813 protein-coding genes, 12 tRNA genes, 5 pseudogenes, 1 CRISPR repeat array and 2 riboswitches (2 of these 833 only partly in view) are annotated in these 922,746 nt (G+C 63.0%); of the genes and pseudogenes, 420 read left to right on the forward strand and 410 right to left on the reverse strand.

Annotated elements, in window-relative coordinates:
* The 9 genes from CEW83_RS03190 to xsc (CEW83_RS03230) form a co-directional block, all read right to left on the reverse strand.
* Positions 1-460, reverse strand: partial view of a TRAP transporter substrate-binding protein gene (locus tag CEW83_RS03190; RefSeq protein WP_108948056.1) — the 5' portion only. The gene continues 536 nt to the left of window position 1, outside the view; the window shows 460 of its 996 coding nt (coding positions 1-460); the start codon lies at positions 458-460; its stop codon lies off the left edge, out of view.
* Positions 461-640: 180 nt separating this feature from the next.
* Complete coding sequence (locus tag CEW83_RS03195) at positions 641-2,083, reverse strand: NAD(P)/FAD-dependent oxidoreductase (RefSeq protein WP_108948057.1); 1,443 nt, start codon at positions 2,081-2,083, stop codon at positions 641-643.
* Positions 2,084-2,121: 38 nt separating this feature from the next.
* Positions 2,122-2,508 (reverse strand): nuclear transport factor 2 family protein, encoded by a 387-nt coding sequence (locus tag CEW83_RS03200; protein WP_108948058.1) that lies wholly within the window; start codon positions 2,506-2,508, stop codon positions 2,122-2,124.
* Between the two features lie 166 nt (positions 2,509-2,674).
* Positions 2,675-4,177, reverse strand: a complete 1,503-nt coding sequence (locus tag CEW83_RS03205) for a PLP-dependent aminotransferase family protein (protein ID WP_108948059.1) — start codon at positions 4,175-4,177, stop codon at positions 2,675-2,677.
* 108 nt (positions 4,178-4,285) lie between these two features.
* Positions 4,286-5,119, reverse strand: a complete 834-nt coding sequence (locus CEW83_RS03210; protein WP_108951163.1) for a thiazole synthase — start codon at positions 5,117-5,119, stop codon at positions 4,286-4,288.
* A gap of 16 nt (positions 5,120-5,135) precedes the next feature.
* Positions 5,136-5,345, reverse strand: a complete 210-nt coding sequence (gene thiS / locus CEW83_RS03215; RefSeq protein WP_108948060.1) for a sulfur carrier protein ThiS — start codon at positions 5,343-5,345, stop codon at positions 5,136-5,138.
* Position 5,346: 1 nt separating this feature from the next.
* Entirely contained in the window at positions 5,347-7,263 is a 1,917-nt protein-coding gene (gene thiC / locus CEW83_RS03220; protein WP_108948061.1) for a phosphomethylpyrimidine synthase ThiC, read from the reverse strand.
* Positions 7,264-7,328: 65 nt separating this feature from the next.
* Complete coding sequence (locus CEW83_RS03225) at positions 7,329-8,366, reverse strand: YeiH family protein (protein WP_108948062.1); 1,038 nt, start codon at positions 8,364-8,366, stop codon at positions 7,329-7,331.
* Positions 8,367-8,512: 146 nt separating this feature from the next.
* On the reverse strand, positions 8,513-10,333 hold the full coding sequence (gene xsc, locus CEW83_RS03230; RefSeq protein WP_108948063.1) for a sulfoacetaldehyde acetyltransferase: 1,821 nt from the start codon (positions 10,331-10,333) through the stop codon (positions 8,513-8,515).
* Positions 10,334-10,503: 170 nt separating this feature from the next.
* Between xsc (CEW83_RS03230) and CEW83_RS03235 the strand changes: the two genes are divergently transcribed.
* The 8 genes from CEW83_RS03235 (at position 10,504) to CEW83_RS03270 (ending at position 19,385) form a co-directional block, all read left to right on the forward strand.
* Complete coding sequence (locus CEW83_RS03235) at positions 10,504-11,352, forward strand: IclR family transcriptional regulator (protein WP_108948064.1); 849 nt, start codon at positions 10,504-10,506, stop codon at positions 11,350-11,352.
* A gap of 206 nt (positions 11,353-11,558) precedes the next feature.
* Positions 11,559-12,536 (forward strand): AAA family ATPase, encoded by a 978-nt coding sequence (locus CEW83_RS03240; RefSeq protein ID WP_108948065.1) that lies wholly within the window; start codon positions 11,559-11,561, stop codon positions 12,534-12,536.
* Positions 12,536-14,275 (forward strand): cobaltochelatase CobT-related protein, encoded by a 1,740-nt coding sequence (locus CEW83_RS03245; RefSeq protein WP_108948066.1) that lies wholly within the window; start codon positions 12,536-12,538, stop codon positions 14,273-14,275. Before CEW83_RS03240 ends, CEW83_RS03245 begins: the two co-directional genes overlap by 1 nt.
* A 184-nt stretch (positions 14,276-14,459) precedes the next feature.
* On the forward strand, positions 14,460-15,305 hold the full coding sequence (locus CEW83_RS03250) for a hypothetical protein (protein WP_159099374.1): 846 nt from the start codon (positions 14,460-14,462) through the stop codon (positions 15,303-15,305).
* Positions 15,302-18,244 carry a molybdopterin-dependent oxidoreductase gene (locus tag CEW83_RS03255; protein ID WP_199915193.1) on the forward strand — a complete coding sequence of 981 codons (2,943 nt, stop codon included), beginning with the start codon at positions 15,302-15,304 and terminating at the stop codon, positions 18,242-18,244. The genes CEW83_RS03250 and CEW83_RS03255 overlap by 4 nt, the downstream gene beginning before the upstream one ends.
* A gap of 22 nt (positions 18,245-18,266) precedes the next feature.
* Positions 18,267-18,635: a cupin domain-containing protein gene (locus tag CEW83_RS03260; RefSeq protein WP_199915194.1), complete on the forward strand. Its 369-nt coding sequence runs from the start codon at positions 18,267-18,269 to the stop codon at positions 18,633-18,635.
* A gap of 26 nt (positions 18,636-18,661) precedes the next feature.
* Entirely contained in the window at positions 18,662-19,015 is a 354-nt protein-coding gene (locus CEW83_RS03265; protein WP_108948069.1) for a Lin0512 family protein, read from the forward strand.
* Positions 19,008-19,385, forward strand: coding sequence for a Lin0512 family protein (locus tag CEW83_RS03270; RefSeq protein WP_234418971.1), 378 nt, complete (start codon positions 19,008-19,010; stop codon positions 19,383-19,385). The genes CEW83_RS03265 and CEW83_RS03270 overlap by 8 nt, the downstream gene beginning before the upstream one ends.
* A gap of 1 nt (position 19,386) precedes the next feature.
* Here the strand turns inward: CEW83_RS03270 and CEW83_RS03275 are convergent, their stop codons facing one another.
* The gene (locus CEW83_RS03275) at positions 19,387-22,011 is read right to left on the reverse strand and encodes an EAL domain-containing protein (protein ID WP_108948070.1); all 2,625 of its coding nucleotides are present in this window, start codon (positions 22,009-22,011) and stop codon (positions 19,387-19,389) included.
* Positions 22,012-22,195: 184 nt separating this feature from the next.
* Positions 22,196-23,512 (reverse strand): MFS transporter, encoded by a 1,317-nt coding sequence (locus CEW83_RS03280; RefSeq protein ID WP_108948071.1) that lies wholly within the window; start codon positions 23,510-23,512, stop codon positions 22,196-22,198.
* Positions 23,513-23,891: 379 nt separating this feature from the next.
* Between CEW83_RS03280 and CEW83_RS03285 the strand changes: the two genes are divergently transcribed.
* The gene (locus CEW83_RS03285; protein ID WP_108948072.1) at positions 23,892-24,656 is read left to right on the forward strand and encodes an N-formylglutamate amidohydrolase; all 765 of its coding nucleotides are present in this window, start codon (positions 23,892-23,894) and stop codon (positions 24,654-24,656) included.
* Positions 24,657-24,740: 84 nt separating this feature from the next.
* Positions 24,741-25,553 (forward strand): transglutaminase-like domain-containing protein, encoded by an 813-nt coding sequence (locus CEW83_RS03290; RefSeq protein WP_108948073.1) that lies wholly within the window; start codon positions 24,741-24,743, stop codon positions 25,551-25,553.
* A gap of 42 nt (positions 25,554-25,595) precedes the next feature.
* Here CEW83_RS03290 and CEW83_RS03295 read toward each other — a convergent pair whose 3' ends face one another.
* Positions 25,596-27,920 (reverse strand): acetate/propionate family kinase, encoded by a 2,325-nt coding sequence (locus CEW83_RS03295; protein ID WP_108948074.1) that lies wholly within the window; start codon positions 27,918-27,920, stop codon positions 25,596-25,598.
* A gap of 280 nt (positions 27,921-28,200) precedes the next feature.
* Between CEW83_RS03295 and CEW83_RS03300 the strand changes: the two genes are divergently transcribed.
* Positions 28,201-28,515 (forward strand): BON domain-containing protein, encoded by a 315-nt coding sequence (locus tag CEW83_RS03300; RefSeq protein WP_108951166.1) that lies wholly within the window; start codon positions 28,201-28,203, stop codon positions 28,513-28,515.
* A gap of 45 nt (positions 28,516-28,560) precedes the next feature.
* Here the strand turns inward: CEW83_RS03300 and CEW83_RS03305 are convergent, their stop codons facing one another.
* The 5 genes from CEW83_RS03305 to CEW83_RS21175 all read right to left on the reverse strand — a co-directional run bounded on the left by CEW83_RS03305 (position 28,561) and on the right by CEW83_RS21175 (position 31,837).
* Entirely contained in the window at positions 28,561-29,277 is a 717-nt protein-coding gene (locus tag CEW83_RS03305; protein ID WP_108951167.1) for a hypothetical protein, read from the reverse strand.
* Between the two features lie 2 nt (positions 29,278-29,279).
* Positions 29,280-29,612 carry a thioredoxin family protein gene (locus tag CEW83_RS03310; protein ID WP_108948075.1) on the reverse strand — a complete coding sequence of 111 codons (333 nt, stop codon included), beginning with the start codon at positions 29,610-29,612 and terminating at the stop codon, positions 29,280-29,282.
* A 111-nt stretch (positions 29,613-29,723) separates the two neighbouring features.
* Complete coding sequence (locus tag CEW83_RS03315) at positions 29,724-31,049, reverse strand: MFS transporter (RefSeq protein ID WP_108948076.1); 1,326 nt, start codon at positions 31,047-31,049, stop codon at positions 29,724-29,726.
* Between the two features lie 31 nt (positions 31,050-31,080).
* On the reverse strand, positions 31,081-31,299 hold the full coding sequence (locus tag CEW83_RS20970; protein ID WP_159099375.1) for a hypothetical protein: 219 nt from the start codon (positions 31,297-31,299) through the stop codon (positions 31,081-31,083).
* A gap of 151 nt (positions 31,300-31,450) precedes the next feature.
* Positions 31,451-31,837: a hypothetical protein gene (locus CEW83_RS21175; RefSeq protein ID WP_199915195.1), complete on the reverse strand. Its 387-nt coding sequence runs from the start codon at positions 31,835-31,837 to the stop codon at positions 31,451-31,453.
* A 67-nt stretch (positions 31,838-31,904) separates the two neighbouring features.
* Here CEW83_RS21175 and CEW83_RS21180 point away from each other — a divergent pair, with 67 nt between their 5' ends.
* Positions 31,905-32,153: a zinc-binding dehydrogenase gene (locus CEW83_RS21180; RefSeq protein WP_199915196.1), complete on the forward strand. Its 249-nt coding sequence runs from the start codon at positions 31,905-31,907 to the stop codon at positions 32,151-32,153.
* Positions 32,154-32,224: 71 nt separating this feature from the next.
* On the opposite strand, the gene CEW83_RS03325 is transcribed toward CEW83_RS21180, so the two are convergent.
* The 4 genes from CEW83_RS03325 to CEW83_RS03340 all read right to left on the reverse strand — a co-directional run bounded on the left by CEW83_RS03325 (position 32,225) and on the right by CEW83_RS03340 (position 37,035).
* Positions 32,225-33,511 carry a TRAP transporter large permease gene (locus CEW83_RS03325; protein WP_108948077.1) on the reverse strand — a complete coding sequence of 429 codons (1,287 nt, stop codon included), beginning with the start codon at positions 33,509-33,511 and terminating at the stop codon, positions 32,225-32,227.
* A 9-nt stretch (positions 33,512-33,520) separates the two neighbouring features.
* Positions 33,521-34,054: a TRAP transporter small permease gene (locus tag CEW83_RS03330; protein WP_108948078.1), complete on the reverse strand. Its 534-nt coding sequence runs from the start codon at positions 34,052-34,054 to the stop codon at positions 33,521-33,523.
* Between the two features lie 84 nt (positions 34,055-34,138).
* A complete protein-coding gene (locus CEW83_RS03335; RefSeq protein WP_108948079.1) occupies positions 34,139-35,365 on the reverse strand; it encodes a TRAP transporter substrate-binding protein in 1,227 nt (408 codons plus the stop codon).
* 74 nt (positions 35,366-35,439) lie between these two features.
* Positions 35,440-37,035, reverse strand: a complete 1,596-nt coding sequence (locus CEW83_RS03340) for a GMC family oxidoreductase (protein WP_108948080.1) — start codon at positions 37,033-37,035, stop codon at positions 35,440-35,442.
* A gap of 160 nt (positions 37,036-37,195) precedes the next feature.
* Here CEW83_RS03340 and CEW83_RS03345 point away from each other — a divergent pair, with 160 nt between their 5' ends.
* On the forward strand, positions 37,196-38,047 hold the full coding sequence (locus CEW83_RS03345; RefSeq protein WP_108948081.1) for an IclR family transcriptional regulator: 852 nt from the start codon (positions 37,196-37,198) through the stop codon (positions 38,045-38,047).
* Between the two features lie 26 nt (positions 38,048-38,073).
* Here the strand turns inward: CEW83_RS03345 and CEW83_RS03350 are convergent, their stop codons facing one another.
* From CEW83_RS03350 to xsc (CEW83_RS03360), 3 genes are all read right to left on the reverse strand, one after another.
* Positions 38,074-38,835: a sulfite exporter TauE/SafE family protein gene (locus tag CEW83_RS03350; RefSeq protein ID WP_108948082.1), complete on the reverse strand. Its 762-nt coding sequence runs from the start codon at positions 38,833-38,835 to the stop codon at positions 38,074-38,076.
* Positions 38,836-38,910: 75 nt separating this feature from the next.
* Positions 38,911-39,927 (reverse strand): phosphate acetyltransferase, encoded by a 1,017-nt coding sequence (gene pta / locus CEW83_RS03355; RefSeq protein WP_108948083.1) that lies wholly within the window; start codon positions 39,925-39,927, stop codon positions 38,911-38,913.
* 200 nt (positions 39,928-40,127) lie between these two features.
* Positions 40,128-41,948 (reverse strand): sulfoacetaldehyde acetyltransferase, encoded by a 1,821-nt coding sequence (gene xsc / locus CEW83_RS03360; RefSeq protein ID WP_108948063.1) that lies wholly within the window; start codon positions 41,946-41,948, stop codon positions 40,128-40,130.
* 170 nt (positions 41,949-42,118) lie between these two features.
* Here xsc (CEW83_RS03360) and CEW83_RS03365 point away from each other — a divergent pair, with 170 nt between their 5' ends.
* Both CEW83_RS03365 and CEW83_RS03370 read left to right on the forward strand, forming a co-directional pair.
* Positions 42,119-42,958, forward strand: coding sequence for an IclR family transcriptional regulator (locus CEW83_RS03365; protein WP_108948084.1), 840 nt, complete (start codon positions 42,119-42,121; stop codon positions 42,956-42,958).
* 56 nt (positions 42,959-43,014) lie between these two features.
* Positions 43,015-44,316 carry a D-amino acid dehydrogenase gene (locus CEW83_RS03370; RefSeq protein ID WP_108951168.1) on the forward strand — a complete coding sequence of 434 codons (1,302 nt, stop codon included), beginning with the start codon at positions 43,015-43,017 and terminating at the stop codon, positions 44,314-44,316.
* A 31-nt stretch (positions 44,317-44,347) separates the two neighbouring features.
* On the opposite strand, the gene def is transcribed toward CEW83_RS03370, so the two are convergent.
* Genes def through CEW83_RS03385 form a run of 3 tightly spaced genes read right to left on the reverse strand, consistent with a single transcriptional unit; the run spans position 44,348 to position 46,558 of the window.
* Entirely contained in the window at positions 44,348-44,887 is a 540-nt protein-coding gene (gene def / locus CEW83_RS03375) for a peptide deformylase (RefSeq protein ID WP_108948085.1), read from the reverse strand.
* A gap of 29 nt (positions 44,888-44,916) precedes the next feature.
* Entirely contained in the window at positions 44,917-45,585 is a 669-nt protein-coding gene (locus CEW83_RS03380; RefSeq protein ID WP_108948086.1) for a methyltransferase family protein, read from the reverse strand.
* 58 nt (positions 45,586-45,643) lie between these two features.
* On the reverse strand, positions 45,644-46,558 hold the full coding sequence (locus CEW83_RS03385; RefSeq protein WP_108948087.1) for a LysR substrate-binding domain-containing protein: 915 nt from the start codon (positions 46,556-46,558) through the stop codon (positions 45,644-45,646).
* Between the two features lie 183 nt (positions 46,559-46,741).
* On the opposite strand from CEW83_RS03385, the gene CEW83_RS03390 reads away from it, so the two are divergent.
* The 5 genes from CEW83_RS03390 (at position 46,742) to CEW83_RS03410 (ending at position 53,404) form a co-directional block, all read left to right on the forward strand.
* Complete coding sequence (locus CEW83_RS03390) at positions 46,742-47,929, forward strand: acyl-CoA dehydrogenase (RefSeq protein ID WP_108951169.1); 1,188 nt, start codon at positions 46,742-46,744, stop codon at positions 47,927-47,929.
* A gap of 1 nt (position 47,930) precedes the next feature.
* Positions 47,931-49,151 (forward strand): CaiB/BaiF CoA transferase family protein, encoded by a 1,221-nt coding sequence (locus CEW83_RS03395; protein WP_108948088.1) that lies wholly within the window; start codon positions 47,931-47,933, stop codon positions 49,149-49,151.
* Positions 49,152-49,274: 123 nt separating this feature from the next.
* The gene (locus CEW83_RS03400; RefSeq protein ID WP_108948089.1) at positions 49,275-50,024 is read left to right on the forward strand and encodes an electron transfer flavoprotein subunit beta/FixA family protein; all 750 of its coding nucleotides are present in this window, start codon (positions 49,275-49,277) and stop codon (positions 50,022-50,024) included.
* A gap of 1 nt (position 50,025) precedes the next feature.
* On the forward strand, positions 50,026-50,955 hold the full coding sequence (locus tag CEW83_RS03405; RefSeq protein WP_108948090.1) for an electron transfer flavoprotein subunit alpha/FixB family protein: 930 nt from the start codon (positions 50,026-50,028) through the stop codon (positions 50,953-50,955).
* A 427-nt stretch (positions 50,956-51,382) separates the two neighbouring features.
* A complete protein-coding gene (locus tag CEW83_RS03410) occupies positions 51,383-53,404 on the forward strand; it encodes a methyl-accepting chemotaxis protein (RefSeq protein ID WP_108948091.1) in 2,022 nt (673 codons plus the stop codon).
* A 21-nt stretch (positions 53,405-53,425) separates the two neighbouring features.
* Here the strand turns inward: CEW83_RS03410 and CEW83_RS03415 are convergent, their stop codons facing one another.
* The 6 genes from CEW83_RS03415 to CEW83_RS03440 form a co-directional block, all read right to left on the reverse strand.
* A complete protein-coding gene (locus CEW83_RS03415) occupies positions 53,426-54,061 on the reverse strand; it encodes a VTT domain-containing protein (protein WP_234418972.1) in 636 nt (211 codons plus the stop codon).
* A gap of 4 nt (positions 54,062-54,065) precedes the next feature.
* Positions 54,066-54,896 (reverse strand): DNA-binding domain-containing protein, encoded by an 831-nt coding sequence (locus tag CEW83_RS03420; RefSeq protein WP_159099376.1) that lies wholly within the window; start codon positions 54,894-54,896, stop codon positions 54,066-54,068.
* Positions 54,884-55,783 carry a DUF692 domain-containing protein gene (locus CEW83_RS03425; protein ID WP_108951171.1) on the reverse strand — a complete coding sequence of 300 codons (900 nt, stop codon included), beginning with the start codon at positions 55,781-55,783 and terminating at the stop codon, positions 54,884-54,886. Before CEW83_RS03425 ends, CEW83_RS03420 begins: the two co-directional genes overlap by 13 nt.
* Before the next feature lie 76 nt (positions 55,784-55,859).
* Complete coding sequence (locus CEW83_RS03430) at positions 55,860-56,144, reverse strand: hypothetical protein (RefSeq protein WP_108948093.1); 285 nt, start codon at positions 56,142-56,144, stop codon at positions 55,860-55,862.
* A 282-nt stretch (positions 56,145-56,426) separates the two neighbouring features.
* Positions 56,427-57,146, reverse strand: a complete 720-nt coding sequence (locus CEW83_RS03435) for an alpha/beta hydrolase (RefSeq protein ID WP_108948094.1) — start codon at positions 57,144-57,146, stop codon at positions 56,427-56,429.
* A gap of 49 nt (positions 57,147-57,195) precedes the next feature.
* Positions 57,196-57,843 carry a hypothetical protein gene (locus tag CEW83_RS03440; protein ID WP_159099377.1) on the reverse strand — a complete coding sequence of 216 codons (648 nt, stop codon included), beginning with the start codon at positions 57,841-57,843 and terminating at the stop codon, positions 57,196-57,198.
* Between the two features lie 207 nt (positions 57,844-58,050).
* Between CEW83_RS03440 and CEW83_RS03445 the strand changes: the two genes are divergently transcribed.
* The 3 genes from CEW83_RS03445 (at position 58,051) to CEW83_RS03455 (ending at position 60,421) form a co-directional block, all read left to right on the forward strand.
* Positions 58,051-58,557, forward strand: a complete 507-nt coding sequence (locus tag CEW83_RS03445; protein ID WP_199915197.1) for a GNAT family N-acetyltransferase — start codon at positions 58,051-58,053, stop codon at positions 58,555-58,557.
* Positions 58,558-58,669: 112 nt separating this feature from the next.
* On the forward strand, positions 58,670-59,125 hold the full coding sequence (locus CEW83_RS03450; protein ID WP_108948096.1) for a MaoC family dehydratase: 456 nt from the start codon (positions 58,670-58,672) through the stop codon (positions 59,123-59,125).
* Positions 59,126-59,233: 108 nt separating this feature from the next.
* Positions 59,234-60,421, forward strand: coding sequence for an NnrS family protein (locus CEW83_RS03455; protein ID WP_108948097.1), 1,188 nt, complete (start codon positions 59,234-59,236; stop codon positions 60,419-60,421).
* A 47-nt stretch (positions 60,422-60,468) separates the two neighbouring features.
* Here the strand turns inward: CEW83_RS03455 and CEW83_RS03460 are convergent, their stop codons facing one another.
* From CEW83_RS03460 to CEW83_RS03585, 26 genes are all read right to left on the reverse strand, one after another.
* A complete protein-coding gene (locus tag CEW83_RS03460; protein ID WP_108948098.1) occupies positions 60,469-60,993 on the reverse strand; it encodes a MarR family winged helix-turn-helix transcriptional regulator in 525 nt (174 codons plus the stop codon).
* Between the two features lie 139 nt (positions 60,994-61,132).
* Positions 61,133-62,029 (reverse strand): alpha/beta hydrolase, encoded by an 897-nt coding sequence (locus tag CEW83_RS03465; RefSeq protein WP_159099378.1) that lies wholly within the window; start codon positions 62,027-62,029, stop codon positions 61,133-61,135.
* A complete protein-coding gene (locus CEW83_RS03470; protein WP_108948100.1) occupies positions 62,019-62,729 on the reverse strand; it encodes an ABC transporter ATP-binding protein in 711 nt (236 codons plus the stop codon). The genes CEW83_RS03465 and CEW83_RS03470 overlap by 11 nt, the downstream gene beginning before the upstream one ends.
* Positions 62,726-63,499, reverse strand: a complete 774-nt coding sequence (locus tag CEW83_RS03475; protein WP_108948101.1) for an ABC transporter ATP-binding protein — start codon at positions 63,497-63,499, stop codon at positions 62,726-62,728. Before CEW83_RS03475 ends, CEW83_RS03470 begins: the two co-directional genes overlap by 4 nt.
* Entirely contained in the window at positions 63,496-64,533 is a 1,038-nt protein-coding gene (locus CEW83_RS03480) for a branched-chain amino acid ABC transporter permease (RefSeq protein ID WP_108948102.1), read from the reverse strand. Before CEW83_RS03480 ends, CEW83_RS03475 begins: the two co-directional genes overlap by 4 nt.
* Before the next feature lie 5 nt (positions 64,534-64,538).
* Positions 64,539-65,459 carry a branched-chain amino acid ABC transporter permease gene (locus tag CEW83_RS03485; protein WP_108948103.1) on the reverse strand — a complete coding sequence of 307 codons (921 nt, stop codon included), beginning with the start codon at positions 65,457-65,459 and terminating at the stop codon, positions 64,539-64,541.
* Between the two features lie 234 nt (positions 65,460-65,693).
* Positions 65,694-66,863 carry an ABC transporter substrate-binding protein gene (locus CEW83_RS03490; protein WP_234418973.1) on the reverse strand — a complete coding sequence of 390 codons (1,170 nt, stop codon included), beginning with the start codon at positions 66,861-66,863 and terminating at the stop codon, positions 65,694-65,696.
* A gap of 108 nt (positions 66,864-66,971) precedes the next feature.
* Positions 66,972-68,579, reverse strand: coding sequence for an AMP-binding protein (locus CEW83_RS03495; protein WP_108948104.1), 1,608 nt, complete (start codon positions 68,577-68,579; stop codon positions 66,972-66,974).
* A 269-nt stretch (positions 68,580-68,848) separates the two neighbouring features.
* Positions 68,849-69,616 carry a class II aldolase/adducin family protein gene (locus CEW83_RS03500; RefSeq protein ID WP_108948105.1) on the reverse strand — a complete coding sequence of 256 codons (768 nt, stop codon included), beginning with the start codon at positions 69,614-69,616 and terminating at the stop codon, positions 68,849-68,851.
* Positions 69,617-69,646: 30 nt separating this feature from the next.
* A complete protein-coding gene (locus CEW83_RS03505) occupies positions 69,647-70,642 on the reverse strand; it encodes a ketopantoate reductase family protein (protein WP_108948106.1) in 996 nt (331 codons plus the stop codon).
* 19 nt (positions 70,643-70,661) lie between these two features.
* Positions 70,662-71,453, reverse strand: a complete 792-nt coding sequence (locus CEW83_RS03510) for an ABC transporter ATP-binding protein (protein ID WP_108951174.1) — start codon at positions 71,451-71,453, stop codon at positions 70,662-70,664.
* An 11-nt stretch (positions 71,454-71,464) separates the two neighbouring features.
* Positions 71,465-73,240 (reverse strand): ABC transporter permease subunit, encoded by a 1,776-nt coding sequence (locus tag CEW83_RS03515; protein WP_420094097.1) that lies wholly within the window; start codon positions 73,238-73,240, stop codon positions 71,465-71,467.
* A 71-nt stretch (positions 73,241-73,311) separates the two neighbouring features.
* Positions 73,312-74,349 carry a branched-chain amino acid ABC transporter permease gene (locus CEW83_RS03520; protein ID WP_108948108.1) on the reverse strand — a complete coding sequence of 346 codons (1,038 nt, stop codon included), beginning with the start codon at positions 74,347-74,349 and terminating at the stop codon, positions 73,312-73,314.
* A gap of 268 nt (positions 74,350-74,617) precedes the next feature.
* Entirely contained in the window at positions 74,618-75,769 is a 1,152-nt protein-coding gene (locus tag CEW83_RS03525; RefSeq protein WP_108948109.1) for an ABC transporter substrate-binding protein, read from the reverse strand.
* 61 nt (positions 75,770-75,830) lie between these two features.
* Positions 75,831-76,559, reverse strand: a complete 729-nt coding sequence (locus CEW83_RS03530) for an SDR family NAD(P)-dependent oxidoreductase (RefSeq protein ID WP_108948110.1) — start codon at positions 76,557-76,559, stop codon at positions 75,831-75,833.
* A 10-nt stretch (positions 76,560-76,569) separates the two neighbouring features.
* A complete protein-coding gene (locus tag CEW83_RS03535) occupies positions 76,570-77,355 on the reverse strand; it encodes a cyclase family protein (RefSeq protein ID WP_108948111.1) in 786 nt (261 codons plus the stop codon).
* A 28-nt stretch (positions 77,356-77,383) separates the two neighbouring features.
* Entirely contained in the window at positions 77,384-78,625 is a 1,242-nt protein-coding gene (locus tag CEW83_RS03540) for an SDR family NAD(P)-dependent oxidoreductase (protein WP_108948112.1), read from the reverse strand.
* The gene (locus tag CEW83_RS03545) at positions 78,622-79,809 is read right to left on the reverse strand and encodes a thiolase family protein (RefSeq protein WP_234418974.1); all 1,188 of its coding nucleotides are present in this window, start codon (positions 79,807-79,809) and stop codon (positions 78,622-78,624) included. Before CEW83_RS03545 ends, CEW83_RS03540 begins: the two co-directional genes overlap by 4 nt.
* Positions 79,806-81,440, reverse strand: coding sequence for an AMP-binding protein (locus CEW83_RS03550; RefSeq protein ID WP_108948113.1), 1,635 nt, complete (start codon positions 81,438-81,440; stop codon positions 79,806-79,808). The genes CEW83_RS03545 and CEW83_RS03550 overlap by 4 nt, the downstream gene beginning before the upstream one ends.
* Before the next feature lie 13 nt (positions 81,441-81,453).
* Positions 81,454-81,936 (reverse strand): aromatic-ring-hydroxylating dioxygenase subunit beta, encoded by a 483-nt coding sequence (locus tag CEW83_RS03555; RefSeq protein ID WP_108948114.1) that lies wholly within the window; start codon positions 81,934-81,936, stop codon positions 81,454-81,456.
* Positions 81,937-82,129: 193 nt separating this feature from the next.
* Complete coding sequence (locus CEW83_RS03560; RefSeq protein ID WP_108948115.1) at positions 82,130-83,455, reverse strand: aromatic ring-hydroxylating dioxygenase subunit alpha; 1,326 nt, start codon at positions 83,453-83,455, stop codon at positions 82,130-82,132.
* 15 nt (positions 83,456-83,470) lie between these two features.
* Positions 83,471-84,439 (reverse strand): PDR/VanB family oxidoreductase, encoded by a 969-nt coding sequence (locus tag CEW83_RS03565; RefSeq protein ID WP_234418975.1) that lies wholly within the window; start codon positions 84,437-84,439, stop codon positions 83,471-83,473.
* A gap of 50 nt (positions 84,440-84,489) precedes the next feature.
* A complete protein-coding gene (locus CEW83_RS03570; protein ID WP_108948117.1) occupies positions 84,490-86,103 on the reverse strand; it encodes an indolepyruvate oxidoreductase subunit beta family protein in 1,614 nt (537 codons plus the stop codon).
* 14 nt (positions 86,104-86,117) lie between these two features.
* Positions 86,118-88,352 (reverse strand): indolepyruvate ferredoxin oxidoreductase subunit alpha, encoded by a 2,235-nt coding sequence (locus CEW83_RS03575; RefSeq protein ID WP_108948118.1) that lies wholly within the window; start codon positions 88,350-88,352, stop codon positions 86,118-86,120.
* On the reverse strand, positions 88,345-88,695 hold the full coding sequence (locus CEW83_RS20975) for a hypothetical protein (RefSeq protein ID WP_159099379.1): 351 nt from the start codon (positions 88,693-88,695) through the stop codon (positions 88,345-88,347). The genes CEW83_RS03575 and CEW83_RS20975 overlap by 8 nt, the downstream gene beginning before the upstream one ends.
* Positions 88,696-88,837: 142 nt before the next feature.
* Positions 88,838-89,626: a cyclase family protein gene (locus tag CEW83_RS03585; protein WP_108948120.1), complete on the reverse strand. Its 789-nt coding sequence runs from the start codon at positions 89,624-89,626 to the stop codon at positions 88,838-88,840.
* A 478-nt stretch (positions 89,627-90,104) separates the two neighbouring features.
* On the opposite strand from CEW83_RS03585, the gene CEW83_RS03590 reads away from it, so the two are divergent.
* From CEW83_RS03590 to CEW83_RS03625, 8 genes are all read left to right on the forward strand, one after another.
* The gene (locus tag CEW83_RS03590; protein ID WP_108948121.1) at positions 90,105-91,445 is read left to right on the forward strand and encodes a Rieske 2Fe-2S domain-containing protein; all 1,341 of its coding nucleotides are present in this window, start codon (positions 90,105-90,107) and stop codon (positions 91,443-91,445) included.
* 127 nt (positions 91,446-91,572) lie between these two features.
* Positions 91,573-92,469, forward strand: a complete 897-nt coding sequence (locus CEW83_RS03595; protein WP_108948122.1) for an alpha/beta fold hydrolase — start codon at positions 91,573-91,575, stop codon at positions 92,467-92,469.
* A gap of 13 nt (positions 92,470-92,482) precedes the next feature.
* Entirely contained in the window at positions 92,483-93,526 is a 1,044-nt protein-coding gene (locus CEW83_RS03600) for a 3-carboxyethylcatechol 2,3-dioxygenase (RefSeq protein ID WP_108948123.1), read from the forward strand.
* The gene (locus CEW83_RS03605) at positions 93,513-94,301 is read left to right on the forward strand and encodes a 2-keto-4-pentenoate hydratase (RefSeq protein ID WP_108948124.1); all 789 of its coding nucleotides are present in this window, start codon (positions 93,513-93,515) and stop codon (positions 94,299-94,301) included. Before CEW83_RS03600 ends, CEW83_RS03605 begins: the two co-directional genes overlap by 14 nt.
* A gap of 96 nt (positions 94,302-94,397) precedes the next feature.
* A complete protein-coding gene (locus tag CEW83_RS03610) occupies positions 94,398-95,321 on the forward strand; it encodes an acetaldehyde dehydrogenase (acetylating) (RefSeq protein ID WP_108948125.1) in 924 nt (307 codons plus the stop codon).
* A 23-nt stretch (positions 95,322-95,344) separates the two neighbouring features.
* On the forward strand, positions 95,345-96,373 hold the full coding sequence (gene dmpG / locus CEW83_RS03615; RefSeq protein WP_108951176.1) for a 4-hydroxy-2-oxovalerate aldolase: 1,029 nt from the start codon (positions 95,345-95,347) through the stop codon (positions 96,371-96,373).
* A gap of 159 nt (positions 96,374-96,532) precedes the next feature.
* Entirely contained in the window at positions 96,533-97,639 is a 1,107-nt protein-coding gene (locus CEW83_RS03620) for an alcohol dehydrogenase catalytic domain-containing protein (RefSeq protein WP_108948126.1), read from the forward strand.
* A 94-nt stretch (positions 97,640-97,733) separates the two neighbouring features.
* On the forward strand, positions 97,734-98,270 hold the full coding sequence (locus CEW83_RS03625) for a cupin domain-containing protein (RefSeq protein ID WP_108948127.1): 537 nt from the start codon (positions 97,734-97,736) through the stop codon (positions 98,268-98,270).
* A gap of 31 nt (positions 98,271-98,301) precedes the next feature.
* On the opposite strand, the gene CEW83_RS03630 is transcribed toward CEW83_RS03625, so the two are convergent.
* A complete protein-coding gene (locus CEW83_RS03630) occupies positions 98,302-99,003 on the reverse strand; it encodes a GntR family transcriptional regulator (protein ID WP_234418976.1) in 702 nt (233 codons plus the stop codon).
* Positions 99,004-99,207: 204 nt separating this feature from the next.
* On the opposite strand from CEW83_RS03630, the gene CEW83_RS03635 reads away from it, so the two are divergent.
* From CEW83_RS03635 to CEW83_RS03705, 16 genes are all read left to right on the forward strand, one after another.
* On the forward strand, positions 99,208-100,086 hold the full coding sequence (locus CEW83_RS03635) for an alpha/beta fold hydrolase (protein WP_108948129.1): 879 nt from the start codon (positions 99,208-99,210) through the stop codon (positions 100,084-100,086).
* Between the two features lie 73 nt (positions 100,087-100,159).
* Positions 100,160-100,591 carry a lipocalin-like domain-containing protein gene (locus CEW83_RS03640; protein WP_108948130.1) on the forward strand — a complete coding sequence of 144 codons (432 nt, stop codon included), beginning with the start codon at positions 100,160-100,162 and terminating at the stop codon, positions 100,589-100,591.
* 33 nt (positions 100,592-100,624) lie between these two features.
* A complete protein-coding gene (locus CEW83_RS03645; RefSeq protein WP_108951177.1) occupies positions 100,625-101,512 on the forward strand; it encodes a VOC family protein in 888 nt (295 codons plus the stop codon).
* A gap of 129 nt (positions 101,513-101,641) precedes the next feature.
* On the forward strand, positions 101,642-102,643 hold the full coding sequence (locus tag CEW83_RS03650) for an AraC family transcriptional regulator (protein WP_108948131.1): 1,002 nt from the start codon (positions 101,642-101,644) through the stop codon (positions 102,641-102,643).
* 5 nt (positions 102,644-102,648) lie between these two features.
* Positions 102,649-103,617, forward strand: coding sequence for an AraC family transcriptional regulator (locus tag CEW83_RS03655; protein ID WP_108948132.1), 969 nt, complete (start codon positions 102,649-102,651; stop codon positions 103,615-103,617).
* A 179-nt stretch (positions 103,618-103,796) separates the two neighbouring features.
* Positions 103,797-105,026 carry a styrene monooxygenase/indole monooxygenase family protein gene (locus CEW83_RS03660; protein WP_108951178.1) on the forward strand — a complete coding sequence of 410 codons (1,230 nt, stop codon included), beginning with the start codon at positions 103,797-103,799 and terminating at the stop codon, positions 105,024-105,026.
* A 10-nt stretch (positions 105,027-105,036) separates the two neighbouring features.
* Positions 105,037-106,248, forward strand: a complete 1,212-nt coding sequence (locus CEW83_RS03665; protein WP_234418977.1) for an OmpP1/FadL family transporter — start codon at positions 105,037-105,039, stop codon at positions 106,246-106,248.
* A 6-nt stretch (positions 106,249-106,254) separates the two neighbouring features.
* Positions 106,255-106,755: a flavin reductase family protein gene (locus CEW83_RS03670; protein ID WP_234418978.1), complete on the forward strand. Its 501-nt coding sequence runs from the start codon at positions 106,255-106,257 to the stop codon at positions 106,753-106,755.
* Positions 106,756-107,061: 306 nt separating this feature from the next.
* Entirely contained in the window at positions 107,062-108,402 is a 1,341-nt protein-coding gene (locus tag CEW83_RS03675) for a Rieske 2Fe-2S domain-containing protein (RefSeq protein ID WP_108948133.1), read from the forward strand.
* Between the two features lie 95 nt (positions 108,403-108,497).
* Entirely contained in the window at positions 108,498-109,520 is a 1,023-nt protein-coding gene (locus tag CEW83_RS03680) for an FAD-binding oxidoreductase (protein WP_108948134.1), read from the forward strand.
* 24 nt (positions 109,521-109,544) lie between these two features.
* A complete protein-coding gene (locus tag CEW83_RS03685; protein WP_108948135.1) occupies positions 109,545-110,870 on the forward strand; it encodes a M20 family metallopeptidase in 1,326 nt (441 codons plus the stop codon).
* A gap of 34 nt (positions 110,871-110,904) precedes the next feature.
* Complete coding sequence (locus CEW83_RS03690; protein WP_108948136.1) at positions 110,905-111,663, forward strand: aspartate/glutamate racemase family protein; 759 nt, start codon at positions 110,905-110,907, stop codon at positions 111,661-111,663.
* A complete protein-coding gene (locus CEW83_RS03695; RefSeq protein ID WP_199915198.1) occupies positions 111,660-113,066 on the forward strand; it encodes an amidase in 1,407 nt (468 codons plus the stop codon). Before CEW83_RS03690 ends, CEW83_RS03695 begins: the two co-directional genes overlap by 4 nt.
* Before the next feature lie 58 nt (positions 113,067-113,124).
* Positions 113,125-114,393 (forward strand): amidase family protein, encoded by a 1,269-nt coding sequence (locus CEW83_RS03700; protein WP_234418979.1) that lies wholly within the window; start codon positions 113,125-113,127, stop codon positions 114,391-114,393.
* Positions 114,339-114,578, forward strand: coding sequence for an amidase family protein (locus CEW83_RS21295; protein WP_234418980.1), 240 nt, complete (start codon positions 114,339-114,341; stop codon positions 114,576-114,578). Before CEW83_RS03700 ends, CEW83_RS21295 begins: the two co-directional genes overlap by 55 nt.
* 106 nt (positions 114,579-114,684) lie before the next feature.
* Positions 114,685-115,443: an SDR family NAD(P)-dependent oxidoreductase gene (locus tag CEW83_RS03705; RefSeq protein ID WP_108948137.1), complete on the forward strand. Its 759-nt coding sequence runs from the start codon at positions 114,685-114,687 to the stop codon at positions 115,441-115,443.
* Positions 115,444-115,453: 10 nt separating this feature from the next.
* On the opposite strand, the gene CEW83_RS03710 is transcribed toward CEW83_RS03705, so the two are convergent.
* Both CEW83_RS03710 and CEW83_RS03715 read right to left on the reverse strand, forming a co-directional pair.
* Positions 115,454-115,879, reverse strand: a complete 426-nt coding sequence (locus CEW83_RS03710; protein ID WP_108948138.1) for a VOC family protein — start codon at positions 115,877-115,879, stop codon at positions 115,454-115,456.
* 74 nt (positions 115,880-115,953) lie between these two features.
* Positions 115,954-116,739 (reverse strand): SDR family oxidoreductase, encoded by a 786-nt coding sequence (locus CEW83_RS03715; protein ID WP_108948139.1) that lies wholly within the window; start codon positions 116,737-116,739, stop codon positions 115,954-115,956.
* A gap of 117 nt (positions 116,740-116,856) precedes the next feature.
* On the opposite strand from CEW83_RS03715, the gene CEW83_RS03720 reads away from it, so the two are divergent.
* On the forward strand, positions 116,857-117,753 hold the full coding sequence (locus CEW83_RS03720; protein WP_108948140.1) for a LysR family transcriptional regulator: 897 nt from the start codon (positions 116,857-116,859) through the stop codon (positions 117,751-117,753).
* Between the two features lie 107 nt (positions 117,754-117,860).
* On the opposite strand, the gene CEW83_RS03725 is transcribed toward CEW83_RS03720, so the two are convergent.
* Genes CEW83_RS03725 through CEW83_RS03740 form a run of 4 tightly spaced genes read right to left on the reverse strand, consistent with a single transcriptional unit; the run spans position 117,861 to position 124,306 of the window.
* Positions 117,861-119,126 carry a DUF1329 domain-containing protein gene (locus tag CEW83_RS03725; RefSeq protein WP_108948141.1) on the reverse strand — a complete coding sequence of 422 codons (1,266 nt, stop codon included), beginning with the start codon at positions 119,124-119,126 and terminating at the stop codon, positions 117,861-117,863.
* Positions 119,127-119,146: 20 nt separating this feature from the next.
* A complete protein-coding gene (locus tag CEW83_RS03730) occupies positions 119,147-120,745 on the reverse strand; it encodes a DUF1302 family protein (RefSeq protein WP_108948142.1) in 1,599 nt (532 codons plus the stop codon).
* A gap of 49 nt (positions 120,746-120,794) precedes the next feature.
* Positions 120,795-123,161, reverse strand: coding sequence for an efflux RND transporter permease subunit (locus tag CEW83_RS03735; RefSeq protein ID WP_108948143.1), 2,367 nt, complete (start codon positions 123,159-123,161; stop codon positions 120,795-120,797).
* Between the two features lie 56 nt (positions 123,162-123,217).
* On the reverse strand, positions 123,218-124,306 hold the full coding sequence (locus CEW83_RS03740; RefSeq protein ID WP_234418981.1) for a YCF48-related protein: 1,089 nt from the start codon (positions 124,304-124,306) through the stop codon (positions 123,218-123,220).
* Positions 124,307-124,677: 371 nt separating this feature from the next.
* Between CEW83_RS03740 and CEW83_RS03745 the strand changes: the two genes are divergently transcribed.
* The gene (locus CEW83_RS03745) at positions 124,678-125,700 is read left to right on the forward strand and encodes an AraC family transcriptional regulator (protein WP_108948144.1); all 1,023 of its coding nucleotides are present in this window, start codon (positions 124,678-124,680) and stop codon (positions 125,698-125,700) included.
* A 102-nt stretch (positions 125,701-125,802) separates the two neighbouring features.
* Here the strand turns inward: CEW83_RS03745 and CEW83_RS03750 are convergent, their stop codons facing one another.
* Positions 125,803-126,591, reverse strand: coding sequence for a cyclase family protein (locus tag CEW83_RS03750; protein ID WP_108951183.1), 789 nt, complete (start codon positions 126,589-126,591; stop codon positions 125,803-125,805).
* A gap of 448 nt (positions 126,592-127,039) precedes the next feature.
* On the opposite strand from CEW83_RS03750, the gene CEW83_RS03755 reads away from it, so the two are divergent.
* Positions 127,040-130,375: an EAL domain-containing protein gene (locus tag CEW83_RS03755; protein WP_108951184.1), complete on the forward strand. Its 3,336-nt coding sequence runs from the start codon at positions 127,040-127,042 to the stop codon at positions 130,373-130,375.
* A gap of 205 nt (positions 130,376-130,580) precedes the next feature.
* Here CEW83_RS03755 and CEW83_RS03760 read toward each other — a convergent pair whose 3' ends face one another.
* Genes CEW83_RS03760 through CEW83_RS03770 form a run of 3 tightly spaced genes read right to left on the reverse strand, consistent with a single transcriptional unit; the run spans position 130,581 to position 134,812 of the window.
* Positions 130,581-131,444, reverse strand: coding sequence for a DmsC/YnfH family molybdoenzyme membrane anchor subunit (locus CEW83_RS03760; RefSeq protein ID WP_108948145.1), 864 nt, complete (start codon positions 131,442-131,444; stop codon positions 130,581-130,583).
* Complete coding sequence (locus CEW83_RS03765) at positions 131,441-132,088, reverse strand: 4Fe-4S dicluster domain-containing protein (RefSeq protein WP_108948146.1); 648 nt, start codon at positions 132,086-132,088, stop codon at positions 131,441-131,443. The genes CEW83_RS03760 and CEW83_RS03765 overlap by 4 nt, the downstream gene beginning before the upstream one ends.
* 3 nt (positions 132,089-132,091) lie before the next feature.
* The gene (locus CEW83_RS03770) at positions 132,092-134,812 is read right to left on the reverse strand and encodes a molybdopterin-dependent oxidoreductase (protein ID WP_108948147.1); all 2,721 of its coding nucleotides are present in this window, start codon (positions 134,810-134,812) and stop codon (positions 132,092-132,094) included.
* A 388-nt stretch (positions 134,813-135,200) separates the two neighbouring features.
* Here CEW83_RS03770 and CEW83_RS03775 point away from each other — a divergent pair, with 388 nt between their 5' ends.
* The 8 genes from CEW83_RS03775 to CEW83_RS03810 all read left to right on the forward strand — a co-directional run bounded on the left by CEW83_RS03775 (position 135,201) and on the right by CEW83_RS03810 (position 145,607).
* Complete coding sequence (locus CEW83_RS03775; RefSeq protein WP_108948148.1) at positions 135,201-136,217, forward strand: AraC family transcriptional regulator; 1,017 nt, start codon at positions 135,201-135,203, stop codon at positions 136,215-136,217.
* Positions 136,218-136,348: 131 nt separating this feature from the next.
* Complete coding sequence (locus tag CEW83_RS03780; RefSeq protein WP_108948149.1) at positions 136,349-137,479, forward strand: LLM class flavin-dependent oxidoreductase; 1,131 nt, start codon at positions 136,349-136,351, stop codon at positions 137,477-137,479.
* Positions 137,476-138,033 carry a flavin reductase family protein gene (locus CEW83_RS03785; RefSeq protein WP_108948150.1) on the forward strand — a complete coding sequence of 186 codons (558 nt, stop codon included), beginning with the start codon at positions 137,476-137,478 and terminating at the stop codon, positions 138,031-138,033. The genes CEW83_RS03780 and CEW83_RS03785 overlap by 4 nt, the downstream gene beginning before the upstream one ends.
* On the forward strand, positions 138,030-138,623 hold the full coding sequence (locus tag CEW83_RS03790) for a malonic semialdehyde reductase (protein ID WP_108948151.1): 594 nt from the start codon (positions 138,030-138,032) through the stop codon (positions 138,621-138,623). Before CEW83_RS03785 ends, CEW83_RS03790 begins: the two co-directional genes overlap by 4 nt.
* Before the next feature lie 114 nt (positions 138,624-138,737).
* Complete coding sequence (locus CEW83_RS03795; RefSeq protein ID WP_159099380.1) at positions 138,738-139,304, forward strand: gluconate 2-dehydrogenase subunit 3 family protein; 567 nt, start codon at positions 138,738-138,740, stop codon at positions 139,302-139,304.
* Positions 139,301-140,878, forward strand: a complete 1,578-nt coding sequence (locus tag CEW83_RS03800; RefSeq protein WP_108951185.1) for a GMC family oxidoreductase — start codon at positions 139,301-139,303, stop codon at positions 140,876-140,878. The genes CEW83_RS03795 and CEW83_RS03800 overlap by 4 nt, the downstream gene beginning before the upstream one ends.
* A gap of 393 nt (positions 140,879-141,271) precedes the next feature.
* Positions 141,272-143,875 (forward strand): EAL domain-containing protein, encoded by a 2,604-nt coding sequence (locus tag CEW83_RS03805; protein WP_108948153.1) that lies wholly within the window; start codon positions 141,272-141,274, stop codon positions 143,873-143,875.
* Between the two features lie 97 nt (positions 143,876-143,972).
* Entirely contained in the window at positions 143,973-145,607 is a 1,635-nt protein-coding gene (locus tag CEW83_RS03810) for a methyl-accepting chemotaxis protein (RefSeq protein WP_108948154.1), read from the forward strand.
* 224 nt (positions 145,608-145,831) lie between these two features.
* Here the strand turns inward: CEW83_RS03810 and CEW83_RS03815 are convergent, their stop codons facing one another.
* The 6 genes from CEW83_RS03815 to CEW83_RS03840 form a co-directional block, all read right to left on the reverse strand.
* Entirely contained in the window at positions 145,832-147,412 is a 1,581-nt protein-coding gene (locus CEW83_RS03815) for a phytoene desaturase family protein (protein WP_108948155.1), read from the reverse strand.
* 10 nt (positions 147,413-147,422) lie between these two features.
* The gene (locus tag CEW83_RS03820) at positions 147,423-147,947 is read right to left on the reverse strand and encodes a flavin reductase family protein (RefSeq protein WP_108951186.1); all 525 of its coding nucleotides are present in this window, start codon (positions 147,945-147,947) and stop codon (positions 147,423-147,425) included.
* Between the two features lie 11 nt (positions 147,948-147,958).
* A complete protein-coding gene (locus tag CEW83_RS03825) occupies positions 147,959-149,140 on the reverse strand; it encodes an OmpP1/FadL family transporter (protein WP_108951187.1) in 1,182 nt (393 codons plus the stop codon).
* Positions 149,141-149,153: 13 nt separating this feature from the next.
* Positions 149,154-150,434 (reverse strand): styrene monooxygenase/indole monooxygenase family protein, encoded by a 1,281-nt coding sequence (locus tag CEW83_RS03830; protein WP_108948156.1) that lies wholly within the window; start codon positions 150,432-150,434, stop codon positions 149,154-149,156.
* An 86-nt stretch (positions 150,435-150,520) separates the two neighbouring features.
* The gene (locus tag CEW83_RS03835; protein ID WP_108948157.1) at positions 150,521-151,309 is read right to left on the reverse strand and encodes an SDR family oxidoreductase; all 789 of its coding nucleotides are present in this window, start codon (positions 151,307-151,309) and stop codon (positions 150,521-150,523) included.
* Between the two features lie 151 nt (positions 151,310-151,460).
* A complete protein-coding gene (locus CEW83_RS03840; RefSeq protein WP_108948158.1) occupies positions 151,461-152,471 on the reverse strand; it encodes an AraC family transcriptional regulator in 1,011 nt (336 codons plus the stop codon).
* A gap of 188 nt (positions 152,472-152,659) precedes the next feature.
* On the opposite strand from CEW83_RS03840, the gene CEW83_RS03845 reads away from it, so the two are divergent.
* The 11 genes from CEW83_RS03845 (at position 152,660) to pcaF (ending at position 164,624) form a co-directional block, all read left to right on the forward strand.
* The gene (locus tag CEW83_RS03845) at positions 152,660-153,169 is read left to right on the forward strand and encodes a MarR family winged helix-turn-helix transcriptional regulator (RefSeq protein WP_234418982.1); all 510 of its coding nucleotides are present in this window, start codon (positions 152,660-152,662) and stop codon (positions 153,167-153,169) included.
* Positions 153,170-153,324: 155 nt separating this feature from the next.
* Entirely contained in the window at positions 153,325-155,640 is a 2,316-nt protein-coding gene (locus tag CEW83_RS03850) for a bifunctional salicylyl-CoA 5-hydroxylase/oxidoreductase (RefSeq protein WP_108948159.1), read from the forward strand.
* Between the two features lie 201 nt (positions 155,641-155,841).
* Positions 155,842-156,651, forward strand: a complete 810-nt coding sequence (locus tag CEW83_RS03855) for an SDR family NAD(P)-dependent oxidoreductase (protein WP_108948160.1) — start codon at positions 155,842-155,844, stop codon at positions 156,649-156,651.
* Positions 156,652-156,893: 242 nt separating this feature from the next.
* Positions 156,894-157,739: an enoyl-CoA hydratase family protein gene (locus tag CEW83_RS03860; RefSeq protein ID WP_108948161.1), complete on the forward strand. Its 846-nt coding sequence runs from the start codon at positions 156,894-156,896 to the stop codon at positions 157,737-157,739.
* An 11-nt stretch (positions 157,740-157,750) separates the two neighbouring features.
* The gene (locus CEW83_RS03865) at positions 157,751-158,902 is read left to right on the forward strand and encodes an acyl-CoA dehydrogenase family protein (RefSeq protein ID WP_108948162.1); all 1,152 of its coding nucleotides are present in this window, start codon (positions 157,751-157,753) and stop codon (positions 158,900-158,902) included.
* A gap of 46 nt (positions 158,903-158,948) precedes the next feature.
* Entirely contained in the window at positions 158,949-160,130 is a 1,182-nt protein-coding gene (locus tag CEW83_RS03870) for an acyl-CoA dehydrogenase (protein WP_108948163.1), read from the forward strand.
* 40 nt (positions 160,131-160,170) lie between these two features.
* Positions 160,171-160,626, forward strand: coding sequence for an acyl-CoA thioesterase (locus tag CEW83_RS03875; RefSeq protein ID WP_108948164.1), 456 nt, complete (start codon positions 160,171-160,173; stop codon positions 160,624-160,626).
* Positions 160,623-161,018 carry a RidA family protein gene (locus CEW83_RS03880; protein ID WP_108948165.1) on the forward strand — a complete coding sequence of 132 codons (396 nt, stop codon included), beginning with the start codon at positions 160,623-160,625 and terminating at the stop codon, positions 161,016-161,018. The genes CEW83_RS03875 and CEW83_RS03880 overlap by 4 nt, the downstream gene beginning before the upstream one ends.
* Positions 161,019-161,025: 7 nt before the next feature.
* Positions 161,026-161,820 carry an enoyl-CoA hydratase-related protein gene (locus CEW83_RS03885; protein ID WP_108948166.1) on the forward strand — a complete coding sequence of 265 codons (795 nt, stop codon included), beginning with the start codon at positions 161,026-161,028 and terminating at the stop codon, positions 161,818-161,820.
* A gap of 36 nt (positions 161,821-161,856) precedes the next feature.
* Positions 161,857-163,377: a 3-hydroxyacyl-CoA dehydrogenase gene (locus CEW83_RS03890; protein WP_234418983.1), complete on the forward strand. Its 1,521-nt coding sequence runs from the start codon at positions 161,857-161,859 to the stop codon at positions 163,375-163,377.
* 41 nt (positions 163,378-163,418) lie between these two features.
* Positions 163,419-164,624 (forward strand): 3-oxoadipyl-CoA thiolase, encoded by a 1,206-nt coding sequence (gene pcaF / locus CEW83_RS03895; RefSeq protein ID WP_108948167.1) that lies wholly within the window; start codon positions 163,419-163,421, stop codon positions 164,622-164,624.
* 45 nt (positions 164,625-164,669) lie between these two features.
* Here the strand turns inward: pcaF and CEW83_RS03900 are convergent, their stop codons facing one another.
* A complete protein-coding gene (locus CEW83_RS03900) occupies positions 164,670-166,112 on the reverse strand; it encodes a putative nucleotidyltransferase substrate binding domain-containing protein (protein ID WP_108948168.1) in 1,443 nt (480 codons plus the stop codon).
* A gap of 194 nt (positions 166,113-166,306) precedes the next feature.
* Between CEW83_RS03900 and CEW83_RS03905 the strand changes: the two genes are divergently transcribed.
* Entirely contained in the window at positions 166,307-167,263 is a 957-nt protein-coding gene (locus CEW83_RS03905; protein ID WP_159099381.1) for a toll/interleukin-1 receptor domain-containing protein, read from the forward strand.
* 93 nt (positions 167,264-167,356) lie between these two features.
* On the opposite strand, the gene CEW83_RS03910 is transcribed toward CEW83_RS03905, so the two are convergent.
* A complete protein-coding gene (locus CEW83_RS03910) occupies positions 167,357-169,318 on the reverse strand; it encodes a tetratricopeptide repeat-containing protein (protein WP_234418984.1) in 1,962 nt (653 codons plus the stop codon).
* A complete protein-coding gene (locus CEW83_RS03915) occupies positions 169,318-171,384 on the reverse strand; it encodes a GGDEF domain-containing protein (protein ID WP_108948171.1) in 2,067 nt (688 codons plus the stop codon). The genes CEW83_RS03910 and CEW83_RS03915 overlap by 1 nt, the downstream gene beginning before the upstream one ends.
* Positions 171,385-171,490: 106 nt before the next feature.
* Between CEW83_RS03915 and tadA the strand changes: the two genes are divergently transcribed.
* From tadA to CEW83_RS03930, 3 genes are read left to right on the forward strand one after another with little or no spacing between them, the layout of a single operon-like run.
* Positions 171,491-171,955: a tRNA adenosine(34) deaminase TadA gene (gene tadA, locus CEW83_RS03920; RefSeq protein WP_199915201.1), complete on the forward strand. Its 465-nt coding sequence runs from the start codon at positions 171,491-171,493 to the stop codon at positions 171,953-171,955.
* Positions 171,956-171,963: 8 nt separating this feature from the next.
* Positions 171,964-172,443, forward strand: a complete 480-nt coding sequence (locus CEW83_RS03925) for a L,D-transpeptidase (RefSeq protein ID WP_108948173.1) — start codon at positions 171,964-171,966, stop codon at positions 172,441-172,443.
* Entirely contained in the window at positions 172,440-172,874 is a 435-nt protein-coding gene (locus tag CEW83_RS03930; protein ID WP_108948174.1) for a GNAT family N-acetyltransferase, read from the forward strand. The genes CEW83_RS03925 and CEW83_RS03930 overlap by 4 nt, the downstream gene beginning before the upstream one ends.
* Here CEW83_RS03930 and CEW83_RS03935 read toward each other — a convergent pair.
* From CEW83_RS03935 to CEW83_RS03945, 3 genes are read right to left on the reverse strand one after another with little or no spacing between them, the layout of a single operon-like run.
* Positions 172,819-173,610 (reverse strand): NRDE family protein, encoded by a 792-nt coding sequence (locus CEW83_RS03935; RefSeq protein WP_108948175.1) that lies wholly within the window; start codon positions 173,608-173,610, stop codon positions 172,819-172,821. The genes CEW83_RS03930 and CEW83_RS03935 overlap by 56 nt on opposite strands.
* Positions 173,601-173,909: a DUF4936 family protein gene (locus tag CEW83_RS03940; RefSeq protein WP_108948176.1), complete on the reverse strand. Its 309-nt coding sequence runs from the start codon at positions 173,907-173,909 to the stop codon at positions 173,601-173,603. The genes CEW83_RS03935 and CEW83_RS03940 overlap by 10 nt, the downstream gene beginning before the upstream one ends.
* A 21-nt stretch (positions 173,910-173,930) precedes the next feature.
* The gene (locus CEW83_RS03945; protein ID WP_108948177.1) at positions 173,931-174,959 is read right to left on the reverse strand and encodes a YgfZ/GcvT domain-containing protein; all 1,029 of its coding nucleotides are present in this window, start codon (positions 174,957-174,959) and stop codon (positions 173,931-173,933) included.
* Between the two features lie 153 nt (positions 174,960-175,112).
* Here CEW83_RS03945 and mltG point away from each other — a divergent pair, with 153 nt between their 5' ends.
* The 7 genes from mltG (at position 175,113) to gdhA (ending at position 181,000) form a co-directional block, all read left to right on the forward strand.
* Positions 175,113-176,102: an endolytic transglycosylase MltG gene (mltG, locus tag CEW83_RS03950; RefSeq protein WP_108948178.1), complete on the forward strand. Its 990-nt coding sequence runs from the start codon at positions 175,113-175,115 to the stop codon at positions 176,100-176,102.
* An 11-nt stretch (positions 176,103-176,113) separates the two neighbouring features.
* Entirely contained in the window at positions 176,114-176,746 is a 633-nt protein-coding gene (tmk, locus tag CEW83_RS03955) for a dTMP kinase (protein ID WP_234418985.1), read from the forward strand.
* On the forward strand, positions 176,743-177,792 hold the full coding sequence (gene holB / locus CEW83_RS03960; protein ID WP_108948180.1) for a DNA polymerase III subunit delta': 1,050 nt from the start codon (positions 176,743-176,745) through the stop codon (positions 177,790-177,792). Before tmk ends, holB begins: the two co-directional genes overlap by 4 nt.
* Positions 177,789-178,154 (forward strand): PilZ domain-containing protein, encoded by a 366-nt coding sequence (locus CEW83_RS03965; RefSeq protein WP_108948181.1) that lies wholly within the window; start codon positions 177,789-177,791, stop codon positions 178,152-178,154. Before holB ends, CEW83_RS03965 begins: the two co-directional genes overlap by 4 nt.
* A gap of 7 nt (positions 178,155-178,161) precedes the next feature.
* The gene (locus CEW83_RS03970; RefSeq protein ID WP_108948182.1) at positions 178,162-178,932 is read left to right on the forward strand and encodes a TatD family hydrolase; all 771 of its coding nucleotides are present in this window, start codon (positions 178,162-178,164) and stop codon (positions 178,930-178,932) included.
* The gene (locus CEW83_RS03975; RefSeq protein WP_108948183.1) at positions 178,919-179,572 is read left to right on the forward strand and encodes an ankyrin repeat domain-containing protein; all 654 of its coding nucleotides are present in this window, start codon (positions 178,919-178,921) and stop codon (positions 179,570-179,572) included. Before CEW83_RS03970 ends, CEW83_RS03975 begins: the two co-directional genes overlap by 14 nt.
* Before the next feature lie 84 nt (positions 179,573-179,656).
* Positions 179,657-181,000: an NADP-specific glutamate dehydrogenase gene (gdhA, locus tag CEW83_RS03980; RefSeq protein ID WP_108948184.1), complete on the forward strand. Its 1,344-nt coding sequence runs from the start codon at positions 179,657-179,659 to the stop codon at positions 180,998-181,000.
* 33 nt (positions 181,001-181,033) lie between these two features.
* Here gdhA and CEW83_RS03985 read toward each other — a convergent pair whose 3' ends face one another.
* From CEW83_RS03985 to CEW83_RS04005, 5 genes are all read right to left on the reverse strand, one after another.
* Complete coding sequence (locus tag CEW83_RS03985) at positions 181,034-181,879, reverse strand: DUF429 domain-containing protein (RefSeq protein ID WP_108948185.1); 846 nt, start codon at positions 181,877-181,879, stop codon at positions 181,034-181,036.
* A gap of 79 nt (positions 181,880-181,958) precedes the next feature.
* A complete protein-coding gene (locus tag CEW83_RS03990) occupies positions 181,959-182,858 on the reverse strand; it encodes a histone deacetylase (protein WP_108948186.1) in 900 nt (299 codons plus the stop codon).
* A 37-nt stretch (positions 182,859-182,895) separates the two neighbouring features.
* A complete protein-coding gene (locus CEW83_RS03995; RefSeq protein ID WP_108948187.1) occupies positions 182,896-183,876 on the reverse strand; it encodes a transglutaminase family protein in 981 nt (326 codons plus the stop codon).
* Complete coding sequence (locus CEW83_RS04000) at positions 183,873-186,353, reverse strand: circularly permuted type 2 ATP-grasp protein (RefSeq protein ID WP_108948188.1); 2,481 nt, start codon at positions 186,351-186,353, stop codon at positions 183,873-183,875. Before CEW83_RS04000 ends, CEW83_RS03995 begins: the two co-directional genes overlap by 4 nt.
* 52 nt (positions 186,354-186,405) lie before the next feature.
* Positions 186,406-189,822: a DUF2126 domain-containing protein gene (locus tag CEW83_RS04005; RefSeq protein ID WP_108948189.1), complete on the reverse strand. Its 3,417-nt coding sequence runs from the start codon at positions 189,820-189,822 to the stop codon at positions 186,406-186,408.
* A gap of 247 nt (positions 189,823-190,069) precedes the next feature.
* On the opposite strand from CEW83_RS04005, the gene CEW83_RS04010 reads away from it, so the two are divergent.
* From CEW83_RS04010 to CEW83_RS04020, 3 genes are all read left to right on the forward strand, one after another.
* Positions 190,070-191,242, forward strand: coding sequence for a M20 aminoacylase family protein (locus CEW83_RS04010; RefSeq protein WP_108948190.1), 1,173 nt, complete (start codon positions 190,070-190,072; stop codon positions 191,240-191,242).
* A 64-nt stretch (positions 191,243-191,306) separates the two neighbouring features.
* Positions 191,307-193,802 carry an ABC transporter permease gene (locus tag CEW83_RS04015; RefSeq protein WP_108948191.1) on the forward strand — a complete coding sequence of 832 codons (2,496 nt, stop codon included), beginning with the start codon at positions 191,307-191,309 and terminating at the stop codon, positions 193,800-193,802.
* 1 nt (position 193,803) lies between these two features.
* Entirely contained in the window at positions 193,804-195,009 is a 1,206-nt protein-coding gene (locus CEW83_RS04020) for a DNA recombination protein RmuC (RefSeq protein ID WP_420094090.1), read from the forward strand.
* Here CEW83_RS04020 and moaA read toward each other — a convergent pair.
* Positions 194,994-196,064, reverse strand: a complete 1,071-nt coding sequence (moaA, locus tag CEW83_RS04025; protein WP_108948192.1) for a GTP 3',8-cyclase MoaA — start codon at positions 196,062-196,064, stop codon at positions 194,994-194,996. The genes CEW83_RS04020 and moaA overlap by 16 nt on opposite strands.
* Before the next feature lie 309 nt (positions 196,065-196,373).
* Between moaA and CEW83_RS04030 the strand changes: the two genes are divergently transcribed.
* The 3 genes from CEW83_RS04030 to CEW83_RS04040 all read left to right on the forward strand — a co-directional run bounded on the left by CEW83_RS04030 (position 196,374) and on the right by CEW83_RS04040 (position 199,894).
* A complete protein-coding gene (locus tag CEW83_RS04030) occupies positions 196,374-196,667 on the forward strand; it encodes a hypothetical protein (RefSeq protein ID WP_234418986.1) in 294 nt (97 codons plus the stop codon).
* Positions 196,668-196,774: 107 nt separating this feature from the next.
* Positions 196,775-199,192 (forward strand): Lon protease family protein, encoded by a 2,418-nt coding sequence (locus tag CEW83_RS04035; protein WP_108948193.1) that lies wholly within the window; start codon positions 196,775-196,777, stop codon positions 199,190-199,192.
* Between the two features lie 180 nt (positions 199,193-199,372).
* Positions 199,373-199,894 (forward strand): hypothetical protein, encoded by a 522-nt coding sequence (locus CEW83_RS04040; protein WP_234418987.1) that lies wholly within the window; start codon positions 199,373-199,375, stop codon positions 199,892-199,894.
* Positions 199,895-199,957: 63 nt separating this feature from the next.
* Here CEW83_RS04040 and CEW83_RS04045 read toward each other — a convergent pair whose 3' ends face one another.
* The 4 genes from CEW83_RS04045 to CEW83_RS04060 form a co-directional block, all read right to left on the reverse strand.
* A complete protein-coding gene (locus tag CEW83_RS04045; protein ID WP_108948195.1) occupies positions 199,958-200,656 on the reverse strand; it encodes a haloacid dehalogenase type II in 699 nt (232 codons plus the stop codon).
* 677 nt (positions 200,657-201,333) lie between these two features.
* Positions 201,334-201,409, reverse strand: a tRNA-Asn gene (locus CEW83_RS04050).
* Between the two features lie 78 nt (positions 201,410-201,487).
* Positions 201,488-201,563: transfer RNA gene (locus CEW83_RS04055), tRNA-Asn, on the reverse strand.
* A gap of 81 nt (positions 201,564-201,644) precedes the next feature.
* Complete coding sequence (locus CEW83_RS04060) at positions 201,645-202,850, reverse strand: amino acid aminotransferase (RefSeq protein WP_108948196.1); 1,206 nt, start codon at positions 202,848-202,850, stop codon at positions 201,645-201,647.
* A gap of 144 nt (positions 202,851-202,994) precedes the next feature.
* Between CEW83_RS04060 and uvrB the strand changes: the two genes are divergently transcribed.
* Both uvrB and CEW83_RS04070 read left to right on the forward strand, forming a co-directional pair.
* On the forward strand, positions 202,995-205,067 hold the full coding sequence (gene uvrB / locus CEW83_RS04065) for an excinuclease ABC subunit UvrB (RefSeq protein WP_108948197.1): 2,073 nt from the start codon (positions 202,995-202,997) through the stop codon (positions 205,065-205,067).
* Positions 205,068-205,076: 9 nt separating this feature from the next.
* Positions 205,077-205,544: a low molecular weight protein-tyrosine-phosphatase gene (locus tag CEW83_RS04070; protein WP_108948198.1), complete on the forward strand. Its 468-nt coding sequence runs from the start codon at positions 205,077-205,079 to the stop codon at positions 205,542-205,544.
* 102 nt (positions 205,545-205,646) lie between these two features.
* Here CEW83_RS04070 and CEW83_RS04075 read toward each other — a convergent pair whose 3' ends face one another.
* Positions 205,647-208,652, reverse strand: coding sequence for a ribonuclease E/G (locus CEW83_RS04075; protein WP_108948199.1), 3,006 nt, complete (start codon positions 208,650-208,652; stop codon positions 205,647-205,649).
* Between the two features lie 414 nt (positions 208,653-209,066).
* On the opposite strand from CEW83_RS04075, the gene CEW83_RS04085 reads away from it, so the two are divergent.
* Genes CEW83_RS04085 through CEW83_RS04095 form a run of 3 tightly spaced genes read left to right on the forward strand, consistent with a single transcriptional unit; the run spans position 209,067 to position 211,022 of the window.
* On the forward strand, positions 209,067-210,026 hold the full coding sequence (locus CEW83_RS04085) for an RluA family pseudouridine synthase (RefSeq protein ID WP_108951192.1): 960 nt from the start codon (positions 209,067-209,069) through the stop codon (positions 210,024-210,026).
* Positions 210,019-210,675: an HAD-IA family hydrolase gene (locus tag CEW83_RS04090; protein WP_108948200.1), complete on the forward strand. Its 657-nt coding sequence runs from the start codon at positions 210,019-210,021 to the stop codon at positions 210,673-210,675. Before CEW83_RS04085 ends, CEW83_RS04090 begins: the two co-directional genes overlap by 8 nt.
* A complete protein-coding gene (locus CEW83_RS04095) occupies positions 210,654-211,022 on the forward strand; it encodes a Rieske (2Fe-2S) protein (RefSeq protein ID WP_108948201.1) in 369 nt (122 codons plus the stop codon). Before CEW83_RS04090 ends, CEW83_RS04095 begins: the two co-directional genes overlap by 22 nt.
* 21 nt (positions 211,023-211,043) lie before the next feature.
* On the opposite strand, the gene CEW83_RS04100 is transcribed toward CEW83_RS04095, so the two are convergent.
* Positions 211,044-211,772 carry an SAM-dependent methyltransferase gene (locus CEW83_RS04100; RefSeq protein WP_108948202.1) on the reverse strand — a complete coding sequence of 243 codons (729 nt, stop codon included), beginning with the start codon at positions 211,770-211,772 and terminating at the stop codon, positions 211,044-211,046.
* The gene (locus CEW83_RS04105) at positions 211,769-212,344 is read right to left on the reverse strand and encodes a Maf family protein (protein WP_108948203.1); all 576 of its coding nucleotides are present in this window, start codon (positions 212,342-212,344) and stop codon (positions 211,769-211,771) included. Before CEW83_RS04105 ends, CEW83_RS04100 begins: the two co-directional genes overlap by 4 nt.
* 85 nt (positions 212,345-212,429) lie before the next feature.
* Between CEW83_RS04105 and CEW83_RS04110 the strand changes: the two genes are divergently transcribed.
* From CEW83_RS04110 to CEW83_RS04150, 9 genes are all read left to right on the forward strand, one after another.
* Positions 212,430-212,936, forward strand: coding sequence for a YceD family protein (locus CEW83_RS04110; RefSeq protein ID WP_108948204.1), 507 nt, complete (start codon positions 212,430-212,432; stop codon positions 212,934-212,936).
* A gap of 37 nt (positions 212,937-212,973) precedes the next feature.
* The gene (gene rpmF / locus CEW83_RS04115) at positions 212,974-213,153 is read left to right on the forward strand and encodes a 50S ribosomal protein L32 (RefSeq protein WP_108948205.1); all 180 of its coding nucleotides are present in this window, start codon (positions 212,974-212,976) and stop codon (positions 213,151-213,153) included.
* Positions 213,154-213,244: 91 nt separating this feature from the next.
* Positions 213,245-214,261, forward strand: a complete 1,017-nt coding sequence (gene plsX, locus CEW83_RS04120) for a phosphate acyltransferase PlsX (RefSeq protein WP_108948206.1) — start codon at positions 213,245-213,247, stop codon at positions 214,259-214,261.
* Positions 214,258-215,223: a beta-ketoacyl-ACP synthase III gene (locus tag CEW83_RS04125; protein ID WP_108948207.1), complete on the forward strand. Its 966-nt coding sequence runs from the start codon at positions 214,258-214,260 to the stop codon at positions 215,221-215,223. The genes plsX and CEW83_RS04125 overlap by 4 nt, the downstream gene beginning before the upstream one ends.
* A gap of 28 nt (positions 215,224-215,251) precedes the next feature.
* On the forward strand, positions 215,252-216,187 hold the full coding sequence (gene fabD / locus CEW83_RS04130; protein ID WP_108951193.1) for an ACP S-malonyltransferase: 936 nt from the start codon (positions 215,252-215,254) through the stop codon (positions 216,185-216,187).
* Complete coding sequence (gene fabG, locus CEW83_RS04135; RefSeq protein ID WP_108948208.1) at positions 216,184-216,933, forward strand: 3-oxoacyl-ACP reductase FabG; 750 nt, start codon at positions 216,184-216,186, stop codon at positions 216,931-216,933. The genes fabD and fabG overlap by 4 nt, the downstream gene beginning before the upstream one ends.
* A 91-nt stretch (positions 216,934-217,024) precedes the next feature.
* Positions 217,025-217,264, forward strand: a complete 240-nt coding sequence (gene acpP, locus CEW83_RS04140) for an acyl carrier protein (protein ID WP_108951194.1) — start codon at positions 217,025-217,027, stop codon at positions 217,262-217,264.
* A gap of 80 nt (positions 217,265-217,344) precedes the next feature.
* Positions 217,345-218,580, forward strand: a complete 1,236-nt coding sequence (gene fabF / locus CEW83_RS04145) for a beta-ketoacyl-ACP synthase II (RefSeq protein WP_108951195.1) — start codon at positions 217,345-217,347, stop codon at positions 218,578-218,580.
* Positions 218,581-218,602: 22 nt separating this feature from the next.
* On the forward strand, positions 218,603-219,052 hold the full coding sequence (locus tag CEW83_RS04150; protein ID WP_108948209.1) for a protein YgfX: 450 nt from the start codon (positions 218,603-218,605) through the stop codon (positions 219,050-219,052).
* On the opposite strand, the gene nadB is transcribed toward CEW83_RS04150, so the two are convergent.
* On the reverse strand, positions 219,042-220,631 hold the full coding sequence (gene nadB / locus CEW83_RS04155; RefSeq protein ID WP_108951196.1) for an L-aspartate oxidase: 1,590 nt from the start codon (positions 220,629-220,631) through the stop codon (positions 219,042-219,044). The genes CEW83_RS04150 and nadB overlap by 11 nt on opposite strands.
* A 257-nt stretch (positions 220,632-220,888) precedes the next feature.
* Between nadB and rpoE the strand changes: the two genes are divergently transcribed.
* The 21 genes from rpoE (at position 220,889) to CEW83_RS04260 (ending at position 236,961) form a co-directional block, all read left to right on the forward strand.
* Complete coding sequence (rpoE, locus tag CEW83_RS04160) at positions 220,889-221,488, forward strand: RNA polymerase sigma factor RpoE (protein WP_108948210.1); 600 nt, start codon at positions 220,889-220,891, stop codon at positions 221,486-221,488.
* A gap of 9 nt (positions 221,489-221,497) precedes the next feature.
* Positions 221,498-222,040 carry a sigma-E factor negative regulatory protein gene (locus CEW83_RS04165; protein ID WP_108951197.1) on the forward strand — a complete coding sequence of 181 codons (543 nt, stop codon included), beginning with the start codon at positions 221,498-221,500 and terminating at the stop codon, positions 222,038-222,040.
* Complete coding sequence (locus CEW83_RS04170) at positions 222,037-223,005, forward strand: MucB/RseB C-terminal domain-containing protein (RefSeq protein WP_108948211.1); 969 nt, start codon at positions 222,037-222,039, stop codon at positions 223,003-223,005. The genes CEW83_RS04165 and CEW83_RS04170 overlap by 4 nt, the downstream gene beginning before the upstream one ends.
* On the forward strand, positions 223,002-223,469 hold the full coding sequence (locus tag CEW83_RS04175; RefSeq protein ID WP_108948212.1) for a SoxR reducing system RseC family protein: 468 nt from the start codon (positions 223,002-223,004) through the stop codon (positions 223,467-223,469). The genes CEW83_RS04170 and CEW83_RS04175 overlap by 4 nt, the downstream gene beginning before the upstream one ends.
* Positions 223,470-223,474: 5 nt before the next feature.
* The gene (locus tag CEW83_RS04180) at positions 223,475-224,875 is read left to right on the forward strand and encodes a Do family serine endopeptidase (RefSeq protein WP_234418988.1); all 1,401 of its coding nucleotides are present in this window, start codon (positions 223,475-223,477) and stop codon (positions 224,873-224,875) included.
* On the forward strand, positions 224,872-225,132 hold the full coding sequence (locus tag CEW83_RS04185) for a glutaredoxin family protein (protein ID WP_108948214.1): 261 nt from the start codon (positions 224,872-224,874) through the stop codon (positions 225,130-225,132). The genes CEW83_RS04180 and CEW83_RS04185 overlap by 4 nt, the downstream gene beginning before the upstream one ends.
* A gap of 53 nt (positions 225,133-225,185) precedes the next feature.
* Positions 225,186-226,982 carry a translation elongation factor 4 gene (gene lepA / locus CEW83_RS04190; RefSeq protein WP_108951198.1) on the forward strand — a complete coding sequence of 599 codons (1,797 nt, stop codon included), beginning with the start codon at positions 225,186-225,188 and terminating at the stop codon, positions 226,980-226,982.
* A 47-nt stretch (positions 226,983-227,029) separates the two neighbouring features.
* The gene (gene lepB / locus CEW83_RS04195) at positions 227,030-227,818 is read left to right on the forward strand and encodes a signal peptidase I (RefSeq protein WP_108948215.1); all 789 of its coding nucleotides are present in this window, start codon (positions 227,030-227,032) and stop codon (positions 227,816-227,818) included.
* Positions 227,819-227,835: 17 nt separating this feature from the next.
* On the forward strand, positions 227,836-228,198 hold the full coding sequence (locus tag CEW83_RS04200) for a DUF4845 domain-containing protein (protein ID WP_108948216.1): 363 nt from the start codon (positions 227,836-227,838) through the stop codon (positions 228,196-228,198).
* On the forward strand, positions 228,198-228,875 hold the full coding sequence (gene rnc / locus CEW83_RS04205) for a ribonuclease III (protein WP_108948217.1): 678 nt from the start codon (positions 228,198-228,200) through the stop codon (positions 228,873-228,875). Before CEW83_RS04200 ends, rnc begins: the two co-directional genes overlap by 1 nt.
* Positions 228,872-229,792, forward strand: coding sequence for a GTPase Era (gene era, locus CEW83_RS04210; protein ID WP_108948218.1), 921 nt, complete (start codon positions 228,872-228,874; stop codon positions 229,790-229,792). Before rnc ends, era begins: the two co-directional genes overlap by 4 nt.
* 12 nt (positions 229,793-229,804) lie before the next feature.
* Positions 229,805-230,548 carry a DNA repair protein RecO gene (gene recO / locus CEW83_RS04215; RefSeq protein WP_108948219.1) on the forward strand — a complete coding sequence of 248 codons (744 nt, stop codon included), beginning with the start codon at positions 229,805-229,807 and terminating at the stop codon, positions 230,546-230,548.
* Positions 230,545-231,309, forward strand: coding sequence for a pyridoxine 5'-phosphate synthase (locus CEW83_RS04220; protein WP_108948220.1), 765 nt, complete (start codon positions 230,545-230,547; stop codon positions 231,307-231,309). Before recO ends, CEW83_RS04220 begins: the two co-directional genes overlap by 4 nt.
* 10 nt (positions 231,310-231,319) lie before the next feature.
* Positions 231,320-231,697: a holo-ACP synthase gene (gene acpS, locus CEW83_RS04225; RefSeq protein ID WP_108948221.1), complete on the forward strand. Its 378-nt coding sequence runs from the start codon at positions 231,320-231,322 to the stop codon at positions 231,695-231,697.
* Positions 231,694-232,812: a beta-N-acetylhexosaminidase gene (gene nagZ, locus CEW83_RS04230; protein ID WP_108948222.1), complete on the forward strand. Its 1,119-nt coding sequence runs from the start codon at positions 231,694-231,696 to the stop codon at positions 232,810-232,812. Before acpS ends, nagZ begins: the two co-directional genes overlap by 4 nt.
* A 118-nt stretch (positions 232,813-232,930) precedes the next feature.
* Positions 232,931-234,748, forward strand: a complete 1,818-nt coding sequence (uvrC, locus tag CEW83_RS04235; protein WP_108948223.1) for an excinuclease ABC subunit UvrC — start codon at positions 232,931-232,933, stop codon at positions 234,746-234,748.
* Positions 234,749-234,774: 26 nt separating this feature from the next.
* Positions 234,775-235,350 carry a CDP-diacylglycerol--glycerol-3-phosphate 3-phosphatidyltransferase gene (gene pgsA, locus CEW83_RS04240; RefSeq protein ID WP_108948224.1) on the forward strand — a complete coding sequence of 192 codons (576 nt, stop codon included), beginning with the start codon at positions 234,775-234,777 and terminating at the stop codon, positions 235,348-235,350.
* Positions 235,351-235,412: 62 nt separating this feature from the next.
* Positions 235,413-235,488: transfer RNA gene (locus tag CEW83_RS04245), tRNA-Gly, on the forward strand.
* 64 nt (positions 235,489-235,552) lie between these two features.
* Positions 235,553-235,626, forward strand: a tRNA-Cys gene (locus CEW83_RS04250).
* Positions 235,627-235,644: 18 nt separating this feature from the next.
* Positions 235,645-235,720: transfer RNA gene (locus tag CEW83_RS04255), tRNA-Gly, on the forward strand.
* 62 nt (positions 235,721-235,782) lie between these two features.
* Complete coding sequence (locus tag CEW83_RS04260; protein WP_108951199.1) at positions 235,783-236,961, forward strand: alkaline phosphatase family protein; 1,179 nt, start codon at positions 235,783-235,785, stop codon at positions 236,959-236,961.
* A gap of 255 nt (positions 236,962-237,216) precedes the next feature.
* On the opposite strand, the gene CEW83_RS04265 is transcribed toward CEW83_RS04260, so the two are convergent.
* Complete coding sequence (locus CEW83_RS04265; RefSeq protein WP_108951200.1) at positions 237,217-237,657, reverse strand: DUF1178 family protein; 441 nt, start codon at positions 237,655-237,657, stop codon at positions 237,217-237,219.
* A 110-nt stretch (positions 237,658-237,767) separates the two neighbouring features.
* Positions 237,768-238,778 carry a DnaJ C-terminal domain-containing protein gene (locus CEW83_RS04270; protein ID WP_108948225.1) on the reverse strand — a complete coding sequence of 337 codons (1,011 nt, stop codon included), beginning with the start codon at positions 238,776-238,778 and terminating at the stop codon, positions 237,768-237,770.
* Between the two features lie 105 nt (positions 238,779-238,883).
* Here CEW83_RS04270 and CEW83_RS04275 point away from each other — a divergent pair.
* A tRNA-Leu gene (locus CEW83_RS04275) sits at positions 238,884-238,968 on the forward strand.
* Positions 238,969-239,027: 59 nt separating this feature from the next.
* Here the strand turns inward: CEW83_RS04275 and minE are convergent.
* From minE to CEW83_RS04320, 9 genes are all read right to left on the reverse strand, one after another.
* The gene (gene minE / locus CEW83_RS04280; protein WP_108948226.1) at positions 239,028-239,288 is read right to left on the reverse strand and encodes a cell division topological specificity factor MinE; all 261 of its coding nucleotides are present in this window, start codon (positions 239,286-239,288) and stop codon (positions 239,028-239,030) included.
* Position 239,289: 1 nt separating this feature from the next.
* A complete protein-coding gene (minD, locus tag CEW83_RS04285; RefSeq protein ID WP_108948227.1) occupies positions 239,290-240,102 on the reverse strand; it encodes a septum site-determining protein MinD in 813 nt (270 codons plus the stop codon).
* Positions 240,103-240,131: 29 nt separating this feature from the next.
* Entirely contained in the window at positions 240,132-240,914 is a 783-nt protein-coding gene (gene minC, locus CEW83_RS04290) for a septum site-determining protein MinC (protein WP_108948228.1), read from the reverse strand.
* A 92-nt stretch (positions 240,915-241,006) separates the two neighbouring features.
* A complete protein-coding gene (locus tag CEW83_RS04295) occupies positions 241,007-241,867 on the reverse strand; it encodes an Hsp33 family molecular chaperone HslO (RefSeq protein ID WP_108948229.1) in 861 nt (286 codons plus the stop codon).
* Positions 241,864-242,241 (reverse strand): ArsC family reductase, encoded by a 378-nt coding sequence (locus CEW83_RS04300; protein ID WP_108948230.1) that lies wholly within the window; start codon positions 242,239-242,241, stop codon positions 241,864-241,866. Before CEW83_RS04300 ends, CEW83_RS04295 begins: the two co-directional genes overlap by 4 nt.
* 30 nt (positions 242,242-242,271) lie before the next feature.
* On the reverse strand, positions 242,272-244,611 hold the full coding sequence (locus CEW83_RS04305; RefSeq protein WP_108948231.1) for a Tex family protein: 2,340 nt from the start codon (positions 244,609-244,611) through the stop codon (positions 242,272-242,274).
* Between the two features lie 106 nt (positions 244,612-244,717).
* Entirely contained in the window at positions 244,718-245,563 is an 846-nt protein-coding gene (locus CEW83_RS04310) for a D-hexose-6-phosphate mutarotase (RefSeq protein ID WP_108948232.1), read from the reverse strand.
* Positions 245,564-245,568: 5 nt separating this feature from the next.
* On the reverse strand, positions 245,569-248,256 hold the full coding sequence (locus CEW83_RS04315; RefSeq protein ID WP_108948233.1) for a GNAT family N-acetyltransferase: 2,688 nt from the start codon (positions 248,254-248,256) through the stop codon (positions 245,569-245,571).
* Between the two features lie 201 nt (positions 248,257-248,457).
* Positions 248,458-250,059, reverse strand: coding sequence for a sensor histidine kinase (locus tag CEW83_RS04320; RefSeq protein WP_234418989.1), 1,602 nt, complete (start codon positions 250,057-250,059; stop codon positions 248,458-248,460).
* 171 nt (positions 250,060-250,230) lie between these two features.
* On the opposite strand from CEW83_RS04320, the gene CEW83_RS04325 reads away from it, so the two are divergent.
* The gene (locus CEW83_RS04325) at positions 250,231-250,812 is read left to right on the forward strand and encodes a class I SAM-dependent methyltransferase (protein ID WP_108948235.1); all 582 of its coding nucleotides are present in this window, start codon (positions 250,231-250,233) and stop codon (positions 250,810-250,812) included.
* Here CEW83_RS04325 and mnmH read toward each other — a convergent pair whose 3' ends face one another.
* Positions 250,813-251,865 (reverse strand): tRNA 2-selenouridine(34) synthase MnmH, encoded by a 1,053-nt coding sequence (gene mnmH / locus CEW83_RS04330; RefSeq protein ID WP_108948236.1) that lies wholly within the window; start codon positions 251,863-251,865, stop codon positions 250,813-250,815.
* 56 nt (positions 251,866-251,921) lie between these two features.
* Here mnmH and selD point away from each other — a divergent pair, with 56 nt between their 5' ends.
* The gene (gene selD / locus CEW83_RS04335; RefSeq protein ID WP_108948237.1) at positions 251,922-252,962 is read left to right on the forward strand and encodes a selenide, water dikinase SelD; all 1,041 of its coding nucleotides are present in this window, start codon (positions 251,922-251,924) and stop codon (positions 252,960-252,962) included.
* 5 nt (positions 252,963-252,967) lie between these two features.
* On the opposite strand, the gene CEW83_RS04340 is transcribed toward selD, so the two are convergent.
* The gene (locus CEW83_RS04340; protein ID WP_108951201.1) at positions 252,968-253,591 is read right to left on the reverse strand and encodes an arylesterase; all 624 of its coding nucleotides are present in this window, start codon (positions 253,589-253,591) and stop codon (positions 252,968-252,970) included.
* On the opposite strand from CEW83_RS04340, the gene CEW83_RS04345 reads away from it, so the two are divergent.
* Positions 253,575-254,300 (forward strand): ABC transporter ATP-binding protein, encoded by a 726-nt coding sequence (locus CEW83_RS04345; protein ID WP_108948238.1) that lies wholly within the window; start codon positions 253,575-253,577, stop codon positions 254,298-254,300. The two genes, CEW83_RS04340 and CEW83_RS04345, sit on opposite strands and share 17 nt — an antisense overlap.
* Positions 254,301-254,363: 63 nt before the next feature.
* On the opposite strand, the gene hpnE is transcribed toward CEW83_RS04345, so the two are convergent.
* From hpnE to hpnC, 3 genes are read right to left on the reverse strand one after another with little or no spacing between them, the layout of a single operon-like run.
* Positions 254,364-255,692, reverse strand: coding sequence for a hydroxysqualene dehydroxylase HpnE (gene hpnE / locus CEW83_RS04350; RefSeq protein WP_108948239.1), 1,329 nt, complete (start codon positions 255,690-255,692; stop codon positions 254,364-254,366).
* Position 255,693: 1 nt separating this feature from the next.
* Positions 255,694-256,527, reverse strand: a complete 834-nt coding sequence (gene hpnD, locus CEW83_RS04355; protein ID WP_108948240.1) for a presqualene diphosphate synthase HpnD — start codon at positions 256,525-256,527, stop codon at positions 255,694-255,696.
* Positions 256,524-257,357 (reverse strand): squalene synthase HpnC, encoded by an 834-nt coding sequence (gene hpnC, locus CEW83_RS04360; protein WP_108948241.1) that lies wholly within the window; start codon positions 257,355-257,357, stop codon positions 256,524-256,526. Before hpnC ends, hpnD begins: the two co-directional genes overlap by 4 nt.
* A gap of 102 nt (positions 257,358-257,459) precedes the next feature.
* On the opposite strand from hpnC, the gene CEW83_RS04365 reads away from it, so the two are divergent.
* The 3 genes from CEW83_RS04365 to CEW83_RS04375 are packed head-to-tail and all read left to right on the forward strand — an operon-like array spanning position 257,460 to position 261,801.
* Positions 257,460-258,140, forward strand: coding sequence for an ABC transporter ATP-binding protein (locus CEW83_RS04365; RefSeq protein WP_108948242.1), 681 nt, complete (start codon positions 257,460-257,462; stop codon positions 258,138-258,140).
* Positions 258,137-260,644, forward strand: a complete 2,508-nt coding sequence (locus tag CEW83_RS04370) for an FtsX-like permease family protein (protein WP_108948243.1) — start codon at positions 258,137-258,139, stop codon at positions 260,642-260,644. The genes CEW83_RS04365 and CEW83_RS04370 overlap by 4 nt, the downstream gene beginning before the upstream one ends.
* Before the next feature lie 2 nt (positions 260,645-260,646).
* Positions 260,647-261,801, forward strand: a complete 1,155-nt coding sequence (locus CEW83_RS04375; RefSeq protein WP_108951202.1) for a lipocalin-like domain-containing protein — start codon at positions 260,647-260,649, stop codon at positions 261,799-261,801.
* A gap of 18 nt (positions 261,802-261,819) precedes the next feature.
* On the opposite strand, the gene CEW83_RS04380 is transcribed toward CEW83_RS04375, so the two are convergent.
* Positions 261,820-263,883 (reverse strand): diguanylate cyclase, encoded by a 2,064-nt coding sequence (locus CEW83_RS04380; RefSeq protein ID WP_108948244.1) that lies wholly within the window; start codon positions 263,881-263,883, stop codon positions 261,820-261,822.
* Positions 263,880-264,833 (reverse strand): ABC transporter substrate-binding protein, encoded by a 954-nt coding sequence (locus CEW83_RS04385; RefSeq protein WP_159099383.1) that lies wholly within the window; start codon positions 264,831-264,833, stop codon positions 263,880-263,882. Before CEW83_RS04385 ends, CEW83_RS04380 begins: the two co-directional genes overlap by 4 nt.
* Before the next feature lie 282 nt (positions 264,834-265,115).
* On the opposite strand from CEW83_RS04385, the gene CEW83_RS04390 reads away from it, so the two are divergent.
* A tRNA-Leu gene (locus CEW83_RS04390) sits at positions 265,116-265,200 on the forward strand.
* 115 nt (positions 265,201-265,315) lie between these two features.
* Here the strand turns inward: CEW83_RS04390 and CEW83_RS04395 are convergent.
* Entirely contained in the window at positions 265,316-265,783 is a 468-nt protein-coding gene (locus CEW83_RS04395; protein WP_108948246.1) for a winged helix-turn-helix transcriptional regulator, read from the reverse strand.
* 133 nt (positions 265,784-265,916) lie between these two features.
* Between CEW83_RS04395 and CEW83_RS04400 the strand changes: the two genes are divergently transcribed.
* Positions 265,917-267,218, forward strand: coding sequence for a D-amino acid dehydrogenase (locus CEW83_RS04400; protein WP_108948247.1), 1,302 nt, complete (start codon positions 265,917-265,919; stop codon positions 267,216-267,218).
* Positions 267,219-267,242: 24 nt separating this feature from the next.
* Here the strand turns inward: CEW83_RS04400 and CEW83_RS04405 are convergent, their stop codons facing one another.
* From CEW83_RS04405 to CEW83_RS04415, 3 genes are all read right to left on the reverse strand, one after another.
* Entirely contained in the window at positions 267,243-267,836 is a 594-nt protein-coding gene (locus CEW83_RS04405) for an RluA family pseudouridine synthase (RefSeq protein WP_234418991.1), read from the reverse strand.
* A 623-nt stretch (positions 267,837-268,459) separates the two neighbouring features.
* Positions 268,460-269,836: a DNA repair protein RadA gene (gene radA, locus CEW83_RS04410; RefSeq protein WP_108948249.1), complete on the reverse strand. Its 1,377-nt coding sequence runs from the start codon at positions 269,834-269,836 to the stop codon at positions 268,460-268,462.
* Positions 269,836-270,774, reverse strand: coding sequence for a LysR family transcriptional regulator (locus tag CEW83_RS04415; RefSeq protein ID WP_108948250.1), 939 nt, complete (start codon positions 270,772-270,774; stop codon positions 269,836-269,838). The genes radA and CEW83_RS04415 overlap by 1 nt, the downstream gene beginning before the upstream one ends.
* A 144-nt stretch (positions 270,775-270,918) precedes the next feature.
* On the opposite strand from CEW83_RS04415, the gene lplT reads away from it, so the two are divergent.
* Complete coding sequence (gene lplT, locus CEW83_RS04420; protein WP_108948251.1) at positions 270,919-272,169, forward strand: lysophospholipid transporter LplT; 1,251 nt, start codon at positions 270,919-270,921, stop codon at positions 272,167-272,169.
* A 20-nt stretch (positions 272,170-272,189) separates the two neighbouring features.
* Here the strand turns inward: lplT and CEW83_RS21730 are convergent, their stop codons facing one another.
* From CEW83_RS21730 to CEW83_RS21300, 4 genes are all read right to left on the reverse strand, one after another.
* Complete coding sequence (locus CEW83_RS21730) at positions 272,190-273,026, reverse strand: uracil-DNA glycosylase (protein WP_108948252.1); 837 nt, start codon at positions 273,024-273,026, stop codon at positions 272,190-272,192.
* Between the two features lie 29 nt (positions 273,027-273,055).
* Positions 273,056-273,511: a ribosomal protein S18-alanine N-acetyltransferase gene (rimI, locus tag CEW83_RS04430; protein WP_234418992.1), complete on the reverse strand. Its 456-nt coding sequence runs from the start codon at positions 273,509-273,511 to the stop codon at positions 273,056-273,058.
* A complete protein-coding gene (gene tsaB, locus CEW83_RS04435) occupies positions 273,508-274,197 on the reverse strand; it encodes a tRNA (adenosine(37)-N6)-threonylcarbamoyltransferase complex dimerization subunit type 1 TsaB (RefSeq protein WP_108948253.1) in 690 nt (229 codons plus the stop codon). Before tsaB ends, rimI begins: the two co-directional genes overlap by 4 nt.
* A 68-nt stretch (positions 274,198-274,265) precedes the next feature.
* Complete coding sequence (locus CEW83_RS21300) at positions 274,266-274,472, reverse strand: hypothetical protein (protein ID WP_234418993.1); 207 nt, start codon at positions 274,470-274,472, stop codon at positions 274,266-274,268.
* 341 nt (positions 274,473-274,813) lie between these two features.
* On the opposite strand from CEW83_RS21300, the gene ompR reads away from it, so the two are divergent.
* The 8 genes from ompR to CEW83_RS04480 are packed head-to-tail and all read left to right on the forward strand — an operon-like array spanning position 274,814 to position 280,089.
* Positions 274,814-275,551, forward strand: coding sequence for a two-component system response regulator OmpR (gene ompR / locus CEW83_RS04445; protein ID WP_108948255.1), 738 nt, complete (start codon positions 274,814-274,816; stop codon positions 275,549-275,551).
* A 43-nt stretch (positions 275,552-275,594) separates the two neighbouring features.
* A complete protein-coding gene (locus CEW83_RS04450; protein ID WP_108951204.1) occupies positions 275,595-276,968 on the forward strand; it encodes a sensor histidine kinase in 1,374 nt (457 codons plus the stop codon).
* The gene (locus CEW83_RS04455; protein ID WP_108948256.1) at positions 276,965-277,678 is read left to right on the forward strand and encodes an MBL fold metallo-hydrolase; all 714 of its coding nucleotides are present in this window, start codon (positions 276,965-276,967) and stop codon (positions 277,676-277,678) included. Before CEW83_RS04450 ends, CEW83_RS04455 begins: the two co-directional genes overlap by 4 nt.
* On the forward strand, positions 277,668-278,081 hold the full coding sequence (locus CEW83_RS04460; RefSeq protein WP_108948257.1) for a group II truncated hemoglobin: 414 nt from the start codon (positions 277,668-277,670) through the stop codon (positions 278,079-278,081). Before CEW83_RS04455 ends, CEW83_RS04460 begins: the two co-directional genes overlap by 11 nt.
* A gap of 36 nt (positions 278,082-278,117) precedes the next feature.
* Positions 278,118-278,726, forward strand: coding sequence for a septation protein A (locus CEW83_RS04465; protein ID WP_108948258.1), 609 nt, complete (start codon positions 278,118-278,120; stop codon positions 278,724-278,726).
* Complete coding sequence (locus CEW83_RS04470) at positions 278,726-279,025, forward strand: YciI family protein (protein ID WP_108948259.1); 300 nt, start codon at positions 278,726-278,728, stop codon at positions 279,023-279,025. The genes CEW83_RS04465 and CEW83_RS04470 overlap by 1 nt, the downstream gene beginning before the upstream one ends.
* A complete protein-coding gene (locus CEW83_RS04475) occupies positions 279,022-279,297 on the forward strand; it encodes a BolA family protein (protein ID WP_108948260.1) in 276 nt (91 codons plus the stop codon). The genes CEW83_RS04470 and CEW83_RS04475 overlap by 4 nt, the downstream gene beginning before the upstream one ends.
* A 9-nt stretch (positions 279,298-279,306) precedes the next feature.
* Positions 279,307-280,089 carry a peptidylprolyl isomerase gene (locus tag CEW83_RS04480; protein WP_108948261.1) on the forward strand — a complete coding sequence of 261 codons (783 nt, stop codon included), beginning with the start codon at positions 279,307-279,309 and terminating at the stop codon, positions 280,087-280,089.
* 95 nt (positions 280,090-280,184) lie between these two features.
* Here the strand turns inward: CEW83_RS04480 and CEW83_RS04485 are convergent, their stop codons facing one another.
* The 4 genes from CEW83_RS04485 to CEW83_RS04500 are packed head-to-tail and all read right to left on the reverse strand — an operon-like array spanning position 280,185 to position 284,391.
* Positions 280,185-281,978 (reverse strand): acyl-CoA dehydrogenase, encoded by a 1,794-nt coding sequence (locus tag CEW83_RS04485; RefSeq protein WP_108948262.1) that lies wholly within the window; start codon positions 281,976-281,978, stop codon positions 280,185-280,187.
* Between the two features lie 42 nt (positions 281,979-282,020).
* Positions 282,021-282,686: an energy-coupling factor ABC transporter permease gene (locus tag CEW83_RS04490; RefSeq protein WP_108948263.1), complete on the reverse strand. Its 666-nt coding sequence runs from the start codon at positions 282,684-282,686 to the stop codon at positions 282,021-282,023.
* Positions 282,687-282,707: 21 nt separating this feature from the next.
* Entirely contained in the window at positions 282,708-283,640 is a 933-nt protein-coding gene (locus tag CEW83_RS04495) for an electron transfer flavoprotein subunit alpha/FixB family protein (protein WP_108948264.1), read from the reverse strand.
* Position 283,641: 1 nt separating this feature from the next.
* Complete coding sequence (locus CEW83_RS04500; protein ID WP_108948089.1) at positions 283,642-284,391, reverse strand: electron transfer flavoprotein subunit beta/FixA family protein; 750 nt, start codon at positions 284,389-284,391, stop codon at positions 283,642-283,644.
* A 184-nt stretch (positions 284,392-284,575) separates the two neighbouring features.
* On the opposite strand from CEW83_RS04500, the gene CEW83_RS04505 reads away from it, so the two are divergent.
* Entirely contained in the window at positions 284,576-285,175 is a 600-nt protein-coding gene (locus CEW83_RS04505; RefSeq protein ID WP_108948265.1) for a TetR/AcrR family transcriptional regulator, read from the forward strand.
* Here the strand turns inward: CEW83_RS04505 and CEW83_RS04510 are convergent.
* The 8 genes from CEW83_RS04510 to ppx form a co-directional block, all read right to left on the reverse strand.
* Positions 285,172-285,954, reverse strand: a complete 783-nt coding sequence (locus tag CEW83_RS04510; protein WP_108948266.1) for a TatD family hydrolase — start codon at positions 285,952-285,954, stop codon at positions 285,172-285,174. The genes CEW83_RS04505 and CEW83_RS04510 overlap by 4 nt on opposite strands.
* A 22-nt stretch (positions 285,955-285,976) precedes the next feature.
* Entirely contained in the window at positions 285,977-286,777 is an 801-nt protein-coding gene (locus CEW83_RS04515; protein WP_108948267.1) for an enoyl-CoA hydratase, read from the reverse strand.
* A 97-nt stretch (positions 286,778-286,874) separates the two neighbouring features.
* Positions 286,875-288,527 carry an acyl-CoA synthetase gene (locus CEW83_RS04520; RefSeq protein ID WP_108951205.1) on the reverse strand — a complete coding sequence of 551 codons (1,653 nt, stop codon included), beginning with the start codon at positions 288,525-288,527 and terminating at the stop codon, positions 286,875-286,877.
* Positions 288,528-288,588: 61 nt separating this feature from the next.
* Complete coding sequence (locus CEW83_RS04525) at positions 288,589-289,209, reverse strand: ABC-type transport auxiliary lipoprotein family protein (RefSeq protein WP_159099385.1); 621 nt, start codon at positions 289,207-289,209, stop codon at positions 288,589-288,591.
* A 47-nt stretch (positions 289,210-289,256) separates the two neighbouring features.
* Complete coding sequence (locus CEW83_RS04530) at positions 289,257-290,195, reverse strand: MlaD family protein (protein ID WP_108948269.1); 939 nt, start codon at positions 290,193-290,195, stop codon at positions 289,257-289,259.
* A 3-nt stretch (positions 290,196-290,198) separates the two neighbouring features.
* Positions 290,199-290,990 carry an ABC transporter ATP-binding protein gene (locus CEW83_RS04535; protein ID WP_108951206.1) on the reverse strand — a complete coding sequence of 264 codons (792 nt, stop codon included), beginning with the start codon at positions 290,988-290,990 and terminating at the stop codon, positions 290,199-290,201.
* An 11-nt stretch (positions 290,991-291,001) separates the two neighbouring features.
* On the reverse strand, positions 291,002-292,120 hold the full coding sequence (locus CEW83_RS04540) for an ABC transporter permease (protein ID WP_108948270.1): 1,119 nt from the start codon (positions 292,118-292,120) through the stop codon (positions 291,002-291,004).
* Between the two features lie 6 nt (positions 292,121-292,126).
* Complete coding sequence (gene ppx, locus CEW83_RS04545; RefSeq protein ID WP_108948271.1) at positions 292,127-293,629, reverse strand: exopolyphosphatase; 1,503 nt, start codon at positions 293,627-293,629, stop codon at positions 292,127-292,129.
* Between the two features lie 162 nt (positions 293,630-293,791).
* On the opposite strand from ppx, the gene ppk1 reads away from it, so the two are divergent.
* Positions 293,792-295,870: a polyphosphate kinase 1 gene (gene ppk1, locus CEW83_RS04550; RefSeq protein WP_108948272.1), complete on the forward strand. Its 2,079-nt coding sequence runs from the start codon at positions 293,792-293,794 to the stop codon at positions 295,868-295,870.
* 75 nt (positions 295,871-295,945) lie between these two features.
* Here the strand turns inward: ppk1 and CEW83_RS04555 are convergent, their stop codons facing one another.
* A complete protein-coding gene (locus tag CEW83_RS04555) occupies positions 295,946-298,147 on the reverse strand; it encodes a RelA/SpoT family protein (protein ID WP_108948273.1) in 2,202 nt (733 codons plus the stop codon).
* 104 nt (positions 298,148-298,251) lie between these two features.
* On the opposite strand from CEW83_RS04555, the gene CEW83_RS04560 reads away from it, so the two are divergent.
* The 6 genes from CEW83_RS04560 (at position 298,252) to CEW83_RS04585 (ending at position 305,034) form a co-directional block, all read left to right on the forward strand.
* Positions 298,252-301,359: a transglycosylase domain-containing protein gene (locus CEW83_RS04560; protein WP_108948274.1), complete on the forward strand. Its 3,108-nt coding sequence runs from the start codon at positions 298,252-298,254 to the stop codon at positions 301,357-301,359.
* Between the two features lie 78 nt (positions 301,360-301,437).
* On the forward strand, positions 301,438-302,331 hold the full coding sequence (locus CEW83_RS04565; RefSeq protein WP_108948275.1) for a DMT family transporter: 894 nt from the start codon (positions 301,438-301,440) through the stop codon (positions 302,329-302,331).
* A gap of 4 nt (positions 302,332-302,335) precedes the next feature.
* On the forward strand, positions 302,336-303,130 hold the full coding sequence (locus CEW83_RS04570) for a zinc-dependent peptidase (RefSeq protein ID WP_108948276.1): 795 nt from the start codon (positions 302,336-302,338) through the stop codon (positions 303,128-303,130).
* Entirely contained in the window at positions 303,127-303,591 is a 465-nt protein-coding gene (locus CEW83_RS04575; RefSeq protein ID WP_108948277.1) for a flavodoxin family protein, read from the forward strand. Before CEW83_RS04570 ends, CEW83_RS04575 begins: the two co-directional genes overlap by 4 nt.
* A 182-nt stretch (positions 303,592-303,773) precedes the next feature.
* Entirely contained in the window at positions 303,774-304,205 is a 432-nt protein-coding gene (locus tag CEW83_RS04580) for a host attachment protein (protein ID WP_108948278.1), read from the forward strand.
* Between the two features lie 175 nt (positions 304,206-304,380).
* Positions 304,381-305,034: an HAD family hydrolase gene (locus CEW83_RS04585; RefSeq protein WP_108948279.1), complete on the forward strand. Its 654-nt coding sequence runs from the start codon at positions 304,381-304,383 to the stop codon at positions 305,032-305,034.
* Between the two features lie 100 nt (positions 305,035-305,134).
* On the opposite strand, the gene ispF is transcribed toward CEW83_RS04585, so the two are convergent.
* Positions 305,135-305,626 carry a 2-C-methyl-D-erythritol 2,4-cyclodiphosphate synthase gene (ispF, locus tag CEW83_RS04590; protein WP_108948280.1) on the reverse strand — a complete coding sequence of 164 codons (492 nt, stop codon included), beginning with the start codon at positions 305,624-305,626 and terminating at the stop codon, positions 305,135-305,137.
* Entirely contained in the window at positions 305,626-306,333 is a 708-nt protein-coding gene (gene ispD, locus CEW83_RS04595; RefSeq protein ID WP_199915204.1) for a 2-C-methyl-D-erythritol 4-phosphate cytidylyltransferase, read from the reverse strand. Before ispD ends, ispF begins: the two co-directional genes overlap by 1 nt.
* Before the next feature lie 132 nt (positions 306,334-306,465).
* Between ispD and CEW83_RS04600 the strand changes: the two genes are divergently transcribed.
* The 15 genes from CEW83_RS04600 to serB all read left to right on the forward strand — a co-directional run bounded on the left by CEW83_RS04600 (position 306,466) and on the right by serB (position 331,822).
* A complete protein-coding gene (locus CEW83_RS04600; RefSeq protein ID WP_108948282.1) occupies positions 306,466-307,737 on the forward strand; it encodes an MgtC/SapB family protein in 1,272 nt (423 codons plus the stop codon).
* Between the two features lie 35 nt (positions 307,738-307,772).
* On the forward strand, positions 307,773-308,597 hold the full coding sequence (gene amrB, locus CEW83_RS04605; protein ID WP_108948283.1) for an AmmeMemoRadiSam system protein B: 825 nt from the start codon (positions 307,773-307,775) through the stop codon (positions 308,595-308,597).
* On the forward strand, positions 308,578-309,150 hold the full coding sequence (gene amrA / locus CEW83_RS04610) for an AmmeMemoRadiSam system protein A (RefSeq protein ID WP_108948284.1): 573 nt from the start codon (positions 308,578-308,580) through the stop codon (positions 309,148-309,150). Before amrB ends, amrA begins: the two co-directional genes overlap by 20 nt.
* Positions 309,150-310,226, forward strand: coding sequence for an AmmeMemoRadiSam system radical SAM enzyme (amrS, locus tag CEW83_RS04615; protein WP_108948285.1), 1,077 nt, complete (start codon positions 309,150-309,152; stop codon positions 310,224-310,226). The genes amrA and amrS overlap by 1 nt, the downstream gene beginning before the upstream one ends.
* An 89-nt stretch (positions 310,227-310,315) precedes the next feature.
* Positions 310,316-311,032, forward strand: a complete 717-nt coding sequence (locus CEW83_RS04620) for an alpha/beta hydrolase (RefSeq protein ID WP_108948286.1) — start codon at positions 310,316-310,318, stop codon at positions 311,030-311,032.
* A gap of 142 nt (positions 311,033-311,174) precedes the next feature.
* Positions 311,175-311,714 carry a putative metalloprotease CJM1_0395 family protein gene (locus CEW83_RS04625; RefSeq protein WP_108948287.1) on the forward strand — a complete coding sequence of 180 codons (540 nt, stop codon included), beginning with the start codon at positions 311,175-311,177 and terminating at the stop codon, positions 311,712-311,714.
* Positions 311,715-311,808: 94 nt separating this feature from the next.
* Positions 311,809-315,255 (forward strand): transcription-repair coupling factor, encoded by a 3,447-nt coding sequence (gene mfd / locus CEW83_RS04630; RefSeq protein WP_108948288.1) that lies wholly within the window; start codon positions 311,809-311,811, stop codon positions 315,253-315,255.
* Complete coding sequence (locus CEW83_RS04635) at positions 315,252-317,186, forward strand: sensor histidine kinase (RefSeq protein WP_108948289.1); 1,935 nt, start codon at positions 315,252-315,254, stop codon at positions 317,184-317,186. Before mfd ends, CEW83_RS04635 begins: the two co-directional genes overlap by 4 nt.
* Positions 317,183-317,872, forward strand: a complete 690-nt coding sequence (locus tag CEW83_RS04640; protein ID WP_108948290.1) for a response regulator transcription factor — start codon at positions 317,183-317,185, stop codon at positions 317,870-317,872. The genes CEW83_RS04635 and CEW83_RS04640 overlap by 4 nt, the downstream gene beginning before the upstream one ends.
* A 211-nt stretch (positions 317,873-318,083) precedes the next feature.
* Positions 318,084-319,877 (forward strand): ShlB/FhaC/HecB family hemolysin secretion/activation protein, encoded by a 1,794-nt coding sequence (locus CEW83_RS04645; RefSeq protein ID WP_108948291.1) that lies wholly within the window; start codon positions 318,084-318,086, stop codon positions 319,875-319,877.
* 13 nt (positions 319,878-319,890) lie between these two features.
* Complete coding sequence (locus CEW83_RS04650) at positions 319,891-327,753, forward strand: hemagglutinin repeat-containing protein (protein ID WP_108948292.1); 7,863 nt, start codon at positions 319,891-319,893, stop codon at positions 327,751-327,753.
* 111 nt (positions 327,754-327,864) lie between these two features.
* Positions 327,865-328,830: a magnesium/cobalt transporter CorA gene (gene corA, locus CEW83_RS04655; RefSeq protein ID WP_108948293.1), complete on the forward strand. Its 966-nt coding sequence runs from the start codon at positions 327,865-327,867 to the stop codon at positions 328,828-328,830.
* Positions 328,831-328,920: 90 nt separating this feature from the next.
* On the forward strand, positions 328,921-329,742 hold the full coding sequence (locus CEW83_RS04660) for a class I SAM-dependent methyltransferase (protein WP_108948294.1): 822 nt from the start codon (positions 328,921-328,923) through the stop codon (positions 329,740-329,742).
* 170 nt (positions 329,743-329,912) lie between these two features.
* Positions 329,913-330,992, forward strand: coding sequence for a 3-deoxy-7-phosphoheptulonate synthase (locus CEW83_RS04665; RefSeq protein WP_108948295.1), 1,080 nt, complete (start codon positions 329,913-329,915; stop codon positions 330,990-330,992).
* Positions 330,989-331,822 (forward strand): phosphoserine phosphatase SerB, encoded by an 834-nt coding sequence (gene serB / locus CEW83_RS04670; protein ID WP_108948296.1) that lies wholly within the window; start codon positions 330,989-330,991, stop codon positions 331,820-331,822. The genes CEW83_RS04665 and serB overlap by 4 nt, the downstream gene beginning before the upstream one ends.
* Before the next feature lie 73 nt (positions 331,823-331,895).
* Here the strand turns inward: serB and CEW83_RS04675 are convergent, their stop codons facing one another.
* Both CEW83_RS04675 and yaaA read right to left on the reverse strand, forming a co-directional pair.
* Complete coding sequence (locus CEW83_RS04675) at positions 331,896-333,026, reverse strand: M14 family metallopeptidase (protein ID WP_108948297.1); 1,131 nt, start codon at positions 333,024-333,026, stop codon at positions 331,896-331,898.
* A 70-nt stretch (positions 333,027-333,096) separates the two neighbouring features.
* Positions 333,097-333,882, reverse strand: coding sequence for a peroxide stress protein YaaA (gene yaaA / locus CEW83_RS04680; protein ID WP_108948298.1), 786 nt, complete (start codon positions 333,880-333,882; stop codon positions 333,097-333,099).
* A gap of 107 nt (positions 333,883-333,989) precedes the next feature.
* On the opposite strand from yaaA, the gene bioA reads away from it, so the two are divergent.
* The 5 genes from bioA to bioD are packed head-to-tail and all read left to right on the forward strand — an operon-like array spanning position 333,990 to position 338,705.
* Positions 333,990-335,336 (forward strand): adenosylmethionine--8-amino-7-oxononanoate transaminase, encoded by a 1,347-nt coding sequence (bioA, locus tag CEW83_RS04685; RefSeq protein WP_108948299.1) that lies wholly within the window; start codon positions 333,990-333,992, stop codon positions 335,334-335,336.
* Between the two features lie 4 nt (positions 335,337-335,340).
* Complete coding sequence (gene bioF / locus CEW83_RS04690; protein WP_108951207.1) at positions 335,341-336,504, forward strand: 8-amino-7-oxononanoate synthase; 1,164 nt, start codon at positions 335,341-335,343, stop codon at positions 336,502-336,504.
* Positions 336,501-337,244, forward strand: coding sequence for an alpha/beta fold hydrolase (locus CEW83_RS04695; RefSeq protein ID WP_108948300.1), 744 nt, complete (start codon positions 336,501-336,503; stop codon positions 337,242-337,244). The genes bioF and CEW83_RS04695 overlap by 4 nt, the downstream gene beginning before the upstream one ends.
* Positions 337,237-338,031 carry a malonyl-ACP O-methyltransferase BioC gene (gene bioC, locus CEW83_RS04700; protein ID WP_108948301.1) on the forward strand — a complete coding sequence of 265 codons (795 nt, stop codon included), beginning with the start codon at positions 337,237-337,239 and terminating at the stop codon, positions 338,029-338,031. Before CEW83_RS04695 ends, bioC begins: the two co-directional genes overlap by 8 nt.
* A complete protein-coding gene (gene bioD, locus CEW83_RS04705; protein WP_108948302.1) occupies positions 338,028-338,705 on the forward strand; it encodes a dethiobiotin synthase in 678 nt (225 codons plus the stop codon). Before bioC ends, bioD begins: the two co-directional genes overlap by 4 nt.
* Positions 338,706-338,716: 11 nt before the next feature.
* Here bioD and CEW83_RS04710 read toward each other — a convergent pair whose 3' ends face one another.
* From CEW83_RS04710 to rpsB, 17 genes are all read right to left on the reverse strand, one after another.
* Entirely contained in the window at positions 338,717-339,520 is an 804-nt protein-coding gene (locus tag CEW83_RS04710) for a TrmH family RNA methyltransferase (protein WP_108948303.1), read from the reverse strand.
* A 13-nt stretch (positions 339,521-339,533) separates the two neighbouring features.
* The gene (locus CEW83_RS04715) at positions 339,534-339,989 is read right to left on the reverse strand and encodes a CopD family protein (RefSeq protein WP_108948304.1); all 456 of its coding nucleotides are present in this window, start codon (positions 339,987-339,989) and stop codon (positions 339,534-339,536) included.
* A complete protein-coding gene (gene rnhB / locus CEW83_RS04720) occupies positions 339,986-340,600 on the reverse strand; it encodes a ribonuclease HII (RefSeq protein WP_108948305.1) in 615 nt (204 codons plus the stop codon). The genes CEW83_RS04715 and rnhB overlap by 4 nt, the downstream gene beginning before the upstream one ends.
* Positions 340,593-341,756, reverse strand: a complete 1,164-nt coding sequence (lpxB, locus tag CEW83_RS04725; protein ID WP_108948306.1) for a lipid-A-disaccharide synthase — start codon at positions 341,754-341,756, stop codon at positions 340,593-340,595. Before lpxB ends, rnhB begins: the two co-directional genes overlap by 8 nt.
* A 4-nt stretch (positions 341,757-341,760) precedes the next feature.
* A complete protein-coding gene (gene lpxA, locus CEW83_RS04730) occupies positions 341,761-342,531 on the reverse strand; it encodes an acyl-ACP--UDP-N-acetylglucosamine O-acyltransferase (RefSeq protein WP_108948307.1) in 771 nt (256 codons plus the stop codon).
* A complete protein-coding gene (gene fabZ / locus CEW83_RS04735; RefSeq protein ID WP_108948308.1) occupies positions 342,528-342,965 on the reverse strand; it encodes a 3-hydroxyacyl-ACP dehydratase FabZ in 438 nt (145 codons plus the stop codon). The genes lpxA and fabZ overlap by 4 nt, the downstream gene beginning before the upstream one ends.
* A gap of 5 nt (positions 342,966-342,970) precedes the next feature.
* Positions 342,971-343,996 (reverse strand): UDP-3-O-(3-hydroxymyristoyl)glucosamine N-acyltransferase, encoded by a 1,026-nt coding sequence (lpxD, locus tag CEW83_RS04740; RefSeq protein ID WP_108948309.1) that lies wholly within the window; start codon positions 343,994-343,996, stop codon positions 342,971-342,973.
* Positions 343,997-344,011: 15 nt separating this feature from the next.
* Positions 344,012-344,512, reverse strand: a complete 501-nt coding sequence (locus CEW83_RS04745; protein ID WP_108951208.1) for an OmpH family outer membrane protein — start codon at positions 344,510-344,512, stop codon at positions 344,012-344,014.
* A 34-nt stretch (positions 344,513-344,546) separates the two neighbouring features.
* Positions 344,547-346,874 (reverse strand): outer membrane protein assembly factor BamA, encoded by a 2,328-nt coding sequence (gene bamA, locus CEW83_RS04750; protein WP_108948310.1) that lies wholly within the window; start codon positions 346,872-346,874, stop codon positions 344,547-344,549.
* An 8-nt stretch (positions 346,875-346,882) separates the two neighbouring features.
* Positions 346,883-348,262, reverse strand: a complete 1,380-nt coding sequence (rseP, locus tag CEW83_RS04755) for an RIP metalloprotease RseP (protein WP_108948311.1) — start codon at positions 348,260-348,262, stop codon at positions 346,883-346,885.
* The gene (ispC, locus tag CEW83_RS04760; protein ID WP_108948312.1) at positions 348,259-349,461 is read right to left on the reverse strand and encodes a 1-deoxy-D-xylulose-5-phosphate reductoisomerase; all 1,203 of its coding nucleotides are present in this window, start codon (positions 349,459-349,461) and stop codon (positions 348,259-348,261) included. Before ispC ends, rseP begins: the two co-directional genes overlap by 4 nt.
* Before the next feature lie 14 nt (positions 349,462-349,475).
* Positions 349,476-350,303, reverse strand: coding sequence for a phosphatidate cytidylyltransferase (locus CEW83_RS04765; RefSeq protein ID WP_108948313.1), 828 nt, complete (start codon positions 350,301-350,303; stop codon positions 349,476-349,478).
* Positions 350,296-351,075 (reverse strand): polyprenyl diphosphate synthase, encoded by a 780-nt coding sequence (gene uppS, locus CEW83_RS04770; protein ID WP_108948314.1) that lies wholly within the window; start codon positions 351,073-351,075, stop codon positions 350,296-350,298. Before uppS ends, CEW83_RS04765 begins: the two co-directional genes overlap by 8 nt.
* Positions 351,076-351,123: 48 nt before the next feature.
* The gene (gene frr, locus CEW83_RS04775) at positions 351,124-351,681 is read right to left on the reverse strand and encodes a ribosome recycling factor (protein WP_108948315.1); all 558 of its coding nucleotides are present in this window, start codon (positions 351,679-351,681) and stop codon (positions 351,124-351,126) included.
* A gap of 17 nt (positions 351,682-351,698) precedes the next feature.
* Positions 351,699-352,415: a UMP kinase gene (gene pyrH, locus CEW83_RS04780; protein WP_108948316.1), complete on the reverse strand. Its 717-nt coding sequence runs from the start codon at positions 352,413-352,415 to the stop codon at positions 351,699-351,701.
* Between the two features lie 12 nt (positions 352,416-352,427).
* Entirely contained in the window at positions 352,428-353,318 is an 891-nt protein-coding gene (tsf, locus tag CEW83_RS04785; RefSeq protein ID WP_108948317.1) for a translation elongation factor Ts, read from the reverse strand.
* 82 nt (positions 353,319-353,400) lie between these two features.
* Positions 353,401-354,156 carry a 30S ribosomal protein S2 gene (gene rpsB, locus CEW83_RS04790; RefSeq protein WP_108948318.1) on the reverse strand — a complete coding sequence of 252 codons (756 nt, stop codon included), beginning with the start codon at positions 354,154-354,156 and terminating at the stop codon, positions 353,401-353,403.
* Positions 354,157-354,434: 278 nt separating this feature from the next.
* Here rpsB and map point away from each other — a divergent pair, with 278 nt between their 5' ends.
* Together map and CEW83_RS04800 are read left to right on the forward strand one after the other, a co-directional pair.
* Complete coding sequence (gene map, locus CEW83_RS04795) at positions 354,435-355,253, forward strand: type I methionyl aminopeptidase (protein ID WP_108948319.1); 819 nt, start codon at positions 354,435-354,437, stop codon at positions 355,251-355,253.
* 24 nt (positions 355,254-355,277) lie between these two features.
* Positions 355,278-357,851 (forward strand): [protein-PII] uridylyltransferase, encoded by a 2,574-nt coding sequence (locus CEW83_RS04800; protein ID WP_108948320.1) that lies wholly within the window; start codon positions 355,278-355,280, stop codon positions 357,849-357,851.
* Positions 357,852-357,918: 67 nt separating this feature from the next.
* Here the strand turns inward: CEW83_RS04800 and CEW83_RS04805 are convergent, their stop codons facing one another.
* Positions 357,919-358,428, reverse strand: coding sequence for a TIGR00645 family protein (locus CEW83_RS04805; RefSeq protein ID WP_108948321.1), 510 nt, complete (start codon positions 358,426-358,428; stop codon positions 357,919-357,921).
* Positions 358,429-358,488: 60 nt separating this feature from the next.
* Positions 358,489-359,226: an S-methyl-5'-thioinosine phosphorylase gene (locus CEW83_RS04810; protein ID WP_108948322.1), complete on the reverse strand. Its 738-nt coding sequence runs from the start codon at positions 359,224-359,226 to the stop codon at positions 358,489-358,491.
* 151 nt (positions 359,227-359,377) lie between these two features.
* Here CEW83_RS04810 and typA point away from each other — a divergent pair, with 151 nt between their 5' ends.
* Entirely contained in the window at positions 359,378-361,195 is a 1,818-nt protein-coding gene (gene typA / locus CEW83_RS04815; RefSeq protein WP_108948323.1) for a translational GTPase TypA, read from the forward strand.
* A gap of 192 nt (positions 361,196-361,387) precedes the next feature.
* Here the strand turns inward: typA and galU are convergent, their stop codons facing one another.
* From galU to smc, 4 genes are all read right to left on the reverse strand, one after another.
* Positions 361,388-362,290: a UTP--glucose-1-phosphate uridylyltransferase GalU gene (gene galU / locus CEW83_RS04820; protein ID WP_108948324.1), complete on the reverse strand. Its 903-nt coding sequence runs from the start codon at positions 362,288-362,290 to the stop codon at positions 361,388-361,390.
* A 66-nt stretch (positions 362,291-362,356) separates the two neighbouring features.
* Positions 362,357-364,420 carry an NAD-dependent DNA ligase LigA gene (gene ligA / locus CEW83_RS04825; protein WP_108951209.1) on the reverse strand — a complete coding sequence of 688 codons (2,064 nt, stop codon included), beginning with the start codon at positions 364,418-364,420 and terminating at the stop codon, positions 362,357-362,359.
* On the reverse strand, positions 364,420-365,529 hold the full coding sequence (locus tag CEW83_RS04830) for a cell division protein ZipA C-terminal FtsZ-binding domain-containing protein (protein ID WP_108948325.1): 1,110 nt from the start codon (positions 365,527-365,529) through the stop codon (positions 364,420-364,422). Before CEW83_RS04830 ends, ligA begins: the two co-directional genes overlap by 1 nt.
* A gap of 14 nt (positions 365,530-365,543) precedes the next feature.
* Complete coding sequence (gene smc / locus CEW83_RS04835; RefSeq protein ID WP_108948326.1) at positions 365,544-369,080, reverse strand: chromosome segregation protein SMC; 3,537 nt, start codon at positions 369,078-369,080, stop codon at positions 365,544-365,546.
* A gap of 137 nt (positions 369,081-369,217) precedes the next feature.
* Between smc and dapC the strand changes: the two genes are divergently transcribed.
* The 6 genes from dapC to CEW83_RS04865 all read left to right on the forward strand — a co-directional run bounded on the left by dapC (position 369,218) and on the right by CEW83_RS04865 (position 375,144).
* On the forward strand, positions 369,218-370,411 hold the full coding sequence (dapC, locus tag CEW83_RS04840) for a succinyldiaminopimelate transaminase (protein WP_108948327.1): 1,194 nt from the start codon (positions 369,218-369,220) through the stop codon (positions 370,409-370,411).
* 14 nt (positions 370,412-370,425) lie between these two features.
* Complete coding sequence (gene dapD / locus CEW83_RS04845; protein WP_108948328.1) at positions 370,426-371,244, forward strand: 2,3,4,5-tetrahydropyridine-2,6-dicarboxylate N-succinyltransferase; 819 nt, start codon at positions 370,426-370,428, stop codon at positions 371,242-371,244.
* Between the two features lie 68 nt (positions 371,245-371,312).
* On the forward strand, positions 371,313-372,491 hold the full coding sequence (locus tag CEW83_RS04850) for a PilT/PilU family type 4a pilus ATPase (protein ID WP_108948329.1): 1,179 nt from the start codon (positions 371,313-371,315) through the stop codon (positions 372,489-372,491).
* Positions 372,492-372,515: 24 nt separating this feature from the next.
* On the forward strand, positions 372,516-373,658 hold the full coding sequence (dapE, locus tag CEW83_RS04855) for a succinyl-diaminopimelate desuccinylase (protein ID WP_108951210.1): 1,143 nt from the start codon (positions 372,516-372,518) through the stop codon (positions 373,656-373,658).
* Between the two features lie 7 nt (positions 373,659-373,665).
* Positions 373,666-374,625 (forward strand): 50S ribosomal protein L3 N(5)-glutamine methyltransferase, encoded by a 960-nt coding sequence (gene prmB / locus CEW83_RS04860; protein WP_108948330.1) that lies wholly within the window; start codon positions 373,666-373,668, stop codon positions 374,623-374,625.
* Positions 374,626-374,685: 60 nt separating this feature from the next.
* Positions 374,686-375,144 carry a response regulator gene (locus CEW83_RS04865; protein WP_108951211.1) on the forward strand — a complete coding sequence of 153 codons (459 nt, stop codon included), beginning with the start codon at positions 374,686-374,688 and terminating at the stop codon, positions 375,142-375,144.
* A gap of 144 nt (positions 375,145-375,288) precedes the next feature.
* On the opposite strand, the gene iscX is transcribed toward CEW83_RS04865, so the two are convergent.
* From iscX to CEW83_RS04920, 11 genes are all read right to left on the reverse strand, one after another.
* Positions 375,289-375,483 carry a Fe-S cluster assembly protein IscX gene (iscX, locus tag CEW83_RS04870; protein WP_108948331.1) on the reverse strand — a complete coding sequence of 65 codons (195 nt, stop codon included), beginning with the start codon at positions 375,481-375,483 and terminating at the stop codon, positions 375,289-375,291.
* The gene (fdx, locus tag CEW83_RS04875) at positions 375,483-375,824 is read right to left on the reverse strand and encodes an ISC system 2Fe-2S type ferredoxin (RefSeq protein WP_108948332.1); all 342 of its coding nucleotides are present in this window, start codon (positions 375,822-375,824) and stop codon (positions 375,483-375,485) included. The genes iscX and fdx overlap by 1 nt, the downstream gene beginning before the upstream one ends.
* Positions 375,821-377,692, reverse strand: a complete 1,872-nt coding sequence (gene hscA, locus CEW83_RS04880; protein ID WP_108948333.1) for a Fe-S protein assembly chaperone HscA — start codon at positions 377,690-377,692, stop codon at positions 375,821-375,823. Before hscA ends, fdx begins: the two co-directional genes overlap by 4 nt.
* A gap of 15 nt (positions 377,693-377,707) precedes the next feature.
* The gene (hscB, locus tag CEW83_RS04885; RefSeq protein ID WP_108948334.1) at positions 377,708-378,241 is read right to left on the reverse strand and encodes a Fe-S protein assembly co-chaperone HscB; all 534 of its coding nucleotides are present in this window, start codon (positions 378,239-378,241) and stop codon (positions 377,708-377,710) included.
* 26 nt (positions 378,242-378,267) lie between these two features.
* Positions 378,268-378,591, reverse strand: a complete 324-nt coding sequence (gene iscA / locus CEW83_RS04890) for an iron-sulfur cluster assembly protein IscA (protein WP_108951212.1) — start codon at positions 378,589-378,591, stop codon at positions 378,268-378,270.
* A 14-nt stretch (positions 378,592-378,605) separates the two neighbouring features.
* The gene (iscU, locus tag CEW83_RS04895; RefSeq protein WP_108948335.1) at positions 378,606-378,989 is read right to left on the reverse strand and encodes a Fe-S cluster assembly scaffold IscU; all 384 of its coding nucleotides are present in this window, start codon (positions 378,987-378,989) and stop codon (positions 378,606-378,608) included.
* Between the two features lie 23 nt (positions 378,990-379,012).
* Positions 379,013-380,221 (reverse strand): IscS subfamily cysteine desulfurase, encoded by a 1,209-nt coding sequence (locus CEW83_RS04900; RefSeq protein ID WP_199915282.1) that lies wholly within the window; start codon positions 380,219-380,221, stop codon positions 379,013-379,015.
* 33 nt (positions 380,222-380,254) lie between these two features.
* Entirely contained in the window at positions 380,255-381,403 is a 1,149-nt protein-coding gene (locus tag CEW83_RS04905; RefSeq protein ID WP_108948337.1) for a cysteine desulfurase family protein, read from the reverse strand.
* Positions 381,404-381,416: 13 nt separating this feature from the next.
* Entirely contained in the window at positions 381,417-381,899 is a 483-nt protein-coding gene (gene iscR / locus CEW83_RS04910) for a Fe-S cluster assembly transcriptional regulator IscR (protein WP_108948338.1), read from the reverse strand.
* A 107-nt stretch (positions 381,900-382,006) separates the two neighbouring features.
* Positions 382,007-382,762: a serine O-acetyltransferase gene (gene cysE, locus CEW83_RS04915; RefSeq protein ID WP_108948339.1), complete on the reverse strand. Its 756-nt coding sequence runs from the start codon at positions 382,760-382,762 to the stop codon at positions 382,007-382,009.
* Positions 382,763-382,838: 76 nt separating this feature from the next.
* The gene (locus CEW83_RS04920) at positions 382,839-383,570 is read right to left on the reverse strand and encodes an RNA methyltransferase (protein WP_108948340.1); all 732 of its coding nucleotides are present in this window, start codon (positions 383,568-383,570) and stop codon (positions 382,839-382,841) included.
* Between the two features lie 80 nt (positions 383,571-383,650).
* Here CEW83_RS04920 and CEW83_RS04925 point away from each other — a divergent pair, with 80 nt between their 5' ends.
* A complete protein-coding gene (locus CEW83_RS04925; protein ID WP_108948341.1) occupies positions 383,651-384,451 on the forward strand; it encodes an inositol monophosphatase family protein in 801 nt (266 codons plus the stop codon).
* Positions 384,452-384,522: 71 nt separating this feature from the next.
* On the opposite strand, the gene tssH is transcribed toward CEW83_RS04925, so the two are convergent.
* The 8 genes from tssH to CEW83_RS04965 all read right to left on the reverse strand — a co-directional run bounded on the left by tssH (position 384,523) and on the right by CEW83_RS04965 (position 394,240).
* Positions 384,523-387,189 carry a type VI secretion system ATPase TssH gene (gene tssH / locus CEW83_RS04930; protein WP_108948342.1) on the reverse strand — a complete coding sequence of 889 codons (2,667 nt, stop codon included), beginning with the start codon at positions 387,187-387,189 and terminating at the stop codon, positions 384,523-384,525.
* 14 nt (positions 387,190-387,203) lie between these two features.
* A complete protein-coding gene (gene tssG / locus CEW83_RS04935) occupies positions 387,204-388,259 on the reverse strand; it encodes a type VI secretion system baseplate subunit TssG (RefSeq protein WP_108948343.1) in 1,056 nt (351 codons plus the stop codon).
* Positions 388,223-390,058, reverse strand: a complete 1,836-nt coding sequence (tssF, locus tag CEW83_RS04940) for a type VI secretion system baseplate subunit TssF (RefSeq protein WP_108948344.1) — start codon at positions 390,056-390,058, stop codon at positions 388,223-388,225. Before tssF ends, tssG begins: the two co-directional genes overlap by 37 nt.
* A gap of 1 nt (position 390,059) precedes the next feature.
* On the reverse strand, positions 390,060-390,539 hold the full coding sequence (tssE, locus tag CEW83_RS04945; protein ID WP_108948345.1) for a type VI secretion system baseplate subunit TssE: 480 nt from the start codon (positions 390,537-390,539) through the stop codon (positions 390,060-390,062).
* Positions 390,540-390,599: 60 nt separating this feature from the next.
* A complete protein-coding gene (locus tag CEW83_RS04950; RefSeq protein WP_108948346.1) occupies positions 390,600-391,136 on the reverse strand; it encodes an Hcp family type VI secretion system effector in 537 nt (178 codons plus the stop codon).
* Between the two features lie 34 nt (positions 391,137-391,170).
* Positions 391,171-392,652, reverse strand: coding sequence for a type VI secretion system contractile sheath large subunit (gene tssC, locus CEW83_RS04955; RefSeq protein ID WP_108948347.1), 1,482 nt, complete (start codon positions 392,650-392,652; stop codon positions 391,171-391,173).
* Complete coding sequence (gene tssB / locus CEW83_RS04960) at positions 392,649-393,152, reverse strand: type VI secretion system contractile sheath small subunit (protein ID WP_234418995.1); 504 nt, start codon at positions 393,150-393,152, stop codon at positions 392,649-392,651. Before tssB ends, tssC begins: the two co-directional genes overlap by 4 nt.
* Positions 393,153-393,277: 125 nt before the next feature.
* A complete protein-coding gene (locus CEW83_RS04965) occupies positions 393,278-394,240 on the reverse strand; it encodes a tetratricopeptide repeat protein (protein WP_234419111.1) in 963 nt (320 codons plus the stop codon).
* Between CEW83_RS04965 and tssJ the strand changes: the two genes are divergently transcribed.
* From tssJ to icmH, 3 genes are read left to right on the forward strand one after another with little or no spacing between them, the layout of a single operon-like run.
* A complete protein-coding gene (gene tssJ / locus CEW83_RS04970; RefSeq protein WP_234419057.1) occupies positions 394,137-394,670 on the forward strand; it encodes a type VI secretion system lipoprotein TssJ in 534 nt (177 codons plus the stop codon). The two genes, CEW83_RS04965 and tssJ, sit on opposite strands and share 104 nt — an antisense overlap.
* Before the next feature lie 13 nt (positions 394,671-394,683).
* Positions 394,684-396,027, forward strand: coding sequence for a type VI secretion system baseplate subunit TssK (gene tssK, locus CEW83_RS04975; protein ID WP_108948351.1), 1,344 nt, complete (start codon positions 394,684-394,686; stop codon positions 396,025-396,027).
* Positions 396,024-396,812 carry a type IVB secretion system protein IcmH/DotU gene (icmH, locus tag CEW83_RS04980; protein ID WP_199915205.1) on the forward strand — a complete coding sequence of 263 codons (789 nt, stop codon included), beginning with the start codon at positions 396,024-396,026 and terminating at the stop codon, positions 396,810-396,812. Before tssK ends, icmH begins: the two co-directional genes overlap by 4 nt.
* Before the next feature lie 349 nt (positions 396,813-397,161).
* Here the strand turns inward: icmH and CEW83_RS04985 are convergent, their stop codons facing one another.
* The 7 genes from CEW83_RS04985 to CEW83_RS05015 all read right to left on the reverse strand — a co-directional run bounded on the left by CEW83_RS04985 (position 397,162) and on the right by CEW83_RS05015 (position 402,654).
* Positions 397,162-397,452, reverse strand: a complete 291-nt coding sequence (locus CEW83_RS04985) for a hypothetical protein (RefSeq protein ID WP_108948352.1) — start codon at positions 397,450-397,452, stop codon at positions 397,162-397,164.
* 326 nt (positions 397,453-397,778) lie between these two features.
* Positions 397,779-397,958 (reverse strand): DUF3096 domain-containing protein, encoded by a 180-nt coding sequence (locus CEW83_RS04990; protein ID WP_108951214.1) that lies wholly within the window; start codon positions 397,956-397,958, stop codon positions 397,779-397,781.
* Between the two features lie 47 nt (positions 397,959-398,005).
* The gene (locus CEW83_RS04995) at positions 398,006-398,161 is read right to left on the reverse strand and encodes a hypothetical protein (RefSeq protein WP_234418996.1); all 156 of its coding nucleotides are present in this window, start codon (positions 398,159-398,161) and stop codon (positions 398,006-398,008) included.
* Between the two features lie 422 nt (positions 398,162-398,583).
* Positions 398,584-399,453: an ADP-polyphosphate phosphotransferase gene (locus tag CEW83_RS05000; protein WP_108948354.1), complete on the reverse strand. Its 870-nt coding sequence runs from the start codon at positions 399,451-399,453 to the stop codon at positions 398,584-398,586.
* Positions 399,454-399,504: 51 nt separating this feature from the next.
* Complete coding sequence (locus tag CEW83_RS05005; RefSeq protein WP_199915206.1) at positions 399,505-401,925, reverse strand: heavy metal translocating P-type ATPase; 2,421 nt, start codon at positions 401,923-401,925, stop codon at positions 399,505-399,507.
* Between the two features lie 72 nt (positions 401,926-401,997).
* On the reverse strand, positions 401,998-402,219 hold the full coding sequence (locus tag CEW83_RS05010; protein ID WP_108948355.1) for an SHOCT domain-containing protein: 222 nt from the start codon (positions 402,217-402,219) through the stop codon (positions 401,998-402,000).
* Positions 402,220-402,264: 45 nt separating this feature from the next.
* Complete coding sequence (locus tag CEW83_RS05015) at positions 402,265-402,654, reverse strand: DUF302 domain-containing protein (RefSeq protein WP_108948356.1); 390 nt, start codon at positions 402,652-402,654, stop codon at positions 402,265-402,267.
* Positions 402,655-403,223: 569 nt separating this feature from the next.
* Here CEW83_RS05015 and CEW83_RS05020 point away from each other — a divergent pair.
* A complete protein-coding gene (locus tag CEW83_RS05020; protein ID WP_108948357.1) occupies positions 403,224-403,577 on the forward strand; it encodes an HPF/RaiA family ribosome-associated protein in 354 nt (117 codons plus the stop codon).
* 468 nt (positions 403,578-404,045) lie between these two features.
* On the opposite strand, the gene CEW83_RS05025 is transcribed toward CEW83_RS05020, so the two are convergent.
* The 13 genes from CEW83_RS05025 to tal form a co-directional block, all read right to left on the reverse strand.
* Complete coding sequence (locus tag CEW83_RS05025) at positions 404,046-404,255, reverse strand: hypothetical protein (protein WP_108948358.1); 210 nt, start codon at positions 404,253-404,255, stop codon at positions 404,046-404,048.
* 343 nt (positions 404,256-404,598) lie between these two features.
* Positions 404,599-405,501, reverse strand: coding sequence for a F0F1 ATP synthase subunit gamma (locus tag CEW83_RS05030; RefSeq protein ID WP_108948359.1), 903 nt, complete (start codon positions 405,499-405,501; stop codon positions 404,599-404,601).
* Complete coding sequence (locus tag CEW83_RS05035; protein WP_108948360.1) at positions 405,498-407,045, reverse strand: alternate F1F0 ATPase, F1 subunit alpha; 1,548 nt, start codon at positions 407,043-407,045, stop codon at positions 405,498-405,500. The genes CEW83_RS05030 and CEW83_RS05035 overlap by 4 nt, the downstream gene beginning before the upstream one ends.
* The gene (locus CEW83_RS05040; protein WP_108948361.1) at positions 407,035-407,898 is read right to left on the reverse strand and encodes a F0F1 ATP synthase subunit delta; all 864 of its coding nucleotides are present in this window, start codon (positions 407,896-407,898) and stop codon (positions 407,035-407,037) included. Before CEW83_RS05040 ends, CEW83_RS05035 begins: the two co-directional genes overlap by 11 nt.
* Before the next feature lie 3 nt (positions 407,899-407,901).
* The gene (locus CEW83_RS05045; RefSeq protein ID WP_108948362.1) at positions 407,902-408,183 is read right to left on the reverse strand and encodes a F0F1 ATP synthase subunit C; all 282 of its coding nucleotides are present in this window, start codon (positions 408,181-408,183) and stop codon (positions 407,902-407,904) included.
* 9 nt (positions 408,184-408,192) lie between these two features.
* The gene (locus CEW83_RS05050; RefSeq protein WP_108948363.1) at positions 408,193-408,906 is read right to left on the reverse strand and encodes a F0F1 ATP synthase subunit A; all 714 of its coding nucleotides are present in this window, start codon (positions 408,904-408,906) and stop codon (positions 408,193-408,195) included.
* A complete protein-coding gene (locus tag CEW83_RS05055) occupies positions 408,896-409,207 on the reverse strand; it encodes an ATP synthase subunit I (protein ID WP_108948364.1) in 312 nt (103 codons plus the stop codon). The genes CEW83_RS05050 and CEW83_RS05055 overlap by 11 nt, the downstream gene beginning before the upstream one ends.
* Positions 409,200-409,544, reverse strand: a complete 345-nt coding sequence (locus CEW83_RS05060; protein ID WP_108948365.1) for an AtpZ/AtpI family protein — start codon at positions 409,542-409,544, stop codon at positions 409,200-409,202. The genes CEW83_RS05055 and CEW83_RS05060 overlap by 8 nt, the downstream gene beginning before the upstream one ends.
* Entirely contained in the window at positions 409,537-409,926 is a 390-nt protein-coding gene (locus CEW83_RS05065; RefSeq protein ID WP_108948366.1) for a F0F1 ATP synthase subunit epsilon, read from the reverse strand. Before CEW83_RS05065 ends, CEW83_RS05060 begins: the two co-directional genes overlap by 8 nt.
* Positions 409,923-411,332 carry a F0F1 ATP synthase subunit beta gene (gene atpD, locus CEW83_RS05070; protein ID WP_108948367.1) on the reverse strand — a complete coding sequence of 470 codons (1,410 nt, stop codon included), beginning with the start codon at positions 411,330-411,332 and terminating at the stop codon, positions 409,923-409,925. The genes CEW83_RS05065 and atpD (CEW83_RS05070) overlap by 4 nt, the downstream gene beginning before the upstream one ends.
* A 176-nt stretch (positions 411,333-411,508) precedes the next feature.
* Positions 411,509-411,799, reverse strand: coding sequence for a hypothetical protein (locus tag CEW83_RS05075; protein ID WP_108948368.1), 291 nt, complete (start codon positions 411,797-411,799; stop codon positions 411,509-411,511).
* A gap of 293 nt (positions 411,800-412,092) precedes the next feature.
* Entirely contained in the window at positions 412,093-412,320 is a 228-nt protein-coding gene (locus CEW83_RS05080) for a hypothetical protein (protein ID WP_199915207.1), read from the reverse strand.
* Positions 412,317-413,390, reverse strand: a complete 1,074-nt coding sequence (gene tal, locus CEW83_RS05085) for a transaldolase (RefSeq protein ID WP_108948369.1) — start codon at positions 413,388-413,390, stop codon at positions 412,317-412,319. The genes CEW83_RS05080 and tal overlap by 4 nt, the downstream gene beginning before the upstream one ends.
* A 301-nt stretch (positions 413,391-413,691) precedes the next feature.
* On the opposite strand from tal, the gene CEW83_RS05090 reads away from it, so the two are divergent.
* Together CEW83_RS05090 and CEW83_RS05095 are read left to right on the forward strand one after the other, a co-directional pair.
* Positions 413,692-416,073 (forward strand): phosphoketolase, encoded by a 2,382-nt coding sequence (locus CEW83_RS05090; protein WP_108951216.1) that lies wholly within the window; start codon positions 413,692-413,694, stop codon positions 416,071-416,073.
* Between the two features lie 21 nt (positions 416,074-416,094).
* Positions 416,095-416,304, forward strand: coding sequence for a hypothetical protein (locus CEW83_RS05095; protein ID WP_199915208.1), 210 nt, complete (start codon positions 416,095-416,097; stop codon positions 416,302-416,304).
* Here the strand turns inward: CEW83_RS05095 and CEW83_RS05100 are convergent, their stop codons facing one another.
* From CEW83_RS05100 to CEW83_RS05115, 4 genes and pseudogenes are all read right to left on the reverse strand, one after another.
* Positions 416,305-417,657 (reverse strand): DUF2254 domain-containing protein, encoded by a 1,353-nt coding sequence (locus tag CEW83_RS05100; RefSeq protein WP_108948370.1) that lies wholly within the window; start codon positions 417,655-417,657, stop codon positions 416,305-416,307.
* A 127-nt stretch (positions 417,658-417,784) separates the two neighbouring features.
* Positions 417,785-418,463: pseudogene (locus CEW83_RS05105) on the reverse strand (integrase core domain-containing protein).
* A gap of 71 nt (positions 418,464-418,534) precedes the next feature.
* Entirely contained in the window at positions 418,535-418,684 is a 150-nt protein-coding gene (locus tag CEW83_RS05110; protein WP_108948371.1) for a lmo0937 family membrane protein, read from the reverse strand.
* 172 nt (positions 418,685-418,856) lie between these two features.
* Positions 418,857-419,180 carry a BON domain-containing protein gene (locus CEW83_RS05115; protein WP_108948372.1) on the reverse strand — a complete coding sequence of 108 codons (324 nt, stop codon included), beginning with the start codon at positions 419,178-419,180 and terminating at the stop codon, positions 418,857-418,859.
* A 387-nt stretch (positions 419,181-419,567) separates the two neighbouring features.
* Between CEW83_RS05115 and CEW83_RS05120 the strand changes: the two genes are divergently transcribed.
* Complete coding sequence (locus CEW83_RS05120; RefSeq protein WP_108948373.1) at positions 419,568-419,885, forward strand: J domain-containing protein; 318 nt, start codon at positions 419,568-419,570, stop codon at positions 419,883-419,885.
* 7 nt (positions 419,886-419,892) lie between these two features.
* Positions 419,893-420,501: a chemotaxis protein CheB gene (locus CEW83_RS05125; protein ID WP_234418997.1), complete on the forward strand. Its 609-nt coding sequence runs from the start codon at positions 419,893-419,895 to the stop codon at positions 420,499-420,501.
* A gap of 178 nt (positions 420,502-420,679) precedes the next feature.
* On the opposite strand, the gene CEW83_RS05130 is transcribed toward CEW83_RS05125, so the two are convergent.
* From CEW83_RS05130 to guaB, 4 genes and pseudogenes are all read right to left on the reverse strand, one after another.
* Positions 420,680-421,327: an IS30 family transposase gene (locus CEW83_RS05130; protein ID WP_234418998.1), complete on the reverse strand. Its 648-nt coding sequence runs from the start codon at positions 421,325-421,327 to the stop codon at positions 420,680-420,682.
* A gap of 188 nt (positions 421,328-421,515) precedes the next feature.
* Positions 421,516-421,596: pseudogene (locus tag CEW83_RS21305) on the reverse strand (hypothetical protein); the annotation flags it as partial.
* Between the two features lie 244 nt (positions 421,597-421,840).
* A complete protein-coding gene (gene guaA / locus CEW83_RS05135) occupies positions 421,841-423,406 on the reverse strand; it encodes a glutamine-hydrolyzing GMP synthase (protein WP_108948374.1) in 1,566 nt (521 codons plus the stop codon).
* A 59-nt stretch (positions 423,407-423,465) separates the two neighbouring features.
* Positions 423,466-424,926: an IMP dehydrogenase gene (guaB, locus tag CEW83_RS05140; RefSeq protein WP_108948375.1), complete on the reverse strand. Its 1,461-nt coding sequence runs from the start codon at positions 424,924-424,926 to the stop codon at positions 423,466-423,468.
* A gap of 84 nt (positions 424,927-425,010) precedes the next feature.
* Between guaB and CEW83_RS05145 the strand changes: the two genes are divergently transcribed.
* On the forward strand, positions 425,011-425,472 hold the full coding sequence (locus tag CEW83_RS05145; protein ID WP_108948376.1) for a DUF4124 domain-containing protein: 462 nt from the start codon (positions 425,011-425,013) through the stop codon (positions 425,470-425,472).
* 27 nt (positions 425,473-425,499) lie between these two features.
* Here the strand turns inward: CEW83_RS05145 and CEW83_RS05150 are convergent, their stop codons facing one another.
* Together CEW83_RS05150 and CEW83_RS05155 are read right to left on the reverse strand one after the other, a co-directional pair.
* A complete protein-coding gene (locus tag CEW83_RS05150) occupies positions 425,500-425,823 on the reverse strand; it encodes an RnfH family protein (protein ID WP_108948377.1) in 324 nt (107 codons plus the stop codon).
* Positions 425,824-425,825: 2 nt separating this feature from the next.
* Complete coding sequence (locus CEW83_RS05155) at positions 425,826-426,263, reverse strand: type II toxin-antitoxin system RatA family toxin (protein WP_108948378.1); 438 nt, start codon at positions 426,261-426,263, stop codon at positions 425,826-425,828.
* Positions 426,264-426,354: 91 nt separating this feature from the next.
* Here CEW83_RS05155 and smpB point away from each other — a divergent pair, with 91 nt between their 5' ends.
* Entirely contained in the window at positions 426,355-426,801 is a 447-nt protein-coding gene (smpB, locus tag CEW83_RS05160) for an SsrA-binding protein SmpB (RefSeq protein WP_108948379.1), read from the forward strand.
* A gap of 48 nt (positions 426,802-426,849) precedes the next feature.
* On the opposite strand, the gene CEW83_RS05165 is transcribed toward smpB, so the two are convergent.
* From CEW83_RS05165 to CEW83_RS05185, 5 genes are all read right to left on the reverse strand, one after another.
* The gene (locus tag CEW83_RS05165) at positions 426,850-428,409 is read right to left on the reverse strand and encodes a protein adenylyltransferase SelO (RefSeq protein ID WP_108948380.1); all 1,560 of its coding nucleotides are present in this window, start codon (positions 428,407-428,409) and stop codon (positions 426,850-426,852) included.
* A 259-nt stretch (positions 428,410-428,668) separates the two neighbouring features.
* Complete coding sequence (locus CEW83_RS05170) at positions 428,669-430,075, reverse strand: ABC transporter permease (protein ID WP_108948381.1); 1,407 nt, start codon at positions 430,073-430,075, stop codon at positions 428,669-428,671.
* Positions 430,076-430,077: 2 nt separating this feature from the next.
* Positions 430,078-431,055, reverse strand: coding sequence for an ABC transporter permease (locus CEW83_RS05175; protein ID WP_108948382.1), 978 nt, complete (start codon positions 431,053-431,055; stop codon positions 430,078-430,080).
* Positions 431,055-433,187 carry an ABC transporter substrate-binding protein gene (locus tag CEW83_RS05180; protein WP_332871101.1) on the reverse strand — a complete coding sequence of 711 codons (2,133 nt, stop codon included), beginning with the start codon at positions 433,185-433,187 and terminating at the stop codon, positions 431,055-431,057. Before CEW83_RS05180 ends, CEW83_RS05175 begins: the two co-directional genes overlap by 1 nt.
* A gap of 121 nt (positions 433,188-433,308) precedes the next feature.
* Positions 433,309-434,220 carry a bestrophin family protein gene (locus tag CEW83_RS05185; protein ID WP_108948383.1) on the reverse strand — a complete coding sequence of 304 codons (912 nt, stop codon included), beginning with the start codon at positions 434,218-434,220 and terminating at the stop codon, positions 433,309-433,311.
* A 176-nt stretch (positions 434,221-434,396) separates the two neighbouring features.
* On the opposite strand from CEW83_RS05185, the gene fabI (CEW83_RS05190) reads away from it, so the two are divergent.
* Positions 434,397-435,188 (forward strand): enoyl-ACP reductase FabI, encoded by a 792-nt coding sequence (fabI, locus tag CEW83_RS05190; RefSeq protein ID WP_108948384.1) that lies wholly within the window; start codon positions 434,397-434,399, stop codon positions 435,186-435,188.
* 346 nt (positions 435,189-435,534) lie between these two features.
* Here fabI (CEW83_RS05190) and CEW83_RS05195 read toward each other — a convergent pair whose 3' ends face one another.
* Positions 435,535-437,427, reverse strand: a complete 1,893-nt coding sequence (locus CEW83_RS05195) for a SurA N-terminal domain-containing protein (RefSeq protein ID WP_108948385.1) — start codon at positions 437,425-437,427, stop codon at positions 435,535-435,537.
* A 181-nt stretch (positions 437,428-437,608) separates the two neighbouring features.
* A riboswitch (glycine riboswitch) is annotated at positions 437,609-437,698 on the forward strand.
* Between the two features lie 165 nt (positions 437,699-437,863).
* Between CEW83_RS05195 and gcvT the strand changes: the two genes are divergently transcribed.
* From gcvT to CEW83_RS05215, 4 genes are all read left to right on the forward strand, one after another.
* Entirely contained in the window at positions 437,864-438,955 is a 1,092-nt protein-coding gene (gene gcvT, locus CEW83_RS05200) for a glycine cleavage system aminomethyltransferase GcvT (protein ID WP_108948386.1), read from the forward strand.
* A 109-nt stretch (positions 438,956-439,064) separates the two neighbouring features.
* Positions 439,065-439,448: a glycine cleavage system protein GcvH gene (gene gcvH / locus CEW83_RS05205; protein ID WP_108948387.1), complete on the forward strand. Its 384-nt coding sequence runs from the start codon at positions 439,065-439,067 to the stop codon at positions 439,446-439,448.
* Between the two features lie 67 nt (positions 439,449-439,515).
* The gene (gene gcvP, locus CEW83_RS05210; RefSeq protein WP_108948388.1) at positions 439,516-442,410 is read left to right on the forward strand and encodes an aminomethyl-transferring glycine dehydrogenase; all 2,895 of its coding nucleotides are present in this window, start codon (positions 439,516-439,518) and stop codon (positions 442,408-442,410) included.
* A 130-nt stretch (positions 442,411-442,540) separates the two neighbouring features.
* Positions 442,541-444,151: a beta-1,6-glucan synthase gene (locus CEW83_RS05215; protein WP_108948389.1), complete on the forward strand. Its 1,611-nt coding sequence runs from the start codon at positions 442,541-442,543 to the stop codon at positions 444,149-444,151.
* On the opposite strand, the gene CEW83_RS05220 is transcribed toward CEW83_RS05215, so the two are convergent.
* Complete coding sequence (locus CEW83_RS05220) at positions 444,053-444,490, reverse strand: hypothetical protein (protein ID WP_234418999.1); 438 nt, start codon at positions 444,488-444,490, stop codon at positions 444,053-444,055. The two genes, CEW83_RS05215 and CEW83_RS05220, sit on opposite strands and share 99 nt — an antisense overlap.
* Positions 444,491-444,756: 266 nt before the next feature.
* Between CEW83_RS05220 and CEW83_RS05225 the strand changes: the two genes are divergently transcribed.
* Positions 444,757-447,369, forward strand: a complete 2,613-nt coding sequence (locus CEW83_RS05225; protein WP_108948390.1) for a glycosyltransferase — start codon at positions 444,757-444,759, stop codon at positions 447,367-447,369.
* A gap of 97 nt (positions 447,370-447,466) precedes the next feature.
* Here the strand turns inward: CEW83_RS05225 and CEW83_RS05230 are convergent, their stop codons facing one another.
* Both CEW83_RS05230 and CEW83_RS05235 read right to left on the reverse strand, forming a co-directional pair.
* Positions 447,467-448,609 carry a methyltransferase gene (locus CEW83_RS05230; protein ID WP_108948391.1) on the reverse strand — a complete coding sequence of 381 codons (1,143 nt, stop codon included), beginning with the start codon at positions 448,607-448,609 and terminating at the stop codon, positions 447,467-447,469.
* A gap of 67 nt (positions 448,610-448,676) precedes the next feature.
* The gene (locus tag CEW83_RS05235; protein ID WP_108948392.1) at positions 448,677-449,603 is read right to left on the reverse strand and encodes a LysR family transcriptional regulator; all 927 of its coding nucleotides are present in this window, start codon (positions 449,601-449,603) and stop codon (positions 448,677-448,679) included.
* Between the two features lie 97 nt (positions 449,604-449,700).
* On the opposite strand from CEW83_RS05235, the gene CEW83_RS05240 reads away from it, so the two are divergent.
* The 9 genes from CEW83_RS05240 to CEW83_RS05280 all read left to right on the forward strand — a co-directional run bounded on the left by CEW83_RS05240 (position 449,701) and on the right by CEW83_RS05280 (position 460,387).
* Entirely contained in the window at positions 449,701-450,477 is a 777-nt protein-coding gene (locus CEW83_RS05240; protein WP_108948393.1) for a ferredoxin--NADP reductase, read from the forward strand.
* A 156-nt stretch (positions 450,478-450,633) separates the two neighbouring features.
* Complete coding sequence (locus tag CEW83_RS05245) at positions 450,634-451,668, forward strand: cytochrome-c peroxidase (RefSeq protein ID WP_234419000.1); 1,035 nt, start codon at positions 450,634-450,636, stop codon at positions 451,666-451,668.
* A complete protein-coding gene (locus tag CEW83_RS05250) occupies positions 451,665-454,325 on the forward strand; it encodes an EAL domain-containing protein (RefSeq protein ID WP_234419001.1) in 2,661 nt (886 codons plus the stop codon). The genes CEW83_RS05245 and CEW83_RS05250 overlap by 4 nt, the downstream gene beginning before the upstream one ends.
* A gap of 55 nt (positions 454,326-454,380) precedes the next feature.
* Entirely contained in the window at positions 454,381-454,893 is a 513-nt protein-coding gene (locus CEW83_RS05255) for a glutathione peroxidase (RefSeq protein WP_108948395.1), read from the forward strand.
* 115 nt (positions 454,894-455,008) lie between these two features.
* Positions 455,009-456,250, forward strand: coding sequence for a hypothetical protein (locus tag CEW83_RS05260; RefSeq protein WP_108948396.1), 1,242 nt, complete (start codon positions 455,009-455,011; stop codon positions 456,248-456,250).
* Positions 456,251-456,351: 101 nt separating this feature from the next.
* A complete protein-coding gene (gene ettA, locus CEW83_RS05265; RefSeq protein ID WP_108948397.1) occupies positions 456,352-458,016 on the forward strand; it encodes an energy-dependent translational throttle protein EttA in 1,665 nt (554 codons plus the stop codon).
* Positions 458,017-458,097: 81 nt separating this feature from the next.
* Positions 458,098-459,279 carry a formate-dependent phosphoribosylglycinamide formyltransferase gene (gene purT / locus CEW83_RS05270; protein ID WP_108951222.1) on the forward strand — a complete coding sequence of 394 codons (1,182 nt, stop codon included), beginning with the start codon at positions 458,098-458,100 and terminating at the stop codon, positions 459,277-459,279.
* Between the two features lie 157 nt (positions 459,280-459,436).
* On the forward strand, positions 459,437-460,138 hold the full coding sequence (gene rquA, locus CEW83_RS05275; protein ID WP_108948398.1) for a rhodoquinone biosynthesis methyltransferase RquA: 702 nt from the start codon (positions 459,437-459,439) through the stop codon (positions 460,136-460,138).
* 30 nt (positions 460,139-460,168) lie between these two features.
* A complete protein-coding gene (locus CEW83_RS05280) occupies positions 460,169-460,387 on the forward strand; it encodes a hypothetical protein (RefSeq protein ID WP_108948399.1) in 219 nt (72 codons plus the stop codon).
* Between the two features lie 27 nt (positions 460,388-460,414).
* Here CEW83_RS05280 and CEW83_RS05285 read toward each other — a convergent pair whose 3' ends face one another.
* Positions 460,415-463,150 carry a nitrate reductase gene (locus CEW83_RS05285; RefSeq protein WP_108948400.1) on the reverse strand — a complete coding sequence of 912 codons (2,736 nt, stop codon included), beginning with the start codon at positions 463,148-463,150 and terminating at the stop codon, positions 460,415-460,417.
* Positions 463,151-463,426: 276 nt separating this feature from the next.
* On the opposite strand from CEW83_RS05285, the gene CEW83_RS05290 reads away from it, so the two are divergent.
* The 6 genes from CEW83_RS05290 (at position 463,427) to CEW83_RS05315 (ending at position 467,525) form a co-directional block, all read left to right on the forward strand.
* On the forward strand, positions 463,427-464,032 hold the full coding sequence (locus CEW83_RS05290; protein WP_108948401.1) for a class I SAM-dependent methyltransferase: 606 nt from the start codon (positions 463,427-463,429) through the stop codon (positions 464,030-464,032).
* A 123-nt stretch (positions 464,033-464,155) separates the two neighbouring features.
* On the forward strand, positions 464,156-465,037 hold the full coding sequence (locus CEW83_RS05295; protein ID WP_108948402.1) for a tellurite resistance TerB family protein: 882 nt from the start codon (positions 464,156-464,158) through the stop codon (positions 465,035-465,037).
* Positions 465,038-465,062: 25 nt separating this feature from the next.
* Entirely contained in the window at positions 465,063-465,680 is a 618-nt protein-coding gene (locus CEW83_RS05300) for a LemA family protein (RefSeq protein WP_108948403.1), read from the forward strand.
* Between the two features lie 114 nt (positions 465,681-465,794).
* Positions 465,795-466,643: a TPM domain-containing protein gene (locus CEW83_RS05305; protein ID WP_159099520.1), complete on the forward strand. Its 849-nt coding sequence runs from the start codon at positions 465,795-465,797 to the stop codon at positions 466,641-466,643.
* Positions 466,644-466,645: 2 nt separating this feature from the next.
* Entirely contained in the window at positions 466,646-467,185 is a 540-nt protein-coding gene (locus CEW83_RS05310) for a TPM domain-containing protein (protein WP_108948405.1), read from the forward strand.
* Between the two features lie 49 nt (positions 467,186-467,234).
* Entirely contained in the window at positions 467,235-467,525 is a 291-nt protein-coding gene (locus tag CEW83_RS05315) for a hypothetical protein (protein WP_159099388.1), read from the forward strand.
* Between the two features lie 98 nt (positions 467,526-467,623).
* On the opposite strand, the gene CEW83_RS05320 is transcribed toward CEW83_RS05315, so the two are convergent.
* Both CEW83_RS05320 and CEW83_RS05325 read right to left on the reverse strand, forming a co-directional pair.
* Positions 467,624-470,005 (reverse strand): protein kinase domain-containing protein, encoded by a 2,382-nt coding sequence (locus CEW83_RS05320; protein ID WP_108948407.1) that lies wholly within the window; start codon positions 470,003-470,005, stop codon positions 467,624-467,626.
* Between the two features lie 131 nt (positions 470,006-470,136).
* Positions 470,137-472,488: a DNA internalization-related competence protein ComEC/Rec2 gene (locus tag CEW83_RS05325; protein WP_108948408.1), complete on the reverse strand. Its 2,352-nt coding sequence runs from the start codon at positions 472,486-472,488 to the stop codon at positions 470,137-470,139.
* Positions 472,489-472,567: 79 nt separating this feature from the next.
* On the opposite strand from CEW83_RS05325, the gene CEW83_RS05330 reads away from it, so the two are divergent.
* A complete protein-coding gene (locus CEW83_RS05330; protein WP_108948409.1) occupies positions 472,568-473,131 on the forward strand; it encodes a DUF2062 domain-containing protein in 564 nt (187 codons plus the stop codon).
* A 19-nt stretch (positions 473,132-473,150) separates the two neighbouring features.
* On the opposite strand, the gene lolD is transcribed toward CEW83_RS05330, so the two are convergent.
* From lolD to CEW83_RS05345, 3 genes are read right to left on the reverse strand one after another with little or no spacing between them, the layout of a single operon-like run.
* A complete protein-coding gene (gene lolD / locus CEW83_RS05335) occupies positions 473,151-473,873 on the reverse strand; it encodes a lipoprotein-releasing ABC transporter ATP-binding protein LolD (protein ID WP_108948410.1) in 723 nt (240 codons plus the stop codon).
* Positions 473,866-475,122 carry a lipoprotein-releasing ABC transporter permease subunit gene (locus tag CEW83_RS05340; RefSeq protein ID WP_108948411.1) on the reverse strand — a complete coding sequence of 419 codons (1,257 nt, stop codon included), beginning with the start codon at positions 475,120-475,122 and terminating at the stop codon, positions 473,866-473,868. Before CEW83_RS05340 ends, lolD begins: the two co-directional genes overlap by 8 nt.
* A gap of 53 nt (positions 475,123-475,175) precedes the next feature.
* Positions 475,176-477,314, reverse strand: a complete 2,139-nt coding sequence (locus CEW83_RS05345) for a YgiQ family radical SAM protein (RefSeq protein ID WP_234419059.1) — start codon at positions 477,312-477,314, stop codon at positions 475,176-475,178.
* 235 nt (positions 477,315-477,549) lie between these two features.
* On the opposite strand from CEW83_RS05345, the gene CEW83_RS05350 reads away from it, so the two are divergent.
* From CEW83_RS05350 to CEW83_RS05360, 3 genes are read left to right on the forward strand one after another with little or no spacing between them, the layout of a single operon-like run.
* Positions 477,550-478,620 (forward strand): hypothetical protein, encoded by a 1,071-nt coding sequence (locus tag CEW83_RS05350; protein WP_108948412.1) that lies wholly within the window; start codon positions 477,550-477,552, stop codon positions 478,618-478,620.
* A complete protein-coding gene (gene recJ / locus CEW83_RS05355; RefSeq protein WP_108948413.1) occupies positions 478,617-480,308 on the forward strand; it encodes a single-stranded-DNA-specific exonuclease RecJ in 1,692 nt (563 codons plus the stop codon). The genes CEW83_RS05350 and recJ overlap by 4 nt, the downstream gene beginning before the upstream one ends.
* 54 nt (positions 480,309-480,362) lie before the next feature.
* Complete coding sequence (locus tag CEW83_RS05360) at positions 480,363-480,791, forward strand: HIT family protein (protein WP_108948414.1); 429 nt, start codon at positions 480,363-480,365, stop codon at positions 480,789-480,791.
* A gap of 27 nt (positions 480,792-480,818) precedes the next feature.
* Here the strand turns inward: CEW83_RS05360 and CEW83_RS05365 are convergent, their stop codons facing one another.
* The gene (locus CEW83_RS05365; RefSeq protein WP_108948415.1) at positions 480,819-481,223 is read right to left on the reverse strand and encodes a DUF2721 domain-containing protein; all 405 of its coding nucleotides are present in this window, start codon (positions 481,221-481,223) and stop codon (positions 480,819-480,821) included.
* A 402-nt stretch (positions 481,224-481,625) separates the two neighbouring features.
* Here CEW83_RS05365 and prfB point away from each other — a divergent pair.
* From prfB to CEW83_RS05395, 5 genes are all read left to right on the forward strand, one after another.
* Positions 481,626-482,730, forward strand: a protein-coding gene (prfB, locus tag CEW83_RS05375; protein ID WP_108948417.1) for a peptide chain release factor 2 whose coding sequence is annotated in 2 segments (ribosomal slippage) — positions 481,626-481,706 and positions 481,708-482,730 — 1,104 coding nt in all. Because the reading frame shifts where the segments join, the coding sequence is not laid out codon by codon here.
* Between the two features lie 51 nt (positions 482,731-482,781).
* Positions 482,782-484,083 carry a hypothetical protein gene (locus CEW83_RS05380; RefSeq protein WP_108948418.1) on the forward strand — a complete coding sequence of 434 codons (1,302 nt, stop codon included), beginning with the start codon at positions 482,782-482,784 and terminating at the stop codon, positions 484,081-484,083.
* Positions 484,083-484,796 (forward strand): hypothetical protein, encoded by a 714-nt coding sequence (locus CEW83_RS05385; RefSeq protein ID WP_108948419.1) that lies wholly within the window; start codon positions 484,083-484,085, stop codon positions 484,794-484,796. The genes CEW83_RS05380 and CEW83_RS05385 overlap by 1 nt, the downstream gene beginning before the upstream one ends.
* Before the next feature lie 5 nt (positions 484,797-484,801).
* Positions 484,802-487,591 carry an ATP-binding protein gene (locus CEW83_RS05390; RefSeq protein ID WP_108948420.1) on the forward strand — a complete coding sequence of 930 codons (2,790 nt, stop codon included), beginning with the start codon at positions 484,802-484,804 and terminating at the stop codon, positions 487,589-487,591.
* Positions 487,592-487,792: 201 nt separating this feature from the next.
* The gene (locus CEW83_RS05395) at positions 487,793-489,382 is read left to right on the forward strand and encodes an HD domain-containing phosphohydrolase (RefSeq protein WP_108951224.1); all 1,590 of its coding nucleotides are present in this window, start codon (positions 487,793-487,795) and stop codon (positions 489,380-489,382) included.
* Between the two features lie 68 nt (positions 489,383-489,450).
* Here the strand turns inward: CEW83_RS05395 and CEW83_RS05400 are convergent, their stop codons facing one another.
* Positions 489,451-490,311 carry an MBL fold metallo-hydrolase gene (locus tag CEW83_RS05400; protein ID WP_108948421.1) on the reverse strand — a complete coding sequence of 287 codons (861 nt, stop codon included), beginning with the start codon at positions 490,309-490,311 and terminating at the stop codon, positions 489,451-489,453.
* Between the two features lie 162 nt (positions 490,312-490,473).
* On the reverse strand, positions 490,474-490,839 hold the full coding sequence (locus tag CEW83_RS05405; RefSeq protein WP_108948422.1) for a hypothetical protein: 366 nt from the start codon (positions 490,837-490,839) through the stop codon (positions 490,474-490,476).
* A 487-nt stretch (positions 490,840-491,326) separates the two neighbouring features.
* On the opposite strand from CEW83_RS05405, the gene CEW83_RS05410 reads away from it, so the two are divergent.
* Entirely contained in the window at positions 491,327-492,517 is a 1,191-nt protein-coding gene (locus CEW83_RS05410) for a diaminopropionate ammonia-lyase (protein WP_108948423.1), read from the forward strand.
* Between the two features lie 44 nt (positions 492,518-492,561).
* On the opposite strand, the gene CEW83_RS05415 is transcribed toward CEW83_RS05410, so the two are convergent.
* Positions 492,562-493,068 carry an Lrp/AsnC family transcriptional regulator gene (locus tag CEW83_RS05415; protein ID WP_108948424.1) on the reverse strand — a complete coding sequence of 169 codons (507 nt, stop codon included), beginning with the start codon at positions 493,066-493,068 and terminating at the stop codon, positions 492,562-492,564.
* 247 nt (positions 493,069-493,315) lie between these two features.
* On the opposite strand from CEW83_RS05415, the gene CEW83_RS05420 reads away from it, so the two are divergent.
* The 7 genes from CEW83_RS05420 to CEW83_RS05450 all read left to right on the forward strand — a co-directional run bounded on the left by CEW83_RS05420 (position 493,316) and on the right by CEW83_RS05450 (position 500,501).
* A complete protein-coding gene (locus CEW83_RS05420; RefSeq protein ID WP_108948425.1) occupies positions 493,316-494,092 on the forward strand; it encodes an Asp/Glu racemase in 777 nt (258 codons plus the stop codon).
* A 22-nt stretch (positions 494,093-494,114) separates the two neighbouring features.
* Positions 494,115-495,278: a M20 aminoacylase family protein gene (locus tag CEW83_RS05425; RefSeq protein WP_108948426.1), complete on the forward strand. Its 1,164-nt coding sequence runs from the start codon at positions 494,115-494,117 to the stop codon at positions 495,276-495,278.
* 48 nt (positions 495,279-495,326) lie between these two features.
* Positions 495,327-496,376 (forward strand): TRAP transporter substrate-binding protein DctP, encoded by a 1,050-nt coding sequence (gene dctP, locus CEW83_RS05430; protein ID WP_108948427.1) that lies wholly within the window; start codon positions 495,327-495,329, stop codon positions 496,374-496,376.
* Positions 496,377-496,454: 78 nt separating this feature from the next.
* Positions 496,455-496,997, forward strand: a complete 543-nt coding sequence (locus tag CEW83_RS05435) for a TRAP transporter small permease (protein WP_108948428.1) — start codon at positions 496,455-496,457, stop codon at positions 496,995-496,997.
* Positions 496,994-498,337: a TRAP transporter large permease gene (locus CEW83_RS05440; protein ID WP_108948429.1), complete on the forward strand. Its 1,344-nt coding sequence runs from the start codon at positions 496,994-496,996 to the stop codon at positions 498,335-498,337. Before CEW83_RS05435 ends, CEW83_RS05440 begins: the two co-directional genes overlap by 4 nt.
* A 27-nt stretch (positions 498,338-498,364) precedes the next feature.
* Complete coding sequence (locus CEW83_RS05445; protein WP_108948430.1) at positions 498,365-499,543, forward strand: M24 family metallopeptidase; 1,179 nt, start codon at positions 498,365-498,367, stop codon at positions 499,541-499,543.
* A 67-nt stretch (positions 499,544-499,610) separates the two neighbouring features.
* Positions 499,611-500,501 (forward strand): DMT family transporter, encoded by an 891-nt coding sequence (locus CEW83_RS05450; protein WP_108948431.1) that lies wholly within the window; start codon positions 499,611-499,613, stop codon positions 500,499-500,501.
* A gap of 123 nt (positions 500,502-500,624) precedes the next feature.
* Here CEW83_RS05450 and CEW83_RS05455 read toward each other — a convergent pair whose 3' ends face one another.
* Complete coding sequence (locus CEW83_RS05455) at positions 500,625-501,488, reverse strand: SHOCT domain-containing protein (protein ID WP_108948432.1); 864 nt, start codon at positions 501,486-501,488, stop codon at positions 500,625-500,627.
* 312 nt (positions 501,489-501,800) lie between these two features.
* A complete protein-coding gene (locus CEW83_RS05460) occupies positions 501,801-502,703 on the reverse strand; it encodes a LysR family transcriptional regulator (protein WP_108948433.1) in 903 nt (300 codons plus the stop codon).
* Between the two features lie 195 nt (positions 502,704-502,898).
* Between CEW83_RS05460 and speB the strand changes: the two genes are divergently transcribed.
* From speB to CEW83_RS05475, 3 genes are all read left to right on the forward strand, one after another.
* Positions 502,899-503,873, forward strand: coding sequence for an agmatinase (gene speB / locus CEW83_RS05465; RefSeq protein WP_108948434.1), 975 nt, complete (start codon positions 502,899-502,901; stop codon positions 503,871-503,873).
* 410 nt (positions 503,874-504,283) lie between these two features.
* A complete protein-coding gene (locus CEW83_RS05470; protein WP_108948435.1) occupies positions 504,284-504,664 on the forward strand; it encodes a VOC family protein in 381 nt (126 codons plus the stop codon).
* Between the two features lie 128 nt (positions 504,665-504,792).
* Positions 504,793-505,107: a YdhR family protein gene (locus tag CEW83_RS05475; protein ID WP_108948436.1), complete on the forward strand. Its 315-nt coding sequence runs from the start codon at positions 504,793-504,795 to the stop codon at positions 505,105-505,107.
* A gap of 49 nt (positions 505,108-505,156) precedes the next feature.
* On the opposite strand, the gene CEW83_RS05480 is transcribed toward CEW83_RS05475, so the two are convergent.
* From CEW83_RS05480 to CEW83_RS05490, 3 genes are all read right to left on the reverse strand, one after another.
* Positions 505,157-505,474, reverse strand: coding sequence for a chaperone modulator CbpM (locus CEW83_RS05480; protein ID WP_108948437.1), 318 nt, complete (start codon positions 505,472-505,474; stop codon positions 505,157-505,159).
* Between the two features lie 6 nt (positions 505,475-505,480).
* Entirely contained in the window at positions 505,481-506,413 is a 933-nt protein-coding gene (locus CEW83_RS05485) for a DnaJ C-terminal domain-containing protein (protein WP_108948438.1), read from the reverse strand.
* A 264-nt stretch (positions 506,414-506,677) separates the two neighbouring features.
* The gene (locus tag CEW83_RS05490; protein ID WP_108948439.1) at positions 506,678-507,289 is read right to left on the reverse strand and encodes a LysE family translocator; all 612 of its coding nucleotides are present in this window, start codon (positions 507,287-507,289) and stop codon (positions 506,678-506,680) included.
* A gap of 241 nt (positions 507,290-507,530) precedes the next feature.
* Between CEW83_RS05490 and CEW83_RS05495 the strand changes: the two genes are divergently transcribed.
* From CEW83_RS05495 to CEW83_RS05505, 3 genes are all read left to right on the forward strand, one after another.
* On the forward strand, positions 507,531-507,818 hold the full coding sequence (locus tag CEW83_RS05495; protein WP_108948440.1) for a hypothetical protein: 288 nt from the start codon (positions 507,531-507,533) through the stop codon (positions 507,816-507,818).
* A gap of 280 nt (positions 507,819-508,098) precedes the next feature.
* Entirely contained in the window at positions 508,099-508,821 is a 723-nt protein-coding gene (locus tag CEW83_RS05500; RefSeq protein ID WP_108948441.1) for a ZIP family metal transporter, read from the forward strand.
* Between the two features lie 74 nt (positions 508,822-508,895).
* Complete coding sequence (locus CEW83_RS05505; RefSeq protein ID WP_108951225.1) at positions 508,896-509,498, forward strand: class I SAM-dependent methyltransferase; 603 nt, start codon at positions 508,896-508,898, stop codon at positions 509,496-509,498.
* Positions 509,499-509,523: 25 nt separating this feature from the next.
* On the opposite strand, the gene CEW83_RS05510 is transcribed toward CEW83_RS05505, so the two are convergent.
* On the reverse strand, positions 509,524-512,340 hold the full coding sequence (locus CEW83_RS05510; RefSeq protein ID WP_234419002.1) for an AMP-binding protein: 2,817 nt from the start codon (positions 512,338-512,340) through the stop codon (positions 509,524-509,526).
* 235 nt (positions 512,341-512,575) lie between these two features.
* Positions 512,576-512,833: riboswitch (cobalamin riboswitch) on the forward strand.
* A 114-nt stretch (positions 512,834-512,947) separates the two neighbouring features.
* On the opposite strand from CEW83_RS05510, the gene CEW83_RS05515 reads away from it, so the two are divergent.
* From CEW83_RS05515 to CEW83_RS05570, 12 genes are all read left to right on the forward strand, one after another.
* Entirely contained in the window at positions 512,948-517,378 is a 4,431-nt protein-coding gene (locus CEW83_RS05515) for a cobaltochelatase subunit CobN (RefSeq protein ID WP_108948443.1), read from the forward strand.
* A gap of 17 nt (positions 517,379-517,395) precedes the next feature.
* Complete coding sequence (locus CEW83_RS05520) at positions 517,396-517,842, forward strand: MotA/TolQ/ExbB proton channel family protein (RefSeq protein WP_108948444.1); 447 nt, start codon at positions 517,396-517,398, stop codon at positions 517,840-517,842.
* Positions 517,835-518,173 (forward strand): DUF2149 domain-containing protein, encoded by a 339-nt coding sequence (locus tag CEW83_RS05525; protein WP_108948445.1) that lies wholly within the window; start codon positions 517,835-517,837, stop codon positions 518,171-518,173. The genes CEW83_RS05520 and CEW83_RS05525 overlap by 8 nt, the downstream gene beginning before the upstream one ends.
* Before the next feature lie 172 nt (positions 518,174-518,345).
* Positions 518,346-520,871 carry a chemotaxis protein CheB gene (locus tag CEW83_RS05530; protein ID WP_108948446.1) on the forward strand — a complete coding sequence of 842 codons (2,526 nt, stop codon included), beginning with the start codon at positions 518,346-518,348 and terminating at the stop codon, positions 520,869-520,871.
* Positions 520,868-523,492: a putative bifunctional diguanylate cyclase/phosphodiesterase gene (locus CEW83_RS05535; RefSeq protein WP_108948447.1), complete on the forward strand. Its 2,625-nt coding sequence runs from the start codon at positions 520,868-520,870 to the stop codon at positions 523,490-523,492. The genes CEW83_RS05530 and CEW83_RS05535 overlap by 4 nt, the downstream gene beginning before the upstream one ends.
* A 63-nt stretch (positions 523,493-523,555) precedes the next feature.
* Positions 523,556-523,972: a VOC family protein gene (locus CEW83_RS05540; protein ID WP_108948448.1), complete on the forward strand. Its 417-nt coding sequence runs from the start codon at positions 523,556-523,558 to the stop codon at positions 523,970-523,972.
* A complete protein-coding gene (locus CEW83_RS05545; RefSeq protein WP_108948449.1) occupies positions 523,969-524,397 on the forward strand; it encodes a hypothetical protein in 429 nt (142 codons plus the stop codon). The genes CEW83_RS05540 and CEW83_RS05545 overlap by 4 nt, the downstream gene beginning before the upstream one ends.
* A gap of 41 nt (positions 524,398-524,438) precedes the next feature.
* Positions 524,439-524,942, forward strand: coding sequence for a GNAT family N-acetyltransferase (locus CEW83_RS05550; RefSeq protein WP_108948450.1), 504 nt, complete (start codon positions 524,439-524,441; stop codon positions 524,940-524,942).
* Between the two features lie 269 nt (positions 524,943-525,211).
* On the forward strand, positions 525,212-525,544 hold the full coding sequence (locus tag CEW83_RS05555; protein WP_108948451.1) for an SMR family transporter: 333 nt from the start codon (positions 525,212-525,214) through the stop codon (positions 525,542-525,544).
* Positions 525,545-525,645: 101 nt separating this feature from the next.
* Complete coding sequence (locus CEW83_RS05560; RefSeq protein WP_108948452.1) at positions 525,646-526,098, forward strand: DUF302 domain-containing protein; 453 nt, start codon at positions 525,646-525,648, stop codon at positions 526,096-526,098.
* Positions 526,099-526,143: 45 nt separating this feature from the next.
* Positions 526,144-526,395, forward strand: coding sequence for a DUF2007 domain-containing protein (locus CEW83_RS05565; protein ID WP_234419003.1), 252 nt, complete (start codon positions 526,144-526,146; stop codon positions 526,393-526,395).
* A 98-nt stretch (positions 526,396-526,493) separates the two neighbouring features.
* Entirely contained in the window at positions 526,494-527,285 is a 792-nt protein-coding gene (locus tag CEW83_RS05570) for a DUF1223 domain-containing protein (RefSeq protein WP_159099389.1), read from the forward strand.
* Positions 527,286-527,429: 144 nt separating this feature from the next.
* Here the strand turns inward: CEW83_RS05570 and CEW83_RS05575 are convergent, their stop codons facing one another.
* The gene (locus tag CEW83_RS05575) at positions 527,430-527,693 is read right to left on the reverse strand and encodes a hypothetical protein (RefSeq protein WP_108948455.1); all 264 of its coding nucleotides are present in this window, start codon (positions 527,691-527,693) and stop codon (positions 527,430-527,432) included.
* Between the two features lie 176 nt (positions 527,694-527,869).
* Between CEW83_RS05575 and CEW83_RS05580 the strand changes: the two genes are divergently transcribed.
* Positions 527,870-528,568, forward strand: coding sequence for an aspartate/glutamate racemase family protein (locus CEW83_RS05580; protein ID WP_108948456.1), 699 nt, complete (start codon positions 527,870-527,872; stop codon positions 528,566-528,568).
* Between the two features lie 24 nt (positions 528,569-528,592).
* On the opposite strand, the gene CEW83_RS05585 is transcribed toward CEW83_RS05580, so the two are convergent.
* On the reverse strand, positions 528,593-529,201 hold the full coding sequence (locus CEW83_RS05585; protein ID WP_108948457.1) for a LysE/ArgO family amino acid transporter: 609 nt from the start codon (positions 529,199-529,201) through the stop codon (positions 528,593-528,595).
* Between the two features lie 127 nt (positions 529,202-529,328).
* Here CEW83_RS05585 and CEW83_RS05590 point away from each other — a divergent pair, with 127 nt between their 5' ends.
* From CEW83_RS05590 to CEW83_RS05635, 10 genes are all read left to right on the forward strand, one after another.
* On the forward strand, positions 529,329-529,790 hold the full coding sequence (locus CEW83_RS05590; protein WP_108948458.1) for an Lrp/AsnC family transcriptional regulator: 462 nt from the start codon (positions 529,329-529,331) through the stop codon (positions 529,788-529,790).
* Between the two features lie 214 nt (positions 529,791-530,004).
* A complete protein-coding gene (locus tag CEW83_RS05595; RefSeq protein WP_108948459.1) occupies positions 530,005-531,246 on the forward strand; it encodes a GTP cyclohydrolase II in 1,242 nt (413 codons plus the stop codon).
* Positions 531,243-532,496, forward strand: a complete 1,254-nt coding sequence (locus CEW83_RS05600; RefSeq protein ID WP_108948460.1) for a URC4/urg3 family protein — start codon at positions 531,243-531,245, stop codon at positions 532,494-532,496. The genes CEW83_RS05595 and CEW83_RS05600 overlap by 4 nt, the downstream gene beginning before the upstream one ends.
* A 28-nt stretch (positions 532,497-532,524) precedes the next feature.
* On the forward strand, positions 532,525-533,157 hold the full coding sequence (gene upp, locus CEW83_RS05605) for a uracil phosphoribosyltransferase (protein WP_108948461.1): 633 nt from the start codon (positions 532,525-532,527) through the stop codon (positions 533,155-533,157).
* On the forward strand, positions 533,154-533,858 hold the full coding sequence (locus CEW83_RS05610) for a TetR/AcrR family transcriptional regulator (protein ID WP_108948462.1): 705 nt from the start codon (positions 533,154-533,156) through the stop codon (positions 533,856-533,858). The genes upp and CEW83_RS05610 overlap by 4 nt, the downstream gene beginning before the upstream one ends.
* A gap of 12 nt (positions 533,859-533,870) precedes the next feature.
* The gene (locus CEW83_RS05615; protein ID WP_108948463.1) at positions 533,871-534,866 is read left to right on the forward strand and encodes a BMP family protein; all 996 of its coding nucleotides are present in this window, start codon (positions 533,871-533,873) and stop codon (positions 534,864-534,866) included.
* A gap of 21 nt (positions 534,867-534,887) precedes the next feature.
* Positions 534,888-536,444 (forward strand): ABC transporter ATP-binding protein, encoded by a 1,557-nt coding sequence (locus CEW83_RS05620; protein WP_108948464.1) that lies wholly within the window; start codon positions 534,888-534,890, stop codon positions 536,442-536,444.
* Positions 536,434-537,501 carry an ABC transporter permease gene (locus CEW83_RS05625; RefSeq protein ID WP_108948465.1) on the forward strand — a complete coding sequence of 356 codons (1,068 nt, stop codon included), beginning with the start codon at positions 536,434-536,436 and terminating at the stop codon, positions 537,499-537,501. Before CEW83_RS05620 ends, CEW83_RS05625 begins: the two co-directional genes overlap by 11 nt.
* Entirely contained in the window at positions 537,498-538,445 is a 948-nt protein-coding gene (locus tag CEW83_RS05630; RefSeq protein ID WP_199915209.1) for an ABC transporter permease, read from the forward strand. Before CEW83_RS05625 ends, CEW83_RS05630 begins: the two co-directional genes overlap by 4 nt.
* A gap of 45 nt (positions 538,446-538,490) precedes the next feature.
* A complete protein-coding gene (locus CEW83_RS05635) occupies positions 538,491-539,780 on the forward strand; it encodes an amidohydrolase family protein (protein ID WP_108948466.1) in 1,290 nt (429 codons plus the stop codon).
* Here CEW83_RS05635 and CEW83_RS05640 read toward each other — a convergent pair.
* Positions 539,768-540,967 carry an aromatic amino acid transaminase gene (locus CEW83_RS05640; protein WP_108948467.1) on the reverse strand — a complete coding sequence of 400 codons (1,200 nt, stop codon included), beginning with the start codon at positions 540,965-540,967 and terminating at the stop codon, positions 539,768-539,770. The genes CEW83_RS05635 and CEW83_RS05640 overlap by 13 nt on opposite strands.
* Positions 540,968-541,162: 195 nt before the next feature.
* Here CEW83_RS05640 and CEW83_RS05645 point away from each other — a divergent pair, with 195 nt between their 5' ends.
* The 8 genes from CEW83_RS05645 to CEW83_RS05680 all read left to right on the forward strand — a co-directional run bounded on the left by CEW83_RS05645 (position 541,163) and on the right by CEW83_RS05680 (position 556,578).
* The gene (locus tag CEW83_RS05645; RefSeq protein ID WP_108948468.1) at positions 541,163-541,420 is read left to right on the forward strand and encodes a KTSC domain-containing protein; all 258 of its coding nucleotides are present in this window, start codon (positions 541,163-541,165) and stop codon (positions 541,418-541,420) included.
* A 139-nt stretch (positions 541,421-541,559) separates the two neighbouring features.
* On the forward strand, positions 541,560-542,912 hold the full coding sequence (locus CEW83_RS05650) for a DUF4062 domain-containing protein (RefSeq protein WP_108948469.1): 1,353 nt from the start codon (positions 541,560-541,562) through the stop codon (positions 542,910-542,912).
* A 10-nt stretch (positions 542,913-542,922) separates the two neighbouring features.
* Positions 542,923-543,864 (forward strand): AAA family ATPase, encoded by a 942-nt coding sequence (locus CEW83_RS05655; protein ID WP_108948470.1) that lies wholly within the window; start codon positions 542,923-542,925, stop codon positions 543,862-543,864.
* A gap of 8 nt (positions 543,865-543,872) precedes the next feature.
* Positions 543,873-545,009, forward strand: coding sequence for a VWA domain-containing protein (locus tag CEW83_RS05660; RefSeq protein WP_108948471.1), 1,137 nt, complete (start codon positions 543,873-543,875; stop codon positions 545,007-545,009).
* A gap of 2 nt (positions 545,010-545,011) precedes the next feature.
* Positions 545,012-548,449, forward strand: a complete 3,438-nt coding sequence (locus CEW83_RS05665) for a CHAT domain-containing protein (RefSeq protein WP_108948472.1) — start codon at positions 545,012-545,014, stop codon at positions 548,447-548,449.
* 126 nt (positions 548,450-548,575) lie between these two features.
* Complete coding sequence (locus tag CEW83_RS05670; RefSeq protein WP_108948473.1) at positions 548,576-549,367, forward strand: caspase family protein; 792 nt, start codon at positions 548,576-548,578, stop codon at positions 549,365-549,367.
* 77 nt (positions 549,368-549,444) lie between these two features.
* The gene (locus CEW83_RS05675) at positions 549,445-555,486 is read left to right on the forward strand and encodes a DUF7379 domain-containing protein (protein ID WP_108948474.1); all 6,042 of its coding nucleotides are present in this window, start codon (positions 549,445-549,447) and stop codon (positions 555,484-555,486) included.
* 108 nt (positions 555,487-555,594) lie between these two features.
* The gene (locus CEW83_RS05680; protein ID WP_159099390.1) at positions 555,595-556,578 is read left to right on the forward strand and encodes a toll/interleukin-1 receptor domain-containing protein; all 984 of its coding nucleotides are present in this window, start codon (positions 555,595-555,597) and stop codon (positions 556,576-556,578) included.
* 37 nt (positions 556,579-556,615) lie between these two features.
* Here the strand turns inward: CEW83_RS05680 and CEW83_RS05685 are convergent, their stop codons facing one another.
* On the reverse strand, positions 556,616-557,236 hold the full coding sequence (locus CEW83_RS05685; RefSeq protein ID WP_108948476.1) for a glutathione S-transferase family protein: 621 nt from the start codon (positions 557,234-557,236) through the stop codon (positions 556,616-556,618).
* 234 nt (positions 557,237-557,470) lie between these two features.
* The gene (locus CEW83_RS05690; RefSeq protein WP_108948477.1) at positions 557,471-557,821 is read right to left on the reverse strand and encodes a hypothetical protein; all 351 of its coding nucleotides are present in this window, start codon (positions 557,819-557,821) and stop codon (positions 557,471-557,473) included.
* Positions 557,822-557,980: 159 nt separating this feature from the next.
* On the opposite strand from CEW83_RS05690, the gene lysS reads away from it, so the two are divergent.
* Both lysS and CEW83_RS05700 read left to right on the forward strand, forming a co-directional pair.
* Entirely contained in the window at positions 557,981-559,483 is a 1,503-nt protein-coding gene (lysS, locus tag CEW83_RS05695; RefSeq protein ID WP_108948478.1) for a lysine--tRNA ligase, read from the forward strand.
* 194 nt (positions 559,484-559,677) lie between these two features.
* The gene (locus CEW83_RS05700; RefSeq protein WP_108948479.1) at positions 559,678-560,547 is read left to right on the forward strand and encodes a DMT family transporter; all 870 of its coding nucleotides are present in this window, start codon (positions 559,678-559,680) and stop codon (positions 560,545-560,547) included.
* A 51-nt stretch (positions 560,548-560,598) separates the two neighbouring features.
* Here the strand turns inward: CEW83_RS05700 and CEW83_RS05705 are convergent, their stop codons facing one another.
* Positions 560,599-561,249, reverse strand: a complete 651-nt coding sequence (locus CEW83_RS05705) for an alpha/beta fold hydrolase (protein WP_159099391.1) — start codon at positions 561,247-561,249, stop codon at positions 560,599-560,601.
* A 218-nt stretch (positions 561,250-561,467) separates the two neighbouring features.
* Here CEW83_RS05705 and CEW83_RS05710 point away from each other — a divergent pair, with 218 nt between their 5' ends.
* On the forward strand, positions 561,468-561,857 hold the full coding sequence (locus CEW83_RS05710; protein ID WP_108948481.1) for a DUF488 domain-containing protein: 390 nt from the start codon (positions 561,468-561,470) through the stop codon (positions 561,855-561,857).
* 110 nt (positions 561,858-561,967) lie between these two features.
* Positions 561,968-562,699 (forward strand): hypothetical protein, encoded by a 732-nt coding sequence (locus CEW83_RS05715; protein WP_108948482.1) that lies wholly within the window; start codon positions 561,968-561,970, stop codon positions 562,697-562,699.
* Between the two features lie 76 nt (positions 562,700-562,775).
* On the opposite strand, the gene CEW83_RS05720 is transcribed toward CEW83_RS05715, so the two are convergent.
* A complete protein-coding gene (locus CEW83_RS05720; protein WP_159099392.1) occupies positions 562,776-563,912 on the reverse strand; it encodes an ABC transporter substrate-binding protein in 1,137 nt (378 codons plus the stop codon).
* A 380-nt stretch (positions 563,913-564,292) separates the two neighbouring features.
* Between CEW83_RS05720 and CEW83_RS05725 the strand changes: the two genes are divergently transcribed.
* From CEW83_RS05725 to CEW83_RS05755, 7 genes are all read left to right on the forward strand, one after another.
* Entirely contained in the window at positions 564,293-565,372 is a 1,080-nt protein-coding gene (locus CEW83_RS05725) for a C45 family autoproteolytic acyltransferase/hydolase (RefSeq protein WP_108948484.1), read from the forward strand.
* Between the two features lie 139 nt (positions 565,373-565,511).
* Entirely contained in the window at positions 565,512-566,645 is a 1,134-nt protein-coding gene (locus CEW83_RS05730; RefSeq protein ID WP_108948485.1) for a hypothetical protein, read from the forward strand.
* Positions 566,646-566,754: 109 nt separating this feature from the next.
* Positions 566,755-567,222 carry a D-aminoacyl-tRNA deacylase gene (dtd, locus tag CEW83_RS05735; protein ID WP_108948486.1) on the forward strand — a complete coding sequence of 156 codons (468 nt, stop codon included), beginning with the start codon at positions 566,755-566,757 and terminating at the stop codon, positions 567,220-567,222.
* Between the two features lie 154 nt (positions 567,223-567,376).
* A complete protein-coding gene (locus CEW83_RS05740) occupies positions 567,377-568,465 on the forward strand; it encodes a polyamine ABC transporter substrate-binding protein (protein WP_108948487.1) in 1,089 nt (362 codons plus the stop codon).
* A 17-nt stretch (positions 568,466-568,482) separates the two neighbouring features.
* Positions 568,483-569,595 carry an ABC transporter ATP-binding protein gene (locus CEW83_RS05745; RefSeq protein ID WP_108948488.1) on the forward strand — a complete coding sequence of 371 codons (1,113 nt, stop codon included), beginning with the start codon at positions 568,483-568,485 and terminating at the stop codon, positions 569,593-569,595.
* Complete coding sequence (locus CEW83_RS05750; protein ID WP_108948489.1) at positions 569,592-570,536, forward strand: ABC transporter permease subunit; 945 nt, start codon at positions 569,592-569,594, stop codon at positions 570,534-570,536. Before CEW83_RS05745 ends, CEW83_RS05750 begins: the two co-directional genes overlap by 4 nt.
* On the forward strand, positions 570,533-571,363 hold the full coding sequence (locus CEW83_RS05755) for an ABC transporter permease subunit (protein WP_108948490.1): 831 nt from the start codon (positions 570,533-570,535) through the stop codon (positions 571,361-571,363). Before CEW83_RS05750 ends, CEW83_RS05755 begins: the two co-directional genes overlap by 4 nt.
* Before the next feature lie 245 nt (positions 571,364-571,608).
* On the opposite strand, the gene CEW83_RS05760 is transcribed toward CEW83_RS05755, so the two are convergent.
* Positions 571,609-573,024 (reverse strand): alanine/glycine:cation symporter family protein, encoded by a 1,416-nt coding sequence (locus CEW83_RS05760; RefSeq protein ID WP_234419060.1) that lies wholly within the window; start codon positions 573,022-573,024, stop codon positions 571,609-571,611.
* A 298-nt stretch (positions 573,025-573,322) separates the two neighbouring features.
* Complete coding sequence (locus CEW83_RS05765; RefSeq protein WP_199915211.1) at positions 573,323-574,630, reverse strand: hypothetical protein; 1,308 nt, start codon at positions 574,628-574,630, stop codon at positions 573,323-573,325.
* A gap of 238 nt (positions 574,631-574,868) precedes the next feature.
* On the opposite strand from CEW83_RS05765, the pseudogene CEW83_RS21310 reads away from it, so the two are divergent.
* A pseudogene (locus CEW83_RS21310) lies at positions 574,869-576,416 on the forward strand (sodium:solute symporter family transporter).
* A gap of 50 nt (positions 576,417-576,466) precedes the next feature.
* Here CEW83_RS21310 and CEW83_RS05785 read toward each other — a convergent pair.
* Positions 576,467-577,858, reverse strand: a complete 1,392-nt coding sequence (locus CEW83_RS05785; RefSeq protein ID WP_108948493.1) for a (Fe-S)-binding protein — start codon at positions 577,856-577,858, stop codon at positions 576,467-576,469.
* Positions 577,859-578,157: 299 nt separating this feature from the next.
* Positions 578,158-580,107: a putative bifunctional diguanylate cyclase/phosphodiesterase gene (locus CEW83_RS05790; RefSeq protein ID WP_234419004.1), complete on the reverse strand. Its 1,950-nt coding sequence runs from the start codon at positions 580,105-580,107 to the stop codon at positions 578,158-578,160.
* A 237-nt stretch (positions 580,108-580,344) separates the two neighbouring features.
* Here CEW83_RS05790 and mnmC point away from each other — a divergent pair, with 237 nt between their 5' ends.
* From mnmC to CEW83_RS05810, 4 genes are all read left to right on the forward strand, one after another.
* A complete protein-coding gene (gene mnmC, locus CEW83_RS05795; RefSeq protein WP_108948494.1) occupies positions 580,345-582,285 on the forward strand; it encodes a bifunctional tRNA (5-methylaminomethyl-2-thiouridine)(34)-methyltransferase MnmD/FAD-dependent 5-carboxymethylaminomethyl-2-thiouridine(34) oxidoreductase MnmC in 1,941 nt (646 codons plus the stop codon).
* 27 nt (positions 582,286-582,312) lie between these two features.
* On the forward strand, positions 582,313-583,251 hold the full coding sequence (locus CEW83_RS05800; RefSeq protein WP_108948495.1) for a sodium-dependent bicarbonate transport family permease: 939 nt from the start codon (positions 582,313-582,315) through the stop codon (positions 583,249-583,251).
* A 4-nt stretch (positions 583,252-583,255) separates the two neighbouring features.
* Positions 583,256-583,567, forward strand: coding sequence for a P-II family nitrogen regulator (locus tag CEW83_RS05805; protein WP_108948496.1), 312 nt, complete (start codon positions 583,256-583,258; stop codon positions 583,565-583,567).
* Positions 583,568-583,673: 106 nt separating this feature from the next.
* Positions 583,674-585,740: a diguanylate cyclase gene (locus CEW83_RS05810; protein WP_108948497.1), complete on the forward strand. Its 2,067-nt coding sequence runs from the start codon at positions 583,674-583,676 to the stop codon at positions 585,738-585,740.
* Between the two features lie 9 nt (positions 585,741-585,749).
* Here CEW83_RS05810 and gltX read toward each other — a convergent pair whose 3' ends face one another.
* The 5 genes from gltX to thrC form a co-directional block, all read right to left on the reverse strand.
* On the reverse strand, positions 585,750-587,147 hold the full coding sequence (gene gltX, locus CEW83_RS05815) for a glutamate--tRNA ligase (RefSeq protein WP_108948498.1): 1,398 nt from the start codon (positions 587,145-587,147) through the stop codon (positions 585,750-585,752).
* A gap of 103 nt (positions 587,148-587,250) precedes the next feature.
* Positions 587,251-587,325: transfer RNA gene (locus tag CEW83_RS05820), tRNA-Val, on the reverse strand.
* Positions 587,326-587,376: 51 nt separating this feature from the next.
* Positions 587,377-587,451: transfer RNA gene (locus tag CEW83_RS05825), tRNA-Val, on the reverse strand.
* An 80-nt stretch (positions 587,452-587,531) separates the two neighbouring features.
* A complete protein-coding gene (locus CEW83_RS05830) occupies positions 587,532-588,587 on the reverse strand; it encodes a sensor domain-containing diguanylate cyclase (RefSeq protein WP_108948499.1) in 1,056 nt (351 codons plus the stop codon).
* 197 nt (positions 588,588-588,784) lie between these two features.
* Positions 588,785-590,233, reverse strand: a complete 1,449-nt coding sequence (gene thrC / locus CEW83_RS05835) for a threonine synthase (protein WP_108948500.1) — start codon at positions 590,231-590,233, stop codon at positions 588,785-588,787.
* A 454-nt stretch (positions 590,234-590,687) separates the two neighbouring features.
* Between thrC and pabB the strand changes: the two genes are divergently transcribed.
* Entirely contained in the window at positions 590,688-592,496 is a 1,809-nt protein-coding gene (pabB, locus tag CEW83_RS05840; protein WP_234419005.1) for an aminodeoxychorismate synthase component I, read from the forward strand.
* 45 nt (positions 592,497-592,541) lie between these two features.
* Here the strand turns inward: pabB and CEW83_RS21610 are convergent, their stop codons facing one another.
* Together CEW83_RS21610 and parA are read right to left on the reverse strand one after the other, a co-directional pair.
* Positions 592,542-593,516 (reverse strand): hypothetical protein, encoded by a 975-nt coding sequence (locus tag CEW83_RS21610; RefSeq protein WP_199915212.1) that lies wholly within the window; start codon positions 593,514-593,516, stop codon positions 592,542-592,544.
* A complete protein-coding gene (gene parA / locus CEW83_RS05850) occupies positions 593,513-594,178 on the reverse strand; it encodes a ParA family partition ATPase (RefSeq protein ID WP_108948501.1) in 666 nt (221 codons plus the stop codon). Before parA ends, CEW83_RS21610 begins: the two co-directional genes overlap by 4 nt.
* 200 nt (positions 594,179-594,378) lie before the next feature.
* Between parA and CEW83_RS05855 the strand changes: the two genes are divergently transcribed.
* Both CEW83_RS05855 and CEW83_RS05860 read left to right on the forward strand, forming a co-directional pair.
* The gene (locus tag CEW83_RS05855; protein ID WP_108948502.1) at positions 594,379-595,650 is read left to right on the forward strand and encodes an O-acetylhomoserine aminocarboxypropyltransferase/cysteine synthase family protein; all 1,272 of its coding nucleotides are present in this window, start codon (positions 594,379-594,381) and stop codon (positions 595,648-595,650) included.
* A gap of 112 nt (positions 595,651-595,762) precedes the next feature.
* Positions 595,763-596,314, forward strand: coding sequence for a hypothetical protein (locus CEW83_RS05860; RefSeq protein WP_108948503.1), 552 nt, complete (start codon positions 595,763-595,765; stop codon positions 596,312-596,314).
* 96 nt (positions 596,315-596,410) lie between these two features.
* Here CEW83_RS05860 and CEW83_RS05865 read toward each other — a convergent pair whose 3' ends face one another.
* The gene (locus CEW83_RS05865) at positions 596,411-598,213 is read right to left on the reverse strand and encodes a M61 family metallopeptidase (protein WP_108948504.1); all 1,803 of its coding nucleotides are present in this window, start codon (positions 598,211-598,213) and stop codon (positions 596,411-596,413) included.
* A gap of 785 nt (positions 598,214-598,998) precedes the next feature.
* Here CEW83_RS05865 and CEW83_RS05870 point away from each other — a divergent pair.
* The 3 genes from CEW83_RS05870 to CEW83_RS05880 all read left to right on the forward strand — a co-directional run bounded on the left by CEW83_RS05870 (position 598,999) and on the right by CEW83_RS05880 (position 604,496).
* Positions 598,999-599,961, forward strand: a complete 963-nt coding sequence (locus CEW83_RS05870) for a 2-hydroxyacid dehydrogenase (RefSeq protein WP_108948505.1) — start codon at positions 598,999-599,001, stop codon at positions 599,959-599,961.
* Positions 599,962-600,068: 107 nt separating this feature from the next.
* Complete coding sequence (locus CEW83_RS05875; protein WP_108948506.1) at positions 600,069-603,248, forward strand: error-prone DNA polymerase; 3,180 nt, start codon at positions 600,069-600,071, stop codon at positions 603,246-603,248.
* A gap of 93 nt (positions 603,249-603,341) precedes the next feature.
* Positions 603,342-604,496, forward strand: coding sequence for an NAD(P)/FAD-dependent oxidoreductase (locus CEW83_RS05880; RefSeq protein WP_108948507.1), 1,155 nt, complete (start codon positions 603,342-603,344; stop codon positions 604,494-604,496).
* 63 nt (positions 604,497-604,559) lie between these two features.
* On the opposite strand, the gene CEW83_RS05885 is transcribed toward CEW83_RS05880, so the two are convergent.
* Entirely contained in the window at positions 604,560-605,465 is a 906-nt protein-coding gene (locus tag CEW83_RS05885) for a LysR family transcriptional regulator (protein ID WP_108948508.1), read from the reverse strand.
* A gap of 109 nt (positions 605,466-605,574) precedes the next feature.
* On the opposite strand from CEW83_RS05885, the gene CEW83_RS05890 reads away from it, so the two are divergent.
* Together CEW83_RS05890 and CEW83_RS05895 are read left to right on the forward strand one after the other, a co-directional pair.
* On the forward strand, positions 605,575-606,594 hold the full coding sequence (locus CEW83_RS05890; RefSeq protein WP_108948509.1) for a zinc-binding alcohol dehydrogenase family protein: 1,020 nt from the start codon (positions 605,575-605,577) through the stop codon (positions 606,592-606,594).
* Between the two features lie 134 nt (positions 606,595-606,728).
* A complete protein-coding gene (locus tag CEW83_RS05895; RefSeq protein WP_159098210.1) occupies positions 606,729-607,016 on the forward strand; it encodes a hypothetical protein in 288 nt (95 codons plus the stop codon).
* 40 nt (positions 607,017-607,056) lie between these two features.
* On the opposite strand, the gene CEW83_RS05900 is transcribed toward CEW83_RS05895, so the two are convergent.
* The 3 genes from CEW83_RS05900 to CEW83_RS05910 all read right to left on the reverse strand — a co-directional run bounded on the left by CEW83_RS05900 (position 607,057) and on the right by CEW83_RS05910 (position 610,493).
* Positions 607,057-607,746, reverse strand: a complete 690-nt coding sequence (locus CEW83_RS05900) for a VIT1/CCC1 transporter family protein (RefSeq protein WP_108948511.1) — start codon at positions 607,744-607,746, stop codon at positions 607,057-607,059.
* 96 nt (positions 607,747-607,842) lie between these two features.
* Positions 607,843-609,150, reverse strand: coding sequence for a homoserine dehydrogenase (locus tag CEW83_RS05905; protein WP_108948512.1), 1,308 nt, complete (start codon positions 609,148-609,150; stop codon positions 607,843-607,845).
* Between the two features lie 44 nt (positions 609,151-609,194).
* Positions 609,195-610,493 (reverse strand): pyridoxal phosphate-dependent aminotransferase, encoded by a 1,299-nt coding sequence (locus tag CEW83_RS05910; protein ID WP_108948513.1) that lies wholly within the window; start codon positions 610,491-610,493, stop codon positions 609,195-609,197.
* 160 nt (positions 610,494-610,653) lie between these two features.
* Here CEW83_RS05910 and CEW83_RS05915 point away from each other — a divergent pair, with 160 nt between their 5' ends.
* The 7 genes from CEW83_RS05915 (at position 610,654) to CEW83_RS05945 (ending at position 618,168) form a co-directional block, all read left to right on the forward strand.
* On the forward strand, positions 610,654-611,034 hold the full coding sequence (locus tag CEW83_RS05915; RefSeq protein WP_108948514.1) for an Mth938-like domain-containing protein: 381 nt from the start codon (positions 610,654-610,656) through the stop codon (positions 611,032-611,034).
* Between the two features lie 89 nt (positions 611,035-611,123).
* On the forward strand, positions 611,124-611,579 hold the full coding sequence (locus tag CEW83_RS05920) for a peroxiredoxin (RefSeq protein WP_108948515.1): 456 nt from the start codon (positions 611,124-611,126) through the stop codon (positions 611,577-611,579).
* A gap of 22 nt (positions 611,580-611,601) precedes the next feature.
* Positions 611,602-613,029 (forward strand): PhoH family protein, encoded by a 1,428-nt coding sequence (locus tag CEW83_RS05925; protein WP_108948516.1) that lies wholly within the window; start codon positions 611,602-611,604, stop codon positions 613,027-613,029.
* A gap of 258 nt (positions 613,030-613,287) precedes the next feature.
* Positions 613,288-614,877 carry a methyl-accepting chemotaxis protein gene (locus CEW83_RS05930; protein WP_108948517.1) on the forward strand — a complete coding sequence of 530 codons (1,590 nt, stop codon included), beginning with the start codon at positions 613,288-613,290 and terminating at the stop codon, positions 614,875-614,877.
* A gap of 101 nt (positions 614,878-614,978) precedes the next feature.
* Positions 614,979-616,877: a DUF294 nucleotidyltransferase-like domain-containing protein gene (locus CEW83_RS05935; RefSeq protein WP_108948518.1), complete on the forward strand. Its 1,899-nt coding sequence runs from the start codon at positions 614,979-614,981 to the stop codon at positions 616,875-616,877.
* A complete protein-coding gene (locus CEW83_RS05940; RefSeq protein WP_108948519.1) occupies positions 616,874-617,518 on the forward strand; it encodes a 3'-5' exonuclease in 645 nt (214 codons plus the stop codon). The genes CEW83_RS05935 and CEW83_RS05940 overlap by 4 nt, the downstream gene beginning before the upstream one ends.
* 101 nt (positions 617,519-617,619) lie before the next feature.
* Positions 617,620-618,168 (forward strand): C40 family peptidase, encoded by a 549-nt coding sequence (locus tag CEW83_RS05945; RefSeq protein WP_199915214.1) that lies wholly within the window; start codon positions 617,620-617,622, stop codon positions 618,166-618,168.
* Positions 618,169-618,253: 85 nt separating this feature from the next.
* Here CEW83_RS05945 and CEW83_RS05950 read toward each other — a convergent pair whose 3' ends face one another.
* Positions 618,254-618,604 (reverse strand): DUF2325 domain-containing protein, encoded by a 351-nt coding sequence (locus CEW83_RS05950; protein WP_108948520.1) that lies wholly within the window; start codon positions 618,602-618,604, stop codon positions 618,254-618,256.
* A 121-nt stretch (positions 618,605-618,725) separates the two neighbouring features.
* Between CEW83_RS05950 and CEW83_RS05955 the strand changes: the two genes are divergently transcribed.
* Entirely contained in the window at positions 618,726-619,748 is a 1,023-nt protein-coding gene (locus tag CEW83_RS05955; RefSeq protein WP_108948521.1) for a Fe(3+) ABC transporter substrate-binding protein, read from the forward strand.
* Between the two features lie 318 nt (positions 619,749-620,066).
* Here CEW83_RS05955 and CEW83_RS05960 read toward each other — a convergent pair whose 3' ends face one another.
* Positions 620,067-621,731 (reverse strand): ABC transporter permease, encoded by a 1,665-nt coding sequence (locus tag CEW83_RS05960; RefSeq protein WP_108948522.1) that lies wholly within the window; start codon positions 621,729-621,731, stop codon positions 620,067-620,069.
* Positions 621,732-621,850: 119 nt separating this feature from the next.
* On the opposite strand from CEW83_RS05960, the gene CEW83_RS05965 reads away from it, so the two are divergent.
* The 12 genes from CEW83_RS05965 (at position 621,851) to CEW83_RS06020 (ending at position 632,034) form a co-directional block, all read left to right on the forward strand.
* The gene (locus tag CEW83_RS05965; RefSeq protein WP_108948523.1) at positions 621,851-622,957 is read left to right on the forward strand and encodes an ABC transporter ATP-binding protein; all 1,107 of its coding nucleotides are present in this window, start codon (positions 621,851-621,853) and stop codon (positions 622,955-622,957) included.
* Complete coding sequence (gene aat, locus CEW83_RS05970) at positions 622,954-623,721, forward strand: leucyl/phenylalanyl-tRNA--protein transferase (RefSeq protein ID WP_108948524.1); 768 nt, start codon at positions 622,954-622,956, stop codon at positions 623,719-623,721. Before CEW83_RS05965 ends, aat begins: the two co-directional genes overlap by 4 nt.
* Complete coding sequence (locus tag CEW83_RS05975; protein WP_108948525.1) at positions 623,694-624,419, forward strand: arginyltransferase; 726 nt, start codon at positions 623,694-623,696, stop codon at positions 624,417-624,419. Before aat ends, CEW83_RS05975 begins: the two co-directional genes overlap by 28 nt.
* Positions 624,420-624,487: 68 nt before the next feature.
* Positions 624,488-625,492, forward strand: coding sequence for a quinone-dependent dihydroorotate dehydrogenase (locus tag CEW83_RS05980; protein ID WP_108948526.1), 1,005 nt, complete (start codon positions 624,488-624,490; stop codon positions 625,490-625,492).
* Between the two features lie 100 nt (positions 625,493-625,592).
* Positions 625,593-626,177, forward strand: coding sequence for an electron transport complex subunit RsxA (gene rsxA, locus CEW83_RS05985; protein ID WP_108948527.1), 585 nt, complete (start codon positions 625,593-625,595; stop codon positions 626,175-626,177).
* Positions 626,178-626,281: 104 nt separating this feature from the next.
* Positions 626,282-626,833: an electron transport complex subunit RsxB gene (gene rsxB / locus CEW83_RS05990; protein WP_108948528.1), complete on the forward strand. Its 552-nt coding sequence runs from the start codon at positions 626,282-626,284 to the stop codon at positions 626,831-626,833.
* Positions 626,830-628,536, forward strand: coding sequence for an electron transport complex subunit RsxC (gene rsxC / locus CEW83_RS05995; RefSeq protein WP_108948529.1), 1,707 nt, complete (start codon positions 626,830-626,832; stop codon positions 628,534-628,536). The genes rsxB and rsxC overlap by 4 nt, the downstream gene beginning before the upstream one ends.
* Before the next feature lie 4 nt (positions 628,537-628,540).
* Positions 628,541-629,545, forward strand: coding sequence for an RnfABCDGE type electron transport complex subunit D (locus CEW83_RS06000; RefSeq protein WP_108948530.1), 1,005 nt, complete (start codon positions 628,541-628,543; stop codon positions 629,543-629,545).
* On the forward strand, positions 629,542-630,204 hold the full coding sequence (rsxG, locus tag CEW83_RS06005; RefSeq protein WP_108948531.1) for an electron transport complex subunit RsxG: 663 nt from the start codon (positions 629,542-629,544) through the stop codon (positions 630,202-630,204). The genes CEW83_RS06000 and rsxG overlap by 4 nt, the downstream gene beginning before the upstream one ends.
* Before the next feature lie 13 nt (positions 630,205-630,217).
* On the forward strand, positions 630,218-630,928 hold the full coding sequence (locus CEW83_RS06010) for an electron transport complex subunit E (RefSeq protein WP_108948532.1): 711 nt from the start codon (positions 630,218-630,220) through the stop codon (positions 630,926-630,928).
* Between the two features lie 11 nt (positions 630,929-630,939).
* Positions 630,940-631,572 carry an endonuclease III gene (nth, locus tag CEW83_RS06015; RefSeq protein WP_108951233.1) on the forward strand — a complete coding sequence of 211 codons (633 nt, stop codon included), beginning with the start codon at positions 630,940-630,942 and terminating at the stop codon, positions 631,570-631,572.
* Between the two features lie 30 nt (positions 631,573-631,602).
* On the forward strand, positions 631,603-632,034 hold the full coding sequence (locus CEW83_RS06020) for a DUF1841 family protein (RefSeq protein WP_108948533.1): 432 nt from the start codon (positions 631,603-631,605) through the stop codon (positions 632,032-632,034).
* Positions 632,035-632,064: 30 nt separating this feature from the next.
* Here CEW83_RS06020 and CEW83_RS06025 read toward each other — a convergent pair whose 3' ends face one another.
* Together CEW83_RS06025 and CEW83_RS06030 are read right to left on the reverse strand one after the other, a co-directional pair.
* Positions 632,065-632,397 (reverse strand): c-type cytochrome, encoded by a 333-nt coding sequence (locus CEW83_RS06025; protein WP_108948534.1) that lies wholly within the window; start codon positions 632,395-632,397, stop codon positions 632,065-632,067.
* On the reverse strand, positions 632,394-632,714 hold the full coding sequence (locus CEW83_RS06030) for a c-type cytochrome (RefSeq protein ID WP_108948535.1): 321 nt from the start codon (positions 632,712-632,714) through the stop codon (positions 632,394-632,396). Before CEW83_RS06030 ends, CEW83_RS06025 begins: the two co-directional genes overlap by 4 nt.
* Positions 632,715-632,869: 155 nt before the next feature.
* Here CEW83_RS06030 and CEW83_RS06035 point away from each other — a divergent pair, with 155 nt between their 5' ends.
* From CEW83_RS06035 to CEW83_RS06045, 3 genes are read left to right on the forward strand one after another with little or no spacing between them, the layout of a single operon-like run.
* Positions 632,870-633,721 carry an AAA family ATPase gene (locus tag CEW83_RS06035; RefSeq protein ID WP_108948536.1) on the forward strand — a complete coding sequence of 284 codons (852 nt, stop codon included), beginning with the start codon at positions 632,870-632,872 and terminating at the stop codon, positions 633,719-633,721.
* Between the two features lie 10 nt (positions 633,722-633,731).
* Positions 633,732-635,138, forward strand: a complete 1,407-nt coding sequence (locus CEW83_RS06040; RefSeq protein ID WP_108948537.1) for an EAL and HDOD domain-containing protein — start codon at positions 633,732-633,734, stop codon at positions 635,136-635,138.
* Positions 635,138-636,316, forward strand: coding sequence for a vWA domain-containing protein (locus CEW83_RS06045; protein ID WP_108948538.1), 1,179 nt, complete (start codon positions 635,138-635,140; stop codon positions 636,314-636,316). The genes CEW83_RS06040 and CEW83_RS06045 overlap by 1 nt, the downstream gene beginning before the upstream one ends.
* 22 nt (positions 636,317-636,338) lie before the next feature.
* On the opposite strand, the gene CEW83_RS06050 is transcribed toward CEW83_RS06045, so the two are convergent.
* Together CEW83_RS06050 and CEW83_RS06055 are read right to left on the reverse strand one after the other, a co-directional pair.
* Positions 636,339-637,109 carry an MBL fold metallo-hydrolase gene (locus CEW83_RS06050; RefSeq protein WP_108948539.1) on the reverse strand — a complete coding sequence of 257 codons (771 nt, stop codon included), beginning with the start codon at positions 637,107-637,109 and terminating at the stop codon, positions 636,339-636,341.
* A gap of 251 nt (positions 637,110-637,360) precedes the next feature.
* Positions 637,361-637,885 (reverse strand): MarR family winged helix-turn-helix transcriptional regulator, encoded by a 525-nt coding sequence (locus CEW83_RS06055; RefSeq protein WP_108948540.1) that lies wholly within the window; start codon positions 637,883-637,885, stop codon positions 637,361-637,363.
* Between the two features lie 210 nt (positions 637,886-638,095).
* On the opposite strand from CEW83_RS06055, the gene CEW83_RS06060 reads away from it, so the two are divergent.
* Positions 638,096-639,541 (forward strand): chloride channel protein, encoded by a 1,446-nt coding sequence (locus CEW83_RS06060; protein ID WP_108948541.1) that lies wholly within the window; start codon positions 638,096-638,098, stop codon positions 639,539-639,541.
* A gap of 28 nt (positions 639,542-639,569) precedes the next feature.
* On the opposite strand, the gene CEW83_RS06065 is transcribed toward CEW83_RS06060, so the two are convergent.
* The 10 genes from CEW83_RS06065 to greB form a co-directional block, all read right to left on the reverse strand.
* Positions 639,570-640,451, reverse strand: a complete 882-nt coding sequence (locus CEW83_RS06065; protein ID WP_108948542.1) for a spermidine synthase-like protein — start codon at positions 640,449-640,451, stop codon at positions 639,570-639,572.
* Between the two features lie 77 nt (positions 640,452-640,528).
* The gene (locus tag CEW83_RS06070) at positions 640,529-642,823 is read right to left on the reverse strand and encodes a putative bifunctional diguanylate cyclase/phosphodiesterase (protein WP_108948543.1); all 2,295 of its coding nucleotides are present in this window, start codon (positions 642,821-642,823) and stop codon (positions 640,529-640,531) included.
* Between the two features lie 184 nt (positions 642,824-643,007).
* Positions 643,008-643,718 carry an SDR family NAD(P)-dependent oxidoreductase gene (locus CEW83_RS06075; RefSeq protein WP_234419006.1) on the reverse strand — a complete coding sequence of 237 codons (711 nt, stop codon included), beginning with the start codon at positions 643,716-643,718 and terminating at the stop codon, positions 643,008-643,010.
* 64 nt (positions 643,719-643,782) lie between these two features.
* The gene (locus tag CEW83_RS06080) at positions 643,783-644,736 is read right to left on the reverse strand and encodes a branched-chain amino acid ABC transporter permease (RefSeq protein WP_108948544.1); all 954 of its coding nucleotides are present in this window, start codon (positions 644,734-644,736) and stop codon (positions 643,783-643,785) included.
* 22 nt (positions 644,737-644,758) lie between these two features.
* Positions 644,759-645,640 (reverse strand): branched-chain amino acid ABC transporter permease, encoded by an 882-nt coding sequence (locus CEW83_RS06085; protein WP_108948545.1) that lies wholly within the window; start codon positions 645,638-645,640, stop codon positions 644,759-644,761.
* Positions 645,641-645,710: 70 nt separating this feature from the next.
* Positions 645,711-646,925, reverse strand: coding sequence for an ABC transporter substrate-binding protein (locus tag CEW83_RS06090; protein ID WP_108948546.1), 1,215 nt, complete (start codon positions 646,923-646,925; stop codon positions 645,711-645,713).
* A 35-nt stretch (positions 646,926-646,960) separates the two neighbouring features.
* On the reverse strand, positions 646,961-647,683 hold the full coding sequence (locus CEW83_RS06095; protein ID WP_108948547.1) for an ABC transporter ATP-binding protein: 723 nt from the start codon (positions 647,681-647,683) through the stop codon (positions 646,961-646,963).
* A gap of 17 nt (positions 647,684-647,700) precedes the next feature.
* On the reverse strand, positions 647,701-648,468 hold the full coding sequence (locus CEW83_RS06100; protein WP_108948548.1) for an ABC transporter ATP-binding protein: 768 nt from the start codon (positions 648,466-648,468) through the stop codon (positions 647,701-647,703).
* A 254-nt stretch (positions 648,469-648,722) separates the two neighbouring features.
* Positions 648,723-650,654 (reverse strand): molecular chaperone HtpG, encoded by a 1,932-nt coding sequence (gene htpG, locus CEW83_RS06105; protein ID WP_108948549.1) that lies wholly within the window; start codon positions 650,652-650,654, stop codon positions 648,723-648,725.
* A gap of 271 nt (positions 650,655-650,925) precedes the next feature.
* Complete coding sequence (gene greB / locus CEW83_RS06110) at positions 650,926-651,486, reverse strand: transcription elongation factor GreB (protein WP_108948550.1); 561 nt, start codon at positions 651,484-651,486, stop codon at positions 650,926-650,928.
* A 312-nt stretch (positions 651,487-651,798) separates the two neighbouring features.
* Between greB and CEW83_RS06115 the strand changes: the two genes are divergently transcribed.
* The 5 genes from CEW83_RS06115 (at position 651,799) to CEW83_RS06135 (ending at position 655,821) form a co-directional block, all read left to right on the forward strand.
* Positions 651,799-652,395, forward strand: coding sequence for a mechanosensitive ion channel family protein (locus tag CEW83_RS06115; RefSeq protein WP_332871103.1), 597 nt, complete (start codon positions 651,799-651,801; stop codon positions 652,393-652,395).
* A gap of 127 nt (positions 652,396-652,522) precedes the next feature.
* Positions 652,523-652,738, forward strand: a complete 216-nt coding sequence (locus tag CEW83_RS06120) for a YdcH family protein (protein ID WP_108948552.1) — start codon at positions 652,523-652,525, stop codon at positions 652,736-652,738.
* A 33-nt stretch (positions 652,739-652,771) separates the two neighbouring features.
* Entirely contained in the window at positions 652,772-654,076 is a 1,305-nt protein-coding gene (locus CEW83_RS06125; protein WP_108948553.1) for an O-acetylhomoserine aminocarboxypropyltransferase, read from the forward strand.
* Between the two features lie 5 nt (positions 654,077-654,081).
* Positions 654,082-654,888 (forward strand): alpha/beta fold hydrolase, encoded by an 807-nt coding sequence (locus CEW83_RS06130; protein ID WP_108948554.1) that lies wholly within the window; start codon positions 654,082-654,084, stop codon positions 654,886-654,888.
* A 120-nt stretch (positions 654,889-655,008) separates the two neighbouring features.
* Positions 655,009-655,821, forward strand: coding sequence for a DUF2189 domain-containing protein (locus tag CEW83_RS06135; RefSeq protein WP_108948555.1), 813 nt, complete (start codon positions 655,009-655,011; stop codon positions 655,819-655,821).
* A gap of 2 nt (positions 655,822-655,823) precedes the next feature.
* On the opposite strand, the gene CEW83_RS06140 is transcribed toward CEW83_RS06135, so the two are convergent.
* Complete coding sequence (locus tag CEW83_RS06140; protein ID WP_108948556.1) at positions 655,824-656,675, reverse strand: endonuclease/exonuclease/phosphatase family protein; 852 nt, start codon at positions 656,673-656,675, stop codon at positions 655,824-655,826.
* Between the two features lie 73 nt (positions 656,676-656,748).
* Here CEW83_RS06140 and CEW83_RS06145 point away from each other — a divergent pair, with 73 nt between their 5' ends.
* From CEW83_RS06145 to CEW83_RS06155, 3 genes are read left to right on the forward strand one after another with little or no spacing between them, the layout of a single operon-like run.
* The gene (locus tag CEW83_RS06145; protein WP_108948557.1) at positions 656,749-657,732 is read left to right on the forward strand and encodes a cation diffusion facilitator family transporter; all 984 of its coding nucleotides are present in this window, start codon (positions 656,749-656,751) and stop codon (positions 657,730-657,732) included.
* 27 nt (positions 657,733-657,759) lie between these two features.
* Positions 657,760-658,617, forward strand: coding sequence for an HDOD domain-containing protein (locus CEW83_RS06150; protein WP_108948558.1), 858 nt, complete (start codon positions 657,760-657,762; stop codon positions 658,615-658,617).
* Between the two features lie 29 nt (positions 658,618-658,646).
* A complete protein-coding gene (locus tag CEW83_RS06155) occupies positions 658,647-659,825 on the forward strand; it encodes a benzoate/H(+) symporter BenE family transporter (protein ID WP_108948559.1) in 1,179 nt (392 codons plus the stop codon).
* Here the strand turns inward: CEW83_RS06155 and CEW83_RS06160 are convergent.
* From CEW83_RS06160 to CEW83_RS06180, 5 genes are read right to left on the reverse strand one after another with little or no spacing between them, the layout of a single operon-like run.
* Positions 659,724-660,269 (reverse strand): hydrogenase maturation protease, encoded by a 546-nt coding sequence (locus CEW83_RS06160; RefSeq protein ID WP_108948560.1) that lies wholly within the window; start codon positions 660,267-660,269, stop codon positions 659,724-659,726. The two genes, CEW83_RS06155 and CEW83_RS06160, sit on opposite strands and share 102 nt — an antisense overlap.
* The gene (locus CEW83_RS06165; protein WP_108948561.1) at positions 660,266-661,729 is read right to left on the reverse strand and encodes a Ni/Fe hydrogenase subunit alpha; all 1,464 of its coding nucleotides are present in this window, start codon (positions 661,727-661,729) and stop codon (positions 660,266-660,268) included. Before CEW83_RS06165 ends, CEW83_RS06160 begins: the two co-directional genes overlap by 4 nt.
* Positions 661,730-661,736: 7 nt before the next feature.
* Positions 661,737-662,285 (reverse strand): NADP oxidoreductase, encoded by a 549-nt coding sequence (locus tag CEW83_RS06170; protein ID WP_108948562.1) that lies wholly within the window; start codon positions 662,283-662,285, stop codon positions 661,737-661,739.
* Complete coding sequence (locus CEW83_RS06175) at positions 662,282-662,986, reverse strand: 2Fe-2S iron-sulfur cluster-binding protein (protein ID WP_108948563.1); 705 nt, start codon at positions 662,984-662,986, stop codon at positions 662,282-662,284. Before CEW83_RS06175 ends, CEW83_RS06170 begins: the two co-directional genes overlap by 4 nt.
* A gap of 16 nt (positions 662,987-663,002) precedes the next feature.
* On the reverse strand, positions 663,003-664,814 hold the full coding sequence (locus CEW83_RS06180; RefSeq protein WP_108951235.1) for an NAD(P)H-dependent oxidoreductase subunit E: 1,812 nt from the start codon (positions 664,812-664,814) through the stop codon (positions 663,003-663,005).
* A gap of 592 nt (positions 664,815-665,406) precedes the next feature.
* Between CEW83_RS06180 and CEW83_RS06185 the strand changes: the two genes are divergently transcribed.
* Positions 665,407-668,265 carry an adenosylcobalamin-dependent ribonucleoside-diphosphate reductase gene (locus tag CEW83_RS06185; RefSeq protein WP_108951236.1) on the forward strand — a complete coding sequence of 953 codons (2,859 nt, stop codon included), beginning with the start codon at positions 665,407-665,409 and terminating at the stop codon, positions 668,263-668,265.
* Positions 668,266-668,521: 256 nt separating this feature from the next.
* On the opposite strand, the gene CEW83_RS06190 is transcribed toward CEW83_RS06185, so the two are convergent.
* Positions 668,522-669,469, reverse strand: coding sequence for a diguanylate cyclase (locus tag CEW83_RS06190; RefSeq protein WP_199915215.1), 948 nt, complete (start codon positions 669,467-669,469; stop codon positions 668,522-668,524).
* Positions 669,466-674,379 carry a PAS domain S-box protein gene (locus tag CEW83_RS06195; RefSeq protein ID WP_108948564.1) on the reverse strand — a complete coding sequence of 1,638 codons (4,914 nt, stop codon included), beginning with the start codon at positions 674,377-674,379 and terminating at the stop codon, positions 669,466-669,468. Before CEW83_RS06195 ends, CEW83_RS06190 begins: the two co-directional genes overlap by 4 nt.
* A 380-nt stretch (positions 674,380-674,759) precedes the next feature.
* Between CEW83_RS06195 and CEW83_RS06200 the strand changes: the two genes are divergently transcribed.
* Complete coding sequence (locus tag CEW83_RS06200) at positions 674,760-676,460, forward strand: NYN domain-containing protein (protein ID WP_108948565.1); 1,701 nt, start codon at positions 674,760-674,762, stop codon at positions 676,458-676,460.
* A 77-nt stretch (positions 676,461-676,537) separates the two neighbouring features.
* Here the strand turns inward: CEW83_RS06200 and CEW83_RS06205 are convergent, their stop codons facing one another.
* Genes CEW83_RS06205 through CEW83_RS06215 form a run of 3 tightly spaced genes read right to left on the reverse strand, consistent with a single transcriptional unit; the run spans position 676,538 to position 680,250 of the window.
* Complete coding sequence (locus CEW83_RS06205; protein WP_108948566.1) at positions 676,538-677,263, reverse strand: TIGR04283 family arsenosugar biosynthesis glycosyltransferase; 726 nt, start codon at positions 677,261-677,263, stop codon at positions 676,538-676,540.
* Positions 677,264-677,276: 13 nt separating this feature from the next.
* Positions 677,277-679,667 carry a putative bifunctional diguanylate cyclase/phosphodiesterase gene (locus tag CEW83_RS06210; protein WP_108948567.1) on the reverse strand — a complete coding sequence of 797 codons (2,391 nt, stop codon included), beginning with the start codon at positions 679,665-679,667 and terminating at the stop codon, positions 677,277-677,279.
* A gap of 4 nt (positions 679,668-679,671) precedes the next feature.
* A complete protein-coding gene (locus CEW83_RS06215) occupies positions 679,672-680,250 on the reverse strand; it encodes a methylamine utilization protein (RefSeq protein ID WP_159099395.1) in 579 nt (192 codons plus the stop codon).
* A 172-nt stretch (positions 680,251-680,422) separates the two neighbouring features.
* Here CEW83_RS06215 and CEW83_RS06220 point away from each other — a divergent pair, with 172 nt between their 5' ends.
* The gene (locus tag CEW83_RS06220) at positions 680,423-681,310 is read left to right on the forward strand and encodes a DUF4394 domain-containing protein (protein ID WP_108948569.1); all 888 of its coding nucleotides are present in this window, start codon (positions 680,423-680,425) and stop codon (positions 681,308-681,310) included.
* Positions 681,311-681,324: 14 nt separating this feature from the next.
* On the opposite strand, the gene CEW83_RS06225 is transcribed toward CEW83_RS06220, so the two are convergent.
* From CEW83_RS06225 to CEW83_RS06235, 3 genes are read right to left on the reverse strand one after another with little or no spacing between them, the layout of a single operon-like run.
* On the reverse strand, positions 681,325-681,867 hold the full coding sequence (locus CEW83_RS06225) for a hydrolase (protein ID WP_108948570.1): 543 nt from the start codon (positions 681,865-681,867) through the stop codon (positions 681,325-681,327).
* Between the two features lie 11 nt (positions 681,868-681,878).
* Positions 681,879-683,855 (reverse strand): acetoacetate--CoA ligase, encoded by a 1,977-nt coding sequence (locus CEW83_RS06230; protein ID WP_108948571.1) that lies wholly within the window; start codon positions 683,853-683,855, stop codon positions 681,879-681,881.
* A gap of 40 nt (positions 683,856-683,895) precedes the next feature.
* Positions 683,896-684,303, reverse strand: a complete 408-nt coding sequence (locus CEW83_RS06235; protein ID WP_108948572.1) for an acyl-CoA thioesterase — start codon at positions 684,301-684,303, stop codon at positions 683,896-683,898.
* A gap of 176 nt (positions 684,304-684,479) precedes the next feature.
* On the opposite strand from CEW83_RS06235, the gene CEW83_RS06240 reads away from it, so the two are divergent.
* Entirely contained in the window at positions 684,480-686,123 is a 1,644-nt protein-coding gene (locus CEW83_RS06240; protein WP_108948573.1) for an electron transfer flavoprotein-ubiquinone oxidoreductase, read from the forward strand.
* 79 nt (positions 686,124-686,202) lie between these two features.
* Here CEW83_RS06240 and CEW83_RS06245 read toward each other — a convergent pair whose 3' ends face one another.
* From CEW83_RS06245 to purL, 12 genes are all read right to left on the reverse strand, one after another.
* Positions 686,203-687,234, reverse strand: coding sequence for a DUF481 domain-containing protein (locus tag CEW83_RS06245; RefSeq protein WP_234419007.1), 1,032 nt, complete (start codon positions 687,232-687,234; stop codon positions 686,203-686,205).
* Positions 687,235-687,363: 129 nt separating this feature from the next.
* Positions 687,364-687,972 carry a Crp/Fnr family transcriptional regulator gene (locus tag CEW83_RS06250; RefSeq protein ID WP_108948575.1) on the reverse strand — a complete coding sequence of 203 codons (609 nt, stop codon included), beginning with the start codon at positions 687,970-687,972 and terminating at the stop codon, positions 687,364-687,366.
* Positions 687,973-688,123: 151 nt separating this feature from the next.
* Positions 688,124-690,418, reverse strand: a complete 2,295-nt coding sequence (locus tag CEW83_RS06255) for a TonB-dependent receptor plug domain-containing protein (RefSeq protein WP_108948576.1) — start codon at positions 690,416-690,418, stop codon at positions 688,124-688,126.
* Between the two features lie 22 nt (positions 690,419-690,440).
* The gene (locus CEW83_RS06260) at positions 690,441-691,235 is read right to left on the reverse strand and encodes a sulfite exporter TauE/SafE family protein (protein ID WP_108948577.1); all 795 of its coding nucleotides are present in this window, start codon (positions 691,233-691,235) and stop codon (positions 690,441-690,443) included.
* Complete coding sequence (locus tag CEW83_RS06265) at positions 691,232-692,290, reverse strand: 4Fe-4S binding protein (protein ID WP_108948578.1); 1,059 nt, start codon at positions 692,288-692,290, stop codon at positions 691,232-691,234. The genes CEW83_RS06260 and CEW83_RS06265 overlap by 4 nt, the downstream gene beginning before the upstream one ends.
* Positions 692,283-693,164 (reverse strand): hypothetical protein, encoded by an 882-nt coding sequence (locus CEW83_RS06270; protein ID WP_108948579.1) that lies wholly within the window; start codon positions 693,162-693,164, stop codon positions 692,283-692,285. The genes CEW83_RS06265 and CEW83_RS06270 overlap by 8 nt, the downstream gene beginning before the upstream one ends.
* A 10-nt stretch (positions 693,165-693,174) precedes the next feature.
* On the reverse strand, positions 693,175-695,280 hold the full coding sequence (locus CEW83_RS06275; RefSeq protein WP_108948580.1) for a TonB-dependent receptor: 2,106 nt from the start codon (positions 695,278-695,280) through the stop codon (positions 693,175-693,177).
* Between the two features lie 187 nt (positions 695,281-695,467).
* On the reverse strand, positions 695,468-695,869 hold the full coding sequence (locus CEW83_RS06280; protein ID WP_108948581.1) for a DUF2946 domain-containing protein: 402 nt from the start codon (positions 695,867-695,869) through the stop codon (positions 695,468-695,470).
* A 92-nt stretch (positions 695,870-695,961) separates the two neighbouring features.
* Entirely contained in the window at positions 695,962-696,426 is a 465-nt protein-coding gene (locus tag CEW83_RS06285) for a copper chaperone PCu(A)C (protein WP_108948582.1), read from the reverse strand.
* 10 nt (positions 696,427-696,436) lie between these two features.
* Positions 696,437-697,081, reverse strand: a complete 645-nt coding sequence (locus CEW83_RS06290; protein ID WP_234419008.1) for an SCO family protein — start codon at positions 697,079-697,081, stop codon at positions 696,437-696,439.
* A 73-nt stretch (positions 697,082-697,154) separates the two neighbouring features.
* A complete protein-coding gene (locus CEW83_RS06295; RefSeq protein ID WP_108948583.1) occupies positions 697,155-697,547 on the reverse strand; it encodes a DUF2946 domain-containing protein in 393 nt (130 codons plus the stop codon).
* A 243-nt stretch (positions 697,548-697,790) separates the two neighbouring features.
* Positions 697,791-701,726, reverse strand: a complete 3,936-nt coding sequence (gene purL, locus CEW83_RS06300) for a phosphoribosylformylglycinamidine synthase (RefSeq protein ID WP_108948584.1) — start codon at positions 701,724-701,726, stop codon at positions 697,791-697,793.
* A gap of 170 nt (positions 701,727-701,896) precedes the next feature.
* On the opposite strand from purL, the gene CEW83_RS06305 reads away from it, so the two are divergent.
* The 5 genes from CEW83_RS06305 to CEW83_RS06325 are packed head-to-tail and all read left to right on the forward strand — an operon-like array spanning position 701,897 to position 706,977.
* The gene (locus tag CEW83_RS06305) at positions 701,897-702,706 is read left to right on the forward strand and encodes a phosphatase PAP2 family protein (protein WP_108948585.1); all 810 of its coding nucleotides are present in this window, start codon (positions 701,897-701,899) and stop codon (positions 702,704-702,706) included.
* Positions 702,703-703,641 (forward strand): lysylphosphatidylglycerol synthase domain-containing protein, encoded by a 939-nt coding sequence (locus CEW83_RS06310; RefSeq protein WP_108948586.1) that lies wholly within the window; start codon positions 702,703-702,705, stop codon positions 703,639-703,641. The genes CEW83_RS06305 and CEW83_RS06310 overlap by 4 nt, the downstream gene beginning before the upstream one ends.
* The gene (locus tag CEW83_RS06315; protein ID WP_108948587.1) at positions 703,638-704,684 is read left to right on the forward strand and encodes a glycosyltransferase family 2 protein; all 1,047 of its coding nucleotides are present in this window, start codon (positions 703,638-703,640) and stop codon (positions 704,682-704,684) included. Before CEW83_RS06310 ends, CEW83_RS06315 begins: the two co-directional genes overlap by 4 nt.
* 2 nt (positions 704,685-704,686) lie before the next feature.
* Positions 704,687-706,228 (forward strand): ArnT family glycosyltransferase, encoded by a 1,542-nt coding sequence (locus CEW83_RS06320; RefSeq protein ID WP_108948588.1) that lies wholly within the window; start codon positions 704,687-704,689, stop codon positions 706,226-706,228.
* A gap of 2 nt (positions 706,229-706,230) precedes the next feature.
* Positions 706,231-706,977, forward strand: coding sequence for a phosphatase PAP2 family protein (locus tag CEW83_RS06325; RefSeq protein ID WP_108948589.1), 747 nt, complete (start codon positions 706,231-706,233; stop codon positions 706,975-706,977).
* Positions 706,978-707,068: 91 nt separating this feature from the next.
* Here CEW83_RS06325 and CEW83_RS06330 read toward each other — a convergent pair whose 3' ends face one another.
* The 3 genes from CEW83_RS06330 to ppsA form a co-directional block, all read right to left on the reverse strand.
* Positions 707,069-707,434: a hypothetical protein gene (locus tag CEW83_RS06330; RefSeq protein WP_108948590.1), complete on the reverse strand. Its 366-nt coding sequence runs from the start codon at positions 707,432-707,434 to the stop codon at positions 707,069-707,071.
* A 12-nt stretch (positions 707,435-707,446) separates the two neighbouring features.
* Positions 707,447-708,421 (reverse strand): M23 family metallopeptidase, encoded by a 975-nt coding sequence (locus CEW83_RS06335; RefSeq protein ID WP_108948591.1) that lies wholly within the window; start codon positions 708,419-708,421, stop codon positions 707,447-707,449.
* Positions 708,422-708,652: 231 nt separating this feature from the next.
* Complete coding sequence (gene ppsA / locus CEW83_RS06340) at positions 708,653-711,019, reverse strand: phosphoenolpyruvate synthase (protein WP_108948592.1); 2,367 nt, start codon at positions 711,017-711,019, stop codon at positions 708,653-708,655.
* Between the two features lie 120 nt (positions 711,020-711,139).
* Between ppsA and ppsR the strand changes: the two genes are divergently transcribed.
* The 3 genes from ppsR (at position 711,140) to msrB (ending at position 713,650) form a co-directional block, all read left to right on the forward strand.
* Positions 711,140-711,973, forward strand: a complete 834-nt coding sequence (gene ppsR / locus CEW83_RS06345) for a pyruvate, water dikinase regulatory protein (protein ID WP_108948593.1) — start codon at positions 711,140-711,142, stop codon at positions 711,971-711,973.
* Between the two features lie 72 nt (positions 711,974-712,045).
* Entirely contained in the window at positions 712,046-713,215 is a 1,170-nt protein-coding gene (locus tag CEW83_RS06350) for a DUF2863 family protein (RefSeq protein ID WP_108948594.1), read from the forward strand.
* A 24-nt stretch (positions 713,216-713,239) separates the two neighbouring features.
* A complete protein-coding gene (msrB, locus tag CEW83_RS06355; RefSeq protein ID WP_108948595.1) occupies positions 713,240-713,650 on the forward strand; it encodes a peptide-methionine (R)-S-oxide reductase MsrB in 411 nt (136 codons plus the stop codon).
* A 24-nt stretch (positions 713,651-713,674) separates the two neighbouring features.
* Here the strand turns inward: msrB and CEW83_RS06360 are convergent, their stop codons facing one another.
* Both CEW83_RS06360 and CEW83_RS06365 read right to left on the reverse strand, forming a co-directional pair.
* A complete protein-coding gene (locus CEW83_RS06360; RefSeq protein ID WP_108948596.1) occupies positions 713,675-714,589 on the reverse strand; it encodes an alpha/beta fold hydrolase in 915 nt (304 codons plus the stop codon).
* Between the two features lie 125 nt (positions 714,590-714,714).
* Positions 714,715-715,791 (reverse strand): PQQ-dependent sugar dehydrogenase, encoded by a 1,077-nt coding sequence (locus CEW83_RS06365; RefSeq protein WP_234419062.1) that lies wholly within the window; start codon positions 715,789-715,791, stop codon positions 714,715-714,717.
* 230 nt (positions 715,792-716,021) lie between these two features.
* On the opposite strand from CEW83_RS06365, the gene CEW83_RS06370 reads away from it, so the two are divergent.
* A complete protein-coding gene (locus tag CEW83_RS06370; RefSeq protein WP_108948598.1) occupies positions 716,022-716,885 on the forward strand; it encodes an IclR family transcriptional regulator in 864 nt (287 codons plus the stop codon).
* 33 nt (positions 716,886-716,918) lie between these two features.
* Here CEW83_RS06370 and maiA read toward each other — a convergent pair whose 3' ends face one another.
* The 7 genes from maiA to CEW83_RS06405 all read right to left on the reverse strand — a co-directional run bounded on the left by maiA (position 716,919) and on the right by CEW83_RS06405 (position 723,374).
* Positions 716,919-717,563: a maleylacetoacetate isomerase gene (gene maiA / locus CEW83_RS06375; RefSeq protein WP_108951238.1), complete on the reverse strand. Its 645-nt coding sequence runs from the start codon at positions 717,561-717,563 to the stop codon at positions 716,919-716,921.
* A 132-nt stretch (positions 717,564-717,695) separates the two neighbouring features.
* Positions 717,696-718,727 carry a TRAP transporter substrate-binding protein gene (locus CEW83_RS06380; RefSeq protein ID WP_108951239.1) on the reverse strand — a complete coding sequence of 344 codons (1,032 nt, stop codon included), beginning with the start codon at positions 718,725-718,727 and terminating at the stop codon, positions 717,696-717,698.
* 76 nt (positions 718,728-718,803) lie between these two features.
* On the reverse strand, positions 718,804-719,817 hold the full coding sequence (locus CEW83_RS06385) for a fumarylacetoacetate hydrolase family protein (protein WP_108948599.1): 1,014 nt from the start codon (positions 719,815-719,817) through the stop codon (positions 718,804-718,806).
* Entirely contained in the window at positions 719,814-720,356 is a 543-nt protein-coding gene (locus CEW83_RS06390; RefSeq protein WP_108948600.1) for a VOC family protein, read from the reverse strand. Before CEW83_RS06390 ends, CEW83_RS06385 begins: the two co-directional genes overlap by 4 nt.
* 27 nt (positions 720,357-720,383) lie before the next feature.
* Positions 720,384-720,608, reverse strand: a complete 225-nt coding sequence (locus CEW83_RS06395) for a DUF2783 domain-containing protein (protein WP_108948601.1) — start codon at positions 720,606-720,608, stop codon at positions 720,384-720,386.
* An 11-nt stretch (positions 720,609-720,619) separates the two neighbouring features.
* Complete coding sequence (locus tag CEW83_RS06400; protein ID WP_108948602.1) at positions 720,620-722,287, reverse strand: FAD-dependent oxidoreductase; 1,668 nt, start codon at positions 722,285-722,287, stop codon at positions 720,620-720,622.
* A 124-nt stretch (positions 722,288-722,411) separates the two neighbouring features.
* Entirely contained in the window at positions 722,412-723,374 is a 963-nt protein-coding gene (locus CEW83_RS06405; protein WP_108948603.1) for an MBL fold metallo-hydrolase, read from the reverse strand.
* A 198-nt stretch (positions 723,375-723,572) separates the two neighbouring features.
* On the opposite strand from CEW83_RS06405, the gene CEW83_RS06410 reads away from it, so the two are divergent.
* From CEW83_RS06410 to CEW83_RS21325, 13 genes are all read left to right on the forward strand, one after another.
* Positions 723,573-724,574 (forward strand): helix-turn-helix transcriptional regulator, encoded by a 1,002-nt coding sequence (locus CEW83_RS06410; RefSeq protein ID WP_108948604.1) that lies wholly within the window; start codon positions 723,573-723,575, stop codon positions 724,572-724,574.
* A gap of 104 nt (positions 724,575-724,678) precedes the next feature.
* The gene (locus CEW83_RS06415; RefSeq protein ID WP_108948605.1) at positions 724,679-727,288 is read left to right on the forward strand and encodes a CRISPR-associated helicase/endonuclease Cas3; all 2,610 of its coding nucleotides are present in this window, start codon (positions 724,679-724,681) and stop codon (positions 727,286-727,288) included.
* Positions 727,289-727,311: 23 nt separating this feature from the next.
* Positions 727,312-728,922, forward strand: a complete 1,611-nt coding sequence (gene casA, locus CEW83_RS06420) for a type I-E CRISPR-associated protein Cse1/CasA (protein ID WP_108948606.1) — start codon at positions 727,312-727,314, stop codon at positions 728,920-728,922.
* Positions 728,909-729,487, forward strand: coding sequence for a type I-E CRISPR-associated protein Cse2/CasB (gene casB / locus CEW83_RS06425; RefSeq protein ID WP_108948607.1), 579 nt, complete (start codon positions 728,909-728,911; stop codon positions 729,485-729,487). The genes casA and casB overlap by 14 nt, the downstream gene beginning before the upstream one ends.
* Positions 729,488-729,507: 20 nt before the next feature.
* On the forward strand, positions 729,508-730,707 hold the full coding sequence (gene cas7e, locus CEW83_RS06430) for a type I-E CRISPR-associated protein Cas7/Cse4/CasC (RefSeq protein ID WP_108948608.1): 1,200 nt from the start codon (positions 729,508-729,510) through the stop codon (positions 730,705-730,707).
* Position 730,708: 1 nt separating this feature from the next.
* Positions 730,709-731,422: a type I-E CRISPR-associated protein Cas5/CasD gene (gene cas5e, locus CEW83_RS06435; protein ID WP_108948609.1), complete on the forward strand. Its 714-nt coding sequence runs from the start codon at positions 730,709-730,711 to the stop codon at positions 731,420-731,422.
* Positions 731,419-732,156: a type I-E CRISPR-associated protein Cas6/Cse3/CasE gene (cas6e, locus tag CEW83_RS06440; RefSeq protein WP_108948610.1), complete on the forward strand. Its 738-nt coding sequence runs from the start codon at positions 731,419-731,421 to the stop codon at positions 732,154-732,156. Before cas5e ends, cas6e begins: the two co-directional genes overlap by 4 nt.
* The gene (gene cas1e, locus CEW83_RS06445) at positions 732,150-733,043 is read left to right on the forward strand and encodes a type I-E CRISPR-associated endonuclease Cas1e (protein ID WP_108948611.1); all 894 of its coding nucleotides are present in this window, start codon (positions 732,150-732,152) and stop codon (positions 733,041-733,043) included. Before cas6e ends, cas1e begins: the two co-directional genes overlap by 7 nt.
* A 37-nt stretch (positions 733,044-733,080) precedes the next feature.
* The gene (cas2e, locus tag CEW83_RS06450; RefSeq protein WP_234419063.1) at positions 733,081-733,311 is read left to right on the forward strand and encodes a type I-E CRISPR-associated endoribonuclease Cas2e; all 231 of its coding nucleotides are present in this window, start codon (positions 733,081-733,083) and stop codon (positions 733,309-733,311) included.
* A 75-nt stretch (positions 733,312-733,386) separates the two neighbouring features.
* Positions 733,387-735,001: a CRISPR direct-repeat array (repeat unit 29 nt; unit sequence GTTTCCCCCGCGACCGCGGGGATAGGCCC).
* 135 nt (positions 735,002-735,136) lie between these two features.
* Positions 735,137-736,333 (forward strand): IS256 family transposase, encoded by a 1,197-nt coding sequence (locus CEW83_RS06455; protein WP_108948613.1) that lies wholly within the window; start codon positions 735,137-735,139, stop codon positions 736,331-736,333.
* A 12-nt stretch (positions 736,334-736,345) separates the two neighbouring features.
* Entirely contained in the window at positions 736,346-736,573 is a 228-nt protein-coding gene (locus CEW83_RS20985) for a hypothetical protein (RefSeq protein WP_159099397.1), read from the forward strand.
* Between the two features lie 151 nt (positions 736,574-736,724).
* On the forward strand, positions 736,725-736,955 hold the full coding sequence (locus CEW83_RS21320; protein WP_234419010.1) for a hypothetical protein: 231 nt from the start codon (positions 736,725-736,727) through the stop codon (positions 736,953-736,955).
* Between the two features lie 26 nt (positions 736,956-736,981).
* A complete protein-coding gene (locus tag CEW83_RS21325; protein ID WP_234419011.1) occupies positions 736,982-737,254 on the forward strand; it encodes a hypothetical protein in 273 nt (90 codons plus the stop codon).
* A gap of 303 nt (positions 737,255-737,557) precedes the next feature.
* On the opposite strand, the gene CEW83_RS06465 is transcribed toward CEW83_RS21325, so the two are convergent.
* The 3 genes from CEW83_RS06465 to CEW83_RS20990 all read right to left on the reverse strand — a co-directional run bounded on the left by CEW83_RS06465 (position 737,558) and on the right by CEW83_RS20990 (position 740,612).
* Positions 737,558-738,289, reverse strand: coding sequence for an alpha/beta fold hydrolase (locus CEW83_RS06465; protein ID WP_108951240.1), 732 nt, complete (start codon positions 738,287-738,289; stop codon positions 737,558-737,560).
* 627 nt (positions 738,290-738,916) lie between these two features.
* Positions 738,917-740,233, reverse strand: coding sequence for a cation:proton antiporter (locus tag CEW83_RS06470; protein WP_108948614.1), 1,317 nt, complete (start codon positions 740,231-740,233; stop codon positions 738,917-738,919).
* A 178-nt stretch (positions 740,234-740,411) separates the two neighbouring features.
* Positions 740,412-740,612, reverse strand: coding sequence for a hypothetical protein (locus CEW83_RS20990; RefSeq protein ID WP_159099398.1), 201 nt, complete (start codon positions 740,610-740,612; stop codon positions 740,412-740,414).
* Between the two features lie 514 nt (positions 740,613-741,126).
* Between CEW83_RS20990 and CEW83_RS20995 the strand changes: the two genes are divergently transcribed.
* On the forward strand, positions 741,127-741,267 hold the full coding sequence (locus CEW83_RS20995; RefSeq protein ID WP_159099399.1) for a hypothetical protein: 141 nt from the start codon (positions 741,127-741,129) through the stop codon (positions 741,265-741,267).
* 320 nt (positions 741,268-741,587) lie between these two features.
* Here CEW83_RS20995 and CEW83_RS06475 read toward each other — a convergent pair whose 3' ends face one another.
* Together CEW83_RS06475 and CEW83_RS06480 are read right to left on the reverse strand one after the other, a co-directional pair.
* Positions 741,588-742,388: a PRC-barrel domain-containing protein gene (locus CEW83_RS06475; RefSeq protein ID WP_108948615.1), complete on the reverse strand. Its 801-nt coding sequence runs from the start codon at positions 742,386-742,388 to the stop codon at positions 741,588-741,590.
* Positions 742,389-742,483: 95 nt separating this feature from the next.
* Entirely contained in the window at positions 742,484-742,909 is a 426-nt protein-coding gene (locus CEW83_RS06480) for an OsmC family protein (protein WP_108948616.1), read from the reverse strand.
* Between the two features lie 144 nt (positions 742,910-743,053).
* On the opposite strand from CEW83_RS06480, the pseudogene CEW83_RS21735 reads away from it, so the two are divergent.
* Positions 743,054-743,146: pseudogene (locus CEW83_RS21735) on the forward strand (hypothetical protein); the annotation flags it as partial.
* A gap of 18 nt (positions 743,147-743,164) precedes the next feature.
* Entirely contained in the window at positions 743,165-743,425 is a 261-nt protein-coding gene (locus CEW83_RS21740) for a hypothetical protein (protein ID WP_420094091.1), read from the forward strand.
* Between the two features lie 379 nt (positions 743,426-743,804).
* Here CEW83_RS21740 and nhaA read toward each other — a convergent pair whose 3' ends face one another.
* On the reverse strand, positions 743,805-745,145 hold the full coding sequence (nhaA, locus tag CEW83_RS06490) for a Na+/H+ antiporter NhaA (RefSeq protein WP_234419012.1): 1,341 nt from the start codon (positions 745,143-745,145) through the stop codon (positions 743,805-743,807).
* Between the two features lie 561 nt (positions 745,146-745,706).
* Here nhaA and CEW83_RS06495 point away from each other — a divergent pair.
* The 11 genes and pseudogenes from CEW83_RS06495 (at position 745,707) to CEW83_RS21190 (ending at position 757,035) form a co-directional block, all read left to right on the forward strand.
* Positions 745,707-746,030 (forward strand): hypothetical protein, encoded by a 324-nt coding sequence (locus CEW83_RS06495; protein ID WP_159099400.1) that lies wholly within the window; start codon positions 745,707-745,709, stop codon positions 746,028-746,030.
* Between the two features lie 506 nt (positions 746,031-746,536).
* A complete protein-coding gene (locus tag CEW83_RS06500; RefSeq protein ID WP_108948620.1) occupies positions 746,537-747,745 on the forward strand; it encodes an aromatic ring-hydroxylating oxygenase subunit alpha in 1,209 nt (402 codons plus the stop codon).
* Positions 747,745-749,193: an aldehyde dehydrogenase family protein gene (locus tag CEW83_RS06505; RefSeq protein WP_108948621.1), complete on the forward strand. Its 1,449-nt coding sequence runs from the start codon at positions 747,745-747,747 to the stop codon at positions 749,191-749,193. Before CEW83_RS06500 ends, CEW83_RS06505 begins: the two co-directional genes overlap by 1 nt.
* A 10-nt stretch (positions 749,194-749,203) precedes the next feature.
* Positions 749,204-749,365: pseudogene (locus CEW83_RS21335) on the forward strand (rubredoxin); the annotation flags it as partial.
* The gene (locus CEW83_RS06510; RefSeq protein ID WP_234419064.1) at positions 749,354-750,592 is read left to right on the forward strand and encodes an FAD-dependent oxidoreductase; all 1,239 of its coding nucleotides are present in this window, start codon (positions 749,354-749,356) and stop codon (positions 750,590-750,592) included. The pseudogene CEW83_RS21335 and the gene CEW83_RS06510, both read left to right, overlap by 12 nt.
* 11 nt (positions 750,593-750,603) lie before the next feature.
* Positions 750,604-751,920: an NAD(P)/FAD-dependent oxidoreductase gene (locus tag CEW83_RS06515; protein WP_199915216.1), complete on the forward strand. Its 1,317-nt coding sequence runs from the start codon at positions 750,604-750,606 to the stop codon at positions 751,918-751,920.
* On the forward strand, positions 751,917-752,324 hold the full coding sequence (locus tag CEW83_RS06520; protein WP_108948624.1) for an ethanolamine utilization protein EutQ: 408 nt from the start codon (positions 751,917-751,919) through the stop codon (positions 752,322-752,324). The genes CEW83_RS06515 and CEW83_RS06520 overlap by 4 nt, the downstream gene beginning before the upstream one ends.
* A gap of 105 nt (positions 752,325-752,429) precedes the next feature.
* Positions 752,430-753,326, forward strand: coding sequence for a LysR substrate-binding domain-containing protein (locus tag CEW83_RS06525; RefSeq protein WP_108948625.1), 897 nt, complete (start codon positions 752,430-752,432; stop codon positions 753,324-753,326).
* 276 nt (positions 753,327-753,602) lie between these two features.
* Positions 753,603-755,156, forward strand: coding sequence for a BCCT family transporter (locus CEW83_RS06530; protein ID WP_108948626.1), 1,554 nt, complete (start codon positions 753,603-753,605; stop codon positions 755,154-755,156).
* A gap of 113 nt (positions 755,157-755,269) precedes the next feature.
* Entirely contained in the window at positions 755,270-756,505 is a 1,236-nt protein-coding gene (locus tag CEW83_RS06535; protein WP_199915217.1) for a M24 family metallopeptidase, read from the forward strand.
* 116 nt (positions 756,506-756,621) lie between these two features.
* The gene (locus CEW83_RS21190; protein ID WP_199915218.1) at positions 756,622-757,035 is read left to right on the forward strand and encodes a CBU_0592 family membrane protein; all 414 of its coding nucleotides are present in this window, start codon (positions 756,622-756,624) and stop codon (positions 757,033-757,035) included.
* A 48-nt stretch (positions 757,036-757,083) separates the two neighbouring features.
* On the opposite strand, the gene CEW83_RS06545 is transcribed toward CEW83_RS21190, so the two are convergent.
* The 6 genes from CEW83_RS06545 to acs form a co-directional block, all read right to left on the reverse strand.
* Complete coding sequence (locus tag CEW83_RS06545) at positions 757,084-759,126, reverse strand: sodium:solute symporter family protein (protein WP_108948628.1); 2,043 nt, start codon at positions 759,124-759,126, stop codon at positions 757,084-757,086.
* Between the two features lie 43 nt (positions 759,127-759,169).
* Complete coding sequence (locus CEW83_RS06550; RefSeq protein WP_108948629.1) at positions 759,170-761,395, reverse strand: 3'-5' exonuclease; 2,226 nt, start codon at positions 761,393-761,395, stop codon at positions 759,170-759,172.
* Between the two features lie 3 nt (positions 761,396-761,398).
* Positions 761,399-761,767: a response regulator transcription factor gene (locus CEW83_RS06555; protein ID WP_108948630.1), complete on the reverse strand. Its 369-nt coding sequence runs from the start codon at positions 761,765-761,767 to the stop codon at positions 761,399-761,401.
* A 40-nt stretch (positions 761,768-761,807) separates the two neighbouring features.
* Positions 761,808-764,537, reverse strand: coding sequence for a sensor histidine kinase (locus CEW83_RS06560; protein ID WP_108948631.1), 2,730 nt, complete (start codon positions 764,535-764,537; stop codon positions 761,808-761,810).
* Positions 764,538-764,550: 13 nt separating this feature from the next.
* A complete protein-coding gene (locus tag CEW83_RS06565) occupies positions 764,551-764,748 on the reverse strand; it encodes a hypothetical protein (RefSeq protein ID WP_199915219.1) in 198 nt (65 codons plus the stop codon).
* Between the two features lie 207 nt (positions 764,749-764,955).
* Complete coding sequence (gene acs / locus CEW83_RS06570) at positions 764,956-766,920, reverse strand: acetate--CoA ligase (protein ID WP_108948633.1); 1,965 nt, start codon at positions 766,918-766,920, stop codon at positions 764,956-764,958.
* Between the two features lie 226 nt (positions 766,921-767,146).
* Here acs and CEW83_RS06575 point away from each other — a divergent pair, with 226 nt between their 5' ends.
* A complete protein-coding gene (locus CEW83_RS06575; RefSeq protein WP_108948634.1) occupies positions 767,147-768,679 on the forward strand; it encodes a fumarate hydratase in 1,533 nt (510 codons plus the stop codon).
* 101 nt (positions 768,680-768,780) lie between these two features.
* Here the strand turns inward: CEW83_RS06575 and CEW83_RS06580 are convergent, their stop codons facing one another.
* On the reverse strand, positions 768,781-769,056 hold the full coding sequence (locus CEW83_RS06580; protein ID WP_159099401.1) for a hypothetical protein: 276 nt from the start codon (positions 769,054-769,056) through the stop codon (positions 768,781-768,783).
* 238 nt (positions 769,057-769,294) lie between these two features.
* Here CEW83_RS06580 and CEW83_RS06585 point away from each other — a divergent pair, with 238 nt between their 5' ends.
* The 11 genes from CEW83_RS06585 to CEW83_RS06635 all read left to right on the forward strand — a co-directional run bounded on the left by CEW83_RS06585 (position 769,295) and on the right by CEW83_RS06635 (position 779,132).
* Positions 769,295-769,720 carry a c-type cytochrome gene (locus CEW83_RS06585; protein WP_108948636.1) on the forward strand — a complete coding sequence of 142 codons (426 nt, stop codon included), beginning with the start codon at positions 769,295-769,297 and terminating at the stop codon, positions 769,718-769,720.
* A gap of 46 nt (positions 769,721-769,766) precedes the next feature.
* A complete protein-coding gene (locus tag CEW83_RS06590) occupies positions 769,767-771,146 on the forward strand; it encodes a cbb3-type cytochrome c oxidase subunit I (protein ID WP_108948637.1) in 1,380 nt (459 codons plus the stop codon).
* A gap of 243 nt (positions 771,147-771,389) precedes the next feature.
* On the forward strand, positions 771,390-771,851 hold the full coding sequence (locus CEW83_RS06595) for a MarR family winged helix-turn-helix transcriptional regulator (RefSeq protein ID WP_234419013.1): 462 nt from the start codon (positions 771,390-771,392) through the stop codon (positions 771,849-771,851).
* Between the two features lie 46 nt (positions 771,852-771,897).
* A complete protein-coding gene (locus CEW83_RS06600; protein ID WP_199915220.1) occupies positions 771,898-773,109 on the forward strand; it encodes a multidrug effflux MFS transporter in 1,212 nt (403 codons plus the stop codon).
* 176 nt (positions 773,110-773,285) lie between these two features.
* Positions 773,286-773,891 (forward strand): cytochrome c oxidase subunit 3 family protein, encoded by a 606-nt coding sequence (locus tag CEW83_RS06605; RefSeq protein ID WP_108948640.1) that lies wholly within the window; start codon positions 773,286-773,288, stop codon positions 773,889-773,891.
* Positions 773,878-774,177 (forward strand): cytochrome C oxidase subunit IV family protein, encoded by a 300-nt coding sequence (locus CEW83_RS06610; RefSeq protein WP_108948641.1) that lies wholly within the window; start codon positions 773,878-773,880, stop codon positions 774,175-774,177. The genes CEW83_RS06605 and CEW83_RS06610 overlap by 14 nt, the downstream gene beginning before the upstream one ends.
* Positions 774,174-774,974: a CbbQ/NirQ/NorQ/GpvN family protein gene (locus CEW83_RS06615; RefSeq protein ID WP_108948642.1), complete on the forward strand. Its 801-nt coding sequence runs from the start codon at positions 774,174-774,176 to the stop codon at positions 774,972-774,974. Before CEW83_RS06610 ends, CEW83_RS06615 begins: the two co-directional genes overlap by 4 nt.
* 24 nt (positions 774,975-774,998) lie before the next feature.
* Entirely contained in the window at positions 774,999-775,406 is a 408-nt protein-coding gene (locus CEW83_RS06620) for a hypothetical protein (RefSeq protein WP_108948643.1), read from the forward strand.
* Positions 775,399-776,433: a 4Fe-4S binding protein gene (locus tag CEW83_RS06625; protein WP_108948644.1), complete on the forward strand. Its 1,035-nt coding sequence runs from the start codon at positions 775,399-775,401 to the stop codon at positions 776,431-776,433. Before CEW83_RS06620 ends, CEW83_RS06625 begins: the two co-directional genes overlap by 8 nt.
* A gap of 3 nt (positions 776,434-776,436) precedes the next feature.
* The gene (locus CEW83_RS06630) at positions 776,437-778,359 is read left to right on the forward strand and encodes a nitric oxide reductase activation protein NorD (RefSeq protein WP_108948645.1); all 1,923 of its coding nucleotides are present in this window, start codon (positions 776,437-776,439) and stop codon (positions 778,357-778,359) included.
* Between the two features lie 5 nt (positions 778,360-778,364).
* Entirely contained in the window at positions 778,365-779,132 is a 768-nt protein-coding gene (locus tag CEW83_RS06635) for a Crp/Fnr family transcriptional regulator (RefSeq protein WP_108948646.1), read from the forward strand.
* Here the strand turns inward: CEW83_RS06635 and CEW83_RS06640 are convergent.
* From CEW83_RS06640 to nirJ, 3 genes are all read right to left on the reverse strand, one after another.
* Positions 779,129-780,358, reverse strand: coding sequence for an MFS transporter (locus CEW83_RS06640; protein WP_108948647.1), 1,230 nt, complete (start codon positions 780,356-780,358; stop codon positions 779,129-779,131). The two genes, CEW83_RS06635 and CEW83_RS06640, sit on opposite strands and share 4 nt — an antisense overlap.
* 142 nt (positions 780,359-780,500) lie before the next feature.
* Positions 780,501-782,075, reverse strand: a complete 1,575-nt coding sequence (locus CEW83_RS06645; protein ID WP_420094092.1) for a cytochrome D1 domain-containing protein — start codon at positions 782,073-782,075, stop codon at positions 780,501-780,503.
* The gene (nirJ, locus tag CEW83_RS06650) at positions 782,072-783,280 is read right to left on the reverse strand and encodes a heme d1 biosynthesis radical SAM protein NirJ (protein ID WP_108948648.1); all 1,209 of its coding nucleotides are present in this window, start codon (positions 783,278-783,280) and stop codon (positions 782,072-782,074) included. Before nirJ ends, CEW83_RS06645 begins: the two co-directional genes overlap by 4 nt.
* A gap of 410 nt (positions 783,281-783,690) precedes the next feature.
* Here nirJ and CEW83_RS06655 point away from each other — a divergent pair, with 410 nt between their 5' ends.
* Positions 783,691-784,503, forward strand: coding sequence for a formate/nitrite transporter family protein (locus CEW83_RS06655; protein WP_108948649.1), 813 nt, complete (start codon positions 783,691-783,693; stop codon positions 784,501-784,503).
* Between the two features lie 53 nt (positions 784,504-784,556).
* The gene (locus tag CEW83_RS06660; RefSeq protein ID WP_108948650.1) at positions 784,557-786,293 is read left to right on the forward strand and encodes a bifunctional protein-serine/threonine kinase/phosphatase; all 1,737 of its coding nucleotides are present in this window, start codon (positions 784,557-784,559) and stop codon (positions 786,291-786,293) included.
* Between the two features lie 6 nt (positions 786,294-786,299).
* Here CEW83_RS06660 and CEW83_RS06665 read toward each other — a convergent pair whose 3' ends face one another.
* Complete coding sequence (locus CEW83_RS06665; protein WP_108948651.1) at positions 786,300-786,911, reverse strand: LysE/ArgO family amino acid transporter; 612 nt, start codon at positions 786,909-786,911, stop codon at positions 786,300-786,302.
* A gap of 130 nt (positions 786,912-787,041) precedes the next feature.
* Between CEW83_RS06665 and CEW83_RS06670 the strand changes: the two genes are divergently transcribed.
* Positions 787,042-787,956 (forward strand): LysR family transcriptional regulator ArgP, encoded by a 915-nt coding sequence (locus CEW83_RS06670; protein WP_108948652.1) that lies wholly within the window; start codon positions 787,042-787,044, stop codon positions 787,954-787,956.
* A 34-nt stretch (positions 787,957-787,990) separates the two neighbouring features.
* Here the strand turns inward: CEW83_RS06670 and CEW83_RS06675 are convergent, their stop codons facing one another.
* The 3 genes from CEW83_RS06675 to CEW83_RS06685 form a co-directional block, all read right to left on the reverse strand.
* Positions 787,991-788,971, reverse strand: a complete 981-nt coding sequence (locus CEW83_RS06675) for a DMT family transporter (RefSeq protein ID WP_108948653.1) — start codon at positions 788,969-788,971, stop codon at positions 787,991-787,993.
* 390 nt (positions 788,972-789,361) lie between these two features.
* Entirely contained in the window at positions 789,362-790,288 is a 927-nt protein-coding gene (locus tag CEW83_RS06680; RefSeq protein ID WP_108948654.1) for an EamA family transporter, read from the reverse strand.
* Positions 790,289-790,794: 506 nt separating this feature from the next.
* The gene (locus tag CEW83_RS06685) at positions 790,795-792,426 is read right to left on the reverse strand and encodes a methyl-accepting chemotaxis protein (RefSeq protein ID WP_108948655.1); all 1,632 of its coding nucleotides are present in this window, start codon (positions 792,424-792,426) and stop codon (positions 790,795-790,797) included.
* Positions 792,427-793,181: 755 nt separating this feature from the next.
* On the opposite strand from CEW83_RS06685, the gene CEW83_RS06690 reads away from it, so the two are divergent.
* The 4 genes from CEW83_RS06690 to CEW83_RS06705 are packed head-to-tail and all read left to right on the forward strand — an operon-like array spanning position 793,182 to position 795,625.
* Positions 793,182-794,075, forward strand: coding sequence for a hypothetical protein (locus CEW83_RS06690; RefSeq protein WP_159099403.1), 894 nt, complete (start codon positions 793,182-793,184; stop codon positions 794,073-794,075).
* 50 nt (positions 794,076-794,125) lie between these two features.
* Positions 794,126-794,518, forward strand: coding sequence for a hypothetical protein (locus CEW83_RS06695; protein ID WP_159099404.1), 393 nt, complete (start codon positions 794,126-794,128; stop codon positions 794,516-794,518).
* A complete protein-coding gene (locus tag CEW83_RS06700) occupies positions 794,518-794,745 on the forward strand; it encodes a hypothetical protein (RefSeq protein WP_108948658.1) in 228 nt (75 codons plus the stop codon). Before CEW83_RS06695 ends, CEW83_RS06700 begins: the two co-directional genes overlap by 1 nt.
* On the forward strand, positions 794,720-795,625 hold the full coding sequence (locus CEW83_RS06705) for a GGDEF domain-containing protein (protein WP_108948659.1): 906 nt from the start codon (positions 794,720-794,722) through the stop codon (positions 795,623-795,625). The genes CEW83_RS06700 and CEW83_RS06705 overlap by 26 nt, the downstream gene beginning before the upstream one ends.
* Positions 795,626-795,785: 160 nt before the next feature.
* Here the strand turns inward: CEW83_RS06705 and CEW83_RS06710 are convergent, their stop codons facing one another.
* The 10 genes from CEW83_RS06710 to CEW83_RS06755 all read right to left on the reverse strand — a co-directional run bounded on the left by CEW83_RS06710 (position 795,786) and on the right by CEW83_RS06755 (position 805,803).
* On the reverse strand, positions 795,786-797,801 hold the full coding sequence (locus tag CEW83_RS06710; RefSeq protein ID WP_108948660.1) for a hypothetical protein: 2,016 nt from the start codon (positions 797,799-797,801) through the stop codon (positions 795,786-795,788).
* Positions 797,785-798,549, reverse strand: coding sequence for a hypothetical protein (locus tag CEW83_RS06715; protein ID WP_108948661.1), 765 nt, complete (start codon positions 798,547-798,549; stop codon positions 797,785-797,787). Before CEW83_RS06715 ends, CEW83_RS06710 begins: the two co-directional genes overlap by 17 nt.
* A gap of 52 nt (positions 798,550-798,601) precedes the next feature.
* The gene (locus CEW83_RS06720) at positions 798,602-799,225 is read right to left on the reverse strand and encodes a hypothetical protein (protein ID WP_108948662.1); all 624 of its coding nucleotides are present in this window, start codon (positions 799,223-799,225) and stop codon (positions 798,602-798,604) included.
* An 18-nt stretch (positions 799,226-799,243) separates the two neighbouring features.
* The gene (locus CEW83_RS06725) at positions 799,244-800,032 is read right to left on the reverse strand and encodes a hypothetical protein (RefSeq protein ID WP_108948663.1); all 789 of its coding nucleotides are present in this window, start codon (positions 800,030-800,032) and stop codon (positions 799,244-799,246) included.
* A 202-nt stretch (positions 800,033-800,234) separates the two neighbouring features.
* Complete coding sequence (locus CEW83_RS06730; protein WP_108948664.1) at positions 800,235-800,753, reverse strand: AsnC family transcriptional regulator; 519 nt, start codon at positions 800,751-800,753, stop codon at positions 800,235-800,237.
* Positions 800,753-801,247 carry an Lrp/AsnC family transcriptional regulator gene (locus CEW83_RS06735; RefSeq protein ID WP_108948665.1) on the reverse strand — a complete coding sequence of 165 codons (495 nt, stop codon included), beginning with the start codon at positions 801,245-801,247 and terminating at the stop codon, positions 800,753-800,755. The genes CEW83_RS06730 and CEW83_RS06735 overlap by 1 nt, the downstream gene beginning before the upstream one ends.
* The gene (locus CEW83_RS06740; protein ID WP_108948666.1) at positions 801,240-802,277 is read right to left on the reverse strand and encodes an Lrp/AsnC family transcriptional regulator; all 1,038 of its coding nucleotides are present in this window, start codon (positions 802,275-802,277) and stop codon (positions 801,240-801,242) included. Before CEW83_RS06740 ends, CEW83_RS06735 begins: the two co-directional genes overlap by 8 nt.
* A 3-nt stretch (positions 802,278-802,280) precedes the next feature.
* The gene (locus tag CEW83_RS06745) at positions 802,281-803,489 is read right to left on the reverse strand and encodes a cytochrome D1 domain-containing protein (protein WP_108948667.1); all 1,209 of its coding nucleotides are present in this window, start codon (positions 803,487-803,489) and stop codon (positions 802,281-802,283) included.
* A 20-nt stretch (positions 803,490-803,509) separates the two neighbouring features.
* Positions 803,510-803,881, reverse strand: coding sequence for a c-type cytochrome (locus tag CEW83_RS06750; protein WP_108951242.1), 372 nt, complete (start codon positions 803,879-803,881; stop codon positions 803,510-803,512).
* Between the two features lie 197 nt (positions 803,882-804,078).
* Complete coding sequence (locus CEW83_RS06755; RefSeq protein WP_269807850.1) at positions 804,079-805,803, reverse strand: nitrite reductase; 1,725 nt, start codon at positions 805,801-805,803, stop codon at positions 804,079-804,081.
* Between the two features lie 163 nt (positions 805,804-805,966).
* Between CEW83_RS06755 and cobA the strand changes: the two genes are divergently transcribed.
* From cobA to CEW83_RS06770, 3 genes are all read left to right on the forward strand, one after another.
* Positions 805,967-806,845, forward strand: a complete 879-nt coding sequence (gene cobA, locus CEW83_RS06760; RefSeq protein ID WP_108948668.1) for a uroporphyrinogen-III C-methyltransferase — start codon at positions 805,967-805,969, stop codon at positions 806,843-806,845.
* 111 nt (positions 806,846-806,956) lie between these two features.
* Positions 806,957-808,036 (forward strand): type I glyceraldehyde-3-phosphate dehydrogenase, encoded by a 1,080-nt coding sequence (locus tag CEW83_RS06765; protein WP_108948669.1) that lies wholly within the window; start codon positions 806,957-806,959, stop codon positions 808,034-808,036.
* Positions 808,029-808,907 carry a class I SAM-dependent methyltransferase gene (locus CEW83_RS06770; RefSeq protein WP_108948670.1) on the forward strand — a complete coding sequence of 293 codons (879 nt, stop codon included), beginning with the start codon at positions 808,029-808,031 and terminating at the stop codon, positions 808,905-808,907. Before CEW83_RS06765 ends, CEW83_RS06770 begins: the two co-directional genes overlap by 8 nt.
* Positions 808,908-808,991: 84 nt before the next feature.
* Here CEW83_RS06770 and CEW83_RS06775 read toward each other — a convergent pair whose 3' ends face one another.
* From CEW83_RS06775 to CEW83_RS06790, 4 genes are all read right to left on the reverse strand, one after another.
* Positions 808,992-810,632 carry a methyl-accepting chemotaxis protein gene (locus tag CEW83_RS06775; RefSeq protein WP_108948671.1) on the reverse strand — a complete coding sequence of 547 codons (1,641 nt, stop codon included), beginning with the start codon at positions 810,630-810,632 and terminating at the stop codon, positions 808,992-808,994.
* A 245-nt stretch (positions 810,633-810,877) separates the two neighbouring features.
* Positions 810,878-810,953, reverse strand: a tRNA-His gene (locus tag CEW83_RS06780).
* Positions 810,954-811,017: 64 nt separating this feature from the next.
* Positions 811,018-811,094 (reverse strand) — tRNA-Arg (locus CEW83_RS06785).
* 24 nt (positions 811,095-811,118) lie between these two features.
* A tRNA-Pro gene (locus CEW83_RS06790) sits at positions 811,119-811,195 on the reverse strand.
* A gap of 197 nt (positions 811,196-811,392) precedes the next feature.
* Here CEW83_RS06790 and dksA point away from each other — a divergent pair.
* Positions 811,393-811,818 carry an RNA polymerase-binding protein DksA gene (dksA, locus tag CEW83_RS06795; protein ID WP_108948672.1) on the forward strand — a complete coding sequence of 142 codons (426 nt, stop codon included), beginning with the start codon at positions 811,393-811,395 and terminating at the stop codon, positions 811,816-811,818.
* Between the two features lie 97 nt (positions 811,819-811,915).
* On the opposite strand, the gene pnp is transcribed toward dksA, so the two are convergent.
* The 15 genes from pnp to CEW83_RS06870 form a co-directional block, all read right to left on the reverse strand.
* The gene (gene pnp, locus CEW83_RS06800) at positions 811,916-814,018 is read right to left on the reverse strand and encodes a polyribonucleotide nucleotidyltransferase (RefSeq protein ID WP_108948673.1); all 2,103 of its coding nucleotides are present in this window, start codon (positions 814,016-814,018) and stop codon (positions 811,916-811,918) included.
* 164 nt (positions 814,019-814,182) lie between these two features.
* Positions 814,183-814,452, reverse strand: coding sequence for a 30S ribosomal protein S15 (rpsO, locus tag CEW83_RS06805; protein WP_108948674.1), 270 nt, complete (start codon positions 814,450-814,452; stop codon positions 814,183-814,185).
* Between the two features lie 78 nt (positions 814,453-814,530).
* On the reverse strand, positions 814,531-815,454 hold the full coding sequence (gene truB / locus CEW83_RS06810; RefSeq protein ID WP_108948675.1) for a tRNA pseudouridine(55) synthase TruB: 924 nt from the start codon (positions 815,452-815,454) through the stop codon (positions 814,531-814,533).
* A 12-nt stretch (positions 815,455-815,466) separates the two neighbouring features.
* Positions 815,467-815,850 carry a 30S ribosome-binding factor RbfA gene (rbfA, locus tag CEW83_RS06815; RefSeq protein ID WP_108948676.1) on the reverse strand — a complete coding sequence of 128 codons (384 nt, stop codon included), beginning with the start codon at positions 815,848-815,850 and terminating at the stop codon, positions 815,467-815,469.
* Positions 815,851-815,853: 3 nt separating this feature from the next.
* The gene (gene infB, locus CEW83_RS06820; RefSeq protein WP_108948677.1) at positions 815,854-818,847 is read right to left on the reverse strand and encodes a translation initiation factor IF-2; all 2,994 of its coding nucleotides are present in this window, start codon (positions 818,845-818,847) and stop codon (positions 815,854-815,856) included.
* 13 nt (positions 818,848-818,860) lie between these two features.
* The gene (gene nusA / locus CEW83_RS06825) at positions 818,861-820,336 is read right to left on the reverse strand and encodes a transcription termination factor NusA (protein WP_108948678.1); all 1,476 of its coding nucleotides are present in this window, start codon (positions 820,334-820,336) and stop codon (positions 818,861-818,863) included.
* A 27-nt stretch (positions 820,337-820,363) separates the two neighbouring features.
* Positions 820,364-820,798 (reverse strand): ribosome maturation factor RimP, encoded by a 435-nt coding sequence (gene rimP, locus CEW83_RS06830; protein ID WP_108948679.1) that lies wholly within the window; start codon positions 820,796-820,798, stop codon positions 820,364-820,366.
* A 255-nt stretch (positions 820,799-821,053) separates the two neighbouring features.
* Positions 821,054-822,103 carry a 23S rRNA pseudouridine(2605) synthase RluB gene (rluB, locus tag CEW83_RS06835; protein ID WP_108948680.1) on the reverse strand — a complete coding sequence of 350 codons (1,050 nt, stop codon included), beginning with the start codon at positions 822,101-822,103 and terminating at the stop codon, positions 821,054-821,056.
* Positions 822,045-822,647: an SMC-Scp complex subunit ScpB gene (scpB, locus tag CEW83_RS06840; RefSeq protein WP_108948681.1), complete on the reverse strand. Its 603-nt coding sequence runs from the start codon at positions 822,645-822,647 to the stop codon at positions 822,045-822,047. The genes rluB and scpB overlap by 59 nt, the downstream gene beginning before the upstream one ends.
* Positions 822,625-823,464, reverse strand: a complete 840-nt coding sequence (locus CEW83_RS06845; protein ID WP_108948682.1) for a segregation and condensation protein A — start codon at positions 823,462-823,464, stop codon at positions 822,625-822,627. The genes scpB and CEW83_RS06845 overlap by 23 nt, the downstream gene beginning before the upstream one ends.
* Positions 823,465-823,508: 44 nt before the next feature.
* Positions 823,509-824,711: a tryptophan--tRNA ligase gene (locus CEW83_RS06850; protein WP_108948683.1), complete on the reverse strand. Its 1,203-nt coding sequence runs from the start codon at positions 824,709-824,711 to the stop codon at positions 823,509-823,511.
* Positions 824,712-824,719: 8 nt separating this feature from the next.
* Positions 824,720-825,379, reverse strand: coding sequence for a site-2 protease family protein (locus CEW83_RS06855; RefSeq protein WP_108948684.1), 660 nt, complete (start codon positions 825,377-825,379; stop codon positions 824,720-824,722).
* 42 nt (positions 825,380-825,421) lie between these two features.
* Complete coding sequence (locus tag CEW83_RS06860) at positions 825,422-826,054, reverse strand: L-threonylcarbamoyladenylate synthase (RefSeq protein ID WP_108948685.1); 633 nt, start codon at positions 826,052-826,054, stop codon at positions 825,422-825,424.
* A 23-nt stretch (positions 826,055-826,077) separates the two neighbouring features.
* A complete protein-coding gene (locus tag CEW83_RS06865) occupies positions 826,078-826,908 on the reverse strand; it encodes a 3',5'-nucleoside bisphosphate phosphatase (protein ID WP_199915221.1) in 831 nt (276 codons plus the stop codon).
* Positions 826,909-826,922: 14 nt separating this feature from the next.
* Positions 826,923-827,798 (reverse strand): alpha/beta fold hydrolase, encoded by an 876-nt coding sequence (locus CEW83_RS06870; protein WP_108951244.1) that lies wholly within the window; start codon positions 827,796-827,798, stop codon positions 826,923-826,925.
* A gap of 69 nt (positions 827,799-827,867) precedes the next feature.
* Between CEW83_RS06870 and CEW83_RS06875 the strand changes: the two genes are divergently transcribed.
* Positions 827,868-831,146 (forward strand): EAL domain-containing protein, encoded by a 3,279-nt coding sequence (locus tag CEW83_RS06875; protein ID WP_108948687.1) that lies wholly within the window; start codon positions 827,868-827,870, stop codon positions 831,144-831,146.
* An 87-nt stretch (positions 831,147-831,233) separates the two neighbouring features.
* Here CEW83_RS06875 and clpB read toward each other — a convergent pair whose 3' ends face one another.
* The 4 genes from clpB to CEW83_RS06895 form a co-directional block, all read right to left on the reverse strand.
* Positions 831,234-833,816, reverse strand: a complete 2,583-nt coding sequence (gene clpB / locus CEW83_RS06880; RefSeq protein WP_108948688.1) for an ATP-dependent chaperone ClpB — start codon at positions 833,814-833,816, stop codon at positions 831,234-831,236.
* 170 nt (positions 833,817-833,986) lie between these two features.
* Positions 833,987-836,053 carry a dipeptide ABC transporter ATP-binding protein gene (locus CEW83_RS06885; RefSeq protein ID WP_108948689.1) on the reverse strand — a complete coding sequence of 689 codons (2,067 nt, stop codon included), beginning with the start codon at positions 836,051-836,053 and terminating at the stop codon, positions 833,987-833,989.
* 60 nt (positions 836,054-836,113) lie between these two features.
* Positions 836,114-836,599 (reverse strand): FKBP-type peptidyl-prolyl cis-trans isomerase, encoded by a 486-nt coding sequence (locus tag CEW83_RS06890; protein ID WP_108948690.1) that lies wholly within the window; start codon positions 836,597-836,599, stop codon positions 836,114-836,116.
* Position 836,600: 1 nt separating this feature from the next.
* Positions 836,601-837,071: a peroxiredoxin gene (locus CEW83_RS06895; protein ID WP_108951245.1), complete on the reverse strand. Its 471-nt coding sequence runs from the start codon at positions 837,069-837,071 to the stop codon at positions 836,601-836,603.
* 256 nt (positions 837,072-837,327) lie between these two features.
* On the opposite strand from CEW83_RS06895, the gene lexA reads away from it, so the two are divergent.
* From lexA to CEW83_RS06910, 3 genes are all read left to right on the forward strand, one after another.
* A complete protein-coding gene (gene lexA / locus CEW83_RS06900) occupies positions 837,328-837,936 on the forward strand; it encodes a transcriptional repressor LexA (RefSeq protein WP_108951246.1) in 609 nt (202 codons plus the stop codon).
* Between the two features lie 211 nt (positions 837,937-838,147).
* The gene (imuA, locus tag CEW83_RS06905) at positions 838,148-838,777 is read left to right on the forward strand and encodes a translesion DNA synthesis-associated protein ImuA (protein WP_108948691.1); all 630 of its coding nucleotides are present in this window, start codon (positions 838,148-838,150) and stop codon (positions 838,775-838,777) included.
* A gap of 18 nt (positions 838,778-838,795) precedes the next feature.
* Positions 838,796-840,250, forward strand: coding sequence for a Y-family DNA polymerase (locus tag CEW83_RS06910; RefSeq protein WP_108948692.1), 1,455 nt, complete (start codon positions 838,796-838,798; stop codon positions 840,248-840,250).
* Between the two features lie 29 nt (positions 840,251-840,279).
* Here CEW83_RS06910 and CEW83_RS06915 read toward each other — a convergent pair whose 3' ends face one another.
* Both CEW83_RS06915 and CEW83_RS06920 read right to left on the reverse strand, forming a co-directional pair.
* Entirely contained in the window at positions 840,280-840,573 is a 294-nt protein-coding gene (locus CEW83_RS06915) for a 4a-hydroxytetrahydrobiopterin dehydratase (RefSeq protein ID WP_108948693.1), read from the reverse strand.
* 14 nt (positions 840,574-840,587) lie between these two features.
* A complete protein-coding gene (locus tag CEW83_RS06920) occupies positions 840,588-844,235 on the reverse strand; it encodes a DUF748 domain-containing protein (protein ID WP_108948694.1) in 3,648 nt (1,215 codons plus the stop codon).
* A gap of 192 nt (positions 844,236-844,427) precedes the next feature.
* On the opposite strand from CEW83_RS06920, the gene CEW83_RS06925 reads away from it, so the two are divergent.
* Both CEW83_RS06925 and CEW83_RS06930 read left to right on the forward strand, forming a co-directional pair.
* The gene (locus tag CEW83_RS06925; protein ID WP_234419069.1) at positions 844,428-845,582 is read left to right on the forward strand and encodes an NAD(P)/FAD-dependent oxidoreductase; all 1,155 of its coding nucleotides are present in this window, start codon (positions 844,428-844,430) and stop codon (positions 845,580-845,582) included.
* Positions 845,583-845,672: 90 nt separating this feature from the next.
* A complete protein-coding gene (locus CEW83_RS06930) occupies positions 845,673-846,491 on the forward strand; it encodes a UDP-2,3-diacylglucosamine diphosphatase (RefSeq protein WP_108948696.1) in 819 nt (272 codons plus the stop codon).
* A gap of 21 nt (positions 846,492-846,512) precedes the next feature.
* On the opposite strand, the gene CEW83_RS06935 is transcribed toward CEW83_RS06930, so the two are convergent.
* Positions 846,513-847,733 (reverse strand): MFS transporter, encoded by a 1,221-nt coding sequence (locus CEW83_RS06935; protein WP_199915222.1) that lies wholly within the window; start codon positions 847,731-847,733, stop codon positions 846,513-846,515.
* A 155-nt stretch (positions 847,734-847,888) separates the two neighbouring features.
* On the opposite strand from CEW83_RS06935, the gene CEW83_RS06940 reads away from it, so the two are divergent.
* Genes CEW83_RS06940 through CEW83_RS06960 form a run of 5 tightly spaced genes read left to right on the forward strand, consistent with a single transcriptional unit; the run spans position 847,889 to position 852,329 of the window.
* Complete coding sequence (locus CEW83_RS06940) at positions 847,889-848,353, forward strand: hemerythrin domain-containing protein (RefSeq protein WP_108948698.1); 465 nt, start codon at positions 847,889-847,891, stop codon at positions 848,351-848,353.
* The gene (locus tag CEW83_RS06945; protein ID WP_108948699.1) at positions 848,350-848,571 is read left to right on the forward strand and encodes a DUF2249 domain-containing protein; all 222 of its coding nucleotides are present in this window, start codon (positions 848,350-848,352) and stop codon (positions 848,569-848,571) included. Before CEW83_RS06940 ends, CEW83_RS06945 begins: the two co-directional genes overlap by 4 nt.
* Complete coding sequence (locus CEW83_RS06950) at positions 848,568-849,863, forward strand: hypothetical protein (protein ID WP_108948700.1); 1,296 nt, start codon at positions 848,568-848,570, stop codon at positions 849,861-849,863. Before CEW83_RS06945 ends, CEW83_RS06950 begins: the two co-directional genes overlap by 4 nt.
* A gap of 42 nt (positions 849,864-849,905) precedes the next feature.
* The gene (locus tag CEW83_RS06955) at positions 849,906-850,301 is read left to right on the forward strand and encodes a VanZ family protein (protein WP_108948701.1); all 396 of its coding nucleotides are present in this window, start codon (positions 849,906-849,908) and stop codon (positions 850,299-850,301) included.
* A 60-nt stretch (positions 850,302-850,361) separates the two neighbouring features.
* A complete protein-coding gene (locus CEW83_RS06960; RefSeq protein ID WP_420094093.1) occupies positions 850,362-852,329 on the forward strand; it encodes a peptidase U32 family protein in 1,968 nt (655 codons plus the stop codon).
* Here CEW83_RS06960 and CEW83_RS06965 read toward each other — a convergent pair.
* The 3 genes from CEW83_RS06965 to CEW83_RS06975 all read right to left on the reverse strand — a co-directional run bounded on the left by CEW83_RS06965 (position 852,323) and on the right by CEW83_RS06975 (position 853,617).
* Complete coding sequence (locus CEW83_RS06965) at positions 852,323-852,523, reverse strand: SlyX family protein (protein ID WP_108948703.1); 201 nt, start codon at positions 852,521-852,523, stop codon at positions 852,323-852,325. The genes CEW83_RS06960 and CEW83_RS06965 overlap by 7 nt on opposite strands.
* 88 nt (positions 852,524-852,611) lie before the next feature.
* Positions 852,612-852,878 (reverse strand): hypothetical protein, encoded by a 267-nt coding sequence (locus tag CEW83_RS06970; RefSeq protein ID WP_108948704.1) that lies wholly within the window; start codon positions 852,876-852,878, stop codon positions 852,612-852,614.
* A gap of 4 nt (positions 852,879-852,882) precedes the next feature.
* Positions 852,883-853,617, reverse strand: coding sequence for a dinitrogenase iron-molybdenum cofactor biosynthesis protein (locus tag CEW83_RS06975; RefSeq protein WP_108948705.1), 735 nt, complete (start codon positions 853,615-853,617; stop codon positions 852,883-852,885).
* Positions 853,618-853,886: 269 nt separating this feature from the next.
* Here CEW83_RS06975 and CEW83_RS06980 point away from each other — a divergent pair, with 269 nt between their 5' ends.
* The gene (locus CEW83_RS06980; protein WP_108948706.1) at positions 853,887-854,528 is read left to right on the forward strand and encodes a YitT family protein; all 642 of its coding nucleotides are present in this window, start codon (positions 853,887-853,889) and stop codon (positions 854,526-854,528) included.
* A gap of 2 nt (positions 854,529-854,530) precedes the next feature.
* Complete coding sequence (locus CEW83_RS06985) at positions 854,531-854,770, forward strand: hypothetical protein (RefSeq protein ID WP_108948707.1); 240 nt, start codon at positions 854,531-854,533, stop codon at positions 854,768-854,770.
* A gap of 29 nt (positions 854,771-854,799) precedes the next feature.
* Here CEW83_RS06985 and ylqF read toward each other — a convergent pair whose 3' ends face one another.
* Positions 854,800-855,720, reverse strand: a complete 921-nt coding sequence (ylqF, locus tag CEW83_RS06990; RefSeq protein WP_108948708.1) for a ribosome biogenesis GTPase YlqF — start codon at positions 855,718-855,720, stop codon at positions 854,800-854,802.
* 316 nt (positions 855,721-856,036) lie between these two features.
* On the opposite strand from ylqF, the gene cspE reads away from it, so the two are divergent.
* The 4 genes from cspE (at position 856,037) to CEW83_RS07010 (ending at position 860,459) form a co-directional block, all read left to right on the forward strand.
* On the forward strand, positions 856,037-856,246 hold the full coding sequence (gene cspE / locus CEW83_RS06995) for a cold-shock protein (protein ID WP_108948709.1): 210 nt from the start codon (positions 856,037-856,039) through the stop codon (positions 856,244-856,246).
* Between the two features lie 142 nt (positions 856,247-856,388).
* Positions 856,389-858,455, forward strand: coding sequence for a DEAD/DEAH box helicase (locus tag CEW83_RS07000; protein ID WP_108948710.1), 2,067 nt, complete (start codon positions 856,389-856,391; stop codon positions 858,453-858,455).
* A complete protein-coding gene (locus CEW83_RS07005; RefSeq protein ID WP_108948711.1) occupies positions 858,456-859,460 on the forward strand; it encodes a serine/threonine protein kinase in 1,005 nt (334 codons plus the stop codon).
* A gap of 99 nt (positions 859,461-859,559) precedes the next feature.
* The gene (locus tag CEW83_RS07010; RefSeq protein ID WP_108948712.1) at positions 859,560-860,459 is read left to right on the forward strand and encodes an alpha/beta fold hydrolase; all 900 of its coding nucleotides are present in this window, start codon (positions 859,560-859,562) and stop codon (positions 860,457-860,459) included.
* A 6-nt stretch (positions 860,460-860,465) separates the two neighbouring features.
* Here CEW83_RS07010 and CEW83_RS07015 read toward each other — a convergent pair whose 3' ends face one another.
* From CEW83_RS07015 to CEW83_RS07025, 3 genes are all read right to left on the reverse strand, one after another.
* Positions 860,466-861,014, reverse strand: coding sequence for a YaeQ family protein (locus CEW83_RS07015; RefSeq protein WP_108948713.1), 549 nt, complete (start codon positions 861,012-861,014; stop codon positions 860,466-860,468).
* 21 nt (positions 861,015-861,035) lie between these two features.
* A complete protein-coding gene (locus CEW83_RS07020; protein ID WP_108948714.1) occupies positions 861,036-861,815 on the reverse strand; it encodes a hypothetical protein in 780 nt (259 codons plus the stop codon).
* A gap of 177 nt (positions 861,816-861,992) precedes the next feature.
* Entirely contained in the window at positions 861,993-862,493 is a 501-nt protein-coding gene (locus tag CEW83_RS07025) for an HAD domain-containing protein (RefSeq protein ID WP_108948715.1), read from the reverse strand.
* Positions 862,494-862,698: 205 nt separating this feature from the next.
* Between CEW83_RS07025 and fabI (CEW83_RS07030) the strand changes: the two genes are divergently transcribed.
* From fabI (CEW83_RS07030) to folE, 3 genes are read left to right on the forward strand one after another with little or no spacing between them, the layout of a single operon-like run.
* A complete protein-coding gene (gene fabI, locus CEW83_RS07030; RefSeq protein WP_108951247.1) occupies positions 862,699-863,478 on the forward strand; it encodes an enoyl-ACP reductase FabI in 780 nt (259 codons plus the stop codon).
* Positions 863,479-863,493: 15 nt separating this feature from the next.
* Positions 863,494-864,090: a hypothetical protein gene (locus tag CEW83_RS07035; RefSeq protein ID WP_108948716.1), complete on the forward strand. Its 597-nt coding sequence runs from the start codon at positions 863,494-863,496 to the stop codon at positions 864,088-864,090.
* Positions 864,091-864,149: 59 nt separating this feature from the next.
* Complete coding sequence (gene folE, locus CEW83_RS07040; protein WP_108948717.1) at positions 864,150-864,803, forward strand: GTP cyclohydrolase I FolE; 654 nt, start codon at positions 864,150-864,152, stop codon at positions 864,801-864,803.
* Positions 864,804-864,857: 54 nt separating this feature from the next.
* Here the strand turns inward: folE and CEW83_RS07045 are convergent, their stop codons facing one another.
* From CEW83_RS07045 to CEW83_RS07060, 4 genes are all read right to left on the reverse strand, one after another.
* Positions 864,858-865,190, reverse strand: a complete 333-nt coding sequence (locus CEW83_RS07045; protein WP_108948718.1) for a DUF3301 domain-containing protein — start codon at positions 865,188-865,190, stop codon at positions 864,858-864,860.
* A gap of 20 nt (positions 865,191-865,210) precedes the next feature.
* Positions 865,211-866,794, reverse strand: coding sequence for an inorganic phosphate transporter (locus CEW83_RS07050; protein WP_108948719.1), 1,584 nt, complete (start codon positions 866,792-866,794; stop codon positions 865,211-865,213).
* A 141-nt stretch (positions 866,795-866,935) separates the two neighbouring features.
* Positions 866,936-867,289, reverse strand: a complete 354-nt coding sequence (locus CEW83_RS07055) for a nucleotide pyrophosphohydrolase (RefSeq protein WP_108948720.1) — start codon at positions 867,287-867,289, stop codon at positions 866,936-866,938.
* Entirely contained in the window at positions 867,286-868,131 is an 846-nt protein-coding gene (locus CEW83_RS07060; protein ID WP_108948721.1) for a 23S rRNA (adenine(2030)-N(6))-methyltransferase RlmJ, read from the reverse strand. The genes CEW83_RS07055 and CEW83_RS07060 overlap by 4 nt, the downstream gene beginning before the upstream one ends.
* 145 nt (positions 868,132-868,276) lie before the next feature.
* On the opposite strand from CEW83_RS07060, the gene CEW83_RS07065 reads away from it, so the two are divergent.
* A complete protein-coding gene (locus CEW83_RS07065) occupies positions 868,277-869,890 on the forward strand; it encodes an NAD(P)/FAD-dependent oxidoreductase (RefSeq protein WP_108948722.1) in 1,614 nt (537 codons plus the stop codon).
* A gap of 66 nt (positions 869,891-869,956) precedes the next feature.
* Here CEW83_RS07065 and CEW83_RS07070 read toward each other — a convergent pair whose 3' ends face one another.
* Entirely contained in the window at positions 869,957-871,357 is a 1,401-nt protein-coding gene (locus tag CEW83_RS07070; protein WP_108948723.1) for a nucleobase:cation symporter-2 family protein, read from the reverse strand.
* A 400-nt stretch (positions 871,358-871,757) separates the two neighbouring features.
* On the reverse strand, positions 871,758-872,639 hold the full coding sequence (locus CEW83_RS07075; protein WP_234419014.1) for a peptidoglycan-binding protein: 882 nt from the start codon (positions 872,637-872,639) through the stop codon (positions 871,758-871,760).
* A gap of 103 nt (positions 872,640-872,742) precedes the next feature.
* Here CEW83_RS07075 and CEW83_RS07080 point away from each other — a divergent pair, with 103 nt between their 5' ends.
* Complete coding sequence (locus CEW83_RS07080; protein WP_108948724.1) at positions 872,743-874,422, forward strand: hypothetical protein; 1,680 nt, start codon at positions 872,743-872,745, stop codon at positions 874,420-874,422.
* Positions 874,423-874,432: 10 nt separating this feature from the next.
* Here the strand turns inward: CEW83_RS07080 and CEW83_RS07085 are convergent, their stop codons facing one another.
* From CEW83_RS07085 to CEW83_RS07110, 6 genes are all read right to left on the reverse strand, one after another.
* Positions 874,433-876,574 carry a TonB-dependent receptor plug domain-containing protein gene (locus CEW83_RS07085; protein WP_234419015.1) on the reverse strand — a complete coding sequence of 714 codons (2,142 nt, stop codon included), beginning with the start codon at positions 876,572-876,574 and terminating at the stop codon, positions 874,433-874,435.
* Positions 876,575-877,009: 435 nt separating this feature from the next.
* Complete coding sequence (locus CEW83_RS07090) at positions 877,010-878,377, reverse strand: sigma-54-dependent transcriptional regulator (protein WP_108948726.1); 1,368 nt, start codon at positions 878,375-878,377, stop codon at positions 877,010-877,012.
* Complete coding sequence (locus tag CEW83_RS07095) at positions 878,374-880,197, reverse strand: sensor histidine kinase (RefSeq protein WP_108948727.1); 1,824 nt, start codon at positions 880,195-880,197, stop codon at positions 878,374-878,376. The genes CEW83_RS07090 and CEW83_RS07095 overlap by 4 nt, the downstream gene beginning before the upstream one ends.
* Before the next feature lie 3 nt (positions 880,198-880,200).
* Positions 880,201-880,587, reverse strand: a complete 387-nt coding sequence (locus CEW83_RS07100) for a DUF1850 domain-containing protein (protein WP_108951249.1) — start codon at positions 880,585-880,587, stop codon at positions 880,201-880,203.
* Complete coding sequence (locus CEW83_RS07105) at positions 880,587-882,623, reverse strand: TRAP transporter permease (protein WP_108948728.1); 2,037 nt, start codon at positions 882,621-882,623, stop codon at positions 880,587-880,589. Before CEW83_RS07105 ends, CEW83_RS07100 begins: the two co-directional genes overlap by 1 nt.
* A gap of 111 nt (positions 882,624-882,734) precedes the next feature.
* On the reverse strand, positions 882,735-883,685 hold the full coding sequence (locus CEW83_RS07110) for a TAXI family TRAP transporter solute-binding subunit (RefSeq protein WP_108948729.1): 951 nt from the start codon (positions 883,683-883,685) through the stop codon (positions 882,735-882,737).
* A gap of 339 nt (positions 883,686-884,024) precedes the next feature.
* On the opposite strand from CEW83_RS07110, the gene CEW83_RS07115 reads away from it, so the two are divergent.
* On the forward strand, positions 884,025-885,137 hold the full coding sequence (locus CEW83_RS07115; RefSeq protein WP_108948730.1) for an NAD(P)/FAD-dependent oxidoreductase: 1,113 nt from the start codon (positions 884,025-884,027) through the stop codon (positions 885,135-885,137).
* Between the two features lie 16 nt (positions 885,138-885,153).
* Here the strand turns inward: CEW83_RS07115 and speE are convergent, their stop codons facing one another.
* From speE to ccoG, 7 genes are all read right to left on the reverse strand, one after another.
* Positions 885,154-886,041 carry a polyamine aminopropyltransferase gene (speE, locus tag CEW83_RS07120; RefSeq protein ID WP_199915223.1) on the reverse strand — a complete coding sequence of 296 codons (888 nt, stop codon included), beginning with the start codon at positions 886,039-886,041 and terminating at the stop codon, positions 885,154-885,156.
* Between the two features lie 3 nt (positions 886,042-886,044).
* Entirely contained in the window at positions 886,045-886,434 is a 390-nt protein-coding gene (locus tag CEW83_RS21195; protein WP_199915224.1) for an S-adenosylmethionine decarboxylase family protein, read from the reverse strand.
* A gap of 95 nt (positions 886,435-886,529) precedes the next feature.
* Positions 886,530-887,267 carry an RES family NAD+ phosphorylase gene (locus tag CEW83_RS07125; protein WP_199915225.1) on the reverse strand — a complete coding sequence of 246 codons (738 nt, stop codon included), beginning with the start codon at positions 887,265-887,267 and terminating at the stop codon, positions 886,530-886,532.
* Entirely contained in the window at positions 887,227-887,607 is a 381-nt protein-coding gene (locus tag CEW83_RS07130; protein ID WP_108948731.1) for an antitoxin Xre/MbcA/ParS toxin-binding domain-containing protein, read from the reverse strand. The genes CEW83_RS07125 and CEW83_RS07130 overlap by 41 nt, the downstream gene beginning before the upstream one ends.
* Before the next feature lie 63 nt (positions 887,608-887,670).
* Positions 887,671-888,300 carry an ACP phosphodiesterase gene (locus CEW83_RS07135; RefSeq protein ID WP_108948732.1) on the reverse strand — a complete coding sequence of 210 codons (630 nt, stop codon included), beginning with the start codon at positions 888,298-888,300 and terminating at the stop codon, positions 887,671-887,673.
* Complete coding sequence (locus CEW83_RS07140) at positions 888,297-888,974, reverse strand: DUF2238 domain-containing protein (RefSeq protein WP_108951251.1); 678 nt, start codon at positions 888,972-888,974, stop codon at positions 888,297-888,299. Before CEW83_RS07140 ends, CEW83_RS07135 begins: the two co-directional genes overlap by 4 nt.
* 76 nt (positions 888,975-889,050) lie before the next feature.
* Positions 889,051-890,457 carry a cytochrome c oxidase accessory protein CcoG gene (ccoG, locus tag CEW83_RS07145; protein ID WP_108948733.1) on the reverse strand — a complete coding sequence of 469 codons (1,407 nt, stop codon included), beginning with the start codon at positions 890,455-890,457 and terminating at the stop codon, positions 889,051-889,053.
* Positions 890,458-890,581: 124 nt separating this feature from the next.
* On the opposite strand from ccoG, the gene CEW83_RS07150 reads away from it, so the two are divergent.
* Positions 890,582-891,040, forward strand: a complete 459-nt coding sequence (locus CEW83_RS07150) for an RrF2 family transcriptional regulator (protein ID WP_108948734.1) — start codon at positions 890,582-890,584, stop codon at positions 891,038-891,040.
* Between the two features lie 18 nt (positions 891,041-891,058).
* On the opposite strand, the gene CEW83_RS07155 is transcribed toward CEW83_RS07150, so the two are convergent.
* Positions 891,059-892,252: an HPP family protein gene (locus CEW83_RS07155; protein ID WP_199915226.1), complete on the reverse strand. Its 1,194-nt coding sequence runs from the start codon at positions 892,250-892,252 to the stop codon at positions 891,059-891,061.
* A gap of 251 nt (positions 892,253-892,503) precedes the next feature.
* Positions 892,504-893,466, reverse strand: a complete 963-nt coding sequence (locus CEW83_RS07160) for a DUF808 domain-containing protein (RefSeq protein ID WP_108948735.1) — start codon at positions 893,464-893,466, stop codon at positions 892,504-892,506.
* 309 nt (positions 893,467-893,775) lie between these two features.
* Between CEW83_RS07160 and CEW83_RS07165 the strand changes: the two genes are divergently transcribed.
* Complete coding sequence (locus CEW83_RS07165; RefSeq protein ID WP_199915227.1) at positions 893,776-894,216, forward strand: hypothetical protein; 441 nt, start codon at positions 893,776-893,778, stop codon at positions 894,214-894,216.
* 40 nt (positions 894,217-894,256) lie between these two features.
* Here CEW83_RS07165 and CEW83_RS07170 read toward each other — a convergent pair whose 3' ends face one another.
* The 3 genes from CEW83_RS07170 to CEW83_RS07180 are packed head-to-tail and all read right to left on the reverse strand — an operon-like array spanning position 894,257 to position 898,990.
* Positions 894,257-895,462, reverse strand: a complete 1,206-nt coding sequence (locus CEW83_RS07170) for an osmoprotectant NAGGN system M42 family peptidase (RefSeq protein WP_108948736.1) — start codon at positions 895,460-895,462, stop codon at positions 894,257-894,259.
* Positions 895,459-897,207 carry an N-acetylglutaminylglutamine synthetase gene (ngg, locus tag CEW83_RS07175; protein WP_108951253.1) on the reverse strand — a complete coding sequence of 583 codons (1,749 nt, stop codon included), beginning with the start codon at positions 897,205-897,207 and terminating at the stop codon, positions 895,459-895,461. Before ngg ends, CEW83_RS07170 begins: the two co-directional genes overlap by 4 nt.
* Positions 897,208-897,217: 10 nt before the next feature.
* Positions 897,218-898,990: an N-acetylglutaminylglutamine amidotransferase gene (locus CEW83_RS07180; RefSeq protein WP_108948737.1), complete on the reverse strand. Its 1,773-nt coding sequence runs from the start codon at positions 898,988-898,990 to the stop codon at positions 897,218-897,220.
* A 255-nt stretch (positions 898,991-899,245) separates the two neighbouring features.
* On the opposite strand from CEW83_RS07180, the gene CEW83_RS07185 reads away from it, so the two are divergent.
* Positions 899,246-899,686: a GatB/YqeY domain-containing protein gene (locus CEW83_RS07185; RefSeq protein ID WP_108948738.1), complete on the forward strand. Its 441-nt coding sequence runs from the start codon at positions 899,246-899,248 to the stop codon at positions 899,684-899,686.
* A 229-nt stretch (positions 899,687-899,915) separates the two neighbouring features.
* Complete coding sequence (locus CEW83_RS21000; RefSeq protein ID WP_159099405.1) at positions 899,916-900,374, forward strand: methyltransferase family protein; 459 nt, start codon at positions 899,916-899,918, stop codon at positions 900,372-900,374.
* A gap of 36 nt (positions 900,375-900,410) precedes the next feature.
* Here the strand turns inward: CEW83_RS21000 and CEW83_RS07195 are convergent, their stop codons facing one another.
* Positions 900,411-901,295, reverse strand: coding sequence for a DMT family transporter (locus tag CEW83_RS07195; RefSeq protein WP_108951254.1), 885 nt, complete (start codon positions 901,293-901,295; stop codon positions 900,411-900,413).
* Positions 901,296-901,423: 128 nt separating this feature from the next.
* On the opposite strand from CEW83_RS07195, the gene CEW83_RS07200 reads away from it, so the two are divergent.
* Both CEW83_RS07200 and CEW83_RS07205 read left to right on the forward strand, forming a co-directional pair.
* On the forward strand, positions 901,424-902,326 hold the full coding sequence (locus CEW83_RS07200) for a LysR family transcriptional regulator (RefSeq protein WP_199915228.1): 903 nt from the start codon (positions 901,424-901,426) through the stop codon (positions 902,324-902,326).
* A gap of 137 nt (positions 902,327-902,463) precedes the next feature.
* A complete protein-coding gene (locus tag CEW83_RS07205) occupies positions 902,464-903,378 on the forward strand; it encodes a pirin family protein (RefSeq protein WP_108948741.1) in 915 nt (304 codons plus the stop codon).
* 50 nt (positions 903,379-903,428) lie between these two features.
* On the opposite strand, the gene CEW83_RS07210 is transcribed toward CEW83_RS07205, so the two are convergent.
* Positions 903,429-904,007 carry a hypothetical protein gene (locus CEW83_RS07210; RefSeq protein WP_159099406.1) on the reverse strand — a complete coding sequence of 193 codons (579 nt, stop codon included), beginning with the start codon at positions 904,005-904,007 and terminating at the stop codon, positions 903,429-903,431.
* Positions 904,008-904,301: 294 nt separating this feature from the next.
* Between CEW83_RS07210 and CEW83_RS07215 the strand changes: the two genes are divergently transcribed.
* Together CEW83_RS07215 and CEW83_RS07220 are read left to right on the forward strand one after the other, a co-directional pair.
* Complete coding sequence (locus CEW83_RS07215; RefSeq protein ID WP_108948743.1) at positions 904,302-905,117, forward strand: tetratricopeptide repeat protein; 816 nt, start codon at positions 904,302-904,304, stop codon at positions 905,115-905,117.
* Between the two features lie 108 nt (positions 905,118-905,225).
* Complete coding sequence (locus tag CEW83_RS07220) at positions 905,226-905,735, forward strand: YbaK/EbsC family protein (RefSeq protein ID WP_108951255.1); 510 nt, start codon at positions 905,226-905,228, stop codon at positions 905,733-905,735.
* 27 nt (positions 905,736-905,762) lie between these two features.
* On the opposite strand, the gene CEW83_RS07225 is transcribed toward CEW83_RS07220, so the two are convergent.
* Positions 905,763-906,794, reverse strand: coding sequence for a threonine aldolase family protein (locus tag CEW83_RS07225; protein ID WP_108948744.1), 1,032 nt, complete (start codon positions 906,792-906,794; stop codon positions 905,763-905,765).
* A gap of 119 nt (positions 906,795-906,913) precedes the next feature.
* On the opposite strand from CEW83_RS07225, the gene CEW83_RS07230 reads away from it, so the two are divergent.
* On the forward strand, positions 906,914-907,192 hold the full coding sequence (locus CEW83_RS07230; protein WP_108948745.1) for a peptidylprolyl isomerase: 279 nt from the start codon (positions 906,914-906,916) through the stop codon (positions 907,190-907,192).
* Between the two features lie 84 nt (positions 907,193-907,276).
* Here the strand turns inward: CEW83_RS07230 and CEW83_RS07235 are convergent, their stop codons facing one another.
* From CEW83_RS07235 to CEW83_RS07255, 5 genes are all read right to left on the reverse strand, one after another.
* Positions 907,277-907,555, reverse strand: a complete 279-nt coding sequence (locus CEW83_RS07235; protein ID WP_108948746.1) for an acylphosphatase — start codon at positions 907,553-907,555, stop codon at positions 907,277-907,279.
* A gap of 102 nt (positions 907,556-907,657) precedes the next feature.
* The gene (locus CEW83_RS07240; protein ID WP_234419016.1) at positions 907,658-910,516 is read right to left on the reverse strand and encodes an Hsp70 family protein; all 2,859 of its coding nucleotides are present in this window, start codon (positions 910,514-910,516) and stop codon (positions 907,658-907,660) included.
* A 1-nt stretch (position 910,517) separates the two neighbouring features.
* On the reverse strand, positions 910,518-912,401 hold the full coding sequence (locus CEW83_RS07245) for an Hsp70 family protein (protein WP_108948748.1): 1,884 nt from the start codon (positions 912,399-912,401) through the stop codon (positions 910,518-910,520).
* Positions 912,398-912,976, reverse strand: coding sequence for a DUF2760 domain-containing protein (locus tag CEW83_RS07250; protein WP_108948749.1), 579 nt, complete (start codon positions 912,974-912,976; stop codon positions 912,398-912,400). The genes CEW83_RS07245 and CEW83_RS07250 overlap by 4 nt, the downstream gene beginning before the upstream one ends.
* A 338-nt stretch (positions 912,977-913,314) precedes the next feature.
* Positions 913,315-914,790: an aminoacyl-histidine dipeptidase gene (locus CEW83_RS07255; protein ID WP_108948750.1), complete on the reverse strand. Its 1,476-nt coding sequence runs from the start codon at positions 914,788-914,790 to the stop codon at positions 913,315-913,317.
* 278 nt (positions 914,791-915,068) lie between these two features.
* Here CEW83_RS07255 and CEW83_RS07260 point away from each other — a divergent pair, with 278 nt between their 5' ends.
* The 3 genes from CEW83_RS07260 to CEW83_RS21575 all read left to right on the forward strand — a co-directional run bounded on the left by CEW83_RS07260 (position 915,069) and on the right by CEW83_RS21575 (position 916,952).
* Positions 915,069-915,797: a YXWGXW repeat-containing protein gene (locus CEW83_RS07260; protein WP_108948751.1), complete on the forward strand. Its 729-nt coding sequence runs from the start codon at positions 915,069-915,071 to the stop codon at positions 915,795-915,797.
* 181 nt (positions 915,798-915,978) lie between these two features.
* Positions 915,979-916,710 carry a S1 family peptidase gene (locus CEW83_RS07265; RefSeq protein WP_108948752.1) on the forward strand — a complete coding sequence of 244 codons (732 nt, stop codon included), beginning with the start codon at positions 915,979-915,981 and terminating at the stop codon, positions 916,708-916,710.
* 113 nt (positions 916,711-916,823) lie between these two features.
* Positions 916,824-916,952, forward strand: a complete 129-nt coding sequence (locus tag CEW83_RS21575) for a hypothetical protein (protein WP_267896505.1) — start codon at positions 916,824-916,826, stop codon at positions 916,950-916,952.
* A gap of 120 nt (positions 916,953-917,072) precedes the next feature.
* Here the strand turns inward: CEW83_RS21575 and CEW83_RS07270 are convergent, their stop codons facing one another.
* Positions 917,073-918,095, reverse strand: coding sequence for a nucleoid-associated protein (locus tag CEW83_RS07270; RefSeq protein WP_108948753.1), 1,023 nt, complete (start codon positions 918,093-918,095; stop codon positions 917,073-917,075).
* A gap of 199 nt (positions 918,096-918,294) precedes the next feature.
* On the opposite strand from CEW83_RS07270, the gene CEW83_RS07275 reads away from it, so the two are divergent.
* Positions 918,295-919,623: a ferric reductase-like transmembrane domain-containing protein gene (locus CEW83_RS07275; RefSeq protein ID WP_108948754.1), complete on the forward strand. Its 1,329-nt coding sequence runs from the start codon at positions 918,295-918,297 to the stop codon at positions 919,621-919,623.
* Positions 919,624-919,716: 93 nt separating this feature from the next.
* On the opposite strand, the gene CEW83_RS07280 is transcribed toward CEW83_RS07275, so the two are convergent.
* A complete protein-coding gene (locus CEW83_RS07280; RefSeq protein ID WP_108948755.1) occupies positions 919,717-920,265 on the reverse strand; it encodes a peroxiredoxin-like family protein in 549 nt (182 codons plus the stop codon).
* Between the two features lie 188 nt (positions 920,266-920,453).
* On the opposite strand from CEW83_RS07280, the gene CEW83_RS07285 reads away from it, so the two are divergent.
* From CEW83_RS07285 to atpD (CEW83_RS07295), 3 genes are all read left to right on the forward strand, one after another.
* On the forward strand, positions 920,454-921,284 hold the full coding sequence (locus CEW83_RS07285) for an AraC family transcriptional regulator (RefSeq protein ID WP_234419017.1): 831 nt from the start codon (positions 920,454-920,456) through the stop codon (positions 921,282-921,284).
* Positions 921,285-921,383: 99 nt separating this feature from the next.
* Positions 921,384-922,172 (forward strand): NAD(+) diphosphatase, encoded by a 789-nt coding sequence (gene nudC / locus CEW83_RS07290; RefSeq protein ID WP_108948757.1) that lies wholly within the window; start codon positions 921,384-921,386, stop codon positions 922,170-922,172.
* Between the two features lie 195 nt (positions 922,173-922,367).
* On the forward strand, positions 922,368-922,746 hold the start of the coding sequence (gene atpD / locus CEW83_RS07295; RefSeq protein ID WP_199915230.1) for a F0F1 ATP synthase subunit beta. The gene runs 1,007 nt beyond the window's last position; only the first 379 of its 1,386 coding nucleotides appear in the window; it begins with the start codon at positions 922,368-922,370; its stop codon lies beyond the right edge, outside the window.

Below are 922,746 nucleotides of genomic sequence, written 5' to 3' on the forward strand. Positions count from 1 at the left end.
AGTTGGTCAGTACGCGGAAGCCTGAATAAGCCCAGCCGACGATGCGGACGCCTGCGTCGCGGATGGTGTTTTCAGTAAGCTCCTTGCCCACATCGCCCTGAGTGAGCTTCTTGGCTTCTTCTGCGCTCTGGATGACGTAGGGAAGGGTCAGCACGCCCACCGAGGGCGAGAACGGGGTGACGTTGTTGACGGCCAGTACCGAGAAGTCCAGCGTGCCGAGCGCGGCGTTGTTGACCGTGTTCTGTTCGTCACCCAGCTGGCCGTTGGGGAAGAGGTCGACCTTGTGCTTTCCGCCGGTCTTCTGTTCGAAGAGGGTCTTGAAGGTCTGGCCCAGTTCCCACTGCGTACCACCAGCAGCATCACCCAGCGCCATCTTGAAATTGGCTGCGAAGGCACCTTGCGATCCGGCGATCAGGCCGGCGGTAAGGAACGAGATCAGTACGGTTTTCTTGATGTTCATGGTTGGCTCCAACTTTGTCTGACTGGTCCGATGTTTCGGACAGGGCTGTGTTGCTGCTCGGGATGGAAACCCCTGGTCGCTTTTCGCGTACCTGCTGCGGATTCCCTTGTTATGAGGTCCTGCGCTCCATGAGTGGGGTGGGCGGGGGCCTTCCGGCTCGCCGGAAGGCCAGCGGATGAATCAGGGGCGTTCGTCGTTGTAGGCGTACCAGCGGTAGAGGAAGCGCTGGCCGAAGCGGCGGAACGGGGCAAAGGCCTCCGAAACCACCATCTCGCGGATGTTCGGGAACGGCAGCCTCGAGGTGAAGATCGGCAATGTCAGTTCGTTCCCCTTGCCGGCGATCCACTGTGCCAGGCGACGCCCTGCCTGGGCCGAATACATCACGCCGTTGCCGCCGTAGCCGAGGGAGTAATAGATCGTTTCCTTCGGATCGGGTTGGTGGATGCGCGGCATCATGTCGTGACTCACATCCACCCAGCCCCACCACGAGTAGTCGATCTGAACACCCTTGAGCGCCGGAAACTTGCGCCACATGTCTTCGATCAGGCGTTGCTCATACTGCTTCTGCGGTGCGTCGTTGCCGGTAATCGCGCTGCGGCTGCCGATCTGCAGCCGGTTGTCCGGCATCAGGCGGTAGTAGTGACGCAGTACGCGCGTATCGGTAATGACCTGGTGCGTGCGCAGGCCACACGCTTCGATTTCCTGTGCGGTCAGCGGCCGGGTGACGATGGAGTTCGACAGAATCGGCAGCAGACGGTTTTTCAGCTCGGGGTGCAGGCTGTTCGAAGTATAGCCACCGGTGCACACGCCTACAGCGCGGGCACGCACAATGCCGCCGGGGGTCTTCAGGTAATGCACGCCGTTGCGTGTTTCCCAGCCCTGTACGGGGCTCGCGGGATGAATGGTTGCGCCCAGTGCACGTGCCTTTTTCACGTAACCGAAGGCAAGCTTGCCGGCGTGAATGCCGATGCCTTCGGGTTCGTGCATCGCACCGCAGGCTTCCTCGTCGCCAACCCACTCGCGCTTGACGGTGTCGGCATCCAGGATGCGCGCGTCGTACTTGAACACGTCGCGCAGCAGCTTTGCTTCCTTCTCCAGCGTCGGCATGATGCGTTCGCGGTGCGCAACATACAGGTGACCGCCGGGTTGAGGATCGCAGTCGATGTCCTTGATCAGCTCCTTGAAGTTCTCCATGCCGTCCACACATTCGCGGTGCAGGCCGAGGGCCGCTTCAAGACCGTAGCGGGTGATCCACTGCGAGCGCTTCAGCCGGCCGGAGGCGCACTGCGCCTGTCCGCCGTTGCGTACGCTGCAGCCCCATGCCGTGCGGTTGGCTTCCAGCACGGTCGCCTTGATGCCGTATTCCTGCGCCAGGAAGATGGCGGTCGTCAGGCCCGTGAAGCCGGAGCCGATGATGGCGACGTCTACATCGATGTCATGGGTGATCGGACCATCGTCCGCGGGCGGCTCGCCGGCGGTGCCGATCCAGTAGGTCGGTGCGTACTCGCGGCCCTGGCCGGGCGTTGCGGAGACCAGGGGGTCGTAGGCGGGATCGTAAGGTTTGGAGGGGGGAGTGGCGCGGCCTTCGGCGGCGGCGCTCACGTTGGCGGTAGCAGCGTCCATGCTCGGATTCCTTGATTCAGTGTGACGTGAATCCGCGCTCAGGCTACGGATACTGGCGGACGATCCTTGCGGAATGCATTCTTGACCGCGATCTTGCCGTCACGGAACGTGAAGATATCGACCATGCGTGCTTCGATGCGGGTGCCGTCGGCCTTGGTGCCGACGAAGGTGGTTTCGCTCACACCGCGATTGCCATCGACGAAGTGGTCGCCGTCGAGCCACGCCGCGTCGGGGAAGGTCTGCCAGGCCAGCATGAAGCCTTCGCGCACTGCCTCGCGGCCAACGAAACTGCGGCCGAGCAGGTCGGGGCCGCCGACCGCGTGGAAGGAGCAGTCATCGGCCATGAAGCTCATCAGGGCGTCGATGTCGTGACGGTTCCAGGCGTCGCCGAAGGCTTCCAGAAGGGCAGTGGTGGGTTGGGTCATGTTCTCTCTCCGTGATGGTGCTGGGCTTGTCTGTTGCGCCGGTGGCCGAGAACGGTGTCTCTGGCCATCGACAACGTGGGTACAGGTTAAGGCCCTTGCGGAGGACGACGTAGGACCAGTTGGGGTGAATCGTTTGGTCCAGATAAGGCTTTGAAGAATATGGAAATTATTCTGAAGTTTGCAGATTTGCGACAACGCCGGCCAGGCATTTGATGCCAGCGTCGATGTGCTCGACCGGAATCGAGGAGAAGCCGAGGCGGAAGTAGTTTCTCGGGGGCGGTTCGGACATGAAGAATACGCTGCCGGTCTCGATCAGGATGCCGTGTTCGAGGGCCTGCTCTGCGAGTACATTGGCATCGAGCCAGGGAGGGCCTTCCACCCAGCACGACGAACCACCCGAGATCGGCACATGGCGAAAAGCCGGAAGATGGCTCGCCAGTGCCGCCGTCAGTGCGCATGCCCGTTCGTTGTGCGCCGTCGAGAGCCTGCGCAGCAGCGAGTCGTGGTGACCGAGCGAGAGAAAGATCGCGAACGCGCGCTGCATGTAAGCCGCAGGGTGACGAAGGTTCAGCCGCCGCACACCGCGCAGTTCGCGGATGAGCTCGGCCGGGCCGACCACGTATCCCAGGCGCATGCCCGGCGCGAGGCTCTTGGACAGACTGCCGATGTAGATCACGCGGTTGTTGCGGTCCAGGCTCTTGAGCGCGGGCAGGGGTTCGCCTTCAAACGGGTTCTCGCTGTCGTAGTCGTCTTCGATGACGATGAAGTCTGCTTCCTCGGCCATCTTCAGCAAGGCCTCGCGACGTTCGAGCGGCATGGTGACCGTGGTCGGACACTGGTGGCTGGGCGTGACATAGACGTAATCGCAGCGCTTGAGCCGGTCGTCAATAATCAGGCCCTGCTCATCTATTGCAAGGCTTTCCATGCGCTTTGTGCGGCTGCTGAAAATGTTGCGCGCGTCGGGGTAGCCGGGGTCTTCCATGCCGACCGGCGTGTCACTGCTGGTCAGCAGATCGGCCAGCAGATACAGCGCCTGCTGGGTGCCGACGGTGATCACGATCTCGTCGTCCGACGCCCGTACCCCGCGTCGCGGCAACACCCTGGTACGGATCTGGCGCACGAGGGATTCGTCGTCGCGCAGTATCATGTCCTGCGCCCATTCGCTGATCTCGAGCACGCTGAGCGTTTTCATGCAGCACTCGCGCCAGTCGGCGGTGGGGAACAGGGTGGGGTCGAACTGACCGTAGACAAAGGGGTAGGGGTAGGTCTGCCAGTCCGCCCGCTTGCAGATGTTGCGCTGGGTGGAGGGCTGGAAGCGGAAGCGACGGCTCCAGTCGGGCGCACCGGCAGGGCTTGCGATCGGCGTGAGGTCGGTCTTCCCCGCACGCCCTTCGAGGATGGCGGGGTTGACGAAATGGCCCTTGCGCTCCAGCGACAGCAGGTAGCCCTCGTCGACCAGTTGCTGATAGGCGATGACCACGGTGTTGCGCGCAACGCCGATGTGCGAAGACAGTTCGCGGCTGGAGGGAATCGGCTCGTCGAGTGGAATCTGGCCGTCGAGAATGGTCGCGACCAGCATCTGACGAATCTGGCCCTGCAGGCTCATCGCGCTGTTGGCTTCGCGCTGCATGAACTGCTTCCACATCGCGGAGGTGGGGCGAATGCTCATGGGTTCTTGGTCGGGGTCATGACTGGGATGAGGATTATCCCGTCCCAGGCGCCGGCAGGATATTGCCGAAAACGTTGATGGCGGGGGACTTGCGCCCCCGCCATGCAATCAGGCCATCAGACCGGCCATCGGGGAGGACGGAGAGGCGGAGAAGCGTTTCGGCATGCGCCCGGCGAGATAGGCGTTGCGCCCGGCACGCACGGCGTCGCGCATGGCCAGCGCCATCCGGATCGGGTCCTGCGCCTTGGCGATCGCGGTGTTCATCAGCACGCCGTCGCAGCCGAGTTCGAGCGCGATGGCCGCATCCGACGCGGTGCCGACACCCGCATCGACGATCACCGGCACCTTGGTCTGCTCGATGATCAGCGACAGGTTCCACGGATTCAGGATGCCCATGCCCGAGCCGATCAGCGAGGCCAGCGGCATGATCGCCACGCAGCCCATGTCTTCGAGCATCTTTGCCTGGATCGGGTCGTCGCTGCAGTAGACCATCACGTCGAAGCCGTCCTTGATCAGCGTTTCGGCTGCCTTCAGGGTTTCGGGCATGTTGGGGAACAGGGTCTTCTCGTCGCCGAGCACCTCCAGTTTCACCAGCGAGTGCCCACCCAACAGTTCGCGCGCCATCTGCAGCGTATAGACCGCGTCCTTGGCGTTGAAGCAGCCCCCGGTGTTGGGCAGGATGGTGAATTGCGAGGGCGGCACCGCGTCCAGCAGATTGGGTTCGTGCTGGTGCTGGCCGATGTTCACCCGGCGGATGGTCACGGTGACGATGGACGTGCCGCTGGCATCCACTGCGGCGCGGGTTTCGTCAAAGTCCCTGTACTTGCCGGTGCCCACCAGCAGGCGCGACCCATAGGTCTTGCCGGCGATGGTGAGCTGGTGGTCGGTGTTGCTTTCGGTGTTGCCGGCTTCGTTGGCCGTGGGCAGGTCATTGAGCTGCATGTTTGTCTCCTCGTGTTCAGCCACCGCCGATGGCGTGAACGATTTCGATTCTGTCGTCGGCCTGCAGGTGACGATTGGGCCACTCGGCACGCTTGACCACCTCGCGGTTGATCGACACCGCCAGGCTCTTCCCTGCGAGGTCGAGCGAGGCGATCAGGTCTTCCAGGCTCTGCGTGGTGGCAGCGGGGCGCGACTTGCCATTGAGTTCGATCTGGATCAGGGGCATGTCACACCTTGCGATAGATCTCGGCGCCGCTCTTCACGAACTCGACGGCTTTCACTTCCATGCCCTTCTGCACCGCTTCGCTTTCGGCCACGCCCAGTTGGGCTGCGTAATCACGCACGTCCTGAGTGATCTTCATCGAGCAGAAGTGGGGGCCACACATCGAGCAGAAGTGCGCGACCTTGGCCGATTCCTTGGGCAGGGTCTCATCGTGGAATTCGCGCGCCTTGTCGGGGTCGAGGCCGATGTTGAACTGGTCGTCCCAGCGGAACTCGTAACGCGCCTTGCTCAATGCGTTGTCACGGATCTGCGAACCCGGATGACCCTTGGCGAGGTCGGCGGCGTGGGCGGCGAGCTTGTAGGTGATGATGCCTTCCTTCACGTCCTGCTTGTTGGGCAGGCCGAGGTGCTCCTTGGGCGTCACGTAGCACAGCATCGCGGTGCCGTACCAGCCGATGGTGGCCGCACCGATGCCGCTGGTGATGTGGTCGTAGCCGGGGGCGATGTCGGTGGTGAGCGGTCCGAGGGTGTAGAAGGGGGCTTCATGGCACTGCTCGAGCTGCAGGTCCATGTTTTCCTTGATCATGTGCATTGGCACATGGCCGGGGCCTTCGATCATCACCTGCACGTCGTGCTTCCACGCGATCTGGGTCAGCTCGCCCAGGGTCTTGAGCTCGCCGAGCTGGGCTTCGTCGTTGGCGTCGTAGATCGAGCCCGGACGCAGGCCGTCGCCGAGGCTGAAGGCCACGTCGTAGGCCTTCATGATTTCGCAGATTTCCTCGAAGTGGGTGTAGAGGAAGCTCTCCTGGTGATGCGCCAGGCACCACTTGGCCATGATCGAACCGCCACGGGACACGATGCCGGTCATGCGGTTGGCGGTGAGCGGGATGTAGCGCAGCAGCACGCCGGCGTGGATGGTGAAGTAGTCCACGCCCTGTTCGGCCTGCTCGATGAGGGTGTCGCGGAAGATCTCCCAGGTCAGGTCCTCGGCCTTGCCGTCGACCTTTTCCAGCGCCTGGTAGATGGGCACGGTGCCGATTGGCACCGGCGAGTTGCGAATGATCCACTCGCGGGTCTCGTGGATGTTCTTGCCCGTGGACAGGTCCATCACCGTGTCGCCGCCCCAGCGGATGGCCCAGGTCATCTTGTCGACTTCTTCCGAGATGGACGAGCCGAGCGCCGAGTTGCCGATGTTGGCGTTGATCTTCACCAGGAAGTTGCGGCCGATGATCATCGGCTCGGACTCGGGGTGGTTGATGTTGTTGGGGATGATGGCGCGGCCGCGGGCGACCTCGTCACGCACGAATTCGGGGGTGATCTCTTCCGGGATCGAAGCGCCGAAGTGCTGGCCCGGATGCTGACGGCCGAGCAGCGCAGCCATCTTGTTGCCGGTGGGGCCCGCGGCCTTGAGCGATTCGATGTAGGCCTTGCGGTTGAGGTTCTCGCGGATGGCAATGTATTCCATCTCGGGCGTGATGATGCCGCGGCGGGCGTAGTGCATCTGCGACACGTTTGCACCCGGCTTGGCGCGACGCGGCTTGCGGTGCAGGCCGGGGAAGCGCAACTCGTCGAGCTTGGTGTCGGCGGCGCGGACGCGGCCGAACTCGGACGACAGGTCGGACAGCACCTCGGTGTCGTCGCGCTCTTCGATCCAGCCGGCGCGCAGGGCGGGCAGCCCGGAGCGGATGTCGATCTTGGCGGCAGGGTCGGAGTAGGGGCCGGAGCAGTCGTAGACGTAGATGTCCGGGTTGGGCTCGCCGCCAAAACCGGTCGGGGTGTCGGCCTGCGAGATGGCGCGCATGGGCACCTGGATGTCGGGGCGCGAACCCTGAACATAGACCTTGCGCGAGTTCGGCAGCGGCGCGATGGCGGCTGCGTCGACGTGGGCGCTCGAGGCGATGAATTTTTCGTTGGCGTTCATGCGGTTCTCCGTTGCGGTCGGGCCGGGGTTGGGGCAGTCGCGGATGGGGCGGTTTCGATGCAGTGTCAGGCGCCGAAGGCGCGTGAGACATACACCACGCTGAGCATGTAGGTGGCCACGAAGATGGCCTCGCTGGACATCAGCACGATCGGCTTCCAGCCCAGGGCGGCAAGCTTTTCGAGCGAGGTCTTTACACCGAGTGCGGCAATCGAGATCACCAGGCACCAGCGCGAGATGTCGGAGCTGACCTCGACCACTTCGTGCGGCAGCCAGCCCATGCTGTTGGCGGCAGCCAGTGCGGCGAACACGACCAGGAACAGCGGCAGGATCGGGGTCTTTGCGCCCGGGGTTTCGCTCTTCTTGCGCTCGGCATGGAAGGTGAGGGCGAGGATCACGACCACCGGCATCAGCATGGCGACGCGGAACATCTTGGCCAGCGTTGCCGCATCACCGACTTCCGGGGAAATGATCAGGCCGGCACCCACCACCTGGGCGACGTCGTGGATCGAGCCGCCGAGGAAGAGACCGGCTTCGGCCGTACTGAGGCCGGCGCTCTTGACGATCAGCGGGTAGAGCACCATCGCCACGGTGGAGAAAATCGCGATACCGATGGCGGTGAGCAGAGTGTAGCGCTCGTTCTCACGGGTATTGGGCAGCGTGGACGAGATGGCCATCGTCGCCGAGATGCCGCAGATGCCGGTGCCGCCGCCCGAGAGCAGGCCGAGCATGCTCGGCAGCCCCAGCAGGCGGGCCATCAGCAGACCGAAACCGATGGTCAGCGCGACGGCGCCGATGAGGGCACCGACACCGGCAAGACCGAGGTCGCTGACGTCACTGGCAACGATGCGTGCGCCCAGCAGTGCGACGCCGATGCGCACCAGTTTCTTGGCGGAGAACTCGATGCCCGGGATGCACTTGTCGTTGTCCGACAGAAAGTGGAAGGCAATGCCGATCAGCAATGCGTAGAGGAACTGCGGCCCGCCGTAGTGCTCGGAGACGAAGGTGGCGGCGACCGCGATGACGGCGCAGAGCATCACGCCGGGGACCATTTTCTTCGTGCCGGCGAAGATGCCTGGCTGCGCAGCAGTTGTGGATGTGCTCATGGTGTCCTTGTCCGGGTCTCTGTCGGGGCCGGAGGTGTGTCTGGCGGGTGAAGGTCATGGCCTTCCCCGTCCGCGTGTCTGGGTGCCCCGGCGTGGCCGGGGGCTTGCAGGCACATCCCCGAGTGGGGACGTGCCTTGGTTCAGTCTCAGACGTAGTCCTTGTACTTGTCGAGGTGACGCACGGGCTTGGACAGTGCATCGCGGCGGAAGGGGTCGCCGAGCTCACGGGTACACATGATCTCGATGATGGTGGTCTTGCCTTCGTTCATCTGCATGTCGATGGCCTTCTTCAGCGCGGGGCCGACATCCTCGATCTTGTCGACGGTGATGCCCTCGGCGCCCATGGCGCGGGCGATCTCGGCGAAGGACTGGTTGTCGAGCTCACCGGCGACGAAGCGGCGGTTGTAGAAATCGACCTGGTTCTTCTTCTCCGCACCCCACTGACGGTTGTGGAACACCACCGCGGTGACCGGAATGTTGTGACGCACGCAGGTCATGGTCTCCATCAGGCTCATGCCCCAGGCACCGTCGCCGGCGTAGGACACGGCCGGACGATGGGGCGCGGCGACCTTGGCACCGATGATGGTGGGGAAGGCGTAACCGCAGTTGCCGAAGCTCATCGCCGCGAAGAAGGAGCGCGGCTTCTCGAAGCGCAGGTAGCTGTTGGCCACCGAGTTGATGTTGCCGATGTCGGTCGACACCATCACGTCCTCGGGCATCGCCTTCTCGAGCTCACGCAGCACCTGACGCGGATGCAGATAGTCGCCACCCTGGAAGGTCTTCTCCTTCGCGTTCTCCTCGATCATGTCGAGGCTGAAGGCATCCTTCTCGTGCGTCCACTCGTCGAGCTCCTTCTCCCACGCCGCCTTCTCGTCGGCGATCTTCTGCGCACGGGCAGCCTTGTCGGCATCGCACGCCAGGGTCTTGCCTTCCAGACGACGGGTCAGCGCCACGGCGGCCGCCTTCGCATCGCCGCAGATCCCGACCGAGATCTTCTTCACCAGGCCCAGCATCTTGTTGTCGGCGTCGATCTGGATGATCTTCGCGTTCTTGGGCCAGTAGTCCATGCCGTGCTGGGGCAGGGTACCGAAGGGGCCCAGACGCGAACCCAGCGCCACCACCACGTCGGCCTGCGCCATCAGCTTCATCGCCGCCTTCGAACCCTGGTAGCCCAGCGGGCCGCACCACAGCGGATGGCTCGCGGGGAAGGAATCGTTGTGCAGGTAGCTATTGACCACCGGTGCGCCCAGGCGCTCGGCCAGGGCCTTGCACTCCTCGACCGCATCGGCCATCACCACGCCACCGCCGGAGATGATCACCGGGAACTTGGCCGTGGCCAGCAGCGCTGCGGCCTCGTCGAGCGACTGCTCGCCACCGGCGCCCCGGTCCAGACGGGCGGGCTTGGGAATCTCGCAGGTAATGTCACCGTAGAAATAGTCACGCGGAATGTTCAGCTGGGTCGGGCCCATCTCGCTCATGGCGCGATCGAAACAGCGGCCGGTGTACTCGGCCATGCGGGCCGGGTGGGTCACGTGGCCCTGGTACTTGGTGAACTCCTGGAACATCGGCAGCTGGTTGCACTCCTGGAAACCACCCAGCCCCATGCCCATGGTGCCCGTCTCCGGGGTCACGATCACCACCGGGCTGTGGGCCCAGAAGGCGGCGCCGATCGCGGTCACGCAGTTGGAGATGCCGGGGCCGTTCTGGCCGATCACCACGCCGTGGCGACCCGAGACGCGGGAGAAGCCATCGGCCATGTGGCCGGCGCCCTGCTCATGCACCACCGGGATCAGGCGGATGCCGGCCGGCGCGAAGATATCCATCGCATCCATGAAGGCCGAGCCCATGATGCCGAACATGTCGGTCACGCCGTTCGAGACCAGGGTCTCGACGAAGGCCTCGGAAGGGGTCATGCGGGTGGGGCCGACGGGCACGGACCGGTTGGCTTGGCTGTTCTGATCGCTCATGATGCGCTGTCTCCTGTTAGGGAAGGTTTTATATCGAAACCGGTACGAATAGTTCCGATAAGTGAGATTGAGACGAACTTTAGGCTGGTGAGAGATGGGAGTCAACGACAAATTTCAAAAAACGATACGACTTGTATCGGAAAAAGAAACTGAACTATGATGGAACGGCCATGAACGACACCACACACACCTCGCATCAGAGCGCCACGCAGCCGGAGATCGCCCGCATCGACGGGGATACGCCGACGCTGCGCCTGTTTGCGCTGCTCGAAGTGATCGCGCAGAAGAACCAGTTCTTCTCGCTGCAATCGCTGGTGGAAGAGACGGGGCTCCCGAAGCCGACGCTGCACCGGATGCTGCAGCAGCTCGAGAGTGCGGGGATGCTGCAACGGGACGGCGACGGGCGTCACTACAGTACGGGGATGCGGCTGCGGCGCATGGCCGAGCAGCTGCTGCTGAACAACACGGTGCATGGTGCGCGGCGCGCGGTGCTGCGCCAGCTGGTCGATGAAGTGGGCGAGAGCTGCAACCTCACCGCGCTGTCGGGCAGCGAGGTGCTGTACCTGGACCGGGTGGAGACGCCGGCGCCGCTGCGCTTTTACCTGCACCCGGGCTCGAGGGTGCCGGCGCACTGTTCGGCCAGCGGGAAGCTGTTTCTGGGGCAGATGAGCCCGAGCCAGCGCAAACGCCTGCTCGAACACACGCCGCTGGAGAAATACACCGCACGCACGCTGACCACGTTCGAGGCGCTCGACGCGGAGGTGGAGCGGGTGAGCCGGGACGGGTACGCGTTTGACGACGAAGAGTTCCTGCCGGGGCTGTTCTGTCTGGCGGTGCTGGTGCCGAACCCGAACGGGCGCTCGAACACGGGGATCGCGATCCAGGCGCCGGTGATGCGGCTGAGCCACGACAAGGTGCTCAAGCTGCTGCCGGCCTTGCAGCGGGCGGCACAGGCCATGGCAAAGATCGAGGCCGATGCCATGCCGGAGGCACGAAACGAAGCCGGGGCGGAAGGCTGAGCGGCGCATCCGCGCCCTCACGACCCGTCCTTGAGTAAAGACGCACGTTCGCGGCAGCGAGCGTGCAGCAGACCCAGCGAAGGGTCGGACCAGGCGCCGCGGCGCTGGCGCCAGACAACATGGCGCCGGCGACATCGATCCGGGGTTCGACAGCAGATGAACAGCGCCGCGCACAGCTTGCGGCGACGATAACCGGAGAGACAGCAGTGACAGACATCACCCAGATTCGCCCCGCCCGCATGGTGTCGGTGCGTGAAGTGTTCGGCATCGATTCGGACCTTGAAGTCCCGGCCTTCGACGAGCGCGACGACCATGTACCCGAGATTGACGGCGCCTACCGCTTCAATCCCGACGTAACCCTGGCCATTCTGGCCGGCTTCAATCGCGACCGGAGGGTGATGGTGCAGGGGCTGCACGGCACCGGCAAATCCACCCACATCGAACAGGTGGCGGCACGCCTGAACTGGCCCTGCGTGCGGGTGAACCTGGATGGCCACATCAGCCGTCTGGACCTGGTGGGCAAGGACACCATTGTCGTGCGCGACGGACTGCAGGTCACCGAGTTTCAGGAAGGCATCGTGCCGTGGGCCTTGCAGCGTCCGGTGGCGATGATCTTCGATGAATACGACGCCGGCCGGCCGGACGTGATGTTCGTGATCCAGCGCATTCTCGAGCGCGACGGCAAGTTCACCCTGCTCGATCAGAACCGGGTGATCCGCCCGCATCCCTATTTCCGCCTGTTCGCCACCTCGAACACCGTCGGCCTGGGCAACCTGTCGGGCATGTATCACGGCACCCAGGTGCTCAACCATGCGCAGATCGACCGCTGGAACATCGTGGCCACGCTCAACTACCTGCCGCATGAGGAGGAGGTGGCGATCGTGCTCGCCCGCGTGCCGTCGAAGAACTACGACAAGGGGCGCAAGCTGATCGCGCAGATGGTTCAGGTGGCGGATCTCACGCGCAAGGGTTTTGCTGCGGGCGATCTGTCGACGCTGATGTCGCCGCGCACCGTGATCACCTGGGCGGAGAACTGCGAGATTTTCCGCAACCCTGCGCTGGCTTTTCGCCTGTCCTTCCTCAACAAGTGCGACGAGGCCGAGCGCCCGATCGTGGCCGAGTACTACCAGCGCTGCTTCGGCGAGGAGCTGGATGAGTCCTGGATGCGCGAGGCGCAGTCGTAATGAACGCGACTGCCCAGCAACGGGCCAGGCGGCAGCAGAAGGTCGAGGAGTTGTGCGCAGCCACGCTGCGTGCAATGACCGGCGATCCGGCGCTGCATTACCGCGGCCGGCGATTGCACCAAGGCACGCGGCCGTTGCCGATGCATGCGCCGCATCTGCGCGTCGATCCCGATCTGGATGACTTCGCCGACTGCCGTGCGGCCGCCGATGGCATGGCGCTGCGCCTGCTGCATTCCGACCCCGCGCTGCATCGCAGCCTGTGTCCGACGGGCGGAATCGAGCGCCTGGTCTTTGAATGGCTTGAGCAGCTGCGGGTGGAAACCCATGTGCCGGCGGATATGCCGGGCATGGCGGCCAACCTGCATCGGCGCTTCGAAGACTGGTCGCGCACCTTTTACCGCGAAGGGCTCACCGAAGGCCGCCTCGGCATCCTGCTGTACACCGTGGTGCAGATGGTGTGGTCGCGCCTCAACGCCAGACCGGTGCTGGAGGAAACCGAGGACTACATCGAAGGCACGCGCGCCTCGCTGGTGAGCACGCTTGGCACGCCGCTGGCGGGCATGCGCCGCAACCGCGGCGACCAGCGCGCCTTTGCCGCGCACGCGCTGGAAGCCGCGCGAGTGGTGGGTGAAACCATGCGCGCCGACATGGCCGAGGCTGGCGCCGAAGCCGACGAGGCCGACCCGGATGACGAGGAGGAAGCCAAGAGCCGCTTCGCCCTTCTGCTCGATTTCGACCAGGACGAGGGCGACGGCGACAACATCGCCTCAGCGACTACGGGCGAGTCGAAGGTGTTCGGTGACGCGGAGCAGGCCTATCGCGTCTACACAACGCGCTTCGATACCGAGGTTGCCGCCGGCACGCTGGTACGCAAGGCGCTGCTGCGCGAGTACCGCGAACGGGTGGACAAGCGCATCGCCGAACAGGGCGTGAATCTGCCGCGCCTGGCGCGCATGCTCGGTGCGATCCTTGCACAGCCCCAGCGCGACGGCTGGCTGTTCGGTCAGGAAGAGGGCACGATCGACGGCGCGCGTCTGTCGCAGTTGATCAGTTCGCCGGCTGAACGGCGGCTGTTCCGGCAGGATCAGTACAAGCCCGCGGCGGACTGCATCGTTAGCTTCCTCGTGGATTGCTCCGGGTCGATGAAGACGCACGCCGAGCCGGTGGCGGCAATGATCGACCTGCTGATCCGTGCGCTTGAAATGGTCGGCGTGACGACCGAATTGCTGGGTTTCACCACCGGTGCGTGGAACGGCGGGCGTGCGGTCAAGGAGTGGATGAGCCATGGGCGGCCGGCCAACCCCGGGCGCCTCAACGAAGTCACTCACATGGTGTTCAAGGAGGCGGAACGCAACTGGCGGCGTTCGCGGGTGGACATGATGGCGCTGCTCAAGCCCGATCTCTTTCGTGAGGGCATCGATGGCGAGGCGGTGGACTGGGCCTGCAACCGCATGCTCGCGCGCGACGAGGCACGGCGCATCCTGATCGTGATCTCCGACGGTTGTCCGGCCGACAGCGCGACCGGGCGTGCCAATGATGATTTCTATCTCGACAACCATCTGAAGGATGTCGTCGCACGCCGCGAACAGCAGGGTGCGGTGGAGATTCTGGGGCTCGGTGTAGGGCTTGATCTGAGCCCGTTCTACCGACGCTGCCTGGCAACCGACATGAGCCAGGCGCTGGACAACAATCTGTTCTACGAAATCGTTCAGCTCATCGGCGGGCGTCATCGGCGCTGATCGCATGCCGCATTTGAGTGTCAGGTGCTGGTCCAAGTGAATTCCCGGAACTGGCTCTACTGCGGGCTTGCGGCGTCCAGCTAAGCTCGGCACACAGCCAAAGGTGCCAGGACGTCCGCCCTGCATCGTAGTCGGCGGCATTCTGGCGTAACACTCCTCCACCCTTTCGCAACTCCGGACAAGCATGCAACTCAAGACAGCCGGGACCGATCCCGGGCGATCGCCGCCTTCGATGGCGCATCAGAGTCAGTCAGCGGATGTGCCTCGCCTCGGCAGGCCATTCTTGCTGGGCCTGCTGGTGGCGGTGCTGACGTTGCTGGCCATCATGCTCGGTTCGATGCCGTTCGGGAGCGGACGGCTTGCCGGCAGCCCGCCGCGCCAGACTGCGGCGATCCTCGGCGCTGTGCTCCTGTTCGTGCCGGTTCTGTTCTCGGTCACCAAGCGCGGGGGGCTGAGCGCTTGTCCGCCGGCGTGGTTTGTCGCCCACGTGCTTGCGAGTTCGGCGGGACTGGCTCTGATCTGTTTCCATGGGCTGGGTGGCAGCCTGCTGTCGCCGCCGGGTGCAGTGCTCGGACTGCTGTTCTTCCTCGTGCTTCAGGGGACGCTGGCGCGCATCTTTCTGTCTGCCCGTTTCTCGCAGCAGTTCGGCTCGCGTGCGTCGAGCTTCCTGCGCGTCGATGGCGTCGACAGAGCGGCGCTTGCCGCCGTGATCGAGCGTAAGCGCGCACTTCTCGCGACCCTTGATCCGGCTGCCAGCGAGAGCGTGTTCTCGCCCAATCTGCGTCATGCGCTGCGGCATCCGCGGCTGACCCTGAAATATGCAAGGCTGGTCGCAGCAGAGTCGCGTCTCGTCGGGGCGCGCCGGCGGGCAGGCACGGTGCTGTCCTTGTGGCGTCGTGTTCACATTGCTGCCGCCATTGCCTTTGTTTCCGGCCTGATTCTGCATGTGGTGGTTGTCACGTTCTTCGCCGCTTATGCGGCCGGTGGCAGGGCGATCTACTGGTGGCATCTCGCCGCGTGGGGGGCATGAGCATGGCCCGTCTTGCCTTGAGCATCGATCTGGAGCGCTGTACCGGTTGCAGGAGCTGCGAGGCCGCCTGCAAGCAGGTCAACGGCCTGGGGCCGCACGAATACCGCAACAAGGTGATGTGGCTGGGCGCCCCCGAGGTGCCTGCGCTCGATTTTCTCACCGTCACGTGTCAGCAGTGCGAGCGTCCTGCCTGCGTGCGTGCCTGCCCGGTGTCGCCCAAAGCGCTCTCGCGCGATCCGGTAACCGGGGTGGTCAGCGTCGATACCTCTCGCTGCACCGGGTGTGGCGAATGCGTACTGGCCTGTCCCTATGGTGCGATGGGCTACGACCCGGTCGATCACCACGCGGTGAAGTGCGATCTGTGTGCGCCGCGGCGCGCGCGCGGAGAGGGGCCGGCGTGTGCCAGCGTGTGCCCGACGCGTGCGATTACGTTTGGCGAGCGCGATTCGCTGGTCGCACGGGCGGAGCTTGCCGGAAAGCCGGTGCGCGACCATGACCATTTTCTGCAGGGGCCTGCAACCCTGTATCTCGACCGCAAGCAGGTTGCCGGCACAGCGTCGCCCGACCGCCTTGCACATGCGCGTGCGCCTGCATTGCTCACGGATCAATCGACCCGGCAGCGCTTGACTGCGGCGCACACGCAAGCGCCATATCGGCTGGACAAGTCGGCGCCAGCCGATGAGGTCAAGCCGGGCGGCTGCCACATTTGCTTTAACGGCTGCACCCTGAAGTTCCATCTGCGCGATGGCGAGGTGGTGAATATTCTCGGCAACGATGAAGATCCGGTGTTTCAGGGCCGGATCTGTCCCAAGTCGCAGATGACCCTGCAGCTCTACAAACATCCAGCCCGCCTGACGCGACCCTTGAAGCGGGTTGGCGAGCGGGGCAGCGGACGCTTCGAGGAGATCAGCTGGGAGCAAGCCCTCGACGAAATCGCGCAGCGCCTGATGGCGGTGCGGACCGAGCACGGCGGCGAGGCCTTGGCAATCCACATGGGTACCCGCACCGGCGTGCTCAACATCATGGGTTACACACGGCTCTTTTCCCAGCTCTGGGGCACGCCAAACGTGCTGACCACCGAGCCCTTCTGCGATGCGGGCAAAGTCGTCGCGCTGGAACTCACGCTGGGTTCGACCAGTGTCGGCAACATCTACACCGAGGATGACATCGGCAGCGCGCGTCTCTTCGTCTACTTTGGCGACAATCAGGCAGAGACCCGGCCGGTCAACTTCGGCATGGTGAATGACTGGCGCCTCACCAGTGGTGCCCGCATGGTTGTCATCGACCCTCGCCTTACTGCCACAGCGAGCAAGGCTGATGAGTGGCTGGCGATCCGTCCGGGTACCGACATGGCGCTGGCGCTGGGTCTGATCCACGAGATCTTTGCCACCGGGCAGCACGACCAGGCGTTCTGCGAGGATTGGGTGCAGGGGTGGAGGATCTGGCGCGATTTCGTCAATGCGCAGGGCTACTCCGCAGAGTGGGCCGCAAGCATCACCGATCTCGATGTCACGACCATCCGCACACTGGCGACCGCCATTGCGAGCGCCGACGGTTGCATGATCTTTGCCAGTCGCGGTGTCAACCAGCACAGCAACTCGGTGCAGACCAACCGGGTGCTCATGTTCCTTGCCGCGATGACCGGCAACTGGGGGCGTCGCGGCGGGGGCTACTTCAACGTGGCTTCCGAGCCTGACTGGGTGATGGTGCCCGTGCCCGAGGCACGGCGCGCGCCGATCACGAGGTCGGCAGTGGGCCGCAGTCCGGTGGCGTGGCTCGATGGCATGCGCAAGGGCAGTCCTTACCCCATCAGGGCGCTGATCACCGGCAATAATCCGGCAGCACAGTGGCCGGGCGGATCTGCAGTGGAAGACGCCTTGAAGAGCCTCGACCTCCTGGTACATGTCGAATTGTTCAGGAACGAGACGTCTGCACTGGCCGACTATGTGCTGCCAGCGGCGAGCGGTATCGAGAAGGGTGGCATCAGTCGCCTTGCCGAGGATCGCCGCATTGTCTGGAACGACAGGATCATCGACCCGCCGGGGGAGGCGCGCTCGGATCACTGGATCTGGATCGAGCTCGGGAAGCGCTTCGGTTTCGAGGACGTGCTCAAGGACGAGTACAAGAATCCGAGCGTGTTCTGGGACGAGGTTTTCTGCCGCGCGACGCCCGATCTCAATGGCGTCACCATGGCACGCCTGAAGTCGACCCCATACCGCTGGGTACGCACACCGGTGGCGCATGAGGATGACCCTGAGCAAGGTACCTTGTATCTCGAAGGCACGACAGCGTTCGGCTGCACTGACGGACGACGGTTTCCCACCGCAAGCGGGAAGCTGGAATTCTGGAACGAGGCGCTTGAGGAGAGGTTTCTTGCGATCGGCTTGTCGGCATTGCCGGTTTTCTATACGGAGGCGGAGCAACTCATCGACTTGCCCCATCTCGCGCCGCACGGCGAGAAGGCGGAGATGCAGGTTTCACCGTTCTTCCATAGTCGCGCAGTGGTTGAAGGCGCGGTCTGGACCGCGGCGACTTCAGACTCGCCCGGCGCGAAGCTGCGTGCACAGGGGTTCGATACCGAACTGGTGACCGGACGACCCACCGCACCCCATTTTCATTCGTGGACGCATTACTTCTGGCAAGCCCAGGAGATGTGGCCGGACCTGTACTGCCAGTTGCACCCCGACAAAGCCAGCCGGATCGGCGTCAGGGATGGGGGGCGGGTCTGTGTCGAAACCCCGCGCGGGACGATCGAGGCGCGGGCCTGGATCACGCCGGGCATCCGTCCCGACGCAGTGTTTGTGCCAATCGGCTGGGACAGAACGCAGCCCTTCCATCCCGCGGACTCGGTGAATGCGCTCACCGAGGGGGCGCTCGATCCGGTGTCGCATCAGAGTAATCTGAAGCTGCACCTCTGCCGCGTGCGTGCGGCAACCTGATACAACATGAAGGATAAGAGAATTGGCGATCCAGGTCATCGACTTCAACAACCCGGATACCATCGCGACCACGAGCCGGCTTGCCGACAGGCCCGACCGGGTCGTGGGGGGTGATCCGATTCACACCAACAGGGCGATGTTCGACAGCGCGGACGGCGAACTCATTGCGGGCACCTGGACCAGCACGCCGGGGAAATGGCATGCATTCACCGACCGTGACGAGTTCTGCTACATCATCAGCGGACATGTTCGGCTGATTGCAGAAGATGGCAGCGCGCAGACGTTCAGGACCGGCGATGCGTTCCTGATACCGAACGGTTTTCGCGGTTTCTGGGATGTGGTTGAAACGACGACCAAGCACTACGTGATCCGCAGCTATAAAGCCGATTGAGGGCTGGCACACAGGAGAGACAGGCGATGGCAAAGAAGAGAGTGGTGACCCAGTTCGGGATGGGGAGCTCGATCCGCAGCAAGAACTACACCGAGGCCGCTGCGCGCGCGATTCGCGACGCGCTGTGGCACAACTCGCTGAACGTGGCAGAAGCCTTCGGCTTTCCGAAAACCGCGATGATCATCGACGTGGAGATCGGGGTGCAGAAACCGGAAGAGGTCGATACCTCGGCGCTGCACGGAATCTTTCCCTACGGTCAGCCCTCGATCACCGTGGTCAAGGGCGGGCTGGACATTCCGAAACCGCACACCGACGGCCTGACCGTGATTGCAAATGCCGCAATCATCGTATCGTTCGACATGGAGCCCGCAAATGACTGAGGCGATCACGGAGAAACGCATCATTCTCGAGATGGGTACCGGCAATGATCTCTACGGTGCCGACTACACCAAGGCTGCCATCCGCGCGGTACACGACGCGCTGCATCACTCGTCGATCGTGCTGTTCAAGTCGCTGGGCTACGATCACTTGAGCATGCGGGTGCAGGTCACGATCGGTGTGCAGGAGCCGGACAAGGTCGACACCGATCGCGTGGCTGCGGAGTTGCCGCGTGGCCGGGCAGAGGTGACGGCGGTGTTTGGCGGGCTGAACGTGCGGGATGACGAACAGGATACGACGCATGTGATCGCCACTGCGGCCGTCGAAGCCTATCTGCCGGTGGATGCGGCGGAGTGGAAGCTTTGCAGCTGAGCTACCAGTCCTCGATCGGGATCGGTTTGCTGAAGAGGTAACCCTGGAACTGAGGGCAGCCGTATTCGACCAGCAGGGCATGCTGCGCCTCGGTTTCCACGCCTTCGGCAATGACGTTCAGGCCGAGCGACTGGCCCATGGCGAGCGTGGCGCGAACGATGGCGGCGTCGTTCTGGTCGGTGGTGATGTCACGAACGAAGGCCCGGTCGATCTTGACCTGGTCGAGGGGAAGGCGCTTCAGATACGACAGCGAGGAGTAGCCGGTGCCGAAGTCGTCGAGCGAAAAGGTGATGCCGATTTCTTTCAACCGGCGCATGCGGTCGATGACGGTCTCGATCGATTCGAGCACGACGCTTTCGGTCAGTTCGAGCTTGAGGCGCTCCGGCCTCGCTCCCGTGGCGTCAAGCATGGCGATGACCTGATCGACGAAGTCCGCTTGCAAGAATTGCCGGGCGCTGACGTTCACCGCAATGCTCAGTTCCCTGGTGTCCGCATCGGCTTCCCACTGCTTGAGCTGGGCGCAGGCCGTCTTCAGCACCCAGTCGCCGATCGGAAGAATGAGGCCGCTTTCCTCGGCAACCGGAATGAAACTCGCAGGTGGCACCGGAGCGGCATTGCTCGGGTACCACCGGAGCAGGGCCTCGGCGCCGATCCGGGTTCCGCTGGAGTCGACCTGCGGTTGGTAGTGGAGCTGGAGTTCGCCTGCCTTCAGCCCCTGGCGTAGCGCGGTCTCCATCTGCATTCTTGCGTCGATGGCGGCCTGCATGTCGGCACTAAAAAAGCGGACGGCGTTCTTGCCGGCGCGCTTGGCTTGATACAAGGCGACTTCGGCCTGCTTGAGCAGACCGTCCACGCCGGTGTCTGCGCCTTGAAAGAGGGTGACCCCGATACTCGTGGTGCAGTCATACTGCTGCGCGCCCCTGCCGATGAAAAAAGGCTTCGACAGCGCAGTACGGCACTGCTCGGCGATGGCTCCGGCCTGCAGCGCGGCGGTGGAGAGTTCGGCGCCGAGGTTTTCAGCGATGATGACGTATTCGTCACCCCCGGGGCGGGCGACGATGTCTTCACGGCGAACATGGGTGCAAATCTGGTTGGCGACTTCGATCAGCAACTCGTCGCCGGCGTCGTGCCCCTGGGTATCGTTGAGATCCTTGAAGCGATCAAGGTCAAGCACCAGCAGGGCGCCAATTTCGCCGCTGCGGCCGCTGACGCTCAACGCCTGCTGCAGGCGGTCCAGGAGCTGCCGCCGGTTGGGCAAACCGGTCAGACTGTCAAAGTAGGCAAGGTTGCGGATCTCCTCTTCGGCATGCTTGCGTTCAGAAACGTCCCGCGCGGTGCCGTAATACCTGAAGGGCTTGCCGTCCGCGTTGAAGTCTGTAGCGACGGTGATCTCCAGCCAGCTCGTGCTGCCGTCCGGGCGGAGCAGCTGGATGAAGGTGTCCGGAATGGTCTCGCCCGGAGAAACCGTCTCCATCTGTGAGCAAAGTGCGTCACCGGTTGCCTGGCTGTCGGGATGGATCCAGCTGCGCAGCGTGGCCCAGTCGCACCCTGTTGGCGCTTGGCCTGCGATGCGGAAGATCACGTCCGCCAAGTGAATGCGCCCGCTCTTGACGTCGACGGACCAGTCGCCTATCCCGGCGATACTGAGCGCACGCTCCAGTTCCGATTTTCGCCGAGCCAGTTCGCGCCTCAACTGACGGTTCCAGATCACCGCGCTCAGGTAGGCCAGGCTGACCACCGAAGTCAGGAACAGCAGCCACGGCAGCACGCGACTGGCGAGGCTGTGAGATTCCAGGCGGAACACCTGTTCGGAGCGCAGCGGCAACCAGCGTACGAAGATCGCCGCCCTCTCGTCCTCGGGAATCGCGAGCAGGGCATGGTCAATGAGTCTGGCCAGTTCGGGCCAGTCCTTTCGGACGGCAAAGCGCTGGCCGTTCCCGCTCATCTCAAACCCGGCATTGACTTTCAGGTTGGTGATGCCGCGTCGAATCGCCAGAAAACTGTTGACCCCCAGTGCGCCGACATAGGCATCTGCCGAACCGGTGGCGACGGCATCCAGACCTTCCTCGGGGTTGCCAACGAAGTGAGGATCGAGCCCGGGAGCGAGCTTGAGCGTCTGCCTGGCTGACGAATAATCACGTACTAGGGCGACGCGCAGATTCTCGAGTGCCTCGACCGACTTCAGCCTGGGCTCGTCGTTGCGGGTCATGATGACCAACGGCGTTGGCAGATAGATGCGGCTGAAGACGAAGTCGGCCTCGCGCTCGGGCAGCTTCACCATGGTGGCGATGGCGTCGATTTGCCCCTGCTTCAAGGCTGCCATCAATCCCGGCCAGTCGAGATGGGTCTTCAGCGAGAAGCGGACGCCCAGCTTCTTTTCGATGTGTCCGAGAAAGTCGGGCACGACGCCCTGTGCGCGGCCTTGCTCATCCAGGAAGGAGTAGGGGCCGTAATTGGGGTCGATGCCCAGGCGGATGACGGGGTGCGCCGCCAGCCAAGCCGCGTCGGCGGACGACAGCGCGCGCGCCGGATCCGCGGTTGAGTCATCTGCAACTGCGAAGCCACTGAGAGCAAGGAAGAGCAGATACAGCAGCGACGGTGTAATGGGAGGTAACGTCAATCTCATCGATAGGAATGTCCGGCGATTACTCGCACCAATCTGGGCTCTCGGTGATTCTACGTGGCTCGCACGTCATTGTCGGCCTTTATGGATTCGGGTTTGCCCTCGGCAGATGCCGAGTGTCTTCGCGCTCGCACCGCGCGGGCAGCCGGCACGAGCAAAGACTGCGCGTGGCCCAGGCGATGCCCGTCTACAAGTGCTTGCGCAGGACCGCGAGGTGGTGCCGGAATGCCCACGTCAGCGCTGCAGCGGTGAAGGCCAGCCACACGGGCAGCAGACCGAGGGCGCCGGCCAGGCCTTCATGCGCGGAGCCGGTATCGCGATATGCGCGCAGGGCCATGGCGAAGAGCAGGCTCACGAAACCGTAGCCGAGGTTGAATGCCAGGCCCTTGAACGACAGCACGGTGGCACGATGGCGGGAATCCACCGCAGCATTCAGGTAGTGGGACACGGCGAATCCCACCGCAGCCATGGCTGCAGACAGGGGCAGGGCGAACAGCACGCCCCAGTGCGGGATGCCCAGCGCCACGCCCACCAGCCCCAGGAGTGCGAGCGCTGCGAGCGCGCCGTAAGTGCGCAGCATGTAGCCTGCGGTCACGAGTCTGCGTGCCATCGGCGCCACCACGATACCGATGCCTGCCATCGTGGCGCCGATGATGCCAAAGCTGGCTTCGGGCAGGTCGATCATGCGGTAGTAGGCACTGCCGAAGGTCATGAAGACACGGAGCACGCTGTCGATCAGCAAGCCGCCGATGATGACGAACAGCGCGAGCGGGTTGCGCGCAATCCAGCGTCCGGCGTCGAGCATCGATTCGACCGCCTGTCTGGTCGTCGGGATGGCGCCCCCTGACCTGCGGGCAGGCTCCTGCATGCGCAGGCAGACGATCAGGACGCCCAGCGCAGTGAGCAGATTGAGGTAGATCGGAAAGCGCAGCGTGGTGGCCTGATCCAGCGTAAACGCGAGGCCGGCGCTGGCCGCAAGGCCGTTGAGCAGGCTTGGGTCGTACACCGCGCTGCCGACCAGCATCGCGACCACCATACCGACAGCCCTCCACTGCATCAGCTGCGCAAGGACCTGCGGCCATTCCCGTTCCCGCCCTTCGTCCGCGAGGGCGTCAAACGCAAGTGACTCGTCGGCACCGCTGGCCATCGCTTCGGCCAGTCCGCTCAGGACACGGTTGAGCAGGCAGAACAGGAAAAGCAGAAGCCCGCCATTTTGCGGTGCAGCAGCGAGCACCAGCATTTCAGCTACCATGCAAAGGGCAGCTGCGAGGACGAGCGGCCGGCGGCCGATGCGGTCGGCGAGCACGCCGGATGGCACCTCTGCCAGCACGATGACCAGGGCCCAGACGAAATTGAGCAGGGTGTACTGGGTGGCCGTGAGGCCGAGGTCAAGAAACAGGACGGCCAGTACCGGATAGTAGAAGCGCGAATTGAACAGTACCCGGAACAGGACGAACAGGCGGCAATTCTGGTCGGCGATATGCTGTCCGGGGGGCGCACTCATCGCGTCGTCCCTGCGGTTGGCATGCGGTACGGAATATTGCGCATTCTCCGGGTAACGCGATCAGGCATGTCCGAGCGTGCTGGATGTCGCATATGGATGGCTCGCTGGCGATGTCTGCCGTGGCGTGAAATCCCTGAAGGCAGGTACATGCCGGATGCGCCTTTCCGCGGGAATGTTCTGGGATCGAGTCAGCTTACCGGAAGCGTCGGGCAAGCGGGAGTGAGCGGATGCTGAACGTGCTTCGGGACACTATGTGCGAGAGCATACATACCGATGCCGACTGGGTCCGTAGAATCAGAAGATGTGCGCAAGCAGCGGGGGCAGGCAAGGCGAACGGCTTCTTGGCCCCTCTCGATCCAGACTGTCAAGGACAAGAAGCATGCTGGCAAGCACTCATGCCCGGGCACCGGGTGCATCAAGCGAAGGGGAGGAGATCCGGGACGCGTTGGTGATTACCTGCGAGCACGGGGGAAACCGGATTCCACCGGCCTACCGCGTGCTGTTCCGTTCGGAACAAGACCTGGTGGCCTCGCATCGCGGATTCGACGCAGGGGCGCTGGTGATGGCGCGGTCGCTGGCGAGGGCGTTTTCAGCGCCACTTGCATATGCGACGGTGTGCCGCCTGCTGGTCGACCTGAATCGCTCGGTCGGGCACCGGCACCTGCACTTCGAAACTGTTCGCAAGGCGCCACGGGCGGTGCGTGAGCACATTCTCGCGCGCTATTACCACCCTCATCGCGATGAGGTCGAGCGCCTGATCATGCAGACGGTCGAGCGCCGCGGGCGCGCGATTCACATCTGTTCGCACAGTTTCACTCCCGAGTTGAAGGGGCGCCCGCGAGAGGCCGATATCGGCTTGCTCTATGACCCTTCGCGGCCCGGTGAGGTGGCGTTGTGCGACCGCTGGAAAACAGCGCTTGAAGCGTGTGCACCGGAACTTGTGGTTCGCCGGAACTATCCCTATTCGGGGAAGGCGGACGGCGTGGCGTCCTGGTTCCGTGCTCGTCTCCCGGCCGATGTGTACGTGGGCATCGAACTGGAGCTCAACCAGAAACACGTGGACGCAGCAAATCCGCAATGGAAGGCCCTGCGCAAGGTCGTGGTCGACTCGCTGCGGACTGCGCTTGCCGGCGAACGCCGGTGAATCGTCAGACATGGCAGCTGACCGGGTTCGAGACCCGGTTCCCCGGGGCGCGGTCGGGCCTCATCTCAAGAATGGAGAAACACTGTGAAGATTCGCGTCGGTTACGAACTGATTTACGACTGCCCGCAGCCCACGCCGATGATTCTGTCGCTGAACGTGCATTTCAGCCGTGCGTCAGACCTGATCATTCCCGACCATCTGATTACCGATCCGTCGGTACCGGTCACGGCCTATCGCGACCGCTTCGGCAACTGGTGCACCCGGATCGTTGCACCCAAGGGCCAGATCAGACTGACCGCCGATGCCTTGATCAACGACACTGGCGAGCCTGATCCGGTTGTGCCGGGTGCGCGGCAGGTTCCGGTTCAGGAACTGCCTGACGAGACCCTGGAGTTTCTGCTCGGAAGCCGGTATTGCGAAACCGATCGTCTTTCGGACATCGCCTGGGGGCTGTTCGACAAGGCGCCGACGGGGTGGGGGCGTGTGCAGGCCATCTGCGACTACGTGAACAGGAACGTTTCATTCGGCTACCAGCACGCCCGCGCGACCAAGACCGCATGGGATGTGTTTCATGAACAGACCGGGGTGTGCCGCGATTACGCGCACCTCGCCATCGCGTTCTGCCGTTGCATGAATATTCCGGCGCGCTACTGCACCGGCTATCTTGGCGACATCGGCATGCCGCCACCCTACGAGCCGATGGATTTTGCGGGCTGGTTCGAGGCCTATCTCGACGGCAAGTGGTACACCTTCGATCCGCGCAACAACACCCCTCGTATCGGCCGCGTGCTGATCGCCCGCGGCTGCGACGCTGCGGATGTTGCCATCAGCAACACCTTCGGGCCGAACACGCTGAAGAGCTTCAGGGTGTGGACCGACCAGGTGTTCAATGGCTGAACCGGCTGCAGCCCGGGGCCTTGACCAGCCCCGGCTGCATGTCTAGTGGCGGCTCTGGATCTCGTCGATGTAACCGATCATGCCGGTGCGGATGTTGGCCGCATTGCCTTCGTCGGTGTCGATGTGCATCGCCAGGCGGAACGCCGGGTTCACGCGGACGACGACGTCCCCGAAAATCAGTTCGCGCTCGCCCTTGATGCGCACGCGCACGACGTAGTTGTCGCGCACCCGGAAACGCAAGGCATCTTCCGGGGTCATGTGAATGTGGCGCTGCGCGCAGATCACGCCGCGCTCTATCGTGGTGCTGCCGACGGGGCCCTCAAGGGTAATGCCGGGCGTGTTGGCGAGATCGCCTGACTGGCGGATCGGCGGCTGAATGCCGACCTTGAACTGCTCCGTCATCGCGATTTCCACCTGCGTTTCCTTGCGCGTCGGGCCGAGCACCCGGACGTTGGCAATGCGGCCTTTGGGGCCGACCAGGTGCACCTTCTCGGCGCAGGCAAACTGTCCCGGTTGCGACAGTTCATGTTCCGGCGTGAGCTGGTGACCGGGGCCGAAGAGCTTTTCCACATCGGCCTGCGACAGATGGACATGGTGGGCCGAGATCTCGATCGGGATCGGCGCCTCGGCCTGATCTTCCTTCATCGCCTGAATCAACTCGTTGCGTTCGATTGCACGCAGGCTTTCCCAGGCCACGAGCCGCTCGTCGTCGTTGGCGATCACGATAATCGTGACCGGCGAGTCGTCAGCCGAAATGATCTTGTACGTGTCGAGCTTTCCGACGTTGCGGTTCTTCTCCTCGTCGAGCTTGATGCCCATGTAGCTCAGGCCCTGACACGCCAGGCTGCGCACCGTGGCGCTGGTTTCGCCGATGTCGCCAGTGAAGGTCAGCACATCGATCCCGCCCATTGCCGCCACATAGGCGCCGATGTTCTTGCGGATCTGGTAACAGAAGGCCTTGTGCGCGAGGAGCGCACGATGGTGGCCCGCACTGGCAGCGACTTCGATCTCGTGAATGTCGCTGGAAATGCCCGAGATGCCCTTGAGACCGCTCTCGGTGTTGATCAGGTCCGACAGCTGGGCCGGCGTCATGTCGTGGTGCTGCAGCAGCTGGATCATGACCGCGGGGTCGATGCTCCCCGAGCGACTGGGCATGATGAGGCCGTCGGTGGGCGTCATGCCCATCGTGGTGTCGACCGAACGCCCATGATCGATTGCGCACAACGAGGCGCCAATGCCAAGGTGGCAGGACACGATCTCGAGTTCGCCGAGGGGGCGCTTGAGGACCTCTGCAGCCTTCAGCGATACATACCGGTGCGAGGTGCCGTGAAAACCATAGCGGCGGATGCCGTCCTTCTTGTACAGATCGTAGGGCAGACCGTAAAGATAGGCGTAGGGCGGCAGGGTCTGGTGGAAAGCGGTATCGAACACGGCGACCTGAGGCACGCCGGGCAACTGCTTCATTGCCTCGCGAATGCCCTTGACGTTTGCCGGGTTGTGCAGCGGTGCGAATACCGAAAGCGCTTCGATGTCTGCAATCACCGCGGGTGTGATCACCACCGAGCTGGAGAACTTGCTGCCACCATGAACCACCCGGTGGCCGACCGCACTCACGTCCAGCAGGTGAAAGGCAAAAGCCTCGCCGAGCAGGGCGCAGGACGCCTGCATCACCGCGAACAGATCTGAGAGCGGAAAGGGCTCACGCTCCATGCTGCGGCTCTGCGGCCCCACGCTGACGCGGATATGAACACGGTCGCGGTCGGTATTGTCGATGATGCCGTGCACGTCCGAGTCAAGGTCGTGCGTGTCGTAGATGCCGAAGTGGATCTGGCTGATGCCGACGTTCAGCACGACGACCTTGCCCGCCGTGTTGGTTGCAAGCGACAGCGCATAGGGATCGTCCGAGCGTGCTCTGGCCTTGCACTTTGACGCGACGAGGTCCGACGTCATGGTCCTGATGCGCTCGGCATGCAGGCGCGAGAGATAGGCGACGCACTTCGGATTGGTCAGTATGTACGCCTGGAAGACGTCCTGCGGAATCATCAGCACTAAGCAGCGACTGCCGGCAATGACGTCGGCCACGATGGGTTCGCCGGTGAGCAGCGAGATCACGCCGAACACGTCGCCTTCGTCCAGCTGGCTGATTACCGTGCGGGTGCCGGTGTTGTCGGAGACCGACACCTCGGCGGTCCCGCTGATCACGACGCCCATGAACCTTCCTTCGTCGCCGGTCTCGAGGATCGCCTCGTTGCCCTCGAAGGTCGCAAGACGGGACCTGGAGAGGATCTCCTCCACCTTGTCCGCGGGGAAGCTTTCGAACAGTCGAACCCGCTCGAGAAAGAACTGCTTCAGATCCGTTTCGCTCATACCCGTCATCGCTCAAGTCCGCTGTCGCTATCTAGTCAGGCATCAGATTAGCAGCTTGTTGCATTGCACAAAACCGATTCTTTGCTTTGGTCGTGAGCGAGTACATGAAAGCCTGCCCGTTTCATATGTGTGCTACCGAACTGTTTGCCGTCATAGGGGTGACTAAGTTCACAGAGCGGATGCGAGGGTAACTTGGGGGAAGCGTGTGTTCTTCTTCCCTGGCCGGATTGCCCTTGATGAGAGACAGCTGATCCGCACCCTCATCATTCAGGAGCTCAACATGAAACAGTTCGGCAAGTATCTCAGCGCACTTTTCCTGGCTTTCTCGTTATTGACCGTCGCGGGCTGCGCCAGCACCGACAAGAAGGCAGGTACGGGAGAATACGTCGACGACACCGTGATCACCGCCAAGGTGAAAGCGGCGATCTTCAATGAGCCAGCACTCAAGGTTGCGGAAATCAACGTCGAGACCTTCAAGGGCGTTGTGCAACTCAGCGGGTTTGTGACTTCGCGCGCCATGGCGAACAAGGCGATTGAGGTGACGCGCGCGGTTCCCGGTGTGAGTTCGGTCAAGAACGACATGCTGATCAAGTGATCGGCATGCAAACGGGCGCAGGGCGGACCTGATGCCCGTTTGCACTTACTTGAGCTCGCTTGAAGTGCGCGTGTTCCGATAGCGCTCAATCATCTTCAGCGAGTTCGCGTACCCGTGGGCAATCTGCTCCGGGTCGTAGCGGTGACTTGAGCCGACCGGACAGCTTAACCGGGCGACACAGCTTGCGGCGCAACGCGAGCCCGGCTGGCGGCGGTAGTCGATGCACCGGTCCAGGTCGAAATCACCACTTGCCATCGCCTGCGCAGGACAGGCGGGAATGCAGGGTTTGTCCCGACACGTGTCACAGGGAGAAACGGTGTGCCGCGCCTGCGTGACCGGCAGTGCGGTGTCTGCAAGCAAGGCCACCCGGTAAGCGAACCAGGTGCCCCAGTCCTGATTGATGCCCACCTTGAACGGTGAGGCATGGTGCCAGCCGGCGAGGCTGCCAAGCGTCTGCAGGCCGACAGCTGTATGGCCAGGGTAAATGCGTTGATGGCCGCAGTCACCGAAGCAGGTGTTGAACCAGCGCGATACGGTCTGGACGCTGAAGTCATCGATTGGGTCGGTGCTGTCAGTGCCGGCCGCCCTGACGGCCGACCACAGCGCGGAGCCGGCATTGCCGATCAGAATGAGCTGGCGGAATTCCTGGCCGTCTTTCATCCCCTGCCGCAGTTGCGCGCGGATCGTCGTGGGCAGGGTGTCCACGTTGAAGACCGCCTGCAGGTTGAGGCCGACGCGGTCCAGTTCGCTGAAGTCGCACATGCTCACGCTGCAGACTCGAGCGCCTGGAGCGCCTGCACGATGTCTTCCTGCTTGCCAGGGCGCACGAGGCGGGCGATTTCCCGGCCTTTCCGCAAAAAAATCAGCGAGGGCCACAGCTTTACGCTGAAACTGCGCCCGAGCCGCCGACCGGGGCCGTCTTCGACCTTGATGTGGCGTACCCCGGCATGAGCGCTCATTGCTGCTGCAACCAGTGGCGCGGCCGCGTTGCAGTGACCACACCAGTCGGTACCGAAATCCAGCACGACGGCTTCGTCGAGTGCGTCAATTTCGTCGCGGGTGAGCTGGTGTTCCTTATACGGCAGGGTCTGGGGCATGGAGTCAGTCCGGTCAGGAGAAGCAGGCTGACAGGATAATGCATCCATGAACTTCGGTCTGAATGCACCCGGGCAGGATGCGGCTTTTCAGATGCCCGGGTGATCAGGCGCTCAGGCGCAACCGGGGATGGCTTCCAGAAGCGATTCGCGACGCTTGCGGCGTCCGATCCATGACGCAGACAGGGCGCTGACGAGGCCGGCAAAGGCGACGTAGGCGCAGATCAGCCACGGGTCACCGTTACCCTTCTGCAGCAGATAGGTGGCGATGATCGGGGTGATGCCGCTGGCGAAGATGCCCGAGAATTGATACACGAAAGAGATGCCCGAGTAGCGGATCCTGGGGTTGAACAGTTCGGCAAACAGCGCGGCTTCCGGTCCGTAGATCGACGCGTAGAACACGCCGAACGGAATGATGATCGCCATCCAGACCACCAGCATGTTGCCGTTGCTGTTCTGCATGAACCAGAAACCGGCAAAGGCGGACAGACCCGTCAGCAACGAGCCCCAGAAGTAGATCCGGGTGCGCCCGATACGGTCGGAGAGTCTGCCGAAAAAAGGAATGGTGAAGATCATCACCAGCGCAGCGGCCATGACGCCCAGCAAGGCATCGGTCCGGCTCAGGTGCAGCGTCTGCGTGAGGTAGGCAATCGAGAACACGCCGAAGATGTTGAAGAACACCCCGTCGATATAACGTGCCCCCATGCCGGCCAGCACATTGCCAGGGTATTTTGTGATGACCTCCTTGATCGGCAGTTTGATCTCTTCGCCGGAAGCCTTCGCTTCGGCAAATTCCGGTGTCTCCATCACGTTCAGACGGATGTACATGCCCACGGCGACGAGCAGGAAGGAGAGGATGAAGGCGATTCGCCACCCCCAGGAGAGGAACTGCTCATCGCTGAGCATCGAGGACAGTCCGGCCACCACGCCCGAGGCAAGGCACAGCCCCAGCGCCAGACCAATCTGCGGGATGCTGGCGTAGAAGCCACGTTTTTCCTTGGGTGCATACTCGAAGGCCATCAGTACCGCACCGCCCCATTCGCCGCCGAGGCCGATGCCTTGTGCGATGCGCAGGATGAGCAGCAGGATGGGCGCCCAGATGCCGATCTGATCGTAGGTCGGGACGAGGCCGATCAGTACCGTGGCGACGCCCATGATCATCAGGGTCATGACCAGCATGCTCTTGCGTCCAAGCTTGTCGCCAAAATGGCCGAAGATCACCCCGCCAAGCGGACGGCTCAGGAAGCCGACGGCAAAGGTACCGTAGGCCAGCATGGTGGAGACCAGCGGGTCGCTGGAGGGGAAATAGAGTTTGTTGAATACGATGCCTGCGACGACACCGTAGAGGAAGAAGTCGTACCACTCGATGGTGGCGCCGATGAGACTGGCGCTGACGACGCGCCTGACTTCCTTTGGATCGTTCTTGGGTGATTGTTTCATTTCTTGTCTCCGGGAATGCTTTGGCCAACATTCAGGTCTGTGTTTTGTTTTCCCTGAGCGAACGCGGCGCGATCAATTTACCGCAGGTGCGTGTTTCATTTTCGCGGCATTTTAAATGAAACGCGACGTTCCACATACAGGAATAGAGACTATTGATGATCTGATAAGCGGCACCAAGATCGATTGCGTCGATGCGTCGAAACTGAAACGCAAAATGGATCCGGCACACCAGAATCAGAGCCAGTCTCATTCATGCCATTCAGGTTTCAGTCAGCTTTCGCCGGCATCCTGGGCCAGGATGCAATATGCGCACGGCGCCGCACGGCCGCAATGAAGCGCGGAACAGATCGCGAAAGCCAGACGGGTACCTGCGGATGGCGGGCGGAGTCCGCGCGCGTCATTCATCCCGAGCGAGGTGAAGTGCTCTGCAGCGCCAGGATGCGACCGGGCGGCCTTTGCTCAGTGAATCCGCTCAGTGAATCCGAGGTCTGAGCTGCGAGCCGGCCCTGCGCATGCAGTCGCCAAGGCGTTCGTGGATCGCCTTGTCGACAGGTGGTGAGCAGTTCATGTTCATCCTGAGTGCCGCCGTGCTTTGCATGAATGTGCCTGGCAGCGGGCGCATGCTTGCAGATTGCATGAGTGATGCCGGCAGCAGCGTTACGGCAAGCCCAGCCTCGACCGCCGCCGCAAAGCGCGCAGAAGTTGAACAGATGGGGGCGGATCGTGTGATCGAGCGAGGTGTCAGCCTGCTCGATACGCTCGGACGCGACAGCCTTGATGGTCGTCATCGACCTGGTCGCCGGTGAGCAATGGCCCGAATTGCCGGATCTTCTGCGTCGGGGTGGCCGGTAAGCCGTGGCAGGTGCGATCGGTGGTCCGCTGCTTGTGCTCGACGTGCACACGCTGTATCTCAATCACCTGAGCTTCTTTGACTGCACCTCGCAGCCGCGTGAAGTGTTCGAAAACCTGGACGGCTACATCGAGCGGGGCGAGATCCGTCCGCTCGTTTCCCGAACCTATCCGCTTGCAGACATCGTGCGCGCGCAACAGGATTTCATGGACAAGAAGTCCGTCGGCAAACTGGTCCTGCTGCCGGCTGCATAGACCCGGAGCCCGAAAAAATGCGGCCACAGTGTTCTCTGTGACCGCATTTTTCATTGACCTGCCGAGTGAGCTCAGCCCGGCGTCGGGATCAGCCCCAGCGACAGCCACGGGACGAAGGCGATCAGCAGCCAGGAGATCACCAGTCCGGTCATGTACATCACGGCGAATCGTACGAGTTGCGAGTACGGAATGCCGGTGACGCCACTGGCAACGAACAGGTTCAGTCCGAAAGGTGGCGTGATGAAGCCGATGGCGGCACCGACAAGGAAGATCACCGAGAAGTGAACCGGATCGACACCGGTTGCAACCGCGATCGGGGCCAGGATCGGGGCAAAGATCACCGTGACGGGCAGGCTCTCGAGAATGCAGCCCGCAGCGAGCACGATGCCCATGCACACCAGCAGCACGACGGTTTCACCGTTGCCGAACCAGGCCACGAAGGCAGCGACCGTCTCTGCCGCACCGAGCAGTGCGAACACCTGCTGCATCACGATCGATACTGCGATCATGGGTGCCAGCATGCCCGTCAGCTGGCCTGAGCGCAGCAGGATGTCGGGCAGTGCTTTCCACTTGATCTCACGCGTCAGCAGCAGACCGGCAACGAGGCAGAAGCCCACGGTGATCGCGGCCGCTTCGGTCGGCGAGAAGATGCCCGAGTAGATGCCGAAGATGACGATGAAGATCGCGAAGAAGCCGAGGTAAGCCTGCCGTGCCGTGCGGAACACGCGCTTCATGTCGAGCGGCGTAACCGAGCCCCAGCCGTGCTTGCGACACATCCACCAGCACACCGCCTGCATCGCGATCACCATCAGCATGCCGGGCAGGATGCCGGCGACGAACAGGTCGGAGATCGACAGGTTCATCAGGAAGCCATACACGATGAAGATGATCGACGGCGGAATGATGATCCCGACCGTGCCGCCTGCTGCTGCAGTTGCTGCGGCAAACCGGCTGTCGTAGCCGTCGGCCTTGAGCAGCGGATGCATGATGCCGCCGATGGTCGCCGTGGTGGCCGAGTTCGAGCCCGAGATGGCCGCAAACAGCCCGCAGGAGCCGATCGTCGCCAGCCCCAGGCCGCCGCGCATCCAGCTCAGGCAGGCATGTGCAAAGTTGGCCAGGCGGGTGGCGATGCCGGCGGCAGCAATCAGGTCACCGGTGAGGATGAAGAGTGGCAGTGACAGCAGGCCGAAGAAGTTGAGCCCTTCGAACAGCGTGACGCCGATGTTGGCCAGCGTGAAATCGATTACCAGCGAGACACCGGTTACCCAGAGCGCGATGACGAGAAAGATCGGCACGCCGACCAGGAACAGGCCGATAACGCCAAGCGATACGAGCGTGATAAGTATTGAGTTGTCCATGCTTGCTCCTCAGTCTCCGCCGACGGTCTGGATGTCGACCAGGAAGGGTTCGCGGCGGCGAAAGCGGCCGATGTCCTGCATGAGATTCTGCAGCGCCCGAATCATCAGGATTCCCCAGCCGACGGGCGTGGCGAGGTAGAACCACCATTGCATGACGTTGTCCGTGCCCTGCACGATCGAAAAGTTGTCATAGGCGAGCTGAGTCTGTTCGATGGTGAACCAGGCAACGATGGAGCCGAAACCGATCCACAGGATGGTGTCGAGCCACATCATGGCGAACTGCATTCCGTAGGGCATGCGCAGGCGAAAGTCGTTGAAAACCAGATGTGTGCGTTTCTTGACGTTATAGGCACATCCAACCCACGCCACCCACAGGAACAGGTAGATCGGGATCGACGTGCTCCAGGGAATCTGGGTGCTGAAGACATAGCGTTCGAAGACCGCATACACGATGATCAGGGCCATGCTGGAGTATGCGATGAGGATGAGTGTGCGTTCGGCGTTGCGGTCCAGCCACCGAAGTAGCGCCATCAGGTACGACATGGGGATGTCTCCAAAAACATGACGGTGGGCGCCGACCCCGCGCGGAGCGGAGTCGGCCGTGTGCTAGTTGAAGGCTTGTGCCAATCAGGCGTTCTGCCACCAGCGGCGTGCCTTTACGTCGGCTACCGCGGTGTTCTTCGGGATCTCGCGCGCGATGTCGAAGATTTCCTTGTAAACATCCTGGCCACCCGACATCTTGGACAGACGCTCGCGCCACTCTTCCCACGGCTTGGGGTTGTACTCGGGGGAGCACATCTTTTCGGCCTTGAGAATTTCCGCATCGGAGAGCGTGGCCACACGCACCTTGTTCTTGCCGAACACGGTGTCCGGGCCGGGGTTGGGGACTGCACCAACGACGTCGATCAGTGCCTTTTCCTGCTCGCGCTGGGTGTATTGCTGGGCGGCGAACGAGGTTTCCATCACCACGTCCTGCAGGTTTGACGGCAGCTTTTCGAAGGTCTTGTTGTTCATTGCGGTGTGTTCCGTGCCGCAGAAGAACTTCAGATCCACCGCCTGCGACAGCACGGGCGCCATGTTGGCGTAGGCGGCTGCACCCATCCAGGTTTCTGCGCCATCGATCAGGCCTTGCTTGAGGCCGTCGAGGGTTTCTTCCCAGGAGATCGGTACCGGGTTGAGGTTCATCAGCTGCATCGCGATGCGCCCGAGCTGGGTGCCGGTGACGCGGTTCTTGGTGCCGGCGAGCTGCTCCACGCTGGTGATCAGCGGTGCGTCGGCGAATTTCTTGCCGAGCATGATGCCGCGCAGTTCGCAGTGGCTGTAAAGGAACTGGATGTTGTGACGCTTGCGCATCGGCTCGCGGAACAGCTTTTCGCTCTTCGGGTGATAGAGGAAGTAGTGCTGTGCGGCGCGCGACGGGAACATGTACGCGAAGTCGAGCACGTTGTAATACGGTGCCGCGCCAGCCGAGTTCTGCGTGCTGGCCGAGAACAGGTCGATGATGCCCTGCTGGGCCTTCTTGACGCAGTCGAGCTGGTTGCAGATGGCGTTGCTGCCGATGAAGTCGATCTTGAGCGCGCCGTTGCTGCGTTTCTCAAGTTCCTGCGCGAACCACAGCTGACCCGATTCCTGGATCTTCAGGTTTTCTTCGTTAAAGCCCGAAGCGCCGAACTTGAGCGTCATCAGCGGGGTGCTCGCGTTGCGAGCGTCAGCCGTGGCGGCGGCGGCCTGCGCAACGCCTTCAAGGGTGAGCGGGCCAACGATGCCGGTTGCGGCAAGCACGGTTGACGTCAATCCGTAACGACCTGCGATGCGCAGGAATCCGCGACGATCAAGAGGTGTCTGATTGGCCATTTGAGTGTCTCCTCTGGGTGGCATTTCGGGCTTCATTGCCCTTGTAAAAGTGGTGAGGCTGCTACTACGCTGGTTCAGCGTCTGTCTGCCTTGATCATGTCGGCCGCTTTCTCGGCAATCATGATCGTCGGGGCGTTGGTGTTGCCCGATACGAGCTCGGGCATGATCGAGGCATCGACCACGCGCAGTCCGTCGAGGCCGTGCACCTTCAGGCGGTCATCGACAACGGCGAGGGGGTCGTGCCCCATCTTGCAGGTGCCTGCAGGGTGGTAGATGGACTGGCTGTAGCGTCGGGCCGCATCGAGCAGTTCGGCATCGGTCTGGAACTGCTCGCCGGGGACGAATTCGGAAATGATGTGCGGCTTGAGCGAGGGGGCCTGTGCGATACGGCGGGCAACCTTGATGCCGCCGATCACGACCGGGTGGTCGCGTTCGTCCGACAGGTAGTTGGGATGGATCGCCGGGTACTCGAGCGGATCGTTGGACCTGATCTCGATGTGGCCGCGGCTGAAAGGACGCAGCTGGCACACCGACGCGGTAAAGGCCGAGAACGGATGCGCGCCTTCACCGGGCTTGTCGGCGCTGAGCGGCTGCATGTGAAACTGGATGTCGGGGCGCTCTGCCTCGGGGCCGGAGCGGGTGAAAATGGTGACCTGGCTGGCGGCCAGCGTCAGCGGGCCGGTGCGCGACATCATGTACTGCATGCCGATCCACAGCTTGTGGATGGGGCTGTTCACTTCATCGTTGAGGGTGCGCTCACGCGTCTTGAGTACGAGGCGTACCTGGAGGTGGTCCTGCAGGTTGCGGCCTACGCCGGGCAGTTCGTGATGGAGGGCTACGCCGGCCTTGTTCAGCACGTCGGCTGGGCCTACGCCCGAGTTCTGCAGGATCTGCGGCGAGCCGATCGCGCCTGCGGCGAGAATGACTTCAGCACGTGCGCGTGCCGTGCACAGTTTTCCGCCCTGCATGTATTCGATGCCTGCAGCGCGCTTGCCCTCGAACAGGATACGGGTGGTCTGGGCGTGGGTTTCGACGATCAGGTTCGGGCGCTTGCGTGCAGGGCGCAAAAAGCCCTTTGCCGTGCTCCAGCGGAAGCCCTTGTGTGCGGTCTGCTGGAAGTAGCCTACGCCTTCCTGACTGGCGCCGTTGTAGTCGTCGTTCAGGGGGATGCCGATATCCTGGGCGGCGGCAATGAAGTGGTCGGCAATCGGACGCCGCAGGCGAAGGTCGGATACCTTGAGCGGGCCGCCGACGCCGTGGTATTCGCTTGCGCCACGTTCCTGGTCTTCGGATTTCCGGAAGTAGGGCAGGACGTCCTTGAAACTCCAGCCCTTGTTGCCCAGCGCTTCCCAGCGATCGTAATCCTCGTGCTGGCCGCGCACATAGAGCAGACCGTTCAGTGAGCTGGAGCCGCCCAGTACCTTGCCGCGCGGCCATTGCAACTGGCGCCCGGCGAGACCTTCGTCGGCCTCGGTGCGGTAGCACCAGTCATAGCGCGGGTCATGCATGGTCTTGAAGTAACCGACCGGGATGTGAATCCAGGGGTTGTTGTCGGGGCCGCCCGCTTCGAGCAGCAGAACCTTGCTCCTCGAATCCTCGCTCAGGCGGTTGGCGAGCACGCAACCCGCCGAGCCTGCGCCAACAACGATGTAATCCACTTCGTGGGCCATGAACGGTGTCTCCTGATTGCTCCGTTCGACATAGAGGGTTTCAACTCTAGGTGTCGAAGCCTGTTTTTGAAAGTGAAACGCTGCGTTTCATAAAAGCTGTATAGTGACTATTGATCGAGGTATAAGAAAAACCAAGGCTAATCTGCAATGGAGACAGAAAATGAAACAGAATCGCGTTCATGCGGACCAGAATCGCACTGCAGCATTGCCTGATCCGGACGAATTCGATGAAACACTGTCCGAGCTCGACGGTGCCAATGAGGATGTGCGAAGACTGCGGCCACTCACCGTTCTGGAACTCCTCACCGAATCGACGCAACCGCTCACGCTGGCGCAACTTGCGGGCCTGATGCGCGTACCCAAGAGCACGCTGATGCGCTTGCTGCAGTCGATGGAGAAGCACGGTTACGTGCTGCACATGCCCGCCGAGAGAGGCTTCGTTACCGGGCCCCGTGCCAACACGCTGGCGCTGAAGACCTTGCGCGGAACCAACATGCGGCGGGCATGCAGGGCGGTGCTGCGCAACCTGGTCAACAGGCTTGGAGAAACCTGCAACCTGACGGTGCCGGACGCAGGCCGGGTGCTCTATGTCGAACGTGTAGAAACGAGTGAGCCGCTGCGCATGCACCTTCCCCTCGGCACCTGGGTCCCGATGCACTGCACGGCCAGCGGAAAGCTCTTTCTTGCGTCCATGACACTGCTCGAGCGCCAGAGCATCCTGTCGCGCCAGGTGCTCGCCCGGCATTCACCGCACACGATCATCGACCGCCAGGAGCTGGAGGCCGAGCTGGCGAAGAACATGAAGCGCGGCGTCGGGGTCGACAACGAGGAGTTCGTGCGCGGCATGATTGCCGTATCGGTTCCGGTTCACGGACCCGACGGCAAGGTGGTTGCAGCGATTGCCTGTCATGCGCCGACTGCACGCCTGTCGCTCGACAATCTGTTCGAGAACGTGCCCCAACTGAGGTCTGCTGCCACCGAGATGGGTGCCATCCTCTTTCCGGAAAGCTGATACCCCGGACCCCGGCACGGATCGATTCAGAATGCCAGTTCCGAGAGTGCCGACACCACCAGGCCTGCACCGATCAGGATCAGGATGCCGAAGGCAATGCGCCGCATCGTGACCTGTGCCAGCGGGGGCGGGTAGTGCCTGCCGGCCGCAGTGGCGAGTGCGACGAGCAGGGCGGCGATTGCGGCCAGGATCCAGATCTCGCGTGTAAGTTCGCCGTTGATCCCGAGATAGACCGTGCGTGTCGCCGACGTGAAGGCGAACACCAGCAGCAGCATGTGGCGCACGACAGCCAGATCCATCGGCTGGCGATAGAAGTGGAAGATCGCGGGGGGGCCGGCCATGCCGAAGAGACCGCCGAACAGGCCGGAGAACAGTCCACAGACGAAGAAGCCGCGGTCGGGCGAGCGTTCCGCGTGCTGCGTCGGGCGCAGGGCGAACACCACGCCGCTGTAGGTAATGACCGCGCCGAGCAGGAGTTTCAGAATGATTGATGCGGCGCTGTTCAGGTAGTTGAGCAACAGCACGCCGGCCACGATTGACGGGATGACGCCGAGCAGCACCGCTCCTGCCGCCCGCCAGTCGACAAGGTGCATGCGCCCTGGCAGCGCCACGGCACTGTTGACCAGGGTGATCAGGCTGACGACCGCGGCGACGACCGGAACCGGCGCCAGCTCGAATCCACTCGTCGCGCCCATCACGATCATGCCGAGACCGAAACCGGTCACGGTCTGGATATATGTCGCGATCGCAATCACAAACATGAGTGCGGTGAGGTGTTCGATACTCATTGTTTGTCCGCCCAGTTAGGTCAGACGCCCGGCGCGGTCCGGATGGGGCCGGTGCGGGCGTTCGGTGCCGACGCCTTATGCGGCAGCCGCCGATTTTGCTGTCAGTGCCTGCACCACGGTGACTGCGATGACGTGAAAGACGTCTTCGGCGCTGCAGCCGCGCGAGAGGTCGTTGGCGGGTTTGGCCAGGCCTTGCAGCAGAGGGCCGATGGCGACCGCACCCCCTACGCGCTCGGCCAGCTTGTAACCGATGTTGCCGGCTTCGAGGTTGGGGAAGATCAGGACGTTGGCCTTGCCCTTGACCTGGGATGCCGGCAGCTTGCGGTTGGCGATCTCGGCGACGATGGCGGCATCGAGCTGCACATCTTCGTCGATGGCCAGCCCGGGCCGCTGTGTCTTCACCAGGCGCGACGCCTCGACCACCTTGTCTACCGCGGCGTGGCGGGCGCTGCCGCTGGTGGAGAAGGACAGCATTGCAACGCGCGGTTCTTCCATCAGCAGGTTGCGTGCGCTGTCCGCAGCGGCCATGGCGATCTCGGACAGTTCGGTTGCGTTCGGATCGACGACCAGACCGCAGTCGGAGAAGATCAGTCCGCCCTTGAGCGTATGAAAGGGCTCGCACAGCATCATCAGGAAAAAGCTGGATACGAGCTTGAATGACGGGTTCACACCGATCACCTGGATCGCATTGCGCACGACATCCGCGGTGGTGCGGACTGCGCCCGATACGGTGCCGTCGGCGTAGCCGGTGCGTACCAGCAGGTTGGCGCAGACCAGCGGATCGCGTGCAGCAGTCTCTGCCTGCTCGGCGGTCATGCCTTTCTTGCTGCGCAACTCGAACAGGGTGCGGGCGAGCGCGGCCTGGTTGGGGGCGTCGGCCGGGTCGTGAAACTCGATGCCGTCTAGCGGCAGTCCATGCTCGGCTGCCAATGCGGTGCTGCGGTTGCGATCCCCGACCAGAATGATCCGGGCAATGCCTTCTCGGGTTGCACGTACGGCAGCCTCGAGTACGCGGGCGTCGTCACCTTCGGACAATGCAATCCGCGCGGGCGCGCTTTGCGCCTGCTCAATGATTCGGTTGAGCGCTTTCATCAGTCTCGTTCCTCACGAAGTCCGGCTGTGGGAGGTGCAGAAAAAAATGCGCCGGAAACCCTGGTTAAGGGGGACCAGGACTTCCGGCGAAAAACTCAATCCAAGGAGGGATGGGTCTGGATTGAGCGGTGCAGACAGGGTGCAGCAACGGAGACAATTGCCTGAGGGGTCAGCAATCGCCTCTGCATTTGCTCAGCAGGTCAGACGTAGTCCTTGTACTTGTCGAGGTGACGAACCGGCTTGGACAGTGCATCGCGGCGGAAGGGGTCGCCGAGCTCACGGGTACACATGATCTCGATGATGGTGGTCTTGCCTTCGTTCATCTGCATGTCGATGGCCTTCTTCAGCGCCGGGCCGACATCCTCGATTTTGTCGACGGTGATGCCCTCGGCGCCCATGGCGCGGGCGATCTCGGCGAAGGACTGGTTGTCGAGCTCACCGGCGACGAAGCGGCGGTTGTAGAAATCGACCTGGTTCTTCTTCTCCGCACCCCACTGACGGTTGTGGAACACCACCGCGGTGACCGGGATGTTGTGACGCACGCAGGTCATGGTCTCCATCAGGCTCATGCCCCAGGCACCGTCGCCGGCGTAGGACACGGCCGGACGATGGGGCGCGGCGACCTTGGCACCGATGATGGTGGGGAAGGCGTAACCGCAGTTGCCGAAGCTCATCGCCGCGAAGAAGGAGCGCGGCTTCTCGAAGCGCAGGTAGCTGTTGGCCACCGAGTTGATGTTGCCGATGTCGGTCGACACCATCACGTCCTCGGGCATCGCCTTCTCGAGCTCACGCAGCACCTGACGCGGATGCAGATAGTCGCCACCCTGGAAGGTCTTCTCCTTCGCGTTCTCCTCGATCATGTCGAGGCTGAAGGCATCCTTCTCGTGCGTCCACTCGTCGAGCTCCTTCTCCCACGCCGCCTTCTCGTCGGCGATCTTCTGCGCGCGGGCAGCCTTGTCGGCATCGCACGCCAGGGTCTTGCCTTCCAGACGACGGGTCAGCGCCACGGCGGCCGCCTTCGCATCGCCGCAGATCCCGACCGAGATCTTCTTCACCAGGCCGAGCATCTTGTTGTCGGCGTCGATCTGGATGATCTTTGCGTTCTTGGGCCAGTAGTCCATGCCGTGCTGGGGCAGGGTACCGAAGGGGCCCAGACGCGAACCCAGCGCCACCACCACGTCGGCCTGCGCCATCAGCTTCATCGCCGCCTTCGAACCCTGGTAGCCCAGCGGGCCGCACCACAGCGGATGGCTCGCGGGGAAGGAATCGTTGTGCAGGTAGCTATTGACCACCGGTGCGCCCAGGCGCTCGGCCAGGGCCTTGCACTCCTCGACCGCATCGGCCATCACCACGCCACCGCCGGAGATGATCACCGGGAACTTGGCCGTGGCCAGCAGCGCTGCGGCCTCGTCGAGCGACTGCTCGCCACCGGCGCCCCGGTCCAGACGGGCGGGCTTGGGAATCTCGCAGGTAATGTCACCGTAGAAATAGTCACGCGGAATGTTCAGCTGGGTCGGGCCCATCTCGCTCATGGCGCGATCGAAACAGCGGCCGGTGTACTCGGCCATGCGGGCCGGGTGGGTCACGTGGCCCTGGTACTTGGTGAACTCCTGGAACATCGGCAGCTGGTTGCACTCCTGGAAACCACCCAGCCCCATGCCCATGGTGCCCGTCTCCGGGGTCACGATCACCACCGGGCTGTGGGCCCAGAAGGCGGCGCCGATCGCGGTCACGCAGTTGGAGATGCCGGGGCCGTTCTGGCCGATCACCACGCCGTGGCGACCCGAGACGCGGGAGAAGCCATCGGCCATGTGGCCGGCGCCCTGCTCATGCACCACCGGGATCAGGCGGATGCCGGCCGGCGCGAAGATATCCATCGCATCCATGAAGGCCGAGCCCATGATGCCGAACATGTCGGTCACGCCGTTCGAGACCAGGGTCTCGACGAAGGCCTCGGAAGGGGTCATGCGGGTGGGACCGACGGGCACGGACCGGTTGGCTTGGCTGTTCTGATCGCTCATGATGCGCTGTCTCCTGTTAGGGAAGGTTTTATATCGAAACCGGTACGAAGAGTTCCGATAAGTGAGATTGAGACGAACTTTAGGCTGGCGAGAGATGGGAGTCAACGAAAAATTTCAAAAAACGATACGACTTGTATCGGAAAAAGAAACTGAACTATGATGGAACGGCCATGAACGACACCACACACACCTCGCATCAGAGCGCCACGCAGCCGGAGATCGCCCGCATCGACGGGGATACGCCGACGCTGCGCCTGTTTGCGCTGCTCGAAGTGATCGCGCAGAAGAACCAGTTCTTCTCGCTGCAATCGCTGGTGGAAGAGACGGGTCTCCCGAAGCCGACGCTGCACCGGATGCTGCAGCAGCTCGAGAGCGCGGGGATGCTGCAACGGGACGGCGACGGGCGTCACTACAGTACGGGGATGCGGCTGCGGCGCATGGCCGAGCAGCTGCTGCTGAACAACACGGTGCATGGTGCGCGGCGCGCGGTGCTGCGCCAGCTGGTCGATGAAGTGGGCGAGAGCTGCAACCTCACCGCGCTGTCGGGCAGCGAGGTGCTGTACCTGGACCGGGTGGAGACGCCGGCGCCGCTGCGCTTTTACCTGCACCCGGGCTCGAGGGTGCCGGCGCACTGTTCGGCCAGCGGGAAGCTGTTTCTGGGGCAGATGAGCCCGAGCCAGCGCAAACGCCTGCTCGAACACACGCCGCTGGAGAAATACACCGCACGCACGCTGACCACGTTCGAGGCGCTCGACGCGGAGGTGGAGCGGGTGAGCCGGGACGGGTACGCGTTTGACGACGAAGAGTTCCTGCCGGGGCTGTTCTGTCTGGCGGTGCTGGTGCCGAACCCGAACGGGCGCTCGAACACGGGGATCGCGATCCAGGCGCCGGTGATGCGGCTGAGCCACGACAAGGTGCTCAAGCTGCTGCCGGCCTTGCAGCGGGCGGCACAGGCCATGGCAAAGATCGAGGCCGATGCGATGCCGGAGAGCAGTCAGAGTAGCGCCTGAGTCGGGGTTTCGGCAGGGACTGCAGGCAAGGCGCCCACAACAAGCGGAGATGCATGATGAGAGTTGCGGTGCTGGGGGCCGGTGTGGTCGGCGTGGCGTCGGCCTGGTATCTGGCGCGAGCCGGTTTCGAGGTGACGGTGATCGACCGCCAGCCGGATACCGGGCTGGAAACGAGCTTCGCCAACGGCGGCCAGATTGCGGTGTCCCACGCCGAACCGTGGGCGAACCCGTCTACGCCGCTGAAAGCCCTGTCCTGGCTCGGCCGCGAAGATGCCCCCTTGCTCTTTCGTCTGCGTGCCGATCCGGCCTTGCTTGGCTGGACGCTGCGTTTCCTGCGCGAGTGCCTGCCGGGGCGCACGCGGCAGAACATCCGCCACATTCTGAATCTGGCCTCGTACAGCCGCCAGTGCCTCGGCAGCCTGCGGCGCGAACTTGCGGGTGAAGGCGGGCTGCACTACGACCATCTGGAGCGCGGGATTCTGCATTTCTATACCGATCCTGCGGAGTATCGGGCGGCGGTACATGCGGCTGGCATCATGCGTGAGTTCGGTTGCGACCGAAAACTGCTCAGCGTGGACGAATGCATTGCGCTCGAACCGGCGCTGGCTTCAAGTGCGTCCGCGCTCGTTGGTGGCGATTACACCCGTGAGGACGAGTCGGGCGATGCCCATGTCTTTACCCGGCAACTCGCAGCGCATTGCCGGCGGATCGGTGTGCGTTTCATGCTCGGCGACGGGGTCCGGGCGCTTGAGCGTAAAGACGAACGCGTAACCGCGGTGCTCACCGACACGGGCGGGCGCATCGAGGCCGACGCCTGTGTGGTCGCGCTGGGGAGCTACAGCCCGCTCTTGCTGCGCCCGCTCGGACTGCGTATTCCGGTGTATCCCGCCAAGGGCTATTCAGCAACGCTGGCCCTGGCGCCCGATTCCGTCGCACCCACCGTCAGTCTCACCGACGACGGCCACAAACTCGTGTTCTCCCGTCTGGGCAATCGCCTGCGGGTCGCGGGTACAGCGGAATTCAACGGCTACGACCTGTCGCTCAATCCTGCACGAAGCAATGCCTTGCTCGCGCGCACCCGCAGTCTTTTCCCTGATCTGCGCGAGACCAGCGAACCGGAACTGTGGTGCGGGCTGCGTCCGGTCACACCGTCCAGTGTGCCGCTGATCGGGCGCACGGCGCTGCCCAATCTCTGGCTCAACACAGGGCACGGCACGCTGGGCTGGACCATGGCCTGCGGCTCGGGCGCGGCGCTGGCTGATCTGCTGCGCTCAAGGGCGCCAGGCCTCGCTTTCCCGTTTGTCGGGCAGGATCACAGCGTGCGCGACGCGGCCGGAGAGCTGTCAGTCCAGCGCTGAGCGCAGGCTCGGTGGTCCGGCGGAAACAGCTTCATTCGGCTGCCGGCGCATCCCCCTGGGCCGGGAACAGTACGTCGGTATAGCCAAAACGGCTGAAATCACGAACCCGCATCGGGTACAGGGTGCCGATCAGGTGGTCGCACTCGTGCTGGACGACCCGCGCATGAAACCCGTCCACACAGCGGTCGATCGGTGTGCCGTCGGCATCGAAGCCCTGATAGCGCAGGCGGCGAAAACGCGGCACGATGCCGCGCAGGCCCGGCACCGACAGGCAGCCCTCCCAGTCCTCATCTTCTTCTGCGCCGAGCGGCGTGAGCACGGGATTGATCAGGATGGTGGGTGGAACTGCCGGTGCATCGGGGTAGCGCGCGCTGCGCTCGAAACCGAAAATCACCAGCTGCAATCCGACGCCGATCTGGGGCGCTGCGAGGCCGACGCCACCGGCCGCGGCCATGGTGTCGAACATGTCGGCAATCAGGGTGTTCAGCTCGCGCGTGCCGAAGGCCTTCACCGGGGCGGCGGGCTGGAGCAGGCGTGGGTCGCCCATTTTCAGGATGCTGCGGACGGTCATGGCGGTTTACTCGTGGTGGCGGTTATTCGTCATGGTGTGCGGGTTTGAGGATGGCTTATCGTTTCGAGTTCGCGCGCTTCGCCCGCGCTCAGGCGGCGACCCGGCAGCGGGAACAGGCCGGGGACCCTGGCCTGATACCGTACATAGGCTTCGCCATGGAAGCCGCGAAGCTTTCGTTCCTCGAACAGCGATCCGATCCAGAGGTAGAGCGAGATGAACACGGTGCTCAGCAGTCGCGCCTCGTCCATGTCGCGGGTCCAGAGAATGACAAGTCCGAGTGCGTACCACGGATGGCGGACGTAGCGGTGCAGCGGCGAGAGGCGAAAGCCGCCGAGATCCTCCACGGCATGTTCGCGGCTGCGCCATTGCGCGAGACCGGTGAAGCTGCCCATGTCGTAATAGCGGCTCGAGACCGCGAAGCCGGCAAGCGCAGCCAGCGCGAGGGCGTTGGCCAGCCACGCGTAGATACCGGTCCATGCCCACAGCAGGGGGCCGGACCAGCTGAAGGTGAGCCATAGCGGCGGGACCAGCAGTACGATGCCGAGCAGGTTGAACAGAATGCGGTAGGACGGCATCAGCGCGGGCGCGTGACGCGCCACCAGGGCCTTGAAGCCAAGCGCGGCCAGCAGCGAGTGGATAGCGCCATAGGCGATCCAGCTCAGGCTCAGAATGATGATCTGCAGCGGGTCCAGGTGCATCGGGAAGTAATCGTCCTGTTTCCGGGCCGGTTTGTAGGTCGCAAGGTGTGAGCCGGGCTCACAGCGGCGGTGTGCCGTGCTCACTATAACGCGCTGTCTCGGCTTGCAGCCACAGGCGGAACTCGGTGAGCGCCACCCGCTCTGCCTTGCGCTCGGGCACGATCAGATAATAGGCGCGTTCGCTGCGCGCGCTGTGCGGGCAGGGCATGATCAGCTCGCCAGCATCCAGCTCCTGCCGGATCAGGAAGGGCGGGATCAGCGCCACGCCGAGCTGGTGAATCGCGGCCTGCGCCAGCATCGAGAACAGTTCCAGTCGCGGTCCGCTCATGTCCTGCTCGACCCGCATGCCGAGCGACTCGAACCAGTGCCGCCAGCCGTAGGGGCGGGTGGTCTGCTGCAGCAGGGGGAGGGTGGAGATTTCCGCCGCGTTCATCACCGGCTTCACGCCCTTCAGCTTGGGGCTGCACACCGGCACCGGATTCTCGTGCATCAGAAAGTGGGCCTCGGTACCCGGCCATCCGGCGTCGCCAAAGTAGATTGCGGCGTCAAACTCGGTCTCGTCGAACAGGAAGGGGCGCGTGCGTGTGCTCATGTTGACGGTGCTGTCGGGGTGGCGGGCGAGGAAGTCCGGCAGCCGCGGCAGCAGCCAGCGTGTGGCAAAGGTCGGCACCACCGCAAGCTCCAGCTTGGCGCCGCGTCCATGGTGCGACATCACCGACAGCGTGTCGCGTTCGACCGCGTCGAGCCGGGCCGAAATCTGCCGGCTGTAGCTCTCTCCGGCCTCGGTCAGACGCACGCCGCGCCGCGTGCGGCGAAACAGGCTGACGCCGAGGAAGTCTTCCAGAGACGCAATCTGACGGCAGACTGCACTTTGCGTCAGGGCCAGTTCATCGGCCGCGAGGGTAAAGCTTTCGTGCCGTGCCGAGGCGTCAAACGCTAGCAAGGCGGCGGTGCTGGGGATTTTTCTGCGCATGGACGGTCTCTTTCCGGCGTGTCGTATTGAACCTGAGTCGGAATTACGGAGTGAATAGAACGCACAGCTTACTTCGAAATAGTCGTTTGCCGACAGCGCCGGGGAAGCCTAGTATCGATTCACCGGGCGGGGCAGACGATGCTGCCGCCAACAAACCACCAAGATTCGTTCAAGGAGATCCACATGGCTGCAGGCAAAACCGCGTTCGACTGGGCTGACCCCTTCTTTCTGGACGGCCAGCTGACCGAAACCGAACGTCTGGTGCGCGATGCTGCGCGCGCCTACTGCCAGGAAAAGCTGCTGCCGCGTGTGCAGGAAGCCTTCCGCCATGAGAAGACCGACCGCGAGATCTTCAACGAGATGGGCGAACTCGGCCTGCTCGGGCCGACCATCCCGGAGGAGTACGGTGGCGCCGGCATGAACTACGTGTGCTACGGCCTGATTGCGCGTGAAGTCGAGCGTGTGGATTCCGGCTACCGCTCGATGATGAGCGTGCAGAGCTCGCTGGTGATGGTGCCGATCAACGAATTCGGCAACGAAGCCACCAAGAAGAAGTATCTGCCCAAGCTCGCCACCGGCGAATGGGTGGGCTGCTTCGGCCTGACCGAGCCCAACCACGGCTCCGACCCCGGCAGCATGGTGACCCGTGCGCGCAAGGTCGACGGCGGCTATAGCCTGTCGGGCTCCAAGATGTGGATCACCAACAGCCCGATAGCGGACGTGTTCGTGGTGTGGGCCAAGGACGACGAAGGCCAGATCCGCGGCTTCGTGCTGGAGAAGGGCTGGAAAGGGCTGTCCGCACCCGCGATCCACGGCAAGGTCGGCCTGCGCGCCTCGATCACCGGTGAGATCGTCATGGACGAAGTGTTCTGCCCGGAAGAAAACGCCTTCCCGACGGTGCGCGGCCTCAAAGGCCCCTTCACCTGCCTGAACTCGGCGCGCTACGGCATCGCCTGGGGCGCACTCGGCGCGGCGGAAGCCTGCTACGAAACTGCGCGTCAATACACGATGGACCGCAATCAGTTCGGTCGTCCGCTTGCAGCCAACCAGCTGGTGCAGAAGAAGCTCGCCGACATGCTCACCGAGATCACGCTGGGTCTGCAGAGCTGCCTGCAGGTCGGTCGTCTGAAGGACGCTGGCAACGCACCGGTCGAGATCACCTCGATCATCAAGCGCAACAGCTGCGGCAAGTCGCTGGACATCGCCCGCATGGCGCGCGACATGCTTGGCGGCAACGGCATCTCGGACGAGTTCTGCGTAGCCCGCCACCTGGTGAACCTGGAAGTGGTGAACACCTACGAAGGCACGCACGACGTGCATGCGCTGATCCTCGGCCGCGCCATCACCGGCATCGCTGCGTTCAGCAACTGATATGGGCGCCCTCTCGCACATTCGCGTTCTCGATCTGTCGCGCATTCTGGCCGGCCCCTGGGCCGGACAGATGCTGGCAGACCTGGGGGCAGACGTGATCAAGGTCGAACGCCCCGGTGCGGGTGACGATACCCGTAGCTGGGGGCCGCCGTACCTCAAGGATGAGGCTGGTGAGAACACCTCGGTGGCGGCCTACTACCTGTGCGCCAACCGCAACAAGCGCTCGATCACCATCGACATCACCTGTGCCGAGGGACAGGCGCTGGTGAAGAAGCTTGCGGCCGAGTCCGACGTGGTCATCGAGAACTTCAAGCTTGGCGGTCTGGCGCAGTACGGGCTGGACTATGCATCACTGAAGGTGGTCAATCCGCGTCTGGTGTATTGCTCCATCACCGGCTTCGGTCAGGATGGTCCTTACGCGCCGCGTGCGGGCTACGATTTCCTGATCCAGGGCCTTGGTGGTCTGATGAGCCTCACCGGGCATCCGGATGGCGAAGAGGGCGGCGGTCCGATGAAGGTCGGTGTGGCACTGACCGACATCCTCACCGGGCTGTATGCCACCAACGCGATTCAGGCTGCGCTGGCCTGGCGTGAGCGGAGCGGCGAAGGTCAGTTCATCGACATGGCCCTGCTCGATGTGCAGGTGGCCTGCCTTGCCAATCAGGCGATGAATTACCTGACCACCGGCAACAATCCGAAGCGGCTCGGCAATGCGCATCCGAACATCGTGCCCTATCAGGATTTTCCGACTGCGGATGGCTACATGATTCTCGCCATCGGCAATGACGGGCAGTTTGCGCGTTTCTGCGCCGAGGCCGGTCAGCCCGAGCTTGCTGCAGATGCACGGTATGCGACCAACAGGGCGCGTGTCGAGAATCGCGCAAGCCTGATTCCAGCGCTCAAGCGCCTGACCATCGAGCGCAGCACGGCCGACTGGATTGCGGCACTGGAGGCAAAAGCGGTACCCTGCGGACCGATCAACACCCTTGCGGACGTGTTTGCAGATCCTCAGGTGCAGGCGCGTGGGCTCAAGGTTGACATGCCGCACCCGGTCGCCGGGTCGGTTTCGCTGGTGGCAAATCCGATGCGCTTTTCGGCAACGCCGGTCGAGTACCGCTCGGCGCCGCCCGCACTCGGTGAGCATACCGGGCAGATCCTGCAGGAAACACTTGGACTGAGTGGCGCCGAAATCGACGGCTTGCGGAGTGCCGGCGTCATCTGAATGCGACCGCAACGGTCTTGCTGGTCATTGCTTAACGGTCGAGCTGGCGCAGTGGGCTTTGCCTGTCTGCGCCAGATCATTTTGTGCGAAGACCCGTTCAAACAAGAACGATGGAGATTGAGTATGAAGATTCTGGTCCCGGTCAAACGCGTTGTTGATTACAACGTGAAGGTCCGCGTCAAGGCGGACGGCAGCGGTGTGGACATCGCCAACGTCAAGATGAGCATGAACCCGTTCGACGAGATCGCGGTTGAAGAGGCGGTGCGTCTGAAGGAAGCGGGCGTGGCCACCGAGGTGGTGGCGGTATCGTGCGGCGTGACCGCCTGCCAGGAGACGCTGCGCGCAGCGATGGCGATCGGGGCGGACCGCGGCATTCTGGTCGAGACCGATGTCGAGCTGCAGCCGCTGGCCGTGGCCAAGCTGCTCAAGGCGGTGTGCGACAAGGAAGGCCCGACGCTGGTGATCTGCGGCAAGCAGGCGATCGACGACGACGCCAACCAGACCGGCCAGATGCTGGCCGCGCTCAACGGCTGGCCGCAGGCGACCTTCGCCTCCAAGCTGACCCTGGCCGACGGCAAGGCCAGCGTGATGCGTGAAATCGACGGCGGTCTGGAGACCCTGGCGATCTCGCTGCCGGCGGTGGTGACCACCGACCTGCGCCTGAACGAACCGCGCTACGCCACGCTGCCCAACATCATGAAGGCGAAGAAGAAGCCGCTCGAGACGGTGAAGCCGGACGCGCTCGGCGTCGACGTCGCCCCGCGCCTGACCACGCTCAAGGTCTCCGAGCCGCCCAAGCGCAGCGCCGGTGTGCGCGTGGCCGACGTGGCCCAGCTGGTCGAGAAACTCAAGAACGAAGCGAAGGTGATCTGACATGTCCATTCTTGTAATTGCCGAACACGACAATCAGGCCATCAAGGCAGCCACCCTCAACACCGTCACTGCCGCCGCAGCGCTCGGCAGCGACGTGCATGTGCTGGTCGCCGGCAGTGCCTGCGGCGCAGCGGCCGAAGCCGCGGCGAAGATCGCCGGTGTGGCCAAGGTGCTGGTGGCCGATGCCGCTCACCTCGAAGCGCAGACCGCCGAGAACGTTGCCGAACTGGTGAAGGGTCTGGCTTCGGGTTACAGCCACATCCTGGTTCCGGCCAGCAGCGCGGGCAAGAACATGCTGCCGCGCGTGGCAGCACAGCTGGACGTGGCCCAGATCAGCGACATCGTCGCCATCGAAGACGCCGACACCTTCGTGCGCCCGATCTACGCCGGCAACGCGCTGGCCACGGTCAAGAGTGCGGACGCGATCAAGCTCATCACCGTGCGCACCACCGCGTTTGAAGCGGCGGGCGAGGGCGGTGCGGCCGCCATCGAAGCCGTCACCGCGCCGGCCGACCTCGGCATGGCCACGCTGGTGAGCCGCGAGATCGTCAAGAGCGCCCGTCCGGAACTGGGCGCGGCCAAGGTGATCGTCTCCGGTGGTCGCGGTGTGGGCAGCGGCGAGAACTACCACGCCATGCTCGAGCCACTGGCCGACAAGCTCGGTGCCGCCCTCGGCGCGAGCCGTGCCGCGGTCGACGCCGGCTACGTGCCCAACGACTACCAGGTCGGCCAGACCGGCAAGATCGTCGCCCCGCAGCTCTATATCGCGGTGGGCATCTCGGGTGCGATCCAGCACCTGGCTGGGATGAAGGACTCCAAGGTGATCGTGGCGATCAACAAGGATCCGGAAGCGCCGATCTTCCAGGTGGCCGACTACGGTCTGGTGGGCGATCTGTTCAGCGTCATTCCCGAACTGACGAAGGCCGTCTAAGCGGCTTCAACCCCCTTCGGCGGGCAAGCCTCCCTCCCTCTCCCGCTTGTCCGCTGTGTTTCGCGTCTGCCCTGACCGGTTTCCGGTCGGTGCAGACGCGTTTTTTTGTTCACGGGACGGATGCGAAATCGCTGAAACATCAGAATGGAGTAATGGCGCTCGGTTTGTGCATGTCGTGGTCCGGTTGCGGCATTTGACGGCTGATCAGCCTGCGGCTGCGAGTGCGAACGCTTCGCGCTGCGATGCGCGGACGGTGTTCGACGGGGTCGTTGCAGCTGTCGTGAGTGCACGGGATGCCATTTTTCTGATGTTCTCCCGCTGCGGATCTCCACAGGCGCGCGGCTGAGTGCTTTAACGTTAAAGTTACGTCCCACGTGGTCGTTAGCAGACTACGCGAAAAATAACAGAGCACTCAGGAGACCAGATTATGCAGTTCCTCTTTGCGCCGGCCGTGCGCATGATGAACAGTTTGCGCTTTGCGACGCGCTTCATTCTCATCGGCGCTGCCGGGGGCATTCTCGTTGCCGGCTTGATGTTCCAGTTCCTGCAGTCAGTTGGCGAAAGGCTGCGGACGACGGTGGCGGAGCAAACGGGCGTGGAGCACGTCGTTGCCCTGCGCGAGACCAGCCAGCTGCTGGATCAGCACCTGCTGGCCTCATCACTGTTCTCTCTCGGCGAGTCTGCCTCGGAGAAGGATGCTGCTGCCTTGCGCGAGCGCATCGGCGTCGCGCTTTCCGCTGCGCGCAAGACCGGACTCGAAGGTGCAGGGCCGGATCTTGAGCAAGCGTGGCTGGCGCTCGAAAAGGAGTGGGACGTCTTCAAGTCGGTGATCGGTGCTTCGTCCACGCCGGAGATCCGCGAACTGCACCAGCGTTTCGGTGACCGACTTGCCGCCCAGGCGCGCCTGATTGCTGATCATGCGGGCTTGCCGCTCGACCCTGAGGTCGATACGAATTACCTCTACGACACCCTCGTCAACCGTCTGCCGCAACTCTTCGACGCGCTTGGACAGATCCGCCTCAAGGCCTCGAGCATTGCCAGCATTCAGATGATCGATGCTGCTGATATCGGGCGCCTGGAACGCCTGACCGCCGATGCCATTGCACAGCTCGCCCGCATTCGCGAGAACACCGAGAAGATCGGCAAGGCGGCGCCCGCGTTCAAGCCGGCGCTGGACAAGGGCCTGGACGACATCCAGGCGGGGCTCGACCGCATGCGACGTGTGATCGACGGGAGCCTCGTCAACGTTGCCGACATCAACATCCCGGTGGCAGAGGCACTGAGCAAGACCGATGCGCCCCGTCAGGCTGCGGCGGATCTCGAGAAAACCGTTATCGCTGCGCTCACGGAGCGCCTCGCGGAGCGGGCCGGCGCGCTCTCGGATCAACGCTCGGTCAATCTGGGTCTTGTTGCACTCGGGCTCGCGCTTGCCGGATATCTGTCGATGGGCTCCTATCTCAGCCTGCAACAGGGGACCGCGCACCTGCTTGAAGGCGGACGGCGCCTTGCTGACGGCGAGCTTGCCTATCGGATCGACGTCGGCAGCCGGGATGAGTTTGCGGATATCGCCGACAGCTTCAACCGCATGGCAGGGTCCTTCGGCGAAGTGATCAATACGCTGAAATCGAGCGCCGACAACCTGAGCAGGACGGCCGGCGCAATGAATGAGGCGACGCGTCAGGTTGCCGGCGGATCGGCCGAGCAAAGTCGCCTGACCCAGGAAACGGCGAGCTCGGCCAACGCGATGTCGGACAGCATCGGCGAGGTGGCGAGCAACGCCGGCGAGGTGGATCAGATTGCGCGCGACGGACGCACCAAGACCGACGAGGGTTACAAGGGGCTCACCCGGATGCAGGGTGAGATCGGCATCGTGCGCACGGCGGTGGAGCAGATTACGTCATCGGTGTCGGAGTTCGTGCGCACCACGCTCGAAATTCGCGGCATGACGGGGCAGGTTCGCGATATCGCCGAACAGACCAATCTGCTCGCGCTCAACGCTGCAATCGAGGCCGCACGTGCCGGAGAGCAGGGCCGGGGATTTGCGGTGGTGGCCGACGAGGTACGCAAGCTGGCGGAGAAGTCGGCCAGCTCCGCGAGCGAGATCGACCGTCTGACTCAGGCGATCAACAGCCGGTCCAACGATGTCAGCGGTGCCATCCAGCGCGGGCAGGAGTCTCTGGCTGCCAGCGAGGGATTCCTGCAAGCCGTTTCGAGCCAGCTATCGTCGGCGAGCGAGTCGGTGGCGAAGACATCGGAGGGCGTGGACCTGATTACGGCTGCGATGCGTACCCAGGCCGATTCGGTGCGCAGCATCAGCGGCTACGTCGCGCGGATTGCCGACATGGCCGGGCAGAACGACGCTGCGGTGGCCAGTGCCGCGAGCGAGGCCGAGCGCCTGGAGCGGATGTCGGCCGAGCTGCGTAACCTGATCGCGCGCTTCAGGGTCTGATGCAGGGTCAGCCTCGCGGGTTCAGATCAGGTCGAGGGCCATTGCCAGGTAGTCGAAGAAGACGCTGTAGAGCACGATTGGCAGTGGCAAGCCCGCCAGCAGTCCCAGCACGTAATGACCCAGTCCCACGCCCGACAGCGCCAGCGCGTAGTTCAGCGCAGGTGCAGTCTGGAACAGGGTGCGCAGCAGGAACTGGCTGCGGATGGGTTGTTTATCGAGACGCGTCAGCAGGCTGCGTGCGAGACGGTTGTCGATCTTGCGCAGGGCGCTGCCGCCCAAGCACCGGATGAGCACGAAAACGAGGGTGCAGGAGAGGACGGCTGCGACATAGGTAACGGCGGCGCCCCAGACCTGACCAAGCGACAGCACCGCGGCAGCGAGAAAGATCCAGCCCGGAATCTGAATCAGGTTGCCGAGCGCAAACAGCAGCACGAATGTTGCCGTGCCGCTTATCAGATGGCTCTCGAATTGCGCGCGGATGACATCCAGCCCGAAGTGTTCGCGAATGCCGGTGATGTGCACAACGAGCAGGATCGTGGCGGTGAAGCTCAGCACGGCCAGCAGGCGGGCATGGCGTTTCAGCCATTGCATCGCGCCGTGAGCATGTGTGACCAGCGTGTGGGGTTCGGGAAGCGGTGCGCTGCCACGGCTGTTCATTTCGTCACCGCTCAGTCATCCGCCGAGGCATTGTCACCGCTTCGCCTGTGGCAACAGCGCTGATCAGTCCCTCGCTCAGCCAGCGTTGCAACCAGGGGCCAATGAAGCCGGCCGCATCCGGATGGCGTTCGGCGAGCATGCTGCAACTCATCGCATAGCCATTGCCCGCGAGCAGCATGTCGAGCATGAAGTGCTCGGCTGCAGACAGCGAGCGGAAGCTGCTTTGTTTGTCATGGCGCCAGAACAGACAGGGCAATGCGTGTGGCAGGGCGCGGGCGGGCGGCGGTGTGCGCTGCTGGTCGAGGGCATGCCACACCTCGATCGTGTTCCACGCAAATGTGGCAAGCGCGGTGCCGGGCGTGAAAATGAATTTCGCGTGCTCCCAGTCAGTGTCAGAGAGTTGCGTCAGCGGCGTCAGCGCGTCGGGCTGCAGGCGCGGGCGGTCGGGCGCATCGAAAGCGTCATGGAGCAGCCAGTCCATTCGCGCCAGTTCGCTCACTTCCGGATCGGCCGGCATCGAGCCCGCCAGGTCATCCGGAAAGCGGTGACCATAGTCGCGCAGGTTCGGGCTGAGCGACGGTGTCCGCTCGATGTAGCGCTCCGCCTCCCGTCCGAACTCGTCGTCGCCGAGATACATCCAGGTGCGTTCGAACACCGTTCCGAGTGCATCGCGCAGCCGTGCGCGATAGGCGCGATGATAGACCGCCAGCCTTGCATCCCGCGCGAGGCCGAAACTGCCATCGAGCAGGGGCAGCACGGGCGCCGTGTCCTTGCTGGTGTCGAGAATGTAGGCCTTCAGCCTGGCCTGGGTTTCCGCAAGGCTCATGTCGGACATGGTGCGGGCTCCGGCGTGCTTGCGTCCGGCCTGCGGGCGCATGAGGCCGCAATGCGGCGCACGTGCGAAAGTTCCGTCAGCAAGTCTGGCAGCGGCGGAATGTCGTCGTCGCGTTCGATCATGCTGCTGACCGCACCGAATCGTCGCCATGCGGCTGCATAGAGATCGAAAACGGGATCGATGATCGCCGCGTCATGGGTGTCGATGATGAACCCGTCGACGTTCGAATGTCCGGCAAGATGGATCTGCTGCACCCGGTGGGCGGGCACCCCGTTGATGAACTGCATGGGGTCGAAACCGTGATTCACGCTGCTGACGTAGATGTTGTTCACGTCGAGCAGGAGGTGGCAGTCTGCCTCGTTGGCGATGGCGGTGAGAAACGCCCATTCGCTCATCGATGAGTCTGCATAGCTGAGATAGCTGGAGACGTTCTCGATCACCATTCTGCGTTCGAGCATGTCCTGTACCTGGCGGATACGCGTGACGACGTGCCGGATCGCCTCTTCGGTGTAGGGGAGCGGGTAGAGGTCGTGCAGGTTCACACCGTGCGCGCCTGTCCAGCACAGATGATCCGAAATCCATGCCGGCTCGATGCGTCTGGCAAGCGCCTTCAGGTCGCTCAGATATTGCCGGTTCAAGGGCTCTGTCGAGCCAATCGACATCGATACGCCATGCATCACCAGCGGATAGTCACGACGGATCGCGTCGAGCATGGCAAGCGGCTTTCCGCCTTGCACCATGTAGTTCTCGGAGATGATCTCCAGCCAGTCGACGGCCTGCGGTGCGCTGAGGAATTCGGCGTAATGCACCGGGCGCAAGCCCAGCCCAAAACCCAGCGTGGGGACGCGCCGGTCTGTCTCAAGGGCAGGCAGCGACTGCGTGTTCATTTTCTGATCACCTGTGGGTTCGTGCATGGCGTCGGGTGTCAGGGGGCGTGTCATCCCCCTGGCACCCGGGCGGGCATTACTTGATGTCGCCAATCGTGCCCTTGGCGTCCAGGCACTCTGCGGCCTTCATGCCCTTGAACCCGTGCCCCTTGCACGAATTCATGCCCTTGCAATCGTGCTGGGCTGTCTTGCAGTCTGCCTGGCCCTTGCATGCGTTGATGCCGTAGCAATGCACAGTGTCGTTCGCTGCAATCGCTGCACCGCTTGAGCCTGCCGGTGCGTCGGCGGCAAATGCGACGGAGGATGCGGCAAAGGCTGCGGCCATGGCTGCCATGCGGGCGCCGTTGATCATGTTGGACATAGGTGTCTCCTCGGTATCGATTGGATTTGAATGGCCCCGGAACTCAGCGCTTCCTGGCTGAAATCGGCCGGGCACTGATTGGTCGACAGTCGGGGGCGAAACCTTACGGGCGATGCCGAAAAAAACCTCCGCCGCACGTTCTGGCTGTGGTCGTCAATGCGCCAATCGCGAGACATACATGAGCGGGAAGGGGGGACGGATGGCTGAGCGGGTTCGCAAGGAAACCGCCCATGCATCCGTCCGTGGCTGTTCCGCAAGCCTGGAACAGCCCAGGGAAAACCGTCAGCGCGCAGCCATGCCAGCGAATGGAAGCGTGTGCAGCCACGCCTGAATGTCCTGCAACTCGTCCATGGTTACGGTGTGATCGGCAGGGTAGTCGTGCCACGCGACTGCGAGACGGTGGCTGCGCAGCAGGTCGCAGGACTTGCGCCCGAAATCGCAGGGGATCACGTTGTCGTCGCGGCCATGGGCCATGAACACCGGTGTGCTCCGGCTGGCCTCCTCAAGTTCGTCGGCCAGCGTATCGGCCAAGGGGACGTAGGTGGACAAGGCCATGATGCCGGCGAGCGGTGACTTGCGGCGCAGACCGACATGCAGCGCAATGGCGCCGCCTTGCGAAAATCCGGCGAGCACAATGTTGCTGTCCGGGACACCACGGGCGTTCTCGCGCGCAATGAGCGCTTCGATCTGGGCCGCCGATTCGTGCACGCCCCTGGGGTCTTCGCGGCGCTGAGAAAAGTCCGCCGACACGATGTCATACCAGGCTCGCATCACGTACCCGCCATTGATCGTCACCGGTCGCGGTGGCGCGTGCGGAAACACGAAACGGATGGCGGGCAGGTCGTGGAGGTCGAGCGCGCCGACGACGGGTTCGAAGTCATGTCCATCGGCACCGAGTCCGTGGAGCCAGATGACCGTAGTGACCGGGTTCGGGCCGGTTTCGATTTCGACTGCAGGTAGCAGGGGTACTTGCCCCGAGGGGCTCGGTGGTACGGCGTTCATTGCCTTGCTCCAGTTGAGATTACGGTGTCAGGCCGTGTCGAGGAAGTGCCTATCTCGGGAAGCTCGAATTGCACTGTGCGATACAGCGCGAGTACGCCGCATCACAAGCCGCATCGCTGCGACCGGCGACACCACCCTGACAGGACAGCGAGGCGTCTGCACAGCGACGGGTACAGGTATTCCAGTCGTCCTGGCCCGGGCCGGGCACATGCAGGGAGGGCGACAGGTGGCGCGGGCAGGAGCGCAGGTCGATGCGGCGGATCGGGCCCGGCAGTCGGGACCACTCGTCGGCGCTGAAATCGAGCGCGTCCTGCAGCGGACCGAGGTCTTCAGGCTGGATCAGCCCCGAGCGCAGCAGCGTGCTTGCAGCCCAGCAGTCGGCCCTGCGTGCGCCAGCGGGCGTGCGTTGCGCGCTGGCGGGCAGGCCGAGGTTGAGGCGGGAGCATTCGTGGGCGAACAGAAACAGCTGGCCGCGTTCATCCAGGCGCGGAATGGCCGCATGGTTGTAGCGGATGACCGGTCGTCCGCCCTCGATCCGCGTGCTGACGGCTGACGGCAGGGTCGGATCGGGGACTGCGACGACCATGCGGCCCTTCGCATCCACACATCCGCCGTAGAGCGTCTGATCCTGCGCGTGGCTTGCGTTGCCCAGAAGAGCGCTACACCATAGCGCCATGATCAATAGCAGTCTGCCCATTGTTGTCGTATCCCTTGCGCATGTGGCCTGGAACAGGCTCGCATGTTCGAGGATACGCCAGCATCCGCCCGGAATGAAGCCGGTGAAGCGGGAAGGGCAGGGGGAGAATTCATCGATGAGTGATCTGCAGGGCGCGAAATGTGGCTTCGGCTGTACATCGCATGCGGGGACAAGGGGCGTGACGCGAGGCGCCGGCGGATGCGGCCGATGAACGGTATTCGTTATCGGAACATGGTTTCGGGCGATCTCTCCGCAGTCATGGCCGTGCAGACCGAAGCCTACGGAGACGGCTTCATCGAGGGTGTCGAGGTGATTGCAGCGCGTCTCGAAGCGGCACCCGAGACCGCCTGGGTGGCCGAGGATGGCTACGGTGTCTGTGCATATCTGGTGGGCTACCCTTCGATGGAGGGTCGGATGACTTCGCTGGGGGGCTTGTTCCGCGTAGCGCCCGTGGCGGACTGCCTTTATCTGCACGATCTGGCCGTCTCGCCGCGGGCCGCCGGGCGCCGCGTCGGTCCCTCGCTGGTGCGCAAGGCGCTCGGCTTTGCCCAGGATGCGAGACTGAAGTCATCCACGCTGGTTTCGGTGCAGGCGTCGAGGGCATTCTGGTTGCGTCAGGGGTTTTGCGTTGCCATGCCGGATGCAGAGGAGTCGGCAAAGCTGGACAGCTATCCCGGCGATGCAGTGTACATGGCGAGGCGACTCGGGCCATGATCGCAAGCGCGGGTGGGCCGGCGCCGCCCGAAGCGGATGCCCGCGCAGCCGCATGTGGGGACTGCAATCCGGATGCTGTGACACGTACTGTTTCTGTCCTGGGGGTGGATGAATGGAATCGCGTTTTCTCAACGATCTCTCGCCGGGCGACCGCTTTGTCTGTGGCGGCGTCACGCTTACCGAGGCCGAGATCATCGGTTTCGCCCTGCACTACGACCCGCAGCCATTTCACCTCGATGCCGGGGTCGCTGCAGATTCCATCTATGGCGGATTGATCGCAAGTGGTTTTCAGGTGGTGTCGCTGTGCTTTCGTATGTTCATACAGCAGGGGGTCCTCGCCGAATCGAGCATGGGTTCGCCCGGGATCGACGAACTGCGGTGGCTGGCACCGGTGCGGCCCGGCGACACGATTCGCACCGAGGTCGAAGTCGTCGAGTTGCGCCCCTCGCGTTCCAAGCCGGACCGGGGCATTGCGCGACTGGCGTACCGGGCGCTCAATCAGCGCGATGAAGTGGTCTCGAGCTTTTTCGTGAATCACCTGCTGCGGACCCGCAGCGAAGCGGAGTAGACCGTAAAACAGGGCGGGAGCCGGGCAGGCGATTGACCGGGGTCATTTTTGTTCGCGCCGGGGTGAGGTGTAATCGGGCATCAAGACACCACTCCCGCAGAGATCATCATGGCCCTGATTCCCCTCGAAGAGCCGACTACCCGGCGTATTCCCGCCGACACTTTCTCGCTTTTCGCACTCGCCTTTCGCCCCTTCTACCTGCTGGCGGCAACGCTGGCCGTGGTCGCGATTCCGCTGTGGGTGCTCGTTTTTCTGGGGGTGCTCTCGACGCCGATACCCGGTATCTGGTGGCATGCACACGAGATGATCTTCGGGTTCGCTGCAGCGGTGATCGTCGGCTTTCTGTTCACCGCCGGCCGCAACTGGACAGGCATCGACACCCCGGCAGGCGGTCAGCTTGCCGGCCTCGCCGGGCTGTGGCTTGCAGGCCGGTTGGCAATGGCCTTCGGCAGCGGCTGGTGGGTGGCCGTCGTTGATGTGGCTTTTCTGCCGGTCGCAGCGGCGCTGCTGCTGCGTGTGCTGATCAAGGCCAGAAGCTGGCGCAATTATTTTCCCGGCGTCCTGCCCCTGCTGCTCGGTGCGGCCAATCTGCTGTTTCACCTTACCGTGAATGGCGCGGTGGCCATCGAACCGCTGATGGGGATTCACATCGCGCTTGGGCTGGTGGTGGTGCTTGAGATCGTCATCGGCGGGCGTGTGATTCCGATGTTCACCTTCAACTCGATGCGTGGCATCCGTCAGTGGCGCAATGCGCGCTTTGATCTGGTTGCGGCGCTGGTTGCCGGGCTCGCGCTGATGTTGTGGGCAACGGGTGCGACTGGCTGGGCGGGCGGCATCTCCCTGATCGCGGCGCTGCTGCAACTGGTGCGCTGGGGCGGCTGGAATCCCTGGGCAACGCGCAATACGCCCTTGCTGTGGATCCTGCACGCTTCCTACCTGTGGATTCCGCTCGGTCTGGCGCTGCTTGCCGCTTCGCAGTGGGGGCTGGTGGCACGGTCAGCCGGGGTTCATGCACTGGCGATCGGTGCCACGGGCGGCCTGATCATCGGCATGATGACCCGCACGGCGCTTGGGCACACCGGGCGCATGCTGGTCGCCGGACGGCTGGAGGCGTTTGCCTATGGCCTGGTGCAAGTGGCCGCTGTCGCGCGGGTGCTGACCGTGGCCTTCATTCCGGCGGCTGCGATCGGTGGCATCCACCTCGCTGCCACGACCTGGGCGCTGGCGTTTGCGCTCTACCTGTGGCGCTACACGCCGTTTCTGCTCTACGCGCGGGTGGACGGTCGGGCCGGGTGAGCTTGGCGCAATCGCACTGCCCGCCCTGCATCGCGCCACACCGGGGGTCAGGGCGTGCCGCTGTCCAGCGATGTGAGGTGGCGCTTCAGGCGGTTCAACAATTCGAGGAGTTGCGTCTTTTCAGCGTGGTCGAGCCCGCTGAACAGCTCGACGACCCAGCCTTCGTGTGACTTCGCCATCTGGCGGAAAGCCTTCTTGCCGGCCGGGGTCAGATGGACGGAGTAAGCGCGGCGATCGCGCGGGTCGTCGCGGCGCTCGACGAGGCCTTCTTCGACCAGCTTGTCGGTCAGGCCGGTGACGTTGCCACCGGTCACCATCAGCCGGCGAGACAGTTCGCGCATCTTCAGACCATCCGGGTTACGGTCCAGCTGGGCCATCAGGTCGAAGCGGGGGAGTGTCGACTCGAAGCCCGTGCGCAACTGATTGCGCAGGCGGGACTCGACGATGTTGGTGCAGGTCAGCAGGCGCAACCACACCCTCAGTGCCTCATGATCATCGTCGGTCGCACGTGTCTCATGGTCGATGGTTTCCGGATCCTGGTCGGCGGAAAGGTCGTGTTGGGCTAGCGTCATGGTGGTACCTGCTTGAAATGCAACAAACGGCCAGGGGCAGCCGGGTGATGGCGTATTTTACTCCTTGAAACCGGCTAAATCATTTACGCCTAAATTTATGATGAAAAAGTTTGTTTGCGGCTGAAGGCCTTTCCGCGATTCAGTCCGACAGTCCGTCGAACAGCTCGATTGTCGCTTCGAAGAGCGCCGAGTCGGGCCGGCCGAAGGCGTCGCACAGGGTGAGATGGTCATCTTCGGGCATCGCAACCGCACCTTTCCACACGGCTGCCCAGCCATTCTCAAGCAGGGCGAGCTGGCGCCGGAATTCGGCACTCTCCTTGCCGCCAACCGCGCCCAGCAGGGGTGCATCCGTCGCAGGCTGAAGCAGGATGGGGCTCAGCGTGGCGACACGCTCGGGGTTGAAGTCGAGATCGGCGTCGAGCACCGGCACCGACGCCAGCGGCGCGAGATCGACGACCGGGCTGAGCGCAATGCCCGCTGCGACGAGGTGCTGCGGGAGGTCGGGGGCGAGCGCGGGCCAGTCGGTTGCCATGGCCATGCAGGTGAGATGTCCGCCCGCGGAGTGGCCCGATACCACGATGCGCCTGGCGTCGATGCCGTAGTGCGCTGCCTTGCGATACAGCCAGGCGATGCTGCGCCGGGTTTGCGCGGTGATTTCGTCCAGTGTGGTGGCCGGTGCGAGTCCGTAGTTCACTACCGCGACGGCGATACCGCGCTCAATGAAGGGCGGTGCGATCCACGAGAAATCGTCCTTGTGCAGACGCTTCCAGAATCCGCCGTGAATGAACACCAGCAAGGGGTGCGGGCCCTCGCCGTGCGCCGGCAGGAAGAGGTCGAGGGTCTCGGCTGCGGCCGGACCGTAGCGCAGGTCGAGTTCGGCGGGATGGGCTGCACGCGCTTCCTTGCCGCGCACACCCCAGGCGGCGAGGCTGCCGGCAAAATCGGGCACGCGAATACTGACGTCGTATTCGCGCGCGAAATCGGTGCCGGGTGGGGGCTGCAGCCGATCGGGCAGCGAGGTGGGGTCAGACGCCAAGGTAACGCTCCCAGAGTTCAGGTTCGGCCGCGAGTGCGTCGTTGTCGCCGCTCCAGGGGCTGCGGCCCTTTTCGATGAAGGCATGGTGATCGGCAACCCGCATCAGTTCGTTGAGGTATTTGTCGATCACCAGAATGGCCTGTCCGCTGCGCTTCAGGCGTCCCAGCACTTGCCAGATCTCGCGCCGGATCAGCGGTGATATTCCCTCGGTGGCTTCGTCAAGGATGAGCAGGTGCGGATTCGTCATCAGCGCGCGGCCGATTGCGAGCATCTGCTGTTCGCCACCGGAGAGCTGGTTGCCCATGTTCTGAGCCCGCTCGGCGAGCCGGGGGAAGAGGGCGTGGATACTCTCCAGTGTCCATGGATCGGCGCGGCCGCTGCGGTTGGCGGCGAAGGCCAGCAGGTTCTCCTTGACCGTAAGGTTCGGGAAGATCTGCCGCCCCTCGGGTACCAGTGCCAGCCCCATCTGCGCAATGCGCTCGGTGGGCTGGCCGTCGATGCGCTCACCGAGGAAACGGATCTCGCCCGACCACGCCGGCAACTGGCCGAACACCGCGCGCAAGGTCGTGGTCTTGCCCATGCCATTGCGCCCAAGCAGCGTGGCCGCCTCGCCCGGCTGTACCTCGAGGTTCATGCCGAACAGTACCTGGCTGGCGCCGTAGCCGGTTTCGAGGTTCTCGATCGATAGCAGGCTGCTCATTGCACGGCCTCCGTTTCGGCTGACTCATCGTCGCCCAGGTAGGCGGAAATGACCTGGGGATCGTTGCGGATCTGCTCGGGTGTGCCGCTGGCGATGACCGCGCCCGCGACCAGCACCGACACGCGGTCGGCGAGGCGGAAGACGGCATCCATGTCGTGCTCGACGAGGATCAGGGTATGGTCCTCGCGCAGGCTGTGGATCAGTTCGCCCATGCGTTTCGATTCTTCCGGGTCGGTGCCGGCCATCGGCTCGTCGAGCAACAGCAGACGCGGTTTGCACGCGAGCGCCATGCCGAGTTCGAGCGCGCGCTGTTTGCCGTGCGACAGGGTGCCGACGATCTGCTCCATGACGTCAATCAGTCCGACGCGGCGTGCGGCGTCCTCGGCGCCTTCATCAAGGTCGGACTCGTCCGCCACCGTGCCAAGAAAGTCGAACGAGTGTCCTGTGCGCGCCTGCACGGCGAGCGCCAGGTTCTCGCGCACCGTGAGCCTGGGCAGCAGGGTGGTGATCTGGAACGAGCGCACGATGCCGGCGCTTACCCGCTTGTGGATCGGCAGACGGGTGATGTCGCGCCCTTCGAACAGGATGCGGCCACTGTCAGGGGCGAGCTCGCCGCACAGCTGTGCCAGCAGGGTCGTCTTGCCCGCGCCGTTCGGCCCGATCAGCGCATGGATCTCGCCGGTGCGGATCTCGAGATTGCAGTGATCGGTCGCCACCAGGCCACCGAAGCGTTTGACGAGTTCCTGCACTTGCAGAATCGTGTGGCTCATCGCGCATTCTCCTCGCCAGCGGATTTCCCGGGCACGGCAGCGGGCGCTCGTCGCGCTGCCAGGATGCGTTCGCGCAGGCTCATGACCCCGTTTGGCGCAACCAGCACGATGAACAGCAGCAGGGCGCCCAGGATCAGGTTCCAGTGTTCGGTGTGAGTCGAGATCGTTTCTTCCAGCAGCAGGAAGATGGCCGCGCCGGTGATCCCGCCCCAGAAATAGCCCGACCCGCCAATGATCACCATCACCATCAACAGGCCGGACTGATGCCAGGTCAGTGTGTGCGGCGTCACCCCCATGCTGAGGTTCGCCAGTAGTGCGCCGGCCAGGCCGGCCAGACCGCCCGACAGCACGAAGGCCATCAGCTTGAGGCGGAAGACCGGGTAGCCGATGGCGGCCATGCGGCGCTCGTTCTCGCGGATCGCCACCAGGGCGCGGCCAAAACGCGAGGCCACGAGGCGGTAGAGGAGAACGAAGGCGAGACCCGCGGTAAACAGTACGAAGTAGTAGAAGGCGAGATCGCTTTCGAGTGACAGGCCGGGAATCTCCGAGCGCGCACTCAGTGGCAGTCCGTCGTCACCGCCGAATTCGGGCAGGGACACCGCCAGGTAATAGAACAGCTGGGCGAAGGCCAGCGTGATCATGATGAAGTACACGCCGCGGGTACGCAGGCTGATGACGCCGATCACCAGCGCGGCGAATGCCGCCAGCCCGACTGCAGCCGGAATCGCGACCCAGGCGGCGACCACGCCGTACTTGGCGAGAATGGCCACCCCATAGCCCCCTGCGCCCAGAAAGGCAGCGTGACCGAGGCTGATCATGCCGCCGTAGCCGAGAGCGAGATTGAGCGCACTGGCCGCCAGCGCCAGGATGAGCACACGGCTGCCGATACTGATGTAGAAGGGCTCGCCCAGCGAACTCATGATCAGCGGGTAGATGGCAAGGGCGAGGACCACGGCGATGGCCGTCCACGGGCCAGGCAGTCCGGCCAGCAGCGGCGTTTCGGGTGTGCGAAGGTGTGCGGATGTCGGGTTCATGTCGGTCAGCCTCGCGCAGGGAACAGGCCCTGAGGCCGGAAGAAGAGGACGCATACCATCAGCAGGCTCACCATCATCGACGCCAGCGTGGGCCCAAGCGTGGCGGCCGTGGCGGAGTCGACGACGAGCTTGAGGCCGAAGGTGAGCAGAAGCCGGCCGAGGGTGTCGATCATGCCGACCAGCAGCGAGCCGACAAGCGCGCCGCGCATGGAGCCGATGCCGCCGATCACGATCACCTCGAATGCCGGAATCAGGATCGATTCACCCATGCCGACCGAGACCGCCAGCAAGGGGCCGAGCAGCGCGCCTGCAAGTGCGCACAGTGCGGCGCCGAGCGCAAAGACGAAGGTGAACAGGGGCTTGATCCGGACGCCCATCACTGCGGCCATCTCCGGATTGGAGGCCCCGGCACGCATCCACATGCCGATACGGGTGCGGTTGACCAGCAGGTAGAGCCCGAGCGCGACGATCAGGCCGACGACGATGATGAGCATGCGGTAGGCCGGGTAGTACAGCTCGTCGGCCACCAGTTCGAGCGGGCCGGACAGGCTCTCGGGCATGCCGATCATCAGGGGCTGAGCGCCAAAAATGATCTTGATCGTTTCGTTCGCGATCAGGATCAGCGCGAACGTGGCCAGCACCTGCGACAGGTGACTCATCCGCTGCAAACGCCGGTAAAGCACCCGTTCGAGAATGGCGCCGATCAGCGCAGTGGCGATGATGGCCAGCAGCAGGGCCGGGAAGAAGCTCTGGAACGCCTGGTAGAAGGCTGCGGCGAGGAAGGCGCCGATCATGTAAAGCGAACCGTGGGCCAGGTTGATGAGGTCCATGATGCCGAACACCAGCGTCAGCCCGGCGGCCAGGAGGAACAGCATCAGCCCGTACTGCAGGCCGTTGAGCGCTTGTTCGAGAATCAGGTAGAGCATGGATGACCTGCCGGAAGTCAGGAGGCACGCTCAGATACACCATGGCCCGTGCGGGCGCTGGCGGGTCTGTTCAGTGCTGTGGTGAGAGAAAGCCGGTAAGGCAGGCCAAGGGCGATGATGGAGAACGATCCGCCCTCCGCCTGCGCGTACATGGCCGCCACGATGATGGTCCACAAGCCGCGCGGACGCTGCAGACAGGGTGCGCCGCCCTCGCGGGGGCGCACCGCAGCCGCATTACATCTTGCACTCTTTGGCGTAGGCGTCGGTGTGCTTGTCCATGACCTTGCCGACGTACTTGTTGCTGACCGATCCGTCGGCGTTCTTCACCACTTCACGCAGGTAGTAGTTCTGCACCGGATAGTGGTTGTTGCCGAAATGGTATTCGCCGCGTGTGCTAGACGCCTTCACCGTTTCCAGTGCCTTGCGGAAGGCGGCCTTGTCCTCGATCTTGCCGCCGACGGACTTCACCGCGGCATCGATCAGCAGCGCTGCGTCGTAGCCCTGCGATGCGTAGAGCGTGGGCAGGCGGCCGGTGTCCTTCTGGAAATCGGCAACGAAACGCTGATTGACCGGATTGTCCATCTCGCGATACCAGTGGCTGGTGTTGAACACGCCTTCCATTGCGGGGCCGACCGCTTTCACCACGTCCTCGTCGCCGGAGAAGCCGGGCGCGAACAGCGGGGTCTTCTTCAGCATGCCCGACTGCGAGTACTGCTTGATGAAGTTGATCCCCATGCCGCCCGGCAGGAAGATGTAGAGCGCGTCCGCACCCGAGGCGCGAATCTGTGCAATCTCGGCGGCATAGTCGAGCTGGCCGAGCTTGGTATAGACCTCGTCGGCGACCTCGCCCTTGTAGAAGCGCTTGAAGCCGGTCAGCGCATCCTTGCCCGCCGGGTAGTTGGGGGCGACCATCGCCACCTTCTTGAAGCCCTTGTCCTGCACATGCTTGCCCATGGCTTCGTGCAGGTTGTCGTTCTGCCAGGCCACGTTGAAGAAGTAGGGGTTGCACTCGGCGCCGGCGTACTGACTCGGCCCGGCGTTGGCGCTGATGTAGAAGGTTTCGGCGGCGAAGAAGGCAGGTCCGACGGCGAGCATGATGTTGGAGAACACCACGCCGGTGGCGATATCAACCTGGTCGCGCTTGATGAAGCGCTCGGTGATCTGTTTGGCAGTCTCGGGGTTCTGCGCATCGTCGGCGACGATCACTTCGGTGGTGATGCCGCCGAGCTTGCCGCCGAGGTGCTTGACTGCAAGCTCGAAGCCGTCGCGGATGTCGATGCCGAGGCCGGCGCCGGGGCCGGACAGGGTGGTCATCATGCCGACCTTCATGCTGTCGGCAGCCATGACGGCGCCGCTGGCGAGCAAGGTGGAGCAGGCGAGGGCAACGCAGGTCTTCTTCATCATTGTATTTATCTCCAGAGGGATGACGGCTTGCAGGCGGAATCTTCTCATGACGGGCACACAGGCGGCGATCCGTCATTGACGGCGTTCGCCCGGAGACCGCCGGATCGCTCAGCTTTGTGACTTCAACCGGAAGCGCTGCAGCTTGCCGGTTTCGGTGCGCGGCAGGGAATCGACGTAACTGATCGCGCGCGGGTACTTGTAGGGCGCGACGGTCTGCTTGACGAAATCCTGCAGGGTCCTGCTCATGCTCTCGTCCGGGCTGAACCCGGGTTTGAGTACAACGAAAGCCTTGATCAACTGGCCACGGTCGGCGTCGGGCACGCCGATGACGCCACATTCAGCCACGGCGGGGTGCGCCATGAGCGCCCACTCGACTTCCGGGCTGGAGACGTTGTAGCCCGAGGTGACGATGATGTCGTCGATCCTGGCGTGATAGTAGAAGTAGCCGTCCTCATCCATGTGAAAGGCGTCGCCCGGCAGGTTCCAGCCCTTGCACACGTAGTCCTTCTGGCGTTCGTCTGCCAGATAGCGGCAGCCGGTCGGACCCTTGATCGCGAGCTTGCCGACCTCCCCGGGCGGCAGGGGGTTCATCTCGTCGTCGACGATCATGCCGCGGTAGCCGGGAAGCAGCTTGCCGAGTGCACCGGCGCGGTAATCCTCGGGTCCGGAGGCGATGTAGATGTGGATCATCTCGGTGCCGCCGATGCCGTCGTGGATCTGGATGCCGCTTGCCTCGCGCCATTTGTCGCGCGTGTCGGTCGGCAAGGCCTCGCCGGCGGACACGCATTTCTTCAGGCTTGAAATATCGTAGGTGCCGACCAGGCCGGTCATCTGACGGTAGGCCGTGGGCGAGGTGAAGCAGATCGTGGCCTTGTAGTCCTGGATCGCCTTCATCAGGGGCTCGGGCGCGAGCTTTTCGAGCAACACCGTGCTGGCGCGCGCCCACAAGGGGAAGCACAGCAGGCCACCGAGGCCGAAAGTGAAGGCCAGGGGCGGGGTGCCGATGAAGACGTCGTCGCTGCCGGGCTTGAGGCAGTGACGGGGAAAGACCTCGCACATCGCCATCACGTCGCGATGAAAATGAATGGTGCCTTTGGGGATGCCGGTCGTGCCTGAGGTGAAGCCGATCAGTGCCGGGTCGTCGGCTGCCGTATCGACGGCAGCGAAGTGGTCCAGCTTGGCTTCCATCAGCGATTCGAGCGTGCCACCGGTGCCGAACAGCACGGTATGCCGCAGGCCGGGGCAGGCCGCGCCGGCAAGCTGCAGCTCTTCGGCAAGACTGGCATCGCACAAGGCATGGCTGACTTGCGCCAGTTTCAGGATCTCGCCGATTTCCTTTGCACGCAGCAGCGGCATGGTGCCGACTGCCACACCGCCAGCCTTCCACACCGCCAGCCAGCAGGCAGCGAGCCAGGGTGTGTTGGCACCGCGCAGCAGGACCCGGTTGCCAGGCACGAGCCCCATGTCTTCCACCAGCACGTGGGCCAGGCGATTGACCTGTTGCTGGAGCTGGCGATAGGTCCAGCGGATGCCCTTGCCGAGGATTGCAGGGCGATCGCCATGGCCTTCGGTGATCGCGGAATCGACGAGTTCGACGCTCGCATTGAGCTGTTCGGCGAACTCGAGTTCGGGACGTTCGAATACCAGTTCCGGCCAGGTATCGGCAGGCGGCAGGTTGTCGATGACAAACCGGTCGAGATGAGCGCTTCTACTCATGTTGGGTCCTCTGCTTTCTGGGCTGGGGTCCGCACTCAAGGCCACAGGATGATGGTCTGCGGCCCCAATGAGCGCGGTGAGCTCGTTTTTGTGAGACAAGTTTTTGCCAAACAGAGAGGCAAGTCAAGCGCTAAACAATAGTTTGCTAAATAATTGATAGATGAACTATAGGAAATGGAATGGAAGTGTTTTAACGCATTGTAAATAGTGGACTTATTTTGACTTGCTCCCGGTCGCTGCACCGTTGTGCAGCGACGCCGGGCGCGCTGTCACCAGAGCGCGCCCCGTGCAGCATGCATCTTTCGGACCATCGCATCGAAGAATTTCGTCGCAAATCCGCTGTCGCGAATCAGCATCTGTGTGAGGTCGGCGCACTTCTGCCCGATTGCATCTTCGAGCGGCGTGTCCTCACCGGGGATCATGCCCGCATGGCACTGGATTTCGGCCGCGCGCTGCACGGTCCACAGCAGGAAGAAGGTCTTGGCAATGTCCTGCTCGCCGACTGCGACACCGTGGTTGCGCAACACCAGAATGTGCTTGTCGCCGAGGCTGCCGAGCATCCGCGTCTTCTCGTCCGCGAACAGCGTGATGCCCTCGAAGGCGTGGTAGCCAACACGACCGAAGAGTTGGGCGCCGTAGAAGTTGTCGTGGGAGAAACCGGCCTTCTTCTGCGCGACTGCCGACACCGGATTGGTGTGGGTGTGAATCACGCAGTGAATGTCGTCGCGAGCGCCGTGAATCGCGCTGTGCAGGGCGAAACCCGCCGGGTTGGCATCGTAGGGCGAGGGCTCCACCTTGTTGCCGTCGAGGTCGACCTTGAGCAGGTTGGCCGGCGTCACTTCGGTGTAGTTCAGCCCGAAGGGATTGACGAGGTAGTAATTGCCCGGCCCTGGCAGCCGTGCCGAAATGTGGTTGAAGATGGTTTCGGTCCAGCCGAAGAAATCCACCAGGTGGTAGCACTCGGCGAGCTGGACGCGCAGCGCCCACTCCTCATCACTGCAATGTGCGGGTTTGACGACTTCTGTGTGCGTGCTCATGTTCTGTCCTTGAATGATCTATTCGGGAACTCAATGCTTAGCGTTGCAGCGTTGTTCGCCGCGGAAGCGGGCGAGGGCAATGATCTTGCGCGTGACCGGCATCGGCAGATTAAAGCGGGCGGCCAGTTCCAGCACCGAATCGCCAATCGCTGCGAGTTCGAGCGGGCGGCCCTTGTCGTAGTCCTGCAGCATCGAGGTGCGGATCGCGCCCATCGAGGCGCCGAGCTCGAGAAAGGTCAGCGGATCGATCTCGACCCGCGCGCCGTAGCTCGCGGCAACCAGCAACACCTCGCGTTTGATCGCGATCACCGTGTCCTGCAACTCACCCGGGCGGTAGAGCTCTTCCAGCGTCGCGCCGGTGATCACCGACAGCGGGTTGGTGCTGGTGTTGGCGATGATCTTGGTCCACAGCTTGTCGCGGATGCGCTCCAGCGGCCGTGCCTCGATGCCGCCGGCGGCAACAGCGTCGCACAGGTCCAGCAGGCGCGGGCTCATGCTGTTGTCGGGCTCGCCGAACATGATCAGGTGAGGGTTTCGTGCCAGCACATGGCCGGGGCTTTCGACCTCGGCGGTGACGAACACCACGCAGCCGATGATGTGCTTCAGGGGCAGCAAGGCCGCAAGACGAGCGTCCGGGTCGACCGCGTGGACGGCGTCGCCTGCAAAGCGTCCGCCTTCGCCATGGAAGTACCACCAGGGGACGCCGTTAACCGTTGGGATGACGATGGTGTGGTCGCCGATCAACGGCTGCAGCGTCGGCAGCAGGGTTGCGATGTCCTGGGCCTTGGCGCACAGAAAGATGATGTCCTGAACGCCGAAGTCGGCCTTGTCGCTCGCCTGCACCTCGACCCGGTGCTTGCCTTCGAGATCGGTCAGGGTGATGCCGTCGTTGCGAATGGCTTCGAGCGTGGCGCCGCGTGCAAGCACACTGACCGCGTGCCCGGCCATCGCAAGGCGAGCGGCGATGGTGCAACCGATGGCGCCGGCCCCGGCGATGCAGATTCGTTTTGAGGTTTGGGTTTGCATATGCTGAGTTCCGCTGGCCTCAGGTGGCCAGCATCGCCTGATGCTTGCCGCCGAGTCCGAGGTAGGCCTCGATCACACGGGGGTCGTCGCGCAGCTGCACGGCCGGCCCTTCCATGGCGATCGCGCCGGTCTCGAGCACGTAGGCGTAGTCGGCCACCTGCAGCGCGGCGCGTGCGTTCTGCTCCACCAGCAGGATCGACACCCCGCGCTTGCGCAGCTCGGCGATGATGCGAAAGATCTCGCGCACGATCAGCGGCGCCAGCCCGAGGCTGGGCTCGTCGAGCATCAGCAGTTTGGGCTTGGCCATCAGCGCGCGGCCCACCGCCAGCATCTGGCGCTCGCCGCCCGACAGCGTGCCGGCGAGCTGGCTTCTTCTTTCTTTCAGGCGCGGGAACAGGGTGTAGACCTCTTCCATCGTCTTCGCCTGATCGCGGTGCCCCATGCGGTAGCGCTGGAAGGCGCCCAGCGTGAGGTTGTCTTCCACCGTCATCTCGCCGAAGAGCTCGCGCTTCTCGGGCACCAGGTTCATGCCGCGCGCGACCATGCGCTCGACCTCGGGCACCGACTCGATGCTGCCGTCGAACTGCACCTGACCCCTGGAGCCGAGCACGCCCATGATGGCCGACAGCATCGTGGTCTTGCCCGCGCCGTTGGGGCCGATCACGGTCACGATCTGGCCTTCGCCCACCACCAGATTGGCGTTGGAGAGCGCCTCGACCTTGCCGTAGGACACGCACAGGTCCTGGATCTCGAGCACCTTGTTCTTCGGGGTGTTCGCGGCGCTTGCCGCGTCGTTCGGTGTGTTTGCCATGTTGGTTTCCATCACTCCACCCCACCCAGATAGGCTTCAAGCACTGCGGGGTCTTTCTGCACGTCTTCGGGCAGGCCTTCGGCGATCTTCTCGCCAAACTCCATCACCACCACCCGGTCGACCAGGCCCATGACGAAGTCCATGTCGTGTTCGACCAGCAGCGTGGCCATGCCTTCGGCCTTGAGTTTCTTCAGCAGCTCGCCGAGCGCCTGCTTCTCCTTGAAGCGCAGGCCGGCTGCCGGTTCGTCGAGCAGCAGCAGGCAGGGGTCGGAGCACAGCGCGCGGGCGATCTCCATGATGCGCTGCTGACCGAGCGCGAGGCTGCCGGCTTCGTCGAACATGTGGTCCGCGAGGCCCACGCGTTCGATCTGACGCGCGGCTTCGGCCAGCAGGCGGGCCTCTTCCTCGCGGTCCATGCGCCAGGCCGAGCTGATCACGCCCTTGTCGCCGCGCAGGTGCGCGCCGATGGCGACGTTCTCGAGCACGGTCATGGTTGGCAGCAGCTTCACATGCTGAAAGGTGCGGCTCATGCCCATCTGCGCGATCTCGCGCGAGTTGTGGCCGGCCACCGGCTTGCCCATGAACAGCACCTCGCCCGAGGTCGGGGTATCGACGCCCGAGATCTGGTTGAACATCGTGCTCTTGCCCGCACCGTTGGGGCCGATGAGCGCGAGGATCTCGCCTGCGCGCACCTCGAGGCTCATGTTGTTGTTGGCCACCAGCCCGCCAAACTTTCGCGTCACCGCCTTGGCTTCGAGGATGCGCTCGCCCACCTTGGGCAGGGTGCGCCGTGGCAGGGCGACCGCACTGGGGTCGATGGTCTTCTGCTTCGCCTTCACCGGCACGAAGCGGGTGAGGATGGGCCACAGGCCGTCGCGGGCACGCTGCAGCACGAGCACCATCATCAGGCCGAACACGATCACCTCGAAGTTGCCGCTGGCCCCGAAGATGCGCGGCAGCAGATCCTGCAGCCACTGCTTGAGGATGGTGATCACACCGGCCCCGACCAGCGCACCCCACACGTGACCCGCCCCGCCGACCACGGCCATGAACAGGTACTCGATGCCGATGTGCAGCCCGAACGGGGTCGGGTTCACGAAGCGCTGCATGTGCGCATACAGCCAGCCCGAGGCGCAGGCGTGCAGCGCGGCGATGACGAAGATGATCATTCGCGAGCGCGAGGTGTTCACCCCCATCGCTTCGGCCATCACCATGCCGCCCTTCAGGGCGCGGATCGCACGGCCTTCGCGCGAGTCGAGCAGGTTCTGCGTGGTGAGCACGGCCGACAGCAGGAAGGCCCAGATCAGGTAGAAGATCTCCTCGCCCTGATCGAGCTCCCAGCCGAAGATCGAGATCGGCGGGATGCCGGTGAGACCGGTGTGGCCGCCCAGCGTCTCCATGGTGCCGAACAGGAAATACAGCGAGATGCCCCAGGCGATCGTGCCCAGCGGCAGGAAGTGGCCGGAGAGCTTGAGCGTGAGCGAGCCGAGCACGATGGCCACGGTCGCGGTAAATACCAGCCCGACCACCAGCGCCAGCCACGGCGAGCCGCCCAGCCACGACAGCCAGCCCGGCAGTTCGGTCGCGGTGGTGAGCACCCCGGTGGTGTAGGCCCCGAGGCCAACGAAGGCCGCCTGGCCGAAGCTGGTGAGTCCGCCCACGCCGGTGAGCAGCACCAGCCCGAGCGCGACCATCGCGTACAGGCCGATGTAGTTGAGCAGCGTGACGTAGAACGGCGACAGCACCAGCGGCGCCACGAGCAGGATGCCGAGGAAGGCGACCAGCATCACGCGCGGGGACAGGACGGAGGTGGCACTCGCGTTCGCGGGTGTCTGCGGCTCGATTGGGAGACGGGCGGTCATTCTTCTTCCTCCACATGACGGACGGTCAGTGAGCGCCACAGCAGGAAGGGGATGATCAGGGTGAACACGATGACTTCCTTGTAGGTACTGGCCCAGAAGGCTGAAAACGCTTCAATCATCCCGACCAGCAGTGCGCCGAGGGCGGCCACCGGGTAGCTCACCAGCCCACCGATGATCGAGCCGATGAAGCCCTTGAGGCTGATGAGAAAGCCCGAGTCGTAGTAGATGGTGGTGATCGGTGCGATCAGGATGCCGGACAGGGTGCCGATGAAGGCTGCGAGGAAGAAGCTCGCCTTGCCGGCAAAGATCGGGGAGATCCCCATCAGGCGGGCGCCGGCGCGGTTGATCGCAGTGGCACGCAGGGCCTTGCCGTAGATCGTGCGCTCAAAGAACTGATAGAGCGCAATGATCAGGGCAAGCGAGGCGGCGATGACCCACAGCGTCTGGCTGTTGAGGGTGATCGGGCCGAGCGGGAAGCTTGCATCGGTGAAGGGGAGCGTCTTGGCACCGCTCGGTCCGAAGATCAGCAGGCCGATACCCACCATCGCCACATGGACCGCGATCGACACGATCAGCAGCACCAGCACTGGCGCATTGGCGACCGGTTGATAGAACAGGCGATAGAACAGCGGGCCCAGCGGCACGATGAGCGCGAAGGTCAGCACGGCCTGAATCGCCATCGGCAGTGTTGCCAGTGGCAGCTGGTAAAGCACCAGCGCAAGCGCGAATGGGTAGGCGAGCTTGAGAAAGCCGAGTATGTCGATACTGAATCGCCCCTGGCTGCGAAACCGGTGCAGGATATCAAGCGTCGCTTCGACCACCGCCATGCCGGCCAGCAGCCAGACGACTGCTGTCGCCTGACCGGCCTGGATTGCGGCCATGGTCAGCGCGCCGAAGGCGACGAACTCGCCCTGCGGTATGAACAGCACACGGGTCACCGTGAATACCAGCAGGATGGATAGCGCCAGCAGCGCATAGATTGCGCCATTGGTCACCCCGTCCTGCCCGAGGAACATTGCGATCTGAAAATTCATGATGCGTCCTGATGTCGGGGGCCGCCGTCGTGCGTCGAGGCATGACGTTCGGCAGGGCAGCGCGTTTGGCGCCATGTATCCCGGTGTGACTGGAAACGCGGGATGAGCGATTCCACCCGACACACGGGCGACGCAGGGATCATCCTGCAGCCGCCCGGCTGGCCCGGGATCTCAGGGCTTCGAGACCACCGGATGGTGGCCGCTCTGCCTCGTTGCCGCGACGTCCGGAGACGTGCGGCCTGTCAACAATGTTGCTGGGGCGTCCGGCTTACTTGAGCAGGGTCCAGTTGCCTTCCTTCACCGTGATCATCACCCGGCCGCGATCGTCGAAGCCGCTGTGGTCGGCGGGGCTCATGTTGTACACGCCCTGGGTGCCGACCAGTTCCTTGGTCTGCTCCAGCGCGTCACGCAGTGCCGAGCGGAACTCCGGCGTACCCGGCTTGCCCTTGAGTGCGGCAAGCGGAATCGCCTGCTTCAGCAGCAGACCGGCGTCGTAGACGTTGGCGCCGAAGGTGGCCGGCTTATTGCCATGCATCTTCTCGTAGGCCGCAATGTAGTCGGCAGCGACTTTCTTCGATGGGTTGCTGTCGGCGATCTCGGGCAGCACCAGCATCAGGCTCGCAGCGAGGATGGTGCCTTCGACCTTCTTGCCACCGAGCTTGAGGAAGTCGGGCAGCGCGGCACCGTGAGTCTGGTACATCTGGCCCTTGTAGCCCATGTCGAACAGGGTGGTTTGCGGCAGCACCGAGGGGCCGCCCGGCGCGGTGACGAGTACTGCATCGGGCTTGGCGCCGAGAATCTTCAATGCCTGTCCGGTGACGGAACTGTCGGAGCGCTGAAACTTCTCGCTGGCAACGATCTTGATGCCGTTGGCTTCAGCAAGGCCACCCATGACCTTTTCCCAGTTTTCGCCATAGGGGTCTGCCGTGCCAATCAGTCCAAGCGTCTTCACGCCGGCCTTCACCATGTGTTCGGTCAGCGCCTTGGCGATGATGTCGTCGTTCTGAGTGGTCTTGAACACCCACTTCTTCTGTTCATTCATCGGCAGCACGACGGCAGCCGTACCTACCGGCGCAAGCATCGGAACACCGGCTTCGGCGACGAACTGAATGGCGCCCATTGCGTTGGGCGAGCCCGAGGGTCCGATGATGGCGTCGACCTTGTCTTCGCTCAGCAGCTTCTTGACTGCCTTCACCGACGCCGTGGAGTCGGATGCGTCGTCGAGCGCAATGTATTCGACGGTGAGATCACCGACCTTGGTCGGCAGCAGCGGTACGCTGTTCTTCTGCGGGATGCCGACCAGTGCGGTCGGGCCGGTAGCGGACGAAATGACGCCAACCTTGACCTGTGCGAGCGCGCTGCCGGCAAAGGTGGCAAGGCTTGCAAGTGCGATGGCAGCGGGGATTTTCTTCAACATCATGGCGGTTTTCTCCGTGGGTGGGGCGTACTGCGGATGAAGGATTATTTGAATGCTGCGTGGTTCAGATGGTGATGCTTCCTACACTTGCGCCGCCGCAGACGTACAGCGTCTGCCCGGTGACGAAACTGTTATCCGGATCGGCGAAGAACATCACCGCGCGGGTGACATCGTCTGCGCGGCCAACGCGGCGGACCGGAATGCTGGCCGCCAGCGCCTTGTCACGCTCGCTGCCGGCTTCGATGACCGCGTAGTACATGTCGGTCTGGATCGGACCGGGCGCGACGACGTTGACCGTGATGCCCTTGGGCGCGAGTTCCAGCGCCCAGGTCCGGGCCATGCCGATCATGCCGGCCTTGGTTGCGGAGTAGGCGGTACGCGTCGGCAGTCCGAGTGCGCCGCGTGAGGACATCAGAACAACGCGTCCGAACTGGCGCGCTTCCATGCCGGGCAGCACTGCCTGCATCAGGCTGATGGCGGCGCCGAGGTGAATCTGGGTGAGGCCCTGCAACTCGTCGAGCTTCACCTCGCCCAGCAGCTTGGGCCAGATCACGCCGGCGTTGTGGATCAAGTGGCTGACCGGGTAGTTCGCTGCAATCTCCTGCGCAGCCTGCTCGGTGGCGGTGGCGTCGAGCAGATCGACCTGCACCGTGGTGAGGCGCGGGTGCGTCCACTCTGGTGCGCGACGTGCCATCGACACGACCTGATACCCATCGTCGAGCATGCGCTTGCAGATGTCGGCGCCAATGCCTGCACTGCCACCAGTGACGACTGCGATCCTGTCTTCGTTCATGATCCGGCCCTCACGCGCTCGGTGCCAGCGCCAGCACCCGCAGCGGGCTGCCGGAACCGTTACGGATCTTGAGCGGGGCGGCAAAAATCAGTGTGCCCTGGGGCGGGAGCTGGTCGAGGTTGGTGAGGCATTGCAGCCCGTAGCGGTTATTGCCGTGCATGTAGTAGTGGCAGGGATAGGGCGGATTGAGGTGATGGGCCTGGCCGGCGTCGGTGCCGACAGATTCGGTACCAAAGCCATGCACGTTTCGTTCCCGGATGAGCCATGGCACCACTTCGGCGTCGGGGCCGGGCGAATGCGCACCATCTTCAGCCATGTTCAGGTATTCCCTGGGCGTGGTGCGCTTGGACCAGTCGGTGCGAAGCAGCACCCAGGCACGCTCCGGAATCCGGCCGTGCTTTTCTTCCCAGGCCTTGACGAAGTCGATGGTGAGCAGGAAGTCCGGGTTCTCGGCGCTCTCGGCCGAGACGTCGATCACGCAGGCGGTGGCAATGAAGTTCTCGGTTGGAATCGAATCGACCGTGTTGTCAGGCTGATCCTTGCCGCTGACCCAGTGTGCGGGCGCATCGAAGTGGGTGCCGGTGTGCTCGGACATGGAGAAGTTGTTCCAGTACCAGGCCGGACCGCGCTCGTCGTAGCGCGAGATCTCCTCGATGCGGAACGGCCAGGCCTGCCCAAACTCTGGCGGCAGCACGATGGTGGGGAAATCGGGCGCGAGCGTCTGCGTAAGGTCGACCAGTTTCAGCCGGCCGCTCAGCAACTCGTTCATGAACTGGGCGAGGATGGGGTTGCTCATTCTGTGTGCTCCTTGGGGGCTGGGGCGCTTACTGGCCGAGTTCTCGTTCGACGGCCTTGTAGTTCTCGCGCAGGCGTTCGCGGATTTCTTCCGCAATATCGCCGACGTAGGCATCCTCGATGCCGTCCTGCAGGCCCTTGACGATGGCCTTGGCGATGGCAGCCGGCGCGAGCTTGGGCGGGGGCGTGAGCTGTTCCCATTCCTCGTCGATCGGGCCAGGAAAAACGTTGAGCACGCGCACGCCGGCACCGCTCAGTTCGGCACGCAGGGTCTGCGCTGCCGACAGCGCCGCAGCCATCGAGGCTGACCAAGCACCCCGTGCGGGAAGTGCGGCAAAAGCATGGATGGAGAGAATATTGACCCAGGCCACGGCGTTGTTGGTGCCGTCTGCCGCGCGGAAGCACATGCCGGGGCCGAAGGCCTGGGCGAGTCGCATCAGGCCGAGCACGTTTACCTCCATCGCATCGCGGGCGAGGATCACATCCTTGCGTCCGAGGATGCCGCCGTCGCGCAGGTAGGACGCGGTATTCACTAGGATCTCGACCTTGCCGCCGATCGAGGCCGCGAGGCGGTCGACCGAGTCGGTGTCCGTGACGTCGATATCGACCACCTGCACACGCGGATCGGTGGCGAGCTTGTCGAAGGCCGCATTTGCTTTCCAGCTCGTCGGGTCGCCGAGGAAGACCGCGTTGGCGCCGGCATCGAGCATGGCCTTTGCAACCGCCAGACCCATGGCCGATTTGCCGTCAGTGACGAGTACGCGGCGAAACTTCGGGTCGCAGGTGGATTCGCGCATCTGCGGGGCATCGTTCATGTTCGGAGTGTCCTTTTCAGGAAGCGCATGGAGTACGGCCTGACCGCTGCGGTCGAGCTTGAGCGTGAGACGCACTGGGCCGTCGGCGACACAGTCTTCATGAACGTGGGCGACCACGACCGGACCGGCGGCCATCTTCACCGTGCCGACGCGCCACGGCAGGCGCTCGCGAAAATACAGGTCGTTGCTGTGACGCAGCGTGGTGGTGGCGATCAGTTCGCCGCGGTTATCCACCGGCTTCCACTGCAGGTGCTCTGACAGGCAGTTGCAGCAGACCTCGCGTGCGGGGTACTGAACGGTGTTGCACTCGGCACACACCTGCAGTTCGAAACTGCCCTCGGCGGCCGCACGGGTGAGCCCTTGCGCGCTGCGGCTGCGTGGCGCGGGCGGGCGCGTGGCCAGACGGGTGCGTTCGACCGGATTCTTCTTTTTCGGTTTGACGAGAGGCGCGGTCATGCGGCAGTTCCTCGTTCGAGCAGCGCTGCGCCGGAGCACAGGCCGCGGTCGTAGTTGATCATGCCGAATCCCGACACCAGTCCGAGCTTCGCGCCCTCCACCTGGGTCTTTCCGGCACTGCCGGTGAGCTGGCGCAAGGCCTGCACGAAGCCGAGGTAGCCGCCTGCCGCGCCGGCCTGACCGACCGAGAGCTGACCGCCCGAGGTGTTGAAGGGAAAGTCGCCGTCGATGGTGAAGCTGTGCTTGCGAACGAATGTCGAGGCTTCGCCCTTGGCGCAGAATCCGAGATCCTCGAACTGCATCATGTTGATCACCGGGTAATCGTCGTAGGTTTCGAGGAAGTCGACATCTTCCGGTGCGGCGCCTGCATGTTCGTACAGCGCGTCCTTGTCCATCGCCCAGCCGCCACGGAACTGGATCGGATCTTCCGGGAAGGCGTTGTGGCGTTCGATGGTGGAGCGGATGCGCACGAAGGGCAGCTTGAGCGCCTTGGCGCGTTCTTCGGTCATCACCAGATAGCCTTCGGCGCCGGCACACGGCATGACGCAGTCGAAGAGGTGGATCGGGTCGGTGATCGGACGGGCGTCGATGTACTGGGCCAGGGTCAGCGGCTTCTTCATCAATGCGTGCGGGTTCTTCAGCGCGTTGTCGCGCTGCGCAACGCAGAGCTTGCCAAAGTCTTCGCGCGTGGCGCCGTAGTGCTTCATGTAGTAATCGGTCAGCAGCGCGAAGCTCGCGTTGGGGCCACCCGCACCATAGGGATAGACCGCGTCCTGGGCGAAGCGGGAGAACTGGCTGACCGTGTTGCGGAAGGAGTCCACCTGGTTGGTGTCGCCGGCAATACAGGCGATCACTTCTGCGTCACCGGCCTGTACCGCACGGGCGGCACGGCGCAGCGCGATGACACCGGAGGCGCCACCCATCGGGATGTGGTCGAGCCAGCGCGGACTCATGCCGAGGTGCTGCATCAGTCCGACTGCGGTGTCCGGGCCGAGGGTGAAGCTGGACACGCACACGCCGTCGACGTCGGCCTTGGCGATGCCGGCGCCGCGAATCAGTTCGCCGAGTGCGCGCCCCAGCCACCAGTGCGCGCTGTGCGTGGAGTAGCGGACGTAGGGGATGGTCGCCGGCATTACGGCAACCACGCCTTCGTAGCCGAGTCGCTTGTGGGCAGCGGCGCTCACTTGTGATCTCCCTGCCGTTTCTTCATCGCGCAGGTGTTCACGCAGCTCGTGTGCTCGACCAGGGTCGGGGCGAGCGCCTTGAGTTCGCCGCGCTGGATCTTGTTGGTGGTGGTCAGCGGCAAGGCATCGACGAAGGCGACGTAGCCCGGTGCCTTGTAGTAGGCGAGTTGCGACAGGGCCCAGTTCACCAGCTCGACTGCAGCGGACTCCATGCCTGCCCGATCTGCCGGCACCTCTTCGGCCACAACCAGGGCCATCACTTCGTCACCGCGCACCGGATCGGGCACGGCGGCGACGGCGACCGATTTGACCAGTGCGTGCTGTTGCAGAACGCTTTCCACTTCGACTGCAGCGATGTTTTCGCCGCTGCGGCGGATCACGTTCTTCTTGCGATCGACGAAGTGCAGGTAGCCCTCTGCGTCGCGGCGGACGATGTCGCCGGTGTGAAACCAGCCGCCTGCCCAGGCCTCATCGGTGGCCGCCTCGTCCTTGAGGTAGCCGGCGAGAAAGCCGTAGCGGGGATCGTCGCCCGCGTGGCGTACCAGCAGTTCGCCCTGTTCGTCGACGCCTGCGTCGCGTCCGTCGTCGGTGACGAGGCGCACCAGAACATCGGCTTCCTCCTTGCCGAAGCAGGAGGTGCCGATGTGGCGCGGCTCCTTGTTGGCGATGATGACGGCACCAGCGCCGGTTTCGGTCATCGCCCAGGCTTCGAGCAGGGGAAAGCCGAAGCGTTCTTCGAAGATGCCGTGCAGACTGCGGTCGACGCCTGCACCGAAACCGAAGCGCACCGAGTGGTCGCGGTCAGCCGGGCTGGCTTCAGCCTTCATCAGCATGGCTGGCATGACGCCGAGGTAGTGCACCACCGTGGCGCGGGATTCGCGCACGCTGTCCCACCAGCTGCGGGGGTGGAAACGGTCGAGCGGGATCAGGCAGCCGCCGGTCATGATCATGGCCATTGCCGAGTAGGCCATGGCGTTCATGTGCACCAGCGGCAGCGGCGTGATCATGCGTTCCTTGCCGGGCTCCAGGGTGGCGAGGCCGCCGATGTTGGCGTACCAGTTGCCTGCGTGCAAAAAGTAGCGGTTGGGCAGGATGCAGCCCTTGGGGCGGCCGGTAGTGCCCGAGGTGTACAGCAGGGCAGCTTCGCTGAGCTCATGCGGCTCGGTGTCTGCCTGCGGCGCCGGGAAGGCGGCCTCGGGCGGCGTATCGCGTTCGCCCATGACCTGGAAGGGGCGGCCGGCACGGTCTGCGGCTGCGAGCAGATCGGCGTGGCGTTGGGGCAGGGCGATGGCGAGCGCGATCTCGGAGTGGCCGATGAGGTATTCGAGTTCGGCTGCGCGCATGTCCGGGTTGATCGGGACCACGGATACGCCGAGTCCGTTGAGGGCGAACCAGTGGAGGAAGAAGGCGGGGCGGTTCTCAAGCAGGATGCCGACGCGATGGCCATGGCCGTAGCCAGCTGCGGCGTAAGCGGCGCGCAGGGTTTCGATGCGTTCGGCGGCTTCGGCGTAGCGCAATTCGCCTGCGGTGATGCCGTAGATCTCGGCGGTTTCGGGCAGGACGCAGAGGAAGGGGCGCTTTGCCCAGCGCGCAGCGGCGAGGGCGAAGGCTTGATGAACGGTTATGGCCAAGTCGTGCTCCCGCTTACATGAAGAGTTGAATATTGCCGAAGGCGGCGTCGCAGTTCACCAGGTCGATGCGCTTGAGGCGAATCCTGAGTTTGCCTTCGACTTCAACGAGGTGATGCGTGCTCCAGCCGGCGTAGATGACCTGCTTGTCGAGGCGGGTTTCGGTGTAGTGAAAGGCGGTACGCACGATGTGTTCGCCCGTTGCCGGGTTTGATGATTCGATGCTCGGGGCTTGCAGCAAGTGGTGGCAGCGGCTTTTGGGTTGTTGCGAGAAGGTGCGCTGGCCGGAGAGACGTTCGATGCGGACGCGGAGCAGGAGTTTGTCTTCATACATCAGTGAGGTATGAAGTTTGGGGTCTTGCTGGTCGTGCGCGAGCGGCATCCAGTAGTAGGCGTCTTCGGTGAACAGGGTGAGCCAGTCTTCGAAGCGCTGTTCGTCGAGCATGCGGGCTTCGGCATAGACGAAGTCGATGAGGTTTCTTTCGGTGATGGCAGTCATGGCTTGATCCTTGTTCGGGTGTTGCTGGCAGTTCGCCGATGCTGGTCAAAGGTTCGTGCCGCCGGTCGGGATGAACGGGATATTTGCTCTGCAGGGCTGTGGAACTCGCCCTTCGGGCTCGGACAGTCCTCGCCCTGCGCCGCAAACATCCCATTCATCCCTTGGCCTCGGTGGCATCTCTTCCTTTTTGTCCTTACATGCTTTCCGTCATGAACTGGGCCCATGCCCGCATCTGTTGCCGCATCTGCATTTCGTTGGTGCCGTTGGTGACGACGTTTTTCTGCTCTTTCTCCGCAGGGTCGTAGAGGCGGGCGATATTGATCCAGTCGCGTCCGCGCGAGTGAAGGCCTTCCTGCGCGCGTTCGTACATCTCCAGATCATCGTGGCCGACCACCGAGGTGGGGGCGTTGATCAGTCGGTTGTACATGGTCGTGCGCTCGAGCAGCAGGTCTGGCGCGCCGACGAGGCGGAAGGTCCACGATTCGACCAGGGTCTTGTCTGCGGCGATGGGCTTGAACAGGCGCAGGGTCTGGATCGGGCCCTTGACCATGATGTTGGGGAAATACACCGTGTTGTGACGGGTGTCGCCGAGAATCTGGTGGGCGCGTTCCTCACCATAAGCGGCGACCATCTGATCCCAGTATCCGGGCACGGCGGAGTAGGCGGCGTGGATGGAGTCGGACACGCCGGTGTGGCCGTGACCGTTTTCCCATACGCGGATGCCCATGTTCTCGAAGAACTCGTAGGGCGACATGAAGGGGGCGAAGAGCTCGACGGCCATCGGTTTTGGCGTGCCTTCGGGAGCCTCATTCCAGACTTTTACTGCGGTACCTGCGGAGGACTCGTGCGCGACCATCGGATGGCAGGTGTCAGTCTGGTTGTCGACCAGCATCTTCCAGTTGCAGTTGTGCATGTAACGCAGCACGCCACCAGCGACCTCGAGTTTGCCTTCGGGTGATCGGTCGACCATGTTGTCGAGGGTCGATAGCGACTCGCCGAAGAATTCTTCGAAGCTCGGGCCGCCGGGGTTGAGGCGGCAGAAGACGAAGTCACGATAGACCTTGACGTTGGGTACGACGGCCATGCCGTGGCTGGCTTCGCAGGATTCGAAACCGGTGTTCTCGTACCCTTTCTTCAGGGGGATGGCGAGCAGGCTGCCATCGGTCTTGAAGGTCCAGGCGTGGTAGGGGCAACGGAAAAACTTCCCGGTGTTGCCGCAGACTTCGCCGGCAACTTTCACGCCCTTGTGCGGGCAGCGGTTGTAGAGCACGCGCACGCTGTTGTCGCTGTGGCGCACCATCACCACGTCTTCGGTGCCGACGGTGGTGGTGTAGTAATCACCCTTGTTCGGTACCTGGCTGGCGTGGCCGACATAGACCCAGGTGTTTGCGAACAGGTGTTCCATCTCCAGTTCGAAGACTTCCTGGTCGATGTAGGCGTCCTTGTGCACCTCGGTGTCGCGCACGAGTGCATTGATGGCGTCTGGGTTGCCGCGGTACTTGCCGGTTGCGGTGCTCATTGCAGTGCCCTCAGGTCAGAGATCGAGCACCAGGCGGGGCGACTTCGCCCGCGAGATGCAGATCTGGATCAGTTTTCCGCCCGCCTTCTCGGCGTCGGACAGGAAGTAGTCGCGATGGTCAGGCTCGCCCTCGAGCACCGTTGCGGTGCACACGCCGCATTCGCCACGCTTGCAGTCATACATCGGATCGCAGCCGGCTTCTTCCATGACTTCGACGATTGTTTTGTCGGCCGGGATGGTGAGAATTTGTCCGCTCTGGCTCAGTTCGACTTCGAATGGCGTGTCGCCTGCGACCGGTGCAGCGGTGGTGAAGAGTTCGAAGTGCACCTTGCACGCGGGCCAGCCACGCGCTTTGGCACCCTCGATTACCGCGTCGATCATGCCCTTGGGGCCGCAAACGTAGAGGTGCTGCGAGGTGGACAGCGCGTCGAGCAGCGTGCCGATGTCGAGGCGGGTCACAGCGTCGTCGTCAGCGTGCAGGTGCAGTGCAGGGCCGGCGAGTGCTGCGAGTTCGTCCCTGAAGGCAAGCTGATCCAGACTGCGTCCGCTGTAGTGCATCGACCAGGGGCGACCCGCCGCTTTCAGTGCGCTAGCCATTGCAGCGATCGGGGTGATGCCGATGCCGCCTGCAATCAGAACAGTTTCGGATTCGCCGGCTTCGGTTGCATGCAGGGGGAAATCGTTTTTTGGGCCGCTCACCTTGAGCGTGTCGCCAGCGGTGAGGGCGTGCATGAAGCGGGAACCACCGCTGCTTTCGGCTTCGAGACGAACACCGAGGCGGTAGGCTTGTGGGGCGTCGAAAGTGTCAGTTTCAGCCGAGAACGTGACGAGTGAGTAACAACGCGCATCTGCAAGACCGGGGACCTTCACCTGCAGGTGGGCACCGGGGGAGAACGGAGGGAGGGATTTCCCCTCCGGTGCCCGCAGGTAAAGGCTGCGGATCAACGGCGTTTCGGTCCGTATCTCGCTGATTGTGAGTTCCATTTCCTGCATATGCGTGTCGTCCTCTCTCGTCTCTTTCCGTCTGTCGCGGATCAGGCTGCCTGGCGGCTGAACATTGCGTTGGCTGGCTGCGTCATGTTGCTCGCACCTGCGCCGAGCAGCAGGCCAAGTTGCGTTTCAAGTTGTCGGCCTTCTTCGTCTGCCATCGCTGCCTTGAGCAGTTTCTGCAAGGTCGCTGCACCGTCTTTCTGTCCCACAAGCTTGTCCGCCGCGTTCATCAGGCTGGCAAAGCGCTTGTCACCACGGTCATGCGTACCACTGTAGCCCTTGACGATGCGGCGGCAGTGCAGCACTTCGACCGCAAGCGCATAGTTGCCATTGCCCGCGAGGCGCACGACGCGGTCGAGCCATTCCCTGATCTGCGCTGTCTCGATCTGATGGCGCAGCAGGCTGCGGCGGAAACGGCGCATGCCGGACACGGCATAGAGGGCCAGGAACCAGGTCAGGGTGCCCGTCTTCACGCGCCGGCCCTTTTCCATGCGTCGCTTGACGAAGCCGCCGAAACCTTTTGATTGTTCGAGCCAGCGCCCGAGTCCAGTGGGCAAGGTGCCACAGATCTCTTCCAGACGCGGGTGCATGTATTCGGTGGTGTAGACCAGTTGATCGGAATTGGCGCCCACCTCCTGACGCACGCGTTCGAAGCGGCTGCCGCGGGTCTTGAGGTCGGCGACGCGGATCACGTCGTCGTAGCTCATGGCGACTGCAAGCCGGTGGGCTGCAGCGTTCGTCAGAGCCCAGTCATGCGCTTCGCCGCCGTGGCGCGCATCGAGGGCATGCAGTTCGGTGCATTTCTGCAGATACTCGGCGGCGTAGTCGATGTCCTGATAATCGATCAGGCGGCGCAGGCCGGCGACCAGCATGCCGTGTGCTTCGGCCGGAAAGCCGGCTTTCACTTTGGACAGCAGGGCCTGCACCTCGGGGTTCGCCGCGCGCTCGGGTACGTCTGGTGCGGGGCGCGAGGTATCGATTGCAGCCGGTGTCGAGGGCGCCTTCTGTGCCGCATCGAAACCGAGCGCGAAGGCGCGCAGGCTGGCCTCGACACCCTTGCCGCCGTGGCGCACCGTTTCCTCGAAGGCTTCGCGTGCAAAGGGCAGGGCACCGGAGCCGGCGATGGCGCCGAACAGGCTCGCGGAGATCACGCTGCCGGCCCTCTCTGCCATCTCCTGCAGGTCGAAGCACATCAGACGCTTTGCCGATTCGCGGCCGGCGTCGATCACCTTGTTCGGGTCGGCGATGCCGTTGCCGAGCGCAGCCTTCTCACCGACGGCATAGCTGCGGTGGCTTGAGGTGATCAGGGTGGTGCGGTCGGGTGTCACCAGGCCGCGCTGCATGGCGCGACCGGCTTCCATCAGCTCGGCTGCGACCACGAGGTCGAGGTCGCCGGGTGTCGGCATCATCGCCAGCGTGGGCGGCTTGCCGGCAGCATGGGCCGTGCTTTCGGGGATCAGTTCAAGGTAATAGATGGTGGCGCCGGTGCGCTGGGCCACGCCGGGAACCGAGGTGGTCTGTGCCCACCAGCCGGCATTCTCGGCCATCTCGACGATCCAGTCGGCGAGCACGCCGCCGCCCTGGCCGCCCATGGCGAGGATGGCGATCTTGATCGGGGTGCCGGAGTGAAGAACGATGTCTGTCTTGGCTGTATTCATGGCGATCTCTTTCCTCACAGCGCGAAGCGCGTCTGGCGGGCCGCACGGCGGCGTTGCAGGAAGCCGATGACGGCTGAACGGAGCTTGCCGAGAAAGCGGTCGGTGCCGGTCGGGTTGTGGATGATGTCTGCGCGATAGAAGGACGGACACAGCACCGCCGCTTCAGCCACCTCACCGCAGTTTCCGCAGCCAACACAGCTGTTGTCGACATGCGCCACGGGGTCTTCCTTCAGCGGATCGCCGCTGTCCTTGACCGACAGCGAGGGGCAGCCCGAGAGCCGGATACAGGCATGGTCGCCGGTGCACACGTCGGGATCGACGCCGAAACGCTCCTTCACCATGCGCTTGCCTTCCTTGACCGCCTTGTTGAACAGGGGCTTGATCCGGCGCTGCTTGTTCAGCATGCATTCGGACTGAGCGATGATGACCTTGGGGCCGTCAGTGGTCGTGGTGAGTGCTTCTTCGAGCGTGTCGCGCATCCTGGCGACGTCGTAGGTGCGGTCGATGGTGCGGATCCACTTCACGCCGGCGCCTCGGATCGCGTTTTCGATCGGGTTCTTCGTGGCGCGGTCGGCGTTCTCCGCGCGGGACGACAGGATGTCCTGGCCACCGGTTGCGGACGAGTAGTAGTTATCGACGATGACGATCACGCCGTCGTTCTTGTTGAACACCGCGTTGCCGATGCCCGAGGTCAGACCGTTGTGCCAGAAGCCGCCATCGCCCATCACCGAAATCGAACGCTTGCCGGTCTTGGTGTTGAAGGCCGAGCTCGACGCTGCGCCAAGGCCGTAACCCATCGTGGTCGCGCCCAGATTGAACGGCGGCAGGATGGAGAACAGATGACATCCGATATCGCACGACACGTGATGCTGACCGAGATCCGCCTCGGCGAGCTTCATCGCGGCAAAGATCGGGCGTTCGGGGCAGCCGGTACAGAAACCAGCGGGCCGCGCCGGCACCACGTCTGCCAGATCCTTTACCTTTGGATGAAAGGTCATCGGCACCGCCGCCGGACGGGGGGCGGGTGGCGTGGATGCTGCAGTCAGGGCTTCGAGGTCGGCGGCCAGTGAGGCTTCGCCGGCCGCGTCGGCTGCAACCGCGACGTGAGTCGCAAGGGCGTCGGGCTGTTGGGCCTTGAGAAAGGCCTCGATGCCGTTCTTCATCGCTGCCGTGGTGTACTCACCCGCCATCGGCAGTACATCCTTGCCTGACAGATGGGTGGAGACGCCGGCCTTGCGCAGGATGGAATGCAGGTTCTGCTCGATGTAATCGGGCTGGCCTTCTTCCAGCAGCAGCACGGCGCGGCGGCCTTCGCAGAACTGGATGACCTCTTCGTCGATGACCGGGTAGGTCACGTTCATGACGTACATCGGGATGCGGCTGTTACCGAAACTGTCAGCCAGGCCGAGAAGCTGCAGCGCGCGCATCACGCCGTTGTACAGGCCGCCCTGCAGGATCAGCCCGATCTCGTTGAAGTCACCGTCGAAGAACTCGTTGAGTTTATTGTCGCGGATGAACTTCACTGCGGCTGGCCAGCGCTGCTGGATCTTCTCGTGCTCGTGGCCGAAGGAGGCGGGCGGCAGCACGATGCGACTGGTGTCGCGCACCGGGTTTTCCAGCGCCTGCTTCAACGTGTAGCGCGGACGCTTGTTTTCCTTGGTGATGAAGCGGCCATGTACGTGGCAGGAGCGGATACGGACCTGCAGCATGACCGGGGTGTTGCTGGCCTCGGACAGCTCGAAACCGTCTTCCACCGACTTGACGATGGATTCGAGGTTGGGGCGCGGATCGAGCAGCCACATCTGCGACTTCATCGCGAACGCGTGCGAGCGTTCCTGCATGATCGAGGACCCTTCGCCGTAGTCCTCGCCGATGATGATCAGTGCGCCGCCGGTTACGCCGCCGGAGGCGAGGTTGGCAAGTGCGTCAGAGGCGACGTTGGTGCCGACCGTAGACTTCCAGGTCACCGCGCCACGGATCGGGTACATCACCGAGGCCGCAAGCATTGCAGCTGCGGTGGCTTCGGAGGCGCTGGTCTCGAAATGGACGTCGAGCTCTTCGAGGATCTCGTTGGCGTCAGCCAGCACATCCATCAGATGCGAGATCGGCGAGCCCTGGTAGCCGCCGACATAGCCGACACCCGCCTGCAACAAACCCTTGGTGATGGCGAGAATCCCTTCGCCGCGAAACTCTTCGCCCGCGGGGATGCGCAGTTGCTGTACTTCCTTCTTGAAGGAACGCTCAGCCATGCTGCACCTCGCGGCGATGGGCTGAGTGAATGGTGTTGCCGCACTTCAGCGCGGTCTTCGCTGCATTTCTCTGTCTGGGGCTGGCCATGATCTTTCTCCTCGGATTCCCTGAATCCACGGGCGCGGCGATGTTGCCGCGCAATATCGTGGATGCAGGAATCACGTTGTTGGTAACTACTTTAGGAATGAACATTTCCTTTGTCAATGGAAATGATGAAATTTCATGGAAGTTGGAAAATACCATGAAAAAACAGTGTGATACGAAAAACAACTTGGTGCGGCAATGCACCATAAAGGTGCTGGCATGAAAGCCTTTCCGCGCTTGGCATTCGGTTTGATCCATGTTGCAGGTGCAGCAATTCGGCTCATTCCATGCACCGGAATGGGGCAAAAAAGCGCCCGGTCACATCAGATGTGCCGGGCGATCAACCGAACGATGGGCCGGGAATAACACTTTTCCCGGCTGCAGGCATCCGGGGCAGGGATCAGTTGGGTTCGACGAGGGCCAGGACCCGCAGCGGGCTGCCGGAACCGTTGCGGATCTTCAGCGGTGCAGCGAGGATCAATGCACCCTGGGGCGGCAACTGGTCGAGGTTTGTCAGGCACTGAAGGCCGTAGCGGTTGTTGCCATGCATGAAGTAGTGGCAGGGGTAAGGGGTGTCCCATGCGTACGACTGGCCCGCATCCGTATTGATCGATTCGACACCGAAGCCCACGACATTGCGCGCTTCGATCAGCCACTTGACGGTGCCTTCTGCTGGCCCGGGAGTGTGGGCGCCGTCTTCCTTCATGTTCACGTACGCTTCAGGCATTTCGCGCTTCGACCAGTCGGTACGAAGCAGAACCCAGTTGTGTTCCGGGATCCGGCCATGTTTAGCTTCCCATGCCTCAAGAAACTCGATGGTCAGGACAAAGTCGGGGTTCTCGGCAACTTCCTTGCTGCAGTCGATCACGCAGGCCTGGGCCATGAAGTGCTCGGCGGGAATCGTATCGACCGTGTTCTGTTCGTAGTCCTTGCCAGAGATCCAGTGAGCAGGTGCATCGAAGTGGGTGCCGGTGTGCTCCGAACATGAGAAGTTGTTCCAGTACCACGCCGGGCCACGTTCGTCGTAGTGCGAGATTTCCTCGATCTTGAACGGCCACGGCTGGTTGAACTGGGGCGGCAACTGCAAGGCGGGAAACTCGGGCGACAGGGTCTGGGTGAGATCGACCACGCGAATCCGTCCGCTGAGCAAATCCCCGGCAAACCGGGCCAGGGTGCTGTTCATTGTCATCTGGAGCTCCTGATGGAAAATTTGGGGGGATGCGACCACAAAAGGATGGACGTTGCCGGACTCGACCGAAATCCGAAAAGCGCATCCGGCTATCCGGTTTGCGCATGCGCTGACGACCTGCGCGGCGATCAGAGGATTTTCGTCCTGTAACGCTGGCGCTGTAAGGGCGTCACAAGGACGGGAAGAGCGAGAGGAGAAGTGCACTCCCAAACGGACGCACACCGCAAGCGTCAGGGCATGGAACAGTGCAACGCCTCTCCCGTGTGCGCTGATCGGTGCCCTCGACGGACGAACCCCGGCCCACGCTGGACTGCACTGGTCGGTTTTCGTTTTCTGCGCTTACGGGATAAGGCGTGTCCGCAATGGAGCGCGTGGTGTGGGTGTGGTGCCTAGGATGTGGCTCATGAAAGTGTTGCCGGGGTGACCGGTGGCGCAGGCGATGAGTTGCGCTAGGCGCATTTGGACAGGGAGCAAATCAATGGCAGACGAACCGGTAGTGCGTCGGCGGGTGGTGAAGGCGGCGAGCGGGATCAGCGAAGCGCGTGTCAATGGCCAGAAGACGCAGAGCCAGTACCAGCCGTACAAGGATGCGGCGTGGGGCTTCATCAACCACTGGTATCCGGCGGTGTTCAGCAAGGAGCTGGGCGAGGACGAAGTGAAGGGCATCCAGATCTGCGGCATTCCGATTGTGCTGCGCCGGGTCGATGGCAAGGTGTATGCGCTCAAGGACCAGTGTCTGCACCGCGGGGTGAGATTGTCGGAGAAGCCGATGTGCTTCAACAAGAAGACGATCTCGTGCTGGTATCACGGTTTCACCTTCGACCTGAAGGACGGCAAGCTCTCGACCATCGTGGCCAACCCGGACGACAAGCTGGTGGGTACGACGGGGCTGACGAGCTACCCGACCGAGGAAGTGGCGGGGATGGTGTTCGTGTTCGTGCGTGAGGACGACTTTGCCGATGAAGACGTGCCGCCCTTGTCGCAGGATCTGCCGTTCCGCTTCCCCGAGAACAGCGAACGCTTCCCGCACCCACTGTGGCCGGCCGCGCCGAGTCTGCTCGACGCAGACGCGGTAGGTCACGGCATGCACCGGACCGGGTATGGCAACTGGCGCATCGCGTGCGAGAACGGTTTCGACAACGCGCACATCCTGGTGCACAAGGACAACACCATCGTGCACGCGATGGAATGGGTGCTGCCACTGGGCATCCTGCCCACGAGCGACGACTGCATCACCGTGGTTGAGGATGAGCAAGGCCCCAAGGGCATGATGCAATGGCTCTTTACCGAGAAATGGGCGCCGGTGCTGGAGAATGAATCGCTGGGGTTGAAGGTTGAAGGGCTCAAGGGTCGCTTCTACCGTACCTCGGTGGTGCTGCCCGGTGTGCTGATGGTGGAGAACTGGCCGGGCGAGCACATCGTGCAATACGAATGGTACGTGCCGATCACCGACGACCTGCATGAATACTGGGAAGTGCTGGTGAAGGTGTGCCCGACGGAGAAGGAACGCGCGGACTTCCAGTACAAGTTCGACCGGGTGTACAAGCCGCTGTGTCTGCACGGCTTCAATGACTGCGACCTGTACGCACGCGAAGCGATGCAGAACTTCTACGCCGACGGCACGGGCTGGGACGACGAGCAGCTGGTGGCCACCGACATCTCGCCGATCACGTGGCGCAAGCTGGCCTCGCGCTGGAACCGTGGCATCGCGAAGCCAGCCAAGGGCGTAGCTGGATCGGTGAAGACGCACAGCATCCGCTTCAAGGACACGGCCGCAGGCAAGCCGCCCGGCTACTTCGTCGAACAGATCGAAGACTGATTCCCTGGTCGATGCGCCTGAAGCGCATCGACATCATTTCAAGAATTCTTCCCCGTGACAGTGTGCGGGCCGGTCAAGGCCGGCCTGCGCATGGCCTCGTCACGCCGGAACTCAGGAGTACCAATCTGTGACACCTTCCTTTCAGAGCATCTGGGCTGAACTCCGTCAGACCAGCTTTTGTCAGGGCTGGACCGACGCTGGCGGCGTCAACACCCGTTACCTTCACACCGGCGACCGTGCCAGTCCTGCCTTGATCATGCTGCACGGTGTTGGCGGACATGCCGAGGCCTATGTGCGCAACCTCAAGGCGCATGGCATGCATTTCTCCACATGGGCGATCGACATGATCGGTCACGGCTGGTCCTCTCCCGCGACGAGCGATCTTGAGATCCCGGCCTATATCGAACACCTGTTGCGCTTCATGGACGCGCAGAACATCGAGCGCGCGAGTTTCTCGGGTGAGTCGCTGGGCGGGTGGGTGGCTGCCCGTATGGCGATTGACCATCCGGACCGCGTCGAACGTCTGGTGTTGAACACGGCTGGTGGGTCGCAGGCGGATCCGGCCGTGATGTCACGGCTGAAATCCTTGTCATTGCAGGCCGCGAGTGACCCTTCGTGGGACTTCATCAAGGCACGCGTTGAGTGGCTGATGGCGGACAAGACCAAGGCTTACGACGATCTGATCGCGACTCGTCAGGCGATCTATGCTCAGCCCGGTATGGCTGCGGGCATGAAGCACAACATGGTGTTGCAGGACATGGAAACCCGGCTGCGCAATCTGATCGCGGCCGAAGACTATGCCCGCATCGCGGCACCGACGCTGGTGCTGTGGACCTCAGATGACCCCACTGCGGACGTCACCGAGGGCCGGCGCATCGCGTCGATGATTCCGGGTGCCTTGTTCACTGTCATGGACGGCTGCGGCCACTGGCCCCAGTTCGAGGACCCGGCCACCTTCAACCGGATCCATCTTGCGTTTCTCCTTGGCGGTGCCGTCCCCGAAGCGGTTCGCGTGGGGCCGTAAGGGACACCGCCCCATGAAAGCAATGCTGCAGTGCATGTCGCACACCCCGTTGAAGGGCTATTTCGATCCGTCGCCAGATGTCGTCGGCGAAGTGGCGGATCTCGTGAATGCGGTGCGTGAAGAAGTGGCGTGCTTCGACCCGGAGGTGATCTACCTGTTTGCACCCGATCACTACAACGGCGTCTTCCTCGATCTCATGCCGCAGTTCTGTATCGGCATGGGTGCGACGTCGGTGGGTGATTACATGACACCGGATGGCCCCCTTGATGTGCCGCGCCAGCTTGCAGAGCGGTGCGCCGAGGCGGTGATCGATTGCGGCATCGACCTGGCGTTCTCGTACCGGATGCAGGTGGATCATGGCTTTGCGCAGGCACTGGTCGAGATGACCGGAGCGCTCGATCGCTACCCGGTGATCCCCATCATGATCAACGCCGTCGCGCCGCCTCTGGTCAGTTTCAAGCGTGCACGCCAACTGGGTGAGGCGCTCGGGCGCTTTGCCGGGCACGAGCATGAACGGGTGCTGTTCATCGGCTCCGGCGGGCTGTCTCACAACCCGCCGATTCCTGCGATTGCCACGGCAAGCGATCCGGTAGTCATCGAGCGTCTGATTGCGGGTCGTCACCCGACGCCCGAAGCGCGGGATGCACGCCAGAAACGCACGATCGCCGCAGCGCGCGCGTTCGCGGCCGGTGACGGTGGGTTGCATGCATTGAGCCCCGAATGGGATCGAGCCTTCATGCGCCAGGTGCAGGCGCGTGACTGGTCGGCAATCGATGCCTATCGCAACGACGAAGTGAGCAAAGCCGCAGGTGCTTCAACCCATGAAGCCAAGACCTGGGTCGCCGCGGCGGCGGCAATGGAGGCGGCCTGCGCTCAGGGCTGGAAGGCGGAAGCGCGCTATTACCGTCCGATTCCCGAATGGGTCGCCGGGTTCGGTGCGCTCTCGGGATACAGCCATGAAGGCCCCAGTAAGTCCAGAGGTGGCGCTGCGCCCGCAGGCCGGTTGCAGTGTCAATCGAAACAAGATCGGAAAGGAACTTCAGATGAGTCAGCTTGATATCGTGGCCGCAGCCGATGCGCTCTACGCCGCCGCATGCAGTGGCAAGGCCGTGGCGCCGCTGCGCGACCGGGTTGAGCAGGCGTCGGCCGAAACGGCCTATGCAATCCAGTCGCACAACACCCGGCGCGCAATGGTTGAGGGCCGCCGTCTGGTGGGGCGGAAGATCGGTTTGACCTCACCAGCGGTGCAGCGTCAGCTGGGTGTCGATCAACCCGACTTCGGCATGCTGTTTGCCGACATGGCTGTTGGCGATGCCGAGCCGGTGGCCAAGGGCAGGTTGATCCAGCCCAAGGTCGAGGCGGAGATCGCGTTCGTACTGGGCAAGGATCTGTGCTTCGAACGGCACACCTATGCCGATCTGCTGGGCGCCGTCGAATACTGCCTGCCCGCAGTCGAGATCGTGGACAGTCGGATCGCGGACTGGCGCATCAGCCTGTTCGATACCGTTGCCGACAACGCCTCGTCCGGGCTCTTCGTCCTCGGCAGTACACCGGTCAGGGCGAGCCGCTTCGACATGGGGCGCTGTGCGATGACGATGCAGGAAGGCGGGCGGGCTGTCTCCGAAGGCAACGCGCGCGCCTGCCTCGGCAATCCGCTCAATGCAGCAGTCTGGCTCGCCGACATGCTGGTGCGCGTCGGTCAGCCACTGCAGGCCGGTGACATCGTGCTTACCGGCGCGCTGGGTCCGATGGTCGCGGTTGATGCGACACGGGCGCAGTCCTTCGCGGTGGACATCGAAGGCCTGGGTCACGTTGAGGCGCGCTTTGATTGATGCGCGCTGTGCCTGTGGCGGGCTCGTAACGCCTCGACGGGCGGTGCGCCCGCCGCGTGATCTCTTTCCACACAGTATCGATCGACAGGAAACCCCATGACCAAGATCAAATGCGCGCTGATCGGCCCCGGCAACATCGGCACCGATCTGCTGTACAAACTCAAACGTAGCCCGGTGCTCGAGCCCGTGTGGATGGTGGGTATCGACGCCACATCCGAGGGGCTGGCGCGTGCCCGCGAACTGGGCCTCAAGACCACCGCCGACGGTGTCGACGGGTTGCTGCCGCATGTGAAGGCTGACGGCATCCAGATCGCCTTCGATGCCACCAGCGCTTACGTCCATGCTGAGAACAGTCGCAAGCTCAATGAGCTCGGCGTGCTGATGATCGACCTTACCCCCGCGGCCATTGGCCCCTTCTGCGTGCCGCCGGTCAATCTGGTCGAGCACGTGGGCAAGGGCGAGATGAATGTGAACATGGTCACCTGCGGTGGTCAGGCCACCATCCCCATGGTGGCGGCAGTCAGCCGCGTGCAGCCGGTGGCCTATGGCGAGATCGTCGCCACCGTGTCGTCGAAATCCGCCGGTCCCGGCACACGTAAGAACATCGACGAATTCACCCGCACCACCTCGGGCGCGGTAGAGAAGGTGGGTGGCGCAAAGAAAGGCAAGGCCATCATCATCCTCAACCCGGCCGAGCCCCCGCTGATCATGCGCGACACGGTGCATTGCCTGACCGAGACCGAACCCGATCAGGCCGCGATCACCGCATCGATCCACGCCATGATCAAGGAAGTGCAGAAATACGTGCCCGGCTACAAGCTGGTCAATGGTCCGGTGTTCGATGGCAAGCGCGTGTCGGTGTTCATGGAAGTCGAAGGTCTTGGCGACTACCTGCCCAAGTACGCCGGCAACCTCGACATCATGACCGCAGCCGCCGCACGCACTGCCGAGATGTTTGCCGAAGAGATCCTCGCCGGCCGTCTCACCCTCGAACCCAACCGCGCAACGATGGCCGCCTGAGCGCTTGCCTGAAGGAGATGAACATGGATCTACGCGGCAAGAAAATCACCGTCCACGACATGACCCTGCGTGACGGCATGCACCCCAAGCGTCACCTGATGACACTCGAGCAGATGAAGACCATCGCCTGCGGGCTCGACGATGCAGGCATCCCGCTGATCGAGGTCACCCACGGCGACGGCCTCGGCGGCAGTTCGGTGAACTACGGCTTTCCCGCGCACACCGATGAGGAATACCTCGGTGCGGTGATTCCGTTGATGAAGCAGGCCAAGGTCTCGGCGCTGCTGCTGCCGGGCATCGGCACCGTTGATCATCTGAAAATGGCGCACGAGCTTGGCGTAAGTACCATCCGCGTGGCCACCCACTGCACCGAGGCAGACGTCTCCGAGCAGCACATCGGCATGGCGCGAAAGCTGGGCATGGACACTGTCGGCTTTCTGATGATGGCGCACATGAACAGCCCCGAAGGGCTGGTGAAGCAAGCCAGGCTGATGGAAAGCTACGGCGCCAACTGCATCTACGTGACCGACTCGGCCGGGCACCTCTTGCCCGACACGGTGAAAGCGCGCCTTAGCGCAGTGCGTGATGCCCTCAAGCCCGAAACCGAGCTCGGTTTTCACGGCCACCACAACCTCGCCATGGGCGTCGCCAACTCCATCGCCGCCGTCGAGGTCGGTGCCACCCGCATCGATGCGGCTGCCGCGGGGCTGGGTGCCGGCGCGGGTAACACCCCGATGGAAGTGCTGATCGCGGTGTGCGACCTGATGGGCATCGAGACCGGCGTCGACGTGTTCAAGATCCAGGATGTGGCCGAAGACCTTGTGGTGCCGATCATGGACTTTCCGATCCGCATCGACCGCGACGCGCTTACGCTCGGTTACGCCGGCGTGTATGGCTCTTTCCTGCTGTTTGCCAAGCGCGCAGAGAAGAAATACGGCGTGCCGGCACGCGACATTCTGGTCGAGATGGGCCGGCGCGGCATGGTCGGCGGGCAGGAAGACATGATCGAGGACACGGCGATGAATCTGGCCCGGGAAAGATCGGCGGCCTGACGAGACCGCAGCCGCGCGCCCAGCTTGGCGGGTGCGCGGCGCTGCTCCAGCTTTGTGGTACCGCCGTTCGGCGTGCCACGTGACCACAGCGCGGCCCGTCCGGGCGGTCGCTGACCGGAAGGGTGCCCCGACAGTGCGCCCACACCCCAGGAGAGAGACATGGCGATGATGAAGGCGGCCCGGTTGCATGAAATCGGCGGAAAGTTCGTGCTTGACGAGGTGCCGGTTCCCGCACCCGGAAAACACGATGTGCTGGTCAAGGTCGAGGCCTGTGGAGTGATCCCGAACCTCAGGAACGTTGTGACGCATTTCCCGACCTGGTATCCGTTCCTGCCGCTTCCCGCATTGCCCGCCATCTTCGGGCTCGACGCGGCCGGAACGATCGCCGCGGTTGGCGAGGGCGTGACCTCGTTCAAGGTGGGCGAACGGGTCTATGTGAATCCGGGTGTCGGATGTGGTGAGTGCCGTCATTGCAAGCGTGGCGAGCCGACGCGGTGCGATGCTTACACCTTCATGGGCTACTTCGGCTTCGGGAAGGACTCGCAGCGCATCTTCGAGAAGTATCCGTATGCGGGTTACGCGGAGTACACCACCGCGCCTGCTGCAAACCTGGTGCGTCTGCCCTATAGTCTGAAGAGTGCGGACGCTGCACGTTTTGGCTATCTTGGTACTGCGTACTCAGCCATCCGCAAGTCCGGGCTGAGGCCGGGGCAGGACATTCTCATTCTCGGTGCGACGGGGACGCTGGGCGTTGGCGCAGTGCTGCTTGCGCTGGCATTCGGTGCGTCCCGTGTGGTCGTGGTTGCGCGCGACGCGGCAGCACTCGGCAGGCTCGTCGCACTCGATCCGCAACGGGTCATCGCGATCACGCTCGGCGAAGGCAGCATCCATGAGCAGGTCCGTGGCCGGATCCCGGACGGGGTCGACGTGATGCTCGATACGCTCGGCGCCAAGGCGCCCGCCGAACTCTCGGTCGACGCCATGCAGGCCGTCATCCGGGGGGGACGCATCATCCAGATTGGCGGTGTTGCCGGCCCGATTCCGATCGATCCGCACCCGTTCATGTGCGCCCAGCTGCAATACATCGGCTCGCTCTGGTTTACCCCGGCAGAGGGTGACGAGATGGCCAGCATGATTGCCGCGGGTAGCGTCGATCTCGGCCTGCTCGAATCGCGCCCGTTCGGCCTCGACCAGCTCAATGAAGCACTTGATGAGATCGAGGCGAACGGCAACGGTTTCGCCAACTTCCACATTCGCGTGCAGTAGTTCCATTACCCGGCCACAACGCCGTCCGCGCATAGGCGACGGCGCTGTGGCCGCAGAGAAGGATCGTTCCGCAAACGCACAGGAGAGCATCAAAATGCAGGGAAATCGTGTTGTAACTGGTCACAACGCCAGCGGAAAGGCAGAAGTCGTCCTCTCGGGGCCGGTGCCGGGCAGTAGCGAGTTCGAGCACACGCCGGGCTTCTCGGCTGCAGTCGTGTGGCAGACCACTGCGGAGCCGAAAATCGCCGCCCGCGCGTCTGATCCGGTGCTCGGACTCGAGTCCGTCATGCCGATGGTGGGCGGGACGACCGCAATGCTTGTCACCTTTCCGCCGGACAGCCTGTCTGCGGGCCCTGATTTCGATCCGGAGAAGGCCGGCGCCGAGTTCGCGCAGCGTCTGCCCGGTCTCGTGGACACCTTCGAGGCGGATGGATCGGGCTATCACCAGACCGACACGATCGACTACGGTGTGGTCATCGACGGCGAAATCTGGCTGGACCTTGGCGAAGGTGAAGAGAAGCGCCTGGGCAAGGGAGATGTTGTTGTCCAGGTCGGCACCCGGCACGCATGGCGAAATCGGGGTACCGAACCTGCGCGCATCTTCTTCGTGCTGATGGGCGCGCGCCGCTAAGCGACCACACGCCACAGCCGACCGGCGGCGCTCAGGCCGCTCTGCCGGTGTCCGCCTGCGAACGGTCGAGCAGTCTGCTGTTCAGAATGACATCGACCGGACGCTGCAGATGTCTGCGCAGCAAATCGACCAAAGCGTCAGCATTCCTTTGCATGGCGAGCTCGAAGATCTGTTCGTGTTCGTTGTGTACATCCCGCGGGCGCGGACCGTCCAGCGCCGACAGCCTGCGATAGCGCTCCGCCTGCAGATGCAGCTTTGCACGCAGGTTGAGCAGGCGACCGGATGGCGCAGCGGCAACGAGCGCCTCGTGGAACTCGAAATTGCGCCGCTCCCACTCCTCGTAGACTTCGGCCGTCCGTGCGCCCAGGCGCTCCTCTGCGCGCGTCAGCCGGTGAAAGCTGCTCACCAGCCTGGCCTCCCAGTCATCGTTCCCGTTTGCCACGCTCTGACGTGCAGCCTCGGTCTCGACCAGTGCGCGCAGGTACACCAGGTCTTCGAGGTCGGCCACCGACATCGGTGCAACCGTGAATCCTCTCTGCCCCTGAGCAACGACCAGCGCATCGGAAACGAGCAGGCCCAGGGCTTCGCGCAGGGTGCCGGAACTCATCTTGTACTGTGTCTTGAGATGTTCCACCCGCATCTTCTCGCCGGGGGCGTGGACGCCAAGCACGATATTTCGCCGGATCGCACGATAGGCCGTTTCGATCAGGGTGGCGGGCGGCGTGGAAGACATTCCGTCGGTCACATTCGTGGCGTCGCGAATCATGGTGTGGTGAGCGTAGTAAGGAATGTGAAAATCATAACATTCTTCATATGGTTGACATATGAACTTATAACCGACAATCTACGAAAAAAACAATACTGCGAAAGAATCTCGAGAATATGGTGCAGGGATGGAATCCCCTTCGGCGCCGGTAAATCGTAAAAGGAGCGATGCATGAGTGAGAGCAACCCGGAGATCGGCCAAAGTATCGACGTAGGGGGAATCAGAACCAACTACCATGATCTGGGTGCGGGTTTCCCATTGTTGATGATTCACGGCTCGGGGCCGGGCGTCAGTGGCTACGTCAATTGGCGCACGGTGATGAATCCCCTTGCCGCAGACCGTCGGGTGATCATTCCCGATATGGTCGGATTCGGTTTTACCGATCGCCCCGAGGGGCAGCGGTACGACGTCGACACATGGGTCGACCAGGCGATCGGTCTGCTCGATGCACTCGGTATCGCCCAGGCGGACATCGTGGGCAACTCGTTCGGCGGTGCGCTCGCCCTCAAGATCGCGATTCGGCACCCCTCACGCTTGCGTCGGATCGTGCTCATGGGGAGTGCAGGCATCGACTTTCCCCTCACCGAGGGACTCGACGCCGTCTGGGGGTATGAGCCGTCGCTTGCCAACATGCGCAAGTTGCTCGACATCTTTGCCTTCGACCGCAGCCTGGTGAACGACGACCTTGCCCGGTTGCGCTACCAGGCCAGCATTCAGCCCGGATTCCAGGAATCGTTCTCGGCCATGTTCCCGTCGCCCCGCCAGCGCTGGGTGGAGGCGCTGGCCAGCGACGAAGCGCAGATCCGCGCCATACCGCACGAGGTACTGGTGATTCACGGGCGCGAGGACCAGGTGATTCCGCTGGAGAGCTCAGTGCGTCTGACCGGCTTGATCGCACGTGCGCAGTTGCATGTGTTCGGGCGTTGTGGGCACTGGACGCAGATCGAACAAGCGGCTCGCTTCACCCGGTTGGTGCAGGATTTTCTGGGCGAGGCGGCAGCCAACGAGCCGCTCGTCCAGGTGAGCGCTGCCGAGGCCGCACTGGCCTGAATGTTGCTCAACTCGTAATCGATAACGATGAGCGGGCGCGCAGCGATCCGGCGATCAATGCAGGAGCAAGGAATTGAAGAACGAAAGTATTGAAGGGCGCTGGAACATCGTCTCGTGGCGTCAGGAGTACGACGATGGACGCAAGGTCTTCCCCTTTGGAGAGCAGATCGAAGGCTTCATCCAGTACGGGGAGGGAAACATGTTCTGCGTGCTGTCGAAGAAGCCGCGGCGGGCGTTTACCACCGGCGGTCAGTGGGATGCGGCCGACAGTGAAAAGGCTGCGGCCTATAACGAATACCTGACTTACGCCGGCCGCTACGAGTTCGACGGCGAAACCGTGAGCCATCTCATCGATCTGTGCATTTTTCCTAACTGGCAGGGAAGCGTGCAGCGCCGCAAGGTGATGCGTACTGGGCCAGATGAAATGACCCTGGTCGCCAGAATCGAGGATGGCACCCCCGAGGCGAGGACGGCCGTGCTCGCCTGGCGGCGTGCGTGTGCTTGAGGGAAGGATATGTCGGAACAGGAGGCAGGCTTGATGGGACAGGTGAAACGGCTGGCTTATATCCAGATCGAGGCCACGGATCTTGAAGCGTGGAGCGCTTTCGCCGGCGGCGTGATGGGGTGCGAAATCGTTCCGGGTACCCCCCCCGGCGATCTGCGGCTCAGGGTCGATGATCGTCCGTGGCGGATACAGGTTACCGAGGGGCCGCGCAACGACATTGTTGTTGTAGGGCTGGAGGTCGATTGTGGTGAAGATCTCGCGGCCATCCGCACGCGCCTCGCCGATGCCGGAATCGACGTACATGCAGGGAGCACCGAGGCCTGCGAGGCACGCGGTGTCCGCGAACTGCTGTGCTTCCGCGATCCGGCAGGTATGGAAGTGGAACTGTCCTACGGTTCCCTGATGCGCCCGCAGCAGCCCTTCAAGTCGCCGTTGGCGCATGGCGGCTTCGTCACCGGGGACCAGGGACTGGGCCACGTGATGCTGGTGGTGGAGAACGTTGCCGAGGTGCATCGCTTCTATTGCGAATTGCTGGGTTTCGTTACCAGCGACTTCGTGGCCACTGACAACTACGGCGGGCAGAAAGGCAGTTTTGTGTTCATGCGCTGCAATCAGCGCCATCACTCTTTAGCAATAGGTTATCTTCCCCTTGGGCGACGGCTCGGACACCTGATGCTCCAGGTGCGGGAGTTCGACGATGTAGGCCGTACCCTCGACAGAGTGCATCAGAGCCCGTTCCGTCAGACCCGCGCGTTGGGACGACATATCAATGACCGGATGTTTTCGTTCTATGTCGAAAGTCCATCAGGAGTGCAAATCGAATGTGGTTGGGGTGGGCTGGAGGTGGAAGAGGGCGATCTTGAGGTCAAGACCTACGATGTGACCAGCGCGTGGGGGCACCAACACCTGTTGCCGAAGTGAATGGTTCGCCCCTGCATCTGATGGGGCCTGGGGCGAACCGTACCGGATGACGGTGCACCGAGCGGCGGCAGCACAGTCCACCGAAGAGTGGATGCCGGGCGGACACCACAGAGAGACAAAGGAGTCACGATGCAATTGCAAGGTTTGGCATACGACCGCAATACCGTTGTGGAAATGGGTAGCTTCGAACGTTTTCAGACGCGCGACCTGGAAGAGGCACGAAGCTGGGGGACGCGAGTGTTCTGCGAGAACAATCTGCGTAGCCTGGATTCCCGGAAGCCCGTCAATGCGCGCATGTATTACCGTCGCATGAACGGTATCGGCGTAGGACGCATGAGCTACGGTGGAGAAGTCACCATCGAGCCTGGCGTACTCGACTCCTTTTATCTGATTCAGATGCCGCTGTGTGGTTCGGAGCGCATTGAGTGCGCCGGTGAAACCACTCATAGCTCGGCCGGCACGGGTTCGGTGCTCAGCGCGCATCGTCCCGTGCGCATCCGCCATGCCGAGCGCACGGAGAAGCTGATCCTGAGGGTCGATCGCGACCTGCTCGAAAGGCATTGCCGGCAGCATCTGGGGGGCAATCTGCCCGATCGCATCGAGTTCGACACGGCGATGCAGCTGGAAACCGGTGCGGGTCAGCGCTGGATGCGCACGATGCACTGGCTGCTCGAAACTCTGAAGTCCGAGCCTGATCCGCTGTCGCCGCTTTTGTCGGCCCAGATCGAACAGATGGTCGTGACCATGTTGCTCGTGTGCCAGGGCAACACCTGTACTCGCGCGCTGTGCGAGGATTCACGCACCGTTGCGCCCGCCTTCATCCGTCGCACCGAGCAGTTCATCGAAGAGCGTGCCCACGAACCGATCACCGTCGGAGACATGGCGGAGCATGTCGGGGTCAGCACGCGCTCCCTGTTTACCGGTTTCCGCAAGTACCGCAATACCTCGCCGATGCTATTCCTGAAGGAAGTCCGGCTCACTCGTGTGCGTGAACAATTGCTGCGCAGCGAGACCGGGCGTACCACGGTGACTGCGGTCGCGTATCAATGGGGCTTTGGGCATCTCGGCCACTTCACGACCGACTACAAGCGCCGTTTCGGCGAAAGTCCATCCGAGACGCTTGCGCGTTAACTGCGATGACGATCGGGCAATCTGCGGTTTACCGGTCGAGCGATCTGGACGAAACTCGCAGCATCGTGGCGGGGATCTATTGCGATCACCGCCTCGACCAGCTTCGTAGCAGAGCGTGCCTGAAGTACGAGCATGCCCATTTTGCAATGGGCGGGTTCAGCTTCAGCCGGATGCGCTATGGCGCCGATGTGAGTGTCGACGTGGACACGCTCGGGGACTTCTACCTGATCCAGGTGCCACTCAGCGGCACCGACCGGATGTGCGTCAACGGACATTCATTCTGTTCCGATTCGCGCTACGCATCCGTCAATGCACCGATGAGCGGCCTCGGCATGAATTGGAGTGCCGACTGCCTGAAATTTGCCGTCAGGATCGAACGCAAGCTTCTCGAGGGCCACGCCGCGGCGCTGAGTGCCCGCCCGGATGACGGGCCGCTTGTGTTCATGCCGTCGGTCGACCTCAGGCTGGCTGCTCCGCGCTCATGGGTGGCAACTGCGCAGCATGTACTTAACGAACTCCAGCGCAACCCTCAGCTCGCGACGCAGCCGCTGGTCAGGACGCAGTTCGAACAACTGCTGATGACGACGCTGCTGAGCTGGATGCCGGGCAGTTTCGGGGAGGCCGTTCAAACAGAGCGTCGGGTGGTGCTGCCGCGCCATGTCAAGGTGGCCGAAGAGTTCATGCGCGCAAATCCCGAGCAGGTGATGACGATTGAAACGCTGGCCAGTGTGGTGGGTGTCAGCGGCCGTACCCTGTTTGACGGATTTCGCAAGTTTCTTGGGGTGAGCCCGATGCGCTACCTGCGCGATCTGCGCATGGAGTGTGCGCGCCGCGATCTGCTCGACGCCTCCAGGCCACGCAGCGTTACCTCCATCGCTACCCATTGGGGCTTCTATCAGCTCGGACGCTTCGCTTGCGACTACCGTCGACGTTTTGATGAACATCCGCACGAGACAATGGCGAAAAGGCGTTAAGCCATAATATCTGCCCGATCGTGGTGCGTGCGCGCACTGTGTTGGTGAGTGCTTGTTTTTCCTGCGGTTTTTGCACGTTGTTTGCAGTCTGCGCATATTTCTCTGGTCCAGGGTCCGTCAAATTGGGGCTGTCTTCGATGTCGAAGATTTCGCACCAACCCAAGACGGAGAGAAACAACATGCGCAAGATCACCATCATCGGTGCAGGTCAGGGCGGGCTTCAGCTCGGGATCGGCCTGCTTTCCAGGGGTTACGACGTCACCCTCGTTTCGAATCGCACCGCAGAGCAGATCTCCCAGGGCCGCGTCATGTCGAGTCAGTCGATGTACGACATGGCGGTCGGCTATGAGCGCGACCTTGATCTGGCGTTCTGGGACGACGCCTGTCCGCCCATTTCCGGCGTTCATTTCCGGGTGGGTGGATCTGACGGCGTGACCCCGATCGACTGGCGTTCGCCCATGCGTGCGCCGGGACAGTCGGTGGATCAGCGCATCAAGATGCCGGCCTGGATGGCGGAGTTCGAACGCCGTGGCGGCCATCTCGTCATCGCAGACGCAGGTGTGCCGGATCTCGAACGCTATGCCGCCGACGCCGACCTTGTCATCGTCGCGTCCGGAAAGGGGGCGGTGGGGGCCTTGTTCGAGCGCGATGCGGAACGCAGTCAGTTCGATGCTCCCCTGCGCACGGTCTCGCTGACCTACGTTCACGGCATGAAGCCGAGGGAGGATTTCACTGCCCTCAACATCAGCGTCAATCCGGGGATTGGTGAGTATGTAAACTTCCCCTCACTGACCCATACCGGTGCCTGCGACATCATCAATCTGGAGTGTATTCCGGGAGGCCCCATGGATTGCTGGCAAGAGGTTGACTCGCCCGAGGCGCACTTCAAGCTGGCGGTGAAGCTCATTCGTGAGTTCTTCCCCTGGGAGGCAGACCGGTGTACCGATCTTCGCCTGACCGACGCACTGGGCACGCTCGCAGGCCGGATCACGCCCACCGTGCGCAGACCTGTCGGCAAACTGCCTTCGGGGGCAGTCGTCCTTGGTATGGCGGATGCGCTGGTGCTCAACGACCCCATCACCGGGCAGGGCTCGAACAACGCAAGCAAATGCGCCGCGCTCTACATGGAGGCAATTGTGCAGCACGGGGACGAAGCCTTTGACGAGGCCTGGATGCAGGCGACCTTTGAAGCCTACTGGGACTACGCGAAGTGGGTGACCCGCTTCACCAACACCCATCTCCTGCCGCCGCCCCCGCAAGTGTTGAAGATCTTTGGCGCCTGCGGAGAGAATCCGGCGCTGGCCGCCCGTGTCGCCAACGCTTTCGACGATCCCAGGAGTCTTGCGCCGTGGTATTACGACGCGGCAGAGGCGGATCGTTTCATCGACTCGTTTGCGGTTGCGGCCTGAGGTCGGCGACATGGAAGCGAAAACGATGCGAATCAATTGCGGACGCAGGCTGCTCGGCAGCCTGATCATTGCGCTGCTCGGTAGCTCCGGGCAATCGGCCTTCGCCACACAAGGTACGTTTCCGCATGGCTACGGTGTGAAGTCCGAGGGCATGGGGGGCGTCGCCATCGCCCTCGCGCAGGACGCCATGGTGGGCGCGACCAATCCGGCAGGCATGGTGCTGGTGGGCAACCGGGTGGATCTGGGGGCCGCGTTCCTCCAGGTGGATAACGGTGCCTACTTTGCCGGCACGCGCTACGACGGCAGCGCAGACAAGAGCCTCTATATCATCCCCCAGCTGGGTGCCAACTGGATGGTGGATGCGGTGTCGAGCCTGGGCATCACCGTGGTTGGCAATGGCGTCGGCACCAACTATGACAATGATGACAACATCGGCGGGTTGAAGGCGGCCAGCTCGGAGCTCAAGCAGATGGTCGCCACCGTCTCGTATGCGCGCAAGCTCGGTGAAGCGCATGCCCTTGGCGTGGGGGTGGTGCTCGCACGCCAGGTGCTCGATATCGGCGGCACAGCCAGTATCGGCCTGCCCGAAGGTCGGGACGATTCATACGGTGCCGGCGTGCGCCTGGGCTGGACCTGGGATGCAGGCCGCGGCCTGAAACTGGGTGCAATGTGGGCGAGCAAGGTCGACATGGGGCGCATGGACACCTTCGAAGGCTTGCTGCCTGAGCGCGGCAAACTCGATATCCCGGCGAGTTACGGGTTCGGCGCGAGCTATGTGAAAGAGGCGTGGACCTTCGGCATCGATGCACAACGCATCCTCTGGAGCGATGTGCGCGCCTTTGGCAACGACGGTGTCGGCGGCGCGACCGGCGGCCCCGGGTCGAAGAATGGCCCGGGCTTTGGGTGGCGCGATCAGACCATCTGGCGAGTCGGCGCAGCGTACGCGGTCGATTCGCAATGGACACTGCGTGCGGGCTATAACCATGGCACGCGTCTGCTCGACAGTCGCGACACCTTCCTGGGCGTGCTCGCGCCCGCCGCAAACCGCCGTCATCTCACCCTTGGGGCAAGCCTCGCGCTGAAGGACGGAGGCGAGTTTTCCGTGGCCTACGCGAGATCATTCAAGGAGACGGTGCATGGTACGGGTGCCGCGCCCGACGGACTGACCGCGCTCTACATGGGGCAGCACTGGTTGTCCGCGTCTTACAGTTTCAGGTTCTGAGGAGAAATGATGATTGAGCCTGCCAACTTGCGCCGCGCCTTTGGTCAGTTCGCCACCGGCGTCACCATTGTCACCGCGCTCGACACCGAAGGCGCACCGGTCGGGGTGACCGCCAGCAGTTTCAATACCGTATCGTTGCAACCCCCGCTCGTGCTCTGGAGTATCGCCCGCAGCGCATACAGCTTCGATGCCTTCGCTGCTGCCGGTCATTTTGCGGTGCACGTACTGGATGCTAGTCAGCGCACCTTGTCCGACCGCTTCGCACGTGCTTCTTCCGATAAATTTGCTGACCTGCGCATCGGCAAAGGGGAGGGCGACGTACCGCTGCTGGAAACGGTAGCGACCGTGTTCGAGTGCGAGACCGCGCATCGCTACGATGGCGGTGACCACCTCATCCTGGTCGGAAAGGTGCTGAATCTGCGCCTGCCCGCGGATTCTGCTGATCCCCTGTTGTTTCATCGGGGGCGGTATGCGGCAGTCGAAGCAGCGGAGGGTGTTGTGACTTAGTGGGGGTGTCACCCTCAAGGCTGGGACGACGGGTGGTAAAGAAAATGGCATGTCGATCGGTATGACGGTTGGCGTGCCATTTTTTGGTCCAAGCTCGCCGGAAGGTCGCGGTCGGGCGGCACGGGCAAGGCGGCGGCAGCTGCCAAGGCTTCCACCATTTTCTGCGCTTACGGGATAAGGCGTGTCCGCAATGGAGCGCGTGGTGTGGGTGTGGTGCCTAGGATGTGGCTCATGAAAGTGTTGCCGGGGTGACCGGTGGCGCAGGCGATGAGTTGCGCTAGGCGCATTTGGACAGGGAGCAAATCAATGGCAGACGAACCGGTAGTGCGTCGGCGGGTGGTGAAGGCGGCGAGCGGGATCAGCGAAGCGCGTGTCAATGGCCAGAAGACGCAGAGCCAGTACCAGCCGTACAAGGATGCGGCGTGGGGCTTCATCAACCACTGGTATCCGGCGGTGTTCAGCAAGGAGCTGGCCGAGGACGAAGTAAAGGGCATCCAGATTTGCGGCATCCCGATTGTGCTGCGCCGGGTCGATGGCAAGGTGTATGCGCTCAAGGACCAGTGTCTGCACCGCGGGGTGAGATTGTCGGAGAAGCCGATGTGCTTCAACAAGAAGACGATCTCGTGCTGGTATCACGGTTTCACCTTCGACCTGAAGGACGGCAAGCTCTCGACCATCGTGGCCAACCCGGACGACAAGCTGGTGGGTACGACGGGGCTGACGAGCTACCCGACCGAGGAAGTGGCGGGGATGGTGTTCGTGTTCGTGCGTGAGGACGACTTTGCCGATGAAGACGTGCCGCCCTTGTCGCAGGATCTGCCGTTCCGCTTCCCCGAGAACAGCGAACGCTTCCCGCACCCACTGTGGCCGGCCGCGCCGAGTCTGCTCGACGCAGACGCGGTAGGTCACGGCATGCACCGGACCGGGTACGGCAACTGGCGCATCGCGTGCGAGAACGGTTTCGACAACGCGCACATCCTGGTGCACAAGGACAACACCATCGTGCACGCGATGGAATGGGTGCTGCCACTGGGCATCCTGCCCACGAGCGACGACTGCATCACCGTGGTTGAGGATGAGCAAGGCCCCAAGGGCATGATGCAATGGCTCTTTACCGAGAAATGGGCGCCGGTGCTGGAGAATGAATCGCTGGGGTTGAAGGTTGAAGGGCTCAAGGGTCGCTTCTACCGTACCTCGGTGGTGCTGCCCGGTGTGCTGATGGTGGAGAACTGGCCGGGCGAGCACATCGTGCAATACGAATGGTACGTGCCGATCACCGACGACCTGCATGAATACTGGGAAGTGCTGGTGAAGGTGTGCCCGACGGAGAAGGAACGCGCGGACTTCCAGTACAAGTTCGACCGGGTGTACAAGCCGCTGTGTCTGCACGGCTTCAATGACTGCGACCTGTATGCGCGTGAAGCGATGCAGAACTTCTACGCCGACGGCACGGGCTGGGACGACGAGCAGCTGGTGGCCACCGACATCTCGCCGATCACGTGGCGCAAGCTGGCCTCGCGCTGGAACCGTGGCATCGCGAAGCCAGGCAAGGGCGTAGCTGGATCGGTGAAGACGCACAGCATCCGCTTCAAGGACACGGCCGCAGGCAAGCCGCCGGGCTACTTCGTCGAGCAGATCGAAGACTGAGTGCGGCAGTGTGCGGTGCGGGTGCCGGTCGATCCGGTTGCCGGCACCGCACATCGTCGCTGCCAGTGATTCTCCCAACAGAGCAGAGACCAATCATGAGTCAAACCCATACGGTGACCTTCCGTTTCGCCGACGGGGCGAGCCGCGCGATCGACGTGGCGGAAGATGAAACACTGCTTGATGCAGCGCTGGCAGGTGGCGTGCCGCTGATGCATCAGTGCCGATCGGGCAGCTGTTCGAGCTGTATTGCCACCATTTGCGAGGGCGATACAAGCAACCAGCCTGGTAGCAGCTCGACCCTGCTCGCCAGCGAGTACGAAGCGGGTCATCGCCTGTTGTGCGTAAGCCGTGCGCAGAGCGATTGCACCTTCGATCTGTCCTACGGCAGTGCCGAGGGCGGTGTGGTGCCCGTCGAGGTGAATGCCTTCGTAAATGCCATCGAGCCGATCGCATCCAATGTGGTCAAGCTGTCGCTGGAGTTGGCCGAGGGCAACTGGCTGTCATTCAAGCCGGGGCAGTTCGTGCAGATCGAGGTGCCGGGCGTCGGGAAGTTGCGCAGCTACTCGCCAGTGTCGACCGAGGCGGATCTGCCCACGCTGGAATTGTTGATCCGTCTGTTGCCCGAAGGCGTCATGTCTTCGTGGTTGAAGAGCGGCGCGAATGTTGATGACGTGGTCAAGCTGAAGGGGCCGTATGGTGCCTTCTTCCTGCGTGAAAAACGTCGTGCGCCGCACATCTTCGTCGCGGGTGGGACGGGGCTGGCACCGGTGCTGTCGATGATCGACCGCATGCGCCAGATCGGTGGGCGCAAGCCGCCGATGTTGTTGAGTTTCGGTTGCGCCACCTCGGATGCGCTGTTTTATCTGGATGAGCTGGAACTGCGGCGCCAGTGGCTGCCCGGCCTGGATACGCGCATCTGCGTGGATCGCGAGCCCGACAGTTGCTACCACAACGGCAGTCCGGTTTCCGCGCTGCGGCCCGAGGACGTCACCGACCCGGACACCGTGGCCTACCTGTGTGGCCCCCAGGGAATGATCGACGCGGCTACCCGACGCCTGATCGAGCTAGGCGTTGCGCCCGAGAACGTGTTTGCCGAGCAGTTCGTCCCGAGCAACTGATAGAGACAACGGAGCCCCGTACCCATGACAGAGACCACACCCGTTCCATTCTCCGCCGAACAGCAACAGTGGTACGAGCAGGCGTGTGCCCGGCTTGACCCTGAACGCCTGAAGCAGTTGCTGTTTGCGCTGACCGACATCCACAGTCCCACCGGCGCCGCACGCGCGGCAAGCGAGTTCATGGCTTCGCACCTGTCGGCCACGGGCATGAATGCGCGTTATCAGCCGATGACCGACGACAGCGGCAACGTGCTTGCCGAGTACCGTGGCACCGGCGGCGGTGCGGCCTTGATGCTCTACGCACCGATCGACACTCACCTTGAGTGTGACGATGCCGAGCGTTCGTGGACGGGCGGGCAGACCGAGGCCGACATGCAGCCACGGGCCAAGATGCAGGACGACTGGGTGTTCGGCCTGGGCGCATCCAACCCGAAGGCCATGGTCGCAACACTGACCGAGATTGCCACCGCGCTGATCGAATCCGGAGTGCCGATCACCGGCGATCTCCTGCTCGGAATGGCCGACGGTGGCATGCCGGTGGATGTGTCTGCGCGCCAGCATGCAGGCATGTCGAACGGGGTATTGCACATGCTCAATCGTGGCGCCGCGGCCGACTTTGCCGTGGTGATGAAGCCGTGGAACTGGGTGTATCACGAAGAGCCCGGCATGGGCTGGTTCAAGCTGCGCGTGCATGGCACCCTCGGTTACGCGGGCGTGCCCCGTGGAACGCCCGGATTCCGCAGCTCCGTGGTGCCGGCCGCTGCCGTGATTGAGGCGCTCGAGGAATGGCTGATCGCCTATGCCGAGCGCAATACCTCAGGCGTGGTGGCGCCCCATGGCTGGATCTCGGGTATCCGCTCGGGAGACCCCGAGCGCGCGGCCTTTCCGTCCGCGATCACCGAGCTCTTCTTTGATGTACGGATCAACCCGCGCACCTCGCCGGCCGAGGTCAAGGCGCAGTTCGCGGATTTTGTCCGCGATCTGCAGGCGAAACGCCCCGACCTGGTACTGGACTGGGAAATGTATGGATCGGTACCGGGCGGCACCACCGACGAACGCAACTGGGTCATCCAGTCTGCGAAACGGGGCTGGGAGCACATCGAACAACGGCCGCACGGGACGCCTGATTTGCTGGGTGGGCAGACCGATGGCACCGCGTTGAGGCGTTACGGGGTGCCGACGGCACGCATTGGCTGGCCGTGGCCGGCTGAGGGATCGCCGGAAGTGCTCGCAGAGGGGCTTGGCGGCATGGGTGCGACCTACATACCCGATCTGATGCCTTGCGCACGAAAGATCATGTACATCGTCATCGACACGCTGACCCGCACGCGCAGCGAGCTTGGTCTCTGATCCGGCCGCAGCCTTTCCCCTTGTGGAGTCGCATATGAGCAAGAAAGTAAAAATGATATTCCCGGTGCCGATGAGCGACGCCACACGACCGATGGTCGAAGCGCAGTTGCCCGCCGGGTTTCGGCGACCTGACATCGAGGTCGAGTTCGTCGGCGCGGGCAGGGTGATGACGCTGGCCGACAGCTACTACGACATGGCGATCATGGAGATGGCGGTGATCGAGGCGGGGATGCGCGCCGAGGCCGAAGGCTTTGACGCGGTGTGCATCAATACGGTGAGTGACTCGGGTCTCGCCGCGCTGCGTGCCCGGTTGTCGATCCCTGTGCTGGGGCCTGGGCAGAGCGCCTTTCACGTTGCGGCGATGCTCGGTCACAAGTTCAGCGTGCTCACGATGTGGAAGCGCTGGTTTCCGCTCTATCGCAAGACCATCAATGAGTACGGTCTGGGGTCGCGGCTGGCGTCCATCCGCGCGATCGATGTCCGTCCGGACACCGAGGCCTTGCTCAGCGGCAAGGAAGAGGTCGTGTTTGCGAAGCTCGAGGCCGAAGCACTGCGGGCGATCGACGAAGACGGAGCGGATGTCATCGTGCTCGGCTCGACCACGATGCACCAGTCCCACGCCTATCTGGCCGAGTGCCTGCCGGTGCCGGTGCTCAATCCGGGTGTGGTGGCCTACAAGATGTGCGAACTCTTTCTCGATCTTGGCCTGGTGCAAAGCCGCCTGGCTTATCCCGCACCGGAGACCTTCAAGGACGAGGCGTTTTCGACGTTTTCCGGTGGAGGTATCGCATGAACAGCGTGAATCTGAGCGACTGGCACTACCTCGAAATCAGTGAATTGGCACCCTTGCTGAAGCGCAAGGCGCTGTCACCGGTGGAACTGGTGCGCAGTCAGCTCGACCGCATCAGTGCAATCGACGGAAAGTTGCACGCCTATGCAAAGCTCATGGCCTACGAAGCGCTCGAGGCCGCGAGCAAGGCCGAATCCGAGATCGGGCGGGGCCGCTATCGCGGCCCACTGCACGGCATTCCTGTTGCAGTAAAGGACTTGTTCTGGACCAAAGGGGTGGTGACGGCTGCCGGAACGACTGTGCACCGTGATTATGTCCCGCAGGAAGATGCAACGGTCGTCAGGCGCCTGCGTGAGGCAGGTGCCATCGTACTGGGCAAGCTGCAGCTGACCGAAGGTGCATTCGCCACGCCTCATCCGTCGTCCGTGCCACCGGTGAATCCCTGGGGCGCAAATCACTGGACTGGTGCCTCGTCGAGCGGGTCGGCGGTGGCCGCCAGTGCCGGATTGTGCTTCGCCTCGCTCGGGACCGATACCGGCGGATCGATCCGTTTTCCTTGTGCAGCGAACGGACTGACGGGGCTGAAGCCATCCTGGGGACGGGTCAGTCGTCATGGCGTGTTCGAACTGGCGGCAACGCTGGACCATGTCGGACCGATCGCGCGTTCGGCGCGTGATGTGGCCCTCATGTTCGAGGCCATCGACGGGCCCGATACGCTCGATCCGAGCTCTTTGCCCGGGGTTGGTACTGCGGTACTCGCGCCTCGTCACGGATTGAAGGGCGTTCGTGTGGGTGTGGATCGTGAATGGAACGCAAGGGCAACCGATGAAGAGACGCTCAAGGCGATGGAGGGTGTAATCGCGGCACTGCGTGAGCTGGGTGCCGAGGTGATCGAGGTGCGCACGCCGGAGTCGTTTCCCATCGCCGGTGCGTGGGAGATGCTGTGCGGCGTGCAGGCCGCTGTCGCGCATGCTGAAACCTATCCGGCTCGGGCGTCCGAGTACGGTCCTGCGCTCAGTCGCCTGATCGATGTGGGTCGTGCAACTGATGGCATGAGCTATCAGCGCGTCATCCTTGATGCGATCGCTTTCAGGGGGCATATGAGTGCGCTGCTGGAAACCATCGACATGCTCCTCGCCCCGGTACAGCCCTTTGCTGCGCCGACCCACGAGCAGCTGGGTGCGCTGGCGCAGGACCCGGAGCTTAACCAGCGACTGATCCAGTTTACCTCGCCCTTCAATGTGAGCGGCCACCCGGCACTATCCATGCCGTGCGGACATACGGCCGACGGGATGCCCATCGGCTGCCAGCTGGTCGGGCGCAGGGGATACGAGTCCGCGCTGATTGCGGCCGGTGAGGCGTTTCAGGGCATCAGCAAATGGCACCGGATGCACCCGCCGGTGTAAGCCACCTGCCGCAGCTCATTCGAGTGAAGAACACATTCCAGTACGAACAGGAGCACGCATGTCACGACACGCAGATAAACCGGACGTCCGCTTGTCCGAGCTGACGATAGCGAGCGCAGCCGCTCGAATTGCAGCTGGCGAACTGAGCAGCGAGGCACTCATGCATGCCTGCATTGACCAGGCGCAAGCGAGAGTCGATCTGAACATCTTCATCACCCTTGACACCGAGTGTGCACTCGCCGGGGCTCGCGAAGCCGATGCGGCAAGGGCGGCAGGTGTGCCGTGCAAGCCGCTGAGCGGGGTGCCGCTGGTCATCAAGGACAACATCCACGCGGTAGGTCTGCCGGCAACGGCCGGTACGCCGGCGCTGGCGACTTTCGTTCCGTCCGAGGATGCGCCGACCGTGAAGCGGCTCCGCGATGCAGGTGCCATCGTGCTCGGCAAGACCAACATGCACGAACTTGCCTTCGGTGGCACTGGTTACAACCATGCCTTCCACAGCAAGGCGACTGTCGGTGTGCGCAACCCCTACGATATGTCGCGTATCGCCGGCGGGTCTTCCTCAGGCAGCGCGGCGGCGCTTGGTGCCCGGATGGCGCTCGCGGCGCTCGGCACTGACACCGGGGGGTCGATGCGCATCCCGTGCGCCCTCAATGGTTGCGCGTCACTGCGGCCGTCGTGGGGGCGATATTCGGGCAAGGGGGTGATTCCGATCTCCAGCAGCCGCGATACGGTGGGGCCCATGGCCCTGTGCATGGCCGACGTGGCGCTGCTCGACGCCATCATCACCGGCGAGGCTGCCATGCCGCCGGTGCGGCTCGATACGCTTCGGCTGGGGGTGGCGAAGGGGTTCTGGGCGAATCTTGATGCCGATACTGAAAGTGTGGCCAAAGGCGCCGTTGCCCGACTTGAGGCGGTGGGCGTGAGCTTCATCGAGGTGCCTGATGCGCGTCTGCAGGAATTGAACGAACCGATCGGTTTTCCCGTGGTGTTCGGTGAAGCCTATGACGACATGTGCACCTATCTGCGCGAGCAGGGACCCGGCATCAGCATCGAAACGCTTTACGAGCAAATCGCAAGTCCCGATGTAAAGGGCATCTACAAGGATCTGGTGCTGCCGAAGCGTACTTTCGGGCCGGATGGAACCCTGGTTGACGTCGAGCCCCTTTACCAAGAGGCGCTTCGTAGCGGACGCCCGGCGCTGAAAGCGCATTACCGCGATCTTTCGAGCGTTATCAACTCGACGCCTTCGTGTTTCCGACGACACCGATCGTGGCGCCCGAGGCGCGGCCGGAGGTCAGCCTGCCCGAGAACTTTCATCTGCTGATCCAGAATACGGAGCCGGCTGCCAGCGCCTGCCTGCCGTCAATTCAGTTGCCGATCGGGCTCGGGCCGAAAACCGGCCTGCCGGTCGGGCTCGAACTTGATGGTCCGGCAGCCAGTGATCGTCGCATGTTGGCGATCGGTATCGCCCTGGAGACGGTGCTCGGGCTGATTCCGGCAGCACTCTGAGCTCACGATTCTGCCGCGGGGTCAATCCTGCGGCAGCCCCAACCCGAACCGGCCCGTTTCTCACTCATCAGGTGAGAAACGGGCCGACTGACATGGAGCAACCGACATGACGTCTTACCCCGACCTTGAAGGCAAGGTCTTTCTCGTGACCGGCGGTGGCAGTGGCATGGGACGCGAAGTCTGTCTGGCGCTCGCCAGCGTCGGCGCAAAGGTGGTACTGGGCAATCGCAGCGAAAGCGCGGGCAGGGCGGTGGCTGATGCGCTCGGCGCGGCAGGCGGCGCCGGCGTTTTCTGTCGCACTGACGTGTCGCGTGCAGCAGATTGCGCAGGACTGGTTCAGTACGCGCTTGACGCCTTTGGGCGGGTGGACGGTGCGTTCAACAACGCAGGTCTGCAGCGCGAGTTCAGCGACATCCACGAAACGCCCGACGAGGATATTTGCGATGTGATCGACGTCAATCTCAAGGGCGTGCTGTACATGATGAAATACGTCGCCCGTGCAATGCTGGAAACGGGCGGTGGCGCAATCGTGAACAACAGTTCGATCTTCGGCCTCAAGGCGATGCCCCATCTCGCCTACTACGTTGCCGCCAAACACGGCATCATCGGCGCCACCCGTGCGGCAGCGCTCGACTATGCGGCTTCAGGCATCCGGGTGAATGCCGTGTGCCCCGGGCCGATCAAGACGCCCAGCCTGGACCGGGTCACTGGCGGCGACGACCTGATGTACGCGGATGCCGTGCCGATGCAGCGGATCGGCCAGGCATCGGAGGTCGCGTCCGCAGTCCTGTGGCTGCTATCCGCTCAATCTGCGTATGTCACGGGCAGCAGCATCTCGGTCGACGGTGGCATGAGCGCGGGCTGAGTTTGCGCCGTCACTTCGCAAACAGTTGGCCCATATCCTTGAAAGCCTTGAACTCCAGGGCGTTGCCGCAGGGGTCAAGCAAGAACATGGTGGCCTGTTCGCCGACCTGCCCCTTGAAGCGGATATAGGGTTCGATCACGAACGCGGTGCCGAAGGACTTCAGGCGCTCGGAAAGTGCTTCCCATTGGCCCCACTCGAGTACGACGCCGAAATGCGGAACGGGTACGTCGTGGCCGTCCACCGGGTTGGTATGGGCGTGTTCCTGCGCGGCTGTAATGGGGTGCTCGTGGATGACCAACTGATGGCCAAAGAAATTAAAATCCACCCATTGCGCGCTTGAGCGCCCTTCTTCAAGGCCGAAGACTTCGCCATAAAAACGACGTGCAGCGGGGAGGTCGTGGACGGGGATGGCGAGGTGAAAGGGGGACAGACTCATTGGATGACTCCTGAAAAATGGTGTGTGTTTCTGTGGGGGGCAGCAATGCGGGTTGCCGCCCGACCGGGACGCAATCAGATTGAGGGAATCAGCCCGCCATCAATGCGGACGGTTGAGCCCGTCATGTATGAAGCGCGCTCGCTGGCCAGAAAGGCGACGACGTCTGCGTACTCTTCGGGCCTGCCGTAGCGCCCGAGCGGAATGGTCGCGGCGCTTTCGGATTCGACAGCAGCGAGGCCGCGTCCTTCACGCTGGGCGCGGGCACTGTCGAGGAACTGGGTGCGAGCTGTGGCAATGCGCCCGGGCACCACGACATTCACCGTGACCCCGTCCCGTGCGACATCCCGTGCGAGGGTCTTGGACCAGCCGACCAGCGACATGCGCGCCGCGTTGGACAGGCCAAGATTGGGGATGGGGGCGATGACGCCGGACGAGGTGCTGGTGATGACCCGGCCCCATCCGCGCGCGCGCATGCCCGGCAGAATCAGATCGGTGATGCCGATGACCGACAGCACCATGGACTCGAACGCGTTGCGCCAGACATCGGTCGAGTGACCATGAGCTGGCCCCGGCGGCGGACCGCCCGTGTTATTGACAAGGATGTCGATACCGCCGAGTTCCGCGAGTACGCGCTGAACCCCGGCTGTCCATTCTTCGGGTTTGCCCAGGTCCCAGACAAACGTGTGGGCAACGCCGCCTGCCTCACGCACTCTGGTTGCTGCTGCGGAAAGTGATTCCGCGCTTCTGCCGGCCAGACATACCACTGCGCCTTCGCGCGCCAGCGCCACGGCAATGGCGCTGCCCAAGCCGCCACCTGCACTCATGACGAGGGCGCGCTTACCCGTGATGCCCAGATCCATGCTTCCTCCGTATTGGTTGACCTGCAGTGCCGTCGGTCGATGCGGTAGGATCCTAAAGGGACGTACGAAAAAATAATATCAATATATTTTTGAGTAAAGCACAAAGGAAATTTGTGAATGATTCGCGAACTGAAGACCCTCGTCGTCGTCGCCCGGGAAGCCAGCTTCGCTGCAGCGGGTGACCGGATCGGCCTTACGCAGGCGGCCGTCAGCGCACAGATGCAACGTCTTGAGAGGGAACTCGGATTCACGCTCTTCGAACGCGTCGGACGCTCGGCACGGCTCAACAAGATGGGGCACCAGCTTCTGGTCCAGGCACAGGAACTGATCGCGCTCTACGACAACCTCGGAACCACGCCGCCGGGCGTTTCCGCTTCCGTGCTGGTCAGTGTCGGTGCCATCGCCTCTGTGCAGCGGACCCTGCTGCCGGATGCGCTGGCAGGATTTCACCGGCAGCACCCGGGATGCCGCACACGGGTTATTCCCGGTCTGTCAATGGAACTGGTGAACCGGGTGGATGCGGGCGAGATTGACATGGCGGCAGTCATCCGGCCTCCGTTTTCGATGCAAAGTGACCTGTGCTGGACGGCACTGGCACGCGAGCCTTTTCGGCTGGTTGTCCCGCGCGATGTGGCGGGGGATGACTGGGCCGCGCTGCTGTCCCGGCACCCGTTCGTCCGCTACGATCGTGCGTCCTTCGGCGGGCGGCAGGTGGACCGGTTTCTGCGGGAGCGGCAGTTTGTTTTGCGTGAGGTTTGCGAGGTCGATGAGCTTGAAGCCATCGTCAAGCTCGTGGCCAATGGCGTCGGCGTCGCGCTGGTGCCCGAAACGTCGATCTTCAGGCGCTGGCCGGCAGCAGTGCGTGCCATCGACCTTGGACCGCACACCTTCCATCGCGATGTCGGCCTCGTGCACCGTGCGGTCGAGACACTCAGCGAGCCGGTGAGGGGGCTGGCCGCCTTGATCAGCACTTTGGCCCAAGGCACGCTGACAAGACCGCTCAAGCAGCACTGATCTTGTGCGACCGTTGCCGCTGCACCAGCGTGCAGCGGCAACGGTCCTGGGCGGTAACCATGGGGGACGCCGCAGCCCAGGACCGTGGGCTTGCCCCCTGCTGCGGATCAGCGTCCGGCGGCCTGCAGGGTCTGCAGGGTGAAGTCCTTCGAGCTCATGCCAGGCACGTTGGTTTTCCAGGTAGGCGAATCGACCAGGAACACGGTGGCATGGTTGCGCTGGAAGTCGATGATGGCGCCGCCGGCTGTGCGGATGTCGGTGAAGCCATCTTCGGCCTTGGCCGGGTGGGAGTGGAATTCCATGAACTTCCAGAACTCACCCTTGCGGTTGTAAGCCTCGCCGTAATAGATGCGCGGATACTTGGTGTCCACATACAGCACTTTCTTGCTGTAAGGATGCTCGGACGGCGTCGTGGCTTCGATGACGTAGACTTCACGCGGCTCGAACTGGTTGTTGTTCATGTTCCAGAACGGGGCCTTGTCCTCCAGGACCGGATACTTGTCGGCGAAGTTCTTGCCGTTCTTGTTCCACAGCGGTGTCTTGCTGTTGGCCACTGCGAGCACCCAGCGCTTGCCGAGCATCTTGTAGCCCGGATACCAGCACGGACGAGCGTTGAAGATCTCGAGGTCGTCCTGCAACTGGTCGGAAGAGCCGATCGGGTCCATCCAGGCGCCACCGGAGAGACGACGGACGCGTCGAACGGCGGGGATATAGGCCCACACGTCGTTGACCTTGACCGAGTCGTACATGACGGTGAAGGTGCCGAGGCCCTTCATGTCCGATGGGGACTTGAAGTACAGCAGTTGGCGGCCGCGTTCGCTGCCGTCACCTTCGACGGCGTCGCCGGTGAGGCGACCCTTCATGGCATAACGGGTGAACTCGGCAACGGGTTCGGCATGGACGCCCTTTTCACCATCGATCAGCACCTGAGTGAAGTTCGGGACGTAGGCTACATCGCCGGTCAGCTGACCGAGATGCCAGTTCCAGATCACTTTTTCTGCGGCCTGGGGATCCTTCTCGTCGATGTTGGGGAAGGGCTGACCTGCACCCCAGCCGTCAACCTGACAGGTTTCCGAGTTGATCTTGGTCTTGCCTGCGTTGGCCTGCGAGGCCTTGACCCAGGTGGGGTCGAGCGGAATGGCCTTTGACTTGGCCAGCGGCAGCTTCCAGCCATTGTTGCGGATCCGCCATTCCATGCGCTCGCTGAGCATGCTGGCAATGGTGTGGCCTTCAAACGTGTCGTTCTTGATCTTGTCGAGGTTCTCGGCCGAGATGATCGTACCTGCCGGCAGTTCAGCCGCATGGGCGGGAAGGGCTGCCAGCATCATTGCGGTGACCAATGAAGCAAGAAGGGGCTTGTGCAGTTTATTCATGTGGAGTTCTCCGTCTGGGTTCAGAACAGGTAGGTCAGGCTGGTGTAGAGCTGGTCGCGCTTGTGGAAGTAACCGAACAGGCTGGCGTTGTCGCAGGTGTTCGCGCCGGATTGGCACTTGTTGCTGTCTCTCCAACTGTCGTTCCAGAACTTGTCGTACTCGACTTTCCAGCGCCAGTTCTTGGCCACTTCCATCGTGACCGAAGGCACGGCGAATCCGCCGCCGTAGGTCAGGTCGCTGCCAACCACCAACTCCGGTTTGATCCGTCCATTGTCATAGCTCAGGCTGAAAATGCCGGTGAGCAGGAAGGAGTGCTCCTTGGTCTTTGCACCCCAGCCAACGGAGTTGAGTAGCCTGTCGTCGCTGTCGTAGTTCTGAATCCACTTGTCGAACAGCTGGACTGAGAAGAACATCGGCTTCTCGCTACCGAGCAGGCTCTGGGTGAAGGACAGGTTCTTGTCCATGCGCAGCATCCACGTCAGAACGTCCTTGCGCGTGAAGCCGTCAAAGCCAGGTGCGACGAGTTGCGAGGCGAGGGAGCCGGGAACCGCTGAAAAGTTGTAGGGCGCATCCTTCACGTACGCGACTTCGGTGCTGAATACGGCATCCGCCCATTCCGCATAGCCACTGGCAGTCATGCCGAATACGTCAACCACGGGGTAGATGATGTTTCCGAACAAGCCGGTGGTATCGGAACGTCCCTGGGTGTTGACGCTGCTGGTGCCGGGCACGCCGTTGAACTTGCTGGTGCCGTTCATGATGGGGCTGGGCCAGAAGGTCTTCAGGTAGGACAGCGAATAATTGATGTCGCCTGCCATTCCGCTCCAGCGAATGCCACCCGTCGGCTTGCGTTGATCGCCCTTTTTGTTCTCGAAGTCGTAGGGGTCGATATTGCGGAAATCGACGCCGGCATAGGGCTGGCTCGACCAGCGCCCGCCGTAGACTTCGAGCTCGGTACCGATGTCTTTCTTGCGGTCCCAGCCGGGCCGAATGAACATCTCGATGGCGCCGTCCAGTTCGGGCACGTCGATGTTGAACTTGGCCATGATATTGGTCTTGCGCAGTTCCTCGTTTGCGGGCTCGAGGAAGGAACGCCAGGTGTAGTCGAAGCCATGCACAAGATCATTGGCTGCGAAGAAGTCGGTTTCACCCCAGGCGATCTGCTGCTTTCCCAGACGGACGCGTGTGCGCTCGCCAAGTGGAAAATCCACATACAGTTCGCGAACCACATCGCTGATGTGGTTGCGGTTGTAGAGGTCCATGATGTCGCCATCACGGTAGTTGTTCGCGCCCATCGTCTCCAGGTGACGGAGGAACGGAGTCTGAATCTCACCGACGCCACGAAGCTTGGCGACGACGGACACATCCGGCGTTGCGCGCCAGTCGATGTTGAGGCGGGCTGTGGTGCGTGCCATGGAGAGCTTGCCGCGGTCGTCGTAACCCGGCGTGTCCTTCCAGTCCATGGTGTTCCACGACAGTTCCTGCCGGAGATAGCCATCGATCTTCAGGTTGTCGTCGGCTGCGTACAGCGGCAAGGCACAGCCTGCTGTGACCAGCGCGAGGGTCAGGCGCTTCAGCAGGTGAGGCGCGCCTGCCCGGGGTTCTCTCTTGTTGTCCATGCTAACTCCCTTGAGTTGGGTGGAAAGGTGCTGCGCGGTGAAAAAACTGTCAGGCCAGGGCCGTGCGGACGCTCGTCAGGGGCGCCGCCTGTGCCTTGCCGAAGATGAATGCGGGACGGAAAACCTTGATCACGGCAGGCATCACGAACAATGCCGACATTGCCGAGATGCAGAGCCAGATCGCCATCAGCAGGCCCATTTCGGCCTGGAAGCGCAGCGACGACAGCCACCAGATCAGGGTGCTGATGATGAGCACGCCGGCGGTGACGGCCACGCCCATGCCGGACGTGTGCAGTGCGTTGCGGATCGCCTCGTCCACGGTGCAGCCGCGGGCGTATTCGCCCTTGATGCGGTCGGCGATATACACCGCGTAATCGACGCCGAGCCCGATGCCCAGTGCTGCGACCGGCACGGTATTGATGTTCATGCCGATGCCCTTCCACGCCATGAAGCTGAAGGTCAGGGTGTTGGAGATGATCACCGGCAACATGAACAGCATGCCGGCCACCGACGAGCGGTAGGTGACCATGCACACCACGACCAGCACCACGAGGGCGAGCGCGATCGACTCGATCTGGCTCGACAGGATGATTTCATTGACTGCGGCGATCACGCCGATGGAACCGCCCGCCAACTGCCACTCTCCATTGGCGAGCGGGTTGTCGGCGATGAACTCCTTGATCCGTGCGACTGCGGTGCGGATGGTCTCGCCCTGGCGGTCGCGGAACATCAGGGTCACCGCACCGTTGGACGCATCGCCATCGATGAAGCGGTCCATGTCGCCCGGTTCGGAGACCGACTCCAGGATCGCCATCAGACTGCCGTTGATCGCCTCCTCGTCGCTCAACTCGAGATAGCGCGGATTGCCCTCGCGCAGCGTACGGTTCATCACTGGCAGGACGTCGGCGATGGACACTGACGCGCCCACCTCCGGCTGTACCTCGATGAAACGCTGCAGCGCGTTCATTGCCAGCAAGGCCTCGCTGGTCTTCACATAACCTTCGTGCCCGTCCTTGCCCAGCACGATGAACATCCGGTCAACACCCTGGAAACGCTGGTTGATCGCTGCTGCATCCAGGTTGTAGCGTGATTCTGGCCACAGGATCGGCGAGCCCGGTTGCGGATCGCCGATCTTCAGGTTCAGTGCGTACAGGCCGGAGCCGAGGATCACCAGCGTGCTGCAGCCGACCACGACGTAACGGAAGCTCGAGGTGCCCATCCATACGCCGAAGTCGAGCACGCGGCGCAGTAGCGGTGTGACGTCCAGCCCGTGCACATGACCGTGCGGGTGACGGATGAAGGACAGCAGGATGGGCGTCAGCAGGAGCGCACTGACCACCAGCGTGGATACCCACACCACCGCCAGCAGCGCGAGCTTCTGCAGCATCGGGATCGGGCTCATGATCACCACTGCGATGCAGGCGGCATCCGACACCACGCCCAGCATGCCCGGGCGCAGCAGGTCGCGGATCGAAGCCAGTGCCGCATCTCGCGATGTCTCGCGACCGCTTTCGATGCTGACGATCTCGTCGTTGAAACGGTTGATGATCTGCACCGCATGCGACACCGCACGCGAGGTAATCAGCATGGCGACCACGATCACCAGTGGCTCAAAGGTGATGCCCAGCAGCGCGCACATGCCCAGCGCCCAGGTGGCACTGACCGCACCCGCCACCAGCGGCAGCAGCACGCTGCGCCAGGTACGGAGGATGATGAACAGCATCGCCAGGGTTGCAACCACGGCCAGTGCGATGATCTTCATGGTCTCTGGCAGGTAGTGGTTCACCCAACCGAACAGGATGGGATCGCCCACCATGCTGACCTGCACCTTGTCGTTCTCGAAGCCCTCGGCGAGGGCCGAAACTTCCTTGAACACCTTGCTGTAATCCACCTCGCGGTCGATGAAGTCCACCGTGATCAGTGCCGCTTTCAGGTCCTGAGACACATAGGCGCCATACACCAGCGGATTACGCAGCACGGCTGCGCGCAATTCGGCGATCTCGTCCGCGCTGCGGGGGGCATCCGGCCACATCAGCGGCCGTGTTTCGATACCTTCTGTCGAGGCGCGGACCTCCTTCAGCTTCTTGCTCGCGAGCGAGATGATCTGGAAGGGATTGACCGCCGACACTTCGCGCAAGCCAAGGGTGATGCCGCGCACCGTTTCCAGCACTTCGGGCTGAAAGATTTCGCCTTCGCGTGCCTCGACCATGATCGTGACCATGTTCGAGCCGCCGAAAGTGTCCTTGAAGCGCTCGTGGGTTTGGATGTAGGGGTGGTTCGAGGGCAGCATGTCCTCGAACACCGTGCGTACGTCTACCTTCAGTGCAAAGATGCCTAGCACGATGGTGATCAGGGAAATCAGCGCCAATACCCAGGCGCGATGTCGAATACATAGCTGTCCGAACTGATTGATCATAGGGGCGCGTCCACCAGGGATGAAATGCAAGGGGAAAAGGGCTGCGTCAGGGCGCTCTATTCGGTCGGCTGCGAGGCGTGGTTGCCGACAGGGCTCCATCGCCCGTTGGCCCAAAGACCGACGTTGGCGCCGGCGAACCAGGTACCTTCAGGCGTTGGAAGCGCGCGCGTGTGCCAACTCATGTCGTGGCTGTCGAACCGCCCGTGACGAATATCGCTGACGGCAGCATCCGCGCGCAGCCAGATGCCCTGATCTCCGGCCACCATCCAGCTCGCATGCGCTGCATCCCAGACCACGTCAAAAAGGTGAACGGCGACGCCGCTGTCTGCGCTCTGCCAGCTCTGTCCGCCGTCCCGGGTGACCAACACCACGCCTTCCAGGCCAACCGCCATTCCGTTCAGCGGGTCACGAAAGGCAACCGCCATCAGCGAGCTTTCCACCTCGGACTTGTGCTCGGTCCAGGTCTGGCCGTTGTCAGACGAGTACAACATCTGGCCGAATTCGCCGACCACCCAGATCTGTCCGTCGCCTAACAGGGCAAGGTCGTTCCAGGCGTTGTCTTCTTCGGGGCGGCGGCGCTCCCACTGCTTGCCGTAATCCGTCGAGTGCAGCAAGGCGCCCATCTCGCCCACGGTCCACGCCACGCCGTCGGCCGCCACGCGCACCCGCACCAGCTTGTTGGCGACCTCAGAGCGCGGTGCGTTGGTGGTGGGCACCCAGCTTTGTCCACCGTCCCCGGTGGTGATGATCACGCCGTCGTTACCGACGGCGATGCCGCGGGTGGTGTCCCAGGTTGCGATGTCCTGAAGCGACTTGCTCGTGCCGCTGGCGAGCAGGCGGGTATCGCCATTGGGACTCAGGGCGACAATCTTGCCGCCGCTCCCTGCCAGCCACAGACCTTTGTCGCCATTGCTGGCGAGGCCGTAATACTGATCGCGACGCTCCAGTACGGGAGGCTGCACGGTCTCGCCGACCGGTTGCGGCTTGATGAAGAAGGCTGCCCACAGCAGGGCTGCGATGATTGACCACGGCAACAGCATGATCACCGTGTCAGCAAGCAACTTCGCGGGGCCGCGTTTCGAGTGCGTCTTCGACGACATCGACATCGCGGAAGGCGGGGTTACGTTTTCGGGGATTCTGTCCATTGGGAGGGGCTCGTTTGGCTCGTCGTTCCGCCGCCGTTGGGTACGACGGGTCATGGCCGCAAAACTAGGCTTTAGCTCCGGACAGGGCTATCCATTCAACGCATGCCTTATCCAATTTGTGCAAGTGATGTCCGTGGCCTGCATTCAGGTCTGTAAGTTCACGTGAACTATTGAGTCAGGAATAGTTGTTGCTTAAACGAAAACGTAGTGCCTATTTCGTCCACCTGCGCACTACGTGCGCCCAAGTTGATGATCGGAAAGTGTTTTTCTGCACCGTATGGGTGCGATGACGCACGTTTGGAGTGCATGAGTGTTTGGTTAAGCACCAACTGGCGATGGGAATTCCCTGCATAAAACGGAGAGAAGCAGACATGAACTTCGATACGCTTGCACCGCAGCCCGTACCCGGCGAACTGCTGTCCCGCTATCCGGTTTTTCATACTGATGATATGGACGAGGCCCGTCGCCGGGGGGCGGACGTATTCTGTGATCATCGCCTTGACTTCGCGGGTGCGGATCGTTCCTTCGATGCCCGCATGTGCTACCGCCGCCTGCGCGGCATCGGTTTGGGGCGGATGACCTACGGCGGCGATGTCGCCATTGATCCTGGCCAACTTGATGCTTTCACCCTTGTGCAGATGCCGCTTAGCGGACATGAGCGGATTCGCTGCGGCAACATCGCCATTGACTCCTGTCCTGGTGTTGCGTCAGTGGTCAGTCCCAAGCGGCCGGTCACGATGCAACACCGTGCAGGCACAGAAAAGATTTTTATCCGTATCGACAGCGGGGTGCTTGAGCGCCACTGCATCCAGCACCTTGGGTACGAGCTTCGCGACGCCATCGACTTTCGGGTCGACATGCACCTCGATAGTGTCGCTGGGCAACGCTGGATGCGTGCGGTGCAGTGGCTGTTCGCTGAGGCCGAACATGATGGTGGAGGAGAGGGCGCGATTGCTTTGAGTTCGCCGCTACTCGCGGCGCAGATCGAGCAGATGCTGATCTCGATGCTGCTGATGTGCCAGCCGAACAACTACACTGATCGTTTTCAGGATCAGCCTCCGTCAATTGCACCGGCCTTCGTTAAGCGTGTCGAGCAGTACATCGAAGAGCATGCCGATGAGGCGCTGACAATCGTCGATCTTGCCGAACATGTCGGTGTCAGCAGTCGTTCGCTGTTTGCAGGATTCCGGCGCTTCCGCGACACCACACCCATGAACTATCTGAAGGAAGTACGCCTTAAGCGGGTGCACGACGCGTTGCTGCACAGTTGGGCTGGCGACACCACGGTGACACGTGAGGCCATGCGCTGGGGCTTTTCCCACCTTGGACACTTTGCCACCGCATACAAGCGGCGTTTTGGTGAATCGCCGTCTGACACACTCACACGCGGCTGACGCAAAAAAATACCCGAGTGCATCGCACTCGGGTATCAAGCGAACGGGGTGTCCGGTTAGGGACGGGGTCTGGAGAGGTTCCCCGTTCGGGCAGAGAGGCGGTTACTGGCCCGGGACGAGCGCGATGACCCGTAGCGGGCTGCCGGAGCCATTCCGGATTTTCAGCGGCGCAGCGAAGATGATTGCGCCCTGGGCAGGCAGCTGGTCGAGATTGGTCAGGCACTGCAGACCGTAGCGGTTGTTGCCATGCATCAGGTAGTGGCAAGGGAAGGGCATGTCCCACGCAAAGGATTGCCCGGCGTCGGTATTGATCGACTCCACGCCGAACCCGAACACGTCGCGTTCATCGATCAGCCACTGAACCAGCCCCTGCGCGGGCCCCGGCGTATGGGGGCCATCTTCGCGCGCATTGACGTATTCGTCGGGCATCGCACGCTTGGACCAGTCGGTGCGCAGCAGCACCCAGGAGCGGGCGGGAATCCTGCCGTGGGTGGCTTCCCAGCGTTCGACGAATTCCACCGTCAGCAGGAAGTCCGGGTTCTCCGCCGCTTCGCGGCTGCAGTCGATCACGCAGGCATGCGCCACGAAATTCTCCGGCGGAATCGTATCCACCGCGTTGTTCGGAAAATCCTTGCCGCTCACCCAATGTACCGGCGCGTCGAAGTGGGTGCCGGTGTGCTCCGACATTGAGAAGTTGTTCCAGTACCACGCCGGGCCGCGCTCGTCGTAGCGCGAGATCTCTTCCATCCTGAACGGCCAGCACTGGCCGAACTGGGGTGGCAGCTGGAGCGACGGGAACTCGGGCGACAGGGTCTGCGTCAGGTCGACGATGCGAATCTGTCCGGTCGCAAGCTCGAGAGCGAACTGCGACAGTGCGCTGGTGGCGGTCATGATGATCTCCCGGGAAGTTGATGACGCATTGTTGTGCATCGTCGCCGACGGGGAAATCCGAAAAGCGCGAGCGGCTAACCCTAAAGCGCAAATGCTGCGGGGCAGGACGGAGCCGGCAGATTGATCGAGTATGTCACCAAAGAATTAGGCAGATGGATGGCCCCGCAACTACTCGCAGACTTGAGACTCAGGTCTGATATATGCATTGCTGCGCCGCCGCACGTTCTTCGTGGAGTGCGAAATTACCCACAACGATATAGCAGGTTTTCCGCTAGAGTGCAGTCATTGGCTTGCTTGGCTGCCTGGACGCAGCCATTGACGCATGGAGTTCGTATTGGCTGATTTGCACAAGATTACCGTTCGTCCCGACCACAGTGGGTATCGGCAGCCTCATCCGTCGGCCTCCGGCGAACGCCGGCTGGTGGCCGGTGCCGTTCGTATCGGCTTGATGCCGCCCCTCACCGGACTGGTTGCCTTGTACGGGCAGGAGATCGTCTGGGCGGCACGGATGGCCTGCGACGAGATCAATGAGCGCGGCGGTGTGCTTGGGCGACCACTCGAACTGGTCATCGAGGACGACGGCAGCCTGCCTGATACGGCGGTGCCCGCTGCCTTGAGGCTGGTGAATGAGCATCGCTGCGCAGCCATCATCGGCAACCTGCTGTCCAATTCGCGGATCGCGGTGGCGGAGCAGGTTGCGGAGCCGCTGCACATGCCCTATCTGAACTTTTCGTTCTACGAGGGCAGCATCTCAGGGCGCTATTTTTTCCACATCGCTGCGCTGCCGAACCAGCAGATCGAAAAGATGATTCCCTTCATGGCCCGTCGTTACGGGCTCAAGATGTTTTTTGCAGGGAACAACTATGAGTGGCCGCGTGGGTCGATCGACGCGGCCAAGCGTACGCTCAAGGGCATCGAGGGCGATTGCCTCGGCGAGGAGTACCTGTCGATCGGTGCCAGCGATGACGAGATCCGGCGCTTGCTCGAAATGGTCGCGCGTTCCGGTGCCGACGTGTTCGTGCCCTATTTCGCCGGAAATGATCAGATCAGGCTGCTGACCTTTTTTGCGGCAATGGGATTGTCGAAGCGGATGGCGGTGGTGATGGGCCACTTCGATGAAATGATGGCGAGTTGTCTGCCGCCCGAGGTGCGGGAGGGGTTGTATTCAAGCAATACCTATTTCATGTCGCTTGATAGCGCTGAAAACCATCGCTACCTGCAGCGCCTCGCCCGTGAGCCGGATATCAACGGCATCTGGCCGGAAGGGAATGGGATCCTGACGAATTTCGGCGAGGGTGCCTATCTGTGCGTCCATGCATTTGCGGAGGCTGCCGAGGCGGCTGGAACGGTGGAAGCCGAAGCTCTGGTCGATGCGCTGGAAAGGGTGCGAATCACCGGACCGCAAGGGCGGGTTGACATGGATGCGGCGACTCACCATGCGGTGGTCAATACGTATCTGGCGCGCTGCACGAGCAGAGGTGATTTCGAGATCACTGAGCATTTCGGTCAGATTGCGCCTGTGATTCCGGAACGCTATCGGGCGCGATCGATGGCTGCACAGTTACCTGGGTCGTCGCCGATGCCCGGTCTCGCGGCGGACATCGCTTCGGCGGTGGCAAGTGCCCAGCGCACGCTCGGTACTGCGCAGCAGATTCTCAGCATTGCGGATATGGGTGTCCTGGCGGCGAGCGCCGATGGCACCATCAGCGAGGCCAACCGAAATATCTGCGAGATCTTCGGCTATGCGGAAGGTGAGATGCTGGGAATGTCGGTGCATCAACTCTTGCCGCCACATTTCCGTCAGCGCCATGTGGAACTTGTACGGCACTTCCTGGACGGCGATGAGACCGAGCGCCGCATGGCAGGCCGTACGGAAGTGATGGGTTACCGCAAGGATGGCAGTTTCTTTCCGCTCGAAGCTTCGATTGCCAAGGTACGGAATGGCGACGATTGGTTGCTCGTGGTCACCATGCGCGACGTGACCGAGCGCAAGAAGGCAGAAGAGGAGCTGACGCGACGCGCTACTCACGACCCATTGACCGGTCTGCCCAATCGAACCCTGATCCGGGAGCGACTGGTCAATCTCCTCCTGCGCTCCCAGCGCACCGGCCTTCCGGTTGGCCTCCTGTTCGTCGATCTCGACGGATTCAAACTGATCAACGATACCTACGGGCACGAAGCTGGCGACAGCGTGCTGCAGACGGTGGCTGCCCGGCTCATCGAACTGGTGCGGCGGGGGGACATGGTGTCGCGACTGGCCGGCGATGAGTTCCTGATTTTGTGCGAGCAGGTCGATGCGCCGGCCACTTTGAACGGTCTTGCCGACCGCATCAATGAAAGGCTGCGGCAGCCCTTTGAATACGATGGTTTGCCGATGTATGTCTCGGCCAGTATCGGTATTGCGCTTGGTACGGGAGACACGCATTCTGCCGACGGCCTGATGCATCACGCCGATGCAGCGATGTATGCGGTCAAGGAAAAGGGACGGGACGGCTGGCAGTTTTTCAGCGAAGCCCTGCAGGAGCAAGCCAGACAGCGGCTCATGATCACCAATGGCCTGCGCACGGCGATCGAACGCAATGAGTTGTCGCCGCGTTTTCAGCCGATCGTCGCTGCCGAGAGCGGGCGCATCGTCGGTGCCGAACTGTTGCTGCGCTGGAAGCCGCCGATGGGTGAGGTCTCGCCTGCCGTATTCATCCCGATCGCGGAGTCGACCGGCGCGATCGTGCCGATCGGCGCCTGGGTATTTCGGGCTGCATGCCTGGCGGAAGTCGACTGGCGACAACGCTGGGGCGAACGCGCGCCCTATGTCTCGTTGAACCTTTCGACGCGACAGTTGAGCGAGGTAAGCCTTGCCGACGACTTTGCATCGATCCTGCAGGAGACGGGTGCCGACCCGGCCCGGTTGCTGCTTGAAATCACGGAATCGTCGCTGATGGCCGATGTCGACGCCAATTTGCGCATCCTGCGTCGCCTGGCCGAGTTTGGTCTGCGGGTGGCGGTGGATGATTTCGGCACCGGGTATTCCTCGTTGGCGCAATTGACGCGGCTACCGGTCAATGTGCTGAAGATTGACCGGGCGTTTGTCGATGGCATCAACAAGAGTGCCGAGAGCCGCACCGTCATCCGCGCGGTGATCGGCATGGGGCGTGCCCTTGGTCTCAAGATGGTTGCCGAAGGGGTCGAGGACGCTGCGCAGTGGCGCGAACTCTGCGGCTATGGTTGTGACTTCTTACAGGGCTATTATTTCCAACGTCCCCTCGAAGCGGAACGTTTTATCGAGACGGTGGAAAGTGCTTCAGGCGACGATCCTTCGCATGAGACTGATTCGCTGTACTTCTTGCTCTATGTCAGCCGGGCGGTGACACCGCTCTCTGCTGAGGTGCTCGACGCGCTGTGCAACAAGGCAGGGGAAAATAATCGCAACCTCGGCATTTCCGGCTGTCTGGTGTATCAGGATGGCTGCTTCATGCAGATGCTGGAGGGGAGGCGAGAGCACATTACGACCGTCATGGAGCGTATTCGGGCCGATGAGCGGCATCGGGATATACGCATCGTCATCGAAGGGCCAGCCCAGCGCCGAATCTTCCCCGACTGGGGCATGGCATTGCGCGATCTGGAGATCGACAATCAGCCGGATTTCTCAGGCTGGCAAGGTCGCCGCATCGACTTTCTCGAGTTGGCAGACGATGCGCGCGCCTGTTACTACCATGTCACGGCGTACGCATGCGCCAACAGCGTCTCAGACCGTTGGAGCAGAACTCAACCCGATCCGCTTGCTTGACTGGAAGAACAATACGTCGTTGAAGGCGGTTTTTCCGCTCTTCGTCATGGGCAGACTCTCATTCCATGGCTTGCAGGTCGTATGACCGTTCCCGTTCTGGTTCGTGGGCGGCGAAGACCGGTCGCGGGCCCGCAGTCGCAGGATCAGGGCGTCTTCAGCCGGACCTGCCGGTGAACTGGCGGCCCTGGCCCGGCCGCTCTTGTCATTACCGCTGCGCTGCCAGCGGGTGCCCCCGACGCAGTTTGTTCCCAAGCGCATACCCCTGCACCTGAGCAGCACGGGTAATGAGCAGGTACTTGAAATACCATCCGGCTGAAAGTGCCAGGAGGGCAGCCACAGCGGAACCCATGCCAGCCACGGGCGGTAGCGCAATGGCCGCTGAGCACGCGATCATCGGGAGTGCCGTTCCGCCGATCAGCGCGCGATGCACGACGCCGAGCGTGGTCCGTGTGGACCGCGGCGCGTCGGAGGCAAGCATGCGCGCGCGGTAGATCCACCATGCACCGAAGCGCAATGCGACCAGCGCGAGCAGTGCGGCGGGCATGCCGGGGCGCGGGGTGCCGGCAGCCAGGTCTGCCAGCATCAGGAGGGCGAGGCCTTCGACCAGGCCGGTGCTCACGATCAGGCGCACGATGCTCGGTTCGCGCCAGGCGGGGATGCCCTTGGCGGCGCGCAGGATGCGACCCTGGCAGTAGAGAAAGAGCAGGCCCGCCAGCGCGGCTGCGTATGCCGTCGCCGCCATGCCGGTGGCGATGGTCGCGAACACGAGAACGGCGATCAGGCCGGCGACGAAGGCTTCGCGGGTCATCCACGAGGTCTGCGGATGAAAGAGCACGTTGAAGGCGCGCCACGGGCGGCCGATCTCGGTCCACACAAAGGCAAGACCTGCACCGATCAGGGCCAGCGCGACGACGAGCAGGTGCCAGTCGGGGGCCGCCGGCCAGGCGGTGAGCACGGCGATGGCGAGCAGGGCGGCGCCGGCGCCGCCACAGATGAAGTTGCCTGCGGCACGGCCGTCCCAGCTGGTCTGGTGAACCGTGCCGAAGCGGGCAAATTTCTCATTGATCATTTTTCGTTCCAGAGATAGAAGAAGCCCGGATCGGTACCCAGTTCCTCATGCATGCGAAACCAGGTGTTCTCGGTCAGCAGTTCGGAGACCTTGCTGTTGGGGTCTTCGAGGTCGCCGAAGGTCAGCGCATTGGCGATGCAGGCGTTGGCGCAGGCCGGGGTGGCATCCGGGTCGATGCCCGGCGTCAGTCCTTTCGCCAGCCCGGCGTCGACGCGGTCGGCGCAGAAGGTACATTTCTGCGCGACACCGATGCGGCCGGCATCGAAGCGGATGGCTTCGTTCTCGGTCGGAGTGTCGCCATAGGCGAAGCGGGCTTCCTCCACCTTGTAGCGCGCCTGGTAGGGACAGGCTACCGCGCAGTAGGAACAGCCGATGCAGATGTCGTAGTCGATGGTGACGATGCCGTCCTTGCGCTGGCCGGTGGCGGTGCTGGGGCAGACCTCCATGCATGGTGGGTCGGAGCAGTGCTGGCAGCCGACGGGCATGAACAGTCGGTCCACATTGGGGTACTCGCCCATTTCGATATCGAGCACCTTGCGCCACTGCACGCCCGGTGGGGTGGCATTGGTGTGGCGGCAGGCGGCGGTGCAGGTCTGACAGCCGACACAGCGGTTGAGGTCTGCAACCATTACATAGCGGGTCATCGCTCAGCTCCTGATTTTCTTGATCTTGACCAGCACGGCATCCACTGCCGAGCCGGTGCCGTCGACGAGATCCATGTTCATCGGCACCAGGTTGTTGAGGCTGGGCATGTCGAGGTCCTTGGCATAGGGGGTCTTCCAGTGACCGAACTGTCCGACCATGACGATGGTGTCGGGGCGCACGCCCTGTCTGAGCAAGGCGCGGCCGGTGGTGACGCCGACCGGAGAGGTGACCTCGATGCGGTCGCCCTGTTCGATGCCCATGTCCTCCGCGATCCTGGCGTTGATCATGATGCCGTCGTGGCCGGCGATGTTGGCCGCGACTTCGCGGATCATCTGCAGGCTGACATTGCCACCCCAGGCGTACTGCATGCTGCGTGCGGTGAGGAGCCAGAACGGGTAGTCCTTGGCCTTGATGCCGTAGCTGCGTTCGTAGGCTTCGGACCACAGCTTGTTGAGGTCTTTCCAGGTGGGCAGGGGTTCGTACTCGTGCAGCTGACGGTCCCACCACGTGACGCCCTGCTCGTGCAGGCGCGCGGCAAGCTGCTTGCCGATGCGCAGCACGCGTTCCTGGTAGGGCAGTTCGAAGCGCAGGCCAAGATCTTCCATGCGCGGGTAGAGGTACCAGTTGATCTTGGGGAAAGGCTTGACGCGGAAGCCCTTCTCCTTGAAGTAATCCAGTCCGTCGCTGGCGGTGCCGCCGGTGACGTCGGCGCTGGCTGCGCGGCACACCGCATCCCAGGTCTCATCCACCGAGTGCGCTTTGCTCACGTCAAGCGAGAAGTCGTACTGCTCGGTCTTGAGCGGCAGGCCGGCTGCACCCATGTTGATCATGGTGTTGTATGCCTCGAGCAGGCCGGTGCGTTTGGCGAGCTCGGTCGAGATCCAGGTGAAGTCCTTCGCCTCGCCCTGCGGTTTGACGACCGGCTGGCGCAGCACCCAGCCCTGGCTGTCCCAGAACTGTTCGAAGTAATGGGTGCCGCCGAGGCGGATCAGCTGCGTGCTTTCCAGGTCGATGGCCTCGGGCAGCACGAGGTCGGCAAAGTGGTTGGTCTCGTCCTGGGTGTAGGAGAAGGCGACGGTGAAGGGGAAGGTCGCCATCGTCTCGCCCATCTTGTCCGTTTCAGAGAACGAGATGTTCGGATTGCAGCGATAGACGAACCACAGGTCCGGCGGTTTCGGTTTGCCCCAGCTCTCGGCCGCACGCCCCTGCAGGCGCATCCAGCTGAGTACGGTGGAGCCCATCAGCTGGCTGGTGATGCCGCCGCCGATGATCGGAATCAGCGTGGTGTGGCCGTGGCGGTTCTGCGGCTGCGACTCCCAGTGTTCCTTGTCCGTGGGGTTGAAGGGGTAGTCCAGAAAGCCGTCCGGGTGAGGGGCGACCGAACCCATGCGGTCGAAATCCATCCCCGAGATGTGTACCGTGCTGCCGAGCAGTCCGCCGGGTACTTCAAGACCGCCGACCAGGATCATCAGCATGGTGCGCGCCCACACGCATTCGTAGGCGCCCCAGCCGTTGTTGACGCCTTTGCCCAGCATGACCGCCACGGGGCGGAAGGGCAGGGTACGGCCCTCGAACTCGATGGTTTCGCCGATGCGTGCGTGTTCGAGAAACTCGGTTGCGATGCGGCGGATCGTTGCTGCGGGAATGTCACAGACCTGCGCTGCCCATTCCGGCGTGTGTGGCGCGACCATGCGCCGCGTCACCTCCAGCGCAGTTTGCGCGGTGGCCGATGTGTGCTGCCAGACCTGTTCGTCGGCGCCGACCTCGATGCCGGCGAGGGTAAATTCGCCGAGCAGCACGGGGTCGATACCCGGCGTGTCGAAAACAACCGCCCCACCGCTTTTGGCGTCCCACATCAGGGGTTTGCGCGAAACCGGATCGCGCATGAAGAAGCCGTTGGGACCGACAAGATACGGCGACCCGGTGCGCTGTTTCAGGAACGGAACGTCCAGGTCTGCGAGCGAGCGCTCGTGCAGCAAGACATGCAGCATCGCGTAAAGGAAGGCCGGGTCGGTCTTGGGGCGGATCGGCAGCCATTCGCTGGCCGATGCGCCGGTAATCGACAGGTGGGGTTCGATCTGTATGCGCTTGATGCCGCGTGCGCGGGCGTCGGCATGGCGGCGCACACTGGTGACACCCCCAGAAGCGTCGATGTTGTTGCCGAAGGAGACGATGTACTCGCAGCGCGGCGTGTCGGGGCAGACGGTGAAGGCGCGGTGCCACAACTCGCCGTACACATGCTCGGTGTGATAGCACTTGACCGTGCCCCCCGCGCCAAGACTCTGGTCGACCGGGCCCCATGCCGCGAGGAAGGAGGCAAAGGTGCCCATGTAGAAATAGGGAGTGGCGGCACCGCCGGTGGTGAAGGCGACACGCGGGTAGCCCTGCTCATCGACCAGGCTGTTGGCGCGGATGGCATTGAGCCGGGTGGCAATGGTGTCGAGCGCTTCTTCCCATTCGATTTCGATCCAGCCCGGATCCTCGTTGCGTCCCTTGTTCGGGTTCGTGCGCTTGAGGGGTTTCAGCAAGCGGTTCGGGTTGTAGATCTTCTGCACCAGTCCGTAGGGCTTGACGCAGACCTTGCCGTCGGCGGGGTGGTAGCCCTTCGCTTCAAAGTTGGGTGCGACGGTCGTGGCGACACCGTCCGTGACCTCGACGGTCAGCATGTCCGGTCCATTGACGCACTGATAACAGTAGGTCGCGACCTTGTGCGTTGTGCTCATGATGTGGATGTGCTCCTGACGGGAATTCGGTTGCGATGAAGCCGTGACGAAACGCCGGCCGACTCTTTGGTCGCATTGAACGGGCCGTGACGGTGGCACCAGCTTAGGCGGGGCGACGGGGCACCGACTATCCGATCGCTGCACTCACTGTCCCGGAACTGCAGATTCAGTGAATTTGGCTGCAGGAGGCAGTTGCCACGCAGCGCCTTCGATACTCGCTGCCTGCCCAACAAAGTTCATATGCATTTTTGTTCAGGACGAGAGGGTTTTCATCGCTCCGGCAGTGCGGGCCGTACTGAAAAATTGATAGACGGGCGTTACTTAGGTCTGTTTTAATTTAGACATAAATAAATTTTGCATCTCGCAAAAGATACTGGAGAAGCACTCCATGGAGACAACAAACCACTTTGGATCGGGCGCCTCCCGCTCCATGCTGGAGAATTTCCCCTTGTTTCGCACATCCGATCCGGATGAGGCCCGCGACCGCGTTTCACGGGTGTTTTGCGAGCATCGACTCAGGGTCGTAAGTGGTGGATCGCGTGTGGGAGCCGAGATGTACTACCGACCGATCCGGGGTATCGGCATCGGGCGCATGCGCTACGGTGCGAGTGTCGCAATCGACCCGGGTAGCCTTGAAAGCTTTGCGCTCATTCAGATGCCGATACATGGCTCGGAGGTAGTCGAGCATGGTGGCAACACGGTGGACACCAATGCCGATGTTGCCTCGGTGCTCAGTCCGTCGCTTTCATTGCGTCTGCGTCACGGTGAGGACACCGAGAAGCTTTTCATCAAGATCGATCGAGGCGTGCTTGAGCGTCACTGCAGGCAACACCTCGGCGGTGAACTCAAGAGCCCTATCGAGTTCTGCCCGGCAATGTCATTGCTTGCACCCCGAAGCCTGCCTTGGGTTCGCCTGATGAAATGGCTCTATGAAGAGGTTGGCCAAGACTCACAAGGGCAAGGCGTGATTCTCGACTCACCATTGTTCGCGGCCCAGATCGAACAGATGGTGATCACCACACTGCTGCTTTGCCAGCCGCACAACTACTCGGACCGGCTTGCGGATGATGGTCCGTCGATTGCGCCGAGTTTTGTGCGCAAGGTTGAACGTTTCGTCGAGGAAAACGCAGATGAGCCGCTGACCATCGGCGATCTTGCCGAAGAGGCCGGCGTGAGCACGCGTTCGCTCTTTGCGGGATTCCGCAAGTATCGGAATACGACCCCGATGCAGTACCTCAAGGACGTTCGCTTGAGGCGGGTGCACGAAGATCTGCTGCGGGCTACGCCGCAATTGACCACGGTGACCACTATTGCGGGGCGATGGGGCTTCTCCCATCTGGGGCATTTCACCGTCGATTACAAACGCTGTTTCGGCGAAAGTCCGTCGGTAACCCTCCATCGTTGATTCCTGCAGAACGAGGATAGTCGGGTCAGTTTCGGGATAGTGAGCTTTCCCGTGGAAGACTAGATTTGAAGTGTGCCGATCGAGGTTCAAGGCATCACTTCGCTGAATCAGTGCTTACACAAGGATAGGTCATGAAAGAAACGCCTCAGGTCTTTATTCCCCCCGTTCGCAACGACAACAAGTTCAAGCTTGGCTTTTTTGCCACCAACTGCTCCGGTGGCATGGCGGGCACGCAAGTCGAAGAGCGCTGGAAGAACACTTGGGAGAACAACCTTCGCCTGGCCCGGCAGGCGGACGAAGCTGGAATCGAGTTCATGCTGCCGATTGCACGCTGGATCGGTTACGGCGGCGCGACCGACTTTCATGGAAACGTCCTGGAGACCATGACCTGGGCGGCAGGCCTGCTGGCACACACGAAGAACATCAACGTGTTTGCCACCATCCACACGGCCTGTAATCATCCGATGGTCGTCGCCAAGCAGATTGCCACTATCGATCAGATCGGGCGCGGGCGTGCAGGCCTCAATATCGTTTGCGGCTGGAACAAGCCCGAGTACGAGGCCATGGGGCAGACCCTTCCCGACGACCACGAAACCCGCTACGAAATGGGGCAGGAGTGGTACGACATCATCAAGAAGGTCTGGTACGAGGACGAACGCTTCGACTGGGACGGTAAGTACTTCAAGCTCAAAGGTGCCTACGGTCAGCCGCATCCGGTCGTCGACCGAGTCCCAATTTTCAACGCCGCTGGTTCCTCGCAGGGTCGTGACTTCGCAACCCGAAACGCGGATTTTCTTTTCACGTCGGCAATCGATCTTGCTCGTTCAAAAGTCGAGGTTCAGGAGATCAAGGCACAGGCGGCCGCAAACGGACGTGAGATCGATGTACTGACTTTCTCCTATGTGGTGTGTCGTCCGACGATCAAGGAAGCAGAGGATTACCACCACTACTATTCACAGGATCATGCCGACTGGGGTGCGGTGGACAACATCATCAGCCTGATGTTTGCTCATGCGGAGTCCTTCCCCAAAGACCAGCTGCAGCTGATTCGTGATCGTTTCTCCGGCGGCCATGGCGGATATCCGTTGATTGGCGATCCGGTGACCGTTGCCGACGGCATTCAGAAACTGTACGAGGCCGGCTTTGCGGGCAGCACCCTGTCCTTTGTGGACTATGCAGAGGAGTTTCCGTATTTCCGCGACAACGTCCTTCCTATTCTGGAAGCACGCGGATTGCGCAATGCGTTCAAGGTGAAGTCATGAGTGCGCAGGCCCGACCGGCCACGCTATCGGATCACACCGTGGTTCCGGTCGGCTTCGGTCGCGTCTCGAGCGAGGCCTTCAAGGCGGGCATGCGCAGGGTTGCGCAGGGTGTTGCAATCGCAAGCCTTGCCCGCGGCAGCGAGCGGGCCGGCCTGACGATTTCATCATTTTCGTCGCTGTGCGCAGACCCCCCAAGAATGCTCGCCTGTATCAGCAAGACTGCGGGCGCCTTTCCCTTTTTGCAGCGGGGCGGAAATCTGGCAATCAATGTCCTTGCCGAAGGGCAGGAGGCCCTTGCCCTGCGGTTTTCGTCCTCGAGCGTTAAAGGAGATGCGCGTTTTGAGGTGGGGCGGTGGGAGACCGGAGAGAGTGGTGCGCCTGTACTGGATGATGCCCTCAGTGTATTCGATGGACGCATCAAGGACATCGTCGACGCCGGAACCCACGTGATTGCGGTCATCGACGTGCTTGCGGTGAGCGGACAGGGCGACAAGCAGGCCTTGCTCTATGTCGACGGTCGCTTTGCGAGCCTGGCAACGGAGGGCGTCGGGTGACGGATCAGCCATTGACCGACTCGGTACTCGATCGTCTCTTTCTGGAGGCCCGAACGCACAACGCGTGGCAGGACCGTCCAGTGTCAGAGGATGTGCTGCGCCAGTTGTATTCACTCACCAGCATGGGGCCGACGAGCTTTAACGGCAGCCCCATGCGCCTGGTGTTCGTATGTTCCGATGAGGGCAAAGCGCGGCTGTGCGAGGCGCTGTTGCCTTCCAACGTGGCAAAAACGATGCAGGCACCCGTGTGTGCCATCGTGGCCCATGACATGAGCTTCTGGGAGGCGTTTCCGACCCTGTCACCGCACAAGGATGTGCGCGGCTACTTTCGCGACAACGCCGCCTTGACCGAGGAAACGGCGTTTCGCAACAGCTCGATGCAGGGCGCCTATCTGATCATGGCTGCGCGGGCGCTGGGTCTCGACTGTGGTCCGATGTCCGGTTTCGACCGCAGCCGCGTCGATGAGCTGTTCTTCGGGGGTACATCGTGGCGAAGCAATTTCCTCTGCAATCTGGGCTATGGCGATCCTTCTGCGCTGTATCCGCGCAATCCCAGACTGGCATACGAAACAGCCTGTCGTCTCGCCTGAGCGTTTTCGTTCGGGGGATTCGTGCTTGACGGATCTCGAAGCGTCGCTCTCGGAACTCACTCCTGCATGAATCATCCCCGAGGGAACGACGCTTCAGCACTGGAGGACCTTGCCTTGAACAATGTCATGCGGCGAACGATGCTGAAGTCCGGTTTCGGCCTCGGGCTGTCGGCGTTCGCGCCTAAACTCACGTGGGCTGCGGATTCAAATGATGACTCGGGCCTGTCGCCGGGGATGCTCACGTTGTGGGCGCAGTGGCAGGATGCACTGGTTCCTGGCGCTGCAGCGGCCGGCGCGGCGATGTATCTCGGCACCCAACTTGCGCTGCCGCGTGACCACAACTCGCTGTTTCTCCGCTACATGGACTGGCCGGGGAGCTATCACGACTTCTATCGCGACGGTCTGAACGCGCTTGATACGCTGAGCCGCGCCCGGTTTGGGCGCACCTTCCCGGAACTGGACAAGCTCGCGCGTGCCACGGTAGTCAATGAAATCTCCGCTGGGCAGCCCGCGAACTGGTCAGGCCCCCCTGCGGGTTTGTTCTACTTCGTCAGTAAGGCCGACGCAGCTGATCTCGTGTTCGGAACTGTAGCGGGCATTCAGGGACTTGGTCTGGATTACCGTGCCCATATCGAGCCTCACGCCGAATGGCCGTCCACGCGGGGAGGGTTGCCGGCATGAGAACCATGAAAGAGGTTGAAGCAGTCGTCGTCGGCGCGGGACAGACAGGCTGCATCCTTGCAAACCGGTTTGCCGAAGCTGGGCGCGAGGTGCTGGTGTTTGATGCGGGCGTTGAGCGTGGTGCGCAGGCAATGGTCAGTTCCCAGATCTGGGCGCGGCGTCTCAAAGGAACGCCTGGTGTGGTCGAGAGTGTCGGTTCCAACCCGCTGGGCATCAATTTCAATACAGGGCAGGGTGGTGGGGGGGCGGCAGCGCACCATTACGCCTGCTGGTTCCGTCTTCATCCGGAAGACTTCGAAATGCATCGGCGCTACGGGGTCGCTGCTGACTGGCCAATCGGCTACGAAGACTTGCGCGCCTCCTATGATGAAGTTCAAGCCGAAGTTGGGATTGCCGGCGATGCCGCCGCCGAGCGTTGGCGGCCGGCCGGCGCGGACTATCCGCTCCCTCCCACGCCGCGCTTCCGGCAGGGGGAGATCCTGGCGCGGGGATTCGAACGCATGGGCATGCACGTGGCGCCCTTGCCCCTGGCCATCGCCACTGCGCCCTATCGTGGCCGCAGCCCCTGCGTGTTCGACGGCTGGTGTGATGCCGGCTGCCCCACCGGCGCACTCGCGAATCCCCAGGCTACCTACCTCAGATGGGCAGTCGAGCACGGGGCGACCGTGCGTTATCAGCATCGGGTCGAGCGCATCGTGACCGACGAATCGGGGCGCAAAGCGATTGGCGTGATCGTGGCCGACGACCGCGGCGAACGTGCTTTCCAGCCTGCGGCACTGGTCGTGATCGCAGGCTTTGCGCTGGAAACGCCCCGTTTGCTTCTGGCATCTGCCAATGACCGCCATCCCCAGGGCCTGGCTAACGGATCCGGAACAGTTGGGCGTTACCTTCATACCCATGCGGCAGGCGGCGTATTTGGCCTGTTTGATGAGCCGACCGAATGCCATCTTGGCGTCACTGGCGGCCAGCTTGTCTGTCAGGACCGCTATGGGAAGGTGATCAGGGAAGGCAAGGATTTCGTCGGTGGTTACCAATGGTTGATCGGGCACGCCTCGAAACCGAATGATTTGCTCGGTATCGCGTGCAGTCGCCCCGATCTTCATGGCGAGGCGTTCAGCACCTTCATGGCAGACGCGGCGCTGCACTTCGGATCCATGACCGCAGTGGGCGAAACCCTCCCGCTGGCGGAGAACCGGGTGGAGCTGGTTCCGGGCGGTAGTGCTGAGGTCATGCCAAAGATGCGCGTACATCACCGCTTTGACGACAACGCGTTGCGCCTTCACGCCCATGCGATGAAAAAGGGCGTCGACATCATGAAGAGTGCAGGTGCCCGATCGTCCTGGCATGGCCCGATTGCTGGCATGCATCTCCTCGGTGGAACGCGGATGGGCATTGAGCCTGGCACCTCGGTGACCGATGCTTACGGCCGCTGTCACGATCTTGCGAATCTGTTCATCGCTGGTCCGGGCTTGTTCCCTAGCGGCGGTGCCGTGAACCCCACCTTTACAGCCTCCGCGCTTGCACACCGCAGTGCGCTTCACATTCTCGGCAGCTGGACGTCATACGCAATCTGAACGCGTCGCCCGAAGGGTTCGTCAAATGGCCTTTGGCTTGGTTCAATGGGTTTAATGAAATATGACGTGGGCATATCACTTGCCTTGAGAGGTCTATGAAACGTGATCTGACGAATTCTCACATTTTAAGTAGGGGTATTGAACATAAACTTCACTTGTGTATTATCTGCTCCATCAAACATGCGTAACCGTATGTTTCGAATCATCTGAATGAATTCGGCCCTGTAGCGGTAGCCACATTTGAATGTCCGTGCATTGACGCTACCGGGCTTGGTCACCCGCATTCGATGCCGAGAGGGTTCGGACTTCCTCAGGATCGAATCAGTTGCTGCAACAGTAATAGTCGCAGTGACTTCGACGAGTCAGCCTGCACCACAAGACGGACGTGATGATATGAAGGTTGAGCACTTTGACGTCGCAGGGATTGCGAATGAGCTGCAGCTCGATGATGACGCAATCGCTGAGCGCAAGGCATTTCTGGGCTTCGGTGAGGAGGATGTCGCGCGTTTGAAGCAGTTGCACTCGCATCTGCAAGGATACGCACCCGTCTTCGCCGAGCGGTTCTACGAGCAGATCCTTGCGTTTGACCAGACCCGGAAGTTGCTTGCCGACCCGAATACCCTCGCGCGGTTGCAGCGTGCCCAGGTCAGCTACTTCGAAGGCTTGACTGCAGGTGACTATGGACGCGAGTACGTTCACCACCGGCTTCGCGTCGGCCTCGTCCATCATCGTGTGGGGCTGGAACCGAAATGGTATCTGGGCGCCTACGCCAACTATCTCGTAGGCTTGTTACCCGAGATCAAGCGGTGCTTCATTGATGATCACGAACAGTGCAATCACACCGTTCAGTCCCTGATCAAGATTGTTTTGCTCGATATGGGTCTCGCAATCGACACCTATATCCAGGCAAGGGACAACACGATTCTCGGCTTGAAGAATTACGCCGAGATGGTGTTCAACAGCATGCACGACGGGATTCTCGTTCTGTCGCCAACACTATCCGTGCTGTCTGCGAACGAGAGCTTCATCAGGATGTTTGACCTTCGATCCAACTCGGTCACGGGAAACAGGCTGTCGGCTGTGCTTGAGGGCAGAGGGCTTGAACAACGGATTGCAGATGTCCGGGAGACCGGCGTCGATCTGTATGACGCTCCATTCCTGGTTCGCGCGCCGGATAACGGGCGCGAGAAACAGGTCAGGCTGACCGTGAAACGGATCTGTCTGGAAGAAGAAGCTGGGCAGTTGCTTCTTGTGCTTGAGCCCGTCACCGCCGAAGAGATTTTTCGTCGGGATGCAGAGGCAAAACTCGCTCGCAGTGCCGCGATGCTCCGTGATGCGCAGGCAGTGGCAAGAATCGGTAGCTGGAGCCTGGACCGGTGCGGCGGAGATAAGCTCATACTTGAATGGTCAGAAGAAACTTACAGAATCTTCGATACGCCATCCGGGACGCCAGTATCTTTTCAACAGTTTCTTGCCCAGATTCACCCGGACGACCGCGAGGTCGTCAATCGGGCCTGGCAAGCTGCGCTCTCCGGCGAACCGTATCGGGTCGAGCATCGGATACAGGTCAAAGGGAAAATCCGCTGGATTGAGGAGCGTGCCGCGCTTGAGTTCGATGACAAGGGCGAACTCATATCCGCACTGGGAACGGCACAGGACATTACTGACCGCAAGCTCTCCGAAGTTCGCATCGAACAGTTTGCCTTCTACGATTCCCTGACCGGACTGCCGAATCGGGCGCTGTTCCAGGATCGTCTCCATCAGGCGCTGGCGCATGCGAGTCGTCAAGGGCAGTCAATCGCGGTGCTGTTCATCGATCTCGACCGGTTCAAGGAGGTCAACGACACGCAGGGACATGCCTGCGGCGATCTGGTGTTGTCCGAGGTCGCGCGTCGGTTCCAGACGACGCTGCGCCATGATGAGACGCTTGCGCGTCTCGGTGGGGACGAGTTCGTCATCATCGCGCATGAAACCGGGCGTTCGGGGGCAACATTGATCGCCGAGCGCCTGAACCGGGTACTGGTGAAGACGATCGAGATTGGAGAGAACGCCTTCTCGATCGGAGCGAGCACGGGCGTGGCCATGTATCCGGGCGATGGCGCCGACGCGCAGCAACTGCTGAAGCATGCCGATATCGCGATGTACCGGGCCAAGAACGGCGGGGGCGGTCGCTACTGTTTCTACGATTCGGAGATGGGCGTCGAACTGGCTCGGCGACTCGAAGTCGCTCATCGGCTCCAACGTGTGTTGCAGGAGGATCGCCTCCAACTCCACTATCAGCCCCAGATTGATCTCAGGACGGGAACGCTGACGGGCGCCGAGGCGCTGCTGCGCTGGCGAGATACCGAGTGGGGCTGGGTGAGCCCGGCAGAGTTCATTCCGATTGCGGAAGAGCGGGGAATGATGATCACGCTTGGTGAATGGGTGATCAAACAGGCCTGCCATCAACTGCAGTTCTGGACCAAGGCGGGCCTGACGCTGCCTGGTCGTCTGGCAATCAACGTGGCTGCACAGCAGATCGACCGCGAGGATTTTGCCCGTCGCGCGATTACGATCATCCGCGAAGCAGGCGTATCGCCTGACCAGATCGAACTCGAAATCACCGAGTCCGGCATGATGCGCGATCCCGACTGCGCGATGAAGGTCACCCGCGCGCTTGTCGACGCCGGCTTCACGATTGCTATCGACGATTTCGGAACCGGGCATTCGTCGCTCGCCTATCTCAAACGTTTTCCCGCTCATACGCTTAAGGTCGACATGTCGTTTGTCCGTTCCATGCTCAAGGACCGGAATGATCACAGCATCGTCGCCACCATCATTGCAATGGCAAAGAACCTCGGTCTTCGAACGCTTGCGGAAGGCGTGGAGGAGTCCGCTCAGGCTGAACGCCTGCTGGCTCTGGGCTGCGACAAGGCGCAGGGCTATCTTTTTGGCCGCCCGGAGTCGCCTGTCGTGTTCGCAAACAGGTGGCTCGGAACCGGGAAAAGCATGCCATAGTAAGGAAATTCGGCATCAGCAAAGCTGATCGCCGTGCTTAAAGCCATACCAAAGGTATGGCGTTTACTACAACAAGAGACAGGTTCCCGAGGGTGACATGCGCAAATCCGCCAGCGTAACGAGCATTGAAACCCTGCTGCCCGAGGGTGAGTTCATCTACTCGCGTACTGACCTTAAAAGTATCATCGTCGAAGCAAACGAAGCCTTTGCGCGGATCAGTGCCTACCGTCCGGAGGAGATGATTGGCCAGGCCCACAACATGGTGCGTCACCCGGACATGCCTGCAGAGGCGTTTGCCGACATGTGGCGCGATCTCAAGGAGGGGCGGCCGTGGCGTGGAATCGTCAAGAACCTGCGCAGCGACGGTGGCTACTACTGGGTCGTGGCGAATGCGTCGCCGGTACGCGAGAACGGACAAGTCGTTGGATACCAGTCTGTTCGTGCCCGTCCGAGCAGGGAAGAGGTGGTCGCGGCCGAGGAAGCGTACAAACGCATCAGGGAAGGCGATAAGTCGATTTGCGTCAAACATGGCCGGATCGTCCCCACGCGACGTTCTCTTTGGGCAATCCTCAACTCGGTGAACATCCAGCTTGTCGGACTCGGCTTGCTGATGGCAGTGCTCGCACTCTTCGTACTGGTCGATCGTTTTGTGCCCTTGCCGCTCCTGCCTGATGTCATGCTCGCGATCGCCGCGACGGGCTTGCTGTGGGGGACCTTTTTCCTGGTCTTCGGTCTGCCGCGGATTGCCAGCGATATGACCTCCTTGCACGAGCATCTCGACCACCTCCTGGTTACCGGCGATTTGCGCAAGCGTTTCACCCTCTCACGGCGGGACGTTCTGGGCGATATCGGTCGCAGCGTCGACCGCTTTGTCTCCTCGGTACAGGCAACGGTGCAGGGGATGAGCGATTCCGCCGAGCGGGTGGTCAGCGTTTCGGGCGAAGTCGGCTCGGGCGTCGGCAATGTCAGCGATTCGGCACGGGTACAGAGCGACGCAACATCGTCCGCGGCGGCCGGCATCGAACAGATTACGGTGTCGATCGGCGAAGTCGCCGAGCATGCCGAGGCAACGCGGACCGCAGCGCAGCATGCGAGCACGGTTTCTGCACGTGGCAGCACCTTGTCGGCCCAGGCCTGCGAAACGATTCTTGCACTGGCGGAAACCGTCAAGAATGCGGCGATTCAGGTCGAGTTTCTGGGGTCCCAGTCGGCGGAGATCTCTCGCATCACCGGAGTGATAAGCGATATCGCCGACCAGACAAACCTCTTGGCCCTGAACGCGGCAATTGAGGCTGCACGCGCCGGAGAGCAAGGGCGAGGATTTGCCGTCGTTGCCGACGAAGTGCGCAAGCTCGCCGAGCGCACCGGCAATGCCACGAAGGAGATCAGCACCATGGTCGGCTCGATCCAGGTTGAAACCCAGAAAGCAGTCAGTGGAATGCGGCAGGGTGCAACTCAGGTCGAAAGCGGCGTGAAACTGGTGCAGGACGCACAAGGCGCGCTGCTGGAGATCAATACCCAGATGAGCAAGACCCTGGGCATGGTCAACGATATTACCCACTCGTCTGCCGAGCAGAACAATGCGATGGTGGTGATGGCACAGAGCGTCGAGCGCGTCGCATCGATGACCGATCAGAACATGGCGGTCGTCGCCCAAACCCGCGCGGCGGTCGACAGTCTCGATCGGTCGGTCGGCCGCATGAAGATGGCCATGGGGCAGTTCGTAGTCTAGGGGGCGTGCGAGGCGCTCGCCTCAAGCTCGGGATGCGACATTGCATCCCGACGTGAAGTCCTTCCGACCCGGCTCTGTCTTTACATGATGAAAACGGCGCTGCCTGCCTGCCTTGGTTCAAGGCAGGCAGGCAGCAGGTCTGGTGCGGCGGCAAAGCGGATTTCGCTCACCTGGGCATGCGGATGCCGGGCGCGCCAACAGTGGTGCGCTGGCCGGAAAGGCTCTCAGCGCTTCGCCAATGCATTGGCAACGTGAAAGCCCGATGCGCCGGAGAGCCCGGGTCCCGGGTGCGTCGACGCGCCGATGTGGTACAGGCCCTTGATCGGCGTGCTGTGATCCTTCACGCCACGAACCGGGCGCCAGAACAGGTACTGGTCGATCGCGCATTCACCCGAATAGGGGTCGCCGCCGACGAGGTTCATGTTCATCCGCTCCAGATCAGCCGGGGAGATGACCTTGCGACCGATGATGCTCGCCTTCAGGTTCGGCACGTGCGCAGCGATACGCTCGATTGCGCGGTCGGCATAACGTTCGGCAATGTCAGCAGACCATTTTCCGTCGGCGGTCGCTTCGATCTCACCGCGCGCGTCGCCGCGGATGCTGCGGGGACATTCGGGCAACTGAATCCACATGATCCAGCCGCCCTCGGGTGCCCGTGAGGGATCGACGGCGCAGGGCTGACATACACACACGGTACCTTCCGCGGGCAGCAGGCCACGTTCAGCCTCGTTGACGGCACGCGAAACGCCGTCCATCCCGGGCGTGAGGTGCAGGTAGATCACTTCGCGCAGCTGCGGATCCGCCCATTGCGGCGGCTCGGACAGTGCGAGGTGAATCTGCATGTTGCCCTTGCCGTAGCGGTACTCGGTGGCCTGGCGGCGGAGCGGGGCCGGGGCATCGTCCTGCTTGAGCAGCCGGCCGTAGAGCTGGGTGGGCGTGACGTTGCAGATGACCTGCCGGGCCTCGAATACCCGTCCGTCGCTGATGCGCACACCACGCGTTTTCTTGCCATCCACAAGCACTTCGGCGACGTCGGCGCCGGTCTCGAAATGACCACCAGCACCTTCGATCAGCGCGCGGAAAGCATCGACGGTGCGCGCGTTTCCACCTTTGACCAGTGGCAGTCCGACGCCTTCCAGCGTGAACGCGATGACGCGCGCCATCAGCGCCGACATGGGGCTTTCCGGTCCGAGTCCGGTGTGCAGCACCCACGGCGCCAGCAGCGCGCGCACGAGCTCGTCCTTGAACTGCGTTTCCAGCCAGGCGCGGCAGCTTTGCATTGCGGGGCCGAAGAAGGCGAGGGTTTCATGTGCGCCCTGTTTCCACACCCGGCCAAGCATCATCTTGCCGACACTTGAACTCCACAGTTCGTTGCCCAGCAGCGAGAAGATGAGCTCGGCGTTCTGCTCGACGAAGCCCATGCCTTCGGCGTAGGCATCTCCGTCGCCGGGCGCCAGCGCGTTCATGCCTGCGATGTTTGCTGCGCGGTCGCGCCCCATGATGAGGAAACGGCCGTCGGGCAGCAGCACGCCGGTGGGGGTGCCGTTGTTGCAGTAGTCAAGCCCGTTTGCGTGCAGGCCATCCTTCAGTTCGGCGTAGCCCGGGCCTGTGACGAACAACGGATGGGCGGTCGACATGGTGTCATGCAGGTAACCCGGTGCAGTCAGGGCCTCGGTGCGAATACAGCCGCCGAGCACCCCTTCGCGTTCGAGTACAAGCACCTTCTTTCCGCGTTTCGCCAGCACGCCTGCGCAGACGAGGGAGTTAATTCCGCTGCCGACGATGATTGCGTCGTATGTGCTCATCGTCCCTGCCTCAGGCCGCTGCGGTGCGAACAGCCCGCATCAGACCGGAAAAGGAGCGGGACTCCTCCTCCGGCGCGGCATAGCGGCCGCGATAGAACAGCAGCGGCGCGCGATCGTCTACATGCAGCTTGCGCACCCGCCCGACGAAAATCAGATGATCGCCGCCGTCGTACTGGTGCTCGGTGCTGCATTCGAACACGGCCGCGCAACCCGGGAGCAGCGGAATACCGTCGATGCCCTGGGCCGTGTCGACGCCGTTGAACTTGTCGCCCGCGCCGCGCGCAAAGCAGTCTGAAAGCGCCTGTTGGTTGCTCGCAAGCACATGGATCGCGAAGCCACCTGCCTGGGTGAAGGCGGGCAGGCTGAACGAGCGTTTTGCCAGGCTCCACAGCACGAGTGGCGGGTCGAGTGACACCGATGCGAAGCTGTTGACCGTGACCCCGACGGGCTGGCCTTCTGCGTCCGTCGTGGTGATGATGGTGACACCGGTGGCGAAGTGCCCCAGCGCGTCGCGGAGTTCTCGTGAGTCGATCATTGTGTCCTCCATCAGAACTTCATGCCCATACTGAACGAGAGCCAGTCCTGCCCCATATACACTTCGGTCAGACTGTCGGGTGCGGCCCCCTGGCCGCGCACTCGTTCCTTGGGGGATTTTGCGTAGGCGAACGACAGTTCCATTTCCTTGCTCATCGCCCAGGTCGCACCCAGGGTGTAGTGACGGCGGTTTGCCGCAGGGGCGAGGATGCCGAGGAAGGTGTCGCGTTTGTCGACGATCTGGGTGCCATGGCTGTAACCAGCGCGCAGGGTCAGTGTGTCGCTCAGTGCATGGGCGACACCGATGCGCCACACGGTCTGGTCTTTCCAGCCGAAGCCAGCAGTCTTGCCTTCGCCGGGCGCAGTGGTGACGCCGGGGTTGCCGAGGGAGCCAACGCCGCTCCAGTTGATCTGCAGCACGTCTGCTGCAACAGTGAAGGCGCCGACTCGATAAGCCATGCCGAAGCCATAGTTCTCAGGGATGTCGAGGTCGCCGCCATCGGCCAGCAGCCCGTCGAATTCGCTCATCCGACCCATGTCCACCTTGCTCGAGTAGGTGGCGCCGAGGGTGAGGGCAGGGGTGATCTGACCGGTCCAGCCCAGCTTGATGCCGGCGCCGGTGGATTCGTCGCGGCCCTCAGGCAGGCCGAGACCAGCCGGGCCGCGGATATCGAGCACCTGGCGTGCCAGCACCAGACCGACGCCGATGGCATGAGCGTCGTTGAGGCGGTGCGCGAGGCTGGTGGTGATGACCATCTGCTTGAGCTCCGAGCGCGTCCCCTGCAGTCCGCCGATATTGGTGTCGCGGCCGTAGTCCGTGCCCACCCCATTGCCGACGACCGATACCCCGAGCGAGGTGCTGGTGCCGAACATGTGGTTGTAGCCGAGCTGAGGGATCAGATAGATGCTGCGCTCCTTGCTGCCGTCGTACCCGGTGCCGGCGAAACTGGCACCGTTATCCACCTTAAGCAGGGCTGCACCGGCATCAAGGCGGTCACCCACCAGGACCATGCCGGCCGGGTTGTTGGCGCCGGCGACGGCGTCCTGCGGCAGGGCGATCGATACGCCACCCATGCCTTCGGCCTTGACGCCGTAGCCATGAGGAAAGGTGCCCTGTGTGGCAAGCGCGCTGAGCGGCAAGCCGAGTGCAATGACAAGCGGGAGGCGGCGCAGGAGGTTCCTGGATGTGGTCATGTTCGTGATGTCCTCAGGCGGCCAGCTTCTGGGCTTCGGCATTGATCAGGCGGTCGGTGTCTTCGGGCGCAAACCAGTAGTTGGCATAGTCGCGCGGGTCATTGAAGCCGTTGGCAATGCGCGAGGCGACTGCGGGCAGTTCCTGTGCGGCGCCGAGCAGCTTGATGATGTGTTCCGGCGGCGGGAAGAGCAGGCTGTTGGTCCAGCGCACGACCTTCTCGGCGTAGCCGTTGTAGAGGTCGTCGAAGGTCTGGCGCATCCAGGCTTCATCGAATGCCGACGCGTCGTGGGCGAGGATGGCGTCCAGATAGTGCTTGGCGGCCTTGGTCGCGTTGTTCGAGCCTTGTCCGGTGATCGGGTCGTTCACCAGCACCGCGTCGCCCAGCCCGAGCACCTTGCGGCCCGAGGGCAGGGTGAGCACGGCGTTGCGGACGGTCGGCGTGATGCGTCCGGCGATGCGGCCGTTGTCGTCGGTGAGCTGGCAGTCGCGGCTGCGCTCGTACTCCCACGGGAGGAAGGTCTTCAGGATGTTCAGGCTGACTTCGAGGTGCTGCTCGGGCGTCTTTGCATCGCCCCAGCAGTCCATCGGGCCACCCGGCACACCCTCAAACACCATGATGTCGCAGGCCTTGGTGCCGTCGGCGCCGTCGGTGGTGAGGGCGGGAAACACGAAGTATTCGCCGACGCCAGGGATCAGGTTGAAATTGACGCATTCGTAGTAATCGGTGCGCTTCATCCCGGTGACGTAGCTCAGCGCGAGCTGCCGCATCGGCTGGCGCACCGGGGAGCGGCTGTCGTCGCGCCCCAGCAGATTGACGATCTCGCCCTTGCCACCGGCAAGCAGCACCAGTTCGTATTCGGCTGCGAGCGTTTCCAGTTGGTCGACACCGACATCGTCGTAGCGCAGTTCCCCTCCACGACGCTCGAACTCTTTCATCCAGCCCGGCATCTTCAACCGCTGGTCAACCGACTGGCCGTAGGCATCGAGTCGGGCGTGCCAGTGCAGGGCCTGGGTGCCGCTGCCATCGGGGGCAGGAATGGAGAAACCGATGCCTTCGGTGCGCGGACAGTCGGCTTCCCACTGGTTGAGGCCAAGGTCGCGCTCGATCTGCAGTGCCGGATCGAAGATGAACTGCGAAGACATCACACGGCCGCTCCAGACGTCCTCAGGCGTGCGGTTGGTGACGATGGTGACGCTGTAGCCTTTGTCGAGCAGGCCGCATCCGAGCAGCAGACCGGCCTGGCCTGCACCAACAATGGCGACCGAACGGGGGGTAATGTTTTCACTTTGCATGGTGTTGTCTCCGCTTTGGGGGTATCTGTGGTGTGCGTGGCTGAGCAGGTACGAATGACCCGGTACAAACGGGTCCCTGCGGACACTCAGTCCATCAGTCGGGTAATGGCCGGTACGCGGCCTTCAGGGCCGAGGGCGGTGTAGCCGCCGTCACAGGCGTAGTCGGCGCCGGTGACGAAGCTGGCGTGGTCGGAGAGCAGAAAGCTCACCACCTGGGCGACCTCGTCCGGCATGCCGAGGCGCCCGAGCATGTGGTAATCGGCAGCAACGTGATCGGCCTTGGCCTTGTCGCCGCCGGAGAGGGTTTCGATGATCGAGGACCAGGTCCAGCCGGGCGAGACCGAATTGACGCGGATGTAATCCGGGGCAAGGTCGAGTGCGGCCGAACGGGTGAATTGCTGCATCGCCGCCTTGCTCACAGGGTAGAGCCAGCGGCCCGACTGCGCGGCGGTGGCGGAGATCGAAGCGAAGTTCACCACTGCGCCACGCCCGCGCTTGAGCATGTGGGGGTGGCAGGCCTGCAGCATCATCGCGGCACCAACCAGATTCACGTCAAGCGCCTGGTTCCACTCGGCACGGGTCGATGCCGCGCCGTTATCGACGTAGGTACAGGCGCAATTGACGAGAAAGTCGATGCCGCCAAACGTGGCAACGGTGGTGTCCACGCAGCGGGCGATCTCGCTGTCCTGACTGACATCCGTGTGCTGGAAGCAGGCCGCAGGCCCGAGGCGATCGGCTGCAGCCGTGCCTTTCTGTGTATCGATGTCGGCGAGCACGACCCGGGCGCCGTGTGCGATGAGGTCTCTTGCCACCGCTTCGCCGATCATCGTGGCGCCACCGGTGACGATGGCGACCTTGCCGCTTAATCCATTCATCTGCTGTGTCCTCGGTTGGAGGACGCCGCCGCTGGCGTCCTTGGGACACAGTGTTCATTTCATGGTGATGGCTGTTTATCCGCTTTGCGCAATCGCGCTGTCCGGAACGCGCACACCTGACAGCGGTGAGCCAGGTACACGACTCCGTTCCTTAGTTGTACCGCGGGCGGGCGGCGGTCTGCGAGGGGGATTCGCCGAAACGGTTCTTGTAATAGGCAGAAAACCGTCCGAGATGGGCAAAGCCATAGCGATGCGCGAGCACGGCAACCTTGTCGCTGCCCGGTGCGGCACTGAGCAGCGCCTTGCGGACACAGTCGAGGCGGGTGTCACGCAGGTACACCAGTGGCGTACTGTCGCAGTGCTTGCGGAACCCTTCTTCCAGTGCACGTACGCTGACACAGGCAACGCGGGCCATATCGCCCACCGTGATTGCATCCTCGACGTGGGCATGAATGTAGTCGATGGCACGCTGCACGTGCCGGGGCAGGGCGGCCTGCTGTGGCTGGTGCAGGCGGTCGCTGTAGTTGTGACGATGGAGTTGCAGCAGGCCGCGGATGAGGCAGTCCTCCATTGCCGCGACCGTGGGGCGAAAGTTCAGCCAATCTGCACCGCACTGGTCGATGTTGTCGGCGAGATCGCGCAGCATCCGGCACCAGCTGGCCGTCAGGCCTTCGGTCTGTGACAGGCCGATGTCAAAGCTCAGCGGCTCGTGGGGTTCGTCGCCCAGGTGTTCGGTCAGACGACGCTCGAGGGACGCGCGCGGCAACCACAGCATGAGCTGGCGATTGTCGTGCTTCCAGCGCATCCGGGTCGGCTCATGCGGATTGAGGATGCTGGCCGTGGCCGGGGAGGACAGCACCTCCTGATTGCCGCAGCGGATCTGCGCCGTGCTCGCAACCGGAACCTGTACCAGGTAGAAGCTTTCGAGGCAGCCGGGCAGAATGTCGACATCCGTGCCATAGGTCAGATAATTCAGCGCGGTTTCGCCAAGGCGAACGAGGTTGTGGCGCGAGGAGAAGCGGGTATCCGTGTTCACCGGCCGCAGATCGTGCGGGCAGAACACGTTTGCGACTTTCTGCCGCGCCTCATCGGCATCGTCCGAACTGAACAGCGGAAAAGCAGAAAGGATCTCCGCGCCGGGTGCGAGTTGCTGCCGGCTCACGCTGAAGTCCAGGCTTGCTGGCAGGTGGCGTGCAGGTGGTACGTGGCGCTGTCTGTCATCATTACCTCAGCCTGAGTTTCGTGCTGCGATTAACGTATAGTTATAAACAATTTATAAGCAAAGTTGAGGAGATCGCAAGCGCGATTTTCTTTGCCGATCAGGATCTGGGCAGGAAAAATGTTAACGACATGACGGATACAGCGCCCGAACCGCATGCTGAGATGGCGTCCGAGCCGGATCACACACGCTTTGTCGATCACTATCTCGCCTTCTTGCTCGCGCAGGCCAGCAGCCGGATTTCGCGTGAGTTTCACCGCGACGTCGAGGCCGCAGGTCTGTCGGTCACCGAGTGGCGGGTGCTTGCCAGTCTGGAAGGCAGTGAAGGCGAGAGCATCGGCGTGCTCAGTCAGCTGACGCTGACCAAGCAGCCGACCTTGAGCAAGGTCGTCCAACGCATGGAGGCCGACGGCATCGTCGATCGCACCCGCGTCCGCTCCGACCGCCGCCAGACCGTGGTTCGCATTACCCCGAAAGGTCACCTGCTGACCGAGTCCTTGCGCAAGCGCGCCATCAATCATCAGGCACGTCTGCTCGAGCCCTTCGGGCAGGAGAATGCCGAGATGCTGATTTCGATGCTCAGAGACTTGCTTGCGCTGCACCCGGCGTCTGGCCCCATCGACGAAGAGGCGGATTCGTAGTCGGGCAGGAATGATGGAAGGGCTGCGGAGTCCTTGTTGACTTGATAGTTTAGATATGAAATATTGCTCACTAAACAAGCAAGCCAGAACCCATCCGTTCCGGATCGCTCCCTCAGTCAGGGGGCCGGGCGGCTCAATCCAGAAGGAGCAATAGCATGCGCATCGTGTGTATCGGCGGAGGCCCCGCAGGCCTGTATTTTGCGATCCTGATGAAGAAGCTGAATCCGGCACATCAGATCACGGTCGTAGAGCGCAACAAGCCCTATGACACCTTCGGTTGGGGTGTCGTTTTTTCTGATGCGACCATGGACAACATGCGCGAATGGGATCCGGTGACCGCGGATGCGATCCAGATCGCGTTCAATCACTGGGATGACATCGAACTGCATTTCAAGGGCCGCGCCATTCGCAGTGGCGGTCATGGCTTCGTCGGGATTGGGCGCAAGAAGATGCTCAATATCCTGCAGGAGCGCTGCGAGAACATGGGCATCGAGCTCGTATTCGAGGTCGATGGCGAGGATCGTCAGTACCCCGACGCAGACCTGATCATTGCGTCCGACGGGATTTTTTCAGCCACACGGGAGCGCTATCAGGAGTTGTTCAAACCGAGCATCATCAAGCGGCCGAACCGGTACATCTGGCTGGGTACGAAGAAGCTTTTCGATGCCTTCAACTTCATCTTCGAGAAGACCGAACACGGCTGGTTCCAGGCCCACATCTACAAGTTCGATGCTGAAACAACGACCTTTATCGTAGAGTGCCCGGAGCATGTCTGGTTGGCGCACGGGCTGGACAAGGCGGATCAGGAGCAGTCCATCGCCTTCTGCGAGAAGCTCTTCGAAAAGCATCTCGATGGGCATGCCTTGATGACAAATGCCCGCCATCTGCGCGGTTCCGCGTGGTTGAATTTCCAGCAGGTGAAGTGCGAGAAGTGGTGGGTGAACAATGGGAACAGCCATGTCGTGCTGATGGGGGATGCAGTACATACCGCACACTTCGCCATTGGCTCGGGCACCAAGCTTGCTATCGAGGATGCAATCGAGTTGACGCGTCAGTTCCAGGATATGGGCGATGCGGTGGAGAACATTCCGGAGGTGCTTGCGCGCTATCAGGAATTGCGGAACGTGGATGTGCTGCGTCTGCAGAATGCCGCGTGGAATGCGATGGAGTGGTTCGAGGTGTGTGACGCGCGCTATTGCGACACGATGGAGCCCGAGCAGTTCATGTACTCGATGCTCACGCGTTCGCAGCGGATCTCGCACGAGAATCTGCGCTTGCGTGATGCTGACTGGCTGGAGGGCTACGAGCGTTGGTTTGCCGAGAAGGCCGGGGTGACGGTTGATGCCGACAAGGCTCCGCCGCCGCCGATGTTTACGCCGTTCAAGTTGCGTGGGCTGACCGTTCCCAACCGCATGATCATGTCGCCGATGGCGATGTATTCGGCGGACGATGGCGTCGCTGGCGACTTCCATCTGGTGCACTTCGGCGCGCGCGCCCTTGGCGGTACCGGCCTGCTTTACACCGAGATGAGCTGCGTATCGGCCGATGCGCGCATCACCCCTGGGTGTGCTGGCATGTACAAGCCTGAGCATGTGACCGCGTGGAAGCGCATTGTCGATTTCGTGCATTCGAATTCGACAGCAAAGATGGGTATCCAACTGGGTCATGCCGGACGCAAGGGTGCAACCAAGCTCGCCTGGGAAGGTATCGATCAGCCGCTCGAATCCGGTGCTTGGGAGCTGATTTCCGCCTCGCCACTGCCTTACCTGCCGCATTCGCAGGTGCCGCGCGAAATGAACCGCGACGACATGGACCGGGTGAAGGCTGATTTTGTGCGTGCAACCAGAATGGCCGTCGAGGCCGGATTCGATATCCTCGAATACCACTGTGCGCATGGCTATCTGATGTCGAGCTTCCTGTCGCCGCTGACCAATCAGCGCACGGATGAGTATGGCGGCAATATCGAGAACCGCGCCCGTTATCCGCTCGAAGTGTTTATGGCCATGCGTGCCGTGTGGCCGGCGGACAAGCCGATGTCGGTTCGCCTGTCCTGCCACGACTGGTTCCCCGGTGGCAACACGGCAGACGAGGCGGTTGAGATTGCACGTCTGTTCAAGGCCGCGGGTGCCGACATCATCGACTGTTCGTCCGGTCAGGTGTGGAAGGGTGAAAAGCCGGTGTTCGGGCGCATGTTCCAGACACCTTTCGCCGACCGTATCCGCAACGAGGTTGGCATCCCGACCATCGCAGTGGGTGCAATCTTCGAGGCCGATCATGCCAACAGTATTCTGGCCGCCGGGCGTGCAGACCTTTGCGCGGTGGCCCGTCCGCACCTCGCCGATCCGGCGTGGACGCTGCACGAGGCGGCGAAGATTGATTTCAAGGGCGTAGCGTGGCCGAAGCAGTACATTTCGGGTCGTTCGCAGTACGAGAACAACCTCAAGCGCAGTTACGCTGCTCCGGGAAAGTGAAGCAGGATCTGGTTTGATTCTTTGGATCCGGTCTTCGTGCCAAGGGAGTGGGGCAGAGGTATTTGCTCCGAGGGCTGCGGAACTCGCTGCGCTCGGACAGTCCTCGCCCTCTCCACAAATGCCTCCACCCCACTCCCGAATCAGAGGCACAGGAGTTGAGGTCCGGCGGTAGCGGAAAAAGACAGACGGTTTGGGGGCGTGATGAGCATTACTTTTGACACCAGCAGCAGTTCAACCTTGCCTTTGTCCGGGCGCCACGCAGTGGTGACCGGTGCTGGCAGCGGGATTGGCGAGGCCATCGCGCAGGAGCTGGCGCGACTGGGTGCGACGCTGACGCTGGTCGGCCGTCGTGCCGAGCCGCTTGAAGCCGCTCGGGCGAAGCTCGCAGGGCAGGGGCATGGCGTTGTGGCGGCAGACATCACCGATCATGCCGGCATTGCTGCGGCGTTTGCTTCTGCGGCCGCGGAGCGCGGTGCCATTTCGATTCTGGTGAATAACGCAGGTGCGGCGAAGAGCGCCCCCGCAGGCAAGACGTCGCCCAGACTGTGGAACGAGATGCTGACGGTAAACCTTACCGGCACCTTCAACTGCACTCAGGCCGTCCTTGCTGGCATGCAGGCCGCGCGCTGGGGAAGGATCGTCAATATCGCCAGCACGGCCGGCCTGGTCGGTTATGCGTATGTGTCCGCCTATTCGGCTGCCAAGCACGGCGTGATTGGCTTTACCCGCTCACTGGCGCTGGAAGTGGCGAAGCAGGGCATTACCGTGAATGCGGTGTGCCCAGGCTATACCGACACTCCGCTGCTGGGCGGTGCGGTGGACAACATCGTGGTCAAGACCGGTCGCAGCAGCGACGAAGCCAAGACCACGCTGGCGGCAAGCAATCCTCAAGGGCGGCTGGTGCAGCCCGAAGATGTTGCACGGACGGTTGGCTGGCTGTGTCTGCCCGGGTCGGAGGCGATTCACGGCCAGTCGATCCCGGTCGCCGGCGGCGAAGTCATGGCCGGCTGAGAGCGAACGGATGAATACGCGACACTGAAGCACGGAACAAGGCGAGTGCGCTGTGTGTTTGTGCAGCGGCGAGGACTGTCCGAGCAAGCGCAGCGCAGCGAGTTCCGCAGCCGCGGAGCAACCACACGGTGCGCTCACCGGAACCGCAGGCACCTGCAGCAGTAAACGAAATAGGCAGTAGCAAACAACGCGTACAGGCAGCAGGTTTGACCTGCACCGACTGAGAGAAACGGAGAGAGGCCATGGCAGAACTTTCGATGAATGACCACAAACGTCCGTTCAAGGACTATCCGGCACATCACTTCAAGTGGGAATGTTCCGACGACGGTCGGGTGGCCACGATCACCCTGAACCGCCCCGACAAGAAGAACCCGCTCACCTTCGACTCCTACGCCGAACTGCGCAACCTCTTCCGCGACCTGACCTACGCCAGCGACGTTCGCACGGTGGTCATCCAGGGCGCCGGAAACAACTTCTGCTCCGGTGGCGATGTGTTCGAGATCATCGAACCGCTGACCAAGATGAGCATGCCCGAACTGCTCGAGTTCACCCGCATGACCGGCGATCTCGTCAAAGCCATGCGCCGTGCGCCGCAACAGATCGTCGCCGCCATCGACGGCATCTGCGCCGGTGCCGGTGCCATGCTCGCCCTTGCAGCCGACTTCCGCCTCGGCACCCCGGAAACGAAGACGGCCTACCTCTTCACCCGCGTTGGTCTTGCCGGTGCCGACATGGGCGCCTGCGGCCTGCTGCCGCGCATGATCGGGCAGGGTCGTGCCACCGAACTGCTGATGACCGGCCGTGCGATGAGTGCGGACGAAGGCTTGGCGTGGGGTTTCTTCAGCGCCCTGCACCCGTCCGCCGATCTGCTCGGACAAGCGCAGAAAATCGCCCGCAACCTTGCTGACGGGCCGTGGTTCGCGCACACCGTCACCAAGACCATGATCAACCAGGAATGGGCGATGGGCGTCGAGGAAATGATCGAATCCGAAGCCCAGGCCCAGGCCATCTGCATGATGACCGGCGACTTCCGGCGCGCGTTCGAGGCCTTCGCCTCGAAGCAGAAGCCGAAGTTCGAAGGCAACTGAGCGTCAGGCACATGGACCGCTCAATACTCGATCTGCCGTTTTACGGCCCCGAACATCGCCAGCTCTCCGATGCGATCTTCGACTGGGCATCGCATGCGATGCCCGAAATCGACCATCACGACACCGACAACGCCTGCCGCAAACTGGTCGCAGCCCTCGGCAAAGCCGGCTTCCTGCGCTACGCGGTGCCGGCGGCTTACGGCGGCGCCCTCGACGAACTCGATTCACGCTCGCTGTGCATCGCACGCGAAACGCTCGCCTACCACGATGGCCTTGCCGACTTCGCCTTTGCCATGCAGGGGCTGGGTACCGGCGCCATCACCTTGTCGGGCAGCGAAGCGCTCAAGCAACACGTGTTGCCGAAGGTGGCCAGCGGTGAATGGATTTCGGCCTTCGCACTGACCGAGCCGGACGCCGGTTCGGATGTGGGCGCCATGGCCTGCGACGCCCGCCTCGAAGGTGATCACTACGTTCTCAACGGCGAAAAGACCTGGATCTCGAACGGAGGCATCGCCGACGTTTATTGCGTGTTTGCGCGCACCGGAGAAGCACCGGGCACGCGCGGCATTTCGGCCTTTGTCGTCTATCCCGACATGCCTGGCTTCGAAGTGGCCGAGCGGATGGAAGTGATCGCACCGCACCCGCTGGCACGGCTGCGCTTCACCGACGTGAAGGTGCCGGTGGCCAATCGCCTTGGCGCCCCAGGCGAAGGCTTCAAGGTGGCGATGCGTACGCTCGACATCTTCCGCGCTTCGGTCGCGGCTGCAGCCCTCGGCTTTGCCCGCCGCGCCCTCGACGAAGGTCTGCGCCACGCCAAAGCGCGACCGATGTTCGGCCACACCCTGGCCGACTTCCAGCTTACGCAGGCCAGGCTCGGCGAGATGGCGACCGACATCGAAGCAGCCGCGTTGCTGACCGCCCGTGCCGCATGGCGCCGTGACGTGCAGAAGCTGCCAACGACGCGGGAAGCCGCGATGGCAAAGATGACCGCCACCGAAAATGCACAGCGCGTGATCGACGCAGCGGTGCAGATGCATGGCGGGCAGGGCGTACGCGTGGGCGTCAAGGTCGAGTCGCTCTACCGAGAGATTCGCGCGCTGCGCATTTACGAAGGTGCGACCGAAGTGCAGAAGCTGATCGTCGCCCGCGAACTACTCAAATAACCGATTTCCGAATCGCCACCCCAACCCCACGGGAGCCGCAAATAACATGAGCAAGATCCATTTTGACTGGGCCGATCCCTTGCAACTCGACGGGCAACTGTCCGATGTGGAGCGCATGGTGCGTGACACCGCACGCACCTACTGCCAGGAAAAGCTGCTGCCGCGCGTGCAGGAAGCCTTCCGCCATGAGAAGACCGACCGCGAGATCTTCAACGAGATGGGCGAACTCGGCCTGCTCGGGCCAACCATCCCGGAAGAGTACGGTGGCGCCGGCATGAACTACGTGTGCTACGGCCTGATCGCGCGTGAAGTCGAGCGTGTGGATTCCGGCTACCGTTCGATGATGAGCGTGCAGAGCTCGCTGGTGATGGTGCCGATCAACGAATTCGGCAACGAAGCCACCAAGAAGAAGTATCTGCCCAAGCTCGCCACCGGCGAATGGGTGGGCTGCTTCGGCCTGACCGAGCCCAACCACGGCTCCGACCCCGGCAGCATGGTGACCCGTGCGCGCAAGGTCGACGGCGGCTATAGCCTGTCGGGCTCCAAGATGTGGATCACCAACAGCCCGATAGCGGACGTGTTCGTGGTGTGGGCCAAGGACGACGAAGGCCAGATCCGCGGCTTCGTGCTGGAGAAGGGCTGGAAAGGGCTGTCCGCACCCGCGATCCACGGCAAGGTCGGCCTGCGCGCCTCGATCACCGGTGAGATCGTCATGGACGAAGTGTTCTGCCCGGAAGAAAACGCCTTCCCGACGGTGCGCGGTCTCAAAGGCCCCTTCACCTGCCTGAACTCGGCGCGTTACGGCATCGCCTGGGGCGCACTCGGCGCGGCGGAAGCCTGCTACGAAACCGCGCGTCAATACACGATGGACCGCAATCAGTTCGGTCGTCCGCTTGCAGCCAACCAGCTGGTGCAGAAGAAGCTCGCCGACATGCTCACCGAGATCACGCTCGGTCTGCAGAGCTGCCTGCGTGTTGGCCATCTGAAAGACGAAGGCAACGCGGCAGTCGAGATCACGTCGATCATCAAGCGCAACAGCTGCGGCAAGTCGCTGGACATCGCCCGCATGGCGCGCGACATGCTCGGCGGCAACGGCATCTCGGACGAGTTCTGCGTGGCCCGTCACCTGGTGAACCTGGAAGTGGTGAACACCTACGAAGGCACGCACGACGTGCATGCGCTGATCCTCGGCCGCGCCATCACCGGCATCGCTGCGTTCAGCAACTGATCGCCAGGCTGCTGGCCACAACGAACAGGGGGAGACCGACTTGAAAACAAGCGAAAGCCTTGATGTGCAGGATGCGGAAGCGGTCGAGTTCATCGCCCGACGGCAGGTGCGATTCTCGGATTGCGACCCGGCAGGGATCGTGTTCTTTCCCAACTATTTCCGCATGCTCAACGGGGTGGTCGAAGACTGGTGGGCACACCTGGGCAAGCCCTGGACCGAGTTGGTGACTGTGCGCAGAATCGGCACACCCACCTTCCGCCTCGATACCGAGTTCGTGCAGCCGTCCAAGTTTGGCGAGCTCCTGGATTTTCATCTGACGGTCGAGAAACTCGGCAATACCTCACTTGTACTGCATCACGTCGTGATCGGAGCAGACACCGCCCGCATGCGGGCGCGACAGGTACTGGTTGCCACCTCGCTCGACACCCACAAGGCAATTCCCTGGCCGGACGACGTACGTCAGGCCATTCAGAGATTTATGGAGAAACAATCATGAACAAGGTTCTTCAACCGGAAGGCTGGGCAAAGCCCCGCGGCTACTCCAACGGTATCGAAGCCCGTGGTCGTCAGATCTACGTCGGCGGTCAGATCGGCTGGAATGCCGAGTGCAAGTTTGAGAGCGACGATCTGATCCAGCAGATCTACATGGCGCTCAGGAACTCGGTCGACGTCGTGCGTGCCGCAGGCGGTGGCCCCGAGCACATCGTGCGCATGACCTGGTACCTGGTCGACAAGAAGGAATACGTCGCGCGTCTGAAGGAAATCGGCGCCGTCTATCGCGAAGTGATGGGCAAGAACTACCCGGCCATGAGCGCGATTCAGGTCGCTGATCTGGTGGAAGACGAAGCCAAGGTCGAGATCGAAGTCACGGCCGTGATTCCGGACTGAGAACGACATGAGCGAGCTCACATACCCGTCGCCCGAAGGCCTCCTGGTTGCCGGCCCGGAGGCAGGCGTGCTCGAAATCCGGCTCGACCGGCCCGACGCCCGCAATGCCTTGTCCACCCCGCTGCTACGCGGGATCGTTGCTCTGCTGCAACAGGCGGCGGGTGACGATGCGGTGCGCTGCGTCGTCCTGACCGGTGGCGACAAGGTTTTTGCCGCAGGTGCCGACCTTGCCGAGATGGCTTCCAAGGACATGCAGGCCGTCCTGCTCGAAGAGCGGCCGCAGTTGTTCGCGGCGATCGGCCGCTTTCCCAAGCCGGTGGTCGGCGCGGTCTGTGGCTACGCTCTGGGTGGGGGTTGCGAGCTGGTGATGCACGCCGACATCATCATTGCCGGCGAATCCGCACAGTTCGGACAACCCGAGATCAACCTCGGGATCATCCCGGGGGCGGGCGGTACGCAGCGTCTGACCCATGCAGTGGGCAAGTCGCTGGCGATGAAGATGGTGCTCGCAGGTGAGTTCATTTCCGCCCGAGAAGCGCTCGCGGCCGGACTGGTGGCCGAGGTGGCTGCCGACGATGCCTGCCTTGCGCGGGCACATGAGCTGGCACGCAAGATCGCCGGCAAGGCTCCCCTGGCTGTCAGACTGGCCAAGGACGCGGTGCTGCAGTCCTTCGAGACGCCGCTCGCGGCCGGCATGGTGCTGGAACGTCGCAATTTCGTCGTGCTCGCCGGCACCGACGATCGTAACGAGGGCGTACGCGCCTTCCTCGAAAAACGTAAACCGGTGTGGACGGGGCGCTGACGCGTTTCCTGTCATTCCACACGCCTGGAGTCAGCCTTGAATTCGGATCAGCCAATACGCACGCTCGGCATCGTCGGTGCCGGCCTGATGGGGCGGGGGATTGCCCAGATTGCCGCAGTCGGCGGGCTCGAGGTCCGTCTGTTCGACGCACGTCCCGCTGCACCGGCCGAGGCCATTGCCGCCATCCTTCCGATGCTGGAAAGGCTCGTTGCCAAGGGGCGCCTGAGTGACACGGAAGGGGCCGAAGCCGCGGCGCGCCTGAAGCCGGCCGCTGCGCTGTCGGATCTTGCCGGCTGTGACGCGGTGGTCGAAGCGATTGTCGAGGATCTGGAAGCCAAGCGCGGATTGTTGCGCGACCTTGAGGCGGTGGTGGGCGTTGACTGCATTCTTGCCACCAACACCTCCTCGTTGTCGGTGACCTCGATCGCCGCAGCCTGCGCGCATCCGGAGCGGGTGGCCGGGCTGCACTTCTTCAGTCCGGTACCGCTGATGAAGATCGTAGAAGTCATCAACGGCGCGCGCACGCTGCCGGCAGTATGCGACCGCCTCACCGCGCTCGCCGGTCGCATGGGACACAGCCCGGTGCGGGCGCAGGATACGCCCGGCTTCATCGTCAATCATGCCGGTCGGGCCTACCTGACCGAAGGCCTGCGCATTCTGGGTGAAGGGATTGCCGATGTACCCACGCTCGACCGCGTGTTGCGCGAGGCTGCTGGATTCCGCATGGGGCCGTGCGAACTGCTCGACCTCACTGGCCTCGATGTGTCGCATCCGGTGATGGAATCGATTCACAGCCAGTATTACCAGGAGCCGCGCTACCGCCCCTCGCCGATCACGCGGCAGCGGCTTGCGGCAGGCTTGCTCGGGCGCAAGAGCGGGCAGGGCTTCTATGTGTATCGCGATGGCAAGCCCGAGGTGGTGCCTGAATCGCCGGCACCGGCCGCGCGACCTGCACGTGTTTTTGTCGCCATTCAGGACGAGGCGGTGCGCAGCGAATTGTGCGCGCTGGTGACAAGCCTCGGTGGCGAACTCGATGCGGGGGCGAGGCCTGCGGACGACGCGCTGTGCATCGTGGCGCCGTGGGGCGAGGACGCCACCAGCGCCTGCCTCGATGCGGGACTCGATCCGCGGCATACGGTCGCAATCGACGTGCTGCCTGCGCTCGACCGCAGGCGCACGCTGATGACCACGCCGCTCACCGATGCCGCGGTGCGCGATGCCGCTCACGGCCTGTTCGGGGCGGACGGGATGCCGGTATCAGTGATTCACGACAGCCCCGGCTTCATCACGCAACGGGTAATGGCGATGATCGTCAATCTGGGGTGCGACATCGCCCAGCAACGCATCGCCTCACCGCAGGATATCGACACCGCGGTGCGGCTCGGCCTGGGCTACCCGGCCGGTCCGCTGGCGATGGGCGATGCGATTGGCGCAGCGCGCGTGCTTGCGATACTGGATCGCATGCAGGCCTATACCCGCGACCCGCGCTACCGCCCCAGCCCGTGGCTGATCCGGCGCGCGCGCCTCGGCGTTTCGCTGCTGACGCCCGAAGGCTGATCCGCAAGCGCCTGTCCGATTCATTCAATACGAGGTTTTCCATGGTCGAAGCATTCGTCTGCGACGCCGTCCGCACGCCCATCGGGCGTTACGGTGGTGCGCTTTCCACCGTTCGTCCCGACGATCTGGCGGCGGTACCGCTGTCAGCGTTGCTGGCGCGCAATCCCGGACTCGATCCGGCTGCGATCGAGGAGCTCGTGCTCGGCTGCGCCAATCAGGCGGGCGAGGACAACCGCAATGTGGCGCGCATGTCGCTGCTGCTTGCGGGCTACCCGGTGTCGGTGCCGGGCAGCACGATCAACCGGCTGTGTGGTTCGGGCATGGATGCGGTGTCCTTCATCGCGCGTTCGATCCGTGCCGGCGAGATCGACATCGGTGTCGGCGGGGGCGTGGAGTCGATGTCACGCGCGCCCTTCGTGGTGCCCAAGGCCGGCACGGCCTTCAGTCGCAGCAGTTCGATCGAGGACACGACCATTGGCTGGCGCCTCGTCAACAAACTGATGAAGGAGCGCTTCGGTATCGACTCGATGCCACAGACCGCGGACAACGTCGCCGCCCAGTTCGGGATCGGCCGCGCGGATCAGGACGCCTTCGCGCTGCGCAGCCAGCAACGCTGGAAAGCGGCCTTCGATGCCGGGGTGTTCGAGGATGAGATCGTTGCGGTGGATGTACCGCGCAAGAAGGGCGTGGTGGACCGGGTGACGGCGGACGAGCATCCGCGCCCCGACACGACGCTCGAAGCGCTGGCACGACTCAAGGGCATCAACGGCGCCGATCTGTCGGTGACCGCCGGCAACGCCTCTGGCGTAAATGACGGCGCCTGCGCACTGCTGATTGCCTCCGAAGCCGCTGCTGCGCGGAATGGACTGACGCCGCGTGCCCGCATCGTGGCTACTGCAACCGCGGGTGTCGATCCGCGCATCATGGGCATCGGCCCCTTGCCGGCGACCCAGAAGCTGCTGGCAAGAACCGGATTGCGCATCGAGCAGATCGATTTCATTGAGCTCAACGAGGCCTTTGCCAGCCAGGCACTGGCGACGCTGCGCGGGCTCGGGCTGGCCGATGATGCCGCGCATGTGAATCCGAACGGGGGCGCGATTGCGCTCGGTCATCCGCTGGGGATGAGCGGCGCACGCCTGGTGACGACGGCGACCTGGCAACTGCAGCGCAGCGGCGGACGCTACGCGGTGTGCACGATGTGTATCGGCGTGGGCCAGGGCATCGCCCTGTTGCTGGAGCGCGTTTAGCCTGCGGCCGGGCGGGACGGAATTCGCCGCCCGGCGCGCGGGACATCAGTTGCGCAGCAGTTGCAGGTTGAAATGGTGCTTGATGAAGCTCTGGAAACGCGCAACGCCTTCCAGGGCCAGCTTCAGCTCGCCCTTTTCCATCGCGTTGAGGAGCTCGAGCGAGATGTAGTTGGTGGGGGTGGCTTCCGCGCGCAGGGCCTCGACATGGCCGCGCAGACGCAGCTTGACCATGAAGTCAAAGCTGGCACGCAGGTCCGCCGCGTCGCCCGCTTTAAGGACCTTTGCAGCGACCAGCGCCTCCATGCGGTCGTGGGTGCTGCCATCGAGCTTGCGGGCTTCGATCGCGAGTGCTTTGATGCCGTCGGTTATGGCGAAGATGCCTGCCTTCTTGATGTCGACCATGCCGCGATGGGGCCCCGACTTTTCCACCTTGATCCGCCCCAGCCAGTTCAGCGGCGGCAGGAAGTTGGTCATGTTCTGTGCCATCCGCATCAGGAAGCCCTGATCCTCGCTCATGGTGCGGAAGGCCTGGTCGCGCAGGTTCTGGACGAGATCGTCACGCCCATACAGGGTGCGCAGATCCATGAACATGGAGCCGGTCATCACGTGCTCTGGCGTCGGCGTGGTGAGCCAGCGGTTCAGCGTCTGCTTCCAGTCGGCAAGGCTGCGCCGCCATGCCGCGTTCTTTGCCATGATGCCGCCGGGGCAGGGCGGGACGCCAATTGAAATCAGGCAGTCTATCAGTTCGACCGAGAACGCCTCGAGGCGGGCAATCTCGTCGCCGCCAAGCGCATCGTCATAGACAATCGCGTTGTCCTGATCGGTGGACAGGGTCTGTTCGCTGCGGCCCTCGCTGCCCATCACCACGAAGGCAAAGCCATCGGTGAGGTCGGGGTATCTCTCGGCACGCAGCAGTCCGATCAGACGGATCAGGACCTGATCGTTGAGGTTGGCAATCAGTTTCACCAGGTCGCGGATGGCGATGCCGGTGCCGCTCAGATGCAGCACGAGTTGCTGGATGCGGGCATGCAGGTCGCGGAGGTCGTCGATGGACGCAGCCTTCTCGATGTCGAGCACCAGCTGGTGCGGCGAATGCGCCTGCAGGCGCAGGATGTCGGTGTCGGTGATGATGCCGGTAAGCAAGCCCGCGTCATCGACGACGACCAGGCGATGAATCTTTTGCCGCGACATGCGGTAAAGCGCTTCGTACAGCACATCGTCTTCGCCGATCACGGTGAGGGGCGAATGCATGATGTCGGCAACCGTGAGTTCGGTCGGTGTCCTGCCCTGGGCGACGACCTTGTTGCGCAGGTCGCGGTCGGTGAAGATGCCGTGCGGTTTCCCGTCGCTGATCACGACGATGCTGGAAATGTTTTTCGACCGCATGATGCCGACTGCGTCCACCAGGCTGTCGCCCGGCGCACAGGTCACGACATCACGCTGGCAGAAGTCCCTGACCGCACGAAAAAACTGATTGTCTTCAGCCATCTACTGGTGTGCTCCCGGACAGGTTTGCATGAAGGGAACATTATAGCCATGCCGCGGGGAAAGGACGGCGACGGCGTTCGCGCCACACGCACGCTGTCACAGGCAGGATCGAAACTGGCGATCGTAGCTTGCACATGCTTGAATCGAAGGACGGTGTGCTGCGGTCTCACCGGGTTTCGCTGGAGCCAGCACGCATGTCACTGCTTTTCGTTTCCTATCGGCGCAACGATAGCGCCGGTCACGCAGGCCGTCTGACCGATGCGCTTGAGTTGCGCTTCGGCGAGGGCTCGGTGTTTCGCGACGTTGATGACATTGCACCGGGCGAGAACTTCGAACATGTGATCCAGACCCGCATCAGCCAGGTGCGCGGTGTGCTTGTGCTCATCGGCCCACGCTGGCTGGAGCCGACCGAAACCGGACCACGGCTTGGGCACGCCGACGACTTCGTGCGCCGCGAGATCGAGCTTGCACTTGCGTCGGACACGCCAATCGTGCCGGTTCTGGTGGGTGGCGCCACGATGCCCGAGCCCTCGATGTTGCCGCCCTCGATCCGGGAGGTCGCTACGCGCCAGGCGGTCGTACTGCGGGATGCCTCATGGAAGATCGATGTGGCACTGCTCGCGGATGCACTGGCCGGGCCCGGCGTGCTTGGCATTGAGCTGCCACAGCCGGGTTCCCCGGAACAGCGCCGCAGTGCGGGTGAGGCGCCAACCGTTGGCGGCAGGCATGGCCCCGGGCGCGTGTTCGCGCTGCTGTGCGCGACCTTCGCGGTCGCAGTTGTGGCATGGCTGCTGGCAGGTTCCGCGACAAACGAGGATGGCGACGGGGTGGCGGGCGTCTGGAGCGGGACGGTGGATTACCCCTGGGGTGTCACCCGGGAAGAGCGCTTCGAGTTTGTTGTCGAGGGGGGCGAGTTGAGCGGACGAGCCGGTTTTCTGGGTGTGCCCCGGGCGATCGAGGCGGGCAGGCTGACCGATGACGGGCTTCAGTTCGAGCTCAGGACGCGGGCAGACTATGGCGCCGGCGACGAGCGCATCCTGGTTCATCGTTATCGTGGCGTGCGTGCAGGTGACGAAATCCGCTTCCGCCTCGACGCCGGTAGCGGGCTGCAGGCCGCCGATCAGGTGAGCTTCATCGTCCGTCGTCCGTGAGCGAAGCCTGACCTCGACCTGTTCTCTGACACTGCCCGCAATGCAGGCAGCGGTTCCGTCCCATGCAGTCACATGCGTACCGCAGACGACGGCTCATGCCGGCTGATGCGGCAGCTTCCGCGTATCGATCCAGCTCACCTTGCCGGTCCTGCGTTTCATTTCAGCATGCATGTGCGCAGTACCTCCCGGGCCGTCGCCACCTTCGCCGTTCCACAGGCAGATGAAAGACACCTTGTCGATGCCCCAGGACAGCGCGGTAGCGAGCAGCCAGCGGTTGCAGCGTTCGAACGGATTGGCGTCTGCTTCCGGCAGCGGACCGAGCTCGTCGGGAAGCACGCGAGGTGGATCGTCGAGCGCGTGCCGAATGCTGTCATAACGTGTGCGCCATCGCGCACCGTGCCTTGCCGACGCAACCGAGCGGGCCAGGAACTCAGGCTCCGGCAGCGGCAGCATCAGGTGCAGGCGAACCTGGCGTGCCTTGCAGGCTTCCAGAAACAGGATGTCGCCGCCACTGGCCCCCTGGGTCAGTGCGAGATCGCCAGGCCCGGCGCCAAGCGCATCGAGCGTGGCGCCGATTGCTGCGGCCGCCGCAGGCTCCAGGCCGGCAGGGAAGCGCGGTGTTGCTCTGTCGGGCGCATCTGCCATGTGCCCGCTGAACAGGAAGATCTGCCGCGGGACAAAGGGCGGTTCGGTGCGCGCGAGCGCATCGTCGATGATCTCGAACGCCGCAGCGGTTTCGGCCGGCCGGAAGCCCAGGTCGCGCAACAGGCACAGGCTGCGTCGGCTTGAGTCGAGCGCATGCCAGTCGCCGCCGGCAACGGCCGTGGCATGCCGGTACGCCTCGCGAACGTGCGCCAGGTCGCCCCGGAGCAAACAGTATTCCGCATCGCTTGATCTGACCCGGTAGTCATCGGGCATCAAGGCAAGTGCGGCGCCAATCGACCACTGCAGGCCGTCGCTCAGGCGCCTGCTGTCGTCAGCCGCCTTTGCGCAGCCGAGGTGACGCCGAAGCAGCATGAGGGTGAGCGCATTGAGGCCGGCACGGTAGCGCGACGGATCGCGCATGAAGGCCTGACGGTAGTGTTCGATGGCAGCCGACAGCGGTGCGTTCTCGCTCGCTGCCCGGGCACGCATTGCGCCATGCGCAGCATCCGCGAGCGCCCAGCGGCTGATCCAGTCGGCTTTGTCGATGCTGCCGGCGAGTGCGCGTGTTTCGGGTGCCTCGGATGCCTCGGGGGTCTCAGTGACCAAACTGCAGACCGCCTCGCGTGCCTCGATCACGCGACCGAGGCGTGCGAGGCAGCTTGCCCGGCGCCGGCGAGCGAGGATGTGGCCGGGCTCGAGTTCGAGCACGCGGTCGAACTGTTCCAGCGCAAAGTCGCAGTGGCGCAGCCTCATGAGGGCATCGCCGGCTGCGAGCCTGGCGGCGATGTGCAGGGCAGTGCAGGGGGCTTCGTCTGCAAGCACCAGGATGTCGCCGGGGCGCGCGGAATCGAGGCGGTCTGCCCAGGCCGCGTACGGCCCGGTGAGCGCGTTGCGCTGTACCGGCAGCAGTGTGCGCCAGTCGGGTTCGCGCAGATGCGGCAAGGCGTGATGAATCGGGCTCGTCCCGTGCTGGGCGTCCGGTAAGCTGCTGACCGTGTTGCTCAGGCGCTGGCGGTCGTCGATGAGGGAGTCCGGATCGGGTCCGCCCGCCTTAAGGTGATAGCGCAGCCGTTGATTTTCGCCGGGGCTGGGGTCGGTGGCCGTGCCTTGTGTGGCTTGCACGAGAAACACACCGGAGGCGCGCAATGCATGACGTACGCCAAGTGCATGCCAGACGTTCGGGTCGTCCAGCGTGATATCGGCCACGACGACGTCGGCCATCAACAGGTGCTGAAGCATGTCGGCATCAGCCTCCCCGGGCGGGCCTTCCGTTCTGGTGCGAAACACCTTCAGCCCGGCTGCGTGCAGCGCCGGGAGCATGTAGTCATCGAATATCCGCTCGAAGTCGATTGCCAGTCCGTCCTGACCGGGCTTGGAACCGAAGGGCATCGCGACAAAGGCGTGGCGCATCACTGCGGTCCTTTCGGCTCAGGGTCGGCGGTCGCGGCGTCGGACCCGGATGTCTGTCCGGGTGGGGCACAGCGCTTGCCGCTCGCTTCGTCTCCTGCGGCCGTGGAATCGTATTCGAACACGCGAACGGTGTTTCGGCCGGCTTCCTTCGCTCTGTACATCGCGTGATCGGCTTCCCGAATCAGCTGCCCGGCGCTGCGTCCCAGACCGCAGAACGTGGTGAGGCCGATGCTGGGTGTGCTGCAATGGACGTGTTCACCAAGCCGGTATTCCCGATTGAGTGCGGTGAGGATCTTGTTGGCGACCTGACACGCCTTGACGGTGGCCTCGCTGCAGTCCATGCCGAGGTTTTCGATCATGACCACGAACTCGTCGCCGCCAAGGCGGGCAACGGTGTCACTCTCACGCACGGCATCGTACAGGCGGTGCGCGACTTCGCACAGCATCATGTCGCCGACCTCATGTCCATGGTTATCGTTGAGCGGCTTGAAGTTGTCGAGGTCGATGAACAGCACCGCGCCGCAGCATCTGCTGCGCTCACTCGCGAGCAGCGCGTGGCGGAGCCTGTCGTCCAGCAGCCGGCGGTTCGGCAGCCGAGTGAGCGGGTCGTAGAAGGCGAGTTCCCTGATCGCGGTTTCGGCGAGCTTGCGCTCGGTGATATCGATGATCACGCCATCGATCCATTGCGCCTTGCCTGAATCGTCATACGAGGTTCGGCCACGTTCGCTCACCCAGCGCAGACGCCCGTTCTGCTGCCGGATACGATACTCGACCTCGTAGGGCGTGCCGGCGCGCAGCGCAGCGTCGATGCTGCTCTTTACGCCCGCGGTGTCGTCGGGGTGAATGAACCTCGCGTAGGAGACGCGGCCTTCAAGAAAGGCATCTGCGGGTTCGCCGGTGAGCGCCCCGATGCTCGGACTGAGATGATGAAAGCGCCAGGTGGACTTGGGCTCTGAACGGAAAACCGTGCCAGGCACGTTATCGACCAGATTGAGATAGCGGTCGCGACTCTGTGCCAGGGTGAGCGCGGCGGCGTCCATCCGCTTCACATGGCGTGCGTTGGAGAACATCACTGCGAACAGAAGCAGGTTCAGCGCGGTGCCGCCAAAAAGGATGATCCAGGGCTGGACGCTTACGGTGGCGATCTCGTATTCCGGGCGGCTGTGAAAGCGCAAGGTCCACTCGCGACCGCCGATCCGGATCTGCTTGTCGGCGTTGTGCCGCGCCTTGCGCACTTTCTGGCTCGTACTGAACAGCAGGTTGGCGGGCTCTGGCGTACCGTCGAACAGTTCGATCTCGGTGTCTTCGTCACGCTCGCCGAACAGCCCGCGCATGAGGTCGTGGGCGCGAAACGGGCTGTATACGAATCCAAGCAGGGCTGCCCGACGCTGTGCTACCGAGTCCTGCGGCATCTGGTTGTGATACACGGGCAGGTAGATCAGAAAACCGGGCTGTACGTCCTCCTGCGTTTCCTGCACCAGCGTGACCTTGCCCGACAGTGCAGGCCAGCCGGTATCACGGGCACGCTCCATTGCCTCCCGACGAACCGGGTCGGAAAACATGTCGAACCCAAAGGCCCGCCGGTTGCGTTCGTCGAAGGGTTCGAGATAGACGATTGGCGTGAAGGTCTCGCGATCGCCTTTCGGCTCGATGTCGTAATACGGAAAGCCCTGCGCACGCACGGTTTGCAGATGCGAGGCCTTGTCCTCAGCCCGGACAAGCTGGGCGTAACCCGTCCCCTGGATGCCCGGAAGGTTCTCGTTGATCGAAAGGCCTTCGACATATGCGTACCAGTCTCCCCGTGTAACCTCGTCGCTGGCGGCGAAGAGGGCACGTGCGCCCAGCAGAACCTGCTCATAGGCCTGCATGCGCGAAATAAGGGTGACCGTTTCCTTTTCGATACGGAACAGAAAGCGATCCTGGCCGCGCTTGAAAAAGGCGTGCGCGGAGAACTGCCAGGATATGACCGTGAGTATCAGTGAAACACCCAGCACCACCCAGGCGGTCGACGTCTGGTTCAGCACACGGCGGACTTGTCGTGACGTTGAGGTTGAATCAGGCAGCATGCCGACTCGTTCCGTGAGGTTACGGGGGCAGTCTTCCACGTTTCCTGATTATTGGCTATGGGTGGTGTCAGCTACACTGTGCGCTGGTTGAACCGCAACGATGATGATGAACGACGAAGATTTCATGCTGCTTGCGATGGAGCAGGCGAGAGAGGCGGGTGCATGCGGCGAAGTGCCGGTTGGCGCGATCGTGGTGCTGAATGGTGAAGTCGTGGGGCGCGGCTTCAATCAGCCCATTCTCCGTCATGATCCGACCGCGCACGCCGAAGTCATGGCGCTGCGCGATGCGGCAGAACGCCTCGGCAACTACAGGCTGCCGGGCTGCGAGCTGTACGTCACGCTCGAACCGTGTGCGATGTGTTCAGGCGCAATCATGCATTCGCGCATTGCGCGGGTGGTGTTCGGTGCGCGCGACCCCAAGACAGGCGTGGCCGGCAGCGTGATGGACCTGTTCGCCGAAATGCGGCTGAATCACCACGCGAGTGTCACCGGCGGCGTGATGGCTGAAGCCTGTGGCAGCATGCTGTCCTCGTTCTTTGCCGCGCGCCGTGGCAAGACCCTGATTGCCTGAGCGCCTTCATGCACATCCGTATCGATATCGCGACCCAGCGTCTTGATCTGTTCGACGAGGACGGTTGCTGCATCCGGCGTTACCGTGTCTCGACGGCACTCAATGGTGCCGGCGAGCAGATGGACAGTGGCTGCACGCCGCGCGGCCGTCACCGTATCAGGGCCTGTATTGGCCGGTCGGCTGCATGGGGCACGGTTTTTCGCGGGCGCCGGCCGACGGGCGAAGTGTGGTCGCCTGCTTTTGCTGAAGCACATCCGGGGCGGGACTGGATTCTGTCCCGCATCCTGTGGCTGTGCGGCGAAGAGCCGGGTGTCAATCGTGGGGGGCGGGTGGACAGCATGCGTCGCTACATCTACATCCACGGGACCGGCGAGGACCAGCCGATGGGTGAGCCACGCTCACATGGCTGCATCCGCATGCGCAACGACGACATCGTTGAACTGTTCGAACTCGTGAGTGCCGGCACGCGCGTGGAGATTGTTGAATGAAGGATATCGAACTGGTCCTGCTCGACTGGACTGAAGCCGCGCCCCGTGCGATGCCGCTGCGCGAACGCGTGTTCGTGGTCGAGCAGGGCGTGCCGGCAGACCTGGAGCTGGACGAATACGATCCGCTGTCCCGGCACGCGCTGGCGCTGGCGGAGCACGGTCACGTGCTGGCAACCGGCCGCTTGCTTCCGGACGGACACATCGGACGCATGGCGGTCGATGCGGCGTGGCGCGGGCGTGGCGTCGGCGGTCTGGTGCTGGAGGCGCTGGTGGAAGAAGCCTGGCATCGGCGCATGCACGAAGTGGTGCTCAATGCCCAGGTCAGCGCGATTGACTTCTACCTTCGGCACGGCTTCGTGGCCGAAGGCGAGACCTTCATGGATGCGGGGATTGTTCACCGCCGGATGCGTCGATTCCGAAGCGGTGGGTAACGATGCTGCGCTGCTTCCCGCCGGGCAGCCAGGTCCATTCGGTAAGGCAGGCCTCACCCCCGCGGTCGACCGTCAGCAGGGTCGAGCAGCGGGTGCCGTATGTCGGCGAGTCGATGAATGCGGTGGAAAGCCGGCGCTCCCACTCCAGGCTGATGCCGGTATCCGGAAGTTCATGATCGGCAACCGGCGTGGTGTCTCTTAGCAGGGTCAGGAAGGCTTCGCTGTCAGGGAGCGTGTGCAGTGCCGCCGAGAAGGCGTCTCGCGCCCGCTTGAGCTTGGGCCATTCGGTGTCGAGCACATGATTCGACAGCCCGTACACGCCGGGCGCCAGCAAACGCACCGCACCGGTGGTGCTTTCATGGATGCCGAGCCGGGTGCCGTCGCTCACCAGAAGATTGAACCCGGCATAGCCGGCACTGCTGCGTGCGATGTTTTCAAGCGTTTCGCGGCTGCCAGACCCGGACTCGAGCGCGGCACGCACCAGGGCACCCCGTGAGGGCAGGCCGCTGGTACGCTGGCTCGGGTCGCGGAAATTGGTCAGCGCCGAGAATCGTCCCTTGCGGCTGATACCCATCCAGGTGCCGCCGGCTTCGAGATCACGCCCGGCAAGCAGCTGCGGCGCATCGGTCCACCAGTGGGCGGGACTCGCCGGGCGGTTGACGAATTCGTCGCGGTTGGCCGCGACGATCAGAGGGTAATCCGGATGGGCCTGCCATCCGGTGACGATCAGACACACTCGACGAAGCACTCCATGTGCCGTGCCGAGCCCGGCTGAATGATGCCTTCCAGCCCGTGCTGCCCGACGCCCTCGCGCAGCGCCTGCTCGAAGGCGCCCGTGTCTGCCACGCCGTCGTAGACCTCCATCCAGGTCGTGTCCTCATGATCGCGAACAAACAGCCGGCCCACCACCCCGGTCATTTTCCCGAGTGCAAGCTGCATGTTGCGCACCGAGGCGTGAGCGTCATCGACGTCCACGCCATCGCGGATACGGTAATAGATGAAGTAATGCTTCAACGAGCTGTCGTCTGCGGGCATGATCGTGTTACCTGTGAATTGTCAGGGCAGGGCGTAAGGCAGGTCGAGAACGGCGAGTGCCGGGCCGTCGGGTGCGCCGAGGTGAACGTCCCCATCCTCCGCACAGCTGTTCTGCATCACGGCCAGTGCTTCGAAGCTGCCGTCTCCGAGCGCGGCGACATTGACCAGCTTGCCTGCCGACTGGTCGCCGAATGCAGGAGAGTAGAGGTCGGCGCCTGCCGTCGGTGCGCTTTCCGCAGCGATGGATACGCGATACATCCGCTTCTTCAGTTTGCCGAGGTACTTGGTACGGGCGACGATTTCCTGCCCCGGATAGCAGCCCTTCTGGAAACTGATGCCGCCGATGAGGTCGTAATTGAGCATCTGCGCAACGAACTCTTCCTGCGTGGCCGAAGTCACAAGCGGCACCCCGGCGCGCACCATTGCGAGATGCCAGGCGTTGGTGCCCGCCGGAATGGCGCCTGCTGCGCGGATCCTGCGGAACAAGTCGGGTGCGGCGTCGGCATCGACCACTGCGATGGCTGCCTCGGCGCCGATGCGAACGATACGGATGCCGTCAGCCAGAGATTCCTGCATGTCTGCGGCCGGGAAGGGCAGGCCTGCTGCTTCGAGGCAGGCCCCGAGCTTCGCACCGGCAAGTCCGATCAGCGCCCGGGTCGCACTTGCGTCGGCGAGCTTGACCTTGCTGCGCAGGATGTACATCGACAGCTTCTTGTGCATCGCCGGCAGGATGTCGGCCGACATCAGCAGGCTGTGGCCGTCCTCTTCGCGCCACAGCAGGAAGCTCGCAAGCATGCGTCCCTTCGGGCTGTTGAAGCTGTTCCACTGTGCGCTGCCTGCAGGCAGCTTGTTCACATCGTTGGAAAACAGGTTGTGGAGGTAAGCGGCCGAGTCCGGGCCCGTGCTCTGTACCAGTCCGAGGTGAAGCAGCGGCACTGCAAGCGTTCCTGTCGCAAGCGCGGCGGCCTCGGCCGTTGCGTCGCCGAACGATACGAAGTTGTCGTCGAGGGTCGCTCCCTCGCCGGAAAGAAAGTCTGTCCAGGTTGTCATGGTCTTGTCGGTCAGTATCAGGGTGTTTGGGGGCAGGCCGTCGGCCGTGGCGATGAAGTATTATAGGGCCCCGCCGCGATCCGGCAGTCCCTTGTTAGCTTGGTGTTGTCTGGCGGCCGGTCATGGCCGGCGGGCAATGCCACACGATTTTCGATGAAGAAACTCTTCCTCAGCCTCGTTACCGTTGTTGTGCTGGCCGCCGTCATCATGGGATCGGTCGGGTGGTGGTTTGCCCATCGCCCGCTTTCGCTCAAGCAGCCGGTCGTGGATTTTACCGTGCAGCGTGGCTCGAACATGCGTCAGGCCGCCAGTGCCATCGCCGCCGCCGGCGTCGAACTCAAGCCGGCCGTGCTTTACTGGCTGGCCAGACTGGCGGGCAAGGCGAGCCTGATCAAGGCCGGCAGTTATGAAGTGCATGAAGGCATCACGCCGTGGCTGCTGATCCTGAAGCTGTCGTCGGGTGACGTGTCGCAGGGCGAGGTGCTGCTGGTCGAAGGCTGGAATTTCCGCCAGGTCCGGGCCGCCCTCGAATCCAACCCGAACCTGCAGGCGGATACCGCAGGGCTGAGCGACGCGGAGATCCTGAGCCGGATCGGCGCGAGTGAGCCGAGCCCGGAGGGTCTGTTCTTCCCCGACACGTATCTGTTCGACAAGCAGTCGAGCGCGCTGGCGCTGCTTGCACGTGCCTACCAGATCATGCACAAGCGCCTCGACGAAGTCTGGGCCGCCCGAGACGAAACGTCGCCGCTGCGCACGCCGTACGAAGCGCTCATTCTGGCCTCGATCATCGAAAAGGAGACCGGCCGCGCGGAGGATCGCAGCGTGGTGGGATCGGTGTTTGCCAACCGCTTGCGCATCGGCATGCGCCTGCAGACCGATCCCACGGTGATCTACGGCCTCGGCGAGGATTTCGACGGTCGGCTCCGCCGCCGCCACCTGGACACCGATCATCCGTGGAATACGTATACCCGCGCGGGACTGCCGCCCACACCGATTGCCATGCCCGGTCTTGACTCCCTGGAGGCTGCGGTCCGGCCGCAGAAAACCGATTTTCTGTATTTTGTTGCACGCGGGGATGGCAGCAGCGAGTTCTCGCGCAATCTCAATGATCATAATCGCGCGGTCGATCGCTATCAGCGCTGAGGAGTAGTCCGTTGGAAGCAGAGGTGCAGAAAGGGCGTTTCATTACCTTCGAGGGAATCGATGGCGCCGGCAAGAGCAGTCAGATTGCCGCCGTGGTGTCGCTGCTGGGCGCACGCGGGCTCGTTGTCGAGCAGTCGCGCGAGCCCGGTGGAACCCGGCTTGGTGAGTCGCTGCGCGAGCTCCTGCTGCATGAACCGATGCACCTCGAAACCGAGGCCATGCTCATGTTTGCCGCCCGACGCGAACATCTTGCAGCGCGCATCGAGCCCGCACTGCTGCGGGGCGAGTGGGTGGTGTGCGACCGTTTCTCCGATGCAACCTACGCCTATCAGGTCGGTGGCCGCGGCCTCGAACCGGAAAAGTTTGCGGCACTTGAAACCTGGGTGCATCCGGGCCTGCAACCTGACCTCACCCTGCTGTTCGATCTGCCTCCCGAGGTCGCTGCGAGCCGGGTGGCCTCGACGGGCGCCGATCCCGACCGCTTTGAACGCGAACAGCGGGACTTCTTCGTGCGCGTGCGTGAGGCCTACCTCGAACGCGCCCGCCATGCCCCCGGGCGCATCTGCGTGATCGATGCCAATCGTTCGCCGGAACAGATCAGGGAAGAAATCGAGACCCTGATCAAGGAGCGCTTCTTCGCATGATCCAGCCATGGCTTCAACCGACCTGGGGCAGACTGGTTGCGCTCGAGGGCAAGCTCCCGCATGCGCTGCTGTTCGTCGGGGCGCCGGGGCTGGGCAAGCGCGAACTGGCTGAAAGCCTGGCCGCCCGCCTGCTGTGCGAGTCACCGCTGGCTGACGGTCATGCCTGCGGCCGCTGCGACGCCTGCCTGTGGCGCGAGGCGGGCAACCATCCGGACTTCTATCGCGTGGTCCCGGCCGCGGCGGCAGATCAGGCCGATGCCGGCGAGGATGCGCCTGCAGGCGATGCAACGGGGGCCAAGCCCAAGTCGAATCAGATCGTGATCGATCAGATCCGCGAACTGCAGTCCGCGCTCGCAGTGACCGGGCATCACAGCGCGCAACGGGTGGTCGTGCTCGATCCGGCAGAGGCAATGAACACCTTCACCGCAAACGCCTTGCTCAAGCTGCTCGAGGAGCCACCCGAGGGCTGCAGCTTCTTGCTCGTATCCTCGGCACCGCGCAGGTTGCTGCCGACGATTCGCAGCCGTTGTCAGCAATGGAGCTTTCCGCGTCCCGATGCGGCCCAGCGTGCAGCCTGGCTGGCCGGCGAACGCACGGAAATGCAGGGCCTGCTTGCACTGGCAGGCGGCATGCCCCTGGCGGCGAAGCGGCTGGCGGAGCAGGGCGGCGTTGGCTTGCTGGAGCGCTTCGTGCGCGATCTGTCGGGAGAACCGGACGCGCTCAGGCTGGCCGGGCAATGGGAGGCCTGGCTCAAATCCAAGGAAGCCCTTGCAGCCGGTTTCGGCCTGAGCACGCTGGTGGAGTGGATGCAGCGCTGGGTCGCGGATGTGGTCAGCCTGCGTCTTGGCGGCCAGGTGCGCTTCTTTCCGGCACAGGAAAAAGCGCTCTCGGCGCTGGCTGGCCGCATGAGCGTGGCGGCTGCGAGCAGCTGTTACAATGAGATCGCCCAGATTCGACGCGTCGCCACGCACCCGCTGAACCTTCGCCTATTTCTTGAAGACATGCTGATGCGCTATGCACGCGCAGTGAAAGGAGCCCGGACTTGAGCGAAGCCAGTCGCACCCACGTAGCACGTCCGAGCGTGCTGTCGCTGAACATCAGTTCCAAGTCGGCCCTGTACGCAGCCTACATGCCCTTTCTCGCCAATGGCGGGATCTTCGTGCCCACGCCGAAGACCTACAATCTCGGCGACGAGGTCTTCATGCTGTTGCAGCTGATGGACGATCCGACCAAGCACCCGATCGCGGGTACCGTGGTGTGGGTTACGCCATCGGGCGCGCAGGGCGGAAAGGCGCCGGGTATCGGCGTACATTTTTCCAGCGACGAGGCCGGTGTCGCCTTGCGTCACCGCATTGAACAGATCCTGGCCGGTCATCTGGGCTCGGCCCGGCCCACCCATACCCTTTGAGTAGCTGATGTTCGTAGATTCACACTGCCATCTCGACTTCCCCGATCTCGCTGCGCGTGAGGACGAAATCCTCGCCGCAATGGCCGACAAGCGTGTCGGTCAGGCGCTGTGCATCAGCGTCAATCTCGAGGACTTTCCGCGCGTGCGAAGCCTGGCCGAGCGCCACGGCAATCTGTGGGCGTCGGTCGGCGTGCATCCGGACAATTCGGATTGCGAAGAGCCCGATGTCGAGCGTCTGCTCGCCCTGGCAGACCATCCGCGGGTCGTGGCGATTGGCGAAACCGGACTCGACTACTACTGGCACAAGGACGAACCCGAATGGCAGCGTGAGCGCTTTCGCACGCACATCCGTGCCGCACGGGCCTGCGGCAAGCCGCTGATCATTCATACCCGCAATTCGGCCGCGGATACGCTGCGCCTGATGCAGGAAGAGAAGGCCTCGGACTGTGCCGGGGTGATGCACTGTTTCACCGAGTCACGTGAAGTCGCAGAGGCGGCCATCGAGATGGGGTTCTACATTTCGTTCTCTGGCATCGTGACCTTCCGTAACGCGAAGGCGCTCAAGGAAGTCGCTGCCTGGGTGCCGCTCGAGCGGATGCTGATCGAGACGGACGCGCCCTATCTTGCCCCCATGCCGCATCGGGGCAAGACCAACGAGCCTGCATGGGTGGTGCATGTAGCCGAAGAAATCGCGCGATTGCGCGATCTTCCGCTTGATGCCGTCGAGCAGGCGACTACTGAGAACTTTTTCCGTCTATTCCGCCATGCTAAAGCCTGAAATCATTCGATCCTTCCTGCTCGCGGCCGCGAGCAGTTTTCTGCTTGCCGGTACCGTTTCGGCGGGCAGCTACGACGATGCGCTGAGCTCCGCCCGCATGGGCGACACCCGGCAGCTCACCGGTCTGCTGGCGCGGGGCATTGACCCCAATACGGTGGATGCGAACGGCAACACGCTGCTGATCATCGCCTCCCGCGAAGGCAACACTGAAACCGTGGAGGCCTTGCTCAAGTTTCGCCCGCGCGTCGGTTACCGCAATCTGGCGGGTGACTCTGCGCTGATGCTCGCCGTACTCGGTGGGCACGATGCAGTCGTGGACGTGCTGCTCGCAGCGGATGCGCCGCTCAATCACGATGGGTGGACGCCGCTGCACTACGCGGCCTTTGAAGGGCACATGGGCTTGTTCGACAAGCTTCTGGCTGCAGGGGCCGACATCAACGCACTTGCACCCAACAAGTCCGATGTGTTGATGCTGGCGGCCCGGAACGGTCATATCGATCTGGTGCGCCATCTGGTCGATCTGGGCGTGCCGCTCGATAGGCGCAATGAAGCGGGTGTCAGTGCTGTCGAATGGGCACGCTCGAATGGAAACACCGATATCGCAGAAATCATCGAGGCCGCACACACGAGGCGCCGCTAAGTTCGCTCTGCACTTTAATAGTGCATAAAAATCCGCTTTAGGTAAAAATGCACGACTTTTGTGCGTTTCAACCTGGAGTCACGGATGAAGTACCAGAGTTCCGCCGAGTTTCTAGCTGTCGTTGCCGAGCGCAATCCCGGGCAACCAGAGTTTCTGCAGGCAGTGACCGAAGTCATCGTCAGTCTGTGGCCGTTCATCAAAACCAATCCACGGTATGCAGAACATGGTCTGCTTGACCGGCTGGTAGAGCCAGAACGGGCCATTCAGTTCCGGGTGTCCTGGGTCGATGACCATGGCGACGTGCGTGTTAACCGGGGCTATCGTATCCAGCACAGCTCGGCGATTGGCCCATTCAAGGGCGGGATTCGTTTTCACCCTTCGGTCAATCTGTCGATCCTCAAGTTCCTGGCCTTCGAACAGACATTCAAGAATGCATTGACCACTTTACCCATGGGCGGAGGCAAAGGTGGCTCCGACTTCGACCCCAAGGGACGCAGCCCGGGCGAGATCATGCGGTTTTGCCAGGCTTTCGTCTCCGAACTGTTCCGCCATGTCGGAGCGGATACGGATGTTCCCGCAGGGGACATTGGTGTTGGGGGGCGTGAGATCGGCTTCATGACGGGCATGATGAAGAAGCTCACGAATCGCGCGGACTGCGTGTTCACGGGAAAAGGACTGAGTTTCGGTGGCTCGCTCGTGCGCCCTGAGGCGACCGGGTACGGAACGGTGTATTTCGCCGAGGAAATGTTGCGCCATGTCGGACGCTCGCTTGAGGGAATGCGCGTCTCTGTCTCGGGGGCGGGTAACGTGGCGCAATATGCAGTGGAAAAAGCGATTGCACTTGGTGCTCGAGTGATTACGGTGTCGGATTCCAGCGGAACGGTCATTGATGATGACGGATTTACCGTTGAGAAACTCGAGATCCTGATGGATGTGAAGAATCATCGCTACGGGCGTGTCAGTGAGTACGCTGAACGCGTCGGTGCCCGGTTTGAAGCGGGGCGGAGTCCGTGGCACGTGCCGGTGGATGTCGCCTTGCCTTGTGCGACCCAGAACGAGCTGAACGGACACGACGCCGAAGTGCTGGTGGGCAACGGTGTGACCTGCGTTGCCGAAGGCGCCAATATGCCGTCGACAGCCGAGGCCGTGACAATATTCGAAAAGCGCGGTGTGCTCTACGCGCCGGGCAAGGCGAGTAATGCGGGTGGCGTGTCCACCTCCGGCCTGGAGATGAGCCAGAACGCGATGCGCCTCGCATGGACGCGTGAAGAGGTCGATCGTCGATTGCTCGAGATCATGAAAGGCATTCACGCCGCCTGCCTTCGTTATGGCCAGCGCGAGGATGGCTCGGTGAGTTACGTGGATGGCGCGAACGTGGCGGGTTTCGTCAAGGTCGCCGATGCCATGCTCGCTCAGGGCGTGATCTGATCTTTGTTGCCTTGGGCGTGCCTCACCGTACGCCTAGGCAAGGCCCGCAATCCAGCCTTCGAGCGGATCGAAACCGTCCTGCAGACCGAAGTTCGGCGGACCCGCCTGCAGGCTCCAGCCCGCCTGAACGAGCGCAAGTGTTGCGTCGAGCAGGTCGCCGCTGGCGTCGGCGATGATCTGTTCGATCAAGGCGCTGTCGCCCGCCAGCCTGAGCCCGAGCGGGTGTGCCCCCTCGCGCAAGGCGATGGCAATACGCTTTCTGGCTTCGTGACGCACGGAGGTCTGTTTCTTTTTTTCGTCGCTCTTGTAGGAGTCGAGCGTAATACTGCGCGCAAGCAGGCCGGGGTAGGCCTCAACCGCAACCCGTGCCGGGTCGGCGCAGTGCATGCCGGCCACGGTAACATCCGCTTCGAGCAGTCTTGGTGTGCCTTCGAAAAACATGAGTCCGACCGGCGGGTTGACGAGTTTCAGCGGGCTGTGGGAATGCGCCGGGCGATCAGTCTGGCGATGCGCGTAGCGTTGTCCGAACGGGCGGGTCTGACGGTATTCGTCGAGGATGGTGCGGAACCGCTCGCGCCCCAGGATCACGCAGTGTCTGACGAGCGCAGCCCATTCCAGTGGCCAGCCCAGATCGAGCACCGCCTCGCGCGGCAGTCCGAAGGGAAAGTCGAAGCCGCCGAGCCAGGGGCCGGGGCGCGCCAGCACGGCTTCGAATGCCGTCCAGTCGACACAGGTTTCGAGTGATTCCAGGAACACGCACTGTCCGCTCAGGTGACCGCACGCGACCGTGATCGGTTTGCGCGGTCGTGGAGCCGAGGTGAAGTCCACGCCGATCAGACGGACCTGTCCGCTCCAGGCGTTTTGCGCGTCCTTGTTCATGAATCCGTGCTCCGTTCTCGTGGTCCTGAGGTCGCCACCCTACCGGGCTTTGACCGCCGTCGGTGCAAACAGTTGTCGCTCAGGCAAACAGGCGGGCTGCGGTGAGGACTGTGCCAACGTGAATGCTGACCGTGTCGTCGATCTCGTGGGCATAGCCACCCGCCATCGCCACGGCAACGGGGACAGATGCAGCCCTGCACCGAGCGAGCACTCTTTCATCGCGTGATGCCAGCCCTTGGATACTCAGGGAAAGGCGGCCGAGGCGATCGCCGCGATAGGGGTCGGCGCCGGCAAGGTAGATCACGAGCTCCGGCCTGAACACCCCGAACACGTGGGCGAGCGCGGTATCGAGTGCGGCAAGATAGGCTTCGTCGGCGGTGTCGTCGGGGAGGGCGATGTCGAGGTCGCTGGTCTGCTTGCGGAAGGGGAAGTTCCGTTCGCCATGAAGGCTGCAGGTGAAGATATCGGCTTCCGCTGCAAGAATGGACGCCGTTCCGTCGCCCTGATGGACGTCGCAGTCGATCACCGCAATCCGCCGTGCACGCCCCTCTGCGCGCATCGCCAGGGCGGCGATGGCCGCATCGTTGAAGACGCAGAAACCCGAGCCGCAGTCACGATGGGCGTGATGGGTGCCGCCCGCGAGATTGACCCCGCAGCCCTCGTCGATTGCCGTACGACAGGCCGCAAGCGTTGCGCCTGCGGAACGCCGCGAGCGCTCGACCATCCCGGCCGACCACGGAAAACCGATGCGGCGGATCTCGGCCTTGTCGAGCTCACCGTCTCGCACCCGCGTCAGGTATCCGGCATCGTGTGCGCGCAGGATGGCTTCGTCGCTGGCGGCATCAGGCACACGGAAGTCGCTCGCGTCGAACTGACCCGAGGCCAGCAGGCGTTCGCGCAGCCGGGCGTATTTCACCATCGGGAAGCGATGTCCCTCGGGCAGGGGCAGTACGAAGTGGTCCGCGTAATAGAGTTTCAATCTGCGCGTGTCGAACGGAGCGGTCGGCCGCTGAGGCCTATTGCTCCTGTGACTGCATCTCGTAGTTGCCCTGCAACAGGTCGGCGACCGGCGCATCTGCGTCGGTATACAGGGACTCGAATTCGGCCTCGGGTGCCATCGTGACAGCGATCTCGGGTTCGTGACCGCCGCCGCCGAGAATCACCCCACGCAAGGGCGATACGTCGCCGAAATCGCGTCCCCAGCCGATGGTGACATGCTCACGGTCCGGGATCAGCGAATTGGTGGGGTCGAAATCAATCCAGCCGGTAACAGGGCAGAACACCGAAACCCAGGCGTGCGTCGCATCTGCACCCACCATGCGCGGCTTTCCCGGAGGCGGTCGGGTGAGGATGTAGCCGCTGACATAACGCGCGGCGACTCCAATCGAGCGCAGGCAGGAAAGCATCAGATGTGCGAAGTCCTGACACACCCCGCGACGGTTCTCAAGCACCTCGGTGACGGGTGTCGAGTTGTCCGTCGCTTCGGGATCGAAGATGAATTCCTTGTTGATGCGCTGCATCAGCCCATGAACAGCCTCGAGCAGCGGTCTGCCTTCGCTGAAATCGGCGGCAGCGTAGTCGGCAAAGTCGCGCTTGACGCGAACGTGGGTGGACTCGAAGAGAAACGCACTGGCCTCGAGCTGCTTCGGGCTCATGATGTGTTTTGCGCGATAGGTGAGCTCGTCCCGTACCTCCTCCCAAGGGGGGGAGGCGGCGAGATCGGGCTGCGGACGCGGATCGAGTTCGACCCAGCTATCGGCGCGGATGAGGAGGGTGTCGTGGTCCTGCTCGAAGTGCAGCGAGCGCACCGGATTACCGAAACCGTCGGGGAAGTCTTCCGTACGCTGGGGCTCCGGAGTCACGACGATCCGGTGCGAAATACAGCGCTGGCCCGGCAGTTCGCGGGGTGTGAGGCGCAGCATCTGGCGCGACTCGCCGACCGGCTGATCGTAGCGATACAGCGTGTCGTGGCGGATATGATAGCGAATGGCGGTCATGCAACCCTCCGCAGCTGCATCGGGCGCAAGGTGTGGGTGAAGTAGCGTCGATGCACTTCGTCCGAGAGCTTGAACGCCGCGCTGATCGATTCGTTGAGCAGGGTGGTGAGCGTACCGAGCGCAAGTTCGCAGTCATCGGCTTCGAAGCGCGTGAGGTCGAAGTTCTCCAGGCGACGCGCCAGTGGGTCGATCATCAGCGAGGGGTAAGGGTGGCCGAGCTCGCGCGAACTGCGTGCGAGATACTTCTGCAGGACGTCGACCTGGAATCCCACCGAATGCGGATTGGTGCGGTCGAAGACCAGCAGGTGAAGAACAGGCAGCAATTCGGGCATGCGACGATAGCGCGCACGATAGGTCACGATCGAGTTTGCGGCTTCCAGCAGCCATTCGAACATGCGTTCGCGTGCCTCGGGTCTGGATTGCATCGGGACGCTCATCAGGCCGGAAAGGCCTTCTAGGCGCTCGATGCGGCGTCCGAGGATGAGGAAGCGCCAGCCTTCGTCTCGCGTCATGTCGTCCATGGCGAAACCGGCGAGGGAGATGCACGACTGCATGACCCGATCGATCGCGGACATGGCCTGGTCCGTGCTGGTGATGTCTTCCGCGAGGAGCTGTTCGAGGCGATTCAGCGCGTGCCAGTTGTCGGAAGACAGCCGCTCCCGCACCTGACTGGCGGAGAAACTGAGGGCGCGAAGGTTGCTTGCGACCGAGCCCGGCTGGGTATGATCGAGCAGCGCGCGCAGCAACTGTGACTGAACGTCGTCGGGTTTGTCCTCATCCTCGGCATCGACCACGATGCCAAGGCGACGCGTGGCCTGCAGCAGACCCGCAAGACCTTGCTCAGCCTCGGAGTCGGTGCTGGAGGCGCGGGCGAGCGCGGCTCGCAGCAACCGGGCGCTGGCTTCGACGCGTTCGGCGTAGCGTCCCATCCAGAACAGGTTCTCACCCACCCGCGAAGGAATGTCGGCCCCACCACAAACGAGATCGATGACGCCGAGCCGGCGCTTGAGCAGGGTATGCCGCACCACAGGCGCTTCTGCCCGCACCCAGGTGTCCTTCGACAGACCGCCGCGCTGCATCGAGATGACTTCCATCCCGGCACGCGGCGCGACCCGGCCGAGCGCACCTGGCATTACGGTGTAGCCCTCGGGCGTGGCGCTCGCAAAGACGCGAATACCGACCGAGCGCGGCACGAGCCGATGGTTCCATACCGGTGCCTGGGATAGCCGCACCCATTCCTGCGCAACGTAGGCATGCGGCTGGGCGAGGATGCTTTCGATCATCTGCTTGCGTGCCTCGCCCTTGAGCTCGTGGCCAAAGACCGCCTCCATCCGCATGCTGGGGAAGGCGGGCTTGATCACGAGTTCGTCGAGGTGCTCGAGCACGTATTCAAGAGCAGGCGGCTCGCCGCACCACCAGCTCGCGACCGATGGCATGGCGATTTTCTCGCCAAGGAGTCGCTCGCAGATTGCGGGCAGAAAACCAAACAGGGCGCCGGACTCGAGCACGCTGCTGCCGACCGCATTGGCCATCAGTACGCGCCCGGCGCGGATTGCGCCCAGCAGGCCTGCAACGCCGAGCGCCGAATCCGAGCGCAGTTCGAGCGGATCGCAGAAGTCGTCGTCGAGACGTCTCAGAATGGCATGCACGCGTCGCAGACCGCGCAAGGTCTTGAGATACACCGTATTGTCGCGCACCGTGAGGTCCTGCCCCTCGACCAGCGGGAAGCCCAGGTAGCGCGCCAGGAAGGCGTGTTCGAAATAGGTTTCGTTGTATGGGCCGGGGGTGAGCAGAACGGTCAGCGGGACTTCGCCATCGGAAGGGGCCAGGCGCGCGAGACTGTCCTGCATGGTGCGGAAATAGTTGGCAAGGGGATTGACGTGCAGCTCACGGAAGGCGTCCGGGAACGCCCGCGAAACGATGATCCGGTTCTGCAGCGCATAACCCGCACCCGAAGGGCCCTGCGTGCGGTCGGCGATCACCCACCACTGACCGTCCGGGGCCCGCGCAAGATCGGCAGCGTAGCTGAAAAGCCAGACATTGCCTGGCGGCACCACCCCGCGGGCGGGCCACTTGAATCCATGTTGGCCGAACACCAGTGCCGATGGCAGCAGACCTTCGGACAGCAGGTGTTGCGGTCCGTACAGGTCGGCAAGAATGGCGTTCATCAGGCGTGCGCGCTGAGCGATCGCCGACGACAGCATCTGCCATTCGTCATTGCCGACGATCAGGGGCAGCATGTCGAGTTCCCAGGGGCGTTTGGTGCCCTTGGGGTCGGCGTAGACGTTGTAACTGACGCCGTCCGCTTCGATTGCACCGCGCACGAAGTCAGACCGCTGGGTCAGAACGTCGTCGGAGAAGCTCTCGATCCGTTCGGCAAATGCCTGCCAGTGCGGACGTGCCGTACCGCTTTCGGACAACATTTCGTCGAAACGATTGTCGCTGCGCGGGTAATTGTTTATGAGACCAGCCGGCATGTTTTCACACAATAACGCCGCACCCCGGGATGATCCGGGGGCGGCGTGCACATTAATAATGGCGCAAGTCTAGCGTGAAAGGGAACTCCGGGTGTGTGCGAACTTCACCAACGACCATCTTGCCCGGTGTGTGACCCATCTGGAAGAAACGTGCGATGCGCCGGCTTTCGGCAGCAAATGCGTTGACCGGGAAGTCATCGTAGTTGCGTCCGCCCGGGTGCACCACGTGGTATTGGCAGCCGCCAATACTGCGCTGATTCCAGGTGTCCACCAGATCGAAGGTGAGGGGACTGTCTATGCCGATCGTCGGATGCAGGGCCGACGGCGGCTGCCAGGCGCGATAACGCACGCCGGCGACGAACTCGCCAACCACACCGGTCGGCTGCATCGGAACCGGAACGCCGTTGCAGGTGACGACATAACGATCCGGCGCAGCACCGGTGAGTTTCACCTGAACGCGTTCGAGCGAGGAGTCGACGTAACGTGCGGTGCCACCTGCAGCGCCTTCTTCACCCATGACGTGCCAGGGTTCGAGGGCAGCGCGGATCTCAAGCGTCATCCCCTTGACCGTATAGTCGCCGTATTTCGGGCAACGGAACTCGAGATGTGACGCGAACCATTCCGCCTTGATCGGATAGCCGTCCGCCTGGAGATCCTCCATGACGTCGCAGAAATCCTGCCAGATGAAATGCGGCAGCAGGAAGCGGTCGTGCAGTTCCGTTCCCCAGCGCACGAGCTTCGGCGGGGTGTAGGGGTCTTTCCAGAAGCGTGCGATCAGAGCGCGCAGCAACAGCTGTTGAGCCAGGCTCATGCGTGCGTGCGGCGGCATCTCGAAGGCGCGCATCTCGAGCAGGCCAAGGCGCCCGGTCGGGCCGTCGGGCGAGTACAGCTTGTCGATGCAGAACTCTGCGCGGTGGGTATTGCCGCTGACGTCGATCAGCAGGTTGCGCAGCAGGCGGTCGACGATCCACGGCGGGCAGCCGTTCGGCGACGTTTCGATGACCCGCGTCATCTCCTTGAACGCGAGTTCGATCTCTGCAACCGAGTCGTTGCGGGCCTCGTCGATCCGCGGCGCCTGTGAGGTCGGGCCAATGAACATGCCCGAGAACAGATAGGACAGGCTCGGGTGGTTGTGCCAGAAGCTGATCAGGCTGCGCAGGAGATCCGGCCGGCGCAGGAAGGGCGAATCCGCCGGCGTTGCGCCGCCCATCACGAAGTGGTTGCCGCCACCGGTTCCGGTGTGGCGTCCGTCGACCATGAACTTCTCGCTCGACAGACGGGAGTGGTGAGCCGCTTCGTACAGGTGCTCGGTCTGATCGACGAGCTCGTCCCAGCTCGTCGCCGGATGGACGTTGACCTCTACGACGCCGGGGTCGGGCGTGATGCGGAAGTGCTGGACACGGGGGTCGCGCGGCGGCTCGTAGCCTTCGAGCATGACGGGCTGTTTGAGGTCTTCGGCGGTCGCCTCGATTGCCGCAACGATCTCAAGGTAATCCTCGAGGCTTTCGGTCGGCGGCATAAAAACGTAAAGGACGCCGTTACGTGCTTCCGCGCACATGGCGGTGCGCGAAATCCAGCCGGCGGATTGCTTGAGTTCCGGACGGCGCCCGGTCGATTCCGCCAGCGAGCTCGTGCCACCATGGGCAGGTGCCGTCGAAACACCCCTGCCGGCGCCACTGTCCGCGCCGACGCCGGTCACGACGCCAGTACTGCCGGAACGGCGCAAGGTCGCGCCATCGGGTCGCGATGCGGGCCCGAGCTGGAGCTTGAGCGCGGCATGTGCCGGCAGCGGCGGGTAGTAATCGAAGGGGTCGGGCTGATGAATGACAGGGCGATCACCCGCCACGGCCCAAGGCTGCGAGTCGAGCGGCAGACGGTAGCCCATGGGCGAGTCGCCAGGGAACAGATAGCAGCGTTCGCTGCGCAGGAACCATGGCCCAGTCTGCCATTCGCCTGAAACCGCATTGCGCGTGATCGGGAAGGCATAGCCGCAGACCTTGGCCAGGCCCTGCGTGAATACCTTCATCAGGCGCTCGCGTTCCATTTCGTCGTCGATCCGTGAGTCGAACGGGTCAACGTTTGCCGGCAGGCGACGCTCGCGCCACATGTAATAGAACACATCTTCGTAGGCGGGGAAGACGTACTCGGGTGCAAGGCCGAGCTTGTTCGCGACACTGCGCAGGAAGGTGCCGGCGATGACATCGTCTGCGGTGCCGGGCTTGCTTTCGTCGGCAATCAGATCGGGGCGCGACCACATCGGTTCGCCATCCTTGCGCCAGTAGCAGTTCAGCGACCAGCGCGGGAGTTGCTCACCCGGATACCACTTGCCCTGACCAAAGTGCACCAGCCCGTTCGGGCCGTACTTGTTGCGCAGGCGGTGATACAGGTCAGTCGACAGCCGCTTCTTGTCCGGGCCCATGGCCGCGGTGTTCCATTCGTCGCCTTCGGCGTCGTCCACTGAAACAAAGGTGGGTTCGCCACCCTGGGTGAGGCGCACGTCGTGCTCGTTGAGCTCGCCGTCGATTGCATGTCCGAGGCGAACGATTTCGTCCCACTGCTCTTCGGTGTAGGGCTTGGTTACGCGGGGCGCTTCCCAGATCCGGGTGACCTTCATTTCGTGCTCGAAGGTGACCTCGCACTTCTCGAGTGCGCCGGTGATGGGCGCAGCGGACGTTGGGTCGGGCGAGCAGGCGAGGGGAATGTGGCCTTCGCCGGCGAACAGGCCCGAGGTCGGATCAAGGCCGATCCAGCCTGCGCCGGGCAGATAGACCTCGCACCATGCATGCAGGTCGGTGAAGTCCTGCTCCGGTCCGCTCGGGCCGTCCAGCGACTTGACGTCGGCAGTGAGCTGAATAAGGTAGCCGGACACGAAACGCGCAGCGAGGCCGAGGTGGCGCATCAACTGCACGAGCAGCCATGCCGAGTCGCGGCACGAGCCGGACTTCTTGACCAGCGTTTCTTCCGGGGTCTGTACGCCGGGTTCGAGGCGAATCAGATAGCCGATGTGGGAGTACAGGTCGCTATTGACCTTCACCAGGAAGTCGACGCTGCGGCGTTCGGTGAGGTCGATCGTCTCCAGGTACTCCTCGAACTTCGGCGTCAGCGGAAGTTTGAGCAGGTAGGGCGCAAGCTCGTGGTTCTGCGATGCTTCGTACTTGAACGGGAAGTTCTCCGCATAGGGCTCAAGGAAGAAGGCAAAGGGGTTGATCACCGACATCTCGGCGACGAGGTCAACCTGGACCTTGAAGTGGTCGGTTGGCTTCTCGAACACGAGCCGGGCAAGGTAGTTCGACTGGGGATCCTGCTGCCAGTTGATGAAGTGATCTTCGGGAAGCACCCGAAGCGAATACGAAAGTATGCTGGTCCGGCTATGTGGCGCGGGACGCAGACGGACAACTTGCGGGCCAAGGTTGATCGGGCGATCGTAGTGATAGGTGGTGACGTGAGACAGCGCCACATGAATCGACATGGATGCTTCCTTTTCGCTGGCAGAATGTTCTGTGTTGGAGCAATTCCCGCGCCATGTAAAAACGCTCGGATTTGGCGGGAAATGTACGATTTATGCACCATTTCCGGGCGCGCCCATTTTTGGGGCGCACCCGAATTGGTTTGACTTGCTCTATTGTGCCCTTTTCACGCTGCGCGGCAATGACGGATAACCTGTAATACACTGAAAGCAACACAGCGCAAAGACAGGCCTTAGCCATCGCCAGATCATGAGTGTCATTGACCGAGTTCGTCCAGCCCATTCCCGCCTGAAGGCCATTCGTCGCGATATCCATGCTCACCCCGAGCTCGCCTTCATGGAGCACCGGACCGCATCGGTCGTGGTCAAGGAGCTCGAAACGGCGGGAATCGAGGTGCATCAGGGTATCGGCGGTACCGGCGTGGTCGGCGTGATTCGCGCCGGTCGCAGTCTGCGCGCCATCGGCCTTCGCGCCGACATGGACGCGCTCTCGATCACCGAGCGTAATACCTTCGAGCACCGCTCGACGCACGAAGGCTGCATGCACGCCTGCGGTCATGATGGCCATACCACCATGCTGCTCGGGGCCGCGCAGGTGCTCGCCGAGCACAAAGGCTTCGATGGCACGGTCTACCTGATCTTCCAGCCTGCAGAAGAGGGCGAGGGCGGCGGTCGCGTCATGATCGAGGATGGTCTGTTCGAGCGCTTCCCGATGGAATCCGTTTTCGGCATGCACAACTGGCCGGGCATCCCTGCCGGGCAGTTTGCAGTGCACGCGGGGCCGGTGATGGCAAGCGCCGATCGTTTCGATATCCGTGTTCTCGGCACCGGCGCCCATGCCGCGATGCCCCACCTTGGCGCCGACCCTGTCGCAGCCGGTGCCGCGCTGGTGCAGGCAATCCAGACTATCGTGTCGCGCACGCTGGACCCGGCGGATGCTGCCGTGGTGTCGGTGACGCAGTTTCACGCCGGAGAGGCCTACAACGTGATTCCGGATCGCGCCGAGCTTTCCGGTACCGTGCGCGCCTTCTCCGAGCTCGTGCAACAACGTATCGAACAGCGCCTGGGAGAACTCTGCGTGGGCATCGGCGACGCCTTTGGCGTGCGTGTCGATTTCGAGTACCGCCGCGGCTATCCGCCGACGATCAACACCCCGGCCGAAGCAGCGCTGTGCGTGGAAACCGCAACCAGCCTGGTGGGCGCAGACAAGGTCGACACAATGGCAAGGCCGAGCATGGGGGCAGAGGATTTCTCCTACTTTCTGCAGCGCAAGCCCGGCGCCTATGTCTGGATCGGCAATGGACCGGGGGAGGGCGGCTGCATGCTGCACAACCCCAATTACGACTTCAACGACGAGATTCTTCCCGTCGGCGTGGCCTACTGGGTGGAACTGGTCAATCGCCTGCTTCCGGCCGGGAAGTGAGCCACGTATTGAACCGATTCACCGCGGGACCGTCCATCTCCGCATTACGTCCCGTTAGCAGCTCATGAACACTCTCCGTCTTGCCTTTCGCATGATGCGTCGCGACTTCCGTGCCGGCGAACTGCATCTGCTGGGTCTTGCCATCATCATCGCCGTCGCCAGCCTGACCAGCGTCGGATTTCTCGCCGACCGGGTCGGGCGTGGGCTCGACCGCGAAGCCAACCAGCTGCTTGGCGGCGATCTGCTGCTGCGGGCTGATCAACCGTGGCCGGATTCGTTTGCGGACGAGGCGCGTCAGCGCGGACTGCGCGTGGCGTCTACGGTTCTGTTCACCAGCATGGCCAGTACCGAGGACGATGCGGTGCTGGCCGGCGTCAAGGTGGTTGAGGACGGCTATCCGCTGCGTGGTTCCGTGCGTCTCGCGCCCGGGCCGAATCAGCCCGACGCCGAGGCAGGGCGGTCGCCGGCGCCAGGAGAAGTATGGCTGGACGAACGGCTTTTCGCGCAGCTTGGGCTGAAGACGGGAGATGCCGTCAGTCTCGGCCTGCAGACGTTCCGGGTCGGCGGCATGATCAGCTTCGAGTCCGATCGCGGCGCCAACTTCTTCAGTCTGCTGCCGCGGGCCATCTTCAATCTCTCCGATCTTGCGGACACCGGCCTGATCACGGCCGGCAGCCGTGCGAACTGGCGGCTTCATCTGGCGGGCACCCCCGAAGCCGTGAGTGCATACGAGCAGTGGGCGCGGAGCGCGCTGGGGCGCGGTCAATCGGTTGAGACCATCGAGAATGCCCGCCCCGAGGTTCGCGCCGCGCTCGATCAGGCACAGCGCTTTCTGCGGCTGGCCGCCTTGCTGGCGGTGATTCTGGCAGCGGTTGCAGTCGGGCTGTCGGCTCGGCGGTTCATGCAGCGCCACCTCGACGCGTGCGCCGTCATGCGCTGTCTCGGCGCACGCCAGGCGCAAGTACTGGGAATTGTCATCGGTGAGTTTCTGATCTTCGGTCTGGTCGCTGCCGCGCTCGGCAGCGCACTGGGCTGGAGCGTGCAGTGGGGGCTCGGGAGCGGCTTGCGTGAGGTGCTGGCTACCGAACTGCCCGCACCGTCAATGCTGCCGCTCGCGCATGGTCTGCTGGTCGGCATGGCGCTCCTGATCGGCTTCGTGCTGCCGCAGTTGCTTCGCCTCGGGGCGGTGCCGACGCTGCGGGTTCTGCGACGTGAATTCTCCTCGGCAGAGCCACTCAGCAACAGCGCATGGGGGCTCGGTTTGCTGGCCCTGCTGGGGCTGATCTTCTGGATTGCTGCCGATGTCCGGCTCGGGGTCGCCGTGGCGGGCGGCTTTGCGGTGGCGCTTGGCGTGTATGCCCTTGCCGGTTGGTTTGTGCTGCATCTCGCCACCCGGTTCAAGGGGCGGGGCAGTCTGAGGGGCGGCGGCTGGCGATACGGGATTGCTGCACTCGGGCGACGCATGGTGCCGAGCGTGATTCAGGTCGCTGCGCTTGGCCTGGGGATGACGGCCTTGCTGTTGCTGACCCTTGTCCGTGGCGACCTGCTGAACGACTGGCGCAACATGACGCCGGCCGATGCGCCCAACCGGTTCGTGATCAATATTCAGCCCGACCAGCGCGCAGCGCTGGAAGACTTCTTCGTCGCTGAAGGCCTTGCGCGCCCCGGGGTCGAGCCGATGATCCGTGGCCGCATGCTTGCCATCAATGGCGAGGCGGTAAAGCCGGACAGCTTCGAGGACACCCGTACGCGCCGGCTCGCTGCGCGAGAATTCAATCTGTCCTATTCGAGTGCGCTGCCCGAGGGAAACGAGATCATCGACGGACAGTGGCATGGCGCGGGCGAAACTGCGCAGTTTTCCGTGGAGAAGGGGCTCGCCGAAACCTTTGGCATCAAGCTGGGCGACAGCGTGCGCTTCGAGGTGGCCGGCCAGCAGGTCGAAGCACCGGTGACCAGTGTGCGCGAGCTGAACTGGGATTCGATGCGGGTGAACTTCTTCTTCATTGCGTCCGAAGGGCTGCTGGAAGACTATCCGGCAAGCCTGATCACCAGTTTCCACCTTCCACTGGAGCAGCATGACTTCACCACGCGCCTGGTGGCCGCCTTCCCCAATCTGTCGGTAATCGACATTGGTGCGGTGCTCACCCAGGTCAAGACCATGACCGACAAGCTGATTCTGATCGTGCAGTTCGTATTCGGCTTTGCAGTGGTGGCAGGGCTGGTGGTGCTGTATGCGGCGCTGCAGTCGACCCATGACGAGCGTGAATTCGAACTTGCCATGCTGCGCACGCTCGGCGCACGAAATCGCCAGGTGCGGCAGGCCTTGAGCGCCGAGTTCATTGCGCTCGGCGGCGTGGCCGGTGTGCTGGCCGGTATCGGCGCAACGGCGATCGGGTGGGCTCTTGCACACTTCGTGTTCAGGATGGACTACATCCCTTCGGGCTGGCCCTTGCTGCTGTCGAGCCTTGCAGGGGCGGCAGGCGTGATGCTTGGAGGATGGATCGGCACCCGCGGCCTGCTGTCGCGCCCCCCGCTGGCGAGCCTGAGGGCATTGGGTTGAAATGATGCAGATATTCAGTAATGCCGAGCTTGTCCTGCTCGGGATGCTCGCGCTGGTGCTTGTGCTCCTGCTCTGGGTCGTGATGCGCACCGGTCGCCTGGAGCGCGACGTTCAATCGAAGCTCGGGGAACGCCTGGACCAGCAGCTTGCAGCACAGCATCGCGATCTGCTGCGTGACCTTCACGATGGGCTGACCCGGCAGACCGACCGCATCGGCGATCACGCCCGCGCCGACAGGGAAATCCTGCAACGCGGACTGGGTGCGGCCTCAGTGCAGCTTTCGCGCAGTATCGAAGCGCTGACACACAGCGTCGATGGCCGTCTGCAGACGCTTGCCGGGCAGGTGAACGAGCGTCTCGACGAGGGTTTCCGCAAGACCAACGACACCTTTGCCAGTGTCATGTCCCGCCTCGCCACCATCGACGAGGCGCAGAAGAAGATCGACGGCCTCACCACGAACGTGGTCAGCCTCCAGGAGCTTCTGGGCGACAAGAAGGCACGCGGGGCGTTTGGTGAAGTACAGCTCGAAGCCCTGGTACGCAATTCGCTTCCGCCCGACGCGTTCGAATTCCAATCGACCCTGCCCAACAATACCCGGGCCGACTGTGTGCTCAAACTGCCCGAGCCAACCGGGATGGTGGCCGTGGATGCGAAGTTCCCGCTGGAGAACTATCACCGCATGTTCGACAGCAGTCTCGCGGAACTCGATCGCAAGGCCGCGCAGGTGGCGTTCCGGGCCGACGTGCGCCGCCATGTGGATGCGATCGCAGGCAAGTACATCCTGCCCGGCGTGACATCCGATGGTGCGATGATGTTCCTGCCCGCCGAGGCCGTGTTCGCCGAACTGCACGCCTATCATCCCGAGGTCATTGCCTATGCACAGGGCAAGCGGGTCTGGATCGTGTCACCCACCACGCTGATGGCGGTGCTCAATACGGCGCGTGCTGTGCTCAAGGATGTCGAGACGCGCAAGCAGATCCACGTCATCCAGGATGCGCTGGGCAAGCTGGCAAAGGATTTTCACCGCTTTGACGAGCGCATGAATGCGCTTGCGCGGCACATCGATCAGGCCAGCAAGGACGTGCAGGACGTGCAGACCTCGAGTCGCAAGATCACTGCGCACTTCCAGAAAATCGAGTCGGCGCGCCTCGACGAAATCGACGAGTTCGACCGCCTGCCCGAAACAGCAGCTCAGCCGCCGATATAGGACATTTCGATCTTGGGGCGCGAGGCCGTGGCTGCGGTGCGAATCTCGGAGTAGCGGTCGTCGCGCTGTGTCCACACTCCGGCAATCGCGGCATCGAGCCGACGGTCGTCCGCGCCGCTGCGCAGCAGGTCACGCAGATCGTGTCCCTGCTGCGCGAAAAGGCAGGTGTAGAGCTTGCCTTCGGTTGATAGCCGGATGCGGGTACAGGTGCTGCAGAACGCCTGGGTGACCGACGAAATGACGCCGATCTCGCCGCCGCCGTCCCGATAGCGCCAGCGCTCGGCGACTTCACCCTCGTAATTGGGGTCGATGGGCTCGAGCGGGAAGTGTGTGCCAATGCGCTCGATGACATCGCGCGACGGCAGCACTTCATCCATCTTCCAGCCGTTGCTGGCACCAACGTCCATGAATTCGATGAAGCGCAGGATGTGGCCACTGTTGCGGAAGTGCCCGGCCATCGGAACGATGTCCTGATCGTTGCTGCCGCGCTTGACCACCATGTTGACCTTGATTGCGTCAAAACCCGCGGACTTCGCCGCATCGATGCCCTCAAGGACACGCGCCACCGGATAGTCGGCATCGTTCATGCTGCGGAAGAGCTGATCGTCGAGCGCATCCAGGCTCACCGTTACGCGATGCAGGCCCGCGTCGCGCAAGGTCTGCGCCAGTTTCGGGAGGAGCACGCCATTCGTGGTCAGCGTGATCTCCACGTCGTCCAGTTTCGCAAGCATGCCGATCAGGCGCTCGATGTCCTTGCGCAGAAGGGGCTCGCCGCCGGTGATGCGGATCTTGCGTACGCCACGTTCGACAAAAAGCCGGGCCACACGGTAGATCTCTTCAAAGCTCAGCAGTTGTGTCCGCGGCAGGAAGGGGTAGTCCTTGTCGAAGACCTCACGCGGCATGCAGTACACACAGCGGAAGTTGCAGCGATCGGTTACCGAGATCCGCAGGTCACGCACGTTCCGGCCGCGACGGTCGAACAGCGGGCCGTCCTGAACCGACGCGGGTTCAGGCAGGGGAAGCGAAGCAGTGTTGTGGATCGGGATGACTTTCATGGTGGGGTACGCAGGTTTTTGACTTTCGACTGATCCTGCAGCCGACTGTTCCACAGTGCCTTGTCCGTGGTCAAGCAAGTAAAAGCACTTCGTTTGTTGTGGTTACTACGGATAGCTCAGCCCAAATTGGGGAGCAATTCGTGAATACCCGCACGCTGAGGCTGATTCAGTCGCATTAAACACTTTCAGAACCTATATCTTTAGAGATAATAAACGCCGTAAACGCCGTAAACGCCGTAAACGACAGAAGCCATATTTCTGAACTGGTCACTGGACGTGGCTGAATTTGAGAGCACGAGGAGTTGTACCTTGAACGCACGCTGCGGCAATCTGCCGCGAAAAACTGACACCACCGCCCTTTACGACCGGTTTCCCCACTTGCGGGGCATTGACCTGATCTGGGGTACAAGGGAGTGTCGCCAGTACATTTCGAACCTGATGACCGATACGCGCGGTGGAAAGCGCCAGGGATTCCCCGCTGAGCATGCCATGACCATCATGCGTTTGCTGATGGAACACGACAATCTGTATCCGCAGTTCGAGAACGAGCCCTTTGATCTGCGTTGGGGTGACGGTCCGATGCGACGTACGAGCGGGCGCTGATTCCCGTCTGAGGCTTGCCCGCGGCCGCAACAGAGGTAAAGATGTAGGGTGCCCGGTCGTCGCGATCGGGCCAGTCACCTTCGTTTCGGCTTCCGGAGAACAAGAACATGGCCGATATTGCGCCTCTGTCCGCTGCCCAGCTGCGGGCCTGCTGCAGCCCCGATCAATTCTCCTTCGAGACCACCGCCACGCTCGATGACCATCCCGGCGATCTGGGACAGGCCCGGGCGATGGAGGCGCTTCAGTTCGGGCTCTCGATGGGGCATACCGATTATCACGTCTTCGTCCTCGGTGAAGCCGGCAGTGGCAAGCATGCCACCACCTTTCGCCTCCTGCGCGAGCGCGCGGCGACGGAGCCTGTGCCACCGGATCTGTGCTACCTCCACAATTTTGACGAACCGCTCCACCCGCGCCTGTTGACCTTGCCCGCCGGGCGGGGCACGGCCCTAAGGGCGGAGATGCAGACCTTCATCCGCGACCTGGGTCCCGCGATCGAGGGCGCGCTTGGCAGCGACCCTCATACCGAGCGTATCGAGGCCTTGCAGGCAGCGCACAAGAGCCGCGAGGACACGGCCTTACGCGAGCTTGGGCAACAGTGCAACGCGGAAGGTATCTCGCTGCTGCAGACACCGGACGGTTTCGTGTTTGCGCCCTCGGCCGAAGAGGGGGTGATGGCCCCCGAAGTGTTCGACGCCTTGCCCGATAGCGAACGCGAGGCCATCGAGTCGCGCGTCGCTGAATGGAGCGACCGACTCGAGGATCTGCTCAATGAATTCCCCGGCTGGCGCAAGAGCCTGCGCGAGGCGCTGGTCCGGGCGGAAAACGAAGCCCTGACGCCTGCAGTATCGCACCTGATGCGCGACATGCGGGCGCGTCATGCCGACTTGCCGGAGGTGCTCGCCTTCTTCGATGCAGTGGTCAAGGATGTGCTCGACTACGCGGTGGATGGCATCGTCCTCGATGAGGACGACGATGACGCGGATACGGACGACAGCGGTCGCTTCAGCCGCTACCAGGTCAAGCTGCTGGTCGATCACTCCGCATCGACGGGTGCGCCGATCGTGTTCGAGAACAATCCGGGCTATGGAAACCTGATCGGCCGCGTCGAACACGTCGTGCAGCAAGGGGCGCAGGTCAGTCACTTCAATCTGATCCGGGCTGGTGCGCTGCACCGTGCGAACGGCGGCTATCTCGTCGTGGACGCCGAACGTCTGCTGACCCAGCCCTTTGCGTGGGAAGGACTCAAGCGCACCCTGCGCTCGAGCGAGATCCGCATCGAGCCACCTGCCGAGGCGCAGGGCTGGAGTGGATCGCTTACGCTCGAACCACAAGCCGTACCGTGTGGGCTGAAAGTGGTGATGATCGGCGACCGCGATCTGTACTACACCCTGATGGAGCACGACCCCGACTTCGCTGAGCTGTTCAAGGTTGCTGCGGACTTTGACGACGACCTGCCGCGCTCGCCGGAAAACGAGCAACAGTACGCCCGGCTTCTGGCGATGCTCGCGCGCAGTGCCAAGCTCTTGCCGCTGCATCGCAGTGCCGTTGCGCGCCTGGTGGAGGAGGGGGCCCGCATTGCCGAAGATGCGGCGCGGCTGTCCCTGCAGACCCGCCTTCTCGCCGACCTGATGCGCGAGGCGGATCACTTTGCCCGACTCGCTCAATGCGAGCGCGTCGAGCGCGGGCATATCGAGGCTGCGCTTGCAGCCCGGGCACGGCGAAGCAACCGCTATCCGACGCGCGTCAGGGAGGCCATGCTTGATGGCACCACACTGATTGCCACAAGCGGCACCCGGGCAGGCCAGATCAACGGTCTCGTGGTGATCGAACTCGCCGGCGAGCGTTTCGGACATCCGATGAGAATCTCGGCAACGGTTCGGCTCGGTGAAGGTGATGTGGTCGATATCGAACGCGAAGCCGAACTGGGGGGTGCCATCCACTCCAAGGGCGTGCTGATCCTTTCGGCCTTCCTCGCGGCCCGCTATGCGCGCCATCAGCCGCTGTCGCTGTCTGCCAGCCTGGTGTTCGAGCAGTCGTATGCGCCGGTCGAGGGCGATTCCGCTTCCCTGGCCGAGTTGTGCGCCCTGCTGTCATCGCTTACCCAGTTGCCGATCGAGCAGCGCCTTGCGATCACCGGCTCGGTGAACCAGTTCGGTGAGGTCCAGGTGATCGGTGGCGTGAATGAAAAGATCGAAGGCTTCTTCGATCTGTGCTCCGCGCGAGGGCTTGATGGCACTCAGGGCGTGGTGATTCCAGCGGTCAGCGTGCGTCATCTGATGCTTCGCGAGGACGTGGTCGAGGCTGCCCGTGAGGGCCGTTTCCACATCTACCCCGTAAGCACGGTCGACGAAGCAATGGAAGTGCTCACCGGCGTTCCAGCAGGCGAGCCGGATTCCAAGGGCGTGATGCCGCGCGGTTCGCTCAATCACAAGGTTGCCAGCGTGCTTGCGGACATGACGGCAGCCCGCCATGCCTACGCCGATGGTGATGGCGACGGACGCCGCCGGCGCCGCGGCACGCACTGACGGGACGTGCCCCGGTCGGAGAGATCGGGGCACAATCGGCGGTGTCCGTAGTGTGAGGCCAGGCAGGAGCTGAAAACGGCGCCAAGTCCCGTCGTAGCGCGCTGTGAGCGCGACGCGCGGGTTGCGACCAAGCCCGTGTGTGCAGTGTAAACCGTGCTTGCCAGGCCCGAGTAAGGCATCATGGCGCGCTTCGATTGCTTAACCGGCGCAAAAGGCGTTTCCATGTACCCGATTCTTGATATTGACGCCCAGTTGTTGCTGGCCACCCTGTTTGCTGCAAAAAGAAAGCCGACCGAACTGGTCGGGATCGTGACCGCAGCCGAGTTGCTCGACTGCCCGATCAACTCCACCAACCTGTGGGCGGAGTCCTTTCGCCGCCTTGCCACGCACGGCCTGATCGTTGCGGACGGCGAGCTCTACGCGCTGACCCCAGCGGCCCAGGCGATGGCAGAAGGTCTGCCGAAGAAGGCCGATATCTCGGAGCGTGTGTTCCTGGTCCGGGAGAAGCTTTCCGCCTATACGCCCGCCGAGAAGAGCCCCTCGATTCCCATGACCGGGGCGCAGTTCGACGAGGCGATTCGCGCTCACAAGGCCATTACGCGGCAGAGCGGCAAGAACCTGCTGATGCCAAAACCCAAGCTGGACGATGATCAGCGCCGTCCTGCACGCAGACCCTTCGGTGCCGGTCGACGCCGGAGCTGAGGCTCACGACTTCGTTGTCAGATGCAGTGCCCTTCAGGGGCTGCATTGGATGGATCTTCAAGCTCAGGCGGGCTTCCAGCGCAGAACAATCTGATCTGCGAGTTCAGTCAGCTCAGACGCAATAAGATCAGGCGCCGGAACCTCTGCTGCGGGCAGGATTGCATTATGCGGACGCGTAATGAGTGCCCCGCGCCAACCGGCGGCCTGTGCGCCAATCGTATCCCACAGGTGACAGGCAACAAGGCACAGCGCCGATGTGTCCGCACCCAGCTCCGACGCGACCAGCTGGTAGGTTTCCGGGGCCGGCTTGAACTTTCTGACCGACTCGACGCTGAACGAACGCTCGAAGAATGGCGCAATCCCAGCGCGCTCAAGCGCCGTGGGCGACGATGCGCTTGCCGAGTTCGTCAGCGTTACCATCCGGAAGCCCGCATCGCGCAGCCGCGTGAGCGCAGGCGCGACGTCCGGATGGGCCGGCATCTCATTCATTCTCGTCTTGAGCTCGCTGATGTCGGCGTCGGCAAGCGTCACGCCACGGGTGGCCGCCACCATGCTCAGGCTGCCCACTGCGAGCGCCCCGAAGGGGGTGTAGAGCCCCGAGAGCGTCATCGTCTGTGAGTACAGGATCAGTTGCGCAAACCACTCCCGCAGAACGAACGCGTCACCAAAGACACGTTCGAAAAGGGGCTCGAGCGTCGTGATGTCGAGAAGGGTCTCGTTTACGTCGAATACGATGATCGAAACCGGCAAGTCCTTGTCCATGGAGCATCCTTTCTCGGCGCGCCTGCTGCCTTGTCTGTGCCTTGATGGCATGGCCTGGAGCGACAGGGCTGGTGAACGCGAAAGTTCATTCTAGTCCCGTACGCCACGGGGTGTGCCTGATCAGCCGTTCAGTCATGTCGCGGCAGAAGAGGCCGATCGCACAGCGGCCAAGGCCGCAGCCTGCCACGCGCGCGGTGGAGGAGTGCGTGGGAGATTGAAGGATCACGCAGTGGCTCTGTCGGCAGGCATTGCGCCAGTCGTGCCGTGAGGGGCAGGGGAATACACGGGGGATCCTCGACTGCGATGGAACGCTTGTTGTCAGACCACCGCAGTATTCGAACGTATGGCCCGCCTCATTCCGTTCCTGCGTGCGTGAGGACTGGCAAGGTCAGCGCAGGTCCTGTTGGGGCACGCTCCGATTGAACTGGTCGAAAAGCCGTACGAGCGCCGATTGACGCTAAAACAGGCTGGCTGTGCAAACTGAATGTCCCCGGGTTCTCTGAACATCTTCGTTGCGTCACAGCTTGAGGCTGCGGGATGTCTGGAGGCTCCGGCAATTTACCTCGTGCGGTCGCCGAACGACGGAAGGCGTAGGCATCTGGGCAATCCTGATGCTGACTTCGCATCCCGCAAACGCAAAAATGCCACCCCGGAGGATGGCATTTTCGCTTTGCTTCTGGCTCCTCGACCTGGGCTCGAACCAGGGACCTACGGATTAACAGTCCGGCGCTCTACCAACTGAGCTATCGAGGAATAAACTCTTGCTGCAACGTTCCTTGGGGGCTTCCCCTGCGGCTGCAAAAACTGTCTGCAACCGCTGCTGAATTCTTCTGGCTCCTCGACCTGGGCTCGAACCAGGGACCTACGGATTAACAGTCCGGCGCTCTACCAACTGAGCTATCGAGGAACAGAGGCGCGCATTGTAGGCTGCGCCTTCTGGTTCGTCAAGAAATAAACTGCATTTTTTTATGCAGTCCGTCTCTCCTTCTTACTTCACGACTGCGGCGATGGCCTTGGCGACGTAACCGATGTTCTTCGTGTTCAGTGCGGCCAGGCAGATACGACCGGTCGACACGGCGTAGATGCCGAAGTCGGTCTTGAGTTGCTCGACCTGTGCAGCAGTCAGCCCGGTGTAGGAGAACATGCCGCGCTGCTTGATGACAAAGGAGAAGTCCTGTGCCACACCAGCAGCCTTGAGCTGTTCGACCAGGCTGGTACGCATGTCGCGGATGCGGTCACGCATGCCGGCCAGTTCATCTTCCCACTGCTGACGCAGCTCGGGGGAGTTGAGCACCGCTGCAACCACGGCGCCACCATGGATCGGCGGGTTGGAGTAGTTGGTGCGGATGACGCGCTTGACCTGGGACAGCACGCGTGCGCTTTCTTCCTTGGCGGCGGTGATGATCGACAGTGCGCCCACACGCTCGCCGTAGAGCGAGAAGCTCTTGGAGAAGGAGCTGGAGACAAAGAACTGCAGCCCGCTGGCGGAGAAGGCGCGCACAGCGACGGCGTCGGCTTCGATGCCGTCGGCAAAGCCCTGGTAGGCCATGTCGAGGAAGGGGATCAGTCCGCGGCTGCGGCAGGCGTCAACCACATCGTTCCACTGGGCGTCGGAGAGATCGGCGCCGGTCGGGTTGTGGCAGCAGGCGTGGAGGATGATGATCGAACCGGCGGGCAGGCTGTTGAGCTTGGCCTTCATGCCTTCGAAATTCACGCCGCGGGTGGCTGCGTCGTAGTACGGATAGGTTTCGACCGGGAAGCCGGCGGATTCGAACAGGGCGCGGTGGTTTTCCCAGCTCGGGTCCGAAATGTACACCGTTGCACCCGGCTGCAGACGCTTCAGGTAGTCGGCGCCGACCTTGAGCGCGCCCGTGCCGCCAAGAGCCTCGATGGTCACGACCTGGCCGTTGGCGATGAGCTGCGAGTCCTTGCCGAGCAGCAGGTTCTGAACTGCAGTGTTGTAGGTGGCTGCGCCTTCGATGGGCTGATAGCCGCGCGGCGGCATCGCTTCCAGGCGGGTTTTTTCGGCCGCGCGAACGGCACCCAGCAGCGGAATCTTGCCGTTGTCGTCGTAATACACGCCGACGCCGAGGTTTACCTTCTCAGCACGCGTATCGGCATTGAAGGCCTCGTTGAGACCGAGGATCGGGTCGCGGGGTGCCATTTCGACGGCGGCGAAGATCGATGCAGACATGTTAGCTCCAGTAGCACTTGCGGTTCACGCCCGTCCGGCAGGGAAACTGGCCGTGCCTTGACGCGCGTTTTGGGAAATAATCGTTGTTTGCCCTAGCAGATGCCTCAAGTTCGGGCGTCGGCTGAAACAATCGGAAATTCTAGCATGCAGAGTTCAGACGGTAGCGCCTCAGCGAGCACAACAGACGTTGTCACCTTCGAAGGCAGTCCGTTTCGTCTGCACCGGCCTTTTCCGCCCGCAGGCGATCAGCCGCTCGCGATCGCAAAACTGGTCGAGGGGGTCGAGGACGGGTTGATGTATCAGACCCTGCTCGGGGTGACTGGCTCCGGCAAGACCTACACCATGGCCAACGTCATCGCACAGATGGGGCGCCCGGCACTGGTGCTTGCGCCCAACAAGACGCTTGCTGCGCAGCTCTACGCGGAGTTTCGCGAGTTTCTTCCCGAGAACGCGGTGGAGTATTTCGTCAGCTACTACGATTACTACCAGCCCGAAGCCTATGTGCCGTCCCGAGACCTGTTCATCGAGAAGGATTCGTCGATCAACGAGCACATCGAACAGATGCGTCTGTCGGCCACGAAAAGCCTGATGGAAAGACGCGATGTGGTTATCGTGGCCACCGTGTCCTGCATCTACGGTATCGGCGACCCGGTCGACTATCACGCGATGATCCTGCACCTGCGCGAGGGCGAGAAGGTCGGTCAGCGTGACCTGATTCAGCGGCTGGTGGCCATGCAGTACACGCGCTCCGATATCGATTTCCGTCGTGGCACCTTTCGCGTGCGGGGTGATGTGATCGACGTGTTCCCGTCCGAGAACGCCGAGTTGGCAATCCGCATCGAACTGTTCGACGACGAGGTCGAGCATCTGACCCTGTTTGATCCCCTTACAGGGCACCTGAAGCAGAAGCTCGGGCGTTTTACCGTCTACCCCTCGAGCCACTATGTCACGCCGCGCGAAACGGTGCTGAAGGCGATCGAAGCCATCAAGGACGAGCTCAAGCTTCGCGTCGAGCAGTTCTATGGCGAGAATCAGCTGGTCGAAGCGCAGCGCATTGAGCAGCGCACACGTTTCGATCTGGAGATGCTGAACGAAATGGGCTTCTGCAAGGGCATCGAGAACTATTCGCGCCACCTTTCCGGACGCAGCCCGGGCGAGCCGCCGCCGACCCTGATCGACTACCTGCCGCAGGACGCACTGATGTTCATCGACGAGTCGCATGTGTCGATCGGACAGGTGGGGGGCATGTACAAGGGCGATCGCTCGCGCAAGGAAAATCTGGTCAATTACGGCTTCAGGCTGCCGTCGGCGCTGGATAACCGTCCGCTCAAGTTCGATGAGTTCGAACGTCTGATGCCGCAGACGATTTTCGTCTCAGCCACGCCTGCCGCGTACGAAGCGGAACACCAGGGGCAGGTGGTGGAGCAGGTCGTGCGACCAACCGGCCTCATCGACCCCGTGGTCGAGGTTCGTCCGGCCACCACCCAGGTCGACGACCTGCTCAGTCAGATCAAGGCCCGCGTCGCCGTGGGTGAGCGGGTGCTGGTGACCGTGCTGACCAAACGCATGGCCGAGGATCTCACCGACTACCTCAACGAGAACAGCGTCCGCGTGCGATATCTGCACTCGGATATCGATACCGTCGAGCGGGTCGAGATCATTCGCGATCTGCGCCTGGGCGAGTTTGACGTGCTGGTGGGGATCAACCTTCTGCGTGAAGGCTTGGACATTCCCGAGGTGTCGCTCGTGACCATCCTCGACGCGGACAAGGAGGGCTTCCTCCGCTCCGAGCGTTCCCTGATCCAGACCATAGGTCGCGCTGCCCGTCATATCAATGGCACGGCCATCCTCTACGCCGACCGGGTCACACGTTCGATGCAGCTTGCGATCGATGAAACAGAGCGCCGGCGGACGAAGCAGATTGCCTTCAACGAGGCAAATGGTATCGTTCCCAAAACCGTCACCAAGCGGATCAAGGACATCATCGACGGGGTCTATTCCGTGGACGATGAGAAAAGAGCTTCGGTTGCAGCCGAAGCGCGGGCTGACTATGCGCTGATGGACGAAAAGGCGCTGGCCCGGACAATCAAGAAGCTGGAGAAAGAGATGCAGGAGCACGCTCGCAACCTGGAGTTCGAGAAGGCGGCTGCGGCTCGGGATGAACTGTTCCGCTTGAGGGAGCGGGCGTTTGGTGCTGATCAGCACGGAAACACCTAAAGGGAGAGCATGAAGCGAATTCTTTTTGTATGTTCGGGAAACATCTGCCGTTCGCCCACAGCCGAGGGCATTGCCAGACACTTCATCGAAACATCCGGGCTCGAGTCCGACTTCGAGGTCGACTCGGCGGGCACGCAGGGCTATCACGCGGGCGAGCCGCCGGACCCGCGCGCCATGAAAGCCGCAGCGCAACGCGGCTACGATCTCTCGCCCCTGCGCGCGCGCAAACTCGAGATCACCGACTTCCAGCAATTCGATCTGCTGCTGGCAATGGACAGAGGGCATCTGGAGTACATGGAGCGCAACTGCCCTGATGTGTATCAGCCAAAGCTTGCGCTGTTTCTCAAATTCGCACCCGAGCTGGGGGAGGAGGTGCCCGACCCTTACTATGGCGCAGTGAACGGCTTCGAGTTCGTTCTTGATCTGTGTGAGAAAGGCGTCGAACGGCTGCTGACTGGCGCGCTGGACAGGCGTTGAGCGCCCTGATTTCTTAGCTTCAAAACGAAAAAATGGCCGCCAGGGGATTCCCCTGACGGCCATTTCTTCATCATGCCGCCCGATCGGGCGGCATTGGCGTGCTTACTTCTGCGTTTCTACCTGCTGCAAGGGTTCTTCGACGATGACGACCGGAGCCCTGGGCTTGCGGCCGAGTTGCTGCGGCGCTTCCGGTGCGCCGTTGCCGAAGCTGACCTTCTTGTCCTGGCTGGTTTCGATCATGACCAGGCCGGCGTCTTCAAGTACGCCTGCAAGGTCGATCGGTCCCAGCGCTGCAGGTGCCTGCGCGGATGCACTTGCTGCAACCGGAGCTGCTTCCTCGGCGTCATCGGCCGGGGGCTCGACTTCGGTTGCTGTGACGACGGCTTCAGCCTCGACGACAGCCGATGCTGCTTCAGGCTCGACCGCAGCCGGTGCAACTTCGGCAACAATCGCTTCGACTGCTTCAGGGACTTCCGGCGAAGCCGTTTCCACTGCTGCAGCGGCATCCTCCACGGACGCTTCGACAGCGGCGGGGGCCTCGATCTCGGTCCTTGCCGGTTCGACAGCGGTCTCTTGTGCTTCGACCGGGCTGGCGACTTCGACGACCGGCTCAGCTGCAGCCGTCACGATCGCAGGCGTCTCAACTTCAGCAGAAGCAGCAGCGGGGGCTGTCTCGGTTGCAACTGCACGCACCGGCATTGGTGCCGGCTCGGCGTTGATCTGGACTTCGACCGGGCTTGCCGTTTCCGAAACCGCGACCGGCAGTTCTGCAGCCGCACCTTCAGCGCCTGCATCGCTCATCGTGGCCGCGGTAGCAGCCACAGCGGCGACAGCTGCGGTCGAGCTGTCAGAAGCGGCGCTGTCGCTGTCGGCAGTTGCCTGCTGATCGACCGTCTCCTGGTTCTCACCCGTGCGGCGGTCACGACGTCCCCTGCTGCGACGACGGCGCTTCTCGGGCACGCCTTCTTCGCCTGCCGGCGCGGTGGTCACGACCGCTTCTGCGACACCTGCCGCAACGATGGCTGCGTTATCGGCCATCTGCTCGGCGCTCGCTTCTGCCGCCTTCGCGTTGTCGTCCTGACGCGGCTGACGCTGACGACCACGACCGCGGCTGCGGCCGCCTTCTTCAGAACGTTCGCCACGTTCGGTGCGCTCGCCACGTTCCTGACGTTCCTGCGCCTGACGCTGAGGCTTCTCGCGCTCAGTGCTCTCGGCCTTCTCGGCACGGGCGCCGTTGCGCGCGTTGCTGCCTTCGCCTTCGGTGCGCTCACCGCGCTGGCCGTCACGACGTCCGTTGCGACCGCCGCGGCGTTCGCCACCGCGCTCGCCACGGCCACGCGCTTCGCGCTTCGGCGTCGTTTCAGCGACAGGTGCCGGTGCGGATGCCGGGGTCGGCTCGCCGGTCAGCCAGCCGAGGAAGCGCGCAATCAATCCCTTGGCGGGTGCGGCAGCGGCTGCGACGGGGGCGGCTTCAGCACGCGGTGCGATGACCGGTGCCGGTTGCGCGGGCGAAATGCCCTTCACGGCAGCTTCCTGTCGCGCAGGCTTGTCGCCTTCCTTGGCGGGCATGCCGATTTCGGCTTCGGTCGGCTGGTGCACCATCTGGTAGCTGGCCAGCGCGATGTCTTCCTGGTTGAGCTGGTCGTGGCGCAGGCGGACGATTTCGTGTGCTGGCGTTTCCATGTGCCGGTTCGGCACAATGATCAGCTGAACCTTGTGGCGATACTCGATGCGTGCGATATCGACCCGCTTCTCGTTGAGCAGGAAGGTAGCGACATCGACCGGCACCTGCAGGTGCACTGCGCCGGTGTTGTCCTTCATCGCCTCTTCTTCGAGGATGCGGACGATGTGCAGCGCCGACGACTCGGTGCTGCGGATGTGTCCGGTGCCATTGCAGCGCGGGCAGGTGATGTAGCTGGTCTCGGCAAGCGCCGGACGCAGGCGCTGACGCGACAGCTCGAGCAGACCGAAACGACTGATCTTCCCGGTCTGAACGCGGGCGCGGTCGTGGCGAAGGGCGTCGCGCAGGCGATTCTCGACCTCGCGCTGGTTCTTCTGCGACTCCATGTCGATGAAGTCGATGACGATCAGGCCGCCGAGGTCGCGCAGACGGAGCTGACGCGCGATTTCGTCTGCCGCTTCGAGGTTGGTGCGGAACGCGGTTTCCTCGATGTCGGCACCCTTGGTCGCACGACCCGAGTTGACGTCGATCGAGACCAGCGCTTCGGTGTGGTCGATCACCACGGCACCGCCGGACGGCAGGCCGACCTGGCGCGAGTAGGCCGATTCGATCTGGTGTTCGATCTGGAAACGGGAGAACAGCGGAACGTCGTCGTTGTAACGCTTGATCCGGTTTACATTGCCCGGCATCACGTGAGCCATGAACTGGTGGGCCTGTTCATGGATCTCGTCGGTGTCGATCAGGATTTCGCCGATATCGGGCTGGAAGTAGTCGCGGATGGCGCGAATCACCAGGCTGCCTTCCTGATAGATCAGGAATGCGCCGGTCTGTCCCTGCGCCGCGCCTTCGATGGCGGTCCACAGTTGCAGAAGGTAGTTGAGGTCCCACTGCAGTTCTTCGGCGCCGCGGCCAATGGCGGCGGTACGCGCAATCAGGCTCATGCCGGTGGGCACTTCGAGCTGATCCATGACCTCGCGCAACTCGGCGCGCTCGTCACCCTCGACGCGGCGCGATACGCCACCGCCACGGGGGTTGTTCGGCATCAGTACGAGGTAACGGCCGGCCAGCGAGATATACGTGGTGAGGGCTGCACCCTTGTTGCCGCGCTCATCCTTCTCGACCTGAACAATCAGCTCCTGGCCTTCGCGCAGGGCTTCCTTGATGCTGGCCTTGCTGGCGTCGACGCCGGGCTGAAAATAGGAACGCGAGATTTCCTTGAAGGGCAGGAAGCCGTGCCGCTCAGCGCCATAATCAACAAAGGCGGCCTCGAGGCTGGGCTCGAGGCGAGTGATGACCGCCTTGTAGATATTGCTCTTGCGTTCTTCCTTGTTGGCCGATTCGATGTCGAGGTCGATCAGTTTCTGACCGTCAACGATAGCGACGCGCAGTTCTTCTGCCTGCGTCGCATTAAAGAGCATTCGCTTCATTTTGGATCGTTCTCCCGCGCAATGCACACGGGCAGGACGAACGGCGCGCACCATCGCGCTTTCCGGGGTCAGGAGCAGTTGGGTAGGGCTACTTTCATCCGGTGGTCAATATTGGCTGTGATGGGTCGGCTGGTCGATACTCTCTTGAATCTGTCTGCCAGTGTCCTTGGATCAGCAGACAAATGCATTTGATCCTGCGTATGTGTTGCGCGTCTAAATCCAACCGCAAGGCTGGATGGGTGTGTCGAAGTTTGTCGATTGCGTTACCATCGGCGCCTTTTTGGGCTTCGTGTGGCACGCTTCGGTTTTCCGGGAGCGCTTGTGCGGGCTCATCGTCGTTCATCCTCAACCGCCTCGTGGCGCGAGGGGATGCCGACCGCAACCGGAATCAACCGCAGGGAAGTATATTTCAGGATGACGACTCAAGGCAAAGCGATTGCGGTTCGGCACGAAAGGATTGATGAGGCTGCCGCTGGCCAGCGCATCGATAACTACCTGTTGCGTATCGCAAAGGGCGTGCCGAAAAGCCATGTTTACCGCATTTTGCGCAGCGGAGAGGTGCGGGTGAATGGTGGGCGGGTGCAGCAGACCTACCGCCTGGTGGAGGGTGACGAAGTGCGCATCCCGCCGATGCGAATCTCCGAATCTGCGCGCTCCGTTCCGCCTCCCGCTGGCAAGGCGCTGCCGGTTGTGTATGAAGACGATGCGCTTCTTGTCATCGACAAGCCTTCAGGCAAGGCAGTTCATGGCGGCAGTGGCATCAGCCATGGCGTGATCGAGCAATTGCGCGTGCAGCGCCCGGAGCTGAAGATGCTTGAGCTTGCGCACCGCCTCGACCGCGAAACATCAGGACTGCTGATCGTCGCCAAGAAGCGCTCGGCGCTGACTGCGCTGCATGACATGATGCGCGAAGGCGCAATGGAAAAGCGCTATCTGACCCTGGTGCCCGGACGCTGGATCAACCCGGTACAGCACGTCAAGGCGCCGCTCTACAAATTCCTGACTCCGGAAGGAGAGCGGCGGGTCCGGGTCAGCCCCGATGGCAAGCCGTCGCACAGCATCGTCCGCCTGGTGCGGCGATGGAAGCGTTTCAGTCTGCTTGAGGTCGAACTCAAGACGGGCAGGACGCATCAGATCCGCGTACATCTTGCGCATCTCGGCTTTCAGTTGTGCGGGGATGACAAGTACGGAGATTTCGCGCTGAACAAGGCGCTTGAAGGCGAGGGCTTGAAGCGGATGTTCCTGCATGCTGCGAAGCTGAGCTTCATTCATCCGCTTACGGGTGAGCAACTTGTGCTCGAGGCGTCGCTGCCGCCGGAATTGCAGCAATTCATTGATCGACTGGATGCACTGGAGCCCGAAAAGAATGGCTGAACGCTTTGATCTTGTAGTGTTTGACTGGGATGGCACCGTCCTGGACTCCGCGTCGGCGATTGTGCAATCGATCGTGGCTGCCTGCAGGGATCTTGGCTTGCCCGAGCCCACCGAAGAGCGTGCGCGCTACGTCATTGGTCTCGGCCTTGGCGATGCGCTGCGACATGCGGTGCCCGAACTGGCTGAAGAGCAGTATCCGCGGATGGTTGAACGTTATCGTCACCACTACCTGACTGCCGACCAGGAGCTGACGCTGTTTCCGGGGGTGGCTGGCACGATCGAGTGGCTGGTAGGGCAGGGGCGCTATCTCGCGGTTGCGACCGGCAAGAGTCGCAACGGACTGAATCGCGCACTGGCTCATTCTGGCCTCGGGAAGTTCTTTCACAGCACGCGTTGTGCTGACGAATGCTTCTCGAAGCCTCATCCTGCGATGCTCGAGCAGTTGATGGAAGAGCTGGGCGTCGGTCCCGAGCGCACGCTGATGATCGGTGACACGACGCACGACCTGCAAATGGCGAAGAATGCCGGCGTGGCGGGGCTCGCCGTCAGCTTCGGTGCGCATCCTGTCGAGGCTTTGCGCGCCGAATCACCGCTTGCCTGTGTCGATACGCCGCGCGAGCTCGATGCATGGTTACGGAAAAACATCTGATCTGCAGCGCAGACGCGCTGGTCGACGGCGGCGACGGGGTTCGCTTCGCGGTGCCGGGGCCGGGATATCTGGCCGGCCCTGCCTTCGTTGTTCGGTATGGCGGTAATGTGTATGCCTACCTCAACCGCTGTGCCCATGTCCCGGTTCAGCTCGACTGGATGGAAGGCAAGTTTTTCGACCTGACGCATCATCTGCTGGTGTGCGCCGTGCATGGCGCGCACTACGATCCACGCGACGGGCGATGCGTGATGGGCCCTTGCAAGGGCGCTTCGCTGCATGCACTCAGGGTTGTCGAGGAGGATGGTCTGATCTACTTCCTCACGGACGCCGGATCAACGCAAACCTGAGCCGGGGCTGGGCTCGCGCCCTCAGGCTGCGCCTGCAAGCAGCAGGAACAGCGCCGGGCGCTTGGCGATGTATGGGCGCTCCGCCTTGCGCCACGCACCGATGGAGCGCGTTACCAGATACTCGTTCGCGGTGCTCAGGTCGCACGCAATGCAGAGTCGCGTTTCGCCACCGCACACCTTGAGCAGGGCATCGAGCATGCGGTCGTTGCGATAGGGCGTCTCAATGAAGATCTGCGTGCGCCCCAGTCTTCGCGACTCCTCTTCGAGCGCACGAAGATGTACGTCGCGTTCGTTTTCCTGGACGGGCAGGTAGCCATGAAAGGCGAAGCTCTGACCGTTGAGGCCTGAACCCATCAGCCCAAGCAGAATGGAGGAGGGGCCAACCATCGGTGCAACCCGGATTCCGAGTGCGTGCGCGCGCGCAACCAGTCTGGCGCCCGGGTCGGCTACGGCGGGGCAGCCGGCATCGGACATCAGTCCGACATCGCGACCTTCGAGTGCGGGCCTGAGCAATGCGTCGAGCGCTGCGTTGTCGGCCTTCTCCGGCAGTTCCTTGATGTCCGTGTCGCGCAGGATGCCGGGAAAGTCGAGCTGCTTCAGATGGGCGCGGGCAGCGCGCGCGTTTTCGACGACGAAGTGCTGCAGTCGGGCGGCGCACTGCTGCACGTCTGCCGGGAGAAACGATGGCCAGGCGGCATCGCCCAGGCTGACGGGAACAAGAAAAAGGGTTCCGCGAGCAGGTGTGTTCATGGCAGCAGCACACCTTCGGCGCGCAGCATGCGCGACAGTGCGATCAGCGGAAGTCCGATCAGTGCAGTCGGATCGTCACCCGCAAGGGCGTCGAGCAAGGTGATGCCAAGACCTTCGGATTTCGCGCTGCCGGCGCAATCGAGCGGCATTTCGGCGTCGATGTAGCGACGGATCTCGTCATCGCTCAGAGTGCGAAAGCGGACCCGGGTGACCACGCCTTCGCATTGCACCCGCTTGGTGTCGGCGTTGATGAGGGCGACGGCGGTGTGAAAGATGACCTCGTGACCGCTCATGCGCGTGAGCTGGGCGATTGCACGCTCGACCGTGCCTGGCTTGCCGAAGATCTCGGTGCCCATGTAGGCAACCTGGTCGCTGCCAATCACGAGCGCGTGCTCCAGTGTTTCGGCAATCGCGCGTGCCTTGTCGATCGCAAGGCGTTCGGCGAGTGCTGCAGGGAGCTCGCCCGGGTGCGCTGTTTCGTCGGTTTCGGGGCGTGCCGTTTCGAACGGGAGCTGAAAACGCTCGAGGAGTTGCTTGCGATAAGGGGAGGTCGATGCGAGGACGATCTTCATGAATTCTTGATTGTGCGATGTTTTCGCCGCAAAGCGTGGATGGGCTTTGACAGCAAGCGGGAAAAAATAATATCATGCGCGGCTTATGTCCAACCAAGACGCAAAACTCGGGCACATCCCGGATGTATTCAAGTTCGCGTACGAACAGCGCAGGCTGTCCGGCGAGGTGAAGGTTGCCGCTTTCGAGCGGCTCGCTGACCTGCTGACGGATCAGTCCGGCGTGATTCGCTACAAGCTTGAAGGTGACGTGGATGCGATGCGCAAGCCCCGGCTTACGCTGACGATCGACGGCAGTCTGATGTTGCGCTGTCAGCGATGTCTCGGTGGGCTTGGTTGGGATCTGTCGGTACGCAATGCGTTGCAACCGGTTCGCTCGGGTCAGGAAATTCCCGAGGAAGAACTGGAAGACGATGAGGTGGATGCAATCGAGATCGATGGTGATCTTGATGTGCTCTCGCTTCTCGAGGACGAGATTCTTCTCGCCCTGCCGCTTGCGCCCCGGCATGATGAATGTGGAACGCTTCGCCCTGAGGGCGGGGCAGTAAAGGAATCGCCTTTTTCGGTACTGTCAGGCCTGCGGGCTAAAAACTAGTTCGGATCAGGTAACGTTTTTGTATTAGGAGTTTTTCATGGCTGTCCAGCAGAACAAGAAGTCCCCGTCCAAGCGTGGCATGCATCGTGCGCACGATTTTCTGACCGCGCCGGCTCTGGCTGTTGAAGCCACGACGGGTGAGGTTCATCTGCGTCACCACATCAGCCCGAACGGTTTCTACCGCGGCAAGAAGGTTGCCAAGGCCAAGGGCGAATAAGTCCGCGTCCTGAAATACAGGAGGCGGCGCAGGGCGCATTGCGCCTGCGCCGCCTTTTTTATCCTCATATCCTGAATCACGCGAGAAGCCGATGGGTGTCACCGTTGCAATCGACTGCATGGGTGGCGATCACGGCCCGGTCGTGACCGTGCCTGCTGCGCTGTCATTTCTGCGCAGCCATCCTGCCGTTAACGCGATCCTGGTCGGGCGCGAAGATGTGCTGGCGCCGCTGCTTGGCGACGCGCTGGCCGGCCTCGGTTCCCGGGTCCGTGTTCACCATGCGTCCGAAGTTGTCGGAATGGATGAGCCGCCTGCAATTGCCATGCGCAATAAAAAGGACTCGTCCATGCGCGTTGCTGTTGATCTGGTGAAAGCCGGTGAGGCAGCCGCAGCGATTTCGGCAGGCAATACGGGTGCGCTGATGGCGATTTCCCGTTTCGTGCTGAAAACCCTCCCCGGTATTGACCGCCCGGCGATCTGCTCCATCCTGCCAGCCGTGAAAGGGCACACCTACGTGCTCGACCTCGGCGCGAACGTGGACTGCACAGCCGAGCACCTCCTCCAGTTCGGCATCATGGGCTCGATGCTGGTGGCTGCGGTCGACCACATTGAGCGTCCGCGAGTGGGTTTGCTCAACATCGGCGAAGAGGCGATCAAGGGTAACGAAATCGTCAAGCAGGCTGGCGAACTCCTGCGCGGCAGCGGACTGAACTTCTGCGGCAACGTCGAAGGGAACGACATCTACATGGGCTCGGCGGACGTCGTGGTCTGTGATGGCTTTGTCGGCAACGTCGCGCTCAAGACCTCCGAAGGACTGGCCCAGATGCTGTCCACCTTTCTGCGTGAGGCCTTCGGTCGCAATATTTTCACCAAACTGATGGCGCTTGTTGCACTGCCGGTGCTCAAGCAGTTCAAGCACCGGGTCGATCACAGGCGCTACAACGGAGCCGTGCTGCTTGGTTTGCGTGGGGTCGTCGTGAAGAGTCACGGCTCCGCCGATGGTTTTGCCTTTGAGCAGGCCATCGCACGGGCGGCAGATGCGGCGGGGAATCAGCTGATCGAACGGATCAGCAGCAAAATGGCGAGCATGAGCGAGGCTGCAGCATGATCTATGCAAGGATTGCGGGCACCGGAAGCTATCTTCCCGGCGAACCGGTCAGCAACGACGATCTCGTACGACGCGGAATTGATACGTCGGACGAGTGGGTGATGACGCGAACCGGCATCCGTTCGCGACATCTTGCTACTGCCGAGGTCGGCTCCAGCGATCTCGCACTGATTGCATCCGAACGTGCGATCGAAGCAGCGGGCTGCGAGCCTGACGAGATTGATCTCGTCATCGTTGCGACCTCGACGCCCGACTACATTTTTCCAAGCACTGCAGCACTGCTGCAATCGAAGCTCGGTATCCGCAACGGCGGCCCGGCGTTCGACGTGCAGGCCGTATGCAGCGGTTTCGTGTATGCACTGACGGTGGCAGAGAAGTTCATTCGCTCCGGAAGTCACAAGCGTGCGCTGGTTGTCGGCGCCGAGGTCTTCTCCCGCATCCTGGACTGGTCCGATCGAGGCACCTGCGTGCTGTTCGGAGATGGCGCGGGCGCGGTCGTGCTCGAAGCATCCGAGCAGCCCGGCATTGTGGCCTCTGCGCTTCACGCCGATGGCAGCCATCACCCGATTCTCTGTGTACCCGGTGGCATTGCCTCTGGACAGGTGATTGGCGACCCCTTCCTGCGCATGGATGGCCAGGCCGTGTTCAAGTTTGCAGTCAAGGTGCTCGGCGATGTCGCACACGAAGTGCTCGACATGGCTGGCGCCGAGGTTGCAAGCGTTGACTGGCTGATTCCTCATCAGGCAAATATCCGGATTATCCAATCGACCGCCAAGCGTCTCGGCATTTCGATGGACAAGGTGATCACGACGGTCGAGCGGCACGGAAACACCTCTGCCGCGTCGATTCCGCTCGCGCTCGACCTTGCCGTGCGCGACGGACGCATCCAGCGCGGGCATCGGGTTGTCATCGAAGGCGTGGGCGGCGGCTTCACCTGGGGCGCAGCCCTGATCGATTTCTGAGTCCTTCCTTCATTCAAACGGAGAGATGATGGCATTTGCACTGGTTTTCCCCGGCCAGGGGTCGCAGGCGGTTGGCATGATGACCGCGTACGGCGAGTCTGCAATCATTCGTGAAACGTTCGCCGAGGCCTCGGAGGCACTTGGCGAGGATCTGTGGCAGATGGTGTGCGAAGGTCCGGCCGAGCGTCTGTCGCTCACGGTTAACACTCAGCCGCTGATGCTGACTGCCGGTGTTGCTGCATATCGCGCCTGGCTGGATGCGGGCGGTCCGAAGCCAGCCCTGGTTGCCGGGCACAGCCTGGGTGAATATTCGGCGCTGGTCGCCGCCGGGGCGCTCGCGTTTGGCGATGCCGTTCCGCTGGTGCGCTTCCGTGCGCAGGCAATGCAGGAAGCCGTTCCCGCCGGTGAAGGTGCAATGGCTGCCTTGCTTGGCCTTGAGGTCGATGCCGTGCGCGAAGCCTGTCAGGAAGCCGCGCAGGGTGAGGTGGTCGAGGCCGCCAATCTGAATGCGCCGGGCCAGATCGTGATTGCCGGAGCAAAGGCCGCGGTAGAACGCGCGATTGAAGCAGCCAAGGCGCGCGGTGCAAAACGTGCCATGCTGCTGCCGGTGTCGGCACCCTTTCACTGCGCCCTGATGGGACCTGCAGCGGAACGCCTGGCCGAGCGCCTGATGACGGTCAATGTCATGACGCCGTCAATCGAAGTGCTCAATAATGTGGATGTTGCCGTGTGTGCCGATCCGGCGCAGATCCGTGATGCACTCGTCCGGCAGGCTTTTTCGCCTGTGCGCTGGATCGAAACCATCCAGTCGATGGCAGGCCGTGGTATGACGCACATCATCGAGTGCGGACCCGGTAAAGTGCTGGCAGGCATGACCAAGCGTATTGCCAAGGAGGTCGAGGGCGGCTCGGTTCATGATGCAGCCAGTCTCGAGCAGATGATTGCCACAGTGAGGTCAGCATGAGTTTTTCGCTTGAAGGTCAGGTCGCACTGGTGACCGGCGCATCGCGCGGCATCGGACGTGCGGTTGCGATGGAACTGGGTCGCCTCGGTGCGACCGTGGTTGGTACGGCAACGTCGGAAAACGGTGCTGCCGAGATCGAGGCTGCAATCGCCGAAGCTGGATTCAAGGGTGCGGGACTGGTGCTAAACGTCACCGACGCTGCAGCCTGCGAGGCTGTCGTCGGCGATATCGAGAAGCGCTTCGGTGCCGTTGGCATTCTGGTGAACAACGCCGGCATTACCCGCGACAACCTCGCAATGCGCATGAAGGACGAGGAGTGGGATGGCGTCATCGACACCAACCTCAAAGCCGTGTTTCGCATGTCGCGACTGGTCATGCGCGGCATGATGAAGGCCCGCACCGGCCGCATCATCAATATTACGTCGGTGGTTGCCAGTGCCGGCAACCCGGGCCAGGCAAACTACGCAGCAGCCAAGGCCGGTGTCGCCGGCATGAGCCGTGCGCTGGCGCGCGAGCTGGGCAGCCGGAATATCACGGTCAACTGCGTGGCACCCGGATTCATCGATACGGACATGACGCGCGCCATGCCCGATGCGGCGCGCGATGCGCTCCTCGGCAACATCGCGCTGGGCCGTCTTGGACGCCCCGAAGAGATCGCCGGAGCGGTGGTTTTCCTCGCTTCGCCGGCCGCGGCCTACGTGACCGGCACCACCTTGCATGTGAATGGTGGAATGTACATGTCGTGAACGCTTGTCGCGATAGCGGAAGCGTTCCTTTTTGGTAGAATACACAGGTTTTTTTCTAACACACCTGCACTTTCAGGGAAGGAGTATGTTCATGGAGAACATCGAACAGCGCGTAAGAAAGATCGTTGCTGAGCAACTTGGCGTAAACGAATCGGAGATCAAGAACGAATCTTCGTTCGTGGATGATCTCGGCGCAGATTCGCTGGACACCGTGGAACTGGTCATGGCACTGGAAGAAGAGTTCGAGTGCGAGATTCCGGACGAAGAGGCCGAGAAGATCACCAACGTTCAACAGGCGATTGACTACGTCACCGCCCACCTCAAGAAGTAATTGCTTTCTTTCCGGACACCGCCGCGGTGGTGTCCGGATCGATCCTCATTCCTCCGCCTTGATTCCTTACGGAGATGCCCGTGTCGCGTCGTAGAGTCGTCGTCACCGGTCTGGGACTCGTCTCGCCGGTCGGCAATACCGTTCCCGAAGCCTGGGAAAACCTGATTGCCGGCAAGAGCGGCATCGGCCCTATCACCCGTTTCGATGCCAGTGCCTTCTCGGCCCGCATTGCTGGTGAAGTCAAGGATTTTGACGTCACCACCTATCTTTCCGCGAAGGAAGCACGCCGCATGGATGTCTTCATCCATTACGGCATGGCAGCCGGCATTCAGGCGATTCGGGACTCCGGAATCGAGGTGACAGCAGCAAACGCCGAACGCATCGGCGTCAATATCGGGTCTGGCATCGGCGGATTGCCGATGATCGAAGATACCCATGCGGATTTTGTTGCCGGTGGTCCGCGCAAGATCTCGCCGTTCTTCATTCCTGGTACGATCATCAACATGATCTCGGGCAACCTGTCCATCATGTATGGCATGAAGGGCCCGAACATCGCCGTCGTCACCGCATGCACTACGGGGCTTCACGCCATTGGCCTGAGCTCGCGCATGATCGAGTACGGTGATGCCGACGTGATGGTTTGCGGTGGTGCGGAATCCACGGTGACCGAACTTGCAGTCGGCGGCTTTGCGTCTGCAAAGGCACTGTCGACGCGCAACGACGACCCCACCACGGCCAGCCGTCCCTGGGACAAGGGGCGCGACGGTTTCGTGCTGGGCGAGGGTGCCGGCGTGCTCGTGCTCGAGGAATACGAGCACGCGGTCAAGCGCGGCGCCAAGATCTACGCCGAGCTTTCCGGCTTCGGCATGAGTGGTGATGCTTACCACATGACCGCACCGGACACCGACGGTCCGCGTCGCAGCATGGTGAATGCACTGGCAAATGCCGGCATCAACTGCAGTGATGTCGACTACCTCAATGCACATGGCACGTCGACGCCGCTCGGCGACAAGAACGAGACCGAGGCAATCAAGCTCGCTTTCGGTGCGGACGCCGCAAAGGGGCTGGTGGTGAACTCCACCAAGTCGATGACTGGACATCTGCTCGGCGGTGCAGGCGGCCTCGAGTCGATCTTTACCGTTCTCGCAGTACACCATCAGATTTCGCCGCCGACCATGAACATCTTCGAGCAGGATCCAGAGTGTGATCTGGATTACTGCGCGAACGAAGCGCGTTCGATGAAGATCGACGTGGCGATGAAGAACAACTTCGGTTTCGGCGGTACGAACGGAACCCTGGTGTTCCGCAGGGTGTAATTTTGGGCGAGCGGCGACACGCATGGTGTTTCCGCTCTCCCTGACGCTTCGAAGTTCCCGGGGCGTTCTGGCGTCAGTTTTCGCAGCACACGGTGCTGCGGGGCTGGCGCTTTTTCATGCGACGCGCTCCCCGTGGCTGCTCGCGGGTGGCATCGGACTGATCTTCCTCTCGGCGCTTGCTGGCTGGCGTGGCGAACTCAGGAAACAGGGCGTCGTGCTTGCACTGCAGGCGGACGGCGGCGTCAGTGTGAAGCGTGGCAACAGCGCGCCGGTGTTTGCCCGCGTGCGGCCCGATGCCGTTGTGTTCTCGTGGTCAGCGTGGTTCGCGCTGGAGATGCCGGAAACGGAAAGGGCAGGGCGCGCGCAACTACGGCTGATGCTGGTGAGGACGAATCTTCACCCGGACCAATGGCGCAGCCTTCAGGTGTGGCTGCGCCATCGCGCACTTGGCGCACCTGAGGCTAGCGCTTGAGCTTTCGCGGCCGCAGTACGGTGTCGCGTGCCTTGGGAAGCGTATCGGGGAAGTCGCTGGAGTGGTGCAGCCCACGGCTTTCCTTGCGTTTAAGCGCGCACTGCACGATCAGGTCTGCCGTCACGACCAGATTCCGGAGTTCGATCAGGTCGTTGGAGACGCGAAAGTTCGAGTAGTAGTCGTGAATCTCGCGCTCGAGCAGGCGAATACGGTGCTGCGCCCGCTGCAGTCGCTTGGTCGTACGCACGATGCCGACGTAATCCCACATTGCACGGCGGAGTTCGGCCCAGTTGTGCGAAATGACGACTTCCTCGTCGGCATCCGTCACCCGGCTCTCATCCCATTCAGGCAGCAGGTAGATCGGCTTGTTGGCGTTGGCAAGAATGTCCTGCGCCGCCGCCTCGCCGAAAACCAGACACTCCAGCAGGGAGTTGCTCGCCAGACGGTTGGCGCCGTGCAGACCGGTGCCAGCCGATTCTCCGACGGCATAGAGTGCCTGCACGTCGGTTCGCGCCGAGAGATCGGTGACGATGCCGCCACAGGAATAGTGCGCAGCGGGCACGACAGGAATTGGCTCGCGCGTGATGTCGATACCGAGCTCGAGGCAGCGCGCATGAATGTTCGGGAAATGGTTGCGCAGCCAGTCTGCCGGCTTGTGGCTGATGTCGAGATAGACGCAATCGAGGCCGCGCTTCTTCATCTCGAAGTCGATCGCCCGCGCAACGATGTCCCGGGGCGCCAGTTCTTCGCGGGCGTCATGCTCGGGCATGAAGCGGGTGCCATCTGGCAGACGAAGCAGGCCGCCTTCGCCGCGGACCGCTTCCGAGATCAGGAAGGACTTCGCCTGGGGATGGTAGAGGCAGGTCGGATGAAACTGGATGAACTCCATGTTCCTGACCCGGCAACCGGCGCGCCAGGCCATCGCGATACCGTCCCCCGTCGCCACGTCGGGATTGGTGGTGTAGAGATAGACCTTGCCGGTGCCGCCGGTCGCAAGCACCGTGCTGCGGGCGCTGAACGTGACCACATGCTCCTGGCGGATGTCGAGCACGTAGGCTCCGACGCAGCCGGCATCGGGGCGTCCGATCTTCTCGCCGAGCACGAGATCGATGGCGATGTGGTGCTCAAAGATATCAATGTTCGGATGGGCGCGGACCTCTTCGCTGAGGGTGGCCTGGACGGCTGCGCCGGTCGCGTCTGCAGCGTGGATGATGCGGCGGTGAGAATGGCCGCCCTCACGGGTCAGATGGTAGCCAAGCGCCGACTGGTCTTCCCGGGTAAACGGCACGCCGCGATTGATCAGCCACTCGATGGCCCTGCGGCCGTGTTCGACAACGAACCGGGTGGCGGCAGGGTCGCACAGACCGGCGCCTGCAGTGAAGGTGTCCTGGATGTGCGCTTCGATACTGTCGGTGGTATCCAGTACCGCAGCAATACCGCCTTGTGCCCAGGCACTTGCGCTATCGGCAAGCTCCCGTTTTGTGACGATGGCAACCCGCAGGCGGTCAGCGAGTCGCAGTGCGAGCGACTGACCTGCGGTGCCGCTCCCCAGAATGAGAACGTCGTACTGTTTGTGCAAGATGGCGGCCAAACGAATGGGTGAAGCTGTCAAATATATCACGCAGCCACGGGAGTGGGCGGCTGCAAGCCTTCCGTCATGCCCGATGCCGCTTTTGATGCCTATCGAATGGCGTAACGGACCGGATACCCCTGTTACCCTCTGAACTAATTTTGCAGCCGCCGGTCTTCAACCACAGAGCTTGATTTTGCTGTGTCTGCGGGCGGTCGCTTATACTTTGGCAGATTATTCATTCTCCGAAGAAGAACAGACCCCCAATGAGCGATCGTGAAATCGATCAGCAGCTGGTCGAACGCGTGCAGCGTGGCGACAAACAGGCCTTCGGTTTGCTGGTAAGCAAATACCAGCGAAAGCTGAATCGCCTGCTGTCGCGCCTGATTCGTGATCCGGCCGAAGTTGAAGATGTGGCCCAGGAGACATTCATCAAGGCTTATCGTGCCTTGGGCTCGTTCCGGGGTGAAAGTGCTTTTTATACGTGGTTGTACAGAATCGGTATCAACACCGCGAAGAATTACCTTGTATCGCAGCGGCGCAGAGCGCCAACGTCTACAGGGTTCGATTCGGAGGATGCCGAGACATTTGAGGATGGTGATCAGCTTCGTGACAACAACACGCCAGAGCGGCTGTTGATGACGAAGCAGATTGCCGAGACGGTGGACGAGGCGATGGCGGGGCTGCCCGAAGAGTTGCGAACGGCGATCATGCTGCGCGAGCTCGAGGGGCTCAGTTATGAAGAGATCGCCAACATCATGGACTGCCCCATCGGGACGGTTCGCTCCCGGATTTTCCGTGCGCGGGAGTCAATTGCTGAACGACTTCGGCCGTTGCTTGATACGGCTCACGACAAACGTTGGTAGGTGGCTGGCATGAACGAAAAACTTTCTGCACTGATGGACGGTGATCTTGATAATCAGTCTGTGCGCCTGATGGTCGACCGTCTGAACCGCGAAGACTCGTTGAAGAAGGACTGGGATGTTTACTGTCTGATCGGCGATGTGATTCGCGGGGATCAACAAGGCGCACCCGATATGGTGGCCCGCGTGATGTCAGGGCTGGATGATGAGCCCACCGTGCTCGCGCCGCGGCCGATGCCCGCCGAGGCTTCGCGCCGTGCGGTGTGGCATTCCCTGATGCCGATTGCGGCCTCGGTGATGGGCGTGGCTGTCGTTGGCCTTGTCGCCGCAACCATGTACACCGGCGACGCCGGGATAGCCCCGGTTGCCGCCGTGCCCCGTGTAGTCACGATGGCGCCGGTCCAAAACGTCTCGGTGACCGTTCCGGCATCGGTTGAGACCCGTCATCGCGAATACCTTTTCGTGCATCAGGCCTCCACGGGTGCAGGGCCGATGCCGAGCGCACTGCAGTACGTCAGGACCGTATCAGCACAGTCCGAGGAAACCTCCCGATGAGGTTCTGGCTTGTTGCGGTAGGCCTGTGTTCCTTGTTTTTCCAGTCCGTCGCCAGTGCCGAAGTGCCTTCGGATCCACTGTCATGGCTGGGCAAGATTTCGACGGCCAGCCAGCGTCTCAATTACGTTGGCACCTTTACCTATCAGTCGGGCACGCAGATCGAGACGTCCCGCATTGCGCATCGAGCCAATGGTGACGGCGAGTACGAACGTCTCGAGGTGCTCGACGGCAGTCCGCGTGAGGTCATTCGCAGCGCCGGCGAGGTACGCTGCGTGCTCCCCGAGCAGCGGACGGTGATCATTGACCAGCCCGGCAGCCGGCGTGTCTTTCCCGCGCGCCTGCCCGCGTCGTTCAACGGACTTGCCGAAAGCTACCGGATCCGCAAGGGCGAACGCGGGCGTGTTGCCGGCTACGAAGCGCAGTCCATCATTCTGGAACCACGGGACGACATGCGTTATGGCCACGTGCTGTGGGCAGAAGTGCAGACCGGACTGCTGCTCAAGTCACGGATGGTGGATACGCGTGGCGAGATGATCGAGCAGTTCACGTTCAGCGACCTTCGTATTGGCGGGGAAGTGGACAGTGCGCTGCTCAAGCCGCGTTTCAGTCAGGGTGAAGGATGGCGAGTGGTCAGTGTGCGCGGGGAGGAGATCAGCAAGGCTGATTCCGGTTGGCAATTGCGCACGCCGATCAACGGTTTTCTGCTCAATTCGGTAGTGCGACGTTCGCTTGGCGCTGACCGGGGCGATGCGGTGCATATGGTCTTCAGTGACGGACTCGCAGCCATCTCCGTGTTCATCGAGCCGACCGGACCGGAGGCTGCGGCCAACGTCGGTGCCTCCTCAAGCGGCGCAATCAATGTATTCAAGCGCACTGCTGGTGCTCACGTCGTGACGGCTCTCGGTGAGGTACCAGCCCGCGCAGTGCAGCGCCTGGCCGAGGGCATCGAAGCGGTGTCGAAATGATCGAAGCTCCGGCCGAAGTGCTTCGCGTCGAGGCGGGGAGGGCGTGGGTTCGCCTCAGTGAGAAGCAGGGTGGGTGCGGTCGTTGTGACGAGCCTGGTGGTTGTCGTTCGATGCGAATCACGGATACCTTCGGCTCGCCGAATCAGGTATTCACCCTCGACGACACTCTTGGACTGCATCCCGGCGAGCGGGTCAGAATCACGATTCCCGACGGTGCACCTTTACGGGCAGCGCTGCTCAGTTACGGGCTTGCCGTGGTGCTGATGATCATTGGTGCGGCAGTGGGGGGGCTGTTCCCGGAAACGGCTCGTGCCGACCTCGGTGCGGGCCTGGGTATGCTCTGCGGGCTGGGGCTTGCTGTATTCATCAATCGTCTGCTGGCGCGCAGCCGCAACTGGCGCGGCGGTCTGAGGATGACCTTGTCCCGCGACCTGACCGACTGCAGCCACGCCCACCTCTCATGAACCGGATGTTCCGTACTTCGCTGCTCGCACTGCTGCTGTGTGTGTCAGCGCTGCCTGCGCTTGCAGCCGTCAATTTGCCGGATTTCACCGCACTCGTGGAGCGTCAGGGTACGGCGGTGGTGAATATCAGCACGATATCCAATACATCCCAGAAAGCGCGCGCTTTCCCCGAACTGGACGAAGGCGATCCGATGTTCGACTTTTTCCGTCGGATCGTGCCGCGCCAACCGCGATCCCCGCAACCCGAACCCGACAACGAGTCGCTCGGTTCGGGTTTCATCATCAGCAGTGACGGTTTCATTCTGACCAACGCCCACGTCGTCGAAGACGCCGAGGAAATCCTCGTGCGTCTGGCGGACAAGCGGGAGTATCGAGCACGCGTGATCGGTGCGGATGCGCGCAGCGATGTGGCGTTGATCCAGATCGAGGCCAAGGGCCTGCCGAAGGTCACCCTGGGCGAGCCTGAGCACCTCAAGGTGGGTGAGTGGGTTCTGGCGATCGGTTCGCCGTTTGGTTTCGACCAGACAGTCACGGCCGGAATCGTAAGTGCGAAGGACCGCAGTCTGCCCGACGAGAACTTTGTGCCCTTCATCCAGACCGACGTTGCGATCAACCCTGGCAACTCTGGCGGCCCCTTGTTCAACCTCAAGGGAGAGGTGATCGGCATCAATTCCCAGATCTACAGCCGCACCGGCGGTTTCATGGGCCTGTCATTCGCGATTCCGATCGATGTCGCCATGGATGTGCAACAGCAGTTGCGCACGCACGGGCGCATTCAGCGCGGCCGGATCGGCGTGGCCATCCAGGAAGTCACAGTCGATCTGGCCGGGAGCTTTGGATTGCCGAAGGCGTCCGGCGCGCTCGTCAGCGCGGTCGAACCCGATAGCCCCGCCGCGCGAGCTGGAGTGGTGCGTGGCGACGTGATCGTGCGCTTCGACCGGCGCAACGTCGACAAGTCCAGCGATCTTCCGCGTATCGTCGCCGCGCGACGGCCGGGTACGCGTGCGGAGATGGTGGTGTATCGCGAAGGTGCGCCGAAAGAATTGAAGGTCACGCTGGGCGAGTGGCGCGACCCGCAAACGCCCCGAGTGCGCAAGACCAGCGTACCGTCAAGCACTGGCAACCGCTTGGGTCTGGTGCTGATCAAGCCACCAATGATCCGCGGTCGCGACCAGCCTGCTGCACAGGGTCTGATGGTCGATCGTGCGGAAGGCCCGGCAGCGCGTGCCTCGCTTCAGGTCGGTGACACCGTGCTGGCGGTCATCGTCGGTGGCAAGCAGACGGTGCTCGCCAAGCCTGAGGTCTTCGAACGTATCGTTGCCGAGCTCAAGGAGGGGCAGCAGTTGAGTCTCCTGGTCCTGCGCGGGGAGGCCACCTCCTTCGTCAGCCTGCGTGCCGGCAAATGAAGCAGGAGCTGACCGTACTGAGTCGCGAGTGGTGTCACCTGTGCCATGATCTGGTCGCGGCCCTCGAACCCATTGCAGCCGAACTGGGCTGGACGGTGAAGGTGATCGATGTAGACCTCCATCCGGAACTCGAGGCTCGCTGGGACGAACTGGTCCCGGTTGTACTCCACGGTGAGCACGAACTCTGCCACTACCATCTCGATGAAACGGGTGTCCGTGCCTATTGCGGTGCTTTTCCGCTAGAATCCGACGCTTGACGAGGCCAACCAATTCCAGAACGGGTGCCGAAAGGCACCCTTTTTGCGTGCGCATGCAACATATCAGAAACTTCTCCATCATTGCTCATATCGATCACGGCAAGTCTACGCTGGCCGATCGACTCATTCACTTCTGCGGCGGGCTCTCCGACCGCGAGATGGAGGCGCAGGTGCTCGACTCGATGGATATCGAGCGCGAGCGCGGCATTACCATCAAGGCGCAGACTGCTGCGCTGCACTACAAGGCGAAGGACGGGAAGGTCTACAACCTCAACCTGATCGACACCCCGGGCCATGTGGACTTTTCGTACGAAGTGAGCCGCTCCCTGGCCGCGTGCGAAGGCGCCCTGCTGGTGGTCGATGCATCGCAGGGGGTCGAGGCGCAGACGGTCGCGAACTGCTACACCGCGCTCGACCAGAACGTTGAAGTCGTCCCGGTCCTGAACAAGATCGACCTGCCCGCAGCGAACCCGGAGAACGCCCGTCAGGAGATCGAGGACGTCATCGGTGTCGATGCGGCCGAGGCGATCCTGTGCTCGGCAAAGACCGGCATCGGTATCGAGGAAGTGCTCGAGGCTGTCGTGGCCAGGGTTCCCGCGCCACGTGGCAACCCCGACGGCGCCCTGAAGGCGCTCATCATCGACTCGTGGTTCGACAACTATGTCGGCGTCGTGATGCTGGTGCGCGTGGTCGACGGGATTCTCCGACCCAAGGACAGGATCCTGCTGATGTCGAACGGCGCGCAGTATCCCTGCGAACAGGTCGGGGTGTTCACGCCGAAATCGGTCAGCCGTGATCACCTCGCTGCTGGCGAAGTGGGTTTCATCATCGCCGGTATCAAGGAACTTGAAGCCGCAAAGGTCGGCGATACCGTCACCCTCGCAGGCAAGCCTGCTAACGCGCCTCTGCCCGGCTTCAAGGAAATCAAGCCGCAGGTGTTTGCCGGTCTGTACCCGGTCGAGTCGAGCGAATACGACCAGTTGCGCGACTCGCTCGAGAAGCTCCGTCTCAATGATGCGTCGCTGCAGTTCGAGCCCGAGGTGTCGCAGGCGCTCGGTTTTGGATTCCGGTGCGGTTTTCTGGGCCTGCTGCACATGGATATCGTGCAGGAACGCCTCGAGCGCGAATTCGACATGGACCTCATTACCACCGCGCCGACGGTGATCTATGAGGTCGTGCTCAACAGCGGTGAGGTGATCCAGGTCTCGAACCCGTCGAAACTGCCAGAGCCGGGCAAGTACCAGGAGATTCGCGAGCCCATCATCACCGCGACGATTTTCCTCCCGCAGGATTATGTCGGTCCGGTGATCACACTGTGCAACCAGAAGCGTGGCGCGCAGGTGGACATGCGATACCACGGTCGCCAGGTCCAGCTGATCTACGACATGCCGATGAACGAAGTGGTGATGGACTTCTTCGACAAGCTCAAGTCGGTTTCGCGTGGTTACGCGTCGCTTGACTACGAGTTCAAGGAGTACATCACGGCCGATCTGGTCAAGCTCGACCTGATGGTCGGTGGCGAGAAGGTCGATGCGCTGTCGGTGATCGTTCACCGGGCAAACGCGGCGTTCCGGGGCCGCGAGCTGGCCGCCAAGCTGCGTGGTCTGATTCCGCGCCAGATGTTCGATGTCGCGATTCAGGCGGCGATCGGCGCAAACATCATTGCGCGTGAAACCATCAAGGCTTTGCGCAAGAACGTGCTGGCCAAGTGTTATGGCGGCGACATTTCACGCAAGAAGAAGCTGCTCGAGAAACAGAAGGAAGGCAAAAAGCGCATGAAGCAGGTCGGAAACGTCGAGATTCCGCAGGAAGCCTTCCTTGCCGTGCTGCGCACGGACGAAGGCAAGTAAACCTGCAACCAGGCGTCTCAGCGGCGTCGTAACTGACTGGAGTCTGCGTGAATTTTGCCCTGATCCTTTTTCTACTGCTCGTTGCCACAGGTGTGCTGTGGGCCTTCGACCGGTTCCATGCGCGCAAGCAGCGTGCAGCGGGCGCCCCGGCGCCGTGGTGGGTCGAGTACGGTGCGAGCTTTTTCCCGGTGATCCTGATCGTGTTCGGCCTGCGTTCGTTCATCGTCGAGCCGTTCAAGATTCCGTCCGGCTCGATGATTCCGACGCTGCTCGTGGGCGATTTCATTCTGGTGAACAAGTTCACCTACGGCATCCGCCTGCCGGTGATCAACAAGAAGGTCATCGACATCAACGATCCGGAACGCGGGGACGTCATGGTCTTTCGTTACCCGGCAGACCCTTCGATGGACTACATCAAGCGCGTTGTCGGCTTGCCGGGCGACAAGGTCGAGTACATCAACAAGCGTCTGAGCATCAACGGTGAAGCAGTACAGACCGACGAAGCCGGCAGTTACCTTCATCCGGATCGTCTCTACTATTCGCCGCAGTATGTCGAGAAGCTCGGCACGATCGAGCACAACGTGTTGCTCGAACGCGAAGCGCCGGCCTATGTGCCGCAGGTGCTGAATTACCCCAATCGCGACAACTGTACATATACTAGCAGCGGCGTAAGCTGCACCGTGCCCCAGGGCCATTACTTCGTCATGGGCGACAACCGCGATGCCAGCAGCGACAGCCGTGTCTGGGGTTTCGTGCCGGACGAGAACATTGTCGGGCGCGCCTTTTTCATCTGGTTCAACTTCAATGACATGAAGCGAATCGGTCGCTTCCACTGATGACGGGGAATGTAGTCATGACTCAATCTCGCCAGCGCGGCCTCAGCCTGATCAGCGTGATGATTGTCGGCGGCCTGCTCGCTTTCGTACTGTTGATCGCCTTTCGCACGGTGCCCGCAATCAACGAATACATGGCGGTCGAACGCATCGTGAAACTTGTTGCCGAGGAAGGTGACGGTGGCGCGACCCTCACCGAAATGCGCCGCAGTTTTGATCGCCGCGGTGAAATCGATGACGTATCCTCCGTTACCGGTGCGGATCTGACCATCAGCAAGATTGCGGGCAAGGTCGTCGTCGAAGCAGAGTATTCGCGCAAGGTGCCTGTGGCCGGCAATGTCAGTCTTCTGTTCGACTTCCAGGTTTCGAGTGCCGGTATCTGATGTCGGAGTTCAATGAAAGACTGCAACGCAAACTCGGCCATGTTTTCTCTGATCCAGCGTTGCTGCTGCAGGCACTGACACATCGCAGTTTTGGACAGCTCAATAACGAGCGCCTCGAATTTCTGGGTGACAGCGTACTCAACTGCGTGACTTCGATTGCGCTTTTTGAGCGATTTCCCGACCTCAAGGAAGGGGAGCTGTCGCGTGTGCGCGCGTCGCTGGTCCGCCAGGAGGCGCTTCACCGCCTCGCGGTGGACCTGCAGCTTGGCGACTGTTTGCGTCTCGGTGAGGGCGAGTTGAAGTCAGGCGGCTTCCGTCGTCCATCCATCCTTGCGGACGCGGTCGAGGCCATTATCGCTGCAGTGTTTCTCGATGCCGGCTTTGAAGCCGCAAAGACCGTCATCGACCGCCTGTATGTGCCGCTGCTCGCAGAAGTTAATCCGGCTGTACCGTCCAAAGACCCGAAGACGGCGCTTCAGGAGTGGTTGCAGGGCCGGAAGATTGCCTTGCCCACCTACACCATGGTGCAGGTTCTCGGCGAAGCACATGCGCAAGAGTTTGAAGTGTCGTGTGAGGTGCCGAAACTCGCCGTGCGCACGGTCGGTCGCGGCACCAGCCGCCGTGCTGCCGAGCAGCAGTCGGCCCAACTCGCACTGACCAAATTGAGGAAGAAATGAATACAACGCCGGACAAGGACGAACCCATCGACAAACCAGACTTTCGTGCTGGCTTCGTCGCCATTGTCGGTCGGCCCAACGTCGGTAAATCGACCTTGCTCAACCGTCTGATCGGGCAGAAGATCAGCATTGTGTCGAGCAAGGCGCAGACTACGCGCCACCGCGTGACGGGCATCCTGACGAACAAGGACGCGCAGTTCATCTTTGTCGACACGCCGGGCTTCCAGACCCAGCACCGCAATGCCCTGAACCGCTCGATGAACCGTACGGTGTCGCAGGTGCTCTCCGACGTCGATCTGGTGTTCTTCGTGGTCGAAGCCGGGCGCATGGGAGACGACGACAAGCGCGTGCTCGAAGTGATTCCGGAAGACGCGAAGGTCGTTCTGGTCATCAACAAGGTGGACCAGCTAAAGGAAAAAGCCCGCCTGCTTCCGTTCATCGAAAGTGTGCGCGGTCTGCGCGACTTCGTCGAGATCGTGCCGTTGTCGGCTGAACGCGGGAACAACTGCGACACCTTGATCAGTGCGGCAACTCCGCTGCTGCCTGAAGGCATCGCAATGTACGAGGAAGACGAGATCACCGATCGCAGCGAACGCTTCCTTGCGGCGGAATTCCTGCGTGAGAAGCTGTTCCGCTTGCTTGGCGACGAACTGCCTTACGGCATCGCAGTCGAGATCGAGAAGTTTGAAACCGAGGGTCGTCTGCGCCGGATTCATGCAGCAGTGATCGTGGACAGGGCAGGGCACAAGGGCATCGTGATCGGCAAGGGCGGCGAAAAGCTCAAGCGCATCTCGTCGGAAGCCCGCGTCGAACTGGAGAAGCTGTTCGACGGCAAGGTGTTTCTCGAGGTGTGGGTCAAGGTCAAGAGTGGCTGGGCCGACGACGAGCGTGCGCTGAAGAGCCTCGGGTACGAGTGAGCACGCGTCGACGTGGCGCTGAAGCAACGTATCGAGCAGCAGCCGGCATGGGTGCTGCACACGCTACCCTGGCGTGAAACCAGCCTGATCGTCGAAGTCTTTTCGCTCGAACATGGGCGTGCGGCGCTTGCCGCAAAGGGCGCGCGGCGGCCGATGTCCGCCCTCCGGGGCGTCCTGATGGCATTTCAGCCCCTGCTCATGGACTGGTCCGGCGGGGGCGAGGTGAAAACGCTGATCCGTGCGGAGTGGCGTGGCGGCCAGCCACTTCTGACCGGGCGTGCCTTGCTGTGCGGTTACTACCTCAATGAACTCATGCTCCGCCTCACTGCGCGGGAAGATCCGCACCCAGCGCTGTTCGAGGCCTACGAATCCGCCGTCACCGCGCTTGGCCGCAACGAGAGCCTCCCGCCGATTCTCCGTCGTTTCGAACTCACGCTGCTGCAGGAACTCGGCTACGGTATCGCGCTCGACTGCGCCGAGGATGGGGCGGTCCGGCCGACCGGTCGCTACCGCTATATAATCGAACGAGGCCCCGTTGCCGTGGATCTGGCGGCGAATGCGGATGAGATCGAGGCATTCGGCGAGGATGATCTGCCGGTCAGCGGGCAGACGCTGCTCGACATGTCGGCCGATGATTTTTCCCGCGCCGAAACGCTGGTCCAGTCAAAGCGGCTGCTGCGTGCGCTTATAAACCACTACCTCGGCGGGCAGCAGTTGCAGTCGCGCCGGGTGCTGAAGGAGTTGCAGGAACTGTGATCGAACTGGGCGTCAACATTGACCACGTCGCCACGCTGCGGCAGGCACGTCGCACCTGGGAGCCCGACCCGGTATGGGCCGCGGTCGAAGCGCATCTGGGTGGAGCCGATGGCATTACCGTGCACTTGCGCGAGGATCGCCGGCATATCAACGACAGCGACGTGCGCCGGCTGCGTGAGCTCACACAGGTAAAGCTCAACCTCGAGATGGGGGCAACCGACGAGATGGTCGACATCGCCTGCGCCCTCAAGCCGGAGATGGCGATGCTGGTGCCAGAGGGCCGGCACGAAGTCACCACCGAGGGCGGCCTCGACGTGCTGGCGCAGGAAGCGCGCCTGAAGGACGTTGTCGGTCGGCTTGCCGATGCGGGAATTGTGACCAGCGTATTCATCGACGCGGAGTTGCCGCAGATCGATGCGGCCGGCCGCATCGGTGCGCGCGTGTGCGAGATCCACACCGGCCCGTATGCGCACGCATTTCATGATGCAGGTCGCGACGCCGAAAGCCCGGCGGTTCTGCTCGAGCTCGACAAGGTTCGGCGGGCAGGTGAGGCTGCTTGCGGGCTCGGGATGCGCTTCAATGCGGGTCATGCCTTGAACTACTACAACGTAGAGCCGATTGCCCGCCTGGCCGGTGTGCGCGAGTTGCACATCGGTCATGCAATTGTCAGCCGCTCCGTGTTCATCGGCCTGCGTGCCGCGGTTGCCGAAATGAAGCGGCTGATCCGCGAAGCCGCGGCCCACGCTGCCCACCGGGCGTGACGCAGCAGCAATGATCCACGGGGTAGGGACCGACATCGTCCGCGTAAAGCGTCTGAGTGAGGCGCTTGAACGTCACGGCGAGCGCTTTGCGCTGCGAATCCTTGCCGAGTCCGAACGCGATGCCTGGCGCGCGAGTCAGGATCCTGCCCGGATGCTGGCAAAGCGTTTCGCCGCCAAGGAGGCCTTTGGAAAAGCGCTCGGCACCGGCGTTGCGGTACCGGCCACATTGCACGCCGTCGCAGTCGCGCATGACGATCTCGGCAAGCCGCTGTTTTCATTCGACCCGCGTCTGGAAGCGTACATGCGCGAACGCGGGCTGCATGCTCACCTCAGTCTTTCTGACGAGAACGATTACGTCGTTGCGTTTGCGGTCATCGAGAAACCATGAATACTGTTCCCCTCAAGCTGCCACGCGGCCCCGTCATGCTCGACGTTGCCGGCACGGAACTCGACGACGACGAGCGCGAGCGCCTGTGCGATCCGCTGGTCGGCGGGGTCATCCTGTTCGCACGCAACTTCTCCGGATCGGAACAACTCGCTGCACTCACGGCCGAAATCCATGGCTTGAGGGACCCCGCGCTTGTGATTGCGGTCGATCATGAAGGTGGGCGTGTGCAGCGGTTTCGCACCGATGGCTTCACCCGCCTGCCGGCAATGCGCACGCTAGGGCAGATGTGGGATCACGATCATCTTGCAGCGCTCGATGCGGCACGCGCGACCGGCCACGTCCTCGCCGCGGAGTTGCTCGCGCATGGTGTCGATCTGAGCTTCACGCCGGTGCTGGATCTCGACTACGGTGTGAGCCGCGCGATCGGCAATCGTGCCTTTCACCGTGACCCTCAGGTCGTTGCGACGCTGGCCCAGGCGCTTTCGGCCGGAATGGCCGAGGCGGGCATGGCATGTGTCGGCAAGCATTTTCCGGGGCACGGCTTCGTCGAGGCCGATTCGCACCATGATATTCCGGTCGATGATCGCGAATTCGAAGCGGTATGGGCGGAGGACATCGCGCCCTATCGCCACCGGCTCGGACGGCAGCTGGCCGGCGTCATGCCTGCGCACGTGATCTATCCGCGGGCCGACCCCGCACCAGCCGGTTTCTCTGCGTTCTGGCTGCAGGATGTATTGCGCAAGCGCATCGGGTTCGACGGTGTGGTCTTCAGCGACGATCTCAACATGGAAGGCGCAAAGGTCGCCGGTGACATTCTTGGTCGCGCCAAGGCCGCCTACGAGGCCGGATGCGACATGATTCTGGTGTGCAATCGCCCGGACCTTGCAGCCGATCTGCTGGATCGCTGGGCGCCGATACCCAGTCCGGAGAGCCTCGCCCGTATCGCGGCGCTGGCCCCTGCAAAGCCTCGCCCGTCCAGGCCTGCAGACCCGTTTGCGCTGGAGGTGCACGGTCCCTATCTGGCTGCGCGAACACAGGTGCTGTCGATTCCTGCCGACGTGACCTCTGGCCCCTCCATGGCCGCGTCCACGATCGGTGACAAGCCCCGTTCCTGAGGACGCCGGCTCCTCGGCGCAGTGATCTTCTGGGGAGGGGGGCAACACCTGCAGTGATGCCGCACACAAACGAACGGCTTTGACGCCGTTGTAAAACCAGACTGAATGCGTAGCGCATATGAGCACAACTGATGAGCCCGCGGGTTTCGATGCAAAGTCCTTCCTCCGCAATCTGACGGAGGAGCCCGGCGTCTATCGGATGATCGGCGCCGACGACAAGGTGTTGTATGTCGGCAAGGCCAAGAACCTCAAGCGCCGCGTATCGAGCTACTTCCAGCGCACGCTGTCGAGCCCTCGCATTGCCATGATGGTGGCGCAGATCGTACGCGTCGATGTGACCTCCACCCGCTCCGAGGCCGAGGCGCTCATCCTCGAGAACAACCTCATAAAGAGTCTCGCACCGCGCTACAACATCCTTTTTCGTGACGACAAGACCTATCCCTATATCGAATTGTCCGGCGACGCGTTTCCGCGTCTTGCCTACCATCGCGGTGCATTCACCAAGGGGGCACGATATTTCGGACCGTTCCCGAACGCCTACGCGGTGCGCGAGAGCATCCATCTCCTGCAGAAGACCTTTCAGCTTCGAACCTGCGAGAACTCGGTGTTCCAGAACCGTTCGCGCCCCTGTCTGCTCAATCAGATCAAACGCTGTACCGGCCCCTGCGTCGGCCTGATCGACAGCGCCGACTACGCTGCGGATGTCAGACTCGCGAGCCGGTTTCTCGACGGCCAGGCGAGCGAAGTGATCGACGACCTGACCGGGCGCATGCATGCTGCGTCGGACCGTCTCGCCTTTGAAGAGGCTGCGGCGTGCCGTGATCAGGTCAGGGTGCTCCAGGCGGTGCTTCACCGTCAGTTCGTCGACAGCCGCAAGGACGAGGATGTCGATATCCTTGCCGCAGTCGAAGAGGACGGTCTCACCTGCATCAATATCGCGATGATTCGAGGCGGCCGGCATCTCGGAGACCGGCCACAGTTTCCTTCCGGGGCGACCGTCTCCGGTGCGCTCGACGGTCTGCTCGCATTCGTCGAGCAGCACTACGCCGAGCACCCCATTCCCGCGCGGATTCTGGTCAACCTTGATCCCCAGAGCGTGAAGGAAACGCTCGCCGAAATCAGCGAGCGGCCGCAGGGCGTGGTGTCACCACGATATGCCGCCGAGAAGGCGTGGATGGAGATGGCGGAAAAGAATGCCCATCTCGCCATTCAGGGGCGTGCACGGGACGCCGGGCGTATCGAGCAGCGACTCGATGCCTTGCGCGACGCACTCGATCTCGCCGAGGCTCCGCACCGCATAGAGTGTTTCGACATCAGCCACACCATGGGCGAAGCAACCGTGGCCTCCTGTGTGGTGTGCGAAGCGGGCGCAATGAAGCGCTCCGAATATCGACGCTACAACATCGAGGGCATTACCGGGGGCGACGATTTTGCAGCCATGCGCCAGGTACTGGAACGCCGCTACGGCAAGGTCGCAGCAGGAGAGGGCGTCTGCCCCGACCTCATCCTCATCGACGGCGGGAAGGGGCAGGTGAGTGCCGCGGCCGCGATCCTGGCCGAAGTCGGACTCGAATCGGTGTCGATGGTCGGTGTGGCCAAGGGAGAGGGGCGCAAGGCCGGGCTTGAGACGCTGATCTTTCCCGATGGCCGGGAGGGGCTTGCACTCGGCGGCGCATCATCGGCCCTCCATCTCATCATCGAGATCCGCAACGAAGCGCACCGCTTTGCGATCACCGGCCACCGTGCGCGCCGGGGTAAGGCACGCATCGGATCCAAGCTGGATGACATCCCCGGCGTCGGACCTGCCCGTCGGCGCAACCTCCTTGCGGCCTTTGGCGGGCTGGATGGTGTGCGCAATGCAACCGTCGAGGACCTGTGTCGGGCCGATGGCATCAGCCGCGCGCTTGCCGAACAGATATACTCGGCCCTGCACTGACAATAAGGGCGAAACCGCCGCGCCGCATGCCTCTCAATATACCCAACGCCCTGACCTGGGCCCGCATCGCCATGATCCCGCTTTTCGTCGGCGTGTTTTACCTGCCCGACGCATGGGTGAGCCCGGCGCAAAAGAATCTGTTCGGTACTGCAGTCTTCGTCCTTGCCGCAGTGACCGACTGGTTCGATGGCTATCTCGCGCGGGTGCTTCGGCAGACCTCGGCCTTCGGCGCGTTTCTCGATCCCGTTGCAGACAAGCTGATGGTGGCTGCGGCGCTCATCCTGCTGGTTCAGCTTGCGAGGGTCGACGCGATCATCGCGGTCATCATCATCGGGCGCGAAATCACGATTTCAGCCTTGCGCGAATGGATGGCGCGGGTGGGCGAGTCCGCGAGTGTTGCGGTCGCCTACATCGGCAAACTGAAAACAGCAGCACAGATGACAGCCATTCCCTTGCTGCTATACAATGCGCCCCTGTCGTCGATTGACCTCCGCTTCGTGGGCAGTATTCTGATCTACGTGGCGGCGGCTCTTACGCTCTGGTCGATGGGGTATTACCTCCGTCGAGCCATGCCGAGATTGGCGCGGCATATGGATCGCTAAGAGATTTTTAAATAAAAGGTTGACACAGTTTAAAAGCCGTCTATAATGGCGGTCTTTCGAGAGCGGCAGTAGCTCAGTTGGTAGAGCGATACCTTGCCAAGGTATAGGTCGAGAGTTCGAGACTCTTCTGCCGCTCCAAAGAATTTTGAGTTTTGATTCGTCAGGGCTCGTGGCGCCGAAAGGTTGCCGACCAAGGATTAAAGGCGCGATAGCAAAGCGGTTATGCACCGGATTGCAAATCCGTGTAGGTCGGTTCGACTCCGGCTCGCGCCTCCAGGCTGTAAAGGTTTTAGAGCGGCAGTAGCTCAGTTGGTAGAGCGATACCTTGCCAAGGTATAGGTCGAGAGTTCGAGACTCTTCTGCCGCTCCAGTATGCAGAACCGGACAAGTGATTCACACTTGTCCGGTTTTTTGCATTTGGAGACCGGTCCGATGCTGCATCCCCCCTTTCAGTTGCCACACGGTGCCGTCCTGCCAGACTTTGATTGTGGTGGTCTCTTCGGCCTTGCGCGGGACCTCGGCGCCTGGTTGCGCCGGCCCGAGTTTCCACTCGAGATTGGCGGATTCGGAACGGAAGGCAGCGGACCAGTCATTCTTCTGGTCATCGATGGACTTGGCGACGCTTTTCTCCAGCGTCACGGGCAGCACAGCACGATTTCCAAGCACCGTGCGCGGCGCCTCACCTCCGTGTTTCCGAGCACCACCGCCAGCGCCGTCACGACCCTGCTGACAGGTCTTGCGCCGGCGCAACATGGCCTGACCGGCTGGTTCATTCATGATCGCCGCTTTGGCGGCGTCATCGCCCCCTTGCCGCTCTATCGTCGGGGCGGAGGGCGCCTGCGCAGTCCGGCACTGACTCAACGGCTTTTTCCATACGCCGGAATGATCGCTGGCAGTGCGCTGCCGGTGACCATGATCTCGCCTCAGGATATCGCCTGGTCGCCATTCTCGCGCCGGCATGGCCGCGGAGCCGATCTCCGCGCGTACGCACGTCCGGACGCATTCATACCCGCAGTCCTTGATGCGGCCTTGCAGTCCGGAGACCGGCGGCGCTTCATTCACGCCTATTACCCGCGCTTCGACGCCATTTGCCACCACTACGGCGCCCAGTCACCCAACGCGGTCTCGGAATTTTCACGTATCGATCGCTACTTTGAGCAACTGTTGAATGGGCTGGCAGGACGCGGTGCGACTGTCATCCTGACAGCGGATCATGGCTTCATCGACGCCGCGGATCGTCGTCACCTCCACCTGCGCACAATGCCCGCGCTGGCTGCGCTGCTGGATTCGCCCCTGTTCGGCGAACGGCGGGTCGCATTCTGCCGGGCAAGACGCGGCGCAGGCCCGGATTTCGAGGCCTTGGCGCGGGATCGGTTGCGGGGCAGGGCGGTTGTCGTGCCCTCGGCTCGATTGATCGAGTCGGGCTTCTTCGGGCCTGGCCCGCTCAATCCGCGCCTTGCTGAGCGCTGTGGCACGCATACCCTGTTGATGGAGCCTGGATGGACGCTGAGTGATCGCATGCCGGGTGAGCGGCCGCACAGAATGGTGGGCGTCCACGGGGGGCTGAGTGCCGACGAAATGTGGGTGCCCCTGGTGCTCGCGCAGCCCTGAACTGTCACGGCCGTGTCAACGCTTCTTCATCGGGCGGTCATGCGGTATTTCTATCCTGCGGCCTGAACCAGGAGGCGGATATGGCTGAGAACGCAGCAAGGAAACGCGGGCTGATCACGGCTCATGCAGGTGATCGCGATGCGGGTTGGCTGGAGAGGGCGCTGTGGCAGCTTGAGGCCGACTGGGGGCCACTGACGGGTGTCGGCGGGCCCTTGTGTTTTGTTGTGGACGAATGTGCGGATGTCGCTGCCAGTTTCAGTGCAGATCCTCATCTGGCGGAACTGGCAGCACAATGATTCCTTCTTCGAGCAATTCACCCATTTCATCACCCGAAGCGGCACCGCGTATGCTCCGCGGCTCAACTTCCCCGCGGTGAATGCGCCGCGCCTCGTCGGGGAAACGGCTGCCGACATCCTCTGCCTGGCGCGCAAGCTGTCGTATTGTTGCAGCAAACCGCGCAGCCTGGTCGCTTCCCGACTGCGGCGCGGCCGGCATGGTCGCTGTGGCCGGCGCCTGTGGGGCCGGGGTGCTTCGAGTCTGCACATAGGGTGCGCTGGGCATCCGGCGAACCTCGCTGCTGCCACAAATGGGGCAGGACACCTGCTTTCGCTCGAGCTGGGTGTCAAAAGCCGATGCCGAGGCAAACCAGCCTTCAAAGCGGTGCTCCTGGGGGCAGCATAGGTCGATAACAATCACGTTGAAATCTTTCTGGATGTGCTGATAAGTGAGGTGTTCGCGAGGCACCTCGAAATGCGGCTGTTGCTACCGCGGCAGCATTGGAACAACGATGTCGCGGCACGTGGTGCTCATGGCAGCCACTTGTGTTCCCATGCATCCAATGATGGCACATTGTGAGCAAGATCTGCCTCCACCTTTGCGGCCAGCGTGCCAAATAGCGCAGCCAGTTCAGGGCTCGGGTCATCCGGGAATTGCGGCACAAGTTTTACGCGAAGCGCACCCGCAGGCCTCTTGCCTCGCCCGGGCACGCCCGAGCCATCAAGCGCGACCTCTCTTGCCTCAGGCGTGCCCGGAGCCAGTTCGAGCTGAAGCTTGCCGCCTCCGGGCAAGGGAATCGCAAGGGTGCCGCCCGCCAGAAGCCGGAAGGCATTGACCGGTCGCGTAATGACGAGGTCGCGCCCCTCGAGAACAAACAGCGGGTGCGTCGCAATCCGCACGCGCAAGCGAAGGTCGCCGGGAAGGACGCCAGCGTCGTCAGACGCTTCGCCCTTGCCTTCGAGACGCAACTCCTCACCCTGCAGCATGCCGCGGGGAATGCGCACAGACAGGGTCCTGCGCGCCCCGTGCCGGCCAGACCCATTGCACTCCGGACAGGTGGCGCGCTTGGAATAGCCGCGCCCATCGCAGTCCGCGCATGCAACAAGCCCCGATCCGGAGCGGATCCGACCCGAACCATGACAGCACGAGCACAGACGGCTATGCGCCAGTTCCACCACGCCGCTACCGTCACACGCTTCACATGAGGCCTGCGACTCGATCCACACCGACTTCTCGCCGCCGTGGAAGACCTCTTCAATACTCAGTTCGAGGTCCTGAAAATGATCCGCTGCACGTGCTTTCGATTGACTGGAGGAAGCGGCTTCCGCCTCGGGGGGCGCGTCGTCGGCTTCCTCCTCTTGAAACCCCATCATCTGCACGTACGCGGCGCGCAGGCGCTTGAAAGTCTCCAGCGCTTCGGGGGCGGAGTTGCGGTCTGGATGCCACCGCATTGCCAGGCGACGAAAGGCCCTCTTGATGCTGGCCGCATCGGCGTCGGCGGCCACGCCGAGCACGTCATGAGCAACGGCATCCTTCAGCATGGCATGCCGCTGTGATTCGATGTTGCCTGCAAGCGCGCCGCGTGGCTGTTTTCGCAGCGAACAGGACTGTGCAGCATGACGTGACTATGCGAGAATCCGCGGCTCGCCCGGATGGTGAAATTGGTATACACAGCAGACTTAAAATCTGCCGCCGCATGGCTTACGGGTTCAAGTCCCGTTCCGGGCACCAGACGAGACATCATGTCGCGCACACCGCGCCAAGGCGCCCCCGCCCACGAGCCGCGCGTGTCAGCGGCCCGCCTCGGGCAGAACGATATTGACTTCCAGCACCTCGTAGTTGTCCTGCTTTTCGAGTTGAACCTTGATGTCGTCTGGATTGACCGAAACGTACTTCGAGATCACCTCGATCAGCTCACGCTGGAGAGCCGGCATGAAGTCGGGTTGCGCGGGTCCGCCGTTGCGCTCGTGAGCAATCAGCAGTGACAGCCGGTTCTTTGCAATCTCGGCTGTTTTCTTCTTTTCGCCAAACAGGCGGGCAAGCAGAGACATATCACTTGCCTCCGAAAAGGCGCTTCATCAGCCCCGGTTTCTCGTAGTTTACGAAACGCAGCTCACGGTTTTCACCGAGGAAGCGCGCGACCACATCGGAATAGGCCTCGGCAACGTCCGAACCCTTGAGGTGAATGGCGGGTGTGCCCTGGTTGGAAGCGTGAAGCACCGACTCCGACTCGGGAATGACACCGATCAGCGGCACGCGCAGCAACTCCTGCACATCCTTGTACGACAGCATTTCGCCGTCTTCGACGCGCTTGGCAGAGTAACGCGTGACCAGCAGGTGTTCCTTGACCGGCTCGCCACCTTCGCGGGCACGCTTCGACTTCGACTGCAGGATGCCGAGGATGCGGTCCGAGTCGCGAACCGAGGACACTTCCGGGTTGGTGGTGACGATCGCTTCGTCGGCAAAGGTGAGGGCCATCACGGCACCACGCTCGATACCGGCAGGCGAATCGCAGACCACATAGTCGAAGCCCATGTGCTCAAGATCATGCAGCACCTTCTCGACGCCTTCTTCCGTCAGCGCATCCTTGTCGCGCGTCTGGGAAGCGGGAAGGATGAAGAGGTTCTCGCAGTGGCGGTCCTTGATCAGCGCCTGGTTCAGCTTGGCCTCGCCATTGACCACGTTCACGAGGTCATACACGACACGGCGCTCGCACCCCATGATGAGGTCGAGGTTGCGCAGACCGACGTCGAAGTCGATCACGGCCGTCTTGAAGCCGCGCAGGGCCAGTCCTGACGAGAATGCAGCGCTGGTGGTGGTTTTACCTACGCCGCCCTTGCCAGAAGTAATGACGATGACTTTCACGTTTTCCCCTTGAATGTATGTATGCCGCGTCAGTCGAGCTGCTGCGGTTCGATTTCTATGGTCTGTGCATTCCCAGCGTCGTTCAGTCGCACCATGGCACCACGCCCGGCAATTGCCTCAGGGATGCCTTTTTCGAAGGTGCGATAAACGCCGGCGATGGAAACCAGCTCCGGACCGAAATTGGTTGCAATGATGCGCGCCTTGCTGTTTCCCTGCGCACCAGCCAGCGCTCGGCCACGAAGCGGGCCGAAGCAGTGAATGCTGCCGTCGGCGATGACCTCGGCGCCGTTACTCATGCCTGCCAGCAATACCAGGTCGCCACCACGTGCATACACCTGCTGTCCGGAGCGCAGCGGACGCTCGACGAACAGTGTGTTGGGAAGGGACGCCGGAGCTGAAGGGGCCGCGGGTTGCGGCGGAGCCTCCGCCTTTGGAGCGGGTGCTGGCGGCGGTGTGCGGGATGTTTCGCTTGCCGGCCGTTCGCGCAGTTCGAGGTTGTCAAGTATGGCCAGTCCGGCCTGACGCGCAGCGGCCGAGAGCTCTGCGGGCAGGTTGCGTACGCCGATCGGTTGCAGCTGATAGCGTCGGAGCAGGGACAGCAGCCCGGCCCAGTCTACACGTCCAGGCGCCTTGGTGATGCCGGAGAAATCGAGAATGGCGGCTTCGCCATTGAAGAAGTCCGGCATGCCGCCGAGCATCTTGTGCAGCGAGTCGGCCAGGCCGACGGGTTCGGTATCGCGCAGGACGGCAATGGTTGCGCCGAGTGTCGTATTGCGAAACTCGATGGAGCGGTTGGGCGCGGACGTGGTCATGTGCAGAGTTTACCGTTTAATCGCGCGAGTTTACTGAGGGTCGGTGAATACGGCAAGAATGTGACGGGCATCGTTGTCACGCCGGCCGCGTTTCAGTGCAGGGTCGGGGGCTGAAACAGCGTATCGATGTCGTCTTCATCGAAACGGTAGGTGTGATTCGACAGTTCGTCATGGACCAGCACCTCGCCCTGTTCGGCAAGTACCGCGCGCACTTCAGCCTCGCCGAGCCCCTGCAGCATGGTTGCGATCTTTTCCGGCTCGGGGGGCCAGATATGGGTAACAGCCCGCGGCGGGTAGATTCTTACGTCTTCTTCGGCAAAAAGGCGGCCAAGCAGCACTTCCGGCGACAGGGTGAGCAGTTCGTCGGGGCGTACGGTCTGCGCAAGCTGCATGATGCGCGACCAGCCGTCCTCGTCCTTTGCATCTGCGCCGGGCAGGCGCTGCACGAACAGCGCGGCGCTGGCGGAGGGATCACAGGCCAGCCAGAGACCCGCAGGCTGTTGCTCGGACTGTTCGAGGTAATGGGAGAACACGCTCGCGATGCTGTCGCCTTCCAGCGGCACCAGACTCTGATAGGGCTGGTCCATGCCCTGGATGTCGAGCGACAGTTGCAGGCGACCATCACCGACAATCTCGCCAAGCGTATCGCCGGTAATTTCGCCTTCCGATTTCGCGTAACCACGCAGGTTCATTTCGGCGTTGCAATCGACCACGAGCAGCCTGAGCGGACCATGACCCTGCACCTGAAACGTCAGCCGTCCGGTTTGCTTGAGGTTTCCGGTGATGATGGCCGATACCGCACTCATCTCGCCGAGCAGGCGGCTGACAGGCGCCGGATAGTGACGCCCGACCTGCATGGCTTTCCAGACGTCGTCAAGACGGACGACCGCACCGCGGATGTCGAGTTTTTCCAGCAGAAAACGCTGTACGTAGCTTGAGGGCAGGGTGCTCATTGATCTTCAGGCTCTGAGGGTTTGATGAAGCTTGCAAAGAGTTGGGGGTCGAACCCCACCAGCAGGTGACCGGATGCCGTTTCGACCACGGGCCGCTTGATCAGGCTCGGGTTCTCCAGCATCAGCTGGACCGCAGCGCTCTGGGTGTCGATCGCCTGCTGCTCGGGCGACAGCTTGCGCCAGGTCGTGCCGCGGGTGTTGATCAGCGTCTTCCAGCCCAGCGCCTTGCTCCAGTCATGCAGCTTGCCGGACGTGATCCCGTCCTTGCGATAGTCATGAAAGCGATATGCTGCGCCGCGCTCGGTAAGCCAGGCGATGCTCTTCTTCATGGTGTCGCAGTTCTTGATGCCGTAGATCACCGTTACCTTGTCCATTTCGTGCTCTCCAACGCGGTCAGGATCCGCTCACTTCTTGCGGGCGCGTGCAAAGGCATCGGCAAACGCATTATTGCCGGCGCTGCGCTCAGCTTGCTTGGGGCGTGCTTCCTGCGGGCGCGCCTGGCGTTGCGGGTTGCCGCGGGGCCCCTGGGGGCGCTCGGGCCGACCGCTGCCTGCATCGCCGCGCGGTGGCTGAACTTCGTCGGCAAGGCGCATGGTCAGCGCAATCCGCTTGCGGACAACATCGACCTCGAGCACCTTCACTTTCACCACCTGACCCGCCTTGACCACCGAGTGCGGATCCTTGACGAAGGTGTTCGACAGCGCCGAGATGTGCACCAGTCCGTCCTGATGCACACCGATATCGACGAAAGCGCCAAAGTTCGTGACATTGGTCACCACGCCTTCGAGCAGCATGCCGGGCTGCAGATCCTTCAGCGTTTCGATGCCATCGCGGAAGGTGGCTGTGCGGAACTCGGGGCGCGGGTCGCGGCCGGGTTTCTCGAGCTCGGCAAGGATGTCCTGTACGGTCGGAAGGCCAAAGCGGTCGTCGGTGAAGTCGGCGGGTTTGAGGCTCTTCAGCATGCTGCCGTTGCCCATCAGCTCGCGAACGCTTTTCTGGACGCGCGCCAGAATGCGCTCGACCACCGGGTAGGCTTCCGGGTGCACCGAGGACGCATCGAGTGGATTGTCACCGGTCTGGATGCGCAGAAATCCGGCGGCCTGCTCGAAGGTCTTGGGGCCGAGTCGCGGCACGTCCTTCAGTGCGCTGCGACTGCGGAAGGGGCCGTTGGCGTCACGGTATTCAACGATATTGCCCGCAAGCGTCGCGTTGAGACCGGAGATCCGGGCCAGCAGCGGGGCCGATGCGGTGTTGACGTCCACCCCGACGGCATTCACGCAATCTTCGACGACAGCGTCCAGGCTCTTGGCGAGCTTGCCCTGGTTGAGGTCGTGCTGATATTGACCAACCCCGATCGACTTCGGATCGATCTTCACCAGTTCGGCCAGCGGATCCTGCAGGCGACGCGCAATCGACACCGCACCACGCAGGCTGACATCGACATCGGGAAACTCACGTGCGGCCAGTTCCGACGCCGAATACACCGACGCGCCAGCCTCAGAGACCATGACCTTGGTGAGCTTGAACTCGGGGTGGCGCTGCATCAGTTCCGCCGCCAGCGCGTCGGTCTCGCGTGAAGCGGTACCGTTGCCAATGGCGATCAGTTCGACCGCGTGCTTCTTCGCCAGCATCGCAAGGGCAGCGAGCGAGGACTCGCGGTCACGACGCGGCTCGAAGGGGTAGATGGTTGCGGTGTCGACGAGCTTGCCGGTGGCATCGACAACGGCGACCTTCACCCCGGTCCGGATGCCGGGGTCGAGTCCCATCGTGGTCCGGCTGCCGGCCGGTGCGGCGAGCAGGAGATCCTTGAGGTTGCGGGCAAAGACGCGGGTTGCTTCCTCTTCGGCGCGTTCGCGCAGCTCGCTCATGAGTTCGAGTTCGAGATGGAGCGACACCTTCACGCTCCACGTCCAGCGTACCGTGTCCGCAAGCCAGCGATCCGCCGGCCGGCCCTGATTGCGGATGCCGAAGCGCACCGCGATGCGGCCTTCGCAGGGGTGAGGCGCATCGGGATCGGGGCGCTCAACCTCCAGACCGAGGCGAAGCACGCCCTCATTGCGGCCGCGCAGCAGCGCGAGCGCCCGGTGCGAGGGCATGTTTGCGATCGGCTCCTGAAAGTCGAACCAGTCGCGAAACTTCGCACCTTCGGTTTCCTTGCCCTCAATCACGCTGGAGCGGACGAGTCCGTAATCGTGCAGATAGTTGCGCAGTTCGCCCAGCAGCGTCGCGTCCTCGGCGAACTGCTCCATCAGGATCTGGCGCGCACCATCCAGTACGGACTTTGCATCCTCGAAGCCGGCTTCCGGGTTCAGATAGCGGGCCGCCTCGACCTCAGGCGTAAGTGTCGGGTCGGCAAGCAGCGCCTCGGCGAGCGGCGCAATGCCGGCTTCGCGCGCAATCTGGGCCTTGGTGCGGCGCTTCGGCTTGAAGGGAAGGTAGAGATCTTCCAGGCGTTGCTTGGTATCGGCGTTTTCAAGCTCGGCGCGCAGTGCGGGGGTGAGCTTGCCTTGTTCGTCGACCGACGCGATGACGGTGGATCGGCGGTCTTCGAGTTCGCGCAAATACCCCAGCCGCTCTTCCAGCAATCGCAACTGGGTGTCGTCCAGGCCGCCGGTGACTTCCTTGCGGTACCGCGAGATGAAGGGCACGGTCGCGCCTTCATCAAGCAGTTTCACGGCAGAGAAGACCTGTCTGGCGGGAACGCCGAGTTCATCGGCAATACGGTGTTCGATGGGGGGGAGCATGGCAGGGTCACCGTGGCGAGCACGGCGCAATGGTTCTCATGAAGGGCGCGATGGTGCAGCAAGCGCCGCTGCGGGACAAGGGGGCGACGACAATCGCCCCTTGCCCTCAGAGCGCGACCAGCGTCTGCCTGCCCCACCACTGCTGGTGCGGCGGAAGCTCGACCGCCTGATCGGCAACCGCCGCTTCGGTGCATAACATGCGGCGAAAACCGCTGTTGGGCATGTCGGCGAGTGCGGCGCAACGTGTCTCCCACGGGTTCCAGATCACAACATCCGGAAAACCCTCGGTATTCACGCCGAGACTGCGGCGGTGGTCACGCACGAGAAGCGGACGGGTCACCTTGCAGTAGATGCGGTCGACTTCCGCGTCGACCATGATCCGCTCACCGCTTTCACGACGGACGACGTTGCCCGCAGCCGTATCGCGATAGCTGAAGCCGTAAAGCCCCTCGAGTGCGATCTCCTCGACTTCGCTGACGCGAAGATAGGTATGGAGCGCGCCGGTAAACGAAAACGCCTCGTCGCCGGTGTTCTCGACCGAGAGTTCGAGGTCTAGCCGGTTGTCTTCCACTGCTACCGTCAGTTCAAGGGCGAAGGCGTGCGGCCAGATGGCGCGTGTTTCTTCATCGTCGACGATACGCAGCACCGCAATGGCGAAATCCTCGCCGGTGCGCTGCTCGACGACGCTCCACACCCTGGTGCGCACGAATCCGTGCTTCGGAAGCGTGCCCTGGTCGGCAAACTGCGGAAAGCAGACCGGTACGCCACCCCGAATCGGCACACTGCCGTCAAAGACCGCCTGCTCGCTGAGATAGAGCCACTCCTTGCCGCCACGTGGCGTCCACGACAGCACCTGCCCACCCAGCAGGCTCACCACCACCCGCGCGCCCGAAACGTCCATCGCCAGGGCAGCAAGGCCCTGAAACTCCACCTGTTCGATCGTTGCACTCATCCGGCTCAGTCCTGCAGGGGCAGTACGCCCACCTTGACCGTGTTGTCTTCCGGGTCGTTGGTGAGGATGAAGCCGAGCTTGGAGACGAACTTGAGCATGCGGTCGTTGTTGGAGAGGAACACGCCGTTGATGTAGAGCAGCCCGCGGTTACGTGCGGTTTCGATCAACACGCCCATGAGCTTGCGTGCAAGTCCGCGATGCTGCCAGTCGTCTGCCACGACAACGGCGAACTCGCAGGATTCGCCGTCCGGGTTGACTGCATAGCGACACACGCCGATCTCTTTTTCCACGCCATCGACGTCCATCGTGGCGAGGAAGGCCATTTCGCGGTCGTAATCGATCTGCGTCAGTCGCGCCACCATTGCTGGCGGCAGTTCGCGCATCGTGTTCATGAAGCGGTAGTACTTGGTTTCCTGTGACAGATTACGCACGAACTCCACTTCGAGGTCGGCATCTTCGGGCTTGATCGGACGAATGGTCACGACCGTGCCGTCCGGCACTGTCCACTTGCTGATCAGGTGCGATGGATAGGGGTGAATCGCCATGTGGTCGTAGCGATCGGCGGTGGGCGACACGTTGTCCACAACGATGCGGGCATCGACCGCTACTGCGCCGTTTTCATCAACGATCAGGGGGTTGATGTCCATGCCGGTGATCCACGGCAACTCGCACACCATTTCAGAGACGCGCAACAGCACCAGCTCCAGCGCATCCATGTCGACGGCGGGGAGGTTGCGGAACTCGCCGAGACGGACGGCGATCCGGGTGGAGCGGATCATGTCGCGCACCAGGAAGCCGTTGAGCGGCGGCAGAGCCACCGCGATGTCGCGGTTGGCCTCGACCTGGTTGCCACCTTCACCGAAGGTGATCACGGGGCCGAACACCGGGTCGCGGCGGACACCGATCACCAGTTCGCGACCATTGCGCTTCTGGATCATGGGTTCGATCGAGACACCGTTGATGATGGCGTCGGGCTGGCTCTTCTTTACCGCCTCGAGAATCTCCTGATAGGCCGAACGCACGACGGCGAGACTGGTGAGGTTGAGCCGCACCCCGCCGACATCGGACTTGTGGATCACCGATGCGGAGTCGATCTTCATCACCACCGGCAGACCAATCTCTTCCGCAAGCACCATGGCTTCGGTCGCCGAGCGCGCCACGACGGTCTGCGCAATCGGAATCCGGAACGCGGCGAGCAAGGCCTTGGATTCCATTTCGTTGAGGGTCTTGCGACGCTCACTGAGTGCGGTTTCGATGACCAGACGGGCGCTTTCGACCGACGGCGGCGACAGGTGGGAGAGCGAGGCCGGCACCTGCATCAGCAGTTTCTGGTTGCGGTAGTAGGACGAAATGTGGCCGACCAGCTCCACCGCGGGCTCCGGCGTGCGGAAGGTCGGAATGCCGGCCTCGATGAACATGCGGCGCGACTCCGCCACGAGTTCTTCGCCCATCCAGCAGGTCACCACCGGCTTGTCCGCGGTTTTTTCGATCTCGATGACGGTCCTGGCAACCTCGCTCGGATTGGTCATGGCCTGCGGGGTCAGCATTACCAGCACGCCATCCACGTTGGGGCCGTCGATGACCGCCTGCAGGGTCTTGCTGTAGCGCTCGGGGTCGGCGTCGCCGAGGATGTCGATCGGATTGCCGCGCGACCAGCCTGCCGGAAGGATGGCGTTGAGCTTCTCCATCGTGCTGTCGGAGAACTCGCTCAGCGGAATGTCGATATCCATTGCGCGGTCGGCTGCCATCACACCCGGTCCGCCGCCGTTGGTAATGATTGCAAGGCGGTTGCCGCGCGGCCGGAAATGGGAGAACAGCGCATTGGCAGCGGCAAAGAGCTGGCCAAGGTTGTACAGGCGGATCACGCCGGCACGACGGAGTGCGGCGTCAAAGACGGCATCGTCGCCTATCGGGGCGCCCGAATGCGACAGAATGGCGCGCGACACGTCCGGATGACGCCCGGCCTTGATCAGCAGCACCGGTTTTACCCGCGCTGCGCCGCGAAGCGCGCTCATGAATCGGCGTGCATCGCGGATACCTTCGACGTACAGGAAGATGCTCTCGGTACGCGGATCCGAGATCATGAACTCGAGCACCTCGCCGAAATCGATGTCGCTTGAAGTGCCCAGCGACACCACAGCGGAAAAGCCCACGTTGTTCGGTTTTGCCCAGTCAAGAATGGCCGCACACAGCGCGCCCGACTGCGAGATCAGACCGATGCTGCCCTTGCTGGCCGTCGCATGGGCAAACGTGGCATTGAGTCCGAGGTCGGGACGCATGATGCCAAGGCAGTTCGGCCCGAGCAGACGGATCTTGTGCCGCCGCGCCGCTTCGACAACGTGGCGTTCGTAGAGGGCGCCACGCGGGCCTGCTTCGGAAAATCCGGATGACAGCACGACGGCTGCCTTCACCCCGGCACGGCCGCAGCTGTCGATGATGGCCGCGACCTTCTCGGCGCGGACGGCCACGACTGCAAGGTCCAGCCGCTGCGGAACATCTTCGACGGATTTGTAGCAAATCAGGTCGAATACGTTCTCATGCTTCGGATTGACCGCGAACAGCCGCCCCTTGAAACCCGCATCGATCATGTTGCGCATGAGCACGCTGCCGAGCGAATTCTCGCGCTCGCTGGCACCGATAATGGCTACCGAGCGGGGCTCGAGAAGCGGGGAAAGATAGTGTTTTTCATTCATGAAAGGGCTGCCCTGTAAGGGTATGACGCCGCCGGCTCAGGCCTTCAAGGTCGGTTGACCATGACGGATCATCGATAATGAGCAAATTATACTGCAGTGCACAATAAGCCTGCCTAGGGATTACCCTAGGTTGCGAAAAGGGTTCATCTGTTTCGCGCCGCACATTGTGTATCGGCTTCGATGCGCGGAAATTGACGCTTGTCACAGGGTGAAGAAAAAACGCGCGCCGCGACCGGGCTCTGCCTCTGCCCGTATGCTGCCGCCATGGCGCTGAATGATGCGCTGAACGGTCGCCAGGCCGATTCCGGTGCCAGCAAACTCCGCGCTGTTGTGCAGACGACTGAAAGGGCGGAAAAGACTTGCCGCAAAAGCCATGTCGAACCCGGCCCCGTTGTCTTCAACGCAGAACACCCGCCGCTCTCCCTCCAGACTGACGCCGAAACTGATTTTTGCGTCCGGCTTGCCGGCCGAGAACTTCCACGCATTACGCAACAGGTTCTCAAGCATCACGCGTACAAGCACGCGATCCGCACTGACGGTCATTTCACGCGTAACTTCGAACTCAACCTTGCGCTCGGGTTCCTCAGAGCGGATCTCGTCAATGATCTGCAGTGCGAGTTCGGACAGATTGACGGCCTCCTTGTGCACCGACTGCCGGGTCAGTCGCGCGAGCTCGATGAGTGCATCGATCAGGTGCGCCATGCGGTGGGTGGCACGGCGGATGCGTTCGATATAGTTGGTCGTCGCGGGCGTGAGCTGCCCGCTGAGATCTTCTTCGAGAATGCGCGCGAAGCCATCGATCGCCCGCAACGGGGCGCGCAGATCGTGGGACACCGAATAGGAAAACGCTTCGAGCTCGCGATTGGCCGCTTCCATCTCTGCGGTGCGGAGCCGAACCCTCGATTCAAGCTCCTGATTGACGTTTTTCAGGGTGAGCTCAGCGACCTTGCGCGAGGAGATGTCGTCCAGTGTCCCGGCAATGCCCCTGATCTCACCGTTGCTGCCGATGAGCGGGCGTCCCGAGGCCTCGATCCAGCGGATTTCGCCCTTTCGGGTGCGCAATCGCGTCTGGCAGGTGCATTCCGAAATTTCACCCGACATGATCTGTGCAAGCATGTGCCTGACGCCCGGGCAGTCGTCGGGGTGCAGAAAATCGGTAAACGGCCGCCCCAGACTGCGCTCGATCGTGTGTCCGGTGAGACGGTGCCATACGCCGTTCAGAAAACTCAGGCGTCCATCAGGATCGGTCTGGAAGATCACCTCGATGACCGACTCGACCACGTCGTGGTAGCGCTGCTCGCTTTCATTCAGCGCCCGCTCGGCACTCACGCGCGAGGTCACACTGCGCCCGATGCCGTGATAGCCGACGAAAACCCCTGCTTTGAAGACGGGGCTCCCGACAAGTTCATAGTAATGGATTCGGTTGTCTTCGGTCTTGTGCGAGAAGACCAGACTGGTTCGTTCATGCTGATCGAGCCGTCGACGATATTCGGTCCAGTCCTGTTCTGTAGCGTGAATCGCGGGGCTCTCCCACGGGGCCCGACCGATCAGGCGCTGCGGGTCCTCGCCGGTCTGTTTCTCAAAGCCAGCGCTGATATCGGTATAGCAGTGTGCGTCGTCGGTCTCCCAGCGCCAGTCGCTGGCGAGTTCGAGCAGCTCGCGCAAGCGGTTGCGTTCTTGCAGCAGCTTCCGATCGGGACGCGCGCGTTTGTCGGCCTTGCCGCGCAGCAGTCCGAGCGTGAGCATGCCCGCCACCACAAGTGACGGGAACGCCAGAATGCTTAGCCAGTCGGGGCTGTTCACCCTGCGGCCTCGGTCATTCCGGTGTAAGACGGGCGGGGCTGCCGCTTGCCGTGAGTGAGTCCGGTATGTGCCAGAACCATGTCTGCTCCTTCATCAACGCGTGTGCGTCGGTAGAATGAGGTGACCTGCTGTTGCTGCCTCCCTTCATGATAATGCCTTACAGAGCGGACAATGACCGAATTCAACCAGTCTCGTAACCCATCCGGTTGTGCTGGACATGGCGCCGGCGGAGACCCGTCGCCGTGGGTGCGCCGTTTCAGCGCCCTGATTCCGGCGGGCGGGCATGTGCTCGACTATGCCTGCGGCGGAGGGCGTCACGCCCTGTGGCTTGCCCGCCACGGCTATCGCGTCGAAGCGGCTGACCGCAATCGCGACGCATTGGCTGGTCTCGCGCAAGAGGAAGGCATTTCTACCCGTGAAGTTGACCTCGAATCGAGCAACTGGCCCTATGTCGGCCAGTTTTTTGATGCAGTCGTGGTCTGCAACTACCTGTACCGGCCCGGCTTCGAACGCCTGCTCGATCTGCTGCCCGAGGGCGGGGTGCTGATCTACGAAACCTTCATGGCCGGAAACGAGCAGTTTGGCAGGCCTGCGAGCCCCGATTTCCTGCTGCTGCCAGGCGAGCTTCTGACGCGCTGTGCGGGATGGCAGATCGTCGCCTTCGAGCAAGGCGTCGTGAGCAGCCCCCGTCAGGCCGCGATCCAGCGCATCTGTGCCGTTCGCGGTCCAGCGCTTGCAACGGTGCTGCCCTGATCAGGCAGGCAGCTTCGCCAGAATCTGCTGCGCAAGCCGGTCGATGCCTGCGGGCGACAGGTCGCGGGTCTCGAACGCGGGGGCACCGGCCAGGCCGGGAAAGTTGCCGCCCTGCGAGCGACGGTAGAGCGGATCGTAATGCAGGTCGATGAACTCACCGAACAGGGTCGGCAAGTCGCGGCTTTCGGCAAGCTGCCGCCAACGCGCCAGCGTTTCGTTGCTCTGCAGACTTCTCAGGCGTTCGATGTTCTGCAGCAGGGTGGGGATGTCATCGCCCAGATAGGCATAGTCACGGATCAGGAAGCTTAGCCTGGCGTCGCGTTCTGCCTCGATCCGGATGCAAGGTGCGGCGCGCATTGCGCCGATCAGCGGCTCCGGAATATGGGTGCGGCCAATCTTGCGGCTTTCGGCCTCGACAAACACGGGCCGCGCCGGATCGAGTTTGCGGATGCGGTCATACAGCGTGGTCTCGAAGCCCTTCTGCGTCGGCTGGGGTCGGTCGGGCAGGGCACCGAGCACCGAACCCTTGTGCGCCGCGATGTCCTCAAGGTCAAGCACCTGGGCGCCGTGCCGGGCAAGTGCCTCGAGGATGCGCGTTTTCCCGCTTCCGGTTGCGCCGCAGATCATGCGCAGTTGCAGTTGCGGTGCCAGTGTCTCGATCTGTTCGATCACCAGGTGCCTGAACTGCTTGTAGCCACCGGCGAGTTGTTGTGCGTCCCACCCGATCAGGCGCAGCCAGGTCACGAACGATCCGCTGCGCTGGCCTCCGCGCCAGCAGTAGACGAGAGGGCGCCAGTTGCGGGGCTTGTCCTGCATGTAGCCCGAGACATGACGGGCGATGTTCTCTGCCACCATCGCGCCACCGATGCGACGGGCTTCGAAGGCTGATTTCTGCTTGTAAATGGTTCCGACAACGATCCGCTGTTCGTTGTCCAGCACCGGCAGGTTGATGGCCCCGGGGACGTGGTCCTCGGCAAATTCGGCGGGGGTACGGACGTCGATGATCTCGTCAAAGGTTTCCAGCTGTGCTACGGTCGCGACGCCTTTCTGCATGTATTGTTACGGGCAAGGTCGCAATGTTGCCGACTGCCCGGTACTCCCTTCAGGTCATGGATCAGATCAAACTTACCCAATTCTCCCACGGCGGTGGATGTGGCTGCAAAATTGCCCCCGGCGTCCTATCTGAACTGCTGTCGCAAATGCCGCCCGGCCTTGTCCCGCCCGATTTGCTGGTCGGTACCGATACCGCGGACGATGCAGCGGTGTATCGCCTCAACGACCGCCAGGCCGTGGTGGCGACCACCGATTTCTTTACCCCGATCGTCGACGACCCGCGCGACTTTGGTCGCATTGCGGCCACCAACGCCCTGTCCGACGTTTATGCGATGGGCGGCACGCCGATCTTTGCACTGGCCATTGTCGGCATGCCGCTCGACAAGCTCCCGGGTGAGGTGATCGGTCGCATTCTCGAGGGCGGTGCTTCCGTGTGTCGCGAAGCCGGCATTCCCGTTGCGGGTGGGCACTCGATCGACGTGCTCGAACCCATCTACGGCCTCGTCGGGATCGGGGTGGTCGACCCCGCGCGGGTTCGCACCAATTCCGGCGCACGCGAAGGCGACGCACTGATCCTTAGCAAGCCGCTCGGGATCGGCATTCTGTCGGCCGGTCTGAAGAAGGGCATCCTCAGTGCGGATGGCTACGCCGAAATGCTGCGATGGACCACGACGCTGAACCGTGTCGGCGCAAAACTTGCCGAGCTCGATGGCGTGCACGCCATGACCGACGTGACCGGCTTTGGGCTTGCAGGCCACCTGCTCGAGATGTGTCGCGGGGCAGGGCTTGCGGCCGAGGTCGAGTTCGACAGCCTGCCTGTGATTCCGGAGGCGCTGCACCTCGTTCGCGACGGCGTCGCAACCGGCGCGTCGTCCCGCAACTGGGCAAGCTACGGCGCTTCGGTTTCGATGCGCGGAGATGCGTCCGAGTGGCAGCGCAAGCTGGTCACCGATCCGCAGACCTCGGGCGGCTTGCTGATCTCATGCGCGCCAGCGCTTGCAAATGAGGTGCTGGCACTGATCGAGGCGGCGCAGGGCAATGCAGCTCGCGTCATCGGCCACATGCGCGCAGGCTCGCCTGTGCTCACCGTTGCCTGACCTGCTCAACGTTTCGCGGTCGCTTGTCCGAGCATCGGTTTGAGCGACGCCCAAACGGTGTCGAGCACTTGAAACTGGGCCTCTGCAGTGGGATGTATGCCGTCGGAAAGAAAGAACTCGGGACGGTCCGCAAAGCCCTCAAGCAGGAAAGGCACGAGGGGCACACCTGTCGCCCGGGCGACCTCGGCATAGGCTGCGGTAAAGCTGCGCGTATAGGCAGGGCCATAGTTTGGCGGCATCTGCATGCCTACAAGCAGCACCTTGCTGCCGGCCTTGCGCGCCTCCGAAACCATTGCGTCGAGGTTCGCAGCCAGCAGCTTCGTGGGCAGGCCGCGCAGGCCATCATTGGCGCCAAGCTCGATAATGACGACGTCGGGCTTGTGCGTGTTCAGTGCAGCGGGCAGGCGGGAGCGTCCGCCGGCCGAGGTTTCACCGGAAACACTGGCATTCACCACCCGATGGGGGAACCCTTCCGACTCCAGGCGCGTCTGCAACAGGGTGGGCCAGGCCTCTTCGGCTTTGAGCCCGTAGCCGGCAGAAAGGCTGTCCCCCCACACCATGATCGTTGCTGCCTGAGCGGCACCGGCAAACAGAAAAAGCAGGAAGGTGAGCATGGATCGCAGCGGCATTCAAGTCTCCAGTCCGGTCCTCGAAGTCGAGGATCTGAGTAAAAGTGTAACGATGGCCGACGGCAAGGGCGAGTTGCATATTCTCAACAGGATCTGTTTCGCGGTCGGTTCGGGCGAGTCGGTGGCGATCGTCGGCGCGTCGGGTTCGGGCAAATCCACACTGCTCGGATTGCTTGCGGGGCTCGATGTTCCCGTCAGCGGCAGTGTGCGAATACTCGGCACCAGGCTGTTCGAGCTCGACGAGGATGAGCGGGCCGCGCTGCGCGGGGAGTCCGTCGGCTTCGTTTTCCAGTCCTTCCAGCTGTTGCCGGCACTCACTGCGCTCGAAAACGTGATGCTTCCGCTGGAGCTGGCCGGCAACACCGACGCCGAGGGCATTGCGACCCAATGGCTGGAGCGCGTGGGCCTGGGCAGCCGGATCACGCATTACCCCAAGCATCTTTCCGGCGGCGAGCAGCAGCGCGTCGCACTTGCGCGCGCCTTTGCCGCCAGTCCCCAATTGCTCCTTGCCGACGAACCGACCGGCAACCTCGATGCGGCCACGGGTCAGGCAATCATCGAGCTGATGTTCAACCTCAATCGCGAGGCGGGTACAACGCTGATTCTGGTGACCCATGACGAGTCGCTGGCGCAGCGCTGCGGTCGAATTCTGCGCATGACGGCCGGCGAGCTTGCCGAGGTCGAAGCCGAAGAGACAGCGCCAGGCTGAGCCTGTCTGCGATCACTGCCTCGTGTCTCAGGCGCCATGCATCCGGCGGCGGACGAAATGGGCTCAGGTGCGCACCGAGTGCGCGGGCTTTCCGGCAAGCCTTGCACGAATTGCCTCGGCGCACGCGACGCCCGAGCGGACCGCCGACTCAAGGGTTGCCGGGTAGTCGGAGTCGATGTAATCGCCCGCAAGCCACAAACCGGGTACCGGCGTCCGGATGCCGGGACGGAGAAGATCCGGACGGCACGCAAAAGTCGCACGTTTCTCCACGATCACCTGCGACCACCGGGGCGCCGGAAGGCGGCGTCCGAGCTCGCGCTCGAGCTGGGCAAGCACGGCGAGGATCAGCTCGTCGTGCGACCAGCCTTCGTACTCACCGTGCGCACTGATGACGCAGGCCAGCAGGCCGGCTTCACCCCCGAAGCGGCCGCGATCGAAGGCCCACTGGGCGGGACCGTCCGCGAGCCCGATCATGGCCTCCGGCAGGGTCTGACCTTCACCCAGCGCCAGATAGACGGTTGCGATCGGCTCGTGCGGCAGCGCCTCGATCTGCGCCACCAGGCGGTCACACGCCCCAGTTGATGCGAGCAGACTGGTCGCGTGGTAAGGCGCGGTGGCGATGACGACCTGGGTCCAGGGCTGGCTGCCCGGATCACCATTGAGCCAGAACCCGCTCTCACTCGGTGTGATCGCGTCAATGCCGTTTCCGGTACGCAGCTTGCCCCTTCGGGTTGCCAGATAGCGCGCAGCGGCGACCGGGAACAGCTCCGACAGATCGATGCGCGGAATCAGCAATTCGCTGGCGGAGGCCGATGCGGCAAGGCTGTCGCGCAACACGTTCGCAAAGATCTGTGCCGAGGCTTCGGCGCTCGGCGTATTGAGTGCCGCCACGCACAGCGGCACCCAGACCAGCTCGCACAGGTTTGCGGTCTGGCGCGTGGTCCTGAGCATGTCGTCTACCGTCATGCCGGCTGCGACACGGAAACCGGCCTTGCGCAGCCAGCGCATCAACCGCAGCATGGCGAAGCGATCCTGCCAGTCAAGTCCCTTTGCCAGCAGCAGCCCGACGGCAAGGTGGAAGGGAGCGGGCAGGGGGGCCGCCTTCAGGCTCATGCGGCCCGGAACATGCAATGTGAGGGGCAGGCGTTCAAGCTGCTTGGGCGAGCCGCCCGTCAGGCGCAGAAGCCGCGTCAGCTCGGTGTAGGCGCCAATCAGGATGTGCTGACCATTGTCGACTTCCCGCCCATCCTTGCGGACGACCCGCGCCCTGCCGCCGAGCGTGAGCGAGCGTTCGAACACGGTGGCGTGAATACCATGGCGTGCCAGCTCGACCGCACAGGCGAGACCCGCATAGCCGGCACCGATGATCGCGACAGCAGGAACGCCGCTCATCTCAACCCTTCATCCAGGTCCAGCCGGCGAGCCAGACCTTGCGCACCGGGGTCAGCGAGGTGCGACGGTCGAGCACCAGGAAGCCATCGCGGGCGATCTCCTTCAGCAGCGTGCGGTAAATCGCCGCCATGACCAGGCCGGGACGCTGGCTCTTGCGGTCGACCGCCGGCAGGCTGGCGAAGGCCTGATCGTAGAACTGCTCGGCACGCTCCGTCTGAAACGCCATCAGCTCACGGAACTTGTCCGAGTACTTGGCTTCGAGAATGTCGCTGGCGGGGACGTTGAAGCGCTGCAGGTCCTCGATTGGCAGGTAGATCCGGCCGCGGCGTGCATCCTCACCGACATCGCGAATGATGTTGGTGAGCTGGAACGCCATGCCGAGGTCATGCGCGTACTTCTGCGTCTGGCGATCGGTGTAGCCGAAAATCTCGGCCGCGAGCAGGCCGACGACGCTGGCCACGCGATAACAGTAGAGCTGCAGGCCCTTGAAATCGAGATAACGGGTCTGCTGCAGGTCCATCTCCATGCCGTCGATGATCTCGAGCAGTTGTTCCTGCGGCAGGCTGAATTGAGCGCTGACGTCCTGAAGCGCGTGACCGACCGGGTGCGTCGGCGTCCCGCCAAACACGCGTCCGATCTCATGCCGCCACCAGTCGAGCTTGGTGTGTGCGAGCGAGACGTCGTGGCATTCATCGACCACGTCGTCGACCTCGCGACAGAATGCATACAGTGCGGTGATCGCCCGGCGCCGCTCGGGCGGCAGGAACATGAAGCTGTAGTAGAAGCTGGAGCCACTCTTGGCGGCCTTGTCCTGGCAGTAATCGTGGGGATTCATTGTTTTTTCTCTTGAAACAGGGCGCGCCAGGCGATTCGCACCCAGTCGGTCTTGCCCAGTACCGGGCGATGGCGGAACACATCGTAACCGGCCGACTCGATGCAATCCAGAATTCGCAGGCCACCGGCGACGACGAGGCGCAACTCCCAGCCCACCCTGCCAGGTAGTCGCAGTGCGAGCGGGGCGCCTTCGAGCATCATCTCGCGTGCGCGTTTCACCTCGAAGGCGAGCAGCGCGCGCCAGCGTTCATCGCATCGTGAAGCATCAATATCGCCCGCATCCACCCCGAAGCGCGCGAGATCGTCCAGCGGAATGTAGATGCGTGTCTTGCGCCAATCGACCGCGACATCCTGCCAGAAATTGATCAGCTGCAGGCTGCTGCAAATGCAGTCCGAAAGATGAAAGTTGTCGCCTTCGGTCCTGTCATACAGATGCAGCAGCAGCCGCCCGACTGGATTCGCCGACCGCCGGCAGTAGTCGAGCAGTTCGGGAAAGTCTGCGTAGCGCGTCTTGCCGACGTCCTGGCTGAATGCGTCGAGCAGGTCGCGCAGCAACTGCACCGGCAAGCCGAACTCGCGCACAGCTCGGCCCAGGCGTTCGAACATCGGCGCGAGCGTGGCATCGCGGATGGCTTCGCCGCGTTCCATTGCGTTGAGCGCGTTGCGGTAATCGTTGAGCCGCGCCAGGCGCATCACCGCGGTGGCATCGCCCTCGTCGGCGATGTCGTCCGCGCTGCGCGCGAAGGCATAGATCGCTTCCACCGGTTCGCGCAGACGAGCCGGCAGCAGAAATGACGCAACGGGGAAGTTTTCGTAGTGATCGACGGGCATCGGAACAGGCGGGAAGCACGGATTTTGGCGCGGATGACGCGGGCGGAGTATAAGCGAAGACGCCCTTCGGGCACTTTCTACGTCTTCGGCAGTCAGGTTGCCATGCTCAGAATCGCAAAACTCTGCAAGACCCTCGCGACAGTGCCGCCGCGCAAACTGTTCGATCTGCTCAGCCTCGACGTTACCGCGGGTGAATGCGTGGCCATCATCGGCGAATCCGGGGTCGGAAAATCAACGCTGCTCAACTGCATTTCCGGTCTCGAGCCTGTCAGCAGCGGCAGTATCCGCGTCGGCGACACCGAACTTGCCGGGCTTGGCGACGATGCCCTGTCCCGTTTGCGTCGCGACCGTTTCGGCTTCGTGTTTCAGGCGTTTCACGTTCTTCCGCACCTCACCTTGCTGCAAAACGTGGCGGTGCCGCTGTGGCTGCAAGGACGGCATGGCGCGGAAGCAGACCGCTGTGCGCAGGACATGCTGGAGCGTGTGGGCCTCGGCAAGCGGGCGGGCGACTGGCCGGCAAATCTCTCCGGCGGCGAACTGCAGCGCGTCGCCATCGCGCGGGCCCTGGTGCACCAGCCGGCCGTGGTGCTTGCTGATGAACCGACCGGCAACCTGGACCCGGCACGGGCGATGGATGTGCTCGACCTGCTTCTGACCAGCATCCGGAAAGGGCGCGCTGCCGGCGTACTGGTCACGCATTCACGTGCAGCGGCACAGCGCGCCGACCGGGTGTTCGAACTGCGGCAGGACGGGCTGGTGCAGGTGATGGCTTCTGCACAATGAACCCGGCCTTGATCCGCCTTTTTGCCGCCAGCCTGGGACGCCGCCGGCTGGCCACCGCCCTGGCCTTGATCGCCATCGCCCTGGGCGTGGCACTCGGGCTCGCGGTGCAGCTGATTCATGAGGCAGCGCTCGACGAGTTCGGGCGTGGAATGCGCGAACTCGCGGGTGAAGCCGATCTTCAGGTCAGGTCCGGGCGGGGCGGTTTCGATGAGCAGCTCTACCTCAACCTTGCCCAGCGCCCCGAGGTGGCGGAAGCGAGCCCGGTGCTCGAAGTCGAGGCGCGCTTGCCGGGACGGTCGGGTACGTTGCGGATCCTGGGGGTTGATCTCTTTCGCATCGCACAGGTTCAGCCTGCGCTCATGCCGGTGGCGGATGATCGCGATGCGCGCTTTGCGGCCCTGCGAGCCGATACGGTCTTTCTGAGTGCCGCGGCGAGGGAGAAAGGACTCGCCGAAGGTGAGAACGTGCTGCGCGTGCAGGCGGGGCTCGAAGTCGTGGGCTTTCGGGTCGCAGGCACGGTTCCGGGGGCTGGCACCGGGCAGGTGCTTGGTGTGATGGATATTGCTGCGGCACAGGATGCCTTTGGCCAGGTCGGTCGGCTCACGCGCGTCGACCTGAAGCTCGCCCCTGGTATCGGCCGCGAGCAGGCCATCGCCCGTCTGGGTCCGCTGTTGCCTGCGGGTACCACCATCGCCCAGCCCGAGGCCTCGGGCACCGAAGCGGCGGCGCTCTCGCGCGCGTATCGCGTCAACCTGACGATGCTCGCCGCAATCGCCTTGCTCACTGGTGGTTTTCTGGTGTTCTCCACTCAGTGGCTGTCGGTGGTGCGACGTCGGCGCGAGTTTGCGCTGTTCCGCGCCCTTGGCATGACCCGCGGAGCCCTGATGCGGGGGCTGTTGCTGGAGGGCGCAATCACCGGATTCGCTGGCGGTCTTGCCGGTGTCGCACTTGGACACCTGTTCGCCGGGCTCGCTTTTCGCCTCATCGGCGGCGATCTTGGCGCCGGCTACTTCGAAGGCATTCGCCCGACGCTTCAGTTCTCGCCCGCCGTCACCGCCTTCTACGTCGCACTTGGCGTTGTCGCGGGGATTGCCGGTGCATGGGTTCCTGCGCGCGATGCGGCGTTGATGTGGCCCGCATCGGGCCTGAAAGCCGGGGCTGCCGAAGCCGCCGTACTCGGGGCCGGTAAGTCACGTGGCGGGCTCGCACTGCTGTGTTTCGGGCTGGGGGTACTGGCCTGCTTTCTGCCACCGTTGAGCGGGATTCCGGTCGGCGGATATCTGGCCGTTGCACTGGCTTTGGCGTGTGCGGTACTCGCGCTGCCGGGGGCGACACGGGTCGCGATGCGGATACTGACCGTTGGTCGTGGTGCGGTGTGGCGCCTCGCCCACGCGCGCCTTGCAGCGGCGCCCGGGCAGGCAGTGGTTGCGGGGGCGGGCGTTGTCGCAAGCGTGGCCCTTGCGGTGTCGATGGCGATCATGGTCAGTTCGTTCCGGGTGTCGGTGGATGACTGGCTGAGCACGGTGCTGCCCGCAGATCTGTACCTGCGCGCGTCGAGTGCCGGCGCCAGCGGCTTCTTCGACGCCAAGGCACTCGAGCGGGTCGAGAAGACGCCCGGCGTCGAGTTTACCGATACGGTGCGCGCAACCGAGTTGAGACTCATCGACGGTCGTCCGCCCGTAACCCTGATCGCACGTTCAATCAGTCGCGGCTGGGGCTTGCCGCTGGTGTCGGGCAGTCTGGATGGGGATCAGTCGGGCCTGCCTTCAGCCTGGATCTCCGAAGCCGTCGCCGATCTGATGCAGCTGGCCCCGGATGCCACGATCAAATTGCCGATCGCGGGGCGCATGGTGGCGTTCCGGGTGGCTGGCGTGTGGCGTGATTACGCGCGCCAGAATGGGGCCGTCGTCATTGATCGCGAGCTATATCGCAGCATGTCCGGCGACCTGAAGGTAAATGACGTCGCGATCCGACTCGCCCCTGGCGCGTCAGCGGATGCCGTCGCGCTCGCCCTGCGCGAGACCTTCGGCGACGAGCTTGTCGAGATTGCATTGCCAGGCGAAATTCGCAAGATCAGCCTGGAGATTTTCGATCGTACATTCCTGGTGACCTATCTCATGGAAGCGGTGGCAATCATGATCGGTTTGTTCGGCATTGCCAGCACCTTTGCGGCGCTGTCGACCGCGCGCAGGGGCGAGTTCGGCATGCTCCGGCATCTTGGAATGACCCGCGCGGAAGTCGGGCGGCTGATTGCACTCGAAGGCGGGCTGACGGCTGCCGTCGGGGTCGGGGTCGGGCTGATCGCGGGCGGCGGGATTGCCTGGGTTCTGATCGAAGTGGTCAATCGGCAGAGTTTTCACTGGAGCATGGATATTCATGTTCCCTACGCAGGCTTGATTCTGTTCTCGGCAGGGCTGGTTGCACTTGCCACGATCGTGGCGCGACTGGCCGGATACCGCGCCATGCGCGAGTCTGCGGTGCTCGCAGTGCGGGAGGACTGGTGATGATGCGAGGGTGGTCGCGCACGCTCACGGCCTGGCTGTTCAGCGCCGCGTGCATATCGGGTGCAGCCTGCCACGCTGCCGACGACACCGGTGCCTTGCGCGGCGCCGGCCCTCCATATCCCGCGGTCACCCCCGGAATCACACTGGTGTTTCCGCGCGATCATGGCTCCCACCCCGAGTTCAGAACCGAATGGTGGTACATCACCGGTTGGCTGCAAGACGAAGCTGGCGCGGAACGCGGCTTTCAGCTGACCTTCTTTCGGGTGCGGCCGCGCATCGGGGAGGCAAGCCGCAGTCGCTTCAGTCCCAGCCAGCTAATGCTGGCGCATGCGGCGATCGCAGACCCGGAAAAGGGGCGTTTGCTGCACGCGGAACGCGCTGAGCGCCATCTTCCGCCGCTGGCAAGCGCCAGCGAAGCACATACGGACGTGCGCATTCGCGACTGGTCGCTGGCGTGGTCCGAAGCGCCTGACACAGAAGGCGTGTACCGCGCGCGGGTCGGTGCAGGCGAGTTTGCCTTCGATCTCGAACTCCGCCCGGATGGAGCACCGGTGCTGAACGGGCAAGGGGGCTACAGCCGCAAGGCTCCAGACCCGAAACATGCGAGCTATTACTACAGCCGTCCGCAACTGAAAGTCAGCGGAGCGTTGCGTGCGGGCCAGGACAGCCATCGTGTCATCGGAACGGCATGGCTCGATCACGAATGGTCGAGCGAGATCATGCCGGCGGGCGCACAGGGCTGGGACTGGATCGGCATCAACCTGCGTGACGGTGGCGCCTTGATGGCATTTCGCATGCGGGGCGAGAACGGCATGCCGGTCTGGAGTGCGGCTACGCTGCGTGGAACAGACGGCAGTTTGCGCATTTTCCAGGCCGATGAGGTCCGTTTCATGCCGGGGCGGGAGTGGCGTTCGCCGCGCTCGGGCGCCACGTACCCGGTGGAATGGGCGCTCCATCTAGCAGGCACAGACGCTGCGCCGGCGCGCACCTTCCGCATCGTTCCGCTGATGGACGACCAGGAGCTGGACAGCCGGGCCTCGACCGGTGCGATTTACTGGGAAGGCGCAGTGCGGCTGTTCGAAGGCGACACTGAACCCAGCGAGATCGGCAAGGGCTACCTTGAGATGACGGGATACGCCGAGCGGCTTGAGATGTAGGCGCTCACCTGTCTGAACCTAGTTGGTCAATGGCACAGGTGCTGCCACCAGCTCACCTTGGGCGTAGTTAAAGCCGTAATCACTCAGGGATTCATGCAACAGCGCGTCCTCGACTTCCGAGGCAATGACCGGAATCGACAGCGCGGCCGCCATTCCGCACAGTGCCTGCGCGACGTTGCACCCCGCTTCCAGTCCAAACGACTCCACCAGGGTTTTCAGGCTGACCTTGACGAAGTCCGGATGCAGCGATGGCAGCAGCACGGTCGCCCCACCGTCAAGCTTCTCGATGGCTATCCGCATCCCGATCTGGTGAGCCTGCTCGAAGAAGAGGCTGCACTCCTCGGGTGCCTGCTCGGTCAGTCGGGCAGGGCACTCAAGAATCACCATCGAGGGCGACAATTCAGTTTCGGCGAGCAGGGAGGCCAGTCTGGACAGGTAAGCCTGGGGATTGGCAATGGTGGCCGGGCCAAGATTGAGACTGAACTGTCTGATGTCAGACTGCCGCGAAATCAGGCGGCAGGCATGCTCTGCCACCCACAGATCGAGTTCGAGCAGCGTATCGGGAGACTCGATGCTGGACAGCAGCTCGATGGGCGAGTGCATGCCACCGGTGGTGTCGCTGACCCGGAGCAGGACTTCGTACCATTCACTCTGAAGACCGTCGTCGAGGGCCCTGATCGACTGCTTGAAGAGCGACAGGCGCTCGTAGGGAATTACGCCCGAGTGCGCCATGCTCGCCGCCGGAAGGTCGGTCTTCCGACGATTGCCGGCGGGTTCCGCCGAATGCTCCACAACCTGATTTCGACCGGCCTTCTTCGCGGCATAGCAGGCAAGATCGGCGGCGACGAGCAGATCGGACGCGCTACTGGTTCGGCCGTCGATTCGCACCAGCCCGATACTTGCACCGACAGTAAAGCGCCGCTCCTCCCAATGGAACCGATAGGTGGACACCACTTCGCGCAAACTTTCGGCCAGGCCGCGTGCGTCGGCCGGACTGCATTCGTGGAGGATGAGCGCAAATTCATCCCCGCCGATGCGGCTGATCAGATCACCAGTCCGCACCCGTTGCCGGATCAGACGTGCAATGTTCTGCAGCAACTCATCGCCTGCAGCATGCCCGCAACTGTCATTGACGATCTTGAAACGGTCGAGGTCGATGAAGCACAGCGTCGCGTGATCACCCGATCTGCGGGAACGTGTGACCGCAGTCTCGAGCGCCTGCTCGAAGGCGCGCCTGTTGGGCAGCCCTGTCAGCGGGTCATGAAGGGCCTGATAGGCGAGTTTCGACGTTGCCTCATCGATGCGGGCCTGAAGATTGTGATGTGCCTGCGCAATCGACAGCGCCATGTTGTTGAATCCGCGCTGCAGGGCTCTCAGCTCGTCGCTCGGGGCATCGTCCGCCACCGAGACGTCGAGATCACCGGCGCCGATGCGGCTGACCGCCTCCACCAGCCTTCCCAGTGGCTTGCCGACCGAGGAGGCCAGACGCGACGCCAGCAGGCCAGCCAGCCCGAGGCCGACGATGAACAGGCTGAGCGCGGTCAGGATCACATTCTGCTTGCGCCCTTCGATTGCCTGATTGCTGAGCTCGACATAGACCCAGCCAATCGTCTCCGGCTCACTCGCACCGCCCTGACGGAGCTGTGGCTCGAAAACGTCGTTCATGACCAGCGGTTCGGCCACGACCGGAGCTGCGTAACCGATGCGCTTGGTATTGCGACCGATGTTGCGGGGATGTTCGGTCTGAGTGACCAGCCCGGGATGGACGAGCTCCATACGACCGCTGACGGCGAGCAAACCTCCGTCCCTGTCGAACAGGGCCGCACCGGTAACGTCCGGTTGGTCCAGCACGGCCTGCAGCAGCCCCATCTGAGTCAGTCGGTTGCCCGAAATCACCGCATATTCGGAGGCCGGGGCGAGAAAGCTGACGATTGCGATCCCGCGATCGTCGAGCGCCGCATCGATCGACTGCGTTCCACGCCAGAAAAAAAGGCCTGCGATACAGGTTGCAAGCAGCGCGGCAGGAAGCAGCCCAACGAGGAGAAGGCGCTGCCGAAGCGAAAGTTTTCTGAGCAAACTCATTTCCTTGCGACACCTGCAATGCGATCAATCAGCTCGGTGTCACTTGGCACATCCAGTCCGAGTGAGCGCGCCACCTGCCGGTTCACAGCAACCGAAAACCGGACAGGATTCAGAACAAGCGGCTGACGCAAGCTCTCTGTTCCAGCACTGCGCAGCCACGCCGCAAGATCTCCGGCCACATCTTCAGGTGAGCTATACACCGCTGCCAGCGCTCCCGCCTGAACGTAGGCCTGGGAGTAGGCAAGGATGGGCTTACGGTAGCGATAACTGGTCAGCAGGATGGTGCGAGCAGAAGCCTGAGAGGCAACGATGGGATCGGGGATCATGAGCAATGCATCACTCGCCTGCAGCAACTGTTCAAGCTGAGGAAGGAGGTCCTCAACCGCGCCAATTCGTCGGGACAGGAGACTGACACCGGAATCGGCTGCTGCCGTCGAGAACACCTTTTCCAGATCGAGGCTGTCCGGACCAATGATCAGACCGACCGTTCGCACGTTGGGCGCCACCGCGCCTGCAAGCCGCATATGTCTTGCGGCGGGATGATCCAGCACCATGGCAGACAACGCCGCATCGGGATACGCAGCGATCAGACTGCGGTACTGCGACCGACTGACAAGTACAGACAGTATGGGAGCGCTGAATTTCTTCAGTATTTCTTCGGTAGCGCGCGCACCGACCGCAACGATCATGTCGGCTCGCTCGAGAACGGCGCTATCAAGGCCTTCGTCTACGCTGCCGCCATCCGCAATATGATGGGAGCGGGGCATCGGTGATCGTTGCAGCGCCTCCAGAAATATCCGGTGCGGACCGGACGCATGCGACAACGCGAAAGCGATATCCATCGCGCGTGCCGGTGCTGAAAGCACAAGCACGGCAGTTATCACCGGCAGCAGGAAGAGCGTTCTCCAACCTCTAAGCATGTCGGCCGAGCGGAAAGACTTGGTGGTCAAGTCTGTTAACCAGGTGCGACATGGGCAGGACTTGAGTGGTTGCAGGGGGACTGTACAGGCGCTGTCTCATTCTTTGGTATGCCACCCCGGCGTGCGACTACAGGCCATTGGAAAACCAGCACGCACATTCATCAAATTGGGTCTCATATCGCATTTTTTATACCCATCGCAGGCTCTCACGGGGAATGTGCTGTGGTCAAGCAATCAATCGAGCTCCGTGCCGATGCACATGCAAGGCCGTGCCTGTGTATAATTCGCGACCGCGCGTCGTCGCGGCACCTCGCGAGGGTGGCGGAATTGGTAGACGCACTGGATTTAGGTTCCAGCGCCGCAAGGCGTGAGAGTTCGAGTCTCTTCCCTCGCACCAGGATTACTGACCTGCCAGAGACATAGGGCAGGACATCTCACCCCGTGTTCGGCATTCGGCGGTTTTCGTGCGGCAACGCAGGATCCTGCTGACTGCTGCGACGAGACTGACGCGCTCAGCGCTCGATATCCAGATACAGCGTTTCCTTCAGCTCTTCCATTACGACGTAGCTTCTCGACTCCGCTGCCGACGGCAACTGCGTCAGCAGATCGCCGAGCAGTCGGCGGTACTCGCTCATCTCGCCGATCCGGGCCTTGATCAGATAGTCGAAATCGCCCGAGACGAGGTGGCACTCCATGACCTCGGGGATTGTCGTCAACTCCTTGCGGACGCGCTCGAACACCTCGCCCGAGCGCGTCGATAACTTGATCTCGATGAAGACCAGCAGACTCTTGCCGAGCGCCTGCGGATTCAGGTGCGCGTGATAACCGGTGATGATTCCGTCGCGCTCAAGCCTGCGTACGCGCTCGGTACACGGCGTCGCCGACAGGCCGATCCGCTGGGCAAGTTCAGTCATTGAAACGCGCCCGTTCTTCTGCAGTTCAACGAGGATTTTCCGGTCGATTCGATCGAGATTCTGCATTTCACTACCTGCTGATGCTTTTGGGATTATTTCGGAGATATCCACTGAGCTGTGATCGCACTTCAGTGTCTTTCACTAGCAGACAGTCAATAAACTAGCGAAATTCTACTACTTTGAGTTCAGGAGAGAGTTCATGCGTGTTCTGGTTCTCGGCAGCGGTGTGGTTGGAACGACGACCGCCTATTATCTGGCGCGCGCCGGAGCAAAGGTCACGGTTATCGATCGCCAGCCGGCGCCTGCCATGGAGACCAGTTTTGCAAACGCAGGGCAGGTCTCTCCAGGGTACTCGACGCCATGGGCTGCGCCCGGCATTCCCCTGAAGGCCCTGAAGTGGCTTTTTCAGCGTCATGCGCCACTCGCGATTCGCGCCGACGGCAGCCTGTTTCAATTGCGCTGGATGATGGAGATGCTTCGTAACTGTACCGCCGAGCGTTATGCCGAGAACAAGGCAAGAATGATGCGTCTCTCCGAGTACAGCCGCGACACCTTGCGCACACTGCGCAGCGATACCGGATTGCACTATGAAGAGCGGAGCAAGGGCACGCTGCAACTGTTCCGATCCGCCGCACAGCTGGAAGCCGCTCGACAGGACATTCGCGTGCTCGAAGAGTTTGGTGTTCCTTACGAACTGCTGGACCGCGACGGGCTCATTCGCGCAGAGCCGGCGCTGGCCCGGGCGGATGCCCAGCTCGTCGGCGGCTTGCGCCTGCCCAACGATGAAACCGGCGATTGCCAGTTGTTCGCAACCCGGCTTGCGGAGATGGCCCGCGACCTGGGTGTCGAATACCGCTTTGGCGTCTCAGTGGACGAAATCCTGACCGGCGGTGGAGGCATCATCGGCGTTCGCGTCGGCGAAGAGGTCCTCTCTGCGGACCGCTACGTGCTGGCCCTCGGCAGCTACTCGCGCAACCTGCTCGCGCCCCTGGGGCTGGACCTCCCGGTCTATCCGCTCAAGGGCTACTCGCTGACGATCCCGCTCGCAGACGAAAGCGCCGCGCCGGTTTCGACGGTGCTCGATGAAACCTACAAGGTGGCAATTACGCGTTTCGATCAGCGGATCAGGGTAGGGGGGATGGCCGAACTCGGCGGCTTTGACCTCGGCTTGAATCCCCGCCGCCGCGAGACCCTCGAAATGGTCGTCGGCAGCCTTTTTGGCGGTTGCGGCGACCTTTCCGCGGCAGAGTTCTGGACCGGACTGCGACCAATGACACCGGACGGCACGCCGATCGTCGGTGCAACCGCTTACCCCGACCTCTATATCAATACAGGGCACGGCACGCTTGGCTGGACCATGGCATGTGGATCGGGGCAACTGCTGGCCGATGTCATCACCGGCCGTCAGCCGGCGATCCGCCACGACGACCTGGCGATCTCCCGCTACACCAAAAAGCCATCCAGCGGCGGCAAACTGGTGAATCTTCAGCCCGCAGGCTGAGGGAGCCCACTGCTCAACAAGGCTTCAGAACGGCGGTTCGCTCGCAAAACTAAGCGGAAGGCCGCTGTCGGGATGTTTCAGTTCAAGGCTGGATGCGTGCAATAGCAGGCGTCCAGCCTTGTGCGTATCAGGTGTGCCGTAGAGTGCATCACCGAGAATCGGGTGCCCCAGAGTCAGCATGTGCACCCGCAGTTGATGCGTACGGCCTGTGACTGGCGTGAGTTCAACCCGAGTCACGAGCTCGTCGCCATCGCGTGCAATCACGCGGTAGTGGGTCGTTGATGGCTTGCCGGTATCGAAATCCACTTTCTGCAACGGTCGGTTCGGCCAGTCAGCAATCAATGGGTAGTCCAGGCTTCCTTCATCGCTGGCAAGCAGGCCATCGACAACTGCGAGGTAGCGCTTATGAACCTCACGTTCCTGGAACATCAGGCTCAGGCACCGATGTGCCACTGTGTTGCGGGCGAGCACGATCAGTCCCGAGGTCTCCATGTCGAGGCGATGCACGATCAGTGCGTCGGAGAAATCGGCCTGTACTCGCGAGACCAGGCAATCAGCCTTGTCCGCGCCACGCCCCGGAACCGACAGCAAGCCTCCAGGCTTGACCACGACCAGCATCGAAGCATCGACATGGAGATAATCCAGCGGCGCGGGTGGTGGCGGAGAATATGGAGCGGAGTTCATGCCGGAAATTCAGTACTCGTATACGGGTGGCGATTGTCACCGCGAAATGAGCACGGAGCAAATACCGCATTCTTCGGATGCAACGTGCTCTGCGCTCTTAATCCATAACAACCATAATGTGTATTATGTAAACTGATACTTTCACTTCGCGTCGACCAGCGCGTATGAGTATCCCCGTTGCTCCTGACAGATTGTGCGCACAACCGTGCCCAAGCAGCCCATGCAAGTGCGCGCAAAAGGATACGATCACCGTGAACGGTCTTTCTCCAGCCTTGAGAAGGCGCGTGATCTGGCCTCGCGCTCACTAAGGCCCGGTGAAAGCTTGAGCTCATAGGCGATCAAGCGGGCCGCCTTTCCACGGTCACCAAAACATGCCCTAACAAGCGGGTCCACTCCCGGAGATGACTTGGAGCGTTTCAGAAAATAGACTGAAACGAATATCAGGAAAAGCACAGCTAGTGCAGATGAAATGACCAAGGCTGAGTCCACAAAATGCTCCTCTCGAAAGTTATTTAATGGCGCGGAAGCCGCCGCCGACAATAAGGGCGGACGATCCTTCACTCACTCAGGCCCTTCGCAACGTCCAGCGCCTGATCGATGCGCTCCACTGCATGGATCTCCATTCCCTCGATCGGATGTCGCGGCATGTTTGCCTTGGGCACGATCGCGGTGTCGAATCCGAGCTTCGCCGCTTCCTTCAGTCGCTCCTGCCCGCGTGGCGCGGGACGGATCTCGCCTGCAAGGCCGACTTCACCAAACACGGCGAGCCCTTGTTTCAGCGGCCGGTCGCGCAAGGACGAGACCGTGGCGAGCAGGATCGCAAGATCGGCCGCAGGCTCGGTGATCTTGACGCCGCCGACTGCGTTTACGAACACGTCCTGATCAAAGCAGACGATACCGGCGTGCCGGTGCATGACTGCAAGCAGCATCGCCAAGCGGGTCTGTTCGAGCCCCACCGACAGCCTGCGGGGGTTTGGACTCTGTGCGCCATCGACCAGCGCCTGAATTTCGACCAGCAAAGGGCGCGTCCCTTCCTGGGTGACGAGGACACAACTGCCCGACACCTGCTCTGCATGCTGCGACAGAAACAGCGCTGACGGGTTGGAGACGCCCCTCAAACCGCGATCGGTCATTGCGAACACACCGAGCTCATTGACCGCACCAAAGCGGTTCTTGAACGCACGCACGAGGCGGAAGCTCGAATGGTTGTCGCCCTCGAAGTACAGCACGGTATCGACGATGTGCTCGAGCACGCGCGGACCTGCCAGGGTGCCGTCCTTCGTGACATGTCCAACCAGGATCAGCGTCGTCCCGCTTTGCTTCGCAAAACGCGTGAGCTGCGCCGCGCACTCCCTCACCTGCCCGACCGAGCCCGGCGCAGACTGAAGACTTTCGGAATACACCGTCTGAATGGAGTCGATGACGGCAACCCGGGGTGCAGCGGTTTTCAGGGTGTCGAGAATGCGCTCAAGATTGATCTCTGCAAGCAGTTGCAGCTCACCGGCCTGCAATTGCAGGCGCTGAGCACGCAGCGCAACCTGTTCGCCCGACTCTTCACCGCTGACATAGACCACAGGGTGCGCCGCTGCGAGATGGCACAGGGCCTGCAGCAAAAGGGTCGACTTTCCGATTCCGGGATCGCCGCCGATGAGTACCACTCCGCCCGCGACCAGACCGCCACCGAGTACACGGTCGAACTCGTCAATGCCCGTCGGTATTCTGGGTTCTTCCCTGGGCTGCAGCGCGGACAGAGGCTGCAGCCTGGAGGCCGCGCCCGCAAGTGCGGCGAAACGGCTCGGTGCCGCCCCTCCCCCACGCTCAAGGACGGTTTCGGTCAGGGTGTTCCATGCCTGGCACTGCGGACACTGACCTTGCCAGCGGGGGGTCTGAGCACCGCATTCGGAGCACACATAGGCCGACTTGGCTTTCGCCATCAGCCAAGACCTTGTTCGGATGCGCGTTCGGCTACCGTTGCAGCCATTTCCGTGAGTTCGGCACAGGCATGTTCTGCAAAGGTGGTGATCAGGCGCGAGCGGAACTTGTCGCGCGGGATGATGACCTCAAGCGGGGTGAAAAGCCTGGGTTCGAGGGGGATGCCCACCAGTTTGCCCTCGCGAAGATCGCGCAGGATGGCGGCTCGGGACGCAATCGCGTAGCCCATGCCCTCGGCTGCAAGATGTTTCACCGTGGCCAGACTGCCAAGTTCGGCACAGATGTTGATTTCGGTCATCGGCACACCGGCCGCTTCAAAGAACTGTTCTGCAAGCTCCCTGATCGCATTACCCGGGTCGCGGGTGATGAAGGGATGCTCAATCAGGTCCTCCGCCTTCAGCAAAGTCGCTTGTGCCAGCGGATGTGTCGGTGCACAGATGACCAGCAGGTCGTCCTGCGCGGCGCTGAAGCGCTCGACTGCGGGTTGATCGGAAACGATCTCGATCAGCCCGATATCCAGGTCGCGCGCCGCGACGCGATCTTCGGTGAGTTGCGAATTGCCTACAACGACCCGCGGCACCACGCGCGGGAAGCGGCGCTTGAAGCTTTCGAGCAGGCGCGGCAGCCAGTACGCGGCGATGGTGGTACTGGTGCCAATGTTGATCGCACCTGACAACTCGTCGGTCAGCTCGGATACACGCGACTCGAGTTCGTCCGAGAGCCCGAGGATGCGTTCTGCGTACGCCAGCACAAGTTCGCCGGTGGGAGTCAGCGAGATGTGACCATGACCGCGCTCGAGAAGCCGGGTGTTGAAGTGCTCTTCCAGTTGCTTGATCTGAAAGGTCACGGCCGGCTGTGTCATGAACAGGTGTTCGGCTGCGCGCGTGAACGAGCCGTGCTTTGCCACAGCGTGAAAAACTTGCAACCGACGATCTGCCATGATTATTCAATAAACCTTGTTTATATCGATAATTACACCACAGATCACGTTTCAACTCACCCCGATTGAGCAAGGTCGTAACAAGTTTCTTCCCTTCGTGATATAAACCGCGCTTCCGCTAACGCGACGGTGTGTACCGCAACGATGCCGCTCGGCTTTTATATCATCATGGCGGCGCAGTTCTTTTCTGCGCTTGCTGACAACGCTCTGCTGATCGTCGCCATCGCGCTTCTACGGGATATGGCGTCTCCTGCGGAATATGAGCCGCTGCTCAAGCTGTTCTTTACCGTGTCATACGTGGCACTGGCGGCTTTTGTGGGCGCATTCGCGGACTCGATGCCCAAGTGGCGGGTCATGCTGATCAGCAACACCATCAAGATCGGCGGTTGCCTGATGCTTTTCCTCGGCACACATCCCTTGTTCGCCTATGCGGTGATCGGTCTGGGTGCAGCAGCGTACTCGCCGGCCAAGTACGGCATCCTCACCGAGTATCTTCCGCATCGCCTGCTCGTGGTCGCGAATGGCTGGATCGAAGGCCTGACCGTTGGCGCGATCATTGTCGGCACCGTGATGGGGGGCGTGCTGATCCGCGAAGACGTTTCGGGCTGGCTGCTTGGACTTAACCTGCCCTTCGTTACATCGGCGTTTGAAGCCAGCGTGCTGGCAATCGGTACCCTCTACCTGGTCGCGGCCTGGTTCAACTTCCACATTCCGGACACCGGCGTTGACCACAAGCCGCTGAAGAACAACCCCCTGTACCTCGTTCACGATTTCAATCACTGCCTGAAGCTGCTCTGGCGCGACAAGCTCGGCCAGATATCGCTTGCGGTCACCACGCTGTTCTGGGGAGCAGGCGCAACCCTGCAGTTCATCGTCATCAAGTGGGCGGAGCACAACCTTGGCCTCGGACTGTCCGAAGCGTCCATGCTGCAGGGCGTGGTTGCGATCGGCGTCGCGGTGGGCGCAATCCTCGCCGCGCGCTTCGTGTCGCTGAGGCGTTCGGTCAGGGTCATTCCACTGGGTATTGCGATGGGCCTGATGGTGCTGGTGATGACCGTCGTTACCAACTCCACCATTGCGATGGGACTGATGGTCGTGGTTGGTGCGCTGGCCGGGTTCTTCGTGGTGCCGATGAACGCACTGCTGCAACACCGAGGACATATCCTGATGGGCGCCGGTCACTCGATCGCGGTGCAGAACTTCAACGAGAACCTGTCCATCCTGATCATGACCGGCGGCTATGCGCTGCTGATCATGCTCGGGTTCTCGATCAATGTCGTGATCGTTCTTTTCGGACTCTTTGTCGCTGGTTCAATGTTCTTCGTCAAACTCCGCCATGAAGCGAATCAGCGCGTGAAGGACGACGTCAGTCAGCTCGAAGATCTGCATCACTGACCGCGCAGACCCGGGCCCCATCAGTCCGGGGACACCAGGCTGCGCGCAAAACACAGATCCTCCCACGCCTTGCCCTTGTCCTGCGGATTCCGCAACAGGTAGGCAGGGTGATAGGTGACCACCACCGGAACCCCCTGTCGTTCGAAGCGCTTTCCGCGCGCAGCACCAATGCTGACCGCGGTATCCAGAAGCGCCTGCGCACCCGGCCGCCCGAGCGCAATCAGCAAGCGGGGCTGAACCAGTTCAATCTGGCGCTGAAGAAAGGGCAGACAGGCTGCGATCTCGTCCGCCTCGGGCGTGCGATTATGCGGCGGCCGGCACTTGACCGCATTGGCAATGAAGACCTGATGCGCCCTCGTCAGCCCCAGCGCTGCGAGCATGTTGTCGAGCAACTTGCCGGCCTGTCCGACGAAAGGTTCCCCGAGGCGGTCCTCGTCCGCACCCGGCCCCTCCCCCACCAGCATCCAGCTCGCCTTGCGATCGCCCACGCCAGGCACCGCCTGTCGTCGTTTCTCGCACAGCCTGCAGGCGCGACAGGCGCGAATTTCGTCTTCGAGCCCGGCCCAGTCCAGCCCGGCGATGCGCGCACTCCTGAGCGGGTCAGGCGTCGTTTGTTGTGGTGAGGCTGGCTCGGGTGCTCGGGCGGCAGGAGCGGCTTCTTCAGGGATAGGGGTCGGCGCCGGCCGCTGCTCGACGGACCGCTCCTGAGGCGTTGGCCTGACGACCTGCTCACCGGACTCACTGCGCGCGTGCCGCATTGCAGGGATCGCCTCGGTGCGGCGACCTGCAGGCCGGGGCTCGGGGACAACGTCGGCCTTCGGGCTGCTGCGCAGCCGCCACAACGGAGCGAGCCCCATTTCCCGGAGCAAGGCAGCCCGCTGCGGGGTCACAGGCTCGCCTTCATCACGATCGCATCCTCGCGCCCGTCAGTTGCAGGGTAATAGCCCTTGCGGCGACCGATCTCGATGAATCCGGACCGGTTGTAAAGCGCAAGCGCAGACTGGTTCGACGGACGAACTTCGAGGAAGAACTCGCGCGCCCCGCTATGCCTTGCCTCTGCGAACAGGTGCGCTAGCAGCCTGGCCCCACGCCCCTGTCCCTGAGCGTCGCGCACGACGCTGATGTTGAGCAGATGCGCCTCATCGAGCACACCGAGAACGATGCTGTAGCCAATCGGGCGTCCAGCCTCGTGCATGATCCAGCTCGCGTACCCGGCAGCAAGCGCATCCGCAAAATTCCCCCTGGACCACGGGAACGGGTGCAGTTCAGCCTCCCGGTCGCTGACCCAGTCGAGGTCATCTTCCGACATCGGCGTGAAGACGGCCGTCTCGCACACCGTCATGCCTTGCCTCCGCGCGCGAGCCGCTCGGCGGTTGTCAGTGCGACCTTGTCGCGCACGTAAAGTGGTGCAGCGTGTTCGGCCGCCAAGAGCTTTCCGAGGCTGACCTGCTCTGCGGCCAGCAGCGCGACATCGCGCGCGCGCGGCACTGCATCAGGACTGCTTCCGAGCAGCTGACCGTGAAAGCGATCGCTCAGCCTGTCGCCATAAGCCTTGAAGGCAGAACCGATTCCCCACCATTTTCCATCCGGCAAGTCCAGGCCATCGGGCGCAGCGCAACCCGCTTCGCCATGCGGTCTCGCAAGGCCGTTTTCGATGACACAGGGGCGAAAATAGATCTCGCCCATACGGGCATCGGTTGCGGCCAGAACGTTTGCTTCGGGCGCCTGCATCGCAAGCGCGTCAAGGCTGCATACCGGAACCACGCCAAGCCCTGCGCCGAGCGCGAGCCCCTGCGCAATTCCGCAGGACAGACGCAAACCGGTGAAGGCTCCTGGGCCACTGCCAAAGGCCACCGCATCCAGACGGCTCACCCCGATACCACCATCGGCCAGCAACTGACGGACGACGGACAGGATGTACTCGGAATGATTGGCGTGCCCCTCGAGCAGATGCTCCCGGAGATCTCCGTCCATGTACAGCGCGACACTCGCGTGTTCGCAGGAAGTTTCGAGGGAGAGTAAATTCATGGTGCCGATATTCTACCGGCTGACAGGCCGATCGGCCTGTTTTGGAAAGCTGATCTCGCGCAGCCGTTTCAGCGCGAACGTCCGTCGTCCTGATCTGCGTTGACGTTGCGCATGACCGCACGCAAATCGCGGTGCAGGGCCTCGCGCTCTTCCTGACTCAGCCTGCGCCGGCTTGGAGTCGCGCCTTGCTGCAGGTTCGATTCAAGTGCTCGACGCAACTCGGCACGTCGCTGGGCGGGGCGAACGACAATCGTCTCAGGTACGATCTCTGTCACCTCCGGCACCGGTTCTGCATGCGCGGAAACACTCATCACGCCCGCGACAGCACACACGGCAAGGCCAGGCAGGCACCTTGACAGCGCGGAAATTGAACCAGCGTGGAAGATGAAGCGTTTCGGGATCATGATCAAAACTCTGCGCTCAACTCACCCATGTGAGTACAAGCGTAAAAATAACGGACAACAAGGCTCCCGCCTAGCTCAAAAGCACTAAACGAAGATGCCATTGTAAGGGGATGTTGCCCTGAGGCGGCGCCTTACGAAGCGTTACGCAGCGGGGCTGAGCGCGAGCGCGAGAACGCTGGCGAGGCGCCAGAACACACGATAGGATGCGCGTCATGAACGGAAAAACTCGATACCGCGTATTGCTCGTAGACGATGACGCTCGTCTGCGCGACCTTCTGTCCCGCTACCTTCAGGAGCAGGGGTTTGCCGTGAAGGCCGTCAACGATGCGCCGATGATGGACCGCGCCCTTCATCGCGAACACTTTGATCTCATCGTCCTCGACCTGATGCTTCCCGGCGAGGACGGCCTGTCGATCTGCCGCCGCCTGCGTGCAGCGGAAAGCGTGATTCCGATCATCATGCTGACCGCCAAGGGCGATGATGTGGATCGCATCGTCGGCCTCGAGATGGGTGCCGACGACTATCTTGGCAAGCCCTTCAATCCCCGCGAACTCGTCGCCCGCATTCAGGCGGTGATGCGCCGGCAGCCTCCCCCGCTTCCGGGTGCGCCGACTGCCGAGGATGAGATCGTCGTCTTCGGTCGCATCCGTGTAAACCTTGGCACGCGAACGCTGCAACGCGACGGGGAGGAGATTCAGCTCACGACCGGCGAATTCTCGTTGCTGAAGGTTCTGCTTCAGCACCCGCGGCAACCCCTGTCGCGAGACAAGCTGATGGAACTCGCGCGTGGTCGTGAGTACGGCGTTTTCGACCGGGCCATTGATGTTCAGGTGTCCAGGCTGCGCAAGCTGGTCGAAGACGACCCCGCAAAGCCGCGCTATATCCAGACGGTGTGGGGATTCGGCTACGTCTTTGTACCGGACGACAACAAGCCGGCAAGCAGTGACTGATTCCGAACGGCCGCCCCAGACAGGTGCGCCCAGGCTTCGCACCCTGCCGGGGTGGTTGCCGCGCACGCTCCTGTGGCAGACCTTTCTGCTCGTGGCCTTGCTGCTCACGCTGGCACTCGCCGCCTGGAGCCAGATCTTCCGTTACTTCGAAGAAGCCCCGCGCGCCCGTGACCTCGCCCAGATGGTCGTCAGCGTCGTCAACCTCACCCGCACCGCACTGATCAACGCGGATTCCGCACGGCGGCGGGAGCTGCTGATCGAGCTCGCAGCGCTCGAGGGCATTCGCGTTTATCCAGCCGAGGCCTCGGACGAGATTCAGCCACTGCCGGACAGTCGTCCGATGCGCCTGCTGATCGCAGAGGTGAGGCGCAGCCTTGGCGAGCACACCCGGTTCGCATCACGCTGGAAAACGCTCGACGGCTTCTGGATCAGCTTCCGGCTCGATCCCGATGACCGCGACGAGTACTGGGCCATGGTGCCCCCCGACCGCATTGAGAAGCCCCATGCCCTCGAGTGGCTGTCATGGGGCGGAGCGGCACTCCTGGCGGCCCTTCTCGGTGCCTACCTGATCGTTTCGCGCATTGGCGCCCCCCTGCGCCAGATGGCACGTGCAGCAAGAGCGGTCGGCAGCGGACAGACCCCTCAGCCCCTGCCCGAGTCCGGCCCGCAGGAAATCGCTGTCGTTGCCCGTGCGTTCAACCAGATGGCGGGCGACCTTGCACGTACGGATGCTGACCGCGCCCTGATTCTGGCCGGAGTCTCCCACGATCTGCGCACCCCTCTGGCGCGCCTTCGACTCGGGGTCGAAATGTCGGGCGCCCCCGAGGACGAAGTGACGGCGATGGTGACCGACATTGAGGAGATGGACCGTATCATCGGGCAGTTTCTCGACTTCGGCCGCGGCGCCCCGCAGGAGCCCCCTCAGCCGGTCGACCTGTCCGCGCTGGTGGCCGATCTGGCTGAGCCCTACCGTTTGCGTGGGGTCGCACTGAATCTGTCCTTGCCGGATCGACTGGAAGTACCCGGACGCAGCCTTTCACTCAGACGCGCCTTGGCCAATCTGATCGACAACGCCTTGCGCTACGCGGGCGAGGACAAACCGCTCGATGTTTCACTGTTCGAGGAGGCCGGCGCGGCCTGTATCGAAGTCGCTGACCGCGGCCCCGGCATTCCGGAGGACCAGGTTGAGCGCATGCGTCACCCCTTCACCCGTCTCGAAGGCGCGCGCAGCAACACCAAGGGCGCCGGACTCGGACTCGCGATCGTCGAACGGGTAATACGTGCGCACGAAGGGCGCCTCGACCTGCTTCCCCGGGAAGGAGGCGGCTTGCGCGCGATCCTTCGGATTCCGCTCACCTCATCGTCATCCTCCCGCGTTAGAATGCCTGCGGTTACGGCTGGAGCCCATCGCGCATGAACATCGTTTTCCGGCAGCTTTTTGACGAACAAAGCTGCACACTCACCTATCTTCTGGCTGACCCAATGACCGGCGATGCAGTTCTGATCGATTCGGTGCGGGAACACGTCGGGCGCTATCTCACCCTGCTGCAGGAATTGAATCTGCAACTGGCCTGGCTGCTCGAAACGCACGCTCATGCCGATCACATCACGGGTGCCGCCGGCATGCGTGAGGTAACCGGTGCGCGCAGTGCAAGCGGCGAGCACTCGGGCATCAGTTGCGCGGATCGCCAGCTGAAGGACGGCGATTTCATCGTGTTCGGCGGTGAGGTATTGCGGGCCATCGCCACGCCGGGTCATACACCGGGGTGCACAAGCTTTCTCTGGCGCGACCGCCTGTTTACGGGCGACACGCTGATGATCGGTGGCTGCGGTCGCACCGATTTCCAGGGTGGGGACGCGGGCACGCTGTTCGACAGCATCGGCCGTATCATGTCGCACCCGGGAGAAACGCTCATCTATCCGGGGCACGATTACAAGAACATGCGGGTAAGCTCGGTCGAACAGGAGCGTCTCAGCAATGTCCGTATCAAGGATCAGACACGGGAATCCTTCATCGAGCTGATGAACAACCTGAACCTGCCGCGCCCCCGCCTCATAGACGAGGCGGTGCCGGCCAACCTGCGCTGCGGCCGTAACGAGGATATGATTGACATCCATGCAGCCTGATTCAAACACGTTACCTGTCACCACGCCCTACGATGAAATCGGTGGCGAGCCCACCGTGCGCGCACTGGTCACGCGCTTTTATCAACTGATGGACGACCTGCCCGAAACCTACGGCATCCGCAAAATGCATGCCGAGGACCTTTCCGGTTCGGCTGAAAAGCTCTTTCTTTTTCTCTCCGGCTGGTTCGGCGGCCCCCAACTGTATGTTGAGCGCTTCGGACCGCCCTTCCTGCGTGCACGGCATCTTCCCTTCTCCATTGGCACGTCCGAACGCGACCAGTGGATGATGTGCATGACACAGGCGCTCGAAGAGACCATTGCCGACACCGATCTGCGTGCGCGCCTTCACGACTCGTTCGCTGCGCTGGCCAACCACATGCGGAACCGGGCCGAGCAGGCCTGAGTCAACCGATCCACCTAGAATCAAGTCATTACGCACATGAAGTTTCTTTTCGACCTGCTGCCGGTCATCCTGTTCTTTGCAGCCTACAAATTTGCCGGAGCGGATCCCGACGCTTCGCTTGCACTCGCATCAAGGCTGCTCGGGGACGGCATCGTCGCCACTCAGGCGCCCATTCTGATTGCCACGGTGGTCGCAATCGTCGCCACCTTTCTGCAGATTCTCATTGTCTGGCTGAAGCACCGCAAGGTTGACCGCATGTTGTGGGTCAGTCTGGCGATCATCGTTGTTTTCGGTGGTGCGACGCTGTTCTTCCACAATCCGACCTTCATCAAGTGGAAGCCGACTGCCCTGTACTGGCTTTTCAGTGGCGTTCTCGTGTTCTCCGCCCTGCTGCTGAAGCGCAACCTCATCCGCAACATGCTGGAAGCGCAGATTCAACTCCCCGAACTGGTGTGGTCCAGGCTCAACCTCGCCTGGGCCCTCTTTTTCGTCTGCATGGGGGTGCTCAATCTCTATGTGGCCTACAACTTCTCGGAAGAAGCCTGGGTCAATTTCAAGCTGTTCGGCGGAATGGGCCTGATGCTTGCCTTCGTGCTTGGGCAAGGCTTCTACCTTTCAAAGCATATGCAGGAGGATGCAAGCTGATGCTTTACGTTCTGATGGGTGAAGACATTCCGAATTCGCTGGAGAAGAGAAAGGCTGCGCGCCCCGAACATCTCCTGCGCCTTGAAAAGCTGCGTGACGAAGGCCGCCTGATCCTCGTCGGCCCCATGCCGGCGATCGACTCTGCCGACCCTGGCCCCGCCGGCTTCGTCGGCAGCCTGGTCGTTGCCGAATTCGCCTCGCAGGCCGATGCCGAAGCCTGGCTGGCCGATGACCCTTACGCCAGGGAGGGCGTGTTCGCGCGGACGTCGGTGCACCCGTTCATCAAGGTCATGCCGTGAGTGTTCCGGACCGCATCCGGGCCAGGCTTGCCGCCTTCGAGCCCTCACTGATCGAAGTTGAAGATGACAGCCATCTTCATGCAGGGCATGCCGGTGCAAGAAGCGGTGGCGGCCATTACAATCTGCATATTGTCTCCGATGAATTTGTCGGCAAGAACACCGTTGCGCGACATCGAATGATCTATGCCGCGCTCGGCGAAATGATGAAAAGCGAGATTCACGCACTCGCAATTTGTGCTCAAACGGCTGAAGAAGCCAAACAATCCAACTGAGGAACACCGATGAAAACTTTCCCGAGCCGTCTGGCTATCGCCCTCCTTGCGGGCTTCATCACACAGGCGAGCTTCGCGGCCGAGTCCATTGCAACCGTTAACGGCAAGGCCATCCCCGCCGCCCGTGCGGAAGCCATGATCAGCGAACAGCGCGCACAGGGTGCGCCCGATAGTCCTCAACTGCGCGATGCCGTGCGTGAAGAGCTGGTGCGCCGCGAAATTCTCGGCCAGGAAGCCGTCAACAAGGGCCTCGACAAGAAGGGCGACGTACAGGCCCAGATGGACCTTGCGCGCCAGGCAATCCTGATTCGCGCCTATCTGCAGGACTACGTCAAGAACAACGCCGTCTCGGAAGCCGACATCAAGAAGGAATACGATGCGGTCAAGGGTCGTATGGGTGACAAGGAGTACAAGCCCCGCCACGTTCTGCTTGAAACCGAAGATCAGGCCAAGGAAGTCATCGCAAAGCTTCAGGCCGGTTCCAAGATTGAAGATCTGGCCAAGGACTCGCGCGACCCCGGCTCCAAGGAGCGTGGTGGCGATCTGGGCTGGAGCAATCCTGGCATGTTCGTTGCCCCTTTCTCCGAAGCCATGGTGAAGCTGACCAAGGGCAAGTTTACGACCACCCCGGTAAAGAGCGATTTCGGCTATCACGTCATCATGCTTGAAGACGTGCGTGACCTTAAGGCGCCTCCTTACGAGGAAGTGAAGCCCCAGATTCAGCAGCGTCTGCAACAGCAGAAGGTCGAGAAGCACATCCTCGACCTGCGGGCCAAGGCCAAGGTTCAGTAAGCCTTAGCGGGGACAAAAAAACGGCTGGTGGAGAAGTCCACCAGCCGTTTTTTATTGTCAGTCGCCTGCCGCACCGGGCAGGCCGCGACGTTCGTTCAGAACAGTTCCTCTGGCAGCTCCAGCGCACCTGTCGCGCCATTTACAACGGCATACGCAAGGCCGGGAGCCTGAGCCATGACATGGTCTGCGTAGAAGCGGGCCGTCACCAGCTTCGCACTGTAGAAGCCGTGATCTCCACCCTGCCCGGCGAGCTTCGTCTTCGCCACCAGTGCTGCACGCGCCATTTGCCAACCGCCCGCAACGATACCCAGCAGCTTCAGGAAGGGAACCGAACCCACCGAGGCCGCCTTGATGTCTTCGTTGTAGGTCGCAAGGATGTAGGCAACAGCCTCTTCCACAGCCGTAACGCCCGCCGACAGCGAACGGCGAATGGCCGCGAGCGCCGGATCCGAAGCATCGAGTTGAGCCTCGACCTCACGCATCTCGGCAAGCAGCGCCTTGATGGTCACGCCGTTCTCACGGGCAATCTTGCGTCCGATCAGGTCGTTGGCCTGGATCGCCGTCGTCCCTTCGTAAATCGTCGTAATCCGCGCATCACGCAAATGTTGGGCCGCACCGGTTTCCTCGATGAAGCCCATGCCGCCATGGACCTGAACGCCGGTCGAGGCGACCTCGATCGAGTTCTCGGTCAGCCAGCCCTTGACGACGGGAATCATCAGATCAACGAAGGCCTGCTTCTGTGCACGCACAGCCTGATCCTCGTGATGATGGGCAAAGTCGGTTGCAGCGCCAACCACATAGGCGAGGGCGCGCATGGCTTCGGTCTGGCTCTTCATCGACATCAGCATCCGGCGCACGTCTGCATGATGAATGATGCTGACCTTCGGGCCGCCGCGAACACCTGCTTCCGTGCCCTGGATACGGTCCTTCGCATACTGCAGCGCGTGCTGATACGCACGCTCGGACAGCGCCAGGCCTTCCATGCCTACCGCGAAGCGGGCCTCGTTCATCATGATGAACATGTACTCGAGACCGCGATTGGCTTCACCAATCAGGGTGCCAACCGCACCACCGTTGTCGCCAAACGCGAGCACGCAGGTCGGACTGGCGTGAATGCCGAGTTTGTGTTCGATGGAAACGCAATGCACATCGTTGCGCGCCCCGAGGCTGCCATCGGCATTGACCATGAACTTGGGAACGACGAACAGCGAGATGCCTTTCACCCCTTCCGGTGCATCGGGCAGACGCGCCAGCACCAGGTGGATGATGTTGTCGGTCATGTCGTGATCACCATAGGTGATGAAGATCTTCTGACCGGAAATCAGATACGTGCCGTCACCCTGCGGTTCTGCCTTGGTGCGCACCGCGGCAAGGTCCGAGCCCGCCTGCGGTTCGGTGAGGTTCATGGTGCCGGTCCACTCGCCGCTCACCATCTTCGGCAGGTACATGTTCTTTTGTTCGTCACTACCGCGAAGCATCAGCGATTCGATCGCACCCGTGGTCAGCATCGGACACAGCGAGAACGCCATGTTGGCCGATTTCCACATTTCCATGACTGCGGTAGACAGCAGCTTGGGCAGGCCCTGGCCACCATACTCGGGATCGCAAGCGAGTGCGGTCCAGCCCGACTCGGCGAACTGGCGGTAGGCGTCCTTCCAGCCCGTAGCCGTCTTTACGTTGCCTTCGTTCCAGCTCGCACCTTCCTGGTCGCCGCTCCAGTTGAGGGGGGCCAGCACACCGCTGGCAAACTTGTTCGCTTCTTCGAGGATGGCATCCACAAGATCGGACGACACCTCATCGTTACCGGGTAGCGCGGCGACGCCGTCAAAATCGGCCAGTTCGTTCATCACGAACTGCATGTCACGAATCGGGGCGGTGTAGTTACTCATTGGTCTCCCTCCGGATAGTGCGTTATGAACGACCCGAGAACCTTATTTGTTCCACAGGTAGCGGCGGTCATCGAATGCCACTACCCATTCGGGTCGGTAGATCACCATGACTGTGATCAATGCGCCACTCAGCCAGCCCTCGGCAAAGCCGAGAAACAGAAAATAGGGCAGGTACTCATTGATCAGGAACGTCGCCGGGTAGGCACCTGACAGCACCATCGCCGCAGAGGTGATTGCCCCCTGCAGCATGATCGTCAGGGCCGACCCTGCGAAGCCAACAACAAAAATGAAAACGAAGAAATGGGCCGGCAGATAGCGCACGACAAACCGGTGAATGCCGTGGGCAATCATCACTGGCAATACAGCCATCAGCATGAAGTTGATGGGCCATGCCTGCCACTCAACGGAACCATTGAGGGTGATCACGCTGAGGGTGAGCGCAAGCGCAATGATTGCAAGTCGCGGACCGAGTGTCAGCGTGACCGCCATCGCACCAAGCATGTGCAGATTGAGCCCGGGCTTGACCCCGGCCTTCAGACTCCAGGTCAGCCCCAGCCCGATCACAAAGCCCAGCAGGAGATTGAGTTGCGTCCCCTGACTGAGCCTTTTCCACGGTGCTTTCAGAACACTCTGATACAGCACCAGTAGCGCGAGCGCAGCAGCAATCCAGTGCCACGTTGTCGAAAACAACGAAGCCGGAAGATTCATCTGTGCGCCCTGCCCCCTGCCTTAGCCCAGTGCCTTCGTCAGTTCGGGAATGACGCTGAACAGATCGCCCACCAGACCGTAGTCAGCCACCTGGAAGATCGGTGCTTCCGGATCCTTGTTGATCGCCACGATCACCTTGGAGTCCTTCATCCCGGCCAGGTGCTGGATCGCACCCGAGATGCCCACCGCGATGTAGAGCTGCGGGGCGACGATCTTGCCGGTCTGGCCGACCTGGTAGTCGTTGGGCACGTAGCCGGCGTCGACCGCGGCACGGCTGGCGCCGAGGGCGGCACCGAGCTTGTCGGCCAGCGGCTCGAGCATGGCGTGGTAGTTCTCGCCGCTGCCCACACCGCGACCACCGGAGACGATGACCTTGGCCGCGCCCAGTTCGGGACGGGCGCTCTTGACGATCTCGCGGCTCACCAGCGTGGCCAGTCCGAGATCAGCCGGCGCGGTGACGGCTTCGATGGCGGCTGCACCGCCCTCACCCGCCGCTTCAAACGCGGTGGTGCGCACGGTGATGAGCTTGATCGCGTCCGCACTCTTGACCGTGGCCAGTGCGTTGCCGGCGTAGATCGGGCGCACGAAGGTGTCGGCGTCTTCGATGGCAACGATGTCGCTGATCTGGGCCACGTCCAGCTGTGCTGCCACGCGCGGCAGCATGTTCTTGCCCGCGCTGCTGGCCGGTACCAGGATGTGGCTGTAACCCGAAGCCAGACCCTTCACGAGTTCGGCAACGTTCTCGGCGGTCTGCGCTTCGAGGTGGGCGGCATCGGCCACCAGCACCTTGGCCACACCGGCGATCTTCGCCGCGGCTTCGGCCGCTGCGCCGCAGGCACTGCCGGCGACCAGCACGTGCACGTCGCTGCCGAGCGCTGCGGCGGCAGTGACGGTGTTGAGGGTGGCTGCCTTGATGGCCTGATTGTCGTGTTCGGCAATTACAAGAATGGACATGTCAGATCACCTTCGCTTCGTTCTTGAGTTTCTCGACCAGCTGGGCCACGTCGGCCACGCGCACACCGGCGCTGCGCTTGGGCGGCTCGGAGACCTTGAGCGTGGTCAGGCGCGGGGCGACGTCGACGCCGAGCGCGTCGGGCTTCACCGTCTCGAGCGGCTTCTTCTTCGCCTTCATGATGTTGGGCAGCGTGGCGTAGCGCGGTTCGTTCAGGCGCAGGTCGGTGGTCACCACCGCCGGCAGCGAGATCGCCAGGGTCTCCAGACCGCCGTCGATTTCACGCATCACGCTGGCCTTGCCGTCGGCCAGGGTCAGCTTGGAGGCGAAGGTCGCCTGCGGCCAGCCGTTGAGCGCGGCCAGCATCTGACCGGTCTGGTTGGCGTCGTCGTCGATCGCCTGCTTGCCGCAGATCACCAGCGTCGGGCCTTCCTTGTCGCACACGGCCTTGAGCAGCTTGGCCACGGCCAGCGGCTGCAGCTCGACATCGGTCTCGACCAGAATGCCGCGGTCCGCCCCGATCGCCATCGCTGCGCGCAGCGTCTCCTGGCACGCGGTCACGCCGCACGATACCGCCACCACCTCGGTGGCCACGCCCGCTTCCTTCAGACGCACCGCCTCTTCAACCGCGATCTCGTCGAACGGGTTCATGCTCATCTTGACGTTGGCGATGTCCACACCGCTGCCGTCCGCCTTGACGCGGACCTTTACGTTGTAATCAACAACGCGTTTGACCGGGACCAGAATCTTCAATGTCGCGCTCCTTTGGATATTTCGTTGTCTCCCCGTTCCGCTGTTCAGCAGAAGAGCCGAACCATTATGTCACTGCGGACGAGGCTTTACACCCATGCCGATACGTATGACGTCTGCGACCATACGCATTGGTACGGGTCACATACGGTAGCGTATGGAAACAGAATCGTCAATACTATGCCGTATGGACAAAACCCCGAACAAACCAAGAACTCAGCTCGACCGCGAAGCGTGGGTCAATGCCGCCATCGAAGTCCTTGCCGAAGAAGGCATTGCCGGACTGCGGGTCGAAGTACTGGCGAAGCGCCTGAAGGTCACAAAAGGCAGCTTCTACTGGCATTTTCAGGACCGGCGCGACCTCCTGATTGCCATACTTGGCCTGTGGAAGGAAGGACGGATACGCGACATCATCAAACAGACCACCGCCGTGCCCGGCAAGGAGCTCGCGCAGATCTATCACGTCATCGACGTCTATAGTGCGAACCGTAGCCGCCGGGGCATGATGATCGAACTCGCGGTGCGCGACTGGGCACGCCGTGACGCCGACGCCGCGGCAATCGTCGCAGAGGTCGATGACGTCCGCCTGCGCTGCGCACGCGATCTCTTTCTCGCCTGTGGGGTGCCAATGGAAGAAGCGTCGAGCCGCTGCATGCTCCTTTACGCCTATGTGTTCGGGGTCTCCCTGATGAGCTACGAGAAGTTCGACAGCGATGTCGCACGCCTGAAACGCGACATTGCCGATCTTATCGCGCGCTCGTGCGTGGGCGCGGCCGCCTCCACCTAGGGCGTTCCACCGCTCGCGCCGAGTCCGGGCAGGGCTGCGCGGGCGTTTGCACCGGTCGCACGAATCACCTCTTCTACGGGAAGGCCCCGCAGCTCGGCAAGAATCCGTGCATAGCGTGCAATATTGGCCGGGACATTGGGTCGCCCCTGCCCCCAGGCTGGCGCCATGTCCGGCGCATCGGTTTCAAGCACGATTGAGTCGAGTGGCAGTTCGGTCGCCAGACGGCGGATGCGCTGTGAGCCTTCAAAGCTCATCGCGCCCCCGAATCCAAGCTTGAAGCCCAGTTTGATGAAAGCATCCGCTTGCTGCCGGCTGCCGTTGAAGGCATGCGCAATTCCTCCGCACACGGCATGCTGTCGGAGCTGCTTCAGCACCGCATCCTGCGCTCGCCGCAGATGAAGGATGACCGGAAGCTGGAAACGCTGCGCAATGCGAAGCTGGGCAACGAAGAAGCGCAGTTGCTGCTCACGATCGGCCTCTTCGACGAAATGATCGAGGCCGATTTCTCCGACCGCAACACACTTCGTGCGGCCTAACTCGTGCTCCAGAACTTCAAGATCGCCCTGGGTTGCCGCAGCGGTGAAGAGCGGGTGGATTCCCAGCGCCGGGTAAATATCGCGGTTTGCCGCAACAAGCGCAGTAACGCGGTGGAAACTCTCACGATCCACCGCTGGAACGACAAACGCACCAACGCCGGCGGTCCGCGCATCGATCAGCACACTATCGCGACTGCCATCGAACTCCGCGGCGTCGAGATGAATATGCGTATCGATCAGCATGACCGCCGTCAGGCCCTTGCGCTCAGCAACCCTTCCATTCGGGTTTGCGCTTGGCGACGAAGGCGTCGATACCCTCGGCCGCATCGTTCGTCATCATGTTGCAGGCCATGGTTTCAGCCGCCATCTGGTAGGCCGCCTCCATGCCCATCTCAAGCTGGCGATAGAACATCTGCTTGCCCATGCTCACGGCTACCGGTGACTTGGCAACGATCGCTGCAGCGAGTCTTGCGACCTCGTCATCCAGTTGATCCAGGGGCACGACCCGATTCACCAGACCACGCCGCTGGGCCTCGTGTGCATCGATGAAGTCGCCCGTGACCAGCATCTCGAAGGCCTCTTTGCGCCCCATGTTGCGCGACAGGCCTACGCTGGGCGTGGCGCAGAAGAGACCGACATTGATGCCGGAGACCGCAAACCTGGCGACATCGGAAGCCACCGCGAGGTCGCACATCGACACCAGCTGGCAACCGGCAGCCGTCGCAATGCCGTGAATGCGGGCAATGACGGGCTGCGGAATCTCGGTGAGTCGGACCATGAACTTTCCGCACAGGCGGAAAAGTTCCTGCTGGAAGCCGAGGTTGTGGTTGGCACGCATCTCCTTGAGATCGTGCCCCGCACAAAAGGCCTTTCCTTCTCCGGCCAGTACCACCACACGTACGCTCTTGTCGGCAGCAATCGCATCGATCTCGGCAAGCAGCGTTTCGAGCATCGCCTGTGACAGCGAATTGAACTGCATGGGCCGGTTCAGCGTCAGCGTTGTCACACCAGCTTGGTCACGGCGAAGCAGCATCGGTTCATCGACCGGATGGGGAACGGCGCTCATGTCTCCTCCTTTATGTTTACGTTAACGTCAACGGCCGATCATGTTAGCGCGAAGCTTCACGATCGGCCATCCCGAACGAATGTTTATTTAGACAAACTTATTCGAACGACGCGGTAGACCTCGCCTGCTCACGCAGCACGAACTTCTGGATCTTTCCTGTCGAGGTCTTTGGCAGTTCGCCAAAGATGACCTTTTTCGGAACCTTGAAGCCGGCCAGGTGCTCGCGGCAATGGGCACGGACCTCGTCTTCGGTCGCGGATGCGCCGTTCCGGAGTTCGACGAAGGCGCACGGCACCTCGCCCCACTTCTCGTCGGGCAGGGCAACAACGGCAGCTGCCATCACTGCAGGATGCCGGTACAGCGCATCCTCGACCTCGATCGAAGAGATGTTCTCGCCACCGGAGATGATGACGTCTTTCGACCGGTCCTTGATCTTCACGTAGCCATCGGGCTGCATGACTGCGAGGTCACCGGTGTGATACCAGCCACCGCGGAAAGCCTCTTCCGTGGTCTTTTCGTTCTTCAGGTAGCCTTTCATCACCAGGTTGCCGCGGAACATGATCTCGCCCATGGTTTCGTTGTCCCAAGGCACCGGCTCCATCGTTTCCGGATCGAGAACAGTGATGCCTTCCTGCGCGTGATAACGCACACCCTGGCGGCCGTTCTTCACGACCTGTTCCGCCAGCGGCAGCTCGGCCCACTCATCGTGCTTGGCGCACACAGCGGCGGGACCATAGGTTTCGGTCAGCCCGTAAACGTGTGTGACATCGAAGCCGATCTTGGCCATGCCCTCGATCACCGCTGCCGGAGGCGGCGCTGCGGCAACCAGGCCCGACACCTTGTGGTTGATGCCCTCGCGCCACTCTTCGGGCGCATTGGCGAGCATGGAGTGCACAATCGGCGCACCGCAATAGTGAGTGACCTTGTGCTCACGGATGGCGTCGAAGATCAGACGCGGATCAACCCTGCGCAGGCAGACATTGACACCTGCGTTGGCCGCCATCGTCCAGGCGAAACACCAGCCGTTGCAATGGAACATCGGCAGCGTCCACAGATAGACCGACTGCGGCGGCATGCCCCAGGAAACGATGTTGGACATCGAGTTGAGATAGGCGCCGCGATGGTGGTAAACAACGCCCTTCGGGTTACCGGTCGTGCCCGACGTGTAGTTGAGCGAGATCGCATCCCATTCGTCGGCCGGCTGCTCGAAGTCGAACTCCGGGCTGCCGGTTTCCAGCAGCGCTTCGTACTCGATGGTGCCGACACGCTCTCCGGGACCGGTGTATTCGGGATCATCCACATCGATGACGATCATGTCCGGGCGGTTCGCCAGCTCGATGGCCGTCTTCATCATGCGTGAATACTCACGGTCAGTGATGAGGACCTTTGCCTCGCCATGATTGAGGATGAAGGCCACACCCTCTGCATCAAGCCGGGTGTTGATCGTGTTGAGCACTGCGCCACACCCTGGCACGCCGAAGTGCGCCTCGAACATTTCCGGCGTGTTGTTCAGCACCACCGCCACCGTGTCGTGTTTGCCAACGCCGAGCTGCTTCAGTGCCGATGCGAGGCGGCGGCTGCGGTTATACGCTTCCGACCAGGTATAACGACGCTGACCATGGATCACCGCAACGCGATCGGGGTAGATATACGCGCTGCGCTCAATGAAGGTGAGCGGCGTGATCGGCACATAGTTTGCTGCATTCTTGTCCAGGCCCTGGTCGTAGGGCGACACTTTCCTCTCGGTCATCTTGACTCCCGCCGCAATATTTTTGTGGTCTGCATTCTTGCTGCAATGACGCGAAAATATGTCAGGCACGACATTGCGCCCGTCCATTCAACCCCTGTCCTGATGTGCGGTCAAGCTCCTCGAGCCATTCGGCCAGATCAAGCGACAGCTGTCTTGTCAGGCGACGGTAGGCTGCGACGCCCTGCTCTGCCGTGGCCGGTATGCTGTCCTGCGTGAGCCGGAACTCCTTGCGTGCCAGCACCCTGTCGCTTCGGGCCGGAAGCCAGGCCGCGCGCGCCACGATCTCAACCCGTGCGCTGGTTTCGCTGTCGAAAATCTGGACGAATTCATCGAGCTCGATCCGGAGCCTGCACTCGTTGGCAACCGGACTGCCTCCCAGGATTGCACGATCAAGCGAACGCGCAAGCAGCTCGGACGGATTCGCAACCCATCTGCTCTCGACGAAAGCCCTCCGCTGGAAAGGGCGGTCCCATTCCAGCCGGTACTGCATTGCAGAACTGTTGAGCCACGACGGCGCACGCAACTGGATCTGTGCCGGTGCCCGCCCCGGCGGCATTTCGAGCATCTCGACGATTCCGAGATCGTACATCGCAACAGCTTTGGGTGCCACGACCAGGCCATTGCAGGCGGCCAGCAGCATGCCGAGAAACGGAATCAACAACAGTTTGAAGTAGGCTTGCATGGTGTCCTTCATCACGGGGGGCATTTCTCGGGCTAATCAGTGGGTCATCAGCGCCCCTGGAAACCGGCCTCGCCAGGCCCTGGCGTGCGTTCTGCCGGTCCGGTCAACAACATCTGGGGCGTCGCTTCGACTTCTTCGATCAAGCGTCCGAGCCTCCGCGAGGTAACGGTCAGGTCGCGCAGCAGTTCGTTCAGTTGGGGCAAGGTGCCGTCGATTAAACCGTCACCGGCCGCAATCGCGGCCCGATCGACGCGTGCCGACATCTCGGAAAGCTGAACCAGAAGGCCGCGCAACTCGGCTATCGTCGGCTCTGCCACTGCGCTCGTCCGTTCAAGGTTGGCGAGCGTGCTCGAGAGCTTTGCCATGTTGTGTTCGCTGAACGCACTGCGGATGGCAGCCAGCGTTCGCGGCGCATCGGCGAAGGTCTTGTCGACGCCTGCAATGGCGGACTCAAGGCGCTCGAGCGAGCCGCGCAGGCGATCCGCGTTCTCATCATTGAACAGGATGGAAATACGGTCGGCAACTTCCTTGAAGCGCTTTGCCGCCGCCAGTGCGCTGTCGGCAATCTGGTCGATCAGCCCCGACTCCAGGGCAATCCTCGGCAGTCTGCCTGCCTCATCCACCAGCGGGACCCCACCATCGCCTGTCTCATTGAGCTGGACATAGGCGAGTCCGGTCACGCCCTGCGTCCCGAGGCTGGCGCGGGTCTTGTCCGTGACCGGCAGGTCGGCACGGATGCGGATGCGCACCAGAATCTGGCGCGGATTCTCCGGATCGATGCCGATATCGGTCACGCTACCGGCGGACATCCCGCGGTAGCGCACACGGGCCTGCACGTTGAGGCCATTTACCGTGCCGTTCGACACCAGCAGATAGTCCCGTGTCAGCTCCCTGTCTTCCGAGAACCACCAGAGTGACAGCACCAGAATGCTGCCCAGAAAAAGGGCAAAGAGACCGGTCGCGATCGCATGGGCGCGATTTTCCATTATTCAGTTTTCTCCTTGGAGCTGTGCCAATGCACGTCGGCCCTGCGCGCCGCGAAAGAAGCGTTCGATAAAGGGATGATCGACCTTGATCGTGTCTTCCAGCGAGGCGTAACTCAGTATCCTTCGGTCTGCCAGCACCGCCACCTTGCTCGACATCGCCGCGAGCGTGTCCAGATCGTGCGTCACCAGCACGACCGTGAGCCCGAGTTCGTCGCGCAAGGACAGGATCAGGCGTACAAAACTCGCGCTACGGTCGGGGTCCAGTCCCGCCGTCGGCTCGTCGAGCAGCAGCAGCTCGGGCTCGAGCGCCAGCGCACGTGCAAGCGCTGCACGCTTGACCATCCCCCCTGAAAGTTCGGCAGGCATCAACAGGGCATGCTGCGGTTCCATTTCCACCATGGCGAGCTTGAGCGTCACCAGCTGACGGATCTCCTCGTCGGTGGCAATGCGCTCCTCCCGCAAGGGAAAGGCGATGTTCTCCCCAACACTGAAGGCAGAGAACAGCGCACCCTGCTGAAACAGCACACCGAATCGCCTGCGGCGCGCGATCTGCTCATGCATGGAGCCCGAATGCAGCGGCTCGCCGAAAAGGGAGACTTCACCCTGAGCCGGGCGCGTCAGGCCGATGATGTGTCTCAGCAGGGTCGTCTTGCCGCTGCCAGAGCCGCCGACGAGCGAGACGATCTCACCCTTGGCGATATCCAGGTTCAGTCCGTCATGGACAAGGTTCTTGCCAAAGCGCGTCACCACGCCCGACAGGGAAATCACCGCCGAGGTGTCAGATGCAGTACACATGGGTGCCGTGCTCATGCGGGGACCCCGATGGAACGCGTGGCGATGGCAAAGATCGCATCGACCAGGATCACGATGGTGATGGCGGAAACCACCGACGCAGTCGTGTTTGACGAGAGGCTCTCGGTGTTGGGCCGCACTCGCAAACCGAAATGACAGGCGACGAGCGAGATCAGCAAACCGAAAGCCGCGCCTTTTGCCAGCCCGATGAACACGTTTGCGATTGGCACGACCCGAGGCAAGGTCTCGATGAAGAAGCCGAAGCTCATGCCAAGGTCTATACGTGCGGAAACCATACCGCCAAACAGCGCGATACCCGAGGTCCACAGCACCAGCAGCGGCATCGCGAGCGTCAGCGCCACCACCTTGGGCAGCACCAGCCGCAGCGTGCGCGAAACGCCCATTGCGGACAATGCGTCGATCTCCTCGGTGACCCGCATCACGCCAAGCTGCGCCGTCATCGCCGAGCCGGAGCGGCCGGCCACGAGCACCGACACCAGCACCGGACCAAGTTCGCGGATGATGCCAAGGCCAAGGATATTGACGATGAAGACGTCGGCACCGAAGGCCTTGAGCTGAAGCGCGGAAAGGTATGACAGGACCACGCCGATGAGGAACCCCACCAGCGCCGTGACCGGCATGGCCTTCACACCCACCTTGAAAAGGTTGGCCGAGATTTCGAGCAAGGGCCACTCACGCGGATGGCGGAGCAGATGCAGGACGTCGAGGCACAGCTGGCCCAGCAGGGCAAGAAAGGCCAGGACGTGATCGCGAAAGACGAAAAGTGCATAGCCGAGCGATGCGGCCGCATCGAGTGCGGTGAAGCCGGGCGCTTCGGGAAGCTGGCTGGCATCCGCTTTGGCAACCCGTTCGATGACCACCCGGTGGGATTCGCTGAGCTCAACCGCATCCGGCCAGCGTCGCTTCCATCCGCCCCACAGGAGCGTCGCCCCGAAGCTGTCAATGCGCCTCAGACCGGCGAGATCCCAGCGTGCATCCGTGGGCAGCGCCGCCAGCGTTTGCCGGATTGACGCAAGCTGCGGCGACAGTGCGCGCAGCGTCCAGTCGCCGCTCAGCCGCCAGACCCCGGATTTCGAATCGATCGCAATCCCAGGAGAGAGGGTGCCCGACATCGACGCCTAACCTGCCATCGTGCGACTGGCCATGCTGCGAACATAGAGTCCACGTCCGACCGACATCCACTGGCGCTGCTCCTCATCGAGCGCAGCCGCGGTCAGCGGCAGCTTTTGCAGCCAGGTTGCGGGCGTGTTGACCGCGAAGCCCCTGCCCTCGCGTGACATGGTGATTGGCGGCACGCCACGTGCATCGCGGGCGCGATGAATCACCACCGCGAGCCTCAGGCAGGCGATCAGCAGCCAGTCCGAGCTCGCCGGATCGATCGCGGCAACCCGTTCCAGCTTGCCGCGGTGCGCCAGCACCAGCCGCGACAGCCGGCCCTGGTCCATGCGCGAAAACCCCGGCATGTCGGCATTGCCGAGAATGTAGGCGCTGTGTTTGTGATAACTGGAGTGTGCGACCGAGATGCCGATTTCGTGCAGCAGTGCAGCCCAGCGCAGGAAGCGGCGATCGGTCTCGTCGGTCTTCTCGCCACTGGGGTCGAGCTGGCTCAGCAGATGGCTGGCGGTGTCGGCCACCTGCTCGGCCTGGCGCCGGTCAACCCGGTAACGCGTGCCGAACACCGAGACCGTCGCATCGCGCAAGTCGTCATGGTGGTAACGGCCAAGGAGGTCGTAGAGCACACCCTGGCGCAATGCGCCCTCGGAGAACACCATGCGATCCAGCCCGAACTCCTTGAAGATCGCGCTCATGATGGAGAAACCGCCGAGGATGACCGGAATACGGTCACCCTTGAGGCCGGGAAGATCGAGCGCGTCGATATGGCCGGCGCGCAGGAAAATGGTCTTCAGCTTTTCCAGTCCGTCGCGCGTTATGCCCCCGGCGGACAAGCCGTTCTGCTCGAGAATCTCCACCAGCGCCTTTGCCGAGCCGCTCGACCCCACGGCCTCTTCCCAGCCGGTCTCGCGGTAAACGTGGGCAATCGCCTGCAGTTCTCGCCTTGCCGCCAGTTCTGCCTCCTTGAGCCCGCGTTTTTCAATCTTCCCTTCGGGGAAGTAATTGAGGCTGTAACCCACGCAACCCATGTATAGCGACTCAAGCTGCAGCGGCTCGAAGCTCTTGCCGATGATGAATTCCGTTGAACCACCGCCGATATCCACAACCAGCTGCTGCTTGTGAGGGTCGGGCAGCGTATGCGCGACCCCGACGTAGATCAGGCGCGCTTCTTCGCGGCCGGCAATGACCTCGATCGGGAATCCGAGTGCGGCCTCGGCCCGGATCAGGAACTCGGATGCGTTCTTCGCAACGCGCAAGGTGTTGGTCGCAACCACCCTCACCGATTCGCGCGAGAACCCGCCAAGGCGCTCATGAAAGCGCTGCAAGGCAGCGACACCGCGTTGCTGTGAGGCCATGTCGAGCCACTTCTCGGGCGACAGGCCAGCCGCAAGCCGTACCGGTTCCTTCAAGCCATCGAGGGGGTAGATCTGGTCGTTGACGATCCGTCCCACCTGGAGCCGGAAACTGTTGGAGCCGAGGTCAATCGCGGCGATCAAGTCTTGCATCATGAGGGAGAGGGATCCGTGCCCCAAAGCGCCGTAGAGCACGCATTCTACCACCCGGGGTGGCTGCGCCGCAGTGATCGAAATTGCATTAAGAATCCTGCTACCGTCATTGAAATGCAACAGAAATGTCACATAATTAGGGGACGTCACTCCAGCGGATGCCAAATGTACAGACCGGTCCATCAATCGAACTTTCCTGCCGAGCACTTCATCAACCGCGAACTTTCCCTGCTGCAGTTCCAGCGCAGGGTGCTTGCCCAGGCCGCGGACGAGACGGTTCCGCTGCTCGAAAGGCTCCGCTTCCTGTGCATCGTATCGAGCAACCTCGACGAGTTTTTCGAGATCCGGGTCTCGGGCATCAAGGAGCAGATCAGGCTTGGCAGTCATGCCTCGAGCAATGACGGCATCCAGCCAAACGAATTGCTGGCCCGGGTCAGCACCGAAGTGCATCAGATCATAGCCAACCAGTACCTGATGCTCAACGAAGAGATCCTGCCTGCGCTTGCAGCCGAGGGCATCGTCTTCCTGCGCCGCAGCCTCTGGAATGACGAGCAGCGGGCCTGGATCAGGGACTACTTCAATCGTGAAGTCATGCCGGTTCTCACGCCCATCGGACTGGACCCGGCCCACCCCTTCCCGCGTGTGCTCAACAAGAGTCTGAACTTTGCCGTCGAGCTCGAAGGGCGTGACGCCTTCGGCCGCGACTCGGGGGCAGCAATCGTGCAGGCGCCGCGCGCCCTGCCCCGTGTCATCCGCCTGCCGAACGAGATCAGCGATCAGCCCTACACTTTCGTGTTCCTGTCGTCCGTCCTGCATGCGCATGTAGGGCAGTTGTTCAGCGGCATGAACGTACTCGGCTGCTACCAGTTCCGCGTTACCCGCAACTCCGATCTTTTCGTGGACGAGGAAGAGGTCAAGGACTTGCGCACGTCGCTCAAGGGCGAACTGCAACAGCGCCATTTCGGTGACGCGGTCCGGCTGGAAGTTGCCGACAACTGCTCGGAAGAGATGGCGGACTTCCTCCTGCAACACTTCCGCCTTGGCCGCGCCGACCTCTACCGCACGCCCGGCATCGTCAATCTGGTCAGGCTGATGCAGGTTCCGGACTGGGTCGAACGCGCCGACCTGAAGTACGGCAACTTCCAGCCCGGACTGCCCAAGCCAATCGACATCAGGCGCGACATCTTTGCTGCAATCCGCAGCCAGGACATCCTGCTGCATCACCCGTTCCAGAGCTTCGAGCCGGTGATCGACCTGCTGCGCGCTGCAGCGGACGACCCTCAGGTTGTCGCGATCAAGATGACGATCTACCGCACCGGCACCGATTCGGTGCTGATGGAACTGCTTTCGCGTGCTGCCCAGAAAGGCAAGGAAGTCACCGTTGTCCTGGAACTGATGGCGCGCTTTGACGAGGAAGCCAACATCACCTGGGCCAACCGCCTTGAAGAAGTCGGCGCACACGTCGTGTACGGCGTGTTCGGCTACAAGGTGCATGCAAAGCTGCTGATGCTGGTGCGCCGCGAGGAAGACGGATTGCGTCGCTACTGCCACCTCGGCACGGGCAACTATCACCCCCGTACGACGCGGTTCTACACCGACTTCGGGCTGCTCACGAGCAACCCTGAAATCGGCGAGGACGTGGCCGATGTCTTCAAGCAGCTCACCGGTCTCGGCAAGGCGACGACGCTATGCCATCTGTGGCAGGCGCCGTTTTCGCTGCAACCCAACGTGGTTACGGCCATCAAGCGCGAGGCGGCGATCGCGGCCGAAGGACGACGTGGTCGAATCATTGCCAAGATGAACGCACTGCTCGAACCGGAAACCATCGAGGCGCTCTATGAAGCTTCGCAGGCCGGGGTCGAAGTGGATCTGATCATCCGCGGTCCCTGCGCGCTGCGCCCCGGTGTGCCCGGTCTGTCGGACAACATCCGCGTGCGCTCGGTCGTGGGCCGTTTCCTCGAGCATCACCGCATCTTCCACTTCCATGCCGACGGTGAGGATCAGATGTATCTGTCGAGTGCCGACTGGATGGATCGAAACTTCTTCCGCCGCATCGAGATTGCCTTCCCGATTCTCGATCCGCGCATCAAACGCCGGGTCATGAAGGAAGGCCTTCGCCCCTACTTGGGTGACAACAGCCAGTCGTGGGAGATGCAGTCGGACGGCAGTTACAAGAAGAAGATGCCGCGTGGTACCCGCCGCATGGCGCAGATGATCCTGCTGGGTGAGTTGGCTGCACGCTGAGTCGTGCGCTGAGTCGCGCTCACCATCGACTGAAACTGCCCGGTCTGCAACGCATGCAACCGGGCAGTCCTGTTTTTACTTGCGCTGGGCGTCGATCACGCCATTCACCTCGCGAATCAGCGTGATCGCACGCTGCAGCTGGGTGATGCCGCCAACCTCCATGGTGAAGCGCATGAAGGCCGTACCTTTCTTGGTGAGGGTATTGACCGCCGTCACATTGAGCTTTTCGCGCGACAGCACTTCGGAGATGTCGCGCAACAGCCCCTGGCGATCGCTCGCCTGCACCGCGACATCAACAGGAAACACCGCCTGACGGTTGTTGTACGCCTGGTCGCCCCACTCGGCGGCAATGACGCGTTCGGGCTGCTGGCGCGCAAGCAGCTGGAAATCGTGGCAGTCGACACGGTGAATGGAAATGCCGCGCCCGCGGGTCACGAAACCTTCGATCGCATCGGGCGGTGCGGGTTTGCAGCAGCGCGACAGGGAGGTCAGCAGCTTTCCAACACCGACAATCAGGATCTTGTCGGAGTTGTCGCCCGTGCGACTGCGTCCGACCACCATTTCAGGCTCTTCGTGCGCCTCAGCCGGTGCATCGGCTTCCCGCAGGGCCATCTGAACCGCACGCGGTCCAACCTCGCCGCGTCCGGCAGCAACGTAGAGCGCATCGGCGTTCTTGAACCCGAGGCGGTCCGCGAGGCCTTCGATATTGGCCTGGGAGTGACCATCGCGCTGCATCTCGCGCGCCACGAAACTCCGCCCCCGAATCAGCAGTTCTTCTTCGTCCTGTGCACTGAAATACTGCTTGATCTTGGTTTTTGCACGCGATGTGACGACGTAGTGCTGCCGCGGATCGAGCCAGTCGCGGGAGGGCCCCCCCTCCTTCGCGGTCATGATCTCGACCGTCTGACCGTTCTCGAGCGGTGTGTTCAGCGTGACCAGATGACCGTCGATCTTGGCCCCCCGGCAATGGTGGCCGACGTCGGTGTGCAGGCGGTAGGCGAAGTCGATCGGGGTGGCGCCGCGGGGCAGGTCGACAACCCGCCCCTGAGGCGTCAGCACGTACAGGGTGTCGTCGAGCGAGGCGCGCTTGAACTGTTCGAGCCATTGCGCAGAATCCGCCACTTCGTCGCGCCACGACAGCAGATTGCGCAGAAGCGCGATCTTGTCGTCGTAATCGCCGCCGTGGCCGCTGCCTTCCTTGTAGCGCCAGTGGGCTGCGACGCCAAGCTCGGCGTGCTTGTGCATGTCGTAGGTACGAACCTGCACCTCGAGCGCACGACCGTCACCGGCCAGCACGGCCGTATGCAGCGACTGGTAGTTGTTGCCCTTCGGTTTGGTGATGTAGTCGTCGAATTCCTTGCTGATCGGCTGCCAGATCTGATGCACCAGGCCGAGTACGGTGTAGCAGTCGCGTACCTCTTCCACCAGCACGCGCAGCGCACGGATGTCGTACACCTGCGAGAAATCGAGCCGTTTCGCCCGCATCTTGTTGTAGATGCTGTAGATGTGCTTGGGCCGGCCGGTGATCTCGGCCTTGATCCCGACCGCGGCGATCTCTGTACGCAAACGCTCAATCGCGTTGTGGATGAACTCTTCACGTTCGGAGCGACGCTCGTCGAGCATCTTGGCAATGCGTTTGTAGGTCTCAGGCTCGAGAAAGCGGAACGACAGGTCTTCCAGCTCCCACTTGAGTTGCCAGACGCCAAGCCGGTTGGCCAGCGGCGCATAGATGTCGAGGCTTTCGCGCGCCACATCGACACGGGACTCGCTCGGCGTTTCAGTGAAATACCGCAGCGTCTGGGTGCGCGAGGCGATGCGCAACAGGACGACACGGATATCCTCGACCATCGCCAGCAGCATCTTGCGCAGCGTTTCGGTCTGTGCGCGAATCTCCGGCCCGGTCGCGCTCGCGGTCTTGCGCGTGATCACGCGCAAGCCGTTGAGCTTGTGCAAGCCTTCCACCAGACGCGCCACGTGCACACCAAAGCGCGACGCAACCTGCTCGGTCGCGTCGTCGATGTACTCGCCGACTGCAAACAGCAGCGCAGCAATCCGGGCATCGGCGTCGAGCCTGAGGGACGCGACGATCAGTGCGGTGCCGAGCGCATGCGTCCACGCAGACTCGCCCGTGCCCAGCACCCTGTCTTCGTAAGCTTCGGCGGCCAGCTCGAGCGCCTGCTCGATGGTCGCCCGCTCAAGCGGCGTCAGCCCTTCCGCGAGCAGTTCGATTGGTGGCCCTGACGCATCCTGGGCAATAGCGTGTGTAACGAAAACCATGCGAGCGATTATCCCATATCGGATGCGGGGCAGTGCTAACATCCACACGGATTTCCTCCGATGCCCACGGCATCGCTCTACCTGTCACTCAATTCCCGCCCCTCATGCAGCAAACTTCCGAAGCCCGTCCCGCCCAACGCGCCCGACCGCTGCGATGGCTCGTCCTGCTGTGTATTGTCGCCGCCATCGTCGCCGGCATCATGCTGCTTGCGGAGGAGATGCGCACCTCCGCCCTGCAGGCGCGCCATCTCAGCAGGATTGCAGCTGAAACCGGTTTCCAGCTGGCGCCGGGTGCAGGCGAACTCCTGCCCGCACCGCCCGGCCCCTACGACAGCCGCCTTGGATACAACCAGATGCCTGCCTTCGTGCAGCGTCTCAGCAGCAGGGGCTATACCGTCACCCAGCAGGCGCGCGCGAGCGCCCGCCTCGTGGAGCTGAACGACCTAGGTCTGTTTCCGATCTACCGCGAAAAGAATCAGGGCGGCCTTACCCTGCTCGACTGCCAGGCGAACCCGCTGCACGTGTCACGCTACCCGGAGCGCACCTACCCGGGCTTCGAGGATGTGCCCCGCATCCTTGTCGACACCTTGCTGTTCATCGAAAACCGCGAACTGCTCGACCCCGGTCGCCCCAAACGCAATCCCGCGGTCGAGTGGGACCGCTTCGCACGTGCCGCCTTCGACCAGCTCCTCGGCCTGATCGACGAGGACCGCAGCGCCCCGGGCGGCAGCACGCTGGCCACACAGATCGAGAAGTATCGCCACTCGCCGGATGGGCGCACCACCTCACGCGAGCAGAAGCTCAAGCAGATGGCCAGTGCGTCCCTGAGGTCCTACCTCGAGGGCGAGGACACCCTCACCGCCCGCAGGCGCATCGTCACCGACTACCTCAACACCGTACCGCTTTCGGCAAAGACCGGCTTTGGCGAGGTCAACGGCATCGGCGACGGGCTGTGGGCCTGGTACGAAAGAGACTTCGGCGAAGTCAATGCCTTGCTCGAGGCGCAGTCAAACTCTTCGGGCACGCGCAAGATCAGGTTTCAGGATTCAGGCGATGAGGATCTGCTGAGACAGGCGCTCGCCTACAAGCAGGCCCTGTCCCTGATGATCGCGCAACGCCGTCCGTCCTATTATCTTGCCGGCAACGCACGGAGCCTCGGCGGTCTTACCGACAGCTACCTGCGCCTACTTACCGAAGCCGGCATCATTCAGCCAGCGCTTCGCGATGCGGCGCTGGCTGTGCCGCTCAAGCTGCGTGAGGGGCCGGCAGTCCCTCCCCAGACCGCCTTCGTTACCCGCAAGGCGGGCAACGCGCTGCGCACCCATCTGTCCAGCCAGCTTGGCGTTGCGCGCTTCTACGATCTCGACCGGCTCGATCTCACCGCCGGCAGCACGCTGCACGGTGGCATTCAATCGACGGTGACGAGCCTGTTGCGCAGCATCAGCGATCCCGCCCAGGCGGAAGCGCTCGGACTGATCGGGCCGCGCATGTTCGCCCCCGGGCAGGACCCTTCGCGCGTCCTGTTCAGCTTCACGCTTTACGAACGCGTCGGCACGGCCAATCTCCTGCGTGTTCAGACCGACAGCTATGATCAGCCCTTCGACATCAACGAAGGCGCCAAACTCGACCTCGGATCGACCGCCAAGCTCAGAACCCTGGTGACCTATCTGGAGATCGTCGCCGAGCTTCACACACTGTACGGCGCGCACAGCCGCGAAACCCTGCGGAGCACCCCGCGCAGTTCGAACAACCCGCTGCTGAACTGGGCGCTGGACTATCTGGCCTCGACCGACGAACGCAGGCTTCGTCCCATGCTCGATGCCGCCATGCAGCGCACCTACTCGGCCAATCCCGGCGAGAGATTCTTTACCGGCGGTGGCCTGCACAGTTTCGATAACTTCAGCCGCGACGATAACAACAAGATCCTGCCGGTGCAGGTCGCCTTCCGCCACTCGGTCAACCTGGTCTTCATCCGCATGATGCGCGACATCGTGCGCTATACCGTCAGCAACAATCCCGCCGTGGCCGACATCTTCGAGGATCCCGACGATCCACGCCGCAAGGCCTACCTCACCCGTTTTGCCGACCGCGAGGGCAGGGTTTTCCTGAACGGCTTCTTGCGCAAATATCAGGGCAAGACCGGCGACGAGGCGCTGACACGCGTACTCGAAGGCATTCGCGTCACGCCGCGGCGACTTGCGGTCATCCTGCGCTCGGTGCGCCCGCAGCTCGATGCAAAGGCCTTCGCCGAACAGATGCGACAGCATCTCGATGCACCAGCACAGTTGAGCGACGGCGACCTTCGGGACCTTTACTCCCGCTTCGGCCCGGAGCGCTACTCGCTCCCGGATCGTGGCTACCTCGCGGGCATCCATCCGCTCGAACTGTGGCTGCTCGCCTTCCTTCAGGCCAACCCCGGCGCGACCCACGCACAGGTCACCGAGGCCAGTCAGGAGCAGCGCATCGAGGTCTACACCTGGCTCTTCCGCACCCGTCACCGCAATGCCCAGGATGTGCGTATCCGCAGCCTGCTCGAGGTCGAGGCCTTCATCGACATCGCCCGCCGCTGGCGTCGGCTGGGCTACCCCTTCGAAGCCCTCACCCCCTCGTACGCCACGTCGATCGGCAGCTCCGCCGACCGCCCTGCAGCGCTTGCCGAACTCGTTGGCATCCTGGTGAATGACGGCCTCCGGCTCCCCGTCGTGCGGATCGTGCGACTGCACTTCGCTGCAGACACCCCTTATGAAACCTACATGGAGCGTGCTCCCGGACCCGGCGAACAGGTGCTGCCGCCCGAGGTCGCCCAGGTTGCACGTGAGGCCATGATCGACGTCGCGACACAGGGCACGGCGCGACGCCTCAGCGGCGCGTTTGTCCGCGACGACGGAAGCCCGCTCGTGGTCGGCGGCAAGACGGGAACCGGGGACCATCGCTACGAGGTCTATGGTCCGGGCGGTGTCCTGGTCAGTTCGCGTGTCGTCACCCGTTCGGCGACGCTGATCTTTCTCGCAGGCGACCGTTTCTTCGGCACGCTGACAGCCTTTGCAGCCGAACCCCATGCAGCCGATTACCAGTTCACCAGTTCGCTCGCGGTGCAACTCCTTTCCCGCGGCATTGCGCCACTGCTCAAGCCACTGTGGAGCGAAACCGCGACGAGTCACGGGGCGGGCTGCCCGGCACCCCTGTCTCAGGGTGGCAGCAGCCAGGATTGAGGCTGCCAGCCGCCTTCCCTGTATGGCAGCGGGCGCGGCTGTGCCATCATCCGGCCTCGTCATGATCAAGTGCGCGCAATGAAACGCTTCACCGCCAACCCCTATCTGCTGCTTTCGCTCACCGCTCTGTTCTGGGCGGGCAACATGGTGCTCGGTCGCGGCATCCGCGGCGACGTCCCTCCGATCGCACTCGCCTTCTGGCGCTGGTCGATTGCCCTGGCCCTCGTGTTGCCATTCGCCCTGCCCCACCTGCGTGCGCAATGGCCCAGCCTGCGCGCCGCGTGGAAGGAAGTGCTCGTCCTCGGGGTTCTTGGCGTTGGCTGTTACAACACCTTTGCCTACCTTGCCCTGCAACACACCACCGCGACCAACGCCACCCTGCTCAACTCCTTCATTCCGATCGCCACGATCGCGCTCGCCTTCGTGCTGCTGGGCAAGCGCCTGCACCGACTCGAGGCCGCTGGCGTCATCGTCTCGCTGGCAGGTGTCACCGTCATCGTGAGCCGTGGCAGCATCGACACCCTGATCGGGCTCAGTCTCAACACCGGCGACCTGTGGATGCTCGGTGCGGTGCTGGTCTGGGGGCTGTACACCGTCGGCCTCCAGTGGCGCCCGCAAGGCGTGCACCCGATGCTGATGCTTGCCGCGCTCACCCTTGTCGGCCTCACTGCGCTTGCACCAGTCTATCTTTGGGAACTGAGTACCGGTCGCCACATCGTGCTGTCCGCGGCATCCCTGACCGGCATCCTTTACACCGGAGTTTTTCCGGGCTTTCTTGGCTATATTTTCTACAACGCCGGCGTGGCCGCCGTCGGCCCCAGCAGGGCTTCACTCTTCATCCACCTGATGCCGGTGTTCGCTACCATCCTCGCCGCGATTTTCCTGGGTGAGCGGCCATACGCTTACCATTTCATCGGCATTTCGCTCGTGTTCTCCGGCATCCTGCTGACAACCCGGCGGCCCGCCACCTAGCGCAATGCTGAAGCGCATCAAAAAATGGTTGGGGCTCGAAATGCCACGACCCGTGGTCCCCAATGAACTCTGGGACAGGATCGAATCCGGCCTGCCGTTTCTCGCCTTTCTGACAGTTTCAGACCGGCTTCGTCTGCGCGAACTGGCGCTGGATTTTCTGGCCGACAAGGAGTTCCATGGTGCGCAAGGGCTCGAACTGACCGACGAGATCCTTCTCGGCATCGCCTTGCAGGCAAGTCTGCCTGTACTCAATATCGGCCTCGAGGCCTACCACGGCTGGGTGGGCATCATCGTCTATCCGGGTGATTTCGTCATTCCGCGCCACGAGGTCGATGAGGCCGGCGTGGTACACAGCTACGACGACGAGGTACTGGGTGAAGCATGGGCTGGTGGTCCGGTGCTGGTGTCCTGGTTCGGAGGGCATCACCCGATTGGTGTTAACGTGGTGATTCATGAATTCGCGCACAAGCTCGACATGGCAAATGGAGAGGCCGATGGGTTTCCGGCGCTGCCGGCCCGCATGTCGCGCAGGGACTGGGCTGCCGCGTTCACGCCAGCCTACGAAAAACTCTGCGCCCAGGTCGATGCAGATGAGATGACCGCGCTCGATCCCTACGCCAGTGAAAACCCCGGAGAGTTCTTTGCCGTCGCGTCCGAAGCCTTCTTCGAAACGCCAGGTCAGCTGCGCGACGCGTTTCCCGCAGTCTATGATCAATTGAAGTCATACTACGGTCTGGATCCTGCAGCGGGTGAGGCTGGCCTGAGGGCAGAGCCGGACCCGCACCGCGGCGCGACATGAGTGCGAAAAAACGTCTGCTGATTGTCTATCACACCCAGTCCGGCAACACCGGTCGCCTTGCCGATGCCGTGCTGGCCGGCGCACGGCGTGCGGCCGAAACCGAGACGACGATGCTGCGTGCTTTCGATGCCGGCACCGACGATCTGCTTGCATGTGACGGCCTGCTGCTGGGAACGCCCGAGAATTTCGGATACATGTCAGGCGCACTCAAGGACTTCTTCGACCGCACCTATTATCCTTGCGAGGGCAAGACCACCGGACTGCCCTTTGCAGTCTTCGTCAGCGCAGGTAATGATGGTACCGGCGCGGTGCGCGAGATCGGCCGGATCGCCAACGGATATGGCTGGCGCGCAATCAACGAGCCACTGATCGTGCGCAAGGAAATCACCGCAGCGGACCTCGAAAATGCCGCAGATCTTGGTGAAGCGATGGCCAACGGATTATCAATGGGTATTTTCTGAACGGCGATATTGCGCAGAAGACGCCATGGCGCGCTTGTGTCAAGGCACTGGCACACAGCACGTTTCAGATTTCCCGAAACGGTAATAATAGGGCTTGCCAGTCCTGCACCACCCTGTCTAAGCTGGAAGTGCTGTTACCCAACACAGCAACCCGCTTCTCTTTCAGTAACGGAGGGTGTCACATGGCTATTACCTGGATTCTGGTTGCCAACGCCAGCCTGGCGAAACTGTATGCGAACCTCGGCCCGAACAAGGGTCTCAAGCTGGTCAAGGAGCTGATCCACCCCGAGAGCAGGCAGAAGAACGCCGAGCTTGCAAGTGACCGCACCGGCAGTACCGGCGGTAACGGCGGTCCGATGGAACCGCACTCGGTTCCCAAGCAGCACGAAGCCAAAGTGTTTGCGCAGGAGATCGCAACAACGCTTTATAACGGACGGGCGAGCAACGCGTACAAGCGCGCAATCATCGTCGCCCCGCCGGCGTTCATGGGAATGTTGAATAACTCCCTCGATGCGCCCACTGCCCAGATGGTCAGTGACCGTTTCGAGAAAGACTACACCAAGGCACCCGAGTCGGAACTCGCAAGCCGACTGTCAACAGCCATCTTCCTTTGATTCTTCGAGCGTCTTCTGACCGAAGACGATGGTGAGGGCTCGTCCCCACCGAAGAGCCGCGGGGCGCTTTGCGCCCCGCAATTTCGTTTACCGCTCGGAAAATGCGCGACGGGTCCTGTCCCGAACGGATGCAGGGCGGCGATAATGCAGGCCTGTCTCCATTGCCTGTCCGCTCATGTCCTCATACCCCCACGTCCTGTTCGACCTCGATGGCACGCTGATCGACTCCGCACCCGCAATTGTTGCCAGCTTTCGCGATGCGTTTGCCAGCGCAGGCCGGACGCCGACGGTTGCAATCGACAGCAGCATCATCGGCCCACCCCTGCTCGAAACGCTCGAACTCCTGAGCGGCAGCCAGGACCCAAGACTGATCGCCACCCTGGCCGAACATTTCAAGGCCAGTTACGACACCACGGGCCTTCTGAAAACCGCAGCGTACGACGGAATCGGCGACATGCTCGCGCAGCTTCATCGCGCCGGACGCTCACTCTCGATCGCCACGAACAAGCGCATCCACCCCACCCGCCTGATCCTCGACCATCTGGGATGGACTGATTACTTTGACGCGGTCTATGCGCTGGACCTGTTCCAGCCCAGGCTCGCCAACAAGGCGGCGATGATCGGCCGCCTGCTTGCAGATCGCAGCATCCCGGTCTCGGCTGCGGTCTACATCGGCGATCGCGCGGAAGACGGCGAGTCGGCCGACGCCAACAAGCTTCCCTTCATTGCCACAACCTGGGGATACGGGAGTCTGGAGCAGGATGAGCTGTCACCGCACTGGCGCGCAGCCGCAACGCCTGCGGATCTGCTGAAACTGCTGCTGGACTGATCGAACGGGCGGCAGGCAGCGATTGCAGGTTCGCTGCCTGCCTCCACAGCAGACCGTCGGCCGGTGACAGGGAGCCGCAGCCCAGACTCCAAGGCTGTGCTCAGGCCGTCAAGGCCGCGAGCAGCACGACGACCTGGGCAGCGATACCTTCACCGCGCCCGGTAAAGCCGAGCTTCTCGGTGGTCTTGCCCTTGATGTTCACTGCAGCGGCTTCCAGTTCGAGATCAGCCGCAATGTTGCCAACCATGGCCGGCGCATGCGGCAGGATCTTCGGCGCCTTGCAGATCACTGTCGCATCGACGTTCACAACGCCCCAGCCGGCCGCCTTCACACGCTCGAAAGCCGTCCGCAGGAGCACCCGGCTGTCGGCGCCCGCATGCGCGGGGTCGGTATCGGGAAACAGGCGGCCGATGTCACCCAGACCTGCCGCGCCAAGCAAGGCATCGGTCAGGGCGTGCAGAAGCACGTCGGCGTCCGAATGCCCGAGCAGGCCGCGCTCATGGGGGATGGTGACGCCGCCAACCACCAGCGGGCGCCCGGCGACGAGGGCATGCACGTCGAAGCCCTGCCCGATCCGAAACGGAATATTCATCAGTTCATGCCTTCACGGTTGTTCAGGATCCACTCGGCCAGATGCAGGTCGAGCGGATAGGTTACTTTGAGATTGGTGGCGTCGCCCTCGATCAGACGCGGTCGCAGGCCGGCAGCCTCGATTGCGCTGGCCTCGTCGGTGACGTTTCTCGCGCCTTCCAGCGCGCGCCGCAGCATGATGTAGCGGAACATCTGCGGCGTCTGCGCCTGCCACAGACTGTCACGCGGGACGGTCGCCGCAACATGCCGATGTTCGTCTGCGCGCTTGAGGGTATCCGCAACCTGCACACCGAGCAGACCGCCAACCTCATCGTGGGCGAGTTCGCGCACGAGTTTGTCGATGTGCCAGGGTGCGAGGCAGGGACGCGCCGCGTCGTGCACCAGCACCCAGTCGGCAGCAGACGCCTCGCCCGCAATCGCCCGCAAACCGGCGAGCACGGTATCCGCGCGGGTCGGACCGCCACAGAACAGCGGCACCAGCTTGGGTTCGAGATCACGCCAGTCGTAGCGTGCCCATTCGGCATCGCCGACCGAGAGAATGACAAAGACCTTGTCGATCTCGGGCGCCGCACACAAGGTGGCCAGTGCATGGCGAATCATCGGCTGCCCAAGCAGCGGGAGATACTGCTTGGGACGGTCGGATGCCATGCGCGCACCACTGCCGGCGGCCGGGACGATGGCGAAATGTTTGGGGGGAGAGGTCTGCATGGCGCGGATTCTAACTGCAGCGAACGATTACGCCATAACCCGGAATCGACTAGAGTGATCACCATGTCGCGCTCAGGCGTTTGCCTGGCACCATCGAGCATCATGAACGCGTATTACTGAAGGACGGCACGCATGCCATTCAATGCGTCAATTCCGGTCGATCCGGCACAGATTGAGACTTTCCTGACCGCAATCGGCATCGGCTTGCTGATCGGGCTCGAGCGCGAGCGCGTTCCATCCGCACGCGCAGGCCTGCGCACCTTTGGTCTCGTCGCCCTGCTCGGGGCCCTCGCCGGCCTGCTCAGCCAGCACCTGCAGAGCATCGCGCCCTTTGCAGTGGGGATGGCAGTGATCGGGGCGATGATCATCGCCGCCTACCTGCGCCACCCCGACCCGAACGACCCCGGCACGACCTCGGTCGCCGCGCTGATGGTGTGCTACTGCCTCGGGACGGCCGTGTGGCTCGGCTATGCAAAGATCGCCGTCATGCTTGCCGTTGGTACCACCGTGCTGCTGTATTTCAAGACCCAGCTGCGTGGCATCGCAACCCGGCTCGGGCCGCGCGACTGGATCTCCATCCTGCAGTTCAGCGTGCTGTCGCTCGTCATCCTTCCCATTCTGCCCAACGAGGAGTTCGGCCCCTACGGAGCGCTCAACCCGTACCAGATCTGGTGGATGGTCGTGCTGATCTCGGGGGTGAGCCTCGCGGGCTACGCCGCGCTGCAGCTCGTCGGCGCAAAGCATGGCGCGGCCTTCGTTGGCATCTTCGGGGGCCTGGCCTCGAGTACGGCCACCACCATGGTGTACGCACGCAATGCGCGCGCATCGGAAGGGTTGTCGTCGATGGCGGCCCTTGTCATCGTGCTCGCCAACCTCGTCATGGTCGTGCGCGTCACCGTGGTGGCAGCGGTTGTCGCCCCCGGCGTGCTGCCCGCCCTGTTCCATGTGGTGATACCGGCGCTGAGCTTTGGTGGCATCGCGCTGCTGATGAGCTGGCGACAACTGAGCAATGGCGGTCATGCGGTGCTGCCCGAGACCAGTAACCCGACCGAGTTGCGCACCGCGCTGGGCTTCGGCGCACTGTATGCCGTCGTGCTCTTCTGTGCCGCATGGCTGTCCGACTATGCAGGCACCGGCGGGCTGTACGTACTGGCGATCGTCACCGGCTTCACCGACATCGACGCCATCGCCTTGTCGAGCCTGCGTCTGTTTGCCCTCGACAAGCTCGCACTGGAGCCGGCGGCAATCGCGATCGGTCTCGGCATGATTGCAAACCTCAGCTTCAAGGCCGGCATGGCCGCCGTGATTGGCGGACAGTCGCTGGGACGCAAGGTGTTCGCGGGGATGGGTTCGGTCGCCCTCGGGCTGGCGCTGGGAATTGGCTGGCACGCGCTGGGTCTATAATCAGAACTGAGCCAGCGCAAGGGGAAGGTCTGTTCATGGCGATTGCTTCGATACGCCCGGCTGCCGTTGCCGGTCAATTCTATCCCGCCGACGAGCGCGTTTTGCGCATGCAGTTGAGCGAACTGCTGGCCTCGGCCGTTCCGCTGGAACAGGTAGCGCCACCGAAGGCGATCATCGTTCCGCATGCGGGTTACATCTATTCGGGTCCCGTCGCCGCCGCGGCCTATGGGGCCGTGCTCCCCTTGCGCAGCCAGATCCGCCGCGTGGTCATGCTCGGCCCGACACACCGCATGGCAGTCAACGGCTTTGCCTTGCCCGCCGCGCAGTCATTCGAAACACCACTGGGCCGGGTCGCGATCGATCGCGAGGGCTGGAGTGAGCTGCAGCAGCGCCCGGACCTGACCGTCGACGATCGACCCCACGCGTATGAGCACTGTCTGGAGGTGCAACTTCCGTTTCTGCAGACCGTGCTGGAGCGCTTCACCCTGCTGCCGGTACTGGTGGGCGACGCCTCGACCGATGCCGTCGCCGCGCTCATCGAGTCGGTGTGGGGCGGACCGGAAACCCTGATCGTGATCAGTTCGGACCTGTCGCATTTCCACTCCTACCAGCAGGCGCAGTGTCAGGACCGCGAGACCGTTGACCGGATCCTTGCCATGCGCAGCGGACTGGGTCACGAACAGGCCTGTGGTGCAACGCCGGTCAACGGCCTTTTGCGGACTGCAGCACGCCACGGACTCGTGCCTCACCTGCTGGACATCCGAAACTCCGGCGATACGGCGGGCGACCGCAACCGTGTCGTCGGCTACGCCAGCATTGCCTTCTGTGACCCGGTGCCCCATGCAAGCAAACAACACTGAACAGGACGATCCCGGTCCGCGCCTTCTCGCCCGTGCGCGGCAGGCCATTGGCCACTACCTTGGCATCGCCCCCGAGCCGGCGGACGATGCCCGACTTGCACAGCGCGGTGCATGCTTTGTCACGCTCACCATCGATGGCGTTCTGCGCGGCTGCATTGGCAGCATCCGTCCGCAGCGCACCCTCGCTGACGACATCGCCACCAATGCAGTGGCGGCAGCCAGCCGCGATCCGCGCTTCCCTCCGCTGACGGCAGACGAGTTTGCACGGGTACGGATCGAAGTCTCGCTGCTGTCCTCGCCGGATTTCATCGAGTTCACCGACGAAGCCGATCTGCTGCGCCAGATCACGCCGCACGAAGACGGTCTCATCCTGTTTGCCGGATGCCGCAGCGCGACTTTTCTGCCTCAGGTATGGGAGCAGCTGCCGCAGCCCGAACATTTTCTTGCCGCCCTGAAACAGAAAGCCGGGCTTGATCCCGAGCGGCCTGTCAATGGCATGATGGCGGCCCGCTTCAGCGTCAGAAAGTGGGAGGAAACTTCCCGGGAGGCATGATGAACCATGCGGCGCAGTACTGGCATCGGCTCGCGGACGGGCGAATCCAGTGCGATCTTTGTCCGCGATACTGCAAACTCCACAAAGATCAGCGCGGTGCATGCTTTGTGCGCATGCGCGAAGCCGACGCCATAGTGCTCACAACCTATGGGCGAAGCTCCGGATTCTGCATCGATCCCATCGAGAAGAAACCGCTAAACCATTTCTACCCTGGCAGCAGCGTGTTCTCCTTCGGCACCGCGGGATGCAATCTCGCCTGCAAGTTCTGCCAGAACTGGGACATCTCCAAATCACGCGACATGGACCGCCTGATGGATGCAGCCTCGCCCGACGAGATCGCTGCGACGGCGGCGGCTCACGGGTGTACGAGCGTCGCTTTCACCTACAACGATCCGGTGATCTTTGCCGAGTATGCGATCGACGTGGCGGCGGCCTGTCATCGACGCGACATTCGAACCGTTGCGGTCACCGCCGGATACATTACCGAGCTGGCGCGCGGAGATTTCTTCTCCTGCATGGACGCGGCGAACGTCGACCTGAAGGCCTTCACCGACGACTTCTATGTGCAACTGTGCGGCGCCCACCTTCAGCCCGTACTCGACACCCTGGTCTGGTTGCATCATGAAACCCAGGTATGGGTCGAACTGACCACACTGCTGATTCCCGGACGCAACGACAGCGACGCGGAGATCAAGGCGATGTCGCGCTGGGTGCACGACGAAATGGGCCCCGAAGTACCGCTGCATTTCACCGCTTTTCATCCCGACTTCAAACTCGACGACCTGCCCCCAACCCCGCCGAAGACGCTGACGAGGGCGCGCCAACTGGCACTGGATGCCGGCCTGAAGCACGTCTACACCGGCAACGTGCATGACCTGGAAGGGGGGCGCACACGGTGTACGCAGTGCAACGAAGTCCTGATCGAGCGTGACTGGTACGACATCCTGGCGTACCGGCTCACCAGCAAGGGCGAGTGCCCGAGCTGTCATGCATCGCTTGCTGGCCGCTTCGGCGAATTTGCCGGCGCCTTTGGCCCGCGACGGATCAGCGTGCCGATTCATCGCGAGCCCGGCTGACACACGCCGGGCGTGGCGGTTGCGACGCCCCTCGACGCTGTGAGATGCTGTGCGAAACGCCCCGGCTTATTACTTCAGGTCGATACAAATTGAAGCTGCGAACCACCCCGATCAGCATACCTGCAGAAAGCATCTGGCTTGACGGCACGCTTTCGCACGCACCGGACGTCCGCGGCCTCGTGCTGATCCTGCAACCGGGTGCAAACCCGATCGTTCACAAGCGCCAGGCCCTGATCGCCGGCGTTGTTCAAGGCGCTGGTTTCGCCACGCTCTCGCTCGACCTGCTGACCCGCCACGAGGAGCAGCACGACCCGGACGCCAGTTTCAACGTTACCCGGCTTGCAGAGCGTCTGCTCGCTGCAAACGACTGGATCGAACACCAGCCACCACTCGAAGCCCTTCCCATCGGCCTGCTTGCATTCGGTACGGCGAGTGCCGCAATCGTGCGTGCGGCTGCCAAGAAAGATGATCGGTTCGGCGCACTCGCCTGCCTTGCAGGGCGTCCAGACCTCGCCGGCGCGGGCCCATTGCGCAGTCTTCAGGCACCGACCCTGTTCGTGGTCGGACGAGAAGACCCCGGTACTGCGATACTGCGTCAGGCCTTCGACATGATCCCCGCCGACCGCGAGTGGCGGGCTGCGGACGGCGGCGAAATTGAACACCTCGCACCCGAGGATCTGAGGCAACGCGCCAGCCTCGTCGCGGAATGGCTGCGCAAGAAGATGCCGCCAAGGCGGGATCAGGTTCCAGACGAGTTCGAGTTCGATCTGCCCGAAGACCACGCGCTGCCACCTGAAGCAAGCTGAAGAGCACGCCGCCGCGGGGCACACGCGAGGCGACTTGGCCTGAAACCGGTCACGGACGCTGTCACATGACGGAGTTTGCGGCTTTTCGCGAGGTGAAACGCCGTCTAGAATCGAAGAGGTCATTCGAGCAGCGCATACGCAAATGATGACATCCGGTGTCACTTCATCGCTCACCGCCTATACACCTTCGGCTCAGGGAAACGCCGCGAATCGTCGCGTCCCCGATGAAACCGCATTAAGCGAATCGGAACAGCAGGCACTGGCTCAGCTCGAGGCGCGAGACAAGCAGGTCCGCGCGCACGAGCAGGCGCACGTCTCGGCCGGCGGCGAGCTGATTACCTCCGGCGCCAGTTTCACTTACCAGGTCGGCCCCGATAACAAGCGCTACGCAGTTGCGGGCGAGGTTGGCATCGACACTTCGCCCGGCAGCACGCCCGAAGAAACGCTCGAACGCGCGACAAGAATCCGCGCCGCAGCACTGGCACCCGCCGACCCTTCCGCGCAGGACCGCCAGGTCGCAGCGCAGGCGGACCGCATGGCAATCGAAGCACGCCGGGAGATCAACGCCCAGGCCAAAGCGGAACCGGCACTCGCCGATCGGCGCGAGACGGCGTTAAACCAGCTTGTTTCGCAGGTCAGCGCGACGCCCACGGCACGCCCCACCATCGACACTTACGCCTGAGATCACCGTCTGACGGCCCCATCGACCGTCATGCGTGACTGGTTCGCCTATAATTGGGCGCTTTCCTGCTGCAAGAACGCCTCCGCGAAGCCCCATGCCCCGCTCAATCGACAAGCTGCTGCCCACCGTCTCCGCCCTTGCATTACCCAAGGCCGGCAAACGGATCGACCTGCCCCAACTGAGCGGGTCGGCTGACGCACTCGTGATTGCGCAGCTGGCAGGGCGCGGCCGGATGCTGGCGGTGGTGACCGCGAATCCGCTCGATGCGCAGCGCCTCCAGGACGAAATCGCATGGCTTGCGCCAGGCCTGCGCCTGCATCTGCTGCCGGACTGGGAGACCCTGCCCTACGACAGTTTTTCGCCCCACCAGGACCTGATCTCCGAACGGCTGTCCACCCTGTACGCGATCACCCGCAGTGAGGCCGACGTCGTCCTGGTCCCGGCCAGCACAGCCCTCTATCGCATGGCGCCGCCAGCCTTTCTTGCGGCCTATACCTTTTTTCTCAAGCAGGGCGAGCAGCTGGACGTCGAGCAGCTGCGCATGCAGATGGCTGTCGCCGGCTATGCGCACGTGACACAGGTCGTGAGCCCGGGCGAATTCTCGGTACGCGGCGGACTGGTGGACCTGTACCCGATGGGTTCGCCCCTGCCTTACCGGATCGATCTCTTCGACGACGAAGTCGAGAGTATCAAGACCTTCGACCCCGACACGCAGCGCACCGTGTACCCGGTCAAGGAGATCCGCCTCTTGCCCGCGCGGGAATTTCCGCTCGACGACAAGGGTCGCAGCCGCTTCCGTGGCCAGTTCCGCGAAACCTTCGAGGGCGACCCGACCCGGGCAACGATCTACAAGGATGTCTCCAACGGCATCGCGCCGGCAGGCATCGAGTATTACCTTCCGCTGTTCTTCGACGAAGTTGCCACGCTGTTCGACTACCTGCCCGCGGATACGCCGGTGCTCTTGCATCGCGACGTGCCCGGCGCGATTGCCGAGTTCTGGCGCGACACGCGCTCACGCTACGATCTGCTCAAGGGAGATCGTACACGGCCGGTGATGCCACCGGAGAAACTCTTCCTCAGTGACGAAGCCTTCTTCGTCGCACTGAAGGATCACCCCCGGCTGGTCCTTGGCAGCAGCAGTGAGAGCCCCGGCACGCCGGCCGCCCTGCCCCTTCCCGACATCGCGGTGGAGCGCAAGGCCAGCGATCCGCTGCACAAGCTCAAGGCCTTCTGCGCTGCATTCGACGGTCGGGTACTGCTGCTCGCGGACTCGCCCGGACGGCGCGAAACCATGGCCGAATACCTGGCCGAATATGGCGTCAGGCCCGAAACCAGCGCCGATTTCGACGGCTTCGCTGTGTCCGGAGAGGCGATCGCGCTCGGCACGGCACCACTGGGTGCGGGTTTCATCCTGCCCGAAGCCAGGCTCGCCATCATTACCGAAACCGAGCTGTACGCCGCGACTGCACGCACCCGTGCCCGCCGCGACAACCGCAAGGCCGCAACAATGGAGGGCTGGCTGCGCGATCTGTCGGAACTCAAGATCGGCGATCCCGTAGTGCACGTTTCGCACGGTATTGGCCGCTATCTTGGCCTGATCCACATGAACCTCGGTGAAGGGGATACCGAGTTTCTGCATCTCGAATACAACGGTGGCGACAAACTCTACGTTCCGGTATCGCAACTGCACGTCATCACGCGTTATGCAGGCGCTGACCCGGAGAATCTCGACCTCCACCGGCTCGGTTCGGGACAATGGGAGAAGGCCAAGAAGAAGGCAGCGATGCAGGTGCGCGACACCGCTGCCGAACTGCTCTCGCTCTACGCCCAGCGAGCTGCCCGCCCGGGGCACCGCTTTGACTTCAAGCAACATGATCTGGAAGCCTTCGCCGAGGCCTTCGGGTTTGAAACCACCCCCGACCAGCAGGCGGCCATCGACGCCGTGGTAACCGACATGAAGTCGGGCCGCCCGATGGATCGCCTCGTCTGTGGCGACGTCGGCTTCGGCAAGACCGAAGTCGCGCTGCGTGCCGCCTTTATCGCGGTCGCGGACGGGAAGCAGGTGGTCGTCCTGTGCCCAACCACGCTCCTGGCCGAACAGCACTACCAGACCTTCGCAGACCGCTTCGCCGACTGGCCGATCAAGATCGCAGAACTGTCGCGCTTCAAGTCGGTCAAGGAACAGACGGAAGCACTGCTTCAGCTTGGCGAAGGCAAGGTCGACATCATCATCGGTACGCACCGCCTGTTGCAGAAGGACGTGGTGTTCAAACGCCTCGGCCTGGTGATCATCGACGAAGAGCACCGTTTTGGTGTGCGTCAGAAGGAGGCCCTCAAGCAGTTGCGCAGCGAGGTCGACATCCTCACCCTTACCGCCACCCCGATTCCGCGTACGCTGGGCCTTGCGATGGAGGGATTGCGTGAGTTCTCGGTGATCGCCACCGCGCCGCAAAAACGTCTGGCGATCAAGACCTTCGTACAGCGCTGGAGCAAGGGCATCGTGCGCGAGGCGGTGTTGCGCGAGTTCAAGCGCGGCGGTCAGGTCTACTTCCTGCACAATGAAGTCGACACCATCGAGAACATGCGCAACGACCTCGCCGACCTGCTGCCCGAGGCCCGCATCGTGGTCGGGCACGGACAGTTGCCGGAGCGCGAACTCGAGCGCGTGATGCGCGACTTCACCCAGCAGCGAGCCAACCTGTTGCTGTGCACCACCATCATCGAAACCGGCATCAACATCCCGACCGCCAACACCATCATCATGAATCGGGCCGACCGCTTCGGTCTGGCCCAGCTCCACCAGCTGCGTGGCCGCGTCGGACGCAGCCACCATCAGGCCTACGCCTACCTGCTGACCGACGCCAACGCCAAGCCGTCGGCTCAGGCACAGAAACGTCTGGAAGCCATCGCGATGATGGACGAGCTGGGCTCGGGTTTCTATCTGGCGATGCATGACCTCGAGATCCGCGGCGCAGGTGAGGTGCTGGGCGAACATCAGTCCGGGGAGATCCAGCAGATCGGCTTCAGTCTCTACACCGAGATGCTCAAGCATGCAGTCCGGGATCTTCAGGCGGGCAAGGAGCCCGATCTCAGCCAGCCGCTGGAAGTGGTCTCCGAGATCAACCTGCACACCCCCGCCCTGCTCCCCACCGAATATTGCCCTGACGTTCAGGAGCGCCTGACGCTATACAAGCGCCTGGCCAACTGCGAGGCTGAAGAAGAACTGCGCGATCTGCAGGAAGAACTCATTGACCGCTTCGGCGAACTCCCACCACAGGCCCTCGCGCTTCTCGAAACCCACCGCATGCGCCTTCTGCTCAAGCCCTGGGACGTACAGAAGCTCGACGCATCCGATGCGCAGATCAGCATCCAGTTCGGCAAGGCTGCGCCCATCGATCCGGTCAAGGTCATCTTCCTGATCCAGAAGGACCGCAGCACCAAGATGGCCGGGCCGGACAAACTTATCCGCCGCGCCAGCCTCCCCGACCTCAAACAGAGAGTGAAAGCCGTACGTGATCTGCTGGACGCGGTGAAGGCTTGAGCCAGGGCCAGTTAGCATCGTTCCGGCCTTCCTTCGCGCTCATCCGGACGCTGATCTTCTGTCTTGCCCTTCTGCCAGCACTTGCGCTGGCACAGGCCGGCGAGCCCGTTGCCCTTGCCGTTCTTGTCGATCCGGATGGAACGGAGACGATCGAGCGCATCAGCACGCCAGCGCGTGCGCACGAGTTTGTCGAGGTCACGAACGGGTTTTCCGCTGGCTACACGCGCAAGGTGCATTGGTTCCGCTTCACGCTCGGCGCTTCAACACATGACAACGCACCGATCTTGCTGGTCGCTCACCCCCCGTATCTAGACGACCTGCGACTGTTTGTCCCCGACTCGACCCGTCCGAATGGATTCGAGGTACGACGTGCGGGTGACCACCTTCCATTTTCCGCACGGGAGATTCCATACCGGGGATTCGTGTTCGCGCTCCGACCGGATCTCGAACAGAGTCAGACCTACTACATGCGTCTCGAGACCAGCAGCACGTCGGTGCTGAGCCTGACGAGATGGACGCCCAAGGATTTCCAGGACTCGGCAACCCTTGAATACGGCTTGTTCGGACTGTTCTACGGCGTGATCGTCATGATCATTCTGGTCAATCTCTGGCCCAGTCTGTGGCGAACCGAGGCCGTGTTCCGCTATTACCTGATCTACCTCGGGACGACGGTGCTGAACGTCCTGAGCGCAAACGGCTTCGTCGGGCAATACCTGCTCCCCAAGATGCCCCTGCTTGCAGACAGCTGGACTTCAGTCAGTACCATGCTGGTGCTTGCGAGCGCAGCGCGCTTCTACCAACTGGTGCTTGAAGTCACGGACAAGAATCCGGCTCTCCACATCTTCTATCGGTTCATGTCGTGGTTTCCCTTGCTCGGCATTCCGGTGGCCCTCATGGGCTACTACACGGAAGCGGTTCGCATTGGCATGACGCTCGTCGTCGCGCTCACGCTCATCAGCCTCTATCGAAGCCTCTCCCTTGTTCGCTCCCGCCGCGCTGGCGCGACCTTCGTCGCGCTGGCCTGTGCATCGGGGCTGTTCGGCAGCCTGGCCGGCGTTCTCACGCTGCTTGGTATCCTTCCGGGCAACTTCTGGCTGCTCCATGGCTTCCAGGCAGGAACGCTGGGTACGGTGCTGGCCTTCCATCTTGCGTTGAGCGCGCGCTTCCGGACTCAGGAGCAAGAACACCGGAACGCACTCGAACGCGCGGCAAGAGCCGAAATCAGCGCCGAACAGGCGCACAGCGCAAGAACCCAGCAACAGCAGTTCATGGCCATGCTATCGCATGAACTGCGCACACCGCTGGCGATGATCCAGGGCGCCGCGCATGGACTCAAGCTCCTCGATGCCAACGCAAAGCCGGAGGCGACCAAGCGTCACGGCCGGATTCAGCGCGGCATCGACAGGATCACCGACATGCTCAACCAGTTGCTTACCAGTGACCGCGTCGACGATGAGGGCCTGGTCGCGCAGATCGAGGAGACGGACCTGACTGAGGCCTGTCGGCAGGTAGTCAACGGTCTCGAATCGCGGCAGCGTGTGCAGTTCAACGCCGGCTTTGGCATCCGGGCACGAGTGGACATCGCGCTTTTCCAGATCGTGGTCGGTAATCTGCTTGATAACGCACTCAAGTACTCGCCAGCGGGGAGTCCGGTCGCCTTGTCCGTCGTCGAATCCGAAAACGCCGTGCATGTTCGCGTCGACGACCACGGAAAGGGCGTTCCGGAAGAATTGGTGAAGAACCTGTTTCTCCGATATATTCGAGGCTCCTCCCTGGGAGATATTCCGGGCACAGGCCTCGGGCTCTACATCGTGCGCAAGATCGCACGTCTCCACGGCGGCGAGGTTTGCCTTGAACGCAATGCACACGGTGGCTGCTGTTTTAGGGTGACATTTCCGCGCCAACCGGTTGCCGACTCTCCAAACTCATGAATATCGTCATCGTCGAAGACAACAACGACCTGCTGGACGATCTCTTGTTCGGGCTTGAGCATGCCGGTTTCAACGCACGCGGGGTGAGCAGTGCAACGGCGCTGGACGACTTGGTCGGTGGCGGCGCGTTTACTCCAGATTTATTGATTCTGGATATCGGCCTGCCAGGTGAGGACGGTCATTCCATTGCCTGCCGAATGCGCGCAGACCAGACGGCACTCGGAATCATCATGCTCACCGCTCGCAGCGATACGCGTGAAAAGCTGAAAGCACTCGATGGCGGTGCCGATCACTATCTGGTCAAACCGGTGAGCATCGATGAACTGGTTGCAGTCATACGGGCGCTCGGACGTCGCATTCCCGCTGCAGACGAGCCAAGCGAGCAGTGGCAGCTGAAGTGTCGCCAATACGGCGTCATCGCACCGTCTGGCGAACAAATGGAACTGACGGCCCTCGAAATGACGCTGATGCGTGCATTGGCCGAGCAGCAGGGTGGGCCTGTAAGCCGCCGTTCGATTGTTTCCGCAATGGGGCACGAATGGCTGGACTACGACCAGCGCCGACTCGACACGCTGATCAGTCGCCTGCGCCGCCGTTGGCGGGAGAAATCGGGTTTTCGGCTGCCACTCGAAACCGAACGGGGAGAAGGCTATCGGTTCAGCGCGCCTGTCGTGTTGATCGCCTGAAAAGCACTCGGTCGCGGGCCGGAAGTGCGACAGTCTCATTAGCACTGACTAATTCAATAGTCGTAATGCCCAGCAACCCGTCGTTTTTTTGCAAACGACCGTGAGTTTTTACCGTTTTCTGGCGTCTTGCCCGGCAATTGTCAGGAAATGTAAGTTTCAGCAATCCGATAGCACCTAGCATCCGGGGCAGCTAGAAGCCACCGGACTGCCAATGACTCGCCTCGCCGCCGTAACCGCACTGACGAAATGGGTAACGCCCCAACTCCTCCATGGTTTCAACCGCAGCCTGCCCGTGCTGGTTGCGCTCGCTCTGACCCTCACTCTGATCCCTCAGGCACGTGCTCAAGCCCCGGCCCAGGCCGATCGGGACGCAGCGGCCCGTCAGGCTGAGATCCTCCAGCGTCAGGACGAACTCAGACGACGTCAGGAGCTTGAGCGCCAGATTCCGCCTGATCGCAGTGGTGGCGGCATCGATACGCGCGGGCTGATGCCGCCGGTGGACGCCTCGGGCGCAGGCCTTACTTGCAGGGAGATCGACAAGATCTCCATCTCGGGCGCACCCAATCTGAGCACCTCGACGAGGGAAAGGATCGAGTCAGCGTTCTCCGGTCGTTGTCTCGGCGTTTCTGAGATCGAGCAAATCCTTGCGCTCATCACTCAGGACTACATATTCCGTGGCTTTGTCACCACACGCGCCTACCTGCCGCAGCAGGACCTAAGCACAGGTCAGCTCGAGATCCTCGTCATCGAAGGCGTCATCGAGAAAATTCTGCTGGAGGATGGTGCAGAGGGCAGCGTCAGGGCATCCAACGCCTTCCCGGTCTCGGCTGGGGAGTTGCTGAACCTGCGGGACATCGAGCAGGGCATGGAGCAGATCAACCGCCTTGCATCCAACAACGCCGTGATGGACATCCGTCCGGGAGACGCCCCTGGCGGCAGCGTCGTCGCTGTCCGCAATGAACCGACCACGCCGTTTCACGCCTCGCTGTCGTACGACAACCAGGGCTCGAAGTCCACGGGTGACGAACAATACGGCGTCAGCCTTAGCGCCGACCGCCTGTTCGGACTGAACGAGTTTCTGCTGTACTCCCACCGTCAGTCCGCGCCTCACGATGAAGATCGCAAGCTGTCGGAGAGCAACAGCCTGACCTTCGTTCTGCCGCTTGGATACTCGACCTTCACCTTCACCAAGAGCGAATCGCGCTACGTCAGCATGGTCAATGCCCCGAGCGGGCTCGACCTGCAAACGAGTGGTACCAGCGAGAGCGATATCTGGCGTCTGGATCGGACAGTGTTTCGTGATCAGACGAGCCGAGTCGGCCTCGCAGGCACCCTCACCATGAAGTCGTCGAAGAACTACCTCGAGGGACTTCTGCTCGGTGTCAGCAGCAGGCGTCTTTCAATCTTCGATCTCGATACCACGCTCACGACCGGCTTTCTGGGTGGTTCGCTGACGCTCGAGCTCGGTTACGCCAGAGGCCTCGATTTTGCTGGCGCGCTCAAGGATGGTCCGAATCTTCCGCGCGAAGCACCGCGTGCGCAGTTCGAGAAGTACAAGTACGGCTACTACTTCAGCCGCCCTTTCCAGGTCGCAGGCCTTGATCTCGCAGTTACCAGCCAGCTGACCGGACAGATCGCAAAAGACACCCTGTACGGCTCGGAGCAGTTGTTGATCGGTGGCATCTATACCGTACGTGGCTTCGTTAACAACACGCTTTCGGGTGATCACGGCTACTACGTGCGTAATGAACTCTCACTGCGCCGCACTTTCAGCATGAACGGCACGGCAATGCCGATGCGCTTCTACATGGCGCTCGACCAAGGCGAAGTCAGCAACCGGGTAGCCGGAGTTCCGCAGGGCCTTCTGCAAGGCGGCGCCGTCGGGGTGACGCTGTCCATCAAGGGCGGGAGCCTCGATGTCTTTACAGCCTACCCGATCGACATGCCTGACTTCCTGACGGCCGAAGAGCCCCAGACCTGGGTTCGCCTCAGCTACTCGCTATAAGAGAAACACTGCCATGAACGGACACGCCACCATGAACCGCGCCTTTCGCCTGATCTGGAGCGCCGCCAGAGGCGCATATGTCGTTGCCCCCGAAAGCGCCAAGGGACACGCGAAGAGCAGTTGCACCCCCTCCAGCCGTGCAATGCTGGTCGCGGCCATCGGCTCCGGCCTGTTTGGCGTGTCGTCCTGTGCCTTCGCACAGGTCAATGCAGCCACCACCGTGGTGCCGACCGGTGGAAACACGAACGCCTATATCGCGCCCAACGGCGTCCCGGTCGTCAATATCAACACCGCGAACGCCGCCGGACTGTCCCACAACAAGTACACCCGTTACGACGTCGAGTCAGTTGGCCTTGTGCTCAACAACGGCAATACGTCCGAGATCGCGCGCCAGTCACAACTCGCGGGCCAGGTCATGGCCAACGTAAACCTCGCGGCCGAAGCCCGAGTCATCCTCAACGAAGTCGTGTCGACCCGGCGCAGCACGCTCGCCGGCTTCACCGAAGTGCTCGGCGGGAAGGCCGACGTGATCGTCGCCAACCCCAACGGTATTACCTGTTCGGGTTGCGGCTTCATCAATACCGACCGCGCCACGCTCACCACCGGCATGCCAGGCTTCAATGCGGACGGCAGTCTTTCCCATTTCACCGTCACCCGCGGCGATATCCTGATCAACGGCACCGGACTCAATGCGAGCGCACAGCAAACGCTGGACCTCGTAACCCGTTCGATCAGGATCGACAGCCAGATAAACACCGCTGCCGACGGCTCGATCGGGGTCACGACGGGCGCCAACAAGTGGAGCTACGCAAGCCGTTCAGTAACGGGAACAGCAACCGCAGAAGGCGCCACACCCGAATACGCGATCGACTCCAGCGCCCTGGGCGGCATGTACGCGGGCCGCATCCGGCTGATCGCGACCGAGGCTGGCGTAGGTGTGCGCATGCTCGGCGAAGCCGCAGCCACGGTCGACGATTTCACCCTGACCAGTGCCGGAAAGATCGAAATTCAGTCGACGATCAGCGCGGCCCGCGACAACAGCATTGCGTCCACCGCAGCGAGCGGAGCCGACGATGTGCTGCTCAACGGCAGCGGCGCGAAGCTCTCAGCGGGCAACGACCTCGCCATCACCGCAACGGCCGGACAGGTCCGCCTGGCAGAAGGCGAGCTGTTCGCATCCAGCGACCTGAGTGTCGATGCTGCAACGATGAGCGATGCATCCACGGGCAAGGTGCGCTTTGCCGGCAAGGACTCGAGCGTCAACCTCAGTGGTGCAGCGAGCGCAAACGGATCGGTCTGGGGCGCGGGTGGCGATCTCGAGATCACCGCCGCAGACATTCAGACCAGCAACGGCGCCCGGCTCTACAGCGGCGCAAATAGTGCAGCGACAAGCCGCAGTCTGAGCATCCGGGCCACGAGCGGCGATATCGACCTCGACGATACCGCAGTCCTGAGCACCGATGATGTGACATTGACCGCGAGCAACGGTGAGGTTGCACTTTCAGCCAGTACTGACGTTCAGGTTGCCGACGACCTCTCGGTCACTGCGATCATGGTCGTCAATAGTGGCGATGTCGCGGCGGGTGGTGATATCGAGGTGATTGCCCAAAGCGGTGGTTTCATCAACAGCGGTCGCGTTGAGTCTGGCGGCGAACTTGGCGTGGGCGACGCTACGCGCGCCACCGACCTGTTCAACCAGTCAGGCGGCGAACTGCTTGGCAAGACGCTTTCGGTGAACGCGGACACCGTTGAAAACAGCGGTACGGTACAGGCGGTCGATCGCACCACGGTCGATGCCACACGATTCATCAATAGCGCCGGTTCGAGCTTCATCGCATCAACGACCTCGGCCGTTTCCGGCGTCGGTGACTTCAACATCAGTAGCACTTTCGACAACAGGGGACTGGTCCAGTCCGCCGGCGCACTCGACATTCAGGCGGGCTACACGCTCACCAACAGTGGGCAGATACTGGCGCTCCGGACCGGCAATGGAGGCAGTAACGGGGACCTCGACCTCAATGCGTGGACCATCGACAACAGCGGCACCATCGACGGGGGCGGCCTGCTGAACGCAACGGCAACGGCCACTACCGGAACGAGCTTTACCAACAGTGGCGCATTGCAGGCGGGCGGTGCGATGCGCCTCGATGTCGGTAACGCGTTTCAGCAACTTGCGGCAGGCAAGATCATCGCTGACAGCACGCTCAATATCGGCTCAGCCAAAACCAGCTTCCTGCTCACCAACGCCGGGCGTCTCCAGTCCGCTGCACTGCTGACAATCGGCGGCGTCGGCCATCTGGTCAACCTGAACAACCTTGCCGGTGGCAACGTCCTGAGCCAGGCTTCACTTGCTCTCACCGCGGGCACCATCAGCAACGCAGGTACGATCCAGGCCGCCACCGGCAGCACGGTGAATGCGACGAGCTTCACCAACAGTGGCAGCGCGTCGCGCCTCATTGTTTCAACGGCAGCCAATGCAGACGGCAGCCTTGCGGTCAGCGGCGCAATCGACAACCAGGGCACGATCCAGTCCGCAGGCGGCCTGAACGTGGTGGCCACGGCAGCGATCGCCAACAGCGGCACAGTCAAGACGACTGGACTGAACGACACCCTTGCGCTGCAGGGCAACACCCTGAGCAACACCGGCTTCATCGACAGCGCAGATCTCGCCACGCTCACCGCAACCCGGACGGTAGGAGATGTGCTGACCAACAGTGGTCAGGTTCGCAGTACCGACACCCTGACGATCGTCAGTGGGGATGGCGTGTCGAACGTGGCGGGTGGCACCATGATCGGCGACGGCGCGGTCGACCTGACCGCCCTTGTCCTTACCAATGCAGGTCGCATTCAGTCCGGCACAGCCATGACGCTGGGTCGTGGCAGCCGTGTCGAAACGCTCGACAATTCGGCCTCAGGCATCCTTTTCGCCGGCTCGACGATGAACATCCTCGCAGGATGGATCTCAAACCAGGGCAAGATCTATGGGAGCAGTGGCACGACGCTCACCGCATCGTCCCTGACCAACGGCAGTGCCAGCAACAGCAGCGCCCTGCTGTTCGGTGCGATGAACTCCGGTGCCAGCCAGATGACTGTCAGTGGCAGCGTCAGCAACTATGGCGCCATTCACTCAAACGACGATCTTGCAATCACGGCGGCAGGCGTGACGAACCGCAGCACCGGCGGGATGTCGTCTCTCTCTACCTTGAGCGTGCTTGCTACGGGCGGCAGCGATATCGACAACTACGGCGCCTTTTACGCGGGTAATCAGCTCACCTTGCGGGCGACGAGCGGAGATCTGAACAACTACGCAAGCACCGGCACGTTCGACTCCGGTGGGGACATGACGCTCATCGCGGGCGGCACCTTCACCAACAACAGCATGATCAACGCCAGCCGCGATATCGCAATCTCGGCAACGACCTTCCGTAACGAGATCCCGGGGGGAGTGCCTTCTCGCCAATGGTCATCAACGAGTTGGGGCAGTACTCAAGACGATGGCTACTGGTGTAACGGTGCGTGCCCACCACCGGGTGACGAGCGGTGGTACTACAAACGCACAGGCACGCGGTACCAGTACTTTACGTCCGCCATCCCGAATACGAAGCCGCAGATCATCGCGGGTCGGAACATGAGCATCTCCGGGTTCAGCGCTGCGTTCAACTCAGGGGCGGTCCTCGCGGCCAGCGCGGGCACGATGACCATCAGCGGGTCGGGCAGCTTCACCAACGACGATCTCTCGCTGCAAAGCCAGCAGATTACGGAGTATTGGCACACCTACAAGGACTGGGCCCTCACGGGCAGTGACTGGTATTACAACCAGGGCTACAGCAGTACGACTGCGACCGCGACCTCCTATTCGTACGGCGCCGGGATCTTTGCGGGCTCGCTCATTGCGACAGGGTTCTCCCTTCACAACCAGAGCTCACCCTGGAATGCCAGCCCTTCGAGCATCGGGGCCGGTACCACTACACAAAGTGGTGCCACGGGCGTCGGCGCGGTCTCGGGAACCTCGGCGACCGGCAGCTCTGCTGTCGTGGCGGGCTCTACCGTGCCCCTTGGCGGCGTCAGCATCGTCCTGCCAACCAACCCCAATGGCTACTTTGTCGTCTCGAAGAATCCGGGCTCGGCTTACCTGATTGAAACCAATCCCCTGTTCGCCGTTGGCTCCAACTTCGTTGGTTCCGACTACCTGCAGAACCGCTATGGCTACAATCCCGACAACGTCCTGAAGCGCCTTGGTGATTCAAACTACGAAGCCTATCTGATTCGTCAGCAACTGATTGCTGAGACCGGCAGCAACGTACTCAAGGGCTACGGCGACGAAGCGGGTCAAATGCAGCGATTGATGGACCAGGCCCTTGATCAGGGCAAGAGTCTGGGCCTGGTGTACGGAAAGCCGCTGACTGCCGCGCAGATTGCCGGGCTTTCCCAGGATATCGTCTGGATGGTGGAAGTCGAGGTTGCCGGCCAGAAAGTGCTCGCACCTCAGGTCTATCTCGCCCAGAGCACGCGTGACATGATCACGGGTGGAGCGGTCATTGCGGCCGACGAGGCCACCCTTAACCTCACAACCCTGACCAACACCGGCGGCACGATATCGGGCGAGAAGAGCCTGAGCATCACCACCAAGGGCGACATTTCCAACGTGAGCGGGACGATCAGTGGCGGCGATGTCAGCCTCAGGTCGACCGAGGGCAACATCACTAACGAAACCCTTACGTCGGGAAGCGGAAACGAAGAGAACTACATAACGACCATCGGCAAGACTGGCGGAATTCAGGCCACGGGTTCGCTGGACCTTGACGCTGCCAAAGACATCAAGGTCACTGGCGCTAACGTGACTGCCGGTGGTGACGCTTCGCTGACGGCCGGTGGTGATATCACCTTCGACACCATCGTCGACAAGACCACCACGACGACGCGCGAATCCTTGTACCTTGGTCCTGCACACAACTCGTCCACGACCACCACCACCACCGCCGAAACCAACATCGGCTCGAACCTTCAGACTGGCGGCAACCTCAAGCTCAACAGTGGCGGTGACACTACGATTGCGGGTTCCAACGCCAATGTCGGCGGCGACCTTGATGTCGACACCGGCGGTGATTTCAATGTCATCTCCCGTCAGGACAAGCTCACCACCAAGAGCGTGACCGAGACATCCGGCGTCGGCGTCGGTGGAGGCGTCTGGGGCACGGAAAAGACCACGACGGACAGCTTCAAAGGCACCAACGCGGGTTCGACGCTGAATGTCGGCGGCAATGCCGACATTGATGCGAAGAACGAGATGACCATTCAGGGATCGGACGTCGCGATCGGCGGTGATGCGAACATCACCGCGACCAAGGGCATCAATATTCTCGACGGACTGGACGAGGAACGCACGACGACGGTTACCGAAACCACGACTTTCCTCAAGACTGGCAGTTCGGGTGAGAGCGATTCGGGCAGCAAGTCGGCATCTGCATCGGAAAGCGCGTCCGGACGCGCCAGCGCCGACGCGAGCGCCAATGCCAACGCGGAAGCGTCCGGCTCAGCCGATCTCAAGTTTGCGGAAACCACGGTCAGCACGACAAATGCGGGCTCCAACACCAGCGTTGCTTCCAGCCTGACGGTCGGTGGAAACCTCAATGCAAGCACCGAGGGCACACTCAGGGTGCAGGGGTCGAACGTCGAGTCGGGCGGCGACATGAACCTCGAAGCCGAGAACGTCGAAGTTCTCGCCGGGCGTAACGAGACCTGGAGTAACACGGAGACGACCCGAACGTCGGTGGGCATCTACAACGACGGCGAGTCTTCGGCAGGTGCCAATGCGGAAGCACAGGCAAGAGCCGGCACAACCGGAACCAACGCCAGTGCGGGTGCTGACGCTTCGGCCGAGGCCAGCGGGACGACGACGATTGGCGCGCGCACCGAGAACGAGAAGACAACCGAATATACGCTGAGGAACACGAGCTCGACACTCAAGTCAGGCGGCAACATGAACATCACCGCTGGTCAGGATGCGACCTTCGTCGGTGCCGAAGTCGAGTCCGGCGGTGACATGAATATCGAGGCGACGAACATCGTCAATCGGGCAGCACAGGATATCGAGGAGCGCACTTCCTCGAAGACGACGCAGACTGCGGGCGTGTATGTCGGCGCGGATGCGAAGGCCGAGGCGAAGGCAGGCACCGAGGCCAACCCGACACGGCTGAGCAACAGCGCGGCAGGCACGGCAGAGGCCGGCGCCGGCGCGGAAGCAAACGCGAGCACCGGCCTGCGTTACAACAGGGAAGAGGAATCCAGTGCTGAGGGTTCTGTCACCCAGGTCACGTCGAGCTTCAAGTCCGGCGGCAACATCACCCGGACCGCGAAGGACACCATCGTCGATCAGGGGACGCAGATCGAAGCGGCCGGAAACATTGATCAATCCGCCCGCGAGATTCGCGAGATCGCGGCCGAGGACAGCAGTTACTCGCGTTCGAGCAGTTCCAGCCATGACGCCCGGATCGGCGTCGGTGCGGGGGCTTCGGCCGAGGCCGGGGCCAGTGCAAACTCCAAGGGTGAATCCGAAACAGAATCTGGCGCAGGCGCTGGCGCAGGTTTCCGCGCCAGCTATACCGGATCTTCTGAAGGCGAGAGTGAGGCCAGCACCACGGCAGTCACCACGCGCTACAAATCCGGCGGCAGCATTACGTCCAAGTCGGAAGAGAAGACGACCCTGATCGGCACCCAGTTCGAATCCGGAGGCGACATCAACCTCGAGGCGGGTTCTCTCGACTACCAGGCGGCGAAGGACACCACGACCAGCAGCAGCAACTCGCAGGACATCTCCGCCGAACTCAAGGTTGATGTCGTCGGTAAGGCGGGCGGCAGCCTCGATGCCGAATACGGGATGGAGAAGGAAGGCGAGAAGACAAGCACGGCACGTGCAGGTGGCATGACCGCGGGCGGCAGCATCAACATCAAGACCAAGGGCGACGCGAGCTTCGAGGGAACTCAGCTTGAAGCCGGAAATGCCGTCGGCGTGGATGCAGGGGGCAATGTCGACTTCAAGGCCGCACGCGACACGACCGAGTCGTCGAGCCAGGCCGCAAACGCCAGTCTTTCCCTGAGTTCCGAAAAGGGTGGCGACAAGGCAATGGGTCTGGGCGGTGGCTATGAACAGGAGAACGGCAACAGCAGCACAGCGCAAGTCGGGTCGATCAAGGCTGGCAGCGGTGGCATCAGCATCTCGGCAGGCAAGGACGCCAACTTCGAAGGTACGGCGCTCAGGTCCGATGGCGATACGGGTATCGCTGCGGGCGGCGACGTCAACCTGCGGGCCGCCAAGAACACCGAAACAACGACGTCCTTTGGCGTTCAGGCTGAAATCGGGTCGACCTCGGGTAGCGAAGGCAAGGAGAAAACCGGCGCCATTGGCGGCAACGTCGGCTACGCAGACAAGGTCGAGTCGTCCGGCACGTCGATCGGCTCGGGCGGTACGGTGACGATCAAGGGCAACAACGTCATCAACCAGGAGGCCGACATCAAGGCAGAGGGCGGCACGCAGATCATCGGCAACGAAATAAAGCAGCAGGCCGAGAATCACGATATCGCCGTCGGTATCGAGGCAGGTTACGAGACGTCGAGCGAGTCAAAGACACCGGAAAAGAAGACCGGGTCGAAGACGACAGACGACATCCCTGACAGCAGAACCCGGACAGCCGCCGATGACACGCCGCGAAGCAAGACGACTGACGACCTTCCCGCGACGTCGACCGACACCGGAAAGTCGGCTGAGGACAAGGCAGCCGAACGGCGGGCGACGATCGACCAGCTCAAGGCCGACAAACTGAAGCTGGACAAGGCCATGGAGCCCAAAGCGGCGCCAGCGGAAACACCTGCGAAGTAAGCATGAGGTGCGACGGATGTGACACTGCGTCCGTCGCACCACAGCCGCTGCCCCGCTGCCCGAATCGCAAAGCGGGTTAGACTTGCGTGAGCTCAACTGCGCCATGATCTCATGCTCATAAACTGCACTGCCTACCAGCACGGCCGCAAGCTGGCCGATCTCCCGATCAGCGAAATCTCCTCCTATCTTCACAAGCAGGACTGCTTCGTCTGGGTGGCGCTCAAGGATGCAACACCTGACGAGATGGCGCAGATGAAGGCAGCTTTCGGGCTGCATGAACTCGCAGTGGAAGACGCCAATCACGGTCACCAGCGCCCCAAGGTCGAGGAGTACGACGACGAGGTGTTCGCAGTCATGCACCTGGTCGAAGAGCAGGAAGGAAAGCTCGCCGTCGGTGAAGTGCATACCTTCGTCGGGCGAAACTACATCCTTTCGGTCCGCAACCGCAGCCAGCAGAACTTCCTCGGCGTCCGCGCGCGCTGCGAACGCGAACCGAAGATGCTGGTCAAGGGGCCTGGCTATGTGCTGTACGCGCTGATGGATGCGGTGGTCGACCGCTACTTTCCGCTCATCGAAAAGCTCGAAACCGATCTCGAAGCGATGGAGGAGCGGATCTTCACCAAGGGCGCTGCGCCCACCAACATCCGGCGTCTGTACCGGCTCAAGCGCAAGGTCACCCTGCTCAAGCACGCCGTCACGCCCTTGATGGAAGCGGCCGGAAAGCTGCACAGCGGCCGAGTCCCCGAGGTGTGCAGCAACAGCCGCCACTACTTCCGCGACGTGTACGACCACCTTACCCGCCTCAACGCATCGCTCGACAGCATTCGCGACACCATTGGCACGGCCATCCAGGTGAACCTGTCGATGGTCACCATCGATCAGACCGAGGTCAGCAAGCGTCTTGCGGCCTGGGCCGGTATCTTCGCCGTGGCAACCGCACTCGCCGGCATCTGGGGGATGAACTTCAGCCACATGCCCGAACTTCAGTGGGAATACGGCTACCCCGCCGCACTCATCGCGATCGTGCTGGCGTCGGCTGTTCTGTACTGGCAATTCAAGCGGGCAAAGTGGTTGTAGGGTCCTTGAAGCCCGGTCTCACGAGCCAAGTCCGGGCGCGATGGGCCCGGGACGGTTAGAATGCGGGGCCCTGCCCCCGAAACCGAAGTCATGTCAGCTGCCCCCGAAATTCGCCCCGATCAATCCGTCGAGTTGCTCAAGGCGCTGCACATCCTCACTCGCGACGGCAAGCTCAATCAGGACAGCCGGCGCAAGCTGAAGCAGGTCTACCACCTCTACAACTTCATCGAGCCCCTGCTTGAAGAAGCCTTTGCCACCTCAGCCGAGCCCGTACTGGTCGACCACGGCGCAGGCAAGTCGTATCTGGGCTTCATCCTTTACGACCTGTTTCTCAAGTCCCGCGACAAGGGCAAGGTCATCGGCATCGAAACCCGAGCGGATCTGGTAAAGAGCTCGCGGGCGCTTGCCGACAAGCTGGGCTTCAGGCGCATGCGTTTCTACGATCTCTCGGTGGAGGCCTCGATCACGTCCGACGCCCTGCCCGACCGCGTCGATATCGTCACCGCACTGCACGCCTGCAATACCGCAACAGACGATGCGATCCGCTTCGCCCTCGCCAAGCAGGCCCAGTTCATCGTGCTGGTGCCGTGCTGCCAGGCCGAAGTGGCCGCCATCCTGCGCCAGCACAAGGCCGAATCGCTATCGCAGACGCCGCTCGCGGAAATCTGGCGCCATCCGATTCATACCCGTGAGTTCGGCAGCCAGATCACCAACGTGCTGCGCTGCCTGCTGCTCGAAGCGTATGGTTATTCGCTCACCGTGACAGAGCTTGTTGGCTGGGAACATTCGATGAAGAACGAGCTGATCGTTGCGCGCCGCACCGGCGCCCCGCGTGGCAATGCACGCGAGCGTCTCGCCCAGATCCTCGACCAGCTCAACCTCGGCGCGCTGACCGAGCGTTTCAACTACTGACCGCGACACGCACGACGAGCGCCCTGCGTCCACCCTCGCCACACGGCCTTGCAGCCTGTCCGTGTGCCTGGCAAGCGTGCCGTCATGTTCGAAAGTTCCAGTCCAGGTCCGGCCTGAGCCCGCCTTCGGGTTACAATTCCGCTCTTTCTTGGAGCCTTGCGGAGCGCTCAATGCCTGTCGCCCAGACCGAAAACCTCAATATCCTGGCTGTCGATGACATGCCGTCGCCCGAGCAGATCAAAGCGCTCGTGCCGCTCACCGACAAGGCCGCCGCCTCGGTGCTGGCCGGTCGCAGGGCGCTGATGGACATCCTTGACCGCAAGGACAAGCGCCTTTTCGTCGTTGTGGGTCCGTGCTCGATCCACGACCCGGTTGCCGGCCTCGACTATGCTCGCCGCCTGCGCGCGCTGGCGGACGAAGTCGCGGAAACGATGGTTCTGGTGATGCGGGTGTACTTCGAGAAGCCCCGCACCTCGACCGGATGGAAGGGTTACATCAACGACCCTTACATGAACGACTCCTTCCGTATCGACGAGGGCATGGAAAAGGCACGTCGCTTCCTTCTGGACGTCGCCGAGACCGGCCTGCCGATCGCCACCGAGGCGCTCGACCCGATTGCGCCGCAGTTCTACGGCGACCTGATCTCGTGGACCGCCATCGGCGCCCGGACATCCGAATCGCAGACGCACCGCGAGATGGCCTCGGGCCTGTCGACACCGGTCGGATTCAAGAATGCAACCGACGGCGACATGGATGTGGCAGTCAACGCCATCATCTCGGCGGCCAGTCCGCACAGTTTCCTCGGCGTCAGCGGACAGGGCCAGTCGGCCATTCTGCGCACCCGTGGCAACAAGTACGGCCATGCCGTCCTGCGCGGCGGTGGCGGACGCCCGAACTACGATACGGTATCGATCTCGCTGGCCGAGCAGGCGCTGGTCAAGGCCAAGCTGCCGGTCAACATCGTGGTCGACTGCTCGCACGCCAACTCCTGGAAGAAGCCCGAACTGCAGCCCCTGGTAATGAAGGATGTCGTCCATCAGGTGCGCGAAGGCAACCGCTCCGTTGTTGGCCTGATGATCGAAAGTAACCTCGAAGCCGGTAACCAGCCCATTCCTGCGGATCTGTCGCTGCTCAAGTACGGCTGCTCGGTCACCGACGCCTGCGTCGGCTGGGACACCACCGTAGACATGATCAAACGTGCAGATGCGGAACTGCGCGAGGCACTGGCTCTCCGGGAGCGCACTGAATGAGCCTTGTCGTACAAGGGCTCGACGTTGACAACCTGGCCCTCAAATCGCTCGCCAAGCTGACCGGCGCGCGGGCGATCGAGCAGATCACGCCGCAGGCGTTTCGCCTGTGCGGTGCGCAGTCCGACCCCGGCGTGCCCACGCATTGTGCGCACGCCGCGCTGGACTGGGCCTGGGTTGCTGAAGATCGCCGGCTGGGCGATTTCGGCCTGTTCGTGACCGACATGGACTCGACGCTGATCAACATCGAGTGCATTGATGAGATCGCCGACATGCAGGGCCTGAAGGCTCAGGTTGCCGAGATCACCGAAGCCGCCATGCGCGGCGAGCTGGATTTTCGCGAATCGCTGACCCGCCGCGTGGCGCTGCTGCGTGGCCTGCCGGAAGATGCGCTGACGAAAGTCTACGAGCAACGGCTTCAGCTCAATCCAGGCGCCGAGCGCCTGATGCGCGGGCTCAAGCAGGCCGGCATCCGCACCATGCTGGTGTCGGGCGGCTTCACCTACTTCACCGAGCGCCTCAAGCAACGCTTGGGCTTTGACTACGCCTGGGCAAACGAACTCGAAGTTGAAGGTGGTTACCTGACCGGCCGGGTGACCGGCGACATCGTCGATGGCAATGCCAAGGCCGAGCATCTCGAGCGCACGCGCGACGCACTTGGGCTGAACGCCGAACAGGTGATTTGCGCGGGCGACGGCGCCAATGACATTCCGATGTTCCAGGCCGCAGGGTTTGGCGTCGCCTATCGTGCCAAACCGGTGTTGCGTGCCGAGGCGAACTGCTGCTTCGACCACGTCGGCCTTGACGGCATCCTGGCCTTGTTCCCTGCCTGACGCTCCTCCGCTCTGGCAGCCTGCTGACACGCCCCGCCAAGGCCGAAAGCAGGTTTCCAGACTGTGATCCGCGTCAGCCTTCTGCCGCCACGTGGCTGAGGATCGGGTTCAGCATTGCGCCTCCAAGGCGGCGGCTGCGAGCGCCGTTCCAGCCGGTCTGTCCATCAGGCATGTTGGCGTTGTCCTTGAACGGCATCTCCAGCGTCAGGGACACGCAGCCAAAACGGTGCGCCACCCACTTGCTGGCGAGTGTCAGCATTTCCTCGCCGAAGCGTCCATTCACGTAACCGTGCTCGGTTTGAAAGTCCGGGCTGACAGCCAGCAGGCCCTCAATGAACCGCGCCTGTTGCGCGGCCATTTCGGTGGTGAATCCGGGCACCTCGTCAGCGGTGGCGAGGAACACATAGGGCAGTGACTCGTCGCCGTGGATGTCGAGAAAGAGTTCGCAGCCGGTCTCTTCCATCGCCTGCCGTACCAGATGGACTTCGGGGCTCATGAGCGGGTCGGGCGTGCGCCATTCGCGGTTCAGGTTACGACCGGCGGCATTGGTGCGCAGGTTTCCGCGCACCGCACCGTCCGGGTTCATGTTTGGCACGATGTAGAGGACTGCATGCTCGCGAATCTTGCGTGCGACCGGTTCGGCGCTGTCGAGCAGGCGCTTCAGCAGGCCCTCGATGAACCACTCGGCCATCGACTCCCCCGGATGCTGGCGCGCAATGATCCACACCGGCTTGCGCCCCGCCACCGGACGTCCGACCACCACCACATCGAGGTCGCGCCCTTCCACGCTCGTGCCAAGGTTCTGCACGGTTGCATAAGGCGACATTTCCGCCCAGCTGATCAGTTCCAGATGGCGTTCATGTGAATACGGCTCGAAATAGGCGTAGTAAATGATGTCGCGCTCGGGCGTGTGCTCGACCACGAGCTCGCCGTTCTCGTAACAGGTGCCGGACACCCGGAACCAGTTCTTGCGGTCGTAGTACGCAACACAGCGATAGTCCGGCCACCCTTCCGGATAGGCCGCATCCGCCGCGTTCTCGAACACCATCCGCACGGGCTTCCCACCCGCATCGTGCAGACGGAAGTGGAACCACTGGCGGAAATCCGCTGCGTTATCCGCACGCAGCCGCAGCCGGATGTTCTGCGGATCCTCGATGCTGACGACTTCGATTGAGCCCGAATCGAAGCTGGAACTGATCTTCATGCTTTCTCCATCCTGTGGCGCGGCCGGATGCATGCCGTCGCGCGGTTCAATCCAGACCGCCGTGCTTCTCTCAGTCCACGCGTCGCCGGAACACCCAGGTGTCTGCGTCCGAGGCCTCGGCGGCAAAAGCGTAGCCCTCAGCGTCGAACTTGCGCAGGGCGTCGACGTCCTCGGCACGATGGGTGATCGCATATCGGCTCATGAGGCCGCGCGCGCGCTTGGCATAGAAGCTGATGATCTTGTAGCGCCCCGCCTTCCAGTCTTCAAACACCGGAGTGACCACCCGGCCTTGCAGCTGCTTGCGGCGTACCGACTTGAAGTACTCCTCGGACGCGAGATTCACCAGCACCCGTTCGCGTCCGGCCTCTTCTTCACGCGCCAGCAGGGCGTTCAGCTCGTCGGTGATGCGGTTGCCCCAGAAGGCGTAGAGATCCTTGCCGTGCGCGTTTGCCAGCTTCGTGCCCATCTCGAGGCGATAGGGCTGCATCAGATCCATCGGCCGCAGCACGCCATACAGCCCGGACAGGATCCGCAGATGCGCCTGCGCCCAATCCAGGTCTGCGGGTGACAGCGAGGCCGCATCGAGCCCCTCATACACATCACCATTGAAGGCCAGCACCGCCTGCTTGGCGTTGTCGGGCGAAAACGGACGCGTCCAGCTCGTGTAGCGGGCAACGTTGAGACTGGCGAGCTGATCGGAAAGCTTCATCAGCTGGGCAACCTCGGCCGGTGTGCGCTGACGCAGGATGTCGATCAGTTCAGATGCCTGATCGAGGAAGTCGGGCTGACTGTGAGTGGCAACAACCGGGGGGGTCTCGTAGTCGAGCGCCTTGGCGGGAGAGATGACGAAGATCATGGTACAGCTCAAATGAATCGAGACCCCGATCTTAGCAAATCCGTCCGGTTTGACACGCACTGCCTGATTACGCAGTATTGACCGGTTTCGCTTTTCACCGAGTCTCGATGTCCGTTCATTCTCCTCTCCTTACCCGCTCACTCGCTGCCGTATGGCATCCTTGCACGCAGATGAAGCAGCACGAGACGCTGCCGCTGATCCCGATCGTGCGCGGAGAAGGTCCCTGGCTGATTGATGCCGACGGCCGGCGGCTGCTCGACGGCATCAGCTCGTGGTGGGTAAACCTCTTCGGACATTGCAATCCTCGCATCAACGAGCCGCTGCGTGCGCAGCTGGAAACACTCGAGCACGTGATGCTTGCCGGCTTCACTCATCCACCGGTCGTAGAGCTCTCAGAGCGGCTGGCTGCACTCACCGGACACCGCCTTGGTCACGCCTTCTACGCGTCCGACGGTGCTTCGGCGACCGAGATCGCGCTGAAGATGAGCATGCATAGCTGGCGCAACCGCGGTCGCCCGGGCAAGACCCGCTTCGTCAGCCTGGCGGGCAGCTACCATGGGGAGACCGTAGGTGCGCTTGCAGTGACCGATGTGGCAATCTTTCGCGATGCCTACGCCCCGCTGGTGAGAATGGCGAGCACGGTACCGTGCCCCGACGCGCGCCTCGCGTCATCGGGTGAAGATCCCGTCGACCTTGCTCGCCGCGCAGCGTCAGCACTGGAAGCCTGTCTCGCCGAAAGTCACGACGAGATTGCAGCCCTGATCGTCGAGCCCCTCGTGCAGGGGGCGGCAGGCATGGTGATGTATGACCCGGAATACCTGCGCCTCGCACGCGCACTGTGCAATCGCTACGACGTACATCTGATCGCTGACGAGATCGCCGTCGGCTGCGGGCGTACCGGCAGCTTCTTCGCCTGGGAACAGGTTGCAGACTCGACGCATGAAACCGGCGGCGACTGGCCGGATTTCATCTGCCTGTCCAAAGGCATTTCCGGCGGATATCTGCCCTTGTCCCTGGTGCTCAGCACCGATGCCGTCTATGACAGCTTTTACGCCGACAGCAGCGCGCGCGCGTTCCTGCACTCGCACTCTTACACCGGCAACCCGCTGGCCTGCCGTGCCGCCCTCGCCACGCTCGACCTCTTCGAGCAGGACGATGTAATCGTTGCAAACAGGACTCGTTCGGCGCTGCTCGGGAAGCTGGCCCACGAGCGCTTCGGCTCACGGCCGGAGGTCGAACACCTGCGACAACGCGGCATGATCCTGGCGTTTGATGTGAAAACCGCGATGAAAGACTTTTCGACGCGCTTCTTCCGCGCAGCGCTCGATCACGGTGTGCTGCTGCGCCCCATCGGCAACACGGTGTATTTCATGCCGCCCTACGTTGTCGAAGAGACCGAACTGCGGCACCTTATCAACGGTGCAGCCGCTGCGCTCGATGCAGCTCTCGTCTGAACACATGACTCAGCTCGATCTCCTGCGCGACGATCTGCGTGATCTGGAGCAGGCACACCTGATGCGACAGCGACGCAACAACGCGCTGCCGTGCGCGCCACTTGCGGTGGTCGATGGACGTGAGATGCTCGCCTTCTGCAGCAATGACTACCTCGGTCTGGCCGGCGATCCTGCACTTGCAGATGCGCTTGCCGAGGGTGCGCAACGCTGGGGCGCAGGGTCGGGTGCCTCACACCTCGTCAGCGGCCACTACGATGTTCAGCACACGCTCGAACAAGGCCTCGCCAGCTTCATCGGCTGTGAGCGGGCGCTTTACTTCTCGACCGGCTACATGGCCAACAGTGGGGTGATACCGGCACTGGTGGGACGTGGTGGTGCAGTATTCGCTGACCGTCTCAACCATGCCTCTCTGGTCGATGGCATGTTGCTGTCGCGGGCGGAGACGCACCGCTACCCGCACCTCGACCTCGCCGCACTCGAACGCATGCTGCAGGCGAGCACGGCCCGCCGCAAGCTGATTGCGACCGACAGCGTGTTCAGCATGGACGGTGATGTTGCGCCGCTGCCCGACCTCCTCCGGCTCGCGGACACCTACGATGCCTGGCTGATGGTGGATGACGCGCATGGTTTCGGCGTACTGGGTCCGAACGGACGTGGTGCGGTGGCAGAGGCTGGCATAGCATCCTGGCGCCTGATCCTGATTGGCACCCTGGGCAAGGCAGCGGGTGTCTCGGGCGCCTTCGTTGCCGGGCAGACCGAGCTTGTCGAATGGCTGATGCAGAAGGCTCGGACTTACATCTTCACTACGGGTGCGCCACCGGCGCTGGCGCATGCACTTCTTTGCAGTCTGGAACTCATCTTGAATGGCGATGAACGCAGGACACATCTTGAGCATTTGATCGCATTGTTTCGCGGTCGATTGCAGCTGAAACGCTGGCAGCTGATGCCGTCGAGAACGCCAATCCAGCCCATTCGGGTCGGCGACAACGCAGAAGCACTCGCGCTGGCCCGGGCGCTGTGGGACGAAGGACTCTGGGTGCCGGCGATCAGACCTCCCACCGTGCCCGTAGGCAGCGCGCGCCTGCGAATCTCGCTCTCTGCTGCCCATACCGAATCCGATGTTGAACGACTGGCATCAACGCTCAACCGTCTGGAACACAGCCTATGAATGCATCCCCCTTGGTGTTCCTCCACGGATGGGCGATGACCCCCGCCGTGTGGCAGCCGTTGATCGCCAGGCTGAACAGCGGCAATGCGGTGTTTGCCCCTGAACTCCCCGGACATGGCGGCGCACCCGCCGCAGCGTCCGCGATCCTCCAGGCCTGGACCGATGCGATACAGGCCGCGCTGCCCGACGACGCGGTCGTCACTGGCTGGTCGCTTGGTGCCATGCTCGCTCTCGATCTCGCTGCCCGCTATCCGCACAAGGTATCGCGGCTGGCCCTGATCGGCGCATCCCCAAAGTTCGTCAGCAGTGCCGACTGGCCATGCGGTTTGCCTCCAGACACCGTGTCGTCCTTTTTGTCCGGTTATGTCGCCGAGCCGCAGCCTACACTGAGGCGCTTTCTTGCCTTGCAGACGCTTGGCGACAGTGCTCGCCGCGGTCTCATGCCGATGCTGGAGCAATCTCAACAGGCACATCCTGAAGGTCGCGCCCAGCGTGCGCTTGCAGTCGGCCTCTCCATTCTGGCAGAAGCCGACTTGCGCCCGTCGGTCGCACAGGTCAAACAGCCGGTGCAACTCATCCACGGTGACGGCGATGCCCTGATGCCAGTCGCCGCAGCCCAGTGGCTTGCCCAGGCCCTCCCCAACGCAGGTGTCGAGATTGTGAGCGGCAGCGGCCACGCGCCGCTCCTTTCCCGCCCTGATCGCTGTGCCGAGCTGATCCGCGCGCTCGCCCATGACTGAGCAGCGCAAGCGCAAACGCGCGGTGCGATCCGCCTTTGATCGCGCAGCCTCCACCTACGATGCCGCCGCCGCGGTACAGCGCGAAGCGTGCGCCCGGCTCCGAACTTTTGCCGATGCTCATTTGCTCGCGCATGAGGCGTCGCGGGTTGTGGATGCCGGTTGCGGCACCGGACACGCGCTCGCTGCATTGATGGAGCGCTTCCCGCAAGCCCAGCATATCGCGCTCGATTTTTCGCCGGCTATGCTTCTGCGCGCCTGTCAGAACGGTGCGAAGGCCCTCCCGCTCTGCGCAGACATTGAGCACCTGCCACTGCGAAATGCCAGCATCGACGTCATCTGGTCGAGCCTCGCCGTACAGTGGTGCAGCAGCGGGCACGTGGCAGCTGAGATCGCCCGTGTGCTCACGCCCGGCGGCATGGCATGGATCGCCACGCTCGGCCCTCGCACCCTGCACGAACTGAGCGACGCCTTTGCCCAAATCGACGATGTCGCACATGTGATTCGTTTTCAAGACGCCACACACTGGCGCAGCGCTGCCGAGCAGGCAGGGCTGGAAACGCTGGCAGTTGAACAAAGTGACATTGCCGGGCTCGCGGCTGATCTGCGCAGTTTGCTGCGTGACATCAAGGCGATCGGCGCACACACACTGGACGATCGCCGCCGGCAGCCCCTTGGCAAGTCCGCATGGTGGACGCTTCAGTGCGCGTATGAGAAATGGCGCCGGGCAGACGACCAGCTCCCCGCCACCTATGACCTGATCCTGATCGCACTGAGGAAACCTGCATGAATGAATCCCGCGCCTGGTTCGTAGCTGGCACAGATACCGGCATCGGCAAGACCTTTGCCACCGCCGCGCTGATTCACGCGGCCCGCAAGCAGGGCCATCGGACGCTCGGCATGAAGCCGATCGCAGCGGGCGCCGAGCTGGTTGGCAGTGAGCGGATTAACGAAGACGCGGCCCTCCTGCGTGCGGCGGGCAGCTTCGATCCGGGTCTCGGGCTGATCAATCCATACTGCCTGATGGCGCCAATTGCACCGCATATCGCAGCCGCAGAAGAAGGCGTTTCAATCGAGCCCGGTCGCGTCATCGACTGTTTCAATACTCTCAGCGCTGCTGCGGACCGGATCTTCGTCGAGGGCGTGGGCGGATTTCGCGTACCGCTCGGGCCCGCATATGACACCGCAGATCTCGCCAGTGATCTCGGACTTCCCGTCATTCTCGTTGTTGGTCTGCGCCTGGGGTGCATCAGCCATTCGCTGCTGACGATCGATGCAATCCTGGGCCGCGGCCTCAGCCTGGCAGGCTGGGTGGCGAACTGTATTGATCCCACCATGCTGCGCAGGGAGGGGAATATCGACAGCCTGCGAACACGGATTGATGCACCCCTGCTCGCCCGACTGCCCTTCGTCGAGGGCGGCGATGCGTCGTCGGTCTCACACCTGTGTACGTTACCGGGTTGATTCTTTGGCGATCAGTTGTCGCTTGCGCGTGCAAACTCGCGCTGACGCATCTGCTCAAACAGACAGACCGCCGCCGCCGCTCCAACATTGAGCGATTCCACCCCCTCGGCCATCGGAATGGTCACGATCTGGTCGGCCCGTCGCTGCAGCGCTGGCGAGACGCCCTGCCCTTCAGCACCAAAGAGCCAGGCAATTGACCCAGCGAGATCGAGTGCGTAGAGCGGGCGGGCGCCGGCGCTGAGGCCGGTGGCCAATACCCTGCCGGGAAAGCTGGCAAGCGAGGTCAGTGCATCCACCTGCTCGTTCAGCTCAAGTTTGAAATGTGCGCCCATGCCGGCGCGGAGTACGCGCGGTGACCACGCCTGTGCGCAACCGGGCGTCAGCCAGGCTGTCCGGATGCCGGCCGCAGCGGCCGTGCGCAGAATCGTGCCAAGATTTCCGGGGTCCTGCACGGCGTCGAGCACGATTACCGAGGTCGTGCCTGTCGGCGCTGCAGTCTGAGCCGGCACATCAATGAGCGCGAGAACGCCCGACGGGCTGTCAACCGGGCTGACGTGGGCAAATACGGGGTCTGTGAGTTGGGTCAGCGATGTAGCGGACGGCAGCTCATCGACGAGCGTCGCGATCTCGGCAGTGGCAAGACCAGTCTCGGAGACGAACACCGACTTCAGCGGCATGCCTGCTTGCAGCGCAGCCTCGATCAGATGCGCGCCGTCGAGCACGGTTTCGCCATGCTTGCGCCGGTCCCGTGCGCTACCTGCCAGCGCATGAAGATGCTTGACGCGGGGGTTATCGCGAGAGCTCAGCCGTTCCACGCCCGGATTCCGCTCAGAAAGCCAGGCCGAGCGTGGCGATTGCGGTGGTCAGCAGCCCAAGTCCGAGGTTAAAGCCCACACGCTGGCGGATCGTATTCATCGCCACCGCCGCGCGCGCCCAATCCTCATTGGCGACCGCCTGCTGCATCGAACGCCAGGGCCCGAACCAGATCGACGCAAACACCCCGATCATCACCATGCCGGTCAGCAGCATCACGTGCCACGCAAGTGGCGCCCGCGCAAAACCGGTTTCGATCAGCATGCCAAAGCCAGACACCACGATCAGTGCAATCGAGATCCAGACCATTGGAAAAAAAGCGCGCAGCACCGCTGCCCACAATCCGAGACGGCGGTCCGGAGGCAGCTGCATCGCCGCAGGCCGGAGACAGAACCACGCAAACGCCATGCCCCCAACCCATACCACTACGCCGCAGACATGCAGGAAAAGCATCAGGTGGTGCAGCGTCATGTGGCTTCGTCCTCAGTCCAAAGCGGGGGATTCTCAAGAATTGCACGGACAGGGCCGAAACTGCGCCGGTAGAAATCCTGCACACCATACCTGCGTATGGCAGCGAGATGCGAGGCCGTCGGGTAACCCTTGTGCCCTGCAAGGCCGTAGTGTGGAAACGCCAGGTCAAGCGCACGCATCTGTTCGTCGCGCACGGTCTTGGCCAGAATCGACGCGGCCGAAATGGCTGGCTCGAGACTGTCGCCCTTCACGATCGCGCGTGCGGGAATTTCGAGCGCCGGGCAACGGTTGCCATCGATCAGCGCCTCGTCGGGTCTGACCGCAAGCGCCTCGACCGCCCGCTTCATCGCCAGCATCGTTGCATGCAGGATGTTGAGCCGGTCGATCTCCTCGACCGACGCCTCTGCAACAGCCCACGCAAGCGCACGCTCACGGATCAGCGGAGCAAGTCGTTCACGCGCACGTTCGCTCAGCTTCTTTGAGTCTGCGAGCCCCTCAATCGGACGCGCCGGATCAAGGATGACCGCTGCAGCCACGACCGCGCCGCACAAGGGACCGCGCCCGGCTTCGTCCACACCGCAAATCAGTCCAATGCGACGTGGCTCAGACATGACCGACCTGGGGCTTGTGCTGAAGATAGGGCAGAATCGCTGCAGCAGCCTTGTCAGCCGTATCCTGGCGCAGTGTCAGATGAAGTTCGGTGAATCGCTCTGCGAGCGCCTCGCAACCCGCGGGGTCGAGCAGCCAGCGGTCGAGCGCATCCGCGAGCCTGACCGGTGTCGCATCGTCCTGGAGCAGTTCGGCCACCAGAGACTCATTGCACAGGATATTGGGCAATCCAACCCAGGGCAGATACGCCATGCGCTTCATCAACCGGTACTGCCAGCCGCCCATCCGGTAACTGATCACCATCGGGCGTTTGAGCAAGGCGGCCTCAAGCGAGGCCGTGCCGCTGGCAACCAGTACCACGTCCGCTGCCGTCATGGCGTCGACTGAATGCCCGAAGAGCATGCGGATTGGCAACTCGCGCGCATTGTTGAGGCGCAGCGCCTCCTCGAACAGGGTTCGCGTTTCACGGGTCGCAAGCGGCACAAGGAACACCGCGTCCGGATGACGTTGCGAGAGAATGGCTGCCGCACCGATGAAGGTATCCGCGAGATTGCGCACCTCGGACTGCCGGCTGCCAGGCAATACCGCAATGACCTTGGCGTCGGGTGAAACATTCAGGCGCTCCCGGGCCGCTGCGCGGTCAGGCTTGAGCGGAAACACGTCCGCCAACGGATGCCCGACATAGGTCGCAGGAACGCCCGCCTTGTCGTAGATCGGCGCTTCAAAAGGAAACAGGCACAGCATCCGGCTCACCGAACGCGCGATCATCTTGATCCTGCCACCGCGCCAGGCCCAGATCGAAGGACTGACGAAATGAATCGACGGAATCCCGGAATCCTTCACCCGCCCTTCCAGCCAGAGATTGAAATCAGGGGCATCCACGCCGATGAAGGCATCGGGACGATCACGGCGGATCTCGGCGAGCAGTTTCTTGCGAATGCCCGAGAGCTCACGATAACGCTTCAGCGCATCAACATAACCGTGCACCGCAAGGCGCTCGGACTGCCAGCGCGCCTCGAAGCCCTCCGCCTGCATCTTGGGACCACCGATGCCGTAGAACACCGCATCCGGAACGTGCTGCTTTACGGCGCGGATCAGGTGACTGGCGAGGAGATCGCCGGAGGCTTCTCCGGCCACCATGGCGATTCTGGGCGCCATGTGATCAACGCACCAGACCGCGGCCAGACTGGCTGATGAAATCGGAGAAAGCCTGGACCTCGGCGTGTTCGCCGGCGAGTCCCGCAATCTGCTCCCGTGCTTCCTCGAGTCTCAAGCCCGAACGGTACAGGAGGCGGTACGCACGCTTGATCGCAGCAATCCCGTCCGCGGAAAAGCCGCGGCGCTTCAGACCTTCACTGTTGATCCCATGCGGCGCAGCCGGATTGCCCGAGACCGTGACGCACGGGGGCAGATCCTGCAGCAGTACTGTACCGACACCGCAGAAACTGTGGGCGCCAACCCTCACGAACTGGTGCACCCCGGTGAAACCGCCGAGAATGGCCCAGTCTCCGACATGCACATGGCCCGCAAGCGTCGCATTGTTGGCAAAGATCGTGTGGTTGCCGACCTGACAATCGTGCGCAACATGCACATACGCCATGATCCAGTTGTCGTTACCCATACGGGTGACGTACGCATCCTGACTGGTGCCCACGTTGAACGAACAGAACTCGCGAATCGTGTTGCGATCACCAATCTCGAGCCGAGTCGGCTCCTCGACGTATTTCTTGTCCTGCGGCTGAGCGCCGATCGAGCAGAACTGGAAAATCTCGTTGTCACAACCGATCGTCGTATGCCCTTCGACCACGACGTGAGGTCCGATCCACGTGCCGGCACCGATCTCGACGTGCTGGCCGATAATCGAATATGCGCCGATCGATACGTTCTCGCCGATCCGCGCGTCCGGATGGACGATGGCAGTCGGATGAATCATGACAGGGTCTTGAGCGCACACATCAGTTCAGCCTCGGTTGCGACCTGATCACCGACCCTGGCCACACCCTTGTACTTGTAGATGTTGCGTTTGCTCTGAGTAATCTCGACATCGAAAATAAGCTGGTCGCCCGGAACAACGGGCCGCTTGAAGCGGACGTTGTCGATACCCGCAAAATACACCACCGAGTTTTCGTCAGGCTTCACGCCCATGCTCTTGAACGACAGCAGCGCGGCGGCCTGCGCCATCGCCTCGACGATGAGCACACCCGGCATGACCGGATGATGCGGGAAGTGGCCCGGAAAGAACGGTTCGTTCATGGTCACATTCTTCAGCGCCAGAATACGTTTGTTCTCTTCAAGTTCGAGCACCCTGTCGACCAGCAGAAACGGGTAACGATGGGGGAGGTATTGAAGAATTTCGTTGATATCCATGGTATTCAGCTCTGTTCCCGTTCTTCCAGGCGTTGTTCGAGGGCGCGTATTCTATCCACGAGCGTGTCGAGGTGGCGAAGATGCGCGAAATTTTTGACCCAGTCGGCGTGTCCCTGAACCGGCAGATTGGCCGTATAGACGCCAGGCTGACGGATTGACTTGGTCACCAGCGTGCCTGCCGAGATCACGACATCATCGGCAATCGTCAGGTGGCCGATGATGCCGGCCTGCCCGCCGATCATGCACCGTGCACCGATCCGCGTGCTGCCCGCAATGCCGACACAGCCGGCAATCGCAGTGAAGTCGCCGATACGGACGTTGTGCCCAATCTGGATCTGGTTGTCGATCTTTACCCCGTTACCGATCACCGTATCGTCCAGCGCACCCCGGTCGATCGTGGTGTTTGCGCCGATTTCGACATCATTGCCGATGACGACACGGCCAACCTGCGGAATCTTCACCCACGCACCGTCACGCTGGCGTGCGAAGCCGAAGCCATCCGAACCGATCACGGCACCCGCATGAATAATGCAATCCTGGCCAAGCACACAGCCGGCATAGACTGTGGCACGCGGTGCAATCCGGGTGTTCGCGCCGACGTGTGCACCACGGCCGACATAAGCACCAGCACCGATGTGCACGCCCTCACCCAGCACAACACCCTCTTCAACAACCGCGCCTGCATCGATCGCCACCGAGGACGGCACCGAGCAGGATACGGCAGCCAGAAGATGAACACCGCCCAGCACTGATGCGGGCGGGTTGAAGTGTCTTGCAACGTGCGCGAAGTAGAGATAGGGATCGTCTGCGACGATGCGCGGCCGGTCAGTCAGCGCATCCCGTGCGCTCTTGCCAACAATGACTGCCGCCGCACCACTGCTCTTGACCTGACTCAGGTACTTCGGATTGGCCAGGAAGGAGAGGTCGCCCTTTCCTGCCTGGTCGAGTGTCGCAACCCTGTCGACACAGACGCTGCCATCGCCAACCAACTCACCACCAAGTTTTTGGACCAGTTCGTCGAGGCGAATCATTGCCGATCGACGCCCTTACTTGGCTTCGGACAGGGCCTTGACCACTTTGTCCGTAATGTCGATGCGCGGGCTGGCGTAGACCGCCTCCTGCAGGATGATGTCGTATTTCTCGGCTTCGGCAATCTGCTTGACCGTGCGGTTAGCCTTGTCCAGCACCGAAGCGAGTTCCTCGTTGCGGCGCTGGTTGAGATCCTCACGGAACTCGCGCTGCTTGCGCTGGAAGTCACGGTTCAGATCGTTGAATGCACGTTCCTTGTTACGACGGTCGGACTCGGCCATCGTCACGCCGTTGCGTTCGAGATCTTCCTGCATCGCCTGCAGGTCCTTGGCCATGCGCTGCATTTCCTGGTCGCGCTTCTCGAATTCCTTCTCAAGGCGCTGCTGCGCACGCACAGCCGGTCCGGCCTCGCGCATGACGCGATCGGAATTGACGAACCCGATCTTTGTTTCAGCCGACGCAGCCTGGCTCAGCCCCATCAGGGCCACTGCGATCACGGAGAGAGTACTGACTTTCACATGTGTCTCCACAAATTATCCGGGGGCGGCACGATCAGAAAACGCTGCCAAGCTGGAACTGGAAGCGCTGGATATCGTCGTCCGCTTCTTTCTTGAGCGGGAAGCCAAGGCTGAACTTCAAGGGTCCGATCGGCGAAGTCCAGGCAAAGGCGAGACCGGTACTGTACCGCAGGTCGCCGAAGTTGATCTTCTCGTCGTCGCCCGTAACCGCATCCTTGCCCCACACATAACCAGCGTCCAGGAAGGCCGAGATACGGAAGGAACGATCCTTGCCCGAGCCCGGCATCGGGAAGAAGAACTCGGCATTGGCCACGGCCTTGCGCGTACCACCGATCGAATCGCCATCCGAATCCTTGGGTCCGAGCGAGCTCTGGTCAAAGCCGCGAACGGAACCGATACCGCCAACGTAGAAGTTCTTGTAGAACGGCACCGGCTTGCCGCCGAATCCGGCTGCCCAGCCGATATCTCCGTTGAGCATCAGCGCGTAGTCCTTGCCGATCGGGAACCAGTGCTGGTACTGGTAGTTCAGCTTGGTATAACGCAGATCGCCCGGCGGCAGGGCCATCTCACCATAGACGCGCTGATACACACCCTTGCGCGGGTACAGGAAGCTGTCGCGGCTGTCCCGCGACCATCCCGCCGTCAGCAGCAGGCTCGACACCGTGACGTCACCAATCCCGCTCGAATCGCTACAACCAAAATCGATACAGAACTCTTTGTACTGATCAGTACTGTCGTCATAGGTCGTGATACGCGTGCGGTCAATCCCAAGACCGAAGCTGATGCTGTCGTCTTCCGCAATCGGGTATCCCAGCCGCAATCCGGCACCGGTCGAAACGGTCTTGTACGGCGACACCGTCGAGTAATCCGTCGTGTCGTAGGTACGGTGATAGATGTCCCAGCCCAGACTCACACCGTCGACGGTGTAGTACGGGTTGGTGAAGGACAGCGACAGTGTGCGGCTGGATTTGCTCGTATTGAGTCCGAGCGTCATCGCATTACCGCTGCCGAAGAGGTTCTGCTGTGAAATCGATGCCGACAGCACGATGCTTTCCGAACTGGAGAAGCCCGCGCCCAGCATCAGATTACCCGTGGGCCGTTCCTTGACGCCGAAATTCACGTCCACCTGGTCGGTGGTACCGGGAACCGCAGGGGTCTCGACCGTCACTTCGTCAAAGAAGGCCAGCTTGTCGACACGTTCGCGCGAGCGATTGATTGCTGCGGCATCGTACCAGGCACCTTCCATCTGGCGCATCTCACGACGCACCACCTCGTCGCGGGTCTTGGTGTTACCGCCAACGTTGATCCGGCGCACATATACGCGACGACCCGGATCGACGAAAATGGTGAACGCCACTTCGCGTTTCGCCTTGTCGACTTCGGGCGCGGCATTGACGTTTGCAAACGCATAGCCTTCGTTGCCGAGCCGGTCGGTGACCGCCTTGGTGGTCTCGGTCAGCTTCTCGCGCGAGAAGATCTCGCCCGGACGAACCGTGCTCAGCGCAAGATACTCGGACTCGGGAAGAATGAGTTCGCCGGTGAAACGCAGCCCGCTGACCGTGTATTGCTCACCCTCGGTGATATTCACCGTGATGTAGATCTCTTTCTTGTCCGGCGTGATCGACACCTGGGTCGAATCGATATTGAAATCGAGATAACCCTGGTTGAGATAGTAGGAACGCAGATTCTCAAGGTCGGCAGACAGCTTCTGGCGCGAGTACTGATCGTTCTTGGTGTACCAGGTCAGCCAGCCCGGCGTCGTCAGCTGGAACAGATCGACGAGGTCTTCGGTATCGAAGGCCTTCGCACCAACCACTGTGATGCTGGCGATCTTGGCGACTTCACCCTCTTCCACGCTGAAGTTGATCCCAACGCGGTTGCGCTCCAGCGGCGTCACCGTGGTGGTGACCGCTGCAGCGTACTTGCCGCGACTCAGGTACTGGCGCTTGAGCTCCTGCTCGGCGCGATCAAGCAAGGCACGGTCGAAGATGCGTGACTCAGCGAGCCCGACTTCGCGCAGGCCGGCCTTGAGCTGGTCCTTGTCAAATTCCTTGACCCCGACAAAATCGATCTGGGCAATGGCAGGGCGCTCATCGAGCAGGACTACCAGCACGTCGTTTTCGGTTTCAATGCGCACATCGCTGAAAAATCCGGTGGCGAACAGTGCCCGGATCGCGTCGGCGGCCTGCCCTTCATCGAACGTGTCACCGACACGGACCGGGAGGTAGTTGAAGACCGTACCAGCTTCCGTACGTTGGATACCCTCTACCCGGATGTCCTTGACCACGAAGGGGTCAAAGGCGAACGCGGGAAAAGAGGCAAAAAGGGCCATGATCAGCCCTGAAAGGCGCTTGCGATTCATTCGGTTATTCAGCCGGAGATAAGACGATTGATGTCGTTGTAGAAGGCAAATGCCATGAGCATGACAAGGAGCGCAAGGCCGATCTGCTGGCCGATCTCCATGACACGTTCCGAGACGGGACCGCCCTTGATGATTTCGATCACATAATACAGTAAATGCCCGCCATCCAGCACCGGGATGGGTAGCAGGTTGAGCACTCCCAGGCTGATGCTGATGAGCGCCAGGAACTTGATGTAGTGGCCCAGTCCAAGCTGCGCCGACTGCCCCGCATAGTCCGCAATCGTGACCGGCCCGGACAGGTTCTTCCACGAGATCTCACCGGTGAACATCCGCCCGATCATCTGCAGGCTGAGTACGCTGGTATCCCAGGTCTGCCGCACGGCCTTCTCAAGGCCGTCGACGATGCCGTACCGAACCTCGGCGAACATCGTCAGCCCGCCAAGCACCGGTTCTGCGACCGCAATACCGATGCGTCCGATGCTTTCGCCATTCTCAGAGGCCGCGTCAGGCACGATGGCAAAACTGCGCTCCACGCCGTCACGTTTCACCCCGAACACCCGCTCGCGCCCGGCAGACTCGCGCACCTGCGCCACCATTTCCCCCCACGACCCGATTGGTTCGCCGTCGATCGCGATGATCTCGTCTCCCGCCACCAGGCCGGCGCGAGCGGCGGGTCCGTCGTCGACCAGCCTGCCAACGACAGCGGGAATCTCCGGTCGCCAAGGGCGCAGGCCGATCCGTGCGATGAGGTCCGTGCTGCTGTCATCAATATCCAGACCGGTGAGATCCAGCGTGCGCATGGTCTCGACTTCCTCAAGCGTTCGAATGCGCAGGCTCACCGTGCTACTGTCGAGAGCATGGCGCAGGAGGACCCAGCGCAGATCCTGCCAGCTCTGCACGGGCTCGTCGTCGATCGCGACAACGAGATCCCCGTCGCGTATGCCTGCCAGTTGCGCCGGATTCGAGCTCGCAGCATCACTGAGCTCCACGGTCGAGATCCGGGGACGAAGTTCATCAGTGCCGACGACGAAAATGCCCCAGTAAAGCACGATGGCCAGCAGGAAGTTCGCAAGCGGACCAGCCGCGACGATCGCAAACCGGTGCCAGACACTCTTGCGATTGAAGGCCCGGTGAAGTTCGTCCGTGGCAACCGAGCCCTCTCGTTCGTCGAGCATCTTGACGTAGCCGCCAAGCGGAAACGCGCCAAGTGCCCACTCCGTCCCGTCAGCACCAGCGCGCTTGACCACCAGCGGCTTGCCGAACCCGATCGAGAAGCGAAGCACTTTCACACCACACCACCGTGCGACAAGGTAGTGGCCAAGTTCGTGGACCAGGATAAGCAGCCCGAGTGCGAGGGCAAACGGAATCAGGTAGTGAAACAGAGTCATCGGGTCATGGAACGCTTGGTAATTTGGTCTCGGGCGATCTCTCGCGCATGGGCATCTGCAGCCAGAACTGCCTCCAGCGAATCGACCGCCATTACCCCGACACGTTCCAGCGTCGCAGAAATAACATCGCCAATACGCCGATATCCGAGGTTTCCGTCAAGGAACGCGGCCACGGCCTCTTCGTTTGCAGCGCTGAGCACGGCAGGTGCGGCGCCACCTGCACGCAAGGCCTGGTATGCCAAGGCCAGGCAGGGAAAACGCTCGAGATCCGGACGCTCGAACGTCAGACGCGAGATCTCGACCAGATCGAGAGCCCCCACGCCGGAATCTATCCGTTCAGGCCACGCCAGTGCATGGGCAATCGGCGTGCGCATGTCGGGATTGCCAAGCTGGGCAATCACCGAGCCGTCGATGTAATCCACCATCGAGTGGATGACGCTCTGCGGATGAATCACGACCTCGATCTGGTCCGCCGGCGCGCCAAACAGCCAGTGCGCCTCGATGACTTCGAGCCCCTTGTTCATCATCGTGGCCGAGTCCACGGAAATCTTGCGCCCCATCACCCAGTTCGGGTGTGCGCACGCCTGATCAGGCGTGACATGCTCAAGATCTTCGACCGCCGAATCACGGAAGGGCCCACCGGAGGCCGTCAGCAGAATGCGCCGGACACCGCTCGCACCCGGATTGCGCTGATAGCTGACGGGCAGGGACTGGAAAACCGCATTGTGTTCGCTATCGATCGGGAGCAGGCAGGCCCCTGATGCCGCAACCGCATCCATGAACAGCTGCCCGGAGAGAACCAGTGCTTCCTTGTTCGCGAGCAACACCTTCTTGCCTGCGCGTGCCGCTGCAAGCGTCGGCTCAAGACCGGCAGCGCCGACAATTGCAGCCATGACCGCGTCGACCTCGGCAGCGGCCGCAACCTCTGCAAGCGCAGCGGCGCCGGACAGCACCTCGGTCGCGCAACCGGCTGCGCGTAACCGTGCGCGCAGTTGCAGCGCTGCGTCAGCATCGACCATCACCGCATAGCGCGGGCCAAAGCGGCTGCACTGCTCAACCATCTTGTCCACCTGGCGATTGGCCGTGAGCGCAAAGACCGCATAGCGTTCGGGGTGACGGCCGATGACATCCAGCGTACTGACGCCGATCGAGCCAGTGGCGCCAAGAATGGTGACGTGCTGCAGACGTGAGTCAGGCATGAAGGGTCAAATTGTCAGCGTGCGAGCCAAAGGGCCAGCAGGCCTGCCATTGGCAGGGTTGAAGTGAGACTGTCGATGCGATCGAGAATGCCGCCATGACCGGGAAGGATGGCACCGCTGTCCTTGATCCCGGCCTGACGCTTGAGCAGCGACTCGAACAGGTCACCGATGATGCTGACCGCGGTAAATGCGAGCAGTAAGGGGAAGGCTGCCGTGTAGAGCCATCCCGGCGTATCGAGAGCGGCAAACAAAAAGAGCAGCACGTAGCCGAAAACACTTACGCCTGCGGCCGCGCCGAACGCACCTTCCCAGGTCTTCCCAGGACTGATCCCGGGCGCCAGCTTGCGCCGCCCGAATGCACGACCGCTGAAATAGGCGGCAATATCGGCAACCCAGACCATCGCCATGATCGCCAGCAGCAACCATGGACCGAGCTGTCGGAGGTGCGCCAGCGCCAGCGCCGGCGGCACCATCACCACCAGCCCGACCGCGATGGCCATGCCAGCGCTCGACAGGCGCCATTTCAGCTGCAACCAGAAGGGGATGGCAAGCAGCCAGAAAAGCGCACTGGCGAGATAAAGCGGCGCCAGCAGGCCGATAACAGGCGCCGACGGTCCACCAAGTCCGGACAATGCCCCGAGCACTCCGCACAGCACGCCGGTCAGAACCGCAAAGATCGTGCGACCGGGCGTGGCGAAGCGTGCGAGTCCGCCCCACTCCCACGCGGCCCCGCCACAAACCAGCGCGCAAAACGCGAGCCAGAGCGGGGCGGGCAACGTGAACACGGCAGCAAGCAGACCGAACAGGAGAATGAACGCAGTGATGATCCGCGTTTTAAGCATGACGCCCCGCACTTGCAGCGTCCTTCACCTGATCGCTGGTGCGACCAAACCGGCGTTCACGCCCCTGGTAGGACTCGATGGCACGGCCAAGCGCCTTGGCATTGAAATCGGGCCAAAGCGTATCGGTGAAGTGCAGTTCGGTATAAGCCAGTTGCCAGAGCAGGAAATTGCTGATGCGTTGCTCGCCACCGGTACGGATGAAAAGATCCGGTTCGGGCGCGAAACTCATCGAAAGTTCGGCTTCAAGCGCCTCTTCCGTGACGGGTACCTCTTCGCCCGGATGCTTGGCCAGTACTTTTGAAACCGCCTGAAGAATGTCCCAGCGACCGCCGTAATTTGCGGCGATCGTGAGGTTGAAGCGGGTATTGCCTGCAGTCAGGGCTTCGGCTGCATGGATCACATCCACCAGTTTCCTGTCGAAACGGGAGACATCTCCGATGACACGGAAGCGAATACCGTTCTCGTGCAAGCGATCCACCTCTTTCTGCAGCGACTTGATGAACAGCTGCATCAGAAATGAGACTTCATCGGCGGGACGGCGCCAGTTCTCGGAACTGAAGGCGAACAGGGTCAGGTACTCGACCCCCCGATCCATGCAGGACCGGATGGTAGCGCGGACCGTATCGACGCCCCGGCTGTGGCCGGCGACGCGCGGCATGAATCGCTTCTTCGCCCAACGCCCGTTGCCGTCCATGATGATCGCAATGTGCCGGGGCACGCCGCTGGCTGCCGGAACGGCACGGGTGGAACTGGTAAAGCCAGAATCTGCCATCAATGGACTCCACGCATGGCCCTTGGCGGGCCATTCGGTTGTGGCAGATCAGATCTGCATCAGCTCCTGCTCTTTTTGCGCGAGCAGTTTGTCGATCTCGCCAACGTGGCGATCCGTCAGCTTCTGGATTTCGTCCTCGCCGCGACGCTCGTCGTCTTCAGAGATCAATTTCTCCTTGACGGCATCCTTGAGCTGCTGATTTGCGTCACGACGCAGGTTGCGCACCGCAATCTTGGCACTCTCGCCTTCGGTACGCACGACCTTTGTAAGGTCACGGCGACGTTCTTCGGTCAGCGCGGGCATCGGAACGCGGATGATCTCACCCATGTTCGCAGGGTTGAGACCCAGGTCGGAATCACGAATCGCCTTCTCGACCTTGGCCAGCATCGGCTTTTCCCAGGCCTGAACGCCGATGGTACGGGCGTCGATGAGAGTAACGTTTGCGACCTGATTGACCGGCACCATGCTGCCGTAGTACTCGACCATCACATGATCGAGCAGGCCCGTGTGTGCGCGACCGGTGCGCACCTTGGCCAGGTCGAGCTTGAGAGCCTCGACCGACTTGTTCATTTTCTGTTCGGTCGTCTTCTTGATTTCGGAAATCATGGTTGTCCTTTCGTGAATCAGGAATGAACCAGTGTGCCCTCGTCCTCACCCATGACCACACGCTTGAGTGCGCCCGGCTTGAAGATCGAAAACACGTTGATCGGCAACTTCTGGTCTCGGCAAAGTGCAAATGCGGTCGAATCCAGCACTGCGAGATTGCGGCCGATTGCCTCGTCGAAACTGATGCGGTGAAAACGCTGGGCAGCGGGATCCTTCTTCGGATCAGCCGTATACACACCGTCCACCTTGGTGGCTTTCAGCACGATCTGGGCGCCGATCTCGGCACCGCGAAGCGCAGCAGCCGTATCGGTCGTGAAGAAGGGGTTGCCCGTACCTGCGGCAAAGATGACAACCCGCCCCTCTTCAAGGTGACGGATCGCGCGGCCGCGAATATAGGGCTCGACCACCTGGTCGATGCGAAGCGCAGACTGAACACGCGCCTCGAGCCCCATCCGGCGCATGGCATCGGCAAGCGCCATGGCATTCATGACCGTAGCCAGCATGCCCATGTAGTCAGCCGTGGCGCGGTCCATACCGGACGCTGCGCCTTTCATGCCGCGGAAAATGTTGCCGCCGCCGATCACCACCCCAACCTGCACACCAAGACGCGACACCTCGGTGATCTCGGCGACAATGCGGCTGACCACATCCTCGTTGATCCCGTAGGCGTCATCACCCATCAAGGCTTCGCCCGAAAGCTTGAGCAGAATGCGGGAGTAAGCAGCAGCGGTCATTTTCAAAGCTCCTTACTTCTGCGCAGCAGCGGCAGCCTGGGCAGCCACTTCAGCAGCGAAGTCGTTCACTTTCTTCTCAATGCCTTCACCGACCACATACAGCGTGAAGCTGGCGATCGAAGCCGAACGCGACTTGAGCAGCGCCTCGACGGTCTGCTTGTCATCCTTGACGAAAGGCTGACCCAGCAGGGTGACTTCCTTCAGGTACTTCTGCACGGTACCGTCGGCAATCTTTTCGAGCATGGCTTCCGGCTTGCCGGCTTCGCGCGCCTTCTCGATCGCGATGCGACGCTCTGCTTCGATCAGGTCGGCAGGCACGCCAGTGGAGTCGAGCGACTTCGGCTTGGACGCGGCGATGTGCATCGCGAGATCCTTGCCCATCTGCTCGTCGCCACCAACCAGGTCGATAAGCACACCGATACGAGCACCGGCGTGGATGTAGCTGGCGACAGAGCCCTTCGCTTCGATGCGGACAAAGCGACGCACGGTGATGTTCTCACCGATCTTGCCCACCAGTGCCGAACGGAACTGCTCGACGGTCTGGCCGTTGAGTTCGAGCGCAGCAAGCGCGTCGACATCAGCCGGGTTCTTCTCGGCGATCAGTGTCGCGAGCGACGCAGCCAGCGCGATGAAGTCATCGTTCTTGGCGACGAAGTCGGTTTCGCAGTTGAGCTCGACCATTGCTGCGAGCTTGCCATCGGCGGAAAGATGCGTGCCGACGATGCCTTCAGCGGTAACACGGGCTGCTGCCTTGGAAGCCTTGTTGCCGAGCTTGATGCGCAGAATTTCCTCAGCCTTGGCCATGTCGCCAGTTGCCTCGGTCAGTGCCTTCTTGCATTCCATCATCGGCGCGTCAGTCTTCTCGCGCAGTTCCTTGACCATGCTTGCGGTGATTTCCGCCATGCTAACTCCTGAATGTTCGTTTACAGCACACGGCGGGCACCGGCCCGCCGCGGAAAACTATCGTTTCAACCCCGAGGCAGGATCAGGCCTGTTCCTGGGAGTTCTCTTCTTCGACTTCAACAAATTCGTCGCCGCCGGCAGACACGATTTCCTGCAGCACCTGGCTGCGACCCTGCAGCACAGCATCGGCCACGCCGCGGGCGTAAAGGCGGATGGCGCGCGAGGAGTCATCGTTGCCGGGGATCACGTAATCCACGCCTTCGGGCGAGTGGTTGGTATCAACCACGGCCACGACCGGAATGCCAAGCTTCTTGGCTTCAGTAATGGCGATCTTGTGGTAACCAACGTCGATCACGAACAGTGCATCGGGCAGGCCGCCCATGTCCTTGATGCCGCCGATACTTTTCTGCAGCTTGTCCATTTCGCGCTGGGCGGTCAGGGCTTCGCGCTTGCTCAGACGCTCCATGGAGCCGTCTTCGACCATCGCTTCCATTTCCTTCAGGCGCTTGATCGACTGCTTGACCGTCTTGAAGTTGGTCAGCATGCCGCCGAGCCAGCGCTCATCAACGAAAGGCATACCTGCACGACGTGCTTCCTCGGCGAGAATCTCGCGAGCCTGACGCTTGGTGCTGACAAACAGGATGGTGCCGCGGTTTGCCGACAGCTTGCGGGCAAAGTCCATGGCTTCGTTGTACTTGACCATCGTCTTTTCGAGGTTGACGATGTGGATCTTGTTGCGGTGGCCGAAGATGTACGGGGCCATACGCGGATTCCAGAAACGGGTCTGGTGACCAAAGTGAACGCCCGCTTCGAGCATCTGACGCATTGTTACTGACATGTGAAACTCCAGATCTAGGGTTAGCCTCCGCCGAACCGGATGCGAAGCGCTGCCGGACACCCGTCCTGACAAGCTTTTCGCACCTGCGCCGCAACAGACGTATTACCTGCATGCGGACCCCGATCGATTCGGCGTGTGGATTTTGCCTGCGCAAGCAGACAAGCCCGTGATGATAGCACTGAGACATGACAGCGCTCAAGCCAAGATGCAATGTCGAGTTTGCCCGCAGAGGACGCATGCGCTAGCCTAGAGACCTTTTACAGCCCCTCTTCCCCACCATGAGCATCACGATAAAGACCGCAGAGCAAATAGAACAGATGCGCGTCGCCTGCCGCCTGGCCGCAGAGGTCCTTGATTACATCGAGCCCTTTGTCCAGCCTGGCGTCACCACGGGCGAACTCGATCGCCTGTGCCACGACTACATGGTCAACGTTCAGAACACCGTCCCGGCGCCGCTCAATTATGCACCGCCGGGTTACACGCCCTACCCGAAGTCGATCTGCACCTCGATCAACCATCAGGTCTGCCATGGCGTACCGGGCGACAAGGCGCTCAAGAAGGGCGACATCGTCAACCTGGATATCACCGTGATTACGCCCGAGGGCTTTCACGGCGACACCAGCCGCATGTTCATCGTTGGCAAGGATGGCTCGATTCTCGCCAAGCGCCTGTGCCAGGTGACCTTCGAATGCCTCTGGCTCGGCATCGCAGCAGTTCGCCCGGGCGCGCGACTGGGCGACATCGGCCACGTCATTCAGCGTCACGCTGAAGGCAACGGTTTTTCCGTCGTGCGCGAATTCTGCGGGCACGGAATCGGACTCAAGTTCCACGAAGAACCTCAGGTGCTGCACTACGGCAAGCCGGGGACTGGCGTCGAGCTCGAAGCCGGGATGATCTTCACCATCGAACCGATGATCAACGCAGGCAAGGCCGCGATTTCCGAGCTGCCCGACGGCTGGACCATCGTCACCAAGGATCGCAGTCTGTCCGCGCAGTGGGAGCACACCATCGTGGTGACCGAAACCGGCGTCGAAGTGCTCACGCTGTCCGCCAACTGCCCGCCGCCGCCCGCACTCGTTGCAGACCGATTCGCCTGAGGGCGCACAGCAGGAAAGACAACTTTGACCTCAAGTGATCCACTGCAGCAGGCCATCAACGACGAACGCCAGCACCTGATCGACGGACACGCAAGCCTGCGAGCCGCCTATGAAGCGCACCCCCTCACGGCCCAGCTGCTCCATGGCCGGTCGAAGCTCGTAGACAGCACGATCGGTCGGCTATGGAAGGCCAGCGGCATTCCGGCCAGCATTGCGCTGGTCGCAGTGGGCGGTTATGGACGGGGCGAGCTCTTCCCCTGCTCCGACGTCGACCTGCTGATTCTCCTGCCCGAACCCCCTGACGAAGCACTGCAGTCCCAGCTCTCAATGCTGGTCGGGGCGCTGTGGGACGTTGGCCTGGATATCGGGCACAGCGTGCGCACCATCGAAGAGTGTCTCGACGCGTCGCTTGGCGACATCACGGTGCAGACCACGCTGCTCGAGGCACGCCTGCTCACGGGCAACGCCGAGCTGTTCAAGGACTTTACCGAACGCTACCGCGACCAGCTCGACGTTCGCGCATTCTTCAAGGCCAAGCAGCTCGAACAGGAGCAGCGCTACGCCCGCTATCACGACACCCCCTACGAACTTGAGCCCAACTGCAAGGAGAGCCCCGGCGGCTTGCGCGACCTGCAGATGCTGGGCTGGATCTCGCGCGCGGCGGGACTGGGCCGAAACTGGCGCGAACTTGCCCGCCGTCGCCTGATCACCGGCGAGGAGGCGAGCGACCTGCGCAACGTCGAACGCTTCCTTCAGCACGTCCGGATCCGCCTGCACTATCTCGCGGGCCGCGCCGAGGACAGACTGCTGTTCGATCATCAGGAAAGACTGGCCCACATCATGGGCATCGAGGCCACCGCCGCAAAGCGCGCCTCCGAAATCCTCATGCAGCGCTACTACCTTACGGCGAAGACGGTCACCCAGATCAACGGCATCCTGCTGCAGAACTACGGCACGGAGATCTTCCCGGACCGCAACTCACCTGCGATCGTCATCAACAGCCGCTTTCAGGCGGTTCGCGAGCTGCTGGACATCCGCAATGACAACGTTTTCGAGCGCACGCCGTCCGCCCTGCTCGAGTGCTTCCTGCTGCTCGAGCAGCGCTCCGAACTGAAGGGGATGACCGCGCGAACGCTGCGCGCCGTATGGCTCAATCGCAAGCGCGTCAACGCGGCGTTTCGAGCCGACCCAAGGAATCGCGCCCTCTTCATGGAGATCGTGACTCAGAAGCGCGGCGTCGTTCACGCTTTCAGGCAGATGAATCAGTACGGCATCATGTCGCGCTACCTGCCGCCCTGGCGCAAAATTCTGTGCCAGATGCAGCACGACCTGTTTCATGCCTACACGGTCGATCAGCACATCCTCATGGTCCTGCGCAACGTCCGCCGCTTCAGCATGGGCGAGCATGCGCATGAATACCCGCTGATGACCCGCCTCATCCTCGGCTTCGATCGCTACTGGCTGCTCTACATCGCCGCTCTCTTCCACGATATTGCAAAGGGTCGTGGCGGCGATCACTCCAAGCTCGGCATGACCGACGCGCGCGATTTCTGCCGCGATCACGGCATCGACAAGGATGACGCCGAACTGGTCGTCTGGCTGGTTCAGCACCATCTCACCATGTCGCATGTCGCGCAAAAGGAAGACACCTCCGACCCGGATGTGATTCACGCCTTCGCTACCACCGTGGGTGACGAGCGTCGCCTGACCGCGCTCTATCTTCTGACGCACGCAGACATTCGCGGCACCAGCCCCAAGGTGTGGAACGGATGGAAAGGCAAGCTTCTGGAGGATCTCTTCTTCGCCACCCAGCGCCTGCTGCGAGGCGCCACGCCGCAACAGGCGCTTGGGCTTGACGACCGCCAGGAGAACGCAAGCCACCTGTTGCGCTACCACGGCCTGCGCCAGGGCGTGGAAGATGCGCTCTGGGCACAGCTGGACGCGGTGTACTTCATGCGCCATTCGCCCGAGGAGATTGCCTGGCACACCAGGGTGCTCTACTTCCGCCCGAACGCTGAGGAGCCCGTCGTCAAGGCACGCGTCTCCGACGAGGAGGATGGTGTCCAGGTCATGGTCTTCGCCCGCGACCAGAAGGATCTCTTCGTTCGCCTTACCGGCTTTTTCGGCCGGCTCGGCTTCACCATTCTCGATGCCAAGGTGCATACGACCCGTCACGGCTATGCGCTGGACAGCTTCATGCTGCAGGACAGCGGGCGCAGTGCGAGCTATCGCGACATCGTCGCCCTCATCGAGCACGAACTCAGCATCCTGCTGGTGAATCAGGACGAGCCGCAGCGGCCCGCAAGCGGACGGGTCTCGCGCCAGGTCAGACACTTTCCGGTCACACCCAAGGTCAGCCTTCGCGCCGACGAAGCCGGGCGTCACCACATCCTGTCGCTCACCGCATCGGACCGTCCCGGTCTGCTGTACGACGTCGCGGAGATTCTGGCAAAGCATGGCGTCAGCGTCGAAACCGCCAAGATTGCAACACTTGGCGAACGCGTCGAAGACACCTTCCTGCTTACCGGAGGGGGACTGTCTCAGGACGCGCGGGTCCTGCGTATCGAGCAGGAACTCATCGACAGGCTGCAGGTGTAAACGCAGTCGGGGCGGCTCTCACGAGCCACCCCGACTGTTTGCAGACATCGATGCGCCAGGCGACCGTTCAGTGCCCTTTGCTGCCGTGCAGGCGATCCATCAGCGCATACAGCACACCTGAAAACAGGAAGGTGATGTGGATGCCGACCATCCATCCAAGCTCGCGATCAGTCAGGTTCTGGACGTTCATGAAGGCCTTGAGCAACTCGATTCCGGAAATGGCAACGATCGAGCCGATGAGCTTGATCTTGAGATCCGAGAAGCCGATGTGCCCCATCCAGTCCGGACGGTCCCGATGGCTGTGCAGGTCGTCCATCTTGGAGACGAAGTTCTCGTAACCGCTGAACATGATGATGATCAGCAGGTTCATGATCAGTGCGATGTCCACCAGCGACAGCACCCCGATGATCAAATCGCCACCCGTGGCGGTCATGATGCTGCCGAAGATCCCAAACACTTCCTTGGTGAACTTGATCAGCAGGACGACCATGGCCAGCACCAGTCCGAAGTAGACCGGTGCCATCAGCCAGCGACTGGAAAACAGCAGGTGCTCGAAAGCGTTTTCGATTCGTTTCATGGGTTTCCGCAACGCGAATTGAACAGCGATGGATTGTAGCAGCGCAGCATTACACCACGCTCAGTCCTTGCAGATATGCTCCAGCAGATTGTGCACCCGCATCATCGCAGCCTGCAGAACGACTTCGATATCGTCGAAATGAATGCCCTGCTCGCTCGACGAACGCCCTGCCGCGCAGTTCACCACGACGTTGATCGCCGCATACGGCACGTCGAGCTCACGCGCAAGCACTGCCTCCGGCATGCCGGTCATGCCAACCAGGTCGGCGCCGTCACGCTCAAGCCGGTTGATCTCGGCCGCAGTCTCGAGCCGGGGTCCCTGGGTGGTCGCATAGACGCCGCCATCAAACACGGTCTCGCCCGCTGACGCCGCCGCTGCAAGCAGTCGCTGGCGCAGCGCCTCGTCGTAGGGACGCGTGAAATCGATGTGGCGAACCGGCTTGTCGACGCTGTCGAAATAGGTGCTCTTGCGCCCCCAGGTGTAGTCGATGATCTGATCCGGGATCACCAGCGCACCGGGTACATAGTCGTCACGAATGCCGCCCACCGAAGCCACCGACACGATGGCACTGGCCTTTGCTTCCTTGAGCGCCCAGATGTTCGCTCGATAGTTCACCTGATGCGGCGGAATCGTGTGGCCATAGCCGTGCCGCGCAAGAAACACGACAGGCGTGTTGCACAGGGCGCCAAACGTCAGCGCCCCCGAGGGCTCGCCATAAGGGGTGCGAACGACTTCGCGACGGACGATCTCGAGACTGGAAAGCTGCGTCAGACCGGTGCCGCCTATGATTGCGAGCATTAGAACTCTCCGCTGAAAAACGGCGCGAATTCTATCACGCGCCCACTTTGCCGCCGCGCACGCGACCGCAAGCGAAATGACGCGGAAGATTCATGCTGCGCCGCGATAGCACGTGTTAGAATGATCGACTTTTCAAAGACTTCCCTTTCCCATGTCCCGTTCCATCCGCAACATCGCAATTATTGCCCACGTCGACCACGGCAAGACGACCCTGGTTGACCAGCTCCTGCGCCAGTCCGGCACCTTCCGTGAGAACCAGCAGATGGGCGAGCGGATCATGGACTCGGGCGATATCGAGAAGGAACGTGGCATCACGATTCTGTCGAAGAACTGTGCCATTCAGTACGGCGACACCCACATCAACATCGTTGATACCCCGGGGCACGCCGACTTCGGCGGTGAAGTCGAGCGCGTGCTGTCGATGGTCGACAGCGTGCTGCTGCTGGTCGATGCGGTCGAAGGCCCGATGCCGCAGACCCGCTTCGTGACCCGCAAGGCACTTGCCCTCGGCCTCAAGCCGATCGTCGTGGTGAACAAGATCGACCGTCCGGGCGCACGTACCGACTGGGTGATCAACCACACCTTCGACCTCTTTGACAAACTCGGCGCAACCGACGAGCAGCTCGACTTCCCGGTCGTGTACGCCTCTGGCCTGAACGGCTTTGCCGTGCTCAACGAAGACGACGAGCGCACCGACATGCGCCCGCTGTTCGAGGCGATCCTCAAGCACGTGCCGCAGCCCGAAGTGGATGCGGACGGCCCGCTGCAGATGCAGGTGTGCTCGCTGGACTACTCGACCTACATGGGCCAGATGGGTATCGGCCGCATCAAGCGCGGTCGTGTCCGCCCCAACCAGGAAGTCGTCGTAATGTATGGCGACGAGAACCGTGGCAAGGGCAAGATCAGCCAGATCCTGACCTTCAAGGGACTCGAACGCTCGCCGGCCGAATCCGCCGAAGCCGGCGACATCGTGATCGTGGCCGGACTGTCGCAGGTCAACATCGGCGTCACCATCTGTGACCCCGAAAACCTTGAGGGCATGACCCCGATCGCGGTGGACGAGCCGACCCTGACCATGAACTTCATGGTCAACTCCTCGCCGCTCGCCGGCCGTGAAGGCAAGTTCGTTACCAGCCGCCAGATTCGCGAGCGCCTGGAAAAGGAACTGCTCAAGAACGTCGCACTGCGGGTTAACTTCACCAGCGACTCCGACGTGTTCGAAGTCTCCGGCCGTGGCGAATTGCACCTGACCATCCTGCTCGAAAACATGCGTCGCGAAGGTTACGAACTGGCCGTGGGTCGCCCGCGTGTCGTGTTCAAGGAGATCGACGGCGTCAAGTGCGAGCCATACGAGATGCTGACCGTCGACGTGGAAGAGGATCACCAGGGCGGCGTGATGGAAGAGCTCGGCCGCCGCCGTGGCGAACTGCAGGACATGCAGCCGGACGGCAAGGGTCGCGTCCGTCTCGAGTACCGCATCCCCGCGCGTGGCCTCATCGGCTTCCAGGGCGAGTTCCTCACCATGACGCGTGGTACCGGCCTGGCCAGCCACGTGTTTGATGACTACGGTCCGATGGCCAGCGCCATGGCCGAGCGTCGCAACGGCGTGCTGATCTCGCAGAACGACGGCGACGCAGTTGCCTACGCGCTGTGGAACCTCCAGGATCGCGGCCGCATGTTCGTGAGCCCGGGTGAAGCACTGTACGAAGGCATGATCATCGGCATCCACACCCGCGACAATGACCTCGTGGTCAACCCGATCAAGGGCAAGCAGCTGACCAACGTGCGTTCGTCCGGTACCGACGAAGCCGTTCGCCTGATTCCGCCGATCGGTCTGTCGCTGGAGTCGGCAATCGAGTTCATCGCCGACGACGAAATCGTCGAGATCACCCCGAAGAACATCCGCCTGCGCAAGCGTCACCTCAAGGAAAACGACCGCAAGCGTGCAGCCAAGAGCGACGCGGCTTAAGCCCGTTCAGCCAGTCCGATTCTGACAGCAAAACGCCCCGCCTGATCACTCAGGCGGGGCGTTTTTCCTTTCCGGCTGCGCCTTGGGTGAAAGGCATCCGGCACAGCGGGACATTCAGCATCCGCTGCAGGGGCGCGCGCTGCCTTCGACGTTTCCGTGGGGGAATCGTGAAGGCAGACGACAGTCCGGCGCTTACTTGTCCTTCTTCTTGGTGACGGCGGCGCCAAAGCGCTCGTTGAGGTAACTCGAAAGTTCTTCGCCGATCTCGTGATGGCGCAGACCAAGCTCGATGGTTGCCTTCAGATAGCCCATCTTGGAGCCACAATCGTATCTCACACCCTGGAACTGGTATGACAGGACCGCCTCTTCCTTGAGCAGGGACGCGATCGCATCGGTCAGCTGATACTCGCCACCGGCGCCCGGCTTGAGCGCACGAATGTGATCGAAGATACGCGGCGTCAGGATGTACCGTCCAACCACGGCCTGCGTGGTCGGCGCATCTGCGGGCTTCGGCTTCTCGATGATGCCGGTGACACGCTGTACGTCGCCATTCTGGTTCTCGGTGCTGACGATACCGTACTGGCGGGTCTCCTCGCGCGGTACGTTCATGGTTCCGAGCACTGAGCAACGATGGTAGTTGTAGACACCAACCATCTGCTGCATCACCGACGAGGAGCCCGGGTTGTCGAGCAGGTCATCGGCGAGGATGACCGCAAAAGCCTCATCGCTCACAACATGGCTTGCGCACAGCACCGCATGCCCAAGGCCGAGCGCTTCGGACTGGCGGATGTAGATGCAGTTGACGCCTTTCGGCACGGTCTTCTTGACGATCTCGAGCAGCTCGTTCTTGCCGCGTGCCTCGAGCTCGGTTTCCAGCTCGTACGCCTTGTCGAAGTGATCCTCGATCGAGCGCTTGGTGCGCCCCGTGATGAAGATCATGTCGGTAATACCCGCCGCCACCGCCTCTTCGACCGCGTACTGGATCAGGGGCTTGTCGACGATCGGCAGCATTTCCTTCGGACTCGCCTTGGTGGCGGGCAAGAAACGCGTGCCCATGCCGGCTACGGGAAATACGGCCTTGGTGACTTTCTTCATGTATTCGACTCCTCGGTGTTCCTGTTCTGTAACGTTGAGAATGCTTGATCGTGTAAGTGGAAGACCCTAACCCGCGCTGGCCAGCAATGAGAGCAGGCCGGCCTCATCGACAATGTCGATACCCAGCGCCTCCGCCTTCGTCAGCTTCGAGCCTGCATCCGCGCCCGCAACCAGATAATCGGTCTTCTTTGAGACGGAACCCGTCACCTTGCCGCCCTTGGCCTCGATCAGCGCCTTGGCCTCATCACGGCTCATCGTCGGCAAGCTGCCTGTCAGCACAAAGACCTTTCCCGCCAGTGCGCCAGAAGGGACAGGTGCGGGCTCACCCTCAGCCCACTCGACACCTGCAGCGCGCAACTGCTCGATGATTTCGCGGTTATGCGCCTCGGCAAAGAATTCGACGATGCATTTCGCAACAATCGGGCCGACGTCGGGCACCTGCTGCAGGCACGTCTCGTCAGCCGCCATCACCGCATCCAGATTGCCGAAATGCAGTGCAAGATCGCGCGCCGTGGCCTCGCCGACGTTGCGGATGCCAAGCGCGAAGATGAATCTTCCCAGTGTCGTGTGACGGCTCCTCTCGATCGCCGCCAGAAGGTTCTGCGCAGACTTCTCGCCCATGCGTTCGAGATTGGCCAGCGCAAGAATGCCGAGGCGATAGATGTCGACCGGGGTCTTGATGATCGCGGCATCGACAAGCTGTTCGACCAGCTTGTCGCCCAGCCCCTCGATATCCATTGCACGGCGACCGGCAAAATGCAGCAGCGCCTGCTTGCGCTGTGCCGGGCAGTAGAGCCCGCCAGTACACCGTGCAACGGCCTCGTCCTCTCCCCTGACCACATGCGACCCGCACACCGGACAGCACGGCAGGCCGTCACGCTGGGGCAGACTCTCAAGCAGCTTGAAGCGCGGCAGATCCTGCTCACGACGCTCGGTCACCGGTGCAACGATCTCGGGGATGACATCGCCCGCACGGCGCACTATGACCCAGTCGCCGAGGCGAATATCCTTACGATCGATCTCGTCCTGATTGTGCAGGGTGGCATTGGTCACCGTCACCCCGCCGACGAACACGGGTTCGAGCCGGGCGACGGGCGTCACCGCCCCTGTGCGCCCCACCTGCACCTCGATACCGCGCAAACGCGTCACGGCTTCCTGCGCCGGGTACTTGTGTGCAACAGCCCAGCGCGGCTCACGCGTCACGAAGCCAAGCTGGCGCTGCAGGGCAAGCGCATTGACCTTGTAGACGACGCCGTCGATATCGAAGGCAAGACTGTCACGCAACGCGCCGACCCGGGTGTGAAACCCTGCCAGGCCAGCGCCACCTGCAACCACATCACGATGCTTGCACACCGGAAAACCGAACGCCTCCAGTGCATCGAGAATGCCGGCGTGCGTGGCCGGCGTGTTCCACCCCACGGTTTCACCGAGCCCGTAGGCGAAAAACGACAGGGGACGACGTGCTGCAATACCCGGATCGAGCTGGCGGATGCTGCCAGCTGCGGCATTGCGGGGATTGACGAAGACCTTTTCGCCCGCTGCGGATTGACGCGCATTGAGCGCTTCGAAGTCGTCGCGGCGCATGTAGACCTCGCCGCGCACTTCGAGCACCGGTGGCACATCACCGCGCAAACGCAGCGGAATCGCCCTCACCGTGCGCACGTTGCTGGTGACATCCTCGCCATTCTCGCCGTCACCGCGGGTTGCAGCCTGCACCAGCACACCGTCCTCGTAGCGCAGGCTCATGGCAAGGCCGTCAAACTTGAGCTCGGTCGCGTACTCAACGTCCGGATCGCTTTCGTCGAGACCGAGTTCGCGGCGCACCCTCGCATCGAAGGCATGCGCCCCGCTCTCTTCGGTGTCCGTCTCGGTGCGGATCGACAGCATCGGGATGCGGTGCCTGACGGCGGGAAACTGGGCCAGTGGCTTGCCACCAACCCGCCGTGTCGGCGAGTCCGGGCTTGCAAGCTCAGGAAACGTCTTTTCGATGCCTTCCAGCTCCTGGAACAGGCGGTCGTACTCGGCATCGGAAATGGTCGGCGCGTCGAGCACATAGTAGGCGTGCTCGTGCCGGGCCAGTTCGGCGCGCAGCCAGGCTGCACGCTCGATCGTCTTGCTGTCAGCCGGCATCATGCAGAAAACAGTCGCCTGGCCAGTGACCCGCCGGCCGGAATACGCTGCTCGGCCATGTGTTCCTGAAACTGCTGGATCTGCGCGCGGATCAGGGCCGCGGCCTCCGGTCCGAAGGGCGCACGATTGTCGTCGACCACGACGCCGCCAAGCGTGTTGCCGAGATGGCCTGCACACTGCATCATGCGTTCGAACACCACACCACCATCGGCCACCCTCGGCACATCGATCACCAGCGTGACACCGTTGGTCTGAAGGCTGCGCATGCCGTCCGATGTAAACAGGGTGGGCTCGAGGTTGCACAGGGTATACAGGGTGTTCCCTTCCTCATCGCAGGCATGGAAACAGCCGTCACCACGCAACACCAGGCCCTCAGCTTCGGCCAGTCCGCGAATCTTGGTACCGTGGAAGGGCTGGCCATTGGCGGAGACGACGTTGATTCCGATCTGCACATCGACATCTGCGCAGAAGCGGTCGAGTTCGGTCGCGTTGCCCAGCACTTCACTGCGTGCAGGCAGCCCGGCCGGCACCGCCAGGAACTGCTCTGCAACCCGTTGCACACCACCCGAGAAGCGGATGTAGTCCCCTTCGCCAATCGAACCCTGCCGGTCGACCAGTTGCAGCGCTACGCAGAACCAGTGGTAACTGCCAGCACTGTGCGGGGTCAGTCGATGCCACAGGTTCTCGCTGTCATCGAAACCAAACCAGCGCACGGCCTTGCTCAGGCCATCCAGCGCTTCCTGTTGTGCAGCCCACAGGCGGGACGCATCGAGCGGCTCGATGGCTTCGACACGGATGATGCAGTCGGCGCGCACATCCAGCGCCTCCGGATAATCCGGCAACACCCGTTTGGGGGCGGGATCGCGGTAAGGACGGGACGGCGCGGCACTCGCCGGCGCGACATCGTCTGCGACAGGTTCGCGGCGTGCCGATGCACCCTCTGCACGTGGCCCTTCGCCCGGCTCCAGCAACACGTCGCGATGATCTGAACGGAACGCCTCCTCGGCCTGCTTGCGGTGCTTTCGCTCCTGCCACTTGTTGTAGGCGACGATGGCGATGAAGCCTGCGACACCCGCACCGATCAACCCAATCTGAAGTTCGCTGTCCATAATTATTCCTGTTGTTACGCTGCGGCCGGCTCAGCCATCCGCAACGCCTCTTCGATATCCACTTCCACCACGCGCGACACGCCCTGCTCCTGCATGGTCACCCCGACCAGTTGCTGCGCGATCTCCATCGTGATCTTGCTGTGACTGATGAAGATGAACTGCGTCTGCGATGACATGCGCTTCACCATCTGTCCATAGCGCTCGGTATTCGTATCGTCCAGTGGCGCATCAACCTCGTCAAGCATGCAGAAGGGCGCGGGATTGAGCTGGAACATCGCAAACACCAGCGCAATCGCCGTCAGCGCCTTTTCTCCGCCCGAAAGCAGATGAATGGAGGCATTCTTCTTGCCCGGCGGCTGGGCCACTATCTGGATGCCTGCATCGAGAATCTCGTCACCCGTCAGCACCAGCTCTGCGCGCCCGCCCCCGAACAGCTGCGGGAACAGGGTGGAGAACTGCATATTGACGGTATTGTAGGTCTCCTGCAGCTGCTCACGCGTGTCGCGGTCGATGCGGCGAATGGCATCCTCCAGCGTAGCGATGGCCTGGAGGAGGTCTTCGGTTTGCGCATCCAGGTATCCCTTGCGCTCGGATGCCGCCCGCAGTTCGTCGAGTGCGGCAAGGTTTACCGCCCCAAGTTCCGCAATTTCACGTCCCAGCCGTGCCACTTCGCGCTGCAGGGTCGTTTCCTTCAGGTCTGACGCCAGCAGCGGCGCCAGCGCGGCTTCGTCCGCCCCCGCTTCGACCAGGCGCTCATCGAACTGCGCTGATGCCAGTTCTGCCGCCTGTACCGCCAGCCTGAGCTCGGAAACCCGGTTGCGCACCGGCGCGGCTTCCTGCTCGGTGCGCATGCGCAATTCCTCGACCTGGCGCAGCTTCATCGTCATCTGCTCCAGCGCGTCACGGCACGAAGCCAGCGCGGCCTCCCTGGTCGTGCGCAGCGCAAGCGCAGACTGCAGTGCATCGGCGCTGCGCACATCGTCGATTGCCTCGAGCTCCTGCCCCCTCGCCTTGCTTTCCCGCGCAATGCGCTCGAGCTGTTCGCTGGCAAGCTGCTCATTGCGGGCGATGTCTTCGAGCTTGCCGGCACACTCGCGTTCCGAAAACCGTGCCTCCTGCAGATCCCGGGCGCAGGCCTGCTCCAGCGCACGCAGTTCGCGCAGGCTCTGCTCGCGCTCCTGCAGTACTTCGCTCGCGGCATCGAGCCGATTGCGCTGCAGCTCGGCAAGCTCGGTCGCGCGGGCGTGTTCGAGCTCGGCCCGGGCGTGGTGCTCGCGCTCGGTGGCTTCCAGACGCACCAGATCGTCCAGGTCGCGCTCGAGCTGGCTGCGTCTTTCTTCGGCCCGGCTCAGCGCCTGACTGAGCTTGAGCACGTCCACCTGCTCGGCATGCAGTTGTGCCTGTGCGCCCTGAAGCTCGCGGCGCAGGCCGTTGATGCGTTCCTGCAGGTCGGCCGTTGCTGCCTCGGCCGCCAGCAGTGCGTCGTGCGCACCACGGGCTTCGTCTTCCAGCATTTGCTGTTGTTCTGCAAGCTGGTCGATCTCACGCTGACGCTCCATGACGCCATGCGTGCGGCTGTCGGGCACGAAATGAATCAAGGCATGACGGCTCAGCACCTGACCGCGCGCGCCTACCAGACAGACATCCGCATCGAGTTGCCCGCGCCGCGGCAGCCAGTCCTCGATGTGCTCGACCGCGTAACAGCCGCGCAGCCAGTCTTCCAGCAGCGGACGCAGATTTTCATCCAGCAACTGAACGCGCTCGATCAGCGGCGTGGTGCCCGCGGGCGGGGATGAGACCGCTCCGGACATCGGCACACCACCCAGCGCCAGGGCAAGCGACTCGGGCGGCAACTCGTCGAGCATTCCGCGTGCAACCTCGTCGGCGCTTCCCTCGTCGAGCGTAAGGGCGGACAGGCGTTCGCGGAGAATGGCCTCGACCGCGGCCTCCCAGCCTTCGGTCACGCGCAGGCTGCGCCACAGCGGCGGCAGTTCAACGAAACCGTGGCGCTTGAGCCAGTCGCCCAGCTTGCCCTGCGACTGCACCCGGGATTGAAGCTGCACCAGCGCGTCGCGCCGGGCGCGCAATTCGGTCAGCCGGCGTTGAACCATCCGTTCGTGATCCAGCGCCTGCTTCAGCCCGGCCTGCGCATCCGGCAAACGCCCCTGCAGATCGAGGAGCGCCCCCTGCTGTTCCTCGAGTGCGTCCTGCTGCGCCTCTACGCGTGCTTCGCGCTCTGCCAGCTCACGTGCATCCGGCCCCTGAATCGCGCCACGCTCGCTCTCGAGGCGGGCCCGACGCTGCTGCAGGGCGTCCAGCGCACGTGTCGCGCTTGCGCGGTTCGCTTCTTCCACCCGCAACTGCTGCTCGGTCTGGGCGAGTTCGCGACGTGCGGCCGCCACGGTGCCATCAGCCGCCTGTCGGGCAGCGTCCGCATCGGGCAGCCTGTCGGCAATCTCGACATGCCGGCCTTCGGCCTGCTCAGCGCGCATCGAGGCGTTCTCGGCGAGCGCTTCCCAGCGTTCGCGCTCACCACCCATGGTTTCGCGGCGAGCGATCCAGTGCGCATGATCGAGTTCGAGCTGTGCAAGACTGGCCTCAAGACGCTTGCGCGCCTCGGCAAGGTGCTGCAGTTCGGTTTCGAGCCGGGTCACCTCGGCGCTGACAGCGAAGAGATCGCTCTGCGCAAGGTGCACCGCTTCGGAGGCGGAAAAATGTGCTTCGCGACTGGCCTCGATGGCGCTGTCGAGCTCCTGCAGGCGGGCGCTGTCGGTGTCGATCCGCAGGCTGTTCCGGTTCAGCTCCTCCACCAGGCGCTGGTGCTCCGATCGCGCCTCGTTGCGCTTGAGCAGCCACAACAGCTGCTGCTTCTCGATGTGCGAGTTGTTGAGCGCGTTGTATCGCGCGGCAACCTCCGCCTGTGCCTCGAGGTGCCCGATGCGCTCACCGAGCTCGGTGCGGATGTCATCCAGACGGGCGAGGTTGTCGCGCGCATCCGACAGGCGGCCTTCGGTTTCCTTGCGCCGCTCGCGATACTTGGTGACCCCTGCGGCTTCTTCGAGAAAGCCACGGATATCCTCGGGGCGCGCCTCGATGATGCGCGAGATCATGCCCTGCTCGATGATTGCGTATGCCCTCGGCCCCAGCCCGGTGCCGAGAAACACATCAATCACGTCCTTGCGCCGGACATGAACGTTGTTGATGTAGTAGCTCGAATCGCCACTGCGGTCGAGCACTCGCTTGACCGAGATCTCCGCATAGCGCGACCACTGCCCCGACGCCCGGCCCTCGCTGTTGTCGAAGACCATCTCCACGCTTGCGCGCGACACCGCCTTGCGAGTGGTCGAGCCGTTGAAGATGACGTCCTGCATCGACTCGCCGCGCAGCGCGGACGCCCGAGTTTCGCCCAGCACCCAGCGCACCGCATCGATGATGTTCGACTTGCCGCACCCGTTGGGACCGACAACCCCTACCAGGTTGCCCGGCATGATCACGGTCGTCGGATCGACGAAGGTCTTGAAGCCGGCAAGTTTGAGCTTTGAAAGACGCACGATGGGGCGCAGGCAGAGTGGGAAACAGGGTGACAAGACCCGGATTCGGTAATGCCGGGAAGGCGGCGCATGATAACATCTTCGGCCTTTACGACCCGCTCGGTCCGGCCTCAGAACCGGATGAAAAGTGTTCCAAAGTGAATCCGAACCTCACCCGTCTGCACTCCTACCCCTTCGAAAAACTGCGCAACCTGTTCGAGGGTATTACGCCACCCGCCGACCTCAAGCCAATCAGGCTTTCGATTGGTGAGCCCCAGCATGCGACGCCGGGCTTCATCCGTCAGGCATTGGCGGACAACCTCGACGGACTCGCGACTTATCCGACCACTCAGGGGTCGGATGCGTTGCGCGGTGCCATCGCCGGCTGGCTGCAGCGACGTTACGGCTTGCCCACCATCGACGCGGCAAGCCAGGTACTGCCGGTTAATGGGTCGCGTGAGGCGCTGTTCGCCTTCGGTCAGTGCGTCATTGACGGCAGGCGCCCGAACGCCAAGGTGCTGTGTCCGAACCCTTTCTATCAGATCTACGAAGGCGCGGCCTTTCTCGCCGGCGCTGAACCGGTATTTCTGAACAACGTGCCTGACAACGGATTTGCGTCCGACTTCGACAGCATCCCCGACGAGGTCTGGCGCGACGTGCAACTCGTTTTCGTGTGTTCGCCGGGCAATCCGACCGGGCGCGTTCTGAGCCAGGAAGAATGGCAGCGCCTGTTCGACCTCTCCGACCAGCACGATTTCGTGATTGCGGCGGACGAGTGTTATTCGGAGATCTATTTCGACGACGACGCTCGCCCCATCGGGGCACTCGAGGCGGCTCACCGTCTGGGCCGCACCGATTTCCGCAACGTTGTGATGTTCTCCAGCCTGTCCAAGCGCTCCAACGTACCCGGCCTGCGTTCGGGATTCGTCGCTGGCGACGCGCGCATTCTCAAGGACTTCCTGCGCTACCGCACATACCACGGCTGCGCGATGAGCAATACTGTGCAGGCAACCTCGATTGCGGCCTGGAATGACGAAGCCCATGTTGCGGAAAACCGCCGCCTGTATCGTGAAAAGTTCGCCCTCATCACGCCCATGCTGTCAGCCTGTCTCGAAGTCGAACTGCCGGACGCCGGATTCTACCTGTGGGCGCGCACCCCGCTGCCCGACACCGAATTCGCCCGCCGCCTGCAGGCTGAATATAATGTGACGGTGCTGCCCGGCAGCTACCTCGCCCGCGAGTCCGGCGGAATCAACCCCGGCGCCGGCTTCGTGCGCATTGCGCTCGTGGCCGACACCGCCGAATGTGTGGAAGCGGCGGAACGTATCGTCGCCTTCTGTCAAAAACTGTAAGAGAGTCCCCTCAAATGCAAGAACTGCAAACCATCATCGACACCGCCTTCGAGAACCGCGCCAGCCTGTCGCCCTCCTCCGCTCCGGCCGAGATCCGCAATGCCGTGGAAAGCGTGATTGCAGGCCTCGACGCCGGCACACTGCGCGTTGCCGAAAAGAAGGATGGCCAGTGGGTGGTTAACCAGTGGATCAAGAAGGCGGTTCTGATCTCCTTCCGTCTGCGCGACAACGAAGTCATGCCGGCCGGCAGCCTCAACTTTTTCGACAAGGTCCCCACCAAGTTCGGCGATTACACCCCCGAACAGTTCCGTGAAGGCGGCTTCCGCGTGGTGCCGCCTGCCGTCGCACGCAAGGGCAGCTTCATCGGCAAGAACGTGGTGCTGATGCCCTCCTACGTGAACATCGGCGCCTACGTCGATGAAGGCACCATGGTCGATACCTGGGCGACCGTTGGTTCCTGCGCCCAGATCGGCAAGAACGTGCACCTGTCTGGCGGCGTTGGCATCGGTGGCGTGCTCGAGCCGATTCAGGCCGGTCCCGTGATCATCGAGGACAATGTCTTCGTCGGCGCCCGCTCGGAAGTCGTCGAAGGCGTGATCATCGAAGAGAACGCCGTTCTGTCGATGGGCGTGTACATTGGCCAGAGCACCAAGATCTACGATCGCGAAACCGGCGAAGTGCATTACGGCCGTGTCCCGGCCGGTGCTGTTGTCGTGCCCGGCAGCCTGCCGTCGGCCTGCGGCAAGTACAGCCTGTACTGCGCGGTCATCGTGAAAAAAGTGGACGCACAGACCCGCGCCAAGACCGCCATCAACGATCTGCTGCGCGCCTGATCCGACGTTTCTGCCTTCAACGGGGCTTCGGCCCCGGATTTGATTGACCTGCCCGGGAGTCCGATGCAATGATTTTCGACAAGCTTTTCCAGCTCATGGCCGAAAAACAGGCCTCGGACATCTTCATCACCGCAGGCGCGCCGATCCACATCAAGATTCAGGGTCATACCGTACCGATCAATCAGCAGGTCATGGATCCCGCCATGACCCAGAAGATGATCTACGAGATGATGACACCGGAGCAGATCGAGCACTTCGAGCGCGACAAGGAGCTGAACCTCTCCTTCGGTCGTCGCGATGTCGGCAACTTCCGGGTCAACGTGTTTCTTCAGCGCAATTCGGTTGCCGTGGTCGTGCGATTCATCCAGGGCGATATCCCCACCATCGAGAGCCTCGGCCTGCCTGGCTCGCTCAATGATGTCGTGATGGAAAAGCGCGGCCTGGTACTGGTTGTCGGCGCCACGGGTTCCGGCAAATCGACCACGCTTGCGTCGATGATCGATCACCGCAACCGCAATCGCACCGGGCATATCCTGACGGTGGAAGACCCGATCGAGTATCTGTTCAAGCACCGCAAGTCGGTCGTCAACCAGCGCGAAGTCGGCATCGACACCCATAGCTGGCACGAAGCCCTGCGCAACGCCATGCGTCAGGCGCCCGACTGCATCCTGATCGGTGAAATTCGGGACAAGGAAACCATGCAGGCTGCGCTCGCCTATGCGCAGACCGGGCACCTGTGCCTCGCCACCCTGCATGCCAACAATGCGTATCACGCGCTGAACCGGATCTCCAACTTCTTCCCGATGGAGAACCGCTCCCTCCTTTATCTCGACCTTTCCGTTGCACTGCGCTGCATCATCTCGCAGCGCCTGGTCCGCAAACCCGACGGAAGGCGGATTCCGGCAGTTGAGACCCTGATGAACACCCGTCATGTGGCGGAACTGATCGAACGTGGCGAAATCAATGCGGTGAAGGAAGCCATGGAGCAAAGCCTTGCCCCCGGCTCACAGACCTTCGAGCAGGATCTGTTCCGTCTCTATCACGAAAAGATCATCACCCTCGACGAGGCCCTTGCCAACTCCGATTCGCCAACCAACCTGTCGTGGCTGATCAACAACGCCCAGTTCAACCCCAACGCCAAGACCGACAACGAAAAACCGGCCCCGCAGATCACGGACTTCGAGAGCACCCAGCCCGACGGCGCCTCCTTCCGTGAATTCACCCTGCACCTGGACGGCAACGGCTAGCACCGCACACAATAAAACATGAACATGCCCCTCCCCAACGAACCGACGCTGGCACTTGCCTGCGACCTGATTTCACGCGCCTCGGAAACCCCCGAGGATGCAGGCTGCCTGGACCTGATCCAGGCGCGTCTCGCCCCGCTGGGCTTTCGCTTTGAACGTATCGATGTCGGCGGCGTCTGCAACCTTTGGGCACGCCGCGGAGAACAGGCTCCGGTACTGTGCTTTGCCGGTCACACCGACGTTGTCCCGACCGGCCCGCTCGAGCGCTGGGACAGCCCCCCGTTCGAGCCCACCATTCGCGACGGCATGCTCTATGGCCGTGGCGCGGCCGACATGAAAACCTCGCTCGCCGCCTTCGTGACCTCGATCGAGCAGTTCATTGCCGATCACCCGAACCACAGTGGCAGCATTGCGCTGCTGCTTACGTCAGACGAGGAAGGCATTGCCTCCCACGGCACGGTCAAGGTCGTCGAAGCGCTCGCTGCGCGCGGCGAACGGCTCGACTACTGCATCGTTGGCGAACCCACCTCGGTGAACACCCTGGGTGACACCATCAAGAATGGCCGCCGCGGTTCGCTCTCCGGCACCCTTCGCGTCAAGGGCCAGCAGGGACACGTCGCCTACCCGCAGCTGGCACGCAATCCGATCCACATGCTCGCACCCGCGCTGGCCGAACTCACCACCATCCGCTGGGATGAAGGCAACGAGTTCTTTCCCGCAACCACCTGGCAGGTCTCCAATATCCACGCCGGAACCGGCGCCAACAATGTGATTCCCGGCGAATGCGAAGTGATGTTCAATTTCCGCTTCGCTTCGGTGTCGACCGCAGATGAACTGAAGGCGCGCACGCATGAAGTGCTCGACCGCCACGGACTCGAATACACGATCGACTGGCACCTCTCGGGCAAGCCCTTCATCACCGGTCGTGGCAAGCTGGTCGCCGCACTGTCGGGCGCGATCAGCGAAACGCTCGGCGTCGAAACCGAGCTATCCACCACCGGTGGCACTTCGGACGGTCGTTTCATTGCAGATGTCTGCAGCGAAGTCGTCGAGTTCGGCCCCGTCAACGCCACCATCCACAAACTGAACGAGTGTGTCGCAGTTGATGCGATCGCACCGCTTTCCACCGTTTACATGCGCACCCTGCGCACCCTACTGGCTGCCTGACCCTGACATGACCCAAGACACCGACGCTCACGAGCACGACGAACACGATCACGACCACGAGCACGAAAGTGGCCCGCTTGCCGAACTCGTTACCGTACGCGACTGGCTACGCTACGCCGTCACCCGTTTCAATCGCGGCCAGGTTTTTTGCGGACACGGCGTCACCAGCGTTTTCGACGAAGCCGCATGGCTGATCCTGTCCTCGCTCGCGCTCCCGATCGACCGCCTCGACCCCTTCCTCGACGCCTGCATTCCGTCCGATGAGCGCGTTGCACTGTTCGATAACATCGAGCGCCGCGTCGTCGAACGCGTACCCACGGCCTATCTGGTCAAGGAAGCCTGGCTCGGGGATTTCCGCTTCTACGTCGATGAACGTGTGATCGTGCCGCGCTCCTTCTTTGCCGAACTGCTCGACGAAGGGTTCTCGCCCTGGATCGAGGACCCCGACACGGTCACCAGCGCACTCGACCTGTGCACCGGTTCTGGCTGCCTTGCCATCCTGATGGCACACGTCTTCCCCAACGCCGACATCGCTGCGGTCGACCTTTCCGAAGACGCGCTGGCCGTCGCCCGCCGCAACGTAGACGACTACGGCCTTGGCGATCAGGTCGAACTGATCCACAGCGACGTGTTCAGCAATGTCGGCGACCGTCGTTTCGACCTGATCCTGAGCAACCCGCCCTACGTCACGGCCGATGCAATGGCAGCCCTGCCCGCCGAATACCGCCACGAGCCCGAAATGGCGCTGGCAGCCGGTAGCGACGGACTCGACATCGTGCGAACATTGATCGCGGAGGCGGCCAGTCATCTCCACCCCGAGGGGATACTCGCGGTGGAAGTCGGGCACAATCGTGAACTGGTGGAAAGTGCATTCCCGGAACTGCCGTTCAACTGGCTCAGCACACGCGGGGGCGAAGACATGGTATTCATTCTGCGACGAGAAGATCTGCCGGGCGCCCAGGACTGAGCGCGCCGGAATTCCGTGCCGGCCTGCATGGCAGACCGGCACGTTCGGGGAGAGAACAAGATGGCGATGGACCGCCCGATTCTGCTGATCGAGGACAACCCCGATGACGAGGCCCTGACGCTACGCGCGTTCACGAAGAACCGGATCACCAATCCCGTTGTCGTGGCCAGAGATGGCGTCGAGGCCATCGACTACCTCACCGGAACCGGCTCACATCAGGGGCGGGACATGACCGTCATGCCGGTGCTGATTCTGCTCGACCTCAAACTGCCCCGCATCGACGGCCTGGAAGTGCTGCGGCGCATTCGTGCCGAAGAGCACACCGCGATGCTCCCGGTGGTGGTGCTCACGACATCGCGCGAAATCCAGGACATCCAGCAGGCCTACCGGCTCGGCGCCAACAGCTATATTCGTAAGCCGGTGGACTACGAGCGCTTCATTCACGCCGTCAGCCAGATTGCCCTGTACTGGCTGACGCTCAATGAAACACCCGAAAGCGCGGCAAACAGCCCGTACTGATCAACTGCACAGGCCCGCTCACGCGCAGGCAACACCCTGTGCAGCCGCTCGCCTGATGCGCAAAAAAAGACCCGCTCAGCTTGACGCCTGCGGGTCTTCTTCCTTGCGACTCCGGGCTGTCGCCCAATGTCGCCGACTGAGCGCTTAGCTCAGCTCATCGATCCAGGCCTGCTGAATGCCTTCGAGAATGCGTTCGCCACAGTGCTTGGCGTCGTCATCAAACTCGGGCAAGGCGAGCACCCAGTTCATCAGGTCGACAAAATTCACCTTGGTCGGGTCGACATCCGGATGTGCATCGGCAAGCTGGATGCCGATCTCCTGAACTTCAGTCCATTTCATCAGTGCTTGCCCTCCCTGGCCATGTTGATGGTGTAACGGGGAATCTCGACCACCAGCGGAACGGCACGGACGACAGCCTGACAGGAGAGTCGGGACTGCGGCTCCAGGCCCCAGGCCTTGTCCAGCAGATCTTCCTCCTCTTCTTCCGCTTCTCCGAGCGAGGAAAAACCCTCACGCACGATCACGTGGCAGGTCGTGCAGGCACAGGACTTCTCGCATGCGTGCTCGATCTCGATGCCATTTTCAAGCAGGCCGTCACAGATGGTGGTGCCTTCGGCAACCTCCAGAACCGTCCCCTCCGGGCACAGTTCGACATGCGGCAGCACAATAATCTGGGTCATACAGGAATCTCATCTATCTTGTGACCGGCAAGCGCAGAACGGATGCTGCTGTCCATGCGCCGCGCGGCAAATTCGTCGGTAGCTTTGGCAAGCGCCTCGATCCCGGCCTTGATTGCGCGATGATCCTCGCCGTCGCGCAGACTGCGCAAACGGGCAAGCACTTCATCGATCTGCGCTCTTTCGCCGTCGTCGAGCAACTGTCCATCCTTGAGCAGCGCCTGCTCGGTCGCTTCAATGACACGGTCGGCCTCGACCTGCTGCTCGCGCAGCGCACGCGCAACGAGATCGTCCCCGGCGCGTTCGACACCGGCCTGCAACATCCCAGCGATCTCGTCGTCGGACAGGCCGTAGGACGGCTTCACCAGCACACTGGCCTCGACGCCCGAGGACATCTCACGTGCAGACACCGACAGCAATCCATCGGCATCCACCTGGAAAGCCACCCGGATGCGGGCTGCACCCGCCACCATCGGCGGAATCCCGCGCAGCTCGAAGCGCGCCAGCGACCGGCAATCCGACACCAGTTCGCGCTCGCCCTGAACCACGTGGAAAGCCATGGCGGTCTGACCATCCTTGAAGGTCGTGAACTCCTGAGCGCGTGCTATCGGCAGCGTCGCATTCCGGGGCACGACCTTCTCCACCAGGCCGCCCATGGTTTCCAGGCCGAGCGACAGCGGGATAACGTCGAGCAGGAGCCAGTCCTCGTCATCTTCCTTGCGGTTGCCGACCAGCGCATTCGCCTGCATGGCGGCACCAAGTGCCACGACCTTGTCGGGGTCGAGGTTGGTCAGCGGCTCTTGCCCGAAATATTCGGCAACTGCGCGCTGGATGTGAGGCATGCGCGTCGCACCGCCCACCATCACCACGCCCTTGATCTCTTCCGGGCTCAGGCCTGCATCGCGCAGCGCCTTGCGTACCGGACCGAGGGTTTTCTGCACCAGGTGACGGGTGAGTTGCGCGAACTGGTCACGACTGATGACCAGGTTGATCTCCTCGCCCGTGCTCAGCACAAGGTGGATTGGCGCCTCTTCACAGGCCGTCAGCAACTCCTTCGCCTCGCGCGCCTTGATCTGCAGACGACGCGAGTCAGTGGATGACAGCGGCGGCAACTTCGATTCTTCGAGAATCCAGCAGAACAGCCGATGATCGAAGTCGTCACCGCCGAGCGATGCGTCGCCGTTGGTCGACAGCACCTCGAACACGCCACGTGACAGCTTGAGAATGGACAGATCGAAAGTGCCGCCGCCAAGGTCGTACACCGCATACGTGCCTTCGGCCGCGTTATCGAGCCCATAGGCCACTGCAGCAGCGGTCGGTTCGTTAAGCAGTCGCAGTACATCCAGCCCGGCCAGGCGGGCCGCGTCCTTCGTGGCCTGACGCTGGGCATCGTCAAAATAGGCCGGAACCGTGATCACCGCGCCGCTCAACGCACCGCCAAGGCTCGCCTCCGCACGCAGACGCAGGGTGCGCAGGATCTCTGCAGAAATTTCGACCGGGCTCTTCACCCCCTGCACGGTGCGCAAACGCACCATGCCGGGGCTGTCCTCGAAGTCGTAAGGCATGGTTTCGACGTGAGCTACATCCTTGAGCCCGCGCCCCATGAAACGCTTGACCGACACGATCGTGTTGCGCGGGTCGCTTGCCTGCGCCTGAATCGCCGACTGACCGACATCGATGCTGCCATCGGCGCGATATCGCACGATGGAAGGCAGCATCGAACGGCCCGTTTCATCGGCAAGGCACACCGCGATGCTGTTGCGCACCGTGGCGACCAGCGAGTTTGTGGTGCCGAGGTCGATACCCACCGCGAGCCGGTGCTTGTGCGGCTCGGTGGACATTCCGGGTTCTGCGATCTGCAACAGTGCCATCAGGGAATTCCAGATTCAGGTTTCGAGTGCCTCGAGGGCGTCGTCAATCTCGTTTTGAAGTTTCTCGATGAACATCAGGCGACGCACCGTATCGGCCGCGGCCGCATAATCCTGTGCTTCGTCGAGTTCGCGGGCAAGGCTGCCCATCACTTCTCGCGAGTGCCCACGCAAGCGCTGGTGCAGTTGCTCGAGCTCATCGATCTCGCCCGCCTGGCGGGCCTCTTCGACCGCTTCACGCCACTCCATCTGTTCCATGAGGAACTCGGGGGACATCGCGGTGTTGGTCTCCAGGCCGGCGTCGATACCTGCCAGTTCAAGCAGGTACTGGGCACGCGGCAAGGGCTTCTTCAAGGTACGAAAACCTTCGTTTACTCGCGTCGCCCACTGCATGGAGCGGCGCTTCTCGAGGTCGGAAAGGTGTGCGTGACGATCCGGATGAACCTGGGACTGGAGCTCATGCCAGGCATGATCCAGCTTCGGCTCATCCAGTTCGAAACGGCGCGGCAGGCCGAATAGGGAGAAGAAATCCTGCGTCAGGTCGATGCTCATGCCGTCATGTGCTTCCGTTCAAACCGTCAGACGTTGAAGCTTTCGCCGCAACCACACGCGTCCTTGACGTTTGGGTTGTTGAACTTGAAGCCTTCGTTCAGCCCTTCACGTACGAAGTCGAGTTCGGTGCCTTCAAGATACACAAGGCTCTTCGGGTCCACGATGACCTTGACGCCATGGCTGTCGAACACGAGGTCTTCAGTCAGCGCCTCGTCAACGAACTCAAGCTTGTATGCCATGCCGGAACAGCCCGAGGTCTTCACCCCAAGTCTGATACCCAAGCCTTTGCCGCGCTTGGCGATGAAATTGGCAACGTGCTTGGCTGCGCTTTCGGAAAGAGTGACGCCCATCATGAACCTCCTGCTCAGGCTTCGTGCTTCTTCTTGTAGTCGGCAACGGCCGCCTTGATGGCGTCCTCGGCCAGGATCGAACAGTGGATCTTGACCGGCGGCAACGCCAGTTCCTCTGCGATCTGCGTGTTCTTGATCTCGAGGGCCTGATCGATCGTCTTGCCCTTCACCCACTCGGTGACGAGCGAGCTCGACGCGATAGCCGAGCCACAGCCGTAGGTCTTGAACTTGGCATCTTCGATCACGCCGTCCTTGCCAACCTTGATCTGCAACTTCATCACGTCGCCACAGGCGGGCGCGCCGACCATGCCGGTCGCAACGCTGTCGTCGTCCTTGGCAAACGATCCGACGTTACGCGGGTTTTCGTAGTGGTCCAGAACTTTTTCGCTGTATGCCATTTTCGTTCTCCTGATTCTGTATTTTAGTGCGCAGCCCACTGCACGGAATCGAGATCGACGCCGTCCTTGAACATTTCCCAAAGCGGGGAAAGCTCGCGCAGCTTGCCGATCTTCTTGTGCAGCAGGTCGATGGTGAAGTCGATTTCTTCTTCGGTGGTGAAACGGCCGATGGTGAAACGAATCGAGCTGTGAGCCAGTTCGTCGTTGCGCCCCAGCGCGCGCAGTACGTAGGACGGCTCAAGGCTGGCCGACGTACACGCCGACCCGGACGAGACCGCAATATCCTTGATCGCCATGATCAGGGACTCGCCTTCGACGTATGCGAAGGAAATGTTCAGGTTATGCGGAACGCGATGCTCGAGATCGCCATTCACATAGGTTGCCTCGATGTCCGTCAGCCCTTTGAGCAGGCGGTCGCGGAGTTCGCGAATGCGCGTATTTTCGGTGCTCATCTCCTCACGTGCAATACGGAAGGCCTCGCCCATGCCGACGATCTGATGCGTGGCCAAGGTGCCCGAGCGCAAACCACGCTCATGACCGCCGCCGTGCATCTGCGCCTCGAGACGGACACGCGGTTTGCGTCGGACGTACAGCGCGCCAATGCCTTTCGGGCCATAGGTCTTGTGCGCCGAGAAGCTCATCAGATCGACCTTGAGCGTGTTCAAGTCAATCTCGACCTTACCCGTCGCCTGCGCTGCATCAACATGAAAGATGATGCCCTTCTCACGGCAGATCTCGCCGATCTCGGCGATCGGCTGGATCACGCCGACTTCGTTGTTCACGAACATCACCGAAACCAGGATGGTGTCCGGACGCAGCGCAGCCTTGAACACCTCGAGATCGACCAGACCGTTTTCCTGCACGTCGAGATAGGTGGCCTCGAAACCTTCACGCTCAAGTTCGCGGAAGGTGTCCAGCACCGCCTTGTGTTCGGTCTTCAGGGTAATGATGTGCTTGCCCTTGCCCTTGTAGAAGTGCGCTGCACCCTTGATCGCAAGGTTGTTGGATTCGGTTGCACCCGAGGTCCAGACGATCTCTTTCGAATCGGCACCCACCAGTGCGGCGACCTGTTCGCGTGCGTCCTCGACCGCCTTCTCTGCCGACCACCCGTATGCATGCGAGCGGCTGGCGGGGTTACCGAACTGCTCGGTAAGCCAGGGAATCATGGCTGCGGCCACTCGGGGATCGACCGGCGTGGTCGCAGAGTAGTCGAGATAGATCGGGAACTTCAGCATTGCGTTTCTCCGCGGATTCGTTATGTCTTGTCAGGCTGCCATTGCAGCCAGGTTTCTCAATTCGTGCACGATACGTGCCAGCGCAGTGTCAAAATCGGCAAGCTGCTGAGCGGTGGTATCACGACCAAGGCTGACCCGGACCGCCGACCGGGCCAACTCAGGCGCCACGCCCATTGCCAGCAGCGCGTGCGATGGCTCCGGGTTGGCGCTGGAGCAGGCGGAACCGCTCGCACAGGCAAAACCTGCACGATCCAGTTTGCCCACCAGGGTTTCACCATCAAGCCCTTCAAAGCCGAAAAAGCTGGTGTTCGGCAAGCGCTCGCCCGCCTTCGAAAACAGTACTGCGCCGGTGGCGGCAAGCGACTGCTCAAGGCGCTCACGCAGGACAAGCAGGCGATCATGCTCTTCGCGCTGACGCTTTGCCGCAAGCTCGCAGGCAAGGCCGAAACCGACGATTGCAGCCACGTTCTCGGTACCCGAGCGCAGCCCGCGCTCCTGACCACCGCCGGCGATCAGGGGGGCGAGTTCAACCCGCTTGTCCACGATCAGGGCACCGGCACCTACCGGACCACCGATCTTGTGCGCCGACAGCGTCATTGCATTGGCGCCCAGCGCACGGAAATCAACTTCGATCTTGCCAAGGGCCTGCACCGCATCCGTGTGCATGTAAGCACCACCGGCGCGGGCCTCGGCTGCATGGGCGCGCACGTCCTGCAGCACACCGGTCTCGTTGTTCGCCAGCATGACGGAGACCAGAGAAGGCCTGGCTTCAAGCGTCGAGCGCCAGTCATCTGCGCGCAGACGCCCTTCGGCATCCACACCCACTTCTCGCATCACCCAGCCGCTGCGACGCAGCTGCCGTGCAGGCTCCCGCACACAGGGGTGCTCGACCGCACTGACCGCCACCAGGCCAGGTTTCATCATGGCGGCTGCACCCTTGATGAAGAGATTGTTGGCTTCCGACCCACCGCTGGTAAATACCACCTCGGTCGGATGCGCGTTCACCGCCGCCGCCACCTGAGCGCGCGCAGTGTCGATTGCGGCGCGCGCCTGACGACCGTACTCGTGACGGCTCGAAGCGTTGCCGAAGCGTTCGCCAAGCCAGGGCAGCATTGCCTCGCGCACCGCCGGATCGAGCGGTGCACTCGCATTCCAGTCGAGGTATACCGGGGCAAACATGCTAGTCACCTGTTCAGGCCGTCGCCACGTCTTGCAACGTGCTCGCTGCGCGACGACGCACTTCACGCAGCACGTTCACATCCGGATCGGGCTTCACTTCACGCGCAACCAGCGCGCCGAGCGTCACCGAATCCAGATAGGCGTACATGCGCTTGTTGAGATTGGTCCACAGGTCGTGCGTCAGGCATCGATGCTCGTCGTGGCAATTCTGCTTACCACCGCACATTGTCGCATCAAGCGGCTCGTCGACCGCAATGATGATGTCGGTTACCGTGATCGAGCGCATGTCGCGCGCGAGACGATATCCACCACCGGGACCACGCACACTCGTCACCAGCTTGTAGCGACGGAGCTTGCCGAACAACTGCTCCAGATAGGACAGAGAGATCTTCTGGCGCTCGGCGATGCCGGCGAGGGTAACCGGACCGTCCGCCTGTCGCGCAGCCAGATCGATCATCGCCGTAACGGCAAAGCGACCTTTAGTCGTGAGTCTCATGATGATTCCTCGAAGCAGAATTGAGGGCAAACGGGCGAATACCCGAACATTTCACTCAACTATACATATCCCGACAAAAACGGTCAACTAATCGGCTTTCAGCCCATTCAATCGACCATCTTGGACAATCGGGACGCATCGAAATCATCAGAAGACTCGACCGAGGGGTCCAGTTTCAAGCCCGCTGCTTCCATCCGTTTGCAGATCACCTGGAAGCGGCGGTCGGTCTCTACCGCGTGATCGAGCAGACCATGCAAGGCCTTCGCCACCGGGTCGTCCATGTCACGGGTCACACCGTAGGCAGAGAAGCCCATCTGCTCCGCTTTCTGTGCGCGCTCGGCGTCGCGCTCGGCGTCGAGCACACGCGCCGGGTTTCCAACCGCTGTTGCCCCCGCGGGTACCGGTTTGACGACGACGGCGTTGGAGCCGATCTTGGCGCCGTCACCAACCGTGAATCCGCCCAGCACTTTCGCCCCTGCCCCCACCACGACCCCTTTTCCGAGTGTCGGATGGCGCTTCGTGCCGCGATAGAGCGATGTTCCACCCAGCGTGACGGCCTGGTAAATGGTGCAGTCGTCACCGATCTCGGCCGTTTCTCCGATCACGACGCCCATGCCATGATCGATGAACACCCGACGCCCGACGACAGCGCCCGGATGAATCTCGATCCCGGTCAGAAAACGGCTGACGTGACTGACGAAGCGGCCGAGCCAGAACAGGCGTCTTTGCCAGGCGGCATGCGCAAGGCGGTGAAAGATCAGCGCGTGCACACCCGGATAGCAGGTCAACACCTCCAATGTAGAGCGGGCGGCAGGGTCGCGTTCGCGAACGCTGGCCAGGTCTTCACGCAGGTGTTCAAACATTTGACGCAGTCTCCGGGAAAGATGAAACAGGATTCGAATGCCCAAGCGTCTTGGGCAACAATAGTCGACTATTTTACTAGGCTTTGCGCTGAAAGCTAGAGAGCATTCCACGAAGAATGCCGACCTCTTCCTTTTCAAGCCTGATCCGGCCAAAAAGCCGGCGGAATCGCGGCATCAGCCTGCGCGGGTTCTGCGGCTCATGAAAACCGCTTTCGGTCACCGCCTGCTCGAGGTGCGCGAGAAACCCCTCGACCTCGGCGTGCGTCGCAGGCTGAGGCTGAGGATCTCCCGCGTAGACCTCGGGTGGTTCGAGTGCAGCCATGCGCAGTTCGTAGGTGAGCAACTGCACGGCAGCGCCCAGGTTGAGCGAGGAAAAGTCAGGATTGGTCGGAATCGTCACCGGCATTGCACACAGGCCGACCTCGTCGTTGGACAGGCCGCTGGTTTCATTGCCGAAGACCAGCGCAAGTTCGCCGCGATCCGCCCACTGCACCATTTCTGCCGCGGCTGCACGCGCCGTGACGCGCGGCAGACTCAATTCGCGACGACGGGCGGTGACCGCTGCAGCCAGCACCGTGCCTGCAAGCGCCTCTTCGAGCGTATCCACGACACGCGCCGATTCGAGCAGGTCCGTGGCCCCGGAAGCCCGTGCATCGGCCACCGGATCAGGGAAACAGGCAGGCGACACCAGCCACAATTGCGACAGGCCCATGGTTTTCATCGCGCGCGCGGCAGCCCCGATATTGCCAGGATGACTCGGCCGGGAAAGCACGACACGGATGCGATCAAGCGCAAAGCCGCCATTCATATTAAAATTCACCGTTTTTCGTATCTGATCGTGACGGGGCGCACTGCCCTGGACCGCTCCACCCGCCGAGACCGAGCCGCATGCATCCCATCCTGAATATCGCCGTAAAGGCCGCCCGCCGTGCCGCAACCGTCATTAACCGGGCTTCGACCCAGATCGATCTGCTTACGGTCGAGTCCAAATCGCCCAACGACTTCGTGACCGAGGTTGACCGCGCTGCCGAGAAAGCCATCATCGAAGTACTTCGTGAAGCCTACCCGGGGCACGGGATTCTAGCAGAGGAGTCCGGCGAGTCCGGCGCCGAAAGCGAATTCGTGTGGATCATCGATCCCCTCGATGGCACCACGAACTTCATCCACGGCTTCCCGCAGTACGCGATCTCCATCGCATTGACCAAAAACGGTGTGCCCGAGCACTGCGTCGTGTACAACCCGGTCAACAACGAACTGTTCACCGCAACGCGTGGCAGCGGAGCCTATCTCAACGACCGCCGCATTCGCGTGTCGCGTCGTGTGCGCCTTGCCGACGCCCTGGTTGGTACCGGCTTCCCCTACCGCGAATTCGGCAACATCGACGCCTACCTCGCCATGTTCCGCGAGTTGACGCAGAAGACTGCGGGCATCCGTCGGCCGGGTGCCGCCGCGCTTGATCTGGCATATGTTGCAGCCGGGCGCCTTGATGGCTTCTGGGAAATGGGCCTCGCACCGTGGGACATGGCAGCGGGCGTCCTGCTGGTTCAGGAGGCTGGCGGCCTGGTGTCCGACTTTGCGGGCGAAGGCAACTTCCTGACGACGGGCAACGTGGTTGCCGGCACCCCCAAGGTGTTCGCTCAGATGCTGCCCATCATCCAGTCCTACCGCAACGACAGCATCCAGAGCTGATCCGCTCTTGCCGGGACACTGCACACTCGTGCGGTGTCCCGTGACGGAAAACGCAGTACTTGCTCCCGCTATCAGACCACGCTGTAGCGGAACTGCCCCTGCTCGCCTGCCGAGACCCGGATTTCGCTGACGGCTTCGCCATCGGCCATGCGGGCAAGCACCTCGCCCGCGATCTCGGGGAGCAGGGATCCATTCAGGATGTGGTCGACGTTACGCGCACCGGAGTCCACTTCGGTGCAACGCGCCAGCACGGCCTCGGTCAAGGTGTCGTCATGGATGAAGCGCGCCTTGTGGTTTGCGGCCACGCGCTCACGAATACGCGCCAGCTTGAGCTGGATGATCTCGGCCAGCACCGTGTCGCTGATCGGATAGAAGGGCACCACCTTCATGCGCCCGAGAAATGCAGGCTTGAAGCGCTGTTGCAGCACCGGTGCCAGACGGGAGCCGAGCTCTTCTGCAGTGGGCACGGCTTCATTCGCGAGGTTCAGACACGACGCCATGATCTGCGCGGAGCCAACGTTGCTCGTGAGGATGATCAGCGTGTTGCGGAAATCGATCTCGCGCCCTTCAGCGTCTTCGAGCACCCCCTTGTCAAAGACCTGAAAGAACAGTTCGAGCACATCGGGATGGGCCTTTTCGACCTCGTCCAGCAGCAGCACACAATGCGGATTGCGCCGCACCGCCTCGGTCAGCACGCCGCCTTCCCCGTATCCGACGTAGCCGGGCGGAGCCCCCTTCAGGCCTGCTACCGAATGAGGCTCCTGATACTCGCTCATGTTGATCGTGACCAGTTTGCGCTCACCCCCATAGAGCAGGTCGGCCAGCGCAAGCGCAGTTTCCGTCTTGCCCACGCCTGAAGGGCCGACAAACAGGAAGACCGCCTTGGGCTTGGACGGATCCTCCAGATTGGCCCGCGCCGTTCTCACGCGCTGCGCGACCGCCTCAAGTGCATGATCCTGGCCCCTGACCCGTTCGGCCATCAGCGCCTTGAGCCCAAGAATGGTCCGGATCTCATCCTTGAGCATCCGCCCGAGCGGGATGCCCGTCCACCCCGACACCACATCGGCAACCAGTTGACGATCAACCTGCAAGGGAACCATCGATGCGTTCTGCTGCACCGAGGCCAGCGTCTTCAGCAGCCGGTCGAGGGTGCCGCCACGCCGCCGCCCCGAACCCCTTGCCGAAGCCCCGGTCGCGGGAAGTGCCTCGAGTGCAGTCTGCGCCTGGCGGATCTTCGCCACGAGGGTCTGTTCGTGTTCGAAGCGCCTGTGCAGGACCTCGAGCTCCTTCGACTGCCTTTCGATCGCCGTATCCAGTTCCGCAAGGCGCTCGCGGTGTGCGGCCAAACTCAGCGATTCCCGCTTCAGGGCAGACTGTTCCTCTCGCAGTCGGGCCAGGCCCTGCCTTGCGTCCTCCAGCTCAGCAGGGGTTGCGCATTGCCCGAGTGCGACGCGCGCGCAGGCGGTATCGAGCACACTGACGGCCTTGTCGGGCAGCTGTCGTGCGCCGATGTAGCGGCTGGACAAACGCACGGCCTCGACCACCGCCTCGTCCAGAACCCTGATCCCGAAGTGCGCCTCCAGCGCGGGCACCATGGCACGCAACATCGCACAGGCGAGCGTCTCGTCGGGCTCGTCGATCCGGACGACCTGAAAGCGGCGCGAAAGCGCAGCATCCTTGTCGATGTACTTCTTGTACTCCGACCAGGTCGTCGCCCCCACGGTGCGCAATTCCCCGCGCGCGAGCGCCGGTTTGAGCAGGTTCGCGGCATCGCCTTGCCCCGCAGGCCCACCCGCACCGATCAGTCCGTGCGCCTCATCGATGAACAGGATGACCGGACGCACACTGGCGCGGACTTCGTCGATGACGCCCTTGAGACGCTGCTCGAACTCACCCTTCACGCTCGCGCCTGCCTGCAGCAAGCCGATATCAAGTGCGAGCAGCTCCACATCCCTCAGCGCCGGAGGCACATCGCCACGGGCGAGCCGAATGGCGAGGCCCTCGACCACTGCGGTCTTTCCAACCCCGGCCTCACCCGCAAGCATGGGGTTGTTCTGCCGTCTCCTCATCAGGATGTCGATCATCCTGCGAATCTCGGCGTCACGCCCGATCACCGGATCCAGCTTCCCCTCGCGCGCCAGTCGGGTCAGGCTGACCGTAAAGCGGTCGAGCGCAGGGGTACGGCGCAACGCTGGGTCAGGCCCGGAGCGCGCAAAGCCATTGCTGCCTTCTGCATCAGCAGCGGAACACGGCGCCACCCCGCCCTCACTTGAGCCCGTCGTAAGCGAATCAAACTCGGCCCGCAAGACATCGATGCGAACCCGGCCCAGGGTGGCAGGATAACGCTGCGCAAACTGGCTCAACTCCGGGTCCCCTGCAAGCCCGAACAGGAGATGAGCGCTGCGAACGAAAGGTGATTGTGACTCGAGAGAGGCATGCAACCAGGCACGCTCCAGCAAACGCACAAGCCGTGCCGAGAACACCGGCGTTTGTCCGTTTCCAGTCTGATGCCCGGAGAGTGTCCGTTCGAGATCGTCTGCAAGCGCACCTGCACTCACGCCAAAGCTGCGGCACACCAGAACGAAGTCGGTCGTTTCCTGTTCGCACAATGCGAGCAGCACATGCTCGGGTTCGATGACATGGTGAGTGCGGGCGACGCAAAGACTGGCGGCCCGTTCGAGCGCAACACGGCAGTCGGAGTTGAGCTTGCCAATCAGGGATTTGAGCGAGATGTGCATGGTGAGGACAGAACTCAGGAAGGGTGAAGATCGAACGCGGCGTCGCTGCGGTCGGATGCCGCGGGACGGGAACACACAAAGCTGTCAAATCCGAGCCGATACACGGGGCGCCCGGACAGCCTGCAGGGCTTCACATCCTCGGCCTTGAGCACCGGTCGAACCTCGTATTCGAGCCGAAGCCCGGTAAGCAGCTGCAGCAATTTCTTCATCGCCGCTGCACGCTCACTCCCAGGAAGGAAGGCACGGTAGGTAGACAGTGGCAACGGCCCGAGGAAGATGCGGACACGCAGATCGCATTGCCAGACCCGCTCACCCAGCAAGACATCGTGACCGAGCATCGCGTTTGCCTGTCCAAGCCTGGCGCACTGTGGCGCCTCAAGCCGGTACCAGCGGCCAACGAACTGTTCCAGCCGAACCGCGACCCGGAAGTACGACGAAAGCACGCGCTGCAGCGCAGTTCCCGACACCGGGCGCTGCCGGATCAGGGCCGCGAAATGCGCCAGCGACTCATCGTCAATCGCGCCTGGCGCCTGATTCAGACGATCGCGCAGCCCATCCTGACCGAGGCCGCAGAACGCAAGCACCTGGGGCAGGAAATGCTTGCGTCTGTCATGCTCGTACATCAGCGCGAGCTTGTATTTTCTCCACGCCAGATAGAACTGAGCGACAACGCGGTTGGAGAAGAGATCGAAGAAGGCATGCGCGCCGCGGTCACCGGCCATGCGCAGGGACTCTATGACCTGTTCGGTGTAGTGCGCGGGCAGACTGCCGTGGATGCCGAGAAAGCCAATGAAGCTCGGCGTCAGCTCCACCGCCCGCACAGCCATGGGCATCTCACTGTCCTGCGCGTCGTCCCGTACGGGTTTAACCGCCTCGAGCTGGCTCGGCGCGAAACCGAGCGCGAGCGAATTGGAGAAGCGCAACACTGGCGGGAGCACACTCTCCCGCCGCAATCCCGAACCGAACTCACGCTCAAGCAGGCGGACCGACTGAAAGAACTCGAAGGACCACGGGGCTTCGAGCAGATGCCCGATCAGCCCAGGATCGACTCGCCGCTGCGTGGTTTGCACCGGATCAACTCCTCGGCTGTGCGGCTCGACACCAGCACCACCTGGACAAAACTGTTGAGATGAACGTAGAGGCCGAAAAAACGATCCATCACACGGGCAAAGACGTCCAGACCACTACCGACGAAGGCATCCTCGTCAATCGTGACCCTGACCTCAATGCCGCGCACGAAGCAGGCGAAGGGCTTGCCGTTGAGCCATGTGGTTTTCGTGACATGTTCGATGCCCTTGATCCCATCGATCTTCCGGCCATTGAGCGCGTTGCGTGGGAGGTCATACAGGCACAGCATTTCACGGAACGCCTGCAAACCACTCCCGGATATGGAGAGATGATTCAGGGAAAGGTGCGACACAAGACGCCACAGACCATCCCGCTGATGGTCGAAGCGACAGGGCGCGCTCGGCCGCCTCAGCAGACGAAGCGCACCGAGATGTGGATCCCCCTCTGGAATGAGCTCTGCGCCCGGTCCATTGACCGGCAGCAAGGTCGGCAAGTCACGATTGGTGCACGTGAGTGCTACGCTGAGCACATCGGATTGACGTGACGGCACCCCCGCTGCCGACTCGACGATTGCGATGCGGGTTTCATGGCCAGGACTCTTCTCCGCAAGCTGCGCATCACGCGAAGAAATCCAGTAGTTGCCATCCTCGGTTGCACGTTCGCCATGGCGCAGGGAGAAGAACGGACGAAACTCGGTCATCTGCTCACCCTGACCGCTCTGACTGACCCGATGAACCGAGTCGATGGACGCAACCTCGTAGGCATAGGCGCGACGCGCATCGGCAATCACCGGATAGCAGGTCTTCTGACCACTCAAGCGGATCGGCTCGCCACGCCTGTGAAAGAGGTTTACGACCGGCACACAGCCTGTGCGCAGGGTCCGTGTATCGATGCCCTGAAGCAGGCGCGCCGCATCGCTTTCTGCATGCAGGCCGGTAAGGGCGAAGTGAAGCGTGAGTTCGTCGTGCTCCGGCAGATCCGGTGGCAATCTGTCGAGGCACAGGTCAAAAAAGCTGAATTTCTCCGGGAAGGCAAAGTATTCGGTCAGGTAACGGTAACCGTCATGCACGTTGGACGGATAGTCGACCAGCGCCTCTTCCGCCCGAAAGCCAACGGCTTCAATCAGGCTTGCGGCCACGCGCTGCCAGCGGGATTCACACTCGACAAATGTAGCGGAAACAGAGAGGAACAATGCATCGCGCAGTGCAGCCGTCACCGATTGCGCAGCATCGATAAACAGGCGCACCGTTGATTGTCCTGACCACGCAGCCTCCCCAGAACCTTGAGTGCGTCGCAGGCCCAGACTCAGCATCGCGCTGGCGCCCGGAGGCAGGCTGACCCCGGCAGGCAAGCGTGGAAGCGGGCTGAAACACGCACGACTCAGGTGCATTGTGGATGTCGATACGTCCCAGGCTGTCCTGAAGGTACATTCGGCGCCATTCACGGCGCGTGACTTCAGCGTACTTCCTCGCGGAATCGTGATGCCTTCAGGCGGCACCGAAGACATGTCCGCGTTCTGGAGACAGGCGATCGAGCACGACGGAAACGGGCGCAGGTAATGCGGGTACAGCACGCTCAGCAGCGACTCGGCGAACTCCGGATAACTGTCCTCCAGGCGTTTGCTGACACGGGCACTGAGCAACGCGAAGGACTCGATCATGCGCTCGACATGGGGGTCATCCGAGCCCTCCCCCGACATCATCAGACGGGAGGCAATCCTGGGATAACGCTCGGCGAACTCCCGTCCGTGGGTGCGCAGGAATGCAAGTTCGCGCTCATAGTGCGGGAGCAGGTCCTTCATCTCAAACCCTCGCACGCGCCATGCTGTCGGGCCCGACCAGATACTGCTGTGTCGTGGGCTTGAGCATCAGGTCGAAACTCACCGCCTCGCAAAGCGGCCGGACCACCAGCAGCGCCCTGATCGTGAACAGCAGACGGTTCTCCGATCTGCGATCGCTGTCGAATGCCACATCGACATTTCTCAGACGAGGCTCATTCAGGACAATCGCTGCGCGCAATGCCTGCAGAATTGCAACACGGTCTGCGAGGCTGCTCAGACTCAGGCTTGAGAAATCGCTCAACCCATAGTGAACGACCGAGCGCCTCGCTTCTGGAAATGCGTGAAACGCTGCGTCTGGCATGCCAAGACGCGTATTCAGCAAGGATTCGAGATCCCGCGCGACAGACGCCTTGAGCTGATCCAGGGACAAGCCCTGATGCGGCGCCGGATCATTTTCACCACCAAACAGTTTCTCGTGCAGAGAGGGTTCAAAACCTGTCACGTCATCTCGCTCCGCCCGGGGTGACACCAACGATCGCCACCCCGCAAATCACATCTGCACTCAATTCAGGCTTGGCGTGTTCGTGGCAAGATTCCACGCGCCCTGAATATTGACCTTGCCCGTCTTGCTGCCGTCGATATTCAGCTCATCGTAGGTCCACTTGACCGCGGAGTACTTGAGCGAAAAGCTTTCCATCGGAATACCCTCGCTCGATACATTCGGCGACACTGACGCCACCAGCACGTTCTTGAGCTCGATCTTCAGGTACTGGTGGCGATTCTGCGTTGTGCCAGGGTTGCCGGTCGTATTCTTTCCGCCATGTGCACGATAGAAACAGATCACCACATCATTGATCACGAGGCCCGACGAGCAGGCCTGATAGAGCTTGGGACTGGCCCCGTCGATATCCTTGGTGAACACCATTTCATCGTGCTCGCAACGCTCGGCCGTGTGTCCGCCCGAACTCGACGCCGTCGCAGATTTCGGCTGTCGAATGGAGTGCGACCAGGTGTAAACCTCGATCTGATCCTTGTGCTTCGAATCCCGTGAATCCCCCTTGATGTCGCTACCCTTGAACTCAACGTAGATATCCTTCATTTCCCATCAACTCCCCGGTGATTGAACAGAAAACTCAACTCTTGCTTGTCTGCGGCAGTTCGGCTACGAGCCGCAGGGAAACCGACAGCTCGTCGAGCTGAAAATGGGGGCGGATGAACGACACCGCGCGATAGACGCCCGGCCGCCCCGGCACTTCGCTGACCTCGATGGACGCCTCACGAAGCGGAAACTGCGCCTTCGTTTCCTGCGATGCAGAATCATCTGCAGTGACGTACTGGTCGATCCATCGCTGCAAATAGCGCTCGACGTTTGTCGCCGACGCGAAGCTCCCGATCTTTTCGCGCATCATGGCCTTCATGTAGTGCGCGATCCTGCACACCGCAAAGATGTACTGCAGCTGCGCGGATAGCGAGGCGTTCGCGTTTGCGGAATCGGTGTCGTACCGCCGCGCCTTCTGCGCCGACTGCGCACCAAAGAAGGCCGCGTAGTCGGTGTTCTTGCAATGAACAAGGGGCATGAAGCCGAGATCACTCAGTTCCTTTTCGCGGCGGTCTGTAATGGATATTTCGGTCGGACACTTGAGTGTGACCTCACCCTCATCGGTCCTGAACACGTGAGCAGGAAGATCCTCGACCAGACCACCGCCTTCCACACCCCGAATCGCTGCACACCAACCGTGGCGCTCGAATGCGCTGGTCAGCCGGGCTGCGAAAGCGAAGGCCGCGTTGCACCACAGGTAGCGGGAGTGATCCGCGCCGTCGACATCCTCGATGAAGTTGAACCCCTCAGTGACGAGTCCATCCACAGGGTTGTAAGGCAGGCGCCCGAGAAACCTTGGCAGGGTGAGTCCGACGTAGCGTGAATCCTCGGACATGCGGAAGGACTTCCACTTCACGTACTCGACCGTATCAAACACCTTGGCAAGATCGTGCGGCTTCCCCATCTCGGTGAATGACTCAAGGCCAAAGAGTTCAGGCGAAGCAGCAGCGATGAACGGCGCATGTGCAGCCGCCGCGACATGGCTCAGCTGTTCAAGCAGATACAGTTCTTCCGGTTGCCGGGTGAGCTGAAAATTGCCGATCAATGCACTGAAAGGCGCACCACCGAAGGTGCCGAACTCCTCCTCGTACACTTTCTTGAAGACCACGCTCTGATCGAAATCGATCGCCGCCTTGAAGTCCTTGACCAGCTCCCTTGCGGTCACATTCATCAGCTTGATCTTGATCTTCGTCCCTGTTTCGGTTTGCCTTACGAGGTAGTTCAAGCCTGTCCACGACGCTTCGAGTTCCTGCAGCGCCGGCGCGTGCATGATTTCACTCAGCTGGGCTGAGATCAGGCGATCGAGCTCCGCTATCCGGACATCGATCGAGGCGGCGAGGTTCTCCGAAACAACAAGCTCGCCCTGAAGGACCTGTTCAGCGAGTTCGCCGATGATGTCCCGCGCGCGATCCCGCTCGACCGGCGATCGCGCAACACGACTCTCGTCGATAATCCTGTCGAGCAGACTCTGCCCGGGAACGGGCACGACCGTTGCAGCTTCGAGGCTGGAGTTCATTCCGTCACCTCGCTATTCGAGCCCGGTTCATTGCACCCAATCTGCGCGAGCGCATCAGTCCGTGCAAGCACGTCTGCCAGCAGATCTTCAAGCTTTTCGTTGCCGGCGAGCTTGTTCCTCAGCTCGGCCAGGCGCGTGCGCGCCTCCATCAACCTTTGCAGCGGCCTGACCTGCTCGACAATCGACTCGGGGCGAAAATCCTCGAATCGCCTGAAGTTCAATTCCACACTCAGTTCGCCGCCGGCATGCGTCAGGCGGTTCGGAACCCTGAAGACGGTCCTCGGCGCAATGCTGTTCATGACGTCGTCGAAGTTCTCCCGGTCGACATTCACGAATTTCCGGTCGCGCAGACGCTGCTGCGGCGCTTCACTCGCCGCCGCAAAGTCTCCGACCACGCCAACAACGAATGGGAGCTCCTTGTGCTCGATTGCATCTCCGCGCTCCACATCGTAGGTAAGCTGAACACGGGGCGGTCGCACCCGTTGAAGCCGCTTTTGCATGCTTTCCCTTTTTGACACACTGCACCTCCTGACCCTGCAGAAACACTTGCCACCGCCTTGCAGAGCAAACCCGCATGGTTCCGCAGCAGTTCGCACGGCACCGGGCAAACCTGCAAGGGGCTTCCCTATTTCAGAACGCTGAACGGATCACCATTGACGGCGGGGGCCGACGAGTTCGCGCCCCCCGTTGCGCCACGCTCACGCACAACGGATACAGCACGCCCCGCAGCCGCAGCGCTCGCTCGCCGCGTGACCCGCTTTGGCGCCGGGACCGCCTCGGGTACGAGAACCTCTTCACCGAGCGTTCCGCGCAGCACGATCGCAAGCCTGGTCGCATCTGCCCGGGTCGACCCTGTCAATGGCGCCTCGGCACGCAGGTCGACCAGCGAGGACGTTGCGACGCGTAAACCCGACACTGCCCGGATGCTCTTCGCGAGCTGGCTCGCCGGATCACGTTGCAATGCTTCGTCGGCGGAAACGATGGCGTGGCCATACTCACCAGCGTCGAAATGCAGCGAAGCCAGGCGAACCCAGGGCTCTGCGTGCAGAGGAAATCTTGAGGTGACGGCCTGCAGAACCGCGACGGCCTCCCCACGCCTATCCTCCACAAGAAGTCGCTCAACCGTTTTCCCTGTTGCCTCGTACACGTCTGCAAATCCCGTTGCCTCCGGTTTCCCAGCCACCGTCGCGCATGCGGACAGACTCAGGATCACGGACACGATCAGTGCGCTATTCAACAAGCTCGAACCGACTCTTACCAGGTGAAAAGCATTCACTTTCAGGCCTCCGTCAGCGTTGTAAAAATGCTTTGCGCATAGTACATTGCCATTTTTGAAATGCCAAATGGATTTCATGAAAGACCACAGATTCAGGTCTTCGCGAAGATGGGCGTTGCCACAGAGGTCGTCTCTGTCCAGACCATCGCGATGGGTGCTTGCTTCGGTGTTTGTCCTGAGCGGCTGCTCGGGCGCGGCCGCAATCCAGCTGGCGGGTGCGGCCGTCAGCGGTGCTGTAAATGGGGTACTCGAAACCTCAGGCCTGCGTGTGGGACGCGACCGTGAATCCGCAGCTACCGTCCCGGTTTCCATCGAGGCAGCACCCGCACTGAACGCGAGTGCTGCCGGTGAGCCCCTGTCCGTGGTGCTGCGCATCTATCAACTGAAAAGCGAGCATGGCTTCGCACGGCTCACCTACGAGCAGGCACAACAGGACGATATGGGCGCGGAGGTACTCGCGACAGAACTTGAAAGCGTTCGGGAACTGATCATCCTGCCTGGCCGACACTACGCGCTAACGCTGGAGATGCGTCCCGACACCCGGCACATCGGCATCGTGGCGCTGTTTCATTCCCCCGCGCACGGGCGCTGGAAACTCGCCATTGAAAGGGGGCGCGCGCCGACAGATCAGATCGCACTCATGCTCGGCGTGTGTGCGATGGCCACCACCCCCGATGCGGACACCACCAAAAGTGAGGCAGCGGCCACAGTCGTTGCAGACATCCGCTGCAAACACAGCTGAACGGAAAGTCGTCATGGACACGTCAAAAGTACTCTGGGGTGAAGGTCTGTTTCTCCGGCCGCAGCACTTTCAGCAACAGGATGCATACCTGGAATCCCTCAGCCGCAACGCACTTCTCTGTGCGCAGCCCTATGGCTGGGGGATTCGCAAGCTGGAGGTGGATCTCGACGCACTGTCGAGCGGCATCCTCCGTCTCAACTGTGCAGACGTCGTATTCGAGGACGGCGAAACGTACCGGGCGCCGCAGATCGACCGCTTGCCGGAGCCCGTAATGCTCGACCGCGCCCGCTTCAGCGACGGCGCCACCGAGTTTCACCTCGGCATCAGGCATCTCCAGAGACATGGCAGCAACTGCGCAGCCGAGGACGCACAGACAGCCGAAACCCGTTTCATCATTACACCGATCAGTCTGTCCGATCGATGCACCGACGCGGTGGAAGCCGAGGTATCCGTGCTACGCAAGCGCGGCGTACTGAAGTCAGTGCTCGAAACACTCGACTCCTACCAGAACCTTCCGGTCCTGCGGGTACGCAAGACCCCGGGCGGTGCATACGAATGCGATCCGGAGTTCATGCCTCCCACAACCCGCATCGGCGCATCTCCGCGCCTGTTGTCCCGCCTTCAGGGCCTGCTCGATTCACTCGAGGCAAAATCGCACGCCTTGCATGGCTTGCACCGGGAGCCATCGCAATCGGTCATCGAGTTCAGATCTGGCGATCATGCTTCGTTCTGGCTTCAGCACACGGTCAGCAGCGCCTACGCTGCCCTGTCTCATTTGCGCCATGCGCCAATGGTCCATCCCGAGCGCCTGTTTCAGGAATTGCTCAGACTAGGAGGTAGCCTGATGACCTTTTCCAGACAACATCAATTGTCCGATCTGCCCGCCTACGATCATGCGCACCCCGGGCAGTCGTTTGTTCGTATCGACGAAATACTGCGGTCATTGCTGGAAACCGTGATTTCGGCCCGCTGTTTCAGCATCGCGCTGCACGAATCAAAACCCGCTTTCCATACCGGCCGGCTCGATTCGGGAAAGATCACACCCGACTCGCTGTTCTATCTGGCAGTCAGGGCAAACCAGCCCCTTTCCGAACTGATCGAATCCGTTCCCCTGCGAATGAAAATCGGCGCCCCTGACGACGTCGAGAAACTCGTGCTGTCCGCACTCAGCGGTGTGCAACTGACCCATACGCCGCAAGTGCCAAGCGCAATACCGGTCCGCCCCGGCACCTGCTATTTTGCCCTTGATTCAAAGGGCGCGCTCTACCAGCGGATGCTGAAGGCACAGGCCATCACCATTTATGCGCCCTCCAACTATCAAGACCTCAGTCTTGAACTCATCGCACTCTCATCATGACCTCCCCCATCCCCTCACTGACCGGCTCCATGCATCCGCCGGGGGAGCACACACCCATTGAACGCACGCATGATGCGGCCCCGAAGCCGACCCTGGTCGACCTTCTCTACGAAGGTTTCTACATGGTCTTCCTGTTACGCAACGGGAAGTCACCGACGACCTGTGCCGACTTCTCCGATCGGGTGACGGCCTTCCTCACTGAGTTCGAACGTCAGGCCAAAAAGGACGATTACTCGCCAGATGACATCTTCGACTCGAAGTACGCCTTCAGTGCGCTGGTCGATGAGGCGGTACTGTCGTCGAACTTTCCGCTTCGCGACGCCTGGGAGCGCCACCCCCTTCAGCTGACCCTGTTCGGCGATCAACTGGCCGGAGAGCACTTCTTCGACCGACTGGAGAGGGCCCGCGATAAAGGCAAGGCGCGCCTGCCCAGCCTGGACGTCTTCCACATGTGTCTGCTGCTCGGGTTCAAGGGCAAGTACCGGATCGAAGGCGCGGAAAAACTCAACTATCTCACCAGCCAGCTCGGTAACCAGATCGAGCACATCAGGGGCAGACACGTCGGATTTGCACCGCACTGGCGAGCGACGGACAGCGTCGCCCATACCCTTCGCCACGAAGTACCCTTCTGGGTCGTCGGCTCAGTACTCGCGCTCGCAGCCCTGTTTGCCTATATCGGCGTCAAGACAACGACCGACAACCTGACCCGCGAAGAGCTCGCGCTTCATTCAAGCGTGGTCAGCTTTAATCGAAACCCGCCAAGCATCACCATCACACTGCCCTGAGCGAGCGCAGATACGGCTATCTGAGGAAACGGAAACGATTCACCTGACCCCGATCGGCGACCATCCGAAAGTTAAGGCGTCTGCCTGATTGCGATAAAGCTGGCAGCCGTGCACCACGATGTGTTGGTGCCGTTCGGCAGGCGCTACGGATCTGCTCCAAGGCGAACGCGGGATGGCCAACGGAGCGATTCACATTATTACCGACTGCACACCGAATGCCGCAGCAAGATCTCTCGCAATGACAAACCCGATACCGAAACCGCGAGGAGCACGAGAGTGGAATTTCCCGATCAGCGCGGTCTCAAGCATAGGCCCCCGCAGTAAGTCATAACTGCGTTCAGACGCATTGTTAAGTGAGTGCCTTGATTGCGTTTTCGATAGCTTCATCTACGCTTTTCCGGTCCTCTGCACTGTCACCGAGCAGGGTTTCCCAAGGCAGGCGCAGGCGGGTTGATCGGTGACAGGTTTTCAGAACCAGAGACTGGAAACCGTGCTGTTGACCGAATCCGAAGTCTGAGTCGAAGCCGAGCAGATCTCTTGTTCCGACGTTCCAGATTCCAACCTGAACGCGATCAACAATCGACGCAATGCGACGGTGAAACGTCTGTGCAATTTCGATCGTAAATGGGCTCTTGTCCATGATGGGCCTAATTGCTGAGGGGGCAGGAAGCAGTCGCCCGCAGTGCATTAAAGATGAAACATTGCGGCGAGCGTCTGCGGTATAAGCCATAGTGAGCCTGAGCCGATTGCCTGATCTCGTCTGTTCGTTGCCGTATAGAGAGCGCACTGGATATCAATACCCGCAGAAATCTGTTTCAGGGCAATGATCGACCAGGATGCAGCCTCAGTGACGAGATGCGCGATCACCGAGCAAGGCTGCAAACTCTGCTCTGGGAACAGGATGACTGACCAGCATGTTCATCGCATTCATGGAAGCAACGCCAGTTCAGAGAATCTTGAATCGCTTCATGCACACTCTCCGGGCCTGAGGCAGCGGAGGTTGAACGCTCCAGCACCAAAGACGCCGAACAGGCCAATAGCTATCAAGCAAATTGCGACAATCTCTTTCAACAGCCGGGGCACCACAAGAATCAGGATGCCGGCGAACAGCGACACCAGCGGAGCAAGCCCACGGTGGATATTCATGAAGACTCCTTTTTTCAGTTTGTACCTGAGCATGTTGCAAACACCACCTAACATTCACCGCCGCCGACCAACAGCCAGCCGATGAGCGGCAAGAGCGCATCGGTTTGCATCTGTTCGGCGGTCGCCGCGACCGGCCCGATTCGCAGGACCTCTTCGGTCGTCGTGTTGTCGAGCGTTTGGCAAACCAGCATGGCTGCGCCCATAACGACCCGAAGGAATCCGGTTATAAGTGGGACTTTTATCCGAGCGCTCGTTCAGCTTGCAGCCCTTGTTGCGAACCTTGCATTTCGCAGAGTCAGATGTACGCTGATTGCACAGAGGGCACTGTTCGTTGGCGCACCTGGACGGCTATAGCCCTCGAGACCAGCCTCGGTCTGCCCCCGTTGCGCAGGGGGCGTTTCGGTAAAGGAACTACCGGACTAATGTCTGACAGGTCCTTTGTCGTGCGCACACGGATTGCACGAGCCCTGTCCGCAGATTCGTGGGCCCAGTGCACCAGTTCCAGGCTGCTTCGGACGCCATCTCGCCAAGCTTGCATCATCCGTCCGGGAGCGGTGACGGCTACGAAGTGACGCTTTAGGCAGGCGCTCAAGCTATAAGCGGTAACGCTGTGTTGGCGGAAATCTCAGCTCTTGAGTTGCTTGCGGATTTCGAGCAGTTCGTCGTGGCGCTTGTCACTCGTCTCGGGATAGCTCAGCTTGAGGTCCTCGAAGATATCCAGCATGACTTGGGCAATCATCAGGCGAGCATTCTTCTTGTCGTCTGCGGGGATCACATACCAGGGCGATTCGCGGGTACTGGTAGCGCCAAGGCAATCCTCATAGGCCGTGATGTACTGATCCCAGAACCTGCGCTCCTCGATGTCGGCAAGGCTGAATTTCCAGTTTTTTTCCGGCTCGTCAATACGATCAAGGAAGCGCTTCCGCTGCTCATCCTCGGACATGTGAAGAAAGAACTTCACGATACGGGTTCCGTTGCAGTGCAGGTGCCGCTCCAGATTGGTAATGGATCGATAGCGCTCGTGCCAGACCGCCTCCGCGTCCGACGGTGCGTCGGGAATTCCCTCGCTGAGCAGAATTCCGGGATGAACACGGGCGATCAGAACCTCCTCGTAATAGGATCGGTTGAAGATGCCGATCCGACCCCGTTCGGGCAAGTCGCGGGTGCTCCGCCAGAGAAAGTCGTGTTGCAATTCGGTAGGGGAAGGATGCTTGAAGCTGAAAACCTGGCAGCCTTGCGGATTGATACCCGACATCACATGCCGAATCGCCCCATCTTTGCCCGCCGCATCCATCGCCTGGAAGACCACCAGCACCGCATAACGGTTGGATGCGTAGAGCATCCGCTGCAGGTCACTGAGCTTGCCGACATGCTTCTTGAGGGTCTTTTTATAGTCCCGCTTTGATTTGTATAAGCGGTCCACCTTCGTGTCCCACTTTCGAAGCTTCATCTTGTCGCCCTCGGGGACGCGAAAGTCCTTTGTCTTGATCTTCATGCTTTTTCTCCTTGAATAAGCGGCGCGACCTGGAGCGACGGCGCTCCACGCTCACGAATCGGCTTTTCCGGGTACGGCTTGTAGTCCCTTCGAATCGACTTCGGATGCAAGATCCAGGCTGACGCGATTCAGGCGCAGCGCATTGGTCACCACCGACACCGAACTCATGGCCATCGCGGCACCGGCCAGAACCGGCGACAGAAGCAGGCCGAAGGCCGGATAAAGCACACCGGCAGCGATCGGGATGCCGAGCGCGTTGTAGCCGAAGGCAAAGCCGAGGTTCTGGCGAATGTTGCGCATCGTGGCGCGGGACAGCACGACGGCGCGCGCGATACCACGCAAATCGCCCTTGACCAGCGTCACCCCCGCGCTCTCCATGGCCACATCGGTACCGGACCCCATCGCGATGCCCACATCCGCCTGCGCGAGTGCCGGCGCGTCGTTGATGCCATCTCCCGCCATGGCAACCTTGCGCCCCTCTGCCTGCAGGCGCTTCACATGGCCGGCTTTGTCCTCAGGCAGGACTTCAGCGAGGATTTCGTCGATATGGAGTTGGCGGGCGACAGCCTCAGCCGTGCGCCTTGCGTCACCTGTGAGCATGACGACGCGGATGCCAGATTTCGTGAGCCCCGCAATCGCCTCCTTGCTGCCCTCCTTGATCGGGTCGGCCACCGCTGCGATGCCAACCGCAACGCCGTCGACGGCAAAGAACACCACGCTCTTAGCTTCGTCGCGCCAGGCTTCTGCACGCACACGCCAGGCCTCGCTGTCGACGTCCCGCTGCTTGAGAAAATCCTGACTGCCGATCAGTACCCGCCGGCCACCGACATCGGCCAGCACACCCAGCCCGTTGATCGCCTCGAAGCCCTCTGCAGTCCCTGGCCTGAGGCTGCGTGCTTTTGCGCCTTCGACGATAGCCTGGGCAATTGGATGTTCGGACAGCTGCTCCACCCCGGCGACAAGCGCGAGCGCTTCGTCCTCGGCGAGGCCGTCGACCAGGATGTCGGTGAGGGCCGGATGGCCCAAAGTCAGGGTGCCGGTCTTATCCACCACGAGTGTGTCGATGTCGCGCATGCGCTCCAGCGCTTCGGCATTGCGGAACAGGATACCGGCGCGGGCGCCCTGCCCCATGGATACGGTCATGGAGATGGGCGTGGCCAACCCGACTGCACAGGGGCAGGCCACAATCAGTACTGCCACTGCATTGATGAAGGCATAGGCGAAACGGGGCTCCGGACCAAAGAACCACCACACGACTGCAGTCACCACGGCAACTGCCACCACAATCTGCACAAAGTACGCCGCCACCACATCGGCGAAGCGCTGAATTGGGGCACGAGTGCGCTGGGCCTCGCTGACCATGTTTACAATGCGCGCCAACAAGGCGTCCGACCCCACGCGCTCGGCACGAACGAGCAAGCTGCCATTGCCGTTCACGGTAGCCCCCACGACCTTGTCGTCAGGCGCCTTGGCCACCGGCACCGGTTCGCCGGTCATCATCGATTCGTCCACCCGGCCGTTTCCTTCAATAACGATGCCGTCCACCGGCACCTTGTCGCCCGGCTTTACCCGCAGATGGTCGCCCACCGCGACGCTTTCCAGCGGCACCTGCTCCTCACTGCCGTCCTCACCCACGCGCCAGGCGAGGTTGGGCGCCAGCTCAAGCAGTTGCTGGATTGCACGACTGGTTCGGCCCATCGCACGCAACTGCAGGAAATCACCGAGAACGACCAGGGTCACGATAACTGCAGCCGCCTCGAAATAGGTATGCACGGCACCGTCGTGCTCGTGAAACTCAGGTGGAAACAGTCCGGGAAGGAGCACCGCTGCCAGGCTGAACAAATACGCCAGTCCCACGCCAAGGCCGATCAGGGTGTACATGTTCAGCGACCAGTGAGCCAGAGACAGCCAGAACTTCTTCAGGATCGGCCAGCCAACCCACAGCACGACAGGCGTCCCGAGCACGAACTCGATCCAGCCGCGAGCTCTCGGCTCCACACCAAACAGGTCCTGCAGGCCCACCATGGGCGCCATGGCAAGCACGAACAAGGGGGCGGACAAGGCAATGCCGATCCACAGTCGCCGCTTCAGGTCACGCAGTTCGGTGTCATCACTCTCACCCGTGCCGGCCATCGGCACCAGTGGCATGCCGCACTTGGGACAACTGCCCGACGCCTCCCGCACAATCTCCGGATGCATCGGACAGGTGTATTGCGTCCCCTCCGGAGCAGCGACAGCGTCCTTCTTCTGGCCACCTTCCTCTTTCGCTCTATCGTCCAGATAAGCAGCGGGCTCTGCCCGAAATGTGTCCCGACATTTTGTCGAGCAGAAGTGATAGTCCTTGCCTGCGTGCTCAAGGCTGGGTTTTCCTTCCCCAAGCACCACCGACATGCCACAGACGGGGTCCATTGCGGTTGCTGCGCCCTCCGCTTCAGGGCTGTGGTCGTGCGTCGAATGGATGTCGCTATTCACTGCTATCTCCTTCCGCGAATCCCGACCTTGCGCGATCGGCTTGGCGGACCACCGTGCTCAACGTCGCTGGCGCTATCGCTTAAGATCTTCGAGCCGTTTGATGTATTCATCCCGTTCGATTTTGCCCTCGGCATAGCGCGAATCGAGGATCTCGCGGGCACTCGGCTGCACTCGGCCCGTCCGTCGCCCGATGAACAGCCACACCACCAGGGCAATCAGCAAAATGGGAATCAGCCACATGAAAAACATGATTGGCCATCCCCAAACCATACTGCCGTGTTCATATCCATACATGGTTCGTTCCTGTTGGCGGTATCAAACAGGCGACAACGCTGAGGGTCATGCACTGAGGCTGACGCAGACCTTTCGCAGCAAAGCACGCGCCTCCTTGCCGAGCGCGTGCACGTCTTTGTTGTCCACCAACTGCAATACGACGTCGGGATCCATAAACACTACATCGACGCCGCCATTGCCTTGCTCCCGCACCACCACATTGCATGGCAGCAGCAAACCAATATCCGGGTCGGCCTCGATAGCTCGGTGGGCAAGCCCAGGGTTGCACGCCCCCAGAATCCGGTAAGACCGGCGCTCGATATCGAGCTTGGACTTAAGGGTGGCCTTGACGTCGATATCGGTCAATACACCGAAGCCCTCCTGCTTCAGGGCGGCAATGACTTTCTCGATGGCCGTATCGAAGGGAAGTTTGAGATGGGTGCTGAATCCGTACATGAATATGCTCCTCGGTTGAGTGCTGGCCAGCCATCGGCTGTCCAGGTTCTGCGCTGCGTTGGGTCGTTCGCACGCTGATCAAGCCCCTCCTGAGTGCTCGTTGCCTGGAGGTCGATCAAGTTCAGTGCGCGGCATGCATCGGTTCGCCGACCTGTGCTGAACCGTCGTTCGACGCCCCCGCAGGCCCCAATCTATGTCGTTACACTGCAATGTTTCATGCTTGGTCGTGGTCCGTCCGTTCGTTACCGCACGTGCATGCTCGGAAGACCATCACAGCACGACGTGGCGGCAAACGCGAAATCCATGGGAACACACCGCAGGCGCGGCAGACGTGCGCGACGGGTTCGATGGGACCAAAGGTTCAAGCCACCTGCGAGCTCGTGGTCGCCTCGCTCGACCGCATCAAGGCCATGTTTGCCGGACGGTCAGGAACTAGCACCTGTCCCAACGGCACCGAAGACGGGCACCGCCGTGTGCGCTGCCGAACCGAAGTCACGGCCCCACGGCAGGTAAGGTGGCTCCACAAGATATGCTCGCCAGCACATCTACAACAACACACGGAGACAAGCATGCAAATTCTGCTGAATACAGACACCCACATCGATGGACGCCAGGCCATGTCCGACCACCTTGAATCTGTGGTGAAGGACGCGTTAGGCCATTACGGCGAACGAATCACACGCATTGAAGCCCATGTGAGCGACGCCAACGGCGTCGGCAAGTCCGGTCCCGACGATATTCACTGCACCCTCGAAGCCCGGACGGCCGGACGCGAACCGGTTGTTGCGAAGGACCGCGCCGGATCAGCACACCAAGCCATTCAGGGGGCGCTGCACAAGCTTGAACGCGTCCTTGCCAGTGAGTTCGAGAGACTCGATGCGAGGCATAACGAGCGCGCGCCGACGGACCTACAGGACGAGTAGTTGAGAATGAGCGCATCGGCGGTGTCTGAATTAATTCACATGCCTTTGCCTGTGCAACCGTGAGTCGCCCCGAACAATGAAAACCGTCGTCAAGGCGCTTTTCTGCGTTGAGAGGCCGAGGATCGAGGGCGCCGGCAAGCGCCGACCGAAGGCTGCATTAAAACTGACGTTGCTGAGAAAATCGGTTCGATGGCACTAAATGTCGAGGCGCTTACGCACCGAGGCGTTCAAGTAAATTTGCGGGACGCTTCGCCGCTGGGCAACTACATGCCGGCCACAAAGGCGAAGACGCAGTCAGCCAAGTAGACGGCGTGGGTCACCACCGGCGCGGCCGGCCTTCGCCGCTACAAGCCGTCCGATGTGCCGCGCAACACCAAGAGCATTTCCGGGCCGTTTTGGTCTTCCAGCCAACTGCACCGACCGGAAGCATCCGTGTCAGTGCTCGTCTGGGACGGCTTATGCTCCGAGCTACACAGATGCGATCTTGAGTGGATCGTGACGATTCAGCAGTTCGGTGATACCCGATTCAGTCGCGGTCGGAACGATGACTTTGACCTCCAGCTTGTCCTCGTCTGCGAAAACCTTCTCGCGCGGTAGCCCATCGTTGACCAGATCGTCGACGACATTGGTGAGGGCGGTCTTGTTGCCATAGGTTGCAGTGATTGTCTTGAACATCATGGTCTCCTCATGAAACGGTTATCCACTCGCGACGAAGACCCGATGCGTCTCCTCGCTGGCAGCCAGGCGGACGCTGCCGGGCACCCGTCAGCAATCAGGCTAGTGCGGGAGTTCGACGAGGTCTGTACGCTATCTAACGTAAGTACGCGGGCCTCCACCGAGTCAGTCGCAACATTGAAAAGGTGCTGCTGCGAACGAATCCCGGCTGAGTGGCAAGTAACCGATGATGGATTCAGCCGGTGGGTGCATCACGCATTACGCAAGCGCAGCAGCCCCTGACCGGACCATCGAAGCCCCAACTCGAACGACCGCTTTACGGTCACCCACTGGTCATGCAGGACACCTAGACACCAGAATTGCCGTGCGTCCCCGACAAGGCCTCGAAGCCCGCGACAACGTCGAACAGCTCCTCGTCGATGCTGCTCTGGCGCAGGCGGTGGAAGTCTCGGTTCAGCGTTTCCATCGTTTCCGCGATGTTCTTTTCAGCACGCTGCATGGCGGCAAGGCGGCTGGCGTTTTCGCTGGCCAGCGATTGGGCGCAGCCGCGAAACAGGGACACGAACAGAAACTCACGCAGGAAGGCCGGCAGCGTCTGCGGGATTCCGTTCAGCGCCTCCGGCAGATTGATTGTCGTCCAGGGTTCGCGGGCCAGCTCCACGCGCCACGCCTCGTCCAGGGGCAGCAGGTGCTGGGCGACCTGGTCATACAGCGAGCCGGCCTTGGGACTGTTATGGAACAGGTACACGTCACCGATCTCGCCCTTTTCATGACGGGCCTCGAGCTCAATCAGGATGTGCCCCACAAGGGGCGTGATGGCACCGATGGCGCTCGGTAGTGCAAACGCTTTACCGGCGGGCAGGCCGGCTTCCGCGAGGCGCGCCTGGATGCGCTCGCCAACCGCGAGCACCACTTTTTGGCCGGGCAACCTCCCGAGGTGGTCGACGACGAATTCCAGCAGATCCTCGTTGAATTGTCCCACCAGCCCCTGGTCAGAGCCGAACACCACCGCACCGATGGCAGCATCCTTTCGCCCCTGAGCTGCTGGCGTGCCCAGCAAGGGGCCGCTGGCGCGCAAGCAGACAGCAAGGCCGAGTTGCACCGTACGGTAATACTCGTCCAGGGATTGCACTGCGTTTTCGTACTGGCCGATACTGGACGCCGCCATGGCCTTCATCGTGCGCACCACGGCCTCCAGATCGCCAGCGCTCGCGATCTTGTGGCGCAGGCTTGCGGCGGTCTGGCTCATCCCTGCTCCTTGGGTTGTGAACTGATGCGGAAGCCTGCGACCGCCCCGCGAGCGAGGTCGAGAATGGCTTCGCGATCGTCGTCGCTCATGGTGTCGGCAGTATCCAGGCGCGTCCGCACATCATCGGGCACTGCAACTGCAGCCTCGCGCACGGCCTGTTCGGCGGCGGTCATCTGATCCACGGGCACGGTGTCGAACAGACCCGAGGTCAAGGCCAGCAGAACACTGATTTGCTCCAGCATCGGGACTGGCGCAGCTTGCGGTTGCTTGAGGCAGGCGCGAATGCGCTGACCGTGGGTGACCCGTTTGCGGGTGTCTTCATCAAGACGGGCACCGAAGCGGGAAAAGCTTTCCAGTTCCTCGAACTGTGCGTACGCCAGCTTGAGGTCGCCCGCCACCGCACGGTATGCGGCACGCTGGGCCTTGCCGCCGACGCGTGACACCGACATGCCCACATCGACCGCCGGCAAAACCCCAAGCGCGAACAGGGATGGGGAAAGAACGATCTGCCCATCGGTGATCGAAATCAGGTTTGTGGGGATGTAGGCGGAAATGTCCTGGGCTTCCGTTTCAATGATTGGCAGCGCGGTCAACGAGCCGCCGCCCAATTCCGCGCGCAGGTGGGTGGCCCGCTCCAGCAGCCGGGAATGGATATAGAAAATGTCGCCGGGAAAGGCCTCCCTGCCCGGAGGGCGGCGCAGCAGCAGCGACAACTCCCGATAGGCGCGAGCGTGATGGGTGAGATCGTCATACACCAGCAGCACGTCACGGCCCTGTTCCATGAAATGCTCGGCGATGCTGGTCGCTGCGTAGGGTGCGATGTAGGCTAGACCCGGTGGATCGTTACCTTCGGTGACCACCACCACGGTGTAGGCCATTGCGTCGTGAGCGCGCAGGCTGGCGATCACCTTGGCCACGCCAGAGGCACGCTGACCGATCGCACAATACACGCACAATACGTTCTTGCCGCGCTGGTTGAGGATGGCATCCACCGCGATTGCAGTCTTGCCGGTCTGTCGATCGCCCAGGATCAATTCGCGCTGGCCGCGCCCAACCGGGATCAGTGCGTCGATGACCTTGATACCGGTCTGCAAGGGTTCGGAGACCGGCGCACGATCCATTATGTGCGCGGCCGGGCGTTCGACGGGCAGGCGTGCGTCGGCCAGCAGCGCGCCCTGGCCGTCCAGCGTGCGGCCCGTGGGGTCGATGACACGCCCGATCAGCCCCTCCCCTACTGGCACGTCCGCCACATTCCCCAGTCGTTTAACAGGGTCACCGGCCTTGAGCTGCCAGTAGCTGCCAAGAAGGAGCACGCCTATCTGCGCTTCATCCACGTTGAATGCGATGCCGAACACGTCGCCGGGAAACTTCAACATTTCCTCCGCGCCGACGCCGGGCAGACCGGACACCATGGCGATGCCGGCGGCTACATGGCTGACGGTGCCCACCTCGCGCAGCGTGAGCCGGGGCTCGAAGAGCTCCCGCGCCTGGCTGATGGCGCCGAATGCCCGCTCGATGGCGGTGTCGAGATGCTCAGTTTGCATCGCCTCGGGCTTCGGCTGCTGGCGCGGGTTCGTCGGTGTCTTGCGCGGTGTCAGCCTCCACTCCGGGCTCCACGTCAGGCGCAGCTGCGACCGGCACAGCGACCTTTATCAGCTCGTTGACTGCTGCCTGCAGCGTGTCGAGATAGCCATTGATGCTCCAGTCCAGTTGGTGGCCGGCGCTGGCGATTTCGATGCCGCCGATCACCTCGGGTGCGGTCTCGAACTGCAGGGAAGGCGTAACGCCCAAGCTGTTCTTGATCGCGGCCTTCAGGGCTTCGCGTTCAGCATGCGGCAACTCGAAGGCGCTGCGAACGGTCACCGGTGCCGTCGACGCCTGGAACGCTTTAACCAGTGCGGCCCTGTCGTCGGCACTGACGTCCGCCATGCGCTGTACCAGCACATCAACAATGCGCGCCTCGAGACTTGCGCCGGTGAGGTCCGCCAGCGTCTTGCGGGCGATCGCGAAGACCTCTTGCTGGGTCCGGCTGCGCAGCGCCTGCGACAATCCGTCGGATTCCTTCATCAGGCTGGCCTGTCGCTGCGCGCTCAAGTCCGTCGCCGACTTGCGCGCAACGTCGAGCAGGCGCTTGCGTTCGGCGTCGGCGTCGGCACCTGCCTGGCGCAAGAGCTCGTCACGCTGTCTATCGAAGTCATCGCATTTGGCCTGGAAGCGCTCCCGGGCCTGCTCCGCTTCGACACGGGTCGCGTCGGCCTGAGCCAGTTCCTCCGCGATGCGTTGCTCCCGGGCATCGATGGCATCAAGGATCGGCTGGTATAGATAGCGCTTCAGCAGCCACACCAGGATGAGGAAGTTCAGGACCTGGGCGCCGACAGTAAACCAGTCAATCAGCATGAATCACTTCCCCGCCACCTGAGCGATGGCATGGTTCCAGAACGGATTGGCGAACAGGAGAATCATCGCCACCACGAAGCAGTAAATGGCTACCGACTCCACCATGGCCAGGCCGACGAACAGGGTGCGGGTAATGGTTGCAGCAGCATCGGGCTGCTGAGCCAGGGAGGTCAGCGCCGTGGCCACTGCACGTCCCTCACCCAGGGCCGGTCCGATGCTGCCGATGGCGATGGTGAGTCCGGCGGTGACAATCGAGGCGATCGCGATGAGGGTCATGCTGTCCATGGGCGCTCCTTAGGGGCTTTTGTTGGCGGGGGTAGCGTCCCCGTGGCCGGGTGCAGGCTTGCGGCTGCGCGTGGCCGCGGCGATATAGACGGCCGCAAGGATGCTGAAGATGTAGGCCTGCACCATGCCGGTCAGCAGTCCGAGGGCGCTGAGCAGAATCGGGAACAGGAAGGGCGTGATGGTGAGCAGGATGGCGAGGATCATCGTCCCGCTCATCATGTTGCCGAACAGACGGGCCGCCAGCGCCAGCGTGCGGGACACTTCACTGATGATGTTGAAGGGCAGCATGATGAAGGAGGGTTTCATGTAAGCCCCCAGATATGCCCCCACGCCACTCTCCGCGATGCCGAACAGCGGCACCGCAACGAAGACGCAGATCGCCAGCGCCGTGGTGGTGGACAACGATCCGGTCGGTGGCTCGAAACCAGGCACGATGGTGAACAGGCTGGCCGTCGCCACGAACAGGAACAGGCTGCCCAGAAACCCGAGGTACTTGCGCGGATCGGCGAGGCCGACTTCACCGATCTGCTTTTCGATGCCACTAACGATGATTTCAAGCAGGTTCTGCCAACGGCTGCGGGTCAGCCCCCGCGACAGCCTTCGGGTAACCAGACGGGAGCCCACGGCTAGAACCAGCATCAGGCCCCAGGTAAAAACGATCGTGGCGTTGATCTTGAAAACACCGGATTGCCACAGAATGATGTCGTCGGGACTAAGGCGCATGGCGGGATTCCCGGGTCATGGTGGCCGTCAGTACCGGTGCAGGCGCAATCCGCGTCGCGATAAGGCGGGCCACGAGAAATCCGAGGACACCGGCCAGCCAGCGCTGCCAGTCGGGCCCGCAAACCCAGAGCAAACCGGCACACACGATGCCAGTACGAACCAACATGCTGGCAAACATCCACAGCGCCGCGTAGGGGGACGACACCGCCCGGCGCAGGGTCCACCACAGGCCGCCAAAAAAGAACGTTCCCAATGCCATACCCACACACAGCGCAATAACCAATCCGGGGAGTTCATTCATCGCCTTCTTCCTCCTGCTCTCGTATTTCGCTGCCTTCTCGCGATATCCAACGCCAAGCGTTGAAACACCCCAGGATCAGCCCGATGGGCATCAACATCAGCGTCCATGAATGGCCCACTGGGTAATTGGCATCCAGCCAGAAACCGAACCCAACGCCGACAAGCACCGGCACTGCCACTGACCAGCCCACCAGGCCCATCATCCCCAATCCAAACCAGATGGTGCGGGTAACCTGGCGTTTCGCCTTGAGCTTGCGGGCCACCTTACGTTCCACCTGACGGGTGAATTCCGTCCCTCGCTCCGGGGTGTCGGTCGGGATTTTGCGTTCCTCACTCATGATGGAAGGCCACCAGGCGACGGATGAAGCCACCTTCGAGTTTTGTCAGCACGTCGCGCACATTCCTTTCGTGCTCGTCCAGATCCTGAAACTCGCTGACGACCGCCTCGCGCAGTGCGTCGAGGTCCGTACCCCCAATTGCATTGCGCACCGAGACGCGGACCTCGGCACCGACCTTGACCAGCACGCCCTGATCCACCGCCAGGCATACCTCGCCCTCAGCTGCTGTCTCGAAAATCAGAATCCCCGGCACCAGCGCCAGCACGCAGTCGAGTCGCTGCGGCAGCAGGCCGAAGGCGCCCTCCCTCGATTCGGCAACGATGCGCAACACACTGCTCTTTTCGGCGAAGATGCGATCGGGAAGAAGAATTTTCAGATTCATGGTGTGGCCATCGCTGCTTTTGCGGCCGCCCGTGCCTCATCGACGGCGCCGATCATGTAGAGCGCACTCTCCGGCACATCCGAGAACTCGTCGGCGAGGATGCGCTCGCAACCGTCCAGGGCATCATCAAGGCTGACCAGTCGCCCCTTGAGACCGGAAAACTGCTCGGTGGTGAAGAAGGGCTGGGTCAGGAAGCGCTCCAGTCGCCGTGCGCGAGCCACCACCTTGCGGTCCTGCACCGACAACTGTTCCAGACCGAGCATGGCAATGATGTCCTTCAGGTCCGCATACTGGGCCAGCGTGCGCCGGACGGCCTGGGCCACACCGTAGTGGCGTTCGCCGATAATGCTCGGTGCAGCCATGCGGGAGTTGGACTGCAAGGGATCGATGGCCGGATACAAGCCCTCACTCGCCCGTTTGCGCGACAGCACGATGGACGCGGACAGGTGGGAGAACGTGTGCACCGCAGCCGGATCGGTGAAATCGTCCGCCGGCACGTACACCGCCTGAATCGAAGTGATTGCGCCACTGTCGGTATTGGCGATGCGCTCTTCCAGCGCCGACAGTTCGGTGCCCATGGTCGGCTGGTAGCCAAGGCGCGAAGGCATCTGCCCCATCATGCCGGAGATCTCCATGCCGGCCTGGATGAAGCGAAAGATGTTGTCGACCAGCAGAAGCACATCGCGATGCTCATCGTCACGAAAGTACTCGGCCATGGTCAGTGCGGCATGCCCGACGCGAAAGCGTGCGCCCGGCGGCTCGTTCATCTGCCCGAAGACCATCACCATGTTATCCAGCACGCCCGCCGTCTTCATCTCCCGATAAAGCTCTTCGCCCTCACGGCAGCGTTCGCCGATACCGCAGAAGATGCTCACACCCGCGTGCTGGCCAACCATGTTGTGGATCATCTCGGTGAGCAGCACCGTCTTGCCGACACCGGCACCGCCGAAAAGGCCGGCCTTGCCACCACGCTCCAGCGGCATCAGCACATCGATAAGCTTGATCCCGGTTTCGAACACCTCGGACCGCGCGGAACGGTGCGCCAGAGAAGGCGGTGCCCGATGCACGCTGCGCCACTCGACCTGCGGCGGCGGAAGACGGTCGATGGCTTGACCGAACACATCGAACATGCGCGAGCGGATATTCTTGCCCACTGGCGCCATCAAGGGGCCACCCGTGTCTTCCACCGTCGCGCCCCGAGCAAGACCTTGCGTGGGTGTCAACGCGATTCCTCGCACCTGATGGGCATCCAGATGGGCCATCACCTCGATCGCGATCCGGCCTTCCCTGCCTGCCCGCAGCAAGGCCCGAACCGGTGGCAAATTGGTGTCGAAGCGGACATCGACAACGCTGCCGCGGATTGAGACGACCTCTCCGCTATTCGGCGTGCATGCACTCGTGTCCATGGACTTCGCCCCAGCTGATCGGAATCTGATTGCTTACCGGCGCAAATAGCCGGATTTAACCCAGGCCTCGCTGACGGCGGTTGCACCGCCTGTTGCCATCGGATCCAGCACAGGGTGATCTGATAACGCAGATAGCGCACCTGACGAAGGCGCATCCAGATCACCCTTCAAGCAGCTTATTTCTTGTGCAGATTGGTCAGCTTTTCGGTGCTTGCCTTGAGGTCTTCCCAAGTCTTGTCCATGTTGGCCTTGACCTGATCCCAAGCATCGTCCGATGCACTCTTCAGCGTGGAAAGGTTCTCCCACGCTTCCTCACGTTTGGCCTGAAGTGCTTCCAGATTTTTTTCGTACTGGGCCTTCATCTGCGCTTCCCACTGCTCGGCGCTGGCCTTGAATGGTTCAGTCTTGGCTTTCCATTCGTTCAACTGCTTTTCCATCAGTGCCAAATACTCTTCGCGTTTTCCCATGATGATTCTCCTTCAATCGATCCTGCATTCACCGCAGACGTTTCGGCCCACATGCCATCCGCACAACACGTGCAGGCAAATCGTGACCTGCCGCAGATGTGGATGGTTTCAGCCTAGTGGCCACTTCGAACCTCGTCTGTCTGTTTCCGCACAAAGTGCCACCAACCAGAGCGGTTGGTGAACCGCACGACCAGACGATGCGCCAGTGCAGTTTGGCAGGCCACACAATGATGCGAGCCTCAGCCTGCGCAGTCTTCGGTCACGGCCTACCCGCGGGCGGGCCAAGGCATGTGTCACATGACTGCGCTCGCGCCGTGCCCCGTCAGGTGCCGCCTGTCAGGCCAGGCGGCGTATTTGGGGTCGAAGCGCAGAAAGCGCTGCCACAGGCAGTATGCAGTGGGTGCTGCGCCCATCGGCGTGCCGGGGTGGCCGGAGTTTGCCTTTTCCTCCTGATCGATGGACAAGGTACGCAAGGTGTTGATGCAACTCAGGTCGAGGCCCGGCTGCTGATGCGCGTTCATGTTCGAGCGCACTTCTGTCGGATACGCAGCAGCAGGGCGTGCCATGAGTTCGCAAAGGCATCGACGCCCTCACGCTGCAAACGTGCGGCCAGTTCGTCATCGTCAATGCCCTCGCCTCGGAACGACTCGATCACTTCCTCGGCGTGACCACCGTCGACAGGCAGCGGCCCATCAACCCGACCGTGATCCGCAAAGGCCAGCAGTGTTTTCTCGGGTAGCGTGTTGATGGTGCCGGGCGCTGCCAGCGCCTGCACATAATAGGTATCGGGCTCGGCGGGATCCTTGGTGCCAGTGCTTGCCCACAGCAAGCGTTGCGGACGCGCGCCTGCAGCGGCCAGACGCTGCCAGCGCTCAGAAGCCAGCAGGCCGTGATGCGCCTTGTAGGTGCGCATGGCGATGGCGGTTCCCAGGCGATTGTGGAGCGGTGCCGCAACCACCTGCTTCGCCGCCACGTCCCAGCGGCTGACGAAGAGCGAAAGCACCGACGCCACCCGGGGGTCGAGCCCCGCCTCCAGCCTGCGCTCGATTCCACGCATGTATGCCTCGGCAGCCGCCAGCATGTGCTCGCGCGAAAATAGCAGCGTGACGTTGACCGGCACGCCATCGAAGATGACTTCCTCAATGGCCGCGACACCTTGGGGTGTACCCGGAATCTTGATAAACAGGTTTCGCCTGTCAGCCTTCGCATACAGACGGTTCGCCGCCTCTATGGTGTGAGCCGTGTTGTCGGCCAGTAGCGGCGAGACCTCCAGCGACACCCAGCCGTCATCACCATCACTGGCTTCGAAGTCTGGCAGAAACAGATCTGCGGCCTCGGTCAGATCCTCGATGGCGAGTTCGAAGAACAGGTCTTCTCCCGACAGACCTGTTTCCACCAAAGAGCGGATACTCGCGTCGTAGCTGTCACTGCACCCAATGGCATGCTCGAAAATCGTCGGATTCGAGGTCAGACCTGTGACCGACAGCTCACGGATATAGCGCGCCAGTGTGCCACTGCGCAGAAGAGTGCGCGTGATGTTGTCGAGCCAGATGCGCTGGCCGAGTTGGTGAAGTGTCTGTGTCGCGTTCATGAGGAAGGCCTTGAGTGCTGTTGGTTCGGGGTACGGCAGTCGCTGTTGGCAGCAATGAAGCAATTCACTGCGCGCACACTGCAACGGGCATGTATCCAGCGGCTTGCGAGAGACTGTTCGACCAGCACGGGTTCGACTGCAGCAAGCTGTCAGCCCACTCTGTGGTTTCCACATGGTCAGGTCTGTACGACAGCGCACGCGGAAACCGGCGTCTTCGATTCGGCATCGTCCCTGTTGGACTTCGGATGGAGTGTGCGGCAACGAACTGTTCGCGACGCGGGTCGGGGCATAACGTATGCTGATGAACCAAATACACACGCCAACACCAAAGGACCAATCCGCATTCAAAGATCTGGATGCCTACTGGCGCGCAGCCAACTACGTATCGGTCGGCCAGATCTTCCTGTGGGACAACCCGCTGCTGCGGCGACCGCTGGCCCTGGCCGACGTGAAGCCCATGTTGCTTGGACACTGGGGCACGACGCCGGGCCAGAACTTCATCTATGTGCACCTGAACCGCGTCATCAAGGCCTACGACCTGGACATGATCTATGTCTCGGGACCCGGTCACGGGGGACCGGCCGTGGTCGGCAACACCTACCTCGAGGGCAGCTACAGCGAGGTCTATCCCGAAATCAGCCGCGACGAATCGGGGCTGAGAAAGCTGTTCAGGCAGTTCTCATTTCCGGGCGGGATTCCCAGCCATGCTTCGCCCGAGTGCCCGGGCTCGATCCACGAGGGTGGCGAACTTGGCTATTCGTTAAGCCATTCCTTCGGCGCCGTCTTTGACAACCCCGAGCTGATCGTGGCCTGTGTGGTCGGCGACGGCGAGGCAGAGACCGGCCCCCTGGCAACCGCCTGGCACTCGAACAAGTTCCTTGACCCGGCTACCGACGGTGCGGTGTTGCCGATCCTGCACCTCAATGGCTACAAGATCGCCAACCCGACGGTGCTGGCGCGGATCACGCATGAAGAACTGGAGCAGTTCTTCCGCGGCTGCGGCTGGACACCGATCTTCGTCGAAGGGCATGAGCCCGTGCAGATGCACGCGTTGATGGCCGCAGCGCTGGATCAGGCGGTACAGGAGATTCGGCGATTTCAGTGTCAGGCACGCGAACACGGCCAGATGGAGCGACCGCGCTGGCCGATGATCGTGCTGAACTCCCCCAAGGGCTGGACCGGCCCAAAGGAAGTTGACGGCGAACCCAACGAAGGCAACTTCCGATCCCATCAGGTACCACTGCACCCAGCCGAACACGCTGGGCACTTGAAGCTGCTCGAGGATTGGCTGCTCAGCTACCGCCCCGACGAGCTGTTCGACGAGCATGGCGGTCTGCGGCCGGAGCTGGCCGCGCTGGCACCGAGCGGGCTCCGACGCATGGGCGCCAATCCCCATGCCAACGGTGGCCAACTGTTGCGCGACCTGAAGATGCCCGACTACCGCGAGTACGCTGCACAAGTGCCTGCACCGGGTGTACCGGGCGTCGGCGACACGCGCGTGCTCGGCCCCTTTCTGCGCGACGTGGCGCGCTTGAACGATGCAGAGCGCAACTTCCGCATTCTCGGGCCGGACGAGACCGTCTCCAATGGCCTGGCCGCGGTGTTCGAAACGACCAACCGCCAGTGGAACGCCGCCACGGCACCGGATGACAAATGGCTGGCACCGCAGGGTCGGGTCATGGAAATGCTCAGCGAACACCAGTGCGAAGGCTGGCTCGAGGGCTATCTGCTCACTGGCCGGCACGGCCTGTTCAATTGCTACGAAGCCTTCATTCACATCGTCGACTCGATGTTCAACCAGCACGCGAAATGGCTGAACGTCAGCGCCGACCTCCCGTGGCGGCGCAAGATCGCGTCGCTGAATTACCTGCTGGCTTCACATGTCTGGCGCCAGGACCACAACGGCTTTACCCACCAGGATCCGGGGTTCATTGACCTCGTTGTGAACAAAAGCGCCGAGGTCGTTCGGGTCTACCTCCCGCCCGATGCGAACTGCCTGCTGTCGGTGATGGACCATTGTCTGCGCAGCCGGCACTACGTCAACGTGGTGATCGCCGGCAAGCATCCGGCACCCCAGTGGCTGACCATGGACGCGGCTGTCGCGCACTGCGCCGCCGGCATCGGCATCTGGGAATGGGCCAGCAACGAGTCCGCCGATGGAGAGGCCGGCGCGGAGCCCGATGTCGTCATGGCCTGCTGCGGCGACGTACCGACGCTGGAAACACTGGCCGCGGTGTCGATCCTGCGCGAGGCGCTGCCGGACTTGCGCGTCCGGGTTGTCAACGTCGTCGACCTGATGAAGCTACAGCCGCCGAGCGAGCATCCACACGGCTTGTCCGACGAGGGCTTTGACGCGCTGTTCACCCGCGACAAACCGGTCATCTTCGCGTTCCACGCCTACCCCTGGCTGATCCATCGGCTGACCTACCGCCGCACCAATCACAAAAACATTCACGTTCGCGGCTACAAGGAAGAAGGCACCATTACCACTCCCTTCGACATGACCGTGCTGAACGATCTGGACCGCTTCCACCTGGTGATGGACGCCATCGACCGCTTACCGCAGACCGGTGCTGAAGGTGCGAATCTGAAGGTCCGTCTCGCGGCCAAGCTCGAAGAGCACAAACGCCATATCCGCACTTACGGTCAGGACATGCCTGAAATCCGCAACTGGCGCTGGTAGGCAACGATATGAGCGAAAGAGATGATGACAAAAATTGAAAAGCTGGAACTGGAAGCGCATCGCGACCAACTGGAAACCGACGTCAAGGATCTGGTCGACAAGTACCTGGCCATTTCCGAATGGGACGTACCCGATATTGATGAGCCGCTCGCGAACAGGCTGATCATCGCGGCCATCAGGGATGCACTCGACCACGTTGAACAGGGCTTGCAGCCCTCCCCACCGGCATGATCAGCCCTTGTTTTCTGCTGCACACACCGCACATCGGGCGTTCAGCGTCTTGCGCACCTCCGCCAGCCGCCTTTCGAGCCGGGTACGGTCATAGCTGGCTACGATGCAGCGATCAACCAGCTCAGCAATACACTGCAGTTGCTCTTCGAGCGCCTGAATGTGACTGAAGTTGGTCGTCAGACTGCCGATGGTTTCGAGGGCACTGAGCATTCGCGCCAGTATGGCAACGTTATCCCCGGCGCTACGCCGAATCTGGTCGAAGGCCTCAGCCAACAGCCCCTCAAAACTCGGAACAATCGCCACCACACGTAGGCTCTCGCCCTCGTAAAGATGCGACGGCGGAAACTGCCGGTCTACCACGCGCGCCAGAATAGCGCTCAGATAATCCACGCATATCACCGCTGTTGAGGTGTCGTTGATCCCTGGAGAAAGCGCCTTCATGGCCATATCGACGATCTGTCGAATACCGAAAGCCGGATCCTGGTCCACCGTGCGATGGCGCCCAATAGTGTATGCATCATTCAGCGCATCAACCAGATTCTGATCTGGCGGGTAAGTCAGGGCGAGCGATAAGAGGGTCGTATTTTCCACAACGAATGCGCCGATGCCGTGTTCCATTCGGACGACTGCCCTGTTCTCCCCCGCCAGATGCAGCAACACGCTGCTCTCGACGCTCATGACGTAACCACTCTCGGCTCCTGGCACCGGAAACCACGTTCTATCGTCCAGCGACTCGAGAACCTGTTTCCTGCCTTCATCTTCAACGGGACCTTCAATCGATTGTTTCGGCAGCAGCCGATCAATCGAAGCGCGGGTCTCCTGACCAACCGAGGCGACGATGCTGGAAGCCTGAATCGACGATGCAATATGATGGATGAAATAGATGAGGACAACCACGCCACCCAGAGCCATCACAAACGCGAAGAACACCGCAAGGTTCGGCACATACTCGTCCGCACCACCATTGCCGCGAATGGTGCGCAATACGATCAGGTAATACGCAAAAATGCTGGCGAAGACCCCCAGCGTCGCTTGCGTCACACGACTGCGCATGAAGTTCCTCAGAACCCGCGACGTGTATTGCCCCGACGCCAGCACCAGTGCCAGCAAGGTCATGGAGAACGTGATGCCCATCACCGTCATCATTGAACCGGCCAGTGTGGACAACATCTGGCGGGCGCCTTCTGCTCCAACGCCAAACAACCGTGGCCACTGGCTCTGCCACTGTGTCAAACCGGCGGACTCGACTTCGATCAACACCACCGCAAAGATAATGCTGTCCATCACCATCAGCGATGGCATAAACCAGAAGCTCGATCGCAGATCACCCCATAACAATCTTGGCTTATTCACCCGGCCACCTCCGATTCAGCGTTTCAGACGCGTGTGCTACACAATCTTTGGGCCATCAATCATTTGCTTAAGTCCATTTGCAAGGCTGCGCTGCGACCTGACCTGCCCCGATTCTTCGGACCACGAGTTACTTGAGACGAATGGCCTCATGGTCGTTGCCTGACTGGTTCTGAACGTACTGCGCCGGGGTCAGGTATCCCAGCGCAGAATGCGGTCGTACTTCGTTGTAATGACGGCGCCACTGCTCGATGACGACGCGCGCCTCAAGGCGGTTGCGAAAGTATTCCATGGATAGGCACTCGTCGCGGAACTTGCCGTTGAAGCTTTCGTCGGTGCCGTTCTGCCATGGCTTGCCCGGCTGCGACAGCGCCATCTGCAATCCCTCATCGGTCGCCCACTGGAGCAACCGCGTCGAGACGAACGCCGGGCCGTTGTCCGAGCGCAATGCTTTCGGCGCTCCGCGTTCGCTGATCAAGCGGCTCAAGACATCGATGACGCGCTCCGAGCGGATGCTGCCCGCGACGTCGATCGCCAGCGCCTCGCCACCATTTTTTTGCCGTAATCTCCTTCATCACGTCGATCTCCAGATCCCGCTCCGCCAGCATCTTCTTGAGCCGCGCGTTCTCGGCCTCCAGCTGCCGCAGTCGCTTGACCTCGTCCGAGTTCATGGCGCCAAAGCGCTTACGCCACGTGTAGATCGTCTGCTCGCTCACCCCGTGCTTCTTCGAGACATCCGCGACCGCCAAACGATCGGCCTCCCGCAGGATCCTGACCATCTGTTCTTCTGTAAAACGGCTCTTGCGCATGGCTTCCTCTTCTTCTTGGAAGCCATCCTCTCAAGTTTCAGCTGGCCCGAAAAGCCTGGAGCAGGTCAACATCATGGCGCTCGTCGTCCATTAATAAAATTCACCAAAACCATGATAACGGCAACTACCAGAAGGAGGTGGATGAAACCTCCCAAGGTGTAGGCAGTTACAAACCCAAGAAGCCACAGGATGACTAATACAACCGCAATTGTATAAAGCATGGAATATACCTCTTATCGTTTGATTTACCGGTTCGTGACTGACGAAAATCTGGCGCAAGCTGGTTGACGGATCGGCCGCCAACCATCGAAAATTTCCGAAGCACCGCAGTGCCGCTGCCAGCGACGCTGCAACATGCACCGCCGCATTGACGGGCACGTGACAGCACGATTTTCACTTTTCAGTCACGACTTTGATTTCATTCTTCACAGAAGTCACACCTTTAACCCCCTTCGCAATTGAAACGGCCCTGTCCACGGCAGTTTGGTTCGCTGCGCTGCCAGTCAAAACGACCGCACCATGCGAATCGGTATCAACGTTGATCTTGACGAGGCTCGCCACTTTTTCAGCAGCCAGTTCCGCCTTGACCTTCGTTGTAATAACCGAATCCATGACATATTCGGTAACCGCGGACTTCTCGGTGTCGGCTGTATAACCGGTTACCGGCAGCAGGAACAGGCCAGTGACGAAAATGCATGCAGTAAGTTTATTGTTCATGATGTGTCCTCTCGTTGATCGTTGAAAATACGACGCGCGTGGCAGCAGAGGCTTGCCAGTTGTCGTAACTGTGGTTTATCACTGCATCGTATTGCGATTCTGTGCGCCGGCATACATAGCAAGCATTTTCTCAAAAACGTTGCCTAGCGTCTTTTCGTGAATTCCACGATCAATCAAAATATTTGGCAGAATCGAGAATTTTCCGGCTCGCAAGAGATCGAATCCCGCCGCCCAATTCAGATCGAATGATCGGGAATCAGGCCCTATGCTTGCTAGCGTACAGACGAATCTTCGCGGCCCAGTCAGCTTTAGCCAATCGCATCAGCTGCACCTATCCACGACAGGCAACACTCAGCCAAGCGATGCGCCAAATCGAAGGAGATTTCAGTGATACGCGAGACCCACTATGCAACCTTGAACGTCGATCGATGCGCTTCTTCTGCCGAGATCAAATCGGCTTTCCGTTCCCTGGCCCAGCGCTTTCATCCAGATGTCACCAAGGACAAGGATGGCGAACGCAAATTCAAGGATGTCGCCGAAGCCTACAGAACACTCAAACGAGTCGATTCGAAGCGCGCCTACGACTATCAGATAAATAATTTTTGCGCTGACAAGACAATCCTGACCCTCAGCATTCCCGGAATCGGAAATTTCAACTGGGGGTTGATTCCCTTTCCATGCTGTTTATGGTTCTGGATAGATTGAGGCCCGGATGCCGACGGACATTTCCATCTCGTCTGACACGGCGATGGTCGTGAAAAACTTTCCGATTGTCTGCGTCGGAGGTTCAGCCGGGGGGCTCGACGCCTATATCCGACTATTGCGGAACCTACCATGCGACATGGGCGTGGCTATTGTCATCGTCAATCACATCACGACCGTGCCAACGCAACTCCATGAAGTGCTGCCTCGCTTCACCACGATGCCGGTCGATCTGATCACCGAAAGGCTGTTGATCGAACCAAACCATGTTTTCATTATCCCGTCCAATCGCGATTTGCACGTCGATGGAGAAGACTTTCACCTCAAACCAATCTCAAAGCCACGCGGTTGGCCTGATGTGATTACGGTCTTTCTACGCTCACTCACCGCACACTGGGGCGGCACGCTGATTGCGGTCATTGTCTCCGGCTACGACGGCGACGGCGCCGACGCATTATGCGGGATCAAGGAAATCTGTGGCATTACGATTGCCCAAAAACCGAGCACCGCCAAACAACCCGACATGCCGGAGAGCGCGATTTCCAGCGGTTGCATCGATTTCATTTTATCTCCCGAAGATATCGCTGTGGAAATTGTTCGAATTGCTCGCGCTGAATAGCAATGCAATTGTATTTTCCGGCGGCGTTTTGCGAACGCTTGTGGAAAGAGCTTCAAGGAGGCGCCGGTCACGGAGAGATCCAGCAGGAAGTAATTCGCCCCGCTCAATCCACTAATTACTCTTCTCTCACTGCAACAGGAACAGATAATGCGCAACATTATTTATATCGTCGGCGGCTTCAAGTCTGAAGTGAAAAACCGGGTTTCAAGTTCATGATTTCTCGTGCAAGGACTTCAGCAGGCGTTTTAAAGCCGAGACATTTGCGAGGGCGGTCGTTTAGTTGTCGTGCAATTGCATTGAGATAACCTTGCGGACCGGCGAAATAGACGTCGATCTTCAGTCGCGTAGCCAGCGCCTCGTGGCGCGCCATCTCTTTGCCCTGATCGTAGGTCAGCGTCTTTCTCACGCACGGTGGGACATGAGGAACTTGCGCGTGAAGGCTTCCAGGATGGCTTCTGCGGTGCAGTCGCGCAGTTTGGTCATCAGCAGGTAACGCTCTTGTGCTCAACCAGTGAGCCGACCGCGCTGCGATTTCCGGCCCCTTGATCAGATCGCCCTCCCGGTGGCCCGGGATCAGGCGAGCCGCCGCCTCAATCGGACGCAGGTGGGTCGAGGTCATGTTCTGCAGCTGACCTCGGCGGTCCTGGCCCCGCGTGCGCGGCATCCTGGCCTTGCGAGCAAAACGCAACTGAGCGATCAACTCGCCGCGCAACTCGCCGCGCGGCAAGGCGTAGATATCGCAATAGATCGTCTCGTGCGAAACGTGACGGACAAGATCATCCGGTTCATCAATCGCAGTTTGCCCGCAACTTGCTCGGGCGACCACCCCATCGCCATCAACTCACGCACCCGACTCAGCAGCAACGAGCCAGCCTTAAGCTTGACCGTCCGACGCCGCCGGCGTGCCAGCGTCGCACGCGCTGCGCGTACCGTGTCGTAACTCTTGCCAACCGTGTTTCGCTCCACCTCACGCGTTACCGCCGACGGCGGCCGATTGAGTTGTCGGGCAATTGCCCGACAACTCAATCCCTTATTCCGGCACCGTTGAATCTCGTTGCGGTCGTCCATGTTCAACTGGCTGGAGTAATTTCCCATCGGTACACCCTATCAAATTCGGGTGTTGCACTTCAGGTTAGAGCGCGCCCACTCAATTACGATCAGCGCCATTATTTGTGTATCAGCTTCAAGCTTACTGCACGCATATACACGATAGTTGTGACCTGCAATAATCGCTGCAGTCTGTAACTTTCCTTGTAAAAGAGCCCCAATTAAGGGGCTCTTTGCAACATCTCTCTGCAACCCTTAAACCCATATAAATCTAAAGGCTAGCAAAAGGTAATCATTCCCACTCGATCGTCGCCGGCGGCTTGCCGGAGATGTCATACACCACCCGGTTGATGCCCCGCACTTCGTTGATGATCCGGTTGCTGACCTTGCCGAGCAGGCTGTGCGGCAGTTCCGCCCAGTGCGCGGTCATGAAGTCCTGCGTCTGCACCGCACGCAGCGCCACCACGTACTCGTAGGTGCGGCCGTCGCCCATCACGCCGACGCTCTTTACCGGCAGGAACACAGCAAACGCCTGGCTGGTCTTGTCGTACCAATCCGAGGCACGCAGTTCGTCGATGAAGATCGCATCGGCACGGCGCAGCAGATCGGCAAATTCCGACTTCACCTCACCGAGGATCCGCACACCCAGACCCGGACCAGGGAAAGGATGGCGATACACCATGTCATGCGGCAGTCCCAGCGCAACGCCGAGTTCGCGAACCTCGTCCTTGAACAGTTCGCGCAGCGGCTCGAGCAGCTTCAGCCCCAGAGTTTCGGGCAAGCCGCCAACGTTGTGGTGGCTCTTGATCGTGTGCGCCTTCTTGTTCTTGGCACCACCCGATTCGATCACATCCGGATAGATCGTGCCTTGGGCCAGCCACTTGGCCTTGGGCAGCTTCTTCGCTTCGGCCTGAAAAACCTCAACGAACTCGCGGCCGATGATCTTGCGCTTCTGCTCCGGGTCGGTGATGCCCTTGAGGTGACCAAGGAACTGCTCAGACGCATCGACGTGGATCACCTTCGCATGCAGGCGTCCGGCAAACATCTCCATCACCATCTTGCCTTCGTTCAGACGAAGCAGACCATGATCGACGAACACGCAGGTCAGCTGATCGCCGATGGCGCGGTGAATGAGCGCCGCGGCGACAGAAGAATCAACACCACCGGAAAGACCCAGAATGACTTCCTCGTCACCGACCTGTTCCCGAATACGCTCCACGGCTTCAGCGATATAGTCAGGCATGTTCCAGTCATGACCGCAGCCACAGATCTCATGAACGAAACGGCCGATGATTTCCTTGCCCTTGATCGTGTGGGTAACCTCGGGATGGAACTGCACGCCGTAGAAACCCCGATCTTCGTCTGCCATCGCGGCGATCGGCGTGGATTCGTTACTGCCGATGATCTTGAACCCGGGCGGCAAACCGGTGACCTTGTCGCCGTGACTCATCCACACATCAAGCAGGCCGTGACCAGCTTCATTGCTGCGATCCTGAAGATCTGTGAACAGCTTGGAGTGCCCCTGCGCGCGCATCTCGGCATACCCGAACTCGCGCGTCGTCGAGCTTTCGACCTTTCCGCCCAGCTGCGACGCCATGGTCTGCATGCCATAGCAGATACCCAGCACGGGTACACCGGCCTCGAACACGGCCTGCGGCGCACGCCAGTCTGCCGCCTCGTACACCGAGTTCGGCCCGCCCGAAAGGATGATGCCGTCAGCGCCGAACTCGCGCACGAACTCGTCGCTGACATCGTAGGGATGAAGCTCGCAATAGACCTGCTGCTCACGCACACGGCGCGCGATCAGCTGGGAAACCTGGGAGCCGAAATCAAGAATGAGGATTTTCTGGTGGGACATGACTGCCTCAAAATGAAGAAAGGCGGCCCGAGGCCGCCTGTTCCGGTTCAGAAACGCACTTAGCCAACGTGGTAGTTGGGTGCTTCCTGGGTGATCTGAACATCGTGCACATGCGACTCGCGTACGCCCGCCGAAGTAATCTCGACGAACTGGGCGCGATCGTGCATGGCGGGAATGTTCTCACAACCAAGGTAACCCATCGAAGCACGCAAGCCACCGACCAGCTGGTGGATCACGGCGCCGACCGAACCCTTGTACGGAACGCGTCCCTCGATGCCCTCGGGCACGAGCTTGTCGATGTTGGCCGAACTGTCCTGGAAGTACCGGTCTGCAGCGCCCTTTTCCATCGCACCGAGCGAACCCATGCCACGGTATGACTTGTAGGAACGGCCCTGGAACAGAACCGTTTCACCGGGCGCCTCTTCGGTACCGGCGAACAGGCCGCCAAGCATCACCACGTTGGCACCGGCTGCGATCGCCTTGGCGATGTCACCCGAATAACGGATGCCGCCGTCGGCAATCATCGGCACACCACTGCCAAGCAGCGCACGGGCGACGTTGTCGATGGCCGTGATCTGCGGCACACCGACACCGGCAACGATACGCGTGGTGCAGATCGAACCCGGTCCAATGCCGACCTTCACGCCGTCGGCGCCGGCATCGACCAGCGCTCGTGCAGCGTCACCGGTCGCGATGTTGCCGCCGACGACCTCGACCTGCGGGAAATTCTTCTTGACCCAGCGCACCCGGTCGATCACGCCCTGAGCGTGACCATGGGCCGTATCGACCACGATCATGTCAACGCCGGCCTCAGCCAGCAGTTCGGCACGCTCTTCGGTGCCTGCGCCGACGCCGATGGCTGCCGCTACGCGCAAACGACCGAGTTCGTCCTTTGCCGCCAGCGGATGCTCGGTGGACTTCATCATGTCCTTGACCGTGATCAGCCCGCACAACTCGCCGTCGTCGTTGAGCACCAGCACGCGCTCGAGACGGTGCTTGCGCAGCAGTTCACGCGCCTCATCGAGACTCGCGCCCTCTTTTACCGTCACCAGGCGGTCCTGCGGGGTCATGATGGCGGACACCGGTTGCTCGAGATTGCTCTCAAACCGGAGGTCGCGGTTGGTCACGATACCGACCACCTTCTTGCCATCGATGACGGGCAGACCCGAAAACTTGTGCTGACGGGTCAGGGCCACGACCTCGCCGACCCGCATCGTCGGCGGAACGGTAATCGGGTCCTTGAGCACGCCGGACTCATGGCGTTTGACCTTATGCACCTCGGCAGCCTGTTGCTGCGGGGTAAAGTTCTTGTGCACCACACCAATCCCGCCATCCTGAGCCAGTGCAATGGCCAGACGGGACTCGGTAACGGTATCCATTGCGGCGGATACCAGCGGAATATTCAGGCGGATGTTACGGGTAACCTGACTCTGCAAGCCGACATCGCGCGGGAGAACCGTCGAGTGGGCGGGAACGAGAAGGACGTCATCAAACGTCAGCGCCTTCTGGATCACTCGCATGGCTTTTATCCTTTCGACCAAATCCGTATTATACAGAGGCCTCTCGCGCCGTGTAAGCGGTGCAGCAACCCGGAGATCTGCCTGATGATGCGTCCCGCCCTTGTTTTGATCGCACTTCTGACCGCGCTGCCGGTTTCAGCCGAAATTTTCAGTTGGAAAGACAAGGACGGAAAGGTCAATTTCTCAGACGTTCCCCCGCCGACAGGCGAAGTGAAAACCCTGCGCGAAGCCGCCCCGCGCCCTGCCACGACCACCACATCGGGCGAGCCTGCAGCAAAACCCAAGACCCTGGCCGAGAAGGAACTCGAGTTTCGGCAGCGCCGGGCAGCAGAAGCTGAAGCCCAGGCCAAGGCCGAAAAAGAGCAGTCCGAGTCCGCCGAGCGCCAGCGGGTGTGCGAAGACATGCGCAACCAGCTCGCTGCGCTCAAGTCCGGGCAAAGAATCGCACGCTTCAACAGTGCGGGCGAACGCGTGATGCTCACCGATGCCGAACGTGGCAGCGAGACCGAGCGCATTCAGAAACAGATCGACGAATCCTGCAAGTAAGGCCCCGGCGCGCGCCGGAACCGCCGCTCAGGACTCTTCCGCCGGGCCACCACCCTTCTTCATGACCTTGCCCTCGTCCGCGCGCTTCTTGCGCACGGCCTTTGGATCGGCGATCAGCGGACGATAGATTTCGACGCGGTCGCGATCGCGAAGCACCGCATCCGGCTTGGCAAGCTTGGCGTAGATGCCCAGCTTGTTCGCGCCGTTGATATCGATCTCCGGGTATTTCTGCAACAAGCCCGACGCCTCAACCGCATCGCGGACACAGGCGCCTTCCTGCAGACGCACACTGACAAGCTCCTGCCGCTGCGGCAAGGCGTAGGTAACTTCGACGTTGATGGTCGCGGCCATGTTTATCCCTTCGCGTAGACCTGCGCTGCACGTTTGACGAAAGAATCGACGAAAGTGTTGGCGATGTGGTTGAACACCGGCCCCAGCACCTTTTCCAGCAGCTTGCTGGAGAACTCGTAGTGGAGGTTGAACTCCACCTTGCATGCGGTCTCGCCCAGCGCGGTGAAGCGCCAGTTGCCGTCGAGGTGATTGAACGGGCCATCGGTCAGCCGGATGATCATCTCGGTTGGCGGATGCTTTTCGTTTTCAGTGCTGAAATGCGCCTTGATGCCGTGATAGTTGATATGAATCGTCGCACCGGTGACTTTCTCGGTACGCTGATGCACTTCCGTGCCTCCACACCAGGGCAGGAACTGCGGATAGTCTTCGCAACGATCCACCAGTTCAAACATCTGGGCAGGCGTGAATTCGATCAGAACCAGTTTCTTGACGTCGGCCATCGGGTATCGGGCGATCCAGTCGCCGAACTGCTAAAATGCGCGATTCTACCGCAAAGGCTCGGTCCGTCATTCCGGACGAACATATCCGCCCATGAGCATCATCGACAATCGCAAGGCCTACCATGACTACTTCATTGAAGAGAAGTACGAGGCCGGGCTCGTCCTCGAGGGCTGGGAAGTCAAGGCCATCCGGGCCGGCCGCGCGAACATCAAGGAAGCCTACATCATCATGCGGGGCGAGGAACTCTTCATCCTCGGCATGCACATCACCCCGCTGACGAGCGCATCCACCCACATTCACGCCGATCCGGTCCGCACCCGCAAGCTGCTGCTGCATGGTCACGAGCTTGCCAAACTGATCGGCAAGGTCGAGCGCGCCGGCTTCACCCTCGTTCCGCTCGACCTGCACTACAACAAGGGCCGGGTGAAGGCGGAAATCGGCCTGGCGAAGGGCAAGAAGCAGTTCGACAAGCGCGAGGACGACAAGAAGCGCGACTGGGAACGCGAAAAGCAGCGCCTGATGCGGGCGAAAGGCTGATCAGACGGGCGCGACAGGCAATCACCCTGCTCGCGCCCACCGCGGGCCTCAGGAACTGCAGGACAGCATGGAGCACCCTGCACGGTTACGTGCCCACTCGGGACGCCGGGCAGCGAAGTGCTCTCGCCCAGGCTGCACTTCGTAGGGACGCCGGAAGGTGTCCAGCAGCTCGTTCACGCGCGACAGATCGCCCTGCTCCGCTGCATCGATCGCCTGCTGCGCCAGATAGTTGCGCGGCACATAGAGCGGATTGACGGCATTCATCCGCGCGCGCCTGGCCTCGGCCGACTCGCCCCCCTGCTCCACCCGTGCGGCGTATTCCGCCAGCCAGGCTTCAAACGTCGGTCGCGATTCAGTACGGCGACTCTCGTCGTAAAAGACATCGGCAAAAAGGTCGGCATCCGGCGCCCGCGTATCGACATTGGCGAGCGTGCGATAGAACAGGCTCATGTCCATCTCGCCCTCGAACATCAGGCGGTGCAGGGACTCAAGCAAGGCAGCATCGCCGTCGCGCCATTCATCCAGCCCCAGCTTGGCGGCGCTCATTCTGCTGTTCTCCGCCTCATAGACGTCGCCAAACAGCGCGAGCGCCCCTTCCAGCGCCGCCGCATCGCGCATTGCCGGATGCAGCGCGTTGGCGAGTTGCCACAGGTTCCAGTGCGCGATCTTGGGCTGGTGGCCAAAGCGGTAACGGCGCATGCCTTCGTCCGTGGTGTTCGGCGTCCAGTCGGGGTCGAAGTTGTCGATCCAGCCGTAGGGCCCGTAGTCAATCGTGAGGCCAAGAATCGACATGTTGTCGGTGTTCATCACCCCGTGAACGAATCCGACACGCGTCCAGTGCGCCACCATCACCGCCGTGCGACGGCACACTTCCTCGAACCAGCGTACGCGGCGCAGCGCGCCATCGCCTTCGAGCTCGGGAAAGTCTCGGTCGATGGTGAAGTCGATCAGGCGCCCGAGCAGATCGACCTCGCCGCGTGCGGAAAAGATCTCGAAGTTGCCGAATCGAATGAAGGATGGCGCCACCCTGCACACCACTGCTCCCGGCTCCTGCCTCGGGTTGCCGTTATAGAACATGTCGCGCACCACCGCATCGCCCGTACCGACCAGCGACAGCGCGCGGGTCGTCGGCACCCCCAGATGATGCATTGCTTCGCTGCACAGGAACTCGCGAATGGATGAGCGCAGCACCGCTCGACCATCCGCCCGGCGCGAATAGGGCGTCGGGCCGGCGCCCTTGAGCTGCAGCTCCCAGCGCTGCCCCTTGCCGTTGATCGTCTCGCCGAGCGTGATGGCGCGGCCGTCACCGAGCTGGCCCGCCCAGTTGCCGAACTGGTGTCCGCCGTAGCAGGCAGCGTATGGCTCCATGCCCGTCAGCAGGCGGTTGCCACCGAAGACCTCGGCGAACACCGGGTCAGCCACATCGCTTGCGTCCCAGCCGAGAAGCGCAGCAACTTCGGGCGACCATGCAAGCAGCCGGGGCTGGCTGACAGGGGTTGGATCGACTCGCGAGTAACACGCCCCCTGCACCTGCCGCAGCCGGCTTCCGGTCTCGGGGTCGGCAGGAAGTTCGCGAACGAAGCGATTGTCGAACTGGAGGTCTTTCATGGGGTTGGGCATTGGGGCGTCCAAAATGATGTCCTGTTGTTGAAGCATGGCCTGAACCTGAGCGCTCTCGCGTCAAGCAGGCCCGCGCGACCCGCAGGTCAGTGGGCGTCGCTTCGTTTGTCGATAAGGGATAGAACCTTAATCCGTTGATGAGTTCGATGCCCGCGTGGGCAGAGCCATGTGCCGTGGAAGCAAGAAACGGGCAGCGCGCGGAAAGCCCCAGTCAATCCACCGCATCAGACCTCAGACAGCGTGAGGGTCAGCGCCGTGGATCGAAGGCATCGCGAATCACGTCCGCGAACAGGTTGGCCGCAAGCACCAGCACGAACATGAAGGCGAACGCGGCAGTGAGAGACCACCAGACCATCGGCTCGCGGGCGAGTTCGGCCCGCGCCATGTTGATCATGGTGCCGAAACTGATCGTTGTCGGGTCCACGCCAATTCCGACATAGGACAACACCGCTTCCGCGAGCACCAGTCCCGAGAAGTCCATGACCAGCGCAATCATCACGATATGCATGACATTGGGCAGGATATGGCGCCGCAGGATGGTCGCGGTACTGGCGCCGAACGCACGTGCGGCCTGAACGTACTCCAGCTCACGCAGTTTCAGGGTCTCGCCGCGCAACAGTCTGCACAAGCCGGTCCAGCTCGTAATCCCGAGAATGAAGCACAAGGCCAGCAAGCGCGCGTCCGAGCGTTCGGCCGCCGTTTCGAACCAGTCGGGGTGCGTGTCGATCACCACCTGCATCATCAGCACCGCCGCCGCGATCAGCAGGACCCCCGGGATCGCATTCAGAACCGTGTACAGATACTGGATGACATCATCGACCCAGCCGCCCAGATACCCGGCTGCAATCCCGAGCGCAACCGCGAATGGCAGCATGACCAGCGTGGTGATGGTGCCGATGACGAGCGCAGTGCGCACGCTCTTGAGCGACAGGTAAAGCACGTCCTGCCCCACCTTGTCGGTCCCGATCACGTGATAAAGCGGCGCAAGCACATAGGCCGCCGCCACCAGCAGCGAAATCAATGCTGTGGTAACCAGCGCAGCGCGCCACGCAAGCGTCGTATGCCCGCAAAGTATGGCTCGCAGCGCGTCCCCATAACGTCCCTGGCGTCCCCGCCCCACGACGAGGGTGAGCACCGCCAGCACCGCAAGCATCGCGATGCCGGCATGGCTCAGGATGGTCACAAGGTGCTGCGCCAGGTCAGCGGCAATCGAAGCCCCTTCGGGAAGGTGGCTGCCACCGTGCTCCAGGCGCGGGTAGATCCGGGTCTGCCCACCGCCGGCGAGCTCAACCGTTTCACGCTGATAGAGGCGGTCGGCGAAAGGGGCCGAGTAGGTTTTCTCGGTGCGCAGGCGCAGGGGCGCCAATGCGTGGTCCAGCACGCTCAGCACTTCGGATGAGTAGATTGTTGCGGCGTCCGGCTGGCCCTCGACCGGCGGCAAGGCCGCACGGAAGTGCATGCTGTCCAGCAATCCGATCACGACGAACGCCATCAACACGGTCATCGACGCCATTCCCGCCGGACGCTGCCCGACCTTGCGCCAGGCCGCGCGCAGCGGTTCGTGGCGGCGGACATGCAGGGCCATCAACAGCGCGCCAGCCACCAGCACAAAGAGCAGGAGATCGGTCCACAACAGGACGGGCTGAAATTCCATGGCTACTCCAGCCTTACACGCGGATCGACCAGCGTGTATGAAAGGTCAGTCAGGATCAGGCCGATGATGTAGAGCACCGACCCGATGAACACCATCGCGCGCACGACCGCAAAGTCCTGCGCATTGATCGCATCGATGGTGTAGCTGCCGAGGCCGGGGATGGCGAAAAAGGACTCGACCAGCAGACTGCCCATGAACAGCAGCGGGATGACCACGACAACGCCGGTGAGCACCGGAATCAGGGCGTTGCGCAGAACATGGCCGAACAGCACCCTGAGCTCGGACAAGCCCTTGGCGCGGGCGGTGCGCACGTAGTCCCGCGAAATCTCCTCGAGGAAGATGGTCCGGTACCAGCGCGCACTCGACCCCAGACCGGCGATCACGCTGATGAGAACCGGCAGCACCAGGAAGCGGAAGGCGTCCAGCCCGCCTGCGTAGCCCGAAATCGGCACCAGCGCCCAAAGCTTGGACACCAGCCACTGCCCGCCGATGATGTAGAACAGGCTCGAGACCGACATCATTGCCACGCACAGCACCACGCCCCAGAAGTCGAGGTAGCTCGCGCGAAGGAAGACCAGCAGCAGGGCGAAGGTGATCGATGCAAACAGGCTCAGCAGGAAGGTCGGCAACGCAATGGCAAGCGAAGGCCCCATCCGGTCCAGAATCTCGGTGGCGATATCACGCCCGTCGTCTGCGCGCCCGAAATCGAGTGCGAACATGCGCAGCGACTTGTCGAAGAACAGGGTTTCGGTAATACGGGCCGTCCCGGTCCTGGTATCGTTGATGAACATCGGCTTGTCGTAGCCGCGATCAACCTTCCAGCGCTCGATCGCCTCCGGGGTTGCACGCTTGACGCCAATCTGCATTCGCGCCATATCGTCCGGCGAGTTCACCACGAAGAAAAGCAGGAAGGTGATCAGATTCACCCCGATCAGGATCGGGATCGCATACAGCAATCGGCGCAGCACGTAGCCCAGCATCAGCGCGCCCCCCGCTTCACAGCTACATCCACCGCCGTGGCCCGTTCATGCCGCCGCCAGTGCAGCAGCGCGGGCAGGATGATCAGCGCCAGCAGCAGCCCGACCACGGCGAGCGGCCAGCGCACAGGCTGGTTCCACTGCGCACGCGCCTGTTCGCGGGCGGCCACGTCCACTCGCTGGTACTTGAGCGTGTTGCGGACGATCGAACCCGGCTTGCGGTTGTACACCCAGCCATGCTGCAGCGAATAGGACTTGGGGTGAAAACCGAACAGCCACGGCGCATCGTGCTGCAGGATCGCGACCATGCGGTCGATGACGGCCTGCCGCGCAGGCCCGTCCGGCATCACCTTCATGCGGTCGAACAGGCGGTCGTACTCGGGGTTTAGGTAGTTCGATCCGTTCTGCCCCTGATAGCTGACCTTGCCCTGGGGGCCGTAAAGCAGGAACAGCAGGTTCTCGGGGTCGGGGTAATCGGCGTTCCAGCCAAAGAAGAACAACTGCGCATTGCCCTGACGCACCTTGTCCTGGAAACGATTGTAGTCGGTGGGGCGCACGATGAACTGCACACCAAGTTCGCGGAACTGCTTGGCCAGCCAGTCCGAGCGCGCCTTGTCACCAAGCCCGCCCGGGGTCGTGTCGAGATGGATGATCAGCGGCTCGCCGGTCTCCGCGTTGCGCCCGTCCGGCCACCCCGCCTCCGCCAGCAGGCGTTTCGCTTCGTCACGGCTGCGGCGCACCGGCGCGCCGTCTTGCCAGGTGTAGACCACCGGGTTGATACCGGCTTCGCCCTCACGCGCGCCGAACACGCCAGGCGGAATCGGATGCATCGCAGGCACACCGCGCCCGTTGAGAAAGATGGATACGAACTCTTCCATGTCGAGCGCGATCGAGATTGCCTGCCTCAGTTTGCGGGCGCGCTCGCGCGCAGCCGGCGAAGCATCCTTGCCACCACCGACAAGCGGATCAAGGAGATTGAATCCCAGGTAGAAGACCGCGGGCGATACCGAGGTCAGCAGCCTGATACCCTTCTGCTCCATGTCCTCGGACAGGTTCACTTCGCCCTGGCTGGTCATTGTCACCGCCTGATCGAAGTTGTCCGAGGACACGCCAGAAGCGTCGTAATAGCCCTGCAGAAACTTGTTCCAGTACGGAATGCCTTCGCGTTCGCGCGAGAACACGACCTTGTCGACAAAGGGTAGCGGCTTGCCGCAATCGGCCAGCAAACCCGCCTCGGCATCGCCTGCCTGACCTTCGCAAGGATAGCGATCGAGCCTGAAGTTGGGATTGCGGGCGAGCACCATGCGGGAATTCGGATTGTTTTCCACCAGCATGTAGGGCCCTGTACCCACCGGCCAACGATCGAGCGACAGATTGCGCTCCGCCATGCCGGGCTGCCCGAAGAAGCGATCCACCTCGGGTGGAACAGGCCCGAAGAATGGCATGCTCAACCAGTAAAGGAACTGCGGATAGACGCCCTTCAGACTGATCCGGTAGGTGTAGCGGTCGACCACCTCAACCCCGGCAAGCTCGAAATCCCCGACGTCGATCCAGCCACTGGATGTTTTCCCGGCCTCGACCAGTTCCGCCTGAAGGGTCTTGAGGCCAGGCAGATACTCTGCGATCAGCTCGAAAATCGGCGAATGAAGATGGGGGTCTGCCAGCCGCTTCAACTGATGAACAAAATCTCCCGCCTCCAGCTCGCGCGTCCCGGTCTCGGCAAAATCGGACAGCGTACGCACGCCACGTAGCGCCGCATCGTCCAGCCCCATGTAGCGGGGGGCAGCCGTGTCGTCACGTGCGAAAGCCGGATGGGGCTGATACATGATGCCCGGACGGATGCGGATCTCGACCACGCTCTTCGCTACCCTGGCGGGATCTGCATCACTCTTCAGTTCGCGGCCACCTGCATCGTAGAACCGCACACCTGGCACCGCCTCCGCCACGGCCGGCTCCAGCACATAGGGACGCTTCAGGAAGTGATACTGCAGTGGGGGCTCGATGATCTGATAGAGGAAGGTTGCTTCGTCCTCACTGTAGGACTGCACCGGGTCGAAGTGCTTCGGCTGCTGGGTGAACGCCGTGTACAGGATGTTCTGGCCGCGTTCGGCCGCCGGGTAAGGGTCGTTCAACACGGGGCCGCAGCCTGCCGCAAGCACGCACAGCAGCGCTGCAAGGCCGCGGGGCCGCCTCCGGATCCAGGTCAGCGCCAATGGGATGATCGATCCTGAAATCACGTATGCCGGTCTCGTGCCATCAACTCAGAACGTAGCGCGCATCGGGCAGCATCGCAGGTGCAGGGACCTCGCCCAGCATCTCGCGCAGACTGGCTTCGATGCCGGCAGTCATCGCGTCAAGCGGGAGGTCGTTGGGCATGTTTCCGAAAGGCTCCTCAATTTCGTCACTGAGCGCTTCAAGCGCAAAAAAGGTGTAGGACACGAAGGCCACGACAATCGGCGTCATCAACCCGATGCTGTCGACGAGCCCGAAGGGCAGCATCATGCAGTAAAGGTACACCGTACGGTGAAGGATGACCGAGTAGGTAAACGGCAGGGGCGTACTGGCAATGCGCTCACAGCCTCCGAGCACATCGGAGAAACCGCCCAGGGGCGTTTCCATGCGTTGCGCAAGGATCGGTTCGATCTCGCCGCGCTCCCGCCGATCACGCACCCATTCAGACAGCCACAAGAGCACAAGACTGGGCGCGAACCGCGCTGAAGCCAGTCGCTCGATACGCTCCTTAGGAATCAGCCCGTCGAGACCTTGCGCCCGCGGGAGACCGCGCAACTGGTTTCGCAGCGTCCGCACGAACGCAATCTGGGTCAGGGCAAACTCACGCACACCCTCACCCGCACTGGTAAGCGTCAGCGCCTGCCGGGTCAGGTTGCGTGATTCGATCAGCAGTCGGCCCCACAGCTTGCGTGCCTCCCAGTAACGGTCGTAACTGGCGTTGATGCGAAAACCGAGAAAGATTGCGAGTGCGACGCCCATCAGCGAAAACGGACTGGAGGTCAGCGTCACCTTCCAGTGGAACAGTTGCCCGTGTGCCAGCACGACCACGCCTGCAAGGCCGGTGGTGAACAGCAGCTGCGGAAAAATGCGGTAAATGATGGAGCCGTGGCGAACGAACAACAGGTGAAGCCAGTGGGGACGAGGACGAACGATCACGATATATGGGGCGCACAGCCCGGTGAATGGGAGGGTTACAGCCCCGATTCTGGCAGGTTTTCGGCTGAAGGCGGCAACTCACTTGTAGCCGTTCTTGTCCTTGAGGCGCCCATCTCCCTTCCGCAGAGGCTGTTTTCGCTATAATCTCGCGTTCTGTCATTCGGAGTTTTGATTCCATGGGCTTTCTCGCCGGTAAACGGATCCTCATCACCGGGCTGCTGAGCAACCGTTCGATTGCTTACGGTATTGCCAAGGCCATGCATCGCGAAGGCGCACAACTCGCGTTCACCTACGTGAATGACCGTTTTCAGGACCGTGTCGCCAAACTCGCCGCAGATTTCGACAGCACGATGCTGTTTCCCTGTGACGTTCAGGACGACGAACAGATCAATGATCTGTTCGTGCAGCTGGGTGCGCAGTGGGACGGACTCGACGGCCTGGTGCACTCGATCGCCTTTGCGCCGAGCGATGCGCTCGAAGGTGACTTCCTGGACGGATTCACCCGCGAAGGCTTCCGCCTGTCGCAGGAAGTCAGTGCCTACAGCTTCCCCGCGCTGGCCAAGGCTGCGCGTCCGCTGATGAAGGGGCGCAACGGCGCCCTGCTCACGCTGTCCTACCTGGGCGCGGTTCGCACCATGCCGAACTACAACATCATGGGCCTCGCAAAAGCCAGCCTGGAAGCCTCCGTGCGCTACATGGCGGTCTGTCTCGGACCTGAGGGCACACGCGTGAACGGCATTTCGGCCGGCCCGATCAAGACCCTTGCCGCATCAGGCATCGGCAGCTTCGGCAAGCTGTTGTCGTTCAACGAACACAATGCTCCGCTGCGCCGCAACGTGACCATTGAGGAAGTGGGCAACGCCGCCGCCTTCCTGTGTTCGGATCTCGCAAGCGGCATGACCGGCGAGATCATGTATGTGGACGCCGGATTCAACACCACCGCCCTCGGCAACGCGGATCCGATGTAACACCGAAACATGTCCGGCACCAAAGCCCGGACATGTGCTCGCTGCAGTCGCAAGAAAGCCCGGTCGCAGATGCGCCGGGCTTTTTTTATGCGCGCCGGGGGCGCCATATCCCGTCATGCCGATACTCGATATCGCCGATGGTGCACGTTCAGCGCCCGCCCTCGTTCATCCCGTCAGCTGACAGTGGACATCCGCCGCATCAAGCTCGCCTGGCTCCGAAACGAACAGGGGGCCAAGCGCCGTTAAGCGCTCAGCCCCCTGACGGGACGCTTTTCTCGACGGGCAACAAACCGTGCCCCCCGATACTCAAGACCCGCTACCCTGAAGTGCAGGTAGCGGCGCGCCCTTAATTGGTCTGCACAGCAGGCAGATTGATTGAAACCTCGTAGCGCCGGCGAAGCTCGGCAACCAGACCGGCGAAGTCACGTTCAGCAAGTACGCGTGAATACTGACTCACGACGGCCGCAACCCGGGGGTCGTCGGCTGCAAGCGTCGGGCGGTTGATCGACTCAATACGATAGATTGAGTAACCCTCACCAAACTGGGCGACACCCGCATAGGCCGGCAGCTTCACGCTCGAGGCCGAGAACACCGCCTGCATCGCATTGCCCGGCAGCGCAGGTGCGCCGCGCTGCAGCTTGCGCGTGGCAAGCCACTCGCCGTCGACCGACTCGCCCTTCTGCAGCGCAGCCAGTGCGGCCGCACCGGCCTCGGCAGCCATACGGCCCGCCTCTTCGGTGATCAGCTGCTTCTCGATCGCAGACTTCACCTCTTCCAGCGGCGGGCGCTGAGCGGCCTCATAGTCCGTGACACGGGCGGAGATCAGGGTATTGCCACCCACTTCGATCGCCTGCGTATTGCGGCGATGCTTGACCGCATCATCGGAAAACACGGCCTCGATCAGCTGTGCGTTGCGATGGGTGCCGAGAGCTTCGGCGTCACGGGGCACCCAGTCGCTCTTCTGAATCGGCAGCTTGAGCAGGTCGGCGACCGGCTTGAGGCTGTCAGCCTGCTCGTAGACGATGTTGGAAAACTGCTCGGCCAGCTCCGCGAAGCGGCGTCCTGCCGCCTGCTTGCTCAGCTCGGCACGCAGTTCTTCACGCACGGCCTCGAACGGACGGGTGCTCTCAGCGCGAATGTTGCTGACCTGGATGATGTGGAAGCCGAAGTCGGAGCGAACCACTTCACCGATCTCACCCTTGGCCTGGGAGAAAGCCGCATCCTCGAACGCCTGCACCATCATCCCGCGGCCGAAGTAACCCAGGTCGCCACCACGCGATGACGAGCCCGGATCCTGCGAAAACTCCTCGGCAAGCGCTTCGAACTGGCTCGGGTCCTTCTTCAGGCGGGCGCGGATATCGTCAGCCTGAGCACGCGCCTTCTTGACCGTCTCTTCGTCCGCATCGGCCGCGACCTGGATCAGGATGTGACGTGCCTGACGCTCTTCAGGCTGACCGAAGCGACTGCGGTTCTCCTCATAGAAGGCCTTGATCTCTTCGTCGCTCACGCTGACCTGCTGCTGCAGTGCGGCTTCATCGAAAACCACGTACTCGACCTTCACCCGGGCCGGGCGCTCGAAGCTCGCGCCGTTGGCATCGTAGTATTTCTGCACCGCTTCGTCGGTCAGCTTCACTTCGCTCGCGAAGCGGCTGACCGGGAATTTCAGCTCGCTGACCTCACGCTCTTCAAGCTGCGCCGAGAGGAAGCGCGAGGCCGACGCGACCGCAGCGAACGAGCCCTCACCCACCGGCAGAGCCAGCTGCTGAACCCGTACGTCCTGAGCCAGACGAGCTTCGAACATCGCTGGCGTCATCCCCTGGGCACGCAGCAGCGCCTCGTAACGCTCGAGCGAGAAGCGGCCGTCCTGCTGAAACGAAGGCACTTCGGAAATGGTCTGCTGCAACTGGGCGGGCGTCACTACCAAGCGGTTCTCTGCCGCATAAAGTGCAAGCACCCGGCGATTGACCAGGTTCTCGATCACCGCGCGACGCAGGGCCTCGGACTCAAGCAGACTGCGATCCACCGGACCGTCGGAGGAATTGCGCAGGCGGTCCTGCTGCTCGCGCAGCGCCTGGTCGAACTCCACCGCCATGATCGGCGTGCCACCGACAGTTGCAACCTCGCCCCCGCCCGGTCCGTCCGTAAAGTACGAATCCAGGCCGAAGAAGGCGAAGGGAACGATAAGAAGGGCCAGAATGACCTGTGCGACGCGTGGGTTGGTGCGGACAGCCTCGAACATCTCGATTTCCGTGAAAACTAAAAAATGGGGTGGCCAAAACCGGTGAGGCTTGCGCCAGAGGCGGGAGTGTAGCGCATCCTGGCCGATGGCTGACTGCATGACCGCGACCGGCAGCGCTCGCTCAAGGCCACGCACTCGCAAATTGCTGTTGCGACCCGGCCCCGCGGGATGCTATCTTCCGCCACGTTGCGCGGGAGAGCACTCTCCCGTAGAGAGTCGCCGAAGGCGTAACCCCCCGGAATCGCTCAGGCAAAAGGACCGCGCACAGCATGGAAATTCTGGAGAGCGATGTGAGTACGTGCGAGAGCCGGCTGCACATCCACCGAAGGGGCACCCGGCACACCGTGCTGGAATCTCTCAGGTACAAGGGACAGATGGGGCGAACAGGCATCATGCCGGCTTCGCCCCTTTTTTCGTTTACTTGCCCGGAGCCTCCATGAACGCACCCGTCAGACAGACCCCTCTTCACGCCACCCATGTCGCCGCAGGCGCTCGCATGGTCGACTTCGCCGGCTGGGACATGCCGGTCAATTACGGCTCGCAGATCGAAGAGCACCATGCAGTGCGTCGCGACGCCGGCATGTTCGACGTTTCGCACATGCTGTCGCTCGATCTCGATGGCGCTGACGCCACCCCCTGTCTGCGCCGCCTGCTCGCCAACGACGTCGCCAAACTCAAGGAACCGGGCAAGGCGCTGTACTCGTGCATGCTCAATGAGAACGGTGGCGTGATCGACGACCTCATCGTCTACCGTCTGTCCGACACCACTTACCGCATCGTGGTCAACGCCGGCACCGCCGACAAGGACGTGGCCTGGATGCGCAAGCAGATTGCAGGCACCGGCGCCAACGTCAGCCTCAATGCCCGCCGCGATCTGGCCATGATCGCTGTGCAGGGTCCGAACGCACGTGAGAAGACCTGGCAGGCGCTGCCCGCACTGCGTGCCGCGAGCGAGCCGCTCAAGCCCTTCTCGGGCGCAGCCATCGGCGACATCTTTGTCGGCCGTACCGGCTACACCGGCGAAGACGGCTTCGAGATCGCACTGCCTGCCGACCAGGCCGCGGCAGCCTGGGTCGCCCTGACCGCTGCGGGCGTTGCGCCCTGCGGGCTCGGCGCACGCGACACGCTGCGCCTTGAGGCCGGCATGAACCTTTACGGCCAGGACATGAACGAAGAAGTGTCGCCCTTGAACGCAGGCCTGAGCTGGACCGTCGATTTCAAGGACGAGTCGCGCGATTTCGTCGGCAAGGCAGCACTCCTTGCCCAACCTGCCAGCCGTCGCGTGCTGGGCCTCATTCTCGAGGACAAGGGTGTGCTGCGCTCGCACATGAAGGTGGTCACGCAAGCCGGTGAAGGCGAAACCACCAGCGGCAGCTTCTCGCCGACGCTGGAAAAATCGATTGCGTTCGCCCGCCTGCCGCTTGAAGTCGAAGCCGGCGACGCCGTCGAAGTCGAGGTGCGGGGCAAACTGCTCAAGGCCCGCGCCGTTCGCCTGCCCTTCGCACGCAACGGCAAGGCCGTCGCCTGATTTACGATTGCTGACCGGCCATGCGCCGGCCAGCCAATCTCACCACCATTCCGCAGCCCCTCGTTTCCGCCATTTCTTTTCGCATTGCGAACACATCCTGGAGATTCCCATGAGCAACGTCCCCGCTGATCTCAAGTACACCACCTCCCATGAATGGATCCGCGTCGAAGCCGACGGCAGCCTGACCATCGGTGTCACCGACCACGCTCAGGAAGCGCTCGGCGACGTGGTCTTCCTCGAACTCCCCGAAGCCGGTCGCCAGCTTGCAGCCAAGGAAGCCTGCGCAGTGATCGAGTCGGTCAAGGCCGCCTCCGACATCTACGCACCAGTCGCCGGTGAGGTCATCGCTGCCAACCAGGACGTTGCCGATGCGCCCGAGAGCGTCAACGCCGACGCTTACAGCGCCTGGCTGTTCAAGCTCAAGCCCGCCAATGCAGCCGATGTTGACGGCCTGCTCGACGCGGCCGGCTACACCGCCGAAACCGCTCAGTAAGACGCCTCGGCAGACACCGCCAGGTGTCTGCCAGCCGCTCCGCACCACCTTGCCAGCCGTATCCGACATGACAGACACCCTCCTCTCCGCCCCGCTTGCGCAGCTTGAGCAGCGCGATGCCTTCATCCATCGTCACATCGGCCCCAATGCCGACGAGATCGCTCAGATGTGTGCAGCCATCGGCCTGCCCGACGTCGATGCCCTCATCGAGCAGACGGTTCCGGCCGCCATCCGCCTTGAGGCGCCGCTGCCGCTGGCCGAGCCCCAGCCCGAGCATGTTGCGCTGGCAGCCCTGCGCAAGCTGGCGGAGAAGAACGTCGTCAAGCGCTCGATGATCGGCGCCGGTTACTACGGCACCCACACGCCCGCGGTGATCCTGCGCAACGTGATGGAGAACCCGGGCTGGTACACCGCCTACACCCCGTACCAGGCCGAGATCGCCCAGGGCCGTCTCGAGGCACTGCTGAACTATCAGCAGATGGTGATCGACCTCACCGGGCTGGAGCTGGCCAACGCCTCGCTGCTGGACGAAGCCACCGCCGCAGCCGAAGCCATGACCATGGCGCGCCGCGTATCGAAGTCGAAATCCAACGCCTTCTTTGTCGATGCGGCCACCTTCCCGCAGACCATCGACGTGGTGCGCACCCGTGCGCATTTCTTCGGCTACGAACTCGTGTTCGGCGATGCGGCCAGCGCCGGCGAGCACGATGTGTTCGGCGCGCTGCTGCAGTACCCGAATGCTCATGGCGCAGTTGCTGACCTTGCGGCCCCTATCGCTGCACTGAAGGCGAAAGGTGCCGTCGTTGCCGTGGCCTCGGACCTGATGGCGCTGGTGCTGCTCAAGAGCCCGGGCTCGCTCGGCGCCGACATCGCGCTCGGCTCGGCCCAGCGTTTCGGCGTGCCGATGGGCTTCGGCGGCCCGCACGCTGCCTTCTTTGCCACCCGTGAGGCGCATGTGCGCTCGATGCCGGGCCGCATCATCGGCGTGTCCAAGGACGCCCGTGGCAATACCGCGCTGCGCATGGCACTGCAGACCCGCGAGCAGCACATCCGTCGCGAGAAGGCCAACTCCAATATCTGCACCTCGCAGGTACTGCTGGCCAACATGGCCGGCTTCTACGCGGTCTACCATGGACAGCAAGGGCTGAAGACCATCGCTGCGCGCATTCACCGCCACGCTGCCATCCTCGCCGAAGGCCTGCGTGCTGCCGGCTTCAAGCTCGCAAGCGCAAGTTTCTTCGACACCATTGAAGTCGATACGGGTGTTCACACCGCGCAGATCCTGACCGCCGCAGACACCGCCGGTTACAACCTGCGTCATGCGTCGGCCACCTCGATCGGTGTATCGGTCGATGAAACCACGACCCGGGAAGACATTCAGACCGTGCTGGGCTGCTTCGGCGCCACCGCCAATGTCGACGCGCTCGACGTCAGCGTCGCACAGGCTGGCGGCGCCATCCCGGCGGGCCTGTTGCGCACGGACGCGGTGCTCTCGCACCCGGTGTTCAACACTCACCACACCGAACACGAGATGCTGCGCTACCTCAAGAAGCTGCAGAACCGCGACCTCGCGCTCGACCATTCGATGATCTCGCTCGGCTCCTGTACGATGAAGCTGAACGCCACCAGCGAGATGATTCCGGTGACCTGGCCGGAGTTTGCCAATCTGCACCCCTTCGCGCCGCGTGAACAGGCAACGGGTTACCTGCAGATGATCGAAGGGCTGGCCGACTACCTGCGCGCCGTGACCGGCTTTCCCGCAATCTGCATGCAGCCCAACTCGGGTGCGCAAGGCGAATACGCCGGTCTCGTCGCCATCGCCCGCTACCATGCCAGCCGTGGCGACACCCAGCGCAAGGTCTGTCTGATCCCGAGATCCGCGCACGGCACCAACCCTGCCACCGCACAGATGTGTGGCATGAAAGTGGTCGTCGTGGACTGCGACGAGCGCGGCAACGTCGACGTGACTGACCTCAAGGCCAAGGCCGCCCAGCACAGCAATGAACTGGCCGCGCTGATGATCACCTACCCGTCGACACACGGCGTATTCGAAGAGTCGATCCGCGAGATCTGCGCCGTCGTGCATGAAAATGGCGGCCAGGTGTACATGGACGGCGCCAACCTCAATGCGCAGGTCGGCCTCACCTCGCCCGCCTCCATCGGTGCCGACGTGTCGCACATGAACCTGCACAAGACCTTCTGCATTCCGCACGGCGGTGGCGGCCCGGGCATGGGTCCGATCGGCCTCGCGGCCCACCTCGCCCCCTTCATGGCCGACCACGTCGTCGCCCCCACGGGCGAAGCGGAGCGCGAGCACAAGGGCCAGGGCGCCGTCTCTGCTGCACCCTTCGGCTCGGCCAGCATCCTGCCGATCTCGTGGATGTACATCGCGATGATGGGCGGCAGTGGACTCAAGCGCGCGACCGAAGTGGCGATCCTCAATGCCAACTACCTCGCCAACCGACTCGGCGCGCATTACCCGGTGCTCTACACCGGCAGCAAGGGTCGGGTCGCGCATGAGTGCATCCTCGACATCCGCCCGATCAAGGCCGCGACTGGCATCACCGAAGTCGATATCGCCAAGCGTCTGATGGACTACGGTTTCCATGCACCGACCATGTCCTTCCCGGTCGCGGGGACGATCATGGTCGAGCCGACCGAATCCGAGGATCTGGCCGAGATCGACCGCTTCATCGACGCCATGATCGCGATTCGCGAGGAAGTGCGTCAGATCGAGAACGGCACCTGGGGGGCGGACAACAACCCGCTCAGGAACGCACCGCATACACAGGCGGACGTCATGGGCGACTGGGATCGACCCTACACCCGCGAGCAGGCAGTCTTCCCGCTGGCCTGGGTGGCCGAGAACAAGTTCTGGCCGAGCGTCAATCGCATCGACGACGTGCATGGTGACCGGAACCTGTTCTGCGCCTGCGTGCCGATGAGCGACTACGCTGACTGATCGCGGTCCGACCCTGCTTCCGGGTTAGAATTCACGCGCTTCGCAACGAAGCCACGCCCTTGGGCGTGGCTTTTTTGTGTCCCACTTGCAACCCCCTGCTCATCACCTTCTCACCGAAAACCGGCTACCGATGACCTCACCCAGCCCGACCCGCCGATCGCTCTGGATCGCCCTGCTGATCACCCATCTCGCCGGACTTGCAGCACTACTCGCCTGGGTGACGTCGGAAACCCGCCCGGTGCCGATGCACGACCTCCAGCTTGCCGGTGGCGAGCGGCTGAAATGCGTGTCGTACGCCCCCTATCATCGCCCCGGCCAGACGCCGTTCGACCCGGAGGCGGTGATCTCGCGCGAGCAGATCGCGGACGACCTGGCTGCGCTGGCGAAAATCACCGAGTGCGTGCGCCTGTATTCGGTAGACCAGGGCCTCGATCAGGTGCCTTCGGTTGCGCGCGAGGTCGGCATCAAGGTGCTGGTCGGGGCATGGATCGGCTACGACCGCAAGAAGAATCAGATCGAACTCGACCACGCAATCAAGGTGGCCAACGACAATGCCGATGTGGTCACGGCGCTGATCGTCGGCAACGAAGTCCTGCTGCGACGTGAGCGCACCGTAGATGAGATGCGCGAGCACATCACCTATGCGCAGTCCAGGACGGAAGTGCCCGTCACCTATGCCGACGTGTGGGAGTTCTGGATTCGTAACGACAGCCTTGCCGACGCGGTCGACTTCGTCACCGTCCACATCCTGCCCTTCTGGGAAGACGAGCCGGTCGATATCGAAAAGGCCATCCTGCACGTTGCCCAGATTCGCACGGAAGTCGGCGAGCACTTCAAGGGCAAGGACATCCTGATCGGCGAAACCGGCTGGCCCAGCGCCGGGCGTCAGCGTGAGGAGTCGAAGCCGTCCCGCGTCAATCAGGCGCGCTACATTCGCGAATTCATCCACCAGGCACACGCCAGTGGCTGGAACTACAACCTGATCGAGGCCATCGACCAGCCCTGGAAACGTCGCCTCGAAGGCACGGTCGGCGGATTCTGGGGCATGCTCGATGCAGAGACCCTGAACGCCAAGTTTCCGCTTTCAGGCCCGGTTGCCGAGCGCGATGACCTTGCCACGCCGATTGGCGGAGCCGCAGTCGGTGCCGTGCTCGCCCTGCTCCTTGCTGTCGTGTCGCGCGCTGGCAAGCCCTCGCTGCTGCGCATCGCAGCGCTGACGCTGAGCGGCGCAACGACCGGTCTGCTTGCGGTGCTGCACTGGGAGCATGCGCACCTCGCCTACCGCGACGCCACAGAATGGATCGTGCTCGGCGCCGTGGCCGTCGCTGCTGCTCTATCGACCCTCGCGCTGGCGTGCTGGCAAGGGACAGCCCTGCCACGCGCGGAAACGGCGTGGGCTGCGCTGCGTCGCGGCGACCTTTCTGCCGCCAACGCGCTCGGGGCGCTGCGTGGCGTACTGCTGTTCGCAGCCGCCATCGCCGCACTGCTGCTGTTCGCCGATTCGCGCTATCGCGACTTTCCCACCCTGCTCTATCTGGCGCCGGCGAGCGTTTACGGCGTGATCGCGTGGTGGAGTCCGGCTGCAGGACGCGCCGAACGCGTCTGCGCCGCGCTCATCGTCCTCGCCGTCATCGGTCGCTGGCTACCTGAGCCCGCCAACCCGCAGGCCATCGCCTGGCTGCTCACCGGCCTCGTATTCGCCCTGCCCGCGCTTGCGCGGTCGCAGCAACACGAGCAGTGACAGCAACCCGCCGACTGCAGCGTAATCGTAGCTGTACAGCAGCAGGCCACCGATACCGCTCAGCCAGCCTGCCCAGGCAAGCCTGCGGCAGGACAGCATGAAGGCGAGGCCGCCACAGACCAGGCTGAACCAGCCCATGCGCTGCTGGTGGAAGGTCTGCACCAGCAGCCACTTCAGCGTACATGCAAGGCCACTGTCCTGCCCGGGTGCGGCGCAGTCGCGCGGCAGCAAACCGTTCTCGATCACCCCGTAACGCAGCCCCGCTGCAATCAACAGCGCGGCAAGGCCCGCAACGAGCACCGACCGACCGCCATGTTTGAACAAATTATTACCAATCACCCGGCTTTTCCCTTACAAATCAATCGTAATGCGCCCGCAATACGTCCTGTTGCAAATCAGCCCCCAGAGAATCTCCTAAGGGACTGAAATACTGAATAAAATGCTGCCCGTTGAAGCTGGAACGGACGGCGTGGATTCTGTCACATAAGCCGGGCCCGGAGTGCATTTGCGCAAGCGCGCCTGATGACACACTTCAATTCGGGCCCACAAAGCCGTGCTCGCTGTTGATCCGGGCCTACAAGCCCTTGACTGGAAACGCTTTAGACATGAAAAACGCCGCCTCGCTCACGTACCGCCTGGCCCTCGCGTTTGCCATCGCCGCGCTTGTTGCACTCGCACAGTACTGGCTCTGGCAACAATTCAACCGTGGTTCCGAAGTTGCAGGCGTGACCCAGAGCATCAAGGGATTCGCCTACAACGGGTTTCAGCGTGACCAAAGCCCGCTGCTCGGCACCTATCCTACTGACGCCCAGCTTGGTAGCGACCTCGACCTGCTCGCCAGCGCAGCCGACAACCTGCGCACCTACGGCGTCACCGACCTGCCGAGCCTGCTTGCCATCGCAGGCGAACGCGACCTGCTCGTCACCGCCGGCGCCTGGCTGGACCGCGACAAGGAAAAGAACGATCGCGAGATCGATGCCCTCGTCGAGGCCGCACGCAAGATGCGCCACGTCGAGCGCGTCATGATCGGCAACGAATCCATTCTGCGCGGCGACCTCAGCCCGGAAGAGCTCATTGTCTATCTCGACCGTGCGCGCAAGGAACTGCGCAAGCCCGTGTCGTCTGCCGAACCCTGGCACGTCTGGCTCAAGTACCCGGAACTGGCCAAGCACGTCGATTACATCACCGTACACCTTCTGCCCTACCACGAAGGCGTGCCCGTCGAGGCCGCGGTGAACTACGCTTTCGAGCGTTACGACGAACTGGCAAGAACCTTCCCGAAGAAGAAGATCGTCGTTGGCGAGATCGGCTGGCCGAGCAAGGGTCCGGTCATCGGCGCGGCCGTACCTTCGCTCGACAACGAAGCCCGCTTCATCCGCGAGTTTCTTGCCAACCCCCGCACCGCCCGTATCGACTACTTCCTGATGGAAGCGATCGACCAGCCGTGGAAAGTCGAAATCGAAGGCTGGGCCGGCGCCTACTGGGGCATGTTCAACGCCGACCGCCAGCCCAAGTTCGCGCTTGAAGGCCTGGTTCAGCGCGATCCGCACTGGAGCAAGAAAGCGAGCAACGCCGGCGTCCTTGCGCTGCTGCCGATGTTCCTGATTGCCTTCTTCCTCACCGACTGGAGCATCGCCGGCCGCATCTTTCTTGCTGGCATGATCCAGGCCTGTGTGTCGACGCTGATCGTCGGCCTCAACGTACCGGTGGACTACTACCTGACCCAGCGCGACCTGATCGGACTCGGCATGCTCATTGCCGCGACCGGCATGACGGCGGCCGTGCTGCTGTCGCATGGCTTCGAGTTCGGCGAAATGCTGTTCAAGGACAAGTGGCGCCGCCGCTTCATGCCCTTGCCGCCGCATGCACCCGACGAGCAGCCCTTCGTGTCGATTCACCTGGCCTGCCACAATGAACCGCCGGAAATGGTGATCGCCACCATCGACAGCCTGGCCGCACTCAACTACGCCAACTTCGAAGTCCTCATCCTCGACAACAACACCAAGGATGACGCCCTGTGGAAGCCGCTGGAGAAGCGTTGCGCCGAACTCGGCCCGCGCTTCCGCTTCTTCCACCTGATGAACTGGCCAGGCTTCAAGGCCGGTGCGCTGAACTACGGACTCAAGGTCACCGACCCGCGCGCCGAAGTCGTCGGTGTGGTCGATGCCGACTACGTGGTCGACCCCGAGTGGCTATCCTGTCTCATTCCGCACTTCGACAAGCCCGATGTCGCTGTCGTGCAGGCGCCGCAGGCCCACCGCGACTGGGAAACCCAGCCCTTCCGCCGCATGTGCAACTGGGAGTTCGACGGTTTCTTCCGCATTGGCATGCACCACCGCAACGAGCGCAACGCACTGATCCAGCACGGCACCATGACGCTGGTGCGCAGGCTCGCGCTCGAAGAGGTCGGCGGCTGGTCGGAGTGGTGTATCTGTGAAGACACCGAACTCGGCCTGCGCCTGATCGAAAAGGGTTACGACACCCGCTACGTGGATCACATCCTTGGCCGCGGCCTGACGCCGTCGGACTTTGCCGCGATCAAGAGCCAGCGCTTCCGCTGGGCCTTTGGTGCAATGCAGATCCTCAAGAACCACCTGCCGCACATGGTCGGCCGCAGCACGCTGAACCTGGCGCAGCGCTATCACTTCCTGACGGGCTGGTTCGCCTGGCTGGGAGATGCCCTGCAACTGGTGTTTGCGTTCGGCAGCCTGATCTGGACGCTCGGCATCCTCGCCTTCCCCAAGGCCTTCGGACTGCCGGTCACTGCGCTCGCCTTCCCGATTCTTGGTTTCATGGCATTCAAGGCCGCGCTGGGACCGATCCTCTATCGCCGCACGATGGACTGCCCGTGGAGGGACATCCTCGGTGCATCCATCCTCTCGGTCGGACTTGCACACTCGATCGCCCGCGGCGTGTTTGCCGGGCTGGCGAAGAAGAAGGGCGAGTTCGTCGTTACGCCCAAGGGCTGGAAGGCAAAGGGTGCGCTGGCCTTCTTCGGCCCGATCCGGGAAGAGATCGGCATGCTGCTGGCGCTGATCCTGGGTGCGGTTTCGCTGGTCATGACCCGCGGCGCCGACAACCTCGAAACCCAGCTGTGGGTTGGCATCCTCTGCCTGCAGTGCATCCCCTACGTCGCGTCCATTGCGTGTCAGGTGGCCGCCTACATGCCCGACCGCCAGACTGCCGACAGCGACTGCAAATTGCAGCCCGCGCACTGACGGTCGCAAACGACAGACGAAAAAACGGCGGGCTCAGGCCCGCCGTTTTCTTTTGCTGGTGCCCGCCCGTGGGCAGGACGACAGAACCCGTGCAGGCTCAGGCCGCCGCCAGCCGCCACAGTGAGGTCATTTCTGCCGACCGGGCATGGTGCAGCGGATCGGACTCATCCGTGGCACGTGAATGCCGGGGCCGGATTTCCGTGCGCGCCACGACTTTCAGGCCATTCTTCGCGATCTCCTCCTGCAGGAACTCACGGCTGCGCAGGCCGAGGTGCTCCGCGAGGTCGGACAGGATCAGCCAGCCTTCGCCACCCGGCGTCAGGTGTGACGCCAGTCCGCTCAGGAAGCCCTTGAGCATGCGGCTGTCGGGATCGTACACCGACTGCTCGAGCAGGGAACTGGCGGCGGCCGGCAGCCAGGGCGGGTTGCATACCACCAGCGATGCGCGGCCATCAGGAAAGAGGTCGGTGGTCTCGATCTCGACCTTGCCGCTCATGCCGAGGCGCTCGATATTGTCGCGTGCGCATGCGATCGCGCGCGGCGACTGATCGGTCGCAATCACGCGTGCCACGCCACGCCGAACCAGCAAGGCTGCCAGCACGCCGGTACCGGTGCCGATGTCGAACGCAAGTGCCTTGCCCGGCAGCGGCGCCTTGGCGACGAGATCCACATACTCGCCCCGCACCGGCGAATACACGCCGTAGTGCGCGTGGATCCGCGCGCCGAGTTCCGGGATTTCAACGCCCTTCTTGCGCCACTCGTGCGCACTGACGACCCCGAGCAATTCACGCAGGGACACGACAAAGGGCCCCGTGCTCTCGCCGTAAGCCTCAACGCAGGCTTCGCTGATATCCGGCGCACGGCGCAGCGGAATGGTGTAATCCTCGCCCACGGGAATCAGCAGCATGCCGAGAATACGGGCACGCTGTGCCTGCGACTGCCGATAGAGGTGGAAGGCATGGGCCGGCGTCACATCGGCCGCCTTGGCCTTCTTGCGCGCAGCCTTTTTCGGTTTCGGCTCGGCGCGCCGCGCCACCGCCTGCAACAGCAGGCGCGCGTTCTGGAAGTCGCCACGCCACAGCAGGGCCGTGCCCTCGCACGCAAGACGGAAGGCCGTATCCGCGTTCATGGTGTCGTCGGCCATCTGCACGCGACGCGGTGGCGGCGTCCCACTTTCTGAATGCCAGCGCGCAGTGCACGCTTCGTCTTGTTCGATCCAGCTCAACTGGGGATCAGTCATGGTCGGAAACTCCGGAATGATTGAAAACCTGTGCGCACCGCGGCGCTGCAGGATGAAAATGCGGCGGTCAGGGGACCGCGGGCAATGAAATTTCGTGGCTGCGCTGAGCGCCGGACGTCAGCGCCCGGCAATCGTCGAGAAAGGTTCTGATCGCTGCCGTATGGTACTTCCCGCGGCGCCAGATGAACTGAAAACGACGCCGCAGATCGAGCTCGGGGGTCTCCACCGGGACCAGGCTGCCACGCCTGAAGGCATCGCGCAGCGCCAGCCTCGAGATGCAGCCAATCCCAAGCCCGCTCTCCACTGCACGCTTGATTGCTTCCGTGTGCTCGAGTTCGAGCTGAACTCGCAGCCCCCCCTCCCAGTGGCGCAGGGCCTGCTCGAAAGTCTCGCGGGTACCCGATCCGCGCTCGCGCAGAATCATCGGCTCGGCTGCAATCTCTGCCAGGGTCGCAGTGGACTGCTGCGCCAGGCGGTGGGACGGCGCGCAGAACACCACCAGTTCGTCGTCCACCCAGGGTTCGATCTCGATCTCACGATCGAGAACCTGCCCCTCGATGAGGCCAAGATCGATTTCATGATGAAGTACCTGGGCCACCACGTTGGCCGTGTTCTGCACCTGCAGTTGAACATGGCTTTCCGGATGTCGTTGCAGAAAGCCCGAAACAATCAGCGGCAGCAGGTAATTGCCGATGGTCAGCGTCGCCCCGACCCGCAGGCTTCCGAGTCCGCGCTCCCCACGCAACAGCGCCTCTACCTCCTCCGCACGGTCCAGCAGCTCCACCGCGCGCGGCAGCAGCAGACGTCCCTGCTCATTCAGGTGCAGACGCCGGCCGTGACGATCGAACAGCTGATGCTCGAACTGGTTCTCCAGTTCTGCGAGCGCCGCGCTGGTCGCCGATTGCGACAGGTTGAGCGCTTCGGCGGCACGCGACACATTGTCACTGCGGGCGATGGCAACAAAGGCTTCAATCTGGCGAAGGGTGTACTTCATATTCATAAAACCGGTAAGGCTTAGCTGAATTATCCACCATTCAGGTAAAGAAGCGCCGGTAAACTTCGCTCATCACTCATTCACCCAAGAGCACGCCATGAGCAATCTGAATCAGGAACGCATTCTCAGCGTCCATCACTGGAACGACTCCCTGTTCAGTTTCCGCACCACCCGCAACCCCGGCCTGCGCTTCGAGAACGGACAGTTCGTCCTGATCGGCCTCGAACTCGACGGCCGTCCGCTGACGCGCGCCTACAGCATCGCCAGCCCCAACTACGAGGAGCACCTCGAGTTCTTCAGCATCAAGGTGCCCGACGGTCCGCTCACTTCGCGCCTGCAACACCTGCGCGAAGGCGACCCGATCGTGGTCAGCAAGAAGCCCACCGGCACGCTGGTGCTGCACGACCTTCGCCCCGGCCGCAACCTGTACCTGATGTCCACCGGTACCGGACTGGCACCTTTCATCAGCGTCATCCAGGACCCGGAAACCTATGAGCGTTTCGAGCGCATCGTCCTGATCCACGGCGTGCGCCATACCTCCGAACTCGCCTACGCCGACTTCATCGAGAAAGACCTGCCCGAGAACCCCTGGTTTGGCGAGTCCGTGCGTGAAAAGCTCATCTACTACCCGACTGTCACCCGCGAACCCTTCCGCAACAACGGCCGCCTGACCGATCTCATCCGCTCCGGAAAGCTGCTGAGCGATTGCGACCTGCCGCCCCTCGACCCCGCGCTTGACCGTGCGATGATCTGCGGCAGTCCGTCGATGCTCGCCGACTGCTGCACCCTGCTCGACGAACGGGGCTTCCAGATCTCCAAGCGTATCGGCGAACCCGGCGACTACGTGATCGAACGTGCGTTCGTGGAGCGCTGAACAATCGACCGGCCCGCTTGTTTCGGCAACCGGGCCGGTACGCAGGACGGCATACCACGAAAGGAATATCTTTAAACTTCTCCCGAAGTGCGAAGAGTTCTCAAATTCCTTGATCAGGGTCAAATTGGCTGAACTCTGCGGAAGTATGATTCCACAGTGAAAAACAGTACGCCTAATTTTGTTATAGCTGGCCTGCTGACCGTATTTGCTGCCACTCTGGTCATCCTGACCTGGCGTGAAGCGCCATCGGCAGCCTCCTCATCGCCCACCACACTGATGATGGCCGATGTCATCCGGCGCGCGGAGCCGATTTCCCCCCTGCCGGCCGATCCGCAGCTTATAGACCCGCGTCGCGCCGGCCTCGGCGAACGTCTCTTTCACGATCCTGTGCTGTCGGTCGATTACACGATCTCCTGCGCCAGCTGTCACCCGCTCGACAGGGCCGGCGCCGACGGTCTGCCCGCCTCCAGAGGGGTGGGTGGCGCACCCGGCACCGTCAACACCCCGACTGTATTCAACGCCGCCCTGAACTTCGCTCAGTTCTGGGACGGACGGGCCGCAACGCTGGAAGAGCAGGTTGCCGGCCCGCTTCACAACCCGGTGGAAATGGGCTCCAGCTGGAGCCTGGTGATCGAGCGTCTGAACAAGAGTGACGACTATCGCAGCCTGTTTGCCGAGCTCTATCCACAGGGCATCAGCGCGGAAACGATCGCCGATGCACTGGCCGCTTTCGAGCGCAGCCTGCTGACACCCGGAGCCCGGTTCGACCAGTACCTGCGTGGCAGGACCGACGCCCTCAGCGCCGATGAGATCGAGGGTTACGCCCGTTTCAAGAGTCTCGGTTGCGCCAGCTGCCATCAGGGCGTCAACGTCGGCGGCAACCTGTTCCAGCGCTTTGGCGTGATGGGCGATTACTTTGCCGACAAAGGCATGAGCAACCCGGCCGACCTCGGCCGTTTCAACGTCACCGGCCGCGAGGAGGATCGATACGTTTTCCGTGTCCCGAGTCTGCGCAACGTCGCCCTTACCGCGCCCTACTTTCACGATGGCAGCGTCGAGACACTGGACGATGCAGTAGAGATCATGGCGCGCTATCAGCTCGGCCGACCGCTCACCAGGGAGGACCGTCGGCTTCTCGTGGCGTTTCTGCACACGCTCAGCGGCAGCTTTCGTGGAGCACCCCTGAAATGAGCGCCCACGAACGGCCGACACTGCTGCCCACCATCATCAGTCGCACCGGCTTCGCGTGGATGCTGGTCGCCATCGTCATTGCTGCCAGCCTGCTGAGCTGGCTGTTCCTGCGCGCCGATGCGATCTCGCCCCAGGCGCACGAGCACTATGCGCGCGAACTCAGGCTGTTGCGTCAGGCGGACGCCGAACTCAACGCTGCGGTGCTGGCCAGCCGCGTCGGCATTCAGCTTGACTTCGACACCATCGGCACGGCAACCGGCGAACTGCACAAGGTGGTGTCCGAGCTCGAGGACGTTCCCGGCTTTCTGTCCGCCAGCGACCGTCTTCAAGTGCTGAACCGCGTCGCACAATATCGCGATGTGCTGGAACAGAAGATCCGCCAGATCGACCTGTTCAAGCGTGAGCACTCGGTGCTCCGCAACTCCCTTGCCTATCTGCCGCTCGCAACCGACCTCCTGATCGGCGACGACACCGCACCGATCGCACAGACCCGGCCGATCGGGATCTTCGTGCGGGGCGTGATGACCCATGCACATACCGCTGATGCGCAGCTCGCACAGCGGCTCGAAGAGAGCATGACGAAGCTCGAATCGATCGTCGCACAGCTGAAAGGGGCGCATCAACAGCAGATGACCAACGTGCTGCTGCATGGCCGAGTGATCCTCGAGCGCAAGCCGATTCTCGACACCCTGACCCGCGAGACATTGGCCATGCCCACCGCGGCGCTTGGCGAAGAGCTGGCGCAGACCTATGCCCGCGGCTATGAGCGGGCTTCCCGTACCGCCCACAACTACCGGGTCAGCCTCTATGTGCTGGCGCTGGTCCTTGCCGGCTATCTGGCGCTCGTCATGCTCCGGCTTGCCAAGACATCCGGCGACCTGGCGCAGGCAAACCGGCAGCTCAAGGAACGCATCGCGACGCTCGATCGCACCCAGCACGATCTCAAGCTCTATGCAACCGTGTTTACCAATGCCACGGAAGGCATGCTGATTACCGATGGCAGCGGCAGGATCGTCGCCACGAACCCGGCATTCAGCGAAATCACCGGATACACGACGGCGGAAATGCTTGAATGCTCTCCGTCCATGCTGAAGTCAGGCCGCCAGCCCGAAAACTTCTATCGTGACATGTGGCGCACCCTGGACCGGCGCGGTCAATGGCAAGGTGAAATCTGGAACCGGCGCAAGAATGGCGAAGTCTATCCAGAGTGGCTGTCGATCACGGCCGTGCGCAACCAGGACGGCGCGACCAGCCACTACATCGGGCTGTTCTCCGACATCACCGAGCGCAAGCGCGCCGAGGCTCGCATCCACCACCTTGCACATCACGACAGCCTGACCAACCTGCCCAACCGCCTGCTGCTGCAGGACAGGCTGGAGCAGGCCATCCTGCAGTCGCACCGGGTCGGAAGCCACACCGCCGTGCTGCTGCTCAACCTCGACCGCTTCAAGACCATCAACGACTCGCTCGGACACGATCTTGGCGATGGTCTGCTGCAACAGGTCGCACACCGCTGTCTTGCGGTCGTGCGTGAAACCGACACCGTCTCCAGACCGGGCAGCGACGAGTTCGTGCTGGTCGTTCCCGACATCGATCATCCCCAGGATGCGGCGATCGTTGCACGAAAAGTCCTGCAGACCGTGGGCCGTCCCTACCTGCTGGGCGACCACGAGATCACGGTCACGGCCAGTATCGGCATCGCCATTTTCGATGGCGACGGGCTTACGCCGGCGGAGTTGCTGCGCAATGCCGATGCCGCCATGTATCGCGCCAAGGCCGAGGGGCGCGATGCCTATCAGTTCTATTCGGCAGACATGAACTCAGCCTCGCTCGGCGACCTGCTCCTCGAGAACCAGCTGCGTGGCGCGCTGGAACGCAACGAACTCGAGCTCCACTACCAGCCCAAGGTATGCGCGACCAACGGACGTCTGGTGGGTGCTGAAGCCCTGTTGCGCTGGCGCCATCCGGATCTCGGCCTCATCTCGCCGGGCCGCTTCGTCCCGGTGGCGGAGGAGTCCGGGCTCATCGCGCCGATCGGCGAATGGGTGATGCGCGAGGCCTGCCGCCAGCTGCAGGTCTGGCGTGACGCGGGCATGATGCCGGTGCCGGTTGCAGTCAATCTCTCCGCACACCAGTTCACGCAGCGCAAGCTGTCATCACTGGTCGAGGAGGTCCTGACCGAAACCCGTCTGCCAGCCGGACTGCTCGGGCTCGAGCTCACCGAAACCATGCTGATGCGCGATGTAGACCGCACCATCGAGACCCTCAACATCCTGCGGGACATGGGTATCGACCTTTCCATCGACGACTTCGGCACCGGCTATTCCTCGCTCTCCTATCTCAAGCAGTTCCGCGTCAACGTGCTGAAGATCGATCGCAGCTTCGTCAATGACATCCACCGCGAGAATACCGACGGCAAGATTGCCGCCGCGGTGATCGCCCTCGCCCACAGTCTGGGCATGAAGGTGGTGGCCGAAGGCGTCGAGACCGAAGCCCAGCGCGAGTTTCTGCTCGCACACGGATGCGACCAGTTCCAGGGCTATCTGTTTGGTCGTCCGGTACCGGCAGCCGAGTTCGAGAAGGCCTTGACCGCGCGTCGAATGGGGCTGCCCGGCACCGTGCTGGCCAAACTGCACGAGGACGTCACCAGCATTTGACCTGAGCGCCGCGCCACGACACACTCGGACCTCCCTTCTGCAGGAGCGTCAGGCCATGGATGAGACCCCGGACACGTCGGCAAACACGCCGATTTACGAAGTCCCGCTGCGCGCACTGGACGGGCAGGAGCACACGCTCGCCGAGTACGCGGGCAAGGTGATGCTGATCGTCAACACCGCCAGCCAGTGCGGCTTCACGCCGCAGTACGCCGGCCTGGAGACGCTTTACAAGAACTACGCCGAACGCGGCTTCGTCGTACTCGGTTTTCCGTGCAATCAGTTCGGTTCGCAGGAACCCGGCAACGAAAGCGAAATCGCGAGCTTTTGCGAGACGAACTACGGCGTCAGCTTCCCGATGTTCGCAAAGATCGACGTCAACGGCGACAACGCACACCCGCTCTTCGATTGGCTCAAGGACAACGCCAGGGGCGTGCTCGGCACTGAATCGATCAAGTGGAACTTCACCAAGTTTCTGGTCGATCGCGAAGGCGTGGTCGTCGGCCGCTACGCCCCGACAACGACGCCGGCGTCGATGGCTTCCGACATCGAGAGCCTGCTGGATGCCTGAGCCGCGCGGGCTTGCGCGCACCTGCGCTGGCATCACGCAGTCGGGTTCATTGGGTCCGTGTTCATTGGCATCTCTCACAGGCTCGCCGAAGCGCAGCTGAGTATTCCGTACAGACATGCGCCGCCTGTTTCTCGCTCTGGCCGCAGCAGCGACCCTGCTGCTCGCCGGCCTCTCCCTTGTGGTTGTGGCCAGTCTCGATTCGTCCGCGCTGGTCCGCCGCAGCGAAACGATCTCGCCCGCAGCGGTCGCGGAGGCCCGCCGCCTGCTCGCGCACAACGATCCAAGACAACTGCAGCCCGGCCAGTCGCGGCTGGTCATGGTCCCGGCGCGGCTCATCGACGAAGGCGTCAATCACCTCGCCACACGTTTCGGCGGCGGGCAGGCAGCATTTACCGCCGCGGCCAGGCAGGCGGAACTCCGCCTTACCCTGCCCGTACCGCTGATTACGGTGGAACGCTATCTCAACGTGCGCGCCCGCCTGAGCGATGATGGCAAGCAGCTTCGCATCGATCGCATTCAGGTCGGCAGTCTGAGCCTTCCGCCACAATCGGTGTTGCCGCTCATCGGACTGCTGGCACGGATCGGCGGATACAGCGAGGAATGGCGCCTCGTCCGCAGCTCGGTCAGGCGCGTTGCGATTGCAGCCAGCGGCAACAGGGTGGACATCGCCTATGTCTGGCAGCCCGAACTCCTGAGCCGCGCACGCGCACTGGCGCTCTCGAACGACACCACACAACAGCTCGAAACCGCTCAGCGCGACCTTGCGGGGCTGCTGGGTTTCCGCGCGCAAGGACAGGCACTGCCCCTGCCTGCGGTACTCAAACCCATGCTGCAGGCGGGTAACGACGCATCCCTTGCACGTCGCCGCGCTGTACTCCTCGTCCTTGCCAGCTATCTCGCAGGGCGCGACCTTGCCGCAGTCATTCCCGAAGCGGCTGCATGGCCGCGTCCGCCGCGCCGGGCGCTGACGCTTCACCGCCGCGTAGACACTGCTCAGCATTTCATCATCTCGGCGGCGCTGTCGGCATGGGCAGGCGAGCCGATCGCGGACGCCATCGGCCTGTACAAGGAGCTTGAGGACGCCCGCAGTGGCAGCGGCTTCTCCTTCGCCGACCTTGCCGCCGATCGTGCCGGCACCCGCTTCGGCAAGCTCCTCACCGACGATCCGGCGCGCATCGACGCCGCACTCGCTGCGCCGATGCGCGACGGCGATCTCGTCCCCATCCTGCGGGGCCTGCCCGAATTCATCACCGAAACGGAATTCCGCCGCCGCTTCGGTAGCACAGAGAGCGCGGCCTACGGTCAGCTGGTCGCCGAAGTCGAGCGCCGCATCAGCGCCCTGCCGCTGTATCGCTGATCGGCGCGCCCGAATGCGGCGCCGCAGCCATCGCCACATGGCGGCCATCCCGTCAGCTGGGGTAGACTCCACGGTTTCGTGTCCATCCCTTCCGGAATTCCATGGCCCAATACGTAATGTCGATGCTGCGCGTGAGCAAGACCGTTCCGCCCAAGCGTCAGATCATCAAGGATATTTCCCTCTCCTTCTTCCCCGGCGCCAAGATTGGCCTGCTCGGCCTCAACGGCTCGGGCAAGTCCACCGTGCTGCGCATCATGGCCGGCGTCGACAAGGAATACGAAGGCGAAGTCCAGCATCTCGCCGGTCAGCGCATCGGCTACCTTGCACAGGAACCCGAGCTCGACCCCGCCAAGACGGTGAAGGAAGAGGTCGAGTCCGGCCTCGGCGAGATCGTCGAAGCACGCCAGAAGCTGGAAGAAATCTACGCCGCCTATGCCGAACCCGACGCCGATTTCGACAAGCTTGCCGAAGATCAGGCGAAGTACGAAAACATCCTGTCCTCCGCCGGCGCCGACATCGAGACACAGATGGAGATCGCCGCCGACGCGCTGCGCCTGCCGCCCTGGGATGCCGTTGTCGGCAACCTGTCCGGTGGTGAGAAGCGCCGCGTCGCGCTGTGCAAGCTGCTGCTGTCGCGCCCAGACATGCTCCTCCTCGACGAACCGACCAACCACCTCGACGCCGAATCGGTCGAGTGGCTGGAGCAGTTCCTCACCCGCTTCCCCGGCACCGTGGTCGCAGTGACCCACGACCGTTACTTCCTCGACAACGCCGCCGAGTGGATTCTCGAACTCGACCGCGGACACGGCATCCCGTGGAAGGGCAACTACTCGTCCTGGCTGGAGCAGAAGGGCGAGCGCCTGGCGCAGGAGAGCAAGCAGGAAGCCGCCCACCAGAAGGCGATGAAGACCGAACTGGAGTGGGCACGCTCCAACCCGAAGGCACGTCAGGCCAAATCCAAGGCCCGTCTGGCGCGCTACGAGGAAATGACCACGGTCGAGTACCAGAAGCGCAACGAGACCCACGAGATCTTCATTCCGCCCGGCGAGCGTCTCGGCGACAAGGTCATCGAATTCAACGACGTCTCCAAGGCCTTCGGCGACAAGCTGCTGATGGACAAGGTCAGTTTCAGCGTACCGCCCGGCGCCATCGTCGGCGTGATCGGTCCCAACGGCGCCGGCAAGTCGACCCTGTTCAAGATGATTCAGGGCAAGGACACGCCCGACAGTGGCGAAGTGGTCATCGGCTCGACGGTGAAGATTGCCGCAGTGGATCAGTCGCGCGAAGGTCTGGCCAACGACAAGACCGTGTTCGAGGCCATCTCCGACGGCGCCGACATCCTGACTGTCGGCCGCTTCGAAATGCCGAGCCGCGCCTACATCGGCCGCTTCAACTTCAAGGGTGGCGACCAGCAGAAGATCGTCGGCAACCTGTCGGGTGGTGAGCGTGGTCGCCTGCATCTTGCCAAGACCCTGATCGCCGGTGGCAACGTGCTGCTGCTCGACGAACCGTCCAACGACCTCGACGTCGAGACCCTGCGCGCGCTCGAAGATGCGCTGCTCGAATTCGCCGGCTGCGCGATGATCATCTCGCACGATCGCTGGTTCCTCGACCGTATCTGTACCCACATCCTGGCGGCCGAGGGCGATTCGCAATGGACCTTCTTCGCTGGCAACTACCAGGAATACGAAGAGGACAAGCGCAAGCGTCTGGGTGAAGAAGGCGCCAAGCCCAAGCGCATCCGCTACAAGCCAATCTCGCGTTAAGCGGCTTGCGCATCACCAGGGACAGACCGCCGCCAATCCCGGCGGTCTGTTTTCGTTTGAACACATTTAGGGATGTCCGCCATGGTCAGTATCGGCACGCCACTCTCCCCCACCGCCACCCGCGTGCTGCTGTGCGGCTCGGGTGAACTCGGCAAGGAAGTTGCCATCGAACTGCAGCGCTTCGGCTGCGAGGTGATCGCGGTCGACCGCTACGCCAACGCACCCGCGATGCAGGTCGCGCATCGCAGCCACGTCATCAGCATGCTCGACGGCGCTGCGCTGCGTGCCGTCATCGAACAGGAGAAGCCGCACTACATCGTGCCGGAGATCGAGGCCATCGCCACTGCGACCCTCGTCGAGCTCGAGGCCGAAGGCTACACGGTGATCCCCACCGCGCGCGCGGCCCAGCTGACGATGAATCGCGAGGGCATCCGCCGCCTCGCCGCAGAGACGCTCGGTCTGCCCACCTCGCCCTACCGCTTCGCAGACAGTTTCGAAGACTATGCGGCGGCGGTTGAAGCGCTCGGCTTCCCCTGCGTGGTCAAACCGATCATGAGCTCCTCGGGCAAGGGCCAGAGCCTGCTGCGTTGCGCAGACGATGTTCAGAAGGCCTGGGATTACGCCCAGGAAGGCGGCCGCGCCGGCAAGGGCCGGGTGATCGTCGAAGGCTTCATCGATTTCGACTACGAGATCACCCTGCTCACCGTGCGCCACGCCGGCGGCACCACCTTCTGCGCCCCGGTCGGTCATCGTCAGGAGAAAGGCGACTATCAGGAATCGTGGCAGCCGCAGCCGATGACAGCCGAAGCGATTGCCGCCTCCGAGCGCATCGCACTGGCCGTCACCGAGGCATTGGGCGGGCGCGGCCTGTTCGGGGTGGAGCTGTTCATCAAGGGGAATGAGGTGTGGTTCAGCGAAGTCTCACCACGCCCGCACGACACCGGTCTCGTCACCCTGATCTCACAGGACCTGTCGGAGTTTGCGCTGCATGCGCGTGCAATTCTCGGCCTCCCGATCCCGGCCATTCGCCAGCACGGCCCGGCAGCGTCCGCAGTGATCCTGGTCGAAGGCGATTCGACCCAGCCGGTGTTCGGCAATCTCGACGCTGCCCTGAGCGAGCCCGATACCGCCCTGCGGCTGTTCGGCAAACCCGAGATCAAGGGCCAGCGCCGCATGGGTGTCGCGCTCGCACTCGACGACAGTATCGAGGACGCGCGCGCCAAGGCCTTGAGGGCTGCGAGCGCAGTCAGCACCCAGCGCTGACCGCAGGACGGCCGGCAGACGGTTTCGCCGCCGGCCGTATGCGGGCATACTGAAGGCGTTGTGCGCTGCAACGTCGATCGCCGCAGGTTCGTCCAGGCCACGACGGCGACGGTCGCATCCCGGACTCACCGACATGACTCGATACGATGGAGCCGCCATGAGCCCACCCCCCACCGAATCGGCCGCAAGCGCCGACGTCCTGCCCGACTACCTGCGGGAAACCTATACCTGGGCCTACCTAAGCCACCGTACCCTGCCCTGGCTGGACCGCAGCCTGGTGGTCTCCGCGATTCTGTGGGGCAATGCCGGGCGCCTGATGCGTGCTGCGGTGGCGGAGTTTTCGCCCGGGCAGCGGGTGTTGCAGGCCGCCTGCGTATATGGCGTTTTCTCACCGATGCTAGCGGCACGCGTCGGCGAAAACGGCGCGCTCGATGTCGTCGACGTGGCGCCGATCCAGATCGCCAATGTGCGCAGAAAGCTGGCCGCGCATACCCATGCCCGTGCCCGCCTGGCCGATCTGAGCGAGCCGTTGGGCAGCAAGACGTATGACGGGGTGTGCTGTTTCTTTCTGCTGCACGAAGTCCCTGAAGACCAGCGCCGGAAGATCGTCGACAATCTGCTCGCCGCAGTCGAACCCGGCGGAAAGGCGGTGTTTGTCGATTATCATCGCTGCGCGCGCTGGAACCCGCTTGCTCCGGTGATGAACCTGGTGTTCCGGACGCTGGAGCCTTACGCCCCTTCCTTGCTCGACACTCCGATTGAATCGATGTCGGGCCGCGCTGGCGAGTTCGACTGGACGCATCGCACCCTGTTCGGCGGGCTGTACCAGCATGTTGTTGCGATTCGCCGCAAGGCCTGACCGCTACTGAGAAAACATCCGGAAACTGACATGACCTACGAAGAACATCTGGACGAAGTCTGCACCCTGCTCTACGAGAACTTCGGCCAAAGCGAAGAAGATGCCGTTGCGATGGTGATGCGTGCGCAGGAAGATGAGTTCTTCAGCGGCCACGACGACGATCCGTCGATCTGCACCAAGGAACGCGCGGACCTCGACGCCCGCGCAGTGTTCAAGAAATACGGGCCGGCCCCCAAGCGCAAGCGCTGAGAACCGGCCCCGCCCCCGACACCGCGCTCAGGCGGCAGCGCGGGAGGTCGGCGTAGCGTTCTGCATGCGCTTGAGTTCGGGCACGCAGGAGCCGCAGTTGGTGCCGCAGCGGGTTCGCGCCTGCAGGGCATCTAGCGACTCGCCGGCGCGGAAGGCCGCCAGGATGTCGTCTTCCGACACGTCGAAGCAGTTGCAGATCACCTTCCCACGCATCACCTTGCCCGCGGGCGGCTGCGTGACCGGCGCCAGCAGCCAGTTGCGCACCGGTGCGGCGGATTCGCGCCTCACCATCAGATCGGTCAGCCAGTCGGACGCCAGCGCCTCACCCGCCAGACGAACGGCCGTCAGCCGGTCACCGTCGACGCGCGCATGTTTTGCGATGTCACGGCGGCTGTCGCTGTAGCTCAGCGTCTTTAGCGGATCGTCCAGTCCGAGCGCACGATCGAGCTCGGCCAGCAGCGCCTGTTCGATCTGCTCGCTGCGCGCCTTGAGCACCACCACCGGGTGCTCACGTCCGACCAGGGTCAGGCTGGCATAGGGGAAGCCGGACAGCAGGGGTCTCAGGCGCTCCATCAGCGCGTGCGGATTGTCCGCGCCGGCCTCGCCGCTTGCACGCATTGCCACCAGCGTGTGAGCGGCCACGAAGGCCTCGACCTGTACGGCTGCATGCTTCAGTTCGGGCTGCTTCGAATGCGGATCGAACTTCGACGGCATCAGCGTGTTCGAGCCCAGTCCGGACATCGCGTTGCCGCCCCAGTGCATCGGCAGGAAACACTGCCCAGCGCGCACGGTGGTCGACTCAAGCACCTTGACCACGATCCTGCCGCCTCGCGCGCGCACCGTCACCAGATCGCCGCCCTTCAGCCTGCGCCGCGCGAGATCCTCGGGGTGCATGTGCAGCAGCGGCTCCTGCTCATGGTTGTAGAGGCGCGCCACCAGACCGGTGCGGCTCATCCCGTGCCACTGGTCGCGCAAACGCCCGGTGATCAGATGCAGGGGGTAGCGCGCGCTGGGCGACTCCGCCGTCATCGCGTGCTCGGTCACCACGAAGCGCGCCTTGCCCGAAACGGTCGGGAACACTCCGTCTTCGTAAAGGCGCTGCTTCCCGGAGCTTGCACCCTCGGGGAACGGCCATTGCTGCGGACCGTCCGCCTCCAGCATCGCGTACGACAGGCCGGTGATGTCGAGATCGCGACCGCGCGTGCTTTCGCGGTGCTCGTTCCAGATCGATTCCGGGTCGGCGTAGGGGAACATGCGCTGGGCAAGCTCGCCCTTGCCCAGCGCGACCCCGAGCCGGCGTGCAAAGTCGACCGCGATCTGCCAGTCGTGCCGTGCCTCTACCGGCGCCGCGACGGCACCCCGGACGCGCGTGATGCGGCGCTCGGAGTTGGTCACCGTGCCGTCCTTCTCGCCCCAGGTCGTCGCCGGCAGCAAGACATCGGCGTGGCGACAGGTTTCGGTGTGGGCGAAGGCTTCCTGCACCACCACCAGTTCGGCAGTGGCCAGCGCCTCATGCACCAGGGTCTGGTCGGGCATCGACTGCGCCGGGTTGGTACAGGCAATCCAGACCGCCTTCACCTCGCCCGACTTGAGCGCCTGGAACAGCTCGACGGCGCTCTTGCCGGGTTTCTCCGGCACCGAATCCACGCCCCACAGGGCTGCAACCTCGGCACGGTGCGCCGGGTTCGCCAGATCGCGGTGCGCCGACAGCAGGTTGGCGAGACCACCGACCTCGCGCCCGCCCATCGCGTTGGGCTGTCCGGTCAGGGACAGCGGACCGGCGCCCGCACGACCGATCTGGCCGGTGGCCAGGTGGAGGTTAATCAGTGCCGCGTTGTTGTGGCTGCCAAACGCATACTGGTTCAGCCCCTGACAGTACATCGAGAGCGTGGCCGGGCTGCTGGCAAACCACTCCGCCGCGGTTTCGATCTCCTTCTTGCTCAGTCCGCAGATCGCCGACGCCATGGCCGGTGTGTATTCACGCACGGTCTTCTTGATCGCATCGAAGCCCTCGGTGTGGGCCTCGATGTAGTCGCGTTTCACCAGACCTTCCCACAGCATCACATGCAGCATGCTGTTGTAGAGCGCGATGTCGGTGCCGGGGAGCAGCGCAAGGTGTAGGTCCGCTGCCTCGGCAGTGTCGGTGCGGCGCGGATCGATCACGATCAGCTTCATCGCCGGATTTGCCGTGCGCGCGTCCTCGACCCTGCGGAACACGATCGGGTGCGCAAACGCGGTGTTGCTGCCGGCAATGACCAGACAGTCGGTATGTGCAATGTCCTCGTAACTCGCCGGCGGCGCGTCGGCGCCGAGCGTCATCTTGTAGCCGCTGACCGCACTCGACATGCACAGGCGCGAGTTGGTATCGAGGTTGTTGGTGCCAATCAGGCCTTTCACGAGCTTGTTGAAGACGTAATAGTCCTCGGTGAGCAGCTGTCCCGCACCGTAGAACGCCACAGCATCCGGCCCATGTTCACGGATGATGGCGGCAAAACGGTCGGCGACATGATCGAGCGCCGCTTCCCAGCTCACCCCCTGACGCGCGGTCTCACGTGCAGTGCGCAACTCGGGCCGAAGCGCGCGGACGGCGAGGGTTTCAGGTCCAGCCGACAGATGCAGCGTCGATCCCTTGGTACATAACCTGCCGAAGTTGGCCGGATGCGCGGGGTCGCCACGCACACCGGTAATCCGATCGCCTTCGTGCTCGATGATGACACCGCAGCCAACGCCGCAATAACAACAGGTGGAACGCGTTTCTGCCATGCTGGACTCCTTGTTTCAGGACCTCTAGCAGAAAGCTTGCCAGCTTGGCACTGAGCAACGGGCACGCTTCCGGGGCAAGCCCGGCCATTCGCGCATCAATCCGGTGCACCACCCCCGCTCTACGCACTGAAACCGTGCCAGGCTTCACGAATCGTTCCGCGCAGCCGTCCGGCACACGGGTGCAGATGGTAGGCTATTCAGGTTTGGCGCCAAGTTGATGTACTGGTCGCCGGCACCGCGCCCCGGGGCCGTGGAACCCTCCCTCGAACAGGATCGATGAAAGAACTTACCCGCCCCACCATTGCACACTACGACCGCGAAGCAGCCGGATTCCGCGACGGAACCCGCGATCACGACGTCAGCCAGAACTACGCTGCATTCCTGGGTGCGATTGAAGGACCTGCCCCTTTCACCCTGCTCGATTTCGGATGCGGGCCGGGGCGTGACCTGAAGTATTTCAGCGCGCTCGGGCATCAGGCGGTCGGGCTGGACGGTTCGGCAGCCTTTGTCGGCATGGCAAGCGTCGACACCGGCTGCGCGGTGCTGCACCAGGACTTCATCGCACTCGACCTGCCGACCGGACATTTCGATGGCGTTTTTGCCAACGCCTCGCTGTTTCATGTGCCGCGCCCGGCGCTGCCCGATGTGCTGACCCGGTTGCATCGCACACTGAAGCCGCGCGGCGTCCTGTTCAGTTCGAATCCGCGTGGCGACAACCAGGAAGGCTTCAGCGGCGAACGCTACGGCTGTTACTACAATCTGGAAACGTGGCGTCAATTGCTCGCCAGTGCCGGCTTCACGGAATTGCATCACTACTACCGGCCACCCGGTCTGCCGTGCGCACAACAGCCCTGGCTTGCCAGCGTGTGGCGCAAGCTTTGAACACCTGCCTTATTCAGGCATGCTTGCAACTGACATCTTGATGCGGTCACCGACCGCCGCAGTTGCAAGGTGTCCGGCACCACCCACTCGGGGCAGCACGCCCCGTCAGAAGGAGTAAATAGCATGAGCTTCGGAAACATCATCGGACAACTGCTGCAGCAAGGCATGGCCAATCAGAGCCGTGGCCGCCTCGATCACGCCCTGGGTTCACAGGGCCTCGGCGGCATGGGCGGGCTCGAAGAGATGCTTGGCGGCCTGCTCGGCGGCCAGGGTGGTGCGCAGCAAAACCCGCAGTCGAATGCAATGGGCGGTGGCGGCCTCGGCGGTCTGCTCGACATGGCGGCCGGTGCGCTTGGCGGTGGACGCAGTGCAGGTGGCACACAAGGCGGCGGTCTGGGTGATCTGGCCGGCATGCTGCTTGGTGGCGGGCGGTCGGGCGCGTCGGGTGGCGCGGGCGGTCTGGGCGACCTCGCGGGCATGCTGCTCGGCGGCGGACGCAGAAACACCCGTGGCGGTGCCAGCGGTGGTGGCATGGCGATTCTCGGCACGCTGGCCATGGCCGCGTTCAAGCACTGGCAACAGTCCCAGAGCGCCGGCGCGGCTGCCGCAATGCCCGCCATGGCACCGCAGCAGTTCGCCGAACTCACATCGCCACAGGCCGAAACCCTGGTGCTGCGCGCGATGATCAGCGCCGCCAAGGCCGACGGCCAGATTGACGACGAAGAGATCCAGCGCATTGTCGGCAAGATCGACGACGACGGCGTCAGCGCCGAAGAAAAGCAGTTCATCACCGATGAGCTGCGCGCGCCACTCAACCTTCAGGCGCTGGTCGCCGACGTACCGGACGCACTGGTCGGTACTCAGGTGTATGCCGCATCCCTGCTTGCGATCAACCTCGACACCGAAGCCGAGCGCAACTACCTGCGCACCCTGGCGCAGATGCTGCAACTGGATGCAAGCGCAGTCGAACGCCTGCACTCGCTCACTGGCGCGCCTCAGCTCTGACACCGCTTACAGGAGAATCACTGAAATGCTTCAACGCCTGATCCGCCGCTTTTCACTGCTGCTCAGCCTGGTCGCCCTGCTGGGGCTGTCGGGCTGCGGCTATAACGACTTCCAGCGTCTGGACGAAGAGACCAAGGCCGCGTGGGCCGAAGTGCTCAACCAGTACCAGCGTCGCGCCGACCTCGTTCCCAACATCGTCGCCACCGTGAAGGGCGAAGCCGACTTCGAGCAGACCACCCTCACCCGGGTGATCGAAGCGCGTTCGCGTGCCACCGCGATTCAGGTCACCCCTGAAACCCTCAACGACCCGCAGGCCATGGAGCGTTTCCAGCAGGCACAGGGGCAGCTCGGCGGCGCCCTGTCGCGACTGCTGGCCGTATCCGAGAACTACCCCAATCTGAAGGCGAACCAGGGCTTCCAGGAACTGCGGGTACAGCTCGAGGGTACGGAGAACCGCATCACCGTGGCTCGCAACAAGTACATCGGCGCGGTGCAACAGTACAACGTGCTCGCGCGCAGCTTCCCGACCAATCTGACCGCGATGATCTTCAGCTACGCGCCCAAGGCCGGCTTCACGGTTGCAAACGAGGCCGAGATTTCGCGTCCGCCGACAGTGGATTTCGGTAGCCAGGGTTCGCGCTGAGGCATGTCAGGACGCGGGATGATTCACGTCAGTTCGAACCGCAGTGCGCGTCGGCATGGCCAGACACGGCTTTCGTCCCTGATCGCACTCTCCTTGCGCTGGCTCACCTGTGCAATGCTGCTGCTGAGCACAGCAGTGTTTGCTCAGGCGGTGCTTCCGGTGCCCGAACTGAGCGCCCGGGTCATCGATCAGACCGGCACGCTCGACGCGGGCGTCCGTCAATCGCTCGAGTCCAGACTGGCCGCATTCGAAACCGAACGCGGCAGCCAGATCGTGGTGCTGGTTGTCGCGAGCACCGCGCCGGAGGACATCGCCTCGTACGCCTTCCGCGTTGCCGATCAATGGAAGATCGGCCGCCGCGAGGTAGGCGACGGTGTGCTGCTGGTGGTCGCCAAGAATGACCGCAAGGTCCGGATCGAGGTCGCACGCGCGCTCGAAGGCGCCGTGCCCGACGTCATCGCCTTTCGCATCATCGACGGCCTCATCACCCCGCGCTTTCGTGACGGCGACTTTGCCGCCGGCATTGCGGCGGGCGTGGAGGGCCTTATCGCCCGCATCTCCGGCGAAGACCTGCCACTCCCTGTACAGTCCGCCTCCTCAGGCGATGACTGGGACTTCTCGCTCGAAGACATCGCCGCCTTTCTCTTTGTAGGTGTGCCGGTGCTCGGAGGCATTCTCACCAGCGTGCTTGGACGCAAGCTCGGCACCCTGGCCACAGCCGGCGTGATGGGCTTCATCGTCCAGCTGATTACCGGCAGCCTGCTGCTGGCGATCGTCGGCGGCGTGCTTGCGCTGATCTTCACCATCGCCATCGGTGGCGGCGGCGGGGGTGGCGGCTTTGGCGGGGGCGGCCCCGTCATCCGCGGAGGTGGCTTCGGAGGTGGTCGCAGCAGCGGTGGGGGCGGCTTCCGCTCTGGCGGAGGCGGCAGCTTCGGTGGTGGCGGCGCGTCGGGAGGCTGGTGATCATGAACCTGACAACAAGACTCCTGCGCCATTTCTGGCTCGACGCCGACGACGCCTTCCGCCTGCTGGGCGAGGCCGCACTCAACCGGCTCGACCAGCGCATCCACGACAGCGAACTGAAGCACACGGGCGAGATCTGCCTGTGCATCGAGGCGAGTCTGCCGCGGGCAATGCTCTGGCGCCACGCCTGGCACCGCGAGCCGATCGAAAACCTTGTGCGCGAACGTGCGATCGACCTCTTCTCCACCATGCGGGTGTGGGACACGGCCGACAACAACGGCGTACTGATCTACGTCCAGCTCGCCGAGCACCGGATAGAGATCGTCGCCGACCGGGGCATCGCCGACCAGCTCGGGCCTGAGCAGCTCGGCAGCGTGCTGCCACGCGTGCTCGGCACCTTCGCCAGCGGCGACCATGAAGCGGGACTGGGCATCGCCATCGATGCCGTGGATGCCGCGCTGAGCGCACGGTTCCCGGACGTCGGGCAGACAATCAGCCGCGCGCGCGGAAACCAGCTCCCCAACCGACCGGTCGTGCGCTGAGCCGGACCTGCTGCCCGGCGAAGCCGCTAAGCTGATCTACCCCTATCGGGTGATGCCGGCCGACGGCAGCCGTCCCGTCGGCGCCGCACTCAATGGCGCGTTTGCCAAGGTTCTGCTGCGCGAAATCGGCAGCACCGCGGCGCGCACGCACAAGGTGTTCAGCGATTCCACGACCAAGCTTTATGCGAATGTGCTGTCGTCGGTACTGCACGATTGCGTGGCCAAGTCTGCGCTCGCGATGGACATCATGGATCGCAAGCTCTCCGAGCGCGCCAACGACTGCCGCTGGTGGGCACTGACGAGCGCATTCTCATCATGCTGTCCGCCGAAGCAATCCTGAGTCGCCTGATCGGCGTGGTGGCGGGCGAGCTCGGGGACGAAGCGGAAATGCAGCCGCGGTTCGAAGTGCGTTACGGCGTCGAGTGATGGCTGACGCCGTCAGCTTGACTGCTTGATCGCGAGCACCGCCTGGTTGCGCAGGGTTTTCAGCAGCGACAGCTCGCGCTCCGAGATCACGATTTCACCGGCGTGATCCTTGTCGGCGTAGATCAGGGCCACCGGTTTCTGCTTGATCGTGAGCGGCAGCAGCACAAAGGTGGACGCCTGCACCGAGTCCCGGAACCAGCCCGGGATGCGATCGGCAATCCCCGGATCGTTCACATCCGAAATCAGGATGTCGGCGCCCTTTGAGGTGGCGACGTGAAAGATGTCGGGCGTGAAGCTGAGCGGGAAGCAGAACTTCCTCGCCAGCTCGGACACCTCCGGCCCCAGTCCGAACCGCCCCTGCATGGTGTTGCTGCGAGCGTCCCGGATGCACAGCAATACGCGCCTGAAGCCGATCGCGCGATACATCGTCTCGAGGATGATGCGCAGCACATCGTTAAGTTTGAAGTCTTCGACCAGGGTGTTGCTGATGTCCTGAATTCCGGCCGACAGTACGGTCTCGGTATCCACCCGCAGCCCGTCCGCGTCGAACACGCCTGAGGGTATGGTGCCACCTGAGCCACCCTTGCTGACGGCGGCAGCCTCGCTCGCTGCGCCCTCGTCCTCATCTTCGCCATGGGCCGTCCCCTTGCTGCGGCTGAACTTCTTCAGCTGCTGGCCGAACTGGGTCTGGTGCAGGTTGATACGGATGATGCGGGAAAAATCGGTCAGCTGCTCGATCGAGGCATTGACGGTCTCCCGCAAATCGAACTCGGCCGCCGGCAAGGCATCGCCAAAGCGTGCGGCAGTGCACTGGAGCTCGCGTTCGCGCTGCTCCGGATCGACCAGCGCGAGCGCAGAGCAGATCTCGTTCGAGAATCCCGCCAGCACGCGCAATCGCTCCTCGTTCGTCGCCGGCTTGCGCACAGCGCCCGTCGGCAGACGATGCATGCTGTCAACGATCAACGCAGGAAAACCCCAGCTGCGGGCGATCCCGACACCAAGCTCATCGAAGCTGATGCCCAGCACACGATGCACGGCCGCATCCTCGCCACACTCCTTCTGTGTAACCAGACGCCGGATCTCCTCGCTCTCGTCCGGAAAGTAGAACTGCGACAGCAGACGGCCCAGACCGTGGAACATCGAGCAGATATACGCCTGCTCCAGATCGCGCGAACGCAGTCTGACCGCCAGCTCGCGCGCAAGCAGCGCCGCAAGATTGGCGCGCAGGAACGCTTCCTTGAGCTGGCTGGCGTTGTGCTTGTTCTGCAGGTGTTCGAACAGGAGCACGGTGATCGCGATGTTGCGTACCGCATCGAAACCGAGCACCAGAACCGCCCGCGAGATCGTGCTGATATTGCCTGCCCCGGCCTGATGGTAATAGACCGAATTGACCAGGCGCAGCAGCTTGTTGGTCAGCGAGAAGTCGCGCAGGATCAGGGAAGACAGCTTGTTGATGCTTTCGGATTCGCTGCCGGCAATGCGATTGATCGCCCCGACCGACTCGGACAGTGCCGGGAAATCGCTCTTGTGTCGCATGCGCCGCAACAAGAACTCCACCGTGCTCTGGCTTCCGCCCGAGGGCGGCGCTTCTTCCAGAGGCGCGAGCCAGCCCTGCAGCGCCTGCTCGAACTCGGTCGCGGTCTGGTAGCGCGTCGCCGGATCGCGTGAAACCGCGCGCAATGCAATCCCGACCAGGCGCTCGTCCAGCCCGCAGTCGTCGGGCAGAACGACCGACTCCGTGGCCACCTTGCGCATCACCGCATCAATGTCGTCGCCAACGAACAGTCTGCGCCCGAGCAGCATCTCGACCAGGATCACCCCGGCGGCGAACACGTCCCCGCGCGCACTCACCTCACGCTCGAGAATGTACTCCGGCGCCATGTAGGCCGGCGTGCCGGAGAACGCGCCTGCAACGCCTTTGCCGCCCGCCAACCGACGGGCAATGCCAAAGTCCATCACCCTTGGCGTGCCACCACCGTCCATCAGCACGTTGCCCGGCTTCAGGTCGCGGTGGATCACCCCTTCCGCATGCGCGGCAGCGATGGCCGCGAGAATCCGCACCATCAGCCCTGCGGCACGGGCGGGCTCGACCACGCCCTCTCGTTTCATGAAGCGGGCAAGGCTCTCTCCCGGCACATACTCGAACACCAGGTAAGGGTCGCCGGCAAACTCCCCGGCCTCGAAGATGGGCACGATCCCCGGGTGGCGCAGACGGCTGACGCTGCGAGCCTCGGCGAGCAGGGCTTCGCCCATGGCGGCACGCTTCTCGCTGAAATGTACCGTTTTCACCGCCACTTCGCGCTCGAGCTGGGGATCGAAGGCGAGAAATACCACGCTCTGCGCACCGCGCCCGAGTTCTCGCTGCAGTTCGAAGCGTCCGATTGCGTTTGTCATTGTTATTTGATTCTGGCGGGTGGTGGCAAGCAGACCGATTAGGTCAAAAGTATTACAAAAAAGCAATACGGTCGAGTAACTCGGTACGGTTCCGCATTCGATCCCCGCGCACCCCCTGCAGGCCGGGCCGATCAACGCCCGTGCCAGTAACGTGGATGGCGTTCGCGACTTGCCGTTGCAGTGACGCCGTCTGCATCCACCTCCAGCGTGATGCTGCCCTGACTGTCGGTGCGGTAGCTGCGCGCCCCTGCCACCGCCCAGCGCGTCCAGACCGAAGGATGGGGATGGCCGAAGCGGTTAAGGTAGCCCACCGAGAAAACGGCCAGCTCGGGCATGACCGCATCGACGAATGCATCGATGGACGACGAGCGACTGCCATGATGTGCGACGACGATGGCCGAGCTCGCAAGCGTGTCGCCGTGGGCCGCCACCAGCGTCTGCTCCGCCAGGTGCTCGACATCGCCGACCAGCAGCAATGAGCCGCCTGCGCCATGGATTCGCAGCACGCAGGAATGCTCGTTATTGCGCCGGGCCGGCAGCATCCCCGCCGCTGGCCAGAGCACATCGAAGCCCACGCCATCCCACTCCCATGTGCGACCGGCGGTACAGGCCTCACCCGGCCAGCGGGCCAGACCACGGAGGGTCGATGCCTCGTCGGCGGCCAGAATGTGCGTCACCGCCACCGCATCCAGCACGCTCTGCGTGCCACCGACGTGATCGGCATCGTCATGCGACAGCACCAGACGGTCGAGACGGCTCACGCCAAGCGCCCCCAGATAGGGCGCCACCACGCGCATCCCGGCATCACTCGCACCATAGGCCGGACCGGTGTCGTACACCATGTCGCGGCTCGCGGTCTGTACATGAACCGACAGCCCCTGCCCCACATCGAGCACCACTGCCCTGAACTGACCCCAGTCGGGCCGCGGCGCCTGCCATGAAAGCAAGGCCGCCATCACCGCGAGGGCAGCGCCGCGGCCGGGTGTCGCAGCAGGCAGCAGCAGAAAGAGAGCAGCCACGCATCCGGCGACGATCATCCATTCCGGTGGCTGTGCCTGCTGCCACAGTGCCACGGGCGAATCGGCCAGCCACTCGAGCACATGCAGCATCCACCCACTTACCGTGTGTGCGGGCAACAGCAGCACGGGGCTGGGACACAGGATGGCGCCCAGCGTCAGCGGCGTAATCACGAAGCTGACGAGCGGAATCGCGATCGCATTGGCAACGGGCGACACCAGCGAGAACGCATTGAACAGGGCAAGCAGCGCCGGAATGGTGGCAAACGTGATCGCGAGCTGGATCCGAACCGCCATGCGCCAGCCGGAGTCCGGGCGCACACGTCCGCCAGCCAGCAGCAGGATGACGGCAACGGCGCCGAACGAAAGCCAGAACCCGGGGGACAGCACCGCCCATGGATCGATCAGCACGACGCACAGCAGCGCAAGCGCCAGCACCCGGCCAGGCGCAGACTCGCGCCCGAGGAGCAACGCGACCACTGCCACGATCAGCATGATGAGCGCACGCTGCACCGGAATCCCAAGGCCGGCCAGCAGCGCGTAGCCAAGAGCGGCAATCAGGGCCGCAGTCGCCGCGGCCTTGCGCACCGGAACCCGCAGCGCCAGCCACGGCACCCGCCGCCACACCTGCGCGCACAGTCCGCCGATCATCAGACCGACCAGGGAGATGTGCATGCCGGAGATCGCCACAAGGTGCGACACGCCGGTGCGGCGGAACACCTCCCAGTGCGCAGGGCTGATCGCCCCCTGGTCGCCGACCGCAAGCGCAATCAGTATGCCGGCATGAGGGGCATCGGGCAGCGCAGCGCCGATGGCATCGCGAATGTGGGCGCGCAGGCGGTGCACGCCATGCATGAAGCCGCCGGCATCCGCATCCAGCCTGAGCGCCTCGTTCGGGTTCCGCACATAGCCGGTGGCACGAAGGTTTCGTTCCAGCAGCCATGCTTCGTAGTCAAAACCGCCCGGCACTGCGTTGCCATGAGGGCGTTTCAGACGCACCACGAAGTGCCAGCGCTCACCAGGCGAGACATGGGGCAAGGGCGCATCCTCGTCGCGCGGCCGATACCAGGACAACAGCACCCGACCCGGCACGCCGGCATCGGCCTCCTCGACCTCGAACACGAAACGCACGTCTTCGCCCACCGCCTGCGGCAGCTCCGCGACGACACCGGTCATCGCCAGATCCCTGCCCTCCAGGTTGTGCAGCAAGGAATCGGCGAGGCGGACATTCGCCCGCGCCGCGGCATACAGGTAGCCGGAACCGGACACCGCAAGCGTCGCGATGGCGATCAGCCCCCAGCGAACAAGTCCTGTGCACCGGACCACAGGCCGCTGAAAAGCAGCAAGCATGAGCACCACCAGGCATGCCACGCAGGTAATGGTGAAGGGCACGTCGAGGCGCGGGAGGGCGGCTTGCTGCTGCAGCCACCAGATGCCGAGAAGGAAGGCGACACTTGCCATACGCATAAACACGGATCATGCCCGCAGCCGCCGTCTGCCGGCAAGATCAGGCGCGGTGGCCGCTGCGCTAGAATGGGCGGACACCATGCGAAAATCACTGAAACGATTCCTGCCCAAGCACGAGGCCGTGCGCGAAAACCGCTGGCTGCGGCCATTTTCCGGCACGCTGCTGCACCCCAGACTGTGGTACCTGAACCGTCACTCGGCAGCGGGCGCGGTGGCTGTGGGGCTGTTCTGCGGACTGATTCCCGGCCCGCTGCAAATGCTCGGCGCGGCGATCTGCTGCGTGGTGCTGCGGGTGAACCTGCCGCTGGCGCTGATCATCACCCTGTACTCCAACCCGCTGACCATCGTGCCGCTCTATGTAGCTGCCTTCGCGATTGGTGATGTCGCGCTCGGCAGCACTGGCTCGGTGGCATTCAGCGCACCGCCGGAACTCGTCGGCATGGATATCACCGGCTGGATCGGCGCAATGATCCAGTGGATGGCGGGTCTCGGTAAGCCGCTTGCGCTCGGGCTGGCGCTGCTCGCTGCGAGCCTGTCGTGTGCCGGCTACTTCATCGTGCGCGGCACGTGGCGGATCTGGCTGATCCGCCAGTGGCGGGCCCGGCAGCTGAACCGTGCCCCCAGGCAGCGCGACACGGGCTGAGCCTGCGCAAACCCCACGCTCAGACCAGCAGTCCGTCCTCAAGCCGCAGGCTGCGCTGGGTGCGGCGCGCCATTGCATCGTCGTGGGTGACGATGACAAAGCTGGTCGACAGGCGCTCGTTGAGCGACAGCATGAGGTCGAACACGCTCTCTGCGGTGCGGCGGTCGAGGTTGCCCGTGGGTTCGTCCGCCAGTACGCAGGCGGGCTCGGTGACCAGCGCACGTGCAATCGCCGCACGCTGACGCTCGCCACCCGACAACTCACCGGGCGCATGATCGAGGCGATGCGACAGGCCGACCTCGCGCAGCATCGCAGCCGCGCGTTCGTTGGCTTCTGCCGGGTTCATGCGGCGGATGTATAGCGGCATCGCCACATTTTCGAGCGCCGAGAACTCCGGCAGCAGGTGGTGAAACTGATAGACGAAGCCAAGCGCACCATTGCGCAGCTGCCCACGGGCCGCGTCGGACATCTTCGAGAAATCCTTGCCCATCAGTCGCACCGTGCCCGCACTCGGCACATCCAGCCCGCCGAGCAGGTGCAGCAGCGTGCTCTTGCCCGAGCCCGATGCGCCAACGATGGCCAGGCGCTCGCCGCGCGCCACCGACAGCGTCACGCCGCCCAGGACTTTCACCGCATCCGCACCCTCGCGGAACTGCTTCTCCAGACCGTCACAGGCGAGCACGGGCTCATGCGCCGACAGGCTTGCCGATCCGGCTGCCGCCCGATTCGTGGTTTCACTCATAGCGCAGCGCCTCCGCCGGATTCACCTTCGATGCGCGCCAGCTCGGATACAGCGCCGCCAGCAGCGTCAGCGTGAACGACACGGTCAGAATGCTCACCACGTCGCTCATCAGCACCTTCGAAGGCAATTCGTTGATGTAGTAGATTTCCTTGTTCCACAAGGTCGCGCCGGTAATCGTTTCCAGCGCGGGAATGACCACATCCAGGTTGTGCGCGATCGCCAGCCCGCCGAGCAGACCCGCCACCAGCCCGACCAGGCCGATGATCGAGCCCTGCAGCACGAAGATGGTCATGATCGATCCGGGACTCGCGCCCAGCGTGCGCAGGATCGCGATGTCGGCGTATTTCTCCTGCACCGCCATCACCAGCGTGGACACGATGTTGAAGGCCGCCACACCGACAATCAGGAACAGGATCAGCGTCATCATGGTTTTCTCCAGCGCCACGGCGCGGAAGAAGTTGGCATGGCTGCGGGTCCAGTCGTTGATCATCAGGCCGGGCTCTTCGATGTACGTCACCAACTCACGCGCGACGCGAGGTGCAGCGAACAGATCGTCGAGCTTGAGCCGGACCCCGCTCACCGCATCGCCCATCCGGTAGAGGGCCTGGGCGTCGGCAAGATGGATAAGCGCCAGCCCTGAGTCATATTCGTACATGCCGGCTTCGAAGATGCCGACCACCTCGAACTGCTTCACCCGCGGCAGCACCGCCGCCGGCGTCACCAGCCCCTGCGGTGCGATCAGCGTCACCTTGTCGCCGAGGCCGACGCGCAATGCCAGGGCCAGATCGCGGCCAAGGATCATGCCGAAGCGCCCCGGTTGCAGCGCCTCAAAGCTGCCCGCCTTCATGTGCTGACCGAAGTCCGCCACCGTGTCTTCAAGCGCGGGAATCACGCCACGCACCATCGTGCCGCGCACCGCCTCGTCAAAGGACAGCATGCCCTGCTCCTGCACATAGGGCGCAGTCGCCATCACCGACTTGTGACGGCGGGCCTGTTCGCCAACCTGCTGCCAAGAGCGCAGTTCTCCGTCCAGGCTCTGCACCTGCACGTGCGACGCCACACCGAGGATGCGGGTGCGCAACTCCTCCTGAAAGCCGTTCATCACCGACAGCACCACGATCAGTGCCGCCACGCCAAGGGCAATGCCCAGCATCGATACCAGCGAGATGAAGGAGATAAAACGGTTCCGCCCCTGCGCCCGCTTGCGTGAGCGGGTATAGCGCAGGCCAACCAGGAATTCATAGCGCATCGGAAATGGGTTCGAGAGTGTGAATTGTTGTTGTGCTCAGAAAGCGGGACGGCTCACCTGTCCCGCATCGCGCGCTTGCCGCCTGCAACCGGTTTGCGTGAGGGCTGACGTTTTCCGCCGGCCGTGCGCTCGGGCTGACGCCCGGCACCCGGACCAGGTTTGCGCGCAGGACTGCCAACCGGCGCCGCCGAACGACCTGCCGGCGCAGGGCCCGCGGGCTGATGGCGCGGCACCAGGCACCTGGGCCCGGAACCGATCAGGTCGGCGCGACCCATGCGCATCAGGCCTTCGCGCAGGATCGGCCAGTTCTCCGGGTCGTGCCAGCGCAGGAAGGCCTTGTGCAGCTTGCGGATACGGCCCGTACGCACGGTTTCCACCACTTCGGAATCGGCCGAGACTTTCTTCAGCGGGTTCTTGCGCGAGTGGTACATCGCGGTGGCGATCGCCATCGGCGTGGGCAGGAAGGTCTGCACCTGATCGAGGCGGAAATCGCGCTCCTTGAGCCACAGCGCAAGGTTCAGCATGTCCTCGTCGGTCGTGCCCGGGTGAGCGGCGATAAAGTACGGCACCAGGTGCTGCTTCTTGCCGGCTTCCTTCGAATACTTCTCGAACAGCTCACGGAAGGCCTCGTAGGCGCCCATGCCCGGCTTCATCATCTTCGACAGCGGGCCATCCTCACTGTGTTCGGGCGCGATCTTGAGCAGGCCGCTGACATGGTGCGTCACCAGTTCCTTCACATACTCGGGCGAACGCACCGCCAGGTCATAACGCAAACCGGAGCCGATGGTGATCCGCTTCACGCCGGGAATCGCGCGCGCCTTGCGGTAGAGCTGGATCAGCGGCCCGTGGTCGGTGCCAAGGTTCTCGCAGATGCCCGGATACACGCAGGACAGGCGACGGCACGAGCGTTCTATCTCCGGATCCTTGCACGCCATGCGGTACATGTTCGCGGTCGGCCCGCCGAGATCGGAGATATGTCCCTTGAAGTCGGGCGACTTGTCGCGGATCTCCTCGATCTCGCGCAGGATCGAAGCTTCGGAGCGGCTCTGGATGATGCGTCCCTCGTGCTCGGTGATCGAGCAGAAGGTACAGCCGCCAAAGCAGCCGCGCATGATGTTGATCGAAAACTTGATCATGTCCCAGGCCGGAATCCGCGCGCCGGCATAGGCCGGATGCGGCTGGCGGGCGTAAGGCAGCCCGTAGACGAAATCCATCTCCGGCGTGGTCAGCGGAATCGGCGGCTGGTTGAGCCACACATCGCGCGCGCCGGGGCCTTCGCCATGAAGCTGCACCATCGCCCGGGCGTTGCCCGGGTTGGACTCGAGGTGAAACACCCGCGAGGCGTGGGCATAAAGTACCGCGTCGTCCTTCACTTCTTCATAGGACGGCAGACGCACAACGGTGTGCTCACGCTGCGCACGACGGCTGGCCACACGCTCTTCGCGGCTCACGATACGTACTGGTTGGGCGCCATCGGCTGCCGCCGCAGGTGCGGCCGCGGTGGGCTCCATCGAATACGGGTCGGGGTGCGAGTCGATGCGCCCGGGGCGGTCAATCGCGGTCGATGCGGTCTCTTCCCAGCCTTCGGGGCGCGAGCCCGGTTTGACCATGAAGGCAGTACCGCGCAGGTCGCGGATCGACTCGATCGGCTCACCGGCATCCAGCCGCTGCGTCAGCGCCACCAGCGCGCGCTCGGCATTGCCGAACAGCAGGATGTCGGCCTTCGAGTCGGGCAGCACCGAGCGTCGCACCTTGTCCGACCAGTAGTCGTAGTGCGCAATCCGCCGCAGCGATGCCTCGATGCTGCCGATCACCACGTTCACGCCCGGAAAGGCCTCACGCGCACGCTGCGCATACACGGTGACCGCACGATCGGGCCGCTTGTTGGGCTCGGCGTTCGGCGTATAGGCGTCGTCGGAGCGGATCTTGCGGTCGGACGTATAGCGGTTGACCATCGAATCCATGTTGCCAGCGGTAATGCCGAAATACAGCCGTGGTTTGCCCAGTGCCCGGAAAGGCTCTGCCGAATGCCAGTCCGGCTGGCTGATGATGCCAACGCGAAAGCCGTGGGCCTCCAGCAACCGGCCCACCAGAGCCATGCCGAAGCTGGGGTGGTCGAGATAGGCGTCACCCGTAACGAGGATGACGTCGCACGCATCCCAGCCGAGCTGTTTCATCTCGGCGCGGGACATGGGCAGGAACGGGGCCGGCTTGCGGCGGGACGCCGAGACCGGAAGAATCGAAGGGGAAGCACTCATGATGGGCGCCATTGTATCGGTCCTTGGCCTTTGGCCATCGTTCCTGCTTGCACCTTTTTACCAATCAAAGCCAGACCTTCATCCGGTTCGGCTCCATTCGGGACGCCGCGCAGCCAAGCGAGCGGCCCGCACATGCTAGACTCGCCCGGCTCCATCCTGTGGCACATCCATGCAGATTCACCTTGTTCTCCCCGGCCTGCTGTGGCCCAGCGCAACCTTGCTCGGCCCCGCAGCAGACCTTGCCCTGCCCGGCCTGCATCAGTTGCTCGGATACGGGCAGCGGCAGATTGCCGACTTCGAACCCTTCGACCGCCAGATCGCACGCCTGTTCGGCCTCGACACCGATCCCTTGCCGCTGGGCACCCTGCGCCGCCTCGGCGAACCCGCGACGATGCCCGCAATCGACGAAGACGGCGATGGTGAGTGGCTGTGCGCCGACCCGGTCAACCTGTCCTTTGCCCGCGAACATCTGCTGCTGGGCGAGTTTCCCGCCGATGACATCAGCGCCGCTGAAGCCGACGAACTGGTTGCCGCGCTCAACGAGAACTTCGCCGACATCGGTCGCTTCGAAGCCAGCACCCCGACGCGCTGGTATGTGCGTCTGGCGCAGCCCACCCGCGCAAAGCTTTATCCACTGCACGACGTGGTCGGACGCCCGATCAAGCACTTCCTGCCCGAAGGCGATGATGCCCGGCTGTGGCAGCGAACCCTGAACGAAGTTCAGATCGTGCTGCACAACCACCCCGTCAGCCAGGCACGTGAAGCCGCCGGACGACGCCCGGTGAACAGCCTGTGGTTCTGGGGCGCGGGACAATTAGAGACGGCGCCACGCACACCGATGGCAGCCGTCCAGGCCAGCGACCCGGTGAGCATCGGTCTTGCACGCGCGGCCGGTGCGCAGAGTTCGGCCCCCGACCCGGCTCAGGCTTTGGCGCAGGACACGCTGGTGGTGCTTGACACGCTCTTGCGGCCTTCGCTTCAGCTCGATCTCGACACGTGGCGCAACGGCCTCGTCGCGCTCGAACGTGACTGGTTCGGTCCGCTGGCCCAGGCTTTGCGCAGCGGTCGGCTGCAACAACTGACACTCAGCGCGCCGGGCGACCGCTCCACGCTGCAGCTTCGCGCCGGCGCGCGCGACCACTGGCGCTTCTGGCGCAAACCGCTCACGCTCGACGCGCTCCTGAAATCCATGGCGCCGCCACCCGCGGTGCAGCCCACGCCCGATCAGCCCACGCAATGACCCGTATCCAGACCCGCGAAGTTTCTCAGCGCACCGTTTCGGCACTCGCCGATGCCGGCATCCACCCCCTGCTTGCCCGCCTGTACGCCGGCCGCGGCATCCGCAACAAGGGCGAGCTCGACACCTCGCTGCGCGCCATGCTGCCGCCGGACGCGCTCACCGGCACCCGTGAAGCGGCGCAACTGCTCGCCGACGCAATCGAGGCCGGCGCGCGCATGGTGATTGTCGCCGACTACGACTGCGACGGCGCAACCGCCTGCGCGGTGGGCGTGCGGGCGCTGCGTGCCTTTGGTGCCGACGTGCATTACCTCGTGCCCGACCGCGTCACCCTCGGCTACGGCCTGACCCCGGCCATGGTGGAGATCGCCGCGCGGCTCGAACCCGATGTGCTGATCACCGTCGATAACGGCATCGCCAGCGTCGAAGGGGTCGCCGCCGCGCGCGCGCACGGCATGGCCACCGTGATCACCGACCACCACCTGCCGGGCGAGACACTGCCCGAGGCGGACGTGATCGTGAATCCGAACCAGCCCGGCTGCGACTTCCCCAGCAAGGCGCTGGCCGGCGTCGGCGTGATGTTCTACACCATGCTTGCGCTGCGCGCCGAGCTGCGCGAGCGCGGCGCCTTTCAGGGCAGCAAGGAACCCAACCTGGCCGATCTGCTCGACCTCGTCGCGCTCGGTACCGTGGCCGACGTGGTCAAGCTCGATCACAACAACCGCATCCTGGTTTCGCAGGGCCTGCAGCGCATGCGCGCGGGCCGCATGCAGCCGGGCGTGCGCGCATTGTTCGCGATCGCCAGCCGCGATCCCTCGCGCGCCAGTGCCTTCGACATGGGCTTCGCCCTCGGCCCCCGGCTCAACGCTGCCGGCCGTCTGTCCGACATGAGTCTCGGCATCGAATGCCTGATCACCGACGACCCCGGCCGCGCAATGAACATGGCCCAGGAACTCGACCGCCTGAACCGCGAACGACGTTCGATCGAAGCCGGCATGCAGGAAGAGGCCCTGCTCCGCCTCGAAGGCTTCGATGCCGGCAACAACGCCAGCATTGCGCTGTTCGAGCCCGACTGGCACCAGGGCGTGGTCGGCATCGTTGCCGGCCGCATCAAGGAAAGGCTGCACCGCCCCACGATTGCCTTCGCCCGCAGCAGCGACGGCGAGCTCAAGGGCTCGGGCCGCTCGATTCCCGGCCTGCATCTGCGTGATGCACTCGACCTCGTCACCAAGCGCGAGCCGGACCTCATCGTGCGCTTTGGCGGCCATGCGATGGCGGCCGGTCTCACCATCAACGAGTCCGCGCTCGATCGTTTTCGCGACGTCTTTGAGGAGGTGGTCAGCGGCCTCGTCGATCCGGCCGACCTGCAGCGCCGCATCGAAACCGACGGTGCGCTCGAGTCCGGATACATGAGTCTGGAATCAGCCCGCATGCTCGATCAGGAGATCTGGGGCCAGGGTTTCCCGGCACCGGTCTTCGACGACGTTTTCCGCGTCGAGCGTCAGCGCCTGCTGAAGGACAAACATCTCAAGCTCGAACTGTCGCGCGGCGGCACACGGTATGACGCGATCCAGTTCAATCATGCCGACGGCGCGCCTGGCGATATCCGCGCTGCATTCAAACTGGCGATCAATGAATACAATGGCGTATCCAGCGTGCAGTTGATGCTGGAACACTTCGAAGCTGCCTGACGCAAAAACAAGGCAGCAATTCCCCCGACGACCTGACATCCCGGAGACCAGACCATGGCCTACGACAACAACAACGTTTTTGCCCGCATTCTGCGCGGAGAGCTGCCCTGCCAACGGCTTTACGAAGACGAGCATACGCTCGCCTTCCTCGACATCATGCCGCAGTCGGAAGGCCACACACTGGTGTTGCCCAAGGAGCCGGCGGAGTTCATCACCGAAATGAGCGACGCCTCGCTCGAGGCCACCATGCTCACGACGCGCAAGCTGGCGCGTGCGGTGCAGACGGTGACTGGCGCGCCCGGCCTGCTGCTGTCGCAGTTCAACGGTGCGGCTGCCGGCCAGACCGTGCCGCATGTTCACTTTCACATCATTCCGCGCTTTCCCGACCAGCGCCTGAAGTCGCACGGCCGCGAAAAGGCTGAGCCGGCCGAGCTTGCCGCACTGGCCGAGCGCATCATCGCCGAACTCGCGAAGTCTGCCTGAGCACGCGGCCCGGCCGCACACCCCGGATCAAGACTTCGGGATCTTGTCGGCCATGCGCTGAATGTCATCCACCACCACCGACAGCGCGTTGGTGGAAACGAGCACCTCCACCAGCGACAGCACCAGCGATACCGCCAGGGTGACGATGCTGACGCCGAACATCAGCTTTCCCGCCGCCTCGCTGTGCACGAACAGCGCCAGCATCGACAGCGCGCACATCAGAAAACTGAGCACCCCGAAGGACTGCATGTACTGAATCATCGTGATGCGCCGCTTCAGCCCCGGAATCTGCATCATCACCACCGGGCTGCTCGGATCAGGCGAGGCATGCAACTGCCGGATCACCTGCGCCAGACTCAGAAAGCGGTTGGTATACGCCAGCAACAGCAGCGAAATGGCGGGAAACAGCAGGGCGGGCGTGGTGAGATCCATTACTTGGGGCCGATGCGGGACATTGAGGCCACAGTCTACCTCTTCCACCTGCAGTCACGCCTCATTCAGAGAAGCGGCAACCGTCGTACCAAGGGCCTCGGGGTGTCACTGCGCGGGGCTGTCGAGAGCGCCATTGCCAGCGGTGCTGCGGCGGAAACACGGCGGCGCATGTCTGAGGGCGCGCAGCGACCGAGTTTGCGCCGACGCCGCCGCAGTGCCGCTGGCAATGGGAAGCCGAAGGCCGCGAACGTCTGCCCCGCGCGGTGACGCCCCGAGGCCCCAGCACCGGACCCCAGCGCCAAGCCCAACCCAGCCTACAGCTCACCCCCCCATCTTCTGCCCGAATCCACGCCCTTCCCCGGTATAATGCCCGGTTTTCCGCATTGTCCCCCGGAGCTGTAAATGGAAGCAGAACGCCAGAACGCCATCGCCGAAAAACTCGCCGACCTCGCAGCCCGCGGTCGCGAACTCCGGAGGTATCTTTGACTACGATGTGAAAGCATCGAAGCTCGAAGAAGTTAACCTCGCGCTGGAAGACCCCACCGTCTGGGACAAGGCCGAACGTGCGCAGGAGCTTGGCAAGGAAAAGCGCCAGCTTGAGGACATCGTCGTCACCCTGCAGAACATCGACCAGCAGTCGAAGGATCTGAAGGACCTGTTCGAACTCGCCGAAGCTGAAGATGACGACGAGACCTTCGTCGCCGTCGAAGAAGACCTCGGCGACCTCGAAGCCTCGGTCAACAAGCTCGAATTCCGCCGCATGTTCAGCAACCCGATGGACCCGAACGCCTGCTTCATCGAGATCCAGGCCGGCGCCGGCGGTACCGAAGCCCAGGACTGGGCCGGGATGCTCGAACGCATGTACCTGCGCTACGCCGAAAAGAAAGGCTTCACCGTCGAACTGATGGAAGAAACCGAAGGCGAAGTCGCGGGTATCAAGAACTGCACGATCAAGGTCAGCGGCGACTACGCCTACGGCTTTCTGCGCACCGAAACCGGCATCCACCGCCTCGTGCGCAAGAGCCCGTTTGACTCCAACGCGCGGCGCCACACCAGCTTCACCTCGGTGTTCGTGTTCCCGGAAGTGGATGATTCGATCGAGATCGAAATCAACCCCGCCGACCTGCGCGTCGACACCTACCGCGCCTCGGGTGCCGGTGGTCAGCACATCAACAAGACCGACTCCGCCGTGCGCATCACGCACGAACCGACCGGTACCGTTGTGCAGTGCCAGAACGACCGCTCGCAGCACAAGAACCGTGCCGAAGCCATGTCGATGCTGAAAGCGCGTCTGTACGAACTGGAGTTGCGCAAGCGCCAGTCCGAACAGCAGAAGCTGGAAGACTCCAAGAGCGACATCGGCTGGGGACACCAGATCCGCTCCTACGTGCTCGACCAGTCGCGCATCAAGGATCTGCGCACCAACTACGAAGTCGGCAACACCCAGGCCGTCCTCGATGGCGACCTCGACGACTTCATCGCCGCCAGCCTCAAGCAGGGCGTCTAAGCCCACGCCGGACAGGCCGGTCATCATGACCGGCCTGTGCAGTGCCTCCCTATGATCGATCCCGACCTCTCCGACTTCCTCGCCGCAGGCGTCACCACAGATGACGTACCCGAACTCGCGCCGCTGCTGGCCGCACGCGGGATTGTCGGCACCTTCATCTCGCTGTTTCGCGGCTCGGATGCCGAGGTGTTGCTGCGCCTGCTGGTGCTGCGCGAGATCGGACAGGAAGCCGACGCCCCGCGCTGGTCGCCCGACACCTTGCGCCGGCGGTTCTCCTACCTCGACCCGGTCAAGCTCGAAACCGTGCTCAAGCGCCTGCGCGAGCACGACCTGCTCGCATTCGCAGACGACGGCCTCTATCACCTGTCGGACATGGGCCGCAACGCGGTTGCCGCGCTGTCGATGCTGCTGCGTTTCAGCGCCGAGGAAGACGCCGAGCTCGGTTTTCTCACCGCGCAGCTCGCCGGCCTCAGCGCCACCGGCAGCATCACGCCCGACGCCCTCAGCCACCTGTTGTCAAAACTCAACGACCTCACCTGGCACTTCGAGGAGGCCATCGCCTCGGGCTCGGAATTCCGCATCGTCACCGCCCGCAGCCGGCTCAAGGCCAACGGCCGCTGGCTCGACCGCGGCACCGGCATCCTGCGTGAGCTGCTCACCGACCCCGAAGTCGATTTCGAGATTGCCCGCGTCGCCCAGCGCATCGGTCTGGCGCAATCCCGTCTCGCCCGGGTGGACGCCGCTTTCCAGCGCGCGCTCAACAAGATCGAGACCCAGCGCGTCACCCTCGGCGGCTCGGGCATTTCCTCGTCCGACGTCTCGGCCTGGCTGCGCCATCAGGATTCGGCGCGCCTGGCCGACCTGATCCTCGGTGCGCTCGAAGCTGCACCCGCGCCCGCCTTCCTCGCCGGCGGCCACGAACTGCTGGATCGTGCCGAAGCCGCGCTGGGTGCCGACGCGCACGAGAAAGCCGCCACGGCCGAACTGCCCGCGGCGCACGACGCACCGACCTCGATCGCACCCGAACACGAAGACCTGCGCCTGCTCGAACACTTCGGCCATCGCCTCGAACAACTGCAGCAGCCGGCGCCCCTGCACACCATGGTGAGCGGCGGCGGATTCGCTGCGGCAAGTTACCGCCTGTCGCTGCTTGCACTCCTCGCAGATGGCGGCGAGGGCGGCCCGGCGGACGGCCCCGTCAGTCAGTTCATGCGCCTGCCGCTGCAGATCGAATTCACCGACCAGCTGGTGGATGTCGACGAGGACGAAATTGCACGCATGACCGCAGGCGAGATCCGCCCCGCTCAAGGCAGCGCCCGCCCCGCGGACGCCCCCTCCGCCACGGAGACATGATGGAACACGAACTGCAAACCCTCACCGCGCGCCTGCTCAACCATCGCTGGCTGCCGCGAACCGACCGTCTGGTGCGCCGCGCGCTGGTGGACGAAACCTTTCGCCTCGATCTCGACCGTCGGCTTGCCGCCGTCGGCCTGCGTCTGCTCGACAACCCTTACGCGGCGCATGTCGCGGTGGGTCTCAATGCCGACATGCACGAACCGGTGTTCGGTGCCACCCGCGAATACGCCGCCAGCAACCTCGGCCTCACCCGCGACGAGATCGCCCTGCTGGTCATCATCTGGTCGCTCATCGTGCTGCCCAAGCGCGAGCGTCAGGTCACCCGGCGCGACGTCATCGACGACGGCCAGAGCGACATGTTTGGCGGCGACAAGCCGGTGCCGCATGGCGACTCCGTATCCGCCGGCCTGTCCGAGGCCTCGCTGATCGCGGACTTCGGCGCCCGCCTCGGTGGCAAGACCAAGGTGCGCAACTTCGCCCTCGGCAAGCTCGCCCGCCTCGGCTTCATCGAACGCCGCAACGGCCAGATCCTCGAAGGCCCGCTGCTCGACGTCGCCCTCGATTACCGCCTGCTCGCGGACCGCATCATCCACGGCACCCTGGCCGACGTGCTGGCCGAAGCCGGCCACGAAGTACCCAACGCGAACGCGCTCGACATCGCCGACGTGCTCCCCGACGACGACCTGCCCGACGAAGACACGGAAGACTGATCACGATGTTCCACATCAAGACGCTCGAACTCGTCCACTGGGACTACTGGCGCCGCTTCAGCCTGCCGCTGGACGCCCAGATCATCACCATCGTCGGCCCCAACGGCTCGGGCAAGACCACCCTGCTCGACGCCATGCGCACGCTGTTCGCGCTGCGTTGCTCGGGCAAGCGCGACTTCCGCCGCTATGTGCGCCGCGCCGAGCGCAGCTTTGCGTGGATTCGCGCCGTGGTCGCCAACGTGCCCGGCACCAACGGGCGCCGCCCCTTCTTCCCGTGTCTCGCCGACGAAGTCACGCTCGCCTGTCGCATCCGCAAGAGCGGGGGCGAATGGACGCGCGACTACGCCATCATCGACGGCAACCTGTCCATCGAAGAACTCGAAACCTCGAGCGACTGGACCGGCCTGCGCGACTACCAGACCCGGCTCGCCTGGGGCGGACTGACCCCCGCCATCGCCAAGGTGCTGTCGCTCGAACAGGGCGACACCGACAAGCTGTGCGAGTACTCGCCCAAGGCCCTGCTCGAACTCGTTTTCGATGTCTTCGGCGACAAGGAAGTGCTCGACAACTACGCCGCTGCCCGCGAGGAACAGAAGAACGCCGAACGCGAAATCGAATCGCTCGGTATCGACCTCGACCGTCTGCGCGCCCAGGCCGAAACCAAGCGCCTCGAGGCCGATCGCTTTCTGGAGTGGAAGCAGCTCAGCGATGAGATCCACGCCCTCGAAGCCGAGATCGTGCCGCGCCTCGAATGCGCGGAGCTCACCCGCGAGATTGCTACCGAGCGCGACGAACTGCTGCGCCTCAACCGCGAGCGCGCCAGCAAGCTCGCCGAGCAGCGCGATGCACGTACCCGTGTCGCAGACATCCAGACCGAACAGCAGGCCGCAGCCGCTGAACGCAACCGCCTCAAGCAGCACGACAAGGACGCCGAACAGCGCCACCTGTCCGCTCACGACCGCGTGCGCGACCTCGAGAAAACACTGGCCGAGCGCGACGCCCTGCGCACGCAGCTTGCCACCGAGCACGGCGCCGACGCCGTTGCGCTGGAGAAAGAACACGAAGCCGCCGACGCCACCCTGCTCGCTCTGCGCCGCAAGGAGCGCGAACTGCTCGCCGCCTTCGAGGAAAGAACCGAACATCTGCGCGCTGCCCGCAGCCGCAGTGGCCCGCCGGGCGACGTCGAGGTCAGCCGCTTTCGCGCCACCCTGTCGGCCGAAGGCATTGCCCACCAAGGGCTGGCCGAAGTCGTCGAAGTCACCGATCCCGCGTGGCAGGTCGCCATCGAAGCCATCCTTCGCCCCTACCGCCACGTGATCCTGCTCGAGCGAGAATCCGACCGCTACGCCGCATGGGCACTCGGTGAGCGCGAGCGCTTCCGCCACTTCGTCGTGCCCGAGCGCGAAACCGCACCACCGCCGCGCCCGATGAGCCTGGCCGAAGTGGTCAACTTCAGCGCACAGGTGCCGCGCTGGCTCACCGACCTGCTCAACCGCATCCGCCGCGTCGAGGACGCGGAATCCGCCCGCGACCTGCCGCGCGAGCAGGAATGGATCACGCGCGATGCCTACCACCGCGAACGCCGCGGTGCGCGGCACCTTGGGCGCCCGCACGACTTCCACTTCGGCGAACTCGCCCGCCAGTCGCGCATCGACGACCTCGAAGACGAAATCGCCCAGCTCGACAAGCAGCTGCAGGCCATCCGGCCCAGGCTCGACGCGGCCAGCGACAAGCTCACCGGCATCCGCCAGCGCCTGCTCGGCCTGCAATCCGCCCAGCTGCTCGCGGCCAACACCGAGAAATACGCCAGCGCGGAAGCCGAACTGCCCGCCGCCACCAAGGCCCTCACCGAAGCCATCGCAGAACGTGCCGACACCCGCGGCGCACTCGACGAAGTGGCCGAGAAGCTGCGCGGCATCGAGATCGAACTCGACCGCCGCAACCGCGAACAAAAAGCCGTCGACCTGCGTCTGGCAGACATTGCGCGCGAACACGCCCCGCGTCGTCACGCCCAGGCCCAGCGCATCATGAAGCTGCGTCGCCGCCGTCGCGGCATGCCCGCGCACTGGATGGACCACGCCGACATCGCGCTGCTCGCCGACAAATACGGCGACGCCCGCGGCGCCCGCCTGCAACTCGAGCGCCTGCACCGTCACCTCGACGAAGGTGACTGGATCACCGACATCTCGGTGCTCACCCTGCGCGACCGCATCACCGCCGACCTGCGCACCCGCGAACGCGACTACGGCGACCGTCAGGCCTACTGCGCCACCGCCAGCCGCCACACCGACGAAGCCCGCGCCGCCTACATCGCCAAGCTGCGCGCCACCGTGCGCCAGTACGGCAAGAACCTGAAGTCGCTCGGTGACCTCTCCAACGTCAGCGTCGACTGCCCCACCCCGCACCTTGAGAACGACGACGTCTCGCTTGGCGCCGCCGGCCTCGAAGTGCGCTTCGACTTCGACCGCAAGGGCGCAGTCGGCCTCAATGACGGCGAAGCCTCGGGCGGCCAGCAGGTCATGAAATCCCTCATCCTGCTCATCGCCCTGCTGATGGACGACGCCCGCCCCGGCGGCTTCGTCTTCATCGACGAACCCTTCGCCCACCTCGACGTCGCCAACATCGACCGCGTCGGCACCTTCCTGCGCGCCACCCGCGCGCAATACCTCATCACGACGCCGGTAACGCACAACGCAAACGTGTTCGCGCCCGCGCAACTGACGCTGGTCACGCGGAAAAAACCCCCTGCAGAAGAATGGGCACCGCCGATCGGCGTACTGACGCGCGAACTGTAAACCAAAGAACCAAAGGGGTCAGAACCAAAGGGGTCAGAGTCGTTTGATCGGTCAAATCAAACGACTCTGACCCCTTTGATCCTTCACCGGGTTGAATCGACAAGCTCTTGTTCAAACCTGCCTTGTGAGTCGATGCAGCTTTGTTACCTCTTGACTGGATTCGGCGTAAAGTGGGTTAGCTTGGAACGGAGCCCAGATACCATGAAAAGACCGTCGGCGCCTGCCGGACTGTCGAGCCTGATTGCCGCCCCAGCCAATGATGCTACGTTGCTGACTGCTGACAAGGCCTTGCGGCGTTCGGAGGCAAGATATCGACGCTTGTTTGAATCGGCGCAGGACGGTGTCTTGTTGATCAACGCCAAGACAGCTGAAATTGAAGACGCGAACCCGTTCCTGATCGACCTGCTTGGCTACTCGTTCAACGAATTGATGGGCAAGAAGATCTGGGAGCTTGGCGCTTTCAAAGACACCGCTCTGAACATGGAGGCTTTCGCGGAACTCCAGACGGAGCATTACATTAGATACGACGACCTGCCCTTGGTCGCCAAAAATGGTGCCAAGTACCACGTTGAGTTTGTCAGCAATCTCTATGACTGCGAAGGGATTGACGTCATACAGTGCAACATACGTGACAACACCAAGCGGCATGTTGCGGAAATTGCGCTGAAGGCAGCCACCCGTGCTCTGAAGATGCTCAGTGAAAGCAATATCGCCTTGCTGACCTCAAAGTCAGAATCGATTCTGCTGCAAGAGTATTGCCGTATCGCGGTGGAGACGGGCTGCTACCTGATGGCATGGGTAGGATTGGGAGAAAATGGCCCTGAGAAAAAAGTCAGCATTGTCTCCTCTTTCGGACGAGTGGACGGGTACCTGGATATCGTCGATACAGATTGGGCAGACTCGCCCAGCGGAGATGGTCCCGCTGGGCGTGCGATCCGCACTGGCGAGGTGCAAGCTATCGATGACATCTCCGCAGATGCATCGGCAATTCCATGGCGCCTTGAGGCGATAAAAAGAGGCTATCGTTCGCTGATCGCAATACCGTTCAAGCTTCCCGATGATTCGACGGCCTGTTTGACTCTCTACGGTTCGAACTGCGACGTCTGGTCGCCTCCCGAAATCAGGTTGTTGCGGGAAATTGCCAGCGACCTCGAATTCGGCATCTCCGCTCTGCGCACTGCGGTTGCGAACGTCGCGTATCAGGTGAACCTGAGAGAAAGCCTGGAACAGACGATTCAGGTCATCGCCGACACCACCGAACAGCGAGATTCATATACGGCAGGTCACCAAAGGCGCGTTGCGCAGATCTGTTCAAGGATAGGCGCCGAACTGGGACTATCCGAAGATCGTGTGCATGGCCTTCATCTGGCGGCCTCTATTCACGACATGGGAAAGATCGGCATTCCTTCAGAGATCCTATCCAAGCCTCGGAAATTAACCGATTTGGAGTTCCGCTTGATCAAGGAGCATGCGCAATTTGGTTTCAATATCATGAAAAGCGTGAACTTTCCCTGGCCAATCGCGGAGATCATCCTTCAACATCACGAGCGCATCGACGGCTCGGGTTATCCCAGAGGGCTGAAGGGGGCCGACTTGTTACTAGAGTCCAAAATTCTTGCCGTAGCCGATGTTGTCGAGGCCATGGCCTCACACAGGCCTTACAGGGCCGCACTCGGGATAGAAGCGGCACTGACTGAGATCACTACGCAACGCGGTATCACCCTGGATGCCGAGGTCGTGGATGCTTGCCTGCGAATCTTTCAGCAGCAAGCCTTCCGAATCGAAGACTGACACAGCACGCTCTGCCCCCTTTGGACTACTTCTTGACCGTTGGAAACAACAACGGGCATTCTAGGAGTTCAGATGAGATCAAGCGGAATCTTGAGATATCGTACGCCGTTGTCTTCGGCTTGCGGCATCTTGCCTGCGCGCACATTGATCTGGATGGCAGGCAAGATCAGCGTGGGCATTGCCAGTGTTTTGTCGCGCGCGGTGCGCATCTCGACGAATCCGGCTTCGGTGATACCGTCATGCACGTGGATGTTGCTGGCACGCTGTTCACCCACGGTTGTCTCCCATGCCGGCTCGCGGCCATCTGGCGGATAGTCGTGACACAGATGCAGCCGGGTTTCCGGCGGCAGCGACAGCAGCTTGCGGATCGAGCGAAAGAGCGCGGTCGCGTCGCCACCCGGAAAATCGCAGCGTGCGGTGCCGTAATCGGGCATGAACAAGGTGTCGCCTACGAAGGCATCCTGACCGATGATGTAAGTAAGGCACGCAGGCGTATGACCCGGCGTGTGCATGACCACGACCTCAAGTTCACCGATGCTGAAACGCTCGGCGTCCTCGAACAGGTGATCGAAGTCGTCGCCTTGCGTGTTCATGTCCTTGGCGTTGAAGATGCCCTTGAATACGCCTTGAACCTCGCGGATGTGAGCGCCAATGCCAATCTTTCCGCCCACTTGCTGCTTGAGATAAGGTGCCGCCGACAGATGGTCGGCGTGCGCATGGGTTTCGAGCTGCCAGTCGACCGTCAGCCCGGCCTGTCGGACATAGGCGATGACTGCATCAGCAGAGGCGCGCGAGGTGCGCCCAGACTTTGGATCGTAGTCCAGTACGCTGTCAATGATCGCTGCGCGCAAGGTCGCCGGGTCGGACACGATGTGCGTAACCGTAGACGTGCCGGGGTCGAAGATAGACTTTATCTGTGCATTTGCCATGATGGATAACCGTAACGATCTGGAAGCCGGTGGCTGCTGACACCAATCTAAAATACCCGAATCCGCACAGCGCAGGTCCGGACCTGAAAGCGCAACGATGAGCAGTCCGCTGTCACTACGCATGAGGCCACAGCGAAATTACTGACGGCCAGGACTCCGATTTCAGAAGCCGATCACCCTGCGGTTCGGCTCCAGCAGTGCAGCCCCCATTTCCGCGGGTTTGGCCGCCTTGATACCGTCCTTCAGGTCGTCGTGTTTCTTACCGGTATTCGGAAGGTAGAGCGCACAGACCGACGCAGTTGCACCCTTCTTCAGTGCGCCGTCCAGCAACTGTGCCGGACTCACGTTGTTGGGCTTCATCGCTTCGCCGCTTGCACCTTTCAGCGCGAGGCCACCCGCATGATCGCACAGCAGGATGTCAACCTGCGCACCCTGCTCCTGCATCTGATTGGCAAGCACCATGGCCATTCCCTGGGTCATCGTGCTTTCGGAACTGAGTACGACGGTGACAGCCTGCTTGTCTGCCATGGCTGCGCATCAGATCAGCGAAGGACTCAGTGGGCGCCTGAGCGTGCCAGGGTGCTGACGCAGGCGCTGCAACCCTTCCCTCACGACCCCATGCGCGCGATGCACCATAGGTTTGACACGTACCATCGGGTGATCAGTGCAAACGCACTTGTTCGCGCAGAACTTCATCGTGGTGTGAGGAAATTTCAGTTTTTCGCCGCGCTATCAAGAGCCATTGCGCGGCAAATCCGCATCCACGATGCGTAGACTGTTAATCCGGCAGCAGGCCCTGTGCAACGCAGTGCGGGGGCCTTGCCGAGGTTGGCGCGAGGCGTCGACTGTGATCAGCGTGAGCACCCGGTCGACGGACCGCCGGGTCATGTTTTCGGTTACGTCGCTTTCGAGCGCGTGACGGGCGCGGCAGCAGCACCTTGCGGAAGGTCGGCGCCGTTCAGGAAAACCTCGGGCTGGTCATCTTTTATGGGATAACTCAAGGACGCTTACAGCCATGCTCAACATCGAAGGACACCTGACTCATTTTGCCAACCCCGCCGCGAACGCCGATCAATCGTATCCTGAAGCGTTGAAGGACATCCTGAGCCTTGCCAAGGCCGGCGAGGCAATCCGGGAGATTCGCACCTGGCCGGGCTACGCGACGACGCCGCTGTACACCCTCACGTCGATGGCGAAAGCTGCAGGCCTTGGGACAATCTACTACAAGGATGAATCGCAGCGTTTCGGTCTGAAGAGCTTCAAGGCCCTCGGTGGCGCCTACGCGGTCACCAAACAGCTGCAGCAGGCGATCAAAGAGCGCACCGGCCGACGTCCGTCGATTGCCGGTCTGCTGGCAGGTGAGTTCAAGGACGATGTGGCCGGACTGGTGGTGAGTTGTGCAACCGATGGCAACCACGGCCGCTCGGTGGCCTGGGGGGCACAGATGTTCGGCTGCGGTTGCGTCATCTACATTCACCGGGATGTTTCCGAGGGACGCAAGCAAGCCATGGAAGCGTTCGGCGCCAAGGTGATCCGTATCGCCGGAAACTACGACGAGTCCGTGCGCCAGGCCGATGCCGACGCCAAGGCCAATGGCCGCATCATCGTGTCGGACACCAGCTACGAAGGCTACATGGAGATTCCCAAGGACGTCGCACTGGGCTACACCGTGATGCTCGACGAACTCGTCACACAACTCGACGGCGCGATCCCGACCCATGTATTCGTGCAAGGCGGCGTCGGTGGCCTCGCCTCGGCGGTCGGCGGCTATTTCTGGGACCTGTGGGGCACACGCCGCCCGCGCCTGGTGATCGTGGAGCCCGAGAAGGCCAACTGCCTGCAACAGAGCGCCAAAGCAGGCAAGCCGGTCGCAGTCGACGGCGGTCTGGAAACACTGATGGCGGGCCTCGCCTGCGGTGAAGTCTCTGCCCTGGCGTGGAAGATCCTCTCGGTCGGCGGCGATGACTTTATGACCATCAGTGAAGAAGCGGTGCCGGCCACCATGCGTCTGCTCGCCCACGGGTTCGAGCAGGATCCTGCGATCGAAGCGGGCGAGTCTGCGGTACCGGGCCTCGCCGCCGCCGTGATCGCGGCCCAGGACCCGATGCTGTCGAAGACGCTGGGACTGGACGCGAACAGCCGGGTGCTGGTGATTGGCACCGAGGGCGCCACCGATCCGGAACTGTACCGCACGTTGGTCGGCTGAGCCCCGCCGGGTACCCGTGGCACCGCGCCGCGGGTACCCTGATTTCACACACTGTCAGCATCAGCCGTGCCGCCCCCCACCGGCAGGCACAAACTCACCTTTACCGACGACATCACGACGTTGGTCTGGAAACTGCGCACGTTCGAGTTCTCGAAGAACGCGGTCCGGGTGAAACGCTCGTAATCGTTCATGTCCGCAGCGGTTACGACCAGAATGAAATCCGAGTTGCCGGTCACGTAGTAGCACTGCTGAACGGCCGGGTTGTTCCGCATCCCTTCCTTGAAAGTATCAATCAGATCGGCCCGCTCGCGTTCGAGGCTGACCTGCACCAGGAAGGTCATGTCCCGCCCGACCGCCTTTGGATTGACCACCGAGACGTCCGCCAGGATGACCTGCTGCTCACGCATCCGCTTGAGCCGGCGTTGAACCGCCGCAGGCGACAACCCGACCTGCTCGGCAATGTCTTCTGTCGTGGTGCGGTTGGCGACCTGGACAATCTCCAGGATGCGACGGTCGAAACCATCAAGATTTACAGCCTGAGGAAGGGCCATGGCATTGAACTCCCTGTATGCGGTGAATGCACCGATATAGTGATAATGACTTTTTCATGCACCACACCGGTTATTTAGTCATTCCACCAACGTGACGACCTATAAATCTGCGGAAATCCTGCAAAACCAAGGTCGATATCGACGAAATGCGTCCTGTGTGAAGCGTAGCGTACACCTGACTGCAGAACTTCTGCATTTGGCCCCCCGGCCGTTTGAACGACTGACTTTCCGTGGATGAGCTTGCGCAATGACACGTATTGATTCCGTATTACACAGCAAACCGCTCCAGCACCTGGCGCCCGGTGGGCGGATCGGCGTGATCTCTCTGGCGACCGATTTCAACATCGAACAGGATCTTCGCCGCATCCTGCCGCGCGACGTCGAGATTTTCACCAGCCGGGTGCGCAACACCAATCCGCTGACGATCGAGAACCTGCGCTCGATGGCACCCGGCATCAGTGCCGCCGCCGACACGATCCTGCCCGGCACGCCGCTCGATGCCGTGATCTATGCGTGTACGTCAGGCACGGTGGCGATCGGCATTGACCGAGTCAGCGAACTCGTGCGCCAGAGCCGTCCCGGCGTGCCGGTGAGCAATCCGGTCAGCGCGGCCCTGTCGGCCTTCGACACGCTTGGCGCCCGGCGCATTTCAATTCTCACCCCCTATACTGGAACGGTGAATGCGGAAGTGGCACGCCTGTTCGAAAACCAGGGTTACGAGGTTTTGAACATCGCCGGCTTTGGCTTTGAAGACGACACGGCGATGACGTTCATCGACCCCGACGACATCGTCGACGCAGCGCTCGCCACGTGCGACCCGGCCGCAGACCTGCTTTTCGTGTCATGCACCGCACTGCGTGCAGCCGCGGTCATTGAGCGAATCGAACGCGAACTGAACAAGCCCGTCGTAAGCAGCAACCAGGCCCTCGCCTGGCACAGCCTCCAACTGGCGAACTACCCCGCCCCGGTAGCCGGATTTGGCCGCCTGATGCAACACGTCGGCGGCAAGATCCATCGTCCCTGACCCCAACAGCTGAGACTCTGACATGTCACGATTGAGCCCGGCCCTTCTTGCCGACATGACCGAATGGCGTCGCCATCTGCACCGTTTCCCCGAGTGCGGTTTCGACGTTGAACAGACCTCGGACTTCATCGCAGCCAGGCTCGAGAGTTTCGGCATCGAGGTGGTGCGCAACATCGGCCACACCGGCCTGGTCGGCGTGCTTCGTGCGGGTGATGGTGCTGGCGCCATCGGCCTGCGAGCCGACATGGATGCATTGCACATCCACGAAAAGAACTCATTTGCGCACCGCTCGCAACACGAAGGCCGCATGCACGCCTGTGGTCATGACGGCCACTCCACCATGCTGATGGGTGCGGCCGCCGAGCTTGCGCAGAGCCGCGACTTCAACGGCACGGTGTATTTCATCTTTCAGCCGGACGAAGAACATGGCAAGGGCGCCCAGGCCATGATCGACGCGGGGCTGTTCGAGCGCTTCCCGATGGATGCGGTCTATGGCCTGCACAACCTGCCCGGTTTGCCCGCGGGCAGCTTCACGGTGCGCCCGGGTTCGCTGATGGCCAGCGAAAGCAGTTTCGAGATCGTCATCGGCGGCACCGGCGGTCACGCCGCCATGCCGCACACCGGTGTCGATCCGCTCGTGGTTGGTGCGCAGGTGGTCGTCGGGCTGCAAACCGTCGTCTCGCGCAGTCTGAGCGCCATTCACGAGACGGCGGTGATCTCGGCCACCGAGTTCATCACCAACGGCACGGTCAACGTCATTCCGTCGGAAGTCACCATCAAGGGCGACTGCCGCTGCTTCACCGAGGCCACGCTGGCAAAGATCGAGCAGCGCATGGAAGCCGTCGTGGCCGGCATCTGTCAGGCAGCCGGCGCACGTTACCGCTTCGAGTTCATCAACACCTTCTACCCGACGGTGAACAGCGCTGCGGAAACGCAGCACGCGGTCAGTGCAGCACGCGCTGCGCTCGGCAACGACATGGTCAACGACAGCTGCGATCCATTCACGATTTCGGAAGACTTTTCCAGCATGTTGCGCGTCAAGCCGGGCTGCTATGCCTTGCTTGGCAACGGAACCGAGTCTGTCGGCGGCTGTGCGCTGCACAACCCGAACTACGACTTCAACGACGGCATTCTGGAAAGCGGCGCGCGTTACTGGATTCAGCTGGTACGCGAGCAGTTGCGCTAACCCCCCCTCCCACCACCCACTCACACCACCCAAGCAGGAGATAAGCAGATGAAAAAAGTACTCGCAGCCGTATTGACGCTCGGCATCGCCTTCGGCGCCCACGCTGAAACCTGGAAGTTCGCCTCGGAAGAGGACAAGAACGATGTGCAGGACATCTTCGCGCAGAAATTTGCCGAAGTGGTCAAGAAGGAATCCGGCGGTGACATCAAGGTACGGATCTATTACTACGGTCAGCTCGGCACCGAGAACGACATCGTCGAACTCACCTCCAAGGGCACGGTGCAATTCGTGTCGGTCGGCACGGGCCACCTCGGCTCCTACGTACCCGAGGTGCAGGCCATCAGCCTGCCCTACCTGCTCGGCACCAACGAACCGGTTGTTCGCGAAGTCCTGACCAGCAGCAAGACCATCTACGGCGATCTGGCCGGCAAGTTCGAGAAGGTCAATCTCAAGCTGCTGACGATGTTCTCCGAGGGCGAGGAAGTCTGGGGTGCGAACAAGCCGATCCGCTCGCCGGAAGACTTCGCCAACCACAAGATCCGCACCTTCACGTCGACCATCCCGGTCGAAACCTACCGGACCTTCGGTGCGACCCCGACCCCGCTGTCCTGGGGCGAGGTATACGGCTCGCTGCAGCTCAAGACCATCGACGGCATGGTCAACCCGATCTACTTCATCTACAACGCCAAGTGGCACGAGGTGCAAACCCACCTGATGTACCCGGGCCAGCAGGTCTATGTCGGCACCGTGTCGTCGAACAGCAAGTGGTTCAAGAGCCTGTCCGCCGAGAAGCAGGCGATCGTCATGAAGGCCGTCAAGGAAGCCGAAAAGGCAGCCTATGACTACAACCTGAGCATCAACAAGGAGAACATGGCCAAGATCATGAAGGATCGCCCCAACATGCAGGTGGTGGTCCTTACCGAGGCCGAGCGCGCCCGCTTCAAGGAACTGAGCACCAAGCTGCACGCTACTTATTTCGACATCGTCGAAAACGCCTACAAGGACGGCGAGAAGGCTGCCGCTCGCAAGGGCGCCGAGGCAATCATCTCCGGCCTCGAGCAGGAAGTGAAGGCCGCCGCGGCCAAGCTCGCCAAGTAAGCGCCTGCTCGCTCACGCACGACATTTTTCACCTCGGAAGCCACTGCCCTGCGGCAGTGGCTGGCAGGAGGAGACATCATGAAAAACGTACTAAGAAAAGTGAGTCGCATCAGCGAGCGAATCGAGGAGTTCATCGTGTGCTTCTCGATCGTGCTGATCATGCTGAACTCAACCGCCAATGCGATGGGCCGCTACTTCTTCGGCAAGAGCATTTTCTTCTCCGAGGAGCTCAACCAGTTTCTGATCGTCTCCGTCACCTTCATCGGCTTTGCCTATGCAGTCAGAAAGGGACGGAACATCCGCATGACCGCAGTCTATGACTCGCTCGGCCATCGTTCGCGAAAAGTCATCACCACGGCCATTTCGATCACGACGGCCATGCTGTTGTTCTACCTTGCCTACAAAGCCTTCTTCTACGTCCAGGAACTCAAGGACATCAATCGCCTGAGTCCGGCGCTTGAGTTCCCGGTGTACATCATCTATTCGATCATTCCGATCGGTCTCGCGATGGCCGGCCTGCAGTACCTGATCAGCTTCGTGATGAACCTGCTGCACCGCGAAATCCATCTCTCCCACGACGTCATCGAAGGCGCGACCACCGGACTCGGAGACTCGATATGAGCGGCCTGATGCAGTTCTTCTCCGACATCATTGCCGGCGACCCCGACGTCTACGTGATCACGTTCACGCTGATTGCGGTGATGGTTGTACTGCTGTTCCTGAGCTTTCCCATGGTCGTGCCCCTGGCTGTCGGAGCGCTCATCGGGATGATCCACTTTTCGGACGTCGACACCGGCGTCGTCATCCAGCAGATGGTCACGGGCATCTCGCCCAACGCGCTGATTGCCGTACCCATGTTCATTCTGGCGGCCGACATCATGACCCGAGGGCATACGTCGCAGAACCTGCTCGGGCTCATTGAAGCGTTCGTCGGCCACATGCGCGGCGGACTGCCGATTACGACCTGTCTGGCGTGTACGCTGTTCGGCTCGGTCTCCGGATCGACCCAGGCCACGGTGGTGTCGGTGGGCCAGATCATGCGCCCGAAACTGCTCAAGGCCGGGTACAAGGACAGCTTCGTGATGGCGCTGATCATCAACGCCAGCGATATTGCCTTCCTCATCCCGCCGAGTATCGGTCTGATCCTGTATGGCACGCTGGCCAACGCCAGCGTCGGCGAGCTGTTCATCGCCGGCATCGGGCCCGGCATCGTGCTCGCGCTCCTGTTCTCGGCGTACTGCTACATCTACAGCGTGCGCCAGGGCGACCTTGTTGCCGTGGTTGAAAAGACCACCATGGCGCAGAAGCTCCAGGCGCTCAAGAAGGCCCTGTGGCCGCTGGGTTTCCCGGTGCTGATCGTTGGCGGCATCTATTCCGGCATCGTCACGCCAACCGAAGCCGCTTCGTTCTCGGTGCTCTATGCCATTGTGGTCGAGTGCGTCATCTACCGCGAACTGGGGCTGCGCGATGTCCTTGATTCGGCCCTGAGCACCGGACTGATCACCGCTGTCGTCTTTGTGCTGGTCGGCATCGGACAGGCCTTTTCCTGGTACATCTCCTTCGAGCAGATTCCACAGGCCCTGCTCGAACCGCTTGACCTGTCCAGTGCGTCGCCCGAGTACCTGCTCTTCATCATCGCCGTGACCTTCTTCGTCGGCTGCATGTTCGTCGACTCGCTGGTCGTGCTGCTGATCCTGACACCGATCTTCATGCCGGCAGTTGCCGCAGTCGGCCTGGACCCGATCCTGGTCGGCGTCATGATCACGCTGCAGATGGCCGTCGGTTCCGCCACGCCGCCTTTCGGCTGCGACATCTTCACCGCCATCGCCATCTTCAACCGGCCATACCTGGAAGTGATCAGGGGCACCCTGCCGTTCATCCTGATCCTCACCCTGATGACCGCACTCCTGATCTATTTCCCCGGCATCGCGCTGCTCTTGCGCGACCTGGCATTCAAGTGATCGCCACCTGTTTTCGAGAGACCCGCAATGACAACTGAACTGACCGCCCCGGCACGCGGGTTCGAGCGCGCCGAATTTGATCAACGCACCGCCAGGCTTCAGGAAGCGATGGCTGCGCAAGGCATCGACGCGGTGTTCTTCAGCACCGAACCGGAGTTCCGCTATTTCAGCGGCTTCAAGTCGCAATTCTGGGAGAGTCCGACGCGCCCCTGGTTCCTCGTGGTGCCATCGCAAGGACGCCCGATTGCGGTGGTACCCGAGATCGGTGTCGCAGGCTTCGCCGAAACCTGGGTCGATGATGTCCGCAGCTGGCCCTCGCCGCGGCCGGAAGATGACGGCGTGTCCCTGCTCGCCGATACGCTGGACAGCGTTGCGCAGCGCCATCGGCGCATCGGCGCCATGCTCGGCCCGGAGACCCACCTGCGCATGCCGGCGGCGAACTTCGCCACCCTGCAGGCAAGTCTTGGGCAGTGCGGGATGGTCGATGTATCGACCATCGTCCGCCAGTTGCGAAGCGTCAAGTCCGCCGCGGAAATCGGCAAGATCCGCTTTGCCTGCGAAGTCACCGCGGCCGGTTTCGATTACCTGCTCACACACCTCAAGGCGGGCATGAGCGAGCGCGAAGCGTGCAAGGCCATGCACATCGAGATGCTGCGGCTCGGCGCCGACGCCTGCCCTTACCTGATCTCGGCATCCGGCCCCGGCGGTTACGACAACATCATCATGGGACCAAGCGATCGTCGGCTCGAAGAGGGTGACGTACTCATCATCGACACGGGTGCGAACTTCGACGGCTATTTCAGCGATTTCGACCGCAACTATGCTTTCGGTCAGGTCGATCCGACAGCGCACCAGGCCTATGAAGCGGTCTTCGCCTCCACCGAAGCAGGCCTGCGCACCGCGGCGCCGGGTGCAACGACAGGCGATGTGTGGCAGGCCATGTGGTCAGTGCTCGAAGATGCCGGTGCGCTGGGCAACGACGTGGGACGGATGGGTCACGGGCTGGGCATGCAGCTCACCGAATGGCCCTCGAACGTGCCCAAGGGCGACGTCGTGCTGCAAGCCGGCATGATCCTCACCCTCGAGCCGGGCATGACCTTCGCGCCGGGCCGGATGATGGTGCACGAGGAGAACATCGTGATTACCGATTCAGGCTGCGAACTGCTGCACAAGCGGGCCTGGCCCACCCTGCCCGTCATCGGCTGAAAAAGCTTTACTGCGCCACCACGAGGCGCCTTCGGGCGCCTTTTTCTATTGCTCAGAGAACAACAGCATGCAAACGCGGACCACCGGACTGCTTCTAAGCCTCGCAGGCGTCACCCTGATCTCGCCCGATGTACTCGTCATGCGCTGGGTGAACCTCGATCACGCCAGCGTGCTGATGTGGCGCGGGCTGTTCATGACGCTGGGCTTCAGTGCAGTGGTGCTGTATCGCTATCGTCTCGCCGCCGTGCGCGCCATCAAGCGGGCCGGCCGTCTCGGTGTCGCGAGCGGATTCTGTTTTGCCCTGAACACCACTTGCTACACGGAGGCGATTCAGCGCACCAGTGCGACCGCAACGGTGATGATCATCGCCACTGCGCCGGTGTTTGCCGCGCTGATAAGCTGGCTGGTACTCGACGAGCGGATCGACCGCAAGACGGCCATCTCGATGTTCGTCACCCTGATCGGCATCGCCATCATCGCGACGGACGGCGGCGGTCAGAACGATATGCTGGGCAATCTGTTTGCCGTGTGCACCGCCATCTTCCTTGCCATCAACTTCACGCTTGCCCGTCTCAAGAGCAACATCGACCTGACGCCCGGCCTGATGTTCGGCGGAATGATTGCGGCGACCTTCGGCCTGATGCTCGGCGGCGCCCCGCAGGCAGACACGGAATGGACCCAGCTCGCTGCCATCGCGCTGACCGGTGCGATTCTGATGCCCATCGGTTTCACCCTGCTGCAGATCGCGCCCCGCTATACGAGTGCGACCGAGGTGAGCCTTTTCCTGCTGTTCGAAGCGGTTCTTGGCCCAGTCTGGGTATGGCTGGTCCTGAACGAGGCCCCAACCCGCACAACGCTGGTCGGCAGCGTGATCATCATTTCCGCACTGCTCTACTACGGCGCACCCGCTAGCTGGGGCACCCGGTTGCGCCTGCGCCTGGGCATGTCGTCGCGCTGACATCGTGGTCGCCTGCGCAACCGTCAGTCGCGCGCTTGCGCAGACCGACGGTACGTTGACGGGCTGATGCGGCAACTCAAGCGCTGACGCTGCTGGCAGCGTGAGCGCCTGTTTAGCGCGCCATCAGAGACGCGACAGCAACTCCGATTTCTTGCTCGCGAACTCGTCCTCGCTGATGAAACCCTTGGCCTTGAGGTCACCCAGCTTTTCGATCGCCGCAAGAACATCCTCGCTGGACGCGCCACGCACCTGACTGGCCGGCTGCGAACTCTGGGGAGCCTGCGGCGCCTGGCTTGACGACTGCGACGACTGCGGCGACTGCATTCCCTGCGGAGCCAACGGCGGGGAATACGGCTGGCCGTTGCGGGATATCAAGGGCAGCGAGGCCAGGTTCACGGTGCCGTACTGGCTGCCAAAGACAATGTCACTGCCCGAGCCCTGCTGCTGGGAGAATCCGCCGATGCTGTGATCCAGAGTGTCATAGACCCAGACTTCGCCGCCAGTCTTGACCGCGAGCCGACGCGCACCGCCAAAATAGGCGTAGCGCACGTTGTTCTGCGATCCGGTGGCATTGGGCGCACCGAGATCCTGGGGCCACCAGTTGTCCTCGGGATCGGGTACGAACAGGCTTGAACGTCCAGCCGGACTGCCGTTGGCCTGGTGCTGGAAACTGCCGCCGCCCTGGCTCTGCGACTGAAAGCTGCCCGAGCGCAGCAAACCGGGCTGATTGACCAGAATGTTCGAAATTTCCGAACACAGACTGTCGACCCGGCCCTTGAGGTAGCTATTGAACATGTCGCCGAGCATGATCATGCCGCCGCGCATCCACTGCCCCGAGCCCCCGAATTCGCCATGGCTGAACTGAGCCTGGCCGCCGTTTCCATTGAGCACGGCAAACAGCATGTGCGTGACCGCATCCGTGCTGAATCCGTGACGTGCGGCCAGATCGCTGACGATCATCTGGCCTTGTGAAGTAAGCTGTTGCATTGTTGATTTCCGGCTGAGGGTGGTCGGGCGCAAGGTCGACCTGAAGAGGAGCGGCGGTTCAGTGCTGCGGCATGTGCCACGAAAGCTGAACACACCGGTTCTGAAATGTCCCGCATCTGGCAGGACGGCCTTTGAGCTAAAGGCGAAGGAGACGCAGATGCTAACACTGACAAGCGACAATTGCGCGACCAACTGTCCTGGCGCCGTCGGCGGCTGACTGATCCGGCTGCGCCCCTGCGCTGCCCGTCTTGCGCCACACCGCGGCACAGAGCGCGAAACAGGCCGCGATCCTGCAGCCGCGCCGTCCCGGAACTATGGGCTTCCAGCCGTCAGATCGGAAAGAAAGCTCCGCACCAGCGGTGGTGGCGCGAGTCGCCGGCGGATCGCAGTGAAGCGTGACACAAGCACCATGCTGTTCGGGAGAATCTGTACCAGCTCCCCCCTCCCCACCCATTGCGCCGCGTAGTGGATTGGGAGAAAGCCGATGCATCCCGCCGACAGGATCAGGATGGCCTGGGCCTCAATGTTGTCTACGGTGAACGCCGCAACGTTGACGTTCAGCAGATCCAGATCGCGCCGCCTCAGATAGCCCCGGGCAACGACCTGTTCGCTGCGCACCTGCGCCAGCATGTCACCGTTACCGCCGCCGATGTCCGCCTTCAGCACAGCGTGGTCAGCTGCACAGAACAGGCCATGCGGCTCGTCGTAGAGCGGTAGCGCCGCCAGACCCGGCACCTGGAAGGGGAAGTGACCGACGGCCAGGTGCAGGCGCCCGTCCAGCACCCGTTGCTCCAGCTCACTGGGCGTACCGATATACACATGCACCCCCACGTCCTTTCCCCGTGCAAGAAAGCGCTGAATTGCGCCCCTCAGCGGTGATTTCGTGTCGGTGACCGTGTTGTCGATCAGCCCCAGGTTCAAGGTGCCGGAGAAGGTCCTTTTCAACTGATCGGCCTCAAGCCGAAACCCGTCGACCGCGCTCAGCAATCGTTGCGAAGCCTCATGAATCGCCCGCCCCTCTTCGGTCAGGCGGAACCCCCCACGACCGCGTTCGCACAACCGGGCACCCAGCCTTACCTCGAGCTGGGCAAGCTGCATGCTGATGGTCGACTGGCCCACATTCAGTTCGGCCTGAGCAGCCGACAGCCCACCGCACCGCACTACAACATCAAAAACCCGCAACAGGCGCAGATCCACATCGTGCAGCTGCTTCATCCCTCACCTCTCTCACATGCAGCCCTGCCCATGCCCACTCACCAGGCTGGTGCATTGCACCAGGATAAATCATCAACGCTCACCGATGTGACCTTCTGAAACTTAGCATTTTATCGATGCATGATGGCGTCTAGATTGGTCCCCAAGGCAAGCGAACACCCGCTGCAAGCATGGAAACTCCGAAGGAACGCCAACATGTCCGATAACAGCTACGACCAAGGTCGACTCAACCTGCCCTTCGTGGGCCACTGCACCTTCGCCAAGTCACGCCCCTGCACCGACTGGGATCACATTGATGCCGACGTTGCAGTACTCGGTGCGCCGAACGACATGGGCACACAATGGCGCCCAGGTGCGCGCTTCGGCCCCCGGAGCATCCGCGAAGCGTCGACGCTGTTCTCGTTCGGGCACGCCGGTGCCTACGATCACGAAGACGACACCATGTATCTCACCGAAGACCAGGTACGGATGGTTGACGTGGGTGACGCCGACATCGTCCATACGGATCAGGCCAAGAGCAACGCCAACATCGAGTATGCGGTGCGCAAGCTCCTCGAAAAGGGCGCCATGCCTGTCGTGCTCGGCGGCGACCACTCCATCCACGCACCAGTGATCAAGGCTTTCGAGGGACGCGGTCCGATCCACATCCTGCACGTAGACGCCCACCTCGATTTCGTCGATGAACGGCACGGCGTGCGCTACGGCCATGGCAACCCGCTGCGTCGCGCGTCCGAACAGAACCATGTCAGCGGCATGACCCAGATTGGCATCCGCAATGTTTCCTCGTCCAACCGTAGCGATTACCAGGCGGCCCGGGATGCGGGCTCGACCATTCTGTCGGTGCGCCAGGTGCGCCAGCTCGGTACTGCCGGTGTGCTGGCACAGATTCCCGAAGGGGTGTCTTACTACCTGACCATCGATATCGACGGCTTCGACCCGTCCATCGCACCGGGCACCGGCACACCGAGCCACGGTGGCTTCCTCTACTACGAGGTGCTGGAAATCATCCAGGCCCTGGCCCGTCGCAGTGGAGGGCAGATCGTCGGCATGGACCTCGTCGAAGTGGCGCCGGCCTACGACCCCACGGGATCCACCTCCATTCTCGCTGCCCAACTCTTGCTCAACACCATCGGCTTCATCTTTCACGCCCGGAAGCAGGCCGCGGCCTGACGCGATGCGCGTCCTTCCTCGCGGCGTGCGCGCTTGAGATCCCACCGCGCATGCTGCGCGCGTGGGGCGCGGAGCTGATCCGGGGCACAGAACACGTTTGGCTGCGCCACACTGATGGCGGCTGCAGCACATGGTCAGCTCAGTACGGTGAGCCTGCTGCTGGAGCGTGACGCAGACCTTCAAGTCCAAGGATGGACAAAGCGCCCTCGATCTTGCCAGACGGTACCGGCATTCACAGGTGGTCAAGAACCTCCTCCTCCCCGCGGAAGGACTGAGTTCGCGCGCTCCCCTGCCCTTCGACAGACCTTGCCGTTAGTGGCGCAAGCTGCAATGCTTGCGCCTCGCTGGAAGCGAACAAGACAAGCAGTGACCACAATGTGGTCGTCAAATTACCCAATTGGAGAGTTCAGATGTTCAGTCACGTATTCGTTGGTGCAAACGACCTTCCGGCATCGAAGGCATTCTACGATGCCGTGCTGGGGACGCTTGGCCACGGACCCGGTGTCATTGATCCGAAGGGTCGTTGTTTCTACGTTAACAAGGGCGGCGTCTTCGCGCTGTCGCTCCCGATCAACGGCGAACCCGCCTGCCACGGCAATGGCAGCACCCTTGGCTTTGCAGCCGAGAACCCGGCGCAGGTCGACGCCTGGCACGCAGCCGGCGTCGCCAATGGGGGGACAAGTTGTGAGGATCCTCCGGGTGTTCGCGAAGGCGCGTCCGGCAAGCTGTACCTTGCCTACTTGCGCGATCCGTCCGGCAACAAGATCTGCGCCCTGCACCGGCTTCCCTGATTCTGCGCCGAGGTGCCGCCCGCTGCGCGCACGGCACTCTTTCAGGGCGACGATGGCCTTCGGGCCATCAGGTCTTGCGAGCGCCGCACCTCCTGCCCGCGCCTCACTCCTCCTGAACCGAGACAAACATGATCACGGCAATCGTCGAATTCAAACTCCCGACCCCCCTCACCGAAGCCGAGGCCAAAGAGATTTTTCTGAGCACGGCCCCGAAGTACCGCGTCATGCAGGGTCTGATCCGGAAGTACTACTACCTCTCCGAGGACGGATCGACCGGGGGCGGTATCTACCTCTGGAATTCCCGTGAAGATGCAGACCGGGTGTACACCGAGGAGTGGAAGGCATTCATACGCGGGAAGTACGGCAGCGAACCCAGCCTGACCTATCTCGCGTGCCCTGTTGTCGTCGACAACCTTTCCGACGAAATCATCTCGACCAGCTGAGGCCGCAGGTCTCGCGTGCGCCCCCTCCGGCAGGCGCCGGGACCAGCGCTCAGTCGAGTCCGGCCCGCTGCAGACGGGCCTGCAGGTCCGCGATCTCGTCGAGCAGATCGAGCACGATGCCGACGCCCTGCGCATTCACTTCCATGTCGTGGGTCAGCCAGCGGGCCTTGCGGGCACGCCGCAGCGACGCGCCGGTGAAGCGCCAGTCCTCGGGCGCGTCACCGCTCGGCTCAAGGATGCCTTCGTTCACCCAGGCGACCACCGACGCCTCAGGCGCATTACAGGCCTGACACAGCTCCGCCAGTGTCAGCTGAACCTCTTCCTCGACGATGCGGATCGAGGTGATCTGGATATGTGTTGTGCTCATGGTCGATCATCCTTTCGTGGCCGCACGGGGATCGAAGTCGAATGTTTCGGCAAGCGCCCGGTAGGCTGCCTTCTGTGCCTCGCTGTCGGCTGGCGGCGCCACAATTGAAACGACAAAGTACAGATCACCCGCGGGACTGCCGGGTATGCCCTTCCCCTTGAGGCGCAGCTGCCGCCCCGCCGTCGTGCGCGCAGGAATCGTGAGCTGCACCGGGCCTTCAGGCGTGGGCAGACTCAGCGAGCAGCCAAGCGCCGCCTCCCACGGTGCCAGCGGCAGGGCCGCGAACACGTCGCGTCCGTCCACGCGGTAGCGCGGATCGGGATTGAAGCCGACCTCCAGAAACAGGTCACCGGCCGGCCCCGCCCCCATGCCCGGCTCGCCCTGGCCGGCCAGGCGCAGATGCTGCCCTGCGCGGATGCCTTTCGGAATGGTGATGTCGAGCTGGCGCTCCTGCAGCACGACACGGCCATGTGCGTCCACTGCAGGCATGCGCAGGCCGATACTGCGTTTGGCGCCGCGGTAGGCATCTTCGAGATCGATCAGCACCTTGGCGTGATGATCCTGACCCCGGGCATGCCCCCGCCCTCCATGCGCGGTGCGCGCGCGGCGGCCAAACAGGGCTTCGAAAAAGTCGCTCGCATCGCCGTGCACGTCGGCACCGTCGCCGCGGAACTCGAACCCGGCATCCCAGTCCGGCGGTGGCTGAAAATCGTCGCCGCCTTTCCACTGCTTGCCGACCTGATCGTAGGCGGCGCGCTTTTCCGGGTCCTTCAGCACGGCATAGGCTTCACCGATCTCCTTGAACCGCAGCTCCGCATCCGCGTCCTTGTTCACGTCGGGATGGTACTTGCGCGCCAGCTTGCGGTAGGTGCGCTTGATCTCGTCCTGGGTGGCGGTGCGCGGAATGCCGAAGACTTCGTAGTAATCCTTGAATTTCATGTTCCTGGCCCCTCGATGTTCCAGCGCATGGCATCAGCCGCACATGAACCGGATAGATCCCGACCTCCCCCATCCGGCGCACGATCGATCGACATTCGCCACAGGATGAGCTGAGCAGAACAAGACTGCGTTGGCTCGAAGGCTGGCAGCCCCGATCAAACATAGACCCGCAAAATGGAAATGTCGATTTCCGCACTCATGAATACAGAACTGCGGAGATGAACAACGAGCGCCAGGCGGGACAACAACCCGTCAGTCGTGTGCTCAGCGCGTCATCGGGAGCGCTGCCCCCATCACTGCGAACATGCCTCCGCAGACGCGGTTGAACTTGCGCCCGGTGCGTTCGAGGATCGGGCGAATGCGATGGGCAAGCCGCGCGAGCAGATACTCGACCGCGCATTCGACGACGGCAAAGGTTGCCGCCATGATGACGAACTGCAGCAGCAGATCGGCGTGCGGGTCGATGAACTGCGGCAGGAAGGCGCCGTAGAACAGCAGCACCTTGGGGTTGGAGATCGCCGCCAGCAGGCCCTGGCGGAACAGCGTCGTCCCCCGCGTATCGACCATGCGCGCGTCCGGCTGAAGCTGCAGTGGTGGTGCGCGCCACAGCTGAAAGCCGAGCCACACCAGATAGGCGCCACCGATCCACTTCAGTGCGATCAGTGCGTGAGCGGAGGTCTGCAGCAATGCGCCGATACCCAGCATCGACAGTGCGATCAGACTGACGAAGCCGAGCGCGCCGCCGTATACGGTGAACAGGGTCTTGCGATGTCCGTGCAGGGCGCCATGCGTGAGCGCAAGCAGACTGTTCGGGCCAGGCGTGAGCGACAAGCCAATGACCGCGACCAGATAGATCAACCAGATGTGTAACTGCACCAGACGCTCCCTGCCCCTGCCCGGGCGAGAAAAAGTTGAACGCGAACGCGAGAAATCCGTGAGCCAGGCACCGCAACCCCTGACGCTCACCAGTGAGCGAGAATGTACCACCCGGTTCCACCGGCGGCACCGGTAAGGATTGTGACGACATTGATACGCTGAATCCATTTTCTCTACACAGTGGGTCGCTACAGTGTGCTCATCCGCAGGCACGTGCTTGCAGACTCACAGGAGCAGTCTGATGATCAAGGTAGAGCAGTCCTTCTCGCGCGCGGGCTTCGTGGCCACTGTCGCTTGCAGTTCCGCCCTTCTTCTCGCGCAATCGGCCATCGCACAACAGGGCGGTCCGCGCAAACCGCCGCAGGAGGCACTGGACGCGTGCAAGTCCCTGAGCGACGGCGCCAGTTGCAGCTTCAGCACGCCTTCCGGCACTGTCAGCGGGACCTGCGCCACGCCCGAGGGCAAGCCACTCGCCTGCCGCTCCGCCCATGGCCCGAACGAGAGATCGCGTCCGCAGAAGCAGCAGTAAGCACGCTCGATTCAAGCCGGACCGTTCGTCGCAGACAGCCGGAAACCAGTGCGGATTTCGTGCCCGGGCCGGTCGTGGGAAGCGCCGGAGAAGGATTTCCACGGGCTCCCGCGGCCGGGCAGGTTTTGTCCCTCAACGCAGACGTCGTAAGATCGCCTCAACGGGGCCAGCATCGCGCGGCCCGAATGCCGGGACAGTCATCCCCGTCGCTGCAGCAAGGGCACGAGCGCCCTGCTCGCCGAAGCGCGCATGAAGAGCTGTATTGTTGAGGCCACTCCAATTGGATGAAATCACGAGAATCGTGGTGTACGCGGTTTGCGCAGGGGCCTGCATTCCCCTGGGCGGCGTGCTGGCGAAGTACGAGCGCCTGCGGCCGTCGTGGCTGGAGAACGAGTTCCGCCATTCCGTGATCGCCTTTGGCGGCGGCATTCTGGCGGCAGCGGTTGCCTTGGTGTTGATTCCCGAAGGCACCGAATACCTCGGCCACTCGCTATCGAGCACCTTTTTCTTCCTGCTCGGCGGCATTGTGTTCTTTGCGCTGGAGCGCTTCCTGGGGCTGCAACGCCGCGAGAAGCCACAATTCACCGCGATGCTGCTCGACTACATTCCGGAATCCCTGGCGCTGGGCGGCGCCCTGGCCGCAGGGTCGCGGGCGGCTCCGCTGCTGGCCCTGTTCATCGGCCTGCAGAACATCCCGGAGGGCTTCAATGCCTACCGTGAATTGAAAGCTGCAAAGCAGCCGGACGCGTCGCGCATCCTCCTTCTGATGCTGATGCTCGTTCCCATCGGGCCGGTGATCGCCATTCTGGGCTGGCTGTATCTGGGGGACAGGCTCGAACTCCTTGGTGCAAGCATGCTGTTCGCCTCAGGCGGCATCCTGTACCTGATCTTTCAGGACATCGCACCGCAGTCGCACATGCGCCGCCACTGGGCGCCGCCGCTGGGCGCCGTGCTGGGTTTCAGCGTCGGCATGCTGGGCAACAATCTGGCGGGCATGTACTAGACTGATCGGGTCCGGTGCAGCCGCTCACGATTCGTACGCGTCGCTGCGCCTCCTTTCCTTCGGAACGCCGTCTGATGAACCGGGATAGCTATAACGCCATCGCCCCGTCCTGGGATGCCGCCCGCGCGGGTTTCTACGGACGCGAGCGCGACTACCTGGAAACACTGCTCTGTGGGCTGCCTGCTGGCGCGAAGGTGCTCGATCTGGGCTGCGGAACCGGCAGGCCGATTGCGGAACACATTCTTGCCGCGGGCCATGCGCTCACCGGCATCGATCAGTCCGAAGCGCTTCTGGCGCTCGCGCGCGAACGCTTTCCGCAGGCCACATGGATCCACACCCGGATCGAATCCTTCAGCACCGAAGAACGCTTCCACGCGATCGTGTGCTGGGATGCGCTGTTTCATATCGACCGCACCATGCATGAAACACTGCTGAGGCGTTTTCGCGCCATGCTCCTGCCGGGCGGACGCATGATGCTGACCTGCGGCGGCTCCGAACACCCCGCGTTCACCGACACCATGTTCGGCCAGCCCTTCCATTACGACTCGCATCCACCGGAGACCGTGCTCGAAATGCTCACCGGACTCGGCTTCGAGGCGCTTGTGTCGGAGTTCATGAATCTGCCCACGTCAGGCCGGGACAAGGGGCGCTACGCAGTCGTCGTGCGCACGACTTGAGCGCCCCCTGAATCGCCACGCCCGCTCACACGCCGGGCTGAGCGCCCGGCCTCGCGGCACTCGCCAGATCCGGCTCGCCGCAGTGCGCGAGGATGTGCTGGCGCACGCCGTTCCGCAGCGCGAGCACGCCATGCCAGTCTGAAGCTTCGGGCACGACCGGCGGACAGATGGTGACACCGAGCGGACCGGGGCGCGGACGCCACGAGTCTCCAGGCAGGATCTGCCGGGTGCCGGTGATGGCGATCGGCACCACCGGCAGGTGGTTTTCGGCCGCAACCTGAAACGCACCGAGGCGGAACGGCCGCAGCCCCGGGCGTGCAGTGAAGGTGCCCTCGGCAAAGAAGAACAGCGGCGGGTTGGCGCGTGCCGCGGTCGCCAGCGCCTGCGCGTCGGCTACGCCACGACGCGAATCAAATCGTTCGACGAAGTGCGCCCCCATGCGCTCGAACAGCGGACGCATCACCCGGTTGCTCTTGAACTCTGCCTTGGTGACGAAGGCGACGGGGTGCGGCAGCACGGACGCAAGCACCAGCCCGTCAGCATAGCTCGCATGGTTGGCCACCAGCACGCAGGGACCGGTGGGCAGATGTTCCAGCCCGGCGACCTGCAGACGATTGCCGCTCAGTACGCGGAAGACACGCGCCAGCTGATGCACCACCGCCCAGCGCTGCTCAAGCCGGGGCAATGTGAAGATCCCCACGGCCGCAATCGGTGAAAGCACGGCGAATACAGTCCACACCCAGGTCCCGTAGAGTCTGGCGCTGGCACGACGCGCAAAACCGCGCACCCTGCCCGGCACACTCGCCACAAACAGCCGCGTCGCCTGCAGCCAGGCCGCGCGGCCGGCGGCACCCAGCGTGCCATCCCGCCAGGCATCGCGAATCGCTGCGCGCCGGATCTTGCCGCTCGAGGTCTTCAGCACCGCGTGCGGCGGCGCAAGCACCACCACATCGGGCGGCAGGCCCAGCTCGTCCGCCGCCGCGGCGACAATCCTGCGCTCCAGCGCCTGTCGGGCAGCGGCATCCTGCTCGCGGGTTTCTGCGACGACGACCAGCTGCTCATCGCCGTGCTGGGGGTCGGCAGCACCGAAGACCGCCACGCAGCCCTTGCGTACCCCCGGCAGCTCGCCGATCGCATGCTCGAGGTCATACGGATAGAAATTGCGCCCGCCGCGAATGATCATGTCCTTGGCACGACCGGTGAAATACACCTCGCCATCGGCGAGATACGCGTAGTCACCTGTCACCAGCCAGCCGTCGTGAAACAGGCCTGCAGTGGCATCGGGATTGCGGAAATAGCCCCGCGTCGCCGACGGGCCGCGGAACTCGAGACTGCCGACAACACGTTCGGGCAGCTCGCTGCCGGCATCGTCGACGATCCGCAGTTCGTGCCCCGGCAAGGCCGAGCCGCAGGACACGAAGTGCATCGCCGATGCATCGCCGGCTGCTGCAGTTTCGGCACGTCCATTGCGTGTCAGGGCTTCGCGCCCGACCGCATCGATGCGCGCCCCGCGTCCCGGAGGCGATACGGTGAGACCGACCGAACACTCGGCGAGCCCATAGACGGGCGCGAGCGCTTCCGGCCGCAATCCGTAGGCACCAAACGCCTCGCGGAAGCGCTCCAGCGTGGCGGGACTGATCGCTTCGGCGCCGTTGGCCGCGAAGCGCCAGGACGACAGGTCGAGCCCGTCCAGCGGCTGCCCGGCGAGACGCTTGACGCACAGATCGAAGGCGAAGTTCGGGGCCGCCGTGACCGTACCGCGATGACGATGGATCGCCCACAGCCAGCGCTCGGGGCGGGCAAGGAAATCCAGCGGAGACATCAGCACCAGCGGATAGGCGTGATACACGCTGCCAAGCCAGGCGCCGATCAGCCCCATGTCGTGGTAAAGCGGCAGCCAGCTCACCGCGACATCGGTCGAGCTCAGCCCGACCCCGCGACCCCAGGCGCGGATATTGGCGAGCAGGTTGGCGTGGGTCAGCATCACGCCCTTCGGATCGCCGGTCGAGCCGGAAGTGTATTGCAGCAGTGCCAGGTCGTCCGCACCGGCCTGTACGCGCGGCAGGGGTTCCGCATCGAGCTCGCCGGGCGTGAGCACCTTGTCCAGCGTCGGGCACAGCCCGGTCAGCATCTGCGCCAGCGGACGCACACGGTCGAAGGTAATCATCACCCGCGCTTCACAATTGCGCAGAATGCCGCCCTGACGGCGCAGGTGATCCTCGAGTTGTGCAGGGCGTGCCGGCGGATAGATCGGCACCGGCACCGCGCCGGCCATCAGCACGCCATAGAAGCTGCACAGGAAATCCAGCCCGGTCGGCAGCATCAGCGCAACCGCGTGCCCGGGCTGCACCCCTGCCTGCGCCAGCGCTCCGGCGACCCGCGCCGCCGCATCGGCGAGCTGTCGGTAGCTCAGGGTCTCGGTTTCGTCCTCGCTGCGGTAGAAGGTGACGTGGATACGTTCGGGGTGGCGCGCAACATGCCAGTTCAGCACCTCGACCAGCGTCGATGCGTCCTCCGGACTGCCTGCAGTCTGCTCGGGCGTCGCCAGCGCCACCTTGCCGGTCCGCGCCGCCGGCAGCGGGCGGTGCCCGGCGACTTCGAGCGCAGCCAGCAGCTGACGCGGCGTTTCCACCCTCCCCAGCGTATCGTCCGGAAGTCGAACATCGAAGCTGCGCTCCACGCGGGCGAGGAGTTCGACCCGCGCCAGACTGTCGAGGCCCAGGTCGCGGTCGAACTGGCTGTCGAGGCCGGCACGCAACAGCGCCCCCGGCTGGAGCTCGCGGATGACCGTATCGACAAGGTTCAACAAGGCATGGCCATCGTGCTGCGGGTCGGGTTTCAAGAATCTCTCCATGCGTACGTCCCTGCAGACCTCCCCTGATAAAGGCTTGATCCGCGCCGCCAGCGCGTGCCCCGTCTTGCGGGCAAGATGCGGCACCTGCCGCCCTCACCCTGACTACGATGCTCGGCGCGCATGAAGATTCCCCGTGCGCAACGACAGCGACGACGCAGCGGAAGCTCATGCACTGTTCAAGGGGAATCCCGATGTCCTTGACTCGTCCTTCGAACTTGTTAAGCTTGCGGCCTGTTTTTCAGGTGCCTGAACGCAAATCCATTGCGTTCGGGGTAAACGGGAAACGGGTGCGCTCTTGGAGCAATGCCCGTACTGCCCCCGCAACGGTAAGCAGATTCAACCCTTCGGCCGTGCCTCCCGGCATCGGCAGCCACTGCGCAGATCGCGTTCATCGCGGCGTGGGAAGGCGAAGGTGTTTTGTCGAACCCTGGTGTTCGGCAATCTGCGAGTCCGGAGACCGGCCTGAAATCGAGAGAGATGCGCAGTGGCGGGGTGCCACACAGGTTTCGTTTTTATTTTGCCAGCCCCTTCCCCCGGCCGTTTCACGTGATCAATAACAAGCCGCGAGCGGGAGCGCCGCGGCAGGAATTCTTTCATGCCATTTCCGACACGCCCGTTCCGCTGGCCGGGCCTGGGGGCCGCGCTGTGCCTCGCTTTCTTGCTGCTTTCGCAGCCACTGCTGGCCGCTGACAAAAGCGTCCTCGCCATCGTGTCTGACCGTTCCGCACCCACGCTGGTCGCCGGCGCACACGAACTCCTGAGCGCGCGCAAGGGCCAGGTCATCCACATCCGCAGCGTCAGCCAGCTGGCAGAAATGGACGACAGGCAATTGCAGGCCCTGATCGCGGAGCACCAGGCCGTGCTGATGATCGCGGTGTTCGGCGAGCCCGTCGAGCGCCTGCTGAACATGCCTTACCCACAGGGGCAGGCGCGCATGGTGCTGCACAGCGACCGGCGCCTGCTGCCGCTGCAGCACGACCGCAATGGCAGCATCTTCGCCAAGGACATCCCCGAGGCAATCGTCAGCGAGAAGGCGGCCCTGAGCGGCACCGATGAGCTGTCCCGGCTCAAGGCCGCCCAGCCGCGCCATGCAGACTGGCTGCACGCACGCGCGTACTGGGTGAATCGTTCGGTAGACAACGCCGCCAGCCTGCTCGACCTGGTTGCCAGTGGCGGTGTGCGACAGAAACCCGTCACCCTTGTGCCGGCCGTGCGCACCGCCCTGCATGACAAGGGTGGCGTGCGCTGGATGGACGCAGCGGAACTGGGCCGGCAGATCAACCTGAACCGGCGCACCCTGTGGATTCTGGATCACGACACCGGCGACCTTGCAGGCGAATGGGCGCTGCATCAGCAGCTGTGTGCGGCGCAGGACTGGCAGTGCGTGTCGGTACTGGCGGCCTGGGGCCCGCCGAGCGTGAGCGCGGTCGACACCATCGCGGCACTGACGGCGAAGCAGCGCGGCGCAACCGCGATCGTCGCGGTGCAGGATTTCGTCATCGGCGGCGGCGAAGGCCGCGAAACGGTGAGCGCGGCACTGGAAAAGCTCGATGTGCCGGTGATCAAGGCGCTGCGCATGAGCGAATGGAGTGAGGCCGACTGGCAGCTGTCGGATCAGGGCATTCCGCGCGACGCGATCCACTACCGTCTCGCCATGCCCGAACTGCAGGGCGTGAGCCAGCCTCAGGTGGTGGCACTGGCCGAACCCGCACAGCTCGACCCGCTGACCGGCGCGCAGGTCTCGCGCAGCAAGCCTGTGGTGCCCGAGATCGAGCGCCAGGCGCGGCGCCTCAACAACTGGCTGCGGCTGCAGGAAAAGAAGAACGCCGACAAGCGCATCGCCATCGTCTATTACAACCATCCGCCCGGCCGCCACAACATTGGCGCCGACAACCTCAACGTGCCCGAGAGCCTGCTCGACATGCTGCGCAGCCTGAAGGCCGCCGGCTACAAGACCGGCGACCTGCCCGCCGACGGCAAGGCCCTGCTCGATCTGCTGCAGGCCAGCGGCGTGAACCTGCCCGAAGACCGGCAGGCGCTGCAGGACATGTCGAAGCGGGTGCAGACCCTGACGGCGGCAGACTACGAGGCGTGGTTCAAGACCCTGCCCGCCAGCGTTCAGGCGGAGATGGTGAATGGCCCCCTCGGCGCACTGCAGCAACTGATGCAGGATCAGGCGGCGTCGATTGCGGGGCTCGAGTCGATGAGCGAACGTCTGGCGCGAATCGGCCTGCTCAGGCAGCGCATGGAGCGCACCGTCAGCGACCTGCAGCACGCGCTCGACGGCCTGCGGCACAAGGGCCGCCCGCGTGCGCTCGATCTGCTCGCACAGCTCGAAGTGGCCTATCGCAACGCCCTCGATGCGCTGGCCAGGGGCGAGGCACCGCAATGGCAGCCGAGCCAGCAGCTTGCACAGGCGCTGATCGCAATGCAGATCGAGGGTATTCGCGGCTGGGGCGCTGCCCCCGGCAAGGTGATGGTGTGGGAAGGCCGGCAGCTCATCCCCGGCGTGCGTTTCGGCAATGTCTTTCTCGGGCCGCAACCTCCGCGTGGCTGGGAGCTGAACGAAGAGCTGCTGCACGCCAACATGTCCTTCCCGCCGCCGCACCAGTACCTCGGCTTCTACCATTACCTGCACTCGGTATTCAAGGCCGACGCGCTGGTGCATGTGGGCCGCCACTCGACCTATGAGTTCCTGCCCAAGCGCAGCGCGGGCCTGAGCGAGAGCGACTACCCGAGTCTGGTCGCGGGCGATCTGCCCGGCATCTACCCCTACATCGTCGACGGCGTGGGCGAAGGCATTCAGGCCAAGCGCCGCGGGCTCGCCGTGATGGTGGACCACCTCACACCGCCGCTGGCGATCACCGAGCTGTACGACGATCTGCTCGAACTGCGACAGCTGATCGAGAGCGCCGAAGCTGCCACCGACGGCTACACCCGCAGCGAGGCGGTGCAGACCCTGCGCCGCAAGATCGACAGCATGGGCCTGCGTGAGGAGCTGACCGCCAGTATGGACGAGGAGCTCAAGGTGCGCGGCATCGGCTTCGACGACATCGACGAGGCGCTGCTGCTGCACGAGGTCGGCCACTACCTGACCAAGCTGCAGGAAGACTTCATGCCCCTCGGCCTGCATGTGTTCGGCCGCGCCTGGTCGCGCGATGCGATCGACACCATGATGAAGTCCATGCTCGACGGTGGCGCGCCCGACAGCGCCGAGGCCAGGCGCTGGCGCGCGCAGCTGCAGGCCTCGCCCAGGGCCGAGATGGCTGCGCTCATCAGGGGGCTGGATGGCGGGTTCGTCGCACCCGGCAAGGGCAACGACCCGATCCGCACGCCCGAGGCGCTGCCGACCGGGCGCAACTTCTATGCGCTCGACGGCAGCCTGCTGCCCACCAAGCTCGCGTACGAAACCGGCTCGACGCTTGCCGGCCAGGTGCTCTCCGGCGAGACCGGCGTCGCCGCCTACACCAAGGAAGTGGCGGCGAACAAACAGGGCGTGATCCTGTGGGCCTCGGACGCGGTTCGCGACGAAGGCGCGATGATCGCGTTCGGCATGAAGCTGCTCGGCGTGCGTCCGGTGTGGAACAGCCGCGGCATCGTCAAGGGGCTTGAGCGCCTGCCACTGGGCAAGGACCAGCCGAAACGCTACGACGTCGTGTTCACCACGTCGGGCCTGTTCCGCGATCTTTACGGCCAGCACATGCTGCTGCTGGACAAGGCCGGCCTGCTGGCGCTCGACGCCAGCCGCGACCGCATCGTCAGGGACTACCCCGCGCTGGCGCTGGCGCTCAAGGAAGCGCTGACGCCGCTGGGCGAATGGCAACGCGGCGGCGACGAAGCGCTGGAACTGAACCAGGTCGCCAACAACTGGGTGGACCAGGCGCGCAAGCTGCTCGCGAAAACCCCCGGCATGTCCGCCGCCCAGATCGGCCGCAGCGCCAGCGTGCGGGTGTTCGGCATCACCCCCGGCGCCTACGGGGCCGGCATCAACCGCATGGTCGAGCGCTCCGGTTCGTGGCAGGACCGCAGCGAACTCGCGCAGGTCTTCATCAAGCGCATGGGCCATGCCTATGGTGCCGGCCTGCAGGGCGAAGCCGCGCAGGATCTGTTCCGCCAGCAGCTGGACGGCATCTCGCAGACCTTTCTTGGCCGCGCGAGCAACCTCTACGGCCTGATGGACAACAACGACGCCTTCGACTATCTCGGCGGCTTCAACCTCGCGGTGGAAAGCCAGCGCGGCAAGGCGCCGGCGAGTGCGGTGATCAACCACGCCAACGGCAAGAACCTGAGCATCGACGCCCTCCACACGGCCCTGCTGTCGGAACTGCGCGGCCGCTACCTCAACCCGCAGTGGATCAAGCCCCTGATGAAGGAAGGCTACGCCGGCGCACGCACCATGGGCAGCGAGTTCATCGAATACCTGTGGGGCTGGCAGGCGACGAGCCCCGAGATCATCGACGAGCGTGTGTGGCAGGAGGTCAAGGCCGTCTACGTCGATGACCGCCTCGAGCTGGGGCTGGACACGTTTCTCGCCGAAGGCAACAACCGCTATGTGCAGACGAACATCCTCGCGGTGATGCTGGTCGCCATCGACAAGGGTTTCTGGAAGGCCGACGCAGAAACCGTCAGGCAACTGGCCGAGCGCTTCGCCGACAACATCGTCGAGCACGGCAACCCCGGCAGTGGCCACACCCATGCAAATCATCCGATGTACGCCCTGGTGAAAGCGAACATTGCGCCGGCCAAGGCGGAAGCGCTTGAGGCGGCGTTGGCGCAAAGCCGGCTCGAGGCCGCTGCGCAGGCTGAGGCCTCACCGAGCCATATTCAGGAGGTCAGCCTCGACGACCCGAACCGGAGCACGGCGGACGATTCGTCGCCGAACGCCGCTGACGGCAATGCGCCGACCACGGACGAGGCCACCGACAGCGAGACTGAAACCCAGACCTCCGACTATCTGCCCTGGCTGCTGGCGCTTGCCCTTGGCCTGCTGCTGCTTGGCGCGCTGCGCGGGCGCGCAACCCGATAACCTGAAGAGAGCGACACATGTTTTCCGGAATCTCCCTGACTCTGATGCACCAGATCACCACCTTGCTGCTGCAACCGGTGATCTGGGGCCTGCTGTTCTTCGTCGCCCTCTCCGTGTATGAACTGGGCATCAGCATCGGCGAGCGCTGGGGCGGCATCCAGCGCCTCACCGATGCGCGCGACCGCCACGCCCTGATGCGGGCCGGCAAGCGCCGCATCGAGCGCGCCGATTTCATCACCCGGCTCGCGCCCATGCTCGGCCTGATGGGCACGCTCATCCCGCTCGGGCCGGGGCTGGCCGCACTCGGCGAAGGCGAACTGCGGGTGCTCACCACCGCGATGACGGTCGCCTTCGACACCACGGTGATCGGCCTGCTTTCAGGCATGATCGGCTTCGTCCTCGGCCGCCTGCGCCGGCGCTGGTACGACAACGCGCTGACCGCGCTGGAGAGCAGCCATGGATAAGTGGCGGCACAGCGCCTTTCTCGACACCGACGAAGACCCCCTCGGACCGATGGCGAATCTCATCGACATCGTCCTCGTGTTCGCCTGCGGTCTGATCGCCGCGCTGGTGTCCTTCAGCCCCGACCTGCAGAAGCATTTCGCAACCGAGCCGCCACAGCAGCAACAGCAGCAGCGGCAACAGCAGCAGCGGCGCGAAATCACGCTGGGCAAGGAGCTCACGACCGTGCCGGAGTCGATCCAGCGCGAAGCCGAAACGGGCAGCGGCTATGAAGCGCTCGGTCAGGTTTACCGCGACCCGAAAACAGGAAAGCTGCTGCTGATCGGCGGTTGAACCCCGCCCGGACAAGAACCGGGCGGCACCCGAACGCCCCGGCCTGCGTATTACATGTTCGCTATTGCGACGCGCCCGCGGTACTCTTGAACTGGAGGCTGAGTTCATACAGATATAAGGGAAGCGACGACCTGACGTGAAAAAAACAGACTCCGCACAAAAGAAGCGTTCGATGACTGCGGACACGCTGTTCCCGGTCGTCGGTATCGGCTGTTCTGCAGGCGGGCTTGAGGCGCTTGAAGAGCTTCTCGCCCATGTGCCGGAGTCGAGCGGCATGGCGTTCGTCATCGTGCAACACCTCGATCCGTTCCATACAAGCGCCTTGCCCGAACTGCTGCAACGCGTCACGTCGATGACGGTCGTCGAAGCGGTCGATGGTGTCGTGGTCAGACCTGAGCACGTGTACATCATCCGGCCCAACTGCGACCTGTCGATACTCCACGGCAAGCTCCATCTGCTTGAGCAGATGGCCCCGCGTGGTCTGCGGCTTCCGGTCGACTTCTTCCTGAGAACACTCGCTGAGGACCTCAAGGAACGTGCCATCGGCGTCATTCTCTCGGGCATGGGCTCGGACGGCGTATTCGGGCTGCGCGCCATCAAGGACAGGGGCGGGCTCACACTGGTCCAGGATCCCCGCGCCGCGCAATCCGACAGCATGCCGCGCAGTGCAATCGAGGCTGGCATCGCCGATGTCGTTGCGCCGGCCAAGGCGATACCGGCACGGATCATGGAATGCCTTCGCCACCCCTTGCGCAGCGCGAACAGGGATTCGACACCGCTCCTGTCAGCGCTCAATACACTCGACAAGATCGTCGTGCTGCTGCGCGACCGTTGTCGAACGGATTTCTCCCTGTACAAACCCAACACCCTGCAGCGGCGCATCGAACGGCGCATGGTCGTGCATCAGATCGTCAAACCGGACGACTACGTTCGCCTACTTCGCACCAACCCCCACGAACTTGACCTGCTGTTCAAGGAACTCCTGATCGGTGTCACCAGTTTCTTTCGCGACCCGGAGGTGTGGAACCTCCTGCGCGAACAGGCGATTCCGGCCCTGCTCTCGGATCGACCGTCCGGCGGCAGCTTGCGGGCCTGGGTCGCGGCGTGCTCCACGGGCGAAGAGGCCTACTCTCTGGCCATGACGTTTATCGAAACGGTCGAACAGCTCAAACCTTCGCAACGCTATTCCCTGCAGATCTACGCGACCGATCTCGATCCCGACGCCATCGAGCGTGCGCGCAAAGGCGTGTTTCCCGCCAACATCGCTGCGGACGTCCCGTCATCGCGGCTAACGCGTTTCTTCACTGCAGAGGACGGCGGCTATCGCATCAACAGGCAAGTGCGAGAGATGGTGGTGTTTGCAACCCACGACATCATTTCCGACCCACCCTTTACCAAGCTCGATGTTCTGTGCTGCCGCAATCTGCTGATCTACTTCGGTGCGGAACTCCAGAAACGGCTGCTGCAGACTTTCCATTACAGTCTCAACCCGCACGGTGTGCTGCTGCTTGGCAACGCCGAGACGATTGGCAACCACGACCACCTCTTCATGCAGCTCAACAGCAAGCTGAGGCTGTTTCAGCGGCGCGATGAGTCCACGCCACCGGGTGTGCTTAACTTTCCGGCCTACGTGGCACCATCGACCACCTTGATGAACAAACCGCTCATGGACTCAGGCACAGACGACATCGGCCAACTTACCGACCAGCTCATTCAGCAGACCTTTGCGCCTGCGGCCGTGCTCGTGGGCATCAATGGCGACATCATCTACTTCAGCGGGCGTACGGGAAAATATCTGGAACCGCCGGCGGGCAAGACCAATATCAACATCCATGCGATGGCGCGGGAAGGTTTGCGCGAAGCGTTGACCGGAGTCATCCTGCGGGCCCTGAAGGACCCACAGCCCATCCACCTGAAAGGCCTGAAGATAGGCGCCAACGAAGGGACGCAAACCGTAGACGTGACGGTTCAGGCCATCCAGAAACCGGAGCAACTCCGCGGCCGCGTGATCATCGTCTTTCAGGACGTGCCGACCGCTCCCGTGCGACGGCGGAAAGGCAAGGCCATCGAGGCCGAACCGCACGACGCCGTGCATCAGGAGTTGCAGCAAACCCGCGAGGCACTGCAGCTCACACAGGAGGAAATGCAGACGACCGTTGAAGAACTCAAGTCGAGCAACGAAGAGCTGCAGTCCACCAACGAAGAGCTGCAATCCACCAACGAAGAGCTGACCACTTCCAAGGAGGAGCTGCAATCGCTCAACGAGGAGTTACAGACGGTCAATGCCGAGCTTCAGTCCAAGGTCGAAGACCTGACCTGGATACGCAACGACATGACCAATCTGCTCAACAGCACCGAGATCGCCACCATCTTTCTCGACAATGACATGTTGCTGCGCCGCTTCAGCAGCCATGCCACCAAGATCTTCAAGCTGATTTCCGGTGATGTCGGGCGTCCGCTTTCCCACATTGTCACCGACCTCGACTATCCCGGACTTCGCGACGACGCGATGGAAGTCCTGAGAACGCTGATGTTCTGCGAAAGGGAGATCGAAACACACGACGGACGCTGGTATCGCGCGCGCATCATGCCTTATCGGACACAGGACAATGTGATCAACGGCGTCGTCATCACCTTCATCGACATCAGCGAGACCAAGAAACTCGAAGCCTCGCTGAGGGAACGTGGAAACCCATGACCCCAAAGGACGAGGCCAATGAACTGCGTCAGGCAGCGGAATCGCGCCTGAAGGCCAGTAAGGACATGGCCCGACTGGACTATGCCGATCAGGCGCGCCTGGTCCATGAGCTTCAAGTCCATCAGATCGAACTGGAGATTCAGAACGCCGAGTTGCGTGAGGCCCGCGATAACCTCGAGATTGCGCTCACCGAGTACACCGAGCTCTATGACTTCGCGCCTGTCGGCTACTTCACCCTTGATCGACGCGGGCACATTCTCAAGCTCAATGTCGCAGCCCAACGCCTGCTGGGTGGCGACAGCACCAGCCTTTCCGGCAAGACACTGCAACATTTTGTCGCACCAGAAGACCAGCGCAAGTTTGCGTTGCTGCTGCAGCGCGCCTTGAGCCCGGCAGCACGCTGCAGCGCTGATCTGACGCTGCTTACGGGCGACGCTCCCCCTCGGCGCATTCATGTTCAGTCCGATGCGGCGAACAACCCGCGGGACGAGACATTCCGTCTGGCTGCAATGGACGTCACCGAACGGAACCTGGCGGATGATGCACGGCGTCTGAGCGAATCGAAATTCAACGCGCTCTACTCCGCCATGTCCGAAGGCATGGCCTTGCACGAAATGGTGCTTGATCTCCACGGCAACCCCATCGACTACATCCTCCTGGATGTTAATCCCGCGTACGAGTCCATCCTTGGCCTCGATCGTGCGGCGGTCATCGGCTGCAGGGGAAGCCAGGTCTACGGCCTTACACCACCGCCTCACCTGGAGCAGTTCGCTGCGGTGGCCTCAACCGGTCACCCGATCCTGTTTGAAACGCTTGAAGACCCGGCCGGGAGAGTCTTTTCCATCTCCGCGTTCTCCCCCGCCCCGAATCAGTTTGCAACGGTTTTCGTAGACATCACCGCGCAACGCGCGCTGCAAAGGCAACTCGAGCGAATCGCCCACTTCGACTCGCTGACCGGTCTGCCAAACCGGGTATTGCTTGCCGACCGGCTGCGGCAGGCGATGTATCTGGCACTGAGGCACGGAAAGTGTCTTGCCGTGGCCTTTATCGACCTCGATGGATTCAAGGCAGTCAATGACCAGTACGGCCACGACGTCGGAGACGATCTGCTCGCACGCTTGGCTGTGAGGATGAAGCATGCCCTTCGTGAGGGCGACACGCTCGCAAGGCTGGGCGGTGACGAGTTCATCGCCGTCATGGGTGATCTGGCGAATGTCGAAGCCAGCACACCGATGCTGGAACGCCTGCTCGACGCCGCGGCGGAGCCGTTTCAGGCGAATGGTGTCGCAGCAAAGGTCTCCGCCAGCATCGGGGTCAGTTTTTTTCCTCAGATCGATGACATCGATGCCGACCAGCTCCTGCGCCAGGCCGATCAGGCCATGTACCAGGCAAAGCTGGCCGGAAAGGGGCGATATCAGCTGTTCGATGCAAGGCAGGACAGGAGCGCCCGCGACTACCACGATCAGATCGCGCAGATCCGCCTCGGACTGGAGCGGAGTGAGTTCCTGCTGTTCTATCAGCCCAAGGTCAACATGCGCACCGGCAAGGTCATCGGCCTCGAAGCGCTGATCCGCTGGCAGCACCCGATACGCGGATTGCTGTCGCCGGCTGTTTTTCTGCCACTCATCGAGGATCATCCCCTGACAGTAGACATGGGAGAGTGGGTCATCAACAGCGCACTCATCCAGATCGAAACCTGGCTTGCACAGGGTCTGGACATTCCGGTCAGCGTCAACATCGGTGCGCTGCAACTGCAGCAGCCCAACTTTATCGAACGGCTGCGCAACACACTTGCGGCGCACCCGGATGTAAAGCCGGGCAGCCTCGAACTCGAGGTACTGGAGACAAGCGCGCTGCAGGATGTTTCCAAGACATCGAGAGTCATTTCGACCTGCAGTGAAATGGGCGTCCGATTCGCACTGGACGACTTCGGTACCGGCTATTCGTCGCTCACCTACCTGATGAAGCTTCCCGCCGAGATCCTGAAGATCGACCAGAGCTTTGTGCACGACCTGCTCATGGACCCCGAAGCGCTGGCGATCCTCGAAGGCGTGATCGGGCTCGCGACTGCGTTTCAACGCCAGTCCATCGCCGAAGGCCTCGACTCGGTGGAGACCGGCATCATGCTGATGCGTCTTGGCTGCGAGCAGGCTCAAGGCTACGTGATCTCCCCGCCCATGCCGGCAGACAGGGTTCCTGACTGGGTGGCTGGATGGCAACCCGACCCGCGCTGGGCGGCCACCCGTGTGATCAGGCCCGACCAGCTCCCGCTCCTCCACGCCGAGGTTGAACACAGGGCCTGGCTTGCCGCAATCAAGGTTGCCCTCGACGGTCCGCACGCAGTGCCTCTCAGAATGTGCGTGCATCCGTGCCGCTTTGAAGCCTGGCTGGCGACCGAGCGTGGCGCTCAACTATTATTGAAATGCGGCAAGCACGAACTCCACGACATGCACCGGGCGCTCCATGATCAGGCCGAGGCGCTCGTGCTCCGGCATGAGCAGGGCGAGCGCACCGAAGAGCTTGAGCCTGAACTCGGGGTGTTTCTGAAACTGAAACACGAATTCCTGTCCTGTCTCGAAGCACTGATCTCGTCTGATGTCGTCCCGCCCGCCAGACGATAGACTGGCCGCTCGCAATAAGCTGGCGCGTCGATCTGCGGCACACAGCATTCAGGAGACTGACCGATGCAACCCAGAATCAGCATGATCACGCTCGGCGTGCGCGATATCGCGGCATCCGTCGAATTCTACGAAAAGGGCCTCGGCTTTCCCCGGCTGGAGTCCCCGCCCTCGGTTGCATTCTTCAAGCTGAACGGCACCTGGCTCGGCCTGTACGGACGCGAGGCGCTGGCCGAAGACGCGCAGGTGCCGGCCGACGGCAGCGGATTCAGTGGCTTTGCGCTGGCACACAATGTGAGCTCCGAGAAAGAAGTCGATGGGGTCATCGCCCGGGCCGTGAAGGCCGGAGCAACCCTGACCAAGAAGCCTCAGAAGGTGTTCTGGGGCGGATACAGCGGCTACTTCAAGGATCCGGACGGCCATCTGTGGGAAGTCGCGCACAATCCCTTCATGTGGGTCGGCCCCACGGACAAACCGGCATGACGAAGACCGCTCTCCGCTCTCTGCCACTGAAGGCCCGCACCCTTGCCGCTGCAGGCCTGCTGTGCTGCCTCGGCCCCCCGCTGTCGGCCATGGCGGCAGATACCCAGCAGTTTCCGGACGTGCTCGCAGCAAAGGTTCGAGCGCTCACTGCGGACCGCTTCGACTTCGACGTCACGATCTCGTCGCCCTACGACTCCCCGCAGCGCTACGCCGACGGCTTCCGGGTCACGGGCGCGGATGGCTCCGTCTATGGCGAGCGCAAGCTGTTTCACGACCACGCATCCGAGCAGCCCTTCACCCGCGACCTCTACGGTGTCGCGATTCCATCGACGCTGCGCTCCGTCCGCATTCAGGCAAGAGACCAGCGCTACGGCTATGGTGGCAAGACCTTGGAAGTCTTTTTGCCCGGACGGGACGGGAACTAGCCTCTCCGCCCGCGCCGTCCCGCACCATCGATGATTTCCGCATGAACATTCGACGATTTCGCGCTGGCGACCTGCCACACGTCATCGCGCTTTTCAGCGCATCCGTGCATGGCCTCGCCGGCGTCCACTACGACGCGCGCCAGCGCACAGCCTGGGCGCCTGCCGAGCCCGATCAGAAGCTGTGGCAAGCGCGCCTCGAGGGACAGCAGACGCTGATCGCCGAAGATGAGGGCGTGCTGACCGGCTTCATCTCCTGGGCACCAAACGGACATATCGACCTGCTGTTCACCGCCCCGCAGCATGCACGCAAGGGCATTGCCTCGGCACTGTGCACACAGGTGGAGGCTGCGCTGTCGGCCACCGGCATCACCACCGCCTTTACCGAGGCAAGCCTCGTCGCCCGCCCCTTTTTCGAGCGTCGGGGTTTCGTCATGACCGAGGCGCAGGACCTTGATCGCAACGGCGTGCGCTTCCGCCGTTACGCAATGCAGAAGACGCTCACCGCCCGCCTGCCACCGGAGATGCCACCACTGCCCGAAGCCTGATACGGCAGAATGCTTCGGCCACCATCCGGAAAAAGGCATCGCGCTCCGGGAACGTTCCCGGCCGCAAGTCCATCTGAATGTGACTTCTGGGGGGCGCAGAAAGCCTCACTGCTTCAACACGGCAGACTTGCACTCACCGTGGCACGAAGGACACACGGCATCACCACGCAGTCGTCCCCAGGAACGGACTCGACAAACAATGCGCGCCGCACCCGGAGTTCACCCCCGCAGCACACGGACCCGACGCGCCGAAACGGACGAACATACTCATGCAGAAATGGCTATTCCTTGCTGTCGCCATTGTCAGCGAAGTCATCGCGACATCGGCACTGAAGTCCTCGGACGGGTTCTCCCGGCTGTGGCCCTCGCTTCTCGTGGTCACCGGTTATGCCTCGGCATTCTATTTTCTGTCGCTGACGCTGAAGTTCATTCCGGTCGCGGTCGCCTACGCGATCTGGTCGGGCGCAGGCGTTGCCCTGATCGCGCTTATTTCGTGGCTGGTCTTCGGCGAATCGCTCGACACCCCCGCAATCATCGGGCTGCTTCTGATCATTGCAGGCGTGACCGTTCTCAACGTGTTCTCCAGGACGGTCTCGCACTGAAAGGTTTTCTGTCTTCACACGACCAATCCCCGGGACGTGCCCGCTCCACTGCAACGAGGCACCCGAACCTCCCGACTTTTTCACGCCTGCCGGAGTTAGACATGAAGTTTTCCCGACTGCTTTTCGCTTTCACCCTCGCATCCACCGTCACTGCAGCAAGCGCTGCCGACGGCCTGATCGCGCTCAAGAGCCCGCACAGCGCCAAGGAGACCATGAACCGGCTTGAGGAGCAGGTGAAGGCCAAGGGACTGAACGTCTTTGCCCGGATCGATCACGCCGCTGGCGCGGCAAAGATCGGCAAGACGCTGCGCCCCACCGAGGTTCTGATCTTCGGTAATCCGCAAGGCGGCACGCCCTTCATGGAATGCGCACAGACCGTCGGCATCGACCTGCCGCTCAAGGCCCTGGTGTGGGAGGACGCTTCGGCCCAGGTCTGGCTCGGCTACAACGATCCGGCCTACCTTGCGAAGCGCAGCGATGTGGCCGACTGCGCAGTCGTCCCGAACCTGCAGAAAGCACTCGCCGGCCTTGCGGGCGCGGCGACAGCCCCCTGATCGACGCGGGGCAGCACCACGCCTGCCACGGCTGACGAACATGCCTTGGACGGCGCTACACTTGCAGGCATGAAGATCATCTATCGCGCCAGCGACATCGTCGAGGCACACATCGTCGCCGGCATGCTTCGCGCCAACGGCATCGAGGCCCATGTGGGCGGACACTACCTGCAGGGCGGCGTCGGCGACCTGTCGCCCATGGGCTTCGCCACGGTCATGGTTGACGAGCAGGATGTCGACGCGGCACTGACGCTGGTACGCGAATACGACGAGGCCGAACCAGCAGACGACGCCTAGGCGCCGCGCGGGCCATGTCTGCCCTGGCCCGCCTTCCGACCACCGTAAGAATCCGACGCTCCGCGCGACGAAGTCTCATCGTCACAGGAGAATGGATCATGCGACCTTGCTCACAGGTGCTCATCGGCACGGCTGCGGTGCTCGCGCTGATTGGCCAGCCATCCGCCGCGGACCACTCACGGCAGGACCACGCCACCTCCAACCGCGCTCCGCAGACCTGCAGCGCTCAGAGTCCGGCAACGGTGTCGCCGCTGGTCGAGCTCTACACCTCGGAGGGCTGCAGTTCGTGCCCGCCAGCCGATCGCTGGCTGTCGCGCCTCAGGGACGATCCGGCCGTCATCGCGCTCGCCTTTCATGTGGACTACTGGGACAAGCTGGGCTGGAAGGACCGCTTCGCCAGCCCGGCCTACTCACTGCGCCAGGCACGGCAGCAAGCAGTAAACGGCGCACGCTTCAGCTATACGCCCCAGGTCGTGCTGAACGGACAGGATTACCCGCGCTGGCACGCCACGCCGAACCCGACTTCGGCAAGAACACGTACGACGGCCAGCCTTGCACTGAGCCTGTCGCACAACGGTGACGAGGTCACGGCCACCATCCTTCCGTCCGCTGGCTCACCCGCACGACTCGCCGCCTACTGGGCGGTCACCGAGGACGGGCATTTCACCGCCGTCCGGGCCGGAGAGATCCGTGGTGAAGGCCTCCGACACGATGCGGTAGTACGTGAGTATGTGCAGGTTCCCGAATGGGACGCGCAAAATGGCACTGCCCGGACGCTCAGGTTCACGCCGACGCAGGCCGAAAGCGCAGATCATCCGCGCCACATCAACCTGGTCGTCATCGACGCCGTCACCGGCAAGCCGCTGCAGGCACTCAGACTGGATTGCTGATCGTCGCGCACCGGGTGGTGCCATCCGGCGCAGGTGGCGACACGGGTCGCCGAGTCTGCCTGCGACCTCAGCCCTGGCCCCGCCTCCCACACGCCCGGCTCACGGTCGGCGGGAAGCGGCACGGTTACAGAGCAGTGGCAGCGATCACTTCAGATTCGCGTGCTCTTCGAGATAGTGCTTGAGCACCAGCTTGAGCTTGGCCGCATGCTTGTAGTCACCCTTGCTGCGTGCCTCAGCGATGTCGTCTGCGATCATCTTCTTGATCCGCTTTTCGCCGCTTGAGGTGTGCACCAGATAGCTGCCGAGTTCGACCGCGATCATCTCGGGCACATGCTCATGCTCCGCGATCGCGAGGATCTCTTCTTCGGTCAGATCAGACAGCTCGATACAGTCCTGTATGGTCAGCATGTTGTCTCCTCTTAAGATTTATTTGTAGCACGCTTCGCTTTACTATTAGGCACCGCATGGGGCTTCAGGGCATTGATCTGTCGCAAGTGCTTGCCGATGGCAGGAAAGCCTGACGCATCGTTCGACAAGGAAGACGCCCGCACCCGCTGTCAGACTGAGGACTTGAGGAAGCCCAGGTGAAGACAATCGGACTGATCGGCGGCATGAGCTGGGAATCCACCATGCCCTATTACCGGATCATCAACGAAACGGTTCGCGACCGCCTCGGGGGGCTGCATTCGGCCAGAATCGTGCTCATTTCGGTCGACTTCCACGAGATCGAACGCCTGCAGAGCAACGGACAGTGGGATGAAGCCGGCGATCTGATGGCCGATGCGGCGCGCTCGCTGGAGCTCGCCGGCGCGGATTTCATCGTGCTGTGCACGAATACCATGCACAAGGTGGCGCATGCGATTCAGTCGGCCGTTGCGATTCCGATGCTGCATATCGCCGACCCGACCGCTGCGGCGATCAAGCGCGCGGGGTTTTCCAGGGTCGGGCTGCTGGGCACGCGCTTCACCATGGAACAGGATTTCTACCGGCACCGCCTCGAAGAGCAGCACGGCATCGAGGTTCTGGTGCCGAACGACGCCGACCGCGCCGACGTTCACCGCATCATCTACGACGAACTCTGCCTCGGCACGGTCCTGCCCGCTTCGCGCACCCTCTACCGCGACATCATCACACGCCTGGTCGACCGCGGTGCAGAAGCGATCATCCTGGGATGCACCGAGATCTCCCTGCTGATCGGCGCCTCCGATGTGAAGACTCCGCTGTTCGACACCACGGCGATCCACGCCTGTCATGCTGCGGAACTCGCCCTGGGCGACGACTGATACCCTGCGCAACACGCGCGATCATCACGCGGGCAGATGCAGCAAGCCAGCGAACGAGTACGCGCCGAAGGCAGCGAGCACCAGTGCTGACACGCGATTGATCCAGCGCAACCCACCGCCGCCCATGCGGCGCGCAAGCGTCGTTGCCAGTCCCGCCAGCAAGCACCACCACAGCGCCGATCCGATGAATACACCAAGCACCAGGACCATTCCCTGCACCGTATCGCCTTGTGGAAGCCCGAGTCCGGCAAAGATGGCGGCAAACGACAGGATCGTCATTGGGTTCGACAAGGTCAGCAGCATCGTCGTCAGGTAGCCACGCCACAACCCGCCCCCCTCCGCCTCGGCAGCCTGCCGCGCCGGCACGCTGCGCCACGTCTGCCACGCAAGCCAGAACAGGAACACCCCCCCGAGCAGGCGCAGCCAGACCGCATGTCCGAGCAGAATTGCGCAGACGGCTGCGAGCCCGAACGCGCCCAGCAGTCCGTAGCACGCATCGGCCGTAGCGGCGCCAAGCCCGCTGCTGAATGCGGCCCAGAACCCCTTCTCCAGCCCGCGCCGCAGGCACAACAGACCAATCGGCCCCACCGGTGCGGCGATGGAGAATCCGAGCACCAATCCCTTGATCAACATGGCATCATTCCGCGCAATTCGATGCCATATTCTGTGCGCCACCGCCGCCGCCCACCCATGAGGGATCGACGGTATCGCGCCGCTTTTGCCTCAGAATCGAAGGATCTTCAGGATACGTAGGCCGCCAATGTCCGATCACCCCAGGCTCGACCGCCTCAACCGCCGCCTGCTTGCCGAGCTGCAGCAGAACGCCCGCCTTCCGCTGGCCGAACTCGGGCGACGCGTCGGGCTCTCGTCGCCCGCGGTGGCCGAGCGCATCAGGCGCCTCGAGGAGCAGGGCGTGATCCGTGGCTATCGTGCGGAAGTGGACCCACACAGCATCGGCTACCCCGTCACCGCCTTCGTCGAGCTTCATATCCCGCCGGAGTCCTACACCCGTGTCGAGGCCCTGCTCGGCACCTTGCCCGCCATACGCGAAGCGCACCATGTCACCGGCCGTGCGGCCTTCATGCTCAAGGTGGTGGCGCAGTCGCTGTCCGAACTGGAAGCACTGATTGCGACTTTTGCACCTTACGGCAGCAGCGAAACGGCAGTGGTGCTATCCACCCGACTCGCTCCCAGGGCATTGCCGATTGATGGGGCAAACTAGTACGGCGTTACTCGATACGCCATTCACTCGGCGCTAGAAAACGCACCGTCACCGTGCGCAAAGCGGCCAATCCGCCCCGCCTGGCACGCATCCGGTGCGCCCTGTGGCGCGTTCTCCGCGTAAACCCGTCCTTTTTACTTGGCATGAAACTCGCTATGCTGAAACTGACCATCTGGTCAGGTTTTTGCAAACCGGTTACAGGAAGGAGCGTGCCATGACGTCTCACATTATGCTGACCTCGCATCCTCGCACCCGCTCGGGCCTTTACCACGCGGTCAAATGGGGCGCCCCCTCGGCCCGCGACCGCGGCCCCTTCGTCGCCAGCCTGAGTGATCCGGCCCAGCGTAACGTGATCGGCACGCACTCCGGGGCGTACTCACTGTACCGCGCACTCGCGGTGGCAGCAGGCAACCTGCAGAGCACGCACCGGCCTGACCTCTCCAACACCACGCCGGCCGCCGAGATCGGGCCGCATCCGCAATGGTGCGACCCGAAGAAGATCGTTTCCTTCGACCCGTGGGGCCACCGTGTCGCCGAAGAGTTCGGCCATCTGCTCGCCGCGGGCATCGACATCCGCCCGACCATCGCGGTCACCAAGGCGCACATCAACATGCCCGAACTTGCCGCAGCCATCGCGGCCGGGCGGCTCAAGCCCGACGGTGACATCCTCGCTGCCAATGGCGACGTCAAGGTCACCAAGGCCGCCATCGATCCGGTGTGGTATCTGCCCGGCATCGCCGAGCGCTTCGGCATCGGCGAGCGCGAGCTGCGCCGCACGCTGTTCGAGCAGACCGCAGGCATGTTCCCCGAACTCATCACCCGGCCCGACCTCAAGGTGTTCCTGCCCCCCATCGGCGGCATGACGCTGTACATGTTCGGCGACGTCGAAAAGCTGGGGCAGCCCGAAACAAAGGTGGCCTGCCGGGTGCACGACGAATGCAACGGCTCCGATGTGTTCGGTTCCGACATCTGCACCTGCCGCCCCTATCTCGCGCACGGTATCGAGATCTGCGTCGAGATGGCCCAGCAAGGCGGTGTCGGCCTCGTCGTGTACAACCGCAAGGAAGGCCGCGCGCTGGGCGAAGTCACCAAGTTTCTGGTGTACAACGCGCGCAAGCGCCAGAAAGGCGGCGACCGGGCCGAGACCTATTTCGCCCGCACCGAATGCGTGGCCGGCGTGCAGGACATGCGCTTCCAGGAGCTGATGCCCGACGTGTTCCACTGGCTCGGCATCAGCCGCATCCACCGCTGGGCGTCGATGAGCGACATGAAGCGCAACGCGCTGGTGTCCGCAGGCATCGACATCGTCGAGCAGGTTGCGATCCCCGACGAACTGATCCCGGCAGATGCACGGGTCGAGATGGACGCCAAGATGGCCGCAGGCTATTTCTCCCCGACCGGCGCACCGCAAGCCGATGAACTGACGCGCGCCAAGGGCCGGGGACTGAACGAATGAGCGTTGCCACGCCTATCCATGACGGCTGGTACACCCCCGTCGCGGCCGACCATCCCGCAGCGCCCCTGCTGACGGCAAGCGCCGTTCGCAAACGCTGTGCAGCCGTCATGGCAGCCGTCGAACGCGGCCGGTCGCCCTTCTTCCAGTGGAACGCCGACGCCCTGCCGGTCGCCGCGGCCTACGTGGCCGAAGCCATCCGCCGCGACTACCCCGATCTCGATGTGCCCTATCACAGCCGCTGGCGTCACTTCGAGGTGGGTGGCGTCGACCGCTGGCAAGGGCTGTGCAGCACGCTGCCCGACGCCGACGCGCTGGAACTCGCGCGCGTCGCCATCGACCTGGTGATCCCCAGCGTGCTACTCGACGCCGGCGCCGGCCCGGACTGGCGCTATCACGACGCCGCCAATGGACAGACGCACGCACGCTCGGAAGGCCTGGCAGTTGCGAGCGTCGCACTGTTTGCGAGCGGTGCGCTCTCGGATGACCCCGCCTGGCCCCTGCGCACCGACGCGAAGGCACTCTCGGCCCTGAGCGCGGCGCAGCTTGCCTCGGTATTCCAGGTCGACGCGGACAACCCCCTGGTCGGACTCGACGGACGGGCGGGCCTGCTGCGCCGCATGGGCGAGGTGATCGCCGGAACGCCCGCAGTGTTCGGCACCCCGGCCAGACTCGGCAACCTCGTCGATTACCTGCTGGCGCATGCCGACGGTGGCGTAATCGAGGCGGAGTTCATCCTCACCACCCTGCTCAAGGCGCTCGGCCCGGTGTGGCCCGGGCGGATCAGCCTGCAGGGCGTATCGCTCGGCGACTGCTGGCACCATCCCGCGCTCGAGGACGAGCTGCTGCCCTTCCACAAGCTCACACAGTGGCTCACCTATTCGCTGCTCGAACCGCTCGCGGCCGCCGGCCTCGAAGTGCGCGGCATCGACAGGCTCACCGGCCTGCCCGAGTACCGCAACGGCGGCCTGCTGCTCGACCTCGGCGTCATCCGTCCGCTCGACCCCGCGTTCCACACCACGCCGTGGCGGGTGGACTCGCCGCCCATCGTCGAGTGGCGCGCGCTGACCGTCATCGCGCTCGACCGTCTGGCCGTAGCCGTGCGCGCCGAGCTCGGGCTCGACGCTGCAGATTTTCCGCTGCCCAAGGTCCTGCAGGGCGGCACCTGGTCGGCCGGCCGGCGGATTGCCGCGCAGTTGCGCCCCGGCGGCCCGCCTCCGCTGATCATCATCAGCGACGGCACCGTTTTCTAAACCGGCAGCAGAGCAGACGGAGCGCCCCATGCACCCCAACGTCACCGAAATCGATCATCCGCTGATGAAACACAAGCTGACGATCCTGCGCAACGCCGAAACCACGACCGACAACTTCCGTCGTGTAGTGCGCGAGATCGCCGCCATGATGGCCTACGAGGTGACGCGAGACCTCGCCACCGAAATGGTCCCCATCACCACGCCGGTGGCGGATTGCGAAGCGCCCGTCATCAGCGGCAAGAAGCTGTGCCTGATCGCGATCATGCGTGCGGGCAACGGCATGATCGACGGCATGGTCGAGCTGCTGCCGGGCGCACGGGTCGGTCACATCGGTCTCTACCGCGACCCGGAAACGCTGGAAGCGGTGGAGTACTACTACAAGGTGCCGTCCGACATCGACGAGCGCCAGGTGATCGTCGTCGACCCGATGCTGGCGACCGGCAACTCCGCCAGCGCCGCACTGTCGCGGCTGAAGGAGGACGGTGTCAGCAGCATCAAGTTCGTGTGCCTGCTGGCCGCACCCGAAGGTCTGGAAACAATGGCACGCGAACATCCCGACGTGCCCATCCTGACCGCCTCGATCGACAGCCATCTGAACGAGCACGGCTACATCGTGCCCGGCCTCGGCGATGCGGGCGACCGCCTGTTCGGAACCCGATGAGAGCGCAGACCGCGACGACTGCTGATGACGCGGGGCGGCTGAAAGGCCGCATCCGTCGGCGCCAGGAAGGCGCGATGCTGAAGGCCGCCGAAAAGGTCTTTGCGCGCGCCGGCTTCCAGGGCGCAACCATGGCCGAAATCGCCGATCTCGCAGGCGTGCCCAAGGCGACGCTGCACTACTACTTCGGCTCCAAGGAAGAACTCTACCGGGCAGTGCTCGACAACATTCTCACCCTGTGGCTCGCCGAAACCGAAAGCATCACCGCCGACGCCGATCCGGCGACCGCACTGACCGCCTACGTGCGCGCCAAGATGCGCCTGAGCGCGCGCCGCCCCGACGCCTCGCGCGTGTTCGCCAACGAGATCGTGCATGGCGCGACCCATATCGGCGAATACCTGCGCACCGAACTGCGCAAGACGGTGGAAGCGCGCGCGGCGGTCATCGACCAGTGGGCGGCCGAAGGGCGGATTCTGCCCGTGGATGCCACCCATCTGTTCTTCACCATCTGGGCTGCCACGCAGACCTATGCCGACTTCGAGAGCCAGGTCTGCGCCGTCATCGGCAAGCCCCGTCTGTCGGCGTCCGACCATGAACGCGCATGTGCGCATGTGCTGACCGTCGTGCTGCGCACCTGCGGTCTGCCCTGCGCAGGCGATCACCTCCGCCAGGTTGCACCACCTCCCGCAAACACAACCCACTGAAAGGAAGTCAAGATGACCAATCGTATTCGCCGAACCCTGATTACATCGAGCCTCGCGCTGGCTGCCGCCGCAATGCTGCCGCTGTCGGTGATTGCCGCAGACAAGATCAAGGTTGCCGCGATCTACACCGTGCCCGTCGAACAGCAATGGGTGTCGCGCATCCACAAGGCGCTCAATGCGGCGCAGAGCCGCGGCGAGATCGAATACGTGTTCTCCGAGAACGTCACCAACGCCGACTACGAGCGAGTGATGCGCCAGTACGCCGAACAGGGCAAGGGCCTGATCGTGGGCGAGGCGTTTGCGGTTGAGGCCGCCGCGCGCAAGGTGGCACGCGACTATCCCAAGACTGCCTTCCTGCTCGGCTCCTCGGGCAAGCCGCAAGCACCGAACTTTTCGGTGTTTGACAACTACATCCAGGAACCGGCCTACCTCACCGGCATGATCGCCGCCGGCATGAGCAAGAGCGGCCAGATCGGCATGGTGGGTGGCTATCCGATCCCCGAGGTCAATCGCCTGATGCATGCTTTCATGGATGGCGCGCGCGAGATCAACCCCAAGGTGAAGTTCACCGTCAGCTTCATCGGCTCGTGGTTTGATCCCCCGAAGGCGAAGGAAGCCGCGTTTGCGATGATCGACAAGGGTGCGGACGTGATGTACGCCGAGCGCTTCGGTGTGTCCGACGCCGCCAAGGAGCGCGGCGTGCTGGCCATCGGCAACGTCATCGACACCCAGCCGCAGTACCCCGACACAGTGGTCGCCTCGGCACTGTGGAACATGGAGCCGACCATCGACACCGCACTCAAGATGGTCAAGGCCGGCACCTTCAAGGCCGAGGACTATGGCAAGTATTCGACGATGAAATTCGGCGGCAGCGAAATGGCCAAGCTGGGCACCTTCGAATCCAAGGTGCCGGCGGAGCTCGTCGCCAAGGTCAAGGCGAAGGAAAAAGCCATTCTTGACGGCAGCTTCACGGTCAAGGTCAATGACACCGAGCCGAAGTCCAACTAAGCAAACCGGGTATTCCGCACCATGAATGAAAGCCTGCCTGCCCTACGCCTGGCAAACATCACCAAGCGCTTCGGCAAGCTGGTGGCCAACGACGACATCTCGCTCGACCTCGGTACGGGCGAGGTGCTCGCCCTGCTCGGCGAGAACGGTGCCGGCAAGAGTACGCTGGTCAGCATTCTGTTCGGGCACTACGTGGCCGACGAAGGCCACATCGAAATCTTCGGCCAGCCACTGCCGCCGGGCAACCCCAAGGCCTCGCTCGCGGCCGGCGTGGGCATGGTGCATCAGCACTTCGCCCTTGCCGACAACCTCAGCGTGCTCGACAACGTGCTGCTCGGCACCGAGCCAATGTGGCTGCCTTTTTCGCGCAGGCGTGCCGCACGCGCCAGACTGATCGCCACCGCCGAACGCTTCGGCCTCGGCGTCGATCCCGATGCGCGCGTGGCGGCACTGTCCGTCGGCGAGCGGCAGCGGGTCGAGATCCTGAAAGCGCTGTATCGCGGCGCTCGCATCCTGATTCTCGACGAACCCACGGCGGTACTGACGCCGCAGGAAAGCGAATCGCTCTTCGCCACCCTCGCCACGCTGGTCTCCGAAGGGCTGTCGGTGATCTTCATCAGCCACAAGCTCGACGAAGTGCTGCGCGTTTCCGCGCGCGTGGCGGTGCTGCGTGGCGGCCGTCTGGTGAGCGTGCGCAACACCGAAGACACCTCCAAGACCGAACTTGCCGAGCTCATGGTCGGACGCAGCGTCACCCTGCCCACCCGTGAGCCACGTCCACACGGCGACATGGTGCTGAGCCTGTCCGGCGTGCATGCGGCACAGGGTGGCAAGACCCTGCTCGACGACCTCAGCCTGGTCGTTCGCGCCGGCGAGATCGTCGGCATTGCCGGCGTCTCCGGCAACGGACAGCAGGCGCTGGCCGATCTCCTGTGCGGCACGCTCGCGGCCGATCGCGGCGAGGTTTCCGTCAGCGGACAGACCATGCGGGCCAATCCGCGCGACTGGGTCGCGCGCCGCGTGGCGCGTATCCCGGAAGACCGCCATGCGGTCGGCGTGGTCGGCGATCTGCCGGTGTGGGAGAACGCGGTGTCCGAGCGCCTCCACCTGCCCGCCTTCTCGCGCGCTGGCATCGTGCGCGGCAAGACCGCCCGCGACTTCACCCGCACGCTGGTGGAGCAGTTCGACGTGCGCCTCTCGGGCATCGAAGTGCCCTCGCGGGTGCTGTCGGGGGGCAACATGCAGAAACTCATTCTCGGCCGGGCCCTGTCGGTGGCCGGAGACGGCGTCACCCCGACCCTGATCGTCGCCAACCAGCCCACCTGGGGCTTGGATATCGGCGCGGTCGCCTATGTTCATCGCTGCCTGCTCGACGCGGCGGCGGCGGGGGCTGCGGTGCTGGTCATTTCCGAAGATCTTGACGAACTGTTCGCCATTGCCGACCGCATCGCGGTGATGTTCAAGGGCCGCCTCGGCCCCGCATTGCCCGCCGAAGGCTGCAGCCGCGCGGCAATCGGTCTGGCCATGGCCGGAAGCGCCGCATCGAATACCGAAGGAGCCCCGCAGCATGCGGCTTGAATCACGCAGTGAATACTCACGGCGCGCCATGTTGCTCGCCCCGATTGTTGCCGTGCTCGTCACGCTGGGCGTCTGCGCACTGCTCGTGGCCTGGGCCGGCGCCCCGGTCGGGCAGACCTATGCCCTGCTCTTCGACGGCGCTTTCGGCTCGCGCTTTGCGTTCGCCGAAACCCTGACCCGCGCCACCCCGCTGATTCTCACCGGACTCGCCGCAGCGGTGGCGTTTCGTGCGCGCCTGTTCAACATCGGCGCCGAGGGCCAGCTCTACCTCGGCGCACTCGCAGCGGTCGCCGTGGGCGGCATGCACGGTGGCAGCACCTTCGATCTGCCTTTGCCGCTGCTGTCCGCGCTGATGATCGCTGCCGGCGCGGCGGCCGGTGCGCTGTGGCTGCTGGGGCCGGCGTGGATGAAGCTGAAACTGGGCGTGGATGAAGTCGTGACCACGCTGCTGCTCAACTTCGTCGCCCTGCTGCTGGTGTCGATGATGCTCGACGGGCCGATGAAGGATCCGCTCGCCATGGGCTGGCCGCAATCGGTGGCGCTCGACCCCGAACTCGAATTCAGCCGCCTGATCGAGCGCTCGCGGGTTCACACCGGATTGCTGATGGCCTTTGGCCTGGCAATCCTGATGTGGCTGATCGAACGCTTCACCACCTTCGGCTTTGCCCTGCGTGCGGTCGGCGCCAACAACCGCGCCGCCGCCTTTGCCGGCCTGCCGGTGGGGCGCACCGTGCTGTTGTGCGCCCTGCTGTCGGGCGCGCTGGCCGGCCTGGCCGGTGTCGGCGAAGTCGCCGGGCGCGCGAGCTATGTCACCACCGACATGTCGCCCGGCTACGGCTACGCCGGCATCGTCATCGCCATGCTCGCCGCTCTGCACCCGCTGGGCGTGCTGCTTGCGGCCCTCTTCGTCGCCGCAGTTCAGGTCGGTGCCGACAGCATGAGCCGGGTGGTGGGCGTGCCCAACTTCATCGCCGACGTGATCGTCGCCACGGCCCTGCTCACCATGCTGGTGGCCACCCTGCTCACTCGTTACCGCATCCGCTGGGGGCGCGCATGATGGATTTCCTGACCACCCTTTTCGACATGCTCGGCTCGGCCTCCTTCTGGGTCGCCACCCTGCGTGTGGCGACGCCGCTGATCCTCGGCACCCTCGGCGTGCTGATCTGCGAGCGCGCCGGCGTCCTCAACCTCGGCATTGAAGGCATCATGGTGGCCGGGGCCTTCACCGGCTGGCTCGCGGTGTTCAACGGCGCCGACCTGTGGACCGGCGTGCTGGTCGCGGGCCTCGTTGGCGGTGTGTTCGGACTGCTGCACGCGATACTCACCGTGTGGCTGACGGTATCGCAGCACGTCGCCGGCCTCGGCGTCACCCTGCTCGCCACCAGCCTGTCGGCCTTCGCCTACCGCGTCAGCTTTCCGCAGGTCAGCACACCGCCCACCATCGAAGCCTTCGCGCCGCTCGAAGGGCTGGCCGGCCTGCCGCTGATCGGGCCGGTGCTGGCGGGACAGACCGCGCTGACCCTGCTCGCCATCGTGCTGGTGCCCGCAATCGCCTACCTGCTGTACCGCACGCCAATGGGCCTGGCCCTGCGCATGGTCGGCGAGAACCCCGCCGCGGCCGAGGGCCAGGGCGTGGACGTGATCGCGGTGCGCACTGGCGCGGTCATCGCGGGCTCGATGCTGATGGGCTTGGCGGGCGCCTTTCTCACCCTGTCGGCGTTCAATGCCTTCTTCTTCAACATGATCAACGGCCGCGGCTGGATCTGCGTGGCGCTGGTGGTGTTCGCCTCGTGGCGGCCGGGCAAGGCCTTGCTTGGCGCGGTGCTGTTCGCCGCCTTCGACGCCGCACAGTTGCGTCTGCAGCAGGCTGGCGGTGCGCTGCCCTACCAGATCTACCTGATGCTGCCCTACCTGCTGTCCATCCTCGCCCTGATCGTGATGGCCCGCCGCGCCGCCTATCCGCAGGCGCTGATGAAGCCTTATCGCAAAGGTGAGCGCTGATCCGGCGCCAACCGACACCACTGCCAACCAGATACCGGGACTCCCATGCTCGACGTCATCATTCTCAACGCCTCGCTCCCCGATGGCCGCAGCCCGATCGATATCGGCATCCTCGACGGTCGCATCGTTGCGGTCGAACGCGCGCTGGTCGCCGACGCCCATGAAGTCATCGATGCCGCCGGGCAGCTCGTCAGCCCGCCTTTTGTCGATCCCCACTTCCACATGGATTCGACGCTCAGCTACGGACAGCCACGCGTCAATCAGTCCGGCACCCTGCTCGAAGGCATCGCGCTGTGGGGCGAGCTCAAGCCCCTGCTGACCCAGGATGCGATCATCGAACGCGCCATGGCCTACTGCGACTGGGCGGTCGCCAAGGGCCTGCTCGCCATCCGCTCGCACGTCGACGTCTGCGACCCGCGCCTGCTGGCGGTGGAAGCCCTGCTCGAAGTGAAGCGCCGTGTCGCGCCCTATCTCGACCTGCAACTGGTGGCCTTTCCGCAGGACGGTGTGCTGCGCGCACCCGGCGCGCTGGAAAACCTCACCCGCGCGCTCGACATGGGCGTGGAGGTGGTCGGTGGGATTCCGCACTTCGAGCGCACCATGGCCGACGGTGCCGAATCGGTGCGCATCCTGTGCGAACTCGCCGCCGAGCGCGGCCTGCGGGTCGACATGCACTGCGACGAGAGCGACGACCCCTTGTCGCGCCACATCGAAACGCTCGCCCAGCACACGCATCGCCTTGGCTTGCACGGCCGGGTCGCCGGCTCGCACCTGACCTCGATGCACTCGATGGACAACTACTATGTTTCCAAGCTGATCCCGCTGATCCGCGAAGCGGGCGTGGCCGCCATCGCCAACCCGCTGATCAACATCACGCTGCAGGGCCGCCACGACACCTATCCCAAGCGCCGCGGCATGACCCGCGTGCCCGAACTCCTTGCCGGCGGCGTGCCGGTCGCCTTTGGCCACGATTGCGTGATGGACCCCTGGTATGCGCTGGGCAGCGGCGACATGCTCGAGGTCGCAAGCATGGGCCTGCATGTGGCGCAGATGACCGGGCAGGCTGCAATGCGCCAGTGCTATTCAGCGGTCACCGATACCGCAGCGTCGATTCTCGGGCTGGAGGGCTATGGCATTGCGCCCGGCTGTCGCGCCGACCTCGTCATGCTGCAGGCGGCAGACCCGGTGGACGCCCTGCGCCTGCGTGCCACCCGGCTGATGGTGATGCGCGCCGGCCGCGTGATCGCCCGCACCCCGCCCGCCACCGCCAGCCTCTCGCTGCCGGAGCGGCCGCAGACGGTGGACTGGCGGCTGCGCGGCAATCAGGCTGGCTGAACAGCCGCAAATGCGGCAGCGACCTGCCTGACGTTGCCGGCGTTCAGACCGGCAACGCACATGCGCCCGCTCGCGATCAGGTACACGCCAAACTCTTCGCGCAGCCTGTCCACCTGCGCCGCACTGAAGCCGGTGTAGCTGAACATTCCGCGCTGCTGCAGCAGGTAGTCGAAATTGCGCGCGGGCAACGCCGTTTTCAGTTCAGCCACCAGCGTCCTGCGCATCTCGATGATGCGCAGACGCATGGCCTCAAGTTCGTCCAGCCACTGCTGCCTGAGCCCGGCATCGTTGAGCACCATGGCGACGACCTGCGCGCCAAAGTTCGGCGGGCTCGAATAGTTGCGGCGCACGGTCGCCTTCAGCTGGCCAAGCACACGGGTCGCTTCCTCGCTGCTCTCGCACACAACGGACAAGCCCCCCACGCGCTCGCCATACAGTGAAAAGATCTTGGAAAAGGAGTTGCACACAAGGCAGCTGACGCCAGCCGCGGCCATCGCGCGGATTGCGTAGGCATCTTCCGCGACGCCCTCGCCGAACCCCTGATAGGCGATGTCCATGAACGGGATCAGGTCGCGCGCCTTCACCACCTCGACCACCCGATCCCACTGCGCCGTGCTCAGATCCGAACCCGTCGGGTTATGGCAGCAGGGGTGGAGCAGCACGATGCTTTTGGGCGGCAACTGTGCAAACGTCGCGAGCATGCCCTCGATATCCACACCGAGCGTGGCAGCATCGAAATACGGATAGGTATGCACCTTGAAGCCGGCACCCGCGAGAATCGCAACGTGGTTATCCCAGGTCGGATCGCTGACCCACACCTCCGAACCCGGGAAGTAGCGCTTGAGGAAGTCGGCAGCAACCTTGAGCGCACCGGAACCGCCCACGGTCTGAATGGTGGCAACGCGCTGCTGTGCCAGCAAGGGGTTGTCCGCACCGAACAGCAGCTGCTGAACACCGCTGCGGTACGACTGCAGCCCCTCCATCGGCAAATAGACCGAAGCCACATGCGGCTGCGCGTTCAGTCGGCTTTCGGCCGCATCCACCGCGCCCAGCTGCGGAATGACACCGTGCCCGTCGTAATACAGCCCGATGCTCAGATTGACCTTCTGCGCTCGCGTGTCGGCCTTGAACGTCTCCATCAGGGACAGAATCGGGTCGCCGGCATAGGCATCGACATGTTGGAACACGGTGTATCACTCCTGGTGTGGTTGCTTCGGCAGCGGCGCGAGCGAAACGGCGCGATTGTCCGCCGCCCGCAAGAAGGGACGCATTATAAAAGACAATGCCATCAGCACCCGTGGGGATTGACTTGCAGCCATGAACCCGGCCGCTGCAGGCAGCCTTAGAATAGCGCTTCAACGTGCGTACAGCAGGAGCCAGCCATGGAAATGAAACGTATCAGCTCCGGGAAACTGCGGGCCGTCGGCTACGACGCCGGAACGCGCACCCTGAGGGTCGAACTCGATGACGGCAGCCTTGTCGATTACGCCGGCATCGGTGCCGAGCTGTGGCGGCGGCTGTCGAGCTCCGGTTCGGCATGGAGCTTCTATCGTGACAACATCGAAGAGGAGTTCGCCGGGCGCAGAGCCTTCGCTGACAGGGAGAAAAAGAGCAACCCGCTGGACGACCTGTTCAAGTAACTGCAAGCGGCATCCTGGTCCTCGCCCGCAAGCGCGCATCGCCCGATCCGGTCGGGTGCAACATGGCGGTGACGCGCCTTATCGCATATGGTGAACGTGCACCGTCCTGCCAACGCACACGGGAAGCGCACCGACTGCCATGCCGCCTGATGCCGACATTGCCGAGATTTCGACGATTTTCCTGAGCGCAACCGCAAAGGACTGCAAGGCATATCGGGAATCCGTTCGCGACTTCGTGCAGTCGAACCTTCCTGCCGCGAAGATTTACCTGCAGGAAGACTGGGCCGAGGGCGGCCACTTCGTCGTCGATGTGTGCAAGGCGCGGGTCATCGAAAGCGACGGTTACTTCGGCCTGTTCGGCTTTCGCTACGGATGGATTCCCCCCGGTTTCCAGTATTCGATCACCGAACTCGAATTCCGCTGGGCAGAAGCCAAGTGGGGCAAGGGCGAGGCCCCGGTCTTCATCCTTCTGCCCGAAGCCGGCAGCCCGGCGGAGGCGCACCTGCGCGAAGCCGCCAAGGCGCAGACCGAGCTCGAACCGCCCGACCTCGCCGCACTGGACGACGCCAATCAGACACGCTTCCTGCAGACCGTAAAGGCCTGGGCCGCGGACGGGCGCATCATGGTCTTCTACCGCGATCGGCTCGAACTGATGGGCAAGGCGCTCTCCAGCATTCAGAACTGGAACCTCACCTTGCTGCGCCAGGCGCTCGCAGGCCGCCGGCAGGCCAGCGGCGACATCCCCCTCGCAGAACTCGGTCGCATTGGGCGCGACGCCCAGCGCACCGCCCTGGTCGACGCGCTCGAGGACTTCCGCGCGAACAGGGGCGAGCGCGCAGCTGCGTTTCTCGTGCATGGGCCGGAGAACCACGGTCAGCGCGAATTCGCCGAGTTCCTGAACGCCTGGGACGACGAGTGGGAGGATGCCCAGCCCATCTGCGGCCAGCCCGCCGACACCGACAGCACCGACGCACTGATCCGCTGGACCTGCGGTCAGCTTGGCACCCCGATGATCGATCGCGCCGCCATTCCCGAACTGGCGCAGACGCTCGCTGCGCGCCTGCGCCGGGGGCCGGTCATCATCATCCTGCGCAGCATCGGGCACCGCCAGGAACGCCTCACGCGATTCATCGAAGGATTCTGGTGTCCGCTGCGCAAGGCCCTTGCCGCACAGGATTGCGGCGGAGGTCGCCTGTACTGGTTCCTGATCGACCATTGCCCCCTGCCGCAGCCCGCGCCTGAAGGCGTGACCGCCGCGGAGGCCGACGCTGGCACCGCCGACTACGACGACCTGCTCGCGCTGCCGGCGCTCGGCGACATCAGCGCGGGGCAGGTGCGGAAATGGCTGAAGGAACTCAGAAAGAGTGCGGGCATCACCCTCGACGAGCCGCGCCGCGATGAGATCGCCGCCCTTGCCACCACCCCTGACGGCAATCCATCCGACGTCTATAACCGGCTGACCCTGAACGGCTTCTGGGCCAGCGCAAGCTGAGGACAACATCATGGCGCGACCGTCCCGCTACAAGCAGTTCGCTGGCAACAAGTCGGCGTCCTATCTTGCCACCGCAGCAACGGCCGAGATCGTGAACCTGGCAGTCCGCCTCGGCCGCCCGATTCTGGTCGAAGGCGAGGCCGGTTGCGGCAAGACGCGACTGGCCAGCGCCATCGCGGAAGAACTCGGGCTGCTCGACCAGCTCACCGTGATGACGGTCAAGAGCACCAGCCAGGCGCGCGACCTGCTCTACCGTTTCGACGCGCTGCGGCGCCTGCAGGATGCCCAGGTCCCGGAGAACACCACGGCACGCAAGGTCTATCCCTATATCGACCTCGAGCCCCTCGGTCACGCAATCCGGGAAGGCAAGCCGGGGGTGGTGCTGATCGACGAGGTCGACAAGGCCGACATCGACTTTCCGAACGACCTGCTCGACGTGCTCGACCGCTTCGAGTTCGACATCGAAGACCTCCCCCGCAACGAGGACCAGGAGTGCCTCTCCGCGCGCGGCTTCGGGCGTCACGTCAGCGGACCACCCAAGGGCGTTCGCCCGATCGTGCTGATCACCAGCAACCGCGAGAAGCAGCTCCCCGAGCCCTTCCTGCGGCGCTGCCTCTATGTGCAGCTCGACTTTCCGACCGACAAGGCGATGCTGGCCGACATCGTTGCCAAGAACCTCAAGGCAAGGCTCGACGCCGTGAGCGACGAACTCACGGCTGGCGCGGTCGAGCGCTTCATGGAGATCCGCAAGCGCGGTCTCGAACTCGGCATGCAGAAGCTGCCGGCCACCAGCGAACTGGTGGACTGGGTCCGGGTGCTGCACTGGCAGGGTCGCAAGGCCGAAGAGATCTCGGCCGACAGACTGGGGACCAGCGACCAGGCCATCCTGTTCAAGATCCGGAACGACATCGAACGCTACCGCGCCCGTACCGTGGACGAAGCGGGCGACTGAACCCTGCCATGCGCGACACGCCGCCCCTGCCCCCGCTGCTTCACGGACTGTTTCGCGAACTGGTCGCGCGCGGCGTGCCCGTCGGCGTGCGCGACTACCTGGACGGCGTGCGGGCGCTGCGCGCGGGTTTCGGCCACGGCGACCGTCAATCCCTGCGCAAACTCGCCCTCGCCCTGTGGGCAAGGGATGAGGAAGAGCGACGCCTGATCGACCGCTGGTTTCTTGCGCTGCCACCTGCACCATCCGCAATCACGGGCGCGCTCGATGCATTCCTGATCGAACATGAACCGTCGCCGGCCGAACGGGCGCCAGCGCCCACCCCGCCCGGCTCCACACCCGCAGCAGCCGCTGGTCCGGCTCCCGCCACCGCCGCGCCGGACACGGCCGGCCCGGTGCAGGACGAAGCTGCTCCGCGTGTGCGCCTGGCCTTTGCCGGGCCGACCGACAGCGGCGGCCTGCCGGTTCCGCGCATGGACGGCGAGCCCCTGCTCGGCGAAGACTACGTGCTGCATCCGCACGCCATCATCAACGCCCGCGATCTGGCCGTGCTGTGGCGACGCTTCCGGCGCACCGTGCGCACCGGCCCGCGCACCGAGCTCGACCTCGATGCGACCCTGCGCGAGCGCTGCCACAAGGGTCTGATCCGGCAACCCGTGCTGCGCGCGCGCCGGCGCAACAACGTGCGCCTGCTGGTGCTCGCAGACGCCAGCGCCAGCATGGACCCGTGGCTCCCCTTCCTCGCCACGCTGAACGACGCCCTGCGCCTGGGGCGATTCGCCCGCGCCGAGATCCGCTACTTTTCCAACCTGCCGCGCCGGCAGTTGTTCCGTACGCGCGAGCTCACCGCACCCGAGCCGCGCGACGCGGTACTCGCACGCCACGCCGGAGCCGCGTTGCTGATCGTGAGCGATGCCGGCAGCGCACGCGGCTACCTTAACCGCCGCCGCGCCATGCAGACGCAGGACTTTCTCGACACCGCGGCGCGACATTTTTCCGCCTCGGTGTGGCTCAACCCCATGCCGCGCGCACGCTGGGCAAATACGACCGCAGCCCTGATCGCCGGCGCGCGCACACCCATGCTGCCACTCGACGCCGACCACCTGCTGCGCGCGATCGACATCCTGCGCGGCAACAAGCAGGCCTGACCATGCCCTATCCCGCCCATATCGGTCAGCGCCCCCTCGAAGTCCGCGAAGCCTATGCGGCGCTCGAACAGTACGCCAGCGATTACGGCGAGGAGGCGCTGCTGCTGTTGATGCACGCATCGATCCCCGAGACGCTGCGCGCCGACCTGCTCGACCTGATCCGGGTGAATTTCCTGCCCGCCCAGGGCACCGACCGCAGCCTCGAGGCGGACGTCCTGTTTGCCCCGATCACGACCTCGCTGGGCGCGGGTTATTACCGCATCGACCCGCAAGTGCGCTGGCACTGCATGGCGCTGTTGCGTTCGCGTTACCGGGGGGATGTGCGCCCGCGCCCGCTGCGTGTCGCCGAACTGCTGTGGCGTTACGTCGACGCGGTCGAAAAACACTCGGGCGGCGCAGTCGACCCCCAGCTGGCTGAGTTTCTCGCCATACAGCGCTGGGTCGCACTCGCCTTCATCAGCCCTGACGGCGCCGCGCATGCATTTGCCGACGCACTCAGACAGACCGCCAGCGATCCCGTCGCGGCACGCGTGCAACTCGGCGGGCTGGCCGCGGCAATCGAAATGCCGCTGGCCCGCGAACAGACGCTGCTTGCCTACGCGCGCGGCATGGACGCGCTCGCACGAGGCGACGACACCGCGGGAGCGCGCATCCTCGGCGCCCTCGGCAACGAGGAAATCCGCGTCGGCAAGGTCGTGCTGCGTCCGCCCGGCGAACTGCTCGCCGAGGCGGGCATCGCGCCTGCCGGACGCATGCCGGAGGACAGCGCCGGCGGCGCCCGCAGCGAAAACAGGGCAGACCGCCCCACCTGTGTGGTGCTGATCGGCAGCGGTGCCCGCACCGAGCTTGAAACACGCGAGCGCTTCGACGCCGACCGCCACTTCGCGCTGATCCGTGCTGCCCTCGACGAAGCTGGCATGGACGCCATCCGCGCGGACGACAGCCTCGCCACCGATGGCGAAGCGCTCTACACCCTGTTGCTTGACGCCAACCTGGTGCTGGCAGACCTGTCCACCGCCGACCCGGGTGTCTGCTTCCTGCTCGGGGTGAGCCTTGCCCTGCGTCCGTCGGGCACGATGCTGATCGCCGAGGACGGCAGCCCCGACACCGCGCTCGACGCAGCACCCGGCATGCGCACGCCCTACGCACCCATCGCGCCGGGCGATACGGATGCCGAGGCAAAGTTCGCCGCCATGCTGCGCGCCCTGATCGGGGGCGAAACGGGGCCACTGGCGCGAAGCCCGTTCTATCTCGACAGCCGCCTGCACCCACCCCGGATGCGCACAAACGACGACCCCTTCGATGCCGACATGGCAGCACCGGACAGCGGCATCTGCCTGATCCTGCGCAATCGCACACCCGACGTGGAAGGCGGGAACCGCCGCGGCGCAGTGCTGGACGCGGCCACCGCCATTGCCGAAGCATGCGCCTCGGAAGCCGGCCTGCAGGTCTACCGGCCCGACGCCATGAGCAGCGCGGACGCAACTGATGCGCTGCCGGACCGGCTGGTGGACGCAACGCTGGCGATCATCGACATCAGCAACCCGCAGCCCGACGTAATGCTCCAGCTCGGGATGCGCCTCGGCCTGCACCCCGCGGCCACCATCGTCATGGCGGCGTCACACACCGCGCTCCCGCTCGTGCTGTCAAAGCTCCCGGTCGTGCGCTACCCGGCCGAATTCGATGCACGCGCGGGCGATGATCTGCACAAGGACCTGCTCACCGCCATCAAGCGTCAGATCTCCGGACAGGTGCGCATCAGCCCGATCTACGCCGCGCTGCCAAATCTGCGCCCGCCCAGGCTCCGTGAGGTCTCGAAACCCGAGCGCAGCGACCCGCCGCCCCGCATCTTCATCTCCTACGTCAATGCCTACGGCCGCTTCGCCCGCCCGCTCGAACACGCCCTGCTCGAACTCGGCGCCACCGTGGACTGGGACATGAACCTGAAGTCGGGCGACGCCTGGCAGGAAACCCTGACCCGAATGCTGGACGAGTCCGATGCTGTCGTCTCGGTGGCCGGTCGCGCCACGCAGGAACGTCCGTTCCCGATGGAGGAGATCGCCCGCGCGCTGCGGCTGCGCAAGCTCCTGATTCCGGTGTTCGTGGAAGCGGTGGATGGCCCGCCCGAACTCATCGAGCGCAAGGCCGCCAACACCGACGCGACCGGCCGGGTCGTGTATCTCGACGGCTTGCCCGATGCAGCGTTCGAGCAACTGATCGCCACCACCGCACGCAATATCGTCGAGGCCGTAGCCAGCGACCGCAGCAGACGCGACGCACAGCGCACCACCGAAGACGCCCCCGAATCCGGCGCCGGTTCGCCGTCGAATGGCCGCCTGACCGTGCGCCAGCCTGATCCGGGCACCTTGCAGTACATCGACACCACAGTCCGCTCCCGGACGGAATGGCAGGTCCGCTACGACCCCGCACTGCTCGATTCGCTGCTGGCGCAACTGCCATCGGCCACCGATTCCTTCGACGAACTCGCCCTGGCCCTGGCCCAACTGCTTCTGCCGCAAGATCGTGATCCTCCGCAACCGGGAGACAGCGTGCACCTGACGCTGGATCGCGCTGCCGCCGCCCTGCCATGGGAGGCGATCCTGGGCCCTCACGAGGGTAAGCGGCAACTGCCTGTCGCCGTCACACGCTCGCTCGACGGCCTGCGGCCACCCAAGCGCCCCCGCAGCACGAGCGGCCATGCGCTGTTGATCGGCGACCCGGTCAGCACCCAGACCCTGCCCGACATGCCCGAGGGTCTGCCCCCGCTGCAAGGTGTCCGCAGCGAACTCGGCGCGATCTACGAAACGCTGACGGCGGCCGGCTATACGGTGATGGTGAGCGAGCACGAGAATGCCGACGAGATCATGAAACGGCTCCATGCGCGTGAGTTCCGGATTCTGGTGATTCTGGGGCGTTCGGTACATGAGTACGCGCTCGACGACGAGCGCATGAAGCGCCCCACCAAACGCCCGATGAAACACGCCCCGAAGGCTCAGGCCGCCGAACATCGCACGAATGGCTTCATCCTCAGTGATGGCATCTTCCTGACTGCGGCCGAAATCAGAAAAATGCGCGAACCACCACAACTCGTTTTCCTCAATGACCGTCACATGGACGGTCAGACCGGACGCATCGGGGGCATCGGTCAGCATGGCAAGGCAAGCACATCGATGACAGCAGAACTCCTCGGAATGGGCGTCGACTGCGTGCTGACCCCGGCCTGGACTGTGGACGACACGGCTTCCGCGTACTGGTCACAGCGTTTCTTCGAGGACATCAGCAGGGGCGCAACGCTGGAATCGGCGAGTTTCTCCGCCCGCATCGCGAGCAGCGACCACTTCCCGCTGCAATCGGCCTGGGCGACGTTTCAGGTCTGGGGCCAACCGGACTTCCGCCTGCCACCGCCCATGCCCTCCGCACAGCGCAATTCGGCCAGCTGAACCCCTCTCCGGACTGGAATTCGCCGGTGCGGAATGCTTGAATGAAAACAGAAAGAACAAATGCAACATGCATCCCGGGACAACCCCACCTGTCGCACGCCGTTCCCACACCTACTGGAGGCTGCCATGTCCAAGAACGCGCTTTGCATCGGCATCAACGACTACCCAGGTACGCAGAACGACCTGTCCGGCTGCGTCAACGACGCCCACGACTGGTCTAGCGCACTGACTTCACGCGGGTTCAGCACGAGGATGCTGCTCGATGCCGACGCCAGCAAATCTGGCATGGTTGCGGCCATCGGCGACATCATCGGCAACGCCTCCCGCAACGACAGCGTCGTGATCACCTACTCGGGTCATGGCACCTGGATACCCGACGAGAGCGGTGAAGAACCCGACGGTCGTGACGAAGGGCTGTGCCCGTGGGACATCGAGCAAGGCGAGGTGTTGCTCGACGACGAGCTTCACGTGCTCCTCGGCAAGCGTGCGCCGGGTGTGCGGGTTGTGATCATCGCCGACAGTTGCCATTCGGGCTCGGTGACGCGCGGTGACAATTCGGACCTCGATCCCGGCATGCCGCGTGCCCGCTTTCTCCCGCCGCAAGTCTGGATGAGCAGCGACAGGCTGCCGAGCCGGATGCCAACCAAGATTCTGGGTGGCATCGCACGCAGCGGCGGCGACCTGTTGATCGCCGGCTGCCTCGATACGCAGTACAGCTGGGACACGCGCTTCAACGGCCGCCCCAACGGCGCCTTCACCTACTACGCGCTGAAGGCGCTCGCCAACCTGCCCCCAGGCAGCAGCTACGCAAGCTGGTACAGAAGGATCACCCCCACCTGGCTGCCCACCAGCCAGTTGCCACAGAATCCGCAGATCTTCGGCTCCACGACCGCGCGCGGCTGGAAAGTCTTCGAGTGAAAGGGTTCGGGATCAAGCGACGCCTCCCGACGCAACAGACTTCGCCGGCATGCGCTGTCCGGCCCAAAGGATGAACGATGGCTGACCCGATCACGACCACACGGATTCGCTTCCCCGTTGCCGCCTCCCGCTCCGAAGCCCCTGGCAGTGCGAACCTGACCCTGCCCGCTGCGCTCACCCGCCCCGCCAGCCGGGGCGACCGTGCGCCCACGCCACTGGTGGACAACATCGAAGTGCTGGGCAGCTGGGATCTGGCGCCGGTGCGGCGCAGCGCGGATGCATCGCAGCAGGCCGAGGTCAGTGAGGACACCACGCTGCTGGCGCTCGAAGCCGCGGATGGCACCACGATCTTCATGCGTACCGACGCGCTGGCCGAGCGTATCGCTCAGGTCCAGCCCGATGCGCTGCTGCCCGACGGCAGCATCGACTTCGCCCGCTTTCGCGACCGCGATGCGACCACGCGCGGCCTCGGCGACTGGATCTGGCGCCGCGTCATCGCGCTGCGGCTGAAGCCCGACGGCATCATCGACCTTGCGCAGGAAAAGGCGCGCGAATGGCTGGGCGACAAGGCCGGCAACGCAGCCATGGAAGTGGCTACGCTGGCAGGCACCAAGGCCCTGATGTGGGCAATCGAAAGCCAGCTTGCCGACGAACCCGGTCTCTACCACTGGCGCACCGGCGCGGCCCTGCAGCCCACCGACCGCTGCACAGCCGACGACGCAAGACTCGCCCCCCTTGCCGCAGGCGGCGCCCCCGCGCTCGTCTTCATCCACGGCACTGCGTCTCACACCCTCGGGGGCTTTGGCGATCTGGTGTGCAGCCGCGAATGGAAGGCCCTGACCCGCAGCTTTGGCGACCAGGTCTATGGCTACGAGCACCGCACCTTTTCCGAAAGCCCGATCGACAACGCGATCGCCCTGCTTGAAGTGCTCCCGCCCGGTGCGCGACTCAACCTGGTCACGCATTCGCGCGGCGGCCTCGTGGGCGATCTGCTGTGCCTTGCCCCACCCCCGCCGGGCGGCACCGACGCAAACCTGGAGCGCCTGATCCGGAGCTATCAGCGCATGCCGCGCACCGATGAGCTCGAAGCCGAAGAAGCAAACCCTGCGCTGCGCGAAGCCCGACTCGCCTTTGTCACCGACGAACAGGCCAGGCTGCGCCGGCTGGTGAGCCTGCTGCAGCAAAAACGGCCGGTGATCGAGCGCTACGTGCGCGTTGCCTCACCCGCGCGCGGCACCGCGCTGCTCTCCGACAATCTCGATGTTTTCCTCTCCGGTCTGCTGGCGCTGGTGCGCAAGCTCGGCAGCGTGGCCATCGGTGCGGCTGCGGGTGCGCTCGCCACCCCGGCTGCCGGCGAAGCTGCCCGTCGCGCATCGGACAAGGCGCTCAAATGTCTTGCCCGTGTGGTCACCGAGGTCGCCCAGAACCGTGTCCAGCCCCAGCTCGTGCCCGGCATCGAAGCCATGCTGCCGGAAGCCCCGATGGGCATGCTGCTCGGCAGCGCCGCCAGCGCGCCCGGCGTGCGCATGGCGGTCATCGCCGGCGACATTGAGGGCGGCAACCTGCTCAAGCGCATCGGCGTAATGTTTACCGACTGGATGTTCTTCGATCAGGCACGCAACGACCTCGTGGTGGATACCGCGTCGATGTACGGCGGCGTAGCCCTTGCCGCCAAGGCACGCGCGATCTTCGTGCGCGGCGCGGAGGTGAGCCATTTCAGCTATTTCCGCGACGCCACGCTGAACGAAGGCCAACCGCTGCCGCAGGCCTTGCGCGAATGGCTGCAGGCCGGCACGCAGGACGCGCTGCCGCACTGGAAACCCCTGCTCGAAATCGCCCCCGCGCCGGCCCCGCTGCGCGGGGAGCGCGCAAAGGTGGCGCCGAACTCGCGCCCGGTGGTGGTCTATCTGCCTGGCATCATGGGCAGCGAACTCACCGCCAATGGCGACAGCGTGTGGCTCAACTTCCTTTCGATGGGCTTCGGCGGGCTCGCACGCATTGCGATCGACAGCGGCGAGAAGGTCGAGCCCGACGATGTGGTGCGCCTGGCCTACGGCAAGCTCAAGAATCACCTGCACGACCGGCACTACGTCGAGACCTTCACCTACGACTGGCGCCAGCCACTGAGCACACTCGGTACCCGCTTTGCCGCCTCCCTGAGCGATATCCTGGCGCGTCACCCGGACCAGCCGGTGCGCATCCTCGCGCACAGCATGGGCGGCCTGGTGGTGCGCGCCGCGTTCGCGCACGACCCCGGCCTGTGGGAGCGCATCGTCGCCCGCGACGGTGGCCGCCTGGTGATGATGGGCACACCGAACCACGGCGCTCACCTGATGGTGCAGACCTTGTTCGGCCTGTCGGACACCATCCGCATGCTGGCGCGGCTCGACACCCGTCACGCCATGCCCGAAGTGCTGAAGATCATCGGCGCCTTCCAGGGCGCGATCAACCTGCTCCCCGCGCCGGACTTCGTGGACACGGGCGGTTACGCCGGCGAGCCGTTCTACCGTGCCGACGAATGGGAACGCCTGGCCACCTTCAACAACGACTTCTGGTTCGGCAAGCGCCTGTGCGGCCGGCCCAGCGCCGCCGCGCTCGACGCCACCCACAACATCTGGAAAGGCCTCGCCGACGCAGCGTGGATGCGGCACAAACCGGAGCGCCTGCACTACGTCTATGGCAAGGCGGACGCCACTCCCTGCGGCCTGATGGAACAACGCCGGCCCGATGGCTCCACGCTCAACCTGCTGATCGCCGAGACGCCGTTCGGCGACGGCTCGGTAACCTGGCGCTCGGGCAAGCTGAGCGCGATCCCCGCGGACAACTGCTGGCTGATGCCGGTCGACCACACCGGCCTCGCGAACACGCCAAAGTACTTCAGCGACATCGACGCCCTGCTGGAGGGCCGGCAGCCCGCCCTGAAGCGCCTGCCACAGACCCGCGGAGAAGAAGCCACGTCCGCTGCGGTGCGCACACGCCGGGCCGGACCGCCGCCGGGATGGCCGGGCGAAGACGAGGCGATACTCAACATCCTCGGCAGTCACCCCGAAGTCGGCGAGGCCCCTGTGCCGAAGGCCACGCTCAAGGTCCGCGTCGCTGCACGCGATCTGCGTTTCGTCCATGTCCCGGTGCTGTGTGGCCACTACCGCGACGACCCTATCGCCGGCGCCGAATGGGCAATCGACAGTTGCCTGGTCAACGGTGCGCTGACGCACCGCAAACAGCTCGGCATCCACTCTGGCGAGCTCGGTGGCGCCACCATCGTGCTGATGCCGAGAAGCATCGAGGAACGCAAACGCCAGACTGGCCGTGGTGCGGTGGTGGTCGGGCTCGGCCCGATGGGCAAGCTCGGCGCCGCCGGTGTCACCGAGGCGGTACGCGCCGGAGTGCTGCGCTACCTGCTGCACGCCGGTGATCGTTACGGGGAGGAATGCGCGCTGCAGCCGGAGCAGGTCTCGGCCACCGCCCCGCTCGCCCTGCCGCTTGCCAGCGTGCTGATCGGCTCGAACTCCGCGGCCCAGCTGGAAATTGCAGAGTCGGTGAAAGCCGTGGTGCTCGGCGTACTGTTCGCCAACCGCGACTTCAACCGCAGCCGTGCCGCACGCGGCGAGCGCGAAGTGCGCGTCACCCGACTGGAACTGATCGAACTCTATCTCGACACCGCGATTTCGGCCGCACACGCGGTCAGGAAGCTGGAGCACATGCTGGAGCGCGAGCTGCAACAGGTCGACACCCAGCTCGAGGCCGCAAGCGAGCTGCACTTCGGCATGGGCATGCGCCAGCGCCTGTATATGGGCAGCGGCGGCTCGTACTGGCCGAGACTGCAGGTGACCGATGCCGACCGCGACGGCACCGAGTGCGATGAAGACTGCTTTGTGCCGCGAATCTCCAACCCGATCCCGCCCCACATCCTCACCCGCATTCTCAAGGTGTATGGCTGCGGCGGAGACCAGCCCGACACGCCGCCGCTCACCGGCTTCGACCTGCCGCCCGACACCCGCCCGGCGCGCAAGCTGCGCTTCACCTACATGGGCGAGAAGGCACGCGCGGAATCGGTATCGCCGGTGCGCCAGCCGGGCGCGGTCGAAACCCTGATCGATGAAACCCTCGGCAGCTACGCCAGCACGCAGTACGCGCCGGGCGGCGGCTTTGGCAACACTCTGTTCCAGCTCCTCGTGCCGCTTGAGTTCAAGTCTGCCGCACGCAAGACCGACCGCCTGATGCTGGTGGTCGACCGCATGACCGCAAACCTGCCGTGGGAGCTGCTCGAAACCGATGGTGCACCGATGGTGCTCAAGACCCGCATGGTGCGCCAGTTCGTCACCAACGAGTTCCGCCGCGAAGTCATCCGCCCGGACGGCCTCAATGCCTGCGTAATCTCGAATCCCAGCACCGAGGGCTATCACGCGCAGTTCGGCGGCCCCGACTGGAAGCCCCGCATCGGCGCCGACGGCAAGCCCGAGCCCGACCGCCTCCCCAGCCTGCCGGGCGCGGCCGAAGAAGGCGACGCCATCATTGCCGCACTCGAACGCGCGAACTACACGGTAACCCACGCCCCCCCCGACTGTCGCGCCAGCGATGTGTTCACCCGCCTGTTCTCCGGCAGATGGCGCATCGTGGTGATCAACGCCCACGGCATCTTTGGCAAGCGCGGACGCGACGGAAGCTACCGCAGCGGCGTGGTGCTGTCAGACGGTCTGCTGCTGTCGGCACGCGAGATCGATCTGATGGAAACCGTGCCCGAACTGGTCTTCATCAACTGCTGCCATCTTGCCAAGGGTGGCTCGGGCGGCGGACGTCTGGCCGCGGGGCTGTCGCAGGAGCTGATCAGCATGGGCGTGCGCTGCATCGTCGCGGCCGGATGGGAAGTGCGCGACGACGCCGCAAAGCTGTTCGCCACCCGCTTCTTCGAGCAGATGCTGGAGCACGGTGCGAGTTTTGGCGACGCCGTCCATCGTGCGCGCAAGGACACGTTCGCGGAATACGGTGACTGCAATACCTGGGGCGCCTACCAGGCATACGGCGACCCCGACTTCAGGCTTCGTCATGTTCACCGCGAACCCACTGACAACTACCCGCTCACCGCCCCCGAGGAACTCCTCGACTGGCTGGAGCAACGCCACCTCGACGCACACATCCAGACCGCAAACAGCGTGCGCTTCAGCGACTTGCAACAACGGATCGACGCCCGCTTCGCGGCCCTTCCCGAGGGCTGGAAGCGCCGTGCCGACGTTCAGCAGGCCCTCGGCCGCCTGCTCGCCGACTACCCGCTCAAGGACAGCTTTGCGGGCGCCCATGCGGCCTACCTGAACGCCGTTCGCACCGACTCGTCGGACATGAAAGTCCCCTTCTCGGCCATCGAGCAGCTGATCAACCTCGAGAGTCGCGAAGCTGAGCGCCTGTGCAATCCCGGGCCGGAGCAGGATCTGCAGGCGGCCAGGGCACTCGCCGACAGCGCGGTGCGCCGCGCCCGGGCACTGGCCGCCTTCGCAGCCTGCACCGGCGCGGGAAGCGACGTGCCGGGAGCCGCCGACGCCCCCGCCCCGAACATGGAGCGCATGGCCATTACCGGCAGCGCCTACAAACGCCAGGCAATCGTCATGCTGCGCGGTGGCGCGGCATGGGACGAAATTTCGACGGTGCTGCAGGCTGCGCGCGACGCCTATCAGGCCGGCGAAGGCCAGCCCGGACCTTCGCCCTGGAACCCCTATGCCTGCATCAACCGCCTGCAACTCGACGCACTCGTGACCCGGCCTTCGAGCAGGCGCGACGACCCAACGCCACTCATCGAAACCTGCCAGCTTGCAGCACGCGGCAACTTCGAGCTCAGCTACCGGTTCTTCGACGCGGTTGCGAGTGCAGATGCCACCCTGGCCGCGTGGCTGCTGGGCGTGCGACCGGCCGGCGGAAGGAGGGATCGTCAGCACGACGCTAGCGAACTGTTCGAGGCCTATCGCGCCGCGATGGTGCAGGTTGCCCACTCGCCGCGCGAGCTCGCCTCGGTGCGGGGGCAGATCTGCCTGCTGGCGGAGTTTCTCGCCCGCCGCAACCTCTCCGGCGATGCAACGCGTGTGAAAGTGCTGACAACACTCGCGGAGCGACTGGCCGAAGCGCCCTGAACCCGCGTGCGGGCCCGCCCTGTTCGCACACACTGCAGAAGCAGACTATGTTTGAATGATGACGCACGACATACCCTGCAGTGATCCGCGACCATGGGGGAGGCCAGGATGCAAGGCATTTTCGTCAGTTACCGCCGTCAGGACAGCCAGAGCGCAGCCGGTCGCCTCAGCGATCACCTGAAGGAGCACCTTGCCGGGGTGCCGATCTTTCGCGACGTGGAGACGATCGAACCCGGCGTGGACTTCCTCGACGCCATCGGGCGGGCGCTGCAGTCGTGCGGCGTGCTGATTGCCGTCATCGGCCCGCGCTGGGCATCGATCACCGACGACAAAGGGCAGCGTCGGCTCGAAGACCCCAACGACTACACCCGTCTGGAGATCGCCACCGCGCTCAAGCGCGAGGGTGTGCGCGTGATTCCGGTGCTGGTGGACGGCGCCGGCGTCCCGAGCGGCGACGTACTGCCCCCGGACCTCCAGAGCCTCGTGCGGCGCAACGCCATCGAACTCTCGGACAAACGCTGGGAGTACGACGTCTCGCAGCTGGTGAACACCCTGCGCAGCGTGCTCGCCATTCCAGACCCTGTCCCGGAGCCCACCCCGGAACCCGCTCCAGTGCCAAAGCCACCGGCCGAGGTCAGGGAGACCCGTCACAGATACTGGATCGTCGCAGCCGTTGTCGTGCTGGCCGTCATCGGCTATGCAATCGAAGAGCCCCTCCCCACAGACATCGAAAACCTCGACCCGTTGGCGGATGTAACCCAGAGCGAGCACGACCCCGACAGGGTGACGGCGGTCCCTGATCTTCCCGCCAGCGTACCGCTTCTGACCGGCCTCTGGCACGACAACGAGGGCGGCCGCTACGAGATCTCGCAGCAAGGCAATCAGCTCATCATCCAGGGCATGAGCCCAGATGGTTACGTTTCAGGCTCGGCCGTCCTGCGGGGCTCGCGCGGCGAAGGTGCCTACACCTTGAATGGTCATCCACTGCAGAGCAGCTTTGTCGTCTCTCCGGACGGCACCCGCATGGAGGTCGCCATTCGCGACCCCGCAAGTGGTGAGCGCGATTTCGGTGTGCTGATCAGGATGCGTTGAGAGCAGGCGCAGATCAGCCGGCACACTGCCAGCTTTCCTAGACCCGATAGCCCTCTTCGGCCAGCACCTGACGCACTGCCCTACGAGTGAGCATGCGGGTGTAGTGCGCCAGACAGCTCGGTGGCAGTGCGATGTCGCTGCGGGTGGCCCAGAACTCGACGTAGAACAGGGCCGCATCGGCAATCGTCAAGCAGTCGCCGACGGCGTAATCCCGACCGTCCAGCACGTCGTTCATCACCGCGAAGCCCTGCTCCACGATCTCGCGCCCCTGCGCTTTCACGGCAGCGTGGTCAGCCGGGTTGGGGGTGAACTTATCGGTGGTAAAGATGCGGGCAAAGCCCTGCCCATGCACCGTACCCACCGCATGGTTCATCACTTCGAGCACCCGCGCCTGCCCTTCGGCGTCATCCGGCAGCAGCCCCCGCTTCGGCCAGCTGCGGGCAAGCCACCAGGCGATGGCGACGAAATCCGTCAGCGCAGTGCCATCGTCGCGCACCAGCGTCGGGATCGTGCCCTTGGGGTTGAGCGCACGGTAGGCCGCGGTGTCCTGGTCCCCCGCAAGCAGATTGACCAGATCAACTTCGAAAACGAGCTCAAGCTCTTCGAGCAGGATATGGATGCCGGTGGTGCACGAACCCGGGGTCATGTAGAACTTCATCGGATCCTCCTGTGTCGGGGCGCGGATGGCCGTTGCCCACGACGCAAGACACGTGCCTTGCGCACCTCAGGCACGAGCGGCCCCCGCAGGCGCCCGCAGCCCGTGGATGGCCGGATTATCGTGCGAAGGCTTGCGTCCGCTTGTGCGCGCTATGCGACAAGCACTGCGCGCCGTGTCGCACAAGCGACCTTTGCCGGGGTAATTCTTCGCCGCTGGCTTAGGCCCCGATCTCCGCTACGAAGCCCCGCGCAGCACGCCGGCATCGCGCAACATCGCCTTGTAGGCTTTCATCACCGGGCGCGAGATGGCGGTTTCGGCCAGCACGCGGTGTTCGTAGATCTCCGCCACCAGCGCCTCGCGCTCGCCAGCGCGTGCGCGTGCGATCAGGGCGTGCATGTCCTCGCCCAGCAGCCTGCCGGCGCGATGGCGCGTGCTGTCGTACAGCAGCGGGATCGTGTCCTTGTCACCCGGCCCCATCCTGCACTTGCCATCGAGAATCTTGAGCATCACCGTGGTCGTGCAGTCGATGTCCGACGGGTCCGAGAGGTGGGCCGCAGCCCATTCGACGATCTGATCCGGCAACATCCTGGGCTCCCTGTTCCGGTGACTGGCCGCTTTTCAGAGCAAAAAATGCGCCATCTCCCGCCTCTTCATCCACGTCCGCCACGTTTTTCTGCAACGCCGATTTGCTACCGACTGGCGCGCCTGCGACAATTACGCACTTGATTACATTGCCGATGACTCATGTCCGACCAGAACGCACCACTCAACGCCCAGGACGAAAACCATCTCATCGCCGAACGCCGCGAGAAACTCGCGCAATGGCGTCAGACTGGCCGCGCCTTCCCCAACGACTTCTCGCGTGAGAATACCGCGGGCAAGCTTGACGAGCTCTACTCCGAAAAAGAACCGGAAGTGCTCGAGGCTACGCCGGTCGAGGTCAAGGTTGCCGGCCGCGTCATGCTCAAGCGCGTCATGGGCAAGGCGAGCTTCATCACCATTCAGGATCTGTCCGGTCGCATCCAGCTCTACGTCCAGCGCGACAGCGTGGGCGAAGACGTCTATGCCGACTTCAAGCACTGGGACATCGGCGATATCGTCGGCTGCGTCGGCACCCTGTTCAAGACCAAGACCGGCGAGCTCACGGTCAAGGCCAGCGAAATCCGCCTGCTCACCAAGAGCCTGCGCCCGCTGCCCGACAAGTTCCATGGCCTCACCGACCAGGAAACCAAGTACCGTCAGCGCTATGTCGACCTGATCATGAGCGAAGAGTCGCGCTTCACCTTCGTGGCACGCAGCCGCCTGGTGCAGTCGATCCGCAACTACATGACCGGACACAACTTCCTCGAAGTCGAAACGCCGATGATGCACCCCATCCCCGGCGGCGCATCAGCCAAGCCCTTCGTCACCCACCACAACGCGCTGGACATGGAACTCTTCCTGCGCATCGCGCCCGAGCTCTACCTCAAGCGTCTGGTGGTCGGTGGTTTCGAGAAGGTGTTCGAGGTTAACCGCAACTTCCGCAACGAAGGCCTCTCGCCGCGTCACAACCCCGAATTCACCATGATGGAGTTCTACGAGGCGTACGCGAACTACCGCACGCTGATGGACTTCACCGAAGGCCTCATCCGCCACGCCGCGCGCGAAGCACTCGGCACCGAGACCTTCACCTATCAGGGCCGCGAACTCGACCTGTCCAAGCCCTTCCACCGCCTGACCATCGTCGAAGCCATCCGCAAGTACCACCCCGGCTTCAGCGTCGAGCAACTCGCCGACGCCGACTGGGTCAAGCAGAAGATCAAGGACTTCGGCGAGCCGGTGAAAGCCGGCGGCATCGGCAGCCTGCAGCTGCAACTGTTCGAAGCCTGCGCCGAAGCCGAGCTGTGGGAACCCACCTACATCATCGACTACCCGGTCGAAGTCAGCCCGCTGGCCCGCGCCTCGGATTCCGACCCGGAAATCACCGAGCGCTTCGAGCTTTTCATCGTCGGCCGCGAAATCGCCAACGGCTTCTCCGAGCTCAACGACCCCGAAGACCAGGCCGCCCGCTTCCGCGCGCAAGCCAGTGCAAAGGACGCCGGCGACGAAGAAGCCATGTATTACGACGCCGACTACATCCGCGCCCTCGAATTCGGCCTGCCCCCCACAGGCGGCTGCGGCATCGGCATCGACCGCCTGGTCATGCTGCTCACCGACAGCCCGGCCATTCGCGACGTGATCCTGTTCCCGCAGATGCGGGCGGAGTAAGCGGTCGGTTCATCTGGCGAACAACGCTGACCCAGAACCCGCATGGCTGATGGTCTTGCGGGTTTCTTATACAAGCAAGCAAAATCAAAGGGGTCAGAGTCGTTTGTTTCATGCATCTGCTGCTTTCAGCTGACTCAACCGACGGCGTCGGCGCGAACGGCTGACGCGCAGCGACCCGCGTTATCGCATCGCCCATGAATACAACCGCTTTTGTCCTCGTCGTTACCGGCGCATTACTGCACGCACTCTGGAACCTGTGCGCAAAAAAGGCCTCAGGCGGCCTGCACTTCGTTTGGCTGTTTGGAGTCGTCAGCCTGATTGTGTCCTTCCCGTTCGGATGGGTCGCGTGGTCAGAACATTCGCAACAACTCGGCGTTCAGGCATGGCTTGCCATCATTGCCAGCGGGATCGTGCACGGCGCGTATTCGCTCGTACTGCAGAAGGGCTATCGTGAAAGCGACTTTTCGATCGTTTACCCATTGGCACGTGGAACGGGGCCTTTGTTTGCTGTCCTCGGTGCGATCATCGTTCTGGGTGAAGCGCCCAGTCTGCGCGGCTGGCTGGGTATCCTCGCGATTCTGACAGGCATCTTCCTGATTTCCGGTGCGGCGCAGGCGCTTCTCATCCCCTCACCGAGGGCCCGGGCAGGCCTGCTGTGGGGCGCCATCACCGGACTGTTCATTGCCAGCTACACCGTCATTGACGGTTGGGCAATCAAGGCGCTCGGTATTGCGCCCGTGCTCTACTACGTTCTGGTTCTCGCCTTGCGCACCGTCATCCTTGCGCCGCAAGCGCTGCGTAACCCTGACGCGCTCCGCACTCAATGGTCTGCGAATGGCCGCTACATCATTGCGGTCGGGGTGCTTTCGCCTCTGGCATACATCCTGGTTCTGTTCGCACTGACAATCGCACCGCTGAGTTACGTTGCGCCAGTTCGCGAACTCTCCATGCTGCTCGGCGTGCTGTTTGGCGCCAAGCTGCTGCGCGAGTCATTTTCGCTATCGCGTGGCATCGGTACGGCGTGCATGGTCGCAGGTGTCGTGCTGCTGGCCGGCATTCAGTGAGGACGCAAAAAGGGCCAACGGGGCGAGACGCCACGGGTCCTTGTCAGCGCTTCAGCCCAGCCTAGAGAAACGACCTGTTTCGAGAAACGCCCTCACCGCCCGATGGCATGCGCGGCTGACAAGCATCGCGGAGTGCCCCAGGCGCAGCTCGATGTGATCGCGCAGACCGTCGATGCGGGTTTCGGCGACGCTCACCACGCCGTCGTTGGGTCGCCCGAGACCGGGAAAGAGCATCCCTGCACCGAAACTGCGCGTCCCAGCGATCATGCCTGTATCGATGCTTTCGGGGATTCCGCCCGGCGCAGCCATCCATTCCCCGAGCACCCGTCCGGTGACCCATCTCAGCACCGTAATCCTCCGCAGCACGCGCGCACAGTGGGAGCCGGCTACCGGCGAGCCCAGCAGCACCACCCGTCCGATCCGCGCATCGCGCCGTTGTGCGAGCATCGCAAGGATTACCAGACCGCCCTGACTGTGCCCCACAAGGTGAATCGGCGCGCCCTCGATTGCCGCGACGCGCTTCGCCAGCGCGCTGGCATTGTCTGCCAGCCCCCTGCGCACTGAGGGATAGGAGAAGGTCTCGACCCGGTAGCCTGCCTCTTCGAACCAGCGGCGATGAAGTGCGAACACGATGCCGTGCATCCACAGACCGTGGACCAGCACAACGGTGGCGGGTGAGGATGACGGGGTTTGCTGTGACATGGCCGGTGCAGGATAGCGCATGTGGTGGCGTTTTCAGCCCGCAGCGCGCGCCATTTCGAGCGGCGCTGATGCCGGAACCACGTGCCTCGCTCAGCCAGGCAAGGGCCAGCGACTGATCGCATCGCGGTATGTAAAATGAAGCGATCCACTGCTGACAAACGCGAAAGGTTTTATCCGCCTTTCTACGCCGAAGCGTTCATCCAGAGGGCAGACACATCATGGGCGTCCGGGTTGTTCGGTTGGGTACTCCAAGGACTGAAGGAGAAGGCACGCGCATCGGCACGGTGAGGCGTCCTCCACGCGGCGTGCCCAGGAGCGAATTCGCTACGCAGAACTGGTATGACGTCTGGCTCCCCAATCTTTCACCAAGCGCTGAACTCGTCAAGCTTGCCCTGGCGGCTGAGTCGGAGAAGGACTGGAGCGCCTTCGTCAGGAAATTCCGCGCTGAAATGGCCGAGCCGGAGAAGAGCCGGGTTCTTGATCTTCTTGCGGCCCTGTCTCATGGCAGCAATTTCTCTGTCGGCTGCTACTGTGAGAATGAAGCACGTTGTCACAGGTCCGTCTTGAAAGCGCTCCTGAAAGAGCGCGGCGCCAGTTTTGACAGCTGATTTCGACAGCTGATCGAGCGATTGAGCTGCGCCCGCGGTTCATGCGGAAGCCTCCTTCCCCCTTGTGACGCGTTCTTCCGGGACGCCCCAAACCAGCACAGGGAGGACAGATGAGCGATACGGAATCCGGTACGGACAAGCGTTCGCTGTTATCCGCGTGGAAGGACGTGGTGTCGCTGCTGCGTGACACGCTGCTGCTTTGCCTGGGCGTTCTTCTGATCATCTTTCCCACGACGTTCAACAACATCCTGGTTGGCGCCGGCTTTGAGGAAGGCAGCGTTGTCGGGTTCAAATGGAAGTCCCGCCTCGTTGAAGCGGATCAGGCCCTGAAGGATGCGCGCGCGAGCATCAACGACCTGACCATTCAGAACGAAAAGCTGTCCGAAGCACTGATCAAGGCACAGGCAATGATCAATGACCCGGCCGAAACCGAAAAGCTGGCCGAGCTTCAGGAAGAGAACAGCAGGCTCAAGCTCACATCAGAAAAAATTGAAGCCAGCGTGCAGGCCACGATCACGTCCAATGCCACCCTGGTCGAAAAAGCACAGACATCAATCGGTACGGCAAGCCAATGGGGGGTCGTCTATGGCGGCGACACGACCATTGCAGGCGCCCAGTACGAAGCCGGCCCGGTCGCCAAAAAGCTGGGGCTTCCGAACACGGACATCTATCTTCGCCAAGGCTCCTACCGCAGCGTGGCGCTCGCATCCAGCAGGGCCGAAGCGGAGCAGCTGCTCTATCTCGCCAGGAGTCGCCGAAGCGACGCCTACGTTGTCGACATGAGCAGATGGTGCCCGCAATCAACACGAAAGGCGGACTTCCATGAATGCCTGCAGCCCTAGACCTGGAAGCAGCGGGATCAAACGACTCTGACCCCTTTGATTCCTGACCCCTTTGATTCTGCGTTGCTTCAGTGCTTCAGCGAATCAGACGCCCATTGCGGTCCAGGATTGAGATGTCGGTGTAATCCGAGCCGGCATGGTCGTTCTGCGCGTAGCGAATCGTCACCCCGCCGGCGTCATAGGTACCGAGGCCATTGAGGGCGGCGAGAATGCGCGAGGGCGTGGGTTCGCCCGCCCGCCTGATGCCCTCCACCAGCACTTTGGCCATGACGTAGCCTTCGAGCACGGTATGGTTTGCCGAAGACTTGCTGTCGAGGCGCCTGAGGTCCTCATCAAGCTGACGCGTTACCGCGAGCGAGATCGATTGCGGCTTGGGGACGACCTGGACCACGCCAAGGCCGTGCGCAAGCGTGTTGCCGATTTTCTCAGCGACCTGCGGGCCGGCCGTCACCGACAGCGCAATCAGCATGGCCGAACTGCCGCGTTCGCGCATGTCCTTGACGAAGGCCGCGCTCGCTGCGGTGTTCGACACCATGATCACGCCGTCGGGCGAAGCCGCAGCGATCTTGCCGGCTGCGGCCGCCACGTTTGCCGTGCCCTTCTCATAGCCCCCGGTCGCGACGAGTTCGAGCCCCGCCTTGGAAAGCGCTGCCTGCGCGGCCTTGAGTCCATCCTCACCAAAGGGGTCGTCCTGGTGAAACACGGCCACCCGCTTGATCCCCATGATGCCCATCTGCTGCACGATGGTGTTCACTTCGGCCGCGTAGCTGGCACGCGTATGAAAGACCCTGGCCGGAACCGGTGTTCGCAGCGCCGATGCGCCCGAACGCACGCCAACCAGCGCCATACCCGCGCGGTCCAGCGTTCCGGCCTTCAGCAAGGCATCGACGTTGCCCGTACCGACAAAACCGATCAGTGCGACGGGCGCATCACGTTCGATGAGCTCGGTGGTTTGCTTGAGCGTATCTTCAACCTTGTATCCGTCGTCCCGGCTGACAAGCCGCAGCGTGTTCCCCCGGACGCCCCCCTCGGCATTGACCCGCGCGAAATACGCCTGGATGCCGAGTTTCACATCGTTGCCAGTGGGCGCGAGGGTGCCGGAAAACGGCGCGACCTGACCGATCACGATTTCGGCCGCCGTCGCAGCGGGAATGGTGCCGGCAAGTGCGAGCGCAAACAGGGAACAGCAGAGGGATCGAAACGGATTCTTCATTATGTGTTGTCTCCTTGGTGTGGCGAATCGTGCGTCCGCGCCCGGATTATCACCGAATAGCATTCCGCTGAAACAACGATATGTAGTCCAGTGGGCCTCATGAAGAAACCGTCGTGGCGTGCTCGTCTGATGAGCGGCGCATCAACAGCATCCAGCCCGCAGTGGCACCTCAAACAGCACTTCAGGCCACGGAGCATTTGCGGACAGGTGGCAACGTTGCACTTGACGGCACATCCCGCGCCGACGCTTACTGGAACCCTCGATGGCGTGTTGGCCGGCACAGTCGCCTGCCCACCCCGCGCAGGAGCGATGACGATGGGTTCGATCACACTCACGACCAGGATTCCTGGCCCTGCCAGCCAGCCCATCGTGGCACGGCCATGAGCGCGCCGCGCGTGCTTGAACTCGCCGGCGCCCCACGCCAGGTGGGCTTCGCCCACGGATGTGCGTACGTCGACGATATCCGCCGCTACACCACCGAGCGCGTGGCACTGGCCGGCAGCGAAACGTGGGCCGGACACGCGATGGATACCGACGCCGTGCTGGCACTGTCCGAAGCCTGCATCGGCGCGCACGAAGCCTACGCGCCCGACCTCATGGACGAACTGGCGGGCCTTGCGGAAGCCACAGGCCTGAGCGTTGCAGCGCTGATCGTCACCAACGGCTTCACCGATTTCATCGATCTGGTCTATGCACAAGGCGGCAGCGCGACGGCAACCCGCGCGGTTGAAGACGACTGCACCGCCTTCATCGTCCCCGACCACCTCAGCGCCGATGGCAAGGGCTGGTTCGGGCAGACCTGGGACATGCACGCCGGCTCTGGCCCCCACGTGGTGTTGCTGCGCGGCCGGCCCGACGGTGCGCCCGCCTTCATGGCCTTCAGCCTGACGGGCTGCGTCGGCATGATCGGCATGAACGACGCAGGCATCGCTGTCGGCATCAACAACCTCCTCGGCGCCGAGGGTCAGATCGGCGTCAGCTGGCCCTTCGTGGTGCGGAAAGTGCTGCAGCAGACCGACATCGACGCCGCGCTTGCATGCATCACCCGCGCCCCGCTGATGGGTGCGCACAATTTTCAGCTGTTCGACCGCCACGGCACCGGCATCAACATCGAAGCCATGCCCGGCCACTGCCATGTCACACGCAGCAATGCCGAAGCGCTGGTGCACAGCAACCACTGCCTTTCACCCGACACCCTGCGCCGCTGCCGCCCGCGCGCACCGGCATCGCAAGCGTCCAGCGAAGCCCGCCTGTCTCGCGCACAACATCTGCTGGGCACCACCAGGGTAACGCCGGAAGACCTGATGGCGCTCACCCGCGACCCGACGATCTGTGTCCGGGCCACACCGCCACTCGAGATGCAGACCTGCGGTGCAGCGATCATGCAGCCGGCAAGCGGCCGGTTCTGGGCGGTACAGGGCATGCCGAGCGCAAACGGGTACGCTCGGTTCGACATCTGAGCAGGCGCAAATCATCGAACCGGAACCCGACGCAGCAGGGTCTGGCCGGCACGATTCGCGTCCGTACGCTCAGCCAGTGCCGAGGGACGCATCGAAGGGCTCTGATATGCTTTCCCGGACACGACATTGAAGGTCGAAGATGAGAAGGCTGTATTTTTCCGTTTTTCTGGCTGCGGTCCTCGCGACAACGCTGGCAGTCGTCTGGAAGCCCGCGCCGATCGAGACCCAGCTCCTGCGCGTGCAACTGAACAGGCAGCTGCCTGAGTACGCGAACGCGCTGAGCATCGAGCCGCTCGAACTGCAGGCCTTGTTCCTCGATTACGCGAGCGATCCGCTTCTCGCCGGCAAGGCCCGGCTGGCGATGCTGCGCTATCCACAGATGACGCGGCAGGTGCTCGAACACTACGGCGCCGAACCCCTTTTCCAGCAATCCCTCAAGGACTATGGCGATCAGGCGATCCCGCCGATCTACTACTACCTCACGCACGAACTCGCATCGGTTACGGTGCGCAGGCGTGCAGAGGATCTGGCCACTTCGGCGGAGCAGACATGGCGAAATTTCTGGGGTGAGGCAGACGAGGCAGATGTACCGGAAACCGGCGCGCCGCGTGACGACGCCACTACCGCCATGACCCCGGAGCGCCGTGGCTGGTATGCGGTTGGTTTCATCCTCGAAGAAGGACACGACTTTTTAGGGCAGTTTGTGGTCAAGGCGGATGGCGATGTGCACCAGGTCCAGACCGAACGGGTACTGGAAGCACTCAATTCATTCTTTGCGGGCGGCGTACGCGGACTCGAATCCAAGTATCGACGCAGCGAACCCGTGGGGCTTGGCGATGTAGGCTGGGCGGGCGTCGATCTCGCAATCGGGATCAGCGCGCTCAAGGTCCTGCGCATGGGGCGTACCGCCAGAGCGGGTGCCGGAGCGCATGCAAGCGGTCTGACCGAACGCAGCGCGGCACTGGGTTCGTCGCTGCTTCGCGGCAGCGCAATCGGACTTCGCGTGGCGAAGTACGGCGCCCCGTTCGCGCTGGGCTATATTGTCCTGCGTCATCCGAGCGTGCTCAACGCCCTGTTCCGCGAGGTCGCCGAAGCGCTTGGCGCCCCCGTGCCCCTGATACAGACCCTGGGGTGGACGCTCGCGCTGCTGCCGCTCCTGCTGCTAGCACAGCTCCTGCTGCGCCCACTTGCCGCACTGTTGTCCGTATCATCCACCAGCCTGAGGTGGATTGAATCCGTAATCCGCGGTCGATCCCGATCCGCGATCAGGTGAGCATCCGGCGCACCGAATCGCACCCTTCGGACGCGCGCGGCGGGCACGGCCTGCCCTCGCCCCCCGCATGTCCTCCCCCGACTTACTGAATGAAGGACAAGCAGAACCCATGATGGCATTGCTCCAGCGCGTGTCCGAAGCACGCGTCGTGATTGACGGCAAGGTGGCAGGCGAGATCGGCCACGGTTTTCTGGTACTCGTCTGCGCCGAGCAGGGCGACACCACTGCCGAGGCTGACAAGCTGCTGGCCAAGGTACTCAAGCTGCGGGTGTTTTCCGACGACGCCGGCAAGATGAACCGCTCGGTGCAGGACCTTGAAGGCGGCCTGCTGATCGTCAGCCAGTTCACCCTCGCGGCCGATCTCAAGGGCGGCAATCGCCCCAGTTTCACCAACGCGGCCCCCCCAGCCCTTGGACGCGAACTTTACGAATACGTGGTGGCGCAGGCAAAGATGCTGCACCCGGTCGTTGAGACGGGCGAATTCGGCGCAGACATGAAGGTGCAGCTCATCAACGACGGTCCGGTCACCATCCCGATGCATTTCCCGCCATCGGCCAGCACCGGGCAGGCAGCCTGAGATGCGGTACAGCCCGCCAGAAATGCGCCGAACACTGCGCCGGACTTGACCGATAACCAGTTGTGCAAGGCACAATACGACGTCCGGCGGAGAGCTTACCGTCAGGGGGCGCTGCTCGCAGTGCGACAAACATTCAATTTTCTTGGAGCTAGCCATGGAATTGCGCGTCAAGATGCTGGCTGCGGTCTTCGCCGCAGTCACCACCACTGTTGCAGCCGAAGACAAGTCGCTCAACATCTACAACTGGAACGACTACATCGCCGAGGACACCATCCCCACCTTCGAGAAGGCGACCGGCATCAAGGTCAATTACGACCTCTACGACAGCAACGCCACGCTGCAGTCCAAGCTCCTCACCGGCAGCAGCGGTTACGACGTGGTGTACCCGAGCGTTGAATACGCGGGCAAGCAGATCCAGGCAAAGATCTTCCAGCCGCTCGACAAGAGCAAGCTGCCGAACCTGACGAACATCGACCCGGTGATTCTCAAGGCCCTGGAGGCCGCCGATCCGGGCAATCAGTACCTCGTCCCCTACATGTGGTTTACCACTGGCGTGGCGATCAACGTCGACAAGGTTACCCAGGCGCTGGGCGGCACCCTGCCCGACAATGCGTGGGACCTGCTGTTCGATCCCAAGGTGACCGCAAAGCTCAAGGACTGCGGCATCTCGATGATGGACGAAGCCAGCGACCTGGTGCCGGCCGCAATGCTCTACGCCGGCAAGGACACCAAGAAGATGGCCAGCGCGGACATCAATGCCGCCATCGAGCAGATCCGCCCGGTGCGCAAGAACGTGCGCACCTTCAATTCCTCGCCGATCGACCTCATGGCCAAGGGCAGCGTGTGCGTGGCCATGATGTTCTCGGGTGATGCGATGATCGCCGGGGACCGGGCGAAGGAATCGAATACCGGCGTCAAGGTGCAGTACATCATCCCCAAGACCGGGGCGATGATGTCGATCGACGTGATGGCGGTGCCGAGCGATGCCAGGAACGTCGGCAATGCCCACGCATGGATCAACACCATGATGGACCCGAAGGTGATCGCGCAGATCTCCAACGAGACCTTCTATTTCAGCGCCAACACCGCCGCGCAGCCGCTGATGTCGAAAGCGCTCACCGACAATCCGATGCTCAACGTGCCCGCAGAGCTGAAGGCACTGCTGCATCCGAAGCCGGTGCTGACGCAAACCGTTCAGCGTGATCTGACGCGTGCGCTGAGCCGCTTCAAGACCGCAAAATAAAGTCGAGCAGGAACCCGATGGTGGCACAGCAAGCGGACAAGGGCGCAGCCTACCTGCGCATCGAAGGCGTCAACAAGCGCTTCGGTCAGAATCACGTGGTGAAGGACGTTTCGCTCGAAATCGTGCGAAAGGAAATCTTCGCCCTGCTGGGCAGCTCCGGCTGCGGCAAGTCGACCCTGCTGCGCATGCTCGCAGGGCTCGAAACCCCGAGCACAGGGCGCATCGTGCTCGACGGCGAAGACCTCGCCACGGTTCAGCCCCACCATCGGCCGACCAACATGATGTTCCAGTCCTACGCGCTGTTTCCGCACCTCACGGTCGAGGACAACGTCGCCTTCGGATTGCGCCAGGAGCGCCCCCGGATCGCGCGCGACGTCATCGCCGCGCGCGTGACGAAGATGCTCGACCTGGTGCAGATGCAGCGTTTCGCGCGGCGAAAGCCGCACGAACTCTCGGGCGGACAGCAGCAGCGCGTGGCCCTGGCACGCAGTCTCGCCAAGGAACCCAAGCTGCTGCTGCTCGACGAGCCGCTGGCGGCACTGGACAAGAAGATCCGCCAGGAAACCCAGCTCGAGCTCGTTCATCTCATCGAGCGTGTCGGCGTCACCTGCATCATGGTCACCCACGACCAGGAAGAGGCAATGACGATGGCCGACCGCATTGGCGTCATGTCTGACGGCGTGTTGCTGCAGGTGGGTACGCCGGACGAGATCTACGAGCATCCGAACTGCCGCTTTACCGCCGAGTTCATTGGCGAAACCAACATGTTTCATGGCCGGCTAGGCCAGCAAGGGGTTGCCTGCAGCGATTTCCCTGCACCCATCCTCATCCCGCCGCTGACCGATCACGCCGATGGCAGCGAGGTCTCGGTGTCGGTGCGCCCGGAGCGCATCGTGCTCGGTCGTGACAAGCCCGAGGCGGCCGACGGCACGATGAACCTGGCAGCAGGCGAGGTGGTCGATATTGCCTATCTGGGCAGCTATTCAATCTATCACGTCCGGGTCGGCACATCGCGTACCGTCATCGCCAGCGTGCCCTCCGCACGCTGGGGCGATGCGCCGCCGCCAACCTGGGGGGATTCCGTCTGGGTGTCGTGGAAGGCACCTGCCGGGGTGGTGCTCGGGCGATGAGCACGCGCAAACTGTTCCTGCTGCGTGGCCGTTTCTGGGTCGGGATGCTGCCGTGGACCTGGCTGCTGCTGTTCTTCCTGCTGCCCTTCGTGCTGATCGTCAACGTCAGCCTGTCCACGCCCGAGCTTTCGATTCCGCCCTACGTGCCACCGCTCCACACCGCCGCCGATGGTACCGGGGTCGAGTTCGTGCCCGACCTGTCGAACTACCAGCGCCTGCAGGACGAATTCACCTCGATCGGCGAGGACGGCGCCTATCTGCTCTACCTCCGGGCCTACGGCAACTCGCTGCTGCTGGCCAGCCTGACCACGCTGTGCTGCCTGCTCATCGGCTATCCCTTCGCCTACCACATTGCACGCGCACGCGAATCGATCCGCAACGTGCTGCTGATGATGGTGATGCTGCCGTTCTGGACCTCCTTCCTGCTCCGCGTCTACGCCTGGATGGGCCTGCTCGACAGCAGCGAGGTGGGGTTGATCAACCAGCTGCTGCTGGGGCTGGGCATCGTCGACGCGCCCCTGCCCCTGCTCTACAACACCGGCGCGGTGCTGACCGGCATGATCTACAGCTACCTGCCCTTCATGGTGCTGCCGCTGTACGCCAACCTGGTCAAGCTCGACCCGCGCCTGCTCGAGGCCGCCAGCGATCTCGGCGCGCGTCCGCTGACCACCTTCCTTTCAGTTACGCTGCCGCTGTCACGCAACGGCATCATCGCCGGCGCGATGATGGTGTTCATCCCCGCGGTGGGCGAATTCGTGATTCCCGACCTGCTCGGCGGCGGTGACGTACAGATGATCGGCCGCAACATCTGGGACGATTTCGGCCCCAACCAGGACTGGCCGATGGCGGCTGCGGTTGCCGTGGTGATGGTGCTGCTGCTGATCGTGCCGATCATCATCTTCAACCGATCAAGCCGGCAGGAAGCGGAGGAACTGCGATGAGCGTCGCGGCAAAGCGGTGGGGCGCACGCAGCTGGCTGGTGCTGGTGTTCGCCTTCCTCTACATACCGATCCTGTGTCTGGTGGTGTTTTCCTTCACCTCGGGCGAGATCACCACGCAATTCGACGGCTTCTCGCTGCGCTGGTACGAGGCGCTGCTGGCGGACCGCGAGATCCAGTCCGCGGTGTGGCTGTCGCTGCGCATCGGCGCCATGGCAGCGACCGCCGCGGTGGTGGTCGGGTCAGCCGCGGCATTCGTGCTGACGCGTTACCGGCCTTATTTCGGCAGCAGCTTCTTCGCCGGGATGACGACGGCACCGATGGTGATGCCGGAAGTGGTGACCGGCCTGTCGCTGGTGCTGCTGTTCACCCACCCCGCCCTGTCCTTTCTCGGCGGACGCGGGGCACTCGCGATCTGGGCCGCGCACACCACGCTGTGCGCAGCCTACGCCGCCGTACTCGTGCAGTCGCGCCTGCGCGAGGTGGATCGTTCCCTGGAAGAGGCCGCGCTCGACCTCGGCTGCCCACCGTTCAAGGTGTTCTTCATCATCACCGTGCCGGTGATCGCCCCGGCACTCATATCCGCCTGGTTGCTGACCTTCACCCTGTCCATGGACGATTTCGTGCTCGCCGCGATGCTCTCCGACCCGGGCAGCACCACACTGCCGGTGCTGATCTTCGCCCGTCTGCATCATGGCCTGAAGCCCGAGATCAACGCCCTCGCCACCATCATCGTCGTGGTTGTGTCGATCGCAGTGCTCACTGCGAACCACATGATGATGTCGTCACAACGGGCGCGGATGCGCGCGCGGGAACTCGCCCAGTGCTGATTCTTCGCACGTTTGCATGCCACGACAGGTGTGCGAGTCGTCGTGTGCGAGCCCCCCGAGCGCTTGCCGGAGGCCGAGTTGCGGCGCTGAACACGCCTCAGCCGCGCCGGCGATCACATCACGCGACACCCCCGGAATGCACGCGGCCGCGGCGCCAGTGAGGCGCCGCGGCCGGCGAATAACAGCACATGCTGCCCGGGCCGCAGGTTTGACTGCTGGCCCGACGCAGCATGCAGCGCTGCGACTTACTTCCGCTTCACCCAGAAATCCGCGTTACGGATGCCGAGTTTTTCGGGGTCGAAGGTCGGGTCCTTGCCATCCTTCTTCTGCTGCTCGTAGTCCTTGAGCGCAAGCAGCGCGGGCTTCTGGATGATCAGGATGGCGATGATGTTGAGCCAGGCCATGATGCCCACACCGACGTCGCCCAGATCCCATGCCGCACCGGCGCTCTTCACCGAACCGTAGGTCACGGCCACCATGACGGCGATCTTGAGCACGAAGTACAGCCAGGGACGGTGCACCTTGCGGTTGATGTAGGCGATGTTGGTTTCGGCCATGTAGTAGTAGGCCACGATGGTCGTGAAGGCGAAGAAGAACAGCGCCAGTGCGACGAAGGTGCTGCCGAATCCCGGCAGAACGGATTCGACCGCGGCCTGGGTGTAGCCAGGGCCGGCTTCCATGCCCGGCAGGCCATTCACAAGCATCGCGCCGTCCGGCCCCTGCACGTTGTACATGCCGGTCGACAGCAGCATGAAGGCGGTTGCCGAGCACACGAACAGGGTGTCGATGTACACCGAGAAAGCCTGCACATAGCCCTGCTTGGCCGGATGCGACACCTCGGCTGCGGCGGCGGGGTGCGGACCGGAACCCTGGCCGGCTTCGTTGGAATACACCCCGCGCTTCACGCCCCACTGCACGGCAAGGCCAAGCACCGCGCCAAAGCCCGCCTCAAGACCGAAAGCGCTCTTGAAGATCAGTGCGATCATGCCCGGCACCGCCTCGATGTTCAGCAGCACGATCACCATCGCCACCAGAATGTAGGCCAGCGCCATGAAAGGCACGACGATCTCCGCAAACAGCGCGATCCGCTTCACCCCGCCAAAGATGATGAAGCCCAGCAGCAGCACGATGCAGGTCGCGCTGACCGCGGTGTCGATACCCCATGCGTTCTGCAGACCCGAGGCGATGCTGTTCGCCTGCACGCCCGGCAGCAGCAGGCCCATCGCGATTGCGGTGGACACTGCAAAGATCCACGCGTACCACTTCTGCCCCATGCACTTCTCGATGTAGTACGCCGGGCCGCCGCGGTACATGCCCTCGTCGTCCTTCTCCTTGTAGATCTGGGCGAGGGTCGACTCGATATAGGCGGTGGAGGCGCCGAGGAAGGCCACCGTCCACATCCAGAACACCGCACCCGGGCCACCGAAGGTGATGGCGGTGGCGACACCGGCGATGTTGCCGGTACCGACCCGGCCCGACAGCGACATGGTGAGTGCCTGGAACGAGGACACGCCGGCGTCCGACGCCTTGCCGGTGAAGGTCAGGCGGATCATCTCTCCAAGGCCGCGCACCTGCATGAAGCGGGTACGGATCGAAAAATACAGACCGGCGCCAAGGCACAGATAAATCAGGGCCGGGCTCCAGATGATGCCGTTAAGCATGCTGACAAAATCGTTCACTGCTGCTTCTCCGTGAAACATGACGGCAGGTTGTCCTGCGTCGAATTTATAGTTTGATGGGCTCCGGGCGAGCCCCGGTGCTTTCGTGCTGCGCACCACGTGCCGACACCGCTCGCGGGGCCGGACCGCGCAGGACTCACGGCCGGATGTAGCGGAAAATTCCGGGCCTGAATTGTTCCGGCTGCTGCACCGCAAGATCATACGGTTGACGCATTACTTCATGCGTTTCACGCATAACCTTGCATCAGAAACAATCAGGGCAGGGACGCGTCCGGGAGCCTCACAGACCACGCCACCACGCAAGGATGAACAGCACCACCACCGCCGCGACATAGGCCTGCAGGCTGTAGCGCACGTTGCCGCGCGCCATCTCGGCCCCCGACGCGCCGTAGCGCCCCTGCAAGGCAAGGTGGATACCCGACATGGGACTGGCTGCCAGACCGATGGCCCAGCACTGTACATAGACCACGGCCATCAGCACCGGGTCGGGGTTCAGCGGCGCCAGCCAGGCCGCGACCGTGGTAATGGAGATCACCGCATGGATGCCGAGCACACAGAGGACGATCATGCCGGCCAGCACCATCGCCGCCTGCGGGGCACCCACATGCGTCATCGGCAGCCAGCCCCCGCTGCTCGCGATGAGTGCTTCCAGGCCGGTCGCGAATACGGCCGCGGCCAGAAACAGTGACATCTCGCCGCGCATGGCTGGTAGGCGCCGTACTGCATGACGCGCCAACTGCGCGCTCCCGGCACCGAAGCCGCTGCGCCGGATCACGATGCCGCTCACCATCAAGGGCGCAGCGATCGTAATGATGGCCAGCGTCGACCACGAAGACAGCACAAAGTGGCCTGCGATGACGATCAGCGCGAGCGCGAGTGGCACCCCCAGGCTGGCAAGATGCATCGGATAGCCGACGAAATCGCGCCCATCATCGTGCTCGCGCAGCAGGTCGCGTGCCGCCAGGACGATCAACACCAGGGCCAGGGGAATACCCGCGGCCGCCAGTTCGCCCAGCGTGGCCCCGGGCGCATTGGTGAGCGCGACGGCGGTGGCGGCAAAGAACGGCGACCACAGGGCGGCGCCAAGAAAACCCCGGGTCAGCGCGCCGAGCTGCGCGATGGACGGCGTGCGTCCCGCCGCCACCCTGTCCGCCATGATGAACACCGCGGACAGATTGATGATCGCGCCAAACGCGTGTACGCCCGCAATCGTGCGCCACAACGCACCGCGGCCACGCGGCGGCGCTTCATCGTCGCCCCCGAGCCCAAGCAGCTGGAGAAAACTCACCGCCGCGAGCATGCCGAGCAGGGTGACGTTCTTCGTCAATATGCCCATCCAGTACCACTGCCCGCTCTGCCAGCCCGCCCACAGCAGTGCGGCAAGGCCGATACCGATCAAGCCCCACGACAGTCGCCGCTGGCGACGGTCGAGTCCCGGCCACATCAACGCCACTGCCGCCCACGCAGCCAGTCCGCCGAGCCACACCGGCACGCCGGTGCGGGCACCGGAGAGCATGGCGACGACGGCCATCGTCAGGATCAGCAGCGCGGCCAGACGATCGGCATGCTTGCGCGCGGGAGGTCGCATGAAAATTCCGGGTTCAGGAAGGCCTTGGCAAGCCGTGGCGCATCATTGTCGACGCCCTGCGCGCCGCAAAGCAATGACAAGATGCGAGTCGACACCCGCCTTCGTCGGCCCGCTCTCACCTCTACCCTTGCGCAATGGCCCGCGTTCATGTTTTCCTGAAAAAGGCGCCGGATTCAAGACAGGCGGTTTCGCTTCCTGCATAAAGGCGCCGCTTCCACCACGACAACGGAATTCGCGGATGAATGCCCTTCATACCACCGACTACGTCATCGTGGCGGTCTACCTCGTGGTAGTCGTCGTGGTCTGTATCCGCGTCACGCGCAGACATCCTGACGCGGACGAACTGTTTCTCGCCGGACGCTCGCTGGGGGCCGGCGTCATCGGCCTGTCGCTGTTCGCATCGAACATCTCGTCCACAACGTTGATCGGTTTGCCCGGCGCCGCGTGGTCGACCGGCATTTCGGTGGCGAACTACGAATGGATGGCCGCGCTGGTACTCGTATTCACTGCCGTGTTCGTGGCCCCCGTGCTCATCGGGCGCCGCATCACCACGGTGCCGGAACTGCTCGAGCTGCGCTTCGACGCGCGCCTGCGCCGCTACCTTTCCGGCACCAGCCTGATCCTGAGCGTCTTCCTCGACACGGCCGGCAGTCTATACGCGGGCGCCCTGGTCCTGATGCTGTTCGTACCGGGTCTGTCACTGGCCCCCACGTGCGCAGCGCTGGCCGTGTTCGCCGGCATCTACACCGCTGCAGGAGGCTTGCGGGCGGTGGCTTACACCGATGTTCTGCAATCGCTGGTATTGCTGGTGGGTTCGGCGATCCTGTTCGTACTCGTCTTTGCCGAATTCGACTACTCCTAGGCACAGGTCCTGGCGCGCGTGCCGGCGGAGAAGCTCTCGCTCATCCGCCCACTCGACGACGAAGCCCTGCCCTGGCTCGGGACCTTGCTGGGGCTGCCGATCCTGGGCTTCTACTACTGGACCATGAACCAGTATGTCTGCCAGCGACTGCTGGGGGCGCGCGATATCGGCACTGCCGGGCGCGGCGCACTCATTGCCGCTGCTCTCAAGCTATTGCCACTGTTTCTCATGGTCCTGCCCGGCGCACTGGCCGTCGCACTGTTCACCGACCTCAACGTCCGGACACGGTGTTCCCCCGCCTGATCGGACACTTCGCCCCCCCCTGGTCTGGCCGGTCTGATGCTGGCCGGCTTGCTCGCTGCGATCATGTCGAGCGTGGACACGGCCCTCAACTCCGCATCGACCCTGGTGATCTGCGATTTCGTGCAACCACGCCGCCCGAAACTGGACGCCCGGGCGCTGGCACGGCTCGGCCGCCATACGACGCTGGGCATGATGTTCATTGCCGCGCTGTGGGCGCCGGCCATCGACCGTTTTCCCGGTCTGTTCGCCTATCTGCAGCAAGCGTTCGCCTACGTGACGCCTCCGCTGGTGGCGGTCTTTGCCGCGGGCATGCTCTCCGGACGCCTGTCCGCCAATGCCGCGTTTGCCGGCCTGATCACTGGCCATGGCGTCAGCGCAGCGTGGTTCATCGCCACCCAGCTCGGCTGGGTCAAGGTGCACTTCACGGTCGTGGCCTTCCTGTTGCTGGTCATGACGCTGCTGGCGTGCGCGCTGTGGCAGGCACTGCTGGGCGGAACCGTGACAGACGAGCAACGCCTGGCGGTGGACGCATCACACGTCGAGCCCGCCCCCCTTGCCGTTCGCCGAGGGGCAGCGATGCTGACCGCGCTGACCCTGGTGTTGGTGATCGCATTCTGGTGAGCGAACCGACTGCGCCGTACAGCCGCCATCGTGCCGCACGGCTCGCCGCTTTACCGCTCGATGGCGCGTTCCACCCGTATAGCCAATGCACGCTGCAGGATCTGGGCCATGTGCAAAGCCGGTCGCTGCGCGCCTTCCATGATCTGCTGCCGGCAGCTCGTACCATTGGCCACGATGACGACCTCGGCTGGCGCGCTGCGCACTGCCGGCAACAGGTCGAGCTCGGCCATGGCCATCGAAACGTCGTGATGTTCGGCCTCGTAGCCGAAACTGCCGCCCATGCCGCAGCAACTGGACTCGATGAAGTCCGCCTTGAGTCCCGGCACCCGATCCAGCACTTTCCGCATCGCGGGCATGAGGCCAAACGCTTTCTGGTGACAGTGTCCATGGACAAGCACCTCGCTGGCGTCCATTGCATTGAGCGGCAGGTTCAGACGGCCACCGTCAATTTCCCGCGCGAGAAACTCCTCCAGCAGCATCGCCACGCTTGCCACTTGGGCGACGGCCTCGCCCAGCCCCAGTGCATGGTATTCATCGCGTAACATGAGCAGACAGGAGGGCTCCAGCCCGATCACGGGCAGGCCACGTGCGGCATACGGCAACAACGCCGCCAGTGTACGCCCGGCTTCCTCGCGAGCCTCCTCGACCAGCCCGCCCGACAGGTAGCTGCGGCCACAGCAAAGGGGACGTCCGGGCACCGAACTGCGGGCAAGATGCACGCGGTAGCCACCCGCGACGAGAACATCCAGCGCCGCGTGCGCGATCTCGGGGTGAAAGTGGTTGCTGAAGGTATCGACCAGCAGCACGACTTCTCCGGCGCTCCCCTCGCCAAGGCGATCGGCCGACACCGCTGATAGAAAGCTCCGCTTCGCCGGCAAAGGAATGGTGCGCCTGGCCGACAGGCCCAGCGCGGCTTCGCCAAGCCATGCAATGCCAGGCAGGCGATCGCGCAAACGCAAGAGACCTCGCCACTTCGACAGTGCCGGTGCAAGCCTGGGCAGGCGGGCAAACAGGCGTTCGCGTAAAGGGGGCGCAGCCGTGCCGGCCCAGCGCCGAGCGCGCGCCTCCGTCTTGAGCAAGGCCATGTCCACGCCGTTCGGACACTCACGCTTGCACCCCTTGCAGCCGACACACAGGTCCAGCGCCTCGGCGAGTTCGCTTCCCGCGAAGGGCTGCTCACCCAGACGGCCGTCGAGCGCAGCCGCCAGGGTCTCCGCACGGTGGCGGGTGGAGTGCCGCTCATCCTGCGTGACCCGGTAACTCGGGCACATGACGCCGGGATCGAGGGAAAGACAATGCCGTTTGCCGGCGCAGACCCCGACCGCCTTGGCAAAGCCATCACCGGCCGTCGGCGGCGGGCCGGACGACTCGCCGAAACCGAAACCGAAGCCGAAATTGTCGTCACCGCCTTCGTAGGCGGACCAGTCGAGGTGTGAGTCCATGGCGCATGCCTTCAATCGAGAAGGCATGCGAAGCAAGAGCGGTGCCCGTCGCCCGACCACCCCTTGCGCACCGACCGCCTCCCTGCGGACCCGTCCCGAGATTCCGCCAAGCGCCCCAATGCGCGCCGTGTCCTACCCCTCGGAGGTTCGTCGCACCATCACGAGAATGAGGCACGACACGCGGCCCCGGGCGAGGTGCGATTGTGTGCAATCCGACATGACGTCCTTGCTTGCGCGGCATGCGCCGACATTCGCATCGGGTGAAACGCAGTGCTGCACTAGCGCCCCATCCGACGCCGTCAAAACGCCCTTGCGGGCGCCGCGTTCGAACTCGAACCCGCGCGCAGGGTCAGGAAGCCGCTTTCGAACTCGGCGGCCGGCAAGGGGCGGCTGAAAAAGTAGCCCTGACAGAGCTCGCACCCGGTCGCCTTCAGCCAGTTGAACTGTTCCACGGTCTCGACCCCCTCGGCCACGACCTCGTACCCCAGGCGCCGTCCCAGTACGATCATCGCGCTGACAATGGCCGTGCTGCCGCGCGCGCCGTGCGAACCTGCCGGCCCGGCCAGGTTGGCGACGAAGGACTTGTCGATCTTGAGACAGTCGAGGTCGAGCGACTGGAGGTAGGACAGCGAAGAATAGCCGGTGCCGAAATCATCGAGGGCCACCCGGCAGCCCGCCTCGCGCAGGTTGTTGAGCATCCGCAGCGCGGCCCCCTCAGGGTTGAACAGCACCGACTCGGTGACCTCGAGTTCGACCCTCGATGCCAGCACACCGTGCCGGGCGATCGCGGCGAGCACGTCCATCTCGACCGAATGGCGCAGGAATTGGCGAGGCGACAGATTGATCGACACGCGAAGCGTATCGACGCAACTCGATTGCCACCGGGCCAATTGCTCGACCGCACTGTCGATGACCCATCGACCGAGCGGCACGATCAGACCGGTCTCCTCGGCCAGACCGATGAACTGGTCGGGCCGGATCATGTGCGCACCATCCTGCCAGCGCACCAGGGCCTCGGCGCCAACCAGCTTGCCGTCTGCAAAGCGGCACTGCGGCTGATAGTGCAGCACGAGGTCGCCATTCTCGATCGCGATCCGCAGCCGGCTCTCCATGCTGGCCCGCGCACTGACGCGCGCCTGCATCTCTCCTTCGAAGAACCGCACTTCATTGCCGCCGCTGGCCTTGGCCGCATACATGGCCATATCGGCGCAACGCAGCAGCGCATCGGCATCCTCGCCGTCGGCGGGGAACATCGCTACCCCGATGCTGCCGGTGATGCGGATGTCGGAATCATCGATGACCACAGGATCCGCCACCAGCTCGAGCAGACGTTCGGCAACCAGTGCAGCCTCGGCCGGACTGCCCAGGCTGGTCAGCACCACTACCAGCTCGTCTCCGCCCTGTCGCATCAGCAGGTCGTATGCGCGCAATGCACCGGGCAGCCGCCGCGTGATCGCCACCAGCAGCGCGTCGCCGAACAGGTGACCGCGTGCATCGTTGACGTTCTTGAAGCGGTCGAGGTCAATGAACAGTACGGCGAGCTGGGTGCCGCACCGTCTTGCCGTCTCGATGGCCGTCGGCAACCGCTCCATCAGGCTGCGCCGATTGGGCAGTCCTGTCAGCTGATCATTGAGCGCGAGGTCACGGATCTGCTGTTCGCGCTCGATCCGCTCGGTGATGTCGGTCACCGAGCCGGCCATCTGCGAAGCCTTGCCCTGCCGGTTGCGCAAGGCGATGCCCCGCGCCGCCAGCCAGCGATACTCGCCGTTGTGGGCCCTGACCCTGTACTCGCAGTAGAAATGGTCCGTCAGCCCCTTCAGATGCGCGGCCACCGTCCGGTTGTAGCGCTCACGATCGTCGGGATGGACGATCTTCAGCCAGGCATGCGTATCCTGCAGAAAGTTGTCCGCGTAGCCGAGTATGGCAAGCAGGCGCAAGCCGACCTTCAGCTCCTTGGTCAGCGGGTTCCATTCGAAAATGCCGTCGTGAGCGCCGGCCATCAGCAGCGCCTGTGCGCTGAGGGATCGGCGCATGGCCAGCAGCGCCACCAGCGCAATGCCCAGCGCAATGGTCATCGCGCCGATGGCCAGCGCCATCGAGGCATTCGTCACCCCTTGCCTGAGCGCAATGCTGACGATGACCGCCGCCAGTACGCCGACCAGGACAGCGCTGGCGACCACGCAACGTGTCGGTGCATTCGCGACCGCCAGCCGCCACCGCCCCGAAGTCTTGTCGATACGCCTGATCAAATCCAAATACTCCACTATCCACGCCGCAGCGCACCCGGGAAAATCGGCGCGGAAATATAACTTTTGGCGTACCAACGAACATCGTCGGCCAGCACGCGTTCAGTATTCCATAAGAACGAGTCAGGATCAAAGCTGGCGCCTCGCGCCCGGCTTTGACGGGTCTGTCGGCCCCCAAAAGGATAAGATTGCGGGCGGGTCGCTTCGCCCCCCATTTTCAAGACTCAGCACAAGCACGCCATGCCAATCCAGCCCGCCACCTACACGCTTGCCGACGACGGCACGCCCTACTCCGACACCTTCGATGACGTCTATCACTCCGCAGCAGGTGCGATCGGACAGGCCGAGCACGTGTTTCTCGGTGGCAACGGGCTTCCGGGGCGCTGGCGCGGGCGCGACCGCTTCGTCATTGTCGAGACTGGCTTCGGGCTCGGGCTGAATTTTCTCGCGACCTGGGCAGCATGGCGCGCCGACCCCGAGCGCGCTGCAACCCTGCATTTCGTCTCCTGCGAGCTGCACCCGTTCGCGGTCGAAGACCTCGCCGCGCTGCATGCGCGCTGGCCCGAGTTTGCACCGCTCGCGGCAGAACTCCAGGCGGCCTGGCCCAGCCTGACACCGGGTGTGCACCGACTGCATCTGGACAAGGACCAGGTGTTTCTCACCCTGTATTTCGGCGATGCGCGGGACGGACTGGCGCAGCTCGACGCCCGTGCAGATGCATTCCTGCTCGACGGTTTCTCACCTGCGCGCAATCCGGACCTGTGGTCGCAGAAGGTCTTTCACCTGCTGGGCCGGATGGCGGCCCCGGGCGCAACGCTGGCGACCTGGTCGGTTGCCGGCGAAGTGCGCGAAGGCCTGCGGCGCGCCGGCTTCGAAGTGGAAAAGGCGCCCGGCTTTGCCGGCAAGCGTCAGATGCTGCGCGGCCGTCACCTCGGACCCCGCGGCGGGCAGGTGGAAGAGAAGCCCCTGCTTCGTGAATCGGATGCACCGCAAGCCGCGCGCCGCGCCATCGTGATCGGCGCCGGCGTTGCCGGCAGTTCGGCGGCGGAGCGGCTTGCCGCACGAGGCTGGTCAGTGGAGGTCATTGATGTGGCCGACCGCCCCGGTCATGGCGCCTCGGGCAACCACGCCGGCGTGCTGCGGCCGCTTCCCAGCCTTGACGACAACCGGATGAGCAGGCTGACGCGCGCCGGTACCCTCTACGGCTGGCGCCACATCCGCCGCCTGCGGGCACGCGGCATCAACGTCCGGGCCGAGGACTGCGGCGTGCTGCACCTGGCACGCGACGCTGCGCAGCAGGACAAGATGCGGGCGGTGGTCGAGCGCCTCGCCCTGCCCCCGTCAGTGCTGCGTTTCGTCGATGCGGACGAAGCTGAACGCATCGGGGGCTGGCCCGTACCGCTGGGTGGCTGGTGGTTCTCCGATAGCGGCTGGGTGCAGCCCCCGACCCTGTGCGCAGCCAATCTGGCCGCACACCCCAGCCGGATCCGCACCCACTTCGCTTGCCCGGTCGCCCAGATCGAACGTGTTGCGGACGAATGGCGGGCACTCGATGCAGCCGGACAGGTCATTGCGGCAGCGCCTGTCCTGATCATGGCCGCAGGAACGGGACTGCGCGATTTTCCGCTGGCCGGGACGCTGCCAATGGTCAGCGCCCGCGGTCAGGTGAGCCTGCTCGACGCCGCTGCCGGCAGCGCCCCCCGGGTCGTGATGTGCCGCATGGGCTATGTCAGCCCCGAAGTGGACGGCCTGCGCTGCGCCGGTGCGACCTTCGACGTCGGGGACGACGACCCGGACCTGCGCGAACGCGATCACCACGAGAACATCGCGAAGCTCGAGGCCATGCTCCCCGGCTACACCACCCGGCTCGGCCCGACCGCACTGCGCGGGCGCGTGGGATTTCGCCCGGCATCGCCCGACCGCCTGCCCATGGTCGGCGCGATCCCGTCCGTCAGCAGCATCGCACCGCGTACCCCACTCCCGGAAATACCACGCCACCCCGGGCTGTACGCGCTTTCCGGCTTCGGCGCCCGCGGCCTTGTGTGGGCGGCGCTGGCGGGGGAGTTGATGGCTTCCCTTATTTGCGGAGAGCCCGCACCGGTGGAGAATGACCTTATCGCGGCGGTGGATCCCGCACGTTTTATACTGCGTCCTGTGCGCCAATCAGCCACCGACGACTGAAATCCAATCCACTGGAACCGCCCTATCATGGACGCCATCGCACTTTTCTTCGTACTGGGTTTCGCTGCGCGCCTCGCGCGTTCCGACCTGAAGCTACCCGCCCAGCTCTATGAAGCACTCTCCATCTATCTGCTGCTCGCCATCGGCCTCAAGGGTGGCATGGAGCTGGCCAAGCAGTCACCGATGGACGTCCTTCCCCAAGCGGTGGCTGTCATCGCGCTGGGCATCGTCATCCCGCTGGTCGCCTTTCCCATCCTGCACAAGCTCGGTCGTCTCGACCGCTTCAATGCCGCATCCATCGCCGGCCACTACGGCTCGGTGAGCGTGGTCACCTTTGCCGTGGGCATCGACTACCTGAGCGCGCGCCAGCTGGCCTACGAGCCCTACCTGCCGCTGTTCCTGGTCTTGCTCGAAATGCCCGGCATCGCGGTCGGCGTGCTGCTGGCGCGACTTGGTGGCAATACCGGCTCGGTACGCTGGGGGCCCTTGCTGCATGAGATCTTCCTCGGCAAGAGCATGGTGCTGCTCGCCGGCGGCCTGCTCATTGGCTGGGCGGCTGGACCAAAGGGGCTCGCGCCTCTGGAACCCTTCTTCTTCGGCCTGTTCAAGGGCGCGCTATGCCTCTTCCTGCTCGAGATGGGCCTGGTGGCTGCAGCCCAGGCGGGTGCGCTGCGCACCAGCGGGGCTTTTCTCGCCGGCTTCGCCATCGTGATGCCGATCCTCTCTGCGGTGTTCGGCACCGTCGTCGGAACTGCAATCGGGCTCTCTGCGGGCGGCACCCTGCTCCTGGCCACGCTGGCTGCGAGCGCATCCTACATCGCCGCTCCGGCAGCAATGCGAATCGCGGTACCGGAAGCCAATCCTGGGCTGTCGATTACCGCTGCCCTCGTCATCACCTTCCCCTTCAACATTCTTGTGGGCATCCCCCTCTACCACTACATCGTCGGTCTGATCCACGGGAGCTGAAACCATGCCAAATACCCATCCCTGCAAGCTCGTCGTCCTGATCACCGAAAAAGCGCTCGAAGAGAAACTGGCAGACGACGTCATGCACCTCGGCGCGCACGGCTACACCGTGGCCGACGTGCGCGGCCGCGGCAGCCACGGCAACCGCGCAGGCACCTGGGATGCCGACCGCTCCATCCGCATGGAAGTGCTGTGCGACGCCAATACGGCCGTCACCATCACCACGCACGTCGAAGCACGCTACTTCCGGCACTACGCGATGGTGGCCTTCGTCGCCGACGTGGGCGTGTTGCGGCCGGAGAAATTCGCCGGCTGAACCCGCACCCGGTGGACGACCGTTTGCGCGAATGATTGACGTTCGTCACGAATGACGCGTGCCGACCGGGCTAGACTTCTGTCGACTCACGTCCGGTTGCAATGTCGTGCAATACAAGCTTGTCGTCCTGATTGCCAGCACCGCACTTGCCGCGCTTTTCGCGGGTGGCGCGATGCTGTCGCTGCAGCAACATGACGATCGACTGAAGCTTCAGCTCGAGACACAGGCGGCACGGATGCAGAGCATCTACGAAGTATCCATGGACGAGCTTGAGCATGAAGCACGAGCGCTCGCTTACAACATGGCGGCCGATCCCGAGATCGCGCGCATCCTCGGGGACGCCAACCACCTGCTCCGCGCAGGCGGTGAAAGCAATGAGGCGCGCGCTGTCGAATTGCGTGCCGCGCTCACCGCCAAGCTTGATCTGCAGTGGCAGGACATGCATCGCATGTTCGACCTGCGCCAGCTTCAGTTTCTGCTCACGCCCGACCTGCGCTCTTTCCTCCGCCTGCATGCACCGGAACGCTACGGTGACAGCCTGATGGAACTCAGGCCGATGATGCGCAGCATTCAGAACGACCGTATTCCGCGCAGCGGCTTCGAGATCGGTCGTGCATTTGCCGGCATACGTGGCGGCGCCCCCGTCATCCGGCCCTATGCGCACCGACACGAGGCACTTGCCGATGCGCCGCAAGCCGGCCAAACGGGCGAGCATGTCGGCACACTTGAGGTCGGCATCGGCCTTGATGGCCTGCACAAGCGACTGAGCGAAAAGCTCGGCATCGGCGTCGCAGTGCTCCTGAATCCGGAACGTGTCACACAGGCGATGTGGTCGCACTATCAGCCTGCGACCCGCGCGCCCGAGCGCAGCAACTGCTGCTTTCTGCTGTCGGCATCCCGCCCCGAGGCCGAGGCCTGGCTTGCCGCAGGCCTGATCGAGCGTGGCAAGACCGAGGCGGAGTCGAGGCTCCAGACCTGGGACCGGAAGCAGTACCAGGTCATCCGCTTTCCGCTGTTCGATTTCGTGGGCAAGCAGAATCCGGCAAGACCTCCGGCCGGCAGCATCCTGATCTGGCGCAACGCAGAGACCGAGCTCGCCGCGCACACGAAAGCCCGAAGCATCACCCTCAGAAATGCGTTTGCCGGCTATGCACTGGTGCAGTTGATCGTGCTGCTGCTGCTGAACCTGTCGCGCCGGGAATGGAAGCGCCAACTCGATCTGCAGACCGCCGCAATCAGCCGCTTGTCACAGCAGAATGCCCTGCTGCTGAACACGGCCGGCGAAGGCATCTACGGTGTGGATCCGAATGGCGTGACGAGCTTCATCAACCCTGCCGCGCTCACGATGCTTGGCTACACCGCGGCACAGGTCATCGGCGAAAATCAGCACCGGCTGTTTCACCACCATTATGCGGACGGCTCACCCTATCCGGACGAAGCCTGCCCGGTATTCCAGACCCTGCTCGATGGCAAGCGCCGAAGCTGCGAGGACTGGTTCATCCGCGCGGACGGCACCGCATTTCCGGTGGCCGTGACCGTCGCACCGATCGACGACGGCAACCAGCGCGACGGCGCTGTCGTGGTGTTTCGCGACATTTCCGAGCTGAAGGAACAACGGGAAGCACTCGAGCAACTTGCCACGACCGACCCGCTGACCGGCGCATCAAACCGGCGCCAGTTCCTGGAGCGGCTGGATAACGAACTCTCCCGCCTTAAACGCAAGGGCGGCACGGCCTCGATCCTGATGGCCGACCTCGACCACTTCAAGAACGTCAACGACACTCACGGCCACGCGGCGGGGGATGCGGTGTTGAAGCATTTCGTCGACATCGTGCGGCAGACCTTGCGCAAGACCGATGTGATCGGACGCCTGGGCGGCGAAGAGTTTGCGATCCTGCTGCCGGGCGATGGCATCGAGGGCGCACGCGAGCTCGCCGAACGGCTGTGCGAAGCCGTCAAGAACTCACCGTCACGCTTCGAGCGCACACTGATACCGATCAGCGTGAGCATCGGGGTGGCAAGCCTGAACACGCGCGATGGCTCGGCAGAGGCCTCGCTGCAGCGCGCAGACAAGGCGCTCTACGACGCCAAGCATGCCGGGCGCGATCAGGTCAGGATTCACACCCCCGGGCAGGCAGGCGCAGGCCTGACCGCCCCTGAGGGAGCTCCCTGACACAAGGCCTCAGCCATAACGCGCCAGGCGCGACAGCACGCGCTCGCGGCCCAGCACCTCGAGCACCGCGTCAATCGACGGCGTCTGCGGGACGCCGAGAACGGCCACCCGCAGCGGAATCGCGACCTGCGGCATCTTCAGTCCATGCTCGGCCATGGTGTCCTTGATCGCCTGGCTCAGCACGGCCTTTTCCCATGCAGCCGACTCGAAACGTGCGCGCAGGCTCGCCAGCGCGGCGCGCGCGGTCTCGGTGAGATGCTGACCGACCACTTCGGGCGCCGGGTGTACATCGGCACAGAAGAGTTCGGCGGAATCCGTCAGTTCATTGAGGGTAGCTGCGCGATCCTTGTACAGCGCCACAACGGCATCCAGCGCCGGGCCGGCTTCCGGGTCTACCCCACGACGGGCAAGCCGGTTCGCCACTTCCCCAGCCAGACGGCTGTTGTCCGCCTGCTTGATGTAGTGGGCGTTGAGCCAGTTGAGTTTCTCGGTGTTGAACTGGGCAGCCGAGGGCGTGATGTGGTCGAGATCGAACCACTCGACGAACTGCTCGCGGGTGAAGACCTCGTTATCGCCGTGGCTCCAGCCCAGGCGCGCAAGATAATTGATGACCGCTTCGGGCAGGTAGCCTTCATCGTCGTACTGCATCACGCTCACTGCGCCATGGCGCTTCGAGAGCTTGGTACCGTCGTCGCCGAGAATCATCGACAGGTGGGCGTACTGCGGCACCTGCGCACCGAGCGCCTTCAGAATGTTGATCTGGCGCGGCGTGTTGTTCACATGATCGTCACCGCGAATCACCTGGGTGATGCCCATGTCCCAGTCGTCCACAACCACGCAGAAGTTGTAGGTCGGCGTGCCATCGGGGCGGGCGATGATGAGGTCGTCCATTTCCGCATTGGCAATCTCGATGCGGCCCTTGACGAGGTCGTCCCATGCCACCACACCGTCGACCGGGTTGCAGAAGCGCACAACCGGCTTCACACCTTCCGGCACCGGCGGCAGCACCTTGCCCGGCGCGGGACGCCAGCGGCCGTCATAGCGCGGCTTTTCGCCACGTGCGCGCTGAGCCTCACGCAGCCGGTCGAGCTCCTCAGGGCTGGTATAGCAGTGATAGGCCGTGCCGGCAGCAAGCATCTGGCCGACTACTTCCTTGTATCGGTCCATGCGCTGCATCTGGTAGAACGGACCTTCATCCGCGTCGAGCCCCAGCCACTTCATGCCGTCGAGGATGGCCTGCACCGCCTCGGGCGTGGAGCGGGCGACATCGGTGTCCTCGATGCGCAGCACGAAATCACCCTTGTGGTGACGGGCATAGGCCCACGAGAACAGGGCGGTGCGGGCGCCGCCGATATGCAGATAACCCGTGGGGCTTGGCGCGAAGCGGGTGCGAACGTGAGCAGTCATCGAATATCCCTTGGCATTGGGCGCGGACAAGCTCGGTGCAAGGACGTCGCCACAGTCTGAAAATAAAAAACCCCGCCGTCGAGACGACGTCGGGGTTGGTATCTGGTGGGCGGTACTGGGATCGAACCAGTGACCCCTGCCGTGTGAAGGCAGTGCTCTACCGCTGAGCTAACCGCCCGGTCAGCGGGGATCAATCCCTCTGCCGGCTTTCGCTACGAGTTCCCACCGTTGGTGGGCGGTACTGGGATCGAACCAGTGACCCCTGCCGTGTGAAGGCAGTGCTCTACCGCTGAGCTAACCGCCCTTCGCGAAAGAGGCCGGATTGTAGAAGCAGCACCGGATAACGTCAATAGCCACGCACAGTGTTCGCGACCACCCGCATCGTCAATCCAGCGCAAGCTCGGTCAGCACGCGGTTGCGACCACTGTTCTTGGCGGCATACAGCGCCTTGTCGGCGCGCTCGAAAATGCCGTCGAAGGCTTCGTCGTCGTGCCGGGATGCCACGCCGAGCGAAACCGTGAATGGATCGAGCGCGAGTTTGTCCTGACGCCGGATGAGGCGCAGGCGCTCGACCTTGATCCGTATCGATTCAGCCAGCGCTTCCGCCTCTTCAAGACTGCGTCGCGGCATCAGGATGACGAACTCCTCGCCACCGAAGCGCACCGTCACATCCTCTGCGCAAACCGCGGTCCGCATCACCTTGGCAACATGGCGAATCACGACATCGCCGACCGCATGGCCGTAGGTATCGTTAATGCGCTTGAAATGATCGATATCGAGGACGACCACCGAGAGCGGCTCGCGCGCACCGGAAACCGCCAACTCGTCGAGGTGATACTCCATGCCGCGGCGGTTGAGCAGGCCGGTCAGGGGATCGCTGAGCGCCTCGCGCCGATGGCGCTCAAGCTCGTCGCGCAGCTTGCGTGCTTCCTGATCGGCGGAGTCGAGACGCGCCTTCAGGGTTGCGTTACTTGTATGCACCTTGGCAGTGGCCGCCAGCAGGTCCGAGGCAATCGCGGTCACCGCCTCGCTGTCGTTCCTGCGCTTCAACAGGCTGATGTTGTTTTCCACCGTGGAGTGAAAGCCCGAAGCGTGCTCCCCTGCTTCGCTGATATCGCCGATCAGCCCGTCGACCAGTTCCTGCAGGCTCCCGCCCAGACCGCGCAGGTTGCGGAACTGTTCGATCGCGAGATGCTCGTCGTAGAGCTCGCGCATCAGCAGATCGTCGAGTCGCTTGTCCGCCGCCAGATGGGTGTCGATGCGAGCATTCAGCGCGGCGTCGCCCCCCATCCGGTACTCGTAGGCGACGGCGTAGTTGATCGGGCTGGGATGAAGAGCGTGAACGATCAGAAACTCGATCACCTCATGAGCGAGCATCCGGGCATCGCTATGGGTTGCACCCGGCTGCACCGCAGCGGGCTCGGCACTGACACCACTCATCTGACCACCGGTTGACTACGTTATTCACGAAATTCATGCAAGGAACATTCACGGCGCACCAAGGAGGTGCAGTCATGCCTGTCTACATGGCTGTTTTAATGAGTTTAACGCGATGATGATGACAACTCCAACCGAAGTCATCAAAAGCCCTAAAACCGCAGGCGCTGCATCAGCAAGCGCCTGCCAGACACCCTGTCTCAGACCCGCTCAGCGATGAAGCGCTTGATCTGCTCGCCGTCGGGCGCCATCACTTCGACGCGCTGAGGCAGGGTCTCGAGCCCCTGCAGATCAGCCGGCACCTCGGGGTCGCGCCCGAGCGCTTCGCGGATGGTTTCGGCAAACTTCACCGGCAGCGCCGTTTCCAGCACCAGCAGGGGCACACCCGCCGGGACTTCGGCTGCGAGTTCCCGCGCCACCTTGACGCCATCGGCGGTGTGGGTGTCGATCATCACGCCGTAGGTTTCGTAGATGCTGCGGATGGTCTCCAGACGGTCGGCGTGACTGCTGCTGCCCGACACAAAGGCAAAGTCGTCCAGACGGGCAAACCACGGCGTGGTGGTGAGATCGAAAGGCCGGCCGGCATCGACCTCCGCCCACAGTTCGGCCACTTTCTTCGGGTCGCGGCCGACGAGGTCGAACACGAAGCGCTCGAAGTTGGACGCCTTCGAGATATCCATCGACGGGCTCGAGGTCACGCTGGTCTCGGCGGTCTTGCGCGGGCGATACACGCCGGTACGGAAGAACTCGTCGAGCACGTTGTTCTCGTTGGTGGCGAGAATCAGCTTTGCCACCGGCAGGCCCATCTGTCGTGCGATATGGCCGGCGCAGATGTTGCCGAAGTTGCCCGAGGGCACGCAGAACGCGACCTGCTCGTCGTTCGACTTCGTGGCCTCGAAGTAGCCCTTGAAGTAGTACACGATCTGGGCTGCAACGCGCGCCCAGTTGATCGAGTTCACCGCGCCGATCCTGTGCTTCGCCTTGAAGGCGTGATCGTTGGAGACCGCCTTCACGATGTCCTGCGCGTCATCGAACATGCCGGTAACGGCAATATTGAAAATGTTGTCGTCCTGCAGCGAGTACATCTGCGCACGCTGGAAAGCGCTCATCTTGCCATGCGGCGACAGCATGAACACCCGCACGCCCTGTTTGCCGCGCATCGCGTATTCGGCCGCAGAGCCAGTGTCGCCCGAGGTCGCGCCAAGAATGTTGATGCTCTCCCCGCGCTTGGCCAGCACGTACTCGAACAGGTTGCCGAGCAGCTGCATGGCCATGTCCTTGAAAGCCAGCGTGGGGCCATTCGACAGCTCCAGCAGACCCAGCTTGCCGTCTTCGAGCCAGCGCACCGGCGTGATGTCGGCCGCGTTGTCTCCGGGGCGTACGTGGCAGTACACCGCTGCGGTGTAGGTCTTGTCGCAGATCGCCTTCAGGTCTGCGGCGGGAATGTCGGTGATGAACTTCGACAGAATCGCAAAGGCAAGCTCCGCGTAGGACAGCGAGCGCCAGGCGTCGAGTTCTTCCCGGCCGATCAGCGGATAGGACTCCGGCAGGTAGAGACCGCCGTCGGGGGCGAGGCCGCCGAGCAGGATGTCGCAGAATTCCGGATTGGCGGGCTGGCCGGCATGGCCACGGGTGGAGATGTACTTCACGGAACAGTCCTCGGAGTCAGCTGATTCTGCGCACGCCGATCACCGGCGCGCGAATACGAAGGCGTGAGTTTAACGAAAGTGCGTGGAGATTCGCAGGTTTGTGCATCACGCCGGCACGGTGACAACCGACATCCGTGCCGGTTGCAGCGCCATGAGCGACTCGGCCGACACCCGGAGCGCGTTCAGAGACATTGAAGAACATCCGTCGCCTCATACCCGTCACGCCACTTCCGCGGCGCGCCGAAACCCGGTCAACGGTGTTTTGCTGGCGCAACATGATCGACCTTTCGCATTAGAATTTCACTTTCACGACGCCCACCTCCCCAGACTTGACCATGACCCGCCAGCTCTCCGTGCGCCTGACCACTGCCCTGCTCTCCGAGGCTCACCGCAGCGTTCGACACTGCCTCGCGAACGGCTTGTGCACTGCAGCGCAACCTGCGCCGGGCCGCCCGTGACAACGCCCCTTTCCCCTGACGAAACAGCGAATCCGGGCTGGGCCCTGTTTGACGACAGCCTTCCCGACGGCGAGCACCTGTGGCTGACCGACCTGCAGTACACGCTGTGCTGCCGCTCGCCAGGCGAGGTCGAATCCACGTTCGGCAAGATCGAGGCTGCGCGCAGGCAAGGCAAGTGGGTTGCGGTGGCCGCAGCCTACGAACTGGGTTATGCACTCGAACCCCGGCTGCAGGCCTTGCTCCCCGCCGACGACGCCCCGCTGCTCCGTGCCTGGGTGTTTGCAAAGGGCGAACGCCTGTCACAGGCCGAGAGCCTGGTCCGGATAGAGGAAGAACTGTCGCTCCTCGACGAGCACCTGCAGAACGCAGGTGTGGCAGCACTCGAGCGCGGCATCGAACGGGCTGACTACCTTGAGGCCATCGGTCGCATCCGCGAACTGATCCACGCCGGGGACTGCTATCAGGTCAACTTCACCTGGCCGCTTACCGGCACGATCTATGGCTCGCCACTGGCGCTGTACCGACGCCTGATGGAGGCGCAGCCGGTCGGTCACGGCGGATACATCGCGGATGCCGACGGCGCCATCCTGTCGCGCTCGCCCGAACTCTTCGTCGAGCGCAGCGGCAAACGGCTGAGCTGCCGCCCGATGAAAGGCACAGCACCGCGCTCGAGCGACCCGAACGCACTGGCGAGCTCGACGAAGGATCGCGCCGAAAACGTGATGATCGTCGACCTCATCCGCAACGACCTTGGTCGCCTCGCGCCCGCAGGTGGCGTCAAGGTCGAATCGCTCTGCACGATCGAACCCTATCCGTCGGTGTGGCAGATGACATCGTCGGTCCATGCGGAGCCGGTCGATGCCGATCTGATCACGGTATTCCGCGCCCTGTTTCCCTGCGGCTCGGTCACCGGCGCGCCGAAGATCCGCGCGATGGAGATCATCCGCGAGCTTGAGCGCGAGCCACGCGGCCTGTACTGCGGTGCGCTCGGGTGGGTCGCCCCCGATGGCGACTTCAGCTTCAACGTGCCGATCCGGACCCTGAACGTGCAACCCGACGGCCGCTTCCGGCTGAACCTCGGGAGCGGCGTGGTGGCGGACTCGGACGCTGAGTCCGAATGGGAAGAATGCCTGCTGAAAGGGCGCTTCCTGACTGCCCTCGGCGCACCGTTCGGCCTCATCGAGACCCTGCGCTGCGAAGTGGGCGCCGAACCCACCTTTCCCCTTCTCGAGGCGCACCTGTCCCGACTGCTGCGCTCATCGCGGCATTTCGGCCACAACTGCGACATCGGTGCGCTGCGATCGGCCCTGCTGGCCCATGGACGCACGCTGACGCCCGGCATTCACCGGGTCCGACTGGAGCTCTCGTACGCAGGACGTCTCGTGATCGCCGGTCAGGTACTGGATGCACCGCCCGATACGCCACCGGAAATCGTGCAATGGCCCGAACGGGTCGACAGCACGGACATGCTGCTGAGGTACAAGACGACGGCGCGCGAGACCTATGATCACGCACTGCACGACGTACTGGGCCGCGGGTATTTCGACGCGGTATTCCTGAACGAAAGAAACGAAGTAACCGAGGGCGCACGCAGCACGGTCTTCATCGACACCGGCGACGGGATTCTGCACACGCCGCCATTGTCGGCGGGCGTACTGGACGGCGTGCTGCGACGGCAGCTGCTAGAAGACGGGCGCGCCATCGAACGCACGCTGTTGATGGACGACTTGCGCAGCGCCCGCGCAATCTACGTCGGCAACGCCCTGCGTGGATTGCAGCGGGTGACGCTGGCACCACCGGCTTGAGCCGGGAGGTCCGGAGCTGCCCCAGCGAGCAGCCCCGGGCAGACCTTACTTCTTGCTCTTGCTCTTGCCCTTGGTCACGACAGGCAGGGAATCGAGCACCGCGACCAGCTCTTTTGCCGAACGCTCGCCCAGCAGTTTGAGACCGGCACGCAGCACTTCGGACTTCGTTGCCAGCCGTCCGGCACGTGCCAGCGCGGTACGTATCTTCTTGAGCGCAGCCTGCTCGCTCTTGGGCATCGAGAACGAATCCCGCACCACCTTGCCCGCCTTTTCCTTTTTCGACTCGACGCTCGCAGCCGGGAGCTTGATGACTGCGGGGCCGGCGACCGACTTCTTCGCACCGCCGGACGTGCCGGCCACGGCTTTCGCAGGCGCCACCCTCGCCACCGCTGTTCCAGCGGACTTGACCTTGGCCGCCTTGGGCTTTGCTTCTGCCGGCTTAGCTGCTGCCGGTTTAGCTGCTACCGGTTTAGCTGCTACCGGTTTGGCCGCTGCCGGTTTGGCCGCTGCCGGTTTGGCCGCCGCCGGTTTGGCCGCCGCCGGTTTGGCCGCTGCCGGTTTGGTTGCTGCCGGCTTGGCCGCTGCTTTCGCCCCGGCTTCGGCCTTGGGCTTTGCAGGCGCCTTTTCTGCAGCGGGCTTCGCGACCGCGGCAGGCTTGGCCGGCGCAGGCTTCTTCGCTGCGCTTGCACGACGTCGGGCCGGGGCCTTGGAAGTCGCCGTCGCAGCGGGTGCAGCCGCAGCAGCAGCAGACGCGGGAGCCGGCACCGGCTCGGCAGCCGCGACCGGTTTCGCCTCGACCGGCGCTGCCGGCGCAGGCTTTGCTGTCACGGGCTTGCGCGCACGCGGGGCCCGCGGCGTCACGGGCTTTGCCGCGGGCTTCGCGGCAGGCTTCTCAGCCTGAGCGGACCTGGTCGCCGTCGCCGCGACCGCGGCCACTTCGGGCAAGCGTCCGGCAACCGAGGCGTCTTCCTGCTTGAGCGTGGCACGCAGTGCCGATTGCGTCTTGTTGCGTGTGGTCATCTTGTTTCTCCTGTCAGTTCAAGGACCGCCGCTACGAGACGGTCCACTTCATCACGGGCCTGCCCGGCACTGCGCCCCAGCCGATATACCGACCCGCCTTCGACTGCGCTCTGGGCGTAGGCATTGCGCTGGGCCAGGCTCGCAGCCACCACGGGCAAGGTGAATTCGCCAAGCACTTCGAGCACGTCTCCTGCCAGTGCAGTGCGCTGCACCCGGTTCGGCAGCAAGGCCGCGCGCAAGCCCGGACGGCGCGCCATGGTTGCAACCACCAGGCGCTCGACCGCACGCGTCGACCACAAGTCGGTCGGGCTGGGCACAACAGGAATCAGGATGACGTCGGCCAGCTCGAGCGCGGCGAGCGTATGCGCGTGTTCGATGGATGGCGGGCAATCCAGCAGCAGCATGTCCGAACGGCAGCCGACATTGCCAACCTGCGTTTCGAGTGAGGCCAGATCGCCCTGCATGCTCATCACCGATGCCGGAAAGGGGTCGGCCGGATTCGCCGCGGCAGCCCATCGCGCCGCGCTCTCCTGTGGATCGAGATCGCACACCGAGATCCGGTAACCCGCGCCTGCGAGCCCCTCTGCCAACTGCATGGCGACGGTCGTTTTTCCGACGCCGCCTTTTTGCGATAACAGGGCAATGACGCTGCACTGTTTCATTGTTGCATCTCCTCTGTTGCCCAATGCGGATGCAGACACATGTCTGCTGCATTTCCGACCCGCATCAAGTAATACTTTATTATTGTCCACTCGGACCCGACTCGTGACAAGCGCGGCGCCCCTTTCATCGTTTCAAGCTATTTCGATATCTCTCGCGCTCTGGATATACTCCTCCGACACTTTCAGAGGGGACCCTAAGAATGAAACTCGAAACAATCGCCGTACACGGTGGCTACTCTCCCGATCCGACCACCAAGGCGGTCGCAGTACCGATTTACCAGACAACCTCCTACGCTTTCGACGACACCCAGCATGGTGCCGACCTGTTCGATCTGAAGGTGGCCGGCAACATTTACACCCGCATCATGAACCCTACCACCGCCGTGCTGGAACAGCGCGTCGCAGAAATGGAAGGCGGCATTGCGGGCTTGGCGGTTGCCTCCGGCATGTCGGCGATTGCCTACGCGATCCAGACCATTGCCGAAGCCGGTGACAACATCATTTCGGCGGCAACGCTGTATGGCGGCACCTACAATCTCTTCGCGCACACCTTTCCGCAACTCGGTATCGAGGTGCGCTTTGCCGACTATCGCGACCCCGACGCTTTCGCCAAGCTGATCGACGACCGCACCAAGGCCATTTTCTGCGAATCGGTCGGCAACCCGCTGGGCAACGTCACCGACTTCGAGCGCCTCGCCGAGATCGCCCACAAGGCCGGCATCCCGCTGATCGTGGACAACACCGTGCCCTCGCCCTACCTGTGCCGCCCGATCGAGCACGGTGCCGACATCGTTGTGCATTCGCTCACCAAGTACCTTGGCGGTCACGGCACCTCGATCGGCGGCGTCATCGTGGATTCGGGCAAATTCCCCTGGGCCGAGCACAAGACGCGCTTCCGCCGCCTGAACGAACCCGACGTGTCCTATCACGGCGTGGTCTATACCGAAGCGCTCGGCGCTGCAGCCTACATCGGGCGCGCCCGTGTCGTCCCGCTGCGCAACATGGGTGCAGCGATCTCGCCCTTCAACGCCTTCCTGATTCTGCAAGGCATCGAAACGGTTGCGCTGCGCATGGACCGCATCTGCGAAAACGCGCTTGCTGTCGCGAGCTACCTGAAGACACACGCCAAGGTGTCGTGGGTCAACTACGCCGGCCTGCCCGACCATGCCGACCATGGCCTGGTGCAGAAGTACATGGGCGGGCGTGCCTCGGGCATCCTGTCCTTCGGCGTTCAGGGTGGCCTCGAAGGCGGCGGGCGTTTCCAGGACGCGCTCAAGCTGGTCACGCGTCTGGTCAACATCGGCGATGCAAAGTCGCTCGCATGCCACCCGGCGTCCACCACCCACCGCCAGCTCTCGCCAGCTGAAATGGCCAAGGCCGGCGTGTCGCCCGACATGGTTCGCCTGTCGATCGGCATCGAGCATATCGACGACATCATCGCCGATCTCGAACAGGCGCTCGCCGCAGTCTGATTGAAGTGAGCGTGCGTCCGGCCGTGTTCATGCACGGCCGGACGCCAAATTACGCGCTGCCGTAGTAGACTCGCGGATTGTTTCGTTTCGCCCCTCGCACGGGCACTCCGTCATGTCGCTCATTCCTCAGGCACGAGATGCCGCACTTGCCGGCGATGCTGCGCGCCGTCGTGCCAGCATCTGTCTCCTCCTCTCGCTGCTGGCCACACCTGCCTCGACCTGGCTGTTCCTCAATCTCGACATGATCTGGCCGCAGATCATGCAGCTCGAAGGCGGCGCCTTCATGCTCGGTGCGACCGTGCTCGGTACCGTGCTCGCACTCACCCCGCTGGTGGCCGGCGGCGGTTTTCTGCTTGCCGTCTGGTACGGCGTGGAGAGCGTCTACCTGCCGCGGCAACGTCCGTCGCCGCTGATCGACAAGGGCATCGTTGCCGGTGGCCTGCTGGTATGGTTCGCGCCTGCGCTGGCTGCGGCAGCTTCGGTCATCATGGGACTGGTTCAGGGCCGCGTCCATTTCACCCGCCCGCCTCGCGATTACTTCCTCGCCACCGACCCGATCGCGTTCTGGGAAGGCATCGGTTTCTGGCTCATCATGGGCACCCTGTTCGGCCTGCTGGCCTGGCGCTACTGGCGCAACAAGCTGCTGAAGAAGGACGCGGTGTAAGCCCCTTTCCGGAGCTCAATCACCCGCAGCGGCAAAGCTGGGCCGGCGACCTCACGGATGCCGGCCCTTTTGATTCTTGCTGTCGTTTTACCAGACTCAGTGCCCCAGCCAGCCCTTCCGCAGACGGCGCACCGACGCTGCAGCCTTCTCGTCCACGGCCAGTTTGACCACGTCACTGGCGGACGCTGCGAGTTCGACGTCGAAGCACATCAGCTCGTCGCGGCGGAAGGCGTGGACTTCGATTGAATCACCCGTCTGATGACGCTCGAGCATGCTGTCGAGGTTGGCAGCGCTGACCTTGAGCCCGTCGACGGCGAGCAGCACATCCCCCGCCGACAGCCCGGCGAGCTGAGCCGCGCCGCCGTCATACGCGGTCGCAATCTTCGCTTCGCCCTTTCCGTTTCCACCCGCGAGCTTGATGCCGAGCGTCGGCTTCGCGCCCGGCGCCTCGGGCTGATACGCCACGCCGAAGGGCTTGAGCAGGCGGGCCAGCGGCAGGTCGTCCGTGCCTTCGACCGCCTTGCGCAGCCAGCGCGCCAGCCGTGCGCCACAATCCTTGCCGCCGACCTCCTCGACGATGGCAAAGATGCCGTCCTCGGCAACACCGACGCCGGTCTGTCCATGGCGCTGCCACAGCAGCCGCATCACGCCATCCAGGCTACGCTTGCCGCCGGTCTCGCTGCGCAGCTGCAGGTCGAGCGCGAGTGCGATCAGCGAGCCCTTGGCGTAGTAGCTGACGATTGCGTTCGGCGAATTTTCGTCCTGCCGGTAGTACTTGCTCCAGGCCTCGAACGAGGATTCCGCCACGCTCTGCCGATGACGACCGGGACCGCGCAGGACGGCAGAAACCGTCTTGCCCACCAGTCCAAGATAGTCGGCCGGCGAGATCACGCCTGAGCGCACTAGCACGAGGTCGTCGTAATAGGACGTGAAGCCCTCGAAGGCCCACAGCAGCCGGGTGTAGTTTTCGACCGCCAGGTCGTAGGGCACGAAGGCGGCGGGCTTGATGCGCTTGACGTTCCAGGTGTGGAAGTATTCGTGGCTGCACAGGCCAAGGAAGGTCTTGTAGCCGTCGGGCAGACCGGTCATGCCTTTCCACGGCAGGTCTGCCCGGCTGGCCAGCAGCGCGGTGGATGCGCGGTGTTCCAGCCCGCCGTAACCGTCGCCGACCAGCTGCGTCAGAAAGACGTAATAGTCCATCGGCGGGGGCGCACCGAAGAGCTCGATCTGGAACTGACAGATGCGTTCGAGATCGGCTGCAAGGCGCTCGGTATCGCAGTCGTGGCGACCGGTGAGCACGATGTCGTGGCGCACCCCGCCCGCCTCGAAACCGGCAAGCGTGAATGTGCCCATCTCGACCGGGTGATCGACCAGTTCGTCGTAGTTCTCCGCCCGGTACAGCCCGAACCCGTAAGCGAGCGCCGCGCCGATTTCGCCACGCGCGCGCGGCAGCGCGGTCGCCACTTTCCAGTCACGATAGGCCATGCCTTCCGGACTCTCGATCTCGACCAGACAGGGCCGGTCGGTGCGCCCCTCCACCGCAAGAAACACGCTGGTGCCGTTGAAGAAGCCGTGGGTCTGGTCAAGATGCGCCGCACGCACCGACAGATCCCATGCATACACTTCGTAGAACACCGTCAGCGGCTTTCCGGCAGCCAGCCCGGTAACGAGCCAGGTGTGCTTGTCGAGCTTCTCGACCTTCGCGGCCTTTCCTCCTGACTCGGCGCGCAGGCTCACGACGTGGCGCGCGAACTCGCGAATCATGTAGCTGCCCGGAATCCAGGCCGGCAGGCTGAAACGCTGGCCTGCGGGGTCCGGATCACTGACCGTGCAGCGCAACTCGAACACATGGGCTTCAGGACGCGAGGGGCGGATGAAATAGCGGATCGGGGCAGTCATGGGCAGGACGGGCGACAGCAGCCGGAAAACGGAGAAGTCCCGATTTTAGGCGCTTTGCGAGGAGCTGCCTATTTATTGTGCAGCACGCAAAAGCCCTGTTGCTTCAAGGTGTTTGAACGCTCCCTCACACCTTGTCCACAGCTTCGCCCACGGCCTCCGGGGATAAACCCGATGGGTCGGACCTGTTTTCCACACCCCACGCGGAAAATTCGTGCGAATCGCCACCAAAAACACTGGACAAACGTCGAAACTCGCCGGAAAACAGGTCTGAGCGGCGCTTTTCCCGGACTTGCCTAATTTTTAGGCAGACGATGAAATCCCTTTCGATTCAAGGAGGTTTCGGCTTCCCTCACACCTTGTCCACAGCTTCACCCACGCCGCACGGGGATAAACAGGACTGATCGAACACACAATCCACAGGCCGCGCAGAAATTACGTAGAAACCGCAGCAGAAAACAGTGGACAAATCGCCGAAAAGGCCCGGGAAAGGTCTTGAAACCACGATTTCATGGGACTGCCTCATTTTTAGGCAAGCCTCGAAAAGCCTGTTGATTCAAGGCGGTTGCGGACTCCCCCACACCTTGTCCACAGCTTCATTCACCTTGATCGTGGATAAACACAGTTGATCAAAGAAAGGCCGGCATCGACTCCTGCCTGCGCGACACCCGTCGTCTCTCCGAAACCCGTGCGCTGACATCCCGGCACGCCTTCATCCGGCCTGCGCTTTGTTGGTGCAGCGCGCTTGGCAGATAATCCGGCACGGAATTTCGCAAAGGTACAGATCGATGCCCCCATTCAACGCCGTCTTCCTGGACATCACCCCGCTCGACCAGAACGATCTCGACCTGACTTCACTGCGGGAAGCATTTTCTGGCTTTGAGGCCTACGAGCACACCCCGGCTGAGCAGGTAATCAGCCGACTGCAGGGGGCACAGGTCGCGATCGTCAACAAGGTCAATCTGACGGCTGAAATGCTTGCAGCCTGCCCGCAACTGGAACTCGTGCTGGTTTCCGCGACCGGTCTGAACAACGTGGATCTGGACGCGGCGAAGGCACGCGGGATTGCCGTGTTCAACTGTCAGGGCTACGGCACCGCCACCGTTGCGCAACACACGCTGATGCTGTTGCTGGCACTGGCGACCCGGCTACCGGATTATCAGGCTGCGGTGAAAGCGGGCCACTGGCAGCAGGCAAAGCATTTCTGTCTGCTCGATTTTCCGATTGTCGAACTGGCGGGCAAGACCCTTGGCGTGCTTGGCCAGGGCGAGCTCGGTGGCGCAGTAACGCGACTGGCCGAGGCACTGGGCATGCGCGTGGTGGTCGGCAACCTTCCCGGGCGTCCGCCGAAGGCGGATCGTCTGTCCCTGGATGCCTTGCTGCCCGAGGTCGATGCGCTCACGCTGCACTGCCCGCTCACCGAGCAAACACGCAATCTGATCGGCGCGCGCGAGCTTGCACTGATGAAACCCGGCGCCTTCCTGATCAATACCGCGCGTGGCGGACTGGTTGAAGAGCAGGCGCTGGCCGATGCGCTGCGTCGCGGTCATCTCGGCGGCGCTGCAACCGATGTGCTGATTCAGGAGCCCCCGGTCGCTGGCAACCCCCTGCTGGCCGACGACGTACCACGCCTGATCGTCACGCCACACAGCGCCTGGGGCAGCCGCGAGGCACGTCAGCGCATCGTCGATCAGCTGGTCGAGAACACGCACGCGTTCAGGTCGGGGAACGCGCTGCGTCGGGTTGCGTGAGACGGATACGGCCTCGCTGAGCAGGATGGTACGCGCGGGTCCGGCGGCCCGCGCCACACGGAATCATGTGGATTGCCGTTGTGACTGTATTTATTTACAGTCCACACATGATCCCGCGCTTTGCCGAACTCCATTGCCTGTCCAACTTCAGCTTCCAGCGTGGCGCTTCGCACCCCGAAGAGCTGGCCACGCAGGCGGCGGCCTTCGGTTATGAGGCGCTTGCCATCACCGATGAATGTTCGCTGGCGGGGGTTGTCCGGGCGCATCGCTGCATTCGCGAACATGCGCTGCCTGTGCGGCTCATCATCGGCAGCGAGATCCGGCTCGAGGATGGCCCGGCACTGGTGCTCCTGGCCTGCACGCGCAAGGGATACGGTCAGCTCTCGCGGCTGATCACCCGCGGCCGCCGCGCCGCCGACAAGGGGCATTACCGGCTGCTGCGCAGCGATCTCGAACACGGGCTGGACGATTGCCTGGCCGTGCTGCTGTCACCCGACCTGCCCGACGAAAGCACCGAGGCCGCCGCCCACTGGCTCGCCAGGTGGTTTCCCGGTGCAGCCTGGATGGCCTTCATGCAGACGCTCGACGGCCGCGACGCCGCCCGTCTGACGCAACTGCGCCTGATCGGCGCACGCACCGGCCTGCGCCTCATCGCCAGCACCGGCGCGCTGATGCACGACGCCAGCCGCCGCCCGCTGGCCGATGTACTCACTGCGACGCGCCTGCTCACCACCGTGGCCGATGCCGGGCTTGCGCTCGCCGCCAATGCCGAGCGCCGGTTGCAGGCACGTGAAGTGCTCGGGCGCCGCTTTCCACCCGATCTGCTGGCCGAAACCCTGGTACTCGCCGAACGCTGCAACTTCACGCTCGACGAATTGCGCTACGAGTATCCGGAAGAGCTCGTCCCTGCGACCGAAACGCCCGCCTCCTGGCTGCGCAAGCTGGTCGAAGCGGGGCTGCGCTGGCGCTACCGCAAGGCTGAGTCCGCCGACGACGCCCTTGCCTGCGCAGCCGCTGGGGACGACGACCCGGCGCCCGCCAGGGTTCGTCACCAGATCGAGACCGAACTCGCCCTGATCGGCGAACTCGCCTATGAGGCGTATTTCCTCACCGTGCACGACATCGTCCGCTTTGCCCGCAGTGCAGGCATCCTGTGCCAGGGGCGCGGCTCCGCGGCCAACTCGGTGGTGTGCTGGGCGCTGGGCATTACCGAAGTCGACCCTTCGCTCGGCATCATGCTGGTCGAACGCTTCATCTCGCGCGAGCGCCAGGAACCGCCCGACATCGACGTCGACTTCGAGCACTCGCGCCGCGAAGAGGTCATCCAGTACATCTATCGCAAGTACGGCCGTGAGCGTGCCGCGCTGGCCGGCACCGTCATCAGCTACCGCTCGCGCAGCGCACTGCGCGATGTGGGTCGGGCGCTGGGTTTCGAGGCCGCACAGATCGAGCGCCTGACCCGCGACCGCTACTGGTTCGACGACGGACAGATCATTCCCGAGCGGGTGCGCGAGGCCGGTTTCGATCCCGACAGCCCGCAGCTCATCCAGCTCCTGTCGCTCACCCACGCCCTGATCGGCTTTCCGCGCCACCTGTCGCAGCACGTCGGCGGCTTCGTGATTGCGCGCGGCCGGCTCGATGAGCTGGTCCCGATCGAAAACGCCGCCATGCCCGACCGCACCGTGCTGCAGTGGGACAAGGACGACCTCGACACCCTCGGCCTGCTCAAGGTCGACGTGCTCGCGCTCGGCATGCTCTCCGCACTGCGCCGTGCGCTCGACATGGTATCGGCGTGGCGTGGCACCCCGCTCAGCCTGGCCAGCATCCCGCGCGAGGAGGAGGCGGTGTACGCCATGCTGTCGCGCGCCGACACCATCGGCGTGTTCCAGATCGAATCGCGCGCGCAGATGACCATGCTGCCACGGCTCAAGCCGACGCGTTTCTACGACCTGGTCGTCGAGGTCGCCATCGTGCGCCCTGGCCCGATCCAGGGCGGCATGGTCCATCCCTATCTCGAAGCGCGCACACGCAAGGCCCGCGGCGAAGACCCGATGGCCGGTCTGCGGCATGAGATCCGCGCCGTGCTGGAACGCACGCTGGGGGTGCCGATCTTTCAGGAGCAGGTGATGCAGCTCGCAGTGGCGGCGGCCGGCTTCACCGGTGGCGAGGCTGATCAGCTGCGCCGCTCGATGGGCGCATGGCGGCGCAAGGGCGAACTCGAGCGTTACCGCAACAAGCTGCTGCAAGGCATGGCTGCCAACGGCTACGAAGCCGAATTTGCCGAACGCCTGTGCAAGCAGATCGAAGGCTTCGGCAGCTATGGTTTTCCGGAATCCCATGCGGCCAGCTTCGCCTTGCTGGTCTATGCCTCGGCCTGGCTCAAATGCTTCGAACCCGCAGCCTTCCTGTGTGCCCTGCTCAACAGCCAGCCGATGGGCTTCTATTCGCCCTCGCAACTGATCCAGGACGCACGCCGCCATCAGGTCGAGGTCCGCAGCGCGGACGTCAATGCCAGCGACAGGGAATGCACACTGGAGGCGATTGACGATGAAGTAGCCGGTACTGATCGTGCACACACGAACCCTGCCGTGCGTCTGGGCCTGTGCATGATCCGCGGGCTCGGCACCGAGACCGCCACCCGCATTGCCACCGCCCGCGCCACACGGCCCTTTGCCGACGTGGCCGACCTCGCCACGCGCGCCGGCCTGGATGCCGCCACCCTGCAACGCCTGGCCGCGGCCGACGCACTCAAATCACTGGCCGGCAACCGCCGCCAGGCCTTGTGGCAGGCCACCGGCAACTGCCCGCTGCCCGGCATGCTCAAAGGCGCAGCCGGCTACGAAACCGCACTTCGCTTCGCCCCGCCCTCGGAAGCAGAGGATCTGCGTGCCGACTACAACAGGCTCGGTTTCACCCTCGGTCGCCACCCGCTGAGCCTGTTGCGCACAACCCTGCGTGGCATGCGCTTTCTGGATGCCACCGAGATCATGCACTGCCCCGACCGCATGCTCGCCCGCGCCGCCGGCATCGTGACCTGCCGCCAGCGCCCCGGCACCGCCAATGGCACGATGTTCATCACCCTGGAAGACGAAGCCGGCCTCATCAACATCATCGTTCGCCCCGAGCTGGTCGAACGTCAGCGCCGGCAGCTTCTGGGCGCGAAGCTGCTGGGGGTGTACGGGCAGATCAGCCGTCAGGGCCAGGTGGTGCACCTCATCGCCGGCCGCGTGGTCGACCACTCCGCCCTGCTCGGCCAGCTAGAGACCCACAGCAGGGACTTCCATTGAGGCAGCACGGGGGGCTCCGCGCCGCAACCATGACGTTGGACGCGGCTCAGGATCTGCGCCAGAGTTCACCCTTTGCACACAACAGGGACAACAGTGAACTCGGAAACGCAGGCTCGAACCGATGCGGACTTCATCATTGTCGGCGCGGGCATTGCCGGTGCCTCGATCGGATACTGGCTGGCGCCCTTCGTCCGCGTCCTCATCCTCGAACGCGAATCGCAGCCCGGCTATCACGCCACCGGACGCTCCGCCGCGATCTTCGTGCCAAGTTACGGAAACGCTCAGGTGCGGGCACTCACCCGCGCAAGCCTGTCTTTCATGCAGTCGCCCCCTGCAGGCTTCACCGGCCACCCCTTGCTGAGCCCGCGTGGGGTGCTGGTCGTGGCCACACCGGACCAGTTGCCACACCTCGATGACTTCTGGCGCGAGCTGCAGACCACCTCATCCACGGCCCGCCGTCTGTCTGCGGCCGAGGCCTGCGCCATGGTGCCGGCCCTGCGTCCGTCGCAGGTCGCGGCTGCAGTGTATGAAGAGGGCGCCTTCGATATCGACGTCAACGCATTGCATCAGGGCTTTCTCAAGGGGGTACGCCACGCCGGCGGTCAGGTCGTGTGCGACGCCGAGCTCAGCGCCGTCGAGCGCAGCGGCGAGGTCTGGACCCTTAGCGCCGGCACACGCACGTGGACGGCACCGGTGCTGATCGATGCCGCCGGCGCCTGGGCCGACATCGTCGCCGGGCTGGCGGGTGTCGCACCGCTGGGACTGGTACCCAAGCGGCGCACGGCCTGCATCCTGCCCGCACCCGCCGACATGCCCACCGCACACTGGCCGATGGTGCTCGGCGCAGCGGAGGACTGGTACATCAAGCCCGATGCAGGCGCCTTGCTCGCCTCACCCGCAAATGCCGACCCGGTACCGCCGCAGGATGTACAGCCCGAAGACCTGGATATTGCCCTGGCGATGTACCGCGTCGAAGAGATGACCACGCTGGACGCAAGCCGCCCGCGAACCCCGTGGGCCGGCCTGCGCACTTTCGCTTCCGACGGCGGGCTGGTCGGCGGTTTCGATGATCGTGTGCCCGGTTTCTTCTGGGTGGCCGCACAGGGTGGCTACGGCATCCAGACCGCCGCTGCAATGGGTGAAGCCTGCGCAGCGCTGGTGCGACAGCTGCCGCTGCCGGCCCACATTGCGGCCGAGGGGATCAGCGAGGCCGCGCTCGGACCTGCCCGCATCCGCAACGCGCAGTAAGTGCCCCTCTCGCTGCCGGGCGCACTGCCGCCCGCAGCGCGCACGTTCACCAGCAGGCTGGCATCAAGCACCCGCCGCGAGTTGATCGATCCGCCCTTGCAGATGCTGGCGCAGCAACTGCACCGCAGGGCCGATCTGGCGCCGGCTGGCACACAGCAGGTTGAGCGGGCTGGACTCCCCCGACCATGCAGTGCACAGCGCCACCAGGCGCCCATCGCGCAGGTCCTGCTCGGTGTCGAGCCGCGATTTGTAGGCGATCCCATGTCCGGCCACGGCCCAGCGCCTGACCGTCTCGCCATCGTCGGCGATGCGGTTGCCCCTGACGTTGACCAGGCTCTCTTCGCCATCACGTGAAAAGCGCCAGCGATCGTGCACCTGATCGCTGAGCATGAAGCACAGGCAGTTGTGCCGAACGAGATCGGCAGGCGTTTCGGGCCTGCCATGACGTTCGAGATAGGCCGGCGATGCACACAACACCCGTCGGTTGCTGGGCGCGAGGGGCAAGGCCACCATCCTCGAGTCCGGCGGATTGCCGTAGCGGATCGCAATATCCACCGGCTGCTGAAATACATCCGCAACCCGGTCCGACACCTGCACCCGCAACTGCAGGCGCGGATAGTCCGCAACAAACTCGTCCAGCCATGGCAACAGCAGACGCCGCCCGATGTCTGACGGGATGGATAGCTGCAGGCTGCCGCTGAGTTCGAGTTGTCCGGCCGTTGCCGCCCGTCTGCCCTGATCAAGCAACTCCAGCGCCTGCAGACAATGCTGCAGATAGGCTTCCCCCTCCTGCGACAGTCGCTGACTCCGTGTGGAGCGCACAAAGAGCCGCACGCCGAGATCGGCTTCGAGCCGTTTGAGCGAGGCGCTTGCCGCAGCCGGGGTGATGTCCATCATGCGCGCCGCGGCGCTGAGGCTGCCGCCCTGAACGGTGCGGACGAAGATTTCGAGATCCTTGAGCGCAATCATTATCAAATCTTGTTTGAAATACCTTCTTCATTATCGGCGTTTTTCCGCGCAATGAAGTCGTGCATCATCCAGACATTCGCAACGCACCGATCACGAAGAAGGAATCAGCATGAAAGCCATCGCCTATCAGAACGCCCACCCGATCACCGATGAAAACGGCCTGCAGGATGTCGTCCTGCCCGAACCCGTTGCCACCGGTCGCGATCTGCTGGTCGAGGTCAAGGCCATTTCGGTCAATCCGGTGGATACCAAGGTCCGGGCCAACGCCAGCGCAGAGGCCGGTGGATGGAAAGTGCTGGGCTGGGATGCCACCGGGGTTGTGCGTGCAGCAGGCCCTGACGTAACGCAGTTCAAGGTCGGCGACCGCGTCTGGTACGCCGGCGACATCACCCGTCCGGGCACCAATGCCGAACTCCACCTGGTGGACGAGCGCATCGTCGGGCACATGCCCGCATCGCTCGATTTCGCCCAGGCCGCAGCCCTGCCGCTGACCTCGATCACGGCGTGGGAGATGCTTTTCGACCGTCTGCGCCTGAAGGCCGACACCACGCCGACCAACGAGCGCCTGCTGATCATTGGCGCGTCTGGCGGCGTCGGTTCGATCATGACCCAGCTCGCCCGTCGTCTTACCGGCGCCACGGTGATCGGCACCGCATCTCGGCCAGAGACCGAGGCCTGGGTGCGCGAACTGGGCGCGCATCACGTCATCAATCACACCCGTCCGCTCGCCGAAGAGCTCAGGCGCATCGGCATTGACCAGGTGACCCACGTCGTCAGCCTGACCAAGACCGACCAGCATTTCCCGCACATCGTCGAAGCCATCGCGCCGCAGGGCAAGTTCGGTCTCATCGACGACCCTGAGCCCATCGACGTCCGCCTGCTCAAGCGCAAGAGCGTGTCGCTGCACTGGGAACTGATGTTTACGCGCTCGATGTTCGGCACCGAGGACATGATCGCCCAGCACCGCCTGCTCGACGAAATGGCCCGCCTGGTCGACGCCGGCACGATCCGCAGCACGGCCGCCGAACACTTCGGCAGCATCAACGCCGCCAACCTGAAACGGGCACATGCGCTGCTCGAGTCCGGCAAGGCGCGCGGCAAGATCGTGCTCGAAGGCTTCACCGGCTAAACGATGGCCCGAACGCGGACCTGACCGGCTCGCCGGTTCGACGGGTGCAAAGCATCGATCTGGCACTCATCATGCTTTCCGGGTCACGGGAGGGGTGCAGGCGTCTGCACCCTCGCGACCAAATGGAGCGCATCATGCAGGCACTTGCCAGCCGTACCGACAAGCACGGAAACCCTGTCCAGATCGGCGATGAGGTTCGCATTCTCAGCATCAGCATGGATTCCGACATCGACGACGATGAACGCGAGATGTTCGAATTCATGCTGGGCGCGATCTGCGAGATCGAACGCTTCGACGCGGACGGCCGCGCCTGGGTGTCGATGTGGTGGAGTACCGGCGAGGGCAATGCCACAACCAGTGTCGGACTCGCGACACACGAAATGGAGCGGGTCACCAGCCACTGCCCCAAACCGTCCGCGTGAAGCGGGGCTCAGCCAGCCCGTGCCGCTCCGCCGGGCGGGATCAGACCATGACGCCGAACAGGGCCCCGACCCCGGCGGTCAGCGCCATGGCGAGCGCGCCCCAGAAACCGACGCGGATGACTGACGTGAGAACCGGCGCCCCGCCCGCATTGGCCGCAAGCGCCCCGAGCAGGGCAAGGAAAAGAAGCGAACTGCCTGATACCGACCACATCAGCGCCGACACCGGCACCAGCAACACCACGAGCAGCGGCAGCGCCGCCCCGACGGAGAACGCCGCGGCCGAAGACAGCGCAGCCTGAACCGGCCGCGCCGTGACCGTATCCGAGATGCCGAGTTCGTCACGTGCGTGGGCGCCGAGTGCATCATGGGTCATCAGCTGGGCGGCGACCTGCCCGGCAAGCTCGCGATCGAGCCCGCGCCCGACGTAGATGGAGGTCAGCTCCATCAGCTCGTGCTCGGGGTCAGCGAGGAGCTCCCTGCGCTCGCGCTCAATGTCGGCCCGTTCGGTGTCGGACTGCGAGCTCACCGAAACGTATTCACCTGCGGCCATCGACATCGCCCCGGCGACCATGCCGGCCACACCTGCAATCAGGATGCTGGAGGAGGACGCCTCTGCCGCTGCCACGCCAAGGATGAGGCTGGAGGTGGACACGATGCCGTCGTTGGCGCCAAGCACCGCCGCTCGAAGCCAGCCGATGCGTTGGGTGTGATGCTTCTCTACATGTCGCATGCGGGTCGCTCCACACACGGCATGGACCGCATGCCGTCAGAAAAAGTGGCGCCAGAAAGCAGAACCGCGCCCTGGGGCGCGGTGCGGAGAGTCAGATCAGAGCGTTTCGAGACGAAGTCGGGTGACCTTGCCTTTGACAACATCCAGTGCCTCGATGCGGGCAATGGCGGCGTTGGCGTTCTTCTCCACCGTCTGATGCGTGAGCATGATGATGTCGGTCTGCGACTCGCCCTCGGCCGGTTCCTTCTGGATCATCGCGTCGATCGAGATGTCGCTGTCGGCCAGAATGCGGGTGATGTCGGCCAGCACGCCCGGCTGATCCTCGACCCGCATGCGCAGGTAGTAGGAGGTGATGATCTCGTCGATCGGCAGCACCGAAAGGTCCTGCACCTGATCCGGCTGGAAGGCCAGATGCGGTACGCGGTGCTCGGGATCGGCGGTATGCAGGCGGGTGACATCGACCAGGTCGGCGATCACGGCCGAAGCGGTCGGCTCGGCGCCGGCGCCCTTGCCGTAATACAGGGTGGCGCCAACGGCATCGCCCTGTACCAGCACGGCGTTCATCGGGCCTTCGACGTTGGCGATCAGACGCTTCTCGGGGATCAGGGTCGGATGCACGCGCAGCTCGACGCCATCGTCACGCTTCTTGGCAATGCCGAGCAGCTTGATGCGATAGCCGAGTTGTTCGGCGTAGCTGATGTCGATCGACTCGAGCTTGGTGATGCCCTCGATGTGCGCCTTGTCGAACTGCATCGGGATACCGAATGCAATGGCGCTCATGATCGTGGCCTTGTGCGCGGCGTCGACGCCTTCGATGTCGAAGGTGGGGTCGGCTTCGGCGTAGCCCAGCGCCTGCGCTTCCTTGAGCACTTCGGCAAACGGCAGCCCGCGGTCGCGCATCTCGGACAGGATGAAGTTGGTGGTGCCGTTGATGATGCCCGCCAGCCACTGGATGCGGTTGGCCGACAGGCCTTCGCGCAGTGCCTTGATGATGGGGATGCCACCGGCCACTGCGGCCTCGAACGCCACCATCACGCCCTTTTCCTGGGCTGCGGCGAAGATCTCGTTGCCATGCACGGCGAGCAGCGCCTTGTTGGCCGTGACCACATGCTTGCCGTTTTCGATGGCCTTGAGCACGAGTTCGCGCGCCACACCATAGCCACCGATCAGCTCGATGACGATGTCGATTTCGGGGTCGGTGACCACGGAGAAGGCGTCGTCGGTCAGCCTGACGTCGTCACCCGCGACTTCACGCGCGAGAGCGAGGTTCTTGTCCGCCACCGTGGTAATACGAATCGGCCGACCTGCGCGACGGGTAATTTCCTCTTCGTTGCGTTTGAGGACGGTAAAGGTGCCGCCGCCGACGGTACCGATGCCCAGCAGGCCCACGTTGATCGGTTTCATTCAGTGCTTCCGTGTTGGTCGTTGAAGAATTGGAACGCCACGGCTCAGGTGCCGTGACGTTTGCGATAGTTTTCGAGGAAGCGGGCAATGCGCCCGACTGCGTCGCGCAGGTCGTCTTCATGCGGCAGGAAGACGAGGCGGAAGTGGTCCGGTTGCGGCCAGTTGAAGCCGGTGCCCTGCACCAGCAGCACGCGCTCTTCCTCGAGCAGTTCAGCGATGAAGGCCTGATCGTCGACGATCGGATAGACCTTCGGATCGAGCTTCGGGAACATGTAGAGCGTGGCCTGCGGCTTGACGCAACTCACCCCCGGGATGGCGTTGATCAGCTCCCAGGCGAGGTCACGCTGACGGCGCATGCGCCCGCCTTCAGCCACGAGGTCGTTGATGCTCTGATAGCCACCGAGCGCAGTCTGGATGGCGTACTGCCCGGGAACGTTGGCGCACAGTCGCATCGAGGCCAGCATGTTGAGGCCTTCGATGTAGTCCTGAGCATGACGCTTGTCGCCACACACCACCATCCAGCCGGCGCGATAGCCGCAGGAGCGGTAGTTCTTCGACAGTCCGTTGAAGATGATGGTGAGCACGTCTTCGGACAGCGCAGCCAGCGAAGTGTGTTCGATGCCGTCGTACAGCACCTTGTCGTACACCTCGTCCGAGTACAGGATCAGGTCGTGTTCGCGTGCGAGCGCGACGATCTGCTTCAGCACCGAATCGGGATACACCGCGCCGGTCGGGTTGTTCGGGTTGATGACCACGATCGCCCGCGTATTGGGGGTGATCCGGGCGCGCATGTCTTCGATGTCGGGCAGCCAGCCTGCAGCCTCGTCGCACATGTAGTGCACCGGCTTGCCGCCGGACAGACTCACCGCAGCGGTCCACAGCGGGTAATCGGGGGCCGGCACCAGCACCTCGTCACCGGCGTTGAGCAGTGCATTCATCGCCATGACGATGAGCTCGGAGACGCCGTTGCCGATGTAGATATCCTCGATCCCGACATTCTTGATGTTCTTCTGCTGCGTGTAGTGCATCACTGCCTTGCGCGCGGCGAAGATGCCCTTCGAATCCGAATAGCCTGCCGAATTGGGCAGGTTGCGGATCATGTCCATCTGGATTTCTTCGGGCGAATCGAAGCCGAACGCGGCCAGATTGCCGATGTTCAGCTTGATGATCTTGAGTCCTTCGTCTTCCATCTGCTTGGCGCGAACGAGCACCGGCCCGCGGATGTCGTAACAGACGTCGGCGAGCTTGGCAGACTTGCGAATCGGACGCGCGGCGGCGGCCTCGGCCCGGAGCACAGGTTCCGTGGGTGCCGTTGCCAGATTCAAAGTCGTTGCCGCTTTCATGTCCTTCGTCCTTTATGTCTGCCCCCGGAATACCGCGGAGCGCCGGTTCGCCACCTGTGACAGGAAAGTCCTGCTCGCGCAAATGGAGAAAAGGTTGCTATCTTAGCCCCGCCGCCCCGGCGCGGCAATTTGCCCCGACCTACTTCTCGAATGTAAAGCCATGAAGCTACATCAAGACCAGCCTGACAGCATCAACACCGTGACCGGCTACGGTGCAGACCATGTCCTGATCAACAAGGTCCGCCACGATGGCAACCTGATCCTCACCGCCGAGCGCATCGTCGCCGACTGGGCGCCGGGCGGCTTTGCCGGACTCAGTGCCGACGATCTCGCTCAGGTGTGCTCGGTGGACGTGGAAATCGTGCTCATCGGAACCGGCGCCCGCCAGCGCTTCCCGTCGCCCGCCCTGCTGCGCCCGCTCATCGACGCCCGGATTGGCTTCGAAATCATGGATTTGCCCGCTGCTTGCCGCACCTACAACGTACTCGTCGGCGAGGGGCGCTCGGTGGCTGCCGCCCTGCTCTTCGACCCTGCACAGTAAGCCGGCGGCAACGCCCAGTCATCTTGCGGTAATTGTCATGAATACCCTCTGTCCGGTACGCTGCGCCAACACCCACGACAGGAGACGCAATGACAGCAATCCCCCCCGCCGATTTCAGTCTTCCCGCCACCAGTGGCCAGACTGTGAGCTTGTCGGCTTTGCGCGGAAAGAAAGTCGTGCTGTACTTTTATCCCAAGGACAACACGCCCGGCTGCACCAACGAAACGCGGGACTTCGGCGCGCTGCACGCAGCGTTTGCGGCGGCCGGTTGTGAAGTGTTCGGCATTTCCCGCGACAGCCTGAAGTCGCACGAAAACTTCAAGGCCAAGCTCGAACTGCCGTTCGAGCTGATCTCGGACGCCGACGAAACCGCCTGCACCATCTTCGACGTGATCAAGATGAAAAACATGTACGGGAAGCAGGTGCGCGGCATTCAGCGCAGCACCTTCGTGCTCTCCACCGACGGCTCGGTGGCACGCGAGTGGCGCGGGGTCAAGGTACCCGGCCATGCAGAGGAAGTCCTCGCTTTTGTCCAGTCGCTCTGATCCCGCCCAAAGGTCCTCGAAAATGCCAGCTGCCACTACCAAGAAGACGACCCGCCGCCGCGCCGCGCCGAAGACCAAACTCTTCGTCCTCGACACCAACGTGCTGATGCACGACCCGACCAGCCTCTACCGTTTTGAAGAGCACGACATCTACGTGCCGATCATGACGCTCGAGGAGCTCGACAACAACAAGAAGGGCATGTCCGAAGTCGCGCGCAACGCCCGCCAGGCCAGTCGCATGATGGACGAGATCGTCACCGCCTCGCCCGACGGCATCGAGGCGGGGATCGAGCTCAAGGGCCCGTCGCGCGACCTCGCGACCGGCAAGCTCTTCCTGCAGACCGAAGCGATCAATGTCACCCTGCCGGCAGCGCTGCCCACGGCCAAGGGCGACAACCAGATCCTGGCTGTCGTCATGTTCCTGGCCGAAAAGGAACCTGGCCGTGGCGTGATCCTGGTGTCCAAGGACATCAACATGCGGATCAAGGCCCGCGCGCTCGGCCTTGAGGCGCAGGACTACTTCAACGACAAGGTGCTCGAGGATACCGATCTCCTCTACACCGGCACGCGCGAACTGCCCGCGGACTTCTGGGAGACCCACGCCAAGGGCATGGAGTCGTGGAAGAACGACGGCCACACCTACTACCGCCTGCAGGGCCCGCTGACCGCAGACCTGCAGGTCAACGAGTTCCTTTACCAGGATGGCGAAACACCGCTCGAAACGCTGGTGAAGGAGCAAAGCGGTCGCGTCGTGGTGCTGGAAACCCTCACCGACTACAGCCACCAGAAGAACAACATCTGGGGGATTACCTCGCGCAACCGTGAGCAGAATTTCGCCCTCAACCTGCTGATGAACCCCGAGATCGATTTCGTCACCCTGCTCGGCCAGGCCGGCACGGGCAAGACGCTGCTGACGCTGGCAGCAGGTCTGACCCAGGTGCTCGAGACCAAGCGTTATTCCGAGATCATCATGACCCGGGTCACCGTGCCGGTGGGCGAGGACATCGGCTTTCTGCCCGGCACCGAGGAAGAGAAGATGGCGCCGTGGATGGGCGCGCTCGAGGACAACCTCGACGTGCTCAACGGAACGACGGGCGAAGGTGGCGACTGGGGTCGCGCCGCAACACGCGACCTGATCCGCAGCCGGATCAAGATCAAGAGCCTGAACTTCATGCGCGGGCGCACCTTCATCAACAAGTTCCTGATCATCGACGAAGCGCAGAACCTGACGCCCAAGCAGATGAAGACCCTGATCACCCGCGCCGGCCCCGGCACCAAGGTGGTCTGCCTGGGCAACGTCGCCCAGATCGACACGCCCTACCTCACCGAAGGCTCGTCCGGCCTCACGTTTGCGGTCGATCGTTTCAAGGGCTGGCTGCATTCGGGCCACATCACCCTGCAGCGCGGCGAACGCTCCCGCCTCGCCGACCACGCGGCAGAAGTGCTCTAAGTCAGCCCGAAAGGCACAACCCGGGGTCACCCGGGCCGGGCGCGAAGGCGCTCAGGCCCGGGTGACCCCGGTTCCGTCTTGCGTCCTTGCTACGCACACGGACACTCATCGACAGCGCCCTTGCGGGATGCTGCCCCGACGAAAATTCAAGTATTGCCGGCATCACGCCGTTAATCAGACAGTCCCGCCCGACAACTGCTGCCCGGACCCGGCCGGGCATGGGTTGCCGGGCCCTCCGCCAATACGGAAGCGCGCCCCATGAGCACTACGAACACCAGAGCAGCGGGGAAGGAATCCTTTCTCGATCCGCGACGCCCCATCGTCACCAAGACCGATCTCAAGGGTGTCATCACCTACGCCAATCCGGCCTTCGTCCAGATCAGCGAATACAGCCGCGAAGAGCTCATCGGATCGAACCACAATATCGTTCGTCATCCCGACATGCCCAAGGCTGCGTTCGCCGACCTCTGGCGAACCATCGCAGCGGGTGCGCCATGGCGCGGAATGGTGAAGAACAGGACCAAGTCCGGGGGCTTCTACTGGGTGGACGCCTACATCACCCCAGTAACCGATGACGGCCGGCACGTCGGCTACATGTCGGTACGCAGCGCACCCAGTCAGCAGGCACGAAGCGAAGCGGAAGCCCTCTACCGTGCAGTCAGTGAAGGCCGCCAGACACTGCAGCCGACCGCAATCGGCGCTGGCGTGTCGCTCGGCGCAACAAGTGCTGTCGGCCTCGCGCTGATCCTTGCACTGGCCGCCGCTCAGGCCTTCGTGGACGGCTGGGCGGCGTTTGCGCTGCTGGGCGCTCAGGCGGTACTCGCTCTCGCGCTGTGGATGTCGATCAAGACAGCCGTGGTCACACCGCTGAAGAACATGCTCGGCCTGTTCCGCCAGATTGCCGAAGGCAATCTCAAGGCCGAGGTCGCCGACGCCGGCTGCCGCGAAGTCCGTGATCTGCGCACGGCCCTGCGTTCGATGCAGGTGAGCCTGCGCGCCCTGATAGGCGATGTGGTTGCATCCGCCAGCGACACTTCAGCGGAAGCAAGCGTGCTCCATCGGGGCGCCAACAAACTGCATCAGGGCTCGTCCGATCAGGCGGATCAGGTCTCGTCCTCTGCGGCTGCCATGGAGCAGCTTGCGGTATCCGTAGGCGAAATCGCCAGTGCAACCGAAGACAGCGCCAGACAGGCCGGTCAGGCGCTGAAGATCACACAGGACGGGCAACGCAACATGTCGCTCGCAGCCGAGAACACGCGCCTGGTGGTGTCCGCCGTCGAGGAGAACCAGCGCATGATGGCGGCGCTGGGGGCGTCGGTGAAGAAGATCGGGGCGGTTGCCGAGGCCATCAGCGGCATTGCCAAGCGCACCAACCTGCTCGCACTCAATGCGGCGATCGAGGCCGCCCGTGCAGGCGAGCAGGGCCGCGGCTTTGCGGTGGTGGCGGGCGAAGTCACCGAACTGGCCGGTCAAACCCAGCGCAGCACCGAAGACATTGCCCGCCTGGTGACCGAGATCGCGGAGCGTGAGTCCAGCGTCACTGAGAGCATGGCCGGCCTTCAGTCCGGCGTGAGTCGCAGCGTCGAGGCGATTCAGACGCTTGCCGGCGAACTCGAGCAGATCTCGATTGCCAACACCGCCGTGTCATCGAATGCCGAGGACGTGAAGCACATGCTGTCGCAACAGCAACAGGCGTCGACCGACGTCGCCGGCATCATGGAGCGCATGAGCGGAATCACCGAGCGCAATCTCGGCACGGTGGCCGACGTCGAAGCGGCTGCGGCAGGCCTGGAAGATACCGCACGCGAGCTCAAACTGCTGGTGGCGCACTTCGAACAGCGGATCTGAGGCGCTCGCAATCCGCTCAGGCACCCGGGCTTGTCGCAGATCAGTCCCGGGGTGCCGGGTCAAAGCCTATAATCCGGCGATTGACATCTGATTCACAGGCCATGACTGTTACAGCCCCCGACATGCTGGTCGGCGCCAGCTCTGACTTCCTGAAGCGCTTCTCCCCCTTCAACCGGATGGAGCCAGAAGCGCTGGCGTTTCTGGCGCAACGGGCTGCGCTGGCTTTCCATGCGCGCGGCAACGAGATCCTGACCCCGGAAATGGGGCAGGCGAGGCACTTCTACATCATCCAGCGCGGCAAGGTGCAGTCGCGCCAGACCGGCGCAACCGTGGTCACCGAATACGCCAGCATGTCGATGGGTCCCGGCGAGTGCTTCCCGATCGGCGCCATTTCGGCGAGCCGGCCTTCGACCAACGCCTACGTGGCGGTCGAAGACAGCTTCTGCTTCCAGATCACCGCCGACGACTTCATGCAGCTGATGCAGATGAGCCCGGTCTTCCATCTGTTCTGCACCCAGTACATTGCCAGTCTGCTCAACCAGTCGCGGCAGCAGCTCCAGACTACCTTCTCGCAGCGTGCGGCAGAACAGCAGACCATGACCACGCCGCTGGCCCAGCTGGTCAAGCAGGAGCCCGTCTTCGTAGCCCCGGATTGCAGCACCCGTGAAGCACTGGAAAAGATGGCGGAGCTTCACATCGGCTGCATGGTCATCGCCGATGCCGAGCAGCGTCCGCTCGGGGTGCTCACCCAGAGCGACCTTCTGCCACGCTTGCTGCTGCCCGGCGTAGACCTGTCCCTTCCGATCAGCGAGGTCATGACGGCCAACCCGCATGAGCTGCTCAGCACGGCTTCGGCCTATGATGCCGCGCTCGCGATGGCGACCCACGGCGTTCGCCACCTGCTGGTCATCGACGCCGATGGCAGGCTGCAAGGCGTGGTGTCAGAACGCGATCTGTTCTCCCTGCAGCGCATCAGCCTGCGTCAGATCCGCGCCGGCATCGAGAGTGCGACCGAGGCCAAGGCGCTGCAACGCGCAAGCCAGGACATCCGTCAGCTGGCGCTGAACCTGATCGCCCAGGGCATCGGCGCCGAACAGCTCACGCAGTTCATCTCCGCGCTCAACGATGCGCTGACGCGCCGCATCATCAGCCTGGCGCTTGAACACCACGACCTGTATGGCATCGATTTCGCGTGGCTGTCCTTCGGCTCCGAGGGGCGACATGAGCAGACGCTGTCGACCGACCAGGACAACGGCATCATCTGGGTCTGCCCCGAGCTGCAGGAGCTCGAGAAACTGCGGGTCCGGCTGGTCAAGTTTGCACGTGAGGTCAATGACAATCTTGCCGCCTGCGGTTTCCCGCTGTGCAAGGGCAACATCATGGCGAGCAATCCCGATCTGTGCCTCACACTGGACGAATGGCGCAGCCGTTTCGGCAGCTGGATTCGCGAACCCGATCCGCAAGCCCTGCTCAATGCATCCATCTTTTTCGACTTCCGCGTCCTCTACGGTAACGAACGGCTGGGCGACCACCTGCGCGCCTGGCTCAACAAGAGCGCAAAATCGAACGCCACCTTCCAGCGCATGATGGCGAGCAATGCGCTGCAGGTCGTGCCGCCGCTGGGCCGCATCCGCGACTTCGTGCTCGACGATGACGGCATGATCGACCTGAAGAAGTCCGGCGCACGCCTCTTCGTCGATGTCGCCCGCATCCTTGCACTGCGCACCGGCGCCGAATCGAGCAGCACGGTCCAGCGCCTGCGAAGGGCAGCGGTCAAGATGGGCGTGCCCAACGAAGAAGTGTCGGCCATCATCGACGGCTTTCACTTCATCCAGCTTCTGCGCCTGCGCTCGCAGCATCTCGATACCGAGCACGACGACGTCACCGACAACAAGGTGAACCCCGAGACGCTCAACGAACTCGATCGTCGCATCCTAAAGGAAGCCTTCCGCCAGGCACGCAAGCTGCAATTGCGCCTCAAACTGGATTACCAGCTATGAACTGGCTGGCCAAACTCATGGGCGGCCGCGACGGCGCCACAAGCCCCGACACCAACGTGCTGCAGACCATAGCGGACTGGAAAGCCCTCCCCGCCTGCGACCCCAACCGCCCGCATTTCGAAGCGAGATACACCATCGTCAATACCGAGGCGAGCGGTCTCAACCTCGATCACGACACCCTGCTGTCGGTTGCAGCGATCGGTCTCAACGAAGGCATCCTCACCCCCGAGAACAGCTTCTACGCGGCCCTGGAACCACACCCCGCGGCAACGCTGGCCGAGTTGCTCAGATTTGCAGGCAAGGAACCGCTGGTGGTCTTCAATGCGGGATTCAACCGCAGCATGCTCGAGCGCGCCTTCGACACCCATCTCGGCTTCGTTCCGGAGCTGATCTGGCTCGATCTCTTCATCCTGCTGCCGACGCTCTTCCCCGACCGGATCAACCGCAACGCGCGGCTTGCCGACTGGATGGAAGCCTTCGACATCGAAACCTTCCAGCGCCATCATGCGCTCGGCGACGCATTCGTGATCGCCCAGCTCATGCTTGCCGCGCAGGCCCGTGCGCTGGCACAAGGCGTCAGTACGCCACGTGCGCTGGTCGAGGTGGAACGGGCGCGACGCCAGCTGCAGCGCCACACCTGACGCGCTGCGGCACGCGCTCATCGTGCCGGTTCTGGCCACCGGGTAGTCTTGCGTCATCTTCGCGGTTTACAGGCACCGCCGTGGTGCGTATAGTCCGGGCGATGCGAATTTCCGTCCACCTTCTGCCCCTGCTGCTAAGCGCGCTGCTCGCGCTACCGGCAACCGTCTCCGCGCAGACGGCACCCACGGACGAAGTGACGGAACAGTCAAACCTCATCGGGCGCTACACCAGCGCTGCCCAGAACCTCGTCAACGAGAGCATGGGCTACCTCGGGATTGGCTACCGTTTTGGCGGCACCTCACCCGAAACCGGCTTCGACTGCAGTGGTCTGGTTCAGGCTGTCTTCCGCAACGCCCTCGGCCTTGACCTGCCGCGTACCGCCCATGAAATGGCAAGCCGTGGCGACAAGGTGGCGAAACAGGAACTCAAGCCTGGCGATCTGGTGTTCTTCAACACCATGCGTCGCGCTTTCTCGCATGTCGGCATCTATCTCGGCGACGGACGTTTCGTGCATTCGCCGTCCAGCGGCGGCAGCGTGCGGGTCGAGAGCATGAGCACCAGCTACTGGGCCAAACGCTTCAACGGCGCCCGCCGACTGCTCGACGACGACGCATCCGCCACGGGTTCAAGCGCCGCACTCACCAACTGAGCGGCCTGCCGCCTGACGCTGGCGAGCGGTTCTGCCTGCCCGCTCCCCCCTTCCCAGCCTTCACATTCTTCGCACGACTGCGCGCTCAATGCCTGCGCCGGCCGGTCGCGCTCCGCTCGGGGCAGGCACCGCAGCGATCGCAACTGTCCATCGCAATCCGTTTGCCCAAAGCCTGCTGCAGTGCGCACACTGAGCGCCGGCAACAGACCAGGCTCACCCCTTCGCGGCTGGCCGCCTCGCGAAAGCGCTGCATCACGTTGTGCCCGATGAAGTCGGTAAACAGAATCACCATCTCGATGCCCGCGGGCAAGGGCGCACTGCGCCGCTGGTGCGCACTGTCCCTGCCACTGACGTGCGCAGCGATTCGGATTCCAAACTGCTGCAACACATCGGGAATGTTTCCCAGACGATCGGCACCAACGAGCAGGGCATTCATGATGAGTCCTTATTGAGAATGATTCGCAACCATGATGACCATTACAAGATCCATTTGCAAGTGCGAATTAATCTCGTTACCATCCAGACATCGACAACTCGTTCTGTAAGGCAAACACTTCATGATCAGAAAGGCTCTCGCATCCGCCCTGCTCGCAGGCTTTGGCATTTACGGTGCTCAGGCTCTTGCGGCCGACAACGAGGTCAATATCTACTCGGCACGGCACTACCAGACCGATGAAGCGCTCTACGGCAACTTCACCAAGCAGACCGGCATCAAGGTCAACCGGATCGAAGCCAAGGAAGACGAATTGCTCGAGCGTATCCGCAACGAAGGCGCGAACAGCCCTGCGGACGTCTTCATCGCGGTAGACGCTTCGCGCCTCGCCAACGCCGACGAAATGGGCATCTTCGCCCCGGTGAAGTCGAAGCTGCTTGAGGAGCGCATCCCCGCGCATCTGCGTGCCGACAACTGGTTCTCGTACTCCACCCGTGCCCGCGTCATCGTCTACAACAAGGACATGGTGAAGGCCGAGCAGGCGCAGACCTATGAAGGCCTTGCAGACCCGGCGCTGAAAGGCATGGTGTGCACCCGTTCCGGCAGCCACCCCTACAACCTCTCGCTCGGCGCAGCGCTGGTGCAGCACGACGGCGCGGCCAAGACCGAGGAATGGGCCAAGGGCATCGTCGCCAACTTTGCGCGCGCACCCAAGGGCGGCGACACCGATCAGATCAAGGCGGTTGCCGCTGGCGAGTGTGGCATTGCCATCGCCAACAGCTACTACCTCGCCCGCCTGATGAACTCCACCAAGCCCGACGATCAGGCCGTGGTCGCCAAGATCACGCCGGTATGGCCCAACCAGAAGTCCTGGGGCACCCATATCAACGTATCCGGTGCGGGCATGCTGAAGACGTCCCCGAACAAGGCGGCTGCGGTCAAGTTCCTCGAATACCTGGCATCCGATGAAGCCCAGGTGTATTTCGCCGATGGCAACAACGAATGGCCGGTGGTCGCCAGCGTGAAGGTCAGCAATCCCGCGCTCGACAAGCTCGGTGAATTCAAGGCCGACACCCTGCCAATCCAGAAGCTGGCCGACACGGTCGGTGAAGCGCAGAAGATTTTCGACCGCGCCGGCTATCGCTGATCACGCGTCCGCGAACGCAAACAGCCCACGCCACCCTTCCGGGGTGACGTGGGCTGTTTTCCTTCGTGCCTGGCCAGCACAGCGGGCGCAAGGCCTGATCCACAAGCACTCATCCGCCCTTGCCCTCTGCCTAGCGCATCGCGCCTCCGTGGCAACGCGGCTTCAGCCACCTCCGATCATCGATCACTGCGCGCTCCACCGGCACACCGCACAGCCGACGAAGCGTGCGCATGACAAGCGCAGCACGCGCCCCCGCCCGACCCATCGAGCTGCGGCGAGCGAGACCCCGACGAAAGGCTTGTGCGACGCATCTGCGCGTCAGCCTGCGCGCCGCCCCTTGAGGATCTGCTGCGAAATCACGAACATCGGCAACAGCCCCACGACGACGATGGTCAGTGCCGCAGTCGAGGCCTCGGTCAGACGCTCGTCAGAGGCGAGCGTGTGCGCCTGCGTGGCCAGCGTATCGAAGTTGAAGGGGCGGATCACCAGCGTGGCAGGCAGTTCCTTCATCACATCGACAAACACCAGCAGCGATGCGGTCAGCAAGCTGCCGCGCAGAATCGGAACATGCACCCGCCGCAGCGTCGCCCACTTCCCGTAGCCGAGGCTGCGTGAAGCGTCGTCCATGCTCAGCGTGACCTTGCCCAGCGAGGACTCCACCGTCTGCAGGGATACGGTCAGGAAGCGCGCAAGATAGGCGTAGACCAGTGCCGCGATGCCGCCGGTCAGAAGCAGCCCGGGATTCACACCGAACGCGGCTTCCCACCACGCGATCAGCCAGTTGTCGAGCCGCGTCACCGGAATCAGCACGCCGACCGCAATCACGGAGCCTGGGACCGCATAGCCCAGCCCGACAATCCGGTTCAGCACCAGCGGCAGCCGCGAACGTGCCATGCGTGCAGCGTAGGCCAGCACGACCGCCAGCACCACCGCCAGCACCGCCGTCACCGCCGCCAGGGTGAAGCTGTTGCTTGCGAGTTGCACGAAACGCTCGCCGAACTGCGCATCGCCATCGCCGAAGGCCATCCGCAACAGCAGGCCCGCCGGCAGCAGAAAGCCGAAAAACAGCGGCATGAAGCACGCAAATGCCGCAACCGCGCCCGCCAGCGGCGAGAGCCGATGCCGTATCGTCGAACCGGCGTTGCGCGATGTGTTGTTGAAACGCGCCCGCCCACGCGTCGCACGTTCGAGCGCCAGCACGATGACCACGAACAGCAGCAGTGCCGCCGACAGCTGTGCGGCGGCAATGCGGTCGCCGAGCGAAAACCAGGCCCGATAGATACCGGTGGTGAAGGTCTGTACGCCGAAGTAGGCAACCGTGCCGAAATCGGCAAGCGTCTCCATCAGCGCCAGGGCGGTGCCGGCGACAACCGCCGGACGTGCCAGCGGCAGCGACACGCGGAAGAAGCATCCCCACGGCCCGAGGCCAAGCGAACGCCCCGCCTCGAGCATGCCGCCGGCCCGCTCCAGAAAGGCAGAGCGCGAGATCATGTAGGCGTAGGGATAGAGCACGAACATGAACATGGCCACCGCGCCACCCACCGTACGCACGTCAGGAAACCAGTAGTCGGCCCGGGTCCAGCCAAAGGTGTCGCGAAGCCAGGTCTGTACCGGCCCGACAAACTGCAGAAAGTCCGTATACACATAGGCCATGACGTAGGCCGGCACGGCCAGCGGCAGGATCAGCGCCCACTCGAAGGCACGCCGCCCGGGAAAGTCATGCATGGTCGTCAGCCACGCAGTGGTCACCCCGATCGAGGACACGCCAAGACCGACGCCAATGCACAGAATGACCGTATTGCTCACGAACTCACCCAGCACCGTGTCGGCCAGATGCGACCACGTGCCGGTCGTCCCGCCAACGAATACGTTCGAGAACACCGACAGCACCGGCGCCGCGATCAGCATCGCGATGACGACGGCCACCGCTGTCAGCCACGACACGCGCAAACCAAAGCGCCCTTCTCTTCCCCTGACTCTCATCCTGCTCCCGATATCCCGTATCGCCATGGGCTGAGGCGATCTTACAAGTAAATTATAATTGATCGCATTTCGATCGCTGCAATGCAATAATCCCACAACCTGCACTGGACCGTTAAATCATGTCCCTTCTGCAACTCGTCGACATCGATCTGGCATACGCCGGCAACCGTGTTGTCAAAAGTCTGTCGCTCAGCCTCGAAAAAGGCAGCATCGGCTGCCTGCTGGGCCCGTCCGGCTGCGGCAAGACCACGGTGCTCAGGTGCATCGCCGGCTTCGAACCGGTGTCTGCGGGTGAAATCCTGCTCGACGGGGCGGTCGTGAGTCGCAAGGGCTACAACCTCGCCCCCGAGCGCCGGCGCGTTGGCATGGTATTCCAGGACTACGCCCTCTTCCCCCACCTCACGGTCGCCGAGAACATCGCCTTCGGCCTGCGTGACCGCGGACGCGACGAAAAGCGCGACCGGGTGGACGAATTGCTGGCACTGGTCGGGCTCGGCACACAGGGCAACAAGTATCCGCACGAGATGTCGGGCGGTCAGCAACAGCGCGTCGCCCTTGCACGCGCACTCGCACCGGCGCCGAGCCTGCTGCTGCTCGACGAGCCCTTCTCCAACCTCGACGTGGAGCTGCGCGAGCGTCTTTCGCACGAGGTGCGCGACATCATCAAGGCCACCGGGACGACAGCGATTCTCGTGACCCATGACCAGCATGAGGCATTTGCGGTCGCCGATGAGATCGGCATCATGCACGAGGGCCGGATCCAGCAGTGGGACACCCCCTACAATCTTTATCACCGCCCGCAGAATCGCTTTGTCGCCGACTTCATCGGCCAGGGCGTGTTTCTGCCCGGCATGGTGCTCAACGACGGCCGGGTACAGGTCGAAATCGGCACCCTGCGCAGCGACGTGCCCATCGAATGCACGACCAGTTGCGACAACTGCGAACGCAACTGCAGCCTCGACGTATTGCTGCGCCCCGACGATGTCGTGCATGACGACGCCAGCCCGATGCGCGGCGAGGTGGTGCACAAGGCCTTTCGCGGCGCGGACATCCTGTACACCCTGAAGCTCGCCAGCGGGGCGAAAGTGCTCTCGCTGGTACCCAGTCACCACAACCACGCCATCGGGGAGCGCATCGGCATCCGCCTGGATGTGGACCACGTCGTGACCTTCAGGGGCAGCGAGGCCGGCGCAGGCACCCTGCAACTCGTTCAGCTCCCGGGATGATTCCATGGCTGGCCGGCGCACCGGCATTTCCGCCGCTTGACTCCGCGCTCGTCGAACCGAACGGCCTGCTTGCGGCCGGCGGAGCGCTGACGCCCGAGTGGCTGCTGGCTGCGTACCACAGAGGCATTTTCCCCTGGTTCAGCCACGGCGAACCCATCCTGTGGTGGAGCCCCGATCCGCGCCTGGTCCTGGCGCCTGCGCACATCAGGATTCGACGCTCACTGCTCAAGGTGCTGCGCCAGCGGCGGTTCGAGGTCCGGATCGACACCGCGTTCGCTGCCGTGATGGCCGAATGCGCAGCGCCCCGGGAACCTGAGGGCGGAACCTGGATCACACCCGACATCCAGGCCGCCTACTGCCGCATGCACGAACTCGGCTATGCCCACAGCGTGGAATGCTGGCGCGATGGCAAACTCGTGGGCGGGCTCTACGGCATGGCGGTCGGGCGCGCATTTTTCGGCGAGTCGATGTTTTCGCGCGAGACGGACGCCTCGAAAGTGGCCCTCGCACACCTCGCCCGCGTGCTTGAACAGCGCGATTTCGCCGTGATAGATTGCCAGATGACAACGCCTCACCTGCTTTCCATGGGGGCACGTGAGATTCGTCGCAGCGAGTTCGCGGCAGGCCTGGAACGATGGTCACGGGAAGGCGAGCCACCGGGACAATGGTCATCCGGGCCGCTGCAAGGAATCGAATGGAACCATAACGCTGCAGGAGGAGCCGCAGGCGCACATCTATGCAACAGGACTACCCCTACGCCCTGATCCAGTTTTATGCGACAGCGCCCTATGCCTGCTCCTATCTGCCCGACCGCGTCGCGCGCTCGCAGGTGGCCACGCCCGGTCACCTGATCGATCCTCAGGTGTACAGCGACCTCGTTCGCAGGGGTTTTCGTCGCAGCGGGCTGTTCACCTACCGCCCGCACTGTGATCACTGCCAGTCCTGCGTGCCGGTGCGAATCGCCGTCAACCGCTTCACCCCAGACCGCAGCCAGCGCCGTGCCTGGTCCCGTCACGCCGGCCTCGAAACCAATGAGTGCGGGCTTGAGTTTTCCGAAGAGCACTACCGGCTGTATCAGCGCTACCAGGCTTCGCGCCATGCGGGCGGCGGCATGGATCTGGACAATCGGGAGCAGTACACGCACTTCCTGCTGCAAAGCCATGTCGATACCCGGATCATCGAATTCCGCGACGAAGGCAAGCTGTGCATGGTGAGCGTCATCGACCGCCTGACCGACGGCCTGTCCAGCGTCTACACCTTTTACGATCCGGACGCGGAGCGCTGCGCGTTCGGTACCTACGGCATCCTGTGGCAGATCGAAGTCTGCCGCCGCCTTCGCCTGCCCTATCTGTATCTCGGCTACTGGATTGCCGAGAGCCGGAAAATGGCCTACAAGGCGCGCTTTCGCCCGATTGAAGCCTATCGGCGCGGGGAATGGGGCCCGCTTGAGGTCGAGGCATAGGCGCTGCGCTGAAACATTGCGGACAGCCGCATCGCTTCGCACCGGCCGAATCGTTACAATCCGGCCCCATGCTCTACAACATCGCCCGCCCGCTCCTGTTTTCGCTTGACGCGGAAACCGCCCACGAGTTCACGCTCGCTTCGCTCAACCTCGCCGGCCGCATCCTGCCTGCCGGCAAGCCGGCCGCGTCCGACGCCGTCGAAGTGATGGGCCTGAACTTCCCCAACCGCATCGGCCTCGCTGCCGGTCTGGACAAGAATGGCGAAGCCATCGACGGACTCGCCCTGATGGGCTTCGGCTTCATCGAGATCGGCACCATCACACCGCGCCCGCAGCCGGGCAATCCGCGTCCGCGAATGTTCCGCCTGCCCGAAGTACGCGGCATCATCAACCGCATGGGTTTCAACAACCACGGCGTCGACGCACTGGTTGCCAACGTCAGCAGGGTCAAGTTCAAGGGCATTCTCGGCATCAACATCGGCAAGAACTTCGATACGCCGATGGAGAACGCTGCGGACGACTACCTGATCTGCCTCGACAAGGTCTATCGGCACGCAAGCTACGTCACCGTCAATATTTCGTCGCCCAACACCAAGAACCTGCGACAGCTGCAGGGTGAATCGGAACTCGACGACCTGCTCGGCAAGCTCAAAACCGCGCAGACCCGCCTGGCCGACACCCACGGCCGCTACGTTCCGCTGACGCTGAAGATTGCCCCCGACCTCGAACCCGAGCAGGTCATCAACATCGCCGACGCACTGCGCCGCCATCGCATCGACGGCGTGATTGCCACCAACACCACCATCGCGCGCGACAAGGTCCAGGGCGTGCGCTACGGCGAACAGCAGGGCGGTCTGTCGGGTGCGCCCGTGTTCGAAGCGTCGACCGCTGTCGTGCGCCAGCTGGCCCAGGCGCTAGGCGGCGAGTTGCCGATCATCGCTGCCGGCGGCGTGCTCGACGGCCGTGGCGCCAAGGCAAAGATCGACGCCGGTGCGAGCCTGGTTCAGCTCTATAGCGGACTGGTCTATCGCGGCCCCGAACTCGTGCGCGAATGCGTGCGAGCATGTGCCTGAGGCGCTAACGCACTTAAATGCATAAAGCTATAACGCGTCCGGGCTTGAGTGGCCCGGTGCTCAAGGGGATAATCCAGCGGTTAATCCCGGCCATCGGATCATGAGCAGTTATATTTTCGTTGTCATCGGCGCAGTTCTGGTCAACAACGTGGTTTTCGTCCGTATTCTCGGCCTGTGCCCGTTCATGGGCGTCTCCAAGAAACTCGAAACTGCGGTTGGCATGGGTGCGGCCACCACCTTCGTCCTTACACTGGGCGCAGGTTCCAGCTACCTGATCGATCACTACCTTCTGGTACCGAACGATCTCGCCTACCTGCGCACGCTGTCCTTCATCGTGGTGATTGCCGCAATCGTCCAGCTGACCGAACTCGTCATCCAGAAGACGAGTCCCCTGCTGCACCAGGTGCTCGGGATCTACCTGCCGCTGATCACCACCAACTGTGCCGTGCTGGGCGTTCCGCTGCTCAACGTCGGTCTGCGTCACAACCTGCTCGAGTCGCTGCTGTTCGGTTTCGGCTCCTCGATCGGCTTCACCCTGGCCCTGGTGCTGTTTGCAGGCATCCGTGAACGTCTCGACGGCGCCGATGTTCCGCAGCCGTTCAAGGGCACCGCGATCGCCATGATCACCGCAGGCTTCATGAGCCTGGCCTTCATGGGCTTCGCCGGACTGGACCGTTTTCACTGATGCGGGTCGCCACTTCACCCACGACGAAACACATTCCTGATCCGGCGCAAGTCCGCGCAGCGCGCAGCGGACTACGCTCGCACCCACTGATCGACTGAAACCGAATGCTCTCTGCCCTACTCATCATGACCGGGATCGCCCTGGTGCTCGGCGCAGCACTGGGCTATGCCGCCATCCGCTTCAAGGTGGAAGGCGACCCCCTGGTCGAGAAAATCGATGCCATCCTGCCGCAGACACAGTGCGGCCAGTGCAGCTATCCGGGATGCAAGCCCTATGCCGAAGCCATCGCGAAGGGCGAGGCCGACATCAACCAGTGCCCCCCCGGCGGTGAAGAGGGCATCCGCAAGCTCGCCGACCTGCTCGGGCGCGAGTTCAAGCCGCTCTCCGAAGAGCATGGCGTGGAAAAGCCCAAATCCGTGGCCCTGATCGACGAACAGACCTGCATCGGCTGCACGCTGTGCATTCAGGCCTGCCCGGTGGACGCCATCGTTGGCGCCGCCAAGCAGATGCATACGGTCGTCGAGCCCCTGTGCACCGGCTGCGAACTCTGTCTTGCGCCCTGCCCTGTCGACTGCATCACCATGGTGCAGGTGCCCGACACGGTGCAGACCTGGAAATGGAAGTATCCGGTCATCGAACTCAGGAAATCCGCATGATCGCGCGCCTCTTCAATTTCCGCGGCGGGGTCAAGCCCGACGCGCACAAGAACGAATCGGCAAACGCCTCCATCCAGGCGGCGCCGATGCCGGCCCACCTGATCGTTCCGCTGCGTCAGAGCACGCGTGCAACCGCGCGCTGCATCGTCAGTCCGGGCCAGCACGTGCTCAAGGGTGAGCGGATCGGCGAAGCCGAAGGCACGCTCGGCACCGCAGTGCACGCGCCGACCTCAGGTACCGTCGTGGAGTTCGGGCTGTATCCGCTGGCCCACCCGTCGGGTCTGAACACGCGCTGCGTGGTGATCGAGCCCGACGGCGAGGATCGCTGGGCAGACCATCAGCCCTTCGACTACCACGGAGCAACACGGGAACAGACGCTTGCACAGCTGCGCGACTGCGGCATCGTCGGGCTCGGTGGTGCCACCTTTCCCAGCCACGTCAAGCTCGGCCGTGGCAGCGGCATCGACACCCTGATCCTCAACGGCGCAGAGTGCGAACCCTGGATTACCTGCGACGACAGGCTGATGCGCGAGCGCGCTGCCGACATCCTCGCCGGCGCCACCATCCTGCGCGAACTCATCGGCGCACGCCGTCTCGTGATCGGAATCGAGGACAACAAGCCCGAAGCCATCGCCGCAATGCAGGCTGCGGCAGGCAGCGTCGAAGGCGACGTGGCGGTGATCGCGATTCCTTCGCTCTACCCGGCAGGCGGCGAAAAGCAGCTGATCCGTGTCCTCACCGGCGTCGAGATTCCCTACGGCAAGCTCGGCGCAGAGTTCGGCGTCCAGTGCTTCAACGTCGGTACCGCACATGCGGTATACCGGGCACTTGCTCACGGCGAACCGCTGGTGTCCCGTGTGCTCACCCTCACTGGCAATGTCGCCCGTCCCGGCAACTACGAGGTGCTGATCGGCACACCGATTTCGCACCTGCTCACGCTGTGCGAACCCAAACCCGATACCGACCGCACCCTGATGGGTGGCCCGATGATGGGTTTCGCACTGCCGCGCCTCGACGTGCCGGTGGTCAAGGGCACGAACTGCATCATTTCGGCCTCGCCTGCGCTGTTTCCGCCACCGCCGCCCGAGCAGCCCTGCATCCGCTGCGGCGAGTGCGCGCGGGCCTGCCCGGCCGAACTGCAGCCCTTCGAACTCTACTGGTTCAGCCGCGCCCACAACTTCGGCAAGGCCCAGGAATACAACCTGTTCGACTGCATCGAATGCGGCTGCTGCAGCTACGTGTGCCCGTCCCACATTCCGCTGGTCGATTACTACCGCTTTGCCAAGAGCGAAATCTGGGCTCGCGAGCGTGAAAAATCCGCGGCAGACCAGGCTCGCGACCGATTCGAGTTCCGCAATTTCCGGCAGGAACGCGAAAAGGAAGAGAAAGCCGCCAAGCTCGCGGCCAAGGCTGCGGAAACCCGTGCAAAGCTGGCGGACAAGGATGCGACCGCTCCCGCTCCCGCAGCCGCAGCCGCGTCAAGTGGCGAGGAAGACCCCAAGAAGGCCCTGATCGCCGCCGCGCTGGCACGTGCCAAGGCGCAGAAGGAGGCCGTGCAGGCGCGCAACACCGAAGCGCTGAGCCCGGACACCGAAAAAGAAATCGCCGAAATCGATGCGCGCCGGATCAAGGCTGCACTGGTCGATCCTGCTGCGCCTGCCGGTGAGCCCCCATCCGAACGCTCACCCGAATCCACCTCCTGAGCCGATGATCCACTCTCCCTACATCCGCAAACCGGCGAGCGTCCAGCGCGTCATGCTCAACGTGCTGCTCGCGCTCATACCCGGCATCGCCGCCTACGTGTGGCAGATCGGCGCCGGCATCCTGGTCAATCTGGCCATCGCGTCGGTCACTGCGGTCGCCGCCGAAGTGCTGATGCTCAGCCTGCGCAAGCGCCCGGTCATGCTGGCCGCAACCGACCTCTCTGCCGTCGTCACCGCATGGCTGGTGGCGCTCGCGTTTCCGCCCATCGTGCCATGGTGGCTCACCGTGTTTGCCGTGCTCGTTGCCATCGTTGCGGTGAAACACCTTTACGGCGGCCTCGGACAGAACCCCTTCAACCCGGCAATGGCCGCCTACTGCACGATGATCGTGGCCTACCCGTCACTGATGTCGCAATGGCCGGTTTCCGGTGCGGTGAGCTTCGACACCCAGCTTCACCTCATTCTCGGCGGACTGCGCGAGCTTGACGCGGTGACCGGCGCAACGGCGCTCGATACCCTGCGCACAGGCCTGCGCGGCGACACCAACGTGGGCGAGCTGCTGCAAACCAGCACCTACGGCCTGCTCGGCGGACGTGGCTGGGAGTGGATTGCCGGTGGCTATCTGCTCGGCGGACTGTTCCTGCTGCTGACCCGCACCATCACCTGGCACCTGCCCACCGGCTTTCTTGCCGGCCTGGCGGTCACGTCCGGCGTGTTCTGGCTGTTTCACCCCGATCAGTTCGCCTCGCCCCTGTTCCACCTCGCCACCGGGGGGGCCATGCTGGCCGCGTTCTTCATCGTCACCGACCCGGTATCAGGCGCGACCACGCCGCGCGGCAAGCTCATCTTTGCAGCAGGCATCGGACTGATCGCCTATCTGATCCGCGCCTTCGGCGCCTACCCGGAAGGCATCGCCTTTGCCGTGCTGCTGATGAACATCTGCGTTCCCCTGATCGACATGAAGACCCAGCCCGCGGTCTTCGGCCATCGCGGAGGGCCGAACTCGTGAGCAACAAGTATTCCGCCATGCGAACGTCGCTGCGAACCGCAGCGATCATGATCATCTTCACCGTGGTGTTTACCGCGGTGATGGCTTTCACCTACGACACGACCCGCCCCGCCATTGAGGCCTCGGTTCAGGAAGAGCAGATGCGCCTCATCAACGAGGTCCTGCCACCCGACAGTTACGATAACGATCTGCTCGCCGATGTGATCACGGTCGCCGGCGCACAGGCGCTCGGGCCCGACGATGTCAAACGCGTATGGCGCGCGCGCAAATCGGGCGAGCCCGTGGCCATGATCCTCGAAGCCGCGGCCGGCGATGGCTACGCAGGCCGTATCGCCTTCATCGTTGCCCTGCGCGGGGATGGAACCGTCATTGGCGTGCGGGTGACAAACCACAAGGAAACGCCGGGACTCGGGGACTACATCGATCCGAAAAAGGACCGCAACAAGAAGCAGCCCTGGATCAGCCAATTCGAAGGCGTACGCTGGTCCGAGGTCGATCGCGCAAAGTGGGCTGTTCGCAAGGACGGCGGCACCTTCGACTTTCACACGGGCGCAACCATCAGTGCCCGGGCCATGACCGGCGCGATTGCCCGCGCCGTCGCGTTCGGCGTCGAGCGGGCGGATGCACTGTTCTCCGCCGAGTCGGGCAGCAAGCTGTAAAAGAGGCATTGCCATGAACATGCAGACATTTCGCGAAAGTGCCTTCAACGGCCTGTGGAAACAGAACCCGGGCCTGGCCCAGTTGCTCGGCCTCTGCCCGATTCTTGCCATCAGCACGAATATGGTCAATGCGGTCAGCCTCGGACTGGCCACCATCCTGGTGATGGCGCTGGCCAACCTCGCAGTGGCGAGCCTGCGCAACTTCATCCCCTACGAGATCCGCATTCCCGTGTTCATCCTGATCATCGCCGCGCTCGTCACGGTGGTGGACCTGGCCTTCAACGCCTGGCTGCACAGTCTTTATCTCGTGCTCGGCATCTTCATTCCGCTGATCGTCACCAACTGCATCGTGCTGGCCCGGGTGGAGGCTTTTGCAGCCAAGAACGACGCCCTGTCCTCAACCATCGACGGGCTGCTGATGGGGCTCGGCCTGCTGTGGGTGCTCGCCGTTCTCGGCGGGATCCGCGAGCTGATCGGCACCGGCACGCTGTTTTCGGGCATTGAGATGATCTTCCCCGATGCGTCTGCACTGGTGATTTTCGGCGACGACTACCCCGGCTTCCTGATCACCATCCTGCCGCCGGGCGCATTCTTCGCGCTTGGCTGCCTGATTGCACTCTACAACGCGATCAACACCCGGCTTGCCGCACGTGCCCGCATGCGGCCCGCTGCATCCGCCGAAGCTGAGAGCGCAACCCCTGAAGCAAGGCCCGCGGCCGGTTGAACATGGCGAAGATGAAGCGCGAGGCCATCGAAGCCTTCTTCCATCGCCTCTCGGCCGCCAATCCGGACCCGAAAACCGAGCTCGAATACGCGACGCCCTTTCAGCTGCTGGTCGCCGTCGTGCTCTCGGCGCAGGCGACGGACAAGAGCGTAAACCTCGCGACCCGCCGCCTGTTTGCGGCAGCGCCGACACCCGAAGCGATGATCACGCTCGGCGAAGAAGAGGTTGCCGAACACATCAAGACCATCGGCCTGTTCCGCAACAAGGCTAAGAATACGGTTGCACTGTCGCGTCTGCTGCTCGAGCGCCATGGCGGCGAAGTGCCGCAGAGCCGCGAGGCGCTGGAAGCTCTGCCGGGTGTGGGACGCAAGACCGCCAACGTGGTCCTCAACACCGTTTTCCGCCAGCCTGTAATGGCAGTGGACACCCATATCTTCCGTGTCTCCAACCGCACCGGCCTCGCACCGGGCAAGGACGTCCTGGAAGTCGAGCATGCGCTGATGAAACGCATCCCTAAAGAATATCTGCTCGATGCACACCACTGGCTGATCCTTCACGGACGCTATACCTGCACCGCGCGCAAGCCCGCCTGCGAAGCCTGCATCGTGCGGGATCTGTGCGGATTCCGCGACAAGACGGCCTGATGCGGCCGCGCCCCAACTCAGAGAGTCCCCATGTTCAATCCTTCACGTGACCAGGTTCGCACCTTCTTCATCGACGCCTGGCGCAAGCACACCGCGCGCGAGGTGCTGACCCCGCTCGAAACCATTGCAGCCGACATTCTGCAGAACCACCCCGAGTACCACACGCTGGTAGAAGATCCGGAAGCCGTTGATCGCGATTTCGCGCCAGAGGACGGGCAGGTCAACCCCTTCCTGCACCTGTCGCTCCACCTTGCGATCGAGGAACAGCTCTCGATCGACCAGCCCCCCGGGCTGCGCGCAGCCTTCGATGCCGCCTGCGCGCAGCGGGGCAATCGCCACGATGCGCTTCACGACGTGCTCGAATGCCTCGGCGAGACCATTTTCAACGCCCAGCGCAATAACGCCCCACCGGACGGCCTGGCCTATCTGACCTGTGTACGGCGGCGGGCCGGCCTGGTGTGAGCCGGTGCCCGCACCCGCCTCGACGCTGCGCTAACGCTTGAGCACCAGCCCGCTCTGGCTGGCATACCACGCAGCGAGATCGGCCAGATCCTGCTTCTCGAGGTTCTCGACCTGGGCCGCCATGATCGGGTTCTTGCGGTCGCCGCGCTTGTAGTCCAGCAGCGCGCGCAGCAGGTAATCCTCGTGCTGCCCGGCAATGCGCGGAAACTCCGGTGTCTGACTGTTGCCATCCGCACCGTGACAGGCGGCACACACCGTTGATTTCTCCTTGCCCTTGAGGGGGTCGGCGCCATGCGCGAGACCGCCGCAAAACAGGCCGAGCACCGCGAGCGGAACCAGACAACGTCGTGTTTGAGCACTCATCGCTCACCTCCGTAGTAGGCCGCGAGGTCCGCCATGTCCTGGTCAGAGAGCGAACCTGCAATGCCCTGCATGCTCTGGTGGCTCCGCTCCCCCGCCTTGTAGGCCTGGAGCGCGCGCACGATGTACTCCGGATGCTGCCCGCCCAGCTTCGGCACGGAGTAGACCTCGGGGTAACTCGTCCTGTACCCCGGTATGCCGTGACAGCCGATACAGGCAGCGGTCTTCTCCTTTCCAGCCTCGGCACTCCCGCCTGCTGCCTGTATTCCTGTGCTCAACGCTGCCATCATGGCAGCCAGAAGCAGATGTCGTCCCTGCATGGTGTCTCCTCTGTGTTGGAAGCAGGCTGAACCGCACTTTTTCGGACTGCATGCCGTTTCCATCCGGCGCAATCCTGCATCTGGTTTTATGTCATGCGTGATTCATCGGGAACCCTAGCCCTATAATCAACAAAAATTAATCAGAGGATTCCCGGATGTCCCAACTTCGCTTCGAAGGCAGCGAGCAGTACGTTGCCACGCCCGACCTGATGCTTGCGGTCAATGCAGCCATTCGCCTGCAACGCCCGCTTCTGATCAAGGGAGAGCCAGGCACCGGAAAAACCATGCTTGCCGAAGAGGTGGCGACGGCACTCGGGCTGCCCTTGCTGCAGTGGCACATCAAATCCACGACCAAGGCCCAGCAGGGTCTCTATGAATACGATGCGGTCTCGCGGCTGCGCGATTCCCAGCTCGGCGACGATCGCGTCAAGGACATCGCCAACTACATCGTGAAGGGGGTGCTGTGGCAGGCTTTCGAGGCTGAAAGCCCGACGGTCGTGCTGATCGACGAGGTCGACAAGGCCGACATCGAATTTCCCAACGATCTCCTGCGCGAGCTCGACCGCATGGAGTTTCATGTCTACGAAACGCGCAACACCGTTCGCGCGCGCCATCGACCCATCGTCTTCATCACGTCGAACAACGAGAAGGAACTGCCCGACGCCTTCCTGCGCAGGTGCTTCTTCCACTACATCCGCTTTCCCGACCGCGATACCATGCAGCGGATTGTTGACGTGCATTTCCCCGGCATCCGCAAGGCTCTGCTGACCGAGGCCATGGAGGTCTTCTTCGGCCTGCGCGATGTACCCGGCCTGAAGAAAAAGCCGTCGACATCCGAGCTCATCGACTGGCTCAAGCTGCTGGTGGCTGAGGACATCCCGCCCGAAGCCCTGCGCTCACAGGACAACAAGGCCATCGTCCCGCCACTCGCAGGCGCGCTGCTGAAGAACGAACAGGACATGCACCTCTTCGAACGCCTCGTCCATATGGCCCGCCAGAACCGCTGAGATCAGAATCATGTTCAAGACCCTCCTGAACTGGCTCTTCGGCCGCCGCGCACCGACCCCCGCTCCGCAGCCCGTCACTCAGGCCGCAGGCTTCGAGAAACTCAACCGCCGGGCGCCGCTGCGTGCGGGCCCGCCGGCCCCAGCATCCGCCGAGGCCACGGCAGCCGCACAAGAGATCGGCGCCACCTTCATCTGCCGCGAAGCGGTGCTCAACCGCAAGCAGAAGATCGCCGGCTACCAGTTCCTGTTGCAGGAGGCGGCACGCAACCACATCCGCAGCAGCTCCCGGCGGGTTCACCACCTTTACGCCGAAGTGCTGGTCAACAGTCTGGTACATGCCGACATCGGCAAGCTGCTCGGGCCGCGGTCGGCATTCATCGACGTCCCAGACTCCTTCATTGACCACGAATGCATCCTGCACCTGCCGGCGGCCAATACGGTTCTTGTCCTGACACGCCTGCCCGATGCTGGCGCGCCTGCGCCCGATGCCCTGCTGGCGACGGTCCGCCATTTGCGAGCCATCGGATATCGCATCGGCCTCCCCGACCCCGAATCCGAACCGGGCTTTGCCGAGCTGCTGCCCGAAGCCGACGTCGTCATCGTCCGTGCCCCGCAGCTCACCGCCGAAGCGGCACTGGCGCTGACCGCAAGCGTTGTCGAACACGCTCCCCGGGCCACCTTGCTGGTGCGCGAACTGCCGGGTCTGGAAGACTTCAACTTTTGCTTCAAGCTCGGTGCCAGCCTCTTCCAGGGCCCCTTCATCACCAGCCGTGAGGACTGGCAGGACCATCATCTGGGACCCAATTTCGCACGCCTGGCGATGCTGGCCGGCAAGCTGCGCAAGCAGGCGGAAACCGACGAGATCGTCGCCCTTCTCAAGCAGGACGCCGCACTGGCGGTGCGCCTGCTGCGATACATCAACTCTGCGGCGAACGGTCTGTCCGAGCACGTTTCGTCGATCGAGCGGGCGATGATTCTGCTCGGCCGCGACAAGCTCTATCGCTGGGTGATGTTGCTGATGTGCAGCACGGACGACAAGGAAGGGCGTGCTTCGGCCGTTCTCGAGACCGCGCTCGTCCGCGCCCGGATGATGGAACTGAGCGGCGCCAGGCTCAGCGCCGCTGAACGCGAGTCCCTCTTCCTGACCGGACTGCTGTCGCTCATCGACGTCGTGCTGAAGGTGCCGATGGAGCGCGCGATGACATCGCTCGCCGTTGCATCCGAGATCGAAGCGGCCATCATGCGCAGTGAGGGCCCCTACGCACCGCAACTGATGCTGGCCCAGGCGTGCGAACGTGCGGATGCCGAAGCAATCCGCAGCGCGGCCGAGCGCAGCCAGACAACCCCGGAGGAGGCTGCCGGGTTCCATCTGCAAGCGCTCGCCTGGGCGCTGGAGATACAGCAGGCCGGGGCGTAATGCTGATCGATTTCTTTCTCCACCTGAAGGCCAGTCGTCTCCCGGTATCCACCCGCGAGTTTCTGAGCCTGCTCGAAGGCTTGCGCGAGGGCGTCTGCGGTCATTCTCTGGACGATTTCTACCTGTGGTCACGTACCTGCCTGATCAAGGACGAAGCACTCTACGACCGCTTCGACCAGGCCTTCGGGGCCTACTTCCAGGAAGTTTCCTCCCTGCCCGGTCTCGACGTCGACCTCCCCGAGGAGTGGCTTCGAGCCGCGATGAAGAAGCACCTCTCCCCCGAAGAGCAGGCCAGGCTCGAGAAACTCGGATGGGACGCCTTGATGGAGACCTTCCGCAAACGTCTCGAAGAGCAGAAAGGCCGGCATCAGGGCGGGTCGAAGTGGGTGGGGACCGGCGGCAGCTCGCCATTCGGCAATAACGGCACGCACCCCGAAGGCATTCGTGTCGGCGGCGAATCGGCCGGCAACAGAACCGCGGTCAAGGTGTGGGACCGGCGCGAATACCGGAACCTGGACGACAGCATCGAACTCGGCACGCGCAACATCAAGGTCGCCCTGCGTCGTCTGCGCCGCTTCGCCCGCGAAGGCGCAGCAGAGGAACTGGATCTCGACGGCACCATCGCCGCCACCGCACGCAATGCGGGATGGCTCGACCTGATGATGCGTCCCGAGCGCCACAACGCAGTGAAGGTGCTGCTGTTTCTCGACATCGGCGGCTCGATGGACGATCACGTCAAAGTCTGCGAAGAGCTGTTTTCAGCCTGTCGCAGCGAGTTCAAACACCTCGAATATTTCTACTTTCACAACTGCGTCTATGAAACCGTATGGCGCGACAGCACACGCCGCCACACTGAACGCATCCCCTTGCAGGACGTCATTCACCGCTTCGGCCCCGACTACAAGCTGATATTCGTCGGCGACGCCACCATGAGCCCGTACGAGATCGTGCACCAGCACGGGTCGATCGAACACATGAACGCCGAACCGGGCGCGACCTGGCTGCGACGCCTTCTCGATGCCTATCCGGCTGCAGCCTGGCTCAACCCCGAGCCCGAGCGCCTGTGGGACTACCGCAAGTCCATCGAGCTGATCCGCCAGCTCGTGGGCGGGCGGATGTTTCCGATGACGCTTGACGGTTTGTCGCGGACAATGCAATCGCTATCGAAGAAGCACTGAAGCGGCGCAGGCGCCCGACGCATCAGGGTGCGCGATAGTTGTCCTGCGTCATGATATCGACGCCGCACTGCAGGTTCTCGATCCAGTCAAGAAAGCGGTTGACCATCACCTTGCCCTCGAAGCGCGCACCGTGCTGCGGCACGATCATCTCGACATCGAGCTGGCGCACCATGTTCACCCAGAAGCGGCAGATCTTGTTCGAAATCATGTAGCGGCGATGAAAGCCGATCATGAAGGGGATGTGCTCGTCGAAGTTCGTCACCGGTTTCAGTGCGACGTCGTGATCGATGAGCGATGCGCCCATGTCTCCGGTAAACAGAATCTTCGCGACCGGATCGTAGAACTGGAAGTTGCCTTCCGAGTGCATGAAGTGCGCGGGAACGGCCTTGATCCTGCTCTCGCCCAGCGGCACCACCATGCCTTCGTCGGGGATACCGATAATGCGGTCGGAGTAATCCCGTCCTGTCGTGAAGTGCGGCAGGAAGCGCGCCCACAGCTTGGAAATCAGCACACGACAGCGCGTGGTGACCATCCACTTGTTCAGCGAAGCGATGATGTCCGGGTCGGCATGCGAGGCCAGGATGTAGTCCAGATTGCGGGACGGAAAATAGCGCTGCATGCCCATCAGCAAACCGTTGTAGGTCATGTTGCCACCCGGATCGATCAGGGCGCCATGGTCTCCATCCACGATCAGAAACTGATTGCATTGCACCGCGTGGTCGGCCTCTTCGTCGACAAGATCGTAGAAGGCCAAGCATACATGCCTGCCGTCGTTGTATAGCTCAACTGCCATGATCCGGATGCCCCGCAAAAATGAGCCCGCAATAGCGGGAAACAAGCGAAGAACTCTACCGCAGACATCGGTTGCCGTGCCGACTAAGCGCGTCATTTTTGACGTCGATCAAAAAACCATACAACCGCCATGAACACGCGGGCAGGAAAGGGGGCAAAAAAAAGGGGCGACCCCGTCGGGGGTCGCCCTCAAGCTGCTGTCCGCACAAGTGCGAAACGGGTGGCCGGAAAACCCGCCGGCCCGGGTGTTCGCTATTCGGTGAAGGGTAGCGGCTGCATGCCGAAACCGTCATCGAGAACCTTGATCTTGTGAAGCAAGCCATCGAGCTCGTTCTGCAGTCTGAGCAGATCGTCTTCGTCAAGCCGCCGCAGGGCTTCGGGCAGGATGCCTCTTGCGGGTGACGGCGCTCTTGCCAGCAGTGCTTCACCTTCAGTCGTCAGATACAATCGCACGACGCGCTGGTCTGCACTCGTACGCTCCTTGCGGATCAACCCGCCGGTCTCGAGCCGGTCAATCATGTTCGACGCAGTCGACTGATGCAGTGCCATGCAGTTGGCCAGTTCGCCAACCCGCAATCCTGGAGCCTCGCTCAGCTCCTGCAGGGCCCAAAGCTGGGCCCCGGTTACGCCACTCTGACGCTCAATCCACTGAGAATGACGCTGTGCGGTGCGGATCAGCACGCGGAAACGCTGTAGTACGGACAAAGGTGTGACCTGACGATTATTCTCTGCAGGTTTTTCAGCAGATTTATTCAACGGATTCTGTGACTGGGGCATCAATATTGGCTCCGACTATATTTTCTCAAACAATGATTGTCAAAAAATTCGCAGACAGGTGCGCTCTCGCGTATCGTAACCATCTTGCGGGTTTGCTGCCCGTGGAAGGTGAGCTTTTTGCTCAAAACATCGCTTCAGCGTGATTAAGGTTTAGCTGTTTTTTTCAAACTCCGGCCGGTCATTGATTAGACCGCCTCTTCTTCCCCAAAAATGCCGCCCCCCGACGCCCCCCCGGAACAGCAGCACAACATCCCTCACCGAGCCTTCAAGCATATCGCTCGCGGCGGCCGTCGCTACGCGCTGCCCTGGCTCTCAATCAGACGCTGGCGCAAAAGGCTGCTGCTTGTCGGCGCCGCGCTGCTGGCGGGCATCATTGCCATCGGTTTCGCCATCGGCGCGGAGCTGGCAATCGGTTATCACCAGTCCCTGATGCATGTCAGCCCGTGGCTGTCCCTCGTGATCGCCCCGACTGGTTTTGCGGCAATGGCCTGGATCTCCAGTCGCTTCTTTCCGGGCACAGAAGGCAGCGGTATTCCGCAGGCAATCGCCGCGTCGCTCACCGATGACGGTCAGCTGCGCCGGCAGTTCCTGTCCTTCAAGATTGCCATCGCAAAGGTGTTCCTGACCCTCGGCGGCCTGCTCTCCGGCGCCTCGATCGGACGCGAGGGCCCTTCGGTCCAGGTCGGCGCCTCTGCCATGCACATGCTCGCCGGCAAGCGCTTCGGCAGGATCGCCTCCAGCCGCGACCTGATCATTGCCGGCAGCGGCGCGGGCATTGCGGCAGCATTCAACACCCCGCTCGGCGGCATCATGTTCGCAATTGAGGAGATCTGCCGTCACCACCCTTTCCGCGCCAACAGTACAACGCTGATCGCAGTGATCTTTGCCGGTCTGATGTCACTCGCGGTACTTGGCAACTACACCTATTTCGGACAGACGCCGGCCTCGATCACCTGGCCCGATGGTGCGTGGCTGGTGCTGCTTTGTGGCGTACTGGGCGGATTGCTGGGAGGTGGCTTCTCGCGACTGCTGATTGCGTCCTCGCGCCAGTTGCCCGGGCGCGTCGGTGAATTCTCGGTATCGCGTCCGGTTGCGTTCGCTGCCGGCTGCGGGCTCGCAACCGCGCTCATCGGACTGGCCACAGGAGGCCTCACCTACGGTACCGGCTACGCCGAATCCAAGGCCGCACTGGAAGGCACGGCGCAACTGCCCGCCTACTTCATGGTTGCGAAGCTGGCGGTCATCTGGCTTGCTTTCGTGGCGCGCATCCCGGGCGGCATCTTCGCGCCTGCGCTCGCCGTCGGTGCAGGCCTGGGTGCCGACCTGGCACCGTTTATCGGTGACGGACAGGACCCCGCGATACTCGTTCTTGGCATGGTCGCCTTTCTTGCGGCGATGACGCAGGCCCCGATCACTTCGCTGGTGATCGTCATGGAAATGACCGCCAACCACGAAATGCTGCTGCCGCTGATGGCCACTGCCGTGGTCGCGAATGCGGTCTCGAAATCGGTGTGTCCGCTGCCGATCTATCACACGATTGCGCACTCGCTGCTGCGTAATGCCGAGCACAAGGCCAGCCGCCATCACGCCCGCACCAAACACCCAGCAACGCAGGACACCGCCCCCCCGGACACCAAGCCCGCGACAGAGCAGTGACTCACCGGCGCCCCCCAGGGGCGCCGCATCAGCAGGACATGCGCTGCGCCAGACGCATTGCCTGGCCGCGTTCAAGGAGCTGGGCAAAGCGCGGAAAATCCAGTCCCATCCGCCCCTGCAGTTCGCGGGCAATGGACTTCATCCATTTCCATCGCGGCTCGAACGCAGCGTTCCTGAACGCAAAGAGCAGATAGTTGCCGTCTTCGCGCACCGACATCGCAATCACGTTGTCGTCAAAGGCTTCGCGGACCAGCGCCACGTGGGGCGCATACGATGCCTTGTCGCCGGCAATGTTCATCACCATGACGCCGCTTCCGGACAACATCGCGCGCGCGTCCTGATAGAAGCCTGAACGGGTCAGCGCGCCGGCAACGCCATCCTCGTCGAACAGATCGACCATCAGCACATCGCACCGCTCCACCCCCGCGCCGACATGGTCGACCGCATCGGCGCACTCGACACGAAAGCGCGAATCATCCTGCGGCACCTTGAAGACATCGCGAAACGCAATCACGTCGGGGTCGAGTTCGAGAACCGTGATCGAGGTTGCCGGCAGGTGGCGATAGCAGAACTTCGCGAGGGAGCCTCCGCCAAGACCTAGCAGGGTCATCGCCCGCGGTCGCGGATTGAACAGCAGGAAGGCCATCATGCCCTGCGTATAAGCCACCTCAAGCGCATGTGGCGCAGCCGTCTGCATGGCACTTTGCTGAAAACGCAGGGAGCCGAAATAGAGCGCACACATGCCCTCATGTTCGAGAACGAACGGCTTCCGGTACTCACCGGACAGGAGTTGCTCGACCAATGCGTCGGCCTGACTGAATGCCGGCTCAAGCAGGCGGACAGTTCCCGGCTCGCCCGGGAAGGGGCTCGGAAGTTCGAGCAAGTCTGCCCTGCCCTGCGCGCTACGCATTCTCCGCACTGCGACATCTGCTTCGTGTTTGCTGTTGGTCAAGGCTCCGTTCCGGCGCGTTCTTCGGCCGAGGCATTCTAAGGCAAGACTTGATCGAACTGTTTGAGCCACAGCGGAATCCATTCGGACGCAGCCTGTGGCCTGCCGTAAAGATAGCCCTGATGAATCATTGAGCCGCGTGCGTTGAGAAAGGCTGCTTGCCTTACAGTCTCCACGCCTTCGGCCACCACCTGCAGATGCAGGCTGTGGGCAACGGCCAGGATGGTTTCGACCAGGGCGGCATCGTCGCTGTTCTCGGGCGCATCCTGCACGAAGCTGCGGTCGATCTTCAACTCATGCAACGGCAGGCGCTTGAGGTAGGCGAGCGACGAGTACCCGGTTCCAAAGTCGTCAACCGAAAGACGGATGCCGAACGCGGTCAAGGCCTGCATCTTGGCGACCACGCCGTCGATATCCTCGATCATCAGCCCCTCGGTGACCTCCAGTGTGAGGCAGGACGGATCGACGCCATGAATCGACAGCAGCTCGCACACCCAGGGCACGAAATCGGGCAGGCGGAAGTGACGCGGGCTGATATTGACCGACAGCCTCAGCTCGCGCCCCGCCGATCCATGCTCAGCCATCAGCCGGCAGGCGTTCTCGAGCACCCATACCCCGAGTTCGCAGATCAGGTCGGACTGCTCCGCGACGGGCACGAAGACCCCGGGCGGGACGAGCCCGCGCTCCGGATGCGCCCAGCGTACAAGCACCTCGGCACTTTTGATACTCTCCCTCTCGTCGACCTGCGACTGCAGAAACAGGCGCAGTTCGCCCGCCGGAATCCCACGCCTGAGCTCGCGTTCGATGCGGAACCTCTGCCTTGCGACATCCCCCATCGCGGTTTCGAAAAAGGCGGTCTGGTTACCCCCCGCGTCCTTGGCGCGATGAAGCGCGGTATCCGCACGACGCAGAATCTCGAGCGGCGTGTCATCCGCATCGTCGGGGCAGGTTGTGATTCCGAGACTGGCCGTGATCACGGCCGTCTCGCTGCCAAGATCGAACGGCTCACGCAATGCAGCGTGGAGCTTCTCTGCCACAGAAAGCGCACGCCGGCTCGCATCCTCGCGATGGATGTCGAGCGCCTGAAGCAGAATCGCGAAATCGGCACCCGCGATTCGGGCCAGCGTGTCGCCTTCGCGCAGCAACCCGGAAAGTCGTCTGCCAAGCGCCTGCAAAAGCAGGTCGCCCATCGCGTGCCCACGGGCATCGTTGAGGGTCTGGAAACGATCGATGTTGAACAGGATCAAGGCGTCCTGGCGCGGCTGCCTTCGCGACACAGCCAGCACAAGTCCAAGCCGGTCCATGAGCAGGGCGCGGTTGGGCAACCCGGTGAGTCCGTCGTAGTAGGCAAGGCGGTTGATCTCGGCCGCAGCCCGTTTCTGCTCGGTGACGTCCTGCTTGATCCCAAGGAAGTGGGTGACGGTGCCATCCTTGCCGCGCACCGGCGCCACGACGGCCAGCTCGACAAACTCGCTACCATCCTTGCGCCGATTGATGAACTCACCGCGCCAACTCTCGCCACGCATCAGGGTCGCCCAAAAGCCCTTGTACACGTCGGGAGACGTCTTGCCGGAATTCAACACGCGCGGATTCTGCCCGATCACCTCGTCTGCGCGATAACCCGTCGTGAGTTCGAACGCCCTGTTAACGTACTCGATACTGCCCCAGAGATCCGTTATCACGATGCTTTCGGGACTCTGCTCGACGGCAAGGGAAAGCTTGCGCAACTGGTCTTCGGCAGCCTTGCGGGCAGAAAGATCGATATCGATGCAGTACATTTCGGGCTCGCCATCACGCCCGTGCAGCATGACGTGACTCGAAAACACGTGCACCGGGGCGCCATCCTGCCGTCGTAGCGTCAACTCGCCCGCAGGAATGCCCTCTCCGAAATTCACCCACTTGTCCACGCCCTCAATCACACCGGCCCGCATGCAGTCCGGGATGATCAGATCCTCCAAGCGACTTCCGATCGCCTCCTGAGTCGAGTAGCCGTAAAGTTTCTCGCTGAACCGGTTCCAGAAGATGACCCGCCGGTTGCGGTCGTAACCCTGCACGGAAATCTCGGGGGTGTGCTCGAACAGCGTCCGGAAGCGGCGCTCGCTCTCGGTCAGGGCGGACATGCTCTGCGCAGCGCGCCTGCGCTCCAGGCGAATCCTGTGCAGCCCCCAGCCAAATACGATCAGGAGCAGGACGAACATCGTCAGCACAGGGACGGTCAGCAGGTCTGTCTCAACAAGCTTCTCAAGAGGCTCGGTGGCTGCCATCACACCAGGAGCCCACATGACCGCTACGAGGCAAAACACACGTCGATGCATGCGAATCGCTTCATCCATAAGCGCCTCCAGCTCGGAACGGGCGACTTGCCGCTGCTCAGGCGGGCCGCAAGACTGCGCTCCTCATGAACAGAGAATAATGGATGAGCGCAGCCGAACACCAGCGATAAACGCCATGGAATGCCTAACACGCCACGTTCGCTGCAAGAGACTGCAAACAGCGACCTGGCGGCAGGGAAGCCCGCTACCAGACGATCGGATTGCCGCGATAGTCCATGAAACCACCGGAGTCGGCTGGCACCAGCCCATCGATCACCTTCAGCAGGCGGCCCGCGGCCACCGCAGGGGACTGAACATCGAGCCCGCTGCGCGCGAAAGGTGCTGACAGTGCCGACTCCACTGTACCCGGATGAAGTGCGATGCAGATCGACTGCGGATGGCTGCGGGCCAGCTCGATCGCTGCGGTATGAAGGATCTGGTTCAGTGCAGCCTTGGACGCCCGATACCCGTACCAGCCACCGAGCCGGTTGTCTCCGATACTGCCAACGCGTGCGGAAAGCGCAGCAAATACCGACTTGCCTTCGCGAGCAAGCAGGGGCATGAAGTGTTTGACCAGCAGGGCCGGACCGATGGCATTGATGGCGAAATTGTGGGCCAGGCTGAAGGGGTCGAGATGCCGCCAGCTGCGCTCCGGCCCGCGTCCGCTGTCGTGAAGAAATCCGCTTGCATTGATCAGCAGCCTGAAGGGGGCGGAATGATCCCGCACCTGCTGAGCGGCACTCGCGATGGATGCCTCGTCGAGCAGATCGAGCGCCAAGGGAGTCCGACGCCCCAGGCGAAGCACGTCGGTAAAACGCCCGCTGCTTTCGATAGCGTCTGCCAGCGCACCGCCGATCGCGCCGCTGGCGCCGACGACCACAGCCAACCCACCCGGAGGAAAGGACTCCATCGTCATTCGCTTGTCGGGCCACACCGGGCCGGTCGCGAAAACCCGACCGGCCCGGTGTGCCCGCCCCGCATCAGCGTATTCCGGCGCGCTGGATCAGAGCCTGGATCTCGCCAACGATGCCGCGACGGAACAGCATCACACAGATCACGAAGATCCCGCCCATGATCACCGTCACCCAGGAACCCACGGTGTCGGCAAGTTCGGTTTGCAGCGAGACAACGGTCGCAGCTCCAACCAGCGGTCCGAGAATGGTGCCAAGACCGCCGAGCAGTGTCATCAACACCACTTCACCCGATGTGTGCCAATGCACGTCGGTCAGCGACGCAAGCTGGAACACCAGGGTCTTGGTTGCGCCTGCGAGGCCTGCGAGCGAAGCCGAGATGATGAACGCCATCAGCTTGAACTTGTTGACGTCATAGCCGAGGGAGATCGCGCGCGGTTCGTTCTCACGAATGGCTTTCAGGATCTGGCCGAAGGGCGAATGCACCGTGCGGTAGATGATGAAGAAGCCGATGCAGAACACTGCAAACACGAGGTAATACATCGAAATGTTGTTGGACAGGTCGATGAGGCCGAACAGGTTGCCACGCGGGACCCCCTGGAAGCCGTCTTCACCGCCCGTCGCGCGCACCTGCAACACGACGAAATACACCATCTGCGCCAGCGCCAGCGTAATCATCGCGAAGTAGATGCCGGTGCGCCGGATGGCCAGCACACCGAACAACCAGCCCAGCAGGCCGGCGGCAACCGTGCCGCCGATCAGGCCGATCTCGGGGGTGACACCAACATCGCGTACAAGCATGCCGCAGACGTAACCCGCCGTTCCCAGAAAGGCCGCGTGACCGAAGGACAGCAGACCGGCAAATCCCAGCAGCAGATTGAATGCGCAGGCGAACAGGCCAAAACACAGGATCTTCATCAGAAAGGTTGGATACACCGCAAACGGTGCCACCAGACCGATGAGAAAGAGCAGCCCGAACAGAAAGGGCATGATGCGGGTAAATACGGAATCGTTATTCTTCATGTGCCTATTCCTTGGAACCGCGTCAGGCCTTGCCGAACAGGCCGGCAGGTCGAACCAGCAGGACAATCACCATGATGATGAAGACCACCACCGCAGAGCCTTCGGGATAGAAGACGCGTGTGAGTCCCTCGATCAGTCCAAGGCCGAGTCCGGTGAGGATTGCCCCCATGATCGAACCCATGCCGCCGATCACGACGACCGCAAAAACGACGATGATCAGGTTCGACCCCATCAGCGGATTGACCTGATAGACCGGCGCAGCGAGCACGCCTGCAAAGGCAGCGAGGGCAACGCCGTAACCGTAGGTGAAGGTAATCAGCAGCGGGACATTGATCCCGAGCGCCTGCACCATCTGCGGATTTTCCGTACCGGCCCGCAGGTAGGCGCCGAGCTTGGTCTTCTCGATCATGAACCAGGTGCCGAAACACACGGCGAGCGCAGCGATGACGATCCAGCCGCGGTAGATGGGCAGATACATGAACCCCAGATTGACGCCCCCCTCCAGCAGTTCCGGCACCGGATAGGACTGACCGGAGATACCGTACTGATCACGGAACACGCCTTCGAAGATCAGCGCCAGGCCGAAGGTGAGCAGCAGGCCGTAGAGGTGGTCGAGCTTGTACAGTTTGCGCAGCATCGTGCGCTCAAGGAGTACCCCCAGCGCACCGACCGTGATCGGCGCCAACAGCAGGGCAACCCAGTAATTGACACCGAACTTCGTCAGCGCAATCCAGGCCACGAAGGCCCCCATCATGTATTGCGCACCGTGGGCGAAATTGATGATGTTGAGCAGACCGAAGATGATCGCCAGACCAAGACTGAGAATGGCGTAGAACGAGCCATTGATCAGGCCGACCAGCAACTGGCTGCCGAGCAGCGCGCTCGGAACACCGAAAATTTCCATTTGCGACTCCCGTACCGGGACGCGCTGGGCGCCCCGGGTACGATGTGATTAACGAATCAGCGCGAACCGATCACTTCTTGACCAGCGGGCAGCGCGACTCAGACAGCGGCTGGAAAGCCTCCGCTGCCGGAATCGTCTGGCGGACATGGTAGTAATCCCACGGGTACTTGGACTCTTCAGGCTTCTTCACCTGCACCAGGTACATGTCGTGGATCATCCGGCCGTCATCGCGGATCTGACCATTCTTGGCAAAGAAGTCGTTGATCGGCGTCTTCTTCATCTGCGCCATGACCTTGCCGGCCTCATCCGTACCGGCCGCCTTGACCGCGCGCAGGTAGTGCAGCACGGACGAGTACTGACCGGCCTGCACCATCGACGGCATACGCTTCTGCTTGTCGAAATAGCGCTTCGACCAGGCGCGGGTGGCGTCGTTGAGGTCCCAGTAGAAACCGGTCGTCAGGTACATGGTCTGCGTGCTTCTCAGGCCGAGCGAATGCACGTCGGTGATGAACATCAGCAGACCTGCGAGCGATTGCTTCGGCGTGATGCCGAACTCGGCCGCCTGCTTGATCGCGTTGGTCGTGTCGGCACCGGCGTTGGCCAGACCGATGATCTGCGCCCCGGAGGCCTGAGCCTGCAGCAGGAAGGAGGAGAAGTCGGACGCCGGGAAGGGGTGGCGTACCGAGCCAAGCACCTTGCCGCCATTGGCGGTGACCACTGCCGAGGAGTCCTTTTCGAGCGACTGGCCGAATGCATAGTCTGCGGTCAGGAAGTACCAGGTCTTGCCACCCTGCTTCGTCACCGCCTTCGCCGTACCATTGGCCAGCGAGTAGGTGTCATACGTGTAATGCACGCTGACGTCGTTGCACTGCTCATTGGTGATCGGGGTCGAGGCCGGTCCGCTCATCAGCGCGATACGGTTCTTTTCCTTGGCCACCTTCATCACCGCCAGCGCCACCGAGGTGGTCACGAGCTCGGTGGCGGTATCGACGCCTTCGCGCTCGAACCACTCACGCGCCTTGGTCGACGCGATGTCGGCCTTGTTCTGGTGGTCGGCGGAAACCATCTCGATCTTGAAATCGGGCTTTGCTTCGGCGATGAAGTCGTCGATTGCCATCTGGGTGGCAAGCACCGCACCGGAGCCTGCGAGGTCGGAATAGGTACCCGACAGGTCGGTCAGCACACCGATCTTGACCATGCCATCCGAGATCTGTGCATTTGCAACACCCGACAGGCCTGCAATTGCGGCGGCGCAGGCTAGCGTCGTCAGTTTCTTCATGTGCATTGTTTTGTCTCCGTCCTGATTGTTGTTCGCGCGAGTCAAACCCCGAGCGTCTGGTGCAGCCAGTCCATCTTCTGCGGCAACTCGGCCGCAGGGATGGTGGCGATGATTTCGCCGTGTTCGAGCACGTAGTGCCGATCGGCGAGCGGTGCAGCAAAGCGGAAATTCTGCTCCACCATGACGATGGTGAAATCACGTTTCTTGAGTTCGGTGATCACCTCGCCAAGCTTCTTGACGATGACCGGAGCGAGGCCTTCGGTGATCTCGTCGAGCAGCAGCAGCTTGGCGCCGGTGCGCAGCACCCGTGCCATCGCCAGCATCTGCTGTTCGCCACCGGAGAGCTTGGTGCCGGGGCTGTTGCGGCGCTCAAGCAGGTTAGGAAACATGCCGTAGATCTCGTCGAGCGACATGCCACCCGTTGCCACCTGAGGCGGCAGCATCAGGTTCTCTTCGGCGCTGAGCGAGGCAAAAATGGCACGCTCTTCGGGCACGTAACCGATGCCGTAGCGCGCCATGCGGTGAGTCGGCTCGTCAATGACCTCCTTGCCATTGACCATGATCGACCCGCTGCGGCGACCGACGAGACCGAGAATGGACTTCAGCGTGGTCGAGCGTCCCGAGCCATTGCGCCCGAGCAGCGTGACGCACTCGCCACGCGCCACCTTCAGATCGATGCCATGCAGGATGTGTGATTCACCATAGAACGAATGCAGATCCTGGATCCGCAGCATTTCGGGATGGGGCTTGAAGGCGCTGGTCATAGATTGATGGGCCGGGATCAGTGATGGGCGTCGTTCATGTCGTCGGAACCCACATAGGCTTCGAGCACGCTCGGATTCTTGGACACTTCGTCATACGTGCCTTCGGCAAGCACGCTGCCACGAGTGAGTACGGTGATGCGGTCACACAGGTTTGCGACCACCGACAGGTTGTGCTCGACCATGAGGATGCTGCGATTGGCCGACACCTTGCGGATCAGCTCCACCACCCTGCTGATGTCTTCGTTGCCCATGCCCTGTGTCGGCTCGTCGAGCAGCATCATCTTGGGGTCGAGCGCCAGCGTGGTGGCGATTTCGAGCGCGCGCTTGCGGCCGTAGGGCATCTCCGCCGTCACGGTATCTGCAAACTGCGTCAGATCCACCGACTCAAGCAGGGCCATCGCCTGGTCATTGAGCACATTGAGCGATTTCTCCGAGCGCCAGAAGTGAAACTCGGTGCCGAGCTTGCGCTGCAGGCCGATGCGCACGTTTTCCATCACCGTGAGATGGGGAAAGGTGGCCGAGATCTGGAAGGAGCGCACCATTCCCCGCCGCGCCGTCACCGCAGGCGCTTCGTGGGTAATATCCTTGCCATCGAAACGGATCTTGCCCGCGGTCGGCGGAAGAAACTTGGTGAGCAGATTGAAGACAGTCGTTTTGCCGGCGCCGTTGGGACCGATCAATGCATGGATGTGACCACGCTTGACCTTGAGGTCGACATCGGACACCGCGGCAAACCCTTTGAACTCCTTGGTCAGGCCGTTTGTTTCGAGTATGAACTCGCTCATGCTCCATCCCGGCGTTGATGCAGGTACTGCGGCGGACTTCGCGCAGTTCCTGCGTTTGATTGTTTGTTCTTGTGGCCCTAGTCTTGCGTCATCTCCCACCTGCATCAAGTATCGTAAACCCGCATTCCCGCGTCGTCCCAGACCTGTCGGGTGTGCTCTCCGGAGACAAAAAAAGAGGGCCGCCGCGGTATCGCGGACAGCCCTCTTCCAAATGATCTGCTGCACACCCGTTCTCACGGGCGGCAGCCGCGTTCTCAGTGAGCGCTCATCGCCATCATCAGCTGGTTGATACGCTTGACGAAGGTCGCCGGATCATCAAGCGCGCCGCCTTCGGCCAGCAAGGCCTGATCGAACAGCACGGCAGCCCAGTCATCGAAGCTCTTGTCTTCGTATTTCAGGCGCAGCACGGCCGGGTGCTTCGGGTTGATCTCAAGGATCGGCTTCGACATCGGCGCGCTCTGACCTGCGGCCTTCAGGATGCGGGTCAGGTTCATGCCGAGATCGTGCTCGTCGGCCACCAGGCAGGCGGGCGAATCGGTCAGACGCAGGGTGACCTTGACGTCCTTCACGCGATCGCCAAGGCTGGTCTTCATCTTCTCGATCAGCTCCTTGTACTCGTCGGCCGCCTGCTCGGCTTCCTTCTTCTCCGCTTCGTCTTCCAGCGAGCCGAGATCGAGGCCACCCTTGGCCACCGACTGCAGCTGCTTGCCGTCGAACTCGGTCAGGTTGCCCAGCGCCCATTCGTCGACACGGTCGGACAGCAGCAGCACTTCGATGCCCTTCTTGCGGAACACCTCGAGGTGCGGGCTGTTCTTCGCCGCATTGAAGGTCTCGGCTGTCACGTAGTAGATCTTGTCCTGACCTTCCTTCATGCGCCCGATGTAGTCCCTGAACGAGACCACTTCTTCCGGCGTATCCGCATGGGTCGAAGCAAAACGCAGCAGGCCGGCGATCTTGTCCTTGTTGGCAAAGTCTTCGCCAACGCCTTCCTTGAGCACCTTGCCGAACTCTTTCCAGAACGTGGCGTACTTCTCCTGATCGCCCGCCTCGTCGCTGGTGGCGAGGTCTTCGAGCAGGCCCAGCACCTTCTTCGTGCAACCTGCACGGATGGTGTCGATGTCCTTGGATTCCTGCAGGATCTCACGCGACACGTTCAGCGGCAGATCGGCCGAATCGACCACACCGCGCACGAAGCGCAGGTAGGTCGGCATCAGCTTCTCGGCGTCGTCCATGATGAACACGCGCTTCACGTACAGCTTGACGCCATGACGCGCATTGCGATCCCACATGTCGAAGGGCGCGTGCGAGGGGATATACAGCAGCTGGGTGTATTCCTGGCGACCTTCGACGCGCGCATGGGTCCATGCCAGCGGCTCGTCGAAGTCGTGGCCGACGTGCTTGTAGAAGCCCTTGTACTCTTCTTCGGTGATCTCGTTGCGCGGACGGGCCCACAGCGCATTGGCCTGGTTGACGGTTTCGTCTTCGTCGGTGAGGACCTGAGCCTTCTTTTCCTCGTCCCACTCTTCCTTCTTCATCACGATCGGCTGCACGATGTGATCGGAGTACTTGCGGATCAGGCTCTTCAGCTTCCAGGCCGAAAGCAAATCGTCCTGGTCTTCGCGCAGGTGCAGGGTGATCTCGGTACCACGACCGGCCTTCTCGACGGCCGCCACGGTATACGCACCGGCGGTCTCGCCGCTCATGCTGCATTCCCACTGCACGCCTTCGCTCGCCGGCAGGCCGGCACGGCGGGTCACCACGGTAACCTTGTCGGCCACGATGAATGCGGAGTAGAAGCCGACACCGAACTGACCAATCAGGTGGGCGTCCTTCTTCTGGTCGCCGGTCAGCTTGCCAAAGAATTCCTTGGTGCCGGACTTGGCGATGGTACCGAGGTGAGCAACGACTTCTTCACGGCTCATGCCGATGCCATTGTCGCTGATGGTGATGGTGCGCGCTTCGGTGTCGAAGGACACGCGGATCTTGAGATCGCTGTCACCCTCGAACAGGGCCGGCTGGTCGATGGCCTCGAAACGCAGTTTGTCGGAAGCGTCGGAAGCGTTCGAGATCAACTCGCGCAGGAAGATCTCGCGGTTCGAATAGAGCGAGTGGATCATGAGGTGAAGCAACTGCTTCACTTCGGCCTGGAAATTCAGGGTTTCGGCGGCGGTCTGGGCGCTGGACATCTTGATGCGTCTCCGATGATGAAAAGTCGTGGCCGAGAGATTGGGACAGCCCCGCCGATTTTCAAGCCCCTGAGACGAGATTGCTGCGCTGGCCGGCACCAGGCTGTGTCGCGCGGCGGTGCGTCGCTTGGTCGTTCTGGCTCACGCGGAGACGCGGAGAGCGCAGAGAAAACCTTCGCCCGTGCTTTTCTCCGTGCTCTCCGCGTCTCCGCGTCTCCGCGTGAAACCTTCCGCCCGGACGACACCCACCCGAGCGAACACAAGGCAACTGCTACACGTACTGAACCTGGAGGATTTCGATCTCGCGCACGCCGGCGGGGCTCATGAAGCGCACCACGTCGCCCTCGCGCGCCTTGATCAGGGCACGCGCAAGCGGGGAGATCCAGCTGATCATGCCTGCGGAGGCGTTGGCCTCGTCGACGCCGACGATCTGCCAGGTCTGCTCCGTCGCATCGGGATCTTCTGCGTCGCAGATGGTGACGGTTGCGCCGAAGAAGACCTGGTCGATGTTCTGCTGCGCGGCCGGATCGACCACCTCGGCGTTCTCGATGCGCTTGATCAGGAAACGGATACGCCGATCGATCTCGCGCAGGCGCTTCTTGCCGTAGATGTAGTCGCCGTTTTCGGAACGGTCGCCGTTACCCGCCGCCCACGACACGGTCTCAACCATCTTGGGCCGCTCGACGCGCAGCAGCTGGTCCAGCTCCTCGCGCAGCACCAGATTGCCGCGCCGGGTCATGTAATTCTTGCTGCCGGGCGGCAAGCGCAACGAGGGGGACAGCGCGTCCTCATCTTCATCGCTATCGGCTTCCCTGACGAACGCCTTGTTCATGGCACTACTCCTGAAGGCTGGCGAAACGCCCGATCTTAATGGATCCCGGGCAGGCCCGCAGCTGCGCCTTGCGCGACTGCGCTGGGGGCAGATCGGGCCGCGCACGACGTCGGCTTCATGCAGGCGTGAGAAGTCGCTCCCGTCCATGCTCCGGCACCGTCCCCCGAGCCCTCGCTGGCGGACAGTCTTCCCGACACCTTCCCGCTTCCACTTGCCGCATTTTAAGCCGACGTCGAACGACGAACCGCCATCCTGGTTCCTGCGCCCCAACCGGGTATCGACATTGCCAGCCTTGCGATCGTCGGCGGCGCAATGGGTGTGGGCATCGGCTTCGGCCTGCAGAACATCTTCAGCAACCTGGTGTCGGGCATCATCATCCTGCTCGAGAAGACACTCAAACTCGGCGACTTCGTCGATCTGCAGTCGGGTGCCGTCGGCAAGGTTACCGAGATCGGGCTGCGCTACACGCGGGTCACCACCAACGACAATGTCGACGTGATCGTCCCCAACTCCGAGTTCATCAATGGCCGGGTCACGAACTGGACCTTCGACGACGATCTGCGCCGCATCCACATCCCCTTTGGCGTGGCCTACGGCACCGACAAGGACAAGGTGCGCGACGCAGTCGCAGCAGCGGCCCGCAAGGTCGCCGGCACCATCCTGCTGCCGGGACGCGAACCCGAGGCATGGCTGGTCGGGTTCGGCGACAGCAGCCTCGACTTCGAGCTCGTGGTGTGGGTGAATCACGATCTCGCGATGTCCCCCGCCCGGACCCAGGCCCGCTATCTGTGGGAGATCGATAGCGCGCTTCGTGCCGCCGGCATCGAGATCCCCTTCCCGCAACGCGATCTTCATGTGCGCTCGGGGACGCTGAGCGTCGATCTGAAGGGCGGGCCAGCGCAATCCTGAGCCGTCGCCCCCCGACAGACCATGCCAGCACGCCGACATTGTAATCGGCGCTGCTGCCGCATACCATTGGCACGATGGACTGCCCGACCAACGGCGCCTCGCGCCAGCCCACCCAGACGGGTTCGCAATGAATGACGACTCCTTCGACGACGTAACCAGCCTGCAGTTTCGCCTGCGGGAGCTGCGTGACGAGCATCGCGACCTCGACGCTGCCATCGCCAGGCTGATCGCAGCGCCCACCGACGACCAGCTCCTGATCCGGCGCATGAAGAAGCGCAAGCTCGCCCTCAAGGACCGCATCTCCGTCATCGAACGCCTGATCGAACCCGACGACCTCGCCTGAGCCTCGCGCTCGACCACTGCATACAAGGTTCCCATGACCCAGACCGGACTCTTCGGGGCGGAGACGCTCGCACTCCACGCGGGCCAGTCTCCCGACGCCACACACGGCTCGCGCGCAACACCGATCCACTTCACCACCAGTTACGTGTTTCCGGATGCGGACCAAGCCGCGGCCCTGTTCAATCTGGAGCGCCCGGGCCACGTCTACTCGCGCATTTCCAATCCGACCAATGCGGTGCTCGAAGAGCGTATCGCTGCCCTCGAAGGCGGTGTGGGCGCGATCGCGGTCGCCAGTGGTCAGGCGGCGCTGCACCTCGCGGTGACCACGCTGATGGGCTGCGGTGGTCACATCGTTGCCTCGCGCTCGCTCTACGGCGGATCGCACAATCTGTTCGCCTACACCCTGCCCCGTTTCGGCATCCAGACCACTTTTGTCGATCCGCGTGACGCCGACGCCTGGCGCGCCGCCATCCGCCCCGAGACCCGCCTGCTGTTCGGCGAGTCGATCGGCAACCCCGGGCTCGACGTGCTCGACATTCCCACCGTGGCCGGAATCGCCCATGCGGCCGGCCTGCCGCTGCTGGTGGACGCCACCCTCGTGAGTCCGGCCCTGCAGCGCCCCTTCGAGCTCGGCGCGGATCTGGTCATGCACTCGGCCACCAAGTTCATCGGTGGCCACGGTGTCGCCGTTGGCGGCCTGCTGGTCGACAGCGGTCGGTTCGACTGGGAAGCCTCCGGCCTGTTTCCGACCCTGACCGAGCCCTACGACGGCTTCCACGGCATGGACTTCGCCGAAGAGTCCCCGGTCGCAGCCTTCCTGCTGCGTGCCAGACGCGAAGGCCTGCGCGATTTCGGCGCCTGCATGTCGCCAATGAACGCTTTCCAGATCCTGCAGGGGCTGGAAACCCTGCCGCTGCGCATGCGCGCCCACGTCGACAACACGAACCGGATTGCAGCCCATCTGGCCGCGCATCCGATGGTGGAAAAGGTCGCCTACCCCGGCCTCGACACCCACCCCGACCACGAACTCGCAGCCCGTCTGCTCCCCGACGGCTGTGGTGCCGTGCTGTCCTTCGACCTCAAGGGCGGACGGGAGGCCGGGCGCGCCTTCATCGGCGCGCTGCGCCTGTTCTCGCACCTGGCCAATGTTGGCGACGCCAAGTCGCTGGTCATCCATCCCGCCAGCACCACCCATTTCCGCATGTCTGCTGAAGATCTCGCGGCCGGGGGCATCGGCGAAGGCACGGTCCGGCTGTCCGTGGGTCTGGAGAGCTGCGCCGACCTGCTGGCCGATCTCGATCGCGGCCTCTACGCCGTGGGCAAGCTCAACAAGGCATAAGCGACATGGACATCCTGATCAGGCAACAGACTTGCCGCATCTACACAGGCGGACGCGATTTCGACCGCGAGCGCCCCACCGTCGTCCTGATTCACGGCGCCGGACACGACCACAGCGTATGGAACAACCAGGCCCGGCATCTCGCGCATCAGGGCTTCGGCGTGCTCGCACCCGACCTGCCGGGACACGGCGCATCGCAGGGCGTACCGCTGCAGTCGATCGACGCGATGGCCGACTGGCTGCTGGAAATGCTTGATACGGCCGGCGTTGCCCAGGCCAGCCTCGTCGGCCACAGCATGGGCTCGCTGATCGCGCTTGCCGCGACCGCACGCGCCGGCGAACGGGTGAGCGCCCTGGTTCTGGTGGGCAGCGTGGCGCCGATGCCGGTCGCGCCCGCGCTGATCGAGGCAGCATCCAGCAAGCCTGTGCGCGCCCACGCCATGATCAATCAGTGGTCATACAGCCCGGCAGCCCAGCTTGGCGCAAGCGCGACGCCCGGCACCTCGCTGCTCGGCATCAACCAGCGACTGATGGAACGCCAGGCCGCCGGTGTGCTGGCGACCGATCTCAGTGCCTGCAACGCGTGGACCGATGGCCTCGCGCGCGCGGCGGACATCCGCTGCCCGACCCTTCTGATCAGCGGCGAACGCGACCAGATGACGCCTCCACGTGCGGTAAAACCCTTATACGAAGCACTGGTCAACGCAGCGGGCGGTGCGCGTATGATTACCGTGGCTGGCGCCGGCCACGCAATGATGGCGGAATCACCGGACGCCGTCACAAATGCAATTCGGGGGTTTCTCAGGACATAACAACACGTATTCGAACAGGCGGTACGGAGCGGCAGCGCGATTTGCGCGCTGCGGTCAGCTTGCCGCCGGTTCACCCCGTTTTGCTGCAGCGAACATCCAGAATAATGACAGGAGAGAGACATGTCGCAGCCAAACGATGCCGAGCTGGAAGCGGCCGCAGCACTGCCCTTCCCCACCGTGAGGGACGTACCGTTCACTGCACCCATCAGCTGGGTCGCACGCGCATTCGGTGACCTCAGGGCCTGCCCGGTACCAAGTCTGTTCTACGGTTTCTGTTTCGCCGCGATGGGCCTGCTCATCACGTTCGTGTTCGAGCACGCCTACGAATACACCTCTGCGCTGACCTCGGGCTTCCTGCTGCTCGGTCCGTTCTTCGCCATGGGCCTGTACGAGATCAGTCGCCGCCACGAGCGCGGCGAAAACTGCGCGCTCGTCCCGACGCTGACCGTGTGGAAGCGCAACGCGGGCAACATCGGCATCTTCGCCGTCGTGCTGGGCGTGGTGTTCCTGATCTGGGCACGCGCCTCACTGGTCGTGTTCGCGCTCTTCTACTCCAACGAAATGCCCAATCTGTCCGGCTTTCTCGGACAGCTGATGGCGTTCGAGAACATCGAGTTCCTGCTGGTCTACTTTGGCGTCGGCATGGTCTTCGCCATCATCGCGTTCGCGGTGAGCGTGGTCTCGATTCCGCTGATGCTGGACCGCAACCAGGACGCCATCAGCTCGATGCTGGCCAGCATCGCCGCGCTCACACGCAACCCCGCGGCGATGATCGTATGGGCCCTCCTGATCGCCACGCTGACGATCGTCGGATTTCTCAGCTTCCATCTGGGACTGGTCGTTCTGATGCCCGTCATCGGCCATGCAACCTGGTACGCCTACCGCGACCTCATCGAACCGCTGCCGGCAAAGCCGGCCAAAACGGCGGCCTAGGCTCAGTCCATCAGATCGAGGACCACCGGCTGGTGGTCCGACGCGGCCGTCTCCGCCGCCACCCTGAAGCCGGCCACGGCCGGCGCCAGATCCTCGGTCACGCAGACGAAGTCGCAGCAGAAGCTCTCGTCGGGCCAGTCGGCCCCATGCAGACCCACGGTTGGCGCGTGGGGCCGACCAGGATTCATGATTTGCCAGGCATCGCACCACTGAGGCACGTCGGGCGCAATCGGCGCCAGCAGCGCGGTGTGATCGGGTGACCCCGGCAAACAGTTGAGATCCCCGCACAATACCGCCGCAGCGGGTCGTGGCCAGGGCCGGAAGCCCGGATTGGAATCCTTTGACAGACCCGGCGCACGGGCGTGGGAGACCGCTTCACGATGCAGTTCGCGCAAGCGCGTAATCTGCGCGCCACGCTGCAATGACGAGTAGTACTCGAGATGCGTGGTCAACACCCTCAGCGGCCCGCGAGGTGCCTCGATCACCGCTTCGATGCACAGACGCTGCATCGCAGGCACGCTGGGATCGGCGGGATACGGCAGGACATGCCGGAAGACCTGGCCGAGCGGGCGTCGCGACAGGAGCAGGTTGCCGAAACGGGCGCGTCCGCCCTTGCCATCGGGCACATCCAGCGCAGCCCCGAACACCGCTTCGTAGCCGGGAAATGCCGCACTCAGAATCGCAACGCCGTCTTCCGCAGTCGCGCCCTTCAAGCCCGGAAAACACTGCCCCACTTCCTGCAGGCAAATGACATCGATATCGCCGATTTCACGCAGTGCAGCGATGGTCCGGTTCAGATCGACCCGCCCGTCAGCCCCACGTCCCCATTGGATATTCCAGCTCACGATACGCATTCAGGTTTCCGCTCACGCTTTCACAATGGCATGATCCTAGCCTGTACCCACCCGCAGCGTCATCTCAACATCCATGCAAGATCACGCGCACCACGATCACGAACACGAGGGCGCCCGCCCGCACATCAGCCATGGCCATGACCACCATGACCACAGCCACGCCTCAAGCCGCTGGTTGCCGCTCGCGCTCCTCCTGACCCTCGGATTTGCTGCGGTTGAAGCGATTGCCGGGTGGTGGTCGGGCTCGCTGGCCCTGCTCGGCGATGCCGGACACATGGTTACCGATGCGCTGGCGCTCGGGATTGCGGCACTCGCCGCGCGCCTCGCGCTGCACCCGGCCAGCATTCGGCACTCATTCGGGCTGCCCCGGGTCGAGTCGCTCGCTGCGCTCGCCAACAGCGTGTTCATGCTCGGGCTGGTGGCCGCGCTGTTGTGGCAGGCGGTGCTGCGTCTCGGCGACCCGCGCGCGATTGCGGGCGAGACGGTGACCGTCGTGGCGCTGATCGGCCTGGGGGTCAATCTGCTCGTCGCCTGGCTGCTGACGCGGGGCGAAGCGGACCTCAACACCCGCGCCGCCCTGCTGCATGTGCTGGGTGACATCCTCGGCTCGATCGCTGCGCTGGCCTCCGGTCTGGTCATTCAGTACACCGGCTGGCTCGCAATCGACCCCTTGCTCACCATGCTGATCTGCGGGCTGATTCTTGCCTCGACGCTGAATCTGCTGCGGCGCGTGGTGCATACCCTGCTTGAGGGCGTTCCCGAGAACCTTTCGCTGCCCGAGGTCGGCCACGCAATGGCTGCCGTCCCGGACGTACGCTCGGTGCACGATCTCCACATCTGGAGCCTCGACTCACATCACCCGGCTCTGTCTGCCCATCTCGTCATCTCCGATGCGGGACGCTGGCCACGGATCCTGGCCGACCAGCGCGCGCTGCTTGCAAGCCGCTTTGGCATCGACCACGTGACCCTTCAACCTGAGCTGCCACCCGACCAGCCACTGGTGTTCTACCCCAGCCGCAGCACGAACCATTCACGTATCGCCGCCGATAGTCGATAATCGGCCTGTTCACAACGGGAATTCACAATGCATTCCGCACAGGAAATCGTCTGTCAGGTCGACGCGCTCGCCACGCTACCCACGGTTTATCACCGCATTCGGGAGCAGCTTGAGTCGGCCAACGGATCGCTGCTTGAGGTGTCGCGACTGATCTCAGCGGACCCGGCACTGACCGCCGGCGTGCTGCGACTGGTCAATAGCGCCTATTACGGTTTCGGCGGCAAGATCGATACGATCGAGCGCGCAGTGCCGATTCTTGGCCTGCAGCAGGTGCACGATGTGGTGCTCGCGATGACGGTCAGCGCGATATTCAAGGGCATTCAGCCCGAGCACATGGACGTCGATCGCTTCTGGCACGGCAGCATGATGTGTGCACTTGCAGCCCGCAGCCTTGCCCGCACCGCGAAACACCCCGGCGCCGAGCGCATGTTCGTGATCGGACTGCTCGCCGATATCGGCCACCTGGTGATGTACGAAACCGTGCCACAACTTGCAGATGAGGCGCAGTCGGTCTCAGACGAAAGTGGAGAGCCGCTCCACCTCGCCGAGCGCCGCGTTGTCGGTTGCGATTACGCCGAAGTCGGTGCCGCGCTGATGGATGGCTGGAAACTGCCGGCCTGTTTTGCCGAAGTGATTGGTGCGCAGATCCTGCCCCGCCTGGCCGGAAAATTCACCAGCGATGCCAGCGTACTGCATATTGCGCGCATGATTTCTCATGCCGACCGCTATGGCGAGTCCAGCGACGAGGCTGCTTCGCGACTCGATCCCGTGGTGTGGCTTGACGCCGACCTCGACCCGGCGAGCTTCACTTCCTCCAGGGAAGAGGCCGAGCTCAGCCTCGCGGCCTGCATCTCGGTCTTCCTGCCCCATCGGCATAGCAACTGACGCGCCTCCCTTCTTTAAGACTTCACTCAATGATCCGTGATGTATCCCTGTCGGCGATTGTCGCCGGCTTCGTCGCGGTGCTGGTCGGCTATACCAGTTCCGCAGTGCTGATTTTCCAGGCCGCTGAGGCGCTCGGTGCGAGTCAGGCCGAAATCGGGTCCTGGATGGGCGCGCTGGGCATCGGCATGGGCTTGAGCTCAATCGCGCTGACCCTGCGCTATCGCGTCCCGGTACTGACGGCGTGGAGTACGCCGGGCGCCGCAATGCTGATCACGGCCGCAGCCGGCGTGCCGATGAACGAAGCGATCGGCGCCTTCCTGGTCTGTGCCGTGCTCATCACGGTGGCGGGTTTCAGCGGCCTGTTCGAGCGCCTGATGGGCCGCATCCCGATCTCGCTGGCGGCAGGCATGCTCGCCGGGGTGTTGCTGCGCTTCGGGCTGGATGTGTTCGTGGCGATGAAGACGGAGTTCATGCTGGTGTTTCCGATGTTCTGCGTCTATCTCGCCGGACGCCGCTTTGCCGCGCGCTACGCAGTCCCCCTCGCGCTGCTGGTGGGCATCGGTATTGCGTCCACCCAGGGCTTGCTGCATGTCGAAGCGCTCGAGCTTGCGCTGGCGCGCCCGGTATTCACCATGCCGGCCTTCTCTTTCAGCGCCCTGATCGGCATCGCACTGCCCCTGTTCGTGGTCACCATGGCCTCGCAGAACGTGCCGGGCGTTACCGTCATCAAGGCCTCGGGTTACACCGTGCCGGTGTCGCCGGTGATCGGGTGGACCGGGGTAAGCACGCTGCTGCTTGCCCCCTTCGGTGCCTTCGCGCTCAACCTTGCAGCGATCACCGCAGCCATCTGCATGGGTCGGGAAGCTCACCCCGACCCGGACCGGCGCTATGTCGCCGCACTGTCGGCGGGCGTTGTCTATGTGATCCTCGGTATTTTTGGCGCAACCGTGGGCGCGCTGTTTACCGCCTTTCCTAAAGAACTGGTGCTCGGCATTGCCGGCCTCGCCCTGCTTGGCACCATCGGTAACGGCATGGCGATGGCACTGCGCGACGAACACGAGCGCGAACCGGCTCTGGTCACCTTTCTGGTCACTGCCTCGGGCGTATCACTGCTCGGCGTGGGGTCGGCCTTCTGGGGCATCGTGGCCGGTACGATTGCACTGCTGGTGCTGAAGGGCGGCGCCACTCGCGGCAGCAAGCAGGCCTGACACCGACAGCCGCGCAGACAACCAGGCCCAGCCCGCCTCCAGCGCACCGGCTGCTGGCGCCGACAGGGGCTCGCCCAGTTCGAAGGACTCGCCCCTCAGCGCAAAAACAAAGGCGGGCGGCGGCGCCCTGCCCTCGATACGCTCGAACACCGCAAGCAGGGCCGCCGGTGACAGGGAATGGCTCAGCAGCTGCGCGGCCGGATCAAGCTCGATCCGGCGCAGCTCGAATGCGTGCTCGAGGCCAACGGCTGCATCGATGAAGAGCACCGCCGCTGCATCGTGCAGATCCAGCGCGTGCTCGATCTGCAGCTGATACTCGGCCAGCAGTTTCACCCCGGGCGGCGACACTTTTTCGATGCGCGCCCCCAGTTGCGGGCCAAGTGCATCATCGCCACGGGCATCGTTGCCGATCGCGAACACCACCAGCCCGGGGACGGCGCTCAATCGCGCACCACGCGGTCGAACACCTCACCGTCTGCGCCCGCCAGTTCGACCACCAGCGGCATCTGGCCCAGCGCATGGGTGGCACACGACAGACAGGGGTCGAAGGCGCGGATGGCCACCTCGATATGGTTGAGCAGGCCTTCGGTCAGCTTGCGCCCGGACAGGTAACGCTTGGCCACTTCGCGCACCGCGGTGTTCATGGCCTGGTTGTTGTGGGTGGTGGACACGATGAGGTTGCACATCGTCACCAGGTCGTCGTCGCCCACCTGGTAATGGTGGATGAGCGTTCCGCGCGGTGCTTCGATGATGCCCACGCCCTCGTGGCCGCGCGTGCCCTTTGTCATCAGCTCGCCCGCAGTGCAGTCCGGGTCGTCGAGCAGGTTTCGGATGACTTCTGCCGCATGCAGCATCTCGATCATCCGCGCCCAGTGGTAGGCCAGCGGCGCATGGATGACGTCACCCTTGCCATGGTCAATGAACTCCCGCCGCTCGGTCTCTGCCAGTGGCGAGGGGATGAAATCGCAGTTCTGCACCCGCGCCAGCGGCCCCACCTTGTACCAGCCCAGGTCGGGGCCACGCTCGATGAGATAGGGAAACTTCATGTAGCTCCAGGACTTCACATCTTCCTGCAGCACCTGGTGATAGTCCTGATCCGGCACCTGATCACGGATGATCCTGCCGTCGCCATCGCGGAAACGCAGCACCCCGTCGTAGAGGTCCATCGCGCCATCGCTGCGAACCAGGCTGGCCAGCCCGGAGCGGAAGGTACCAAATACGTCGTACAGACCGGGGTCGGCACGGTGCAGGCGCTTGACCAACTCGACCGCAGCCTGGCTCCACGCCACCATCTGGTCGGCGTCGGCGCGCAGCATATCGCGGTCGGCCAGCGACAGATGCCGGTTCATGCCACCCGGTACGGCGCCGGTGCCATGAATGCGCTTCCCGGCCGTGGCGCGAATGACCTCCTGTCCGAACTTGCGCAGCAGCACGCCCTGGCGTGCAACGTCAGGATAGGCGCCTGCCACACCGACGATGTTGCGTTTTCCGACCTCGGCATCAAAACCGAACAACATGTCCGGCGACGACAGGTGAAAGAAGTGCAGTGCATGCGATTGCAGAATCTGGCCATAGTGCATCAGCCGTCTGAGCTGCACGGCCGTCTGCGTCGGCGGCACCGCGCCCACCACATGATCGAGCGCCTTCGACGCCGCCAGGTGGTGACTGACCGGGCAGATACCGCACAGACGCTGCACCATGACCGGCACTTCCCAATACGGGCGGCCCTGAATGAAGACCTCGAAGCCACGAAATTCGACGATGTGCAGCCTTGCCTCGCAGATCTGATCATCGTCGTCGATCAGGAGCGTCACGCGACCATGGCCCTCGACCCGGGACACCGGATCGATCGCAACCTTGCGCAGCTTCTCGCGTCCCTCGGCAGTTTCCAGTTCGGCAGTCATTGGCGCCTCAGTCGAAATGCATCATCGGATACGACAGCCGTGGCGTGCGCCCGGCAATCAGATCCGTCAGGAACTTCCAGATCGCCTCGCCCGAAGGCGGGCAACCGGGGATGAAATAGTCAATCCGCACCAACTCGTGAATCGGCCTCACCTTGTCGAGCAGCAAGGGCAGTTCGGGATCGTTCGGCACCCCGCCTTCGCCCAGACCCTCGCGCGACATGTAGACCTCGCGCAGGCAGGCTTCGAGATCGAGGTGATTGCGCTGTGCAGGCAGGCCGCCGTTGATCGCGCACGCGCCAACGGCAATCAGCGTCTTGCAGTTGCGCCGGAACTCGCGCAGCACGTGCACGTTTTCGGCATTGCACACACCGCCCTCGATGAGGCCGATATCGCACGGACCGCAGTGCTTGATGTCGGTCAGCGGCGAGCGGTCGAATTCGGCCAGCTCGACCAGCTCGAACAGGTGTTCGTCGATGTCGAGAAAGGACATGTGGCAGCCAAAACAGCCGGCAAGCGAGGTGGTCGCAATGCGAACCTTGGGGCGCGGCGCATTCATTTTCCGTCCTCCATGGCCACGATGTGGATGGGCTTCTCGTCGTAAGTGCGGTCACCGATCGCCCTGGCGAAACCGACACGCTTCTTCAGGATCACGCCAACCGGACAGATGTTGGCCGCCAGGTCATCAGCTGCAAGGTCGGTGTCGCCCAGTCGGCCCGACTCGGCATTGACCACCAGATGCTTGTTGATGCCGCGGTTGGTCAGCGCGAAGACGTTCTTGCCATCGACATCGCGACTGGCCCGCACACACAGCTCACAGAAAATGCAGCGGTTGAAGTCGAGCAGCACGTCGGGGTGCGAGGCATCGACCGGTCGCTCGGGAAAGAAATGCGCGAAGCGCTCGCCGGTCATCTCCAGATCGTAGGCCAGCGCCTGCAACTGGCAGTTGCCGCTCTTCTCGCACGAGGGACAGAAGTGGTTGCCCTCGACGAAGAGCATCTGCAGCAGCGCACGCCGCTCGCCGTTGATCTCCGGCGTGTTGCTCTCAACCTCCATCCCTTCCTTGGCCGGCATCGCACAGGACGAGACATGGCGCCCGGCCACCTTGACGATGCACAGCTTGCACGAACCATGCGGCGGGAAGTCAGGGTGCCAGCACAGATGCGGAATGTAGTGCCCCGCAGTCCGGGCCGCCTGCAAAATGGTCTGTCCATCCTCGAACATGACCGGACGACCGTCAAACAGAAACTGCTTGCTCATCGCGCTGTCCTCAATGTCAGGCTTTCTGATCCGATCCCTCGGAACTGATGTGTGCTGCAGCGTCATCGCGGCCGCTGGCACGCCGGGCCGCAGCCAGTGCGGCATCGAGATCGAAGGCAGGCTCGAAATCCAGAGACTGCAATCGGCGTTCATAGGCGGGGCGGAACTTGAGCAGGGTGTCGACCACCGGATTGGGCGCGGCCGAGCCGAGCCCGCAATGACTCGCGTTCTTCAGCAGGCGGTCGATCCACTCGATATCGGCGAGGTCGGTCTTTGCGCCCCGCCCGTCCGCGAGCTTCTTCATCGCCTTTTTCAGCAGCGCCGTACCCACCCGGCACGGGGTACAGAATCCGCAACTCTCGTGGGCGAAGAAGTCGACGAAATTGCGCGCCACCTCGAACAGGTCGCGACTCGAATCGAACACCATGAAGGCACCGGCAGTGGGCACGTCCTCGAATGCGATGCGGCGGTGAAACTCGTAGCTTGCGAGCGTGATCCCTGCAGCGCCGCCCACCTGCACGGCCTGGATGTCGGACGCACCGCAATCCTCCAGCACGCGCTCGATCGGCACGCCGAAGGGGTACTCGTAGATGCCGGGATGCGCGCAGTCGCCGGAGATCGACAGGAGTTTGGTACCGGTGGATTGTGCGGTGCCGGTCGCTGCAAACGCCTCACCGCCGGCGAGCGCGATCAGGCAGGTCTTGGCAAGCGTCTCGACGTTGTTCACCACCGTCGGTCGTCCAAGGTATCCGTGCGTCACCGGAAACGGTGGCCGGATACGCGGCGTGCCACGCTTGCCCTCCAGCGACTCGAGCAAGGCGGTTTCCTCGCCACAGACATAGGCGCCGGCACCGAGATGGATCTCGATATCGAAATCGAAACCGGCAACGCCCTGTATGCCGCGTCCGAGAAGATTCTCTGCTCGGCGCAGATCGAGCGCCTCGCGCAGCGGTTCAAGCAGATAGCGGTACTCGCCGCGCAGATAGATGAAGCCCTGCCGCGCGCCCACCGCCCACGCCGCGAGTGTCATGCCCTCGAACACGACATCGGCCATGCGGGTCAGCAGCACCCGGTCCTTGAAGGTACCGGGTTCGCCCTCGTCGGCATTGCAGACCACCACCTTCTCTGGCGCGGCTGCATCGCGGCACGCCATCCATTTCACCGCAGTGGTAAAGCCCGCCCCACCCCGACCGCGCAGATTGGAAAGCTGCATCTGCTCCATCCAGCCATCGCGCCCGAGAGCGACCGCCGCGCGCAGTGCCGCGCCGGGCGCCATTTCCAGTTTGAGCAAGGCATCGGTGCGATGGATGTTGTCGTCGACACGGAAAAACTCGGGCGACCATGACGACAGGGGCGCCTCACGCCGGATGAGCTCCGCAATCTGGTTGACGCGCTGATGCGACAGACGGGTCAGCGGCACGCCATTGACCAGCAGTGCCGGGCCCTGGTCGCCCATGCCGATGCAGGAGGTGGTCTCCACACTGACGAGGCCATCTTCCGACACCCGCCCGGGCTCAACCCACAACTTGCTGCACAGCGAGGCCATGAGCTCTGCCGAGCCCTGCATGCGTTCGGTGATGTTGTCGGCAAACAGCAGATGAAAGCGTCCGACCGGGCGCTTGTGCAGGAAGTGATAGAAACCGGCAACGCCCTCGACTCTGGACCGCGGGATGGAGAGTTCAGCCGCGATCAGCGTAAGCACCGCGGGAGACAGCCAGCGTGTTTCGTCCTGCACATCGATCAGGATCTGCAGCAGACGCGTGGCGTCGCCACCATGCTTGCTGACGATGCGTGGAACGAGAACTGCGGGAACTTCGTGGGAGGTCATGTTTGCCAGGCTCCACTGCAAGTGCACGGCCCATTATAGTCCCGCGGCGTTCGCGAAAAAAAATCAAAACGGCATGTAATGCCGACCAGGGCACGACCGCAGCCATGTTCTCATGGTGCACGACGCGGGCGGTTCCCACCCCCTGACGGAATGGAGCGCCCTTCGGCCTTCGACCCCGCCCGAATTCCGGCAAGACACACGGCCAGCGCTCACACACTCGAGTTTGCGCGCCCCGGTCGGGCGCAATGCAGACCACCAGTAAGCCACCGCCTCGGCACACTATGGGGAGAACCCGCCTCCACTTGCCGGTTCGCACGAGGGCGCCATGAAATTTCTTGATCGACCTGCCACGACAGGGGCATTCCATCGTCGGACAGCGCCCCGACAATGGCGTAAACCCCGCTAGAACACTGGCTTTTCGGCTCAAAACCCGACAAATAACACCACTACATGTAGTGTAAATTTAGCACTTGACGCACAAGACAAAATCTTAAACTACTGTTTTTATTCGTTTTTATTTTTTTGCGAAATCAACATTTAGGCGCTATGCTTCGGCTTGTTCGAAACCACACCGAGGCGGATCAAGAAGATCATGAGCGCGACCACTCAGAACGCTGTCAAAACCGATGCCAGCACCCTGCAGATGCAGGAAATTTCCGGCGAAGTCCTGATCGAAAAATATGCCAAGGGCGATGAGCAGACCGTCCACGCGGTCCGTCAACGCGTTGCCCGTGCACTTGCCGCGATCGAGGCTGAAGACAAGCGCGCTCACTGGGAAGCAAAATTCCTCGAGGCTCAGGAAAAAGGCTTCGTGCCCGCAGGCCGCATCAACAGCGCCGCCGGCACCACCCTCGCCGCCACCCTGATCAACTGTTTCGTTCAGCCGGTGGGCGACTCCGTCACCGAATCGGTAGACGGCCGCCCCGGCATCTACACCGCCCTCGCCCAGGCCGCAGAGACCATGCGCCGCGGTGGCGGTGTTGGCTACGATTTCTCGTCCATCCGCCCCAAGGGTGCGCTGGTCAAGGGCACGGCCTCGAACGCCTCGGGCCCGGTGTCCTACATGCGTGTGTTCGACCGCTCGTGCGAAACCGTCGAGTCAGCCGGTGCGCGTCGCGGCGCCCAGATGGGCGTGCTGCGCTGCGACCATCCGGACATCGAGGAATTCATTCACGCCAAGGACAAGGGCGACCTCACCAATTTCAACATCTCGGTCGGCGTGACCGACGCCTTCATGAAGGCGGTTGAAAGCGACGGCGACATCGAGCTGGTACACAAAGCAGAGCCGACGCAGGAACTCAAGGACGCGGGCGCCTATCAGCTCGACGACGGCAACTGGGTCTACCGCAAGGTGCGTGCACGCAGCCTGTGGGATCAGGTCATGCGCTCGACCTACGATCACGCCGAGCCGGGCATCCTCTTCCTCGACCGCATGAACCAGGACAACAACCTGTACTACTGCGAGACCATCGAGGCGACCAACCCCTGCGCCGAACAGCCGCTTCCGCCGTATGGCTGCTGCTGCCTGGGTTCGATCAACCTCACCCCCTTCGTCAAGCACCCGTTTACCGACAAGGCCGAGTTCGACTACGCCGGTTTCGGCAAGGTGGTGGACGTGTCCATCCGCATGCTCGACAACGTGCTCGAAGCCACGCACTGGCCGCTCGAGCAGCAGCGCGCAGAAGCCGACTCCAAGCGTCGCGTCGGTCTGGGCTTCACCGGTCTGGGCGACGCCCTGATCATGCTGCAGAAGCGTTACGACAGCCCTGAAGCGCGCGAGGAAGGCCGCAAGATTTCCGAATACATGCGTAACCGTGCCTATCTCGCCTCGGCCGAACTGGCCCGCGAGCGTGGCGCCTTCCCGCTGTTCAACGCCGACATGTACCTGTCCGGCGGCAACTTCGCCTCGCGCCTGCCGACCGAGGTCAAGGACAAGATCCGCAAGCACGGCATTCGCAACTCCCACCTGCTTTCGATCGCGCCCACCGGCACCATTTCGCTGGCCTTCGCAGACAACGCCTCAAACGGCATCGAGCCGCCGTTCTCCTACACCTACACCCGGCGCAAGCGCATGGCCGACGGCACCTTCAAGGAATACGCCGTCGAAGACTACGCATGGCGCCTGTACAAGCACATGGGTGGCAACGTCGACAAGCTGCCGCCCTACTTCGTCACCGCGCTCGAGATCTCGGCCCAGGCCCACAAGGACATGGTCGCCGTCGTCGCCCCCTACGTCGACACCTCGATCTCGAAGACGGTGAACGTGCCGGCCGACTACCCCTACACCGAGTTCGAGGATCTCTACCTCACCGCGTGGAAAGCCGGCCTCAAGGGCCTGGCGACCTACCGCCCGAACAACGTGCTCGGTTCGGTGCTGTCCGTCACGCCGAGCAGCGAGCAGAAGCAGCCGCACGACGTCGAGATCTCGGACGCCAACAAGCGCCTGTCGATCAAGTCGCTGCCGGCACCGGTGCTGACCAGCCTGCGCTGGCCGGGTCGTCCGGACATGCCGGATGGCAACCTGGCCTGGACCTACATGCTCAACACGCCGCAGGGCGGCTTTGCGCTCTTCGTCGGCCAGTTCGGCACCAACGGCGGCACCTTCCCCTTCGAAGTCTGGGTCAACGGTGCCGACCAGCCCCGCGGCCTTGGCGCCGTCGCCAAGACGCTGTCGATGGACATGCGCGCCAACGACCGTGGCTGGCTCAAGCTCAAGCTCGAGACCCTGTCGCGCACCGTGGGCGAAAAGTCCTTCGAGATGCCGATGCCTCCGCATGGCGAGCGCAAGCTGGTGCCGGGTGTCGTCGCTGCCTTCTCGCAGATGGTGAACTACCGCTGCGAACAGCTCGGCGCGTTTGAAACCGAGGGTCCGACGCCCGTGCTCGACACCCTGTTCAGTCTGGAAGAGCCCAAGACCGGCACGGACGGCACCCTGTCCTGGACGGTCGACATCTACAACCCGGCGACCAGCGAAGACTTCGTACTCGGCCTCAAGGAAATCACCCTGCCGGACGGCGTCACCCGCCCCTACTCGGTGTGGCTGTCGGGCAACTACCCGCGCGCACTCGACGGCCTCACGCGCATCCTGTCGCTCGACATGCGCGTCATGGATCCGGCCTGGATCGGCATGAAGCTGCGCAAGCTGCTCGACTACCCCGAGCCGCTGGGCGACTTCATGGCCTTCGTCCCCGGCACCAAGCGTCAGCAGAACTACCCGAGCACCGTAGCCTACATCGCCCAGCTGATGATTCACCGCTACGCCATGCTCGGCGTGCTCGACGAGAAGGGCTTCCCGACCCGCGAGATGGGCATTCTCGAGACGCCGCGTGACGATAACGAGCCCAAGCTGATGCAGGGCGCACTGTGCAAGGAATGCGGCAACCACACCGTGATCCGCAAGGACGGCTGCGACTTCTGCACCGCCTGCGGCGCAGTCGGCACCTGCGGCTGATATCGCAGCCCCGCCCTCCAGTTCGTTCCGGATGCCCACTCCCGCAAGGGGGTGGGCATTTTTTCTGGGCAGGCCAGCGGGCAGCGCGAGGGATCTCAGTAAGGGCTGTCAGCCAGGAAAAGCCCCTCGCAGCGCCCCGTGCCTGCCGGAGCCGAGGAGCGCACAGGGGAAGGTCCGGAGACCTTCAGTCGGACAATCGCAGCGGTCTCGCTCACACACTTCGCGGGATATGCGCATGTGCGGGCGAACAGGCGGATCAGCCAATCACCGTCGAGCTGGCACAGGCACGACCTGCGTGCTTGGATTTGTAGAGCTGCTTGTCCGCAGCCTCGATCAGTGCCTTCGAATCGAGCCCCTCGACCGGCACGACCGTCGCGACACCGAGACTGACACTCACCATCGGTGACGCTCCCGAGTCAGCGTGAGCGATGGCCAGTTCACGCACCAGTTCGAGCAGCTTCTCGGCAACCCGTGCAGCGCCTTCGGCTCCGGTATCCGGCAACAGGCACGCGAACTCCTCGCCGCCATAGCGGGCAACGCTGTCGTAAGGTCGTGAGAGGCCGAACTTGATCTTCTGGGCGATTGAGATCAGGCACTCGTCACCGGCATGGTGGCCATAGCGATCGTTATAGTGCTTGAAGAAATCGACATCGAGCATGATCAGCGACAAGGGCGCCCCTTCGCGCTTGCAGTGCCACCACGCCGCGCGCATGTCCTCATCAAACTTGCGCCGGTTACCGACACCGGTCAGACCGTCGCGCAAGGCGATCGAGCGCAGAATGTCGCTTTGCAGCTTCAGGGCCAGGTGGGTGCGCACCCGTGCGTTCACGATGACCGGATTGATCGGCTTGCTGATGAAATCCACGGCGCCGATCTCGAAGCCGTAGGCTTCGTCGCTCTCCTTGGTCAGGCCGGTGACGAAGATGACCGGCACCTCACTGGTACGCGAATCGGCCTTCAGACGACGGCACACCTCGTGTCCGCTCACTCCGTCCATGACGATGTCCAGAATGACGAGATCGGGGGACTGCTTCAGACAGAGTTCGATCCCCTGCTCGCCGGAAGTCGCCATGAAGACATCGCAATCGAGACGAAACAGCTCATGCAGTATGCGGATATTCGACGGCTGATCATCGACGATGAGAAGGCGGGGGCGCCGGCCCAGTCCGGACAGGCATGCATCAAGAGCAGTAGACGGATTCAAAGGTCCTCCAGCAACGAACGCAGACTCACGATCGCAGCAGCAAAATCCAGGCCCTGTACCTGGTCAACGAACACGTCGTAACGACGCCGCTGAAGCTCGGGAGAAGGGGCGGGCAAGGCTTCCACCAGATCGATTGCCGACAGATTGCCAGATTCGAGCGCACGAAGGATAGCCTTGAGCTTCTCACGCCACATCTCCGGGCTCAGGTCGGCTCCGGTTTCGGGGGTCGTACACTCAGCGCGCTCGGGCTCGGGCGGGGCGGCATCCGACAGCAGCGCCGCCAGCTGTTGCCCACACTGCTGCATCAGCCGCGTCAGTTCCTTCACAGCCCGAGCGTTGAGCACTCGATCGATCGGCTCCGGGTCCGCACACCGAAGTCTTGCCTCCAGCGCCGAGGCGCGCTCGGCGAGCGCGCTTGCGCCGATCGTGCCGGCGTTCCCCTTCATCGTGTGAAGCACATCGGCCGCGCGCACGGCATCCCGCTGCCCAATGCGCTCCGACAGATCGGACAGCATCCTGTGCTGCTCCGGCGCAAAGGCCCGCGCCAGCCTCCGCACCAGTTCCAGATTCCCGCCAAAGCGGAGCAGGATCGAAGCCAGCGGCTCGATGACACGACCCTCCTTGTGTACAGCGGACGCGTCGTCACCCGATCCGGACGCCGGGGGCGCCTTGCCGCCGACAAGGCTGCACAGCGCCGCGACCAGTTGCTCGAGATCGATGGGCTTGCCGACATGATCGTTCATACCTGCGGCAAGGCAGGCTTCGCGGTCGGCCGGCGAAACGTTTGCCGTCATCGCGAGTATGGGCAGATCGGGGTAACGCCCGTCGGCCCGGATGCGACGGGTTGCCTCCAGTCCGTCGATATCGGGCATCTGCACATCCATGATCACGACGTCGAACGGCGGCACCTCCTCCAGCGCCTTTCTGACCCCATCCAGCCCGCACGCTGCGAGGCTGACAACCGCGCCTTCGCTGCAGAGCAAGGCCTCTGCAACCTCGCGATTCAGCTCGTTGTCCTCGACGATCAGGATGCGCAACCCGGCAAGGCGCTCGAACTCCCCGCCCAGGCTGCCCTCATGTGCAGTCGCCGGTGCTGCGCCCGCGACCGCCCCGCGCACGGCGCTGACCAGTTGCTTAGGCGTCACCGGCTTGACCAGAAGGTCTGCAAACGGCGGCAGGGAGGCCTTGCCCGCCCCCTCCAGCACCTCGCGCTCATAACCGGTAATCATGATGACCACCGGCGGTCGTTCCGCCCCCTGTTCATCGCGGATCAACTGCGCCGCACTCAGGCCATCGAGCTCAGGCATGCGCCAGTCCATCAGCACGGCATCGTAGGGCTCGCCCCGAAGGCGTGCCTCGCGCACACGATCGACGGCCTGCCTTCCGCTGCTGGCGCCCTGTGCGAGCCACCCCTGCGCACTCGCGGTACGCATCAACACGTCGACCAGCGCCGGGTTGTCATCCACCACGAGTACCCGCAGCGGCGCACCCGCACGCCCCTCTCCCAGGCTCGTCGGAATGTCCGCAGCGACGCCGAGCGTGATGTCGAACCAGAAGCTGCTCCCCTTCCCGAGTTCGCTCCTCACCTTGAGCTCGCCGCCCATCAGGCTCACCAGACGCCTGCATATTCCGAGTCCGAGACCGGTTCCGCCAAAGCGCCGGGTCGTTGAAGCCTCGGCCTGATTGAAGGCCTCGAAGATGGTCTCGAGCTGGCCGGCGCTGATCCCGATCCCGGTATCGGTGACGGAAATCCGCAGGCGAATCTCGTCGCCGCTGCGCCCGAGCTCGCTCACACTGACGACGATCTGGCCATGCTCGGTGAACTTCAACGCGTTGCCAGCGAGATTGATGAGCACCTGCTGCAGGCGCATGTTATCGCCGACGAGCACTGCGGGCAGATGCGGATCGACGTCGAACATGAGCTCGACATCCTTCTGCCCCCGGTTGCCCGAGAGCACCACGCCCAGGCCGTTCATCAACTCGTCGAGCTCGAACGGATGCAGGTCGAGCTGGAGCTTGCCGGCCTCGATCTTGGAGTAGTCGAGCGCATCGTTCAGCAAGCCGAGCAGCGACGTGGCCGCAGAATGCGCTTTCTTCAGGTATTCGTGCTGACGTGGAGACAGCTCGGTCTGACGTACGAGCTGGAGCATGCCGAGCACGGCATTCATCGGCGTCCGGATCTCGTGGCTCATGTTGGCCAGGAAGGACGACTTGGCCGCGCTGGCAGCGTCCGCCTCCTCCTTGGCACGCAGCAGGCCGCGTTCGAGCGCGAGCTGGGCAGTGATGTCGCGGTTGATGCCGGTTACCCGCACGGCCCCCCCGGCGGCGTCACGCTCGACCTGGGCCCCCGCATGCAGGTAGCGGATCTGCTCGTCACCGTCGAATACGCGGAAGGTCTCGTCATACACGCCACGACCTTCGATCGCAGCGAAAAGGCTGGCTGCAACCGCATCGATATCGTCCGGGTGGACGCGAGTGCGCCAGTGTTCGTAGTTGAGGCCCGTTTCCCGCAGCGACAGCGGAAGGCCATAGAACTCGAACATGCGATCGTTCCACTGCAGCTCGTTGGTCGCAACATTCCACGACCAGATACCGAGCTCCGCGACTTCGGCCGCCATCAGCAGCTGGTCCCGCGCCGCCAGCAATTCGCTGCGCTGCCTCTTCTGCAGTGAAATATCGGTGATGATGGCAACGAACATGCGCTCACCGCCGCGATCCATGGCGCCGATCGAGATCTGGACCGGAAACACAGAACCGTCCTTGCACTGCGCCGTCGCCTCGCGGCCGCCCCGCCCCGCACGCTGGTCCTCATCGAACCACGAACCTGCGACATGACGTCCATCCTCGGCCTTGTCATAGTCGGGGATCAGCTGACGGACGTGCTGCCCGATGGCGGCCTGCGCCGAATACCCGAACACCCGCTCCCCCGCCGGATTGACCGACTGGACAATGCCGCTGGCGTCGATGGTGACAACCGGATTGACCACGGTCGCCAGAATCGCACGCGTGGTTTCGAGACTGGCTGCGAGCTTCTGCAAGACAGCCTTGCGCTCGGTGATATCGATGGCAATGCCCAGATACCCGCTCAGCTGCCCGTCCTCGTCACGCATCGCGGTCACGACAAGCGTCACCGAAACCTGCGAGCCGTCCTTGCGGACATAGGTCCATTCGCGTGTTTCGGCGCCCTCGCTCTCGGAGTTGTGCACCAGCGCACGAAAACCCTCGACCGGGCTGCCCAGCGCGGCACTCAGCTCGGCACTCCAGGCCGCCACTTCTTCCTTGAGATGGATCACCTCGGGCGTACACCTGCCCACCATTTCGTCAGCTGTGTAGCCCAGCAGACGCTCCGCACCGCGGTTGAAGACGCGGATGACACCGTCCAGATCGGTTGCAATGATCGACACCTCGGACGCCGATCGCAGCACCGTTCCCAGCAACAGGTTGAGCCTGCTCAACTCCGCGGTACGCTCGGCCACCTGGCGCTCGAGGCCGGCGTTGAGTTCGAGAATGCGTGCCTCAGCGGCCTTCTGGTCTGAAATGTCACGTACCGTCTTGGACGCCCCCACGACCTGGCCATCGGCACCGAATATGGGCGAAACCGTCACCGAGACATCAAGCATCCGGCCATCGCGACTGCGGCGACGGGTCTCGAAGTGGGGAATCCAGTCACCGTTGCGCACGCGCTTGAGGATCGCAGCCTCCTCGGCCAACAGATCGTCGGGCACGACGAGATCCTTCAGATTCCGCCCCAGCGCTTCCTCGGCGCTGTAACCGAACAGATGTTCCGCGCCACGATTCCAGCTTGTTACAACGCCATCGACAGACTTTCCGATGATGCCGTCGGCCGAACTGTCGACGATGGAGGCGCGCAGGGCCTGTTCGGCGGCGATCTGGCTCCGCCGCTGGCGGTTGATGCTCAACACCCCGACCAGCGCCCCCAGCAGGACGCTGCCAATCGCGCCAAAGAGCATGACCAGCGCGGGCGAGGCCTGGTGCAGACCACGAATGAACAAGGGCGTCGCACTGTATTCGATCTGCCATGAACGACCATAGACCTCGCGTTCCAGGATCTGGGGAAACAACTCCCCCTCGCTCCCGGACGCCATCTGGCCGCTTTCGAAGAACTGTACCGAACGTCCGTCAGTCACGTCACGCAACACCAGATGCGCTTTGCTGCCATCCAGATTCAGGCCGGCCAGCACCTCTTCCATCAGCAAGGGCGCGTAACTCCAGCCGAACGCCTCCTCTTCGCGGGCCTCGACGGTATCAGGTGCGGCGCCACCCCGGTAGACCGGCAACAGGATCAGGAAGGACTGCTGCGGCTGGCCCGTGGCCTGTACCAGCGTGATCGGGCCCGTCAGCCTTGTCTGGCCCGAACGGATCGCCGCAATGGCCGCCTCGCGCCGGTTGGTTTCCGATGCGATGTCCAGCCCCAGCGCAGGACGGTTGTGCTCCAGCGGTTCGATGTACTGGATCAGGAAGCGCTCGCCGGCATGAGGGTTGAGTTGCCGTACCGCGAAGCCCGGCATGTCGTCGGCACGCGCCTGTTCCACAAAACGGACTTCGTCGCCCACCGGGACGCGGCGGATGAAACCGAAGCCGCGGGCGCCGGGAAACTCCCGATCCACATCGCGCGTCGTGCTGTACAGACGAAACTGCCTGCGGCTGATGCCGTGCTCGCCGGCGGTGACGATTGCCCCCCGCGCCCCGTGCAGGCCGTATTCGTACAGCCTGATACGCTCCACGACCGCATCGGCAGTATCGCGCGCCTCGGTCGCAACCGCGGTCGCGGCAAGGTCAGTGTTCCAGCGCTTGAGTTGCCATGCGCCGAGAAGCGTCACCACCAGCCCGGCCACCAGCGCCGCTCCGGCCCATTTGTTCACCTTTGCCAAACCGGAATCACCCTTCATGCATGACATCCTTCGAACAAATCCCGAGCCCATGAAGAGGCGCCCATTCAATCCGCAAGCATCGCCTGCCCTCTCCGCGCTTCATCCGACCCGGCAGCCGTCATGACCTTCATGTGGCACGGGTGCACCCAGGCACATGATCACATGTCATGCCGCAAGGATACGCGACTGCATTATCCGTAAAGTTTGCACTGTGCAAAATGGGCAGTTTCCCGCACCCGCATGAGCCATCGGCACCTACAGAGATTTTCCCGTCTCCCGCGGACAGACTAGAATGACGGTAACAGCCGATTCACGCCGACCCACCGGCCAGGCCACAAATACAAGCAGTCCGCGCGCCGGAAGCATGCGCTTCCGGTCTGCCCTTATCCGGAGATTACATGGCCTCACCCACTGAAACTGTCAGCATGGCGCTGTTCTGTGACTTCGAGAACGTCGCCCTCGGCGTGCGTGATGCGAACTACGATAAGTTCGACATCAAGCGAGTTCTCGAACGACTGCTGCTCAAGGGCAACATCGTTGTCAAGAAGGCCTACTGCGACTGGGATCGCTACAAAGGTTTCAAGGCCGCGATGCACGAAGCCAACTTCGAGCTCATCGAGATCCCGCATGTGCGGCAGTCCGGCAAGAACTCCGCCGACATCCGGCTTGTCGTCGACGCGCTCGACCTTTGCTACACCAAGGCGCACGTCAACACCTTCGTCATCATCAGCGGCGACTCCGACTTCTCGCCGCTCGTCTCCAAGCTGCGCGAAAACGCCAAGCAGGTGATCGGCGTCGGCGTAAAGCAATCGACCTCCGACCTGCTGATCGCCAACTGCGACGAGTTCATCTTCTACGACGATCTCGTGCGTGAAAGCGAGCGCGCAGCGCGCAAGCGCGAGGCCAGCCAGGCCCAGTCCGGCAACCGTCGCCCGCAGAACGAGGACAAGGGACGCAAGGACGACATCGAGACCCGCCGGACGCAGGCGATCGAGATCGCAGTGGAAACCTTCGAGGCCCTGCTTGCCGAGCGCGGCGACAGCGGAAAGATCTGGGCATCCATGCTCAAGGAAGCCATCAAGCGCCGCAAACCCGACTTCAGCGAGTCCTATTACGGTTTCCGTGCCTTTGGAAACCTGCTCGAAGAAGCACAGGCACGCGGCCTGCTCGAGTTCGGGCGCGACGAGAAGTCTGGCGCCTACGTCTATCGGAGCAGCACCGCGGCCGAGACCGATGTGCATGCGGAGCGTCCCGCGCGTGAGGCCGAATCCTCGCGCCGCGACCGCTCGCGACGCGGCGGACGCCGTGACGGCAGCGCACCCGCATCGGCCAGCAATGCGCCGGTCGACGAGGCGGCTGAACCCGTGGCAGAGTCGGCCCCCGAAACCGCTGCTGACAACCAGGCGGAGCAGCACGCAAACGAAGCAGCACCCCCGCGCCGGGAAAGACCGTCGCGAAGAGGCTCGCGTCGGACCAACACCACCGGCAGCGGCGCAGCCCCCTCAGCCGAAACACCGGCAAACGCGCCCGCCCCCGCACCTGCTTCTGCACCTGCGTCTGCGCCGGCCGCCCAAGCCACCGTCGTCGAAGCCCCCACCGCAAAACCGCCTGCAGCAGTGGCCAGCGCTGTCGCAGCAGCGCCTTCACGCGCGCCCGATGCAGTGAGCAGCGCAGTGGCCGAGGTGCCGCGCGCACCGAGCAATGCTAGCCCTGCCGCGCTGCGCACCAGTGAAAAGATGAAGGCAGCAGACGCCGCAATCGCCGCAGCGGCCGCCGCAAGAGCGGCACAGTCGGGCGCTCCCATGCGTGCAGTGGAACCCGCTGCACCTGTACGCGCTGTCGAGCCTGCGGCACCCGTCAAAATGGCGGAACCCGCTGCGCCAGCGAAAGCAGCCGAAACCGTCGCACCGGAGAAGGCGGCAGACGCGGCAGCACCTGCACCGGAAGCCAAGCCAGCCAGGACGCGCAAGCCCGCAAAAGCCCGCGCCAAGCCTGCGGAAGACGAGGCCGAAAAGCCGGCCAAGCCCGCACGCAAACCGGCGGCACGCAAGAAGAGTGCGCCCAAGAAGGATGACGCGACCGACGATACCTCGGTCTGAGCACAGCCTGTCGGGCGCAACACGCCCGGACCCGGAACAGCCTCCCTGCACTCACGTGCAGCGAGGCTGTTTTTTCGTCAGCGCAGTTCGCCAGGCGGCTCCTGCTTGTGAGTGCGCGGCCGGTAGCCGTAGCGCAGGGCAAGCGCGTCAGGGTCTTCGCCCATCCAGTAGGCCAGGCGCAAACGCCACATGAGCACGATGGTGCGCATCACGCCGTGCTTCTCCCAGCGTCGCCCGGAGGTCACCACACGCTGGCGAATGCAGGCGGGACGCGAGGCCTTGCGCAATGCCCCGGTCAGCGCGACATCCTCCATCAGGGCGATATCGGGATAGCCCTTCACAGCAAGGAACGCAGACCGGCAGACAAAAATCGCCTGATCGCCAGTGGCAATGCCAGTCAATCGCGAGCGCAGATTCATCAAGGCCGCGACAACGCGCAGCATGAACGGCCTGCCTTCGATGCGAACATCGAACCGACCCCATTGCGCACCCGTCGCGACGGCACGCCGAATACAGTCGATCGCATTGGCGGGAAGACGGGTATCTGCATGAAGAAAAAGCAGCACGTCGCCACTGGCGCTGCGCGCCCCGGCGTTCATCTGACTGGCACGCCCGCGTGGCGCGGTCACGAAGCAATCTGCCACGCCTTGTGCGATCGTCGCGGTGTCATCCGTGCTGCCACCATCGGCGACAATCAGCTCGACCCCGGCCGTGCGCAATGGCTCGATACGCGACAGGCAGGCGGCCAGCCCCTCCGCCTCGTCAAGCACCGGCACGATGATGGAAATGCTGGTCTCCTTCATCGACCCGTCACGGTCAGGCTTTCATCAAAACAGGCGCCCAGCGCGAACTGCTCATCCAGAGTTCGAGATCCGACGCCGACACCGGCTTGCTTATCAGATAGCCTTGCGCGAAGTCGCAACCGAGCTGCCCCAGCCGCTGCAGCACATCCTCGGTTTCGACGCCCTCGGCGGTGACCATCAACCCCATGTCATGCGCAAGCTCTATGGTGGACCGCACAATGATCTCGTCGCCCGGACGCGAGCACAGATTCATGACGAAGCTGCGATCGATTTTCATCTCCTGCACCGGCATCTGCCTTACATAGGACAGGGACGAATATCCCGTGCCGTAGTCGTCTATCGAGAGCATGCAGCCGGTGGCGCGAAGGCGCTCAAGATTGCTCAGGGCATGCCGTGGATCGTCGAGCACGGCGCTTTCGGTGATCTCCAGTGTAATCAACCGGGCTGCACATCCGTGTTCATCCAGCATTCTGCGGAAGATCACCGGCAGCTCGGGTTGCAGCAGATCACGCGCCGAGATGTTCAGCGCCACATGGATATCGAGCCCCGCACGCTGCCACAGGGCACACTGCCGGATGGCACTGTTCATCACCCACAGCGTGATCGTCTTGATGTAACCGGTCTGCTCGGCAAACGGGATGAAGTCCATTGGCGGGATGAAACCGCGCAGGGGATGCACCCAGCGCACCAGGGCTTCGACATGCAGTCCCAAGCCATCGCGCAATGCAAACTTGGGCTGGTAGTAGAGCACCAGCTCATCGCGCTCAACCGCCGCACGCAGTTCGGTCAGCAGCGATAGCCGGGCCGCGTTGCGCGAATGGTGCGCAGGGTCGTACACCTCCACCCCGCTGTTGTTGCGTTTGGCGTGATACATGGCCACATCCGCACAGCGCATCAGGTCTTCGGCGGTGGTGCAATGATCGGGAAAGATCGCAATGCCGATGCTGGCCCGAACATCGACCAGTTGCTCCTGCAGGTTCATCGGCTGCTCAAGAGCAAGCGCAATGCGGGTGGCAACGATTTTTGCCTTGTCAGCGTCCGCCCCCGGCACCAGCAGCGCAAACTCATCACCGCCAAGACGTGCAGCAGCATTGTCCACCGCACGCAGACCGCCCGCCACATCACGCTGCCTGACCCCGGCTTCACGCAGGCGCACACCAACCTCCTGCAGCAGCAGATCACCAAATCCGTGGCCAAGCGCGTCATTGACCAATCTGAAGCGATCAATATCCAGTGTCAGTACCGCAAGTCCCTTCTGCTGCTCGGCTGCGGCCTCCATGGCTGCCCTGATTTGCTCGTTGAACTGCACCCGGTTGGGCAGTCCGGTCAGGGTGTCGCGATAGGCCAGTTCGGTGATTCTGGATTCACGCTGAGCAATCGCATTGGTCATGTGGTCGAAAGCATCGGCCAACTGCCCGATCTCGTCACCGCTGGCAAGCTTTGGCGGATGCATGTAGTCGCCGGCTTCGACGCGGCGGGCAAACTGCGCAAGGCGGGTGACAGGCGAGGCAATCGTGCGCCCCATCAGCACACTTGCGAGCAGCATCAATCCCATTGCCACAATGGACAGCCCCAGCCACTCGCGATACAACCGCGTCCAGGGCGCCAACGCCCGTTGCAGCGACAGCTGCAGCACGGCGGCAACACGATCACCTTCGCCCGAATTGATCTCGTGCACCCGACCGACATACTCGACGTCGTCGATCTGCATCGAGCCGGTTTCGAGTATCGAAGGTGTCGCCGGGCCGATCAGGCCGTTTTGCAACGACGAGTCGAGCGTGCTCGCCAGCAGCGATCTCGGGTATGACGCGCTCTCGCGTACAAAGCTGACCTCCATCCCCGTGAGCCGCTTCAGATCCTCGGCAAACGGCGTGTCAATCTCGAAGCCGATCACGACCCATGCCACCGGTACCGGCGCCAGCACCGGCACGAGCACGAGCTGATACAGCTTGCCCTGGACGACGCTGAACCCGGTGGCCGCACCCTTGCCACGCGCAGTCTCGATCAGTTGAGGCAGGCGCGTGATTGCGATCACGTCTTCATCGGGATAGCGTGCAATGACCTGCTCATCCATTCCATACAACTGCATCAGGCTCGCATCGATGCGGGAGCCGTGATTCTCCAGTGCAGACAGGATCGTGTCGCCGTCCCTGCTGAGCAAGGCTTCGCGAAACCCGTAATCGGCCGCGAGCACGCGCGCAGCCTGAGTGAGCTGCTCGCTGCGCTGATCAAGCAGGCGTGAAAACACCCGGTCACCGGTGATGAGGCGCGCCTGCACATCATCCAGCGCACTGCTGCGGCCGATCTGCGCAAACAACACCAAACCACCAATCTGTACGGTGAGCAGGATGAGTGCGAACCAGGCGGCAATGCGCCACTGCAATCGGCTGAATCGAATACGCATCAGATCAGGGTTTGTCCGTGATTACGAGCCGCATCTTTCCGTCTCGCTCCAAGTTCACCCGCACTCGCGGCAGTTCCGCGCGACCCGCCCAGCGCGGATGCCAGTATTGAAGATCGTATTCGCCAGCCGGGACATCCTTGAACTCGGCGCGCCCTTGCGCATCGGTCACGGCCTGCCACGGCGTATTCGCCACCATCACGTAGGCCACCATGTGATCATGAATGTTGCATCCCAGCACAACGAGTCCGGGCTCATTGAATGTGACGGGTTTCGCAGGTGTGCCTGCATACAGTTTGAGTTCGAACGTCTTGGCCGGGGAAAACGAGTACACATGATGGCGTACCGTGTCGCGATTGGGAAAGCTGATCGCGGTTCCGGTCTGCACAACGCTCACCAGCGGAATGAAGGTCTTGTTCTCCTGACCGATCTCAGCCGCCTTCGGGCCGGCGGGAACCGGCCCGTTCAAGGGCAGCAAGGCCAGAGCAAGGTTCTCGACGACCGCAGCACGCTCATCAACGGCGCTCACGGCCAGATTTGCTGCCATAACCGACCCATTGAGAAGAGAGAAGCCCCCGAGCAGCAAGACTTTCCTGAATGTTGCAGAACAATTCATCGACTTCGTCCGAAAAGCACCCACAGCCGCCGCTGCCTGCCAAGTTTGCTGGAAACACTCGTGCTTGCGTAATCCTAGCCGAAAAGGCCAAACTCCCGCGCAAACACGGTACGAACGTCACGACATTCCTTCGAGGGCTTCCATGCAAATCATCCGTTCAAGCGCGATCGCGTTCGCTTTCGCATCCGGATTCAGTCTTTCCCAGGCCGCACCGCTCTCCCCGGACGGTCCCTTGAGCACGATGACCTTGCATGCGGTGACGGCATCACACGATCTGATCAGCTTCAAGGCCAAGACCCCGTCGACGGTGACGACCCGCGTCAAGCTCACCGGACTGGCCAAGGATGAGCGTTTGCTCGGCATCGATTACCGGGTTGCCCGAGGCGTTCTGTTTGCGCTCGGCAGCAGTGGCCGGATCTTCACTGTCGACATCGGCAACGGCGCACTCACGCCAGTTGGGGAAACGCCTTTTGCCATCGCGCTCGACGGCCATCGTTTCGGCTTCGACTTCAACCCCGCTGCAGACCGCATCCGCATCGTTTCGGACACCGGGCAGAATCTGCGCGCGCATCCCGATACCGGTGCAATCGTTGATTACAAGGCCGATGAGCCTGGCGTGCAGGCAGACGGCCGCCTCACTTACGACGAAGGCGACCCCAATGCAGGCAAGGCACCACGTATTGTCGCCGCCGCTTATACCTACAATACGAAAAACGAGAAGCTGACCACAAACTACGCCATCGACATGGCGACTGCGACACTCGCGCGCCAGGGCTCGATCGAGGCGGAAGAGCCGATGGTTTCGCCCAATACCGGACGTCTGAAAACAGTGGGCAAACTGGGCGTCGATGGCATCACCGACGCCCATTTCGACATTTCGGACATCTCGAACACGGCCGTCGCCGCGCTCAGCACGGTCGCTGCGCCGGGCTACCGGCTGTACTCGGTCGATCTCGCCACGGGCACGACACACCTGCTGGGCGACATCGGCGCGGGCGAACCCTTGCTCGGACTCGCAATCGAGCCCTGAGCCCGCTGCGGAATCTAGCGGATGAAGTCGCGGTTGATTTCTCGAAACTGGGCAGTGCCGCCGCGCCTCAGCCACTCGAAGGCAACCATTTCGCGGCTGACAATCTCGATGCCGTGACTGCGCATGCGAGCGTAGGCAAGATCGCGGTTCGCCGGGTCGCGGGATCCGGCGGCCTCGGCAACCACGAAGACCTCCTTGCCCGCCCAGCGCAGTTCGAGCGCGGTCTGCTGCACGCAGACATGCGCCTCGGTGCCGCACATGATCACCTGTCGCCGGTCCTCAACCGCCGAACCCTTGAAGCAGCCGTCGGCCTGTGCGGAGAAACACTGCTTGCCGAGGAACAGCGCCGAGGTCGTCACTTCCTTGAGCCGGGGAACGGTATAACCGATCTTCTCCGGAAAATGCTCGGTGACAACGGTCGGCACGCCCAGCCGACTGGCGACGCCTGCGAGCCAGATGCAGTTGTCGACGACCTGCTCGCCATCGTGAATCGCAGGCGCAAGGCCGGTCTGTACGTCGATGATCAGCAGCACCGACTTTTCCGGATTCATCAGCATGGCAGTCTCCCTCAGCTCATCAGTTCGGGACGATCCCGGAACAGGGCGAGCGCTTCCGGATTGGCCAGCGCCTCCTGATTCTTGACCGCGCGTCCGTGCACCACATGACGCACCGCGAGTTCCACGATCTTGCCGCTCTTGGTACGCGGGATGTCGGTCACCTGCAGCACCTTGGCCGGCACATGGCGCGGCGTGGTGTTGTCACGAATGGTCTGCTTGATGCGCTTGATCAGCGCGTCGTCCAGGGCCATCCCCTCGCGCAGCTTGACGAAGAGCACCACGCGCACGTCGCTCGGGTTCTGCGGTGGCCAGTCCTGCCCGATCACCAGCGACTCGACGACTTCGTGCAGCTTCTCGACCTGACGATAGATCTCCGCCGTGCCGATGCGCACCCCGCCCGGGTTGAGCGTGGCGTCGGAACGGCCGTAGATCACCAGTCCGCCGTGCGCGGTGATCTCGCAGAAGTCGCCATGACACCAGACATTGGGGAAACGGTCGAAATAGGCTGCGTGGTACTTGCTGCCATCATCGTCACCCCAGAAGCCGAGCGGCATCACCGGGAAGGGTTTGGCGCACACAAGCTCGCCCTTCTCGCCGCGTACCGGATTGCCGTCGTCGTCCCACACATCCACCGCCATGCCCAGACCACGACACTGGATCTCGCCGCGCCACACCGGCAGCACCGGCGAACCGAGCACGAAGCAGGAAATGATGTCGGTGCCGCCCGAAATCGAGGACAGCTGCAGGTCGGCCTTGATCTCGCGATAGACGTATTCGAAGCCCTCGGCCACCAGCGGGCTGCCGGTGCTCATCAATGCCCTTACGCTGGCGAGGCTGTGCGTTTCACGCGGCTTGAGGCCGAACTTGGCCGCGGCATCGATAAACTTGGCCGAGGTGCCGAAGTGGGTCATGCCCTCGGCGTCGGCGTAGTCGAACAGAATGGTGTTGTCGCTGGCGAAGGGCGAGCCGTCGTACAGCAGCAAGGTCGCCTCGGCGGCGAGGCCGGACACCAGCCAGTTCCACATCATCCAGCCGCAGGTGGTGAAGTAGAACACCCTGTCCTTCGGCTTGACGTCGCTGTGCAGACGGTGTTCCTTCAGGTGCTGCAGCAGCGCGCCGCCGGCGCAATGCACGATGCACTTGGGCACGCCGGTCGTACCCGACGAATACATGATGTAGAGCGGATGGTCGAAGGGCAGCAGTTCGAAGTCGATATCGGTGACATGGTGGTGTGGCTTGACGAAGTCTGCATACATGCGCGCATGCGGCACCTTGCCCAGATCGTGCGCCATGTGCACATAGGGAACGACCACCACGCGATGTACCGAAGGCAGCTGGCGCGCAATGTCGCCCAGCTTGTCGAGGCAATCGATGGTCTTGCCACCGTAGAAATAGCCGTCGCAGGCAATCAGCACCTTGGGCTCGCTCTGGCCGAAGCGGTCGAGCACGCCCTGCACGCCGAAATCGGGCGAGGCCGAGGTAAAGATCGCGCCGATGCTGGCCGCGGCGAGCATGGCCACGATGGTTTCCGGCATGTTGGGCATGAAGGCCGCGACGCGGTCGCCCCTCGTCACCCCCTGCTCGCGCAGTGCCGCGGCAAACTGGGCCACGGCACGGTACAGTTCGCCATGCGACATGCGGTTCTTGACCTGATCCTCACCCCAGAACACCAGCGCGTCGTGACTGTCACGGCTGCGCAGCAGATTCTGTGCAAAGTTGAGCCGCGCCTGCGGAAACCACTTCGCGCCCGGCATGCGATCGCCGTCAACAAGCACCGTATCGCCGCGCTCACCGACCACGCCGCCGTCTTCCCATACGCTCACCCAGAACTGCTCGGGATGCGCGACGGACCAGTCGTACAAGGCGTCGTAATCGGGCAGCGTCACACCCCAGCGTGTTTCCGCCGTACGACGGAAAGCGGTGACGTTTGCGGTTTCAATCCGCTCTGCCGACGGGGTCCACAATGCCTGGTCCAATGCACCACTCATGCCTGTCTCCTCAACTTCAATCTAATTTATTTGTTATTGATTAATCGAACATGCTGCGGATTGTATCCGGCAAGGGCGAAGACTTGCCAGTGCGCGTATCCATCCACACCGTCTTGGCCGCACCGTCGGCATACAGGCGTTCGTCACCATCGACGAAGAGCTCGTACCAGGTCATGACGCTTGTCCGCCCCGGCTCGCCGCCATACATCTTCACCACCACAGTCGCAGGATAGTTGACCGGCATGTAGAAGGTGCAACTGGCATTGATGATCACCGCGCCCACGGGCTCTTCCGGGCTCACGCGAGAGCCCTGCTGCTCGATCCACTCAACGCGCGCCTGCTCGAAATACCTGAAGTAGACGGTGTTGTTTACATGTCCATACGCATCCATGTCACCCCAGCGCACGGGGATGCGGGTAGTCAGCAGCAGTTTTCGTTCAGTCGTCATTCGATCTTCCCTTGATTTGCGTATATCTGCAGCGACAATTTACCATACGCAACCGTACGTCCGACAAGCACACGGCTTGATCGCTCTCTGCAGGCAACTGCAGCGCGCTGCCTCGTATTACACTGCGGCGTGCATGAAATACATACAAATAAAGCTTAAGACAAAAGGAGAACGGGATGGAACGCGAATCCATGGAATTTGATGTCCTGATCGTCGGTGGCGGCCCCGCGGGCCTGGCTGCGGCGATCCGGCTCAAGCAGCAGGCCGAAGCCAAGGGTCAGGACATCTCGGTGTGTCTCATCGAAAAAGGTGCCGAGATCGGTGCCCACATTCTGTCCGGCGCGGTCATGGACCCACGCGCCATCACCGAGCTCTTCCCCGACTGGAAGGAACGCGGCGCACCGCTAAACACTGCAGTCACCGAGGACCGCGTGATCTTCCTCAACGAAACCGGCGGCCGCACGATTCCCAACGGCTTGCTGCCCGGCTGCTTCGTAAACCACGGCAACTACATCGTGCGCCTGGGCAATGTCGCCAAGTGGATGGGCGAGCAGGCCGAAGCGCTGGGCGTGGAGGTCTATCCGGGATTCGCTGCAGCAGAAATCCTGTACGACGAAAACGGTGCGGTGAAAGGCGTGGCCACCGGCGACATGGGCCTCACCCGCGAGGGCGAGCCCGGCCCCAACCATCAGCTGGGCATGGAACTGCATGCCAAGTACACCCTGTTCGCCGAAGGCTGTCGCGGCCACCTGGGCAAGCAGCTTGAAGCCAAGTACTCGCTGCGCGATGGTGTCGATCCGCAAACCTACGGCATCGGCATCAAGGAGCTGTGGGAGGTCCCGGTCGAGAATCACCGCCCCGGCCTGGTGGTACACACCGCCGGCTGGCCGCTGCCGTCCGACACCTACGGCGGTGGCTTCGTCTATCACCTCGAAGACAACCTGGTGGCCGTCGGCTATGTGGTCGGTCTCAACTACAGCAATCCCCACCTGTCGCCGTTCGAAGAGTTCCAGCGCTACAAGACCCACCCCGAGATTCGCAAGTACCTCGACGGCGGCAAGCGCCTGGCCTATGGTGCGCGCGCCATCGCCGCCGGTGGCCTGCAAAGCCAGCCGCGACTGATCTTCCCCGGTGGCGGTCTGATCGGCGACGACGCCGGCTTCCTCAACGCTGCGCGCATCAAGGGCAGCCATGCCGCGATCAAGTCCGGCATGCTCGCAGCTGACGCTGCGCTCGACGCCCTGGCCGGCAACCGCCAGCGCGATACGCTTACCGCCTACCCGTCGGCATTCCAGGACTCCTGGCTGCACGAAGAACTGCACAAGACGCGCAACTTCAAGCCCTACATGAAGAAGGGCCTGTGGATGGGTTCGCTGCTGTTCGGCATCGACCAGAAGCTGTTCGGCGGCAAGGTGCCGTGGACGCTGCACAACAGCGCCGACCACGTCACCCTCAAGCCGGCAGCGGAGTGCCCGAAGATCGACTACCCGAAGCCGGATGGCAAGCTCACCTTCGACCGTCTGTCGTCAGTGTTCCTGTCGAACACCAACCACGAGGAAGAGCAGCCCTGTCACCTGCGTCTGAAGGATGCCTCGGTGCCGATCTCGGTGAACCTCGCGCTCTACGATGCCCCCGAGCAGCGCTACTGCCCGGCCGGTGTGTACGAAATCGTGCGCGACGGCGATGGCAATGCGCCGCGTCTGCAGATCAACGCGCAGAACTGCGTGCATTGCAAGACCTGCGACATCAAGGACCCGACCCAGAACATCAACTGGGTAGTGCCACAGGGTGGTGAAGGCCCGATTTACCAGGGCATGTAAGCACACACGAAAACGGAGCGCTCAGGCGCCCCGTTTTTTCAGCGGCGACCCCGGCCGCAATTCATGCCGCAATGGCGCCTCACCACTCGTAGCCGACACCGAATTGCAGGCTCAGGTCAGCCGACTTGCGCCCCTCGGCGGGCTGCCCCTCCCAGTCGACCACGCCCTGCACCTGAGCGCTCAGGCGCTCGATGATCGGCAGCCGGAAGCCGGTGCGCATGCGCAGGGTCACGTCGCTCGCGTCACGGATGTTCATGTAGCCATCCTGCTGATGAAAGAACTCCGCAGAGCGTCCGATCAGCCAGTGACGGTAGCGCACGCCCCAACCGACGGCTGGATAACTCTGATCATCGGTGTCGACGCGATTTTCTCTGACGAGATCGAGACCGCCCTGAACCGAGAGCCCGGTCTGATCATTGTCGATCACCTGCAAACCCAGGCCGGAACCGGTGGAGAAGCGCAGATCAAGATCCCGGAAGCGATCGCGCTCAACCGTGGTCCGGCCATATATGAAGCGCTTCTTGCTGACGAACCAGTCACGGTCTGCGCTGACGAGCAGATTGGAGGCACTCACGTCGTCACCTTCCGTGCGCTCCTCGCCCTTTGCGCGCAGGGTGAAGCGGGTCTTCTTCGCCACCCCGGTCAACTCACCCTCGGCAACCAGATGGGTGGTTTCGCTGTTTCCGCTGACCGAGTTACCCGCCAGATTCACCCGTCCGCTGTACTCGAATCCCTCGCCGGACTGGCTTGGCGTCGGGTTCAGGTAGGTAATGCGATCGAGCTTGAGGGGCGGCACCTCGGGCACTTCGGCCAGGCGCACCGCGCGTTCCTCATCCGAGCGCTCAAGCCGGGTGTCGAGCCGGCCTTCGTTGCTGCGCATCATCACATTCACCGGCTGGTCGGTGCTGAGGGTTTCGACCATGCGCCAGTCGATGCGCAACACGCCTGCATACTGGGTCTTGAACTTCAGCCCCTCGGGTGTCTTGCTGATTACGGTGCCGGAAAGGCGATCACCATTGGTGAGCAGGACCTCGTCAGCGCGGCCCGAAGCCGCCACTGACGCGAGAAGGGTAAACAGCAGAACACGACTCAGCGGTCGAATTGCGGGCACGGAAATCATGGGGCGAAGTGGCGTCGGGGGATGTCGCGGTGTCGAAATGCACTGCGTACGCAAGCCTAGGTGGAAATCGCCCATCTTGCAATGCAGCAAAACACCTGCTTACCACTTGCTCCGCGAGATTTACCCGCGCGTGCCGAGCACCGAATCGGCAGTAACGTGACGCGAGCGATAGCGCCCGGATACCTCAAGCGTGCCATCGGCCCCGAGGTGGCTGATCGTCCTGGAAACGGTCTCGACCGACAGGTCGGTGATCTCGGCAATATCCTTGAGTCTGGGCAAGGCCAGACGCGCTGCTTTCCGGCTTCGGGTCAGACCGGCGGTCATGAATTCGAACAGTCGCCGCACGCGGTCGCCCGCCTTGCCGCTGCGTAATGCAAGCACCTCAGCCATGCGGCGCTCGGTTGCCGCCAGCATGCCGAGCAGCAACTGACCGCTCGGCTCGGCCTGATCGGCACACCAGGGTTCGAGCACACAGGCCGACAGCGCGCGAGCGGTAAACGTGTAACGGCCAAACAACAGCGTCTCGGCACCGATCACATCACCGGTGACAGCCATGCCGGCGAACTGCAGGCCATCCGGTCCGGGCTGATCCAGCCGCACCGTCCCCGACACCACCCGCCACGACGTGCCCTCGGCACCCCCCTTGTAGATCGTTTGCCCGCGGGGGATGGGGCCGGACTTCACGCCTGCCTGCACTGCCTCGGCCAAATCATCGCTCTCTTCGTTCATCTTCAGACTCCCTGCCACCTGCCGACTTCAATCATATGCCATTCGTACGCGTCCTCTGTGCTTTCATTCAGCGCTGGCGCACACACCGGGCCTGCAGAACAGGCGCTCGATGTGTGCGTCCGGGCACAACCTGATGCCCGGGTGTGCTGCATCAGAACGTCACGGTCACGCCCGCATAGATCGAACGCCCCACCCCTGGCACCAGGGTTCCCCACGCCACATCGGTGCCAGACATGGTCTTGCCCTGCCCGAGGTAAGCGCCGCCGAGCGGGTGATTGTAGAAGCGATCGAAGACGTTCTCGACCCCGACATCGAACCTGAGCTGCTTCCACTCGTAGCTGCTGCGCAGGTGCAGCAGACCGTAGCCTGCCGTTTCGACCTCGTTGCGTGTTGCCGAGACCTTGTCCTTGTCGGCGACCAGTTCGAGTTCGACGGTATTGGTCCAGTTGCCCAGCTTCTGTTCAAGCGCCAGCCGCGCATTGAGCGGCATCATGTTGTACAGATTGTCGCCCGTTGTCGGGTTCTTGCCTCTGACATAGCTCAAGCTGCCTTTACCGGCAAACACGCCCATCGCCTGCGTCGTACCCAGAAGCATGTGTCCCGCGACGTCCACCCCGTACAGGCGCGCAGATTCATTGACGAAGCGCAGATAGACGAAGCCATCCGTCCGGGTCAGGTTCGCGGCGGTACATGACGCACCGCCACTGCTGCAGCGCTCGGCATCGATATAGTTGTCGACGTAGGTAAAGTACGGGGTGACCTTGAGCCCCCACGTTGCGCGATTGGCATCGTGCCAATCGGCAGTGGCACTCACCGTATGTGCGACTTCGGGCTTCAGGTCGAGGTTGCCCACATAGCCGTTGCCGTCACCCGCCATGTTGATCATGCGCATCGCCATGCCATTGGTGGACCAGGCATAGCGCTCGTAAAGGTTGGGCGAGCGCGTCTTCTGCGCATAGCCGAACTCGTAGGATTGCGTCGAGGACGGCGCATATCGGGCCAGTGCCGCGACATCCAGGTTCTGGTCGGTCTTGCTGCGATCGGCGGCGTTGAAGGCAGCCTCGTCCGTTGCGCTGAAGGTCGGGCTGTAGCCCTGAACCGTGTCCGCATCCATGCTCACGGTTTCGTGACGCAGGCCGAACTGTGTCAGCCATTGCGGCGTCCATGCGGCCTCCCACTCGGCAAACACCGCAAAGCGGTCACGCTCGCCATTGCGGATATTCCAGAACGTGTTGGGCGACATGCCCTTGCCGGACGCCTCCCACCAGTCATCCAGCCGATACTGCTGAACGTCGCCCCCCACTCGCAGAATGTCGCGTTCGGACAGGACGAGATCGCCCTTCAGCGACACCCCGGTGTTGTTTCCCTTCGTGTCCATCGGCATGCCCGCCGCCCTGCCGTTCATGCCCGGCAGAATCGGACCCGCAATACCATCCGAATTAGGCACGTTATTGGGACCATACCAGTACAGCTTGTCGTCACCGAACTGCATCTCGTGACGCGTGGTCTCGTTGTAGGCCCGCGCCTCAAGCGCGCCCCAGTCGAACGTCCCCTTGTAGCTCAGATTGACCTGCTCGCTATGGTTGCCCGTCATGTCCATGCGCTGATTTGGCCAGCCCTGCTCCGGGATGTCCTGAACGCCCAGCTTGAGTTCCACCAGGTGGTTCTCATGGCGGTAGCCCATTGCAAGCGACTGGTTGGATGTCTCGTACGCAGAAGAGCCGACCTCGTCACCGTCCAGCCAGCCGCGACCGGCGGCAGCAAGGCCTGCAGCCTTGAAGTCGCCGCCGGCCTCGTAGTTGTCTGCCTTCGCGGTTGATCCGCGATAGCTCACGCTCAGCGACTCATTGGCAAAGCTGGCCGACAGGTTCGCGCCAGTCGCATCGCCGTTGCTGCGGTAGAACGCACCGATCTCACCCTTGAGCAAGTTGCCCTCGCCCGGGCGGGCAAACTCCGGATCGGGAGAGTCGACGAGAATGGTGCCACCGATGCTGTCACCGCCGAGACTCACCGGCGTGATCCCTGCGAACACCTGAACGCTCGATACGTTCGACGGATCGATATACGACAGCGGCGGGTTCATGTGATTGCCGCAGGCCGAGATCAGATCCATGCCATCGACCTTGATCCGCAAGCGGTCATCGGCAAGACCGCGAATCGCGGGCAGGCTCGATACGCCGCCAGCGCCGTAGAGCGAGACCCCCTCCACATCCTTCAGCAGGCTGGCGGTATCGCTTGTGCCTGTGCGCTTGCCTGCGACATCGGTCTGGTTCATTTGTCCGCGCGTCTGCGGCAAAGGCGCAAACCCGGGGGCGGACACGACAATCTCGTCAAGCTTCGATGCTGTTTCGCTGCCCGCAACCACCTGTGCAAGCGCTGCGGGAGCGCAAAAGGCCATGGCAAGCGCCAGCGTCAGGCGAGTGGGTTTCACGTCAATCACATTCATCTATATCACTCCGGAGGGAAAATCAAAACAACAACAAACGTTTAAGGCCGAGGACGATCAGCACGGCGCCCGCGCCACCGCCCATCCAGCCCGCCAGCCAGCTGCGGCCATCGAGCAGACGGCTGCCAAGCACGCCGAACAGGGGCACGAGCAGCAGCAGGGGCGTCACCGCTGCCCCCATGCCGAACGCAAGACCGTGACCGAAGCCGGCACCGGCACTGCCCGACAGCGCACACACCGTTAGCAGCCAGCCCAGCGGTGCACACGGGGTGAGGCTCAGCGATGCACCAAGCAGGAATGGCGGCAAGGACGCCCCGCGGCGCAAGGCACTGCAGCCGGAGGCGTCTCCGGCGGGAATCCGCAACGCCGCGGAAAACGCCCGCCTGCTGACGAAATGCATGGGCTGCGCGGCGGCAGGGACGGACGATGGGGCAGTTCGACCCGGAAGGCGGCGGGCCAGATTGCGCAGGATGGGGAGCAGCAGCCATGCTCCCGCAAAGCAACTGGCCAGCCCGATCGACAGGTTGCCCACGCCGCTGGCCAGCCAGCGCGACAGGACCTCTCCCAGAGAGCCCGCCAGCAACCCAAGCAGACCGTAGGCGAACACCCGGCCACCAATGAAATGCCACGTGTCCGCCATTGCGCTGTCGTGCCCTCTGCCACGTCCGAGCACCCAGGTTCCCATGAAGGGCAGGCACGTTACGGTGCAGGCCGTGAGGCCCATCGACACGCCGAGCATCATCGAGCCGAGCAGGCCGAGTTCGCCTTGCGGCCCGCCAAGCAAGGTCAGCGGATAGTCCGTCAGCGCGGCATTCATGATTGGGCCCCGGTCGTCGGCTTGCGCACGATGCGAATCGGCTTGACCGTGCCATCGGGCATCTCCGCGGCCATCCGCTTCCTGTAGTAGTCACGTGACGAGCGGAAGAGCGTGAAGGGCCCGAGCTTGACCTGAATCACGTCGTCATCGGGACAGAACTCCGCACACCGCCCGCACAGCGTGCAGTCATCGTGGTAAGCCTTGCGTCCGTGCTCGGTGTGAATCTCGGTAATGTCCATCGGACAGGCCTTGGCGCAGATTCCGCACTTCTCGCACTTGTCATGCGGCTTCTTGACCAGTCGTGCGAGCGAGAGATGGCGGAAGGCGGCATTGAGCGCCAGCATCGGACAGATGCGACAGAAGGGCTGGCGGATGGCAAGCGCGCCAACCGCAACGAAGCCGAACAGGGTGTTGCCGAGTGCGCCGATGGCGAACCCCCATGCGCTTTCCATGGTGAGTGCGAACTCGTTCGTATTGCCGCTGAGCAAGGTGGTGGCAATGCGCGAGGGGCAGACATCGCAGTACGGATTGCCGAACTCGTGCGGAGTGACTCCGAGCCCCGTGAGCAGGGGAAACACCAGCACCAGCGCCAGCACCACCAGCCATTTCACCGGCCGCACCCTCCCCAGCCTGTCGCCGGAGAGGCGGTGAAGGGGCAGCGCAAAACGGCGTCCGATACGCTGGATGATCTCCTGCAGGGTGCCGAGCGGACACACCCAACCGCAGAACGCCTTGCCCAGCACGAAGAAGAAGGTCAGGAAGGTGAGCATGGTCATCGCCAGCGGCAGCAGGATCTTCAGCGTCACGTCCTGCGCCTTCACCAGCGCTTCACCCACACGGTGGTGCATCTGATGCTGAAGGGGGATCAGCACACAGTAGCTGCCGTTCTGCATGTCATAGGCGCAGGACAGTGCGGGCAAGGCATTCGATATTTTCTCTGCCGAGTAATGCCCCACCACGCTGGCGCCCCAGACGGTTACGAACAGCATCACGATCTGTACCCACAGCCGTAAGCGCGACAGGCTCGGAAACACGGACTTGAGTGCCTCAGGCATGGTCGCTCTCCTTGCGCCGTAACAGCGGGGTCGCAATCATCATGCCGACGAACCCGAATGCTGCACCCCAGGCAAGGCTTCGACTGCGCTCGGCCTCTGGCACATAGACATGATTGAAAGCGGTCAGGTAGGTCTGATCGCCTGTGCTGTAGGCCGTCGACAGGACGAAGCCCGCGCGCTCGCGTCTGCCATGGGCGCCGGCCTCGACCTTTTGTGCGCCGAAATCGCGCGGAAAGACGAGGGTCGCGACACCTTCGTCGTCAGTAAAGGCCATCGAGCGGCTACCGTGCTCGGTCTCGAGCGTCAGCGCCTGCCCCGGCAAGGGCTGTCCCTGCCAGCGCACGAGAAAGCGCCATTTCTCGCTTTCCCGATAGTGCGCATGCTCGCGCGGCAGGGGCTGCGGCACGATCTCGAGTTCGCTCTTCCGCCTCTCCAGCAAGGACGTGGGCGCGTCTCCCGGATTGCTGAAGTACCACACGGTCGACGCGACGCGAGTCACACCGTTGCGCACTTCGCGCGCCTGGGCCCAGTGGTAGTTGCCCATCATGGGCGCGGACGCCTGGATGCTTGCCCGCCCGTCCGCCACCGGGTAATCGACCACACGCCTTTCGGAAGCGCCACCCGGCGCGAAAACCGTGACCTTGTCCGCGTCAATGCCGGACAGACGCAGCGCGGCAGCACCGCGCCCACCACCAAAGGAGGCAGACAGCGTCGGCAGACTGCTCCACGGAGCACCCGTCGCACGCGCCACCGCTTTGGGGCTTACCGCGGTCGATGCGCCTTGTCCGACGACCGGCGAATGATCCTGGTGCTGCGCCTGTGCGCCGCCAACAATGAGCAGTCCCGCCAGCAGAACATGAACCTTGAGTATCATCGTCTGCACCTCAGCGGAAAGCGTAGCGATACGTCAGCATCACCTGACGCGGGGAAGCTGCGGTGTAGGTGACCTTTCCGCTGGCGTCCTTCTTGACCTCGAAGGCGTAGCGTTTGTCGAACAGGTTGTCGACGTTCAGGGTCAGCGAGTGCTGATCGCGCTCGTAGCCCACCGACAGATTCGTCACCCAGTCCCAGCCGTCGTACTTCTCGGTGTTCGCGTTATCCAGCCAGTACTCACCCCAGTTCAGCCCGGCCAGTCGGGCATGCCAGCCGCTGGCCGACTTCCAGCCGATGAAGACACCGTACTGGTGGCGCGGCACGAAGGGCAGCGTATTGCCCGAGCGATCCTGGTTGACCACGGAGCCCCCCACCCGGACCGGTTCGCTGAAGCTGTCGTAGGTGTAGTCCGACCACGCGTAGTGACCGCCGACGTCGAAGCCGCCACCCAGGTTGAAGCTGCCGGACAGCTCAACCCCCTTCTTGTCCGTCTTGCCCGCGTTGGCATACTCGGTCACCCCGCCGGTATTGACCTGGACGATCTCGTCCTCGACAGTGGTCGAGTACGCGCTGGCATCGAACTGCCAGTCACGACTGCGACCCTTGATACCGAACTCCACATTGCGCGACACCGGCGCGTCGAGATCGGGGTTGCTGGAGATCTCGCCCGACGAGGGCACCTGCCCCGCCTGCGCAACCATGGCAAACAGGTTGATCGCATCGTTCAGCCTGTAGCTGACCGCAAGCTTGGGTGCAGGCAGGCGAAAGGTCTTCTCGGTTTTGGCAAAGCCGTCACCGGCAACGTACTTTCCGGACGCGTAGTCGTAGCGCTTGATCTCGTTGGTCTCGTCTTCCATCCGGATGACGTCGTAGCGAAAACCCGCATCCACGATCCAGCGCGGTCCCGGGCGCCAGGATTCCTGCAGGTACACGGCGCTGAGCACGCTTGAACTCGTGCTGGTCGACGCCAGTTCGCCCTTGGCGTCGGACAGCGTGGACCGAATGCGTCCGCCAGGCGTGGTGAGCACGTCGCGATACTGGTACTTGACCGAATCTGGCACCTCTTCCTTGCGCGCGGTGACGCCGCCTACCAGGGTGCCGTTACCATGGTTCCAGCTGGCCTCGAGATCGGTACCAAGATTCACGACCCAGTCGCGGGTCTCGTTGATCAGGCCGGTGACCGGGTGATAGTGGTACCAGGTGTTGTAATAGAAACGCGGCTTGAAGGTGAAGTCTCCGCGCTCCATCTCGAGCCGCGAATTGAAGAACCACACCTTCGAGTAACGACCGGAGTTCTTCCACGCCTCCGATGTATCTTCCTGCTCTCCGGTGCGCTTGAAGCTCTCGAACAGGGTCTGATCCATCGCGCCGGGCAACTGCATGTTGGCCTCGGCGTAGGACAGTTCGCTCTCGAGCACGTCCTGCTCGGTCAGAATCCAGCCGTGCTTGAGCGAGGTCTGCGTGGTGTCGAAAGCGTTCCAGCTGCGCCAGTCGTTATCCATCTTGCGATGCGTCGCCGTCACCGCGAGTGCATGGCGCTCGCCGACGATGCCATGGCGGAGGTGGTAGTTCTCTGTTCCGTCGGTGCCGAAGCCGACTTTGGCGTTGTTGGCCGTGGTGTCGAAGACCGACTTGGAAAACACCTGGATCGCACCACCGGCACTGCCGGAGGCGAACAGGTTGCCCGGGCCCTTGGCCACTTCGATGCGCTCGATGTCCTGCGTGTCGACGAAGTCGAGCCGGGTGAAACTGTCGGGATCAGACAGCGGCACGCCATCACGCAGCACCATGATCTCGCGTATGCCATAGGCGGCCTTGAGGCCCGCACCGCGGATGATCAGCCGGGCGTCGAAACCGCCGTTCTTGCTGTCGATGAGGACGCCGGGAATCTCCTGCAGCGCCTCCTTCATGTTGAACATCTTCTTCTCTGCCAGCGCCTCCTTGCCGACGACCGCGATCGCCTGCGGAACGTCTGCTGTCTTGCGTTCCTCACGGGTCGCGGTCACGCTGATCTCGTCGAGGATCGGGGCTTCTCCGCCGGCCGCATCCGAGGCAGCGGCAGGAAAGGCCGCGGCAATTGCCAGGCAGACGAGGCTGATTTTCGGGCTGCAATACATTTCCGGTACCTGTTCTCAAAGTGCTTTGAAGACTCGTCGATTCATGCGGAACGCGGCCAGATCGCGAACGAACACGCGCGGGCAACCGACACCTGGAGCGTTTCCGGGTGCATTCAGGCGCAAGACGCATCAGATCGTGCGGCTGGGGCGGGCCAGCGTCATGCGCATGGCGTACGACGAGAAATAATCAGGAGAGAGCAGGTGAAACGGGAGGGCCGCGCGAGAACGCTGCGAGCCAGACGGTGCGCAGGCGCGGGGGTTCGGAAGGCTGAACAAAGCGGGCGCTGCCATCGAAAACCGCCTCAAGAACGAGGGGCGACAAGCCTGGCAGCAAGGCTGCGTGCCCGGCGTGCGGCAGGCAGAACGGACAGGCATTGCGCTCGCTGCCGGTTTCGAGCGGGGTGTCACGCTCCTCCTCCGCCGACAGATCGACCAGGATCATGCCGCCGGTGGTGCAGATCTCCGTCCACCGTCCAGGATCGCTCGCGCGCAGCAGCGCCTGCCCTAGTACGGGCATGAGCGCGCTCAGCAGGATCACGAATATCGCGACCCGCGCAGCAAGCACCTGGTGATGGAAACGTCTGATCATGAACAGAACGGGACTGAATCGGAACGGTGGAAACGCGCCGGCCGAGCTGACACCGCACCCAGTGCGGATGTCCGGCTGACCGGCCCGGGTGATCAGTGCATCTTGTTCATCTGCATGCCGCCGGCCGCGCTGTTGAGCGGACGCACCGGCGCATTGATCTCAACGCTTTCACGCTTGCCGTCCTTGCCTTCGACGACAACGGTCAGCGGCACCATGTCACCCTCTTTCACCTGTGCATTGAGGTTGATGAGCATGACGTGATAGCCGCCGGGCTTGAGCTCGACCGCCTTGCCGGCCGGCAGATCCAGACCGGGAATGGCGCGCATCTTCATCACATCCTTCTCCATGACCATCTCGTGCACTTCAACCACTTTGGCTGCGGGCGAACGAACCTCCACAAGCTTGGCATCCACCGGCGACGTGATCTGCATGAATGCACCGGTCGCTTTCTGTTGCGGAACGGTAGCGCGTACCCAGGGCTCAGTGACGGAAACCTGCGCAAAGACGGCAGACGAAATCAGTGCAGCACACAGCGAGGCGACGATCTTCACTTTCATGGTGTTCTCCTTAGGGGCGGGATGAAGCTGTTTGAATCAGGGTCTGCACATCGGCCGCAACGGATTCGGCCGTACTCTGGTAGGACACGGCGAGGCGCAGGCGCCCTGCCGGATCAAAAACGTAGCTCGTTGCGGTGTGATCCATCGAGTACGAGCCGCCAGTCGGCACCTTGCGATAGAAAACACGGAATTCGTCGGCAACCTTGCGGGTTTCCTCGAGACTGGTATAGAGCCCGAGGAAGTCGGGGTCGAACGCAGCGGTATAGGCCTTGAGTACACCGGGCAGGTCGCGCTCGGGGTCGACACTGACAAAGATCACCTGCAGCCTGTCGGCATCGTCGCCGAGCAGTTGCCGCACCTGCGCGGCGCGCGACAGTGCAGTCGGGCAGATGTCCGGGCATTGGGTGAAGCCGAAGAACATCATCACGACCTTGCCGCGAAAGTCAGCGAGACTGCGGGTCGCGCCGTCGGGGTCGAGCAGGCTGAAGTCGTGGCCGAAGTTGGCGCCGGTGATGTCGGTATTTCTGAAGCTGACCGTCTCCCTGTTGCAGGCGCTCAGCGCCATTGCAATGAACAGCCCCATCAACAGGACGAGCAGCGTACGCAGCAAGAAGGTCCGCGCCAGTGCGGCGTGGAAGAAATCGTGTAAAGGCATGAATACCTCCGGAATCGGTGATTGCACAGCGCACGCCGCGCACAGGGTGCGGGCAGCACGCGTTCAGCGACGATCAGGAGGCAGCGGGTGGCGCGCGCGGACTCGAAGCCGTCCACGCAAACAGTGGCCGGGGAGCGGAGAAGAAAAGCGGGGGTTCAAGCGCGGCCATGCCGATGACGGCAAATCCGGCGGACAGCTCAGGTGGCAGACCGAACGAGCCTGCGTGCGGACAGCAATAAGGGCAGGATGCAGTGGACGCGCCGGGCGCGTCGTCGCCTTGTTGCCCGCTGTCCGCATCGACCGCAATCCATTGCATGCCGGACGCCGAGCACACCTCAATCCAGCGCTGATGGCCATCCCCGAGCACCGTCATTGCCTGGCTCACCGCAGGCGCAAGCGCACCGAGCAGGATCGCAAGCGTTGCGAACCAGGCAGCAAGGCGGAACTGGCGTCTTCGGATGAACATCAATCAGGGTCGGGGCAAAGGGGCTGGCGTGCAGACTGGCAGGGTGTCCGGTAATGTCGGCCGATTATAGACGTTTCGACACAATGAAACTTGACCCAGATCATTTAATGCTGTGCGACGCGCGCCTGCAGCACTGCGCACAGACAGTCCTGAATGGCACAACGAGGTGCCGGTTCCCCGGTCACCCCGTTGTCACACCCGAACCGGGTCGGGCGCAGAATCAGCGAACAGGCGCCGAGCCGATCAGCCCAGCCACTTGCGCGCGTTGCGGAACATGCGCAGCCACGGCGAAGCGTCCGGGCTCTCGTCGATCATCCACTGCGGTGCCCACGACATCTGCAGCGTGCGAGCGGTGCGCTCGGGGTGCGGCATCATGATGGTGAAGCGGCCATCTGCCGTGGTGAAGCCGGTTGCACCCAGCGCCGAACCGTTGGGGTTCTGCGGATAGGTTTCGGTCGGCTGACCATGGTTGTCGACATAGCGCAGCGCCAGCAGCGCCTTCTCGCGGTCGGCTTCAGCCGCGAACACCGCCCTGCCCTCGCCGTGGCTGACGACGATCGGCATGCGGCTGCCGGCCATGCCGGCGAGCAGGATGGACGGGCTGTCGACCACCTCGGTCATCACGAAGCGGGCCTCGAACTGCTCGCTGCGGTTGCGATGGAAGGTTGGCCAGGCGTCTGCACCCGGAATGATCGGTGCGAGGTGAGCCATCATCTGGCAGCCGTTGCACACGCCCAGCGCAAAGCTGTCAGTGCGCCCGAAGAAGGCTTCGAACTCTGCACGCAGCCTGGGGTTGAACAGGATGGACTTGGCCCAGCCCTGCCCGGCACCGAGCACGTCGCCATACGAGAAGCCACCGCAGGCAGCCAGGCCGTGGAAGTCGAGCAGTTGCTTGCGGCCGGACTGCAGATCCGACATGTGGACATCGACCGGCTCGAAGCCGGCACGCTCGAAGGCCGCTGCCATCTCGAACTGCGAGTTCACGCCCTGTTCGCGCAGCACCGCGACCTTGGGTCGGGCGCCGGTGGCGATGAAGGGCGCTGCGACGTCGTCCTTGACGTCGAAGGACAGCGCGACCGACAGACCGGGGTCGGTCGCATCCGCGAGACCATCGAACTCCTGCTGCACGCACTCGGCGTCGTCGCGCAGACGGGCGATCTGGTAGCTGGTCTCGGACCAGGCCTGCATCAGCTCGCTGCGGCTGGCGGCAAGGATACGCTTGGCACTGCGCCAGAAGCGGATTTCGTCCTTGTCGTTGGGCTCGCCGATGAAGTGATAGGTCAGGCGGGCTTCACGCAGAATCTCGGTGATCTTCGAACGCTCGTCACGACGGATCTGGATGACCGCACCGAGTTCTTCGGCAAACAGGCCGGAGATCAGCTTGTCATCGAAGCGGCCCTTGAGCATGTCGGGCTTCTTCTCGAGGCCATCGACATCGTTCATGTAGGGGTCGTAGCAGACGGTGTCGAGCACCAGCGACAGGCCGCACTTGCTGGCGAACGCCATCTCGCACACGGCTGCGAACAGGCCGCCGTCAGAACGGTCGTGATAGGCCAGGATCAGGTCTTCGCGACGCAGACGCTGGATCGTGGCAAAGAAGGCCGCGAGCTGCTCGGGGTCGACATCGGGTGCATGCTCACCCACCGAGTTGAAGACCTGTGCCAGCACCGAACCGCCGAGGCGGTTCTTGCCATTGCCAAGGTCGATCAGCATCAGCTCGGTTTCAACACCTTCGGGCAACTGCAGTTGCGGCGTCAGCGTGCGACGGATGTCGGTCACCGGCGCAAACGCGGTGGCGATCAGCGACAGCGGCGACACCACCTGCTTGTCCTCGCCATTGTCGGCCCATGCGGTGCGCATCGACAGCGAGTCCTTGCCCACCGGGATCGACACACCGGCCTTGATACAGAAATCCGACACCGCCTTCACCGTGTCGAAGAGCTTGGCGTCCTCGCCGCGATGGCCGGCAGCTGCCATCCAGTTGGCCGACAGTTTGACGTCGCCCAGGTCGGCAATATCGGCCGCGGCGATGTTGGTAATCGCCTCGGCCACAGCCATGCGTCCCGAAGCCGGCGCGTCGACGCAGGCCAGCGTAGTGCGCTCGCCCATGGCGAAGGCTTCGCCGCGATAGCCCTGGAAACTCATCGCGGTAACCGCGACGTCGGCCACCGGCACCTGCCACGGTCCGACCATCTGGTCGCGCGCGGTCAGGCCGCCCACCGAGCGGTCGCCGATGGTGATCAGGAAACGCTTGCTTGCCACGGTCGGGTTACGCAGCACACGCAGGCCGGCGTCCATCAGATCCATGCCGGTCACGTCGAACGGCGGCAGATGGACGGCGCGGCGCGAGACGTTACGGGTCATCTTCGGCGGCTTGCCGAGCAGGACCTGCATCTCCATGTCGACCGGCTTGTTGTCGAAATGACGGTCGCTCACGGTGAGGTGACCGTCAGCGGTCGCGGTACCAAGCACCGCGAAGGGGCAGCGCTCCCGCTCGCAGAAGGCGCGGAACTGGTCGAGGCTTTCCGGTGCGATCGCGAGCACGTAGCGCTCCTGCGATTCGTTCGACCAGATCTCGCGCGGGCTCATGCCCGGCTCTTCGATGTGCACTTCGCGCAGTTCGAAATGCGCGCCCAGGCTGGCGTGGTCGGCCAGTTCCGGCATCGCGTTCGACAGACCACCCGCGCCGACGTCATGGATAGCGATGATGGGGTTGGCCTCGCCCTGCTGCCAGCAGGCGTCGATCACTTCCTGGCAGCGGCGCTGGATTTCGGGGTTGCCGCGCTGCACCGATGCAAAGTCGAGATCGGCAGCGTTGGTGCCGGTCGCCATCGACGAGGCGGCACCGCCGCCCAGGCCGATGAGCATGCCCGGACCGCCAAGCTGAATCAGCAGCGTGCCCGGCGGGAAGGTCGGCTTGTGCGATTGCTGTGCCTGGATGCTGCCCAGACCGCCGGCAATCATGATCGGCTTGTGGAAACCGCGCACCTCGCCCTGCACTTCCTGCTCGAAAGCGCGGAAGTAGCCGGTCAGGTTGGGACGGCCGAATTCGTTGTTGAAGGCTGCGGCGCCGATCGGCCCTTCGATCATGATGTCGAGGGCGGAGGCGATGCGCTCGGGCTTGCCGTAAGGCTTTTCCCACGGCTGCTGATAGCCCGGGATGTTCAGGTTGGAGACCGAAAAACCGGCCAGGCCCGCTTTCGGGCGCGAACCGCGACCGGTCGCACCTTCATCGCGGATCTCGCCACCGGCGCCGGTGGCTGCGCCCGGGAAGGGCGAAATGGCGGTCGGATGGTTGTGGGTCTCGACCTTGGCGAGGATATGGGTTTCCTCGCTGTGGTAAGCGAAACGACCTGCTGCGTCCGGATACAGGCGCTCGATGGTGGCGCCCTCGATGACCGAGGCGTTGTCCGAGTAGGCCACGACCGTACCTTGCGGATGGGCCTTGTGGGTGTCCTTGATCATGCCGAACAGGGTCTTCTCCATCGGACGGGCATCGATCACCCAGTCGGCGTTGAAGATCTTGTGGCGACAGTGCTCGGAGTTCGCCTGGGCGAACATCATCAGTTCGACATCGGTCGGATTGCGTGCGATTCGGGTGAAGTTCTCGACCAGGTAATCGACTTCGTCGTCCGACAGCGCGAGCCCCAGCGTACCGTTTGCCTCTTCCAGCGCAGCGCGGCCGCCACCGAGAATATCCACCGAGGTCAGCGGCTGCGGTTCGTAGTGATGGAACAGGGCGTCGGCCTCGTCCATCTTCGCCAGCACCGACTCGGTCATGCGGTCGTGCAGCCTCGCCAGCAACTCGGACCGGGCATCAACGCCCTTGCCCGCCAGCGTGAAGGCCGTACCGCGCTCGATGCGCACGACCTTGTCGAAACCGCACTGATGCGCGATATCGGTCGCCTTGGAAGACCACGGCGAGATCGTGCCCAGACGGGGAACGACCAGCATCATGGTGCCGGCCGGCGCCGTCGGCGTCTCCGGCGTGGCACCGAGCAGATCGACCAGACGGGCGGTCTCTTCGGCGTCCAGCGCGGCATTCAGTTCAACGAAATACCAGTGCTCGGCGGCCAGCCCCTGCAGTTTGGGCAGCACTTCGGCCACACTGCGGGAGAGACGATCCAGGCGGGACCGGGAGAGCGCGGCAGCGCCACGGAGCTTGAGGATTTGGGTCATGTCTGTCGAAACGCGAAAAAAGAGGTACCGAACAACGGCAATCGGAAGCGCGGAATTATACCCGAGGCGCTCCCTCCCCCGACGCGGATGAAGCGTCTGTGACAAAGCTGCGCGGCTAGAAGTACGGGGGATCAGCTAAAATGCGCCTTTGTCTGCCCGCCCCACGCCCGATGAGCGCCTCCGTTTCACGTTTCGCGAGCGATGATTCACCCTCGATCGGGTGGTTCGTCTTCCCTGCCGCAGTGTGCGCACTGTGTGCAGCAGTGCTGGCTGCGCTCGGCCTGAACGAGACCTGGTTCATCGCCTGGAACACCGCTGCAAGCGGCATCGCACCGGGATTCGTGTGGGCCGGCATCACCAACCTGGCCTCGACGCTGGGCGCCTTCGCGTTGATCACGCCTGCACTTGCGTGGCGCCCGCGCTGGCTCGCAGCCACCCTGCTCGCGGCCCCCGTCGCCACCCTGTATACCCACGGCCTGAAACAGCTTTTTGCCGAACCACGCCCTGCCGCCGTTCTCGCGCAGGATCAGTTCAACGTTGTCGGCCTGCCGCTGCGCACCGACTCCTTTCCCTCCGGACACTCGCTTACCGCCTTCGTCATAGCGGGCGTGATCGTGCTCTGTGCCAGCCCTGCGGTGCGCCGCCAGTGGGCGTGGGTCGTCCTCGCGGCTGCGGTTCTGATGTGCTTTTCCCGCGTCGCCGTCGGTGCGCACTGGCCGCTCGACCTGTTTGCCGGGGCGGCGGGTGGATGGCTGAGTGCGGTCATCGGCGTGCGCTGGTCCGCTCACTGGCGCTTCTGGGAACGCCGACGCGGCGTGCAGACCATGGGGGCGCTGATGATCCTGGTCGCCGTGCTGCTTGCGTTCGAGGACCTCGGCTACCCGGAAGGGCTGTGGATGCAGTACCTGCTGGTGGTGTGGGGCATGGCCGGCGCCGTTTTCGCACTGGTGCGCCCGATGACCTGCAAGGTGCCCACATGAAGCGCGCCATTGCAATCCTGCTCAGCCTCGGTCTGCTGGGCTGGTTTCTCGCCGACGCCCGCTGGCAGACCCTGGGCGCGGCGCTGGGCCGCCTGACGCCTGCCATCGTGGCCGTGGCCGTGGCCGGCTTTGCCGCCAGCTACCTGCTGCGCGCACTGCGCGTGTACGACGAATTCCGTCGCGATGCCGCGGGCCGCTTCGGCGCCTGCGTGCGTATCGTGCTGATGCACAATGCGATGGTCAATATCGTGCCCTTCCGGGGTGGCGAGGCCGCATTCCCGCTGCTGCTGCAGCGTACCTTCGGCACGCCGCTGCCGCGGGCGATTGCCTCGCTGTTCTGGTTCCGCCTGCAGGATGCGCTCGTGGTCGGCATGGTCGCCGTCGCGGTATGGCCCGAACTGCCTCTGGCATTGCGCATTGCGGGCCTGGTCGCGCTCGCCGTGTTTGCCTGGGGGCTGCCGCGCTGGGCACGCAAGCCACATGACTGGGCAGAGCGCGGTGCGTTCGCGGGCAAACTGGCGAAGCTGCGCAACGCCTTTGGCGAATCCACCCGTCACGCCCGCTTCGGCTGGCTATGGACGGTTTCCAACTGGTCGGTGAAGCTCGCCGCGCAGGCGTGGTTGCTCGCAGCCCTGCTCTCCACCGGCATGCCCGAGGGCGCAGCCGGTGCGCTCGGCGCAGAACTCGCCGCCATTCTTCCGATTCAGGGCGTGGCCGGTTTCGGCACCTACGAAGCCGGCGCCGCCGCCGCCCTGCTGCCCGCCGGCATCGCCTTCGGCGACGGCCTGCAGGCGGCACTCGCCCTCCATCTTTTTGTCATTGCCTGTGCGCTGAGCGCAGGTGCGCTGGCCTGGCTGTTCCCGAACGCCGGCCCGGCATCTGCCGCAACGACGGCACAAGCCCATTCATCTTCCGAGAGTGCATCCCGTTCATGAACAAGTCGCCCCTGCCCCACGCCGAACCGCAGATCCCCGAGGGCCTGCCCGAGCACACCCTGTCCGTGGTGGTGCCGATGTACAACGAGGCGGAGAACGTCGAGCCGCTGCTCGACCGCATTCATCTCGCCCTCGGCCCCTACCCGTGGCCCTGGGAAGTGGTGCTGGTCGATGATGGCAGCTCGGACGCCACGCCGCTTGAGCTCGCGCGCTGCGCCAAGCAGTTCGGCCCTCACGTCCGTGTTGTCGAGCTGATGCGCAACTTCAAGCAGACCGCCGCGATGCAGGCCGGGCTCGATGCCGCCCGCGGCAGCGTGATCGTGACCATGGACGGCGATCTGCAGAACGACCCCATCGACATCCCGCGCATGGTGTACCGCCTGCTCACGGAAGATCTCGACCTCGTGGCTGGCTGGCGCAAGGATCGCCAGGACGGGCTGCTGCTGCGCAAGATTCCGTCGCGCATCGCCAACCGCCTGATCGCCCGCCTCACCGGCGTGCATCTGCGCGACTACGGCTGCAGCCTCAAGGTGTTCCGCGGTTCCGCCATCAAGAGCGTGCGCCTGTACGGCGAAATGCACCGCTTCATTCCCGCGTGGCTGGCGACCGTCACCACGCCGCGACGCATTGCCCAGGAAGTCGTCACCCACCACGCACGGGTGTTCGGCCAGTCCAAGTACGGCATCTCGCGCACCTTCCGCGTCATTCTCGACCTGGTCTTCGTGTACTTCTTCATGCGCTTTCGCACGCGTCCGGGTCATTTCTTCGGCGGCATCGGTATCGGCCTCGGCGCCCTGGGCAGCCTGATCCTGGCCTACCTCGGTTTCGTGAAGATCTTCCTCGGCGAAGAGATCGGCACCCGGCCCCTGCTCTTCGGCGGCTTCTTCCTGGTGATTGCGGGCGTGCAGATGGTGACGTCCGGGGTACTGGCAGAGCTGCTCACCCGGGTCTATTACGAGTCGGGCACGTCGCGCCCCTACCTTTCCCGCCCGGCCGTCGAACTTGCAGCGGATGAGGGCTGGCGTCAGCCCGTCGAGGCGTGAGCATGCTGTCGCGCAACCCCGTCGTCGCCACCCTGATCCTGCTGCTGCCGCTGGCGAGCTTCTTTCTGCTGCTGGGCGGTGCGCCGCTGTTTGACGTAGACGAAGGTGCCTTCTCCGAGGCAACCCGCGAAATGTTCGCGCGCGGGGACTTCCTGTCGACCTACCTCAACGGCGAGCACCGCTTCGACAAGCCGATTCTGGTGTACTGGTTTCAGGCGCTGGGCTACCTGATCTTCGGTGCCACCGAGTGGGCCTTCCGTCTGCCTTCCGCAGTTGCGGCAGTGATCTGGAGCTACGCCACCTGGTATTTCGCGCGCCAGCGTTTCGGCCCGGACACTGCGCTTGCCGCACTCGCCGTCGCCGCCACCGCCATCGGCCCCTTCGCCATCGGGCGTGCGGCCACCGCCGACGCCCTGCTCAACATGCTGCTGGCGCTGGCACTGTTCGATGCCTGGCGTCATCTGGAGTCGGGCCAGCGCACGCCCTTGCTGCGCAGCTACGTCTGGATTGCGCTGGGCGTGCTCACCAAGGGGCCGATTGCCCTGATCGTGCCAGGCACGGTCACGCTGCTGTACTGCGCCACGCGCGGAGAATGGAAGCGCTGGGCACGCTCCGTGTTCGACCCCACGGGCTGGGCGATTCTCGCCGTCCTGGTTACACCCTGGTACGTCTACGCGCTGTTCACCCACGGGCAGAACTTCATCGACGGCTTTATCCTCAAGCACAACGTCGAACGCTTCACCGGCACCCTTGAGGGGCATACCGGCAGCCTGTTCTATTACATCTTTGCCGTTCCGCTGCTGCTGCTGCCATGGACCTCGCCGCTGATCGCATCGCTGCGCAACATCCGCGCCGACGCGGGCACCGGCGTGCGCCGTTTCCTGTGGATCTGGGCCGGGTTCGTCGTCGTCTTCTTCTCGCTCTCCGGCACCAAGCTGCCGCACTACGTGCTCTATGGCTCGACGCCGCTGTTCCTGCTGATCGCAGCACACCGCGACAGCCTGCGCCGGGGCTGGGTGCACTTCGCACCGCTCACCCTGCTGCTAGCGCTGTTCGTGACCCTGCCGCTGGTGTTCGATCTGCTCTCGGCGAGCTCAGCGGGCAATGCCTATTACCGTGCCCAGCTCGGCGATGCGCTGGCGCGTGCCGATGCGATCTACTACACCGTCACCCTTGCCTGCCTGCTGCTGTGGCTGGCAGTCGCATTTCGCCTGCCGGCGGGCATCTGGTCAAAGATGATGGCGGGTGCGGCGCTGCAGGTACTGGCACTGACCACGGTCGTCGTCCCCTGGGTCGGCAACGTGCTGCAAGGACCCGTGAAGGAAGCCGCAGCCTTCGTACGCGAGCGGCCCGAGCCCGTGGTGGCATGGCGGCTCGACGTGCCCAGCCTCAGCGTCTACCGCGAGGCCGTCACACCCTCGCGCGCGCCGCTTGCCGGTGAGCTTGCCGTCACCCGCATCGATCGCGTACCTGAAACCGGATACGAAACACTGTTCCTCAAGGGCGGTGTTGCAGTTGTCAGGCAGCAAACCGCAGAGGAATGAACATGGACGCAGCACAGACCCCGAGCGGCACTGCTCATGAAGGCGGACCGCGCAGCCGCCTCACCCTGATCATGCTGGTCAGCATGCTGGCCTGTTCCGCACTGTTCCTGCTGTGGCCTGAAATCGACCTCCGTACCAGCGCTGCCTTCTACACCGAGGGCAGCGGCTTCTGGGGCGAGCGCAATGCATTCGTGATGGCGCTGTACCGGGGCATTCCGATGATGTCCAACGCCATCATCATCGGCCTCTTCATCGCACTCTTTGCCTACATGTTTCAGCGCGGCCTTCAGGGTGCCCGCAGGCGCATCCAGGTCGGCTACCTGATCACGGCGCTCATCCTCGGGCCTGGCCTGCTGATCGACGTCGTGCTGAAGGATCACTGGGGACGGGCGCGACCGGCAAAGGTCACCGAGTTTGGCGGCGCCGCGACCTTTTCGCCCGCCATCATTCCGACCGATCAGTGCGGCAAGAACTGTTCGTTCGTCAGCGGCCATGCATCGGCAGGCTTCTATTTCGTCAGTCTCGGCTTTCTCGGCGGGGTTGCAGCCCGCCGGCGGTGGACGCTGATCGGACTCGGACTCGGCGCGGTCTTCGGATTTGGTCGCGTCGCACAGGGCGGACACTTTCTGAGCGACATCGTCTTCAGTTTCTACGCAACCTGGTTCGCCGCGTGGCTGGCATGGGTGATGTTCAGAAAACTCGGCTGGATGAGCGACCCCGACGAAACCGGGGCCACCACGCCCCGCTGATCCGGGGACCAGGTTTCAGGCCGGGCATCGCGCAACCCCGACATCGCGTCTGTCGCCGCAGCGCATGCACTCGGCTAAGGCCGTGATCCGCTCAGCGCGGCTTGGGGCTTGCCGTTCGCGACTTGAGAAAGGCCAGTTCGGCCTGGCGCTTCTTCAGCGCCTCGTTGAGCTCAGCCAGCTGGCGCTCGAGCTCGGCCCGGGTCGCGCGCTCCATCTCAAGCGCAAGACGCCCCACACTGAGCTCCTCGGCAAGGCGCTGATTGTCCTGCTCCAGCGCCTGCACCTTGACCCCATGCGCCAGATCCGTGTCGAGATACCACACCAGGCAGATCAGAAAAGTCAGCAAGGCACCGCCAAGCGCGGCCCCAATCACCAGCTTGCGCTGATGCGCGGCAATACGGTCGCTGACAACGTCCTCTCCCAGGCGACGCGGGCGAAAACCGGCGAATCGGTTCACAGTGGCACTGCGTCAGGAGTTGTCGAGGTAACGCAGGGGATTGACGAAGGCCCCGTTGCGGAGCACTTCGAAGTGCAGGTGCGCGCCGGTCGAGCGGCCGGTCGAACCCACCGCTGCGATCCGCTGCGACGGCGTCACCACGTCGCCCACCTTCACGAACAGACGCGAGCAGTGTGCATAGCGGCTCACGAGCCCGTTACCGTGATCGATCTCGACCAGATAGCCGTACTCGCGGTGATAGCCGGAAAAAACGACCCGACCGCCTGCACTGGCATGAATCGGGGTGCCCGCACGCGCCTGAAAATCGAGACCGGAGTGAAACGCGCTGCGCCCGTTGAACGGATCGACCCGGGTGCCAAATGACGAGTTGCGACGCCCGTTAGGCACCGGATTACGGCTCGGAAAGGCCATCTGCGCAAGGTCGAGCTCGGTGGCTGCACGATCGACCTCGAACAGCACGGCGCCCAGACGCTCGAGTTCGTATTCGAGATCAGTCAGGCCCGCGCCCTGATCGTCGAATGCCGCCAGCGCGGCATCCGCATGACCCGTACTGCCAAGCAGCGAGATCAGCGGTCCACCACTTGCTCCGACCGCTTTCCTGGCCGCTTCGGACTGCGTGGCAGCCGTCTTTCCGGCTTCTGCCGCCGGCGGCACTGCCTGTGTGCCTGCAGCGCTCGCAGCACCGGTGTCCTTGCCCTTCAGGACGCCCACCCGCTTGGCGAGTGTCAGCGCCTCGGATTCGAGCCGTGCAAGTTTTCCGGAGATCTCGCCCAGCCGATCGACCAGAAAACGGCCTTCGGGATGGTCCACACTCAGCGGAGAGGCCGGGGCATCGACCTCGGCGCGCCCCACACCAACGCCAAGCGCGAAAGCACCACCGGCCACTGCAAGCAGGGTTCCTGATGCAATCAGGATCAGGGCGCGCGAACTCAGCGTGCGGACACGCGAGCGGCTGAAGCGTCCCATGGAAAGAATGACCAGTGCCATCCCCTTCCTCCGATAAGTGCCCGCCAGCCTGAACGAATCCCGGCGTGCGGCCTGATAGTGGGGTGTGCCGACCGCAGTAGCGGTTACATCCCCGCACAACTGATTTGGTCAAACACAAAACAGCAGGAGTCTATCACTAAGTTCGGATAAGGAAAGCACTGCAGATTCTGGCAGGCGTAAACGCACAACGGCGGCCTGAGCCGCCGTTGTGCCTTGATGCCGAAGTACGCTTTACTTGGTCGCGTGCGTCGACAGGCTCAGCCAGGTCGAGACCACGGTGTCCGGATTCAGCGAAATGGTCTGAATGCCTTCATCCATGAGCCACTCGGCAAAGTCGGCGTGGTCCGACGGGCCCTGACCGCAGATGCCGACGTACTTGTCGAGACGATTGGCCGACTGGATCGCCATCGACAGCAGCGCCTTCACCGCTTCGTCGCGCTCGTCGAAGGCATGCGCCACCAGACCGGAGTCGCGGTCCAGGCCCAGGGTGAGCTGGGTCAGGTCGTTGGAGCCGATCGAGAAGCCGTCGAAGAACTCAAGGAACTTGTCGGCCAGCAACGCGTTGGACGGGATCTCGCACATCATGATGAGCTTGAGATCGTTCACGCCACGCTTCAGACCATGCTCGGCGAGCAGATCCACCACGCCCGAAGCCTCTTCGAGGTTGCGCACGAACGGAATCATGATCTGGACGTTGGTCAGACCCAGCTCGTTGCGTACCTTGCGCATTGCGGCGCATTCCATCTCGAAGCAGTCACGGAAGGAGTGCGCGATGTAGCGCGACGCGCCGCGGAAGCCCAGCATCGGGTTTTCTTCTTCCGGCTCGTAGATGTCGCCACCCAGCAGCTTGCGGTACTCATTCGACTTGAAGTCGGACATGCGCACGATTACGGGCTTCGGATAGAAAGCCGCAGCAATCGTGGCCACACCTTCGACCAGCTTCTCGATGAAGAACTGCTTGGGCGTGGCGTAGCCGCGTGAACGGCGATTGATCTCGTCGCGCAGACTGGCAGGCACCTGGCCGAGTTCGAGAATGGCCTTCGGGTGAATGCCGATCATGTTGTTGATGACGAACTCGAGACGGGCCAGACCGACACCGCCGTTGGGGATCTGCGCGAACTCGAAGGCGAGCTCGGGGTTGCCCACGTTCATCATGATCTTCACCGGGATCTCGGGCAGATTGCCCATGTCGGTGGTGATGACCTCGAATTCGAGCTTGCCACGGTACACGTAGCCGGTATCGCCTTCGGCGCAGGATACGGTCACCGAGTCGCCTTCGGACAGGATGTCGGTGGCGTTGCCACAACCCACGATGGCCGGAATGCCGAGCTCACGCGCGATGATCGCAGCGTGGCAGGTACGGCCGCCACGGTTGGTGACGATGGCGCTGGCGCGCTTCATCACCGGCTCCCAGTTGGGATCGGTCATGTCCGTCACCAGGATGTCGCCAGCCTGGACGCGGTTCATTTCGGACGCATCCTTGACCACGCGCACGGTGCCGGCGCCGATCTTCTGTCCGATGGCCCGGCCATGGGTCAGTGCCTTGCCGTACTGCTTGAGGCGGTACTTTTCCATAACGTGGCCGGAGGACTGGCTCTTCACCGTCTCGGGGCGTGCCTGGAGGATGTACAGCTTGCCGTCGACGCCGTCCTTGCCCCACTCGATATCCATCGGGCGGCCATAGTGCTTCTCGATGACCACTGCGTAGCGCGCGAGTTCGAGCACGTCTTCGTCGGTCAGCGAGAAGCGGTTGCGATCGGCCTCGGGCACATCGATCGTGCGCACCGACTTGCCGGCTTCCTTCTTGTCCGCGAACACCATCTGGATGAGCTTGGAACCGAGGTTGCGGCGAACCACAGCCGGACGGCCCAGTGCCAGCATGGGCTTGTGCACGTAGAATTCGTCAGGGTTCACCGCACCCTGGACGACAGTCTCGCCCAGGCCGTAGGATGACGTGATGAAAACCACGTCCTTGAAGCCGGATTCGGTATCGATGGTGAACATGACGCCGGAAGCACCGGTATCCGAACGCACCATGCGCTGCACGCCAGCCGACAGCGCAACGTCGGCGTGTGCAAAATCCTTATGAACGCGATAGGCGATCGCGCGGTCGTTGTACAGGGAAGCAAACACTTCCTTCATGGCGTGCAGGATGTTCTCGTAGCCATGAATGTTGAGGAAGGTTTCCTGCTGACCGGCAAAGGATGCGTCGGGCAGGTCTTCCGCGGTCGCCGAAGAGCGAACGGCAAAGCTGCCCTCGCCTTCAGAGGTAATCTTCTCGTACGCCGCCTTGATCTCGGATTCGAGCTGAGCCGGGAACGGGGTATCGACGATCCACTGACGAATCTCGGCACCGACCTTGACCAGCGCATCGACGTCGTCGACGTTGAGGGCATCAAGTGCGGCATTGATCCGGTCAGCCAACCCGTTGTGAGCAAGGAACTCGCGATAGGCGTCGGCGGTGGTGGCAAAACCACCCGGAACGCGAACGCTCGAAGGCAGCTGGCTGATCATCTCGCCGAGCGAGGCGTTCTTTCCGCCGACCTTGTCGACATCGGTCATGCGAAGTTCTACGAAGGGAATGACGTAACGGCTCATGAGTGGCTTCCGGATTCCATGAAGTGACAGCAAAATGCGATTTTACAGAAAAATTGTGCTCTGCCGCACGGCAGGGTATGCCCTAATCACAATTTGACACATCAGAAAGAGCCATCGCACATGAGCAACCTTCCGAACCGGACAGTTTTTTTCATCTCCGACGGCACCGGCATCACCGCGGAAACACTGGGACACAGCCTGCTGGCACAGTTCCCGGAAGCCCGTTTCCGCCAGGTCCGGATCCCATTTGTCGATGATCTCGACAAAGCGATTGAATGTGCAAGCCAAATTCGAGACGCGTTTGTTACCGACGGCACGCGGCCAATCGTGTTCAGCACCCTGGTCAATCCAAAGACGGTCGAAGCCCTGCACAAGGCCGACGCCCTGTTTCTGGAGCTCTTCGACCGCTTCATCGGCCCGCTCGAGTCGGAACTCGGGCAGCGCTCGACCCATGCCGTCGGCCGCTTTCACGGCATTGCCGACAGCAACGACTACAAGAACCGCATCGAGGCGATCAACTTCGCGATGGCCCACGACGACGGCGTCTCGTCCGACGGCGAACTGGCCGAAGCCGATGTCATCCTGGTTGGTGTCTCCCGCTCGGGAAAAACACCCACCAGCCTCTACCTCGCCATGCAGTTCGGCGTGAAGGCCGCCAATTATCCGCTTATTCCGGAAGATTTCGAGCGCAACAAGCTCCCCGGCGAACTCCATCGCTACCGCAGCAAGCTGTTCGGGCTCACCATCGCACCCGAACGCCTGTCGCAGATCCGCCAGGAACGCCGGCCCAACAGTCGCTATGCGTCGCACGACAACTGCACCTACGAAATTGATGCAGCGCAAAAACTGATGCGCCGCGAGAACATCCGCTGGCTCGACTCCACGACCAAGTCCATCGAGGAAATCTCGGCCACCATCCTGCAGACCGTCCGCCTCAACAAACCGGCATACTGAACCGGCTGCGCTAGAATGGCTCAAAGTGTTCAAGAGCTCATCCGAACACATCATTGCCACACAGGACATGAGATGAAAAGACCGCGCATCAAGCGCCGCGGCGGCATTGGCCGCCTTGCTGAACAACTTGTCTGGCTCTCCACAGGCCTTGCCGAATCCGGCTGCCGGGTCGAGGATCACTACTGGGAAGAGCGGCTGACGAGTGCTATCGACACCATCCTGGGCAACGACGACGAAGATACGCTGAACAGCGCCCTCGACCGCCTGTTCGGGAGCGAAAGCCCGGGCTACGACGAACTTGCTGACCACATCGAGTCGCGCTCCGAGTCGGCTGCAGGCGTCGCCCCGGAGCACGACATCCTGCTCATCGCAGCGCCCATCCTGGCATGGTCGCGGTTCAGCATCCCCGCCACGTCACTGTCCGCGTCGACGCTGGCAAACCTGCGGGTGCACCTGCAGGCGCACGTGCTTGCCTCGGATACGCAACTGGCGATTGCCGACTTCCTCTTCAGTCCCGACCAGCTGCCGCAGGGCTATTGCTCAACGGCCGGCTTTGCAGGGCTGGCCGGGCGTGCCGCCATCAGCGGGCAGGACTTTCACATCGACACGGCCGGCATGCCGGAAACATCGCAGTTTCTGTCCGACACACGTTACCTGCTCGCTGCGGTTGCCGTGCGCAAGGGCGAAGCCCTGTTCCGCTGGCAGGAGCAGGATGGCAGTCGCGAACAGGCGCTCACTCAGTGGCGCAGCCAGGGCGGCGCCTGCCTCGCCCCGCTGATGCCGGGCTGCGTCCTAGAACTCGTGCTGCCCGAAGCCTACTTCAGCGCCTGCCGGGCGGCCGACAAGGCCAGTCGGCCCTACTCCATCCGCGCATCGGTCGCCTTCCTCGGTGCCGCACTCGACGCCCCTGCCCCCAAGCTGCTGGCGGTGATCGCGCCGTTCCGTGACGAAGAGATCGAGGAATACCGCATCGGCTTCACCATGCACGGCCGCGAAGACGTGCTGCATGGCGTCGTATGGCCCCTGCTTGGTGCAGAGGATGAAACCATCGATGTGCCCGCGGAAATCGAAGCCGTGCTGCGCGAATGTGGCGTCGGCGAGGTGCGTTATCTCGACCACCGTTTCCCGCTGGAATACTGCGAGGACTGTGGCGCCCCGATGTACCCCTCGCCTGAAGGCGAGATCATGCACGCCGAGATGCCTGAAGAGCAGACCGAACATGTGCCGCGCCACCTGCACTGAGCCGGGCGCGCACAGGAGACAGACATGAGTCGAATAATCGAGAAATCCGACGCCGCCTGGCGCGAACTGCTGACGTCCATCCAGTACCACGTCGCGCGCGAGAAAGGCACGGAACGCGCCTTCACCGGGGAATACTGGAACACCTGGGACAAGGGCGAGTATCACTGCGTGTGCTGCGACGCACCGCTCTTCGCATCCGAGCACAAGTTCGATGCCGGCTGCGGCTGGCCCAGCTTCTGGACCGCAGCCGAAGCGGAAAACGTCGAGTCTGCAGAGGACAACAGCCATTTCATGCGCAGGACCGAGGTCCTGTGCCATCAGTGCGGCGCCCACCTCGGGCATGTCTTCGAGGACGGCCCACAGCCGACCGGCCTGCGCTACTGCATCAATTCGGCATCGATCCGCTTCATCCCCGAGGAAAGATCGGGAGACTGAGCGGCCAGACCCTGCCTCGGACCCTCAGGCCTGAAGCAGGAATTCGCGCACGACCGAAATCTGCGCCGGGTCCATCAGCATCGGCGCATGGCCGATGCCTTCAAATTCAACGATTCTTGCCTTGGGGCCGCGAACTGCCATGGCCTCGAGGGTTTCGTGTTCCAGCAGATCCGACTCGGCCCCGCGCAGGGCCAGCGTCGGGCAGCGGACCCGCTCGTAGGTGTCCCACATGTCGATGTCCATCACGATCGGAATCTGGCGGAAAGCCTCGCCGATGCCCGGGTCATAGACCATCGCAAACCCATCGGCGACCGGTCTCACGGTGTATTGAGTCAGGTGGCGCCACTGCGCATCCGTCAGCGGGCCGAATGGGGCGCTGACCTCACGCACGTAGGCCTCGGCGGCCTCCATCGACGGAAAGACCGGTGCGGTGCCCACATAGGGTCCGATCCGGCGCAGGGACACCGCGGTGATCACCGGGCCCACATCATTGAGCACGAGCCGGCTGATCGGCGAATGCGGCTGAGCGGCGATCAGCATGCCGATGATGCCCCCCATCGAGGTTCCCACCCAATGCACCTTCTCGACATTGAGCCGGGCGATGAGCGTGATCATGTCAGCGACATAGAGCGGAAAGCCGTAGTCCGACTTGACCCCGAGCCAGTCACTGCGACCGCGCCCGACGACATCCGGGCAGATCACCCGGTACTCGTCCGAGAGCGCGATCGCGAGATCATCGAAGTCGCGCCCGTTTCGCGTCAGGCCGTGCGCACAGATCACGACCCGCGGGTTGTCGCGGTCGCCCCACTCGGTGTAAGCCATGCGATGCAGGCCATGCGGACCGATGCATTGAACCGAGCCTTCACGCAGCCCGCGGTAGGGCCGAACCGGCGCGGGAGGCGCCTTGAACAGATTGCGCAGGTTGTCGAGCAGGCTCATTGCGTGGGCACCGGTAATCAGAATGGTTCGAGTCTAGCACCATCCGTGCCAGTCCACGATTCATCCAGCGGGCACCATGAAGCCCTCCGGATTCAAGCCATGGCCGAGCGCGCAGCACGCATCGATCAGCCGGGATCTAGCCTCAGCACCGAGCCCTCGGTTTCCTCCAGCAGCCACAACTTGCCGTCCGGCCCCTGACGAACATCGCGGATACGACGTCCGACGTCCTCCAGCAGCCGTTCGGCCTCGCGCACCTTGCCGCCCTCCTCGCTCAGTCGCGCCAGCAGGCGGAACTTGAGCGCCCCCACGAACAGGCTGCCCTGCCATCCCGGATAGACATTGCCGGTGTAGAAGCTCATGCCCGATGGCGCAATCGAGGGCGTCCACTGGTGGCGGGGCGGCTCGACATCGGCCCGCTCCGTGCCCTCGCCGATGCGCGTGCCGATGACATACTCCCGGCCATAGGTAATCACCGGCCAGCCGTAGTTGCGCCCGGGCAGAATCTCGTTGATCTCGTCGCCCCCCTGCGGTCCGTGCTCGTGCGCCCAGAGCGTGCCGGTCAGCGGATGCAGCGCGGCCCCCTGAACGTTGCGATGGCCATAGGACCAGATCTCCGGCAGCGCCCCCGCCTTGCCGACGAAGGGATTGTCCGGCGGCACCGAACCATCGGGCCGGATGCGCACGATCTTCCCCATGTGACTGTCCAGATCCTGCGCACGGTCACGGAAACTGTAGCGGTCGCCCAGCGTGACGAAGAGATTGCCGTCGCGCCCGAAAACAAGTCGCGAACCCCAGTGGTGACCGCCCGACGGGGACTCGTTCTGCGCAAAGATGATCTTCACTTCGCTCAGCTTCAGCGCATCGCTGTCCAGCACTGCGCGCGCCACGGCGGTGCGTGCCCCGTCCCGCGTGGGCTGCGCAAAGGAGAAGAAGATCGTGCGGTCCGTTGCAAACGCCGGACTGAGCACAACATCAAGCAGGCCGCCCTGTCCGCGCGAGTGCACATCGGGCACGCCCGCGATCGGCGCAGACACCGTGCCTTGTGGCGACACGATGCGCATGCGCCCCGGGCGCTCGGTCACCAGCATGCGGCCATCCGGCAGAAAGGTCAGAGACCAGGGCGTCTCAAGCCCGCTTGCCACTACCGTGACCCGTACCGGGCTCGCTGCCTGAGTCATGCCGACCACCAGCAACAGCACCATCGACAGCAGCCCGCTTCTCAGCCACCCGCCCACGCCGGACACACATCGTTCTCCAGCCATCTTCAACCTCCCGATTCGGGCGTTCGCCCATGGCTTCACCTAGGTCTGAGGCATCAGCCCGCGGAAATCGTTCGCAGCCCGCACACGCCCCCTCACACGTCATGTCAAACCCTACAAACGACGATCAACTGCTTTGAAAATGCTACCATTTGCGCCATGCAGGAGAGCAAATGCTGACAAACGACAAACCCGGCCCGAGCACACAGGAACCTCAACACGGCGGCACCGAAGGCCGGTCGACGGAGCGCGTCGACCGTCGCGGCATCCAGTCGATCGAGGTCGGCGGCACCTTGCTGCAGGCGCTGGTGCGAAACGGCACCCCGATGATGCTCAAGGACCTTGCCCGCGAGGCCGGCATGCCGCCGGCAAAGGCTCACCCCTACCTGGTGAGCTTCGGCAAGCTCGGACTCATCGAGCAGGACCCCGTCACCGGCCGCTACGGCCTGGGGCCGTTCTCCCTGCAGATGGGCCTGACCGCACTGCACGCGCTAGACCCGCTCAAGGCGGCGATGCCCGAGATCGCCAAGCTGGCCGATGACATCCAGCTCAACGTGGCGATCGCGGTATGGGGTAACCGTGGCCCCACCATCATCCGCATCGAAGAGTGCCACCGCCCGATCCATATCAACATGCGTCCGGGCACCGTGATGACGCCGCTGATGCTCACGGCCACCGGCCGCGTCTTTGCCGCCTTTCTGCCCGATCGCATCACCCGCCCGCTGGTGAACGAAGAACTGTCGCAACTTGCTGCGGGCGAACAGCCGGCGCTAAAGATGTCAAAGCGTCATATCGACGAGATCCTGAGCGATGTGCGCAGACATGGCATCGCACGCGCCCTCGGCCACCCGATCCCGGGCATCAACGCCTTCTGCGCCCCGGTGTTCGACAACAGCGGAGCACTTTCGCTGGCCATTACCGCGATGGGTCCCGCAGGCGCCTTCGACACCGACTGGAACGGCACCACCGCCACCAAGGTGCGTGCCTGCGCGCGCGAGATTTCCGGCCGCCTGGGCAATATCTCGGGCGCGGGCTGAACACGACGGGGCAATCACGCCCCCGGGAGCACCTCACTCGGCGTCGGGCTGATTTCCCGGTGCCGCGAGACGGAAGGCTTCGAGGTCTTCGCAGCGCTCGGCAATGCGGCTGATCACCGGCAGCGCGTCCATCCGGCAATTGAAGCGACGCGCATTGAACACCTGCGGCACCAGACAGCAGTCAGCCAGCGTGGGCGTGTCCCCATGACAGAACGCACCGGTACGCTCGTCGACCGCCAGCATTGCTTCGACCGCGGCAAGCCCCAGTTCCACCCAGTGCCGATACCACGCGCTCTTCTGCTCGTCACTCGCGCCCAGGTCGCGCCCAAGGTACTGCAGCACGCGCAGGTTGTTGAGCGGATGAATGTCGCAGGCAATGGTCTGCGCAATCGCGCGGATACGGGCGCGGTCGACCGGCGTCCCGGGCAGCAGCGCCGGCTCGGGGTGGGTTTCATCTAGGTACTCGATGATTGCCATCGACTGGGTCATCACCCGGCCCCCTTCCACGAGCGCGGGCACCAGGGCTGCGGGATTGACCGCCAGATAGTCTTCCTGCCGGTGCTCGCCGCCGGTACGGGTCAGGTGGACGGGTATCGACTCGTAGTCCAGCCCCTTGAGATTGAGGGCAATACGCACGCGATAGGCCGCCGAACTGCGGAAATAGGTATAGAGCTTCATGGTGTCTCCCGTGTTGACCAGGCAACGCGCCACCCCGAGCATACGCAGCAAGACCCGGCCTGTTCAAGACCGGGCCCTGTGCTGCGGGCGGTTACGCCCGCGCAGCACAGGGCGACCGATGCCCGGCCCGGATCAGCGCTTGTGCTTCTCGATCAGCCTCTTCGCGCTGTCGAGCATGGCCTGCCCGGGGTAACCCTTGCCGTTCATCTCCTCGACCCACTCTGCCGCCAGCTTGTCGCCTTCCTTGCGCCACGACGCCAGCTCCGACGCCGGAATGGTATTGAACACGTTACCGTGATCAACCGCCTGTTGACGCGCAGCCGGCGCGGACTCATCCCACACGCGACCGATCTGGGCCGAGAAATCGGCACCGGCGTTATTGTCGATCACCTTCTTCAGGTCCGCCGGCAGGCTGTCGTACTTTGCCTTGTTCATGGCGATGACAAACACCGCCGTGTACAGGGCCGGTTCGGCAGGATCGGTTTCGGTGTGATACTTCGTGAGTTCCTGCAGTTTCATCGTGGGAATCACCTCCCACGGCAGGACGTAGCCGTCGATCACGCCCTTGGACATCGACTCGGTAACCGCGGGCAGCGGCATCGCGACGGGTGCGGCACCGAAAGCGGCCAGCATCTTGTTGGTAAGCCGGGTGGGCGCGCGCATCTTCAGACCGTTGAAGTCGGCCATCGTGCTGATCTGCCTGTTGCCATGCACGTAGCCGTTGTCATGCACGTGAAAGGCCAGCGGCTTGACGCGCGCAAAATCCTTCTTGCCGTAGGTCTCGACGTATTCCCACAGCGCACGGCTGGTCGACTCGGCCGAACGCGACATGAAGGGGAGCTCGAACGCCTCGACCGACGGGAACCGCCCCGCGGTATATCCGGGCAGCGTCCACACGATGTCGGCCACGCCATCGGTCGCCTGCTGGATCAGCTGCGGCGGCGTGCCGCCAAGCTGCATCGAGGGATAGATCTGACATTTGAGCCGGTTCGCAGACTCCTTGGCGATCTTCTCGCACCAGGGCAGCAACACCTTCTGCTGCGACAGGGCCGCCGACGGCCAGAAGTGCGCCACCTTGAGCGTGATCTCCTGCGCACCGGCCAGCGTGGCGCCCAGCGCAAGTGCAGCGCCAAGCGCTGCATTCACGAAATGTCGGGTCTTCATGCGTGTCTCCATCCTGTTTTTATAAGCCTGGGTCGTACGCCGGCCCCGTCGGCGGGCGGATGCTGCTGACGAGCGCTCAACCGGCCGGCGTCGCGACGGTGTTCTCGATGGCACCGAAGATGCTGCGCCCGTCGCCATCGAACATCTCGATGCGAACCCTGTCACCGGCGCGCATGAAGGGCGTCACCGCCTTGCCCTGCTCGATGGTTTCGTAAGTCCGCACCTCTGCCAGGCAGCAATATCCCACGCCGCCATTCTCGACCGACGAGCCCCAGAGGTTGCCCTGCTTGTTGGACACCGTGCCCGAGCCGACGATGGTGCCGGCCTCCAGCTGACGTGTCTTGGCGGCATGCGCCACCAGCTGCGCGAGGCTGAATGTCATGTCGACGCCCGCGTTCGGATGACCGAAGCGTTTCTCGTTGAGGTCGACCACCAGCGGCAGATGCACCTTGGCATCGCGCCACGCCACACCGAGCTCGTCCGGCGTGACCGCCACCGGGCTGAAGGCGCTGGCCGGCTTGCTCTGGAAGAAGCCGAAGCCCTTCGCCAGCTCGTTCGGAATCAGGTTGCGCAACGATACGTCATTGACCAGCATCACCAGCCGGATGGCCTTTTCCGCCACCTCAGGGCTCGCGCCCATCGGCACGTCGCCGGTCACCACGGTCACTTCAGCCTCGAAGTCGATGCCCCAGCTTTCATCTGCCACCACCTTGTCGCGCGGGCCGATGAAACTGTCCGAGCCGCCCTGATACATCAGCGGGTCGGTGTAGAAGGACGCCGGCACCTCGGAGTTGCGCGCCTTGCGCACCAGTTCGACGTGATTGATGTAAGCCGATCCGTCAGCCCACTGATAGGCGCGCGGCAGCGGCGAATGGCAGTGCACCGGGTCGAAGGGGATCGCGTGACGCGCATGGCCGGCGTTGAGCATGTCGTAGACGAGCTCAAGCTCGGCCACCACGTTATCCCAGTCATCGAGCGCCGCCTGCAGGGTTCTGGCGATACCGCCCACGGTCTGGCAGATGCTCAGGTCGCGGCTGACAACGACGAGCGTGCCGTCACGGCCGCCATGCTTGAGGGTAGCGAGTTTCAATTGAACATCTCCTTGTGACGGCCGTCATGCATCCATGCGGCGTGCTTGGGCGCCTTCTTGGTCTTTGCCCATTCTTCGAGCATGTCCCACTTTACCTTGTCGAGCGCTTCGAGCATCTTCGGGCTGCCGGTGTTGCACGCCAGCTCGAGCCGATGACCGTTCGGATCGAAGAAATAGATCGACTGGAACAGGGCATGATCGGTGGGGCCGATGACCTCGATCCCCGCCGCTTCGAGCCGCGCCTTGGCCGCCATCAGCACCTCCATCGACTCGACTTCCATCGCCAGATGCTGGGTCCATGCGGGGGTGTTCTCGTCGCGTCCCATCGGCGCCCGGGTGGGCAGCTCGAAAAAGGCCAGCACGTTGTCCATGCCCGCATCCATGAAGATGTGCATGTAGGGGTCGGCCTCGCCGGTGGAGGGCACGGCGTCCTCAGCAATCGACAGCACCAGCTTCATGTCGAGGTGCTTCTCGTACCAGCGTGCGGTTTCGAGTGCGTCCTTGCAGCGGTAAGCGACGTGGTGAATCTTCTTGATCATGATGAATGTCTCCTGCTTGCGTGTGGCTCAGACGCCTTCGCGGGCGATCTTCATCGCCTCGCGCAGCACCGATATGTCGCCGATGTGATTCGACAGCAACAGGATCAGGCGGGCATTGACTGCGGCGCTCTGTTCGTCGGTGAGGTCGCGGTGGGTTTCGATCAGCGCTTCGTAGAAGTCGTCGCCAGGTGAAAAGGCACGGAAGTAGCGTTTGCCGGGTTCGTGCAGATTGCTTTGTGTATTCAGGGCCATGGTCTGCTCCTTCAGGCGTTGCAGCTTGCTTTGGCGACGGCTGCGCGCACTTTCGCCACATCGAGGGCGCGCCAGCGCGCGGCCACGTGTTGATCGGGACGGGCCAGAATGCTCGCACCGGGGCTGAGGTCGTAACGTTCGCGGATACGCCCCTTGGTGTCGATCAGGGTTTTCAGCCCTGCCGGTGCCGTACCGCGTTCGGCCACCACAAGGGCCTCGACCGCAATCGGCGCATCGGCCAGTGCAGCAAGCGCCTGCGCCGTTGCAGCATCCAGCGCGGACGCATCCGGCACGTAATGCAGCAGCTTGAAGCCGTTACCGAGCACCCCGAGCAACCAGCGCTCGCCGCCTGCGGTCTCGATCGGTGCGTCGTCCATCGGCGCGCCCGGCACCATGTCACCGGCAAACTCGTCACTGTCCGGGGTATTCAGCCGCGATTCCGAATAGAAACTCGGCACCGACAGACGGCCCGAATTGACCAGCGCACGCGCAAACGGATAGTGCTCGGCCAGGCCCAGCACCGCGTTGCGGAAGGTCTTGCTGACGGCGCTCTTGGGGGTGATGAAGTCGGTCGAGCGTGTCGAATTCATCAGGTTCTCGTCGGCGGCAAACACGCGCTCGTCGCTGTAGGTGTCGAGCAGTTCGGGCGGCGCCTTGCCATCCATCACCAGCTTGAGCTTCCACGCCAGGTTGTCCGCATCCTGAATGCCGGAGTTGGCGCCACGCGCGCCGAAGGGCGACACCTGGTGCGCCGCATCGCCGACGAAGAGCACGCGCCCGTGGTTGAAGCTGTTCATGCGCCGGCACTGGAAGGTATACACGCTGACCCATTCCAGTTCGAACTCGCGCTCGTCGCCAAGCATTGCCTTGATGCGCGGGATGACGTTCTCGGGCTTCTTCTCTTCTTCCGGGTCGGCCTGCCAGCCGAGCTGGAAGTCGATGCGCCACACGTTGTCTGCCTGGCGGTGCAGCAGCACCGACTGGTTGGGGTGAAACGGCGGATCGAACCAGAACCAGCGCTCGGCGGGATACTCGGCCTTCATCACCACGTCCGCGATCAGGAAGCGGTCCATGAAGATCTTGCCGTCAATGTCCAGCCCCATCATCGTGCGGATCGGGCTGCGTGCGCCATCAGCCACCACCAGCCAGTCGGTACTCAGGGTGTAGGCGCCATCGGGCGTTTCCACCCGCAGCGAGGCCTTGCCCTCGTCCTGCGTCAGCGCAATCACGGTGTTCTTGAAGCGCATCTCGAGATTGGGCAACTGCTGCGCGCGCTTGACCAGGTAATCCTCGAGGTAATACTGCTGCAGGTTGATCATGCCCGGACGGTGGTGGTCCGGCTGCGGGCAAAGGTTGAAGCTGAACACTTCCTCTTCGCGGAAGAAGGTGCGCCCCACGTTCCACGACACCCCCTTCTGCACCATCTCTTCGCCGCAACCGAGGCGGTCGAGCACTTCGAGCGCGCGCTTGGCGTAGCACACCCCGCGCGAGCCGAAAGACACGGTGTCGTCGTTATCCAGCAACAGCACGTCGCAGCCCTGCTGCGCGAGGTCGATGGCGGTCGTCAGTCCAACCGGACCGGCGCCGACCACAACAACCGGATAGTGCCCGTCGCGCCCCTCGCTGATTTCGGGCGGACGTCGATAGTCGAATTTCGGGTATGAGAACGTGCTTGGCACGGCTGTCTCCTCCAGGTCTGTCAATGAGACGCGGCGCCGCCCATCTGCGGGGCGTGTCGCCGGATGCGGTCAATACTCTGTTGTAGTACGAGCTTGCGGGCGCAGCTCACGCCCGGAAAAAACATCACTCCTGCAGCGCGTGCCACATCTGCTGGTCGCGCTCGGCGGTCCAGATACGTGGATCGCGAATGCCGCTGGCTTCGTCATGCGCGCGGGTCACATCGAAGGGCAGGCAATGTTCGTAGATGAAGACCTGACCGAACTTCGGATCCATGTTGGCCCGTGCGTGCGCCATCGTGCCCTTCAGGTCCAGCCCCTTCGCCACCGCTTCCTGCGCGCTGCGATACAGCGTCGAGACGAAATCGCGGGTGTAGGCCAGGCCTTCCTGCACACGCTGCGGACTGAGCAGCGCGGGGCCACGGCCCGGCACCAGCTTGTCGAAGTTCATCGCAGCGAGGTTGTCCAGCGTCTGCGGCCAGTCAGCCAGGTAGGCGTCGCCGGTGTAACAGGCGGCATCGGCCTCGACCAGGTCACCGGAGAAGCAGATGTTCTGCGACGGCAGATAGACAATGGTGTCGCCCTTGGTGTGACCTCGACCAACCTGCTTGATCTTCACCTCGAGCTTGCCCATCCAAAGCGTCATTTCGCCCTGGAAGGTCATCGTCGGCCAGGTCAGGCCGGGCACGCTCTCGACCGCGTTGAACAGGCGCGGAAAACGCCCGATCTCCGAATCCATGTCCTGCTGGCCACGCTCTACGATCAGGTCGTAGGTGTCCTGGCTGGCAATGATCTGCTCCAGCCCTTCGTTCTTGTAGCCCGAGGCCCCAAGCACACGTACCGCGTGGTAGTGGGTGAGCACCACGTACTTGATCGGCTTGTCGGTGAGTTCGCGCACCTTGGCGATCACCTCCTGAGCCATCACCGGAGTCGCGGTCGCGTCGATGATCATCACCGAATCGTCACCGATGATGATGCCGGTGTTCGGATCACCCTCGGCCGTATAGGCGTAGGCATTCTCGGACAGCTTGTCGAAACTGACCTGCTTCACTTCGAGGTCGGCCTGTGAAGCAAAAACCTTGGTGTTCATTGTTGTCGTCTCCTGATTGGGTGGATGGGTGCATCGTAGTTGATGATTTGTTAATGGTCAATACGTTCGCCAATAGCAAATTTCACGACACACACCCAACAGCGTCCGACGCCCACTGCGCGCACGCGGCCGATCATTCCAAATTGGTAGTGCAACCCATCTTGGTTATGATTCCGTGATCCCATCGAGAGAACCACCGTGAGCCAGACCGACCGTATCGTGAGCATTCGACGCCTGTTCTCGGAACGGCGCCTGGTATCCCGGGCCATGCTGCTCGAAACGCTGGAGGTGTCGCTCGCCACCCTCAAGCGCGACCTCGCCTTCCTGCGCAATAACATGAACACCCCCATCGTGTTCGACCACGAGCACGACGCCTACCGGATCGACCCCACCCAGACCACCGGCGCTCAGTTCGAGCTCCCCGGCATGTGGTTCAGCGACAAGGAGATCCACGCGCTGCTCACCATGCAGCACCTGCTCGCCAACCTCGACCCCGGCGGCCTGCTCGCCCCCCACGTTGCCCCGCTCATCGAACGCCTCAACAAACTGCTCGGCGCCGCAGACAACCCCGCCGACGAAATCCGCCGCCGCGTGCTCATCGTCGGCATCGGCAAGCGCAGCATGAAGCTCGCCCACTTCGAGAACATCGGCGCTGCCCTGCTCCGCCGCAAGCGGTTGCGCATCCGCTACTACGCCCGCGGCAAGGACGAAGAGAACGAACGCGAGATCTCCCCGCAGCGCCTCGTCCATTACCGCGAGAACTGGTACCTCGACGCCTGGTGTCACCTGCGCGGCGCCCTGCGCAATTTCGCTGTGGACAGCATTCGCAGCGTCATCCTGCTCGACCGTGCGGCAGACGACATCCCCAGCAAGACCCTCGACACCGTGCTCGGCCCCGGCTACGGCATCTTCGCCGGCGACCAGCTGCAATGGGCGCGACTGCGCTTCAGCGCGGAACGCTCAAGGTGGGTCGCGAGCGAACACTGGCACCCAGACCAGCGCGGCACATTTGAAGCGGACGGACGCTACGTACTGGAAGTGCCGTACGCCGATCACCGGGAGCTGATGATGGATGTGCTCAAGCACGGGCGGCACTGCGAGGTGCTGGGGCCGGAGGGGCTGCGTCGTGCGATCACCGATGAGGTAATGAAAATGACCGAGAATTTTTCACCAACTCTGTCAGACAAGCTCATTCAATGAGCCTTTCGCCACGAATAATCAACTTCAATTCGACACTACTTCGATCTACAAGCAGACCTCCCGCACCCGTCCTTTGACCCCAGGAATGAGTCACTAACTCGGACATGAAAAAAATACCTTTGGCATTCGGAAAGCTCGAGCGGGACGAGGACGGTGAAATTGCCAGCATTCACCCCTTACTCGACCACATGATCGACGTGGCCGCGTGCTTCACCGCGCTATGCCGTTGCCGCGGCATAGCGCGTGCCATGAAAGCCGCCGCTGGCCGCGAGTTAACAAGCCAGGACATTAGCCGTCTGGCTGCACTTGTCTTTCTTCACGACATCGGCAAGGCAAACAGTGGATTCCAGGCCAAGCGCTGGCGGAACAAAAATGACATCCCGGCGGAATGGCCTGTCCACATCCATGCTGGTCATGGGAGTGAGGTTTTCGCTCTGTTTGACGAACCATCAGCGAAGGAAGCAATCGCGCCGCTACTTGAACAGATCTGCACTTGGGGTGATGCCTCGGATTCACTGCTGATCGCAAGCATCAGCCACCATGGACGCCCAATCCAGGAGTCGCCCACCCGTGGAACTGCCATATGGCGATCAGTTCCAGGCAAGTACTCTCCTGCAACAGTTCTCACTGAGATTGCGACAAGTGCCCCACAACTGTTCCCCGACGCATTTGTGCCGGGCGGACAGGCTCTACCGGACATTCCCTGCTTCGGCCATTTCTTTGCGGGCCTCGTGCAGTTGGCTGACTGGCTTGGATCGGACAAACGGTTCTTCCCATTCAGTCAGACAGGCGAGGTGCGGGCACGTACAGCATTCGACAGAGCCGCAGGAGCAATTACCACGGTGGGGCTCGATACCGAAAACTGGCGCAACACGCTGACATCGAATCCAATCAGTTTCACCGACATCTTTCATGTGCCAAGCCCCCGTCCCATTCAGGCGGCAATGAGCGATCCAGCGCTCGGCTCGCTCGTCATACTCGAATCCGAAACCGGAAGCGGCAAGACCGAAGCAGCCCTTTGGCGCTACATCCATCTGTTTCGCACTGGATTAGTCGACGGCCTCTACTTCGCCCTCCCCACACGTGTCGCAGCCAGCCAAATCTACAAACGCGTCACCGACACGCTCCAGAACGTATGGCCGGAGGACACCCCCTTGGCCGTTCGAGCCCTGCCCGGCTACATCGCCGCCGACGGCCAGACTGCAATACCGCTGCCAGACTTCAAAGTTCAATGGGCCGACGATCCCGACGATCAGAAGGCCCCCAGTCGCTGGGCAGCCGAATCCGCCAAGCGATTTCTTTCGGCTCCCGTAGCAGTCGGCACCATCGATCAGGCGCTTATGGGCGCTTTACAGGTACGCCACGCCCATCTGCGCTACGCCACTCTCGCGCGCAGCCTGCTCGTCGTAGACGAAGTCCACGCTTCGGATGCGTATATGACCGTTTTACTGGAGCGCCTTCTCAAGACACACTTGGGCAATGGCGGTCACGCGTTGCTTCTGTCCGCCACACTGGGCTCGAGTGCCCGCAATCGCTATCTGGGCTTGACGCGCAAAGCCGGTCAGAAACCGTCTGGCGAAGAATCCTTTGAAGCAGCATGTGCGGCGCCCTATCCTGCCATTTCCGATCACCGGGCAATTGGCAAAACAACACAGACCGGTCATTCAAAAGCTGTCGCTTGGACACTTCATGACATCATCGACTCGCCTGAGCTAATTGCACAAGCTGCGATCAGTGCGGCCAGCCAAGGCGCAAAGGTGTTGATCATCCGCAACACAGTCCCTGCGGCGGTCGCCACTTTAGCGGCACTGGAGCGCGGCGTTCCCGATCGAGGCTGGATCTTCAGTCTCAACGGCATACCGACTCTCCATCACAGCCGGTTCAGCCGCCAGGACCGCCCCGCGCTCGATGCCGCCATCGAAGCTCAGTTAGGCAAGACTCGACCTGCCGGTCCCCTCATCGTTGTCGGCACGCAAACGCTGGAACAGAGTCTCGACATCGACGCCGACTTGTTGATCACCGATCTTTGTCCGATGGATGTGCTTCTCCAGCGCACCGGGCGCCTGCATCGCCACACACGCCCATCCGATGAGCGCCCCGAACCTTACCGCGCAGCCCAAGCCTGCGTCCTGACCCCGGCGGCACACGACCTCACGCCCATGCTGACCCGCTCTCAGCATGGATTGGGCCGCTTTCACAACGGAGGCGGCATCTATGACGACCTGCGCATTCTTGAAGCAACCCGCGCCCTGATCTCCGATCGCCCCCAAGTATCCATCCCCGATGACAATCGTTACCTTGTCGAAGCGGCAATGCACCCCGATCGTCTGCGTGCAATTGAGGCACAGCACGGCGGGTCATGGCAGAAAGTCGGCCAGCAGATCGAGGGTGACACCAGCGCCGAGCGAGCAGTCGGACATCTGCATGCATTGAATGTCGATCAGACCTTTGGCGAAACGGCCTTTCCTACCGATGTGCGACTCGCCACGCGACTCGGCGCTCAAGACCGCGTTGTTCGCTTCAATCTCGACCAAAGTCCCTTCGGGTTGCCCTTCGGCGAACTACCGATACGCCACCACCTGCTTCCCAAGGACCTTTCACCCGATGCCGAACCGACGGACATCAACATTGCTGAAAACTGCATCACCTTTCGACTGGGTTTGACCCAGTTCTGCTACAGCCGCCTGGGGCTTGAACGCCTCAGCGCGGACTGAATATCTTCTGCAGGAGATCGACCGTGACACTGCTGTTCAATCTGCTTGATGAGCCACTGATACGCACCCGACTGGTCGCTGGAGGCCAGTGTCGTGCATTCAGCCTGCCCGGCCTATTCGCAGCGCTGGTTCGCGACGAGGTGAGGGACTTTCCCGCCCTGCGACCACATCAACGTCATCCATGGCATGCGTTTCTGGTTCAACTTGCGGCCATTGCGCTGCATCACGCCAGAACGGAAGAGCCACTCGAGACCGATGAGGGCTGGAGGACGGCGTTGCTTTCGCTCACGCCAGAACACCCGGACGGTGCAGCGTGGTACATGGTCGCGCCGCATGATCGGCCGGCATTTATGCAGGCACCGGTTCCAGGTGGACGCCTTGACGGGTGGTCAGATGACCGACCGACACCCGACAGTCTTGACGTTCTTGTGACATCCAAGAATCACGACCTCAAGCAAGCGCGTATTCACAAGGCTCACACGGATGACTGGATCTATGCGCTAGTAAGCCTTCAAACCCAAGCGCCCTACCCCGGCGCCGGCAACTCCGGTGTAGTAAGAATGAATGGAGGATCATCGAGTCGCCCAGGACTTGGGATGGAAGCAACTTCCGGAAATTGGGGCTCTCGTTGGAGGCGGGATGTTCAGATCGCGCTTGCCGAGCGCCAGAAGATCGTAAGCCTTGGTTATAGAGACACTGACGGCCTTGCTCTCATCTGGGTTCATCCGTGGGACGGAAAAGTCAGCTTGGCCTTTTCCAGTCTTGATCCGCTGTTTATAGAGATCTGCCGTCGGGTACGTTTGATCTTTAGAGATGATCAACTCTGTGCTATGCGAACCACATCTAAGGGGCCACGAATTTCAAAGGATGAATCCAAGGCTCGCAAAGGCATTACTGGTGACCTGTGGACTCCGATACACATCGCGGAAGCAAAATCAGTAGGAATAACAGGTAGCGGGTTCAACTATCGACGCATGGTCGATCTGGCCTTCGGTACTGAGTACCAGAAACCACCGGCGCAGCAAGTCCAAAGCGCTGATCGAGGGGAATATCAACTTATCGCCCGCGCAATCGCGGGCGGGCAAAGCACGACAGATGGCTACCACGAACGGCGTATTCCCATTTCGAACACAACCCGAAGATTGCTACTCCAGATGCAGGCATCCGGGCGACCGAATCGTTTGGCCGACGTAGCAAAAGACCGGGTCAGCGGTATTTCGGCGGTTCGCAATGCTCTTAAGGACGCACTGGTAGTTTTGTTCAGTGGTGGAAAGGGGCTGGGAAAACCCGGATCAACACCTGAAGGTACAAACAACAAAGCTCTCGCCTTTACACAAGCTTTCGAACAAGCAGAGGATGCTCGCTTTTTTGACGATCTAAACGAAGAGATCGAGTCAGACCAACCCAATGAAGTGCATCTTCATTGGCTTCTATCCACGGCAGAGCGCGCTGAAGCCGTCCTAACGGGCGCTTTTTCCGCCGGCCCGCAAAACTGTGAGCAGCGCTACCGCGCCAGATCCGCAGCTCTGTCCCGCTTTCACGGCGGTCTGAGAAACAGCAAGACACTTCCGGTGCTCGCCGAGCATTTCCGCCAACAAGCCCTCAACAAGGAACTGAGTCATGACCTTGGATAAAGTGGATTCACGAGAAAAGCCTCCATCCGATCGCCCACCACGACAGGAAAGCCCCATCTCCCGGCTGGCAAGGCTCATTGGCCGATCGGCTCGGTTCGAGAATGACACCCACGGATTGGACAACGGGGAACGCGCCGCCTTGGCAAGACTGGACCCCGACAGCGAACTGCGCCCCCATCAGATCGCAGCCTTGTCACGCGCGCTCGTTTATGCGGAGCTAGCCCCGGAAAATTGGCACCCGGACACCTGGCGACGTTGGGCTCTGATCGCGCACGGGATGGCACTTGCCGGGCATGACGGCAACCGAAGTCTGGGTCTGCAACTCAGCGAATCCGACGTATCGGAATCCCGTTTCACGAAATTGCTGACCGCGCGTGACGACGCCTTCAGGCAACTCCTTCCACGCCTCCTGCGACTGCTCGCCAACAAGGAGAAATCGCCCAATTGGCATGAACTGGGCGGTTTGATTCTCACCGAAGGCCGCAACGAGGAAGAGGCCGAAGCGATCCGCTTGTGCATCGCAGGCCGCTACTTCGCGGCCGAAGCGAAGAAACCCAAACACTGATCAGAACTTGGAGAACCACCATGCAATTTCCCCGCTTTATTCAGATCCACACCCTGCACAACTATCCCGCGGCACTACTGAACCGTGACGATGCCGGGCTCGCCAAGCGTCTTCCACTGGGTAACGCCGTGCGCACCCGCATTTCCTCGCAATGTCTCAAGAGACACTGGCGCGTCACGGAAGACCGGTTCTCGCTTTCAAATCTTGACGTACCAATGGCGATCCGTTCTCGGGCAATTCCGGGTCTCATCTCCAAACGAATGCAGGAGAACGGGATCTCGGCTTCACTAGCGCTAGCGGCAGTCGAATCGATGCGTAATGCCGGCCTGCTGGACAAGAGCGGAAAGGACAAGAAGGGGGAGGATGCCTTGAAGACGGGGCAGGCGGCCCTCATGGGAAGAGCTGAGATCGACTACCTAGTCAGACGCTGCACGGAACTCGCGCAGACCGCGCCTGACGAAAAGACGCTGAAGGCAGAGATCGCCGGGATGCTCAAGGACGAAAAGAAGAATATCGAAGCACTCAAACACGGCAGCGGCCTTGAGTCTGCCCTGTTCGGACGCATGGTGACCTCGGACGTCATTGCCAGTCGCGACGCATCCATTTACGTCGCACACGCATTCACGGTCCATCCGGCGCAAGTCGAAAACGATTACTTCACCGTTGTCGACGATCTGCTTCAGGAAGCTGGCGAACTCGGTTCCGCCGGCATTTTCGACACCGAGCTCGCATCCGGTCTCTACTACGGCTATGTCGTCGTTGATGTGCCCCAGCTAGTCGAAAACCTGGAAGGCATTTCAGCCAAGGATTGCTTCTCACCACAAACACCAGCCGAGCACCGCGAACTCGCGGGGCGCGTGGTTGAGCACCTTATTCACCTGATCGCCACGGTCAGCCCTGGCGCAAAACGCGGTTCTACCGCGCCTTTCGACTGGGCGAAACTTGTGCTCGTCGAAGCCGGTGACTGGCAGCCCCGGAGTCTCGCAGGGGCCTTCCACGACGCGCTCCCGCTCACAGACAAGAACGACAACGGCACGATCCGCCGACGGACCGTCGCCCGTCTGTCGGACGAAATTTCCGCAATGGACGATGCCTACGGCGCGCCCCTCGCCCGCCGTTTCCTTTCGCTCGACTCAACCGAGGTAAAAGGCGCCGAGCGCACCGACCTTAACAAACTGGCCGAGTGGGCAAAGGACGTCATCCAGGCGGGGGAGTGCTGAAGTGCGCCGTCATCTACTGATGCGCCTCGAAGCGCCGTTGATGGCGTTTGGCGGCGAGACCATCGATAACTATGGTGTGATTCGCGACTTCCCTGCTTTATCCATGGTGACCGGATTACTTGCAAATGCGTTGGGCTATCGACGCGAAGACAGTGATCTGCACGATCGCCTGCAAACGCGATTGGTGGTTGGCGCACGCCTGGACCGCGCAGTGCAACGCTTGACCGACTTTCAGACCGCGCAACTAAGCAAGGACGACAAAGGCTGGACAACTTGGGGAGTGCCCGAAGAACGCCGAGGTGGCGCCGAATCCTATAAGAGCCCTCATCTGCGCTACCGTGACTATCACGCCAGCCTAAGCGTCCTCGTCGCGCTTCGTCTGGAACCGTCTGACGAGTCACCAGACCTGGACGATCTCGCCCATGCGCTTGATCGCCCTGCCCGTCCCCTGTTCATTGGTCGAAAGTCTTGCCTTCCGAGCAAGCGGATTTTTGCCGGCTGGGTAATTGCCGAAAACGTATTGGGTGCGCTGCAAACGGCAGGTCAGCCGGAATCCACCACTCGCTCGCGCCTGCAATGGCCCGAGGGTGAAGGCTCACTAAATGGTGATCGTCTGATCGAGTTGTGCGACGAACGCAACTGGACTAGCGGTGTGCACGGCGGATGGCGACCTGTTCGCGAAGGTAGCGTGCCAAACTCAGGGGAGCATTCATGACGCTACACTTGATGCGATTCCAGCCGGACCCGACCGCTTTGGCGACGTGGTCTAGTCGACACGGATTGACTTCTCCCGACGGAGACCTCGGCTACGCCCTCCATGCGTTGTTAGCCGCCACATTCGGAGACCTTGCACCCAAACCGCTTCGCTACCTCGGAGGTAACGAAGGCCTGCTGGCGTATACGTCGGTAGATCCCGAATTCCTCCGCCTGAACGCACAATTAGCCACGCCCGATGTCGCGCGTGCACTCGGCCTGGATGCGATGGACTCTCGCCCCTTCCCCGATGTATGGAAGACAGGACAACGCCTAGGCTTCGACGTTCGTGTCCGACCTGTCGTCCGCACGAAAGACGGACGAGAGCGTGATGCGTACCTGCATTCACTCGGTGATCGATCCGACGACGCGCCAAAGCCCGAACATTTCACGTTCACAGAACGCGCAACGATTTACAGAGAATGGTTAGCAAAGCAATTTGAGATCGATGATGCAGCTCAAATTGAAGATGTTCGCATGGATGCATTCCGGCTCACGCGAGTGATTCGCAAGACTGGTGGCGCAGGAAAGGGGCGACGCAATGCGCAATCAGTAAGCGGCCCCGACGTCGTGCTCAAGGGACAGTTACTGGTAGGCCATTCCGAAGCGTTTTCCCGCCTGCTTGCTCGCGGCGTTGGTCGCCATCGTGCTTTCGGTTTCGGGATGCTACTCCTTCGACCCACATCGCGATGTTAAAGGGACGACTCGGACTGGAGACAGCGCGTATCCCGCATGCTGATCGCCATGGGTTGATCTGGCTGGAACGGGGCGAACTTTGCGTGATTGATGGCTGCTTGCACTTTGCCGCAGGAAAGAACTCCCTAACGCCGCATGTTCTTCAGGTACCGCATCAGGCGGTATCGATGATCCTGCTCGGACCGGGGAGCAGTGTTACGCACGACGCGCTTCGCCTCCTGGCACGCCATGGCACGCTCATGGCTGCAGTGGGACAGGATGGCGTGCGCACTTATACTGCCCCTCCGCTACTTCCTGACCGATCAGATGTCGCACGGCGCCAGGCCGAGTTATGGGGAGCGCCCCGACGCCGGATCAGCGTAGCCCGCCATATGTATGCCCTGCGGTTGGGGGAAGTACTGCCACACCGCGACCTCGATACCCTTCGCGGCATTGAGGGCTCCCGCGTCAAGGCAATCTACCGATTGATGGCAGAGAAGTACGGCATTGTTTGGGAAGGCCGGCATTACGATCGTTCGAATCCAACCACAGCGGACATTCCGAACCAAGCCATTAACCATGCGGCGACGGCCGTTCAGGGTGCTGCTGCAATTGCGGTTCAGGCGCTGGCGGCAATTCCACAACTCGGATTCATACATGAAGACTCGGGGCAAGCGTTCGTTCTGGATATTGCTGACTTGTTTCGCGACACCATCACCCTTCAGATTGCATTTTCTGCCGCTCAGAAGGCTCTTTCTGGAAACACCGACAGTATCGACCGATTGGTCAGACGAGAGGCATCAATGGTGTTTCGGAAGCAGTCCGTAATTGCTGCCATGATCGATAAGATAAAACTCGTTCTGCGTACGGAGGAAGCCGATGGCGTTGGTAACGATCGTGACCCGTGATGTGGCAGATCGGTATAGAGGGTTTCTTGCATCGGTAATGCTGGAAGTTGCACCTACGGTTTATGTGTCACCACGGATGAACCCGGGAATACGTAGCAGAGTTTGGAGGGTTCTGTCCGAGTGGCATGCAGAGGAACCTCGCGGAAGCATCACGATGGTATGGCGAGATCTGAATGAAACCGGTGGGGTGGGTATCAACTCACTGGGGGAGCCCCCACGCGAACTCATTGAAGTCGATGGCACCTGGTTGGTGAAAAAGCGCTTGTAACCATTCAATTTGTTCGTTAAAAATCCGAATGAATTCCCCGTTTTCCTCTTATGAATCATGACTATATTCGTAAGAGTTTCCCCCGCGACCGCGGGGATAGGCCCAATTGCGCACGGGCCGCAGCGATTGCACGTTCGTTTCCCCCGCGACCGCGGGGATAGGCCCTCTACATGGGCTTTCTTCCATGTATTTATAGTGTTTCCCCCGCGACCGCGGGGATAGGCCCGCAGCCCGAGCGAGCGACCATGCCATATGCGCGTTTCCCCCGCGACCGCGGGGATAGGCCGGATTGCTCCTGGATCTCGGCGGCTGCCTCGGCGTTTCCCCCGCGACCGCGGGGATAGGCCCCGTGCACAAGCAACTCACCGGCGAGCGCGAGAGTTTCCCCCGCGACCGCGGGGATAGGCCTCAGAAACGAGTCAGCAGCCGACCAAATAGTCCGTTTCCCCCGCGACCGCGGGGATAGGCCCCGGATATAAGGACGGCCAAACAGACGCACTATGTTTCCCCCGCGACCGCGGGGATAGGCCCGAGGCGGCGCTATATCGGTTCGCTCTGGCAATGTTTCCCCCGCGACCGCGGGGATAGGCCCACTTGGACGTATCGCGCAATGCGGAACGTCCGGTTTCCCCCGCGACCGCGGGGATAGGCCCAGGAGCACTCGGGCGAGATCAAGACGCCAGAAGTTTCCCCCGCGACCGCGGGGATAGGCCCACGTTTAGCAATAGCGGAAAGTCTTACGCCGTGTTTCCCCCGCGACCGCGGGGATAGGCCCGCCGATCAAAGCAAGGATTGGCACGCGCGCAAGTTTCCCCCGCGACCGCGGGGATAGGCCCTGCCTTGTCTATGCGTTCAGGATGTGGATGAGGTTTCCCCCGCGACCGCGGGGATAGGCCCTATCCGGGCGTAAGCTGGTTGAAGATCTCGATGTTTCCCCCGCGACCGCGGGGATAGGCCATTGGCGCATCTCGCTGACCAGATCCTTGATTGGTTTCCCCCGCGACCGCGGGGATAGGCCCGTGATCAGATCGTCTGCCGTCGTTTCGAACAGGTTTCCCCCGCGACCGCGGGGATAGGCCCTGCTGCTCGTCGATGTAGCCAGCCAGGTTGCCGTTTCCCCCGCGACCGCGGGGATAGGCCGTTCGGCGAGTTCCTGACCACCGGCAAGGGCGAGTTTCCCCCGCGACCGCGGGGATAGGCCCCGCTTGGTCACTCGTCGCCCACCATCGATCTGGTTTCCCCCGCGACCGCGGGGATAGGCCCTTGATGGTGTAGCCGCTCTGGATCACATCAAAGTTTCCCCCGCGACCGCGGGGATAGGCCCATCAATACGCCCGGATTCTGGACCTCTGCGCGGTTTCCCCCGCGACCGCGGGGATAGGCCCTTTTGGATAATTCCTTCTGAGCCGCTTTGCTGGTTTCCCCCGCGACCGCGGGGATAGGCCCCCTTCGCAGATAGTCCGTAATCTCGTCCGCGAGTTTCCCCCGCGACCGCGGGGATAGGCCCTGCAAACGTTGCGCTGTAGGTGTAGGTTTTGAGTTTCCCCCGCGACCGCGGGGATAGGCCCGGACGCACGGCGAGCCTCGGCATACTCGCGGTGTTTCCCCCGCGACCGCGGGGATAGGCCCCCGGGCGATCCGTACCCGCCGCCTGGCGTGACGTTTCCCCCGCGACCGCGGGGATAGGCACCGGCCGCGCAGCATGTCGCTGAGCGGTAGTGTGCTGAAAAGTGTGCAAAAGCCTGAATGGGCTTGAATGGAATGGTGGTCATGGTAAGAGGTTGATTGTGCAGATCGACCTTGAACCCTGTGAGGAGGGCAAACCATGACCACAAGCAAGGGTAATACGCTGAATCTATCAGCGAAAGAGCTGGTGTCGGGCGACCGCGACCTGATGAAGGCGCTGTTGAAGGAAGCGGTGCAGGAAGTGCTCGACGGCGAGATGAGCGAGTTTCTGGGTGCGGCCCCGCACGAGCGCACGGAGGGACGCAGTGGCTACCGTGCGGATTACTACCACAGTGGGCTGGTGACACGCATCGGCAAGCTTGAGCTGCGCGTGCCGCGCGACCGCAGCGGCGAGTTCTCGACCGCCTTGTTCGAGCGCTACGCCCGCAGCGAGAAGGCACTCGTGGCGGCGCTCGCCGAGATGTACGTGCAAGGGGTGTCGACGCGCAAGGTGAAGGCGATCACCGAAGAGCTATGCGGCCACAGCTTCTCGGCCTCGGCGATCTCGGCGATTAACAAGGGGCTCGACGAGGCGCTCGCGCGCTTTTCCAACCGGCACCTGGACGAACCGTATCCCTACCTGATCCTGGACGCACGCTACGAGAAAGTGCGCGAGAACGGTGTGATCAACTCGATGGCAGTGCAGATTGCCATCGGCATCAACGGTGACGGACAACGCCAGGTGCTGGCAGTGGAGACGGCCAATCGCGAGAGCCAGAGCAGTTGGAGGGAGTTTCTGTTGCGGCTCAAGGAGCGCGGACTCTCAGGCGTGGAGTTCGTTGTCTCCGACGACCACGCGGGATTGAAGAAAGCGATCAGCGAAGTGCTCACGGAGGCGGCCTGGCAGCGTTGCTACGTGCACTTTCTCCGAAACGCCCTCGACTACCTGCCCCGCAAGGCCGACGACGACTGCCTTCAGGAACTGCGCTGGATCTACGACCGCCGCGACCTGCAGGAGGCCAACCGGGATTTGGCGGCCTGGATCGCCAAGTGGCAGGGCAAATATCCGAAGCTCGTCGACTGGGTCGAGGCGAACATCGGCGAGACGCTCAGTTTCTACCGCCTGCCGCGGGCCCATCACAAACATCTGAAGAGTACCAACATGCTCGAGCGACTTAACGAGGAGATCAAGCGACGAACGCGCGTCGTGCGCATCTTCCCCAACGCCGAGTCCTGCTTGCGGCTCATTCGCGCCCTGTGTGTAGAGACCCACGAGGCGTGGCTCGAGGACAGCCGCTACATGAACATGGCCCTGCTGGCCGAGCAGAAGAAGGAGTTGATGAGACTGGCCGCCTAAGAAAGGGGCCGCGTGCTGGTCGGCACTCCGGGCTTCGCCCTCCGTGCCGACCAGCACGCACCGGAATCAGCCGAATACCTGATCACCGAATTTGCACAACTTGACGCACACAACTCTGAAGGCACGTCACTGCCGGACAGGCAGCTCAGAAAAAGCAGCTATCGGCCGGAGATGGCGGAGCAGGTGACCTCCTCCGTGGGCTTCGGACCATCTATTCCTGGAAAACTGAACCACTCGTAGCACGGTGCGCCGGAGGCCGGCGCCATTCCATTCGCTAACGCACACAGACCAACGAGATTCACTGCTTGCGATGCCGTACAGATGCACCCGGACTCATCGCAAATACTGAAGATTCGTCCATCTCACACCCGTCATCTTCATGAGAAACGACATGAGCGAATACCTCCACCACTTATCAGGCTTCTATCTCCACCGCAACGATGCCGAAAGCACGCTTGCAACGCTGCTCGATCAAGGGCTGCCGCGCGAACGAATGCATATCTTTACTGCCGACTCCACCTCGTCATCTCCCGCGGAGGAAGCGAAGAGCGACGGCGTACTGAAGGACGTATTGGTGGAAGCGCCATTGGAACTGCGGTGGGCACTGGCATCGGCGCGCTAGGGAGCGTGGCGCTGGCGGCGACGAGCGTGACGCTGTTCATCGCCAGCCCGTTGGTCGCGCCCCTGATGCTGCTCGGCTGGGGTGCGACCATCGGCGGTTTGATCGGGGCCGCAGCCGGCTCCACAGCTGGCGACGGCAACCAGAAAGGCTGGCTTTCCGATCTGGTCAGCGACGCCATCGCGAATGGCCAGGTCGTGCTGGTGGCCGAGACGCGGACGGAGCAGGAAACGACGACGGCACGGGCAATCGTTCAGGCTTCGGTCGGCGATTGCAAGGATATCAATGCGGCGCAAACTTGAGCGTTCGGTCGGCCAACAGATGGGGCGTGATCCACAGATTGATTGGGCTCATTTAACGAGCGGGGGCCAAAGCAGTGGGGAAATTGCACGCGAGGCGAACAAACGGAGGATGCCGGCGGGCGCTCGTAGGGCCAACTCCAGCCTGCTGCAGGTGCCCGAGCCTGACGCTGATGCCCGAATCGCCCCCCCCTGCGGCGGGTTGAAACCCGCCCCCTACTGCGGTTGTGCCAACAATGAGCACTTGACCCGGAACAGTATCTACGGCGACTTTACCCGAGATGAGTGCTTGACTTGGAGTAGTCCTCACGGCTTCGCAATCGCCGGCTTGCTACCCGCCAGGGCGCAAAGCCAGTCGCGCAGGATCTGGGTGACCTTATCCGCTTGCTCGAGTGGCGCGAGGTGGCCGCATTTCTCGAGGATTTCCAGCCGAGCGTCGGGGATCGCGGCGGCCAGTTCCTGCTGAACCTCCAGCGGGATCAGCGCATCCTGCCGCCCGCACACGACCAGCGTCGGACACTTGATCCCCGCCAGCGTCGGCCGGCTGTCAATGCGGCTCATGATGGCACGTTGCTGGCGTGCGAACACCTCGCCGCCGAGGCCGGTCGCCATCGAATGGAACACACCGCCCACCTCCGGCGTATTCGCGTGATCGGGGTGCGCCATGCGCGCCAGCAGCGCTTCGATGACGCTGGGAAAGTCGGAATCGGCCTGCGCGATGAGCGCCTCCCGGTTCGTGATGGCTTCGCGCGTATCGGGCTGCGCACTGGTACTCATGAGCATCAAGCCCCGAACCCGTCGCGGGGCCTGACGCATGATCTCGAACGCGACATAGCCGCCCATCGACATCCCGGCCAGCACAAACGGCCCGTCGGGCGCCTGAGCCAGCGCATCCGTCGCCAGCGCGGCAATCGAGTCTGAGCCGGTCAGGTCGACCACGGTAACGCCACCGATGTCCGCCAATGCGTCAGCCTGATGCACGAACAGGCTCGCATCGCAGAGTAGTCCTGGCAGAAGAACCAGATGTGTATCTTTCATGACGTCCATCTCCTCAAGCGGTTAGCAACGCGTTTGTACGACCTGCAGTGCAAACGATGGATCCAGACTGCCCCTACCCACCTATCGGGTCGGTGCGTTGTAGCACATAGACCTGCTGCCGGTGAAAAAGTCCCCCTGGATATATCCGCTGTCGAACTTCCAGGGGTCAGTTCAGTTCTGTGAAGGCCAGTTGGGATAAGTCAGACCACAATTACGGTCTGATTGGCGAGTTGCCTGTAGCAGCTTGCCTCAGCTCATGCGTTCGAGATTTCTCCGATGGGTGCGAGTAGTCCATGGAGTGTTTGAGAAAATGGCAGGCGACGGGATCTTCCGTCCGGTCACCGGTATCGACGAGGCCGCCGTTTTCTATGGAACGGCTGCGCAAAGAAGGCGCTGAATTGGTGTACCGATGCTCCAAGGCGGGACGAGATCACGCTCACGCCACTGGAGCTGATCGATCGTATTGCCACCCATGTGCTTTCGGGAACCCAAAAACCCGTGACATGCTGACTCGCAAACGGTTGAATTTCCTATTCGTTATTCGTCTTCGGAACTGGGAGAACCTGGTTCCGCTCGGCGTTTGAAGAAAATGCACGCCAACCTGTTTAATCGTTGTCTGGATAACACCTACGGCTCCGGCAGGTTCCTGCTGTGACGCCAGAAAAGGCCCATCAGCGGCTTGACACTGGTGCCGTGGACAAGGATCGACAGCGCCACCACAATAAGCGTCAACTGGATCAGCTCCAGGGCCAGGTCTTCCTGGATGCCATGCTGGATGGCATACATCAGGTAATACAGCGAACCAATACCGCGGACGCCGAACCAGCCGACCATACCGCGTATCTTCCATGACATTCGGGTAACCAGCAGACCGATAAGGACGCTCACCGGGCGCGCCACCAAGAACAAGAACAGCGCAAGCCCAACCGCCCGCCAGCTCCATGAATCGAGAAACAAGGTGCCGCCGACCAGAAGGATCAGCGTCAATTCAGAGAGCCGCTCCAGATGTTCCTTGAATACCAGTGATCCCTCGCTTACGGTGAGTGGCGGCTCGTTGTCAGCGCCGGCGCTGGCCGATTCCAGCTCGATCCTCTGGCTTGCCTGCGGTTGCGGGATGCCCGGACCAGCGCCGGCAAGCTTCAGTTCGGTCTGACGCAGGGCGACTGCCGCAAAAAATACCGCCAAAAAGCCCCACGCTCCTGCGAGCACGCTCAGGCCATACACCACGCCGATCAGACCAAGTCCGAGAAAGTCGTCCATCAGCTTGTGCTCAGGTGCATGGCGGCGCAGCTTCCATGCCATGTGGGCCAGCGCGGCGCCGGACAGCACCCCGATGGCGATTCCTGCAAATGTCGCCCACAGCACATCGAACAGCACCCATCGCAGTCCGAATTCACCGACCTCGTGCAATCCGAGCAGTCCCAGTCCGAGCATCACGAACGGAAAGGCGCTGCCGTCATTCATGCCGGCCTCGCAGGTCAGGGTGTAGCGCAACTGGTCATCGTCACCGGGATGGCGGATCTGGACATCGGTCGCCAATACCGGATCGGTGGGGGCCAGAATTGCGCCCAGCAGAATGCCTGCACCGAGCGGTAAGTCAAATACATAGAATGCAAAGGCGGCGACCATGCCGACGGTGACCGTCATGGATACCGTTGCCAGCAGGATCGGGGCACGCCAGCGGGCAAAGCTCACCGGGACGGGCATCTTGACGCCGGCTGAAAACAGCGAAATCAGCACCACCACTTCAGTCAGCGTCTCCAGCAGTTCCGATTGCTTGAGCGGATTGAAGTGAAACACATTGAGCACCGTCGGGCCGACCAGCAGTCCCACCGCCAGATAAATGATGGCCGGCGTCACCGGTAGACGCGCCAGCAGGGAAGCGGTGGCGCCTCTGGCCAGCAGGATGCCACCTAATAGCAGAAACCATTGTGCGTTAGCCATTGTTTGTTCGACTTTCCTCGTTGGACTAGCGCCCGGCGGATTGCTCAAGGTAATCCGCTTGCAGAGTGCGGGATGTGCGTCAGCGAACTGTCGCTCAAGGATAGGAAATTCAATGCCCCCAAGGCAGCTATCGCCGCGCTTCTCGCCCTATGTCAAACGAGAATTGCGTCCCGAAATATCACTTGCCAAGGGCCGCCAGGCCGTGACGATTCTTGACTAATATCTTGATCGCAGGCTCACCCTTCCCCAAACGATAGACGTGTCCACCCCATAGATGGATTTCAACGGGCGTTCTTATCTTATCGGCGACCCGTTTTTGGATCTGACTGAATAGTCCGTCATAAGGCATTGCCAATGAAGCTTCAGCAAGTTGTTCCATTGATGGTTCTCCTAAAAAAATAATTGCTGCTTCACGCAGTCCGGATTCTTTTGTGGAAGTAAGAGGGGGCCCGCGGTTGTGCCAGTCGATGAGTAACGCGGTGATGATCCGTCACACTTCGCGGCATGGAGGTTCGAGGCCTGGATTGCACGAATGGATTTGTTGGGACTGTGCGCGTCAACTCCGCATGCGTCCGTCCGCTAACGCACATTTCAGTCAATTGAAGACTCCAGGTGACCGCGAGTTCGTGCAGCAAAGGATGGATTTTCGTAGTCGCTCGGCCGCCGCTGTGCGAGTCCGCCGCACCGCCTGCCGATACGCCGGCAGCCAATCGGGCACGAAGGGCGCGGCGCCGGCCCGGGTGAGCCCCAACTCCGCAGCGTTCTGATCTTCCTGCTCCATCACGGCAACGATCGTTGCCTCACGAGCCAGTTGCACTCGTTTTTTCGGCCTCGAGGCGGGCTGTGCTGCTCGTCATGGGCGTGCTCTGACGTCGACTTGAGCTTGTCAGTCCGTGGCAATGCAGGACGGCATTGACGACGGGCAACGCGACGACGATCGCAGCCTCGAGCATCCCCGAGACGCGTACCTGTCGGGGGTCGCCGTCATCGTCGGCGCCGAGGTGAAGTCGATCCTCGATAACGCGTCGGGCTGACGGACTGCATTCGTCGGATCAAGACCGCGCTCGTGCCGTATCTTATGGATCAGCGTCTGCACCTTGCCCTCGTTCGGACCATCGATGACCAGCAGGACGTGAAAGAGCGCGTCATACGGGATGGCCATGTCCAAGTCTCCAAGGAAGCGGGCCGAGCCGCCGACGGAGCGCCTCGTTGGCCGACCCACAATCCAAAATGGCAAGGTTACGCGCGGCGCGGCATCGCGCCGGTGCGTCAGCGCACACACCTGCGTGCTTCACTGGTCGAGACGTTTGGGCGATTCGCCGAGGCCGAAACACCTCTTTGCGCCAACCGTGGGCTAGTCCGCCTTCCAGTACGGGGGGCGCCCGTAGTGGGTGTATAGACTCGCCTCTCCTTGCCGGTCCAGTGTTATGGCTTCGTCGTAGGACGGGGCTGTCTTCACCTCTTCACGGCTCAGATCGACGGCGACAGTCCGGTCCGACCAGCTCACGCCGTCGATCCACTGCGGCGCGATCAGCACCTTGTGCCCGACCCACCAATTGCTCGTGTTGACGACGAAGTAGCGGATCGCCCAGGTTTCTTCGTCGAAGAGCAACTCGTCGACATGACCCACCTCGCCGTCGGTGGCCTGGATGTGATAGCCGATGACGGCCTTGCAGCTGCGCAGATGCGGATCGTCGTCGCGGTGTCGCGCGCGCTCGGCCTTGGCGACTTCTTCGATGGCTTGTTCCCCCCCGGTAGTGCCACCCGGCAAGCCGGCGTACCCAGGGTACATTCCCACCGGAACCATTCCGCCGCCCCACAGACCGGTGCTGCCCCAATAGGTCGGATAGCCGTAGTAGTCGAGGTACAGCGCCTCGTGCTGCCTCGTCACCGGTTTCTCGGTGTCGATGTCCGGGCTGTTCTTGACCTGCTCCTTAGTGACGGCGACCGGCAGCGATTGCGCAGCCCAATCGGGCTTCTGGATCGAAATCGGTGATATCAATACCTTGCGGCTGGCCAGCCAGGAGCCGGTGTCGACGATGAGGTAGCGGACGACCCAGTCATGGTCGTCGTAGTAGAAGTCCTTGACCTTGCCGATATCGCCGTCGGTGGCGCCGATGGCATATTTCTGGAGTTCATTCAGGCTTCGTAACATGTCGGAGTTCCTTGCGCGCGGTCAACCGTTGTCGACGATCGCATCCATTGGGTCACGCCGGGCGCCGAGCTAACGCTCGACCGGCTTTCCACGATTCAGGCCTCGAGGGTCGATTCGAGCGTGATCGTCGCATTGAGTACCTTGGACACCGGACAGCCGGTCTTGGCCTTGTCGGCGATGCTTTCGAAGGTCTGGCGGTCGGTGCCTGGGATCTTCGCCCGCAGAACAAGATGCACGGCGGTGATGGTGAAGTCGTCGCCGGTCTTGTCCAGGGTCACGCTCGCCTTGGTCTCGAGGCGTTCGGCGGTGATGCCGGCCACGCCCAGTTGCGCCGACAGCGCCATCGTGAAGCAGCCCGCGTGCGCCGCGGCGATCAGTTCTTCGGGATTGGTGCCGGGGCCGTCTTCGAAGCGCGTGTTGAAACCGTACTGAGCATCCTCGAGGATGCCACTCTGTGTCGAGATGCTGCCCTTGCCTTGCTTGAGGTCACCGGTCCAGACGGCAGATGCAGATCGTTTCATGGTGTTTCTCCTGATCGGTTGGGTCGAGGGATGACGGCCCGGTCGCTGCGGTTCCGGACGCGGCCGGGCGCCGTGATCGCCAAGGCATGGTCGCCGCATTGACGTAAAGCGTCCGTTCGCTGACGCACAGTCGCTCGCCGTGTTCTGGTCAGCGACAACGATGCGACCCATAAGCACCCGACCGTCCGACAATGGCTTGAAAAGCATCCGCGTTTCCATATCCACTTCACACCGACCTCCGTGTCTTGGCTCAACATGGTCGAGCGCCTCTTCCGCAGCATCTCGACCGACCGATGGGAGTGCGGCGTCTTTCGCAGCGTCCCTGAATTGATCTCGGCCATCGACGAGTACATCGCCGTGCATAGCCGAAATCCGATGCACCTTGTCTCGACAGCCAAAGCCGATGACACGCTCCAAAAAGTCATTCGCGCCAACCGCAAGCTCAGTTCGAAGAAGAACGAAGCACTACACTCGCGGTCGCACCCGTTTGCTCGCCCTCCGAGCGGGCTTCGCTGATCAACTGTCCCGTAGCCGAGTTGTGTGCGTTGCCGTACAGAAAACCCACGCAAGCCCCGCGTAGGTGGCGGTCTAATCGGAGACTCGCTGTGCAGTTGGCCTCTCTCACCGCAGGGCAAAAATGAGATCCTTTCTGGAAACATCCATCACGCTCGTGGTACGTCTCGCCCAAGTTCCCTGCCATCGCCGAACGCAGCGCAGGTACATACACTTTGTAGGCACGATCCCCAGAGCCGCTCTCGCAGACCGTCGAAGTCGCCTTCGGGCGATGGGCCACGAGCCGCCGATCTTGATGGATGCGCCGCGATGAAAGGCCGCCACGCCCGCCGTCTAGGCACGCTTCACAGCTGACGCAACGGCGGTTCTCGCAGTCAAGCGCTCACTCCGGGCCGGGCGCCTGCGTCGCCTTCGATGTCCGCAAAATGGCGATACCGACCGCCGCGGCCAGCAACGAACCGATCAGGATGGCCAGCTGGGCCTCGCGCTCGAAATGGGTGCCGTGAAACGCCAGGCCGCTGATGAACAGCGCCATGGTGAAGCCGATGCCGGCCAGGAAGGCGGTGCCGATCAACTGGCGCCAGGTTGCCCCTTGGGGCAGTTCGGCCAGCCCGGTCTTCACCGCCAGCCAACTGGCCAGGCCGATGCCGACCGATTTACCGAGCACCAGCCCGACCATGATCCCCAGCGGCACGGCCGTCGACAGTGTGCCCAGCACAGTGGCGTCGATCGCGACCCCTGCATTGAACAAACCAAATGCCGGGAGGATGCCGTAGGTGACCCACGGCTGCACACTATGTTCGAAGCGCTGCAGCGGTGCGGTGGCAGCGTCGAGGTTGCCCGCGATCGCGCCGATGATGGCGACACGATCGGGATCCATTGCGTCGGGCTCGTTGTCGAGGGCCTGGGCTTCGATGTCGTCGGCGCCGCGGTGGATCACCTGCGGCAGCGCGTCGGGCACGATGTTCACGCGCGCGGGCACGAACAGCGCCGTCAGCACACCGGCCAGTGTCGCGTGCAGACCGGACATGTAGAAGCCGGCCCACAGACCCAGCCCGAGCAGCAGGTAGATCGATCCCCGGCGGGCCCCCATGCGGTTGGCCAGCCACAGCGCCAGCAGCACGGCGGCGATCACGGCGACGCCGCGCCATTCGATCGACGCGGTGTAGAAGATTGCGATGACCAGTAGCGCGCCGAGGTCGTCGACGATGGCCAGTGCGACCAGGAAGACCTTCAGCGCTTCGGGGATGCGCGAGCCCAGGACGGTCAGCGCACCGAGCGCAAAGGCAATGTCGGTCGCCATCGGAATGCCCCAGCCCCTGGCGCCTGCGCCATCGAAGTTGAACCCGGCATAGATCAGCGCCGGGACCACCATGCCGCCGACGGCGGCCACGATCGGCAGCATCGCCTTGCGTCGTTCGGCCAGCTCACCGACCAGAAACTCGCGCTTGATCTCGAGTCCGACGCCGAAGAAGAAGATCGCCATCAGGCCATCGTTTATCCAATGGCGAAGGTCCAGGCGCAACACCTGGTCGCCAAGTGAAATGCCCAGCGGAACGCCCAGCATCTGCTCGTAGGCCCCTGCCCACGGCGAGTTGGCCCAGGCCAGCGCCAACATGGCAAAGCCCAGCAGCACCAAGCCGCCGGAGGCCTGCTGTTGTTCGAACAGCTGGAATGGCCGCAGCACGCGGTCCCCTGCGTGCTCGGCCTTGGTCCGACCCAACAGCTCTTCCTCATGCGCCAGAGGGCCTGGATTCATGGTCGGAGGGGCTCTGGCGCCATGTCCGTGCGCCGGCTTCTCGGCGTACGGGGCGGCAGGGTCGCGTGCGTGGGAATCATTTCGCTGATTATCGCGATCCCTGTCTGCTGCACCATGCGTTGCCGCACAGACGAGGTCACGCGAGCAGGAAAGACTGCGAAGGGCAGGATCAGTCTTGGTCAGATAGCGTGCGGCAGACATCGTCGGTGTGTTACTGGTTGAACCGGGGCCTGTCCGACTGAATCGGGCCCCCCCAGGAGTCGAACCTGGCTGCGCCCGCCGCCAAGCCAGAGACATCACCTAAGGAAATGAGATGAAGACCACTCACCCGGGCGGGAATTTCCGAACGGGCGTCGATCCAGGAGCGGCCCTGCCTGTCGCTCTAGCCGCCGACCTATCGAAGCCATCCGGACAACCAGCAAGACCCGATCCGGTTCTGCCATCTGGTGAAGGCGATGGAGACATCGCTGCGACAGCAGAACGCGGTCGATGCCACCATGGCCCTGCTCGAAGGACTTCGAGGCCTTGGCCCAGGACCACGACCTCTGGAATCAAACACTCGACGGCTTGGCCGTGCTGGGCGCACCGGCCCTGCTCCGCGTGTTTCCGTTGCAGCGGCAGGCGACCCCGTGGTCCGAGTTTGCCGTGGTTGCCGACAGCTTCCACACCAAGCCACTGCGTCAGTTTCTGCAATTGAATGGGCGCTACCAGGTGCTGGCGCTCAGCTTGCAACAGATGCAGCTTTTCGAAGGGGAGCGTCACGTGCTTGATGCCGTGACGCTGGCACCCGGCGCGCCGCAGCCGATGAACGCGGCACCCCGAGCAGGCAAGGATTGGAGATACGAATGAAAGTGAATCCTCGATGACGCGTCGTTATCCAAAAATTGTCGTCAAAACCAGGGGGCGTTTCCATCTCTTGGGACACGCTTGCCGGACACCTGATTCCCGGGCAAGCGGTGGCCCGCATAGAGGGGGCGTATTGAGGGTGCGCCCAGGTAGCAGGCGCGATTGCAGTTGTTAGATCGGAAACCTGAGGCGCTTGGCAAGCGTACTTCCCATGGATGTATTGCGGATGAGCCTACTTAAAGTAGCCGGCTTCCATAAAACCCGGGGCGCTTCAAACGGCTCTTGCGCATGACTTCCTCTTTTCTCTGGGAGCCATCCTCTAAAGTTTCTCCTGGTCCGAAAACCCCGGAGCAGGTCAACACCCCTCCGATTCATGACTTTTCCTGATTAATCAGCACCCAAAGAATCGTTTGTTGTGCACTTGCGTGAATTTCATAATCCGCCTCAATCGCACTGACCCAAACGCAGGCCAGTTGCGAAATTCCAACCAGGCAGACAGGAGACTCGCAATGAACGCACCGACCGAAATCCGCAACTTCAAGGTTTTCGAACTCAAGAACGTACTCAATTCGATTGAAGAAGCCGTTGGCCTTGGCAACGAGTTTTATACCGACGACAGCTATTTCAAGTTCGAGCGCGACCGCGTGCTTGCACAGGGCTGGGCATGCATCGGTTTTGCGAGTGACGTCGGGACGAACAACTACGTCAAGCCGATCGAGTTCATGGGCTTGCCCCTTCTGATGATGCGAAATCGCGACGGTGCGCTGCAGGTATTCCACAACGTGTGCAGCCATCGTGGAATGAAGCTGGTGCATGAGGCAGGTGAAATTCAGGGCCTGATCCGTTGCGCCTACCACTCCTGGACGTATGACCTCAACGGCGCACTGAAAGGTACGCCTCACGTTGGCGGGATCAACCAGCACAAGGATCCGCGCTTCGCCTGTGAAAAGCACGGTCTGAAGGCACTGCGCAGCCACGTCTGGATGGACATGGTGTTCGTCAATCTGTCCGGCACGGCACCGGCATTCGAAGACGCCATCCGGCCGCTCACGGAGCGTTGGGAGCAGTTCCTGGGCAAGGACGGCATGTCGCTGCTGCGCGCCCCGATCAGCGATGGTGCGATGAGCATCGAGGTGAATTGCAACTGGAAACTCGCGGTCGAGAACTATTGCGAGGCCTATCACCTCCCCTGGGTGCACCCGAGCCTCAACACCTACTCGCGCCTCGAAGATCACTACAACATCATGTTCGATGGCAACTTCGCAGGCCAGGGCAGCTACGCCTACAACCTCGCGGACATCGAAGGGACGTCGCTGCCGACCTTCCCTTCGTGGCCTGCGGACCGCATGCGCAATGCAGAATACGTTGCGTTCTTCCCCAATGTGCTGCTCGGCATCCAGGCTGACCATGCCTTTGCCATGGTGCTTGAGCCGCTGGCCGCGAACAAGACCGTAGAGCACCTGCGCCTGTTCTACGTCGGCGACGAAGCTGCACGAAAGGACATCTATGCGGCCAGCCGTCACGCCATCCTCAGCGCCTGGCGAGTGGTGTTCTCGGAAGACATCGGTGCGGTCGAAGGCATGCAGGCCGGACGTCAGTCGCCGGGCTATCAGGGCGGTGTGTTCTCGCCCGAGATGGACGTACCAACGCACTACTTCCATCAGTGGGCCGCGCGCCGGATTCTTTCCGCCAACGGTCAAGGGCAAGAGGCCGCGTGATGAAACACGCGATCGCCAGCCATTGGCAGAACTACATCGACGGTCAATGGGTAGATGGTGAGCGTCAGCTTACTGTCTCCAACCCAGCGACCACCCAGCCACTTGCCAGCATCGCACTGGCGGGTATCGATGAGGCCGAAGCCGCGCTCGACGCGGCCACGCATTGCGCGCAGAACGGCTGGCTGACTTCGACACGCCCCGCGCAGCGGGTGCAGTGGTTGCTGCGTATCGCAGCCGAAATCCGAGCAGTCACTGATGAAGGCGCGTGGGTACTGTGCCAGGAGAACGGCAAGACCCTGCGCGATGCGCGCGACGAGTTCGTCGAGGCCGCACGCTACTTCGAGTACTACGCCGGCATGGCCGACAAGATCGAAGGGATCTCCGTGCCCTTGGGTAACGGCTACGTCGACTTCACGAGCTACGAACCGATGGGGGTCTCGGTACAGATCGTGCCGTGGAACTTCCCGGTTTCCATCTGCGCCCGCTCGCTGGCCCCTGCCCTGGCGGCAGGGAATGCGGTGGTGGTGAAGTCGCCGGAGTTGTCGCCACTCGGAATGTGCGTGTTGTTTCGCGCCATCGAGCGTGCCGGCCTGCCGCGAGGCGCAGTCAACCTGTTGTGTGGGCTGGGCAGTGAGGTCGGCGCGCATCTGGTGAGCAGCCCCAAGGCAAACCAGATCGTGTTTACCGGCTCAGTCCCCACCGGGCAGTCGATTCTCGCCGCGGCAGCGCGCTGGGCAACGCCGAGCGTCATGGAACTTGGCGGCAAGTCAGCTGCGTTGGTCTTTCCTGATGCCGACCGCGAACAACTGCTTGCCAGCGTGAAGAGTGGCATTTTCTTCAACGCCGGTCAGGTGTGCTCAGCGATGTCGCGCCTGCTGGTCCATCGCGACATCCATGACGAGATCGTGGCGGCAGTCGCTGAGATGGCTCAAGGGCTGGTTAGTGGCCCCGGAGAAGAAGATCCCGATCACACCCCCTTGATCAGCGCCGAGCAGCTGGCGAGGGTCCAGGCCATCTGCAACGACGCCATTGCCGAGGGTGCCGAAGCTGTTGTGGGCGGCGATCGTCAGAGTGATCGTGCTGGTCACTTCATGCAGCCGACGGTGTTTGCAGGCGTCACACCACAGATGAAGGTCGCACAGCAGGAGGTGTTTGGACCGGTGCTGGCAGTGATCCCGTTCGACTCCGAGGAGGAAGCCATCGAGATCGCAAATGGCACGCCGTTCGGACTGGTCTCGGGCGTGTTTACCCAGGACATCAACCGGGCCCTGCGACTGACGCGCCGCCTGCGAAGTGGTCAGGTGTTCGTCAACGAATGGTATGCGGGCGGAATCGAAACACCGTTTGGCGGTGTCGGTCTGTCGGGATTTGGTCGCGAGAAAGGCCAGGAAGCCCTGTACAGCTACGTTCGCACGAAGAACGTGGCAATCCGCATCCAGCAGGACTGAGGAGACAGCGATGAAGAAATGGCTCTGCATCATCTGCGGATGGATCTACGACGAGGCCAAGGGCTGGCCGAAGGACGGAATCCTTGCGGGTACGCGCTGGGAGGATGTCCCCGAGGACTGGAAGTGCCCGGACTGCGGTGTTGGCAAGGCTGATTTCGAAATGATCGAGATCACCGCCCGTGTCGAACCCGTTCCCGTTGCAGTTCCTGCTTTCGCGACGGTGACGCCGATTCCGGTGCCGTCCCGCGGGCCGATCGTCATCATCGGCAGCGGACATGCAGGCTACAGCCTCGCAGCAGCAGTCCGCGAACAGAACGACAAGGTCGAAATTGTGGTCTTGACCCGGGAGTCGGGCCATCTCTATTCCAAGCCGGCGCTCTCCATCGCCACTTCGCAGGGCCACAGCGCGGAAGAGCTGATGGACGAAGCACCATTCCAGATCGAAAAGCGCCTTAACATCCGCATTTACCCACACTGCGAAGTACGTCGCATCGATGCTGACGCACATGTTGTCGACACCAGCTTCGGCCCGATGCCTTATGGTCAGCTGGTGCTGGCGCTTGGCGCCAGCCCGATCCGCCTGGATGTGGCCGGACGCCGCGACGCCATGCTCAGCATCAACAATCTGGACGACTATGCCGCCTTTCAGCGCCAACTCCGCCATGGCGCCAAGGTCGCGATCATCGGCGACGGATTGATCGGCTGCGAGTTCGCCAACGACCTTGCAAGCAGCGGCGCTGAAGTCAGCGTCATCGGCATCGGAAAATGGCCCCTCGAGCGAGCAATGCCCGAAGAAGCCGGACGGTGTTTGCAACAGGCACTGAGCGCACGAGGCGTGCGCTGGCACCTGCAGAACTCGGTGGTGTCCGTTGATGGAGACGAAGGCGCCTGGCGGATCACGCTCGCCAGCGGCGAACAGGTGGACGCCACTGCCATCATCTCCGCTGTGGGCCTTGCACCCAATGTAGACCTTGCAGCAGATTGCGGCATCGATACAGCGCGCGGCATCCGTACCGACGCAAGGCTGCGAACCTCGCAGCCGGACATCTATGCGCTGGGCGACTGCATTGAAATCGACGGCCGCCCGGCCCCCTACCTCGCGCCGATCAACCTCGGAGTAAAGGCACTGTCCCAAACCTTGCTGGGTCGGCCAACCGAAGTTCAGTACCCGCCGATGCCGGTGATGGTAAAGACGCCGGCCACGCCAATCACCTTGTTGCTGCCACCCAGTGTTGTCGGCAAGTGGCACAGCACAGCGACCGAAAACGGCTTCTGCTGCGCTTATCACGACGACTCCGGACGCATGTGTGGCTTCGCGTTGATCGGTGAAGCCGCGCAGGAAAAACGTCGTGTCTGGACGCAGGAATGCAGCCTGCGCATTACACAAGAAGCCGCCTGAGCGAGCAGATCATGAACCTTCCCAACGACGACAAAACTTGCGGCTGGTATGCAGCACTGCCCGCCCCCAAACCCGTGCGTACCCTGTCAGGGCAGCAAACGGCGGATTACGTGATTATCGGTGCGGGTTTTGCCGGGCTGGCGGCGGCTCGCCGCCTGGCCACGCTCGAGCCAGAAGCCCGCGTCATTCTGGTCGATGCACAGCGGGTCGCCGAGGGTGCCTCGGGTCGCAATTCCGGATTTGTAATCGACCTGCCGCACAAGTTCGCGCTTGAGCATCCGGACCCCGCACACAAGCAGCGCCTTCTCGGCCTGAATCGTGCAGCAATCGCACAGCTCGAATCGCTGATCGCCGAACACGATATCGAATGCCAGTGGTCACACGCAGGAAAATATCAGGGTGCTGTTGGCGAGCGCGGGCTAGCCTATCTGGCACACTTCGAGAAACTGCTTTCCGGCCTCGGCGAACCCTTTCGCATGGTCGAGCGCGATGAACTGCAAAGGGTGCTCGGCACAACGCATTACAGCCGCGCGATCTTTACCCCGGGTTGTTACCTGATGCAGCCTGCTGCACTCGTGCGGGGGCTGGGTGATTCCTTGCCGGAAAACGTAGAGCTGCTGGAAAACTCCCCCATCACGCGGCTTGAACGCGATGGCAAGGGCGGCTTCGTGCTGCTTGGCAATGCCGGGACGATTCGCACGCCACGCCTGCTGCTCGGCACCAGCATCTTCACCCAGGAGTTCGGCTACCTGAAAAACCGTCTGTTGCCGGTCATGACCTTTGCCAGCTGGACCCGCCCGCTCAACGACGACGAATGCAAACGCTACACCGGCACCTTCAACTGGGGCCTGACCCCAGCGGACCACGCGGGCACGACGGTCAGAATGACTCAGGACAAGCGCTTGATCATTCGCAACACCTACAAGCACGTACCCAAGTACGGACGCAGCATTGATGACAAGGCCCGCTCGGACATTCGCAGCGATCATCGCAAGGCGCTCGTAAAGCGCTTTCCTGACCTTGCCGAAGTGCCCTTCACCCACACGTGGGGCGGGGTTTATGCGATTTCACGCAACTTCACCAACTTCTTTGGTCAGCTTGAAGAGGGCGTTTTCGCGTCAGCTTGCGACAACGGCGTGGGCGCGGCGTGGGGAACGATCTCCGGTACCCTGCTGGCAGATATGGCGGTCGGCGCGGACTCATCCCTGCTGCACGACATCCAGGCCGTGACGGGGATGCCCTCGCTGAACCCACCGGAGCCTTTCCTTGGATTCGGGGTGCGTTCTCGCATCAAACTGGCAGCATGGAACAGCAGGAGTGAGCTATGACAGAACTTACGCAACCCCGTGTCGGCGTGCGTCTCGTCGACCACACCGACCTCGGCTTTGTGGTTCGTGGTGGCCCGCCAGGGGCTGCCTACGTGGCACGTGCGTTCAGCAATGAAGTGTCACCCAACCTGGGCGTCGGATTTGCGCGCTGGGAAGGTGCGGACGTAAGCTGGACGACCCTTTACGAAGAGGTCATCTTCACCATCGAAGGGTGCCTCGAAGTCGAATCAGACGGTGTAAAGCACGCTGTAAAGCCAGGCCAGGTGCTGCTGATACCAAAGTGCACTGCCCTGAAGTACGGCGGTTTTGCACTTTTTGGATACGTGGTCTATCCCGGAAACTGGAAAGAGCTCTGCGACGAGGAATGCCCGGACGACCCCGCCACCTGCGAACGCAAACGCTGACTTGAACGCACGCTATTCAACAGCGTTTGAAGGCACAATTTCGCACCGGGCTTGTGTGCCCGGGAAAGGCCCTGACAGAGAGGCCCTGCCGGAACGTCAAGCACAATGAAAATTCAGCCCCTTCCGCCTTTCAAGGCACTCATTGCGTTCGAGGCAACAGCCCGCCTCGGCAGTTTCACGCGTGCAGCCTCGGAGCTCAACGTCACCCAGGGCGCGATCAGCAGACAGATCGCCGTACTTGAGGACATGCTGGGTGCCCACCTGCTCGACCGCACGACACGTTCGGTATGCCTTACCCCGACAGGAGAGCAGTACTTTCATTCAGCACGTGAAGCCTTGCTTGCGCTCGCGGACGCCACTCACCAGATCAAGCGCTGGCACGGCGACCAGCAAGTCACCGTTGCAACCAGCACCGCGCTGGCTTCGATGTGGCTGCTGCCAAGGATTCCCGAGTTCAACGAACTGCATGAGGGCATCGACCTCCGCATCGTTGCATATGATCACGTCAAGGATCATCAAAAGCTCGAGTGCGACCTCGCGGTTTATTACTGCAAGAGCCTGCCTGGCGGCATGAAAAGCACGCCTATCTGCAACGAAGCCATCTTTCCGATCTGCAGTCCGGCGTATCTTGCCCGACACCCGAATCTGTCTTCGCCGCAGGATCTGGCGAATTGCACGTGGTTGTGGCTGGATGAATCCGAGCGCGACTGGATCAGCTGGACACAATGGTTTCGCCAGCTCAATCTTCCGCTGGTCACACCGCGCAACAAGATCAACCTCAACAACTATTCCTTGGTCATACAGGCTGCACTCAGTGGCCAGGGCATTGCACTGGGCTGGCACAACCTTGTCGAGCAGTATCTCAACGCCGGCACCCTCGTCAAGCCGATAGCGGACGTGCTCGAAACAGATGCCCAATTCCTCGTCCTCGAGAAGCCCGGTCCGCATGAGCGCCGAAGGAGCGTCGCGTGCTTCAGGGAATGGCTGCTCTCTCTGAAATAGCGTCTGATCCGAAAGCGAATGACTGGTCTTGACTGCCCTGCCCCGCGAATCGCGGCTGCAGGGATTTTTTATGTCGAAAGGCAAAGGCGCGGGGCTCAATGACATTACTGAAAGTCATTAATCAGCCGCACAAAAATCGTTTGTTACAGCGCGTCGATTTCTTAACAATCGACTCACCCGATTGATCCGGATCAAAAGAGATTCTGACGTCGGTCACTGCGGTTCAGCCAGCCTCACCGTGCTGAAGCCACACAAAAATAGAATGAGGAGACATCAATGAGAGAGATGAGCACCACACTCCCGTTGCCTGGCGAAAGCAATGCCCGGCTAATGGGACTGGACTTCCACAAAGTCATATTCCCGGTTTCGGTTGCGTTCATCGTTGCGACCGTAGCCCTTGCACTGAACGACCCGGCTGCTTTCGGCGCCAACCTTGAGGCAACAAAGGGCTGGATTCTCAAGCATTGCGACTGGTTCATCATGATCATGGGCAACCTGTTTGTGCTGCTGTGTGTCGCCCTCGCCATCTCGCCGCTCGGAAAGATCCGCCTGGGAGGGAAGGATGCGCGACCCGAGTACGGCATGCTCTCATGGTTCTCGATGCTGTTCGCCGCCGGCATGGGCGTCGGACTGCTGTACTGGGGCGTGGCCGAACCGGTGGCCGCCTACACCGCGTGGTGGAAAACGCCGCTCAATATCGCTGCCAACACGCCTGAAGCCGTGCATGGGGCAATGGGCTCCACCCTGTTTCACTGGGGTCTGCACCCGTGGGCAATTTACCTCAGCACCGCACTGATCGTTGGCTACTTCTCGTACAACAAGGGCCTGCCGTTTTCGCTCAGCTCGGCCCTCAAGCCCCTGATTGGCAATGCTTACAAGGGACCGATTGGCCACGCGGTGGACGTCTTTACCGTTGTACTGACTACCTTTGGCCTGTCGACTTCGCTGGGTCTTGGCGCGATGCAGGCAACGGCCGGTATTCATCACGTGCTCGGAACCCCCAACGATTTCACCATGCAAGCCCTGTTCATTCTCGCCGTCTGCGGTATCGCCGCGGTATCAGTATGGCGCGGAATGGATTCAGGCGTAAAACTGCTGTCGAACATCAACATGGGCCTTGCGCTGCTGCTGCTGATCTTCGCCGTTTTCGGTGTCGGTGTCGGCGTCTTTCTGTCCGGCATGTTCAGCGCTTCGGCTGACTATGTAACGATGTTCGTGCCGCTGGCAAACTGGGTCGATCGGCCTGACACCGACTGGTTCCAGGGCTGGACGGTGTTCTATTGGGCCTGGTGGTGCACCTGGGGGCCGCTGGTTGGCGTCTTTGTTGCCAAGGTATCCAAAGGTCGCACCATCCGCCAGATGGTGGCCGTGGTGATGCTGGTACCGACCATCGTCGCACTGTTCTGGTTCACCGCATTCGGTGGTGGGGCCATTGCCCAGGTCGCTGCCGGAACGGGCGCGCTGGCAGAGGGGCTCAAGGATGTGAATATGGCCATCTTCCAGTTCCTTGAAGTCCTGCCGATGTCGGCGATCACATCGCTTCTGGTGGTCTTCCTGCTGGTGATCTTCATGGTGACCTCGGTGGACTCGGGTGCGCTGGTGGTCGATAACCTTGCGGCTGGCGGTATCCCCGAAACGCCAGTGCCGCAACGGGTACTGTGGGTTGGCCTGATTGCTCTCGTCACCATGGTGCTGTTCGTCATTGGCGGGGATAGCGCGCTCAAGGGCGTGCAGGCCGGCGCAGTCGCGATGGGCCTGCCCTTCATGGCCCTGATGCTGGTGCTGATGATCGGTTTTGTGAAGGCCCTGCTCCAGGACTCGCACGCATGAGCACAGTCGCTTCGACTGTTCAGGATTCGAGAATCGGTGCCGGGAGCCGGCGCCGGATCGGAGGGTCTGAACCAACGGATCGTCCGCGCGGCGACGCTGCTGGCGTACTCAATATGCACGCCCTTGGACCAGGCGCCGAAGCCGTCGGCGAGTGGGACAAGGCAGGGCTGGCAGCACCCGATCTTGCTGCAATGAGGCGATACCGGCTGGAGCGGGTGCGGCAGCAACTACGCCAGGCTGACTACGCCGGCATCGTGCTCTACGACCCGGTTAACGTTCGCTATGCAACTGACAGCACCAACATGCAGGTGTGGCTGTTGCACAACGCCAGTCGCTACGTATTCGTTCCCGCTGACGGCCCCGTGGTGCTGTGGGAATTCGACCACTGCGACTTCCTCAGCGGTCACACAGAATCGATAGACGAGATCCGCCCCTGCGTACCGTGGTTCTACTTCTGTGCGGGTGATCGCATACCTGAGCAGGCCGAACGCTGGGCAGATGAAATCGCCGCACTGGTGCGTCAGCACGGAGGCGGAAATACCCGGCTCGCGATTGATCACTGCAACCCGGAAGGCATTTCCGCCCTCGCCCGCAGGGGCGTTGGCGTGCATAACGGTGAGGCGATCATGGAGCGCGCGCGAGAGATCAAGAGTGACGACGAGCTGCTTGCGATGCGTCGCGCCATCCATGCGTGCGAAACGGGCATGACGGTCATGCGCGAGCATCTGGGACCCGGAATCTCGGAGCAGCGGCTGTGGAGCTACCTTCATGCCGAGAACATCGCCAGGGGTGGCGAATGGATCGAGACCCGTCTGCTCGCTTCAGGTCCGCGCTGCAACCCCTGGTATCAGGAATGCAGCAGCCGCATCATCGAAAACGGCGATCTTGTCGCTTTCGACACCGATCTCGTCGGTGCCTATGGCATCTGCGTGGACACTTCGCGCACCTGGCTGTGCGGCGACATGGCGCCCACACCCGCGCAGCGCGACATCTACAGCCGAGCCTATGAGCAGATCCGCTTCAACACCGAACTACTGCGTCCCGGCGTGAGCTACCACGACCTGACGCACAAGGCGATGCGCTATCCGGCCGAGGACTTTCGTCATTACACCTGCCTCTATCATGGGGTCGGCCTGTGTGACGAGGCACCCATCATCTACTTCCCCGAGGCCTGGCAGTCCTTTGGTTACGACGGCGTGCTCGAACCGGGCATGGTGCTGTGTGTCGAGAGCTTTCTGGGACGGACTGCAGGCGGCCCCGGCGTAAAGCTGGAGGAGCAGGTATTGATTACAGAAACCGGGCACGAGGTGCTTACCAGATATCCATTCGAGGAGCAGTTGCTGCGGTAGGCCTTTCCTGCACCAGGCTGAACAGCCCAGCCCGATGCCGAGGATGTTTCAAAGGCTGAATTCAACACGACCCTCACGGGCGGTATCTGCGGATGCCGCCCGTTTTTTGGAACATCATGAACCTCCCTGACGTGGTTGGACTCATCGGCGTCATCTGTTATCAAATTGCCTATGCAGGCCTGCAACTCGGTCGCTTCAGCCAGCGCGACGCAAGATACATAGGGCTCAATATTCTTGGCCCCGGCTGCCTGCTGTTCTCGCTCTTCTTCTATTTCAACCTCGCATCCTTTGTCACCCAGGTACTGTGGATGTGCCTGACCATCCTCGGCCTTGCGAAGATCTGGGGGGAGCGCAGAAAGCCGGCCGCCGGCAGTCCGCCGAGCACGCTGGTCACCGTGCCTGCTGCGGGCGTGAGCGAGAACATTAGAGGAGTCCCCAGCACCCGCCCGTCAAGAAAACGGGCAAAACGAAAAACCGTTAGATCAAGGGGAAGACGTCAAATCTCCACCGCCCGTTCTCACACCAGATAAGCGCTGCGGTGTGGCTGCGAACCCCGGCCTTCCATCATAAGAAGAAACCTAGGCGCGCCCTTCCGACGTATCCGGATTCGGCAGCTGCGGATAGCGCACGTAATCCACCAGATCCTGGATCTCCTTCGGCGGGGGCGGGGTCAGCAGGCTGACGATGACGATCACCGCAAAACCGAGCGGTACGCCGAAAACGCCGGCCGAGATCGGGTTGATCTCGAACCAGGCGTTGGCCATCGAGCCGCCGAAGAAGGGGTGGGTGCGGACGACGTAGTAGAGGGTGACGCCAAGCCCGATCAGCATGCCTGCAACCGCGCCGGGGCGGTTTGCGCGTTTCCAGAAGATGCCGAGCACCAAGGCGGGGAAGAAGGATGCGGCGCCAATCGAGAACGCGAGGCCGACCATGAACAGAATGTTGTCCGGGCGCAGCGACGCGACCCATGCGGCCACGACAGCCACCACCAGCAACTGTGACTTGGAAATCACCAGCCGGCGGTGGGTGGAGGCGGCAGGGTTGATGACCTTGTAGTACAGGTCGTGCGACAGCGCGTTGGAGATGGTCAGCAGCAGGCCGTCGGCAGTCGATAGCGCGGCGGCGAGCCCGCCGGCGGCGACCAGACCGGTGACGACGTAGGGCAAGCCCGCGATCTCTGGGGTGGCGAGCATGATCACGTCGGTGTTCATCCTCAGCTCGGCGAGTTGCAGAATGCCGTCGCCGTTGATGTCTTCGATGTGCACCAGCCCCACCTTGCCCCAGGACGCAACCCAGTCGGGCAGGATGGAAAGGCTCGAGCCAATGAGGTTGTTGTACACCTCCCACTTGGCAAACACGGCATAGGCCGGGGCTGTGACGTATAGCAGGAAGATGAAGAACAGCGACCAGAATACCGAGCGCCGCGCCTCCACCACGCCAGGCGTGGTGTAGTAGCGCATCAGGATGTGCGGCAACGCCGCCGTGCCGACCATGAGCACGAAGACAAGTGCGAGAAAGTTGTTGCGGGAGGCTGTCCGCTCCTGCGGCGTTCTGCCGGGGTGCGCATCTGCGTGGCGGGGTGGCGCACGCGAACGTTCGAGCGATTCCGCCTGTGCCTTGTTCCACTGCACCCGCGCCTCTTCGGGCGTTCGCGGCAGGTCGCGCAGCGAGCGCTCGGTTGCCGCAATCTCGCGTGCCGAGGCGTTCTCCAGCCGCATGATGTTGAGACGCTCGATCAGCGAACGGCGCTCGGCATCGAGCGAGCCGGGCAGGTCGGCAATCTTGCTCGCGTAGTCCTGCGATCGATAGCGATACTGCTTACGCGCCTCGACTTCGCCCGGATCGACGAGCAATTCGGCCTCACGCTCCGTCACCTGACTGAGCACCGTCCCGTACATGATCTGCGGCACCGGAACCCCGGTGAGCTTGTAGGACAGAATGACCACGGGTACCAGGTAGGCAATGATGAGGATCACGTACTGTGCGACCTGGGTCCAGGTCACTGCCCGCATGCCGCCAAGGAAGGAACACACCAGAATGCCGGCGAGGCCGATGAACAGGCCGATCTCGAACTCGACACTGACGAAGCGGCTGGTCACCAGCCCCACACCGTAGATCTGCGCCACAAGGTAGACGAAGCTCGCAAGCACGGTGGCGCCGAGCCCCACGAGGCGGGCGACGTTGCCCTGGTAGCGCGCGCCGAGGAAGTCGGGGATGGTGTATTGGCCGAACTTGCGCAGGTAGGGCGCAAGCAGCAGGGCCACCAGCACGAAGCCGCCGGTCCAGCCGGTGACGAAGGCCAGCCCTTCGAAGCCGGAAAAGTAGAGCGTGCCCGCCAGGCCGATATACGACGCGGCACTCATCCAGTCTGCTGCGGTCGCCATGCCATTGAACACGGCCGGCACGCGCCGCCCCGCGACGTAATACTCCGACACGTCGGTGGTACGGCTCATCACACCGATACTGGCGTAGATGGCGATAGTGACGAACAGGAAGACGTGACCGATCAGGTGTTGCGACAGGCCAAGCTGTTCGCCGATGGCGAGCATAACCACGAAGAACAGGAAGGTGCCCGTGTACCAGCCGTAATAGCGACGAAGCTGTCGGGAAAAGGCGCTCAAAACTGCCGCTCACCGACGATGTTGATGAATCCGGCGTCCGGCATCAATACTTGATCCGCGCGTAGTAGGTTTTCTCCGCGGCTTCACGTGCTTCGCGCAAGGTCCGGATGCCCTTCTCCGCCAGCAGCGGAACGAGCTTGAGGAAGACCTCTGCAGTGACGATGGCATCGCCGAGTGCGGTGTGGCGCCCGATGATGGTGAGGCCAAGCCGGTCTGCAATCGCTTCGAGCCGGTGAGATTCCTGATTGGGGTGAATCACCGCCGACAGCAGCAGGGTGTCGAGCACCGGCTGATCGAAACGCAAACCGGTGAGCTGTTCCTTGAGCTGCAGGAAGCGCATGTCGAAGGCGGCATTGTGGGCAATCAGCACCGTTTCTGCGGCAAAGGCATGGAAGGCCGGCAGCACCGACTCGACAGTGGGTTGCCCTCGCAGCATGTCCTCGGTGATGCCGTGGATCTTGGCCGACTCGGCCGACAGGGGGCGGCACGGATCGATGAGCTGCTCGAACGATTCGCTGCGCAGCAGCTTGCCGTTGAGGACACGGGTTGCACCGATCTGAATGATCTCGTCACCCTGAGAGGGGTTGAGGCCGGTAGTCTCGGTATCGAACACGGTGTAGGCCAGCTCTGAGAGCAAGCGGTCGTCGAGCGCATGCGATCTCTCGGACCACTTGAAGAGATCGAAATCGTAGTACTCGGGGCGACTCTCTCCGCGCAGGTAAGTCCCCGCCTCGACCACCTCCTGCGGCAGTGCAGCCGGGATGAGGAGACGGAAGAAGGCGCGATGGCGCACCTTCTCGCGCTCGAGCCACATCTCGCCATCGTGGCGCTCGATGACGTCACGCACCGTCAGCGGACTGCTTTCGCCGGCGAACTGCATGGATTCGAGCTCCCAGCTCATCACCGTTTCGGTGCTCATCGCCTGGCCCGACCAGATGAGGTCGAGGTGGACATGACGGCCCGCAGCAGTGAGGCGGAAGCGCACCTCGCGCACCTCGAATTCGTCGGACAGGCGGCTGGCAAGGTAGGTGAGCGCCTGCATCAGCGAGAAGCTGTCGACCTTGAGCCACAGCGATTCGTCGACTTCCTCGAGCTTGGTACGGAGACTGATCCGCTGTTCGATGTGACGCTGAACGGCCGCGATAAGGTCGGCACCGAGCATCTCTTCGAGCGGCCAGCGCGCCTTGAGCGAATCGGCAAATTCGTTCGCCGTCTGGTCGAGGCGCCGGCTCATGGCCTGGGTCTCGTCGCGGATGACGGTGCGGAAGCGCTCGCGCAGCTCGCCCTGCAGATCGGGATACTCCAGCATCTCGGCGGCTGCGCGCACATTGGCCAGCGCAGCACGGTTGCCCTCGGTCAGGGTGTGCAGCATCTGGTCGCGTCGAGACTCGTTCTCGAAGTTGCGCGTGATGTTGTCGAGCATGAGGATGAAGCCGGTCAGGACGCGCTCTGCACCCTCGCCCTGCCCCGCGCCCTTGCTCTCGCCCTCGCCTTTGTTCTCGCCCTCGGTCTCGACGCGCTCGGTCGCCGACAGCACCGGTGCCATCTGCACCCGCAGCAACTGCCCGGCCTTCGTCGTAGTGACGAAGTTGGCGACCGGCTGCACGCCTTCGCGATGAAGGCGCTGGTTGATGGTTTCGAGCGCATGACTCACCAGGTTGCGCTCGAACACGCCATAGATGGAACGCCCGAGACCGATCAGCTCACCGCCACCGGCGACGCCGGGCGCGTCGGACATGGCGCGGAACTGGAGCCTCGCGCGGTTGTTGTAGAGCAGGATGCGGCCGTCGAGATTGCACACCACCACGCTCTGGGTGAGCTCCGACATCAGTGCGGCGAGGCGGTTCTTTTCCTGTTCGACCGAGGCCTTGGCGTTGCGGATCTGGGTTTCGACGTCCTTCGAGACGTTGTCGCGCTGCTGCGCGAGTTCATTGACCGCCACCGCCAGCGCCTGCACTTCGGGTGGCCCCTCGGGCTCGACACGGAAACCGACGTTGGCGCCGAGCATCAGGCGCAGGTTCTCGGCCATGCGCAGCAAGCCCTGCACGTACTGGCGGAACAGGTTGCGCAGCACACCGATACCGACGCCGAAACCCATGATGGTCAGCAGCGACCCCAGCGGCAGGTGCGGCTGTATGACCTGGATGAGCAAATCGCGCTGACTGCCCTTGGTTTCAACCCACACCAGCACGGCGGTAAGGATGAAGGGGCCGGTCATCAGCAGACCGAGTACGATGACTGCCAGAACAAAGCGCATGCGTGCCGACATCGTTCAGCTCTCCAACATGCTGCGCACGCGCTCCACGAGCTCCTTGGTGGAAAAAGGCTTGGTCATGTAGGCATCAGCCCCCAGCGCAAGCCCCTTGCTGACTTCGGTATCCCGCCCCTTCGCCGTCAGCATCAGGATGCGGATGGATTCCAGCTCCGGGTCCGCCTTGACCTCCTGGCACACCTCGAAGCCGCTCTTCTTGGGCATCATGACGTCGAGCAGCACAAGATCGGGCCGGTCGGAGCGGATGCGGTTCACCGCCTCCTCGCCGTCCGTTGCCACAGTGACATCGAAGCCCTCCCGCTTCAGCAGGAATTCGAGCGAGATCACGATATTCGGCTCATCGTCCGCAATCAGTATTTTCTTGGCCATGCATTCCCTCCCCTGACGCCTATTTTATGCCATCCGTTCGTCAGCCCGGTGCAAGCGGCAGCACAAACGAAAATATTGCGCCTTCTCCCGGCTTTGAGCTGACCCAAAGCCGACCTCCAAAATGCTCCACGATCTGCCGGCTGATCGGCAGCCCCAGACCCGTACCCTGCGGCCGGGCCTTCGCGTCCCCACCCTGCCGGAACTTCTCGAACACCACCGGCAGCAACTCGGGCGCGATTCCTCCTCCATTATCCGCCACGTCGACACGGATGCCTTCGTCGTCCACGAACAGCCTCACCTTGACGCGGCCGGTCTGCGCAGGCACGAACTTGGCCGCGTTCGACAACAGGTTGATCATGACCTGCAGCAGCCGGTCGTGATCGGCCTTCAGCGTCGGCACCGTGTCCGCCAGATCGGTTTCAACCACGGCGCCGCGGTCGCTGAACAGCTGTGCGGTTGCGTCCACCGCGTGTTCGACGAGTTCGCGCATGTCGATATCCGAATTGTGCCACTCGGCGTGGCCCGATTCGATCTTGGCCAGATCGAGCACCTGATTGACGAGGCGCGTCAGACGTTCGGTCTCGGAAACAATGATGCCGAGGAAACGTTTCCGGTTGGCGAGATCCGTCTTGGGATCGTCCAGCATCATCTCGGAAAGCGCCCTGATGGACGTCAATGGGGTACGCAACTCATGCGTCACCGAGGACATGAAATCGTCCTTGAGGCGGTCGAACTCCTTGAGCTGTTCATTGGCCGCGCGCAGTTCGGCTGTGGCGGCTTCAAGCGCGCGCGACTTCTCTTCCAGCTGATGCGAGTAGGCGCGGACCTGCGAGGCCTCATCGAGGATGTCCATCACCTCGTCCAGGCCCAGCGGCTCCTCCTGAACCACGGTGGACACCATCACGCGGGCTGACGCGCTGCCGATCGCTCCCGCCAGCAGGGATTCGGCAAAGTTGACCAGTTCGGGGTCGGCCTTGAGCTGGTCCGGACTGGAGAGCGAATGCGAGCGTGCGTAACGCTTGAAGGCCTCTTCTGTGCGGTGCCGGCCAAGGAAACGCGCAACCAGCGGAATGAGTTCGCGCACCTCGGCACCGGTGCGCCAGAAGCTTGCCGGCGTACTCAGCCCGCGCCGGAACACGTCGACAAACAGCGTTGCCTGGCTGGCCTCGGCGCCCGTTGGCGAGCGCAGCAGCGACACCGCCACGTAGCAGCCGACGTTGGCGAACAGGCTCAAGAACAGCGCATGGCTCAGGCTGTCGAGCTCGCTCAGACCAAACAGGTGCTCGGGGCGCAGGAGTGCGATACCGAACGGACCGTGCGAGAGCAGGCTCATGTCGAGCCAGCCCGACTTCGCGAACGAGGGCAGCAACAGGGTATAGCCCCACACCAGGAAGCCCGCGAGCAACCCGGCCAGCGCACCGTCGCGGGTGCCGCCGCGCCAGTACATGCCACCCAGCATGGCCGGGGCAAACTGCGCCACCGCCGCGAAGCTGATCAGCCCGATGCTCACCAGCGCATAGGCCTCACCCGCAAGCCTGAAGTAGAGATAGCCGAGCAACATCACGCCGACGATGGCCCCGCGCCGGATCATCAACAGCAGGCCGGTAAGATCGCGGCCATCGTTGCGTGCAACTTCGGTGCGGCGCAGCAGCAGCGGCATGACCAGATCGTTGCACACCATGGTCGACAGCGCGATGGTTTCGACGATCACCATGCCGGTCGCTGCAGACAGTCCGCCGATGAACACCAGCAGGGCCAGCTCGACCTGACCCGTCACCATCGGCAAGGTGAGCACGAAGGTGTCGGGGTCGACCACGCCGCGACCGAAATGCAGCAGGCCACCGAGCGCGATCGGCATCACGAAGATGTTGATCGCCAGCAGGTAGGCCGGAAACATCCAGGTCGCCCGCCGCAGGTGCTGCTCGTTGACGTTCTCGACCACCACGATCTGAAACTGGCGCGGCAGGAAGATGATCGACAGCATGGCCAGCAGCATCAGCGAGAACCAGCCTCCGTAGCCGCCCTTGTCCACCCCGTCGAAACTCAGCAGCGACAGCAGTTCGGGGTGCGCCAGGGCGCGGGCGTAGATGTCGCCGATACCGTCAAACATGACGTAGGTGACGTACACGCCGACGGCGAGGAATGCGAGCAGTTTAACTACCGATTCGAAGGCGATTGCGGCCACCATGCCTTCATGGCGCTCGGTGGTGTCGAGGTGGCGGGTACCGAACAGCACCGTGAAGGCTGCCAGCGTGAGTGCGAGATAGAGGGTGCTGTCATCCAGCCAGCCGCCCAGGTGCAAGGGCCGGAAGTTGCTGTCGTGATCGCCGGTGAGCAGGGCGTACCCGCTCGAAATCGCTTTCAGCTGCAGTGCGATGTAGGGCACGGTACCGACCACTGCGATCACCGTCACGAGCCCCCCGAGCAGGTGACTCTTGCCGTAGCGCGAGGCCACGAAGTCGGCAATCGATGTAATCCGGTGGGTCTTGGCGATGCGGATCATCTTCAGCACCACCAGCCACGACAGCGCCAGCCCGAGCGTGGGGCCAAGGTAGATGGGCAGAAACCAGATCCCGCCCGAGGCGGCCCGACCCACGCTGCCGAAATAGGTCCACGCGGTGCAGTACACCGCTAGCGACAGCGAATACACCCACGGGTTGGAAATGACCGAGCGCCCCTGGTCGGCCCGGCGGTCGCCAAAGTAGGCCACCGCAAACAGCACCAGCAGATAGGCGACGGATGCGCCGATGATGACGCTGCCCGAAAGCATCAGTGACGCCCCGTCATCGGGAGCCCCGCTCCGCAATCCAGCCCATGAGCACAATCAGACCCGCCCATGCGACGAAAAGGGACACGTGCAGCAGTGGCAGACCGAACACCAGAACGGGTCGGTCGAACAATGACATCAGCGGAAAATTGAACAGCAGAACGCCGACCAGAAAAACGGCGACCAGACGTTGCCCGGCAAGACCCTTGCGCATCATGTACCCCAATGATGACGGCGTTGCCCTGAGTATAGCGGAGCCGCGCTCCCGCTCTTGACGGCGGGATTCGCGGCTCACGACAAATATGGGGACGCATCTAGCGTGCGCCTTCCCTCTCCTCAACCGGGTCCGACTGCGTGGCCGGACCTTCTCCTGTCGACTGTTGCAGGTACCGGCGGCAGTGCCACCGGTACCGGAGGGTCATCAGCCCTTGAGCTGTTCCAGGATCCCCGGGTTCTCGAGCGTCGAGGTGTCCTGCGTGATCTCTTCGCCCTTGGCGAGCTGGCGCAGCAGGCGACGCATGATCTTGCCGGAACGGGTCTTGGGCAGGTTCTCACCGAAGCGGATGTCCTTCGGCTTGGCGATCGGCCCGATCTCGTGACCAACCCAGGTCTGCAGTTCCTTGATGACGGCCTTGGCTTCTTCGCCGGTCGGACGCGAGCCCTTGAGCACCACGAAGGCCACGATCGCCTCGCCGGTGAGGTCGTCCGGACGGCCAACGACTGCAGCCTCGGCAACCTTCTCGTGTGCCACCAGCGCGGATTCGATTTCCATCGTGCCCATGCGGTGACCGGAGACGTTCAGCACGTCATCGATACGACCGGTGATGGTGAAGTAACCGGTGTCCTTGTCGCGGATCGCGCCGTCGCCTGCCAGATACAGTTTGCCCTGGAAGTCGGCCGGGTAGTAGGACTTGACGAAGCGGTCGGGGTCGTTCCAGATCGTGCGGATCATCGCCGGCCACGGACGCTTGACCACCAGGATACCGCCCTGACCCCACGGCACTTCGGTGCCAGTCTCGTCGACCACGGCAACCTGCACGCCGGGGAAGGGCAGCGTGCAAGAACCCGGCACCAGCGGCGTAGCGCCCGGCATCGGCGTGATCATGTGTGCGCCGGTCTCAGTCTGCCAGAAGGTATCGACGATCGGGCAACGGCTGCCACCGACATTCTCGTAGTACCACTCCCATGCCGACGGGTTGATCGGCTCGCCGACGGACCCCAGGATGCGCAGGCTGGACAGATCGTACTTGGTCGGATGAACCGTCGGGTTGTTGTCGGCGGCCTTGATCAGCGAACGAATTGCGGTCGGCGCGGTGTAAAACACCGAAACCTTATGATCCTGGATCATTCTCCAGAAACGACCAGCATCGGGGTAGGTCGGTACGCCTTCGAACACGATCTCGGTCGTGCCGCAAGCGAGCGGGCCGTAGGTGATGTAGGTGTGGCCGGTAACCCAGCCGATGTCGGCGGTGCACCAGAAGACATCGTCAGGCTTGATATCGAAGGTGTACTTCATGCTCAGGATGGCCTGCAGCAGGTAACCGCCAGTAGAGTGCTGGACGCCCTTCGGCTTGCCGGTGGAACCCGACGTATAAAGAATGAACAGCGGATGCTCTGCGCTGACCCATTCCGGCTCGCACACATCGGACTGGTCGGCAACTGCGTCGTCAAACCAGACATCGCGGCCAGCCTTCATTTCAGTCGCGGCACCGGTGCGCTTGGCAACAATGACGTTCTTGATCGTGTCGCAGCCATTGAGTGACAGCGCCTCGTCGGCAATCGGCTTCAGCGGCATGGCCTTGCCACCACGGTGCTGACCGTCGGCGGTAATCAGTGCAACTGCGCCGGCATCTTCGATGCGGTCACGCAGCGCCTGGGCGGAGAATCCACCGAACACGATGGAGTGGGTCGCGCCGATACGGGCACAGCCCTGCATCGCAACCACGCCCTCGATCGACATCGGCATGTAAATGACGACGCGATCGCCCTTCTTGACGCCCATGCCGCGCAGTGCGTTGGCAAACTTGCTGACGCGTGACAGCAGTTCCTTGTAGGTGACTTTGGTGACCTCACCACTGTCAGCTTCGAAAATGATCGCTACCTTGTCACCAAGGCCGGCATTGACCTGGCGATCGAGACAGTTGTACGAGACGTTGAGCTCGCCATCCGCAAACCACTTGAAAAAAGGTGAATTGCTTTCGTCCAGAACCTGGGTGAAGGGCTTCTTCCACTCGAGCAGTTCGCGAGCATTACGCGCCCAGTAACCTTCGTAGTCGTCCTCAGCTTCCTTGCACAAAGCACGGTAAGCATCCATACCGGAGACAGCTGCGTTTTTCTTGAATTCTTCAGTGGGGTTATAGATGCGTACTTGTTGTTCATTCGACATGCTGACCTCTCCTCAACTAATCAAAGAATTGAAGCTGACCCTGACGGCACGGCTGGTTATATCCAGCCTCTGATTCGTTTTCATTCCCGCCGTGGAATGGACGGCATTTAATAACACCTATCTTACACAGGACTTACACTACTGTGCGAACCCCCCGTCATTCCAGCGAGTGCTAGAATTTCGGGCTGCAACATCCCCTTCGCTCAAGCCACTCCGGAGATCAAGCATGACCGTAATTCGCGAAGAAGACCTCATCCAGTCCGTCGCGGATGCTTTCCAGTACATCAGCTACTACCATCCGCTCGATTACATCAAGGCGCTCGGCGAGGCCTATGAGCGCGAGGAAAGCCCCGCAGCCAAGGACGCAATCGCCCAGATTCTGACCAACTCGCGCATGTGCGCCGAGGGCCACCGCCCCCTCTGTCAGGACACCGGTATTGCGGTGGTCTTCCTGAAGGTGGGCATGGACGTGCGCTGGGACGCCAAGATGAGCGTCCAGGACATGGTCAACGAAGGCGTTCGTCGCGCCTACAATCATCCCGACAACAAGCTGCGCGCCTCGGTGCTGCTTGATCCGGCCGGAAAGCGCCAGAACAGCAAGGACAACACCCCGGCGGTCGTTCACTACGAAATCGTCCCCGGCGACCACGTGGAAGTCATCTGTGCGGCCAAGGGCGGTGGCTCCGAGAACAAATCCAAGATGGTCATGCTGAACCCCTCCGACTCGATTGTCGACTGGGTCATCAAGACTTTGCCGACCATGGGCGCCGGCTGGTGTCCGCCGGGCATCCTCGGCATCGGTATCGGCGGCACGCCCGAGAAGGCGATGCTGCTGGCCAAGGAATCGCTGATGGCGCCGGTCGACATTCACGAACTGCGGGACAAGGCCGCCAGCGGCGCAGCCCTGAGCCGCGTCGAAGAGCTGCGTCTCGAGCTCATGGAGAAGGTCAACGCGCTTGGCATCGGTGCCCAGGGCCTGGGCGGCCTGACGACGGTGCTCGACGTCAAGATCATGGACTACCCGACCCACGCCGCCTCGCTGCCGGTCGCCATGATTCCGAACTGTGCTGCAACGCGTCACGTGCATTTCCACCTCGACGGCAACGGCCCGGCCAAGCTCGAAACCCCGAAGCTGGAAGACTGGCCGCAGGTCACCTGGAAGGCTGATACCAACGTCGCCACGCGGGTGAACCTCGACACCCTGACCAAGGAAGAAGTCGCGTCGTGGAAGCCGGGCCAGACCCTGCTCCTGAACGGCAAGATGCTGACCGGTCGTGATGCAGCGCACAAGCGCATCCAGGACATGCTGGCCAAGGGCGAGAAGCTGCCTGTGGACTTCACCAACCGCGTCATCTACTACGTTGGCCCGGTCGACCCTGTGCGTGACGAAGTCGTCGGCCCCGCAGGCCCAACCACCGCCACCCGCATGGACAAGTTCACCCGCATGATGCTGGAACAGACCGGCCTCATCTCGATGATCGGCAAGTCCGAGCGCGGCCCGACGGCGATTGACGCGATCCGCGACAACAAGTCGGCCTACCTGATGGCGGTCGGCGGTTCGGCCTACCTGGTATCGAAGGCGATCAAGGAAGCCAAGGTTGTCGGCTTTGCCGACCTCGGCATGGAAGCCATCTACGAATTCACCGTGCAGGACATGCCGGTGACCGTGGCGGTCGACTCGAGCGGCACCAGCGTGCATAACACCGGCCCGAAGGAATGGCAGGCGCGGATCGGCAAGATTCCGGTTGCCATCGCCTGATCCTGCTGTTGCACAGCAAAAAGCCCGGCCAGAAATGGTCGGGCTTTTTTACGTCTGTCTGCTCGCGACTGTCTGCTCGGAGCAGCCAAACGCGAAACGAATCAGTGCAGCGTCGCGTCCGGTTCGGCACAGACCGGGGCATCAGCGGTCCTGTCCCACAGATACTTGTCGCCAAGCGCCATCAGGCGGCGCAGTGCGGAGGGCGTGACCAGACAGCGCTCGAAGCAGTCGATGCTCGGGTCAAACGTGCCCAGCACCACCCCAAGCGACATCAGCTCTTCACGATCGGATGCGATCGCAAAAATGTCGACCAGCATTGCGCGGTCGTCTTCGCTCGCCCGCGACGGGGATGACAAAAAAGGGGACATCAGATTCACGATGGAACTCCTGCGCTTGCCAGAACACGCCAATACGACGCCATATGTTGAAAGCATCCCATATTGCGAGGGCGTAAACAAGGAACAAAGTCACACCGAATGCGCCCTGCCGGAATCACCACCTGTCCGTTCTTGATTCAGATCATGGAGCACCGGCCCCTGGAAAACCAGAATCCGTTCCACCCAATGGTCACCTTTCATCTTCCGGACATAACGAGACAATCATGAGGAGCACTCCATGAGCGGCATTTTCACCAAGGCAATGGCGCGCAATATCTTCTACGGGGGCACGGTCTTCTTCTTCCTGCTGTTCCTCGCGCTAACCTTCGACACCGAGAAAACCCTTCCCAAACGTGACAACCGCGAGAACCTTACCGCGGAAGTGATCGCAGGCAAGAAGATCTGGGAAACGCGCAACTGCATCGGCTGCCACACCTTGCTCGGTGAAGGCGCCTACTTCGCCCCGGAACTCGGAAACGTCTATACCCGCCGTGGCCCCGAGTTCATCAAGGCCTGGATCCAGTCGCAGCCAACGGGCGCCCCCGGTCGCCGTCAGATGCCGAACTTCCACCTCAGCGACGAGGAACTCGATCACCTGGTCGCCTTCCTGAAGTACAGCTCCGAGATCAACACCGCCAACTGGCCGCCCAACATCGAGGGCTGAGTCGGTTTACGACGCATTTCTCGACAGGATTCAAGGGGATATACAGATGCAATACAAATCACAAGCGGTCGCGATGCCGTACTTCATCGCGGCGATCGGCCTGTTCATCGGGCAGATCGTCTTCGGCCTGATCATGGGCCTTCAATACGTGATCGGCGACTTTCTGTTTCCGGAAATTCCGTTCAACGTTGCACGCATGGTGCACACCAACCTGCTGATCGTGTGGCTGCTGTTCGGCTTCATGGGTGCGGCCTACTACATGGTGCCGGAGGAGTCCGAAACCGAGCTGTGGAGCCCGAAACTGGCCTTGGGGCTGTTCTGGATCTTCCTCGCCGCCGGTGCGCTGACCATTCTCGGCTACCTGTTCGTGCCCTACGCGACGCTGGCCGAGATGACCGGAAACGACCTGCTCGCCACCATGGGCCGCGAGTTCCTCGAGCAGCCGCTGCCGACCAAGCTCGGCATCGTCGTGGTCGCGCTGGCCTTCCTGTTCAACATCACCATGACCATGCTCAAGGGCCGCAAGACCGCCATCAGCATGGTGCTGCTGCTCGGTCTGTGGGGTCTGGCGATCTTCTTCCTGTTCTCCTTCGTCAACCCGCACAACCTGGTACGCGACAAGTTCTACTGGTGGTGGGTGGTGCACCTCTGGGTGGAGGGCGTTTGGGAACTGATCCTCGGCGCACTGCTGGCCTTCGTGCTGATCAAGGTGACCGGTGTCGACCGTGAGGTCATCGAGAAGTGGCTGTACGTCATCATCACCATGACCCTGGTCACCGGCATCATCGGTACCGGCCACCACTACTACTGGATCGGCGCACCGGAGTACTGGCAGTGGTGGGGCTCGATCTTCTCCGCGCTGGAGCCGATCCCCTTCTTCGCCATGACCGTTTTCGCCTTCAACATGGTCAACCGCCGTCGTCGCGAGCATCCGAACAAGGCCGCCGTACTGTGGGCACTCGGAACCGGCGTGATGGCCTTCCTCGGTGCCGGCGTATGGGGCTTCCTGCACACGCTCGCCCCGGTAAACTTCTACACCCACGGCACGCAGATCACCGCAGCCCACGGTCACATGGCGTTCTACGGTGCGTACGTGATGGTGGTCCTGTGCCTGATCAGCTACGCCATGCCGATTCTGCGCGGTCGCGCCGCCAACTCGAACAAGGCGCAGGTGCTGGAGATGTGGAGCTTCTGGCTGATGACGATCGCCATGGTCTTCATCACCTTGTTCCTGACCGCCGCCGGCATCCTCCAGGTGTGGCTGCAACGGGTGTCCGATACCCCGATGTCCTTCATGGCTGCGCAGGACCAAGTGTCTCTCTTCTACTGGATGCGTGAAGGCGCCGGGGTGATGTTCTTCATCGGACTGGTGGTCTATGTGATCAGCTTCTTCGTCAAGGGCGAACCCAGAACGGTAAATAGCTGAAACAGGATGTCTCTCCGATGTCGTCCGGCCTGACCGGACGAGGAGTTGAGGGGTGGCGCAAGCCACCCTTTTTTTGTTCACTTCAAGCGTAGGCGGCATACCCGAGGCGCTGCACACCGGAGGCAGAGACCTGCCCCGACGTGTGGGATGGGCTCCGTTTTTTGCTTGCTGGAAAGCATTCTAAAAACTATACTGCGCAGCATGAACCCAAGATGCCGAACCCGTTGCGAAGACATGCTGCGCATGACTGCCGAGAGCTTTCCCGAGATCCACTCCCCCGGCATGCGCTTTATCGCCCGCGTTTTTCGTCTGCGTGACCTGATCTTCGAGAATGCACAGCGCGAGATGAGCCGCTTCGAGCTCTCGCCGGTCGAGTACTCGGTGCTCGCCACCCTGCGCAAGACCCCCTCACCGCACGCACTCCGCCCCTCGGACATCTACAAAGGCATGCTGATCACCTCGGGCGGCCTCACCAAGGTGCTCAAAGGCCTTGAGCAACGCGGCCTGCTGCTGCGTGAGGACGACGACACCGACCGCCGCGGTTCGCGCGTCCGCCTGACACCGGCGGGTATCGAACTCATCGAAGTCGCAATGAAAACGGTCATCGGCAGCGACATCGCCATGCTCCAGCGGGTCGCCAGCCCGGAACAACTCGACGCGCTCGCAGAAGCGCTGCAACCCTTCACAGAGAACCTCGACCTATGACAAATGAGAACTCTGAACCCGCCCACCTCGGGGCCAGGAGGCGCAATTGAACCGCGCCGATCGCAGCCCGATGGGCTTTACCGAGTTTGTCGGCTTCATTGCTGCCTGCATGGCGCTCAATGCACTCGCCATCGACGTGATGCTGCCCGCGCTGCCCATGCTTCACGCCGACTTCAGCCTGACCGATCCGAACCAGGCCCAGGCCGTGATCGGGGTGTATCTGCTGGGCATGGGCGCATCGCAGCTTGTGTATGGCCCCTTGTCCGACCGCTATGGCCGTCGCCCCGTGCTCATTGGCGGCCTGATCGTGTTTGCGGTGGCCGGGATGCTTTCGTCCCTGACCGACAGTTTCGCCACCCTGCTTGCGGCCCGCCTGCTGCAGGGTGTCGGCGCAGGTGCGCCGCGCGTCATCGCAGTGTCGCTGGCCCGTGACAAGTATTCCGGCGCCCAGATGGGCAAGGTCATGTCACTGGCGATGATGGTCTTCATGGCCGTGCCGATTCTCGCGCCTTCGATGGGGCAGCTGATCCTGCTGGTCGCGCCCTGGCGCTGGGCCTTTGGCGCACTGGTCATTGCCGGCGCCGCCGTCCTGACCTGGACCCTGCTGCGGCTGCAGGAATCCCTGCCCGAGGAGCACAGGCGTGCCATCTCGCCGCGCGCAATCTTTGGCGCCTACCGCATCACCCTCACCACGCGGACCTCGGTGGGCTACATGCTGGCGCTCGGGCTGGTCGTGGGCGGGCACATGAGCTTCATCACCTCGGCGCAACAGATCTTTGTCGATGTGTTCGATGTCGGGCGCAGCTTCACCCTGCTGTTTGCCGCAGTCGCGGTAGCGATGGCGGTGGCGGCGTTCACCAATTCGAGGCTGGTGCACCGCTTCGGCATGCGCCGACTGTCACTGACAGGTCTGGTGACGCTCATCGTGTTGAACGTGATCCACCTCGGACTCGCACTGAGCGGCAATGAAACCCTGCTTGCCTTCATGCTGCTGCAGGGCGGCAGCGTGTTCGTGTTCGGTTTTCTGGCCTCCAACCTGAACACCCTGGCGATGGAGCCGCTTGGCCATGTCGCCGGCACCGCATCGTCGATGATCGGCTTTTTCAGCACGGTGACGGGCGCGCTCATCGGCCTCATGGTGGGACATCTGTTCAATGGCAGCGTATCGCCCCTGGTCGGCGCCTACGTGGTGCTCGGGTCGCTGGCGCTGGCGACGGTGTATTACACGGAACGACCGGCCCCGGCCCTCGCGGCCTGAGGACCACACCGCTCCGTTTCAGAATCGATCCGGAAGCCCCCCGCCCGCAAGGGTGGCGGGGCTTCTGCCATTTCGCCTCAGCGGAGGGGCGGCGCCTGCTCACGCGTGGTCGAGCGCCGGGTGCAACTTGTCCGGAATCAAGGCCGGCGACTCCATGCTTTCCTAGACTGCCGGCTATGAACACGCCCGGTCTCGCTTCCACCCTGCCCGATCACGGCCCGGTCGCCGAACAACGACTTGCCGGCGATCTGGCGATCTGGATCTTCATCCTCGCCGAACTGCTGGCCTTCGGTGTGTTCTTCGCCGCCTACGCCTTCACGCGTGCCAACCACATCGAACTGTTCGATGCCGAGCAGCAGGCGCTGCACCGTGGGGCCGGCGCGCTCAACACCGTGGTGCTGCTGACCGCGAGCTACTTCGTGGTACGCGCGGTGCAGGCGGCCGAACAGCGGGCTTCAGCGCTGTCCGCACGCTGGCTGCTGGGCGCAATCGCCTGCGGCAGTGGCTTCGTCATCGTCAAGCTGACCGAATACTCGGCTGCGTTCGAACAGGGCATCAGCCTGTCGAGCAGTCCATTTCACATGTTCTACCTGTCACTCACCTTCTTCCACTTCATGCACGTCATCCTCGGCATGGTGATTCTTGCCGCGCTGTGGCAGGGCGCGCGCAGGGGTCGCTACCAGCCTGGCGACATGAACGGTCTCGAAACCGGCGCGGCCTACTGGCACATGGTGGATCTGGTGTGGCTCATCCTGTTCCCGCTCGTCTATGTCATCCACTGAAAACCGCCCGGCCGTCATGCACGGCACACCGCGTCGCGCCACCCTGCTGTGGGCGGCGCTGACCGTCGCCACCCTGCTTACCTGGTGGGTCGGCGAAGGCGGTGCCGCCGGCCCTGCCATCGTGGCCCTGCTGGCAGCGATCTCGATCATCAAGGGCAGCATCGTCATCCTCGACTTCATGGCCTTGCGCCATGCGCCGCTGATGTGGCGCCTGATCACCCTCGGCTGGATCACCCTCGTCTGGGTTCTGATCGGCCTCGCCTACTGGAAGGGATTTTACCAATGAAGCTCGAAACGCCGAATCTCGACAACCCGTTCTATCAGCCGGCAGGCAACGAGGTGGATGTCTTCGAGCAGGCCTGGAAGAACCGCCTGCCGCTGCTGATCAAGGGCCCGACCGGTTGCGGCAAGACCCGCTTCGTCGCGCATATGGCGGCACGCCTTGGCTTGCCGCTCTACACCGTGGCCTGCCACGACGACCTCACCGCCGCCGACCTGGTCGGCCGCCACCTGATCGGCGATGGCAAGACCGTCTGGTGCGACGGCCCGCTGACCCGCTCGGTGCGTGAAGGCGGCATCTGCTATCTGGACGAGGTGGTCGAGGCGCGCAAGGACACCACCGTGGTGCTGCATCCGCTTGCCGACGACCGCCGCATCCTGCCGATCGACCGCACCGGCGAACTGCTGCAGGCGCCACCCTCCTTCATGCTGGTGGTGTCCTACAACCCCGGCTATCAGAACCTGCTCAAGGGCATGAAGCCCTCCACCCGCCAGCGCTTCGTCAGCCTGCGCTTCGACTTCCCCGCGCCGGCGCAGGAAGAAGCCATCCTGATCGGTGAAACCGCCTGCGCCCCCGATCTCGCCCGGCGTCTGGTCGGCATTGCCGGTGCCCTGCGCGCACTCAAGGATCGCGACCTCGAGGAGGCCGCGAGCACCCGTCTGCTGATCTATGCTGCGCTGCTGATCAAGGAGGGGATGGATCCGGTTGCCGCCTGCCGCTCAGCCATCGTCGAGAGCCTCACCGACGACGTCGAAACCGTTGAAGCGCTGATGGAAGTGGTTGCCGCCACTTTCGGCCGCTGATCGCGGCCGCGGGCGGAACAGCACATGGCCATCGAACGCAGTGATCCGCTCAAGAATCTGATGCCGGGACCGCCCATCGCGGTCGCCGCCGAGGCCTTGTTCATCATCAACCTGATGCTGCTGCCGGGCATCGCCTTCATTGCGCTGGTGGTGATGTGGGTGATGCATGGCAAGCACCCCGACCCACTGGTGCGCAACCACCTGCGTCAGACGGTGGTGACCTGTCTGTGGGGGGGCAGTCTGCTGGTGTCGATCAGCGTGGGCATCTTCCTGCTGGGTGGCTTCGACAACCCGTGGTCGTGGGTGATCGGGGTGCTGTACTTCACGCTCTTTCACGCCGGGCTGATCCTGCTGGGCGTGATGGGCCTGGTCCGCGCAATCAATGGCCGCACCTGGCGTTACCCGGTGTTCGGCCCCCGCCGCGATGACTGAGGCTGCAGTGACGTCTGCCGCATCTGCCCACGCCAAGGGCAAGGCTGCGCGCGTCATCCCGATTGCGGTCGAGGGGCGCACGCCGCCGCGCGCGCTGCAGCGCCGGCGTCTGCTGTTTCAGGTGGGCTTTTTCCTGCTTTTCATCCTGGCACCGGTGTTCGATCTGTTCCGCTACGATCTCGACGCCGGTCACGCCTGGCTGCTCGGCTTCGAATGGCGTCTCGGGCTCGACGACTTCCTGGCCGGGCGCATCGGTGCGCTCGAAGCCGGAGCCAACGTCCTGCTGCGTCTGTTCGTGCCGATTCTTGTCGGTGCGGGCGCCTTCCTCTATGTCGCGTGGCGCTGGGGGCGGCTTTACTGCGGCTGGCTGTGCCCGCACTTCTCGGTGGTCGAGACCATCAACACGCTGATGCTGCGCGCCTCGGGAAAGCCCAGCGTATGGGAAAAGGCGCCCATCACACCGTGGTTGCCCGCTGGCGGCAAACGCAAACCGGATGCGCGCTGGTGGGGCCTGGTCGTACCCGCGGCAGTCGCCTTCGCGTTCACCTGGGCCGTGGTCTTCCTGACCTATCTGCTGCCGCCGGGCGAGGTGTATGGAAACCTCATCCACGGCACGCTCACGCGAAACCAGACGATCTTCATCCTTGCCACCACCACGGTGCTGTCGATGGAGTTTCTGTTCGCACGCCATCTGTTCTGCCGCTACGCCTGCGCGGTCGGGCTGTTTCAGAGTCTGGCATGGATGAGCAACCCGAAGGCAATGGTGGTCGGTTTCCTGCGCGCACGGGCAAGCGACTGCAGCACCTGCCTGCCCGAAAAGCAGTCGGCCTGCGATGCGGTATGCCCGATGCGGCTCACTCCTCGCAACATCAAGCGCCACATGTTTACCTGCACCCAGTGTGCGCAATGCGTCGATGCCTGCGGCGAAACCCAGGCCGACAACCCGGACGGTCCCTTGCTGCACTGGGTCAGTGACGAGGCCGCGAGGCAGAACGAAGCCGGTTTTCGCGCCGGCAGGGAGCGCTAGGCCATGGAAGAAGTCGTCGGCAAACTCTGGCACCGGCTCGTGACCCGCGCCGCCGGCGGCAGTTTCCCGGAAGCCGCGGTGACCCTCAAGGAAACCGGGCGCTCGGTGGGCGTGCTGTTTCGCGCGCTCGGCGGCGACGGTGGCCTGCGCGTTGCAGCATCTGCCGCGGATACGCACGGCGCACGCCGCAGCTGGCTGGCGCGCCTTGCGGGCAGTGGCGAGAAACTGGCGCGCGCGAGCATGGACGAAAACACCCTGCGCCTGCCGCCGCAGATCGACGCCTTTGCCGACCGCGACCTGAACCGTGAGCTCTACCTGTGGCTGTCGGCACTTGCCGCCGCCCACGCCGAAATGGCGCAGATGCCGCCCGACGATGCGGGAAGCACCGGCCACAGTCACGCCGGGCACAGTCAGGAAACGCGCGAGTTGCTGCTCAACCAGCGCGCCGTGCGGCACACGCTGGCACGCTGGCCGGGCCTCGTTCCGCGCTACCGGCGCCTGGCCGCGGCCACGCTTGCGCAGCGCCCCGACCCGGCAAAGCTGCCGCCATCCGAGGGCGAACGCGAGCGCGCGCTGCGCCGCGCCATCGACGACCCAGGCAGCGTGAGCGCGCTGCCGCCGGTTGAGGCCGATGCACCTTCGGCACAACCGGTGCTGCTGTGGCTGACGCTGCCGGCCGCACGGGCGCCCGAGCCCGCGCGCAGTGCCGGCCAGGACGGCAAACAGGGCGAGACTCCACTGGGCGGATCGGGCAAGCCCGACGAGACCGAGCACACTGCGCACAAGGCCGAACGGGTCGATGCACCGCCCGAGAAGCACGGCCTGCTGATGTTCTTCCGCGCCGAAAGCCTGCTGTCGGTTGCGGAATTCATCAAGGTCAATCGCAGCGAAGACGACGACCCCGATCCAAATGCGGCCGCCGCTGCCGCCAATCTCGATCAGCTGTCGCTGACGCGCGACGGCGAACGCACCGCATCGAAAGTGCGATTCGACCTCGATCTGCCCTCTGCAGCCGAGGACGACGTCGTGCTCGGCGCAGGCATCCCCTTGCCGGAATGGGATTACCGCAAGAGCCGTCTGCTGGAGGATCACGTGCGCCTGCTGGAGATGGCCGCCGCTGCCGACGATCCGCGCGCGGCCCCGGTGCCGCTGCCCGATCGCCTGCGCCGCACCGCACGCCGGCTGCACCAGCAGTTCTCGATGCTGCAGCCCGGACGGCGCTGGATCAAGGGCCAGGTTGACGGCAGCGAACTCGACATCGACGCCGTCGTGCGCTCATCCACCGACCGCGCCTGCGGCAGACAGGGCAGCGACCAGCTGTGGCTAACGCTGGAAAAACGCGAGCGCGACCTGGCCTGTCTGGCGCTTGCAGACCTGTCGCTCTCCACCGACACCTGGATCTCAAGCGAAGCCCGCGTCATCGACGTCATCCGCGACAGTCTGCTGCTGTTCGGCGAGGCCTTGTCGGCCACCGGCGACCGCTTTGCGCTGTGCGGCTTCTCCTCGGTGAAGCGCAACAACGTGCGCTTCCACCACCTGAAGCGTTTTGACGACCGCTTCGACGACCGCATCCGCGGCCGCATCTCCGCCATCAAGCCCGGCTATTACACCCGGCTCGGTGCCGCCATCCGCCATGCGACCAGCCTGCTCGACGGCCAGCGTGCCAGCCGCCGCATCCTGCTCATCCTGTCGGACGGCAAGCCCAACGACCTCGATCTGTACGACGGTCGCTACGGCATCGAAGACACGCGGATGGCGGTGATCGAGGCCCGCCTGCGCGGCGTGGTGCCGTTCTGCGTCACCATCGACCGCGAGGGTGCGGCCTACCTGCCCCACCTGTTCGGCCCCGCCGGCTTCGCGGTGATCCGCAAGCCGGAAGAACTCCCGGCCCGCCTGCCGATGTTCTACGCCCAGCTCACGAGGTAATTGTGATGAACCGCTGTGACGAATTCTGCCATGCCGCGATGCAGGACACGGACACCTCGGAACCGGCCGCGCCCGGCGAAAACACGCGCGTCGCCCAGTTGCTCGCCAGTGCCAGCCTGTTTGCCGGCCTGACCCCAGCCGAGATCGCGCCCTTTGCCCGTGGCGCACGCGAGACCTCGGTCGCCAAGGGTGACATCCTGTTTCACCGCGGCGACGCCTGCACCGGCTTCCACCTGATCCTCAGTGGCCAGATCAAGCTCGCCTTCATCTCCGCCGAGGGCAACGAGAAGGTGGTCGAGATCCTGAGCCGGGGCCAGAGCTTCGGCGAGGCCGTGATGTTCATGGACAAGCCCTACGTGGTGATGGCGCAGGCGCTGACCGACTGCTCGCTGCTGCACATCGCCAAACAGGTGGTATTCGACGAAATGGGGCGCGACCCGATCTTCTGCCGCAAGATCATCGCCGGCCTGTCACGGCGACTGCATCAGCTGATGAGCGACGTCGAGAGCTACTCGCTGCGCTCGGGGCGCGACCGCATCATCGGCTACCTCTTGCGCGAGGAAGGCCTGGGCAGTGACGACGACGTCCTCACCACCGGGCCGGTGTCGATCCGGCTGCCGACCAGCAAGGGCATCATCGCCTCGCGCCTGAACCTGACCCAGGAGCACTTCTCGCGCATTCTCCACGAGCTGATCGAGTCCGGCCTGATCCAGGTTCAGGGCCGCAACATCCACGTACCGGACCTCGGCCGGCTGCGTGCGACCTTGAGCTAGCGCCGCTCGATGTCGGGCAGCAGGACCGTCAGCAAGCCGATCAGCGGCAGAAAGGCACACACCTGATAGACGGTCGCGATGTCGGTCGCATCCGCCAGCCGGCCGAGCAGCGCCGCGCCAATGCCGGCAAGCCCGAACGCGATGCCGAAGAACAGTCCCGATATCGCCCCCACCTTGCCCGGCACGAGCTCCTGCGCGTAGACCAGGATGGCCGAGAATGCCGAGGACAGGATGAGTCCGATCACCACCGACAGCACCACGGTCCACATCAGGCCGACGTGCGGCAGCATCAGCGCAAACGGCGCCACGCCCAGGATCGATGCCCAGATCACGCGCTTGCGTCCGATGCGATCGCCGACCGGGCCGCCCGCCACCGTGCCCGCGGCAACCGCCAGCAGGAATCCGAACAGGTACATCTGCGCCGTCTGCAGCGGCAGTGCGAACTTCTCCATCAGGTAGAAGGTGTAGTAGTTCTGCAGGCTCGCCATGTAGAAAAACTTGGAGAACATCAGCGCCCCCAGCACGGCGAGCGAAACGATGACCTGACGGCGAGTCAGATTGTTGCCGGGGTGCGCCTTCATGCGCTTGCGGAATCCCGCAACGTGCACTGCGGCCCAGCGCGCTACCTGCGACAGCACCACCACGCCGGTCAGCGCCGCAAGCGAGAACCAGGCTGCGCTGCCCTGCCCGAAGGGAACGATGATCAGGGCCGCGAGCAGCGGCCCAAGCGCCGTTCCCAGGTTGCCGCCGATCTGGAACAAGGACTGCGACAGCCCCGGCCGCGCGCCTGCGGCCATGCGCGCCACCCGCGAGGACTCGGGGTGAAAGATCGACGAGCCGATGCCCACCATGGAAGCGGCAAGCAGTACCGCCCCGAAATTCGACGCCTGCGACAGCAGCAACAAGCCCACCAGGGTGAAGCAGCCGCTCATCGGCAACAGCCAGGGTTTCGGCCTGTGGTCGGTATACAAACCGATCAGCGGTTGCAGCATCGACGCGGTGAACTGGAACGCCAGGGTGATCATGCCGATCTGCGCAAACGAAAAGCCCAGGCCTTGCTTGAGCATGGGATAGATGGCGAGCAGCACCGACTGCATCATGTCGTTGAGCAGATGCGAGAAGCTGATCGCAGCGATCACCACGAAGGTGGTGTTGCTCAGCGCATCGTGCACAGGCCCCGGCGCTGCATCGGCAAGCGCAGCGTCGGCGGCGAGAGTCTTTTCCATGAAACGGTCCGCGGTATTGTTCGGGCATGCAGTTTAAGACGAATATGCTGCGCATACCCGCATTCGATACTGCACACACGCAGTGCCGCCCTGCCGCACGCGTTCACGCGATGCCCGAGGGTGCGCCTGCCGCATCGGCACGCTAGTGGCTGGTGCCCTCGTCGCGGCTGATCTTGTTCCACACGTTGTACTTGCCCACCGGCTTCTTCATCGGCAGCCGCTTCACCTCGTCGAGCGTGAGCGCGTCGAGCACGACGATGGCGCCGTCCTGCTCCCACAGGCTGGCCAGTGCGTAACGACCATCCCGGGTGAATTCGATGTGGGCAAGGGTCTGACCCGGTTCGGCGGTGATCTCCTTCACCACTTCCAGCGTCTGCTTGTCGATCACCTGCAGGATGTGGCTCGCCTCGCGGCTCATCATCGAATCGACAAAGGCGTAGCGGCTGTTCTCATGGCTGCGCAGGAAGAATCCCGGGCCGCGGGTCGGGATGCGGCGGACGACCTCCCAGGTCTTCATGTCGATCACCGTAACCTCGCCCGACTTGAGGTTGGTGCTCGCCATCACCGTGCGCTCGATGCCGCTGGCGTCGTGCCATGCCCAGGTGATGCCCGACCCGAGGTGCGGCATGCCGTCCAGCGGCAGACTGGCCACCTTGCGCCGTGCATCCAGATTCACCACCTGCCCCTCGCCCTTGCGCGAGGCACCCATCACCTGACGGTAATCCTGATCGAAGTAGAAGTCGTCGAGTACATCCTCCAGCGGTGTGCGACGGGCGTTGAGGAAGCCGGGCTTGGCCACGCCCTCCTTCATGCGGTAGTCGTGCACATAGCCGTCGTAGATGGGCTCGGCGTTCTCGTCGTAGCTGATCTCCCACAGTTCGGGAATGTCCTTCATTGCAGCGACAAAGCTCTTGCGCGGTGCGGCGTCATAGACTGCCGAGACACGCGAGCTGCGACTGCCGTCGAGCGTCGTCGCATCCATCACCTTGACCAGATTGAGCTCGGCGTCGAACAGCACCAGATCCTGCGGCAGGTAGTTGGCCGCGATCACGAAGCGCCCGTCGGACGACACCGCCACGTTGCGGGTGTTGATGCCCGCGCGCACTTCGGCGATGACTTTCAGATTCCACAGATCGAACTTGGTGATCCAGCCATCCCGCGAGGCGAAGAACACATAACGCCCGTCGGCAGTGAACTTCGGTCCGCCATGCAGGGCGAAGCGGGACTGGAAGCGGTAGATGGGTTCGAGCCTGTCGCCGTCGAGAACCGACACGTGATGGTCGCCGGTTTCCACCACCAGAAAGAGGTTGAGCGAATCGGCGCTGAACACCGGCGTCGGCGACAGCGTCGCGGGGTCGGTGTGCTGGATGCGCGAGGCGCGGATGTCGGACTCGGTCCATTTGGGCGCCGGCGTGACCGGCGTGTAGATCCATTCGGCAAGGGCGGCGATCTCGTCCTTGCTCAGGAGCTCGGCAAACGCGGGCATCTGGGTGGCTGCGCGCCCGCCTGTGATGACCTTGACCGCCTCCCCCTTGCGCAGCCGGGCGAGATTGTCGGGCAGCAGCGCCGGGCCCATGCTGCCCAGACGATCCGCCGCATGACAGGCCGCGCAATGCTGTTGGTAGTTCCGGGCGGTGGCCGGCGCCCCCTCATCGGCCCAGGCCGGCAGTGCCAGTGCGATCAGCACGGCTGCAATCGATGTCGGCAGGCGCATCATGAGCCCACCTTCTCGATCCGCGTCCATGGCGTGTTGAGCACACGCACGGAGCCGTAGTCCGCCGCATCCACGCCGATCTCCGCATCGCTCAGATAGCACGCGGGGTCTTCCGCCCACGGGTTGCCGGTGATCTGTTCCGCACGCACGCGCGAACTGCCATTGCAGATGTCGAGATACCTGCAGGCTCCGCACCGCCCCTCGAGCTTGCGCGGATGCGGTTTGAGCCCGACCAGCAACGGATTCGACAGATCGTTCCAGATCTCGCCAAAGGCCCGCTCCCGCACATTGCCCAGGGGGATGTGCCACCACATGGTGTCCGGGTGAACCACGCCGAGATTGTCGATGTTCGCGACATTCACGCCGCTGGCGTTGCCGCCCCACTGGCGCAGCTTGCCCTCGATGTGTTCGGCATGCTGCGGAAAGCGGCGCCGCACCCAGTGCAGCAGGAACACGCCATCGGCGTCGTTGTTTCCGGTCACGAAGTCCTTCTCGATGCCGCGCTGGTGAAGTTCGAGACAGGTTTCGAACAGAAGCTCCATGGCGTCGCGGGTGGTACGGTGCTGGGCGTCGTCGCCACGGTGCTTGTTGCCGCGTCCGGCGTAATTGAGGTGGGAGAAGTAGAACTTGTCGATCGCCTCCTCCTCCACCAGTCGCAGCAGTCCGTGCAGGTCGTGGGCGTTGTCCTCGGTCATGGTGTAGCGCACGCCGACCTTGATCCCGCGCTCAACGCACAGACGGATGCCCGCAATCGAAGCATCGAATGCGCCGGCCTTGCGCCGGAAGCGGTCATGGGTGTCGGCAATGCCGTCGAGACTGACGCCGACGTAGTCGAAACCGATGTCGTCGATCGCGTCGATATTGCCTTCGTTGATCAGCGTGCCATTGGACGACAGGGCAACATAGAAACCCATCTCCTTGGCACGACGGGCAATGTCGAAGATGTCCGCTCGCAGCAGCGGCTCACCGCCCGACAGGATCAGCACCGGCACCCGCGCCGCCTTGAGGTCGCCCATCACCCGGAACACCTCACCGGTAGACAACTCCCCGGCGAAGTCCGTATCCGCAGAAATCGAGTAACAGTGCTTGCAGGTCAGGTTGCAGCGCCGGATCAGGTTCCAGATGACGACCGGCCCTGGCGGATTGCGCCGGGGCGCAACCGGGGTGGGATGATCAAGCTCGCGGATGAACTGGGATATGCGGAACATGACGGTCTGGCCTCCTGGTTCCCCGGATTACACCGCACCACGACATGACAATAAATGATGCGGGTCAAGCAAGGGGCCCGATCCCCTTTCGCCGCACGTTTTTTGCATTGCACCAAAATCAGGCAACTCGCGCCGCCCGCGCCCCAATCAGGGGAGAAAAAGCGCTTCAGAACCGGGCGATGAAGGCAGGAACCGAGGATTCATGGGCTTTTCCATGCTGGCACGCTACATGCTTTTCATAGATCAACTCGGGCCAACGGCGGCCTGAGGCATGTGCAACAGGGCATCAACCTGAATCAGCGCAGCAAATGGACAACGGCGTCCATTTCCATCCTTCGTTTCCGAGGGCGTGGAGATGGACGCCTTTTTGCGTTCACACGGCTTGCTCACCACTCACCCAGGGGAAAATCATGTCATATATCGCGCCCGCAGAATTCGTCACCAAGATGGTTGACGCAGGAGAGTCGAAGATCTTCATGTCGACTCGCGACACACTGGTCCGCGCCTACATGGCCGGCGCCATTCTTGCGCTGGCCGCGGCCTTCGCGGTCACCATCACCGTGCAGACGGGAAATGCGCTTGCCGGCGCCATGCTGTTCCCGGTTGGCTTCTGCCTGTTGTATCTGCTGGGCTTCGATCTGCTCACCGGCGTGTTCACGCTGTGCCCGCTCGCCCTCATCGACAAACGCCCTGGCGTCACCGTCAATGGCGTGTTGCGCAACTGGGGCCTGGTATTCGTCGGCAACTTCGCCGGCGCACTGACCGTCGCGGTGATGATGGCGATCATCTTCACCTTCGGCTTCTCCGAAGCACCCAACATTGTCGGCCAGAAGATCGGCCATATCGGCGAAGGCCGCACCGTCGGATATGCCGAGCACGGGGCAGCGGGCATGCTGACGCTGTTCATCCGCGGCGTGCTGTGCAACTGGATGGTATCGACCGGCGTTGTCGCCGCGATGATGTCGACCAGCGTATCGGGCAAGGTCATCGGCATGTGGATGCCGATCATGCTGTTCTTCTACATGGGCTTCGAGCATTCGATCGTAAACATGTTCCTGTTCCCGTCCGGCCTGATGCTCGGCGGCAACTTCTCGATCTACGACTACCTGGTGTGGAACGAAATCCCGACCGTCGTCGGCAACCTGGTCGGCGGCCTCGCCTTCGTCGGGCTCACGCTCTACTCCACCCACGTGCGCACCGCCCCCAAGCGCAGCGCTGCCTGAACCATCATCCGGCACACGGGCCCCGCAGTTCGCGGGGCCCTTGCCCATCACAGATGTCGAGCACACTCTCGCTGAGCACCGGCCAGTACTCCGACAAGGGGCGCAAGGGAATCAACCAGGATTTTCATGGCCTGAGCATCCCTGACGGTCCCCTGCTGAACACGAAGGGCATCGCCATCGCCCTGGCTGACGGCATCAGCAGCAGCGATGTCAGCCACGTCGCCAGCGCAGCCGCGGTCCGGAGCTTTCTTGACGATTACTACTGTACCTCGGAAGCATGGACGGTCAGGACCGCTGCACAGCGCGTGCTCGAAGCGACCAACTCCTGGCTGTACGCGCAGACCCGCCAGAGCCCCTACCGTTACGACGGCGACCGTGGTTATGTGTGCACGCTCAGCGCCCTGATCATCAAGTCCGCAACGGCCCACATCTTCCATATCGGCGACAGCCGGATCTACCGCCTGCGGGACTCGAATCTCGAACAACTCACCGACGACCATCGGATCGTCGTGTCGCACGACACACACTACCTCGCCCGCGCCCTCGGGATTTCCGCACAACTGGATATCGACTATCAGCGCCTGGCAGTGAAAGAGGGCGACATCTTCGTTCTGGCCACCGACGGAGTGTACGAATTCGCCTCGCCCCGGTTCATCGTCGACGCCATCAGCGAAGCCGCGATGGATATCGACGCAGCGGCGCGATGCATCGCTGAAGAAGCCTTCAACCGCGGCAGCACGGACAACCTGACGATACAGATCGCACGCGTCGACACCGTGCCCGACGGGACAGCGGCCGAACACAGGCAGCAATGGCTTGACCTGCCACCCGCCCCCATCCTCCAGCCGCGCATGCTGTTCGACGGCTACCGGATCATTCGCGAAATACACGGCAACAGCCGCAGCCACATCTACCTCGCCGAGGACGGCGACAGCGCCGCACGGGTGGCGATCAAGATCCCTTCGGTCGATCTGCGGGGCGACCCCGCCTATCTGGAGAGATTCATGCTGGAAGAATGGATCGCGCGCCGCATCAACAGCGCGCACGTCCTCAAACCCAGCACGCTGAAGCGGCAGCGCACCGCGCTCTATGTCGTCACCGAGTTCATCGAAGGCCAGACGCTGGCGCAATGGATGATCGACAACCCGGCGCCACCGATCGAAACCGTGCGCAACATCGTCGAACAGATCGCGAAAGGCCTGCTCGCCTTCCATCGCATGGAGATGCTGCACCAGGATCTGCGCCCGAACAACATCATGATCGACAAGGCCGGCACGGTGAAGATCATCGATTTCGGTGCGACGCGCGTGGCCGGCCTGATCGAATCGGAAACGACGACGCTGCAGCCACACATTCTCGGCACCGCCCAGTACACCGCGCCGGAATACTTTCTCGGCGAAGCAGGTACGCCCTGCGCTGACCTGTTCTCACTTGGCGTGATCACTTACCAGATGCTGAGCGACCGCCTGCCCTACGGCGCCGAGGTGGCAAAAACCCGCAGCAAGGCCGCGCAGCGAAAGCTGAAGTACGCCTCGGTGCTGGACGACTACCGCGAGAATCCTGCCTGGATTGACCCCGTCCTCGCCAAGGCCGTTCACCCGGACCCGAACAAGCGCTACCAGGAACTTTCCGAATTCATCTACGACCTCAGGCACCCCAACAACACGCTGCTGGGCAAGGGGCCGCCGCCGCTCATCGAACGCAATCCGCTGGTGTTCTGGCAAGCCCTGTCGTTCTGTCTGAGCCTGCTCGTGCTGCTGCTGTTGAGCACCAGTTCGCTGGTGAAATAGGCGAGCTCAGGCAGACAGGATCAGCCACGCAGCGATGCTCCACAGCATCAGCGCCACGCCGCCATCGAGAACCTGCCATGCGCGCGGGCGCCTGAACACCGGGGCCAGCAACCTTGCGCCGTAGCCCAGCAGCACGAACCAGCACACCGAACCGGCAATCGCACCCGCAGTGAACAACGGACGCAATTCCGCCGCCTGGCTGTTGCCAATTGAACCCAGCAACACCACGGTATCGAGATAGGCATGCGGATTGAGCAGACTGAAGCCGGCAGCCGTCAGCAGTGCCTGGCGCCAGGTCAGGCGGCGACGCTGACCGGCGTCCGCCTGCAGGCTGCCACCCGCAAGTGCCGAGCGCAGCGAACGCAGCCCGTACCAGCCGAGGAAAGCCGCGCCGCCGTAGCGGGCTGCCTCCATCCAGTCGGGATTGGCCGAGAACACTGCACCCAGCCCGTTCATGCCGAGCAGAATCAGGCTGACGTCACACAGGACCGACACCACGACCGTGAGCAGCACATGTTCGCCACGCAGCCCCTGACGCAGCACATGTGCGTTCTGTGCGCCGATGGCCATGATGAGTCCGAGGGTCAGCATAAACCCGTTCAGAAAGCCGGCATTCATGATCAAGCTCCAGTGAATCCCAGGCCGCCTGTGCCACGTCGCCGGATCGGTCTGGGTGCATGAAATGTAGATGCACCCGGACCATAAAATAAGTAATATCGTTAAATATCGTTTTATATGATTTTTTCTAATGTTAGACCTGCGTCTGCAAGCTTTCGAGGCGGTACTCAAGGAAGGTGGCTTCGAGCGCGCTGCGCGCCATCTCAACCTGACCCAGTCTGCGGTTTCGCAACGGGTGAAGCTGCTCGAGGCAGAGCTCGGGCAGGCGCTGCTGGTGCGCAGCAAGCCTGTGCAGCCGACCCCGGCCGGCCGCCGCCTGCTGCCCTATCTGACCCAGCTCAGGCTGGTCGAGGCCGAAGCCCAGCGTGCCTTGCACCCGGGCGCCAAGGGGCAGCCACTGCGCCTGCCGATCGGGATCAATGCGGACAGCCTGGCGACCTGGTTCCTGCCCGCGGTCGAACACGTGGTGCGGGAAGAACGCCTGGTGCTCGACTGCGTGGTCGATGACCAGGACCACACACACGCACTGCTGGCAAACGGCGACGTACTCGGTTGTGTGAGCACCCGCGCCGACCCGATGCGCGGTTGCGCAGTGATGCGACTCGGCGTGATGCGCTACCTGTGCGTCGCCTCACCCGAGTTTCGCGCCAGACACTTTCCTTCGGGCCTCACCCGGGCTGCACTCGGGCGCGCACCGGCCATCGTCTATGGCCGCAACGACGACATGCACGATCTCTTCCTGCGCAACCAGTTCGGTCTCGACGCCGGCCACTATCCCTACCACGTCGTCCCCTCATCCGAGGGTTTCCTCGCGTTTGCGAAGAACGCGCTGGGCTACGGCTTCGTGCCTGAGATTCAGGTCGTCGATGCGCTTGCAGCAGGCAGCCTCGTCGATCTCGCGCCCACGCAGCAGGAGACCGTCGAGCTGTACTGGCACCACTGGCAGGTTCAGTCCTCGGTGATGGCGCAGTTCTCGCGGGATCTCGTCACCGGTGCCGCACGCGCGCTGGAGCTGCCGTCCGTCGATGACACGGCGGCACGCTGATCGCAGTGGCAGTCGCAGTCGCAGCCGGCACGGCCTAGGTCCTCGCCCGGTTTGCGAGGGTTACGCCGATCGCCGCCAGCGCACCACCGACCACCATGGATATCAGGATCGTCTCGCCCAGCACCAGGGCCCCCAGAATGACCCCGAAAGCGGGCACCAGATTGGTAAAGACCGCCGCACGGGACGCGCCGATGGCCTTGATCCCTTCGTAATACCAGACGAAACCCACCACCGTGCCGAACACCCCAAGGTAGGCCATTGCGCCCCACACCTCCCATCCGAAGGCGTGCCATTCACTCGCCCTGAACTCCCACGCGGCGCCAATCGACAGAAAGGCCAGCCCCCACATCGCCGCATACGTCGTCGCCGCAACCGGGCTCAGATCCTTGAGCGCCTTGCGCCCGATCAGCGTGTATGCGGCCCAGTTCATCACCGCGATGAACATGAGCGTTTCACCCGTTCCGATCGAACGTCCCAGATCGTATGCCACGGTCAGCAGCTCGCCGCGGGTAATGACGACTGCGGCGCCCACAAAAGCGATGCCGAAGCCGAGCCATTTGACGCGGCCCAGGCGCTCGTGAAACAGGAGACTGGCAAACACGGCGGTCGCAATCGGGTTCAGCGCGACCAGCAAGGCCGTCCGCCCCGCCGGCATGTGTGAAAGCGCCGCCAGAAAGCAGACATTGTAAAGAAAGATCCCGGTGAACCCGAGTGCAGCGGTCACCACGATCTGCGACCCGCGCAGCCGGGGCAGACCACCCTCGAGCTTCCACGCCACGAGCAGCAACAACACCACCGCAATCGCAAACCGCCCCGTTGCCGCCGCCATCAGCGGCATCTCCTGGGCAAGCACCCGCCCCGCGATGAAGGTGCCGCCCCAGAACAGCGCCACCATGACCAGCTTGACATACACCCACAGGCTGACGCCTTCAGCAAGCCCTGGGGCAGGCAGTTCGGGCGTGGACTCGATGGCGATTGCCGGCAGCGGCGAAGGACATGACACGTCGGTCTTCATGATCGTACGGTAGTGAATGGAGTCGGAAGCACATTGGCCGGATCGACATCCTATTACTTATCCGGACGCTTGAATGAATGCGCTCTTGCTCATCCCGCAGCGGATCATCCCCGAGTGACCCCGAGTAACCTTTACCCAGCTGAACATTCTTGTGGAGGTGGCGGATTCCGGCTGCGCATCCATTGGCGCGGAAGAGTGCGGTAAGCCTGGCCGTTCGCAGTCTCGATCAGGCAACGCCGGCCATGACAGCTTTCGTCGAGACCGGCAGGGATCTGGCGGCGAGATGGGTCAGCTGCCGCAGGGAGGGGCAACTGCCGCAGGCAGGGGCCAGGTGACGCGGGCAGTGCGCAACTGCGCGCACATCACCCGCATCCGGCAGCAGGGCGTCCTTCAGGAACGGAGCTGGACGTACTTCAGCACTCTGGCGCCGAACATCACCACGAACAGCGAGAGCCCGATGAAGGCCACGCCGACCGCCTGCCACAGGCCGATCGTCTCGCCAAAGGTCAGCATGCCGGCCACGAGGCCGATCACCGGGACACCGAGGCTGAAAGGTGCGACGCGATTGGCCGGATGACGCTTCAGGAGGTGGGTCCATAGCCCGTATGCGGTGATGGTGGCGAGCCAGCCCAGGTAGGCCACGCCGAGCCAGCCGGTCACGGAGGCATTGGTCCAGTTCGACTGCGCCTCGGCGGGGTCGAATGCCCAGCTCATCATCACGAACGGAATGATCGGCGTCAGGCTCGACCAGACGACGAACTGGAACGGGTTGTAGCCCGGGCTGCTGCGCTGCAGGTTGCGGGCAACGATGTTCGACACGCCCCACATCGCGGCAGCGCTCAGCGTCAGCACGAAGCCGCTGATGGTCATCTGCGTGGCCGTCACATCATGCGCGGCGAGGAAGCTCATCGCGAAACACAGCAGCCCCAGACCAGCGAAGACCAGACCACCGGTGATCTGGCGCGTCAGCCGCTCCTTGAGCAGGAAGTAGCCGATGATGGTGGTAAAGAACACCTGCGTCTGCATCAGCACCGACGCCAGGGCCGAGCTCATCCCGAGCTCAAAGCCGAGGAACAGCAGTCCGAACTGCCCGACGCCCTGAGCCAGACCGTAAGCGGCAAGCCAGCGCCACGGCACCTTGGGCCGGGGGACGAAGAAGATGAGCGGCACGAGTGCAAACACATAACGTGCAGCTCCGAGCTGCCACGGAGTGAAGTCACGCAATGCCAGTTTCATGGCAACGAAATTGAGGCCCCAGATCACCACCACCGCGAGTGCCGCCGCCAGATCGCGACCGCTGAGTGCTTGATTGTTCATGCCAGCCTCAAGGCGCGCGGGCCAGCCGGATTCAGCGGAAGACAGGCGTCGTGCATACGCCAGGTGCCGTGCCAGCTCCGGGCGGGCTTGTAACCCAAACGAAAGCAGTCATCGAGCGGGGGTTCGACGCAGGTCATCGAGATTCCTTCAGAATATGCCGGGTCGGCAACGAGGAGCCGCAGGAAGCAGCAATCTCATCGTGATGACATGGATATTAGGCACACCGAAGGAAAACGGCTGGATCCACAGCGCAGGGAATATGGGGCCAGCGGGCACTCAGAACGGGCCCGGCCAGCCTCTGCGGCGCTGAAGACGGGAGGCGCCTGGCACGATGCCCCGTCGCCCGAGCCGCGGACACACGTTGATGCTGCCGGATACGGCCGCCAAGACAGCAGGCATTGTCGGCGGGTGCTGCACAGGTCCGGCCGGCGCCGGATCCGATGTCGAACGGATGCGGGAACCGCTCAAGAGCCGGCGTGATGCGGTCCGATTGAAACGCTGCAGCCCTACGCTGTCCTGAACCGACTGACTTGTTCTCGCAGCATGTGTGCCAGTTCGACCAGCTCCTGCGCACGCTCACTGGAATTCGCCGTCGACAGGTGAACCTCTTCGGTATCCTGGGCAATCTGCTCAATACGCTGTGCAATATCGGTGCTGGCTGCGCTTTGTTCCTGCAACGCAAGCTTGATTGAATCGACAGCATCGCGAACCGAGCTTGTGGCTTGATTGAGACCCAGCACCGACGATTGAACCTCCTCAGTGTATTGGGCGCCCTCGAGTGCCAGGCGTTGAGTGAGTGACAGATTCTCCTGCGCCACTTTAGTGCTGTTCTGTACGCCAGTGATCATCGTCGAAATTTCGAGCGTAGAGGCGGTTGTCCGTTCAGCAAGCTTCCTGACCTCATCTGCTACAACTGCAAAGCCCCGGCCCTGCTCACCTGCGCGCGCGGCCTCAATAGCCGCGTTGAGTGCGAGAAGATTCGTTTGATCAGCAATGTCCCGAATCGTCCTGGCAATGCCATTGATGCCGTCAACCTTCGAGCTCAGCTCGTCCATCATGGCCGACGACTGGATCATGCTGTTGGCCACCCTGCTTATTGTGCCAGTGGTCGCAGTAACCCCGTTAAGGCCTTCGCGGACTTTCTCTTCAGCATCCAGCGATAGCGTAGCGGCCTGGGCCGCATGCTCTGACATGACCCCAATACTGACCGTCAGTTGCTCAACGGCGGCCGCAATCGCCGAGGTTGCCGAGCTCTGTTCCTCTGTTCTCAGCGAGATGTTCGTTGAATTGCTCCGAAGACTATCGCTGGTTTTCAGCACCGCTTCCGAGCTGAGGACAATCTTGTTGATCAGCTCACGCAAGTGCGTCTGCATTGCGTGCGCTGCTGCCAGAATGCTTTTCGGGTCTGCGCTGCCAAGCTCGATCTCATGTGTAAGGTCACCTCCGGCAATGCGACTTAAAGCCGTGGCGGTGAACTCAGGCTCCGCGCCAACCTGACGAAAAACACCGCGCCCTACAAAGATCGTGAACAGGACCACTAACACCAGAACAAGACCGCTTACTGCGATGGCGCTCGTTATTGACGCGTTGAGGACGGAAACCAGTTCAATCCGTTTCAGCTCAGCCTGCTTCTCGCTTTGCTTTACCTGGTCCAGCAATAACGCTCGAACAGCGCGCCACGCCGGCGTCTCCCTGGGCGAAAGGAAGGCGATAGCCTCGCTGACCTGACCGCCCTTGGCCAACTCAAGAACCTCGAACTGCAAGGGCCGCCACTCCGCGATGCGCGCTTCAAGCTCATCCGCTTTGCTGGCTTCCGTGGTTTCCTTTCTCATGAGTTCGAGCAAACGTACGATCTCCGTGTTGAAGATTTCGCCCGCATTGCTGTAGTTGTCATACCCCTTCTTGTTGGCCGGGTCGAGAATGATGTTCCTTAGCGCCTGCCCCATCTGCAAGCCGTTCGCGTAGGTGACGGTGGCACTGCGATTCAGCGCGACAGACTGATCGACAAACTCCAGGAGGTGTGCCTTGCTTCGCTGCGAATACCAGAGCGTTGCGCCTGCCAGTACGACCACGCCGAGAAAGCTGACCAGTCCAAGCAGCAGAAGACGAGCTTTCAACGATTGAAAATTGTTCAGCATTCTATGTTCCTGTCAGCTTCGCAGCACTACTGTGCCGTAACTTTGCGCCTTGAAGACCAGCGCCGGATCTGCGTGAGGACAGCTTCCAGCCATTCGACTGCAGATTGCGTTTGGCCTTGACTACGTAAACGGCAGACTTCCCCAGAACTGAATATTGATTGTGCAGAAAAATGAGCCTAGAGCGCTTCCTGCGTGTGGGGTAAACCTCGCCATTGCCCGTATTGGGAACTGAAGCGTCCCGCCAACGCCTGCTTCGACGATTTCATGCAAAAGCCATATTACCTACGGGCTCGCGATCGAATACTGGGTCCTCCGTGGATCAGACTTCCGCTGATCGCAGATGACCAGACCGTGACCTCGCGGGGGTGGCACCGTACGTCAGCACGGCACCAGTCCGAGATGGCTTTGCGGGATCCTCCGCTACGGATTCCCGAATTGGCTAAGACTGAAACGCAATGGATACTCCAACAAGCAATCTTGAACGTTCTTTCCTTCAACTTTATGCCTTTCGCAACGAGGCTTCATTGTTACTTGGAGACAGTTCGAGCTGACTGATCGGCTGAGGGTCCGCGACCTGTCTGAATATCGATTCGCGTCTCGGCGTACAGATCGATTATTCGCCTACGCCTCAGTTCGAGCTTGTAGGTCAGATCGTTGCGGCCCGTCGCTCTTCCTGCGCGCCCCTTGGCGACAACATCGAGTGGGCATTCGCAGCCTATCGTCCGCAACCCGATGTGCTCGTGCGTATCGGACGGGTGAATATCGATTCATTCCTGTTGTCGGATTATCGCAATGTCGGTTTTGCCTACCGTTTCGTGCGTCCTCCGGTTGAATTCTACGGGTCGCTCCCGGTATCGCTCGACGGCATCGATGTCAGCCGGGATCTGCGGTTTGACAACAGTCGCTGGCGGCTCAAGGCGTTCGCAGGAAGATCCGTGAGCGGTGGCCTCGCCGTCGACGGCCGCGTCGGGGCAAACCCGGTGTTTGGTGTCACGGTGTCACGTGAGTCGGACGGTTTGACCGTGCGGCTAGGCTTCGCCCGTACCGGTTTTTCCAGCAATGCGCCGGAACTCCGGCCTCTGATTGATGGCCTGGATGCGATGACAGCCGTACCTGTACCAGAGGTCGCGGCCCAGGCGCGCGAGCTGGCCGCCAGTCTCGACAACAAGGGCGATCACACGATCTACCAGTCCCTTGGCCTGAACTACGAGGTGCGGGACTGGCAGTGGACACTGGAACTCACCAAGGTTTCCGGTCATCCGACGTCACGGTTTGTCGCGGGTTATGCCGGTGTCGGACGCCGATTCGGGTCGGTCACACTATCGGGTGGGGTCAGTCGTATCCGTACCCCCGGCTTGCCGGTGGCAACGCCCGACTGGGCCTCGGCCCTGACGCCGGTCCTCGACCCTGCGGCTGCACAGCAGGCCCAGATTCTGGCGTCGTCTGCGGCCTATGCCCGCAATGCCTCGGGAGCAAACCAGCAACCCCTGTCACTGGGGCTGCGCTGGGATCCGGACCCGCAAATGTCGCTCAAGGTGCAGTGGGATCACGTCCGGATCGATGCAAACGGCGGCAGGTTATGGTCAAACGCAACGCTGGATTCCGGCCACGCCAACGTGATGAGCGTAGCACTGGACTTCATCTTCTGAAGTCGCCCATGTGCAGACTTGTCCTCTCTCTACTGTTCGCTGCCACGATCTTGCAGGCCGTGCATTCACGAGCCGACTTCTTTCTGATTGTGCAAAGCAGCAATCCAGTACATGCATTGACGCTGAAAGAGGCAGTCGACCTGTTCATGGGGCGCAGCCGGGCGTTTCCGAACGGGGGCTTTGCACTTGTCTTCGATCTGCCGCGCGACGATCCGAAACGTGCCGCGTTCTATCGTGCCCTGACCAGCTGGGAGCCTGCGCAGGTTAACAGCTATTGGTCGCGCCTGATGTTCTCCGGGCAAAGCATGCCGCCGCAACCCCTGCCCAACGAAGAAGCCGTGATTGACATCGTAAAACGCAATCCCAGCGCATTGGGCTGGGTGACCCGGGAGCCCGCACACAAGGACGTACGCACGGTACTGATATTGAAGGGACCGTCCTGATGAGAGGGGACGACGCGATCAACCGGACCGGCGGGCTGCAGGCGCGTCTCATGCAGACAATCGTGCTTGGCGCTGTCGTCTTTTCGGTTGCTGCGGGCGCACTGGCCTTCGTCCTTGGACACCAGCGCGCGGTCCGCACCAGCATTTCCACCCTTTCGGATCTGGCACAGGCAGTCGAGAAAACGGTTGCGATCGGAGCCTATGCCGGCGACGCTTTTGTTGCGTGAAGTCGCCGACGGGCTGATGCGCAACCCTCTGGTGGCCTCGGTCGAGGTTCGCTCGGCACGCGGCGAGACCTTGGTCCGGCTGCCCGATGGCCCGCCCCCTGAAGTGTCTGACGACATCGAGCCCATGCATGCCGAACGCCTTTTGAGTTCGCCGTTCGACGAGAGTGAATCGGTCGGCGTGTTTGTAATTCGGGCCAACCAGACGCGGGTCAATGGCATTGCCCGACAAGAGGCCTTGTTGCTGGCAGCCATGATGATCGGCCAGGCCGTGCTGCTTGCACTGCTGCTGTGCGGCGCAGTGGCGGTACTCATATCGCAACCCATCATCAAGCTGGCGCGGAACATGCGCGCGATGACGCCCGGTTCCACAGAGCGTCTGTACACCCCTGCCCGCCACCGCCGCGATGAGATCGGCTCCTTGATTGGCGGCGCCGTCGCGGATGGCTCCGCTTTGAGCGTGCTGTGCATCGATCTCGACGGCTTCAAGCAAGTCAATGATGAGCACGGCCATGAAGCCGGCGACCAAGTGCTGAAGGTCTGCGCCGAACGCATGAACGCAGTGGTCCGGCGCTCCACCGATCTGGCCGGGCGGCTCGGCGGGGACGAGTTCTTGGTGGCCTTGCGCGATGTCGGCCCCCTGGAGCTGACGCTGAGCGCAACCGTGGCCAATCTGCTGTCCGTGTTGTGCGAACCCGTCATCCTGAGCGGCGGGACGGCAGTGCGCGTCGGTGCCAGTATCGGGATTGCCTGTGCGCCACGTGATGGTACCGACCGGGCCACGCTGTTCGAACTGGCGGACGCGAACATGTACGAGGTCAAGCGGACCGGAAAGAACAATTTCGCGATGGCCGTCGCGCCCGAGCCCTGCGATCGGCATTGATTGACCGGAGTTGATTGGCCGGAGTTGATTGACCGGAGTCAGGTTCCCCTGCGCCGGCGCAGTGCGATGAGAAACGGCAGGCTGAACGGAGCCATATCCCGTCCAGCGCGAAAGCGCGCGGCCAAACCGGCGCTTTCGGCTGAAAGCCGCTTGATCTCCATCAGTCGGTTTGCGACGCTGATGACGTGCTCCCGCCATTTCGCACTAACGAAGCTGCAAGGGCGATCAATGCGATCAGTCCGGCAAGCCTTGCCCACCCGCTGATCTGGGTCTCGACCACCACGCTGTTGCCGGCGGTCGCAGCATAGACTCTTCGCGGCGCCACCGGATCGACCGCGAGCACGGTGATCGGGGGCAGATCCGCACCGCTGTTGATGATCCGCCAGTGCAGACCGGCATCATCCGAGCGGAAGATGCGTCCCGACCGCCCGCCTGCATATAGCGTCGCCGGGGCCTGCGGGTCGAATGCGATGGTCTGGATGAAGGGATCGATGAGGCCCTCATTGAGCGGCAGCCAGTGCAACCCCCCGTCCGAAGACCGATGAACACCGCCGCCGTTGCTTGCCGCGTAGATGACCGCAGGACTGAGCGGATCGATTGCCAGCGCCTGTATATCGAGCTGCCGCAAGCCGATATTGACCGCCAACCAGACCGCCCCACCCGCAGCGCGCTTGAAGATGCCTTTGCTGGTGCCGACATAGACGGTATCGAGGTGCTGAGGATCGAACACGATGTGTCTGATGATCGCGCCGCCGATCTCACCCACGACGCGCCAGTGCTCACCGCCATCCTGTGTGCCGAACAACTCACCGCTGGCACCACCTGCAAGCATGACGCCCTCGTGCCGGGGATGAACTGCCAGCGAAAACAGGCCGGACCCCACGCCCTGACCCACGACATGCCAGTTTCTGCCTCGGTCGCGGGACATGAAAACACGCCCTCCACCGCTCACTGCATGAACCCTGAAATGGTCCACCGGATCGGCGACGATTGCAGACACCCAGGGGTCGGCAATCCCCTGCCCCGCCTCCCACGAGCGCCCCCCATCCAGAGATCTGAAGGCGCCAGAATACCGGCTGCCGACGTGTATGACGGCGGGCTCGCCTGCCTTGAGCCCCTGATCGATGAGCAGTGTTTCGACCTGCAGATTGTGCAGCCCGCGATTGGCGCTGCGCCACCCGTCGCCCCCATCCGACGACATCCGCACACCGGCAAACCGCGTCCCCGCAAAGACATGTGCTGGCAAGCGCTCGTCGATGGCGAGCGTTTCGACCTCCGAGCCACGCGTCCATGCCGCCACGGCGTGCCAGGTGTGTGCGCCGTTGCCTGAGCTGAACACCTCGCCCGATTGCGTTTGCGCGTAGAAAGCCCCGCTGGGCGCTCGCGCCAGGCCGGTCACCATGGAATCGTCGAGCCCCTCGTTTGCAGCAGTCCAGGTACGGCCGTCATCACGGGACACGACGACGCCTTCGCCCGGCAGCGCCACAAGAATTGCATCGCTGCCGGCGTCGACAAGCACGTCCTGCACAAACCAACCCGGCATGCCGATTTCCACCCAGTGCGCGGCGCCGGCCTGCTTGCGGTAGAGGCCACCCATCGTGCCCGCATAGACGGTACCCTGCACCCGCGTATCGGTGGACAGCGCATTCACAAACGCATCATTCAGCCCCTCGGAATCGGCTCGCCAGCTTTCACAGGCATCGTCCGAGCGGTATACGCCGCCCCCGAAGCTCGCAACCATCAGCCCGGAAGGGTTCGCAGGGTCGACGATGATGGCGCGCAGCGCGAGCGTGTCCAGACCTGCATTGCACGGCTGCCAGGTTCGACCGCGGTCTGCGCTGCGGAACACACCTTTTGCGTCGGTCGCCGCAAAAAGTCGCGAAGGCGTGAGTGGCCCCACGGCGATGTCCACCACGGTCGCACCCGCCAGCCCGGCACTGGCCCGCTGCCAGCGCTTGGCCGCATCGAGCGAGCGGAATACCCCGCCTTCCCGCGTTCCCGCGTACATCACCCGCGCATCAAGACGATCGAAAGCGATGGTCCGCACCGTCCCCCCCTCGGGGCCGATCGACTTCCAGCCGCCATCCCACCTTGCACTGCAGAACAGGAACGCAAGCACCACCCACGCGCCAGATACGAGCACACCACCCCACGCCACCTCAGAGCGCAAGCTCATGGACGAACACGGCAACGTTGTCTGCGAGACTTGCCCGGATCCGCTGCGCAACAGGTGCATGCGCGCTCAGATCGAGTGAGCAACGGTAAATGCTTGCGCCAAGCTTGGTCGTGCGCCGATCGAACACCTGGTTCATCAGGTGGGCGACCCGCAAGGAGGTATGGAAGTTGATGCACATCAGCGTGGTTTCGATCCGCTTGCCGAGCTGGACACAGGTCCCGATATGAAAGCACCCCGCACCCGCCGAATGACTGCTCTCGTCAAATACGGGCGGCATGCCACGCTGCGCGGCAGCAAGCGCGCTGCGCGCAAGGCTGCGCTCGACACCGCTCGCATTCGCATGCAACAGCGCCAGCCCAAGCTCGCCGATGGTAAAGCGCTCGAGCGCCGGCGGGTCGCAGTCGCGCGCCTCCACCGTCCATCCGACGTTATCCATGATGATCATATGGAAGCGGTGCCAGCGATCGAAATCGCGCTCGCGATCGAAGCGTGCGTCTGCCCCCAATTGCGCAAAGAGCAGTGCATCCAGCACATCGGCCCGTGCGGCATGAGCAACTCCGGCAACGAAGGACACAAGGCTGCCCTTTGCAACATAAGCACTTTGCTGCCCATCGCTTGTCGCGGTCGATAACCCCCGCATCGCAGGGCGAAGCGGTCCGGCGAAGGCGCGGCCTGCATGCACCAGCCCGGGCGCGGGAAGGGGCAGGTTCTCGACGAAGGCAATCTGTTCCGGGGAGTCGGTCCGCAACGGTTTTCACTCCAGTCGTTCGCACACGCCGGGCCGGGTGCGTGTGGGTCGGTCAGGGACGGTTCCCGGCTTCCTCCTGTTCCAGAAACCGGCGCAACAGCACCGGCCGTGCGGTCTCGAAGATCGCCATGTTGAGCCTCGCTGCCCAGATGGCGAGCCGGAACGCATGACGGGGCGGGGCTTCAGGCACGGCGGCTGTTGGCAGTTCGACCAGTTCCGCAGGGAGCGCAACGAGCAAGATCGATGTCAGCAGCGGCACTCCATTCGCGTCCTGCTCGACAAGCCCGGCCCAGCGTGGCCGGCGTGGCCATTCACCCGCAACCTGCAGCTTTCCGATCAGTCCGCGCGTCATCGGATGTTCGCCAAGCGCCTGCTTCAGGATGCGCTTTGCCGCCCCCTCCTGCGTTTCGTCCGGCACTTCGTACGCGGTGTTCCAGGCACGCTCCACCATGACCCAACCCAGTTTCGCAAGCGTCTTCTCGCAGGTATCCAGCCAGTCATCGGGCTGCGCTTCGATGGACACGCCGACATGGGCCGCATGTGCCTCGGCCGCCCAGGTCGTCAGCGTCACCGCATCGCGGGCCGCATCGGCGACATCCTGACCAAAGGCGAAGATCAGGTTATCGGAGACGCGGTACGCCCTCTGAGACTCAAGGTAACGCTCCGTGGCCGTCACGCCTTCCCGCCCGCTATCCTAGAAACCAAGATCGAGATCTTCGACGTAGGCCGAGACATGGTCGCGCATCTTCTTCTCCAGCGTGGCACGCGCACCTTTGGCGTAGTAATCCTGGTTGAAGGTCGCGACCTTCTGATCCTTGTAGATCGAGACGTCAGAGCTCTTCCAGTTGAACCACAGCACCGTGGTGTCACGCGTCTTGAAGTCCAGCGCAAACGCGCCGAAGGCCAGCGACAGCGACTCGTTCTCCTTGCTCGCCACGCCGAGGAGAAACTTCCCGGCCTTGTCGCTCATGGTGGAGTTGTTGAACAGCTTGATACGGTTCCCGTCCCGCGGCAGCTTGCCGATGGCATCAATCGCAGCCTTCGCGATCGCCGCCCCGTTCTGCGATGCCACAGCCGTCAGCACCTCGATGATCACGGCATCCACCGACAGCCCCTGCGAGGCCGCCTTGTACTTCTCCCAGCTGAACGACATCACCCAGCCGAGGTTGGACATCACCTTGGAATAGTTCGCGAACCATGCCTGCATGCTTTCGAACGACTGATTGTCGGGCACCACGATGTCGGAATTGAGCTGTGCCGCCAGCGTGGTGTATTCGATGTCCTGCTTGTCCTGCCCGGAGAGATTCCCCGAGAACGCAGTCACCTGCCCCTTGATGAGGGCTGCAGTGGGTTTGTCTGTTTCAGCGGTCAGGGGCGCGCCAAGAATGGCTGCACGTTTGGACTGACGTCCGAGCATTCTTGCGTCGGCTTCAATGTCCGGAATCTGAAGGGACATCACGTACTGGTCGGAATCCTGTGTCATCTGGCTCTCCGTTATGTGATTCAGGGGCTGATCGACAATGTTCGACGTAACGCGCTCAACAGCGGAGGTCGACAGCGGCGTCCTGTCAGTCTAGTTCAATCACCGGGCATTGAAAGTCCGAGGGGAGATGCGCCTGCGATGTGCCTGCGATGTGCAGGCGGACCAAGGCCGCCATGCCGTGCGTCATCCGCCCCACCGGCCGCTAGCTCAGCCTGATGCCGGTCTTCTTGAGAATCGCCGTGGAAAAAAGGACATCGCGCGCGCGACACGCGCCGGGAAAGCGGGTCTGGATCAGCGCCGCCACTTCGTCGACACGCTCGAGAGCAGCCTCGCGGCTGCCTGCGTGGACCATCGCAAACAGGTTGTACGGCCAGTCGGGCAACTGGCGCGGCCGGCGGTAGCAATGGGTGATGAAACCGAGCGCCCCCACCAGCTCGCCGACTTCATCCACCAGCGCGTCGTCGATATCCCATACGGTCATGCCGTTTGCGGTATAGCCGATGGCGTAGTGATTGGGCACTGCGCCGATACGCCTGATCGCACCGCTGGACAGCATCGCCGCGAGACGTTCGCGCACCACGGCTTCGGTGCAGCCAAGCTGGCTGGCGAGCTCGGCATAGGGACGCGGCACCAGCGGCAAGCCCTGCTGGGTGGCGAGTACCAGGCGACGATCCAGTTCGTCGCCTCCCGCATCGACACCGCTCACCGATTCGTTCGTCATCAGGCCTCCAGCCTCATTTCGACGAAGTACTCCCTTTCCTTGGGAAACAGATGTACCGGCAAGCCGGTAAGCGTCTCGATGCGCGCCGCCGCATCCGCGATGCCCTCGGGGCTTGCGGTTGCAAGCACGAACCACATGTTGAAGGCATGCGTGCGGCGGTAGTTGTGCGCCACGGCCGGCAGGGAATTGACGGCGTCCACCACCCGCTCCCAGTCGGCCTCGGGCACTGACATCGCCGCCAGACAGAAGGCACCGCCCATGCGCTCAATCTGGAACATCGGCCCGAAGCGGGTCAGTACGCGGTCGTCGAGCAGACTGCTCAGACGCGCGATCACTTCGTCCTCGCTCAGGCCAAGCATCGTCCCGATGGCTGCATAGGGTTGTTCCACAAGGGGAAACTCGCCCTGCAGTGCATTGATCAGGCGGCGGTCGACGGCGTCGGGCTCACGACTGGCAGCGATACCGCGTGCGCCTCGTGCCGTGTGTTCAGCCATGACCGCTCTCCGGTCCCAGCGGCAGGTAGTGCGCGCCGCTCTGCTTGAAGCGCCGTCCGCTGAACAGCACCGCATGCGGAAAGTGATCGAGCCCGAGCGAGCGGGCGATCTCGTCCCGCTGCGCAAGCACGGTTTCACGGACGCTGCCGTGAATCATGCAGAACAGGTTGTATGGCCAGTGCGGAAGGGACCGTGCGCGCCGATAGCACAGCGTCACGCCGGGATAGCGTGCGAGCTGCCTGCCCAGCGTGCTGGCCAGTTCGTCCGGCACATCCCACACACACATGGCGTTGGCCTTGATGCCGAGTTCATGGTGACGAACCACCACGCCGAAGCGCCGGATCAGCCCGTCCTCGAGCGCACGCGACACGATCTCGATCACCATGTTCTCGTTCAGACCGACCCGCTGGCCGACGCCAGCCCACGGCGCGGGCATGATGGGCAAGCCGCGCTGCAGGGCGGCGAACAGGCTGCGTTCCATCTCCGGCAGGGCACATGCCGTCGCAGTGCTGCCCGACACACGGGACTCGCATTCGGCCCGGTCTGCCGCACAGCGTCCGGAAAGATCGAAACCGAGATCGATATGGAATTCTTCTTCCAGCGGCAGGATGAGGGCATGGCAGCCGGTATCGGCCTCGATGGAACAGACCATGCGCCGCAAGGCCTTATCGTCGGCAGCGGACGCGACGAACCACAGATTGAAGGCGTGCTCGCGCTCATAGTTGTGATTGACGCCAGGCTCGGCGCTTACGCGTGCAGCGACGTCGTCCAGGCGTTCCGGTGGCACCGCCAGCGCCACCAGCGCGCCCGCCCCCAGGCGACGCGGTGCGAACACCGCGCCCACCCGGCTCACCACACCGGACGTCACCCAGTCGAGATAGCGTTCGATGACCGCCTGCTCGCTCAGACCGACGCGGTCGCCGATCACGGCAAAGGGACACGGCACGAGCGGAAAGCCGCGCTGCCAGTCGTTGAGCAGACGAAACTCGGCACTGTCGATGTCGAGCAGCAAGGGATGGATGCGTGCCATGGCTCAGAACCCGGTACGTGCCGCGCGGCTGGTAAAGAAGATGCCGCTCGGACTGGCTGCCGCAATGCTGTGAAGCGGCTTGTGGCTGGCCGTGTCGTAGATGAACACCCGGTTGTCGTCCCGCGACGACAGCCATACGACCTCGCCGCGGGGCGCGAACTCCATGTGCAGAATGGCGCGTCCCGGCTGCAGCGTATCGACCACATCCTGGCTCAGGGTGTCGATGACCTGTACCCAGCCGTTCTCGGGAAAGGCGAAGTTGACCCACACCTCACGCCCGTCCGGCCGCGCCATCACGAACACCGGCTGGCTCTTCACCGCAATCCGCCCCACTTCCTGCCAGGTGGTGGTGTCCACCACCAGCACTTCATGACGGCCGATGGCGGGCAGGTAGGCACGCCCGCCCGCAATCGCCCAGCCGCGAAGGTGCGGCATCTTGTACACCGGCAATGGTGCGTCGCCCTTGCCGTAGCCGGCGAGAATCTTGCGCACGCCCTGCTGCGGTTGCCACAGGTCGAGCATGGCCAGCCCGTCCTCACCGAACAGGCCCGCGATGTAGTAGCGCCCGTCGGGTGTCACCAGCGCATCGTAGGGCTGACGACCGGCGGGGAAGCGCTGCGTTGTCGGGTGTGCCGGATCGGAGAGGTCGGTCACGCGGATCTCGTCCGCATCGAACAGGGAATACACGAAGCGGTTGCCCGGCAGATCTGCCAGACCAACCACCTTGGAGCGCTGACCGTCGCTGCCGTAGCTCGCCGGCACGTCGGCGACCAGCTCGAGGGTTTCGGCATCGAAGGCCTTGATGCCGCCAGGCATGTAGTTCTGCGCCACCACGATGCGGCCATCCTGCGAAATCGCGCCGCCAATCGCGTTGCCCGCCTGCATGATCCGCCGGACGATGCGCCCGGTCAGCAGGTCGACCTTGCTCAGGCCTCCATCGCGCCCGAACACGAAGGCATAGCGCGCGTCGCGCGAGAACACCACCGAGGCGTGCGACAGGTCACCCAGCCCTTCAACCTGAGCGAGCACGGCGCGCGCACTGGTATCGACAATTTTCACGCGTCCGTCGGCACGCTCGATCAGCACGCCAAGATCGCCGGTACCGCGCAGTACCGGCGCGGCCGTGGTGCAGGCCGACAGCAGGAGCACCATCACCGGCAACAGAATGCCCCATAGCAGCGGCGGGGAAAGGCGAACGTTTTCCTTCGACATGTAGCGACTCCTGCTTCTTTCTAGCGTTCTGCGCGCTGCAACGCCAGCCCGCGATCGGCCGGAAAACCGTGCATCAGCTGATCAATGATCCAGCGCGCTTCGAGTTCGGAGAGAATGCCGCGAAACGGCGGCATCGGCGTGCCGGGACGCCCGTACATGACGGTTGCCACCAGTCCGTCGACCGGTTTGTCGGCAAGTGCAGCGGGGGTCAGCGCGGGCCCGAGCCCACCGCCAAGCGTCAGCCCATGACAGGAGCCGCAGTCCTGGCGAACCATGTGCACCAGCACGCGTTCGCGTTCGGCCGCAAGCGGCGGCGTGGCCGAAGCGAACACGGACATCAGGGTGAGCCCGACAAGAACGAGAACATGCATCAACAGTGCTGGCGGCTTCATCATGCTATCCGTATGCGCTTCATCTGGGATCAGCATGACGCCTGAGCACCATGCCTGCCTTGACCCGAATCAACCGTGCCCTTCGGCAGCCGGGGGCCAGCCCCGACCGTGGGCCGCAGACACGAAAAAGCCAGGACAATCGCTGACGAGAGTCCTGGCCGTCTGAGCAGCGCGACCGGCGTCGCGCCTTCAATGCATCAATACACGTCGTGCTGGGTGTTATACAGGTTGAACTTGCCGGTCGGCGTGATCAGACGCGGATCCTTGATCACCGCCTTGAGCGTGCGGGTCTTGTCATCGACCACGACGATTGCCGACTCCTGGTTCTTGGCTGACCACACGGAGAACCAGACCTCGTCACCCTTGACGTTGTACTCGGGCTGCAGCACGCGCTTGGCGCCTTCACCCAGCTCGGCCCACTTCGCAATCGGCAACACCTCGAAGCCCTTGTCGAGCTTGTTGATGTCATACACGGCGATCGACTGGCTTACCGCCGGATCGGGGTTCAGTGCCGTGTCCACCCACAGGTTCGTCGACTTCGGGTGGGTCTTGAGGAAGAGCGATCCTCCGCCCTGCCCGTTCAGCGACTCGACCATCTTCCACGCATACTGCTTGTGCTTCTCGGGATCGGTACCGATCAGCGCAATGGTTTCGTCGCCGAGGTGGCCGGTCGCCCATACCGGACCATACTTGGGATGGATGAAGTTGGCGCCACGACCCGGGTGCGGAATCTTGCCGACGTCGATCAGCCCGGCAAGCTTGCCATCCTTCGCATCCACTGCGGCAATCTTGTTCGACTGGTTGGCAGCGACCATGAAGTAGCGCTTGGTGCTGTCCCACCCGCCATCGTGCAGGAAGCGTGCAGCCTCGATCTCAGTGGTCTTCAGGGCGTGGATGTTGGAGTAATCCACCATCAGGATCTTGCCGGTTTCCTTCACGTTCACCACGAACTCGGGCTTGTAGTGCGAAGCCACGATGGAGGCAACCCGCGGCTCGGGGTGGTATTCCTGCGTGTCCACCGTCATGCCGCGCGTACCGACGATCTTGAGCGGTTCGAGCGTGTCGCCTTCCATGATGACGAACTGCGGCGGCCAGTAGGAGCCTGCAATCGCGTACTTGTCCTCGAAACCCTTGTACTTGGAGGTTTCGACCGAGCGGGCCTCGAGCCCGGTACGGATCTCGGCGACGGTGTCGGGTTTCTCCAGCCACAGGTCGATGAGGTTGATCTTCGCATCGCGACCAATTACGTACAGGTAACGACCGGACGCCGAGGTGCGCGAAATGTGGACGGCATAGCCGGTCTTGAGGATGCTGATGATCTTCTTGCTGTCGCCGTCGATCAGGGCCACTTCGCCACTGTCACGCAGGGTCGTGGAGAAGATGTTGTCGAGGTTGTAGCTGTTCATCTTCTTCGTCGGACGCTTCTCCGGCGGCACGATCACCTTCCACGTCGCCTTCATGTCGGCCATGCCGAACTCCGGCGGTTGCGGCGGGGTTTGCTGAACATAGCGCGCCATCAGATCGACTTCGTCATCGGTCAGCTCACCCGACGTGCCCCAGTTCGGCATCCCGGCGGGCGAGCCGTACTTGATGAACACCTTGAGGTACTCGGTGCCCGAGGCCAGGGTCTTGTCGGGCGTCAGCGGCTTGCCGGTTGCGCCCTTGCGCAGTACGCCGTGACAGCCTGCACAGCGCTGGAAATAGATCTGCCGGGCCTTGTCGAACTCGGTCTTGGACATCGACGGTGCCTTGGGGTTGATGTCCTGATACATCTCGACCGCCTCAAGCGGCGAGCCACCCGCCTGGTACTTCATCTCGGCAGGCGAGACATCCTTGTGAGTCTCCTCGGCCCAGGCCGCAGTCAGTGCCAGCGGCAGCGCAGCCAGCACGGCGGCATGACGAATCCAACGCATATGCTGCATTTTCCCTCTCCTTCGTAACGCATGAACAGACGAAAAAATCATGCGATCAGTATCGAACCGGCGCCGACTTGCGATCCTTGATGTGAATTAATTTTCCATGCTGCACTTAGGGATAAAGTCCAGTCATCCTAAAACTAGCAGATATTGACTGGGAATAAAGACCATGACCCAAAGCACCCTGCTTCGCCCTGCGTCCTCCTCGCTCATCCACCTCAACCGGGGATCTGCTGGCTCCTTCGCAAGTCCGGCGGCACCGCGCCAACCCGGGCACGCCGGCACCGCAACCGGCTCGGTCGCCCTCGTGGGCGCCGGCCCGGGCGACCCCGAACTGCTCACCATGAAGGCGGCCCGGCGCATCGCCGAAGCCGATGTCATCGTCCATGACCAGCTCGTGGGCGAAGGCATTCTGGATCTGGCACGCACCGACGCACGGCGCATCTATGCGGGCAAGAAAGCCGGCAGGCATGCACTGCCCCAGGACGAGATCAACCTGCTGCTGGTGGAACTCGCGCTTCAGGGGCTCAGGGTCGTTCGTCTCAAGGGCGGAGATCCCTTCATTTTCGGACGCGGCGGGGAGGAGATGCAGGCACTGATCGCCAGCGGCATCGCCTGTGAGGTTGTGCCCGGTGTCACCGCTGCAGCAGGCATGGCGGCAAGCACCGGCATTCCGCTGACGCACCGTGACCATGCACAGACCGTGGTGTTTGCCACCGGCCACCTGAAGGAAGGCAGCGTCGATCTCGACTGGGACGCGCTGGCCAGACCCCATCAGACCATCGTCATCTACATGGGCCTGGGTGCGCTTGACATCATCTGTCGCGAGCTGGTGGCGCACGGTCTGTGGCGAACCACGCCAGCCGCGGTCGTGCATGCCGCGACGACGCCGCAGCAGCGCATCGTCACCAGCACCCTGATGTCGCTCCCATTCGAGGTGCGTGCCGCGAAGCTGCAGACGCCCAGCCTGATCATCGTGGGGACCGTGGTGGAGTTGCACCCATTGCTGACGCAAGCAGCCGAGCAAACCGCAGCACTTGCGCTCTGACCAACAAGGTCAGTCACCCCCGGAGTTGCGAAGCTGCGGGCTTGCGGGTGCCATAAACTGGGGCGGACCCTGCATCGGTTGTAGAATCCTGCCCTTGTCCCGCATCCCATCATGGCAGGCTCGAACGTGGCGTCATCCCGCTCCAACCCGTTTCGCATCGCGATCAATGGTTACGGTCGCATCGGCCGTTGCTTTCTGCGCGCCCTTCACGAATCGTCGATCAGCGACCGCTTCAAGGTCGTTGCCATCAACGAGCCTGCCGATCTGGCCAGCATCGCCTACCTCACCCGCTTCGACTCCACCCACGGCCGCTTTCCCGGCCGGGTCGTCGCCGATGACGACGCCCTGCTGATCGGCGATCAGATGATTGCGGTCACCCACGCCACCACACCGGAAGGCGTGGACTGGGCAGGCCTGGATCTCGATCTGGTGGTCGAGTGTTCGGGCCAGTACAGCGACCGCGCCGCACTGCAGCGCTTTCTCGATTCCGGTTGCCGGCGCGTACTGCTTTCACACCCGGGCAACAGTGCCGCGGATGTGGACGCCACGATCGTGCACGGCATCAACGATGAGACGCTCACCGGCACCGAACGTCTGGTCTCGAATGCGTCGTGCACCACCAACGCGGTCGTCCCGGTGCTCGATCTGCTGCATCGCGAGCTCGGGATCGAGCAGGTACTGCTCACCACCCTGCATTCGGCGATGAACGATCAGCCGCTGATCGACGGTTATCACGACACCGACCTTCGCCGCACGCGCTCGGCAATGCAGTCGATCATTCCGGTCTCGACCGGTCTGGCGCGCGGGGTGGAACGGCTGCTTCCGGCGCTGACCGGCCGCGTGCACGCCAAGGCGATCCGGGTGCCGACGCACAACGTGTCGGCCATCGACATGGTGCTCACCCTCGAGCGCGACGCGTCAGCAGCGCACATCAACACCTTGCTGCAGCAGGCTGCCGCAGGCCCGTTTGCCGGCCTGATCGCCTGGTCGGACGAGACCCACGCCTCGATCGACTTCAATCACGATGCGCACTCGGCCATCGTCGATGGCAGCCAGACCCGTTCCTGTGGTCCGCGCATGGTTAACCTGCTGGTGTGGTTCGACAACGAATGGGGGTTCGCCAACCGCATGCTCGATGTGAGCCGTCACTGGCTGAGCCTGAGCGACCACACGGCTGCCGCCGATGCCTAGTCCTGCCCTGCTGCTCAATCTGGCGCTCGACCTGTTTTCAGGCCAGCGCCAGCCGCGCGTCACGGAACCCGAGCTGGTGATGGACGACCCCGCCAGTGCCGAAGCCTTCATGCTGGCGGGGCGCGAAGACGGCATCCTGGCCCACACCTACCTTTACCATGCGATCCAGGCCAGCGTGGTCATCGCCGCCGGCACCACCGTACTCGACCTTGGTTGCGGCCCGGCAAACCAGCTGGCCTTCATTGCCCGACTCAACCCCGACGCCCGCTTCATCGGTCTCGATGCGTCCGATGCGATGCTCGACCTGGGACGCGAAACACTGGCACGCAACGCCATCACCAATACCCGGCTGTGCGCCGGCGACATGACCGCCCTGCGCGGATTCGACGATGGCTCGGTGGATGCGGTGATCTCCACCATGTCGCTGCACCATCTGGGCAGTCTGGAAGCGCTGTCAAAGACCCTGTGCGAGGCACGGCGTGTCCTGAGGCCCGGCGGCGGCATCTATCTGGTGGATTTCGGCCGTCTGCGGCGACAGGCTTCGCAGGCCTTCTTTGCCACCGAAAATGCGGCGAGGCAGCCCAGGCTGTTTACCGAGGATTACTACAACTCCTTGCGCGCCGCCTTCAGCCTCGACGAGCTGCGTGCCGCAGCCGCGGTATTCGGCGCTGCGACACGCATTCACCGAACCTTCCTGGTGCCCTTCCTGGTTGCCATCCGCAGCACCGCTTCGCAGCCCCTCAGACCCGCCACAGTGGCCGCAGCACGTGCAATCCATGCCGCGCTAAGCCCGCGCCAGCAATACGAGCTGCGCGACCTCTCACGCTTCTTCGCGCACGGTGGTTTTCCGCTCGCATTCAAACCCTGGTGAGCTGCGCGGGCACCCGGCCCGCAGCAGCGCGCCAGCGCACCCGGTGAATCGCTGGCACATGCGCCAGCGAGGGCGTCCGGGCAATCAGCCGATCTTGAAGCGGCTCACCGAGGCATGCAGGCCGCTGGAGAGTCTCTGCATGTTGCGCGCAGCCTCTGCGGTGTTGTGCACCGCGCGCGTGCCCTCTTCCGACATCTGGGCGATCTGCTCGATGTTGCGCGCGATCTCGCTGGAAACCGTGCCCTGTTCGCGAATCGCATCGGAGATGCTGTTCACCACTTCCATGACGCGCTGCGCGCCGTCCCGGATCTCGGTGATCGACGCGCCCGCCTGACTCGCCAGCGCCACGCCCGCGCCCGCCTGCCGGACACCGGCTTCCATGCTCGACACTGCGTTGCGCGTGCCATTCTGGATCTTGTCCACCATGCCGGCGATTTCGGTCGTCGACAGGCTCGTGCGCTCCGCCAGCTTGCGCACCTCGTCGGCCACCACCGCGAAACCACGTCCCTGCTCGCCCGCACGTGCAGCCTCGATCGCCGCGTTGAGCGCCAGCAGATTGGTCTGGTCGGCGATCTCGCGAATCGTATTGACGATGGACGTGATCTGGTTCGACTGTTCGCCCAGGTCCTGGATGATTGCCGACGAGGATTTGACCGCATCGGAAATGTTGCGCATCTCGGTCGCAGCGCTCTGAATGACGCCCGTACCCTTGGCCGACAGCTCGCCCGAATGAACCGTGATCGCGTGCGCCTCATGCGCGTTCTCGGCCACCTGGTCGATACTGACCGTCATCTCCTCGACGGCCGCAGCCATCGACGATGCAGCCTCGCTCTGATGGCTCGACTGGATGGCCACCTCTTCCGACGCGGTCAGCATCTGGGACGACGCAGAAGCAAGCTGTTCGGCCCCTCTGACGATCTCCCCGATCATCTGGCGCAGCGTCTGCTGCATGACCTTCATGCCCGCCAGCACGCTGGTGGTGTCGCCGGGCGCACAATTCACATCGCTCGACAGGTCACCCGCGGCGATGGCCCGGGTAATCCGCGATGCGTACTCCGGCTCACCCCCGAGCGTACGCAGAATCCAGCGTCCGACCAGGGTCAGCGATACCGCGATGAAGGCGCCAATGCCAAGCCCCCACGCCAGCAGCCACAGCGCCTTGGCCTTGAATATGGCGTCGACGTCATCGACATAGATGCCGGTGCCGATGACCCATTTCCATGCGTCGCTGCCCTTCACATAGGACACCTTGGGCACCGGCGCATCGGATCCGGGTTTGGCCCATACGTAATCGACGAAGCCGGCACCCTTTGTCTTCACGACGCTGTTGAACTCGACGAAGAGGAGTTTTCCGTTCGCATCCTTCAGCTGGTCGAGTTTCTTGCCTTCGAGATCACCCCGGATCGGATGCATGACCATGAGGTCGTTCAGATCATTGATCCAGAAATATTCGTTCCTGTCGTAGCGCATCGTGCGCAGCACTTCCTTTGCCGCTTTCTGCGCATCAGCCAGTTCGAGCGTGCCATTCGCCGCCAGCTTCTCGAAATGGGAGACGGTGGCATGTGCGACCTCGACCAGATTGCGTACCTTCTCCTGGCGGTCTGTCATCAACTGCTGACGCTCACTCATGAGCACGACGACAAAGAGCACGCACAGACCGATGACGGTGGCGACGGTGAGCGCAATCAGGCGACTGCGCAGGGACAAGGACCGATCTTTACTCATGACAATCTCCGCAAACCGCTCTTAACCCGGATTCCGCTTCGAACTCCAGAAGCAGCCAGTGTCCGTGCTAACGGCAGCCTCCGCCGGATCTTTAGCCAGAACCTTGCGGGACCGCAGACACTACCGCCAGCCACGTCGTCGCCGACTCGACCAGCCCGCCCGCACACCATGGCCTGCACAAACGCCAGACAACAAAAAACCGCCCTCTCGGACGGTTTCTTGTTGGGCGAATGCCCTTCGTAGCTTGGGGCGACATACCGGTTTCGAACCGGTGACCTTTGGAGCCACAATCCAATGCTCTACCAACTGAGCTAATGCCGCCGCCATCAGGACCCTGTCAAGGACAAGATCCAGAAACTTGTAAATCCATTCCAGACAACTTCTCTGGCCTGCCCGGCAGGAATCGAACCTGCAACCCCCGGCTTAGAAGGCCGGTGCTCTATCCAGTTGAGCTACGGGCAGATCCCGCGGGCATCGGGGTGAAGCTGGTCGGGGTGGTGGGATTCGAACTCACGACCCTCTGCTCCCAAAGCAGATGCGCTACCAGGCTGCGCTACACCCCGAGAGCCGCGCACTTTACAGACACTTTCCCGGTCCGTCAAACATTTTTCTAAAAATCGCTTCAAGGCGTCGTTTCAGCCCCGCCGCCGCCGATTGCCACAGCGCCGGAATCGCGATCTAGACCGCTTGTTTAGCCTCGTCATTTCTGATATCTAACGGAACTCCAACTTATTGCCGCCCAGATAAGGCCTTTCAAGTCATGGCTGAAGAATTCCTCCACAGACAGTTTCCGTCCTACACCCCGGCGCCCGGCGAAGATTACATGAGCGAGAAGCAGACCGCCCATTTTCGGGAGATGCTCACTGCGCTCAGACAGGAAATGTCCGACGACATCGAACGCACCGTCCATACGTTGCAGGACGAGACGACCTCCTTTGCCGATCCCAACGATCGCGCAAGCCAGGAGTCCGATCTGTCGCTCGAATTGCGCAGCCGCGACCGCGAACGCAAGCTGATCAAGAAGATCAACGAGGCCCTCCAGCGCATCGAGGAAGGCGAGTATGGGTACTGTGACAGCTGCGGCGTGGAAATCGGCCTGAAGCGCCTTGAGGCGCGTCCTACGGCCACTTTGTGCATCGACTGCAAGACACTCGAAGAGATCCGTGAGCGCCAGATCGCGCGCTGAATAGCGCACTTGCATTCAGCACGCTGCAACAAGCGGCGAGCACACAAAAAAAGGGACGCCGAGGCGTCCCTTTCTCATGCTCGGCGACTTCAGCCGATCAGTTCGTTGCGGCCTGCTCGAGCAGCGCCTTCATGCTCAGGCGGATCTTGCCGCGCTCGTCGGTCTCAAGAACCTTGACGCGGACGGCCTGACCTTCCTTGACGTAGTCGGCAACGTTATTCACACGCTCGTTGGCGATCTGCGACACGTGCAGCAGACCATCGCGGCCCGGCATGATGTTCACGATGGCACCGAAGTCGAGCAGACGCACGACCGTACCTTCGTAGATCTTGCCGACTTCGACTTCGGCGGTGATCGCCTCGATCTTGGCCTTGGCCGCCTGGGCACCTTCCGCGCTGACGCAGGAGATGGTGACGTTGCCGTCGTCCTGGATCTCGATCACGGCGCCGGTCTCTTCCTGCAGACCGCGGATCACTGCGCCGCCCTTGCCGATCACGTCGCGGATCTTCTCGGGGTTGATCTTGATGTTGATCATGCGCGGGGCGAACTCGGACACTTCGACACGCGCGGTGTCGAGCGACTGCTTCATCAGGCCGAGGATGTGGATGCGACCCTCACCTGCCTGCGACAGCGCGACCTTCATGATCTCCTTGGTGATGCCCTGGATCTTGATGTCCATCTGCAGTGCAGTGATACCGTTTTCGGTACCGGCCACCTTGAAGTCCATGTCGCCGAGGTGATCCTCGTCGCCCAGGATGTCGGTCAGCACGGCGAAGCGGTTGCCGTCCTTGATCAGGCCCATGGCGATACCTGCCACGTGCGCAGTCATCGGCACACCGGCATCCATCAGCGCCAGGGAGCCACCGCACACGGAGGCCATCGAGCTCGAACCGTTCGATTCGGTAATTTCCGACACCAGACGCACGGTGTAGCTGAAATCTTCCGGCTTCGGCAGCGCAGCGATCAGTGCGCGCTTGGCAAGCCGGCCATGGCCGACTTCGCGACGCTTGGTGATGCCGAAACGACCGGTCTCGCCGGTGCAGAACGGCGGGAAGTTGTAGTGCAGCATGAAGTTTTCGCGGTACTCGCCGGCGATCGCGTCGATGATCTGTTCGTCGCGGCCAGTGCCGAGGGTGGCAACCACCAGCGCCTGGGTTTCGCCGCGGGTGAACAGGGCCGAGCCGTGGGCACGCGGCAGCACGCCGGTACGGATCTCGATCGGACGCACGGTGCGGGTGTCACGACCATCGATACGCGGCTCGCCATTCAGGATGCGGCTGCGGACGATGCCGGACTCGAGATTGAAGAAGATGTCCTTCACTTCGTTGAGCGACGGCGGCACTTCGACGCCATCGGTCAGCGCGGCGACGGTCGCCTTCAGGATCTCGCTGATGCGGGCGCTGCGGGCCTGCTTGCTGGTGATGTTGAAAGCGGCTTCGAGGTCGGCCTTGGCCAGCTCTTCAATACGCGCAATCAGGGGCTCGTTGGCGGGCTGCGCCTTCCAGTCCCACTCCGGCTTGCCGGCGACTTCGACCAGTTCGTTGATCGCACGGATGGCGTGCTGCATCTGCTCATGACCGAACACGACGGCACCAAGCATGACTTCTTCGGACAGTTCGCGCGCTTCGGATTCGACCATCAGCACGGCAGCTTCGGTACCGGCCACCACCAGGTTGAGTTCGCTCGTCTTGAGCTGCTCGGTGGTGGGGTTGAGCAGGTACTGACCATCGGCGTAACCGACGCGTGCAGCGCCGATCGGGCCGCTGAAAGGCACGCCGGAGATTGCCAGCGCGGCCGAAGCAGCGATCATCGCCGGGATGTCGGCGTCAACTTCGGGGTTCAGCGACAGAACCAGCGCGATGACCTGGACTTCGTTGTTGAAGCCTTCCGGAAACAGCGGGCGGATCGGGCGGTCGATCAGGCGCGAGGTCAGGGTTTCCTTCTCGGTCGGACGGCCTTCACGCTTGAAGAAACCACCGGGAATACGGCCGGCAGCGTAAAACTTCTCAACGTAATCGACGGTCAGCGGAAAGAAGTCCTGACCGGGCTTGGCTTCCTTGGCCGCAACCACGGTGGCCAGCACCATGGTGTCGTCCATATTGACGATCACGGCACCGCCGGCCTGACGAGCAATCTCGCCGGTCTCGAGGGTGACGGTGTGCGCGCCGTAGGCGAATGATTTCTTGATGGAAGTAGGCAAGGGAAATTCCTTTAAACATTGGATGCAGCGAACAACAACTGCAGGAACAGGCCAGAAACCCGTCCTGAATGTGACAAAGCCGGGGCGACCCTAAGGGGTCGCCCCGGCTTTTGCTTGCTCAGGCAGCCGTTTCGGGCGCTGTCGGGCTGATCACGAGCAGCGACTTACTTACGCAGGCCCAGACGCTCGATCAGGCTACGATAGCTCTCGGCATTGCGACCTTTCAGGTAGTCGAGCAGCTTGCGGCGCTGGCTAACCATCTTCAGCAGACCACGGCGGGAGTGATGATCCTTCGCGTGTTCCTTGAAGTGGCCGGTCAGGCCATTGATACGGGCGGTCAGCAGGGCGACCTGGACTTCAGGCGAACCGGTATCGCCCGGAGCGCGCTGGTAATCGGAGACGACTTGCGCCTTGGTTGCAATATCGAGAGACATGTGCGTGTTTACTCTTTTCGTTCGGCCAATCAGAAGCGGCGGATTATACCCATTGCCGCACCAAAAATTCAATCAAAATCACGTACTTTGATTCGCCTCACCCGTTGCGATGAGGCGTTTCGCCCACAATTTTCCGTCTGGCTTCCACTCGGCAAGGCCGAGAAAAGCATCCGGACCGTAGATCCGGGCAAAACCTTCGCCCTGCTCCGTCAGGCTCAACGGCCGCCCCTGGAGCATGTACTGGGCCTGCTGCGCATCGAGATCGATCCGCGGAAACGCGCTGACCAGCGTGTCAGCCGGCGCCAGCATCCCGTCCCGCGCGTCCATCTCCGCAGCTTCGAGCTGCGCCAGCGGAACACCGTCCTCGATGCCAAAGGCACCGATCCGGGTTCTCCGCAAGGCACACAGATGTGCGCCGCAACCCAGGGCCGCGCCGATATCCATTGCAAGCGAACGAATGTAGGTTCCCTTGCTGCAATCCACACGGATCACGAAACGGCTACCGTCGAAGGACACCAGGTCGATCGAGGAGATCCTTACCCTGCGCGCACTGCGCTCAAGCTCGATGCCCGCACGCGCATATTCGTACAAGGGTTTTCCATCACGCTTGAGTGCCGAATACATCGGCGGCACCTGATCGATGTCACCGACAAACCGCGACAACACCTCGCGCAATGCTTCTTCGCTCACTGCAACAGGATGCGTTGCAAGCACCGTTCCCTCGGCGTCGCCCGTATCGGTATCGACGCCCAGCTGCACACCGGCCTCGTAGGCCTTGTCCGCATCGAGCAGCATCTGTGAAAACTTGGTGGCTTCCCCGAAAGTCAGCGGAAGCAGGCCGCTTGCCATCGGGTCGAGCGTGCCGGTATGGCCGGCCTTTGCCGCGTTGAGCAGACGGCGAGCCGTCTGCAGTGCTGCGTTCGACGTCAGCCCCTGAGGCTTGTCGAGCAGCAGCACGCCGTCAACCGCACGGCGAATGATCTTGCGCTGGGTACGCTTCAAGACAGCACGCAATCAGTCGTCGTTCTCATCCCGGCTGCGTGCCTCGTCCTCGCGCACGGTCTGGTCGATGAGCTGGGACATGCGGCTACCCTCCTCTACCGACTGGTCGTACTCGAAATGCAGCTCGGGGATGGTGTGAATACGAATCCGGCGACCGAGTTCACGGCGCAGAAATCCGCTCGCCCGCCGCAGACCCTGAAGGATCTCCGGCACGGTTTCCTTACCCATCATCGCGGTAAAGAAGACCTTGGCGTGCGCATAGTCTGGCGTGATCTCGACGTCGGTCAGGGTGATGAATCCGACACGCGGATCCTTCACCTCGAGCCTGATCAGCTCCGCCAGCTCGCGGCGGATCTGCTCCACCACGCGCTGACTGCGGGAATATTCCTTAGGCATTGATCAAAGCGTCCGTGCAATTTCCTTGATCTCGAACACCTCGAGCTGGTCGCCTTCGTGAATGTCGTTGTAGTTCTTGAGCTGGAGACCGCATTCGTAGCCGAACTTGACCTCCTTGACATCGTCCTTGAAGCGCTTGAGCGATTCGAGCTCGCCCGACCACACGACCGTATGGTTGCGCAACAGACGCACGGAAGAACCGCGCTTGACCATGCCCTCGAGCACATAACAACCGGCAACCGATCCAACACGGGAAATCGTGAAGACCTGGCGGATTTCCACCAGACCAATGATCTCCTCGCGCTTCTCCGGCGACAGCATGCCCGACAGCGCGGAACGCACCTCATCCACAGCATCGTAAATGATGTTGTAGTAGCGGATATCGACGCCAAAGGTCTCGGCCAGCTTGCGCGCACCGGCATCGGCACGCGTATTGAAGCCGATGATCACCGCACCCGATGCCTGCGCCAGGTTCACATCCGATTCGGAAATGGCACCGACCGCTCCGTGAATGACGTTGACACGGACTTCGTCGTTAGAGAGCTTGACCAGCGACTGCACCAGCGCTTCCTGCGAACCCTGCACGTCGGCCTTGATGATGAGCGGGAGGCTCTTGACCTCGCCGTCCGACATCTGCTCGAACATGCTTTCGAGCTTCGCCGCCTGCTGCTTGGCCAGCTTGACGTCGCGGAACTTGCCCTGACGGAAGAGCGCAATTTCGCGCGCCTTCTTTTCGTCGCCGAGCACGATCGCTTCATCGCCGGCTGCCGGCACGTCGGAGAGACCCAGGATTTCGACCGGAATCGAAGGACCTGCGGAATCGATCGCCTTGCCGTTCTCGTCGAGCATTGCACGGATGCGACCGAAAGTCGCACCCACGAGCAGCACGTCACCCTTGTGCAGGGTACCGGACAGAACCAGCATCGAAGCCACCGGACCACGCCCCTTGTCGAGACGCGCTTCAACGATCAGGCCCTTGGCTGCAGATTCGACCGGTGCCGTCAGTTCGAGCACTTCGGCCTGCAGCAGCAGCGCTTCGAGCAGCGCATCCACGCCTTCGCCGCTCTTCGCGGAAACCGGCATGAACATGGTGTCGCCACCGTACTCTTCCGGGATCACGCTCTCGGCAACCAGTTCCTGCTTGACGCGCTCGAGGTTTGCCTCGGGCTTGTCGATCTTGGTGATCGCCACCACGACAGGCACGTTGGCGGCCTTGGCGTGGTGAATCGCTTCACGGGTCTGAGGCATCACGCCGTCGTCCGCAGCCACCACCAGAATGACGATGTCGGTCGCCTTCGCACCACGGGCACGCATGGCCGTAAAGGCTTCGTGACCCGGGGTATCGAGGAAGGTGATCATGCCACGCGGCGTTTCCACGTGATACGCACCGATGTGCTGCGTAATGCCGCCATGCTCGCCGGCTGCAACCTTGGCGCGACGAATGTAGTCGAGCAGCGAGGTCTTGCCGTGGTCGACGTGACCCATCACGGTCACCACCGGCGCACGCGGCAGCACTGCCACATCCTTCTGCTCTTCGGTAACGTCGAGGAAGGCATCCGGGTCGTCGAGCTTTGCAGCAACAGCCTGGTGGCCCAGTTCTTCGACGATGATCATCGCCGTTTCCTGGTCCAGCACCTGGTTGATCGTGACCATCATGCCCATCTTCATGAGCGCCTTGATCACTTCGGTCGCCTTGACGGCCATCTTGTGGGCAAGATCGGCGACGGAAATGGTTTCCGGCACATGGATCTCACGCACGATCGGCTCGACAGGCGCCTGGAACGAGGTCTGGCGATCGTCCTGCTGATGGCGGCTGTGACGGCCACCACCCTTGGCACCGCGCCAGGCGTTGCCGGACGTCGATGCACCGACTTCGCCACGGGTCTTCAGACCACGACGCTTGCTGCTTTCGCTTTCACGAGCACCGCCGCGCTTGTTTGCCGAATCCTTGGTCTTGTCTTCGGTCTTCGCCGGCTTGTGCAGCGTACCGGAGGTCGACTTGGCGGGCTTCGCCGCCGCCGGACGCGCAGCTTCTTCCTTCGCCTTCTGCTCGGCGACGACACGCGCCTCTTCTTCAAGGCGGCGGTTTTCGGCTGCAGCCTTGGCGGCCTGCTCGCGCTCCTGGCGGGCACGGATGTCGGCCTGCTGGCGCTCTACCAGTTCGCGGTGACGGCGCGATTCGCGCTCGCGCGCTGCAACCTCTTCGTCACTGATGATCTGGCTGATCGGGACCGGACGGGAATGAACCATGGTCGGTGCCGGGCCGGCTTTCGGGGCCGCCTGGCGGTTGTCGCCGCCACGGGACGCGCCGCCGCGGCCATCGGCCTGCTTGCGGTCACCGCTCTTGCGATCATTGCCTTTACGATCACCGCCCTTGCGCTCGTCGTTCCTTGCTGCAGACGCAGCAGGTGCGGGCACAGGCGTGCTGACCGCGGGTTCAGGAGCAGCCACATCGGCCACGGGCTCGGCTGCAACCGCTTCGAAAGCGGCTTCCGCTACCGGCTCAGGCGCAACAACGGGCTCAGGCTCGGGTGCCGCCTCGACGACCGGAGGCGCCTCGGCAGGCGCAGGCTCGACGACGGGCGCCGGCGCGGCGACAGCCTCGACCGGTGCAACGGCTTCAACCTTCTCGGCCGGAGCCTGATCTTGCGCCGCAGCAGCCGTCGCCTCGACTGCCGTCGCTTCGCCACCTGCGGTGTCATCGCGCTTGACGAAGGTCCGCTTCTTGCGAACTTCGACCTGCACGGTGCGCGCACGACCGGTAGAGTCGGTCGCACGGATCTCGGATGTCTGTTTGCGGGTCAGAGTGATCTTGCCCTTGGATTCGACGTCGCCATGCGCACGCCGAAGATATTCGAGCAGACGCGCCTTGTCCTGCTCGGTCAGCATATCGTTCGCACCGGTCTTCACGACACCGGCACTCTTCAACTGCTCGAGCAGCGCCGCCGCCGGCATTTTCAGTTCGCCGGCAAACTGGGTCACGCTCATTTGTTCCATTACTGCCCTCCCGTCATTCTTCGAACCAGTGGGCGCGCGCAACGGAAATCAGCGCCTTGGCTCGTTCGTCGTCGATCCCGGCCATCTCAACCAGCTCGTCGACCGCGAGGTCAGCCAGGTCGTCCCGGGTGCGAATCTCATGACTCGCCAGCGTAGCGGCAAGCGCCTTGTCCATGCCATTGAGGTTCAACAGGTCGTCAGCGACGTTTTCCAGTTTTTCCTCGGTCACAATTGCTTCAGTCAGCAACACGTTGCGCGCACGGTTGCGCAACTCATTCACAGTGTCTTCGTCGAAGGACTCGATTTCGAGCATTTCGGCGAGCGGCACATAGGCAATTTCCTCAAGCGAGGAGAAACCCTCGTCGATCAGGATATCGGCCAGCTCTTCATCCACATCAAGCTTGGCCATGAAGACCGAGCGCAAACCGCCGCGCTCTTCTTCCGACTTGGCGGCCGACTCCTGCTCGCTCATCAGATTGATGGTCCAGCCGGTCAGCTCGGACGCCAGCTTGACGTTCTGCCCGTTGCGACCGATGGAGATGGCGAGATTGTTCTCGTCCACCACCACATCCATCGCGTGCGCTTCTTCGTCAACAACGATCGAAACCACTTCGGCGGGCTGCAGCGCCGAAACCACGAACTGGGCCGGGTCGGCAGACCACACGATGATGTCGATCTGTTCGCCACCGATCTCGTTACGCACGGCGGTCACGCGCGAACCACGCAGACCGACGCAGGTGCCGATCGGATCGATACGCGGATCATTCGACTTGACGGCCACCTTCGCACGCAGACCGGGGTCACGTGCGCAGGCTTTCATCTCGAGCAGGCCGTCTTCAATCTCGGGCACTTCAAGCTCGAACAGCTTCATCAGGAATTCGGGCGCGGTGCGCGACAGGATGAGTTGCGGACCCCGCGCGCCACGATCGATCTTGAGCAGATACGCCCGGACGCGGTCACCCACGCGCAGGTTCTCGCGCGGAATGTGCTGATCACGCGGCAGCACGGCTTCCATCCGGCCCACTTCGATGATCGCATTGCCCCGCTCCATGCGTTTGATCGCACCGGAAACCAGGAATTCCTTGCGTTCAAGGAAGTCGTTCAGCACCTGCTCGCGCTCGGCATCGCGAATTTTCTGCAGAATGACCTGCTTCGCAGCCTGGGCACCGATACGGCCGAAGTCGATCGGCTCGAGCGCTTCCTCGATGTAATCACCCAGCTCGACGTCGGCCTTGACCTCGCGCGCATCGATGATGCCCATCTCGGCCTCATCGTTGGTCACGTCCTCGTCGAGCATGACCACCCAGCGACGAACCGACTCGTAATCGCCGGTATCGCGATTGATGCTGACGACAACGTCGGCATCGTCATGAACGCGCTTTTTGGTCGCGGAGGCAAGCGCCGACTCGAGCGCGGCGAACACGATGTCTTTGGCAACGTTCTTTTCACGTGCCAGCGCATCCACAAGCAGCAGAATTTCGCGGCTCATTTCAGTAAAACCTCCACATCCAGAGTCTCAGAATTTCGGAACAAGGCGTGCCTTCTCGATATCAGCATAGGGCAGGCTCAGTTCGCCCTTTTCAGTCGTGAGCAGCACCTCGCCGTCACGCACACCCTGAAGCACGCCTACAAAATTTCGTTGATTGCCGATTGGCAGGGACAGTCGCAACTGGATCTCGTGCCCGGCAAAGCGCTCGAAATCAACCAGCTTCTTGAGCGGCCGATCGAGCCCCGGGGACGACACTTCGAGCCGGTCGTAATCGATATTCTCGACTTCGAAAACCCGGGTCAGCTGGTTACTGACGGTCGCGCAATCATCCACGTTGATACCACGCTCGATATCGATGAAGACGCGAAAAAGCCGCCCCTTGGGCGACAATTCAAGGTCAACCAGCTCGTACCCGAGCCCACTGACCACTTGCTCAACCAGACTTCCCAGATCCACCCGCATACTCACGCCATCCGCGACTACAAATAAAAAATGGGCAAAAAGCCCATCCCTGTTGACCCCAACCGGAGAATCGGGCTCCCCATTATTGGGAGCACCCGATAAAGCCCGCCGAGTATAGCGCGAAAAGCCCGCGACGGGCAAACCGGCACAATTCATGCACGGCATGCCCGACGGGCTGCAAACCTGGCGGATCGATCCTTACCCAAGTGGCAGGCTGTCATGCACCTCGCAGCAGTTGTTCTCGCGCGCGAACGCTCAGGCACGCGGCGCAGTGCGCCGCAACTTGGGCGGTTGCGCCTTGCCCGGCGGCCCCTGCTTTGGCGGGGGCGGCGGCAGGCCGGCAAGCTTGCACACCTCGACCTCGGGCATTTCCATCCACATCCCGCGCTTTAGCCGTGAAGGCAGTTCGACCGGACCGTAACGCACCCGTATCAGCCGGCTCACGGTGAGTCCGATCGCCTCGAACATGCGCCGGACCTCGCGATTACGCCCCTCCGAGAGCGTCACGTGATACCAGTGATTCACCCCCTCGCCACCAGCAGCCTGCAGGGAGTTGAAGCGGGCCGGACCATCGTCGAGCACAACGCCGTCAACCAGTTGACGCGCCTGCTCTTCAGTCAGCTCGCCCAGCAGACGGACCGCGTACTGCCGGTCGATCTCATAGCGCGGGTGCATCAGCTTGTTGGCGAGATCGCCATCACTGGTAAACAGCAGCAAACCCGAGGTATTGAAGTCCAGACGCCCCACTGCGAGCCAGCGCCCCTTGCGCAGGACCGGCAGGCGCTCGAACACTGTCGGGCGCCCTTCAGGGTCGTCACGCGAAACGATCTCGCCCTCGGGCTTGTGATAGATCAGAACCCGCGGCGTGCGCTGCACGAAGCGCAGCGGAATCAGCTTGCCGTTGAGCTTGACCCGGTCACCCGGCCCGATCTTCTGCCCGAGCGCTGCGGGCAGACCATTGACCGAGATACGACCTGCAACCACGAGCTCTTCGATCTCGCGGCGCGAAGCCACGCCGGCCTGAGCCAGCACCTTCTGCAGACGCTCGGGTTCGGTGAAGGTCGCCGGACCATTCTGGGCGGGACCACGGCGGCGCTCCCGCCCCGGCCCTTCGAGGGTCATGCCTTCAGGCGTACCCAGCGCGGACTTGTGCGCGTCCGGGCGCATGGCGGGACGACGGTCCTCGTCCACGAATTCATCGGGCGCGTCGCGGCGCCCACCCTGGCGGGGCTGATGCCGTCCCTGCTCAGTCGGTTTCTTGGTCGGCGGCCGCAGCGGCCGATTGGATTTGCGTGGTGTCGACAAGATCCATGATCCTTTCGATTTCAGTGAGAGCCGGCAGCTCGGTGAGGCTGCGCAGACCCATATCATCCAGGAAACGTCGCGTGGTCGCGAACAACGCCGGCCTGCCGGGCGTGTCGCGATGACCGACAACGTCGATCCATCCCCGCGATTCCAGGGTTTTCAGTACGCCAGGGGAGACCGTGACACCGCGAATATCCTCGATGTCGCCACGGGTTACCGGCTGGCGGTAGGCAATGATTGCCAATGTTTCCATGACCGCACGCGAATAACGCGGCGGTTTTTCCTCCTTCAGGCGATCCAGGTACACCTGGAATGCAGGGCGCGTCTGAAAACGCCAGCCGCCGGCCAGTTGCACCAGCTCGACGCCGCGCTCCGACGCATCCCAGTCGTTGCGCAGCTCGTCGAGCAGACGCCGCACCAGATCCGGTCCCGGATCTTCGTCGAACAGCCCGCGCAGGACGCCCACCGTCAACGGTGCGGGCGTCGCCAGCAATGCCGTTTCGATGATGCGTTTGCACAGTTCAGGCGTTGTCGCGCGATCCATCAGCCAGTTTCACGTATATCGGCGCAAAGGCCTCGTTCTGCGTGACATCGACCAGTCGTTCCTTGACCAGTTCGAGCACCGCCAAAAAGCTCACCACCAGGCCGGCCGCACCCAGCTCCGGCTCGAACAGCGTATCGAAGACCACGAAATCGCCGCCCCCCAGCTTGCGCAGGATCGACGTCATGTGCTCGCGAACGGACAGCTGCTCGCGCCCTACCCGGTGATTCTGGGTCAGCCGGGCCTTCTTCATGATGCGCAACCAGGACAGCTGCAGATCGTGCAGGCTGACCTCGGGCAGGCGCTCGACCACCTTCTCGGCGACAAACACGCTCACCCACTCGAAATCGCGCTCGACCCGCGGCATGGCATCGAGGCGCGCCGCGGCAAGTTTGGTCTGCTCGTACTCGAGCAGCCTGCGCACCAGTTCGGCGCGCGGATCTTCTTCTTCGGCATCGTCCCGCGGCGGACGCGGCAGCAGCATGCGTGACTTGATCTCGAGCAGCATCGCTGCCATCAGGAGATAGTCTGCAGCCAGATCGAGGTTGCTGGCACGCATCGCTTCGACGTACGTCAGATACTGAACCGTCAACGGCGCCATCGGAATGTCGAGAACGTTGAGGTTGGCCTTGCGGATCAGATACAGCAGCAAATCCAGCGGCCCCTCGAACGCATCAAGGATGATCTGCAGTGCGTCGGGCGGAATATACAGGTCTTTCGGCATTTCGAGCATGGGCTCGCCGTAAAGACGTGCGATTGTCGCCACATCCTCGACCGTTTCGATCGGGACCAGTGGCAGCGGCAGCGTCGCTTCAGTCATTGCGAAGCATGCGGTTCCCGACGTCGAAACTCAGCACGATCCACTCACCCGTAGCTCAAGCCCATTGCTTCGCGCACATCCCGCATCGTCTCCTGGGCAAGCTTGCGCGCGCGCTCGCAGCCATCGGCAAGAATGTTGCGCACCAGCGACGGGTCCTCGATATAGGGACGCGCACGCTCGCGCAAACCCGCCTGTTCCTTGATCACCGCATCGACAACCGGCTGCTTGCATTCGATGCAGCCGATCCCCGCACTGCGGCAGCCATTCTGCACCCAGTCGCGGGTCGATTCGTCCGAATAGACAACATGAAACTGCCACACCGGGCACTTATCCGGATCACCCGGATCGGTGCGCCGCGCACGGGCAGGATCGGTTTGCATGGTGCGTATCTTGCGCGCCACGCTGTCGTCGTCCTCGCGCAGGAAAATCGTGTTGTTGTGAGACTTCGACATCTTCTGCCCATCGAGACCCGGTATGCGCGGGGCATCGGTCAGCAGGGCGTCCGGCTCGACCAGGATCATCTTGCCGTTGCCTTCGAGGTAACCGTAGAGACGCTCACGGTCACCGAGGCTCAGGTTCTGTGTTTCCTCGAGCAAGGCCTTGGCCTGTTCGAGTGCATCCCCTTCGCCGTCCTGCTGGAAGCGGACGCGCAATTCGGCATACATGCGGGCACGCCGGGAGCCGAGCTTGCGCACCGCATCCCTGGCCTTGTCCTCGAACCCGGGCTCGCGACCGTAAAGGTGATTGAAGCGCCGCGCCACTTCGCGCGTCATCTCGACATGCGGCACCTGGTCCTCACCCACCGGCACGGTATCGGCGCGATAGATCAGGATGTCAGCCGCCTGCAGCAGGGGATAACCGAGAAAGCCGTAAGTCCCGAGATCCTTGCCACTGAGCCTGTCCTGCTGATCCTTGTAGCTCGGCACACGCTCAAGCCAGCCCAGCGGGCACATCATCGACAGCAGCAGATGCAGCTCCGCATGCTCGGGCACGCGCGACTGGATGAACAGCGTTGCCTGCGACGGATCGACGCCGGCTGCGAGCCAGTCGATCAGCATCTCCCAAACATGGTCTTCGATCACCGCCGGGGTATCGTAGGCGGTGGTCAGTGCATGCCAGTCGGCAGCGAAGAACAGGCAGGGATGCTCCTCCTGCAGCTTGACCCAGTTCTTGAGCACTCCGTGGTAATGACCGAGATGCAGACGCCCGGTCGGGCGCATGCCGGAGAGAACGCGTTCAGCGTACATGGCAGGTCTTAGATTCCGAAAATCAGGGCGAGAAAAAAGCGGAACATGGCGAGCATGGGCCCCAGAATGGCGCCCAGCAAACCGCTAAACAGCAACAGCAGAAGAATAGGAAAACCGAAGGGCTCGATGCGCGAGAAGTGCCACGCAAGGCGACCGGGCAGCAGGCTGACTGCGATGCGCCCCCCATCGAGCGGCGGAATCGGCAGCAGGTTGAGCAACATCAGCACGCCGTTGATCTGCATGCCCGCATCCGCCATTTTCATCATCGGAATGGTGAAGGCACCCTGCGGCGAGCTGATCGCAAGCTTGAACAGCAGCGCCCAGCCGATGGCCATTGCCAGGTTGGCACCCGGCCCGGCCGCCGCGACCCACAGCATGTCTGCCTTGGGGCGCCGCAAACGGCCAAAGTCGACCGGGACCGGCTTGGCCCAGCCAAAAAGAATGCCGCCTCCGCCGAACAGAACACTCAGGCCAAGGATACCTGCGGGGACCAGCACAGTACCGACCGGATCGATGTGTCGCAGGGGATTGAGCGTGATGCGCCCGGCCCGGTCTGCCGTTGGATCGCCGAAATAGCGGGCCACATAGCCATGCGCCGCTTCGTGCAGCGTAATGGCGAGCAACACCGGCAAGGCCCAGATGGCCAGATTAGATATCAGCGATTCCATGAAAGCGGGAGCACAAAGCAGCGCATTCTAGCAGAGCCGGCCCTAGTCCTCCTCAATCCCGAAGGGGGCCAGATCGCCCCGACCTGCGCGCACCAGGGTCGGGCCGCCGCCGGTGAGGTCGATCACCGTGGTTGCCTCGGGACCGCAAAAGCCCGCTTCGATGACGAGATCGACCTGTTTTTCAAGGCGATCACGAATCTCCTCGGGGTCGGTCAGGGGCAGATCTTCGTCCGGCAGCAGAAGCGTGGACGACAGCATCGGCTCGTCCAGTTCGGCAAGCAGCGCCGAGACGACCGCATGCTCTGGAACCCTCAGACCGATCGTTTTTCGCTTTGGATGCAGCAGGCGTCGGGGCAGCTCGCGCGTACCTTCGAGAATGAACGTATAGGGCCCGGGGGTCGTCGCCTTGAGCAGGCGGTACTGGGTGTTATCCACCCTGGCGTAGGTCGAGATCTCCGACAGGTCGCGGCACAGCAGGGTGAAGTGATGACGATCGTCCACACCACGGATGCGCCGGATGCGCTCAAGCAGCGAGGCGTCGCCCGTCAGCCCGCCGAGGGCGTACGCGGAATCGGTCGGAAAAGCGACGAGCCCTCCGCCGCGAATGATCTCGGCGGCCTGACGGATCAGGCGGGCCTGGGGTTGCTCCGGATGGAGCGAGAAAAATTGAGCCATATGCCTTTCTTGTTTTCAGTCGTTCAACCCAGGCGCGACCATACGGGCGTCAGGTCTGACGGAAGCGGATTGCACCGGCCGAGGTCGACCGGGCTCTCGCTCTCGCCATGAAAGTCGGAGGCGCGGGAAGCCAGCAGGTTACGCCGCCTTGCAATGCTTGCAAAACGTCGCATCTCGTCTTCGGAGTGCGCACCGGAGACCACTTCGACCGCTTCGCCCCCCGCAGCGACGAACCGATCGAACAGCTCTTCGAGCGCGGCAGTCGACAGACGGTAGCGTGCCGGATGTGCAATGACGGCAATGCCGCCCGCCTCGCGAATCCAGCCTACGGCCTCTTCGAGACTTGCCCACTCATGCTCGACGAAACCCGGCTTGCCACGTACGAGGTAATGCTCGAACACGGTCTTGACGTCGGGCATGACGCCGCTGGCCACCAGGAAACGCGCGAAATGGGCGCGGCTGACGAGGTCGGGGTTACGCGCAAACTGCCTCGCCCCGCCCAGTGCGTCGCGGATACCGGCCTTCTCGAGCGCCTCGGAGATCCGTCTTGCGCGGGCATCGCGGCCGCTTCGCACCTGCTTCAGGCCCTCGATCAGTGCCGGGTGACGGTGATCGAAGCCGAGGCCGACGATGTGAATGGTTTCTCCCGCGAACGACACCGAGATTTCGACACCATTGACGAAGCGCAGCCCCAGCTCCCCCGCCACCCGCGCCGCTTCATCGAGTCCGCCGAGTTCGTCGTGATCGGTCAGCGCGAGCAGTTCGACACCGTTGGCTGCCGCGCGGCGCACGACCGCCTCGGGTTCAAGCCAGCCGTCGGACACCGTGGAATGGCAATGCAGGTCTGCGTTCATTGAAAAGTCTCCGGTCATGCGTGTTCAGACCGCAGGAAGGCTTCAATGATCCCGGCCACCTGCTGCGGCTGATCGTGGTGCAGGTTATGCCCCGCATCCGTGATCGTCGCTACCCGGACATCCCGCAGGCACGCCTTGGCACTCTCGTGCGACTCGTCGTTCACCCCGATCCGTTGCCGCACGCTCTGATCGTCCGGCTCCAGCCACAATACCGGCGCCGACACCCGGCGCCAGCAGGCTTCGGACTCGGCTCGACGGTAAAGCACCGGGTTCACCCGTCGGTGCGCGGGATCACCCGCCAGCCTGATGCCGCCCTGCCCGTCGTCCTCACCCAGATGACGCGCCAGCCAGACGGCCTGCTCGGCAGCCAGGCGCGGATTGTCCCGGCACAGACGTGCCGCCAGGGTATCGAAATCGGCGTAGGGCCTGAACTGAGCCGGCGACCGGAGGTCGTGCAGCCATTTTTCGTAGCGGCCAGGCGCTTCTTCGGGCGAGCGGTCCACCAGACCGAAGCCGTCCATGACCACCACCCGGCCGACCCGTGACGGCCGGATGCCGGCGTACATCAGCGCCACGTTGCCACCGAGACTGTGACCGCCGAGACGCACCTCACCATTTGGCTGCAACTGCTCGAGAATGGCGTCAAGGTCGGCAAAGTAGTCCGGAAACCAGTATGCGTCGCCGCACCACTGGCTGAGACCGAATCCGCGCCAGTCGGGTGCAATGACATGCCAGTCACCCTCAAGCGCATCGACAATGAACTGAAATGACGCCGACACATCCATCCATCCGTGAAGCAGGAACAGACGAGGCGCACCTTCCCGCCCCCACTCTCGAACGTGGTAGCGCACACCCCGGACTTCGAGGAAACGGCTTCGGCTTGATTTCATGCTGCGATGATAGCAAATGACGCCCCGCTCATCGCACGCAGGCGACGTCGCTTCGATATACTTCGCGCCATGTTCGCCCACCCATTCCGGCTTGCAGCGCTCGCCTTCGCCTATACCCTCGCCGGCTGGCTTGCGCTTCAGCTTGCCGTCCCGCCCGGCTATGCAGCCCCCTTCTATCCGGCAGCAGGCATTGCACTCACCGGCCTGCTGATTTTCGGCCACCGGCTCTGGCCCGCGATTTTTCTCGGCTCCCTGCTGGTCAACCTGAACGCGCAGATGCAGAGCGGTGGGCCAGAGTCCATCGGGTGGACGCTTGCGCTCGTGCCCTTTGGCGCCGTAATCCAGGCCGTATTCGGCGCATGGCTGGCACAGCGACTGATCGGCTTTCCGAATCCGCTGGGATCCCCGCGCCAGATCCTGCGCTTTCTCGGCGTGGTTGCGCCGGCAAGCAGTCTGATCAGCCCATCTCTGGCCATACCGCTGCTGTATGCCTCAGGCACCATTGGTGCTGACGATATTGCCTTCAGCTGGTGGAACTGGTGGATCGGCGACACCATGGGCGTCATCATCGCCGCCCCGGTGATGTTCGTGCTCTTTGGTCAGCCGGCCGAAGACTGGCGCTCGCGCAGACTTGGTGTCATCGTGCCCCTTGGCATCGCCATCGCCCTGCTTGCCTTCGCGTTTCACAATGTCCGCAACTGGGAAGCCCTGCGAGTGCAGACCCAGTTCAACCGCGATGTCGAGCACGTCGCCAGCGGAGTGCGAAAACGCCTCGAAGTGCAGATCGACATGATGCAGTCGATCGAGCGCCTGATGGTCGTCAGTGAAGAGGTCACCCGTGCCGAGTTTCATGATTTCGTCACCCCATGGCTCAAGCGCTACCCCGGGACACAGAACTTCGGCTGGAATCCGCTCGTCCGCCATGCCGAAAGAATGCGCTTCGAGCAGTCAGTCCGGAACACGGGCCAGCGTGACTTCCGGATTCTCGGACGTGACGCCGAAGGGCGCACCTTTCCTGCGCTGAAAGCCGAGGAGTACTTCCCGATTACCTTTGTCGAACCGCTGGCCGCCAACCTGAGCGCGCTCGGTCTCGACCCGGCGTCCCTGCCGACGACCGCCAGAGCGATTGATGCGTCGCGCCGCACCGGAATGCCGGTTGCCTCGGAGGCGATCCGCCTGGTGCAGGAGGAACAGGTTCAGCGCGGCGTTGTCGTCTATCTCGCGGCATTTGGAAAAACGACGGGCCCTGATCAGCCACGGCCACTGCTAGGGGTCGTTTCCGGCGCCTTCCGCATGGACGACTCAATGACCACGGCGCGAGAGCTGGCAAAACGCACGGGTATCGAACTGTGCCTGATCGATGCCGACGGCAGCCCCGACAATCGCCGCCTCTCCGGCGCGGCCGGTTGCGAAACCGACGCCTGGCTCCACAAGGGGGTGCGCCGCGCACTGCCCATCCTGTTTGCTGGGCGCAACTGGGAGCTGCGCCTGAGCGCGACGCCCGAGTACATCGCCGGAATGCGCAGTTGGGCCGCGTGGAGCACCGTTGCCGTGGGGCTGCTCGCGATCGGCATGCTGGGCGCCTTTCTGCTGATCACGACGGGAAACACCCGGCGCATTGCGCGCCTGGTCGATCGGCGCACCGAAGAACTTAAAACCGCAAGCGACAGCCTTCGCGCCCAGCAGGACGCACTCGCCGAAGCACAGCGCATCGCCCGGCTGGGTAGCTGGGAGGTCGGCAGCGACGGCAGAACCCTGCAGGTTTCGGGAGAGCTCCATCAGGTCCTGAACTGCGACGCGGCAACGCTTCGCACGCTCACCGACCTCGTTGCCTGCGTCGAGGAGTCCGACCGCGAACGACTGCAGGCCGCAATCGCCCGGGCGACCGAAACAGCCGGGCGGGTCACGCTCGACTGCGACCTTGGCGCATCACCGGGTCATGTACTCCAGTTCCAGATCGAAAGCACCCCGGAAGCCGACAGCCGGCACCACCTGAGAGGCACTGTCCAGGACGTCAGTGCCGAGCGAGAGGCAGAAGCCCATATTCAATACCTCGCTCATTTCGACCCACTCACCGGGCTACCGAATCGCAGCGCCTGGATGAATCAGGCGCAAACGGCGCTGATCTCGGCACACCGCAACGGCGACCTCCTGGGCATCCTGTTCCTCGACCTCGACAACTTCAAGACCGTCAATGACTCGCTCGGCCACCCCGTCGGCGACCGGCTGCTGGCAGCCGTTGCGCGGCGCCTGGCCGGGTGCCTGCGCGAAGAGGACATTCTTGCCCGCCTTGGTGGTGACGAGTTCGTCGCCCTGCTGCCACGCCTGCCTCACTCGGACGATGCCGCACAGGTCGCGCGCAAGCTGATTGAAGTGCTCGCAGCCCCGATTCACATCGACGATCACGAACTGTCCACATCGGTCAGCATCGGCATCGCCCTCTCCCCGGCCGACGGCGAGGACGTAGACACCCTGCTCAAGCATGCGGATACGGCGATGTACGGCGCCAAGGCCGCGGGCCGCAATCAATACGAGTTCTTTGTGCCCGACATGAACGCGCGCGCGTTCGAGCGGCTCATGCTGGAGAACGCGTTGCGGCGGGGTATCGAGCGCAATGAGCTGGTGCTGCACTATCAGCCGCAGATCGAAGCCCGCAGTGGGCAGGTCAACGGATGTGAGGCGCTGGTGCGCTGGAACCATCCCGATCTCGGCCTGGTGCCGCCGCTGCAGTTCATCCCCGTTGCGGAAGACTCCGGCCTGATCGGGCCGCTTGGTGAATGGGTGCTGCGCGAGGCCTGCCGCCAGCAGGCGCAATGGCAAAACAGCTCGATGAGCGAGCTGCGGATGGCGATCAACATATCCGCCCTTCAGTTCCTCAAGCCCGACTTCGTCGATACGGTGAAACGCGCGCTTGCCGACACCGGCGCAAATCCGCAGCGGATCGAACTCGAGATTACCGAAAGCGCGCTGATGCAGCCGGGTACAGCACTGACCGGACGGCTGCTGCAGTTGCGCGACATGGGGCTGACGCTGGCGCTGGACGATTTCGGCACCGGCTACTCCTGCCTGGCCTATCTGAAGCGCCTGCCGATCCGGCGCCTGAAGATCGACCATTCCTTCGTCAGGGACCTGCCCGGCGACCAGGAAGACGCCGCGGTGACCTCTGCCACACTGTCGCTGGCGCGTGACCTCGGCCTCGAAGTGGTTGCCGAAGGCGTCGAAACCGTCGAGCAGCGTGACTACCTGCTTGCCCGCGGTTGCCATTCACTGCAGGGCTTCATGTATTCCAGGCCGCTCACCATCGCGGACTTCGAAGCCTGGACCGAAGCCAGACGGCAGCCGGCCTGAACGAAAAAATGCCCGCGCCGGCAAACCGGGCGGGCACTTCGGCATGGGGTTCAGGCGGACACGATCGCGCGTCCGCCCTGCTCCATCCTACTGCATGCGCGAGAACACGATCTGTCCGTTCTCGATGTCTGCCCGGATGCGGTCCTCTGCACCGAACTGACCTTCGAGAATGGCCCTCGCCAGCGGATTCTCGATCCGCTCCTGAATCGCCCGCTTCAGCGGACGCGCGCCAAACACCGGATCGAAGCCCGCCGAGGCAATGTCGGCCAGTGCCGCATCGCTGACCTCGAGCTTCATCTCCAGACGCGCCAGACGCTTCTCGAGATACTGCAGCTGGATCTTCGCAATGCCGGCGATGTTCTTCTCGTCGAGCGAGTGGAACACGACGACCTCGTCGATCCGGTTGATGAACTCGGGGCGGAAGAAGGTCTTCACCTCGGCCATCACCGCCAGCTTGACCACACCGTAGTCGCTGCCCGCCATCTGCTGGATCATCTGGCTGCCGAGGTTGGACGTCATCACGATCACCGTGTTCTTGAAGTCCACCGTGCGCCCCTGCCCATCGGTCATGCGGCCGTCGTCGAGCACCTGCAGCAGCACGTTGAACACGTCCGGATGCGCCTTCTCGACCTCATCGAACAGGATCACGCTATAGGGCTTGCGCCGCACCTGCTCGGTCAGATAGCCGCCTTCCTCGTAGCCAACGTATCCCGGCGGGGCACCGATCAGACGCGCCACCGAGTGCTTCTCCATGAATTCGCTCATGTCGATGCGGACCAGATGCTCCTCGGAATCAAACAGGAACTCGGCCAGCGACTTGCACAGCTCGGTCTTGCCCACCCCGGTCGGGCCAAGGAACAGGAAGGAGCCATAGGGCCGGTTCTCATCCGACAGACCGGCGCGGGAACGACGGATCGCATCCGAAACCAGATGCACCGCCTCGTCCTGCCCCACCACCCGGGCGTGAAGACGCTCTTCCATCTTGAGCAGCTTCTCGCGCTCGCCCTGCATCATCTTGCTCACGGGGATACCCGTTGCGCGTGACACCACCTCGGCGATTTCCTCGGCGCCCACCTGGGTGCGAAGCAGCTTGTTCGGAGTCGCATTCTCGCCGGCCTGTTCGGCCATCTTCAGCTGGGCCTCGAGCTGCGGCAGCTTGCCGTACTGCAGCTCGGCCACCTTGTCGAGCTGGCCCTTGCGCTGGAAGTCGGCCATCTGCGCACGCAGCTGGTCGATTTCCTCCTTGATGTGCGCAGAGCCCGAGGCCCGGGATTTCTCGGCCTTCCACACTTCCTCAAGGTCGTTGTACTCGCGCTGCAGCTTGGCGAGTTCGTCCTCGATCAGTTGCAGCCGCTTCTTCGAGGCCTCGTCCTTTTCCTTCTTCACTGCCTCGCGCTCGATCTTGAGCTGGATCATGCGACGGTCGAGCTTGTCCATGACCTCGGGCTTGGAGTCGATTTCCATCTTGATGCGCGCACCGGCCTCGTCGATCAGATCGATGGCCTTGTCCGGCAGGAAGCGGTCGGTAATGTAGCGATGCGACAGCTCGGCCGCGGCGACGATGGCCGGATCGGTGATATCGACACCGTGGTGGATCTCGTACTTCTCCTGCAGACCGCGCAGGATGGCGATGGTCGCCTCGACGGTCGGCTCGTCGACCTGCACTTTCTGGAAGCGGCGCTCGAGCGCCGCATCCTTCTCGATGTACTTGCGGTACTCATCCAGCGTCGTGGCGCCGATGCAGTGCAACTCGCCACGCGCCAGCGCCGGCTTGAGCATGTTGCCCGCATCCATCGCACCTTCGGCCTTGCCTGCACCGACCATGGTGTGAATTTCGTCGATGAAGAGGATGACCTGGCCTTCCTCCTGCGCGATTTCCTTGAGCACAGCCTTCAGGCGCTCCTCGAATTCGCCGCGGTACTTGGCACCGGCCAGCAGTGCGGCCATGTCGAGCGAGAGCACTTTCTTGCCCTTCAATGTCTCCGGCACTTCGCCGTTGACGATACGCTGCGCCAGGCCCTCGACGATCGCAGTCTTGCCCACGCCAGGCTCGCCAATCAGGACCGGATTGTTCTTGGTTCGGCGCTGCAGGATCTGAATGGCACGGCGGATCTCGTCGTCACGGCCGATCACCGGGTCAAGCTTGCCCGAGCGCGCACGCTCGGTCAGGTCGAGGCAGTATTTTGCCAGCGACTCGCGCTGTGCCTCGGCATCCTGACTGCCGACGCTGGCGCCGCCGCGAACGGCCTCGATCGCGGCCTCGAGCGGCTTGCGCGAGAGCCCGTGCTCTTTCATCAGACGACCGGTTTCGCCCTTGTCATTGCTCAGTGCGAGCAGGAACATCTCGCTGGCGATGAACTGGTCACCCCGCTTCTGCGCTTCCTTGTCGGTGAGATTGAGCAGGTTGCTGAGGTCGCGCCCGACCTGCACCTCGCCACCGTGGCCTTCCACCTTGGGCAGTCGCTCCAGGGCCTTTTGCAGGGCGGCCTTGAGCGGCGGCACATTGACGCCGGCGCGCTGCAGCAGCGACACCGTGCCGCCGTCGTCCTGGCCGAGCATGGCCAGCAACAGGTGCTGTGGCTCGATGAACTGCTGGTCGTTGCCCAGTGCAATGCTCTGGGCATCGTTCAGGGCCTGCTGAAATTTGGTCGTAAGCTTGTCGAAGCGCATGGCTGACATCCTTGGTGAATTCGGGTTGAATCCTATGTGGGGCGCATCCTCCGTGCTTCAAGCCCCCAAACCCTGAACTTGGGGCCAAAACAGCAAGCCCGCTACCCGAATCGGGGCGTCTGTGCGCAGAGCGGACGATGAGAGCACCGCCCCGCATTTGCGCGCCTGACCTAGCCTGTCCTGCGCAGCGCCTGCACCTCAGCCCCTGCCCAATGGCAACGAACCCTGTGCCCGCCGCCCATGCTCTGCTCGGCCGGATAGGCTGCACGACAGATGTCGCTGGCAAGCGGGCAGCGTGGATGAAAATGGCAACCTGCAGGCGGATCCAGAGGCGAGGGCAAGTCGGCGGAGACCGTCATTGCCGGCTGGTGAGCGTCCGCACCGGCGCTGACCTTCGGCACCGCCGCAAGCAGGGCACGGGTGTAAGGATGTGCCGGTGCGCCGAGTACGCGCGCCGCCGGGCCGTGCTCGACGATGCGACCGAGATACATCACCGCCACCTCGTCGGCCAGATACTCGACCACAGCGAGGTTGTGGGTGATGAACAGATAGGCCAGCCCGAGCTCCTGCTGCAGCTCGCGCATCAGGTTCAGCAACTGTGCCTGCACCGAGACATCGAGCGCGCTGGTCGGCTCGTCGCAGACAATCACCTTCGGCGACACGGCCAGCGCCCGCGCAATCGCAATGCGCTGGCGCTGACCGCCGGAGAACTCGTGCGGATAACGCCAGCGCATGGAGGGTGACAGCCCGATACGATCCAGCAGGGCATCGACCGTCTTGCGCCGTGATGCGGCATCGCCCGCCACACCGAGGCTGAGCATGCCCTCCTCGATGATTTCACCGATCCGGAGGCGCGGGTTGAGCGATGCGAACGGGTCCTGAAACACCATCTGCACGCCGCGTCGCATCGGCATCAAGGCGTCGCGCGAGAGGCCGGTCTGACGCTCGCCGTTGTAGAAAACCGCGCCGCCCGTGCTCTGGTTCAACTGCAGGATGGCCTTGCCCACGGTGGTCTTGCCACAGCCGGACTCTCCAACCAGGGCCAGCGTGCGCCCGGCACTCAGGGCCAGGCTGACACCGTCGACGGCCCGCACCTGCCCGACGACGCTGCGAAACAGCCCCTTGCGCACCGGAAAATGGACTTCGAGGTCGCGCACCTCGATCAGCGGCGTCCCCTCGCTTCTGCTTGCCGACGTGACATCGCCGGCCTCCGCCCGGTGCAGGGGTCGCGGCACGCTGACGCCGTCGTAAAGATGGCAGCGCACGGTCTGCGCGCCGATCTGCTGCCAGCCAGGCGATTCGTCGTCGCAGCGGTCAAACGCCTGCGGGCAGCGATCGGCGAAGCGGCAACCGACGAAATCCTGATCCAGCGCAGGCACGCTTCCAACCGGCGCATCGAGCATGGTGCCGCGGCGCGCACCGTCGGGCAGCGCCGCGAACAGCTTGCGTGCATAGGGGTGGAGTGGCGTGTTGAAAAAGGCCTGGCGCGGACCGGTCTCAACCAGCTCGCCGGCGTACATCACCCCTACCCTGTGGGCCATCCGCGCCACCACGCCGAGATCGTGCGTGATCAGCAGCATGGCCATGCCGCGTTCTGCCTGCAGCCCCGCCAGCAGATCGAGCACCTGAGCCTGGATGGTCACATCGAGCGCAGTCGTCGGCTCATCGGCGATCAGCAGTTCGGGGCGACCGGCCAGCGCCATCGCAATCATCACCCGCTGCTTCATGCCGCCGGAGAACTGGAAGGGGTAGTCGTCGAGCCGGGCATCGGCACCGGGAATCCCCACGGATTCGAGCAGCAGCCGGGCCTCGGCACGGGCCTCGGCGCCGCGCAGCTTGCGATGCAGTTGCAGGGCTTCGCCGATCTGGTCGCCGATCGTCATGACCGGATTGAGACTGGTGGCGGGCTCCTGGAAGATCATGCCGATACGCCCGCCGCGTACCGAACGCATCCGCGTTTCGGGCAGCCGCAGCAGGTCGTCGCCGGCCAGACCGAGCTCGCCCCCGTCGACTCTGGCGGCGTCGGGCAGAAGGCGGCTGATCGCAAGCGCCGTCATCGACTTGCCGCAGCCGGATTCACCGAGCAGGGCAAAGGTCTCGCCTGCGGCTATCGAGAAGCTGATGCCGTCAACCGGACGGACATCTCCGCCGGCGGCACGAATGGCCACCTTGAGCGCGCGCACGTCGAGCAGGGGCGCCGCGCCCGGGACGGATACATCGGGCGTCGTGCCACTCATTCAGGGGGGGCCATCCGGAAGCAGATATGAAAAGGGCCGCTACCGCGGCCCGTCAGACGATCAGTGATGATGTCCGCCAGCACCATGGACGTGTCCATGGCCAATCTCTTCTTCAGTACCGGCACGCACTTCGGCCACCGTCACGTCGAAGATCAGCGCCACGCCGGCCAGCGGATGGTTGCCATCGACCACCACCTTGCCTTCGGCAATGTCGGTAATGCGGTAGATGATTTCTTCCTCGCCGTCTTCGCTCACGCGCTCGAAGGACATGCCGACTTCGATGTTGTCCGGGAAGAGCTTTGCATCTTCCACCAGCACCAGTTCTTCGTCGTAGTCACCGAAAGCGTCTTCGGGTTGCAGCTTGATCTTGAAGTTCTCGCCTACCTTCTTGCCGTGCAGGGCTTCTTCCAGCGTCGGGAAGATGCCGTCGTAACCACCATGGAGATAAACCAGCGGATGCTGACCATCGTCGATCACCGCACCGTCCGGGTCGGTCACGGTGTACTTGAGGGTGACGACGCTGTTCTTTGCAATTTCCGTTTGCATGCTATGTATCCAGTTCCTTGACCAATTTTAGAACCGCAGCCACATGGCCGCGGGGCGTGACATCACGGAGCACGTGACGGATGACACCCTGTTTGTCGATGACGAAGGTTGTCCGCGCCACGCCCATCTTCTTTACCCCGTCGACTTCCCTGGCCTGCCACACATCGTAAAGACGCGCGACCTCGGCATCGGTATCGGAGAGCAGCCGGACGGACAGTCCGTGCTGATCGCGAAACTCGGCATGCGTCAGGGCGTCGTCGGGACTGACACCCACGATGATGCAGTCGCAACGGGCGAATTCGTCTTCATGGTCACTGAAGTCGGCCGCCTGAAGCGTGCACCCCGGAGTGTTGTCACGCGGGTAAAAATAGAGAATCACACGCTGCCTGCCGCGCGTGGACAGGAGGTCGAAAGTCTCCATATCCGCGTCCGGCAAGGTGAAAGCGGGGGCAGTGTCTCCGCTCTGAAGCATGAATTCTCCCTGACGTTCAGCGGATTCTAGCGGAGTGGCGGTGCGAACTCTACCGGACTGTGATCGGGGCTCAACAAACATGATGTCGCTCCTTTCTGGTTTTGGCACGGCCAGGTGACGGAAATACGTACCTGAGTCATCAATAGCCCAGTCCTGCATCATGCTCAAGACGCAGTGCGTCATTCGCCGTTTGCTGATAAAGATTTGCACACCGCACTTTACTGTTTAAAATTACAGCAACAATCAGGAGATGGCCATGAGCACCCGCAGCGAACACCTGACTGCACGCCAGCAGGAAATACTCGATTTCATCCGCCAGACGGTGGAGAGCGAGGGCCGCCCCCCCACCCGTCTCGAAGTGTGTACGGCTTTCGGTTTCCGCTCTCCCAATGCGGCAGAAACTCATCTGCGCGCACTGGCAGCAAAGGGCGCAATCTTGCTCGAGGAAGGACGCGCCCGCGGCATCCGGCTGGCGCAGGCGCTGGGCCTGCCGCTGATCGGCCGGGTTGCGGCCGGCAGCCCGATCCTCGCCGCAGAGCATGTCGAAAAACGTTTCCAGCTCGACCCGACGCTGTTCTCCCCCCGCGCCGACTACCTGCTGCGGGTGCGCGGCATGAGCATGCGCGACGCCGGCATTCTCGATGGCGACCTGATTGCGGTTCATCGGGCCGGCGAGGCGCGCAACGGCCAGATCGTGGTGGCCCGCATCGACGACGAGGTCACGGTCAAGACCTTGCAGCGCAAAGGCCGTACCGTGGAATTGCTGCCGGCAAACCCCGACTTTGAACCGATCGTGGTCGACCCGCAACGATCGCAACTTGTGATCGAAGGCATCATGGTCGGCCTGATCCGCAAGGACAACTGAGCACCGGGACGCGCTGCCCGCAACGCTGCAGCCCGCCCCTGAAAACGCCGTTATGCCGGGGGCGTTCTGCCCGGACAGCAAGCCGTCCGGTTTGTGCCACCCGGCGTCTGCCGCTATCCGCCAGAGGCTTCCGGAGCACATGCTTATTCATTCCACGGACGCGCGCCGCACGCCCCACCGACCGACATCGACCTGAGCACACGCTGCCGCCATGCCGACTCACACCGCACTCGCCACGCTTCCTGCCGGACTGGTCTGGCAGGGACGGCAACTCGCACATCAGGGCGGCCCGGTACTGCCGACAGGCCATGCCGCGCTTGATGCAGAGCTGCCCGGCGGCGGCTGGCCGGGCGCCGCGATGACCGAACTGCTGGCAGACCAGCGCGGTGTAGGTGAGCTTTCGCTGCTGATGCCGTTGCTGCGCCAATCCGGACCGGCGCGCTGGCAGGTCTGGATTGCCCCGCCACAAATGCCTTATGCCCCGGCACTCCATGCTGCCGGCGTCGATCTTGGATCGCTGCTGCTGCTGACCCCGGCCACCGCCGGAGAAGCCGTCTGGGCCGCCCGCCAGGCCCTTGGCTCGGCCAGCTGCCATGTCGTGCTGGCGTGGCTGCCGCAGATCGACAGCGCCGGCCTGCGTCGCCTGCAACTGGCGGCCGAACAAGGCTCGACCCCGCTCTTCCTGTTCCGCGCACTGGCCACCGCACGCCAGCCCTCACCGGCGCCGCTGCGGCTGGCACTCTCGGCCCAGCAGGGTGCCTTGCGCATCGACCTGCTCAAGCGCAAGGGCCCGCTCGCACACGCCCCCGTTGTGCTGCCGCTGCACGGCGACCGGCCTTGACTCCGCAGGCATCCCGACGTGCTGTGGCTGGCCCTGATCCTTCCCGAATTGCCCCTGCAGGTCCACATTCGCGGCCTGGCAGCCTCCGGCCTGCTCGCCATTACCGAGAACAGGCCCAGCGCTCAGGTCATCGCCGCCACGCCTGACGCCCGCGCACAGGGCATACAGCCCGGCCAGGGCGTCGCCGGCGCGCTCGCGATGCTGCCGACGCTGCGCCTGGTGCCACGCACTCCTGAGCGTGAAGCCGCCCTGCTGAAGGAGCTGGCGGCCTGGTCGGGTGCGTTTGCCTCCCGCGTCTGCCTCGACCCACCCGACTGCATCCTGCTGGAGGTCGCCTCCAGCCTGCGCCTGTTCGGCGGACTCGACGCCCTCGAAGCCGCCTTGCTAGACGGACTGCAGCAGCAGGGACTCGATGCCTGCAGCGCGGGCGCACCCACACCGCTGGCAGCACGCTGGTTCGCGCGCCATGCACATCATGATCCGCAGTCTGTCGTCACACCTGCACCGGACTGGCACGCCCGCCTCGATGCCTTGCCGCTGGAACTGCTTGCCGACGACGGCGCGATCAGCACGAGCAGCTTCGATCTGCTCCATGACCTCGGCCTGCGTACCCTGGGTGAAGTCCGTGCGCTTCCCGCAGCAGGCCTCGCCCGTCGTCAGGCGCAGGCGGTCAGCGAAACCCTTGCCCGTGCCTACGGCGAATGCCACGACCTGCGCCCGGCGTTCATCCCGCCCGAGCGCTACACGGCCCAGCTCAGCCTGCCCGCGGCAACCGTCAATACCGAGCCCCTGATGTTCGCCGCCCGGCGCCTGTTTGCCGGCCTGCCGAGCTGGCTCGCCGCACGACACACCGGCATCGACCACTGCCGCCTGAGCCTGCAGCACGAACGCGGCGAGGACACCGTGCTCGACATCCTCACCGGCATGCCGAGTCGCGACGAAGCCAGGCTCAACCTGCTCGCGCGCGAACGGCTGGCGGTACTCGAACTGCCATCGGCGGTGGAAGGCATGACGCTGAGCACCGACGCACCACGTGCGCTGGCCGCCCGCTCGGACGACCTCTTCGGCGACCCTGCGACCGAACGTGAAAACGCCTTGCTGCTGCTGGACCGCCTGCGGGCACGGCTGGGAGAAGACTGTGTGAGGCAGCTGAGCATCGTTCCGGACCGCCGCCCCGAGTGCGCCTGGCGCAGCACCGCATTGGGCACGATCTCACCCCGCCCGGCTCGAAATGCAGACACGCCTGCCGGCGCCACCCGGCCGCTCTGGCTGCTGACCAGGCCGCGCCGGATCGATGCACCGCGCAAGCTTTACCTGCTGCGAGGGCCGGAGCGCATCGAACAGGGGTGGTGGGACGGGCATGACATCCGTCGCGATTACTACCTCGCGCAAACGGCCGACGAAGGCTTGTGGTGGGTATTCCGCGAACTGGACCCGCCACACGACTGGTACCTGCAGGGCTACTTCGGCTGAGCCTCAACGCCCTGCAGAGCCCCCATGCATCAGGAGGCAGGCGGGAGCAGTCCGTTCATGAACCCTGCCAGCGCCACATCCTTTGCAGTAAGTCCGCCTGCGTCATGCGTGCTGAGCACGACATGCACACGGTTATAGACATTGGACCACTCCGGATGGTGATCCAGCTTTTCGGCCTGCAACGCCGCCCGGCTCATGAAACCGAAAGCCGCATTGAAATCCGCAAACCTGAATTCGCGCTCGATCGCATCCCGCCCATCCACCATCTTCCAGCCGGGCAAGCCGGCCAGAGCGGCGGTTCGTTCCGCATCGCTGAGTTTCATCCTGCCCTCCCGCTTCAACGCAAGGAAAACACCACCAGTCTTCCGCCAGCCTCGGCCTTTGCCGCTGTGGGCTTGACCATGAAAACGCGCTCGGGCGGCACCTTGCCCGTCGTCACCAGCCACTCGCGCACATTCTGCGCACGCTGCTGCGCAAGCAACCTGAGGTCCTCGTCGCCCACCGTCATCGTCGGCAACAGCAGCGCCTCCATCTCGGCAACCGGCAGACTCTTGGCGACACCGAGGAAGTTGCGCGGCTTCTCGATCTCGGTGTCGTCATAGACCTCTTCGAGCAAGGCGGCGTACTCGTCCTCAGCAATCTCGATATTCTGCAGCGAAGGCGCAGACTGTCCGCTCTTGACCATCGCCTTGAGCTTGACCGCACGCACCTGATCAAGCAGCTTTGCGCGGCGAATGCCCTCGGGGTCGCTCGCAGGATCGGCAAAGCCGGTGATGTCGAGCCGCAAGCCGGCCCGATCGACCAGCACCTTGGCGAGCGTCGCCAGCTTTTTCTGCTGCGCCTCACCCGGACGTGACACACCGGAGTCGAACTCGACCTGGGACAGCTCCTCGCCCCCTCCAAGCACGGACCCGAGCAGCGCGAAGGGCGAGGTGATCGCCTTGCCCACCAGATTGAAGAGCGCCTTCACCACCAGTCCGAACACGCTGAACTCGGGGTCGTCCATGGTGCCGCTCACCGGCAGATCAAGATTGATCTGACCGCGACTGTCCTTGAGCAGCGACACGGCCAGCTGCACCGGCAGGTTGACCGCATCCGGACTGTCGACGGCCTCGCCGAAGGTGAGCTGGTCGAGGAAGATCTGGTTTCCCGCCGTGAGCTTGCGCTCCTCGATCCTGTACGTGAGTTCTGCCGACAACTTGCCGCGCTGAATGCCGTAGCCGACATACTTGCCCGAGTAGCTCGACAAACCGGTCAGCTCGAAATCCTTCACCGAGGCACCGATGTTCAGGTACTGATCCTGCCGAAAGGGGTTGAACTCGCCGTTGATCGATACCGGCGCCGAATTGTCGACCCTGCCGTCCAGCGTCAGCTTGGCAATCGTGGTCGGGTCCGAAGACAGTCCGGACAACTCCCCCGCCATCCCGGTCAGGTTGGCGTCGTAGTTGGGGCGCACGAAACGGTCGCTGAAGGCGATGTTGCCACCCTTGACCCGGATCCGGCCGATCTTGATCGGCGGCATGTCGGCCTGCGCCTTGCCGTCGGCAAGTGCTGCTTCGGCTTTCTGCCGCTCGGCCTCGGCCTCCTCGGTTCCGGCCTGAATCTCGCGCAGGTTGAGCTTGCCCTGGTCGCTCAGGATCAGGCGGGTATAGAAGTCGTTGAGCGCGATGTCGCGCACCTCGAGCGCAAACGGCGCCAGGCGCATATCGATGTCGTTCAGGCTCAGGCTGCCCCAGCGCACGAAATCGGTCGCATTCAGGCGATCGATCGAGGAAAAGTTGGCGACGCCGACATCGCCAGTCAGCCGCCCCTTGATGCCGTCACGCGCTGACTCCAGCGCAAGCTTCGCCTTCGCGTACAGACTTCCGCGCGAAATGGCGATCTTGGTTTCTTCCAGCACATACGGCTGCAGGGGCAGCAGATCGACGTTGTCGAGGTCAAGTGCCATCGACGTCTTCAGCGGATCGAGTACCGCCGTCCCCGACACGCCCAGCTTGCCGCGCTTGTTGATCCGGCTCTTCAGGTCGAGCTTGAGTTCAGCCCCCTTGTCAGTGGAAAAGTTTTCCACCTTGAGCGCGATGCCCTCGGCCTCAAGCACCACGGGCTTGCCCGCACTGCGGTCATCAACCCGCAGCGATGCGTCCTCGAGCGCGAGCTTCCTGACCGTGACCGACCATGGCGCCTCCCCCTTGGCCGCAGGTTTCGCCGGCGCGGCCTTGCCTGCCAGCGCCATCAGGTCGAAGTCGCCATTGCGCTGACGAACGGTCGACACTGCCGCACCCTTCACCCCGAACTCGCCTACGACGACCTTGCGTTCGGCCACCAGTACCTGGGCATTGCTCACGTTCACTTGCGGCAGCTTCAGTGCAGCGCCCTTGTCGCCTTTCAGACCGAGCACGAAATCCTTCAGGTTCAGGGTTTCGGCGTTGACTTCGATCTGTGGCTCACCGCCCTTGAGGGCAAGCTTGTAACGTATCGAGCCGTCGAGACGGCCGCCACGGATCTCGCCGCCAGGCATCGCCGCGGCCAGATAGGGACCATAGCGGGCAGGCTGCAGCTGTTCGACGATCAGGTTGCCATCCAGCTCGAAAGGCTCGAGCCGCAGGCTGTCCTGGTGGCTGAGCTTCTCGCCGGCGTCACTGACATAGTCCAGGCGGATCTCCGCCGGCATGTCTCCGATGGTCGACAGGTCACGCAGGTCGAGGTTGATTGCCTCGATCCGGGTGCGGAAGGGTCCCGGTACGCTGCGATCCTCGAAGCGGACCACGCCATCACGAATTCGCGCCGACGCCAGCAGGAAATCGAGCGGTGCCGGCGCAGCGGGCCTGGCACCATCCTGCGCGGCGGCCACGGTTTTTTCAGCACCGGCCTCCGCGGCCTTCCTTGCCCCGTTCGCGGGTGTCTTTGCAGACGCCTTGGCGGACGTCGCCTGTTCGCCCGGCGCAGACCTGGGCAGCAACTGCAGCACGTTGATGCCGCCGTCGGCGAGGCGAACGAGATTGAGCTCAGGCTGCATCAGGCGCAATTTGCTGAACTGGAAGCGGTTCACCATAGGCTGTACGTCAGCCAGCTCGATACCGAACTCGGCCACAGTCAGCACCGGCGCACCCGCCTTGTCCTGAACCTCCAGCTTGTCGATCTGTACCTGTCCGCTGAGCGCCACCACCGGTGAAGCATCCACCGGCTGACTGAAGCTCAGCTGCATGTCGGCACCGAGCACCCCCGAAGGCAGCTTGAAAGCCGGATCGAACGGCAGGTAAGGCATCCACTCGGGCAGCTGAAAGTCCTTCAGCGAGAAGTCGACGACGGTCTCCCGTTCTTCGGTGAAGGGCTTGGTGCGCCCACTGATGCCCAGCGGCTTGCCGTTGAGCATGGCCGACAGCGACGGCTCGACGAACACATCGACCTTGACCGGCAGATTGGACACGAAGGGAATGCCGATATTGATGTCCGACAGTTCGTGCTGCAGACCTTCGACCTGGTCATCTACCGAAATGCGCCCGCCGGTGAGCTGAATGTTGCCCACCGAGAAGCGCGACTCCCCCTCGCTCTCGGGCTGTTCGCCGAGGCGCTCGACGACGTCTGACCAGTTGTGTCTGCCCGCCGGCAGGCGTGTCAGCGCAAGCTGCAAGCCGTCGACCGAGAGCTCATGCAGCACCGGACCGCCGCGGATGATGGATTCGAGTTCGAGATTGAGGTTGAGACGCTCGAAGGACAGGTCGGGCTTCTGCCCGTCAGCGGCCATGATCCTTGCCCCGCGAACTTCCGCTGCGAGGGTAAAGGGGTTGAACAGGACACCGTCGATCGAAACCTCACGCCCCAGTGTTTCACCCAGGATCTTGGTTGCATAGTGCCGCGCCACTGGCGGCACCACGCCAAACCCGATCACGGCCACGGCCAGCAAGACACCCACTCCCCACTTCGCCGGGCGGATGAACCGCTGCAGACGGGGTTGTTGCGTCGGGCCGGGGGTTGAATCAGACATTCACATGCTCCATGTGCTCGAAAACCGTTATGAATCGACCTGTGAAACCCCGGGGCGAACCCCGAAAATCGTCAGTACGTTTGCCGCCGGTCGTCACCGGGCGTATTCTGCGCCGCTTTCAACGCACCGGGCGCGATTGTGGCTGACCAGCGTTTCGACCTTGTTGTAATCGGTGCCGGCGCCGCCGGCATGATGTGTGCAGCGACCGCAGGCCAGCGCGGCCGGCGCGTACTGCTGCTCGATCATGCCCCCAAACTTGCCGAGAAAATCCGCATCTCGGGCGGCGGGCGATGCAACTTCACCAACCGTCGCGTCGCTGCGGAACACTTTCTGTGCCGCAATCCGCACTTCGTCCGCTCGGCGCTCTCGCGTTACACGGCGCGCGATTTTATCGACCTTGTGGAACGTCATGGGGTTTCTTATCACGAGCGCGACTGGGGACAGCTGTTTTGTGATGATTCCGCGCAACAGATCATCGATCTGCTGCGCGCCGAATGCGAAGACGGGGCAGTCCAGTGGGCCATGCCGGCCAGCGTGCAGGCAGTGGAACGCACATCGGACGAGCATGATCGATTCGTCATCGCCACGACCATGGGTCGATTCTACGCCCACAGCCTGGTGATCGCGACCGGCGGGCTTTCCATCCCCAAGATCGGCGCCAGCCCTTTCGGCTACCGTATCGCCGAGCAATTCGGCATCCCCGTCATCGCACCCCGCCCCGCGCTGGTGCCGCTCACGTTACCCCCGGAAACACTTTCGCTGCTGGCACCGCTGGCCGGCGCCTCCTTCGAGGTCGAAGCCTCCTGCCGCGGCCCCGCCTTTCGCGAGGCCGCCCTGATCACGCATCGCGGGCTGTCAGGCCCCTCCATCCTGCAGGCGTCGAGCTACTGGCAGGCGCAGGCCTATGAGAAGGATGACTGGGCACCGGTCAGCCTCAACCTGCTGCCCGGAATCGATGCCGAGGAATGGCTGATGGCGCATGCCAGCGAGCGCGGCCTGCTCGCCAACCTGCTGTCCGAGCGCCTGCCCCGACGCTTCGCCCACGCACTGTGCGCGCTGCAAGGCTGGGAGAAGCCGGTCAACGCGTTCCGCCATGCGGATCTGCGCCAGATTGCCGCCACCCTTGCCGACTGGCAGCTGGTGCCCTCCGGCACCCAGGGTTATGCCAAGGCCGAGGTCACGCTCGGCGGGGTCGACACCAACGCACTGTCGTCAAAGACGATGGAAGCGCGCAAGCAACCCGGCCTGTTCTTCGCGGGCGAAGTCATGGACGTGACCGGCCACCTCGGCGGGTACAACTTCCAGTGGGCGTGGTCATCCGGTTACGCAGCAGGCCAGCACGCCTGAGCCGGGCACACCCGGCCCCGGCCAGACATTCATCACCCTGTCACACGCCTGCGCCACGCTTGACGGCGACCCCATCGCCCCAGGCCGCACATGCAGGAAAAACAGGTTCGCTCGATCTTTCTGTCGGATATCCACCTCGGCACGCGCGGCTGCCAGGCAGAACGTCTGCTCGATTTCCTGCGTTACCACGATTCCGAGAATCTCTTCCTGATTGGCGACATCGTGGACTTCTGGGCAATGAGCAGAAGCATCCACTGGACCAGCACCCAGAACACCGTCGTGCAAAAGGTGTTGCGGCGTGCGCGCAAGGGCACGCAGGTGGTCTTCATTCCCGGCAACCATGACGAGGCCTTGCGCGAATACATCGGCACCACATTCGGTGACATCCGCCTCGAGTCAGACTGGATTCACGAGACCGCGGACGGGCGGCGCTTCCTGCTGCTGCATGGCGACGAATACGATCAGGTCACCCGCCATCATCGCTGGGTCGCGGTACTCGGTGACGTCGCCTACAACGCGCTGGTCCGCATCAACGGCGGACTGTCACGCATCCGGCGCCGCCTGGGCATCTCCGGCTACTGGTCGCTCGCCGGCTACGCCAAGCGCAAGGTCAAGACCGCGGTCAGCTTCATCTTCGACTTCGAGGACTCGGTGATGCACGGCGCGCGCGAGCGCGGCGTGGATGGCGTGATCTGCGGACACATTCACTGGGCGAGCATGCGTGAGGTCGATGGGCTGACCTATGTGAATTGCGGCGACTGGGTCGACAGCTGCACGGCCATCGTCGAGCATCTCGACGGCCGGCTTGAGCTGATCCACTGGGGCGCCCAGCCCACAGCACAGAAAGCACTGCCAGCGCCCACCGCACAGACACCGGAGCGGGAACAGGAGGCCGCAGTCAGCGCCTGAACCTGGCCGCACGCGGGCCGCTCAGCCCGGTTGCGCCCGACGCCACGGCAACAGCGGCAAATAGGCGAGCACCTGGACTGCGATCAGGCCGCCAAAAGCGAGGCTCAGCGATGCAGACAGTGTCTGCCCCGCCAGCTGCAAGGCATCAAGCGCCAAACCCAGGCCCCACTGCACGGCGAAGGCACCGGCAAACGCCATCAGGTTGATTGCCGTCGATACGCGCGCGAACACCTGACGGGGAAAATTCGAGGCGGTTGCGAGGTAGGTCTGTGAATTGACCGACGACAGCGCACCGAGCAGAAACCACAGCACCACCAGCGGACCCAGATCGAACAGGATGCAGAGCTGCACGCTCAGCATGCCCGCATAGCCGAACTGAATCAGGTTGAGCGGGCGCACGCCGCGCGTTGCAAGGCGCACACCGAGAAGGCCAATGGACAATTGCCCCGCCAGCATGCCGACATTGAGCGCTACCAGATAGCCTGCGGCCTGGGCCAGCGACAGCCCGTTTACGCTCATCAGCCAGGGCACGGCCCAAAGGCTCTGCATGGCCATGAAGCCGCCGGTAAAGAACATCGACGACGCTGCGAATTTCAGGAATGCAGGGGCAGGAAAGATCCGCACCGCCGCGCGCAAGGCATCGAGCAGACGCTCGTTGTCCCCGTGGCTGGCCTCGTCGGGCAAGGACAGGAAAATCCACAGCGAGATCATCAGCGCAAGCGCGGCAATGGTCCAGAACACACCGCGCCACCCCATGAACGGCAGCAAGGCCTCGACCGGTGCGCTTGCAGTGAGCGCGCCCAGCGCACCCGCGGCCATGATGAAACCGGTCATCGAGCTCTGTCGTTCGGCCGGATACCACATTGCGAAGCCTTTCAGCGCCCCCATCAGGCAGGCCGACACACCAACCCCGACCAGCGCGCGCGCACCACCGAGACCGGTAAGCGAATCGCCCATCGCAAAGGCGGCACTGCCCAGCGCGGTCAGCAGCATCAGACAGCCTTCGACCCGGCGCGGACCGAAGCGGTCGAGCGCAATACCCACCGGAATCTGTGCCAGACCGAAGGCCAGAAAATAGGTGCTGGTCAGCAGCCCGAGATCGGCGGCGGAAAGGCCGAGCTCGCCCGTCAGCGTGGGCGAAATCACTGCATTGACCGTACGCAGCAGATAGGACAGGTAATAGCCCAGCGCAAAGGGCAGGAAAATCCGCCCCCAGGCGCCTGGGGCTTGGGCAGGACTCATTTCGGGGAATCCGTTCGGCAAAGGCGGCATTCTGCACGTTTTGCACCATCAAGGGGCGCCCGCGGAATCCAGCGGCATGTTCACGATATTGACCCGCGTCAAGGCTGTAAAGGGATCGATGCGGAGAATCGAGACATTCCAGAGGAGTTCTGCCAATGTCCCTTTCCAGCCTGATGACCGACGACCACCGTGCCTGCGACCACGTTTTTGCCCGGCTCGAGACCCTCGTCGCCAAGGGCGACTGGCCTGCCGCCGCAACTGCCATGTCGGCATTCGCCGCGGCGCTGAACGCACATTTCCTGGCGGAGGAAGAACACCTCTTCCCCGCATTCGAAGCCGCGACCGGCATGCACGGCGGCCCCACCGCGGTGATGCGGGCCGAACATGCCGAGATGCGAACCTTTCTTGACAGCATGCAGGCCGCAATTGACGCCCGCGACGGCGACGATTTTGCGGGCGAAGCCGAAACCCTGATGATCATGATTCAGCAGCACAACATGAAGGAAGAAAACATGCTGTACCCGATGTGCGATGCCCGCCTTGCCGACCGCAGTGGCGAACTGGCAGGCACGCTCGATACGGCCCTGCATGCCCGCACAGCCCCCGGAGCCATGGCATGAACACACCGACGATCGTCGACGCCCGCGGCATGGAACCCCCCGTGCCCTTCGAGATGGCGATGGAGGCCGTGGCCGACCTCGCCCCCGGTCAGGCAGTCACGCTGCTGCTCGACCGCATGCCCCATCCACTGTTCCGTATCCTCGATCGCGACGGCTACCGCTATACCCCGACGGTTCGTGACGACGCAGTGGTCGAGGTCCTGATCGAGCGCCCATGAGCGGCGCCAACCCCGGCCTGGGCTATGAGGCAACGCCGCCGTTTTTGGCACCGCTACGCTTCTTTCTCACCGCACCGCTGTTCGGCATCGTCGCCGGGCTGGTGCTGATCGGCGACAGCGGCCTGCTTGCATCGCGCTGGACGCCGGGCACCCTGGCCGTGGTTCACCTGTTTGCAGTCGGCTTCCTGCTGCAGATCATGCTTGGCGCGCTGATCCAGATCATGCCCGTGGTCGCCGGGGCGGCGTTGCCCGCACCGCTGCTCACCGCCCGACTGACCCACGTCGGGCTCAGTCTGGGTGCGGCCGGACTTGCGGCCGGACTCGGCTTCGGCCTGCCGGTCGTGCTGATCGGCGCCGCGGCACTCCTCGGGCTGAGCATTTTCGGCTTTCTCGGCTGCGCCACCGTTGCCATCATTCGTGCGCCAAAGTCGTCCATGGCAAGCCACACGCCGCGTGATCTGCGCCTTTCGCTCACCGGCCTTGCACTCGCCGTCGTGCTGGGCCTCTCGATCGCACTCGGGCTCAGCGGCGGCGCTGCGCTTCCCCTGCCCTTCACGACTCAGGTCAATCTGCACGCGGGCTGGGCGCTGCTTGGCTGGGCCGGCATTCTCCTCGCGGCGGTGAGCTGGGTGGTGGTCCCGATGTTCCAGATCACGCCCGCCTATCCGGTCGCGCTTACCCGTTACTGGGCCCCCGCCATCCTCGGCCTGCTGTGCGCATGGTCCGTGCTCAGTATCACCGGCTTCGACCAGACCGCGATCGTGCTCGCGCTTGCCCTGATCGCCGCCGTGATCTGCTTTGCCGGCATCACGCTGCGCCAGCAGGCGCGCACGCGACGCAGCACACCCGACGCATCCTTTCGCGCCTTCCGCCTGGCAATGGTGACCCTGATTGCCGGCGCCGGCCTGCTCGCCTTTCCGCATTTCTCCGATGCTGAGCACTGGCCCGTGCTGGCCGGCATCCTGGTCCTGCACGGTGGCCTGGGCGGCGCCACCAGCGCCATGCTGTACAAGATCGTGCCCTTTCTGGCGTGGCTGCATCTCACCCAGGCCAAGGTCAAGGCACCCAACGTCAAGAAGATGCTCCCGGATGCGCGCGCCAAAGCACAGCTCAGGATGCACGTGCTTGCGCTTGCAGCGCTGCTTGCTGCTGCACTGGCGCCAGCGCTGGGAGCGCTTGCGGGACTCGCGCTGATTGTGGAGTTCGGCTGGCTCATGCTCAACCTCCTCCATGTCGTCAGGATGTGGCGGGCAAACGCCCCCACGCCACAGCGCGCCGTCACACCAGCCTGATAAGATCGGCGCCTGTTCCGACCTCAGGCACCCGTCCCGCTCATGCTCCGTATCCCGCCCGCCCTCAGCCGCAGCCTCTTCATCTTCGCCCTTGTCGCCGTGTTCTGGCTCGCCCTGCAACCGGCACCCGATGTCGTCCAGATCGTCAGCTGGCAGGACAAGATCGAACACGCCGTGCTGTTCGCCGTGCTGATGGTGCTGGGCAGCCTTGCCTGGCCGGATCGCATGCCGCAGCTGGTGCTCGGTCTGCTCGCCTACGGTGCGGCGATGGAGGTGGCGCAGTCCTTCACCGACTACCGCTTCGGTGACCTGTGGGACTGGGTTGCCGACGCCATCGGCGTGCTGCTCGCCGCCATCCCGGCCCGCCTGCTTGCGGCCCGCTTTGGCACGCCCCCGGCACTGGCGTCGAGCACTGCCGGTGCACGAAACCAAGCCTGAAGATTCGCGAACCGGTATCATTACGGCCTTTCCGATCAAGACCTTGAAGTCGCGCCGCTGATGAACGCCCGTCACCAACTCGAACTCCTGTCCCCGGCCAAGAATGCCGACTTCGGCATCGAAGCCATCACCCACGGGGCAGACGCCGTCTATATCGGCGGCCCGTCGTTCGGCGCACGTGCCTCAGCGGAAAACACGGTCGCCGACATTGCCCGCCTGGCCGCCCATGCCCATCGTTTTCATGCGCAGGTGTTCGTGGCGCTCAACACCATCCTGCGTGACGATGAGCTCGAGGATGCGCGCAAGCTCATCTGGCAACTCTACGACGCCGGTGCCGACGCGCTGATCGTGCAGGACATGGGCCTGCTCGAACTCGACCTGCCCCCGATCCAGCTCCATGCCAGCACCCAGACCGACATCCGCGACGCGGCCAAGGCCCGCTTCCTGCAGGACGTCGGTTTTTCGCAGATCGTGCTCGCACGTGAGCTTACGCTGGATGAGGTGAAGAAGATCGCCGCCGCCACCGAGTGCCAGCTCGAGTATTTCGTCCATGGCGCACTGTGCGTGGCCTTCAGCGGCCAGTGCTACATCAGCCATGCCCACACCGGACGCAGCGCCAACCGCGGCGAGTGTTCGCAGGCCTGTCGCCTGCCCTACGACCTGGCCGACAAGGACGGCAACATCATCGCCCGCGACCAGCACATGCTGTCGATGAAGGACAACAACCAGAGCGCCAACCTGCGCACCCTGGCTGCGGCCGGCGTGAGCTCGTTCAAGATCGAGGGTCGCTACAAGGACCTCTCCTACGTCAAGAACATCACCGCGCACTACCGTCAGCTGCTCGACGAGATCATCGAACACCCCGATGCCGACGGCCCCGCATGGCAGCGCGCCTCGAGCGGGCGCAGCACCTTCCTGTTCATACCGCAGGCGGAGAAGACCTTCAACCGCGGCTATACCGATTACTTCACCAACAAGCGTCAGCACGGCATCGAAGCCTTCGAGTCGCCCAAGTTCGTCGGAGAGGCGATCGGTCGCGTGACCCGCATCGACACCAAGGCCGGCAAGTTCTTCGAGATCGAGCGCGTGGCGCCGATCCACAACGGCGACGGCCTCACCTGGTACGACGCCAAGGGCGACCTCACCGGTCTGCGCATCAACCGTGCCGAGCACGACGCGGCAGGCGAAGGCGTGGATCGCATCTTTACTGCCGACGCGCTGCCGGCCGACCTGGTGCCTGGCATCTCGGTGTTCCGCAACCACGATCAGGCTTTCGAGCGTGCGCTGGAAAAGAAATCCGCGGATCGCCGCATCACGGTGGACGCACGCTTTTTCAAGACCTCCGATGGCTACGCGCTGACTCTGAGCGACGCGGACGGCGTGACCGCAACGGCCGCCATTCAGGCCGCCCACGAAGCCGCTCAACAGGCCGAACGCGCACTGGGCACGATCCGCGACCACATTGCCAAGCTTGGCAACACGATCTTCACGGCACAGGAAATCACGCTCGATGTCGCCGACGCGCCCTTCCTGCCGGCCTCGGCGCTCAATGCGCTGCGTCGTGACGCCGTCGAACGGCTGGAAGCTGCGCGCCTGCAGGCCCACGCCCGTCCGCCGCGTGCGGCGCCGGTCGAACCGCCCGTTCCATTCCCGGACGACTCGCTGAGCTATCTCGCCAACGTCCTCAACGAAAAGGCGCGTGATTTCTATGTGAAACACGGCGTCAAGCTGATCGACGCGGCCTACGAGGCCAATGAAGAGCACGGCGAGGTGTCAGTGATGATCACCAAGCACTGCCTGCGCTACAGCTTCAACCTGTGCCCCAAGGAAGTGAAAGGCATCCGCCCCGACCCGATGACCCTGGTCAACGGCAAGGAGACCCTCACGCTGCGCTTCGACTGCAAGCGCTGCGAGATGCACGTGATGGGCGAACTGAAGCCGCACGTCGCCAGGCTGCAGGCACAGATCGCACCGCAGAAGATCAGCTTCCATCCCACGCGCCCCGGTGCGGGCGTTACCGTTCAGTAGTGCGGCGGCACTTCGTCTTCCGGACTCAGACGTCCGGGAGGCTGAACGGCCTGCATCTGCTGCGCAAGTTGCCGCAGATGCTGCTGCATCAGGTCGATCTGCTGTTGCTGGCGGTAGACGGTGCGATTGAGTTCGTCGAGCAGATCCTCGGCAAACATCAGCTTCGATTCGAGGCGTTCGATGCGCTCTTCCATGACGGCGGCGGCAGGGTGGCCGCAAATTGGCTTCGGGGCGCGGATTCTAACCCGCGCCACCGGCAAACGAGCGCGAATGCAGCCCGACTCAGTGCGCCGCTGCCAGCGCCTCGACCGCAGCAGTGAGTGCGGGCACGACCTCTGCGCCGTCGTTTTCTGCCAGCAGGTCACGTGCATGGGCGAGCAGTGCATCGGCCTTGCCGGCCTCGTTCCCCACCTTCAGCTCGCTTGCAAAACGTCCGATACTGCCCGCCACCAGGCGCGTGATGCGGCCGTTCTCGCCGGCAATCCGGCTGGTGGCAATGGCATTGGCGATCAGCTCGGAGACAATGCGCGGGTAGTCCTTGTCGGCCACGACCTCACTCCTCGACCGACGCCGCAGCATAGTTTCGCAGCCGCCGCTCGGCGCTGACACCCAGGATCTTGGCCAGCCAGGGCGGCGGCGAGCCCTTCATCATGTCCTGAAACTCGGCCATCACCTCCATCGCCGGTCCGCCCTCGATACGCTTGATCGGGTAGATATTGCCCTTGATCACCTTCGCCGCCGCCGGACCACCGATGGAGACGACGTAGAGCACATGGCAATCGGAGATGAGCTGCACGCGAAAGCCATTCTTGTCGTCGGCAAAATCGGCCTCGAGCGCGTCGCGGATGTCCACCAGGCGGATTTCGGTCGCCGACACCTGATAGACCAGATAGCGGATACAGGACCCGAAATGCCCGTTGAGCGCCTCGCCACTGTCGGAGGCGAGCGCCACCCGCACCGACCCCTTCATGTCGCCCTCAGCGAACGCCTGCACCGGCGGCAAGGGCTCGCCCTGGGTGTCGCCCCACAGGATGCGCACGGCGAGCTTCATCGCCTCCAGGCCGATTCCGATGTCTTCGCCATCCTCCTCGCCATCCACGCTGGCAAAGGCCGTCTTCAGATCCGTCACGGTCACCGTACGCAGATCGTCGGTGTCGATCTGCTCGCTGCCAATCCGGTTCTGCAGCACATCGATCAGTTTCGGCAGGGTGATGCCCGGCATCGACCGGGCTGCGAGGGCGACGCGCAGCGCGGCGTCACGGGTGATGGGCATTGCGCTCTCTTGCATGGGGAAGACTCCTCTTGATCGGGGTGGTGCTCCCTCCAGCAGATTGAGTGCCAGCATCGCCAGCTCCGCTCCGGCACCCTATCCGTCTGTTTTCAATGGACTTAATAAACGTGGATCAGACATGCAGACTGTGCGTTTCTCGACAAACACCGGTATCGCACCAACAATGACGACATGGCGAGCGGTGAAAGGCGTGCCGTGGATGCTACGGACTGCGCTGCAGCAAACAGCGCGCTATCATCGGGGCAAGACTCAACCATCGGATCTTCATGTCGAACGCGCCCTCTCAGTCCGCTCCGGAAGCCCCTGCCGAACTGAGCGCCCGCCACAGCCCGCTAGACGACGTGCAAGCCCTGCTCGTGGGCACGCTGTTTCTGGCCCTGTCGATCTCGTTCTTTCGCGACGCGGGCATGCTCACCGGCGGCACGGCCGGTCTGGCCTTCCTGATCCACTACGCCTTCGACCTGCCCTTCGGCGCAGCCTTCTTCGCGATCAACCTGCCCTTCTACATCTTTGCGCTGCGCGCACTCGGACGCGAGTTCACGCTGAAGACCTTCTGTACCGTGCTGCTGCTCTCGGTGTGCACCGAGTATCTGCCCAGCATGCTCAGCATCGCCCACGTCGACCCGGTCTTTGCCGCGATCATGGGCGGACTGCTAGCGGGTACCGGCCTGCTCATGCTGATCCGCCACCGCTCCAGCCTGGGCGGGGTCGGCGTGCTGGCGATCTACCTGCAACAGCGCAAAGGCTGGCGCGCGGGCTGGGTGCAGATGGCGGCGGACTGCGTGATCATGGCGCTCGCGCTGCTGGCGGTCGACGCCCGGCTGGTCGGGCTTTCGGTGCTCGGCGCGGTGGCGGTGAACTTCGTCATTGCTGTGAATCACCGCCCCGGGCGTTATTTCGGGATCTGAGCGTGGCGGTCGAAATCGCCGAGCTGCGCCGCTGCCCGACCTGCCAGCGCTGGGACGGCACGCGTCAGCTGGCCGCAGACGGCAGCACGGTCGAGCTCGACCCGGCAAACAACCGCGGCAAATGCACCGAAGGCCCATGGCACGGCTCCCTGCGCGGGCCGCGCAACGCCTGTGGCCAGTGGCTGCAATGGATCGAAATCCTGCCCGTCAATACGCCAGACGGTTCAGCGACTGACAGCTGAGGGCAGCGAAGCCCCCAGCCCGGCCACTCTTATTCTTCTTCGTCCTCATCCACTGCAAGGTCTGGATTGACCGGCGCGGGCCCGTTCGCAAGCGCAGCCGCAAGCATCTGGCTGCGGCTGTCGGGGGTTTCCAGACTGATCCTGCCCAGCGCGCCGCTGCGATAGTCGAGCAACAGGATCTGAGCGGCTTTCTCCAGGTCGAGACCGCCCCCCTTCTGCAGGCAGCCGCGACGACGTCCGACCTCCTCGACCAGCCCCGGTCCGTCGAAGTTCGACGGGTCAATGCGATAGCGGGCGGCGAGCAGCGCAGGGTAGCGTTCAAGCAGCACGTCACCCAGAAAGGCCGCGACCTCCTCGTCGATCACCGCATTGCGGCCGATCGCATGGCTCGCCGCGAGCATGAAGCCGTCGGAATCGTAGTCGATCTTGGGCCACATCAGTCCGGGCGTATCGGTGAGCGTCAGGCCGGGACCGAGATCGAGCGTCTGCTGGCTCTTGGTCACCGCCGGTTCGTCGCCAACCTTGGCCACCTTGCGCTTGATCAGGGCATTCATCAACGTGGACTTGCCCACGTTGGGGATGCCCATCAGGATCATCCGCAGCGGCTTGATGTTGTCGCTGCGGTGCGGCGCGAGCTGGCGACACAAGCCGGTGATGCGTGCCACGTCAGCCGGCTTCTTGGCCGAAATCGACACGGCCTTCACCCCGGGCTGACGGTTGTAGAAATCCATCCACGCCTGCGTCGCCACCGGATCTGCGAGATCCGCCTTGTTAAGCAGCTTGAGACAGGGGCGATTGCGGAAGCGGCGCAACTCTCCGATCATCGGATTGCTGCTGGCTTCGGGCAGGCGGGCATCGGTCACTTCGATGACGACATCAATCGCAGCCAGCGTCTCTGCAGCTTTCCGGCGCGCGGAGTTCATGTGACCGGGGAACCACTGGATGGGCATCGGAAGTCCGGACTAACAAAAAAGGGTCTGCATTATCCCATCTTCCGGCCAGATCTGAATCCGCAGCACACTCCAGCTTATGTTCCGCCTCGTCATCGTCATATCTGTCCGGTTGCATGACGAATCAAAAAAAAATCCCACACCCCAATAAAACCGTGTATTGTGGCGTCGCAGTCGATTCAAGCAGTTGTCTTTGTGGTGTCGTTTCCGCGTGTTCGTTCCGCGAACTTTACGGTTTGATTCCCTCGATACTTGTTTCTTGATCGTTCCTGCACTCTGGGCGCGAGCCCCTTCTTATGTTTTAAAGGAACGCAAAATGAGCACTCAAACCGGTACCGTCAAGTGGTTCAACGACGCCAAGGGCTTCGGCTTCATCACCCCGGAACAGGGCGGTGACGACCTGTTCGCACACTTCAGCGAAATTCAAGGCAAGGGCTTCAAGAGCCTGGCCGAGAACCAGCGCGTAGAATTCGAAGTCAAGAACGGCCCCAAGGGCCTGCAGGCGGCCAACATCCGCCCGCTCTGATCAGCCCTCGCTGATCAATCAGAACGCGGCCTCAGGGCCGCGTTTTTGTTTTTGTGGTGCCGGACAGCCATACTGGGACATTGTCCCGGCTGCAGATCACCGCGCCCCCTGGCCCCGGCCTCACTACGCATCATCCTCTGCCATGACCGAACCCATCGAATCCTTTGCCCAGCTGGGCCTGCCCGACAATCTGCTTTCGGCACTCGCCGCAGTCGGCTATGAAACGCCATCCCCGATCCAGGCAGCGTGTATCCCGCACCTGCTCGCAGGACGTGACCTGCTGGGCGAAGCCCAGACCGGCACCGGAAAAACGGCCGCATTCGCACTGCCCGCGCTGGCGATGCTCGACATCGCCGACACCCGCCCGCAGGTGCTGGTGCTCACCCCGACACGCGAGCTTGCCATCCAGGTGGCCGAAGCCTTTGGCAAATACGCTCATCACCTGAAGAATTTCCACGTCCTGCCCGTTTATGGTGGGCAGAGCATGGTGGTGCAGCTGCGCCAGCTGTCGCGCGGCGCACAGGTCATCGTCGGCACGCCGGGCCGGGTCATGGACCACCTCGAACGCGGCAGCCTGAAGCTCGACGCGCTCAAGATGCTGATCCTCGACGAAGCCGACGAAATGCTGCGCATGGGCTTCATCGACGACGTCGAATGGATTCTCGATCACACCCCGGCAACCCGGCAGACGGCGCTGTTCTCGGCCACCATGCCCAACGTGATTCGTGACGTGGCACGTCGCCACCTGCGCGAACCCGAAGAAATCAAGATCCGTTCATCGACCTCCACCGTTGCCAAGATCCGCCAGCGCTACTGGCTGGTGCGCGGCGTGGACAAGCTCGACGCGCTGACCCGCATCCTCGATGCCGAGGAAACCTTCGACGCAGCCATCACCTTCGTGCGCACCAAGATTGCGACCGAAGAGCTGGCCGACAAGCTCGCCGCCCGCGGCTATGCTGCTGCAGCGCTGAACGGCGACATGACGCAGGGCCTGCGCGAACGCGTCATCGAGCAACTCAAGAACGGCGCGCTCGACATCGTCGTGGCAACCGACGTCGCCGCCCGCGGCATCGATGTGCCGCGCGTGAGCCACGTCATCAACTACGACATCCCCTACGACACCGAAGCCTATGTGCACCGGATCGGGCGTACCGGCCGTGCGGGCCGCGAAGGCTCGGCGATCCTGTTCGTCGCGCCGCGCGAAACGCGCATGCTCAAGACCATCGAGCGCGCCACCCGCCAGCCGATCGAACCCATCGCCCTCCCCAGCCGCGAGGAAGTCTCCACGCTGCGGGTGAACCAGTTCAAGCAACTGGTTCTGGACACCCTGAGCGGCCAGGACCTCGGTTTCTTCATGGACGTGGTCAATAGCCTCACCGAAGAAAACGAACTTCAGGCACACGAGATCGCCGCCGCACTGGCTTACCTTGCCCAGCGCGAACGCCCGCTGCAGGTCGAAGAGTCCGGCCGTGGCTGGGACGTGGCGACCACCGCGACCAGCGCCGGCGGTCGTCCTCCGCGCGAAGAGCACTTCACCACCGGCGCACCGCGTGAGCGCACCGAGCGCCCGAACCGGGACGAGATCCTCGCCCGCCGCCGCTCGTTTGCCGATGGCGCGCTGGCGCGCTACCGCATCGAAGTCGGTCGCAACCAGGGCGCGAGCCCCAAGGAGATCGTCGGCGCAATCGCCAACGAAGGCGGAATCGACGGTCGCTTCATCGGCCAGATCCACCTCTTCAACGATTTCTCCACGGTCGAGTTGCCGGCCAACCTGCCCGACGACCTGCTGGGCGTGCTCAAGCGCACCCGGGTCAAGCAGTGCGCCCTCAACATCCGCCCGCTGACCGACGAAGAGGCGCTGGCCACCCCCGAGCGTCCGCGCGCGCCGCGCGGCGACCATGCACCGCGTGGCGACCACGCACCGCGCCGCGAGGACAGCCCGCGCCGTGAGCACACGCCGCGCCGGGACGACAGCTTCGGCGATCGCCGCCCGCCCCGCCCCGCAGGCGGTGAGGGCAAGCCGGCCTGGGGCAACAAGCCTGCCGGTGGCTATGAAAAGCCCGCCGGCAGCTATGGCAAGCCCGGTGCGCCGAAGCCGTGGAGCGGTGCCCCGCGTCGCGACGATCGCGGCCCTTCGCGCTCGGGCCCCGATCGCTCGGGCTCTGCGCCCTTCTCGGCCGGCAAGCCGAAAAAGCGCAGGGAAGACTGAGTGCCCGCCACCGCAAGCAGCGGGGCGCCGTTTGCGGGCCTGACACCGGACTTCGTCCTCGATGCACTGGAGAGTGTCGGCCTGCGGCCTGACGGCCGCCTGCTGGCACTCAACAGCTACGAAAACCGCGTCTATCAGGTCGGCATCGAAGACGGCCCGATGCTGGTGGTCAAGTTCTATCGTCCCGCGCGCTGGACTGACGCAGCCATCCTCGAGGAGCACAGCTACACCGCGGAACTGGCCGAACGCGAGATCCCGGTGGCGGAGCCGGTCATCATCGGTGGCCGCAGCCTGCACCTCCATGACGGCATGCGCTTCACGCTGTTCCCGCGCCTGAGCGGACGCGCACCGGAACTGTCCGATCCGGCCACGCTGGAGTGGCTGGGCCGGTTCATCGGCCGCATCCATGCCGTCGGTGCGCTGCACCCGTTCAAGTCCCGTCCGGCACTCGATATCGCCAGCTTCGGCGAAGAACCCCGTGCCTGGCTCCTCGCACACGATTTCATTCCCGCCGACATCCTTCCGGCGTGGAAGAGCACGGCGGATCAGGCGCTCGACGGCGTGCGCCGCGCCTTTGACCGTGCAGGCAAGTTCGCCTCACTGCGCCTGCATGGCGACTGCCATATGGGCAACGTACTGTGGCAGCAGGGCGCAGGCGGCGGGCCGCAGTTCGTCGACTTCGACGATGCGCGCATGGGGCCGGCGATTCAGGACTTGTGGATGCTGCTCTCGGGTGAGCGCCACGAGCAGGTCGGGCAGCTCGCCGACATCCTCGCCGGCTACGAGGACTTCATGGACTTTTCACCGCGCGAGCTCCACCTGATCGAAGCCTTGCGCACGCTGCGCCTCATCCACTATTCGGCGTGGCTCGCACGACGCTGGAACGACCCCGCCTTCACCGCCGCGTTTCCGTGGTTCAACACACAGCATTACTGGCAGGACCGCGTGCTCGAACTGCGTGAACAGATTGCGCTGATGGACGAGCCGCCGCTCTGGCCAGCCTGAGCCCCGGACAAGCGTCCGGTTACGCCGACATTGCGGAGCACAACTGCGACAACGAGCGCTAAACTCGTGCCACGCGTCTAGCCCTTCCATTCGTTCAACATGCAACTTCAGGCCTGGTATCACTCCTGCTCTGCCGGTTTCACGCTGCGCGGAGAGCACTCCCTGCCCTCGGGCAAACCGGTGCTTCATTTCGTACACGGAAACGGATACTGCGGTCGGACCTACGAGCCGATGCTGGCGCGCCTCACGCCCCACTTCGATCTCTTCCTGTCGGACATCCAGGGCCACGGAGACAGCGACCACGGCGGCCGCTTTCATGGCTGGAACCGCACGGCCGCGCTGTGTCTGGAAGCATGGCGCGCACGCGGCACCCTCTTCGGCGATGTGCCGGTGTTCGCGGTCGGGCACAGCTTCGGTGGCGTCATTACCAGCCTGATGCTGGCCAAAGCGCCTGATCAGTTTTCACGTGCCGTCCTGCTCGACCCGGTCCTCTTTCCACCCGCCATGATCGGACTGATGGCCCTGTCCGACGTCGTCGGGCTGTACTCACGCAACACCCTCGCCCGCCGCACCCGCCAGCGCCGCCACCACTGGCCCGATCGCCAGTCGGCATTCACCTCGCTGCACGAGCGCGGCATGTTCAAGGGCTGGAAAGAAGAAGCCTTGTGGTCTTACGTCAATCATGCGTTGCGCAACACGCCGGAAGGCGGGGTCGAACTCAAATGCAGACCGGCCCGCGAAGCGGAGATCTTCAGCTCCTACCCGCGCCGACTGTGGTCGTCGCTGGCGCGAATCACCACCTCGACGCATGTGCTGCGCGGGGACAAAACCTACCCGTTTGCAGCCAAGGGCATCACCCGCTGGCGCGACAGCAATCCGGTAGTCAGCGAGCAGGTGATGCCTGGCGGCCACTGCTTCATGCAGGAAGATCCGGCGCGCAGCGCCGAGGCCATCTGCGCTTTTCTCAGCAAGGACGCGCAGCGCCAGCCCGGCGGATAGGGTCGATTAGTATCTGGCCGGCCCCATCAGCAACTCGGGCGCGACCTCGACCGTTTCCTCACCGTTAGTTACCCAGACATGACCGTCCTGCAGGGTGCATTGCAGGCGCATGCTGCGATCCGTGAGGCGCGCCAGGGCTGGGGCCACCTCGGGTGCGATGCGGAGCACACTGAGGCTCTGCTGGCGCGTGAGCTTGGCCTTGATGCCCTCCCACCAGACAGGGGCGGCCCGACCGTAGTTGATGACCACCACCTTGTCCGAGCGGCCGCAGGCTTTGCGAATCCACTTCTCGTCAGGCTGCCCGACGAAGATCCAGCGCTTGATCTCGCCGGTCAGGTCACGCTCCCACAGATCGGGCTCGTCATCGACGCAGAGTGCGTTGCCAAAGCTCAGCGCCGGGTCGGCATAGAGTGCGAAGGCGAGCAGGCGCACCATCATGCGATCGTCGGTTTCCGACGGGTGCCGGGCGAGCGTCAGCGCATGGTCGCCGTAGTAGCTGCGATCCATGTCTGCAATCTGCAGCTCAGCCTTGTAAATCGTTGCCTTCAGTGCCATCCGAACCGCCTCAGTAAAAACTTAATGAACCGTATCCGACGGACGGTTTGCACGTTGCCAGGCCACCACGGCCTGAGCCGCATGAGCCATGACCACATCGCGCTGCGGCGCCGGCAACTCGCGCGCGAGCGAGGCGAAGAGCGCCTGCGTGGCCTCCTGGGCCACGCCCTCTGCCGCCAGCCCTTCGGACAGGCAGCGAATCTGGATATGTGCCAGCGCATCGGCCACCAGGCGCCAGCCTGCACCCGGCATGTTCCCGACCAGCGCCAGCAGCAGGCTGCCGAGCTGGCCCGCCAGGCGCAGCGCTTCGTCGCGATTCTCGCTGGCAATCGACGAATGCCACAGCGCGAGGTGAATCCCGCGGCGCAGCTCGACCTTGAAATCGATCGCATTGGCCTCGGCCGCCGTCAGCGCCTCGAACTGCTGAAGAAAGCGGGACTCAGCCTGCGCATCGAGCCCGGTGCGCAGCGCGCCGAGAAGCTCGGAGAGCGCCGGAATTGCGGTGAGACCGAAGGCCTGACTCCAGGCCAGACCCCATTGGTCCGCACCGGCCACCAGCATGGCCAGGCGCAGGGCCCGTGCATCTTCGCCCTCCCCCGCGCGAGCCCAGTTGCGCATGGCCTCGCACAAAGCGGTCACGCCCTCGGCACGCTCCTGATCAGAGGCTTCGATGCTGAGCCGGAAGACGCGCGCAAAGGCGTCCTGCGCCGTGCGTGCGGCCTGACGCTGCACCTCGGGCGCGGCCAGCTTTTGCAGCGGGTCTGCGGGCAGAACGGTATCGGTGGAGGGCGCTGATGACATGACTCGGTTCCGTAAAGCGGGCGCATATTGTGCCGATCAGGACGCAATCGGGCAACGAAGGCCTTGCATTGCAGACAGAGTCAGGCTGGGCAGTGCAGCGAGGCGGTCAGTTTCGCAGCACTGCCACGATGCGGGGGTTGAAACGCGCCGGCCGCAGTTCTGCAGCCCGGCGCGCGCTCAGGATGCCCAGCGGAAGCTGGAGCGCGGCTTTTCCAGGGTCGGAACGCCGTCGCGCAGCGATGTCAGCATCCGGCTCAGGGCACCCGCATCCTCTTCGGTAAAGCCGCGCTTGAAATCGGTCAGGATGAGCCGCGAGCGGCTGAGCCAGTTGCCCGGTGCATCGTCGATCGCACACCAGGCCGCCGAGGCGACGTCGGGCTCGTGCTGTGCGAGCCAGAGCATGGATTCGCGCTCACGCAGGCCGTGAAGCTCCGAGCCCAGTTTGGGCAGCATGTGCGGCGTTACGCCCGCGACCCGCGGACGGATGTCTTCGGAGAAGCGGGCGACCAGCTTCTGCAGCGAAAACAGCATGCGCCAGTCCGACGAAATCACGATGCGCGCTTCCTCGAACTCTCGAATCACGGCTTCGATCAGCGGCAGGCAGCGGAAATCCTCCACCTCGCCCCAAGGGTGGGTCACCCCGTCGAAATCCATGAAAATGTAGGTCGTTCGATTCATTCGTTGTGCTCTTTAGCACTGTCTGAAAAAAGGTTTTTTCGACAGTGGGTTCATTGATGCTGCAATGCAGAATATACTGGAATCCAGTTTTTGTGCACCGCACACAAAAGTTTCTTTTTCTGTGCCCGACCACGGCCGTAATCTTCGTCTGGTCGAATAGGTCGGTGCAAGCCAATCTTTCACGCGTAGACACATGGAGCCCATCATGACCCCAATCATCAATCTGCAAGGCAAGGTCGGCCTGATCACAGGCATCGCCAACGAGAAGTCGATCTCGACCGGTGTTGCCGAGGCCTGCGCCCAGGCTGGTGCGACGCTGATCATTACTTACCAGAACGAAAAGACGCGCGCTTTCATCGAGCCGGTGCTTCATCGTCTCGGCGTCAAGGACGCCTACCTGCTGGACGTCACCAAGCCCGAAACCATGGACAACGTCTATGCACAGATCGATGCCAATTACGGCAAACTCGATTTCGTGCTCCACAGCATGGCCTTTGCCAAGCGCGACGACCTTCACGGCCGTGTGGTCGACACCTCGGCCGACGGCTTTGCGCTCGCCATGGACGTGTCCACCCACTCCTTCGTGCGCCTCGCCAAGATGGTCGAGCCGCTGCTGGTCAAGGCAGGTGGCGGTTCGCTCGTGACCATGACCTACCTCGGCTCCGAGAAGGTCATCCCCAACTATGGCGTGATGGGTTTGTGCAAGGCGGCCCTCGAAGCAGCCACCCGCTACATGGCCGCAGAACTGGGCGAGAAGAACATCCGCGTCAATGCGGTCTCCCCCGGCCCGCTGATGACGCGTGCGGCATCGGGCATCGCGGGTTTCGACGGACTGATGGCCGCAGCGGTTGAACGCGCCCCGATGCACAGCCTGGTGACGCCGGAAGACATCGGCGCCCTCACCGCCTTCCTGGTTTCCGACGCTGGCCGACTGATCAGCGGCGGCGTACACTTCGTGGATGCCGGCTACAACATCATGGGCTGATCGAAGGGGCTGTCCTTGATCGATCTCGAGAGAGCGCGTGCGGAACTGGGGCGCGAGTGCCTGGTCCTCCCGGACCCGGTGCCCGCGCATCCCTTGGTCGACGGCAAACAGGAGATCGGTCGGGGCGAATATTCGATCGTGATCGACAAGGGCGACGACGAGCGGGTCTACAAGATCGTCAGCTCTCCCGCCGACTATTTTCTCTACACCGCCGAAGACCGTCCCCAGGGCGAACACTTTCCGATCGTGTATGCCGACCACGGCATCATCGGTCGCTCGCGGTCAGGCTATCCCTTTCACCTGCTTGAGATGGAGCGCCTCTACCCGCTCAACGCCGATTCTCCGGCCGCCGATCTTGCGACGCGCATGATCGAGTGCTACTGGTCGGCCTGTCAGCAGTGGAGCCGACTCGGAATGGACATGGGCCGCATCGCGCTCTACCACATGACGGTTAGCCCGCTGGATGTGAGCGAGAGCCTGCAACAGGCGCTCAAGGCACTGTCCGACTTTGTCGAGGAGTATCACGTGCTGCCCGACATCCTCAACGCAAACAACCTGATGATGCGCAAGGACGGCACGCTGGTGTTTTCAGACCCGGTGTTCATCGCCTGAAGCAGCGCCCCTTCCGGGCACGAGGGGTATCATTCCCGTTCGGGCAACGGAAAACAGTCATGAATCAGGACCTAGAACACGACGCAGGGCACGAGCACGTGCCGGCGCCGCATCCACGCAGCATCGGCATCCCGCGCACGGGAAGCTTTGATGCGCCTGCATTCGAGCAGGCGATTACGGATCTGTTGCGCGCCAGTGGCATCACGCCCGACTCGAGCCACACCGGGCGCACCGCGCAGCGCGTGCGCGAACTGTGGCAAAAACGACTGCTTGGCGGCTATGAACTCGACCCCGCCGAGGCCCTCGGCGACGGGTTCGAAGACGAACGGCGGGACATGGTCGTCGTGCGCGGCATTGCCATTCATGGCGTCTGCCCTCACCACCTGGTGCCGTTCCGCGGCTACGCCCATGTCGGCTATGTGCCGGGCGGGCGGCTACATGGATTCGGCCGCATCGCGCGACTGGTGGACGCCATTGGCCACCGTTTCACTTACCAGGAATGGATGACGCGCGACATCGTCGACGCCCTCATCAGGCACGGCCACGCGGCGGGAGCGGCCTGCGTGATCGAGGCCGAGCAATTGTGTCTGCTGCTCGGAGAAGATCGCCGCGGCGACGAGCGCGTCATCACCCAGGCCTTTGCCGGCAGCTTCGAGCAGTCACCCCAGTTGCGCAACGAGTTCCTGCGCGCCATCGACCACACGATGCGCTGACCACCGGCCGCCTGCGCAGGCAGGCAGCACGCACCGCCGAACAACGAGGGAAGTTCAGGGAAAGAGCTGGCGCACCGTGCTGCGGTGCTCGGTGATGTCCAGCATCGTCACCTCGCGCCCGAGCAGCACGACAGACCCCCGGTAACGATCGAAGCCCGACCCGGAATACTCGAAGTCGTACGCACGCCGTATCGCCATGCGTCCGTCTTCGTCGCGCGCAAGCCGCAGTGAGCGGCCGGCGACGGTCTCGTCGAGCAGTTGCACCCCTTCGCGCTCGCACGCATTGCGCGCAGCGGCAATACCCGTTTCGCGCGCCTTTAGGCTGTCGAACCAGAACCAGGCCAGCAGGCCCAGCAGCGACAGCGCGGAGAGTTCAGCAATGGACATGGACACAGATTAGCACTGCATCAGCTGATCATCATGCCCCGGATCATGTAGAAGATGAGCGCGGCCATCAGCGCCGAGGCCGGCACCGTAATCACCCAGGCCGCAGCAATCCGGATGAGCTGTGAGCGCTTCACCAGTTGCCGTTTATAGACCTTGCGCAAGCCCTTGCGCTCGACCTTGGAGAAGTTGGCTGGGTCCTCGCGACGCTTGGAGCGCAGCTTGAGGTCCCGCAGCATGTCGCCCTTCTCATCAACCGAGGCCTTGTTGAACAGCACGAGGAAAGCGTCGATGGCAGCCTGGTCGCCTTCCGGGTGGTGCGCCTTGATCTCGGCCATCATGCGGTCGTAGTTGCTCTTCAGGTACTCACGCAAGAAACCGACGCCGAACACGCCTCCCACCGCAATATGGGTCGAGCTGACGGGCAGGCCGAGCTGGCTGGCGACGATCACGGTGATGGTCGCCGCCATCGCGATGCAGTAGGCGCGCATCTGATCAAGCTCGGTGATCTCCGTCCCCACAGTGCGGATGACCTTGGGACCGAACAGCGCAAGCCCGAGCGCGATGCCGGCAGCGCCCACCCCCATCACCCACAAGGGAATGGCAGCCTTGTCGTTGATCACGCCACCCGACGTGATCACATCGACAATGGCAGCCAGCGGCCCGACCGCGTTGGCGACGTCGTTCGAACCATGCGCGAAGCTCAGCAATGCCGCAGCGAAAATCAGCGGCATCGTAAACAGCTTGTTCACACCACTCTTGGTGTTGGCGATCACGTGGACTTCACGACTCGCGCGATGACGCACGACACCGAAAACGATGACGGCAAAGCCGAAACTGTAGATCAGCGCCTCGATGAAACTCAGCTTCCAGACCTTGCCAAGCCCCTTGAGCAACAGGTAGGCGCCGAAACTCCACGCCATGAAGCCGATCAGCAGCGGCACCATCTTGCGCGCAGCGGCGGCCATGTCGGCCTGATAGGTGATGCTGCGCTTGATCACGTAAAGAAAAAAAGCAGCGACCAGACCGCCGAGCACGGGCGAGATCACCCAGCTCGATGCGATGGCCGACATCGAGCTCCAATTGACGATATCGAAGCCCCTCGCTGCCACACCGGCACCGAGCACGGCGCCGACGATGGAGTGCGTGGTCGAGACCGGTGCCCCCACTGCGGTGGCAAAGTTCAGCCACAGCGCCCCTGCGAGCAAGGCTGCGAGCATGACCCAGATGAAGGTCTCGGCGGAGTCGTGCAGCATGTCCGGATTGATGATGCCGCTGCGGATGGTGCCAACCACTTCGCCACCGGCGATCAGGGCGCCCGCAGCCTCGAAGATTGCGGCAATCACCAGCGCGCCGCCGAGCGTCAAGGCCTTGGAGCCGACCGCAGGGCCGACGTTGTTGGCGACGTCGTTGGCGCCGATGTTCATCGCCATATAGCCGCCGATCATCGCTGCGATCACCAGCACCATGCTGCCTTCGCCCTGGCCGCGTATCGCGGTGTACAGCATCACGCCGACGATAAAGAGGAAGGCAATGCCAATCCTGAACAGCTCGCTGCGACCGTGCGCCGTGGCGCGCTCTATGTCGTTGATATTTTTGAGATCCATGCAAATGCATCCGGAAATCGGGAATTCGCCATTGTTTCAGAAAAAAGACAAGTTCCCAACGACAACCGAAAAATACGGGTCTTGAAGATGAAGGTCCCGCGGCATCGGCACAACAAACCGGGGCCGGGATGGGCCGGTCCGTCAGAGGCGGTGGTACTTGTCGGAACGCCCGCGGGCCTTGTCTGCCGGGTAGCGCTCGGCATTGATCGCCAGCTTGCGGCGTGCAGCATCGGCCAGATCCACCTCAAGCACGTCAGCCAGGCGGACGAGGTAGAGCATCACGTCCGCGAGTTCGAGGGCGACCTCTTCCCGCGTCCTGTCGTCGAGCGCCGCCGACTGCTCAGCACTCAGCCACTGAAAGTGCTCGATCACTTCGCCGGCCTCTCCCGCCAGCGCCATCGCCAGGTTCTTGGGGGTGTGAAACTGCCCCCAGTCACGCTCCTCCGCAAAACGGCGCAGGCTGTCCCGCACCTCGTGCAACGCGTCCTTGCTCATTCGATGTGATGCTCCAGGTCGAAGCCCGCCTCTGCATCCTCACCCAGCAGTTCGACCAGCCGGGGCAGGACCGCCTCCAGCCGCTCGGGCAGCACCCACGGCGGATTGACCACGAACAGGCCGCTGCCGAACATGCCGAAACCATCCTTGGGTGCGCCCCGCACGGCCAGACGTACGTCGAGCCAGCTCTCGGCCCCGAGTGCCGCCAGTCGCTCGGGCAGCTGCCGAGCTTCCGGCCGCGCCAGCATCGGATACCACAGCGCGTAGGTGCCGGTGGGAAAACGCCGCATGGCATCGCGCAGGGTATCCACTGCCTGGCGATAATCGTCCTTCACCTCATAGGGCGGGTCGATCAGCACCACGGCGCGACGCGACGGCGGAGGCAGGAGTGAGCGCAGACCGGAGAAGCCGTCCGCCTTCCTGACCTGCACGCGCTCGGTCTCGGTGGCAAAGGTCTGCTGCAGCGACACCGCGTCGGCCGGATGCAGCTCGAACAGACGCAACCTGTCCTGCGGCCGCGCAACAGTCATCGCCAGCGCGGGCGAACCCGGGTAGAACACCAGCCGGCCATGCGGATTGAACTGACGCACCGCCTTCACATAAGCGGTCAGTGGCGCAGGCAGATCGTCGCAATCCCACAAGCGCCCCACCCCATCGACGAACTCCGACGTCTTCTCTGCCTGATCGCCGTCCAGCGCATAACAGCCCGCGCCCGCATGGGTGTCGATATACACCCAGGACTTGTCCTTGCGGTTGTAATAGTCGAGCAGTTCGAGCAGCACGAGGTGCTTGAGCACATCGGCGTGATTGCCTGCATGGAAGGCGTGGCGATAACTGAGCATGGGCGGAAACAGTAGGCGAAGGCGTGGAATGCTACCACCACGAACAGCGATCATGCGCTGCCGGGCCTGCTGTACGCAGGCGATACCGATTACAATCCGCCCCTCTGGCGAGTCGTTCGCCCATCATCACAAGACCGGAACACCCATGCTGCGAATCACCGAGCTCAGACTGCCCCTGGACCATCCCGAGGAGGCGCTCAGAAGCGCCATCATCGAGCGGCTGGGCATTGCGGCGACCGACCTGCTCGCCTTCACCGTCTTCAAGCGCAGCTACGATGCGCGCAAGGCTGCCTCGCTGAGCTTCATCTACACCATCGATCTCACGCTGAAGAACGAAGCCGGTGTGCTGAAGCGCTTCGCCGGCGACCGCCACATCAATCCCGCCCCGGACACCGGCTACCACTTCGTCGGTCAGGCGCCGGCGACGGTCGCGCACCGTCCGGTCGTCGTCGGCTTCGGCCCCTGCGGCATCTTTGCCGCCCTGATTCTGGCGCAGATGGGGTTCAGACCGCTGGTGCTGGAACGCGGCAAGGCAGTGCGTGAGCGCACCAAGGACACCTGGGGCCTGTGGCGCAAGAACGTGCTCAATCCCGAGTCGAACGTGCAGTTCGGCGAAGGCGGTGCCGGCACCTTCTCCGACGGCAAGCTCTACAGTCAGATCAAGGACCCGAAGCACTATGGTCGCAAGGTATTGACCGAGTTCGTCAAGGCCGGCGCGCCCGAGGAGATCATGTATGTGAGCAAGCCTCACATCGGCACTTTCCGGCTGGTCGGCATGGTGGAAACCATGCGTGCCGAGATCGAGGCCCTCGGCGGCGAAATCCGCTTCCAGCAGCGCGTCACCGACCTGCGTATCGAAGACGGCCAGGTGCGCGCCGTCGTGCTCGCGGGCGGAGAAGAGATCCCCTGTGACCACGTAGTTCTGGCTCTCGGCCACAGCGCACGCGACACGGTGGAAATGCTGCATGAACGCGGTGTGTTCATGGAAGCGAAGCCGTTCTCAGTGGGTTTCCGCATCGAACATCCGCAGTCCCTGATCGACCGTGCCCGCCTCGGCAAGTATGCCGGCCACCCGCTGCTTGGCGCGGCCGACTACAAGATCGTGCACCACGCGCAGAACGGGCGCTCGGTCTACAGCTTCTGCATGTGCCCCGGCGGCACGGTGGTCGCAGCCACCTCGGAGCCGAACCGTGTGGTCACCAACGGCATGAGCCAGTACTCGCGCAACGAGCGCAATGCCAACGCAGGCATCGTGGTCGGCATCACGCCCGAGGACTATCCCGGCGGCCCGCTGGCCGGCATCGCCCTGCAGCGCGAACTGGAATCGCGCGCCTTCGAACTCGGTGGCGGCACCTATGAGGCGCCCGGTCAGCTGGTGGGTGACTTCATCGCCGGGCGGCCGTCGACGGCGCTCGGATCGGTCGAGCCCTCCTACAAGCCCGGGGTGAAGCTGGGCGACCTGTCGACCGCCCTGCCCGACTACGCAATCGAGGCCATACGCGAAGCACTGCCCGCCTTCGAGCGCCAGATCAAGGGCTTCTCGATGCATGACGCGGTACTGACCGGGGTCGAAACCCGCACCTCGTCGCCCGTGCGGGTCACCCGCGGCGAGAACTATCAGAGCCTGAACGTGAAGGGCCTCTACCCCGCGGGGGAAGGCGCAGGCTACGCCGGCGGCATCCTGTCTGCCGGTGTCGACGGCATCCGGGTTGCCGAGGCGCTCGCCAAAGACATCATCGACGGCCAGCAGGCGGACTGAGCCCAGCCCGCGCCGCGCTCAGCGCGGTCACAGGCGAGCCAGACGCCGGCCTGACAGGCTTCGGGCTCAGTTCGTTGCCACCGCAGGCTTGGCGACGACCTTTTCGTCATGTGCCGCTGCCGGCGGCTCATCCGGCAGGATCAGCGTGAGCAAGATGGCGGTAATGCCACTGATCGTGATCGGCGATCCGATCACTTTCTGCACTGCATCCGGCAAGCCGCTCAGCGCATTCGGCACCATGCTGACGCCAAGACCGAAACCGAAGGACAGGGCCATCACGTAGATCGCCTTGCGGTCGATTGTCTGCGTCGACAGGATGCGGATGCCAGCCACTGCGATCGAACCGAACAGCACCAGCGTTGCACCGCCCAGCACCGGCTTGGGCAGCAGCACGAACACCGCGCCGAAGATCGGAAACAGGCCGAGCAACACCAGCAGGCCAGAGATGTACTTGCCCACATGGCGGCTTGCCACGCCGGTGAGCTGGATCACACCGTTGTTCTGACTGAAGGTGGTGTTGGGGAACGTATTGAACACGGCTGCGAGGGCAGAGTTGAGGCCATCTCCGAGGATGCCGCCCTTGATCCGCTTCATGTAGACCGGCCCCTTCACCGGCTCACCGGAAATCACCGAGTTTGCGGTGAGATCGCCGGTGGTTTCGATCGCCGTGATCAGGTACAGAAACGCAATCGGGATGAACAGCGCCCAGTCGAATGCGAGACCAAACCTGAACGGCTCCGGAATCGCGAAAAACGGCTGACTGCCAAGCCTGGAGAAGTCAACCATCCCGGCGAACGCCGCGATCACAAAGCCCACCGCAAGGCCAATCAGGATTGCGCTGAGCCGGATCATGCTGTTGCGCGCAAAACTCAGCCAGATGATGATGGTGATCACCGTCAGCGCCAGCGCCATGTTGGAGGCAGAACCGAAATCCTTCGCTCCGAAGCCGCCCGCCATGTCGGTCACGCCGACCTTGACCAGACTGAGTCCGATGATGGTGATCACGATCCCCGTCACCGTCGGCGTGATGATCCTGCCGAGCTTGTAGATGAACCGGCTCAGAACGATCTCGATCAGACTGCCGGCGAGGCAGAGACCAAACAGCAGGGCCAGGATCTGCTCCGGCGTATCGCCCCGCCCCTTTGCCACCAGGCCGGCCGCGAGGATGGAGCCGAGAAACGCGAAACTCGTTCCCTGAAGACTGAGCAGACCGGAGCCGATAGGCCCGACACGCTGGGACTGAATCCAGGTGGAAACCCCGGAGACGAACAGCGACATGCTGATCAGGTAGGGGATGTACTGACCAAGACCGAGTGCGCCGCCAATAATGAGCGTTGGGGTGACGATGCCGACGATGCTTGCAAGAAGGTGCTGCAGCGCTGCAAGCAGACTGGCGGCGGTTCCGGGCCGATCCTCCAGCCCGTATAACAGTGCGGGCAGCCGAACAGCGGGGTTGTCTTGCGACATGACGAGGACTCCTGTGCGTAATTGGTAATGGCTCGGTCGGGTGCGCACACTCACCAGGCTCTGTGGCTCGATGAAATCCGCTCACCCGACGCATCCAAAGCACTCAGCAAGCCCCGTGCCGTCAAATCGCGCCCTCTTCAGCCCGCAAACCCCGGAAAACCGGATTTCTTCGCGCCGAAATGGGGCGCCGCAGACTCCGCACGCGCAAGTCACTGTTTAATAGCACTTTTCAATCCACTGGCATTGGTGCAGACATTGCGCTGACGCACCTTGCAGGTGAATTCATTACGCATATCCCCGACGGCTATTCGCACTATAGGGATATCGACATATGCACGAAGTCATCACGCCCCGGCAGATCCGGAACCCCGCCCCGCCGGATGGAGGGCGGAAAACACGATCAGGCCAGGTCCGAAATCGACCGCTCGCCGCGATGAAAGGCATCCGTGAAGCGGTCGAGACCGTGACTCCCGCCATTGACCAGCCGGCGAGCGTGACGCAGATCGCCCTCGATCAGCGCGCGCTTGATCCGGGCCTCCTTGTCCTTCAGAAAGGACGCCAGCAAACGCCCGGCAATCAAGGGGTCGGAAGCAAGCTCGGGCTTGCGCACCAGTTCATCCCCCATCCCGAGCAGCTCTCCATAGCGCGCATAGTTGAAGCGACCGGTGAGCTGGATGTAACCCCGTCCGCGAAAACGTTCGCCGTCAGGTGCGCCCTGGTTTCCGAGATCCCGGCGCGCGTCGTAGAGGTCGAAGGGATGACCACGCGGTGAGGTGTTGAAGCGTGAAAGCCCCTCCGGCACCGGCTTGAAACTCTCGGTCTCGGCACGAATCGTAGCCAGAGCCATCAACACCATCGGTTTGTCGGTCAGACCACTCTCGGCCAGTGCCGTACTCACAGGCGGCAGGTTCTCGCGGATATTGCGAATCGGCGTCGATGGAAACATCTCTGACACTGCCTGCACCGTCACTGCGGGCAGCACATCCGGCCACACGTCGGCACGTTTCGCCAGGTCGAGCGCCCCAAGCGTTCGCGGGCCGGCAATGCCATCTGCCAGCAGGCCCTCACTCAGCTGGAATGCCATGAGTGCCGCCTCGGTCCCGCCCCCGAACTCGCCGTCGAGCAGTCCAGGGTCGAAACCTCTCGACTTGAGTTCGCGCTGCAGGCGCTTCACCGCGGCGCCTTTCATTCCCCGCTTGAGCACTGCCATCGTTGTCTCCCCTGCATGAATGACGATTTCACTATAGGTCAGCGCAATCGCTTCGGCTGCAAGTCTGCACATTGTGCGGGCACATCTATACTGGACTGAAACCACGCGCGGCCGTCCATCCGACGCATATGTAGCGACACTTCACGAGCACCCCGAGTGCAACCGGAGGCTTCACATGTATGCCAGTTCGCAGGCGACCTTGATCACCACGGGCATGCTTCCGTTTCTGTTGCTCGTAAGCGCCGTGCTGACCGCACCGGTCTCGATCGGCCTGCTGGCGCTTTACCGGCGTGCGGTCTTGCGCTCGATGGCGATCTCCAGTGCGGCCGCGCCTGCAGTCGGTGACGGCTCCCCGCTCGCGCCCCCAAGGGCCGTGCTCAGGCTGTGCATGGTCGATGCCGGCGCCCTGCCGGAACCGCGAGCCCGCACCACCATCCAGCGTTCGCTCGTCATGGCATCGCTGGTCTACGGTGCAGCCGGATTCACTTACGCCCTGGTCCTCGGTGGCGCGTGGATGATCCAGACCCGCGCAGACGGCTTCGTGGTGATCCGGTTTCTGTGGCTGCTGTCCTGCTATGCGTGGCCAGCGGCACTCGCAATCGGTCTGCTGGTCGCCGTGAACCTGAAACAGCGCCTGATCGTCGCCTGCGCCTATTTCGTCATGCTGTTCGCGGTTGCGATCTACGGCCTGCTGCGCAACGACGCGCTGAGCGTCGGCCAGGTCGCGAGCTTCTGGATGCTGACCAACGCCCCCGCCACCATCCTGTTGCTCGCATTTCTGCATCGCCGCGTACGCGCGGTCGGTCCGCTGGTGCTGGCCTTCATGGTGGTCGTCGTTACCGGATCGCAGGTTGCACTGACCGTGGTCGGCAGCAGCGAAGCCGGCATGCGCGCAGCGGTACTGACCGGCGCCGCGGTCGGGCTCGGCGGAGAGGCCACGTTCTTTGCCACGATGTTGCTTGGCGCACTGCTGGCGGCGGTGGCGGGCTGGTTCTGCCTGAAGTGGCTGGGGCATCGCCATCTCGCCCGGCGCAGCAGCGATCAGGCACTCACGCTCGATGCCATGTGGCTGCTGTTCGGGATGGTGCAGTCGATCACCCTCGCCTTCGAAGGCTGGGCCTGGATCCTGACCGGTCCGGTCGCCTTTGCTGGCTACAAGGCCGTCAGTACGGCAGGCTTTCGCGCCGCAGGCCTGCATCGTGCGCCACTGCACCCGCCCTCGCTGCTGCTGTTGCGTGTGTTTGCGCTCGGTGCGCGCAGTGGTCAGCTGTTCGACGCACTTTCCAGGCGCTGGCTGCGCACCGGCGACATCAGCATGATCGCGGGCCCGGATCTGGCAACGAGCACCGTCGAACCACATGAGTTTCTTGATTTCGTGGGCGGCCGCTTGTCACGCCGGTTCGTGCGCGATGCCGACGATCTTGAGCAACGGCTGCAAGCCGCGGCCCGCGGCCCCGATCCGGACGGCCGCTACCGGATCAACGAGTTCTTCTGCCATGCAAACACGTGGCAACTGGCAATGCGCCGCCTGGCCGCATCGTCCGATGCAGTGCTGATGGACCTGAGGAGTTTCTCCGCCGCGAACCAAGGCTGCCAGTACGAGTTGCAGCAGATCATCGACATCGTGCCCCTGGACCGGGTGCTATTCCTCGTCGACGCCAGCACTGACAAGGCATTTCTTGAGCGCAGCCTGCTGGATCTGTGGAGCCGCGCCGCCAGCGACTCGCCAAACCGCGAACACCCCACGCCTCGGGCAAACATCGTCGACATCGGCAAGCGCGTCGAGACCATCATCCCACCCCTGCTCGGACTGCTAGACACTCCTCAGCTGCAGCCCGCCGCTGGAGCGGGCTAGTGCAGAGGGCTCAGAGATCGACGCGCAGCGTTACCCAGTGACGCAACTCGACGACACGGTCGGAGGGCTCGCCGCTGGCCTTGAATTCGCCGTGGGCGCCGTTGATCGACTGCGCGGTGTACGCGATTTCGCCACGCTGACCGCCGATATTGAAGGGATAGCCCAGGCGTGCGTCGAAGCGACGATAGAAGTCGACCGAGCTGTTTCGCGTCCACTTCATCTCGCCCACCCAATAACCGGCCAGCGAGAAGTCCAGTCCGCCTGGCAGCTTCTGCATCAGCAGAAAGGACGTCGAGCTGCTGGGACTGGACCGACGCGTCAGCAGATCAATTTTCTCCTGATTACTGGTTCTGACCAAAGTCGTCACCCCTGACCCCGGCATGACCGAACCCAGATATGTCGAAGAGATCTCGGTCCATGCCTGGCCGAGCATCAGCCGCGTCGAATCAAAAGGCTGCCAGCGCCACTGGAATTCAACGCCCTCGATCTTCACCCGCTGGATGGCAGTCGTATAATCAGCGCGAGTCGGATCGCATGTCCCGGGATAGTCCTGAACATCGCACACGGATGAAGGCAACAGCCGGTTCACCGTCAGCATCCGGTTCGGGATCCGCTCTCTGAACACCCGGATGTCCAGACTGCTGCGCAAGGATTTCCAGTCGCCAAGATAGCCAATCTCGATCGTGTTGATCTCCTCCTGCTCCATGTCCGGATCGCCAAGAAACTCCTGCTTGTAGACCTGGCCTGCCGGAATGGGCGTGCCACTCGCCGTCGAGTAAGGCGTCAGCACGCGGTTGCCGACGTAATCAACCGTACTGCCCGTCCGATAGGCACGGGACGCCCCCAGGCGCACCGTGTTCTCAGGGTTGAGGTGAAAGTTGAGGCTCAACCGCGGCGAGAAGTTACGACCGCCAAGCGAGTCGTACTCGCTCGCCGCCCCAAGGTTCCCGGTAAACCACTCCGCAGGCTTCCATTCAAGGTTGCCGAACAGTCGGGCGACACGCCGATAGACCGTGTCCCGTCCATACAGGAAATCGTCCGACTTCAGGCTGTCCAGCCGGTAACCCGCGCCCCACACCAGACGGGTGGCGTCGAACGGGGAAAACGTGTGTTGCGCCTCGAGTTCGTGCCGGGTACCGACATCGCCGTAGGCGTCGACCTTGTAGAGCAGATCGTCGTCCCCATTCCAGGTCAGATCATCAGTGCGTTCGATATGGGCCTCCGAACCGTGGTCTTCCGCATATGAATAGCGCAGCTGAAAATCCGAGCCCTCACCCAGGGCACGACGCCACAGAGCCTGAATGTAGGTGTTGGACTGATCGAAGTCCCGGAGCGGATTACCGGGGTCATCGCCGCCGGTGAGCACATCAACCCCATTGACTTCCTCTTTATTCAGACGCCCCTGAATCGTGGTGGCCTCGATATGGCCAAAGCTCAACTGCAGCTGATCGCTGTTGCTGAGCCAGAATCCGGCGTTCAGGTTGACGAGACGCGAATTGAACGAGTCCTGCCAGTCAAACTGGTCGGTGAAACCAGTATCGTTCTTCTCCTGGTAGGTGAAGCGGAAATCGCCACTCTCGCCCAGACGTCCGCCGGCTCGCAGCGTGGTATCGCTCACACCCTGGTTGCCCTGATTGGTGCTGACCGACACACCGCGCACCAGGGCCGGATCGACGGTAATGATGTTGATCACACCAAGGAATGCATTCGAACCATAGGAGACCGCGTTGGTGCCGCGCACGACCTCGATGCGCTCCACGTCCTCAAGCGCTACAGGCAGCGTCGCCCAGTTCACCCCGTTCTGGAACAAGGGCGAATACTGGGAACGCCCGTCGATCAGGACCTGCACCCGGGGGGAGAAGTCCTCATTGGTCAGACCATGGTAGGTGACCCGTGCCGCATCGGTATTGTTCGGATAGGTCAGAAAGCCCGGAACGATGCGAAAGACATCATTGAGGTCGCGCGCGCCGATCGCCTTGATCATCTCGCGATCGATCACGGTGACCGAGGCAGATGCGTCGGCAAGGCGCTGTGGCAGACGGCTGACCGAGGCAACGATGGGCAACTCGGCAAAAAACAGGTTTTCTTCAGCAAACGCGAAGGCGTCGATGCTCGAGGCACAGAGCAGGACCGGCAGCAAACTTGCAAGCATCCGCCTTCGAACAGGCGCGCCTATAACTAATTTATTAGTTCTGGCGTTTCCCGAACGCAAGCCAGAAGTTCCGAAGTGTTTTGCACCACAGTTCATGAATACATTGTCCGCATGTTTTTCCGAGCGTATCGGGACCGACACATTCGCTTCTTGGACGAAGTATCCATTGCGTTTCCGGGAGCGTCAATCGCATACCAACGCCCCGGAATGAGCGAAAAGCATGCATTCGGGCAGAAATTCCGTACTTCACCGTACGGCAATCCGGCAGGAGCCGCACCAAGCCTGAATGGCGCTTTAACCGCAGCCTCCTTCGGGGCCGTTTCACAGAACTGGATACTGGCGTTGCACGCTGTCGCAAAAATACGACGCGATTCCTGGCACCAATATACAAAAGGTATTAATTTTCAGCTTGACGAATACACCAGATCGGTGATTTCAACGCCCATCCGGAAGCCCTGTCTGGGCCATCGTTCCACGAAACCTGGCCGCATCCACGCCAAGCTTTGCGAGCTTGTCATAGAGTGTCTTGCGCGGCACACCAAGTGCCTCGGCAGCACTTGCAACATCCCCGAGCGTTCTTTCAAGCGCGCTTTCGATCAGGCGCAGTTCGAATGCCGCGACCCGCTGCGGCAAGGTTTCGCCTGACGGCGCGCCTCCCGACCCGGGCCGCCACACACCAAGCACGTAGCGTTCAGCCGCGTGCTGCAGCTCCCGCACATTGCCCGGCCAGTCGCAGCTCATCAGCCAGTCGACCACTGCCGGCAGGACCGGCGGCTGCGGACGACGGTAACGCTCGGCCGCCTGAAGACAGAACGCGTTGAACAGCAGGGGAATGTCTTCGCGCCGCTCGCGCAGGGGCGGCAGGTTGAGCGGAACGACATTCAGACGATAGTAGAGATCGGCCCGAAAGCGGCCGGCCTTGCTTTCCTCGGCCAGATCGACCTTGGTGGCGGCGACGATGCGGCAATCAACGGGAACAAGGCGGTTGGAGCCAAGGCGCTCGACGACCCTCTCCTGCAACACACGCAGGAGCTTTGCCTGCAGCGCCAGCGGCATGCCCTCGATTTCATCGAGAAACAGGGTGCCGCCATTGGCGTGTTCGATCTTTCCCGCGCGGCTGCGTGTGGCGCCGGTAAAGGCCCCCGGCTCCACCCCGAACATTTCGCTCTCGAACACGGTTTCGGGCAGAGCCGCACAATTGATCGCAACGAAATTGCCCTGCCGTCGGCGACCGGACTCGTGCAGGCCGCGGGCAACACGCTCCTTGCCCGTACCGGTTTCACCATGCACCAGCACATCCACATCGGTGTCGGCCAGTTCGGCGACCAACTCGCGCACCCGGCTCATCGCCAGGCCATTTCCAAGCAGGCCGTCAGTACCCGTCGTCTGCGCAAGCTGCCTGCGCAATGCGCGATTCTCCAGCACCAGGCGACGCTTCTCCATCGCACGGCGGACGACATCCAGCAGTTGCTCGGGCGCAAAGGGTTTCTCGATGAAGTCATAGGCGCCGGCTCGCATGGCCTCAACCGCCATCGACACGTCACCATGACCGGTCACAAGGATTACCGGCAGGTCAGGGTCGATGGCCACAACCCGCTGCAGCAGCGCCATGCCATCCATGCCCGGCAGGCGCACATCGGTCACCAGCACTGCGGGCGTCGCAGTCCCCACGCGCGCGACGACCGACTCTGCGCGGGCGTGGCCCTCCACGTCGATGTCGGCCAATGCAAAGGTCTGGCATCCGGCCGCCCGCACCGCATCGTCGTCCTCGACGTACAGCACCTTCAACTCCCCGCTACTCATGCTCTCAACTCCTGATCCCTGCTTTCGTCATCCACATCCGACCCTGTCGGCCAGCTCGCACGGACGACTGCACCTCCCGCCTGACGCTGGTCGAACGTGATCTGTCCGCCCGCAGCCACCACCAGATCGCTGACGATGGCCAGACCCAGCCCCAGCCCCTGGCCAAGCGGTTTGGTGGAAAAGAACGGCTGGGTGATCTTCTCTCTCAAGGCGGGATCGATACCAGGGCCATTGTCCGCGACTTCAAGCACCAGTGCGCTACCACGTTTCCCCACCCAGACCTCGATCTCGGCACCCGATCGACCGACGAGCGCATCCAGCGCATTGCCAATCAGATTCAGCAAGACCTGCTCGAGCGCCTGAGGCTGCAGCGGCAGCGCGATATCCTCCGCGTAGGTTTTCAGATCGACCCCTCCCGCATCAATCCGGTGGGCCAGCCAGCCAACCACGGTGCGCACGGTCTGTGCCGCAGGCGCAGAGCCACGCACCGACTGCTGACGGGAAGCAAAGACCTTGAGCTGGGCCGTGAGCCGTGCCATGCGCTCTACCAGACCGATCATCTGCTTCAGGTTGTCGCCCAGCGGCTCATACCTGCCGCGCTCCAGAAAGGTCAGTCCATTGCCAGCAAATGCTCGCATTGCGGCCAATGGCTGATTCAGTTCATGCGCCACACCGGCCGCCATCTGTCCCAGGGCGGCCAGCCGGTTGGCATCGATCAGTGCGCGCTGCGCCCCACGCAGCTTCTTTTCCGCCGCGGCTCGCTCTCCCACTTCACGCAGCAGTTGCGCATTGGTGGCGGCAAGATCCGCCGTGCGTTCGGCCACCGTGCGCTCCAGCACGGCCTGCGCCGCAAGGCGTTCGCGGATGCGGCGCGCACGCTGTGCCCAGTACATGCCAGCCACGCCAAGCACGCATAGCGCCAAGGCAGCCGCAAGGATTTCCACTCGTGCAGCCTCGGTCGCCGGCGCCGTATCGAGCATGATCATCATGCGCCAGTCTGCCCAGCCCAGGTCCTGCTGCCTGACCACGAAGGCCTTTCCATCAAGACGCAGCCGGTTGGCCTCCCGCCACACCAGGGGCAGCGGCTCAAGGCGCTCGGTAAAGTACTGGCGGGTACTGCTCAGCGCCTGTCGCGATGCTTCGGACAACGGTGCGAGGGTGGAGAACTTCCATTCACTGCGTGAAGACAGCGCCACCACGCCATGGCGGTCCACGACCATGATCGACTCACCGCTCTCTGCCCAGGTACGTTCAAGTAGCGTGAGCTCGACCTTGACCGCAAGCACACCAACGACGCTCGTGCCATCAAGCACCGGATGCGCAATGAAGAAGCCTGGAATGCGCGTGGTCGCCCCGACGGCGAAAAACGCACCGGAGTCGCCCCTCAGTGCATCCTTGAAGTAGGGTCGGAAAGCGTAGTTCTCTCCGACGAAGCTCTCCGGAAGCTGCCAGTTGCTGGCCGCCAGCGTGCGACCGGATGGGTCGATCAGATACAACACCCCGGCCCCCGTTCGCTCGTTTACCTGCTCCAGCAGGCGGTTGGCGAGATCGACCCGGCGTGGATCGTTCGCATGCGCCAGAAGCTCGCGCAAGCCAGGATGCTGTGCGAGCACCACGGGCAGACTTTCATAACGCTGCAGTTCGGAGTCCAGGCTGGCCGACAGCAGCGCCAGACGCTGTCCGGCGCTGCTTTCGAGCTCGTCCATGCCCGACTGCAGCCGCCACTGATACCCGAACCACAGCAGCGGCAGGATGGCCAGGATCAGCGCCCCGCCACGAACCCGGGGCGTCCACCACGATGATGAGATGCGAAGGAACATTGATCAGGGCCTGCCGGCCGGCCACGCATCACAGGCACGAAGCTCGGTCACCCCGCCGTCGGAGGGCAGCACTGCCGACATCGGCACACAGGCAGTGCCTTCGGCACACCACTGGTAATCAGCGGTAAAGCCGGAGCGGGTCAGGCGCAAGCGCTCGTGAGTAGTGCGGGGATGCCATTCCCATACCCCGTCATGCAACACCGCCTCCGGCGCCGGTTCCATTCCAGCGCCGTAACCACGCACCCGGACCGATTCGAGCACCAGCACGGTGTTTTCCACCCGCCAGTCCTCTTCCCACAGGATTTTCTCGATCGAGTGCGTCCACCCGAGGGTAAAGCTGTTGGCCGCGAGCGTTACCGCGGCCACCGCCGTTGCGAGGCAGACACCCATCAGACCGTCAGCGGCGAGAGCCTGCGCGCCCGCCACAGGTGCCAGCCGAATACCAACGAGGCCAGCGCGAAGCCCAGCTCATCGGTGATCGGCAAGGCGACCACCAGCAGCGATGCCGCCACGAAGGCGAGCACGCGCTCGATCAGGTTCATCGGCGTACGGAAGAAACCCACCACAGCAACTCCCCACAGGGTCACGGCCAGCAAAGCCTTGAAGAATACATAGATTGTGGCATCGAAGCCCTTGTCACCCTGCAGCATCAGCTCAGGCGCGAACACGGCCATATACGGCACGACGAAACCGGCCACCGCAATCTGCACGGCCCGCACACCGATCTTGAGCCCCGACTCCTTGGCAATCGGCGCAGCCGCAAATGCAGCCAGCGCCACCGGCGGCGTCAGGTCGGCAAGAATGCCGAAATAGAACACGAACATGTGCGATACCACCAGCGGCACACCAAGCTCCAGCAGGGCCGGCGCCGCAATCGAGCTGGTGATGATGTAGTTGGGAATGGTCGGAATCCCCATGCCCAGCACCAGGCAGGTCAGCATCGTCAGCACCAGCGACAGCAGCAGGCTGTGCGCACCAAGCTGAATGATATACCCGGCAAAGGCGGTCGCCGCACCGGTCAGCGTCAGCGAGCCGATGATCACACCCACCAGCGCGCACGCCACACCGACCGGCAGCGCATGCATGGCGCCATCGGCGAGCGACTGCACCGCCACCTTCAGCGTGGTGCGTCCATCCTTGTAACCGGCCAGCAGGACGGCGAGCACCGCGATCACGCCCATGACCGCAACGATGCCGACCGAGGCAAAAGCCGAGCAGGCGAGGCCGAGGACGATCCAGAACACCAGCCGCAGGGAGAGGCCATTGAGGCGACCGGAATACGAGGCACCGAAGATCAGCACCACGGTGAGCGCCAGGCCGACCATGCCCGAGAACAGCGGCGTAAAACCGGCGAACAGCAGATAGACGAGGGAAATCAGCGGCGCCAGCAGGTACCAGCGCTTGCGAATCGCCACCCAGGGATCGGGGCAATCTTCCTTGGCCAGACCTTTCAGGCCGGCGCGGCCGGCTTCCAGATGCACCATCCAGAACACGGTGAAGAAGTAGAGCACGGCAGGAATCGAGGCTGCCTTGCAGATCTCGATGTAGGGCACGTTGATGGTCTCGGCCATGATGAAGGCCACGGCGCCCATCACCGGCGGCATGAGCTGCCCGCCCATCGAACTGGTGGCCTCGACCGCGCCGGCAAAGTCGGCGCGATAGCCGAACTTCTTCATCAGCGGGATGGTGAACTGGCCGGTGGTCACCACGTTGGCCACGCCCGACCCGTTGATTGTGCCCATCAGACCGGACGACACCACCGACACCTTGGCCGGACCGCCCTTGGTATGGCCGACGGTGCCGAGGGCAAAGTCGTTGAACAGGTGAATCATGCCTGCCTGCTCGAGGAAGGCGCCGAACAGGATGAACAGGAAGATGTAGCTCGACGACACATAGGTCGGGGTGCCGAAGATGCCCTCGGTCCCGAAGGCCAGCTGGCCAACGACCTGATCGAGACCGTAGCCGCGATGTGCGAACACACCCGGGAGGTACTCGCCGAACAGTGCGTAGGACAGAAAACCGAGGCAGATCAGCGGCAGGGCGAAGCCCATGATGCGCCGCGCCGCTTCGAACACCAGTACCAGCGTGACAACACCGACGAACATGTCGGCATCCGTGAGTTCGCCTGCGCGCTGGACCAGCTCAGCCTCGTACACCCAGTGATAGGCGCCCAGTGCCAGCGCACTGAAACCGACCAGCTTCGTCAGTATGTTCGTGCCCGCTGCACTGCCTCCACGCAAGGGATAAATCAGGAAGGTGAGCAGCAACAGAAAGCCGACGTGCATGGATCGCACTACCGAGCTCGAGACTGGGCTGAAGGCTGCGGTTATGATCTGGAAGACGGAAAACAGGATGGCGACGTAGAAGACAACGCGCAGCATCCCATGGCCGGCTTCAGCGGCCGGCGAGGAGGCAGTTTGAGTCATGGAAACTCCGGACTGGATGTCGCTGGGCGACGGGGCAGACGGGTGCAGGCACCCTGCTCCACTCCACGGTCTTCCGCGGAGTGGAGCAGGGCGCGAACGGATGATGCAGGCTTACTTGATCACGCCCTTTTCGCGGTAGTACTTCTCGGCACCGGGGTGCAGGGGAATCGGCAGCCCCTTTACCGCATTCTCGAGCTTGATCTGGCGTGCGGCGGCATGCGACGTGCCGAGGCGCTCGAGGTTTTCGAAGATGCCGCGGGTCATCTCGTAGGCCACTTCCGTGGACACCTTCTCGTGGGTCACCAGCAGGTTGTTGATTGCAGCCGTCGGCACGTCGACCGACTGCCCGTCATAGGTGCTGGCGGGGATGACCGCAGCCCCATAGGCTGCATCGCCCACCTTGGCCACGACGTCGGCCGGGATCGCCACGAAGTTCACCTTCACCGCCGTCGACAGGTCGCGCAGCGCAGCCACGCCGAGGCCGGACGATTGCAGGGTGACGTCGATCTGGCGGTTCTTCATCAGTTCGACCGATTCACCGAAGGGCAGGTATTCAACCTTGGAGAAATCGCTGTAGCTCAGACCGGCGGCCTTGAGGATGGCGCGGGCATTGATCTCCGTGCCCGAGCGCGGCGCACCGACCGAGATGCGCTTGCCCTTGAGGTCGGCAAGGGTCTTGATGTTCGCATCGCTGAGCGCGACGATCTGGATGTAGTTCGGGTACACCGAAGCGACCGCACGCAAGCGGTCGAGCGGCTTGCTGAAGCCGGCATCGGCATCGCCCTTCCACGCATCGGACACCGAGTCGGCCAGTGCAAAGCCGATCTCACCGCGCCCGCTCTGCAGCAGGTTGAGGTTCTCGGCCGAAGCCTTGGTCGATTGCACCTGAACCTTGGCGTCAGGAATCTTCTCGCCATAGATCTGCGACAGCGTCACGCCCAGCGGGTAGTACACGCCGCTGGTGCCGCCGGTCAGCACGTTGACAAAGGTCGCCGCCGAGGCGGTCTGGGTGGCTACCGTAATCAGCGCGCCAAGCAGGCAGTTGCGCACAATGCTCTTCATCGATCGTCTCCTTCAATAGACTTTTTGAATTCGCCCATAAATCCTGAGCTCTCAATACATCGCAATCGTCGTGCCAGAAAGCATCGACAGGAAGACGCTCGTAAGCAGCTGTTTTTATTTGCTTATTCATTCTTCGCCTGCACCCGCCGAGGCGCAGATTCCGAACTTCCCGAATGCAGCCACCAAAGCCGTCCGGACTTTCGGACAAACCGGGGGCGCGCTGCGATACCGTGTGCCGTTCAGCCGCTACCTGACGGCCGAACAATCTGGTAGAAATCGGCGCGCTCAACAAGACCCGCCACGCATGGCGGAACAACAGCGATACCGGAGGCATGAAACATGGAGACAATCGACTGTGTGGTCATCGGCGCAGGCGTGGTGGGCCTGGCATGTGCCCGCGCGCTGGCGCAGGCGGGACGTGAAGTGATCATCCTCGAACGCGAGACCACCTTCGGCAGCGGCATCAGCGCGCGCAACAGCGAGGTGATCCATGCCGGCCTGTATTACGCCCCGGGTTCGCTCAAGGCACACCTGTGCGTAAGCGGTCGCGACATGCTCTATCGCTACTGCGCCGAGCGCGGCATCGGCCACCAGCGCTGCGGCAAACTGCTGGTCGCTCCTCAGCCACAACAGACCGATGCCCTGAAGAACATCCACGCACGTGCGCAAACGAATGGGGTGCACGATCTGCGCTGGCTCAACAGCAGCGAAATCCGTGACATGGAGCCCGAGCTCGACGCGCACGCTGCGCTGCTGTCGCCCTCGACCGGTATCGTTGACAGCCACGGCCTGATGCTTGGACTGCTGGGGGATGCCGAGCATCACGGCGCCATGCTCGCACTTGCCAGTCCGGTGCGTGGCGGGCGGGTAGACGGCGACGGCATCGTGCTGCAGATCGTCGATGACAGCGGCACCGAAACCGAGCTGCGCGCCGGGTGCGTGATCAATGCCGCAGGGCTCGACGCCATCGACATCGCGCACCATATCGAGGGCGTGCCGACTGCAGCGCTGCCGCAGGCGCACTTCGCCCGCGGCGTGTACTTCACCTACCGTGGCCGCGCGCCCTTCTCCCGCCTCATCTATCCGATTCCGGAAGCCGGCGGACTGGGCGTGCACCTCACCCTCGATCTTGGCGGACAGGCAAAGTTCGGCCCCGATGTGGAATGGATCGACGCCCCCGACTACAGCGTCGACCCGGCACGCGCCGAGCGCTTCTACACCGCGATCCGCAAATGGTGGCCTGCACTGGAAGATGGCCGCCTCGACCCTGGGTACGCCGGCGTGCGCCCCAAGATTGTCGGCCCCGGCGAGCCCGACGCCGATTTCCGCTTCGACGGACCGGCACAGCACGGCATTCCAGGGCTCATCCAGCTGTTCGGGATCGAATCACCCGGGCTGACCGCGTCAATGGCAATCGGGGAGCATGTCGCCCAGCTCGCCCGGCGCGCCTGAGGAAGCGATCGGGGCCTTACCCGCCCAGCAGCTTGCGCAGGTGATTGGGCAGCGCAAACTGGGCGCGATGCACCTCGCCGTTGTAGTGCTGCAGTTGCCCGATACCGCGCTCGGCGATGCGCCGATCGACCTCGTCAGCGTCCAGCGCAAGCGGGTCGAGCGTTGCCGATGCGGTGGCGAGGCCCCACAGGCTGCCGTACAGCGGAATGTAGAGAAAATACGGCCTGACCACGGCAAACACGTGACGCAAGCGAGCGACCAGGTCGCGCACGCGCTCGGGCTGGAAAACCGGCGCACCGATATGCAGGCTGAGCGCACCGCCCGGAGTCAGCATGGCCGCGCAAGCGCGCAGGAAGTCCTCAGCGTACAGCGCTTCGGCCGGGCCGACCGGGTCGGTCAGGTCGAGCACGATGAGATCGTAGGTATCGCCTGCAGCGGGGCCATCCTCCATCACGTAGCGCAGCCCGTCGCCAATGCGGATCTCGAGACGGGGGTCGTCGAGGGCGCCGTTATGCACCGACTGCAGATGGTGGCGGGCGATGTCGATGACCTTCTCGTCGAGTTCGGCCAGCACTACGCGTTCCATGGTCGGGTGCTTGAACAGCTCGTCAGCCGAACCGCCGTCACCACCGCCGATGATCAGCGCGCTGCGTGGCGCCGGATGGGTGATTGCCGGCACATGGATGATGTTCTCGTGGTAGTAGAACTCATCCCGCTCCGAGGTCATGAAGCAGCCATCGAGCCGGAACAGGCGGCCGAACTGGGGTGAATCCCAGACTTCGTAAGCCTGGAACTCGGAATGACCTTGCTCGATCAGCTCCCCGCCGCGGTAGAAGTACCCGGAATCGTCGTTAAGCTGCTCAAAGATCAGGCCTTCGGCTTCGGGCAGTTTCGCACCGCTCATCGATCAGACCTCGGCGGGCAGGCGACCGCGCACCACCTGGTGCTCGACACGGTCTTCGGGGCCCATTGCGGCGATCACACGCTCGAACACGCGACGTGCACGGTCGCTGTTGTCGCGCGAGTAATTGCACACATACACGTCGAGGGTGACATCGCCGCTCTCGGGCCAAGTATGGATTGCCAGATGCGATTCGGCCAGCACGACGGTACCGGTCACGCCTGCGGCCTCTCCGGTATTCTCATCGCGAAACTGGTAGAAATATGCGCCAAGCGGCGTGAGCCCCGCTTCGCGACATTCCGCGACGCACAGGGACTCTAGATTGGCGCACTCGCACATGAGCTTGCCGGCGTCAGCGCACCGATACAGATCGGCAATCAGATGAAGACCATTCATTTACGGGTTCGATATTCCAGGTTGAGTCAAGCTGGCAATTCTAGCATGTCGTGCTTCGTTAATATTCGTGCAAATATTACGTATTGCAGCGCCTGTCATGCCCCGTTTCCCTGCATCTGCAGCCAGCTTGCGCTGGAAAAGGTGAACGACTCCCGGTCGCGCCGCCACACCACGGCATCCGGATACACCATCAGCCACCACGTCTGCGTACCCGGATACGGCGCAGCGCGCGCAAAGCCCTCCGGCTCCAGCAGGGCAACACACCACGACGGACGCGGATCGCGAACCGACTTGTAGAGAATCGCGCCAACGCCTGCGTCGCGCACGTGCCGCGACAACGCCTGGGTTGCAGCGTAATCGGTGGGGTGCTGCCACAGCGCCGCATCGCGACTGAACGGCGCCGCACGCAGATCGACGGCAGAGGTGGCGATGGCAGCGCGAAAGGCCGTGTGGGCGACCGGCTCCATGCGCTCGAGATCGACCGCATCCATCAGAAAACGCCAGCGCCAGTACCCGAGTTCGGCACAGGCCGTACGGACGGTTCCGGCACCGTAGAACACGCCCGGATCGATTGCGGCACGAAAACGCGAACCACCGCGCCGCGTCGGATAACGAAACGGCGCAGCCAGCAGATAGTCCAGCCGTCCTGCAGCGCCGGGCAACGCCGGCTTGCTGTCATCGAGCAGACGCTCCAGTACGTCCTGCTCGTCCCGGCTGTCGACGATCTTCATCGTGGACGCGACGTGCTGTGCCTCCACGATGCGCCAGGCCGCGCCGCGCCAGGCGCGCGCCTCAGACGAGACCGCGAGAGGCGTCCAAGTACTGGACGACACGGACCAGCCCCTCCGTACTGCGAATGAGATCGACCGGACGGCCGTTGAGTGCGCGGTTCTCGCTGTTGAGCCATGCGCGGGCACTGGATTCGTTGCCGACAATGGAGTCGAGCGCACGGAAAGCGCGCACGAACAGCAGCGCAAACTCCCACTCCTTGCGCCCCTGATCGAGCACATAGTCGCCGCTGTAGAGTCGCGTCACCGTTGCCGGGCTGACGCCGAGCACCCGCGCCAGCAGCGCGCGCGAAACATTGAGCTGTTCGGCGGCACGTGCGACCGCCTTGCTCAGCACCGATGCGGCTTCAGGCCGGACTGCAAGCCCGGGGGAAATGACTGCCATAGGGCACCTCCTTTCTGCAGAAATTCTAGCACATCAATATTTCTACAGAAACCACGCCTTCACTCAGACCCGCTTCATTTCCTCAGTCAGCGCGGCGATGCTCACAGCCTCGTCGCGCGCGAACGCGACAAGCTCCGGATAAAAACGCAGAAAGCCCGCCTCCATTTCTGCCCATCGTGCATCACTCAGGGTGTCGAGGCTGGCACCGAGTTCGAGCGGCCGGCGCAGACGACTGCCAATGCCGTTGAGCGCGCGGCGCAGGCCATGCTCGCTGCGATAGGTCGACAGCCAGTCCTGCTCAGCCATGCGCCGCAAGGGCAAGGGCAGGCCATCGGGCAGCACCTCCGGATGACGCGCTTCGCTCGCCAGCAAGGCAGCATAGTTCTCGCGCAAGAAGGCATCCAGGGGTTGCGTATTGAATCCGTCCCAGTGCAGCGTGAGCCAGTGATCGTAGAGCATGTCCACCAGCACCCCGCCAAAGCGTCGCCAGGGCGGCTCGAAGCAGCGCACCGCAGCACGGTGTTCATGATGCGCATCGGTAAATGCGTCGACCCGCCGGTGCAGGCGGATGCCGATCGCCAGCGCAGGTGCAAGATCTGCCGGCAGCGGCCCTTTCACGAAATCGCCCAGCAGGTTGCCTGCAGGCGAGGTGCGGCTGACCTGAGCAAGCTGCAGATGCGCGAGAAAGTTCATCCGCAGCTCATGCTGATATCGGGGGCGAGCCCTTCTGTTGCGACGCGCTTGCGCGCCAGCTGGCGATCATGCCAGCGCGCCAGTAACAGCACACTCACCAGCGCACCCAGAAAAGCCATGAACATGTCGGACTGCGTATCCCACGGATCGCCCTGGGTGCCGAGAAACTCGTCCGCCCCCTGCCCCATGAGCAGGGCTGCGCCCCACTCCACCAGTTCGTACCAGGCGCTGACCGCCATCGCAACGCAAACCGACAGGAAGCCGGCCAGCCACCTGCCGCTGACGCGCCCTCCCTGCAACAGGATTTCCCGCGCCAGCAGCGCTGGCACCACCCCCTGAGCGAAGTGCCCGATCTTGTCGTAAGGGTTGCGACCGGTCGCCAGCACGTCCTGCAGCCAGAAGCCGAACGGAACCCGCGCATAGGTGTAGGCCCCGCCGACGATCAGGATCACCGCATGCACGAAGATCAGCCCGTACAGCAGATCGGTGAGCGGATGCCGCCGGTGGGTCAGGAACAGCGTCGGCAGTGCGATCAGCACTGGCGCAACCTCCATCAGCCAGGTGGCACGGTCATACGGCTCGATGCCGGACACCACCAGCAACACACAGCAAACTCCTGCCGCAGCAAGCAGCACGGTCTCTCGGGATCGCACCCGGTGGTTCTTCGCGTTCATCGTTTGCCTCACAGCGGACATCTGGTCGTCATGCCAGACGAGAAGCGAATTCTACAAGGCTCGCGTGGGGCCGGACTCACCGCATCCAGAACTTTGCCTCTTCGCTTACCGTCACGGTCGGATCTTGCGCATCCACCACCGAGAAGCGGAACGGGTGAGAACCCACGCGCAGCGCACCGGGTTCGACCCTGACTTGCGCCGTTGCCGACGCCGAGGCCGCCGCCGGCACGACGACCTGCAGCGGTGCGGAGAGGTGAATGCCGTCGATGCCCGTGACGCTGACATCGAAGGTCCGAGCCTGCTCGCTGGCGTTGATCAGGCTCAGCTGGAAGGCATTCTCGATCGAACCGTCAGCGGCTTCCGTTGCGAGCACGGCGCGGTCGCGTTCGATATCGAGCTTGAGCGGAACGCGCGTGGCGAGCGACCAAACCGTCACCGCCAGCAGGGAGAAAAACACGGCAGAGTAGATCAGCACGCGCGGACGCAGGCTGCGGCGAATGATCGTATTCGTCGACGAGCGGTTCTTGAGCGCATTTTCGGTTGAGTAGCGAATCAGCCCGCGCGGGTAGTTCATCTTGTCCATCACCTGATCACAGGCGTCGATGCAGGCTGCGCAGCCGATGCATTCCAGCTGCAGTCCGTCGCGAATATCGATGCCGGTCGGACACACCTGTACGCAGATGCTGCAATCGATGCAGTCGCCGAGCCCCTCCTCGGCCGGTACCGCCTTCTTCGACCGCCCGCCACGGGCCTCGCCCCGCCTTTCGTCATAGGCCACGATCAGTGTATCGGGGTCGAACATCACGAACTGGAACTGCGCGTAGGGGCAGATGTACTTGCACATCTGCTCGCGCATGAAGCCGGCGTTGCCGTAGGTCGCTGCACCATAGAACAGCACCCAGAATGTCTCCCAGCCACTCAGCGAGAAACTCAGTGTCGCATCAGCCAGTTCGCGGATCGGCGTGAAATAGCCGACGAAGGTAAACCCGGTCCACAGTGAAAGCACCAGCCAGGCGCTGTGCTTGGCCGTTTTCAGGCCGACCTTGCGTGCAGACCACGGCGCGGCATCAAGCTTGATGCGCCTGGGTCGATCGCCCTCGATCCGCTGCTCTATCCACAGGAAGATCTCGGTATAGACGGTTTGCGGACAGGTGTAGCCGCACCACAGTCGCCCGGCCACCGTGGTAAAGAGAAACAGCGCCAGGGCGGACAGCACCAGCAGAATCGCGAGATAGATGATGTCCTGCGGCCACAGCACGAAGTCGAAGACGAAGAAACGGCGGGCATCGAGATCGAACAGCACCGCCTGACGCCCGTTCCATGGCAACCAGCACAATCCGTAGAATACGATCTGTGTAAGCCATGCAAACATCCAGCGCCAGCGCTGAAAGAGGCCGCTGACCGTGCGCGGATACACCTTGGGATCGGACGCAAAGAGCGGCTGTATCGGGATGACACGCTGGGGGCTGTTCGGCTCGGACATTGGGGCGACCACGGGGTTGGAGAACACCGGTCATGACCGCCGGCTTAAGGTTTATTTTCGATGCATGTTAAGGTTAGCAGCGTCCTGACTCATAATCAATACTTCGGATACACCTTATAAAATCATGCGCCTCAGTGCCTTCTCCGACTACTCGCTGCGTGTCCTGATGCATCTGGGCACGCATACCGACCGACTCGCCACGATCGGCGAAATCGCCAAGCTGTACGACATCTCGGAGAACCATTTGACCAAGGTCGTGCATCAACTCGGTCGTGCCGGTTACATCGACACCTTGCGCGGCAAGGGTGGCGGCATCCGCCTGGCCCGCGCCCCGCGGCAGATCCCGCTCGGCGAAGTGCTGCGCCACACCGAGACCGACTTTGCGCTGGTGGAGTGCTTCGGCGAGGCTTCGCGCTGCCACATCGAACCCGACTGCCAGCTCAAGCCCATCCTGAACGAGGCGCTCGTGGCAATGTTCCGGGTGCTCGATGGCTACACCCTGGCCGACATCCTGACACCGGGCATTGAACGCCCCGCGGTGATCAAGGTCATCAGACACTCCATCGCAGAAGACAAGGCCTGAGCAGCGACTGCGCCCGGCTCACGCCGTTACCGCAAGCCGCCCCCGGTACAGTTCGGCAATCAGATCGCGTGGGGTGACGATGCCGCTCAGCCGGCCTTCGTGATCCACGATGGGTATATGGCTGTGCCCCGCGCCGCCCAGCAATGCAATCACATCGATCAATGGCGTGAGCTCTTCCGCCGTCTGTACCGGCGTACTCATGACCTGACCGACAACCTCGGCCTTGTCGCTGTGCGTGCGTCCGCTGCGGCGGACAAAGCGCCGCAGGCGCTCGTCGAATCCGCGATAGCCTCCAGGACCGGCCCGTCTCATCAGGTCGGCGCGGGTCATCATGCCCACAACCCGCCGCGCCCTGTCCACCACCGGCAAGGCCTTGATCTGGTGTCGCTGCATCACCTCCCAGGCCTCTTCAAGCAGGGTTCCATACTCGACCGAGATCACGGCTCGCGTCATCACGTCAGCACAGCTCACACTGCCGAAGCGGCGCCGGTAAGCATGTGCTTCTGCGCGCAGAAACAGGTCCCGCAGGTCTTCGCGGCTGACGTCGAGCACCTGGTTGTACTCGTCGAGTACCGCATCCAGATCCTCCGTAGCCAGCCCCCCGAGCGATGAGGGTGCAGCGCCCGCCGGTTCGGCGCCAGCGATCACGGCCTTTCGTTGCGGGTACTCACGCCCGGTCGCGCGGTTGTAGAGCACCGCCAGCGTGAGCAGGCAGACGGAATTGATCAGTACGGGATAGATCACGAAGCCGAAGCCGAGGCCCTCGATCGCGGGGCCACCGACCACTGCGGTCAGCGCCACCGCGCCGGCTGGCGGATGAATGCAGCGCAGCACGAACATCAGACCGATTGCAGCGGAGACCGCGACCGCAGCGGCCATCATCGGCTCCGGAATCCCACGCGCGCACGCGACGCCGATCACCGCCGCCAGCAGGTTGCCGCCGAGCATTGCCCACGGCTGTGCCAGCGGACTCGCCGGTACGGCGAACAGCAGCACGGCGGAGGCGCCCATCGGCGCGATGATCCAGGGCAATGCAGCCGCATCGACAAACAGGCGTCCGAGCAAGGCGGTTGTGAACAGCCCGAGCAAGGCACCGAACGCTGCACGCAGACGCTCCTGCCCGTTGACGTGCTGCTGGTTTGGCAGAAATCCGTGGCGTGCCGCCCAGACGCGACGCGGCACCCCCGTCATGGGGCGCAGACGCCCGGCCATGTTCGCCCGGGCGACGCACTGTGCCGTTGATTCAGGGCAATACAAACGTACATGGAGACCGGCTTCCTCGTATCGACTCGAATCCGAAAGCACCCACCGCGCACGTTCTCGCGCAGATGGACGATGGGCAGCGATTGGAACCGAGGACGGGCAAAGACGGAATGACGGTGGTCAAGCGTCAGCGCACCCGCATCGACACCGACGGGGCGCATGCCGGTATTGCACCGGCACATCACAATCAGTCGCAGCGATCAGCCCTTGCCGGACGGACCCTCGGCGCCAAGGCCAAACGCCGTGCGGACCTTGCCGACAAGCCTGAGCGCAGCCAGGGTCAGGGCGCCCGCGATGATGCCGACCACCACGTCGAGCACAAGCGGTGTTGCCACACCCAGCACACCGCCGATGCCGGCCACCGCGCCGGCCACCTCTGCAGCGTTTTCGATACCATGGTGCAGCAGCGGAACACCATGGGTCAGGATGCCGCCTCCCACCATGAACATGGCCGCCGTTCCGATGACCGCAAGCGCCTTCATCAGGCGGGGCGCCGCCAGCAGCAGCCCGCGTCCGACAAGTTGCCAGACAGCGCTCGTCTTCTCCAGCAGGTGCTGACCGACATCGTCCATCTTCACGATGCCCGCCACCAGGCCGTACACCGCAACCGTGATCAGCACCGCAATAGCCGACAAGACCGTAAGCTGGGTCACGAAGGGCTGACCGGTCACGGTACCCAGTGCGATCACGATGATCTCGGCCGAGAGCACAAAGTCGGTGCGGATCGCCCCCTTGATCTTGTCCGCTTCAAACTCGGCCAGATCAACACTTTCATCCGCCACCGCCGCCAGTTGCTTGGCATGGTGAGCAGCATCCTCGGCCGGATCGTGCAGAAACTTGTGCGCCAGCTTCTCGACACCTTCGTAGCACAGGAACAGCCCCCCCAGTATCAGAAGCGGCGTCACCAGCCAGGGGATGAAGGCGCTGATCGCCAGTGCCGCCGGCACCAGAATCACCTTGTTCAGCATTGACCCCTTCGCAACCGCCCACACCACCGGCAGTTCGCGCTCGGCTCGCACGCCCGAAACCTGCTCGGCATTGAGCGCAAGGTCGTCGCCGAGCACACCAGCCGTTTTCTTGGCAGCGACCTTGGTCATTACCGCGACATCGTCAAGGACGGTCGCAATGTCATCCAACAGGGCAAGCAGACTGGCTCCGGCCATCAGGGCATCCGTTCTCGGCAAGCGCGCGGCCGGTCAGGTCGCGCAGAATTGAAAGGTGTCACTATAAGACCTTAAGCAGGCAAATCCACGACTGCCGGGCTCAAGCCCGGTCCGGCATTCGATCCGACCCTCACAAAGGCGTCCGGCACGGCACTCAAAAGTCCCGTAGCCGTGGGCTTTCGACCCGGGCGGCAGGCCTTCATTTTGCCTTGACTATCAGGCACCTCGCCACCCTCCTAATCCAAATGGAATTCCTGCCACAAGTCCTCTATGCTTCCCAATACAAGGCGGGACAAGAGGAGACAGACAATGGACAGGAACGGACGAGTGGCAACGTGGCTCGAACTCGCGGTTGCGCCCGAATGGCGACGCAAGTCGATGCATGTGTGTGTGCACCCGGTTGGTGCGGGAGACGAGCAGTGCTTTGCGATCTCCATGGACGGTCGTCGCCTGTGCGCGAGCAACGGTCAGCTGACCACATTTCGCGGACGCCTGGCAGTAGAGCGATTTCTGCATATGGTGCAGATTGAAACCTTCGATCTTTCCGAACCCGATCCGGGGATGAACTCATTCCCGCGTGGCTATTTCTGCCTGTGCCTGAACCGGCAGAACTGCCTGAGCCCCTGCGCTGAGCAGGTCGATCACAGCGAACCAACCTGCTCCCCGACCTGCAGTCTCGGCCAGGTCGAATGGCATCCGCACACCCCAGCCTCCGACAGGGGGCTGAGACGGAGCGCGCAGCGCAACTGAAGCCCTGAGGCGCACCGCGAACGATCGCGGTGCGCCCGATTCACAGCCGCTCTGACGGCGTCACCGAAAACGGCGCGTCGAGAAACTCCTCGGGCGTCGGCAGCGGCGTCGTGGGCAGCACCATGTCCTGCGGACGCAGCTGCTCGGTGAAGCCTTCGAGCGAACCCATCGAGTGGCTGTCACGACGCGCAACCGGCTCGCTGATCATGTAGGCAATCACCAGCTGCGTCAGCGCCACCAGCGCATCACGGTGGGTGCGCTCCTGCCCGTGCGAGGCATCCGCACCGAAGCCGATCAGCGCGGTTCGAATGTCGTTTCCGGCTTCGACAGCCGCCGCCGAGTCGGAGCGGTAGTAGCGGAAAATATCGCGCCGATGGGCGATGTCGTTTTCCTTCGCCAGGCTGATCAGCTTGTGCGTCAGGTGATAGTCGAAGGGTCCGGACATGTCCTGCATGCAGATCGTCGCCGCATGCTCCGAGGTATTCTGTCCCGGCGCCGCGATGGAGATGTCGAGGCTGAGCATTTCGGCAATCTCGCCGTGCAAGGCGGCCGACGCCCCCGACCCGACCTCTTCGGTGATGGTAAGCAGCGGATGCACATCGACCGGCAGCTGCAGCTTGTGATCACGCACCGCCTTGCATGCGGTGAGCAGTGCGGCCACCGCGGCCTTGTCATCGAGGTAGCGCGAGTTGATATAGCCGCTGGCCAGGATTTCGGGCTCGGGGTCGAAAGCGATCCAATCGCCGACATTGATACCGGCCTGCTCAAGACCCGCCTTGTCGGCGACGGGCAGATCGACCCTGACCTCGACGAACTCCCAGCCGACAGGCTGGGTATCGACCTCGCCACCGAAGGCGTGCCCCGATGTCTTGAGCGGGAGGCAGGTTCCCCGCACATGACCGCTGTCGGTAAAGATCGTCAGCCGCGAGCCTTCGGCGAAGCGCGAGGACCAGTGCCCGATCGGCACGATCTCGAGCCGACCATTGGACTTGAGACTGCGCACCATGCCGCCAAGGGTGTCGAGGTGGGCAACGATGGCGCGTGCAGGCTGTGCTTCGCGTCCGCGCAAGGTGCCGCGAATCGCGCCACGGCGCGTCAGTTCGTAGGAAATCTCGAGCGCTTCCAGGCGCCCCGCCGCATAGCGCACCACGGCATCCGTAAGCCCGACCGGACTGGGGATGGCCAGCAGTTGCAGCATGGTTTCCTCGAGGTACTCGTAATCGATCGGCGGTATTTTCTGCGTCATGTATGAAGTTCTCCTGTGAGCTGCCGACTGCGCGGAAACAGCAGGTCGACAAAGCGCTCCGCGGTGGGCTGAGGCTCATGGTTTGCGAGCCCGGGGCGTTCGTTGGCCTCGATGATGACGTAATCCGGGCCATCGACCGCCGGCACCAGAAAGTCGAGCCCGGTCACTGGAATATCGAGCACGCGGGCAGCCTTTTCGGCGGCTTCGCGCAAGGCCGGGTGCAAGTCCGCAGTCACATCGTGAATGGTGCCACCGGTGTGCAGATTGGCAGTGTTGCGCACCCGCAGACGGGTTTCGGCGGGCAGCACGGAGGACAGCGTCCAGCCTTGCGAACGAATGCAGCGCTCGGCTTCGTCATCGAGGGGAATCTTCGACTCGCCCCCTGTGGCCGCGGCGCGACGCCGACTCTGCTTCTCGACCAGGGTCTGCACCGAACTCTCACCATCGCCGACCACCACTGGCGGGCGCCTCACTGCAGCGGCCACCACGCGAAAATCGATGACGACGATGCGCAGATCCTCGCCGCTGCAGAACTGCTCGACGATGACGCGATCGCAGAAACCATGCGCACGCTCCACCGCAGCCGTGACTTCATCCGCGGCCGTGAGATTGACGCTGATACCCTTGCCCTGCTCACCCTCGACCGGCTTCACCACGACTGCGCCATACCTGGCCAGAAATGCGGCGCGCGCGGCGGGATCATCGGCACCGATCTGGGCCGGTACGCTGACCCCTTCTGCCGCCAGCAGTTTCAGCGTCACGCGCTTGTCCTGGCACCGGCTCATTGCGATGGCCGAGGTCAGCTCGGAGAGCGACTCGCGACAGACGATGCTGCGCCCGCCCAGTGTCAGGCGGAAGTACCCGCCCTCGGCATCCAGAATCTCGGCGTGAATGCCGCGCCGTATGGCCTCGTCGACAATCAGCCGCGCATACGGGTTGAGCCCCTCGAGGCCCTCAGACGGGCCGGTAAACAGCGCCTCGTTGATCGCATTGCGCCGCTTCACTGCAAACGCCGGAATCCGCTGAAAGCCGAGCTTTTCATACAGACTGATCGCCTGCACGTTGTCGTGCAACACCGAAACGTCCATCCATGCCCGGCCACGTGCGAGGTAGTGCTCGGCGAGATAGCGCACCAGCGCCTCACCCACGCCGGGATAGGTCGCCTGCGGTGCCACAGCCAGCGCCCACAGACTGGAACCGGCCTGGGGGTCGGCAAAGGCTTCGACATGATCCATGCCCATTGCCACGCCGATCACCTCGCCGGTGCAGCGATCTTCGGCCAGCGCATAGGTGATCACCCGGCTCGCGCGCTCACGCCACACCCGTTGCGGATCGACCGGCACCATGCGTCGCATCCGGTACAGGGCATTGATCGCGGCCACATCGGCGCGGGTGCGCAAACGCCGCACATTGAATCCGCGACGCGTCGCGCGTTGAGCGCGATAGGCGCTCAATTGCAGGCGGAAGGCATCGGACGGGTCGAGAAAGAGCTGTTGCGGCGCGGAGCCCACGACCACCTGCGGCTTTTCGACATAGAAGGCAATATCACGCTGGCCCGCACGCTCAAGCAACAACTGGCTGGCGAGCGCGGCCGGATCGCGCCAGGTCTGTGCCGGCAGCCAGCGCCCCCAGCCACACTCCACGATGACATCCTCCGGCATCGCCACGGCTTCGGGCTGACCGGCGGGCAGATGCAGCGCCTGATTTCCGGCGCGTCTCACGCGCGCAAGCTGTTTGCGGATCATCACCCGCTCCTCAGGAAACATGCGTCTGAAGCCACCACTCGAGCAGGCCGAGCTGCCAGAGCTTGGAGCCGCGCAAGGGCGTGATGTGCGCCATCGGATCGGCCAGCAACGTGTCGACGTAGTCCTTGCGGAACAGCCCGCGCTCCCGCGCCGAGCGGCTGCTCAACGAATCCCGGACCCGCTCCAGCACCGGCCCCTGAAGATACTTGAGCGCCGGCACCGGGAAGTAGCCCTTGGGACGGTCGATGACCGCCGACGGAATGACCTTGCGCGCCGCCTCCTTGAGCACACCCTTGCCCCCATGGGACAGCTTGTGACGCGAGGGAATACGGGCAGCGAGTTCGACCAGCTCGTGGTCAAGGAAGGGTACGCGCGCCTCGAGCCCGAACGCCATCGTCATGTTGTCAACCCGTTTCACCGGATCGTCCACCAGCATGATCGTGGTATCCAGGCGCAAGGCCTTGTCCACCGGATCGTGCGCTCCGGGCCCGTTGAAGCTGGCGGCAACGAAGGCGCCGCTGCAGTCCACACCCTGATAGGCCGGACTCACGACACGGCTGTACTCTTCAAAATCCCGGTCGCGGAAGGCCGCAAGATAATCTGCCACCGGATCATTGCTGTTGGCGACCTTCGGATACCAGTGATAGCCACCGAACACTTCGTCCGCGCCCTGCCCGCTCTGCACCACCTTGCTGTGGCGCGACACCGCTTCGGAGAGCAGATAGAAGCCGATGCAGTCGTGGCTGACCATGGGCTCGTTCATCGCATCGACCGCCTCGGGCAGGCGGGTGAGCAATTCGGACTCGGGCACGAAGATGCGCTCATGAATCGTGCCGAACTCACGCGCGACGATGTCCGCATACTCGAACTCGTTGCCCTTCTCGCCGCCCACATCCTCGAAACCGACGTTGTAGGTGCGCAGATCCTTCACCCCGGCCTCGGACATCAGGCCCACGATCAGGCTTGAATCAACCCCGCCGGAGAGCAGGGCGCCGACCGGCACATCCGCCACCAGCCTCCGCTTGACCGCGCCTCGCAGACTGTCGAGCAGAATCTCGGTCCATTCTTCGAAGCTGCGGTTCTCGTCGGCTGCATCCTGCGGATACACCAGCGACCAGAAGCTGCGTTCGGTGCGTCGCCCATCCGCTTCGATGCTCATCAGCGTGCCGGGCGGCAGTTTGCGCACCCCCGACAGCAGCGTGTAAGGCGCCGGAACCACCGCATGAAAAGACAGATAGAAGTTGAGCGCGGCCGGATCGATGCTCGTGTCCACCCCACCCGCCTTGAGCAAGGCCGGCAGGCTGGATGCAAAGCGCAGTCCGCCCGGCAGTTCAGCGTAATACAGCGGCTTGATGCCAAGCCGGTCGCGGCCAAGCAGCACCTTGCCGCTGTCGCGCTCCCAGAGCGCAAACGCAAACATGCCATTGAGGCGCTGCACGAAGTCCGGCCCCCAGGCGTGATAGGCCTTCAGCAGGACCTCCGTGTCGCCGTGCGAGAAAAACTGATAACCCTTGCCTTCAAGTTCACGCCGCAGTTCGGGGTGATTGTAGATCGCACCGTTGAACACGATGCCAAGGCCGAGTTGAGGATCCACCATCGGCTGCTGCGCAGATTCGGAGAGGTCCATGATCTTGAGTCGCCGGTGGCCCCAAGCCTGTGCGCCCTGCGCAAACACGCCGCCGTTGTCCGGACCACGCCGCTGCTGATGTTCGTTCATCCGCGAAATGGCGCTCAGATCGGGCGTCTGCCCATCGAATCTCACCTCACCTGCAATTCCACACATATGGCATTCCTGTTTGATGACAATCTATACATTCTAACAAATATATTTTGTCTGAATTTGTGCATCGCCATCCGCCCCCCCATCTGTCATAGCACTTCCCTGCCCGTCCTGCCCGGAACAACAGCCAATCAACTCGCCGGACATGCACGGAAGTCGGGTAAAATCCCGCCCTCTCTTGCTGCGCATGAATGCCGCCCAAGCGCTGGCACACGCAAGGCGGAACGACGCAGGCCCACCCTATTCCGGAGTACACCGATGAGCCTCCTGGCACAACTGAAAAAGGATTCATTGCTTGCACGCAAAGCGGCAGACAGCGTTCGCGCCACGCTGCTGAGCACCCTGATCGGCGAGGCCGAGATGGTGGGCAAGAACGCCGGCAACCGTGAAAGCAGTGACGACGAAGTGCAGCAGACCATCCGCAAGTTCCTCAAGAACAATCAGGAAGCGCTTGCAGTGATCAAGGATGAAGCTCGGCTTGCCATTCTGCGCACCGAGTCCGACATCCTTGCGAGCTATCTCCCGGCCATGGCGTCGGAAGCCGAAGTGAAGGCCTTCATTGCGGAAACCGTCGCGGGTCTCGCCGATCGCAGCCCGAAGTCGATGGGTACCGTGATGGGTGCGCTGAAGGCAAAGTACGGAACCAACTTCGATGCCAAGCAGGCCAACGCCTGGGTGCGTGAGGCCCTGGCCGGCTGATTTGCCGCGGCAGGCGCCCGTTATTGGGGGGCGCTGCCTGTCGTACAGGCCTCGATCCGATGGGCAGGCCTTGCCCTCAGCACGGGCGCGGGACCAGGGGTTTTCGGCGTCGAGCGCCCCTTGGCTCGCAGGCGGAGCAGGAATCACCGCCCTGGACAACCGGGTTCGGGAGTGCCGCCGAGCAGCACCGACGCAGCCGGCATCGATGCCCGCAATCAGTCATTCGCACATGTCAGCCCTGCAACTCAAACTACCGCCTCCTGTCGTCGCTGCGCTTGTCGCCCTGGCAATGTGGCACCTTGCCTACCTGCCTCCCGAGGCGCAGTCCACACCCTTGCAACTGGCGATAGGCGGCCCGATTGCCCTCGCTGGGGGCCTCATCAGCGCAAGCGGCATACTGACCTTCTGGCTTGCGCGCACGACGATCAACCCGATGCATCCGGAGAGGACGTCATCCCTCGTCACCACGGGTGTTTTCCGGCTGAGCCGCAATCCGATGTATCTCGGGCTCGTGATCACACTCGCAGGCTGGGCGGTTCATCTGCCCCTGTCCGCAGCCGTCCTCGGCCCGCCGGTCTTTGCGCTCTACATCCACCATTTTCAGATCCTGCCCGAGGAACGAATCCTCGCCTCGGTTTTTGGCGTGGAGTACGAAAACTACAAGACCAAGGCCCGGCGCTGGCTCTGATCTTCCTGCTGCCGGTAGTCGAAGCGGTCAGGGCTTTCATCTCGCACACGCCCACAGTGCAGCAAGAACCATCAAACCACCACCCAGCCAGCCCGCAACACTGAGGCTTTCCCCAAGCCAGAACACCGCAAAGAGCGCACCAAACACCGGTTCGCTGCTGGTCAGCAAGGCCACCCGGCTCGGCGAGCTGTGCCTGAGGGCCCAGTTCTGGACGTAGAAGGCAAACAGGGTGCAGCCAAGAACCAGATAGGCGGTGGATTGCCAGAATGCGGCTTCCGCGGGCAGCGCGGGCAAACCATCGAATGCAAGAACGGCCAGCCCCAGGCTGCCAAAACCAACGACTGCAGCCTGAACCGCCGTCAGCACCAGCGCTGGCGCAGTGCTGCCGCGAGTCAGCCTGCTCGTCTGGCAGACGGTGATCGCACGCAACAGCGCGGCTGCAAGCATCAGGCAGTCCCCGAATCCGAGCGTGCCCGACAGTCCGCCGCTGAGCAGCAGTGCGCCCGCCAGGGACACACCGGCAAACAGGAACATGGCCCGCGGCGGGCGGACTCGCTCCATCGACCACTCGACAAATGGCGTGAATACCACGCACAGGCTGATCAGGAACGCAGCGTTGCTGGCCTGTGTGTTCGCCACCCCGAAGGTTTCACACAGAAAGATCGCCAGCATCAGCGCACCGAGCGGCAGCCCGGTACGAATCGCATCGCGCTGCTGCCGGGCCGACGCACGCAGCACGGACGGCAGCAGCAGGGCAAAGGTCAGAATGAAGCGCACCGCAAGAAAGCCCAGTACGGGATAGAAGACCAGGGCGCTCTTGGCGACGCCGTAACTGCTCCCCCAGACAATCGCCACGAGAATCATGGCGACATCGGACGCACGGAGCAGACCTTGGGGCACGGAGCCAACACGTATCGACATGGCAGGAACAACGCAGATGAACTGGAAGCGCAAATTGTCAATTAAGGCACTCAAAGCGATAATCCTGCGATCTAGAACAACACCTGTTCCTCATGCGCATCAATCATCCCCCTGAATGCTTGTCTGACATGGCAGCCTTCGCCTGCGTGGTCGACTGCGGCAGCTTCTCGGCTGCTGCGCGGCGCATGGGGCTCACCCCGTCGGCAGTCAGTCGTCAGGTGGCGCGACTGGAAGCCGTGCTGCAAGTGCGACTGCTTGAGCGAACGACGCGCAAGCTGCGCCTGACCGACGCCGGGACTGCCGCATATGCCCGCTGTCAGGACATGGTGTCGGCCGCGCGCGAAGTCCTGGCGCTGAGCGATACCCACACGGCCGAGCCTCGCGGCCTGGTGCGCGTGAGCATGGCCAAGGCGCTGGGGCGTCTGGTCATCCATCCCCTGATGCCCGAGTTCCTGCGCCGCTATCCGGAGGTGGACGTGCAGATGGTGGTGACCGACCGCACCGTGGACCTGTTTGAAGAGGCCATCGACCTCGCCATCCGCGTCACCGATGCGCCGCCGCCGGGCCTCGCGGGACGGCCCTTGATGCACATCCGCCACATCGTCTGCGCCACCCCGCAGTATCTGGCAGACGCAGGCACGCCCTCCCACCCGCATGACCTGGCGCAGCATCGTTGCCTGTATCTCGGGGAGGATGAACGCGACCGCCACTGGCGCTTTGATCGCGCAGGAGACAGCGCCCGCGTCAAGGTGAGTGGCCGCTATGTTGCCAATCACAGCGAGATCAGGCTTGAAGGCGCACTGCAGCACCTTGGTATCGCCAGCCTGCCCGAATTCACTGCGCGGGCAGCGCTGCAGCGCGGAACACTGATCGAAGTGCTCCCGGGCTGGGAGCACAGGACCGAATACGCCGGCACGGCGTGGTTGCTCTATCCCTCAAACCGCTTTTTGCCGGCAAAGCTGCGAGTCTGGATCGATTATCTGGTGGAAAAACTGGCCACTGACACCAAGGCGCCGGGAATGCCGCGCTGATCAGCGCTGCCAACAAATCACATTGACTCCTGCGTGTTCCTCGGCCGTAATACATGCACAGGAACAGACAGCTGAAACCACGCTGACGCAGACGACGTCGGACGTGTGCTGACTCAAACCCCGACCCGAGGCAAGCCATGAGCAACCCGACCCGGCAGGTGGAGCACGACTGCACCGCAGCGCAAGGCTGCGGCGCGATTGAACACATCATCCAGCCCCGCGACAAGGATCTGGGCGGATTCTCGGTGCGGCGGACGCTACCCACCGCACAGCGCAAGATGGTGGGCCCGTGGATCTTCTTCGATCACATGGGGCCGGCGGAATTTCCGGCCGGTAAGGGCATCAATGTCAGGCCGCACCCGCACGTCAACATCGCCACCGTCACCTATCTGTTCGAAGGCGAGATCCTGCACCGTGACTCGCTCGGCAGCCTGCAGGCCATACGCCCCGGCGACATCAACCTGATGGTGGCAGGCAGCGGCATCGTGCATTCCGAGCGCGAACGTCCGGAACTGACCGCCGTGCCGCATCGCCTGCACGGCCTTCAACTCTGGCTCGCGCTGCCGGAAAAGGACGAAGAAATCGACGCCGCCTTCCATCACTACCCCGCAGCGGCGATCCCTTCGGTCACGGTCGAGGGCGTCCCAGTGCGCGTCATGATGGGCTCGGCCTTCGGAGTCAGCTCCCCGGTGAAGGTCTTTGCCGAAACCCTGTACCTGGAAGCCCATCTGCACGCGGGTCAGTCGCTTGCGCTGCCTGCGGCTGAAGAGCGTGCGGTGTATGTGGCCCAGGGCAGTCTGAAGGCCCAGGGCACCGACATACCCGAGCATTCGATGGCAGTGTTCGCCAATGTCGCAGGTGTCGTCCTGGAGGCGACCCGTGAATCGCGCATCGCGATCATTGGTGGTGAGCACCTTGGCACGCGCTTCATCGACTGGAACTTCGTCTCCAGCCGCAAGGCGCGTATCGAGCAGGCGCGGCAGGACTGGAAGGCTGGCCGGTTTCCCAAGGTGCCTGGTGACGAGACGGAGTTCATCCCCTTGCCCGAGTGATCCCCTGGTCGGCCCGGGTGCGCACCGGGCAAATCGAGCCGCCGGTCGCGTTATTCGATCAAAAGAGACTCGATCCAGCGCTCGCCCGGGGCAACATCATCGCGCGTGGCCGGGTCGTACGGCGCCACGTCGGCGGCATCAGGCGGCGCACTGATGTAGTTGAGGTCGATCGCTTGCGGGCTGCCCACCCACCCGCGCTCATCCGGTTCAAGTCTGAAGTACAGGCCGTTTCTCATGCTGGCACCGAACTCGCCCGGACGCTTGAAGAGAAACAGCAGATCGTGCTCGAGCCAGCTCATGTCCTTTGCGCTCACCGTGCGCGGGTTCGAGTAGGGATAGGGCACATGGCAGACGATCTCGACCTTGCCGTCGAGACACTTGAACTCCTTCATCGACAGAAAGTAGTCCGCGAAGCGCGCGTGATCCATGCTGATCTCAAACGAACTGACACCCCCACCCCGCGGCGAAAAACGAACCGTCCCAAGCGGGATGCGTTGCTTGTCGCGTGTGTTTGCAAAGATGGTCTTCGTCCCGTCCAGCTCTGCTGCGGATACAACGGCAGGCCAGCCTGCAAGGAAAGCGGCGAACAGACAGACCTGAAACCTCACCCGCAGACGTATTGGATTCATCAGGGCGCTCCCGTGAGTCTGGGCCCAGGAACATCGGGCCTCGACACCAGTCTGAACCCATTGATTTATCGACTCAAGCCTCGAGCATGCAGGCTACCGACCGGTCCGCAGCCAGCGTGCGATGCAGCACCGGCTGAGCGCTCCCGTGCTAGCGCCTGGTGCGGTCGCCCGGTGTTATCGCCCGGTGTTATCGCCCGGTGTTATCGCCCGGTGTTATCGCCCGGTGTTATCGCCCGGTGTTATCGCCCGGTGTTATCGTTCTTCACCGTGTCACCCTACCTAAGGGCACTGACAATGAAACGCACCTGGCTTCTGTTTTTCCCGCTCGTGTCCGCGTCATCCCTGCTGATTGCGCAGGACAGCAGCCGCAGCGACTGGATCAGGAATCCGGCGATGGGCAACTACAAGGCCTACGCCGAGTTCAAGATGGCCAACTACGATGGTGCTCGCCATGTGTGGGAGGTGCTGGCGGGCGTTGGTAATACCGACGCCTTGTTCAACCTCGCTGTGCTGGCGGAAGACGGTCTCGGTGAGCCGCGAGACCTCGCCAAGGCCGAGGCGCTGTACATCGCGGCAGCAGACGCCGGCAACTTCAAGGCCCAGTATCGCCTGGGCATGCTCTACAGCAGCGGCGGAATACTTGGTAAGGACCTTGAGAAGGCACGCTACTACCTGAGCCGTGCGGCAGCGGCGGGAGATCGCGATGCCACCGCACGGCTGCAGTCGCTGTCCATGCCCGAACGCACACCCGGCGATTTCGAGCGGGCCGAAATCCTCTCGAGCAGCGGCAGACACGCCGAGGCCGCGAGCCTTTACCGGCAGCTCGCCACACAGGGCGACGCCAGATCGCAGACGCGTCTTGCGTGGATGTACGAGGCCGGGCTTGGCGTCGAACGCAGCCTGGACGAAGCCGCTCGACGTTTCGCCATCGCAGCCGAGGCGGGCGAAGCCGAGGCGCAGTACGCGCTGGCCGTCATGTTCCGCACCGGCAAGGGGCAGCCCGTCGATATCGCGCGCAGCCGGCACTGGCTCGAACGCGCAGCGGACCAGCACTATCCGCCGGCGCTTGCGGCACTCGCAGCCGCAAGCGAGGCGGAGGGCGGTGAGTAGTCACCCGCCCCGTACCCCGCGCCCCGCGCCCGGCACAACGCATTCGGCATTTTTCTTTCGGGGCGCACTTGCTAGACTTTGGATTTTCGTTCTGCCACCGATCCCGCCATGTCAGAAACCGCGCTGCAATCGCCCCAGACCACCTCTGCATCCCGCACCCGGGTTGAACGCGCCCTGCGCACGCTCGGCATGCCATCCGACATCGTCGAATTCACCATTCCGACACGTACCAGTGCAGAGGCCGCTGCAGCGATTGGGTGTGGTGTCGAACAGATCGCCAAGTCGATCGTCTTCACGACCAGGCAATCGGAACGCTGCGTGCTGGTCATCGCCAGCGGAGCCGACCGCATCGACGAGAAGAAACTGAAGGAAGTGCTCGGCGAAGGGGTCAAGCGCGCCGACGCCAATTTCGTGCGCGCTCAGACCGGGTTCGTCATTGGCGGCGTGGCGCCGGTTGGCCACACCGGCGAGGTGAGCGTACTGGTCGACGCCGCGCTATGGGCGCTCGACCCGATCTGGGCTGCAGCGGGCACACCGAACACGGTTTTCAGGCTCGCCGCAGACGACCTGCACCGGATCCCCGGCATCCGCGTGGTCGACGTCCGGCAGGCGCCATGAACCGTCCAGGCTGAAGGCTCTGAGCGATCAGGCCTCGGCCATGAGCGCGCGAATGTTTTCGAGCAAGGCATCGACACTTTCGACCTGCGTGTCCCAGCCACACATGAAGCGTGCCCCACCGGCCCCGATGAAGGTGTAGAAGCGCAGGCCCCGCGCGCGCAGACCATCGAGCACCCGCGCAGGCAAGTGGACGAATACGCCATTGGCCTCGACCGCAAACAGCAACCCGGCCCCCGGAATCGCCGCCAGCCCGGCCGCCAGTCGCTGTGCCATGGCGTTGGCGTGGCGTGCATGCTTCAGCCACACATCGTCTTCGAGAATGCCGAGCCAAGGCGCGGCAAGGAAACGCATCTTCGACGCAAGCTGACCCGCCTGCTTGCATCGCCAGGCGAAGTCCTCGGACAGACGGCGGTCGAAGAAGACTACCGCCTCACCCATCGGCAAGCCCATCTTGGTACCGCCAAAACACAGCACATCGACGCCGGCACGCCAGGTCACATCGGCTGGCGACACCCCAAGCGACGCCACTGCGTTGGCAAAGCGGGCACCGTCCATGTGCACGCGCAGATCGCTTGCATGCGCGAGGGCGGCGATGGCGGCAATCTCGTCGGGACGATAGACCGTGCCAACCTCGGTGGCCTGCGTCAGCGTCACCACGCGTGGCTTCGGGTAGTGGATATCGCTGCGCCGCGCAATCACCTCTCTCACCGCGTCCGGTGTCAGCTTGCCGCCTGCGCCCGGGGCAGTGAGCAGCTTGGACCCGTTGGAAAAGAACTCCGGACCGCCACATTCGTCGGTCGCGACGTGCGCCAGTTCGTGGCAGATCACGCTATGGTAGCTCTGGCACAAGGCCGCCAGGGCCAGCGAATTTGCCGCGGTGCCGTTGAAGACGAAGTACACATCGCAGTCGGTTTCAAAAAGGTCTCGCAGGCGCTCGGACACCCGTCGCGTCCACTCATCGTCGCCATAGGCAGGCGCGTGCGCCGCGTTGGCCGACACGAACGCCTCCATCGCCTCCGGGCAGATACCGGCGTAGTTGTCGCTGGCGAAATGCTGCATGCTGAACTCCCAAAAAATCCGAAAAGCACTGCTGTCCGTCATCGACGTTTTCCGCCGTGGCGTTTGACTCATGCCCAGATTACGGTAGGCTCTCCGCTTTCTCAAAAGGAGCAATCCACATGGCAAAAGCCACTGCACGTCACATCCTGGTCGCCAGCGAAGCCAAGTGCAACGAACTCAAAGCCGCCATCGAAGCCGGCGCCGACTTCGCGCAAGTCGCGAAAGAGAACTCGACCTGCCCGTCAGGCCGTCAAGGCGGTGACCTCGGCTCCTTCGGCCCGGGTCAGATGGTCAAGGAATTCGACACCGTCGTGTTCAGCGCACCGATCAATGTCGTGCAAGGCCCGGTGAAGACCCAGTTCGGCTACCACCTGCTCGAAGTCACCAGCCGCAGCTAAGCACTGAGCTGTTTCAGCCGGTGCCGGTGTTGAAGGGGCTGAGCCCCTTCAACACTTTCATCCGCGCCATGTTCCGGCGCGCGTTCAGCCGGTCTGGCGCTGCTCGAAAATCTCGAAAAATCCTTCTCCCTCGCTGACCACCACCTCGCGTACCACCGCGTCTGCCGGGCCCACCTTTGCCCACTCGATCAGCGTCTGCAGCACAGCCTCTTCGCCGGCGATCATGGCCTGAACCGAGCCATCCGGCCGATTCCGCACCCAGCCCTTCACACCCAGCGCGGTCGCCTGTTCGACCATCGACGCGCGGTAGTAGACGCCCTGGACACGACCCCGAATTTCAAGATGCAGCACACGTTCAGACATCACCCCTTCCCCAGCTCCCACAGTTTCAATTGACTTCACCCCGTCCGCGCTTCATGCGTGGAAAGGTCCATTTGACGGCATGAATGCCACCGCCGTCCATCCTCAACGTTCGATGAGCGTCAGCCCCGCCGGCAGCGATTCGCCAAAGGCACGGCGGCGGTCCGCCTCGTCCAGCGCCACCAGCTCGCGTACCTGCTGGATCCAGCTCTCCGGCGCATTGATCTGCACCAGACGACGCCCCACCTCCTCGCGCACCGTGAGCGACAGATCGCGCGCTCGATCACAGGTGAAGCGCGCCAGCTGCGCCGCAGCAAAGGCCGCGGGTTCAACCTTCTTCCAGTCCAGCGCAAGCACCGCACCCAGCCATTCGGCAGCGACCTCGGCCGGTACCGCCGTGTGCGGGCTGGCATAGAGCGGCGCGCGCGCGCCCACCCGACCGAGCGCCCACCATCCCTGTGCTTTCTCTGCCGGCTGCGCCAGACGTTCGAGCAGCCAGCGCCCCACCTCCACCTTGTGCTCGAGCGGTACCCGCTCGAGCGACGCCGCCAGTCGCACCATGTCGTCGTAGGCGGCGAAGGCCGGGTTCTGATTCTGATTGCGCCTGGAGGCGGACACCAGCGCCTCGAGCTGGTTGGCCAGCACCTCAAGCAGGACGAGCTGGGCCGGCTCAGCGAGTCCGGCTGCGGCGCGCCGCCACAGCGTCCACCACTCCGACCAGTTCTGGCGCTCATTCACATACTGCAGGCCTTGTTCAAACAGCGGCCACAACTGCTCGATGCGCCAGTCGTCGAGCGGTGCGCCATACCCCGGACGCAGGCAGAATCCCGCCAGATTGAGCCACACCCGCTCATGCTGGGCGGAACGCCGGCGGCGCTTGGCACGTGCCCAGAGGGCATCGAACAGGGCGCGCGCAAGCGCCATGTCCCAGGTCTCGCGCTTGCCCAGCAGCATTTCGAGCTCGCCGCGCAACTGCCGCACCGGCGTGACCGCACCGGCACTCGAAGCCCCGCCCGAACCGCCACCTGAGGGTGCACTGCCAAACACCCGGTCGATGCACGCCACCGCCTCGGCAAAACGCGGCGGCAACCCGGCCTGCGGATCCGCAGCCGTGTCAGCCTCGGTATCGGCGCCACGCAGCTGGAATTCGAGCAGCCAGCGCCGATCAGGCTCGTCCGTGCTGACACAGTGCATCTGCAGGGAGCCGACCTCCGTAATCGTACTGATGAGTTCGACCGTCACGTCTCCGCGCCCGCTGCCCTCGCCCGACTTGCCCACGACGGTTGCGATCGGCGGCAGACGGACGAAATCCTCGCCCGAGAGCGACACCACGTCGCCCGGCTGATGCGCCAGACCGGCACTGGAAGCAACCAGATGGAAGCGCACCGGCTGCCCGAGGCGCAACGCAAAACGGTGTTCGCTGAGGTGAATCTCCCGATCTTCCTCCGTGCCGCGCGGCAGGACGCAAATGCCGCGCGCGCCACCCGCGTCCGCGCCCTGCCTGTCGTCCAGCACCAGAAAGTAGCTTCGCGCCGAGCCGCCGCCAATCGCCGGCGCCAGACCGTCGCGTACCAGCGAATAGGCCACCGCTCCGCGTGCCACGGCCACCTCGGCATCGTTGGCCAGCACCTGTGGCGATGTCCCGCGCCACTGCGCGAGCATCTCCACAATCCGCGACGCAAGCCTTGGCGAGCGGAACACGCCGCCGTTGAGCAATACCGTATCCGGTACCGGCAGTGCCTCTGCGGCCGGCGCGGACTCGCCGAGTGCGGCGCGTGAAGCGCTGGCGTGACGACCGAGGAATGCCGCAAGGTGGCGCGTGATCGCTGCATCAGCTGGATAGGGCAAGCCGAACTCGACGATGCCGGCGCGGCGACGGCGGGGTTGCTCGTCTGCGCCCACCAAGGGGAAGAAACCGTCGGCAACGAGACGCTCGACCTCGTCGCGGGTGAGTTCGGCAGAGCGCGCGCCACCGATCAGCCTGGCGCCGGCGCCCAGCAGGGTCACCGTCACCTGCGCCGGCGCACCGTCGGCGAGCAGCTGTTCCTTGGCGTTGCGGCATTGCTGCACGAGCTGTGAAAAGCGTGCTGCCGTCAGCCTTTGTCCTGCTGCGCTCAGCCACGGCTCGAGCAGATGCGCCAGGGCCAGATCCATGTTGTCGCCACCCAGCATCAGGTGATCGCCGACCCCGATACGGGTGAGCTGCGGCATGTCTGCGCCCGACTCAACCTGAATCAGGGTGAGGTCGGTCGTGCCACCGCCAACATCGCACACCAGCAGCAGCCGGGTGTGCTGCAACTCGGCGGCAAGGCTGGCGCGCTTGCGAAACAGCCAGTCGTAACATGCGGCCTGCGGCTCTTCGAGCAGGCGCAGCGTGTGCAACCCTGCCAGCCGCGCGGCCTCGACGGTCAGCGCACGCGCACCCTCGTCGAAGGATGCCGGCACCGTGAGCACGATCTCCTGTGCTTCGAGCGGAGCCTGCGGGAAATGCTGCAGCCACGCCGCACGCACATGCGCAAGATAGCTCGCACTCGCCGCCAGCGGCGACACCTTGGCTACATCATCGCCCGCGCCCCACGGCAGGATGGGCGCGAGCCGATCGACTGCGCCATGCGACAGCCAGCTCTTGGCGCTGGACACCACTCGCCCCGGCACCTGCGCCCCGAGATCGCGCGCGAGGGCGCCGACCACCGCCTGCTCGACACCGGCGAGATCGGGCGCTGCCCATGGCAAGGCAGTGTCTCCCGCCGCCAGCCCCCCCTTTGCGGGGTGATAGCGCAAGGAGGGCAACATCGGCCGCCCGGCCACCGCGCCCGGCGCGACGAGCTGGGTGATGGACAGCAGCTGAATCTCGTCACTGCCCGGCGCCGCGTAGGCGACGACCGTATTGCTGGTGCCGAGGTCGATACCGACGCGGTAACGCATCGACCGCCCGGCACCGACATCGCTGGAACGCTTGCTCACTTCAGGCGGACGCCTCCGCACGCACCTCGAACTCGACCTTCCAGCGCTGATCGCCATCGACCGGCACGGCCTCCAGCTCCAGCGTACCGGCCTCGGTGACCCGTGCATGCAGCCTCACCCGCACGATTTCGCCTGCAGCACGACCTTCGGCAGGCAGGGTGGCCTCGATCTCGTCGAGCTCCTGCAATTCATCGACCGACCACATGTCGAGCAGCGTGCCAACCTGATCCGTGCGTCTCACCGACGAACCGAAGAAACGGAACCGCACCGGTTCGCCCACCACCAGGCCGAATTCCTGCGCCGGCAGCGCAGCCTCGGTGCCCTCCTCCATGCCGAATGGCGCCAGGCACAGGGCTTCGATCGGCGGCTCCATGCCGGGTACGGCAGGCATGCTCGACTCGACCGCCACGTAGTAGGCCCGTGCCGTACCGCCGCGAATCCGCACACCGCTGCCACGGCGCACGTATCCGTAGTAGGCCGCACCGCGCGCCACCGCGAGATCGAGATCGGCGCCGCCGAGCAGCCGTGCCGGCGGCGCACCTTCGGCCGTCAGCCAGGATTCGAGCGTGGCCAGCAGACGGTCGGCAAGCAGGCCGGACTTCAGCACACCGCCGTTGAACAGCACCGCGGTGGGATGCAGAAAGCTCGCGTCATGTGGCTGCGCCCTGTCGAAGCCCTCGAGCGCGGCCGTGGCCTCACGCTGACGGGTCAGGAAAGCGGCCAGATGACGGGTGATGGCGGCATCCTGCGCATAGGGCAGGCCCAGTTGCGTGAGCGCTGCACGCGCACGGACCTGAGGATGCTCGGACACTGACACCTGGGGGAAGAAGCCATTGAGCAGCACGGCATCGAGTTCGCTGCGGGTCAGCTCGGTGCGGACCGAACCGCCAATCAGCTTGGCGCCGCGGCTGGGCACCACAAGCGCAACCGCGTCAACATCGGGTTCGGCCAGCAGCTTTTCCTTGGCCCCGCGGCAGGCGTGCGCGAGCGCCCGGGTCTGCCATGCGTCGAGCCGCGTTCCCTGCTCGGCCAGCTTGCGCACCACGCCATAGGCGAGGGCCAGATCCATGTTGTCGCCGCCCAGCAGGATATGGTCGCCCACTGCCACCCGGTGCGGCTCCAGGTTACCGTCACGCTCGACCACTGCGATCAGCGACAGGTCAGTCGTGCCCCCGCCGATATCGACCACAAGGATGATGTCACCCAGCTTCACATCCTTGCGCCAGCCGCCCCCGCTGTTCTGAATCCAGCTGTAAAGCGCCGCCTGCGGCTCTTCGAGCAGGGTCAGACGGGTGTAGCCGGCAGCGGCAGCGGCCTCGGCAGTCAGCTCGCGCGCCACCGGATCGAAGGATGCCGGAATGGTGACGGTGACGTCCTGCTCGGCAAACGGCGCCTCGGGGTGCGCCGCATTCCAGGCCTCGCGCAGGTGCTCCAGGTAGCGTACCGACGCATCGAAGGGCGAAATGCGCGCAACCTCTTCGGGCGCATCGGCGGGCAGAATGGGCCCGCGCCGGTCCACGCCGGGATGGCACAGCCAGCTCTTCGCGCTCGCCACCATGCGGATCGGCGTACCCGCGCCACGCGCACGCGCAAAGGCGCCCACGGCGAAATCCTGATCCGCGGTCCATGGCAGGGCAAGATCGCCCGGCGCGAGTTCGCTGGCATGCGGCAGATAGACGAAGGACGGCAACAGCGGCATGGCCTCGACTGCGCCCGGCCCCGTCAGCTGCGGAACGGAGAAAACCTCCAGCGCGGCCGCCTCGCCGTCACTGATCGCGGTGTCGACGTAAGACAGCGCGCAGTGAGTGGTGCCAAGGTCGATGCCGATCGTATAGCGTGGCGCGGTTTCCCCGGCGCCACTCACCACTTCAGTGTTGTCGCTCATAGCTCGACCTCCGCCGGGGCGATGATGGAGGGGTCGTGACAATCGGACAGACTCGGCAGACGCGTATCGCTGACACGCCAGCCGCGATGCGTCAGCTGCCCGCTGAAGGGCGGCTGGCCGACGACCTTGCCGCTCAATCGAATCGCCGCAGCGTCGAAACCGGCGGCCAGGGTGATGCGCTCGCTTTCGTTCTCCGCGCGCACCGGCTGCAGGCTGAAGTGCTCGCGCAGGGTCTTGCGACAACCTTCATGCACCAGACGTGCGGCCGCACCGATGTCGGCATCGGAGTAGGCAGTGATGTCTTCCTCGACGAAATCGACCAGGCGCGCCTCGCGCTGCAGCAGGCCGAGCAGTTGCAGCGCCGATTCCGGCGACGTCTGATGCAGGGTGCTGACAGCGGGCGCGACAACTGCAACGGCGGGTTCAGGCTCGGCTGCAGGTGCGGGCTGTGGTTCGGGCGCGCCAGCGCGCAGGCGGCGAATGCCGGCGGCCAGTTCGGCATCGCCGATGATCGCGAAAAAGGTGCCGAAGGCGAGCGAAATACGGCCGAGCAATGAGGGGTTTGAGTCAGTCATGCGGGCGCTCCTGGATCATGGGGTGAGCTGGCGGATCGTCGAATCGCAGTTGCGAAGGCACGCTGCGTCCTCGCGCCGGGTGCGCGGGCGTCGATACCGACCGGTATTTTGCACCGCAATATAACCCATCCGCGACCATCTGCCAGCGCCCGACCGATCTGCGGGACGACAATGCCGTCAAAGTCAGGCCGCACATTCCGCAGCCCGCGCAGGTCGCCCGGCGCACATGACCTGAATACGCGCTTTGCATCGAACCTCGAACATCGAGCGGATGTTCCTGGCTGCGACCTCGCCTTCAGCCGCGCACAAGACCGGATCGCAGGCTCAGTCCAGGCCGGTCACGCCTGGGACGGAGGGTGCGGCGGAATCGACGCCAGCACGGCCACCAGCAGGCGCCAGGCCTGCGCCACGCTGGCCACCTCGACCCGCTCGCCCGGCGCATGCGCCCCGCGAATGTTGGGACCGAAGGAGATCATGTCCATGTCCGGCCAGATCGCGGTCAGGATGCCGCACTCCAGACCGGCGTGGATCACCTTTACCGCGGCGTCACCACCGAACTCGCGTCGATATACCGTCTGAAACAAGGTGAGCAGGCCGGAGTCCGGGTTGGGCGCCCAGCCGGGATAGGGCTCGCGCACCGCAGCGGACATTCCCGCAAGGGAAAACAGACTGACGATCTCGGACGCCAGTTCGCGGGTACCGGCGTCGAGCAGGGAGCGCACCATCAGCGTGGCATGGATGTGTTCTGCGTCCACCCGCAACACGCCGAGATTGCTCGAGGTCTCAACCACGCCGGGCACCCGCTGACTCATGCGCCTGACGCCGTGCGCCACCACGTGCAGCGCGGCAAGCACACGCCGGCCGGCCTCGTCGCTGAGCACCCGTGACGGCACACCCGGTTCCGGCAGCAGGCGCAGACGAAACCCGTCATCCACCCCGCCCAGTTCTTCGGCAATCTCGTCGCGGGCACGCGCCAGCGCAGCCTGCAGTGCCTCGGCACCGCCGTCCGCCAGCACGATCAAGGCCTGTGCTTCTCGCGCAAGTGCATTGCGCGCAGTACCGCCCTCCAGCGTCGCCACCCGGTAGTCCACCCCGGCTGCAGCCAGCATCTGCAGCACCCGCAGCAGCAGCTTGATCGCATTGCCGCGCTGCAGATGGATATCCACGCCCGAGTGCCCGCCGCGCAGGCCATCCACCACGATACGCAGCGCCTGATGTCCCGCGGGCACGGGCGCGGCCTCCAGCGCCGCGTCGACCACCACGTCCGCGCCACCCGCACAGCCAAGATAGAACTCGCCCCAGTCCTCGGTATCGATGTTGATCAGCAAGCGCCCGCACACGGCATCCGGCTTCAGCCCGTGGGCGCCGCTCATGCCCGATTCCTCGTCGAGCGTCAGCAGGACTTCCAGTGCAGGATGCGCAACATCGTCCGATTCCAGCGCGGCCAGCGCGAGCGCGACCCCGATGCCGTTATCCGCCCCAAGCGTGGTGTCGTCGGCCACCAGCCAGCCATCACGCAGTTCCGCCCTGATGGAATCGTGCATGAAGTCATGACTGCTGCCGGCATTCTTCTGGCACACCATGTCGAGATGGCCCTGCAGCACCACGCCAGGGCGGTTCTCATAGCCCGGCGTTGCGGGCTTGGACAGGATCAGGTTGCCGGTCTCATCGACCTTTGCGCCCAGCCCGCGCACCTGCGCCCAGGCCGCAAGCTCATCCCGTATCGCCCGTTCATGCCGGGAGGGCCGCGGAATGCGGCACAGCGTGGAAAAATGCCGCCATACGGCAGCAGGCTCAAGACCGGACAAATCCATCCTGCACATCCTCTTCAGTCGAAACAGCGGACGACACTGCGTCGCCCGCGCGCACATCCTTCTCGCGAAAAGGATAGCGTGTTTGCAGTGCGAGGTCGCATCCCTCATGGGGGACGGGTCCGCGGCCTCCGGCGCACCGGTCACTTACCCCGTAAGACATAAGCCTTTACAAGAAATTACCTTGCGTAACAGCCCGGATGCAAAGGATGGCCTAATGTCGGTCTGACGCTGCGGGACTCGACGCGGAGTATTTTCAGCCTTACCGGGAGCAGCCAGACATGAACATCCGCATTCCGAAACAGACCGCTCGCTGGACGCTTCCGCTGATTCTCGCGCTGTCGGTGAGCGCCTGTGTGGTCGCACCTGCAGAGCCCTATTACGATCGTGGCGACGCGATCTACATCACACCGCCGCCTCGTGTCGAATACCGCGGTTATCCGCCATCGATCGGCTACATCTGGATAGAAGGCAACTGGATCTGGAGCGGACATCGTCACGAGTGGGTTCCGGGACGCTGGGCGCCTCCTTCCCGTCATGCCTACGAGCTCCAGCGCCGGGAGCGCATGCTTGAGATCGAACGCATGCGGGTGCAACAGCAGCGTCAGGCGCTGGCGATAGAGCGCGAGCGTGCTCAACGCGCCCGCGCCGCCGAGCAGGCGCAACGCGAACGCGCTCTGCGGGATCGCGCCGCGCACGATCATCGCGGGGACTCGCGGCGCGAGCGCGCGGCAGTTCAGGAACAGGACCGGAGCTCGCGCGACCATGACCATGACCGTGATCGCGACCGCGACCGCGGACGTGAGCAGAACACGCGGGAACGGGGCCAGGAACCAAACCAGCAGCGCAGCGAGCGACGGGAAGCCCGCCAGACCGAACCCGAAACGCGTAACCGGCAGGAACGCAGCCGCGACGAAGCCCAGACAACCGAGCGCAGTCGCGACCGGAGCGAGTCGCGCAACGGGCGGTCGAGAGATGAGGAGCACGGTGACGGCGAGCGTCGGAACTAGCCCCCCGACAGTCCACCGGCGCGCACTGCGGGAACGAGGACGCTGACGCCGGGGTCTCCCGGCAGGTGACGCCGGCATGCCGGAAGCGCACAATGGCCGGCGCGGCAGCACTGGGGCCCGCCTCAGGGCTTTACATGCACATCCGGTTTCGCCGCTGCGCCCTCATTACGTCGACCCGAACATGATCGAACCCCTGCTCCTGACCTCTGCGCGAATTGTCACTTTCTTCGATCAGCAACTGCTGACCAACGCGAGCGGCTTCTTCTTCGAGCGCAACGACCGTCTGTTCGTGGTCACCAGCAGGCATGTCGTGTGCGACTTGGCCAACATGCACCAGCCGAACCGGATCGAGATCGAACTGCACATGGATGCCGACAACCTCGCCGAATCGACCGGATTCTCGATACCGCTTTACTGCGATGGCAAGGGCCTCTGGCGCGAGGGGCTCGACAATGCGGGCGATATCGATGTTGCCGTGATCGAAATCGACCGCAAGGCGCTGCCGGAACAAGCCCTCTATTACGCCTTCACCCCTGAGCACCTGCTAGGGCACTTCGACCAGGTCGAAGTCGGAACCTCGCTGCTGGTGGTCGGCTTTCCGCTGGGCTTTCACGACACTCTCAGCCACATGCCCGTCGTCCGCCATGCAATCATCGCGTCCTCTTTCGGTTTGCGCTTTCAGGGCAACGGCTACTTTCTCACCGATGCGCGCACTCATCGCGGCACCAGCGGCGCCCCGGTCGTCATGCGCATTGAGCACCCCGACGACGAACACACCGAACTACCGTGGATGCTGCTCGGCATTCATTCGGCGCGCCTGGACGTCGGCTCCCGCGACCAGCAGGTGGACGAGGCTCTGGGTCTGAACTGCGCATGGTATGCCGACATCCTGCTGACACTCACCGAGAACTAGGCCACGCGGGCACGGTCCGCACCAGCATATTTTCCTGAAGACGGTTTCCCCGCCCTGCACGGCCTATACTGGATGAGCACCTGCAACAGCAGGTGCCCACCAGGAGAAGCATCATGGGCAAGTCACAACACAGCAACAAGGAAGCGCGAAAACAACCCGCGTTGAGCCCGAAGGAAAAAAAGGCGGCCAAGCAGGCCAAGAAACACGAGTCCGACGTAAAACCGCTCGTCCCCGGGCGCTGAGGCAGCGCTGACTCACCGGCCTGCCGTTCGCGAGGCGGGCACCCGGTCGAGGCCAGCATGCAGCCACTGAACACGCCCGGCTTCCAGGTGTTCGGTTCGTGCACCGCATGCGCAGGCTGATTACTCTTCCAGCAGCATCTTCTTCAGATAGTCCGGCAGGCCGGACAGCACCAGCGTATCCGAGGCGCGGTCATACTGGATCGCGCCCGAACGCAATCCGCTGCGATCAAATTCCAGCTTCCATTGTTCGCCACTGGCGCGAAAGCGCACCAGCGGGCGAATGGCACGGCGGTCGGGCACAAAACCGCTGCTCAGCTTGATGGCTTCGGAATTGAGCGCCGTATCCAGGCGCTCCGGCTGCTCCGGCCACACCTGACGCGCGATCTCATCCAGCGCGACCGGCTCGCCCGTCTCCCCAAGTTCATCCAGATAACCGTGGGCACGCTCCAGCAGCGCATCCCGCGCCGGCGCCTCCAGCCGCTCGGTCTCCACAAACTGGTTGAGCGCGAGCACCAGCTTCTTGGTTTCCTTGAGCGCAATCACGATATCGCTGCAGCCGAGAAAGCGCTTGAACCAGGCAGCGACATCGCCGCGCCCCTTCAGAAAGCTGATGTAACGCTCGTCGCCACGCTGCCACCCCGCGAGGTCGATGCGGCCGGCCGCCCGCAGGCTGGAAAAATCGAGGTAACTGCAATCGACGATGTCGAGCGCGCCGCTGATTGCAGAGCCAATGCTCTCGCCCACCAGCGCCACCCACAGGCAGTCGGTGCCGCCCTCGGTGATGCGTGCGACCACCACGAACGCGCTGGCATCGAGCTCCTCATCGTGCGCGCAGATCTGCAACTGCTCCATCATGTGCCGGGACAGCGTGATGAAGTCGGTGCTGCGCTCGACCACATGCTCGCGCAACAGCCGTGGCATCGGAAAGCTCTCCTCGTCCTCCTCGAAGCGGCCGAAGCCCTTGCTCGAACGATCGGCGTAGTGGGTACACAGGCGTTCGACGAGTCGCACCGCGGCATCGTCGAGCGGACAGCCCGCTGCGCGCAACTCGATCGCGGCCGGGGCCTGCGCCTCCTTGATCAGACGATGAACGACAAGATCGGTAATGGTGTGCTGGATCTGGCTGGGCTGATTCGGGCTCATGCGACGGACTCGGGGGCATTCGGGGGGGCGAATTCTCTCATGCCTGCGCCCACCGCTCACAGCATCCCGGACATGTACGCTTCGGTACAAAGTCGCTTAACCATGATGGCTAGAATGTTTTGTGCCGGATGACCGACTCCGCCCGAGACGGAATCGCGTTCTGGACCGGCATTCACCACGCTCAGAAAAGAGTCTCATCATGAAAAACATCAAACTGGCTTACCTGCTCCTGATCGCGGGGCTGACTGCGCTTTGGCTGCTGGCCGACAACATCCTCTCGATTCCATACGATTTCTTCGCTTACCGCGCATCGCTGATCAATTACAGCGGCATCATCGGGATCGGCGTCATGAGCATCGGCATGATCCTCGCCATGCGACCGGCCGCGCTCGAACCCGTGCTCGGCGGACTCGACAAGGGCTACCGCCTGCACAAATGGCTGGGCATCACCGGACTGGTGGCCTCGGTGCTGCACTGGCTGCTGGCCAACGGGCCCAAATGGATGATCGGCTGGGGCTGGATGGAACGCCCGCAGCGCGGCCCGCGCGTCGAGCAGACAAATGCAGTGTTCGCCTTCCTCGACAGTCAGCGCCACCTTGCCGAGTCGGTCGGCGAATGGGCCTTCTACGGTGCGGTTGTGCTGATGGTGCTTGCGCTCGTGAAGTGGTTTCCCTACCGCTATTTCTTCAAGACCCACCGCATTCTCGCCATCGCCTATCTGGCCCTGGTCGCGCACGCCGTGGTGCTGATGAAGTTCACTTACTGGGGTGAAATCATTGGACCCCTGATGGCCGTGCTGATGGCCGCGGGCAGTGTCGGGGCGGTGATCTCGCTGACCCGGAAGGTTGGCAGCCGGCGCAAGGCGCACGGCACGATCGAAGCGCTCGAATACCACGCAGAGAACCGGGTGCTGAAGGTTGCCGTCAAGCTCGACGGCCGCTGGGCCGGGCACAAGGCAGGCCAGTTCGCCTTCGTCACCTTCGACCCCGCCGAAGGCCCGCACCCCTTCACCATCTCTTCTGCATGGCAAGGCGACGGCAAGCTGTTCTTCCTGATCAAGGGCATCGGCGACTACACCCGCCAGCTGCCTGACAGCCTTAAAGTGGGCGATTCGGTGAACGTCGAGGGCCCCTACGGCCGCTTCGAGTTCGAGAGCGACAAGCCCGGCCAGATCTGGGTTGCCGGGGGCATTGGCATCACCCCCTTCATTGCCCGCATGCAGAGCCTGATCGGTAAACCGGACGCACCGGCGATCGATCTCTTCTACAGCACCAGCGCACCCGACAAGGGCTTTATCGAGCGCATCCGCCAGATTGCGGATGCCGCCAGGATCCGCCTGCATGTGCTGGTAGCGGACAAGGATGGGCGCCTCAATGCCGAACGGATCCGTCAGCAGGTGCCCGACTGGAAACGCAGCGACGTCTGGTTCTGCGGCCCGGCAGGCTTCGGCAGTGCGCTGCGCAGGGATTTCGCCTCGAGCGGTCTGAGCGCAGACGACTTCCACCAGGAGCTGTTCGACATGCGTTGAGCTGCCGGACGCTGTCCACGCGCAAGGGGCCGGGTGTCGCAATGCGACACCCGGCCCCGACTTGTTTCTGATTGACGGAAACCGTCGCAGCGATCAGAGCGCGCCGGTGTACTCGCCGCGCGCCGGGTAGTCCGCCTTGATCGCGAAGTCGATGGCGCCCAGCAGATCCTGGAACTGGGGACGGGCAAACGGCATGGTCTGCACTGCACCGTAGTACAGCGTGCCGTCGGGACGAACGAGGAACACACCCGGCTCGCTGAAGAGCCCCGGCTCCTCGATGCCGATCGAGGTCTTGCCACGCGAGGTGCTGATATACAGGCCCCACTGGCGCGCACTGTGAAGGTTCAGGCCATAGCCGAACTTGATGCCGCTGGCGCTGACCTTCTCGGCCATCAGCTTGGCGCGCTCCTCGACGTCACTGCTGACGGCAATGATCTGTACGCCGCGCTCAGCAAACTGCGGTGCCAGGCGCTCGAGTTCGATCAGGTACTTGGCACAGATCGGGCAATGCAGGCCACGATAGAAAACGACCAGATCGAAGCGTTCGCCGGGCGCAGCGCCCAGGACGAAACGACCGCCGTCGGTCAGCGGAACCTTGAGTGCGGGGACGGGCTGGCGGGGAATCAGGGCATTTACGGTCATTGTTTCTCATCCATGAAATCGGTTTGAGGCGCCACCGTACAGCAGCACCGGAAAAAGGACCCGGACACGAGGCCGTGTTGTTGAAACGGACGTCGTGCTTGATCCGACGGATGCATTATGATGTACTTAATGCAACACAAAATACGAATTTGATTGCAGTTCGTACAATCACAGTGGTCATTATCGACATGCCTGATCGCCTCGACAGACTCTCCGCCCTGATTGACGGTCTCGCACCGCGCGTCGGCGTCATGCGTCCGCGCAGTGGCTTATCGACGCTCAGCTTCGATGCCACTCAGGCATCCCGTTTGCACCTGCACCTGATCGCGCAAGGTGATATCCGCCTGCAGACTCAGGCAGATCCGGATGCCCGTGCAAACGCGCCCGCGATCGTCGTCTGCCGCGCCGACATCGCGCACTCGATCACGGTGTCGGAACCCGATGCGCTGATGTGCGCCGAGGCCGCGCTGGAGGGGCCTGCCGCCGCCCTGCTGCTCAACGAGTTCTCCAAACCGCTGGTTCTCGAGCTCGACGAATCCGATGCCTCGCTGGGCTACGTCGTGCGCCTGATCGCGTCCGAACTGAGCAACCCGCGTTGCGGACAGCCAGCACTGCTCGACCGTGCGGGCGACATTCTTTTCATCGGCCTGCTGCGTCACCTCGTTGCCCAGCCTCAGACAACGAGCGGACTGTTCAATGGCCTTGCCGACACCCGTATCGCCCGTGCCCTGGTCGCGATCCATGCTGCGCCGCAGACGCAATGGACACTGGAGATGCTGGCCGAGGAAGCCGGCATGTCGCGCACCTCGTTCGCCACGCGCTTTCGCGAACTGATGCACCAGCCGCCCGGCAAGTACCTGGCACAAGTCAGGCTGTCGATTGCGAGCCAGGCCGTACGCAGCGGCGCCGGTCTCAAACAGGCCGCGCGCGACAGCGGTTATGCCAGCACCGCGGCGTTATCGCGCGCGCTGTCGCGCTCGAACGCACGCGGCAGTGACGCGCTCGCCGCAGAAACTTAGACTGACGGTCGCGCCTCGACGACAAGGAATACGCAAGTTGAAGAACGACAGACCCGGCAAGCAGAACATCGGTCCGGCCATGCGAACACAGGCAGTGTCATGAGCACCTCGTGCTACTGGCTGCTTCGCCACGAAAACCGCCTGCTGACCATCGACGATCCGACCGGCGTGACCGCGTTTCCGTTCGGCCTGCCACACGAGCTAGACAACCCCACCGACGCCTTGCTGATCGGTGAATGGCAGGGCGCGCCATGCTATGCGGCCGATATCGACACGCTGCCAGCCGGCCTCAACGCCGAACTGACTCCCGTGCGCGCCCTCTTCGGGCTGGCCGGTGCCGAAGCATTTGCGCTTGCCGGGCGCGCAACCCAGCTCCTGGACTGGCAGCGCAACCACCGCTTCTGCGGGCGCTGCGGCACGCCGACGCATATGGCGGCGGGCGAACGGGTCATGACCTGCAGTGCCTGCGGGCTGGTGGCCTACCCGCGCATTTCCCCTGCGGTCATGGTGCTGATACGCCGCGGTGAAGAACTCCTGCTGGCACGCAGCCCGCACTTCGCACCGGGTGTCTTCAGCGCGCTGGCCGGCTTTGTCGAGGCTGGCGAAACCCTGGAGCAGTGTGCCGCGCGCGAGGTACGCGAAGAGGTGGGGATCGAGATCACCAATCTGCGCTACTTTCACAGCCAGTCCTGGCCCTTCCCCAATTCGCTGATGCTCGCTTTCTTCGCCGACTACGCGGGCGGCGAGATCACACCGGAACCGTCCGAGATCGAGGCCGCAGACTGGTTCCTGCCCAGCGCACTCCCCTTGTTGCCCGCGCCCTTGAGCATCGCACGGCAACTGATCGATGCGGCGTGCATACAGGGCAGCGGACGCGATCACGCATGACATGACAGCAGGCCCGGCGACGGCGCCTTCATCCATTGCGGGCTGAGCGCGGCCCCCCATGTCCTGTGGTGAGCTGGCATCACCGCGACTGATCGCGACATCGGACATTTCGTTTGCCGAAAGCCTTTCACGCCATTTAATCCGGGCATGAAGCGGCGTAGCATGATGCCAATGGCGACAGCATTCGGCAGTTCCATGACTCCCGCACCACCCGTTCGCAAAATCGGCACCATCGAGGCGGTCAAAGGCCCGGTGGTCGATATCGTGTGCGACATGCCGCCGCCCCTGCACCGGGCGCTTTACGCCCAGCCCAATGGCGAGCGCTGCATCCTCGAAGTGTTCCGCGAACTCGGGGAGGGCCATGTCCGGGCCATCGCGCTGCACCGCACGGCGGGTCTGGCGCGCGGCATGCCGGTCATGGATACCGGCGGCCCGTTGCAGATCCCGGTCGCGTCGGCCTGCCTCGGACGCCTGCTCGACGTCTTCGGCAATCCCCTCGATGGCGAAGCCCCCATCGACACCGCAGCGTACCGCCCCCTGGTCGCCCCGCCCGGCCCCCTCGCCGACGCGCGCG

Source organism: Parazoarcus communis, assembly GCF_003111645.1.
Taxonomy (GTDB): Bacteria; Pseudomonadota; Gammaproteobacteria; order Burkholderiales; family Rhodocyclaceae; genus Parazoarcus; species Parazoarcus communis_A.

Bases quoted from the DNA above. Each gene is read 5' to 3' on its own strand.
- CEW83_RS03195 (WP_108948057.1), bottom strand. From the start codon at position 2,083: ATGGACGCTGCTACCGCCAACGTGAGCGCCGCCGCCGAAGGCCGCGCC.
- CEW83_RS03200 (WP_108948058.1), bottom strand. From the start codon at position 2,508: ATGACCCAACCCACCACTGCCCTTCTGGAAGCCTTCGGCGACGCCTGG.
- CEW83_RS03205 (WP_108948059.1), bottom strand. From the start codon at position 4,177: ATGAGCATTCGCCCCACCTCCGCGATGTGGAAGCAGTTCATGCAGCGC.
- CEW83_RS03210 (WP_108951163.1), bottom strand. From the start codon at position 5,119: ATGCAGCTCAATGACCTGCCCACGGCCAACGAAGCCGGCAACACCGAA.
- thiS (WP_108948060.1), bottom strand. From the start codon at position 5,345: ATGCCCCTGATCCAGATCGAACTCAATGGCAAGTCGCGCCCCGCTGCC.
- thiC (WP_108948061.1), bottom strand. From the start codon at position 7,263: ATGAACGCCAACGAAAAATTCATCGCCTCGAGCGCCCACGTCGACGCA.
- CEW83_RS03225 (WP_108948062.1), bottom strand. From the start codon at position 8,366: ATGAGCACATCCACAACTGCTGCGCAGCCAGGCATCTTCGCCGGCACG.
- xsc (WP_108948063.1), bottom strand. From the start codon at position 10,333: ATGAGCGATCAGAACAGCCAAGCCAACCGGTCCGTGCCCGTCGGCCCC.
- CEW83_RS03235 (WP_108948064.1), top strand. From the start codon at position 10,504: ATGAACGACACCACACACACCTCGCATCAGAGCGCCACGCAGCCGGAG.
- CEW83_RS03245 (WP_108948066.1), top strand. From the start codon at position 12,536: ATGAACGCGACTGCCCAGCAACGGGCCAGGCGGCAGCAGAAGGTCGAG.
- CEW83_RS03250 (WP_159099374.1), top strand. From the start codon at position 14,460: ATGCAACTCAAGACAGCCGGGACCGATCCCGGGCGATCGCCGCCTTCG.
- CEW83_RS03255 (WP_199915193.1), top strand. From the start codon at position 15,302: ATGAGCATGGCCCGTCTTGCCTTGAGCATCGATCTGGAGCGCTGTACC.
- CEW83_RS03265 (WP_108948069.1), top strand. From the start codon at position 18,662: ATGGCAAAGAAGAGAGTGGTGACCCAGTTCGGGATGGGGAGCTCGATC.
- CEW83_RS03270 (WP_234418971.1), top strand. From the start codon at position 19,008: ATGACTGAGGCGATCACGGAGAAACGCATCATTCTCGAGATGGGTACC.
- CEW83_RS03275 (WP_108948070.1), bottom strand. From the start codon at position 22,011: ATGAGATTGACGTTACCTCCCATTACACCGTCGCTGCTGTATCTGCTC.
- CEW83_RS03280 (WP_108948071.1), bottom strand. From the start codon at position 23,512: ATGAGTGCGCCCCCCGGACAGCATATCGCCGACCAGAATTGCCGCCTG.
- CEW83_RS03285 (WP_108948072.1), top strand. From the start codon at position 23,892: ATGCTGGCAAGCACTCATGCCCGGGCACCGGGTGCATCAAGCGAAGGG.
- CEW83_RS03295 (WP_108948074.1), bottom strand. From the start codon at position 27,920: ATGAGCGAAACGGATCTGAAGCAGTTCTTTCTCGAGCGGGTTCGACTG.
- CEW83_RS03300 (WP_108951166.1), top strand. From the start codon at position 28,201: ATGAAACAGTTCGGCAAGTATCTCAGCGCACTTTTCCTGGCTTTCTCG.
- CEW83_RS03305 (WP_108951167.1), bottom strand. From the start codon at position 29,277: ATGTGCGACTTCAGCGAACTGGACCGCGTCGGCCTCAACCTGCAGGCG.
- CEW83_RS03310 (WP_108948075.1), bottom strand. From the start codon at position 29,612: ATGCCCCAGACCCTGCCGTATAAGGAACACCAGCTCACCCGCGACGAA.
- CEW83_RS03315 (WP_108948076.1), bottom strand. From the start codon at position 31,049: ATGAAACAATCACCCAAGAACGATCCAAAGGAAGTCAGGCGCGTCGTC.
- CEW83_RS20970 (WP_159099375.1), bottom strand. From the start codon at position 31,299: ATGAGACTGGCTCTGATTCTGGTGTGCCGGATCCATTTTGCGTTTCAG.
- CEW83_RS21175 (WP_199915195.1), bottom strand. From the start codon at position 31,837: ATGACGACCATCAAGGCTGTCGCGTCCGAGCGTATCGAGCAGGCTGAC.
- CEW83_RS03325 (WP_108948077.1), bottom strand. From the start codon at position 33,511: ATGGACAACTCAATACTTATCACGCTCGTATCGCTTGGCGTTATCGGC.
- CEW83_RS03330 (WP_108948078.1), bottom strand. From the start codon at position 34,054: ATGTCGTACCTGATGGCGCTACTTCGGTGGCTGGACCGCAACGCCGAA.
- CEW83_RS03335 (WP_108948079.1), bottom strand. From the start codon at position 35,365: ATGGCCAATCAGACACCTCTTGATCGTCGCGGATTCCTGCGCATCGCA.
- CEW83_RS03340 (WP_108948080.1), bottom strand. From the start codon at position 37,035: ATGGCCCACGAAGTGGATTACATCGTTGTTGGCGCAGGCTCGGCGGGT.
- CEW83_RS03345 (WP_108948081.1), top strand. From the start codon at position 37,196: ATGAAACAGAATCGCGTTCATGCGGACCAGAATCGCACTGCAGCATTG.
- CEW83_RS03350 (WP_108948082.1), bottom strand. From the start codon at position 38,835: ATGAGTATCGAACACCTCACCGCACTCATGTTTGTGATTGCGATCGCG.
- pta (WP_108948083.1), bottom strand. From the start codon at position 39,927: ATGAAAGCGCTCAACCGAATCATTGAGCAGGCGCAAAGCGCGCCCGCG.
- xsc (WP_108948063.1), bottom strand. From the start codon at position 41,948: ATGAGCGATCAGAACAGCCAAGCCAACCGGTCCGTGCCCGTCGGTCCC.
- CEW83_RS03365 (WP_108948084.1), top strand. From the start codon at position 42,119: ATGAACGACACCACACACACCTCGCATCAGAGCGCCACGCAGCCGGAG.
- CEW83_RS03370 (WP_108951168.1), top strand. From the start codon at position 43,015: ATGAGAGTTGCGGTGCTGGGGGCCGGTGTGGTCGGCGTGGCGTCGGCC.
- def (WP_108948085.1), bottom strand. From the start codon at position 44,887: ATGACCGTCCGCAGCATCCTGAAAATGGGCGACCCACGCCTGCTCCAG.
- CEW83_RS03380 (WP_108948086.1), bottom strand. From the start codon at position 45,585: ATGCACCTGGACCCGCTGCAGATCATCATTCTGAGCCTGAGCTGGATC.
- CEW83_RS03385 (WP_108948087.1), bottom strand. From the start codon at position 46,558: ATGCGCAGAAAAATCCCCAGCACCGCCGCCTTGCTAGCGTTTGACGCC.
- CEW83_RS03390 (WP_108951169.1), top strand. From the start codon at position 46,742: ATGGCTGCAGGCAAAACCGCGTTCGACTGGGCTGACCCCTTCTTTCTG.
- CEW83_RS03395 (WP_108948088.1), top strand. From the start codon at position 47,931: ATGGGCGCCCTCTCGCACATTCGCGTTCTCGATCTGTCGCGCATTCTG.
- CEW83_RS03400 (WP_108948089.1), top strand. From the start codon at position 49,275: ATGAAGATTCTGGTCCCGGTCAAACGCGTTGTTGATTACAACGTGAAG.
- CEW83_RS03405 (WP_108948090.1), top strand. From the start codon at position 50,026: ATGTCCATTCTTGTAATTGCCGAACACGACAATCAGGCCATCAAGGCA.
- CEW83_RS03410 (WP_108948091.1), top strand. From the start codon at position 51,383: ATGCAGTTCCTCTTTGCGCCGGCCGTGCGCATGATGAACAGTTTGCGC.
- CEW83_RS03415 (WP_234418972.1), bottom strand. From the start codon at position 54,061: ATGAACAGCCGTGGCAGCGCACCGCTTCCCGAACCCCACACGCTGGTC.
- CEW83_RS03420 (WP_159099376.1), bottom strand. From the start codon at position 54,896: ATGTCCGACATGAGCCTTGCGGAAACCCAGGCCAGGCTGAAGGCCTAC.
- CEW83_RS03425 (WP_108951171.1), bottom strand. From the start codon at position 55,783: ATGAACACGCAGTCGCTGCCTGCCCTTGAGACAGACCGGCGCGTCCCC.
- CEW83_RS03430 (WP_108948093.1), bottom strand. From the start codon at position 56,144: ATGTCCAACATGATCAACGGCGCCCGCATGGCAGCCATGGCCGCAGCC.
- CEW83_RS03435 (WP_108948094.1), bottom strand. From the start codon at position 57,146: ATGAACGCCGTACCACCGAGCCCCTCGGGGCAAGTACCCCTGCTACCT.
- CEW83_RS03440 (WP_159099377.1), bottom strand. From the start codon at position 57,843: ATGGGCAGACTGCTATTGATCATGGCGCTATGGTGTAGCGCTCTTCTG.
- CEW83_RS03445 (WP_199915197.1), top strand. From the start codon at position 58,051: ATGAACGGTATTCGTTATCGGAACATGGTTTCGGGCGATCTCTCCGCA.
- CEW83_RS03450 (WP_108948096.1), top strand. From the start codon at position 58,670: ATGGAATCGCGTTTTCTCAACGATCTCTCGCCGGGCGACCGCTTTGTC.
- CEW83_RS03455 (WP_108948097.1), top strand. From the start codon at position 59,234: ATGGCCCTGATTCCCCTCGAAGAGCCGACTACCCGGCGTATTCCCGCC.
- CEW83_RS03460 (WP_108948098.1), bottom strand. From the start codon at position 60,993: ATGACGCTAGCCCAACACGACCTTTCCGCCGACCAGGATCCGGAAACC.
- CEW83_RS03470 (WP_108948100.1), bottom strand. From the start codon at position 62,729: ATGAGCAGCCTGCTATCGATCGAGAACCTCGAAACCGGCTACGGCGCC.
- CEW83_RS03475 (WP_108948101.1), bottom strand. From the start codon at position 63,499: ATGAGCCACACGATTCTGCAAGTGCAGGAACTCGTCAAACGCTTCGGT.
- CEW83_RS03480 (WP_108948102.1), bottom strand. From the start codon at position 64,533: ATGAACCCGACATCCGCACACCTTCGCACACCCGAAACGCCGCTGCTG.
- CEW83_RS03485 (WP_108948103.1), bottom strand. From the start codon at position 65,459: ATGCTCTACCTGATTCTCGAACAAGCGCTCAACGGCCTGCAGTACGGG.
- CEW83_RS03490 (WP_234418973.1), bottom strand. From the start codon at position 66,863: ATGATGAAGAAGACCTGCGTTGCCCTCGCCTGCTCCACCTTGCTCGCC.
- CEW83_RS03495 (WP_108948104.1), bottom strand. From the start codon at position 68,579: ATGAGTAGAAGCGCTCATCTCGACCGGTTTGTCATCGACAACCTGCCG.
- CEW83_RS03500 (WP_108948105.1), bottom strand. From the start codon at position 69,616: ATGAGCACGCACACAGAAGTCGTCAAACCCGCACATTGCAGTGATGAG.
- CEW83_RS03505 (WP_108948106.1), bottom strand. From the start codon at position 70,642: ATGCAAACCCAAACCTCAAAACGAATCTGCATCGCCGGGGCCGGCGCC.
- CEW83_RS03510 (WP_108951174.1), bottom strand. From the start codon at position 71,453: ATGGCAAACACACCGAACGACGCGGCAAGCGCCGCGAACACCCCGAAG.
- CEW83_RS03515 (WP_420094097.1), bottom strand. From the start codon at position 73,240: ATGCTGGTCGCCTTCCTCGGCATCCTGCTCGTGGCGCCGCTGGTGCTG.
- CEW83_RS03520 (WP_108948108.1), bottom strand. From the start codon at position 74,349: ATGAATTTTCAGATCGCAATGTTCCTCGGGCAGGACGGGGTGACCAAT.
- CEW83_RS03525 (WP_108948109.1), bottom strand. From the start codon at position 75,769: ATGATGTTGAAGAAAATCCCCGCTGCCATCGCACTTGCAAGCCTTGCC.
- CEW83_RS03530 (WP_108948110.1), bottom strand. From the start codon at position 76,559: ATGAACGAAGACAGGATCGCAGTCGTCACTGGTGGCAGTGCAGGCATT.
- CEW83_RS03535 (WP_108948111.1), bottom strand. From the start codon at position 77,355: ATGAGCAACCCCATCCTCGCCCAGTTCATGAACGAGTTGCTGAGCGGC.
- CEW83_RS03540 (WP_108948112.1), bottom strand. From the start codon at position 78,625: ATGACCGCGCCTCTCGTCAAACCGAAAAAGAAGAATCCGGTCGAACGC.
- CEW83_RS03555 (WP_108948114.1), bottom strand. From the start codon at position 81,936: ATGACTGCCATCACCGAAAGAAACCTCATCGACTTCGTCTATGCCGAA.
- CEW83_RS03560 (WP_108948115.1), bottom strand. From the start codon at position 83,455: ATGAGCACCGCAACCGGCAAGTACCGCGGCAACCCAGACGCCATCAAT.
- CEW83_RS03565 (WP_234418975.1), bottom strand. From the start codon at position 84,439: ATGGAACTCACAATCAGCGAGATACGGACCGAAACGCCGTTGATCCGC.
- CEW83_RS03570 (WP_108948117.1), bottom strand. From the start codon at position 86,103: ATGAATACAGCCAAGACAGACATCGTTCTTCACTCCGGCACCCCGATC.
- CEW83_RS03575 (WP_108948118.1), bottom strand. From the start codon at position 88,352: ATGGCTGAGCGTTCCTTCAAGAAGGAAGTACAGCAACTGCGCATCCCC.
- CEW83_RS20975 (WP_159099379.1), bottom strand. From the start codon at position 88,695: ATGGATCAAACCGAATGCCAAGCGCGGAAAGGCTTTCATGCCAGCACC.
- CEW83_RS03585 (WP_108948120.1), bottom strand. From the start codon at position 89,626: ATGACAATGAACAGCACCCTGGCCCGGTTTGCCGGGGATTTGCTCAGC.
- CEW83_RS03590 (WP_108948121.1), top strand. From the start codon at position 90,105: ATGGCAGACGAACCGGTAGTGCGTCGGCGGGTGGTGAAGGCGGCGAGC.
- CEW83_RS03600 (WP_108948123.1), top strand. From the start codon at position 92,483: ATGAAAGCAATGCTGCAGTGCATGTCGCACACCCCGTTGAAGGGCTAT.
- CEW83_RS03605 (WP_108948124.1), top strand. From the start codon at position 93,513: ATGAGTCAGCTTGATATCGTGGCCGCAGCCGATGCGCTCTACGCCGCC.
- CEW83_RS03610 (WP_108948125.1), top strand. From the start codon at position 94,398: ATGACCAAGATCAAATGCGCGCTGATCGGCCCCGGCAACATCGGCACC.
- dmpG (WP_108951176.1), top strand. From the start codon at position 95,345: ATGGATCTACGCGGCAAGAAAATCACCGTCCACGACATGACCCTGCGT.
- CEW83_RS03620 (WP_108948126.1), top strand. From the start codon at position 96,533: ATGGCGATGATGAAGGCGGCCCGGTTGCATGAAATCGGCGGAAAGTTC.
- CEW83_RS03625 (WP_108948127.1), top strand. From the start codon at position 97,734: ATGCAGGGAAATCGTGTTGTAACTGGTCACAACGCCAGCGGAAAGGCA.
- CEW83_RS03630 (WP_234418976.1), bottom strand. From the start codon at position 99,003: ATGTCTTCCACGCCGCCCGCCACCCTGATCGAAACGGCCTATCGTGCG.
- CEW83_RS03635 (WP_108948129.1), top strand. From the start codon at position 99,208: ATGAGTGAGAGCAACCCGGAGATCGGCCAAAGTATCGACGTAGGGGGA.
- CEW83_RS03645 (WP_108951177.1), top strand. From the start codon at position 100,625: ATGGGACAGGTGAAACGGCTGGCTTATATCCAGATCGAGGCCACGGAT.
- CEW83_RS03650 (WP_108948131.1), top strand. From the start codon at position 101,642: ATGCAATTGCAAGGTTTGGCATACGACCGCAATACCGTTGTGGAAATG.
- CEW83_RS03655 (WP_108948132.1), top strand. From the start codon at position 102,649: ATGACGATCGGGCAATCTGCGGTTTACCGGTCGAGCGATCTGGACGAA.
- CEW83_RS03660 (WP_108951178.1), top strand. From the start codon at position 103,797: ATGCGCAAGATCACCATCATCGGTGCAGGTCAGGGCGGGCTTCAGCTC.
- CEW83_RS03665 (WP_234418977.1), top strand. From the start codon at position 105,037: ATGGAAGCGAAAACGATGCGAATCAATTGCGGACGCAGGCTGCTCGGC.
- CEW83_RS03670 (WP_234418978.1), top strand. From the start codon at position 106,255: ATGATGATTGAGCCTGCCAACTTGCGCCGCGCCTTTGGTCAGTTCGCC.
- CEW83_RS03675 (WP_108948133.1), top strand. From the start codon at position 107,062: ATGGCAGACGAACCGGTAGTGCGTCGGCGGGTGGTGAAGGCGGCGAGC.
- CEW83_RS03680 (WP_108948134.1), top strand. From the start codon at position 108,498: ATGAGTCAAACCCATACGGTGACCTTCCGTTTCGCCGACGGGGCGAGC.
- CEW83_RS03685 (WP_108948135.1), top strand. From the start codon at position 109,545: ATGACAGAGACCACACCCGTTCCATTCTCCGCCGAACAGCAACAGTGG.
- CEW83_RS03690 (WP_108948136.1), top strand. From the start codon at position 110,905: ATGAGCAAGAAAGTAAAAATGATATTCCCGGTGCCGATGAGCGACGCC.
- CEW83_RS03695 (WP_199915198.1), top strand. From the start codon at position 111,660: ATGAACAGCGTGAATCTGAGCGACTGGCACTACCTCGAAATCAGTGAA.
- CEW83_RS03700 (WP_234418979.1), top strand. From the start codon at position 113,125: ATGTCACGACACGCAGATAAACCGGACGTCCGCTTGTCCGAGCTGACG.
- CEW83_RS03705 (WP_108948137.1), top strand. From the start codon at position 114,685: ATGACGTCTTACCCCGACCTTGAAGGCAAGGTCTTTCTCGTGACCGGC.
- CEW83_RS03710 (WP_108948138.1), bottom strand. From the start codon at position 115,879: ATGAGTCTGTCCCCCTTTCACCTCGCCATCCCCGTCCACGACCTCCCC.
- CEW83_RS03715 (WP_108948139.1), bottom strand. From the start codon at position 116,739: ATGGATCTGGGCATCACGGGTAAGCGCGCCCTCGTCATGAGTGCAGGT.
- CEW83_RS03720 (WP_108948140.1), top strand. From the start codon at position 116,857: ATGATTCGCGAACTGAAGACCCTCGTCGTCGTCGCCCGGGAAGCCAGC.
- CEW83_RS03725 (WP_108948141.1), bottom strand. From the start codon at position 119,126: ATGAATAAACTGCACAAGCCCCTTCTTGCTTCATTGGTCACCGCAATG.
- CEW83_RS03730 (WP_108948142.1), bottom strand. From the start codon at position 120,745: ATGGACAACAAGAGAGAACCCCGGGCAGGCGCGCCTCACCTGCTGAAG.
- CEW83_RS03735 (WP_108948143.1), bottom strand. From the start codon at position 123,161: ATGATCAATCAGTTCGGACAGCTATGTATTCGACATCGCGCCTGGGTA.
- CEW83_RS03740 (WP_234418981.1), bottom strand. From the start codon at position 124,306: ATGGACAGAATCCCCGAAAACGTAACCCCGCCTTCCGCGATGTCGATG.
- CEW83_RS03745 (WP_108948144.1), top strand. From the start codon at position 124,678: ATGAACTTCGATACGCTTGCACCGCAGCCCGTACCCGGCGAACTGCTG.
- CEW83_RS03750 (WP_108951183.1), bottom strand. From the start codon at position 126,591: ATGACCGCCACCAGCGCACTGTCGCAGTTCGCTCTCGAGCTTGCGACC.
- CEW83_RS03755 (WP_108951184.1), top strand. From the start codon at position 127,040: ATGCCGCCCCTCACCGGACTGGTTGCCTTGTACGGGCAGGAGATCGTC.
- CEW83_RS03760 (WP_108948145.1), bottom strand. From the start codon at position 131,444: ATGATCAATGAGAAATTTGCCCGCTTCGGCACGGTTCACCAGACCAGC.
- CEW83_RS03765 (WP_108948146.1), bottom strand. From the start codon at position 132,088: ATGACCCGCTATGTAATGGTTGCAGACCTCAACCGCTGTGTCGGCTGT.
- CEW83_RS03770 (WP_108948147.1), bottom strand. From the start codon at position 134,812: ATGAGCACAACGCACAAGGTCGCGACCTACTGTTATCAGTGCGTCAAT.
- CEW83_RS03775 (WP_108948148.1), top strand. From the start codon at position 135,201: ATGGAGACAACAAACCACTTTGGATCGGGCGCCTCCCGCTCCATGCTG.
- CEW83_RS03780 (WP_108948149.1), top strand. From the start codon at position 136,349: ATGAAAGAAACGCCTCAGGTCTTTATTCCCCCCGTTCGCAACGACAAC.
- CEW83_RS03785 (WP_108948150.1), top strand. From the start codon at position 137,476: ATGAGTGCGCAGGCCCGACCGGCCACGCTATCGGATCACACCGTGGTT.
- CEW83_RS03800 (WP_108951185.1), top strand. From the start codon at position 139,301: ATGAGAACCATGAAAGAGGTTGAAGCAGTCGTCGTCGGCGCGGGACAG.
- CEW83_RS03805 (WP_108948153.1), top strand. From the start codon at position 141,272: ATGAAGGTTGAGCACTTTGACGTCGCAGGGATTGCGAATGAGCTGCAG.
- CEW83_RS03810 (WP_108948154.1), top strand. From the start codon at position 143,973: ATGCGCAAATCCGCCAGCGTAACGAGCATTGAAACCCTGCTGCCCGAG.
- CEW83_RS03815 (WP_108948155.1), bottom strand. From the start codon at position 147,412: ATGAGCACATACGACGCAATCATCGTCGGCAGCGGAATTAACTCCCTC.
- CEW83_RS03820 (WP_108951186.1), bottom strand. From the start codon at position 147,947: ATGATCGACTCACGAGAACTCCGCGACGCGCTGGGGCACTTCGCCACC.
- CEW83_RS03825 (WP_108951187.1), bottom strand. From the start codon at position 149,140: ATGACCACATCCAGGAACCTCCTGCGCCGCCTCCCGCTTGTCATTGCA.
- CEW83_RS03830 (WP_108948156.1), bottom strand. From the start codon at position 150,434: ATGCAAAGTGAAAACATTACCCCCCGTTCGGTCGCCATTGTTGGTGCA.
- CEW83_RS03835 (WP_108948157.1), bottom strand. From the start codon at position 151,309: ATGAATGGATTAAGCGGCAAGGTCGCCATCGTCACCGGTGGCGCCACG.
- CEW83_RS03845 (WP_234418982.1), top strand. From the start codon at position 152,660: ATGACGGATACAGCGCCCGAACCGCATGCTGAGATGGCGTCCGAGCCG.
- CEW83_RS03850 (WP_108948159.1), top strand. From the start codon at position 153,325: ATGCGCATCGTGTGTATCGGCGGAGGCCCCGCAGGCCTGTATTTTGCG.
- CEW83_RS03855 (WP_108948160.1), top strand. From the start codon at position 155,842: ATGAGCATTACTTTTGACACCAGCAGCAGTTCAACCTTGCCTTTGTCC.
- CEW83_RS03860 (WP_108948161.1), top strand. From the start codon at position 156,894: ATGGCAGAACTTTCGATGAATGACCACAAACGTCCGTTCAAGGACTAT.
- CEW83_RS03865 (WP_108948162.1), top strand. From the start codon at position 157,751: ATGGACCGCTCAATACTCGATCTGCCGTTTTACGGCCCCGAACATCGC.
- CEW83_RS03870 (WP_108948163.1), top strand. From the start codon at position 158,949: ATGAGCAAGATCCATTTTGACTGGGCCGATCCCTTGCAACTCGACGGG.
- CEW83_RS03880 (WP_108948165.1), top strand. From the start codon at position 160,623: ATGAACAAGGTTCTTCAACCGGAAGGCTGGGCAAAGCCCCGCGGCTAC.
- CEW83_RS03885 (WP_108948166.1), top strand. From the start codon at position 161,026: ATGAGCGAGCTCACATACCCGTCGCCCGAAGGCCTCCTGGTTGCCGGC.
- pcaF (WP_108948167.1), top strand. From the start codon at position 163,419: ATGGTCGAAGCATTCGTCTGCGACGCCGTCCGCACGCCCATCGGGCGT.
- CEW83_RS03900 (WP_108948168.1), bottom strand. From the start codon at position 166,112: ATGGCTGAAGACAATCAGTTTTTTCGTGCGGTCAGGGACTTCTGCCAG.
- CEW83_RS03905 (WP_159099381.1), top strand. From the start codon at position 166,307: ATGTCACTGCTTTTCGTTTCCTATCGGCGCAACGATAGCGCCGGTCAC.
- CEW83_RS03910 (WP_234418984.1), bottom strand. From the start codon at position 169,318: ATGCGCCACGCCTTTGTCGCGATGCCCTTCGGTTCCAAGCCCGGTCAG.
- CEW83_RS03915 (WP_108948171.1), bottom strand. From the start codon at position 171,384: ATGCTGCCTGATTCAACCTCAACGTCACGACAAGTCCGCCGTGTGCTG.
- tadA (WP_199915201.1), top strand. From the start codon at position 171,491: ATGAACGACGAAGATTTCATGCTGCTTGCGATGGAGCAGGCGAGAGAG.
- CEW83_RS03925 (WP_108948173.1), top strand. From the start codon at position 171,964: ATGCACATCCGTATCGATATCGCGACCCAGCGTCTTGATCTGTTCGAC.
- CEW83_RS03930 (WP_108948174.1), top strand. From the start codon at position 172,440: ATGAAGGATATCGAACTGGTCCTGCTCGACTGGACTGAAGCCGCGCCC.
- CEW83_RS03940 (WP_108948176.1), bottom strand. From the start codon at position 173,909: ATGCCCGCAGACGACAGCTCGTTGAAGCATTACTTCATCTATTACCGT.
- CEW83_RS03945 (WP_108948177.1), bottom strand. From the start codon at position 174,959: ATGACAACCTGGACAGACTTTCTTTCCGGCGAGGGAGCGACCCTCGAC.
- mltG (WP_108948178.1), top strand. From the start codon at position 175,113: ATGAAGAAACTCTTCCTCAGCCTCGTTACCGTTGTTGTGCTGGCCGCC.
- holB (WP_108948180.1), top strand. From the start codon at position 176,743: ATGATCCAGCCATGGCTTCAACCGACCTGGGGCAGACTGGTTGCGCTC.
- CEW83_RS03970 (WP_108948182.1), top strand. From the start codon at position 178,162: ATGTTCGTAGATTCACACTGCCATCTCGACTTCCCCGATCTCGCTGCG.
- CEW83_RS03975 (WP_108948183.1), top strand. From the start codon at position 178,919: ATGCTAAAGCCTGAAATCATTCGATCCTTCCTGCTCGCGGCCGCGAGC.
- gdhA (WP_108948184.1), top strand. From the start codon at position 179,657: ATGAAGTACCAGAGTTCCGCCGAGTTTCTAGCTGTCGTTGCCGAGCGC.
- CEW83_RS03985 (WP_108948185.1), bottom strand. From the start codon at position 181,879: ATGAACAAGGACGCGCAAAACGCCTGGAGCGGACAGGTCCGTCTGATC.
- CEW83_RS03995 (WP_108948187.1), bottom strand. From the start codon at position 183,876: ATGACCGCCATTCGCTATCATATCCGCCACGACACGCTGTATCGCTAC.
- CEW83_RS04000 (WP_108948188.1), bottom strand. From the start codon at position 186,353: ATGCCGGCTGGTCTCATAAACAATTACCCGCGCAGCGACAATCGTTTC.
- CEW83_RS04005 (WP_108948189.1), bottom strand. From the start codon at position 189,822: ATGTCGATTCATGTGGCGCTGTCTCACGTCACCACCTATCACTACGAT.
- CEW83_RS04010 (WP_108948190.1), top strand. From the start codon at position 190,070: ATGAGTGTCATTGACCGAGTTCGTCCAGCCCATTCCCGCCTGAAGGCC.
- CEW83_RS04015 (WP_108948191.1), top strand. From the start codon at position 191,307: ATGAACACTCTCCGTCTTGCCTTTCGCATGATGCGTCGCGACTTCCGT.
- CEW83_RS04020 (WP_420094090.1), top strand. From the start codon at position 193,804: ATGATGCAGATATTCAGTAATGCCGAGCTTGTCCTGCTCGGGATGCTC.
- moaA (WP_108948192.1), bottom strand. From the start codon at position 196,064: ATGAAAGTCATCCCGATCCACAACACTGCTTCGCTTCCCCTGCCTGAA.
- CEW83_RS04035 (WP_108948193.1), top strand. From the start codon at position 196,775: ATGGCCGATATTGCGCCTCTGTCCGCTGCCCAGCTGCGGGCCTGCTGC.
- CEW83_RS04040 (WP_234418987.1), top strand. From the start codon at position 199,373: ATGGCGCGCTTCGATTGCTTAACCGGCGCAAAAGGCGTTTCCATGTAC.
- CEW83_RS04045 (WP_108948195.1), bottom strand. From the start codon at position 200,656: ATGGACAAGGACTTGCCGGTTTCGATCATCGTATTCGACGTAAACGAG.
- CEW83_RS04060 (WP_108948196.1), bottom strand. From the start codon at position 202,850: ATGTCTGCATCGATCTTCGCCGCCGTCGAAATGGCACCCCGCGACCCG.
- uvrB (WP_108948197.1), top strand. From the start codon at position 202,995: ATGCAGAGTTCAGACGGTAGCGCCTCAGCGAGCACAACAGACGTTGTC.
- CEW83_RS04070 (WP_108948198.1), top strand. From the start codon at position 205,077: ATGAAGCGAATTCTTTTTGTATGTTCGGGAAACATCTGCCGTTCGCCC.
- CEW83_RS04075 (WP_108948199.1), bottom strand. From the start codon at position 208,652: ATGAAGCGAATGCTCTTTAATGCGACGCAGGCAGAAGAACTGCGCGTC.
- CEW83_RS04085 (WP_108951192.1), top strand. From the start codon at position 209,067: ATGACGACTCAAGGCAAAGCGATTGCGGTTCGGCACGAAAGGATTGAT.
- CEW83_RS04090 (WP_108948200.1), top strand. From the start codon at position 210,019: ATGGCTGAACGCTTTGATCTTGTAGTGTTTGACTGGGATGGCACCGTC.
- CEW83_RS04095 (WP_108948201.1), top strand. From the start codon at position 210,654: ATGGTTACGGAAAAACATCTGATCTGCAGCGCAGACGCGCTGGTCGAC.
- CEW83_RS04100 (WP_108948202.1), bottom strand. From the start codon at position 211,772: ATGAACACACCTGCTCGCGGAACCCTTTTTCTTGTTCCCGTCAGCCTG.
- CEW83_RS04105 (WP_108948203.1), bottom strand. From the start codon at position 212,344: ATGAAGATCGTCCTCGCATCGACCTCCCCTTATCGCAAGCAACTCCTC.
- CEW83_RS04110 (WP_108948204.1), top strand. From the start codon at position 212,430: ATGTCCAACCAAGACGCAAAACTCGGGCACATCCCGGATGTATTCAAG.
- rpmF (WP_108948205.1), top strand. From the start codon at position 212,974: ATGGCTGTCCAGCAGAACAAGAAGTCCCCGTCCAAGCGTGGCATGCAT.
- plsX (WP_108948206.1), top strand. From the start codon at position 213,245: ATGGGTGTCACCGTTGCAATCGACTGCATGGGTGGCGATCACGGCCCG.
- CEW83_RS04125 (WP_108948207.1), top strand. From the start codon at position 214,258: ATGATCTATGCAAGGATTGCGGGCACCGGAAGCTATCTTCCCGGCGAA.
- fabD (WP_108951193.1), top strand. From the start codon at position 215,252: ATGGCATTTGCACTGGTTTTCCCCGGCCAGGGGTCGCAGGCGGTTGGC.
- fabG (WP_108948208.1), top strand. From the start codon at position 216,184: ATGAGTTTTTCGCTTGAAGGTCAGGTCGCACTGGTGACCGGCGCATCG.
- acpP (WP_108951194.1), top strand. From the start codon at position 217,025: ATGGAGAACATCGAACAGCGCGTAAGAAAGATCGTTGCTGAGCAACTT.
- CEW83_RS04150 (WP_108948209.1), top strand. From the start codon at position 218,603: ATGGTGTTTCCGCTCTCCCTGACGCTTCGAAGTTCCCGGGGCGTTCTG.
- rpoE (WP_108948210.1), top strand. From the start codon at position 220,889: ATGAGCGATCGTGAAATCGATCAGCAGCTGGTCGAACGCGTGCAGCGT.
- CEW83_RS04165 (WP_108951197.1), top strand. From the start codon at position 221,498: ATGAACGAAAAACTTTCTGCACTGATGGACGGTGATCTTGATAATCAG.
- CEW83_RS04170 (WP_108948211.1), top strand. From the start codon at position 222,037: ATGAGGTTCTGGCTTGTTGCGGTAGGCCTGTGTTCCTTGTTTTTCCAG.
- CEW83_RS04175 (WP_108948212.1), top strand. From the start codon at position 223,002: ATGATCGAAGCTCCGGCCGAAGTGCTTCGCGTCGAGGCGGGGAGGGCG.
- CEW83_RS04180 (WP_234418988.1), top strand. From the start codon at position 223,475: ATGTTCCGTACTTCGCTGCTCGCACTGCTGCTGTGTGTGTCAGCGCTG.
- CEW83_RS04185 (WP_108948214.1), top strand. From the start codon at position 224,872: ATGAAGCAGGAGCTGACCGTACTGAGTCGCGAGTGGTGTCACCTGTGC.
- lepA (WP_108951198.1), top strand. From the start codon at position 225,186: ATGCAACATATCAGAAACTTCTCCATCATTGCTCATATCGATCACGGC.
- CEW83_RS04200 (WP_108948216.1), top strand. From the start codon at position 227,836: ATGACTCAATCTCGCCAGCGCGGCCTCAGCCTGATCAGCGTGATGATT.
- rnc (WP_108948217.1), top strand. From the start codon at position 228,198: ATGTCGGAGTTCAATGAAAGACTGCAACGCAAACTCGGCCATGTTTTC.
- era (WP_108948218.1), top strand. From the start codon at position 228,872: ATGAATACAACGCCGGACAAGGACGAACCCATCGACAAACCAGACTTT.
- acpS (WP_108948221.1), top strand. From the start codon at position 231,320: ATGATCCACGGGGTAGGGACCGACATCGTCCGCGTAAAGCGTCTGAGT.
- nagZ (WP_108948222.1), top strand. From the start codon at position 231,694: ATGAATACTGTTCCCCTCAAGCTGCCACGCGGCCCCGTCATGCTCGAC.
- uvrC (WP_108948223.1), top strand. From the start codon at position 232,931: ATGAGCACAACTGATGAGCCCGCGGGTTTCGATGCAAAGTCCTTCCTC.
- pgsA (WP_108948224.1), top strand. From the start codon at position 234,775: ATGCCTCTCAATATACCCAACGCCCTGACCTGGGCCCGCATCGCCATG.
- CEW83_RS04260 (WP_108951199.1), top strand. From the start codon at position 235,783: ATGCTGCATCCCCCCTTTCAGTTGCCACACGGTGCCGTCCTGCCAGAC.
- CEW83_RS04270 (WP_108948225.1), bottom strand. From the start codon at position 238,778: ATGCTGAAGGATGCCGTTGCTCATGACGTGCTCGGCGTGGCCGCCGAC.
- minE (WP_108948226.1), bottom strand. From the start codon at position 239,288: ATGTCTCTGCTTGCCCGCCTGTTTGGCGAAAAGAAGAAAACAGCCGAG.
- minC (WP_108948228.1), bottom strand. From the start codon at position 240,914: ATGACCACGTCCGCGCCCAACCGCTCCATCGAGTTTCGCAATACGACA.
- CEW83_RS04295 (WP_108948229.1), bottom strand. From the start codon at position 241,867: ATGAGCACCCTGCCCTCAAGCTACGTACAGCGTTTTCTGCTGGAAAAA.
- CEW83_RS04300 (WP_108948230.1), bottom strand. From the start codon at position 242,241: ATGGACAAGGTAACGGTGATCTACGGCATCAAGAACTGCGACACCATG.
- CEW83_RS04305 (WP_108948231.1), bottom strand. From the start codon at position 244,611: ATGCTCCCCCCCATCGAACACCGTATTGCCGATGAACTCGGCGTTCCC.
- CEW83_RS04310 (WP_108948232.1), bottom strand. From the start codon at position 245,563: ATGAGTGCAACGATCGAACAGGTGGAGTTTCAGGGCCTTGCTGCCCTG.
- CEW83_RS04315 (WP_108948233.1), bottom strand. From the start codon at position 248,256: ATGAATGAAAAACACTATCTTTCCCCGCTTCTCGAGCCCCGCTCGGTA.
- CEW83_RS04325 (WP_108948235.1), top strand. From the start codon at position 250,231: ATGACCGAATTCAACCAGTCTCGTAACCCATCCGGTTGTGCTGGACAT.
- mnmH (WP_108948236.1), bottom strand. From the start codon at position 251,865: ATGCAGAAAGGCGTCGCGACCGTAGCACAGCTGGAAACCTTTGACGAG.
- selD (WP_108948237.1), top strand. From the start codon at position 251,922: ATGGATCAGATCAAACTTACCCAATTCTCCCACGGCGGTGGATGTGGC.
- CEW83_RS04345 (WP_108948238.1), top strand. From the start codon at position 253,575: ATGGATCGCAGCGGCATTCAAGTCTCCAGTCCGGTCCTCGAAGTCGAG.
- CEW83_RS04340 (WP_108951201.1), bottom strand. From the start codon at position 253,591: ATGCCGCTGCGATCCATGCTCACCTTCCTGCTTTTTCTGTTTGCCGGT.
- hpnE (WP_108948239.1), bottom strand. From the start codon at position 255,692: ATGAGCGGCGTTCCTGCTGTCGCGATCATCGGTGCCGGCTATGCGGGT.
- hpnD (WP_108948240.1), bottom strand. From the start codon at position 256,527: ATGAATCCCCACGATTACTGCCAGGACAAGGCCGCCAAGAGTGGCTCC.
- hpnC (WP_108948241.1), bottom strand. From the start codon at position 257,357: ATGCCCGTCGATCACTACGAAAACTTCCCCGTTGCGTCATTTCTGCTG.
- CEW83_RS04365 (WP_108948242.1), top strand. From the start codon at position 257,460: ATGCTCAGAATCGCAAAACTCTGCAAGACCCTCGCGACAGTGCCGCCG.
- CEW83_RS04370 (WP_108948243.1), top strand. From the start codon at position 258,137: ATGAACCCGGCCTTGATCCGCCTTTTTGCCGCCAGCCTGGGACGCCGC.
- CEW83_RS04375 (WP_108951202.1), top strand. From the start codon at position 260,647: ATGCGAGGGTGGTCGCGCACGCTCACGGCCTGGCTGTTCAGCGCCGCG.
- CEW83_RS04380 (WP_108948244.1), bottom strand. From the start codon at position 263,883: ATGAGTTTGCTCAGAAAACTTTCGCTTCGGCAGCGCCTTCTCCTCGTT.
- CEW83_RS04395 (WP_108948246.1), bottom strand. From the start codon at position 265,783: ATGCAGAATCTCGATCGAATCGACCGGAAAATCCTCGTTGAACTGCAG.
- CEW83_RS04400 (WP_108948247.1), top strand. From the start codon at position 265,917: ATGCGTGTTCTGGTTCTCGGCAGCGGTGTGGTTGGAACGACGACCGCC.
- CEW83_RS04405 (WP_234418991.1), bottom strand. From the start codon at position 267,836: ATGCTGGTCGTGGTCAAGCCTGGAGGCTTGCTGTCGGTTCCGGGGCGT.
- radA (WP_108948249.1), bottom strand. From the start codon at position 269,836: ATGGCGAAAGCCAAGTCGGCCTATGTGTGCTCCGAATGCGGTGCTCAG.
- CEW83_RS04415 (WP_108948250.1), bottom strand. From the start codon at position 270,774: ATGGCAGATCGTCGGTTGCAAGTTTTTCACGCTGTGGCAAAGCACGGC.
- lplT (WP_108948251.1), top strand. From the start codon at position 270,919: ATGCCGCTCGGCTTTTATATCATCATGGCGGCGCAGTTCTTTTCTGCG.
- CEW83_RS21730 (WP_108948252.1), bottom strand. From the start codon at position 273,026: ATGGGGCTCGCTCCGTTGTGGCGGCTGCGCAGCAGCCCGAAGGCCGAC.
- rimI (WP_234418992.1), bottom strand. From the start codon at position 273,511: ATGACGGTGTGCGAGACGGCCGTCTTCACGCCGATGTCGGAAGATGAC.
- tsaB (WP_108948253.1), bottom strand. From the start codon at position 274,197: ATGAATTTACTCTCCCTCGAAACTTCCTGCGAACACGCGAGTGTCGCG.
- ompR (WP_108948255.1), top strand. From the start codon at position 274,814: ATGAACGGAAAAACTCGATACCGCGTATTGCTCGTAGACGATGACGCT.
- CEW83_RS04455 (WP_108948256.1), top strand. From the start codon at position 276,965: ATGAACATCGTTTTCCGGCAGCTTTTTGACGAACAAAGCTGCACACTC.
- CEW83_RS04460 (WP_108948257.1), top strand. From the start codon at position 277,668: ATGCAGCCTGATTCAAACACGTTACCTGTCACCACGCCCTACGATGAA.
- CEW83_RS04465 (WP_108948258.1), top strand. From the start codon at position 278,118: ATGAAGTTTCTTTTCGACCTGCTGCCGGTCATCCTGTTCTTTGCAGCC.
- CEW83_RS04470 (WP_108948259.1), top strand. From the start codon at position 278,726: ATGCTTTACGTTCTGATGGGTGAAGACATTCCGAATTCGCTGGAGAAG.
- CEW83_RS04480 (WP_108948261.1), top strand. From the start codon at position 279,307: ATGAAAACTTTCCCGAGCCGTCTGGCTATCGCCCTCCTTGCGGGCTTC.
- CEW83_RS04485 (WP_108948262.1), bottom strand. From the start codon at position 281,978: ATGAGTAACTACACCGCCCCGATTCGTGACATGCAGTTCGTGATGAAC.
- CEW83_RS04490 (WP_108948263.1), bottom strand. From the start codon at position 282,686: ATGAATCTTCCGGCTTCGTTGTTTTCGACAACGTGGCACTGGATTGCT.
- CEW83_RS04495 (WP_108948264.1), bottom strand. From the start codon at position 283,640: ATGTCCATTCTTGTAATTGCCGAACACGACAATCAGGCCATCAAGGCA.
- CEW83_RS04505 (WP_108948265.1), top strand. From the start codon at position 284,576: ATGGACAAAACCCCGAACAAACCAAGAACTCAGCTCGACCGCGAAGCG.
- CEW83_RS04510 (WP_108948266.1), bottom strand. From the start codon at position 285,954: ATGCTGATCGATACGCATATTCATCTCGACGCCGCGGAGTTCGATGGC.
- CEW83_RS04515 (WP_108948267.1), bottom strand. From the start codon at position 286,777: ATGAGCGCCGTTCCCCATCCGGTCGATGAACCGATGCTGCTTCGCCGT.
- CEW83_RS04520 (WP_108951205.1), bottom strand. From the start codon at position 288,527: ATGACCGAGAGGAAAGTGTCGCCCTACGACCAGGGCCTGGACAAGAAT.
- CEW83_RS04525 (WP_159099385.1), bottom strand. From the start codon at position 289,209: ATGCAAGCCTACTTCAAACTGTTGTTGATTCCGTTTCTCGGCATGCTG.
- CEW83_RS04530 (WP_108948269.1), bottom strand. From the start codon at position 290,195: ATGGAAAATCGCGCCCATGCGATCGCGACCGGTCTCTTTGCCCTTTTT.
- CEW83_RS04535 (WP_108951206.1), bottom strand. From the start codon at position 290,990: ATGTGTACTGCATCTGACACCTCGGCGGTGATTTCCCTGTCGGGCGTG.
- CEW83_RS04540 (WP_108948270.1), bottom strand. From the start codon at position 292,120: ATGTCGGGCACCCTCTCTCCTGGGATTGCGATCGATTCGAAATCCGGG.
- ppx (WP_108948271.1), bottom strand. From the start codon at position 293,629: ATGATGCAAGACTTGATCGCCGCGATTGACCTCGGCTCCAACAGTTTC.
- ppk1 (WP_108948272.1), top strand. From the start codon at position 293,792: ATGTACAGACCGGTCCATCAATCGAACTTTCCTGCCGAGCACTTCATC.
- CEW83_RS04555 (WP_108948273.1), bottom strand. From the start codon at position 298,147: ATGGTTTTCGTTACACACGCTATTGCCCAGGATGCGTCAGGGCCACCA.
- CEW83_RS04560 (WP_108948274.1), top strand. From the start codon at position 298,252: ATGCAGCAAACTTCCGAAGCCCGTCCCGCCCAACGCGCCCGACCGCTG.
- CEW83_RS04565 (WP_108948275.1), top strand. From the start codon at position 301,438: ATGAAACGCTTCACCGCCAACCCCTATCTGCTGCTTTCGCTCACCGCT.
- CEW83_RS04570 (WP_108948276.1), top strand. From the start codon at position 302,336: ATGCTGAAGCGCATCAAAAAATGGTTGGGGCTCGAAATGCCACGACCC.
- CEW83_RS04575 (WP_108948277.1), top strand. From the start codon at position 303,127: ATGAGTGCGAAAAAACGTCTGCTGATTGTCTATCACACCCAGTCCGGC.
- CEW83_RS04580 (WP_108948278.1), top strand. From the start codon at position 303,774: ATGGCTATTACCTGGATTCTGGTTGCCAACGCCAGCCTGGCGAAACTG.
- CEW83_RS04585 (WP_108948279.1), top strand. From the start codon at position 304,381: ATGTCCTCATACCCCCACGTCCTGTTCGACCTCGATGGCACGCTGATC.
- ispF (WP_108948280.1), bottom strand. From the start codon at position 305,626: ATGAATATTCCGTTTCGGATCGGGCAGGGCTTCGACGTGCATGCCCTC.
- ispD (WP_199915204.1), bottom strand. From the start codon at position 306,333: ATGCAGACCTCTCCCCCCAAACATTTCGCCATCGTCCCGGCCGCCGGC.
- CEW83_RS04600 (WP_108948282.1), top strand. From the start codon at position 306,466: ATGCCATTCAATGCGTCAATTCCGGTCGATCCGGCACAGATTGAGACT.
- amrB (WP_108948283.1), top strand. From the start codon at position 307,773: ATGGCGATTGCTTCGATACGCCCGGCTGCCGTTGCCGGTCAATTCTAT.
- amrA (WP_108948284.1), top strand. From the start codon at position 308,578: ATGCAAGCAAACAACACTGAACAGGACGATCCCGGTCCGCGCCTTCTC.
- amrS (WP_108948285.1), top strand. From the start codon at position 309,150: ATGAACCATGCGGCGCAGTACTGGCATCGGCTCGCGGACGGGCGAATC.
- CEW83_RS04625 (WP_108948287.1), top strand. From the start codon at position 311,175: ATGATGACATCCGGTGTCACTTCATCGCTCACCGCCTATACACCTTCG.
- mfd (WP_108948288.1), top strand. From the start codon at position 311,809: ATGCCCCGCTCAATCGACAAGCTGCTGCCCACCGTCTCCGCCCTTGCA.
- CEW83_RS04640 (WP_108948290.1), top strand. From the start codon at position 317,183: ATGAATATCGTCATCGTCGAAGACAACAACGACCTGCTGGACGATCTC.
- CEW83_RS04645 (WP_108948291.1), top strand. From the start codon at position 318,084: ATGACTCGCCTCGCCGCCGTAACCGCACTGACGAAATGGGTAACGCCC.
- CEW83_RS04650 (WP_108948292.1), top strand. From the start codon at position 319,891: ATGAACGGACACGCCACCATGAACCGCGCCTTTCGCCTGATCTGGAGC.
- corA (WP_108948293.1), top strand. From the start codon at position 327,865: ATGCTCATAAACTGCACTGCCTACCAGCACGGCCGCAAGCTGGCCGAT.
- CEW83_RS04660 (WP_108948294.1), top strand. From the start codon at position 328,921: ATGTCAGCTGCCCCCGAAATTCGCCCCGATCAATCCGTCGAGTTGCTC.
- CEW83_RS04665 (WP_108948295.1), top strand. From the start codon at position 329,913: ATGCCTGTCGCCCAGACCGAAAACCTCAATATCCTGGCTGTCGATGAC.
- serB (WP_108948296.1), top strand. From the start codon at position 330,989: ATGAGCCTTGTCGTACAAGGGCTCGACGTTGACAACCTGGCCCTCAAA.
- CEW83_RS04675 (WP_108948297.1), bottom strand. From the start codon at position 333,026: ATGAAGATCAGTTCCAGCTTCGATTCGGGCTCAATCGAAGTCGTCAGC.
- yaaA (WP_108948298.1), bottom strand. From the start codon at position 333,882: ATGATCTTCGTCATCTCTCCCGCCAAGGCGCTCGACTACGAGACCCCC.
- bioA (WP_108948299.1), top strand. From the start codon at position 333,990: ATGTCCGTTCATTCTCCTCTCCTTACCCGCTCACTCGCTGCCGTATGG.
- bioF (WP_108951207.1), top strand. From the start codon at position 335,341: ATGACTCAGCTCGATCTCCTGCGCGACGATCTGCGTGATCTGGAGCAG.
- CEW83_RS04695 (WP_108948300.1), top strand. From the start codon at position 336,501: ATGAATGCATCCCCCTTGGTGTTCCTCCACGGATGGGCGATGACCCCC.
- bioC (WP_108948301.1), top strand. From the start codon at position 337,237: ATGACTGAGCAGCGCAAGCGCAAACGCGCGGTGCGATCCGCCTTTGAT.
- bioD (WP_108948302.1), top strand. From the start codon at position 338,028: ATGAATGAATCCCGCGCCTGGTTCGTAGCTGGCACAGATACCGGCATC.
- CEW83_RS04715 (WP_108948304.1), bottom strand. From the start codon at position 339,989: ATGACGCTGCACCACCTGATGCTTTTCCTGCATGTCTGCGGCGTAGTG.
- rnhB (WP_108948305.1), bottom strand. From the start codon at position 340,600: ATGTCTGAGCCACGTCGCATTGGACTGATTTGCGGTGTGGACGAAGCC.
- lpxB (WP_108948306.1), bottom strand. From the start codon at position 341,756: ATGGCGCCCAGAATCGCCATGGTGGCCGGAGAAGCCTCCGGCGATCTC.
- lpxA (WP_108948307.1), bottom strand. From the start codon at position 342,531: ATGATTCATCCGACTGCCATCGTCCATCCGGACGCGCGGATCGGCGAG.
- fabZ (WP_108948308.1), bottom strand. From the start codon at position 342,965: ATGGATATCAACGAAATTCTTCAATACCTCCCCCATCGTTACCCGTTT.
- lpxD (WP_108948309.1), bottom strand. From the start codon at position 343,996: ATGATTCGCCTCGACGAACTGGTCCAAAAACTTGGTGGTGAGTTGGTT.
- bamA (WP_108948310.1), bottom strand. From the start codon at position 346,874: ATGAATCGCAAGCGCCTTTCAGGGCTGATCATGGCCCTTTTTGCCTCT.
- rseP (WP_108948311.1), bottom strand. From the start codon at position 348,262: ATGACTCTGTTTCACTACCTGATTCCGTTTGCCCTCGCACTCGGGCTG.
- ispC (WP_108948312.1), bottom strand. From the start codon at position 349,461: ATGCCTGACTCACGTCTGCAGCACGTCACCATTCTTGGCGCCACTGGC.
- CEW83_RS04765 (WP_108948313.1), bottom strand. From the start codon at position 350,303: ATGCTTAAAACGCGGATCATCACTGCGTTCATTCTCCTGTTCGGTCTG.
- uppS (WP_108948314.1), bottom strand. From the start codon at position 351,075: ATGGCAGATTCTGGCTTTACCAGTTCCACCCGTGCCGTTCCGGCAGCC.
- frr (WP_108948315.1), bottom strand. From the start codon at position 351,681: ATGATTTCCGAAATCAAGAAGACGACCGAACAGAAAATGAACAAGTCG.
- pyrH (WP_108948316.1), bottom strand. From the start codon at position 352,415: ATGACCGCTGCTGCTTACTCCCGCATTCTGCTCAAGCTTTCGGGCGAA.
- tsf (WP_108948317.1), bottom strand. From the start codon at position 353,318: ATGGCGGAAATCACCGCAAGCATGGTCAAGGAACTGCGCGAGAAGACT.
- rpsB (WP_108948318.1), bottom strand. From the start codon at position 354,156: ATGTCAGTAACAATGCGTCAGATGCTCGAAGCGGGCGTTCACTTTGGT.
- map (WP_108948319.1), top strand. From the start codon at position 354,435: ATGAGCATCACGATAAAGACCGCAGAGCAAATAGAACAGATGCGCGTC.
- CEW83_RS04805 (WP_108948321.1), bottom strand. From the start codon at position 358,428: ATGAAACGAATCGAAAACGCTTTCGAGCACCTGCTGTTTTCCAGTCGC.
- CEW83_RS04810 (WP_108948322.1), bottom strand. From the start codon at position 359,226: ATGCTCGCAATCATAGGCGGCACCGGTCTGACGCAGCTTTCCAGTCTC.
- typA (WP_108948323.1), top strand. From the start codon at position 359,378: ATGTCCCGTTCCATCCGCAACATCGCAATTATTGCCCACGTCGACCAC.
- galU (WP_108948324.1), bottom strand. From the start codon at position 362,290: ATGAAGAAAGTCACCAAGGCCGTATTTCCCGTAGCCGGCATGGGCACG.
- ligA (WP_108951209.1), bottom strand. From the start codon at position 364,420: ATGCCGGCTGACAGCAAGACGATCGAGCGTGCAGCCTGGCTGCGCGCC.
- CEW83_RS04830 (WP_108948325.1), bottom strand. From the start codon at position 365,529: ATGGACAGCGAACTTCAGATTGGGTTGATCGGTGCGGGTGTCGCAGGC.
- dapD (WP_108948328.1), top strand. From the start codon at position 370,426: ATGCAAGAACTGCAAACCATCATCGACACCGCCTTCGAGAACCGCGCC.
- CEW83_RS04850 (WP_108948329.1), top strand. From the start codon at position 371,313: ATGATTTTCGACAAGCTTTTCCAGCTCATGGCCGAAAAACAGGCCTCG.
- dapE (WP_108951210.1), top strand. From the start codon at position 372,516: ATGCCCCTCCCCAACGAACCGACGCTGGCACTTGCCTGCGACCTGATT.
- prmB (WP_108948330.1), top strand. From the start codon at position 373,666: ATGACCCAAGACACCGACGCTCACGAGCACGACGAACACGATCACGAC.
- CEW83_RS04865 (WP_108951211.1), top strand. From the start codon at position 374,686: ATGGCGATGGACCGCCCGATTCTGCTGATCGAGGACAACCCCGATGAC.
- iscX (WP_108948331.1), bottom strand. From the start codon at position 375,483: ATGAAATGGACTGAAGTTCAGGAGATCGGCATCCAGCTTGCCGATGCA.
- fdx (WP_108948332.1), bottom strand. From the start codon at position 375,824: ATGACCCAGATTATTGTGCTGCCGCATGTCGAACTGTGCCCGGAGGGG.
- hscA (WP_108948333.1), bottom strand. From the start codon at position 377,692: ATGGCACTGTTGCAGATCGCAGAACCCGGAATGTCCACCGAGCCGCAC.
- hscB (WP_108948334.1), bottom strand. From the start codon at position 378,241: ATGAGCATCGACCTGACGCAGGATTTCTTCTCCCTATTCGGCCTGCCG.
- iscA (WP_108951212.1), bottom strand. From the start codon at position 378,591: ATGGGCGTCACTCTTTCCGAAAGCGCAGCCAAGCACGTTGCCAATTTC.
- iscU (WP_108948335.1), bottom strand. From the start codon at position 378,989: ATGGCATACAGCGAAAAAGTTCTGGACCACTACGAAAACCCGCGTAAC.
- CEW83_RS04905 (WP_108948337.1), bottom strand. From the start codon at position 381,403: ATGTTTGCCCCGGTATACCTCGACTGGAATGCGAGTGCACCGCTCGAT.
- iscR (WP_108948338.1), bottom strand. From the start codon at position 381,899: ATGAGACTCACGACTAAAGGTCGCTTTGCCGTTACGGCGATGATCGAT.
- cysE (WP_108948339.1), bottom strand. From the start codon at position 382,762: ATGTTTGAACACCTGCGTGAAGACCTGGCCAGCGTTCGCGAACGCGAC.
- CEW83_RS04920 (WP_108948340.1), bottom strand. From the start codon at position 383,570: ATGAATGGCGGCTTTGCGCTTGATCGCATCCGTGTCGTGCTTTCCCGG.
- CEW83_RS04925 (WP_108948341.1), top strand. From the start codon at position 383,651: ATGCATCCCATCCTGAATATCGCCGTAAAGGCCGCCCGCCGTGCCGCA.
- tssH (WP_108948342.1), bottom strand. From the start codon at position 387,189: ATGCACATCTCGCTCAAATCCCTGATTGGCAAGCTCAACTCCGACTGC.
- tssF (WP_108948344.1), bottom strand. From the start codon at position 390,058: ATGAAGGACCTGCTCCCGCACTATGAGCGCGAACTTGCATTCCTGCGC.
- CEW83_RS04950 (WP_108948346.1), bottom strand. From the start codon at position 391,136: ATGAAGGATATCTACGTTGAGTTCAAGGGTAGCGACATCAAGGGGGAT.
- tssC (WP_108948347.1), bottom strand. From the start codon at position 392,652: ATGAACTCCAGCCTCGAAGCTGCAACGGTCGTGCCCGTTCCCGGGCAG.
- tssB (WP_234418995.1), bottom strand. From the start codon at position 393,152: ATGCAAAAGCGGCTTCAACGGGTGCGACCGCCCCGTGTTCAGCTTACC.
- CEW83_RS04965 (WP_234419111.1), bottom strand. From the start codon at position 394,240: ATGGAAACCGGGACGGTAGCTGCGGATTCACGGTCGCGTCCCACACGC.
- tssK (WP_108948351.1), top strand. From the start codon at position 394,684: ATGGACACGTCAAAAGTACTCTGGGGTGAAGGTCTGTTTCTCCGGCCG.
- icmH (WP_199915205.1), top strand. From the start codon at position 396,024: ATGACCTCCCCCATCCCCTCACTGACCGGCTCCATGCATCCGCCGGGG.
- CEW83_RS04985 (WP_108948352.1), bottom strand. From the start codon at position 397,452: ATGGACAAGAGCCCATTTACGATCGAAATTGCACAGACGTTTCACCGT.
- CEW83_RS04990 (WP_108951214.1), bottom strand. From the start codon at position 397,958: ATGAATATCCACCGTGGGCTTGCTCCGCTGGTGTCGCTGTTCGCCGGC.
- CEW83_RS04995 (WP_234418996.1), bottom strand. From the start codon at position 398,161: ATGGGCGCAGCCATGCTGGTTTGCCAAACGCTCGACAACACGACGACC.
- CEW83_RS05000 (WP_108948354.1), bottom strand. From the start codon at position 399,453: ATGAAGATCAAGACAAAGGACTTTCGCGTCCCCGAGGGCGACAAGATG.
- CEW83_RS05010 (WP_108948355.1), bottom strand. From the start codon at position 402,219: ATGTATGGATATGAACACGGCAGTATGGTTTGGGGATGGCCAATCATG.
- CEW83_RS05015 (WP_108948356.1), bottom strand. From the start codon at position 402,654: ATGTACGGATTCAGCACCCATCTCAAACTTCCCTTCGATACGGCCATC.
- CEW83_RS05020 (WP_108948357.1), top strand. From the start codon at position 403,224: ATGCAAATTCTGCTGAATACAGACACCCACATCGATGGACGCCAGGCC.
- CEW83_RS05025 (WP_108948358.1), bottom strand. From the start codon at position 404,255: ATGATGTTCAAGACAATCACTGCAACCTATGGCAACAAGACCGCCCTC.
- CEW83_RS05030 (WP_108948359.1), bottom strand. From the start codon at position 405,501: ATGAGCCAGACCGCCGCAAGCCTGCGCCACAAGATCGCGAGCGCTGGC.
- CEW83_RS05035 (WP_108948360.1), bottom strand. From the start codon at position 407,045: ATGCAAACTGAGCATCTCGACACCGCCATCGAGCGGGCATTCGGCGCC.
- CEW83_RS05040 (WP_108948361.1), bottom strand. From the start codon at position 407,898: ATGCTGATTGACTGGTTTACTGTCGGCGCCCAGGTCCTGAACTTCCTC.
- CEW83_RS05045 (WP_108948362.1), bottom strand. From the start codon at position 408,183: ATGGACAGCATGACCCTCATCGCGATCGCCTCGATTGTCACCGCCGGA.
- CEW83_RS05050 (WP_108948363.1), bottom strand. From the start codon at position 408,906: ATGCGCCTTAGTCCCGACGACATCATTCTGTGGCAATCCGGTGTTTTC.
- CEW83_RS05055 (WP_108948364.1), bottom strand. From the start codon at position 409,207: ATGAATGAACTCCCCGGATTGGTTATTGCGCTGTGTGTGGGTATGGCA.
- CEW83_RS05060 (WP_108948365.1), bottom strand. From the start codon at position 409,544: ATGAGTGAGGAACGCAAAATCCCGACCGACACCCCGGAGCGAGGGACG.
- CEW83_RS05065 (WP_108948366.1), bottom strand. From the start codon at position 409,926: ATGAATCTGAAAATTCTTCTTCCCGATCGCATCTTCGCCGAAAAGAGC.
- atpD (WP_108948367.1), bottom strand. From the start codon at position 411,332: ATGGACACGAGTGCATGCACGCCGAATAGCGGAGAGGTCGTCTCAATC.
- CEW83_RS05075 (WP_108948368.1), bottom strand. From the start codon at position 411,799: ATGGGAAAACGCGAAGAGTATTTGGCACTGATGGAAAAGCAGTTGAAC.
- CEW83_RS05080 (WP_199915207.1), bottom strand. From the start codon at position 412,320: ATGAACGCGCATCAGCAGCCGGGCCTCGACCTGAGTTGCATCAACACC.
- tal (WP_108948369.1), bottom strand. From the start codon at position 413,390: ATGAACGCGACACAGACACTTCACCAACTCGGCCAGCGCATCTGGCTC.
- CEW83_RS05090 (WP_108951216.1), top strand. From the start codon at position 413,692: ATGAACCAAATACACACGCCAACACCAAAGGACCAATCCGCATTCAAA.
- CEW83_RS05095 (WP_199915208.1), top strand. From the start codon at position 416,095: ATGATGACAAAAATTGAAAAGCTGGAACTGGAAGCGCATCGCGACCAA.
- CEW83_RS05110 (WP_108948371.1), bottom strand. From the start codon at position 418,684: ATGCTTTATACAATTGCGGTTGTATTAGTCATCCTGTGGCTTCTTGGG.
- CEW83_RS05115 (WP_108948372.1), bottom strand. From the start codon at position 419,180: ATGAACAATAAACTTACTGCATGCATTTTCGTCACTGGCCTGTTCCTG.
- CEW83_RS05125 (WP_234418997.1), top strand. From the start codon at position 419,893: ATGCCGACGGACATTTCCATCTCGTCTGACACGGCGATGGTCGTGAAA.
- guaA (WP_108948374.1), bottom strand. From the start codon at position 423,406: ATGTCCCACCAGAAAATCCTCATTCTTGATTTCGGCTCCCAGGTTTCC.
- guaB (WP_108948375.1), bottom strand. From the start codon at position 424,926: ATGCGAGTGATCCAGAAGGCGCTGACGTTTGATGACGTCCTTCTCGTT.
- CEW83_RS05145 (WP_108948376.1), top strand. From the start codon at position 425,011: ATGATGCGTCCCGCCCTTGTTTTGATCGCACTTCTGACCGCGCTGCCG.
- CEW83_RS05150 (WP_108948377.1), bottom strand. From the start codon at position 425,823: ATGGCCGCGACCATCAACGTCGAAGTTACCTACGCCTTGCCGCAGCGG.
- CEW83_RS05155 (WP_108948378.1), bottom strand. From the start codon at position 426,263: ATGGCCGACGTCAAGAAACTGGTTCTGATCGAATTCACGCCTGCCCAG.
- smpB (WP_108948379.1), top strand. From the start codon at position 426,355: ATGAGCATCATCGACAATCGCAAGGCCTACCATGACTACTTCATTGAA.
- CEW83_RS05165 (WP_108948380.1), bottom strand. From the start codon at position 428,409: ATGAAAGACCTCCAGTTCGACAATCGCTTCGTTCGCGAACTTCCTGCC.
- CEW83_RS05170 (WP_108948381.1), bottom strand. From the start codon at position 430,075: ATGGAATTTCAGCCCGTCCTGTTGTGGACCGATCTCCTGCTCTTTGTG.
- CEW83_RS05175 (WP_108948382.1), bottom strand. From the start codon at position 431,055: ATGCTGGGCTACGTGCTGCGCCGATTGCTGTATGCGATCCCGATCCTG.
- fabI (WP_108948384.1), top strand. From the start codon at position 434,397: ATGGGCTTTCTCGCCGGTAAACGGATCCTCATCACCGGGCTGCTGAGC.
- CEW83_RS05195 (WP_108948385.1), bottom strand. From the start codon at position 437,427: ATGTTCGAGGCTGTCCGCACCAACCCACGCGTCGCACAGGTCATTCTG.
- gcvT (WP_108948386.1), top strand. From the start codon at position 437,864: ATGAACGCACCCGTCAGACAGACCCCTCTTCACGCCACCCATGTCGCC.
- gcvH (WP_108948387.1), top strand. From the start codon at position 439,065: ATGAGCAACGTCCCCGCTGATCTCAAGTACACCACCTCCCATGAATGG.
- gcvP (WP_108948388.1), top strand. From the start codon at position 439,516: ATGACAGACACCCTCCTCTCCGCCCCGCTTGCGCAGCTTGAGCAGCGC.
- CEW83_RS05215 (WP_108948389.1), top strand. From the start codon at position 442,541: ATGACCTCACCCAGCCCGACCCGCCGATCGCTCTGGATCGCCCTGCTG.
- CEW83_RS05225 (WP_108948390.1), top strand. From the start codon at position 444,757: ATGAAAAACGCCGCCTCGCTCACGTACCGCCTGGCCCTCGCGTTTGCC.
- CEW83_RS05230 (WP_108948391.1), bottom strand. From the start codon at position 448,609: ATGACTGATCCCCAGTTGAGCTGGATCGAACAAGACGAAGCGTGCACT.
- CEW83_RS05235 (WP_108948392.1), bottom strand. From the start codon at position 449,603: ATGAAGTACACCCTTCGCCAGATTGAAGCCTTTGTTGCCATCGCCCGC.
- CEW83_RS05240 (WP_108948393.1), top strand. From the start codon at position 449,701: ATGAGCAATCTGAATCAGGAACGCATTCTCAGCGTCCATCACTGGAAC.
- CEW83_RS05250 (WP_234419001.1), top strand. From the start codon at position 451,665: ATGAGCGCCCACGAACGGCCGACACTGCTGCCCACCATCATCAGTCGC.
- CEW83_RS05255 (WP_108948395.1), top strand. From the start codon at position 454,381: ATGGATGAGACCCCGGACACGTCGGCAAACACGCCGATTTACGAAGTC.
- CEW83_RS05260 (WP_108948396.1), top strand. From the start codon at position 455,009: ATGCGCCGCCTGTTTCTCGCTCTGGCCGCAGCAGCGACCCTGCTGCTC.
- ettA (WP_108948397.1), top strand. From the start codon at position 456,352: ATGGCCCAATACGTAATGTCGATGCTGCGCGTGAGCAAGACCGTTCCG.
- purT (WP_108951222.1), top strand. From the start codon at position 458,098: ATGGTCAGTATCGGCACGCCACTCTCCCCCACCGCCACCCGCGTGCTG.
- rquA (WP_108948398.1), top strand. From the start codon at position 459,437: ATGAGCCCACCCCCCACCGAATCGGCCGCAAGCGCCGACGTCCTGCCC.
- CEW83_RS05280 (WP_108948399.1), top strand. From the start codon at position 460,169: ATGACCTACGAAGAACATCTGGACGAAGTCTGCACCCTGCTCTACGAG.
- CEW83_RS05285 (WP_108948400.1), bottom strand. From the start codon at position 463,150: ATGGCAGAAACGCGTTCCACCTGTTGTTATTGCGGCGTTGGCTGCGGT.
- CEW83_RS05290 (WP_108948401.1), top strand. From the start codon at position 463,427: ATGAAAGAACTTACCCGCCCCACCATTGCACACTACGACCGCGAAGCA.
- CEW83_RS05295 (WP_108948402.1), top strand. From the start codon at position 464,156: ATGAGCTTCGGAAACATCATCGGACAACTGCTGCAGCAAGGCATGGCC.
- CEW83_RS05300 (WP_108948403.1), top strand. From the start codon at position 465,063: ATGCTTCAACGCCTGATCCGCCGCTTTTCACTGCTGCTCAGCCTGGTC.
- CEW83_RS05305 (WP_159099520.1), top strand. From the start codon at position 465,795: ATGCTGCTGCTGAGCACAGCAGTGTTTGCTCAGGCGGTGCTTCCGGTG.
- CEW83_RS05310 (WP_108948405.1), top strand. From the start codon at position 466,646: ATGAACCTGACAACAAGACTCCTGCGCCATTTCTGGCTCGACGCCGAC.
- CEW83_RS05320 (WP_108948407.1), bottom strand. From the start codon at position 470,005: ATGACAAACGCAATCGGACGCTTCGAACTGCAGCGAGAACTCGGGCGC.
- CEW83_RS05325 (WP_108948408.1), bottom strand. From the start codon at position 472,488: ATGCGTATGGCAAGTGTCGCCTTCCTTCTCGGCATCTGGTGGCTGCAG.
- CEW83_RS05330 (WP_108948409.1), top strand. From the start codon at position 472,568: ATGCGAAAATCACTGAAACGATTCCTGCCCAAGCACGAGGCCGTGCGC.
- lolD (WP_108948410.1), bottom strand. From the start codon at position 473,873: ATGAGTGAAACCACGAATCGGGCGGCAGCCGGATCGGCAAGCCTGTCG.
- CEW83_RS05340 (WP_108948411.1), bottom strand. From the start codon at position 475,122: ATGCGCTATGAATTCCTGGTTGGCCTGCGCTATACCCGCTCACGCAAG.
- CEW83_RS05345 (WP_234419059.1), bottom strand. From the start codon at position 477,314: ATGTCCCGCGCCGAGATGAAACAGCTCGGCTGGGATGCGTGCGACGTC.
- CEW83_RS05350 (WP_108948412.1), top strand. From the start codon at position 477,550: ATGCAGATTCACCTTGTTCTCCCCGGCCTGCTGTGGCCCAGCGCAACC.
- recJ (WP_108948413.1), top strand. From the start codon at position 478,617: ATGACCCGTATCCAGACCCGCGAAGTTTCTCAGCGCACCGTTTCGGCA.
- CEW83_RS05360 (WP_108948414.1), top strand. From the start codon at position 480,363: ATGGCCTACGACAACAACAACGTTTTTGCCCGCATTCTGCGCGGAGAG.
- CEW83_RS05365 (WP_108948415.1), bottom strand. From the start codon at position 481,223: ATGGATCTCACCACGCCCGCCCTGCTGTTTCCCGCCATTTCGCTGCTG.
- CEW83_RS05380 (WP_108948418.1), top strand. From the start codon at position 482,782: ATGATCGATCCCGACCTCTCCGACTTCCTCGCCGCAGGCGTCACCACA.
- CEW83_RS05385 (WP_108948419.1), top strand. From the start codon at position 484,083: ATGGAACACGAACTGCAAACCCTCACCGCGCGCCTGCTCAACCATCGC.
- CEW83_RS05390 (WP_108948420.1), top strand. From the start codon at position 484,802: ATGTTCCACATCAAGACGCTCGAACTCGTCCACTGGGACTACTGGCGC.
- CEW83_RS05395 (WP_108951224.1), top strand. From the start codon at position 487,793: ATGAAAAGACCGTCGGCGCCTGCCGGACTGTCGAGCCTGATTGCCGCC.
- CEW83_RS05400 (WP_108948421.1), bottom strand. From the start codon at position 490,311: ATGGCAAATGCACAGATAAAGTCTATCTTCGACCCCGGCACGTCTACG.
- CEW83_RS05405 (WP_108948422.1), bottom strand. From the start codon at position 490,839: ATGGCAGACAAGCAGGCTGTCACCGTCGTACTCAGTTCCGAAAGCACG.
- CEW83_RS05410 (WP_108948423.1), top strand. From the start codon at position 491,327: ATGCTCAACATCGAAGGACACCTGACTCATTTTGCCAACCCCGCCGCG.
- CEW83_RS05415 (WP_108948424.1), bottom strand. From the start codon at position 493,068: ATGGCCCTTCCTCAGGCTGTAAATCTTGATGGTTTCGACCGTCGCATC.
- CEW83_RS05420 (WP_108948425.1), top strand. From the start codon at position 493,316: ATGACACGTATTGATTCCGTATTACACAGCAAACCGCTCCAGCACCTG.
- CEW83_RS05425 (WP_108948426.1), top strand. From the start codon at position 494,115: ATGTCACGATTGAGCCCGGCCCTTCTTGCCGACATGACCGAATGGCGT.
- dctP (WP_108948427.1), top strand. From the start codon at position 495,327: ATGAAAAAAGTACTCGCAGCCGTATTGACGCTCGGCATCGCCTTCGGC.
- CEW83_RS05435 (WP_108948428.1), top strand. From the start codon at position 496,455: ATGAAAAACGTACTAAGAAAAGTGAGTCGCATCAGCGAGCGAATCGAG.
- CEW83_RS05440 (WP_108948429.1), top strand. From the start codon at position 496,994: ATGAGCGGCCTGATGCAGTTCTTCTCCGACATCATTGCCGGCGACCCC.
- CEW83_RS05445 (WP_108948430.1), top strand. From the start codon at position 498,365: ATGACAACTGAACTGACCGCCCCGGCACGCGGGTTCGAGCGCGCCGAA.
- CEW83_RS05450 (WP_108948431.1), top strand. From the start codon at position 499,611: ATGCAAACGCGGACCACCGGACTGCTTCTAAGCCTCGCAGGCGTCACC.
- CEW83_RS05455 (WP_108948432.1), bottom strand. From the start codon at position 501,488: ATGCAACAGCTTACTTCACAAGGCCAGATGATCGTCAGCGATCTGGCC.
- CEW83_RS05460 (WP_108948433.1), bottom strand. From the start codon at position 502,703: ATGAAGCAGCTGCACGATGTGGATCTGCGCCTGTTGCGGGTTTTTGAT.
- speB (WP_108948434.1), top strand. From the start codon at position 502,899: ATGTCCGATAACAGCTACGACCAAGGTCGACTCAACCTGCCCTTCGTG.
- CEW83_RS05470 (WP_108948435.1), top strand. From the start codon at position 504,284: ATGTTCAGTCACGTATTCGTTGGTGCAAACGACCTTCCGGCATCGAAG.
- CEW83_RS05475 (WP_108948436.1), top strand. From the start codon at position 504,793: ATGATCACGGCAATCGTCGAATTCAAACTCCCGACCCCCCTCACCGAA.
- CEW83_RS05480 (WP_108948437.1), bottom strand. From the start codon at position 505,474: ATGAGCACAACACATATCCAGATCACCTCGATCCGCATCGTCGAGGAA.
- CEW83_RS05485 (WP_108948438.1), bottom strand. From the start codon at position 506,413: ATGAAATTCAAGGATTACTACGAAGTCTTCGGCATTCCGCGCACCGCC.
- CEW83_RS05495 (WP_108948440.1), top strand. From the start codon at position 507,531: ATGATCAAGGTAGAGCAGTCCTTCTCGCGCGCGGGCTTCGTGGCCACT.
- CEW83_RS05505 (WP_108951225.1), top strand. From the start codon at position 508,896: ATGAACCGGGATAGCTATAACGCCATCGCCCCGTCCTGGGATGCCGCC.
- CEW83_RS05515 (WP_108948443.1), top strand. From the start codon at position 512,948: ATGCCATTTCCGACACGCCCGTTCCGCTGGCCGGGCCTGGGGGCCGCG.
- CEW83_RS05520 (WP_108948444.1), top strand. From the start codon at position 517,396: ATGTTTTCCGGAATCTCCCTGACTCTGATGCACCAGATCACCACCTTG.
- CEW83_RS05525 (WP_108948445.1), top strand. From the start codon at position 517,835: ATGGATAAGTGGCGGCACAGCGCCTTTCTCGACACCGACGAAGACCCC.
- CEW83_RS05530 (WP_108948446.1), top strand. From the start codon at position 518,346: ATGACTGCGGACACGCTGTTCCCGGTCGTCGGTATCGGCTGTTCTGCA.
- CEW83_RS05535 (WP_108948447.1), top strand. From the start codon at position 520,868: ATGACCCCAAAGGACGAGGCCAATGAACTGCGTCAGGCAGCGGAATCG.
- CEW83_RS05540 (WP_108948448.1), top strand. From the start codon at position 523,556: ATGCAACCCAGAATCAGCATGATCACGCTCGGCGTGCGCGATATCGCG.
- CEW83_RS05545 (WP_108948449.1), top strand. From the start codon at position 523,969: ATGACGAAGACCGCTCTCCGCTCTCTGCCACTGAAGGCCCGCACCCTT.
- CEW83_RS05550 (WP_108948450.1), top strand. From the start codon at position 524,439: ATGAACATTCGACGATTTCGCGCTGGCGACCTGCCACACGTCATCGCG.
- CEW83_RS05555 (WP_108948451.1), top strand. From the start codon at position 525,212: ATGCAGAAATGGCTATTCCTTGCTGTCGCCATTGTCAGCGAAGTCATC.
- CEW83_RS05560 (WP_108948452.1), top strand. From the start codon at position 525,646: ATGAAGTTTTCCCGACTGCTTTTCGCTTTCACCCTCGCATCCACCGTC.
- CEW83_RS05570 (WP_159099389.1), top strand. From the start codon at position 526,494: ATGCGACCTTGCTCACAGGTGCTCATCGGCACGGCTGCGGTGCTCGCG.
- CEW83_RS05575 (WP_108948455.1), bottom strand. From the start codon at position 527,693: ATGCTGACCATACAGGACTGTATCGAGCTGTCTGATCTGACCGAAGAA.
- CEW83_RS05585 (WP_108948457.1), bottom strand. From the start codon at position 529,201: ATGTTGATCAAGGGATTGGTGCTCGGATTCTCCATCGCCGCACCGGTG.
- CEW83_RS05590 (WP_108948458.1), top strand. From the start codon at position 529,329: ATGTCCGATCACCCCAGGCTCGACCGCCTCAACCGCCGCCTGCTTGCC.
- CEW83_RS05595 (WP_108948459.1), top strand. From the start codon at position 530,005: ATGACGTCTCACATTATGCTGACCTCGCATCCTCGCACCCGCTCGGGC.
- CEW83_RS05600 (WP_108948460.1), top strand. From the start codon at position 531,243: ATGAGCGTTGCCACGCCTATCCATGACGGCTGGTACACCCCCGTCGCG.
- upp (WP_108948461.1), top strand. From the start codon at position 532,525: ATGCACCCCAACGTCACCGAAATCGATCATCCGCTGATGAAACACAAG.
- CEW83_RS05610 (WP_108948462.1), top strand. From the start codon at position 533,154: ATGAGAGCGCAGACCGCGACGACTGCTGATGACGCGGGGCGGCTGAAA.
- CEW83_RS05615 (WP_108948463.1), top strand. From the start codon at position 533,871: ATGACCAATCGTATTCGCCGAACCCTGATTACATCGAGCCTCGCGCTG.
- CEW83_RS05620 (WP_108948464.1), top strand. From the start codon at position 534,888: ATGAATGAAAGCCTGCCTGCCCTACGCCTGGCAAACATCACCAAGCGC.
- CEW83_RS05625 (WP_108948465.1), top strand. From the start codon at position 536,434: ATGCGGCTTGAATCACGCAGTGAATACTCACGGCGCGCCATGTTGCTC.
- CEW83_RS05630 (WP_199915209.1), top strand. From the start codon at position 537,498: ATGATGGATTTCCTGACCACCCTTTTCGACATGCTCGGCTCGGCCTCC.
- CEW83_RS05635 (WP_108948466.1), top strand. From the start codon at position 538,491: ATGCTCGACGTCATCATTCTCAACGCCTCGCTCCCCGATGGCCGCAGC.
- CEW83_RS05645 (WP_108948468.1), top strand. From the start codon at position 541,163: ATGGAAATGAAACGTATCAGCTCCGGGAAACTGCGGGCCGTCGGCTAC.
- CEW83_RS05650 (WP_108948469.1), top strand. From the start codon at position 541,560: ATGCCGCCTGATGCCGACATTGCCGAGATTTCGACGATTTTCCTGAGC.
- CEW83_RS05655 (WP_108948470.1), top strand. From the start codon at position 542,923: ATGGCGCGACCGTCCCGCTACAAGCAGTTCGCTGGCAACAAGTCGGCG.
- CEW83_RS05660 (WP_108948471.1), top strand. From the start codon at position 543,873: ATGCGCGACACGCCGCCCCTGCCCCCGCTGCTTCACGGACTGTTTCGC.
- CEW83_RS05665 (WP_108948472.1), top strand. From the start codon at position 545,012: ATGCCCTATCCCGCCCATATCGGTCAGCGCCCCCTCGAAGTCCGCGAA.
- CEW83_RS05670 (WP_108948473.1), top strand. From the start codon at position 548,576: ATGTCCAAGAACGCGCTTTGCATCGGCATCAACGACTACCCAGGTACG.
- CEW83_RS05675 (WP_108948474.1), top strand. From the start codon at position 549,445: ATGGCTGACCCGATCACGACCACACGGATTCGCTTCCCCGTTGCCGCC.
- CEW83_RS05680 (WP_159099390.1), top strand. From the start codon at position 555,595: ATGCAAGGCATTTTCGTCAGTTACCGCCGTCAGGACAGCCAGAGCGCA.
- CEW83_RS05685 (WP_108948476.1), bottom strand. From the start codon at position 557,236: ATGAAGTTCTACATGACCCCGGGTTCGTGCACCACCGGCATCCATATC.
- CEW83_RS05690 (WP_108948477.1), bottom strand. From the start codon at position 557,821: ATGTTGCCGGATCAGATCGTCGAATGGGCTGCGGCCCACCTCTCGGAC.
- lysS (WP_108948478.1), top strand. From the start codon at position 557,981: ATGTCCGACCAGAACGCACCACTCAACGCCCAGGACGAAAACCATCTC.
- CEW83_RS05700 (WP_108948479.1), top strand. From the start codon at position 559,678: ATGAATACAACCGCTTTTGTCCTCGTCGTTACCGGCGCATTACTGCAC.
- CEW83_RS05705 (WP_159099391.1), bottom strand. From the start codon at position 561,249: ATGTCACAGCAAACCCCGTCATCCTCACCCGCCACCGTTGTGCTGGTC.
- CEW83_RS05710 (WP_108948481.1), top strand. From the start codon at position 561,468: ATGGGCGTCCGGGTTGTTCGGTTGGGTACTCCAAGGACTGAAGGAGAA.
- CEW83_RS05715 (WP_108948482.1), top strand. From the start codon at position 561,968: ATGAGCGATACGGAATCCGGTACGGACAAGCGTTCGCTGTTATCCGCG.
- CEW83_RS05720 (WP_159099392.1), bottom strand. From the start codon at position 563,912: ATGAAGAATCCGTTTCGATCCCTCTGCTGTTCCCTGTTTGCGCTCGCA.
- CEW83_RS05725 (WP_108948484.1), top strand. From the start codon at position 564,293: ATGAGCGCGCCGCGCGTGCTTGAACTCGCCGGCGCCCCACGCCAGGTG.
- CEW83_RS05730 (WP_108948485.1), top strand. From the start codon at position 565,512: ATGAGAAGGCTGTATTTTTCCGTTTTTCTGGCTGCGGTCCTCGCGACA.
- dtd (WP_108948486.1), top strand. From the start codon at position 566,755: ATGATGGCATTGCTCCAGCGCGTGTCCGAAGCACGCGTCGTGATTGAC.
- CEW83_RS05740 (WP_108948487.1), top strand. From the start codon at position 567,377: ATGGAATTGCGCGTCAAGATGCTGGCTGCGGTCTTCGCCGCAGTCACC.
- CEW83_RS05745 (WP_108948488.1), top strand. From the start codon at position 568,483: ATGGTGGCACAGCAAGCGGACAAGGGCGCAGCCTACCTGCGCATCGAA.
- CEW83_RS05750 (WP_108948489.1), top strand. From the start codon at position 569,592: ATGAGCACGCGCAAACTGTTCCTGCTGCGTGGCCGTTTCTGGGTCGGG.
- CEW83_RS05755 (WP_108948490.1), top strand. From the start codon at position 570,533: ATGAGCGTCGCGGCAAAGCGGTGGGGCGCACGCAGCTGGCTGGTGCTG.
- CEW83_RS05760 (WP_234419060.1), bottom strand. From the start codon at position 573,024: ATGCTTAACGGCATCATCTGGAGCCCGGCCCTGATTTATCTGTGCCTT.
- CEW83_RS05765 (WP_199915211.1), bottom strand. From the start codon at position 574,630: ATGCGACCTCCCGCGCGCAAGCATGCCGATCGTCTGGCCGCGCTGCTG.
- CEW83_RS05785 (WP_108948493.1), bottom strand. From the start codon at position 577,858: ATGGACTCACACCTCGACTGGTCCGCCTACGAAGGCGGTGACGACAAT.
- mnmC (WP_108948494.1), top strand. From the start codon at position 580,345: ATGCCAATCCAGCCCGCCACCTACACGCTTGCCGACGACGGCACGCCC.
- CEW83_RS05800 (WP_108948495.1), top strand. From the start codon at position 582,313: ATGGACGCCATCGCACTTTTCTTCGTACTGGGTTTCGCTGCGCGCCTC.
- CEW83_RS05805 (WP_108948496.1), top strand. From the start codon at position 583,256: ATGCCAAATACCCATCCCTGCAAGCTCGTCGTCCTGATCACCGAAAAA.
- gltX (WP_108948498.1), bottom strand. From the start codon at position 587,147: ATGACTGCTCACGTTCGCACCCGCTTCGCGCCAAGCCCCACGGGTTAT.
- CEW83_RS05830 (WP_108948499.1), bottom strand. From the start codon at position 588,587: ATGAGTGGTGTCAGTGCCGAGCCCGCTGCGGTGCAGCCGGGTGCAACC.
- CEW83_RS21610 (WP_199915212.1), bottom strand. From the start codon at position 593,516: ATGACCACACGCAACAAGACGCAATCGGCACTGCGTGCCACGCTCAAG.
- parA (WP_108948501.1), bottom strand. From the start codon at position 594,178: ATGAAACAGTGCAGCGTCATTGCCCTGTTATCGCAAAAAGGCGGCGTC.
- CEW83_RS05855 (WP_108948502.1), top strand. From the start codon at position 594,379: ATGAAACTCGAAACAATCGCCGTACACGGTGGCTACTCTCCCGATCCG.
- CEW83_RS05860 (WP_108948503.1), top strand. From the start codon at position 595,763: ATGTCGCTCATTCCTCAGGCACGAGATGCCGCACTTGCCGGCGATGCT.
- CEW83_RS05865 (WP_108948504.1), bottom strand. From the start codon at position 598,213: ATGACTGCCCCGATCCGCTATTTCATCCGCCCCTCGCGTCCTGAAGCC.
- CEW83_RS05870 (WP_108948505.1), top strand. From the start codon at position 598,999: ATGCCCCCATTCAACGCCGTCTTCCTGGACATCACCCCGCTCGACCAG.
- CEW83_RS05875 (WP_108948506.1), top strand. From the start codon at position 600,069: ATGATCCCGCGCTTTGCCGAACTCCATTGCCTGTCCAACTTCAGCTTC.
- CEW83_RS05885 (WP_108948508.1), bottom strand. From the start codon at position 605,465: ATGATTGCGCTCAAGGATCTCGAAATCTTCGTCCGCACCGTTCAGGGC.
- CEW83_RS05890 (WP_108948509.1), top strand. From the start codon at position 605,575: ATGAAAGCCATCGCCTATCAGAACGCCCACCCGATCACCGATGAAAAC.
- CEW83_RS05895 (WP_159098210.1), top strand. From the start codon at position 606,729: ATGCAGGCACTTGCCAGCCGTACCGACAAGCACGGAAACCCTGTCCAG.
- CEW83_RS05900 (WP_108948511.1), bottom strand. From the start codon at position 607,746: ATGCGACATGTAGAGAAGCATCACACCCAACGCATCGGCTGGCTTCGA.
- CEW83_RS05905 (WP_108948512.1), bottom strand. From the start codon at position 609,150: ATGAAACCGATCAACGTGGGCCTGCTGGGCATCGGTACCGTCGGCGGC.
- CEW83_RS05910 (WP_108948513.1), bottom strand. From the start codon at position 610,493: ATGAAAGCGGCAACGACTTTGAATCTGGCAACGGCACCCACGGAACCT.
- CEW83_RS05915 (WP_108948514.1), top strand. From the start codon at position 610,654: ATGAAGCTACATCAAGACCAGCCTGACAGCATCAACACCGTGACCGGC.
- CEW83_RS05920 (WP_108948515.1), top strand. From the start codon at position 611,124: ATGACAGCAATCCCCCCCGCCGATTTCAGTCTTCCCGCCACCAGTGGC.
- CEW83_RS05925 (WP_108948516.1), top strand. From the start codon at position 611,602: ATGCCAGCTGCCACTACCAAGAAGACGACCCGCCGCCGCGCCGCGCCG.
- CEW83_RS05930 (WP_108948517.1), top strand. From the start codon at position 613,288: ATGAGCACTACGAACACCAGAGCAGCGGGGAAGGAATCCTTTCTCGAT.
- CEW83_RS05935 (WP_108948518.1), top strand. From the start codon at position 614,979: ATGACTGTTACAGCCCCCGACATGCTGGTCGGCGCCAGCTCTGACTTC.
- CEW83_RS05940 (WP_108948519.1), top strand. From the start codon at position 616,874: ATGAACTGGCTGGCCAAACTCATGGGCGGCCGCGACGGCGCCACAAGC.
- CEW83_RS05945 (WP_199915214.1), top strand. From the start codon at position 617,620: ATGCGAATTTCCGTCCACCTTCTGCCCCTGCTGCTAAGCGCGCTGCTC.
- CEW83_RS05950 (WP_108948520.1), bottom strand. From the start codon at position 618,604: ATGAATGCCCTGCTCGTTGGTGCCGATCGTCTGGGAAACATTCCCGAT.
- CEW83_RS05955 (WP_108948521.1), top strand. From the start codon at position 618,726: ATGATCAGAAAGGCTCTCGCATCCGCCCTGCTCGCAGGCTTTGGCATT.
- CEW83_RS05960 (WP_108948522.1), bottom strand. From the start codon at position 621,731: ATGAGAGTCAGGGGAAGAGAAGGGCGCTTTGGTTTGCGCGTGTCGTGG.
- CEW83_RS05965 (WP_108948523.1), top strand. From the start codon at position 621,851: ATGTCCCTTCTGCAACTCGTCGACATCGATCTGGCATACGCCGGCAAC.
- aat (WP_108948524.1), top strand. From the start codon at position 622,954: ATGATTCCATGGCTGGCCGGCGCACCGGCATTTCCGCCGCTTGACTCC.
- CEW83_RS05975 (WP_108948525.1), top strand. From the start codon at position 623,694: ATGCAACAGGACTACCCCTACGCCCTGATCCAGTTTTATGCGACAGCG.
- CEW83_RS05980 (WP_108948526.1), top strand. From the start codon at position 624,488: ATGCTCTACAACATCGCCCGCCCGCTCCTGTTTTCGCTTGACGCGGAA.
- rsxA (WP_108948527.1), top strand. From the start codon at position 625,593: ATGAGCAGTTATATTTTCGTTGTCATCGGCGCAGTTCTGGTCAACAAC.
- rsxB (WP_108948528.1), top strand. From the start codon at position 626,282: ATGCTCTCTGCCCTACTCATCATGACCGGGATCGCCCTGGTGCTCGGC.
- rsxC (WP_108948529.1), top strand. From the start codon at position 626,830: ATGATCGCGCGCCTCTTCAATTTCCGCGGCGGGGTCAAGCCCGACGCG.
- CEW83_RS06000 (WP_108948530.1), top strand. From the start codon at position 628,541: ATGATCCACTCTCCCTACATCCGCAAACCGGCGAGCGTCCAGCGCGTC.
- CEW83_RS06010 (WP_108948532.1), top strand. From the start codon at position 630,218: ATGAACATGCAGACATTTCGCGAAAGTGCCTTCAACGGCCTGTGGAAA.
- nth (WP_108951233.1), top strand. From the start codon at position 630,940: ATGAAGCGCGAGGCCATCGAAGCCTTCTTCCATCGCCTCTCGGCCGCC.
- CEW83_RS06020 (WP_108948533.1), top strand. From the start codon at position 631,603: ATGTTCAATCCTTCACGTGACCAGGTTCGCACCTTCTTCATCGACGCC.
- CEW83_RS06025 (WP_108948534.1), bottom strand. From the start codon at position 632,397: ATGAGTGCTCAAACACGACGTTGTCTGGTTCCGCTCGCGGTGCTCGGC.
- CEW83_RS06030 (WP_108948535.1), bottom strand. From the start codon at position 632,714: ATGCAGGGACGACATCTGCTTCTGGCTGCCATGATGGCAGCGTTGAGC.
- CEW83_RS06035 (WP_108948536.1), top strand. From the start codon at position 632,870: ATGTCCCAACTTCGCTTCGAAGGCAGCGAGCAGTACGTTGCCACGCCC.
- CEW83_RS06040 (WP_108948537.1), top strand. From the start codon at position 633,732: ATGTTCAAGACCCTCCTGAACTGGCTCTTCGGCCGCCGCGCACCGACC.
- CEW83_RS06045 (WP_108948538.1), top strand. From the start codon at position 635,138: ATGCTGATCGATTTCTTTCTCCACCTGAAGGCCAGTCGTCTCCCGGTA.
- CEW83_RS06050 (WP_108948539.1), bottom strand. From the start codon at position 637,109: ATGGCAGTTGAGCTATACAACGACGGCAGGCATGTATGCTTGGCCTTC.
- CEW83_RS06055 (WP_108948540.1), bottom strand. From the start codon at position 637,885: ATGCCCCAGTCACAGAATCCGTTGAATAAATCTGCTGAAAAACCTGCA.
- CEW83_RS06060 (WP_108948541.1), top strand. From the start codon at position 638,096: ATGCCGCCCCCCGACGCCCCCCCGGAACAGCAGCACAACATCCCTCAC.
- CEW83_RS06065 (WP_108948542.1), bottom strand. From the start codon at position 640,451: ATGCGTAGCGCGCAGGGCAGGGCAGACTTGCTCGAACTTCCGAGCCCC.
- CEW83_RS06070 (WP_108948543.1), bottom strand. From the start codon at position 642,823: ATGGATGAAGCGATTCGCATGCATCGACGTGTGTTTTGCCTCGTAGCG.
- CEW83_RS06075 (WP_234419006.1), bottom strand. From the start codon at position 643,718: ATGACGATGGAGTCCTTTCCTCCGGGTGGGTTGGCTGTGGTCGTCGGC.
- CEW83_RS06080 (WP_108948544.1), bottom strand. From the start codon at position 644,736: ATGAAGAATAACGATTCCGTATTTACCCGCATCATGCCCTTTCTGTTC.
- CEW83_RS06085 (WP_108948545.1), bottom strand. From the start codon at position 645,640: ATGGAAATTTTCGGTGTTCCGAGCGCGCTGCTCGGCAGCCAGTTGCTG.
- CEW83_RS06090 (WP_108948546.1), bottom strand. From the start codon at position 646,925: ATGCACATGAAGAAACTGACGACGCTAGCCTGCGCCGCCGCAATTGCA.
- CEW83_RS06095 (WP_108948547.1), bottom strand. From the start codon at position 647,683: ATGACCAGCGCCTTCAAGCCCCATCCCGAAATGCTGCGGATCCAGGAT.
- CEW83_RS06100 (WP_108948548.1), bottom strand. From the start codon at position 648,468: ATGAGCGAGTTCATACTCGAAACAAACGGCCTGACCAAGGAGTTCAAA.
- htpG (WP_108948549.1), bottom strand. From the start codon at position 650,654: ATGTCCAGCGCCCAGACCGCCGCCGAAACCCTGAATTTCCAGGCCGAA.
- greB (WP_108948550.1), bottom strand. From the start codon at position 651,486: ATGAACAAGGCGTTCGTCAGGGAAGCCGATAGCGATGAAGATGAGGAC.
- CEW83_RS06115 (WP_332871103.1), top strand. From the start codon at position 651,799: ATGGGTGTGGGCATCGGCTTCGGCCTGCAGAACATCTTCAGCAACCTG.
- CEW83_RS06120 (WP_108948552.1), top strand. From the start codon at position 652,523: ATGAATGACGACTCCTTCGACGACGTAACCAGCCTGCAGTTTCGCCTG.
- CEW83_RS06125 (WP_108948553.1), top strand. From the start codon at position 652,772: ATGACCCAGACCGGACTCTTCGGGGCGGAGACGCTCGCACTCCACGCG.
- CEW83_RS06130 (WP_108948554.1), top strand. From the start codon at position 654,082: ATGGACATCCTGATCAGGCAACAGACTTGCCGCATCTACACAGGCGGA.
- CEW83_RS06135 (WP_108948555.1), top strand. From the start codon at position 655,009: ATGTCGCAGCCAAACGATGCCGAGCTGGAAGCGGCCGCAGCACTGCCC.
- CEW83_RS06140 (WP_108948556.1), bottom strand. From the start codon at position 656,675: ATGCGTATCGTGAGCTGGAATATCCAATGGGGACGTGGGGCTGACGGG.
- CEW83_RS06145 (WP_108948557.1), top strand. From the start codon at position 656,749: ATGCAAGATCACGCGCACCACGATCACGAACACGAGGGCGCCCGCCCG.
- CEW83_RS06150 (WP_108948558.1), top strand. From the start codon at position 657,760: ATGCATTCCGCACAGGAAATCGTCTGTCAGGTCGACGCGCTCGCCACG.
- CEW83_RS06155 (WP_108948559.1), top strand. From the start codon at position 658,647: ATGATCCGTGATGTATCCCTGTCGGCGATTGTCGCCGGCTTCGTCGCG.
- CEW83_RS06165 (WP_108948561.1), bottom strand. From the start codon at position 661,729: ATGACTGCCGAACTGGAAACTGCCGAGGGACGCGAGAAGCTGCGCAAG.
- CEW83_RS06170 (WP_108948562.1), bottom strand. From the start codon at position 662,285: ATGAATGCGCCGCGCCCCAAGGTTCGCATTGCGACCACCTCGCTTGCC.
- CEW83_RS06175 (WP_108948563.1), bottom strand. From the start codon at position 662,986: ATGAGCAAGCAGTTTCTGTTTGACGGTCGTCCGGTCATGTTCGAGGAT.
- CEW83_RS06180 (WP_108951235.1), bottom strand. From the start codon at position 664,814: ATGACCTCCCACGAAGTTCCCGCAGTTCTCGTTCCACGCATCGTCAGC.
- CEW83_RS06185 (WP_108951236.1), top strand. From the start codon at position 665,407: ATGAGCGCGACCACTCAGAACGCTGTCAAAACCGATGCCAGCACCCTG.
- CEW83_RS06195 (WP_108948564.1), bottom strand. From the start codon at position 674,379: ATGAAGGGTGATTCCGGTTTGGCAAAGGTGAACAAATGGGCCGGAGCG.
- CEW83_RS06200 (WP_108948565.1), top strand. From the start codon at position 674,760: ATGGCCTCACCCACTGAAACTGTCAGCATGGCGCTGTTCTGTGACTTC.
- CEW83_RS06205 (WP_108948566.1), bottom strand. From the start codon at position 677,263: ATGAAGGAGACCAGCATTTCCATCATCGTGCCGGTGCTTGACGAGGCG.
- CEW83_RS06210 (WP_108948567.1), bottom strand. From the start codon at position 679,667: ATGCGTATTCGATTCAGCCGATTGCAGTGGCGCATTGCCGCCTGGTTC.
- CEW83_RS06220 (WP_108948569.1), top strand. From the start codon at position 680,423: ATGCAAATCATCCGTTCAAGCGCGATCGCGTTCGCTTTCGCATCCGGA.
- CEW83_RS06225 (WP_108948570.1), bottom strand. From the start codon at position 681,867: ATGCTGATGAATCCGGAAAAGTCGGTGCTGCTGATCATCGACGTACAG.
- CEW83_RS06230 (WP_108948571.1), bottom strand. From the start codon at position 683,855: ATGAGTGGTGCATTGGACCAGGCATTGTGGACCCCGTCGGCAGAGCGG.
- CEW83_RS06235 (WP_108948572.1), bottom strand. From the start codon at position 684,303: ATGACGACTGAACGAAAACTGCTGCTGACTACCCGCATCCCCGTGCGC.
- CEW83_RS06240 (WP_108948573.1), top strand. From the start codon at position 684,480: ATGGAACGCGAATCCATGGAATTTGATGTCCTGATCGTCGGTGGCGGC.
- CEW83_RS06250 (WP_108948575.1), bottom strand. From the start codon at position 687,972: ATGAACGAAGAGAGCGATGATTTGGCCGAGGCAGTGCAGGCAGGCGTG.
- CEW83_RS06255 (WP_108948576.1), bottom strand. From the start codon at position 690,418: ATGAATGTGATTGACGTGAAACCCACTCGCCTGACGCTGGCGCTTGCC.
- CEW83_RS06260 (WP_108948577.1), bottom strand. From the start codon at position 691,235: ATGAATGCCGCGCTGACGGACTATCCGCTGACCTTGCTTGGCGGGCCG.
- CEW83_RS06265 (WP_108948578.1), bottom strand. From the start codon at position 692,290: ATGCCTGAGGCACTCAAGTCCGTGTTTCCGAGCCTGTCGCGCTTACGG.
- CEW83_RS06270 (WP_108948579.1), bottom strand. From the start codon at position 693,164: ATGATACTCAAGGTTCATGTTCTGCTGGCGGGACTGCTCATTGTTGGC.
- CEW83_RS06275 (WP_108948580.1), bottom strand. From the start codon at position 695,280: ATGTATTGCAGCCCGAAAATCAGCCTCGTCTGCCTGGCAATTGCCGCG.
- CEW83_RS06280 (WP_108948581.1), bottom strand. From the start codon at position 695,869: ATGATCAGACGTTTCCATCACCAGGTGCTTGCTGCGCGGGTCGCGATA.
- CEW83_RS06285 (WP_108948582.1), bottom strand. From the start codon at position 696,426: ATGAAAGTGAAGATCGTCGCCTCGCTGTGTGCTGCACTGATTTCGTCT.
- CEW83_RS06290 (WP_234419008.1), bottom strand. From the start codon at position 697,081: ATGCCTTTACACGATTTCTTCCACGCCGCACTGGCGCGGACCTTCTTG.
- CEW83_RS06295 (WP_108948583.1), bottom strand. From the start codon at position 697,547: ATGTTCATCCGAAGACGCCAGTTCCGCCTTGCTGCCTGGTTCGCAACG.
- purL (WP_108948584.1), bottom strand. From the start codon at position 701,726: ATGACCCAAATCCTCAAGCTCCGTGGCGCTGCCGCGCTCTCCCGGTCC.
- CEW83_RS06305 (WP_108948585.1), top strand. From the start codon at position 701,897: ATGAGCGCCTCCGTTTCACGTTTCGCGAGCGATGATTCACCCTCGATC.
- CEW83_RS06310 (WP_108948586.1), top strand. From the start codon at position 702,703: ATGAAGCGCGCCATTGCAATCCTGCTCAGCCTCGGTCTGCTGGGCTGG.
- CEW83_RS06315 (WP_108948587.1), top strand. From the start codon at position 703,638: ATGAACAAGTCGCCCCTGCCCCACGCCGAACCGCAGATCCCCGAGGGC.
- CEW83_RS06320 (WP_108948588.1), top strand. From the start codon at position 704,687: ATGCTGTCGCGCAACCCCGTCGTCGCCACCCTGATCCTGCTGCTGCCG.
- CEW83_RS06325 (WP_108948589.1), top strand. From the start codon at position 706,231: ATGGACGCAGCACAGACCCCGAGCGGCACTGCTCATGAAGGCGGACCG.
- CEW83_RS06335 (WP_108948591.1), bottom strand. From the start codon at position 708,421: ATGGCACTGGTCATTCTTTCCATGGGACGCTTCAGCCGCTCGCGTGTC.
- ppsA (WP_108948592.1), bottom strand. From the start codon at position 711,019: ATGAGCCGTTACGTCATTCCCTTCGTAGAACTTCGCATGACCGATGTC.
- ppsR (WP_108948593.1), top strand. From the start codon at position 711,140: ATGAGCAACCTTCCGAACCGGACAGTTTTTTTCATCTCCGACGGCACC.
- CEW83_RS06350 (WP_108948594.1), top strand. From the start codon at position 712,046: ATGAAAAGACCGCGCATCAAGCGCCGCGGCGGCATTGGCCGCCTTGCT.
- msrB (WP_108948595.1), top strand. From the start codon at position 713,240: ATGAGTCGAATAATCGAGAAATCCGACGCCGCCTGGCGCGAACTGCTG.
- CEW83_RS06360 (WP_108948596.1), bottom strand. From the start codon at position 714,589: ATGAGCCTGCTCGACAACCTGCGCAATCTGTTCAAGGCGCCTCCCGCG.
- CEW83_RS06365 (WP_234419062.1), bottom strand. From the start codon at position 715,791: ATGGTGCTGTTGCTGGTGGTCGGCATGACTCAGGCAGCGAGCCCGGTA.
- CEW83_RS06370 (WP_108948598.1), top strand. From the start codon at position 716,022: ATGCTGACAAACGACAAACCCGGCCCGAGCACACAGGAACCTCAACAC.
- maiA (WP_108951238.1), bottom strand. From the start codon at position 717,563: ATGAAGCTCTATACCTATTTCCGCAGTTCGGCGGCCTATCGCGTGCGT.
- CEW83_RS06380 (WP_108951239.1), bottom strand. From the start codon at position 718,727: ATGAAGACCCGACATTTCGTGAATGCAGCGCTTGGCGCTGCACTTGCG.
- CEW83_RS06390 (WP_108948600.1), bottom strand. From the start codon at position 720,356: ATGATCAAGAAGATTCACCACGTCGCTTACCGCTGCAAGGACGCACTC.
- CEW83_RS06395 (WP_108948601.1), bottom strand. From the start codon at position 720,608: ATGGCCCTGAATACACAAAGCAATCTGCACGAACCCGGCAAACGCTAC.
- CEW83_RS06405 (WP_108948603.1), bottom strand. From the start codon at position 723,374: ATGAACACCAAGGTTTTTGCTTCACAGGCCGACCTCGAAGTGAAGCAG.
- CEW83_RS06415 (WP_108948605.1), top strand. From the start codon at position 724,679: ATGAAAAAAATACCTTTGGCATTCGGAAAGCTCGAGCGGGACGAGGAC.
- casB (WP_108948607.1), top strand. From the start codon at position 728,909: ATGACCTTGGATAAAGTGGATTCACGAGAAAAGCCTCCATCCGATCGC.
- cas7e (WP_108948608.1), top strand. From the start codon at position 729,508: ATGCAATTTCCCCGCTTTATTCAGATCCACACCCTGCACAACTATCCC.
- cas6e (WP_108948610.1), top strand. From the start codon at position 731,419: ATGACGCTACACTTGATGCGATTCCAGCCGGACCCGACCGCTTTGGCG.
- cas1e (WP_108948611.1), top strand. From the start codon at position 732,150: ATGTTAAAGGGACGACTCGGACTGGAGACAGCGCGTATCCCGCATGCT.
- cas2e (WP_234419063.1), top strand. From the start codon at position 733,081: ATGCTGGAAGTTGCACCTACGGTTTATGTGTCACCACGGATGAACCCG.
- CEW83_RS06455 (WP_108948613.1), top strand. From the start codon at position 735,137: ATGACCACAAGCAAGGGTAATACGCTGAATCTATCAGCGAAAGAGCTG.
- CEW83_RS21320 (WP_234419010.1), top strand. From the start codon at position 736,725: ATGAGCGAATACCTCCACCACTTATCAGGCTTCTATCTCCACCGCAAC.
- CEW83_RS06465 (WP_108951240.1), bottom strand. From the start codon at position 738,289: ATGAAAGATACACATCTGGTTCTTCTGCCAGGACTACTCTGCGATGCG.
- CEW83_RS06470 (WP_108948614.1), bottom strand. From the start codon at position 740,233: ATGGCTAACGCACAATGGTTTCTGCTATTAGGTGGCATCCTGCTGGCC.
- CEW83_RS20990 (WP_159099398.1), bottom strand. From the start codon at position 740,612: ATGGAACAACTTGCTGAAGCTTCATTGGCAATGCCTTATGACGGACTA.
- CEW83_RS06475 (WP_108948615.1), bottom strand. From the start codon at position 742,388: ATGTTACGAAGCCTGAATGAACTCCAGAAATATGCCATCGGCGCCACC.
- CEW83_RS06480 (WP_108948616.1), bottom strand. From the start codon at position 742,909: ATGAAACGATCTGCATCTGCCGTCTGGACCGGTGACCTCAAGCAAGGC.
- CEW83_RS21740 (WP_420094091.1), top strand. From the start codon at position 743,165: ATGGTCGAGCGCCTCTTCCGCAGCATCTCGACCGACCGATGGGAGTGC.
- CEW83_RS06500 (WP_108948620.1), top strand. From the start codon at position 746,537: ATGAACGCACCGACCGAAATCCGCAACTTCAAGGTTTTCGAACTCAAG.
- CEW83_RS06505 (WP_108948621.1), top strand. From the start codon at position 747,745: ATGAAACACGCGATCGCCAGCCATTGGCAGAACTACATCGACGGTCAA.
- CEW83_RS06510 (WP_234419064.1), top strand. From the start codon at position 749,354: ATGATCGAGATCACCGCCCGTGTCGAACCCGTTCCCGTTGCAGTTCCT.
- CEW83_RS06515 (WP_199915216.1), top strand. From the start codon at position 750,604: ATGAACCTTCCCAACGACGACAAAACTTGCGGCTGGTATGCAGCACTG.
- CEW83_RS06520 (WP_108948624.1), top strand. From the start codon at position 751,917: ATGACAGAACTTACGCAACCCCGTGTCGGCGTGCGTCTCGTCGACCAC.
- CEW83_RS06525 (WP_108948625.1), top strand. From the start codon at position 752,430: ATGAAAATTCAGCCCCTTCCGCCTTTCAAGGCACTCATTGCGTTCGAG.
- CEW83_RS06530 (WP_108948626.1), top strand. From the start codon at position 753,603: ATGAGAGAGATGAGCACCACACTCCCGTTGCCTGGCGAAAGCAATGCC.
- CEW83_RS06535 (WP_199915217.1), top strand. From the start codon at position 755,270: ATGCACGCCCTTGGACCAGGCGCCGAAGCCGTCGGCGAGTGGGACAAG.
- CEW83_RS21190 (WP_199915218.1), top strand. From the start codon at position 756,622: ATGAACCTCCCTGACGTGGTTGGACTCATCGGCGTCATCTGTTATCAA.
- CEW83_RS06550 (WP_108948629.1), bottom strand. From the start codon at position 761,395: ATGTCGGCACGCATGCGCTTTGTTCTGGCAGTCATCGTACTCGGTCTG.
- CEW83_RS06555 (WP_108948630.1), bottom strand. From the start codon at position 761,767: ATGGCCAAGAAAATACTGATTGCGGACGATGAGCCGAATATCGTGATC.
- CEW83_RS06560 (WP_108948631.1), bottom strand. From the start codon at position 764,537: ATGCTTTCGGGCAGCGTCATCATCGGCGCATCCGTCGCCTATCTGCTG.
- CEW83_RS06565 (WP_199915219.1), bottom strand. From the start codon at position 764,748: ATGCGCAAGGGTCTTGCCGGGCAACGTCTGGTCGCCGTTTTTCTGGTC.
- acs (WP_108948633.1), bottom strand. From the start codon at position 766,920: ATGTCGAATGAACAACAAGTACGCATCTATAACCCCACTGAAGAATTC.
- CEW83_RS06575 (WP_108948634.1), top strand. From the start codon at position 767,147: ATGACCGTAATTCGCGAAGAAGACCTCATCCAGTCCGTCGCGGATGCT.
- CEW83_RS06585 (WP_108948636.1), top strand. From the start codon at position 769,295: ATGAGCGGCATTTTCACCAAGGCAATGGCGCGCAATATCTTCTACGGG.
- CEW83_RS06590 (WP_108948637.1), top strand. From the start codon at position 769,767: ATGCAATACAAATCACAAGCGGTCGCGATGCCGTACTTCATCGCGGCG.
- CEW83_RS06595 (WP_234419013.1), top strand. From the start codon at position 771,390: ATGACTGCCGAGAGCTTTCCCGAGATCCACTCCCCCGGCATGCGCTTT.
- CEW83_RS06605 (WP_108948640.1), top strand. From the start codon at position 773,286: ATGAACACGCCCGGTCTCGCTTCCACCCTGCCCGATCACGGCCCGGTC.
- CEW83_RS06610 (WP_108948641.1), top strand. From the start codon at position 773,878: ATGTCATCCACTGAAAACCGCCCGGCCGTCATGCACGGCACACCGCGT.
- CEW83_RS06615 (WP_108948642.1), top strand. From the start codon at position 774,174: ATGAAGCTCGAAACGCCGAATCTCGACAACCCGTTCTATCAGCCGGCA.
- CEW83_RS06620 (WP_108948643.1), top strand. From the start codon at position 774,999: ATGGCCATCGAACGCAGTGATCCGCTCAAGAATCTGATGCCGGGACCG.
- CEW83_RS06625 (WP_108948644.1), top strand. From the start codon at position 775,399: ATGACTGAGGCTGCAGTGACGTCTGCCGCATCTGCCCACGCCAAGGGC.
- CEW83_RS06630 (WP_108948645.1), top strand. From the start codon at position 776,437: ATGGAAGAAGTCGTCGGCAAACTCTGGCACCGGCTCGTGACCCGCGCC.
- CEW83_RS06635 (WP_108948646.1), top strand. From the start codon at position 778,365: ATGAACCGCTGTGACGAATTCTGCCATGCCGCGATGCAGGACACGGAC.
- CEW83_RS06640 (WP_108948647.1), bottom strand. From the start codon at position 780,358: ATGGAAAAGACTCTCGCCGCCGACGCTGCGCTTGCCGATGCAGCGCCG.
- CEW83_RS06645 (WP_420094092.1), bottom strand. From the start codon at position 782,075: ATGATGCGCCTGCCGACATCGATTGCAGCCGTGCTGATCGCACTGGCA.
- nirJ (WP_108948648.1), bottom strand. From the start codon at position 783,280: ATGTTCCGCATATCCCAGTTCATCCGCGAGCTTGATCATCCCACCCCG.
- CEW83_RS06655 (WP_108948649.1), top strand. From the start codon at position 783,691: ATGTCATATATCGCGCCCGCAGAATTCGTCACCAAGATGGTTGACGCA.
- CEW83_RS06660 (WP_108948650.1), top strand. From the start codon at position 784,557: ATGTCGAGCACACTCTCGCTGAGCACCGGCCAGTACTCCGACAAGGGG.
- CEW83_RS06665 (WP_108948651.1), bottom strand. From the start codon at position 786,911: ATGAATGCCGGCTTTCTGAACGGGTTTATGCTGACCCTCGGACTCATC.
- CEW83_RS06670 (WP_108948652.1), top strand. From the start codon at position 787,042: ATGTTAGACCTGCGTCTGCAAGCTTTCGAGGCGGTACTCAAGGAAGGT.
- CEW83_RS06675 (WP_108948653.1), bottom strand. From the start codon at position 788,971: ATGAAGACCGACGTGTCATGTCCTTCGCCGCTGCCGGCAATCGCCATC.
- CEW83_RS06680 (WP_108948654.1), bottom strand. From the start codon at position 790,288: ATGAACAATCAAGCACTCAGCGGTCGCGATCTGGCGGCGGCACTCGCG.
- CEW83_RS06685 (WP_108948655.1), bottom strand. From the start codon at position 792,426: ATGCTGAACAATTTTCAATCGTTGAAAGCTCGTCTTCTGCTGCTTGGA.
- CEW83_RS06700 (WP_108948658.1), top strand. From the start codon at position 794,518: ATGAGAGGGGACGACGCGATCAACCGGACCGGCGGGCTGCAGGCGCGT.
- CEW83_RS06705 (WP_108948659.1), top strand. From the start codon at position 794,720: ATGCCGGCGACGCTTTTGTTGCGTGAAGTCGCCGACGGGCTGATGCGC.
- CEW83_RS06710 (WP_108948660.1), bottom strand. From the start codon at position 797,801: ATGAGCTTGCGCTCTGAGGTGGCGTGGGGTGGTGTGCTCGTATCTGGC.
- CEW83_RS06725 (WP_108948663.1), bottom strand. From the start codon at position 800,032: ATGACACAGGATTCCGACCAGTACGTGATGTCCCTTCAGATTCCGGAC.
- CEW83_RS06730 (WP_108948664.1), bottom strand. From the start codon at position 800,753: ATGACGAACGAATCGGTGAGCGGTGTCGATGCGGGAGGCGACGAACTG.
- CEW83_RS06735 (WP_108948665.1), bottom strand. From the start codon at position 801,247: ATGGCTGAACACACGGCACGAGGCGCACGCGGTATCGCTGCCAGTCGT.
- CEW83_RS06740 (WP_108948666.1), bottom strand. From the start codon at position 802,277: ATGGCACGCATCCATCCCTTGCTGCTCGACATCGACAGTGCCGAGTTT.
- CEW83_RS06745 (WP_108948667.1), bottom strand. From the start codon at position 803,489: ATGTCGAAGGAAAACGTTCGCCTTTCCCCGCCGCTGCTATGGGGCATT.
- CEW83_RS06750 (WP_108951242.1), bottom strand. From the start codon at position 803,881: ATGAAGCCGCCAGCACTGTTGATGCATGTTCTCGTTCTTGTCGGGCTC.
- CEW83_RS06755 (WP_269807850.1), bottom strand. From the start codon at position 805,803: ATGCAGCATATGCGTTGGATTCGTCATGCCGCCGTGCTGGCTGCGCTG.
- cobA (WP_108948668.1), top strand. From the start codon at position 805,967: ATGACCCAAAGCACCCTGCTTCGCCCTGCGTCCTCCTCGCTCATCCAC.
- CEW83_RS06765 (WP_108948669.1), top strand. From the start codon at position 806,957: ATGGCAGGCTCGAACGTGGCGTCATCCCGCTCCAACCCGTTTCGCATC.
- CEW83_RS06770 (WP_108948670.1), top strand. From the start codon at position 808,029: ATGCCTAGTCCTGCCCTGCTGCTCAATCTGGCGCTCGACCTGTTTTCA.
- CEW83_RS06775 (WP_108948671.1), bottom strand. From the start codon at position 810,632: ATGAGTAAAGATCGGTCCTTGTCCCTGCGCAGTCGCCTGATTGCGCTC.
- dksA (WP_108948672.1), top strand. From the start codon at position 811,393: ATGGCTGAAGAATTCCTCCACAGACAGTTTCCGTCCTACACCCCGGCG.
- rpsO (WP_108948674.1), bottom strand. From the start codon at position 814,452: ATGTCTCTCGATATTGCAACCAAGGCGCAAGTCGTCTCCGATTACCAG.
- rbfA (WP_108948676.1), bottom strand. From the start codon at position 815,850: ATGCCTAAGGAATATTCCCGCAGTCAGCGCGTGGTGGAGCAGATCCGC.
- infB (WP_108948677.1), bottom strand. From the start codon at position 818,847: ATGGAACAAATGAGCGTGACCCAGTTTGCCGGCGAACTGAAAATGCCG.
- nusA (WP_108948678.1), bottom strand. From the start codon at position 820,336: ATGAGCCGCGAAATTCTGCTGCTTGTGGATGCGCTGGCACGTGAAAAG.
- rimP (WP_108948679.1), bottom strand. From the start codon at position 820,798: ATGCGGGTGGATCTGGGAAGTCTGGTTGAGCAAGTGGTCAGTGGGCTC.
- scpB (WP_108948681.1), bottom strand. From the start codon at position 822,647: ATGGATCGCGCGACAACGCCTGAACTGTGCAAACGCATCATCGAAACG.
- CEW83_RS06845 (WP_108948682.1), bottom strand. From the start codon at position 823,464: ATGACTGAAGCGACGCTGCCGCTGCCACTGGTCCCGATCGAAACGGTC.
- CEW83_RS06850 (WP_108948683.1), bottom strand. From the start codon at position 824,711: ATGTACGCTGAACGCGTTCTCTCCGGCATGCGCCCGACCGGGCGTCTG.
- CEW83_RS06855 (WP_108948684.1), bottom strand. From the start codon at position 825,379: ATGGAATCGCTGATATCTAATCTGGCCATCTGGGCCTTGCCGGTGTTG.
- CEW83_RS06860 (WP_108948685.1), bottom strand. From the start codon at position 826,054: ATGGCTCAATTTTTCTCGCTCCATCCGGAGCAACCCCAGGCCCGCCTG.
- CEW83_RS06865 (WP_199915221.1), bottom strand. From the start codon at position 826,908: ATGAACGCAGACCTGCATTGCCATTCCACGGTGTCCGACGGCTGGCTT.
- CEW83_RS06870 (WP_108951244.1), bottom strand. From the start codon at position 827,798: ATGAAATCAAGCCGAAGCCGTTTCCTCGAAGTCCGGGGTGTGCGCTAC.
- CEW83_RS06875 (WP_108948687.1), top strand. From the start codon at position 827,868: ATGTTCGCCCACCCATTCCGGCTTGCAGCGCTCGCCTTCGCCTATACC.
- clpB (WP_108948688.1), bottom strand. From the start codon at position 833,816: ATGCGCTTCGACAAGCTTACGACCAAATTTCAGCAGGCCCTGAACGAT.
- CEW83_RS06885 (WP_108948689.1), bottom strand. From the start codon at position 836,053: ATGAGTGGCACGACGCCCGATGTATCCGTCCCGGGCGCGGCGCCCCTG.
- CEW83_RS06890 (WP_108948690.1), bottom strand. From the start codon at position 836,599: ATGCAAACGGAAATTGCAAAGAACAGCGTCGTCACCCTCAAGTACACC.
- CEW83_RS06895 (WP_108951245.1), bottom strand. From the start codon at position 837,071: ATGCTTCAGAGCGGAGACACTGCCCCCGCTTTCACCTTGCCGGACGCG.
- lexA (WP_108951246.1), top strand. From the start codon at position 837,328: ATGAGCACCCGCAGCGAACACCTGACTGCACGCCAGCAGGAAATACTC.
- imuA (WP_108948691.1), top strand. From the start codon at position 838,148: ATGCCGACTCACACCGCACTCGCCACGCTTCCTGCCGGACTGGTCTGG.
- CEW83_RS06915 (WP_108948693.1), bottom strand. From the start codon at position 840,573: ATGAAACTCAGCGATGCGGAACGAACCGCCGCTCTGGCCGGCTTGCCC.
- CEW83_RS06920 (WP_108948694.1), bottom strand. From the start codon at position 844,235: ATGTCTGATTCAACCCCCGGCCCGACGCAACAACCCCGTCTGCAGCGG.
- CEW83_RS06925 (WP_234419069.1), top strand. From the start codon at position 844,428: ATGTGTGCAGCGACCGCAGGCCAGCGCGGCCGGCGCGTACTGCTGCTC.
- CEW83_RS06930 (WP_108948696.1), top strand. From the start codon at position 845,673: ATGCAGGAAAAACAGGTTCGCTCGATCTTTCTGTCGGATATCCACCTC.
- CEW83_RS06935 (WP_199915222.1), bottom strand. From the start codon at position 847,733: ATGAGTCCTGCCCAAGCCCCAGGCGCCTGGGGGCGGATTTTCCTGCCC.
- CEW83_RS06940 (WP_108948698.1), top strand. From the start codon at position 847,889: ATGTCCCTTTCCAGCCTGATGACCGACGACCACCGTGCCTGCGACCAC.
- CEW83_RS06945 (WP_108948699.1), top strand. From the start codon at position 848,350: ATGAACACACCGACGATCGTCGACGCCCGCGGCATGGAACCCCCCGTG.
- CEW83_RS06950 (WP_108948700.1), top strand. From the start codon at position 848,568: ATGAGCGGCGCCAACCCCGGCCTGGGCTATGAGGCAACGCCGCCGTTT.
- CEW83_RS06955 (WP_108948701.1), top strand. From the start codon at position 849,906: ATGCTCCGTATCCCGCCCGCCCTCAGCCGCAGCCTCTTCATCTTCGCC.
- CEW83_RS06960 (WP_420094093.1), top strand. From the start codon at position 850,362: ATGAACGCCCGTCACCAACTCGAACTCCTGTCCCCGGCCAAGAATGCC.
- CEW83_RS06965 (WP_108948703.1), bottom strand. From the start codon at position 852,523: ATGGAAGAGCGCATCGAACGCCTCGAATCGAAGCTGATGTTTGCCGAG.
- CEW83_RS06975 (WP_108948705.1), bottom strand. From the start codon at position 853,617: ATGCAAGAGAGCGCAATGCCCATCACCCGTGACGCCGCGCTGCGCGTC.
- CEW83_RS06980 (WP_108948706.1), top strand. From the start codon at position 853,887: ATGTCGAACGCGCCCTCTCAGTCCGCTCCGGAAGCCCCTGCCGAACTG.
- ylqF (WP_108948708.1), bottom strand. From the start codon at position 855,720: ATGCCCATCCAGTGGTTCCCCGGTCACATGAACTCCGCGCGCCGGAAA.
- cspE (WP_108948709.1), top strand. From the start codon at position 856,037: ATGAGCACTCAAACCGGTACCGTCAAGTGGTTCAACGACGCCAAGGGC.
- CEW83_RS07000 (WP_108948710.1), top strand. From the start codon at position 856,389: ATGACCGAACCCATCGAATCCTTTGCCCAGCTGGGCCTGCCCGACAAT.
- CEW83_RS07010 (WP_108948712.1), top strand. From the start codon at position 859,560: ATGCAACTTCAGGCCTGGTATCACTCCTGCTCTGCCGGTTTCACGCTG.
- CEW83_RS07015 (WP_108948713.1), bottom strand. From the start codon at position 861,014: ATGGCACTGAAGGCAACGATTTACAAGGCTGAGCTGCAGATTGCAGAC.
- CEW83_RS07020 (WP_108948714.1), bottom strand. From the start codon at position 861,815: ATGTCATCAGCGCCCTCCACCGATACCGTTCTGCCCGCAGACCCGCTG.
- CEW83_RS07025 (WP_108948715.1), bottom strand. From the start codon at position 862,493: ATGAATCGAACGACCTACATTTTCATGGATTTCGACGGGGTGACCCAC.
- fabI (WP_108951247.1), top strand. From the start codon at position 862,699: ATGACCCCAATCATCAATCTGCAAGGCAAGGTCGGCCTGATCACAGGC.
- folE (WP_108948717.1), top strand. From the start codon at position 864,150: ATGAATCAGGACCTAGAACACGACGCAGGGCACGAGCACGTGCCGGCG.
- CEW83_RS07045 (WP_108948718.1), bottom strand. From the start codon at position 865,190: ATGTCCATTGCTGAACTCTCCGCGCTGTCGCTGCTGGGCCTGCTGGCC.
- CEW83_RS07050 (WP_108948719.1), bottom strand. From the start codon at position 866,794: ATGGATCTCAAAAATATCAACGACATAGAGCGCGCCACGGCGCACGGT.
- CEW83_RS07055 (WP_108948720.1), bottom strand. From the start codon at position 867,289: ATGAGCAAGGACGCGTTGCACGAGGTGCGGGACAGCCTGCGCCGTTTT.
- CEW83_RS07060 (WP_108948721.1), bottom strand. From the start codon at position 868,131: ATGCTCAGTTATCGCCACGCCTTCCATGCAGGCAATCACGCCGATGTG.
- CEW83_RS07065 (WP_108948722.1), top strand. From the start codon at position 868,277: ATGCTGCGAATCACCGAGCTCAGACTGCCCCTGGACCATCCCGAGGAG.
- CEW83_RS07070 (WP_108948723.1), bottom strand. From the start codon at position 871,357: ATGTCGCAAGACAACCCCGCTGTTCGGCTGCCCGCACTGTTATACGGG.
- CEW83_RS07075 (WP_234419014.1), bottom strand. From the start codon at position 872,639: ATGTGCAGACTTGCAGCCGAAGCGATTGCGCTGACCTATAGTGAAATC.
- CEW83_RS07080 (WP_108948724.1), top strand. From the start codon at position 872,743: ATGTATGCCAGTTCGCAGGCGACCTTGATCACCACGGGCATGCTTCCG.
- CEW83_RS07085 (WP_234419015.1), bottom strand. From the start codon at position 876,574: ATGCTTGCAAGTTTGCTGCCGGTCCTGCTCTGTGCCTCGAGCATCGAC.
- CEW83_RS07090 (WP_108948726.1), bottom strand. From the start codon at position 878,377: ATGAGTAGCGGGGAGTTGAAGGTGCTGTACGTCGAGGACGACGATGCG.
- CEW83_RS07095 (WP_108948727.1), bottom strand. From the start codon at position 880,197: ATGTTCCTTCGCATCTCATCATCGTGGTGGACGCCCCGGGTTCGTGGC.
- CEW83_RS07100 (WP_108951249.1), bottom strand. From the start codon at position 880,587: ATGGGTGTCTGCCTCGCAACGGCGGTGGCCGCGGTAACGCTCGCGGCC.
- CEW83_RS07105 (WP_108948728.1), bottom strand. From the start codon at position 882,623: ATGACTCAAACTGCCTCCTCGCCGGCCGCTGAAGCCGGCCATGGGATG.
- CEW83_RS07110 (WP_108948729.1), bottom strand. From the start codon at position 883,685: ATGAAGAGCATTGTGCGCAACTGCCTGCTTGGCGCGCTGATTACGGTA.
- CEW83_RS07115 (WP_108948730.1), top strand. From the start codon at position 884,025: ATGGAGACAATCGACTGTGTGGTCATCGGCGCAGGCGTGGTGGGCCTG.
- speE (WP_199915223.1), bottom strand. From the start codon at position 886,041: ATGAGCGGTGCGAAACTGCCCGAAGCCGAAGGCCTGATCTTTGAGCAG.
- CEW83_RS21195 (WP_199915224.1), bottom strand. From the start codon at position 886,434: ATGAATGGTCTTCATCTGATTGCCGATCTGTATCGGTGCGCTGACGCC.
- CEW83_RS07130 (WP_108948731.1), bottom strand. From the start codon at position 887,607: ATGGCAGTCATTTCCCCCGGGCTTGCAGTCCGGCCTGAAGCCGCATCG.
- CEW83_RS07135 (WP_108948732.1), bottom strand. From the start codon at position 888,300: ATGAACTTTCTCGCGCATCTGCAGCTTGCTCAGGTCAGCCGCACCTCG.
- CEW83_RS07140 (WP_108951251.1), bottom strand. From the start codon at position 888,974: ATGAACGCGAAGAACCACCGGGTGCGATCCCGAGAGACCGTGCTGCTT.
- ccoG (WP_108948733.1), bottom strand. From the start codon at position 890,457: ATGTCCGAGCCGAACAGCCCCCAGCGTGTCATCCCGATACAGCCGCTC.
- CEW83_RS07150 (WP_108948734.1), top strand. From the start codon at position 890,582: ATGCGCCTCAGTGCCTTCTCCGACTACTCGCTGCGTGTCCTGATGCAT.
- CEW83_RS07155 (WP_199915226.1), bottom strand. From the start codon at position 892,252: ATGGCCGGGCGTCTGCGCCCCATGACGGGGGTGCCGCGTCGCGTCTGG.
- CEW83_RS07160 (WP_108948735.1), bottom strand. From the start codon at position 893,466: ATGGCCGGAGCCAGTCTGCTTGCCCTGTTGGATGACATTGCGACCGTC.
- CEW83_RS07165 (WP_199915227.1), top strand. From the start codon at position 893,776: ATGGACAGGAACGGACGAGTGGCAACGTGGCTCGAACTCGCGGTTGCG.
- CEW83_RS07170 (WP_108948736.1), bottom strand. From the start codon at position 895,462: ATGACGCAGAAAATACCGCCGATCGATTACGAGTACCTCGAGGAAACC.
- ngg (WP_108951253.1), bottom strand. From the start codon at position 897,207: ATGATCCGCAAACAGCTTGCGCGCGTGAGACGCGCCGGAAATCAGGCG.
- CEW83_RS07180 (WP_108948737.1), bottom strand. From the start codon at position 898,990: ATGTGTGGAATTGCAGGTGAGGTGAGATTCGATGGGCAGACGCCCGAT.
- CEW83_RS07185 (WP_108948738.1), top strand. From the start codon at position 899,246: ATGAGCCTCCTGGCACAACTGAAAAAGGATTCATTGCTTGCACGCAAA.
- CEW83_RS21000 (WP_159099405.1), top strand. From the start codon at position 899,916: ATGTCAGCCCTGCAACTCAAACTACCGCCTCCTGTCGTCGCTGCGCTT.
- CEW83_RS07195 (WP_108951254.1), bottom strand. From the start codon at position 901,295: ATGTCGATACGTGTTGGCTCCGTGCCCCAAGGTCTGCTCCGTGCGTCC.
- CEW83_RS07200 (WP_199915228.1), top strand. From the start codon at position 901,424: ATGGCAGCCTTCGCCTGCGTGGTCGACTGCGGCAGCTTCTCGGCTGCT.
- CEW83_RS07205 (WP_108948741.1), top strand. From the start codon at position 902,464: ATGAGCAACCCGACCCGGCAGGTGGAGCACGACTGCACCGCAGCGCAA.
- CEW83_RS07210 (WP_159099406.1), bottom strand. From the start codon at position 904,007: ATGAATCCAATACGTCTGCGGGTGAGGTTTCAGGTCTGTCTGTTCGCC.
- CEW83_RS07215 (WP_108948743.1), top strand. From the start codon at position 904,302: ATGAAACGCACCTGGCTTCTGTTTTTCCCGCTCGTGTCCGCGTCATCC.
- CEW83_RS07220 (WP_108951255.1), top strand. From the start codon at position 905,226: ATGTCAGAAACCGCGCTGCAATCGCCCCAGACCACCTCTGCATCCCGC.
- CEW83_RS07225 (WP_108948744.1), bottom strand. From the start codon at position 906,794: ATGCAGCATTTCGCCAGCGACAACTACGCCGGTATCTGCCCGGAGGCG.
- CEW83_RS07230 (WP_108948745.1), top strand. From the start codon at position 906,914: ATGGCAAAAGCCACTGCACGTCACATCCTGGTCGCCAGCGAAGCCAAG.
- CEW83_RS07235 (WP_108948746.1), bottom strand. From the start codon at position 907,555: ATGTCTGAACGTGTGCTGCATCTTGAAATTCGGGGTCGTGTCCAGGGC.
- CEW83_RS07245 (WP_108948748.1), bottom strand. From the start codon at position 912,401: ATGAGCGACAACACTGAAGTGGTGAGTGGCGCCGGGGAAACCGCGCCA.
- CEW83_RS07250 (WP_108948749.1), bottom strand. From the start codon at position 912,976: ATGACTGACTCAAACCCCTCATTGCTCGGCCGTATTTCGCTCGCCTTC.
- CEW83_RS07255 (WP_108948750.1), bottom strand. From the start codon at position 914,790: ATGGATTTGTCCGGTCTTGAGCCTGCTGCCGTATGGCGGCATTTTTCC.
- CEW83_RS07260 (WP_108948751.1), top strand. From the start codon at position 915,069: ATGAACATCCGCATTCCGAAACAGACCGCTCGCTGGACGCTTCCGCTG.
- CEW83_RS07265 (WP_108948752.1), top strand. From the start codon at position 915,979: ATGATCGAACCCCTGCTCCTGACCTCTGCGCGAATTGTCACTTTCTTC.
- CEW83_RS21575 (WP_267896505.1), top strand. From the start codon at position 916,824: ATGGGCAAGTCACAACACAGCAACAAGGAAGCGCGAAAACAACCCGCG.
- CEW83_RS07270 (WP_108948753.1), bottom strand. From the start codon at position 918,095: ATGAGCCCGAATCAGCCCAGCCAGATCCAGCACACCATTACCGATCTT.
- CEW83_RS07275 (WP_108948754.1), top strand. From the start codon at position 918,295: ATGAAAAACATCAAACTGGCTTACCTGCTCCTGATCGCGGGGCTGACT.
- CEW83_RS07280 (WP_108948755.1), bottom strand. From the start codon at position 920,265: ATGACCGTAAATGCCCTGATTCCCCGCCAGCCCGTCCCCGCACTCAAG.
- CEW83_RS07285 (WP_234419017.1), top strand. From the start codon at position 920,454: ATGCCTGATCGCCTCGACAGACTCTCCGCCCTGATTGACGGTCTCGCA.
- nudC (WP_108948757.1), top strand. From the start codon at position 921,384: ATGAGCACCTCGTGCTACTGGCTGCTTCGCCACGAAAACCGCCTGCTG.